Below are 922,746 nucleotides of genomic sequence, written 5' to 3'. Positions count from 1 at the left end.
CGACCGGGCGAGCCGGACGAGGCCGCTGCTGGTGGCGGTCGCGGCGGTGGTCGTCGCGCTGGTGCTGCTGATCTCCCTGGGTGCGCCCCGCCTGCTGGTGGCCACGGTGACCGCGATGCTGGCCGCGCTCACGGTGACGGTCCCGATCACCCTCAGGTGGAAGATCTCCTTCCACGCGGCCGTGTCCGCGGGCACCGTGGTGGTGCTGGCCCATGTGCTACCCGCGGCGCCCACCCTGGTCACGGGCGCGCTGGTGGTGGCGACGGTGTGCTGGGCGCGGGTCCGGCTCACCCACCACACGCCCGCCCAGGTCGCCGCCGGAGCCGTGACCGGCGCCGGAACGGCCTGGGCGGCACTGAGCGCCTTCGGCGTCTGAGCGGGGCGGGCGCGGTCAGCGCGTCGAGGCCGAAGATGTTGGACATCCAAACGGAGGAGAAACCGTCATCGGCCGCGCGGGCGATGCGCTCCCGCAGCTTGCCGAGCACGTCCGGTTCCTTCGGTTCGTTGAGCAACAGTCCGAATCGCATCGCTACCGAACTCCATCTCTCGTAAGCTCCGCCCAGTGCAGATCGACGACGGTGATCGCACACAGGCATCCGGTCACGGGAGTTCGGTGAACCGCTCCACCTGCTCGATCTTGCCCGCGATGACGATCACGTCCCCGTAGCTCAGCACGGTCCCGGAGTCGGCATAGGTGAACTCGTCGTACTGGCCCTTGACGCAGACCACCGTCACGCCGTACTTGCGCCGCAGGTTGGACTCGCCCAGGGGCACGCCGACGTACTCGCGGGGCGGCCGGGTCTTGACCACCGCGTAGTCACCGTCCACCTCCATGTAGTCGAGCATCCGCCCGTTGAGCAGGTGGGCCAGCCGCTCCCCCATGTCGTGCTCGGGGAGGATCACGTGGTGGGCGCCGACCCGCTCCAGAATGCGGCCGTGCTCGCGGCTGATCGCCTTGGCCCAGATGTCCTCGATCTCCAGCTCGACGAGCAGGGACGTGGTGAGGATGCTGGACTCCAGGTCGGTGCCGATGGCGACCACCGCCCGGTAGAAGTCGGGCACCCCGATCTGCCGCAGCGCCTCGATGTCCGTGGAGTCGGCGACGACGACATGGGGGAGCTTTCCCGCCAGGCTCTGCACCACCTTGGGGCGGCTGTCGATGGCCAGCACCTCGGTTCCCCTCCGGGAGAGTTCGAGCGCGAGGGAGCCGCCGAAGCGGCCGAGCCCGACGACCACCACGGGATCGTTTCTTCTGTCAGCCAACGATCGTCCTCTTTCGGAAGTCCGCAGCCGCGGGGGTCCGTCAACGCGAAGAGCCCGGAGGTGGACGACAGCCTCCAGGCTCCTACCTGCGTGTCACCGGCGGGCGCTCAGACCCGGATTCGCCCGATTCTACCTCAGGGGAACACCAAGAGGTCTTCCTCGTTCCCCGCGGGATCGGGACCGGATCCGGAGAGATCGGGACCGGATCCGGAGGCGGCGAGGGTGTCGAGAACCTGCAGGCCGTACTTGGCCAGCTTGTTCTCCCCGACCCCGCTCACCGTGCCCAGCTCGGCCAGGGACGAGGGGGACCGGGTCGCGATCTCGCGCAGGGTCGCGTCATGGAAGATCACGTACGCGGGCACGCCCTGTTCCTTCGCGACCGCTCCGCGCCAGGCGCGGAGCAGCTCGAACACCGGCACCGCCTCCTCGGGCAGCTCGGCGGGCTCGGCCCGGCGCGAAGTGGAGCTCTTCGCCGCCCTGGCGGCCCGAGCCGCCATCGTAGGCTCGCGCCGCAGCGGGACCTGACGCCTGCGCCCCAGGACCTCCGCGCTCGCCTCGGTCAGCACCAGCGTGCCGTAGTCGCCCTCGACGGCCAGCAGCCCTTGGGCCAGCAACTGGCGTACCACACCGCGCCACTCGGCCTCGCCCAGCTCCGTGCCGATGCCGAACACCGTCAGGCCGTCGTGGTCGTGCTGGATGACCTTGGCCGTCTTCTTCCCGAGGAGGATGTCGATGATCTGGCCCGCGCCGAACTTCTGACGGCGCTCGCGCATGAGCCGGAACACCGTCGACAGGACCTTCTGCGCGGCGACCGTGCCGTCCCAGGACTCCGGTGGCGACAGGCAGGTGTCGCAGTTGCCGCAGGCGGCGGCCTGCTGGCCGAAGTAGGCGAGCAGCAGCGCGCGGCGGCACTCGACCGCCTCGCACAGGGCGAGCATGGCGTCCAGATGGGTGGCCAGGCGGCGGCGGTGGGCGTCGTCGCCCTCCGAGGTGTCGATCATCTTGCGCTGCTGCACGACATCCTGGAGGCCGTAGGCGAGCCACGCGGTGGAGGGCAGGCCGTCGCGCCCCGCCCGGCCGGTCTCCTGGTAGTAACCCTCGATGGACTTGGGCAGGTCAAGATGGGCGACGAACCGCACGTCGGGCTTGTCGATGCCCATGCCGAACGCGATGGTGGCGACCATGACGAGGCCGTCCTCACGCAGGAAGCGCGCCTGGTTGGCGGCGCGGGTGCGGGCGTCGAGGCCCGCGTGGTAGGGCAGCGCGCGGATGCCGTTCTCCACCAGGAACTCGGCGATCTTCTCGACCGAGTTGCGCGACAGGCAGTAGACGATGCCCGCCTCCCCTGCGTGCTCGGCGCGAAGCAGTTCGAGCAGCTGCCGCTTGGGCTCGTTCTTGGGAGCGATGCGGTACTGGATGTTGGGGCGGTCGAAGCTCGCCACGAAGTGGCGGGCCCGCTCCAGGCTGAGCCTGGAGGCGATCTCGGCGTGGGTGGCCTCGGTGGCCGTGGCGGTCAGCGCGATGCGCGGCACGTCCGGCCAGCGCTCGTGCAGCGCGGACAGGGCGAGGTAGTCGGGCCGGAAGTCGTGCCCCCACTGGGCCACGCAGTGCGCCTCGTCGATGGCGAACAACGAGATCGTCCCGCTGTCGAGCAGGCGCAGCGTCGCGTCGACCCGCAGACGCTCCGGCGCCAGGTAGAGCAGGTCCAGCTCGCCGGAGAGGAAGGCCGACTCGACCTGGCGACGCTCCTCGAAGTCCTGCGTGGAGTTGAGGAACCCGGCCCGCACACCGAGCGCCGTCAGGGCGTCGACCTGGTCCTGCATGAGCGCGATGAGCGGCGAGATCACCACTCCCGTGCCCTTACGCACGAGCGCGGGGATCTGGTAGCACAGCGACTTGCCGCCACCCGTCGGCATGAGCACCAGGGCGTCGCCGCCGGCCACGACGTGGTCGATGATCTCCTGCTGGCCCGCCCGGAACGAGTCGTAGCCGAAGACGCGCTGCAGGACCCGCGACGCGTCGCTCACCTCGGGGTCGTTCTCGGGGAAAGGCATCGGATCATTGTATGAGGCACCCCCGACAGCCGGGGATGAACCGGCCACAAGACCGGCCGAGTCGGGGATGGAGAAGCGGGTGACCAGGGTGTCGGTGCTGGCCTTGGTGGTGAACTCGACGTAGCTGCCCGCCGTGTTCAGCGTCACCGCCCTGCGGCCCGACGCCTCACCCGCCAGGTCGCCGATGTTGCGGTTCGGGCCGATCACGGCCGCCCCGCCGCCGACGACGGCGTCCTCGGCCTCGTACATGTCGTACGGCATGTTGGCGCCGCGACCGACGAAGAACGGCTGGGTGGCCCAGGCCGCCGCCGGGGGCAGCTTCAGGATGATCTGGTCCACGTTGGTGACGGCTCCGAGGTCCACCTGGAGCCACTGTGGGAAGGCGTTGTTGCCGCTCTCCCAGTAGGTGTTGGCATTGCCGTCGGTGGCGTTGGCCTCGCCGTAGGGGGCGGCGGTGCTGCTTGACGAGGTCGCCTTACCCACCGCGAGGTTGGGGCCGGCCGCCGTGGCGGGTGAGACCGCCCCGGCCAGGATGAGCAGGTTGGTCGCGGCCATCGCCGCCAACAGCCTTAACGCCAGGTACTGCTTTCTCATCGCGTTCCTCTATCTCTCGGCTGGAACGACAGGGGCAGGGGGAGGCCGCGGCCTCCGTCGCGCGACGTGCTCGGCACCTGCGGGGGGCGCCTCGCTCGCAAGATGCGGACTCCGGATGCCCGGACTCCGGCGGGCGGGCCGACCGGTGTGGTCCGCGGGGTCGGTTCGCGGGACCGGTTCGCGAGCCCTGGCCTGTTCGTCGCTGGGGGGTGCTGGTCGCCGGGTACACCACCGGCACAAGTTGCGAAGAACAGAGAGAATTTAACAGAGGCTTGCAATATTTTTGCATTGTGCTGGCCAAATGTTACATACGTGCTACGGCGCCGCCAACGGGTCGAAACGGACTGCCACTTCGCCCCCGCCCCCCGGGCGCGAATCGGCCCTCGTGCCGACGAAACACCCGACATGTCACTCTTTTTCGGGAAAGTTCTTCCGCACCGAAAAGGCGTGGGAGTCGCCCGTTCACCGAAAAGGCGGGGTGGGGACTCGCCCGGAGATCCGCCCGCCGGCGTGAACACTCCGCTGAGCGCGAGTCGACCCTGCCGGCACCGGCCGACCGTTGAGGTGCGGCAGTGCCGCCGCGGCGGGTTCGGCTCCGGCGAGTGAGGGGGCAGGAGGCGGCTCGACCACCTCGATCCTCGGCTGCGGCGCCGACCGTGACACCTGGTAAGGCTGGGCGGGTACGGCCGGCGCCGCATCGTCGCGAGTCGGACCGCGCTCGGCTCCTGGCATCGCGCACCGGGCAGGCGTCGTCGACGACCTGCCGGACCCGCACCCGGGCGGTCATACCGTCACGGAGCACCGGCGCCCCCAGGCACGACCGGCTGCACGACCGGCTGCACGACCGTGCTCACCACGCTGCGGAGCCCGTCGCGCCGGCCGATGCTGGAAATGGCACCGCCGACGAGCTCACGGAGCTTGCCGACGTCAGGGCGCATGCCTTTGATCGCCGTCTCGATGGTGAGGAACGTGGCCTCCCTGCCGAGAAGCGGCGAGGGAGTGGGGGCGGTCACGGACCGTCCTGCGCGAGTCGCCCGCAGGTCGACGGCGAGCAGCCGGGAGCGCACGCGCACCGGCCCCACGGTCAAATCATGGTCAGATGATCGAGAAAGCCGGCCCGCTGGGTTGCGAACCGGCTTCTGACCTGGGAAAATAGCGTGGGCGATACTGGGATCGAACCAGTGACCTCTTCGGTGTGAACGAAGCGCTCTCCCGCTGAGCTAATCGCCCGCCCTGTCCAGCCCCTTGCGGTGCCGACGTGGAAAACCATACAGCAATCCGGGAGTGCTCGCGAAGCGGTGTCCGCCACTAAAGTGATCTTGAGAGATGACGCGCTCGGGAGGCAAAGCCCTGGGGATGCATCCGACGGGGGGCTACGGTGTCATAGCATCATCCTGATCCGCAGAAGCACCGAACGACCCAGGCTCGACCCGAATCACCCGAGACGCCCTACCAGGGAGTCGACGGTGACCAAAACGAGACGCAAAACCCTTGCAAATACGGCCCTGTTGGTGATGTTTAGCCCGGTAGATGCCCAAATGTCGCGCTGTGATGTGCGTTACAGAAGGGCGTTGAGGCGGAATCTTTCCTACAGGTTTCTTTGTTCCGCGTGATGGCTCATGCGGAGCGAAGTCCGCTTGAGAGCAGTGAAAGCCCCGAAGAGGGGACCGACGACGAAAAGGTTTGGCTGACGATGAACAGCGCCACCGTCTCTGCCGAGCTAGGCCTTCGGCTTGTGGTCCCCGACCGTACCACCGTCCCCCTGCTCGCCGGACTCAGCTACACGGCCGGTGATCCTTACGCGATCAGAATGGCCTTCCACGTAGGAAACGACGAACCGGTCGAGTGGATCTTCGCCCGCGAGTTGCTGACCGTCGGCATCGTGCGGCGGGTGGGCGACGGCGACGTGCAGGTGTGGCCGGCGCGTGCCGACGGCGAGCGCACGCTGCACATCAGTCTCACCTCGCCGTTCGGACAGGCGCTGTTCGAGGTGCCGCTGGCTCCGCTCACGGAGTTCCTGCACCGGACGTACGAGCTGGTGCCCGCGGGCCGCGAGACCGACTTCATGGATCTGGACGCCGAGCTCAGCAACATGCTCTGGAGTTCCTGACCCGTCCCGGGCCACCCCCTCCCGCGACGGAGCCGCCGGTCTACGCCGCGGTCCCGAGCAGACTCCGCATCCTGGCGATCTCGATGCCCTGGCCCGAGACGACGTCCTTGGCGGTGGCCAACATGGCCCGGTCGGTGCCCTCGCGCAACTGGAGCCCGGCCATCGCGACCGCCGCCTCGTGGTGAGCGATCATGAGGGTCAGGAAGAGCTTGTCGAAGGCCGCTCCCCTGGCCCCCCTGAGCCGGTTCATCTCCTCCAGCGTGACAGCGTGATCGTCATGCCCCACATGCCCTCGCGGTGCCCGGCCGACCGCCTCCAGCCATGACGTCATGGCCGCGATCTCCGGCCGCTGCGCAGCGGTGATCCGCTCGGCGAGTCTCCGCAGGACCGGCGAGGACGACCTGGCCGGGACCAGCTCCGCCATCTCCAGTGCCTGCCGGTGGTGCGGGATCATGCCCTCGGCGAACCGCACGTCGGCCGCCGTGACCCTGGCCTCGGACTCTCCGAGACTCTCGCCCGGCCTCGCCGTACGGCCCGCCTCGCCGGGGCCGCCCGGGACTATCACGGGGGCGCCGGTCTCCGCGACGAGCGGTGCCGATCGTCCCGGCCCCGCCTCCGTACATCCGCCAAGGACCGATGCCGCCAAGATCACCGCGATAACCTGACCTGGCATACGCATCCTCCGCATAGCTTCAATAATGGGGCAAGTGGACCGACGTAATGGGGGCACCGTGCGATCGACCGTGGCGTTCGGCCTGGCCGCGCTACTTCTTGTGGCCGGATGCGGGGCGGATCCAACCCCCTCGGCCCCACCGCCCGCGGCCGCCTCGTCCGCCCCGGAGGGGAGCACGAGTGCCGAGCGGACGGACGAGACCCCCTCTCCGGGGATCTCGGGGGACGGCACCCACAGCGCCAACGTCACGCACCTGGCCAACGTGCCGTTCGGCGCCCCGCTCGACGGGCCCCAGGCGTGGGGCACCGACCTGGCCTTCCAGGGCGACTACGCGTTCGCCGGCAACTTCGACGGCTTCAGCGTCTTCGACATCTCCGACCCCTCCCGCCCCTCGGTGGTCAGCCGGGTGCTCTGCCCCGGCGAGCAGAACGACGTCTCGGTGAGCGGGAACCTGCTGTTCCTGTCGATCGACTCCGCCCGGGTCGGCCCGGAGTGCGACGCCCAGCGCGGCGAGCCGGAGTCGGACGGCTGGGAGGGCATCCGGATCTTCGACATCGCGGACAAGTCCCACCCCAGGTTCGTCTCGGCGGTCCGCACCGACTGCGGCTCCCACACCCACACCCTCGTCCCCGGCGAGAACGCCGACAGGGTCTACCTCTACATCTCCTCACCCGGCCCCGAGCCGCGGTCGACGACCTGCTCGGCGCCGCACAACAAGATCTCCGTGGTCGAGGTGCCCGTCGAGGCCCCCGAGACCGCCAAGGTGGTTTCGAAGCCGGTGCTCTCCGACAAGCCCGGCGAGGACGGCCTCGGCGGCTGCCACGACATCACGGCCTACCCCGAGAAGAACCTGGCCGCCGCGGCCTGCTTCGGCGACGGGGTGCTGCTGGACATCACCGACCGGGTCAATCCCAAGGTGCTCCAGCACGTGAGCGACCGGGAGAACTTCGCCATCTGGCACTCGGCGACGTTCAACAACGACGCCACCAAGGTCGTCTTCGGGGACGAGCTGGGCGGCGGCGTGAGTGCGACCTGCGACTCCGGCACCCCCAGGACCAAGGGCGCCAGCGCCGTGTACGACCTCGGCAAGAACCGCAGGCTCACGCTCCGCGGCTACTTCAAGATCCCGAGGGAGCAGAGGTCCGACGAGAACTGCGTCGCGCACAACGGGTCGCTGCTACCTGTGCCGGGAAAGGACATCATGGTCCAGGCGTGGTACCAGGGCGGGGTGTCCATCTGGGACTTCACCGACGCGACCGCCCCCCGGGAGATCGGCTTCTTCGAGCGGGGTCCGATCTCGGGAGTCGGCGGCTCGTGGTCGGCGTACTACTACAACGGCCACATCTACTCCAGTGACATCACCAGGGGCCTGGACGTGCTCCGCGTCAACGACCCGCTGACCGATCCCGCCGCCAAGGTCAGGCTCAAGGAGCTGAACGCGCAGACCCAGGTGTCCTACTAGCCGGTCCCCCATCGGACGACCCCAGCCGGTCCCCCGCCGGACGACCGGCCTTCCGGCGGGGGTGTGCCCTCGCCGGAACCGGAAACCCGAAACCTCAGGGGTCGAGGTCGGCGGCGGAGCGCTCGGCGAAGACCTGCATGGCCTTGGCGGTGATCGGACCCGGCGCGGCGGGCAGCACGGTCTGGCCGACCGCGCGGATCGGCTGGATGTCACGGGTGGTGGAGGTCAGGAACGCCTCATCGGCCTCGTACAGGGCCGAGAGCGGGACGTCCTCCTCGGCTCCCCCGCACCACTCCAGCGCGAGCGCGCGGGTGACCCCGGCCAGGCAGCCCGAGGCGAGCGTGGGGGTGACCAGCCGGCCGTCGCGCACGACGAAGACGTTGCTGCCCGTGCCCTCGCAGAGGTCTCCCACGGTGTTCTCGAAGATCGCCTCGCTGCCGCCGGCGGCCTTGGCGTGGAACAGCGCCCTGGCGTTGTCTCCGTAGGAGGTGCTCTTCACCCCGGCGAGCGCGCCGCGCTCGTTGCGCGGCCAGGGCACGACCGTGACGTCGGCGGTGGCCGGGAACGGCTTCTGCTCGTCGACGATCACCACGGTCGTGCAGCCCTGGTCGCCCCGGTCGGAGCCGAGCGGCCCCGGGCCGCTGGTGTAGGTGACCCTGACTCGGCCGAGCCGCCACGGCGGAGCCTCGGCCAGGCAGGCGCGGATCCCGTCGGCGATCGCGTCGGTGTCGGGGTCGGGCAGTTCCATGCGCCGTGCCGAGAGCGTGAGCCGGTCAAGGTGGCGGGTGAGCGCGAACGTGGCGCCGTTCACGCACTTGATGGTCTCGAACACCCCGTCCCCGACCATCAGACCATGATCGAAAACCGAAACGGTGGCCTGATCCGGAGAGACGAGTGCCCCGTTGAGCCATATAGGTACATTCATGCGACTCCTTCTGAACCTGATGTTGATGCCAGAGCGATGAGCCGGGAGGCCTTCAGCTCGGTTTCGTCCCATTCGCGGCGCGGATCGCTACCCCAGGTTATGCCCGCGCCCGTACCGAAACGGATCTCACCGGACGACAGCCAGAACGTGCGGATTCCCACGGCCAGCGAAGCCCGCCGCCGGTCGGCGTCGACCCAGCCCACAGTCCCACAGTACGGCCCGCGCGGCTCGGGTTCGAGCTGATCGATGATACGCAGGGCCGAGGATTTCGGGGCCCCCGTCACCGACCCCGGCGGGAAGGTCGCACCGAACAGCTCGGGCCACCCGCACCTCGGCGCGAGCCGCGCCCTGACCGTGGAGACCAGGTGCACCAGACCGGGATGCTCCTCCACCTCACACAGGGCGGGCACGCTCACCGAGCCGACCTCGGCGACCCTGCCCAGGTCGTTACGGACGAGATCGACGATCATCACGTTCTCCGCGTAGTCCTTCTCCTGCAGGTCCTCCTCGGTGGCTCCGGTCCCCTTGATCGGCCTGGACTCGACCACGTCGCCGTCCCTGGACAGGTAGAGCTCGGGAGAGGCCGACACGACACTCAGCCCCGGCAGGCTCACCGCCGCGGCGTAGGGGGCGGGGTTGCCCTCCGCCAGCCGTACGGCCAGTGCCAGCGGGTCCGGCTCCTCCCCCGTGGGCAGCGGCGCGCTCAGCACCCGGCACAGGTTGGCCTGGTAGACCTCTCCCCTCTCGATGTACGAGCGGATGCGCCGCACGCCGTCCTCATACGCGGCCCGGTCCAGGGAGCCGCGCCACGACGACGGGTGCGGCCCGCGCCAGGGGCCGCGTGGCACGGGCAGCGGGGCCTGGCGGACGTCGTCGAACTTGGCGCACGTCACCTTGCCCTCGTAGTCGACCACGACGGCCCACCACCCCGCACCATCCAGTGCGGCCAGGTCTGTGGTGACATCTCGGAGCCCCGTGGCCAGATATCCGGTGACATGCGCAAAAGAGTCATGCACCGCCCTATTGTCTCGCTCGTCCGGTCAGCAGGCACACCAGGGTGCGGGCAGCGGAACGGGCGGCAGGGCCGCGTAAACGGTCCTGCCGGGGGCGAGCTCGCCGGGGGGCGAAGCACCGGATCGGGCGGTACGGCGGCGGTGCGGCGGATGCTCACGGACGCGGTACCGGGACTGCGGGCCGGAACCGTGGTCGCGGAGATGCCGACGATCGGGCCGGGGCTGCGGTCCGGTGACCGTCTCGGCGGTTACGACAGGGGGCCGGTGACCGTCTCGGCGGCGGCGACGACCGCGTTGCCCGCGACGAGCCCGACCACCGTCTCGATCTCCGGTGCGAGGAAGCGGTCGGGCCCCGGGCCGGGGACGGACTGGCGCAGTGCGGCCAGCACGGCTCCGGTCGCCGGGGCGGGCCGCAGCGGGGCGCGCAGATCCAGGGCCCGCGCGGCGGTGAGGATCTCCACCGCGAGCACCCGGGTGAGGCCGTCCACCGAGCGGCGCAGCTTGCGCGCGGCCGACCAGCCCATGGAGACGTGGTCCTCCTGCATGGCGGAGCTCGGGATCGAGTCGACGCTCGCGGGCACGGCCAGGCGCTTGAGCTCGGAGACCACCGCCGCCTGGGTGTACTGAGCGATCATGTGGCCGGAGTCGACACCGGGATCGTCGGCGAGGAAGGCCGGTAGGCCGTGGCTGCGTGCCACGTCCAGCATGCGGTCGGTGCGGCGTTCGGAGATGCTCGCCATGTCCGCGACCGCGATGGCGAGGAAGTCGAGCACGTAGCCGACGGGGGCGCCGTGGAAGTTGCCGTTGGACTCCACCCGGCCGTCGGCCAGGACCACCGGGTTGTCGATCGCCGAGGCGAGTTCCCGTCCGGCGACCGAGGCGGCGTGCGCCAGGGTGTCACGGGCGGCACCGGCGACCTGCGGGGCGCACCGCAGGGAGTAGGCGTCCTGGACGCGGGTGCAGTTGCCGTCCCGGTGGGACTCCATGATCCGCGAGCCCGCGAGCAGTGCCCTGAGGTTGGCGGCACTGGCCGCCTGCCCGGGGTGCGGGCGCAGTGCCTGCAGGTCGGCGGCGAAGACGCGGTCGGTGCCCAGCAGCGCCTCCACGCTCATGGCCGCGCCGATGTCGGCGACCTTGAACAGCCGGGCGAGGTCGTCCATGGCCAGGATGAGCATGCCGAGCATGCCGTCGGTGCCGTTGATGAGCGCGAGCCCCTCCTTGGCCACCAGTTCGACGGGCTCGATGCCCGCCCGCTTGAGCGCCTCCGCGGCGTCGGCCCGCTCGCCGGCGGCGTCCCGGACGACGCCCTCACCCATGATCGTGAGGGCCACGTGGGAGAGCGGCGCGAGGTCGCCGGAGCAGCCGAGGCTGCCGTACTCGTGCACGACGGGGGTGATCCGCGCGTTGAGCAGGCTCTCCAGCACCTTGGCCGTCTTCGGGCGCACGCCGGTGTGGCCGGTGGCCAGGGTGTGCAGGCGCAGCAGCATCATCGCGCGGGTCACCTCGACCTCGACCTCGGGGCCGGATCCGGCGGCGTGCGAGCGGACGAGGGAGCGCTGCAGCTGTGCGCGGAGCGCCGGGTCGATGTGCCGGGTGGCCAGGGCGCCGAACCCGGTCGAGACGCCGTAGGCGGGGGTGGGGCTCTCGGCCAGTTCGTCCACGCGCGTGCGGGCCGCGGCCATGGCGGCCACGGCGTCGTCGGTGAGACGCACGGTGGCACCGTACCTGGCGACCTCGACGACCTGCTCGAAGCTCAGCGGCTCCGGCCCGACGTTCACGACCTCGTTGTCGCGCATGCTGTCACTCTCTCGCGTAGGTTGAACTTGGTAACTGGTGAACCCATTGCTGGCTCCTTACATCTCACGATACCGGTAGCGCTCGGTTTGGGGAGTGGCCGGGTATTCGCTAGAGTTCTCGCAGTGAGTCCGGGCAGGTCCCGGAGGCACGCGGAAGTGGCTCAGTGGTAGAGCATCACCTTGCCAAGGTGAGGGTCGCGGGTTCGAATCCCGTCTTCCGCTCGGAAGGGACTCCGGTCCCCCCACTCGGTGGAGTGGCCGAGAGGCGAGGCAACGGCCTGCAAAGCCGTGTACACGGGTTCAAATCCCGTCTCCACCTCTGGTTCGCAGCGAGGACGATTAGCTCAGCGGGAGAGCGCTTCCCTGACACGGAAGAGGTCACAGGTTCAATCCCTGTATCGTCCACCATCGCTCATGGCGACCATGAGCGGATCAGATCGAACAGCCGTCAAAGTTCCGGTTCGGGGCCTTGGCGGCTTCGTGCTCTTCCGGCCGGTCGCCGGTGGACCGCGGCCGCGGGCCGGATCACACTCGGCACCGCCGTCCACCGCCGGAGTGCCCACCCGCACCAAGCGCACCGCCCGACTCGGTGGCGGCCTCCATAACGTGCCACCCCCGGACATAGCGCGCGGCCCCGGATGTCGGGAGTGCCCCTGCCGGTGCCGTCATCCGTCACCTCGCGGTCGACGGACCTGTTCACCCGATCTTGGCCGCGTATTCGCGGTCGAGAGACATCGAAGACGCGTAGCATCGGCGTTCGCGGCATTCATTCGTTTCCCGCTCGGATTCACGGACACGGAGGGTCATGAACAGCTCCTTCATCCCCGCCGCCCGCGCGGCGGCCGGCACGACCGGGCCGGGCGACGTCCCCGCGTCACGACGGTCCCCCCTGCCGGGGAACGGCGGCGGACCGCGCGGAACCGCTCTGTTGGAGACGTCATGACGGATCTGCTGCGCAATCCCGTGAAGAACTACGACTGGGGATCGCGCACGGCCATCGCCACGCTGGCCGGGCGTCCCTCCCCCGCGGAGCGGCCCGAGGCGGAGATGTGGCTCGGCACCCACCCGTCCGGCTCCTCGTCGGTGCTGCGTCAGGGAGCTTGGCACTCCCTCGCCGAGACGGTGGCCGCCGACCCGATGGCCGAACTGGGGAAGGAGACCGTCAAGCGGTTCGGCACGCGGTTGCCGTACCTGCTGAAGCTGATCGCCGTGGACCTGCCGCTGTCACTGCAGGTTCACCCGTCGCGGCGGCAGGCGGAGGAGGGCTACGCCAGGGGCGTCTACGTCGACCCGTTCCCCAAGCCCGAGTTGATCTGCGCACTGACCCCGTTCACCGCGCTGGCCGGGTTCCGTCCGCCGCGAGAGGCCGCGGCGCTCATCGGCGGGCTGGGCGTGCCGGACCTGGAGCCCGTCGTGGCGCCGCTGGCGGCCGGGGACGCCTCCGCCGCGCTCCACGCGCTGGTGGAGTGGCCGAAGGAGGGCAGGGGGGATCTTGTGGCCGCGATCGCGCGGGCCGCGTCGGCCGCCGGCGGCCCCGACAACGAACCGGTCGTACGCCTGGCCCGCATCCACCCCGAGGACCCGGCCTGCCTCGCCCCGCTGTTCCTGCAGCGCCATGAGCTGCGGCCCGGTGAGGCGCTGTTCCTGGACGCGGGAGTCCTGCACTGCTACCTGAGCGGTTTCGGTGTGGAGATCATGGGCAGCTCCGACAACGTGCTCCGCGCGGGGCTGACCGGCAAGCCGATGGACGTCGACGAGCTGCTGCGCGTCACCGACCCCTCGATCTCGCCCCTGCCGGTCGAGCCGGTCGGCAACCTCTACCACACGCTCGCCCCGGAGTTCCGCCTCGGCACGGCCGTCCCGGGCTCCGGGCTCCCCCTGGAGGGGGGGATACCGCGCATCCTGGTGTGCACCGAGGGCAAGGTCGAGGTCGGCGGGCAGGTTCTACGGTCGGGCGAGTCCGCCTTCGTCCCCGCCTCCTATGGCGCGGTTGAGCTGCGCGGCCCCGGAACGATCTTCTGGGCTGAACCCGGCGTCGGCTGACCCGCCACACCGTGACCGGGCCGCCGACCCCGGCTACCGCAGGCTCCCCGTCCCCGTCCACCCCGCGTCCGCAGGGTGGACGGGAGAGGGCGGTCGACGGCCCGGCCCGTGGCCGTCGCCCACGAACCGGGCCGGTCACTCCGTGCCGCGGTCGGTGAGGCGCGCGTCCCGTCGGCCCTGGCCGAGCTCGTCGGCCCGCAGCGCGAGGAGGACGTCGGGGCGCAGCAGCCGGGAGGAGCCGTCCAGTTCCAGGAGCCCGAGGATGCGGCGCAGGCGGTAGCTGACGGTGTTCTCGTGGATCGACAGGTGCTGCGCGGTCAGCCGTACCGACAGGCCGCAGGCGAGATAGGCCCGCAGGGTCTCGATGAGCGCCGGGCTGGGCCGCAACGGGGTCAGCACCGTGTCCACCAGGCGGCGGGCGTCGAGGGGGCTATGGGCTGTTGATTGCTTCATCAGTGGTTATCAGTTCTCCTTTGGCCTTCTCTGTCCGGCGGGCCGAGGTGTGGCAGGAGGCGGTACGCGCTGTCGGGGTTGGGTCCCGTGCCGTTGGCGGGCTTTCCTGCTGATTGGGGAGCTGTCGATCATCCCTGAGGGTAAGCTAGCCGTCGTCGTTCGACAGCGGTGGGTAAAGGGCAGGGGGTGGGGTGGTGTGGGTTCAGCAGGCCTACCGCTTTGCCCTCGACCCCGCTCCGGCCCAGGCCGGTGCGTTGTTCTCACATGGCGGGGCGGCGCGGTTCGCGTTTAACTGGGCGCTGGGCCTGGTCAAGGCGGCGCTGTCGCAGCGGGAGGCGGAGAAGACCTACGGAGTGGCGACTGAGTTGCTGACCGAGGTGCCCTGGTCGCTGTACGCGTTGCGCAGACGGTGGAACGTGGCCAAGGACGGTGTCGCGCCGTGGTGGGGTGAGAACTCCAAGGAGGCCTACAACAGCGGCCTGGAGGCGCTGGCGCGGGCGTTGCGCAACTGGGCCGATTCGCGCACCGGCAAGCGCAAGGGAAAGAAGGTCGGGTTTCCCCGGTTCAAGTCCAAGCACCGCACCACCCCGGCCTGCCGGTTCAGCACCGGCACCATCCGCGTGGAGGCCGATCGTCGGCATGTCACGTTGCCGCGGCTGGGCACGATCCGCACGTGTGAGTCCACTCGGAAGCTCGCCCGTCACCTGGAGCGGGGTACGGGCCGGATTCTGTCGGCGACCATCCGGTGGGAGGGGGGCCGGTGGTTTGTGTCGTTCACCTGCGAGATCGACCGCGCCGAGCATGTTCCGGCCCGGCCGGGGGCGGTGGTGGGGGTGGATCTGGGAGTTAAGGCGCTGGCGGTGCTGTCCACCGGCCAGGTCGTCGACAACCCCAGACATCACCGTTCGGCGTTGCGGCGGTTGCGGCGGCTCAACAGGCAACTGGCCCGCCAGGCAGGGCCGCGCACTTCTGCTGGTGGTCGCCGGGAGCCGTCAGCACGCTGGCGCAAGACCAAGGCCGCGCTGGGCAAGGCGCACGCGAGGGCGGCCCGGCAGCGGCGCGACGGCCTACATAAGCTCACCAGCGAACTGGCCCGCCTCTACGGCACGGTCGTGGTCGAGAACCTGAACGTGTCGGGCATGCTCGCCAACCGGCGCCTGGCCCGCGCGGTCGCCGACGTCGGGATGGGTGAGGTGAGACGGCAGCTCACCTACAAGACCGGCTGGGGTGGTGGTCAGCTGGTGGTGGCGAGCCGCTGGTATCCCAGTAGTAAGACGTGTTCGGGTTGTGGTGTGGTGAAAGCCAAGCTCGCCCTGTCCGAACGCATTTTTGAATGCGGCGGGTGTGGTCTGGTCCTGGATCGGGATCTGAACGCCGCCCGTAACCTGGCCACGCTCGCGGCCGACGTCGCCCAGAGTTGCGGGGAGACGGTAAACGCCCGCCGAGGAGCGGTAGGACCCGGCACCTGTGCCGGGCGCGCACCGGTGAAACGGGAACCCCGAAAACGGGGAACGCCGCTGCGGCAACGCGGCGGCTCGCTGATCCTCAACGACAAACACTGAGAATCAGCGAACGGCTGGCGAAGTTCTCCGCGATCGCGGTGCCCATCGAGGTCGCGATCGCGCTGCTGGCGCTCTTCAAGATCGGCGGCGGGGACGGCGGGTTCGCCGAGGTGGTCACCCAGCAGCCCGCGGTGCCCATCGGCTTCGCCGTCGCGGTCGGCGCCGTCATCTCGACGTGGGTCACCGGCGCCGCGCTCGTCGGGGACGTGACGCGCTTCGCCTCCCGCGGCCGTGACGTGATCATCTCCTGCTTCGTCGGGTTCGTCGTGGGCGCGGGGGTCTTCGAGACCATCGCCACCATCTCGGCCATGTCCGTGGGCAACAGCAACTTCGTGCTGGTCATGCAGGGACTGGGCCTGCTCGCCCCGGCCGCGGTGATGCTGGTGCTGGCCCTGTGGAACACCGCCGACAACAACCTCTACTCGGCCTCGCTCGCCTTCACCAACGCCTCCAACACCCTGGGGCTGCGCGTCGGCAAACCCGTCTGGACCATGATCTCGATCGTCATCGCGGTCCTGGTCGCCTTCGCCGGCCTGGCCGCCCAGTTCCTCGTCTTCCTGAACGTCATCGCGGTCGTCGCGCCGCCGTTCGCCGGCGTGCTCATCGCGCACTTCTGGATCCTGGCCCGCCGCCGCACGGGCGACCAGCTGCTGGAGTCGGCGCCGACGGTGCGGATCGAGGCCCTCGCGGCCTGGGTCGTGGCGGCGGTGCTGGCGAAGTACACCGACGTCCTGCTGACCGACGCGATCGAGGGGCTGGTCTACGGGTTCGTCTGCTATGCCGTACTGGGCTGGGCGGTGGCCGCCCTCAGACGGAGCACACAGGTCGCGGTCGTGGCCGACGCACGGGAAGGAGATGTTCGATGAGATTCGGTCTGGGAGTGCCCACGGGCACCGAGGGACTGATGTACCCCGTCCCCTACGCCGACGCCGGTGAGGCGGTCGAGCTGGCCGTCCAGGCCGAGCGGCTGGGATTCGACTCGGTCTGGGGCAACGACCACGTGACCACGCAGGGCTACGTTCGCGAGGAGTTCGACACCCCGCCCCGCTACTACGACCCGTTCGCCTACCTGAGCTACGTCGCGGCGCTCACCAGCCGGATCCGGCTGGCCACGGCGATCATGGTGCTGCCGTTCCGCAACCCGGTCGTGGCCGCCAATTCGAGTCGTCCGGCCCCACGCCCCTCACCGGCGCCGCCGACCGGCACCCCGATCTGTACGCGGCGCTCGCCACCGCGGCCCGGGCCGCCGGGGCGGGGCTCCGCTACGGCGTCGAGGGGCTCGACGGCGATTCGGCCCTGCGCGAGGCCGCGGGCGACCCCGCCGCGGCCGACGCCACCGGCTGGGCGAGCCTGGTCCGCGGGGTGAAACTCCCCGGCGAGGTGATGCTGCTGCGCCACGCCGCCCGGCTCGCCGAGGCCGGGGTACGCGCCGCCCTGGAGATCGCCGCGGATGGGGTGACCGAGCAGGAACTCGCCCGGGCGGTGGCCGCCACGATGGTCGCCGGTGGCGCGGAGCCGCGCTTCGTGGTGGCGACCACCGGGCCGCGCTCGGCCCTGGCCGACGCCCAGACCGGCTGGCCGCCGTGGCGGTCACCAAGGCCGTGGGACTGGGCGTCGAAGCGGTGGTCGTGGCGAGCACCGGCAACCACGGGGCGGCGGTCGCCGCCTACGCGGCGCGCGCGGGGCTGCCCTGCGTGGTGCTGACCGTGGCGTCGGTGCCGACCACGATGAAGACCCTCATACAGGTGTACGGCGCCCGCGTCGTCGCCCTGGAAAACCCCCCGGACCGGTGGCGCCTGATGCGGCGGCTCGTCGAGGAGCGTGGCTGGCTGGCGATGTCCGGGCACGCCGACCCGCCGGTGGGGTCCATCCCCTACGGCGTCGACGGCTATCGGCATCCCCTTCGACCGGCCGATCGGCCGCCTGGCCGAGGCGGTCGACGTCGTCAGGGCGATGATGACCGGCGAGCGCGTCGACCACCGGGGGGAGCACTTCCGCGTGTCGGCCGGGCTGTCCTTCACCCCGCCGCGCCGTACCCCGCCGATCGTGCTGGGAGTCAAGGGCCCGCGGGCGCTGGCCCTGGCCGCCGAGCGGGCGGACGGCCTGCTGCTGTCCATCCTCTCCTCCGCGCCCTACGTCGCCTCGGTCCGCGAACGCGTCGGAGCCGGGGTGGAGCTGGCCGCCTACGTCGGGCTGTCGGTGGGCGAGGACGCGCGCGCGGCCCGCGACCGGCTGCGCCCCATGGTGGCGACCTACCTCGGCGTGCACGGCGACCATGAGATCACCAGGACCGCGGGGCTCGACGCGGGGCTGTGCGCCGCGTTCCGCGAGGGGTGGCTCGCCGACGCTCCGCGCACCGACCTCGTCGACGACGCGCTGCTCGACCTGTTCACCGCCGCCGGGACGGCGGCCGACGCCGCCGCGTCACTCGGCCGCCTGGCCGCCGCCGGTCTGGACGTGGCGGTCGTCCGCGACGACCCCGACACCGATCCGGGACGGCTCATGCGCGCGGCCGTCCTCGCCACCGGCCCCTGACCGGCCCCTGATCGGCTCCCCGGCCGGCAGGCCTGCCCGGCCCGCCCGGGATCCACCTCTTCCCGCGGGCGATCGTCGATTTGCACGAGGGCGAGCGCGCCCTCGCCGGGCGAGGGCTCCTCAGCGTCCATGCCGGCCTGCTGTGGCAGGTAACCCCCGAGGGGGCGTCCATACCGCCCGCTGTGGCGGGTAACCCCAGGAGTGGCGTCCATGCCGGCCTGCTGTGGCACATAACCCCCGAGGGGGCGTCCATGCCGGCCCGCTATGGCAGGTAACCCCCGAGGTGAGCGAAGCGTCCCCACCAGCAAGGCTGGAGGGATTCGATGACACCATCCGAAACGCTCGCGGACCAGGACCTCCATCTGGAGCTGCTCCTGGTCGAGGTACTGCACCACGAGGCCGAGCACCTGGCGACCGGCTGAGCCTCCCGGTCCCGGCTCCAACGGGGGGAGCCGGGAGCGGGGTGCCTCCGAACGGGTGATCGGAGGCACCCTCCGCCGGGAGATGCCCAGCCTGCGTGCGGATGACCTCGACTCAGCGGTCGCCCTCGCCGCGCGCGGCGAGGGCCTCGCCCAGTTCGTCGGCGTGACGCAGGGTACGCACCAGGAACGGCACCGCGAACGCGGTGACCGAGCGCTGCGCGCCGCGGGCCTTCGCCGCCTCGCGCACCTCAGCGGCGATCTTGGACAGTGCGGCCACCGACTGCAGGGTGAGCCCGACGAGCAGGCCGACCCGGTCCGGACGCACTCCGAACCGCCGCAGCGGCCGCAGCCCGCGCTCGACCGCGGACACCACGTCGTCGACCCTGGTGGTGATCGTGAACAGGTTCGCCGCGGTCAGCGCGGCCACGATCCGAAGGCACACCAGCACGGCCGCGTCCAGGCCGAGCAGCCACCACTGCAGCGCGAACATGAACGCCACCAGCAGCCCGAGCGTGCGGGCGAGACGCAGGCAGCGCCCGGGTGAGACCCGTGCCAGCATGTATCCCAGGACCATGACGGCGCAGATACCGCCGAGCCACGCGGGAGAGCGCAGGACGAACACCACCGCCGCGAGCCCGAGCAGGACGAGGAACTTCCAGCCGGCCGGTGTCCGGTGCAGCGGACTCGACCCCGGTTCGTACCATCCGCCGACCATCAGCCGACGAGTTTCCGGTAGTGACGCAGCGCGGGTTCCGGCTCGTCGTCGGCCACGACGCGGCCCTCGTCGAGCACGATCACCCGGTCGAAGCCGCCGAGCAGGTCAAGATCATGGGTCACCAGCACGACCCGCTGCCTCAGCCCCGCGATCAGGGTGCAGAACTGCCTCTTGTTCCGCAGGTCGAGCAGCGTCGTCGGCTCGTCGCAGACGAGCACGTCGGGGTCGAGCACGAGCATCCCGCACAGCGCGAGTAGCTGTTTCTGCCCGCCGGAGAGCTGGTGCGCGGGATGGTCCGCGTAGCCGCCGAGCCCGTGTTCGGCCAGGATCTCGGCCGCCCGCGCGGCACGCTCCCCGGCGGGCAGCCCGCTGCGCCGCAGGGAGAAGGCGACGTCCTCCCCAGCGGTCGGCATCACGATCTGGCTGTCCGGATTGGTGAAGACGAACCCGACGCGCCGCCGTACCTCACGGCCCTTGCGGCTCGGGTCGAGCCCGTCGACCAGCACCCGGCCCGTGCTCGGCAGCACCAGGCCGTTGATCATGCGGGCCAGGGTGGACTTGCCGGAGCCGTTCGCGCCGACGAAGGCCACCCGCCGCTCGGGCAGGCGGAGGTTCACCTCGGACAGCACGACCCGCTCGCCGTAGCTGTGCCCGACACCCTCGAACTCGATCATGGAACCGCCTTCCATCTCGTTCGGGAGCGGGGAGTCGCGAGCATCATCCGGTTCGCGTCGCCGCTCTCGCCGACAGACCCGGCAGGGCGCGATGCACCACGGCGGCGATCAGCGAGGCGGCCACCACCTTGATCAGATCACCCGGCACGAAGATCAGCGACTGCACCGCGGCCGCCGGCAGGTCTCCGATGTACACGCCGAGGAACGGGATGCCGATCAGGTAGTCGGCGACCAGCCCGGCCGCGTTGGCCAGCAGCAGCACCGGCAGCCCGACGCGCTTGGCGCGCGACACGATCAGACCTGCGACCAGCGCGGACAGGACCCAGCCGATCAGGAAGCCGCTACTCGGGGCGAAGAACGAGCCGATGCCGCCCCGCCCGCCGGAGAGCAGCGGCAGGCCGATCGCGACCAGCCCGAGGAACAGCACGACGGAGGCGGCGCCACGGCGTGCGCCCAGGATGCTGCCGGCCAGCAACGGCCCGGCGTTCTGAAGCACGATGGGGACGCTCGAACCGCCGGCGTAGATTCCGGGAAAGATCCCAAGCACCGCGATGAAGGCGGCGAAGACGACCGTACGGGCAAGGTCGACAGCGGGCAGGGGGGAACGGGATTCCGACACATCCGACACGATATCCGCTGGTCATCCTGGAAACACCACGACTGTTGGCCTGGCGCCCTTCGACCCGTAGTGGTAGGCGATGGTACGGTGCGCCACCGGCCGGGTTGATCTCGTCGCCTGTTTCGGTGCAGCCGGTATCGGCATAATCGTTGGCCGCGAACAAGTGCGCCGAGAAATCGACGATCCGCTCTCCCGTCTCGTCATATCGCGCGGTGCGATCGACGGCTCGACCCGCCTTGATCTTTCAGCTTGTTTTCTCTTTAACCGGTATGAGCGGGCCCGTGTCCCATACGGATCGCCATACACAGGTGACAGACCACTCGGTCGGCCGCACCGTCGATCTCAAGATGGCAGACCATGGCACGGCGTACCCGGGAACACGCGATCAGACGCTTCCTGAAGGGGAAGCCGATTGTGTTTCACGACCCGGTGGAAGGTCAGGGCCCCGGCGTTCCCGGGTTCTGATGCGGTATGCCGACGTTGAGCGTTTGGCCAGGTGGAACGCGAAAGAGCGCGACTTCTGCTGATCTTTCGGGTGTCGAAATCCGGAGATCATCGCAGGAGTCGCGCTCGTGTCCCCATCTTCTCTGACCAGTTCCCCGCATGTCTCGTGTCTTGACCAGCTCGCCGACTTGGCATTGTGGGAGTCCGAACTGGCACCCGATCCGGTCGTGGTGGAATCGGCGTTGATGCGCCGGTTGGCGACGGTTCCCGATCGGCGGTCTGCTTGCGGTCTGCGCCATCCGCTGGTGGCCATCTTGACGTTGGCCGCGTGCGCGACCCTGGTCGTCGGCGGCGACAGCGTCGCGGCGATCTGGCAGTGGGCCGCCCGAAGCCCGCAAGCGGCGCTGGAGCGGCTGGGCGCCTACCGTGATCTGTTCACCGGGTTGTTCCTCGTGCCCAGTGAGCGTACCTTCCGCCGTGTTCTGGCGGAGCTGGACGCCGATGCGCTGGACGCCGCGATCAGCGGCTATGTCGCCGAGGTGATACGGCAGGAGGCTCTGACGCCACAACTGCCCGACACTCCCGGCCCCGCCGAACGGGAACAGCGCCGCGCGGCACGACGCCGGCTCAGCCATCCCGCCCCGGCCGGGCTGCTGCCCGCAGCGGCGCTGGACGGCAAGGCCCTGCGCGGGGCACGCACCAGCGAAGACGGGAGGGTCTTCCTGGTCGGCGCGATCAGCCACGAGCACGGCGTGATCCTGGGCCAGTGTCAGGTCGCCGGCAAGAAAGGCGAGGGTCCCGCCGCCCGCGCGATGCTGCCCCACCTGCGGGTGGCCGGGATGGTCTTGACCTTGGACGCCCTGCACACCACCAAGACCACCGCCCGTCTGATCACCCAGCTGGGCGGCCACTACGTCCTCATCCTCAAGGGCAATCAACCGCTGGCACGCGCCGCCGCGCACGCGCTGTTGTCCGGGCCGGATGCCGACTGGACGCAAACCACCGCGGTCGATGACGATCACGGGCACGGCCGCAGGGAACGCCGCACCATCCGCACCGCCTCTGCCGATGACGGCCTCTTCCCCGGCGCCCGGCAAGCCTTCCGGCTCCGCCGCGACGTCGGCGAATTGGATGGCGCCTGGACCAGCAAGGAGATCGTGTTCGGCATCACCAGCCTGCCCGTTGAATTGGCAGGCCCCGCGCACCTCAACCACTACGAAAGGGCGCACTGGGGGGTGGAAAACCGGCTGAATTGGGTCAGGGACGTCACATTCGCGGAGGATCATTCCCAGGTCAGGACGGGTACCGCACCCAGAACCCTAGCCAGCCTCCGGAATCTGGCGATCAGCACCATCCGTCTGGCCGGCCGGGCCAACATCGCCCACGCTCGCCGCGATCTCCTCGACCACGATGCCGCATTCGCCGTCTACAACATCTGATCAACAGGACGGACTTGGACATAACAATTCAACGCCGGGGCCCTGGGTGGAAGGTAACGCTCACGGATCTCGTCGTGAACCACACCTCAGCGGTTTTCGGCTCAACGGCCGGTCCGCGTACGAGCGATTGCATTACCCCGAATCCCGCTCACGCCCTCTCCGGTCCGGGCTTCTTCAGCGTCCCGCCGGAAACTCGTAGATCAGGCGGATGGCGTCGTCGATGGCCTTGTACACATTGTCGATGGTCCGGCGTCCCATGATCCAGGCGCGCAGCTCCCCGTTGAGCACGGCCGTGAGGACGCTAAAAATCGCCTGGTGGTCCTCGTCCAGAGCTTCCTCGCTCGCGAACCCGGATCTCACGATATCGACGAAGATCCCGTCGAGCGAGTGGTAGATGTCCGCGACATAAGGGTCGGACGCCGTCTCCAGCACGATGAGAACCCGATAGAACTGGGGCTGCATCTGAAAAGCGCGAACCGTGCGATGAAGCACATCACCGATGCGCTCGCGCTCCGTTTCTCCGGCAGGGGCGGACTTGTCGAGTTTGCGCTTGAGCCCTTCCTGCCACTCCCGGAACGCGGCCGCGAAGAGGTGCTCCTTGGAGGTGAAGTACCTGTAGAGCGTGCCCAGCGCCACACCCGAGTCCCGGGCCACGTCGGACACCTTGACCCGTTCGTAATCACTACTCGCGAGGCTTCGCAGCGCGGTGCGCACGATTCGCTCCCGGCGCTCACGCTGGTCTCGGCGGAGTAACTCGGGCGCGACCGGACCCGAAACGTCAGTAATCACCGGCAGTTCCCCTCGACCCGCTGGACACTGACCTAGAATACAGCTCTATTCCACTCGTTGATCTGATCAGACTGAGTGAACAGGGTTAATTCTCTGTTTCCTGGTTCGCAAAGTGGGAGAACTCCGGGTTCAAAGTGGCCGGTGACCGGCCCTCAGCCCGCCACCGGCCACCGGCCACTCCGTCAGTGGATCGTCAGCTGACCTCCGTCGATGTTCCACGCCTGTCCGGTCACCCACGAGCCCTGGTCGCTGCAGAGGAACACGACCAGGTTCGCCACCTCACCGGGATCACCCGCCCGCCGGAGCGGCACCGTGGTCTCGATGATGCGGTCCCATGCCTCGTCCGGCAGGTCGTCGAGCCGGGAGGTCCGGACTATCCCGGGACACACGGCGTTGACGCGGATCCCCTCCGGCCCCAGCTCCTGGGCCATCGCCGAGGTCAGCGCGTGCAGTCCCGCCTTCGAGGCGGAGTACGCGGCCGTCCTGGCCCCCATCAGCTTGCCACCGATGGACGAGATGTTGACGATGCTTCCGCCCTCCTTCCTGGCGAGCAGGTGTCGCGCGACCACCCGGCTCAGCTGAAAGGAACCGGTGAGGTTGGTGCCGATCACGGTGTCCCACACCGCCGGATCCAGTCCGGCCACGCTCACCCGGTCGGCGCCCCGTGACGCGGCCGCGTTGTTGACGAGGATGTCGACCCGGCCGAGCCCTCGTACGACCTCGTCGAGGACATGGCCGGCGTTCTCCTCGTTCGCGGCCCCGTCCGTCGTTATGGTCACGCATCGCCGTCCCAGCGCCGCGATCTCCGTCGCGACCGAGGCCAGCCCCTGCCATCCGGCGTCCCGCTCGTGTGCGGGAAATGCCTCCGGCGGCCGGTTGGTGCCGGTCACGGCGACGTCGCAGCCCGCCTCGGCCAGGCCCAGGGCGATGGAGCGGCCGATGGATCGCATCCGCGCCGCTCCTGTGACGAGCGCGACCCTGCCTTCGAATCCGGTCAGCAACATGGCAGGGCCCTCATCCTGTGATCTTCTCGTACTCGGTGGTGCCGTCGAAGTCCTGCACCTCTCCGATGGGGATCAGCCTGCCCGCGGCGCGGTCCAGCCGCTGCTGCAGGACCCCTTCGAGCAGGAAGTCGTCGCCGTCACCGGTGCGCACCTTCACACCCGGCAGGTAGACGGTCGGTTCGGTCACCTCCATGTTGTGCGCCGACTCCATCACGCCCACCCGGTCCATGGTCTTGGCGTGCTCGATCGCCCATGTCGCGAGCATCCCGGCCGTCCAGCCGCCGACGGCCGTGGACGGCACCTGCTTCTCGTGCCCGGGTGTCTTCTCGAACCACTCCAGATAGAGCTTGATCTGCGGTAGGTCGGCGTTCTCCGGCAGGTCGGGGTCGTAGGCGGTGGTGGAGATGACCAGGCCGTCGCCCGCTCCCGGCTGCAGCTTCTTGAGCAGTGACAGGCCCAGCTGGGCCGCCTGCAGGATGCGTGGCTTCCACCCGCTGGCGTGCACGTGGTTCAGCGCCTGCATCGCCTGCAGACCGATGGCGATGTCGTAGAACGTGTCGGCGCCGGACGCGGCAAGGCTGGTGATCTGGTTGGCGACATCGGGGTCGGTGGACTCGAAGGACTCCGTCTTCACGATCTCGATGTTCGAGTTGGCGATGCCCTTCTTGAAACCCTGCAGGTAGGCGCGGCCGAGGTCGTCCTCCTGGTGCAGGATCGCGACCTTGGCGTTCGGGTTGACCGACTTCAGGTACTCCCCGGTCGCCTTGGCCTCCAGCAGGTAGGAGATGCTTCCCGCGGGCCCGCCCCAGGGATAGTCCGGGTTGCCGAGCTCGGGCGCTCCCGAGGTGGGGAACAGCGAGGGCACGCACTCCTTGGCGAGCAACGGCCGCGCCGCCAGGTTCCCGGACGTGCCGAACAGGCCGAGCATCGCGAAGACCTTGTCCTGGGAGATCAGCGCGGAGACGTTGGCCTTGGTCTTGGTGGCCACGTACTGGTCGTCCTTGGCGATCAGTTCGACCTTGCGCCTCTTACCGTCCGGTCCCTGGATGCCGCCCTTGCTGTTGACGTAGTTGAAGTAGGCGTTCATGCCGACCACGAAGCCCCCGCCGACGGCGACGAGTGGTCCGGACAGCGGTTGTGACACGCCGAGCTTGATCGTGGTGTCGGTCAGCCCCTCGGTGCCGTTGTCGGGGCAGCCGGCCGCCGCCCCGGCGGCCGCGGGCGCGGGTTGGCCGGCGCCCGCGGCCGAGATGGCACTGCCGCCGCAGGCCGTGGCGGAAAGGGAGAGCACGGCCATGACGGCGAGCAGTCGTACATGAGGTCTGGGGGTCATCGGTTCTCCTTCGTGTGGTGCGCGGAGGGCCGGAGTCAGGCGGCGACGGGACGGGGGGACTGGGATTCCTTCTCCGGTGTGACGGCTCCGCCGCGCGGCCCGCGGAGCCGCTGGATCACGGTCCTGGCGCCTCCGGCGAGGCCCTGAGGCAGGAAGAAGGTGAGCAGGATCAGCAGCACGCCGTACACCGCGGGCGTGAGCTGGGGGTTGACGCCGGCCGCGGCCAGCAGTTCGGGGACGTAGTGCAGGAACACCGCGCCGAGGATCGGACCCACCAGGGTTCCCGATCCGCCGATGGCCATGCCGAGCAGCAGGTTGATCGATACCAGGACCGTGAAGTCACCGGGGCTGACGAACTGGTTGGTGACCGTGAACATCCATCCGGACACGCCGGCCACCGCGGCGCTGGCGGCGAACACGGCCACCTTCGTCGCCTTGACGTTGATGCCCACCGTGTGTGCCGCCACGTGCTGGTCGCGGATCGCGATGAGGGAGCGGCCGACCGAGCTGTGCATGACGTTGCGGATGAGCAGGAAGATCAGCGCGGTGATCGTCAGCAGCACCCAGTACTGCCACGCGACGTCGGAGACGCCCAGCGAGACGGGGGCGCTCAGGTTCCGGTCGACGGTCAGCCCGGCGGTGCCACCGGTCCAGTCGGTGAAACGCACCGGTATCTGGGGGAAGACCAGGGCCAGTGCCATCGTGACGAGCGCCAGGTTCATGCCGCGGATCCGCAGGGCCGGGATGCCGGCCACCGCGCCCACCAGTGCGGCGATGAGGATCGCGATCGGCAGCACCGTCCAGTAGGACCAGCCGTAGTTCTGCACCGCCAGCGCCGTGGTGTACGCGCCGAGGCCCATCAGCGCGCTGTGGCCGATCGACGGCTGCCCGTTGAAACCGGTCAGCAGGTTGAGGCTCATCACGGCGACGGCGAGGAAGAACACCTCCAGCAGGCCCCGGATGCCGGTGACTCCCAGGACGAACGGGGCCAGGAAGAGAAGGACCAGGCCGACGAGCCAGGGCGCCGCGCCGGCGGTCGTTCGCATTGTGGTCATACCCGCTCCACCGGAACTCGGCCGAACAGCCCCTGCGGGCGGATCAGCAGGACGAGAAGGATCACCGCGAACGCGGTCGCGAGCTGGAGCTGGTTACCGATGAAGGGCAGGTAACCGGCGGACAGGGACTGGATGAGGCCCACCAGCACGCCGCCCACCAGGGCGCCGGGCGCGCTCTCGAAGCCGCCCACCACCGCCGCGGCGAATCCGTACAGCAGGAGGGTGGCCATCATGTTCGTGCTGACGAACACGACGGGGGCCACCAGGACCGCCGCGAGGGCTCCGATCGCCGAGGCCAGCCCCCAGCCGATCATCATCATCCGGCTCACGTCGATCCCGACCAGACGGCTTGAGGAGGGGTTCATGGCGGCGGCGCGCAGGCCGAGGCCGAGCTTCGTGCCCATGAAGAGCTGCCGGATGAGCAGCGCCACGAGTAGGAAGACGACGATCGTGCCGATCTCCAGGTAGCTGATGTTGACGCCGCCGAGGTTCAGGCCGCCGACCGGGAACGGCGACTCCAGCCGTTCGGTGTCGGTGCTGAAGATGTATCCGGCCAGGGCGTTGATCGCGAGGAAGAGGCCGAGGGTGACGATCAGCAGCCTGAGGTGGTTGTTGGTCCCCCCTTCGAAGGGCCGGATCACGACGCGTTCTATGACCGCCCCGAGCAGGAAGGCGAAAAGGATGCCGACCGGGATGGCGACGACCAGGGCGAGCCCCAGCCCCAGGGTCTGGTCCGCCAGCTTCCAGACCACGAAGGTGCTGAACATCGCCATCTCGCCCTGGGCGAAGTTCATCAGTCCGGTGGAGCGATAGATGAGCACCAGGGCCAGTGCCACGGCCCCGTAGAGGAACCCGTTCGACGTTCCGTCGACCAGGCGCTGGATCAACAATTCCATTGCGGTGTCAAACTCCCAGGTAGGCCCGGCGGATGGAGTCGTCGCCGCGCAGTTCCTCGGCGGTGCCGGTCGAGACGATCCGACCGTGCTCCAGCACGTACGCGCGATCGGCGATCGACAGCGCGAGTTCGGCGTTCTGCTCGACGAGCAGCATCGCGGTGCCGGTCCGCCTGTTCATCTCGGCCAGGTTCCGGAACAGCTCCGCGACCAGCATCGGCGCCAGTCCCATCGAGGGCTCGTCCAGCAGCAGCAGCTTCGGTGCGCCCATCAGGGCCCGCGCCACCGCGAGCATCTGCTGCTCGCCTCCGCTCATGCTGCCCGCGAGCTGTCCGCGTCGCTCCGCCAGCTGGGGGAAGACCTCGAACCAGCGCTCCATCGCGCCGGGCACCTCCCGCGCCGGCCGGTGGTACGCGCCGAGCCGCAGGTTCTCCTCGACGGTGAGGTCCACGAAGGTGCCACGTCCCTCGGGCACGTGTCCGATGCCGAGCCGGGCCCGCTGGTCCGCACGGAGCCCGCCCACCTGCCGGTCGGCGAGCTCGATCGTCCCCTCCGCCGGGATCTCTCCGCTGAGCGCCCGCAGCGTGGTGGTCTTGCCCGCGCCGTTCGCCCCCAGGATGACGACGATCTCGCCGGGGTCCACATGGAAGGTCAGGTCCCGCAGCACGATGAGCGATCCGTAGCCCGCCGTGAGGCCGGTGACGGCCAGTGCGGCGGTCATGCGGCGGCTCCCAGGTAGGCGGCGACCACGGCCGGATCCGTCGACACCTCGCCGGGCGGCCCCTGGGCGATGACCTGTCCGAGGTTGAGCACGATCACCTTCTCCGAGATGGTCATGACCAGGCCCATGTGGTGTTCCACCAGGAGCACCGTGAGTCCGTGCGTCTCGCGGAGCGAGCGGATCGTCGTGCCGAGTTCCTCGACCTCGCCGTGGGTCAGGCCCGCGGCGGGCTCGTCCAGCAGTAGCAGGCGCGGGCCGCTCATGACGGCGCGGGCGATCTCGATGCGCTTCAGCGTGCCGAAGGGAAGCCCCGCCGCCGGCTGGTCCGCGAGATGGGCGAGCCGGAGCTCGGTGAGCACCTCGAGGGCGCGTCCTCGCGCCTCTCGCTCTCGGCGCCTCTCCCCCGGCCAGCGCAGGGCGCACGCCAGGGCGTTGGAGCGGTGCGCGGTATGGCCTCCGAGCAGCACGTTCTCCAACACGGTCAGGCGCGGGAACAGGGCGAGGTTCTGGAAGGTCCGTCCGATCCCGCGGGAGGCGAGCGCGTGGGAGGGCAGCGTGAGGATGTTCTCGCCGGCGAACTCGATGCTGCCGTCATTCGGCCGGTACAGGCCGCTGACGCAGTTGAACACGCTGCTCTTCCCGGCACCGTTGGGGCCGACAAGGGCGACGAGAGCACCTTCCTCCACGGCGAAGGACACGCCGTCCAGGGCGCGTACACCGCCGAACCGCAAGGTCAGGTCCTGTACGTCAAGGAGGCTCATGAACGGCCTCCGCTGCTTTGGGGGGTGGGTGGACTGTAGGCGATCATGGAACCGCCCCTTCCTCGGTGACACTTTTCGAATCGGGCACGTGTCGGGACATCTGAGTCGGTCGGGACAACGTTCGAGGGGTGGGATTCACCGGATGCCCTCGCCGGTCCGGCGATCAGGTTGGGTCTGATCCTGAAACAAGATTCCTGTTTCGTCAAGGTTTCCAAGGGCTCGACGCGCCTAAGCCCCACGGCCCGAACTCTGACAATAGATGTCATGTTTAGCCAGCTCAGAAGCCTGTGTTTCACCGAGGCAACTGTGATCACACTTGGAGTACGACGGCCGGGCAGAGGTTTGAGATATGAACGAAAACCTCGTTTCAAAGAGATGAGCCGGAGCGCGCCGAGGTCGCGCGACGGCCGTGGCCGCCGCGCGACCTCGGCTCAGGTGGCGGGTCGGGCCGCTGTCACGTTGCGGTGGTGGCGGGTCAGGCCGCTGTCACGTTGCGGACCAGGGCCTCGTTGGGGTTGTCCGGCAGCTCGGTGAGCGGCTGGGCGACTTCGGAGACCCTGGGACCGAGGCGCGACGCCGGACCCGCGAGAGCGTTCAGATCGAAGCCGTAGACGTCGGCCGCGTTCTCCGCGAGGATCTTCCGCAGGTCCGCCTCCGGCCAGTCGTGGAAGAGCTGGCGCAGGGACAGGGTCGTGTACGGGTAGGTGCCCTCGTCGTGGGGGTAGTCGCTGCCCCACATGAACTTGTCGACGCCGAGGACGCGGGCCGCGGCGGCGTCGGCACGCTGGGGGAAGCTCACGCCCAGCCAGACGTTCTGCCGGAAGTACTCGGTGGCCGACCTGGGCAGGATGTGCTCCGGCTTGAACCTCAGCTCACCGATCGCGCCGCTGTCGCGAATCGCCGCCAGGGTCGAGTCCAGCTGCTCCAGCAGGGGCGGCAGCCACGAGCAACCCTGCTCGGTCAGCACGACCTTGAGCCTCGGGAAGCGCTCGAAAACGCCGGAGAGCAGCATGAACAGCAGGGGCCGCCGCGAGTAGTGGGTGATCTCGGAGAGCATGATGAGGGCGGACGACGGCAGCGGCGCGTACGCGGGCGAGCCGGTGCCGCCGTGCACGTTCACCGGAACCTCGAGCTCCTCGCACACCGCCCACAGCCGGTCGTAGTCGGGATGGTTCAGCGGCTTGATCCAGTCGACGTCCGGCGGGATCGTGGGCAGCAGCACTCCCCCGCGCAACCCGTGCTCCTTGATCCAGCGAACGTCGGCGATGGCGTCGTCGACGTCGTTGAGGAAGATCTGGCCGATGCCCGCCCGTCGTTCCGGCGCCCGCCGGCAGAACGCCTCCAGCCAGCGGTTGTGAGCGCGGATTCCGGCGAGGCGGTGCTGGTACTCGTCCGGCTTGGGCGGCCGTGCGAACAGCACGAAACTGGGAAAGAAGGGGGGAACCGTGTTGGGGAAGATGACCTCGCCGACGACACCGTCCGCGTCCTGCTGGGAGTCGCGCATCTCGTCGTCCCAGTTGCGGTACCGGCGCGTGTCACCGAGATCGCTGAACGGGTTCTTGTACCGGCCCCGCCAGGCGTCGAAGTCGTCGTGGTACCTCTGCTCCAGGAACTCCCGGTACATCGCGTGACTTCCCCCGGCATGGGTGTCCGACGATATGACGGTGTAGCGCGATTCCTGCTCTGCCATGGGTGTCTCCCTGAACTCTGGTTTGATCACTGTGAACCGGTGCTCATCGAACCTGTTCACGGGGGAGGCGCAGGACCTGCTCCGCGATCACGTTCAGCTGGATCTCGCTGGTCCCCCCGCCGATCAGCAGGGGCGGTACCGAGAGCAGCGCCTGGGCGGCGTCGCCGGCCTCACCGGTGAGGACACCGGCACTCGAACCCAGCCAGCTCAGCTGCCTGCCGCGGATCTCCGCGGCGTTCCATGCCGACACGACCTTCAGCACGCTCGACTCGGCACCCGGTTGCAGGCCGGAGAGCTGTCGCAGGAACACGCGCTGGGCGAGCGCCTCGAAGGAGTTGACCTTCGCGGTCAGCACCCCGATGTCGCGGACCACCGCCGGCCCGTCGACGCCCAGCGCCTCGGCGGTGCGGGCGGGATTCTCCCGGGGGCCGGACATGCCGCTTCCCATGCTCACCCGCTCGTTGCCCAGCGTGGTGCGGGCCAGCCGCCATCCCTCGCCGGGCTTGCCGACCAGGCAGTCGTCGGGGACGAAGACCCCGTCGAAGAAAACCTCATTGAAGAGGTAGCCGCCGTTGGCCTCGCGCAGCGGCCGGACCTCCACCCCGGCGGAGCGCATGTCCACCAGGAAGTAGCTCAGGCCCTTGTGCTTGGGGGCCTCGGCGTCGCTCCTGGCCAGGCAGATGCCCCAGTCGGCCTCGTGCGCGCTCGACGTCCAGACCTTCTGGCCGTTGAGCACCCAGCCCCCGTCCGCCTTCTCGGCCCGGGTCTTCAGCGAGGCGAGGTCCGACCCGGCACCCGGCTCGCTGAACAGCTGGCACCAGACGATGTCGCCGAGGAGCGTGGGCATGACGAAGCGTTCGCGCTGCCGCTCGGTCCCGTGCGCGATGACCGTGGGCAGGGCCCACTCGCCGATGACCGTCGACGGCTGGGTCAGGCCGGCGCGCTCGTACTCCTGGGAGATCACCACCTGCGAGGTCGGGTCCGCCGCCAGCCCGTACGGCCTGGGGTAGTGCGGGGAGACCAGGCCGGCCTCCGCCAGCAGGCGACGCCGCTCGGCCTCGGGTGCCGCGGCGATCTCGCCGAGCGTCTCCGCGATCCGGGCGCGCAGTCCCGCCGGCTCGCCGGTGAGATCGACGGTCCTGGCCCGCTCGGTGACGCGGGCGAGCCGCCCGGCGCCCTCCTCCCACTCGTGCGCGGGACCCAGCAGGGTCGCCAGGCTCATCGCGCGGCGCCAGTACAGATGGGCGTCGTGCTCCCAGGTGTAGCCGATGCCGCCGAACAGGGTGACCGTCTCCAGGCCCAGTTCCGCGATGCCGCCGAGACAGGTGACCGCGGCCGAGGCGGCGGCGAACGCGAACTGCTCCCTGTCCTGGTCGACGGCCGAGGCCGCGTCCCAGGCCGCCGCCGACATGAGCCGGCTCTGGATGAACATCTTCGCGCACTTGTGCTTGATGGCCTGGAAGGAACCGATCGGCCGGCCGAACTGCTCGCGCACCTGGACGTAGCCGAGCCCGCTCTCCTGGCACCAGCGCGCGATGCCGACGGCCTCCGCGGCGAACAGCACGGCCGCGAGCGAGCGCAACTCGGTGCTGTCGACGGCGAGCACCCGGTCGAAGGGCACGAGCAGCCCCTCGGCCGTGACGGATCCGATGTCACGGGAGAGGTCGACTCCCGACTGCCGGGAGACCTTGACCGCGTCCCGCTCCGCCGGCTCCAGCAGGAACCAGACGGTGCCTTCGGGAGCCTCGGCACCGAGCACCAGGTGCTCTCCGCTGAGCGCGCCGAGGACGGGCTCGGTTGTGCCGCTCACCTGCCAGCCGCCCCGCCTGCGCACTGCGACAAGGCCCTTCGGTGTGGTGGCGCACGCGCCGGTGGAGCCGCCCGCGAAGCGCGGCAGTGCCCGGGCGCAGAGGTCGCCGCCACCGTGCCGTGCGACGACCAGGCTGGTCAGCAGGGTGGGGAGCAGCGGGCCGGGCATCAGCCCCCGCCCCGTCTCCTCCAGGACGACGGCGAGCTCGACGAGCCCGGCGTCGTCACCGCCGTACTCGGCGGGCAGGTGCATGGCGAGAACGCCCTGCTCCACCAGATGGCCCCAGACCGACGGCCACACCCCGGCCGCCAGGTCCTCGAACTCGGCCCGGGTCGACCCGGAGCTCACGTGGCGGGCGGTGAAACCGGCGATGGACTCGGCGAGCGCCTGCTGGTCCTCGGTCAGTGCGATCGACATCGTCTCGTCACCTCACCTGTCCAGCTTGAGGATGCGCCGGGTGTTTCCGGAGAGGAACTTCGGCCACACCTCGTCCTTGAAGGGCACGCCCGGCATGTCGGTGAAGATCCGCTCCAGGGAGAGCCCCATCGGGAAGTAGCCGGCGTAGAGGATCTTGTCGGCGCCCCGGGTGTTGGCGTACCTGATGATGGCCTCGGGGTAGTGCTTGGGGGCGAAGGCGGAGGTGGAGTAGTACAGGTTCGGCCACTTGAGCATCAGTTTCACCGCGAGCCGCTCCCAGGGCTCACAGCCGTGGCGGGTCACCATGACCAGGTCGGGGAAGTCGTACATGACGGTGTCGATCCGCGACACCTCCTGCGGGGCGAACTTCAGCCTCGGCCCGGGAATACCCGCGCACACGAAGATGGGGATGTCGAGTTCCACGCAGGTCGCGTAGATGGGGTACATCTTCGGGTCATCGATGGCGACCTGGGGAAACGTCCCCGCCGGGAACGATCCGACGGCACGGATCCCGTACTCCTCGTAGTCACGTCGCAGGGCGCGCACGCTGCCCACGACGTCGTTCGGGTCGTCGACGTTGCCCGAGGGGATGAAACGGTCGGGGTACCGCTTCAAGGCCGCCCGGGACACCTCGTCGGAGACTCCGATCAGGCCCTGGACGATGCCGTAGCGGTCCATCTGCTCCAGGGTGGTGCCGATCGGGTCGTCGGCGGGGAGGTCCTTGGGGACCTGCTTGAACATGTACTCCGCGGGGAACTGCATCTCCTCCAGCGACCCCCGGTCCCTGGTCTGCCTGCGGATGAAGTCGTACTGCGAGAAGTCCTTCTGCGGGAATCCGATCATCGTGTCGATGACGGGCACTCCGGACGGCATGGCCATCGCGAGCTCCTTTTCAGTCCTGGCTCGGTACTCTGAAACAGGATTTCAGTTTCGTCAAGAGGTCGATGACAGCTTCCCCAATGGTCACAGGTATGAACCATGCTTGCAACAACTGAAATCCCGTTCTACATTGCATGCGGCGGCCCAAGAGTGCCGTGTGCGACGACCGGGAGGTACGAACCCGTGGCTGACCTGCCCTTCAGGTACTTCGACTGCGACAACCACTACTACGAGGCACTCGACGCCTTCACCCGCCACCTGGAACCCGAGTTCGCCAAGCGAACGATGCAGTGGGCGACGATCAACGGCAGGACCCGGCTCCTGGTCGGGGGCCGGGTGAACAAGTTCATCCCCAACCCGACCTTCGACCCGGTGGCCAAGCCGGGCGCCATGGACGAGTACTTCCGCGGCCGCAACCCCAAGTCCGCAGGGACACTCGAACTCTTCGGCGAACTGGAACCCGTCCGGCCCGAGTACCGCGACCGTGACGCGCGGCTCGCACTCATGGACGAGCAGGGCATGCAGGGCGCTATCTTCCTGCCCACCCTCGGCGTCGGCATGGAGCAGGCGCTCCTGCACGACGTGCCCGCGCTCACCGCGGCCTTCCGCGCCTTCAACCGCTGGCTCGCCGAGGACTGGGGATTCGCCTACCGGGAGCGCATCTTCGCCGCGCCGTACATCACGCTGGTCGACCCCGACAACGCGGTCAGGGAACTGGAGTGGGCACTTGAGCAGGACGCCCGCTTCGTCGTCATGGTGGGCGGGCCCGTCATGACCCCCAGCGGCGGCAGGTCACCCGCCGACCCGATGTTCGACGGCTTCTGGGCGCGGGCGAACGAGGCCGGCATCACCGTGCTCTACCACGGCGGCGACTCCTACTACAGCAAATACCTGGCCGACTGGGGTGAGAGCGAGTTCACCGAGGCGTTCCGCGCCAGTCCCTTCCGCGGCCTCGTCTCGGCGAACTCGCTTCAGGACACCATCGCGAGCATGCTCGCCAACCGGCTGTTCGAGCGCTTCCCCCGGCTGCGGATCGCCTCGATCGAAGTGGGCTCCGACTGGGTCTTCCACCTGTTCGACAAGCTCAAGAAGTCCTTCGGCCAGACTCCGTACCTGTATCCCGAGGACCCTCGCGAGACGTTCAGGCGGCACATCTGGGTGGCCCCCTTCTACGAGGACGAACTGGGCGCGCTGCGCGACCTCGTCGGCGTCGACCGGATCCTGATGGGATCGGACTACCCGCACGTCGAGGGCCTGGCCGACCCCGGCTCCTACATCAAGGACCTGGAGAACTTCCAGTACACGGTGGAGCAGAGCAGGCGCGTGATGCGCGACAACGGTCTCGAACTCGCCACCCGGCTGCCGGCCTGAACCGGACCGAGCCAGGCCGAACCAAACCGGGCCGAGTCAGACCTAACCGGACCGGGCCAAGCCGGACCGAATCAGACCGAGGCCCGCGGGCCCGGACGACATGCCGTCCGGGCCCGCCGCCGTTTCCAGAGATTCCCGCACGGGAGAGGACGCACATGTCAGACGTCGTCATCTTCGACCACCTCGCCATCGGGGTCGAGTCATGGGAGGACGCCTACCCTCGTTTCGCCGTTCACCTGGGCGGCTCATGGTCACACGGAGGTGACGCGGGCGAGTTCGCGCCCTACCAACTGATCTACGCCCACGACATGAGGCTGGAGTTCATCTCCCCCGGCGCCCGGCCCGGCGGCTTCATGCGGCGGTTCATCGACAGGAACGGCCCCGGCCCGCACCATCTCACCTTCCAGGTCCCTTCCCTGGTCGACGCCCTGGACCGGTTACGGGCGATCGGGATCGACACCCTGGGTGGCCGGAATGAAACCTACTGGAAAGAGGCGTTCCTGCACCCGAAACAGGCGGGTATGGGGACACTGATACAGCTTGCCGAGTCGGACAAGGACCTGGTGGGCGGGTTCACCTCACCCGCTCCCGAGGGCTTCCCCGAGTCCGCCGGGAAACCGTGCGCCATCTCCTGGGTCGGCCTGACCGTGGCGTCGCTCGACACCGCCAGGACGCTGTTCGCGGACCAGCTGCGCGGTCACGTCCGCCAGGGGGGCCGGGGCTGGTTCCTCATCAGCTGGGGTACCGGCCGTAACCTGCTCGTCCGCGAGCGCGAGGAGACACCCGGCGGCGCGGGCCTGTGGCTCACCCACGGAGTGGGGGTCGACCACGTCGTGTTCGGCTCCCCCGACCTCACCCCTGACGACCTGAAGGATGGAGGCACACAGGCCGTACGCATGCCGTACGAGCCGTCGACCGACGTCGCGGTCCTTCAGGCATGGCAGGACATCGACCGGCAGTCAGCTTCTCGGCCCTGAAAGGGACCGAGCTTGCAGCTCCTCGCCGTACCTTGCAGGTACGGTTCAGGCCGCGTCGTCGGCAGCGTGACGCACTGCCCGGCGACCGATGTTGATCGCCGCGAAGTAATCCGCCGGGCCGGCGAGCCCGCACGAAACACACCGGAACCCATCCCGGGTAGGACGGTTCCGTTTGTCGAGGTGGCCGCACCCGGGGCAGGTGCGGGAGGTGTTACGCGGATCCACCAACCGCACGACCACCCCGGCCAGGGCCGCCTTGTACGCCACGAACGTCCGCAGCTGATGGAAACCCCAGGAGTGCAGGTCGGCACGCTGAGCCTTACGAACCGTGACCCGCTCCCGGATGCCTTCGAGGTCTTCGAGGGCGATCCCGGCGCGGGTGTCCTTGGCCTTGCCGACCAGCTTCTTGGAGATGACGTGGTTGACGTCGCGGGCGAACCGCGACTCTTTGCGGCGGCGCCTCTTCAGCAGCCGCTTGGCGGACTTGGTGCCCTTGGCCTGGAGCCGGGCCCGCAGCCGGGCGTTACGTCGCCGTACCGCCCGTACCCCTTTGCCGCTGTAGGGCTTACCGGTGGAGTCGGTGGCGAGGTTGACGATGCCCAGATCCACCCCCAGCCACCCCTGCGGCTCCTCCTCCCGCGCCGGTTCGGGGACCTCGACGACCACGGCGAGGAAGAACACGCCGTCGCGGTAGACGAGATCCGCCTGACCCCGCAAGGTCGCCCCCTCGCTCTGTAGCCGCCGGCCCCGGTAGAGAACGGGCACGACGACCCGGCCGCTCAGGGTGAGGAGGCTGACCGCGTCGGAGCCTTTCCAGGTGAGGATGCGCTGGTCATAGGCGGCCGCCCCCAACGGGCGGAAGACCGGTTTGATGGTCTTGTCGCGCTTGTAGGCCTCGCAGGCCTTGGCGATGGAGCGGACGGCCATCTGCGCCGACAACCCGAACCCCTGACGCAGCTCGGCGTAGACGAGCTTCTGTAGAGCGATCTTGTTCGCGGTGCGGTGTGCGAACGCGACCTCGGCGGCCCTGGTCGCGGCGGCGTTGCAGGCGCGCATCGTCGCCAGCAGCGCCTCGCCGTCCTCGGGCGAGGGCGCGAGTTTCAGCATCTCCGTCACCAGCACGCGCCGAGTCTGTCACTCACCGCTACCGGGTGGCACCGTTTTCCGCGTTTCCTCCCCGCCGTGAACGACGGGGCCTCCACGCTGCAATCCTGGTGAAACGGCCCCCCTGCCGGAGCGGCAGGGGGGCCGGAATGTCAGCCCTCGTCCCAGACGGCCATCGCGTCCAGGACCTCGACGCTCTCGCCGGAGACCCGCAGCGGATTGACCTCCATCTCCGTCATCCGGTCGCCGAGCGCCGCCGCGACGTCGGCGAGCCGGCAGATGACGTCGGCCAGCTTCTCCAGGTCCACCACCGCTCCCCCACGAGCACCCGTGAGCAGGGGATAGCTCTTCAACTCCGTGAGCATGGCCTTGACCTCGTCCCGGTTGACGGGGAGAAGCCTGATCGCGGTGTCCTTGAGAACCTCCACCCAGACGCCGCCGAGGCCGACGACGAGTGTGAGGCCCCATACGGAGTCACGGACGAAGCCCACCAGCAGGTCGACGCCGTCGGGACGCATCGGGCTGAGGACCGCGCCCTCGATGTCGGCGTCCGGCGCCTGCGACCGCACCGTGTCCATCATCCGCTCGAACGCCCCGCGCACCTCATCCGGCGAGTTCAGGCCGAGGACGACCCCGCCGACGTCCGTCTTGTGCGCGATATCGGCGGACGAGACCTTCATGACCAGGGGAAGCGGCATCTCTCCGGCCGCACTCTCGGCCTCCTGTGCGGTCCGCACCAGGCGCTGGGGAACGACGGGCACCCCTGCGCCGGCCAGCAGCTCGACGACCTGGCGCTCGGACCAGCGACCGCCGGCGCCGCCCTCGATCTCCACGACCGGCGAGGAGCCGGCCCGCGGCCGCACGATCTCCCTGCGCTTCTCCGACCACCACATCGCCTTGGCCAGGGCGGGGATGCCCCGGGCGAAGGACTCCAGCACGTACGAACTGCCCGACGACCGGCGGAACTCACGCGCGAACAGGGTGCGCTCGGTGGGCAGGAACTCCATGGGGATGACGGGAACCGGGCTCGTGTCCGCCAGTTCCTTGCGCCACTCGACGCTCCCGGCCATGAAGGCGGCCGCCTCGGGGGTGGCCGGGACCGATCCATTGATCACCAGGACGTCGATGCCCGGGTCCTTCGAGACGACCTTCTCGCACAGCGGCAGCAGGTCCGGCTTGATCACGACGTACCCGGTGGTGTCGAGCGGGTTCTGAGCCGTCGCGAACTCCGGCAGCCCGCTCTCCCGCAGCCCCGTCACCGTGGAGTCGGCGAGGTCGGGCAGCAGCACGCCGCTCGCCTCGGCGACATCGCCGATCACCCCGCACATCGCTCCGGACCCGGTCACGAAGGCGGCCCTGCGCCCGGGAATCTCCCCGTACTCGGCGAGCAGCCCGGCCGTGGCCACCAGGTCCTCGATGGAGTCGACACGGATGACCCCGAGCTGCCGGAAGGCGGCGTCGAACACCTTGTCGTCACCGGCGAGCGCTCCGGTGTGCGCCGCCGTCACCTTGGCGCCCACCTCGCCGCGCCCCGCCTTGTAGGCGACGATGGGCACACCGGCCGCCAACGCCCGGCGGGCGGCGTCGATGAACGCCTCGGGGTGACGTACCGATTCCAGATACAGCGCGATGACCTTCGTCGACTCCTGTGCCAGCAGGTAGTCGATGCCCTCGGCGATCGTGATCATCGCCTCGTTGCCCAGCGTGACCAGATGGCTGATGCCCACATCCCGGCCCTGCAGGTAGTTGAGCAGGAAGATGCCGAGCGCGCCGCTCTGCGAGAGGACCCCGACACCACCGGTCTCCAACGGCCACGGCAGCATCTGGCTCCACGGCATCGTCGCGGCGGTCGCGTTGATGAAACCGAGATTGTTCGGCCCCAGGATGCGCAGGCCGAGCTCGTTCGCACGGGCGGCCAGGGCGCGCTCGCGTTCGGCTCCCTCCTCGCCCATCTCCCCGAAACCGGCGGCGATGACGACGAGATTGACGATCCCCTTCGCCGCCGCGCTCTCCATGATGCCCGGCAGCGAGTCAGGGCCGGTCAGCACGTAGGCCAGATCGACATGGCCGTCAATGTCATCAAGGGATTTGACGGCCTGCTGCCCGTGAACCAGACCACCCTTGTGGTTGACGAGATGGATGGGGTGGGGGTATTTCGCCTGCACGAGGTTGGCGTAGGTGTAACGGGACCAACCCGAACGATCACTCGCCCCGACGATCGCGATCCCGCGCGGCGCAAACATCGAATCGAGCGGATGCCTCCCAGAAGCGTCGTTGTCCAAGCGCGATGACGAACTGTCCTCGGTCCCGGCGATGAGGCTCATTCTCCACTCCCTGTCGCATGCGGGCGATAGCCCGGACGATCAGTACCTGGGACACGCCGGCCACGGTGGCCACGCCCGGGGGGCGGCCGGCGCAGCAGGCGAGACTCCGTGGAGCTATAGTGAAATTAGATTCTACTACTGTCAATACCTGAGACGCTTGAGGAAGCACGGATCAAGTTGTTACCTGCACAGATAATGCATCCTCACCCGCATCTCGGACACCGCCCTGAACATAGAGTCAGAATCTAGCTAGCCAATCACGAGCGAGGCCCACGCCCGACAGGTCCTGGCCGCCTACCGGCGTCAGTGATCCTCGTCGAACAGCAGGGTCTCCACCCGCTGCCGGTAGTCGCGGTAGATCTGCCGATACCGCTCGACGGCCCCGGCGCGGTCGCCCCGTTCGAGCAGTTCCAGGGTCTGCCGGTAGCCGTCCAGCCACACGCGCCACACCTCGCTCTCGGCGGTGAGGGCCAGCACCCGCTGGGTACGGGTGACCACCAGGTCGACGTGGGTCTGCAGTTCCCGGTTGCCGCTCGCCATGATGATCACCGTGCTGAAGTCCGCCCCCGCGGCGGCGGCACCTGGTACTGGAACCGCTATCCCGGAGCCCGGGTGGATGTGGAGAGCCTGGCCTACTTCTACCGAACGTCAACCCCCGCGCGCCGCTTAACCGCGACGCGACGGGAGAGTCTCCGGCCCCCAGGCCGGGGAGGAGTTCAATACATCCACGGTGGCGGCATGATCCTCGGCGACATCGCGGGGGAGGATGCCAACGCGACGATGATCTGCGACCCGGTCGGTGCCGTCGTGGTCTCCGTCGAGGCGGCACTCTCCCGGCGAATCTGGGCCGGCCGGATCGACGCCCTCCGGCGCGCCCTCACCTGAGCCGGCACCCCCGGTGCGTGGGCGACACGAGACTGCGCCCACGCACCGGGGCACGGCGGCGACCTCAGCGGCGATCAGACAGGTGATGGTCTCCGGTGGCCATGGGCAACGTGCGGGCGGCGCTGTCAGCGGCGAAGGCGATCGGGGCGTCCGAGGCATTCGCGACGTCCGGAGCGCCCGAGGTGTCCCCGGTGACGGAGGGAGCCGCCACGACCGCGATAGCCGTGATCATGAGACCCCGGCCCACCAGCCAGCGACCGGAGAACTCCTTCAACTCGACGCCGTCACTCAGCCTCGGCCCCTCGACCAGCAGCAGGGCCTGGAAACCACCACAGACCGGATCGAAGGTGATCGACGCCTCCGTGAAGTCGAGGCCTGGTTCCCGCAGCGGGGCCAGCGGGAACCAGGCCTTGTAGACGGACTCCTTGGCGCTGAACAGCAGCCGGTCCCACCTCACCGACGGGTCGCGCCGCAGGAGATCCATCACCCGGCGCAGCTCCTCGCCGGCTGTGATGACCTCCAGGATGCCGGAGGGCAGCGGCTTGTTCGGCTCGGCGTCGATCCCCAGGGTCGTGATGTCACCGGATCGGGCGACGACGGCGGCACGGTATCCGGCGCAGTGGGTGATGCTGCCGACGACACCTGAGGGCCAGATCGGCGCGCCCTTCGCACCCGGCAGCACGGGCACCGGCTGGTACCCCAGATTGCCCAGGGCGTCACGGGCGCACCAGCGCGCCGTGGTGAACTCGCGGCGGCGCTTCTCCACCGACCTGCTGATCACTGCCTCCTCCGCGAGGAACAGGGCACATGGCCGCGAGTCGTCGAACGCCTCCGACGACATGACCTCCCCGGGCAGCAGATCCTCGATCATGAGACGCGTTCGGAGGTCAGCAGGATCGACCGCGCCGGACGGGGTGTCCCGCCCCGTCGACGCCACTCCCTCGGGTATCCCAATGAAACCTCCTCGAAGCGAACTCCGTCGTACCAGGTCGTGCGTGGTATGTGCAGGTGGCCGTACACGACCACGGCCGCCCGGTACTTCAGGTGCCAGTCGGCGGTCAGCTGGGTGCCGCACCACTGGGCGAACTCCGGATGACGCAGGACGCGGGTGGGCTCACGCACCAGCGGATAGTGGTTGACGAGGACGACAGGGTGGTCGGGATCGCAGGCGGCCAGCCGGCGCTCGGTCGACTCCAGCCTGGCCCAGCACCATTCCTCGCGGCTCGGATATGGATCGGGATGCAGCAGCATCTCGTCCGTGCACACCACTCCGGCCTCGTACGCGCGGGCCAGCGACTGCGCCTTCGTGGCCGTGCCGGGAACACGGAAAGAATAGTCGTACAGCAGGAAAAGCGGCGCGATGGTAACCGGCCCCCCGGGCCCGTCCCATATCAGGTAAGGATCCTCCGGCGTACGGATTCCGAGGCTGCGGCACATGTCCACAAGATACTGATACCGGTTTTCACCGCGAAGCTGAATCGGATCGTCCCGCGGCGTCCAGAGTTCATGGTTGCCCGGCGCCCAGATGACTTGGGCGAAGCGTTCTGCCAGCAGGCCGAGCGCCCATTCAATGTCCTCGATCCGCTCGCCGACGTCACCCGCGACAATCAGCCAGTCCTCATCGGACCTGGGCCGGAACCCCTCGACGAAGTTTCGATTCTCTGCGTAGACGACATGCAGGTCGCTTACCGCGAGCAGATTTCGTGCCTTCATGATGTGGTCGGCTCCCGCACGATCTGAGATGGTGATGAAATCACGACAGGCCGAGTTCATTGTCGAGCATTTCGAACATCTCGCTGTCCGTGGCCGAGTCGAGATCGAACTCTGTACCGCTGGAATCGTGCAAAAGTGCCGCCCATTTGGTCTTCAGAATGTCCAGGCGCGCCGCGACCTGCTTGTGCACATCGAGGTCGACGGTCATCTCGGTGAAAGCCTTCTCCAGTTTCGCGAGCTCGGCCAGCAGCATCGCGGACCCCGTCTGCTCGGTCAGGCCGAGCCGGTCGAGCAGGTGGTCGACCAGAGCGAGCGGTGTGGGGTGGTCGAACACCAGGGTGACCGGCAGGCGCAGCCCGGTGGCATCGGTCAACCGGTTGCGCAGCTCGACGGCGGTGAGCGAGTCGAAGCCCAGATCCTTGAAGGCCCGGTCCGGTTCGACGGAGTCGGTTCGGGCGTGCCCGAGTACGGCCGCCACCTGGCCACGCACGAGATCCAGGAGCACTTCGGCGCGCTCGGCGGTGTCGAGAGCGGTCAGCCTGCGCAGCAGGGTGTCCGGCTCCTCCCGCCTGCCCGTGGCCGTCCGGCGCCTGCCGGACGCCAGGCCCCTCAGCAGCGGCGGAACCTCCTCACGCGCCCGCAGCGCCGGCAGGTCGAACCGGACCGGTACCAGCACCGGACGGTCCACGGCGCCGGCGGCGTCGAACAGCCCCAGTCCCTGCTCCACCGACAGCGGAAGGATGCCCGCGCGCGCCATCCGCCGCCGATCGGTGTCGTCAAGCCCGCCGGTCATGCCACCGGTCATCCCGGCGTCCTGCGCCCAGGGCCCCCAGGCCAGCGACATCGCGGCCAGGCCGGCGGCCCGCCGGTGGTGGGCCAGGCCGTCGAGGAAGGCGTTGGCCGCGGCGTAGTTGCCCTGCCCCGCGCCGCCGGCCACGCCGGCCACCGACGAGAAGAGCACGAACGCGGCGAGATCCACTCCCTGGGTGAGCTCGTGCAGATGCCAGGCGGCACCCGCCTTGGGCGACAGCACGGTGTCCAGCCGCTCGGGACTCAGGGAGGGAATCGTCGCGTCGTCCAGTACCCCCGCCGCGTGGACGACCGCGGTCAGCGGATGCCCGGCGGGTACGGTGGCCAGCAGGTCCGCGAGCGCGCCCCGGTCGGACACGTCACACGCGGCGACGGTGACCTCGGCACCGCGGGCGGCCAGCTCGGCCCGTAGCTCGGGGGCGCCGGGCGCCTCCAGCCCCCGGCGGCCGGCCAGCAACAGCCGCCGTACTCCGTGCTCGCTCACCAGATGTCGCGCCACCTCGGCGCCGAGGCCGCCCGTACCGCCGGTGATCAACACCGTGCCCTCGGGGTCCCACTGCCGTACGCCGTCCCCGCCCGGCGCCGCCGGCACCAGGCGCGCCACTCTCAGCACCCCGTCACGTACCGCCACCTGCGGCTCACCACAGGCCAGCACGGCCGACAGCAGCGCCCCGGAAGGCTCCAGCGGCGCATCGAGATCGACGAGCACGAACCGGCCGGGGTTCTCCACCTGCGCGGCACGGACCAGTCCCCACACGGCGGCACCCGGCAGGTCGGTCACCCGGTCGTCGTCCTGAACCGCGACCGCACCGCACGTCATCACGATGAGGGTGGTGTCGCCGAACCGTTCTTCCGCGAGCCAGCGCTGCAGGAGGCCCAGAACACGGGCGGTGGACTCGCGCGTCGCGGCGATGACGTCCACGGAGTCCCCCGCAAGGAACGGGCCCGCGGCCGCGGCACGCGGCGCACCGTCCCGCAGCGCGTCCAGCGTGCCGTCCAGCGTGGCGAGATCCCCGATCGACACCGCCACGTCCAGCAACGCCACGTCCAGCTCCGCGACATCCAGCTCCGCGACGTCGGCCGGCGCCTCGGACAGAGGCGTCCACTCCAGCTGGAACAGCCCGTCCCCCGCTGCCCGGCGCCCACCGCCGACGACCAGGCCGCCAGGCGATACCGGACGCGACACCAGCGACTCGGCGGTGAGCACGGGCGCTCCCGCCATGTCCACCGCGGTCACCGACACCGTGTCCTCGCCGGTTCTGGTCACGCGCACGCGCAGCGTCGTCGCGCCGCCGGCGTGCAGGTGCACTCCGCCCCACGCGAACGGCAGGCGTCCCGCCTCGGGCTCGGCCGCCTCCAGGAACGGCACCGCGTGCAAGGCGGCGTCCAGCAGCGCCGGGTGCAGGCCGTACGAGCCGGCGTCACCGACCTGCTCCGGCAGGGCGATCTCCGCGAACACCTCGTCGTCACGCCGCCAGGCCGCGCGCAGCCCCTGGAACAGGGGACCGTATACGAACCCGCCCTCGGCGAACCGGTCGTAGAGGCCGTCCAGCTCGACGGCGGACGCTCCCTGCGGCGGCCACACCTCGGCGTCGAAGGCCACGGCCCGGCCCGCGGCCGCGCGGCCGCCACCGGAGAGCACACCGGCCGCGTGCTGTGTCCACGGTTCGTCATCGGCGGCGCCGGCAGGCCGCGCGTAGACGCCGAACTCGCGGTGACCCGACGCGTCGGGCGCGCCCGCCGACACCTGTACGGCCATCGCGTCCTGCTCGCCGAACACGAGCGGGGTGGCCATGGTGAGCTCCTCCACCCGGTCACAGCCGACCTGGTCTCCGGCCCGGATGGCGAGTTCCAGCAGTCCCGCGCCGGGGAAGACCACCATCCCGCCGACGGCGTGGTCGGCAAGCCACGGGTGCGATCGCGGCGAGAGACGGCCGGTGAGCACGACCCCGTCCGACCCGGCCAGCCGCACCGCGGCCCCCAGCAGCGGATGCGCCGCCGCCGCGAGCCCGAGATCCCGGACATCCCCGAGCCGCCGCCCACTCGGCCAGAACCACTGATGCCGGAAGGCGTACGTCGGCAGGTCCACCCGGCGGGCACCGCCGAACACGGTCCCGAACACGGCCGACCAGTCCACCGCGACACCGTGCGTATGCAACGTCGCCACCGCCGCCATGATCGCATTCTGCTCGTCGCGGTCCCCGCGTAGCGCCGGGACCAGCACCGCCGCCTCGTCCGAGACGGTGTCCTCGGCCATCGCGGTCAGCACCCCGTCGGGTCCCAGTTCGAGGTACGCGGTGACCCCGCACCGGCGCAGTGTCCCCATGCCGTCGGCGAACCTGACCCCGCGCCGTACCTGCTCCACCCAGTAGTCCGGTGAGCACAGCTCCTCGGCCGATGCGGGCTCGCCGGTCACGGTCGAGACCACCGGGATCCGCGGTGCCGCGAAGACCAGGCCCTCGGCCACCCTCCGGAACTCCGCCAGCATCGGCTCCATCAGCGGCGAATGGAACGCGTGGCTCACTCTCAGCCGCGTCGTCCTGCGCCCCTCGGCCTCCACCCGGGCGGCGATCCGGACGACCGCTTCCTCGGCACCGGCGATCACCACCGAAGCGGGCCCGTTCACCGCGGCGATGGAAACCTCGTCCTCGTACCCGGCGAGGAGCGGCAGCACCTCCTCCTCCGGGGCCTGTACGGCGACCATCGCGCCGCCCGCCGGCAGCTCCTGCATCAGCCGGGCACGCGCCGCCACCAGTCGGCACGCGTCCTGGAGCGACAGCACGCCCGCCACGTGCGCGGCCGTGATCTCCCCGATCGAATGCCCCGCCAGAAAGTCCGGCTTGACGCCCCAGGACTCCACCAGCCGGAACAGCGCCACCTCCAGTGCGAACAGCGCCGGCTGGGTGTATCCGGTCTGGTTCAGCAGTTCGGTGTCGCCGAACATCACCTCGCGCAGCGGGCGGTCCAGTTCGGGATTCAGGTGTGCCAGCACGGCGTCGAAGGCGTCGGCGAACACCGGGAACCGCTCGTACAGCCCACTGCCCATTCCGGCCCGCTGAGCGCCCTGTCCGGTGAACAGCAGCGCGAGCCTGCCCGGCCGCGCACCACGTCCCCGGACCATTCCAGGCGCCGGCCGCCCATCCGCCACCGCCGCCAGGCCCGCCAGCAACCCGTCCCGGTCATCGGCCAGCACCACCGCCCGATGCTCGAACGCCGAACGGCCCGTCGCCAGCGAGAAGCCGACGTCCACGGGGGAGACGTCCGGATCGTCCTGGACCCGCGACAGCAGGCGTGCCGCCTGTGCCCGTAGCGCGTCACCCGTCTTCCCCGACACCGGCACCGGCACCGGCACCGGCACCGGCACCGGCACGACGCCTGATGCCGAGCCGGTCTCCCCATACGACGACCCGTCCGGCAACCGACGCTCGGCCGGCGCGTCCGCGATCGGCGGCGCCTGCTCCAGGATCACGTGTGCGTTGGTCCCGCTGATGCCGAACGACGACACCCCGGCCCGCCTCGGCCATCCGACCTCCGGCCACGGGCGGTGCTCGGTCAGCAGTTCCACCGCGCCCTGCTCCCAGTCCACGTGCGACGAGGGCGCGTCCAGGTGCAGCGTGCCCGGCAGCACCCCGTGGCGCATCGCCATGACCATCTTGATCACACCGGCGACGCCCGCCGCCGCCTGGGTGTGACCGATGTTCGACTTGATCGAGCCCAGCAGCAGCGGGCGGTCCTCCGGCCGGTCCTGGCCGTAGGTCGCCAGCAGCGCCTGCGCCTCGATCGGGTCGCCCAGGCTCGTCCCGGTTCCGTGGCCCTCCACCACGTCCACATCAGCCGGGTTCAAACCCGCACCGGCCAGTGCCTGGCGGATCACCCGCTGCTGCGAGGGACCGTTCGGCGCGGTCAACCCGTTGGAGGCACCGTCCTGGTTCACCGCCGACCCGCGTACGACGGCCAGCACCTGATGGCCGTTGCGCCGCGCGTCGGACAGCCGTTCCAGCACCAGCGTCCCGACGCCCTCGGACCAGCCGACACCGTCGGCGGCGTCGGAGAAGGACTTGCACCGGCCGTCGACGGCCAACCCGTCCTGAGCGCTGAAGTCGATGAACGCCCCCGGGGTCGCCATCACGGTCACCCCGCCGACCAGTGCCAGCGAGCACTCACCGCCGCGCAGCGCCTGCGCCGCGAGGTGCAACGCCACCAGCGAGGAGGAGCACGCGGTGTCCACCGTCACCGCCGGCCCCTCCAGGCCGAGGGTGTAGGACAGCCGCCCGGACAGCACGCTGCCGGCCGTACCGGTGCCCATGAAGCTCACCACGTCCGGCGGGAACTCGGCGCTCGTCGCGTAGTCGTGGTACATCAACCCGGCGAACACTCCCGTGTGGCTGCCGCGCAGCGAGAGCGGGTCGACGCCGGCCCGCTCGATCGCCTCCCAGGACACCTCAAGAAGGAGCCGCTGCTGCGGGTCCATCGCCAGCGCCTCACGCGGCGAGATCCCGAAGAAACCGGGGTCGAACTCTCCCGCGTCGTGCAGGAAGCCGCCCTCGCGGACGTAGCTGGTGCCCCGGCGTTCGCGGTCGGGGTCGTACAGCGACTCCAGATCCCAGCCACGAGAGGTCGGGAACGCCGAGATCGCGTCGGTACCTTCATCGACCAGCCGCCACAGCTCCTCGGGGGACGTCACTCCGCCCGGGTACCGGCACGCCATCGACACGATCACCACGGGATCGTCACCGACCGGCGTGACCGTCTGCGCGGCCGTCCTCTCGGGCGCCGCGCCGTCGTGCTCGCCGAGCAACTCCGCCAGGAGGAACTCCGTCAGCGCCGTGACGTTCGGGTAGTCGAACACCAGCGTCGCGGGCAGCCGCAGCCCGGTGTCCGCGGCCAGCCGGTTGCGCACCTCGACGGCTGTCAGCGAGTCGAAGCCCATGCTCTGGAAGCTGCTCAACGGCTCGATCGCGTCGCCGTCCGCGTGGCCCAGCGCCAGCGCCACCTGGCCCCGGACCAGCTCCAGCAGGGTGGCCGTCCGCTCACCCGCCCCGAGCGGCGCGAGGCGGTCGACGAGTGCGGTCGACGCCGCGGCCGTGATCTGCCGACGGACCGACGGGCGGATCAACCCTCGAAGCAGGAACGGGACGTCCTGGCCGGTGCGCAATGCCGCCAGATCCAGACGTGCGGGCAGCAGAGCCGGTCCGTCTCCGTCGCCCGTGACCGTCGCGTCGAACAGTGCCAGACCGTGATCCGGGGACAGCGGGAGCATCCCGCGCCTGGCGAGCCTGCCCATCTCGGCCTCGCTCAGGGCGCTGGTCATGCCACCCGCCTGGTCCCACGGACCCCATCCCAGCGAGAGCCCCGGTAGCCCCTCGGCCCGGCGGCGTCGGGCGAGCGCGTCCAGGAAGGCGTTCGCCGCCGCGTAGTTGGCCTGCCCGGCCGTCCCGAACGTCCCCGCCACCGACGAGAACAGTACGAACGCGGACAGATTCTCGTCTCGGGTCAGCTCGTGCAGATGCCAGGCCGCGTCCACCTTGGGGCGGAACACCCTCTCCAGGCTCTGCGACGTCAACGCGCCGATCACACCGTCGTCCAGCACGCCCGCGGTATGCACCACCGCGGTCAGCGGGTGCTCGGCTGCTATCCCGGCCAGCAGACCGGCGACGGCGTCACGGTCCGCCAGGTCACATGCCACGACGGTCGTCCGAGCGCCGAGTCCGGTGAGCTCCGCCACCAGCTCGTCGACGCCCTCCGCCCGGTCACCGCGACGGCTCGCCAGCGTCAGGTGCCCGATGCCGTGCTCGGCCACCAGGTGACGGGCCAGCATGCCGCCCAGGCCACCGGTGCCGCCGGTGATCAACACCGTGCCCTCGGGGTCCCAAGCCAGGCCCGGTAGCTCGGCGGGCGGGAAGACGCGGGCCAGCCGACCGGCCAGCACGGCACCATCCCGGATCACCAGCTGCGGCTCGGCGGCGGCCAGGGCCGACGGCAGCGCGGCGATCGACGTCGCCGGCACCCCCCTCCGGTCACGGTCGCCGCTTTCCCGGATGTCGAGGTCGATCAGCGCGAACCGGCCCGGATGCTCCGTCTCGGCGGCACGCACGAGCCCCCACACCGTCGCCGCCGCCACGTCATCGCCGTCCACCGCGCCCCGGGTGAGGAACGCCAGCCGCGAACCGGCGAACCGCTCATTGGCGAGCCAGGATCGCACCAGGTCCAGCACGGACGACGCCAGGCTGTGGGCGGCCGCCGGCACCTCGTCGCCCGGGTCTCCGGTGACGAGGACCAGCACCGTGCCCGGCACGGGCACATCGCCGTCGTACGCCTCTCCCAGCGACCGCAGGTCGGCACCGACCCTGATGGGACCGCCCACCGTGGCGGCAAGGGCCTCGGTGAGCCCCCACCCGTCCGGGCCCACCACTGCCAGCGTGCTCGGCGACACCGCGGACACCGGCGATGCCGGGGCCACCAGCGGGACCCAGTCCAGCCGGAACAGGGAGTCCCTTCCGATCGCTCGCGGGCCGGCGGCCTGTCCGTCCGAAAGGACGCGCAGGGTCACCGACCTGATCGAGGCCACCGGACCGTCCACGCCGGCGATCGCGATCGACATCGCGTCAGGTCCGGCCCAGGACATCCGCACCCGGACCGCCGATGCCCCCGACGCGTGCAAGGACACGCCCTCCCACGCGAAGGGCACCTTACGCCGGGCCTCCTCGCTCTGGTCCAGGAGCAGGCACAGGTGCAGCACCGCGTCCAGCAGCGCCGGATGCACACCAAACGCCCCCGCCTCGGCCGCATCCTGCTCGGGCAGACTGATTTCGGCATACATGTCCGAGTCGCATCGCCAAGCCGCGGTCAGGCCGCGGAACACCGGCCCGTAGTCGAAGCCGTCCGCCGCCCGCCCCTCGTAGAAACCTTCCAACGAGATCGGCGCCGCACCGGCCGGTGGCCACACAGTCGTGTCGAACGGCGGTGTGGCATCGGGGGCGGTAAGGGGCTCGTCGACTGCCAGGAGCCCGCTCGCGTGCCGTGTCCAGGGACGCTCCTCCTCGCCTTCCGGCCGCGCGTACACGCTCAGCGGCCGGTGTCCCCTCTCGTCGGGCTCGCCCAGCCGTACCTGTATCCGGACGCCGCCCTGTTCGGGCAGCGTCAACGGCGCGGCCAGGGTCAGCTCGTCCACTCGCGTGCAGCCGACCTCGTCACCGGCCCGGATCGCCAGTTCCAGGAACGCCGTCGCCGGTACCACCACCCGGCCCGACACCACGTGATCGGCCAGCCACGGCTGGGAGCGCACCGACAACCGGCCGGTGAAGAGCACCTCGTCGCCGCCCGCCAGCTCGACGGCGGCTCCGAGCAAGGGATGGTCCGGCGCTCCGAGCCCGGCGTCGGTCACATCGCCGACGCGGGTGAGCGAAGGCCCCGGCCAGAAACGCCGACGCTGGAAGGCGTAGGTGGGCAGCCCCACCCGGCGGGCGCCGGGGAACGCCGCCCGCCAGTCCACCGGTACTCCGTGTACGTGCAGGGCGGCCAGCGCCGTCATCACCGTGTTCCGCTCGTCCCTGCCTCCGCGCAGCACCGGCACCAGCAGCACGTCCGGATCGGCCGCCGCCCCCGCCTCGGCGTCGCGCGCCGAAACCGCGGGCGCATCCGCACCGGCGCCGGCATCCGCCGTCAGGACGTCCTGCGCCATGGCGGTCAGTACGCCGTCGGGGCCCAGTTCCAGGTAGGCCCGCACCCCCTGAGCGTGCAGCGTCCGGACGCCGTCGGAGAACCGGACGGCCTGACGCACCTGGTCGACCCAGTAGTCCGGTGAGCACAGCTGCTCGGCGGTGGCCGCCTGCCCGGTCACCGTGGACACGAGCGGGATCTGTGGCGGGCTGTAGGTCAGCGTGCCCGCCAGGGTACGGAAGTCCTCCAGCATCGGATCCATCAACGGCGAATGGAACGCGTGCGACACCCGCAGCCGCTTCGTCCTGATCCCCTGAGCCTCCAGAGCGGCAACCACCTCCAGCACCGCCTCCTCCACCCCGGCCACCACCGAGGCCGGACCGTTCACCGCCGCGACCGACACCTCGCTCTCACGCCCCGCCAGCAGCCCGGCGACCTCCTCCTCAGAGGCCTGCACCGCCGCCATCGCCCCACCGGCGGGGAGCGCCTGCATCAACCGCGCCCGACCCGCCACCAGCACACACGCATCCGACAGGGACAACACCCCCGCCACATGCGCCGCGGTGATCTCCCCGATCGAATGCCCCGCCAGCACACCCGGCCGCACCCCCCAGGACTCCACCAACCGGAACAGCGCCGTCTCCACCGCGAACAACGCCGGCTGCGCCCACCCCGTCCGATCCAGCAACCCCGCCTCGACCGACCCCGGCTCGGCGAACAGCACCTCCCGCACCGAACACCCCACCCACTCGACCGACCCACCGTCCGGCTGCCCGGCCGGCTCCCGCTCCAACCGCTCCAGCAGCGGGTCCAGCTCCGCGATCACCGCATCCAACGCCGCCGCGAACACCGGGAACCGCTCATACAACTCCCGGCCCATCCCCACCCGCTGACTGCCCTGACCGGTGAACAGCACCGCCAGCCGCGGCTCCGCCCCGGCCACCCCGCGCACCACACCCGCACCCGCACGGTCCTCGGCCAGCGCCCCCAGACCGGCCAGCACCCCATCACGATCGGCGGCCAGCACCACCGCCCGATGCTCGAACGCCGACCGCGTCGCCACCAGTGAGAACGCCGCATCGCTCAGCACCAGACCCGGATCGGTGCCCACGTACGACGCCAGCCGCCCGGCCTGCGCCCGCAACGCCTCCGCCGTACGACCCGACACCACCACCGGAACCACCGGCGGCCCCACGGCGACATCCGTTACCGGCACCATCTCGGCACCCGGCATCCGGTCCTGTCCGGGCGCTTCGGCCGTGACCTGCTCGTCCTCTGGCCCCTGTTCGAGGAGCACGTGCGCGTTGGTGCCACTGATCCCGAACGACGAAACCGCGGCCCGGCGCGGACGCCCGGCCTCCGGCCACGACCGCGCCTCGGCCACCAGCTCGACCGCGCCCTCGCTCCAGTCCACATGCGAGGACGGCTCGTCCACATGCAACGTGCGCGGCACCACGCCCTCGCGCATCGCCATGACCATCTTGATGATCCCCGCCACACCGGCGGCCGCCTGGGTGTGACCGATGTTCGACTTGATCGACCCCAGCAGCACCGGCCGATCCTCCGACCTGTCCTGCCCATAGGTCGCCAGCAGCGCCTGCGCCTCGATCGGGTCACCCAGCGTCGTCCCGGTGCCATGCGCCTCCACCACGTCCACCTCGACCGGCGACAACCCGGCGCCCGCCAGCGCCTGCCGGATCACCCGCTGCTGCGACGGACCGTTCGGCGCCGTCAACCCGTTCGACGCCCCGTCCTGGTTGATCGCCGACCCACGCACCACGGCCAGCACCTGGTGGCCGTTGCGCCGCGCGTCCGACAACCGCTCCAGCACCAGCACCCCGACGCCCTCGGACCAGCCGACCCCGTCGGCGCTGTCGGCGAACGCCTTGCACCGCCCGTCCACCGACAGACCACGCTGCCGGGAGAATCCGATGAAGGTGTTCGGAGTGGACATCACGGTCGCCCCACCCGCCAGCGCAAGGGAGCAATCGCCCGCCCGCAGCGCCTGCGCCGCCAGATGCACCGCCACCAGCGACGACGAACACGCCGTGTCCACCGTCACCGCCGGACCCTCCAGGCCCAGCGTGTACGACACCCGGCCCGAGGCCACACTCGGCGCGGTTCCAGTGCTTTCGTAGCCCTCGACGGCATCGCGCTGAGCGATCCCCTCATCGGTGGTGGCCTGGTGTACCCGGCCGGCCGCATTACCCAGCGCCAGACCGTAATCGTTGTACATCAGACCGGTGAACACCCCGGTCCGACTACCCCGCAACGTCCCCGGCTCGATCCCGGCCCGCTCCACCGCCTCCCACGACACCTCCAGCAGCAGCCGCTGCTGCGGATCAACCGCCAGCGCCTCACGCGGCGAGATCCCAAAGAACCCCGGATCGAACTCATCGGCATCGTGCAGGAACCCGCCATGACGCGTATACGACGTCCCCACCCGACCAGGATCCGGATCATAGATACCCTCCAGATCCCAACCGCGGTTGGTCGGGAAACCGGTGATCGCGTCGCTCTCCTCGATCACCAGGCGCCACAGATCCTCCGGAGAGGAAACCCCGCCCGGATAACGACACGCCATCCCCACGATCACGATCGGATCGTCGGCCACCGAACGCACCACCGGCGAGAGCACACCCGCATCGGCCCGCTCACCCAGCAACTCACCCAGCAGGAAATCCGCCAGACCAACCGGAGTCGGATAGTCGAACACCAACGTCGCCGGCAACCGCAACCCCGTCGCCGCATTCAACCGATTACGCAACTCCACCGCGGTCAGCGAATCGAAGCCCAGCTCACGAAACTCCCGCCGCACCTCCACCGACTCCGGTGAAGCGTGCCCCAGCACCACCGCCACCTGCGCCCGCACCAACTCCACCACCGACCGCACCCGATCAGCCTCACCCAGCCCGGCCAACCGCCGCACCAACGCCCCATCACCCGACGCCGACCCCGACACCGCCGACCGGCGCACCCCCCGCACCAGCCCGCGCAGCAGATGCGGCACCTCACCCTGTGCCCGCACCGCCGCCACCTCGAACCGCGCCACCACCAGCACCGCACGATCCACCGCACCCGCCGCGTCGAACGACGCCAGCCCCTGCTCCACCGACAACGGCGACATCCCCGCCCGCGTCATCCGCCGCAGATCGACCTCATCCAGCCCACCGGTCATCCCGGCGTCCTGCGCCCACGGCCCCCACGCCAGCGACAGCGCGGCCAGCCCCTGCGACCGCCGCACCTGCGCCAACGCGTCCAAGAACGCGTTCGCCGCCGCGTAGTTACCCTGACCCGCCCCACCGAACGTCCCCGCCACCGACGAGAACACCACGAACGCCGCCAGATCCAGACCCCGGGTCAACTCATGCAGATACCAGACCGCATCCACCTTCGGCCGCAACACCACATCCAGCCGCTCCGCCGACAACGACGGAATCGTCCCGTCGTCCAGCACACCCGCGGTATGAATCACCGCCGTCAACGGATGATCGGCCGGGACCCGCGCCAGCAGCGCCGCCACCTGATCCCGATCGGCCACATCACACGCCGCGATCTCCACCTCGACCCCATGCGCGATCAGCTCCGCCCGCAACTCCAGCGCGCCCGGAGCGTCCAGGCCCCGGCGGCTGGTCAGCAGCAGACGCCGCACCCCACGCCCGGCCACCACATGCCGCGCGAACAACCCGCCCAGACCACCGGTCCCACCAGTGATCAACACCGTCCCCTCCGGATCCCAGACGCGATCCTCACCCAGACCAGAGCCAGAGCCAACCGCGAGGTCAACACCACACCCAACGCCAAGGCCATCACCGGAGCCGGAGCCGGAGCCGGAGCCGGAGCCGGGCGTCACCCGCGCCAAGCGCGGCACCCGCACCTCACCCCCGCGCACCGCCACCTGCGGCTCACCCGAGACCAGCACCCCCGACAACACCCCGGGCAGCGCCGACAGAGACACCCCCTCCTCCACATCCACCAGCACGAACCGGCCAGGATTCTCCGACTGCGCCGACCGCACCAACCCCCACACCGCCGCCGCGCCCAGATCGGTGACCGCCTCCCCCGCACCTGCCACGACCGCGCCCCGCGTCACCATCACCAGCCGCGAATCAGCACACCGCTCATCGGCCAGCCACCCCTGCATCCACCCCAGCACCCGGGCGGTCAAGGCATGCACCGACCCCACCACGTCCCCGTCCCCGGACCCGTCCCCGGCCGACCCGACCACGACGGTCACCACCTCCGGCACCACCTCCAGCACCGCCGGCCCCGCCTCCGAACCCGATTCCAGGTCCAGACTCAGCTCAACCACATCAAGCTCGACACCGGCCACCTCCGACACTTCGGGCAACACCGTCCAGGCCAACTGGAACAGCGAGTCCCCAAGCGAAGCGCCACCGGCGGCCGGCTGATCGACCACGATCGGCCGCAACACCAGCGAACGCGCCGACAACACCGGCTCCCCAGCCGCGTCCACCGCACTCAGCGACAGCGCATCGTCACCCGTCCAGACCAACCGCACCCGCAACACCGACGCACCACCCGCGTGCAGACACACCCCACCCCACGAGAACGGCAACCGCACACCCTCGGAACCCTCCAGCCCGGCAAAGGCCACCGCGTGCAACGCCGAATCCAGCAACGCCGGATGCAACCCGAACGACCCCGCATCGGCAACCTGCTCAGACAGGCCGACCTCGGCGAACACCACACCGTCCGCACCCCGCCAAGCGCCCCGCAACCCCTGAAACACCGGCCCGTAACCCAGCCCACCCTCGGCCAGCCGCTCATACAACCCATCCAGCTCGATCACCGACGCACCCCGCGGCGGCCACACCGCCGTATCGAAGTACCCCGCGACCTCACCACTGTTCCCGCCACTGGCCAGCAGACCACCGGCATGCCGTACCCAGGCACCGTGATCACCGGCCCCGGCCGGCCGGGCGTGGACGCTCACCTCACGCCGGCCCACCCCGTCCACAGGTCCCACCCGCACCTGCACCGCGACCGCGTCGTCCGCACCCAGCACCAGCGGCGCGGTCAAGGTCAGCTCCTCGACCAGATCACAGCCGACCTCATCACCCGCCCGCACCGCCAGCTCCAGGAACCCGGTGCCGGGGAACACCACCATCCCGTCCACCATGTGATCGGCCAGCCACGGATGCGACCCCAGCGAGATACGACCGGTCAGCAGCGCCTCATCGGTATCGGCCAGCCCCACGGCAGCACCCAGCAGCGGATGCCCCGCCACGACCTGTCCGAGACCTTCGGCATCTCCGGCCCGTCTGCCACTCGGCCAGAACCACTGACGCTGGAAGGCGTACGTCGGCAACTCCACCCGGCGGGCACCGGGAAGCACCGTCGGCCAGCTCACCGGCACCCCACGCACGTGCAGGGCGGCCAGCGCCGTCATGATCGTCGCCTGCTCGTCCTGGCCCCTGCGCAGCGCCGACACCAGCACCGGGTCCGAGTCCGCATACCCGCCCATGATGACGCGATGAATATCCGACTCCTCGGCGGCCACCCGCGAACGGGCAGCCTCCTCCGCGTCGGCGAGTACGGCGAGGGTGTCATCGGCCATCGCGGTCAGCACACCGTCCGGCCCCAGCTCCAGATACGCCCGCACCCCCTGAGCGTGCAACGTCCGGACACCGTCGGAGAACCGCACCGCGCCACGCACCTGATCCACCCAGTAATCCGGTGAGCACAACTGCTCGGCGGTGGCCGCCTGCCCGGTCACCGTCGACACGAGAGGAATCTGCGGCGGGCTGTAGGTCAGCGCGCCCGCCACCGCCCGGAAGTCCTCCAGCATCGGATCCATCAACGGCGAATGGAACGCATGCGACACCCGCAACCGCTTCGTCCTGACCCCCCGAGACTCCAACTCGGCGGCGATGGCCAGCACCGCCTCCTCCACCCCGGCGACCACCACCGAGGCCGGACCGTTCACCGCCGCGACCGACACCTCCTTCTCCCGCCCCGCCAGCAGGACGGCGACCTCCTCCTCAGAGGCCCGCACCGCGACCATCGCCCCACCGGCAGGGAGCGCCTGCATCAACCGCGCCCGACCCGCCACCAGCACACACGCATCCGACAGGGACAACACCCCCGCCACATGCGCCGCGGTGATCTCCCCGATCGAATGCCCCGCCAGCACACCCGGCCGCACCCCCAGGACTCCACCAACCGGAACAGCGCCGTCTCCACCGCGAACAACGCCGGCTGCGCCCACCCCGTCCGATCCAGCAACCCCGCCTCGACCGAACCCGGCTCGGCGAACAGCACCTCCCGCACCGAACACCCCACCCACTCGACCGACCCACCATCCGGCTGCCCGGCCGGCTCCCGCTCCAACCGCTCCAGCAGCGGGTCCAGCTCCGCGATCACCGCATCCAACGCCGCCGCGAACACCGGGAACCGCGCATACAACTCCCGCCCCATCCCCACCCGCTGACTGCCCTGACCGGTGAACAGCACCGCCAGCCGCGGCTCCGCCCCGGCCACCCCGCGCACCACACCCGCACCCGCACGGTCCTCGGCCAGCGCCCCCAGACCGGCCAGCACCCCATCACGATCGGCGGCCAGCACCACCGCCCGATGCTCAAACGCCGACCGCGTCGCCACCAGTGAGAACGCCGCATCGCTCAACACCAGACCCGGATCGGTGCCCACGTACGACGCCAGCCGCCCGGCCTGCGCCCGCAACGCCTCCGCCGTACGACCCGACACCACCACCGGAACCACCGGCGGCCCCACGGCGACATCCGTTACCGGCACCATCTCGGCACCCGGCACATGACCCTCTGCGCGACCCCTGGCCTCAGTCTCCGGAAGCTCCGGCCCCTGCTCGACGATCACATGCGCGTTGGTGCCGCTGATCCCGAACGACGACACACCCGCCCGGCGCGGACGGTCGGTCTCCGGCCACTCCGTCGGCTCGGTCAGCAACTCCACCGCGCCCGAGGCCCAGTCCACATGTGACGAGGGTGCGTCCACATGCAGCGTCTTGGGCAGCACCCCGTGCCGCATCGCCAGCACCATCTTGATCACACCTGCCACACCGGCGGCCGCCTGGGTGTGACCGATGTTCGACTTGATCGACCCCAGCAGCAGCGGCCGATCGTCCGACCGGTCCTGGCCATAGGTCGCCAGCAGCGCCTGCGCCTCGATCGGGTCACCCAGCGTCGTCCCGGTCCCGTGACCCTCCACCACGTCCACCTCGACCGGCGACAACCCGGCGCTCGCCAGCGCCTGCCGGATCACCCGCTGCTGCGACGGACCATTCGGCGCGGTCAACCCGTTCGACGCCCCGTCCTGGTTGATCGCCGACCCACGCACCACGGCCAGCACCTGGTGGCCGTTGCGCCGCGCGTCCGACAACCGCTCCAGCACCAGCATGCCCACGCCCTCGGCCCAACCCGCACCGTCGGCGCTGTCGGCGAACGCCTTACATCGCCCATCGGCGGCCAGCCCTCCCTGGGCGCTGAAGTCGATGAACGAGTTCGGCGTGGCCATCACCGTCACGCCACCGGCCAGCGCCAGCGAGCACTCGTCACCGCGTAGGGCCTGTGCGGCCAAGTGCAGTGCCACCAGCGAGGAGGAGCACGCGGTGTCCACCGTCACCGCCGGCCCCTCCAGGCCGAGGGTGTAGGAGAGCCGTCCGGTCGCGACACTACCGGCGCTACCGGTACCGGAGAAGCTCATCACCTCCGGTGGAAACTCCACACCGGTCGCGTAATCGTGGTACATGACCCCGGCGAACACGCCGGTACGGCTGCCGCGCAGCGAGAGCGGATCGATCCCGGCCCGCTCGACCGCCTCCCAGGACGCCTCAAGAAGGAGCCGCTGCTGCGGGTCCATCGCCAGCGCCTCACGCGGCGAGATCCCGAAGAAACCGGGGTCGAACTCCCCCGCGTCATGCAGGAAGCCGCCCTCACGCACGTAACTGGTCCCCCGGCTCTCCCGATCCGGGTTGTACAACGCCCCGAGATCCCAGCCGCGCGACGTCGGGAAACCGGTGATCGCGTCGCTCTCCTCGATCACCAGGCGCCACAGATCCTCCGGAGAGGAAACCCCGCCCGGATAACGACACGCCATCCCCACGATCACGATCGGATCGTCGGCCACCGAACGCACCACCGGCGAGAGCACACCCGCATCGGCCCGCTCACCCAGCAACTCACCCAGCAGGAAATCCGCCAGACCAACCGGAGTCGGATAGTCGAACACCAACGTCGCCGGCAACCGCAACCCCGTCGCCGCATTCAACCGATTACGCAACTCCACCGCGGTCAGCGAATCGAAGCCCAGCTCACGAAACTCCCGCCGCACCTCCACCGACTCCGGTGAAGCGTGCCCCAGCACCACCGCCACCTGCGCCCGCACCAACTCCACCACCGACCGCACCCGATCAGCCTCACCCAGCCCGGCCAACCGCCGCACCAACGCCCCATCACCCGACGCCGACCCCGACACCGCCGACCGGCGCACCCCCCGCACCAGCCCGCGCAGCAGATGCGGCACCTCACCCTGTGCCCGCACCGCCGCCACCTCGAACCGCGCCACCACCAGCACCGCACGATCCACCGCACCCGCCGCGTCGAACGACGCCAGCCCCTGCTCCACCGACAACGGCGACATCCCCGCCCGCGTCATCCGCCGCAGATCGACCTCATCCAGCCCACCGGTCATCCCGGCGTCCTGCGCCCACGGCCCCCACGCCAGCGACAGCGCGGCCAGCCCCTGCGACCGCCGCACCTGCGCCAACGCGTCCAAGAACGCGTTCGCCGCCGCGTAGTTACCCTGACCCGCCCCACCGAACGTCCCCGCCACCGACGAGAACACCACGAACGCCGCCAGATCCAGACCCCGGGTCAACTCATGCAGATACCAGACCGCATCCACCTTCGGCCGCAACACCACATCCAGCCGCTCCGCCGACAACGACGGAATCGTCCCGTCGTCCAGCACACCCGCGGTATGAATCACCGCCGTCAACGGATGATCGGCCGGGACCCGCGCCAGCAGCGCCGCCACCTGATCCCGATCGGCCACATCACACGCCGCGATCTCCACCTCGACCCCATGCGCGATCAGCTCCGCCCGCAACTCCAGCGCGCCCGGAGCGTCCAGGCCCCGGCGGCTGGTCAGCAGCAGACGCCGCACCCCACGCCCGGCCACCACATGCCGCGCGAACAACCCGCCCAGACCACCGGTCCCACCAGTGATCAACACCGTCCCCTCCGGATCCCAGACGCGATCCTCACCCAGACCAGAGCCAGAGCCAACCGCGAGGTCAACACCACACCCAACGCCAAGGCCATCACCGGAACCAGAGCCGGAGCCGGAGCCGGAGCCAGGCGTCACCCGCGCCAAGCGCGGCACCCGCACCTCACCCCCGCGCACCGCCACCTGCGGCTCACCCGAGACCAGCACCCCCGACAACACCCCGGGCAGCGCCGACAGAGACACCCCCTCCTCCACATCCACCAGCACGAACCGGCCAGGATTCTCCGACTGCGCCGACCGCACCAACCCCCACACCGCCGCCGCGCCCAGATCGGTGACCGCCTCCCCCGCACCTGCCACGACCGCGCCCCGCGTCACCATCACCAGCCGCGAATCAGCACACCGCTCATCGGCCAGCCACCCCTGCATCCACCCCAGCACCCGGGCGGTCAAGGCATGCACCGACCCCACCACGTCCCCGTCCCCGGACCCGTCCCCGGCCGACCCGACCACGACGGTCACCACCTCCGGCACCACCTCCAGCACCGCCGGCCCCGCCTCCGAACCCGATTCCAGGTCCAGACTCAGCTCAACCACATCAAGCTCGACACCGGCCACCTCCGACACTTCGGGCAACACCGTCCAGGCCAACTGGAACAGCGAGTCCCCAAGCGAAGCGCCACCGGCGGCCGGCTGATCGACCACGATCGGCCGCAACACCAGCGAACGCGCCGACAACACCGGCTCCCCAGCCGCGTCCACCGCACTCAGCGACAGCGCATCGTCACCCGTCCAGACCAACCGCACCCGCAACACCGACGCACCACCCGCGTGCAGACACACCCCACCCCACGAGAACGGCAACCGCACACCCTCGGAACCCTCCAGCCCGGCAAAGGCCACCGCGTGCAACGCCGAATCCAGCAACGCCGGATGCAACCCGAACGACCCCGCATCGGCAACCTGCTCAGACAGGCCGACCTCGGCGAACACCACACCGTCCGCACCCCGCCAAGCGCCCCGCAACCCCTGAAACACCGGCCCGTAACCCAGCCCACCCTCGGCCAGCCGCTCATACAACCCATCCAGCTCGATCACCGACGCACCCCGCGGCGGCCACACCGCCGTATCGAACCGTTCCCCGGCCTGGCCGCCGGCCACCAGCACGCCGATCGCGTGCCGTACCCAGGGCTCCTCATCCCCGGCCTCCGCCGGCCGGGCGTGAATGCTCACCTCGCGCCGACCCGACCCATCCGGTGCCCTCACCCACACCTGTACCGCCACCGCATCCCGCTCGCCGAGCACCAGCGGCGCGGTCAAGGTCAGCTCCTCGACCAGATCACAGCCGACCTCATCACCCGCCCGCACCGCCAGCTCCAGGAACCCGGTGCCGGGGAACACCACCATCCCGTCCACCATGTGATCGGCCAGCCACGGATGCGACCCCAGCGAGATACGACCGGTCAGCAACATCCCATCCGAACCGGCCACTCCCACAGCGGCTCCCAGCAGCGGATGACTTGTAGCCGCGAGCCCCGCCGCCGTCACATCTCCCACCTGTGAGCCGGCGCCATCAGGCCAGAACCGCTCGCGCTGGAAGGCGTACGTCGGCAACTCCACCTGGGGAGCACCGGGAAGCACCGCCGGCCAGCTCACCGGCACCCCGCGCACGTGCAGGGCAGCCAGGGCCGCCATGATCGTCGCCTGCTCGTCCTGGCCCCTGCGCAGGGCCGGCACCAGCAGCACGTCCGGATCCGCCGCCGCCCCCGCCTCGTCATCGCGCGCCGAACCCGCAGGCGCAGCCACACGCATTGCCCCATCCATGTCCGCGTTCGCGTCGGCGAGCGCGGTGAGGGTGTCATCGGCCATCGCGGTCAGCACACCGTCCGGCCCCAGCTCCAGATACGCCCGCACCCCCTGAGCGTGCAACGTCCGGACACCGTCGGAGAACCGCACCGCGCCACGCACCTGATCCACCCAGTAATCCGGTGAGCACAGCTGCTCGGCGGTGGCCGCCTGCCCGGTCACCGTGGACACGAGAGGAATCTGTGGCGGGCTGTAGGTCAGCGCGCCCGCCACCGCCCGGAAGTCCTCCAGCATCGGATCCATCAACGGCGAATGGAACGCATGCGACACCCGCAACCGCTTCGTCCTGACCCCCCGAGACTCCAACTCGGCGGCGATGGCCAGCACCGCCTCCTCCACCCCGGCGATCACCACCGAGGCCGGACCGTTCACCGCCGCGACCGACACCTCCTTCTCACGCCCCGCCAGCAGGGCGGCGACCTCCTCCTCAGAGGCCCGCACCGCGACCATCGCCCCACCGGCGGGGAGCGCCTGCATCAACCGCGCCCGGCCCGCCACCAGCACACACGCATCCGACAGGGACAACACCCCCGCCACATGCGCCGCCGTGATCTCCCCGATCGAATGCCCCGCCAGCACACCCGGCCGCATCCCCCAGGACTCCACCAACCGGAACAGCGCCGTCTCCACCGCGAACAACGCCGGCTGCGCCCACCCCGTCCGATCCAGCAACCCCGCCTCGACCGAACCCGGCTCGGCGAACAGCACCTCCCGCACCGAACACCCCACCCACTCGACCGACCCACCGTCCGGCTGCCCGGCCGGCTCCCGCTCCAACCGCTCCAGCAGCGGATCCAACTCCGCGATCACCGCATCCAACGCCGCCGCGAACACCGGGAACCGCTCATACAACTCCCGGCCCATCCCCACCCGCTGACTGCCCTGACCGGTGAACAGCACCGCCGGCTTGGCCGCGCCCCGCGCCGAACCGGTCACCACCCCCGCGGCCGGCGCACCCTGCGCCACCGCGGCCAGACCCCGCACCAACTCCGCCCGCTCAGCACCCACCACCGCCGCCCGATACTCAAACGCCGATCGAGCCGTCGCCAGCGACACCCCCACCTCGGCCAACCCCAGACCGGGGAAGCTCTCCACATGCGACAACAACCGGGCCGCCTGCGCCCGCAACGCCACCTCACTGCGCGCCGACACCACCCACGAAACCGCTCCGCCATCAGAGCCGCCGTCAGCCTCGCCGCCTCCGGCCTCCACCGCGTCCACCGGCACCGGAGGCTGCTCAATGATCACGTGCGCGTTGGTGCCACTGATCCCGAACGACGACACCGCCGCCCGACGCGACCGCTCCACCCGAGGCCACGACCGCGCTTCGGTCACCAGCTCGACCGCGCCCTCGCTCCAGTCCACATGCGACGACGGCGCATCCACATGCAATGTGCGCGGCACCACGCCCTCACGCATCGCCATGACCATCTTGATGATCCCCGCCACACCGGCGGCCGTCTGGGTGTGACCGATGTTCGACTTGATCGAGCCGAGCAGCAACGGCTGTGCGGCATCGCGGCCCTGTCCGTAGGTGGACATCAGAGCCCGCGCCTCGATGGGATCACCCAACCGCGTTCCGGTGCCGTGCGCCTCGACCACATCGACATCCGACGCCGACAGCCCGGCACCGGCCAGCGCCTGGCGGATCACCCGCTGCTGCGACGGACCGTTCGGCGCCGTCAACCCGTTCGACGCCCCGTCCTGGTTCACCGCCGACCCGCGCACCACCGCCAGCACCTGATGACCGTTGCGCCGCGCGTCCGACAACCGCTCCAGCACCAGCACCCCGACACCCTCGGCCCAGCCGACCCCGTCGGCCGACTCGGAGAACGACCGGCACCGGCCATCCACCGACAGACCACGCTGCCGGGCGAACCCGATGAAGGTGTTCGGAGTGGACATCACGGTCGCCCCACCCGCCAACGCCAGCGAACAATCCCCCGCCCGCAGCGCCTGCGCCGCCAGATGCACCGCCACCAGCGACGACGAACACGCCGTGTCCACCGTCACCGCCGGACCCTCCAGCCCCAGCGTGTACGACACCCGGCCCGAGGCCACACTCGGCGCGGTTCCGGTACCTTCGTAGCCCTCGACGGCATCGCGCTGGCCGAGCCCTTCGACCACCTCACCGACAACGGCCTGGTGTACCCGGCCGGCCGCATTACCCAGCGCCAGACCGTAATCGTTGTACATCAGACCGGTGAACACCCCGGTCCGACTACCCCGCAACGTCCCCGGCTCGATCCCGGCCCGCTCCACCGCCTCCCACGACACCTCCAGCAGCAGCCGCTGCTGCGGATCAACCGCCAGAGCCTCACGCGGCGAGATCCCAAAGAACCCCGGATCGAACTCATCGGCATCGTGCAGGAACCCGCCATGACGCGTATACGACGTCCCCACCCGACCAGGATCCGGATCATAGATACCCTCCAGATCCCAACCGCGATTGGTCGGGAAACCAGTGATCGCGTCGCTCTCCTCGATCACCAGGCGCCACAGATCCTCCGGAGAGGAAACCCCGCCCGGATAACGACACGCCATCCCCACGATCACGATCGGATCGTCGGCCACCGAACGCACCACCGGCAGATCCGCGACCTGCTCGGAGTCCACCGAGCCGAACAGCTCCCCGTATAGGAATTCGGCCACGCTGTGCGAGGTCGGGTAGTCGAAGACCAGCGTCGCGGGCAACGACAACCCCGTCGCCGTGGCCAGCTGGTTGCGCAACTCCACCGCGGCCAGCGAATCCAGGCCCATCTTGCTGAAGGCCCGGTCGGGCTCCACCGCATCCCCCGACGCGTGGCCCAGCACCACCGCCACCTGCCGCCGTACCAGCTCTTCCAGCACCCGCCCGCGCTCGCCCACGTCCAGGCCGGCCAGGCGCCGCCGCAGCCCGCCCTCTTCGCCAACGCCGGCGACCGCACGAACCATCCGCCTCGCCGCCGGTACCAGCCCCCGCAGCAACGCCGGCACCTCACCGCCGCGGCCCCGCAACACCTCCACCTCCACCCGCAGCGGCACCGTCATCGCCGCATCCGTCCGCACACTCACGTCGAACAGCCGCAGCCCCTCGGCGGCAGACAGGGCCGGCAACCCGATCCGGGCCAGCCGGTCGCGGTCGGCGTCGGACAGCTCGGCGCTCATCCCGGTGGCCGCATCCCACAGCCCGTACGCCAGCGACGTCGCCACCAGCCCTCGCGACCGCCGATAGGCCGCCAACCCGTCCAGGAACACGTTGGCCGCCGCGTAATTGCCCTGCCCCGCCGCCAGGACCAGCCCACCGGCCGAGGACACCAGCACGAACATCGCCAGCGGCAGATCCCGGGTCAGCTCATGCAGATGCCAGGCCGCGTCCGCCTTCGGTCGCAGCACCGCATCCAACCGGCTTGGCGACAACGCCTCCACCACACCGTTGTCCGCCGCGCCCGCCGCATGCACCACACCCACCAGCGGGGCCGAATCCGGAACCGACCCCACGACCCGTGCCAGCGCGTCTCGATCCCCCACATCGCACGACATCACCCCGACCTTCGCCCCCAGCCCGGTCAGCTCCGCCACCAGCGTCTCGGCACCCTGCGCCGACAGCCCGCGCCGGCTCACCAGCAGCAGGGAACGCACACCGTGATCGCTCACCAGACGACGCGCCAGCAACGCCCCCAACCCGCCCGTACCACCCGTCACCAGCACCGTCCCCGCCGCCAACCCGACAGAGCCGCCGGGCCGCTCGGCAGAGCCCAGATCCGAGCCCGAATCCAAGCCCGAATCCGAGCCGTCGGCGATCACGGCGACGGAGCCGCCGGGCCGCTCGGCCGAGCCCAGAACGGCCCGCTCAGACTGCGCCATCCTGACCAGCCGAGGCACCAGGAACGCCCCCGAGCGCACCGCCAGCTCCGGCTCCCCGCAGGCCACCGCCGCCCGCACCGCCGCGTCCCGCTCCTGGCCCTCGTCCAGATCCAGCAGCACGAACCGCCCCGGGTGCTCGGCCTGCGCCGCCCGCACCAACCCCCACACCGGCGCGACCGCCACCTCCACGTCCGCGCCCTCACCCACCGCCACCGCACCCCGGGTCACCACCACCAAAGGCGCCGACCCCGGGCTCTCCCGCTCCAGCCACGCCTGCAGTACCTCAAGCACGCCGCCGACCACCGAACGCACCACCTCCGGCGTCTCACCGGCCGGCCGCGCCGCGCAGTCCACCACCACGACCGGCTCGGCGTCATCGTCAGCCGCATCGGGAGAGCGGTCATCCGCGACCGCGGGCCATTCGGTCACCGGCGCCGCACCGACGGTGGCGGGCGTCTCGATCGGGTTCCACGCCACCTGGAACAGGGACTGCTCCCCTCCCGCCGCGCCCAGCTGCCGCGCCGACACCGGGCGCCCCACCATCGCCCCCGCCGACAGCACCGGCCGGCCGTTCTCATCGGCCACGTCCAAGCTCAGCGTGTGCTCACCCGAATGCCGCACCCGCACCCGCAGCGTCGAGGCGCCCGAGGCGTGCAGCACCACCTGCCGCCACACGAACGGCAACACCGCCCGCCCGCCGCTCGCCACACCCGAGGGATCGATCAGCGACACGTGCATCGCCGCGTCCAAAAGCGCCGGATGCACCCCGAACCGCCCCGCCTCCGCAGCCGCCCGCTCATCCAGCACGACCTCGGCGAACAACTCCTCCCCCCGCCGCCACGCCGCGCGCAACGCCTGAAACGCCGGCCCGTAGCCATAGCCGACCTCGGCCAGCCGCTCGTAGGCCCCCGCCACCTCCACCTCGGCCGCCCCCGCCGGCGGCCACCGCACCAGATCGAATCCCGGCTCGGCCGCCCGCTCCGCGAGCACTCCCTGGGCGTGCAGCGTCCAGTCGCCGCCCTCGTGCTCATCCGCCCGGGAATACACCCGCACCGCGCGCCGGCCGGCCTCACCGGGGCCGTCGACGACCACCTGGACCCGCACCCCGCCGGTCTCGGGCAGTATCAGCGGCGCCTGCAACGCCAGCTCCTCCAGCACCGCGCAGCCGACCTCGTCACCCGCGCGGACCACCAGCTCCACGAATCCGGTCCCGGGCAGCAGTACCCGGCCCAGAACCTCGTGGTCGCAGATCCACGGATGGGTCGACGCCGACAACCGCCCGGTCAAGACCACCCCGTCCGACTCCGGCGACACCACCACCGCCCCCAGCAGCGGGTGCAGCACCGTCTCAAGCCCCAGACCTCGCGCGTCCCCGCCCCGCCGGCCGGTCGGCCAGAACCGCTCCTTCTGGAAGGCATAGGTGGGCAGCTCCACCCGCCGCCCACCCGGCAACACCGCACGCCAATCAAGGGGAACCCCGCGCACATGCAACCCGGCCAACGCCATCATGATCGTCGTCTGCTCGTCCTGGCCCCCGCGCAGTGCCGGCACCAACACCGCAACCGGATCAGAACCGGCTTCGGCTTCCGCGGCGAGGGTGTCCTGCGCCATCGCGGTCAGCACACCGTCCGGCCCCAGCTCCAGATACGCCCGCACCCCCTGAGCGTGCAACGTCCGGACACCGTCGGAGAACCGCACCGCGCCACGCACCTGATCCACCCAGTAATCCGGTGAGCACAGCTGCTCGGCGGTGGCCGCCTGCCCGGTCACCGTCGACACGAGAGGAATCTGTGGCGGGCTGTAGGTCAGCGCGCCCGCCACCGCCCGGAAGTCCTCCAGCATCGGATCCATCAACGGCGAATGGAACGCATGCGACACCCGCAACCGCTTCGTCCTGACCCCCCGAGACTCCAACTCGGCGGCGATGGCCAGCACCGCCTCCTCCACCCCGGCGATCACCACCGAGGCCGGACCGTTCACCGCCGCGACCGACACCTCGCTCTCCCGCCCCGCCAGCAGGGCGGCGACCTCCTCCTCAGAGGCCCGCACCGCGACCATCGCCCCACCGGCGGGGAGCGCCTGCATCAACCGCGCCCGGCCCGCCACCAGCACACACGCATCCGACAGGGACAACACCCCCGCCACATGCGCCGCCGTGATCTCCCCGATCGAATGCCCCGCCAGCACACCCGGCCGCACCCCCCAGGACTCCAGCAACCGGAACAGCGCCGTCTCCACCGCGAACAACGCCGGCTGCGCCCACCCCGTCCGATCCAGCAACCCCGCCTCGACCGACCCCGGCTCGGCGAACAGCACCTCCCGCACCGAACACCCCACCCACTCGACCGACCCACCATCCGGCTGCCCGGCCGGCTCCCGCTCCAACCGCTCCAGCAGCGGATCCAACTCCGCGATCACCGCATCCAACGCCGCCGCGAACACCGGGAACCGCTCATACAACTCCCGCCCCATCCCCGCCCGCTGACTGCCCTGACCGGTGAACAGCACCGCCGGCTTGGCCGCGCCCCGCGCCGAACCGGTCACCACCCCGGCGGCCGGCGCACCCTCGGCCACCGCGGCCAGACCCCGCACCAACTCCGCCCGCTCAGCACCCACCACCACCGCCCGATACTCAAACGCCGATCGAGCCGTCGCCAGCGACACCCCCACCTCGGCCAACCCCAGACCGGGGAAGCTCTCCACATGCGACAACAACCGGGCCGCCTGCGCCCGCAACGCCACCTCACTGCGCGCCGACACCACCCACGAAACCGCTCCGCCATCAGAGCCGCCGTCAGCCTCGCCGCCTCCGGCCTCCACCGCGTCCACCGGCACCGGAGGCCGCTCAATGATCACGTGCGCGTTGGTGCCACTGATCCCGAACGACGACACCGCCGCCCGGCGCGGACGCCCGGCCTCCGGCCACGACCGCGCTTCGGTCACCAGCTCGACCGCGCCCTCGCTCCAGTCCACATGCGAGGACGGCTCATCCACATGCAACGACTGCGGCACCACACCCTCACGCATCGCCATGACCATCTTGATCACACCGGCCACACCCGCCGCCGCCTGCGTGTGACCGATGTTCGACTTCACCGAACCCAGCAGCACCGGCCGGTCCTCCGGCCGGTCCTGGCCATAGGTCGCCAGCAACGCCTGAGCCTCGATCGGGTCACCCAGCGTCGTACCGGTGCCATGCCCCTCCACCACGTCCACCTCGACCGGCGACAACCCGGCGCTCGCCAGCGCCTGCCGGATCACCCGCTGCTGCGACGGACCGTTCGGCGCCGTCAACCCATTCGACGCCCCGTCCTGGTTGACCGCCGAACCCCGCACCACCGCCAGCACCTGATGACCGTTGCGGCGGGCGTCCGACAACCGCTCCAGCACCAGCACACCCACACCCTCCGACCAGCCGACCCCGTCGGCCGACTCGGAGAACGACCGGCAGCGGCCGTCAGAGCTCAGACCGCCCTGGCGGAAGAAGTCGATGAAGGTGTTCGGGGTGGACATCACCGTCACCCCACCGGCCAGCGCCAGCGAGCATTCGCCCGAGCGCAGCGCCTGCGCCGCCAGGTGCAACGCCACCAGCGACGACGAACACGCCGTGTCCACCGTCACCGCCGGACCCTCCAACCCCAGGGTGTAGGACACCCGGCCGGAGGTCACGCTGCCGGTGGTCCCGTTGACCACGATCCCGCGCAACTCCTCCGGCGCGCCGTTCCCCGCTGAGGGGTAGTCGTGATACATCATCCCGGCGAAGACACCGGTCGGGCTGCCCTTGAGGGTGAGCGGGTCGATACCCGCCCGCTCGACGGCCTCCCAGGAGGTCTGCAGCAGCAGACGCTGCTGGGCGTCGGTCGCCAGCGCCTCACGTGGTGAGATCCCGAAGAACCCCGGGTCGAACTCGGCCGCGTCATACAGGAATCCGCCCGCACGGGCGAAGGACGCGTCCGGAAGCTCCCAGCCCCGGTCGGCCGGGAAGCCCGAGATGGCGTCCCTGCCCTGGCTGACCAGCTCCCACAACTGCTGCGGAGAGGTGACGCCGCCCGGATACCGGCAGGCCATGCCAACGATGACGATCGGGTCCCCGCTGAGCGGAGCCGCGACCGGCAGGGGCGGTGCGGAGGCCGCGTCGGCGCCGTCGCCGTCGAGTCGCCCTTGGATGAAGCCGGTCACCGCCGCCGGGGTGGGCTGATCGAACACCAGCGTGGCCGGCAGCCGCAGCCCGGTCGCCTCGATCAGCCGGTTACGCAGTTCCACCGAGGTCAGGGAGTCAAGACCGAGGTCCTGGAAGGTCAGCTCCGGCGAGATCGCGTTCGCCGAGGCATGCCCCAGCACGGCGGCCACCTGCCCGAGCACCAGCGTGGACACGGCCTCGCCCAGCGCCTGCCCCGACAGGGCGCTGAGTGCCTCAGAGCCGGAGGAGGTGATGGCCGCCTGCCGCAGGGGGGCGGGCACCAAAGCACGCAAAAGCGCCGGGATACGGCTTTGTGCCCGCAGCGCGGCCCGGTCCAGCCGGGCGGCCACCACCACCGGCTCAGCGCCCGTCATCGCGGCGTCGAACCAGGTGAGTCCCTGCTCGGCGGAGATGGGGCGCAGCCCGGACCGGGCCATGCGCCGCATGTCGGTCTCGGTCAGGGCGGCGGTCATGCCGGTGTCCTGCTGCCAGGGCCCCCACCCGATCGACAAACCCGCCAGCCCCTCAGCGACGCGCCGGCCTACCAGGGCGTCGAGGAAGGCGTTGGCCGCGCTGTAGTTCGCCTGGCCGCCGTTGCCGAGCGTCGCGAACACCGAGGAGAACACCACGAACGCGGTCAGGCCGAGGTCGCGAGTGAGTTCGTGCAGGTGCCAGGCGCCGTCCGCCTTCGGCCGCAGCACGGCGTCGATCCGCCCGGGCGTCAGCGCGCCGATCGGCCCGTCGTCGAGCACGCCGGCGGCGTGCACCACCCCGGTGAGCGGATGCTGCGGTGGGATCGCGGCGATCAGTTCGGCCAGCGCGTCGCGATCGGACACATCACAGGCGACGGCCGTGACCTCGGCGCCCTGGGCGGTCAGCTCCGAGGCCAGTTCCGCGGCGCCCTCGGCCTGCGGGCCGCGACGGCCGACCAGCATCAGGTGACGCACGCCGTGCTCGCTCACCAGGTGGCGGGCCACGAGCGCGCCCAGCCCGCTCAGACCGCCGGTGACCAGCACCGTGCCATCGGCACCCCACACAGGCACCGCGCCACCAGCCCCCCGGAAGATGTTCGGCGCCGACGAGGCAGCGTCGTCATCGTCCTCGACTGTGACGAGTCGCGGCACCCGGAGCAGGCCATCGCGTACCGCGATCTGCGGCTCCGCGGACTCGAACGCCCAGGCCAGCGTCTCACCGCTCACCCGATCGACATCAAGATCAAGGTCAAGCAGGACGAACCGCCCCGGGCTCTCCACCTGCACCGAGCGCACCAGGCCCCAGACCGCCGCCGCGACGGGGTCGGGCGCGCTCCCGGCATCGACGGCCACCGCCCCACGGGTCACGAAGATCACCGGAGCGTCGGTGTGCTCGTCGCTTCCGCCTTCCCGCAGCCGGGTCAGGACCGCCGAGGTCACCGACCGCACAGCGTCCGGAACATCGCCCCCGGCCGGCACCGAGACCGGCACCAGCGTCACATCCACGGCCGAGACCGGGACCGGGACTCCGATCAGTGTCACGTCCGCGGCCGGGTCCGGCTCGCGCACGAGGTCCGCCACCTGCCCGGCCGCACGCAAAGCATCGACCAGACCCCACTCATCAGAGCCCAGCACCGACCAGCGCCTGACCGGACGCTCCCCACTCCCCGATTCCAGCGCGAGCGGCCAGTCCAATCGCAACAGCGGCCCACCGGCGCGCGCCGCAGACCGCAGATCATTGGGCCGCATCGCCAAGGAACGCACCCAGGCGACCACACCACCCTCGGCATCGGCCACGACCAGCGTGATCGCATCCCTACCGGCCTCACTCACCCGCACCCGAAGCGTCGAGGCGCCGGAGGCGTGCAGGGACACCCCGCTCCAGGCGAACGGCAGCAGCCCACCGCCCGCCTCCTCAAGCCCGGCCAAAGAGGCCACCTGCAGCGCGGCGTCGAGCAGGGCCGGGTGCAGCCCGTACGCACCCGCGTCAGCCGCCAGGTCTTCGGGCAGGGTGACCTCGGCGAACACCTCCCGGTCGGTACGCCAGACGGCGCGCACCCCCTGGAAGGCGGGGCCGTAGGAGAAGCCCACCCGCGCCCGCCGCTCGTAGAAGTCATCGAGATCCACCGCGACGGCATCCGCCCGCGGCCACTCGCCCAGGCCGGGATCGGGAACGCTCGGCACGCCTGGGGTCAGCACACCGGTGGCGTGCCGAACCCACGGCGCCTCCGGCTCGTCCACCGGCCGGGAATACACACCGATCGTCCGGCCGCCGTCGGTGTCGGCGGCGCCGAGCGCCACCTGCAGCCGCGCCTCACCCCGCTCGGGCAGCACGAGCGGCGCGGTGAGCGTGAGCTCCTCCACCAGACCGCAACCGACCTCGGCACCCGCCCGCACGGCCAACTCGACGAAGGCCGTACCGGGCAACAACACCCGCCCGGCCACCACATGATCACCCAGCCACGGATGCGCCGCCGTCGAGACCACAGCGGTGAACAGGAACCCACCGGTATCGGGCAGCTCCACCGCCGCACCCAGCAGCGGGTGCCGCGGCCGATCCAGCCCGGCCAAGGTGACATCGCCCCCGGCCGCCGAGGGCTCGCTCCAGTACCGCTCCCGCTGGAAGGCATACGTCGGCAGATCCACCCGGCGAGCCGCCCTAGCGGAGAACAACTCCGGCCAGCGCACCGCCACCCCGTGCACATACAACCGGGCCGCCGCCGCCAGCGCCGCGGTCTGCTCCCCGCGATCCTTACGCAGGATGGGGAGGGCTACCGGTCTCGACGTCTCAGCCGGGGTCCGACCGGCCGGCGAGGAGAGGTTCTGGTGAACCAGCGCCGACAACCCGCCATCCGGACCAAGCTCCAAGAACACCTTGGCCCCCGCCGCCCCGGCGGCACGGATCGCGTCGGCGAAACGCACCGGCCGCACGACATGGTCCACCCAGTACTGCGCCGAGCACAGGTAGGCGGCGTCGACCGGCTGGCCGGTCACGGTGGAGACGATCGGCGTCCTCGGCTCGTGAAAGGTCAGCCCCTCGACGATCTCCCGGAACTCCGCCAGCATCGGCTCCATCAACGGCGAGTGGAACGCGTGGCTCACCCGCAGGCGGGTGGCCTTGCCGAAACGCGCGGCAATTCGCAGGACGGCGTCCTCGGCGCCGGCGATCACCACCGACGACGGGCCGTTCACCGCGGCGATGACGACCCCGTCCTCCAGCAGCGGCTCCACCTCCGCCTCACCGGCCTGGACCGACACCATCGCCCCGCCCTCGGGCAGGCGCTGCATCAACCGGCCCCGGGCCGCGACCAGCGCGCAGGCGTCGTCCAGCGACAGCACACCGGCCACGTGCGCGGCGGCGATCTCACCGATCGAGTGCCCCACCAGCAGGTCCGGCACCACACCCCACGACTCGACCAGCCGGAAGAGTGCCACCTCGATCGCGAAAAGCGCCGGCTGGGCGAACTCGGTACGATCCAGCAGCCCGGGATCCGCACCGAACACCACCTCACGCGGCGAGCGCTCCAGCTCACCGGCCAGCCGCGCGAAAACCTCCTCCAACGCGCGGGCGAAGACCTGGAACCGGGCGGCCAGCTCGCGGCCCATCCCGAGCCGCTGCGCGCCCTGTCCCGCGAACAGCACCGCCAGCCCGCCGGGCACACCGGCGACACCGCGTGCCACCTCGGCCACACCCTCACCATCGGCCAGCAGCACCGCCCGGTGAGCGAACTCCGAACGGGCCCTCACCAGCGAGTAGCCGACATCGGCCGGATCCGCCCCACTCTCGGCCACAAAAGACATCAGCCGATCGATCTGAGCACCGAGCGCGGCCTCGCTCTTACCCGAGACCACCCAGGGCACCACGACAGGCGCCCTACCCGATGTCGTACCAAGCTCGGAGGACTCGGAGGACTCGGCCGAAGCCTCCGAAACGGAAAGCTCCGAAACGGGAAGCTCCGAAGCAGCCGGAGCCTCCAAAGTGGAAAGCTCCGAAGCAGCCGGAGCGGCAGGATCGGACGGCCGCCCCGGCCCGGACACGGGGTCCGGCACCTGCTCGACGATCACGTGCGCGTTGGTACCGCTGATCCCGAACGACGACACACCGGCCCGGCGGGGCCGTCCGGCCTCCGGCCACTCGGCACGCTCGGTCACCAGCCCGACCGCGCCGGCCGACCAGTCCACGTGCGATGTGGGGGCGTTGACGTGCAACGTCCGCGGCACGATCCCCTGCCGCATGGCCATCACCATCTTGATCACGCCCGCGACCCCTGCGGCCGCCTGGGTGTGACCGATGTTCGACTTGATCGACCCGAGCAGCAGCGGCCGGTCCCGGTCCTGGCCGTACGTCGCCAGCAGGGCCTGGATCTCGATCGGGTCGCCCAGCTTGGTGCCCGTGCCGTGCGCCTCCACCACGTCCACGTCCGAGGGGGAGAGCCCGGCGCCGGCAAGGGCCTGCCGGATCACCCGCTGCTGGGAGACGCCGCTGGGAGCGGTCAGGCCGTTGGAGGCGCCGTCGGAGTTGACGGCCGATCCACGGAGCACGGCGAGCACCCGGTGGCCGTTGCGGCGGGCGTCCGACAGGCGTTCCAGCACCAGCACGCCGACGCCCTCGGCCCAGCCCGTGCCGTCGGCGGCGTCGGCGAACGCCTTGCACCGCCCGTCCGGAGAGAGGCCGCCCTGCTTGGCGAACTCCAGGAAGATGCCCGGCGTCGACATGACGGTGACCCCGCCCGCCAGCGCCAGCGAGCACTCCCCGGCCCGCAGCCCCTGCGCGGCCAGGTGCAGGCCGACCAGCGACGACGAGCACGCGGTGTCCACCGTGATCGCGGGACCTTCCAGCCCCAGGGTGTACGCCACCCGGCCGGACAGAACACTCGGCGAGGTGCCCGTCAACGTGTAGCCCTCGGCGTCACCGGACGCCTCGTGCATCCGGGCGCCGTAGTCCTGCGCCATCGCACCGAGATACACGCCGGTCCGGGTGCCGTGCAGCGACGACGGCGGGATTCCGGCCCGCTCCACCGCCTCCCAGGCCACTTCCAGCGCCAGCCGCTGCTGCGGCTCCATCGCCAGCGCCTCACGCGGCGAGATCCCGAAGAACGCGGCGTCGAAGTCTCCCGCGTCGTGGAGGAAGCCTCCGGGATGGTCCGCGGCGAGGGCCCCCATCCGCCATCCGCGGTCGGCGGGCAGCGCCGACACGGCGTCCACACCGGCGTCGACCAGCCGCCACAGGCTTTCCGGGGAGTCGATCCCGCCTGGGTAGCGGCAGGCCATCCCAATGATTGCGATGGGCTCGTCGGCCATCGGGGAAGAGGCCACCGGAGGAGAGGCCACCGGTTCCAGCGGCTGGGATCCGGAACCGGTGGCGGCTGTGGACCCCAGGAAGGCGGCGAGTCTCGCCGGTGTGGGGTGATCGAAGAGGGCGGTGGCGGTCAGCGCCGGCCCGTCGGCCGAATCAAGCCGGGTGGTGAGCTCGACGAGCATCGCGGAGTCGAAGCCGAGCTCTTTGAAGGGCAGGCCGAGATCGATCCCATCAGGATCGTACGTCCCGAGGACCGCCGCGCACGCGTCGCGGACCAGGTCCAGCGGGCTGCCGGAGCCGAGCCGCTGGACGGCGTCCGGCCCGTCCGGCCCGTCCGGTCTCCCATCGGCCGCCGATGCCGATCCTGCCCGCGCCCGCGGTCCCGCTTCCTCCCGCTCTCGTTCCGGGCCGGCCCCCTCCAGCCAGTGGCGGACACGCTGGAACGCGTACGTCGGCAACTCGACTCGGGACGCGGCGGGGAGGAACCGTTCCCAGCCGACCTCCACCCCGCTCGTGTAGAGCTCGGCGATCGAGGTCATCAAGCGGGAGATCCCGGCGTTGTGCCTCTGGAGGGTGCAGACGGCCACCGCCGGGCGGCCGGCGATCCGCGCGCTCTCCTGGATACTGCCGACCAGTACCGGGTTCGGGCTCACCTCGATGAAAGCACCGAACCCGTCGGCCAGCAACCGCCCGACCGCGCCCTGGAAGTCGACCGGCCGGCGCAGGTTGCGATACCAGTAGTCACCGTCAAGCTCCGCCGTGTCCAGCGGGGCGCCGGTCACCGTCGAGTAGAAGGGGATCTCCGAACTGCGCGGCCGGATCGACGCCAGCAGCGGTGCCAGGCGCTCCTCGATCCGCTCGACGACGGAGGAGTGCGAGGCGTAGTCGATGTTGACCCGGCCCATCTGCACCGTGTCCGCCCACTCGGCCATCATCTCGGCCAGCGCCTCGTTGTCCCCGGACACCACCGTGGAGGACGGGCTGTTCACGGCGCCGACGGACAGGCGGCCCGCCCAGCGTGCCAGCCGGTCCTCCACGGCCTCCAGAGGGAGTCCCACCGAGACCATGCCGCTTCTGCCGGAGAGGACCTCGGTGATCAGCTTCGATCTGGCGGTCACCAGCCAGGCGCCGTCCTCCAGCGACAGCGCGCCCGCGACACACGCGGCGGCGACCTCCCCCTGCGAGTGGCCCACCACCGCGGCCGGTTCCACGCCGTACGACCGCCACAGCGCCGCCAGGGAGACCATGATCGCCCACAGCACCGGCTGGATCACGTCGGCGCGTTCCCTGGGCGGGCTACCGGGTTCCCCCCGCACGACGCTCGTCAGCGACCAGTCGACGAACGGCGCCAGCACCGCCTCGCATTCCGCCATGGCGGCGGCGAACACCGGCGACGAGTCGAGCAGCTCCACCCCCATCCCGGCCCACTGCGATCCCTGGCCGGGAAAGACGAAGACCTGCTGGCCGGGGCGTTGCCATACGCGGGCCAGCGGCGCGGTGTGCTGACCGAGCCCGAAGACCAGCCGCATCTGATCGAGGAGCTCCACCCGGTCGGAGAGCACGCCGCCGGAACTGGGATCGACGTCGATCCTGCCGCGCACCAGCCCTGACGCGAAGCGCCCTTCCGACAGCGCGTCCAGCCCGTGGAGCAATTGTTCGCGTCCGTCCCCGATGACGACCGCTCGATGGCGCAGGCCGGCCCGCGTCGTCGCCAGAGAGAAGGCCACGTCGCCGGTCGAGAGGTCCTCCCGTTCCCTGACGTGGCGGGCAAGCCGGGCCGCCTGTGCCCGCAACGCGCTCTCGGTGTGGCCGGACAGCGGCCAGGACACCGGTGACGATGTCTCCGGCCCTGCCCCGGGGCGCTCCCCAAGCTCCTCGGGTACGGCGACCGGCAGGGCAGGCCCGGTCACCGGCGCCGGGGAGGTGCGCTCCGGGGCGGAGGTCAGCACGACATGGCAGTTGGTGCCGCCGATGCCGAACGACGAGACGCCCGCGACGATCCGCCCGTCACCGTGGCTCACCGGCCACGACATCGGAGACTCCACCACCCGCAGGTTCCACTCGTCGAAGCGGATCGCGGGGTTCGGCCGCTCGAAGTTCAGGCTCGGCGGCAGCAGCCGGTGCTCGATGGCCAGCACGGTCTTGAGCAGCCCGACGATGCCGGCGGCGCCCTCCAGATGGCCGACGTTGGTCTTGGCCGATCCCACCCACAGCGGCGCGTTCGAGCGGCCCGTGCCGTGCACCGCGCCGAGCGCGCCGGCCTCGATGGGATCGCCCACTCTGGTGCCGGTACCGTGCAGCTCGACGTAGCCGACGCTCGCCGGGTCCACGCCGGCGCGCCGATACGCCGACCGCAGTACCCGCTCCTGCGCTCGGGAGCTCGGGGTGGTGAGCGTCTCGCCGGAACCGTCGTTGTTGACCGCGCTGCCCGCGATGACGCAGTACACGTGGTCGCCGTCCGCGAGGGCACGCGACAGCGGCTTGAGGAGGACGATGGCGCCGCCCTCGCCGCGGACGTAACCGTTCGCCCGCGCGTCGAAGGTGAAGCACCTGCCGTCCGGGGAGAGCGCGCCGAGCTCCGCGGCCGCCAGGGCACTCTCCGCGGCGAGGTTGAGCTGGACCCCACCCGCGAGGGCCATGCTGGACTCGCCGCTGCGGATGCTCTCGCAGGCGAGGTGCACCGCCACCAGCGATGACGACTGGCCCGTGTCCACGGCCATGCTCGGGCCGGTCAGGGCGAGGAAGTGCGACACCCGGTTGGCGAGGATGCTGCGGTTGACGCCGGTGAGCGAGTGATGGCCGATTCCCGCAGCGCCGCTCTGGCGGCTCAGCAACGCGTAATCGTCGGCCATCGCACCGATGAACACGCCGACGTCGGTGCCGCGGAGGGGAGTGGGCGCGATACGCGCGTTCTCCAGAGCCTCCCAGCCGAGCTCCAGCATCAGCCGCTGCTGGGGATCCATCGTGCGGGCCTCACGGGGTGAGATCGCGAAGAACCCGGCGTCGAACCGGTCGATCCCGTCCAGGAACGCGCCGTGCGCGCTGGAACCGAACTCCGTATCCGCGCTCCAGCGGTCGGGCGGCACCGTGGACACGGCGCTCACGCCGTCGCACAACAGCCGCCAGAACTCCGCCGGACCTGGTGCGGAGGGCAACCGGCAGGACACTCCGACGATCGCGATGCGATCGTCACTCGTGCCGGAGTCATGGCCAGGCATGAACTTGGATCGATTCACGCACCGCTCCCCATACACGTCGTAATGCCGACATGCGGAGACTCGATTCGCCGCCCGGCAAGGGCAGGTGCTCGAATCGCCGCATCCGGCTCGTGGCCTCACGGCCAGCACGAACTATGCCGAGCACACGCTGCGCGTTTCACTAGTTGTGCGACGCGAAAAAGACGGTGCGGGTCACCGGTTGTGCGACGCGAAAAAGACGGTGCGGGTCACCGGTTGTGCGGCGCGAAAAAGACGGTGCGGGCGTGACCGTAACCCGGTGACACAACGGGAGTCGCCTCCGGTACCTCAGCATGCCAGACGTCCCACCTGCCACGCCCCCGGCCCTGTTCACCGCGGCGACCTGAGCCGACCCGGTCTCATGCCTCATAGCGCGCGGATCCTAGTGTTTTCACGAGTGCCGCCCGGGTTCTTCTGTAGTTGACCCGGCGCGTGTCCGGAGAGTCCCGCGTCGCAGTGCGGCGGGGAAGGCGGGACTTTCTGAGCGCCTCTTATCGCCCCGTGCCGACGAGCCGGCTGGCTGATGAGTGAGGAACTCCATGGCGTTCAAATATCAGGTTTCAAAGCCGTACCTCGCAGGACGAGAACTGGAGTACCTCACCGAGGCCGTCAACTCCGGCTGGATATCCTCGCAGGGCCCCTTCGTCAGGCGCTTCGAGGAGGAGTTCGCCCAGTACAACGGCACCGCGTACGGCGTCGCGTGCTCCTCTGGCACGACCGCTCTCACCCTCGCGCTGCGGGCGCTCGGAGTCGGCCCCGGCGACGAGGTCCTGGTTCCCGAGTTCACCATGGTCGCCACCGCGTGGGCGGTCACCTACACCGGCGCGGTGCCGGTGTTCGTGGACTGCGGCGACGACCTCAACATCGACGTCTCGCTGATCGAGGCTCGGATCACCCCCCGTACCAAGGTCATCATGCCGGTGCACGTCTACGGCCGGCGGTGCGACATGGACGCGATCATGAAGCTGGCTCACGAGTACAACCTGAGAGTGGTGGAGGATTCGGCGGAGGCGCACGGCGTGCGCCCGGTGGGCGACATCGCGTGTTTCTCGCTGTTCGCCAACAAGATCATCAGTGCCGGTGAGGGGGGTGTCTGCGTCACGAACAGCGAGCATCTCGCTCAGCAGATGGCCCACCTGCGCAGCATGGCCTTCAGCAAGGAACACGACTTCATTCACAAGAAGCTGGCCTACAACTTCCGCATGACGAACATGCAGGCCGCGGTCGCCCTGGCCCAGCTGGAGCAGATCGACGAGATACTCGCCATCCGCAAGCGGATCGAGAAGCACTACGACAGCGGGCTCGACGGCATCGACGGGATCACCATCATGCCGTCTCGCGACGTCCTCTGGATGTACGACATCCGGGCGGAGCGGCGGGAGGAGCTTCGGGAGTTCCTGACCGACGCGGGGATCGAGACCCGGCCGTTCTTCCAGCCCATGAGCCGTCAGCCGATGTATTTCAACCCCGACTGGCCGGCGCTGAACGCCGCCCGCTTCGCGGCCGACGGTCTCTATCTGCCCACCGACCCCGGGCTGGCCGAGTCCGACCAGGAGTGGGTGATCGGGAAGGTACGCGAGTTCTACCTGGAGGGTCAGGCCACGGGGCGCACACGCATGTGACCCTTCGGCGGCCTGACCGGTCGGATCCTCTCGCGTCCCCGGTCGGTACGCCTCCGGGCCCCTGCCCGCCGGTCGCTCCAGAGGTCATCCGTCTGCCCGTGCGTCGCCGCCGGTGCGTCGCTTCAGATGGTCAACCGCCGGAACCCCGGCCACAGGAACGCGTCGAAGGCGTTCGTGTCCAGGAGGTGACCGTTGACGACCATTCCGATGGCGGACACCGCGGCGGTCATCACCTGCGCCCGGCGCCGGCCGCCCAGTTCCCTGGCGATCTGGGTGGCGCCGTCGGTCCCCGCGCGGGAACGTTCATGTCGAGGACGGTGCCCTCGATCCAGGGTCCGGCTGCGTCAGGAACACTGAGTCGCAGCCGGCGCCCTCCCGTATCCGCGACCACTGCCGCAGCGCCGCCTTGGTGGCCCCGGTGACGACACGTTCACAAGCGTGACGATCGCCTCCCGGGTCAGGCTCTCCTGGGTCGAGACGGAGAAGGCTTCGTTGAAGATCCGCTTCTGCCTTGCCGTATGTCTCGCGCTACGCCCCGAGTTCCCGGGCGATCTCCTCGTTCACCGCCTGCTGATGCCGGGTGAGGAAGAAGTGACCGCCGGAGAACACCCTGATACGGAACCGCCCCGCGGTATGCCGACTCCAGGCCTCCGCCTCCTCGACCGTCGTCCTCGGATCGGCGTCCCCGGTCAGCACGGTGATCGAACCACTCATGCTCCGCTCCGGATCTCCGCGATAGGTCTCGATCGCACGATAGTCACCTCGCAGCGCGGGCAACGCCATCCGCAGGATCTCCTCATCGCCGAGCAACCCCGCATCCGTGCCGTTCAGCAGCTTGAGCTCGGCGACGATACCGTCGTCATCACGCCGGTGCACCGACTCGTCCCGCCAGGTGGACGGCCCGCGACGTCCCGAGGCGATCAGCGTGTGGGGCGCGTTGACACCCTTCCGCTCAAGCCGGCAGGCCACCTCGAAGCCGATCACCGACCCCATGCTGTGACCGAAGAAGACCGTCGGCTTCTCCGACAACGTGACCAGCTCGTCGACGATCCGATCCGCCAGGATGCCGATGTCGGTGATACACGGCTCCCGCAACCGATCCTGCCGCCCGGGATACTGAACGGCCACCACATCGGCATCCGGCGAGAACCTGGCCGAGACCGGACGGAAGAAACTGGCCGATCCACCCGCGTGCGGAAAGCACACCAGGCGCTTACCCGCCCCCGCCGCCGGATGATAGCGACGGACCCAAGCGGTGCTGACGTCGTCCGCGGTACTCACGATCCGTTGCCCCTTCATCGCGCCGAATGCCACTCGGACCAGTGAACCCCGGCAACGACTCGCAAAACCACTAGAAGCCGGTACTCCAGCCGCACATCGGGATCTCCGCTGAATCGGATAGATCTTCCGCGCTCAGCACCACCTGCCGGCTGAATCTGGCCGAGGGCTGGTGGCGACCGCTGCGCCGGACCACGTTCGTCACGACCCACCACCTCGAACCCGCATCGACGCCGTGATTCTAATGATTTCCGGGAATCGGCTGCACCAGGATGTTCCGGACAGGAAAACAAGATCGCTGCTCGGGTCCGTCACACATGTCACTTCGGCAGCCGATCCAGGGAGGCAATCAAGAGTGGCCCCACCTCCGACCGCCACTGATCCGACCCTCGTAGATTCGGCTTTGATACGATGCGTGCCCTCATAGTAACCGTCGGCTCGGAGGGGGATATCCAGCCTTTTCTTGCCCTCGGAAAGCGTCTGCTCGCGGAGGGCCATGACGTTACGTTCTCGGCCTCCGACAGTTACGCAGCGCGCACCGACGCTGTCGGTGTTCCTTTCGTCGGCAGGCCGACTTGGAGTAAGACGGAATTCCAGGCGAACTACATCCGTGTCATCAACGAGAAGAACAAACTGCGGCAACTGACGGTCATGCTGGAATTCCTGGCGCAGGAGCAGCATGCCTCGGTACCGGAGCTGATGGCGCTGGCACCTGAGGCCGACATCGTCGTCCACTCGCCGCTGTCCATCGCCGCGGCCGCCGCGGCGCGTGCGGTCGGCACGCCCCACGTGAGCGTGCACCACACCTGGCCGCTGCACCGAGCGCGCGGCTATGGCCCGACCAATGTCAATCTCGGGCCCGCGGGCAACGCCCTCGCATGGTCGATCGTTGGCTCGGGGGTCAGGCGCGCGACCGACAAGCTTCTCAACCCCATCGTCGTCGCAGCCGGCCTTCCGCCCTGGCGCGACGTTCTCTTCGACGCGAGCCATTCGCGCCTGCTCAACTTCATCGCCATCAGCCCGCACATTCTCAAGCACGATCCGCTCTTCGACTCCACCTACCGCACCACGGGATACTGGTTTCTCGACGAACCGGAGTACGTACCCCCGGACGACCTCGCGGCGTTCATAGCCGACGAGCCGCCGATCGTGATCGGCTTTGGCTCGAATACCGGGTTTGACGCCCGCGCGGTCACAAAGCAGCTGCTTGAGGCGGTTCGCGGCCTGGGCCGGCGTGTCGTCCTGCAATCCGGCTGGGCCGGGCTCGGAGATCAGGAGCTGCCACCCAACATCTTTTTGGCAGACTTCGTCCCGCACGGGTGGCTCTATGCCCGCGCCGCGTGCGTCGTCCATCACGGGGGGGCCGGGACGACCGCGGCGGCGTTCCGGGCTGGTATCCCGCAGGCGGTCGTGTGGCTCCAAGGTGATCAGCTCCACTGGGGAAGGAAGATCGCGCAGCTCGGCGTCGGGCCTCCGCCTCGTCCCCACCGCGCTCTCAACACCGGCTGGTTGCGAGGCACGCTCGATCGTCTGCTCACCGACAACGGTATGGCCACCCGCGCTCGGGCGCTCGGCATCGCAATCCGTGAAGAAGACGGGGTGGGTATGGCGGTTCGCGCGATCGAGGAGGTGTCCGTGGCCACGTAAAAGCGGCTCAGGCACAGAGAGTGGTTTGGCGCTCTGGTCACAGCGCAGTGGGCCGCCGGTATGGCCACCCGGTCCGCTGTGGCCGGATCCCGCGGGAGAAGGATGAGCAGGCCGCCCATGTGCTCTCCAGGTCGGGCAGGACGGGATGAGGATCCTGCGGGCGGTCTTCGCCGACAGCGCGCCACCGCGGTTGCGGGATCTGCCAGGAGTACAGGTATCGCGGTAGGTGCGGGTCCAGCGGTATGGACCGGCGCGGACGGCAACCTGGCGTGGCGTGCTCCCAAGTCCAGCCGGGACCGGCAGACCCGTCGTGGTCGTCCCCGCCGATCCACCATCACCGCCCCGGAGACAGGCCAGGACATCGATGCCATCCCCACCGGATACGAAAACCGTACGGCGAGGCGCATGACCTCGCGCGATCGCGTTGTTGGCCGTGGTCACGGACCGTGGTGCAGAGATACTGACCGAAGTCACCGAGAGTACCCACATGTCCCCGTGCGGCGGACCGTCAGAAAACGCACCACCGCGCGGAGGTTCTGCACCACGGCCCGCGAACCGTCACCTGGACTTCCGCCCGCGACCACTACGCGTCAAGAGCTGCCCACCAGGATCGATTCTCCCGGTACCAGGCGATGGTGCCCGCGAGACCTTCTCTGAAATCGATCATGGGTTCGAACCCGATCTCCTCGGTTATCTTCCCGTAGTCGATCGAGTACCGGTGGTCCTGAACCCGCCGGTCTGCCACATAGCGGACTCGGTCCCAATCGGCCCCGGCCAGTTCGAGCAGAAGGCCGGTCAGCTCACGGTTGGTGAGTTCTATCCCGCCGCCGATGTTGTAGATCTCGCCGGCGCGGCCCTTGTCAAAGACCATGGAAATGCCGCGGCAGTGGTCGTCGACGTTCAGCCATTCGCGGACGGCGCCGCCGTCGCCGTGCAGCGTGAGGTCACGCCCCTGGAGCAGGCGGGTGACGAAGCGGGGAATGATCTTCTCCGGATGCTGCCGGGGTCCATAGTTGTTGGAGCATCGGGTGATCGACAGGTCCAGGCCGTAAGTGCGCCAGTGCGATCGAGCGAGGCAATCGCTGGCCGCCTTCGACGCCGAGTACGGGTTGTTGGGCTCAAGCCGGAACTGTTCCGTCCATGACCCCTTATCGATCGACCCGTACACCTCGTCGGTGGACACGTGCACGACGCGCTGAATTCCACTCATCCCGCATTGTTCGAGAAGGCGGTGGGTGCCCATCACGTTGGCCCACACGAACGGTTCCGCGTCATTCACCGCCCTGTCGACGTGCGACTCGGCAGCGAAATGCACGACTCCGTCGTGTCCTGGCAGGAGATCGGCCAGCAGCTCCCGGTCGCAGATGTCGCCGCGCACGAAGGTCAACCTCGGATGCGCCTCGGGCAGGTTCTCCGTCCTGCCGGCGTAGGTCAACTTGTCCAGAACGGTGACTCGAGTGTCCTCGTGGCCGGGATATCGGCCGTCCAACATTGACCGTACGAAATGGGATCCGATGAACCCAGCTCCGCCAGTAACCAGGATTCGCATCTGATACTCCTTCATCCGCGTTACCTGCCTCGCCTCTGGCGGACAACTCGGACGGAAACACGGTGTCGGCGATCATGTAATTCCCCTAGATCAAGGGGTTTCGTTCAGGTGATTGTGCCTCAGCCGATCAGGTAATTCCCCTAGTGTTGGCGGCCGTAAGCTCCGAGCGCCAGCTGATCGAGGACTTGTCGTGAGCTGTCGAAATGCCTTCCGGCAGATCGAGCGCGGTGGCCACGGCGGCTGGGCAACCCGACAGGTGGAGGGAGAGAACGCTGATGGACACCACCAGCCGATGCCTGGTGTGCGGGACCGACCGTCTGGAACGAGTGGTCTCGCTCACCCCGACTCCGCCCGCCAACGACATCGCGCCCACGGCCGAGGCGGCCCGATCTCAGGACCGGTACCCGTTGGACCTCGTGCGCTGCGCCGGGTGCGGCCTGGTCCAGCTGGTGGACGTCATCCCCCGATCGGTACTGTTCGCCGACTACCGGTACGCCACGGGTGCCGCTCCTGCCCTCGTCGACCACTGCCGTGCGCTGGCCACCCGGGTCACGGATCGACTGGGGCTGGCCGCCGGGGCGAAGGTGCTCGAAATCGGCTCGAACGACGGCACGCAGCTGAGCTTCTTCGCCGAGCGCGGCATGCGGGTGCTCGGTGTCGACCCGGCGGTCGAACTGGGGGTCTACGCGCAGGAGCAGGGAATTCCGACGCTGACCACGCATTTCGGTGTGGAATCGACCGAGAAGATATTGAGTGACATCGGACCCGTTGACGCGGTGTTGGGCAGCAATGTGCTCGCCCATGTCAACGACGTGAACGGAGTTCTCCGCGCGACCCGCCTGCTCCTCAAACCGGGTGGCTGCGCCGTCATCGAGGTCGCACACGTCCTGCCGATGGTCCAGCACGGTATCTTCGAGTTCGTCTACCACGAGCACCTTTCTTACTTCTCCCTGCATGTGCTGGCACAGGCGGCCAAGGCGAACGGGCTCGCGGTGTTCGACGCCGAACTCATCCCGACCCAGGGAGGCTCATTGCGGTGCTGGATAGGCCGCGATGACGATGCCCGCCCTTCGACGGCCGGATTCGACCGGATCCTGCAGGCCGAGGTCGACGCGGGGGTGCCCGACGGCAGTTTTCTCGACGGCTTCGCGGATCGCATCGACCGGGTCTGCACGACCCTCAACGACGTGCTGAGCGGTCTGTCGAAAGTCGGTCGGCAAATCTGCGGGTACGGTGCGTCGGCGCGGGCCGTCACCCTGCTCTCCCAGGCCGGAGTGGGCGGTGAGATCGCCTGGATCGTCGACGACAACCCACGTAAGGTGGGCAAGTTCACGCCGGGCGACGGTATCCCCATTGTGAGCTCCGAGCGGCTGGCCGCGAACGCGGCCGACTACTGCGTGCTGTTCGCCTGGAACTTCGAGGCCAGCATCCGCGCCCGGTCGGCGGCGTTCACGGCAGCCGGCGGCGCGTTCGTCGTGCCGTTCCCGGAGCTGTCCATCAGTTGAAGTGGTTAAAACGGCCGCGAACCGCTGGAGGAACTGACGTGCACGTCCTGGTCACTGGAGGCCTGGGCTATCTCGGCCATGCGGTCACCCACGATCTTCTTGCCGCCGGTCACCGGGTCACCGTCCTGACCCGGGGCCACCCGGACGCGGGGCGGCACGCCGGCGTCGGCCTGGTGGAAGGCGATATCCGGGACCGCGCCCGAATCCGGGAAATAGTCGCCGCCGGGCGCTTCGACGCGGTATGCCACCTCGCCGCAGTGTCCCGAGGGCGTGACTCGTTCGCCGACCCGCTGACGTACTACGACGTAAATGTGGTTGGCACCCTCAACCTCCTCATGGCGCTCGACAACATCCGTGAATCGGTGCCGTCGGCTCGATTCGTGTTCGCATCGACCGACAAGGTTTACGGCTCGCAGCACGTCGGTGCCCTGGGCGAGGATCTGGAGCCCCACCCGGAAAGCCCCTACGCGGCATCGAAGGTCAGTGCGGAGCAGCTCGTCGCGGCGTACGCCGCCACTGGAGCGATTGGCGCAGTCACGCTGCGGTGCTTCAACATCGCCGGGGCGGCCAATGGGCGCACCGACACCGACACCGCGCGTATCATCCCGAATGTATTCCGCGCGCTCACCGGCGAGTTGCCGTACATCACACTCAACGGCGACGGATCCGCGGTCCGCGACTTCGTCCACATCCTCGACGTGGCGACAGCGGTGCGGCTATCGCTCGCCGCCGTGAAGGCAGGCGAGCACCGCGTCTACAACATAGGTAGCGGCACCGCGTCCAGCATGGCGCAGGTCGTGGCGGCAGCGGAAGCTGTCACCGGCCTCCCGGTACCGGTCCGAAAGGTGCCCCCCAAGCGGGAACCGCAGACCCTCACGGCCGACAACAGCCGCGCGGTGAAAGAACTCGGATGGCTTCCCGAGCGATCAGGCCTTACCGAGCTGATCGCCGACGCATGGAGCACCTGGCACGCCTGACGATGCGGTTCGGGGATGGCGATACGGACAGCCGTGCGGTCGAGGCTCGGGTTCAGGGTCAGCCCGTGCCTGCCATACGTCGTCGGCAGGCACGGGCGCCCGCGCTACGCCCCGAGTTCCCGGGCGATCTCCTCGTTCACCGCCTGCTGATGCCGGGTGAGGAAGAAGTGACCGCCGGAGAACACCCTGATACGGAACCGCCCCGCGGTATGCCGACTCCAGGCCTCCGCCTCCTCGACCGTCGTCCTCGGATCGGCGTCCCCGGTCAGCACGGTGATCGAACCACTCATGCTCCGCTCCGGATCTCCGCGATAGGTCTCGATCGCACGATAGTCACCTCGCAGCGCGGGCAACGCCATCCGCAGGATCTCCTCATCGCCGAGCAACCCCGCATCCGTGCCGTTCAGCAGCTTGAGCTCGGCGACGATACCGTCGTCATCACGCCGGTGCACCGACTCGTCCCGCCAGGTGGACGGCCCGCGACGTCCCGAGGCGATCAGCGTGTGGGGCGCGTTGACACCCTTCCGCTCAAGCCGGCAGGCCACCTCGAAGCCGATCACCGACCCCATGCTGTGACCGAAGAAGACCGTCGGCTTCTCCGACAACGTGACCAGCTCGTCGACGATCCGATCCGCCAGGATGCCGATGTCGGTGATACACGGCTCCCGCAACCGATCCTGCCGCCCGGGATACTGAACGGCCACCACATCGGCATCCGGCGAGAACCTGGCCGAGACCGGACGGAAGAAACTGGCCGATCCACCCGCGTGCGGAAAGCACACCAGGCGCTTACCCGCCCCCGCCGCCGGATGATAGCGACGGACCCAAGCGGTGCTGACGTCGTCCGCGGTACTCACGATCCGTTGCCCCTTCATCGCGCCGAATGCCACTCGGACCAGTGAACCCCGGCAACGACTCGCAAAACCACTAGAAGCTGCGCCGGGAGCCCCGGCCCGAGGCCGCCAAACGGTCCATACGCTACGGACTCCAGTGATTTCCTGGTCTTTCGACATCTAATGTCACTATTGGCCATGGGCGGCGAGAGGGATTTTCATGATCACAACCCGTGGACCGGCACGCAGTTTTCACGTGGACGGTCAGCGGATCGACGCGGTCAACGGTGTCGACATCGATGTGAACGCCCCCTTGGGTGGTCAACGTACGTTGACCTAATGAATGGGGAACTCGTGGCTCTGGTGACCGAGCAGAAGGGGACGACCCTTTGCGTGCGCTACGCGCCGCCGAGTTGCGCCGCCAGATCGATCGGCTGGCCACCGTCCAGGTGCGCCGGGTACGCGTACAGGGGATGTCATGGCTGCAGATAGCGGAGGCCCTCGGGGTCAGCAAGCAGGCGGTACACAAGCGCTTCGGATGGAGGAGGTTCTTCGCGGGCGGGTGCGACTGAGCGGCCTGGGCAGGCGGAGCTCGTGGCGGCTGCTGTTCGACCTGGTCCGCCCGCACAAGCGCGTGCTGCTGCTGGGTGGCGTGTTCACTTTGGTGGGCAGCTTCGCCGGGCTGGCGATGCCGATCCTCGCCAAGGGCGTGATCGACACCTTCGGGAAGGGGGGCGACCTCGTCGGCCCGGTGCTCGGGCTGTCGGTGGCGGTCCTGGTGGCGGCCCTGATCTTGGCGGTGGGGCGCTTCCTGCTCGAGCGGATGGGCGAGGGAATCGTGCTGGCCTCGCGCATGAGCCTCGTTGATCGCATCCTGCGGCTCAAGGTGGCCGACGTGGACCGGCTCAAGCCGGGGGACCTGCTCTCCCGGGTCAGCTCCGACACCACGCTGCTGCGCGCCGTCTGCACGGAGGCGCTGGCCAGCTCGGTGAACGCGATCTTCATGTTCCTGGGTGCAGTGGTGCTGATGGCCATCATCGACGGCCTGCTCCTCATGGTCACGCTTGTGGTGGTCGCCCTGATCAGCCTCATAGCGGCGTCGATCGTGCCGCGCATCGGCCGGGCGTCGCTCCAGGCCCAGGTGGCCCTGGGCGAGATGAGCTCCGTGCTCGACCGCGCTCTCCAGGCGTTCCGCACGGTCAAGGCCAGCGGGGCCGAGTCACGCGAGATCGCGGTGGTGGGCGCTGCGGCCGCCGAGGCACGTGACCGCGGCGTGGCCGCCGCCGCGTGGACCTCGGTCACGAGCGTCGGCACCTGGATGTCCACCCAGCTGGCGTTCCTCGCCGTGCTTGGAGTGGGCGGCGCGCGCGTCGCCGACGGGTCGATGGAGATCTCGTCGCTGGTCGCGTTCCTTCTTTACCTGTTCTACCTGGTGTCCCCAATCGGGACGCTGATCCAGAACCTCACCCAGATGCAGAACGGCCTGGCCGCGATAACCCGCATCCAGGAGATCTCCAAGCTTCCGTCCGAGCCACCCACCCCCGAGACGCGGGAGCCGGAGACCGGTGACCCCGTCGGCCTCGTCTTCAGCGGCGTGGTCTTCCGGTACGGCGAAGACCGGCCGATCATCCACAACCAGGTGAACTTCGAGGTGCCCGCGGGTGGCATGACGGCCCTGGTCGGCCCTTCGGGAGCCGGCAAGTCCACGGTCTTCGGGCTCATCGAACGGTTCTACGAGCCACAGGCCGGGACGATCCTCATCGGTGGCCGAGACATCCGCGAGTGGCCACTGGGCGAGCTGCGCGCTTCGCTCGGCTACGTGGAGCAGGACGCCCCCGTCCTCGCCGGCACATTCCGGGAGAACCTCGTCTTCGGGGCGCCTGGCGCTACCGAGGAGGAGATCGCCTACGCCCTGACCCGCACCCGCCTGGACGATCTGGTCGCCCGCCTGCCCGAAGGCCTCAATACACCTGTCGGCCACCGCGGCGTCCTGCTCTCGGGCGGGGAGCGCCAGCGGGTGGCCATCGCCAGGGCGCTGCTCCGCAGACCCCGTTTGCTGCTGCTCGACGAGGCCACCTCGCAGCTCGACGCCGTGAACGAGCTGCGCCTGCGCGAGGTGGTGGCCGAGGTGGCGCGGGAGACCACGGTCCTGGTCATAGCCCATCGGCTGTCCACCGTCACCGGCGCCAACCGGATCATCCTCATGGAGGCAGGCCGGGTCCGCGCCTACGGCACTCATGACGAGCTGGTCGACGCCGACGACCTCTACCGCGAGCTTGCCGCGACCCAGTTCCTCGTCACATCCTGATGCTCCGGGGAGCCGGCGTGGTGCCATAAGACCGGCGTCCGCACGCATCCCCGCAATCTGGCACTTCACCCTCAAGATCGAAGCGCCCGATAACCGTGATGTCACTCTGGTGGGGCACTCGAACCTTCAATCGCGAGATCCGCTGACCGTGCTTTCACCGCCGCGGCGGGGGAAAGCACCGATCATGGCGGCGTCGGTCCGCGCACAGGAACGTTCATGTCGAGCGCGGTGCCCTCGATCCAGGGTTCCGGCTGCGTCAGGAACACCGAGTCGCCGTCGGTGCCCTCCTGCATCTGCACCCACCGCCGCATAGCGGCCTGGGTGGTCGGTGATGACATGCTCATCAATGCGGCGATGGCCTCTTGGGTAAGACCGGCCCGGGCCGAGGTGGAATGGGCGTCATTGAAGATCCGCTTCTGCAGGGCCACCGCCTTCCGCGGCCGCCTGGCATAGCGCTCCGCCATCCGCTGGACCGTGTCCAGCAGATCCTCGGCCGGCACCACCCGGTTCACCAAACCCAGCTCCAGAGCCTCCTGCGGTGCGTAGAAACGCGCTTCGAGCATCATCTCCAAAGCGCGGGACGGCCCGACGAGCTGGACGAGTCGCTGCCCGCCCAGGGAGGTGGTCAGCCCCACCGACAGTTCGGGCAGGCCGAAACAGGCATCACGGTCAGCCGATACGCGCATGTCAAAGAAGACCGACATCTCCAGGCCACCGCCGCCGCACGGCCCGTTCACCGCGGCGATCCACACCGCCGGGGAATACATCAACCGCAGCGCCGTGTCATGGAACCGGGTTACCGTAAGCAGTTCTTTGAGCGAGGAACGGGCGACCAGACGTTCACCCGCCCAGCCAGTCATGGCCCGCACACTCCGGTACAGGTTCTGAGCGACCGCATGGGAAATCTCCGGCGTGCCATCCGCCTGCGAAGACATGTGGGCGATGTCGAAGTGCGTGATGAACCGGCCGGGCCGCGCGCCGGTGACGACGACCGCGCCGACCGAAACGTCGTGCTCCACCGCCTCGACGAGCCGGATGAAGTCCCGTTGCATCGGCAAGGTCATGTAGTTGAACGGCGGGGCGTCCACCCACGCCGTCAGCACCCGGCCCGACTGCTCAAGCCGCAACGTGGACAGTTCGAGACCCGCTGCGCCGCCATCCACCGGCCGACGATCCGTCTGTTCTTCACTGGGCTCTTTACTGGGCCGAGCTGCACGATCCATTGGTCTGACAAGCCCTCCTGCCGCACGTATCGCGCCATCCGGCGAGTTCCCGAGCGATCTCTTCGTTCACTACCTGCCGATGTCCGGTAAGGAAGAAGTGGCCACCGGGATCAGCTCATCGACGATCCTGTCGGCCAGGATGCCGAGGTCGTCGATTCGCCGTGCCGATGCCACGGGACACAGTGAACCGCAGAAGCGACTCGCAAAATCACTAGTGGCCACCAGTGTCTTTCGCGACGGTCAGTGCGCCAATCGGAACCAGTCGTCGATCAGCCGGGCCGTGTCCGCTGCCTTCTCGGCGAGCATCGAAAAGTGGTTCGCCTCGATCGTCCGTACGGCATGCGACGGGTCGAACGGCGTCGCCCGCCAGTAATCCGATTCGGGTTCGACGTCAGAGAACGGCTCGGTGCACTGCACGAACAGCACCGGCGCATTCACATCCACCAGTTTGATGTCGGACATAATGGCAGACCAATATCCCATAGCGGACAGTCGTGCACTGTTGAACTCGCCGAAAACCGTCTCCATCTGCAAGATGTACTGCAGCACCTGCTCGGACAGCATCTGAGAATCGCCACCTGCTCGGGGGGGGAAGGAATCCATCATCACCACCGCCTCCGGGGAGATCCCTGACTTCTCCAGTACACCGGCTGCGCCGTAAGCGAGAATGCCGCCGGCCGAATGACCGATGAGCGTGAACGGTTCCCCCGCACTGGCCTGCACGATGCTTTCCGCGATGCTTTCGAGGGCGATGTCGATCGTGGCGGGCAGGCCCTCACCGAAGGCGTAGCCGAGCAGGGGAAGCGCCGAGACGTGTCTTTCCCCGCGGAAGTGCGCGGCGAACCGAGCATATTGATGAACGCCACCGGTCACCGTGGACGAACTCACGCAGATCAAGCGAGGCCGAGCCGCGCCACTGGCCAATGTCACCGGTTGAGGGATTTCCCGCAGGTCGACAGGTGCGTCGTAGATGGGCCGGGTCCGCGCCACGGCATAAAGCAGTCCGAACGCCTCCTGCGCTTTCCCGGAGCGGAAAGCGCCGCGGAACAACTCTGCCAAGGTGTCGTCCACCTGGGCCGCCGAGGTCGCAGTCGCCTGGCCGGCATTCATCCGGGTGACGAGTTCATGCCGCAGCCAACGGGCGAGGCCAGTGGAATTCTTGTTCTCGAACACCGCCATCAGCGGGAATTCCCAACCAACCGCCCTGGCAAGGGAGTTACGCAATTCGGCCGCGGTGAACGAGTCGAAGCCCAGCTCGAAGAAATCACGTTCGAGATCGACGGCCGAGGAGTCGCCGTGGCCGAGAATGGCAGCCGCATGATGCTGCACCAGTTCCTGCAGCCCCTCGTCCTGCTGTGCTCCACTAAGCCCGCGCAACCGATCCCACGCCGTGTCGGCCTCGGGTATCGACACGGCCAGACCCGCCGCGGCAGCCAGCAGCGGGGGATCCGCCGCCGCCACGTCCCCCGTACGGGAACCGGTCGCCTCGGGCCAGAAGCGTCGGCGCTGGAAAGCGTACGTCGGCAACTTGACCTGGCGCCCGCCTGGAAGCACCGCTCGCCAATCCACCGGCACCCCGCGCACGTGCAGCTTGGCCAGCGCCGTCATCGCGGCAGTCTGTTCATCACGGTCCTTGCGCAGTGCCGGCACCAGCACCACGTCCGCCCCTGCCACGAGGGTGTCTCCCGCCATGGCGGTGAGCACCCCGTCGGGGCCCAGCTCCAGGTAGGCCCGTACGCCCTGCGCACGCAGGGTGCGGATGCCGTCGGCGAAGCGGACCGTGCCACGCACCTGATCCACCCAGTAGTCCGGCGAGCACAGCTGCTCGGCCGTGGCCGCCTGCCCGGTCAGGGTGGACACGATCGGAACCCTCGGCGCGCCGTAGGTGAGCCTGCTCGCCAGCGTGCGGAAGTCCGCCAGCATCGGCTCCATCAACGGCGAATGGAACGCATGCGACACCCGCAACCGCTTCGTTCTGATGCCCCGCCCCTCCAACGCCGCGGCGACCTCAAGGACCGGCTGCTCGACCCCGGAGATCACCACCGAGACCGGGCCGTTCACCGCCGCGACCGACACCTCCTTCTCCCGCCCGGCCAGCAGGGCGGCGACCTCCTCCTCAGAGGCCTGCACCGCCACCATCGCCCCACCGGAGGGAAGCGCCTGCATCAACCGCGCCCGGCCCGCCACCAACGCACACGCATCACTCAGGGACAACACCCCGGCCACATGCGCCGCGGTGATCTCCCCGATCGAATGCCCGGCCAGCACACCCGGCCGCACCCCCCACGAGGACACCAGCCGGAACAACGCCGTCTCCACCGCGAACAACGCCGGCTGCGCCCACCCGGTCCGATCCAGCAACCCCGCCTCCGCCTGCGCACTGCCCGGCTCGGCGAACAGCACCTCGCGCAGCGAACCGTCCAGCATCGGGTCCAGCTCGGCGATCACCGCATCCAACGCCGCCGCGAACACCGGGAACCGCGCATACAGCTCCCGGCCCATCCCCGCCCGCTGGCTCCCCTGACCGGTGAACAGGAACGCGAGCCGCGGCTCCGCCCCGGCCACCCCGCGCACCACACCCGCACCCGGACCGTCCTCGGCCAGCGCACCCAGCCCGGCCAGCACACCCTCACGATCGGCGGCCAGCACCACGGCCCGATGCTCGAACGCCGACCGCGTCGTGGCCAGCGAGAACGCCGCATCGGCCAGCCCCAGACCAGGCTCGCCGGCCATGTACGACGCCAGGCGCTCAGCCTGCGCCCGCAATGCCTGACCTGTCTTCGCCGACACCAGCACCGGCAGCACACCCGCGGCAGGAGCCCGGTCCTGAGGAGTGTCTTCTTCCGGCGTTTCCGGCCCTTGTTCGAGGATCACGTGCGCGTTGGTGCCGCTGATCCCGAACGACGACACCCCCGCCCGCCGCGGACGACCGGTCCGCGGCCACTCCGCCGGCTCGGTCAGCAGCTCCACCGCACCCGCCGACCAGTCCACATGCGACGAGGGCGCATCCACGTGCAGCGTCTTGGGCAGCACGCCGTGCCGCATCGCCAGCACCATCTTGATCACACCCGCCACTCCGGCCGCGGCCTGGGTGTGACCGAGGTTCGACTTGATCGAGCCCAGCAGCAGCGGCCGGTCGGCTTCACGGTCCTTGCCGTACGTGGCCAGCAGCGCCTGGGCCTCGATCGGGTCACCCAGGATCGTGCCGGTGCCGTGTGCCTCGACCGCGTCCACCTCGGACGGCGACAACCCCGCGCCGGCCAGCGCCTGACGGATCACCCGCTGCTGCGACGGGCCGTTCGGCGCGGTCAGGCCGTTGGACGCACCATCCTGGTTGATCGCCGACCCACGCACGACCGCCAGCACCTGGTGGCCGTTGCGGCGTGCGTCCGACAACCGTTCCAGCACCAGCATGCCCATGCCCTCGGACCAGCTGGTGCCGTCCGCGGTGTCGGCGAACGCCTTGCACCGACCATCGGACGCCAACCCGCTCTCCGTACCAAAGCCGAAGAGCCCGAACGGGGTGGTCATCACCTTGACACCGCCTGCCAGCGCCAGGCTGCACTCGCCCGAGCGCAGCGCCTGCACCGCCAGGTGCATGGCGACCAAGGACGACGAGCATGCGGTGTCGACCGTCATAGTCGGGCCCTCCAGGCCCAGGGTGTAGGACAGGCGGCCCGACAGCACGCTGGCCGTTGCACCGGTGAGGACATAGTTCGCCATGTCTGTCCCGGTTTGCAGACACAGATGCCCGTAGTCCTGGCCGTTGGTGCCCACGAACACCCCGGTGGAGCTGCCCTTCAGCGAGACCGGGTCGATCCCGGCCCGCTCGACCGCCTCCCACACCCCCTCCAGCAGCAGCCGCTGCTGCGGATCCATCGCCAAAGCCTCACGCGGCGAGATCCTGAAGAACCCCGCGTCAAACCCCGCCACATCGGACAGGAACCCGCCCTGACACTCCAGGCCCATCATCAACATCGCCTCCTCCTCCCAGCCCCGATCGGCCGGGAACGAAGAGATCGCGTCCTGTCCCTCGGACAGCAACCGCCACAGATCCTCAGGAGAGTCGACCCCGCCCGGATAGCGGCATGACATCGACACAATGGCGATCGGCTCGTGCCTGCCCGACTCCACCTCTTCGAGCCGCCGGCGGGTCTCGTGCAAATCGGCGGTGACCCACTTCAGGTACTCGACGAGCTTCCGGTCTTCGGACATGAGAATGGCCCTTCAGTATTCAGACACGGGCTCGAATCACAGATCTTTCGAGCGGCCCAGTTCGTTGTCGATGAAGCTGAGGATTTCCTCGGTACTCGCCGATTCGAGCATGTCGGCGACAGCGATTTCACTGGTTTCCGTGCCGCTCTCGCTCACCTTCGCCAGCAGGTGCCGCAGCCGGGTCGCGATGCCGTTCCGGGTGAGATCGTCGAGCGCGTTGCCGGAAAGAGCGGTCTCGAACCGGTCGAGATCGGCCAGCAATGACAGCTCTACCGCGGTGTTCGCTCCGGGCGCGATTTCCTCCAGAAGGTATTCGGCGAGGCTGGCGGGAGTGGGGTAGTCGAAGATGATGGTCGCCGACAGCTGCAGCCCCGTCACCGCGTTCAGCCGGTTGCGCAGCTCCATGGTGGTGAGGGAGTCGAAGCCCAGCTCACGGAACTCCCGTCCCGGCTGGATCGCGTCCACCGACTCGTGCCCCAGCACCGCCGCCGCCTGAGTGCACACCAGTTCCATCACCAGCCGCACCCGCTCGGCCTGCTCCAGGCCCGCCAGCCGCCGCACCAGCTCCGCGTCCCCGCCCGCGAGAACGGAGACCGCCGACCGGCGCCCCGCACGCACCAGGCCCCGCATCAGATGCGGCACCTCGCCCATCGCCCGCAACGCCGACAGCTCCAGTCGCACCGGCACCACCATCGCCCGATCCGACCCCACCGCCGCCTCGAACGCCGCGAGCCCCTGCTCGGCCGACAACGCCGGCATACCCGTCCGGCTGATCCGCCGCATCTCGATCTCACCCAGCGTGCCGGTCATCCCCGCGTCCTGGGCCCAGGCACCCCACGCCAGCGACAACCCCGCCAGCCCCGCAGCCCGGCGCACCTGAGCCAGCGCGTCCAAGAACACGTTGGCCGCCGCGTAGTTACCCTGACCAGGCGCTCCCACCACACCCGCAAGCGAGGAGAACACCACGAACGCCGCCAGGTCCAGGCCCCGGGTCAGCTCGTGCAGATGCCAGGCCGCATCCACCTTCGGCCGCAACACCGCATGCAACCCCTCCGCCGACAGCGACGGAATCGTCCCGTCGGCCAGCACACCCGCGGTGTGAATCACCGCGGTCAGCGGATGCCCGGCATCCACACCGGCCAGCAGCGCCGCCACCTGATCCCGATCCGCCATGTCACAGGCGGCGATCTCCACCTCGACCCCGTGCGCGATCAACTCGGCCCGCAACTCCAGCGCACCCGGAGCCTCCAGACCCCGACGGCTGGCCAGCAGCAGATGCCGCACACCCCGCTCGGCCACCACATGCCGCGCGAACAACGCACCCAGACCACCGGTGCCACCGGTGATCAGGACGGTGCCCTCCGGGTTCCAGACCCGGGGCATGGTCAGCACGATCTTGCCGGTGTGCCGGGCCTGGCTCATGAACCGGAACGCATCCCGGCCCCGGCGCACATCCCACGCCGTGAACGGCAACGGCTCCAGCTCACCCGCCGCGAACAACCCCATCAGCCCGCCCAGCATCTGCCGCAACCGCTCAGGCCCGGCATCCAGCATGTCAAACCAGTGATACACCAGCCCGGGGAACCGCTCCTGGTCGCGAATGTCGAGCTTGCCCAACTCGACGAACCGGCCGCCCGGACGCAGCAGCCGCGCCGAGGCGTCGATGAACTCCCCGGTCAGCGAGTTGAGCACCACGTCGATGCCCCGCTCACCGCAGACCGCGCGAAACCGCTCCTCGAACTCCAGGCTCCGCGAGGACGCGATGTGATCGTCCGGGATGCCCAGCGAACGCAGCACGTCCCACTTGGCCGGGCTGGCCGTGGCGAACACCTCCACCCCCAGCCGCTGGGCCAGCTGAATCGCCGCCATGCCCACACCGCCGGTGCCGGCGTGCACCAGCAGCCGCTCGCCCTCCCGCAGCCCGGCCAGGTCCATCAGCCCGTAGTAGGCCGTCAGGAACGTCACCGGGATCGTCGCGGCCTGCTCGAACGAGACCCCATCGGGGATCTTGGCCAGGGCTCGGGCGTGAGTGACCGTCACCGGGCCGAACGAGCCTTCGGCCAGACCGACCACCCGGTCGCCCGGGTGCAGGTCGTCGACCTCGGGGCCGACCTCCAGCACCACCCCGGCGGCCTCACCACCCATCAGGCCGACCTTGTCCTGGAACCAGCCCAGCGCGTTCAACCCGTCCAGCAGGTCACGGAAGTTCACCCCCGCCGCGTGCACCGCCAGCCGTACCTGCCCGGCCTCCAACGGCGCGGTCGCCTGCGGGAACGCGAGCAACTCCAGCGCGTCCAGGCTGCCCTTGGCCCGGCTGCCCAACCGCCACGCCACCTCACCGGCCGGCGGCAGCAGACCCGCCCCCGACACCAGCGACGCCAACCTCGGCGCCCACACCCCACCGTCACGCACCGCCACCTGCGGCTCACCCGACGTCGGCAGACCGGCCAGAATCCCCGGCAATGCCGACAGCGAGGACTCCTGCCCGTCCACGTCGACCAGCAGGAACCGGCCCGGATTCTCCGACTGGGCACTACGCACCAATCCCCACACCGCCGCGGCCGCCAGATCGGCGACCACCTCGCCATCACCCGCCGCGACCGCCCCCCGGGTGACGAACACCAGCCGCGACTCGGCGAACCGCTCCTCGGCCAACCAGCCCTGCAACAGTCCCAGAACCCCGGCCGTCACCTCATGCGCCGAAGCCACCACCTCCACCGCCGACCCGGCCGCGACCTCGGCCAGCACCACCCCCGGCACCGACCCCGCCTCCGCCAGCGCCGACAGATCACGATGAACCGCGACCGACTCCCACCTCCTCGCAAGACCCAGCGCGTCCGGCTCGAACGCCGCGAAGCCGACCATCGCCACCGGCACCGGGTCGGCCACGGTGACCTCGGAGAGCGTGGTCCACTCCAACCGGAACAGCCCATCGCGCTCCATCACCTGGCCACCACCCGCGGCGGCGATCTGACCGGGCAAGAACGGACGCAGCACCAGCGACCGCGCCGACAGCACCGGCTCCCCGGCCGCGTCCACCGCCGTCAGCGTGACCGAGTCGGCAGCGGTCCGAAGCAGCCGCACCCGCAACATCGCCGCACCTGCCGCCTGCAGGCTCACCTCACTCCAGGAGAACGGCAACCGGCCCCCCTCCACCGGCTCCAGCCCGACGAACGGCACCGCGTGCAACGCCGCGTCCAGCAACGCCGGGTGCACCCCGAACGCACCCGCACTCGACTGCGCCTGCTCGGGCAGGACGACCTCGGCGAACACCGCACCGTCGACACCCCGCCAGGCCGCCCGCAACCCCTGGAACACCGGACCGTAGGCGAACCCGCCCGCGGCCATTCCCTCGTACAACCCATCCGTCTCGATAGCGGTCGCGCCCTGCGGCGGCCACACCGCCGCGTCGAACGGCACCGCGGGAGACGTGCCGGTCGCGAGCACACCGGCAGCCAAAGTGCCGGTCGCGTGCCGCACCCACGGCACATCGTCCGCGGCCTGCGCCGACCGGGCGTACACGTTCACGCTCCGGCGGCCCGACTCCTGCGCGGCGCCCACCCACACCTGCACCGCGACGGCGTCGGTCTCGCCCAGCACCAGCGGCGCGGTCAGCGTCAGCTCCTCCACCACATCGCAGCCGACCTGGTCACCCGCCCGGATCGCCAGCTCCAGGAACCCGGTACCCGGGAAGATCACCGTCCCGGCCACCGCGTGATCGGCCAGCCACGGATGCGACCGCACCGACAGGCGGCCGGTCAGCAGCACACCGTCGGAGTCGGCCAGCCCCACCGCGGCGCCCAGCAGCGGATGACCGGCTGTCGCCAGCCCGGCCGCGGCCACGTTGCCCACCTGGGAACCGGCCCCCTCAGGCCAGTACCGCTGGTGCTCGAAGGCATAGGTCGGCAGATCGACCCGGCGCCCGCGCGGAAGCACCGTCTGCCAGTTCACCGGCACGCCGTGCACGTGCAGACGAGCCAGCGCCTCGGTAACGGCCTCCTGCTCGTCCCGGCCCCCGCGCAACACCGGCACCAGCACCACGTCCGAATCCGGCCCGGAGGCCGGTTCCACGTCCGAGCCGGACTTTGAGGCCTGATTCGCGGCACTCGGGCCCGAGTCCGCCATCAGCGTGTCCTGAGCCATGGCGGTCAGCACCCCGTCGGGGCCCAGCTCCAGATACGCCCGCACACCCTGCGCGCGCAGGGTGCGGATGCCGTCGGCGAAGCGGACCGCTCCACGCACCTGATCCACCCAGTAGTCCGGCGAGCACAACTGCTCGGCCGTGGCCGCCTGCCCGGTCAGGGTGGACACGATCGGAACCCTCGGCGCGCCATAGCCGAGCCTGCTCGCCAGCGCACGGAAGTCCGCCAGCATCGGCTCCATCAACGGCGAATGGAACGCATGCGACACCCGCAACCGCTTCGTCCTGACCCCCCGCTTCTCCAGGGCGGCGGCGACCTCAAGGACCGGCTGCTCGACCCCGGAGATCACCACCGAGACCGGGCCGTTCACCGCCGCGACCGACACCTCTTTCTCCCGCCCGGCCAGCAGGGCGGCGACCTCCTCCTCAGAGGCCTGCACCGCCACCATCGCCCCACCGGAGGGGAGCGCCTGCATCAACCGCGCCCGGCCCGCCACCAACGCACACGCATCACTCAGGGACAACACCCCGGCCACATGCGCCGCGGTGATCTCCCCGATCGAATGCCCCGCCAGCACATCCGGCCGCACCCCCCACGAGGACACCAGCCGGAACAACGCCGTCTCCACCGCGAACAGGGCCGGCTGCGCCCACCCGGTCCGATCCAGCAACCCCGCCTGCGCCTGGTCACTGCCCGGCTCGGCGAACAGCACCTCGCGCAGCGAACCGTCCAGCAGCGGATCCAGCTCGGCGATCACCGCATCCAACGCCGCCGCGAACACCGGGAACCGCTCATACAGCTCCCGGCCCATCCCCGCCCGCTGGCTACCCTGACCGGTGAACAGGAACGCGAGCCGCGGCTCCGCTCCCGCCGCTCCGTGCACCACACTCACGCTTGGCAGATCCTCGGCCAGCGCACCCAGCCCGGCCAGCACCCCCTCACGATCAGCGGCCAGCACCACCGCCCGATGCTCGAACGCCGACCGCGTCGTGGCCAGCGAGAACGCCGCATCGGCCAGCCCCAGACCAGGCTCGCCGGCCAGGACCGACACCAGCCGCCCGGCCTGCGCCCGCAATGCCTGACCTGTCTTCGCCGACACCAGCACCGGCACCACACCCGCGGCAGGCACCCGGTCCTGCGGAGTGTCTTCTTCCGCCGATGTTTCCGGCCCTTGTTCGAGGATCACGTGCGCGTTGGTGCCGCTGATCCCGAACGACGACACCCCCGCCCGGCGCGGACGACCCGTCCGCGGCCACTCCACCTGCTCGGTCAGCAGCTCCACCGCACCCGAGGCCCAGTCCACATGCGAGGACGGCGCATCCACATGCAACGTCTTGGGCAACACGCCGTGCCGCATCGCCAGCACCATCTTGATCACACCCGCCACACCCGCGGCGGCCTGGGTGTGACCGAGGTTCGACTTGATCGCGCCCAGCAGCAGCGGCCGATCGGCTTCACGGTCCTTGCCGTAGGTCGCCAGCAGCGCCTGCGCCTCGATCGGGTCACCCAACCTGGTACCCGTACCGTGCGCCTCCACCGCATCCACCTCGGACGGCGACAACCCCGCACCGGCCAGCGCCTGACGAATCACCCGCTGCTGCGACGGACCGTTCGGCGCGGTCAACCCGTTCGACGCCCCGTCCTGGTTGATCGCCGACCCACGCATCACCGCCAGCACCTCATGCCCGCTACGCCGAGCATCCGACAACCGCTCCAGCACCAGCACGCCCACACCCTCAGACCAGCTCGTACCGTCCGCGGCGTCGGCGAACGCCTTGCACCGCCCATCGGGCGACAACCCGCCCTGCGCGCTGAACCCGATGACCCCCATCGGTGACGCCATCACCGTCGTACCGCCGACCAGCGCCAGCGAGCACTCCCCCTGCCGCAGCGCCTGCGCCGCCAGGTGCATCGCCACCAGCGACGACGAACACGCCGTGTCCACCGACACCGCCGGACCCTCCAACCCCAGCGTGTAGGACAGCCGGCCCGACAACACGCTGGCCGACATACCGGTGACGCCATGGCCTTGCACATCCGTCTGAGTGCTCACGATCAGGCTCGTGTAGTCCTGGCCGTTGGTGCCCACGAACACGCCGGTGTGGCTGCCCTTGAGCGAGACCGGGTCGATCCCGGCCCGCTCGACCGCCTCCCACGCCCCCTCCAGCAGCAACCGCTGCTGCGGATCCATCGCCAGCGCCTCACGCGGCGAGATCCCGAAGAACCCCGCGTCGAACCCCGCCACATCCGCCAGGAACCCACCCTGAACATCGAGGCCCATCCCAGACAGCAACTCCGGATCCCAGCCCCGATCGGCCGGAACCGGCGAGATCGCCTCCCCGCCCTCGGACAGCAACCGCCACAGCTCTTCCGGCGAGTTCACCCCACCGGGAAACCGGCAGCTCATCCCCACGATCACGATCGGATCGTCCGCCGTCGACGCCCTCGGCCCGGCCACCACACCCGACCCGACGGCCTGGTCCTGCCGGCCCAGCAACTCCGACACCAGGAACCGCGCCAGCACGAGCGGCGTCGGATAGTCGAACACCAGCGTCGCCGGCAACCGCAACCCGACGGCGATGTTGAGCCGGTTGCGCAGGTCCACCGCGGTCAGGGAGTCGAAGCCCAGCTCACGGAACTCACGTCCGGGCTGGACGGCCTCCCCCGAGGCGTGCCCCAGCACCACCGCCGCCTGAGCGCGCACCAGCTCCACCACCAGCCGAACCCGCTCGGCCTCCTCCAGCCCCGCCAACCGCCGCACCAGCTCCGAATCCCCACCCACCGAAGTGGAGACCGCCAGGCGGCGGCCCGCACGCACCAGGCCCCGCATCAGATGCGGCACCTCGGGGAACGTACGCAGCACCGACAGCTCCAGCCGCACCACCACCACCATCGCCCGATCCGACCCCACCGCCGCCTCGAACGCCGCGAGCCCCTGCTCGGCCGACAACGCCGGCATACCCGTCCGGCTGATCCGCCGCATCTCGATCTCACCCAGCGTGCCGGTCATCCCCGCGTCCTGGGCCCAGGCACCCCACGCCAGCGACAACCCCGCCAGCCCCGCAGCCCGGCGCACCTGAGCCAGCGCGTCCAAGAACACGTTGGCCGCCGCGTAGTTACCCTGACCAGGCGCTCCCACCACACCCGCAAGCGAGGAGAACACCACGAACGCCGCCAGGTCCAGGCCCCGGGTCAGCTCGTGCAGATGCCAGGCCGCATCCACCTTCGGCCGCAACACCGCATGCAACCCCTCCGCCGACAGCGACGGAATCGTCCCGTCGGCCAGCACACCGGCGGTGTGGATCACCGCGGTCAGCGGATGTTCGGCCGGGACCTGCGTCAGCAGGGCCGCCACCGCGTCCCGGTCGGCCATGTCGCACGCCGCGATGGTGACCTCGACCCCGTGCGCGATCAACTCGGCCCGCAACTCCAGCGCACCCGGAGCGTCCAGACCCCGGCGGCTGGCCAGCAGCAGATGCCGCACACCCCGCTCGGCCACCACATGCCGCGCGAACAGCCCGCCCAGACCACCGGTACCACCGGTGATCAACACCGTCCCCTCCGGATCCCAGACCCGGCCGGCGTCATCACCGGAGACATCAACGGGAACATCGGTCGGGACGTTGCCGGACGCCACCCGCGCCAGGCGCGGGACCAGAACGTCACCCTCGCGCACCACCGCCTGCGGCTCACCCGACGCCAACGTCCCCGGCAGCACACCGCGCAAGGCCGACAGCGAGGCCTGGTCCTGGTCCATGTCGACCAGCACGAACCGGCCCGGGTTCTCCGACTGCGCACTGCGGACCAGCCCCCACACCCCGGAAGCCGGAAGATCCGCTACCACCTCGCCGTCACCCGACGCGACCGCGCCCCGGGTGACGAACACCAGACGCGAATCGGCGAACCGGTCATCGGCCAGCCACCGCTGCACCACATCCAGAACGCGAGCGACCAGCGCATGCGCCGACTCCACCACCCCGGCCACCGGATCCGAGACCACCTCCGCGAGCACCACCGCCGGCACCGGACCCGCCTCGGCCAGCGCGAGCAGATCCGCATGCACCGGCACCACGTCCCCGGCCACCCGCAACGCCACCGCGACACCCAGCGTGTCCCGGCCGAGTACCGCCACCGGCACCTGGTCGGCTTCCGGCAGACCGCCTACCGCAGCCCATTCCACCCGGAACAGCGTGTCCTGCCCGGCCCCGCGACCATCGGAGAGCGCCAGCTGCTCGGCCGGGACCGGCCGCAACACCACCGAGCGCGCCGACAGCACCGGCTCCCCGGCCGCGTCCACCGCGCTCAGCGACACCGCATCCGGCCCCGTCCTGACCAACCGCACCCGCAACACCGAAGCACCACCCGCGTGCAGGCACACCTGCTCCCACGAAGACGGCACCAGGCCACCCTCCACCGGCTCCAACCCGGCGAAGGCCACCGCGTGCAGCGCCGCATCCAGCAGAGCCGGATGCACCCCGAACGCACCGGAGTCCGACACCGCCTGCTCGGGCAGCGCCACCTCGGCGAACACCTCACCGTCGACACCCCGCCAGGCCGCCCGCAACCCCTGGAACACCGGACCGTAAGCGAAACCGTCCTCGGCCAGCTCCTCGTACAACCCCTCCAGCTCGATCGCGGTCGCCCCGGCCGGCGGCCACACCGCCACCTCAAACGGCACGACCTCCGAAACACCGGCCGCGAGCGTGCCGGTCGCGTACCGCACCCACGCCACCTCATCAGCCACGCCCGCCGACCGGGCATACACGTTCACGCTCCGACGGCCCGACTCCTCCTTGGCACCCACCCACACCTGCACCACGGCCGCGCCACCCGCACCCAGCACCAATGGAGCGTCCAGGGTCAACTCCTCGACCAGGTCGCAGCCGACCTGGTCACCCGCCCGCACCGCCAGCTCCACGAACGCCGAACCCGGCACCAGTACCGAGCCCTCCACCACGTAATCGGCCAGCCACGGCTGCGCACTCACCGACAACCGACCGGTCAGCACCACCCCGTCGGAGTTGGCCAGCGGCATCGCCGCGCCCAGCAGCGGATGACCCGTCGCGGCCAATCCTGCCGCCACCACGTTCCCTATACCGGAACCGGTGTTCTCGGGCCAGAACCGCTGGTGCTCGAAGGGGTAGGTGGGCAGGTCAACCCGGCGCCCGCCCGGCAGTACCGATCGCCAGTCGACCGGCACCCCGTGCACATGCAGCTGGGCCAGCGCCGTCATCACCGCCATGGGCTCGTCCCGCCCCTTACGCAGCACCGGCACCAGCACCGAGGGCAACTCGTGCCCATGTGCCTCCGGCTCGGTCGCGATGGTGTCCTGGGCCATGGCGGTCAGCACCCCGTCGGGGCCGAGCTCCAGATACGCCCGCACACCCTGCGCGCGCAGGGTGCGGATGCCGTCGGCGAAGCGGACCGCTCCACGCACCTGGTCCACCCAGTAGTCCGGCGAGCACAGCTGCTCGGCCGTGGCCGCCTGCCCGGTCAGGGTGGACACGATCGGAACCCTCGGCGCGCCATAGCCGAGCCTGCTCGCCAGCGTGCGGAAGTCCGCCAGCATCGGCTCCATCAACGGCGAATGGAACGCATGCGACACCCGCAACCGCTTCGCCCGCACCCCCCGCTCCGCCAGCGCCGCGGCGATGTCGAGAACCGGCTGCTCGGCCCCGGAGATCACCACCGACGCCGGGCCGTTCACCGCCGCGACCGACACCTCCTTCTCCCGCCCGGCCAACAGCTCGGCGACCTCCTCCTCAGAGGCCTGCACCGCCACCATCGCCCCACCGGAGGGGAGCGCCTGCATCAACCGCGCCCGGCCCGCCACCAACACACACGCATCGGCCAGCGACAACACCCCGGCCACATGCGCCGCGGTGATCTCCCCGATCGAATGACCCGCCAGCACATCCGGCCGCACCCCCCACGAGGACACCAGCCGGAACAACGCCGTCTCCACCGCGAACAGGGCCGGCTGCGCCCACCCGGTCTGATCCAGCAACCCCGCCTCGACCGACCCCGGCTCGGCGAACAGCACCTCGCGCAGCGAACCGTCCAGCAGCGGATCCAGCTCGGCGATCACCGCATCCAACGCCGCCGCGAACACCGGGAACCGCGCATACAGCTCCCGGCCCATCCCCGCCCGCTGGCTACCCTGACCGGTGAACAGGAACGCGAGCCGCGGCTCCGCCCCGGCCACCCCGCGCACCACACCCGCACCCGGACCGTCCTCGGCCAGCGCACCCAGCCCGGCCAGCACCCCCTCACGATCAGCGGCCAGCACCACCGCCCGATGCTCGAACGCCGACCGCGTCGTGGCCAGCGAAAACGCCGCATCGGCCAGCCCCAGACCAGGCTCGCCGTCCAGGACCGACGCCAGCCGCCCGGCCTGCGCCCGCAACGCCTCCACCGACCGGCCCGACACCAGCACCGGCACCACACCGGCAACCGGTGCGTGGTCCTGCGGAGCGTCCTCGTCCGCGGCTTCCGGAGATTCCACCGCTTGTTCGATGATTACGTGGGCGTTGGTGCCACTGATTCCGAACGACGACACCCCCGCCCGCCACGGCCGATCCACCCGAGGCCAAGACCTGGCCTCGGTCAGCAGCTCCACCGCGCCCGAGGCCCAGTCCACATGCGAGGACGGCGCATCCACATGCAGCGTCTTGGGCAACACGCCGTGCCGCATCGCCAGCACCATCTTGATCACACCCGCCACACCCGCGGCGGCCTGGGTGTGACCGAGGTTCGACTTGATCGCGCCCAGCAGCAGCGGCCGATCGGCTTCACGGTCCTTGCCGTAGGTCGCCAGCAGCGCCTGCGCCTCGATCGGGTCACCCAACCTGGTACCCGTACCGTGCGCCTCCACCGCATCCACCTCGGACGGCGACAACCCCGCACCGGCCAGCGCCTGACGAATCACCCGCTGCTGCGACGGACCGTTCGGCGCGGTCAACCCGTTCGACGCCCCGTCCTGGTTGATCGCCGACCCACGCATCACCGCCAGCACCTCATGCCCGCTACGCCGAGCATCCGACAACCGCTCCAGCACCAGCACGCCCACACCCTCAGACCAGCTCGTACCGTCCGCGGCGTCGGCGAACGCCTTGCACCGCCCATCGGGCGACAACCCGCCCTGCGCGCTGAACCCGATGACCCCCATCGGTGACGCCATCACCGTCGTACCGCCGACCAGCGCCAGCGAGCACTCCCCCTGCCGCAGCGCCTGCGCCGCCAGGTGCATCGCCACCAGCGACGACGAACACGCCGTGTCCACCGACACCGCCGGACCCTCCAACCCCAGCGTGTAGGACAGCCGGCCCGACAACACGCTGGCCGACATACCGGTGACGCCATGGCCTTGCACATCCGTCTGAGTGCTCACGATCAGGCTCGTGTAGTCCTGGCCGTTGGTGCCCACGAACACGCCGGTGTGGCTGCCCTTGAGCGAGACCGGGTCGATCCCGGCCCGCTCGACCGCCTCCCACGCCCCCTCCAGCAGCAACCGCTGCTGCGGATCCATCGCCAGCGCCTCACGCGGCGAGATCCCGAAGAACCCCGCGTCGAACCCCGCCACATCCGCCAGGAACCCACCCTGAACATCGAGGCCCATCCCAGACAGCAACTCCGGATCCCAGCCCCGATCGGCCGGAACCGGCGAGATCGCCTCCCCGCCCTCGGACAGCAACCGCCACAGCTCTTCCGGCGAGTTCACCCCACCGGGAAACCGGCAGCTCATCCCCACGATCACGATCGGATCGTCCGCCGTCGACGCCCTCGGCCCGGCCACCACACCCGACCCGACGGCCTGGTCCTGCCGGCCCAGCAACTCCGACACCAGGAACCGCGCCAGCACGAGCGGCGTCGGATAGTCGAACACCAGCGTCGCCGGCAACCGCAACCCGACGGCGATGTTGAGCCGGTTGCGCAGGTCCACCGCGGTCAGGGAGTCGAAGCCCAGCTCACGGAACTCACGTCCGGGCTGGACGGCCTCCCCCGAGGCGTGCCCCAGCACCACCGCCGCCTGAGCGCGCACCAGCTCCACCACCAGCCGAACCCGCTCGGCCTCCTCCAGCCCCGCCAACCGCCGCACCAGCTCCGAATCCCCACCCACCGAAGTGGAGACCGCCAGGCGGCGGCCCGCACGCACCAGGCCCCGCATCAGATGCGGCACCTCGGGGAACGTACGCAGCACCGACAGCTCCAGCCGCACCACCACCACCATCGCCCGATCCGACCCCACCGCCGCCTCGAACGCCGCGAGCCCCTGCTCGGCCGACAACGCCGGCATACCCGTCCGGCTGATCCGCCGCATCTCGATCTCACCCAGCGTGCCGGTCATCCCCGCGTCCTGGGCCCAGGCACCCCACGCCAGCGACAACCCCGCCAGCCCCGCAGCCCGGCGCACCTGAGCCAGCGCGTCCAAGAACACGTTGGCCGCCGCGTAGTTACCCTGACCAGGCGCTCCCACCACACCCGCAAGCGAGGAGAACACCACGAACGCCGCCAGGTCCAGGCCCCGGGTCAGCTCGTGCAGATGCCAGGCCGCATCCACCTTCGGCCGCAACACCGCATGCAACCCCTCCGCCGACAGCGACGGAATCGTCCCGTCGGCCAGCACACCGGCGGTGTGGATCACCGCGGTCAGCGGATGTTCGGCCGGGACCTGCGTCAGCAGGGCCGCCACCGCGTCCCGGTCGGCCATGTCGCACGCCGCGATGGTGACCTCGACCCCGTGCGCGATCAACTCGGCCCGCAACTCCAGCGCACCCGGAGCGTCCAGACCCCGGCGGCTGGCCAGCAGCAGATGCCGCACACCCCGCTCGGCCACCACATGCCGCGCAAACAGCCCGCCCAGACCACCGGTACCACCGGTGATCAACACCGTCCCCTCCGGATCCCAGACCCGGCCCGCCACGTCGCCCAGGTCAGAGCCGGGCGCCACCCGCGCCAGGCGCGGCACCCACACCTCACCATCGCGCACCACGGCTTGCGGCTCACCTGAGGAAAACGCCCCGGCCAACACCCCCGGCAGCCCTGACAGCGGGGACTCCCGATCCACATCGATCAACAGGAACCGGCCCGGGTTCTCCGACTGCGCACTACGCACCAGACCCCACACCGCCGCGGCCGCCAGATCGGCGACCACCTCGCCGTCGCCCGCCGCGACCGCGCCCCGGGTCAGGAACACCAGCCGCGACTCGGCGAACCGCTCCTCGGCCAGCCAGCCCTGCAACAGATCCAGCACCCGGGCGGTCAGCGCATGCGCCGACTCCACCACCCCGCCCACCGGATCCGAGACCGCCTCCACCATCACCACGGCCGGCACCGTGCCCGCCGCCAGCGACGACAGCTCCGCGTGCACCTCCACCGCAAGGCCACCCGGCTCCCCGGCCACCCGCAACGCGGGAGCAACACCCAACGCGTCCGCACCCAGCACCGCCACCGGCATCGACGACGTCTGACCGGCCTCCGGCAAAGCACCCGCGGGCGCCCACTCCACCCCGAACAACGACTCCCAGCCCACGCCGACACCACCGGAGAGCGCCAGCTGCTCGGCCGAGACCGGCCGCAACACCACCGAGCGCGCCGACAGCACCGGCTCCCCGGCCGCGTCCACCGCGCTCAGCGACACCGCATCCGGCCCCGTCCTGACCAACCGCACCCGCAACACCGAAGCACCACCCGCGTGCAGGCACACCTGCTCCCACGAAGACGGCACCAGGCCACCCTCCACCGGCTCCAACCCGGCGAAGGCCACCGCGTGCAGCGCCGCATCCAGCAGAGCCGGATGCACCCCGAACGCACCGGAGTCCGACACCGCCTGCTCGGGCAGCGCCACCTCGGCGAACACCTCACCGTCGACACCCCGCCAGGCCGCCCGCAACCCCTGGAACACCGGACCGTAAGCGAAACCGTCCTCGGCCAGCTCCTCGTACAACCCCTCCAGCTCGATCGCGGTCGCCCCGGCCGGCGGCCACACCGCCACCTCAAACGGCACGACCTCCGAAACACCGGCCGCGAGCGTGCCGGTCGCGTACCGCACCCACGCCACCTCATCAGCCACGCCCGCCGACCGGGCATACACGTTCACGCTCCGACGGCCCGACTCCTCCTTGGCACCCACCCACACCTGCACCACGGCCGCGCCACCCGCACCCAGCACCAATGGAGCGTCCAGGGTCAACTCCTCGACCAGGTCGCAGCCGACCTGGTCACCCGCCCGCACCGCCAGCTCCACGAACGCCGAACCCGGCACCAGTACCGAGCCCTCCACCACGTAATCGGCCAGCCACGGCTGCGCACTCACCGACAACCGACCGGTCAGCACCACCCCGTCGGAGTTGGCCAGCGGCATCGCCGCGCCCAGCAGCGGATGACCCGTCGCGGCCAATCCTGCCGCCACCACGTTCCCTATACCGGAACCGGTGTTCTCGGGCCAGAACCGCTGGTGCTCGAAGGGGTAGGTGGGCAGGTCAACCCGGCGCCCGCCCGGCAGTACCGATCGCCAGTCGACCGGCACCCCGTGCACATGCAGCTGGGCCAGCGCCGTCATCACCGCCATGGGCTCGTCCCGCCCCTTACGCAGCACCGGCACCAGCACCGAGGGCAACTCGTGCCCATGTGCCTCCGGCTCGGTCGCGATGGTGTCCTGGGCCATGGCGGTCAGCACCCCGTCGGGGCCGAGCTCCAGATACGCCCGCACACCCTGCGCGCGCAGGGTGCGGATGCCGTCGGCGAAGCGGACCGCTCCACGCACCTGGTCCACCCAGTAGTCCGGCGAGCACAGCTGCTCGGCCGTGGCCGCCTGCCCGGTCAGGGTGGACACGATCGGAACCCTCGGCGCGCCATAGCCGAGCCTGCTCGCCAGCGTGCGGAAGTCCGCCAGCATCGGCTCCATCAACGGCGAATGGAACGCATGCGACACCCGCAACCGCTTCGCCCGCACCCCCCGCTCCGCCAGCGCCGCGGCGATGTCGAGAACCGGCTGCTCGGCCCCGGAGATCACCACCGACGCCGGGCCGTTCACCGCCGCGACCGACACCTCCTTCTCCCGCCCGGCCAACAGCTCGGCGACCTCCTCCTCAGAGGCCTGCACCGCCACCATCGCCCCACCGGAGGGGAGCGCCTGCATCAACCGCGCCCGGCCCGCCACCAACACACACGCATCGGCCAGCGACAACACCCCGGCCACATGCGCCGCGGTGATCTCCCCGATCGAATGACCCGCCAGCACATCCGGCCGCACCCCCCACGAGGACACCAGCCGGAACAACGCCGTCTCCACCGCGAACAGGGCCGGCTGCGCCCACCCCGTCTGATCCAGCAACCCCGCCTCGACCGACCCCGGCTCGGCGAACAGCACCTCGCGCAGCGAACCGTCCAGCATCGGGTCCAGCTTCGCGATCACCTCGTCCAACGCCTTCGCGAACACCGGGAACCGCTCATACAGCTCCCGGCCCATCCCCGCCCGCTGGCTGCCCTGACCGGTGAACAGGAAGGCGAGCTGCGGCTCCGTAGCCACCCCGCACACCACACCCGCACCTGGCAGATCCTCGATCACACCCCGCAGCCCGGCCAGCACACCCTCACGGCCATCGGCCAGCACCACCGCCCGATGCTCGAACGCCGACCGCGTCGTGGCCAGCGAGAACGCTGTATCGACCAGCGCCGTCTCACCGCGGTCCTTCATGTGCGAGACCAGCCGCTCGGCCTGCGTCCGCAACGCCTGACCTGTCTTCGCCGACACCAGCACCGGCAGCACACCCGCGGCAGGCACCTGGTCCTGCGGAGTGTCTTCTTCCGGCGTTTCCGGTCCTTGTTCAAGAATTATGTGCGCGTTGGTGCCGCTGATCCCGAACGACGACACCCCCGCCCGGCGCAGGCGACCGGTCTCCGGCCATTCCGCCGGCTCGGTCAGCAGCTTCACCGCACCGGCGGACCAGTCCACGTGCGAAGAGGGAGTATCGACATGTAGCGTCTTGGGCAGCACACCGTGCCGCATCGCCAGCACCATCTTGATCACACCGACCACACCCGCTGCCGCCTGCGCATGACCGAGGTTCGACTTGATCGCCCCCAGCAACAGCGGCCGACCCTCGTCCCGGTCCTGCCCATAGGTCGCCAGTAGCGCCTGCGCCTCGATCGGGTCACCCAGAACCGTGCCGGTCCCGTGCGCCTCCACCGCGTCCACCTCGGACGACGACAAACCGGCGCTGACCAGTGCCTGGCGGATCACCCGCCGCTGCGACGGGCCGTTCGGCGCCGTCAACCCATTGGACGCACCGTCCTGATTGATCGCCGAGCCACGCATCACCGCCAGCACCTGATGACCGTTGCGCCGGGCGTCCGACAACCGCTCCAGCACCAGCATGCCCACACCCTCGGACCAGCTCGTACCGTCCGCGGCGTCGGAGAACGCCTTGCACCGCCCATCGGGCGCCATCCCGCTGCCCTGTAGGCCGAACCCGACCAACACCATCGGCGACGTCATCACCGTGATACCGCCGGCCAGCGCGAGCGAGCACTCCCCCGACCGCAGCGCCTGCGCCGCAAGGTGCAATGTCACCAGCGACGACGAGCACGCGGTGTCCACCGACACCGCCGGGCCCTCCAACCCCAGCGTGTAGGACAGCCGGCCCGACAACACGCTGGCCGCCACACCGGTGACGCCATTGCCCTGCGCATCCGCCGGAGCCCTCATGATCAGGCTCATGTAGTCCTGGCCGTTGGTGCCCACGAACACACCGGTGGAGCTGCCCTTCAGCGAGACCGGGTCGATCCCGCCCCGCTCGATCGCCTCCCACGACGTCTCCAGCAGCAACCGCTGCTGCGGATCCATCGACAGCGCCTCACGCGGCGAGATCCCGAAGAACCCCGCATCAAACCCCGCCACATCCGTCAGGAACCCGCCCTCGCACCCGGCACCCACCGCTGACAACAACTCCGGATCCCAGCCCCGATCGGCCGGAACCCGCGAGATCGCGTCCTCACCCTCGATCAGCAACCGCCACAGATCCTCAGGAGAGTTGACCCCACCTGGAAAGCGGCACGCCATCGACACGATGGCGATCGGCTCCTGCCTGCCCGACTCCACCTCTTCGAGCCGTCGGCGGGTCTCGTGCAAATCGGTGGTGACCCACTTCAGGTACTCGACGAGCTTCCGGTCTTCGGACATGAGAGTGGCCCTTCACATTGTTCAGACGCGGGCTCGAATCACAGATCTTTCGAGCGGCCCAGTTCGTTGTCGATGAAGCTGAGAATCTCCTCGGTACTCGCCGATTCGAGCATGCCGGCGACAGCGATTTCACTAGTTTCCGTACCGCTCTCGCTCACCTTCAGCAGCAGGTGCCGCAGCCGGGTCGAGATGCCGTTCCGGGCGAGCTCGTCGAGTGTGTAGCCGGAAAGAGCGGTCTCGAACCGGTCGAGATCGGCCAGCAATGACAGCTCTACCGTGGTGTTCGCTCCGGGCGCGATTTCCGCCAAAAGGTGTTCGGCGAGGCTCACGGGGGTGGGGCAATCGAAGATGAGAGTGGCGGGCAGCCGCAGCCCGGTGGCGGCATTGAGCCGGTTGCGCAGCTCCACCGCGGTCAGGGAGTCGAAGCCCAGCTCACGGAACTCCCGCCGCGCCCGGACGGTCTCCGCCGAGGCGTGCCCCAGCACCGCCGCCGCCTGAGCGCGCACCAGCTCCACCACCAGCCGAACCTGCTCGGCCTCACCCAGCCCCGCCAGCCGCCGCACCAGCTCCGAATCCCCGCCCACCGGGATGGAGACCGCCGACCGGCGCCCCACCCGGACCAGGCCCCGCATCAGATGCGGCACCTCGGGGAACGTGCGCAGCACCGACAGATCCAGCCGCACCGCCACCACCGCCGCCCGGCCCGACGCGGTGGCCGCCTCGAACACCGCCAGCCCCTGCTCCGCCGACAGCGCCGGCATCCCCGCCCGCGCCATCCTGCGCAGGTCGACTGCGCCCAGCGTGCCGGTCATCCCGGTCTCCTGCTCCCACAGGCCCCAGGCCAGCGACAACCCCGGCAGTCCCGCAGCCCGACGCGCCTGGACCAATGTGTCCACAAACGCATTCGCCGCCGCGTAGTTGCCCTGCCCGGCGTTGCCCATCACCCCGGCGAACGAAGAGAACGCCACGAACCCGGCCAGGTCCAGGTCCCGGGTCAGCTCGTGCAGATGCCAGGCCGCGTCCACCTTCGGCCGCAGCACGCTGTCCAGCCGCTCAGGCGTCAGCGACGGAATCGTCCCGTCGGCCAGCACACCGGCGGTGTGGATCACCGCCGTCAGCGGATGTTCGGCCGGGACCTGCGTCAGCAGGGCCGCCACCGCGTCCCGGTCGGCCACGTCGCACGCCGCGATGGTGACCTCGACGCCGTGTGCGATCAGCTCGGCCCGCAACTCCACCGCGCCCGGAGCGTCCAGGCCCCGGCGGCTGGTCAGCAGCAGATGCCGCACACCCCGCTCGGCCACCACATGCCGCGCGAACAACGCCCCCAGACCACCGGTACCACCGGTGATCAACACCGTCCCCTCCGGATCCCAGACCCGGCCCGCCACATCGCCCAGGTCAGATCCCGGCGCCACCCGCGTCATCCGCGCCATCCGCACCGCACCCTCGCGTACCGCCGCCTGCGGCTCACCCGAGGCCAGCACCCCGAGCAGTGCATCGAGCAGGGCCGGCAGCGAGGACTCCTGATCATCCACGTCGACCAGCACAAATCGGCCCGGGTTCTCCGACTGAGCACTGCGAACAAGGCCCCACACCCCAGCGGCCGGAAGATCAGCCACCACCTCACCATCATCGGTCGCGACCGCGCCCCGGGTGACGAACACCAAGCGCGAATCGGCGTACCGCTCATCGGCCAGCCACCGCTGCAGCAGATCCAGCACGTGGGCGGTCAGCGCATGCGCCGACTCCACCACCCCGGCCGCCGGATCCGAGACCACCTCCGCGAGCACCACCGCCGGGACCGGACCCGCCTCGGCCAGCGCGGGCAGATCCACATGCACCGGTACCAAATGCCCGCCAGGCTCCCCGACCAGATCGCCGGCTACCCGCAACGCGGGGGCAAGACCCAGGGCGTCCAAGCCGAGCACCGCCACCGGTATCGACACCGGCGCCTGGTCGGCCTGCGGCAGGCCACCCGCGGCAGGCCACTCCACCCGGAACAGCGCGTCCTGCCTGGCCCCGCGAGGGTCGGAGCCGGCCAAGTGCTCGGCGGCCATCGGCCGCAGCACCACCGACCGGGCCGACACCACCGGTGCCCCGGCCGCATCCACCGCGCTCAGCGACAACGCATCGCCGCCCGTCCTGGCCAGCCGCACCCGCAGCACCGACGCCCCGCCCGCGTGCAGGCACACCCCACCCCATGACAACGGCAACCGGCCGCCCGCGGCATCGTCCAGCCCGGCGAAGGGCACCACGTGCAGCGCCGCGTCCAGCAGCGCCGGGTGCAACCCGAACGAAGCCGCATCACCGGCCTGCTCCGGCAAACTCAGCTCGACGAACACCTCGTCATCACGCCGCCAGGCCGCCCGCAACCCTTGGAACACCGGGCCGTACCCCAAGCCCTCCTCCGCCAGCTCTTCATACAGCCCCTCCAGCTCGATCGCAGCCGCGCCGACCGGAGGCCACACCGCCACATCGAACGGCTCGGCAGGCGAGGCACCCGTGGTGAGAGCGCCGGTCGCGTGCAGCACCCACGGCACATCATCGACCGCATCCGCCGACCGGGCATACACGTTCACCGTCCGGCGGCCCGACTCCTGAGAGGCGCCCACCCACACCTGCACCGCGACCGCCTCGCCCGCACCCAGCACCAGTGGCACATCCAGCGTCAGCTCCTCCACCAGCTCACAGCCGACCTGGTCACCCGCCCGCACGGCCAGCTCCACGAATGCGCTGCCTGGCACCACCACCGAGCCCGCCACCTGGTAATCGGCCAGCCACGGCTGCGCACTCACCGACAACCGACCCGTCAGCACCGCCCCGTCGGAATCGGCCAGCGGCATCGCCGCGCCCAGCAGCGGGTGATTCGTCGCGGCCAGACCCAGCACCCGAGCGTCCCCGCTCTGCTTGGCGTTCGGCCAGAACCGCTGGTGCTGGAAGGCGTAGGTCGGCAGGTCGACCTGACGCCCGCCCGGCAGCACCTGCCGCCAGTCCACCGCCACCCCACGGACGAACAGCTCTGCCGCCGAGACCAGCACCCGGTCCAGCCCGCCGTCGTCGCGGCGCAACGTCCCGGCGATCACGGCCTCCACCCCGGCCTCATCCACGCATTCGCCGATGCCGACCGTCAGCACCGGATGCGGGCTCACCTCGACAAACGCCCGATGCCGCTGCTCCAGCAACTGTCCGATCGCCGGGGCGAAGGCGACCGTGCGCCGCAGGTTGTCACACCAATACCCGCCGTCGAGTTCCGGCCCTTCCACCCACTGACCGGTCACCGTCGACAGCATCGGCACCCGCACCTGCTGCGGCGCCACCCCCGCCAGCACCTCAGCCAGCTCATCTCGAACCAGGTCGACCTGCGCCGAATGCGAGGCGTAGTCCACCGCGATCCGCCGGACCCGCACGTTTTCACCAGCAAGGCGCTCGACCAGCTCCTCAACGGCTTGGACCTCACCGGCCACCACCACCGAACTGGGGCCGTTGACCGCCGCCACCGAGATCCGCCCGTCCCAGGCCGCCACCTGCTCGCCCACCTGCTCGACCGGCAGCGCCACCGACGCCATCGCCCCGAGCCCGGCCAACCTGCGCGCGATCACCTGGCTGCGCAGCGCCACCACCCGCGCGCCGTCCTGCAACGACAAGCCGCCCGCCACCACCGCTGCGGCGATCTCCCCCTGGGAATGGCCCACCACCGCATCCGGCCGGCTCCCCAGCGACTCCCACACCGCCGCCAGCGACACCATCACCGCGAACGAGGTCGGCTGGACCACCTCCACCCGATCCAGAGACGGCGCCCCCTCCACCTGCCGGACCACATCCAGCAGCGACCACTCCACGAACGGCTCCAACGCCGCCGCACACTCGGCCATCCGCCCGGCGAACACCGCCGACTCCTCCAGCAGCCGCGCGCCCATCCCCGCCCACTGCGCCCCCTGGCCCGGGAACACCCACACCGACTTCCCCACGACATCGGCCACACCTTGAACCACACCCGCCGTGGGCTCACCGGAAGCCACCGCCGCCAGCCCCGCCAGCAGCCCCTCGTGGCCGCCGCCCACCACCACCGCACGGTGCTCGAACACCGACCGCGACACCACCAGCGACGACCCCACATCCACCGGCTCAAGCTCACCGGCCGCCCGTACGTGCGCCAGCAGTCGCCCGGCCTGCGCCCGTACCGCCTCCTCGGTCTTCGCCGACACCACCCACGGCACCACACCCGCGGCCGGAGCCCGGTCCTCCGCACCCGACCCGGCCGGCTCGGCCTCCGGTCCCTGCTCCAGGATCACGTGCGCGTTGGTACCGCTGATCCCGAACGACGACACACCCGCCCGGCGCGGACGACCCGTCTGCGGCCACTCAGCCGACTCGGTCAGCAACTCCACCGCGCCCGCCGACCAGTCCACATGCGACGACGGGACGTCCACGTGCAACGTCTTGGGCAACACCCCATGCCGGAGAGCCATGACCATCTTGATCACACCCGCCACACCCGCGGCCGCCTGGGTGTGGCCGAGGTTCGACTTGATCGACCCCAGCAGCAGCGGACGGTTCTCGTCCCGGTCCTGGCCGTACGTGGCCAGCAGAGCCTGCGCCTCGATCGGGTCACCCAGCGTCGTCCCCGTACCGTGCGCCTCGACCGCGTCCACCTCGGACACCGAGAGCCCGGCCCCGGCCAGCGCCTGGCGAATCACCCGCTGCTGCGACGGGCCGTTCGGCGCCGTCAACCCATTGGAGGCACCGTCCTGGTTCACCGCCGACCCACGGACGATCGCCAGCACCTGGTGACCGTTGCGGCGGGCGTCCGACAACCGCTCCAGCACCAGCATGCCCACACCCTCGGAATAGCTGGTGCCGTCCGCCGCGTCAGCGAAGGACTTGCACCGGCCATCGCCTGCCAGCCCACCCTGCGCGCTGAAGCCGATGAACACCGCCGGGGTGGCCATCACGGTCACCCCACCCGCAAGCGCCAGATCGCAATCACCCGAACGCAGCGCCTGCGCCGCCATGTGCATCGCCACCAGCGACGACGAACACGCCGTGTCCACCGTCACCGCCGGACCCTCCAGGCCCAGCGCGTACGAAATCCGGCCGGTCGCGACGCTTCCCGCCGAACCGGTGCTGATGAAGCCCATGGCCTCCAGCGGGAGTTCGGCGCTCACCCCGTAGTCGTGATACATCACACCGGCGAACACGCCGGTACGGCTGCCGCGCAACGAGGTCGGGTCCATGCCCGTCCGCTCGAAAGCCTCCCACGACGTCTCCAACAGCAGGCGCTGCTGCGGGTCCATCGCCAACGCCTCACGCGGCGAGATCCCGAAGAACCCCGGATCGAACTGCGTGGCGCTCTCCAGGAAGCCACCCTCGCGCACATAGTCCGGGCTGTACGACGCCCCCAGATCCCAGCCCCGCGACGTCGGGAACTCGGAGATCCCGTCCCCGCCCTCGGAGACCAGCCGCCACAGATCCTCCGGAGAGGCGACCTCACCTGGGAAACGGCACGCCATGCCCACGATCACGACCGGATCGTTCGTTACCGGCACCACCATCGCGGGAACCGTCACATCGGCGTCCTCGCCGAACAACTCGGCCAGCAGGAAGTCCGCCAGCACGGTCGGCGTCGGGTAGTCGAACACCAGCGTGGACGGCAACCGCAGCCCGGTGGCGGCGTTCAGCCGGTTGCGCAGCTCAACCGCGGTGAGAGAGTCGAAGCCCAGCTCGCGGAACTCCCGCCGCACCTCCACCGTCTCCGGCGAGACATGCCCCAGCACCATGGCCGCCTCGGTACGCACCAGGTCCACCAGGACCTCGGCACGCTCGGCCGCCCCCAGCGGAGCCAGCCGCTGCAGCAACGTCGCCGCCACCACCGAACCGGACGCCGCCGATCGGCGCCCACCCCGCACCAGACCCCGCAACAACGCCGGCACCTCACCGTAGGTGCGCATCGACGGCAGATCCAGCCGAACCGGAACCAGCACCGCGTGCTTCAACGCGGTAGCGGCCTCGAACAGCGCCAGGCCCTGCTCCACCGTCAACGGTGGCATGCCCGTCCGGGTGATCCGCTGCATATCGATATCGCCCAGCGTTCCGGTCAATCCGGTGTCCTGGGTCCAGGGCCCCCAGGCCAGCGACAGCGCGGGCAGCCCCTCGGCCCGGCGCGCCTGCGCCAAGGCGTCCAAGAACGTGTTCGCGGCCGCGTAGTTGCCCTGCCCAGCGGAGCCCATGACACCCGACAGGGACGAGTACGTGATGAACGCCGCGAGGTCCAGATTCCGGGTGAGCTCATGCAGATGCCAGATGGCGTCGACCTTCGGCCGCAGCACCGTCTCCAGCCGCTCCAACGTCAGCGACGGAATCGTGCCGTCGGCCAGCACACCGGCGGTGTGGATCACCGCGGTCAGCGGATGCCCGGCATCCACACCGGCCAGCAGGGCCGCCACCTGATCCCGATCCGCCATGTCACAGGCGGCGATGTCCACCTCGACCCCGTGCGCGATCAGCTCGGCCCGCAACTCCAGCGCACCCGGAGCATCCAGGCCCCGACGACTGGTCAGCAGCAGATGCCGCACCCCCCGCTCGGCCACCAGATGCCGGGCCAGACTGCCGCCCAGACCACCGGTGCCACCGGTGATCAGAACCGTCCCCTCGGGCTCCCACGACCGTTCGATCTCCTCCGCAGGTGCCACCCGCGCCAGGCGCGGAACCCGCACCCCGCCCTCGCGCACCGCCGCCTGCGGCTCACCCGAGACCAGCACCCCGGCCAGTACCGACGAGGACAACTCACCGTCGGCATCGACCAGCACGAACCGGCCCGGGTTCTCCCATTGGGCCGACCGGACCAGGCCCCACACCGCCGCGGCCGCCAGATCGGCGACCACATCGCCTTCCCGCGCCTCGACCGCACCCCGGGTGACGAACACCAGCCGCGACGTCTCGAACCGCTCATCGGCCAACCACCGCTGCAGCAGGCCCAGGACATCTGCGACCAGCGCGTGCGTCGACTCCACCACGTTCTCGGCATCGGCCGATCCCACGGCGACCATGACCACATCCGGCACCGAATCCAGCAGGGCCAGGTCCGAAAGGGCTTCTCCGGCGAGTTCGGCCACGTCCAGTTCGGCGTCGGATACCGGCGTCTGAACCGAGGGCGTCCACTCCAGCCCGAACAACGCGTCCCGCTCCACTCTCGGGCTGCTACCGGCGGCGGCGAGCTGGTCGGCTGAGACCGGGCGCAGCACCAGTGACCGCGCCGACACCACCGGCTCCCCGGCGAAGTCCACCGCGCTCAGCGATACCGCATCCTCGCCCACCTTGGCCAGCCGCACCCGCAGCAGCGCCGCCCCACCCGCGTGCAGGCACACCTCATCCCAGGAGAACGGCAACCGCGTACCCGCTGCGGCGTCCAGCCCGGCGAAGCTCACCGCGTGCAACGCCGCGTCCAGCAGAGCCGGATGCACCCCGAACGAACCCGCGTCCGACTGCGCCTGCTCCGGCAGCGCGACCTCGGCGAACACCGCGCCATCAGCACCCCGCCAGGCCGCCCGCAATCCCTGGAACACCGGGCCGTAGACAAGCAAACCTTCGGCCAGCCGGTCATAGAGGCCGTCCAGCGCGATCGTAGTCGCGCCGGCCGGGGGCCACACCGCCGTGTCGAACGGCACGGCGACCCGGCTGCCCGTGGCGAGCGTGCCGGCGGCATGCCGCACCCACGGCACCTCCTCGGCCGCGTCCGCCGACCGGGCGTAGATGCTCACGCTCCGTCGGCCGGTCTCCTCCGGCGCACCCACCGCGATCTGGATCACGACCGCGTCATCCTCGCCCAGCACCAGCGGCGCGGCCAGCGTCAGCTCCTCGACCACCTCGCAGCCGACCTGGTCACCCGCCCGCACCGCCAGCTCCACGAACCCGGTACCCGGGAAGAACACCATCCCGGCCACCACGTGATCGGCCAGCCAGGGGTGCGACGAGAGCGACAACCGCCCGGTCAGCAGCACCCCGTCCGAGTCGGCCAGACCCACCGCCGCACCCAGCAGCGGATGATCCGTCGCGGCCAGACCCAGCACCCGGGCATCACCGCTCTGCCTCTCGCTCGGCCAGAACCGCTGGTGCTGGAAGGCGTAGGTGGGCAGGTCGACCCGCCGGCCACCGGTCAGCACGCTCTGCCAGTCCACCGCCACGCCTCGGACGAACAGCTCCGCCGCCGAGACCAGCACCCGATCCAGCCCGCCGTCCTCACGCCGCAACGTCCCGGCGATCACCGTGACGGCGTTCGTCTCGTCCACACATTCCCCGATGCCGACCGTCAGCACCGGATGCGGGCTCACCTCCACGAACACCCGATACCGCTGCTCCAGCAACACCCCCACCGCCGGAGCGAAACCCACCGTACGCCGCAGATTCTCACACCAATACCCGGCCCCCAGCTCCGCACCCTCCACCCACTGACCCGTCACCGTCGACAGCATCGGCACCCGCACCGGCCCCGGCGCCACCCCCGCCAAGACCCCGGCCAGCTCCTCCCCGATCAGATCCACCTGCGCCGAATGCGAGGCATAGTCCACCGCGATCCGCCGCACCCGCACGTTCTCAGCGGCAAGGCGCTCGACCAGCTCCTCCACCGCCGCGACCTCACCGGCCACCACCACCGAGTTCGGACCGTTCACCGCAGCCACCGAGACCCGCCCGTCCCAAACCGCCACGTACTCACGCACCCGCTCGACCGGCAACGCCACCGACGCCATCGCCCCCAGCCCGGCCAACCGCTCGGCGATCAACCGGCTGCGCAACGCCACCACCCGCGCACCGTCCGACAACGACAGACCACCCGCCACCACCGCCGCCGCGATCTCCCCCTGCGAATGCCCCACCACCGCGTCCGGACGAACCCCCAGCGACTCCCACACCGCCGCCAACGACACCATCACCGCGAACGAGGTCGGCTGCACCACATCCACCCGATCCAGCCCCGGAGCGTCCTCGGTCTGCCGGACCACATCCAGCAACGACCAGTCCACGAACGGCTGCAACGCCGCCGCACACTCCGCCATCCGAGCCGCGAACACCGCCGACTCCTCCAGCAGAGCCGCCCCCATCCCCACCCACTGCGCCCCCTGACCAGGGAACACCCACACCGACTTCCCCTCCACATCGGCCACACCCGCAACCACGCGCGGCGCCGACTCACCCGCGCCCAGCGCATCGACACCCGCCAGCAGACCCTTGCGATCCCCGCCGACCACCACCGCGCGGTGCTCGAACACCGACCGCGACGACACCAGGGAGAAGCCCACATCCGCCAGACCCAACTCGCCACGCGTGTCCATAAACGCCGCCAGACGGCCTGCCTGAGCGCGCAACGCCTCAGCGGTCTTCGCCGACACCACCCACGGCACCACACCCGCGTCCGGACCTGCAGGCTCACCGGCCTCCGGTTCCACCGCCTGCGGCCCCTGCTCCAAGATCATGTGTGCGTTGGTGCCGCTGATCCCGAACGACGACACCCCCGCCCGGCGCGGGCGGCCCATATCCGGCCAGTCCCTGGTCTCGGTCAGCAGCTCCACCGCGCCCATGGACCAGTCCACATGCGAGGACGGCTCGTCCACGTGCAATGTCTGGGGCAGCACCCCGTGCCAGAGAGCCATGACCATCTTGATCACGCTCGCCACACCCGCCGCCGACTGCGCGTGACCGAGATTCGACTTGATCGATCCCAGCAGCAACGGCCGGCCCTCCGGCCGATCCTGACCGTACGTCGCCAGCAGCGCCTGCGCCTCGATCGGGTCACCCAGCGTCGTCCCCGTACCATGCGCCTCGACCACGTCCACCTCGGACGGCGACAAACCGGAGACAGCCAGCGCCTGACGAATCACCCGCCGCTGCGAGGGGCCGTTCGGCGCGGTCAACCCGTTGGACGCACCGTCCTGGTTGATCGCCGAACCACGTATCACCGCCAGCACCTGATGCCCGTTGCGCCGCGCGTCCGACAGCCGCTCCAGCATCACCAGGCCGACACCCTCGGACCATCCGATGCCGTCCGCCGAGTCGGAGAACGCCTTGCACCGGGCATCCGGCGCCAGCCCGCCCTGCTCACCGAACTCCGCGAACGCCGCGAGGGTCGTCATCACCGTCACACCACCGGCCAGGGCCAGTGAGCACTCCCCACTGCGCAGCGCCTGGGCCGCCATGTGGATGGTCACCAGCGACGACGAGCAGGCGGTGTCCACCGTGATCGCCGGCCCCTCCAACCCGAAGGTGTAGGAGATCCGGCCGGAGGCCACGCTACCCATCAGGCCGGTCATGATGTGACCGCGAGACTCCTCCCCGGGCGTGTAGCCCGATCCGGAGGCACCGATGAAGACGCCGGTGTCGCTGCCCCGCAACGAGTCCGGATCGACGCCGGCGCGTTCGAGGACCTCCCAGGCTGTCTCCAGCAGCAGGCGCTGCTGCGGATCCATCGCCAGCGCCTCGCGCGGCGAGATCCTGAAGAACTCCGCGTCGAACCCGGGTGCGTCGGAAACGAACCCGCCCTTCAGGCCCAGACCGCTATAGCTTTCCCAGCCGCGGTCGGCCGGCAGCGCGGTCATGACGTCCTGCCCCTCGACGACCAGCCGCCACAGGTCCTGTGGAGAGTTCACCCCGCCCGGGTAGCTGCAGGCCATCGAGACGATGACGATCGGGTCGTCCCCGACCGAGACCGCGGCCACCGGCAGGACGGCGTCGCCGTGCGCGCCGAGCACCTCGCCCAGCAGGTACTCACCGAGCACGGCGGGGGTGGGGTAGTCGAAGACGAGAGTGGAAGGCAGGCGCAGCCCGGTGGCCACGTTGAGCCGGTTGCGCAATTCGATCGCGGTCAGCGAGTCGAAGCCCAGCTCACGGAACTCCCGCCGGACGTCCACCGCCGCGGAGTCGGAGTGTCCAAGGACGGCGGCGGCCTGAGTGCGGACCAGATCGGTCATGAAGCGGGTCCGGTCGGCCTGCGTCAGCCCGGCCAGTTGCCGCACCAACGTTCCTTCGTCGGCCGCGTGCGCCACCGCTGCCGTACGGCGGGTGCCCCGCACCAGACCGCGCAGCAGCGGCGGCACCAGATGGGCGGGCATCGCCGGCAGGTTCAGCCGCACCGGGACCACCAGCGGCGCATCCGACCCCAGGGCCGCGTCGAACAGGGCCAGCCCCTGTTCGGTGGTGATCAGCGGTAGCCCGGCTGAGGTGATTCGCTGCACGTCGGCCTGCGACATACTGCCGGTCATCCCGGTCTCCTGCGCCCACAACCCCCAGGCCAGCGACAACCCCGGCAACCCCTGCGCCCGGCGCCGCGCCATCAACCCGTCCAGCCATACATTGGCCGCCGCATAGTTGCCCTGCCCGGCGTTGCCCATCACCCCGGCAAACGAAGAGAACACCACGAACCCGGCCAAGTCCAGGTCCCGGGTCAGCTCGTGCAGATGCCAGGCCGCGTCGACCTTCGGCCGCAGCACCGCGTCCAGCCGCTCCGGCGTCAGCGAGGTGATCGTGCCGTCGTCCAGCACACCCGCGGTGTGGATCACCGCGGTCAGCGGGTGCTCGGGATCGACCTGCGCCAGCAGCGCCGCCACCTGATCCCGGTCGGCCACATCACAGGCGGCGACCGTGACCTCGACGCCGTGGGCGATCAACTCGGCCCGCAACTCCACCACACCCGGAGCCTCCAGGCCCCGGCGGCTGGCCAGCAGCAGATGCCGCGTCCCATGCTCGGCCACCAGATGCCGGGCCAGCTCCGCACCCAGACCACCGGTGCCACCGGTGATCAGCACGGTGCCCTCCGGGTTCCAGACCCGGGGCATGGTCAGCACGATCTTGCCGGTGTGCCGGGCCTGGCTCATGAACCGGAACGCCTCCCGGCCCCGGCGCACATCCCACGCCGTGAACGGCAACGGCCGCAACTCACCCGCCTGGAACAGCTCCGTCAGCGCGCCCAGGATCTGCCGCAACCGCTCAGGCCCGGCATCCGCCACGTCGAACCAGTGATACACCAGCCCGGGGAACCGCTCCTGGTCACGGATGTCCAGCTTGCCCAACTCGATGAACCGGCCGCCCGGACGCAGCAGCCGCGCCGAGGCGTCGATGTACTCCCCGGTCAGCGAGTTGAGCACCACATCGATGCCCTGATCGCCGCACACCTGGGAGAACTGCTGCTCGAACTCCAGGCTCCGCGACGAGGCGATGTGATCATCGGGGATGCCCAGCGAACGCAGCACGTCCCACTTGGCCGGGCTGGCCGTGGCGAACACCTCGACCCCCAGGCGCTGGGCCAGCTGGATCGCCGCCATCCCGGTCCCGCCGGTGCCCGCGTGCACCAGCAGCCGCTCGCCCTCCCGCAGCCCGGCCAGGTCCATCAGCCCGTAGTAGGTCGTCAGGAACGCCACCGGAATCGTCGCGGCCTGCTCGAACGAGCAGTGATCGGGAATCTTCACCAGGATCATGGCCTCGGTGACGACCACCGGGCCGAACGCGCCATCGGCCAGACCCATCACCCGGTCCCCCGGACGCAGGTCCGCCACCTCCGGGCCGACCTCCAGCACCACCCCGGCGACCTCACTGCCCATCAGGCCGACCTTGTCCTGGAACCAGCCCAGCGCGTTCAACCCGTCCAGCAGATCCCGGAAGTTCACCCCCGCCGCCTGCACCGCCAGCCGTACCTGCCCCGCTCCCAGCGGCTCGGTCGCCTGCGGGAACGCGAGCAGCTCCAGCGCGTCCAAACTGCCCTTGGCCCGGCTGCCCAGCCGCCACGCCACCTCACCGGCCGGCGGCACCAAGCCCGCCCCCGACGCCAGAGACGCCAACCTCAGCGCCCGTACTCCACCCTCACGCACCGCCACCTGCGGCTCATCCAGCGCCGGCATCGCGAGCAGTACATCGCGCAAAGTCGCGAGTGAGGACTCCTGATCATCCAGGTCGACCAGGACGAACCGGCCCGGATTCTCCGACTGCGCCGACCTCACCAGACCCCACACCGCCGCGGCCGCCAGATCGGTGACCGCCTCGCCCTCGCCCGCGGACACCGCACCCCGCGTGACGACCACCAGCCGCGAATCATCACACCGCTCATCGGCCAGCCACCCCTGCAACAGACCCAGCACCCCGGCCGTCACCTCATGCGCCGAGATGGCCTCGTCCCCGGCCTGCCTGGTCCCGACCTCGGCCAGTACCACCTCCGGCACCGGCCCCGCCTCGGTCAGCGCCGACAGATCGTGATGAACCGCGACCGACTGGCCGACCGACGTCCACACTCCGGCAAAGCCCAGCGGGTCCGGCTCGAACCCCGCAAAACCGATCGCTGCCACCGGCACCGGATCGACCCTGGGGAGCTCCGACAGCGGAGTCCAGTCCAACCGGAACAACCCGTTCCCCGCCGTCGCCTGCCCCCCACCCGCGGCGGCGACTTGGTCAGGCGAGAACGGGCGCAGCACCAGCGACCTCGCCGACAGCACCGGCTCCCCGGCGACGTCCACCGCGACCAGCGACACCGAGTCGGCAGCGGTCCGGCTCAGCCGCACGCGCAACATCGCCGCCCCGGTGGCGTGCAGGCTCACCTCTCCCCAGGAGAACGGCAACCGGGTACCCACCTCGGTGTCGTCCAGCCCGGCGAACGTCGAGGCATGCAACGCCGCGTCCAGCAACGCCGGATGCACCCCGAACGCACCCGCACCCGACGCCGCCTGCTCGGGTAGCGCGACCTCGGCGAACACCTCGCCACCCTCGCCCCACCAGGCCGCCCGCAACCCCTGGAACACCGGGCCGTAGACGAGCGAACCTTCGGCCAGCCGGTCATAGAAACCGTCCAGCGCGATCGCGGTCGCGCCGACCGGCGGCCACACCGCCGTGTCGAACGGCACGACGGCCTGGCTACCGGTGGCAAGCGTGCCGGTGGCGTGCCGTACCCACGGCACATCGTCGGCCGCGTCCGCCGGACGGGCGTACACGTTCACGCTCCGGCGGCCCGACTCCTGGGCGGCGCCCACCCACACCTGCACCGCGACGGCGGCGGTCTCGCCCAGCACCAGCGGCGCGACCAGCGTCAGCTCCTCGACCACCTCGCAGCCGACCTGGTCACCCGCCCGCACCGCCAGCTCCAGGAACCCGGTACCCGGGAAGAACACCATCCCGGCCACCACGTGATCGGCCAGCCATGGATGCGACCGCAGGGACAACCGCCCGGTCAGCAGCACCCCGTCCGAGTCGGCCAGACCCACCGCCGCACCCAGCAGCGGATGATCCGTCGCGGCCAACCCCGCCGCGGCCACATTCCCCGCACCGGTACCCGTTCCCTTGGGCCAGAACTCCTGGTGCTGGAAGGCGTAGGTGGGCAGGTCGACCCGCCGGCCACCGGTCAGCACGCTCTGCCAGTCCACCGCCACGCCTCGAACGAACAGCTCCGCCGCCGAGACCAGCACCCGATCCAGCCCGCCGTCCTCACGCCGCAACGTCCCGGCAATCACAGCCTCCACCTCGGCCGCATCCACGCATTCCTGGACCCCGACCGTCAGCACCGGATGCGGACTCACCTCCACGAACACCCGATACCGCTGCTCCAGCAACACCCCCACCGCCGGAGCGAAACCCACCGTACGCCGCAGATTCTCACACCAATACCCGGCCCCCAGCTCCGCACCCTCCACCCACTGACCCGTCACCGTCGACAGCATCGGCACCCGCACCGGCCCCGGCGCCACCCCCGCCAGGACCCCGGCCAGCTCCTCCCCGATCAGATCCACCTGCGCCGAATGCGAGGCATAGTCCACCGCGATCCGCCGCACCCGCACGTTCTCAGCGGCAAGGCGCTCGACCAGCTCCTCCACCGCCGCGACCTCACCGGCCACCACCACCGAGTTCGGACCGTTCACCGCAGCCACCGAGACCCGCCCGTCCCAAACCGCCACGTACTCACGCACCCGCTCGACCGGCAACGCCACCGACGCCATCGCCCCCAGCCCGGCCAACCGCTCGGCGATCAACCGGCTGCGCAACGCCACCACCCGCGCACCGTCCGACAACGACAGACCACCCGCCACCACCGCCGCCGCGATCTCGCCCTGCGAATGCCCCACCACCGCGTCCGGACGAACCCCCAGCGACTCCCACACCGCCGCCAACGACACCATCACCGCGAACGAGGTCGGCTGCACCACATCCACCCGATCCAGCCCCGGAGCGTCCTCGGTCTGCCGGACCACATCCAGCAACGACCAGTCCACGAACGGCTGCAACGCCGCCGCACACTCCGCCATCCGAGCCGCGAACACCGCCGACTCCTCCAGCAGAGCCGCACCCATCCCCACCCACTGCGCCCCCTGACCAGGGAACACCCACACCGACTTCCCCACGACATCGGCCACACCCGCAACCACACCCGCCGTGGACTCACCCGAGGCGACCGCGCCCAGCCCCGCCAGCAGCTCCTCATGGCCACCGCCGATGACCACCGCCCGGTGCTCGAACACCGACCGCGACGACACCAGCGAGAACGCCGTATCCACCAGTGCCACCTCACGATGGCCCTCCACGTGCGAGACCAGCCGCTCGGCCTGTGCCCGCAACGCCCCCGCCGTATGGCCCGACACCAGCACCGGAACCACACCGCTCACCACATCAGCGGCCAATGCCTGTTCCTGCGGCGCGTCCTCTCCTTCCGGCGTTTCCGGTCCTTGTTCGAGGATCACGTGCGCGTTGGTGCCGCTGACCCCGAACGACGACACCCCCGCCCGGCGCGGACGACCGCTCTTCGGCCACTCGGCCGCCTCGGTCAGCAGCTCCACCGCACCCGCCGACCAGTCCACATGCGACGACGGCGCATCCACGTGCAGCGTCTTGGGCAGCACGCCATGCCGCATCGCCAGCACCATCTTGATCACACCCGCCACACCGGCCGCGGCCTGGGTATGACCGAGGTTCGACTTGATCGCCCCCAGCAACAGCGGCCGATCCTCGTCCCGGTCCTGCCCATAGGTCGCCAGCAGCGCCTGCGCCTCGATCGGGTCACCCAGAACCGTGCCGGTGCCGTGCGCCTCGACCGCGTCCACCTCGGACGACGACAACCCCGCGCCGGCCAGCGCCTGACGAATCACCCGCCGCTGCGAAGGACCGTTCGGCGCCGTCAGCCCATTGGACGCACCATCCTGGTTGATCGCCGATCCACGCACCACCGCCAGCACCTGGTGCCCGTTGCGGCGGGCGTCCGACAACCGCTCCAGCACCAGCATGCCCACACCCTCGGACCAACTGGTGCCGTCCGCGGTGTCGGAGAACGCCTTGCACCGCCCATCGGGCGCCATTCCGCCCTGCGCGCTGAAGCCGACGAACACCATCGGCGACGTCATCACCGTGATACCGCCGGCCAGCGCCAGCGAGCACTCCCCCGACCGCAGCGCCTGTACCGCAAGGTGCAATGTCACCAGCGACGAAGAGCACGCGGTGTCCACGGTCACCGCCGGGCCCTCCAGGCCCAGGGTGTAGGACAGGCGGCCCGACAGCACGCTGGCTCCCAGACCGGTGACGCCATGGCCCTGAACATCCACCTGGGTGCTCATGATCAGATTCATGTAGTCCTGGCCGTTGGTGCCCACGAACACCCCGGTGGAACTGCCCTTCAGCGAGACCGGGTCGATCCCGGCCCGCTCGAAAGCCTCCCACGACGTCTCCAGCAGCAGCCGCTGCTGCGGATCCATCGCCAACGCCTCACGCGGCGAGATCCCGAAGAACCCCGCGTCAAACCCCGCCACATCCGCCAGGAACCCACCCTGGGCCGCGCTACCACCCCCGCCATCGGATCCCAACCCTGACGACATCCCCAGATCCCAGCCCCGATCGGCCGGGACCGGCGAGATCGCATCCTCACCCTCAGCCAGCAATCGCCACAAATCTTCAGGAGAGCCAACTCCACCTGGAAAGCGGCATGACATCGACACGATGGCGATCGGCTCGCGCTTGCCCGACTCCACCTCTTCGAGCCGTCGACGGGTCTCGTACAGGTCGGTGGCGACCGACTTGAGGTAGTCAACGAGCTTCAGGTCTTCCGACATGGGAGAAGCCCTCCAGGGTATTCGCGTATGAGCCGGGACATCACAGGTCTTTGAGGCGGCCCAGTTCGTTTTCGATGAAGCCGAGGATGTCCTTGGTACTCGCAGAGTTGAGCACGTCGGCGACAGCGATTTCACTAGTTTCCGTGCTGCTCTCGCTCATCTTCGCCAGTAGCTGCCGCAGCCGGGTGACGATGCCGTTCCGGGCGAGCTCGTCGAGCGCGGTATCGGAAAGAGCGGTCTCGAACCGGTTGAGATCGGCCAGCAATGACAACTCCGTGGCCTTGTTCGCTCCGGGCGCGATTTCCTCCAGGAGGTATTCGGCGAGGCTCACGGGAGTGGGGTAGTCGAAGATGAGGGTGGCGGGCAGCCGCAGCCCCGTCGCCGCGTTCAGCCGGTTGCGCAGCTCCACAGTGGTCAGGGAGTCGAAGCCCAGCTCGCGGAACTCCCGTCCCGGCTGGATCGCGTCCACCGACTCGTGCCCCAGCACCATCGCCGCCTGAGTGCACACCAGTTCCATCACCAGCCGCACCTGCTCGGCCTGCTCCAGGCCCGCCAGCCGCCGCACCAGCTCCGCGTCCCCGCCCGCGAGAACGGAGACCGCCGACCGGCGCCCCGCACGCACCAGGCCCCGCATCAAATGCGGCACCTCGCCCATCGCCCGCAGCACCGACAGCTCCAGCCGCACCGGCACCACCATCGCCCGATCCGACCCCACCGCCGCCTCGAACGCCGCGAGCCCCTGCTCGGCCGACAACGCCGGCATACCCGTCCGGCTGATCCGCCGCATCTCGATCTCACCCAGCGTGCCGGTCATCCCCGCGTCCTGGGCCCAGGCACCCCACGCCAGCGACAACCCCGCCAGCCCCGCAGCCCGGCGCACCTGAGCCAGCGCGTCCAAGAACACGTTGGCCGCCGCGTAGTTACCCTGACCAGGCGCTCCCACCACACCCGCAAGCGAGGAGAACACCACGAACGCCGCCAGGTCCAGGCCCCGGGTCAGCTCGTGCAGATGCCAGGCCGCATCCACCTTCGGCCGCAACACCGCATGCAACCCCTCCGCCGACAGCGACGGAATCGTCCCGTCGGCCAGCACACCCGCGGTGTGGATCACCGCGGTCAGCGGATGTTCGGCCGGGACCTGCGTCAGCAGGGCCGCCACCGCGTCCCGGTCGGCCATGTCGCACGCCGCGATGGTGACCTCGACCCCGTGCGCGATCAACTCGGCCCGCAACTCCAGCGCACCCGGAGCGTCCAGACCCCGGCGGCTGGCCAGCAGCAGATGCCGCACACCCCGCTCGGCCACCACATGCCGCGCAAACAGCCCGCCCAGACCACCGGTACCACCGGTGATCAACACCGTCCCCTCCGGATCCCAGACCCGGCCCGCCACGTCGCCCAGGTCAGAGCCGGGCGCCATCCGCGCCAGGCGCGGCACCCGCACCTCGCCCCCGCGCACCGCCATCTGCGGCTCCTCGGACACCGACATCCCCAGCAGCCTTGACAGCGGGGATTCCAGATCCACATCGATCAGCAGGAGCCGGCCCGGATTCTCCGACTGGGCACTACGGACAAGACCCCACACCGCCGCGGCCGCCAGATCGGTGACCACCTCGCCGTCGCCCGCCGCGACCGCGCCCCGGGTCAGGAACACCAGCCGCGACTCGGCGAACCGCTCCTCGGCCAGCCAGCCCTGCAACAGGTCCAGCACCCGGGCGGTCAGCGCATGCGCCGACTCCACCACCTCTCCCACCGGATCCGAGACCGCCTCCACCATCACCACGGCCGGCACCGTGCCCGCCGCCAGCGACGACAGCTCCGCGTGCACCTCCACCGCAAGGCCACCCGGCTCCCCGGCCGCCCGCAACGCGGGAGCAACCCCCAACGCGTCCGCACCCAGCACCGCCACCGACACCCCACCGGGCTCCGGCAAAGCACCCGTGGGCGCCCACTCCACCCCGAACAACGACTCCCAGCCCACGCCGACACCACCGGAGAGCGCCAGCTGCTCGGCCGAGACCGGCCGCAACACCACCGAGCGCGCCGACAGCACCGGCTCCCCGGCCGCGTCCACCGCGCTCAGCGACACCGCATCCGGCCCCGTCCTGACCAACCGCACCCGCAACACCGAAGCACCACCCGCGTGCAGGCACACCTGCTCCCACGAAGACGGCACCAGGCCACCCTCCACCGGCTCCAACCCGGCGAAGGTCACCGCGTGCAGCGCCGCATCCAGCAGAGCCGGATGCACCCCGAACGCCTCCGAGTCCGACTGCGCCTGCTCGGGCAGCGCCACCTCGGCGAACACCTCACCGTCGACACCCCGCCAGGCCGCCCGCAACCCCTGGAACACCGGACCGTAAGCGAAACCGTCCTCGGCCAGCTCCTCGTACAACCCCTCCAGCTCGATCGCGGTCGCCCCGGCCGGCGGCCACACCGCCACCTCAAACGGCGCGGCTTGCGGAGCACCGGTCGCGAGCGTGCCGGTCGCGTACCGTACCCACGGCACATCATCAGCCGACCGGGCGTAGATGCTCACGCTCCGGTGGCCCGTCTCCTGCGGAGCCCCCACCGACACCTGCATCGCGACCGCGCCCCGCTCGCCCAGCACCAGCGGCGCGGCTAGCGTCAGCTCCTCGACCAGGTCGCAGCCGACCTGGTCACCCGCCCGCACCGCCAGCTCCAGGAACCCGGCCTCCGGGAAGACCACCGTTCCGGCCACCGCGTGATCGGCCAGCCACGGATGCGACCGCACCGACAACCGTCCCGTCAGCACGACCCCATCGGAATCGGCCAGCCCCACCGCGGCGCCCAACAGCGGATGCCCTGCCGTGGCCAGACCCGCCGCCGCCATGTTCCCCGCACCGGCACTGCCATCAGGCCAGAACCGTCGATGCTCGAAGGGATAGGTCGGCAGGTCGACCCGGCGCCCACCCGGCAGCACTGCCCGCCAGTCGACCGGCACCCCGTGCACATACAGCTCGGCCAGCGCCGCCAGGGACGCCCCGTGCTCGTCGCGGTCCTTGCGCAGCACCGGCACCAGCACCGTGTGCGACTCGTGCACATGTGCCTCCGGCTCGGTCGCGATGGTGTCCTGGGCCATGGCGGTGAGCACCCCGTCGGGGCCGAGCTCCAGATACGCCCGCACGCCCTGCGCCTGCAGGGTGCGGATGCCGTCGGCGAAGCGGACCGCTCCACGCACCTGATCCACCCAGTAGTCCGGCGAGCACAACTGCTCGGCCGTGGCCGCCTGCCCGGTCAGGGTGGACACGATCGGAACCCTCGGCGCGCCATAGCCGAGCCTGCTCGCCAGCGCACGGAAGTCCGCCAGCATCGGCTCCATCAACGGCGAATGGAACGCATGCGACACCCGCAACCGCTTCGTCCTGACCCCCCGCTTCTCCAGGGCGGCGGCGACCTCAAGGACCGGCTGCTCGACCCCGGAGATCACCACCGAGACCGGGCCGTTCACCGCCGCGACCGACACCTCTTTCTCCCGCCCGGCCAGCAGGGCGGCGACCTCCTCCTCAGAGGCCTGCACCGCCACCATCGCCCCACCGGAGGGGAGCGCCTGCATCAACCGCGCCCGGCCCGCCACCAACGCACACGCATCCGACAGGGACAACACCCCGGCCACATGCGCCGCGGTGATCTCCCCGATCGAATGCCCCGCCAGCACATCCGGCCGCACCCCCCACGAGGACACCAGCCGGAACAACGCCGTCTCCACCGCGAACAGGGCCGGCTGCGCCCACCCGGTCCGATCCAGCAACCCCGCCTGCGCCTGGTCACTGCCCGGCTCGGCGAACAGCACCTCGCGCAGCGAACCGTCCAGCAGCGGATCCAGCTCGCCGATCACCGCATCCAACGCCGCCGCGAACACCGGGAACCGCGCATACAGCTCCCGGCCCATCCCCGCCCGCTGGCTCCCCTGACCGGTGAACAGGAACGCGAGCCGCGGCTCCGCTCCCGCCGCTCCGTGCACCACACTCACGCTTGGCAGATCCTCGGCCAGCGCACCCAGCCCGGCCAGCACACCCTCACGATCAGCGGCCAGCACCACCGCCCGATGCTCGAACGCCGACCGCGTCGTGGCCAGCGAGAACGCCGCATCGGCCAGCCCCAGACCAGGCTCACCGTCCAGGACCGACACCAGCCGCCCGGCCTGCGCCCGCAACGCCTGACCCGTCTTCGCCGACACCAGCACCGGCACCACACCCGCGGCAGGCACCCGGTCCTGCGGAGTGTCTTCTTCCGCCGATGTTTCCGGCCCTTGTTCGAGGATCACGTGCGCGTTGGTGCCGCTGATCCCGAACGACGACACCCCCGCCCGGCGCGGACGGCCCGTCCGCGGCCACTCCACCTGCTCGGTCAGCAGCTCCACCGCACCCGCCGACCAGTCCACATGCGAGGACGGCGCATCCACATGCAGCGTCTTGGGCAGCACGCCGTGCCGCATCGCCAGCACCATCTTGATCACACCGGCCACACCCGCGGCGGCCTGGGTGTGACCGAGGTTCGACTTGATCGCGCCCAGCAGCAGCGGCCGGTCGGCTTCACGGTTCTGGCCGTAGGTCGCCAGCAGCGCCTGCGCCTCGATCGGGTCACCCAACCTGGTACCCGTACCGTGCGCCTCCACCGCATCCACCTCGGACGGCGACAACCCCGCACCGGCCAGCGCCTGACGAATCACCCGCTGCTGCGACGGACCGTTCGGCGCGGTCAACCCGTTCGACGCCCCGTCCTGGTTGATCGCCGACCCACGCATCACCGCCAGCACCTGATGACCGTTACGGCGGGCATCCGACAACCGCTCCAGCACCAGCACGCCCACACCCTCAGACCAGCCGGTACCGTCCGCACTGTCGGCGAACGCCTTGGATCGCCCGTCGGCTGCTATCCCGCCCTGCGCATTGAAGCCGATGAACCCCAACGGTGACGCCATCACCGTCGTACCGCCGGCCAGCGCCAGCGAGCACTCCCCCTGCCGCAGCGCCTGCGCCGCCAGGTGCATCGCCACCAGCGACGACGAACACGCGGTGTCCACCGTCATCGCCGGGCCCTCCAAGCCCAGCATGTAGGACAGGCGGCCCGACAAAACGCTGGCCGAGAGACCGGTGACGCCATGGCCTTGCACATCCGTCTGGGTACTTATGATCAGGCTCGTGTAGTCTTGGCTGTTGCTTCCCACGAACACGCCGGTGTGGCTGCCCTTGAGCGAGACCGGGTCGATCCCGGCCCGCTCGACCGCCTCCCACGCCCCCTCCAGCAGCAACCGCTGCTGCGGGTCCATCGCCAGCGCCTCACGCGGCGAGATCCCGAAGAACCCCGCGTCGAACCCCGCCACATCCGCCAGGAACCCACCCTGAACATCGAGGCCCGTCCCGGACAGCAACTCCGGATCCCAGCCCCGATCGGCCGGAACCGGCGAGATCGCGTCCCCGCCCTCGGACAGCAACCGCCACAGCTCTTCCGGCGAGTTCACCCCACCGGGGAACCGGCAGCTCATCCCCACGATCACGATCGGATCGTCCGCCGTCGACGCCCTCGGCCCGGCCACCACACCCGACCCGACGGCCTGGTCCTGCCGGCCCAGCAACTCCGACACCAGGAACCGCGCCAGCACGGTCGGCGTCGGATAGTCGAACACCAGCGTCGCAGGCAACCGCAACCCGACGGCGATGTTGAGCCGGTTGCGCAGGTCCACCGCGGTCAGGGAGTCGAAGCCCAGCTCACGGAACTCACGTCCGGGCTGGACGTCCTCCCCCGAGGCGTGACCCAGCACCACCGCCGCCTGAGCGCGCACCAGCTCCACCACCAGCCGAACCCGCTCGGCCTCCTCCAGCCCCGCCAGCCGCCGCACCAGCTCCGAATCCCCGCTTGCCGAGGTGGAGACCGCCAGGCGGCGGCCCGCACGCACCAGGCCCCGCATCAGATGCGGCAGCTCGGGGAACGTACGCAGGATCGAGAGATCCAGCCGCACCACCACCACCGGCGAGTGACCCGTCGTGGCAGCTGACTCGAACGCCGCGAGCCCCTGCTCGGCCGACAGCGCCGGCATCCCCGCTCGCGCCATCCGCTGCAGATCTATCGCCCCGAGGCTGCCGGTCATCCCGGTCTCCTGCGCCCACAAGCCCCACGCCAGCGACACTCCCGGCAGCCCTTCGGCCCGGCGCAGCTGGGCCAGCGCGTCGAGGAACGCGTTCGCCGCCGCGTAGTTGCCCTGACCCGCGTTGCCCATCACCCCCGCCATGGAGGAGAACACGACAAACGCCGCAAGGTCCCGGTCCTGGGTGAGTTCGTGCAGGTGCCAGGCCGCATCCACCTTCGGCCGCAGCACCGCATCCAGCCGCTCCGGCGTCAGCGACGGAATCGTGCCATCGGCCAGCACACCGGCGGTGTGGATCACCGCGGTCAGCGGATGCCCGGCGTCCACCCGAGCCAGCAGCGCCGCCACCTGGTCACGGTCGGCCCCATCGCAGGCCGCGATCTCGACCTCGACCCCGTGCGCGATCAGCTCGGCCCGCAACTCCAGCGCACCCGGAGCGTCCAGGCCCCGGCGGCTGGTCAGCAGCAGATGCCGCACACCCCGCTCGGCCACCACGTGCCGTGCGAACAGCGCGCCCAGACCACCGGTGCCACCGGTGATCAGCACCGTGCCCTCCGGGTCCCAGACCCGGCCCGGCGCGTCGCCAACGTCAGATCCTGGCGCTATCCGCGCCAGGCGCGGGACCAGAACGTCACCCTCGCGTACCGCCGCCTGCGGCTCACCCAAGGCCAGCACCCCCGGCAGTACACCGCGCAAGGCCGACAGCGAGGCCTGGTCCTGGTCCATGTCGACCAGCACGAACCGGCCCGGGTTCTCCGACTGCGCACTGCGGACCAGCCCCCACACCCCGGAAGCCGGAAGATCAGCCACCGTCTCGCCGTCACCCGACGCGACCGCGCCCCGGGTGACGAACACCAGACGCGAATCGGCGAACCGGTCATCGGCCAGCCACCGCTGCACCACATCCAGAACGCGAGCGACCAGCGCATGCGCCGACTCCACCACCCCGGCCACCGGATCCGAGACCACCTCCGCGAGCACCACCGCCGGCACCGGATCCGCCTCGGCCAGCGCGAGCAGATCCGCATGCACCGGCACCACGTCCCCGGCCACCCGCAACGCCACCGCGACACCCAGCGTGTCCCGGCCGAGTACCGCCACCGGCACCTGGTCGGCTTCCGGCAGACCGCCTACCGCAGCCCATTCCACCCGGAACAGCGTGTCCTGCCCGGCCCCGCGACCATCGGAGAGCGCCAGCTGCCCGGTGGAAATCGGCCGCAGCACCACCGACCGCGCCGACAGCACCGGCGCACCCGTCGCATCCGTCGCGTTCAGCGACACGGCATCGCCACCCACCCTGGCCAGCCGCACCCGCAGCACCGAAGCCCCGGCCGCGTGCAGGCACACCTCACCCCAGGAGAACGGCACCCGGACAGCCTCGGAATCGTCCAGCCCCGCAAACGGCACCACGTGCAGCACCGCGTCCAGCAGCGCCGGATGCAACCCGAACGAATCCGCCTCGCCGACCCGCTCGGGCAACCTCACCTCGGCGAAGATCTCACCATCGCGCCGCCAGGCCGCCCGCAACCCCTGGAATGCCGGACCGTACCCCAGCCCTCGGGTGGCCAGCTCGTCATAAAGGCCGTCCAGCTCGATCGCGGTCGCCCCGGCCGGGGGCCACACCTCCACCTCGAACGGCGCGGCTTGCGGAGCACCGGTCGCGAGCGTGCCGGTCGCGTGCCGCACCCACGGCACCTCATCGGTCGCGTCGGCCAACCGCGAGTACACGCTCACCGCCCGGCGGTCCGACTCCTCCGCGGCGCCCACCCACACCTGTACCGCGACCGCGTCACCCTCGCCCAGCACCAGCGGCGCGGTCAGCGTCAGCTCCTCCACCAGATCGCAACCGACCTGGTCACCGGCCCGCACCGCCAGCTCCACGAACGCCGCACCCGGCACCACCACCGAGCCCGCCACCACGTAATCGGCCAGCCACGAGTGCGACGCCGACGACAACCGCCCGGTCAGCACCACCCCGTCAGAGTCGGCCCGAGGCATCACCGCGCCCAGCAGCGGATGCCTCGTCGCGGCCAGGCCCAGCACCCGGGCATCACCGCTCTGCCTCTCGCTCGGCCAGAACCGCTGGCGCTGGAAGGCGTAGGTCGGCAGGTCAACCCGGCGCCCGCCCGGCAGCACCTGCCGCCAGTCCACCGCCACCCCACGGACGAACAGCTCCGCCGCCGAGACCAGCACCCGATCCAGGCCGCCGTCCTCACGGCGCAACGTCCCGGCGATCACAGCCTCCACCTCGGCCGCATCCACGCATTCCTGGACCCCGACCGTCAGCACCGGATGCGGACTCACCTCCACGAACACCCGATACCGCTGCTCCAGCAACACCCCCACCGCCGGAGCGAAACCCACCGTACGCCGCAGATTCTCACACCAATACCCGGCCCCCAGCTCCGCACCCTCCACCCACTGACCCGTCACCGTCGACAGCATCGGCACCCGCACCGGCCCCGGCGCCACCCCCGCCAAGACCCCGGCCAGCTCCTCCCCGATCAGATCCACCTGCGCCGAATGCGAGGCATAGTCCACCGCGATCCGCCGCACCCGCACGTTCTCAGCGGCAAGGCGCTCGACCAGCTCCTCCACCGCCGCGACCTCACCGGCCACCACCACCGAGTTCGGACCGTTCACCGCAGCCACCGAGACCCGCCCGTCCCAAACCGCCACGTACTCACGCACCCGCTCGACCGGCAACGCCACCGACGCCATCGCCCCCAGCCCGGCCAACCGCTCGGCGATCAACCGGCTGCGCAACGCCACCACCCGCGCACCGTCCGACAACGACAGACCACCCGCCACCACCGCCGCCGCGATCTCCCCCTGCGAATGCCCCACCACCGCGTCCGGACGAACCCCCAGCGACTCCCACACCGCCGCCAACGACACCATCACCGCGAACGAGGTCGGCTGCACCACATCCACCCGATCCAGCCCCGGAGCGTCCTCGGTCTGCCGGACCACATCCAGCAACGACCAGTCCACGAACGGCTGCAACGCCGCCGCACACTCCGCCATCCGAGCCGCGAACACCGCCGACTCCTCCAGCAGAGCCGCACCCATCCCCACCCACTGCGCCCCCTGACCAGGGAACACCCACACCGACTTCCCCTCCACATCGGCCACACCCGCAACCACGCGCGTCGCCGACTCACCGGAAGTCACCGCCGCCAGCCCCGCCAGCAGCTCCTCATGGCCACCGCCGACCACCACGGCCCGGTGCTCGAACACCGACCGCGACGACACCAGCGACGACCCCACATCCACCGGGTTCAGCTCACCGTGTGTGTCCATGAACGCCGCCAGACGGCGCGCCTGCGCCCGCAGCGCCTCCTCGGTCTTGCCCGACACCACCCACGGCACCACATCCGCAGCCGGAGCCTGGCCCTCGCCACCCGACTCCGTCTCAGGAGCCTCCGGACCCTGCTCAATGATCACGTGCGCGTTGGTGCCACTGATCCCGAACGACGACACCCCCGCCCGCCGCGGGCGACCGGCCTCCGGCCAGTCCCTGGCCTCGGTCAACAACTCCACCGCGCCCATGGACCAGTCCACGTGTGACGACGGGGCGTCCACGTGCAGCGTCTTGGGCAGCACGCCGTGTCGCATCGCCATGACCATCTTGATCACACCGGCCACACCCGCGGCGGCCTGGGTGTGCCCGAGGTTCGACTTGACCGAGCCCAGCAGCACCGGCCGGTCCTCGGGCCGGTCCTGGCCGTACGTCGCCAGCAGCGCCTGCGCCTCGATCGGGTCGCCCAGCGTCGTACCGGTGCCGTGCGCCTCGACCACGTCCACCTCGGACGGCGACAACCCCGCGCCGGCCAGCGCCTGACGGATCACCCGCTGCTGCGACGGGCCGTTCGGCGCGGTCAACCCGTTCGACGCACCGTCCTGGTTGATCGCCGATCCACGCACCACCGCGAGCACCTGGTGCCCGTTGCGGCGGGCGTCCGACAACCGCTCCAGCACCAGGACACCCACGCCCTCGGACCAGCTGGTGCCGTCCGCGGTGTCGGCGAACGCCTTGCACCGACCATCGGACGCCAACCCGCCCTGGGCGCTGAAGTCGATGAACACCCCCGGCGTGGCCATCACGGTCACCCCACCGGCCAGCGCCAGACTGCACTCGCCCGAGCGCAGCGCCTGCGCCGCCATGTGCATCGCCACCAGCGACGACGAACACGCGGTGTCCACCGTCACCGCCGGACCCTCCAGCCCCAGCGCGTAGGCGACACGGCCGGTGACGATGCTCCCGGAGTTACCGGTGCTGACGAAAGTCATCACATCCGGCGGGAACTGAGCGCTCGTCCCGTAGTCGTGGTAGATCACTCCGGCGAACACGCCGGTACGACTGCCGCGCAACGAGACCGGGTCGATGCCCGCTCGTTCGACCGCCTCCCAGGACGCCTCCAGCAGCAGCCGCTGCTGCGGGTCCATCGCCAGCGCCTCACGCGGCGAGATGCCGAAAAATCCCGGATCGAAGTCGGTCGCGTCGATGACGAAACCACCGTCGAAGTCCAGCTCGCCACGCGCCTGCCAGCCTCGGTCCCGTGGCAGTGGGGAGATGGCGTCCTGGCCCTCGGCGACCAGCCGCCACAGATCCTCTGGAGAGCTCACCCCTCCGGGGTAGCGGCAGGCCATCGAGACGATGGCGATCGGGTCGTCCACCACCGAGGTGGCGGCCACCGGGAGAATCGCGTCGCCGTGCACGCCGAGCACTTCACTGAGCAGGTACTCACCGAGCACGGTGGGGGTGGGGTAGTCGAAGACGAGAGTGGAGGGCAGGCGCAGCCCTGTGGCGGCGTTGAGCCGGTTGCGCAACTCGAGCGCGGTCAACGAGTCGAAGCCCAGCTCACGGAACTCCCGCCGGACGTCCACCGCTTCCAAGGAGGAATGCCCGAGGACGGCGGCGGCCTGAGCCCGGACCAGGTCGATCAGCATCTGGATCCGCTTGGGGTGGTCCAGGCCGGCCAGCTGCCGGGACAGTGCCTCGCCCGCACCACCACCTCCGGCTGCCGACAGCGCGGCGGCCGTACGGCGAGTGCCCCGCACCAGCCCGCGCAGCAGCGGTGGCACCAGCTGGGCGGACATCGCCGGCAGGTTCAGCCGCACCGGGACCACCAGCGGTGAGTCCGAGCCGATGGCCGTGTCGAACAGGGCAAGCCCCTGCTCGGTGGTGATCGGCGGCAGCCCGGCGGCGGTCATCCGCTCCACGCTGGCCTGCGATAGTCCCCCGGTCATCCCGGTAGCCTGCGCCCACAAACCCCAGGTGAGCGACAGTCCCGGCAGTCCCTGCGCCTGCCGCTGGGCCATCAGCGCGTCCAGCCACGCGTTGGCCGCCGCGTAGTTGCCCTGCCCCGCGTTGCCCATCAGCCCGGCCAGCGAGGAGAACACCACGAACCCGGCCAGATCCATCTCCCGGGTCAGCTCGTGCAGATGCCAGGCCGCGTCGACCTTCGGCCGCAGCACCGCGTCCAGCCGCTCCGCCGTCAGCGAGGCGATCGTCCCGTCATCCACGATTCCAGCCGCGTGAATCACCGCGGTCAGCGGATGCTCGGCGTCGATCCCGGCCAGCAGACCCGCCACCGCATCCCGGTCGGCCATGTCGCAGGCGATGATGGTGATCCGGGCACCCCGATCGCTCAGCTCCCGGTGAAGTTCTGTCACACCGGGGGCGTCGGGGCCTCGGCGGCTGGTCAGCAGCAGATGCCGCACACCCCGCTCGGCCACCAGATGCCGGGCCAGCTCCGCACCCAGACCACCGGTGCCACCGGTGATCAGCACCGTGCCCTCCGGGTTCCAGACCCGGGGCATGGTCAGCACGATCTTGCCGGTGTGCCGGGCCTGACTCATGAACCGGAAGGCATCCCGGCCCCGGCGCACATCCCACGCCGTGAACGGCAACGGCCGCAACTCACCGGCCGCGAACAACCCCATCAACTCGGCCAGGATCTGCCGCAACCGCTCAGGCCCGGCATCCAGCATGTCAAACCAGTGATACACCAGCCCGGGGAACTGCTCCTGGCTGCGAATGTCGAGCTTGCCCATCTCGATGAACCGGCCGCCCGGACGCAGCAGCCGCGCCGAGGCGTCGATGAGCTCCCCGGTCAGCGAGTTGAGCACCACGTCGATGCCCCGCTCACCGCAGACCGCGCGGAACCGCTCCTCGAACTCCGGACTCCGGGAGGAGGCGATGTGATCGTCCGGGATGCCCAGCGAACGCAGCACGTCCCACTTGGCCGGGCTGGCCGTGGCGAACACCTCCACCCCCAGGCGCTGGGCCAGCTGGATCGCCGCCATGCCCACACCGCCGGTGCCGGCGTGCACCAGCAGCCGCTCGCCCTCCCGCAGCCCGGCCAGGTCCATCAGCCCGTAGTAGGCCGTCAGGAACGTCACCAGGATCGTCGCGGCCTGCTCGAACGAGACCCCGTCAGGGATCTTGGCCAGGACTTGGGCGCTGGTGACCACCGGGCCGAATGCGCCTTCGGTCAGACAGACCACCCGGTCCCCCGGGCGCAGGTCGTCGACCTCGGGGCCGACCTCCAGCACCACCCCGGCGGCCTCACCACCCATCAGGCCGACCTTGTCCTGGAACCAGCCCAGCGCGTTCAACCCGTCCAGCAGGTCACGGAAGTTCACCCCCGCCGCGTGCACCGCCACCCGCACCTGCCCCGCTCCCAACGGCTCAGCCGTCTCCGGGTAGGGAATGAGCTCCAGCGCGTCCAGGCTGCCCTTGGCCCGGCTGCCCAGCCGCCACCCCGTACCGGACGGAGGCAGCAGACCCGCCCCCGACACCAGCGACGCCAACCTCGGCGCCCACACCCTGCCCCCGCGCACCGCCACCTGCGGCTCACCCGAAGCCAGCACCCCACCCAGCGCACCGAGCCGCACCGACTCCTCGTCCACGTCCACGTCGACCAGCAGGAACCGGCCCGGATTCTCCGACTGGGCACTACGCACCAATCCCCACACCGCCGCGGCCGCCAGATCGGCGACCACCTCGCCATCACCCGCCGCGACCGCCCCCCGGGTGACGAACACCAGCCGCGACTCGGCGAACCGCTCCTCGGCCAACCAGCCCTGCAACAGTCCCAGAACCCCGGCCGTCACCTCATGCGCCGAAGCCACCACCTCCACCGCCGACCCGGCCGCGACCTCGGCCAGCACCACCCCCGGCACCGACCCCGCCTCCGCCAGCGCCGACAGATCACGATGAACCGCGACCGACTCCCACCTCCTCGCAAGACCCAGCGCGTCCGGCTCGAACGCCGCGAAGCCGACCATCGCCACCGGCACCGGGTCGGCCACGGTGACCTCGGAGAGCGTGGTCCACTCCAACCGGAACAGCCCATCGCGCTCCATCACCTGGCCACCACCCGCGGCGGCGATCTGACCGGGCAAGAACGGACGCAGCACCAGCGACCGCGCCGACAGCACCGGCTCCCCGGCCGCGTCCACCGCCGTCAGCGTGACCGAGTCGGCAGCGGTCCGAAGCAGCCGCACCCGCAACATCGCCGCACCTGCCGCCTGCAGGCTCACCTCACTCCAGGAGAACGGCAACCGGCCCCCCTCCACCGGCTCCAGCCCGACGAACGGCACCGCGTGCAACGCCGCGTCCAGCAACGCCGGGTGCACCCCGAACGCACCCGCACTCGACTGCGCCTGCTCGGGCAGGACGACCTCGGCGAACACCGCACCGTCGACACCCCGCCAGGCCGCCCGCAACCCCTGGAACACCGGACCGTAGGCGAACCCGCCCGCGGCCATTCCCTCGTACAACCCATCCGTCTCGATAGCGGTCGCGCCCTGCGGCGGCCACACCGCCGCGTCGAACGGCACCGCGGGAGACGTGCCGGTCGCGAGCACACCGGCAGCCAAAGTGCCGGTCGCGTGCCGCACCCACGGCACATCGTCCGCGGCCTGCGCCGACCGGGCGTACACGTTCACGCTCCGGCGGCCCGACTCCTGCGCGGCGCCCACCCACACCTGCACCGCGACGGCGTCGGTCTCGCCCAGCACCAGCGGCGCGGTCAGCGTCAGCTCCTCCACCACATCGCAGCCGACCTGGTCACCCGCCCGGATCGCCAGCTCCAGGAACCCGGTACCCGGGAAGATCACCGTCCCGGCCACCGCGTGATCGGCCAGCCACGGATGCGACCGCACCGACAGGCGGCCGGTCAGCAGCACACCGTCGGAGTCGGCCAGCCCCACCGCGGCGCCCAGCAGCGGATGACCGGCTGTCGCCAGCCCGGCCGCGGCCACGTTGCCCACCTGGGAACCTGCCCCCTCAGGCCAGTACCGCTGGTGCTCGAAGGCATAGGTCGGCAGATCGACCCGGCGCCCGCGCGGAAGCACCGTCTGCCAGTTCACCGGCACGCCGTGCACGTGCAGACGAGCCAGCGCCTCGGTAACGGCCTCCTGCTCGTCCCGGCCCCCGCGCAACACCGGCACCAGCACCACGTCCGAATCCGGCCCGGAGGCCGGTTCCACGTCCGAGCCGGACTTTGAGGCCTGATTCGCGGCACTCGGGCCCGAGTCCGCCATCAGCGTGTCCTGAGCCATGGCGGTCAGCACCCCGTCGGGGCCCAGCTCCAGATACGCCCGCACACCCTGCGCGCGCAGGGTGCGGATGCCGTCGGCGAAGCGGACCGCTCCACGCACCTGATCCACCCAGTAGTCCGGCGAGCACAACTGCTCGGCCGTGGCCGCCTGCCCGGTCAGGGTGGACACGATCGGAACCCTCGGCGCGCCATAGCCGAGCCTGCTCGCCAGCGCACGGAAGTCCGCCAGCATCGGCTCCATCAACGGCGAATGGAACGCATGCGACACCCGCAACCGCTTCGCCCGCACCCCCCGCTCCGCCAGCGCCGCGGCGACCTCAAGGACCGGCTGCTCGACCCCGGAGATCACCACCGAGACCGGGCCGTTCACCGCCGCGACCGACACCTCTTTCTCCCGCCCGGCCAGCAGGGCGGCGACCTCCTCCTCAGAGGCCTGCACCGCCACCATCGCCCCACCGGAGGGAGCGCCTGCATCAACCGCGCCCGGCCCGCCACCAACGCACACGCATCACTCAGGGACAACACCCCGGCCACATGCGCCGCGGTGATCTCCCCGATCGAATGCCCCGCCAGCACATCCGGCCGCACCCCCCACGAGGACACCAGCCGGAACAACGCCGTCTCCACCGCGAACAGGGCCGGCTGCGCCCACCCGGTCCGATCCAGCAACCCCGCCTGCGCCTGGTCACTGCCCGGCTCGGCGAACAGCACCTCGCGCAGCGAACCGTCCAGCAGCGGATCCAGCTCGCCGATCACCGCATCCAACGCCGCCGCGAACACCGGGAACCGCGCATACAGCTCCCGGCCCATCCCCGCCCGCTGGCTCCCCTGACCGGTGAACAGGAACGCGAGCCGCGGCTCCGCTCCCGCCGCTCCGTGCACCACACTCGCGCTTGGCAGATCCTCGGCCAGCGCACCCAGCCCGGCCAGCACACCCTCACGATCAGCGGCCAGCACCACCGCCCGATGCTCGAACACCGGACGGGTCGTGGCCAGCGAGAACGCCGTATCGGCGAGCGCCACCTCACGATGGCCCGCCACATGCGAGGCCAGCCGATCCGCCTGCTCCCGCAATACCCCTGCCGTACGGGCCGACACCAGCACCGGCAGCACACCCGCACCCGCGGCCGGCGCATCGTCCCGCGCCGCCGTTCCGGCCTCGATCCGCGGAGCCGCCGGCCCCTGTTCGAGGATGACGTGCGCGTTGGTACCGCTGATCCCGAACGACGACACCCCCGCCCGGCGCGGACGACCCGTCCGCGGCCACTCCACCTGCTCGGTCAGCAGCTCCACCGCACCCGAGGCCCAGTCCACATGCGAGGACGGGGTATCGACGTGCAACGTCTTGGGCAACACGCCGTGCCGCATCGCCAGCACCATCTTGATCACACCGGCCACGCCCGCGGCGGCCTGGGTGTGACCGAGGTTCGACTTGATCGCGCCCAGCAGCAGCGGCCGGTCGGCTTCACGGTTCTGGCCGTAGGTCGCCAGCAGCGCCTGCGCCTCGATCGGGTCACCCAACCTGGTACCCGTACCGTGCGCCTCCACCGCATCCACCTCGGACGGCGACAACCCCGCACCGGCCAGCGCCTGACGAATCACCCGCTGCTGCGACGGACCGTTCGGCGCGGTCAACCCGTTCGACGCCCCGTCCTGGTTGATCGCCGAGCTGCGCATCACCGCCAGCACCTGATGACCGTTACGGCGGGCATCCGACAACCGCTCCAGCACCAGCATGCCCAAGCCCTCAGACCAGGTGGTGCCGTCCGCGGTGTCGGCGAATGCCTTGCACCGCCCATCGGGCGCCAATCCCCCCTGCGCGCTGAAGCCGATGAACCCGATTGGGGTGGTCATCACCGTGGCACCGCCGGCCAGCGCCAGGCTGCACTCGCCCGAGCGCAGCGCCTGCGCCGCCATGTGCATCGCCACCAGCGACGACGAACACGCGGTGTCCACCGTCACCGCCGGACCCTCCAACCCCAGCGTGTAGGACAGGCGGCCCGACAAAACGCTGGCCGACATACCGGTGATGGCGTGGCCTTCCACGTCTGCCCGGGTGTTCATCATCAGGCTCATGTAGTCCTGGCCGTTGGTGCCCACGAACACGCCGGTGTGGCTGCCCTTGAGCGAGACCGGGTCGATCCCGGCCCGCTCGACCGCCTCCCACACCCCTTCCAGCAGCAGCCGCTGCTGCGGGTCCATCGCCAGCGCCTCACGCGGCGAGATCCCGAAGAACCCCGCGTCGAACCCCGCCACATCCGCCAGGAACCCACCCTGAACATCGAGGCCCGTCCCGGACAGCGTCTCCAGATTCCAGCCTCGATCGGCCGGGACCGGCGAGATCGCGTCCTCGCCCTCGGACAGCAACCGCCACAGCTCTTCCGGCGAGTTCACCCCACCGGGGAACCGGCAGCTCATCCCCACGATCACGATCGGGTCGTCCGCCGTCGACGCCCTCGGCCCGGCCACCACACCCGAGACCGCCGCCTGGTCCTGCCGGCCCAGCAGCTCCGACACCAGGAACCGCGCCAGCACGGTCGGCGTCGGATAGTCGAACACCAGCGTCGCAGGCAACCGCAACCCGGTGGCGATGTTGAGCCGGTTGCGCAGGTCCACCGCGGTCAGGGAGTCGAAGCCCAGCTCACGGAACTCGCGTCCGGGCTGGACGTCCTCCCCCGAGGCGTGCCCCAGCACCACCGCCGCCTGAGCGCGCACCAGCTCCACCACCAGCCGCACCTGCTCGGCCTCCTCCAGCCCCGCCAGCCGCCGCACCAGCTCCGAATCCCCGCCCGCGAGGACGGAGACCGCCGACCGGCGCCCCGCACGCACCAGGCCCCGCATCAGATGCGGCAGCTCGGGGACCGTACGCAGGACCGAGAGATCCAGCCGCGCCGCCACCACCGCCGCGTGATCCGATGCGGCCGCCAGCTCGAACATCGCGAGCCCCTGCTCGGCCGACAGCGCCGGCATCCCCGCTCGCGCCATCCGCTGCAGATCTATCGCCCCGAGGCTGCCGGTCATCCCGGTCTCCTGCGCCCACAAGCCCCACGCCAGCGACACTCCCGGCAGCCCTTCGGCCCGGCGCAGCTGGGCCAGCGCGTCGAGGAACGCGTTCGCCGCCGCGTAGTTGCCCTGACCCGCGTTGCCCATCACCCCCGCCATGGAGGAGAACACGACAAACGCCGCAAGGTCCCGGTCCTGGGTGAGTTCGTGCAGGTGCCAGGCCGCGTCCGCCTTCGGCCGCAGCACCGCATCCAGCCGCTCCGGCGTCAGCGACGGAATCGTGCCATCGGCCAGCACACCGGCGGTGTGGATCACCGCGGTCAGCGGATGCCCGGCGTCCACCCGAGCCAGCAGCGCCGCCACCTGGTCACGGTCGGCCCCATCGCAGGCCGCGATCTCGACCTCGACCCCGTGCGCGATCAGCTCGGCCCGCAACTCCAGCGCACCCGGAGCGTCCAGGCCCCGGCGGCTGGTCAGCAGCAGATGCCGCACACCCCGCTCGGCCACCACGTGCCGCGCGAACAGCGCGCCCAGACCACCGGTACCACCGGTGATCAACACTGTCCCCTCCGGATCCCAGGCCCGATCCTCATCCAGACCAGAGCCGGAGCGAGCCTCGAGGTCAACGCCGTGCTCAGAGCCGGGCGTCACCCGCGCCAGGCGCGGCACCCGCACCTCGCCCCCGCGCACCGCCACCTGCGGCTCACCTGACGCCAGCAGCCCCGGCAGCACATCGAGCAAGGAGAGCAGCGAGGACTCCTGCCCGTCCACATCGACCAGCACGAACCGGCCCGGGTTCTCCGACTGAGCGCTGCGGACAAGCCCTCGCGCCGCCGCCACGACCGGGTCCGGCACCGCTTCATCCTCCACACCGGCACCGGTCGCCACCGCGCCCCGGGTGAGGAACACCAGCCGCGAGTCGGCGAACCGCTCCTCGGCCAGCCACCCCTGCAACAGATCCAGCACGCGGACGGTCAGCGCATGCGCCGACTCCACCACCCCGCCCACCGGATCCGAGACCACCTCCACCAGCACCACCGCCGGCACCGCACCCGCCTCAGCCAGCGACGACAGCTCCGCGTGCACCGGCACCGCAAGACCGCCTGCTTCCCCGGCCGCCCGCCATACGGGGGCAACCCCCAACGCGTCCGCACCCAGCACCGCCACCGGCATCGACGGCACCTGGGCGGCCTCCGGCATACCGCTCACGGGCACCCATTCCACCCGGAACAACGCGTCCTGACCGACCCCGCGACCATCGGAGACCGCCAGCCGCTCGGCCGGGACCGGCCGCAGCACCACCGAGCGCACCGACAGCACCGGCTCCCCGGCCGCGTCCACCGCGCTCAGCGACACCGCGTCCGGCCCTGTCCTGGTCAGCCGCACCCGCAACACCGACGCACCACCCGCGTGCAGGCACACCTGCTCCCACGAGAACGGCAACCGGCCGCCCTCCACCGGCTCCAGCCCGGCGAAGGCCACCGCGTGCAGCGCCGCGTCCAGCAGAGCCGGATGCAGCCCGAACGAAACCGCCCCACCGATCTGCTCCGGCAACCTCAGCTCGGCGAACACCTCACCGTCGCGTCGCCAGGCCGCCCGCAGTCCTTGGAACGCCGGGCCGTAGGCGAAGCCGTCCTCGGCCAGCTCCTCGTACAGCCCCTCCAGCTCGATCGCGGTCGCCCCGGCCGGCGGCCATGTCGCCGCGTCGAACGGCACGACCTCCGCCACCCCGGTCGCCAACGTGCCGGTCGCGTGCCGCGCCCACGGCACCTCCTCGGCCACGTCCGCCGGACGGGCGTACACGCTCAAGGTTCGGCGGCCGGTCTCCTCCGGCGCACCCACCGCGATCTGGATCACGACCGCGTCATCCTCGCCCAGCACCAGCGGCGCGGCCAGCGTCAGCTCCTCGACCACCTCGCAGCCGACCTGGTCACCCGCCCGCACCGCCAGCTCCACGAACGCCGCACCCGGCACCACCACCGAGCCCGCCACCACGTAATCGGCCAGCCACGGCTGCGACGAGAGCGACAAGCGGCCCGTCAGCACCACCCCGTCCGAGTCGGCCAGACCCACCACCGCACCCAGCAGCGGATGATCCGTCGCGGCCAGACCCAGCACCCGGGCATCACCGCTCTGTTTGGCGTTCGGCCAGAACCGCTGGTGCTGGAAGGCGTAGGTGGGCAGGTCGACCCGCCGGCCACCGGTCAGCACGCTCTGCCAGTCCACCGCCACGCCACGGACGAACAGCTCCGCCGCCGAGACCAGCACCCGATCCAGGCCGCCGTCCTCACGGCGCAACGTCCCGGCGATCACAGCCTCCACCTCGGCCGCATCCACGCATTCCTGGACCCCGACCGTCAGCACCGGATGCGGACTCACCTCCACGAACACCCGATACCGCTGCTCCAGCAACACCCCCACCGCCGGAGCGAAACCCACCGTACGCCGCAGATTCTCACACCAATACCCGGCCCCCAGCTCCGCACCCTCCACCCACTGACCCGTCACCGTCGACAGCATCGGCACCCGCACCGGCCCCGGCGCCACCCCCGCCAGGACCCCGGCCAGCTCCTCCCCGATCAGATCCACCTGCGCCGAATGCGAGGCATAGTCCACCGCGATCCGCCGCACCCGCACGTTCTCAGCGGCAAGGCGCTCGACCAGCTCCTCCACCGCCGCGACCTCACCGGCCACCACCACCGAGTTCGGACCGTTCACCGCAGCCACCGAGACCCGCCCGTCCCAAACCGCCACGTACTCACGCACCCGCTCGACCGGCAACGCCACCGACGCCATCGCCCCCAGCCCGGCCAACCGCTCGGCGATCAACCGGCTGCGCAACGCCACCACCCGCGCACCGTCCGACAACGACAGACCACCCGCCACCACCGCCGCCGCGATCTCGCCCTGCGAATGCCCCACCACCGCGTCCGGACGAACCCCCAGCGACTCCCACACCGCCGCCAACGACACCATCACCGCGAACGAGGTCGGCTGCACCACATCCACCCGATCCAGCCCCGGAGCGTCCTCGGTCTGCCGGACCACATCCAGCAACGACCAGTCCACGAACGGCTGCAACGCCGCCGCACACTCCGCCATCCGAGCCGCGAACACCGCCGACTCCTCCAGCAGAGCCGCACCCATCCCCACCCACTGCGCCCCCTGACCAGGGAACACCCACACCGACTTCCCCACGACATCGGCCACGCCCTGGACCACACCGGGCACCGACTCGCCCGCGCCCAGCGCACCGACACCCGCCAGCAGACCCTCACGATCGCGCCCGACCAGCACCGCCCGGTGCTCGAACACCGACCGCGACGACACCAGCGAGAACGCCACATCGGTCAGCCCAAGACCAGGCTCACCCTCCAGATACGACACCAGCCGCCCGGCCTGCGCCCGCAACGCCTCACCCGTACGACCCGACACCACCACCGGAACCACCGGCGATTCCGTCCCGGCGCCGGGCAGCGCATCGGGGCCCTGCGGAGAAGCCACCACCGCGACCTCGGGCCCCTGCTCAATGATCACATGCGCGTTGGTGCCGCTGATCCCGAACGACGACACCCCCGCCCGGCGCGGACGACCGGTCTGCGGCCACTCGACCTGCCCGGTCAGCAGCTCCACCGCGCCCGAGGCCCAGTCCACATGCGAGGACGGCGTGTCCACGTGCAACGTCCGGGGCAGCACACCGTGCCGCATCGCCATGATCATCTTGATCACACCGGCCGCACCGGCCGCCGCCTGGGTGTGACCGAGGTTCGACTTGATCGACCCCAGCAGCAACGGCCGATCCTCATCGCGGTCCTGACCGTAGGTGGCCAGCAGCGCCTGCGCCTCGATCGGGTCACCCAGCGTCGTACCGGTCCCGTGCCCCTCGACCGCATCCACCTCGGCCGGCGACAACCTCGCACCGGCCAGCGCCTGACGGATCACCCGCTGCTGCGACGGACCGTTCGGCGCCGTCAACCCGTTCGACGCACCGTCCTGGTTCACCGCCGAACCACGGACGATCGCCAGCACTTCATGACCGTTGCGGCGGGCGTCCGACAACCGCTCCAGCACCAGCATGCCCACACCCTCGGAATAGCTGGTGCCGTCCGCGGTGTCAGCGAAGGACTTGCACCGGCCATCGGGCGACAGCCCTCCCTGAGTGCTGAAGTCGATGAACGCCACCGGGGTGGCCATCACGGTCGCGCCACCCGCAAGCGCCAGATCGCAGTCACCCGAACGCAGCGCCTGCGCCGCCATGTGCAGCGCCACCAGCGACGACGAACACGCGGTGTCCACCGTCACCGCCGGACCCTCCAGGCCCAGCGCGTACGAAATGCGGCCGGTCGCGACGCTTCCCGCCGTACCGGTACCAATGAAGCCCATGGCCTCCGGCGGGAACTCGGCGCTCATCCCGTAGTCGTGGTAGAAGATGCCGGCGAACACACCGGTACGGCTGCCGCGCAACGAGACCGGGTCCATGCCCGTCCGTTCGAAAGCCTCCCACGACGTCTCCAGCAGCAGGCGCTGCTGCGGGTCCATCGCCAGCGCCTCACGCGGCGAGATCCCGAAGAACCCCGGATCGAACTGCGTGGCGCTCTCCAGGAAGCCACCCTCGCGCACATAGCTGGTACCCCGGCTCTCCGGATCCGGGTTGTACAGCGCCCCCAGATCCCAGCCGCGCGTGGTCGGGAACTCGGAGATCGCATCCCCGTCCTCGGAGACCAGCCGCCATAGATCCTCCGGAGAGTCGACCTCACCCGGGAAGTGGCAGGCCATGCCCACGATCACGATCGGGTCGTCGCTCAGCGGCATGACGGGCGCCGGAATGATCGCGTCGGCGTGCTCGCCGAGCAACTCGGCCAGCAGGAAGTCCGCCAGCACGGTCGGTGTCGGGTAGTCGAACACCAGCGTGGACGGCAACCGCAGCCCGGTCGCGGCGTTCAGCCGGTTGCGCAACTCGACCGCGGTAAGACTGTCGAAGCCCAGCTCGCGGAACTCCCGCCGCACCTCCACCGTCTCCGGCGAGACATGCCCCAGCACCATGGCCACCTCGATGCGCACCAGGTCCACCAGGACCTCGGCACGCTCGGCCGCCCCCAGCGGAGCCAGCCGCTGCAGCAACGTCGCCGCCACCACCGAACCGGACGCCGCCGACCGCCGACCGCCCCGCACCAGACCCCGCAACAGCGGCGAGACCTCACCCTGCGCGCGCAGCACCGCCAGCTCCAGCCGGAGCGGGATCACCACCGGCCGGGCCACCCGACCGGCGGCGTCGAACAGCGCCAGCCCCTGCTCCACCGACAGCGGCGGCATGCCCGTCCGGGTGATCCGCCGCATGTCGGCGTCGCTCAGCGTTCCGGTCATTCCGGTGTCCTGGGTCCAGGCACCCCAGGACAGCGACAATGCGGGCAGCCCCTCGGCCCGGCGCGCCTGCGCCAAGGCATTGAGGAATGTGTTCGCAGCCGCGTAGTTCCCCTGCCCGGGTGCTCCCATGACACCCGACAGCGATGAGTACGTGATGAACGCCGCGAGGTCCAGATCCCGGGTCAGCTCGTGCAGATGCCAGGCGGCGTCGACCTTGGGCCGCAGGACCCTGCCCAGCCGCTCCAGACTCAGCGACGGGATCGTCGCGTCCTCCAGCACACCGGCGGTGTGGATCACCGCGGTCAGCGGATGCCCGGCATCCACACCGGCCAGCAGGGCCGCCACCTGATCCCGATCCGCCATGTCACAGGCGGCGATGTCCACCTCGACCCCGTGCGCGATCAGCTCGGCCCGCAACTCCAGCGCACCCGGAGCATCCAGGCCCCGGCGACTGGTCAGCAGCAGATGCCGCACCCCCCGCTCGGCCACCAGATGCCGGGCCAGACTGCCGCCCAAGCCGCCGGTGCCACCGGTGATCAGAACCGTCCCCTCGGGCTCCCACGACCGTTCGGCCTCCTCGGCCGGTGTCACCCGCGCCAGGCGCGGAACCCGCACCCCGCCCTCGCGCACCGCCGCCTGCGGCTCACCCGAGACCAGCATCCCGGCCAGTACCGACGAGGACAACTCACCGTCGGCATCGACCAGCACGAACCGGCCCGGGTTCTCCCATTGGGCCGACCGGACCAGGCCCCACACCGCCGCGGCCGCCAGATCGGCGACCACATCGCCTTCCCGCGCCTCGACCGCACCCCGGGTGACGAACACCAGCCGCGACGTCTCGAACCGCTCATCGGCCAACCACCGCTGCAGCAGGCCCAGGACATCTGCGACCAGCGCGTGCGTCGACTCCACCACGTTCTCGGCATCGGCCGATCCCACGGCGACCATGACCACATCCGGCACCGAATCCAGCGAGGCGAGCTCTCCGGTCAGCTCGACCACACTCGCATCGGTCTTCGAGTCCAGCACCTCCGGCAGCGAGATCCAGTCCAGCCCGAACAGGGAATCCCGCTCCACTCCACGGCTGCCGCCGGCGCCGACAAGCTGGTCGGGCGTGAAGGGACGCACGATCAGCGACCTCGCCGACAGCACCGGCTCCCCCGCCAGGTCCACCGCCGTCAGGGAGACCGAGTCGGTACCCGTCCTGGTCAGCCGCACCCGCAGCAGTGCCGCCCCACTCGCGTGCAGGCACACCTCTCCCCAGGAGAACGGCAGCCAACCACCCTCGACCACGTCCAAGCCGGCGAAGCTCACCGCGTGCAACGCCGCGTCCAGCAGAGCCGGATGCACTCCGAACGAACCCGCGTTCGACGCCGCCTGCTCGGGCAGCGCGACCTCGGCGAAGATCTCTCCATCGCGCTGCCATGCGGCCTGCAGCCCCTGGAACACCGGACCGTACCCCAGCCCTCGGGTGGCCAGCTCGTCGTAGATGCCGTCCAGCGCGATCGCGGTCGCGCCGGCCGGGGGCCACACCGCCGTGTCGAACGGCGCGACGGTCCGGCTGCCCGTGGCGAGCGTGCCGGTGGCGTGCCGCACCCACGGCACATCGTCACCGGCCTGCGCCGGCCGGGAATAGACGTTCACCGCACGTCGGCCGGTCTCCTCCGGCGCACCCACCGCGATCTGGACCACGACCGCGTCATCCTCGCCCAGCACCAGCGGCGCGGCCAGCGTCAGCTCCTCGACCACCTCGCAGCCGACCTGGTCACCCGCCCGCACCGCCAGCTCCAGGAACCCGGTACCCGGGAAGAACACCATCCCGGCCACCACGTGATCGGCCAGCCAGGGGTGCGACGAGAGCGACAACCGCCCGGTCAGCAGCACCCCGTCCGAGTCGGCCAGACCCACCGCCGCACCCAGCAGCGGATGATCCGTCGCGGCCAACCCCGCCGCGGCCACATTCCCCGCACCGGTACCCGCACTGCCATCAGGCCAGAACCACCGGTGCTGGAAGGCGTAGGTGGGCAGGTCGACCCGCCGGCCACCGGTCAGCACGCTCTGCCAGTCCACCGCCACGCCTCGGACGAACAGCTCGGCCGCCGAGACCAGCACCCGATCCAGGCCGCCGTCCTCACGGCGCAACGTCCCGGCGATCACAGCCTCCACCTCGGCCGCATCCACGCATTCCTGGACCCCGACCGTCAGCACCGGATGCGGACTCACCTCCACGAACACCCGATACCGCTGCTCCAGCAACACCCCCACCGCCGGAGCGAAACCCACCGTACGCCGCAGATTCTCACACCAATACCCGGCCCCCAGCTCCGCACCCTCCACCCACTGACCCGTCACCGTCGACAGCATCGGCACCCGCACCGACCTCGGCGCCACCCCCGCCAGGACCCCGGCCAGCTCCTCCCCGATCAGATCCACCTGCGCCGAATGCGAGGCATAGTCCACCGCGATCCGCCGCACCCGCACGTTCTCAGCGGCAAGGCGCTCGACCAGCTCCTCCACCGCCGCGACCTCACCGGCCACCACCACCGAGTTCGGACCGTTCACCGCAGCCACCGAGACCCGCCCGTCCCAAACCGCCACGTACTCACGCACCCGCTCGACCGGCAACGCCACCGACGCCATCGCCCCCAGCCCGGCCAACCGCTCGGCGATCAACCGGCTGCGCAACGCCACCACCCGCGCACCGTCCGACAACGACAGACCACCCGCCACCACCGCCGCCGCGATCTCGCCCTGCGAATGCCCCACCACCGCGTCCGGACGAACCCCCAGCGACTCCCACACCGCCGCCAACGACACCATCACCGCGAACGAGGTCGGCTGCACCACATCCACCCGATCCAGCCCCGGAGCGTCCTCGGTCTGCCGGACCACATCCAGCAACGACCAGTCCACGAACGGCTGCAACGCCGCCGCACACTCCGCCATCCGAGCCGCGAACACCGCCGACTCCTCCAGCAGAGCCGCACCCATCCCCACCCACTGCGCCCCCTGACCAGGGAACACCCACACCGACTTCCCCACGACATCGGCCACACCCGCAACCACGCGCGGCGCCGACTCGCCCGCGCCCAGCGCATCGACACCCGCCAGCAGACCCTCACGATCGCGCCCGACCAGCACCGCCCGGTGCTCGAACACCGACCGCGACGACACCAGCGAGAACGCCACATCGGTCAGCCCAAGACCAGGCTCACCCTCCAGATACGACACCAGCCGCCCGGCCTGCGCCCGCAACGCCTCACCCGTACGACCCGACACCACCACCGGAACCACCGGCGATTCCGTCCCGGCGCCGGGCAGCGCATCGGGGCCCTGCGGAGAAGCCACCACCGCGACCTCGGGCCCCTGCTCAATGATCACATGCGCGTTGGTGCCGCTGATCCCGAACGACGACACCCCCGCCCGGCGCGGACGACCGGTCTGCGGCCACTCGACCTGCCCGGTCAGCAGCTCCACCGCGCCCGAGGCCCAGTCCACATGCGAGGACGGCGTGTCCACGTGCAACGTCCGGGGCAGCACACCGTGCCGCATCGCCATGATCATCTTGATCACACCGGCCGCACCGGCCGCCGCCTGGGTGTGACCGAGGTTCGACTTGATCGACCCCAGCAGCAACGGCCGATCCTCATCGCGGTCCTGACCGTAGGTGGCCAGCAGCGCCTGCGCCTCGATCGGGTCACCCAGCGTCGTACCGGTCCCGTGCCCCTCGACCGCATCCACCTCGGCCGGCGACAACCTCGCACCGGCCAGCGCCTGACGAATGACGCGCTGCTGCGACGGACCGTTCGGCGCCGTCAACCCGTTCGACGCACCGTCCTGGTTCACCGCCGAACCACGGACGATCGCCAGCACTTCATGACCGTTGCGGCGGGCGTCCGACAACCGCTCCAGCACCAGCATGCCCACACCCTCGGACCAGCCCGCGCCGTCGGCCGCGTCCGAGTAGGACTTGCACCGCCCGTCGCCGGCCAGGCCGCCCTGCCCGGTGAAGTCGATGAACGGGCTCGGCGTGGCCATCACGGTCACGCCGCCGGCCAGGGCCAGCGAGCAGTCACCGCCGCGCAGCGCCTGCGCGGCCAGATGCAGCGCCACCAGCGACGACGAGCACGCGGTGTCCACCGTCACCGCCGGACCCTCCAGGCCCAGCGTGTACGAAATGCGGCCGGTCGCGACGCTTCCCGCGGTACCGGTACCCATGAAGCCCAGCACGTCCGCCGGGAACGGCAGGCTGGTCGCGTAGTCGTGGTACATGACGCCGGCGAAGACGCCGGTACGGCTGCCGCGCAGCGAGGTCGGGTCGATCCCGGCCCGCTCGACCGCCTCCCAGGTGGTCTCCAGCAGCAGGCGCTGCTGCGGGTCCATCGCCAGCGCCTCACGCGGCGAGATCCCGAAGAACCCGGGATCGAACTCCCCGGCCTCGTGCAGGAAGCCACCCGCTTCCACATAGTTGACGGCTCGGCCCTCGGTGCTCCCCTCAAGGGAGCCACGGCTCCAGCCGCGCGTCGTCGGGAAGGGGGAGATCGCATCCCCGCCTTCACTGACCAGCCGCCACAGATCCTCCGGCGAGGTGACCCCACCCGGGTAACGGCAGGCCATGCCCACGATCACGATCGGGTCGTCCGCGACCGGTACCACCGACGCGGGGATGACCACGTCGGCGTCCTCACCGAGCAGCTCGGCCAGCAGGAACTCCGCCAGCATGGCCGGCGTCGGGTAGTCGAACACCAGCGTGGCCGGCAGCCGCAATCCGCTCACCCCGTTCAGCCGGTTGCGCAGCTCGACCGCGGTGAGGGAGTCGAAGCCCAGCTCACGGAACTCCCGCCGTACCTCCACCGTCTCCGGCGACGCGTGCCCGAGCACGACCGCCACCTCGGTCCGCACCAGATCCAGCAGGACCTCGACGCGCTCGGCCAGGCCCAGCGGGGCCAGCCGCTGCAGCAACGTCGCGGCCACCACCGAACCGGACGCCGCCGACCGGCGCCCACCCCGCACCAGACCGCGCAACAGCGCCGGCACATCACCCTGCATCCGCAGCGACGGCAGGTGCAGCCGGACCGGAACCAGCACCGCGTGCTCAAGCGCGGTGGCGGCCTCGAACAGGGCCAGGCCCTGCTCCAGTGACAGCGCCGGCATCCCCGCCCGCGCCATCCTGCGCATGTCGGTGTCGTCCAGCGTGCTGGTCATCCCGACGTCCTGGGTCCAGGCTCCCCAGGCCAGCGACAGCGCGGGCAGTCCCGCGGCCCGCCGGTGCTGGGCCAGCGCGTCCAGGAAGACGTTGGCAGCGGCGTAGTTGCCCTGCCCGGCGTTGCCCATCACCCCGGCCAGCGAGGAGAACACCACGAACGCCGCCAGGTCCAGGCCCCGGGTCAGCTCGTGCAGGTGCCACGCGGCGTCCACCTTCGGCCGCAACACCGTGTCCAGCCGCTCCGATGTCAGTGACAGGATCGTCCCGTCGTCCAGCACACCGGCGGTGTGGATCACGGCGGTCAGCGGATGCTCGGCCGGCACCTCTGCCAGCAGTTCCACCACCGCGTCCCGGTCCGCCACATCGCAGGCCACTATCCCGACCTCGACGCCGTGCGCGATCAGCTCCGCCCGCAGCTCCATCGCGCCGGGGGCGTCCAAACCCCGGCGGCCGGCCAGCAGCAGGTGCCGCACTCCACGCTCGGCCACCACGTGCCGCGCGAACTGCGCGCCCAGCCCACCGGTCCCACCGGTGATCAGTACCGTGCCATCCAGGTTCCACGGCCGTCCGGCCTCATCGGCCGGTGCCACCCGCGCCAGGCGCGGAACCCGCACTCCGCCCTCGCGCACCGCCGCCTGCGGCTCACCCGAGACCAGCACCCCGGCCAGTACCGACGAGGACAACTCACCGTCGGCATCGACCAGCACGAACCGGCCCGGTTCCTCCCACTGGGCCGACCGCACCAGTCCCCACACCGCGGCGGCCGCCAGGTCCGCGACGGCCTCGCTCTCGCTCGTCGCGACGGCGCCCCTGGTCACGAAGACCAGCCGGGAGCGGCGGCAGCGATCGTCGGCCAGCCACGCCTGCAGCAGGCCCAGCGCCGCGGTGGTCAACTCGTGAACCCCGGTGACCACGTCGCCCTGCTCCGCGGAGCCGACCGTGACGGTCACCGTCTCCGGCACCGTCTCCAGCGCCGCCAGCGCCGCCTCCGGATCCGATGCCAGATCCAGGGTCGGCTCGACCGGGTCGAGCCCGGTGCCGGCCTCCGCCGGTGTCTCGGGCAACGCCGTCCAGGTCAGCTGGAACAGCGAGTCCCGGTACGGGTCGCGGCCGCTACCGGCGGCCAGCTGGTCGGCTGCGACCGGCCGCAGCACCAGCGAGCGCGCCGACAGCACCGGCTCCCCTGCGCCGTCCACCGCGATCACCGAGACCGCGTCGCCACCGGTCCTGGCCAGCCGCACCCGCAGCATCGACGCGCCACCGGCGTGCAGGCACACCTCACCCCACGAGAACGGCATCCGGCCGCCCTCGGCATCGTCCAGCCCCACAAAGGTCACCGCGTGCAGCGCCGCGTCCAGCAAGGCCGGATGCACCCCGAACGCACCCGCACTCGACTGCGCCTGCTCGGGCAGGACGACCTCGGCGTACACCGCACCGTCCGCACCCCGCCAGGCCGCTCCCAGCCCCTGGAACACCGGCCCGTAGTGGAACCCGCCTGCGGCGAACTGCTCGTACAGGCCGTCCAGCTGGATGGCCGTCGCATCACGCGGCGGCCACACCGCCGCGTCGAAGCCGGCCGCGGTGTCGGCGAGTGCGCGAGACCGACCATCGGCCACGGCCAGCACACCGGTGGCGTGCCGTACCCACGGCTCCTCGTCGGCGGCCTCGGCCGGGCGGGCGTAGACGCTCAGGTTGCGGCGGCCGGACTCCGCCGCCGCGCCCACCCACACCTGTACGGCGACGGCGTCCCGCTCGCCGAGCACCAGCGGCGCGGTCAGGGTCAGCTCCTCCACCAGGTCGCAGCCGACCTGGTCACCGGCCCGTACGGCCAGCTCCAGGAACCCGGTACCCGGGAAGATCACCATGCCGGACACCGCGTGATCGGCCAGCCACGGATGTGACCGCAACGACAACCTTCCGGTGAGCAGCACTCCGGCCGAGTCGGCCAGCCCGACCGCGGCGCCCAGCAGCGGATGCCCGGCGGAGGCCAGACCCGCGGCCGCCACGTTCCCCAGCCGGGAGCCGGCCTCGTCGGGCCAGAAACGCCGGCGCTGGAACGCGTACGTCGGCAGATCGACCCGGTGCCCGCCCCGGAGCACCGCCTGCCAGTCCACCGGTACTCCACGCACGTGCAGCCGCGCCAGCGCCTCCATGATCGCGCTGTGCTCGTCCCGGTCCCCGCGCAGCACCGGCACCAGTACCGCATCGGTGCCGGAGAGCTGGGCCGGTGAGTCGTGCGCGGTGAGCTCGGCCAGGGTGTCCTGGGCCATCGCGGTGAGCACTCCGTCCGGCCCGAGCTCCAGGTAGGCCGTGGCCCCCTGCCGGTGCAGCGTCCGTACCCCGTCGGCGAAGCGCACCGCGCTCCGCACCTGCTCCACCCAGTAGTCGGGCGAGCACAGCTGCTCGGCCGTGGCCATCTCACCGGTCACCGTGGACACGATCGGAATCCGCGGCGCGCTGAAGGTCAGCGTCCGGGCCAGGGCACGGAAGTCCTCCAGCATCGGGTCCATCAACGGCGAGTGGAACGCGTGCGACACCCGCAACCGCCGCGTCTTGACCCCACGCTCCTCCAGCGCGGCCACGATCTCAAGAACGGCCTGCTCATCCCCAGAGATCACCACGGACGCCGGGCCGTTGACGGCCGCGACCGACACCGTACGGTCGGCCAGCAGCTCGGCGACCTCCTCCTCGGAGGCCCGCACCGCCACCATGGCCCCGCCCGGCGGCAGCGCCTGCATCAACCGGCCGCGCGCCGCCACCAGCGCGCACGCGTCCGACAGGGACAGCACCCCGGCCACGTGCGCCGCGGTGATCTCCCCGATCGAGTGCCCCGCCATGACCTCCGGCCGGACCCCCCATGACTCGACCAGCCGGAACAGCGCCGTCTCCACCGCGAACAGCGCCGGCTGCGCCCAGCCGGTCTGGTCGAGTGACTCCGCCTCGGCCGTACCCGGCTCGGCGAACAGCACCTCGCGCAACGACCCGTCAAGCATCGGGTCCAGCTCGGCGATCACCTCGTCCAACGCCGCCGCGAACACCGGGAACCTGTCGTACAGCTCCCGGCCCATTCCCGCCCGCTGGCTGCCCTGACCGGTGAACAGCACCGCCGGCTTCGATTCGGCCGCGGCCTGCCCCTGCAGCACGCCCGCACCCGGCCGGCCTTCGGCCAGTGCCCGCAGACCGGCCCCCACACCGGCATGGTCGGCGGCCACCACGGCCGCCCGATACTCGAACGCCGAGCGCGTGGTGGCCGTCGAGAACGCCACATCGGCCAGTCGCAGACCGGGCTCGCCGTCCAGGTACGCCGCGAGCCTCCCGGCCTGCGCCCGCAACGCCTCCGCCGACCGGCCGGAGACCAGGACCGGCACGGCAGCGTCCGACGCGGGTGGGCGGCTCTCGAACTCCTGGCCCTCGGACTCCGCGTCCTGCGTTTCGACCCACTCGATGATCATGTGGGCGTTGGTGCCGCTGATCCCGAAGGACGACACCGCCGCCCGGCGAGGGTGATCGGCCTGCGGCCACTCGGCCGGCTCGGTCAGCAGCTCTATCGCGCCCGAGGCCCAGTCCACGTGCGAGGACGGCTCGTCCACGTGCAGCGTCCTGGGCAGCACCCCGTGTCGCATCGCCATGACCATCTTGATCACACCGGCCACGCCGGAGGCCGCCTGGGTGTGACCGATGTTCGACTTCAGCGATCCGAGCAGCAGCGGCCGGTCCTCCGGCCGGTCCTGCCCGTACGTCGCCAGCAGCGCCTGCGCCTCGATCGGGTCGCCCAGCGCCGTGCCCGTGCCGTGCCCCTCCACCACGTCCACCTCGGCGGGGGTCAAGCCCGCGCCGGCCAGGGCCTGACGGATCACCCGCTGCTGCGAAGGACCGTTAGGCGCGGTCAACCCGTTGGACGCACCGTCCTGGTTCACCGCGGAACCCCGCAGGACGGCCAGGACCTGGTGGCCGTTGCGCCGCGCGTCGGACAGGCGCTCCAGGACCACCACGCCCACGCCCTCGGCCCAGCTGGTGCCATCGGCGGCATCCGAGTAGGACTTGCACCGCCCATTGGCGGCCAGCCCGCCCTGAGCACTGAACTCCATGATCCCCATCGGCGTGGCCACCACGGTCACACCACCGGCCAGCGCCAGCGAGCAGTCACCCGCGCGCAGCGCCTGCGCCGCCAGGTGCATCGCCACCAGCGACGACGAGCACGCGGTGTCCACCGTCACCGCCGGGCCCTCCAGACCCAGCGTGTAGGACAGCCGGCCCGAGGTCACGCTCCCCGCCTGGCCCGTCACCATGAAGCCACGGGCCTCGTCCGACGGGATGTAGCCGGAACCGCCGGCGCCGACGTAGACACCCGTGTCGCTGCCCCGCAGCGACAGCGGATCGATTCCGGCGCGCTCGAACGCCTCCCAGGTGGTTTCCAGCAGAACGCGCTGCTGCGGATCCATCCCCAGGGCCTCACGTGGCGAGATTCCGAAGAACCCGGCGTCGAACTCCGCGGCGTCGGACATGAAGCCGCCCTGGAAGTCCAGGTCGCCGTTCACCTGCCAGCCCCGGTCGACCGGCAGCGGGGAGATGGCGTCGCGTCCCTCGGTGACGAGCTGCCACAGATCCTCGGGAGAGTGCACCTCGCCCGGATAGCGGCATGCCATCGACACGATCACGATCGGGTCGTCTGCCACCGACGCGATCGCCGTCGGCACAATGACGTCACCGTGCTCACCCAGCAGCTCGGCCAGCAGGAACTCCGCCAGCACCACGGGGGTCGGGTAGTCGAACACCAGGGTGGCGGGCAGCCGCAGCCCGGTCGCGACGTTCAGCCGGTTGCGCAGCTCAACCGCGGTGAGGGAGTCGAAGCCCAGCTCGCGGAACTCCCGCCGCACCTCCACCATCTGGGGGGAGTCGTGTCCCAGCGCCGTGGCGGCCTGGGCCCGGACCAGCTCGATCAGCAGCCGGCTGCGGTCGGCGGGGGCCAGCCCGGCCAGCTGCCGCAGCAACGCCCCGTCCGCACCCGACACCGGGGCCGCCGCCGTACGGCGCGTGCCCCGCACCAGCGAGCGCAACAGCGGCGGCACCTCACCGAACGCCCGCAACGCCGGCAGGTTGAGCCGAACCGGTGCGACCACCGGCGTGTCGCAGCCCAGGACCGCGTCGAACAGCGCCAGGCCCTCGGCGAAGGAGAACAGGTGGAATCCCGCGGCCGTCAGCCGGCGAAGGTCCGTCTCGGAGAGCTCTCCGGCCATACCGGCATCCGCTGCCCACGGCCCCCACACCAGGGACAGGCCCGGCATGCCCTGGGCCCGGCGGTGCTGGGCCAGCGCGTCCAGGTAGGCGTTGGCCGCCGCGTAACCGCCCAGCCCCGCACCGCCGGCCAGCCCGGCCATCGAGGAGTACACGACGAAGGCGGCCAGATCGAGATCCCGGGTCAGCTCATGCAGGTGCCAGGCGCCGTCGGCCTTGGGGCCGAACACGTTGGCCAGCCGCTGCGCGTCCAGCGACGGGATCATGCCGTCGTCACGGACGCCCGCGGTGTGGATGACCGCGGTGAGCGGGTGCTCCGCCGGCACGCCGGCGAGCAGCTCCGCCACCTGGTCCCGGTCGGCCAGGTCGCAGGCGGCGATGGTGATCTCGACCCCGTGCGCGATCAGCTCGGCCTGCAACTCCACCGCACCCGGAGCGTCCAGCCCCCTCCTGCCGGCCAGCAGCAGGTGCCGGACCCCGTGCTCGGCCACCAGATGCCGGGCCAGGCTGCTCCCCAGACCACCCGTACCACCCGTGATCAGAACGGTGCCGTCGAGATCCAGCCGCCGCGCGCCGTCTCCGCCTGGCGTCAGGCGGACCAGCCGGGGAACGCGGGCCACGTGTTCGCGAATCGCCACCTGGGGCTCGCCGCAGGCCAGCGCCTCGGGCAGCGCCGACAGCCCGCTCTCCCGCTCGTCCACGTCGACCAGCACGAAGCGGCCGGGATTCTCGGTTTGCGCGACGCGTACCAGCCCCCAGACCGCGGCCGCCGCCGGATCCGTGACCGTCTCGTCTTCCCCGCCGGCGACCGCGCCCCGGGTGACCAGCACCAACCTCGACTCGGTGAACCGGTCATCGGCCAGCCACTGCTTCAGCAGCTCCAGCACCCGGCCGGTCAGCTCCTGTGCCGCCTGCGCCCCGCCCGCCTCGACGGGCGAGCCGATCTCGACGGCCACGACGTCCGGCACCCGGTCCAGCGAGACGCGACCGCCCGCGGGCTCGGCCTGACCCGGCTCGGCCCAGCGCAGGTCGCCCAGTCCCGGCCGGCCCGGCTCGGACCGGTCCAGCTCGACACAGTCCAGCCCGGCCACCGCGTCCAGCGGGGAGACGATCGTGGGCGCGACCACCCACTCCAGCGCGAACAACGCGTCCCGCTCCAGCCCCTGGCCGCCAGAGGCGAGCATCTGGTCCGCGGACACCGGCCGGAACACCAGCGACTCCGCCGTCAGCACCGGCGCGCCCTCGGCGTCCACCGCCGCCAGCGACACCGAACCGCTTCCGGTCTTGACCAGCCGCACCCGCAACGCCGAAGCGCCATTGGCGTGCAGGCAGACGCCGCCCCAGGAGAACAGCAGCCGCCCCTGGCCCGGCTCCGTCAAATTCATGAACGAGGCCGGCTGCAACGCCGCGTCCAGCAGTGCGGGGTGCAGGCCGAACAGGCCGGCGCCGCCGACCTCCTCGGGCACCTCGACCTCGGCGAAGATCTCCCCGTCACGCTGCCAGGCCGCCCGCAACCCCTTGAAGGTGGGCCCGTAGACCACGCCCCCCTCGGCCAGGTCGTCGTACAGCCCGTCCAATGCGATGGGCGTCGCGCCCACGGGCGGCCAGGTGGCCGTGTCGAACCGCGCCGTACGCGCTCCGACCCCCAGCACTCCGGCCGCGTGCCGCACCCAGGGCTGGTCCGGCGCGTCGGCGAGCCGCGCGTAGATCGCGAGATTCCTGCGGCCTGTCTCGTCGGATGCGCTCACCACCACCTGGACGGCGACGGCGCCGTCCGGGGCGAGCACCAGCGGGGCGGCCAGGGTGAGCTCCTCCACCCGGTCGCAGCCGACCTGATCCGCCGCCCGGATCGCCAGCTCCAGGAACCCGGTGCCGGCGAACAGCGCCGTGTCGGCCACCGCGTGATCGGCGAGCCAGGGGTGCAGGCGCACCGACATCAGGCCGGTGAGCAGTGCGCCGTCGGAGTCGGCGAGCCCGACAGCGGCGCCCAGCAGCGGATGCCCCGCCGCGGCGAGGCCAAGCCCTCGGGCATCGGCGATCCGCACTCCGCTCGGCCAGTAACGCCGGTGCTGGAAGGCGTAGGTGGGCAGGTCGACCTGGCGGCCCCCTCCCAGCACCGCCTGCCAGTCCACCGCCACACCGCGGACGAACAGCTCGGCCGCCGAGACCAGTACCCGGTCCAGCCCGCCTTCGTCACGGCGCAACGTCCCGGCGACCACCGCGGTGACCCCCGCCTCGTCCACCGCCTGCTCGATCCCCAACGTCAGCAACGGGTGCGGACCGACCTCGATGAACGCCCGATACCGCTCCTCCAGCAACAGCCCCACGGCCGGCGCGAACTCCACCGTGCGCCGCACGTTCTCGTACCAGTAGCCGGCGTCCAGCTCCGTGCCGTCGAGCCATTGCCCGGTCGCGGTCGACAGCATCGGCACCCGCGCCGCACGCGGCGCCACCTCCGCCAGGTCCACCAGCAGATCGTCACGGAACCGCTCGACCTGAGGCGAATGCGCGGCGAAGTCCGCACCGGCCAACTGCCAGCGCATGATGCCCTCGGCCGACAACCGCCGCTCCAGCACCCGCATGGCCTCCCCGTCGCCGGCGACGGTGACCACCCGGGGCCCGTTGACCGCGGCGATCGAGATCCGATCCAGCAGATCACCCTCGGCCAGCGCCGCACGCACCTGCTCCACCGGCGCCATCACCGACAGCATCATCCCGTGCCCGGACAGCCGCTCCCCGATCAACCGGCTGCGCAACGCCACCACCCGCGCACCGTCCGACAGCGACAGACCACCCGCCACCACCGCGGCCGCGATCTCCCCCTGCGAATGGCCCACCACCGCGTCCGGGCGAACCCCCAGCGACTCCCACACCGCCGCCAAAGACACCATCACCGCGAACGAGGTCGGCTGCACCACATCCACCCGATCCAGCCCCGGAGCATCCTCGGTCTGCCGGACCACATCCAGCAACGACCAGTCCACGAACGGCTGCAACGCCGCCGCACACTCCGCCATCCGAGCCGCGAACACCGCCGACTCCTCCAGCAGAGCCGCACCCATCCCCACCCACTGCGCTCCCTGACCAGGGAACACGAAAACCGTCCTGCCCTCGACATCCGCCGCACCCTGGACCACACCGGGCGCCGACTCGTCCGAGCCGATCACGGCCAACCCCGCCAGCAGACCCTCGCGATCCCCGCCGACCACCACGGCCCGGTGCTCGAACACCGACCGCGACGACACCAGTGAGAAGCCCACATCCGCCGGCCCCAGCTCGCCCCGGGCCTGCACATGCGCCGTCAATCGCCCGGCCTGTGCCCGCACCGCGTCAGCCGTACGGGCCGAGATCACCCAGGGCAGCACACCGCCTGCCGGACCGGCAGGCTCATCGGCCGCCGGTTCCACGGCCTCCGGCCCCTGCTCCAGGATCATGTGTGCGTTGGTGCCGCTGATCCCGAACGACGACACACCCGCCCGGCGCGGACGACCGGTCCGCGGCCACTCGGTCGGCTCGGTCAGCAGCTCCACCGCGCCCGAGGCCCAGTCCACGTGCGACGACGGCTCGTCCACGTGCAGCGTCCTGGGCAGGATGCCATGCCGGAGAGCCATGACCATCTTGATCACACCGGCCACGCCCGCGGCGGCCTGGGTGTGACCGATGTTCGACTTCACCGAACCCAGCAACAGCGGCCGCTCCTCCGGCCGGTCCTTGCCGTACGTGGCCAGCAGGGCCTGCGCCTCGATCGGGTCACCCAGCGTGGTGCCGGTGCCGTGCGCCTCGACCGCGTCCACCTCAGCAGGGGACAGCCCGGCGACGGCCAGTGCCTTGCGGATCACCCGCCGCTGCGAGGGGCCGTTCGGCGCGGTCAACCCGTTGGACGCGCCATCCTGGTTGATCGCCGACCCGCGAACGAGCGCGAGCACCTGGTGGCCGTTGCGCCGCGCGTCCGACAGCCGCTCCAGCATCACCAGGCCGACACCCTCGGACCATCCGATGCCGTCCGCCGCGTCGGAGAACGCCTTGCACCGGGCATCCGGCGCCAGCCCGCCCTGCTCACCGAGTTCCCCGAACGCCGCGAGGGTCGATATGACGGTGACGCCGCCGGCCACCGCGAGCGAGCACTCCCCGTTACGCAGGGCCTGAGCCGCCATGTGGATGGTCACCAGCGACGACGAGCACGCGGTGTCCACCGTCACCGCCGGACCCTCCAGGCCCAGGGTGTACGAGATCCGGCCGGAGGCCACGCTGGCCAGCTGCCCGGTCATGATGTGACCGCGAGACTCCTCCCCGGGCATGTAGCCCGAGCCGACGGAGCCGATGAACACGCCGGTGTCGCTGCCTCGCAACGAGTCCGGATCGATGCCGGCGCCTTCGAGGACCTCCCAGGCGGCCTCCAGCAGCAGCCGCTGCTGCGGGTCCATCGCCAGCGCCTCACGCGGCGAGATCCTGAAGAACTCCGAGTCGAACTCGGGCGCGTCGAAGACGAACCCGCCCTTCAGGTCGAGGTCGCCATGGACCTGCCAGCCTCGGTCGGTCGGCAGCGGGGTGATGGCGTCCTGCCCCTCGATGACCAGCCGCCACAGATCCTCCGGGGAGTTCACCCCTCCGGGGTAGCGGCAGGCCATCGAGACGATGGCGATCGGGTCGTCCCCGACCGAGACCGCGGCCACCGGCAGGATGGCGTCGCCGTGCGCGCCGAGCACCTCGCTCAGCAGGTACTCGCCGAGTGCGGTGGGGGTGGGGTAGTCGAAGATGAGGGTGGAGGGCAGGCGCAGCCCGGTGGCGGCGTTGAGCCGGTTGCGCAGCTCGATCGCGGTCAGCGAGTCGAAGCCCAGCTCGCGGAACTCCCGGCGAACCTGCACCGCCTCCAGCGAGGGGTGCCCGAGGACGGCGGCGGCCTGAGCCCGGACCAGATCGACCACGAACCGGTCCCGCTCGGCCTGCGTCAGCCCGGCCAACTGCCGCAACAGCGCACCCTCGCCGGGGGCGGACACCGACGCCGCCGTACGGCGGGTGCCCCGCACCAGACCGCGCAGCAGCGGCGGGACCTGCTCTTGCGGCAGTGCAGGCGGGTTCAGCCGTACCGGGACCACCAGCGGTGAGTCCGAGTCGAGGGCGGCGTCGAGCAGCGCCAGTCCCTGTTCGGTGGTGATCGGCGGCAGCCCGGCGGCGGCCATCCGCTGCACATCGGCCTGCGACATGTCCCCGGTCATCCCGGTGGCCTGCGCCCACAAACCCCAGGCCAGCGACAGCCCCGGCAGCCCCTGTGCCTGCCGCCGCGCCATCAGCGCGTCCAGCCAGGCGTTGGCCGCCGCGTAGTTGCCCTGCCCCGCGTTGCCCATCAGCCCGGCCAGTGAGGAGAACACCACGAACCCGGCCAGATCAAGATCTGCGGTGAGCTCGTGCAGATGCCAGGCGGCGTCGACCTTCGGCCGCAGCACCGCGTCCAGCCGCTCCGGCGTCAGCGAGGCGATCGTCCCGTCATCGAGGAGCCCGGCCGTGTGGATCACCGCGGTCAGCGGATGCTCGGTGTCGACCCCGGCCAGCAGGCCGGCCACCGCATCCCGGTCGGCCATGTCGCAGGCGGCGACGGTGACCTCGACGCCGTGCGCGATCAGCTCGGCCTGCAACTCCACCGCGCCCGGCGCGTCCAGGCCCCGGCGGCTGGCCAGCAGCAGATGCCGCGTCCCACGCTCGGCCACCAGATGCCGGGCCACCTCCGCACCCAGACCACCGGTGCCACCGGTGATCAGCACCGTGCCCTCCGGGTTCCAGACCCGGGGCATGGTCAGCACGATCTTGCCGGTGTGCCGGGCCTGACTCATGAACCGGAAGGCATCCCGGCCCCGGCGCACATCCCACGCCGTGAACGGCAACGGCCGCAACTCACCCGCCTGGAACAGCTCCATCAACTCGGCCAGGATCTGCCGCAACCGCTCAGGCCCGGCGTCCAGCACGTCGAACCAGTGATACACCAGCCCGGGGAACCGCTCCTGGTCACGGATGTCCAGCTTGCCCATCTCGACGAACCGGCCACCCGGACGCAGCAGCCGCGCCGAGGCGTCGATGAACTCCCCGGTCAGCGAGTTGAGCACCACGTCGATGCCCCGCTCACCGCAGACCGCGCGGAACCGCTCCTCGAACTCCAGGGTGCGCGACGAGGCGATGTGATCATCGGGGATGCTCAGCGAACGCAGCACGTCCCACTTGGCCGGGCTGGCCGTGGCGAACACCTCGACCCCCAGGCGCTGGGCCAGCTGAATCGCCGCCATCCCGGTCCCGCCGGTGCCGGCGTGCACCAGCAGTCGCTCGCCCTCCCGCAGTCCGGCCAGGTCCATCAGCCCGTAGTAGGTCGTCAGGAACGCCACCGGAATCGTCGCGGCCTGCTCGAACGAGACCCCGTCAGGAATCTTGGTCACCCCACCGGCACCGGTGATCACCACCGGGCCGAAGCCACCCTCGGTCAGACCGACCACCCGGTCGCCCGGACGCAGGTCGTCGACCTCGGGGCCGACCTCCAGCACCACCCCGGCGGCCTCACCACCCATCAGCCCGACCTTGTCCTGGAACCAGCCCAGCGCGTTCAACCCGTCCAGCAGGTCACGGAAGTTCACCCCCGCCGCACGCACCGCCACCCGCACCTGCCCCGCTCCCAACGGCTCGGCCACCTCCGGGAACGCGAGCAACTCCAGCGCCTCCAGACTGCCCTTGGCCCGGCTGCCCAACCGCCACGCCACCTCACCGGCCGGCGGCAGCAGACCCGCCCCCGACACCAGCGACGCCAACCTCGGCGCCCGCACCCCACCGTCACGCACCGCCACCTGCGGCTCACCCGACGTCGGCAGACCGGCCAGAATCCCCGGCAATGCCGACAGCGAGGACTCCTGCCCGTCCACGTCGACCAGCACGAACCGGCCCGGATTCTCCGACTGCGCGCTACGCACCAACCCCCACACCCCGGCCGCACCCAGATCAGTGACCGACTCACCCTCACCGGCAGCCACCGCACCCCGCGTCACCACCACCAGCCGCGAACCAGCACACCGCTCATCGGCCAGCCACCCCTGCAACAGACCCAGCACCCCGGCCGTCACCTCATGCGCCGAGACCACCGCATCCCCGGCCGACCCGGCCGCGACCTCGGCCAGCACCACCTCCGGCACCGGCCCCGCCTCGCCCAACACCGACAGATCCCGATGAACCATCACCGACTGCCCGGCCGCCCCCCACACCGCCGCAAACCCCAAGGCATCCGGCTCGAACCCCGAGAAACCGACCACCGCCACCGGCACCGGACCAGCCACCGGAACCTCGGAAAGAACGGTCCAATCCAGCCGGAACAGCCCATCCCGCTCCGTCACCTGACCACCACCACCGGCGGCGAGCTGCTCAGGGCTGAACGGGCGCAGCACCAGCGAACGCGCCGACAGCACCGGCTCCCCGGCGGCGTCCACCGCCGTCAGCGACACAGCGTCGTCGCCCGTCCGGAACAGTCGCACGCGCAGCATCGCCGCCCCGGTGGCCTGCAGGCTCATCCGCCCCCAGGAGAACGGCAACCGGCCACCCTCCACCGGCTCCAGCCCGACGAAGGTCACCGCGTGCAGCGCCGCGTCCAGCAGAGCCGGGTGCACCCCGAACGCGCCCGCGCTCGACTGCGCCTGCTCGGGCAGCGCGACCTCGGCGAACACCTCACCGTCGGCGCCGCGCCAGGCCGCCCGCAGCCCCCGGAACACCGGGCCGTATTCGAACCCGCCCGCGGCCAGTCCCTCGTACACCCCGTCCAGCCCGATCACGGTCGTGCCGACCGGCGGCCACACCGCCGCATCGAACGGCTCGGCATTGGGAGCACCGGTGGCCGGAGTGCCGACGGCCAGCGTGCCGGTGGCGTGCCGCACCCACGGCACGTCATCGGCGGCCTGCGCCGAGCGGGCGTAGATGTTCACGCTCCGGTGGCCCGTCTCCTCTGCGGCGCCCACCCACACCTGCACCGCGACGGCGTCGGTTTCGCCCAGCACCAGCGGCGCGGTCAGGGTCAGCTCCTCCACCAGGTCACACCCGGCCTGGTCACCCGCCCGCACCGCCAGCTCCAGGAACCCGGTACCCGGGAAGATCACCGTTCCGGCCACCGCGTGATCGGCCAGCCACGGATGCGACGAGAGCGACACGCGGCCGGTCAGCAGCACCCCATTGGAATCGGCCAGGCCCACGGCGGCGCCCAGCAGCGGATGACCCGCCACCGCCAACCCCGCCGCGGCCACATTCCCAACCTGGGAACCCGCCCTCGCGGGCCAATACCACTGGCGCTGGAAGGCATACGTCGGCAGGTCAACCCGGCGCCCGCCCGGCAGCACCTGCCGCCAGTCCACCGCCACCCCACGGACGAACAGCTCCGCCGCCGAGACCAGCACCCGATCCAGGCCGCCGTCCTCACGGCGCAACGTCCCGGCGATCACAGCCTCCACCTCGGCCGCATCCACGCATTCCTGGACCCCGACCGTCAGCACCGGATGCGGACTCACCTCCACGAACACCCGATACCGCTGCTCCAGCAACACCCCCACCGCCGGAGCGAAACCCACCGTACGCCGCAGATTCTCACACCAATACCCGGCCCCCAGCTCCGCACCCTCCACCCACTGACCCGTCACCGTCGACAGCATCGGCACCCGCACCGGCCCCGGCGCCACCCCCGCCAAGACCCCGGCCAGCTCCTCCCCGATCAGATCCACCTGCGCCGAATGCGAGGCATAGTCCACCGCGATCCGCCGCACCCGCACGTTCTCAGCGGCAAGGCGCTCGACCAGCTCCTCCACCGCCGCGACCTCACCGGCCACCACCACCGAGTTCGGACCGTTCACCGCAGCCACCGAGACCCGCCCGTCCCAAACCGCCACGTACTCACGCACCCGCTCGACCGGCAACGCCACCGACGCCATCGCCCCCAGCCCGGCCAACCGCTCGGCGATCAACCGGCTGCGCAACGCCACCACCCGCGCACCGTCCGACAACGACAGACCACCCGCCACCACCGCCGCCGCGATCTCCCCCTGCGAATGCCCCACCACCGCGTCCGGACGAACCCCCAGCGACTCCCACACCGCCGCCAACGACACCATCACCGCGAACGAGGTCGGCTGCACCACATCCACCCGATCCAGCCCCGGAGCGTCCTCGGTCTGCCGGACCACATCCAGCAACGACCAGTCCACGAACGGCTGCAACGCCGCCGCACACTCCGCCATCCGAGCCGCGAACACCGCCGACTCCTCCAGCAGAGCCGCCCCCATCCCCACCCACTGCGCCCCCTGACCAGGGAACACCCACACCGACTTCCCCACGACATCGGCCACACCCGCAACCACGCGCGTCGCCGACTCACCGGAAGTCACCGCCGCCAGCCCCGCCAGCAGCTCCTCATGGCCACCGCCGACCACCACGGCCCGGTGCTCGAACACCGACCGCGACGACACCAGCGACGACCCCACATCCACCAGGCCCAGTTCGCCGGCCGCCTCCACCTGCGCGCCCAGACGGCGCGCCTGCTCGCGCAACGCCTCAGAGGTCTTCGCCGACACCACCCACGGCACCACACCAGCGGCCGGGCCGGCAGGCTCACCGGCCTCCGGTTCCACCGCCTGCGGCCCCTGCTCCAAGATCACGTGGGCATTGGTGCCGCTGATCCCGAACGACGACACCCCCGCCCGGCGCGGACGATCGGCCTCCGGCCACTCAGCCGGCTCGGTCAGCAGCTCCACCGCACCCGCCGACCAGTCCACATGCGACGACGGCGCGTCCACGTGCAGCGTCCGGGGCAGCACCCCGTGCCGCATCGCCATGACCATCTTGATCACACCGGCCACACCCGCCGCGGCCTGCGCGTGACCGATGTTCGACTTGATCGACCCCAGCAGCAGCGGTCGATCCTCGTCGCGGTCCTGGCCGTAGGTGGCCAGCAGCGCCTGCGCCTCGATCGGGTCACCCAGCGTCGTACCGGTCCCGTGCCCCTCCACCACGTCGACATCCGCGAAAGACAGTCCTGCCCCGGCCAGCGCCTGGCGGATCACCCGCTGCTGCGAGGGACCGTTCGGCGCGGTCAGACCGTTGGACGCACCGTCCTGGTTCACCGCCGACCCACGCACCACCGCCAGCACCTCATGGCCGTTGCGGCGCGCGTCCGACAGCCGCTCCAGCACCAGCATGCCCACGCCCTCGGACCAGTTCACCCCGTCGGCCGCATCCGAATAGGACTTGCAGCGGCCATCACCGGACAACCCGCCCTGCGCACTGAAATCGATGAACGGCCCCGGGTTCGCCATCACCGTCACACCGCCGGCCAACGCCAGCGAGCAGTCACCTCCGCGCAGCGCCTGCGCGGCCAGATGCATCGCCACCAGCGACGACGAACACGCCGTGTCCACCGTCACCGCCGGACCCTCCAACCCGAAGGTGTAGGACAGGCGGCCGGTCGCCACACTTCCGGCAGTACCGGTACCGACGAACCCCATCACCTCCGGCGGGAACGACACACTGGTCGCGTAGTCGTGGTACATGACCCCGGCGAACACCCCGGTACGGCTACCCCGCAACGAGACCGGGTCGATCCCGACCCGCTCGATCGCCTCCCATGACGTCTCCAGCAGCAGCCGCTGCTGCGGATCCATCGCCAACGCCTCATGCGGCGAGATGCCGAAGAACCCCGGGTCGAACTCCCCGGCCTCGTGCAGGAACCCGCCCTCACGCACATAGCTGGTCCCGCGATTCTCCCGATCCGGGTTGTAGAAGGCCGCCGGATCCCAACCTCGCGTGGTGGGGAACGGCGAGATCGCGTCCGCGCCCTCGGTGACCAGCCGCCACAGGTCCTCCGGGGAGGTGACCCCGCCCGGATAGCGGCACGCCATGCCCACGATCACGATGGGGTCGTCGGCCACCGGCCGGACCTCGCCGGGAACCACCACATCGGCGTACTCGCCGAGCAGCTCGGCCAGCAGGAACTCCGCCAGCATGGCCGGCGTCGGGTAGTCGAACACCAGCGTGGCCGGCAACCGCAGCCCGGTCGTACCGTTCAGCCGGTTGCGCAACTCCACCGAGGTCAACGAGTCGAATCCCAGCTCGCGGAACTCCCGCTGCACCTCCACCGTCTCCGGTGAGAGATGCCCCAGCACCATGGCCACCTCGGTACGCACCAGGTCCACCAGGACCTCGGCGCGCTCGGCCGCCGCGAGCGGAGCCAGCCGCTGAAGCAGCGTGCTGGCCGTCGCCGACTTCCCGACGGCAGACCGGCGCCTTCCGCGTACCAGCTTGCGCAGCAGCGGCGGAATCTCGCCCTGTGCGCGCAGCACCGGCATATCCAGCCGGACCGGGGCCACGACCGGTTCGCTGGAACGGATCGCCGCCTCGAACAAGGCGATGCCCTGTTCCGGTGCGAGTGGCGGCGTACCGGCACGGGCCAACCGCTCCATGTCGCCATCGCCCAAGGTGCCGGTCATCCCGCTGTCCTGAGCCCACGCACCCCAGACGAGCGACACCCCGGGCAACCCCATGGCCCGGCGCTGCTGGACCAGCGCGTCGAGGAACGAGTTGGCCGCGGCGTAGTTGCCCTGACCTGGAGCTCCGAGCACGCCTGCCACCGACGAGAACATGATGAAGTCGGCCAGGTCCTCGTCACGAGTGAGCTCGTGCAGATGCCAGGCGGCGTCGACCTTCGGCCGCAGCACGGTGTCCAGCCGCTCCGGCGTCAGCGACGGGATCGTCCCGTCGTCCAGCACACCCGCGGTGTGGATCACCGCGGTCAGCGGGTGCTCGGCGTCCACCCCGGCCAGCAGGGCCGCCACCGCATCACGATCGGTCACATCACAGGCGGCGACCGTGACCTCGACCCCGTGCGCGATCAGCTCGGCCCGCAACTCCACCGCGCCCGGCGCGTCCAGGCCCCGGCGGCCGGCCAGCAGCAGATGCCGCACCCCACGCTCGGCCACCACGTGCCGCGCGAACAGCGCGCCCAGACCACCGGTGCCGCCGGTGATCAGCACCGTGCCCTCCGGGTTCCACAGCCGGGGCATGGTCAGCACGATCTTGCCGATGTGCCGGGCCTGGCCCATGAACCGGAAGGCATCCCGGCTCCGCCGCACATCCCACACCGTGACCGGCAACGGCCGCAACTCACCGGCCGCGAACAGCTCCATCAACTCGGCCAGGATCTGCCGCAGCCGCTCAGGCCCGGCGTCCATCAGATCGAACCACCGGTACACCAGTTCCGGGAACTGGACCTGCTCACGGATGTCCAGCTTGCCCATCTCAATGAACCGGCCGCCCGGACGCAGCAGCCGCGCCGAGGCGTCGATGAGCTGCCCGGTCAGCGAGTTGAGGACCACATCGATCCCCCGCTCACCGCACACCTCCCGGAACCGCTCCTCGAACTCCAGGCTCCGGGAGGAGGCGATGTGATCGTCCGGGATGCCCAGCGAACGCAGCACCTCCCACTTGGCCGGATGCGCCGTGGCGAACACCTCCACCCCCAGCCGCTGGGCCAGCTGGATCGCCGCCATGCCCACACCGCCGGTGCCGGCGTGCACCAGCAGCCGCTCGCCCTCCCGCAACCCGGCCAGGTCCATCAGCCCGTAGCAGGCCGTCAGGAACACCACCGGAATCGTCGCGGCCTGCTCGAAGGAGACCCCGTCAGGGATCTTGGTCAACCCGCCGGCGCCGGTGACCACCACCGGGCCGAACGCGCCCTCGGTCAGACCGACCACCCAGTCGCCCGGGCGCAGGTCGTCGACCTCGGGGCCGACCTCCAGCACCACGCCGGCGGCCTCACTGCCCATCAGGCCGACCTTGTCCTGGAACCAGCCCAGCGCGTTCAGCCCGTCCAGCAGATCCCGGAAGTTCACCCCCGCGGCACGCACCGCCATCCGTACCTGCCCGGCCTCCAGCGGCTCGGCCATCCCCGAAGAGGGGAGCAGCTCCAACGCGTCCAGGGTGCCCTTGGCCCGGCTGCCCAGCTGCCACCCCGTACCGGACGGAGGCAGCAGACCCGCCCCCGACGCCAGCGACGCCAACCGCGGCACCTGCACTCCACCGTCACGCACCGCCACCTGCGGCTCGCCCGAAGCCAGCACCGCGGGCAGCATCCCCGGCAAGGCCGGCAGCGACGCCTGGTGTTCATCCACGTCGACCAGCACGAACCGGCCCGGATTCTCCGACTGGGCACTGCGCACCAGTCCGCAGGCCGCAGCGGCCGGCAGATCCGACACCACTTCACCGTCTCCGGCCGCGACCGCACCCCGCGTCACGAACACCAACCGTGAATCGCGATACCGCTCATCGGCCAGCCACTGCTGCAGCACGGCCAGAACGCGCGCGTTCAGCTCGTGTGTCGCGTCCACCACCGCACCGACCTGGTCGGAGACCAGTTCGGTCACCACGACACCCGGTGCCTGGCCCGTATCCCCGAACACCGATGGATCCGCGAGGTCGAACGTGTCGATGCCGACCACCGCCACCGTCGGCGGCGAGGAGTCTGCCGTCGGCGCCACCCGTGCCGACGGCAACGCCGTCCACTCCAGCCTGAACAGGGAGTCCCGCTCGCCCTTACGGCCGCCTTCGCCGGTGGCCGCCGTGATCGGGCGCAGTACGAGTGACCGCGCCGTCAGCACCGGTTCACCCGCTACATCGGCCACCACCAGCGAGACGGCATCGCCCTCGGTCCTGGCCAGTCGGACCCGCAGCGCCGGCGCGCCACCGGCGTGCAGACACACCTCACCCCAGGAGAACGGCAACCGGCCGCCCTCGGCATCGTCCAGCCCCGCGAACGTCACCACGTGCAACGCCGCGTCCAGCAGGGCCGGGTGCACGCCGAACGAACCGGCGTCCGACTCGAGCTGACTCGGCAGGCTCACCTCGGCGAAGATCTCATCATCACGCCGCCAGGCCGCCCGCAAGCCCTGAAACAGCGGCCCGTAGCTCAGCCCGCCCTCAGCGAGCTGGTTGTACAGCCCGTCCAGCTCGATCGCGGACGCGCCCTGCGGCGGCCAGACCTCGGTATCGAGGCGCTCGGCGGTCTGACCGCCGACGGCGAGGACGCCGACCGCGTGCCGTGCCCACGGCTCGTCGTCGGTGGCCTCAGCCGGCCGGGTATAGATGCTCAGGTCGCGTCTGCCCGACTCCTCCGCGCCCACCCACACCTGCACCGCGACGGCGTCGGTTTCGCCCAGTACGAGCGGCGCCGCCAGGGTGAGCTCCTCCACCAGGTCGCAGCCGACCTGGTCGCCGGCCCGGATGGCCAGCTCCAGGAACGCGGTGCCGGGAAACAGCACTCTCCCGCCCACGACGTGATCGGCCAGCCACGCTTGCGACCGCAACGACAGCTGGCCGGTCAGCAGTACGCCGTCTGAGGCGGCGAGCGCCACAGCGGCGCCCAGCAAAGGATGCCCTGCCGCGGCCAGCCCCAGGTTTCGAGCGTCACCCATTCGCCGTTCGCGGGGCCAGTACAACTCGTGCTGGAACGGGTAGGTGGGCAGGTCGACCCGGCGTCCGCGCGGGAGCACCGCCTGCCAGTCGACCGGCACCCCGTGCACGTGCAGCTCGGCCAGCGCCGTCATGGATGCCGTCTGCTCGTCGCGGTCCTTACGCAGTACCGGCACGAGCACGGCATCCGACTCGTGCACATCCGCGTCGGCGGCGAGGGTGCCGGCGGCCATCGCGGTCAGCACGCCGTCGGGGCCGAGCTCCAGGTAGGCCCGTACGCCCTGGTGGTGCAGCGTGCGGACGCCGTCGGCGAAGCGGACCGTGCCGCGGACCTGGTCCACCCAGTAGTCCGGCGAGCACAGCTGCTCGTCGGTGGCGGGTTCCCCGGTCAGGTTCGAGACCACCGGAATTTCCGGCGGGCTGTAGGTCAGCGTCCGGGCCAGGGTGCGGAAGTCCTCCAACATCGGGTCCATCAGCGGCGAATGGAAGGCGTGCGACACCCGCAACCGCTTCGTTCTGATGCCCCGCTCCTCCAGGGCGGCGGCGATGTCGAGGACCGGCTGCTCAGCCCCGGCGATCACCACCGAGGCCGGGCCGTTCACCGCCGCGACCGACACCTCCTTCTCCCGCCCGGCCAGCAGGGCGGCGACCTCCTCCTCCGAGGCCTGCACCGCCACCATCGCCCCACCCGCGGGGAGCGCCTGCATCAACCGCGCCCGGCCCGCCACCAACGCACACGCATCGGCCAGCGACAGCACCCCGGCCACGTGCGCCGCGGTGATCTCCCCGATCGAATGACCGGCCAGCACCTCCGGCACCACGCCCCATGACTCGACCAGCCGGAACAGCGCCGTCTCCACCGCGAACAACGCCGGCTGCGCCCAGCCGGTCTGGTCGAGCAACCCGGCCTGCGCACTGCCCGGCTCGGCGAACAGCACCTCACGCACCGACCCGTCAAGCATCGGGTCCAGCTCGCCGATCACCTCGTCCAACGCCGCCGCGAACACCGGGAACCGCGCATACAGCTCCCGGCCCATCCCCGCCCGCTGACTCCCCTGACCGGTGAACAGCACCGCGAGCTGCGGCTCCGCCCCGGCCACCCCGCGTACCACACCCGCACCCGGCAGGTCCTCGGCCAGCGCACCCAGCCCCGCCAGCACACCCTCACGGCCATCGGCCAGCACCACGGCCCGATGCTCGAACGCCGACCGCGTCGTCGCCAGCGAGAACGCGGCATCGGCCAGCCCCAGACCAGGCTCACCGTCCAGGAACGACATCATTCGCCCGGCCTGCGCTCGGAGTGCCCCCGCCGTACGGCCCGAGACCAGCACCGGCACCACACCCGCGGCCGCATCTGACGGCGCCCGCTCCTCCGCACCCGGCTCAGCGTCAGGGGCTCCCGGGCCTTGTTCGATGATGACGTGCGCGTTGGTGCCGCTGAAACCGAACGACGACACCCCGGCCCGCCACGGCCGATCCACCTGAGGCCAGGGCCTGGCCTCGGTCAGCAGCTCCACCGCGCCCACCGACCAGTCCACGTGCGAGGACGGCTCGTCCACGTGCAGCGTCCTGGGCAGCACCCCGTGTCGCATCGCCATGACCATCTTGATCACACCGGCCACACCGGCGGCGGCCTGGGTGTGACCGATGTTCGACTTCACCGAGCCGAGCAGCAGCGGCCGGTCCTCCGGCCGGTCCTGCCCGTACGTCGCCAGCAGGGCCTGCGCCTCGATCGGGTCACCCAGCGTCGTCCCCGTGCCGTGCGCCTCGACCACGTCCACGTTCGCGGGGGTCAGGCCCGCACCGGCCAGGGCCTGGCGGATCACCCGCTGCTGAGAAGGGCCGTTCGGCGCGGTCAACCCGTTGGACGCACCGTCCTGGTTCACCGCCGAGCCGCGCAGGACGGCCAGGATCTGGTGGCCATTGCGGCGGGCGTCCGACAACCGCTCCAGCACCAACATGCCTATGCCTTCGGACCAGTTCGTGCCGTCCGCCGCGTCGGCGAACGCCTTGCATCGTCCGTCGGCCGCGAGCCCGCCCTGGGCGCTGAAGTCAATGAACATTCCGGGCGTGGCCATCACGGTCACGCCTCCCGCGAGGGCCAGACCGCACTCGCCCGAGCGCAGCGCCTGCGCCGCCAGATGCAACGCCACCAGAGAGGAAGAACAGGCGGTGTCCACCGTGACCGCAGGGCCCTCCAAGCCCAGCGCGTAGGCGATACGCCCGGTGGCGATGCTTCCGGCGGTCCCGGTGCTGACGAAGCTCCTCACTTCCAGTGGGAACTCGGCACTCGGACCGTAGTCGTGGTAGATGACACCGGCGAACACGCCCGTGTGGCTGCCACGCAGCGAGACCGGGTCAATCCCGGCCCGCTCGATCGCCTCCCACGACACCTCAAGCAGCAGCCGCTGCTGCGGGTCCATCGCCAAAGCCTCATTCGGCGAGATCCCGAAGAACCCGGGGTCGAACTCCCCGGCCTCGTGCAGGAAGCCACCCTCACGCACATAGCTGGTGCCCCGGCGCTCCCGATCCGGGTTGTACACCATCCCAAGATCCCAGCCACGCGACGTCGGGAACTCACCGATCCCATCACCGCCCTCGGCCACCAACCGCCACAAGTCTTCAGGAGAGTTGACATCACCCGGAAAGCGGCACGCCATCGACACAATCGCAATCGGATCATGCCTGCCCGACTCAACCTCTTGGAGTCGCCGACGGGTCTCACGCAAATCAGCGGCGACCGACTTGAGATATTCAACGAGCTTGCGGTCTTCCGGCATCGGGGCGGCCCTCCGAAGTGTTCCGAGGCGAGCCGGGATCACAGGTCTTTCAGGTAGCCCAGTTCGCTTTCGATGATGCCGAGGATGTCTTCGGCACTCGCTGATTCGAGCATGTCTACGACAGCGATTTCACTAGTTCCTGGGTCACTCTCGCTCACCTTCCCCAGCAGCTGCCGGAGCCGTGTCGCGATACCGTTCCGAGTGATTTCGTCGAGCGCGTCCTCGGAAAGTGCGGCCTCGAATCGGTCGAGGTCGGCCAGCAACGACGGCTTCGCGGCTGTGGGTTCCCCGGGAGCGATTTCCGCGAGGAGTTGTTCGGCGAGGACAGCGGGGGTGGGGTAGTCGAAGATGAGGGTGGCCGGCAGGCGCAGCCCGGTGGCGGCGTTGAGCCGGTTGCGCAGCTCGATCGCGGTCAGCGAGTCGAAGCCCAGCTCGCGGAATTCGCGCCGTACTTCCACCGCCGCGGAGTCGGAGTGTCCGAGGACGGCGGCGGCCTGGGTGCGAACAAGGTCGGACAGCATGCGGATCCGCTTGGGGTGGGCCAGGCCGGCCAGCTGCCGGGACAGTGCCTCGCCCGCGCCACCACCTCCGGCTGCCGACAGCGCGGCGGCCGTACGGCGGGTGCCGCGCACCAGCCCGCGGAACAGCGGCGGCACCTGCTCTTGCGGCAGTGCGGGCGGGTTCAGCTGGACCGGGATCACCAGCGGTGAGTCCGAGCCGAGGGCGGCGTCGAGCAGCGCCAGTCCCTGTTCGGTGGTGATCGGCGGCAGCCCGGCGGCGGCCATCCGCTGCACATCGGCCTGCGACATGTCCCCGGTCATCCCGGTGGCCTGCGCCCACAAACCCCAGGCCAGCGACAGCCCCGGCAGCCCCTGTGCCTGCCGCCGCGCCATCAGCGCGTCCAGCCAGGCGTTGGCCGCCGCGTAGTTGCCCTGACCGCCGCCGCCCATCAGCCCGGCCAGCGAGGAGAACACCACGAACCCGGCCAGATCCAGGCCCTGGGTCAGCTCGTGTAGATACCAGGCCGCGTCGACCTTCGGCCGCAGCACCGCGTCCAGCCGCTCCGGCGTCAGCGAGGTGATCGTGCCGTCGTCCAGCACACCCGCGGTGTGGATCACCGCGGTCAGCGGGTGCTCGGGATCGACCTGCGCCAGCAGCGCCGCCACCTGATCCCGGTCGGCCACATCACAGGCGGCGACCGTGACCTCGACCCCATGGGCGATCAGCTCGGCCCGCAACTCCACCGCACCCGGAGCCTCCAGGCCCCTGCGTCCGGCCAGCAGCAGATGCCGCGTCCCACGCTCGGCCACCAGATGCCGGGCCACCTCCGCACCCAGACCACCGGTGCCACCGGTGATCAGCACCGTGCCCTCCGGGTTCCAGACCCGGGGCATGGTCAGCACGATCTTGCCGGTGTGCCGGGCCTGACTCATGAACCGGAAGGCATCCCGGCCCCGGCGCACATCCCACGCCGTGAACGGCAACGGCCGCAACTCACCGGCCGCGAACAGCTCCATCAACTCGGCCAGGATCTGCCGCAACCGCTCAGGCTCGGCGTCCAGCACGTCGAACCAGTGATACACCAGCCCGGGGAACCGCTCCTGGTCACGGATGTCCAGCTTGCCCATCTCGACGAACCGGCCACCCGGACGCAGCAGCCGCGCCGAGGCGTCGATGAACTCCCCGGTCAGCGAGTTGAGCACCACGTCGATGCCCCGCTCACCACACACCGCGCGGAACCGCTCCTCGAACTCCAGGGTGCGCGACGAGGCGATGTGATCGTCCGGGATGCCCAGCGAACGCAGCACGTCCCACTTGGCCGGGCTGGCCGTGGCGAACACCTCGACCCCCAGCCGCTGGGCCAGCTGAATCGCCGCCATGCCCACACCGCCGGTGCCGGCGTGCACCAGCAGCCGCTCGCCCTCCCGCAGCCCGGCCAGGTCCATCAGCCCGTAGTAGGCCGTCAGGAACACCACCGGAATCGTCGCGGCCTGCTCGAACGAGACCCCGTCAGGAATCTTGGCCAGGGCTCGGGCGTGAGTGACCGTCACCGGGCCGAACGAGCCTTCGGCCAGACCGACCACCCGGTCGCCCGGACGCAGGTCGTCGACCTCGGGGCCGACCTCCAGCACCACCCCGGCGGCCTCACCACCCATCAGCCCGACCTTGTCCTGGAACCAGCCCAGCGCGTTCAACCCGTCCAGCAGATCCCGGAAGTTCACCCCCGCCGCACGCACCGCCACCCGCACCTGCCCCGCTCCCAACGGCTCGGCCACCTCCGGGAACGCGAGCAACTCCAGCGCCTCCAGACTGCCCTTGGCCCGGCTGCCCAACCGCCACGCCACCTCACCGGCCGGCGGCAGCAGACCCGCCCCCGACACCAGCGACGCCAACCTCGGCGCCCGCACCCCACCGTCACGCACCGCCACCTGCGGCTCACCCGACGTCGGCAGACCGGCCAGAATCCCCGGCAATGCCGACAGCGAGGACTCCTGCCCGTCCACGTCGACCAGCACGAACCGGCCCGGATTCTCCGACTGCGCGCTACGCACCAACCCCCACACCCCGGCCGCACCCAGATCAGTGACCGACTCACCCTCACCGGCAGCCACCGCACCCCGCGTCACCACCACCAGCCGCGAACCAGCACACCGCTCATCGGCCAGCCACCCCTGCAACAGACCCAGCACCCCGGCCGTCACCTCATGCGCCGAGACCACCGCATCCCCGGCCGACCCGGCCGCGACCTCGGCCAGCACCACCTCCGGCACCGGCCCCGCCTCGCCCAACACCGACAGATCCCGATGAACCATCACCGACTGCCCGGCCGCCCCCCACACCGCCGCAAACCCCAAGGCATCCGGCTCGAACCCCGAGAAACCGACCACCGCCACCGGCACCGGACCAGCCACCGGAACCTCGGAAAGCACGGTCCAATCCAGCCGGAACAGCCCATCCCGCTCCGCACCACGACCGCCGCCGACGGCGAGCTGGTCGGTCGCGATCGGCCGCAGCACCAGCGAACGCGCCGACAGCACCGGCTCCCCGGCGGGATCCACCGCGATCAGCGACACGGAATCGTCACCCGTCTTGGCCAGGCGCACCCGCAGAACCGACGCACCACCCGCGCGCAGGCTCACCTGCCCCCAAGAGAACGGCAACCGGCCCCCCTCCACCGGCTCCAGCCCGACGAACGGCACCGCGTGCAGCGCCGCGTCCAGCAACGCCGGATGCAGCCCGAACGAACCGGCGTCACCGACCTGCTCAGGCAGCGCGACCTCGGCGAACACCTCACCGTCGGCGCCGTACCAGGCGGCGCGCAGATTCCGGAAGACCGGGCCGTATCCGAACCCGCCCGCGGCCAGTTCCTCGTACAACCCGTCCAGCTTGATAGCGGTCGCGCCGGCCGGGGGCCACACTGCCGCGTCGAACGGCGCGGCGTCCGCAGAACCGATGGTGGGGGTGCCTGTCGCGAAGGTGCCGGTGGCGTGCCGTACCCACGGCACGTCGTTCGCGGCCTCGGCCGACCGGGCGTAAACGTTCACGCTCCGGTGGCCCGTCTCCTGTGCGGCGCCCACCCACACCTGCACCGCGACGGCGTCGGTCTCGCCCAGCACCAGCGGCGCGGTCAGGGTCAGCTCCTCCACCAGGTCGCAACCGGCCTGGTCACCCGCCCGGATCGCCAGCTCCAGGAACCCGGTACCCGGGAAGATCACCGTCCCGGCCACCGCGTGATCGGCCAGCCACGGATGCGACCGCACCGACAGGCGCCCGGTCAGCAGCACACCGTCGGAGTCGGCCAGGCCCACGGCGGCGCCCAGCAGCGGGTGGCCGGCTGTCGCCAGCCCGGCCGCAGCCACATTGCCCACGCGAGATGCCGGCCCCTTGGGCCAGAACCGCTGATGCTGGAAGGCATACGTCGGCAGGTCGACCCGGCGAGCGCCGGGGAGGACGGCCTGCCAATCCACTGCCACCCCGTGCACGTGCAGCTCGGCAAGCGCCGTCATGGACGCGATCCGCTCGTCGCGGTCCTTACGCAGCACCGGCACCAGCACAGCGTCCGACTCGTGCGTGTCCGCATCAGACTCGGCCGCGAGCGTGTCGGCGGCCATCGCGGTCAACACGCCGTCGGGGCCGAGCTCCAGGTAGGCCCGTACGCCCTGCGCGCGCAGGGTGCGGATGCCGTCGGCGAAGCGGACCGCTCCACGCACCTGGTCCACCCAGTAGTCCGGCGAGCACAACTGCTCGGCCGTGGCCGCCTGCCCGGTCAGGGTGGACACGATCGGAACCCTCGGCGCGCCATAGCCGAGCCTGCTCGCCAGCGTGCGGAAGTCCGCCAGCATCGGCTCCATCAACGGCGAATGGAACGCATGCGACACCCGCAACCGCTTCGTCCTGACCCCCCGCCCCTCCAGGGCGGCGGCGACCTCAAGGACCGGCTGCTCGGCCCCGGAGATCACCACCGAGACCGGGCCGTTCACCGCCGCGATCGACACCTGGTCCTCGTACCCGGCCAGCAGGGCGGTGACCTCCTCCTCAGAGGCCTGCACCGCCACCATCGCCCCACCGGAGGGGAGCGCCTGCATCAACCGCGCCCGGCCCGCCACCAACGCACACGCATCCGACAGGGACAACACCCCGGCCACGTGCGCCGCGGTGATCTCCCCGATCGAATGCCCCGCCAGCACCTCCGGCCGCACCCCCCACGAGGACACCAGCCGGAACAACGCCGTCTCCACCGCGAACAGGGCCGGCTGCGCCCACCCCGTCTGATCCAGCAACCCCGCCTCGACCGACCCCGGCTCGGCGAACAGCACCTCGCGCAGCGAACCGTCCAGCATCGGGTCCAGCTCGGCGATCACCGCATCCAACGCCGCCGCGAACACCGGGAACCGCGCATACAGCTCCCGGCCCATCCCCGCCCGCTGACTGCCCTGACCGGTGAACAGGAACGCGAGCCGCGGCTCCGCTCCCGCCGCTCCGTGCACCACACTCGCGCTTGGCAGATCCTCGGCCAGCGCACCCAGCCCGGCCAGCACACCTTCACGATCAGCGGCCAGCACCACCGCCCGATGCTCGAACGCCGACCGCGTCGTGGCCAGCGAGAACGCCGCATCGGCCAGCCCCAGATCAGGCTCGCCAGCCATGTACGACGCCAGGCGCTCAGCCTGCGCCCGCAATGCCTGATCGGTCCGCCCCGACACCAGCACCGGCACCGGCACGTCCTGATCCGCTACAGGCGCCGGGCCCTCGGCCGCCACATCCGGAGTTTCCGCGTCCTGCTCCACTGGGCCCTGCTCGATGATCACGTGCGCGTTGGTGCCGCTGATCCCGAACGACGACACCGCCGCCCGGCGCGAACGACCGGTCTCCGGCCACTCCACCGGCTCGGTCAGCAACTTCACCGCACCAGAGGCCCAGTCCACATGCGACGACGGCTCGTCCACATGCAACGTCCGGGGCAGCACCCCGTGCCGCATCGCCATGACCATCTTGATCACACCGGCGACGCCCGCCGCCGCCTGCGTGTGACCGATGTTCGACTTGATCGACCCCAGCAGCAACGGCCGACCCTCCGGCCGCTCCTGACCGTACGTCGCCAGCAGGGCCTGCGCCTCGATCGGGTCGCCCAGCGTCGTCCCGGTCCCGTGACCCTCCACCACGTCCACCTCGGCCGGAGACAACCCGGCACCGGCCAGCGCCTGGCGGATCATCCGCTGCTGGGACGGGCCGTTCGGCGCGGTCAAACCGTTCGACGCACCGTCCTGGTTGATCGCCGAGCTGCGCACGACCGCCAGCACCTGGTGGCCGTTGCGGCGCGCGTCCGACAACCGCTCCAGCACCAGCACGCCCACACCTTCGGACCAGCTCACCCCGTCGGCCGCATCCGAGTAGGACTTGCACCGGCCGTCGCCGGCCAGCCCGCCCTGGGCGCTGAAGTCGATGAACGCTCCCGGGGTTGCCATCACGGTCACACCACCGGCCAGCGCCAGCGAGCAGTCACCCCCGCGCAGCGCCTGCGCCGCAAGATGCGTCGCCACCAGCGACGACGAGCACGCGGTGTCCACGGTCACCGCCGGGCCCTCCAGCCCGAACAGGTAGGAGATCCGGCCGGACAGCACACTTCCGGCGGTGCCGGTCCCCATGAAGCTCATCACGTCCGGAGGGAACTCCAGACGACTCGATGTGTAGTCATGGTGCATCACCCCGGCGAACACGCCGGTACGACTGCCGCGCAGCGAGACCGGGTCCATCCCCGCCCGCTCGATCGCCTCCCACGACACCTCAAGCAGCAACCGCTGCTGCGGATCCATCGCCAGCGCCTCACGCGGCGAGATCCCGAAGAACCCCGGATCGAACTCCCCCGCCTCGTGCAGGAACCCCCCCTCACGCACATAACTGTTCCCCCGGCGCTCCCGATCCGGGTTGTACAACCCGTCGAGATCCCAACCGCGGGTCGTCGGGAACTCGCTGATCCCGTCTCCGCCCTCGGCCACCAGCCGCCATAGATCCTCGGCGGAACTCACCCCGCCCGGATAGCGGCACGCCATCCCCACGATCACGATCGGGTCGTCGGCCACCGGCGGCAGCACCGGCGGTGCCGTGTCCACGACATCCGCCTGCGCACCCATCAGCTCGTCAAGCAGGTGTTTGGCCAGCACGGTCGGCGTGGGGTAGTCGAACACCAGCGTGGCCGACAGGCGCAGCCCTGTCGCGGCATTCAGCCGGTTGCGCAACTCGATCGCGGTGAGGCTGTCGAAACCCAGCTCGCGAAACTCCCGCCGCACCTCCACCGTGTCCGGCGTGGCGTGCCCCAGTACCAGCGCCACCTCGATCCGCACCACATCCAGCAGGACCTCGAGGCGTTCTGCGGCACCCAGCGGAGCCAATCGCTGCGGCAGTTTGCTCCGTACCTGCGGGGCGGCGGCCGTCGAGCGGCGTACGGCGGGAACCAGCCCGGTCAGCATCGGCGGCAGCTCCTCATGCGCCCGCAACGCCGGCATGTTCAACCGGACCGCAGCCACTGCCGACTCACTGGACGCCACGGCCGCGTCGAACAACGCCATGCCCTGTGCGGGCGAGATCGGCAGCAGGCCGCTCATGCTCAGCCGCTGAACGTCCACCTGCGACAACCGGCTGGTCATCCCGACGTCCTGCGACCACGGGCCCCATGCCAGCGACAGCGCCGGCAATCCCGCGGCCCTCCGGTGCTGGACCAGCGCGTCCAGGAACGCGTTGGCCGCCGCGTAGTTGCCCTGCCCGGGCCCGCCGAACGTGCCCGCCACCGACGAGAACACAATGAACTCGGCCAGGTCCTCGTCACGGGTGAGCTCGTGCAGATTCCAGGCGGCATCCACCTTGGGACGCAACACTTCGCCCAAACGCTCGGGTGTCAGCGAGGCGATCGTCCCATCGTCCAGCACACCGGCGGTGTGGACCACCGCGGTCAGCGGATGCCCGGCGTCCACCTGCGCCAGCAGCGCCGCCACCGCGTCCCGGTCGGCCACGTCACACGCGACGATGCTCACCTGCGCGCCCTGCGCGGCCAGGTCCGTCCGCAGCTCCGCCGCACCGGGAGCATCCAGACCCCGGCGGCTCACCAGCAGCAGGTGCCGTACCTCATGCTCGGTCACCAGATGCCGGGCCAACTGCGAGCCCAGGCCGCCGGTCCCACCGGTGATCAACACCGTGCCCTCAGGGTTCCAGGCCCGTGCACCGTGCTCATCCGGTGACAGCCGGGCGAGGCGGGGAACCCGTGCTTCGTAATCGCGCACCGCCACCTGTTGTTCACCGCAGGCCAGCAGGACGGGCAGCGCCGACAGGGCCGTCTCCTGCTCCTCCACATCGGCCAGCAGGAAGCGGCCCGGATTTTCCGCCTCGGCGCTACGGACCAGTCCCCACACGGTGGCCGCAGCCGGATTCGACACAGCCTCGCCGGCACCGGTCGCGACCGCGCCCCGGGTGACGAACACCAGGCGCGAGTCGCTGAACCGCTCATCGGCCAGCCACTGCTGCAGCAGGCTCAGCACACGCGTGGTCAGCGCGTGCGCCGACTCCACCACGTCCGCGGAGTCAGCCACGTCGACCTCAACGGTCACCAGTTCAGGCGCCCTGCCGAACGGCAGCTCCAGCGAATCGAGGTCGCCGGTGAGCTCGGCCACCTCCAACCCGATCACGGCGTCCACCGGGGAGACCGTCATCGGCACGGCGATCCAATCCAACTGGAACAGCGCGTCCCGCTCCACCCCACGGTCTTGGGAAGCCGCCGCAAGCTGGTCGACCGAGACCGGACGCAGTACCAAGGAGCGCGCCGACAGCACCGGCGCCCCGGCGGCGTCCACCGCGGTCAGCGACACCGAATCGACACCGATCGTGGCCAGCCGCACGCGCAACGCCGACGCGCCTCCGGCCTGCAGGCTCACAGTGCTCCAGGAGAACGGCAACCTGCCGCCCCCCGCCGACTCCAGCCCGGTGAACGGCACCGAGTGCAGCGCAGAGTCGAGCAACGCTGGATGCATATTGAACAAACCGGCGTCAGCGACCTGCTCCGGCAGAGCGACCTCGGCGAACACCTCGCCACCCCCGCCCCGCCAGGCCGCTTTCAGACCCTGGAACACCGGCCCATAGCCGAGCCCGCCCTCGGCAAGCCGGTCGTACAGCCCGTCCAGCTCGATCGCGGTCGCGCCCTGCGGCGGCCACACCGTGGCGTCGAACCCGGCGACCGGGCCACCGGCCTCGGTGGCAGGGCCGGTGGTCATCAGCATGCCGACGGCGTGCCGTATCCACGGTGTGTGATCCTCAGCCTCGGCCGGGCGGGCGTAGATGTTGAGCAGGCGCCTGCCTGAATCGTCCCGGGCACCCACCGACACCTGCACCGCGACAGCGTCATCCGCACCCAGCACCAGCGGCGCGGCCAGCGTCAGCTCCTCGACCAGGTCGCAGCCGACCTGGTCACCGGCCCGGATCGCCAGCTCCAGGAACCCGGTGCCGGGGAACACCACCATCCCGCCCACGACATGGTCGGCCAGCCACGGATGCGACCGCACGGACAACCGGCCGGTCAGCAGCACACCGTCGGAGTCGGCCAGGTTAACGGAAGCGCTCAGCAGCGGATGCTCCGCCGCGGCCAAGCCCAGAGTGCGGGCATCCCCGATCCGCTTGCCGGCCGGCCAGAACAGCTGACGCTGGAAGGCGTAGGTCGGCAGCTCCACCAGCCGCCCACCCGGCAACACCGCACGCCAGTCGAGCGCTACCCCGTGCACATGCAACTCGGCCAGCGCCGCCATGACCGCCGCCTGCTCATCACGGCCCCTGCGCAGCACCGGCACCAGCACCGCATCCGCCCCCGAGACCGCATCCGCGATGAGCTGATCCGAGTCGACGGCGAGGGTGTCGGCCGCCATCGCGGTCAGCACACCGTCCGGCCCCAGCTCCAGATACGCCCGCACACCCTGCGCGTGCAGCGTCCGGATGCCGTCGGCGAAGCGGACCGCTCCACGCACCTGGTCGACCCAGTAGTCCGGCGAGCACAGCTGCTCGGCCGTGGCCGCCTGCCCGGTCAGGGTGGACACGATCGGAACCCTCGGCGCGCCGTAGGTGAGCCTGCTCGCCAGCGTGCGGAAGTCCGCCAGCATCGGCTCCATCAACGGCGAGTGGAACGCATGCGACACCCGCAACCGCTTCGTCCTGACCCCCCGCTTCTCCAGGGCGGCGGCCACCTCCAGCACCGCCTCCTCCACCCCGGAGATCACCACCGAGGCCGGGCCGTTCACCGCCGCGACCGACACCTCCTTCTCCCGCCCGGCCAACAGGGCGGCGACCTCCTCCTCAGAGGCCTGCACCGCCACCATCGCCCCACCGGAGGGAAGCGCCTGCATCAACCGCGCCCGGCCCGCCACCAACGCACACGCATCACTCAGGGACAACACCCCGGCCACATGCGCCGCGGTGATCTCCCCGATCGAATGCCCCGCCAGCACCTCCGGCCGCACCCCCCACGAGGACACCAGCCGGAACAACGCCGTCTCCACCGCGAACAGGGCCGGCTGCGCCCACCCCGTCTGATCCAGCAACCCCGCCTCCGCCTGCGCACTGCCCGGCTCGGCGAACAGCACCTCGCGCACCGACCCGTCAAGCAGCGGATCCAGCTTCGCGATCACCTCGTCCAACGCCTTCGCGAACACCGGGAACCGCGCATACAGCTCCCGGCCCATCCCCGCCCGCTGACTCCCCTGACCGGTGAACAACACCGCCAGCCGCGGCTCCGCCCCGGCCACCCCGCGCACCACACCCGCACCCGGACCGTCTTCGGCCAGCGCACCCAGCCCGGCCAGCACACCCTCACGATCGGCGGCCAGCACCACCGCCCGATGCTCGAACGCCGACCGCGTCGTGGCCAGCGAGAACGCCGCATCGGCCAGCCCCAGACCAGGCTCACCGTCCAGGAACGACACCAGCCGCCCGGCCTGCGCCCGCAACGCCTCCACCGACCGGCCCGACACCAGCACCGGCACCACACCGGCAACCGGTGCGTGGTCCTGCGGAGCGTCCTCGTCCGCGGCTTCCGGAGATTCCACCGCTTGTTCGATGATCACGTGCGCGTTGGTGCCACTGATCCCGAACGACGACACCCCCGCCCGCCACGGCCGATCCACCCGCGGCCACTCCACCTGCTCGGTCAGCAACTCCACCGCACCCGAGGCCCAGTCCACATGCGACGACGGCGCATCCACATGCAACGTCCTGGGCAACACCCCATGCCGCATCGCCATGACCATCTTGATCACACCGGCGACGCCCGCCGCCGCCTGCGTGTGACCGATGTTCGACTTGATCGACCCCAGCAGCAACGGCCGACCCTCCGGCCGACCCTGACCGTACGTCGCCAGCAACGCCTGCGCCTCGATCGGGTCACCCAGCGTCGTCCCCGTCCCATGCGCCTCCACCACATCCACCTCGGACGGGTTCAAACCCGCACCGGCCAGAGCCTGACGAATCACCCGCTGCTGCGACGGACCATTCGGCGCGGTCAGACCATTCGACGCCCCATCCTGATTAATCGCCGACCCACGCAGAACCGCGAGTACCCGGTGGCCACTGCGCCGAACGTCCGACAACCGCTCCAGCACCACCACACCGATACCCTCGGCCCAACTCGTACCGTCCGCCGCCTCGGCGAACGCCTTACACCGCGCATCAGGAGCCAGCCCACCCTGCTGACTGAAATCAATGAACGCCCCCGGCGACGCCATCACCGTCACACCACCGGCCAACGCCAGACTGCACTCACCCGAACGCAGCGCCTGCGCCGCCAGATGCATCGCCACCAGCGACGACGAACACGCCGTGTCCACCGTCATCGCCGGACCCTCCAAGCCCAGCGCGTAGGAGACCCGACCCGACAACACACTCCCCGCATTACCGGTGCCGAAGAAACTCATCACATCCGGCGGGAACTCCACACTCGACGCATAGTCGTGATACGACACCCCGGCGAACACGCCGGTACGACTGCCGCGCAGCGAAACCGGATCCATCCCCGCCCGCTCGATCGCCTCCCACGTGGCCTCCAACAGCAACCGCTGCTGCGGATCCATCGCCAGCGCCTCACGCGGCGAGATCCCGAAGAACCCCGGATCAAACTCCCCCGCCTCGTGCAGGAACCCCCCCTCACGCACATAACTGTTCCCCCGGCGCTCCCGATCCGGGTTGTACAACCCGTCGAGATCCCAACCGCGGGTCGTCGGGAACTCGCTGATCCCGTCTCCGCCCTCGGCCACCAGCCGCCACAAATCCTCGGCGGAACCCACCCCGCCCGGATAGCGGCACGCCATCCCCACGATCACGATCGGGTCGTCCGCCACAGGCACAACGGACGTGGGGACGATCACATCGGCCTGCCGGCCGAGCAGCTCACCCAGCAGGAACTCCGCCAGCACCACCGGCGTCGGATAATCGAACACCAACGTCGACGGCAACCGCAACCCCGTCACACCGTTCAACCGGTTGCGCAACTCCACCGCGGTCAGCGAGTCAAACCCCAGCTCGCGGAACTCCCGCCGCACCTCCACCAGCTGCGGCGAAGCATGCCCCAACACCGTGGCCACCTCACCCCGAACCAACTCCACCACAAACCGCATCCGATCGGCCTGCCCCAGACCGGCCAACCGCCCCACCAACACCCCATCACCCACCGACGACACCGACACCGCCGACCGGCGAACCCCACGCACCAGCCCGCGCAGCAGATGCGGCACCTCACCACTCCCCCGCACCGCCGACACGTCAAACCGCGCCGCCACAACCACCGCAGCACCCACCACACCCGCCGCCTCGAACAACGCCAAACCCTGCTCAGGCGACAACGGCACCATCCCCGCCCGCGCCATCCGCCGCATATCCGCCTGGCTCAGCGCCCCGGTCATCCCGGCGTCCTGCGCCCAGGCACCCCACGCCAGCGACAACCCCGCCAGCCCCTGCGCCCGCCGCACCTGCGCCAACACGTCCAAGAACGCGTTCGCCGCCGCGTAGTTACCCTGACCCGCCCCACCGAACGTCCCCGCCACCGACGAGAACACCACGAACGCCGCCAGATCCAGACCCCGGGTCAGCTCATGCAGATACCAGGCCGCATCCACCTTCGGCCGCAACACCACATCCAGCCGCTCCGCCGACAACGACGGAATCGTCCCGTCGTCCAGCACACCCGCGGTATGAATCACCGCCGTCAACGGATGATCGGCCGGGACCCGAGCCAGCAGCGCCGCCACCTGATCCCGATCGGCCACATCACACGCCGCGATCTCCACCTCGACCCCGTGCGCGATCAGCTCCGCCTGCAACGCCACCGCCCCCGGCGCATCCGCTCCCCGCCGGCTGACCAGCAGCAGACGCCGCACCCCACGCTCGGCCACCACATGCCGCGCGAACAACCCGCCCAGACCACCGGTACCACCAGTGATCAACACCGTGCCCTCGGGATCCCACGAGCGGGCACCGTCCTCGTCCAGGTCATCGCCGACACCCGAACCCGGCGTCACCCGCGCCAGGCGCGGCACCCACATCTCACCGCCGCGCACCGCCACCTGCGGCTCACCCGACGCCAGCCCCCAGGCCAACATCCCCGGCAGCGCCGACAGTGAAGACTCCCGCCCGTCCACGTCCACCAGCACGAACCGGCCCGGGTTCTCCAGCTGCGCACTGCGCACCAGACCCCACACCCCGGCGGCCGGCAGATCGGTGACCGCGTCCCCTTCCCGCGCCTCAATCGCACCACTGGTGAGAACCACCAAGCGGGAGTCGACGAACCGGTCATCGGCCAGCCATCGCTGCACCACATCCAGCACCCGGGCGGCCAGCTCATGCGCCGACTCCACCACTCCGCACGCCGGGTCCGAGATCGCCTCGGCCACTATCACGCCGGGTACCGGATCCGCCAGGACCGACAGATCCGCGTGAACCTGAGTCGGCTGACCGACCGTCTCCCAGGCGGCGGCGACCCCTAGGAGGTCGAGACCGAGCACCGCCACCGGCACCGCATCGGCCGTCGAAAGCTCCGTCAGCGGCGACCACTCCACCTCGAACAGCGGGTCCCCCCCCGCCCCGCGACCGCCGGAGGCGACCGCGAGCTGATCGGCGGAGACCGGCCGCAGCACCAGCGAACGTGCCGACAGCACCGGCTCCCCGGTGGCGTCCACCGCGCTCACCGAAACCGAATCGTCGCCCGTCTTGGCCAGCCGCACCCGCAGCACCGACGCACCACCCGCGTGCAGGCAGACTCCACCCCAGGAGAACGGCAACCGCCCGCCCTCGGCACCGTCCAGCCCGGCGAACGACACCGCATGCAACGCCGCATCCAACAGCGCCGGATGCAACCCGAACGAACCCGCGCTCGACGCGGCCTGCTCAGGCAGAACGACCTCCGCGAACACCTCACCACTCTCACCCCGCCAGGCAGCCCGCAACCCCTGGAACACCGGCCCATAGCTCAGCCCGTCCCCGGCAAGCCACTCGTACAACCCGTCCAGCTCGATCGCGATCGCGCCCTGCGGCGGCCACACCGCGGTGTCGAACTCCACACTCCGGCCACCGGCCCCCGCGTACCGGCCATCCACCGCCAAAATCCCCGCGGCGTGCTCCACCCACGGCTCATCCTCAGCCGCCTCCGCCGGCCGCGCGTAGATGTTCACACCACGACGACCCGACTCCGCGGCGGCAGCCACCCACACCTGCACCGCCAACGCGTCCCGCTCACCCAGCACCAGCGGCGCGGCCAGCGTCAGCTCCTCCACCACATCACAGCCGACCTGATCACCCGCCCGGATCGCCAACTCCAGGAACGCCGTACCCGGCACCACCACCGAACCCATCACCGCGTAATCGGCCAGCCACGGATGCGACCGCAGCGACAACCGGCCGGTCAGCAACACCCCATCGGAACCGGCCAGCCCCACCGCCGCGCCCAGCAACGGATGCCCCGCAGCCGCCAGGCCCGCCGCCGCCACATTCCTCGCACGATCACCGGCGCCCTGGGGCCAGTACCACTGGTGTTGGAAGGCGTAGGTCGGCAGCTCCACCAGCCGCCCACCCGGCAACACCGCACGCCAGTCGAGCGCTACCCCGTGCACATGCAACTCGGCCAGCGCCGCCATGACCGCCGCCTGCTCATCACGGCCCCTGCGCAGCACCGGCACCAGCACCGCATCTGGATCCGCGTACGCATCCGCCCCAAGCGAACGAGCGTCCGAACCCCGCGAGTCCGAGTCGGCGAGCGCGGTGAGGGTGTCGGCGGCCATCGCGGTCAGCACACCGTCCGGCCCCAGCTCCAGATACGCCCGCACACCCTGCGCGTGCAGCGTCCGGACGCCGTCGGCGAAGCGGACCGCTCCACGCACCTGATCCACCCAGTAGTCCGGCGAACACAACTGCTCCGCCGTGGCCACCTCGCCGGTCACGTTCGACACCACCGCGATACGCGGCGCACTGTAGGTCAACCCGCCCGCCAGCGTGCGGAAGTCCGCCAGCATCGGCTCCATCAACGGCGAGTGGAACGCATGCGACACCCGCAACCACTTCGTCCTGACCCCCCGCTTCTCCAGGGCGGCGGCCACCTCCAGCACCGCCTCCTCCACCCCGGAGATCACCACCGAGGCCGGGCCGTTCACCGCCGCGACCGACACCTCCTTCTCCCGCCCGGCCAACAGCTTGACGACCTCCTCCTCAGAGGCCTGCACCGCCACCATCGCCCCACCGGAGGGGAGCGCCTGCATCAACCGCGCCCGGCCCGCCACCAGCGCACACGCATCACTCAGGGACAACACCCCGGCCACGTGCGCCGCGGTGATCTCCCCGATCGAATGCCCCGCCAGCACCTCCGGCCGCACCCCCCACGAGGACACCAGCCGGAACAACGCCGTCTCCACCGCGAACAGGGCCGGCTGCGCCCACCCCGTCTGATCCAGCAACCCCGCCTCCGCCTGCGCACTGCCCGGCTCGGCGAACAGCACCTCGCGCACCGAACAGCCCACCCGCTCGGCCGACTCGCCACCCGGCCGCCCGGCCGGCTCCCCGTCCAACTGCTCCAGCACCGCATCCAACGCCTTCGCGAACACCGGGAACCGCGCATACAGCTCCCGGCCCATCCCCGCCCGCTGACTCCCCTGACCGGTGAACAACACCGCCAGCCGCGGCTCCGCCCCGGCCACCCCGCGCACCACACCCGCACCCGAACCGTCCTCGGCCAGCGCACCCAGCCCGGCCAGCACACCCTCACGATCGGCGGCCAGCACCACCGCCCGATGCTCGAACGCCGACCGCGTCGTGGCCAGCGAGAACGCCGCATCGGCCAGCCCCAGACCAGGCTCACCGTCCAGGAACGACACCAGCCGCCCGCCCTGCGCCCGCAACGCCTCCACCGACCGGCCCGACACCAGCACCGGCACCACACCGGCAACCGGTGCGTGGTCCTGCGGAGCGTCCTCGTCCGCGGCTTCCGGAGATTCCACCGCTTGTTCGATGATCACGTGCGCGTTGGTGCCACTGATCCCGAACGACGACACCCCCGCCCGCCACGGCCGATCCACCCGCGGCCACTCCACCTGCTCGGTCAGCAACTCCACCGCACCCGAGGCCCAGTCCACATGCGACGACGGCGCATCCACATGCAACGTCCTGGGCAACACCCCATGCCGCATCGCCATGACCATCTTGATCACACCGGCGACGCCCGCCGCCGCCTGCGTGTGACCGATGTTCGACTTGATCGACCCCAGCAGCAACGGCCGACCCTCCGGCCGACCCTGACCGTACGTCGCCAGCAACGCCTGCGCCTCGATCGGGTCACCCAGCGTCGTCCCCGTCCCATGCGCCTCCACCACATCCACCTCGGACGGGTTCAAACCCGCACCGGCCAGAGCCTGACGAATCACCCGCTGCTGCGACGGACCATTCGGCGCGGTCAGACCATTCGACGCCCCATCCTGATTAATCGCCGACCCACGCAGAACCGCGAGTACCCGGTGGCCACTGCGCCGAGCGTCCGACAACCGCTCCAGCACCACCACACCGATACCCTCGGCCCAACTCGTACCGTCCGCCGCCTCGGCGAACGCCTTACACCGCGCATCAGGAGCCAGCCCACCCTGCTGACTGAAATCAATGAACGCCCCCGGCGACGCCATCACCGTCACACCACCGGCCAACGCCAGACTGCACTCACCCGAACGCAGCGCCTGCGCCGCCAGATGCATCGCCACCAGCGACGACGAACACGCCGTGTCCACCGTCATCGCCGGACCCTCCAAGCCCAGCGCGTAGGAGACCCGACCCGACAACACACTCCCCGCATTACCGGTGCCGAAGAAACTCATCACATCCGGCGGGAACTCCACACTCGACGCATAGTCGTGATACGACACCCCGGCGAACACGCCGGTACGACTGCCGCGCAGCGAAACCGGATCCATCCCCGCCCGCTCGATCGCCTCCCACGTGGCCTCCAACAGCAACCGCTGCTGCGGATCCATCGCCAGCGCCTCACGCGGCGAGATCCCGAAGAACCCCGGATCAAACTCCCCCGCCTCGTGCAGGAACCCCCCCTCACGCACATAACTGTTCCCCCGGCGCTCCCGATCCGGGTTGTACAACCCGTCGAGATCCCAACCGCGGGTCGTCGGGAACTCGCTGATCCCGTCTCCGCCCTCGGCCACCAGCCGCCACAAATCCTCGGCGGAACCCACCCCGCCCGGATAGCGGCACGCCATCCCCACGATCACGATCGGGTCGTCCGCCACAGGCACAACGGACGTGGGGACGATCACATCGGCCTGCCGGCCGAGCAGCTCACCCAGCAGGAACTCCGCCAGCACCACCGGCGTCGGATAATCGAACACCAACGTCGACGGCAACCGCAACCCCGTCACACCGTTCAACCGGTTGCGCAACTCCACCGCGGTCAGCGAGTCAAACCCCAGCTCGCGGAACTCCCGCCGCACCTCCACCAGCTGCGGCGAAGCATGCCCCAACACCGTGGCCACCTCACCCCGAACCAACTCCACCACAAACCGCATCCGATCGGCCTGCCCCAGACCGGCCAACCGCCCCACCAACACCCCATCACCCACCGACGACACCGACACCGCCGACCGGCGAACCCCACGCACCAGCCCGCGCAGCAGATGCGGCACCTCACCACTCCCCCGCACCGCCGACACGTCAAACCGCGCCGCCACAACCACCGCAGCACCCACCACACCCGCCGCCTCGAACAACGCCAAACCCTGCTCAGGCGACAACGGCACCATCCCCGCCCGCGCCATCCGCCGCATATCCGCCTGGCTCAGCGCCCCGGTCATCCCGGCGTCCTGCGCCCAGGCACCCCACGCCAGCGACAACCCCGCCAGCCCCTGCGCCCGCCGCACCTGCGCCAACACGTCCAAGAACGCGTTCGCCGCCGCGTAGTTACCCTGACCCGCCCCACCGAACGTCCCCGCCACCGACGAGAACACCACGAACGCCGCCAGATCCAGACCCCGGGTCAGCTCATGCAGATACCAGGCCGCATCCACCTTCGGCCGCAACACCACATCCAGCCGCTCCGCCGACAACGACGGAATCGTCCCGTCGTCCAGCACACCCGCGGTATGAATCACCGCCGTCAACGGATGATCGGCCGGGACCCGAGCCAGCAGCGCCGCCACCTGATCCCGATCGGCCACATCACACGCCGCGATCTCCACCTCGACCCCGTGCGCGATCAGCTCCGCCTGCAACGCCACCGCCCCCGGCGCATCCGCTCCCCGCCGGCTGACCAGCAGCAGACGCCGCACCCCACGCTCGGCCACCACATGCCGCGCGAACAACCCGCCCAGACCACCGGTACCACCAGTGATCAACACCGTGCCCTCGGGATCCCACGAGCGGGCACCGTCCTCGTCCAGGTCATCGCCGACACCCGAACCCGGCGTCACCCGCGCCAGGCGCGGCACCCACATCTCACCGCCGCGCACCGCCACCTGCGGCTCACCCGACGCCAGAACCGCGGACAGCCCGTCGGACAAAGTCGCGAGCGAAGACCCCTGATCATCCACGTCGACCAGCACAAACCGGCCCGGATTCTCCGACTGAGCACTGCGGACAAGCCCTCGTACCGCCGCCACGACCGGGTCCGGCGCCGCTGCACCGTCCGCACTGACACCGGCCACAACCCCGCGCCGGGTGACGAACACCAGGCGCGAATCGGCGAACCGGTCATCTGCCAGCCATCCCTGCAGCAAGCCCAGAACATGCGAGGTCAACTCGTGCACCGACTCCACGACCCCGCCGTCTCGGCCAGAGACCACTTCCGCCACCACCACACCCGGCACCGGACCCGCCTCCACCAGCGACAGCAGATCCGCATAAACCGGCGCCGAATCCCCGCCCGAACCCCCAGCCGCCCGCAGCGTCCCAGCGACACCCAACGTGTCCAGGCCGAGCACCGCCACCGGGAGCGGATCGGCGGTCGGGAGATCTGTCAGCGGCGTCCACTCCAAGCCGAACAGCGCGTCCCGCTCCACCCCTCGGCCGCTTCCCGCAGCGGCGAACAGCTCGGCTGCGACCGGCCGCAGCACCAGTGAACGTGCCGACAGCACCGGCTCCCCAGCCGCGTCCACCGCCGTCACCGAGACCGCATCAGCGTCGGTCCTGGCCAGCCGCACCCGCAGCACCGACGCACCACTCGCGTGCAGGCAGACTCCACCCCAGGAGAACGGCAACCGCCCGCCCTCGGCACCGTCCAGCCCGGCGAACGACACCGCATGCAACGCCGCATCCAACAGCGCCGGATGCAACCCGAACGAACCCGCGCTCGACGCGGCCTGCTCAGGCAGAACGACCTCGGCGAACACCGCGCCGTCAGCACCCCGCCAGGCAGCCCGCAGCCCCTGGAACACCGGCCCGTAGTGGAACCCGCCCGCGGCGAACCGGTCGTACAACCCGTCCAGCTCAATGACGGAAGCCCCCTGCGGCGGCCACACCACCGTCTCGAACCGCTCAGCGACGCGGCCTCCGGCCGTCAGCACACCGGTCGCGTGCTCAACCCATGGCTCCTCATCGGCGGCCTCGGTCGTCCGGGCATAGATGCTCACACCACGACGGCCCGACCCGTCCGCCGCCCCCACCCACACCTGCACCGCGACCGCATCCCGCTCACCCAGCACCAGCGGCGTGGTCAAGGTCAGCTCCTCGACCACATCACATCCGGCCTGATCACCCGCCCGCACCGCCAGCTCCACGAACGCCGAACCCGGCACCAGTACCGAACCCATCACCACGTAATCGGCCAGCCACGGATGCGACCACAGCGACAACCGGCCGGTCAGCAACACCCCATCGGAGCCGGCCAGCCCGACCGCGGCCCCCAGCAACGGATGGCCCGTAGCCGCCAACCCGGCAGCCGCCACATTCCCCACCCGCGAACCCGCACCATCAGGCCAGAAACGCTGACGCTGGAACGCATAGGTCGGCAACTCCACCCGGCGCCCACCCGCAAGCACCGACTCCCAATGCACCACCACCCCGCACACATGCAGCTGAGCCAACGCCGACACGACCGACCACTGCTCGTCCCGGTCCCTGCGCAGCACCGGCACCACCACCGCGTCAGACCCCGCCACCAGGTCCGCGACGGGCTGCTCCTCGGCGGCAAGGGTGTCCTGAGCCATGGCGGTCAGCACCCCGTCGGGGCCGAGCTCGAAGTACGCCCGCACGCCCTGGCCGTGCAGCGTGCGGATGCCGTCGGCGAAGCGTACGGCCTGGCGAACCTGCTCCACCCAGTAATCCGGCGAGCACAACTGCTCCGCCGTGGCCGGCCCACCGGTCACCGTGGACACGATCGCAACGCGCGGCGCGTTGTAGGTCAACGTCCGAGCCACAGCGCGGAAGTCCGCCAGCATCGGCTCCATCAACGGCGAATGGAACGCATGCGACACCCGCAACCGCCGGGTCCTGATCCCCCGCTCCTCCAGCACCGCGACGATACCGAGAACCGGCTCCTCCACCCCGGAGATCACCACCGAGGACGGGCCGTTCACCGCCGCGATCGACACCTCACCCTCACGGCCCTCCAGCAGAGCGGCGACCTCCTCCTCCGAGGCCTGCGCCGCCACCATCGCCCCACCCGCGGGCAACGCCTGCATCAACCGGCCCCGAGCGGCCACCAACGCGCACGCATCGGCAAGCGACAACACCCCCGCCACATGCGCCGCCGCCAACTCCCCCACCGAATGCCCCGCCAGCACATCCGGCTTGACACCCCACGAGGACACCAGGCGGAACAACGCCACCTCAAGCGCGAACAGCGCCGACTGCGCCCACCCCGTCTGGTCCAGCAACCCCGCCTCAGCCGTACCCGGCTCGGCGAACAGCACCTCACGCACCGAACAGCCCACCCGCTCGGCCGACTCGCCACCCGGCCGCCCGGCCGGCTCCCCGTCCAACTGCTCCAGCACCGCGTCCAACGCCTCGGCGAACACCGGGAACCGCTCATACAGCTCCCGGCCCATCCCCGCCCGCTGGCTTCCCTGACCGGTGAACAGGAATGCGATCTTGTCTCGCCGCCCGCTCTGCCCCAGCAGGGCGCCCGCACCCGACCGGCCCTCGGCCACGGCCCGCAGCCCGGCCACGACATCCTCGCGAGCACCGGCCAGCACCGCCGCCCGGTGCTCGAAGACCGATCGCGTCGTGACAAGGGAGAAGGCCATGTCGGCCAGATCCAGATCAGGTTCGGCGTCCAGGTATGACACCAGCCGCTCGGCCTGCGCCCGCAGCGCCTCCGCCGTACGACCCGAAATCAGCATCGGGGGCACACCTGCGGTCGCCGCCGGGCCCTGGTCCTCCGCCCTCGCCTCGACTGGTGTGTTCTCCGGTGCCTGCTCGATGATCACGTGGGCGTTGGTGCCGCTGAGCCCGAACGACGACACCCCGGCCCGCCACGGCCGATCCACCCGAGGCCAGGCCCTGGCCTCGGTCAGCAGCTCCACCGCACCCGAGGCCCAGTCCACATGCGACGACGGCGCATCCACATGCAACGTCTTGGGCAACACCTCATGCCGCATCGCCATGACCATCTTGATCACACCCGCCACACCGGCGGCCGCCTGGGTGTGACCGATGTTCGACTTCACCGACCCCAGCAGCAACGGCCGATCCTCCGGCCGATCCTGCCCATAGGTCGCCAGCAACGCCTGCGCCTCGATCGGGTCACCCAGCGTCGTACCGGTGCCGTGCCCCTCGACCACGTCCACATCAGCGGGGTTCAGCCCGGCGCTGCCCAGCGCCTGGCGAATCACTCGCTGCTGCGACGGACCATTCGGCGCGGTGAAGCCATTCGACGCGCCGTCCTGGTTCACCGCCGACCCGCGCAGAACCGCGAGTACCTGATGGCCGTTGCGCTGAGCGTCCGACAACCTCTCCAGCACCAGCATGCCCACGCCCTCGGCCCACCCCGTGCCGTCCGCCGCGTCGGCGAACGCCTTGCACCGGCCGTCAGCCGCCAGCCCACCCTGCCGGGTGAACTCCACGAACGCGCCAGGGGTGCTCATCACGGTCACCCCACCCGCCAGCGCCAGCGAGCAGTCGCCGCTGCGCAGCGCCTGCGTCGCCAGGTGCAACGCCACCAGGGATGACGAGCACGCGGTGTCCACCGTCACCGCCGGACCCTCCAGGCCCAGCGTGTACGAAAGCCGACCGGAGGCCGCGCCCGCGCCCATCCCGGTCCCGACGTTGCCCTCGAGATCGGCCAGCGAGTTCACCATCAGGTAGGAGTAGTCCTGACCGCTCATCCCGACGAAGACCCCGGTACGGCTGCCGCGCAGCCGGGCGGCGTCGATCCCGGCCCGCTCGACGGCCTCCCACGACACCTCCAGCAGCAGCCGCTGCTGCGGATCCATCGCCAGCGCCTCACGCGGCGAGATCCCGAAGAACCCAGGGTCGAAGTCCGCGACGTCGCGGATGAAGGCTCCCTTGTCGGTGTCGCTTCGAGGCCGGCCGTCCGAATCATGACCCGACAGCATGTCGAGATCCCAGTCGCGATCGGACGGGAAGCCCGAGATGGCGTCACCACCTTCGACGATCAGCCGCCACAGATCCTCAGGGGAGGACACCCCGCCGGGGAACCGGCAGCTCATCGCCACGATGGCGATCGGCTCGGTTGTGACCGCGACCAGCTTCTGGTACTGACGCCGTAGCCGTTCGGCCTCCTTCATGGAGGTCCGGAGCGCCTGTACGACCTTCTCACTGGGCGTATCCATCACAGCCTCCGTACATCGGGCGGGGTCGGGAAACGTACGGCCGACGTCACCGGTACCAGGACACCCACCGCCGCCACGTCGATCGCGTCAGTCACCACATCCCTCTCCGCGCACACCGGCACCCGGTGCTCTCGCCTGGTGGGGCGTCCCCGCCAGGAAGGGGAGGCCGTAGCATGGGTCTCCGCATGGTTGAAGAGGATGACTGACGGTATGCACGACGAGGCTCCCGTTAAGAGGAAGGTCGTCGAGCATGCCATTCATTCGGTGAAGTTAGGCCGATGGCGACTCGGCAAACTCCTAGTCTTTAGAGGGCCTGGCGAGCCGGCCGCGCCCACGGGCCGGGGCCCCGGGAAAACTAGTGATCCCCCTAACATCGCCGCGATACCGTGCGGGCACGCCGATGTGCAGGACACAGAGACGTTCACGGCGACGACGGATCCGCACCGGAGCAGACACCCGCGTGTCACCGGCTGTTCGGCAGCCGGGCTCCCGCGATGGAGGTGTGTGTGATGGGCGAGGGCCGCAAGCCACTGCTGTTTGTCAGCAACGCGGGGGTCGGTGTCTTCAATCCCCTGTGCGTGATCGCCGCCGAGCTGGCCCGGCGTGGTACGGAGGATCTATGGTTCGCGACGGACGAGTCCCGCAGGGCCGAGGTCGAGAAGATCGACGAGGGAAGCGGCGTGCGATTCGCCTCGCTCGGCGAGACCGATCCAGAGCAGTCCCCCAGTGACTGGGACGACGAGATGTACCGGCAGGTCACCCAGCGGTCCCGGTGGAAGGCGCACCGCGCGGTGGTACGGCGCGGGTTCTCCCCGGAGAGCGGAAAGCAGAAGTATCTGGCACTCGACGCCCTGGTCGAAGAGCTCAACCCAGCCCTCATGATCTTCGATAGCCTACACTCCGTCGCGCTCCTGGTAGCGCTCAAGAGGAAGATCCCATTCGCCCTCAGCTCGCCTTTCATGCCGAGCAATCTGCTTATTCCGCGTGGGTTCCCCATGCTGCACACCGGCCTGCCGTTGAATATGTCGTTTCCGCAACGGGTCCGCAACACCGTGTTCAAGCTCCGGGCCGGGATGATGTTCCTGCACCCAAAGATGCTGAGGCGCGTTCTTGAAGGCGCCTCAAAGGTGAGACAAGGTCTGCTGCCACGGGAGATTCTCGGTCTATCGGCGAAAGTCGATCACGCCGATCTCGTCCTGTGCTACACGGTCTTCGGGCTGGAGTATCCCTTTCCCGTTCCGGATAAGTTCCACCTGGTCGGCGCCATGATCCCGCCGTTGCCGGAGGCGCCGGACGACGACGACCTGTCCGGTTGGCTCGACGCCAACCCCTCCGTGGTCTACATCGGACTCGGCACCATCACACGGCTGACCCGCCACGAAGTACACGCGCTGGTGGAGGTCGCCCGCCGGTTGGACGGCAGGCATGCCGTGCTGTGGAAGCTGCCGACCGGGCAGCAACACCTGCTGCCCCCCAGGGACGAGCTGCCACCGAACCTCAGGATCGAGAGCTGGGTCCCCTCGCAACTCGACGTGCTGGCCCATCCCAGCGTCAAGCTCTTCTTCAACCACGGCGGCGGCAACGCGTTCCACGAGGGCCTGTACTTCGGCAAGCCGCAGGTCATCCGGCCGCTCTGGGTCGACTGCTATGACCAGGCGGTGCGCGGCGTGGACAGCGGGGTCAGCCTCACGGTGAACGATCCGCAGACCATCGACGTCGATGATGTGATCGACAAGATCACCCAAGTGCTGGGCAACCCTGCCTTCCGTGAGCGCGCCGAATTCTTCGCCAAGGTGCAGCATGAGGCGGGAGGCGTCCGAGCAGCCGCCGATCTGATCCTGGGCAACCCGGCGCTGAAATGATCTGACAGGTACTGCCGAAGGACGTGGCGACAGCATGGAAACGCACAATGGCGATCCGATATCCATCGAGTTCCCGAGGCGGCGACGCGGGCAGCTCTCTCCCCCGGACGAGTACGCCTCACTCCGGGAGCAGTCGGGACTGGTCAAGTCGGCGCTGCCCAACGGCAGCACCGTGTGGCTGGTCACTCGACATGATGACGTGCGCACTGTGCTCACCGATCCCCGGATCAGTGCCAGCCCCTTGCACGAGGGCTTTCCGACGATCGGGCGCAACGGGACGGTGCCGCCGCCCGACCAGATTCCCGGCTGGTTCGTCGCGTACGACCCGCCGGAGCACACCCGCTTCCGCAAGGCTCTGATCCCTGAATTCACCGTACGGCGGATCGCTGAGCTTCGCCCGGCCGTCCAGCGGGTCGTCGACACCTGCATCGACGACATGCTCGCCACCGGCACCACCGCCGACCTGGTGTCCGCGTTCGCGCTGCCGGTGCCGTCGCTGATCATCTGTGAGTTGCTCGGCGTGCCGCGTACGGACCGCGAGCTTTTCGAGTCGAGGACGCGCATCCTGGTGACCTTCACGTCGACCGACGATGAACGCGAGTCCGCGACCAGGGACCTGCTGCTGTACATCTCCAAGCTGATCGCCATGAAGCAGCGGTTCCCCGGCAGGGACCTGACCAGCCGGCTGTTGTCCGCCGGGGTGCTGACCCCCAAGGAGATCTCCGGCGTCGCCCTGCTGCTGCTGATCGCCGGGCACGAGACGACGGCGAACAACATCGCGCTCGGCGTGGTCATGCTGCTGCTGAACCGGCAGTGGGTCGGCGCGCCGGGGGTGGTGGAGGAAGTGCTGCGCTACCTGTCCGTCGCTGACCGGGTGGCTCTCCGCGTGGCCATTGAGGACATCGAGATCGGCGGGCACGTCATCAAGGCCGGCGAGGGCATCGTGCCGCTCGGCGCCGCGGCGAACCACGACCATGCCACGTTCGAGCGGGCCGACGAGTTCGATCCGAGCCGTTCGGCCCGCCACCACGTCGCGTTCGGGTACGGCGTGCACCAGTGTCTCGGGCAGAACCTCGTCAGGGTCGAGATGGAGGCCGTCTTCACGTCCCTATTCCAGCGGATTCCGACCCTTCAGCTCGATCTCGCGGTCGAGGACCTGCCGTTCAAGTACGACGGTGTGCTGTTCGGGCTGCATGCGCTGCCGGTCCGTTGGTGACGGAGCGGCAGGCCCCGGCCGGTCACCTGTCAGACCCGGTCTTTCAAAAATGAGGAATGTCATGCGTGTCAATGTGAACGCCCAGCGCTGCATCGGTGCCGGCCAGTGCGTGCTCATCGCGCCGGAGGTCTTCGACCAGAGCGACGAGGGAACCGTCATCGTTCTGGTCGAAGACCTGGACGATTCGGCTCAGGCCGTTATGCGGGAGGCCGTCGTGGCCTGCCCGTCCAGGTCCATCTCGCTGGCCGAAAGCTGAGAACCGCACCGAGCGGGTAACCGCGAGCTGACCGCACGAATCCGACCCGGCCGGGTGGACGCACACCCGGCCGGGTCAATTGGCGTTCCGGACCGTCCCACTACCTCGGGTCCCGCCGTCATGGTCCCGCGCCCACGAAACGGGACCATGACGGCGGAACGTCCGGCGGGACGGCGAGACCATGACAGCGGGACGTCCGGCGGGACGGCGCGGCTCATTGGAGCCCGCCGTCGAGGGCCGCCCGCACCAGCTCGTCGAGCCCCATCGAGTCGAGCGCGTCATCGGCGTCCTCATCCGTCTCGGTGGACGTCGCCTCCGGGTCGCCGGCCAGGTGCAGCAGCGCGTCCAGCACGCCGATCTCCCTCAGCTTGGCCATGGAGAGCGAGGCGAACATCGCCCGCACCCGCGACTCCTCCTCATCGACGCCCGAGGCCGCGCCCGTCTCCGGCAGGAGCTGCGCGATCACGTGACCGGCGAGGGCCTCCGGAGTCGGGTAGTCGAAGATGAGCGTGGAGGGCAGCTTCAGCCCCGTCAAGGCCGTGAGCCGGTTACGCAGCTCGATCGCGCTGAGGGAGTCGAACCCGAGGTCCCGGAACGCCTGATCGGCGCCGATCGCCTCGCGACCGGAGTGCCCGAGAACCATGGCGATCTGGCCGCGCAGCAGGTCGAGCAGCACGCCAAGCCGTTCGGAGCCGGCAAGGCCGGCCAGCCTGTCCCGCAGGGCGGACGCCGACTGCGCGGCCTCCTGCCCCGAGCCTGCCGACTCGACCAGCTCATGATATCCCGGCAGCTCACGCAGCAGCCGGCTGGGCCGGCCCGCCGTGTAGGAGCGGACGAACCGCTCGTGCTCGATGTCGGCGACCACGGCGACCGGTTCGCCTCCGGCGACGAGGCCGCTCAACGCGGCGACCGCCAGCTCGGGGTCCATCGGGCGCACGCCCATCCGCCGGGACGCCTCCTGCGCCGCGGCCACCTCCGCCATACCGCCGCCGGCCCAGGCCCCCCACGCCACCGCCGTGGCCGCCAGCCCGCGCTCGCGCCGCCGCTCGGCCAGGCCGTCCAGCACCGCGTTGGCGGCGGCGTAGTTGCCCTGGCCGGGGCTGCCGAGCGTCCCCGCCGCGGACGAGAACAGCACGAACACCGGCAGATCCAGGTCTCGCGTCAGCTCGTCCAGCACGACCGCCGGTGCCACCTTGGCGCGGAACACCGTCTCGAACCGCTCCCGGGTCAAGCCGTCCACCACGCCGTCGTCGACCACGCCCGCGGCGTGCACCACACCGGTCAGCGGGAACTCGGCCGGGATGCCGGCCAGTACGGCGGCCAGTGCGTCCGGGTCGGCCGCGTCGCAGGCCGCGACGGTCACCTGGGCGCCCAGCCTCGCCACCTCGTCGCGCAACTCGGCGGCGCCGGGGGCCTCCATCCCCCGCCGGCTGACCAGCACCAGGTGCTCCGCACCATGCCGGGCCAGCCAGCGGGCCAGATGTCCACCGAGCGCGCCGGTGCCGCCGGTGATCAGTACGGTTCCGGACGGCGTCCACTCGTCGGGCCCGTCGGCCTGGCCGACGGGGTCCTGCACCAGCCGCCGGGCGTACGTGCCGGAGGCCCGGATGGCGATCTGGTCCTCGCCGTCCAGCCCGGCCAGCACGCTCGCCAGCCGCCGCGCCGCTTCCCGGTCGAAACCGTCCGGCAGATCGATCAGGCCGCCCCACCGCTGCGGGTGCTCCAGCGCGGCGACTCGGCCGAGCCCCCAGATGGCGGCCTGCGCCGGATCGCGCAGGACGTCGCCGGGATCGGCCGCGACCGCGCCTCGGGTGAGGCACCACAGCGGCGCGTCGATGCCTGCATCGCCCAGCGCCTGGATCAGCAGGGTCGTCAGGGCGAGCCCGCAGGGAAGCCCGGTGTCCCCGATGCCTCCACTGTTCACGGTGTCCCCGGTGTCCCCGGTGTCCCCGGTGTCCCCGGTGTCCCCGGTGTCCCCGGTGTCCCCGGTGTCCCCGGTGTCCCCAGACTCCCCGGTGTTCCCGGACTCCCGCAATGCCAGGAACGAGACCACTCCGGCGAACGGCCGGGCGCCGGCGTGCGCGCCCAGCCACTCGGCCAGCGCGGCCCGATCCCGGGTTACGGCGGCGAGGTCGGCCACCTCCATGCGGACCACGTCGGCACCGAGCGTGTCGATCACCGAGCCCGTCCAGGCGTCCGCGCGCAGTTCCTCGGGGAGCACCACCAGCCAGGGGCCGGCCGGGCCGGCCTGTGAGGTCCGGCCGAGCGCGACCGCGTCGTCACCGGTGAGGGGCTTCCAGACGATCCGGTACCGCCAGGCGTCCACGGTGGATCTCCGGCGCCGCTCCCGCCGCCACGACGACAGCGCCGGCAGCACCTTGGTCAGCGCCTCATCGTCCACGTCGAGCCGCGACGCCAGCGCCTTGGCGTCCTCCTCCTCGACGGCCGCCCAGAATTCGGCGTCCACCGGGTCCACCGCGCCGCCCGGGTCCGCCGCGCGGGTCCGGCCCGGGTGGCCCGCGTCGGGCCAGAACCGCTCGTGCTGGAACGCGTACGTCGGCAGGTCCACCGGCCGGGCGCCGGTACCGGCGAAGAGCGAGGCCCAGTCGGGGCTCATCCCGTGTACGTGCAGCCGGGCGAGTGCGGTGACGAGGGCCCGGTGCTCGTCGCGGTCCCTGCGCAGCAGGGGGACCAGCTCCACCTCGGCCTCCGCGGGGATGGTGTCACGGACCATCGCGGTCAGGGTCCCGTCCGGGCCGATCTCGATGTAGCGGGTCACCCCCGCCTCGTGCGCCGCCCGAATCCCGTCGGCGAACCGTACCGCGCTCCGTACGTGCGCCACCCAGTAGTCCGGGGAGCACAGCTCGGCCGTGACGACGCCGCCGGTCACGTTCGAGATCACCGGGATTCGCGGTGCGGAGTAGGAGATGCCTTCGGCGACCGTCCGGAAGTCCGCCAGCATCGGCTCCATCAGCGGCGAGTGGAACGCGTGCGAGACCCGCAGCCGCCTCGTCCGGCGCCCGCTCTCCGCCAGCGCGCCCGCCACGTCGAGCACCGCCTGCTCCGCCCCGGCTATCACCACGGACTCCGGGCCGTTGACCGCGGCGACGGAGACCAGGTGCTCGTGTCCGGACAGCGCCCGCAGCACCTCCTCCTCGCCGGCCTGGACGGCGACCATCGCGCCGCCGGCCGGAAGCCGCTGCATGAGCGCGCCCCTGGCCGCCACCAGCGCGCAGGCGTCCCCGAGTGACAGCACGCCCGCGACGTGCGCCGCGGCCAATTCGCCGACCGAGTGTCCGATCAGCAGGTCAGGGGTGAGATCCCAGGACTCCAGCAGGCGGAACAGGGCCACCTCGACCGCGAACAGCGCCGGCTGGGTCCACCCGGTCCCATCGAGCAGCCCGGCCTCGGGGGTGCCCGCCGGGGCGAACAGGATCTCCCGCAGCGGGCGGTCCAGCCTGGCGTCCAGATGCGCCAGTACGGCGTCGAGCGCATCGGCGAAGACCGGGAACCGGTCGTAAAGCTCGCGGCCCATCTCCGCCCGCTGGCTGCCCTGGCCGGTGAACAGGAACGCCGTCTTGCCCGGTCGCCCGATCCGGCCATCGATCACGTGCGGAGCCGGGTCTCCGTCCGCCACCGCCGTCAGGCCGTCCACCAGCTCCGCACGGCTACCGGCCAGGACGGCGAGCCGCTGCCGGAAGCTCGACCGGCTGGTGGCCAGGGAGTACGCGAGGTCGGCCAGGCCGAGATCGGGGTGTTCGACGAGGTGATCGAGCAGGCGTAGCGCCTGTGCCCGTACCGCGGCCGGAGTCTTGGCCGACAGCGGGACCGGCAGGAGGCCGGGAACCGCCGCGACGGGCATCCCGCGAAGCCCCATGGCGGACCCTGGCGGCTCGGCGGACTTGGACGACCCGGTGAAGTCGGCGGGAGGCGCCTCCTCAATGATCACATGTGAGTTCGTGCCGGTGGCTCCGAAGGACGAGATCCCGGCCCGGCGCGGGCGTCCGGAGTCCGGCCACGGCCTGGCCTCGGTCAGCAGCTCCAGCGCGCCCGCCGACCAGTCCACGTGCGACGACGGCGCGTCCAGGTGCAGCGTCCTCGGCGCCACCCCGTTCCTGATGGCCATGACCATCTTGATCAGTCCGGCGACTCCGGCCGCCGCCTGAGTGTGCCCGATGTTGGACTTGATCGACCCGAGCAGCACCGGCCGTTCACGGTTCTGACCGTAGGTCTCCAGCAGGGCCTGCGCCTCGATCGGGTCGCCCAGCCTGGTGCCGGTGCCGTGCGCCTCCACCACGTCCACGTCGGACGGGGCCAGCCCGGCACCGGCCAGGGCACGGTGGATCACCTTCCGCTGTGACGGGCCGCTCGGCGCGGTGAATCCGTTGGACGCGCCGTCCTGGTTGACGGCCGAACCGCGCAGGATCGCCAGCACGCGATGGCCGTTGCGCCGGGCATCCGACAGCCGTTCGACGACGAGCATGCCGACGCCCTCCGCCCAGCCCGTGCCGTCGGCGGCGTCGGAGAACGCCTTGCACCGGCCGTCCGGGGACAGTGCCCCCATCTCGCCGAACTCGACGAAGCCCACCGGGGTGGACATCACGGCGACCCCACCGGCGAGAGCCAGCGAGCACTCCCCGGACCGCAGCGCCTGCGCGGCCAGGTGCAACGCCACCAGCGACGAGGAGCAGGCGGTGTCCGCGGTCACCGAGGGTCCCACCAGGCCGAAGGTGTAGGACAGCCGGCCGGAGATCACGCTGGCCGCCTGGGCCGTCTGCGCGTGGCCGTGATGATCGCGGGGTGGCTGGTAGTCACCACCGGTGGCGCCGACATAGACGCCCACATCACTGCCCCGCAGGCCGGCGGGCTCGATGCCCGCCCGTTCGAACGCCTCCCAGGCGGCTTCGAGCACCAGTCGCTGCTGCGGGTCCATCACCATCGCCTCACGGGGCGAGATGCCGAAGAAACCCGGGTCGAAGTCGGCGACGTCGTAGAGGAAACCGCCTCCGGCCGCCGTGCTGCGGCCACGCCCGTCGGCGTCCCCACCGGACAGAGCGGCCAGGTCCCAGCCCCGGTCGGCGGGGAACGCGCCGACCGCGTCCACCTCGCCGGTGACCAGCCGCCACAGGTCCTCCGGTGAGCGGACGCCACCCGGATACCGGCAGCTCATGCCGACGATGACGATCGGGTCGTCCGAGAGCGCGGCCGGCACGGGTGCTCGGCTCTCCTCGCCGAGGCTCTCCTCGCCGAGCACCCGGCCCGCCAGGTGTTCGGCGAGTTCCACCGGTGTCGGGTGGTCGAAGACGAGCGTGGCGGGCAGGGTCAGCCCGGTCGCGGCGTTGAGCTGGTTACGCAGGTCGACCGCGGTGAGAGAGTCGAACCCGAAGTCCCGGAAGGCCCGGTCGGCCTCGATCGCGGCGCCGTCCGTGTGCCCGAGGACCGCGGCGGCCCTGGTCACCACCAGTTCGAGGACGAGGCCGGCGCGCTCGGCCGCCGGCACCCCGAGAAGACGGTCCCGGAGCGCGGCCGCCACGGTGGGTTCGCCGTCGTGGGCGCCGCCGCCCGCCGCCTCGATCGCCCGCCGGGCCTGGGGAAGCTCGTCCAGCAGCGGGGTCGGCCGCGACGCGAGGAAGGCCGGGGCGAACCGGTCCCACGCCACGTCGGCGACCGTCACCGCGCTCTCGCCGTTCGCGACGACCCGGCCCAGCGCGCTGAGTGCGAGCTCCGGCGCCAGGGCGGGCAGCCCGTTCACCCGCAGGTGCAGGTCCATTCCCCTGTCTGTGGTCACGCCGCTGTCCGCCCATGCCGACCAGGACACGGTGGTTCCCACCACGCCTCGGGCGCGGCGCGCTTCGACCAGTGCGTCCCGGACCGCCTCCGCGGCGGCGGCGACCCCTCGGCCGGCGACCCCCCAGACGCCGGAGAGCGAGCAGAACAGAACGAACGCGTCCAGCTCCCGGTCTTCCAGCAGGGAGTCCAGGTGCACCGCCCCGGCGGCGTAGGCCGCGGCGGTCGCGGCCATGTCCGCCGGCTCGGCCCCTTCCAGGGGGGCGGCCTCGGCCGGTTCCTCGGCGTAGATGACCGCGTCCGGCGGGAACTCCGCCAGCAGGGCGGCCACGGCCTCCCGATCCGCCAGGTCGCAGTGCCTGATCGTCACCCGGGGATCCGCGCCGGCGGGCTCCACCCGATCGGCGGCCCCCAGCGGCTCCGCGGGCTCCGTCAAGGCGGGGCGCCCGGCCAGCACGACTCGGTCGGCGCCCGTGTCGGCCAGCCAGCGGGCGATGCGCTCGCCGGAGACTCCCGTGTCCCCGGCGACCAGTACCGTGCCACGAGGCCGCCACGACCGGTCGGCGTCCCCGGCCGGGGACGGGACGAGCCGGCGGCCGAACACTCCGGAGGCGCGCACGGCGACCTCGCTCTCGCCGTCCGGGCCGCCGGCCAGCATGCCGGCGAACCGGGCGACGGCCCGCCGGTCGAGCGGTTCGGGCAGGTCGATCATGCCGCCCCAGCGTCGGGGGTGCTCCAGCGCCGCCACCCGGCCGAGGCCCCAGACCGCGGCCTGACCCGGGCTCGGCGGCGAGTCGGATCGGCCCACCGACACCGCGCCTCGGGTGACGCACCACAGCGGCGCGTCGACACCCGCGTCGCCCAGCGCCCGCACCAGCGCGGCCGTCAACGCCACCTCGGGCAGGCCGTCTTCGGGCAGGCCGGCACCGCCCGTCCCGGCGAGCGCCAGCAGGGAGATCACACCCGCCGGCGCCCGGCCGTCGGCGTCCGGGCCGCCGAGCAGCTCGACGAGCTGTGCGGCCAGCCTCGCGTGGTCGGTGTGCGTGACGTCGAGACGCATCAGAGCATCGGGGCCCGCCAGGGCGGCGCCCACGGCGTCGAGCGCCTCCGCCCACGCCCCCTCCTCCGACCGGCCGGCCGGGACGGCCACCAGCCACCTCCCGGATGGGACGGCGGACGGCACGGCGGCCAGGGGCTTCCACACCACCCGGTAGCTCCAGGAGTCCAGCAGGGTGTGCTCGCGGCGCGAGCGGCGCCAGGATGACAGCGCGGGCAGCACCGTGGACAGCGAGTCCGCCTCCAGATCCAGCGTGGCCGCCACGGACGTCAGGTCCGCACGCTCGATCGCGGCCCAGAACTCGGCGTCCACCGGGTCCCCCGCCGAGGCGACGGCCGGGGCGACGGCCTCGGGCCAGTACCTCCGGCGCTGGAAGGCGTACGTGGGCAGGTCGACGCGGCGCGCGCCGCATCCGGTGAAGAGGGACCGCCAGTCCACCGGCAGCCCGTGGACGTGCAGCCGGGCCAGCGCGTCCACGACCGACGCCTCCTCGCCGCGGTCCTTACGCAGCACCGGCACGACCAGGGTGCCGGCCTCGGTGCCGTCGGCCGCCAGGCAGTGCTGGGTCAGCGCGGACAGCACGCCGTCCGGGCCGAGCTCGACGAACGTGCTCACGCCGGAACCGCGCAGGGTGCGCACGCAGTCGGCGAAGCGGACCGCCTGCCGAGCGTGGTCGACCCAGTAGTCGGGTGAGCAGAGCCACTCGGCGGCGACCGGTTCGCCCGTCAGGCCGGAGACGAGCGGGATGGCCGGCGGTGAGAACCCGAGCCCTCGTACGGCCCGGCGGAACTCCTCCAGCATGGGGTCCATCAGCGGCGAGTGGAACGCGTGGCTGACGGCCAGCCGGGTGGTCTTGCGGCCCTCGGCCGCGAACCGGGCGGCGACCTCGGTGACCGGCCCCTCCACCCCGGCGATCACCACCGCCGACGGTCCGTTGACCGCGGCGATCGACACCTCGTGCTCGTGCCCGGCGAGTATCGGGAGAACCTCGTCCTCGGTGGCCTGTACGGAGACCATCGCGCCCCCGGCCGGTAGCACCTGCATCAGGCGCCCCCTGGCGGCGACCAGGGTGCACGCGTCCGCCAGCGTCAGCACACCGGCGACGTGCGCCGCGGCGATCTCACCGATCGAGTGCCCGGCCACCAGGTCCGGGCGCAGCCCCCACGACTCCGCCAGGCGGAACAGAGCCACCTCGATCGCGAACAGCGCGGGCTGCGTCCACTGGGTCTGGTCAAGCCGTTCGGCCTCGGGCGAGCCCGCCTCGGCGAACAGGATCGTCCGCAACGGGCGGTCCAGCTCGATGTCGAGCTGCGCGAGCACCGCATCCAGTGCCTGCGCGAACACCGGGAACCTGGCGTACAACTCCCGGCCCATGCCGGGGCGCTGGGAGCCCTGACCGGCGAACAGCATCGCCGACCTGCCCGCGACGGCGGTGGCCTCGCCACGCGCGATCTCCGACACTCCGTCGGCGGTGGCCAGCAGCACCGCGCGGTGCCGGAACATCGACCGGCTCGCCAGCGAGTAGCCGACGTCCACCGGATCGAGGTCGCGGTCGGCGGCAGGTACCCGATCGAGCTGGGCCCGCAGCGCCTCCCGGGTCCGGCCGGAGACGACCCACGGCACGACCGCGGGAACCTTCCGCTCGTCAGGCCGCTCGGCCGGCTGTCCTTCGCCCTGCTCGTCGAGGGACCGCTCGCCGGGGGACCGCTCACCGGGGAACCCCTCGCCGGGGAACCGCTCATCGGGGGACCGCTCGTCCAGGGGCGCCTGCTCCAGGATGACGTGGGCGTTGGTGCCGCTGATCCCGAAGGCGGAGACGCCGGCCCGCAACGGTCGCTCCTTCCGCGTCCACCGCTGAGGCTCGGTCAGCAGCTCGACGGCCCCGGACGACCAGTTCACGTGCGACGTCGGCACCTCGACGTGCAACGTCTTGGGCAGCATGCCGTGCCGCATGGCCAGCACCATCTTGATCACACCGGCGACACCCGCCGCCGCCTGCGTGTGGCCGAGGTTGGACTTGATCGCCCCCAGCAGGAGCGGGTGGTCCCGCTCCTGGCCGTACGTCGCCAGCAGGGCCTGTGCCTCGATCGGGTCGCCCAGCGCCGTGCCGGTGCCGTGCGCCTCGGCCGCGTCGACCTCTGCCGGGGACAGCCCCGCCGCGGCCAGTGCCTGCCGGATCACCCGCTGCTGCGACGGGCCGTTCGGCGCGGTCAACCCGTTCGACGCCCCGTCCTGGTTCACCGCCGACCCGCGTACGACGGCGAGGATCGGATGACCGCCCCGCCGCGCGTCCGACAGGCGTTTCAGCACGAGCACGCCGACGCCTTCCGACCAGCCGGTGCCGTCAGCCGAATCGGAGAACGCCTTGCACCGCCCGTCGGGGGCCAGACCGCCCTGGACGCTGAACTCGACGAACGAGTCCGGGGTCGACATCACCGAGACACCGCCCACCAGTGCCAGCGAGCACTCCCCGCCGCGCAGGGCCTGCGCGGCCCAGTGAAGGGCGACCAGGGAGGACGAGCACGCGGTGTCGACGGTGATCGCGGGCCCCTCCAGCCCCAGCGTGTAGGACAGCCGCCCTGACATGACGCTCGCCGTGGTGCCGGTGGCCACGTGCCCCTGCACGTCCGCGCCGGAACTCTTGAGCAGGCCGACGTAGTCCTGGCCGTTGGTGCCCACGAAGACGCCGCCGTCGCTGCCCCGCAGGTCGAGGGGATCGATGCCGGCCCGCTCCAGCGCCTCCCAGGACGCCTCCAGCACCAGGCGCTGCTGCGGATCCATCGCCAGCGCCTCACGCGGTGAGATGCCGAAGAACTCGGCGTCGAACTCGGTCGCGTCCCGCAGGAAGCCGCCGAGGCTCGTGGCCGACATCCCTCCGGCGAGCGCCTCCAGGTCCCATCCCCGATCATCGGGGAACGAGGAGACGCCCTCCCTTCCGTCCACCAGCAGCCGCCACAGCTCCTCGGGGGAGCTCACCCCGCCGGGGAACCGGCAGCTCATGCCGACGATCACGATGGGGTCGTCGGCGGCGTGTGCCGTCACGGCCCGCGACCCGGGCCGCGACTCCTCGTGCGGCATCGAGCCGAGCAGTTCGGCCAGCAGGAAATCCGCCAGCGCGCTGGGGGTGGGATAGTCGTACACCAGCGTCGCGGGCAGGGTCAGCCCCGTCGTCGCCGCCAGCGCGTTGCGCAGTTCGACCGTGGTCAGCGAGTCGAACCCCAGATCCTTGAACGGGCGGTCCGGCGCGACGCCGTCCGTGTCGGCGTGGCCGAGTACCGCGGCCACCCGGCCGCGCAGCAGGTCCAGTACGGCCCGGCTCCGCTCGGCGGCGGGCAGGTCGGCCAGCCGCCGCCGGAACGCCCGCTCCGTCGTGACGGCCCCGTCCGCCCCGGTGCCGATGGCTCCGCCCTCGGTCGCCCCGGCGGCCGCGATCACCTCAGGCAGGTCGCTCACCAGCGGATGGCGCCGGATCGCGGCGAAGGCGGCGACGAAGCGAGGCCAGTCGACGTCGACGACGGTCAGCGTCGTGTCCTCGTGCTCGATCGCCTGCCGCAGCGCACGGATCGCCAGGTCCGGAGGCATCATCTCCAGGCCGACCCGGCGCATCCGGTTCTCCACCACGGCGTCGTCCGCCGCCATGCCGGCCCCGGCCCACGGGCCCCAGGCGATCGACGTCGCCGGGAGGCCCAGCCCGCGCCGGTGCTCCGCCAGCGCGTCGAGCACGGCGTTGGCGGCCGCGTAGTTGGCCTGGCCCGCGGCGCCGAAGGTCGCGGCCGTGGACGAGAACAGCACGAACGCCGGCAGGTCCAGCCGCTCGGTCAGTTCGTGCAGGTTGAGTGCGGCGACGGCCTTCGCCCGCAGGACCGAGGAGAGGTGCTCCGGCGTCATTCCGTCCAGCATTCCGTCGTCGACCACTCCCGCCGCGTGGAAGACCGCGGCCAGCGGCCGTTCCTGCGGGATCCCGGCCAGCACGGCGGCCAGGGCGTCGCGATCGGCGACGTCGCAGGCCACGACGCTGACCTGGGCGCCGAGGCCGGCCAGCTCGTCCCGCAGTTCGGTCGCGCCCGGGGCGTCCGGTCCGCGGCGGCCGACCAGCAGGACGTGCGCGGCACCGGCGCCGGCCGCCCAGCGGGCGAGGTGGGTCCCCAGTCCTCCCGTGCCTCCCGTGATCAGTACGGTGCCCGCGGCGATCCGCGCGGCGCCCGGTGAGGCGGCCTCCCGCCCGGCGAGCTCCTCGCCGAGCGGAGCGCGCACCAGCCGTCGGCCGAACACCCCGGAGCGACGTACGGCGAGCTGGTCCTCGCCGTGCCCCTGAGCATCGGACAGCACGCCGACCAGGCGGGAGACGGTGACGGGGTCGAGGGTCTCCGGCAGGTCCACCAGCCCGCCCCACAGCCTCGGCTGCTCCATCGCCGCGGTCCGGCCGAGACCCCACACGGCGGCCTGCACCGGCCTGGACACCTGTTCCGAACGCCCCACCGACACCGCGCCACGGGTCACACACCACAGGGGGACGTCGGCCCCGGCGTCACCGAGCGCCTGCGCCAGCGCGACCGTCAGCGCGAGACCGGCCGGAACCCCTGGATACCCGGCGAGGTCGTGCTCGTCCAGTGCCAGCAGCGACACGACCGCGGCGGGCCTGGAACCGTCGGAACACAGCTTTCGCAGGCGCGCGGCCAGTTCCGCCCGGTCGGTGTCGCCGACCTCGATCCGGTCGGTCTCCGCGCCCAGCGCGCCCGCCAGCGAGGTCACCCACTCATCACCCGCCGGCCGCGCCGGGACCACCACGAGCAACCGGCCCCGTACCCGCGCGGAGGGCGTGGCCGTCGAGGTGGGCGCCGACTCGGACAGCGGCTTCCAGACGGTCCGATACCGCCAGCCGTCCACGGCGGAGCGCTCCCGGCGGTCACGGCGCCACGAGGACAGCGCCGGGAGCAACGCCTCCAGCGCGTCGCCGTCGACGTCCAGCCCCTCCGACAGCGCCGCCACGTCGCCGCGCTCGACGGCGTCCCAGAAGCCGGCGTCCGCCGTACCGCCGGGCGCGCGTGTGCCGGACGCCACGGTGTCCGGCCAGAACCGCCGGTGCTGGAAGGCGTAGGTCGGCAGGTCGACCGTCTCGGCGCCGGTGCCGGTGAAGAACCCTCGCCAGTCCACGGCGAAGCCATGGACGTGCAGCCGGGCCATCGCGGTGGTGATGGCCTGCTCCTCGGCACGATCCCGGCGCGACACCGGGATCGGATGCGTGCCGGGCCGGTCGGTGAGGCAGTCGGCGGCGAGGGCCGTGAGAACGGCGTCGGGCCCGAGTTCGAGGAAGGTGGCGACACCCTGCTCGGCCAGCCACCGCACGCCGTCCGCGAAGCGGACCGGCCGGCGGATGTGCGCCACCCAGTATTCGGGGGAGCAGAGCTGCTCCGCGGTCGCCGCCTCACCCGTCACGTTCGAGACGACCGGAATCTCCGGGGGCGCGTACGACAGGCCTCGCGCGACCCGGCCGAAGTCGTCGAGCATGGCGTCCATTCGCGGGGAGTGGAACGCGTGGGAGACCTGGAGCCGCCTGGTCCTGCGTCCTTCGGCGGTGAACCGCGCCGCGATCTTCAGGACGACTTCCTCCTCGCCGGCGACGACCAGCGACGCCGGGCCGTTGACCGCCGCGATCGAGACCTGCTGCTCGCTCCCGGCCAGCAGCGGGAGCACCTCCTCCTCGCCGGCCTCCAGCGCGACCATCGCCCCACCGGCGGGCAACGCCTGCATCAGGCGGGCACGGGCCGCCACCAGGGTGCACGCGTCCGGCAGTGACAGCACTCCGGCGACGTGCGCCGCGGTGATCTCCCCGATCGAGTGCCCCGTGAGGTAGTCAGGCCTGACTCCCCAGGACTCCAGCAGGCGGAACAGGGCCACCTCGAAGGCGAACAGCGCCGGCTGGGTGTAGCCGGTCTCGTCCAGCAGGGCGGCCTCCGCCGTACCCGCCGGGGCGAACAGCACCTCGCGCAGCGGGCGATCCAGATCCGCGTCCAGGTGGGACAGCGCCTCGTCGAGCGCGTCCGCGAACGCCGGGAAGCGGTCGTACAGCTCCCGGCCCATCTCCGCGCGCTGGCCGCCCTGGCCGGTGAACATGAAGGCCAGGGAACCGCGGGCGGCGCCGTCGTTTCGGGGGCCGTGGACGACGGCCCCCGAAACGACGGCGCCGTCCAGCGGCTCTTCGGCCAGCGCCCGCAACCCGTCGATGATCTCCTGGCGCTCCCGCCCGATCAGCGCCGCGCGTTGGTCAAGGTGCGACCGCGAGGTCGCCAGGGAGAAGGCGACGTCTGTGGGGTGGAGACCGGGCGACTCCTCCAGCAGGGACAGCAGCCGCCCCGCCTGGTAGCGCAGGGCCTGCTCGTTCTTGCCCGACACCAGCACGGGGACGACGACGGGCTCGGCCTCCCGGACCCGGGCGGCGGTGGGCGGCGCCTCTTCGAGCACCGCGTGGGCGTTGGTGCCGCTGAGTCCGAACGACGACACCGCGGCCCGGCGCGGGTGCCCGGCGCGCACCCATTCCCTCGGCTCGGTGAGCAGCTCGATGGCGCCGCTGGACCAGTCCACGTGCGAGGACGGCTCGTCCACGTGCAGCGTCCTGGGCAGCAGGCCGTGCCGCATCGCCATGACCATCTTGATCACGCCGGCCACACCGGACGCCATCTGGGTGTGCCCGATATTGGACTTGACCGACCCCAGCAGCAGCGGACGGTCCGCGTCCCGGTCCTGGCCGTAGGTCGCGAGCAGCGCGTGCGCCTCGATCGGGTCGCCCAGCGCCGTCCCGGTCCCGTGGCCCTCGACGACGTCGACCTCCGTCGGCGACACCCCGGCGTTGGCCAGCGCCTGCGTGATCACCCGCTGCTGCGACGGGCCGTTGGGCGCGGTGAGTCCGTTGGAGGCGCCGTCCTGGTTGATCGCCGACCCGCGGATGACCGCGAGAATCGGGTGCCCGTTGCGCTCGGCGTCGGACAGCCGCTCCACCAGCAGCAGGCCGACGCCCTCGGCCAGGCACATCCCGTCCGCCGAGTCGGAGTACGCCTTGCACCGGCCGTCGGGGGCCATGGCCCGCTGCCGGCTGAACCCGATGAAGGCATCGGGGGTGGACATCACGGTCACCCCACCGGCCAGTGCCAGTGAGCTCTCGCCGTCACGCAGCGACCGGCAGGCCATGTGCAGCGCCACCAGCGACGACGAGCACGCCGTGTCCATCGTGACGGCCGGGCCCTCCAGCCCGAACAGGTACGACACCCGGCCGGACAGCACGCTCGGCACGGTGCCGGTGACCAGGTGACCTTCCAGGCCCTCCCCCTGCCCGGTCATCGCCGCGCTGTAGTCCGCGTAGCTGGAACCGATGAAGGTGCCGGTCAGGCTGCCCCGCAGCGCCGAGGGGGCGATCCCGGCCCGCTCGACGGCCTCCCACGCCGTCTCCAGCACCAGCCGGTGCTGCGGATCCATCGCCAGCGCCTCACGCGGCGAGATCCCGAAGAAGTCGGCGTCGAACTCCATCGCGTCGTGGAGGAAGCCGCCCTGTGTCGAGTACGTCTTGCCGGTGCGCTCCGGGTCCGGGTGGTAAAGCCCCTCGGCGTCCCAGCCACGGTTGCCGGGGAACTCGGAGACGGCGTCGACGCCGTCGAGCACGATCTGCCACAGCTGCTCCGGCGACCGGACCCCGCCCGGGTAGCGGCAGGCCATCCCGATGATCGCGATCGGCTCGTCCGAGGCGCCCCGCGCCGGGCCGGCCACGGCCACCGGTCCGGCCTGCGTCCCGGCGATCTCGGCGCGCAGGAACTCCGCCAGCGCCTCCAGGTTCGGGTGGTCGAACACCAGCGTGCTGGGCAGCGTCAGGCCCGTCGCATTGGCCAGCCGGTTGCGCAGATCGACCGCGGTCACCGAGTCGAAGCCCATGTCGCGGAACGCCTGCCGCCCGGCGACGGCGTCGGCTGAGGCGTGGCCCAGCGCGGTCGCCGCCTGGGCCCGCACCAGCTCCAGCAGCAGGCGGTCCCGTTCGGACGCCGGCAGCCCGCGCAGCCGGGTGACGAATTCCCCATCGCTCGCGGCGACGGCCGGCCGCTCGGCGGTTTCGGCCAGCCGCCGTACGGCGGGCACCTCGCTGAACAGCCGGCTCGGCCGTACGGAGGTGAAGACCGGGAAGTACCGCTCCCAGTCGATGTCGGCGATCGCCAGCACGGTCTCCTCGCCGGCCAGCACCTGCCGGAACCCTTCGAGCGCCAGGGCCGGCTCCATGAACACGAGCCCGCTGCGCCGGATCTGCTCGGGATCGACCCGCCCGAGCTCGCGGTCGTCCGACCAGATGCCCCAGGAGATCGACGTGGCCGGCAGTCCCCGGGCACGCCGGTTCTCCGCCAGCGCGCCGAGGAAGGCGTTGCCCGCCACGTACGCCGCGTGCCGCCCGCTGCCCCACATCCCCGCCGTCGAGGAGAACAGCACGAAGGCGTCGAGTTCGTCCGTGTCCAGCAGCTCGTCCAGGTGCCGGGCGCCGGTGACCTTGGCCCGCACCACCTCGGCGAACGCCTCGACGGTGGTGTCCTGCAGGGTGTGCAGCTCGATGGAGGCGGCGGCGTGCACCACCGCACGGACGACGTGGCCCTCCGCCCGCAACCGTGCGAGCAGGTCGGCGACGGAGTCGCGATCGGACACGTCACACGCCATCATCGTGGCGGCCGTGCCGAGCTCGGCCAGCTCCGCCAGCAGCTCGGCCGCGCCGGGAGCGTCCATGCCACGGCGGCTGGTCAGCACCACGTGCTCGGCCCCCTCGGCCGCGAGCCAGCGGGCCAGGTGCGGGGCGAGCGTTCCGGTGCCGCCGGTCACCAGGGTGGTCCCGCGCAGCGTCCAGCTGCGCGCCGGCTCCCGGTCCGCCGCCGATACCGGCGCCGGCACCACCCGTCGGGTGAACAGGCCGGCGGGCCGGATCGCGAGCTGGTCCTCGCCGCCGCCGCCGGCCAGGACGCTCGCCAGGCGCCGCGCCGCGCGCTGGTCGAGCGTCCCAGGCAGGTCGACCAGGCCGCCCCATCGTCGCGGGTGCTCCAGCGCGGCCGTCCAGCCCACGCCGTGGACCTGCGCCTGGATGGGGTTGGTCACCGGATCCGACCTGCCGGTTGAGACCGCACCGCGGGTGAGACACCACAGCGGCGCGTCGATGTCCACGTCGCCCAGGGCCTGCACGAGCGCGACGGTCAGTGCCAGGCCGGTGGCCAGCTCCGGGTATCGATCGGTGGGCTGTTCGGCCAGGGCCAGCAGGGACACCACGCCGGAGACGTGCTCCCCCTCGTCGAGCGAGGCGTCCGGCCCGGCGCCCGGTGCCCCGGCATCGCCCGGCGCACCGGCCGGCACGCCGGTCAGCGCGCGCGCCAGCAGAACGCGATCCGTGCACGACTCGTCGAGCACGACCCTGCGGACCCGCGCGCCGTGCGCGGTCAGCGCGTCGGCGACGTCATCCCCGGCGAGACCCTCTGTGGTGACGAGCAGCCACGTGCCCGACAGGGGGGTGGAGGCGAGGCCGGTCACCGGCCGCCACGCGACGCGGTAGCGCCAGGAGTCCACGGTGGACCGGGCCCGTTGCCGGCGACGCCAGGAGGACAGCGCGGGTACCACCGCGGCCAGTGCCCCCGTGCCCACGTCCAGCCCCGAAGCCAGCGAGTCAAGGTCCTCCTGCTCCACCGCCGCCCAGAAGCGCTCGTCCGCCGGGTCCGCCGCGCCGGTCGTCCGCGCCTCGGCGCGCTGTATCCAGAACCGCTTCCGCTGGAAGGCGTACGTCGGCAGCTCCACCCGGCGGGCGCCCGTGCCGTCGAAGGCCGCCTGCCAGTCGATCGGCACGCCGCGCACGAACACCTCCGCCAGGGAGGTCAGGAAGCGCTCCGCGCCGCCCTGGTCGCGGCGCAGAGTCCCGGCGACCACTGTGCCCGCCGCGGTCCCAGCTGCCTCCTCGGCCGTCTCCTGGATCGCGCCGGTCAGCACCGGGTGCGGGCCGACCTCAATGAACGCCCGGTACCCGGCGTCCAGCAGGCACCGCACAGCGGGTTCGAACCGGACGGCCTGCCGCAGGTTGCGGTACCAGTAGTCCGCGTCCAGCTCCGTGCCGTCCAGCCAGTCCTCGGTCACCGTGGACAGGAACGGCACCTCGGCCCGCTCCGGCCGGATCGCCGACAGGGCCTGCGGCAGCTCCTCCTGGAGCCGCTCGACATGGGCCGAGTGCGACGCGTAGTCGACCGCGACCCGCCGGGTCCGCACGCCCTCCTCGGTCAACCGCCGCGACAGCTCATCGAGCGCGTCGGGGTCGCCGCACACCACAACCGAACGCGGCCCGTTGACCGCCGCGATCGAGATCCGCTCGCCCCAGGGGCGCAGCCTCTCCTCGATGTCCGGCACCGGAAGCGAGACCGACATCATCCCTCCGGCGCCGGCCAGCCGCCGCGCGATGGCCTGGCTGCGCACCGCCACCACCTGGGCGGCATCGTCCAGAGACAGCGCGCCCGCCACGCAGGCGGCGGCGATCTCACCCTGGGAGTGCCCGATCACCGCGTCGGGCTCCACCCCATGGGCACGCCACATCGCCGCCAGCGAGACCATCACCGCGAACGACACCGGCTGCACGACGTCCACCCGGTCCAGCGACGGCGCGCCCTCCGCCTGGCGCAGCACGTCGATCAGCGACCAGTCGACATGCCGGCTCAAGGCCAGGCCGCACTCGGCGATACGCTCGGCGAACACGGGGGACTGCTCCAGCAGCAGGGCGCCCATACCGGCCCACTGCGCGCCCTGCCCCGGGAACACGAAGACCGTCTTGCCCTCGACGTCCGCCACTCCCTGGGTCGCGCCCGGCGCGGGCTCGCCCGCGGCCACCGCCCGCACCGCGGCGGAGAGCGCGTCGCGGTCACCGCCCACCACGACCGCGCGGTGCTCGAACGCCGACCTCGACGTCACCAGCGAGAAGCCCACGGCGGCCGGATCGAGCTCACCGAGGTCGGCCACGTGCGAGGCCAGCCGCCGCGCCTGTGCGCGCAGCGCCTCCGCCGTCCTGCCCGACACCACCCACGGCACCGCACCGGCACCCGCCCCCGCACCGGCACCGGCACCGGGAACGGGAACGGGAACGGGAACGGGAACGGAAGCGGCGGCATCGGCGTTGGGGCCTGCGGTCGCGCTGGAATCCGGATGGGCACCGGGACCGGCGAGCACGACGTCGCCGGCCGGTTCCTCCGCGTCCGGCGCCTGTTCGAGGATCGCGTGGGCGTTCGTGCCGCTGATCCCGAAGGAGGACACCGCCCCCCGGCGCGGCCGTCCGGTCTCCGGCCACGGCATGGCCTCGGTCAGCGGCTCGACCGCGCCCGCCGTCCAGTCCACGTGGGACGACGGCGTGCCCATGTGCAACGTCTTGGGCAGCACCCCATGCCGCATCGCCATGACCATCTTGATCACACTGGCCACGCCCGCCGCGGACTGTGTGTGGCCGATGTTCGACTTGATCGACCCGAGCAGCAGCGGGTGCTCCCGGTCCTGCCCGTACGTGGCGAGGAGGGCTTGGACCTCGATGGGGTCGCCCAGGCCCGTACCCGTGCCGTGCGCGTCGATCGCGTCGACCTCGGCCGGGGACAGCCGCGCGCCTACCAGGGCCTTCCGGATCACCCGCTGCTGGGAGGGGCCGTTGGGCGCGGTCAGCCCGTTGGACGCACCGTCCTGGTTCACCGCCGAACCGCGCACCACCGCAAGGATCGGGTGGCCGTTGCGCCGCGCGTCGGACAGCCGCTCCACCAGGAGCAGGCCGGCCCCTTCCGCCAGGCTCATCCCGTCGGCCGCGTCGGAGAACGCCTTGCACCGGCCGTCGGCGGCCAGGGCCCGCTGGCGGCTGAACGCCACGAAGGCGGCCGGGGTGGTCATCACCGTCACGCCGCCCGCCAGGGCGAGCGAGCTCTCGCCGTTACGCAGCGACTGGCAGGCCAGGTGCAGCGCCACCAGCGACGACGAGCATGCCGTGTCGACCGTGACCGCCGGCCCCTCCAGGCCGAGTACGTACGACAGCCGGCCGGACAGCACGCTCGGGATGGTGCCGGTGACCTGGTATCCCTCGGCATCGGCGGCGTCCGAGCCGTACTCCTGGTAGCTGGAGCCGATGAACGTGCCGGTCGAGTGGCCGCGCAGCGCCAAGGGATCGATCCCGGCCCGCTCGATGGCCTCCCACGCGGTCTCCAGCAGCAGCCGCTGCTGCGGGTCCATGGTCAGCGCCTCGCGCGGTGAGATCCCGAAGAACCCGGGGTCGAAGTCGCCGGCGTCGTGCAGGAACCCCCCTTCGACCGAGTACGTCGTGCCGGAGTGATCGGGGTCGGGGTCGTAGAGCCCTTCCGCGTCCCAGCCCCGGTCGGCGGGGAATCCGGAGATCGCGTCGACCCCGTCGGCCATCAGTTCCCACAGCTGTTCGGGAGAGCCGACGCCACCGGGGAACCGGCAGGCCATCCCGATGATCGCGATCGGTTCGTCGGCGTGGACGGCGACCGGAACCCCGGCGGCGTCCGCACCCACCGCGTCCGCCGAGCCCACGACCCGCGACCGCAGGAACTCCACCAGTGCCGCCGGGTTCGGGTGATCGAACACCAGCGTGCTCGGCAACGCCAGGCCGGTCACCGCGACAAGCCGCTTTCTCAGCTCCACCGCGGTCAGCGAGTCGAAACCCAGCTCGCGGAAGGCACGCCGCTCGGAGACCGACTCGGCCGAGGCGTGCCCCAGCACGGCCGCCACCTCGGCGCGTACCAGATCCAGCAGCCTGCGCCGCTGCTCCTTCCCGGCCAGGTGCCGCAGCCGCGCGACGAATTCGGGGTCGCCGGAGGCCCCTGCCCCGTCCTCGCTCTCGTGCTGTGCCCTGACCTCCGCGAGCTCGCTGAACAGGTGGCTGGGCCGGGTCGAGGTGAAGATCGGATAGAACCGGTCCCAGTCGACGTCGGCGACCGTCACCACCGCGTCCCGGCCGCCGGCCGCCCGGCTCAGCTCGCCGATCGCGAGATCGGGCGGCAGGAAGGCCAACCCGCGCCTGAGCAGGTAGTCGGCCATGTTCTCCGCCGTGGCCATGCCGGCTTCGGCCCACGCGCCCCAGGCCACCGACGTCGTGGCGAGACCGCGCGCACGCCGGTGCTCGGCCAGCGCGTCGAGGTAGGCGTTGGCCGCCGCGTAGGCGCCCTGCCCCGCGCTGCCCCACACCCCGGCGATCGAGGAGAACAGTACGAAGAAGTCGAGCTCGCGATCTCCGAGCAGGTCGTCCAGGTTGGCGGCGCCGGCCACCTTCGCCGTCATCACCTCGGCGAAGGTGACGGCGTCCGCCTGCTCAAGGGGCGCGACGGCCTCCCCCACCCCGGCCGCGTGGACGATCCCGGTGAGCGGGTGCTCGGCCGGGATCGTGGCCAGCACGGCGGCCAGCGCGTCGCGATCGGCCACGTCGCAGGCGACGACGCTCACCTCGGCACCCAGCGCGAGCAGCTCGTCGCGCAGCTCCGACGCCCCGGGGGCGTCCATGCCGCGCCGGCTGGTCAGCACGAGGTGCGTGACGCCGCCGCGTACCAGCCACCGCGCGGTGGCCGCGCCCAGGGCGCCGGTCCCACCGGTGATCAGTACCGTCCCGCCGGGACTCAACGCGGTACCGCCGGACGAGCCGACCGAATCGGGCGCGGCCGGGTGACGCCGCAGCCGCCGGCCGAACACGCCCGACGTCCGCACCGCCACCTGGTCCTCGCCGTCCAGGCCCGCCAGCACGCTCGCCAACCCCTGGGCGGCGCGCCCTTCGACGACCTCGGGCAGGTCGACCAGGCCGCCCCACCGCTTCGAATGCTCCAGGGCCGCGACCCGGCCCATACCCCATACCTGCGCCTGGACCGGACGTGTCACTCGATCGCCGGGAGTCGCGGACACGGCGCCACGGGTGACGCACCACAGCGGCGCGTCGATCTCCGCGTCGCCGAGCGCCCGCAGGAGCGCGATCGTGAGCACGAGACCGCCCGGCACCGCCCCACCGTCCGCGACGGGCGCCTCCGTCAGTGCGAGCATCGACACCACACCGGAGATCTCGTCCATCTCCCGGAGCCGGACCGCGAGCGACGTGTGGTCGGCGTCCGTCCCCTCCAGCACGAGCCGCTCCACTCGCGCCCCGTGACCGTTCAACGCGGCGATCACGTCGCCGTCCGAGATCCCGTCGGCGGTCACGACCAGCCAGGTGCCCGCCAGCACGGCGAGAGGGGGCGTACGGCGGGGCTTCCACTCCACCCGGTAGCGCCAGGAGTCGAGCGTCGACGCCTCGCTCCGGCTCCGTCGCCACGACGACAAGGCCGGGAGCAGGGTGTCCAGCGAGGAGGAGTGCTCGTCGCGCAGGCCGAGGATCGCGGCCACGTCCCCGGCGTCGCCGCGCCCGACCGCGTCCCAGAGCCGCGCGTCCGCCGGATCGGCGACCGCGTCGTTCACGGCCGGCGGCGGCTCCGGCCAGAACGACTCATGCTGGAACGCGTACGTCGGCAGGTCCACCCGGCGGGCCCCGCGGAGCAGGGGCGGCCAGTCGACGCGTACGCCGTTCACCTGCAGCTCGGCCAGCGCGGTCATGAGGGCGGCGCTCTCGTCGCGGTCGCCGCGCAGCACGGGCAGCAGCAGCGCATCCGCCGCCTCGGGAAGGGCGTCCTGGGCCATCGCGGTCAGCACGCCGTCCGGCCCGATCTCCAGGAACGCGGTCATGCCCGCCTCGTGCAGCTCCCGCACGCCGTCGCAGAACCGGACCGCCTCCCGAACGTGCCGCACCCAGTAGGCCGGTGAGCACAGTTCGTCCGTGACGAACCCGCCGGTCACGTTCGAGATCATCGGGATCCGCGGGGGCGCGTAAGACACCGTCTCGGCGACCGCCTGGAACTCCGCGAGCATCGGCTCCATCAGCGGAGAATGGAAGGCGTGCGACACCCGCAGCCGCTTGGTCCTGCGCTCCCGGGCCGCCCACCCGGCGGCGATCTCCAGCACCGCGGCCTCGACCCCGGCGATCACCACTGATGCCGGGCCGTTGACCGCCGCGACGGAAACCTCGCCCTCGCGCCCGGCCAGCGACTCCAGGACCTCCTCCTCGCCGGCCTGGATCGCCGCCATCGCACCGCCGGCCGGGAGCGCCTGCATCAACCGGCCCCGCGCGGCCACCAGCGCGCAGGCGTCCTCCAGCGTCAGCACCCCGGCGACGTGCGCCGCGGCGAGCTCCCCGATCGAGTGCCCCGCCAGCGCGGCCGGGCGCACGCCCCACGACTCCACCAGCCGGTACAGCGCGACCTCAAGGGCGAACAGCGCCGGCTGCGTGTACTCCGTACGGTCGAGCAGCTCAGCGTCGAAGAACAGTACCTCCCGCAGCGTGCGGTCCAGGTGAGAGACCATCTGGGGGGCCAGCCCCGCGAGCACGCCTTCAAGCGCCTCGGCGAACACCGGGAATCGCTCGTAGGTCTCCAGGCCCATGCCCACTCGCTGAGCACCCTGGCCGGTGAACAGGAACGCCACCTTCTGGTCGTACTTGGCCTGGCCGCGTACGACTCCCGGCGCGGCCCGGCCGCCGGCCAGCGCGCGCAACCCGGCCAGCGCTCCGGCATGGTCCTCGGCCAGTACGGCGGCCCGGTGCTCGAAGGGGGAACGGGTGGTCACCAGCGAGAACGCGACGTCGGCCAGGGGCTCCTCGGGACGGCCTTCCAGGTGGGACAGCAGCCGCGCGGCCTGCTCCCGCACCGCCTGCTCCGTCCTGCCCGAGACCGGCAGCGGCAGCGGCAGACCCGCCATCGGCGGCCTGACGTCCGAGGGGGCCTCCCCCCCGGCCGACGGAGTCCGCTCGACGGTGTCCTGCTCGATGATGAGGTGGGCATTGGTGCCGCTGAAGCCGAACGACGACACGGCGGCCCGGCGCGGGTGACCCGTCTCCGGCCACTCTCGCGCCTCGGTCAGCAGCTCCACCGCACCCGCGGTCCAGTCCACGTGCGAGGACGGCGCGTCGACGTGCAGGGTCTTGGGCACGATGCCGTGCCGCATGCCCATGATCATCTTGATCACGCCCGCGACGCCCGCCGCCGCCTGGGTGTGACCGATGTTCGACTTGATCGACCCGAGCAGCAGCGGGCGGTCCTCCGGCCGGTCCTGACCGTAGGTGGCCAGCAGCGCCTGCGCCTCGATCGGATCGCCCAGGGTGGTCCCGGTCCCGTGCCCCTCCACCACGTCCACCTCGGCCGGGGACAGACGCGCTCCGGCCAGGGCCTGGCGGATCACCCTCCGCTGGGAGGGGCCGTTCGGCGCGGTCAGCCCGTTGGACGCACCGTCCTGGTTGATCGCCGAGCCCCGCAGCACCGCCAGCACGTCGTGACCGTTGCGCCGGGCGTCCGACAGGCGCTCCAGCACCAGCACCCCGACACCCTCGGCCCAGCTGACACCGTCCGCGCCGTCCGAGAACGACTTGCACCGCCCGTCCGCGGACAGCCCCCGCTGCCGGGAGAACTCCACGAACGCTCCGGGGGTGGCCATCACGGTCACACCGCCGGCCAGCGCGAGCGTACATTCCCCCGAGAGCAGCGCCTGTGCCGCCAGATGCACCGCGACCAGCGAGGACGAGCACGCCGTGTCGACCGTTACGGCCGGGCCCTCCAGTCCCAGCGTGTAGGACACCCGGCCGGAGACGACGCTCGCGGCGGTCCCGGTGCCCCGGAAGCCCTCGAACTCACCCGCGCCCAGGATCCCGCTGTAGTCGGTGTACATCACCCCGGCGAACACGCCCGTCCGGCTGCCCCGGAGCGTGACCGGGTCGATTCCGGCCCGCTCGACCGCCTCCCAGGAGGTCTCCAGCAGAAGTCGCTGCTGCGTGTCCGTCGCCAGGGCCTCCCGCGGGCTCATCCCGAAGAAGTCCGCGTCGAACTCCGCCGCGTCGTGCAGGAAACCGCCCTGTCTGGTGTACGAGCTGCCCGCGTGGTCGGCGTCCGGATGGTAGAGCGCGTCCAGGTCCCAGCCACGATTGGCCGGGAATCCGGTGATCGCGTCACGGCCCTCGGCCACCAGCCGCCACAGGTCCTCCGGTGAGGCGACACCACCCGGGTAACGGCAGCTCATCCCGACGATCACGATCGGGTCGTCGGTGACCGGCGCGATCGTGGCCGGAACGGCCACGTCGTCCTGCCCACCCAGTATCTCGTCCAGCAGGAACTCCGCCAGTACGGCGGGCGTGGGATGGTCGAACACCAACGTCGCCGGCAACCGCAACCCCGTCGCCACGTTCAGCCGGTTGCGCAGTTCCACCGCGGTGAGGCTGTCGAAGCCCAGCTCGCGGAACTCCCGCCGGACGTCCACCGTTTTCGGCGAGGCGTGCCCCAGCACCAGCGCCACCTCGGCCCGCACCAGGTCCACCAAGACCTCGACACGATCGGCGCGCTCCAGGCCGGCCAGCCGCCGGAGCAGTGTGCCGTCACCGGCCGCGGCCATCGACGCCGCCGACCGGCGCAGGTCTCGCACCAGCCCGCGCAGCAGATGCGGCACCTCACCCTGTGCCCGCACCGCCGCCAGGTCGAGCCGGACCGGGGCCACGGCCGGCTCACCCGAGCGGACGGCCGCCTCGAACAGCGCGACCCCCTGCTCCGGAGTGATCGCCGGCATCCCGGCGCGAGTCAACCGGCGCGTCTGAGCGTCGTCCAGCCCACCGGTCATCCCGGCGTCCTGCGCCCAGGCACCCCACGCCAGCGACAACCCCGCCAGCCCCTGCGCCCGCCGCACCTGCGCCAACACGTCCAAGAACGCGTTCGCCGCCGCGTAGTTACCCTGACCCGCCCCACCGAACGTCCCCGCCACCGACGAGAACACCACGAACGCCGCCAGATCCAGACCCCGGGTCAGCTCATGCAGATACCAGGCCGCATCCACCTTCGGCCGCAACACCACATCCAGCCGCTCCGCCGACAACGACGGAATCGTCCCGTCGTCCAGCACACCCGCGGTATGAATCACCGCCGTCAACGGATGATCGGCCGGGACCCGAGCCAGCAGCGCCGCCACCTGATCCCGATCGGCCACATCACACGCCGCGATCTCCACCTCGACCCCGTGCGCGATCAGCTCCGCCTGCAACGCCACCGCCCCCGGCGCATCCGCTCCCCGCCGGCTGACCAGCAGCAGACGCCGCACCCCACGCTCGGCCACCACATGCCGCGCGAACAACCCGCCCAGACCACCGGTACCACCAGTGATCAACACCGTGCCCTCGGGATCCCACGAGCGGGCACCGTCCTCGTCCAGGTCATCGCCGACACCCGAACCCGGCGTCACCCGCGCCAGGCGCGGCACCCACATCTCACCGCCGCGCACCGCCACCTGCGGCTCACCCGACGCCAGAACCGCGGACAGCCCGTCGGACAAAGTCGCGAGCGAAGACCCCTGATCATCCACGTCGACCAGCACGAACCGGCCCGGATTCTCCAACTGCGCCGACCGCGCCAGACCCCACACCGCCGCAGCCGCCAGATCAGCCACCACCTCGCCGTCACCGGCCGCCACCGCACCTCTGGTCACCAACACCAGACGCGAATCACGACACCGGTCGTCGGCCAGCCACGCCTGCACCACATCCAGAACGCGAGCGGTCAGCTCATGTGCCGACTCCACCACCCCGCCCGCCGGATCCGAGACCACCTCCGCCAGCACCACACCCGGCACCGGACCCGCCTCCACCAGCGACGGCAGATCCGCATGGACCTGCACCAGATCCCCACCCGGCCGCCACGCCGCAGCGAGGCCCAACGCCCCTCGACCCAGCACCGCCACCGGCACCCCGTCGATCACCGCATGCTCCGGCACCGCCGTCCACTCCACGCGGAACAGCGCATCCCGCCCCGGCACCCGGCCACCGGCGGCCGGCAGGTCATCGGCCGAGAACGAACGCAGCGCCAGCGACCGCGCCGACAGCACCGGCTCCCCCGCCGCATCCACCGCCACCAGCGACACCCTGTCAGCGCCCGTCCTGGCCAGCCGCACCCGCAGCACCGAGGCGCCACCGGCGTGCAGGCACACCTCACCCCAGGAGAACGGCAACCGGCCGCCCTCGGCATCGTCCAGCCCGGCGAAGGTCACCGCGTGCAGCGCCGCGTCCAGCAACGCCGGATGCAACCCGAACGACCCCGCGTCAACCACCTGCCCGGGCAAGGCAACCTCCGCGAACACCTCACCGTCCGCACCCCGCCACGCCGCCCGCAACCCCCGAAACACCGGCCCGTAGCCCAGCCCGCCCTCGGCCAGCCGGTCGTACAACCCGTCCAGCTCGATCACCGACGCGTCCCGCGGCGGCCACACCGCCGTATCGAACACCGCCGTACCGAACACCGCCGTATCGAAGTGCGTGCCGGCCCCGCCCACCCCGGCGGTGTGAGCACGGCTCGCCAGCACACCGCCGGCATGCCGTACCCACACATCATGATCGTCGGCCTCCGTCGGCCGAGCGTGAATGCTCAGCTCCCGGCGGCCCGCCCCGTCCGCGGGTCCCACCCGCACCTGCACCGCGACGGCGTCGTCCCCGCCCAGCACCAGCGGCGCGGTCAAGGTCAGCTCCTCCACCACGTCACAGCCGACCTGATCACCCGCCCGCACCGCCAGCTCAAGGAACCCGGTGCCGGGGAACACCGCCATCCCGCCCACCAGGTGATCGGCCAGCCACGGATGCGACCCCAGCGACAACCTCCCGATCAGCAGCGCCTCATCGGAGTCGGCCAACCCCACGGCGGCCCCCAGCAGCGGGTGCCGGGCGGCCCTCAGGCCCGCCGCCGTCACGTCTCCCACCCGCGAGCCCGCGCCATCAGGCCAGAACCGCTCGCGCTGGAAGGCGTATGTGGGCAGCTCCGCCCGGCGGGCGCCGGGGAACACCGCACGCCAGTCCACCGACACCCCGCGCCCGTGCAGAGCGGTCAGCGCCGACATCACCGCGCGCTGCTCGTCCCGGTCCCTGCGCAGCGCCGGCACCAGCACCTCGTCCGGCTCCCACCCGGAGTTCTGGGCGCGTGGCTGCGAATCCGACGCCGAGTCGGTGTCGCGCGGGTCCGGTTCGGCGGCCAGGGTGTCCTGGGCCATCGCGGTCAACACCCCGTCCGGGCCCAGCTCCAGATAGGCCCGGACGCCCTGGACGCGCAGGGTGCGCACCCCGTCGGCGAACCGGACCGCGCCACGCACCTGGTCCACCCAGTAGTCCGGCGAGCACAACTGCTCGGCCGTGGCCGTCTCTCCGGTCACGTTCGACACCACCGGAACCCGCGGCGGGTTGTAGGTCAGCGTGCCGGCCAGGACCCGGAAGTCCGCCAGCATCGGATCCATCAGCGGCGAATGGAACGCGTGCGACACCCGCAACCGGCGGGTCTTGACCCCCCGCTCCTCCAGGACGGCGGCGATGTCGAGGACCGGCTGCTCGGCCCCGGAGATCACCACCGAGGCCGGGCCGTTCACCGCAGCGACCGACACCTCGCCCCCGCGCCCGGCCAGCAACGGCTCGACGTCCTCCTCCGAGGCCTGCACCGCCACCATCGCCCCACCGGACGGCAACGCCTGCATCAACCGCGCCCGGCCGGCCACCAACGCACACGCATCGCTCAGGGACAGCACCCCGGCCACATGCGCCGCGGTGATCTCCCCGATCGAATGACCGGCCAGCACCTCCGGACGAACCCCCCACGAGGACACCAACCGGAACAGCGCCGTCTCCACCGCGAACAACGCCGGCTGCGCCCACCCCGTCCGATCCAGCAACCCCGCCTCGACCGAACCCGGCTCGGCGAAGATCACCTCCCGCACCGAACGCCCCACCCACTCGGGCAGGCGCCCGTCAAGCAGCGGATCCAGCTCCGCGATCACCTCGTCCAACGCCTTCGCGAACACCGGGAACCGCGCATGCAGCTCCCGGCCCATCCCCGCCCGCTGACTGCCCTGCCCCGTGAACAACACCGCCGACTTGGCCTGCCTGCCGCGGCCCTTGATCACTCCGGCGGCGGCGGCACCGTCCGCCAGCGCCGTCAACCCCGCGCGCAGCTCGGCGCGATCGGCGGCGAGAACCCCCGCCCGATACTCGAACGCCGACCGCGTCGTGGCCAGTGAGAACGCCACGTCGACCACGGCCGTCTCGGGCACGCCGTCCATGTGCGTGAGAAGGCTCGCCGCCTGAGCGCGCAGCGCCTCCTCCGTCCGGCCCGACACCAGCACCGGCACCACGCCCGCGTCCGAGGGCGCCCGGCCCGCGTCCGAGGGCGCCTGATCCTCCGCGGAAGCGTCCGCCTCGGCCGGCGGCGCCGCCTCCAGCACCACGTGGGCGTTGGTGCCGCTGACCCCGAACGACGACACCCCCGCCCGGCGCGGCCGCCCGGTCTCCGGCCAGGCCCGCTGCTCGGTCAGCAGCTCCAGCACGCCCGCGGACCAGTCCACCCGCGACGACGGCGCGTCCACGTGCAACGTCTTCGGCAGCACCCCGTGCCGCATCGCCATGACCATCTTGATCACACCGGCCACGCCCGCCGCCGCCTGCGTGTGACCGATGTTCGACTTCACCGAACCCAGCAGCAAGGGCCGCTCCCGGTCCTCGCCGAACGTGGAGATCAACGCTTCGATCTCGATCGGGTCGCCCAGCGTCGTACCCGTCCCGTGCCCCTCCACCACGTCGATGTCCGCCGTCGACAGCCGCGCACCGGCCAAGGCCTCACGGATCACCCGCCGCTGCGACGGACCGTTCGGCGCGGTCAGGCCGTTCGACGCCCCATCCTGGTTCACCGCCGAGCCACGGATGACCGCCAGCACCTGGTGCCCGTTACGCTGCGCGTCCGACAGGCGCTCCAGCACCAGCACGCCCACGCCCTCCGACCAGCCCGTGCCGTCGGCGCTGTCGGCGTACGCCTTGCATCGCCCATCGGGCGACAAGCCACCCTGGCGGTTGAACTCGATGAAGGTGCTGGGCGTCGACATGACCGTCACTCCGCCCGCGAGCGCCAGGGTGCACTCGGCCATCCGCAGTGAGTGAGCGGCCCAGTGCAGCGCGACCAGGGATGACGAGCAGGCCGTGTCCACCGTCACCGCCGGGCCGACCAGGCCGAGCGTGTATGACAGCCGACCGGACATCACGCTGTTCGCCGTGCCCGTGAGCCCGAAGGCGTCGATGTCGCGCGGCAGGCTGTCGCGGTAGTCCGGTGACATCGCGCCGACGAACACCCCGGTCTGACTGCCCCGTAGCGTGATCGGGTCGATGCCCGCTCGCTCGACGGCCTCCCAGGAGGCTTCGAGCAGCAGCCGCTGCTGCGGATCCATGCCCAGCGCCTCCCGGGGGGAGATGCCGAAGAAGCCGGCGTCGAAGTCCGCCGCGTCACGCAGGAACCCACCGGACAACGACTGCGGGACGGCGCCGCCGTACTCGTCCCGAAGCCTGTCAAGGTCCCAGCCACGATCGGCGGGCGGCCCGGATACCGGATCACCACCCTCCGCGAGCAGGCGCCACAGGTCCTCCGGTGAGGACACGCCGCCCGGGTACCGGCAGGTCATCCCGACGATCGCGATCGGCTCCAGGTGCTGTTCTTCAAGGTCGTGGACGCGTTGCCGGGTGCGCCGCAGATCCGCGGTCGCCCGCTTGAGGTATTCCCGGAGTTTCGCTTCGTTGTCCATATCAGCTCAACCCTTTTTCGACGACCAGCACGAACTCATCAACTCGTCGGGCCTCGAATGCTTCGCAATCGAGTTCGGCGATCACAGCGCCCCCATGTGCACCTCGCCGGCGGTCGCTAACCGGCGCCGGTGAGGTGCACGGATCCGCGCCACGCCGGAAGGTACGGGCAGGGGGGCAGGGAGTCAGGGGGTTTGGCACCTTCACCGACACCGCGCGCCACGCCATCCGGCCTCATACCACCTACCGCCGCGTCGAGTTCACAGGCTCCATCCACATCGGCCCAGTTTCGGCCCGGCGCTCCCTGAAAATCATTAGTAACTGCGGTCGCGGCACCGCCGTCCTGGCCGGTCACCTTCTTGGTGACGGCTCAGCGGCGCGTCCCGGCGCGCCTACGCCCCGGCGTGTGTGGAGGCCGTACGACCGCCCGTTCCCGAGCCGTACGACACCGCCCGTTCCCGAGCCGTACACCCGCCCGTTCCCGAACGGCCCGTGACTCTGGGGAAATGACCAGCCCGCGGGATCTTACGCTCGCGCAATGGCCGGTCAACTTCACATCACATCAGAGTTGTCAGAGTACGTTCACGAGATGTCGGCGCGGGAGGACGAGATCCTACGTTCCCTTCGTGAGGAGACCGCGGCCCTGCCCGCGGGCAGGGCGATGCAGGTCATGGCCGAGGAGGGGCAACTGCTGGCGCTGTTGGCCCGGCTCACCTGCGCGCGGACCGTGCTGGAGGTCGGCACCTTCACCGGCTACAGCACGCTCTGCCTGGCCCGCGCGGTCGCTCCCGGAGGCCGCGTCATCACCTGTGACATCACCGAGCGGTGGCCCAGCTTCGGAGTGCCCTACTGGCGCCGGGCCGGCGTGCTCGACCGGATCGACCTGCGGGTCGGCGACGCGTCGGACACCCTTGCCACGCTGCTGCTCGACGAGGGGCCGGGGTCGGTCGACTTCGTGTTCATCGACGCCGACAAAACAAACTATCCGAAGTACTACGAGGCCGGCCTCGCGCTGCTCAAGGACAATGGGCTGATCGTGGTGGACAACACCCTGTTCTTCGGCAAGGTCGCCGACCCGGCGGCACAGGACGCGGACACCGACGCCATCCGCAGGTTCAACACCTTCCTCCGGGAGGACCCTCGGGTGGACATCTCACTGCTGCCGATGGCGGACGGCATCACCCTGGTGCGCAAGAAGTGCCCGGCGGAACCGCCCTGCTAGTACTCCGTTCCGCAAAGGAGGGCGCGACGCGCGGCCGAAAACCTGAGGCCGCCCTGACAGCCTCCCGGCCTCCTGGGCCGGGGAGGGTCTGTCTTCCGATGAGGAACGTCGCACTAGGCGACGGGCGAAGGGCTGAGGACATTGGAAGGCGAAGGCCTGAGGTCCCGCGCGATGAGGTCCATCGTGGTGGGCGGGTCCTGCGGGGTCGGGACGAGATGGAGCCGTTGCAGGCCGCTGACGCCGGGGGCGGGCAGCCTCCCGAGGCATGGGCAGGTCTCGCCGGTGAATCCGCTGAACCGGTAGGCGATCTCCATCATCCGGTTGCGGTCGGTGCGGCGGAAGTCGGCCACCAGATGCGCGCCGGCGAGCGCGGCCTGGTCGGCCAGCCAGCGCAGGATCACCGTGCCCGCGCCGAAGGACACGACCCGGCACGACGTGGCGAGCAGCTTCAGGTGCCACACATGCGTGCCCAACTCCAGCAGAACGACCCCGACCGCGCCGTGCGGTCCGAAACGGTCGCTCAACGAGGTGACCAGGACGCGGTGCCGGGGGTCGTCGAGCAGCCGGACCAGCATCTCCTGTGAGTAGTGCACGCCGGTGGCGTTCATCTGGCTGGTGCGCAGGGTCAGTTCCTCGACCCGGGCGACGTGCTCCACGGTCGCGTGCTCGATGTGCATCACCAGGCCGAGCGAGCGGATGAACTTCTCATCCGAACCGGTGAAGCCGGACTTCGCGGTCTGCCGCCGGAAACCGGCCTGGTACATCTGCCGCCGGCGCCGGGCGTCCTCGGTCACCGTCTCCGGGCTGAACTCCGGCAGCCCGGCCAGCTCGGTGACCTGATCGGCGGAGTAGCACCGTACGTCGGGAAGGTGGAACGCCACCTCGGCCCGTTCCGCGGCCTGGTCGTCCACGAACGCGATCGTGCCGTGGGCGAACTTCAGCTCCTCCGCGATGTGCCGGATCGCGCCGGACTTGGGCGACCAACTGATGTGGGGCAGCACGAAGTACTCCGCGATGCCCAGTTTCTCAAGCTTCGCCCAGGCATGGTCATGATCGTTCTTGCTCGCGACGGACTGCAGGATGCCTCGGGAGTCGAGCACCCGGATGAGTTCACGGGTGGACTCCGGCAGGCGTACCTCGTCGTCCTCCAGCAAGGTTCCCTGCCACAGCGTGTTGTCCAGATCCCACACCAGGCATTTCACCATCGTGGTCTTGTCGGGCACCTGTTCTCCTCGTCTCGGTCAGCGCGACTGCGCGACGGCGTGCTGGGCGAGAATGAGCTGGCAGATCTCAGTGCTGCCCTCGATGAGTTCCATGAGCTTCGCGTCCCGGTAGGCCCGCGCCACCACGTGGCCGTCCTGCGCCCCCGCCGACGCCAGCACCTGTACGGCCGCCGCCGCACCGCGTGCGGCCTCGGTCGAGCTGACGTACTTGGCCAGGACCGTGGCGATCACCATCTCCGGCGACCCCGCGTCCCAGCAACGGCTCGCGTGCTCGCAGACCCGTGTCGCCGCCTGCTCGGCCGCCATGAGCTCGGCGAGGTATCGGGCCACGAGCTGGTGCTCGGCCAGTGGCCGGCCGCCCTGCCGACGGGTTCCCGCGTGCGAGCCTGCCGCCGAAAGGCAGGCACGCAGGATCCCGACGCAGCCCCAGGCCACCGATATCCGGCCGTAGGCCAGAGCCGTGGTGACCAGCAGTTGGAGCTGCTGTCCGCCGCCGCCGAGCACGGCGCTCGCGGGCAGCCGGACGGCGTCGAGGCTGACGTCGGCGTGCCCGGCGGCCCGGCAGCCGCTCGGGTTGGGCACCGGCCGTATGGTGACTCCCGGAGCGTCGGCGGGCACGACGACGGCGGCGCCGCCGTCGCCGTATCGTCCGAAGACGACGATCGAATCGGCGTAGCGGGCCACGGTGGTCCACGCCTTCTGCCCGTCGACCACCACCGTGTCGCCGTCGGCACGTATTTTGGTGGCCATCGCCGTCACATCGCTGCCGGCGTCACGTTCGCTGAAGGCGACGGCGGCCAGCTCGCCACTGGTCAGCCTTGGGAGGTACTCCTGCCGCTGGCGGGCGTCACCAAGCCGCTGGATCGTCCATGCCGCCATTCCCTGTGACGTCATCACGCTACGCAGGGAACTGCACAGGCTGCCCACGTGTGCGGTGAAGGCGCCGTTGTCCGAGCTCTTCCCGCCGATGCCGCCGTATGCGAGTGGTACCTCGGCGCAGAGCAGGCCCAGCTTGCCAAGGGTCCGGAGCGTCTCCACGGGGAGGAGACCTTCGAGGTCCCATGCCGCTGCCTGATCCCCGACCAGGTGGGTGACCCCTTCACGCGCCTCGGCTAACCACTCAGGCATGGTCCGCCACCGGTGCGTCCAGCAGCCGCAGGACGAGGGAGGTCATCCGCTCGACGGTGCGGAAGTTGTCCAGCTTCAGGTCCTCCCCGAGGATGGCGACGCCGTACCTCTGCTCCAGGTGGACGACCAGCTCCATGGCGAACATCGAGTTGACGAGCCCGGAGTCGAACAGATCCTTGTCGACGGCGACATCCGTTTTGATCCGCTCTTCGAGGAAGTCACGGATCTGCTGCTGGACGGTGTCGAGGGTCGGCTGAAGCATCTCTTCTGGTTTCGTGTTCACGAGAGCACCTTCTTGTAATCGTAGAAGCCCTTACCTGACTTGCGTCCGAGGTGCCCCGCGGACACCTTCTCCAGCAGCAGCTCACAGGGCTGGAAACTCGCGTTGCCGGTGCGCTCCCAGAGCATTCGCAGCGCGTCGACCAGATTATCCAGTCCGATCAGGTCGGCTGTGCGCAGCGGCCCGGTGGGATGTCCGAGACAGCCTCGCATCAGGTCGTCCACCGAATCGACGGTGGTCACGCCGGCCTCGACGATCCGCGCCGCCTCGTTGATCATCGGGTGGAGGAGCCTGCTCGTGACGAACCCCGGAGCATCCTGAACGACGATCCCGCGGCGCCCCATCCGCGTCAGCAGATCGGTGACCGCGGTCATCGTCTCATCGCTCGTCAGGGCGCCTCTGATCACCTCCACCATCGTGATCAGGTAGGCGGGGTTCATGAAATGAATGCCGACCAGCTCGTGCGGGCGGCCGGTGAATCTCCCCAGCTCCCCGATCGGGATGCCCGAGGTGTTGGAGACCAGCGGTGTTCCGGTCCTGACCAGCCTCGACGCCTCGCCCAGCACTTTCGCCTTGATCTCGGCGTCCTCGATGATCGCCTCGATGACCGCGGTGGCGTCGGCGACGGCCGCAAGCTCCATGGTCGTCGTCAGGTCGGCCACCGGGCCCTTCGCCGGTACCGTGCCCATGAGCCGCGCGTGCCGGAGCTGGAGGTCGACGCGGTGCCGGGCGTCGGCGAGCTTGTCCTCCGACACGTCGACGAGCACGACCGGGATGCCGTGGCCGATCGCCACGACCGCGATCCCGGTGCCCATTACCCCGGCCCCAAGAACCCCCAGACGGACATCTTTCACTTCATTCACCCCTGAGCCTCACATAACGGTTCGGGTTGGCCTTTCCCTATGCTTCACGGGCCACTTCTCCTCCGTACACCGGACACCCGTACACCGGACATGAGAAGCTCCGGTGAGCTCACCAACTCGATGCGAGGATGAGGTCTCCGAAGTCCCGCTCGCGCGAGGCGTGCTGGAGGTCGGACTCCACCATCATGTGCATGAGCTGCTCGAAGCCGACGCTCGGCTCCCAGCCGAGCTCGACTCTGGCGCGGCTTGGATCGGCGCAGAGGGTCTCCACCTCGGCGGGACGCACCAGCGCCGGATCGATGACGACGTGGTCCCGCCAGTCCAGTCCGACGTACTCGAAGGCCATCTGTACGGCGTCGCGCACCGAGTGCATGCAGCCGGTGCCCACGACGTAGTCGGTGGGCTCGTCCTGCTGCAGCATGAGATGCATCGCCCGGACGTAGTCGCCGGCGAATCCCCAGTCACGGACCGCGTCGAGATTTCCGAGACACAGCTTGTCCTGCAGGCCGAGCTTGATCTGGGCGACACCGAGGGAGATCTTCCGGGTCACGAACTCCGTACCCCGGCGCGGCGACTCGTGGTTGAACAGAATGCCGGAGACACCGTACATGTCGAACGACTCGCGATAGTTCCGGGTGATGAAATGGCCGTATGTCTTCGCGACCCCGTAGGGGCTGCGCGGGTGAAAGATCGTCGTCTCGTGTTGCGGACTCTCCACGACCTTGCCGAACATCTCCGAAGACGACGCCTGGTAGAAGCGGATCTGACCACTACTGCCGTCACGGGACTTGTCCAGCCCGCATACCAGGCGAATCGCCTCCAGCATCCGGAGCACGCCCATGCCATTGACCTCGGTGGTCAACTCGGCCTGATCCCAGGACATCGGGACGAAGGAGATGGCCGCGAGGTTGTACACCTCATCGGGCTGAACCTTGTCCACTGCGGTAACCAGGCTCCCCTCGTCCAACAGATCGCCATTGACGAATGACAGATCGCTGACAAGGCGGCTGACGCGGGATTTCCGGGGATTCGCCTGTCCTCTGATCAACCCCCAAACCTGGTATCCCAGGGACAGTAGATGCTCAGCCAGATAAGAGCCGTCTTGGCCGGTGATACCGGTGATCAGCGCGCGCCTGGACATGCACTTTCCTTTCAGCACCGTGGACAGGTTCCGACCGGACACCATCGCGACCGCGAAGACGCCGACGGCGTGCCCACAGCGGGAATCGAGTCCGTTGAACCGGCAGATCGCCGGCCCACGACCGAGCAGAGAATCTGTCGGGGTGTCAGATGATCGACAGTGGCAGTGGCCTGCCACCAGAGTCAAGGAGACCGAAAAACGCCAAGGAATTGTAGAGACTTCGGGGAACTGGAGGGCTCCCCTCGAACCCTCGACCGGAATCATCCGCGGGAGCGTGACCGGCGCCCGGGCCATCCGCATGACGGGATCGGCGGCCCGGGACTGAAAGCGCTACTCCTCGACCCAGCCGTGCGTCTGAGCGAGGCCGACGAGGCACTTGCGGACGCCCAGGAGTTGCTCCGCCGTCATCGTCGGCACGGCCGCGAGCATGGCCTCTGTGATCTCCTGCGTCAGTTCCCTGACGGACAGCACGTCACAGAAGCCGACGTCGTTGCCCTGACGGTCGGGGGTGGGGGCGGCCGGTTCCGATGACACCGCCGGCGCGATCGACGCGGGTGCCGGGGCGGGTCTCGGCACGGCGGACGAGAGCAGTGGGACCTTCGGTGGGCCGGGCCTGTCGAGCACGCGGACCTGGGACGCCTTCAGCCCCTTGCCGCCGTTCTCGACCCTGAATTCGACCCTCGTGTCGATCGAGATGAGACGCTTGTCACTGTCCAGGTCGTTGACATGCATGAAAACGTCTTCGCCACCTGAGTCAGGGGCGATAAAACCGAACCCACGAAATTCATCGAAACTGACGAGTTTGCCCGTTACCACCACACCACACCTCACCAGAGCCACGGTTCCCGAATTGGGGAGTACTGCCCGGAGAACCATTCGTCACAACCACCGGAATCCGCTCGCGGCTCAGCCGAGGAGCGCCACAGCGGCTATCTGACGTATGAGTCCCCGCACGTTTCTAAAGCTGGCCGACTATATTTACTCGGCTATTTTGGTACGTCCGGACCACTGGAAGATCGGAAGGCTCTCTCCGTCGACCGTCAGAAACTCACCGTTGTGTACGAAATGCTCGTATCCCGCGCCGAAGAGAATTTTCACCTTCTCCTCCGGCTCGACCGAACTTCGAACGTGACCGCGACCGGAAAAACGCTCCGGCCCACCGGAGAGCACAATTTTTGCACTGGTCACGATGACACCTCCCTTTACCATTACGGTTCCTTTGAAGAACACGATCGGGATCGGCGGCGATGATCGGTGAAACCGGCCGGGAAAACCCAATCGAGGTCACCCTGGAATCGCTGTACCAGAATATATGAACATCACGGAACGGTTGGCTCAATGGCTTTTCACACCGGCGTCGCCGGCCGCTCCGAGTACCGGTCCTCCCACTGGTCTCCGGGATCCGATGACACGGTCATCCAGATCACCACGCGACCGTGGGCCGATTACCTGAACTTATTTCACGTAGTCGGGCAGAATCCGGGGCGGCCAGGAGCCGAGCCGGAAGATACCCATGGAGTACGCCTTGGAGACCAGAGCCGGGCGGTTGGTGGCCTTCAGCTTTCGCAGCAGCATCGTCACGTGATATTCCACACCGCCGCGGCTGAGGTACAGCATCGACGCGAGTTGCACTGTCGACACACCCGCCGCCACCCCTTCGAGTACGCGCGCCTCCATGCTGCTCAGCAGCCTCTTTCGCCCGGTCAGCAGGTCATCACGCTGCTCCCGGTCGGGCCGTACCAGCACCATGATGCTCTCGACGTGGCCGGCCTCGCCGTGCAGCGCGATTCCGGTCAACTCACCGCCGAGCACGGTCTGATCCGGCCGTACGGCGATCACCCGCTCTTCGAAGCGGGCGCGCTGGTGGTCCGTCAGATGGGTGAACTGCTGTCCCAGCTTGTCGCGGACGCTCAGATGGAGCAGCTCGCAGAACGCCAGCCCTCGAATGTCCGCCAGGGAGCGTCCGAACTGCCGGGTGAACTCGAGATTCGCCTCGATAATCCTGGTCGCATGGTCGAGATTCGCCACGCAAATCCCTGACTGGTCGAAAAAAGAACGGTATTGATCTATTCTGTCAGCGGGCCGACCGACCAACAGAAGCCCGTGTTCCTCATCGACCAGGGCGGTGCCGATATCAATACTCACCTGGTGACCATTCCTCTCCTCCAGCAGACGAGACGATGACCCGATAACTACAGAGTAACGACCGAATCCACTTATTTACATGATATTAACCCGCCCGAAAGTCGGTCAACATAAGTCCAGCACGAACAGTAAAAGACTGTGGTATGTGAGGCGTCTGGTTCGGACCTTGCGGTGCGATGGCCCGGTCTCGTTCGGTACCGAACTCCCCTGCGCCCGCCCCGGGCAATATAGTTCACATCCTGCACTAATAATGTGCCGTGCGGCTGGGCACCCTGGGCCGGGTCGGCAGGCGGCGCCGCGCCGGACAGCTGAAATTGCACATCGCGATCCAGCTCACCTCGGGCCGGCGAACCGCGACGCCCGTCGTTGACCGGCACCTCGACGTGGGTTTCTGCCGACCGAATTAAAGCGATGACCTTTATGCCGACTCCGAGCCCCTCGACCGCCCGGTCGGCGGAGGCCTCGCCGGACGGCGGCGGGAACCGGTGCCCCGGCCGGGAGACCGTCATCGGGGGTGGTCGACGGCGATTCACCGGACGCCCGGCTGTGCCGATCCGCCGAGCAGGATCCGGCGGCGTGGCCGTCGTACGACCTATTCGTCCGCGTTCCGCGCGCCCAGTTCTTCGACGAGCGCCGCCCGGCCGCTCACCCCGAGCTTGCGATAGGTGCTCGTCAGGCTCTTTTCTATGGCGCGCCGGGTCACCCCGAGAGAGTCGGCGATCCGCTGGTTCGTCCAGCCCCGCAGCACGAAGGCGACAACCGTCTCCTCAGCCTTGGTCAGCTCACCGCGTTCCGGCGCGAACAGCCGCAGCGCCGGGCCGTTCAGTTCCGAGTCCCTGTCGCCCTCGGCCCAGGACACGCCACATTCCCGGGCGACCCGCATGCCCTCGGAGATGAACTCCTCCGCATCGTCGGAACCTGTTTCGGCGAGCCTTCTGCCGAGAAGCGTGAGCGTCCGGGACAGCTCGATCCGATCCTCAGAACGGCGAAGCACGTCGACGGCCTGCCGGAGGAGATCGATGCCCTCCTCACCCGGGGCGATCATGCCACGCAGCCGCAGCGCGCGGCCGTACGCCGAGGGTGCGCCCCATGCCCGTGCGAAGGCATGTTCCTCGTCGGCCAGCTCGGCCGCCGCCTGCACCCTCCCGAGCCGGTGGTTCACCGCCGCGGCCCACACACGCCAGGGGTACAACGCCGCATTCGTCCATCCGCAGCGCGACAGCTGCCTGCCACTATCGAGGAACCTGTCCAGTGCGGCAGGCAGATCGCCGCGCACCACGTCCAGCATCCCCCGCACCATGCGATGCGCGACGACCACCCGGAGGTCACCGCTCTCCGGGCTGATACGGATCACCCGCTCGCCCAGCTCGACGTCCCGTGTCTCGAGCGCGATCATGGCGAGCGTCCAGACGGACAGTGTCCTGGCCTCCGGCCAGGCCGAGTCGGCATTGTCGACCACGCTCAGCGCGATGCTCTTCGCCTGGGCCATATGCCCGGACGCGCGAAGGATCATGCTCCGCTCCGCGTTGACCAGTGCGGTGACCCCGTCGAGGGCCTGGCGCTGAGCCTGTTCTCGCATCGCCTCCAGCCACGGGGTCACCGAGGCCGCCGTATCGGCGAGGACCAGGGCCTGGACCAGCAGCGGGAGAGTGGTGTAGGCGTGCCCGGCGCGCGGCGGCTCTCGCTCCAGGATCCGGGTGACCAGGGCGGAGATCTCACCGGCCGTGACGCCGCCGGTCATGGTCGCCGCGTACGTGAGCACGGCCAGCAGCTCCCGTCCGGAGCCGGTGGAGACCGGCACCGCCGCGCCGAACCCCCGCAACCGGTCGGCCGCCGCGCCGAGATGCGCGGCGTCCTGGATCCGGAGACAGCGGGTACGGGCTTCCAGCCGCAGGCCGAGGTCTCCCTGCGCGTGCGCCGATCCCCGGCCGTGGAACTGCCCCGCCACGTCCTGGACGAGCGCGCTCAACGACTGGTTGACCACGCCAAGCGCGGGCGGGATCCACAGCACCGCCTCCGCGCGCTCCGTTACCGAGGTGAGCATCGGCACGGCCTGCGCGATGTGAGTGACCGAGAACGCGAGGTCGAATCCCCGCTCGGCGGCGGCCAGGTCGACCAGGAGCCGGCCCCGAGCCTCACTGTCAGGCGGCCTGTGCAGCAGCGCGTGCCGGATATAACGGGCCGCCTCCCTCACGGCACCGCGTTCGAGCGCGGCGCCGGCGGCCGCACGCAGGACGCCGATCTCCCAGGCATCGTACCCGGAGGTGACCTGCAGGAGCTGGTCGGCGACGTGCTCGGCCGGGTGCCCGACGGTGTGCAGCAGTGACGCCGCCCGGCGGTGCATCAAAGCTCGCGTGTCGGTGCTCATCTCCGATTCGATGGCGTACCGTACGCTCTGGTGGACGAATCGCGGAGACTCGCCGTCGGCGAGCAGGCCGAGATGGTCCAGGGTCTGCATCGCGGACTTGTAGTCGATGCTGTCCAGGCCGGCGAGCTCGCTGATCAGCTCTGGCTCCGCCAGGTCTCCGAGCACGACCATCGCCTGCGCGAGATCCCGGACGACCACGGGCTGGATGCCGAGGCAGAACATCCGCCGGTCGCGCAGGAACGGCTGGCTCGCGGCGTGAATCTCACCGGCCTGTGCCGCGACCGGCTGGAAGCCGGCCGTGCGTAACCTGTGCAGCATCTCGGCCAGTGAAGCGGGGTTCCCACCGGACACCTCATGACAGGCCCGGGCGAATTCGGGGTCGCAGGACTCCCTGAACTCCGCGCCGATCAACTGGCGTACTCCCCCGACGGACAGCGGCATCGGGTGCAGCGTGCGAGCCCCCGAGGTGGCGATCTCCCTGAGCAGCGTATGGTCGGAGGCCTCGCATTCCTCGGAGAAAGCCCCGGCGACCAGAACCCGCGCGCCGTCCAGCCGCCTGGCGAGGTACGCCAGCCAGCGCAGGGACGCCGCGTCCGCCCACTGGAGGTCGTCGACCGCGATCAGCAGGGCCTTGTCCTCGCTGAGGTTGGTGATCAGCGAGTTCAGCCCCTGCAGAATCGTCTCTTGTCTGAGCGACCGATTCAGCCCGATGGAACACGAGTCGCCGAAGAGCATCCCCCGCACCAGGCTCGCCGCGCCCTGGAACCAGGTCGCCCAGTGAGCCTTCTCCACTCCGGCCAGGAGCGGCTCGAACAACTGCTGGGCGATGCCGAACGTGAAGTCCTGTTCGAGGAGCGTGCCGCTGGCGCGCAGGACCCGCACGTGCGGGGCGGCCGCGTCGACCAGGGTACGCAGCAGTGCCGACTTGCCGACGCCGGGCGGGCCGATGATCGCCATCATGGATCCGTTGCCGGCCACGGCCGCGCGGACCGCCTGCTCCGCCCGGGCCAGTTCCTTTTCTCGTTCCAGCAGCATGGCTCAGTCCCCCATGTTTCGGGGTGCCGGGATCGAGGCCAGGAGCGAGGCGAGCTCGTTACGGTTGGTGACGGCGAGCTTGCGATAGATCGCGGTCAGCCGCAGCTCCACGGTTCGGACGCTCACCGACAGGATGCTTGCGATGTAGGTGTTCGAGTGGCCTGCGGCGATCAGCCCCGCGACCCGTTCCTCCTGGCTGGTCAGCAGGTACCTCGTTTCGACAGCCTTCGTGGCAGGGCGCCGGGACCGCTCGGTGAGCCCACCGGGAGGCATGTCGATCTTCTTCATTGCTGCCTCCGTCAGACTCGGTGTCCCGGCGTGTTTCCTCGCCACCGCCGACGCCGCGACCAGCTCGGCCGACGCCATCGCGTAGCAGTCGCGCGACACCGAGTCTCGCAGAACCCGCACGGCGTGTTCGAGTTCACTCATCGCCTCGGCACCGTTCAGCACGCGTGACGCGCACAGATGCGCCATCCCCAGTGCGCTGGGGGCGCCCCACTCCCGGGCCCGCTCCACCGCCTCCATCGCCAGCCGCCTGGCGGCCTCGGCATTCCCGCACGCGCTGTGCGCCGCGGCGCCCACCGATCGCCACGGCAGCACCGCGGGATTCGTCCAGCCCCTGGCCAGCAGTACACGCCCGGACTCGTTGATGTCGCGCAGCGCGGTCTTTGGGTCGGCCAGTTCCATGCGCACTCTGGCACGCATGTACAGCAGCACCGCCCAGGCCGCGCCCTGGTCCGCTCCCGAGGGAAACTCAAAAGCCAGCGACTGCTCGGCTTTTTCCACGGACCCGCCGGCGAGATGCAGGTACGCCTCCATCGCGACGAGGAAGGGAACCAGTCGTGGATGCCACGAGGTGAGCGGCAACTCCGCCCGTGCCGCCTCGAAGTCACACGCCGCCTGCCCGAGGTTGCCCCGCCGTATCTCGCATCGGCCGCGATGGATCAGCGCCAGCGCGGCCGGTGCCCGTGCGCCGCAGCGTCGGGCGTCGGCCAGGACCTCGTCCAGCCCGATCACCGCCTCGGCGACCTCGTCGGCCAGGAGTAGCGCCTTGGCCGCGTGGATCCTCGGGCCGAACGGCTGGTCCTCGCCCCTGACCTGGAAGGCCGTCCTGGCCAGTTCCCGCACCCGGGGCAGGCGCTTACCCCGGATGGCCAGCATCCAGGCCGCGATGCCCGCCCGCACAGGATCTCCCGGCTGGTCGGACGGGTCCGGGAACGAGTGCACGGGCAGTGCCGAGTCGTCGATCGTGCAGTCGTTCTCCGCGAGCCAGCCGATGGCCGCCAGCGACCCGAGGTCCGCTCCACCCGCCTCTCGCCGCGCGTAGGCCGTCGCGACCGCGCGGTACGTGGCGGACGCGTCGCCTCTTGAGGCGAGCAGATCGGCCGCCCGGACGAGTTCCACAACCGGCACCTCGGTTCCGCTGTTCAGCAGCACCTGCTGCAGTCGCCGGTCGCTCGTCTCCGAGCTGCGGTCCACCTCCATCATCGCGAGCTCGATGAGCAGCCGTTGCCGCTGCTCGTCCCTCACCGGTTCCCGGAGCGCTCGGCCGAGCAGGGCCGCGGCGCCCTCGTGATCCCCGTCGAGACGGCGCTGCGTGGCCACCCGGCTCAGGAGGCTCACCACCCACTCGGCACCGACCGGCCGGGTGTTGAGCAGCAACCGGGCCAGCCGTTCCTCTGGAATCGCCGCCCGGTAGCCGAGCTGGACGGCGCGCATCGCCAGTGCCTGCCGCTCCCCGACCTCCATCCCGGCCAGCGCCTTGTCGGCGACGAGAGGGCCGGCCGGCCGCGGCTCTTTCCCGTCGGTCACCAGACCCAGTCGTACGAGGACGGACAGTGCCTGTTCGGAGGACATCGTCCTCAGCGGCGCCAGGGATGTGAGCAGGTCGAAATCGAGGCCGTCCCCGCAGACCGCCATCACGAGAAGTAGCGCGAGCGCGTCCGCGGGCAGACGGGAGATGACCGTCGCCACCCGGTCGCCGCTCACCTCTGCGGCCCGCTCCAGCAGGACCGGGACGTACCGCGCGACAGGCGGCAGGGAGGCGCCCACGAAATGATCCAGTACGGCGAGCAGGGCCGCCGGGCTGCCCCCCGTGGCCTCGGTGGCCGCGGCCACGAATGCTCCGTCGACGTGCCCGGCGTACCGGGAGACGATCACCTGCCAGACTCCGTGCTCGCGCAGCGGCGGCACATGGATCACGCTGCGGGGCACCGATCCGGGCTCGGTGACCGGTCCGACCGCACAGCCTTCGCCGGGAGCACCGGCCTGAACCAGGAGTATCGGGGCGTATCGCAGCCGGTGCGTCATGGCCGCCAGCCATGCCTTCGATCCCTCGTCCGCCCACCGGGCATCGTCCAGGGCGATCAGCAACGGGCGGTTTCTGGCGAGCGCCACGAACTCCCCGCACAGCGCCGGAATCAAGGTCGCGGCCGGCTGCTCCTCCGCCCACAACCGCCGCGCGAAGGCCGGATATCCGGCGCCGGCCAATCCGGCGGTGATCTGCGAGAGCACACTGTAGCGGAGATCGGCCTCGGCGGGCGAGCAGCGGGCGAGGACGGCCAGCAAGCCGGCCTCCCTGGCGCGGGCGACGACCACCCTGAGCAGGGCGCTCCTTCCCATACCCGGCTCTCCGAGCACGGTCACCACACCCGGCCGGCCGCGCCGGAGCACGGTCACCTGCTTGCCCAGCAGGCTTATCTGCCTCTCCCGGTCGGCCAGGAACTCCGGTGCGTCGTCCCTCCAGCGAGCGCCTCGCTCGGTGACACCCGCCGACCACGTGCGTGTCGGCCCGTGCGGCCCCTCCGCTAACACCGTGTGCTCGACACCGGTTCGCCCACGGTCGACGAGACCGTTTCGGAACCCCTGCCGGAGCCTGCCATGGCACGAGAACAGACCGAAGCCCTCCGGCGAAGGTTCGGAGCCTCGACCACGGGCGCATCAGCGCCATGGAGGGGCACAAGAACTCCGCCGTTCAGCCCAACCGATCCGACCGTGACCTTGGCTTCGACCCTGTGTCCGGTATCGCTGAACATTTCGCACCTCGAATCGACGACGCACGTGCCTGATCTCAAGCACTCCGATCGCCCACTGAGGAGACCTTAATCACCACCATGTTGGTTTACAAGCGTTTACCTTGGATTTGCCTGTGATTGTCTTTATTTACCTGTGTTCGATGGTCTGTCCGCTTCTCCTAGCGGCGACCGGGAACACGGGGACGGCGTCTCCGGGAAGCGGACGCCTCCCGGAGGACGAGCAGGAGGGACAGAGGGGGCGCAGGGGGAGGCAGGGGCACCCCGGGCGACCCCACGCCGGGTCGGCACGGCAGGGTGCCGACGACCTGGCTTACAGGGGGATGTTGGTGTGGCGGCCTCGGCGTGCCGGAGCGGCGGCCAGCGCCTCGCCGAGCCGCAGCCGGGTGTGCGCCGGGTCGATCACCTCGTCGACGACGCCGATGCTCACCGCCCTGGCCACACCCCCCGCGATCTTCTCGTGCTCCGCGGCCAGGCTGGACAGCAGTTCCTCGCGCTCGTCCGGTGCCGCAGCGGCGAGCTTCTTGCGGTGCAGGATCTCCACCGCCGCCTTCGCACCCATGATCGCCACCTCGGCCTCCGGCCACGCGAATACGGTGGTGGCACCGAGAGACCGGGAGTTCATCGCGATGTAGGCGCCACCGTAGGACTTGCGCGTGACCAGCGTGAACCGTGGAACGCTGGCCTCGGCGAACGCGTGCAGCAGCTTCGCTCCTCGGCGGACCACGCCCTCCCACTCCTGCCCGACGCCGGGCAGGTAGCCGGGGACGTCGACCAGCACGAGCAGGGGCACGCCGAACGAGTCGCACATCCGGACGAACCTGGAGGTCTTATCCGAAGACAGCGAGTCGAGGCAACCGCCTTTGCGCAGCGGATTGTTCGCGATCACCCCTACCGTCCGCCCGGCGAGCCGGCCGAACCCGATCACCATGTTCGGCGCCCACCTGGGCTGCAACTCGACGAATCCCGACTCTCCGTTCTCCTCGTCCAGGATCGCCTTGACCAGCGGGCGCACATCGTACGCGCGCCGGGGTGAGTCGGGGAGCAGGTGGCGCAGCGGCATTTCCTCGCGCACCGAATCCAGGTCGACGAATCCCGGCTTCGCCAGCAGCGTGACGAGCTGACGGGCGCGGGCGAAGGCCGCCTCCTCGGAGTCCGTGCCGATGTGAGCCACCCCGGACTTCCGGCTGTGCGCGTCCGGCCCGCCGAGGCTCTCCATGTCGATCTGCTCGCCGGTGACCGATCGGACGATGTCCGGACCGGTGATGAAGACGCGGGCGGCATCAGACATGATCACGATGTCGGTCAGCGCCGGACCATAGGCCGCGCCGCCCGCCGCGGGACCGAGCACGACGGACAGTTGCGGGATCTCGCCCGAGGCACGGACCATCGCGGCGAACATCTCCCCGATCTCGTGCATCGCCGACACGCCTTCGTGGAGCTTCGCGCCGCCGGAGTGCCACACACCGATCACCGGGCAACGTTCGCGCACCGCGAGATCAATGGCGTCGGCGATCAGCGGGCACTCGTCGACCCCGATCGCGCCGCCCTTCAGCGTGGCGTCGGTGCAGTAGACCACCACTCTCACACCGTTGACCCGTCCATAGGCGACCACCACCCCCACGCCTTCGCGCCGGTGGATGATCTCAAGCGAGTCTGGATCCAACAGCCGAGACATCCGAACCGTCGGGTCGCGATGGTCAAGGGACGACTCATCTCGGTCCGCCACAGCCACTGAGGGAAATGTCATCGCTCACCTCTGCGAATCGCCCGTTGTCCGAACCGTAAGTGAACAGCGGCGGCGCCGGGAAAACCCCTAGTCTTGGCCGCCCGATCCCGGAACGGCCGGTGCCCGCACGTCCCCTCCTCGCATGCGCCGCGGCCCCCCCGATCGGCCTGCGAACGCCTCGCGTCAGCGCAGCCGGCGCAGCCCTTCGTGCACGCGCGCGATCACCTCGATGGACGGCTGACCGTCGACCTCGGCGGGGGAATGCACCCTGAGCAGGTTCCAGCCGATCGCGTCACTGATCAGGACGATGGCCACCCCGAGCGGCGCCCTGATGCGCCCCGCGATCTCGATCACGGCCATGGGCTCCTGGCACATGTCGCAGATCCAGCGATACTCCGGAGACAGCGCGGGATTGTCGACGCTCAGCATGCCCGTCGGCGTCACCGAGATCAGCGAGTCCATGCGCAGCAGACCATCACCGCTCGTACGCCCCCCGGTGAGCACGTACGGCCGTGGTCCGACCGGCCGCGAGTCCTGCTGGTACGGCGCGGGGTACGGTGGCGGCCAGTCCGGGGCCGGTATCGGTGCGGGGCTGACACGAGGCACCGTATCCGGGGAGATCCCGACGTGGTGATCGTCGACATCGGCCCAGAACTCCTCCGGGTCGTCGTGCGCTTCTTCCCGGCCGACGTCGACGACGGCCGCCTCGACATCCCGTGTGTCGTCGTCCGCCTCGACATCCTGAGTGTCGTCGTCCTCCTCTTCCACTTCTTCCACGGGCTTGGGCAGAAACTGGTTCTCGGCCCAGAGCCTGTAGTCACCCCAGCCGCCGAAGGCGGAAGAATGGTACTTCGGTTTGTCGGCGTCTCGCCGTCGTCGCCTCCTGCTGATGGACATCGCGGGGATCTCACCTACTCTCGAAAGATCATCTGGCATCGAGATCGTGCGATGATTGAAGATGAGCACCCCCCTGAGATCATCGCCATCCGTCACCCCCCGCGATTTCGTCGCGCGGCCGTCGCCCCTGCGGGGTCTGCTGATTGTCCTCACCGAATTCCTAGGTGTTTGCTTAGTATTCTGCGAATTCCCCAGCAGGGGGAAGTGCCTTGTATAACGACTGTCGTCGCACCGGCGGCCCCGGTAGATGACACGGCGAGTCAACTTCTGATCACACATCGGTCAAGCCGGCCCGGCCCGCGCGTCATCTGACCGTCGGCGTGATCCGGCCCGCTCTGCCCAGCGTTTCCAGTGCCCACCCCAGATCCGCTCGGCCACTCACATCCAGCTTGCGAAAGACGCTGGTGAGATGGGTCTCGACAGTGCGCAGCGTGATGCGCAGGGTCTGGGCGATCTCCTGGTTGGTCGCGCCGGTCGCCGCGAGTTCCGCGACGCGCCTCTCTCCCGTGGTCAGTACGTTCTTGACTCCACCGGTCCCCCGGTACATCCGGCCGCCCGCGGCGACGAGCCGGCCGCGGGCCTTCTCGGCCAGCCCGCGAAATCCGCACCGCACCGACAAATGCACGGCGCGGCGAAAATGCCCGCGGGCACCCTCGCGATCGTCCATCCGCAGCAGCGCCTCGCCGAGCATGCTTTCGGCCCGGACCAGATACCAGCGCGCCTGGGTCCCCGTCAGTGTCTCCACCGCCTCGGTGAGCGTCTCCACCCCATCGCTCCCCTCGGCGGCCGCCCCCCTCGCCAGCAGGGCGAGCCCTCGGGCGGACGCGTTCCCCCAGGCCTCGGCGAGTTCCTCACCGTGCTCGGCGAACTCCCCCGCCTCGTTCCCGCGGCCCAGGTCGGCAAGGAGACAGGCCGCCTCCAGCCACCACGGCACGAACATCGGATTCCTGATGCCGACCTCGGCGAGCAGCGCGCCACAGTCGGTCAGGGACGACAGCGCTCCTCCGTGGTCACCTCGCGACGCCGCCAGGTACGACCTCGTCATCAGCACCCGTGGATAGTCGGGGAGAGAATCCTCCACCGCCGACGAGGTCATCTGGCCGAGCACGGAAGCGGCTTGGCCGAGGTCGCCCCGCCAGGCGAGCACCGCCGACAGAGCCGTCCGCGGCGCCGTGGCGCTTCTCGACCACGGCTGCCCATCCGCCAGTTTCATGGCCCTGATCGCGTCCACCAGCGCCCCGTCGAGGTTACCCGCCTCGCCCAGGATCCACGACCGCCTGGACAGGGCCATCACCTGGCCCCAGGTGTCCCCGTGCTCCGCGCCACGCGAGATCATCCGGTCCACGACCTGCACCGCTTCCTCAACCTCGTCAGCGAGCGAGAGTACGTACGCGGCGGCACCGAATGCCCGGTCCCAGGAGGTTTCATCTGGACCGCTGAGCGCCTGGCGGGCCAGCGCCAGGCAGGTCCGGGACGAGGAACCGGACATAGCGGAGATCATGGATCGCCCGGCAAGCAGTTCGCGTTCGCCCTCGACGGGCACCTCCGGTGTCCGCATCGTCATCGCCCATTCGAAGATCATCTTGGCGGTGGACCTGTGGTTCCATCCGATCAGCAGCAGCGCCGACTCGACCGGCACCCGCAGTTCGTGGTCCTCGGTGTCCACGCCGTCGAGTTCCGCCAGGATGCCGTTCAATATCGAGACCGCCTCCGGTTCCCTTCCCAAGGGCGGTGCGACCCTGGCCAGCTGGATCGCCAGGCGCGCTCTCCCCCGTACGTCGCCGGTCTCCCGCAGGCCATCACAGAGCATCGCGTACGCTCTCGCCGGATCGTCATGTCCGATCAGTCGCGTGAGGTCGGCCTGCGCGTCGATGTCGGCGGGATCGGCCACGACCATCCGGCCCAGGTAGCGCGCCGCCACCTCCGGTGCCCCGTTCAGCTCGGCACGGCGTGCCCCCTCCCGGAGCACATCCCGCATCCAGGTTTCGGGAAGCCCGGGCAGCAGCGCCAGTTGCGCACTGATCTCCTCGGCCGGCCGGCCTCCGTCGTTGAGCAGCCTGGCGGCCAGCTCCCGCCGCCGGTCGAGCGTGGCGGCCGGCCTGCCGCTCAACACCGCGGCGCGAACATGATCCTCGTTCAGCTCGGCCAGGCCGACGTCGATGATCCTCTCATCGCGCAGGATGTCGACCGCGGCGGCTACCAGCGGCTCGGAGACCCCGGACAGCATGCCCACCAGTTCCGCGTCGGGGTTCCCCAGCACCGCGAAGGCCTCCACGACGCCGCGCACGTACTCGGGCTGCCGGTCGAGCGTCGCCAGCAGATGTCCGACGTAGAGCTCGGCTCCGAATTCGGCGGCCCTGAACTCGCCCCGGGCGTCAGGTGGCACGCCCTCCTTGCTCAGGCGCTTGAACAGCCGCGCGAGCAGTGCCGGATTGCCCCGGCAAGCACTGCTGCACACGCGGACGAACGGCTCTTTCGGTACGGCGTCCCAGTACCGCCGGGCCATCCTTCCCGCGTCCTCCTCGGACAGCGGCCAAAGGTCGACGATGCGGTGCCCACGCGCGGCGACACCGGGAACCGCCCGCCGCCCGTTCGACAGGCCGGAGCGATGCTGGGCGAGCAGGACGAACAATGGCAGATGGTGCCCGCGGTTCATCAGGAAGTCCAGCCAGGTCAACGACTCTTCGTCGCACCACTGCGCGTCGTCGAACATGACGGCCACCGGCCCCGACATGGTCGCCTCGCTGACACGCCGGAACAACCGGTGTGACAGCGGCACGGTGCTGCCTTCCAGGTGGAACAGCGCTCCACCGAACAGGCTTTCCGCGGCGCGCCAGGGCAGGCGGGCCCCGGCGGGTGAGCAGGAGCCGCGCATGGTCATCACTCCGACACGCCGGGCATACCGCTCAAGGGCGTTCAGCAAGGCGGTCTTGCCCGAGCCGGCGGGCCCCCGCACCAGCATCAGACGTGCCCCGCCCTCCGCGGCCTTGTCCAGCCCGGACACCAGCGTGCGGAACTCCACCTCCCGGCCCACCGGCGTGACCTCGCCGTAGAAGATCCGTCCCGCCATGGGTCACCATCCCGCTCCATCAAGTCACCGCGTGGCATATGGGTCAGGCGCGGGGAACGTGCTTCGGGGGTCGGCCGGCCCGAAACCCGAGCCTGGCTCCCATCAGCTCGCATCCGAGATTTAATGGACGGGCGAGTAGTCTTTGAACCAGAAGTTCTCCCATTCGGGCATCGACATGCCACCTCCGGATGGATGCCCGGCCACCCGCCGACCCGGCACAGCCACGCCTCCGACGTTACCTTCCCGAATCTTGTTCGGTAAAGCCCTATTTGCTGGGAGTTCATCCGGATTCCGCCGACGTGGCCCACCCGGGAGACGACCGCCGGCTCCGGCCCTGGAGGCCGGAGCCGACGAGGGCCACGGTCGGCGGCGGCACCGCCGTGATCGCCAGGACAACCGGCAGCGGCACCGCTGACCGGAACACGGCGGCACCGTCTGCCCCATCAGGCGCGGCTTTCTCCCCCGCTCAGGTAGGCGGTGCCCTGACCACCCGGGCAGTGGAGTATCCGGCCGGTCATGACCGTTCCCGCTTTCCCGCGAGTGCGACGGCGATTTCGATGAGCTGGTCTTCCTGCCCGCCGACGAGCTTGCGGCGCCCGGCCTCGATGAGGATCTCGGCGCCGGAGACGCCGTACTTCCTGGCCTGGCGGTCGGCGTGCTTGAGGAAGCTTGAGTAGACGCCGGCGTAGCCCATGGTGAGCGAGAGCCGGTTGAGCAGGCACTCGTCATCCATGATCGGACGGACCACGTCCTCGGCCGCGTCGATGATCTTCAGGGTGTCGATGCCGGTGCGGATGCCGAGCTTCTCCGCGACGGCGACGAACCCCTCGACCGGGGTGTTGCCAGCGCCCGCGCCGAACCTGCGGGTCGAGCCGTCGATCTGGAGGGCTCCCGCGCGTACGGCGAGCACGGAGTTGGCGACGCCGAGGCCGAGGTTCTCGTGGCCATGGAAGCCGACCTGGGCGTCCGATCCGAGTTCGGCCACCAGGGCGGAGATCCGGTCGGCCGTCTGCTCCATGATCAGCGCGCCGGCGGAGTCGACGACGTACACGCACTGGCAGCCGGCGTCGGCCATGATCCGCGCCTGCCCGGCGAGCACCTCGGGCGGCTGGCTGTGCGCCATCATCAGGAAACCGACGGTCTCCAGGCCGAGATCCCTGGCCAGCCCGAAGTGCTGCACGGAGATGTCGGCCTCGGTGCAGTGGGTGGCGATCCGGCAGATGCTCGCGCCGTTCGCGGCTGCCTCGCGGATGTCGTCCTGGACGCCCAGGCCGGGCAGCATGAGGAAAGCGATCTTGGCCTGCTTAGCGGTCTGGACCGCGGCCTTGATCAGCTCCTGCTCGGGCGTGTGACTGAACCCGTAGTTGAACGACGAGCCGCCGAGGCCGTCGCCGTGGGTGACCTCGATGACCGGCACGCCCGCGTCGTCGAGGGCGCCCACGATGGAGCGGACGTGCTCGACGGTGAACTGGTGCTGCTTGGCGTGGGAGCCGTCGCGCAGCGACGAGTCGGTGACTCTGATGTCGAGGTCGGTGTTGTAGGGCATGGATGGATCTCCTTGTGACGAGGAGGGGTTAGGAGGGCAGGCGCGCGGAGACGATGCGCTGCGCGAAGCCCTCGCCGACCTTGGTGGCGGCGGCCGTCATGATGTCGAGGTTCCCGGAGTACGGCGGCAGGAAGTCCCCCGCCCCCTCGACCTCGATGAAGACCGCCACCCGGGCGAGGCCGCCGCTCACCGGCGTGGGGTCGTCGAACTGCGGCTCGGCGCGCAGCCGGTAGCCGGGCACGTACGACGCGACACTGGCGATCATGTCCGCGATCGAGGCGGCGACCGCGTCCCGGTCGGCCTCCTCGTGGATCGCGCAGAACACCGTGTCCTGCATGAGCATCGGCGGCTCGGCCGGGTTCAGGATGATGATCGCCTTGCCGCGCGCGGCGCCGCCGATCGTCTCGATGCCACGGCTGGTGGTCTTGGTGAACTCGTCGATGTTCGCCCGCGTGCCGGGGCCCGCCGATGGAGAGGCGACGCTGGCGACGATCTCGGCGTAGGAGACCTCGGTGACCCGGGAGACGGCGTGCACGATCGGGATGGTGGCCTGCCCACCGCAGGTGATCAGGCTGACGTTGGGCGCGTCGAGGTGCGCGCCGAGGTTGACCGCCGGCACCACCGCCGGACCGAGCGCGGCCGGGGTCAGGTCGACGGCCTGGATGCCGAGTGCGGCGTACTTCGGCGCGTTCTCCCGGTGCACGTACGCCGAAGTGGCCTCGAAGACGAGGTCTGGGCGCTCGCCCTGGGCGAGCAACGGGTCGACCCCCTCGGCGGAGACGGCCAGGCCGTGCGCTTCCGCCCGTTTCAGGCCGGGGCTGTCCGGGTCGACGCCGATCATCCATCGAGGCTCGATCAGCTCGGATCTGAGCAACTTGTACATCAGGTCGGCCCCGATGTTGCCCGAACCGACGATCGCTGCGGTCGCCTTGGTCACTGTCTCACCCTCATTCGAATCGAGCGGTCACGGAGCCGAGTCCGGCGAACTCGGCGCGGAAGGTGTCGCCGGGGCGCACGTCGACGGCGCGGGTGCAGGACCCGGGCAGGATGACGTGCCCCGCCTCGAGCTTCACCCCGAACCCGGCGACCTTCCTGGCCAGCCAGGCCACGGCGGTGGTCGGGTTGCCCAGAACCGCGCCGGTGTCACCGCGTGCCACCTCGGTGTCACCCGAGTAGAGAACGGCCTCGATGGCGGCCAGGTCCAGCTCCGCCGGGCTCACCCGGGCGGCACCGAGCAGCACCCCCGCCGAGGACGCGTTGTCCGCGATCGTGTCCGCCAGGCCGATCTTCCAGTCCCTGATCCGGCTGTCGATGAGCTCGATGCTCGGCACGATGTACTCCGTCGCGGCGAGCACGTCCTCCTCGGTGCACCCCTCACCGGGCAGGCTCGATCCGAGCACGTACCCGATCTCGACCTCGATCCTCGGGTAGCAGTACGCGGAGGTCGTGATGGGGGTGTCCTCCGACAGCACCATGTCGTCGAGCAGGTGCCCGTAGTCGGGCTCGTCGACGCCCATCATCTGCTGCATCACCAGAGAGGACAGGCCCACCTTGTGCCCGCGCACCCGGGCGCCCGCGACGAGCCGCCGGCCTATGTTGATGAGCTGGATCTCGTACGCGTCGATGACGTCGATGTCCGGGAAGGACTCCGTCAGCGGCGCGATCGGCTCCCTGTCCCGCTCCGCCGCCCACAACCGGTCGGCCGCGGACACGCGTTGTGCCGGTTCCAGCATCCACATCCTCCTGAGATCACGCCGCGCCGCACCCGGATCGGCGGGGCGCCCGCAATCAAAGATTCCAGTCGCGGGACACCGGCGGCGGTGTGCCTCCCGCTCAGTGGGAGCGACGTCGACGAATCGGGTGGTCGGCGGGGTCACCGCCTACGTGAAGACCTCAGGGGAGTCGGCGAGGGTGTCCGGGCAGGCCCCGCGAAAGCACGGCCACCGCGAGCGACCGGCGCCGCGTCCGGTACGAGGTGTCATCGCGGGTGTGCCTCCAGTTCGACGATCCGGGAATAGGCGCCGTCGTTCGCGGACCGCACCACCACGCGCAGCGCGCTTGCGGTGACCGGCTCGAAAGTCCGGCGCACCAGGCCTTCGGTGTTGCCGCGGATCTCGGCGACCGTGCGCCACTCGTCGCCGACCGGCAACTGCACGTCGGCATCACGGATGCCCCGGTTCTTCGCGAGGTACGCCGCGGAGTCGATGGTGTACAGGTCGACCCGCCCTACCGGCGCCGACGCGGCGAAGTCGACGGTCAGCGTGTCGGGAAACGTGCCCTGAGTCGCGTCGTTCCATCCGTTCCCCCGACCCCACCGGTCCGAGCTGCGATCCCCGTCGATCACGCCCTCGGGCTGGATCGCGCGCCCGTCAGCCCCGCTTCGGCGGGCGCGTGTGCATGGGCGACGCGATGCGGTTCCACAGGTTGATCTGCGCCACCTGGGCGACCAGGTACGCGGCCTCCTCCGGCTTGAACGCGGCGGCCACCGCGCCCCAGACCTCATCCGACACGCCGTCGGGCCGCTCCGTGACAGCCTCGGCGTAGGCCAGCGCGACTCGCTCGGCATCGGTGTACAGCTCCGACTCCCGCCACGCGGACAGCTGGTAGATCCGATCCTGCTTCTCGCCGAGTCGCAGCGCCTCGTGGACGTGCATGTCGATGCAGAAGAGGCAGCCGTTGATCTGCGAGCTACGGATCTTGACGAGCTCGCGGATCGCGGGATCCAGCGGCCCCTTCGAGATCACCTGCTCGGCCTGGATGAACGTCTTGTACATTTCGGGCGCCACCTCGGCGATGTTCAAGCGTGACATCGTGCTCCCACCTTTCTCGGTCTCTCTCCCGGTTCTCACCAGGGAGACGAGATGGCACCCGCCGCTGTGACGGCTTTTGCCAGAAAGATTCCCGAAGAGTCAGCGCGCCGGGTCGATATACGAGAGCTTGTCCGGATTGAGCACCCGCCGGATCGCCAGGATCCGGCCGTCGGCCGCGACGTCGAAGGTGTCGACCAGGACGATCCGCTTGTCTCGGTACGCCACCAGCGCGAGCTCCCCGCCCACCTCGCGGGGAACGAGCGGGAAGAGCCCCCATCGCCCGGCCACCCGGGACAGCACCGTGGCGATCCGCTCACCACCGGAAATGACCTTGCGCGCGGCGAAGACCTTGCCGCCGCCGTCGGTGACGTACACCGCGTCGGGATGCAGGAGCTCGACCAGGGCCTTCAGGTCGCTCGCCTCGTACGCGGCGCGGAACGCCGCGAGCACCCGCTCGCGCTCCGGGCGACTCGCGCGTGGCTGCTGCTTCGTCGCGGCCACCCGGCGCCGCGCCCGCGAGGCGAGTTGACGGCCGGCGGCGGGAGTGACGCCGAGCACCCGGGCGATGCGATCGAAGGGCACCTCGAAGACGTCATGCAGCACGAACGCGACTCGCTCGGGCGGCGTGAGCCGATCCATGACGACGAGCATCGCCATGCTCACCGACTCGTCGACGAGCACCGGCTCGGCGGCGTCCGGACCGGTCAGCAACGGCTCAGGCAGCCACGGACCGACGTACGTCTCACGCCGCACCCGGGCCGACCGGAGGATGTCGTAGGACCTGCGGGCGGCGACCGTCACCAGCCAGGCCCGCGGATTCTCCACCCCGGACAGGTCGGCACCGGCCGCGCGCAGCCAGACGTCCTGCGCCACGTCCTCGGCGTCACCGACACTGCCGAGCAGCCGATAGGCCGCCCCGAACACCGCCGGCCGATGCTCGGCCCACTCTTCCTCGGTCACACGCAGACGCTACAAGCAGCGTCGGACGAACTCGGCGAGTGGCCTAGGACGGACCGCTGACCCGCGTATCCGTCGCTTCCTGCGCCGTTGTTCCCGAGCCCGGGACAGTCGCCCGGAGTGGTTCATCTGCGGCCTCGTCGGGTGAGCGCGTTGCCGGCCGCGCCTATCGCGAAGCCGAAGACGATCATTAAGACGTAGCTGTAGATCTCGTAGCCTTCGGGGGCGAGGAACCGGAGGAAGCCCATGAAATGGATCCAGCCGAACCACTCGTGCAGAAGACCGCTCCCGCCGCCGGCGACAAGGATGAAGCAGAGCAGACCCGACAGGGTCGCCAGGGGGGACTTCGGGTTGGTGGAGGTCATGGCTCCACGGTAGGCAGGTGATGCCCGGCGCGGAATCAGGCTTAGGAGGGTAGTGCGGTGACCAAAGTCGGCCGCCGGCGGTCAAGGGGACGTACTTAAGTATCCATCGGACGCGGAGCCCGAGCGGCGGGTTCGGAGCAGGGCGGCGATGAGGACGGCGCCGAGGGCGAGGAGGGCGGCGGCGACGGTGAGCGCGGCCACTGTCAAGACCGACAGGCCCAGCCCGCATCCCAGGCTCGTGACGAGCATGCCCGGCAACACGCCCGCCGCGTACGAGTCACCCGCCACCACGCCGGACAGCAGCAGCAGCCCAGCCGAGCCGATCAGGAATGACAGGACCAGCGTCCAGCGCACTCCGACCCTCGTCATCGCGCGGGTGGACAACCGCATGCCCAACAGGATTCCGGCGCCGTAGGGCAGGTAGGCGACGCCGGCCTGAAGCGGACCGTATCCGAGCACGGTCTGCAGGTGGATCATCAGCAGGAAGGCCATCGCGTACATGGCCACGGAGAACAGCAGGGTCGCGCCGTTGGCGACGGCACGCGTCCGATCGGACAGAAACGACATCGGCACCAGCGGCTCGGCCGTCCGTGGCTCCACCACGAGGAACCCGGCGGCCAGGACGGCGGCCAGGAGCAGGGCCGCGATGGCGCCCCAGATGCCCAGTGCTCTGGTGCGTTCCTCGGTGCCGGGGAACAACAGGGTGATCACGGACAGTGCGGCGGGGCTGGCCATGGCCGCGCCCGCGCCCTGGGTGAACCGCCCGGCCACGAGCTGCCAGGGCTGCTGGGCGAGCCCGCAGGCGAGACTCGCCATGCCGAACAGCGCCACCCCGATGAGGAAGACGCGGCGCCGTCCCAGCAGGTCGGCCACGCGGCCGGCAACAACAGCCCGCCAAAGGCCAGGAAGTACGCGTTGACGACCCAGGCCAGCCCCGGGCCGCTGAAACCCAGGTCGTCGCGGAGGCTGGGGAGGGCGACGCTCACCACGGTGTCGTCCAGGACCAGCATGAACTGCACGAAGCACAGCACGACCAGCGCCGCCCGGCGGCGGCCGGTGACCGCGGGAGACACCGGCGTCATGACAGGCGTCCCGTCGGCGAGGGCGGCACATTCGTTCGGCGGTGAGGAAAAGGATTGATCAGCACTCGACGACGCTATGCGCCGGCGAAACTGGCCACAATCCGCGATGGGGCCACACAATATCGTCATGAGGACACACCCTTCGCCCGTGAGGACCTCGCCGATGACGCGCGACTGCGGGCCGAGGCGGTGGTGCTGGACCTGTTGCACCCTTTGCCGACCCTGCCGATCGATGTCCCGCTTCCCGTGGACGAACGCGTACGCGCCGTGGCCGACGCCCTGCTCGCCGACCCCTCCGACTCCCGGAGCCTTGACGCCCACGCACGCTCCCTCGGGGTGAGCCGACGCACCCTGACCCGGCTGTTCGTCCGCGACACGGGCATGAGCTTCGACCGCTGGCGCACCCACATGCGGCTGCGGGCCGCCCTGCCTCTCCTCGCCGAAGGCCGGACGGTGTCGCAAGCCGCGCACGCCGTGGGGTACGCGACCCCGAGCGCTTTCCTCGCGGCGTTCCGTCGTACCGTCGGCACCTCACCCGGGCGCTACCTCAGCGGAGACGCCGTGACGGAGGCGGTCTATCGAAAGCAGATCCGCCCGGTCCTGCTCGGCGGCGCGGAGGCGATGGACCGGATCTTCACGTGACGGGAGCGATAGTCACTCAGTTGATCACTCAGAATGCAGAAAGGGTGTCTCCCTTTCGGGTGACACCCTTGCCGACCAGCTGAAACCTGGTCGGGACGACAGGATTTGAACCTGCGACCCCTTGACCCCCAGTCAAGTGCGCTACCAAGCTGCGCTACGTCCCGGTTGTCCGCGCCCTCTCGGGGTGGACGTCATAACCTTAGCGCAGATCGGGCAGGCTTCGCACACGGCGACGCCCGCGTGGGCAGGCGATCGGGTGAAAGGCGAGGGGTACGTGGGACGCAAGGCGTTGATCGACCAGGAGGAGCTGCGGCGGCTGGCCGGGCGGGGGTTGTCGAACGCGGAGCTGGCGGCGCGGTTTGGGGTGAGCGAGTCCGGGATCCTGCAGGCGAAACGGGCCGCCGGGCTCTCGAAGCCGATGCTCGATCACTCCCGGGCCATCCCGTGGAAGCTGGACCGCACACACAACCAGTCGGGGCCCGCGACGAACCTGCGGAACCTGTCGGCCGTGGCCCAGGGTCGGGCGATCCCCGCCGAGAAGCTGAACACGGCGCTGCGCTGGGCCGGGCGGCTGGTCTCCGCCGGGCTGGACATCTCGTACGAGTCCGGCAGGGGGTTCACCGAGGTTCCCGCCTCCGCGGAGGACTGGCTGGCCGCCAGGGTGCTGGCCGAGGCCCGCAGGGCTCTCGATCCCGCCGAGGAGCAAGGCGAACGGCCTGAATGAGGGGCAGCCCTCATCTCCGAGCCTGGGGCCGGCCACCGGCCCGCATCCCGGTAGATCGGGGATCGGAGATCGGAGATGGAGGCCGAAGATCGGATCCGGGGCCCCTGCCACGGGAATTCCCCCGCGGCCGCCGGAGCCGGGAACCGCATTCGAAAACGTGGCAAAAGAACGTCTAACACCCAACATGGCCTGCTAAAACATCAAATCCAGACCGAGTAGCGGGACGACCATAAAAGTCGGCAGCCGGTTTCGAGGCCTGACCCCAGGGCAGCGCACGGGGACAAACGCCTACACAACCGGAGGCAGACATGTCCACCGTGATCTGGGTGGCCGTCGTCGTGGTCGCGGTGGTGGCGATCGTCGCAGTCGGCTATCTCGTACTGCAGCAGCAACGCCGGCACCGACTTCGTGACCGCTTCGGCCCCGAATACGAACGTACCCTGCAGGAGCGTGACAGCAGGCGCGACGCCGAGCAGGAGCTCAGAGCCCGCGAGCAGCGCTTCAGCTCCCTCGACATCCGCACTCTGGACGCTCAGACACGTGAGATCTACGCGAAGAAGTGGATGGAGGTCCAGGAGCGTTTTGTGGACGCTCCCGGCTTCGCGGTGACAGAGGCCGATCATCTGGTGACCTCCGTGATGGCCGAGCGGGGCTACCCGACCGAGGACTTCGAGCAGCGGCTCTCCGACCTGTCCGTCGCGCACGGCCGCACTCTCGACCACTACCGGCAGGCCCACGAGATCAGCACCAGGGCCGCTCACAAGGAGGCCTCCACCGAGGAGCTCCGGCAGGCCATGGTGCACTACCGCGCCCTGTTCGAGGAGCTGCTCGCGGCTCCCGGGAGCAAGGTCAACGGTGAGCGGAATCCCCGGCACGCTGCCCCCTCCGACCGGAGGCAGGCCGATCTCGCCGACCGCGACCTCCATCACCGTGATCCCCGGCAGACGGGTGCCGCAGCCCCCGAGACCACAGACGGCAACGAGCGAGCCCACCGACGCGATCCCCAAGGACGGTGACCCGACGTGAACAATCGATTCAACCCGGACAACGACCGGCTGGTCCACAAGGCCGACGAGAACGACCCGAACGCACCCCGGCACACCGAGGACGTGGCGCCCGGGTTCCAGGAGCCACACCACGGTGACGCCTCGCGCGGCACCCCGGTGCCCCCCGGCCTCCCCGGCCTCCCCGGGAGCGCCGCGGACGACCTGCGGGGCGACGTGCTGGGAGAGGGCACGGACTCCTGCTCGACCTGATCAACACCAGGATCGGCGGGATCAGTGGGACCGCCTTCCTGCTCCTCGGACTCCTGCTCCTCGCTCTGCACCAGGCCGGGATCGGCTCGGCCGGCCCTCGGACCACCACCGGGGGCGGAGGCTGGCGCCGCAGGCGCTGACCTTTCGGAGGTACGGCTGTCGAACGGGAAGGGGCCCGTCCACATGGACGGGCCCCTTCCCGTTCGAACCTCGAAAAACGGCTCGGAGCGTCAGCCGTCGAGCTCGTGTCGCCCGCGTCCTCAACCTCTGCGGTCAGTACGGCTAGACCTTGAACGACATGGTGATGAACGTACCCGCGGCCCCGGTCTCGAACTTGATGTCGGAGCTGACCATCCGGGCCACCCACAGGCCCATACCGCTGGTCGCGTGAGGCCCGGGGGGCGTCTCCCCCGGAGCCGGCCCCGGGTCCCAGCGACCCTCGTCGTGGATCTCCACGACGAGGGTCCGGCCGACGATCCACATCCGCAGCACGGCCTTGGCGCTGGTGTGGCCGTGGGTGACGGCGTTGGTGGCCACCTCGTTCAGCGCCACCAGGAAATCGGCGAGTCCCTCCTGCGACATGCCGCTCCGCACCGCCTGGGCGGCGGCGAAGTCGCGCACGTCGGGAAGGTCGGGAAGGCAGAAGGCGAGTTCGGCGACGGCGGCCCTCGCGGGGGATGTCCGGGAACGGGCGCCACTCGCCGTGAAGCGTGCCGGACGAACACCGTCCTCGTTCACCCGAGATCCGCCTCCCCTGCCCGGCTTCGCTGTCGTCCTCAGCGTCCGGGATTCAATCAAACGCACCTGACGCCACATCCGTTGTCGCCGACTGAGGTGCCCGGTACCGGACTGTGTATTCAGCATTCGGCGACAAGTTCCGCACGGAGCTGGTCGAGCACCTTCCGCAGGATACGGGAGACGTGCATCTGGGAGATCCCGAATTCCGCGGCGATCTCGGCCTGGGTCATGTTGCCGAAGAAGCGCAGCAGCAGGATGTTCTTCTCGCGCACCGGCAGCTTGTCGATCAGTGGCTTGACCGCCTCGCGGTCCACGAGTGTGCCCAGCGCGTCGTCCTCCTCGGGGATGACGTCGCCCAGTGCCGCTGCGTCGTCGTCGGCGCCGAGAGGGGCGTCCAGCGAGAGCGCGCTGTAGGCGGCGGAGGCATCGAGGGTGAGCAGGACATCCTCTTCGGAGATGCGCATCCTCACAGCCAGCTCGGCGACCGTGGGGACACGGCCGAACTCCTGGCTGAGGTCGGCGACCAGGCGGTTCAGCTCGGCCCTGCGCTCCTGGTAGACGCGGGGGACGCGGATGGCCCAGGTGCGGTCGCGGAAGTGGCGCTTGACCTCACCGGTCATGGTGACCACGGCGTAGCCGCGGAAGGGGTGCCCGAGGGTCGGGTCGAAGCCGTTGATGGCCTTCATCAGCCCCACGTACGCGGCCTGCAGGAGATCCTCCAGCGGTTCGCCGCGGTAACGGTAGCGGCGAGCGATCTCCATGGCGAGGTGGCGGTGCATCTCGACGATGCGCTCGCGCAGGCGCTCGGCGCGGTGCTCGGAGACCTCAGGCAGGGACATCTCGGCAAGGAGGTCCTCGGCGGTCGTGTCGGTGATCTCGAGTGCCTGAACAGACATTGCTGCTCCCTGGTATTACCGTCGAGCGAGCCGACCACGGAGCAACATCCGGGCAGACGGCATCGCCTCGACCAATTTTCAAGGCGGGCCCTCTGCTGGACCTCTGGTTCCACCATTCCCCTGAATCCGGGAGTATTACTCGCCTCCAGGTAACAGTAAGGTTGCTAATCGAATGGTGCGAGGAGGCTCTGGGTGACGGTGTCGGAGAACGGTGAGAGATCTGCAGCCCTGACTCTCACGTCGGCGCTCGTCAGTGGGATCAACGTGATCCGGGTGACGGGCCTGCTGGACGCGACGACGCGGGACCAGTTCGCCGACTACCTGGCGGCGGAGACGAGCGAGCACGGCCTGGACATGGCACTGGATCTGGGTGGGGTGACCTTCATGGACTCGCGGGCGTTGGGGCTGATCGTCCATCAGTGGCAGGCCAGCACCACCGCCGACGCCAAGTTCGCCCTCATCGGAGTGGAGTACGCCAAGACCAAGGTGATGTGGATCACCGGTCTGGCCCAGCGGCTGCCTCTGTACGACACGATCGACGACGCGATCGCCGCCTGCGGCTAGGGCGGCCCGCGCGCCGGACGCGTTCCAGACGCGCGGGCAGGGCCGGGTGGCCCGTCTGATCACCCTGACGGCATCACGTCGTCGACCAGCCCCCAGGACAGAGCGGTCGGCGCGTCGAGGCGCTCACCGGTCATGGCGAGGTAGAGGGTGCGCCAGCGGCCGACACGCCGGGGGATGCCGACGGTGCCGCCCGCGCCGGGGATCAGCCCCATGCCGATTTCCGGCAGGCGGAAGGTGGCCCCGGGATCGGCGATCACGGTTCCGGCGAAGGCCGGAAGCTCGATCCCGGCGCCGACGCAGCTACCGTGCACGCGCACCTCGACCCGGTCCGCGAGCTCGTGGATGAACCTCCCGGCACCGCCGCGGGTGCGGACCAGATGGGCGGTGACAAGATCAGGAGTGGTGCCGAACTCGTCGAGGTCGCCGCCGGAGCAGAAGGACGGCCCGGCACCGTCGATCACCACCCGGGTAACGGTGTCGTCGAGCACCGCTAGGCGCATGGCCTCGACCAGGGCGTCACGAACCTCACGCCCGTAGGCGTTCCGCCGCTCCGGTCTGTTCAACGTGATCAGCAGGTGGTCGTCGACCCGGTCGACCAGCACCGGTGGTGCCGGCGCCGCGGGCACCGGCCGGCGACGGCGGCCATCGAGCCAGCGACGGAACTCGGGGCCACCGAGCAGAGTCGAGTAGGCAAGGGATTCGACGTCCAACGCGGTGGTGACCTCCAGCGCCTCCGTCATCCTGAGAACGGCGCCGAAAACCACGGAGGCCTGCGGATTGCGCAGCGCCGCGCCGTGCACGGCCATGAGCCGCTCCTCGGGATCGGGAACGGCGACGCACTCGTACCCGGCCGGCACGGCCGGCCCGACAAGGGTCAGATCCAGTGCGCGCGTCAGATCAACCGCCTGTTCGGGCAGCGGCTTTCCGGCGATCCCGATCAGCAGCCGGTCGCAGGCGCGTGCGCGCGTCACCGCCCGGCCCAGCGTCGCCGCGTCGGCGCCGCCGTCCAGTTCCACCCCCACGATCGGCTCGCACACCCCTGCGGACATGTCGAGCAACGGTCCGTCGGCGGCGCCGTCCGCCAGTTCGGCGACAGAGACACGCAGAAGATCAGCCACCCACTCCCCCACTCCGTCGACGGATCATCGGTTTCCCTCGTTGCGCTGGTGCTCGTCGACCAGCAACCTGGCCAGGTCCGCGACCTTCACCTGGTGATGCTGGGAGATGCGACGCAGCTCGTCGAAGGCGGCCTCGGCCGAGCAGCCGCTGGACTTCATGATGATGCCCTTGGCCTGGTCGATGATCGCCCGGCCCGCCAGGGCCTCCTGCATCTGGGCGGCATCGGTACGGACCTCGTCGTAGTCCCACATGTTGGCGAGCGCCACCCCCACCTGCTCGGCGAGCATGTCGGCCAGCGGTGGGACGTTCCTGGCGGCGAAGACGCCGGGCCGTACGCCGTACAGGCCGAGGACCAGGACGGCGTGCTCGACGGTGATCGGCATCACCAGAACCGAGCGGACACCGCAGCGGACCGCCATGCCGACGTACGCCGGCCAGCGCGACTCGTGCAGGACGTCCTGGACGACCACGTGACGTCCGGTGGCACGGGCCTCGATCGAAGGCCCCTCACCGAACTCCCCCTCGCTGTCGAGGAGCACGATGAGCTCGCTGTGCGAGGCTGAGACGACCATGCGTTCCTGGCGCCAGAGTTCGGCGGACCCGCCCGCGCAACCGGGCACACCACCTGCGAGGGTGGCTGTGAGCCCGCGCAGCACGCCCTCGCTCGACGTTTCCTCGCTGACCCTGCCGAGGACCGCGAGATCCCGAGCCAGAACGGGAGTGACCATGTCCATCTCAACTCCCCTTCCCTGTGTCGCTAACTTAACCACTATCCGACCACGCATCGATTCGACCTACCTGGTGGCGTACCGTCTACGACGGGACCAGCCCACTCCGGCCCCGGACGAGGACGAGCATTGACCGACGCCATTGGCCTTCAGAGCCTGGAGCAGGCGCTGAGCGCGCTGAGCGCCAGGGTCTCCTCCCTGCGCGAGGCGAAGTCCGCCTACCCCGCCGACCCCCGGTCCACGCTTGACGCGGCGCTCGCGGAGCTCGACACCGCCCGCGAGCTGCTGGAGACCTCCGTGCGCGAGCTGCGCAAGGCGCCCAAGCGGTCGGGTCAGCGGGAGAACGGGGCTCAGCGGGAACTCAAACTACTGCGGCAGGTGTTCCGTACCTTCCCCGTCCCCGTGGTGGTGCTGGACACCTCGGGGGTGGTGCGGCGGGTCAGCGCCGAGACATCCCGGATGCTCGGCAGCCCGGCGGGATATCTGATCGGCCGCTCGTTCCCGCTGTTCGTCGACGTCTCTCGCCGGGCGGCGTTCCGCTCGCACCTGACGGCGGTCCAGCAGGGCGGTCAGACCGCGACGTTCCAGACGCGGCTGGCCCACCAGGGCCGCGCGCACACGGTGCAACTGGCCGTCACCCGGCTGACGATGCCGGGCGAGCCGCAGGAGATGGTCGCGGTCGTGATCCTACCGCTGGAGGCGCAGGTGGCGGGGCCGCCCCAGGGCCCCGCCGACCGGTCGGACGCCACCCTGGTCATGGCCGCGGCGCGCCGGCAGGAGCTGCTGGCCAGGATGACCCGCCTGCTGCTCGATGAGGAGAGCCTGCGCCAGCCGGTGACCGTCACCAGGGCCGCGCGGCTGCTGGCCTCCGAGTCGGCCGACTGGGTGATCGCCGACGTGGTCCGTGACGACGTGCCCGTCCGGGCCTGCGTGCTCGGCCCGAGCGACAAGCCGGTGACCCAGCTGGTCCGCCTCGCCGAACAGATGAACCCGCTGACCGCACCGGCCGTCGCGCACGTGCTGACCGGCGGCTCGGGCATGGTGCACGAGATGCTGGAGGACGAGGGGCTGCTCGGTGACGTCCCCGGCGGGCCGTCCCTGCTGCGGGTGATGGGCGCCGCCTCGGTGCTGATCGTGCCGATCGGCGGCGCGGACGGCGTGCTGGGCGCCCTGACCCTGGTCCGCCTGCGCGACCGTGAGCCGTTCTCACTGGCCGATCTGGGGTTGCTGGAGGAGATCGGCGTCCATCTGGGGCTCGCGCTGCGCGCCCGGCGTAGCTTCCAGACCCGCTCGCGGGCCGCCGACGCGCTGCGCACCAGCGTGGTGCCCCGAAGCCTGCCGGACATCCCCGGATTCGAGGCCGCCGCCATCTACAACGCGGGCTCCAGCCCGGTCGGCGCCGAGTTCTACGACGTCTTCCCCACGGACGAGGGATGGGGCTTCGCCCTCGGCGGCGCCGTGGGCAAGGGCGAGGAGGCCGCGTCGGTCAGCGCCATGGTCCGCAACGGCCTGCGCGTGCTCAGCGTCTGGGAGTCCGACCCGGGTGAGGTGATGCGCAAGCTGAACCAGGCCCTGATCGCCCAGCACAACGGCATGTTCGTGATGGCCGTGACCGGCTTCATCCGGGCACGCAAGATCAGGCTGGCCAGCGCGGGACACCACCCCGCCGCACTGTTGCAGCCCGACGGCGGGGTGCGGTTCACCGCGGGAGGCGGCGTACCGCTGGGCATCGCCCCCGAGGCCGAGATGTTCACCGAGGAGCTCACGCCGGCCTCCGGCCAGACCCTGGTCTTCTACTCCGACGGTCTGGTCGCCTCACAGAACGAGCTCGGCGAGTCCTACGGCGAGACCAGGCTGGCCGACGTGCTGGCACGCTGCGTGACGCAGTCTCCCTCCGAGATCGTCAAAACGGTGGAGGAGGATCGGCACGTGTTCTCCGGCGGGAGGGTTTGGGATGAGATCGTGATACTCGCCCTGCGTGTCGTATAGCTTGGCCAACTCGGCGTGGCCTGCCGGTCTCGCCGAGCGCAGCTGTGCGACCGCCTCGACATCCACAACGATCGATGGATGCGTGATCCAACCGCACCGTCCCGGGCACCAGGGCCGAGGAGTCACGGCAGAGCAGGAGGTGCTGAAACCGCGGGTTTGGCTCCGACGGAGATCGGGGTATGGTTAGGGCAATGCAGACGTGTGCCTAAGACGCAGGCACCCCTGAAGGAATCACAGGCTTTTCATGCCTATCTCCTCCCAGAGGTGTGCCGTGAACATTGCATTCGTCTCCTCCGAGGTTCTCTCCTCCACCCAGGACGAGTCCGACCTTGCCGCTCAGCGCGCTCACCTGATGGCCGTCGCCCGTGAACTCGGCAGGGAGCACAAGGTCACGATCTACGCCCGGAGAAACTCCGACCTGGACAAGGCCAAAGTTCGCGTGTCGCAGGGCGTCACGCTTGAGCACCTGACCGCCGGGCCGGCGCAGGATCTTCCTGAGGATGGCGTGCTGCCCTACCTTTCCGACCTTGGCGACCAGCTGATGCACCGCTGGGGGCAGAACCGCCCTGACGTCATCCACGCGCACTCCTGGACCGGCGGGCTGGCCGCCATCGCCGGTGCGAACGGCCTGAACGTGCCGTTCACCCAGACGTTCACCAGCGAGCAGCCCCGCGACGCCAAGAGGGTGCGGCTGCAGCGGGCCATCGGGCGCCGGGCCAGCGCGGTGATCGCCGGGTGCGGCGACGAGGAGAGCTCGCTGATCCGGCTGGGTGTGCCGCGCCGCAACATCTCGGTCATCCCGTGCGGTGTCGACGTCGAGCGGTTCCGCCGTCAGGGTCCGGCCTCCGCCCGCGGTACCCGCCCCCGCCTGCTGCACGTCGGACCGCTCACCGCGGAAAAGGGCGTGCACACCGCGATCCGCGCCCTGGAGGGCATCCCCGACGCCGAGCTGATCATCGCCGGTGGCCCGGCGGCCGCGGACCTGGAGCACGACGCCGACGCGCGCCGCATGATGCTGCTGGCCAAGGAGATCGGCGTAGACGACCGGATCACCGTTCTCGGGCACATCCCGCACTCCGCGGTCGCCAAGCTGATGCGCAGTGCCGACGTGGTCGTCTCCCTGCCCCAGGAGGCTCCGGCCGGCGTCGTCGCGCTGGAGGCCATGGCCTGCGGTGTTCCTGTCATCGCCTCGGCGGTGGGCGCCCACCTCGACTCCGTGGTGGACGGGGTGACCGGCCTGCTGGTGCCCGCCGACCGTCCCGCGCAGACCTCCCGCCTGACCCGCGAGCTTCTCGCCGACCCGACCCGCCGCACCGCGCTCGGCTTCGCCGGCGCCGACCGTGCCCGGTCCCGCTACTCGTGGGAGCGGATCAGCCAGGAACTCGTCCACGTCTACGAGGTCGCCCTCTCCGGTTCCCTCCGCTGACCGCGCCCACCGCGACGGCCAAGCGCCGCCGGCCACGCGAACACGCTTCGAGACCGGGGGTTCCCACGGGAACCCCCGGTCTTTCGCGTGTGACGGGTCCCTACCACCGGCCGCGTGCCGGAAGGCGGCCCTGCGGCGCGCCCCGGGACGACCCGACCGATCTGGTGGGTACGAGGTGCCGCCGGCCGCGTGCCGGAAGGCGGCCCTACTGCTGGGACGCGCGGCGGTGCAGCACGACCCCGAGGCCGCTCGCGGCCAGCAGGACGGCCCCGGCCAGGACCAGGATCACCGCGCCGCCCACGGCTCCGTCGGTCCAGTCCCAGACCGCCTCGGGGACGGCGAGCGTCAGCCCGGCCACGCCGCTGACGATCAGCACCCAGGTACGCCGGCGCCCGTACAGCGCCAGGCAGGCCAGCGCGATCACCGCGGTCAGCCAGTATCCCCAGGCGTCCCCGTCCCACAGGACAGGCCACTGCCCGCCGAAGAGCGCGATGGCGGCGCCCATGCCCAGCCCCAGGTCACGGGGGGCGAGCAGCCCGGCGAGGGCGAGCACCAGGATGACCACGCCCAGCGCGATGTAGGCCAGGCCCCAGCCGCCGCCCTCCTGTCCGGCGAAGACGTCCAGCAGGCCGGTCACCGTGAGCAGGGCGAACCCGCCGCAGGCCAGCAGGCCGATCGCGGTGGGCAGCAGCACGTAGGCCACCGCGGCGACCACCAGCCCGGCCGCGCCGGCGATGAGTCCCTCGTAGCGGTCGGCGGCGACCCCCGCGCAGAGGGCTGCCGTACCCGAGCCCAGCGCGGCGAGGGTGGCGGCGACCCTGCCCTGCACCGCGGCCGTCCTGCCGGTCGCGGACCGGGCGGTCCGGCCGAGCCCGGCGGCCACCGCCAGCAGCAGGACGGTGACCACGGCGAGGACGGTGATTCTCGTCGGCTGGGTCATCCGGTCCCAGCCCAGAGCGACGAAGGCGGTGGCACCGGCCAGGACGAGCCCTCCGCCGACGTACGCGAGGATCTCGCTCCATCCGACCCGGTCCCCGGCGCCCCGGTCGCGCAGCGCCTCACCCACGGCGAGGCTGACCGGTTCCACCTGCTCCGGGCGGAGCTCACCGGACTCCACCAGCTTGGCCAGCGCCTGCCGTATGGCATCAACGTCGTTCATGTCCGAAATCGTGGCACAGTCGGGCTCGGGGCGGCACCCTCCGGATGCGTGGGACGGATGCGTGGGACGGATGCGTGGGACGGATGCGTGGGACGGATGCGTGGGACGGATGCGTGGGACGGATGCGAAAAAGGAATACCTCCGTTACTGGAGTGCGATCATTGCTTTGATATCCCCATGCCGCCCGGGCGGCTGACCTTCTGGCTGGACGGCAGGAAGGTGTGGGACTACCGCGGTCCGAACGTGCCGACGGGCCGCTCCATGCACCTGACGCTCCAGAACGATGTGACGTGCAACGAGTGGTCGCCGTGCCGCAACCGCTCCACTCCCCCGACGGTCAGCATGTACGTGGACTGGGTGAAGATCTACCGGGCCGCCGTCTAAAACGCTGGGTGAAGATCTACCGGGCCGCCGTCTAAAACGCTGGGTGAAGATCTACCCGGCCGCCGTCCGGAGCGGTTGCCCGCCAGGGCGGCGGGCCTGCCGGCGGTCACCCCCGAGGACGTCCGGGCCCGCTCCGCGGATCCGGCGAGAGGCACCGCGCTCAGAGCAGGCGGACCGCCTTGAGTGCGAGGTGGACCAGCAGGCGGTTCTCGCCGTCGGCGAGGTCGCGGCCGGTGAGCCGCTCGGCCTTGGCCAGCCGGTAGTAGAGCGTCTGGCGGTGCACGCCGAGCGCGGTGGCGGTCTGCTGGACGTGACCCGCGCGGTCGAGGTAGGTCTCCACGGTCCTGGCCAGCTCCGGGTCCCGGGCCAGCACGGCGATCTCCGCCGCCAGTTCCCGCAGCCCCGCCGAGGACGTCCGGGCGAGCAGCCGGTAGACGCCCAGTCCCGACCAGAGGGCGACGGGGGCCAGCGCGGGCACCCGGGCGGCGACGCCGAGCGCGTGCACTGCCTCCCGCCAGCTCCGCCAGGCCTGCGCGGGATCGTCCCGGGGCGCGCCGACGCCCGCCATCGTGCCGTACATGCTCTGGACCCGGCCCGCCAGCTCCTCCGCCTGGCCTGCCGGGACCAGCAGCGCGACCAGCGGCTCGTCCCCGACGGGGAAGGCCGGGTCGGCGAGCACGCCGCGCGGGAGCGTCCAGAGGGCGGCGACCCGGTCCGGCGAGCTGCGGGCGGCGATCGCCGCCACCGGGCCCCGCATGTCCAGCCTCGACAGCGCCCAGGAGCGCTCCTCGGCGTCGGAGGAGAACAGCTCCCGCAGGTTCGCTCCCAGGTCCTGGCGGCTGCGGGCCTCCTGCGCGAGGACCGCGGCGACCCGGGAGACCAGGTCGCCGACCGAGGCCAGGACGTCGTCACCGAGCGTGCCGTCGTCGAGCAGCCACAGGTAACCGTAGGTCACCTCACGGTGCCGCAGCGGCACGCACACCCGGGCGAGCACTCCCAGGTCGGCGTCGGCGGGGATGCGTACCGGCCCGTGGGCGCCGGCGATGCCGTATCCCTCGAAGTAGGCCCGCACCTGGTCGGTCGCGCGGCGCCGCAGAATGGACTCCTGGCGCACCATGTCGATGTCACCGCTCTGCGCGGCATAGGCCAGGAGCTGGAACGAGCGGTCCTCCAGGGTGGCGGAGGCACCGAGCCTGGCGGCGATCTCGTCGACTGTCTCCTGTAGCACCTCACCATTGTTGTGCATGTGTATGAACACTCTTCCCGCCGGTCGTGGCAGATGCACATGATGGTCGGCCCGGGCGGGGTTTTAGTGTGAAGACATGCTCGGTTCTCTCCTTCTTGGCGTGTCCCGGTTGCCGCTGGTGCGGCGCGCGGTCTCCGGTGTGCCGCTGACGCGCAGGGTCGTCGACCGCTTCGTCGCGGGTGAGACGCCCCAGGACGCGGTCGAGGCGATCCGCCGCCTCGCCGCCGTGGGCCTGGCCGTCAGTGTCGACCACCTGGGCGAGGAGACTCGGGACGCCGGTGCCGCCGCCCGGACTGCCGGGGCGTACGTCACACTGCTCGGCGCGCTGGGCGAACTGGGGCTCGGCGACCGCGCCGAGGTGTCGGTGAAGCTCTCGGCCGTCGGTCAGGCGCTGGGCGCCGACGGCGACAAGATCGCTTTGGAGAACGCGCGGCGGATCTGCGAGGCGGCCCGCGCCCGCGGGGCGAGCGTGACCCTCGACATGGAGGACCACACCACCGTCGACTCCACGCTGGAGACGCTGCGGGCCCTGCGAGAGGACTTCCCCTCCACCGGCGTGGCCGTGCAGTCCTACCTGTTCCGCAGCGAGGCCGACTGCCGTGACCTGGCGCAGGCGGGCTCGCGGGTCCGCCTGGTCAAGGGCGCCTACGCCGAGCCGGCCTCGGTGGCCCACCGGCACAAGAACGAGGTCGACCTGGCCTACGTGCGCTGCCTGCGCGTTCTCATGTCGGGTGGCGGCTACCCGATGGTGGCGACGCACGACGACCGGCTGATCTCCATCACCGAGACGCTCGCCGACCGGTTCGGCCGCTCCCGTGGTGACTACGAGTACCAGATGCTCTACGGGATCAGGACCGACAGGCAGCGGGCCCTGGCGGGTGCCGGCCACGTCGTGCGCGTCTACGTCCCCTACGGCGACGACTGGTACGGCTACTTCATGCGCCGGCTGGCCGAGCGCCCGGCGAACATCGCCTTCTTTCTTCGTGCCCTTGGAGGCAAGTGATGGATGCCATATCCACGGTTCCCGCCCCGACCAACGAGCCGGTGCTCGGCTACGCGCCGGGCAGCGCCGAGCGTGCCGCGTTGGAGAAGCGCGTCAAGGAGCTGGCCGGGGCCCAGCTGGACCTGACGATGACGATCGGCGGCGAGCAGCGGATGGGCGGCGGCGCCCCGATCGACGTGGTCCAGCCGCACAACCATGCCTCGGTGCTGGGCCGCACGGCCGACGCCGACGCCGGCGACGTGCGCGCGGCGATCGACGCCGCGCTGCGGGCGGCGCCCGCGTGGCGTGCCCTGCCCTTCGACGAGCGGGCCGCCGTCTTCCTGCGGGCCGCCGACCTGCTGGCCGGGCCGTACCGGCAGACGCTGAACGGCGCCACGATTCTGGGCCAGTCCAAGTCCGCGCAGCAGGCGGAGATCGACTCGGCCTGCGAGCTGATCGACTTCCTGCGCTTCAACGTGGACTTCGCGCGCAGGCTCCTCAGCGACCAGCCGATCTCGTCGCCCGGGGTGTGGAACCGGATGGAGTACCGGCCGCTGGAGGGCTTCGTCCTGGCGATCACCCCGTTCAACTTCACGGCCATCGCCGGGAACCTGCCGTCGGCTCCGGCCCTGATGGGCAACGTGGTCGTCTGGAAGCCCTCCCCCACCCAGCAGTTCGCCGCGCACTTCACCATGCGCCTGCTTGAGGAGGCCGGGCTCCCGCCGGGTGTCATCAACATGGTGACCGGCAACGGCGCCGCCGTCTCCGAGGTCGCGATGCCCCACCCGGATCTGGCGGGTATTCACTTCACCGGTTCCACGGCGACCTTCCAGCACCTGTGGTCCACGGTCGGCGCCAACATCACCTCCTACCGGTCCTACCCGCGCCTGGTCGGCGAGACCGGCGGCAAGGACTTCGTGCTGGCCCACCCTTCGGCCGATCCCGCCGTGCTCACCACCGCGCTGATCCGCGGCGCGTTCGAGTACCAGGGGCAGAAGTGCTCGGCCGCCTCCCGGGCCTACGTGCCGCGCTCGGTCTGGTCGGTGATCCGCGACGAGCTGGTGGGCACCGCCGAGTCGCTGACCGTCGGGGACGTGGCCGCCGACCTGTCGACCTTCATGGGCGCGGTCATCGACGGGCGGGCGTTCGCCAAGCACAGGGCCGCGATCGACCGGGCCCGCTCGCTCGACTCGATCAACGTGCTGACCGGCTCGTACGACGACTCCACCGGCTACTTCGTGAGGCCGACCATCCTGGAGTCGGCCGACCCCACCGACGAGATCTTCGTCAAGGAGTACTTCGGGCCGATCCTCGGCGTGCACGTCTACGACGACGCGGACTTCGACGCGGTGCTGGGGCAGATGGAGGGCGTCTCCCCGTACGCGCTGACCGGCTCGATCATCGCCCGGGACCGCTACGCGATCACCTCGGCGTCGGAGCGGCTGCGCTTCGCGGCGGGCAACTTCTACATCAACGACAAGCCGACCGGCGCGGTCGTCGGCCAGCAGCCCTTCGGCGGGGCCCGCGCCTCGGGCACCAACGACAAGGCCGGGTCGATCCTCAACCTGATCCGCTGGGTCAACGCCCGGACGATCAAGGAGACGCTCGTTCCACCGATTGTTCAGGGACCATATAGGGGTGACATCCCTCAGAGCGGGTGGCAGCAGCCCGATCTCGGAAAGCTCGGCTAGCACATGGGCTGACATCCCGCAGGCCGGTTGGCAGGAGCCCGACCTGAGGAAGCTCGGCTATCCGGACAACGGATAGCGACGGTTGAAGCGGCGACGCCCGGGACTCATGAATCCGAGTCCCGGGCGTCGTGTTCTCTCCCTGGGCGGGCCGGCGGTGCCAGGTCGCGCCCGCGAAGCCCGTATTCAGCCGACGTGGACGTGGGGACGGCGAGTGACGTCGGGTTCGGCCTGGCGGAGGACCTCGCGGGTGAGCGGAGGAACGTCTCCTCCGCCGAAGAGCAGATAGCGGAGCATGGCCAAGATCGGGTTGCCCTCGGCCCAGTGGAAGTAGATGTGCGGGACCCGGCCGGTGCGGTCACGCAGATGGAGCAGGAAGGCCGCCAGGGAGTTGGGCACGGTGGGACTTTCGATGCGGAAGATGCGGTGGCCGTACCGCTCCTCGCCGTGGACGCGCAGTTCGCTTTCAAACTCCGACGCGTCGACCACGGTGACCTCGACGAACATGATCGGCTCTTCGCTGCGGAGGCGGTGGTTGAGCCACTGCTCGCGGCGTTTGTCGTTGTACTCGGCCTGGTTGCGCTGGTGTGGTTCGTTGGCGATCAGATGGATGTCGCCGCAGGCGTCGTTGACGAACTCCTCGGCGAGCGGGTCGAGGGTCACCTCGGTCACCCGCAGTTCGGTGGACCGGGTCGCACGGGAGATCAGCGAGGTGGCGATGACGGCCACGATGAAGAAGAACGCGATCTTGACGCCGTCCGGGCGCTCGATCACGTTGGCCACCAGCGTGTAGGCGAAGACCGCCGCGATCACACCGAACACCGTCCGAGCACCGCGCCGGCCGTTCCGGTGGGCGGAGATGGTCACCGCGACCGCGGCCGACAGGATCAGGACCAGCACGCCGGTGGCGTACGCCCCTCCCTGGGCCTCGACGTCGGCGTCGAAGATGATCGTGATGGCGAAGGCGATGACGGAGAAGACCAGCACCAGCGGCCGGACCGCCCGGGTCCAGTCGGGCGCCATGCCGTACCTGGGGAGGTAGCGCGGCACCAGGTTGAGCAGACCGGCCATGGCCGAGGCGCCCGCGAACCACAGGATCGCGATCGTGCTCACGTCGTAGACCGTGCCGAACAAGTCGCCGAGGAACAGGTGGGCGAGGTAGGCCAGAGCCCGGCCGCTGGCCTTGCCGCCCTCCTCGAACTCGTGGTGCGGGATCAGGACGGTGGTGGCGAAGCTGCTGAAGACCAGGAAGACGCTCATGATCAGAGCGGCTGTGGTGAGCAGCCGCTTGGTGCCCTTGATCCGTGCCTGGAGGTCCCCGTTGACCAGTGGCATCACCGCGACACCGGTCTCGAACCCGGACAGGCCGAGCGCGAGTTTGGGCATGACCAGCATGGAGAGCGCGACCATCGCCAGGGGGCTGGTGTAGTTGGTGGTCAGAGCATGACCCCAGTCCACCACGAGGTCGGGGCTGTCCAGCACGTGCAGGACCGCGACCGTCACCACGATCGCGTTGAGCACGAGATAGATCCCGACGAGGACCACCGCGAGGCCGATGGCCTCGCTGAAGCCCAGCAGGAACACCCCGCCCAGCAGGCCGAGCAGCACGAGCGTGACCAGGACCCGCTGGCCGTCCAGGAAATCGGGGACGAAGGGATTCTCCAGGATGTGAGCGGTCGCGTCGGCGGCGGAGAGGGTCATCGTGATGACGAAGTCGGTGGCCGCGAAGCCGAGCAGGGCCAGCACGAACAGCTTGCCCCACCACTTGGGCGCCACCTTCTCCAGCATGGCGATGGAGCCCTGGCCGTTGGGGCTCTCCTCGGCCACCCTGCGGTAGACGGGTAGCGCGCCGAACAGGGTCAGCAGGACCAGGAGCAGCGTGGCGACCGGGGACAGCGCGCCGGCGGCGAGCGCGGCGATGCCGGGCTGGTAACCGAGCGTGGAGAAGTAGTCGACCCCCGTCAGGCACATGACCTGCCACCACGAGTGCTTCTTGTCCGGGTCGTGCTCGATCTGCCTGCGGTCGGCCTGCAGACCGTGAAGCAGCCAGGTCCGCGGCGAGTCCGCCCCCTTTTGGGTTGACCGACCCAACGCACTACCTCCACCGTCAAAAACACATAAAGATGATGTGACTTTATTCAGCCCAAAGGGATCGAAGGCGCCCGAAGGGCGTCAAGAAAACGTATGGATTGCGACGAGGCCCACTCGGCAGGCGGCATCGAGATCGCATCGCGGTTCACCCACGACCCGCGGCAGGCCTCCGTCCTTCGGGGATTCCCGTCGAGGCCGTGCTTCTCGCTCACCGTGACGGAGCGCTTCTCGCTCGCCGTGACGGAGCTCGGAGGACCGCCGGAAGCAGCCGCCCTCTCCAGGGCGCGACCTCGGCCCCCAGCGGAGATCGATTCATCCCCCGGGTTGAGGTGGCAACCGTCGGCGGGTAGCCACTCGAAGCGGGGCCGATACCTGATCGATCACGCGCAGCTGGGTAGAGGTAGGGCGTTGACCTCGGAAGACATGGAGACATGACGTGAGGGGGGAGGTGCGGCAGCGATGCCCCGCTATCTCGACTATCTCGGCAGAGATCGCATCGCGCTCGTGGCCGCCCTGGTGGCCCCACCGGCCGTCGCGGCGGCGCTCCTGCCATTCCGCGCCGGACTGCCGAACACGACCGTCGCCCTCGTCCTGGTCGTGATCGTGGTCGCGGTCGCCGCCACCGGCCACCGCCTGGCCGGCGCGCTCGCGGCGATCTCGGCCGCACTGTGGTTCAACTTCCTCTTCACCCGGCCCTACCAGCACTTCACCGTCACCAGGCCCGTGGACGTCCAGACCGCGGTTCTTCTGCTCGTCGTGGGCCTGGCGGTCTCTCAGCTGGCCGCCCGCGCCCGGCGGCTACAGGTGGTCGCCATCACCGACGCCGATTACCTGGCCCGGATCCACGACACCTCCGAGCTGGCCCAGACCGCCAAAGCACCCGGCACGGTGGTCGACCACGTCACGGACCAGCTCACCACGTTGCTGCAGCTACGCGGGTGCCGTTTCGAGTACGGAGCCCTGATCGGCCATCCGCCCCGGCTCGAACGGGACGGCACCGTGATCTGGGGCCACAGACACTGGGACGTCGACCGGCTGGGCCTGCCCGGCCAGGAGGTCGAACTGCGCACGTTCGGCAACGGCCGCTTCTACGGCCGGTTCATGCTCGATCCCACGCCCGGGATCGTCCCGCCCCTGCAGGCCCGCCTGGTCGCGGTGACCCTGTCCGATCAGGCGGGCGCCGCGCTCGACATCGCCGGCAGTGGCTGAGGCCGATCGTTCACCGAATCCTCGGGAGCACCGGGTGGCTCAGGCCGGCGCCGGCCCGGTACTCTCTTCCACCGGCGCTCTCAGCGCTCTCAGGACTGGAAGCGGTAGCCCATGCCTGGTTCGGTCAGCAGGTGGACCGGGTGGGCGGGATCGGGCTCCAGCTTCTTTCGCAGCTGGGCCATGTACTGGCGCAGGTAGTGGCTCTCCTTGACGTAATTGACGCCCCAGACCTCGGTCAGCAGCTGACGTTGGCTGATCAGCTTTCCGGGGTTGCGCAGCAGGATCTCCAGCAGCTGCCATTCGGTCGGCGTGAGCCGTACCTCGCCGGAGATGCTCTTGCGGGTCAGGTCGACCACGTGGTCACCGACCCGGATGCTGGCGAGTTCGGCCTCGTGGAACACGCTTCTCCGGGTCACCGCGCGGATGCGGGCGAGCAATTCGTCGATGCCGAAGGGCTTGGTGACGTAGTCGTCGGCACCCGCGTCGAGCGCGTCCACCTTGTCCGCGCCACTCGCGCGGCCGGAGAGCACGACGATGGGGATCGAGGTCCAGCCGCGCAGTCCGTGGATGACGTCGATTCCGTCGATGTCGGGCAGGCCGAGGTCGAGGACGACCAGGTCCGGGTGCCAGTCGGCGGCCTCGCGCAGTGCCGACGCCCCATCGGTGGCCACCGCGACCTCGTAGCGGCGGGCGACCAGGTTGATCCGGAGCGCGCGCAGGATCTGCGGCTCGTCGTCGACGACGAGAATACGTGTCATACCTTCTCCCCGCTGTTCTCCACGATGACGGGTACGGCCTGCGGTTGTGCGGAGACGGGCAGTGTCAGGATCATCGTGAGACCTCCCCCTGGTGTCTCCTCCGGTAGCAAGGTGCCGCCCATCGCCTCCGCGAGTCCTCTGGAGAGTGCGAGGCCGAGGCCGACACCGGTGTGGTTGTCACGGTCGCCGAGGCGCTGGAAGGGCAGGAAGACCCGGTCGTGCGCCTCGGGCGGGATGCCGGGGCCTCGGTCGACGACCCGGATCTCCACGTGGTCGCCGTGTCGGCTGGCGGTGATGAGGACCTTCCGGCCGGGCGGGCTGTAGCGGACGGCGTTGGAGATGAGGTTGACCAGGATTCGTTCCAGCAGGGCCGGGTCGGCGACGATCTCCGGCAGGTCGACGGAGACGTCCCCCTCAACCTGGTCGCGCAGCGGCCCGAGATCGTCGACGGCCCTGGGCACGATCTCCTCCAGCGCGATCGCCTGGAGGGCCAGGCCGAGCACGCCCGCCTGCAGGCGGCTCATGTCGAGCAGGTTCGCGACGAGACGGTCGAGTTTGGCCAGGGACTCGTCGGCGGTGGCCAGCAGTTCGTCGCGGTCCTCGGGAGACCAGTCGATGTCGGTGTTGCGCAGGCTGTCGACCGCGGCCTTGGCCGAGGCGAGCGGTGTGCGCAGGTCGTGGCTGACGGCGGCGAGCAGTGCGGTGCGCATCCTGTCGGCCTCGGCCAGCGGCCTGGCCTGCCCGGCCTCCTCCTCCAGCCGGTTCTGCCGCAGGGCGACGGCGGCTTCGGCGGCGAAGGCCTCCAGCACCCGGCGGTCGGAGGCCTCCAGCAGCCTGCCTCGCACGGCGAGCACCAGCTGCTCGTCGATCGTCACGTCGGTGTCGGCTCCGGCGGGGCAGGTGCAGGGCGCCTCGCCCGCCGTGGCGATGATCCGCCAGCACTGCGGGTCCGACTGGTCGTCGGGGCCTGGCTCGCCGATCCGTTCGAGCAGGGTGACCGAGGTCAGGCCGAAGATCTCGCGCAACCGTCCCAGCAGTGAGTTGAGCGCGTGCTCTCCGCGCAACACGTGCCCGGCCAGCGTGGACAGTACCTCGGCGTCGGCCCGGGCCCGCGCCGCCTCCCGGGTACGGCGGGCGGCGACATCGACCACCGCGCTCACCATGACGGCCACCAGCACGTAGACCGCCAGCGCGAACAGGTTCTCCGGATCGGAGATGGTGAACCGGTCGACCGGTGGGGTGAAGAAGTAGTTGAGCAGCAGGAATCCGGCCACGGCCGCGGTGACCGCGGGCCACATGCCGCCGACGAGCGCCACCCCGACGACCAGCAGCAGGAAGAGCAGGATGTCGATCGGGAGGCTGACGGCGTCACGGTAGGGAAGAAGGGTCGCTGTCAGGAGGGGCAGTCCCAGCATCGCGAGGATCCAGCCGGTGACGCGGCGGGTACGGTTCAGCGCGGCCCGCGACGTCGTATGGCCGCGCCCCTTCTTCGCCTCGGGATGGGTGATCATGTGGACGTCGATCGAGCCGGAAAGCGCGGTGGTCGTGACCCCGACGCCCCGGGAGAAGATCTGCGCGAAGCGGCCTCTGCGGGAGGCGCCGAGCACCAGCTGGGTGGCGTTGACGCCGCGGGCGAAGTCGAGCAGCGCACGCGGCACGTCGTCGCCGACGACCTGGTGGTAGGTGCCGCCCAGGCTCTCCACCAGCGTGCGTTGCCGGGCGAGGCTGGCCAGGTCCGCCCCGGCCAGCCCGTCGGAGCGGGTCACGTGGAGGGCCAGCAGGTCGGCGCCCTTGCTCCGGGCGGCGACTCTGGCCGCCCGCCGGACCAGAGTGTCCCCCTCGGGACCGCCGGTCAGCGCGACCACCACGCGCTCGCGCGCCTCCCAGGTCCCGGCGATGCCGTGCTCGGCGCGGTAGCGGTCGAGCTGCTCGTCGACCTTGCCCGCGACCCACAGCAGCGCCAGCTCCCGCAGGGCCGTCAGGTTGCCGACCCTGAAGTAGTTGGACAGCGCCGCGTCCACCTTCTCCGGGAGGTAGACGTTGCCGTGGGCCATCCTCCGGCGCAGTGCCTCCGGGGCCATGTCGACCAGTTCGACCTGGTCGGCCCGCCGTACGACCTCGTCGGGCACGGTCTCGCGCTGCGGCACTCCGGTGATCTGCTGGACGACGTCGTTGAGCGACTCCAGGTGCTGGATGTTGACCGTGGAGATGACGTCGATGCCCGCGTCGAGCATCTCCTCGATGTCCTGCCAGCGCTTGGCGTTGCGCGAGCCGGGCACGTTGGTGTGCGCCAGCTCGTCGATCAGCGCCACCCTGGGCCCGCGCGCGATGACCGCGTCCACGTCGAGTTCGGTGAAGGTGCTCTCCCGGTGGCTCATCGTTTTGCGGGGGATCACCTCCATTCCCTCGATCAGATTGGCGGTGCGGGGCCGGTCGTGGGTCTCCACGAGTCCCACGACCACGTCGGTGCCGCGCGCGAGGCGCCTCTGCCCCTCGCTGAGCATCGCGTAGGTCTTGCCGACCCCCGGGGCGGCCCCCAGGTAGACACGCAGGTGCCCACGGCCCCTGTTCAGCGCGTTCGCTGTGCTCATGGCGATCGTTCCTCATCGGGCGAGCGGGCCGCCCGTCCTCGTACGGCCCGCTCGCGGCGGTCATCCCCCGTCGAGAGCGAGGTTGAGTTCCAGGACGTTGACCGCCGGTTCGCCCATGAAGCCGAGCGCGCGGCCGGTGGTGTTCTGCTGGATCAGGGCCTTGACCCTCGCCACGTCGAGACCGCGCTCCCCGGCCACCCGGGGGGCCTGCAGTTCGGCGTAGGCGAGTGAGATGTGCGGGTCCAGTCCGGAACCACTGGCGGTGACCGCGTCGGCGGGCACGACCGCTTTCGCCGGGCCGCGGACCGGGACCGTACGGCCCGCGGCCAGGTCCTCGCCCGGCTTGGCGCACTCCACCTTCACCCCCCGGTACTCGGCGGCGAACGGTGTGGCAGGGCAGGCCTGGTTGGCGCTGACCGCCCTGGTCGGGGTGCCGACCGCGGGAAAGACCTTCAGCACCGCGCCGACGCCGTCCGGCGTGCAGTACGGCCTGGCCCCGGAGACGCCCTCCAGTTCCCCGACCGTCTTGGACCGGGCGCAGACCTGGGTGAGCAGGCTCTGCCTGCCCTCGTCGGGGTTGCCCTCGTCGTCCTTGGCGCCGGGTATGGGAAGGACGTCCAGGACGTCTTCGGGGCCCAGGTTGCTCGCCGCGGTGGAGAGCGGGTCGTAGCCGTCCCCGGCCGCCGACGGGCGGCTCTGGAAGTACTTCCTGACCGGGTTGCCGTCCTTGTCGGTGAAGTTCTGGCCGATGAGGGCGCTGCCCACGGCCTTTCCGTCCTTCTGGACGATTGAGCCGTTGGCGTCGTTGTTGAAGACGGCCTGGGCGACCCCGGTGACCAGCAGCGGGTAGGCCGCCCCCAGGATCAGGGTCAACACGAGCAGTGCGCGTAGCGCGGCGAGATGCTGGCGCAGCCAGCTGGGCAGGCGTTCCATTACGACATCCCCGGAAGGAACTGGATGAGCAGGTCGATGAGCTTGATGCCGATGAACGGCACGATGATGCCGCCCAGACCGTATACGTAGAGGTTGCGGCTGAGCAGCTTGGAGGCGCTGGAGGGGCGGTAGCGCACCCCACGCAGCGCGAGCGGGATCAGCGCCACGATGATGATCGCGTTGAAGACGACCGCCGACAGGATCGCGGACTGGGGGCTGGCCAGCCGCATGATGTTGAGGGTGTCCAGGCCCGGGTAGACCGCGGCGAACATCGCGGGAATGATCGCGAAGTACTTGGCGATGTCGTTGGCGATGGAGAAGGTGGTCAGCGCGCCCCGGGTGATGAGCAGCTGCTTGCCGATCTCCACGATCTCGATGAGCTTGGTCGGGTTGGAGTCCAGGTCGACCATGTTGCCGGCTTCCTTGGCGGCCGAGGTGCCGGTGTTCATCGCCACCCCGACGTCGGCCTGGGCCAGCGCGGGGGCGTCGTTGGTGCCGTCGCCGGTCATCGCGACCAGCCGCCCGCCCTGCTGCTCCTTCTTGATCAGGGCGAGTTTGTCCTCGGGGGTGGCCTCGGCCAGGAAGTCGTCCACGCCGGCCTCGTCGGCGATGGCCTTGGCGGTCAGCGGGTTGTCACCGGTGATCATGACGGTGCGGATGCCCATCCGGCGCATCTCGTCGAAGCGTTCGCGCATGCCCTGCTTGACGACGTCCTTGAGATGGATCACGCCCAGCACCCGCGCCGTGCCGTCGGCGATCTCGCCGACGACCAGCGGGGTGCCGCCGGAGCCGGAGATGGCGTCGACGATCGCGCCGACCCCGTCGGTCGGGTGGCCGCCGTGGTCGCGGACCCACTTCATCACCGCGGTCGCCGCGCCCTTGCGGACCTGGCGGCCGTCCACCCCGACCCCGGACATACGGGTCTGGGCGGTGAAGGGCACCCACTCGGCGTGGGTCAACTCGCCCGGCTGCCGCTCGCGCAGGCCGTAGGCCTGTTTGGCGTAGACCACGATCGAGCGCCCCTCCGGGGTCTCGTCGGCCAGGCTGGACAGCTGCGCGGCGGCGGCCAGTTCCTCGGTGGAGACGCCGTGCACCGGCACGAACTCCGACGCCTGCCGGTTGCCCAGCGTGATGGTGCCGGTCTTGTCCAGCAGCAGCGTGGACACGTCCCCCGCGGCCTCGACCGCGCGTCCGCTCATCGCCAGCACGTTGCGCTGCACCAGGCGGTCCATACCGGCGATGCCGATCGCCGACAGCAGCGCGCCGATCGTGGTCGGGATCAGGCAGACCAGCAGTGCCACCAGCACGATCCCGCTCACACCGTCGGCGGTCAGCGCGAGCGAGTCGGGAACGCCGGGGTTGTTCGCCTTGGAGAAGATCGCCAGCGGTTGCATGGTGGCGGTGGCGACCAGGAAGATGATCGTCAGGGCGGCCAGCAGGATGTTGAGCGCGATCTCGTTGGGCGTCTTCTGCCGGTTGGCGCCCTCGACCAGGGCGATCATCCGGTCGATGAAGCTCTCTCCCGGCTTCTGGGTGATCTGCACGATGATCCGGTCGCTCAGCACCTTGGTGCCGCCGGTCACCGCCGAGCGGTCACCGCCGGACTCGCGGATGACGGGCGCGGACTCGCCGGTGATCGCCGATTCGTCGACGCTGGCGATGCCCTCGACCACGTCGCCGTCGCCGGGGATGATCTCCCCGGCCTCGACGACCACGTGGTCGCCCTGCCTGAGCTCGGGCGCGCCCACGGTGTCCCATCGCGTCACGGCGGCGTCCGGCTTCCAGCCGGTGATCCGGCGGGCGGTGGTGTCGCGTTTGGCGGCGCGCAGGGTCGCGGCCTGGGCCTTGCCGCGGCCCTCGGCCACCGCCTCGGCCAGGTTGGCGAAGACCACGGTCAGCCACAGCCACACCACGGTGGCCCAGGCGAAGAAAGACGGGTCGGTGAGAGCGAGCACGGTGGTGAACACCGCACCGACCTCCACGATGAACATCACCGGGTTACGCCACAGCGTGACCGGGTTGAGTTTGCGCAACGCGTCCGGCAGGGAGGTGATCAGCTGTTTGGGGTCGAGCAGGCCACCGCCGACCCGGCCGTCCTTCTTCTGCGGTACCGGAGTGTGACCGGGTGCTTGAAGCGTTGAGGTGGACATGTTCACTGGATTCCTTCTGCGAGCGGCCCGAGCGCCAGGGCGGGGAGGAAGGTCAGCGCGACCAGGATGACCGTCACGCCGACGACCATGCCGACGAACTGCGGCCGGTGCGTGGGCAGTGTGCCCGCCGACACCGGAACCGGAGCCTGCCGGGCCAGCGAGCCCGCCAGCGCCAGCACGAACACGATCGGCAGGAACCGGCCGAACGCCATGCACAGCCCCAGCGCGATGTCGTACCACGGGGTGTTGACGGTCAGTCCGCCGAACGCCGAGCCGTTGTTGTTCGAGGCGCTGGTGAAGGCGTACAGCACCTCCGAGAACCCATGCGGGCCGCTGTTGAGCATGCTCGCCCTCTGTTCCGCCGAGCCCATGGCGAAAGCCGTGCCCACCAGTACGAGGACCGGGGTGACCAGGAAGTACATCGAGGCGAGCTTGATCTCCCTGGCGCCGATCTTCTTGCCGAGATATTCGGGGGTGCGGCCGACCATCAGCCCGGCGACGAACACCGTGATCACCGCGAGCACCAGCATGCCGTACAGGCCCGCGCCCGCGCCGCCGGGCGCGACCTCGCCCAGCATCATGTTGAACATCGTGACCATGCCGCCGAGCGCGGTGAACGAGTCGTGGAAGGAGTTGACCGCGCCGGTGCTGGTCAGGGTGGTGGCGGCGGCGAAGGTGGCGGAGTTGGGCACGCCGAAGCGGACTTCCTTGCCTTCCATCGCGGCGCCGACGGCCTGCGGCACGGTGCCGTTGTGCGCGATTTCGAGGCCGGTCAGTACGGCGACGCTGGCGAGGGCGAGCGTCGCCATGATCGCGGCGATCGCGTAACCCTGCCGGTTGTCACCCACGATGCGGCCGAAGGTGCGGGGCAGCGCGAACGGGATCAGCAGGATCGCGAAGATCTCCACCCAGCTGGTCCAGCTCGTGGCGTTCTCGAACGGGTGAGCGGAGTTGGCGTTGTAGAACCCGCCGCCGTTGTTGCCCAGCTCCTTGATGATCTCCTGGCTGGCCACCGGGCCGCCGGTGACGGCCTGGGTGCCGCCGGTCAGCGTCGCCACCTCGTGCGGGGAGGCGAAGTTCTGCACCAGACCGCCCGCCACCAGCACCAGCGCGCCGACGAACGCGATCGGCAGCAGGATGCGGATCGAGCCGCGCACCAGGTCGACCCAGAAGTTTCCCAGCTCCTCGCTCTGCCGGCGGGCGAACCCGCGCACCAGCGTGATCGCCACCGCTATGCCGACCGCGGCCGAGACGAAGTTCTGCACCGCGAGGCCCGCCATCTGCACCAGGTGCCCCATGGTGGACTCACCCGAGTAGGCCTGCCAGTTGGTGTTGGTCACGAAGCTGACCGCGGTGTTCCAGGCGACGTGGTCGGTGACCGGCGACATTCCCAGCGACAGGAACAGCTTGTCCTGCAGGCGCTGCAGGCCGTACAGGAACAGGACGGAGATCACCGAGAACGCCAGCACGCTGCGGGCGTAGACGCTCCAGCGCTGTTCGACGTCCGGCCGCACCCCGGCCAGCCGGTAGATCACCCGCTCGACGGCGAGGTGCCTGGTGCCGCTGTAGACGCGGTACATGTAGTCGCCCAGCGGGCGGTAGGTGACCGCCAGGGCGACGACGAGGGAGACTATGAACAGAACCCCTGCCAGGGTTGATGACATTAGAAGCGCTCCGGGAACAGCAGGGCGACGATCATGAAGATCACCAGACCGACGACCACGATGAGACCAGTGGCATTGACGGCGCTCACAACCGTTCCACCGCCTTGACGACCAGCCCGAGGATCGCGAAAACCGCGATCGTCAGGGCGACGAAGATGACGTCAGCCATCCCCACTCCTCGAATCCGGAAAAGTTCCTGCCGTCAGATGAGCGGCACACAGGTAAGCAAAACGCCAATTTCCCCCCCTTATGGCACTTCTTGACGTGTTCCATACGGCGTAGCGGCGAGATTTGACGCCGCCCCTACACGATGACTTCAAAGATCTACGTCGCGGAGGCACTTGCCGCCGACGGCCTGGACGCCTACGGCGCGGCGACGGTCCGCTTCCACCGGAAGCCGGTCGAGTTGTCGGGCGACAAGACCGTGGTCGACGTGCTGAGCTGAGTCTCACCCCCCGGACCGCGTCCGGCTGCCGCCTCGGCGATCCTTCGGTGAGAGCGGGCGGCCCCGCGAGGAACCGGGCACGCGACGGCGCCCGTTTTCCCACACCGACCGGTCGGGACGTTACCGGCTGGAAGAAGCCCTGCTCGGCGACGAGGTCAGCCCCTCCAGAACCAGCTCGGAGAGCTGGTCGGCCACCTCGGAGACGGCCGGCAGGCCGTCGGGGCGATACCAGTCGTACGCCGAGGTCAGCATGCCAAGAACTCCGAAGCCGGCGATACGCGGCTGCAGGGACGGATTGAAGACCCCTTCCTCGACACCTTGACGGATCACCGACTCGTACATCGCGTCAAGCTCGTCGCGCTTTTTCTTTATCTCGGCGAAACGGTCCTCGGTAAGGAAACGACGCTCCAGAGTAAACACGGTGACATGGGCGCGGAACCGGTCGATGACCACCAATGACTCAAGGATGAGCTGCCGCAGCCGTTCCGTCGGGCCCTCGAACGACTCGAGAATGCGGCGGCAGTTCCGGAGCCGATCGTCGATGTATTCCTCTTGTATCTGCTGAAGGATCTCCTCCTTACCGGAGAAGTGATGGTACAAGGCCCCCTTGGTCAGGTTGGCCTCCTTCACGATGTCCTCGACGGACGTCGCGTGGTAACCACCGACCTCGAAAAGCTTCAGTGCACTTGCCAGCAACGCCCGCCGCGTCTCCGCGGGAGAATAGGTGCCCCGGGGGCCACCTCGTGATGCGGTACGTGCCATGGTTCTCGTCCCCCCTACCTAAAACGGTTTTCCAGTGGTCATCTGCCACACAGGGTAGGGCGTTCTCCGCCGGGCACCACGTCGGCCTTCAGGACGACGTATACACCTAGTAGGCGGCGACCATGCCGACGACGACACCGGCGAGCGAGACCGAGGTGAGAACGCAGCCGAGGACGACCGCGGCCCGCCTGCCACGTCGCACCCTGGAGACGTAGAGGAGCACGTACGGCAGGAAGGCGAACACTCCGGCACCGAGGAACGGCATGGTCAGCGCGGCCAGGATGCCCGAGGTACCGGTCGCGACGGCACGGTCGCCCTCGGGGGTGAGCTGTGCCCGCCTGACATCACCGGCCGTGGAGTCGGGCGAGGCGTCGACCGGGATCGCGGCGCCGCCGCCGTCGGGCGCGAAGCTGCCCTTGCAGTCGTAGCGGCCCCTGCCCAGTTCCTCGCACGAGATGACCGTGAGGGTGCCGGGGGTGCCGACGGAGCCGGTCGCGAGCTTGAGGCCGGAGACCGCGAACACGAAGGGCAGCACGCCCAGCCCCACCCAGAGGAGGAGCAGGATCGCCATGCCGACCCGCCCGGGCGCGCGACCGGGACCGGGGGCCGGCGCCGGCTGGAAGGCGTTCGCCATGTCCTCGAATGCGTTGCTCATGCGGACAGGGTGGGGTAGGCCGCTTGCGAATGACATGCTCGCGACTTGTAGAGGATGCTCATGGCTCGCGACCTTTTCCCGGCAGGCGATGACCTCGGCCCGGCGCGCACGGCATCCGGGTCCGCGAACCCGGCCCCGGTCGCGGTGCGCGCGTCATGACCCCGGTCGCGGTGCGCGCGTGCGTCATGACCCCGTGCGGGTTCTCATGACTCGCGCCGGGCCGCCCTGACCTCCGCCTCCTCGGCGTCGAGCTTGTCGGCCTCCTCTGGAGTGGGCGCGGTGCCGCCGAGGTGGCGGGGCTGCCACCAGACGCCCTGCGGGATCTCCGGGTAGCCCCGCTGTGCCTGGTCGAGCATCTCGCTCATACGCCCGCGCAGGTCGGCGGTGACGGCGTCGTAGTCGTCGCCGCGCTGGGGGTGCATGGGCTCGCCGACCCGGATCGTGATCGGCACGTGCCGCTGCAACAGCTTCTTGGGGTGGCCTTTCGTCCACAGCCGCTGGGTGCCCCACAGGGAGACCGGGATCATCGGCACCTTGGCGCCGACGGCCATCCGGACCGCGCCGTTCTTGATCTCCTTGATCGTGAAGGACCGGCTGATCGTGGCCTCGGCGAACACGCCGACGACCTCTCCGCCCCTGAGCGACTTCAGCGCCGCGCCGAACGCGGCGGCGCCCGCCCCGCGGTCGACCGGGATGTGGTGCATGCCGCGCATCAGCGGGCCGGAGATCCTGTGGTCGAAGACCTCCTTCTTCGCCATGAAGCGCACCAGGCGCCCCGAGGGGCGCGCGGCCAGACCGGCGAAGATGAAGTCGAGGTAGCTGATGTGGTTGCTGACCAGCACGGCTCCGCCGGTCCGCGGGATGCGTTCGGCCCCCTCGATGCGGATCTTGAGGTCCAGCGCGCGGAACAGGGTCAACGCCGCCCCGATGACCGGGGGGTACACGATCTCAGCCATGGCTGAACCGTACCTCAGCCACTCCCTCCTCCCAGCCCCCCTCTCGCGCCCGCGAGGAAGGGGGGTGAGAGGCTCGGTGTCCTCGGAACGCCTCCTCCGGCCACCACGAATCCCGCGCACGGCTCGCCGGGACTCCGTGCGGGTCGCGGCGAGCCGTGCGACCGGCTCCGCGTGCGGGGCCGGGGAGCCGTCGGCCCCGTGCGGGCCGTTCTCGGCGGCGGACCGTACGGGCATCCGCGACGCGGGGCTAGCGCGTGGCCAGCAGACCCTCCAGGAGTCCGAGGACCGCCGGGATCGGAGGGGGGGTGGTCCCGAACTCCACGTCGGTCCCGCTGACGGAGTCCATCACGGTGACCGAGTTGGGCGGCAGGCCCCAGCGCTCGCCGCCGTCGTGGCCGACGCCGACCTCGATGCCGGCGAAGGTGACGTACTCCCAGTTCTTGAGGTCCCTCCTGAGTGCCTCGTGACCGTGTGCGATCGCCCATTTGGCGACGGCCGCGAGGATGTCGCCGAGTGTGTTCTCGCGCTCCTTCAGGTCGCCGGACTGGAGTTCCTCGATCAGACGGTCCAGTTCGGCGCGCTGGGCGAGGAGTGCCTTGATATCGCTCATGGGGGGCCTTTCGGAGATGGTGAGGGTACGCGAACGGCGGCGGTGAACTCGTCGGAGCATCGTTCGAGCCGGGATCGGGCCGCCGCCCGGGCAGTCCCCCGCCGCGATCCGCGACCTGCCGAAGGCTCCACCGATCGCCGGAGAGGACATTGCCGTCATGCGTCACATAATGGTGCCGCACCCGCCTACTCGCCGTCGATCCACAAATATGCTCTTTAACAGTCCAGAAGCATTGAGGCAGCGTCACGCCCGGAGATCGGATCCGCCGCGACCGGTTCCCGGTCGCCCCAGGTGAGGGTGGTGGCCGGGCAGGGCGTGCCCTCCAGCGCCCCGCCGCACGGCCGGATACGCGTAGCCGTGATCAATTAACGGCTGCGCCGCCCGGCACGCCACGTTGGTGCAGTCGCATGTCGCCGACTCCTTGGCGGAGCGATCATGATCCAATGCCGTTCATGAGGCGTTCGCCGTTGCGCTCACCGGCCTACTTGTAGCGGAAGTAGACGAAGAGGCGGCCGTGGTTCTTGGCGTCCTTGTCGATGCGGTGGTAGAGGGCCTTGATCTCCTTCTGCTCCAGGAAGCGCAGGACCTTCTTCTTGAGCTGGCCCGAGCCCTTGCCGGGGATGATCTCGACCTCGGTGGCCTTCTTCCTGATGGCCTCGTCGATGACGCCCCGCAGTGCCTTGTCGATCTCCCCGCCCCGGTTGTAGATGGGGTGCAGATCCAGCTTGAGCTTCAAACCATCCCCTTCGACGGGAAGTTCGGGTAGTCGACCGTGCCGAGACCGGCGCCCCCCAGGTTACGTCCTTCGGGTCCGTCGTGGACAGGCCGCACCCGGTCCACACGCCGGAGCGGACCGAGCCTCTCGCGCCCCTGGCTCGCATCGCGCGGGTCCAGCCCCGGTCTCACCGACTCCTCATGATCATCTGGGATCCAGGCACAAATCGCACCTTATTGTTAGTTGCAACTTGCTCGCAATAAGCGCTATGTTTCGGGGGTTTTCGATGACTTTGGGGGATTAGATGAGGCTGGTCCGGCACCTGGCCGCCCTGTTCACCGCGTTCGGTCTGATGACGGCGGCCTGCTCCGCGCCCGGCACAGGCCCGGCCGCTCCCGACGGCACCTTCGTGATCGGCCTGAGTTCGGAGTTCGACACCCTCAACCCGGTGATGGGCTACTCCCCCGACGGGGGGTCGCTGATCTACGAGGGGCTGATGAGCCGGGAACCCGACCTGTCGATGAAGCCCGCGCTGGCCTCGGCCGCGCCGACGATCTCCGAGGACGGCAGGACCGTCACCTTCACGCTGCGCGAAGGGGTGACGTTCCACGACGGCAGGCCGGTCACCGCCGCCGACGTGGAGTACACCTACGAGGCGCTGCTCGACGAGGCCAACAACTCCCCCATCCGGGGCGACTACTCCGCGATCGCGAAGGTGGCCGCCCCCGACGCCGGCACCGTGGTGTTCACGCTGAGGTATCCGTACGCGCCGCTGGTGCAGCGCACGACACTCGGTATCGTGCCCAAGGACAGCCCGCTGACGGGTGACGCGCCGGTCGGCGCGGGTCCCTACGTGTTCGTGTCGCGGACGCCCGGCGACAAGATCGTGCTTGAGGGGAACAGCAGCTACTGGGCGGGTGCGCCCGCCATCACCACGCTGGTCCTGGCCTTCGCCGAGGACGACAACGTCCGGGCGACACGGATGTCGGCCGGGGAGTTCGACGCCACGATCCTGCCCCCGAAGGCCGCGGCGCGGTTCGACGGGCAGCGAGACGTGACGGTCCACCAGGTGCCCAGCGCCGACTACCGCGGCATCATGTTCCCGCTGAAGCAGCCGGTCACCGGCGACAGGACGATCCGCAAGGCGTTCGGCCTGGCCATCGACCGCAAGGCGATGGTCGACACCATCCTCGCCGGGGCCGGTACGCCCGCCTTCGGTCCCGTCTCCCCCGACACCGCCTGGTACAACCCCGCGGTGACCGGCGAGCCGGCCGGCGACCCCGAGGCCGCGAGGCGGCTCCTGGAGGAGGGCGGCTGGAAAGTAGGTGACGACGGTGTCCGGGTCAAGGAGGGCAGGCGTGCCGAGTTCTCCCTGATGTACCCGGCAGGCGACACGCTCCGCAAGGAGCTCGCGCTGGCCGTGGCCTCCGACGCCGGGAAGATCGGCATCGACGTCAAGCTCGCCGGCCTCGACTGGGACGCGATCGAGCCGCGCATGGACGGGGACGCCCTGATCATGGGCTGGGGAACCCCGTACGACCCGGACTACCTCAACTACGAGCTCTTCCACTCCTCCTACGCGGGCAAGGGCTTCTTCAACCCGGGCAGGTACGACAACCCGGAGGTGGACAGGCTGCTGGAGACCGGCCGCGAGTCCGGTGACCCCGCCGTCCGCAAGCAGGCCTACTCCGACTTCCAGAAGATCGTGTACGACGACGAGGTCTGGACCTACCTCGTCTTCCTCAAGCACGTCTACGTGGTCCGCGGGAACATCTCGGGGATCCGGCCCAGTGTGGACGCCCACGAGCACGCCACCGGCGGCCTGTTCCGCGACATCCACACCTGGAAGCCCGCCGCGTGAAGCGGCGGACACCTACCGGCGAGCGCACCCTTGACCGGCCCGGCCCCGGCGAGCCGAGACGGAGACGTGCCCCGGCCGGTGGCCTGGCGGCGGTGATCCTGCGGATCGTGGCCTGGCGGCTGGCGTTCGCCGTGCCGCTGCTGGTCGCGGTGACGGCCGGCATGTTCGCCCTGGCGAAGGCATCCCCGTTCGACCCGGTCCGTCAGTATCTGGGAGAGCGGGCCATGGTCACCGACCCCGAGGTGGTCGAGCGGATCCGGGCCAACTGGGGCATCGACCGGCCGGTCCTGGAGCAGTACACCGCCTGGGCGGGCAATCTGTTCCGCGGCGATCTGGGCGACTCGCGCTCGCTGCATCTGCCGGTGGCCCAGGTGATCGCCGAGCGCCTGCCGTGGACCATGCTTGCCACCTCGGCGGCGATCGTACTCATGCTGGCCGGGAGTCTGCTCCTGGGCACCCTCGCGGCGTGGCGGCAGGGATCGTGGCCGGACCGGTTGATCACCGGCGGCGCGTTCGCCAACGAGGCGGCCCCGGTCTTCTGGACCGGGCTGCTGGCCGTCTGGGTCTTCTCGGTACAGCTGGGCTGGCTGCCCGCGGGCGGCCTGACCGGCGCCAGGTCGACGAGCGTGGAGTTCGGCGACGTGGCCGCGCACATGATCCTGCCGGTGACGGTCCTGGCGGTCTCCCAGTCGTCGTGGCTGGTCCTGTACGTTCGCGAGTCGGTCATCGGCACCTTGCGCGAGGACTTCGTGACGGGCGCCCGTGCCCGCGGCCTGCGGGAGCGGACGGTGCTCGTCCGGCACGCGCTCCGTTCGGCACTGCTGCCCTTCCTGACCCTTCTTGGCGCGCGGATCCCCGAGCTCGTCACCGGGGCGATCCTGGTGGAGACGGTCTTCTCCTGGCCGGGGGTCGCCTCGGCCTCGGTGCAGGCGGCCCTCGCCGTGGACTTCCCGCTGCTGGCCGCGCTCACCCTGCTGGGCACCCTCGCGGTGCTCTGCGGGAACCTGGTGGCCGACGTGGCCTACACGATCGCCGACCCTCGCGTCCGCACTCTGGGGGTGGGCTGACATGCCTCGTCCGGTACGGTTCGCCGCCGCCACGCTGGCGGTCCTGGGCCTGGTGGTGCTGCTGGTGCCGCCGCTCGTCCAGCTGGACCAGCAACTGGTAGACCTGCGCTCGGCGGGGCTTCCCCCATCCTTGGCGCATCCGTTCGGCACCGACCCGGTCGGCCGGGACGTGCTGCTGCGCTCCGTCTACGGCCTTCGGGTGTCGTTCCTGGTGGGCATGTTCGCCGCGCTGGTCAGCATGGTGATCGGCGGCCTGGTGGGCCTGGCCGCGGGCAGTCTCGGCGGCACTCCCGACCGGCTGCTCATGCGGGTCGTCGACGGCTTCAACGCGGTGCCGCACCTGCTGTTCGGCATCTTCATCGTGGCGCTGTTCTCGCCGAGCCCGGCCGCGGTGGTGGTCTCGGTGAGCGTCACGCACTGGACGACGGCGGCCAGGATCGTCCGCTCGGAGGTGCTGTCGCTGCGGTCGCGGCCGTTCGTCGAGGCCGCGATCTCCGGCGGCGCGAGCCGGTCGCGGGTGGTCCGCCGTCACCTGTTGCCGCACCTGTTCCCGCATCTGCTGCTGGCCACGGTGCTGATGGTGCCGCACGCGATCTGGCACGAGACCGCGCTGAGCTTCCTCGGCCTGGGGCTCCCCGCGCACCTGGCCTCGCTCGGCAACATGATCAGTGACGGGCGGCCCTCGCTGCTGACCGGCGACTGGTGGTCGAGCCTGGTACCCGGCCTGTTCGTCCTGGTCCCGACGCTGGCCGTGGCAGTGCTCGCACAGCACTGGCGCGACCGGCTCAGCCCTCGCCGTCGATCGGAGCTGTCGCTGTGAACGCACTCGTCGTGGAGGATCTGACGGTCTCCTTCCGGATCCCGGGGGCGACGGTGCGGGCCGTGTCCGGGGCCTGTTTCGAGGCGCGGCCCGGTCGCTGCCTGGCGCTGGTCGGCGAGTCCGGCTGCGGCAAGTCGGTGTTGGCCCACGCGCTGCTCGGTCTGCTACCCGGCAACGCGACGGTCTCCGGGCAGGCATGGCTGGAGCAGGACGGCGAGCGGGTGGAGCTGCTCGCCGCCTCGCAGGTAGTACTGGCCCGGCGGGTCCGCGGCCGCTCGATCGGGTTGATCCCGCAGAGCCCCGCCACCCACCTGACCCCGGTGCGGACCGCGCGGGCACAGCTGGAGGAGGCGCTGCGGGAGCTGGGCACGCCAACCGGGCAGGTCCGGGAGAGGGCGGACGAGCTCGCCGAGCGGCACGGGCTGCGCCCCACCGACCTCGGCCGCTACCCGCACGAGCTGTCCGGCGGCATGGCCCAGCGGGTGGCCAACGCGATGGCACTGGCCGGCGACCCGTGGTTACTGCTGGCCGACGAACCCACCAGCGGGCTCGACCGGCCGCTGGTGGAGCGGGCGATGGCCTCGCTGCGCGAGCTGTGCGACGAGGGCAGGTCCGTCCTGCTCATCACCCACGACCTGCGGGCGGCCGAGCGGGTGGCCGATGACATCGCGGTGATGTACGCCGGGCGCCTGGTCGAGCTCGGTCCCGCCGGGGAGGTCCTGGGCCGCCCGCGCCACCCGTACACCGCCGGGCTCCTCGACGCCCAGCCCGACCGGGCGTTCGTCCCCGTCCCGGGGATGCCGCCCGAGCTGACCCGGTTGCCGGAGGGCTGCGCCTTCGCCCCGCGCTGCCCGTTGGCGAGCGCCGCCTGTGAGGTCCCACCGCCGCTGTCGGGCGGCGTGGCGTGCCACCACGTCCTGGAGGGCAACCATGCTTGAGGCCAGGGAGGTCACGGTCTCCTACGGCGGGCAGGTGGTGCTGGACCGCGTCTGCCTCGCCCTGGAACCGGGCCGGGTGACCGGCCTGGGCGGGCCCAGCGGCTGCGGCAAGTCGACACTGGCCCGGGTGCTGGCGCTGATGCTCAGGCCCGCCTCCGGGACGGTGACCGTGGACGGGCACCCGGTGAGGGGGTGGCGGCAGCGGGCAAGCCGTGAGCTGCGCACCGCCGTGGCGCTGGTCTACCAGCAGCCCCGGCTCGCGGTGGACCCCCGGTTCACGCTCAGCGAGGTCATCTCCGAGCCGCGCGCCGCCGCGGGCAGGCCGAACCAGGACCTGACGGCCGCGCTGGCCGCCGAGGTCGGGCTGACCGCGGATCTGCTGAACCGGCGCCCGCACGAGGTCTCCGACGGCCAGCTCCAGCGGGCCTGCCTGGCCAGGGCACTGTCACTGGAACCGCGCTACCTGATCTGCGATGAGATGACCACGATGCTGGACGCCTCGACCCAGGCGCACCTGGTCGCCGTCGTCAACGGCTACCGGGACAGGACGGGCGCCGGGGTGCTGGCTATCAGTCATGACGACGTTCTCCTGAAACGCTGGGCAGAGTCAGCAATGAAATTTGACTAATTCAGGCGATGATTGTGTCAATTTCATGATCTAGGCAAACAAATGGTCACTAGTTAGGCTCCCTGTCATGATCGGCCGCCCTTACCGGGTGGCCGATCGCACGTCACCCGCCGGGGAGGGTCGCGGCCTTTTCCGGCATGCCCTCCCCCGGGCACGCGGGTGGTCCCCCTCCCTGTCACGTGAGCGGTTCATGCGTGCCGAAAGGGAGGTCTCGTTGACCAGGAAGCCCTACCTACCGAGGATCAGACGCGTGGTGGCGCTCGCCGCCGGCCTCGGGCTCGTCGCGGCGATGGCGCCGCCGGCGAGCGCGGATCCCACCCCCACCCCCGCGCCGTCCGCCAAGTGGACGGCGACCCCCCTGGCCGGGGGTGAGCCGGTCCAGGGCGCGAAGTCCCCCACCGGAAAGCTCGCCCGCAGTGACGAGGGGCTACTGAAGTCGACCTCGGGCGCCACGGTCAACGTGATGGTCAAGCTCGACTACGACTCCTTCGCCGCATATCAGGGCGGCCTTGAGGGACTCCCCGCAACAAGCCCGGCAAAGACCGGAAAAGCTCTTGATATAAAGAGCGGCGACGCGAAGAAGTACCAGAAACACATCGAGGACGTCGAGAACGCCTTCCTCGCCGAACTGGCCAGGAACGTGCCAGGCGCCACGGCGGGCCAGAGGCTGCGGACCGTCTACGGCGGCATCGCGCTGCGCATCCCCGCCAACAAGGCGGCCGCGGTGCTGAAGCTGCCCGGCGTGGCCGCCGTCCAGGAGGACAAGCCCGAGCAGCTGCTGACCGACTCCAGCCCGGACTTCATCGGGGCACCCGCGATCTACAGCAAGCTGGGCGGCAGCTCCTCCTCCGGCAAGGGCGTCGTCGTGGGCATCCTGGACTCCGGCGTCTGGCCGGAGCACCCCCAGTTCGCCGACCCCGGCACGCTGCCCGCCGTGCCGGCGACCAAGGACGGCACTCCGCGCGCCTGCAACTTCGGCGACAACCCGCTCACCCCGGCGGCCGACCCGTTCGCGTGCAACCGGAAGGTCATCGGCGGCGCCCCGTTCCTTGAGACCTACAACGCGATCTACCCCGGCGAGGTCTATCCGACCAGCGCCCGCGACTCCAACGGCCACGGCACCCACACCGCGACCACCTCGGCCGGCGGCCCGGTGGCCGACGCCAACCCGCTCGGCATCAGCCGCGGCCCGATCCACGGCATCGCCCCGGCGGCGCACGTCTCGGTCTACAAGGTCTGCGGTGTCGAGGGCTGCTTCCCCTCCGACTCCGCCCAGGCGGTCGGCCGGGCCATCCTCGACGGCGTCCGCGTGATCAACTTCTCGATCTCGGGCGGCACCTCCCCCTACAGCGACCCGGTGGAGCTGGCCTTCCTCGACGCCTACGCGGCGGGCGTGCTCGTCTCGGCCTCGGCGGGCAACGCCGGTCCCGGCGCGGCGACGGTCAACCACGTCGCCCCGTGGGTGACCACGGTGGCGGCCTCCACGCAGACCAGGACCTTCCAGTCGACGATCACGCTCTCCGGTTCCGGCGGCGCGACGGCCACGCTGAAGGGCGCCTCCATCACGGCGGGCCTCGCCTCCGCGCTACCGCTGGTGCGGGCCTCCGCGCCGCCGTATTCCAGACCCCTGTGCGACGTGCCCGCGCCCCCGGGCCTGTTCATCGGCAAGATCGTCCTCTGTGAGCGCGGCCCCAACCGGATCCTGAAGGGCTTCAACGTCAAGCAGGGCGGCGCGGCCGGCATGATCCTGTACAACTCCAGCCCGCTCGACGTGATGACGGACAACCACTGGGTCCCGTCGGTGCACATCGACAAGCCGGAGACGGACGCCCTGCTGGCGTTCCTGTCGGCCAACCCCGGCGCGACCGCCTCGTTCACCCAGGGCACCAAGACCTCCTGGCAGGGCGACGCGATCACCACGTTCTCCTCGCGCGGCCCCGGCGGCGACTTCCTCAAGCCTGACGTCACCGCCCCCGGCCTGCACATCGTGGCCGGGCAGACGCCGACGCTGGAGGATCCGGCCGGTGGCCCACAGAACAACCTGTACCAGGTCATCTCGGGCACGTCGATGGCGGCGCCGCACGTCGCGGGCGCCGCGGCCCTGGTGTTCGCACTGCACCCGGACTGGACTCCCGGCCAGGTGAAGTCCGCACTGGAGACGACGGCCAAGACGTCGGTCACCAAGCAGGACCGCGTCACCCCGGCCGACCCGTTCGACACCGGCGGCGGGCGCATCGACCTGACCAAGGCGGGCGACCCCGGCCTGACCCTGGACGAGACGGGCGCGAACTTCCTGGCCGCGGCCGACGACCCGCTGAACCGCATCGACCTGAACCTGCCGTCGGTGAACGCCCCGATCATGCCCGGTCTCATCACCGCCAAGCGGACGGTCACCAACGTCACGGACAAGACACTCACCTTCACCGCCACGGGCACGACCGTTGCCGGCGCGAACATCTCGGTACTGCCACCGCTGCTCATCGTGAAGGCGGGCAAGACCGCCAAGTTCAGCGTGGTGATCACCGCACCCGACCTGCCCGAGGGGCAGTACTTCGGCCAGGTGAACCTCAAGCAGGTGGGCGGCTCGCGCAACCTGCACCTGCCGGTCGCGTTCGTCCGCAAGCAGGGTGCCGTCCCGGTGGAGCAGACCTGCGCTCCGGCCACCATCCCGCGTAACACCGGCGAGTCCACCTGCACCGTCACCGTGCGGAACGACACGCTCCAGAACGCCGAGGTCACGGCGGTCAGCACGCTGGACGGCAAGCTGCGCCTGAACTCGGTGACCGGCGCCACCAAGATCGGCTCCCAGATCGCGACGGCGAAGACCACCCTCGCGGCCAGGCAGCCGGACAGGCCGGGCATCGCCCCGGGTACCGGTCCGGCCCCCTACCTGCCGCTTGACGCCTTCGGCATCACACCGACACCGATCGGCGACGAGCAGGCGATCAACTTCACGGTCCCCGCGTTCCAGTTCGCGGGCAGGACCTACACCAGGATCGGCGTCGTCTCCAACGGCTACACGATCGCCGGAGGAAGCTCAGGGTCGACGGACATCTCGTTCGAACCGCAGACCCTGCCCGATCCCTCGACCCCGAACAACGTGCTCGCCCCCTACTGGACCGACCTGGACGGCACCGGCACGCCGGGCGTCTACGCCGGGACGCTGACCGACGGCGTCAACGACTGGCTCGTCATCGAGTGGCGGGTCAACCTCTACGGCACGACAGACACCAAGGTGTTCCAGCAGTGGATCGGGCTGAACGGGACCGAGGACATCACCTACACCTATGACCCCGCCAACCTGCCCGGCGACCCTCCGGCGGGCTACGGCCTGACCGTGGGAGCCGAGAACGGTGACGGCACCGCGGGCGGCCAGATCACCGGCCCGCCGACCGAGGACCTCCGGGTGACCAGCACGCCCGGTGCCCCGGGTGGCAGCCTGACCTACACGATGAAGATCAAGGGTGTCAGCGCCGGGATCGGAAAGGTGACGACGGGAACGTCGACACCGCAGGTCAAGGGCGTGACCATCGAGGTGGACAAGATAACCGTCCAGTAGCGGGAACGGAGGGGACCCGATGGGCCCGGCGCGACGCGCCGGGCCCATCGGGCCTTCACGGGGGACTTCCGGGAACGGGCGCCCAGGGGACTTTCCGGAACGGGCGCCCAGCGGACTTCCGGAACGGGCGCTCAGCGGTGAAGGTAGTCGACCAGGTATGCCTTCTCGGTCTCCAGCGCCTCGATGGAGCTCTTGACCACGTCGCCGATGCTCACGATCCCGGCCAGCCGGTCGGCGTCCACCACCGGCACGTGCCGGATGCGGTGCGTGGTCATGGTCTGGCGGAGATCGTCGACGTCGGTGTCCGGGGGGCAGGTGCGGACCTCGGTCGTCATGATGGACGACACGGTGTCCTCCAGCACGCGCGCGCCCCGGTCGTGCAGCCGCCGCACCACGTCGCGCTCGGAGACGATGCCCTCGACGGAGGACCCGTCCTCGGACACCACCACGGCGCCGATGTTCTTCTCGGCCAGGACGGCCAGGAGCTCCGCGACCGTCGCGCCGGGGCGTACAGTCGTCACCTCTGTTCCCTTGCCTCGCAGAATCGTACCGATCAGCATTGACACCACCTCGGTTCAGCCGGGCGCGGGTATCTCTTTTCTCTGCCCAATCGGGCCTCACGCTAAGCCACCAAGACGGCAAAAGGTGTGACTGTCATGTAACGGGCAGCAGCCGAACCGCGTAACGGGCAGCAGCCGAACCGCGTCGAGGGCCAGGGTGAGCTCGACGATGTCGAGCGGGCGTGCCCATGTCCGCGTCGTGCAGCAGCACCACCGCCGACACCTCGTAGTCGGGGCGCATCCGCCACAGCAACCGCATCGAACGAGAAGGAGGCCGCCACCTCCGATCCGGCCAAGGAGTATCAGGTCCCGGTGGGCTGACCCGCGCTTCACGGCAGCGCCCCGCCCCCCCGGCGGCGGAGGTGCGGGGCGCTGCCGCTCCGGGCTAGCGTGAGAGGAACCACAGACCTTCGCGCCCGGGGACACAATGACCCAGAAGCTCAACACCGGCAGCCACGACCTGCCGGTCTCCGACGCCCTCGCCGCGTTCATGAACACCGGCTGGGCCGACACCCACCGCGACGACCTGGCCGCGCTGCCGCAGGCCGCCTACACCGCCAAGCGACGCGCCGCGCTCGCCGCCCGCTTCCCCGGCGAGCGGCTGGTCATCCCGTCCGGCACGCTCAAGGTACGCAGCAACGACAGCGACCACCGGTTCCGGGCGCACAGCGCGTTCGCCCATCTCACCGGCGGCCAGGAGCCCGACGACGTGCTGGTCGTCGAGCCCTCCGGGGAGGCCACCCTGTTCCTGCGCCCCCGTTCCCCGCGGTCGGAGCCGGGGCAGGCCGGGCAGGAGTTCTACCGCGACCGCCGCCACGGCGAGTTCTGGGTCGGCCGCCGCCCCGACCTGGCCGAGGCGGAGGCGCTGCACCAGATCGCCTGCGCGCCGATCGACAGACTCGACGACGTGCTCGGCGGGTCCGCGCGGGTGCTGCGCGGGGTGGACGCGTCGGTGGACAGGCGGGTCGCGCCCGGCGACGGGGACGAGGAGCTGGAGACGTTCCTGTCCGAGATGCGGCTGCTCAAGGACGACTGGGAGATCGCGGAACTGCAGTTCGCGGTGGACGCGACCACGCGCGGATTCGAGGACGTGGTGCGGGCCCTGCCCGCCGCCCTGGGGCACCGGCGCGGCGAGCGCTACCTGGAGGGGATCTTCGGCCTCCGCTCCCGCCTGGAAGGCAACGCGGTCGGCTACGACAGCATCGTGGCCTCCGGCGCCAACGCGTGCGTGCTGCACTGGATCCGCAACGACGGGCGGCTGAACGAGAACGAGTTGCTCCTCCTCGACGCGGGCGTGGAGACCGACCACCTCTACACAGCCGACATCACCAGGACCCTGCCGCTGTCCGGGCGCTTCAACCCGGTCCAGCGCCAGGTCTACGAGCTGGTGTACGAGGCCCAGGAGGCGGCGATCGCCGTCCTGCGGCCCGGTGCGAGCTTCCGCGACTTCCACGGTGCGGCCATGCGGGTCATCGCGGAGGGACTGCGTGACTGGGGTGTGCTGAAGATCAGCGCGGACGAGGCGATGGAGCCGGGCAGCGGCCTGTACCGCCGCTACACGCTGTGCAGCAGCGGCCACATGCTCGGCATGGACGTGCACGACTGCGCCAGGGCCCGCGCGGAGGTCTATCTGGACGGCGTACTGGAGGAGGGGCAGGTGCTGACCGTCGAACCCGGCCTCTACCTGCAGCCCGACGACCTGACGCTGCCGCCGGAGCTGCGCGGCATCGGGGTGCGCATCGAGGACGACCTCGTCATCACGGCCGACGGCGCCCGCCTCATGTCGGCGGGACTGCCCCGCCACCCGGACGAGATCGAGAAGTGGATGCGGTAGTCAGCTTCTCGGCCCTGAAGGGCCGAGCTTGTAGCTCCTCACCGTGCATGGGGTGCACGGTTCAGGCCGCGTCGTCGGCAGCGTGACTCACTGCCCAGCCCGTGACACCGCGCACGGCGATGTTGCGGGCCGCGTTCACGTCGGCGTGCTCAGCGAAGCCGCACGACATGCATCGGAAGGTGGCCTGATCGGGCCGGTTCTTCTTCGAGACGTGGCCGCATGCCGAGCACCCCTGCGAGGTGTAGGCCGGGTCCACGTACACCACCGGAACCCCGGCCCGGGCCGCCTTGTAGGCGATGAAGGAGCCGAACTGGTGGAAGCTCCAAGAGTGCAGCGTGACCCGCTGGGGCTTGCGGAGCCGTACCCTTGCGCGGATGCCGCCCAGGTCTTCCAGGGCGACGCCGCGCGAGGTGCGTTGCGCCTCGGTCACGATGGTCTTGGAGATGCGGTGGTTGGTGTCGGCCGCGAAGCGCGCTTCCCGGCCGGAGATCTTGCGCAGGAGCCTCTTGGCGGCCTTGGTGCCCTTGGATTGCAGGCGTCGGCGCAGCCGCCGGTTGCGGTGCCGTACCTGGTTCAGGTGCTTGCCGGCGTGGGCGATGCCATCGGATGTGGTGGCGATGTTGGCGATGCCGAGATCCACGCCGAGGAACCCGTCGGGCTCGAAGGTCTGGGGTTCGGGCACCTCGCAGGTGGCGTACAGGTACCAGGAGCCGCCCCGAAACACCAGGTCGGACTCGCCCTTGCGGTAGGCGGTCAGCAACTTCATCTGTTCGGGCGAGCAGGCGAAGGGGATGCGGCCAAAGCGTCCGCGCGCGGTCCAGATCGAGATCGTACGGGCGTCATACTGCCAGGACAGGCACCGGTCGTCGTAGGGCTGCGCGGCGTCCTTGCGGAACCGAATCGGTTTGCTCTCGGCCTTGGTGCGCCGCGTGGAACCGTTCGGGCCGTGGTTTGCGGCCTTCAGGTTGGCCTTCAGGGTGGCGTAGGCCCCGGCGACTTTCCGCGTGATGTGGATGGCGGGCTGCGCGGACAGGCCCATGGCCTTCAGGTCGCCGTAGACGAGGCGCTGAAGGGAGGTCTTGTTCTTGGTGCCGGTGTCGAAGGCGCGGCGGGATGCGTGGTTGGCGGCCCGGTTGCACAGGGTCAGCGTCTCCCGCAGCGCCGCCTCGGTGGCGGCGTCGGGGAGCAGCTTCACCTGCACGACCAGCTTCATCCCCAGGATTTTATCATGGGTATCATCTTGTCTATGTCACCTCGATGGGAAGCAGACCCTGATGTGAGGAGGGGTCGTAGCGTCGTCTACAACCTTCATGTTCATCTTGTCTTCGTCACTAAGTACCGGGGTGACGTCCTTAATGATGCGATGCTCACCCGCTGCGAGGAGGTCATGCGGGAGGTGTGCGCCCAGCTCGGCGCGGCCCTGCGGGAGTTCAACGGCGAAGAAGACCATGTGCACCTGCTCGTGCACTATCCGCCCAAGCTGCCGATCTCGACTCTGGTCAACCGACTCAAGGGCGTCTCGGCGCATTACCTGCGCAAGGAGTTCACCGGCCGGATCGACCGGCACATCATGCACGGTCACCTGTGGTCGCCGTCGTACTTCGCCGGCTCATGCGGCGGCGCACCACTGGAGATCATCGGCGAGTACATCGAGAGCCAGAAACGCCCGGACTAACGTCCGGACGCAGGAAGGGAAGCCATTCCTCCCGGCCCTGAACGGCCGGGATTCCTGGCTAGATCTTGTTGAATGCGACGCTAACGCGTCGCGGTGAGGCCGCTCAGACCCGGCTCCTTCCCTCGTCGACCGGGGCCGCTCGTTCCTCGCAACCCCGCTCTCCTCAGTCCAGTCGCCGGCGCGGCCTCACGGGTAGTCCCTCAGGAAGGTGTGAGGGCGCGTCCCTGTGGACGCCTTCCTGACCGGTCGCCGACTCGGGCTCACCGGACATCACACCACCTACCACGAGTGATCGATGCCTTCTGAGGTAGGTTCTGATCCATGCCCCTGAAGCAGGCTCCGCCCGGCGGGCGGAGCGGACGGCCGGGAGATGGATCCGCCGAAGTCACCGCGACCGCCGCCGCCGCGGGGAACGAGAGTGGTGAGCGACCGGTGAACGACGAGAGGCACCGCTGGCTGTCGCCGATCGAGCAGCGGGCGTGGCGTGCCCACCTCGCCGTGCACAAGCTCCTCGAACACCGCCTCGACCGCGAACTCCAGCCCTTCGGGCTCTCGGTGAACGACTACGAGATCCTGGTGAACCTGTCGGAGACCCCCGACCACCGCATGCGGATGAGCGATCTGGCGGACGCCACGATCCAGTCCCGCAGCCGGCTGTCACACCAGATCTCCCGGATGGAGGCCGCCGGCCTGGTCGCCAGGGAGACCTGCGCCGACGACAGGCGCGGCACCTTCGCCGTCCTCACCGAACAGGGCTGGGACACCATCAAGAAGGTCGCGCCGCACCACGTGGCCAGCGTGCGCCGGCACTTCATCGACCTGCTCACCGACGATCAGCTGATCGAGCTGGAAACCGCCTACGCTCCGGTGGTGGAGCATCTCAAAAACATCCGCTGACGCGAAACCGATACCGCCCGTACTCCCTTAGTAGACCGCACTGTCGTTACGATCCGCCCATGTCAGCTCGCCGGATCTTCATCGCCGCGGTGATCACCGCGTGCTCCCTGGTCACCGCCTGCAGCGGCGGCGCCTCCGACGCCACGGCGGCTCTTCCCAGCGGAGCCGAACTGGTCAAGAAGTCCGCGGAGGCGACACGTGCCGTGAAGTCCGCGACCTTTTCCATGGAGACCGAGGGCGCCCCCCCGGTACCGGTCAAGAAGGCCTCCGGCCGCCTCAGCGGGACCGGCGACGCGGACGGCACCATCCAGATCGACGTGGCGGGCAGTCTCCAGGAGATCAGCTTCGTACTGATCGGAGAGACCGTCCACTTCAAGGGGGTGACCGGAGGCTTCCAGAAGATGTCGCGGAGCCAGCTGGCGGCGATCTACGACCCGTCCGCCATCCTCAACCCGGAGAAGGGCGTCGTACAGCTGCTGAGCAACGCGCTGGACCCGAAGACCCAGGCGGCCGAGAAGGTGAACGGCGCCGACGCCTACCGGGTCTCGGCGACGCTCTCCCAGCAGGTGCTCGCCACGATGGTGCCCGGCCTCGCGCAGAGCGTCGACGGCACGCTCTGGATCGACAAGGCCACCAGCCACCTGCTCAAGGCGGATCTGCCACTGACCGGCGGCAAGGTGATCGTGCTCTTCGGCGACTACGACGTCCCGGTCCAGGTCACCGCCCCGGCCCAGTGATGGTGACCCGCACCGCCGTTACGGGCGGCGGCCGTGCGGCCCGGCGGCGGGTCGCTCTCGGCGTCGGCGGTACCGCGGTACTGCTGGCGGCGCTGGACGCGTACGTCGTGGTCACGGTCCTCATCGACATCGCCAAGGACGTCGACGTCCCGCTCAACCACATGGAGCGGGCCACCCCGATCGTCACCGGCTTCCTGCTCGGCTACATCGCGGCCATGCCTTTGCTCGGCCAGCTCTCCGACCGCTACGGCAGGCGCCCGCTCATCCAGCTCTGCCTGGCGGGCTTCGCGGCGGGCTCGGTGGTCACCGCGCTGGGCGAGACGGTGCCCTGGCTGGTCGCCGGGCGGGCCCTGCAGGGGGTCGCGGGCGGCGCGCTGCTGCCCATCACCATGGCTCTGATCGGAGACCTGTGGGATGAGGACGAACGCCCGGTGGCACTCGGCGCCGTGGGGTCGGCCCAGGAGCTCGGCAGCGTGCTGGGCCCCCTGTACGGCGCGGCCCTCGCCACCCTGATCCCGCCCACCCTCCAGCTCGGCGGGGTGCAGCTCGGCGGCTGGCGGTCCATCTTCTGGCTGAACATCCCGCTGGTTGCCCTGGCCGCGATCGCCGTACAGCGGTCGGTGCCGCCGCCCGCCCGTGACCGGGCCGGCGGGAGCGGCGGCCGCGTCGACGTGGTCGGCGGGCTGCTGCTGGCCCTCGCGCTCGGCCTGCTCGTGGCGGGTCTCTACAACCCCGACCCGAGCGGGTCGGTCCTCCCGCCGTGGGGCCTGCCGATGATCGTCGCCGGCGTCGTGTCCGGCGTCGTCTTCGTCGTCTGGGAGATACGTGCCAAAACCCGGTTGATCGACATGGCGGGGGTGCTGCGCGGCCCGTTCTTCGCCACGCTCGGCGTCAGCTTCCTGACCGGCGCCGCGCTGCTCGTCACCCTGGTCGACGTGCAACTGTCGGCCCAGACTCTGCTGCGGCTGGAGACCCTGGACGGCGCCCTGGTGCTGTCGCGCTTCCTCCTCGCGCTCTCCGTGGCCGCCCTGGCGGGCGGGCCGGCGGCCCGCCGGTACGGCGAGCGCACGGTGACGGTGATCGGGCTGGCACTGGCCACGATCGGATACGTGCGCATCGGCCAGTGGCCGCTGGACCTCGCCTCGGCCGGATACCGCATGGACGCCGATCTGATCGTCGCCGGCCTGGGCCTCGGCCTGGTGATCGCGCCGGTCTCCTCCGCGGTGCTGCGCGCCGTCCCCTCCGCCCAGCACGGGGTGGCCTCGGCGGCGGTGGTCGTGGCCCGGATGATGGGCATGCTGCTCGGCGTCGCCGGGCTGTCGGCGTGGGGCTTCCACCGTTTCCAGTCCCTCACCGCCGACCTGGACACGCCGCTGCCGTTCGGCGTGGAGCCCGCCGTGTACGCCACCCGGCTCGCCGAGTACGAGGGCAAGGTCAGGGCGGCGCTGCACACCGAGTACAGCGAGATCTTCCTGATCACCGCCGCCCTGTGCGGGGTGGGCGTGCTGGTCGCGCTGCTGCTGCCGCCGCGCGGATCCGGGTCCGCGGACCCGGTCTGACCCGGGCGGCGGAACAGCCCGGCGGCTACGCCCACACCGTGATCGGCCCGCTGTGAAGGCACCTGGTCTCGGCCGCCGCCTTCGTCTCCGACTACACTCTGGCCCCGCCACGGGTGACGTGCGGCGCGCCCCACCCGGCACCGGGAGGGAGCATCCCGCGACGGTACGCACGGGGTTCGATTCATCGGTGAACGCACCGACGACTACTTGGGGTGACGTGATGCTTGTGGGGGCCACGCGGCCGGACCTGGCCGGACTCGGCGAAGGGTTCGGCGCCTTCTGGCGTGAGCGGCACCTGTGCACGCTGACCACCGTCCGTTCCGACGGGACGCCGCACGTGGTGCCCGTCGGGGTGACACTCGACGCCGGCACGGCGATCGCCCGGGTGATCACCTCGCGCGGGTCGTACAAGGCCCGGCTGGTGGCCGCCGGGGGTCCGGCGGGCGTGCCGGCCGCCGTCTGCCAGGTCGACGGGCGGCGCTGGTCCACCCTGGAAGGGCGTGCGGTGCTCCGGGACACCCCCGAGGAGGTCGCCGACGCCGAGCGCCGGTACGCGCTGCGCTACCGCGCGCCCCGGGTGAACCCCGAACGTGTCGTGATTGAGATCCGGGTCACCCAGGTGCTCGGCAATGTCTGAGGCGACGTCCGAGACGACGTCCGAGGCGACGTCCAAGGCGACGTCCAAGGCGACGTCCAAGGCGACGTCCAAGGCGACGTCCAAGGCGATACCTGGCCCGGGGGACATCGGGGTGGTCCCGCTCCCCCGCGTCCCCGGGCTGCCGGATGAGGCGTTCGAGCACGACGGGCAGCTGACCAAGCGCGAGGTGAGGGCGGTCACCATGTCCCGCCTGGCGCCCGTCCCCGGCGAGCTGCTGTGGGACGTCGGCGCGGGCGCGGGGAGCATCGCGATCGAGTGGATGCGCTGCCATCCCGCGTGCCGGGCCGTCGCGGTGGAGAGCCGCCGGGACCGGGCGGAGCGGGCCGCGCGCAACGCGGCCACCCTGGGGGTGCCCGATCTGGAGATCGTCGTCGGAGCGGCCCCCGAGGCGCTCGCCCACCTGGCCGTGCCCGACGCCGTCTTCGTCGGCGGCGGCGCGACGGCCCCCGGCGTGCTGAGCACCTGCTGGGCGGCGCTCAGGCCGGGCGGCAGGCTGGTGGTCAACGCGGTGACCCTGGAGTCCGAGGCGGTCGTGGCCGACTGGTACGGCAGGCACGGCGGAGACCTGGTACGCCTCGCGATCGGCCGCGCAGCCCCGGTCGGCGGCTTCACCGGCTGGCGGACGATGATGCCGGTGACCGTCTGGTCATCGGTCAAGGAGGAGGAGTCTTGACGGCCAGGGTGCACTTCGTCGGAGCGGGCCCCGGAGCCGCCGACCTCGTCACGGTGCGCGGTCTGCGGATGATCGCCTCGTCCCCGGTGTGCCTGTACGCCGGGTCGCTGGTACCGCGCGAGCTGCTGGACGACTGCCCGCCCGGGGCACGGCTGGTGGACACGGCCGGGCTCACCCTCGATGAGATCATCACCGAGATGGCCGGCGCGCACGCGGCCGGACTGGACGTCGCCCGGCTGCACTCGGGCGACCCCTCCGTCTTCAGCGCGATGGCCGAGCAGATGCGGCGGCTGGACGCGCTCGGCATCCCGTACGACGTGGTGCCGGGCGTCCCGGCCTTCGCGGCCGCGGCGGCCTCGCTGAAGCGGGAGCTCACCGTGCCGGGAGTCGGGCAGTCGATCATCCTCACCCGTACGTCCGCGCGTGCCACGCCGATGCCGGAGGGCGAGGAGCTGGCCACGCTCGGCGCGAGCCGGGCGACCATGGTGCTGCACCTGGCCGTGCAGCGGATCGAGGCGGTCGTCACGGAGCTGCTCCCCTCCTACGGCGCCGACTGCCCGGTGGCGGTGGTGGCCCGGGCGAGCCGGGACGACGAGGTGATCCTGCGGGGCACCCTGGCCGACGTCGCCGAGCGGGTCAGAGCCGCCGGGGTACTGCGCACGGCCGTGATCGTGGTCGGGCGGGTGCTGACGGCCTCGGCGTTCCCCGACAGCCACCTCTACTCGGCGGACAGGTGCCGGGATTGACCGGCGACAACCCGCTCCGCGGGGCGAAGGTGAGCGGCCGATGAGACGCCTGCTGATCCTGGGAGGCACCGCGGAGGCCAGGGCACTGGCCGCCCGGCTGGCCGGGCGGCCGGATCTGCGAGTGGTCTCCTCCCTGGCGGGCAGGGTGGCCAACCCCAGGCTCCCGGTCGGTGAGGTACGCGAGGGTGGATTCGGCGGCCCCGAGGGGCTCGCCGCCTGGTTGCGAGAGCACGCGATCGACGTGGTCGTCGACGCCACCCACCCGTTCGCCCAGCGGATGACCGCCTCGGCCGTCGCGGCCTCCACGGGCACCGGGGTGCCGCTGCTGGTGCTGCGCCGTCCCGGCTGGCACCAGGGTCCGGACGACGACTGGCGCTGGGTGCCCACGCTTGAGGCCGCCGCCTGTCTGCTGCCCGGTCTGGGGGAACGGGTGTTCCTCACCACCGGCCGCCGCAGCCTGGCCGTGTTCACCGGTCTTGACCTGTGGTTCCTGGCCAGGTCCGTCGATCCGCCCGAGCCGCCGCTGCCCGGCCGGACGGTGATCGTGCTCTCCCGTGGGCCGTACACCCTGCGCGGAGAGCTGGAGCTGATGCGCGAGCACCGCGTCGAGGTGCTGGTGACCAAGGACAGCGGCGGCGAGATGACCACCGCCAAGCTGGCCGCCGCGCGGGAGCTGGGGATTCCGGTGGTCATCGTACGGCGGCCGCCGATCCCCGGCGGCGTCCCGCTGACCGGCACCGCCGAGGAGGCCGCGGCCTGGGTGGAATCTCAGCTGGGATAGCGGCGCGGGGTGTAGACGACGGGCCGTCCACCACGCTCGGTGAGCCGGGTGGTGGACGAGCCCACGATCAGCAGGCAGCGCATGTCGATCTCGGCGGGGTCGAGGCCGGCCAGCTCGACGACGCGGACGCTCTCCCGCGGGCCGCCGACGTCCCGTCCGATGACGACGGGCGTGTGCGGCGACCGGTGTTCGAGCAGCAGGTCGCGCATGGCGGCCACCTGCCAGGTACGGCTCCGCGAGGCCGGGTTGTAGATCGCCAGCACCAGGTCGGCCCTGGCGGCGGCGGTGATCCGATCCGCGACGACCTCCCACGGCTTGAGCAGGTCGGACAACGACAGCACGCAGAAGTCATGGCCGAGCGGAGCCCCCGCCCGGCTCGCCACCGCCTGCGCGGCGGTCAGGCCGGGCAGCACGCGCACGTCGACGTCGGCGAACCTCGGCTCGGACGCGACCTCGAGCACCGCGCTGGCCATGGCGAACACCCCCGGATCTCCCGAGGAGACCACGGCCACCCGTGATCCGGCGACGGCCAGCTCCAGCGCGTGCGCGGCGCGCTCGGCCTCGACCCGGTTGTCCGTGGGGTGGCGGCGCTGGCGCGGGTTGGGGGGCACCCGGTCGAGGTAGGGCCCGTAGCCGACCAGCGTGTCGGCCGAGGCGAGGGCGTCCTGCGCCTCGGGGGTCAGCCACGGCCGCCCGGCGGGGCCGAGCCCCACCACGACAACCTCGCCGCGCCGCCCCTCCCCGGCCTCCGGCCGCCCGTCCCCGGCCTCCGCCAGGAGCGGGGTGGTGTCGGCCCGGGCTGTGAGCGGGTCGCGGGAGGCCTCCTGACGGTGGTCGCCCGTGGTCTCCGCCGTCAGAGGTGTGAGCGGGCTGGGCAGCAGGGCGAGGGAGAAGTACGGGACCGACGCCGGGTCGACGTCCGCCAGCGGCTCGATGCGCTGCTTACCGGTGGTGGCCCGTTCGACGTACCAGGCGTCGTCGAGGCGACCGGCCTCGGCGAAGGCGGTGCGGACCTTCTCGAAGGTCCTGCCGAGTTTCAGCACCGCGGCCGAGTCGGCGGCGGCCAGCCGCTCGGCCAGCACGTCCGCCGGGAGCGTGCCGGGCAGCACGGTCAGCGTCTCGTCCCGCTCGACCAGCGGGCGGCCGAGCACCGCGGCGGCCCCGCTGACGGAGGTCACCCCCGGCACCACCTCGGTCGGGTACCGGTGCGCGAGCCGCTTGTGCATGTGCATGTAGGAGCCGTAGAAGAGCGGGTCGCCCTCGCAGAGCACCACCACGTCGCGCCCGGCGTCCAGGTGCGCGGCCAGCCGCACGGCGCAGTCGGCGTAGAAGTCGTCGAGCGCGCCCTGGTATCCGCCGGGGTGGTCGGTGGTCTCGGTGGTCACCGGGTAGATCAGCGCCTCCTCGACCTGGTCTCCCCGCAGGTAGGGCAGGGCCACCGACCTGGCGATGCTCCGCCCGTGCCTGGCGCTGTGGTAGGCGATCACGTCGGCCGCGCCGAGCAGCCTGGCCGCCTTCACCGTCACCAGCTCCGGATCTCCCGGCCCCAGACCGACCCCGTACAGGCACCCGAGATCCCCGCTCAACCCGCTCACTCCTCTTCGCTCGCGATCGCGTTGACGGCGGCCGCCGCCATCGCGCTGCCGCCCCTGCGGCCGTGGACCACCAGGTGGTCGAGTCCGGCCGGATGCTCGGCCAGGGCCAGCTTCGACTCCGCGGCCCCGATGAAGCCGACAGGCACGCCCAGCACCGCGGCCGGGCGTCCGGCACCCTCCTCGACCAGTTCGAGCAGGCGGAACAGCGCGGTCGGCGCGTTGCCGATCGCGACCACCGCGCCGTCGAGCCGGTCGCGCCACAGTTCCAGCGCCGCGGCGCTACGGGTGGTGCCCAGCCGCAGTGCCAGCTCCGGGACCCGTGGGTCGCCGAGCGTACAGATCACCTCGTTGTCCTTCGGAAGCCGTCGCCTGGTGACGCCGGAGGCGACCATCATGGCGTCGCACAGCACGGGCGCGCCGTCGCGTAGCGCCTCGCGCGCCGCCGTGACGACTCCCGGCGACCACGCGAGGTCGTCGACGAGGTCGACCATGCCGCAGGCGTGCACCATGCGGACCGCGACCTGGGCGACGCCCGGCGGCATGCCGCCCAGGTTGGTCTCCGCGCGGATGGTGGCGAAGGAGCGGCGGTAGATCTCCGCCCCGTCCCTGATGTAGTCGATCACGTTCCCTCTCTGGTCGCCGCCACCGCGGCGCTCGTCTGCTCGGCGTCGGCGAACGTACGGCTCACATCGTCCGCCTCGACGCGGTATCCGTCTCCGGTCGCGACCACGTCCACGACCCGGCCGCGCGGGCGTCCGCACCGCCGCTCACAGCCCGACCAGTGCACGGGGAGCGCACGGGTGAGGCCTCGCGAGGGGTGGACGTCGTCAGGACCGTCCGCACCGGCCTCGGAGCCGGTGTCGCCGGCGTTCGGGTGAACACCCGCGTGGATGTCGGCGTGGATGTAGGTGTGGACGTCGGCGTGAACACCCGCATGGACGTCGGCGTGAACGTCGGCGAGGGCCTTGGCACATCCGGGGCGGCCGGCGCAGGCGGTCAGGCCCAGCCACGGCGACGCCGGATCGCCGACCAGGCCCGCGGCCGTGAGCGTCGCCCGCCGGCCGTCGACCTCCGGCGACGGCAGATCGGGGACGACGATCGTCCGCCACGGTGTCACCCGGACCTCTCCCCCGCCGTGCTCGGCCGCCTGGGCGAGCACCTCCAGCTGGGCCGCCGTGAGCCGCCCGAGCGCGGCGAGAACGGTGAGGGCCGACCTTCCGTCACGCTGCGCGATGACCCCGACCGTGCCGCCGTGCACGGTCCGCCCCCGCCGTACGGCGGGGGCGGCGGCCTGGCGCAGATCCGGTTCCGCCCTGAGCGCGCGGGCCGAGACCCGGCCTGGGCCGTCGGTCAGCTCGGCGAGCCGCCACGCGCCCGCCCCCTGCTCGGCGCGCTCGGCCAGGAACGCCTCGGCGACCGCGAGCATACCGGTGACGGCGGAGGAGACGGGCGTGCGCAGCCCGTGGTCGGCACCGGCGAGCAGCAGCGCCACCTCGGAGACGTCCACCGAGGCGTCCGCCGGATCGACCGGCAGCAGCGTGACGTCCGCGCCGAGAGCCACCATGTCGCCCGAGCCGTCGTCGAGCGCGAACAGGAACCGACCGGGCAGGTCGGCGAGCGCGGGCCGGGCGCAGAGTTCCCCGTCCAACTCGGACACGAGCGGACGGACGTCGAGCATGCTCGCGGGTGCCCGCCCGGCCAGGGGGGAGGCCACGATGTTACGTACCCGCTCGTGCGTGGCCGACGGCAACAGCCCGGCGGCGGCCAGCCGCGCGGCGAAGTCAGGTGCCGGGGAAAGCCGCCGCCCGCCGTCCGGAACGCGCGTGTCACCGTCCACGTCACCGCGTACGGAAACCCCGACCGGAGAAGACTCACCGTCCGGAACGCCCACGTCACCGCGTACGGAAACCCCGACCGGAGAAGACTCACCGTCCGGGGCGTGCGCGTCGTCGCGTGACGGATGCACGGCGGGAAGGGGCTCGCCGTGCTGCGGTGGCAGGCCGCGTACCTGGAGGTTCGCCCTGGAGGTCAGCTCGATCACGCCGGATCCGAGCTCCCGGGCGGCGGCGGCGACCACGCGGAGCTGACGCGCCGTGAGCGCCCCACCGGGAACCCGGATCCGCGCCAGGCCGCCATCGGCCGCAGCATGCACCTGGAGCGCTCCGGGACACGCGTCTGTCCGGGTTCTTCCGGGAGGGTCAGTTATTGACACGCAGTGGATGGTAGCTCCCATTTCTTTACGGATGTCCGCCTGGCATAGTGTGACCCTAGGCGACGGCGCAGGGAGGAAGCCGGTGTGAAACCGGCGCGGTCCCGCCACTGTAACCGGGGAGCGAACCCCACCGAAGGCCACGGTCCGGCAACGGACGGGAAGGCCGGGGTGAGCGTTGATCCGGGAGCCAGGAGACTCCTGCCGTCGCGATGACGACGACCCGGGGCGAGGACCCCGAGGGAGGACTTCTCCATGCGCTCCGTGCCGCCCACCCCCCGATCCCCCGTGTCGCCCGCGTCGCAGGCCGCCGTGTCACCCACCCCCCGATCTCCCGCGCCACCCGCGTCGCAGGCCGCTGTGTCACCCGTGTCGCCCGTGTCGCCGGCGCCGCCCATGCCTTCGGCGCCGCCCTGCGTCCTGCTGCTGTCGACCTCCGACACCGACCTGCTCAGCGCGCGGGCGAGCGGCGCGGACTACCGGCTCGGCAACCCGGCGAGGTTGTCCGCCGAGGACCTGCCCGCGCTGACCGAGGGCACGGACCTTGTGGTCGTGCGACTGCTCGGCGGACGGCGGGCATGGGAGGACGGGCTGGACGCGCTGCTCGCGGGCCAGCGGCCCGTCGTGATCCTCGGCGGCGAGCAGGCCCCCGACGCCGAGCTGATGGAGCTGTCCACGGTGCCCGGCGGCGTCTGCGCCGAGGCGCACGCCTACCTCGCGCACGGCGGCCCCGCGAACCTGGCCCAGTTGCACGCCTTCCTCTCCGACACGGTGCTGCTCACCGGGTACGGCTTCGCGCCGCCCGTGCCCACCCCGAGCTGGGGCCCCCTCGAACGCGTCGCACGGCGCACCGAGGGCCCCGTCATCGGCGTGCTCTACTACCGCGCGCACCACGTCGCGGGCAACACCGCCTTCGTCGAGGCGCTCTGCCTGGCCATCGAGGACGCGGGTGGCCAGGCCCTGCCCGTCTACTGCGGTTCCCTCCGCACCGCCGAGCCCGGCCTGTTCGACACGCTCCGAGCCGCGGACACCCTGGTGGTCACCGTGCTCGCCGCCGGGGGCACCCGCCCGGCGACCGCCTCGGCGGGCGGGGACGACTCCGCGTGGGACGTCGGCGCGCTCGCCGAGCTGGACGTGCCGATCCTGCAGGGCCTCTGCCTGACCACGGGAAGGGACGCCTGGCGGGAGAACGACGACGGCCTGTCCCCGCTCGACGCCGCCTCCCAGGTGGCGATCCCCGAGTTCGACGGGCGGATCATCACCGTGCCGTTCTCCTTCAAGGAGGTCGACAACGAGGGCCTGACCGTGTACGTGGCCGACCCCGAGCGGGCCTCGCGCGTCGCCGGCATCGCCGTACGGCACGGCCTGCTCCGGCATGTCCGAGCGCCGGAACGACGGATCGCGGTGATGCTGTCGGCGTACCCGACCAAGCACGCCAGGATCGGCAACGCGGTCGGCCTGGACACCCCGGCCAGTGTGGTCAGGCTGCTCACGGCCATGGCGGAGGCCGGGTACGACCTCGGGGACGGTTTCCCCGGCGTGGCGGAGCAGGACGGCGACGCGCTGATCCACGCACTGATCGCGGCGGGTGGCCAGGACCAGAACTGGCTCACCGAGGAGCAACTGGCCGCGAACCCGGTGCGGATCCCGGCCGCGCGCTACCGGGCGTGGTTCGAGACGCTGCCCGAGGACCTGCGCCGCGACATCGAGGCGCACTGGGGGCCGCCGCCGGGCGAGTTGTTCGTCGACCGGAGCCGCGATCCCGATGGCGAGATCGTGCTGGCCGCGCTGCGCGCGGGCAACCTCGTGGTGATGGTCCAGCCGCCGCGAGGCTTCGGGGAGAACCCGGTCGCCATCTACCACGACCCCGACCTGCCGCCGAGCCACCACTACCTGGCCGCCTACCGGTGGCTGGCCGACGACTTCGGCGCGCACGCGATCGTGCACGTCGGCAAGCACGGCAACCTGGAGTGGCTGCCCGGCAAGTCGACGGGGATGTCGGCCTCCTGCGGCCCCGACGCGGCGCTCGGCGATCTGCCGCTGGTCTACCCGTTCCTGGTGAACGACCCCGGTGAGGGCACGCAGGCCAAGCGGCGGGCGCACGCCGTACTGGTCGATCATCTGGTGCCGCCGATGGCCCGCGCGGAGACCTACGGCGACATCGCCCGGCTGGAGCAGCTGCTGGACGAGCACGCCTCGATCGCGGCCATGGACCCGGCCAAGCTGCCGGCCATCCGGGCGCAGATCTGGACGCTGATCCAGGCCGCCAGGCTCGACCACGACCTGGGCGTCGACGACCGGCCGCAGGACAGCGGGTTCGACGACTTCCTGCTGCACGTCGACGGGTGGCTCTGCGAGGTCAAGGACGTCCAGATCCGCGACGGCCTGCACGTGCTCGGCAGCGCCCCCGAGGGGAAGGCCCGCGTCGACCTCGTGCTGGCCATGCTCCGCGCCCGCCAGATCTGGGCCGGTCAGGAGGCACTCCCCGGCCTTCGTGAGGCCCTCGGCCTGGCCGAGGACGGCGGCGCCGCGAGGGTGAGCGTGGACGAGGCCGAGTCGCTGGCCCGCGCCCTCGTCGAGGGCATGGAGGAGCGCGGCTGGGACCCGTTCGCCGTCTCCCCCGTCACCGCGTCCGTCCTCGCCGGCAGGAGTGACCACGACTCCGGAGTCCTGGCCGCCAATGACCGCGCCCCCGGAGTCCTGGCCGCCAATGACCGCGCCCCCGGAGTCCTGGCCGCCGTGGAGAAGGTGCTCGGGTTCGCAGCCGAGGAGATCGTGCCCCGGCTCGCCAGGACCACGGACGAGATCGGCGCGGTGCTGCACGCGCTCGACGGCGGTTACGTCCCCGCCGGGCCGAGCGGGTCGCCGCTGCGCGGGCTGATCAACGTGCTGCCGACCGGGCGGAACTTCTACTCCGTCGATCCCCGGGCGGTGCCCAGCAGGCTGGCGTGGGAGACCGGGCAGGCCATGGCCGACTCCCTGCTGGAGCGGTACCGCTCCGACACCGGTGAGTGGCCGCGCAGCGTCGGGCTGTCGGTCTGGGGCACCAGCGCCATGCGCACGGCGGGCGACGACGTGGCGGAGGTGCTCGCGCTGCTCGGCGTGCGGCCGGTGTGGGACGAGGCGTCCCGCCGGGTCAGCGGCCTCGAACCGGTCCCGCTCACCGAGCTCGGCCGGCCCCGCGTCGACGTGACCGTACGGATCAGCGGGTTCTTCAGGGACGCCTTCCCGCACGTCGTCACCATGCTGGACGACGCCGTACGGCTGGTCGCGGGCCTTGCGGAGGCCGCCGAGGAGAACTACGTGCGGGCGCACGCCGAAGCCGACCTGGCCGCGCACGGCGACGAGCGGCGGGCCACCCTGCGGATCTTCGGCTCCCGTCCTGGCGCCTACGGCGCGGGCCTGCTGCCGCTGATGGAGAGCGGAAACTGGCGCGACGACGCCGACCTGGCCGAGGTGTACGCGGTCTGGGGCGGCTTCGCCTACGGCCGCGACCTCGACGGGACACCGGCGCGGCAGGACATGGAGAGCGCCTACCGGCGGATCGCGGTGGCCGCGAAGAACGTCGACACACGCGAGCACGACATCGCCGACTCCGACGACTACTTCCAGTACCACGGCGGGATGATCGCCACCGTGCGGGCGCTCACCGGCCGGGCACCCGCCGCGTACGTGGGCGACAGCACCCGCCCGGACGCGGTGCGGACCAGGACCCTGCACGAGGAGACCGCGCGGATCTTCCGGGCCAGGGTGGTCAATCCCAACTGGCTGGCGGCGATGCGCAGGCACGGCTACAAGGGCGCGTTCGAGCTGGCCGCCACCGTGGACTACCTGTTCGGCTACGACGCCACAACGGGCGTGATGGCCGACTGGATGTACGACAGGCTGGCCGCCGCCTACGTCCTGGACCCGGAGAACCGGGCGTTCATGGCCGCGTCGAACCCGTGGGCGCTGCACGGCATCGCCGAACGGCTGCTTGAGGCGGCCGACAGGAAGATGTGGAAGCACCCCGACCCCGAGATCATGACGGCCCTACGGGAGGCGTACCTCACCGTCGAGGGCGACCTGGAGGACCGCTGACCCGCTTTCCACGCCGCCCCCGAGGGCAGGACGGCTCAGCCGACGGCCGCCGGACTCGGGGCTGCCGGACCGGCGCGGACGTACGCCTCCGCCCGACTCGGGGCTGCCGGACCGGCGCGAACATACGCCTCCGCCCAGCCCGCGAGGAGCGGGTTCAACCGATGGCCGCGACCAGGCGTTCAGCCAGCTCAGGGCTGCCGGCCCAGTGCAGGTGCAGGTAGGACGCGGCCAGAAGGGGCTCGGCGAAGCCGTCGGCCGCGCCCTTCCAGCGGAACAGCGGTGGCGTCGCGTGTCCGGGATCGGTGGCCGTGCGGTGGAACTCGTGGCCCCGGTAACGCTCGCCCTCTCGGGTGAGCACGGACTTGGCGGTCGCCACGGCGTCGCGGTAGCCCAGCGTGAGCCGGCCGGTCATCGTCGCGGTGATGTCGAGCCTTCCGCACATGGGATGGCCGTCGAGCTCGCGCGCCAGGTAGAGCAGCCCGGCGCACTCGGCGACGATCGGGCCGTCGAAGGCCGCCACCCGGTGGCGGAGCGGCTCGTTGGCGGACAGCTCCGCCGCGTACATCTCGGGAAAGCCACCGCCGATGACGACGGCACCGGCGTTCTCCGGTAGGCGCTCGTCCCTGAGCGGGTCAAAGGTCACCACCTCGGCCCCCGCCGCCGCGAGCAGCTCGACCTGCTCGGCGTACCCGAAGGTGAACGCCGCCCCGCCCGCCACGGCCACGACCGGCCGCCTGCCGTAGGGGGGCGCGGCCCCGGCGAAGGCCGGGGTCCAGGGATCCGCGGGCAGCGGCGGCGCCGAGCGCGCCAGGGCCACCAGTTCTTCGAGGTCGCAGGAGTCGGCGACCAGAGCGCCCATCCGCTCCACCGCCGCCACCGCGTCCCCGCTGCGCTCGGCCACCGGGATCAGCCCGAGATGGCGTGAAGGGGTGGCCACGCCGTCCACGCGCGGGATCACGCCCAGTACGGAGATGCCGCTCTCGTCCAGCGCGGCGCGGCAGATCTCCTCGTGCCGCCGCGAGCCGACCCGGTTGAGGATCACCCCGGCCAGCCGTACCCGGGTGTCGAAGGAGGCGAAGCCCTGCACGAGCGCGGCCACGGACCTGCCCTGCCGCGCGGCGTCCACCACGAGGACCACCGGCGCACCGATCAGCCGGGCCACGTGCGCGGTGGAGGCGAAGTCCTCGCTCCCGGCGCCGTCGTACAGGCCCATCACCCCCTCGACCACGGCGATGTCGGCGTCCCGCGCGCCGTGCAGGAAGAGCGGCGCGACCCGGTCCTCACCGGTCAGCCAGGGGTCGAGGTTGCGGCCGGGGCGCCCGGTGGCGAGCGCGTGGTAGCCGGGGTCGATGTAGTCGGGTCCCACCTTGTGCGGTGAGACACGCAGGCCCCGCGTGCGCAGTGCCGCCATCAGGCCGGTCGCGACGGTGGTCTTCCCGCTGCCCGAGGACGGCGCGGCGATCACCAGTCGCGGCACTACCATTCGATGCCCTTCTGGCCTTTCTGCCCGGCGTCCATCGGGTGCCTGACCTTCCCCATCTCGGTCACCAGGTCGGCGACCTCGACCAGTCTCGGGTCGGCGTCCCTGCCGGTGATCACAACGTGCTGGTTGCCCGGCCGCGCGACCAGGGTGGCGACCACGTCGTCCACGTCCAGCCAGCCCCATTTCAGCGGGTAGGTGAACTCGTCGAGTACGTAGAAGCGGTAGGTCTCCGCGGCCAGGTCGCGCCTGATCTGCTCCCAGCCCTCGCGGGCGTCGGCGGCGTGGTCCTCCTCGCTGCCCGGCCGCTGGATCCACGACCAGCCCTCGCCCATCTTGTGCCAGGTCACGGTGCCGCCCTCGGCGGACTCGCCGAGCACCACGAGCGCCCGCTCCTCACCGATGCGCCACTTGGCCGACTTGACGAACTGGAACACCCCGACCGGCCAGCCCTGGTTCCAGGCGCGCAGCGCCATCCCGAAGGCCGCGGTGGACTTCCCCTTACCGGGCCCGGTGTGCACGATCAGCAGCGGCCGGTTGCGGCGCTGACGCGTGGTGAGCCCGTCCTCGGGCACCGTCTCCGGCTTGCCCTGCGGCATCTCAGCCCGCCTTCCTGTAGTCGGTCCGGTGGTCACGGACGAGCCCGCCGAGCCCGCCGCCCGCCGCCAGCGCGTCGAGCCTCACGGCGGGCGCGCCCAGCCTGGCCGCGAGGTCGAGGGCCAGGCCGAGCCGTACCGGACCGCTCTCGCAGTCGACCACGACACCCGCCGTACCGGCGAGCAGCGCGGCGGTGGCCGCCAGGTCGGACCCCGAGGTGGCCCGGCCGTCGGTGACCACCACGAGCAGCGGCCTCCTGGTGGGGTCGCGTAGCCGCTCCACCCTGAGCACCTCGGCGGCCCGGCGCAGCCCGGCGGCCAGCGGGGTACGGCCGCCGGTCGGCAGCTCCCGCAGCCGCGCCGCGCCGACCTCGACCGAGGAGGTCGGGGGCAGCACCAGATCCGCCGTGGATCCCCTGAAGGTGATCAGCCCGATCTTGTCCCGCCGCTGGTAGGCGTCGAGCAGCAGGCTGAGCACGGCCGCCTTGACCTCGCGCATGCGCTGCCTGGCCGCCATGGAACCGCTCGCGTCCACCACGAAGAGCACCAGGTTGCCCTCCTTGCCCTCGCGGACGGCCTCGCGCAGGTCGGTGTCACGGACCAGCAGGCCGGGGCCGGTGCGTCCGCGCTCACGCTGGTACGGCGCGGCGGCGCGGAGCGTCGCCGACAGGTGCGGCCGCTGGAGCCGCCCGGCGGGAACCCGCGATCCGGTGGTCCGCCCGTTGGAAGTGCGGGCCCGCGACCGCCGTCCGGAGGCGCCGTCACCCAGGCCCGGCACCTGGAAGGGGCGCACCCGGTACGGTTCGGCGGCGGCGATCACCCGCTCGGCGGAGGGACGGTCCGGCGAGGCGCCGATCCCGTCGGAGGCATCCGGGACATCGGAGGCACCGGTCCCGGAATCACCGTCGCGCGAACCGCCGTTGTGCGAACCACCGCCGTCCACGCCATCGCCGTCCGCGCCCCCGTGCGGGCCACCCGCACCGGAACCATCACGCGCGGGACTTTCCGCGGAGCCGGTCTCGGGACCGTCCCCTGAGTTCACCGGACCGTCCGAACCACCCGAACCGCCCGAATCGCCCGGACCGCCGGAACCGCTCGGCCCTCCGTCCGGGTCGTCCGGGTCGTCGCCGCCGTGTTCCGCCAGGAGGTCGTCGAGGCGGGACTCGTCAAGGCCCGGCGCGTCGAACGGGTCGCGGCGGCGGCGGTGCGGCAGCGAGAGGCGAGCCGCCTCGCGTACGTCCTCGGCCGTGACCTCGGCGCCGCCGCGCCAGGCGGCGTGCGCGATGGCGGCATTGGCCGTGACCAGATCGGCCCTGAGCCCGTCCACCTCGAAGGCCGCGCACACCGCCGCGATCTGGCGCAGCCGGGCGTCGGGCAGCACGACCTTCGGGACCCGCTCCCTGGCCTCGGCGATCCGCCGTGCCAGGTCCGCCTCCTGTCCCGCCCACCCGGCGGCGAACCCGGCGGGATCGGCGTCGAAGGCCAGGCGGCGCCGTACGACCTCGGCCCGCTCGTCCGGATTCCTGGACGCCCGCACCTCGACGGTCAGCCCGAACCGGTCCAGAAGCTGTGGCCGCAGCTCGCCCTCCTCGGGGTTCATCGTGCCGACCAGCAGGAACCGCGCCGCGTGCCGTACCGAGACCGACTCGCGCTCGACGAAGCAGGTGCCGAGCGCGGCGGCGTCGAGCAGCAGGTCCACGAGATGGTCGTGCAGCAGGTTGACCTCGTCGACGTAGAGGACACCCCGATGCGCGGCGGCGAGCAGGCCGGGTTCGAACGCTCTGACCCCCTCGGTGAGCGCGCGCTCGATGTCGAGCGCGCCGACCAGCCGGTCCTCCGACGCGCCGACGGGCAACTCCACCAGCGCGGCCGGACGCTCCTGCCCACTCTCGCCCGCGCCGTGCGGGCCGTCGGGGCAGGCCGGATCCGGCTCGGCCGGGTCGCAGGAGAAGCGGCAGCCGGCGATCACCTTGACCGCGGGGAGCTGTGCGGCGAGCGCGCGGACGATCGTGGACTTGGCGGTCCCCTTCTCCCCTCGGACCAGCACACCACCCACCCGTGGGGAGACCGCGTTGAGTGTCAGCGCGAGCTTGAGGTCGTCGAGACCGACGACGGCACTGAACGGATAGGCACCGATCACGAGGTTTCTTTCTGCGAGATCCTGTTGACGTACCCGACCCGCCGAACGTTCAGTTCGGGGCCACCGCGAGCGCGTCGCGGCGGACGGCGCGCTGGACGGCGACGCCGTACAGGACGCCGATGGCCGACCAGAGCACGAGTTGCGTGCCGAGGGAGGACACCCGGAAGTCCCACAGCAACTGGGCGGGGAAGCCGTCGGGCACCTCGTTGATCGTCGGCAGCACGAACAGGGTGACGATGACGGGGACCAGGAAGCCGGCCGCGCCGGCGAGCCAGGGCCGGGCCGGCAGCCTGCGGGCGCAGGCCACACCCAGCGCCACGGACAGCAGGCCGATGGCGACCAGGACCAGGTACAGCGTGGTCCGGCTGCCGATGGTGTCCGGATCACCGATGGCGGGCGGGTTGGCCGGGTACTTGACGAACGGCACCAGCACGATCGCGACGAACGCGGTGGCGGCCATCGTCGCGGCCAGCACCACGTCGGAACGGGGTCCGATCCGGCCGCGCAGCCCGGCGAAGACGAGGGAGAAGATGCCTCCCACGGACATGCCGTACAGGGCCAGGGCGAGGAAGAGCCCGGCCTGCTGGCCGGACCGGCTGACCAGCGCCTCCTCCCCGTGGGAGTGCCCGGCCGCGGTCTGGGCGTGCGCGGCGGCCTCTTCGAGCGCGATGGCCTGGTCGATGTTCGGCTCGCCGAGCAGGTAGGCGAACACGGCGGCGATCAGCCCGGCGACCAGCCCGACGAGCAGGCCGCGGAGCAGCAGGGTACGTATCACGACGCGCGGCCTAGTGGCAGGGAACGCCGAGCAGGTGGCGCCCGTCGTGCATGAGTTCGTGCAGATAGTCGCCCGCCTGCGACACCGCCCCCTGGTCGAAGGTGACCAGGTAGGCCACCAGCAGGAGCAGCGGAACCGCCACGAGCCAGCGAGCCAGGTGGGAGAGGGGAACGGGCTGTGAAACGGACAGCTCACGCATGAGTAGCCTCCTTGGGGATGACGCGTCCCGACAGATGAGGACGCGGCGGCCAAGTAACCTGGCTCCCGGAACTCGCGTTCCGGATACAGTGGCGCGACCGCACCGGCTTCTCACCGGACTTCCCTCGGACCACCGCGAAATCGTCCGAAATGTAACTCTTTTTGTAGTGGATAGTCAACATAAGGTGATTCATTGCGGCATGCCGGATCCGGTTCCGTCTGCCGATCCGGCCGTCACGACCCGCTCACCGGCCCGGGATGGACGAGGTTTCTGGAGGTGAGCCTCTTCTTCGCGAGCCATACGACCGTGACGGCGACGGCGGACCGAGAAAGCCGGTGCGATCGGCCTCCGGACACCGGCCGGACGCGCGGCGGCCTCCGGAGGCCGCCGCGGCAGGTGCTCAGCGGGACACCCTGCGGAGCAGGTAGGTGTCCATGATCCAGCCCTTGCGCGCCCGCGCCTCGGCACGCAGCTCGCGGATGCGGTCGGCGACCTCGGACACCGGTCCGGCGACCAGGATCTCGTCCGGGGTGCCGATGTAGGCGCCCCAGTAGATGTCGAAGTCGTCGCCCAGATCGGCGCCCAGATCGGCGAAGGCACAGTGGGCGTCCAGCATGACGACGACGTCGTCGGCCGAGGGCCCCTCCTCGGCGAGACGCCGGCCGGTGGTGATGTGCACCGGCCGGGCGACCCGGGTCAGGCTGACGCGATGCCGGGCGGTGAGTGCGGACACGCTGCTGACACCGGGAATCACCTCGTGCTCGAACCGGACCGAGCCCCGCTGGTGGATCTCCTCGACGATGGCCAGGGTGCTGTCGTACAGGCCAGGATCCCCCCACACCAGGAAGGCACCCGTCTGCCCCTCGTCGAGCTCGTCACGGATGAACCGCTCGCAGATGTCGGCGCGGCGCGAGCGCCAGTCCTCGACCGCGGGGGCGTAGGCGGGGGTGGTCCGGTCACGCTCGGGGTCACCGGCCTCGACGATCCGGTACGGCGGGCGGGCGTGCGCGTCGACGAGGTCGTGCCGCAACTGGACGAGGTCATGCTTGGCCTCACCCTTGTCCAGGACGAAGAACACGTCGGTACGGGCGATGGCCTTGACCGCCTGGAGGGTGAGATGGTCGGGATCACCGGCGCCGATGCCGATGATGAGGATTCGCTTCACTTGCCAGAGTCTGCCCGTACCGCTTCGAGACTCGCCACAGGGGGCCGCCCCGGCGGATGTCCACCCCATCCACCCGCACGGCCGCCGCGTCCATGTGCTGTCCCGCAACGGCGCCTCAGCCACCGGAGAGCTGCGGATGAACACCTTCGACGCCGGTCACGCCTCCGGGAACAACCCCGCATGATCAGCCGTCGCCGCCCAGGCCGGGCGAGGGCGTGGCGAGCTGGAACCAGACGCTCGTGCTTCCGGGGGATCGGTGGAAGCCCCAGCGTGCCGCCAGTGTGTCGACCAGGGCGAGCCCTCTGCCACTCGGGGCCTCCTCCTCCGCCTGCCTCGGGTAGGGGATCCTGGACGAACCGCAGTCCCGGACCGCGACCAGCACGCCGCCGGTCGCGAACGCCAGCGAGACGAGGAACTCCCGCTGGACGGCATGCCGGATCACGTTCCCGGCAAGCTCGCTGGTGAGCAGGACGGCGTCGTCCCTACGGGGGTGCTCTTCCCCCAGCAGGTCGGCGACGAAGGTGCGTGCGGGTCTGACCTGCGAGGCCGTGGCCGCGAACCGGCGGGAAAAGCTCGGGGAGGCGGACAGCACGTCCAGCGCGAACAGCTGCCAGTCCAAACCCGAGAACCTCCGATCAGCGCCGTTGAACCGTCTACCCCGGAACAATCCGGAGATCCCGCCGACGATCAGAGCACGCGAACGCTTCACGATCATCCCTGTCCCTTCCCTCGTCCACGGTGCCGATCGGCCCGGGAACGTTCCACAGCCGCCTGACACGACTCGACTCCATGGCGGTACGCCACCGCCCGGCAGATCCTCACGGTCGTCACCTCCCGCGACGAGAGCGGCGTCCCCGACACTTCAGGCACCGAGCCTGCTCGACCTTGATTACGAAACGCTTTTGGTCGATCTCCCTTGGTGACCGACTGCTGAGGTCTACAGTGAGCTTTGCGGTTCCGGTGCGCAAGCTGGTTGAGCGAAATAGTTACGCCAAGTTCCAATTTCGGCTCACCTTGATCAGGCTCATCACTGCGGGAGGGAAAATGAACACAGACATACCGTCACTTCGGCAGCGCTGGCTCGGCGCGAAGCTGGCAGAACTTCGAGCGGCGGCGGGAATCCCCTCACTTGCCATAGCAGCAGACAAATGCAAACGCTCCACGGCCTCACTCAGCCGCATCGAAAACGGCATCGTCGGTATCCCACCCCGCGACGTGCCTCCGATCCTGGACGCCTACGGAGTCACCGACCTAAACGTCCGCGACAAGCTCATGGTCGTCGCAGCTGAGATACAGCAGGAACGGCGCGGCTGGTGGGTCGAGCACGGCGACGCGTTGGCGCCTTCGTACGTAGACCTGATACGGCTCGAATCGACGGCGACCGAGATCCAAACTTACGAGGCCTATCTGATGCCGGGGCTACTACAGACGGAGGCGTATGCCCGGACGTTCGTGTCCGCCATGCAAGGTCTGAGCAGCGCCACCGAGCTCGGGGAGTTCGTCGCCGTCCGGACGACACGCAAGACCATCCTCAGGAGGCAGGAACCGGTTACCCTACGCGCCCTGATCAGCGAGGTCGCTCTCCGCCACCCCATCGGCGGCCCCGAGGTCTTCCGTGATCAGATCGAGTATCTACGCGAGTGCGCGGCGTGGCCCAACGTCACACTGCAGGTTCTGCCGTTCACCAGCCAACCTCATCCTGGAATGTCAGGCGCCTTCACCATCCTGCGTCTTCCCAGCTTGGACGTCGCGCATGTCGAAACGATGAACACCGACGCCTACATCGAGGACGAACACAGCGTCGAGCAGTATCTACGGGCTTTCGATCACCTCTGCGGCCTTGCCCTGAGTCCCGATAAATCAGACTCCTTTCTCAGCGAGATAGCCGTTACGCTCTAAATGGCATGATTTATCCAGGAAGGACGCTCAACGATGGTTGGCGATCGGTATTCCTGCGGAATCTGGCGTAAGAGCACTCGCAGCGGCGCCCAGAGCAACTGCGTCGAAGCCCGATTCGACGGCACCACCGTCTGGCTGCACAACTCCAACAACCCTTCCCCCCAGGGCCCCACCATCGCCATCACCCCGAAGACCTGGCTCACCCTCCTCGACCAGGTTCAAGCGGGCAACCTCACCCCCCAGAAACTGAACTCCCCCACCCTCCTCGCAGGCCTCCTGCTCATCGGCTTCGACGGCGAACACATCACCGTGCGAGACAACGACACCCCCACCGTCCACTACACCCTCGACGAATGGCACGCCTTCCTCGACGGCGTAACCCACGACGGCGAGTTCACCCTTCCCTGGCTCCTCGGCATCCCGGCCAACGCCTGACCCGCGACCACCTGGCGGGAGCCGATGCCACCGGCTCAGACGAGCCGCCACTCCTGGTTCTTCCGTCCCCTTACACAGGTCACCTGCTTGACGTTGACCCCGTCCACGATCAGACCGTTCTGCACGTCCAGGCACATGCCGGTGTGCCGGACCACGACCGCGAAGTAACCGTTGTCCCTCTGGACGAGCTTCCACTCCTGGTTGCGATGTCCGGGTACGCAGGTCCACAGCCGGAGGCCGGCACCACTGTGCCTGTCGTTCGGCACCACCTCCATGCACAAACCGCTGTCTGTGGACCTGAAGTTGTAGTAGCCGTCGCTGGTCGCCGTCAGGTTCCACTCCTGGCCCTGATGGTCGACGCTACAGGGCCACTGCTGGACATCGGCCCCCAACTTCAGCTCATCACTCAGGGTGAACACATCCAGGCACTTGTCACTGTGACGGGTCATCAGGATCGCGGTGAACTTGGCTCGGAGCCCTCCCTGCGCACCGGCGACCCCACCGGCCGTCGCCCGCGCGGCCGCCGGAACGGCGAGCAGGGCCGCCGCCAGGACAAACACCTGACCAGCGTGAAAAAGCCTCATCGAACCTCCCGATACGCTCCCTAAAGATCAACAAACCCTTGATAACACGAATCGCCCAACGTAGCGACTCGCTACGCCAAGTAATCGATATCGTGTCGCGTCCTCGGGCGACAGACCATCACCACCGGCGGAAATCCCGCTCAGGCAAGCCGCCACTCCTGGCTCGCCCGCCCCCTGACACAGGTCCACTGCAGGGCGTTGGTCCCATCCCCCGTGCCGCTCCCCTGCATGTCCAGGCACTTGCCGCTGTGGCGGGCCACCAGGACGAAGTAACCGTTGGCCCTCTGGCCCAGCCACCACTCCTCGCTGTAGCGCCCGCTCGTGCAGGTCCACTGCCGGACGTTGGCCCCAGCGCGCAGGTCACCGTCCATCACATGCAGGCACTTACCGCTGTGCGCGGCCCGAATGGTGTAGTAACCAGCGTTGGTCGCCGTCAGGTTCCACTCCTGATTGGCGCCGCCGTCGCAGGTCCACTGCTGAACGTCGGCCCCGTCCTTCATGGCGGAGTGCAGCACGTCCAGGCACTTGCCACTGTTGCGGGACACCAGGATCGCGGCGAACTTGGCTCGGAGCCCTCCCTGCACACCGGCGACCCCACCGGCCGTCGCCCGCGCGGCCGCCGGAGCGGCAAGCAGGGCCGCCGCCAGGACAAACACCTGACCAGCGTGAAAAAGCCTCATCGAACCTCCCGATACGCTCCCTAAAGATCAACAAACCCTTGATAACATGAATCACCCAACGTAGCGACTCGCTACGCCAAGTAATCGATATCGTGTCGCGTCCCGGGGACCCTCAGCTCAGGCGAGTCCGCACCGTCGAGTCACGCGAGCCGCCACTCCTGGTTCTTCCATCCCCTGACGCAGGTCCACTGCCGGAGTCGGGCACCATCACGCACGTCACCGTCCATCACCTGCAGGCACTTGCCGCTGTGGCGGGCCACCAGAACAAAGTAACCGTCGTCCCTCTGGCTGAGCCCCCACTCCTGGTTACGGGCCCCGATCATGCAGGTCCACTGCTGGATGCCGGCTCCGATGCTCCTGCTGTCGCCCACGACGTCCAGGCACTTACCGCTGTGCATGGCCTTGAAGGTGTAGTAGCCACCACCCGTCGCCGTCAGGCTCCAGTCCTGACTTTCCTTCCCGTCGCAGGTCCGCTGCTGGACGTTGGCCCCGTCCTCCATCCCACCGGCCACCACGTCCAGGCACTTGCCACTGTGCCGGGCCACCAGGTTGGCCCTGAACCTCCCCTCAACCCGCCCCGGCGCACCGGCGGCCACGACATCCGCCGCCGGCGCGCCGGCGAACGGGACGACAAGCAGGGTCGCGGCGAGAGCCAGGACCTGGCCGACGCTAACGAGTCTCATCGAACCTCCCGAGATACTCCTTAAAGATCAACAAACCCTTGATAACACGAATCACCCAACGTAGCGACCAACTACGTCAGGTAATCAACTCGTGTCGCACCCCCGGTAGCGCCTCGTCAAGTGAGGACGGGGGCAGGCGTTTCCGAACAACGCGCGACGGCCGACGAGGTTGTCCGGAGCCTGTTCGCGAGCGCGAAACAGCTTCTGGTTCAAGATCAAAGAATGGCGAACGGTTTCGGTGCCCGTTCACCGGTGCGAGTCCGTCCTTCACCGGCAGGCAGGGGAGATCCGCGCGGCGGGACCCCGGAAACGGCGGGACCTCGGAAATCGAGTAGGGGGACGGGTCGCCCGTCCCCCTCTCACACCACCGGACATGCGGGCCCGCATCCGGCGGTTCGTCAAGCCGTGGTTCTGAGCCTGCGCCAGGTGTTCTGAAGGCCCAGCAGACCAAGGTCATCCCAGTGAGCGTTGGGCAGAGCCCGTTGAAGGACCACTGACCCGGCGATGCGCCAGTACCCCTTGCTGCTGGCCGCCCATTCCCGCGCGGTGCGGTCAGGGATGCCAAGATGGCGAAGGTTCCGACGCCTGGCCGCCCAGCGCTTCCATTCCTTCCAGCGGATCTGCCGCATCCGGCGGTGCAGCCACTTATCCAACTCACGCAGCCGCCGTGACAGCCCGGCGAGCTGGAAGTAGGCCATCCACCCGGTGATGTAGGCATTGAGCCTGTCGATTCTGCAGATCATCGACACGCTCCACCTGCGACTGGTCAACTCCCGGATGCGATCCTTGAACCGGCTCATCGCCTTGGGATCGACCCGGATGCCGACGCCTGATCGGGAGAAGTAGAACCCGAACCCCAGCAACGTCGCCTCACGCGCGTGCCGGACCGAGGACTTCTCCCGGTTCACCTTGAGTTTTAACCGCTGCTCGACCACGGTTGTCACCGAGTCGAGCACCCTCGTGGCAGCTCGCCTGCTGCGCACGAAGACCCGAAGGTCGTCGGCGTAGCGCACGAACCGATGACCGCGCCGCCACAACTCCCGGTCCAGATCATCCAGCATGATGTTCGACAAGATCGGCGACAGCGGGGAACCCTGCGGGGTCCCCTCCCTGCTCGCCGAAACGATCCCGTCGATCATCACCCCGGCCTCCAGATACGCCCGGATGAGCCTCAACATCCTGCGGTCAGACACCTTGCGCGCCACCCGCGCCATCAGGATGTCGAAATCGACCCGATCGAAGAACCGGTCCAAATCGACATCCACGACCCACCGATGGCCATCCTCGACCGCCCGCCGCGCGACCCGCACCGCCTGATGAGCGGACTTGCCGGGACGGAACCCGAAACTGGCCCCGCTGAAATGCGGGTCGAAGATCGGCGTCAGGACCTGCGCGATCGCCTGCTGGATCAACCTGTCCAGCGCAGAGGGCACTCCCAGCAACCGCTCCCCTGATCCTCCGGGCTTGGGGATCACCACCCGGCGGACCGGCAACGGCCGGTAGCCACCCGCGTCCAAAGCCTCCCGCACGCCCGCCCAGTGCTCACGGATCCACGGCCGCAACTGCTCCGTGCCCATCCCGTCCACACCCGGCGCGCCCCGGTTGACCTCCACACGCCTCAACGCCCTGCCCAGGTTGCCCGGCGAGAGGAACTCCTCCCACACCGACACCTCCAGGCCAGGGATCACCGCCTCCGACAAGGGCACCGACCGGCCACTACGCTCCGCCATGGGCACTGACGGACTCACCGTCTCCTCCCACCACGGGCCCGCGTTCGCGGGGTGGCTGCGATCACCGCGACCGGCACGAGCACCTCACCTTCCACCGTGACACTCGACGTTCGGCCCTTCCCGGCTGATTGTCCGTTCCCCTCACCGGTACTACGGCCTCTGCTGACTTCTGCCCGGTCAGACCCCGGCCTCACGACCAGACCCGTCGGCGCGGCGACACCAACAGCACAACCGACACCCGAGCAGATCTCCCCAGGTAAGAACGACCACTTTCCCCCTACGCCCGCCGCGTTTACGTGCCGATCCTGTCGATGGTGACGGGCTTCGCCTTCGCGTGCAGGCTCACCCAGATCGACCCGCCTTCTACGCGGTTCGTATCCCTCGGTGCAGGGTTTCGCCTCGGGCTTCCTCCAGACCCCGCCTCACGACGACGCCCTTGCCTCCGGCTCGGAGTTAGCACCACCTCTTCCTCCAGGGGACTTACACCCCCAAGCGATCGCCCATGCTGGGCGCACACGACGAACGGCCCGGCGCGGGCCGGGCCGTTCGTGATGGGGTTCTTACTTCTTCTTCTGCCCCTGGCGCTTCTCGCGGATCTTCATGGTGACCTCGATGGGCGATCCGGCGAAGCCGAACTCCTCGCGAATCCGGCGCTCGATGAAGCGACGGTAGGTCTCCTCCAGGAAGCCCGAGGTGAACAGCACGAACTTCGGCGGCTCCGTCGACGCCTGCGTGGCGAAGAGGATCTTGGGCTGCTTGCCGCTGCGGACCGGTGGCGGGGTGGCCGCGACCAGGTCGGTCAGGAAGGCGTTGAGGCGGGCGGTGGGCACCCGGGTCGACCAGGAGTCGAGCGCCTTCTCGATCGCCGGGACGAGCCGTTCGACGTGCCAGCCGGTCTTGGCGGAGATGTTGGCCCGCAGCGCCCACGGCACGCGGACCAGCTGGCGGTCGATCTCCTTCTCCAGGTAGTAGCGGCGGTCCTCGTCCAGCAGATCCCACTTGTTGAACGCCACGACCATGCACCGGCCTGACTCGATCACCAGCGAGATGATCCGCAGATCCTGCTCGGTCAGCACCTCGCTGGCGTCGATGAGCACCACCGCGATCTCCGAGCGCTCCAGCGCGGCCCTGGTGCGCATGCTCGCGTAGAAGTCGGCGCCCTTGAGCTCACGGTCGCGCCGCCGGATACCGGCGGTGTCGACGAAGCGCCAGGGCTTGCCGCCGAGCTCGATCAGCTCGTCCACCGGGTCTCGGGTGGTGCCCGCCATCGGGTCGACGAGCACGCGCTCCTGGCCGGCGAGCTGGTTCAGCAGCGAGGACTTGCCCACGTTGGGCTTGCCGACCAGGGCGACCCTGCGCGGCCCGCGCTCGGCGCCGAACCGCTGCTCGGGCGTGTCCGGCAGCTTGTCGAGGATCACGTCCAGCAGGTCACCGCTGGAGCGGCCGTGCAGGGCGGAGACCGGCTGCGGCTCGCCCAGGCCGAGGGACCACAACCCGGCGGCCTCCAGCTCCATCTGCTGGTTGTCCACCTTGTTGGCGGCGAGGATGACCGGCTTGCCCGACGCGCGCAGCACGTGGCCGACGATCTCGTCCGCGTCGGTCACGCCCACCACGGCGTCGGTCACGAACAGGATCACATCGGCCAGCTCGGCCGCCACCTGGGCCTGCTCGGCGATCTTCAACGCCATGCCGGTCGCGTCCGGGTCCCACCCACCGGTGTCGACCACCGTGAACCGGCGCCCGCGCCAGGTGGCGTCGTAGGTGACCCGGTCGCGGGTCACCCCCGGCACGTCCTCCACGACCGCCTCGCGGCGGCCGATGATCCGGTTGACCAGTGTGGACTTGCCCACGTTGGGGCGGCCCACCACGGCCACGACCGGCTGCGGGGCGGTGTCCGGCCCCGCCTCCTGAGAGCTGTGATCGGTCCCTGAATCGGCGAGCTCCGCGTCGATCCAGCCGTTGTCGTCGTCGTATTCCCCGGTCACGCCTTTTCCTTAATCACACGCAGTATTTCGGCGATGACCTCTTCGAGGTTCAGCGCCGTGGTGTCGAGCTCGACGGCGTCGGCCGCCTTCGCCAGCGGGTCTGCCTTCCTGGTCGAGTCAAGGGTGTCGCGGCGAGCCATCGCGGCCCGCTGTGCCTCCACCGTGGTGCCGGTGAGCTCCGCCGTGCGGCGCAGCGCCCTGGCGTCCGCGCTCGCGGTCAGATAGATCTTGACCACCGCGTCGGGCGCCACCACCGTGCCGATGTCACGGCCCTCGACGACGATGCCGCCGGAACCGATGATCTCACGCTGCTCGGCCACCAGGCGGCGCCGTACCTCGGGCACCGCGCTGACCGCCGAGACGGCCGCGGTGACCTCGGCGGTGCGGATCGGCGCGGCGGCGTCGATGCCGTCGACCGCCACCGCGGGAGCGTCGGGGTCGGTGCCCAGGGTGAGGATCGGGTCGAGCGCCCTGGCCGTGATCGCCCCGGGGTCGGCGAGATCGACGCCCCGCTGGAGCATCCACCAGGTGATCGCCCGGTACATCGCCCCGGTATCGAGATAACGCAGCCCCAGCGCCCGCGCCACCCCTCGTGACGCGCTCGACTTGCCCGATCCCGAAGGACCGTCCATGGCGACGACCAGTCCGGTCACGACGCCTTCTCCCTTACAGCCCGCTTCAGTTGTCCGTACGAGGCTACCGGGAGCCGGGCAGGAACCGCGCATCGAGCGAGCGGACCGCCGCGAGGGTGGCCCCTGTGGCAGACCGCCCCAGACGCCGAAGTGGCAGCCGCGCCGGACGATCATGACGGTCCGTGCACGGAGTGCGGCAGGCGCCTACGGCAGGTGCCAGCCGTGCGCGCGCAGGGCCTCGGACAGCCTCGGCACCTCCTCCGGCTGCACCGAGAGATCGGCGGCGCCCAGCGGCAGACCGGGGGCGTGCTCAAGCCGGACGTCCTCGATGTTGACACCCGCCTCCTTGGCCACCTGGAACAGCCGGGCCAGCTCGCCGGGACGGTCGCCGATGATGACCTGGACCGTCGCGTAGGCGCGCGCGGGACCTCCGTGCTTGCCGGGGATCCTGCCGGTGCCCGTGACGCCCCGGTACAGCAGTTCGGTGACGCGGGCCATGGCCTCGGGATCGGCGGCCTCCCTGAGCGCGGCGGCCGCGGCGGCCAGGTCGGCCGCCACCGCCTCCAGCACCTCGGCCACCGGCAGCGCGTTGCCCGACAGGATCCCGGTCCACAACCTCGGGTCACCCGCCGCGATGCGGGTGACGTCGCGCACCCCGGGTCCGGCCAGGCCGAGCGCGGTGGCCGACGCGTCCGCGAGGCGGGCTGCCACCGCGGAGGCGGTCACGTGGGGGGCGTGCGAGACGATCGCGACGGCCCTGTCGTGCTCCTCGGCGCCGACCCTGACCGCCTCGCCGCCGCAGAGCTTGACGAGGCCGTACATGGCCTCCACCGCGTCGGGCGAGGTCTCCTCGGTCGGGCAGAGCGCCCACGGGCGCCCGAGGAAGATGTCGGCCCGCGCCGCGGCGGGCCCGGAGCGCTCGCGGCCGGCGAGCGGATGCCCTGCGACGTAGCTCGTCAGGTCACAGCCGAGGCTCGCGGCCTCCCTGAGCGGAAGGGCCTTGACGCTGGCCACGTCCGTGTAGAAACAGGCGGCGCCGGCCTTCTGGAGGGCGGCGAGCCGCCCCGCGACCGCGTGCGGCGGGACCGCGATGACCGCGATGTCCACCCGCACGCCCTCGGCCCACTCCACACCGGCGCCCAGCTCGCGCGCCAGCCGCAGGGAGCCCTCGTCACGGTCGGCCAGATGGACGGCGACGCCGTGCTCGCGCAGGGCCAGGGCGATCGAGGTGCCGATCAGCCCCGTACCGACGACCAGGACGCTCTCCAGAGCGCTCACCCCCACTCCCCCGAGATCATGATGTCTAAAGGACTCACTGGGCGATGTCCACGCGAAGGGCGACCGCGCCACGCAGGTAGACATGCTGGACATCCTGGCGGGGCCGGTCGACCTCGACGTGGGCCATCAGCCGCACCACTCGGGGCAGGGCGCCCGGCACGTCGATCTCGGACGCGCAGATCAGCGGGACGTCGTGGAAGCCGAGCTTGCGGGCGGCCAGAGCGGGAAACTCGGCGGTGAGGTCGGGCGTGGCCGTGAAGATCACACTGATCACGTCCTCGGTGGTGAGCCTGTTTCGCCCCATCACCTCCGTGACCAGTTCTGCAACCCCGGACAGGATCGCGTCCCGGTCGTTCGCCTCGACCTGGATCGCACCGCGGATCGCCCGCACCATCGTCGTTCCTCCATATCCACCCACGCCGGACCACCCCTGGGGGTGATCCGGCGCATCCTGAACGCGCATGTCAGGGAAGGCTACAACCCGACGGCGGCGTAGAGTTCCCCGACCTCCGTGAGGGTCAGCGCGCGGACGGTGCCAGGCTTGAGGCGGCCGAGCTTGACCGGGCCGAACTCGATACGGGCCAGGTCGATAACCGGGTGCCCGACCTCCTCCAGCATGCGGCGGACGATGTGCTTTCGGCCCTCATGCAGCACGATCTCGACCAGGGCCTGCTGGCCGTGCTCCTGAACCAGGCCGAAGGAGTCGGCCTTGGCCAGGCCGTCCTCCAGCTCGACGCCCTTCTTCAGGCGGCGTCCGAGGTCACGCTCGATCCGGCCGGGGACCTTGGCCCAGTACTTCTTCTGGACGCCGTAGCTCGGGTGGGTGAGCCTGTTGGCCAGCTCACCGTCGTTGGTGAGCAGGATCAGGCCCTCGGTCTCGGTGTCGAGACGGCCCACGTGGAACAGGCGCTCGGTGCGGTCGGCCACGAAGTCGGCCAGCGAGGGGCGGCCGTCCGGGTCGGACATGGTGCTGACAACGCCGATCGGCTTGTTGATCGCGAGGTAGACCAGGTCGGGCATCGTCGGCAGGCGCTTGCCGTCGACGTGGATGACCTGCTTGGCGGGGTCGACCCGGGCGCCGAAGCGGCGGACCACCTGGCCGTCGACGGTCACCCTGCCGTCGCCGATCATGTCCTCGCAGGCCCGGCGGCTGGCGACACCCGCCTGGGCGAGGACCTTCTGCAGCCGGACGCCGTCCGGGACCTCGGTGGTGTCGCGCTCGTCGACGTAGTCGCGGTCGTAGAAGTCGGAGTCACGCTTGGGCTGGCGGGCGGTCTTGAACCTGTCGTTCGCGATCGTGCCGGGCCGCAGCGGGGCCTTCGCGGCCTTCGCCTCCGGGGCGCGGCCGGTGGGCCGGTCTGCGGAGGCGCGACGCTCGCCGTACGCCCCGGCGCGGTCACCGCCGATCGTCTGGACGTCGTCCCGGCGGCCGGTCCTGCCGAAGCGGCCACGGGAACCACCGGCGGGCGCGCCGCCGCGACCACGGTCGGAGCCGGGCCTGCCACGCGAGCCGTCCCGGTCCGCGCGGAAACCGCCGCGGTCGTCGCGGCGCGGGGCATCGGACCGGAAATCGCTCCGCGAGCCGTCACGGGCCCCGCCGAACGACGAACCACCGCGATCATCCCGACGCGGGGCATCGGACCGGTAGCCGCCCTGGGAGCCCTCGGAGGGCCTGCCGTACCGGCTCCGCGAGCCGTCACGGGACCCGCCGAACGACGAACCACCGCGATCATCCCGACGCGGACCGTCCGAACGGAAACCACCCGGCGAACCACCACGATCATCCCGACGCGGACCGTCGGAACGGAAACCACCCGGCGAACCGCCCGAGGGCCTGCCGTACGAGCCGCGCGAACCGTCGCGAGACCCGCCGAACGACGAACCACCGCGATCATCCCGACGCGGACCGTCCGAACGGAAACCGCCACGGGACCCACCAGACGACGGACCTCCGCGATCATCCCGACGCGGACCGTCGGAACGGAAACCACCCGGCGAACCACCACGATCATCCCGACGCGGGCCGTCGGAGCGGAAAGCACCCGAGGGCCTGTCGTACGAGCTACGCGAACCGTCACGCTCGGCGCGGAAACCACCCTGCGAACCACCACGGTCATCACGGCGCGGACCGTCCGAACGGAAACCGCCCTGCGAACCACCACGGGACCCGCCGGATGAGGATCCGCCTCGGGAGGATCCACCTCGGGTGGATCCACCCCGGAATCCACCGGACTGCGAGCCCCCACGGGGATTGCCACCGCGCGGGGCTCCGCCACGGCCTTGACCGCGTCCCTCACCGGACGGGGTGCTACGGCTGTTGTTCACTACTTCTGCTCCTCTAGGGATTCCATGTCGTCGGGCAGGAAGGGCGCCAGTTCGGGAAGCTCACCGAGTTCCCGCAGGCCCATCCTCTCGAGAAAATACGAACTTGTCCGGTAGAGCACGGCTTGGCTCTCCGGTTCGGTGCCGGCCTCCTCGACCAGCCCCCTCGTCATCAGCGTGCGCATGACGCCGTCGCTGTTGACACCGCGAATGGCCGCCACCCGGGCCCGGCTCACCGGCTGCCGGTAGGCGACCACGGCCAGGGTCTCCAGCGCGGCCTGGGTCAGACGCGTCTGCTGGCCGTCGCGGACGAACCGCTCCACGAGTGACGCGCACTCGGCCCGCGTGTAAAACCGCCAGCCGCCCGCGACCTCTCTCAGGTCGAAACCCCGCCCGGCTTCGGTGTATTCCGCCGAGAGCTCCCGGAGCACCCTGCCGACCTCATGGACGGGCCGCTCCAGCACCTGGGCGAGGGTCACCTCGGCGACGGGCTCGTCGACCACCAGCAGGACGGCCTCCAGCCCGGCGCGCAGGTCAGGCCCGGCGCTCAGATCAGGCCCGGCCCGCAGATCAGGCTCGGATGCCGTGTCAGTCATCGGCGGGTTCTCCCTCCGGGGTCTCGTCGTAGTCGTCGGCCACGGCGACGTCACCGTCGTCACTGCCGGTCCAGGTCACGTGCAGCTCCCCGAGAGGCTCCACCTGCTCGAAGGAGACGGCCGCCTCCCGGTAGAGCTCCAGAACCGCCAGGAAACGGGCGACGATCTCGAATGTTCCGGCGCAGTCGGAGGTGAGGGCCCGAAAGGTCGCCCTGCGCAACCGCCGCAGCCGCTGAACAAGGATAACCGCCTGATCGCGGACATTGGCGAGCGGTTGGTAGATGTGGGCCACGGAAACCGACGGGGGCACCTTGGGGGCGAAGGCCCGCCGGGCGATCTCAGCGAGGCGGTCGGGACCGATACCGAGGATCAGTTCGGGCAGCAGGCCCGCGAACTGGGCCTCCATCGGCACGGTACGCGGGAAGCGCAGCACCTCCTCGGCCATCCTGGCGGAGAAGACCTTGACGACCTCCTTGTAGGCCCGGTACTGCAGGAGGCGGGCGAAGAGCAGGTCGCGGGCCTCCAGAAGGGCCAGATCCTCTTCGTCGTCGACCTCGCCGGCGGGCAGCAGCCTGGCCGCCTTGAGGTCGAGCAGGGTCGCCGCGACGAGCAGGAAGTGACTCGTCTGGTCCAGGTCCCACTCCGGGCCCCTGCCCCGGATATAGGAGATGAACTCGTCGGTGACCTGGCTGAGCGAGACCTCGGTGATGTCCAGCTTGTGCTTGGAGATCAGACCGAGCAGGAGGTCGAAAGGGCCTTCGAAGACCTCCAGATGCACCTTGAAGGTGTCATCGGCGATCTTCGACTGCTCGGTCATCCCTCCATTGTCCCGCACCGGGAGGCGGGATCACCGCTCCAGCGCGGCCCACCTGGCGAGAACTTCCCTGGCGAGCTCGCGGTACGCACTGGCGCCGAGCGAGGAGGAGTCGAAGCTGGTGATGGGCTCACCTGCCACGGTCGCGTCAGGGAAGCGGACCGTCCGGTTGATCACCGTGTGATAGACCTTGTCGTCGAACGCCTCGACGACCCGGGCCAGCACCTCGCGGCCGTGCAGGGTGCGCGCATCGTACATGGTGGCGAGCAGGCCCTCGATGACCAGCTCGTCGTTGATGCGCTCCTGGACCTTGATGATGGTGTCCATGAGCAGCGCGACACCGCGCAGCGCGAAGAACTCGCACTCCAGCGGCACCATGACGCCGTGCGCGCAGGCCAGCGCGTTGATCGTGAGCAGCCCCAGCGAGGGCTGGCAGTCGATCAGGCAGACGTCGTACTCGGGCAGGAGGGGCTTGATGACCCGGCCGAGCACCTGCTCGCGGGCGACCTCCGTGACGAGCTGGACCTCGGCGGCCGACAGGTCGATGTTGCTGGGCAGCAGGTCCATGCCCTCGACGCCGGTCTCCAGCAGCACGTCCCTGGCCGTGATCTGCCGCTCCATGAGGAGGTTGTAGACCGTCAGGTCGAGCTGGAGGGGGTTGATCCCGAGACCGACCGAGAGGGCACCCTGCGGATCGAAGTCGACCAGCAGAACCTTGAGCCCGGCCTCCGCCAGCGCGGCGCCCAGGTTGATCGTGGTGGTCGTCTTGCCGACGCCACCCTTCTGGTTGACCATGGCGACGACCCTCGCCGGTCCGTGCACGGTGCGAGGGGGCGGGTCGGGGAAAACGGGTCGGGGACGCCCGGTCGGGCCGAGGACTCCCCCACTGCGAGGGGTCCCGGCGGTCTTGGTGTCGCCCCAGGGATTCTCGGGGTTTGCCGGGGCCGCTCCCCGGATAGAACCGTCGGTGGTCACAGTCACCAGTCGAACCTCCCTGACGGCCTCTAACCGGACCGTCCGGACGGACACTATGGCGTCAACACGTATGCGGCAAGGCGGCACGCCCGGACATAAGGAAGGTCAATCCCGCGTGCGCGGATGCACGGCGGCATAGACCTCGCGGAGCTTGTCGACCGTGACCTGTGTGTACACCTGGGTGGTGGTCACCGAGGCGTGGCCGAGTAGTTCTTGAACCACCCTAACGTCCGCACCGCCGTCAAGGAGGTGGGTTGCGAACGAATGTCGCAACATATGTGGTGACACTCCTTCGAGCCCGCCGCGTTCGGCGGCGCCCTGGAGGACCTCCCAGGCACCCTGGCGGGTGAGCCGGCCGCCCCTGGCGTTGAGGAAAAGCCCCGAGGTGCCGTGGCCGTGGGAGGCGATGCGGGGGCGGGCACGGGTGAGGTAGGCGCCCAGCGCCGCCCCCGCGAAGTCGCCCAGGGGCACCAGGCGGGTGCGCCCGCCCTTACCCCGCAGGCGCACCCGCTGGGCCTCGGCCCCCAACTCGACGTCGTCGACGGTGAGCCCGACGGCCTCGGAGATGCGCGCGCCGGTGCCGTACAGCAGTTCGAGCAGTGCCCGGTTGCGCAGGGTGAGTGGAGCGCCGTCGGGCCCCGAGGCGGCGATCAGACGCTCCACGTCGCGGACGCTGATCGCCCTGGGCAGCCGCCTGAGCTGGCGCGGCGGGCGCACCTCGTGGGCGGGGTCGTGCCCGCAGATACCCTGGCTCAGCGCGAAGCGGTGCAGACCACGCACCGCGGAGACGGCCCGCGCCGCCGAGGCGGCGACGAGGGCCTGATGCTCCCCGTCGCCCTCCCTGAGGGCCGCCACGAAGGCGGCGACGTCGTCCTCGGCGACCTCGGCGAAAGTGACACGGCCGCGGTGTTCCAGGTGTTCCACGTATCGCAGGAGGTCACGGCGGTAGGAGGCCAGTGTGTTGGCTGCCAGGCCCCGCTCCCCCGCCAGGTGGGCGAGGTAGCGCAAGAGGACGGCCTCCTTCTCGCTCAGGGTGTCCTCCTGTCATGCCTCCGGTGCGTCGGCGGGCCGCAGCGAGGCGAATCCATCCGCCGAAGCGGCGTATGCGGCGAGAATACCGGCCACGGCTTGGGAATTGTGGATCATTCCCGCCATGGCACGCCGAACCGCGTCGGACAGGGGGATCCAGACCACCGGCATGTCGGCCTCCTCATGCCGCTGGACGAAGTCCAGCTCCCCCTCGGGAATGGGACTGACGTCCCTGGCGAGGAAGATCCGGGTGCGCTCGTCGCTCATTCCCGGCGAGGGGAAGGCGTCGACGAGGGTGTGCCAGGTGCCCGCCCGGTAGCCCGTCTCCTCGGCGAGCTCGCGGGCCGCCCCCGCGCGCAGGGACTCTCCGTCGACGTCGCGCAGCCCTGCGGGCAGCTCCCACAGCAGCCGTCTGACGGGGTGGCGGTACTGGCGGATCAGCAGGACCCGCTCCCGGTCGTCGAGGGCGACGACGACCACGGAGCCGGGGTGGACCACGTAGTCGCGGTTGACGACCTCACCCTCCGGCATGACCACCGCGTCGGTGACCGCGGTGATGACCCGGGCGCGGAAGTGCTCGGTGGAGGAGGTGACCTTCCACTCCTCCGGGACGTCCATGACCTCCAGGACGCCCCCGTTCTCCCCCTCTCGCGTACCGCTCATTTGCCCCGCCCGGCCTTGGCGACGGTGCCGCGGATCTCCGCGTACGTCAGGGCGGCGCCGATCAGGCCCTTGAACAGCGGATGCGCGCGGGTCGGCCGGGAGCGGAACTCCGGGTGCGCCTGGGTGCCGATGAAGAAGGGGTGGGTGTCGGTGGGCAGTTCGGCGTACTCCACCAGGCGGCCGTCCGGCGAGAGACCGGAGAAGACCATGCCGACCTTCTCCAGCCGCTCGCGGTAGGAGTTGTTGACCTCGTAACGGTGGCGGTGGCGCTCGTCGACCTTCGTCATGCCGTACAGCTGACGGGCGAGCGTGCCCTCACCGAGCCTGGCCGGGTAGAGGCCCAGCCGCATGGTGCCGCCCATGTCGCGCTCGCCGGAGACGACGTCCTGCTGGTCGGCCATGGTGGAGATGACCGGGTGGGCGGTCTCCTCGTCGAACTCGGTGCTGCCTGCGTCCTCGATGTCCGCGAGGTTGCGGGCCGCCTCGATGACCATGCACTGCATGCCGAGGCAGATGCCGAGCAGCGGGATCTTGTTCTCCCTGACGTGCCGGATCGCGCCGACCTTGCCCTCGATGCCGCGCACGCCGAAGCCGCCGGGGACCAGGACTCCGTCGACGCCGTCGAGCTCGCGGGCCGCCCCCTCGGGGGTCTCGCAGTCGTCGCTCTTCACCCAGCGGATGTTGACCCGGGCGTCGTTGGCGAAACCGCCGGCGCGCAGCGCCTCGGTGACCGACAGGTAGGCGTCGGGCAGGTCGATGTACTTGCCGACGAGCGCGATCGTGACCTCGTTGGCCGGGCGGTGCACCCGGCGCAGGAGCTGCTCCCACTCCTTCCAGTCGACGTCCCTGAAGGGCAGGCCGAGGCGGCGCACCACGTAGGCGTCCAGGCCCTCTGAGTGCAGGACCTTGGGGATGTCGTAGATGCTGGCGGCGTCGATGGCGGAGACGACCGCGTCCTCGTCGACGTCGCACATGAGACTGATCTTGCGCTTGATCGCGTTCGTGACCGGGCGGTCGGAGCGCAGGACCACCGCGTCGGGCTGGATGCCGATGCTGCGCAGCGCGGCGACCGAGTGCTGGGTCGGCTTGGTCTTCAGCTCCCCGCTCGGCCCGATGTACGGCAGCAGCGAGACGTGCAGGAAGAACACGTTGTCGCGGCCGACCTCGTGGCGGACCTGGCGGACGGCCTCCAGGAAGGGCAGCGACTCGATGTCGCCCACGGTGCCGCCGACCTCGGTGATGACCACGTCCACGTCGGGGCCGGCCATCGACCGGATGCGGTCCTTGATCTCGTTGGTGATGTGCGGGATGACCTGCACGGTGTCACCGAGATACTCGCCGCGTCGTTCCTTGGCGATGACGTTGGAGTAGACCTGGCCGGTGGTCACGTTGGCCGAGCCGTGCAGTTCGGTGTCGAGGAACCGCTCGTAGTGGCCGACATCGAGGTCGGTCTCGGCGCCGTCGTCTGTGACGAAGACCTCGCCGTGCTGGAACGGATTCATGGTGCCGGGGTCGACGTTGAGGTAGGGGTCGAGCTTCTGCATGGTGACCCGCAGGCCGCGCAGCTTGAGAAGACGCCCGAGGCTCGACGCCGTCAGTCCCTTCCCCAGACTGGAGGCGACGCCGCCTGTGACGAACAGATGCTTGGTGTGTGCGGCGCTGCGCAAGAATGCTCCCGTGGTCGTTGAAGATCAGTCGGCACACCCTTATGAATGGCCTACAGGTCCACGGGCTCTCAGAATATCAAACGGTACCGGCGAAGTGCCCGAACGACCCCCACCCTCATTCCTCTAAAACCCGACCAAGCGGTAATTTGATCCGTTATGTCACTTCGTGGGGTGGTACGACGTGCCTTGGGCAGCCTGATCCACCGACTCTGGGCGGCGGTCCGCGCGGCCGGCGCCGTCAGTCCCACCAGTCCGGCCGGATACCGGTTCCGGCGCCTCGGCGAGGGCGCCTGCCTGTCGTTCCCGGTCGGGGCCATCTTCGGCGAGGCCTGGATCGAGATCGGCGACCACACCCTGATCGGCGAGCGGGTCTCCGTCTCCGCGGGCATGGGCCTCGGGATGGACCTGGGCCCGAACTCGATCGTACGGATCGGCGGAAGCTGCTCCATCGGCCGGGGCAGCCACATCGTGGGCCACCAGTCGATAGACATCGGCGACCACGTCTTCACCGGCCCTTACGTCTACATCACCGACCAGAACCACGTCTACGACGACCCCGAGGCACCGATCGGCCGCCAGTGGCCGCGGAACAACCCCGTCTCCATCGGGTCGGGATCATGGCTGGGCACCGGTGCGATCATCCTGCCGGGCACCCGGATCGGCAGGCAGTGCGTGGTGGCGGGCGGGGCCGTGGTGCGCGGGGAGTTCCCCGACCACAGCGTGATCGCGGGCATCCCCGCCAAGGTGGTACGCCACTACGTACCGGGCCAGGGCTGGCTACCGCCTCACAGTAACGGCGTGTCCGTCTCCGGACCGCACATCGTCCCCCTGACGGCGGAAGCCGTGTCACCCGCTGGACGGAAATCGGCATCGGCGCAGGTGGATTTAGGGGAACTTCCCTTGTGAGCACGCGGGCGCCGCTCATAGCTTCTCCCTCGTTCGTCCTCGCCGCCCCTGTGGCGAGGTGGCCGCGGAGGGGATCATTGTGAATGAAATTCGTGTTCGTCGCTTGCTGGCGGCGGCTTCCGGGGCGGTCACCGCGCTGGCCCTGACGCTCGTGCCCGGCGGGGCCGCACAGGCGGCCGACGACACCGTCGAGGTCCTCGTCAAGAACCTCGACAGCCCACGCGGCCTGTCGTTCGGCCCCGACGGCACGCTTTACATCGCCGAGTCCGGCCACGGCGGCAAGATCAAGTGCGCCGCGCCTCCCGCGCTGCCCGGCGAGAAGCCGGAGAAGATGTGCTTCGGCCTGACCGGCCAGGTGAGCACACTCAAGGACGGCAAGTCCTCGGTTCTGATCGACGGCCTGCCCTCGGCGGCCAGCGGTCCGTTCGCGCTCGGTCCGCACGATGTGGCGCTCACGGCGAAGGGCGATCTGCTGGTGACGATCGGTTTCTCCGGCGACACCGCCTTCCGCGCCAAGCTCGGCCCCAAGGCCCGGGGCCTGGGCACGTTGCTGACCCTGTCAAAGAAGGGCAGGCAGGTCTCCGTCGCCGACCTGGCCGCTCACGAGACCAAGCACAATCCCGACCGCAAGGACAAGGGCAGCATGGTCGACTCCTACCCCTTCGGAGTGGCCGCGCTACCCGGAGGCGGAGCGCTGGTCACCGACACCGGGGGCAACTCCGTGCTGCGGGTGGGCAAGAAGGGCGGCGTCAGCACCGAGGTGGTCTTCCATGCCCGATCCGTGGCCGCCCCGCCGCTCCTCAAGATGCCCAAGGGCAGCAAGATTCCGATGCAGTCGGTGCCGATGGGCATCGTCGCCGGCCCGGACGGCGCCCACTACGTCGCCGAGCACGGCGGGTTCCCCAACCCTGAGGGCATGGCGCGCGTGTTCCGCCTGAAGAACGGTAAGGTCACCACCGCGGCCAAGGGCTTCACCACCGTCGCCGACGTGGCCTTCGACGCCCAGGGCCGGCTGGTCGTCCTCGGCTCGGTCGGACCTCTCCCGGCCGACGGCATGAGCAAGAGCGCCGTCTACCGGATCGAGTCCGACGGCAGCCGCACCGAAATCCTCAAGCCCGGCACGCTGGTCAGCCCCCTCAGCGTGGCCGTCGGTCCCGACGGCGCGGTCTACGTGTCCAACAAGGCCATGGCCCCGGGGAAGGGCGAGGTGCTCCGAGTCCCCGTTTCCGATTAGCACTGTTTCCGAGTAGCACTGGAAAACGACGAGGGGCGCGTCCCACGAGGGGGCGCGCCCCTCGTCGTTCTCATATCCGCCCCATGCTCATGTCCGCCTCATGTCCGCCGACCTCATGTCCCCCTCGTGTCCCCCTCATGTCCCCCTCATGTCCGCCGACCGCATGTCCAGTGGCCCATCTCCGGAACGCGCGGGCTCCGGGAGTCGTTGGAGAATCAGTGAAGAAGGCACACAGCGCAGACATGACATGACGGAGACACGATGCTCGCGGCTCTGACCGGTGTCGGCCTGTCCACGGCGGCCGGGCTCAACGCCTACATTCCCCTGCTGGTCGTCGGCCTGCTCGCCAACTTCACCGATCAGGTACGGCTGCCGCAGGAGTTCGCCTGGCTCTCCAACGGCTGGGTGCTCGGGATCATCGGCGTGCTGCTCCTGGTGGAGTTCGTGTTCGACAAGGTCCCGGTGGTCGACAGCGTCAACGACATGATCCAGACCGTCGTCCGCCCGGCCTCCGGCGGCGTCGTCTTCAGCGCCACCGAGGCCGCGGCCCGGTTGGACGGCTCGACCTGGATGAGCCACAACCCCTGGCTCAGCTGGGTGCTGGGCATCGGGATCGCGCTGGCCGTGCACGTCATGAAGACGACCGCCAGGCCCGTGGTGAACGCCACCACGGGCGGGGTGGGCGCGCCCGTGGTCAGCACCGTCGAGGACGCCGGGGCGCTGGGCATCAGCCTGGTGGCTATCTTCCTGCCCGTCCTGGTCATCCTGGTACTGGCGGGGCTGGCACTGCTCGCCTGGTGGACGACTCGCCGGATCCGACGACGGAGGCGGAGCCGGATGGCCGGCCCGAGCCTGCGATGAGGCCGCGCTACCCGAGGCCCGTGCGGACTATGCTCGAAACGTCCCGTCCAACCCCCATGGGGAGGTGGTTCCGATCGGCGATCTACTCATGATCCTGCTGGTGATCCTGCTGTTCTTCCTTCTCCTGGGAGGGATCGGGCTCTACCTGCTGGTCAAAATAGGCAAGAAGGCCACGAAGAAGGCCAAGAGCGTCTCCACCCGGGTCGCCTCCCACATGGCCGCGATGGGCACCGGCGACGCCGCGGAGACCGAGCGGATGCGTCTTGACCTGCGGCGTGAGATCTCCCTGACCCGCCAGGCGGTGGACCACGCGCTGCGCGGCGGGTGGGGACTGGGCGATCTGCCCCAGCTGGTGGGAGAGATCACGTCGCACGCCGAGCAGCTCGACGCCCAGCTCGCCCACTATGCCCAGGAGCGACGGGTGTCGCCCTACATCGACCACACGGCGCTGGACCGCCTGCGCGAGCACCACGCCAAGCTGACCACATCCTGCGCCCGGATCAGGGCCGACCTGCGCAACGACCAGATGGCCCACTCGTCCGGGGGCATCGACCAGATCCAGGACCGCACCGACCTGGAGATCGAGGCCCGCCGCCGTGCCCCCGACCCGCTGGACCAGATCGACGAGCTCTACAAACGCACCATGATCAACCGCCCCCTCCCCGACGACCTCCACTGACCGATTGCTCGCAGCCGGTCAGCGGCTCCGGATGACCTGCGGGCCGGACACGTTAAGTATCAGAATGACTCCGTCAGGTAATGTTCCGGGGTGTCGCCGAAGGAGGTTCTCTGATGACAGCCGTTTTCCCCGAGTGGTTCTACCCTGGGCCGGCCGGTGGATGGACCGCCGACATGCTCGATCATCTCCCTCCCGACGCGCCCCGGCATGTCGAACTGATCGACGGGTCGCTCATCATGATGTCTCCGCAGACCGCCTTCCACATGTTTGTCATCAACCTGATGATCGATCAGCAACGCGGTATACGACCACCGGCTCATCTCATGGTTGTCCGTGAGATGACCGTGACCCTGGGAATCAGGCAACGGCCGGAACCCGACATCATGCTGGTGGCGAGTTCGGCGTTGACGAGCCTGAGAACCACCTCGTTCAAGCCGGAGGACGTGCACCTGGTGGTCGAGGTGGTGTCCCCCGAGTCGCTGGAACGAGACCGCACCACCAAGCCGATCAAATACTCCGACGCCGGGATCAGATATCTCTGGCGCGTGGAGCAGGAGGACGACAAGCCCGTCGTCTACACCTTCGAGCTGGAACCCTCCGTCAAGGCATACGTTCCGACGGGCATCCACCGGGGGCGGTTGAAGACGGACATCGGCTTCGAGATCGACCTCGACCTCGACCTCGGCACGTTCATCGGTCCGTGAGGACGTCGTAGAGCCCGAGCCGCGCCCCTCAGAGGCTTCGCTCCCCGCGTGCCCCTTTCCACCGTCCTTGATGCTGGTCGTCCCAGGCCGCCCCCGCAGCGAATCACGCGAGGAACGGCCGAGGGTGGGCGGGTCAGGAGACGCCGGCCTCGCGCATGTCGCGGACCTCTCGCTTGAGCTCCTTGATCTCGTCGCGGAGCCGGGCGGCGACCTCGAACTGCAGGTCCGCGGCTGCCTGGTGCATCTGCTCGGTGAGCGACTCCATCAGCGCCTCCAGCTGGGCCCTGGGCATCTCTCCGGCGATCGCCCTGGCGTGCTGGCCGGCCTGCTTGACCGCGAAACCGGGGACGGGTGCCTTGCCACGTGACTGCTGTCGACCGCTGCCGCCGAGGAGCTGGGCGGTGTCGGCGTCCTCCCGGTTGAGCGAGTCGAGGATGTCGGCGATCTTCTTGCGGAGCGGCTGCGGGTCGATGCCGTTGGCCTCGTTGTAGGCGGTCTGCTTGGCCCGGCGGCGGTTGGTCTCGTCGATCGCCCGCTCCATGGAGGGGGTGATCCGGTCGGCGTACATGTGCACCTGGCCGGAGACGTTTCTGGCCGCGCGGCCGATGGTCTGGATCAGGGAGGTCTCCGAGCGGAGGAAACCCTCCTTGTCGGCGTCGAGGATGGCCACCAGCGACACCTCGGGCAGGTCGAGGCCCTCGCGGAGCAGGTTGATGCCGACCAGCACGTCGAACTCGCCCATCCGCAGCTCGCGCAGGAGCTCGATGCGGCGCAGGGTGTCGACCTCGCTGTGCAGGTAGCGGACCCGGATGCCGAGCTCCAGCAGGTAGTCGGTGAGGTCCTCGGACATCTTCTTGGTCAGCGTGGTGACCAGGACCCGCTCGTCCTTCTCGGTGCGGGTGCGGATCTCGTGGATCAGGTCGTCGATCTGCGACTTGGTCGGCTTGACGATCACCTCGGGGTCGATCAGGCCGGTCGGCCGGATGACCTGCTCGACCACGTCGCCCTTGGAGCGGCCCAGCTCATAGGAGCCGGGGGTGGCCGACAGGTAGACCGTCTGGTCGATCCGCTCCAGGAACTCCTCCCACTTCAGCGGGCGGTTGTCCATCGCGGACGGCAGGCGGAAGCCGTGGTCGACGAGCGTGCGCTTGCGGGAGGCGTCCCCCTCGTACATCGCGCCGATCTGCGGGACGGTCTGGTGGGACTCGTCCAGGACCAGCAGGAAGTCTTCCGGGAAGTAGTCGAGCAGGGTGTTGGGCGCGCTGCCCGGGGAGCGCCCGTCCATGTGGCGCGAGTAGTTCTCGATGCCGGAGCAGGTGCCGATCTGGCGCATCATCTCCAGGTCGTAGGTGGTGCGCATGCGCAGCCGCTGGGCCTCAAGGAGCTTGCCCTGGCGCTCCATGGTCTCCAGCGTCTCGGCCAGCTCGGCCTCGATGCCCCGGACCGCGCTCTCCATCCGCTCGGCGCCCGCGACGTAGTGGGAGGCGGGGAAGATGTAGAGCTCGCTGTCCTCGGTGATCACCTCGCCGGTCAGCGGGTGCATGGTCGAGAGCTTCTCGATCTCGTCGCCGAACATCTCGATCCGGACGGCGAGCTCCTCGTACTTGGGAATGATCTCGACGGTGTCGCCGCGCACCCGGAAGGTGCCCCGGGTGAAGGCCATGTCGTTGCGGGTGTACTGCATGTCGACGAGGCGGCGCAGCAGGCTGTCGCGCTCGACCTCCTGGCCGACCTTGAGCCTGACCATGCGGTCGACGTACTCCTGCGGGGTGCCCAGGCCGTAGATGCACGAGACCGAGGCGACCACGATCGTGTCGCGGCGGGTCAGCAGCGAGTTGGTCGCCGAGTGGCGCAGCCGCTCGACCTCCTCGTTGATCGAGGAGTCCTTCTCGATGTAGGTGTCGCTCTGCGGGACGTACGCCTCGGGCTGGTAGTAGTCGTAGTAGGAGACGAAGTACTCCACCGCGTTGTTGGGCATCATCTCGCGCAGCTCGTTGGCGAACTGCGCGGCGAGCGTCTTGTTGGGCTGGATGACCAGGGTGGGCCGCTGGAGGCGCTCGATCAGCCAGGCGACCGTGGCGGTCTTGCCCGTGCCCGTGGCGCCCAGCAGGACGTTGTCCTTGTCACCCGCCTTGACGCGCCGTTCGAGCTCGGCGATCGCGGTGGGCTGGTCGCCCGAAGGGGTCATGTCGGTGACGACCTCGAAGGGGGCCACCTTGCGCTGCAAATCTGTTACCGGCCTCACCTGTTCCACTGTAGGCGGCGTGACCGACAATCCTTCTCCGTACGGTCTCCGCCGGGGCGGCCAGGCTTAACCGCGAAGCAAGTGAACCGCAAGCGGCATCCCCTTTACTGACCGACGTGCCTGTGCTCACAAAGCGTGATATATCGAGCTTTCGACATACGACTATCCAGGAGGTGTGATGTCCCGGCCAAGAGAAGCCATGCAGTACGCGAGGGCCGCGGCCCAGACGGTAGGGCAGGGCGGCGACATGCGCCAGGTGGTCGGGCAGGCCGTCGGACAGTTCGCGGGCCAGATGGCCGGGCAGCCCGCCGACGGCCCCGGCGGGCCGGGTAACTCCGGAGGCTCGGGTAACGAGGGCTTTGCGCTCAACCCCTCCGACTTCGCCGCCGCCCGTGACCACGGCGCCTCCCCGGGCACGATCATCGAGGCCCGCAGCGCGCCGCTCAACGAGGCCGGCGAGATCGTCAACCGGAGCTTCAGCGGCAACGGCCAGCACGGCGAGCCCGTCCACGTCATCTCCCCGGTGGTCATCCCCAAGAGCGGCGCCGCCAAGGTGATCATCCCGCTGGTGGTGCTGGCCGGCCTCGGCCTGGTCGGTCTGGTCGCCACCGGGCTGCCCGACGGGGCGCGGGTGCTGTTCGGCCCGCACTACTGGGCCGTGCTGGTGCTGGCCGCGGCGTTCCTGTGGTGGCGCAGGAGCGTGGTCATGGTGCCCGAGGGCTGCAAGGCCCTGGTCACCAAGTTCGGCAAGCTCGTGCAGATCGCCGAGCCGGGCCGGGTGACGCTGTTCAACCCGTGGAAGCAGGTCGGCTACATCGTCAACACCACCCGCGAGTACCCCTTCAACGCGCCCATCCGCGAGGCTCCCACCCAGCAGGGCGTCAAGGCCAGCGTCGACCTGTTCCTGCAGTTCCGGATCGAGGACCCGGCCGAGTTCATCTTCGTGCTCGGCTCGGTCGGCGGCTTCCAGGCCAAGCTGCAGAACGCCATCAGCGAGGTCACCCGCTCGCTGATCTACTCCCAGCGCGCCGAGGAGATCTACGACCTGGTCGGCGAGAGCACGATGGGCATGCTGGACAACCTCAACCAGCAGTTCCTGCCCGCCGTACGGCTCACCGACGTCAACATCACGCACGCCGAGCCGTCCAGCCAGGAGTACCGGATGGACCTGGCCGCCCCCGAGATGATCAGGGTCGCGAAGGAGGCGTACACCTACGAGTACGAGCTCCAGCTGCGCAAGGAGCAGAACGAGGGCGACCTGATCAAGGAGCTCGCCGGCCTGCAGGAGCAGCTGTCCGCCATCCACGCCGAGATCGCCGGATACCAGGCCCGGATGGACACCGCGCTGGAGCGCGCCTCGCACCAGGCGAAGGCCCAGGGAGGCCAGCGGCTGGTGGAGGCGGAGTCCACCGCCAAGGCCAACGCGGCGCTGCTGGAGGCCCAGGCGCTGGACATCCGCGCGCTGAGCGCCGCCGAGGCGCCAGAGATCCTCGACTACCGGTTCCAGCAGGACCTGCTCGACAAGCTGGAGTCCGTCGCCTCGCACCTGCCGCGCCTGGTGCAGGTCGGCGAGAACGTCGACCTCGACCTGCTCGCGCTGGCCAGGCAGCTGGTCGGCAGCCGCGAGGCGCAGCTGTTCTCCGAGGCGGACATGGCCGCGATCAGGGCCCGGATGGCCGAGATCGGCGGCCGCATCGAGGAGCGCGGGGCGGAGATCGCCGCCCTGCTCAACCCGCCCGCCGACGTCGCCGCTCCGGTACGGGAAGAGGGATGACGTGAACGGGGACGTACGGCGAACGCGAAACGTTGAAGGTTCGTTGAGAGGAATGGTGAGGTCTCGGTGAGCGCCGGAGAGTTCTCCAAGATCAAGGAATCCCTGGCCGCCTGGTCGGAGATCCGCCAGCTGCTGCGCGGCGGCGAGTCGGGCCGGCTCGTCCCGGTGGTGATCCCCAAGGACCGGCGCGGCTTCGCCTGGGTGACGCTGCTGTTCTTCGCCCTCTACCTGGCGGGTACCGCGGTGCTCGCCGACGGGGTGCTCTCCCTGCCGGCCGCGGTCGGCGCGGTGTTCTTCCTGATAACGGCGCTGGTCTGGCTCTGGCGCCGGGCGATCATCGAGATCGAGGAGGGCACCACCGGCGTGCGCAGCCGGTGGGGCGCCATCGTCGGCACGCTGCCTCCGGGGCGCCACTACCTGTGGCTGCCGTGGGACCGGGTGGACGCGGTGGTGGACACCTCCACCGAGATCCCCTACTCCGCGCCGATCGTGGCCTGCCCGACCGCGGAGAACGTCCCGCTCAAGTCGATCGAGTTCTTCCTGAAGTTCCGCATCGTCGACCCGGTGGCCTTCGTCCGTACGATCGGCGCCGGCAACTTCGACCTGGTGCTCAGCAGCGCCGTACAGGACGCCATCCGCCAGCGCAGCCGCCTGGTGCGGACCGAGCGCGCCTACGACCTGCGCGGCTCCGACGTCGGCGACATGCAGGAACTCCTCACCCGCCAGCTCGGCCGGTACGGCGTGCGGATCACCGGCGCCAACATCCCCGACGTGCAGCTGCCCGACCAGTACCAGCAGCACCTGGCCACCCGGGAGAAGGTCGCCAAGGAGCTGTCGGCCTTCGAGCGCGAGTGGGAGCTCACCCGCAAGCGCCGGATCGACACCCTGCTGATGGAGATCGAACGCTCCAAGAAGACGCGTGACGCACGTATCGTCGAGGTACGAGCCGCCGCCAACACAGCGCGTAAGGACGTCGCCCGCATGCTGGAGGAGCACGAGACCGAGGCGCAGCGGGTGCGCTGGGAGATCGAGGCCAAGGGCCGTGCCGAGCTCACCTCCGCCGAGAACGAGGCGAAGGGGCTGCGCAGGCTGGCCGACTCCTACCGCGACAACCGCGCCGTGCTCCAGTACGAGCTGGCCCGCCGCAGGCTCGACGTGGGCGCCAAGCTCGCGGAGAGCGCCCCACGTCCCGTCGTCGTCCGCACCACCGGCGCCTCCGGCGACACCTCCGCGCTGTCCACCCTGCTTCTGGCCCAGCTCCTCCCCCAGTTGGGCGGCGGCAACGGCCAGGTCACCCCTCCGAACCAAGTCCCCTGAGAAAAACCTCCAATCCCTGGGAGTCAAAATGGTGTTCCGTAAGCTGATGGCCGCGTTCGGGGCGGGTGTCGAGGTCGACACGGTCCTGCAGAACTCGCACGTGCGGCCCGGCGAGGTCCTGCGCGGGCAGGTCAACTTCCGCGGCGGCGGCTCCGACTACAAGGTGGAGGGCATCTTCATCGACTTCACCGCCGTGGTCGAGGTCGAGAGCGGTGACAACGAGTACAAGTCGAACTACAGCTTCCTGCGTCAGCAGATCACCGGGCCGTTCCACCTGGCCGCCGGTGCCCCGCAGTCGGCCCCCTTCGAGATCCAGGTCCCCTGGGAGACCCCGATCAGCGCCATCGGCGGCCACCCGCTGCGCGGTATGAAGCTCGGCGTCTCCACCGAGCTGGCCCTGGCCGGCGCGCTCGACAAGGGCGACCTCGACCCGCTGTTCGTCAACCCGCTGCCCGCCCAGGACAACCTGCTCAGCGCGCTGGACCGGATGGGCTTCCGCTTCAAGAAGGCCGACCTGGAGCGGGGCACCCTGCAGGGCTCGCAGATGCCGTTCTTCCAGGAGATCGAGTACTACGCGGGCGGCGAGTACCAGCGCCACTTCAACGAGCTTGAGCTGACCTTCATCGCCGGCCCCCAGTCAATGGGCGTCATCCTGGAGGCCGACAAGCGCGGCGGCTTCGCCAGCTCCGGCCACGACAGCTACAGCCACTTCACCGTCCACTACAACGACCACCCGGGCCAGGTGGAGCAGTCGCTGCGCGGCGGCCTCCAGGCCATGGCCCAGAAGCGCGGCTGGTTCTGACCTTCCTCTCTGTACGGGTGTGCTCCGGTCACCGGGGCACACCCGTTTTCTGTTTCTGCACGTGACTCCTCCGCTTAAATCGCTGGGTCGGCCGTGCCGGATCGGGCGATTGAATGAGGGTCGATGATTCGCCCGCTTGATTTCAGGGTCTACTCTCGCGCTTCCTCTCGGCGGCCAGGCGGCGTGCCATTTCGCCGAGGGTCGCCGCGCACATCACGTTGGACAGGTCATTCCCGCCGAGAAACTCCTCGGACAGGCTGTGCCGGCGTACGGCGTAATAGCCGCCTCCGGCCGCCTCGGAGATGAGCCAGTGCCCGCCGTACCGGACGATCAGGATGGCGATCGTCCCCGGCAAGCCCTTTTCCTCGCCTGATGCGTCGGTCATCGTCGCGCCAGTTGGAACCAGACGATCCGGCCCGCCGTGCCCTCGTGCCAGCCCCAGGACAGGGCCACCTCGCTGACCAGCCAGAGCCCACGGCCGCCCTCGGCGTCCTCGGCTGGGAGGTCATGTACGAACAGCTCGACCATCTCGCTACCATCGCAGGCTGGCAGAACGTGAAGGTGCAACTCGTCCCCCACGACACCTTCTGCACTGCGGGCCTGATGTCCGGATTCGTGCTCGCCCAAATGCCGGACGCGCCGACCGCCGTCTCCGTAGAGTCTGCCGGGGAAGGTGAAGTGTCAGCGGAGCACAATCTGGTAAGCGTCGTCTGGGGTAGATATGACAGGATCCGAGCAGAGGCACTTCGTCCCAGCCAGTCGCTAGAGATGATCAAAGAAGCGAGGGACCAATGGAAGCAACAGACCTGACCGGCCTCGACCTCTCCAAGGCCGCCTGGATGAAGAGCTCCCTCAGCGGCGAGAGCGGCGGAAACTGCGTCGAAGTCGCCGGCAACCTCCCCGGAGCCGTCGCCGTCCGCGACAGCAAAAACCCCACCGGCCCGGCCCTCACCTTCACCCCGGCCGAATGGCACACCTTCCTCAACGCCGTAAAATCCGGCCACTTCGACTGACCTGCCACCGGTTCCGAGCACCTGGTCAGAGATTCCGCCCCTCCGGAGAATCACCCGCACCCGACCGCTTCAACTTACCGCGCTAACCCGCTGGGCGCAGGACCCGTTCCCAGGAGGTGTGCGTGTCACGCAGGGCGCGTTCGCGCCGGTCGGGTGTCACGCAGATGTTGTCACCGGCGAACGCCTCACGCCAGACGTAGCCCTGGATGCAGGTGCGCGACCCGTACGGGTCCGTCCAGCGACCGGCCCCCATCATGTTGTCGGCGATACTCCACCGTGTAGTGGTGGAACGGGTCGGCGGCGTCGAACGGGACGCGTACCATCCGCGTGCCGCTCAGGCTGGGCTGGTCCAGCGATACGAGGCGCACGGTCCGGCTCGCCAGGATGACCGCGCATCTTAGCCGGGTGCGCGTGTCACCCCGTCGACCCTCTCGTTCAGGCCGTGGCGCGGGCGACGAGGTCCTTCCAGAGGCCGTCCATCCTGGCCTCCAGCTCCTCCAGGGTTCCCTCATTCGGTACCACGATGTCGGCGATCTCCAGGCGCTCCTCGCGGGTCGCCTGGGCGGCGAGCCTGGCCCTGGCGTCCTGCTCGCTCATGCCGCGCAGCTCGACCAGCCTGGCCACGCGCACCTCGTCGGCGGCGTCCACGACGACCACGACCTCGTACATGGGTGCGAGCTTGTTCTCCGCCAGCAACGGGACGTCGTAGATCACGATGCTGCCGGGGGCCACCTGCCGCTGCAGCTCGGCGACCCTCGCGCCGACCAGCGGGTGGACGATGGCGTTGAGCGAGGCCAGCTTCTCGGAGTCGGCGAAGACGATCGAGCCGAGCTTCTCCCGGTTGAGCGAGCCGTCCTCGTGCAGGACCTCGGCGCCGAAGACCCCGACCACGCGCGCCAGACCCGGGGTCCCCGGCTCGACCACCTCCCGGGCGATCTTGTCGGCGTCGATGACCATGGCGCCACGGGAGGCCAGCCTCCGGGAGACCTCGCTCTTGCCCGACCCGATACCGCCGGTAAGACCCACCTTCAACATGATCCGCAGCATACGCGGTGCGAGTCGCCCGTCGGCAGCGGGCCGGAACCACCCTTCGCGGCGCCGGAGGTCGCGCCTCCGGCCGCCATGCGGAGAACGGCCCCAACGGGCCACCGTGGTACGGGAGGGCGTCTGAGCGTCCCTACAGCTCCCTGCGCATGTGCACCAGCGTCAGGTGGTCGCTCATCCGTTCCCTGCGGGTCTCGCGGTAGCCGTGGCGGCGGTAGAGCCGCAGGTTGCCCTCCGACAGATGCCCGGTGAACAGGTCGAAGGCGAGTGCCGCGGCGGCCTCGTCGTGCAGTGCCGCCAGCAGCGCGCCGCCGATGCCGGCGCCCTGCCTGTCGGGGGCGACCACCAGGCGGCCGACCAGGCAGGTCGTGCCGGACATCCGGCCGCGGACCGCGCCCACGATCCGCGACCGGTCACGGGCGACGAGCACGATGGCCGTCTCGACCGCCCTGCGGACCTGGCCGGCCGACTCCACCAGCGGCGCGATGAACGGGTCGCCGTAGAGCTGGGCCTCGCCCACGTAGGCGGCGCGCTGCACGGTCAGGATCTCGCCCGCGTCCTCGGGCTCCGCCCACTCGATCACGGCCACGGCGCCACCCTAGCGGGCGCCCACGGGCGCCATACCGGAAAAAGGCGTCGGGAATCGAGTAGGGGGACGGGTCGCCCGTCCCCCTCTCACACCACCGGACATGCGGGCCCGCATCCGGCGGTTCGTCAAGCCGTGGTTCTGAGCCTGCGCCAGGTGTTCTGAAGGCCCAGCAGACCAAGGTCATCCCAGTGAGCGTTGGGCAGAGCCCGTTGAAGGACCACTGACCCGGCGATGCGCCAGTACCCCTTGCTGCTGGCCGCCCATTCCCGCGCGGTGCGGTCAGGGATGCCAAGATGGCGAAGGTTCCGACGCCTGGCCGCCCAGCGCTTCCATTCCTTCCAGCGGATCTGCCGCATCCGGCGGTGCAGCCACTTATCCAACTCACGCAGCCGCCGTGACAGCCCGGCGAGCTGGAAGTAGGCCATCCACCCGGTGATGTAGGCATTGAGCCTGTCGATTCTGCAGATCATCGACACGCTCCACCTGCGACTGGTCAACTCCCGGATGCGATCCTTGAACCGGCTCATCGCCTTGGGATCGACCCGGATGCCGACGCCTGATCGGGAGAAGTAGAACCCGAACCCCAGCAACGTCGCCTCACGCGCGTGCCGGACCGAGGACTTCTCCCGGTTCACCTTGAGTTTTAACCGCTGCTCGACCACGGTTGTCACCGAGTCGAGCACCCTCGTGGCAGCTCGCCTGCTGCGCACGAAGACCCGAAGGTCGTCGGCGTAGCGCACGAACCGATGACCGCGCCGCCACAACTCCCGGTCCAGATCATCCAGCATGATGTTCGACAAGATCGGCGACAGCGGGGAACCCTGCGGGGTCCCCTCCCTGCTCGCCGAAACGATCCCGTCGATCATCACCCCGGCCTCCAGATACGCCCGGATGAGCCTCAACATCCTGCGGTCAGACACCTTGCGCGCCACCCGCGCCATCAGGATGTCGAAATCGACCCGATCGAAGAACCGGTCCAAATCGACATCCACGACCCACCGATGGCCATCCTCGACCGCCCGCCGCGCGACCCGCACCGCCTGATGAGCGGACTTGCCGGGACGGAACCCGAAACTGGCCCCGCTGAAATGCGGGTCGAAGATCGGCGTCAGGACCTGCGCGATCGCCTGCTGGATCAACCTGTCCAGCGCAGAGGGCACTCCCAGCAACCGCTCCCCTGATCCTCCGGGCTTGGGGATCACCACCCGGCGGACCGGCAACGGCCGGTAGCCACCCGCGTCCAAAGCCTCCCGCACGCCCGCCCAGTGCTCACGGATCCACGGCCGCAACTGCTCCGTGCCCATCCCGTCCACACCCGGCGCGCCCCGGTTGACCTCCACACGCCTCAACGCCCTGCCCAGGTTGCCCGGCGAGAGGAACTCCTCCCACACCGACACCTCCAGGCCAGGGATCACCGCCTCCGACAAGGGCACCGACCGGCCACTACGCTCCGCCATGGGCACTGACGGACTCACCGTCTCCTCCCACCACGGGCCCGCGTTCGCGGGGTGGCTGCGATCACCGCGACCGGCACGAGCACCTCACCTTCCACCGTGACACTCGACGTTCGGCCCTTCCCGGCTGATTGTCCGTTCCCCTCACCGGTACTACGGCCTCTGCTGACTTCTGCCCGGTCAGACCCCGGCCTCACGACCAGACCCGTCGGCGCGGCGACACCAACAGCACAACCGACACCCGAGCAGATCTCCCCAGGTAAGAACGACCACTTTCCCCCTACGCCCGCCGCGTTTACGTGCCGATCCTGTCGATGGTGACGGGCTTCGCCTTCGCGTGCAGGCTCACCCAGATCGACCCGCCTTCTACGCGGTTCGTATCCCTCGGTGCAGGGTTTCGCCTCGGGCTTCCTCCAGACCCCGCCTCACGACGACGCCCTTGCCTCCGGCTCGGAGTTAGCACCACCTCTTCCTCCAGGGGACTTACACCCCCAAGCGATCGCCCATGCTGGGCGCACACGCGGGAAGGGCCCCGCCGGAGCGGGGCCCTTCCGTTGGAACCGTCTACCGCACAGGTCAGCTCTGGCCGCCCGCGAGCTTCTCGCGCAGGGCCGCGAGAGCCTCGTCGGAGGCGAGGGCGCCCGCCGCCGGAGCGGTGGAGCCGCTGCTGGAGCTGCCGGCAGCCGGGGACGGGGTCTCGCCGGAGTAGGACGTGGGGGCAGCCTCGCCCGCCTCGGCCTCGGCCTTGCGAGCCTCCTCGACCTGCTTCTTGTGAGCCTCGAAGCGGGTCTGGGCCTCGGCGTACTGCCGCTCCCACTCCTCGCGCTGCTTGTCGAAGCCGTCGAGCCACTCGCCGGTCTCGGAGTCGAAGCCCTCGGGGTAGATGTAGTTGCCCGAGTCGTCGTAGGTCGCCGCCATGCCGTACAGCGTGGGGTCGAACTCGACGTCGGCGCCGATCGCACCCTCGTTCGCCTGCTTGAGCGAGAGCGAGATCCGGCGGCGCTCCAGGTCGATGTCGATGATCTTCACGAAGATCTCGTCGCCGACCTGGACGACCTGCTCGGGGATCTCGACGTGGCGCTCGGCCAGCTCGGAGATGTGGACCAGGCCCTCGATGCCCTCCTCGACGCGGACGAACGCACCGAACGGCACCAGCTTGGTGACGCGACCCGGGACGACCTGACCGATCTGGTGGGTACGGGCGAACTGCTGCCAGGGGTCTTCCTGCGTCGCCTTGAGCGACAGGGAGACGCGCTCGCGCTCCATGTCGACGTCGAGCACCTCGACGGTGACCTCCTGGCCGACCTCGACGACCTCGGAGGGGTGGTCGATGTGCTTCCAGGAGAGCTCTGAGACGTGAACCAGACCGTCGACGCCGCCGAGGTCGACGAACGCACCGAAGTTGACGATCGAGGAGACGACGCCCTTGCGGACCTGACCCTTCTGCAGGGTGTTGAGGAACGTCTGGCGAACCTCGGACTGGGTCTGCTCAAGCCAGGCACGGCGGGACAGAACCACGTTGTTGCGGTTCTTGTCGAGCTCGATGATCTTCGCTTCGAGCTCGCGGCCCACGTACGGCTGGAGGTCGCGGACGCGCCGCATCTCGACCAGGGACGCCGGCAGGAAGCCACGCAGGCCGATGTCGAGGATGAGACCACCCTTGACGACCTCGATGACGGTGCCGGTGACGATGCCGTCCTCGTCCTTGATCTTCTCGATCGTGCCCCAGGCCCGCTCGTACTGAGCGCGCTTCTTGGACAGGATCAGGCGGCCTTCCTTGTCCTCCTTCTGGAGAACCAGGGCCTCGACGTGCTCGCCAACCTCGACGACATCCGCCGGGTCGACATCGTGCTTGATCGAGAGCTCACGCGAGGGGATGACCCCCTCGGTCTTGTAGCCGATGTCGAGCAAAACTTCGTCTCGGTCGACCTTGACGACGGTGCCCTCGACGATGTCGCCGTCGTTGAAGTACTTGATGGTCAGGTCGATCGCTGCGAGGAAGTCTTCCTCGGAGCCGATGTCGTTGACCGCTACCTGCGGGGTGCTCGAGGTGGCCTCAGTGCTGCTCGTCATGTGTGGAGTTGCTCCGAACGCGGACAGATGTCGATGTGGCGAACGCGCGGCAGGCCTCTTACCGTCAGCCGAAGAATTCACATCGGCGTGATCGAGCGCGAGCCCACTCCGTCCGAGACACGCGCGAGCCCACAACGCAGCGATCAGCATATGAGACCAGACGGGTATGGTCAATCCGACGACACTACGCTCCCGCGTGCCGAAAGGATAACGATCTCACCTAATAGGTGTTGATCATTTGTCTCCGGTCGGCTCTGATACTACCCCGAAGCCCCCGTGGGATGGAGATGCGCTCGGGGTCGCCGTCCGCCGTGTAGCGCTGGCGGGGGTGCTTGTTCAGCCACCCCAGCCAGTATTGGGAGCACCATTTCCGGCACTCGCCTTTTTTACCATTGCTCTGGATCCGCTGGACGGAACGCCAGTCGTAGTCCTTGACGAACGGCGAGACCGACGGCTCGGCGCCGGCCAGGAAGATGGCCTTGAACCGGTAGGGGACACCCTGCCACTTCCCCGACTGCACCGTGGACCTCTTACGCGGCATCGCGCCGAACGGCAGCGCCATCGTCTCCGAGGGGGGAACGCCGAGCTGCTTCAGCAGCCGCTCGACCCTGGCGAGCTGCTCGGCGATCTTCTTCTTGGGCCGGCTCGGCAGGTAGGGGTGGCCCCAGGTGTGGTTGGCCACCTCGAACCCCCGAGAGGTCAGCCATTGCACGGCCTGTGCCTGATCTTCACCGTTTCGCAGGCCGAAGGGCTGTCGGTTGACCCAGAAGGTGGCGACGGGCCGGAACCCCGGGTATTTCTTTGCCACCTGATAGATGATTCCGACCGCGGTGTCCTTGGCGGGCGTGCCGTCCGCCTCCAGGGCGAAGTGGCTGTGGTGACCGTCGTCGAAGGTCAGCACGACCGGGTACTTGCCCGCGGGGATGTCCATCCTGCCGATGGCGAACTCCCGCGCGGTGACCGGCACGTAACCGTCCCTGGCGAGCATCTCCAGCTCCTTGCGCAACTGGGCGGGCGTGCGGTCGATCGACGCCAGCCGCTTGCCGATGATCCGGTGGTACATCAGGATCGGGACCATGCCGGCCTCGTTGGCCTTCACCTGCCGTGCGAACTCCGGCGACGCGGTGACCGGCGGCGGCAGCTCGGCCGAGGGAAGGTCGGGCGTCGGTGAGGGGGCCGCGGGCGGCTGGGACGGACCGGGCGCCGCCTTGCCCGCCCCGGAGGCGCCCGGGGCGCCGGATGGGGCAGGCGGAGCGGGGAGCACGAGGAGCACCACCACCGCCACCGCGACGACCACCACATTGGTGAGCATGATGATCTGCGTCAGGGGGATTGGACTCCGCACAGCACTCCCGGCCCATCGAGCTTATTCGGACTGGATCACCAGCCTAGAACAGACTCGGACAGGCCCGACCAATCGGCGGAGTCCGGCCCTGCCTGAGGGGCGGTCACCCGCCCGCTCGGAGGTGGTCGTCAGCGCCCAGCGGGACCCGCGGGGAGCGAGCGATGTTCATCCGGCCGGCGACCGGCTCACGCGCGGTCCCCGGCGCCTTGAAGGCGGCCGTCAATGCCCGGTGTCTTGGAGGCGTCCGGTCAGTACCCGGTGTCTTAGAGGCGTCCGGTCAGTACCCGGTGTCTTGGAGGCGTCCGGTCAGTGCCCGGCGTCCTCCCAGGTGCGGCCGACGCCCACCGAGACGGCCAGTGGGACGCGCAGGGCGTAGGCGGCGTTCATCCGGTCCGTGACCAGGTCGCGCAACGTCTCCAGCTCACCGGGGGCCACCTCGAAGACGAGCTCGTCGTGGACCTGCAGCAGCATCCGGGAGCCGAGCGCCGCCTCCTTGAGCGCGCCCTGCACGTTGAGCATGGCGACCTTGATGATGTCGGCCGCCGAACCCTGGATGGGCGCGTTGAGCGCCATCCGCTCGGCCATCTCGCGGCGCTGGCGGTTGTCGCTGTTGAGGTCGGGCAGGTAGCGGCGCCGACCCATGATCGTCTCGGTGTAGCCGTCGTTCCTGGCCTGCGCGACGATCGCGTTGAGGAAGTCGCGGACGCCGCCGAACTCCTCGAAATACCCCTCCTTGAGCGCTCTGGCCTCGGAGACGGGGATGTTGAGCTGCTCCGACAGCCCGAAGTCGGACAGTCCGTAGGCGAGGCCGTAGTTCATCGCCTTGATCTTGGCCCGCATCTCCCCGGTGACCTGCTCGGGCTCGGTGTCGAAGACCCGGGCCGCGGTGGCCTTGTGGAAGTCGTGCCCGGACTCGAAGGACGCGATCAGCGCCTCGTCGCCGGACAGGTGGGCCATGATGCGCAGCTCGATCTGGCTGTAGTCGGCGGTCAGCAGGGTCTCGAAGCCCTTGCCGACCACGAAGCCCTGCCGGATGCGGCGGCCCTCGGCGGTGCGGATCGGGATGTTCTGCAGGTTGGGCTTCTCCGAGCTGAGCCGCCCGGTGGCCGCCACGATCTGGTTGAACGTGGTGTGGATGCGGCCGTCGTCGGCGATCTCCTTGATCAGGCCCTCGACCGTGACCTTCAGCTTGGCCTGGTCGCGGTGGCGCAGCATGATCGTCGGCAGCTCGTGCTCGGTCTGGGCGGCCAGCCAGGCCAGCGCGCCGGCGTCGGTGGTGTAGCCCGTCTTGGTCTTCTTGGTCTTGGGCAGGTTGAGCTTGACGAACAGGATCTCCTGGAGCTGCTTGGGCGAGCCCAGGTTGAACTGCTCGCCGCCCACGGAGGCGTGTGCCGCCTCGACCGCCTGCTTGACCGCGGCGCCGAACTCGGCCTCCAGGCCGCTGAGATACTCCCGGCCGGCGGCGATGCCGGCCCGCTCCAGCTCGGCCAGCACGGTGACGAGCGGCAGCTCCACGTCTCGCATCAGGTGAATACCGCCCAGCGGCTCCAGGAACGCCTCCAGCGCGTCGGCGAGCTCGCCGACCGCCAGTGCCCGCAGGGCCAGGTCTTGGGCGGCGTCGTCGTCCTGGTCGTCGAAGAGGCTGGCCTGGCCGCCGTTGTCGGCCTCGCCGCGCAGCTCGCGCCGCAGGTAGACCCGCACCAGGTCCTCCAGCGGGAACGAGCGCTGCCCTGGCGTCGCCAGGTAGGCGGCCAGCGCGGTGTCGCAGGTGAGGCCGCGCAACTCCATGCCCTGCGCCCACAGCGCGAGCATCGGGCCCTTGGCGTCGTGCACCGCCTTGGACTTCGAGGAGTCTGCCAGCCACTCGCGCAGGGCCGCCTCGTCGGCCTCGGTCAGCGTGGTCGGGTCGATGAACGCGGCCCCGGCCCCGGCCGCCGCGATGGCGATGCTGTCGACACGGCCGGTGCCGCTGCCGTACTCGCCCTTGAAGGCCAGGCCGACGCGGCCCTCGGGCAGCGCGCGCAGCCACGGGTCCACCTCGTCGGGGCCGAGGGTGACGACCTCGACCTCGAAGCCCTCCTCCGTCGCCGCCTCGGGCGAGCCGATCGTCTTGAACAGCCGGTCGCGGATCTCGCCGCGGAACTCCAGCGTGTCGAGGATCTTGTTGATCTCGTCGCGGTCGGCCGCGCCGACCGTCAGCTCGGAGACCTCGTGCTCCAGCGGGACGTCGCGGATCAGCTGGGTGAGGCGCCGGTTCATCAGCACCTGGTCGAGGTGGTCACGGAGCTTGTCGCCGACCTTTCCCTTGACCTCGTCCACCCGGTTGACCAGCTCCTCCAGCGAGCCGAACTCGCGGATCCACTTGGCCGCGGTCTTCTCCCCCACGCCGGGGATGTTCTTCAGGTTGTCGCTGGAGTCGCCGCGGATGGCCGCGAAGTCGGGATACTGCGCCGGGGTGAGCTCGTACTTCTCCAGGACCGCCTCGGGGGTGAAACGGGTCATGTTGCTGATGCCGACGCGGGTCATCAGCACGGTGACCCGCTCGTCGACGAGCTGCAGCGCGTCCCGGTCGCCGGTGACGATCAGCACGTTCATGCCCTGCCCGGCGGCACGGGTGGCGAGGGTGGCGATCAGGTCGTCGGCCTCGTATCCGGCCAGCGACAGGTGCGGCACGCGCACCGCGTCGAGCACCTCGTGGATCAGGCTCATCTGGCTGCGGAAGCTGTCGGGGCTCGCGCTCCGGTTCGCCTTGTAGTCGGCGTACTCCTCGTGGCGGAACGTCGGCTCGGAACGGTCGAAGCAGACCGCCACGTGGGTCGGCCGCTCGTCACGGAGCACGTTGACCAGCATCGAGGTGAAACCGTAGACCGCGTTGGTCGTCTGGCCCGTGGTGGTGGAGAAGTTCTCCTCCGGCAGGGCGTAGAAGGCCCGATAGGCGAGTGAATGCCCATCCAGCAGCAGGAGACACGGACGAGTGGGGGTCGCTTCGTTCTTCGGCACAGCGAAAGCCTAGTCTCCTGATACGACAGAAAGCCTGACTCACCTGACAGGAGACATCCCCTTGACCATGACCGACCCCGACGAGGCCACCCTGCCCATCGAAGAGCAGATGAGCGCCGCCCACCGGAACACGCTGATCGAACGGATGGGCATCGTGATCACCGATGCCACTCCCGAGCGGGTGGTCGGCACGATGCCGGTCGAGGGCAACATCCAGCCGCGCGGCCTGCTGCACGGCGGCGCCTCGTGCGTGCTGGCGGAGACGCTGGGCTCGATCGGCGCGCTACTGCACGCGGGCCCCGGACGCATCGCCTTGGGCATCGAGATCAACGCCACCCACCACCGCTCGGCCACCTCGGGGCTGGTCACCGGCGTGGCCACCCGGCTGCACGGCGGCCGGACGCTCACCAGCTACGACATCGAGATCGTCGACGAGCAGGACCGCCGGGTGTGCAGCGCGCGCCTCAGCTGCATGCTGCGCGACGCCTGAACACACCCGGATCGCCTTTTTGCCATTGTCGGGCGACGATTCCGCTACGGTGGGTGACGGCGATGCCCGCGGGGAGGCCGAGTAGAAAACGTACGGGGTCGGGGAAGCTCCATACGGCGCCAAAGGCCTCCCCCGGGCTCGTGAGATGGCCGCCCCGTCGGCCTCTCCGAACGGCCCGCCCCGATCACGCTCCGGTGCGCCGCCCCTCCGCGTCCGGTGGGCTCGCGGGCACCCGCGCAACCGCCCCGTACCGCCCGTACCGCGTGAACGCGCACGGCCCGCGCCGAGCGGGCACGGGCCGTGCGACGTGAGGCTCAGATATCCGTGTGCGTCGGGTCGAGCACGCGGCGCAGGAAGGTCTTCGTGCGCTCGTGCCGCGGAGCGCCGATCACCTGCTCCGGGGTGCCGTCCTCCACGATCACGCCGCCGTCCATGAACACCACCCGGTCGGCCACGTCGCGGGCGAACGCCATCTCGTGGGTGACCACGAGCATCGTCATCCCCTCCTCGGCGAGCTTGCGCATGACAGTGAGCACGTCACCGACGAGTTCCGGGTCGAGCGCCGAGGTGGGCTCGTCGAAGAGCATCAGCGCCGGGCTCATGGCCAGCGCCCTGGCGATGGCCACCCGCTGCTGCTGGCCGCCGGAGAGCTGGGTGGGATAGGCGTCGCACTTCTCACCGATGCCGACCTTGTCCAGGTTCTCCCTGGCGATCTTCTCGGCCTCGGCCTTGCCCCGCTTCAGCACCCGGCGCTGCGAGACGATCACGTTCTGCAGGACTGTCATGTGCGGAAACAGGTTGAACTGCTGGAAGACCATCCCGATGCCGCGGCGGGCGGCGTCGATGTCGACGTCGCGGTCGGTCAGCTCCACTCCGTGGACGACCACCCTCCCCGACGTCGGCTGCTCCAGCAGGTTCACACAGCGCAGCAACGTGGACTTGCCCGACCCCGAGGGGCCGATGACGCAGACCACCTGGCCGGGGTCGACGGCGAAGTCGATGCCCTTGAGAACCTCCAGCTTGCCGAAGCGCTTGTGCAGGTCACGGATCTCGACCGCGTGGTTCACCGGAGTCACCGTCCCTTCGCCTGGCGCTTCTCCAGCCGGGACGCGAGATAGCCCAGCGGGATGGTGACCAGAAGGTATGTCACGCCCACGACCAGGATGGGCGTGGCGTTGGCATGGGTCGAGGCCATGTCGTTGCCGAACTTCGTGAGCTCGACGTAGTCACCGGAGACACCGAGGAACAGCACCAGCGAGGAGTCCTTGAGCAGGGACACGAACTGGTTGGTCGTCGGCGGGATCACGATGCGCACGGCCTGCGGGATGACGATGGAGATCATGGCCCGCGTGTACGACATGCCCAGCGAGCGCGCCGCCTCCATCTGCCCCTTGGGCACCGCCTGGAGTCCCGCCCTGAGCGTCTCGGCCATGTAGGCCGAACCGACGATCGTCAGACCCAGGATGCCCTCGCCGTAGGTGCCGCCCGGCACCTGGAAGCCGCTCAGGGCCAGGGGCAGGAACAGGATGAGCAGGAAGATCAGCAGCGCGGGCAGGCCGCGGAAGATCTCGATGTAGGCGATCGCGATCCACCGGTAGGGCCGCACCGACGACATCCGCATCAGCGCGAACAGCAGACCGAGCAGGAAGGCGAAGACGAAACCGCCGACCGAGTAGATGATCGTGTTCTTCAGCGCGATCGTGAACAGTTCGGGAAGCGTCTTCTCCGCGACGTCGAGTCTGGCGAAGTTCTTGCCGAGTTCGGCCCACTCGATGCTCAGGGCCAGGAAGACGACCACGGCCGCCAGTACGACGTATTGGACGGCCCGGCTGATCTGCTGTCTCTTACGGGGACTGAGCCCACTCCCGGCGGGGGCGCCCCCACCGGGAGTGGGCTCGGTCGTCGTTGGCTGGTCCGTCATCGGTTAGCCGAGCTCCCCGGGCTTCTTACCGAACCACTTGACGAAGATCTGCTCGTAGGTGCCGTCCGACTTGGCCGTGGTGATCGCGTCGTTGATCGCCTTGAGCAGGACCGGGTCGGCGCCCTTCTTCAGGCCGACGCCGTACTGCTCGCCGGTGTCGAGGCTGGCGACCAGCTCGAACTTCTCCGCGATCTCGGGCTTCTTCAGCCAGGTCAGGACGACGGGAAGGTCCTGGACGATCACGTCGACCTGGCCGGACTGCAGGCCGAGCAGTTCCTTGGGAGAGTCGGCGAACTCCTTCGGGTCCATGCCCTTGCCCTTGACGTAGTCGAGGCCCGTGGTCGAGGCCTGGGCGCCGAGCTTGAGGCCCTTGGCCTTGACCTCCTCCAGGGTCGCGACGCCGGCGCCCTTCTTGGCCAGCAGTGCCTGCGTGGCGTCGAAGTAGGGCTCGGAGAAGTCGATGTTGGCCTTGCGCTCCTCGGTGATCGTCATACCGGCGGCGGCCACGTCACACTTGCCCGCCGCCATCGCCGCGCCACTCTTGATGACGGCGAAGTCGATGTCGACGATCTCCTGTGTCAGGCCGAGCTTCTTGGCCGCCAGGTCGACGATGTCGACGTCGAAGCCGACGACCTTGTCACCCTCCTTGAACTGGAACGGCTCGTAGGGCAGGTTGGTGCACGTGGTCAGCTTGCCAGGGGTGATCACCTGCGGGCCGGCCGCGGCCGCGGGAGCACTCGCCGAGGCACCATCGCTCGGGCTCGCGGTGGTGGCCTCGCCACCACCGCAGGCCGCGAGGCCGAGCGCACCGGCGACGACCATCGCGCCCACCGTAAGCGCACGACGGGAAACAAAACTTAGGCCCACAAAGGCCTCCTTACGGTCAATGTCGCTTCTTGTATGGATACCTCAGTGCAGGTCATGCTCCATCACCTGCACAATCGTGCAGATCACCGGTATGACACAATTCGGACAACAACCGTGTCAGGAGCCCCCCGTCCCACACCCTGCTCCGGTACGGATCGGGATGCGAGCACTTGCCTGATCGCCAACGCCATCCGGGCGAGCCGTTGAACCTCGGAGCCGGACTCGGTTACGTTGCCCGATATGCGTGCCCTCATGATCCTGTTCAGCGGTGCCGCTCTCACCGCCACCGTCCTGTCCGGCTGCACCGGAGAGGGACCGGTCGCATCCGCCTCCCCCTCGGCCACCCCCACCCCGACCTACGAGCTCCCGCCGCGCCCGGTACGGCCGGGCGAGAGCCCCGTCAGGGCCGCGCCGGTGACCGACGGCGACACCCGGTTCCAGGTGATCGGCCTGCAGAAGGGGCTGAGCGGCTTCTTCGGCAGCCACGCCGAGTGGCAGGCCAAGGGCCAATACGTGGTCGTACGGATCCTCGTGGAGAACCCCGGCCGCACCAACTCCCGCTTCGACGCCAAGCGGCAGAAGCTCATCACCGCCGACGGCACCGTCCACGCGATCGACAAGTTCGCGCAGGCCATCAAGCGGCAGCCGGACACGCTTCCGCTCGGCGCCCAGGTCAGGATCGAAATGGACCTGTGGTACGACATCCCCGCCGAGGCGAAGGTCTCCGCGATCATGCTGTTCGGCGACCCGCCCCTCGGCGTTGGGGGCACCACCGACGGCGTGCGGGTACCGCTGTCCTGAGCCTCCCCGACATGTGCGGGCCCACCGCGCGCCGACGCGCGGCGGGCCCGTCCATCTGCCATGAAAGGCGCCGGGTCAGGCCTGCTCCTCCGGAGCCGAGGCAGCGGCGGGAGCACCCGCCCCCTCCTCGACCAGGTCCTGCGACACTCCACCGCCCAGGTAGGCGGCCTGCACGGCGGGGTCGTTGAGCAGCTCGTCCGCGGGCGCGCTCTTGACCACCTTCCCGGTCTCCAGGACGTAGGCGCGGTGGGCCAGCTTCAGCGCCTGCTGGGCGTTCTGCTCCACCAGCAGCACCGTGGTGCCCCGGCGGTTGATCTCCTCGATGATCGAGAAGATCTGCTGCACGATCAGCGGCGCCAGGCCCATCGACGGCTCGTCAAGCAGGAGCAGCTTGGGCTTGGCCATCAGCGCGCGGCCGATGGCGAGCATCTGCTGCTCACCTCCGGACATCGTGCCGCCCATCTGGGTCCTGCGCTCCTTCAGGCGGGGGAACAGCTCGTAGACCTCGTCCAGGTCGGTGCTGAAATCACCCGAGCGGGTATAGGCACCCATGAGCAGGTTGTCCTGCACCGTCATGCCCGGGAACACACCCCGGCCCTCGGGCGCCTGCCCCAAACCCGCGACGACCCGCTTGTGGCCGGGCATCTTGCTGATGTCATTGCCGTCGAAGGTGATGCCCCCCGACGACAGCGGACGCAGGCCCGAGATCGTCTTCAGGGTCGTGGTCTTACCCGCCCCGTTCGCCCCGATGAGCGTGACGATCTCGCCCTCGTTCACCTCGACCGAGATGCCCTTGAGCGCCTCGATCTTGCCGTAGTGGACATGGATGTCCTTGACCTCAAGAAGCATCGGCGGGAGCCCCCAAATACGCCTCGACGACCCGAGGGTCGGTCCGCACCTCGTCCGGCAGGCCATCGGCGATCTTCTGGCCGAAGTCCAGCACCGCGATGCGGTCGCTGATGCCCATGATGAGGCTCATGTCGTGCTCGATGATCAGAATCGTCCGCCCGGCGTCGCGGATGTCCCGGATCAGCTGCTGCAGCGCCACCTTCTCCGCCGGGTTCATACCGGCGGCGGGCTCGTCCAGCAGCAGCAGCTTCGGGTTGGTCGCCAGAGCGCGGGCGATCTCCAGACGGCGCTGGTCACCGTAGGGCAGGTTCTTGGCGTGGTCCTGCGCACGGCGCGAGATGCCGACGAAGTCGAGCAGCTCCATCGCCAGCGCACGCCCGTCGCGCTCGGCCCTGCGGTGCCAGGGAAGCCCCAGCGCCACGCTGACCATTCCAGACTTGTGGTGCGCGTCCGCGCCCACCATGACGTTCTCGATGGCCGTCATGTTGTGGAACAGGCGGATGTTCTGGAACGTGCGGGCGATACCCCGCTTTGTGATCTTGAAGCGCTTGACGCCGCTGATCTTCTCGTCCAGGAAGCGGACCTCACCCTCGGTCGGCTGGTAGACCCCGGTCACCACGTTGAACACCGTGGTCTTGCCGGCGCCGTTCGGACCGATGAGCGCGAAGATCTCCCCCTCCTTGATGGTCAGGTCGACCTCGCGCAGCGCCGTGACACCGCCGAACCGCATCACGAGGTTCCGCAGCTCCAACATGGTGCGGCCACTCCGCTCCGCCTGTGCCACCTCCGAGGTCACAGTGGCCGGATTCACCTCGGCGCTCACTTGGAAGCCACCTCCTCAACCTGCGAATCGGGCCCGGGAACCTCGGCCCCGAGCGTACCCATCCCGCCTGTTCCCTCTTGCAACTCCGCCCTGCGTTGACGCGACGGCAGCAGACCCTCCGGACGGAAGATCATCAGCGCCACGAGCACCGCACCGAAGATCAGCATGCGGTACTCCTGCAGACCACGGAACCGCTCAGGCAGCCAGGCCACCAGGAAGGCACCCAGCATGACACCCGGCAGGTTGCCCGAACCACCCATGACCACCGCGGCCAGAATCGTCGCCGACAGCAGAAACTGGAAGTCGTTCGGGTTGATCGAGATGGCCTTCGCCGCCCACAGCACGCCCATCGCGCCACCGATGGAGGCACCGATCGCGAAGGCGAGCATCTTGAAGCGGAACGTCGGCACGCCCATGACCTCGGCCGCGTCCTCGTCCTCACGAATCGCCGCCCAGGCACGCCCGACCCGGCTCTTCTCCCAGCGCTTCACCAGGATGATCACGATGACGGCCAGCGCGACCAGCAGATAGTAGTAGGGGCGCGGGTCCAGCACCCCGTACTTGAGGGGATCCACCCCGAACACCTCGGAGAAGTTCACCCCGAAGAGCTTGAAGTCCTCGACGCTCGGCGGGTGCGGAATGCCGCGGACGCCGTTCGGGCCACCGATCTCGTCGGTGTTGCGGGCGGTGATACGAATGATCTCACCGAAGCCCAGCGTGACGATCGCCAGATAGTCACCGCGCAACCGCAGCGTCGGAGCGCCCAGCGTGAGGCCCGACAGGGCACAGATCCCGATGCCGACCACCAGGATGAGCCAGAAGTTCCAGCCCAGCCGGGTACCGATCAGCGCCATCGCGTAACCGCCCACGGCGTAGAACGCGACGAAACCCAGGTCGAGCAGGCCCGCCTGACCGACCACCACGTTCAGGCCGATCGCCAGGACCACATACGTCCCGATCGGGAAGAACAGGATGCTCGCCCAGTCGGTGTAGGGCGACATGAAGGGGGCGAGACTCTCCGAAGGCAGCAGCAGCGCCCCGACGATCAGGAGCACGTACAGCACCCAGCGCTGCCAGCCCGGAGTGCTCAGCCAGCGATCGTGCATGGCGTCGCCGAAGCGACCGAGACCATTACGGAAACCTGCCAGGGAATTCTTCTGGTTCATGCGCGCGCCTGCTGGAGTGATTCACCGAGGATTCCGGTGGGGCGGAACATCAGGACCAAGACGAGGATGGTGAAGGAGATCACATGCTTCCAGTCGGAGCCGAAGAAGATGGCTCCGTAGTTCTCCACCAGCCCGAGCGTGATTCCACCGACCAGGGCGCCGCGCAGGTTGCCGATGCCACCCAGGACCGCCGCGGTGAACGCCTTGATACCGAAGAGGAATCCGACAAAGTAGTGCGTGTTCTCGTACGAGATCAGATAGAGCGCACCCGCCACACCGGCCATACCGCCGCCGATGAGGAAGGTCATCCGGACGATCCTGTTGATGTCGACGCCCATCAGCACGGCCGCCTCGGGGTTCTGCGCGGTGGCGCGAATACCCCGGCCGATCTTCGAGCGGTTCACCAGGGCGTCCAGCGCGATCATCATGCCGATCGCCGCGAGGATAACGAATATCTGGTCGATCCGGACGGAGTGCCCGAAGATCGAGAAAAGTTCGCTCCGCTCCATCAGCCGGGGCAGAGCCATCTGAATACGACCCTGCTCCGGACGGTTGAAGACCTCCGGGATCACCAGGAGCGCGAACAACTCCTGGAGGAAGATCGAGGCACCGATGGCCGAGATCAGCGCCGCCAGCCGGGACGCGCCGCGCTTGCGCAGCGGCCGGTAGGCGATCTGCTCCAGCGCGATCGCGGTACCCGCCGAGGCGAGCATGCCGACCAGGATCATCGCCACCACGACACCGACCAGCGCGATGCCGGTCAGCGGCGAGTTGATGCCGAACACGAACGGCACCAGCATCGCGCCGAACGTACCGATCATGAAAACTTCTGAATGTGCAAAGTTGATCAGCCGCAGCACGCCGTACACCATGGTGTAACCGAGTGCGATCAGAGCGTAGATCGAGCCGAAGGCCAGGCCGTCGATCGTCGCCGGCCAGAACTGATTGATGAAGTCATTGAGCACTAGGGTTTACCACTTCCAGCGGGGGTCGCCTGCACTTTCGGGTAGCACACCGCCTCCAGCAGAACCTCGTGGACTCTCTGGAAGGGCGCGGGGAGCGGGAACACACTGCGCCTTCCCGCTCCCCGCGCGCCGACTACCTACTCTTCTTCAGCGCCGGACTAACCCAGCTTGGCCTCGGTGGCCTTGCCCAGCAGACCGATGGCACCGTCCTTGACCTGGTAGATGTAGATGTCCTTCGCCGAGACCTCACCGTTGGCCTCGAACTTGACCTGCTTGGAGACACCCGCGAAGTCCACCGTGGCGATGAACTCGTTGATCTTCTCAGCCGTGGTGTTGCCCGCCTTGATCGCCTCGACGAAGACCGTCGCGGCATCGTAACCCTCAGCCGCGTAGATCGCCGGGTCAGCGCTGTAAGCGGCCTTGTAGGCGTCGGCGAACGCCTTCACCTTGGCGTCGGTCACATCCGGGGTCGCGATGTAGCACGGGCAACCGACCAGCGCGCCCTCGGCGTTCGCGGCACCGGCACCGTCGATCAGACCCTTGTCCAGCGAACCGTCGCCGGACAGGAACTTCGCGTCCTTGACCCCCTTGTCGCGGAGCTGCTTGAGCAGGTTGCCACCCGCGGCGTAGTAACCGCCAAAGAAGATCGCGTCAGGCTTGGCAGCCACGACCTTGTTCACCACCGAGGAGAAGTCACTCTCGGTCGGGTCAAGCGAGTCGGTCGTCAGCTTCACGCTCTTGGCCTCAAGCGCGCCCTTGACCGCGTCGGCAAGCGGCTTGCCGTACTCGGACTTGTCGTCGATGACGAAAACGTTCTTCGCCGCGAGACCCGTCGCAATGAAGTCACCGATACCGGGACCCTGAACATTGTCACTCGGCAGCACGCGGTGCCAGTACTTCCAGCCGTTCGTCGACAGCGCGGCGTTGGTGGCGGACGCCGAGATGCTCGGCAGCTTCGCCTCCTCCAGCACCGGCGCCACCTGAGCGGACTCACCGGAGAACGCCGGGCCGATCAAACCGACGATCTTGTCGGTCTTGATGGCCTGCTGAGCCAGCGCGACCGCCTTCGACGGGTCCGCCTGGCTGTCGTACTCGACCAGCTCGATCTTCACAGCCGGGTTGGTCTTGTTGTACTCGTCGATGACGAGCTTCGCACCGTTCCTGGGGGGAATGACGATGCCGGCATTGGCGCCGGTCAGGTCTCCCATGAAGCCAAGCTTTATGGTACCGGGGGCGGCAGCACTGGAGCCACCCTCAGCCGGCGTGGCTTCCGTACCACCGTCACCGCAGGCAGCGAGACCGAGGGTGAGCGCCACACCGGCGGCAAGCACTCCACCGAGGCGTGCAGTCTTAGGCCGCAAGGTTGCCTTCCTTTCGCCCGTTCCCTCGTCAGGACCGGGTTCACAGATGCCCTTCCCTGGCGGGTGGCCAGGGGTTGTGTCGGTTAGTACAGCCAGCCGATGTCACGGGTCGATACAGGACGGCCCGCCGTTACCGTTTCTTTACAACACCGATCCTTTTCGGCTATCAGACACAAAAGCCGTGGTCACTGGCGACTTCGCCACCTCCACGGCCATCACCCCGGCCCCCGGAAAGCCCATATCGCCTCCTCCGCGAGCTACACCCCGACAGGTACGGGCTTACGGAAAGAAGCGGAGAGTCCGATTCAGGGCTCCTCCGCCCCCACCTCAGGGCCACCCCCACCCCTATCCGCGCCATCACCCGCGTCCGCGACCACGAGCTGCGCAACCTGCCGCATGCTCAACCTGCGATCCATCGACGCCTTCTGAATCCACCGGAACGACTGCGGCTCACTCCACCCGTGCCGCTCCATCAGCAGACCCTTGGCCCGCTCCACCAACTTGCGCGTCTCCAGCCGCTCGGAGAGCGTCCCGACCTCCCGCTCCAGCGCGGCGATCTCCTGATGCCTGCTGACCGCCATCTCGATCGCCGGCACCAGATCCGACTTCGTGAACGGCTTCACCAGATACGCCATCGCACCGGCGTCCCTCGCCCGCTCCACCAGATCGCGCTGCGAGAAGGCCGTGAGAATGAGACACGGCGCGATCCGCTGCGACACGATCTGCTCGGCCGCCGAGATCCCGTCCAGGATGGGCATCTTCACATCCAGGATCACCAGGTCGGGCCGCTGCTCCATCGCCAGCTTGACCGCCGACTCCCCGTCCCCGGCCTCCGCGACAACCTCGTACCCTTCTTCCTCTAACATCTCCTTGAGGTCGAGCCGGATCAGTGCTTCATCTTCCGCGATCACCACTCGCCGCTGCATACTCACGAGCAAGAGAGTACCGACGTCCGCTAGATTAGGACCACGCCGGTTCCGGTCAAGCGATCGTCATCGGTTAGGATGCACGACAAGCGTTTTGGATAGATTCGGACATGTCCGGATTCCTGCCCCGGTACCCCAATTGGCATGAGGGAGCGGATTCAAAACCCGTACAGTGTGGGTTCGAGTCCCACCCGGGGCACGCTTCAACCGCCCGGCCACATGGCCGGGCGGTTTTGTCGTACCCAGCTGAAACACTTTCCGTATGTACGACGTAACCATCCGTGAAAGAGTTCGTGACCTCCTCAAGTCGGGCGAGACGATCAGTTCGGTCAGCCGCCGCACCGGCATTTCACGGTCGACCGTCAGGGCATGGCAGGAACGTCCCGATCACCTGGTCCGACGTGTGGCTTCCTGTCCTCGATGCCTGGAGATTCCGGAACTTCCCGACCCGCAAGACAAGTACGCCTACCTTCTCGGCCTCTACCTTGGAGACGGCTACATCAGCACCGTCGGCGACCCTTCCAAGCAAGTCTGGTCATTGCGCATCATGTGCGCCGATACATGGCCAGGACTACAGGAAGAGTGCATTCAGGCACTTCTATCCATCAGACCGGACAATAGGGTCCGCATGCTGCCCAGACAGGGCTGTACCGAAATCAATTCCTTCTCCAAGCATTGGCCGCATCTGTTCCCACAACATGGGCCAGGGAAGAAGCACACTCGCCTGATCGAACTGGAAGCCTGGCAACGCCAGATCGTCGCAGCGAATCCGGGCCATCTCGTTCGAGGGCTGATGCACTCCGATGGTTGTCGCGTCATCAACCGTGTTCAACGGCAGCCACCCGGCGAGACACACTGGTACGAGTACCCGCGCTACCTCTTCGTGAACGAGTCCCGGGACATCCTCGCTCTCTGCGGGGAAGCGCTCGACCTGCTGGATGTGGCGTGGCGTTATTCCAAGCCCAACACCATCTCCGTGGCCAGGCGAGCCGCCGTTGAGCGGTTGGACGAGTTCGTGGGGCCGAAGTACTGAGGTGGCTTGGTGGGGGCGCCCCGGTGGGCGAGTAGGTTGCTCGGAAGACGGCGTGACCGAGGGGGATGCGTGGGAATCATGGAGAACGGCCAGGCGGAGCTGAGCGGTCCCGGTGCCGGGCGGGTGTGTCTTCCGGAGGAGGTGCGGCTTCGCGGGCACGGGGTGGTGCTGCGGGAGTGGGAGGACGGCGATCTGGGGGCGATGGTGAAGCTGTTCGACGACCCCGAGGTGGCGTACTGGACGCCGCTGGTCTCGCCGTTCGGCCCGCAGGCGGCGCGGGCCTATCTGGAACGGGCCCGGCAGCGGCGGGCGGCCGGGGAGCGGTTGCAGTTGGCGATCACGGTGGACGGGGGTGAGCCCGTGGGTGAGGTGTTGCTGATGTTGAGCGGCCTGGGGCTGGATGTCGCGGAGATCGGTTACAGCGTGGGGGCCGTTTACCGGGGGCGGGGGCTGGCGCGGGGGGCGGTGCGGGTGATGACGGAGTTCGCCCGTGACACGGTTGGGGTGTCGCGGCTGCTGCTGGAGATCGAGGCGGGTAACGCGGCGAGTGTGGCGGTGGCTCGCGCGGCGGGTTACCGCCTGACGGACGCGCCGCCGGTTCCCTCGGAGGAGAAGGGGCGGCCGATAGCGTTGCGGACGTGGGAGTACGAGGATGGAGAATCATGAGCACACTCGCTGACCGGACCATCGCGGCCCTGCGTACCACCCATGACGGGCTGGCGGCCTTCGTCCGCGGCCTGGACGCCGCCGATCTCGACCGACGGTCGGGGGCCTCGGAGTGGACCGTCGCCCAGGTGCTCAGCCACCTCGGCAGCGGCGCGGAGATCGGTCTGGCGGCGTTGCGGACGGCGCTGGACGGTCAGGAGGCTCCCGGCCAGGATTTCAACCACGAGGTCTGGGACCGCTGGAACGCGAAGGATCCCGAGGGGCAGGCCGGGGACTTCCTCGTCGTGGACGCGGAGATCGTCTCCGCCCTCGAAGGTCTCGACGCGGACGCCCGCGAACGGCTCCGGGTCAAGCTGAGCTTCCTGCCCGCGCCCGGCGATGTCGCTCTGGTGGCCGGGATGCGACTGAACGAGGCCGCCCTGCACTTCTGGGACATCATGGTCGCCTTCGACCCGGCAGCCGTTGTGGCGCCGGACACGGGCGGGGTGCTGATCGATCTGTACTCCGGGCCGCTTGATTTCATGATCGGCTTTTTGGGCAGGCCCGATGCCCTCGATCCGCGTCTTGCCAGGACCCTCCGGGTCGAGACGAGTGACCCCGAGCGGGTGCTGGGTCTCACTCTTGGCGAGACCGTCGGTTTCAGCGAGGCCCCCGAGCCTGCCGACATCCTGTCGCTTCCGGCTGAGGCGTGGGTGCGTCTGCTCGGCGGCAGGCTGGCTCCCGAGCACACCCCGCCGTCGGTGACCGTCACCGGTGACGGTGTCACGCTGGACGACCTGCGTCGGGTGTTCCCGGGGATCTGACGTTCGTCGGCTGTCGGAGGACGACCCTCGAAGACGGGTATGGCCACCGCCGGAGCGGTGGCCATACGCTACGTGGATCAGGAGGGGTTGGAGACCGCCGCTCCGATGGTGTGCACGCGCAGGGCGTTGGTGGAGCCCGCGGTGCCGGGGGGGGAGCCGGCGACGATGACCACCTTGTCGCCCTTCTCCAGCCGGGAGTGGGCCAGCAGCGCGGCCTCCACCTGGCGGACCATGTCGTCGGTGTGGTGGACGAACGGCACTTCGAAGGTCTCCACGCCCCAGGTCAGTGCGAGCTGGTTGCGGACGTGGCTGGCGGAGGTGAAGGCCAGCAGTGGGATCGGGGAGCGGTAGCGGGCCAGGCGGCGGGCGGTCTCACCGGACATGGTGAACGCCACCAGTGCCTTGGCGCCCACGATGGCGCCGACCTCGGCGGCGGCGCGGGCGATGGCGCCGCCGGTGGTCTCCGGCAGCCGGTCGAGGCTGTGGGTGGCCTGGAGTGAGCTTTTCTCCGCGGTCGTGGCGATGCGGCTCATGGTCTCGACGACCTCGATGGGGTAGTTGCCGACCGAGGTCTCCCCGGAGAGCATGACCGCGTCGGCGCCGTCCATGACGGCGTAGGCGACGTCGGAGGCCTCCGCTCGGGTGGGGCGCGGTGCGGTGATCATCGATTCGAGCATCTGGGTGGCGACGATGACCGGGCGGGCCTTCTCGCGGCAGAGTTCGATGGCCCGCTTCTGCACGATGGGCACCTCTTCGAGGGGCAGTTCGACGCCGAGGTCGCCGCGGGCGACCATGATGCCGTCGAAGGCCTCGATGATCTCGGGGAGCCGTTCCACCGCCTGCGGCTTTTCGATCTTGGCGAGCAGTGGGAGGCGGATGCCTTCCTGCTCCATGATGTTGCGTACCACGTCGGCGTCGGAGGGGCGCCTGACGAAGGAGAGGGCGACCAGGTCGAAGCCGGTGCGCAGGGCCCAGCGCAGGTCGGTCTCGTCCTTGTCGGTGAGGACGGGGGCGCTGACGTTGACGCCCGGCAGGTTGAGGCCCTTGTTGTCGGAGATCATGCCGCCGATGATCACGCGGGTGGTGACGCGCTGGTCTTCGACCCGGGTCACCTCCAGGCGGACCCGGCCGTCGTCGACCAGGATGCTGTCTCCGGGGTGGACGTCCTTGGGGAGTCCCTGGTAGGAGGTGGAGACCTGCTCGCGGTCTCCGGGGACATCCTCGGTGGTGATCGTGAAGACGTCACCGAAGCCGAGGCGGACGGGGCCCTCTTCGAACTTGCCGACCCGGATCTTGGGGCCTTGGAGGTCGGCCAGCAGACCTACGCCACGCCCGAGCTCGGCGGCCGCCTCCCTCACCCTGTCGTAAACCTCCTTGTGCAGTTCGTGGCTGCCGTGGCTGAGGTTGAAACGGGCCACGTCCATCCCGGCCGCGATCAGCTCGCGGAGACGTTCGGGAGAGGAGGTGGCGGGGCCGAGAGTGCAGACGATTTTCGCGCGACGAGTCACGGATCCCACCCTAATTGGTACAGACCACTTGGTCGTGACGTTGGTCATGGCGGCAATGAAAAATTCGGTGACATAAACGCTACCCTTGGTGAACGGGAGGTTGCGAATCGCCCCTCACGTCACATTCACCGCAACCTTGCTCATCAGGGACACAGATCCCCGTTTTCCCGGGCCGCTCCCTGGCGACCTCAGGCTCTGGAGCGCGGGTTTAGAGCGCGGGTTCGGCCTGTCACGAAAGTCAGGCCGTTCCGCCGGAGGTACCGGTGACCCTCCGGTTCTGCCCCTGTTCCCCGGCCTGACCGTTCCACCCGCCTGTTGATCCTCTTTTGAACGCGACAAAACGAACATAATGGGGCACTGTTTCCGTCGGGGCGCCCTTCCGGAGCCCGCCCCGGTGGCCGGCGTTCTCATCGGATCCTCATCGGGCGCCAAGCGGGCGTTGAGACGGTTTCCACAGGGTGTGGCCATGGACGTGCGCCATGTGGCGGCTGTACCTGCGGCCGGTGGGCGCGGCACGAGCCGCGGCCTGTCGGGACGGGGCTCGGGCGGATGGAGCCCCGGTGCGGCCTCAGCGGGTGACGGAGGCCGCCCCGGCGGCGTCGACGATGCCCCGGCCGTAGAAGCCGTTGCGCGCCTTCGAACCCTCGCACTTGTGAACCTCGTCCGCGACGAGGTCGATCTTGTAGGCGTACTTGCGGGACGAGGGGCAGGCCTTCTCGGTGGCGGTGGCGTACAGCAGGCGCTGGACCTCTCCGGGGGCCATGGTGAGGCCGCTCTTGTCCGGCTTGCCGAAGCGGCTGATCAGGATGGCGGCCACGCCGGTGGCGTGCGGGGCGGCCATGGAGGTGCCGACGAGGTACTGGTAGTAGGCGCAGACGTCGTCGCGGCACTCCCGGATGATTGATTTGTACTTCGGGGTGCCGTCGGCGTTGAGCTGTCCCTTGGCCCGCAGCGCGTTCTCCGGGGCGGGGGCCAGGATGCCCTTGGTGATGTCGTAGCCGGTGCCGCCGTCGAACTCGTCACCGCCGGGTGCCGACAGGTCGGCCTGCTCGATGCCGTAGTCGGAGTAGTAGGCCTTGCGCTTGCTCGGGCCGACCGCGGAGACCGAGATGACGCCCTTGGACTCGGCCGGGACGTTGAGGCAGGAGTTGTCGATCTTGCGGGTGCGCTCGACGTCCTTGGGGTAGTCGGGGCTGGTGTCGTCCTTGCTGGGCCTGCCGAGGTCCGTGGAGCCGTTGCCGATGGCGCTGATGAGGGTGACGCCCCGCTTGCGGGCGTAGTCGAGGGCGCGCTGCATGCCGGTGACGACGCCGCGCTGCTCCAGCTGCTCGGCCTTGGAGTCGGCGGGGTTGGCCTTGCAGTTGAACAGCCACGGGTCGACGTAGAAGCTCATGTTGACCACGTCGATCCCGGCGTCCGCGGCGTAGGTGAGCGCCTCGATGCTGGGCTTGAGGAAGAACAGGCCGGAGTCCTGGCCCGCGCGCAGGTTCACCAGGGAGACCGCGGGGGCGACTCCGGCGACGCCCCGGCCGTTGACCGGCGAGGCGATGGTGCCGGCCACGTGGGTGCCGTGGCCGTCGTCGTCCCAGTCGACCGGGTCCTTGCAGTTCTTGAACTCGCAGGGCCCGTCGACGGTCTTGCCGGCCGGGTCCTTGGGCCGGTCGGTCACGAAGTTGCGGCTCAGGGCGTAGTTGAAGTTGGGGGCGATGTCGGGGTGCCTGCCGTCGATGCCGGTGTCGATGACGCCGACCAGCACCTGCTTGCTGCCGGGGGCGGTGGCGTGGGAGCCGTCCGCGGTGGCGCCGATCATCTTCATGTCCCACTGCTGTCCGGCCAGCGGCTCCGAGGCGCCGGTGGCGGACGCCCGACCGTCCGGAGTGCCCCGCTGACCGAGGGCGTCGGAGGGCGGAAGGGCCGCGGGGGCTCCTGTCGCGGGGAGCGCGGGGGCTCCTGTCGCGGGGAGCGCGGTGGCGGAGCCGATCCTGCGGTCGGAGGAGACGCCCACGACGGCGTCGCTGGCGGCGAGGTCCTCCACGAAGCGGGAAGCGGGGCCGCCGGCGACGATGTAGCCGAGCCTCGTCTCCGTGGACAGCGCGGTGCCGCCGCTCGCGTCGATCGCGTCGATCGCGCGGTCGTGGGCGCCGTCGGCGTAGAAGACCAGGTATTCGCGGGCCTGGCTCGCGACCGTGGCGGCCCCGCCGTCCAGGGCTCCCGCCGTGAGGGTCGCCGCCAGGGCGAGCACCGTTCCCGCGCCCGTCAGGCCTCTGATCCCGCGTCTCATCGATCCTCCGCACCTGGCCCGATCAAGAAAATTTATCCTTCAGCCGTACGTACGACAAAGCGAACTCAATATCCGCTCTGCGTATTTTTCCGTGAAGGGGCCAGTGGAACGGCCGGTACACAAGGCGTTCCCGGGTGCGGCGGACGGTGCCGCACCCGGGAACGCCTTGACGTGCTCATACCGGCCGTGACATACACGGACCAACTACAACCTACTTAGTGTTCAGACCAGCCGCGTTCAAACCAGTGGCCTCGCGGTCGGCGGGATCGCCACCGGCAGGGCCGTCTGGCCGGTGAGGTAGCGGTCGGCGGCCGAGGCTGCCGAGCGGCCCTCGGCGATCGCCCACACGATCAGGGACTGGCCGCGACCTATGTCCCCGGCGACGAAGACACCGTCGACCGAGGACATGTAGCCCCTGTCCCTGGCGACGTTGCCCCTGGCGTCGAAGAACTCGCCTTCGGCGACTTCGGCGAGCTCGGTGAGCAGGCCCTTCTTCTCCGGGCCCACGAAGCCCATCGACAGGGTGACCAGCTCGGCGGGGATCTCCCGCTCCGAGCCGGGTACCGGCTTGAATCCGGCCGCGGGACCCTCCACCTCGACCAGGCGCAGCGCCCTGACGTTGCCGTCGGCGTCGCCGGCGAACTCGGTGGTGGAGACCGCGTAGACCCGGCCGCCGCCGCCGTCGGCCAGCTCCTCGTGGGCGCTCTCCATCTTGAACAGGATGGGGAAGGTGGGCCACGGCTGGCTGCCGGGGCGCTCCGCCGGGGGCTGGGGCATGATCTCCAGCTGGGTGACCGAGGCGGCTCCCTGACGGATCGCGGTGCCGATGCAGTCTGCGCCGGTGTCACCGCCGCCGATCACGACGACGTGCTTGCCCTCGGCGCTGATAGGCGAGACCGGGTAGTCACCCTCCTGGACCTTGTTGGAGGGCGGCAGGAACTCCATCGCCTGGTAGATGCCCTTCAGGTCGCGCCCGGCGACGGGCAGATCCCGCCACTGGGTCGCGCCACCTGCCAGGACGATCGCGTCGAACTCCTCGCGCAGCCTCGCCGCCGTGATGTCGACGCCGACGTTGACGCCGGTACGGAACTCGGTGCCCTCGGCCCGCATCTGGGCGAGCCGGCGGTCGATGTGCCGCTTCTCCATCTTGAACTCGGGAATGCCGTAGCGGAGCAGGCCGCCGATCCGGTCGGCGCGCTCGAACACCACCACGTCGTGCCCGGCGCGGGTGAGCTGCTGTGCGGCGGCCAGGCCCGCGGGGCCCGAGCCGACGATCGCGACCCGCTTACCGGTCTTCGAGGTGGGAGGCCGGGGGGTGACCCAGCCCTCGTCGAAGGCCCGGTCGATGATCTCGACCTCGACCCGCTTGATCGCGACCGGGTCGGAGTTGATACCGAGCACGCATGCCGCCTCACACGGAGCCGGGCACAGGCGGCCGGTGAACTCCGGGAAGTTGTTGGTGGCGTGCAGGCGCTCGATGGCCTCCTGCCAGTCGTCCCGGTAGACCAGGTCGTTCCACTCGGGGATCAGGTTGCCCAGCGGGCAGCCGTTGTGGCAGAACGGGATGCCGCAGTCCATGCATCGCGCCGCCTGCTTGGTCAGCGCGGGCTTGGGGAAGTCCTCGTAGACCTCCCGCCAGTCGCGGATGCGCACGTCCACCGGGCGGCGCGCCGGCAGCTCGCGTCCGTGAGTGAGGAAACCCTTGGGGTCGGCCATCGGTCGTACCTCCCTTATCCCTGAACAACCTGAGCGGTCTGGACGAGTCGCCGGGGGTTCCCGGCCGGGGTGCGCGTGGACATCGGCCTCACCCCTGGACCGCGGCGGTCATGACCGCCTCGTCGATGTCGCGGCCCTCCAGCCGGGCGGACTCGGCGGCCCGCAGGACCCGCTTGTAGTCCGTCGGCATGATCTTGCCGAAGCGGGACGGGTCCCAGTCGGCCAGCAGCGCCTTGGCCACCGTGGAGCCGGTCTCGGCCAGGTGCGCCTCGACGATCTCGCGCAGCGCCTCGGAGTCGGCCTCGTCGAGCTCCTCGATCTCCACCATCTCGCGGTTGACCCGCTCGACGTCGAGGTCGAGCAGGTAGGCGACGCCGCCCGACATGCCGGCCGCGAAGTTGCGGCCGGTCGGGCCGAGGACGACCACCTTGCCGCCGGTCATGTACTCGCAGCCGTGGTCGCCGACGCCCTCGACCACCGCGGTGGCGCCGGAGTTGCGGACGCAGAACCGCTCCCCCACGACGCCGCGGATGAAGGCCGCACCGGAGGTCGCGCCGTACAGGCCGACGTTGCCGGCGATGATGTGCCCCTCCAGCGAGGCGACCTCGTGCGGCCGGACCGAGACCCGGCCGCCGGACAGGCCCTTGCCGATGTAGTCGTTGGCGTCGCCGGTCAGCCGCAGCGTGACGCCCCTGGGCAGGAAGGCGCCGAAGGAGTTGCCCGCGGAGCCGGTGAAGCGCACGTCGATGGTGTTGTCGGGCAGCCCCGCGCCACCGTACCGCTTGGTCACCTCATGACCGAGCATGGTGCCGACGGTGCGGTTGACGTTGCGGATGGGCAGTTCGAGGGTGACCGGGGAGCCGTCCTTGAGCGCGCCCTCCGCGAGCTGGATCAGTGTGTTGTCCAGTGCCCTGGCCAGTCCGTGGTCCTGCTCCACCACGCGGCGGAGCGAGGCGCCGGCGGGCAGCTCGGGCTGGTGCAGGATCGGCGACAGGTCAAGACCCGCGGCCTTCCAGTGGTTCTCCGCCGAGGTGGTGTCCAGCAGTTCGGCGTGGCCGACGGCCTCCTCCAGGCTGCGGAAGCCCAGCGCGGCGAGGTACTCGCGGATCTCCTCGGCGATGAACTCGAAGAAGTTGACCACGAACTCGGGCTTGCCGGTGAACCTCTTGCGCAGTTCGGGGTTCTGGGTGGCGACGCCGACCGGGCAGGTGTCCAGGTGGCAGACGCGCATCATCACGCAGCCGGAGACGACCAGGGGTGCCGTGGCGAAACCGTACTCCTCGGCGCCGAGCAGGGTGGCGATGACCACGTCGCGGCCGGTCTTGAGCTGGCCGTCGACCTGGACGGTGATCCGGTCGCGCAGGCCGTTGAGCAGCAGCGTCTGCTGGGTCTCGGCCAGGCCGAGCTCCCAGGGGGCGCCCGCGTGCTTGAGCGAGGTCAGCGGGGAGGCGCCGGTGCCGCCGTCGTGGCCGGAGATGAGCACGACGTCGGCGTGGGCCTTGGACACGCCCGCCGCGACCGTTCCGACGCCGACCTCGGCCACCAGCTTGACGTGCACGCGGGCGGCGGGGTTGGCGTTCTTCAGGTCGTGGATGAGCTGGGCGAGGTCCTCGATGGAGTAGATGTCGTGGTGTGGCGGCGGCGAGATGAGGCCGACGCCCGGGGTGGAGTGCCGGGTCTTGGCGATCCACGGGTAGACCTTGTGGCCGGGCAGCTGGCCGCCCTCGCCGGGCTTGGCGCCCTGGGCCATCTTGATCTGCACGTCGTCGGCGTTGACCAGGTACTCCGACGTCACGCCGAACCGGCCGGAGGCCACCTGCTTGATGGCCGAGCGGCGAGCCGGGTCGTGGAGCCGCTCGGGGTCCTCGCCGCCCTCACCGGTGTTGGACTTGCCGCCCAGCCGGTTCATCGCGATGGCGAGCGTCTCGTGCGCCTCCATCGAGATGGAGCCGTACGACATGGCGCCGGTGGAGAACCTCTTGACGATCTCGCCGACCGGCTCGACCTCGTCGATCGGTACCGGCTCGCGGACGCCTTCCTTCAGCTTGAACAGGCCGCGCAGCGTCATCAGGCGCTCGGCCTGGGAGTCCACCAGGCCGGTGTACTCCTTGAAGATCTCGTAGCGGCGCGAGCGGGTGGCGTGCTGCAGCTTGAAGACGGTCTCGGGGTTGAACAGGTGCGGCTCGCCCTCGCGGCGCCACTGGTACTCGCCGCCGACCTCCAGGCGGCGGTGGGCGTTCTCGGCCCGGGGGTAGGCGCGCCGGTGGCGCAGCGCCGCCTCCTCGGCGAGGACGTCGAAGCCGATACCGCCCAGCCGGGAGGTGGTCCCGGTGAAGCAGGCGTCGACGACCTCCTGGCTCAGGCCGAGCGCCTCGAAGATCTGCGCACCGGTGTAGGAGGCGACGGTGGACACCCCCATCTTGGACATGACCTTCAGCACGCCCTTGCCGTACGCCTTGATGAGGTTGCGCACGGCCTTGTGCCTGTCGACCTGCAGGGCGCCGCAGTCGACCATGTCCTCGACGGTCTCGATGGCGAGGTACGGGTTGACCGCCCCCGCGCCGTAGCCGACGAGGAGCGCCATGTGGTGCGCCTCGCGCGCCTCGCCGGTCTCGATGACCAGGCCGACCCTGGTGCGGGTCTTCTCGGCGATCAGGTGGTGGTGGACGGCGCCGGTGAGCAGCAGCGACGGGATCGGCGCCAGGGCGTCGGAGGAGCCCCGGTCGGAGAGGACGATGATCCGCGCGCCGCTCTCGATGGCCTCGGAGACCTCGGTGCGGATCTCCTCGATGCGGCCGAGCAGTGCCTCGCCGCCGCCCGCGACCTCGTACAGGCCACGGACCACGTGCGGGCGGAAGCCCGGCAGCGCGCCCTCGTCGTTGATGTGGACGATCTTCGCGAGCTCGTCGTTGTCGATCACCGGGTAGGGCAGCACGAGCTGGCGGCAGGAGGCCGGGCCCGGGTCGAGCAGGTTGCCCTCGGGGCCGATGGTGCTGGCCAGGGAGGTGACGAGCTCCTCGCGGATCGCGTCCAGCGGCGGGTTGGTGACCTGCGCGAACAGCTGGCTGAAGTAGTCGAACAGCAGCCGGGGCTTCTCGCTGAGCACCGCGACGGGGGTGTCGGTGCCCATCGAGCCGATCGGCTCGGCGCCCACCCTGGCCATCGGCGCCAGGATGATCCGCAGTTCCTCCTCGGTGTAGCCGAAGGTCTGCTGCCGCTTGATCAGCGCCTCGTGCGTCGGGGCCTCGTGCGAGCGGGCGGGCAGCTCCTCGAAGCGGACCAGCCCGGCGTGCAGCCAGTCCGCGTACGGCAGTTCGGCCGCCAGCTCGGCCTTGATCTCGTCATCCTCGATGATCTTGCCGAGGGCGGTGTCGATCAGGAACATCCTGCCGGGCTGCAGGCGGCCCTTGCGGACCACGTCCTCGGGGGCGATGTCGAGCACGCCGGCCTCGGAGGCCAGCACGACCAGGCCGTCGGTGGTGACCCAGAACCGCCCCGGGCGCAGGCCGTTGCGGTCGAGTACCGCGCCGACCAGGGTGCCGTCGGAGAAGGTGATCGAGGCCGGGCCGTCCCAGGCCTCCATCAGGGTGGAGTGGAACTCGTAGAACGCCCGCCGGGCGGGGTCCATCTCGGTGTGGTTCTCCCACGCCTCGGGGATCATCATCAGCACCGCGTGCGGCAGCCGGCGTCCGGCGAGGTGGAGGAGTTCCAGGGTCTCGTCGAAGGAGGCGGTGTCGGAGCCGGCCGGGTCACAGATCGGGAAGAGCCGCGACAGGTCTCCCGGCAGGTTCGCGGTCCGCAGCATGGCCTCGCGGGCGCGCATCCAGTTGCGGTTGCCCTTGACCGTGTTGATCTCACCGTTGTGGGCGACGTAGCGGTACGGGTGCGCCAACGGCCAGGAGGGGAAGGTGTTGGTGGAGAAACGCGAGTGGACCAGCGAGATCGCGGTCTCGTAGCGCTCGTCGGTGAGGTCGGGGAAGAACTGCTCGACCTGCAGCGGGGTGAGCATGCCCTTGTAGACGATGGTCCGGCAGCTCAGCGAGGGGAAGTAGACGTCCGCCTCGTGCTCGGCCCGCTTGCGCAGGCAGAAGGCCAGCCGGTCCAGCTCCAGGCCGGTCTCGCCGTTCGGGGAGGTCACGAACAGCTGACCGAAGAACGGCATCACCGCGCGGGCGCTCGGCCCCGGCAGGTCGGGGGTGGTCGGCACGTCGCGCCAGCCGAGGACCGTCAGGCCCTCCTGTGCGGCGATCTCCTCGATCAGCCGCACCGCCCTGGCGCGGGCCGGTGCGTCGGCGGGCAGGAATGCCATACCGGCGGCGTAGGCGCCGGCCGTGGGCAGAGGGAAGTCCACCGCGGTGCGGAAGAAGGTGTCCGGGATCTGCGTCAGGATCCCGGCGCCGTCACCGGTGTCCGGCTCACTCCCCTGTGCCCCCCGGTGATCGAGGTTGCACAGGGCGGTCAGCGCCTTCGCGACGATGTCGTGGCTGCGGCGGCCGGCCACGTCCGCGACCATGGCGACGCCACAGGCGTCGTGCTCGTGCGAGGGGTGGTACAGGCCCTGGGGCTCGGGAAAACCGAGGTGGGCAGCGGGCATCGAATCCCTCCCGTCGTCTTGCTTCTTTGGAACAAGCAAGGGACGACGTTGGCCCTGCTGCGTGGTGGGTAGAGGGTACCGTACCCTGCCGGATACCGGCCTACCCGGTCAGGACTTACTGATTTGGCCCCTATTCGCCCGGTTCGTTTAACGCGCGACGGTGGCGCAACATTCCAGGTCCGGACTCTAAGGTGGCTCAATGGAACCAAGCGCCCCCGCCGAACCGGGCGACCCCACCGGCCTGACAGACATCAACACTGCGAACATCCCGGGCGTGTCGGATCGAACCGGCGCGCCAGAGGTGTCAAGTGGCCCGGCCGCCCGCGAAGGGGTCATGGCGCTCGTCGCCCGGCTGGGCGTCGACGGCAGGCGGCTGAGGATCGCGCTGGCGGCGCTGGGCGAGGGCCGCTGGTGGACGCTCGCCGACCTGGTCAGGCGGACCGCGACGTCGCGGCGGACCGTCGAGGCGCTGCTGCGCGAGGTGGACGGGGAGCTGGAGCGTTCCGGCGACCGCTTCAGGCTCTCCGCCCCCTGGGCCGGGCATGAGGTGAGCACCCTCGCACCGGCCGACCCGGTGGCGCACCTGCTCGAAGGCCGGGCCGACCTGGTCACCCGCATGGACGAGCTGATCGCCAAGGCCCCCCGAGGCCGCCACACGCTGGACCACGTCGCCGCGACCGGCGACACCGTGGTCCGGCGGGCACTGCTGCTGAACGCCCGGTTCTGGCTGGACGGCGCCCGGCTGTTGTGCGTGGGCGACCACGATCTGACCTCGCTGGCCACCGCGATGCTGCACCCCGGCGTCGAGGTGACGGTCGTCGACGTCGACGAGCGCATCCTGGCCTACATCGGCGGCCAGGCCGACCGGCTCGGCCTGCCGATCCGGACCCGCTGGGCCGACCTGCGTCTGGGACTTCCCGCCTCCGCACAGGGATGGGCCGATCTGGCGATCACCGACCCGCCCTACACCCCCGAGGGGGTCGGGCTGTTCGTCGCCCGCTGCGCGGAGGGGCTGCGCGACCGCGAGCAGGGCCGGATCATGCTGGCGTACGGCGCGAGCGAGCGCACCCCCGCGCTCGCCCTCAAGGTGCAGCAGGCTCTGTCCCAGCTCAACCTGGTCAACGAGGCGATCTACCCCGACTTCAACCGCTACCTCGGCGCCGAGGCCATCGGTTCGGCCGCCGACCTGTACGTCCTGCGCCCCACCACGAGGACCTGGCCGGCCGCGGCCGCCCGCACCGGCTCCCTGGGCACCGCCATCTACACGCAGGGTCCCCAGTCCGTGGAGTCCACGACCGCCCCCGCCGAGGTGGCCGCCGACTTCGACGACGGGTTCACCCCGGAGGTGCTGGTGGGCGAATGGCCCCGCGACGTGCTGCCCAGAGCCCCCAGGGCACGTCTGGCGACCTGGCTGGCCAAGCCCTACGCCAGCGCCCCGGCCAGGGTGGCGATCTCCGTACCGGCCGGGCTGGAGGCCGCGCTGCCCCGGCTGCTGCTGGCCACCCGCGCCGGGGAGGTCCGGGTCACCCTGGCCTCCGCCCCCAAGGACCTGCCCGCCGACCTGCTCGCCCCCGTCTACGACCTCACCGCCGAGGGCACGTCCGTACGCGCCGTACGGGTGGCGCACCCCACCGGGGACGCGGCCCGGATCCTGCGCCGCGTTCTGGACAACGCGCACGGCAAGCTCGCCAACACCTGGCGCGAGGCCCTGATCAGCGTCCGGGGCGACCTGACGAAGAAGCAGGCCAGGGCGGTCATCTCCGCCGTCGCCCGGTGGGCGGACGACGTCACGGTCCTCGAACTGCCCGTCCACCGGCTGCTGGAGCTCCGGGCCGCGGTGGAGAGCTCCCTCAGCGCACCAGCCGACGCTGGATCACCAGGCTGAGGCCGTCGACGGCGACCTGCGGGTAGGTGAGATCCACCCGGCCCCCCTCGGCCACGGGGGCGACCCAGCTGACGGTGGCGTAGTGCCCCAGGGCACGGGCCTGTGCCCAGCTGCGCGAGCCGTCGAAACCCTCGGGCGTGCCGGGGGCGGGCCGGACGAAGCCGCCGCTCCCGAGCGCCGCCACGAGCCTGTCCGCGGCGGCCGAGTCCGCGAGATTGAAGATCAGGAACTGCCCGGAGACCGCGCCGTCCTCGGTCTCGTAGCGGGCCCGCAGCGCCTGCGTGCACCCGTCAAGCGCGTCCAGCGCGCTCCCCCAGGCCGCCTCGGCGCAGTCGGCGAGGGTCTCGGTGGTCTTGCGCGCGAGCGTGGTCGTGCCCGCCGACACCGAGGGGCCGGGAAACATCTCGGCGACGGTCAACGGCCGGGGGTCGAGGGCGCGGGTCGCGATGGGCGCGTAGTGGGCCGTGCTGGGCTCCACCCGAAGGACGGCGGCGCGTGGGTCGGGCCTGCCCCCCAGCAGGAGGAAGGCCGCCACCCCGGCGACCACGACCAGCACGGCGACGGTGACGGCGATCCACTTGCGCATGAGGAAAGAGCTTACTTTGACAGGCGGGGCGCCAGGGAATAATGAGCCGAGGCGAACACGGGGGCGGCGGGGACTGTTCGGACCGGGACTGTTCGGACCGGGACTACTTGGACGGGGCGGGCGCGGGAGAGGCCGCGACGACACGGCGGAAGATCGTCTTCTCCACGCTGCGGATCGTCAGGGCCAGCGAGACGAAGTCGTCCCTCGGACCGGGCTCGGCGCCGTCGGTCCTGCCGATCCAGACCAGCCCCGCGTAGTGCCCCATGGCGTGCCCGCCGGCCTCGGTGTGACCCTCGGCGGGGAAGACCGCCCTGGTCGCCTGAAGCGGCCGGACCCAGCCGCCCCGGTGCAGGGTGGTCAGCGCGTTCACCAGCGTGTCGGCCGAGGCGGTGTCGCGGAGGTTGAACAGGGTGTACTGGGCGACGTAGCGGCCGTCCGCGCTGACGTACAGGCCCCTGGCCACCTGGGTGCAGCCGCCCTGGGCGAGCAGGTCGGCCAGCCCCTGGCCCCAGGTCGCCATCGCGCAGTCGGCCTCCAGGCGGGTGCCCGCCAGCCTCAGCGTGATCCTGCCCTCCTTGAGGGTCCTGGCGGCGAAGAGCTCCTTGACCGTCAGCGGTCCGGGGTCGGCCTTGCTCTGCGCGATCGGCGCGAACACCTTGGAGGAGGGCCAGCCCTTGTAGACGTCGGGCCTCGGCTCGGTGCCGATGACCGGGGCGGTGGCCTGTTCCGGCACGAAGTCGTTGCCGATCGCGGAGATCGCGAGGGTGAGGGCGACCGCGGCGACCAGCACGCCCGCCACCACCCCCAAGACCATCAGCAGCCGCTGCTGGGATCGGGTCAGCCCCCACTCGTCCAGCCGGGTGATGTCCTCGGTCTGGGGCTGCGCCTTGGCGGAGGCGCGGCGGCGCTTGCGCACGGGGGGGGAGGGCGGGCCGGCCGGAGGCGTCACAGCCCGACTCCGCCCAGAAGGGTGCCCAGGCCGAAGGTCAGGGCCGCGGCGACCGCACCGACGAGGAGCTGGCGCAGCCCGCTGTACCACCAGCTGCGTGCGGTGACCCGGGAGACCAGCGCGCCCGCGCCGAACAGGGCCAGGCAGGAGATCACCGCCGAGGTCGACAGGCTGGTGACCCCGAACAGGTACGGCAGGAGCGGCAGGAGCGCGCCCACGCCGAACGACAGGAACGAGGAGATCGCGGCGATCCTGGGCGAGGGCAGGCCCTTGGCGGTGACCCCCAGCTCGGCTTGGGTGTGCACCTCGAGCGCCCTGGCGGGGTCCGCCGAGATCTGCCTGGCCACCTCGGCGGCCACGGCGGGATCGACGCCCCGGTCCTCGTAGAGCTTGGCGAGCTCCTCCTGCTCGGCCTCGGGGTGGCGTTCGAGCTCGCGCCGCTCGACGTCGATCTCGGCCAGGGCGAGCTCCCGCTGGCTGGCCACCGAGACGTACTCACCCCCGGCCATGGAGAACGCGCCCGCCGCCAGCCCCGCGACCCCGGCCAGCACGATGACCTCGGTGCTGGCGGTGCCACCGGCGACGCCGGCGATCAGGGCGAAGTTCGAGACGAGGCCGTCCATCGCGCCGAACACCGACGGCCGCAGCCAGCCGCCGTTGACGTCACGATGCCGGTGATGTATCTCGACGCGCCCCCCCGAGTCGTCGCCGTTCACCGGGACCCTTTCTCCTCCTGGTCGGCCAGGTCAGACGGGTGGGCCGGATCGGCCGAGTCGTCGGCCGCGAGCGTGCCGGAGGTGAGCCGTGGCTCATCGTCCTCCCCTGCCGCGCCGCCGCTCTCGTCCCGGTCGGCCAGGTCGGACGGATCGGACGGATCGGACGGGTCAGCCAGGTCGGACGGGTCGGTTGGATCGGACGGATCCTCCCCGTCCGAGGTGGTCGGGGCGACGGCCGGCTCGACATCGGTCTCGGCCTCGCCCTTGTCCGAGCCGTCGATCCCGTCCTGCGCGGGCTCGGCGGCCGGATCGGGCACCGGACGGACCAGCTCGGCGTTGCTCTTGTTCCTGGCGTACCAGAAGTAGGCCATCGCCCCGATGAACAAGACGATCGAGGTCCACTGGTTGAGCCGCAGGCCGAGGATGTGGTGGGCGCTGTCGACCCGCAGCCCTTCGATCCAGAAGCGGCCCACGGTGTAGCCGGCGACGTAGAGCGCGAACAGGCGAGCGTGGCGGAGCGCGAACCTGCGCCCGGCCCAGATGAGGACCAGCGCCAGGCCCAGGTCCCAGATCGACTCGTACAGGAACGTCGGGTGGTAGGTGTCCTCGCCGGGCACCGTGCCCGGCCGGTCGGGGTCGATCTCCAGACCCCACGGCAGGTCGGTGGGACTGCCGAACAGCTCCTGGTTGAAGTAGTTGCCCCAGCGGCCGATGGCCTGGGCCACCGCGATGCCGGGGGCCACGGTGTCTGCCACCGCCGACAGGGAGATGCCCCTGCCGCGGCAGCCCAGCCAGACACCCACCCCGCCGAGCGCGACGGCACCCCAGATGCCCAGGCCGCCGTTCCAGATGAACAGCGCCTCGATCGGCTCGTTGGGCGCGTCCGGCCCGAAGTAGAGCTGCCAGTCGGTGATGACGTGGTAGAGGCGACCGCCGACCAGGCCGAACGGCACGGCCCAGACGGCGAGGTCCACGATCGTTCCCGGCTCACCGCCGCGGGCACGCCAGCGGCGCTCGCCGATGACGACCGCGACGACGACGCCGAGCACAATGCACAGTGCGTAGGCCCGGATGGGGACCACGCCGAAGAGATACCAGACCCCCTGGGAGGGGCTGGGAATCGAGGCGAGGGGCATGTCAGGTGACGTTACCGTGTCGCGAGCTACTTGGCCGCATCAAGAACGGTCTGGCGTAGCTGGGCCGGCTTGAAAGCCACGTCGGGGTCCAGCTCGACGCCGTTGAGTTTCAGCGTCGGAGTGCCCGTGAGCTTCTGGGATTCCATGACCTTGGTGCTGTAGGCGATGTGCGCGGGCGCCTTCTCCTGGCTGGTCACACACTTCTCGAAGCCGGGGTCGGTCACCCCGGCGTCCTTGCCCCAGGCGATCAGGTCAGGGATCTTGAAACCCTCCACGAGCTCCGAGGGCTGCTCCTTGAACAGCTTGTCGTGGAAGACGCTCCAGGCCGCGCCCCCGGGGATGCAGCGGACCGCCGACGCGGCGCGCAGGGAGTTGGCCCGGGTGATCCCCTTGTTGGTCTGCTCCTGGAAGATCGTGATCGGGTGGTAGACCACCTTGGCCTTGCCCTCGGCCGCCAGGTTCTTGATCGTCGGGCCGCTGGTCTCCTCCAGCGCCCTGCAGGCGGGGCACTGGAAGTCCTCGTAGACGTCCAGGACCGGCTTCTCCACACCCGCCTTGGCCATGACCACCGAACCGTCCGCGGCGACGGTGATCGGCGCGAGCGCACCGCCGGCCTCCTCGGACTTGCTGCTCTGGGCGGCGAACCACCAGCCACCCCCGACGGCGGCGATCGCGACGACGGCCACGGTCACGATGGTCGCCACGCGCTTGCGCTTCTCCCTCTGCCGCTGCTCCTCGCGCTGCGCCTTGATCCGATCGCGCGCCGACTGATCCCGCCCGGCCTTGCCCATCAGTAAGTCTCCTTCTCCTGGAGCTCCTCGTCATCGCTCTCGTCCTCGTCGTACGACTCCTCGCCCGGGGTGAGCCCGAGCACGGAGTCCAGCGCGAAGCGGCCCGGGGGGAACAATGCGACGAACACGCCGAGCCCGAAGAGACCGAAGTCACGCAGGATGTCGATGAGGTAGTCGGGCTCCACCCCGGCCGCCAGCTGACCACCGCCGCCGAAGCAGCCACAGTCGATGCGCAGCCCGCGCGCCCACGCCGAGGCGATGCCGATGACGAACGCCAGCATGAGCAGCGCCGATATGACACCCGCCGCCCGGGTGAGCAGCCCGACGACCAGCAACACCCCAACGACGATCTCCAGGATCGGCAGGCCGTAGCCGACCGCCGTGGCGAGCGATTTGGGGAGCAGTTCGTATGCCTCGACCGCCTGGACCGAGAGCACCGGAGTGCCGATCTTGCCCCAACCCGCGACGATCAGCACGCCCGCCAGCACCAGCCGCGAGACGGTCGCTACCCAGGGTAGCGCCGAAATCACGATACGCGACCTATTGGGCGCGGGGTTATCAGAGGTCACGAGCACCATTCTCCTATTCCAAGCCCCGGCCACAGGCGTCTCCGGCGAATGCCCGGTATCCCAGGAAAACCTCATCACGAGCCTGATAAGCATCGGATAAGCCTGCCTGGCAGGCACGTGCGCGGGAGCGGCCCCTTCGCCGAGGAAGGGAACCGCCCTCCAACGGGCTCGTCAGCCGCGGACGCCCGCCGCCAGCTCGGCGCCCAGCTCACGGACCGACGCCAGCCCCGAGGCCTCGTCCGGCGCGTCGAGGACGCGGCGGATGAACGCCGAGCCCACGATGACGCCGTCGGCGTAGCCCGCCACCTCGGCGGCCTGCCGGCCGGTGCCGACGCCCAGGCCGACGCAGACCGGAAGGGAGGTGTGCGGGCGGGTGCGCTCGACCAGGCCCTGCGCGGCCGAGCCGACCGAGTCGCGGGCACCGGTGACACCCATCAGCGAGGCCGCGTAGACGAAGCCGGTGCAGCTGTCGACGACCGCCTTGATACGGGCCTCGGTGGAGCTGGGCGCGACCAGGAAGACCGTGTCGATCCCGGCCCCGGCACTGGCCTCGCGCCAGGGCCCGGCCTCCTCGGGGGTCAGGTCGGGGGTGATGGTACCCACCCCGCCCGCGTTCGCCAGGTCACGGGCGAAGCGGTCGGCGCCGTAACGGTCGATCGGGTTCCAGTACGTCATGACCAGGGTGGCGGCACCGGTCTTGGCCACGCCCTCGACGGTGCGCAGCACGTCGGCGATGCGGGTGCCGTTGGTCAGCGCCCGGTGGACGGCGTCCTGGATCGTCGGGCCGTCCATGAGGGGATCGGAGTAGGGCAGGCCGATCTCGATCACGTCGCAGCCCGCGTCCACCATGGCGGCGGCGACGGCGATCGCCCCCTCCTTGCTGGGAAACCCAGCGGGGAGGTATCCGATGAGGGCGGCGCGGCCGTCTGCCTTGGCCTTGGCGAACACCGTCTGAAGAGTCGTCATCGTTGTTTCCGTTGCGGTTCGTCCCCTCCGGCCCGCCGGAGGGAAGGCAAGTCGGTAGTCAGAGGTTGAAGTACTTCATCGCGGTGCCCATGTCCTTGTCGCCCCGTCCTGAGAGGTTGACCAGGATCGTCGCCTCGGGCCCCATCTCGCGGCCGAGCTTGAGGGCTCCGGCGAGCGCGTGCGAGGACTCGATCGCGGGGATGATGCCCTCGGTGCGGGCGAGCAGCGAGAAGGCGTCCATCGCCTCGGCGTCGGTGATGCCGTGGTAGGTGGCGCGGCCGGTGTCCTTGAGCCAGGCGTGTTCGGGGCCGACGCCCGGGTAGTCGAGCCCGGCCGAGATCGAGTGTGACTCGACGGTCTGGCCCTCGTCGTCCTGCAGCACGTAGGTGCGCGAGCCGTGCAGCACCCCGATGGAGCCGGCGGTGAGGGTGAGGGCGTGCTCGCCGCTCTCCAGGCCGCGGCCACCTGCCTCGTAGCCGTGCAGCCGGACGTCCTGGTCGCCGAGGAAGGCGTGGAAGATGCCGATCGCGTTGGAACCGCCGCCGACCGCCGCGGCGACCGCGTCGGGCAGCCTGCCGGTGAGCTCCAGCATCTGGCGGCGGGCCTCGACGCCGATGATGCGGGCGAAGTCACGGACGATCTCCGGGAACGGGTGCGGCCCGGCGATGGTGCCGAAGAGGTAGTGGGTGTGGTCGACGTTGGCGACCCAGTCGCGGAAGGCCTCGTTGATGGCGTCCTTGAGGGTCTGGCTGCCGTTGGTGACCGGGACGACCGTGGCACCGAGCAGTTTCATCCGGGCGACGTTGAGCGCCTGACGCTCGCAGTCGACGGCCCCCATGTAGATCACGCACTCCAGGCCCATCAGGGCGGCGGCGGTCGCGGTGGCGACGCCGTGCTGGCCGGCACCGGTCTCGGCGATCACTCGCGTCTTGCCCAGGCGCTTGGTCAGCAGGGCCTGGCCGAGCACATTGTTGATCTTGTGTGCGCCGGTGTGGGTCAGATCCTCACGCTTGAGGATGATCCGGGCGCCCCCCGCCTGCTCGGCGAAGCGGGGCACCTCGGTCAGCGTGGTCGGCCGCCCGGCGTAGGTGCGCAGCAGATGGTCGAACTCCCGAAGGAACTCCACATCGCTCTTCGCCTTGTCGTACTCCGCCGCGACCTCGTCCAGGGCCGGGATGAGCGCCTCGGGCACGTAGCGGCCACCGAAGATGCCGAACTTGCCGTGGATGTCCGGGTCGTTGCCGTGAAGGCCGTTCCCGGCGAGATCCGCGGCGGTGAGGACGGTTCCTTCGTGCGTTGTCACTGCTTACTGCCCCTCGGGTCGGGATGCGGGGTGGGCACCGGCGGTGACCAGGTCGACCACGGCGGCCCGCGGATCCTTGCCGGTCACCAGGCTCTCGCCTACCAGGACGGCGTCGGCGCCCGCCCTGGCGTAGGCGAGCAGGTCGTGGGGTCCGCGCACGCCCGACTCGGCGATCTTGATGATCCCGTCGGGAACCTTGGGGGCGAGCTTGGCGAACACGTCGCGGTCCACCTCAAGGGTCTTGAGGTTCCGCGCGTTGATACCGATGATCTTGGCTCCGGCGGCGAGCGCCCGGTCGAGCTCCTCCTCGGTGTGCACCTCGACGAGCGGGGTCAGCCCGATCGACTCGGCCCGCTCGATGAGCGAGACCAGCGCGTTCTGGTCGAGCGCCGCGACGATCAGCAGCGCCAGGTCGGCGCCGTAGGCGCGGGCCTCCCAGAGCTGGTACGAGGTGACGATGAAGTCCTTGCGCAGCACCGGGATGTCGACGACGGCGCGTACGGCGGCCAGGTCGTCGAGGCTGCCGCCGAAACGGCGCCGCTCGGTGAGCACGCTGATGACATGGGCGCCACCCGACTCGTAGTCGCCGGCCAGCGCGGCGGGGTCGGCGATCGCGGCCATCGCGCCCTTGGACGGGCTGGAACGCTTGACCTCGGCGATGACGGCCACCTGGTCGCCGCCCAGCGCCGCGTAGGCGTCACGGGGGGCGGGCGCCCGCCCGGCCCGCTCCTTGAGCTCGGCCAGCGTCACCCTCCCCTGCCGCTCGGCCAGGTCGGCGCGGACTCCTTCGAGGATTTCCTCAAGCACGCTCATTTGCCCTCCCCGCGAAGTTCAGAGGCCAGGTTCGCGAACGCTGCCGTGTCCGTGGTTCGCTCGCTCCGCTCGCTCACGAGTAAGGCCCCTCCCGATCGACTGCCCTTGTCTCGCCGATGCTATCGGCCCGGCCGGGGTCGCCCCGCCACTGGGTGAAGCACAAAGGTGACTATGGGGCTAAGAATTCCCCAAAAGGGAGATTTCGTACTATCCAAAACACGATCATTAAAGCAAGAAATAACCAGACATAGGCGGGGCGTATGGATTTCGCCACGGACGGCCCACTCGATTCCCCTCCGGACCGAGCCCCCCGCCAGGCACGCAGCGCCCAGCGCCCCCAGAGCACGACCAGCACCGGGATCATGAGGGTGACGAGCGGGTTGAGCCCCAGGGCCGTCACGGGATCGCCGTGGACGAGCGCGTGCACGGTCCGCAGGCCGCCGCAGCCTGGGCAGTACAGGCCGGTGAGCATGAGGAACGGACAGGTCGGGTAGTGGCCCGGCTCGCTCGGATCGACCGTCCCCACGAACGCGACGGCGGCGCCCGCCACCAGCGCGGCGCCGAGCGGCGCCGACATGGCCTGCGCACGCGAACCAGCGATCTTCCCCATGGGCATGGCCGTCGGCACCCCCTCACCGGCCACCCTACTTGCGCCGGACGCGAACCCGCCGCACAGGCCCGTCAGGTCGCCAGATCAGGTCAGGTCAGGTCAGACACCCGTCAGGGAGGCGCTGCCGACGAGGGCGCCGACCACGACCAGCCAGGCCAGCACCGCCAGCCAGCAGGCGATCCCGAAGTAGGACAGGACCAGGCCGGCGACGGCCATGCCCCGCCCCTCCTCGCCCGTCCGCTTGATCTGCCCCAGCGAGATGTGGCCGAGCACCACGCCCACGATCGAGGTGAGGCCGCAGAGGAACAGCCCCGCGATGCCCATGATCAGCGCGGCGATGGCCATGCCGTTGTTACCCCGAGGAGGCGGCGCGCCATAACCACCGTAGGCGTCGTAGCCGCCACCGGGCGGCGGACCGTAACCGCCGGACGAGCCATAGCCACCCGGGGGTCCATAGCCACCACCTCCCGGAGGTTGCCCGTAACCACCCGGCTGATTGCCATAACTCATGAATGACTCCCGATTATCTGAGTTGCGGGCGAAATCCTAGCGAAAACACTCCTGGGCCGAAGGGATCCGTACACGCCTGTAAGCACGTCGTGAGCAAGTCGTAGCCGGGGCGCACACCCCCGGATCCGGACCCCGGAGTACGGGATCAAGGACGACGCACCGAGTACGCGGAGGCCGCGGCTCCGCCGGGTCGGCGCTCCCGGGGGTCCGGGTCGACCGTCCGATGGGTCGGCGCTCCCGGGGGTCCGGGTCGACCGTCCGATGGGTCAGCGCTCCCTGGGGTCCGGGTCGACCGTCGGGTCGGTGCCCTCGTCGAGGGCGTCCCACAGCGCCCGCTCGCTGGGGGCGCTCTCGGCGGCGACGGAGCCCGTGCCACCGGAGGCGTGTCCCTTGCGGTGGTAGCGGTCGGACATGCCCGGCCATCGGCCGCCCCGCAGAAGGGCCGTCACCCCCCCGGCCAGCAGGAGCAGCCCTCCCACGGAGGCGAGGATCGGCCAGACGACGGCCGAGGCGACCCGCGGCACGGAGTCCACGGCCATCGGTGCCTGCGCCGCGGAGATCCGCAGCGCGGCGCTCGCGCCGCTCCCCCACCAGGAGGCGGCCACCATCCCGGCCCCGCAGAACACCATCACCACGCCGACGACCCTGCGCCACACGCCCGCCGTCGCGAGCACGGCGACCACGGCGGCGAGTGCCGCCCAGGCCGCGGGCCCCAGCGCGGGGGCCAGTTCCGCGGCGGGGACCGCCACCTCGCGGGTGCCGTACGTCACGGTGAACCAGTCGCGCCCGGCGGCGAGCAGCACGAGCGCGGCGCCGGCCACACACGCCGCCAGCCAGGTCCACAGCTCCCGCTTGGCCGTCACGCCCGGTTCACCGCCAGCTCGTCGGCGTCGAAGCAGGTCCGGTCGCCCGTGTGGCAGGCGGCGCCCACCTGGTCGACCTTGAGCAGGATGGTGTCGCCGTCACAGTCGAGCGCGGCGGACCTGACGTGCTGGACGTGGCCTGAGGTGTCGCCTTTCACCCAGTAGGACCCTCGGCTGCGCGACCAGTAGGTGGCCCTGCCGGTGGTGAGCGTACGATGCAGCGCCTCGTCGTCCATCCAGGCGAGCATGAGCACCTCACCGGTGTCGTACTGCTGGACGACGGCGGGAACCAGCCCGTCGGCGGTGCGCTTCAGCCGGGCCGCGATGGCAGGGTCAAGGGGCATGCGGCAATTGTGCCGTAACCAGGGAGAGGGGTGGCGTCCGGCATGGCCTCGCGAGCAGGCCGGGGGCTCCCCTGAAGACCGATCCGGCGAGATGCCTCGCGGTGGTGGAGGCCGCCACTCCAGGTACCGGGGCGCGTCGGTGAGCGGGCCGGGCGCGGCTCACAGCGGGCGCGGCTCAGCAGGCACAGCGGGCGCGGCTCAGCAGGCACAGCGGGCGCGGCTCAGCAGGCACAGCGGGCGCGGCTCAGCAGGCACAGCGGGCGCGGCTCAGCAGGCACAGCGGGCGCGGCTCAGCAGGCACAGCGGGCGCGGCTCAGCGGGCACGGTCGTCGTCGAGCACGTCGGCGGCGTGGACGACGATCCTGGGGTCGGGGGTGCCGACGACCTCGTGGTCCTTGTTCTCGTACTCGAAGAGGCTAAGGACGTGGCGCATGGCCTCGACCCTGGCCCGTTTCTTGTCATTGCTCTTGATCACCGTCCACGGGGCCTCCTCGGTGTCGGTGTGGACGAACATGTCCTCCTTGGCGGCGGTGTACTCCTCCCACTTGTCGAGCGACTTCAGGTCCATCGGCGACAGCTTCCACTGCCGCACCGGGTCGACCTGGCGGATCACGAACCTGGTGCGCTGCTCGGAACTCGAGACCGAGAACCAGAACTTCACCAGGTGGATGCCGTCGTGAACGAGCATCCGCTCGAACTCGGGTGTCTGTTTCAGGAACTCCAGGTACTCCCCGGGGCTGCAGAAGCCCATCACCCGTTCGACCCCGGCGCGGTTGTACCAGGAGCGGTCGAAGAAGACCATCTCTCCGGCGGACGGCAGGTGGTAGACGTAGCGCTGGAAGTACCACTGGGTGCTCTCGCGCTCACTCGGCTTCTCCAGCGCCACCACGTTCGCCCCCCGGGGGTTGAGGTGCTCCATGAACCGCTTGATCGTGCCGCCCTTGCCCGCCGCGTCGCGCCCCTCGAAGAGGATGACCAGGCGCCCCCCGGTGTCCTTGATCCAGTACTGAAGCTTGAGCAGCTCGATCTGGAGCAGCCGCTTGAGCCGGTCGTACTCGATCCGGTTCATCCGTTCCCCGTAGGGATACCTCTCCCGCCAGGTGTCGATGGGGGTACCGTCCAGGCGGACCAGAACGGGGTCGTCGTCGTCATCGTCGTCGACCCGCAGGTTGGACAGGTCGTCGAGCAGGCCCCCGCGGGCCAGCGCCGAACGGAGGTCCACAACGGGGGGCCGCTTCTCCGCGTGCTCCGCCTCTGCCATCGTTCCCTTCCCCTCGGGCGGACATCGAATCCACCCCCAACTTGCCCCCTACCTCGCTTTGAGCAGGCTAATCATCGGCAGGCTGCCCGATTTGTACCGATCCGACCCGGCGCCGCGCAAAGGCCCCCCTTCGAGAAGACCATCCGGGAAGCGCAGGGCCGACCGTGCCACCGCCCGCCGGCCATTCCGGCGAACGCCTCCCCGGCACTCGGCTCGCGGGTCGAAAAGGACGTTCGCCGGACATCGGCGGGCGCGGTGAATCGCGGACGACCGGCTCCTAGGAACGGGCGGACGAGACCCAGGAGGCGTGCAGGTCCGCGTAGACGCCGGGCCGCGCCACCAGCTCGGCGTGCGGGCCGCGCTGCACGATCCGGCCCCGGTCGAAGACGAGCACCTCGTCGGCCGCCTCGGCGGTGGAGAGCCGGTGGGCGATGGAGACGGCGGTGCGGCCCCGGGTGACGCCCTCCAGGGCGCGGGCCAGCCGTACCTCCGTCGCCGGGTCCACCGCGGAGGTGGCCTCGTCCAGCAGCAGCAGGTCGGGGTCCGCCAGGTAGGCACGGGCGAGCGCGACGAGCTGGCGCTCGCCCGCCGACAGCGACTCACCGCGCTGGCCCACCCTGGTCGACAGGTCGGCGGGCAGCCCCTCCAGCCAGTCGGTGAGCCCCAGCTCGGTCATGGCCAGCCGGATCTCCTCCTCGGTCGCCGAGGGGCGGCCGAAGGCGATGTTCTCGGCCAGGGTGCCGTCGAACAGGAACCCGTCCTGCGGGACCATCACGATGCGCCGACGCAACGAGGAGAACCTGACGGTCCGCAGGTCGTGACCGTCCACCGTGATCCGCCCCGAGACGGGGTCCATCAGACGGGTTAGCAGCTTGGCGAAGGTGGTCTTGCCCGAACCGGTCTCCCCCACCACGGCGATCCGCGAGCGCGGCGGGATGTTCGCCGACACCTCGTGCAGCACCGGCACCCCGCCGGGATAGGAGAATCCGACGTCCTCGAAGGAGACGGAGATTGGACCGCGCGGCAGTTCGACACCCTCCGGACCCGGGTCCGCGACGTCGGGCGGGGTGTCGAGCACGCCGAGGATGCGCCGCCATCCGGCGATGGCGTTCTGCGCCTCGTTGAGCACCTCGGTGGCGACCTGCATCGGCGAGACGAACAGCGTGATGAGGAACAGGAAGGCGACCAGGCGCCCCACGGTGATCTCACCGGCCAGGCCGAGTCGCACTCCGACCAGTACCACGGCGGCCAGGGCCACCGAGGCGACGATCTCGGTCAGCGGGAACACCGTCGCGACGATCCGCTGGGTGCGGGCCTGCGCCGCCTTGTTGGCGTCGATCGTGGCGTCGAGCCTTTCCGCCGTACGGGCCTCGGAGCCGTGGGCCCTGATCACCGCGGCGCCCACCACCGACTCGCTGACCGCGGAGAGCATGTCACCGGTGCGCTCGCGGACCCGGGTGTAGGCGCCGGACAGCCACCGCTGGAAGCGCGGCAGGACGACCATGAGCGGCAGGAAGCACGCCCACACCACCAGGGCCAGCTGCCAGGAGTAGACGAACATCAGCACGGTGGAGACCAGGAGTTGCCCCAGGGCGATGATGATCATCAGCCCGCCCCACTGCATGAACGTGCTGATCTGGTCCACGTCGCCGGTGACCCGGGAGACGAGGGCGCCGCGCCGCTCGGAGTTCTGGGTGAGGACCGACAGGTCGTGCACGTGCCGGAAGCCGCGCACCCTGAGGGTGGCCAGGGAGGACTCGGTGGCCCGGTAGAGGCGGACGTTCATCAGGTACGCGCACAGTGCGGTGAGCACCACGGCCGCGGCGCACAGCAGCACCGCGGTGCGGACGTAGGCCAGGTCGGGGGCCGCTCCGCCGAGCCCGGTGTCGATGGTCTGCTGGACCGCGATCGGTACGATGATCTTGCCGACCGTGGCCACCACGGCCAGTGCGAGCGTCCCGGCCAGCCCCTTGCGGAATTCCGGCGTGAGCGAGAGCCCATGCCTGACGGTGGCCACCCCGGAACGCTCGACCCCCTGAAACGAGCTCAAGCGCTGACCTCTTCCTCTTGCTCCGCGTCGAGCGCGTCGCGTTCGGCTTCCTGACGTTCGTAGGCGGTGACCAGGTTGCGGTAGCCCTCGCAGCGGGCGAGCAGCTCCGCGTGGCCGCCCCTGTCGACGACCCGGCCGTGCTCCAGATAGACGATCTCGTCGGCCAGGGCGATGGTGGCCATCCGGTAGGCGATGACGACCACCGTGGAGACCTGGGCCGCGTCCCTCAGCCCATACAGGATTCTGGCCTCGACCTGCGGGTCGACGCTGGAGGTGGCGTCGTCCAGGACGAGCAGCCGCGGGCGGCGCACCAGCGCGCGGGCCAGGGCGATCCGCTGGCGCTGGCCACCGGAGAGGGTGGTGCCGCGCTCTCCGACCTTGGTGTCCAGCCCCGTGGGAAGGGCGCTGACGAACCCCTCGGCCTGGGCCAGGCGCAGCGCCTCCCAGACGTCCTCGTCGCCGACCGGCCGGCCGAGGGTGACGTTGCCCCGTACGGTGTCGTCGAACAGGAACGTCTGCTGCGGCACCAGCGCCACCGCGTCGCTGACCCCGCCCCTGGTGACCTCGCGCAGGTCCGTGCCGTCCACCAGGACGTTGCCCCGTACCGGATCGACCAGGCGGACGAAGGTCTGGGCGAGCGTGGACTTGCCGGAACCGGTGGGGCCGACCAGGGCGACGGTGCGGCCGGGGTCGACCTCCAGGCTCACGTCGTGCAGAACGGGGAAGTCACCGTCACCGTCACCGTCACCGCCGCCGTAGGCGTAGCCGAGGCCGCGGACCTCCAGCCTGGCGGGGGCGGTGCCGGCCAGCTCGACGGCGCCGTGCTCCATGGAGCCGGTCGCGTCGAGCACCTCCCGGATCCGCCGGTAGCCGACGACGGCCCGGGGCAGTTCGGCGAGCACCCAGCCCAGCGCGCGGATCGGGAAGGCCAGCAGGGTGAACAGGTAGGCGACCTGGACGAGCACGCCGGAGCCGATCGCGCCGCTCTCCAGCCGCATCGCGCCGATCAGCAGCACGGCGAGCACACCCAGGGTGGGCAGCGCCTCAAGCACCGGGTCGAACAGGCCGCGGACCCGGCCGACGGCGATGTTGGCGTCGCGCAGCTCATCGGCCTTGGCCAGGAACCTGGCGGTCTCATCGTCCTCGCGGCCGAGGGTCTTGACGACCAGGGCGCCGTCGAAGCTCTCGTGGGCGATCTCGCTGACCTCCGCGCGCAGCTGCTGGGCGCGGGTGGCCAGCGGGTTGAGTCTTCGCTGGTAGACCAGGTTGAGCACGGCGATCGCGGGAAAGACCAGGAAACCGACGAGGGCGAGGATCGGGTCGGTGATCACCATTGCGACGGCCGCGGTGACCAGCATCACCACGACGCCGACCGCCATCGGCAGCGGCGCGAGCGGCGCCCAGGCGGCCTCGACGTCGGAGCCGGCGTTCGACAGCAGCTGCCCGGTCGGGTGCCTGTGGTGCCAGGCCAGCGGAAGCCTCAGATACTGCCGGGTGACGTCCCGGCGGGAGCGGGCCTGCATCCGGTACTGCATGACCCCGGCGAAATACCGCCGACCCGCCACGCCCAGCGCCTTGAGCAGGGAGACTCCGAGGATGATCAGCGCGCCGAAGGTCAGCGCGCCGGTCGTGATCCGCCCGTTCTCGAAGGCGGGCAGCACGACGTGGTCGGTCGCCCAGCCGAGCGCCCACGCCGCCGCGACGGTCATCAGGCCGTACAGGGCGCTGGACAGCACCGCGGCGGCGAAGATCGCTTTTTCCGCTCGGATCGCCACCCCGAGGACACCGAGCCCCTGACGCATGACTGCGGTGGTCACCTTGCTCGCCACGCGGGAGGTGTCCTTTCGACGGGAAACATTTCTACCTAAGTCCCTATCAAGCTGGATCATGCGGTTATTCCCGAAGCAACCCCGACAAGATCACACATACACCTCTGATTGCTCACACAACGATATTGTTAGGATCATCAAATGAATCACGCCCGTGCCGAACGCGCCGCGCTCAGCGACCTGTTCGCCCAGCTCGGCCCGGATGCCCCTACCCTCTGCGAGGGCTGGACCACCTTCGACCTCGCCGCCCACCTCGTGCTGCGCGAGCGCCGCGCCGACGCGCTCGGCGGAATCCTCCTCAAGCCGCTGGCCGGATACACCGACAGGGTGCAGGAGTCACTGAAGACCAGGAAGGGCTACCCGGGCCTCGTCGAGCTCGTGCGCTCAGGGCCGTCCGGGCTCTACCGCCTTCCCGGCCTCGACCAGACCGTCAACGCGACGGAGTTCTTCATCCACCACGAGGACGTGCGGCGCGCGCAGCGGGTTTGGGAGCCGCGCGAGCTGCCCGCCGACCTTGAGGAGAGGTTCTGGAAGCAGATCCGCGGCGGCATCCGGGTGTTCCTTCGCCGCTCCCCCGTCCGGGTGGTCCTGCACCGCATCGGCGGGGGCGTCGCCATCGGCGGCCCCAAGGACGCCCCGCGGCAGGTCGAGGTGACGGGCCGGGCCGGAGAGCTGCTGCTGTTCTGCTTCGGCCGCCAATCCCACGCCAAGGTCGACCTGAGCGGCGACGACGAGGCGGTGGCCAAGCTGATGGACGCCCCCCTGGGCGTCTGAGCCTGACCGGCCCCCGGCGGCGGCACGCCGGGGTGACCGGATGCCACCGGACACCGAGTTTCCTTAGTTTTTCCGGCGGCTTCCCGCACACCGGTATTCGCGATCCCACCGCCTATCCCTAGCCCTACCGGTATACCTGACAGTGAGGATTGGACAGGAGCGCCTCGCCACCGCACGATGGCTGATGTGACCTATGTCAAACTCGCGACCAGACCATGGTTTGCCCCTGTGGGATGGGTATGATCATCAAAATCCGGGAGCCACCCGGGCCGCAGATGCCAAAGATCGATAAAATTCGGGTATATACGGCTGGGATTGGAACTGCCAGGAGGCCCCCATGCAGGTCAAGAAGGTCCTCACCTACCTCGGGGTAGCGTTCGTGGTCTTCTATCTGTTCACCAAGCCCGCCGAGGCGGCGGGCGCGGTCAACGGAGTCTTCGACGGGATCGTGAGGGGAGCAGACCAATTGGCTCTGTTCGTGACACGAGTACTTAGCTGACCGCCCGGCGGGAACCCCCGCCCCGAACCATGTCACCCGCGCTCCTGACCGATCCACGGAGGAGCGTCCCCTCCGACACCAGAACGCCGCACCACCTACTTCACCGATCCCGGGAACGCATCACGAGGATCGCCGTAGGCCGCCACCCCCTACCCGCGAGCCACCGACCGAAACCCCACCCGCCGCCCAGAGCCGCGCGGCCCCGCCGTACAGAGTGGTACGGCGAACGGTCTGACCCGATCATGGATGACCACGGGAAACATCACGGCACTCCCTTGATGATCTTTCCGGCACCTTGAGAGGGAGGTCCGTTTCTCGTACGGGAGGATCGTTCATGCGGGGCACGCGGGGTTTCTCCCTGGTCGGGTCGCTCGTCGCCGGAGCCGTCACCTTCGGCCCACCGGCGACCCCACAGGTCACCTTGGCGACCCCGGCCTCCGTCCAGGCAGCCGCCTCCAAGGGCCCGGCACCGGTACGGACACCGGCCGACGACGGTGTCGAACGACCCGCCGTGAAACCCGAGCGGCCCATCGTGGACGACGCCGACCCCCCGCCGCCCTCCGCCCACCCGTCCCTCGGCCACTTCGGCGCCCCCGCCGACCGGCCGCTGCGAGGCAGGATCACCCTGGCCAACCCGACCGGCGAGACGCTCGGCTTCAGGGTGGCCGACCCCACCCTCCTGCCCGCCGGGATCACACTCGACGCGGACGGCCTGCTCGGCGGCGCCTCCCGGGTGCCCGGCACCTGGACGGTCCCCATCGAGGCGTGCGCCCCCTCCGGCGCCTGCACCACCGGCACGGTGACGATCACCATCACCTGCCGCTGCGCCGGCCCGCTCCCCACGGCCACGGCCCCGGCCTCCTCCCCCTCCGGCCCGGCTCGCTCACCCGGCTGACCCCACGACGCCGAACCGACCGGCAAGACCGCTCGCGACCCCGCGAGATCAACGCCCCAGCAGCGCGGTCCCAGCACATAACAACAGGTCAAAGACTACTGGACCCCCCCGAACCGGTCCGGGGGAAATGCCGAAGTGCTTCCACTCTCCCCGAAGACGTGTTACGCAGAAAGCGTGGGAGATCATCACGACGCCGGCGGAGCCGACACGCTCGACTCCGCGACACGACGCGTCATCGAACGTGTCACCGAACGCGTCAACACCGACGGCATCAAACTGATCCGCTTCCTGTACGCCGACCACGGCGGCGTGATCAGGGGTAAGGCCACCTCCCGCTCCCTGCTGGCCGAACGGCTCCGTACCGGCATCGGGCACACCGTCGCGATGATGGCGATGAACATGCTCGACGAACTCCAGAACGTCAAGGGGCTCGGCCCGGTCGGCGAGGTCCGTCTCGTCCCCGACCCGGCCACCTTCGTCCAGTTGCCTTACGCCCCCGGCTCGGCCGCCATGCTGTCGGACCTGCGCCAGGTCGACGGCTCCCCCTGGCCCGCCTGCCCGCGCACCTTCCTGCGCGAGGCCGTCGCCACCCTGGCCGGCGAGGGCCATGCCCTCGTCGCCGCCTTCGAACCCGAGTTCACCCTCGGCCGCCGCCAACCCGACCCCGAGGGCGGCCTGGACCGCCTGATCCCCGCCGACGACAGCCTCTGCTACTCGACGGTCGGCTTCAACCAGGCCCACGACTACGCGACGAGTCTGATCCACGCCCTGGAGAACCAGGGCCTGCGGGTCGAGCACTACCACCCGGAACTCGGCCACGGCCAGCAGGAGTTGTCGATCCACCACGCCCCCGCCCTGCGCGCCGCCGACAACCACCTGATCTACCGCGAGACCGTCAGGGGCGTCGCCACCCGCATGTCGATGTGGGCCTCCCTCGCCCCCAAACCCCTCGCCGACCAGGCGGGCAACGGCACCCACCTGCACCTCTCCCTCTGGGACCCCGCCCTGCAGACCAACCTCTTCGCCGACCCCTCCGACCGGTACGGCCTGTCGGCCGCGGCCTACCGCTTCATCGGCGGCCTGATCGCCCACCTGCCCGCGCTCACCGCGCTGACCTGCGGCTCGGTGAACAGCTTCCGGCGTCTCACCCCGAGGGCATGGTCGAGCGCGTACGCCTGCTACGGAATGGACAACCGCGAGGCCGCGGTGCGCATCTGCTCCCCCACCGGCCGGGACGCCGCGGCATCCACCAACCTGGAGCTCAAACCCTCCGACTCCTCGGCCAACCCCTACCTGTCGCTCGGCGCCGTCATCCACGCCGGCCTGGACGGCATCCGCAGCGAACTCGACCCCGGCGACCCCGTCAACGTCGACCCCGCCACCCTCCCCGCCGGCCGCGTCTCCCGCCTTCCCACCACCCTGGACGAGGCCCTGGACGCCTTAGAGGCCGACGACGTCCTCATGCACGCCCTCGGCCCGCTGCGCGCCTCCGCCTACCTCGCCGTCAAACGCTCCGAGGCCCGCTCCTTCGCGGCCCACAACACCGCCTACGAACTCTTCCACCACTTCCGGGTCTTCTGAGCGGCACTGAGAGCGTTCACGAAGACGTCACACCCCGGGGTGAGCGCCTCGGCGAGACCGCCACGCCCTACAGAGCGGCCGGATACCCGCCCGTGTCGATCGTCAGCAGCACCGGCTCCGGCAGCGTGAACGGTTTGCCGAAGGAACTCACGCTCTCGCGTGTGTAGCGGTGGCCGTCGGGCTCGCTGAACACCCTGATGGTCTCGCACTTACGATCGATGATCACGTAGACGGGAATCCTCATCAAGGCGTACGCCTCCGGCTTGTCGCCGTAGTCCTCGGAGCGGGTGTTCTTCGACACCACCTCGACGACCGCCGCCACGATCTCCTTCCGAACCGGATTCTCGTCATCACTGAGGCTCCCAGCCGGAATGATCACAATGTCAGGCTGTGGCCCCCGGTGGTCGCCGGGGGTCCCGACCCCCATGTCAGGCAGAGCCCACCACGCGTCGGAGGGAATCTGCCGGATCGTCTCACTGACGATCAGGTTATGAAAGGCGGACGCGGACGCCTGCATCACGATCTTCCCGGCGTACCACTCGACCTTGTACCCGTCGCGCTCCGCCGCCAACGCGAGGAGTTCGCTGAACGTCCTCGAATCGTCTGACATCTCGGCCCCTTCTCTCCGCACCTACATCCAATGATGTCAGCGAACGGGGTGGTCTGGCGCATGCCCCAGATCATCGTCGGGCCATGGTGGTCACGGCCGCCTCCGCAGACCCCGTAGACCATCGGCTCCTACGGAACGTTTTGCCTCGTCGAACTCAAACGATCCGACCAAGCGATCTCTGAACTACAGCAACGAATCGCGACAATGGGCACCGGTCTCCTCCGAGAACGAGGCATCCTTCAACTGCGATACGCGACCGCACTGATCCAGAAACGCGAGATCCCCGCAGCCGCCGCGATGATCGGCGAAGCCGCCCAGATCGTCATCGGCCACAGCTCCGCCAGACTCGCCAACTCCATACGCCAGGCCCGCACCCGCCTCCAACCGTGGGAGGACAACAGACACGTCCACGACCTGGACGAACGACTCCGTACCCTCTCCATCATCGCCTGAGCCGATTCCCATGCGGAATGCCCGGCCACGCCAGCACACATCCCCCGAGCAGATCATTCACCGACCAGGGGCGCGACGACACTGTCGGCCGGCGGGGAGAGCCTGTTGCCCAGCCCTGAGCTCCTTTCCTCAGAGGCGCTTCAGCTACGGCGACCACCAGAGCAGCCCGTACGAGAGCTTCAGCACCGGAATGCCCCCTGGGCGGCCCGAAACAGAGTGACTACGGCCCGCGCCCCACACGACGGAACCACAGTGCGCGGAGGCGGGCCGGTGTTCCGGGCGGCGTATAAAAAGCGCAACCCCCACGCCCGAGCAGGCCGGAGGCCTGAAGAACCAGACCTCCGCCACGACGTCCGCCGGAACACCGGCCCGCCGCAGCGCGAACCACGCCCGGCCCGGCGCCTCGCGCCCAATCGTCACGAATCAGTAGGAGTTCACAATCAGCCCATCCAGCAGCATGAGCCCGCACGCCGGTGAACACGCTGTCCGGCTCAGGAAACCGTGCTATGAGACGCCCAGGCCCCCCGATAATCTGGTACCTATGACCGTTGCGCATGAGTCCGAGCCTTACGGATCGCTTCCATGGGCTCCGCGTTACTGGGGCTCCGACGAATTCATGATCTACGACTTCGGCGACATCGGCCGCCGCTTCGAGCTTGAGGACGGCTGCATCGTGATGACCCCCGCGCCCTCCATCCGGCACCAGCGCATCGCCCGCCGCCTCATCAACGCCATCGAGGCATGCCTGCAGGCCGAAAACCTGGGCCTGGATGTGGAAGGGCCGGTCAACTACCGCCTCAACTCCGACACCGTGTTCGCCCCCGACATCGCCGTCTTCCGGCGCGACACCGACAGTGACCTCTACGTGGAACCACACGAGATCGAGATCCTCGCGGAGGTCACCTCCACCAACTCCAACCGCGATCGCCTCACCAAGATGAACCGCTACGCCCGCACCAAGTGTGAGTGGTACTGGATCATCGACCAGAACACCCTCGTCATCGACGTCTACCAACTCGACGGCGACCTCTACCGACAGGTGACCGCCCTCACTCCCGGCACCGCCGCCCTCCTGCCCGGCCCCGTCCCCTTGACCATCGACCCCGCAACCCTCGCCTGAGGCTACGGCCGCTTCGCATTGGAGCCCAACCCTGAGCTCCTTCCCGCAGCAGCGCTTCAGCTACGGCGACCACCCCTAAAAGCAGCCCGTACGAAGGCTTCAGCACCGGAAAGTCCCCTGGACGGCCGGAAAGAAAGCAGCTACGGCCCGCACCCCGTGAGAACAGGAACATGTGCGCGGAGGCGGGCCGGTGGTCCGGGCGGCGTATAAAAAAGCGCAACCCCGAGCGCCCGAACAGGCCGGAGGCCTGAACCACCGGACAGCAACTGAGACGGCCGCCCGGACCACCGGCCCGCCGCAGCGCGCACCAACCCCGCGCCCCCGACCAGCCCACAGGAACCAGGAACCAGCATCAAAAACAACGAACGACGTCAGCGAACGGGATACCCCGCCCCCCGCAAAGCGTCCTTCACATCGCCGATCTTGAGCTGCCCGAAGTGGAACACCGACGCCGCCAGCACCGCGTCCGCCCCCGCCTCCACCGCCGGGGGAAAATCCCCAACGGCACCGGCACCACCACTGGCGATCACCGGAACCGACACCACGGCCCGCACCGCCCGGATCATCTCCAGGTCGTAGCCGTCCCGGGTCCCGTCGCCGTCCATCGAGTTGAGCAGGATCTCCCCCGCCCCCAGCTCCGCGCCCCGCCGAGCCCACTCCACCGCGTCGATCCCGGTCCCCCGGCGACCGCCGTGCGTGGTCACCTCGAAACCGGACGGCGTCGGCGGCCCGTCGACGACCCGGCGGGCGTCCACCGACAGCACGATGCACTGCGCCCCGTACCGCTGCGACGCCTCGGTCAAGAGCTCAGGCCGCGCGATCGCCGCCGTGTTCAGCCCCACCTTGTCCGCGCCCGCCCGCAGCAGCCTGTCGACATCCTCGACCGAGCGCACTCCCCCGCCCACGGTCAGCGGGATGAACACCTGCTCGGCCGTCCGGCTGACCACGTCGTACATCGTCGACCGGTCAGAGCTCGAAGCAGTGATGTCCAGGAACGTCAGCTCGTCGGCCCCCTCCGCGTCATAGCGACGGGCCAGCTCGACCGGGTCTCCGGCGTCGCGGAGGTTCTCGAAGTTGACGCCCTTGACCACCCGCCCGGCGTCCACGTCCAGACAGGGAATCACACGCACCGCGACACTCATCGACAACTCCTTCAGGAACGCACAGCGGCAAGGGCGTCTTCGAGGGTGAAGGCCTGCGCGTACAGCGCCTTGCCCACGATGGCCCCCTCGACGCCGATCGGGACCAGCGAGGCCAGCGCGCGCAGGTCCTCCAGGGACGAGACCCCGCCGCTGGCGACCACCGGCTTGTCGGTACGGGAGCAGACCTCGCGGAGCAGGTCCAGGTTCGGGCCGCGCAGCGTGCCGTCCTTCGTGACGTCGGTGACGACGTACCGGGGACAGCCGTCCTTCTCCAGCCGGGCCAGAACCTCCCACAGGTCACCGCCCTCCTGGGTCCAGCCCCGGGCGGCCAGGGTGGTCCCCCGGACGTCGAGGCCGATCGCGATCCGGTCACCGTACTCAGAGATGATCTTAGAACACCAGGCGGGGTTCTCCAGCGCCGCGGTACCGATGTTCACCCGGCGGCAGCCGGTGGCCAGCGCGAGCTCCAGCGAGGCGTCGTCACGGATGCCCCCGGACATCTCCACGTTCACATCCAGCGCGCCGACCACCGTGGCGAGCAACTCACGGTTGCTGCCCCGGCCGAAGGCCGCGTCGAGGTCGACCAGGTGGATCCACTCGGCGCCGGCCTCCTGCCAGGCGAGCGCCGCGGACAGGGGGTCGCCGTACGACGTCTCGGTGCCGGCCGCGCCCTGGACCAGGCGGACCGCCTGACCGTCGGCGACGTCCACGGCGGGGAGCAGCTCAAGCGACATCTGTTCAAGACCTCCGGTCGAAGACAAGCGTGAGAAAAAGCGGAACGAACAGCAAGGAAAGCACGAGCACGCCGAACCGTGCCGCCCACGAGGACCACAGCAGCCAGACGATCACCTGCACGATCAGGAACAGCACCGCCGCGACACCGTTCTGCGCCCGGCGGCGGCGGGCCATGATGCCGCCCTGGGAGACGATCCGGACGGGCCTGCCCGGCAGCAACGCGGTCACCCTGCCGACGCGCTCGCGCCGCCGCGCCAGCCGCGCCTCCCGCTCGGCGCGCAGCGCGGCCAAGCGCACCTGCTCGGCCTCCCGCTCGGCCCTGCGCCTGGCCCGTTCCCTACTCATCAAAGGCCCATCAAAAACTCAGCCGACGATCCCGAGCCAGTTGGTGAGCAACCGGGCTCCGGCGTCGCCCGACTTCTCCGGATGGAACTGAGTGGCCATCAGCGGGCCGTTCTCCGCCGCCGCGACGAACGGCACCCCGTGCTCGGCCCAGGTGACCAGCGGATCGGCAAACCCGGGCCCAGGCTGGAGCTCCCAGGTTCGCACGCCGTACGAGTGCACGAAGTAGAAGCGCGTATCCGCGTCGAGCCCGGCGAACAGCACGCTCTCAGCGGGCGCCTTGACCGTGTTCCACCCCATGTGCGGCAGGACCGGCGCCTCCAGGGACTCCACAGTGCCCGGCCACTCCCCGCAACCCTCGGTCGTGACGCCGTGCTCGACGCCCGTCTCGAAGAGGATCTGCATGCCGACGCAGATGCCCAGAACCGGCCGCCCGGCCGACAGGCGCCGGGCGATGATCCGCTCCCCCCGCACCTCGCGCAGCCCGGCCATGCACGCGGCGAACGCCCCCACGCCGGGGACGACGAGACCGTCGGCCTCCATCGCCGCCTCGTAGTCGGCGGTCACCGTGACCTCCGCACCGACCCGGGCCAGCGCGCGCTCCGCCGAACGGAGGTTGCCCGATCCGTAGTCGAGAACGGTTACCTTCTTCACCACCAGAGCACCGCCGCCGTGGTCGCCAGGGCCGCGAGGGCGGCGAGCAGCACCGCGCCCTTCTTCAGACCCTGTTTGAGGAATGAGACAATCCCACCGACGAAGAAGAGCGCGATGAACGCCATCGCGATGGCCGACCAGTTGTCGCTCACCGTCGCCTCCCCCTCTCCCCGGCAGAAATCACAGCACACCCTTCGTGCTCGGCACCCCGGTGGCGCGCGGGTCGCGCTCGCAGGCCGCCCGCAGCGCCCTGGCCAGGGCCTTGAACTGCGCCTCCACGATGTGGTGGGCGTTGCGGCCGTAGGGGACGCGCACGTGCAGGCAGACGGCGGCCTGAGCGACGAACGACTCCAGGATGTGCCTGGTCATCGTCGTGTCGTACTCCGGGCCGATCATCGGAGCCATACCCTCGGGCTCGCTGTGCACCAGGTACGGCCGCCCCGACAGGTCGACCGTGACCTCCGCGAGCGACTCGTCCAGCGGGCAGGAGGCGTTACCGAACCTCCGCAGGCCCGACTTGTCGCCCAGCGCCTCACGGAACGCGGCGCCCAGCGCGAGCGAGGTGTCCTCGATCGTGTGGTGGGCGTCGATGTGCAGGTCCCCCTCGGTCTTCACGACCAGGTCGAACAGCCCGTGCTTGCCGAGCTGGTTCAGCATGTGATCGAAGAACCCGACACCGGTGGACACCTCAACCTTCCCGGTGCCGTCGAGATCGACCTCGACCAGCACCGAGGTCTCCTTGGTGACGCGCTCGACGCGACCGCGACGCGGTGCGGTGATACTCACCAGAACCTCCCGAGGATGCCCCGGCCTTCAGGCCGGGGAGGCATTGGGAGCGGGAGTGCCGCCCAGGCCCGAGCGTGCCCTGACCGGTCAGTCATTTCGATCAGCTTCTTTCTGAGTCGTGTAGCCGTAGCCGTCCGCGCGTTGAAGATGACGGACGTGCCGGTGGTTGATCCCGGCGATGCGACCGTGCCGGGTGGTGATGTCGAACGAACCGGAGGAGCGGACCAGGACTCGCCCGGCGTGAACCCCGGCCTTCTTGCCCGCCGGAACGTTCGCCCGGACCAGGTCGCCGGTTTGGAAGCCGTGGCGCAGTTTGATCCGTGGCCGGAGAAGGCGGGGGAACCCGTATCGGTCGGGGGTGGTGCGGGCGTAGGCGCCGCGACCGGTCGCCGCGACCACCAGGACCACCGGCGGCCAGGCGGTCACGGTCTCCAATTCTCCGACGTGCAACGCGTCCAACGTGTGCGACTTCGGCGCGCCGGTGCGCGAGCGGTTCCACTTCGTACGACCGCCCGAGGCGGTGTGAACGGGCAGGCCGGTCGCTTCCAGTGCCCGCCACAGCGCCCACCGGGTGGCGTTGACGGCGGCGGCGTCCCGCAGTGGAGCCTTCGCCTGCTTGAGGATCTTCGCCAGGAGTGCGGGGCTGGTTTTCAGGAACTCCCGCACGGGGGTGGCGTTCTTGGTCTGGTTGCACTGGACGCAGGCCAGGGTGAGGTTGCTGATCCGGTCGGAGCCGCCCCGGCTGCGGGGGTGGATATGGTCGAGGTTGAGCGGTACGCCGCTCGCGCCGCAGTAGGCGCAGGTGCGCCCCCACTTGGTCAGCAGGTATTCGCGGACCTCGTACCCGGCCAGGGTGCCCTGCTGATACTCAACGCCTTCCAACGGCTTGCCCGCCGACAGGGCGTGGGTGTCGAAGGAGACCTTCTCCATGTGGACGGCGGTCACGGGCGCCCACCGGGTCAGCCGCGCCACCTGCGACATGGTGCCCTCGACGCGGTGTCGCAGGGATGGCGCGAGCCACCCCTTCGGCTTGGTGCGGTTGAGGAATCGGGGGGCGCGGTAGCGCAGGTTCCGCCCCCGGCGGCCCCGGCGCAACGCGGCCCGCGAGGCAAGCCTGTCGCGGATCAGTGCGCCCCGATGGTCGAGCCGGATCGCATACCGTCCGGCCCGGCTCCCCTCATGGTCGGTGAACACCGCCAGGCCGGTGTGCTTGCTGCCGGGGTCGATACCGACCTGCACGCCTGCCACGGTGGAATCGGCCAGCGACCGGTCCTTGAGACGGATGACGAACGGGGTGCGACGGGCCACGACCGCCCGCCCGGCCGCCAGCAGGCGACGGGCACGGGCAGGATGGCAGGGGTCGAGCGGGTGGCCGCGGACGTCCAGGACGAACACGACCGGGTGAACCTCACGGTTCGCTCCCTCGGACGCCGAAGCGTCCTCGGGGTGACGCCGAGCAGACCGGGTGCCGGTCCGCTCGATCTCCCCTCGCCCAGGTTGAACACCAGGTACCGCCGCCAGGCGGTGTCCGCGAGCCGTTTCGTGCCCACCCTCGGGCGTGTCTGCTCCCACGGATTCCAGAGCGGCAGGCTGAGGAAGCACCCGCCGGTGGGTCTGCGATCTCATGTTCAACGTAGCCATCAAAACGCACCTCCTTGAGCTGACGGCCAGGGCTGGTCAACGCGGGGCTTCAAAGCGCATCGCTGCACCTCGAGCCCCCTCCCTCAGGAGGGGGTCGTTGACAGGATCTCCTCCAGGGCGGCGCGAAACGCCGCCATCTCCTCTGTCGTTCCGATGGACACTCTCAGCCACCCGGGCGGTCCCACCTCGCGGATCAGCACCCCGCGATCCAGCATCCCCTGCCACACCGCGCGCCGGTCCTCGAAAAGCCCGAACAGCACGAAGTTGGCGTCCGAGTCGGCGACCTTCAGCCCCCGGGCGCGCAACCAGTCCACGACGGCGTCACGCTCGGCCCGCAGCGCGTCGACCGCGCCGAGCAGCTCGGCGCGGTGGGCGAGCGCGACGCGCGCCGCCGTCTGGGTGAGCGTGGACAGGTGGTACGGCAGACGGACCAGCAGCAACGCCTCGACCACCGCCGGGTGGGCGGCCAGGTAGCCAACCCGGGTGCCGGCCATGGCGAACGCCTTGGACATCGTCCGCGTGACGATCAGCCGGGGATTGCCCGGCAGCAGGGTCAGCGCCGACGGGGTGCCGGTGCGGGCGAACTCGAAGTAGGCCTCGTCCACCACCACCATGCCCGGCGCCGCCTCGACGATCCGGGCGATCACCTCCGGCTCCAGGGCGGTGCCGGTCGGGTTGTTGGGCGAGGTCAGGAAGACGACGTCGGGCCGGTGCTCCTCGATCGCGGCGACGGCCTTGCCCGGGTCGATCCCGAAGTCCTCCTCACGCGCCCCGGAGATCCACTCGGTCGAGGCGCCGGTGGTGATGATCGGGTGCATCGAGTAGGACGGCTCGAAGCCCATCGCGGTGCGGCCGTGACCGCCGAAGGCCTGCAGGATCTGCTGGAGCACCTCGTTGGAGCCGTTGGCAGCCCAGAGCTGTTCCGGTCCAAGGCCGTGACCGAGGTATCCGGCCAGCTCCCGGCGCAGGCCGAGCGCGTCGCGGTCGGGGTAGCGGTTGAGCTCGGCGGTGACGCTCCGCACCGCCTCGGCCAGGTCGGCGACCAGCGACGCCGAGGGCCCGTATGGGTTCTCGTTGGTGTTGAGCCTGACCGGGACGTCGATCTGCGGGGCACCGTACGGCGTGCGCCCCCGGAGATCGTCTCGGATCGGCAGGTCTTCGAGCTTCACGACGGGATCTCCACCTCGAACCGGAAACGGACGGCCACGTCTCGCACGGACGGGCAGACCCCTGCGGCTCTCGCGGGGACCCGTCGAGCCACCTGGCTGGTAAGCATGGAAAAAACCCTCACGAGGGCACCTCCCAGTCGAACCGCGCCCTGATCGCCGCACCGTGCGCCGGCAGGTCCTCGGTGTCGGCCAGCACGCACACGTGGGCGGCGGCCCCGGCGAGGGCCTCGCGGCTGTAGTCGACGACGTGAACGCCCCGCAGGAACGTCTGCACCGACAGCCCCGACGAGTGACAGGCGCAGCCGCCGGTGGGCAGCACGTGGTTGGAACCGGCCATGTAGTCGCCGAGCGAGACCGGCGCGTAGGCTCCAACGAAGATCGCCCCGGCGTTGCGGACCCGGGCGGCCAGCGCGGACGCTCCCTCGGCCTGGATCTCCAGGTGCTCGGCGGCGTAGGCGTCGACGACGCGCAGCCCCGCCTCCATGTCGTCGACCAGCAGGATGCCGGACTGGCGCCCGGAGAGCGCCTCGGTGATCCGCTCGGCGTGCTTGGTGGCGGCGACCTGCGCCGGCAACTCCCGCTCGACGGCCTCGGCCAGCTCCACCGAGTCGGTGACGAGCACGGCGGCGGCGATCGTGTCGTGTTCGGCCTGACTGATCAGGTCGGCGGCGACGTGCACCGGGTCGGCCGTGGAGTCGGCGAGGATCGCGATCTCGGTCGGACCGGCCTCGGAGTCGATGCCGATACGGCCCTTGAGCAGGCGCTTGGCCGCGGCGACCCAGATGTTGCCGGGACCGGTGACCATGGTGACCGGCGGGCACTCCTCGGTGCCGTAGGCGAACATCGCCACCGCCTGGGCGCCACCGACCGCGTAGACCTCGTCCACACCGAGCAGCGCGCACGCCGCCAGGATGGCCGGGTGCGGCAGGCCGCCGAACTCGCGCTGCGCGGGCGAGGAGACCGCCAGGGAGCCCACCCCCGCCTCCTGGGCGGGGACGACGTTCATGACCACGCTGGAGGGGTAGACCGCCCGGCCGCCGGGGACGTACAGTCCCACCCGGTCGACGGGCACCCAGCGCTCGGTGACGGTGCCGCCGGGCACGACCTGGGTGGTGACGTCTGTGCGCCGCTGGTCACGGTGGACGAGGCGGGCGCGGCGGATCGACTCCTCCAGTGCCGCCCTGACCTTCGGGTCGAGCCTCTCCAGTGCCCCGGAGATCGCCTCGACCGGCACCCGGGTGGACTCCAGTTCGACGCCGTCGAACCTGGCGGTCAGCTCCCGCACCGCGGCGACCCCACGATGATGCACGTCGTCGCAGATGGGCCGCACCTTCTCCAGGGCGGCTTCGACGTCGAGGTCGGCGCGGGGCAGCACGTCGCGCAGGTCCTCGGGAAGAGGCCCGCGCAGATCGGTACGCGAAATCACCCGTTCAGTCTACGGAGGTCCGCCACCCGGTATCGTCACGTCCATTATCCGGACAGCGCCTTTACTATGTAGATTTTAACCAGCCGCTACGCTTGCCCCGTGAGCAAGAGCAAGAGCAAGGGCGGCCAGGGAACCCCCGCGACCGTGGCCCTGACCCAGGCCGGAGCCGCCTTCACCCTGCACCCCTACGAGCACGACGCGAACGCGCAGGCCTACGGCGAGGAGGCGGCCGACGCCCTCGGCGTGCCGTACGGGCAGATCTTCAAGACCCTGGTGGCCGAGGTGGAGAGCGGGCTGGCCGTCGCGGTGGTGCCGGTGGCGGGCAAACTCGATCTCAAGGCGTTCGCGGCGGCGCTGAGGAGCAAGCGGGCCGCGATGGCCGACGCGGCCAAGGTGGAGCGGGTCACCGGCTACGTGGTCGGCGGCATCAGCCCGCTGGGGCAGCGCAAGCGGCTGCCGACCGTGGTCGACGCCTCCGCGCTGGACTTTCCGACGATCTACTTCTCCGCCGGTCGGCGCGGGCTGCAGATCGAGGCCTCCCCCTCGGAGCTGGTACGCCTCACCGGAGCCGTCACCGCGCCCATCGGCAAGAACGGCTAGCAAGGGCTTTCCGGCCCGGAGAGCCGACGAGATCTTCGGCCCCCCTGTGCGTCGGCCCGAAGATCTCGTCGCACAAGGGTCACACAAGGTGGGCCGAAGATCTCGTCGCACAAGGTGGGCCGGAGCTCCCCCCACCGCCCTGTCGAAGGTTGCCGACGCGGCACGCGGCGGCGTTCGGCCAGACTCGTCTGCGACAGGCCGTACCGATCGGGGGGACAGATGCACTACCTGACCGCTACCGAGATGCTCGAACTGCTGCGCACCAGGCAGGTCAGCGCGGCCGAGCTGCTCGAGGCGCACCTGCGGCGGATCGAGGAGGTCAACCCGGAGGTCAACGCGATCGTCACGCTGACCGCCGAGCGCGCCAGGCGGGAGGCGAGGGAGGCCGACCTGGACCTGGCGCGCGGCCGATGGCGGGGACCGTTGCACGGGCTGCCGGTCGCGCACAAGGACCTGGCCGACACCGCGGGGATCCGCACCACGTACGGCTCGCCGCTCTTCGCCGACCACGTCCCCGGCACCGACGCGCCGATCGTGCGGCGGATGCGCGAGGCCGGGGCGATCACGGTCGGCAAGACCAACACCCCGGAGTTCGGCACCGGCTCGCACACCGTGAACGAGATCTTCGGCGCCACCCGCAACCCCTACGACCCGACCAGGTCGGCCGGGGGCAGCAGCGGCGGGGCCGCCGCCGCGCTGGCGACCGGTATGGTGGCGCTGGCCGACGGCTCCGACATGGGCGGCTCGCTGCGCAACCCCGCCTCCTTCTGCAACGTGGCGGGGCTGCGGCCCACCCCCGGGCGGGTGCCGGCGCCCTCCGCCGTCGCGGCCTGGTTCACCCTCGGCGTGCCGGGGCCGATGGCCCGTACCGCCGGGGACCTGGCGCTGCTGATGAGCGCGGTGGCCGGGTTCGACGCCTCCTCCCCCCTGTCGATCGCCGAGAGCGGCACCGCCTTCGCCGGGCCGCTGGAGCTGGACCTGACCGGCCTGCGCGTGGCCTGGAGCCCGGACCTGGGCGGGCTGCCCGTCGACGCGGAGACCGCCAAGGTCACCGCGGACGCCCCCGCCGTGCTCGCGGAGCTGGGCGCGCGGGTGGACCGGGTGGAGCTGGACCTGTCGGACGCCGAGGACGCCTTCCGGATCTACCGGGCCTGGTACTACGCGCTCTGCTACGGCGACCTGCCCCAGGAGCGCCTGGGGGCGAACGTGCGCTGGAACGTCGAGCGGGGCCACGAGGTGACCGGGGCCGACCTGGCCCGCGCCGAGCGGCTGCGCAGCGGGCTGTACCAGCGGATGGACTCCTTCTTCGGCACCTACGACTTCCTGATCGCCCCGGTCAGCCAGGTGCCGCCGTTCCCGGTGGACGCCCCGTACGTCTCGGAGATCAACGGACAGGCGCTGCCCGACTACCTGGCGTGGATGCGCTCCGCCTACTGGGTCAGCGTGCTGCACGCCCCCGCGGCGTCGGTGCCGTGCGGGTTCACCTCGGGCGGGCTGCCGGTGGGCGTGCAGATCGTCGGGCGTCCCTTCGCCGACATGGCGGTGCTCCGGCTGGCCCACGCCTTCGAGCGCGCCACCGGGCACGGCACGCGCAGGCCGCCCCTCTGACGCGACCGGGCGGCCGGGTCACTACCGGCCGTCGATGTCGTACGACGACAGCGGCCCGTAGGGTTCGCCCTCGCCGAACGGGTTGCGCAGCGGCGAGTCGCGGTAGCCCGCGACGCCCTCCAGGACGAAGAAGACACCGGCGGCCAGCGTCGGCCACGCGTACAGCACGCCCCTGGCGGTCAGCGCCAGGGGCCCCGGGACCAGCGGCATGGAGCTCCCCACGGAGCTCCCCGAGGCGGCGATGCTCACCGCGCCGAGGTTGGCCGCCGCGCCGACCAGCAGCGCGAGGTGCGCGCCGAGCAGACCGCCCGCCGCCAGGCCCACCACCACCGGCAGCGGGCGGCCTCCACGCGACACGCCGTAACCGATGACCCCGCAGACCAGCCCGAGCACGCCCGTGATGACGGCGAACCAGCCGTCGGCGGCGATCAGCGCCTGCGTGGAGGGATCGGCCGGCAGCGGCCCCTTGCCCGTCACGACGTACGGCGGTCGCGGCGCGGCCAGCGACCACAGGATCCCGGCGACGACTCCGGCCAGGGCGAGCACCAGCACGGTGATCACAAAGTCACGCGCACCGCGCACCACGGCCCCCTCACCCTCTGTGCAGATGTGCCCGATGTTACCCATCCGCCCGCCCGGCGCCACCCGAGGTTCCCACCGAACCCCGTTACGCTTGCGGGGTGAACGAAGAGGCATGGCTGATCGAACCCTCCGGGCCGCTCCGCGGTGACGTCGAGGTCCGCGGTTCCAAGAACGGCGTCTCCAAGCACATGGTCGCCGCGATGCTCGGCACCGGTGAGAGCACGATCCAGAACGCCCCGGACGTGGGTGAGGTGGGGATCACCGCGCAGATGCTGAGGGCGCTCGGCATCGACGTGGAGATCAGCTCCGGGGAGATCACCGTCTCTCCCGGGGAGAAGATCAACCCGCATGTCCCGGCGGCGTTCACCGGCCTCAACCGAATCCCGATCCTGATGCTGGGCCCGCTGCTGCACCTGGCGGGCGAGGCGTTCGTACCGCTGGTCGGCGGCGACCCGATCGGCCGCCGGCCCGTCGACTTCCACGTCGAGGCGTTGCGCGCGATGGGCGCCGAGGTCGAGGTGAGCGACACCGGTGTGTACGCCAAGGCCAAGCGGCTGCGCGGCAGCCGGATCGAGCTGCCCTACCCCAGCGTCGGCGCCACCGAGACGATCCTGATGTCCGCGGTGCTGGCCGAGGGCAAGACCGTGCTGAAGGGCGCGGCGATGGAGCCCGAGGTGGTGGAGCTCGCCCTGTTCCTGCAGCGGATGGGCGCGCGCATAGAGCTGAGCCCGGACCGGCGCATCGTGATCGAGGGGGTGGAGCGCCTGCACGGCGCCTCCACCTGGCTCAACGGCGACCGCATCGAGGCGTTCTCCTACCTGGCGGCCGGTCTGATCACCGGCGGCCAGGTGCGGGTGCACGGCTGCCCGCAGGACCGGCTGGTCACCGCGATCACCACCCTGGCCAGGATGGGCGCCGAGGTCGACATCACCGACGACTACCTGTCGGCGTCGGCGCCGCACGGGCTGCGGGCCGCGGCGGTGCAGACCGACACGCACCCGGGGTTCATGACCGACTGGCAGACGCCCCTGATGGTGCTGTTCACCCAGGCCCAGGGCATGTCGGTGCTGCACGAAACGGTGTTCGAGAACCGCCTGGTCTACGTGCCCGCGCTGCAGAAGATGGGCTGCGAGATCGAGGTGTTCGACGTCTGTCTGGGCGGCCCGGCCTGCCGCTACCACGACACCAACGCCAAGCACTCGGCGGTCGTGCGCGGCGTGTCCAGGCTGAGCGGCGCCGACGTGACGCTGCCCGACATCCGGGCCGGGTTCTCCGCCGTGCTGGCGGCGGCCGCCGCGGAGGGCGTCTCCACGCTGCGCGGGGTGCACCACATCGAGCGGGGCTACCACCGGCCGTTCGAGCAGTTCGCCTCGCTCGGGCTGAAGATCAGTCGAGAAAAGGTGCAGGAGGGGTAAGGATTGGCAACCGGGTGTTTATGGGTGATCATCCGGTTGCACGTTACCTTGCGTGACATCGCACCCGGAGGTGAGACGCGGACCCGGCGCGTGCCTGCGCGCGCTGACGGCCTGCGGGGTGCTCGGCGGGCTGCTGGCCGCCCTGGCCGCGCTGCCGCTGGTCGGCACGGTGGGGGTCACCGTCAACAATGTCACGAGGACCCTGACCGACCTGCCGCCGAGCCCACGGGAGAATCCGCTCGCCCAACGCACCGTGCTCCTGGACCGGAACGGCAAGCGGTTCGCCCAGTTCTACACGGAGAACCGGACCGTCGTTCGGCTCGACCAGATCGCCCCCGTCATGCGTGAGGCGATCGTGGCGATCGAGGACTCGCGCTTCTACGAGCACGCGGGCCTGGACTTCAAGGGCACCCTGCGCGCCCTGGTGACCAACACCAAGGCGGGCGGGGTGCGCCAGGGCGGGTCCTCGCTCACCCAGCAACTGGTGAAGAACATCCTGGTCGAGAACTCCGAGAGCGAGACCGAGCGCGCCCAGGCCCGCGCGCCCAGCATCCAGCGCAAGATCACCGAGCTGCGGTACGCGCTGGCGATGGAGAAGAAGTACACCAAGGCGGAGATCCTGGAGCGCTACCTCAACATCGCCTACTTCGGCGCGGGGGCCTTCGGGGTGGAGGCCGCCGCCCAGCGGTTCTTCTCCGTCGCCGCCTCCCGGCTGACCCTGGCGCAGGCGGCGACGCTGGCCGGCGCGGTCCGCACCCCGTACATCACGGACCCGTCGCTGGACGCGGCGCGCAGAAAGAGGCTGCGAGAACGCAGGGACATCGTCCTGGAGCGGATGGCCCAGCTGTCCTACGTTCCCCGGCCCCGGGCGGAGGCCGCCATGAGACGGCCGCTGAACCTCAGGCTGCAGCCGATGCCCGGCGGCTGCGACGGGAGCGTCTACCCCTACTTCTGCCTGTACGTGCACAGGGAGCTGCTGACCAACCCGGTCTTCGGCCATACCCGCGTGGAGCGGGAGCGCCGCCTGGCCAGGGGCGGCCTCGTGCTGCGCACCACCTTGGCGCCGAGGGCCCAGCGGGCCGCGGAACGCGCCATCGCCGCGCGCGTCGGTACCAAGGACACCGAGGTCGCGGCCGAGGCCATGATCCAGCCTGGCACCGGGCGGATCCGGGCCATGGCGGCGAGCAAGAAGTACGGCCGCAACGCCGGCGACAAGAACAACGGCCCCCGCACCACCTACAACCTGGTCGCCGACACCGCGCACGGAGGCGGTCAGGGATTCCAGGCGGGGTCGACGTTCAAGGTGTTCACCCTGGCGACCGCGCTGAGCCAGGGCTGGCGGTTCGACCAGGGTTTCATGACACCCGGCAGCTTCGTGCCCGCCGGCGGTTTCAAGGACTGCCGGGGGCGCAAGGTCAACGACCCCGGCGCGGAGATCTTCAACGCGAGCGGCGAGGGCAAGGGCGGCCCGCAGAGCCTGTCCACCGGCACCTGGAAGTCGGTGAACATCTTCTACATGATGCTGGAGCAGCGGGTGGGCCTGTGCCCGGTCGTCAGGACCGCCAAGGCGATGGGCATCGCCCGCGCCGACGGCACCCCGCTGCGGGAGGTGCCGACCTTCACCCTGGGGGTGAACGAGATGGACCCGGTGACCGTGGCGGCGGCGTTCGCCGCGTTCGGGGCGCGGGGCCGCTACTGCCGCCCGCTGTCCATCGTCGAGATCGTCGAGCGGAACGGCAGGCACTTCCGCGTCCCGCCCAGCTGCGCGCAGGCGATCGAGCGCGACGTGGCCGACGCGGTCAACTACCTGCTGTCCGGGGTGTTCACCAAGGGCACCATGACCGGTCAGAGCATCGGCCGCCCCGCGGCGGGCAAGACCGGCACCAACAACGGCTACACGTCCGCCTGGTTCGCCGGCTACACCCCCGATCTGGCCGCGGCGGTCAGCGTGGGCGACATCCGCGGTTCGTACCGCTACCCGCTGAGCGATGTCGAGATCGGCGGCGAGTACTACGGAGCGGTTCAGGGGGCCTCCCTGCCGGGGCCGATCTGGGTGTCGTCCATGTCCGCCGCCCTGCGGGACGTCTCGCCGCGTTCCTTCCACCACCCGGACATGGGCCGTTTCGGCGGCGGGTTCACCCCCGGCATGAAGGAGGCACTGGAGGCCGAGCGCAAGGCGGGCAGGGACGGCGAGCGCGGCGAGCGCCACCGGGACCGCGAGGGGCGCGGTGATCGCAGGCGCCGCGGTGACAGCGAGTACGGCGCCTACCACGGGCCCCGGGGAGGCCGTGTCGCGCAGTGGCCCGCCCGCCCCCGCCACCGCTGACCCGGCCCACCGCGACACCACCGCCGTCACCGCGTCGGGATCGCTCGCGGCCCTGCCCGCGTCGCGCCGGGTCAGGCTCCGAGGCAGGCGGGTCCGAGCAGCTGCTTCAGGTCGCCCATCAGGGCCGGGGAGGGCGATACCCGCAGCCGGTCGTCGAGGCGCATGATGGTGGTCTTCGGGCCGTTGTGCACCTGCAGGTGCACCTCGGTGGTGCCCGGGTGGGCGGTCAGCACCTCCTTGAGGCGGCCGACCACCGGCGGGGTGCAGCGGGTCAGGGCGAGGCTGACCGCCAGCGGACCGCCTGCCTCGCGGGTCAGGTCGGGGGCCGTCACCTCCATGGCGATGATCTTTCCCACGTCCTCGCGCTTGTCCAGGCGGCCCTTGACGAAGACGATGGCGTCCTCGGCGAGCACCGTCGCGCAGAGCTGGTACGCCGAGGGGAAGATCATCACCTCGATGGCGCCCTCCAGGTCCTCCAGCTGGGTCAGCACCCAGGTGTCGCCCTTCTTGGTGACCTTGCGCTGCAGGCCGCTCAGAATGCCGCCGACGGTGACGACCTGGCCGTCGGGACGGTGCTCGTCCTGGAGCGAGGCGATCGAGCAGTCGGCGCCGGAGGCGAGGATGTGCTCCACGCCGAAGAGCGGGTGGTCGGAGACGTACAGGCCGAGCATCTCCCGCTCGAACTGCAGCAGCGTGTTCTTGTCCCACTCACCCATCGGGATCTGCACGTCGAAGGTCTGGTCCTCGGCGCCCTCGACGGCGCCGAACAGGGAGTCCTGCCCCTGGGCCTCGTTCTTCTTGATGCCGATGATGCTGTCGACCGCCTGCTCGTGGACCATCACCAGGCCCTTGCGCACGTGCCCGAACGAGTCGAAGGCACCGGCCTTGACCAGTGACTCGATGACCCGCTTGTTACAGACGACCATGGGGACCTTGCGCAGGAAGTCCTTGAAGTCGGCGAAGCGGCTCTTCTCCCTGCGGGCGGCGATGATCCCGTCGACCACGTTGCCGCCGACGTTACGGATGGCCGACAGGCCGAACCGGACGTCGGTGCCGCGCGGTGTGAAGTCGAAGTCGGAGTCGTTGACGTCCGGCGGCAGCACCTTGATGCCCATCCGGCGGCACTCGTTGAGGTAGAGGGCCGACTTGTCCTTGTCGTCCTTGACCGAGGTCAGCAGCCCGGCCATGTACTCGGCCGGGTAGTTGGCCTTGAGGTAGGCGGTCCAGTAGGAGACCAGGCCGTAGGCGGCGCTGTGCGCCTTGTTGAAGGCGTAGTCGGAGAAGGGCAGCAGGATGTCCCAGAGCGTCTTGATCGCGGCCGCGGAGTAGCCGTTGTCCTTCATGCCCTGCTCGAACGACTCGAACTGCTTGTCCAGCTCCGACTTCTTCTTCTTGCCCATCGCGCGGCGCAGCAGGTCGGCCTTGCCGAGCGAGAACCCGGCGACCTTCTGCGCGATGGCCATGACCTGCTCCTGGTAGACGATCAGGCCGTACGTGGTGCCGAGGATCTCCTGCAGCGACTCCTCGAACTCCGGGTGGATCGGGACGATCTCCTGCTGAGCGTTCTTGCGCAGCGCGTAGTTGGTGTGGGAGTTGGCGCCCATCGGTCCAGGCCGGTACAGCGCGCCGACGGCGGAGATGTCCTCGAAGTTGTCGGGCTTCATCAGCCGCAGCAGCGACCGCATGCCGCCACCGTCCAGCTGGAACACCCCCAGGGTGTCGCCCCGGCCGAGCAGATCGTAGGTCTTGCGGTCGTCCAGCGGCAGCTTGAGCAGGTCGATCTGCTCGCCGGTGTTGGCCTCGATCATCTTCAGGCAGTCGTCGATGATCGTGAGGTTGCGCAGGCCCAGGAAGTCCATCTTCAGCAGGCCGAGCGTCTCGCAGGTCGGGTAGTCGAACTGCGTGATGATCACACCGTCGGAGTCGCGGCGCATGATCGGGATGTAGTCGGTCAGCACCTCCGCCGACATGATGACCCCGGCGGCGTGCACGCCGGTCTGCCGGATCAGGCCCTCCAGGCCCTTGCCGAGGTCCATGGCCGACTTGACGTCGACGTCCTCCTCGTACAGCCTGCGCAGCTCGCCGGCCTCGTTGTAGCGCGGGTGATCCTTGTCGAAGATGCCCGACAGCGGGATGTCCTTGCCCATCACCGCGGGCGGGAACGCCTTGGAGACCTTGTCGCCCAGCGCGTACGGGTGGCCCAGGACGCGGGCCGCGTCCTTGATGGCAGCCTTCGCCTTGATGGTGCCGAAGGTGGCGATCATGGCGACCTTGTCGGCCCCGTACTTCTCCGTCACGTAGCGGATCACGTCGCCGCGCCTACGCTCGTCGAAGTCGATGTCGACGTCGGGCATGGAGACGCGGTCGGGGTTGAGGAACCGCTCGAAGATCAGCCCGTGCGGCAGCGGGTCGAGGTCGGTGATGCCCAGCGCGTACGCGGCCAGCGACCCGGCGGCCGAGCCTCGGCCGGGGCCGACCCGGATGCCGTTGTTCTTGGCCCACATGATGAAGTCGGCGACCACGAGGAAGTAGGAGGGGAACCCCATCTGCAGGATGACGCCCATCTCGAACTCGATCTGCGCGCGGTGCTCCTCGTCGACGCCTTCGGGGAAGCGCCGCTCCATGCCCTGCCAGATCTCCTTGCGGAACCAGCTCTCCTCGCTCTCCCCCTCGGGCAGCGGGAAGGTGGGCATCAGGTTCTTGAAACCGAACATGCCGCTCGGGTCGACCTTCTCGGCGACCAGCAGGGTGTTGCGGCAGCCCTCGGCCCACAGGTCCGAGGAGTCGACCGCGCGCATCTCGTCGGCGTTCTTGATGTAGTAGCCGCTGCCGTCGAAGCGGAAGCGGTCGGGGTCGGACAGCTGCTTGCCGGTCTGGATGCACAGCAGCGCGTCGTGGGAGGTCGCGTCCGACTCGTAGGTGTAGTGGGAGTCGTTGGTCACCAGTGGCGGGATGTCCAGCTCGCGCGAGATACGGGTCAGGCCGTCCCGGACCCTGCGCTCGATGTCGAGCCCGTGATCCATGATCTCCAGGTAGTAGTTGTCCTTGCCGAACAGCTCCTGGAACCTGGCCGCCGCCGCGACCGCCTCGTCGTACTGCCCCAGGCGCAGGCGGGTCTGCACCTCACCCGACGGGCAGCCGGTGGTGGCCATCAGCCCCTCGGCGTGCTCGGCGAGGATCTCCTCGTCCATCCGGGCCCACTTGCGGACGAAGCCCTCGGTGTAGGCGCGCGAGGAGAGCTTCATCAGGTTGCCCAGGCCCGTGGCGTTCTTCGCCCAGATGGTCATGTGGGTGTAGTAGCCACCCGCCGAGACGTCGTCGCGCTTCTGGTGCGGCTCACCCCACAGCACCGGCTTCTTCTGGTGCCGGGAGGCCGGGGCGACGTAGGCCTCGATGCCGATGATCGGCTTGATCCCGGCCCCGGTCGCCTGCTTGTAGAAGTCGTAGGCCCCGTGCATGTTGCCGTGGTCGGTGATCGCGATGGCGGGCATGCCCAGGTCGCCGACCTGCTTGAACATTTGCTTCAAACGGGCGGCTCCATCCAGCATGGAGTACTCCGTGTGAACATGCAGATGCACAAACGAGTCTGACATGCGGCCCCGTCCTCCCCTAGTCGCACCGTCGGCGGGGAAAGCGTATCCAAATCCGAGTTGCCGAAGTGACCCGTGCGCTCCAGGTCGTCCCTTCCCCGGTCTCAGTCCGAGGGCACCGACCGGCGTTCCTCGGCGAGGTGCAGGCCCGCCTCGATGACGGCGTTCATGATGGGGGCGAGCCGGGCCTCGCCCAGCACGGGGGCGCGGCGGGCCATCTCGGCGACCACCTGGCGCTCGCGGGCCGCGTCGCGGCCGGCGAAGCCTCCGACGGGCTTGAGGCGCTGGATGGTGCCGGCCAGTTCGGCGCGGCGTTCCAGCAGGACGGCGAGGGCGGCGTCGACCCGGTCGATGGCGTCGCGGGCGGCGGGCACCGAGTCGGGGACCTCCCTGCGGGTGACGGCACCGACGATCCTGGTGGCCTCCCGCGCGGCCAGCGCGTCCTGCTCGGTGGAGCCGGGGTCCAGCAGGAGGCCGTCGGCACCGGCGGCGATCGCGGCGGCGGCCAGCGCGGGGTCCGCGCCGAGGTCGGCCAGGACGGGACGGTCCGACCTCATCCGCGCGGCGCGCATCAGGGCGAGGTCGAAGGTGGCGCCGTCCGGGTGGGTACGGCCGCTCTCACAGAGCATGATCTGGTCGTTGCCCTCCGCCGCGCAGTGGCCGGCGACCGCCAGCCACTCCTCCAGCGTCGCGGAGGGGGCCCGCTGGACGAGCACCGGCAGGCCCAGCCTGGCGGCGGCGCGCACCAGCGCGGAGTCCCGCATCCAGGCCGCGCCGACCAGCACGCCGTCCGCCCTCTCGGCGATCACCGGCAGGTCTTCCGCCGAGGACGGCTCCACCAGGACCGGCCCCGTTCCCTCGGCGCGGACCGCCACCACGGACTCCGCGGCGGGGAGCCCACCGCGCCGGTCTCGCAGACTGATCCAGCGGGCGTCCGCACCGGGTCCGCCGATCACCACGGCCGGTCCGGCACCCACCGTGAGCGCGCCCAGCCCTACCGTCGCGCGTTCCAGATGTGCGGTGGACGACATGAGGCTCCCCCATGCTCGGCCGGCGCGCGTCCCGCGAGCCGGTGGTCGTTCGGAAAGAGACGTTCGGAAAGAGACGTTCGAAATGAAAAAGGCAGAGACTTCACGTCTCCGCCTCGTGTCGGCTCCGGCTGGTCGCTAGATCACGCTGTCACGACCGGCTCTCCGGAGCCGGGCTGGTAAACGCGAAATAACAGGTCATTGGTAGTCAGGGGCGCGGTGCCCGAAGGCCCGGTTCCCCATCCCCCTTTCAATTCCGTACGTGCGGTTTTCCCGCATACGGCTTACCGATGATCTTCTTGACATGGTTACGCTGCCTTCGGATAGCGGACGGTCCCGCGTAGGCGGAGCAGGCCGTGCCCTTCAAACCACTCACGAGTCCATGCCTGGTGTTGACCCGCCCGCAGATTGCGACCCCGCTTCTTGATCATCAAGCGGCACAGCATCCACACCACGTAGTCATCCACCTGGCCGAACTTTCTGGCGGCGTTCCCGGTGCGAAAGTAGTTACCCCAGCCGCGCAGGACCGGATTGAGATCCGCGATGATCACCCGGATATCCGTTCCCGACCGGCGGCGGCCCGTCCGTACCCGGACCTTCTCGCGCAAGCGGCTCATCGCCTGCGCCGAGGGCCAGCGATGCAGGTAGTAGCGGACCATGCCGTACTTCTCCCACATCCGGCCCGAAAAACGAGCCCGGAAATGACAGCCCAGGAAGTCAAAGCCTTCCCGGCCTTCCCTGAGGTCAACAACCTTCGACTTGCCGTGATGCAGCCTCAACCCCAGCGAAGTGAGGACCTCCTCCACCACCACGAGCGCGGCGTGGGACTGGGCAGCCGACCGGCAGCAGACAACACCGTCATCCGCGTACCGCACCAGCACCCCCACCCCTCGCCTACTCAGCTCGATATCGAGAAGGTGCAGGTAGATATTGGACAACAGAGGCGAAATCACTCCACCCTGAGGCGTGCCCGCGACCGACCGCGTGACTTCCCCATCCGCCATCACCCCCGCCTGAAGCCACAAGCGGATCAACTTGAGAACCCGGCGATCCGACACCCGCCGCCCCACCTCGGCAAGCAACCGACCATGGTCGATCTCCCCGAAGAAGTTGGCGATGTCAAACTCGGCGACATGAGTGTGGCCTTCGATGAACCGTTTACGGATCATCTCCTTGGCCTGCAACGCCGACCGTTTCGGCCGAAACCCGTAGGAGACCTCCAAGAAGTCCGCCTCGAAAATGGGCTCCAGCACGAGCTTGGCCGCCGCCTGCGCCACCCGGTCACGAATCGTCGGAATCCCCAAGGGCCGCTTGCCACCTGAGGATTTAGCAATGTCCACTCGCCTGGCCGGCGCGGGACGGTACACACCTGCCCGGAGATCGTCTTGGAGTCCGGCAAGCATCCGCCCGACCCCGTACTCCTCCACATGCGCCAGGGTGATCCGATCCACCCCAGCCGCTCCCCGGTTACTCCGGACTCGCTCCCACGCCTCCCACAGGACGTCACCCCGGTGGATACGGTCATACAGGGCGTGGAAGCGCCGCTCCTCAGACTGCTTGGCCGCAGCCCATAGCCCGCGTTGAAGTTTTCGCACTTTGACGATGGACGCTCGCCCATCGGGGTGGTTGGACCGGGTCACCCCGGCCATGCCCTCGCGCTTACCCTCGCCACGGACGTGATCAAAGTGGGGGCCCTTCCCTCCCGGCGCGTTATGTTGCACGCCGATCAGCGGTACTACGGCCCCCTCGGACTCCCGCTGCCCTCCGGACGACTTCACCATCGGCTTATACGCCCGGTCTCGTGCCCGACGAAAGGCGTGGTCAGACGGGTCTCTCCTGTTCCGGCCCAGACCATGCACACGTGCCATCCTCCATACCCCGGGAGAACCTGGCAGACCGACCCTGGAACAAGGCCCACCGGACATGGCCTTCGCCGTGACATGAGCGGCTCGGCTTCTCCATTGTGAATCTGACGAGGCTGCAAGGTTCGCTTTACGCTACGGCCCGCGTGCTTGCTCCCTCCAAAGAGGCTCTTGACGCCCCGCTCAGCCCGCCATGTCTCCACAACGAACCGGGGCCTGCTACCGGGCGCTCCAGTGCTTACCCGGACGGGACTTCCACCCGCAGGCCTGGACCAGCTTCCAGGACGCAACACGTACCCGATCCTAGGCCATATCCCAGCCCCCCGCCACGTACTGGACAGCGCATCTCAAGATATGGACTTTTTCCCCGGCGAGTGAGTCGATCACTTTACCGGGCTATGAGAGTATTCGGAGGTTCCGAAGGAGGTAAGCCGGTTGATGGCCGAAGCACAGCCCGAGGGGCGCCTTATCGCCTCCCGTTACCACCTGCTCGAAGCCATCGGCCGGGGTGGCATGGGCATCGTGTGGCGGGCCCACGACGAGCTCCTGGACCGCGAGGTCGCGATCAAGGAGGTCCGCTACGCCGACATGCTCGGCGAGGACAACCAGGAGGACTTCAACCGGCGCACCAAGCGCGAGGCGCGTGCCGCCGGGCGTCTGACCCACCCGAACGTGGTGGTCGTCCACGACGTCGTCGAGGAGGACGGGCGTCCCTGGATCGTCATGCAGCTGGTGGAGTCGCGCTCCCTCGGCAAGGTGCTGAGGCAGGACGGGCCGCTGCCGCCGCAGCGGGTGGCGGAGATCGGCCTGCAGGTGCTGGATGCGCTGCGCGCCGCCCACGCCCAGGGAGTGCTGCACCGCGACGTCAAGCCGGAGAACGTGCTGCTGGCCGACGACGGCCGGGTGGTGCTGACCGACTTCGGCATCGCGACGCTCGAAGCCGAGACCGCGCTGACCATGACCGGCATCGCGGGCACCCCCGCGTTCATCCCTCCCGAACGCATCAAGGGCGGCGCCGCGCAGCGCGAGTCGGACCTGTGGTCGCTCGGCGCGACCATGTACGCCGCCGTCGAGGGCAAGCCCCCGCACGACCGGGGCGGGGCGCTGCCGACCATGCACGCCATCCTGAACGACGAGCCCGAGACCCCGGTCCACGCCGGGCCGCTGGCCCCGGTCCTGGAGGGGCTGCTCCGCAAGGATCCGGCGCTGCGCATGCCCTACAAGGAGGCCGAGCGGCTGCTGCGCAGGGTGGCCGAGGGCGCGGGCAACCTCGACCGGCCCGCCAGGACCGCCCTCATGCCCGCCGTGAGCCCGGCGGCCGACACCGATCCGGGAGCCCGCTTCCAGGCCGGCGCCCTCCCCGAGACGGGCGCGAAGCTGGACGCCGCACCCGCCGGCGCCAAGGACAAGGCGGCGCCCGCGCGGGGCGAGAGGCCGTCGAAGGCCGCCGCGGAAACGCCCGCCGGAGACGTACGGCAGGAGCCGGGTGCCGGGGCGAAGGCGGCGGCGAAGCCCGCTTCCAAGGCCGCTCCCGGCGCCGGGAGCGGTCCCGCTCCGGAGGCCCCGGGCGGCTTCGAGGCGAACCGGCCCACGAACAGGGTCACCTCCGGCGCCGGGGCCGCAGCGGCCGGGGCGGCCGATGCGAAACCCGCCACCGCACCGACGGCCACACCGGTCTCGGAGGCGAAGCCCTCCACCGCACCGACGGCCACACCGGTCTCGGAGGCGAAGCCCGCCGACGTGTCCCGTGCCACACCCCCTTCCGCTGCCGCCTCCCCCGCCGGCGCGCCCGAGGAGAAACCCGCGGCGAGCCGCGAGGACGCCCCTCCCACCGTGGCCGGGCGGGGATTCGCGCGTCAGAGGCCCACCCCCGTCTCGCGGCCCAACCCCTTCCCACCCGTGGGACGCGAACCCTCGCCCAGACCTGAGCCGGCAAAGGAGCCCGCCGAGCCCGCACCCGCCCACTGGCAGGAGCCCGTGGCGCCCTCCTACGCCGACCATGACTACGGAGCGGCCACGGCCACGCTCGCCTCGCAGAAGCGGGGCGGCTCTCAGATGAAGCGAGGGCTGCTGGTGCTGCTGCCCGCGCTGCTGGTCGTCGGCGGGGTCGCCGGCTGGCTCGGCATGCGCAGCCGCGAGAACGAGGACGCCTCTCGGACCGGTTCGGGGAAGCCGGGCGCGTCCAGCACGCCGAACGCGCCGAGCGCCCCGAGCGGCGGCGCCAAGACGACCCCGCAGGGCTCACCCGAGCCGGCGCCCTCCTCCGCGCCGCCCAGCCCGAGCCCCACCAAGACGGAGAAGAAGTCCGATCTTCCCTCCGGCTGGCGGATGCACAAGGACTCCAACGGCTTCTCGATCGGCCTGCCCAAGGGCTGGAACGTGGACAAACGGCCCGGCCAGCAGGTATGGTTCCGCGGCCCCGACCGGACGAGCTTCGTCTTCGTCGAGTACGTCGACCGCGCGGGTCCCGACCCCAAGGGGGACTGGGAGAACCAGGAGGGGTACAGCCGCGGCAACTTCCCCGGCTACAAGCGGGTCAAGATCGCGAAGGTCGACTACATGGTGAAGGCCGCCGACTGGGAGTTCACCTGGCAGACGAGTTCGGGCAAGGCCCGGGTGATCAACCGGGGGTTCGTCACCAAGGGCGGCCGGGGATATGCGATTTACTGGCATACCCTGGCCAAGAATTGGAAGAAGAACATGCACTTCTTCGAAGGGTTCACCGCGACCTTCTCCTCGAAAAAGTGAGCGGGATCCCCACCGGCCGCGATCAGTGAGCTTGGGAGGGACGGGGATGGCGGAGAGAAAGGTGGCGGGCCGCTACCGGCTGCTCGAACACCTCGGCGAGGGCGGCATGGGCATCGTCTGGCGGGCCCATGACGAGCTCCTCGACCGGGTCGTCGCGGTCAAGGAGGTCCGCTACCGGGGAGTCGACGAAGCCGCGCGCGTCGACCTGAACCGGCGCACGATCCGCGAGGCCAGGACCGCCGGGCGCCTCGACCACCCCTCCGTGATCATCGTGCACGACGTGGTCGAGGAGGAGGGGCGCCCCTGGATCGTCATGCAGCTGGTCAGGTCCCGGTCGCTGGGGGAGATCGTCCGCGAGCGCGGGCCCCTCCCGCCGGAGCGGGTGGCCTCGGTGGGACTGCACGTGCTGGGCGCGCTGCGGGCCGCGCACGCCGCGGGGGTGCTGCACCGCGACGTCAAGCCGGAGAACGTGCTGCTGGCCGACGACGGCCGGGTGGTGCTGACCGACTTCGGCATCGCCTCCATGACGCAGGAGACCGGCATCACCCGTACGGGCGGGATGGTCGGCACACCCGCGTTCCTGCCCCCCGAGCGGCTGCACGGGCTGAGCGCCACTCCCGAGTCGGACCTGTGGTCGCTCGGGGCGACTCTGTACGCGGCGGCCGAGGGCCGGCCCCCGTTCGAGCGGGCCACCGCCGCCGCCACCATGATGGCCGTCCTGCACGGCGAGCCGAGCCCCATGACCCACTCGGGTCCCCTGGCGATGGCGATCCTCGGCCTGATGGCCAGGGACCCGGCCGCCCGGATGGTGCCCGACCAGGTCGAGGCCCTGCTCAGCCGCGCCTCCTCCCCTGCCGCCTCCTCCCCTCCCACGTCATCCGCGGGGCCGGTCTCCGGCTGGGAGCCGCCCCCCGGACAGTCCCCGTACCCGGGCGGACACACCCACCCCGACCAGCCCCAACACCCCGCCACGCACCAACACCCCGGGCAGTCCCCCTACACGCACCCCGGGCAGTCCCCCTACACGCACCCCGGGCAGTCCCCCTACACGCACCCCGGGCAGTCCCCCTACACGCACCCCGGGCAGTCCCCCTACACGCACCCCGGGCACGGAGCATACGGCTCCCAACCCCTGCGTCCGGGTTCCTGGCCGCTGCAGGAGCAGCCCACCGGCACCGGGGGCGGGGGCGGGCCCACCGTGCGGCGGGCAGGGGCGGGGCGGCTGGCGCTCCTGGCCGGGGTTCCCGCGCTCGCGGTGGCCATCGGGGTCGGCGGGTGGCTGATCGTGCGGAACCAGGACGGCACCGCCGACCCCGGTTCCGGCCTGCCGACGGTCACGACCACAATCGTCGACACCACCCCCACCCCCCCGGCCGAGACGACCCCGGCCCCCACCCCCGCGACGACGGCGACCCCGCGTCCGAGCCGGACGGCTCCGGCGGGCTGGCGGTGGCACCGCGACCCGATGGGCTTCTCCGTCGCGGTGCCCAGGGGCTGGACGGTCAAGCGGTTCTCCGGCCGCGACCGGGTGGAGTTCCGCGCCCCCGGGGCGAGCGGTTTCCTGTGGATCGAGTCGACGGACGACCCGGAGAAGAATCCGGTCAGGCACTGGGAGAAGGTGGAGCGGGCCGGGACGGCCGACAACGTCTGGCCGGGCTACGAGCGGATCGGCATCACCTCGCTGAGATACCGGGGGGTGCCCGCCGCCGACTGGGAGTTCACCTACCTCAAGAACGGGGTCCGCACCCACGTCCTGGACCGGGGCTTCCGCACCCTCGCCGGCAGGCCGTACGCGATCTACTGGGAGAGCCCGGAGTCGGAGTGGGACCGATCCCTCTTCGACGACTTCACCAGGACCTTCAGCTCGTGAACGGGCCGGAGAGGGCGCGCTTCTGGCGCAGCCCGGGACTGCCGGGGGTGGACCTCCTCAAGGCCAGGTACGTGACCCACCGCTTCACCCCGCACGCGCACGAGAGCTACACGATCGCGCTGGTCCTTTCCGGGATGCAGGAGTTCGGCTACCGGGGCGCCCGCCACCACGCGAGCGCGGGCAGCCTGAGCACGCTCAACCCCCAGGAGGTGCACCACGGCCACGCGGGCGTCCCCGAGGGATGGACCTACCGGGTTCTCTACCCGTCTGTGGAGTTCGTCTCCGGGATCGCCGCCGAGGTGATGACCGGACGCGGCACCCCCTGCTTCCCCGAGACCCTCACCTACCACCGGCCCACCGTCGAGCTGCTGCGGACCGCGCACCAGGCCGCGGAGCACGGCGACGACCTCGCCTCCTCGACGCTGGCCCGCACCGCCTTCGCCGCCCTGCTCCGGCGCCACGCCACCCGCTCCCCCCCGGAGGCGCGCTCCCACGACCAGGACCCGGCGGTGCGGCGCGCCAGGGAGATCCTGCACGAGCGGCTCGTCGACCCGCCCACGATCGAGGACCTGGCACGGGCCGTGGACGCCAGGCCGTTCACCCTGATCCGGGCCTTCAAGGCGGCCACCGGGCTGCCCCCGCACGCCTACCTGAACACGTTGCGGATCATGCGTGCCCGGCGGCTGCTCCAGGCGGGCACGCCTCCCGCGCAGGTCGCCGGGGACGTGGGGTTCACCGACCAAGCCCACCTGAGCAGGCACTTCAAACGGATGGTGGGCGTTCCCCCTGCCGCGTACCAACGCGCAGGAACGTACAAGACCGGAACTTAAAACCAGACATAAGCTCCCTTTCCATGGATACAACCACTCGCTCCTCCGCGATAAGGGACGGACTGGGCGTGGGGATCGCCGTCGGGCTGTCCGGGGTGGCCTTCGGCGCCGCGGCGGTCACCGCGGGACTGAGCGTCGCGCAGGCATCCGTGCTGAGCCTGTTCACCTTCACCGGCGCCTCGCAGTTCGCCCTCGTCGGAGTCGTCGCGGGCGGCGGCAACCTGGTCGCGGGCACGGCCGGCGCGATGCTGCTGGGCGCCCGCAACAGCCTGTACGGCCTGCGCATGGCCGACGTGCTCGACATCCGGGGCTGGCGCAGGCCGCTGACGGCCCAGGGCGTGATCGACGAGACGGCGGCGGTCGCCCTGGCCCAGCCGGACGAGGAGTCGTCCAGGACGGCGTTCCTGGTCACCTTTGTCACCCTCTACCTGACCTGGAACGCCACCACCCTTCTCGGCGCGCTGGGCACCTCCTGGGTGGCCGACCCCGCGGTGTTCGGCCTGGACGCGGTCGGCCCCGCGACGTTCCTGGCCATCCTGTGGCCCCGGCTCACCGGCAGCGGCCCCGAGGCCCGTACGCTGCGGCTGATCGCGGGCGGCGGCGCGGCGATCGCGCTGGCCGCGACCCCGCTCACCCCGCCGGGCGTGCCCGTGCTGCTCGCGTCCGCGGCCGTGCTCGCGGTTGTCCTGAGGAGACCCAAGTGACCATCTGGTGGGCGATCGTCGCCACCTGCGCGGCCTGCTACGCGCTGAAGCTCGCCGGGCTGTCGGCACCGCGCCGGATCCTCGACCACCCGGGGGTGCAGCGCTTCGCTACGCTGATCCCGGTGGCCCTGCTGGCGGCGCTGATCACCGTGCAGACCTTCGGGCACGGGCAGGCTCTGCATCTGGACTGGCCGCGCACCGTGGGAATGGGCGCGGCCGTGGTGGCGTTGCTGCTGCGCGCACCGTTCCTGGTGGTCCTCGCGGCGGCGGCCGTCGTCACCGCCGCGTTGCGTCATGTCCTGAGCTGAGGAGCCCGTGTGACCCGTTCCGAATGCCGTGGTCGATCCTGGGTAGGCGTCGGCGCATGACCGATTCTCAGGGGATCATCGGAGCCCGCTACCGCCTGCTCGAACGTATCGGCCGAGGGGGCATGGGGACGGTCTGGCGGGCACGGGACGAGGTGCTGGGCCGCGATGTGGCGGTCAAGGAGGTCATCCCCTCCCCCGACCTCACCGATCCCGAGCGCGAGGTGTTCACCGTGCGGACGCTCAGGGAGGCCCGGGCCGCCGGGCGGATCGGGCATCCGGGGGTCGCCACGGTGTACGACGTGATCGAGGAGCACGGGCGCCCCTGGATCGTCATGCAGCTGGTCGACTCCCGCACGCTGGGAGCGGTGATCAGGGAGGACGGTCCGCTGCCGGCGACCGATGTTGATCGCCGCGAAGTAATCCGCCGGGCCGGCGAGCCCGCACGAAACCCCGCAGGGTCGCTCCCTCGCTGTGAACCCGGCAACGGCCGGACACGCCGGTAGGGCCACCGGCGCGAAGGCATGCCCGCCGTGGGAGGGCCGGGTCCGGCCGGAAGGACCGGCCGACCGCGCTAGGACTCGGCGGCGACGACCGTCAGGGCGTGGGCGAGGTCCTCGGGGTAGGCCGTGGTGAAGGAGACCCACTCGCCGGTGCTGGGGTGCTCGAAGGCCAGGGAGACCGCGTGCAGCCACTGCCGGCTCACGCCCAGCCGCGCGGCCAGGGTCGGGTCGGCCCCGTACAGCATGTCGCCGACGCACGGGTGGCGCAGCGCCGACATGTGGACCCGGATCTGGTGGGTCCGGCCCGTCTCCAGTTTGATGTCCAGCAGCGACGCCGCGCGGAAGGCCTCGATCGTGTCGTAGTGGGTGACCGACTCCTTGCCCCCCGCCACGACCGCCCAGCGGCCGTCCCCGACGGGGTGGCGGTCGATCGGCGCGTCCACGGTGCCGCGGTGCGGGTCGGGGTGGCCCTGGACCAGCGCGTGGTAGCGCTTGTCGACGGTGCGCTCCTTGAAGGCCCGCTTCAGGTGGGAGTAGGCGTGCTCGCTCTTGGCGATGACCATCGCGCCGGTGGTGTTGGCGTCCAGCCGGTGCACGATGCCCTGGCGTTCGGCCGCGCCGCTGGTGGCCACCCGGTGGCCGGCGCCGAGCAGGCCGCCGATCACGGTGGGGCCGGTCCAGCCGGTGGTCGGGTGGGCGGCCACGCCGACGGGCTTGTTGACGACGACGATGTCGTCGTCCTCGTACACGATGTGCATGCCTGGCACGGGTTCGGCCACCGGCATCGGCGTGGTGGGCGGCGGCGGGAGGGTGACCTCCAGCCACGCGCCCCCGTGGAGCCGGTCGGACTTGGCCGCGGTCGAGCCGTCCACCAGCACGTCACCGGCGACGATCAGTTCGGCCGCCCGGGTGCGGGAGAGGCCGAACAGGCGCGACAGGGCGGCGTCGAGGCGCTCGCCCTCCAGCCCGTCGGGGACGGGGAGACTCCGCCGATCAGCCATTGTCGTTCTCCTTCGCTTCCTTCTTGGCTCCCGTGTCGCGCGTGCCGTCGATCTGGTAGCCCCGCCAGGCGAGGATGACCGCCAGGATGCCGCCGCAGACGATCGCCGAGTCGGCGATGTTCCAGACCGGGAAGTGGCCGGGAAAGGTCTCCACGAAGTCGACCACGTGTCCCTGCAGCGGTGCGGGCCTGCCGGAGCCGAAGCCCGAGGGCCAGCGGAAGATCCGGTCGGTGAGGTTGCCGAGCGCCCCGCCGAGCAGCAGGCTCAGCGTGATCGCCCAGGGCAGGCTGCGCAGGTTGCGCGCGGTGCGCAGGATCGCCACCACGACGGCGGCCGCGACACAGGTGAAGACGATCGTCATTCCGGTGCCGAGGCCGAAGGCGGCACCGGAATTGAAGATCACCCGGAACTGGAGCACGTCGGGGATGACCACGATGGGTTCCCTGCCCTCCAGGGTCTTCAGCACAAGGGTCTTCGTGGCGAGGTCGAGGGCGTAGACGATGGGGACGATCACCGCGAGCACGGCGATCCGCCGCGCAGCGAGCGGGGCGGCCGAGACCGCCCCGTCCTCGGTGTCGCCGGTCAGCGGCGCTCCTCCCGCTGCTTGCAGGCCACGCACAGCGTCGCCCTCGGAAACGCCTGAAGGCGCTCCTTTCCGATCGGCTGATGGCACGATTCGCACACTCCGTAGGTCCCCGCGTCGATCCGGGCGATCGCTCGCTCGTTCTGCGCGACCAGGTCGCGCGAGTTCAGGGTAAGGGCGATTTCGCGCTCACGTTCATACGTCCGCGCCCCGGCGTCGGCCTGGTCGTCGCCGGCACCGTCGGTAACGTCGCTTGACGCGATCTCTATCTCGGCCTTGGCGATCTCCTCGGTGAGCTCGCGGCTCTCCGCGGCCAGCCGCCCGCGGACCTCCGCGAGTTCCCCGGCGGACCAGGTGACGACGGCTCCGTCGGATGACGGCGCTGCCGCACTGTTGTCTGCGCGCACGGTCGCGGCCATGGCGACCTCCTTGCTCGATCGGACCGTATCCAATGTGGTAAACGGTGCGGGCAGCCTAGGTCTCTCGTAACAGAACGACAAACGACCCGCCGCACTGTTTGCCAATCCAGTAACATCCGGTCACTTCCCCCTGATTCCGCCCAGCCGCTTCTGATATGGGGAAGCTTCCGGCAGGCGGGTGCGTTATCGTTTGAGCCTGCACGGCGTTGATGGGGACAGCCACCTCTGCACCCCCTCGCACGAGCGACCCGGGGACGGTGCGAGCCCGGGGCGAGGCGCGGAGGGAAGATCACCCCGGAGCCGCCGGAAGAACGGCCGTGACGGCCAAGTAGACCCGGCAGCAGACCAAAGGAAGAGGGCCTTCTCGCATGCGAAGGCCAAGGAGGGTGGTACCGCGGGGCCCAGGCGGCCTCGTCCCTCCACGCCGCAGCCGGTTCCAGCGTGGAGGTCCAGCCCATCATGTCCGCCTATTTCCGCCCTCTTCCTGCGCAGGTCGACCTTCCCGCGCTTGAGCACGAGGTGCTCGGCCGCTGGCGGGACGGCAAGATCTTCGAGCGCTCGGTCGAGCAGAACGCCGACGGCCCCACCTGGGTCTTCTACGAGGGCCCGCCCACCGCCAACGGCATGCCCGGCGTCCACCACGTCGAGGCCCGTGTCTTCAAGGACGTCTTCCCCCGCTACAAGTCGATGCGGGGCTACAGCGTGCCCCGCAAGGCGGGCTGGGACTGTCACGGACTGCCCGTCGAGGTCGCCGTCGAGAAAACCCTCGGGCTCTCCGGCAAGAAGGACATCGAGGCGTACGGCGTCGCCGAGTTCAACGCCAGGTGCCGCGAGTCCGTGCTGCGGCACGTGGACGCCTTCGAGGAGATGACCGAGCGGATGGGGTACTGGATCGACCTGTCCCAGGCCTACCGCACGATGGACCCGGCCTACGTGGAGTCCGTCTGGTGGTCGCTCAAGGTCATCTTTGACAAGGATCTACTCTCCCGCGACTTCCGCATCACCCCCTACTGTCCCCGCTGCGGCACCGGCCTGTCCGATCACGAGCTGGGCCAGCCGGGCGGCTACGAGACCGTCACCAGCCCGTCGGTCCACGTCCGCATGCCCGCCACCTCAGGGCCGCTGGCCGACCTCGGCGCCTCGCTGCTGATCTGGACCACCACGCCCTGGACGCTGGTCTCCAACACCGCCGTGGCCGTGCATCCCGACGTGACCTACGTCGCGGCGCGTCCCGCGGGATCCGACGAGGTCCTGGTGGTGGCCGAGCCGCTGGTCGTCTCCGCGCTGGGCGAGGGCGCCGAGATCCTGGCCTCCTTCCAGGGCGCCGAGCTGGAGCACACCACCTACTCGCGCCCCTTCGACCTGGTCGACATCCCCGGCGCGCACTACGTGGTGCTCGGCTACTACGTCACCACCGAGGACGGCACCGGCCTGGTCCACCAGGCGCCCGCCTTTGGCGCCGACGACATGACGACCTGCAAGCGGTACGGGCTGCCCGTGGTCAACCCGATCGGACCCGACGGCCGGTTCCTCGGCAGCGTGCCCCAGGTCGGCGGCCAGTTCTTCAAGGACGCCGACGAGGGGCTCACGGCCGACCTGCGGACGCGCGGCCTGCTCTACCGGGGCGGCCACTTCGAGCACAGCTACCCGCACTGCTGGCGCTGCCACACCGCGCTGCTCTACTACGCCCTGCCCGCCTGGTACATCCGCACCACCGCGATCAAGGACCGGCTCCTCGCCGAGAACGAGAAGACCAACTGGTACCCCGGGACGATCAAGTGGGGCCGCTTCGGCGAGTGGCTGCGCAACAACGTCGACTGGTCACTGTCGCGCTCGCGCTACTGGGGCACCCCGCTGCCGCTGTGGATCTGCACCGCCGACGAGTCGCACGTCACCTGCGTCGGCTCGCTGGAGGAGCTGAGCCGGCTGTCCGGCCAGGACGTCTCCGCGCTCGACCCGCACCGCCCCTACGTGGACGACGTCACACTGTCCTGCCCCACCTGCGGGGCCGAGGCCAGGCGGGTTCCCGACGTGATCGACGCCTGGTACGACTCGGGCTCGATGCCGTTCGCCCAGTGGGGGGCGCCGCACCACAACGAGGAGATGCTCGAGAAGGCCTACCCGGCGCAGTTCATCTGCGAGGCCACCGACCAGACCCGCGGCTGGTTCTACTCGCTGATGGCGGTCGGCACGCTCGTCTTCGACAGGTCCTCGTACGAGAACGTGCTCTGTCTCGGCCTGATCCTGGCCGAGGACGGCCGCAAGATGAGCAAGCACCTGGGCAACGTGCTCCAGCCGATGCCGCTGATGGACCAGCACGGCGCGGACGCGCTGCGCTGGTACATGGCCTGTTCCGGCTCGCCGTGGGCGGCCCGCAGAGTCGGGCACGGCGCCCTTGAGGAGATCGTCCGCAAGGTCCTGCTCACCTACTGGAACACCACCTCCTTCTTCACCCTGTACGCAGGCGCCGAGTCCTGGTCTCCGTCCCGGCTCGCCGAGGCTCCCGCGTACGCCCAGCGCCCGTTGATCGACCGCTGGGCCCTCGCCGAGCTGCACCGGACCGTGGCCGAGGTCACCGCCTCGATGGACGTCTTCGACACCGCCCGCGTCGGGCGGCGCCTCGCGGAGTTCCTCGACGACCTGTCCAACTGGTACGTGCGACGCTCCCGCCGCCGGTTCTGGGCCGGTGACACCGCGGCGTTCGCCACGCTCTACGAGTGCCTGGAGACCGTCACCCGGCTGATGGCGCCGGTGGTGCCGTTCACCACCGACTACGTCTGGGACGTGCTGCGCGACGCCGACGCCCCCACCTCGGTCCACCTGGCCACCTGGCCCGAGGTCGACGACGAGCTGCTGGACGAGAAGCTGTCGGAGCGGATGGCCCTGGTCCGCCGTCTGGTGGAGCTGGGCCGCTCGGCCCGCGCCTCCAGCGGGGTGAAGACCCGCCAGCCGCTCGGTCGCGCCCTGGTCGGCGCCCCCGGCTGGGCCGCGCTCCCCCCCGAGCTGCGTGAGCTGATCGCCGACGAGCTCAACGTCAAGGGGCTGGAGGACCTGTCCGGGATCGGGGCGGACCTGGTGTCCTTCACGGTCAAGCCCAACTTCCGGGCACTGGGCAAGCGGTTCGGCTCGCAGACCAAGCTGGTCGCCGCGGCCGTCACCGCCGCCGACCCCGCGGAGCTCGCCCGCGCGCTCCGTACCGGCCCGGCGGTCTTGGTCGACGCGGGCGAGCTGGGGGCGGTGGAGATCGGCGCCGACGACGTGATCGTCACCGAGCAGCCCAGGTCCGGCTGGGCGGTGGAGGCCGCCTCCGGCGAGACCGTCGCCCTCGACCTGACCATCACCGACGAGCTGCGCCGCTCGGGCCTGATCCGCGACGTCGTCCGCCTGCTCCAGGACACCCGCAAGTCCACCGGCCTGTCGATCTCCGACCGGATCGACGTGTGGTGGTCCACCGATGACGCCGACCTGGCCGAGGCCCTGCGGACCCAGGGCCGGGCGGTGGCCGACGAGGTCCTCGCCGTCTCCCTCACCGAGGGCGGCACCGACGGCCTTCCCGCTCACAGCGACGCCGAACTGGGCCTGACCTTCCAGCTCCGTCGCGCGACGGCCACGGCCTGACGGCGGTTCCGGCGTCACGGGACGGCCTGACGGCGGAGCGTTCCGGCGTCACGGGACTGCCGGGCTCCCAGAGAGCCCGGCAGTCCCGGTTCACACCGGGCCAACCCGGCGCCTCAGGTGGTGCTCGGTGTCCGTCGCGGCCCGGAGAGGACCGTCACCGCACGGGAGCGGCGGACCCGGCCCGCGGACGGCGGTCCGCGGGCACCGTGACACACCCGACTCCTCGTGGTGAACGGTGAGCGAGGCGGGCGGTGGTCACGCCAGGTGTCAGCTCTGGTCCCGGTGGTCGTTCAGGCAGATCGAGCAGTTGATCAGGCCGGCTCCCTCGGCCTCGACCAGGGAGATGACCTCGGTGCCGCCGTCGCCCGCACCCTTGATCAGAGGGCAGGCGGGGTCATGAAAGCGACGGGTGCCGATGATGACCATGACAGTCCCATCGCCCGCCTTTTGCTTCTCGGCCCCGGGGTCGCCGGCATCACGGTTCTCGGGAGAGGGGTCGGCTGCGGACTCCGCCGAGGTGGAGTCGGCCGCTACCTGCCCGGCGCGCCCGGGTACGGTCTCGGCCGGCTCCACCGGATCAGGTGTCGTGCCATCGGCGGTGGACCGGCGCCCGGAATCCGATGCCTCTCGGGGGCCCGGCTCCTCGGACCTCTCAGGCTCCGCGGAGCCTGAGTCGGCAGCTCCGGACTTGCCCGAGGGGGACGGCTCCGACGGGGCGGAGTCTCGCCCGGCGGTCTCGGCCCCTGGGCGGGTCCCGGGCGCCGAGGGCCCGGCTTCGGCCTTCGCCTGCGCCCCGGCCTTGGCGGCCCCGGACGGGGCGTTCTCGGACGCGGCGTTCTCGGACGCGGCGTTCTCGGACGCGGCGTTCTCGGACGCGGCGTTCTCGGACGCGGCGTTCTCGGACGCGGCGTTCTCGGGCTCGACGGCCCCGGGGCCGGTGCGCTCGGCCTCGCCGGTTTCCGGCTTGGCGCTCTCAGGCGCCCCTCCCCGGCTCGCGGAGGCGCCGCCCACGGCCGGTCCGGGCTTGGCGGGCTCCGCCGCCTCGGGCTCGGGCCTGGCCGGAGCCACCGGGGTCTCCGGCTTGGGCTTGGACGCCTGGACGACCACGTCACGGCTGAACCAGCTGGTGGCCTCGGACTCGGCGTGCGGGATCTCGGGGATCTTCGGCAGCCGGATCGGCACCGAGGGGGTCGGCGGCTCCGCGGCGCGGAGCGGAGGGCTCACGGGCTCCTGGGGCCGTGCCTGCGGCTCGGGAGACTGGATGTAGGGCCGGGCCGGGGTGACGGGCTCCTGCGGGGAACGCGGGGGTTCGTGGCGGGACACGGCCTCCTGCCGGGACACGGTGCTCTCTCGCCTGGCGGCGGGAGTGTCCGGCCTGGGCTGGGATTCGGACCGCGTTCCGGGGGCCTGCTGCCCGCCGGAGGGGGCCGCGGGCCGCGCGGGCCGGTACGGGGCGGTGAATCTGGCCGTGGCCTCGTGCGGGCCGGGCTCACCGGCGCCGTCGAAGGACCCGGACTCCCGGGAGGCGCTCAGGGGCTCGGCGGCCTCCCGCGCCCCTGGCGGGGTCTGGTACGGCCGGGTTCCGGCGGCGGGTTCGGGCAGGCAGGTGGTGCAGGGCGTGAAGCCCTCCTCACGAGCCTCCTCGTGGGTGAGTTCCTCATGATCCCTGCCGGCCAACTGGCGGCACCCCGCGATGTGATAACGCTTGCGGCCGGGGACGACCAGAACGATCGCCTCGGCGTCCAGGGCACCCCGCCTCGCGGCGGTGGCGGTGGCCGGCCCGGCCACCGGGCCGCGGCGTGGCTGGGTCGGGGCCGCGGGCACCTGCTGCCGCATCCCGTGCTGCGCCATCATGTGCGGTGGAGCGGAAGGCTGGTTCGGCATGCCGTGCGGCGCGGGGACGGACCCGGCCGGCATCGGTCCCTTCGGGGGAAGGGGCGGAGCGGCCCCGGCGGGAGCACCGGGGAACAGCTCGTGGCGCCGCAACAACGCCCCGATCACCAGGAAGACGGCGGACAGCACGCTGACCGCGATCGACCACATGACCAGAAACGGTTTGGCCAACACGAATCCCACGATGAGCAGGACGATGGCCGTGAGTACCAAACCGGCGCTGATAAGGATCACAGAAAGACTCCCGGATGCGGGTCAAAGGGGGTGACCCGACACCTTAGCGGCGGTCGTTGTGCGGACCGTCAACGCCCTGGAAGGCGCCCGAGTGCTGCGACGGGTCGCCGCCGAACGGGTTGGGCGCACTCTGGAGCGTCGGCTGACCACCCGGGGTCACCGCGTGGGACATGGCCGGAGGCCCGCTCACGATCGGGAACCCGCCGCTGCTCTCGGCAGCCACGTTGAGCTCGGCCAGCTGGTTCTCCAGATACAGCTTCAGGCGGCTACGGTACTCGCGCTCAAAACTACGGAGCTCCTCGACCTTACGTTCGAGCTCGTCACGGGTCTGCACCAGCGAGCCCATGGCCTGGCGGTGCCGCTCCTGCGCGTCGCGCTCCAGCGTCTCGGCTCGGGCACGAGCGTCACCGATGACCTGCTCGGCCTGGCGACGCGCCTTGCCGAGGATGTCGTCGGCCTCGCGGCGCGCCCGGGTCACCGTCTCGTCCGCCTCCCGGCGGGCGTCGGCGATGGCCTGGTCCGCGGTCTGCTGCGCGAGGGCGAGCACGCGTGCCGCGGTGTCCATGTTGTCCTCGGCCGGCGGCATTCCCATTCCGACGGGAACGGGCTGCTGATGCTGCACCGGCTCGGGAGCGCGCATCGGCTCCGGCTGCTGCATCATCATCTCGGGCTTGGGCTCGGCAATGGGGGCGGGCGCCATGGCCATGCCCATCCCGCCGGGGACCTTGCCCCGCAGGCACTCCGCCAGTTTGGCGCGGAGCTCCTCGTTCTCCTGAATGAGACGGTCCAACTCGGACTCGACCTCATCGAGGAAGGCATCTACCTCTTCCTCGTCGTAACCCGGCCGAAGGCGGGTCGTACTGAATTGCTTGTTCCGCACATCGGCGGGAGTCAGCGGCATTTCGGTCTCCTTGGCGCGCTTGGAGTCTGTCCGGGGGGACGGTACCCGATCAACGAAGCGCGGACACGAGTTGGATCAAGACCAAGACCACAATGAACAGCACTGTGAAGCTTAGGTCAAAGGCCACCGTACCCAACCGGAGTGGTGGAATGAAACGGCGGAGGAACTTGAGAGGTGGATCGGTCACCGTGTATACGGCTTCCGCCAGCACCAGGACGATGCCTGTGGGGCGCCACTGACGTGCGAACGCCTGCACCGTCTCAAAGATCATTCTGCCGATCAGCAGAACGAGATAGATGGACAGGACGAAGACCAAGATCCCGCTAACGATCCCCACGGTCCGTCCTCGCCTCCACTCCGCTCTGCCGTCCTTCGTCCCATCGGGACCCGTCGGGCCGGTCACTGTTCATAGTGGAACTCTAGCTCTGGTTGAAGAATCCGCGTTCCGCGATTCGAGCCTTGTCCTCGGCGGTCACCTCGACATTGGCTGGGGACAACAAGAACACCTTGTTGGTAACACGTTCAATGCTGCCATGTAGGCCAAAGACGAGACCTGCCGCGAAATCAACGAGCCGCTTTGCGTCACTGTCAACCATCTCGGTCAGATTCATGATGACAGGAGTGCCGTCACGGAAGTGCTCACCGATGGTCCGCGCCTCGTTGTACGTGCGGGGATGGAGGGTGGTGATGCGCGCCAGATCGGTCGTGCGGCGCTCCAGGACAGCCGTCGCGGGCCTCGGAGCGGGTACGCCGGGATCGGTGTCGTCCGAGAGGTCGTGGACCGTGCCAGGACGCTCGTCGCCCTCCCTGCGAGGGTCGTCGAACTCCTCGTACTCGTCGTCGGGGTAGCTGTCGTATCTCTCGTAGCGGTCGTCCTCGACAAGACCGAGGTAGACCGCCATCTTGCGCATCGCGCCGGCCATCGCTACTTCTTCCTCCGTCTTACCTCGATGTGCCCGAGGGACAGCCCGACCGCCCTGAGCTCACCACCGTTCGACCGCTGTCCGGGTACGCGGACGCCAAGGTCCACTTGAATGGACATTACCTGACGAAGGGCTTCCTGCGACCGAGCAACGCCGTACCAACACGCAGGTGTGTCGCACCGTTGGCAATGGCCTGGGACATATCCCCGCTCATCCCCGCCGAGATGACGTCGGCGCCCGGGTGGGCCTCCTGGACGGACCGCGCGATCTCCCTCAGCCTCGCGAACGCCCTGCCCGGCTCCTCCCCCAGCGGCGCGACCGCCATCACCCCGCCCAACTCCAGCCCCGGCGCCCCGGCCACGGCGTCCGCCAGCGCCTCGGCCTCCTTTGGAGGCACGCCGCCCCTGGCCGGGTCACCGCCGAGCGCGACCTGCACCAGGCAGGTGATCCGGCGTCCCACCCCGAGTGCCTCCCGGCTGAGGGCGGTGACCAGGCGCGGGCGGTCGACCGAGTGGACGACGTCCGTGTAGCCGACCACCGAGCGGACCTTGTTGGTCTGCAACTGGCCGACGAAGTGCCAGCGGAGGCCGAGGTCGGCGCACTCTCGCGCCTTGACCGAAGCCTCCTGGTCGCGATTCTCCCCGACGTCGGCGATCCCGAGCCCGGCCAGCAGTCGCACGTCGGAGGCGGGGTAGGTCTTGCTCACCGCGACGAGCGTCAGCTCCTCGCGACCGCGGCCGGCGGCCCGGCAGGCTTCGGCGATCTCCGCCTCGACCCGGGCCAGTCCGGCCGCTATCTCATCTCGTCGTGTTGTTTCCGTCACATCTCCGCCGCTCGGACAGTGGCAAACCGGCGGAGCCCATTCTTCCCGGCACGGTCGGGAGGCTCTTCGCCCACCCCCACCGTGAGCGATATCACTTCAGGAAGTCGGGGACGTCCAACTCCTCTTCCTGCTCCTCGAAGATCACCGCTCCTTCAGGAAGTCGGGGACGTCCAACTCCTCTTCCTGCTCCTCGAAGATCACCGCTCCTTCAGGAAGTCGGGGACGTCCAACTCCTCTTCCTGCTCCTCGAAGATCACCGGTCGGCGCCGGGCGGGGTCGGTGACCCTCGCGGAGATCGGCGTCGGCTGCGAGGGCTCGGGAGCCGGACGCGGGATCGACAGCGGAGGGGAGTGCGGCTCGAAGTGCTCCACCGGGTGGACCGGGTGGATCTGCTGGGGCGGAGGCGTCGGCTCCACCGGCGCGGGCGGCGGGGTGACGACCGAGCGCACCGGTGGGGGCGGCGCGTGCTCCACCCTGGGCTCCGGACGGGGCTCCGCCTTGACCGTGGGCGCCAGCGGGCGGACCGGGGGGGCCGCCGAGGGCGGTGGCGGGGCGGGACGCGAGGCGGGCTGCGTGCGGGCCGCCGGCTGCGGGAGTTGCTTGGGCTCGGGAGCGGGCTCGTCGAACCCTGCCGCGATCACGGTGACGCGCACCTCGTCGCCGAGGGCGTCGTCGATGACCGTACCGAAGATGATGTTGGCGTCCGGTGCCGCGGCGGTGGAGACGAGCTGGGCCGCCTCATTGATCTCGAACAGGCCGAGGTCGGAGCCGCCGGCGATCGACAGCAGCACGCCGTGCGCGCCGTCGATGCTGGCCTCCAGCAGCGGGCTGGACACGGCCATCTCGGCCGCCGCGACCGAACGGTCGTCGCCGCGCGCGTGGCCGATGCCCATCAGGGCCGAGCCGGCACCGGACATGACCGACTTCACATCGGCGAAGTCGAGGTTGATCAGGCCGGGCGTGGTGATCAGGTCGGTGATGCCCTGGACACCGGAGAGCAGCACCTGGTCCGCCGCCTTGAAGGCGTCCAGCACGCTCACCTGCCGGTCGGAGATCGACAGCAGCCGGTCGTTCGGGATCACGATGAGGGTGTCGACCTCCTCTCGGAGGGTCTCGATGCCCGCGTCCGCCTGCATCGCCCTGCGCCGCCCCTCGAAGCTGAAGGGCCGGGTCACGACGCCGATGGTCAGCGCGCCCAGGGTGCGGGCGATGTTGGCCACCACCGGGGCACCTCCGGTGCCCGTGCCACCGCCCTCACCGGCCGTGACGAAAACCATGTCGGCGCCCTTGAGGACCTCTTCGATCTCCTCACGGTGGTCCTCGGCCGCCTTGCGCCCGACTTCGGGGTTGGCTCCCGCGCCGAGGCCGCGAGTGAGCTCGCGCCCGACGTCGAGCTTGACGTCGGCGTCACTCATCAGCAGCGCCTGGGCGTCGGTATTGATGGCGATGAACTCGACGCCCTTGAGTCCCTCCTCGATCATCCGGTTGACGGCGTTGACTCCGCCTCCGCCGATTCCTACAACCTTGATGACCGCGAGGTAGTTCTGCGGTGCTGCCACGACGAGGGGCCTTTCCGCTCGTTGACTTGCAATTTCATGCGGCACGGGGCCCGTGCCGTCGTTTCCAAAACCCTCACCCTCAAGTTGAGATTTAGCTTTATGTCAACCTGAGGAGTGATACGGACAGTAGGAGTTACGCTCCTGGCGGGTCAACTAACCGCGCCGCAAGCACGTCCAGCGTGTCGCGGGCCGTCCTTTTCCGGGAACGCCCGCCATCCGATGAGATCACTTAACCGTCACGACGTCAGGCGAACTGACGTCATAGGTGTCGGCCGGACGCTTGAGCAGCGTAACAAGGATCCGTGCCTTGTCCGCGGGCCGGTCACCGCCACCCCACACGATCGCGCGGCCGTCCTTCAGCCGCAACGAGACCGTCTCCGCCGACGGTGCGAGCACCTCCGCGACCCGGCGGGCCAGATTCTCCGGCAGCGCGGCGATGACCGTGAGCGCCGCCGCGGTCGCCGGGTCCCCCGGCCCCGGCCGGTCCACCCGCAGCACGGGCAGCGCCGGGGGCGCGATATCCTTGACCTCGGTGACCATCCCGTGCCGGTCCATCAGCGCGGACCTGCCACCGACCGGCACCACCGCCACCGGCCTGCGCTCCACGACCTTCACCCACAGGGTCCCAGGCCAGGCGCGGCTGACCGTCACCGACTCGATCTGCGTGATCCGGCCTATTCGCTCCTCGACCTCGGCCAGGTCGACCGTGGCGAGGGGCCTGCCACCGGCCACCTGCGCCGCCCGCCGGATCTGCTCGGTGGACAGGGCCGCGTTGCCCACCACCTGGATCTCCCGCACCCCGAGCACCGGGGAGAAGAACACCAGCCACGCGGCGATGCCCACCACTCCCGCGGTGAGCAGGGCCAGGAAGGCCGACCGCCACACGCCGTTCAATGCCACTCCCCCTCCGGCGACCCGCGCCCGCTGGCATGGGTCACCTCGCGGCCAGCTCCGCCACGATCCTGGGCCCCAGCTCGGTCACATCGCCCGCGCCCATGGTCAGGACGATGTCGCCGGGCCTGGCCCGGCTCGCGACCAGGGCGGGAACGCTCTCCCTCTGGGGGGCGTAGGCCACCCGCTCCGCGGGCAGCGGCACCTTGCCCGCCACCAGCGCCCCCGACACGCCAGGCTCGGGATCCTCGCGGGCGCCGTAGACGTCCAGGACGATGGCCTCGTCGGCCAGCCCGAGCGCGACGCCGAAATCGTCGGCGAAGAACCTGGTGCGTGAGTACAGGTGCGGCTGGAAGACCGCGATGACCCTGCCGTCTCCCGAGAAGGACGCCACCACGTCCCGCGCCGCGCGCAGGTCGGCGGCCAGCTCGGTCGGGTGGTGGGCGTAGCTGTCGAAGACCGCCACCCCGCCCGCCTCGCCTTTGGCCTCGAAACGGCGCTTGGCGCCGGTGAAGGCCGCCAGGCCGTCACGGATCTCACCAAAGGTGACACCCAGCTCCCTCGCCACGGCGATGGCGGAGGCCGCGTTGAGCGCGTTGTGGCGGCCCGGGACCGCGAGCCTGACCTCCCCGTGCCCGTAGACCGTGAAGGTGATGCCCAGCCCCTCGGGAGAGATCTCGCCCACCCGCAGGTCGGCGTCCTCCGCCTCGCCGTATGTGATCACCTTCAGGCCGCGGGCGCGGGCTATCGGGATCAGCGCGGCGGAGCCGGGATCGTCGGCGCAGACGACCATGGTGCTGGTGACGCGCTCCACGAACCGGGCGAAGCTATCGTGAACCGCGCGCGGATCACCGTAGTTGTCCAGATGGTCCGGCTCGACGTTGGTCACCACGGCGATGTCGGGGGCCAGCATGAGGAAGGAGCCGTCGCTCTCGTCGGCCTCGGCGACGAACACCCCGCCCGAGCCCTCGTCGGCGCCCAGCCCCGTCGTCACCAGCTGTCCGCCCACACAGTACGAGGGGTCGGCGCCGCACTTCTGCAGCGCCACGGTGAGCATCGAGGTCGTGGTGGTCTTGCCGTGGGTGCCGGCCAGCGCGACGCCGGTCCTGCCCGCCATGACGGAGGCGAGCGCGGCGGCCCTGGGGATGACCCGCAGGCCCTGGCGGAGTGCCTCGCCCAGCTCGGGGTTGGAGTCGCGGATCGCGGTGGAGACCACCACGGTGTCGACGTGCTTGATGTGCGAGGCGGCGTGGCCGATATGGACCCTGGCCCCCAGCTCCCGCAGCTCGGTCGCCATCTCCGAACCTCGCGCGTCGCTGCCGGAGACCTGCACACCCCGCTTGAGCAGAATGCGCGCGATTCCGGACATTCCAGAACCGCCGATCCCGATGAAATGGACCCGTCCCAGATCTCCGGCCGCAACCGGATCGACCAGCTTGACCAGGCTCATCGGCCGCTCACCTCTCCTCGTTCGCCGCGTGGGCGGCCTCGTCCCGCCCGGCCCTCTCGCCGGAGGCGAGCACGGGCGGCCCCGCGCTCACCGTGTCGGATCCGCTCCGCGCCCATTCAGCCTCTCCCCCGCGCCGCGACCTGCAGCACCCTGCGCGCCAGCGCCACGTCGGCGTCCTTCCTGCCCATCCTGGATGCCGCCTCCGACATGGTGACCACGCGTTCGGGATCGGACAGGATGGGCAGCACACTCTGAATGATCCACCCCGGTGACAGCTCCGCGTCGTCGATCATCAGGCCGCCGCCGCCCCGCACGATCGGCATGGCGTTGAGCCGCTGCTCACCGTTGCCGTGCGGCAGCGGGATGTACGCGGCCGGCAGGCCCACCGCCGTCAGCTCGGCGCAGGTCATCGCACCGCTGCGGCACAGGGCGAAGTCGGCGGCGGCATAGGCCAGGTCCATCCGGTCGACGTACGGCAGCACGACGTACTGCGGGTCGCCGGGCGGGGGCTCCTCCTCCAGCGTGTTCTTCAGGCCGATGACGTGCAGCACCTGCACCCCGGCCCGGCGCAGCGCGGGGGCGGCGGCCAGAGCCGCCTGGTTGAGCGAGCGGGCCCCCTGGGAGCCGCCGGTGACCAGCAGCGTGGGCAGATCGGCCTCCAGGCCGAACCAGGACCGGGCCTTGTCGCCCATGGAGAGCCGGTCGAGGTTGACGATCTCACGGCGGAGGGGGATGCCGATGTACTCGGCGTTGTTCAGCGGCGTGTCCGGGTGGCCGGTGAACACGTGGTCGGTGAGGCGCGCGCCCAGCCGGTTGGCCAGGCCGGGGCGCGGGTTGGCCTCGTGGACCACGATCGGCACGCCGCGGCGCCGCGCCGCCAGGTAGGCGGGGGTCGCCACGTAGCCGCCGAAGCCGACCAGGACGTCGGCCTGCACGCGGTCCATGATGGCGGCGGCCGTGCTGATGGCACCCGCCAGGCGGCCCGGCACGCTCAGCAGTTGGGGCGTCAGTGTCCGGGGCAGCGGCACCGCGGGCACCAGCTGCAGTTCATACCCTCTGGCCGGAACCAGCCTGGTCTCCAGACCTCTCTCGGTGCCGAGGCATGTGATCCCGATGTTGGGGTCGAGTTGGCGCAGCGCGTCTGCCAGAGCCAGCGCCGGTTCGATATGACCGGCCGTCCCGCCGCCGGCGAGGACCACCCTCATGTCGGTCCTTTCGCTTATCGTCTTCCACGGCCCGGCCGTCGTTTCCTGGCCGGACCACCCAGGCCAAGCCAGCTTAGGCCCCGCGCCACCGGTCCGGGGCCATGGGCCGCGAGAGCCTCGCGGGCGCCGGGCTCGTGCTTGGCGAACGACAGGAGCATGCCGAGGGTGGCGAGGGTGGGCAGCAGGGCCGACCCACCGTAGGAGACCAGCGGCAACGGGATCCCGGTGATGGGCAGCACCCCGATGACGGCGCCGATGTTGACGATCGCCTGGCCGGCGATCCAGGCGACCGCGGCGGCGGAGGCGAGCCGGACGAACGGGTCCTTGACCCGGGTGGCCACCCGCAGCCCCGCGTAGCCCAGCAGTCCGAACAGGGCCACCACGACGAGCGTGCCCATCAGGCCGAGCTCCTCACCGAGGATGGAGAAGATGAAGTCGCTCTCCGCGTGCGGGATCCAGCTCCACTTCTGCCTGCTGGACCCCAGCCCCACCCCGAACCAGCCGCCGCTGCCCATCGCGATCTGCCCCTGCACGGCCTGGAAGCCCGTTCCCTGGGCGTTGCCCCACGGGTCGAGCCAGCCCGTGATCCGGTCCGAGCGGTAACCCTCGGTGCTGATCATGACGACGGTCGCGAGCACCACCACCGCGAGGATCCCGCCGAACAGTCGCAGCGGCGCCCCCACCACCCACAGCAGCGACAGGAAGATCATCAGCAGCACCAGCGTGGTGCCGAGGTCGCTTCCCAGCATGACCATGACGGCCAGGATGGCGGTGCCCGGCATCAGCGGGATGAACAGGTTGCGCCACTCGATCAGGCCGTTGCGCGCCTTGCGGGCCAGCAGGTCGGCACCCCAGAGGACCAGCCCGAGCTTGGCGGGTTCGGACGGCTGCAGGTAGATGGGGCCGAGGTCGATCCACCGCTGGGCGCCGAGCTGTGAGGTGCCGACGAACAGCACCAGCACCAGCCCGAGGATCGACAGCGCCATCAGCGGGTATCCGGCGAGCCTGAAGAACCGGGGTGGCAGCTGCGCGCAGACCCACATCAGCGGGAGACCGAGCGCGGCCGAGATCGACTGCTTGAAGAACCAGTAGAAGGGATCGCCCATCTCCTGCAACGCCTCGATGCTGGATGCGGAAAGCACCATCATCAGGCCGAGGACGAGCAGCAGGGCGCTGCACCCCAGGATCAGGTAGTACGAGGTCAACGGCCGGTTGAGCAGCTCGCGGAAGGCGAGCAGGTGCTCGCGGAAGCCGTCCTGACCCCGGGGCGCGCTCTCCTGCGCCGTCGCGCTCACGCCCGTCTCCCGTCTTGCCCTGCGGCGAGACGGTGCACGGCTCGGGCGAACGCCTCCCCTCGGGCGGGGTAACCGGCGAACATGTCCAGGGAGGCTCCGGCCGGGGCCAGCAGCACGGTGTCTCCGGGGGTGGCGAGCCTGGCGGCTTCGGTGACGACACGGTCCATGACCCCAGTGTCTTGCCCGGCCACCTCCACCACCGGAACATTCCCGGCGTGTCGCGCCAGAGCCTCGCGAATTCGTTCACGATCGGCGCCCAGGAGCACCGCGCCGCGCAGACGGGGCGCGGCGCGACGTACCAGCGCGCCGACGTCCGCACCCTTGAGCTGCCCACCGGCCACCCAGACGATCGACGGGTAGGCGGCCAGCGAGGCGGCGGCGGCATGCGGGTTGGTGGCCTTGGAATCGTCCACGTAGTCGACCTCGGCGATCCTGGCCACGTGCGCGATCCTGTGCGGGTCGGGCACGAAGTCCAGCAGGCCCGCACGCACCGCGGCGGCGCTCACCCCGTAGGCTCTGGCCAGGGCCGCGGCGGCGAGCGCGTTGGCCACGTTGTGCGGCGCGAACGGGCGGACGTCGCCGAACGAGGCGAGTTCCTCGGCGTTGCTCGCGGGATCGGCCACGAACGCCCGGTCCACCAGCAGGTCCTCGACCACGCCGAGCTGGCCCGGTGCGGGCACGCCGAGGGTGAAGCCCACGCTCCGTACCGCCGCACCGCGCCCGGCCGCGCTCTCGTACGGCGCGGCGAGACGGGTCGCCCACTCGTCGTCGGCGTTGTACACGACGATCCCGGCCCTGGCGAAGATCTCCCCCTTGACCCGGGCGTACTCCTCCATGGAGCCATGCCAGTCGAGGTGGTCCGGCGCCACGTTGAGCACCGCGGCCACGTACGGGGCGATGCTGGGCGAGCGGTGCAGCTGGAAGCTGGACAGCTCCACCGCCAGCACGTCGCCGGCTCCGGCGACCGCCTCCACCACCGGGGTGCCGACGTTGCCGACGGCGAGCGCCCGGTGCCCGGCGGCCAGCAGCATCGAGGTGAGCATCCGGACCACGGTGGTCTTGCCGTTGGTGCCGGTCAGCGCCAGCCAGGGAGCGGCGCCCTCGGTGCGGAGCCGCCAGGCCAGCTCGACCTCGCCGATCACCTCGATCCCCGCCGCCGCGGCGGCGGCGAGCAGCGGGTGGTGCGGTGGCCAGCCGGTGGTGACGATCAACGAGGTGCCCGCCGGGGGCTCGGCGGGCTCACCGAAGCGGACCTCGACGCCGAGCTCGGCGAGCTCGCCCGCGATCGCCCTGGCCCGCTCGCCGTCCCTGCCCTCCAGGACGATCACCTTCTCGCCCCTCGCGGCCATCGTGCGAGCCACGGCCGTGCCCGAGACCCCCAGCCCCGCGACGCAGATCACATGGCCTTTCCCACTCACAGCCTGGGCATCCATTCCACGTAGAAGATCCCCAGCCCGGCGGCCGCGCACAGGGCGGCGATCAACCAGAAGCGGACCACGATGGTCGTCTCGGCCCAGCCCTTCAGCTCGAAGTGGTGCTGGAGCGGGGCCATCCTGAAGACCCGTTTACCGGTCATCTTGAAGGAGCCGACCTGGATGATCACCGACATGGTGATGAGCACGCACATCCCGGCGAGGATGATCAGCAGCAGCTGGGTCCTGGTGGTGATGGCCAGTCCGGCGAGCACGCCGCCCAGGGCCAGCGAGCCGGTGTCGCCCATGAAGATCTTCGCGGGTGGGGCGTTCCACCACAGGAAGCCGACCAGCGCGCCGAGCACCGCCGCGGCGACCACGGCCAGGTCCAGCGGGTCGCGGACCCAGTAGCAGTTGGGTCCGAGCTGGGTGGTGCAGCTGTTGCGCAGCTGCCAGTTGCCGATCAGCACGTACGAGGCCAGCACCACGCCGGTGGCGCCGCTGGCCAGGCCGTCGAGGCCGTCGGTGAGGTTCACCGCGTTGGAGAAGCCCACGATCATGATCAGCACCCAGATGACGAACCCGATGAGCCCGATGGAGGGGCCGAAGTCCCTCAGGAACGACAGGCGCGTCTCGGCCGGGGTGATCAGGTAGGCATTGGGGAAGCGGGTCACCAGGATCGCGAAGACCGCGCCGACGATGAGCTGGCCCAGCGCCTTGGCACCGCTGCGCAGACCGAGGCTGCGCTGCTTGTAGATCTTGATGAAGTCGTCGAGGAAGCCGACCGCGCCCAGGCCCGTCATCAGGAAAAGCACGAGGACCGCGGAGACCGTGGGTGGCGTGAAGCTGTAGAGGTGGGCGCAGGCGAAGCCGACCAGCGCGGCGATCACGATCACGGTGCCGCCCATGGTGGGGGTGCCGCGCTTGTCGTGGTGGCCCGAGGGGCCCTCTTCCCTGATGCTCTGCCCGTAGCCTCGCCGGGAGAACAGCCGGATCGCCAGCGGCGTGCCCAGCATGGACAGCAGCAGGCTGACCGCCGCCGCGACGAGGATCTCCCTCATCGGCGATCACCCCCGAGCAGCGCCGCGGCCACGCGTTCGAGGCCCGCGGCGCGCGGTCCCTTGATGAGCACGACGTCGCCGGGGGCCAGGAGCGCCGACAGCTCCGCGCCCGCCTGTGCCGCGTCGGCGGCGTGCGAGACCCGGGTGACGCCCCGGGGCCCCGCCGCCGGGGCGTCACCGAAGGCGACGACGGGCGAGAGGCGGGCCGCCGAACCGGTGCCCGGCGGCTCTCCCGCGCCCGGCGGGCCTCCCGCATCGCGCGAGGCCCCTATGGGCGAGGCCCCTATGGGCGAGGCCCCTATGGGCGAGGCCCCTATGTGCGAGATCCCCGCGTGCGAGGCCTCTCCATGCGAGGTCGGTCCGGTAGACGCGGCGGGGGCGTCGGCCCCCCGTACGGCGGCCTCCGCCCCGGCCAGGACCGGGGCGGCGTCGGGGCCGACGACGAACAGGCCCACGAGACCCGCGCCCCCGGCCAGCCGGCCCAGCTCCTCGTTGAGCGCGGGACCCTCCTCGCCCAGCTCGCGCAGGGCGGCGATGATCGCGAAGCGTCGGCGATCCCCCGCGAGCGCGTCCAGGGCGCCGAAGGCGGCGCGCATGGAGTCGGGGTTGGCGTTGTAGGCGTCGTTGATCACGGTCACCCCGTCCTCGCGGTCGGTGACCTCCATCCGCCAGCGGCTACGGGGTTCGGCCTCCGACAGCTCCTCGGCGATGGTGGCGACCGGCAGGCCGAGCTCGTAGGCGGCCGCGGCGGCCGCCAGCGCGTTCTCCACCGCGTGCTCGCCGTACAGGCGGAGGCCGACCGGGGCGGCGCCGGACGGGGTGCGCAGCGTGAAGGAGGCTCGCCCCCGGCCGTCGACGGTCACGTTCTCGGCCCGTATGTCGGCGCCGGAGGCCCGGCCGTACCAGGTGACGCGGGCGCGGGTGCGGCCGGCCATGGCGGCCACCAGCGGGTCGTCGACGTTGAGCACGGCGACGCCGTCGGCGGGCAGCGCCTCGACCAGCTCGCCCTTGGCCCTGGCGATCTCCTCCTTGCCGCCGAAGACACCCAGGTGGGCGGTGCCGACGTTGAGGACCACGCCGATCCTCGGCGGGGCGATACGGGTCAGGTGGGCGATGTGCCCCACGTCGCGTGCGCTGAGCTCCAGCACCAGGTAGCGGGTGTCCTCGTCGGCCTTCAGCACGGTCAGCGGGTGACCGATCTCGTTGTTGAACGATCCGACGGGGGCGACCGTCGGACCGATCCTGGCGGTGAGCCTGGCCAGCAGATCCTTGGTGGTGGTCTTGCCCGCCGAGCCGGTGATGCCGATGACCGTGGTCGCCGGCAGTTCGGCGCAGACGGCGGTGGCCAGGCCGGCCAGGGCCGTCACGGTGTCGCCGACGATGACGGCGGGGGCGTCGACGGCCCGGGCGGCCAGCACGGCGACCGCCCCTGCCTCGATGGCCTGGGCGGCGAAGTCGTGCCCGTCGACCCGTTCACCCTTGATCGCGACGAACAGCGACCCCGGTTCGACGGCGCGGGAGTCGATGACGACCGGGCCTCGCACCACCGCGCGTGGGTCGGCCATGCCCCCGAGGGCCCCCGAGGTGATCTCGGCGATTCTGGCCAGCGGCAACGGGATCATGATGCGTCTTCCCTACTCTCCATACGTGCTTCGGCGCCCGATGCGGTTCCGGCGCCTGACGATCGCGTCGGCCACGACCTGCCTGTCATCGAAAGGAAGCACCTGGTCGCCGATGTACTGGCCCTGCTCGTGACCCTTGCCGGCCACGACGACGACGTCGCCGAAACCCGCCCGGCCGATGGCCAGGTCGATGGCCGCAGCACGATCAGGCTCAATGATCACATGTGCGCGTCCGTCCTGGGACACACCGAGAACTCCGTCCATCATCTCCGCGAGGATCCGCAGAGGATCCTCAGAGCGGGGGTTGTCGCTGGTGAGAATAGCCACATCTGCCAGCCTTGCGGCGGCTTCTCCCATCATTGGGCGTTTACCACGGTCACGGTCACCCCCGCAGCCGAGGACCACGATGAGCCTGCCCGCGGTGACCTCGCGCAGCGAGCGCAGAACGGACTCGACCGCGCCGGGCTTGTGCGAGTAGTCGACGATGGCCTGGAAGTCCTCCCCGCCGGGAACCCGCTCCATCCGGCCCGGAACTCCTGCCAGCGTACCTATGCCCGTCAGCGCGGCTCGCAGTGGCACACCGGCCTCCACCAGTGCGACGACGGCCCCCAGGGCGTTGGCCACGTTGAAGGGGCCGGGCAGGGCGATCGCCGCGGCCTCCTCGACGCCGCCGGGCCCCACGATCTTGAAGGTGCTGCCCTCGGGCCCCAGGCGCACGTCCACCGCCCGCCAGTCGGCCTCCACGGCGCCCTCGGCGGAGAAGGTGATCATCGGGATCTTCGCGAAGCCGAGGAGCTCCCGCCCGTGGGCGTCGTCGATGTTGACGACGCCCACCCTGCTCATCTCGGGGGTGAACAACCGGGCCTTCGTCGCGAAGTAGTCGTCGAGATCCCGGTGGAAGTCGAGGTGGTCCTGCGACAGGTTGGTGAACAGCGCCACGTCGTAGAACACCTCGTCGACCCGGCCCAGCGCCAGCGCGTGGCTGGAGACCTCCATGGCCGCGGCGGTGACGCCCCGCTCGCGCATCAGGGCGAACAGGCCCTGCAGGTCGCTGGCCTCCGGTGTGGTGAGCTTCGGCGCGAAGCGCAGCTCACCGACGTGGATCTCCACGCCCCCGATCAGCCCGGGCCGGTGTCCCGCGGCCCGCAGCCCGGCCTCCAGCAGGAAACCGGTGGTGGACTTGCCGCTGGTGCCGGTGACGCCGATGACCATCACATCCGCCGCGGGATTGCCGTACACCCAGGCGGAGACCTGTCCCAGCAGGCGGCGCGGGTTGGGCACGACGAGGACCGGCAGGCCGGTCGCGACCGCGGCCTGCCTGCCCGCCTCGTCGGTCAGGATCGCGGCGGCACCCGCGGCGAGGGCCTGCGCGGAGAAGTCGGCCCCGTGGGCCGTGGCCCCCGGCAGCGCGACGTAGAGATCTCCACGACACACCTGGCGCGAGTCGATGGTGATCCCGGACACCGCGGCAAGCGGCGCTCGTGACGTGCCCGAGGGCGCGCCGATGAGGCTCGCCAGCCCGGAGAGCGGACGGGGTGAACTGGTTGCGGGTCGCATGGACGACGGGGGATGCACGGCGAGAGCGTACCTTCACTCGTCACCTCCCTGCGCGTATCCGCACCGGGGAGGGCCGGGTTCCGGTCGGGGGAATCTTCCCGCTCTTCAACGCGAACGTCATCAGCTGCTTGAAGACCGGGGCGGCGATCTCCCCACCGTAGTAGCCCTGCTGGGGGTCCTGGAGTACCGCCAGGACGACCAGACGGGGCTTGTCCACCGGCGCAAAACCAACAAACGTCGCGGTATATCCGCAGTAGCCCTGACATTTGGTGTCATAGCGCATCGCGGTACCCGTCTTGCCCGCCACCCGGTAGCCGTCGATCGCGGCGAGGTTGCCGGTGCCCTGCTCGCTCACGGCGGCCTCCAGCATGGCGGCGACCTCCCTCGCCGTACGCTCACCGACCACCCGGGTCCGCTTACCCGGCGCGGACGGCGTGAACGCGCCGTTCTCGCCGGTCGTACCGGCCACGATCTGCGGGGTGACGCGCACCCCGCCGTTGGCGATGGTCTGGTAGACGCTCGCCGTCTGAAGCGCCGTCACCGAGATGCCCTGGCCGTAGGCGATCGTGCAGCGCTGGCTGCCCGACCAGTCCTTCCAGTCGGGCAGCAGCCCCGCCTCCTCTCCCGGCAGCCCGCTGCCGGGTTTCGCGCCGAAACCGAAGCGCTGGAGCATCGAGTGGAGCTTCTCATCGCCGATCTTCTGGGTGGCGAGGATCGTGCCCACGTTGCTGGACGTCGCCACGACGCCCGAGAAGGTCAGGCGCTCCGTGGCATGCGGGTGGGAGTCCTTCAGCACCCGGTCGGCACACCTGATCCGGTCGGGGACGGTGAACAGGGTCTCCGGCCGCACGGCCCCCGACTCCAGTGCCGCCGCGGCGGTGATGACCTTGTTGGTGCTGCCCGGTTCGAACACGTCCGTGACCGACCGGTTGCCCCGGTCCTCCAGCGGGGAGTCCATCCAGTTCCTCAGGTCGAGCTCCGGCGCGTTGGCCATGGCGATCACCTGGCCGGTCTGCACGTCCATCACGATGGCACTGCCGGTGCGGGACCCGGTGGCCTGGACCTGATCGCTGATCGCCTTCTGCGCGGCCCACTGGACGTCGCGGTTGATGGTCAGCCGCACGTCCCTGCCCTCGACGGGCGCCCGCAGGGTGCTGCGGGTCATCGGGATGCGCTGCCCCCTGGCGCCCGTCTCGATGATCTGCTCGCCGTCTCGGCCCGCGAGCAGCTTGTCGTAGGTGCTCTCCAGCCCGGCCAGCCCCGTGCCGTCGGTGCCGACGAAACCCAGCAGGCTGCCCGCCAGGTTGCCGCCCGGGTAGTCACGCCGGTAGCGGTGCTTGCTGCCGACACCCTTGAACTCGTACGCCATGATCCGCTGGGCGAGCGCGGGGTCGACGGCCGCGGCGACCTGCGCGTAGTGGCTGGTGCCGTCGGCCAGCTTGGCGGCGATCGGATCCTTGGGCTCGTTCAGCTCCTTGGCCAGGACCGTGGCCACCCGGTCGCGCTGCGCGGCGACGACCTGCGAGGGGTCCACGAAGATCTCGCGCGCCTCCAGGGTCAGCGCGAGCTCGTTGCCGTTGACATCGGTGATCGAGCCCCTTCTCGCGGGCAGCTTCTCACCCTGTACGCGTTGCTTGGCCGCCTCGGCGGTGTAGACCTTCGAGTCGAGGCCCTGGAGCTGGATGAGCCGCCCCGCGAAGATGGACAGCACGAAGGTCATCGCCATCAGGCCGATACCGATGCGCCTGCGGGGGTTGCCCAGGCGCAGTACCGCGGACGGGCGCGCCGGAGGCCGCGGTGGCCTGCCGCCGCCACGTCCCGTCACGCGCGTGTACTCCTGATCCTGCGGCCGCTCATCCCCGCGCCTCGGCGCGGGCCGCACCCGGCCCGGCGGACCCGGCGGACCCGGTGGGCCGGGTGGCTCCTGGGTCCTTGAGGGCCGCGTCGGCCCGCGCGCGGCCTCGGAACCGGTCGACCTGCGCGACGCCGAGGTGCCCGGGGGCCTGCCGGGGCCACCTGTCGCCCGGAGTGCGGAGGATCCGCCCGGCGCCCCGGAGGCGCCCCTGCCCGGACGCGCTCCCGCCCTGCCTGGCGCGTCGGGGACGGGTGGCCGCGCGGTGGGCCTCTGCCTGCCGGTGGAACCCTGCCTGCCGGTGGGGCCCTGCCCACCCGGAGAACCGGACCCGCCGGACATGCCCGCGGCCGACGGCCTCGCCGGTGAGCCGGACCTGGCAGGCCCATCAGGCTTATTAGATTTGTCAGATTTGTCAGGCTTGTCAGGTCTGCCGGTGCCCTCCGAGGCCGTCGGCCTGCCGGGCGAGCCCGTCCTGCCAGGTCCGCCGGAGGCGGACGCCCGGCCGGAGCCGCCCGGGGCGGACGGCCTCGCCGCGGAGCCCGGCCTGCCGGTCCGCCCTGCCCCCTGCCCCTTGCCCGGGCCGGGGCCCTCGGCGGGGAACCGCCCCCTGGAGGAACCGGCCGCCCCCTCGCCCCCCTGTCTCCTGGACGGAGAACCCGCCCGGCCGGAGCCCGCGGCGGATGGTCTGCCCGAGGAACCCGGCACGCCCTGCGAGCGGGACCTGTTCGGCCTGTCGGCGCCCTGTGCCCGGCCCGAAGAACCCGCACGACCGGAACCAGACGAACCAGACGACCTCGAAGAACCGGACGACCCACCCGAAGAACCGGACCTGCCGGACGCCGGGGGCCTGCCCGGGGAGGCAGACCCGCCAGGGCTGTCGGGGACGCCGGGGGCCCCGGAGGACCCGGTGCCGTCGGAGCCGGGACCGCCGGGGGCGTCCGGGGCGCCACCGGGCCTGCCCGTCCGGCCGGGACCGCCGGGAGACCGGCGGCCGGAGCTTCCGGACGCTCCGCCCGGGGAGCCGCCGCGGCCCTGTCCCGGCCCTCGCCCGCCGCTCTCTCTCACTGGCCCGTGCCCGGCACTCGCTCCTGCCCTGCGGGCGTCTGACCGTCACTGGCGGTCCTGCTGGCGGGTTTGTCGGGGGTGATGACGCGTGCGGTGCCCCAGTCGGGCCCAAGCCCCTGGTACTCGTTGCTCTTCGCGACCGCGTCGGGCATCTCCCTCCGCATGTTCTCGCTCTGCTTCGCCTCTTTCTCGATGCGCAGACCGCTGATCTCCTTGCGTAGCCCGTTGGCCCTGAAGGAGTCCTTGGCGAGCACGGCGTTCAGCAACAGCAGGCTGACCAGGCCGCCGCAGAGCAGGCCGACCACGAGCAGCAGGAAGGGAGCCCTCGGCGCCCGCGCGCGACGGGCCGCGGGAGCCGCCTGGGCCGGCGCGGCCGGACCGGAGACGGGCCTGACCGGACCGGTGCGGCGTCCCTGCGGCGTCGTACGGGGGACACGCGCGGGGCGCGCGCCGCGACCGGGTACCGCACGGCTGGGCGCGGCACGTCGGACGTCTGTCTCACTCCTCGTCAACTGCCTCACGGATCCTCTCTGCCGCCCGACACCGGGCAGAGGCCGCCCGCGGGTTGCGGGCCACCTCCTCTTCGCTCGGAAGCTCGGCCCCCCTCGTCAGGAGCGCGAACCGCGGCTGGTGAGCCGGCAGCGGGACAGGGAGGCCAACAGGACCGGTGTCCCTGGTCCGCGCGGTGATGACCTGCTTTGTCAGCCGGTCTTCGAGGGAGTGGTACGCGAGCACGACGACGCGCCCGCCCAGCGTCAATGCGTCGAGCGCGGCTGGGAGCGCGCGTTCCAGCGCCGTCAACTCCGCGTTCACCTCGATCCGCAACGCCTGAAAAGTCCTTTTAGCGGGGTTTCCCCCTGTCCTACGGGTAGCAGCGGGGATCGCCGTCCGGACGATCTCCGCAAGCCTCTTGGTAGACGTTATGGCCTCCCTGGCCCTTTCCTTGAGAATTAGATGCGCGACACGCGGGGCGAATCGTTCTTCTCCGTAATCCCGCAGGATCCGGATCAGCTCGGCGGCCGGATAGGTGTTCACCACGATCTCGGCCGTGAGCTCCTCGTCACGGTCCATCCGCATGTCCAGCGGCGCGTCATAGGAGTAGGCGAAACCACGCTCGGCCTCGTCCAGCTGCGGCGAGGAGACGCCCAGGTCGAACAGGGCGGCGTCGACGCGGGGGTGGCCGGCGTCGGCCAGCACCCCGGAAAGCTCGTCGGAGACGGCGCGCACCAGCGTGATCCGATTCGCGTACGGCGCGAGCCTGGCCGTGGAGCGCTCGATGGCGGTGGGGTCGCGGTCGATCCCGATCAGATGGAGCGAGGGGTGCGCGGCGAGCAGTGCCTCGGCGTGGCCGCCGAGTCCGAGGTTGGCGTCGACGAGCACCGGGGCGGGGCGGGCCAGCGCCGGAGCGAGCAACTCCAGCACCCGGTCGAGCATGACGGGGACGTGTCCCCCCGGCGTATGGAGATCATGGTTGTGGTTTTCGGCGCGCATGAAGCGCAACCCTCCTTTTTCCCGCCCCGTCCCACGGACGTGCGGCGGACGCTCACCGGTGTCTTGAAACTGGCCCCCACCCCCGGGGCCGTCCGGCCAGGTCCCCATCCGCACCCGAGTATCCGCCCGTCACCTGACACCGGGGAAGGTGCATCAGCTGACGGGCAGGTGGTTGCGGGTGGAGACCTCGCCGAACGACGTTTTACCGATGAGTCGACCGTGGAGTCACAAAATCCCTGGCAGCACCTCCTCCGACAGATCGGCGAAAGCCTGCTCTTGGTCGGCCAGATAGATGCTCCAGGCGTGCGCGTCCCAGATCTCCAGCCGGGTGTTGGCTCCGATGACCACGCAGTCACGGCACAGGCCGGCGTATTCGCGCAGAGCCTGCGGAACGGTGATCCGCCCCTGCTTGTCGGCGACCTCGTCGGATGCGCCGGCGAAGAGGACGCGACTGTAGTCACGGACCGCCTTGGCGGTCACCGGCGCGTTGCGCAGAGCCTCGGTTATGCGCTGGAACTCCTCTACGGGAAAGAGGTAGAGGCAACGCTCCTGGCCTTTGGTGATCACCAGACCCTCCGCCAGCTCCTCACGGTACTTCGCCGGCAGGAACAGCCGTCCCTTCTCATCAAGACGCGGGTGGTGAGTGCCGAGGAACATCGGCTCCACCTCCCGTGCCCAGCGGAACGCCAGGCGTCGCAGCCCTGCCCTCCACTGGGCACCACCATACTCCACTTCTCCCCACCGTCAACTGATTCCGGGCCTCCGCCAGGCATGTTTCGCCGACATTTCCCCAGCTCAAATGGGGTGGTGCGGAGTGGAGGGGGTAGGCGGCCCCGCATACGTCACGGGCGTGTCGGGAAGATTGCCAAATAGTCCAAAGATCATGGAATGAGCCGTAAGGCAGTGAAGAATGGTGGAAGGTGAACAGCACCACACCCGTCACGGGATCGACACGTCACCCGTACAGGAACGCGACGACCATGGCACACACTGTGGCTGTTCACCCGAAATCATCCTTGACGACCACATAAGGTCGCCGCTGGGACGCGCGGCGCCGTAGTGTCGGTAAACAGAATGAGTAACGGGATCGCAAAGATTTCGCAACGGCAACCCCCGGCGCGCAACCGCCGCACCCTCATGGAGGCCTGGTGGCAGTAACCCATGACGTCTCACCGCAGCTCGATGATCTTGTTGTCACCGCGCACCGGATCCGCCAGTCGATCGAATCGGTGATCGAAGGCAAGAGCGACGTCGTCCGCCTGACCTTGACCGTACTACTCGCCGAGGGCCACCTGCTCATCGAGGACGTGCCCGGCGTCGGCAAGACAATGCTCGCCAAGGCGCTGGCGCGCTCCATCGACTGCCCGGTGCGCCGCGTGCAGTTCACCCCCGACCTGTTGCCGAGCGACATCACCGGAGTGAGCGCCTACAACCAGCAGACCAGGGAGTTCGAGTTCAAGCCGGGCCCGGTCTTCGCCAACATCGTGGTGGGTGACGAGATCAACCGGGCCTCGCCGAAGACCCAGTCGGCGCTGCTGGAGTGCATGGAGGAGCACCAGGTCACGGTCGACGGGGCGACCTACCGGCTGGACTCCCCCTTCATGGTGATCGCGACGCAGAACCCGATCGAGATGGAGGGCACCTACCCCCTGCCCGAGGCTCAGCGCGACCGGTTCACCGCCAGGATCGCGATGGGATATCCGGCCCCCTCCGCGGAGCTGGAGATGCTCGACGTGCACGGCGCCGCCTCCCCGCTGGACAAGCTGGAGCCGGTGGCCACCACGGAAGAGGTGCGTGCGCTGATCGAGGCGGTGCGCGGGGTCTACGTCTCCCAGCCGATCAAGAAGTACGCGATCGACCTGGTGACCGCCACCCGCCAGTCCCCCGACCTGAGGCTGGGCGCCTCCCCTCGCTCGACCCTGCAACTGGTCAGGGCCGCGCGGGCGCACGCGGCGCTCGCCGGCCGCGACTACGTCATCCCCGACGACCTGCAGGAGTTGTGCGTCCCCGTGCTGGCGCACCGGCTGCTGCCCAGCATCGAGGCCCAGGGGCAGCGCCGCCTCCCCGAGCAGGTGGTCGCCGACCTGGTCCGCCGGGTTCCCGTCCCCGAGGTCCAGGCCCGGTGACCTCCGGCCTCAAGGCGCTCACCGCCCGTGGCCGGTCCTTCATCGCGTCCGGCGTCGCGGCGCTGCTGTGCGCCTTCATCCTCGGCGAGCACGACCTACTCAGGATCGGTGTACTGATCGTCTCGCTGCCGCTGCTGGCGGCCATGGTGGTCGCCCGCACCCGCTACCGGCTGAGCTGCGCGCGGCGTCTGGATCCGCCCAGGGCCGAGGTGGGCAGCGAGGCCACCGTGACACTGCGTCTGGAGAACGTCACGCGGCTGCCGACCGGCCTGCTGATGATCGAGGACACCGTTCCCTACGCCCTCGGCGCCCGGCCCAGGTTCGTGCTGGACCGGGTGGAGTCGCAGGGCATCCGGGAGATCGACTATCGGGTCCGCTCCGACCTGCGCGGCCGCTTCACCATCGGCCCGCTCTCCATCCGGATCAGCGACCCCTTCGGCCTGGTCGAGCTGACCAGGTCGTTCACCATCAGCGACACGCTGATGGTGACGCCCCAGGTGGTGGCACTGCCCCACGTCCGTCTGTCCGGCGAGTGGACGGGCGGCGGTGACAGCCGTACCAGAAGCATCGCGGCGGCGGGGGACGACGACGTCGCCCCGCGCGAGTACCGGCAGGGCGACGACCTGCGGCGGGTGCACTGGCGCTCGACCGCCAGGCACGGCGAACTGATGGTGCGGCGCGAGGAGCAGCAGTGGCAGAGCAGGGGTGCGCTGCTGCTGGACACACGGCGATACGCCCACCGGGGCGAGGGTCCACGCTCGTCGTTCGAGGCCGCGGTCTCGGCCGCGGCCTCCATCGGCGTGCACCTGGCCCACGAGGGGCTCGGCCTGCGCCTGGTCACCGATCAGGGGGCCGAGCACCTCACCGACAGCGGGCTGAGCCTGTCGCTGCTGGACACCCTGGCCGTCGTGCGGACCAGCGGGGCACGGTCGCTGGAGTACGGCGTCGGCGCGCTGCGCCAGGGCGGCGGCGACGGGCTGATCGTGGCAGTGCTCGGCAGGATGGACCTCGACCAGGCCCAGGAACTGTCCAGGGCCAGGCACGGCAACGTGACCGGCGTGGCCGTGATGCTGGACGTGGCGGGATGGGAGCATCCCGAACTCGGCGAGGACGAGGAGTTCCAGGCGGCGCGGGCGGTGTTGACGGGGACGGGCTGGCGCGTCGTGCGACTGGCCGCCGGCGCCTCCGTCGCAAGCGTGTGGCAGGACGCCGCGCAGCGCGGGCGATCCGTGGCGAGCAGGGGCGGCATATGAGACTTTCCATCGCGTCGGGCGTGGCCACGGGAGCGGTCGCGATCGCGCTCTACCCCCTCTTCCAGGGCGGCGCCTGGTTCTGGACGAGCCTCGGCGTGATCGGTGTCGTGACCGGGATCGGCGTGCTGGCCGGCCGCTACAGGCTGCCCGGCTGGCTGGTGCCGCTCGCCCAGGTGCTCGCGGTCTGGATCTACCTGACCGCGGTGTTCGCCGGCGACGAGGCGTGGGCGAAGCTGGTGCCCACCGAGGACTCGGTCCTCGCGCTGGCCAAGCTGCTGGAGACGGGCTTCGCCGACATCCAGCGGTTCGCCGCCCCCGTGCCGGACAGCGACGGAATCGTCCTGCTCACCTGCGGTGGCGTCGGCCTGATCGTGATCTCCGTCGACCTGCTGGCCGCGCGACTGCGCAGGGCGGCCCTCACCGGGCTGCCGCTGCTGGTGCTGTTCACCGTCCCGGCGGCGGTGGTCGCCGAGCCGATCAGCTGGCCGGCCTTCATCATCGGTGCCCTGGGCTATCTCGGGGTGCTCGTCGCCGACGGGCGGGAGCGGGTCAGCCACTGGGGCCGGGCGGTGCTGGTGCGCCGCACGTCGTCCTTCACCGTCACGCGCCCCTCCTCCGACTCCGGGACGCTACGGCTGTCGGGCAGGCGCATCGGCTTCGCCGCGATCGCGCTGGCCGTCCTGTTGCCCGCGCTGCTCCCCACCCTGGAGCCCGACCCGCTGTTCTCGTTCGGCGTGGGCAACGGCAAGGGCGGCGGCAACTCGATCAGCATCCCGAACCCCATGGTCAACCTGCGCGGCCAGCTCTCGCTGCCGGAGAACTCCACGGTGCTGACCTACACGGTCAGCGACGGCGCGCCGCGTTACCTGCGGATGTACTCCCTGGACATCTTCGACGGCGAGCAGTGGACGATGTCGGAGCCCAGGGGCCGCCCCGAGGACCGGACCTCCGACGCACCGATGCCACCGCCCCCCGGCCAGGACGCGAGCGTGCCCGTCACGCCGGCGACCCTCGACATCACGGTGAGCGAGCAGGTCAGGAGGCTGAGCTTCCTGCCGATGCCCTATCCCGCGTCCAGGGTCACGGTGGAGGGCGACTGGCGGCCCGACCGCGACACGCTCATGGTCTTCTCCACCAGGAACACCGCCGAGGGCCTGACCTACCAGGTGGTCACCGCCGAGCCCGAGCCCACGGCGGAGGCGCTCAAGGCGACGGGTCCGGCTGCCCCGGCGATCAGGGAGCGGTACCTGGAGCTGCCGGAGAGCCTTCCCGGGGAGATCAGGGAACTGGCCGCGCGGGTGACCAAGCGCGGCTCCAGCCAGTACGAGCAGGCGATCCAGCTGCAGGAGTTCTTCACCGGCAAGGGCGGGTTCACCTACAGCCTGGCCACCCAGGGACACGACGGCCCGGCGCTGACCGACTTCCTGATCCGCAACAGGACCGGCTACTGCGAGCAGTTCGCCGCCTCCATGGCGGTGCTGGCACGCGTCCTGGGCATCCCCGCCCGGGTCGCCATCGGCTACACCGGCGGCGGCAACCTCTCCGGGCAGTGGCAGGTGCGCACCCATGACTCGCATGCCTGGCCCGAGCTGTACTTCGAGGGAACCGGGTGGCTCCGCTTCGAGCCCACGCCGACGGGCGGGGCGGGCCAGGGCAGTGCGACGGTGCCGTCCTACACCCGGCCCGAGGTGACACCGGCCACCCCCGAAGAGCCGATCACGGCCCCGTCGGCGAGCCCCGATGACTCCGACATTCCCGGCGGAGCGGCGGCCGGCCGCCGTGACCGGACGCTCGACCCCGACTTCGGCGGCGTGCCGATCGCGCTGGACGAGGGCATGCCGCCGGCCGCGTGGATCGGCATCGGGATCCTGACAGCGCTGCTGGTCGCGCTGATCCCGGCGATGATCCGCTGGCAGTTGCGGGCCCGCCGCGGCAGGTACCACGCCCGACGGTCCGGGGATCCCGGCGGCGAGGATCCGACCGGCGCCACGCCACTCAGAGCCTTCCGGCGGGAGTCGGCGGTGATGGCGTCCTGGGCCGAACTGGACGACGCGTTGTGCGACTACGGAATGTCACGACAGGCGAGTGAGAGCCCGCGCGCGCTGGCCGGGCGGCTGACGGAGCAGTACGGGTTCGAACCGGAGGCCGCCGCCGCGCTGGGGAGGATCACCTCGGCGGTGGAGCGGATGCTCTACGCCAGGACCTCGGGTGAGACCGGCGTGCTCCGCGAGGACCTGCGGAGCGTGCGGCGGGCGCTGGCCGCCACCGTGACCCGCGGCAGGCGGATCAGGGCTGTGCTGCTGCCGCCCTCCACGCTCCTGCGGATGCGGAGGCTCGGCGGGCGGGCGCTGGACGGCTTCGACCGGCTGGAGAACATCCGGTTCCGCAGACCGGCCGGGAAGGGCGCCTGAGCGCCCGGGGGGCATGGAAAGGCGAGCTCGCCGGATGGCAGGGGCCGCTTCCACTCGGGAGCGGCCCTCGTCGTCAGGGGGAACCTAGTGCTCGTCGGTACGACGGCGCCAGCGCTCCTCCATGCGTTCCATGAAGCTCTGGCGGGAGCCGCCGCGGCGTCCCCCCCTGCCTCGCGGCTGATCGGACGGCACGGCCGCGCCGGCCTCACCGAACCCGTTCATCCTCTTCCAGCTGGACAGACCCCACAGACACGCGGCGAGCATGACCACGAAACCGCCGACGCCGAGCGGGATGTTGATGATCACAACGCCGACCATCAGCAGAACGACGCCCAGGATGAAGCCGATGGAGGCCTTCACCAGGCGACGCCTGTAGTGGCTGCGGGGATCACTGATCCTGACGGTATTGGCCCACTTCGGGTCCTCGGCGTAGAGTGCCTGCTCGATCTGGTCGAGCAAGCGCTGCTCGTGCTCAGAGAGCGGCACGGCGCCTCCCAAGGACAGCCCCAGGACGGGGAAGACGGTGACGGACGACACGGGGTGTCCGAACCTCGCGGTCGGTTATCCCCAGAATACGAGGCTGTAGACGTAGACGAAAGAAAACGTCCAACGTAGTCCAAACCGGAGGCCGCGTCATGGATCTATTCCATCAAACGGCGGGCGAACAAGGGAGGCCGGGAGCACCGCATTGTGACCGAATCTGCGGGCGGCCCTGTCCATCGCCTGCTCGGCCTCCCGCCAGCCCGTCTCACGCTCTCCGAGGCCGAGCTGCCTGCTCGCCCCGTCGGCCGGGCTGAGGTTCTCCACCCGCACTCCGACCAGCCTCAGCTGGACGTTCTCCAGACCGGAGTCGGTGTAGAGGGCGCAGGCGACGTCGTACAGGATCTTGGCGACGTCTGTGGGCTCGCGCAGGCTCCGGGAGCGGGACAGAGTGGTGAAGTCGGCGCGGCGGAGCTTGACGCTGACCGTGCGGCCGACGCTGCCTCCCTGCCTGAGCCTGGCCGCGACCCGCTCGGAGAGCCGGAGCAGCTCCCTGCGGATCTCCACGGGGTCGGCGATGTCTGTGGCGAATGTCTCTTCCGCGCCGATGCTCTTGTCGGGAACGTGCGGGGTCACGGGGCGCTCGTCACGCCCCCAGGCCAGCGCCGCGAGGTGCGTGCCCGCCGCCTGGCCCAGCTCGCGCCGGAGCGTGTCCACCGGGACCCCGGCGAGATCGCCGACCGTCTTGATACCGAGCCGGGCCAGTGACCGCTCGGTGTGCTCCCCGACGCCCCACAGCGCCGCCACGGGGAGCGGGTGCAGGAAGTCGACCACCCTGTCGGCGGGAACCACGAACAGCCCGTCCGGCTTGCAGTGGCGCGAGGCGAGCTTTGCCACGAACTTGCTGCCTGCGACTCCGACGGAACAGGTGACACCCTGCTCGCGCACGACCTGTTCGCGGATCATCCGGGCGATCGCCGCCGGGGGGCCGAGACGTTTGCGTGCCCCGCCGACATCGAGGAACGCCTCGTCGGAGGCTATCGGCTCGACCTCGGGGGTGAAGGTTTGGAAGATCTCCATGACACGCCGGGAGACCTCCGCGTACTTGCCGCGGCTCGGCGGGATGATCACGGCGTGGGGGCAGAGCCGTCGGGCCCGGGTCATGGGCATGGCCGAGTGCACCCCGAATCTCCGGGCCTCGTAGGTGGCGCTGAGCACCACCCCGCGCGCGCCGGGCGCGCCGATGATGACGGGGGTGCCCCGGAGCTCAGGGCGCTCGCGCAGTTCGACACCGGCGTAGAAGGCGTCCATGTCGACATGGAGGATCGGGCAGCCGGTGTCGTCCGTCCCCAGATCCGACTCCGGGCGCGGCATCTGCTGCTTTCTCGACACGACGCCATTCTACGAGAACACGCGTTCGATGTGGTGCTCACCGGTGGCCAAGCACGTGCAGCTGGGTCGCGATGTCGCGGAGCACCGGGTGCGCCGCCGCCGCCTGCTCCAGGGTGACCAGGGCGCGCGCGGCTCCGGGTTCGCCGTCGAGCAGCCTGCTGGGCACCAGGTCGGCGAAGATCCGCACGCCGTGAACCTCGCCGGGCGCGAAGCCCGTCGTGACGAGAAGCCGCTCCAGTGCCTCGCGGGTGAAGCGCCTGGGTGTGGGGTCGCGGTCGCCCCAACGGCCCTCGGGGTCGTCCAGGACCTGGCGGGCCTCGTCGAAGCGGCCGGCGAAGGCACGGTGCAGCGCGGCGGCGAGCGGGTTCGCGGCGAGCACGCTGATCACGCCGCCCTCGCGCAGCAGGCCGGCCATGGCCCTCACCGCGCCGATCGGGTCCTCCACGTACTCCAGCACGCTGTGGCAGAGCACCAGGTCGGTGCCGCCGCCCGGGAGCAGATCCCCCAGGTCCGCGGCGTCGCCCTGCAGGGCGCGCACCTCCACCCCCGCCTCGGCCGCGCGGCGCTCCAGCGCGGCGAGCGAGTCGGGGCTGGGGTCGACGACCGTCACGGCGTGGCCCTTCTCGGCCAGGGGAACGGCGAAACCACCCGTGCCACCCCCGGCGTCGACGATGTCGAGCCGATCACGGCCCGTCGCGGCCACCCGTTCGACCAGCACGGCGCTCAGGACGTCCCATACGACCGCGGTGCGGACCGCCGGGGTGCCTGCGTGCCGTGAGATGCCTACGGCGTGCAACTTCAGATCGCCTCCTCATACGTGACGAGCCCAGCCTACGCCGCGCGCCCCCCAGGCACGCCCCAAGGACTATCCATACTCCTGCTTGATCGAGTCTTTTTCCCGACGCGGGGGGATCCGGCCGGCGCGTCCCGAGGAGGACGGTCGGATCCGCGGAGAGGGGTGGCGTCCTTCCGGGCCGTCTTCCGAGCCGTCTTCCGGGCCGCGGGTAGGGGCCCGTACTCGCAATGAGGCGGTCCCGCACAGGGTCCCGCACAGGTACGCGAGGAGAGCGCGCGCGGGAGTACGCTCCGGGGCGGGGAGACGAGGGACGACTCCCCGCGGGGCGCGGCTAGAGCGTCAGGGACGGCTTGAGCTGCTTGAACCGGGCCATCAGACCGTTGACGAACTGCGGCGACTCGTCGGTCGACAGCTCCGAGGCCAGGCTGACCCATTCGCTGATGACGACGCCCTCGGGGACGTCGGGCATCCACAGCAGCTCGTAGGTGCCGCCACGCAGGAGGTTGCGGTCGACCGCGGGCATGCGGTCGAGCGTCCAGCCGTCGGCGTAGGTGGTGATCAGCTCGTCGATGCGCGACCGGTGCCGGCACACGCCTTCGACGATCGTCGAGGTGTATTCGTTGACGGGCGGCTCGGCCCGCTCCAGACGCTCGGCGAGAACGCTGAGCGGGTCCTCGTTCCGGGCCTCCGCCTCGAAGAGGATGTCCAGCGCGCGCCTGCGCGCCTTACCACGTGCCGACATCAGGCGCGGCCGAGATAATCGCCGGTGCGGGTGTCGACCTTGACCTTCTCGCCGGTGGTGATGAACAGCGGCACCTTGATCTCGGCGCCGGTCTCCAGCTTGGCGGGCTTGGTGCCGCCGGTGGAGCGGTCGCCCTGAAGGCCGGGCTCGGTCTCCGCGACGATCAGCTCGACGGCCGCGGGCAGGTCGACGTAGAGGACGTTGCCCTCGTTGATCGCCACGGTGGCCAGCATGTTCTCCAGCAGGTAGTTGGCGGAGTCGCCGACCGCGGCCCTGGTGACGTGGAGCATGTCGTAGGTCTCGGTGTCCATGAAGACGTAGTCGTCGCCGTCCATGTACGAGAACTGCATCTCGCGCTTGTCGACGTTGGCCACCTCGACCTTGACACCCGCGTTGAAGGTCTTGTCGACGACCTTGCCCGATAGCACGTTCTTGAGCTTGGTGCGGACGAACGCGCCGCCCTTGCCCGGCTTGACGTGCTGGAACTCCACGACAGCCCAGAGCTCACCGCCGTCGAGCTTGAGCACCAGGCCGTTCTTGAGGTCGTTCGTCGTCGCCACTAGTTCTCTCCTGCGTACGGCCGCTCTTAGAGGACGAGCAGCTCTTTGGTCGTCCGGGTGAGAAGTTCCGGCCCGCCATCACGCGCCACGAGCGTGTCCTCGATGCGGACACCACCCTTGCCGGGAAGATATACCCCGGGTTCAACCGTGACCGGAACTCGGTCCTCTATTCTAGCGTGCTCGTGGTCAGGCTCTGGCTTTCGCGGAGACAGGAACGGCAACTCGTGGATCTCCAGCCCGACTCCGTGACCGAGACCGTGCTTGAAGAACTCCCCGTATCCCGCCTCGGCGATCAGGTCGCGGGCTGCGGCGTCCACCTCGTGGAATGCCGCGCCGATCCGCACGGCCCGGCGGCCGGCCCGCTGGGAGGCTCGGACCAGGTCGTACAGCTCGCGCTGCCAACCGGCGGGCTCGCCGATCGCCACGGTTCTGGTCATGTCGGCGTGGTAGCCCCGGTACAGCGCCCCGAAGTCCATGGTGACCAGGTCTCCACGCTCCAGCGGCCGGTCCGAGGGCGAGTGGTGCGGGATCGCGCCGTTGGGCCCGCTCGCGACGATCGACTCGAAGGCGAGTCCGTCCGCGCCCGACTCGACCATCCGGCGCTCCAGCGCCCTGGCGACCTCCTTCTCGGTCAGCCCCGGACGCAGTTCGGGCAGGACCTCGGCGAAGGCCCGGTCCGTGAGCTCGCACGCGGTGCGGATGAGATCGATCTCGGCCTCGTCCTTGATCTGGCGCACCGACTCCACCAGCCCGGACAGGCGCGGCAGGTCCCCGCCCAGCCGGAAGTAGTCGGCGACGGGCATGTGGTCGGCCTCGACGGCGACCCGGCCGGCCAGCGTGGCCAGGGCTCCGGCGACGTCGCGTTCCTCGATCACCTCGATGCCCGAGCAGACCCTCCGGGCGGTCTCGAAGTAGCGCGAGTCGGTGGCCAGCGTGGCAGCGGTGTCGGCCCGGACGAGCACGGCCGCGTTGGAACTGTCCAGGCCGGTCAGGTAGCGCACGTTGACGCCGTGGGTGACCAGGATCGCGTCCGCCTCGTGAGCGGCGAGCAGGGTGGTCAGACGCTCACGGCGCAGGGCATGGGTGAGGCTCATGTCCCGCATGCTATTGACCCTTTACGCCGGTGTCGTTACGTTCCCAAGGAACGTTAGGAAGCTTTCCTAACTTTCCCCCCTACCAGGAGCGCCGATGCGACGCATTCTCGCCGCCGTAGCCCTCTTCGCACTCGTGTCAGCCGGGAGTCCCGCCGCGGCCGACGACACCACCGGATTCACCAGGGTGGACCAGGTCGGGTTCGCCCGCCCGCCTTACGCCACCGGCGCGGTCGTGAAAGGTCAGGACGCGAGGCCCCTGACCTTCTCGATGAGCCGGACGCGCTCCTCGTGCGTACGGCCGAGCGGGGCGACGTTGATCGTCGTGACGCCCGACTCCCGCATCGCCTGGAGGCGCTCGCGGACGTGCCCCTCGGAGCCGATCAGGGACATCTTCTCCAGCAGCTCCTGTGGGACGAGCGCGGCGGCCTCGTCCTTCTTGCCGTCGAGGTAGAGATTCTGGATCTGCTCGGCCTCCTTCTCGTAGCCGTAGCGGCGGGCGAGGTCGTTGTAGAAGTTCTTGCCCTTGGCGCCCATGCCGCCGATGTAGAGGGCGGCCATCGGGCGGCCCAGCTCCAGCCAGTCCGAGACGTCGTCGCCGATGGCCAGCGATGCCTGGGCGATCACGTCCAGCTCGCCCAGGGCCGGGTCCCGCTTGGCCCGGCCCGCCGCCAGGGAGGCGCCCCAGACGTCGGCGGCCTTCTCCGGCATGTAGAAGATCGGCTCCCAGCCCTCGGCCAGCTCGGCGGCCAGCTCGACGTTCTTGGGGCCGATGGCGGCGATCACGACGGGGATGCGGTCGCGGAGCGGGTGGTTGATGAGCTTCAGCGGCTTGCCGAGGCCGGTCCCCTGGCCCGCGGGGAGCGGCACGGTGTAGTGCCTGCCCTCGTAGTTCAGGCGCTCACGCCGCCACACCTGACGGCAGATCTCGATGACCTCGCGGGTGCGTCCGAGCGGGGCGTTGTACGGGACACCGTGGAAGCCCTCGATGACCTGCGGCCCCGAGGCGCCCAGGCCGAGGGTGAAGCGGCCGTCGGAGACGTAGTCCAGACCCGCCGCGGTCATGGCCAGCAGGGCCGGGGTCCGGGAGTAGATCGGCAGGATGCCGGAGGCGATCTGCAGCCTCTCGGTCTTGGCCGCGATGTAGCCCATCTGGCTGACCGCGTCGAAGCTGTAGGCCTCGGCGACGAAGACGATGTCGAGACCGGCCTTTTCGTAGTCGGCCAGTTCGGCCACCGTCTCCTTGAAGCCCCCCGAGTAGCTCAGGGCCATACCGATACGCATCGTGAGATCGTCCTTCCGCAGCGCCGACGAAACCGAATGTTGTTCCGTTGCCTCGGTAACAAAGGCTATCGACTCACCGCCGAAGCACCAAGCCCCGCACCGCCGGGCCGGTAACCTACGCATTCCGGGGTAGGGGATCTTCGAGGGGGACGAGGAGGGGTGTGCTGAGGCGATCGATCGTCGTGGTGGCGGGAGTGCTGGCCCTGACCCTCGGAGGGCACCGGCTCCTACCGGAGCTGGGCGGATTCACCCCCGTGCTGGAGAGCCTCCTTCCCTGGCTCGGCGTCGCCGTACCCGTCCTGCTGGTCTGCGCGCTGGCCACCCGCTCGTGGCAGGTGATCTTCGCGGCACTGCTCCCGGCGACCGTCTGGGGCCTCATGTTCGGCCCGGCGCTGCTGCGCAGCCCGCCCGGCGGCCCCAGCGACCTGTCGGTCGCCACGCTCAACGTGGGCGCGGCGAACGCCGACTCGGCCGAGGCCGTACGGTCGGTCTCCAAGGGCCGTGACCTGGTCGCGGTGCAGGAGCTGACCCCCGGAGGCCCGGCGGCGAAGGTCCTCGACGACCGCTTCCCCCACCGCTACCGGATCGCCACGGTCGGCCTGTGGAGCCGATTCCCGATCGCCGAGGCCCGCAAGGCCGACATCGGCCTCGACTGGGCGCGGGCGCTTCGGGCCGTGGTCGTGACCCCCAAGGGGAGGCTGACCGTTTACGTCATGCACCTCGCCTCCGCCCGGCCGGGCCATACCGCGCAGCGTGACGAGACCCTCGCCCACGCCCGCAAGATGATCGACAGGGACGACAGCGCGCGTCTGCTCCTGCTCGGCGACCTCAACACCGCCACCACCGACCGCAAGCGCTCCGGCCTGGTGCCGCCGCTGTCGGACGCCCAGCAGGAGGCCGGTACGGGGTTCGGCTTCACCTGGCCCGCGTCCTTCCCCGTCACCCGCCCCGACCACATCCTCTACCGCGGCCTGACCGCCACCGGCGCGGGCGTCGAGCGGGCCGCGGGCAGCGACCACCGCGCCGCCGTCGCCTCGCTGCGCCTGAGCCCACAGAGATCAGACGAACCAGATAAATAACACCCAGCGGGCTCGGGCGGCGAGACAGGAACGGCCCCGTAGCACCGACAGGTCCGCCTGTTCGGGACTCAGCGGGATCGGGGTCTTGGCCGGTAAGGCCGATGAGACCAATGAGGCCGGAACGGGCAGGTGGCGCCGGCAGGTGACCCCGGCGGACCTGCCGGGGTCAGCGGGGTCGGGCGGCTCGGGCGGCGAGGTCGGAACGGGCCTGTAACGCCAGCAGGTCCGCCGGGGTGTCGATGTCGGCGGGGTCCGCCACATCGTCGCAGCGGACCGCGACGACCAGCTCGGGATGGGCCTTCAGGAACGGGCGGGCTCCGGCGTCGCCGGTCGCGAGCCGGAAGACCTCCTCGAAGTGCTCCCTGGCGATCAGCACCGGGTTCCGCCGCGCCCCGCCGTAGGTGGCGACGGCGACCGAGGCGCCCTGCCGCGCGGCCTGGATGAGCCGCTCCACCGCCGCCGGGCCGACGAACGGCTGGTCCACCAGGGTGATCACCACATGCTCGGCGGTGACGGGGATCGCGCCCAGACCGGCCCTGAGCGAGGAGCCCATCCCCGAACTCCACTCCGGGTTGCGGACGGTCACTGCCCCCGGCACCCGGACGGCGGCCGCCCCGAGCACCACGACCACGGGCCGGCAGCCGCCGTCCCGGAGCACCCTGACCCCCCGGTCCACCAGCCGCTCCCCGCCGAACTCCACCAGTGCCTTCGGCGTGCCGAGCCGCGAGCCGGACCCGGCGGCCAGCAGCAGCCCCGCGCTCGCCGTTCCCGCGGATCCCTCCTCGGTGGTTTCCCCCGGCACCTCTCCGGCCGTACTCATGCGCCGGGTCCATCACCGTGAACCGGGCCGGCACCGTGAACCGGGCCATCGCCGTGGATCCGGCCGGAGCCGCCGGTCAATGGCCGGCCCGAGCCGCCCCAGCGCAGCTGGATCAGCTCGGCGGCGATGGAGACCGCGGTCTCCTCGGGCGTACGCGCCCCCAGGTCCAGGCCGATCGGCGAGCGGAGCCGTTTCAGCTCGGCCTCCCCCAGCCCCGCCTGCGCGAGCCGGGCCAGCCGGTCCTCGTGCGTGCGGCGCGATCCCATGGCGCCGACATAGCCCGCCGGGGTGCGCAGGGCCACCTCCAGCAGGGGGACGTCGAACTTGGGGTCGTGGGTGAGCACGCAGATCGCGGTCCGCTCGTCCACGGTGGTCGAGGTGAGGTAGTCGTGCGGCCACTTGACGATCACCTCGTCGGCCTCGGGGAAGCGCTTGGCCGTGGTGAAGACCGGCCGGGCGTCGCACACGACCACGTGGTAGCCGAGGAACTTGCCGATCCTGGCGACCGCGGCGGCGAAGTCGATCGCGCCGAAGACCAGCATCCGGGGCGGCGGCGCAAAGGACTGGACGAAGACCGACAGCTCGTCGAGCCGCCGCTCCCCCCGGGCCCCGTACCTGCGGACGCCCGTCAGCCCCTGCGCCAGCATGCCCCGTACGTCGTCGTCCACCGCCTCGTTCAGCCGGCTCCCCCCCAGCGAGCCCGAGGAACGGTCCGGCCAGATCACCCGGCGGGTACCCACCGTGCCCGGCCCGGACAGAACCGTCGCCACCGCCACCGGCTCGTGCCCGAGCACCGAGGCGGCGACCGAGCCCAGCTCGGGGAAGGTCTCTCTGGAGACCGGTTCGACGAACACGTCCAGGATGCCGCCGCAGGTCAGGCCGACGGAGAAGGCGTCGTCGTCGCTCACGCCGTACCGCTGCAGGACGGGTGTGCCGGAGGAGACCACCTCCTGGGCCAGCTCGTAGACGGCTCCCTCGACGCAGCCGCCCGAGACGCTGCCCTCCGCCTCGTTACCGAGCACCGCCATGGACGCCCCCGGCGGCCGGGGGGCGCTGCGGAAGGTGTCGACCACGGTGGCCAGGCCGAACGTCTCTCCTGTCTCCCACCAGCGCAGGACCTGCGACAGAACATCACGCACGTGTGCCTCCCAGCAGCATTGCCAGCTCTTCGAAGGCGGCCAGGCTGTGCCCGGCCACGAAGTCGTCGATGTGCGGAAGGGCCGCACGCATACCGGCGGTGAGCGGCTGGTAGCCCTCCTGCCCCTTGTGCGGGTTCACCCAGATCACCCGGTGTGCCGTCCGCGACAGTCTGGCCATCTCCGCTCCCAGCAGCGAGACGTCGCCGCGCTCCCACCCGTCGGAGGCGATCACCACTGTCGCGCCGGCCGCGTCGTTCAGCGCCAGGAGCCGCCGGAGCTCCTCACCCAGCCGGGTGCCGCCGCTCCAGTCGGGAATGGCGTGGGAGACGGCGTTCATGGCGGCGGCCGGATCACGGTGGCGCAGCTCGGCGGTGATCCGGGTCAGCCGGGTACCCGCGCTGAACACCTCGGTGGCCCGGGGTTCCGACCTGACCAGCGCATGGGCGAGGCGGAGCAGCGAGTCCGCGTACGGGGTCATCGAGCCGCTGACGTCGACCAGCAGCACCACCCTGCGGGGCCTGGTCCGGTGCGCGCGGTAGCGGAGCCCGGCGATCTCGCCGCCCCTGCGCAGGGTCTCGCGGATCGTCGCCCCGCCGTCCAGTCGCCCTCGGCGCGAGGGTTTGAAACGTCGCGACCGACGCCGCTCCCGGCCCACCCGCAGCAGGGCGAGCAGCCGGTGCACCTCGGCCAGTTCCGGCCCCGTCATCCTGGCCACGTTCCGGGTGCGCAGCACCTCCGTCGCGCTCGCGGTCGCCGCGAGAGCGGGGCTCTCGTCGCCCTCCTTTGGATCGGGACCGGTCTGCGGCGATGTCGCGACGTTCCGGGTGACGGTGATCGCCGTCGATCTCGCGCGGACCGCGCGCCGCCCTGCGAAGTAGGCCGCGAAGACCCGGTCATAACGGGGCAGGTCATCGGCGGAGGCGCACAGCGTGAGCCTGCCCGCCCAGTAGACGCCGGCGGGTTCCATCGCGTCCAGGTGGGACAGGGCGCGGAGCAGGCCCTGGGTCCGCTCGTGGTCGGCGGGCACCCCCGCGGCCCGCAGGGTCCTGGCGAAACCGGTCATGACCGCGACCAGATCCTCGCCGATCCCCGCGACGGGGAAGGCGCCGTCGCTCCTGGCGGGCGGCCGACCGGGGCCCCGATCCGCCGGGGCACCGTTCAGGCCCACCGCGGGACCGATCGCACCGGCGGGGAAACCGGGGCCGTCAGCGCCGGGCCGCACCGAAGAATCCGTTCCCGAGCACCGCCGCGTGGTCCTCCCTGTGCTTGAGCAGGGCGCCCAGCGTGGCGGCCGCCAGATCGGGGTCGAGCTCGCGAGCCCCCAGGGCCAGCAGGGCCTCGGTCCAGTCGAGGGTCTCGGCGATCCCCGGCGACTTGATCAGATCGACCTCGCGGAGCCGTCCCGTCGCGTGGGCGACCTGCTCGGCCAGGATCGCGGAACAGCCGGGGAGCCGCCTGCGCAGGATCGCCACCTCCCGCTCGAAGGAGGGGTGTTCCAGCCAGTGGTAGAGGCAGCGCCGTTTCAGGGCGTCGTGTACCTCGCGGGTGCGGTTGGAGGTCAGTACGACCACCGGCGGCCTCGCGGCGCGGACCGTGCCGAGCTCGGGGATGGAGATCGCGAAGTCCGAGAGCACCTCCAGCAGGATCGCCTCGAACTCCACGTCGGCGCGGTCGACCTCGTCGATGAGCAGTACCGAGGGCTGGGTCTCGACCGCCTTCAGCAGCGGCCTGGCGATCAGGAACCTCCGGTCGTAGACCTCCCCCTCCAGCCGGGCGGCGTCGGTGATCCCACCGGCCTCCGCCGCCTTCAGGTGCAGCAGCTGGCGGGCGAAGTCCCAGTCGTAGAGCGCCTGGGAGGCATCCAGCCCCTCGTAGCACTGCAGGCGGATCAGCGGCGCCCCGAGCAGCGTGGCCAGGGTCCTGGCCAGCTCGGTCTTGCCGACGCCGGCCTCGCCTTCGAGGAGCAACGGGCGCCCCATCCGCAGCGCGAGAAAGGCAGCCGTGGCGAGCCCGGTGTCGGCCAGATACGACTGCTCGTCGAGCAGCTCCGCCAGCTGCGCGGGTGACCGCACATCAGATGCCTCGATTGTCCGCCTGACCGCCACCACCTCAGGTTACGCCCGGTGGCCACGTTCTCGCGTTCCCGCGTTCCCGCGTTCCCGCGCCGCATCCGCGGCACCGGGAGACGGCGTCATGAACCGATCCGGCGAGACGGCGTCGGGTATCGAGGGCCGACAGGCCTATCGCCGCCCCTCGAAGAAGTATCCTCACCCCCTGTGAAGAACCTCCTCGACCAGATCAACACCCCGTCCAGAGTCGTCGTGGTGGCGTTCCTGGCCGTGGTCCTCACCGGTACGGTGCTGCTGTCGCTGCCGGTGGCGGTCGAGGGGGGCCAGCACGCCTCGTGGACATCGGCCCTGTTCACCGCCACCTCCGCGGTGTGCGTGACCGGGCTGGCCATGCACGACACCGCGGCGCACTGGTCGCTCTTCGGCGAGATCGTGCTCATGGTGCTGATGCAGATCGGCGGCTTCGGGATCATGACGCTCTCCTCGATCCTGGCCCTGATCGTCTCCGGCAAGCTCGGCCTGCGCGCCCGCCTCAACACCCAGGCCGAGACCAAGACCCTCGGGGCCGGCGACGTGCGACGACTGATCGTGGGAGTCGCCAAGATCACGCTGGTAGCCGAGGTGCTGACCGCCGCGGCGCTCGCCGCCCGCTTCGTGATCGGGTACGGGGATCCTGTCGGCCTCGCCATCTATTACGGGATTTTTCATGCAATCTCAGCATTTACCAATGCCGGGTTCGCCCTCTGGTCGGACAGCGTCATGGGGTTCGTCACCGACCCGTGGATCTGCCTCCCGCTCGCGCTGGCGGTGATCGCCGGAGGTCTCGGCTTCCCGGTCTACGCCGTCCTGCGGGAGAACTGGCGTCGCCCGTCGCGCTGGACGCTGCACACCAAGATCACGCTGTGGATGACCGCGGTGCTGCTGCTCGGCGGGACGCTGGCCGTCACCGTCATCGAATGGAACAACCCCGGCACGATAGGGGGCCTCTCTCCGGGACTACGGATCATGGCCGGGTTCTTCCACAGCACGATGACCCGCAGCGGCGGCCTGAACTCCGTGGACACCTCCCAGATGAGCGAGAACTCCTGGCTGATCAGCGACGTGCTGATGTTCATCGGTGCGGGCAGCGCGGGCACCGCGGGCGGCATCAAGGTGACGACGTTCGCACTTCTGGGCTTCGTGATCCTCGCCGAGCTGCGCGGCGAGCCCGACGTCTCGGCGGGCCGCCGCCGCGTCCCCGAGCAGCTCCAGCGCCAGGCCCTGACGATCGCGCTGCTGAGCGTGGCGTCGGTCGCGGTGGGAACGTTCGCGATGATGACGGTGACCCCCTTCAAGCTCGACCGCGTACTGTTCGAGGTGATCTCCGCCTTCGGCACGGTCGGGCTGTCGACGGGGATCACCGCCGACGTCGGCACCGCGGGGCACCTGATCCTGACCGTCCTGATGTTCGTCGGGCGGCTCGGCCCGGTGACCCTGGGCGCCGCGCTGGCACTGCACGTCCAGACCCGTCGGTTCCGATATCCAGAGGAGCGTCCCCTCGTTGGTTGACAAGAAGAGCCGCGGCGAAGCGGTCGTGGTCATCGGTCTCGGGCGGTTCGGCGGCGCTCTCGCGGCGGAACTGGTGAGCCGCGACGTCGAGGTGCTCGGGGTGGACAACGACCCCAAGAACGTTCAGCACTTCTCCGGCAGGCTCACCCACGTGGTGTGCGCGGACTCCACTGACCCGGACACCCTCCGGCAGCTCGGCATCGGGGAGTTCGGCCGGGCCGTGGTCGGCATCGGCACCGACATCGAGGCGAGCATCCTGACCACCTCGGTCCTGACCGACCTGGGGGTGCCGGACATCTGGGCCAAGTCGATCAGCCTGCAGCACAGCCGGATCCTGCAGCGGGTCGGCGCGCACCGCGTGGTACAGCCGGAACACGACATGGGCGAGCGGGTCGCGCACCTGGTCATCGGGCGGATGCTCGACTATCTGGAGGTCGACGAGGGCTACGCCCTGATCAAGACCATGGCGCCCGAGTGGGCGGACGGCAAGAGCCTGGGACAGCTGGGCATTCGCGGCGAGTACGGGGTCACCGTGGTCGGTATCAAGAAGCCCGGCGGCGGGTTCACCTACGCCACCTCGGAGACGGTGGTCCAGAGCGGCGACATCCTGCTCGTCGCGGGCGACACCGACAAGACCGAGCGGTTCGCCGAGGAGACCTGAGCACGGAGCGCCTCGGCGGAAGGACCCGGGCACGAAGAACCTCGGCCAGAAGGACCCGGGCACGGTGGCCCGGCGGGTCTCGCCGGATCCGGCGGCGTCCAAGGCGGTGACGGCGATGTCCAGGCGGTGACGACGGCGTCCAGGCGGTGACGACGGCGTCCAGGCGACAGGACCGCCGGCGGTTCAGCGGGCCTCGTCAGCCTCCCCGCGCTCCCTGATGAGGGCGGCGAGCTCGCGGACCTGGCGCGCCGTGCGCTTCTTCTCCGACCCCTGCAGGCCCATGGCACCGACCGTGATTCCGTCGGCGAAGTCGATCTTCGCCCAGGGCTCGTGGTCGGTCAGGGTGACCCCGAGCACCTCGGCCCACTCGTAGCGGCGTACCCGCAGCGGGTTGACGACGGTGATCCCTCGCTCGTCGGCCTCCACGCGGCACCGCCCCAGCAGGTGGAGTGCCCCGACGACCAAGGCGCCCAGCACGAGCATCCCGATCCTGTCGGCCAGCGTGAACGGCGGCGGCAGGAAGATCGCCATCAGGAGCGCGCCGAGCGCGATCACGCCCGCGAAGCCGTATGCCACGATCCGCCCGTTCTTGGGGCGCCAGACGACGGGCAACGGGGGCGGGGAGACGCTCTCCGGGCTCACTTTCAGATCACGATCCTTCGGGAAACCACCGGTCAAAACGGCTGCGACAGCTGGTCACGGTGCCGATGGAAACCTATCGCACACCCCCGCCGCACCGATCACGCGGCGCGGCGGGGGTGAGTCCGGCGATGCTCTAGGAGCGGAGTTCCCGCAGCAGCAGCGCCGTCTCCAGCGCGGCGACGGTGGCCTCATAGCCCTTGTCCTCGTGACTGCCGGGCAGACCCGACCGGTCGACGGCCTGGTCGATGGATTCGCAGGTCAGCACACCGTTGCCGATCGGGACCCGCTCGTCGAGGGAGATCCGGGTCAGGCCCGAGGTGACGGAGTCGCAGACGTAGTCGAAGTGGGCGGTCTCACCGCGGATCACGGCTCCGAGGGCGACGACCGCGTCACAGCGCCCGGCCAGGGCCTGCACCACGACCGGGATCTCCAGCGATCCCGCCACCCGGACCACGGTCACCGCCGCGCCGCTGTCCTCGCCTGCCCGCACGGCTCGCGCCACGAGCTGATCGGTGATCTTCTCATGCCACCTGGCGGCCACGATGCCGACGGTCAGCCCTCGCGCGTCCACTGCCGACGCCACCGGTCGTCCCATGCCGCTCATCTGATCAGCTCGCTCCGCTCGCGGTTCGCATTCGCGAACACCCCGTATCCACCGGCTCTCTCGCCACGCTCACTCATTCGCTCTCCTGCGGAATGTCGTGACCAAGGCGGTCGCGCTTGGCCGACAGGTACTTCTCGTTGTACGGGTTCATCACCACGGGCATGGGCTCGCGGCCGATCACCTTGATGCCGTAGCCGTCCATGCCGCGCAGCTTGGCCGGGTTGTTGGTCAGCAGCCGGATCGACTTCACCCCCAGGTCCGCGAGGATCTGCCCGGCGTTGGAGAACTCCCGCGCGTCCACCGGCAGCCCGAGCTCCAGATTGGCGTCGACCGTGTCACTACCGGCGTCCTGGAGGCTGTACGCCCGCAGCTTGGCCAGCAGCCCGATGCCACGCCCCTCGTGCCCGCGCAGGTAGACGATCACGCCTCGGCCCTCGGCGGCGATCCGGGACATCGCGTGTTCCAACTGCACCCCGCAGTCGCACCGCAGCGACCCGAGCACGTCACCGGTCAGGCACTCGGAATGCGCCCGGACCATGACGTTCTCGCCGTCCTCGATGTCACCGAAGACCAGGGCCAGGTGCTCGCCGCCGTCCACCGAGCTCGCGAAGCCGTAGGCGCGCCACACGCCGAACCTGTTCGGCAGCCGCGTCTCGGCGACCCTGGTCACCATCCGCTCGGTCCTGCGCCGGAACTCCACCAGCTGCTCGATCGAGACGAGCGCCAGGTCGTGCTCGTCACAGAAGACGCGCAGCTCGGGCAGGCGCATCATGGTCCCGTCGTCGTTGACGACCTCGGCGAGCACCCCCGACTCGCTCAGCCCGGCGAGCCTGGCCAGGTCCACGGCAGCCTCGGTGTGGCCGCGCCTGACCAGGACACCGCCCTCCCGGTAGCGGAGCGGGAAGACGTGACCGGGCCGTACCAGCTCGGACGGGTCGGTCGCGGAGTCGGCCAGGAGGCGGATCGTGCGGGCCCGGTCGGCGGCGGAGATTCCGGTGCTCACCCCGTCCCTGGCGTCCACGCTGATCGTGTACGCGGTGCGCAGGCGCTCCCTGTTGTCGTGCACCATCAGCGGCAGGCCGAGCCGGTCGAGGTCCTCACCGCGCATCGGCACGCAGACCACGCCGCTGCTGTGCCGGATGGTGAAGGCCAGCAGTTCCGGCGTGGCCTTGGACGCGGCGAAGATGATGTCACCCTCGTTCTCGCGGTTCTCGTCGTCGACGACCACGACCGCCTTGCCCTCGCGGGTGTCGGCGATCGCGCGTTCGATCGGGTCCAGCTTGATCACACGGCCTCCTCGGGGACGAGCACGGCCTGCGGCCTGTGCTCCTTGAGCCAGTTGACGAATCCGACCGGGACGGGCACGAGGGCCTCGAATCCCGCTTTCGCCAGGTTCACCGCCGCTCCTCCCGATCTGCCGGGGCGTACGCGCCGACGAGCTTCTCGACGTGCTTGGCGATCACGTCGACCTCCAGGTTCACCGGGTCTCCAGGTTGCTTGGCGCCGAGGGTGGTCAGGCTCAGGGTGGTGGGGATGAGGCTGACGGTGAAGCCGCCGGAGCCGACGCTCACGACGGTCAGGCTGATGCCGTCGACCGTGATCGACCCCTTCTCGACCACGTAGCGGTCGAGGTCGGGCGGGAGGGAGATCCGGACGACCTCCCAGTGCTCGCCGGGCTCCCGCGACAGCAGGACGCCCGTCCCGTCCACGTGACCCTGCACGATGTGGCCGCCCAGTCGCTGGTCGGCGCGGACCGCGCGCTCCAGGTTGACCGGGGAGCCGGGCCTCAGCGTGCCGAGGGAGCTGCGGTCGAGGGTCTCCTTCATCACGTCGGCGGTGAACACCTCACCGTCCACGTCCACCACGGTCAGGCAGACGCCGTTGACGGCGATCGAGTCGCCGTGCCCGGCGTCCGAGGTGACCGTCCTGCCGCGGATCGACAGCCGGGCCGCGTCCCTCAGCTGCTCGATCCCGGCGATCTCTCCCAGTTCTTCGACGATTCCGGTGAACATTCACAGCTCCTTGCAGGGGACCGCGCGAAGGCGGGCGGCCGAGGTGTCGCGGGACCGGAGGCGGAACGTCGCCGGCGGGCGGAAAGCCGCGCGAGGGCTGACGGGGCATGCGCTCGGAGAGCGGGATAAGCCGACGTGCCCGGTCAGGGAATGGTGGGGGCCGGCGGTGCCGTGCCCATGGGGGGCGCACCCGGCCACTGGGCGCGTCCGCGTCCGATCAGTCACCCGAGGTCTCCTACTCGCCAGTAGCTGTCTGCCACGGCGGGCCCCGGGGAATTCGATGGGTGCGTACACCCGATCAGCGGAGGGTGCCAGAGGGCACTCTCCGCTCGCGCGCTTCCTCCCATCCGGACTCTAACCGTCGGTCCTGGAGTTTCACCAGGTCAACCGGTCGATGGCTTCGACCGGGTCGCGGACTGTAACCGCCGGCTCGGAATTTCACCGACCCCGGAGCACGCTGCTCTGTCTTGCTTCGGGAGGCGCGCCACAGGCGGCCCGCTTCCCGTACACCAGTGTGCCATGTCCGGCAAACCGCACCACACACCACTCCAGCATATGGACCGAGCGAGCACTTGGTCCAGCCACGCGGCGCGCCCGGCGATCACCTTCCAGGTCGCCGAGTCACCGAATCCGGTCCGAACAACCCGTGATCCATACGCCGCCTCCCCGGTAAATGGTTAATTACGCTACGAGAGGGGGTCCGGACGCGCATGTCCCGAGTCTGTGACACAAGCGGAACAGGATCCAGACCGGGGTGTCACGACCAGGTCATCAAAGTGTCACAGATCCGTGAAAAGCGGCTTTTAAGTGCCCCGATTCTTTCACTCCACCCCCCCGCCGCGTCAACGGAATTGAAGCTACAAACCGGTGGAAATTACACAACAATAAAATGAGTAAGGACCAGGCCATTGATTTGACCTTGACTGTTTTGCGATGGTTCCAAGGATCAGGCTCAGCCATGCTCGTTGGGAGCGCCCGCACGATGACCATCCCTGCACCAGCAGCGACCACCGCCGGGGAACCCCCCGCGGTGAAGACACCGGAGACGGTGGGCCGCTCCCCCGGCCAGTTGATGTGGCTGCGCTTCCGCCGCGACCCCACCGGCATCGCCTCGGCCGGCGTGGTGATCTTCTTCTTCCTCGTCGCGATCCTCGCGCCGGTCATCTCCTGGCTCTACGGGAAGGACCCCTACACCCTCTACGGCCAGGACACCCCGGGACTGCTGAACGACTTCGGCTACCCGGTGCTGCCCAACGGCGGGATCAGCTCGGACTTCTGGTTCGGCATCGAGCCTGGCCTGGGCCGGGACGTGTTCATGCAGCTCGTCTACGGGATCAGGACCTCGCTGCTGATCGCGATGGTCGCGACGGTCCTCATCTCGGCGATCGGCATCGTCATGGGCATCGTCGCCGGGTACGCCGGGGGCAGAACCGACTACTTCATCGGCCGCCTGATCGACATCGTCCTGTCGTTCCCCTCGACCCTGTTCATCATCGCGTTCATGCCGGTGGTGGAGAACCTCTTCGTCGACCCCTCCGAGGAGACCCCGGTCTGGCTGCGGGCGGTGACGCTCATCACCCTGCTGACGGCCTTCGGCTGGGCCGGCATCGCCCGGCTGCTGCGCGGCCAGGTGCTCTCCATGCGCGAGCGGGAGTTCGTCGAGGCCGCCAAGGTGACCGGAGCCTCACCCTCCCGGATCATCTTCAAGGAGCTGCTGCCCAACCTGTGGACGCCGATCCTGATCCAGTCGACACTGCTGCTGCCCGCGATGGTGACCGCCGAGGCGGCCCTGTCCTTCCTGGGCGTCGGCATGATCGAGCCCATCCCCGACTGGGGCCGGATGTTCCTGCGGGGCACCCAGGTCTACCAGAACGACATCACCTACCTGATCTTCCCCGGCGCGGCTCTGCTGCTCTTCGTGATCGCGTTCAACCTTCTCGGTGACTCGGTCCGCGACGCCTTCGACCCCAAACTCAAGCGTTAGATCCGATAGGAGAGAGATGAAAGTCCGTACGCGGTCAGCGATGGCCGTACTCGCCATAGGCGCGCTCGCACTCACCAGCGCGTGCGCCGAGGGCAACCAGGGCGCCCCTGCCGCCCCCAGCGGCTCCGCCGGTGCGTCCGCCCCCGCAGTGGAGCCCTTCAAGGCGCCGACCATCACGGTCGGCACCGCGGAGGACTCCAAGGGGCCCGCCATCGAGCCGGAGGGCGTCGTCAAGGGCGGCACCGTCACGATGATCGACCGAGACGACTTCTCCCACCTCGACCCCGCCCAGCTCTACGTCAACACCGAGACGAACTTCTCCCTCCTGATCGCGCGTACCCTCACCGGCTACAAGCGCACCGCCAAGAGCGAGTACAAGCTGGTCGGCGACCTGGCCACCGACACGGGCACCCCCTCCGACGGCGGCAAGACCTGGACCTTCACCCTCAAGGACGGCGTGAAGTGGGAGGACGGCACGCCCATCACGTCCGAGGACGTGAAGTGGAGCATGGAGCGGACGTTCGCCTCCTTCGTCACCCAGGGCCCGACCTACATCCAGCAGTGGCTGACCGAGGTCGACCACAAGAAGGCCTACCAGGGCCCCTACGACGGCAAGCGCCTGGACAGCATCGAGACGCCGGACGACAAGACGATCGTCTACAAGTTCAAGACGCCGCACGCCGACGCCAACTACGCCTTCGCCATGGGCGGCTACGGCATCGTGCCCAAGGCCAAGGACACCAAGGAGAAGTACGACAAGGCCCCCGTCTCCAGCGGCCCGTACATCATCAAGAACCACGTGGTCGACAAGTCCATCGACCTTGAGCGCAACCCGAACTGGGACCCGGCCACCGACCCGATCCGCGGCGCCTACCCGGACAAGTGGCGGCTGGAGTTCGGCCAGGAGAACCTGCAGATCACCGACCGCCTGATCGCGGACGCGGGTCCGGACCAGACCGCCTTCACCTTCTACGCGACCGTTCCCCCGGAGCGGCTGCAGCAGGTGCTCGGCGACCCCGCGCTGGCGCCCCGCCTGATGAAGAGCCCCTCGCCGTACGGGAACTACTACTACTTCAACCTTGACCGGATGAAGGACCCCAAGATCCGCCAGGCCATCAACCACGCGTGGCCCTCCAAGCAGATCCAGCAGACCATGGGCGGCCCGCAGGCGGCCGCGCTGCCGACCACGATCCTCAACGAGAACACCACGGTCGGCTACCAGCCCTACGACCTGTTCGGCAAGACGACCAAGCCCGAGGGCGACATCGAGAAGGCCAAGCAACTGCTGGCCGAGTCGAGCAACCCGACGCCGACCATCGTCTACGCCTACAACCAGACGCCGGTCCAGGAGCAGGTCACCGTCGTGATCAAGAGCGCCCTGGAGAAGGCCGGCATCAAGGTCGTCGCCAAGCCGCTGGACCGCAAGACCTACTACGACTCCATCGGCCTGGTGAAGAACGAGTTCGACCTGTACTGGGGCGGCTGGGGCGCCGACTGGCCGTCCGGCTCGACGGTCATGCCCGTCATCTTCGGCCCGATCGCCGACGGTGCGCCGAACTACTCGCACCTGAAGGACGAGGCCATCACCAAGGAGATGGACGAGATCACCGCCATGACCGACATCGACGCGCAGAACGCCGCGTGGATGGCGCTGGACAAGAAGATCCAGGAGACGATCACCCCGCTGGTCGTCGCCGAGAACCGGATCGCCAACACCCTGCACGGCTCCAAGATCGGCGGCGCGGAGATCGACCCGCAGTCGTGGGTCGTCCAGCCGAACAGGATCTTCGTGAAGCCGTAACGCCCACGAAGCCTTAGGAGACACCGGCGGCCGTGGCCTCGCGGGAGGAGACACCTCCCCCGCGAGGCCACGGCCAAGGGGCCGTCAGGCCCCGGCAGCGGTCCCAGCCACCTCGGGAAACAGGCAATGCTTCCATTCATCACTCGCCGCACGCTCGGCGCCGCGGTCACGCTTCTGATCATCGCCGCGGTCACGTTCTTCCTCTTCTTCGCCGTGCCCGCCGACCCGGCGAGGCTAGCCTGCGGCAAGGTCTGCCCGCCCGATCTCCTGGAGCAGGCGCGGCACAACCTGGGACTGGACCAGCCCCTGTTCGCCCAGTTCGTGGCCTGGCTGGCCGGCATCTTCGTCGGCCGCGACTATGAGAACCTGGGCCACTGCCCGGCTCCCTGCCTCGGCTACTCGTTCGTCAACCGCGAGCCGGTGTTCGAGACGATCCTGGACCGGCTGCCGGTCACCGTCTCCCTCACCATCGGCGCGGCGGTCGTCTTCCTGCTCTTCGGCATGGCGACCGGCATCATCGCGGCCCTGCGCCAGGGCAAGCCGCTGGACAAGATCGCCAGCGTGTCGTCCCTCATCGGCGCCTCCGTGCAGATCTACTTCATCGGCACGCTCGCGCTCTACTTCTTCGTCTACAAGAACCAGATCCTCCAACGGCCCCAGTACCTGCCGTTCACCGAGAATCCCATCGCCTGGGCGAGCGGGCTGGCGCTGCCCTGGGTGGTGCTGGCGATCATCTTCACCGCCAACTACACCCGTATGACGCGCTCGACGATGGTGGAACAGCTCAGTGAGGACTACGTCCGCACCGCGCGGGCCAAGGGCATGTCCGGACGGACCGTCGTGCTGAGATTCGCCCTGCGCGGCACCCTGACGCCCATCATCACGATCTTCGGCGTGGACCTCGGCACGCTGATCGGCGGCGCGATCATCACCGAGACCACCTTCGGGCTGCAGGGACTCGGACGGCTCTCCATCAAGGCCGTCTGGGACTCCGACCTACCCCTGCTGATGGGCACGGTGCTCGTGGCGGCCGGGGCGATCGTCTTCTTCAACATCGTCGTCGACATCCTGTACGCCTTCATCGACCCTCGTGTCCGGCTGAGCTAGGAGTTCTGAAGAAAGTGGCAACTCCCTTCCTCTCGGTCCGTGACCTGACCGTCGACTTCCACACCGAGGACGGCGTCGTCCACGCGGTGGACGGGCTCTCCTTCGACGTGGAGAAGGGCACCACGCTGGGCATCGTCGGCGAGTCCGGGTCGGGCAAGTCGGTGACCAACCTGACCGTGCTCGGCCTGCACAACCCGGAGACCACCACGATCAGCGGGGAGATCCGGCTGGACGACGAGGAGCTGATCGGCGCCTCCCGGTCCACCATGGAGCGGCTGCGCGGCAACAAGGTCGCGATGATCTTTCAGGACCCGCTGACCTCGCTCTCGCCGTACCACACCATCGGCAAGCAGATCTCCGAGGTCTACCGCAAGCACACCGGCGCGAGCCGCGCCGAGGCCAGGGCCCGCGCGATCGAGATGCTGACCCGGGTCGGCATCCCGCAGCCGAAGACCAGGGTGGACGACTACCCCCACCAGTTCTCCGGCGGCATGCGGCAGCGCGCGATGATCGCGATGGCGCTGGTCTGCGACCCCGACCTGCTGATCGCCGACGAGCCCACCACCGCGCTGGACGTGACGGTGCAGGCCCAGATCCTGGACCTGCTCAAGGACCTCCAGGACCAGATGGGCACCTCGATCATCCTGATCACCCACGATCTCGGCGTGGTCGCCAACACCGCGCACGAGGTGCTGGTGATGTACGCCGGGCGCGCGGTGGAGCGCGGGACCGTCAAAGAGGTCCTCCGCGAACCCCGCCACCCCTACACCTGGGGCCTGCTGGCCTCCATGCCCCGGCTGAGCGCACCGGTGGACGTGCGGCTCCGGCCGGTCCGCGGCACCCCGCCGAGCCTGATCAACGTCCCGCCCGGCTGCCCCTTCCACCCGCGGTGCGACTTCATGGAGGTGGCAGGCCCTGAGCTGTGTCGCTCGGAACGGCCGGAACTGTCCCCGCACCGCGGCCACGGCGACGCGTGCTACCTGACCCTCGCCCAGAAGCGGGAGATCCACAAGTGAGCGAGACACCCCACGAGCCGCTGCTGGAGCTGTCCGGCCTGAAGAAGCACTTCCCGGTGATGGGCGGGCTCGTCGTCAAACGGCAGGTGGGCCGGGTCCACGCGGTGGACGGCATCGACCTGACCGTGCACGCCGGCGAGACGCTCGGCCTGGTCGGCGAGTCCGGCTGCGGCAAGTCCACCGCCGGACGGCTGGCGGCCCGGCTGCTCGAACCCACCGAGGGCGGCATCCGCTACGCCGGCCGTGAGATCGGCCGCGCCGGTCGCAGGGAGCTGAAGCCGATCCGGGCCGAGATCCAAATGATCTTCCAGGACCCGTACTCGTCGCTCAACCCCCGGCACACCGTGGGCACCATCATCGGCGGCCCGATGGAGATCAACGGCATCGATCCGCCGGGCGGCAGGACCAAGCGGGTCCAGGAGCTCCTGGAGATCGTCGGGCTCAACCCCGAGCACTACAACCGCTTCCCGCACGAGTTCTCCGGTGGCCAGCGGCAGCGTATCGGGGTGGCCCGCGCGCTCTCCCTCAACCCCAAGCTGATCATCGCGGACGAGCCGGTCTCGGCCCTCGACGTCTCCATCCAGGCGCAGGTGGTCAACCTGCTCCAGCAGCTCCAGCGGGACATGGGGATCGCGTTCCTGTTCATCGCGCACGACCTGGCGATCGTGCGGCACTTCTCCCAGCGGGTCGCGGTGATGTACCTCGGCAAGATCGTCGAGGTCGCCGACCGCGCCTCCCTGTACGAGCGTCCTCGCCATCCCTACACCCACGCGCTGCTGTCGGCGGTGCCCGAGGTGCTGGAGGACGACGAGCCGCGCGAGCGCATCCGCCTGGCTGGGGACGTGCCCTCCCCCATCAACCCGCCGTCCGGCTGCCGCTTCCGCACCCGCTGCTGGAAGGCCCAGGACAGGTGCGCGACCGAGGAGCCTCCGCTGGTCAGGCTGGAGGGCAACAGGGAAGGTCACCTGACCGCCTGCCACTTCCCCGAGGAACCGACCGTACACGGCCAGGACGTGGTGCTGGATCCGGCGCTGCAGAGCTGACACCGGCCGTCTCCGGTTCTCCCGACCGGTGATCCCCGGCTCCAGGTGACGAACGGCGGAGGGCGGACCTCGTAACGAGGTCCGCCCTCCGCCGTTGAACGGACCCGGCCCACGTGACACGCCCCCGGCGGGGACCTGTGACCGAGGACGGCCGGCGAGAAGCGCGGCTCAGCGGCCGGCGGCCAGGGCGCGCAGGCCGTCGACCGCGCGGGCCGGGTCCTCGGCGCCGTAGACGGCGCTGCCCGCCACGAAGACGTCGGCGCCCGCCTCGGCGCAGCGCTCGATCGTCGTGTCGGAGACGCCTCCGTCCACCTGCAGCCAGACCTGCCCGCCGTGGCGGTCGACCAGACCGCGGGCCCGGCGGATCTTGGGCAGCACCATGTCGAGGAACTTCTGCCCGCCGAAGCCGGGGTCGACGGTCATCAGCAGCAGCATGTCGAGCTCGCCGAGCAGGTCCTCGTACGGCTCGACGGGGGTGGCCGGGTTGAGCGCCAGGCCGGCGCGGGCACCGGCCGCGCGGATCTGGCGCAGCGTGCGCACCGGAGCGGCGGCCGCCTCCACGTGGATGGTCACGCTCCCGGCACCGGCCTCGGCGTAGGACGGGGCCCAGCGGTCCGGGTCCTCGATCATGAGGTGGCAGTCGATCGGCGTCGAGGTCACCTTGAGCAGGGACTCGACGACCGGCAGCCCTAGGGTCAGGTTGGGGACGAAGTGGTTGTCCATGACATCCACGTGCAGCCAGTCGGCGTTGGGGACCGCCTCGGCCGCCTCGGCGAGGCGGGCGAAGTCAGCGGACAGGATGCTGGGCGAGATCTGTACGGCCATAATTGGCCGATTCTACGAGGCGGCGCCCTGCCCCCTGCCACCCGCCGTCCACCGGGCGGCCCGCGCCCCGTGTCATCCACGGCTCGATGCGCGCCGCATGACGCACGAAATATCGGATATATGGCTGTCCGCTATCCCTTTTCGCCACTCGCATCACCGCGCCTCCCGCACCGAACTCGCATGCGGCCAGGAATATCAGAGGACGCGAATTCATAACTTTTCTAGCGAACAGGGGATTGCCGGAGTAATTTCCTTCCGGAATCATCAGAGTTATTGAGTGAGACGGTGCGCGAGGGCCGGGGACCTACGCTCCAAACCGACCTTCCACCTTCCTTGAAATCGGATAGCGATGTCCTTTCGCCGCCCTCTGCACTCGGTTCTCTCCCCGGCGATCGCCGCCGTCGCCCTCCTCGTCGTACCCGCCGCAACCCCGGTGCTCCGTTCCTCCCTCGCCACACCTGCTCCGATCACGGGGATCCATATTTCCGGGAAGGACGGGACCGTCACCGCAAAGATTTCCAGCAGCGATCGGACGCTCTGGAAGAGCACCCAGACCAGCGGGTTGCTGGATCAAACCAACCTGTTGACGACCGAATCCGAGAGCAGGGCGGAGTTACCAGAGGATCTTGAAGACGAGGAGCGAAAGGCCGCCGTCTCCACCGGCCGCTACGTCGCAGCCGAAACCGAGATCGAGTCGGGCAACCCGAACCACCCTGACACCCAGCGGCGCATCACCGTGATCGACGCCCTGACCGGCCTGCCGACCTGGAGCATCCTGTCCGGCTACCCCGGCGGCGGCCGGGCACGGCCGTTCTTCTATCTCATGGGCGCGGCGCCAGGAAAGATCATCATCGATGTTCCCGCGCTCCGCACGATTCGCGCGCTGGACCCGCTGGACGGAACGATCCTGTGGGAGACGGACCTGCCCGGCGACTGCGTGAGCGCCGCCCTGCCATCCGCCGATCCACAGGCCGATGAGGACGATCCCATCCAGGTGTACTCGCTGGCGGACAGGAACCTGGCGGTCGCCATGACTCGCTGCGAGGATCACCGCACCTCACTCATCGGCATCGATCCCGCCACGGGGCGCGTCCGCTGGGAAAGGCGGTTCCCACCGTCCGGCCTCCCCGAGCTGAGCCTGGAGGAGGGGGTCTCCATCCTGAGCCACCCCAATTCCGTCACGATCATCGACAAGGGCGGTCTTATCCTCGCCGACGATCTCGTCTACCGCTCTCCCTCCTGGGTGATCGCTGCCGGAGCAGTGATCATCTCGGATGGGGACTGGAGTGGCAATGGATCGGGAGTCAGATCGATCAGCCGGTCGTCGGGACAGATCACGTGGTCCCGCCCCGACCTGTTGGGGGAGGTCGGCACCGCCGCGGGAAAGATCCACGTGGAGTCCGAGAACGCACTGATCGTCCTCGACCCGGCCGACGGGCACACGCTCGTCACACTCTCGGCACCGCTGACCGAGAAGGACATCGAGGCCGCCCTCGCCGCCCCACCCGGCTGGGGCGTCCGTGGAGGGGTGCCCGCGGCCGACTGGCCCGACGCCTGCGCGCTGCTCCCTCCCGCCGAACTCACCTCGCGTCCCGGCACCGGCGGGTACGTGACCACCCCGATCGCCGCGCCCCCCGAGCTGGGCCTGACCACCCCACTGGCCTGCGAACTGACTCCCGAACGGAAGGGAACGCTCGTCACCGTCTCCGTCGTCCGGGTGTACACGTCGGTCAAGGAGGCCACCGAGGCCATGGAGACCCTCTCGGGCGAGAAAGCCGCCCCGGACGTGGCGGAGCACGCCTCCTACTTCGACGACGAGCGGGACGCGGTCACCATCAGGCATGGCCGCGTCATCGTCACGGTGGAGGCCTTCGGCGACCGCACCCTGCTCCGGCAGGCCGGCCGGATCACCGGCGAGCAGCTGCGTGAGCTGTACCCGTCCCGGAAAGGGAGCCCATGACAGCGCAGACGCCCCCCGAGCGGTGGCGGTACGCCCCGGCCGGAGCATCCGTACAGGGGTGGGCGTCGGCGGGAGCCACGCTGATCGTCAAGACCCTCCGCCCGTCGCCGTCCGGAGACGTCGTCGCCCTGACCGGGCTCTCCCGCGCCACCGGCACGCCACTCTGGAGCAGGGAACGGCTCGACCTCGGCAGCCCGTTGTCCACCTGGACCGAGGCGGAGGAGACCCCGCCCGTCGGGCTCGCCTGGGACGCGGCCGCGCGGACCCTGCTCGGGCTGGCTCCCGAGACCGGGCGGACCCGTTGGGCCTTCCGGCTCCCCCCGTCCTGCGGCCGGATCCACACGGCGAGCTCGGGCGCGCGGACCACGGCGATCGTCGCCCTCTGTGAGAAGAGCATCCGGGTCATCGCCCTTGACCCGGACGACGGCACCGAGCGGTGGAGCACAGGACTCACCAGCTTCTTCAAGCTGTACGTCCGGGGCGGAGTCGTGGTCGTCTCCCGCCCTGAGAACCTGCTGATCCACGACGCCGTGACGGGGCAGGTGATCGCCGAGCGCGTGGGATGCTGGGACGGATGCGCGGCCGTGCACATCGGCGGACGGATCGTGGTGACCCGCGACCAGGACGGCGCCTCGACCGTCGAGGGGATCGACCCCGCCGACGGCTCGGCCGAGTGGACAAGGGTCCAGCGGAACGGTCCGCGCTACGACTGGCTCGCCGGAGTCGGCGCAACGGTCTACGCCACGCCGTCCGGCGACGACCTGGGCCGGATCCTGGACGTGATCCAGCCCTCGACGGGAGACCTGCGGCGGATGCCGGTCCCGACGGCGGGCCAACCGTTCGACGCCGACGGCGACCGGCTCTACGTCCTCCAGACGGTGCGATCGGCCGCCCGCCCTTCGCGCCTGCGGATCACCGCGCTGCGCGTCCCCGACCGGCTCACCGGCGCCGCTCCGGCGGCCGAGCCGGTCGCGGTGCCCGGAGCCGAGCTGTGCGACCTGCTCCGCACCGCCGGGTTCACCGTGCTCGGCGAGGCACGGCACCGGAGGCGAGCGGTCCCCTCGTTCACCACGTGCGAGTTCCGCGAAGCGGGCGGAGAGCCGATGACCGCCGAGTTCTGGCGCCTGCCCACCGAGGCCGGGGCGGCCCGCGTACTGGCCGGCCTCGGCGCGGCCGACGAGGGCGAGCCCGTCTTCGGGGTGGGTGACGAGGCTCGGGTGGTGGGCGTGCACGGAGGGCGGGCGGTCATCGTGCGCGCCGGCCGTGACCTGGCCCGGATCCGATCGCCCTACCTCACCGTGCGCGACAGGCTGGTCCCCGTCGCCCGCGCCGTGGCCGAACGGCTTGGCTCACTGAGATGGGCGGTGCCGGCCAGTTGGTCCCCCGTGGCGGCGGACGGCGAGCCGCCGTCAGGCCGGACAAGCCGGCTGCCGGGAACACGGTTCCAGATCCACGACGACCCCGAAGCCCCGGTCACGCTCTCCGCCTACAACGTCGACGAGCGGGGCCCGACCTATCTCAGGGACGGCGAAGGGTTCACCCCGGGACGCGAGCGCATGAAGGCGGTCTCCCCGGACGGCCGGTGGGCGGCGGCTGATTTCAAGGACTACGTCGACGGCCATGACGGCGTCGTCCTCCTTGACCGGCACAGCGGGAGGATCCGGCGTATCACCACGGTGAAGGCCCCACTGGTGAACAACACCCCCGTATGGTCCTCGGGCGGACGCCTGCTGCTGACCCTGTGGCGCAACCATGAGGACTACAGCGTCTCGATCGGGTTCGTCGTCGTGGACCCGGCACGGGGAACGTTCGAGATCACCTCCACCGAGAAGGACGAGGACACCTACGAGTACCCGTACCGGTGGAGCGCCGACGAGTCAGGGGCGAGCAGCCACTTCGGCATCGGCGATTTCGACTCCCTGCCGGACGGCGAGAGGATCTACGCCTCCTTCGCGCTGCGCACGTACGGCACCGGCGGCACCGTCCTGTCCACCCTGTCAGGACAGGGCAAGCCGGACGACGAGATCCTCGACCCGTACTCCCCCAGCAGGCGACGGCTGGTGGGATGGTGCCCGGACCGCCCCGAGGACCTCTGCGTGCGCGACGCCACCACCGGAACGCTGCTCGCCCGGATCGAGGCGGACCTGCGGTATCCGATCCGGTGGTACGACGAGGACCACCTGCTGGTCTGGCGCCGCTACGTTGACGGCCACGCCGCCAGTGTGATGGATCTCTACGGTCAGATCACGACCGACCTGGCAAGGAGCAGCTCCACGGGCCGGGACGGGGTGAAGCTCTTCTACGTACCCCGCTGAGGACTCAGGAGCGCGACGGGAGAGGGCACCCGTCGCGCTCTCCTCTCCAGGAGCCGGGACCGGAGGTCGGTCAGAGGTCGGGGCAGACCCCGCCTGGAGGCGCTCACCTACATCCTCAGCGTCATCCTCACCGTCAGATGTCGACCCGGACGTGGTACCTCTCCAGCCAGGCGTTGAACTGGAGAAGGCCCTCCAGCTCCGCCCGGCCTCCCGCAGGACCGCCGTTCGCCTCCGGCCGGTCGATCACCGCCCGTACCTTCTCCCTGTCGATCAGCGGCGCGGCGGCGAAGTCCCGGTGGCCGAGCAGCCGGGCCGCCTCCGCGCGGACCGCCTCGGCGTAGGAGGGGTCCTGCGTCGAGGGGTAGGGGCTCTTGCGGCGGTGGACGACCGAGGACGGCAGGATGTCCGCCGTGGCGGCGCGGAGCAGGCTCTTCTCCCGTCCGTCGAAGGTCTTCATCGACCAGGGGGCGTTGAAGACGTACTCCACCAGCCGGTGGTCGCAGAACGGCACCCGGACCTCCAGCCCGACGGCCATGCTCATCCGGTCCTTGCGGTCCAGCAGGATCTGCACGAACCGGGTGAGGTGCAGGTAGGAGATCTCCCGCATCCGCCGTTCCAGCCCCTCCTCACCCGGCAGCCGGGGCACCTCGTCCAGCGCGTGCCGGTAGCTGTCCGCACGGTAGGCGGGGATGTCCAGCTTGCGCATCAGGTCCTCGTCGAGAAGCGACCCCACCCCGTCGAACCGCGCCATCCCCGGGGAGACAAGCCACGGGAAGGTGTCGGCGGCGACCGCCTCCGGATCGTGGAACCACCGGTAGCCGCCGAAGACCTCGTCGGCCGACTCACCGGACAGCACCACGGTGGAGCGGCCCCGGATGGCGCGGAACAGCAGGTAGAGGGAGGTGTCCATGTCACCGATGCCGATCGGCAGATCACGTGCCCGCAGGACCGCGCCGCGCACCACCGGGTCCATGAGGTCGGCTGCGTCCAGGACGATGTCGGTGTGGTCGGCGTCGACGTGCCGCACGACCTCGTGCGCGTACGGCGTATCGGGGGTGTCGCGCATCTCGTCGGGCTGGAAATTCTCGACGTATCCGGCGAAGTCAACGGAGAACGATCGGATCCTCCCCTCCCCCCGCTCCCTGCGCCCCAGCGCGGCGAGTGCCGTGACGGCGCTGGAGTCGAGGCCGCCGGAGAGCAGGGCGCAGAGTGGCACGTCGGCGACGAGCTGGCGGCCGACGATGTCGTCCAGCAGGTCGCGTACGCCCGCGACCGTGGTGGCGAGGTCGTCGACGTGCTCGTGGGAGTTCAGCTGCCAGTAGCGGCGCCGGCACAGGAAGTCGCGGTTCACCCGGACGACCTGGCCTGGGCGGACCTCGTACATGCCCTGGTAGACGGCGTGTTCGGGGGTCTTGACGAAGGCGACCAGCTCGCGCAGCCCGTCGGCGTCGACCGTAGGCGTTCCGGCGAGCGGGTTGGCGAGGATCGCCTTGGGCTCGGAGCCGAACAGCACGCCCTGCGCGGTGGGACGGTAGTACAGCGGCTTGATCCCCATCCGGTCACGGACGAGCAGCAGCTCCTCACGGCGGGTGTCCCAGATCGCGAAGGCGAACATGCCGTTCAGCCGGTCGGCGAGGTCCTCACCCCATTCGAGGTAGGCCCGCAGCACGACCTCGGTGTCGCTCCGGGTCTGGAAGCGGTGGCCGTGGGCGGCCAGCTCGGCGCGTAACTCGACGAAGTTGTAGATCTCGCCGCTGTAGGTGAGGACGGCGAGCGGTAGCCCCTCCTCCGCGACGACCATCGGCTGGCGGCCGCCCTCGATGTCGATGACGGCCAGGCGCCGATGACCTATCGCGACGTGCGGGGCGAGCCAGATCCCCTCGTCGTCGGGCCCTCGGCAGGCCATGGTGTCGGTCATGGCCTTCGCGATGTCCGATGACTGCCGGAGATCGCCCTCGAAGTCCACCCATCCGCAGATTCCGCACATTTCGACACCCCCGCGTCCCTTTGGAAGCAGTTATGCCCAGTCGAACGACGTGCGGCATCCATATATGCCCTGACCTGCGGCGATATTCCCTGCGACGCCGCGCCCCCGAGGGCCGCTCAGCGGCGGCGCAGCAGGGCCAGGAACATGGCGTCGGTGCCGTGCCGATGCGGCCAGAACCGCGCGTACGGCCCCTCGCCCAGCCCCTCGACCTCGGGGAGGTAGGCGCGGGCGTCCAGCACCTCGACGTCGTCACGGCGGCGCAGGGCGTCGCCGACCACGACGTCGGTCTCGGCCAGGTGCGGCGAGCAGGTCACGTACGCGATGACGCCACCGGGACGGACCGCCTCGATCGCCGAGGCGAGCAGGTCGCGCTGGAGCCTGCCCAGCTCGGGAAGGTTCCGGGGATCGCGGCGCCAGCGGGCCTCGGGGCGGCGGCGCAGCGCGCCCAGGCCGGTGCAGGGGGCATCCAGCATGACCCGGTCGAAGACTCCGGGCCGCCAGGCGGGCACGGTGCCGTTCGCAGTGATCACCGCGGCCTGCCGGGTCGTCTGCCACACCAGCCGCGCCCGGTGGTACTGCAGCTCGGCGGCGAGCAGGTGCGCCCCGCCGGGGAAGGCCGCCGGCCCGGCGCTCACCGCGAGACCCGCCTCGTCGCCGTGGGTCGCGATGGCGTCGAGCAGGCCGGCCTTGCCGCCGGGGCCCGCGCACAGGTCGAGCCAGCGCGAGTCGGCGCCGTCCACCGGGACCCGGGTCAGGGCCAGCGCGACGAGCTGGCTGGCCTCGTCCTGGACGGCGGCGCGCGACTCGGCCACGGCGAGGATCGCGCCGGGGTCACCCTCGGGCAGGTAGGCCGCGTACGGGGAGTATCCGGCGGGCTCGGCACCCGCGTCGAGGAGCTCCGCGACCGAAGAGCGGCCTGGACGGGCGACCAGGGTCACCCGGGGACGCTCGTTGTCGGCGGCGAGCAGGGCCGCCGTCTCGTCGAAGTCGCCGCCCACGGCGTCGCGCAGCGCCTCGACAATCCACCTCGGATGGCTGTGGGCCACCGCCAGATGGCCGACGGGGTCGTCGGCGGGGTCGGGCGCCACGATCGGGACCCACTGCTCCAGGGACCGGGTGGAGACCTTGCGCAGCACCGCGTTGGCGTACTTCGAGGCGCCGATGCCCACGCGCAGCCGCACCAGATCGACCGTGGTGCCGACGGCGGCGTGCGGGGGGATCCGCGTCTTGAGCAGCTGGTGCACGCCCAGCCGTACGGCGTCGAGCAGCGGCGGGTCGACGTCCTCCGGCGCCCGGTCGCTGCAGGCGGCGATGATCTCGTCGTAGGTGCCGAGGCCACGCAGGGTGCCGTAGGCCAGCTCGGTGGCCAGCCCCGCGTCGCGCCCCGACAGGCGGCGCTCGCGCAGCAGCGCGGGCATCAGCAGGTTGGCATAGGCGTCCCGCTCGTCGACGGCACGCATCAGGTCGTAGGCGGCGTTGCGGGCCTCGTCGCGGACCGGCTTGGGCGGACGCCCGGCCCTGGCCGGGCGTCCGTCTCCGCCGCCTCCGCCTCGGTTCCCGCCGGACCCCTCTCGCTTCCCGCCGGACCCCTGCCCGCGCGAAGCCGCGTCCTGACCACGCCCGCCGGACCCCTGCCCGCGCGAAGCCGCGTCCTGACCACGCCCGCCGGACCCCTGCCCGCGCGAAGCCGCGTCCTGACCACGCCCGCCGGACCCCTGGCCGCGCGGGGCGGCACCCTGGCCGCGCGGGGCGGCACCCTGACCACGCCCGCCGCGTGCGGCGTTACGGCCGTCACCACCACTGCTCATGATCTCTAAGCCAGCCGATCCTCGTCCGTGGGCCGCACGCCGCGGGCCCACTCCCCCGCCCCCATCGCCCGCTTGCCCTGCGGCTGCACCTCGCCCAGCTCGACCGGGTAGGTGGCGGTGCCGACCAGGACGGAGTTCTTGGACACCGCGATCTGGCCGGGGGCCAAGCCCGAGGCGTCGGGAACCGGCCGCAGGGGGCCGAGCTTGACCCGCAGGCCGCGGAACTCGGTCCACGCGCCCGGGGCGGGGGTACAGGCACGGACCAGCCGGTCGACGCGCATGGCGGGCGCGGACCAGTCGACCCTGGCGTCGTCGACGCTGATCTTCGGGGCGAGGCTCACCCCCTCCGCGGGCTGCGGCACGGCCTCCAGCTTGCCGTCCTCGATCCCGTCGAGGGTGGCCGCCAGCAGCCCCGCACCGGACTCGGCGAGCCTGGCGAGCAGCTCCCCGCTGGTGTCGGCGGGGCGGATCTCCTCGGTGACCACGCCGTAGACCGGGCCCGCGTCCAGCTCCTTGACGATCCGGAAGGTGGCCGCGCCGGTGATCGCGTCACCGTGGAGCACGGCATGCTGCACCGGTGCCGCGCCGCGCCAGGCAGGCAGCAGCGAGAAGTGCAGGTTGACCCAGCCGTGCCGGGGGATGTCCAGGGCGGCCTGGGGCAGGAGCGCACCGTAGGCGACCACCGGGCAGCAGTCGGGGGAGAGCTCGGCGAGCCGGTCGAGGAAGGCCGGGTCACCCGCCTTCTGCGGCCTGAGCACCTCGATGCCCGCCTCCTCGGCGAGCTCGGCGACCGGGCTCGGGTGGACCCTGCGGCCCCTGCCCGACTGGGCGTCCGGCCGGGTGACGACGGCGACGACGTCGTGGCGGGGCGAGTCGATCAGAGCCCGCAGCGCGGGCAGAGCTGTGTCCGGGGTTCCGGCGAAGACCAGGCGCAAGTTCCTACAGAGCCTTCCCTTGGGTGGCGTGCGGGGAGAACTTGACCGCGGGGGCCGACAGACCGCTCCAGTCGGCCTCGCGGATCGCCTTCATGGCGAGTTTGCGCTGTTTGACGTCCATCCGGTCGATGAACAGCACGCCGTCGAGGTGATCGGTCTCGTGCTGGAAGCAGCGGGCCATCAGATCGGTGCCCTCCAGGGTCACCGGCTCGCCGTGCATGTTGAAACCGGTCGCCACGGCCCGCAGCGCCCTGGGCGTGGGGAAGGACAGGCCGGGGAAGGACAGGCAGCCCTCCTCGCCCTCCTCGTCCTTCTCGTCCGACAGGTCGAGATTGGGGTTGATCAGGTGCCCGAGCCGGTCGTCCACGTAGTAGGTGAAGACCCGCAGTCCGACCCCGATCTGGGGTGCCGCCAGCCCGGCTCCCGGCGCGTCCATCATCGTGTCGGTGAGGTCCTTGACGAGCTTGCGCAGCTCCTTGTCGAAGTCCTTGACCGGATCGGCCGGAGTGCTCAGCACCGGGTCGCCGAAAAGGCGGATCGACTGAATGGCCAACAGGGGTCTCCTCACGCTTCAGGGGATCGCCCCAGTCTAAGGGCGCCCGCCGCCTCCCCCGGGCCTTCTTCCGGCCCCGGCGGGCGGGGGTCAGCGGGAGCGGGCCTTCATGGCGGCCTTGCGTGCGGACTTGGCCACCGCGGCGGTGCCGTGCCGGGAGCCCAGCAGGTCGAGGACCGCGAACGTGTCGGGGTGGTCCACCAGGGCCATCTCCTCGACCACGCGTACCAGGTCCTCGCCGGGTTCGAGCGCGTCGAACTCGCAGATCGCCTCGGAGGCCTCGCCCCGCTCAAGCAGCGAGGCGAGCGAGTCGACCGCGAGCCAGGTGTTGTCGGCGGGGGTGAGCGCGGGCGCGGACAGGTCGCGGATGTGCAGCCAGGAGGCGGCGTAGCGCCACATGGCGGGCTCGGAGAGCGCCTCCCTGAGCGGGGCCTCGGCCTCGGGGCCGAGCTCCTCCAGGATCGCGCCCGCGACACCGCGCCGGCCTGCCGTGCCCGAGGCGGCGACCTTGACCAGCTCGCGCGCGGCGGCCTCGGGATGGCGGGACTCCAGCCACATGGTGACGGCGCTGGGTGCGGCGGAACCCTTCATGATCTCCTCGACCAGCTCGGGCGCGCCGAGGTCGGCGAAGACGGCGACCTCGGCACCCGTCGGCGCGTCGTGGCCCTCCCTGATGAGATCCTGGCGGACGGCCCACATGCCGAGCGGGGTCAGCCGGGGCCTGCCCGCCCGCGAGGTCTCGACCAGCCCGCAGTAGCCCAGGAGCGACAGTGCCGACTCCAGCTGGGCGGGCAGCGTGCCGGTCAGCGTCCTCATCTCCGCCGGACCGGCCCCGCAGGCCACCCGGTGCGACTGCAGGATGCCCTTGACCAGGGTCGCGGTGGACAGCCCTTCGCGCACGGCGTACAGCGTGGCGAGCATCTCGGCCAGGTGATCGTCGATCACGGGAGACCCGGTCAGGTCGTCGTCCGCACGGTCGAGGATGTCCATGACCACGCCGTCCCAGAACCCCAGTACGGCCCGGTACGGCAGGTCGGCGGAGAGCGTCAGCGGGCCGGGGGCCACCCGGCCGCGGGAGATGCGCAGCATGCCGGTGTTGACCGCGACCACCCAGAGCAGGTGCAGCCGCGCCGGGCCCGGCAGGCCAAGCTCGGCGCACGGCGCGAACGGGTCGGGCAGCAGTCCCTCGGGGGTCACCGCGCGGGTGCCGGTCCAGGCGGCCAGCCGCTGGGCGTCGAGCACCAGCGGCACCGGCGGCACGGACGCGGCCAGCTCGGCGTCCGGGGAGAGGTCGACCGGCGGGAAGCTCAGCGCGTCACCGCGCGGGGGGCAGTCACGGCCCGAAGCGGTGACCGACTCCTCCAGAACGGCTGTTCGCAGCTCGCGGGGTGCCGTTCCCAGCTCATCGACCAGCCTGCGCAGCTCGCCGATGTCGAAGACGTTCCCACTGTTCCCGCTCTTTGCCACCCGTGAAACTTACTGCACTCGCGCCTCACGCATACACGGCTCAGCCGATGGCGCGGGAACGCGCCTTGAAGGCCGCCTTGCGCGCCGCCTTGGCCGCGTTGTGGTCTCTCAGGGAGCGTCCGAGCAGCTCAAGGACCTCGACGACCTCGGGATGGTCGACCCGCCACATCTCCTCGATCACGCTCTGCGGCGGGCCGGAGGCGGACATGTTCTCGGCGAACGTCTCCGGATCCTCCTCGGCGGAGGGCATGGCCAGGACGAGCATGTCCACGCTCATCCAGAGCACCTCCTCCGAGGTGAGCGCGGGGGCCGCCAGGCCGCGCGCGCTCAGCCAGTGGATGGCGTGCGGGCGCAGCTCCGGCTCCTCCAGGAAGGCGCGCACCGCCTCCTCGGCGTCGGGGCCGAGTCGGTCGACGATCGTCACCGCGACGCCCCTGGCGACCGAGGGCGCGCCCGAGACGGAGCCGAGCAGCTCGGTGACCGCCTGCGCCGGGCTCCGGTGCCGCAGCCAGCCCTCTATGTCGGCCTCGGCCATCTCGTCGGGCATCCCCGACAGCAGCCCCTCGATGAGCTCGGGCGCGTCGGCGAAGGCCAGGTCGGCCGCCTGCGGCGCCTCGATGCCCAGGTCGGTGTAGAGCCTGTGCAACCCCCACAGGGCCAGCGGGGTGAGCTCCAGGAGCTCGTCGCCCGGCTCGGCCATCCCGCAGTACGCGAGCCGCCGCACGACCTCGGGGATGTCGATCTCCCCCTCCTCGACCAGGCCGATCTCGTTCAGGTAGTCCCTGACCAGGGGGATCGGCACGGGTGCCTGGAGGCGGTAGAGCATGTCGCACAGGCCGTAAAGCTCCTCGTCGAGGGAGGCCTCGCCCGTCACGGCACCGCCGGTCTCCTTCTCGACGACGAACTCGACGGTCGCGGCCCAGATGTCGAGCGGGTCGAAGTCCTCGCCGTCGAAGATGGCGGTGCCCTCGACGGTGACCAGGCCGGTGTGGATCGCGAGCTCCCAGAGCAGACCGGGGTCGGTCACCGAGAGCTGGGCGATCGCCTCGGTGGCGTCGCGGACCCTGAGCCTGCCCTTGACGGTCAGGGTGCGCCCTCCCGCGAGCATCCACTGGACCAGCCTGCGCGCGTCGGTCAGCAGCGGCACCCGCAGAGCGCTCTGGACGAGCGTCTCGCGGGGTGCCAGGCGTACCGGGGGAAGCGGCGAGCAGCCGGGGCAGTCGCAGTGCTCGACGGCGGGCTCCTCCCGCACCGCCGAGACGGAGACGACCACGCTCTCGGTGTCTCGATCCAGTCGCTCCAGCGAGTCGGCGCCCATCGCGCTGAAGAGGCTCTTGGCCATGCCGAACCTGGAGGTGTCGGCGAGGGCGATGGGCATCTCGGGCTCGATCCGGTCGAGGACGTTCCTCATCCGGACGGCCATCTTGCCGCCGATCTCCTCGGTCGAGAGCAGGAAGTCGACCAGGGTGCGTGCGGCGGCGACGGTCTCGGGGGCGCTCTCCGGTGGGGCGATGACCTTGCGTGGATAGATGTTGAGCAGCAACTCCTCGAAGGCGACCGGGGTGAAGTCACCCAGCTCGTTCACGTCCAGATAGTCACTCGCGTAGTCGCAGAGCAGCCGCACCTCGTCCACGTCAACGTCCAGGCCGCGCGCACGCCCCCACGCGCGCAGGTCGTCTACGGCCCGATTCACCCATTCGATCGACACAGGGGAAAATTAACGGCTTACTGCCAGCACCGCGAATCGGGGAAACAACTCAAATCACATCTAGCGGGTCAATGCACACCTTGACCACCTCCGCGGCCTTGCGTGCGGAGCGCACCCCCACGGCCCCTTTCAGAGCCGCTGCCAGCGCGGATCCGGAACCTCGGCTGATCCGCACCATGGCACGTTCCCGCACTTGGTCGCCCCTGGGCGAGGCCACGGGGACCGGGCCGAGCACCTGCGCCTCCGGCGGCAGCGCCATCTCACCGAGCATTTCCCTGACCCCCGAGGGAGATCCGGTGAGCGTCGCCATTTTCACCGCCGGGGGGAAACCGAGTTCTGTCCTGTCGGCCAGTTCTCTCTCGGCATGTGTCACCGGATCCCAGCGCAGCAGCGCCTGCACGACGGGCAACGAGGAATCGGCCAGCACGACCAGTTCGGCCGAGGGCCGCAGCAGCGCCGCCGCGTTCATCCACCGGCGCAGCGTCTCCTCGGCGGCGCGCAGGTCCGGCCTGCCGAGCAGCGCCCAGCCGTCCAGCAGCACCGCCGCCGCGTATCCGCCCTCGGGCACCGGCTCGGCCCCCGGGGTGGCCACCACCAGTGCCCGGGCCGCGCCGACCGTGGCCAGCACCCCGTCCTTGCCCGACGTCTTGACCCGTACGGAGGGGAAGGCCCGCCCCAGTTCCTCGGCGGTGCGGCGGGCACCGACCACCTGGGCCCGCACCCGCACCCCACCGCAGGAGGGGCAGCGCCACTCGCCCGCGATCCGGCCGCACCAGCGGCAGTACGGGGCCACGTGGCCACCGCGTAGCGCGAAGGGCCCGCCACAGTGCCCGCAGCGGGCGGGTGCCCGGCAGCCCTGGCAGGCCAGCGCGGGCAGGTAGCCCCGCCGGGGAACCTGCACCAGCACCGGACCGCTCTCCAACCCCGTGCGCAGGATCCGCCAGGCGAGACTGGGCAGCCGGGCGGCCCTGGCCGCCTCGTCCCTGGCCAGCTCCGGGTCCTCCCCCGCCGGACGGACTCTCGGCGCCCTGGCCCTGACCGTCTGGCGGGCCGCGACGATGGGGCCCGCCCAGCCCGTGGCGATGAGCTGGGTGGCCTCCGCCGTGCGGGCGTACCCACCGACGAGCAGGCCCGCGCGCGCCCGGTGGGCACGCAGGGCGAGGACCTCCCTGGCGTGCGGGTAGGGGGCGAGCCGCTCGGAGTGCAGATCGTCGCCGTCGTCCCAGATCACCGCCAGCCCGAGATCGGCGACCGGGGCGAACGCCGCCCCCCTGGTACCGACGGCGACCCGGACCTGGCCCCTGGACAGGCGCAGCCACCGCCGGTAGCGCTCCGCGGGCCCGAGGTCCGCCGTCAGCGCCACATGCGCACCGGGTCCCAGGACGGCGCTCAGCGCCGCGTCGGCCAGGGCCACGTCCTTGCCGTCGGGAAGCACCACGAGGGCTCCCCTGCCACCGTGCAGGGTCTCCCGTACGGCAACCGCGACCGCCCGCGGCCACCCGGGCCCGTCCTGGTCGGTGCCCGGCAGGGCGGTCCACACGGCGCGGGGAGAGCCGCCCTTCGCCAGAGCCGCCAGGAACGCCTCCCCCTCCCGGTAGTCCGCCCACGGCCCCGGTTCCCGCTCCGGCTCGCCCCCCGGATGCTCGCCCGGTCCGCTCTCGCCTCGCTGTTCCCGCCCCGGCACGGCCCCTGTGCCCTCACCCGGTCCGCTCTCGCCTCTTCGTCCCGGCTCCGGCACACTCCCCTGCTCCTCACCCGGCCCGTGTTCCCCTCCCGGTTCCGTCTGCCTCAGCCCCGCTTCTCCTGTCTCCGGCTCTCCTGCCGTCTGTTCGGTTCCGGGCTCTCCGGGGGCCTCAGCCTCGTCGCTCCCTTCCCGCGAGTCCCTACCGGTCTCGGAAGCGGGATCGGCGGAGGCGGCCTCCGCCTCGACCCTGGCGTGGCGGGGCGGGACGGCCAGGCGCAGCACGTCGGCCATGGTCCCGGCGTAGTGGTCGGCCACGACACGGGCCAGCGCGGCGATCTCCGGGGTGAGCACGGGCTCGGCGGAGACGACCCTCTCCAGGCGGGTCAGCTTGCCCTGGTGCTCGGTGCTCTCCACCCGTTCCAGCAGGAAGCCGTCGACGAGCTTGCCCGCGAACCTGATCCGGACCCGGCACCCCGGCACCGCGGCGGCGTCCAGGGGGGCGGGGACGAGGTAGTCGAACAGCCGGTCGAGGTGCGGCAACGGGGTGTCGACGACGACCCGCGCGACCGGCAGCTCCGCGGCCGGCTCCGGCACCCCCCTGACCTGCTCGGCCACTCCGGAGGCCCTGGTCACCCCCGCCGCTCCGACGGCCCCGGCCCGCGCCCTCGCGGCCCGGCCGGGCGCGGGCCGCTCGCGTACGGCGTCGAGCGGCAGGAGGGCGTCGTCATCCGGTGAGGGGTTGGCGTGGGTCACCCGCCTGTCCTACCAGACGTCGGCGCCCGCCCAGACGGTCGGCCCGTCGGCGGTACGGCACCGGTCGCTGGAGGCACCGGACATGGAACGGCATACCGGACGGACCACCACCGAGCCCGGCCGGCTGGATCGGCCGGCGAGTCCAGACGGACGAGTCGGGTAGACCGGGCGGCACGGCGGTAGATCCGGCCGGGCGGGTCGGGCGGACCACCACCGCACCCGTTCTGCTGGGTCAAATGGCGCGGCGGTGGGTCCAGCGGCCCCCGAGCAGGGTGCCGAGGATCGGCATCCGACGGAGACCGTCCCCGTCCAGCCCCACCGGGTCGTACTCGGTGATCACCAGGTCGGCGGGGTCGCCGGGGCGCACTCCGGCGCGGCCCCGGCCGGCCGCCGCCAGCGCCGCCGACAGCGAGATCGCCTGCTCCGGGTGCCACGGCGGCCGCTCGTCGTCGGTCCTGGCCACGGCGGAGGCGATCCCGTCCCACGGGTCGAGCGGCGCCACCGGAGCGTCGGAGCCCAGCTCCAGCCTCGCCCCTGCCGCCAGCAGGTCGGCGTAGGCGAAGGCCCGCCCGGTACGCCCCCGCCAGTGCAGGTCGGCCACCTCCCGGTCGTCGGGCGCATGGGCGGGCTGCACGCCCGCGACCAGACCGGGCCTGGCGAACCTCCCGAAGTCCTCCGGGCGGACCAGTTGCGCGTGCTCGATCCTCCCCGGGCAGCCGACCCGCTCGAAGGCGTCCAGCGCGATGCCCACCGCCAGATCGCCGATGGCGTGCACCGCCGGGTCGATCCCGTGCCCGGCGGCCAGGGCCATCACGCCGTACAGCTCATCGGGCGGTGTCTCCAGCAGCCCGCGCGCGTCGCCGCCGGGGTACGGGTCCGCGCAGTAGGCGGTCCTGGTGTTCAGCGAGCCGTCCACGAACGTCTTCACCGGCCCGACCTCCAGCAGGCCCCCCGAGCCCGCGACCGGCTCCCCGGTGCGCAACCCTCGCTCGATCGCCTCTTCGAGCCGGTTCACCGGGATCGAGCAGCTGACCCGGACGTCGAGGCGCCCCCGCGAGATTCGCCGGGTCCAGTCGGTGACGTTGTCGGCGAACTCGAAGTCCAGCAGGCCGACGACGCCCCTGGCCGCGGCGGCGGTGGCGGCCTCGGCCACCCAGCGGTCCAGCTCCTCCTCCGGTGGCGGCGGCATCTGGGCCATCGCGTCGTAGCAGTCGCGCTCGCGCAGCACCCCCGTCGGGTGGTCCCCCCTGCCGATCGCCGCCAGCGCGGCCGGGCTGAACCAGGCGGTATGCAGGTCGTTGCTCACCAAGACGATCGGGCTGCCGGGCGCCGCCGCCTCCAGCAGCGACTTGTCCGGCGTGTCCGGCCACAGCCCGTCGCGAAACCCGTAACCGACCGTGAACCCGGACGTACCCGCCCGCGGAGCGACGAGATCGACCGCCTCCCGCGCCGACCGCGCCGAGGTCAGGTCGATCCTGCGCCGGGCCTGCGCCCACTGCACGGAGTGCACGTGCGCGTCCCACAGCCCCGGCAGCAGGGTGGCGCCCCCGACGTCCACCAACTCGTCGCAGGCAGGAGGCTCGGCGGCCACCTCCGCGACCCGGCCGTCGACGATCAGGACATGGCGCAGCGGACCACCGGAACCGATCCGCGCGTTGCGCAGCAGCAGGCGAGAAGAGGGAGAGGACATAAGACCGACTTTAGGCGGATAGCCGCTGGTCACTCACCTCCGGTCCCCCACACCACTTCCGCGACCCCCCTGCCGATCAAACTCCTATCTGACGGCAATCCCGATGTCTAAGGTAAAATTGGGGATTGCCTTCGGTAGGAGACTTTCGATGTGACTCCTCCGCTCCCTGAAGAGAGCGGCTTCTCGCTAAGCCGCTCGCGCAGCCTCACGAAGGGCAAGCCCTGCCCTCAGGATGTTGATCGCCGCGTTCACATCGGCGTGCGCGCCGTGCCCGCATGCCCTACACGCGAACTCGGCCTGGGTACGGCGATTCTCCTTCGTGCAATGCCCGCACCGCGAGCAGGTGCGGGAGGTATTGGCGGGATTCACCGCGATCAGCTCTCGACCGGCGCTTTCAGCCTTGTACGACAGAATCGTCAGGAACACCCCCCACCCCGCGTCCAGGATGCTGCGGTTCAGACCCGACTTCGCCGCACCGCCGTTGGGCAGATACCCACCCTCGCCATCGGGCCTCGGGGCGGCGCGCCTGGTCATGTTCGTGACACGCAGGTCCTCGTGGGCGATCACGTCATAGCCGCCGACCAAGGTCAGTGCGGCTTTGTGCGCCCCGTCCAGACGCCTGCGGCGCACCTGGGCGTGCAATGCGGCGACGCGGGCCACCTGCTTGCGGCGTCGCGTCGAGCCGCGCTTCTTACGTGCCAGGTCCCGCTGTGCCCTGGCGAGCCGACCGGCGGAGACGGCCAGGTGCCGCGGGTTGTCCAAAAGGTCGCCGTCGCTGGTGGTGACCAGCGACGCCACCCCCAGGTCGATGCCCACCGCCTTCCCGGTCGCGGGCAACGGCTCGGCAGGCACGTCGTCACACGACAGGATCACATACCAGCGCGACCCCTCCCGCTTGACACTGATCGTCTTCACTGTGCCGCGTACTGGCCGGTGCCGGTGCACCCGGACGTGGCCGACACCTTGCAGGCGGACGTAGGTGGCGCTGGGGTGTTCGGGCTGGGAGTCCCAGCCGCAGCCGTCACCGTCCCTGGGCCACTCGACGGTGTCGAACCATCCCTTGCCCTTGAAGCGGGGGAAGCCCGCCTTCCCGCCCGTCTTGAGACGCCGGAAGAAAGCTTGAAACGCCTTGTCCAGGCGGCGCAGGGTGGCCTGCTGAGAGGAGAACGACCACCGGCCCTGCCCACCGGTGTCCTCTGCGCGGATGTCCTTCAACTCCGCCGACTGGTCGCCGTACCTCACACTCACCCCCGCCTTGGCGTAGGCGGTGCGGCGGTGCTCCAGCGCGGCGTTGTACAGGGCGCGGTGATCGTCCAAACAGGCGGTCAACGCGATCGCATGCCCTGCGGTGGGACGCAACAGGAACTTGTAGGACCTGCGCATCACACCACCACCCTCACTGGAACTCCTGTTCCCACCGTATCGAATGTCGAAAAGAGGCGACGCGGAATGCGCAGACCTGACAGGTCACCGCACGCTCGGGCCTGGGCGGCCCTCCCGCTCCCGATTCCCCTGTCGCCTGAAGGCGACGGTCCCCTCGGGAAAAGCTGATAGCGCCTTGATCCCAAGGGGTGAAGGCAATCGGACCTTTCGGAGAATCGATGAGTTCGGGACCTACAGGGAGAAGTAGGCACCCGGCCCTCGTTGAGCTTTTTCTTTTGGGAGCCTCGACGGACCGATCGTTGAGGAGTGGTCCGTGGGGGAACAGCGACGTCCATTGACGTTGGAAGATCGCTAGGAAATCTCGCGATGCCTGGCCGTCAGTCTCTCGAACAAGGAGATAGCGCGGCATATCGACCGGAGTGAGTCGGTGGTATGTCGGGAAATCCTCCGTAACGGTGGTCGTGAAACGTATCGTGCTCACGCGGCGCAAAGACGCGCCGAGGCGGGGAGGCGCCGCCCAAAAGACCGGAAGCTGGACGGTGACCCCTGCCTGAAGCGGGCGGTGGTGTCGCGGTTGCGGCATGGGTGATCGCCTGATCAGATCGCGGGCCGGCTGAAGTATGACCGGTGTTTCGGGGAGACGGTGGACACGGTGTCTCATGAGGCGATTTACACCTGGATGTACGCGTTGCCCAAGGGAGAGCTGAGCCGGCTCGGTATCGAGTTGCGGTCGGGCCGCGAGCGCCGCAGACCTCGTGGGCGGCAGGGCTCGCCCGGTGCCCGGATTGTGGGGATGCGCTCCATCGACGAGCGTCCGGCCGAGGTGGAAGGTCGTGAGATTCCCGGACATTGGGAGGGGGATCTCATTGTTGGCGCGAGGGGGGCAAGTGCGGCTGGAACGCTGGTCGAGCGGAAGAGCCGGTTCACTCTTATTGTCCCGCTGCCGTTCGGCAGGACGGCCGAGGCGGTCTGCGATGCGTTGATCGACACGGTCCGGGATGTTCCGTCCCAGCTGATGAAGTCGATTACGTGGGATCAGGGCTCGGAGATGGCCAGGCATGCCGCGCTATCGGTCAAGACTGATATCGATGTCTATTTCGCTCACCCGCATGCGCCGTGGGAGCGTGGAACCAACGAGAACACGAACGGGCTCATTCGGGAGTACATTCCTAAAGGGACAAAGATTTCAAACGATCCCACCTTTCTGAATTCCGTGTCTCAATCTCTCAACACTCGCCCGAGGCGTATACTTGACTACAGAACGCCAGCCGAAGTGTTCGCCGAGATGCTCTCCGAACTTGCTTCCACCGATTGATACCGCCATCTGACCAAACCTGAATTACATGAAACTCAACCGATTCAAATGTGCGATTAGCCTCATCTCGCCCTCGAGCACATACTCTGATTCTGTAGTCGCTCTGCCCTTTGGAATTCAGTAGAGGAAAGTCTTCTGCCCCGCCACCGAAAAGCTGTTCCAAAAAGAGTGGTTCCTCTGCGTGGAAACTGACGTCGACGATCTCATCCCAAGCCTCAAGATCAAGTGGCGGCTCCGACTCGTGAAGCTCCAGACGCAGATAGATGTCCCCGTCATCTAGCCCAGTCGGAACGGCGAGAGACCCTGTATAGACATCCACTAATCCGTTTCCGCCGCTCACCATTGAGTGCTTGATGTTTACTGAGTGTTGGATGAGGTATTGATTTTTGCAAGCCCTAATGGGTGTCCATTCACGGGGGTGAGCCCGCGTCAAGCGGCGATGGGCGTGGGTAGCCAGGTGTGTCCAGCGAGGACGGCGTGAATGGCGTCGATCGCGCGGATGCCGTGGCCCTTGGTGGTGACCAGGTAGGAGCGCACGCGGCAGTACCGGCTCAGGGTGGCCATGGTGTGCCAGTGGCCGGAGACCGCTTGATGGCGTTTCGGCTCCTTGAGTGCCTGCTCGGAGGCATTGTTGGTGAACGGGACAGTGAAGTTCGTGGTGAACGGCCAGACCTGCTCGGCTTTGACCTTCAAACGGCGGGCCAGCCGGTAGCCGGGATGGTTGCCGTCATGCCAGTCTCGGTGCCGGTTGGTGATCTCTCCCCAGTTGACCTCGTGGTCGTAGCGGGCTCGCAGGCCGACCAGCAGATCATCGTCGAGGCGGTCCCGGTCGTCGGCGGCGGCCTGACCGACCGCGGCCAGCGCTTGGAGCAGGATCGTGCGGACGCGTTCGGCCCAGCCCTGCTCGACGGGGTGCAGGTCACGGACCCCGGCCAGGTGGCGGATCATGTGCGCTCCGCATTGCTGCACTCCGGCCAGTTGCTCGTCGAACTGAGCCCAGCCTTTGTAGTCGTCGCGGACCAGGTAGCCCGCGTACCCGTCCAGGACACCCAGGGCCTTGATCGCTTCCTTGGAGCGGGCGCCGATCGGCTTCAGCCAGACCAGCCGCTCGTCGGGGGTGCGCACGCTGACGATGTGCGGTTGGCCGGGCAGCGGCTGCCCGCTCTCGTCGGTGTTCTTGCGCAGCACGTTGACCGGCGTCTCGTCGACGCAAAGGACGTCCTCGCCTTGCAGGGCGGCCTTCATCGCCTCATCGAACCCGGCGCAGGCCGGCTTGTCGGCGAACCGGTGATGGGCCTTGGCGACGAACCCGGTCGAGACCGGCGTACCGAGCAGCGCCTCCATCAGCATCGCGGTCCGCTCGACCGGGACGTTGCCCAAGGCCAGCAGCATGATCGCCGCTGCGTTCACGTTCGGCCCGTACACCACGCTGCCCGCCTGGCCGAACGGCGCAGCCGCGCGGGTCGTCGTCCCACAGCCGCAGCACGCCGGCGTCGGCAGCAGCCAATGCGTCTTTTCCACCGTGATCGGCGGGATATCCCACACCTGCGCCCAATCGGCTCCGACCTGACGTGCCCCGGCCAGGTCATGGCCGCATCCGGAACACTCGGCCGGCGGCTCGGCCGTCTTCTCCGTCCGCTCGCCTTTCGGCGCCGGGGTCAGCCCGACCCCCTTGCGGCCCTTCTGCCCGCCGGGCTTGCGGTCCTTCGACCGCTCACGCTGCGAGGTCAGCCGCTCGGCCTTACGACGCGCCTTGGCCGCGATCGACTCCTTCGACTCCGGTGTGGAGGAGTTCGAGCTGTCCATCCCCAACCGGCGTTCCAGCTCGGCCAGCCGCAGCTCAAGAAGCCTGCGCGCCGCGCGCTCCTCCTCCAACAGCACCTTCAGTACCGCGATCTCGGCGTCCTTGAGCTCCACCACCCGGCGCAGCTGCTCGTTGGCAGCACGCCACGCCTCTTCGGCCGTAGGGGGCGGGATGTCGGACACAAGACAGCATGATCGAGGATCACGTCCCGGCGATCAAACCGAGGTCGCGCCGCAGGTCACGAGACCCCGTGAATGGACACGACCTAATAGCAGCGGAAGCAAAGTGCGCCACAGAACTCTCCGTTCATACCGGCCAATATCCCCAGCTCCAATGATGTCTGATGGTCAAGCATTTCCCAGGAAAAGTGCCGGAACACGTCAGACCAGGATGGCCAGTGAACGCAACCGTTCGTCCAGGTCCTGGACGTACTTGTTGCCCTCCCACGGCGCGAGCCGAGCACGAGTCTGTCGCACGGAGTGAACCAGACGAGTGGAACTGTGCCCCACGACGGCCTGCGCAGCCTTGTCAATCATGGTGACGGCCGCCGGAATCTCCTGCTTCTTGATCAGTACACTCGCATATTCGAGCTGAAGGATGCTTTTGACCCGGACAGAACCAGGCCCCATCTTCGCAAGCCTCTGCTCCACTTCGACTATCGCCCAGTCGAACTGCCCGGCCTTGATGAGGCAGAACACGGCATGGCGAGCGATGCGGTCCGGTTCAAGCCAGAAAAGGTGCCGGAGTTCCGCTCCGTTCCGACTGCTATCCGCCAATCTGACAGCACGGTCGAGCATCCGAAGCCCTTCCCCGTCACGTCGCGTATTCGAGAGCACCCTGGCGACTATGGAGAAGGTCGCGGCCTGCTGCAGACCATTGCCACTGTTCTTGGCCCACCCTTCGGCTGCGAAAGCATGATCTATGGCCATGGTTGGCTTGCCGTGAAAAATCGCCATGTCAGCCATCAGCCCGTGCAGATGAGCCAGGAGAGCAGGAGTACCCAGCTCGTAAGCCGCAGCCAGCCCTTCCTGATAGCGACGTGTGGCACTCGTGTAGTCCATCAGGTCGTAGTGGCACCAGCCCGTCATGTGGCTGAGGCTCCAGTAGACGCGCAGTAGGCGCTCGCGCAGGGCCCGGGTGAGGGAGCCCCGTTTGAGGAGGTCGTCGACCATCGCGCGCTTGGCCTCAGCGACCGGTAGAACCTGTCTGGGGCCGGACGCCTCGTCCATGGCCCACAGCCGGGCGGTGAGCCGTTCCAGCACGTCGATGGTGGTCGCGTCGATCGGGTTCTGGTGGCGTGCGGCGGCGGCCAGGCGTTCCCGTTCCGGCGGGGTGAGGTGGCGGAGCAGCCCCAGGGCGGGCGTCCCACCCAGGACCAGGGCCAGTTCGAAGAGCAGTTCGCGGCGTTTCACGTCGGCCTCCTCTGCGCCGACCGCGCGCAGCAGGTCGGCACAGCGGGCGGGCGCGGGCGCGGGAACGAGTGGGGAAAGTGCCTTCGTTCCCTTGGTGCCCGGGATGGCCGGTGCGGACACCTGGCGGCAGTAGTGCGCATCGAGGTGACGGTGATCTACCTGGTCGATCAGGTCCCGGTCCCGTACCCCGTATGAGGCGTAGACCTCGTCGGTGACCAGGCGTCGGGCGGTGGTCTGGTAGACGCGGGCGAAGATGGTGACCGCCCCGGCGCCGGGACGCCGCCCGGCCTGCGGCCAGGCCTCGTAGTCGTAGAAGCGCGCCGCCCGCAGGGTGGCGGTGCCCGCCGGATCGAGGTCGTTGTAGGCCGCCACCACGTCGCCCGCCGTACGACCGTGGGCGTAGCGGTACAGCCGCAGCGGGCTGACCTGGTGATCGAGGGCGAACACCCCGGCGATCTGGTCGAACGTGAGGCAGCAGGCCCGCAGCGCCTCACTACGCCGCCTGCACCCCAGCAGGATCCGGTATCCCTCTCCGGGCATCCGCACTCCCTTCCCCGAACACACACGGATCGTATGCCTCTGGTCACGGAGAATGACAGCCGGGCGGGGAAGTGGGGATCCTCGACCGTCGAGCGCGATGTTCTCGCAGTTCAACGGCACTGTGCGCGGAGTATCTCGCCGGCGGTATCCCGGAGGGCTACCGCGCGGGAGGGCCGGGCCACTGTTCTGCTGACGATTTCCCGCCGACCAGGAGACCAGGAGAGCACGCATGACCGCTACCCACGACGGCGTGGCCCCGGAGTTGATCGACGCCATGGTACGGCTCCGCCCCGGCGGCATGACCTGGCGACGGACCTTCCCCGGCCGGCCCGCCCAGGTTCCCGAGGCCCGGCGCTTCGTCAGGTTCCTGCTGGCGGACTCGTCCTTTCAGCGGGACGCGGAGCAGATCGTCGCCGAGCTCGCCGCCAACGCCGTCCGCCACACCGCCAGCGGATGGCCGTGCGGCACGTTCGTCGTCGAGGTCGTCCGCAGGCCCGAGGCCACCCGGGTGACGGTCTACGACTCCGGCCGGGGCTCCGTCCCCGCCATCGTCCATCCCGCCCTCCTCGGCGAGGGCGGCCGGGGACTCCCCCTGGTCACCGCCCTGGCCTCCCAGGTCGGCTGCCGAGGCACCCAGTCCCACGGCCACGCCGTCTGGGCCCAGTTCAGCACCGGAAAAGCCTCGGCCCCCCTCCGAACGCCCACGGCGTAGACGGCCATGATGGTCAGCGGCCCTCGGCCCAGAGGTCGCCGAGTACAGGGCCGATTCCCCTGGTGGCAGCAAGTGCACGCTCACGGTGGGCTTCGGTCACCGGGGAAGCGGGAGAAGGGTCGGCGAGCACGCCGAGCCGGTGCGCACGTGCGCGAAGCTCCGCCCGGGCATCTCGCGCCTCATCGGACAGACCGCGAGCGAGGATCTCCACGGCGGTGGCGTTGACGGAACGGCCGGTGCGACCGGCCCTTCGGATTATGCGCCGATGCAGATCGTCATCGATTCGGAGGAGGAGTTTCCTCATGCCTTGAGGATAGTGATCAGAGCCACAGGTCGCGTCCACGGATGTGGTGTACGAGCATCCGAATCCGGTAAGCCGGTCACAGTGGAAAAGCGCGGCGTCGTCCGTGGGGAAAAGCGCGGCGAGGGTGGTGGAGTGGTTCAGGGCCGCTCGTCGGTGTCGCGTCGTGCGGGGTCGAAGGTCAAAAGCGCGCCGAGGGTGGTGGAGTGGCCCCAGACCGCCCATCGGTACGGGTCCGCCGCGGTGTGGAAGGGTTCGGGGCCGCTCCTCGCCGCCGCCTCGCGCGGGGCTCTCGCCGTGCGGGGTACGAAGGTCCGCGGGATGTCCGGTCACGGGTCGCCCCCGGCCGGGTGCGGGGACGAATCGGGCCTTCCACCACGAAAAGCGGCCCACCCGAGGGGGTGGGAGTGGCGCCTTTCTTGATCTGGGTGAATCCGCACGCCCCCAGCGTGCCAACTCACCCAGATCATGGAAAATCCCCGATCGTCACCACCACGGCCCCGCCTCCACGCCCGCCATGACCCGCTTTGCCCCCTCCCGGAGCTCCACCGGCCCGCCCCCGGTCACCCACACCCGGCCAACGCCCGCCACCACCCCGCACGATGCGCTACCGGTGAGCGGCCCCCAACCACTCCACCACCCCCGCCGCGCTTTTGACCTTCCACCCCGCACAACGCGACACCGGTGAGCGGCCCCCAACCACTCCACCACCCCCGCCGCGCTTTTCCCCACGTACTACGCCGCGCTTTTCAACGGCGATCAGCCAGGCGCGACGCGGGTACCGATCTCAAACACTCGTACACCACCTGCGCGGACGCGGCCGAGTCACAAAGCGATCTCACTTGCCACTGTTCCCGAGCGCGCGACAGAAGGATCCGGGCCGGGGGCAGGACGCACGGAATTCTGACGGGATCGGCGCACACCCTGAGATCATCCCCCAGTGCACAGGGCAACACGGGATCGGCGCACACCCTGAGATCATCCCCCAGTGCACAGGGCAACACGGGATCGGCGCACACCCTGAGATCATCCCCCAGTGCACAGGGCAACCGGGTACCGGCGGGTCCGGACATGCGACGGCCCCCGTGAAGAGTTCTCACAGGGGCCGTCTTGAAACGTGCTGGCCGTCAGAGACCGGCGGCGACGCGCAGGGAGTCGGCGCGGTCGGTGGACTCCCAGGAGAAGCCCTCGCGGCCGAAGTGACCGTAGGCGGAGGTGCCCGAGTAGATCGGGCGGAGCAGGTCGAGGTCGCGGATGATCGCGGCCGGGCGCAGGTCGAAGACCTTGACCACGGCTTCCTGGATCTTGCTGACCTCGATCTTCTCGGTGCCGAAGGTCTCGACGAAGACGCCGACCGGGTGCGCCTTGCCGATGGCGTAGGCGACCTGGACCTCGGCGCGGTCCGCCAGACCGGCGGCCACGATGTTCTTCGCGACCCAGCGCATGGCGTAGGCGGCCGAGCGGTCGACCTTGGACGGGTCCTTGCCGGAGAAGGCGCCGCCGCCGTGGCGGGCCATGCCGCCGTAGGTGTCGACGATGATCTTGCGGCCGGTCAGGCCGGCGTCGCCCATGGGGCCGCCGATCTCGAAGCGACCGGTCGGGTTGACCAGGAGGCGGTAGCCCTCGGTCTCGATCTCCAGGCCGGCCAGGACCGGGTCGACCACGTGCTCCTTGATGTCGGGAGCGAGCATCTCCTTGAGGTCGATCTCGGCCGCGTGCTGGGTGGAGACGACCACCGTGTCGAGCCGGACCGGCCTGTCGCCGTCGTACTCGACGGTGACCTGGGTCTTGCCGTCGGGACGCAGGTAGGGCACCGTGCCGTCCTTGCGGACCTGCGACAGGCGCTCGGCCAGGCGGTGCGCCAGCTGGATCGGCAGCGGCATCAGCTCGGGGGTCTCGCGGCAGGCGTAGCCGAACATCAGGCCCTGGTCACCGGCGCCCTGGCGGTCGAACTCGTCGCCCGCCTCGCCCTCGCGGTTCTCGTAGGCGTCGTCGACGCCCTGGGCGATGTCGGGCGACTGCGCGCCGATGGACACCGACACGCCACAGGAGGCACCGTCGAAGCCCTTGTGCGAGGCGTCGTAACCGATCTCGAGGATCTTCTCCCGGATGAGACCGGGAATGTCGACGTAGGTCTCCGTCGTCACCTCTCCGGCGACGTGGACCTGACCGGTGGTGATCAGCGTCTCGACCGCGACGCGGCTCTTGGGGTCACCCTTGAGCATGGCGTCGAGAATCGCGTCACTGATCTGGTCGGCGATCTTGTCCGGGTGGCCCTCTGTGACCGACTCGGAGGTGAACAGGCGACGGGACAAGTCAGTGGCTCCTCATGCAGCGGCTGCTGGCGTCTGTGGCTCTGGCATCGGCAGGACACCAGTAGCGCTCCGGCGAATTCTAGCCCCACCTGATGCGGGGCCGCGAAACCGTCTCAGATCGTGTCACCCTAAATGTTCAGATCATGTAGTGGAAGAGCTGCGGGTTCACCGAAATCGGCCGCGGGGAAACACGGCCGGCCGTGGAGCGAGGCTCACAGGTCGGGCAGCGGATCGGGCGGCAGCGTCTCGGGGGCGAAGACCTCGGCGTCGGCGGCGGAGATCACCGCGGCGTACTCCTCCTCGATCTCGAACACCATGCCGCCGAGCTCGATGGCCGCGCCCGCGGAGAACTCCAGCGGGCCGAGCCGGGTGCGCCGGGTGTGGGTGGCGTACACCGAGGTCGGCGCGTTGCGGTCGAAGAACTTGGTGGAGAGCAGGTAGATGGTGCGATCGGTGATCACGATGAGGAAGGCCGCCATGCCCGGGGTGCCCACCGACAGCGCCGGCAGGACGTAGTGGATCTCCTCCCCCGGCGGAAGCAGCGCGCGGCATCGGGCCCTGACAGCGGCGGCGACCGGCATGATCCGCACCCCTCTCGGCTGCGATGAGGCAGGGCATCTGGGAGGCAGTATCCGCCGGGAGGTGGCCTACGGCAAGTGGTCAGGCCAGGCGCGCGGCGACGAGGTCCCAGACCACCTCGGCGAGCGCCTCCTTGGGGCCGCGCGGGATGTCGACCCGCTCCCCGTCGGAGAGGAGGACCACCGCCGCGTTGTCGGGCGTGCCGAAGGCGAGGTCGTCTCCGACCTGGTTGACGACGAGCAGATCACAGCCCTTGCGGGTGAGCTTGGCCCGCCCGTTGGCGAGGACGTCGTCGGTCTCGGCCGCGAATCCCGCGATCACCTGAGGGTACGGCTTGAGCCCTTCGCGGCGCCGCTCACCCAGCTCCGCCAAAATGTCGGGATTTTTCACTAGATGGATGGCATCAGGCTCATCGGCGGTCTTTTTGATCTTCGACCCGCTCCGCGCCGAGGGCCGGAAGTCGGCGACGGCGGCGGCCATGACCACGGCGTCGGCGCCCTCCACTGCCTCCAGCACGGCGTCGCGCAGCTCCAGAGCCGAGGTGACCCGGACCACCCTGACCCCCGCGGGGTCGGGCAGGGCGACGTTGGCGGCCACCAGGGTGACCTCGGCCCCCCGGGCGACGGCCGTGCGGGCCAGGGCGTAACCCTGCAGGCCCGAGGAACGGTTGCCGATGAAGCGGACCGGGTCGATGGCCTCGCGGGTGCCCCCCGCGGAGATCACCAGGCGACGGCCCACCAGGTCGGCGGGGCGCCCGGAGAGGACGCGGCGGCAGACCTCGAAGATCTCCTTCGGGTCCGGCAGGCGGCCGGGGCCCGTATCGGCCCCGGTCAGGCGGCCCACCGCGGGATCAACGACGATCGAGCCGCGTTCGCGGAGCGTGGCCACGTTCGCGCGGGTCGCGGGGTGCTCCCACATCTCGGTGTGCATCGCGGGGGCGAACACCACCGGGCAGCGCGCGGTGAGCAGCGTGTTGGTCAGCAGGTCGCCGGCCAGCCCGTGGGCGGCCTTGGCGAGCACGTCGGCGGTGGCCGGCGCGACGACCACCAGGTCGGCGCCCTGTCCGATGCGGACGTGCGGCACCTCGTGCACCGACTCCCAGACGTCGGTCGTGACCGGGTTGCCGGACAGCGCGGCCCAGGTCGGCTCGCCGACGAAGCGGAGCGCCTCCCTGGTCGGGACCACGCGCACGTCGTGGCCGGACTCGGTGAACAGGCGCAACAGCTCGCACACCTTGTAGGCGGCGATGCCCGCGCTCACACCGAGGACGACTCTCGGCCTGCTGGGAACCACGGAGGTCTCGGCCTCGCCTGCGGTCGGCATCGAGGTGGGTCAGCCCTCGATCGGCTCGGAGGTGAGCAGGCCCTCGCTGACCTCGCGCAGCGCGATGGAGAGCGGCTTCTCCTGCGCGTGGGTCTCGACGAGCGGGCCGACGTACTCGAGCAGGCCCTCGCCGAGCTGAGAGTAGTAGGCGTTGATCTGACGCGCCCGCTTGGAGCCGAAGATCACGAGACTGTACTTGCTGTCGACGATGTCGAGCAGGGCGTCGATCGACGGGTTGGTGATGCCTTCGGAGTAGGCGGCGCTGGTTGCCACGTGTGATTTCCCCTAGCTAGGTGAACGTCCGAGGCGTGAACCCTCGGGAGCATCAGCCAACAAGGCTATCAGCCGATGGCATACATCCTGGACTGACGTGTTGACGAGCGTCAGGTCGAACTCCCGCTCGGCCGCCATCTCGATCCGGCCGGCCGCCAGGCGGCGGGCGATGACGTCCTCGGGCTCGGTCCCCCTGCCGCGCAGGCGCTTCTCCAGCTCCTCCCAGGTCGGGGGGGCCAGGAAGACCAGCAGGGCCTCGGGCATGGTCGCACGGACCTGCCTGGCGCCCTGGAGGTCGATCTCCAGCAGCGTGGGCACCCCGGCGGCGAGTTTCTCGAGCACCGGGCCGCGCGGCGTCCCGTACCGGTTTCCGGCGAACTCGGCCCACTCAAGCAGCTCGCCGGAGCCGGCGAGGCGGTCGAACTCCTCGTCGTCGGCGAAGAAGTACTCAACCCCGTGGGTCTCCCCCGGACGGGGCTTCCTGGTGGTCACCGAGACCGACAGCCACACCTCGGGGTGTGCCCGCCGAAGCTCGGCGACGACCGTGGACTTGCCGACGCCCGACGGCCCGGACAGGACCGTCAGGCGCCTACCGGCCGGGAGTCCGGCGAGGGCTCGCGCCCCCTTCGGACCTCCGGCCAAGGATGTGGAGCGACCGGCTCCGCCCTCGGCGGTTGCCTCCGGAGTCCGACTCTCGTCGGACCGCGACGTTCCGGTCACTCCAAACCCCCCGTGATGCTGTCCCCATATGGGGTGAACGTGGTCGTATGAACCGAGATTAGCTCTCGGCCCCGCCGAACTCACGCTCGAGCGAAGCTCGCTGGTTCGTGCCCAGGCCCCGCACGCGGCGGGACTCTGCGATGCCAAGCCGCTCCATGAGCTGCTTGGCGCGAACCTTGCCCACGCCGGGGAGCGACTCCAGAAGGGCCGAAACCTTCATCTTGCCGATGACGTCGTCGGCCTGCCCGTCTTTGAGCACCTCAGTCAGAGAGACCGCACCGTGCTTCAGGCGGTTCTTAACCTCGGCACGCTCTCGGCGGGCCTTGGCAGCCTTCTCTAGGGCTGCGGCGCGCTGCTCAGGGGTTAGGGGAGGAAGAGCCACGCCGGGTCACCTCGAATTTCCTGTCGATGTACTCGGACGGGAAGGGAAACTAGCTGGTCATGGCGCTTCAAGCAACGTCAAGACCACTTTATCCCCCCAGAAAATCAACTTCGTGACTTTCTGTGATCACAATGTTGCTCTGTGTGGACGAAACTGCACTCAACGCCGAGTTTTCCGGGGTTGTGTCATGCGCCGTGTCCAGCGGCGGCGGAGGTGCGCCGGAGGGCCGCGGCGATGCCCGCGGCCGTCGCGCCGGGGTCGGCGGAACCGGTGATCGGGCGGCCGATCACGAGAAGATCCGCCCCGTCGGCGAAAGCCTGCTCCGGAGTCGCTACCCTTGCCTGGTCCTGACTCTCGGCGCCGGCGGGACGGACGCCGGGGGTGATGAGCGTGATGTCGGGCCCGACCTCGGCGCGCACCGCGGCCACCTCGCGCGGCGAGCAGACGAGGGCCTGGGCGCCCGCGGCGACGGCCATGGCCGACAGGCGGCGCACGGCGTCCTGGGAGGGGCCCCTGACGCCCATCTGCTCCAGGTCGGCCTCCGAGAGCGACGTGAGCAACGTCACCGCCGCGATCTGGGTGTTGGGCACGGCCTCCACCGCCGCCCGGATCATCGTGGGGCCGCCGGTGGCGTGGACCGTCAGGATGGCGGGCTTGAGCCGGGCCACGGCCCTGGCGGCGCCCGCGACGGTGTTGGGGATGTCGTGGAGCTTCAGGTCGAGGAAGACCCGCACCCCGCTCGCGCCCCGGACGGAGGCGATCACGTCGGGGCCGTAGCGGAGGTAGAGTTCCAACCCGACCTTGACCGTGGTGACGTGCGGGGTGACCAGGCTCGCCCAGTGAGCCGCGGTCTCGAGGTCTGGCGCGTCCAGGGCGACGGCGATGGGTGCGGGCGTCACAGGGAACTCTCCTCAAGATCTATCCGGTGCCGGGTGGACGCCCCCGGCGGGCGGTGTGCCAGCCCGACCACGTCGGCCAGCCGGTGGAACCCCCGGGCCGCCAGGATCTCCTCCAGTTCACGGAGGATGCGCAGGCAGGCGTAGGGATCGTGGAACAGCGCGGTCCCCACGGCGACGACGCAGGCTCCGGCGAGGATGAGCTCGAAGGCGTCCCTGCCGGTCAGCACGCCGCCCATCCCGATGATGGGCACGCTGGGCAGGGCCGCGTGGACCTGCCACACGCAGCGTACGGCCAGTGGCCTGACCGCGGGTCCCGACAGGCCGCCGGTGACCGCCGCGAGCACGGGCCGCATGGCCTCGGTGTCGATGCTCATGCCGAGCGGATTGTTGATCATCGACAGGGCGTCGGCACCGCCGTCCACGCACGCGCGGGCCACGCTCACGATGTCCATGACATCCGGGGAGAGCTTGGCCACCACGGGCACGTCGTAGCGCATGACCGAGCGCACCGAGGCGATCACCTCGGCGGAGGCCGCGCCGTCGCGGGCGAAGACCCGGCCCCGGTCCTCGATGTTGGGGCACGACAGGTTGACCTCCACGGCGGTGACGCCGGGCGCGTCGGTGAGCCTGCGGGCCAGCGCGGTGTACTCGGCCACGGTACCGCCGCCGATGGACACCACGGTCCGCACGCCCCGCTGGGCCAGCCAGGGCAGCTCGCGCTCCAGGAAGACGTCCACCCCCGGCCCCTGAAGCCCGACGGCGTTGAGCATGCCCGAGGGCGTCTCGGCCATCCTGGGGGTCGGTCGGCCCGCCCGAGGGGCCATCGTGATCGACCGGGTGGTCAACGCGCCGATCCGGGCGAGGTCGAAGAACTGGGCGAGTTCGGAGCCGGACGCCGCGCACCCGGCGGCCGTGGTGACGGGGTTGACCAGTTCCACGTGCCCCAGGTACGTCCGCATGTCAACCGGCATTGCGCGTTCCTCCACCGGGCGCTCCCAGCGCGTCGAACGGGATCGTCCCGACGTCGTCGAAGCGGACGCGTTCGCCCCTGAAGACCGGTCCTTCGACGCACGAGCGCACCATCCGGGTCACCCCGTCGTCCCCGATGACCGGCAGCACGCACGTCATGCACACGCCGATCCCGCACGCCATCCGCTCCTCGACCGCCACCTGGACGGGGATGTCGAACTCGACGGCCACCGTGGTGACGCCGTGCAGCATCGGCATCGGACCGCAGGCGTAGACCGCGTCGGCCCGCACGTCGGCGATCACGCCGGGCAGCACGTCGGTCACCCGGCCGCGCATGCCCAGGGAGCCGTCCTCGGTGGTCAGCGTGGTCGTCTCCCCCATCCTCCTGGCGCGCAGGGCGCCGAACACCCGGTCGGCCGAGGCCGCGCCGAGGACGAAGTCGACACGGCAGCCGCGCCGCTGCAGGGCGTCGGCCACGGTGAACAGCGTCGCCGAGCCGTGCTCGGCACCGACCAGGACGCAGGTCACCGGGTCTCTGGGCAGCGGGAACGGGCGGCCGAGCGGGCCCACCAGGTCGAGGGTGTCGCGGGCGCGCCGGTCGGCCAGCCAGGCCGTGCCCGGCCCGCTCACCGAGAAGACGAACTCGACGGTACCGCCGTAGTCGGGCTTGACGTCGTGGACGAAGAAGGCACGGCGCGTCAGCATCGACGTCTGCGCCCCGCCCGCGGCCACCCCGACGAAGTGGCCGGGCCGGAAGCGCTCGGCGATGCCGGGCGCCACCACGGTGAGCGCATGGTAGGCGTCGACGCGGCGCGTCGTCAGCACCGTGCCCGTCACCTGCACCGGAGTAACAGGCGTCTTCCTCACCTCCGCTGGGGCGCCGGCCTCACTCCTCAACCGCTCCGCAACCGCTTCGCGTGCTCCTGCAGGGACCGTACGCCGATGTCACCGCGGACGATCGCCTGGATGCCCTGCACCGCCGCGGCGAGGCCCTGGACCGTGGTGATGCACGGGATGGCGCGCAGCACGGCGGCGGTGCGGATCTCGTAGCCGTCCAGGCGGGGTCCAGACTGGCCGGGGCTCCCGAAGGGGGTGTTGACGATGAGGTCCACCTCCCCGTCCAGGATGCGCCGGACGATGGTCTGCTCGCCCGCGGGGCCGACTCCCTCGCTGTGCTTGCGCACGATCTTGGCACGGACACCGTTGCGGCGCAGGACTTCGGCGGTGCCCTCGGTGGCGAGGATCTCGAAGCCGAGGTCGGCGAGGGCCTTGACCGGGAAGATCATGGCGCGTTTGTCGCGGTTGGCGACCGAGACGAACGCCCGTCCCTTGGTGGGCAGCGAGCCGTAGGCCGCGGCCTGCGACTTGGCGTAGGCGGTGCCGAAGAACTCGTCGATGCCCATGACCTCACCGGTGGAGCGCATCTCGGGGCTGAGCACGATGTCCACGCCGCGGAACCGGTTGAAGGGCAGCACGGCCTCCTTGACCGCGATGGGCGCGTCCAGCGGCATGGTGCCGCCGTCGCCGCTCCTGGGCAGCAGGCCCTCGGCGCGTAGCTCGGCCACCGTGGCGCCCATCATCACCCGGGCCGCCGCCTTGGCCAGCGGCACCGCCGTGGCCTTGGAGACGAACGGGACGGTACGGCTGGCGCGGGGGTTGGCCTCCAGCACGTACAGGATGTTGGCCGACATGGCGTACTGCACGTTGAGCAGGCCGCGCACGCCCACCCCCCTGGCGATGGCCTCGGTGGCGGCGCGGATGCGCTTGATGTCGTAGCCGCCCAGCGTCATCGGCGGCAGCGAGCACGCCGAGTCGCCGGAGTGGATGCCGGCCTCCTCGATGTGCTCCATCACGCCGCCGAGGTAGAGCTCCTCGCCGTCGAAGAGCGCGTCGACGTCGATCTCCACGGCCTCGTCGAGGAACTTGTCCACCAGCACCGGGTGATCGCTGGCCGCGCCCGCCTTGGCCATGTAGGCGATCAGGGTCTCGTCGTCGTAGACGATGGCCATGCCCGCGCCGCCCAGCACGTAGGAGGGGCGCACCAGCACCGGGTAACCGATCTCCGCGGCGATGGCCAGCGCCTCGTCCTCGGTCACCGCGACGCCGTGCTTGGGAGCGGGCAGGCCCGCCTCGGCGAGGACCCGGCCGAACGCGCCGCGCTCCTCGGCGAGGTGGATCGACTCGGGTGAGGTGCCGACGATCGGGACGCCGGCGTCCTTGAGCGCCTGGGCCAGGCCGAGCGGGGTCTGGCCGCCGAGCTGGACGATGACGCCCGCGACGGGGCCGGTCTGCTGCTCGGCGTGGACGACCTCCAGGACGTCCTCCAGGGTGAGCGGCTCGAAGTAGAGGCGGTCGGAGGTGTCGTAGTCGGTGGAGACCGTCTCGGGGTTGCAGTTGACCATGACGGTCTCGTAGCCGGCCGCGGAGAGCTCGAAGGAGGCGTGCACGCACGCGTAGTCGAACTCGATGCCCTGGCCGATCCTGTTGGGCCCCGAACCGAGGATGAGGACCTTGGGGCGATCCCCGTAGGGGACCTCGGTCTCCTCGTCGTAGGTGGAGTACAGGTAGGGGGTCTGGGCGGCGAACTCCGCGGCGCAGGTGTCGACGGTGTTGTAGACCGGGCGGACGCCGAGCGCGTGGCGCAGGTCGCGCACCCGCGACTCGGTCATGCCGCGCAGCTCGGCGATCTGCGCGTCGCTGAAGCCGTACCGCTTGACCCTGGTCAGCACCTCGGCGGTCAGCTGCGGCACCTCGCGCAGCTCGGCGGCCATCTCGTCGATCGCGATCAGCTGGTCGACGAACCACGGATCGACACTGGTGGCCTCGAACAGCTCCTCGGCGCCCGCCCCGGCGCGGATGGCCTGCTGCATGGTGAACAGGCGCCCGTCGTGCGGGGTACGGCAGGCGGCCAGGAGCTCGTCCCTGTCGCCGGGATCGCCGGCCCAGGTGAAGGAGGCCCCCTTCTTCTCCAGCGAGCGCAGCGCCTTCTGCAGGGCCTCGGGGAAGGACCGGCCGATCGCCATGGCCTCGCCGACCGACTTCATGTGGGTGGTCAGGGTCGTGTCGGCCCCGGAGAACTTCTCGAACGCGAACCGGGGCACCTTGACCACGATGTAGTCCAGCGAGGGCTCGAACGACGCCGGGGTCTCCTTCGTGATGTCGTTGGGGATCTCGTCCAGCGTGTAGCCGATGGCGAGCTTCGCGGCGATCTTCGCGATCGGGAAGCCGGTGGCCTTGGAGGCGAGCGCCGAGGAGCGTGAGACGCGGGGGTTCATCTCGATGACGACCATGCGGCCGGTGCGCGGCTCGACGGCGAACTGGATGTTGCAGCCGCCGGTGTCGACGCCGACCTCGCGGATGACCGCGATGGCCACGTCGCGCATGTTCTGGTACTCGCGGTCGGTCAAGGTCAGGGCGGGGGCCACGGTGACGCTGTCGCCGGTGTGCACGCCCATCGGGTCGATGTTCTCGATCGAGCAGACGATCACCACGTTGTCCGCCCGGTCGCGCATGACCTCCAGCTCGTACTCCTTCCAGCCGAGGATGGACTCCTCAAGGAGCACCTCGGTGGTCGGCGAGGCGTCGAGGCCCGCTCCGGCGATGCGGCGCAGCCCCTCCTCGTCGTGCGCGAAGCCGGAGCCGACCCCGCCCATGGTGAAGGAGGGCCGCACCACCAGCGGGTAGCCCAGCTCTCCCGCGGCGGCCAGGCACTCGTCCATGGTGTGGCAGACGAACGAGCGGGCCGACTCGGCGTTGAGGCCGTGCTCCTCGGCGACCTTGGCCACGATGCCCTTGAACAGCTCGCGATTCTCGCCCGACTGGATGGCGTCGACGTCGGCGCCGATCAGCTCGACCTCGTAGCGCTCCAGGACGCCGGCCTCGTACAGGGAGATCGCGGTGTTCAGCGCGGTCTGCCCGCCCAGGGTGGGCAGCAGCGCGTCGGGCCGCTCCTTGGCGATGATCTTCTCGACGATGTCGGGGGTGATGGGCTCGACGTAGGTGGCGTCGGCGAACTCGGGGTCGGTCATGATGGTCGCCGGGTTGCTGTTGACGAGGATCACCCGGAAGCCCTCGGCGCGCAGCACGCGGCAGGCCTGGGTACCGGAGTAGTCGAACTCGCAGGCCTGGCCGATCACGATCGGTCCTGAGCCGATCACCATGATCGACTGGATGTCCGTGCGCTTAGGCACCCTTGCTTCCCTCCGTGCTTATGGTCGCGCCCGGCTCCTCGCCGGCTCCGCGGAGGACTCGTCCCTCGTCCGCCACTCCGCCCGCTCGTCCCCCGGACCGCTCCGTGCCTATGGTCGCGCCCGGCTCCTCGCCGGCTCCGCGGAGGACTCGTCCCTCGTCCGCCACTCCGCCCGCTCGTCCCCCGGACCGCTCCGTGCTTGTGATCGCCCCGTCGGCCGTTCCCCGCTTCCCCGCCATCAACGCGCAGAAGTCGTCGAACAGGCCGGCGGAGTCGTGCGGGCCGGCCGCGGCCTCCGGGTGGTACTGGACGCTGAAGGCCGGGCGGTCCAGCAGCCGCAACCCCTCGACGCAGTCGTCGTTGAGGTTGACGTGGCTGACCTCCGCCGGGCCGTACGGCGTGTCGAACACGCCCTCCAGCGGCGCGCGCACCGCGAAACCGTGGTTGTGCGCGGAGATCTCCACCTTGCCGGTGCCCCGGTGCTGTACCGGCTGGTTGACACCTCGATGGCCGTAGCGCAACTTGTAGGTGCCCAGCCCCAGGGCCCGTCCGAAGAGCTGGTTTCCGAAGCAGATGCCGAAGAACGGGACGCCTGCGTCAAGGACCTCGCGCAGCGCCTCGACCGGCCCGTCGGCGGTGGCGGGGTCGCCGGGACCGTTGGAGAAGAACACCCCGTCCGGGCCGAGCGCGAGGATCTCCGCCGCGGTGGCCGAGGCGGGCAGCACGTGCACCTCGCAGCCGCGCTCGGCCATCCGGTGCGGCGTCATCGCCTTGATCCCGAGATCGACCGCGGCCACGGTGAACCGCCGCGTGCCGATCGCGGGCACCACGTACGGCTTGGTGGTGGAGACCTCCCCCGCCAGGTCGGCGCCCTCCATCGCGGGGCTGCCCAGCACCCGCTCCAGCAGCTCCTCGACCGGCGCCAGGGCCTTGCCGGAGAAGACCCCGGCCCGCATCGCCCCCCGCTCCCGCAGGTGACGGGTCAGCGCGCGGGTGCCGGGAATGGCGATGCCGACGACACCCTGCTCCCTGAGGTAGTCGTCCAGGGAACGGTTGGAGCGCCAGTTGGAGGCCAACCGGGCCGGCTCGCGGACCACGTAACCGGCCACCCACACCCGCGAGGACTCCGGATCCTCGTCGTTGATCCCGGTGTTCCCGATGTGCGGTGCGGTCATCGCGACGATCTGGCGGTGGTACGACGGATCGGTCAGTGTCTCCTGGTAGCCGGTCATCCCCGTGTTGAAGACCATCTCGCCGAAGGTCTCGCCCTCGGCTCCGTAGGGGGTCCCGTGGAAGACGCGTCCGTCTTCCAGCACTAGCACTGCGGTCACTCACACACCCCGATCATCTCGGCTACAGCTCCGCAAAGTATGAAATATCTGGCACATTGGTTCGCCGTTTCCCCGCCGAGCGGGACGCTCCCGCGCCCGCCCGACACGCCGCGGCGGGAGGTCCTCACGCGAGCTTCCCGTCCAGGACCGTCGGCCTGCCCCGCAGGAAGGTCGCCACGACACGGCCGGGCAGGGTAAGGCCCTGGTAGGGGGTGTTGCGACTCTTGGAAGCGTAGCCCGCCGGGTCGACCGCGGCGCGCACCGCCGGGTCGTAGAGGGTGAGGTTGGCGGGCGCGCCGACCTCGATCGGCTGCCCGTGTCCCCGAAGCCTGCCGATCCTGGCCGGTGCGCAGGACATGCGTTCGGCGACGCCGGCCCAGTCGAGCAGCCCCGTCTCCACCATCGCCTCCTGCACCACCGCGAGCGCCGTCTCCAGCCCGATCATGCCCATGGCCGCGGCGGCCCACTCGGTCTCCTTGTCCTCGACCGGGTGGGGGGCGTGGTCGGTGGCCACGCAGTCGATCGTGCCGTCGGCCAGGGCCTCGCGCAGCGCCTCGACGTCGGCGCGGGTGCGCAGCGGCGGGTTCACCTTGTAGATCGGGTTGTAGGAGCCGACCGGGGAGTCCTCGACGAGGTCGTCGGTCAGCAGCAGGTGGTGCGGGGTCACCTCGGCGGTGACGTCCCAGCCCTTGGACTTGGCCCAGCGGATGATCTCCACCGAGCCCGCCGTGGAGACGTGGCAGATGTGCAGGCGCGAGCCGACGTGGGCGGCGAGCAGGCAGTCGCGGGAGATGATCGCCTCCTCGGCGACCGCGGGCCACCCGGTCAGGCCCAGCCTGCCGGAGACCGCGCCCTCGTTCATCTGCGCGCCCGCGGTCAGGCGAGGCTCCTGGGCGTGCTGGGCGACGACGCCGTCAAAGGCCTTGACGTACTCCAGCGCACGGCGCATGAGCACCGCGTCGGAGACGCACTTGCCGTCGTCGGAGAAGACCCGGACCCGCGCCGCGGAGTCGGCCATGGCGCCGAGTTCGGCCAGGCGCTCGCCGCCCAGGCCGACCGTGACGGCTCCGACGGGCTGCACGTCGCAGTGGCCCGCCTCCTGGCCCAGTCGCCAGACCTGCTCGACGACGCCGGCGGTGTCGGCGACCGGGTCGGTGTTGGCCATGGCGTGCACGGCGGTGTAGCCGCCGAGGGCGGCGGCGCGGGTGCCCGTGGTGACGGTCTCCGCGTCCTCGCGCCCCGGCTCGCGCAGGTGGGTGTGCAGGTCCACCAGGCCGGGCAGGGCGATCAGGCCCTCGGCCTCGACGGTCTCGACGGTCTCGCCGCCGCTCAGCCCCCGGCCGATCTCCACCAGGAGGCCGTCGCGGATCAGGATGTCGGCGGGCTCCCCGCCGAGGATCCTGGCGCCCCTGATGACGATGCCGTCACGCGTGGCCCCGATGCGGTCGTTCATCAGATCTCTCCCCCGAGGTCGGCGCCGCCAAGCAGCAGGTACAGAACGGCCATGCGTGCGGTCACACCGTTGGCGACCTGCTCGACGATCGTCGAGCGCGGCGAGTCGGCCACCTCGGCCGCGATCTCCATACCCCGGTTCATCGGGCCGGGGTGCATCACGATGGCGTGGTCGGGCATCCTGACGACGCGCTCGCGATCGAGCCCGTAGCGGCGGCTGTACTCCCGCTCGGTGGGGAAGAACGCCGCGTTCATCCGCTCACGCTGCACGCGCAGCATCATCACCACATCGGACTTGGGCAGCATCGCGTCGAGGTCGTAGGAGACCTCGCACGGCCAGGAGCCGACGTTGACCGGGAACAGGGTCGGCGGGGCGACCAGGGTCACCTCGGCGCCGAGGGTGGCCAGCAGCAGCACGTTGGAGCGGGCCACCCTGCTGTGCAGCACGTCGCCGACGATGGTGATCTTCCTGCCGTCCAGCGAGCCCAGGCGGCGGCGCATGGTGAAGGCGTCGAGCAGGGCCTGGGTGGGGTGCTCGTGGGTGCCGTCGCCGGCGTTGACGACGCTGCCGCGCACCCAGCCGGCCAGCCGGTAGGGCGCGCCGGAGGCGCCGTGCCGGATGACGACGGCGTCGGCGCCCATCGCCTCCAGAGTGAGCGCGGTGTCCTTGAGCGACTCGCCCTTGGAGACGCTGGAGCCCTTGGCGGAGAAGTTGATGACGTCCGCCGACAGGCGCTTGGCCGCCGCCTCGAAGGAGATCCTGGTCCGGGTGGAGTCCTCGAAGAAGAGGTTCACCACGGTGCGGCCCCGCAGGGTGGGGAGCTTCTTGATGGAACGTTCCGAGATCTTCGCCAGCTCGTCCGCGGTGTCCAGGATGAGCAGGGCGTCGTCGCGGGTCAGGTCCGCCGCCGAGATCAGGTGCCGCTTCACCGGCCGTCCTCCTTCAGCAGCAGGACCGCGTCGCGGCCGTCGTTCTCCTCCAGGTAGACCTTGACGCTCTCGGACTTGGAGGTCGGCAGGTTCTTGCCCACGTAGTCGGGGCGGATGGGCAACTCGCGGTGGCCGCGGTCGACCAGGGTGGCGAGCTGCACGGCCTGTGGGCGGCCCAGGTCGTTGAGCGCGTCGAGCGCGGCGCGGACCGTGCGGCCGGAGTAGAGGACGTCGTCGACGAGGACGACGGTCCTGCCGTCGATGCCGTCGGCGGGCAGCTCGGTGCGGCCCAGCGCGCGGGCGGGACGCAGGCGCAGGTCGTCTCGGTACATCGTGACGTCGAGGGAGCCGACGGGCACGGAACGACCCTCGAACTGCTTGATGTGGGCGGCCAACCGGCGGGCCAGGTGGACACCGCGCGTGGGGATGCCCAGCAGGACGACGTTCTCGCCCCCCTTGGTCCGTTCAAGGATCTCGTGAGAGATGCGGACCAGAGCCCGGTTGATATCGGGCTCCTCAAGGACGGCGCGCGCGCCGCTCAGCGCATGCGAAATGGCATCGGCCAAGGAGTAACACCACCTTTCCCGCCTCACTGGACGGGTCTTAAAGGGAGTCAGCGCTCTTACGTTACCAGCCGCGTGACGGTCCACCTCTGCCCAGGCTCACCCGGCCTCACCTCGACGGATGCCGGACGCCCGCCTCAGCGATCTTCCCAAAGGTAAATAAATATCGTGATCTTCGCTGACTTCCCATGGTTCTGGACGGGTATGCGCTTTAGATCCGCACAAAGGTGAAGTATGGCGAGCGCGCCCAGGGGATCCGGGGCGCAGCCCTCCCGACGGTCTCGTCACCAGCCGCGAAGGAAGAGAAATGACCTTTCACGTCGACTCCGAGGTCGGCCGGCTCCACCAGGTCCTGCTGCACAGGCCCGAACTGGCCCTGAAACGGCTCACGCCGTCGAACAAGGACGATTTCCTCTTCGACGACGTGCTGTGGGTCCAGCGCGCCGTGGAGGAGCACGAGGAGTGGCAGAGACTCCTGGTCGACCAGGGCGTCACCGTTCACATGCTCTCCGACCTGCTCCACGAGACCGTCGAGATCCCCCAGGCGCGCAAGCACATCCTGGACGGCATCGCCGACGAGCGCTACTTCGGCCCGATGGCCGTCGACGCCATCCGCAACGCGCTGGACTCGATGGAGTCCAGCGTGCTCCAGCGCTACCTCACCGGCGGCATCACCAAGCGCGAACTGGTGGAGATGGGCACCGATCCCAAAAGCCTCGCCTTTCACACGCTCAGGCCGGACGACTTCGTCCTGCCCCCGCTGCCCAACCACCTTTTCACCCGCGACACCTCCTGCTGGATCTACGACGGCGTCTCGATCAACGCGATGAGGAAGAAGGCCCGCCGCCGCGAGACGGTCAACATGGAGGCGATCTACCGCTACCACCCCGCCTTCGCACCCGGCTACGACCGGCCCGACGAGGGCGGCTACCACGTCTGGATGCCCGGCATCCCCGCGGCGCCGGCCACCATCGAGGGCGGCGACGTGCTCGTCATCGGCCGGGACGCGGTGCTGGTGGGGATCAGCGAGCGCACCCAGCCGCAGGCCGTCGAGATGCTCGCCCGAAGCCTGTTCGGGAAGGGCTCCGCGACGAGGATCGTCGCGTTGGACATGCCGAAGGCGCGGGCCTTCATGCACCTGGACACGGTCATGACCAATGTGGACGTCGGGGTCTTCACCAAGTTCGCGGGGCTGGGCATGCTGCCCTCCTACACCGTCGAGCCCGGCGACAACGAGAAGGAACTCAAGATCACCGACCATCCCCCCGAGGACATGCACAGAGCCATCGCGCGGGCGATCGGCCTGGACGACATCAAGGTCCTCAGCGCGACGCAGGACGTGTACGCCTCCGAGCGGGAGCAGTGGGACGACGGCTGCAACGTGCTGGCCCTGCGGCCCGGCGTGGTCGTGGCCTACGAGCGCAACACCACCACCAACAACCACCTGCGCCGCAACGGGATCGAGGTCATCACGATCCGGGGCAGCGAGCTCGGCAGGGGCCGGGGCGGCCCGCGCTGCATGAGCTGCCCGCTCGAACGCGACGGCATCTGACCACCGCATCGTCGCACCGGGTATTCCTCGCGGCCGCGTCATTGAAGATCATACGCTTGCCGCCGTACCCGACGATGATGTTGCCCCGAATCCCCCAGAAGAAGCCTGAAGCTAGCGAAAATCCCGCAAAAACCAGAGGTTTCGCGATGCACGGTAGGACAAGTACGGCGTTTGAGGCGGACCACATCGGATCGGATTCGGCATCTTTTTTCCAATCAGCTTGACCTTAGGCGCCCACAGCTTTACCGTCACTGTCCGTAACCACACCTCGTGGCGTTATCGGGTGAACCCTGACGCACCGGTCACCGAAGACACCTACCCCGGGCGCCAACCCGGTGACCGGGGCATAAGTTGCGAGGTAGCACAATCAAGTTGAGAGCAGTACATACAGAGCCGGGGGGCCACACCATGCCGTCTGAGTATGCCAAGTCGCTGGGTGCACGACTCCGCGCCATCCGCACCCAGCAGGGCCTGTCCCTGCACGGAGTCGAAGAGAAGTCCCGCGGGCGCTGGAAGGCGGTCGTCGTGGGTTCCTACGAGCGTGGCGACCGTGCCGTCACCGTGCAGAAGCTTGCCGAGCTGGCTGATTTCTACGGGGTGCCGGTATCGGAGTTGCTGCCCGGAGGGGCTGCTCCCAGCCCTCTCGGCCCGACACCGAAGCTTGTGATCGATCTTGAGCGCCTTGCCCAGCTCCCCAAGGAGAAGGCCGGCGCGCTCGCCCGTTACGCGGCCACCATCCAGAGCCAGCGTGGCGACTACAACGGCAAGGTGCTGTCCATCCGCCAGGAGGACCTCCGCTCCCTTGCCGTGATCTACGACAAGTCCCCCGGCGAGCTCACCGAGGAGCTCATCGGCTGGGGAGTCCTGGACCCCGAGGCGCGCCGCGCCGTCGAGTCCTTCTGACCACCTGACCGGTCGTGGGTGCGCCGGAACCGGCGTGCCCACTCCGCTCCCGAAAATCTTGCTCTCAGCGGAACGTTGACTTCATCCCGCCCCGGCCCACGGCCGCTGTGGTAGGAAAAGGCAAACATTCGATTGGCGAGATACGGTGGACATGACTTCGGGAGATGATCGGCTCGATCACTCTCGACCGCACCCGAAAAACCGTCTCCACTCCGTCATGGTGTCGCTGGGTTCAACCAGGACGCGCACTTTCCTGCGCCTGCTGGCATCGATCGGCACCACCAGGACCCAGGACACCCTGAAGCTGCTGCCGTTCGTCGTCATGGCCGTGGTGGCCGTGATCGACTTCGGCTCGGGCCCCACCTCCGGCCTCCTCCCGCTACTCGCCCTCGGCCCTGCCTTCGCCAGCGTGGCCTGCGGCCTGGGCCGCACCACCGTGATCGGCGCCGTCGCCCTGGTGCTGTGCGTCGCGCTCGGCATCTACAACGACATCCTCTGGACGCCCCGTACCAACATCACCATGTTCGCCATCCTCGGTGTCACCGTGGCCAGCGTGCTGGCCAGCGCCGGACGGCTGCGCCACGAGCGCCAGCTCGCCGACGTGCGCTCGGTGGCCGAGGCGGCCCAGCGGGTGCTGCTGCGCCCTGTGCCCCGCCGCGCCGGTCCCGGCATAGGCGTGGCCGTCTCGTACACCTCCGCCACGGCCGAGGCCAGGATCGGCGGTGACCTGTACGAGGTCGTCACCACCCCGCACGGGGTCCGGATCATCGTGGGAGACGTCCAGGGCAAGGGGCTGGAGGCCGTGGAGACCGCGGCCGTGGTGCTCGGCGCCTTCCGCGAGGCGGCCCACGACGAGAGGAAGCTCCAGGGCGTCGTGAAGCGGCTGGAGAAGGCGCTGACCCGCGAGTTGTCCGGCGAGCAGTTCGTGACCGCCGTACTGGCCGAGATCGGCGGCGGTTCCACCATCACCGTCATCAACTGCGGCCACCCCCCGCCCATGGTGCTGGACGCCGACGGCGTGATCTGGTTCGCCGACCCACCGGACGAGGCGCTACCGCTGGGGATGAGCACGCTCCAGGTCAGCAAGCCGTCGCCGCACCGCATCCCTTTCGAGCTGGGGGACCAGGTCCTCTTCTACACCGACGGGGTCATCGAGGCGCGCAGCGGAACCGGCGAGTTCTACCCGCTGTCGGAGCGGGCGTACCTGCTGGACGGCGAGGACCCTCAAGGGGCGCTGGACGCCCTGCGCGCGGACCTGCTCCACCACGTGGGCAGGCCGCTGGGCGATGACGCCGCCATGCTCCTGCTGCGCCAGCGCGCCGCCCACGAGAACTCCTCGGCGGCGTAAAAGCCAGACCAGGCCAGACCAGGCCAGACCGGCCCCCTTGGATCCGCTGCCACCGCGGCCGGTCAGCGGCGCCCCGCCGCGCTGTCGCCGGTCACCGCCGTGGCGAGGACCGGCTGACCGCCCCTCGCCACGGCAGGATCCCGCCGGAGGCGACCTAACCCGCCAGGGGGACTCGGCCGGGGAGCACGGGTTGCGCCGGCAGCCCGAGCAGGCTCTCGACCTCGGTGACGAAGCGCTCCGCCTCGGAGATGAGCTCCTCGGCGTCTCGCGACGACACCGTGCGGGTCAGACCCGCCTCCGCGGCGGCCCGCTTGGCCGCGCTCGTCTCGAAGTAGGGCGCCCACCCGGCCAGCCGGGGCTCGGCCTGCGGCAGCAGCTCCCAGGCACTGCGCAGCCTGCGCCTGCGGCCCTCCATTGGACGGGGTCGCGCGGCCAGGACGGCGGCGGCCGCCCTGAGCGCCGCGAGGTGGGCCGCGACGTAGCGAGCGGCGGAGGTCCGGGCGGCGGCGGCCTCTTCGAGGCAGTCGCGCGCGTCTGTGAGGTGCGCCCGCACCGTGGGGGACAGCCGGGGCCCACCGGAATCGCCGAGCCGAGGGGTCATGTGTGTCAGCCTCCTTGGTCGCAAGCGGCTCCCGGCGTTTTCACCGGCGGTGTCAACATTCGCAGACCCCACCGACAAATCCGCCGGGCGGCCGGACGAGGAGCTTCCCCTCTCCCCGCCCGCCCCGACCTGGGCCCGATCGTCTCCTCCGACGACGTGGATCCGGTCGACCACCCTGGACACGGGCCGCGAGCCCCGCGTCATTACATCGAACATAAATTCGACCACTAATGCTGTCAAGTAGAGCGACGAACAAAAGTTCGATCTTCTGATATGACGGACATGACGGAGGCCCCGGGAGATCTCCGTCTCCCGGGGCCCCTGCCCTCCGGCCACCGAACCGTCCGCCGGGTCAGTGCCCGCCGGATCGCCCGCTCCGCCGCACTACCGGGCGAACCTGCCTCGGACATGCACCGGCACCCCGGTGCCGATCAGACCGGGAAGGACCTCCGCCACGTGCATCGGCAACCGGACACAGCCGTGGGAGGCGGGTGCCAGCGGCACCGACAGCGCGCCGTGGAAGGCGATGCCACCGTTGAAGAAGATCGGGTTGTAGAGCTGGCCCAGGTAGGACTTGTGCCAGCCGTCCCTGCGCCAGGTGGTCTTGTAGTCGCCCGTCGGAGTGCGGGCGTCGCCGCAGAACCGCTGGGTCCTGCCCTCCCAGGTGGCCGTCTCGCAGTAGGCGATTCCACTGCCCGAGGAGGTGTGGCTGATCAGCTTCACCGCGCCGTTGACGTAGAGGACCATCACCTGGGTGGTGAGGTTCACCTCCACCCTGGTCGGCTTGCCCTTGGGGACGAGCACCTTCGGCGCCAGCGGGCTCTCCAGGGCCTTCCAGGTCCTGCGCGCCACGGTGCTGGTCGGCGAGATGCCGTTGACCTTCTGGAAGGCCCAGATCGCGGTCAGAGTCGCACCGCCGTAGCGGCCGTCGACCCTGCCCGGGGCGTAGCCGAGCTCGGCCAGCCTCTCCTGGAGCACCTTCACCGCGGCGCCCTTCGCGCCGAGCCTGAGCGTCTTGCCGGGGGCGGCGAACCGGGACACCTCGGTCCTCGTCGCGACGACCGGCGCGGCCGAGACCGTGGCCCGGGCCTCGGCCGCGCCCGCGGAAAAGGTGACGCCCACGGAAGAGAGGAGCACGGCCCCCGCCGTCATCAGCGTGGCCGCTCCCAGCCGCTGTCCAACCCCCACTTTCCACCAACTCCTCATATCACTATGGATCAGGTCAAGGGACCATAGCGCACGGGTTCCCCATGCAAGCCGCCGGTTATGAAGCGGCAATAAACGGTCAACCCGTTTAGAGTGGCCAGGTGCCAGAAAAGTTGCATCCGAACGTTGAGAAAGTCACCGCCGTGCTGCGTGAGCACGCCGTCCCCGGTGAGGTCGTCACCTTCTCGGAGGCCACCCCGACCGCCGCCAGCGCCGCCGCGCAGCTTGGCTGCGAGGTCGGCGCCATCGCCAACAGCCTGATATTCGACGCCGACGGCGAGCCGCTCCTGGTCCTGACCAGCGGCGCACACCGGGTCGACACCGCCCTGATCGCCAGGACGGTCGGCGTGGCGAAGGTGAAGCGCGCCGATCCCGCCTTCGTTCGGGCGGCCACCGGCCAGGTCATCGGCGGCGTCGCCCCGATCGGCCACCCCGCCCCGGTCAGGACGCTGGTCGACACCTGGCTGGGCAAGTACGACGTCGTCTGGGCCGCCGCCGGCCACCCGCACACCGTCTTCCCGACCTCCTTCGACGAGCTCGTCCGCATCACCGGCGGGGTCCCCGTCGAGGTCGAATGACCGCGATCCGGCGGTGAGCGCCGGGCGACGTTCCCGCCCCTGGAGATGACCCGCGTCACGCCCTCCCTGCTAGGGTGCGACGCGTGATCGGACTGCGACGGATCGGCCCCGACGAGTTCACGCTCCGTCTGGACGCGGTCCTCGACGTCTACACCAAGGCGATGAATCCGCCCGCCGACCAGATCGCCGGCCGCAAAGCGATCATGGGAAACCACGCCACCCATCCCGCCTTCACCTGCCTGTTCGCCGAGCTCTCCGACGGCACCCCGGTGGGCATCGCCTACGGCTTCCACGGGGTTCCCGGCCAGTGGTGGCACGACGTGGTCCGGCGGGCCCTCGCCGAGAAACACGGCGAGGGCAGCGCCCGCGGCTGGCTGGGCGACGCGCTGGAGCTGGCCGAGATCCACGTCCGCCCTGACTACCAGGGCAAGGGCATCGGGCGGTCGATGATCACGGGCATGTGCGCGGGCCGCCTGGAGCGCACCGCCGTGCTGTCCACCCGCGACCGGCCCACCGCGGCCCGGCACCTCTACCGGAGCATGGGCTTCGTGGACCTGCTCACGCAGTTCGTCTTCCCCGGCGGGCACGAGCGGTACGCGATCGTCGGGACGGTCCTCCCGCTGGGCGGCTGAGCCTCCCGGCGGGGGACCTCTCCGGCTCAGACCGCCGGCGGGGTTACCTTCGGCCCGTGGTCGAGCGCCTGGAAGACCTCGCGGGTCGCGCTGGAGCGGTTGAAGGTGATGAAGTGGATGCCGGGCGCGCCCTCGTCGAGCAGGGTCTGGCAGAGCTCGGCGGCGAGCTCGATGCCCAGACTGCGCACGGCGGCCGGGTCGTCGGCCACGGCCGCGAACCTCTCTGCCACCTCGGGCGGGAACGGCGCGCCGGAGAGCTGCTCCGACCTGGCGATGGTGCTCACCTGCGTGACGGGCATGATGCCGGGGATGATCGGCGTGTCACAGCCGCTGGCCACCACCCGGTCACGGAGCCGCAGGTAGTCGTCCGCGCGGAAGAACATCTGGGTGATCGCGTAGTCGGCGCCCGCCCGGCACTTGCGCACGAAGTACTCGGTGTCGGACTCGATCGAGTCGGACCTGGGGTGCTTGTAGGGGAAGGCGGCCACGCCCACGCAGAAATCGCCGGACTGGCGGATGAGCCTGACCAGCTCCTCGGCGTACAGGACGCCCTCGGGGTGGCGCACCCACTCGCCCGTCACGTCGCCCGGCGGGTCGCCCCGCACGGCGAGGATGTTGCGGACGCCCGCCCCCGCGAACCGGCCGACCAGGTGGCGCAGCTCGCGGATGGAGTGGTTGACGGCCGTGAAGTGGGCGACCGGGGTCAACGTGGTCTCACGGGCGATCCGCTCGACGATGTCGACGGTGCGATCGCGGGTGCTGCCGCCGGCGCCGTAGGTGACGGACACGAAGGTGGGGTGCAGCGCCTCCAGCTCGCGGACGGCACGCCAGAGCTGGCGCTCCCCCTCGTCGGTCTTCGGAGGGGAGAACTCGAAGGAGAACGAGTGGGCACCGGCGGCGAGGAGTTCGCGGACGGTGGCGACACGATCTGGAAGGACGGACGGGCGACCCAGAGCCATGAGGCAAGGATACCGACCCGGCCGCTCGGGTGACCGATCAGATCACGATCATCCATGGGGTGGGCTCCGCGCAAAACAACCACCCTGCTAGATCGAAATATCCCCTTGGACCGTTAATCTCATTACTTGACCTCCTTCCGGCGCCGAAGCCGGAGGATCCCATCTTTCATAGATTGGGTTTCCTGCCTCGCAGTCAGTCGCGGGAAACCCGGAGGTGTCGTGTCTCACCCCGGCTCCACAAGCGTTTCACCTCTCCGCCGACCCGGCGGGAAGGCCCATGTCGATCATGCGTACGGTGGCCGGGGTGTCATCGCCGCCGGACACGGTGCCGGAACGTGCGGCACCGCACCGTCTCTTCCCCCCAGAGCTGAAGCCCAGGGTCTCCACACCGGAGGTATTCGATGACCACTTCTGCGATCGCACTGGACATGATCCGGTCCGAGGTGGACCACGCTCTCCGGCGGTTCGTCGAACAGCAGCGTCCGCAGGTCAGTGCTCCCGAGCTGGCCCCCCTTGTCTCCGCGGCCGAGGACTTCCTCGCGGGCGGTAAGCGGTTGCGGCCCGCCTTTTGCTACTGGGGCTGGCGTGGTGCGGGCGGAGGTGACGACCCCGCGCTTTTCTCCGCTGCCGCCTCCCTTGAGCTGCTCCAGGCAAGCGCCCTGGTACACGATGACGTGATGGACGCCAGCAACCTGCGCCGGGGCATGCCCTCGGCGCACCGCAGGTTCGAGGCACTGCACAGAAAGGCGGGCTGGCACGGCTCCGCCGAGCAGTTCGGCGAGGGAGCGGCCATTTTGCTGGGTAACCTGATGCTCATCTGGTCCGGCGAGATGTGGCGCAACAGCGGTCTGCCGGCCGCCTCGCTGGCGGCGGCGCAGAAGGTGCACGACGACATGCGCACCGAGCTGATGTGCGGCCAGTATTTCGACCTGCTGGAGCAGGCGCACGGCGAGGGCACCTTTGACAGCGCGCTGCGGGTCGCCCTCTTCAAGAGCGGCAAGTACTCCGTGGAACAGCCGCTCCGGCTCGGGCTGGTGCTGGCCGCCCAGGGCAGGGAACCCTGGATCGACCGGCTCTGCGAGGAGTACGGGCGGTCCGTGGGCATCGCCTTCCAGCTTCGCGACGACATCCTGGGCGTGTTCGGCGACCCTGGCGAGACCGGTAAACCGGCCGGCGACGACCTTCGAGAGGGCAAGCGGACGATGCTCATCGCCCGCACGCTCGCCGTCGCCTCGGCCTCCCAGGAACAGGTGGTACGCACCACGCTCGGCGACCCGGATCTGGACGAGGCCGGGGTCGACCGGCTGCGCCGGATCATCAAGGAGACGGGGGCGCTCGCGGCCTGCGAGGACCTGATCAAGGGGTACCTGGAGAACGCCCTCGGTTCGCTGAAGGGCTCCCCGATCCGCCCCGAGGCCCGCGCGGCCCTGGCCGACCTCGCGGTGGCCGCCACCTCCCGGCGCACCTGACCGGCGCACCTGGTCGGATCACACGGTCTGCGCACCGGTCCGGTTCACGGACCGGTGCCCCGGCCGGCATCCCACCCGCCAGGCCGGGGACGTCGAAGAGGGGATGCCAAAGAGGGGATGCCAAAGACACGCTCCTCGCCACCGGGCGAAGGAATTCACCCGGCCGGTACGCCCGCCCTCACCGGGACGCGCCGGCAGACACGCTCCTCGCCGCCGAGCGAAGGGGCTCAGGCGGCGGCCGCCAGCCTCCGCTTGAACTCCTCGGCCGCCGCCTTGGGATCGTCGGCCTCGGTGATGGCCCGCACGACCACGACCCGGCGCACACCGTAGGAGATGACCTCGTCCAGGTTGACGAGGTCGATGCCGCCGATGCCGAACCAGGGCCGTTCGGTCTCCAGGGCCGCGGCATGCCCGAGCAGGCCGGGGCCCGGAGCGTGCCTGCCGGGCTTGGTGGGTGTCGGCCAGATCGGGCCGCAGCAGAAGTAGTCGACGCCGGGCTCGTCCGCCGCGGCGGACGCCTCCTCGGGGGCGTGAGTGGAACGCCCGATGAGGATGTCGTCGCCGAGCATGTCGCGCACGATGGGCACCGGCAGATCGCCCTGGCCGAGATGGAGCACGTCGGGACGGATCGCATAGGCGATGTCGGCCCTGTCGTTCACGGCCAGGAGCTTGCCGTGCCGGTCACAGGCCTCACGGAAGACGGCGAGGAGGTCGATCTCCTCACCCGCCTCAAGGCCCTTCTCGCGCAGCTGCACGATGTCGACCCCGCCCGCGAGGGCGGCGTCGAGGAAGTCCGCGAGGTCTCCCCGGTCACGTCGCCCGTCGGTGCACAGATACAGGCGGGCGTCAGAAACCGAGGGCTTGGGCACGTCTCTTCACTTCCGTGTGGCGGCCCGCCACGATCGCGTCGACCGGCGAGCCCGGCAACGTGTCGTCGGGGGTGAAAAGCCAGCGGAGCGACTCGACGTCGTCGTATCCGGCGTCGAGGAGCACCGTGAGAGTGCCCGGCAGCCCCTTGACGACGTCCGCGCCGGCGAGGAAGGCCGCAGGGACCTGTGGCTCACCACCGCCCCTGCGCACTCCGATGAGCTTGCGGTCCTTGAGAAGTTGCTTGGCGCGACCGGCGCTCAGGTTGAGCCTCCTGGCAACCTCGGTCAGGGTGAGCCACTCGCCCACCAACTGGTCGGTCTCCCGGTCGATCTGCGCAACAGAAAGCGTCACGAATCCACCACTACCACATCGAGCCCTTCGCCAAACACCTGGCGGCGAGGTTACGCCACCGTACAGTCGCGCAACGCTATCGCAGGGTCGGCGAGGCGATTGACATCGAGGCGCCGTCCGCCCTCGATGAGGCGGCGCCCCTGGACGAGGTCGCGGGGACGGTTGACCGACAGGAGCGCGGCGAGCCGGTCGTCTTCGGTCACCCAGCACACCGCCCACCCGGGCTTTCCCTCGGCCGCCGGGTCTCCGCGCCGGATCAGGCGGGCGCCGTCGTGGTGCCCGGCGTACTGGACCATGTGGCCGAACTGCTCGGACCAGAAGTAGGGGACCGGGTCGTAGACGGCGACGTCGCCGACGAGCGTGGCCGCGGCCACGTCCGGGGCGCCCAGGGCGGTGTCCCAGTGCTCGACGCGGAGGCGCACGCCGTAGCGGCGCGACCACCAGGCCGCGCAGTCGCCCACGGCGACCACGCCGGGCAGCGAGGTGCGCAGGTGCTCGTCGGTGACCACGCCGTTGTCGAGCCTGATGCCGGAGCCGGCCAGCCACTCGGTCGCGGGCCGCACGCCGACACCCGTGACGACCACGTCGGCCTCGACCGCGGAGCCGTCGGCCAGGATGAGCCCCCCGTGCTCGACCGAGGCGACCATGGTGCCCAGGCGCAGGTCGACGCCCGCCTCCGCGTACCAGGGGGCGGTGTAGGCACCGACCTGGCCGAGCGCGGTGGACAGCGGGGTGGCCGCGGCCTCGACGACGGTCACGACGCACCCCGCCTTGCGAGCGGCGGTGGCCACCTCGGCGCCGATCCAGCCCGCGCCGATCACGGCGACCCTCGTCCCCCTGCCGAGCAGGGAACGCAGCCGGAGCGCGTCGTCGATGGTGCGCACCACGTGCTGGGGGCCGTCCCCGCGCAGCCGGATCGGGCGCGCGCCGGTGGCGATGACCAGGCCCTCGTAGGCCAGCTCGCCCTCGGTGGTCTCGACCACTCCGGGGTGGAGCCCCTTGGCGGAGACACCCGCGTGGAAGTCGACCTCAAGCGCGTCGAGGTCGGAGTCGACGACTGTGGAGTCGGTCTCGCCGAGCAGCACCCCCTTGGACAGGGGTGGACGATCGTATGGTCTGTGCCGCTCCTCCCCGATCAGCGTGATCCTGCCGCCGAACCCGCGGGCCCGTAACGCCTCGACGCTGCGTACACCGGCCAAGCCGGCGCCTACCACTACGACATGATTCACACTTCCTGACCATAAGCGTCAGCACCGTACTCCTACCAACGGTCGTTGATAACGAAAATGGTATTTACCTCACATCTGACGCTCTAGGCGTGTTGCCGGACCCACTAGGGTGAAGGGAAGACGCGCGGGAGCCCGGAACGCACCGGGCTGAGAGGAGGGCCGCGGGACGACGAAGGACCCTGCGCGAGCCAGGTGGTGTGCGAGGAGGAAATCCGCACGGCACGAGGCGAGCGAGGTCCGGAGGCGACCGCGAGCGGGCCCTCGACCGCCACGAACCTGATCCGGGTCATGCCGGCGAAGGGAGCGGAGCACTTATGGCGGACCATTTCGACCTCCTCGTCGTCGGCGGGGGGGTGATCGGGCTGTCGGTGGCCTGGCGTGCCGCCGGCCGGGGCCTGAGGGTGGCGGTGGCCGACCCCGCGCCCGCCTCCGGCGCCTCGCACGCGGCGGCCGGCATGCTGGCCCCGGTCAGCGAGGTCACCTACACCGAGGAGCCGCTCCTGCGGCTGGGCCTGGCCTCCCTGGCCCGCTGGCCCGCCTTCGCCGCCGAACTGGCGGACGCCGGCGGGCACGACCTCGACTACCGCACCGACGGCACCCTCGACGTCGCCTTCGGCTCGGACGACCTGGCCGCGCTGGACGACCTCGCCGCCTTCGCCGCCAAGCTGGGGTTGCCCGCCGAGCGGCTCACCGGCCGCGAGTGCCGCCGCCTGGAACCCATGCTGGCCCCCGCTGTCCGCGGCGGTCTGCTGGCGGGCGGCGACGCCTGGGTGGACCCCAGGAGGGTCACCACCGCACTCCTCGCCGCCCTGGAGCGGGCGGGCGGTGCCCTGGTGCGCGCCCGCGTGACCGAGCTGCTCACGGCCGCCGGAGCGGTCACCGGGGTAGGGCTGGCGACCGGCGAGAGCGTCGGGGCCGAGAAGGTGATCCTCGCCGCCGGGGCCTGGTCGGGCTCCCTGCCGGGAATGCCGCCCGAGGCACTTCCCCCGGTGCGTCCGGTCAAGGGCCAGATCATGCGGCTGCGCTCCCCCACGCCGATCCTGCGGCGATGCGTGCGCGGGGTCGTGCACGGTTCGAACGTCTACCTGGTGCCACGCGGCGACGGCGAGATCGTCCTCGGCGCCACGCAGGAGGAGATGGGCTTCGACACCCGCGTCACCGCCGGTGGGCTGTGGGAGCTGCTGCGCGACGCGCGGGAGCTCGTCCCCGGCGTGACCGAGCTGGAGGTGGCCGAGGTCGCCGCGGGACTGCGCCCCGGCACCCCGGACAACCTGCCGCTGGTCGGTCCCACGATCGTGCCCGGCCTCCATATGGCCACCGGACACCACCGGGGCGGGGTACTCCTCGCCCCGCTCACCGCCGACCTCTGCTCGGGCGAGACCGACCCCGAGCTCTCCCCGATCTGCTCACCCCTCCGCTTCCAGGAGCACCCACAGCAGGAGCTGTCATGAACGTGACCATCAACGGCGCCGCGCACGAGTTGCCCTCGGGGGCGACCGTCGCGCAGGCCGTGCAGCGGCTGACCGGCATGCGGAGCGGGGTGGCCGTCGCGGTGAACGACGAAGTCGTCTCGCGCGGCGCCTGGGAGGCCACCGCGCTGGCGGAGGCCGACCGGGTCGAGGTGCTCACCGCGGTTCAGGGAGGGTGACCGGCATGGCGGACGATCTGCTCATCGGCGGCGAGAAGTTCTCCTCACGTCTCATCATGGGCACCGGGGGCGCCCCGTCCCTGGAGATCCTCGACGCGGCGCTCGCCGCGTCGGGGACCGAGCTGACCACCGTCGCGATGCGGCGGCTCGACCCGGCCGCACGGGGCTCGGTGCTCGACGTGCTGCGCCGACGCGACATCAAGGTACTGCCGAACACCGCGGGCTGCTTCACCGCCGGGGAGGCCGTGCTGACCGCCAGGCTGGCCAGGGAGGCGCTGGAGACCGACTGGGTGAAGCTTGAGGTCATCGCCGACGAGCGCACCCTGCTGCCCGATCCCATCGAGACCTTCGACGCCGCCGAACGACTGGTCGCCGACGGGTTCGTGGTGCTGCCCTACATCGGCGACGACCCCGTGCTGGCACGCAGGCTGGAGCAGGCCGGCTGCGCGGCGGTGATGCCGCTGGGAGCCCCCATCGGTTCCGGGCTGGGCATCCGCAACCCGCACAACATCGAGCTGATCGTGGAGTTCGCGAACGTGCCGGTGATCCTGGACGCTGGGATCGGCACGGCCAGCGACGCGGCACTGGCCATGGAGCTGGGCTGCGACGCGGTTCTGCTGGCCACCGCGGTCACCCGGGCGCGGCGCCCGGAGCTGATGGCTCAGGCGATGCGCGCGGCCGTTTCGGCGGGCCGGGCGGCCCACCTGGCCGGACGGATACCCCGGCGTCGCTACGCGGAGGCCTCCTCCCCTCTTCATCGATAGAAAACGACCACGTCTCGGCATCGGTTTGGGATTCATGGATCCTGCCGGCGTCAAATCGCCCGTAAACTCGGCCACGTGGACACGACGCTTACGGACCCCCTGGTCGGGAAACTCCTCGACGGGCGTTACCGCGTCGAGTCCCGGATCGCCCGGGGCGGGATGGCGACCGTCTATCTGGCCCTGGACATCCGGCTCGACCGCACAGTCGCCGTGAAGGTGATGCACCGCTCTCTCGCCGAGGACCCCGCCTTCGTACGGCGCTTCATCGGCGAGGCCAAATCAGTGGCGAGCCTGTCGCATCCCAACGTGGTGCACGTCTTCGACCAGGGCACGGACGGTGACAACGTCTACCTCTCGATGGAGTACGTGCCGGGCCGGACCCTGCGCGACGTACTCCGCGAGCGGGGTAGGCTGCCCGCCCGCGAGGCACTGGAAGTCATGATCCCGGTGCTCGCCGCGCTGGGCGCCGCCCACCAGTCGGGCCTGGTCCACCGGGACGTCAAACCGGAGAACGTGCTGCTCGCCGACGACGGCCGGGTCAAGGTGGTGGACTTCGGCCTGGCCCGCGCGATCGAGGCGACCAACCAGACGCGCACCGGTGTCATGATCGGCACCATCGGCTACATGTCCCCCGAGCAGGTGACCGCAGGGGCCGCCGACGCCCGCAGCGACGTCTACGCGGCCGGCATCATGCTGTTCGAGCTCCTGACCGGCCGCCAGCCGTACGAGGGCGACACCCCGATGTCGGTGGCCTACCGGCACGTGCACGACACGGTGCCCGTACCCTCCGCGCTGCTCCCCGGCTCTTCCCCGCTGCTCGACACCCTGGTGGCCAGGGCGACGGCCCGCGATCCCGCGAGCCGTCCCGCGGACGCCACCGCGCTGCTGGTCGCCGCCGTCGACGCGCACCGGATGCTGCCCAGGGAGAGCGGCCCGGTGCAGTCCGTCCCCGTCGGGCCGCCGCACGCCCACGAGACGGTCGTGTCCGCGCCGCCCGCCCCGGCCAACCACACGCTGATCCAGCCCCGCGTCGAACTGCTCACCAGCCCGGTGGGCGATCAGCCCCCGCCCGCTCCCAAGGCGCGCAAGATGTCCGGCGCCCGCTGGTTCCTGCTCGCGCTGGCCGTGGTCATGGTGATCGCGGTGGGGGTGACCGGCTGGCTGTTCTCGCAGAACACCACCATCGTGGTGCCCTCCACCCTGGTGGGCAAGAACATCACGGTCGCCACCAGCGAGGCCAGGCAGCGCGGCTTCACCGTCGAGGAGGGCGAGCCCAAGCACGACGAGAAGGTGCCCAAGGGCAACGTGCTCAGTACCGACCCCGTGGCGGGCACCGAGGCCGAACCGGGGAGCAAGCTGACCCTGATCGCCTCGGCCGGCCCCAAGCGGGTCGCGGTGCCCAACGTGGTGGGCATGACCGACCCTCAGGCCAGGAGCAGGCTGGCGGAGGCCTCGCTCCTCGTCGGCAAGGTCAGGAAGCAGCCCAGCGAGACCGTGCCGCGCGGCCAGGTGATGCGGACCGTCCCCGCCGTGGGGAACCCGGTCAAGGAGGGCAGCAAGGTCGACCTGGTCGTGAGCGCGGGCCTGCTCATGCCGGACGTCAGGGGCATGCCCCGCGACCAGGCCGACGGGGTGCTGCGCGGGGCCGGATTCGCCCCCGAGTTCGTCGAGCAGACCGACGCCGCCCAGCCGTGCACGGTCATCGCCCAGGATCCTCAGCCCAAGGCCGAGGTCGACAAGGGCGCCGTGGTCCGGCTGACCCTTTCGCAGTGCGCCGCCGAGTGGCACTGGCCCTGGGAGAACAACGGTGAGGCACCTCCCGGCGACGGCGGAAACGTCGTGGTGATCCCGAACATCGTCTTCAAGGACTTCAGGGCTGCGCGCGACGAGCTGCGCGCCGCGGGGGTCACGGTGAAGCTGAGGCGGACCCTGGGCAAGGGCACGGTGCTGGCCCAGGTCCCGCCGGCCGGCCAGGCGGTCCCGCCCGGCACCGAGGTCACCATCTGGTACTGACGGCCGGGACGGGTTCGGCGCCCGGCGCCCACGCCGGGGGGAACCTCCGCGTTCCGCGTGCTCAGCCTCCGCTGAGGAGACCGTGCAGGCGGATCCTGGCGAGGCCGCCGTCGGGGTGGATGTCCACCCTGGCGTACCCGGCCTCGGGCGCGTCGGTGATGCGGAAGCGGTGCCGGGTGTCGGGCAGCAGGCGGGTCCTGGGCAGCAGCGGGAACCAGGTGGCGCCGTCCGTGCTGCCCGTGACGGAGACCTCGGCGGGAGCGTTGAACACCAGGTTGGTGGTGTCGATCTCGGCGAGCCTGACGATCCCGGGACCCGCCAGGCGGATCACCAGCCAGTCGTTGCCACCGTCGCGGCGGCGGGCGGTCTCCCAGCCCTCGGCCTGGTGGCGGGCGAGGCCAGGAAAGATGGCGTTGTTGGGCGAGGAGTAGAACTCGTTGGAGCAGGCGGTGACGAGCGCGCCGTTCTCCAGCGCGGCCAGGTCCAGGCCGAGTCCCTCGTACACCGACAGGTCGGGCCTGACCTCGCCGTGCACCCGCAGCCGGGCGATGCCCCCGTCGGGGAACATGTTCAGCCGCACGTGGGTGTAGCGGTGCTCGCCGGACACCTCGAAGAAGTGCTCGGCGTCCCCATTGAGGTCGCTCCTGGGTACGATCTCCACCCAGTGGGCCGCCTCCAGCTCGGCGACCGTCGGGTAGCCCTCGACCTCGGCCCCCTCTACGGATGCGTGTGGCGGGTAGTTGCCCTTGAACCAGGCGGTGTCGATCACGACCCCCCGGACCACCCCGGGCATGCCGAGCCGGACCAGTGCCCAGTCGTGGCCGGGCTCGCGCCGCCTGCGGGTCTCCCAGCCGTCGTAGACCTGCCCCTTGGCGCCGAAGGTGTGCGGCCGGAAGCCGGGGCGGCCCGGCCGGATGAGGCTCTCCCTCTCGGCGAAGGACTCGTCGTTGGCCGAGATCACCGAGCCGCCGAGGGTGCGCAGGGCGAGGTCGGGCAGTGCGGTGAACTCGGTCAAGGAGAGAACCTTTCTCGCGAGGAGCGGACTCGGCCGCCCGGATCGTGCTGAGGAGCGGACTCGGCCGCCCGGATCGTGCTGTGGGAGGGCCGGCTACCGGAGGACGCCCCTGGACTCCTTCCCCACGGTCCGGCCGCGCAGCCAGGTCGTACGGACCACACCCGTGAGCGTCCTGCCGTGATAGGGCGTGACCGGATTCCTGTGGTGCAGCCTGGAGACGTCCACGGTGTGGACGGCGTCGGTGTCGAAGGCGACCAGGTCCGCGTCGGCGCCCTCGACGATGGCGCCCTTGCCGTGCAGCCCGGCCAGCTCGGCCGGGCGGGTGGCCATCCAGCGCACCACGTCGCCCAGGCCGTGCCCGCGCCGCGCCGCCTCGGTCCAGATCGCGGTCAGGCCGAGCTGGAGGGAGGAGATCCCGCCCCAGGCGGCGGCGAAGTCGGGCACCTTCAGGTCGGGGGTGGAGGGCGAGTGGTCGGAGACAACGCAGCCGAGCACCCCGTCGGCGAGCCCGCGCCACAGCTCGTCGCGGTTGGCCGCGGCACGGATCGGCGGGCAGCACTTGAACTGGGTGGCGCCCTCGGGCACCTCCTCGGCCACCAGTGTGAGGTAGTGCGGGCAGGTCTCCGCGGTGAGCCTGATCCCCTCCCGCCTGGCCCTGGCCAGCGGTTCCAGGCAGAGCGCGGACGACACGTGCAGGATGTGCGCCCGCACCCCGGTCTCCTCCGCCAGCGCGGCGACCCGCTCGACGGCACGGCGCTCGGCCTCTCCGGGGCGGGAGTCGAGGAACTCCGGGTATCGCGGCCCCACCGGGTCGGCGAGCAGCGCGGGATCCTCGGCGTGGACGACCAGCAGGCCGTCAAAGGAGGCGATCTCCACCATGGCCGCCCGCAGCCCGTCCGTGTCCAGCGGCGGGAACTCCTCCACACCCGACGGGGACAGGAAGCACTTGAACCCGCGCACACCCGCCTCGTGCAGCGCCCTCAGGTCCCCGACGTTGCCGGGGATCGCCCCGCCCCAGAAGGCGACGTCCACCGCGCACTGCCCCTCCGCGGCGTTCCTCTTCACGGCCAGGGCGTCCACGTTCACGGTCGGCGGCAGCGAGTTGAGCGGCATGTCCACGATCGTGGTCACCCCGCCCGCCGCGGCGGCCCGGGTGGCGGAGGCGAAACCCTCCCAGTGGGTCCGGCCGGGCTCGTTGACGTGCACATGGGTGTCGACGAGGCCCGGCAGCAGCGCGACGTCGCCGAGGTCGACCTGCTCAGCGGCATTCAGCTCGGCGTCGTTCAGCTCCGCGTCGTGGGCGCGCACCCCGACGATCTTCCCGTCCCGTACGGCGACGACCGCCGGGCCCTCTCCTCCGGGCAGCACGGCCCGGCGGGACCGGATGACCAGATCCGGCACGTCCTCAGCCCTCGCACTCATCGGCTCTCCGTCCTGCCTGCTTCTCACCGCGGAACGCGCCGGCCTGAGCGCCCGGACCCCACACGCTCATCGGCCCCGTGCCCCCTTCCCGTCCCCGCCGCGCCCGGGCGGCGCCGGAGTGGCGCTCAAAGTGCGCCCGAGCGGTGCCCGAGTGGTGCCCGAGTGGTGCCGGAGTGGTGCTCAAAGGTGCCTCTCGGCGACCGTGCGCGCGAGCCGTTCCAGCAGTGGGCCCGCCTGCGACATGCACACGGCCGGGTCGGGCTCGATGTCGGTGAGCGCGTAGGCGGCCGTGATGCCGGCCGCGCTCAGCTCCTCGTCACCGAGAGCGCGGCGCCCGCAGACCACGACGACGGGGACCCCCGCCTTGGCCGCGGCGCTCGCGACCCCCGCGGGTGCCTTGCCGCGCAGCGTCTGCTCGTCGAGCGAGCCCTCACCGGTGACGACGAGGCACGCCCCCTCAAGGCTGTCCTGGAATCCGAGCAGGTCGAGGAGGTAGTCGATGCCGGGCCGAAATTCGGCCGCCAGGAAGGCCAGCGCGGCGAAGCCCACTCCCCCGGCGGCACCGGCGCCCGGCTGCCCGGCCACGCCCATCGAACGGACGACGCCGTCGTGCTCGGCGGCCCCGACCAGACCGTGGGTGTGCGCGGCGACGGCGGCCAGCCTGGCGAGGGCGGCGTCGAGCAGCCTCACCTCGTCGGGGCTCGCACCCTTCTGCGGCCCGTACACGGCGGCGGCTCCGTGCGTGCCGAGCAGCGGGTTGTCCACGTCGCCCGCGACGACGAACTCGACATCATCGATCTCGATAAAGTCGGATTTATCGATTTTTGCCAGGTTGCCGAGGGCGGCTCCGCCGAACGGGAGCTCCTGCCCGTCGGCGTCCAGGAAGCGGACGCCGAGCGCCCGCATCATGCCCGTGCCTCCGTCGGTGCAGGCGCTGCCGCCGAGGCCGAGCACGATCCGCCGGGCCCCGCGCCGTACGGCGTGGGCGATCAGCTCGCCGGTGCCGTGGCTGGTCGCGGTGAGGGGTGCCGTCTCGACGCCCTCGTGCGCGAGCGACCCCGCCGCTGAGACGACCGGCCCCGAGGCGGCCGGTAGCCGCCGCAGCCCTGACGCCTCGGCCAGCTCGACGACCGCGGTCGCCACGTCCCCACCCGGGAGGGCGTCGCGCCAGGCGTAGGAGGCGAGGACCGGCTCGCCGACGGGACCGGTGACCTCGACCTCGACCCGGGTGAACCCGCAGGCCACGACCGCGTCCACGGTGCCGTCACCGCCGTCGGCCACCGGCAGCGCGACCGTGGCGACGCCGGGCCCGAGACCCGCGGCGATCCGCTCGGCGACCTCCGCAGCCGTCAGCGAGCCCTTGAACTTGTCCGGGGCGATAACCACATGTCCCGACAACTCAGACAACCCTGCCCCCTAATGGCGGATGGGCGGCACGTGTCCCCCGCCCGTGTGAGCCGGCGGGGACCGGATACCTGACCCCGATGAAACGGAGAACAATCATCACATCCATCCCCTGAGCGTCCTCGACGCCCGGTCCGGTCGCGACACCACCGGCCGCGGCGGGGACCACCCGCACGCTTCGCTGCCTCACCCGCGGCGGCCGCCGGTGATCCCGCCGGACACGGAGACTCCGGGCTCTCCTCATCGGGTCTTCCCGGGCGTGGAGACCCCGGGCTCCGGCTCTGGGGAGGACATCAGGCGCCGACCTCCTGGCTCGCGGTGAAGCCCTGCTCGGCGGCCAGGCGCATGAGGCGGCGGTGCGCCTCGCCACCGGCGCGGCCGAGTTCGTCCTGGGCGACGGTGCGCAACTCGTCGTCCTCGACGACGGTCTCCCCTCCCACCAGCAACCGGGCCAGCGGAGGCTGCCGGGTGCCGAAGACCAGGGCACAGACCGGGTCGGCGACCGCGGAGGCGAAGGCCCCGGTGCGCCAGAGGGCGATGTCGGCGAGTTTTCCCACCTCCAGCGAGCCAAGCTCCTCCTGCCGGCCCAGGTTTCTCGCCCCGCCCAGGGTGGCGATCTCCAGGGCCTGGCGGGCGGTGAGCGCGGTGGGCCCGTACCTGGCCCGCTGGAACAGCAGGGCCTGGCGCATCTCACCCGACATCGAGGTCAGCTCGGCCGAGGCGCTGCCGTCCACCCCCAGGCCGACGGTCGCGCCCCTGCGGAGCATCTCGGAGACGCGGGCGATCCCGGCCCCGAGGCGGCCGTTGGAGCTCGGGCAGTGCGCGGAGCCGGTACCGGTCTGGGCGAAGATGTCGATGTCGCCGTCGCTCAGGTGAACGGCGTGGGCGAACCACACGTCCGGGCCGAGCCAGCCGAGCTTCTCCATGTAGTCGACCGGGCGCTGCCCGACCTGCCGCAGGCAGTGCTCCTCCTCGTCGAGGGTCTCGGCAAGGTGCGTGTGCAGGCGTACCCCCTTGGACCTGGCCAGCGCGGCGGCCTCGGTCATCAGGTCGGCACTGACGGAGAACGGCGAGCAGGGGGCGACCGCGACGCGGAGCCTGGAGGAGAAGGACGGGTCGTGGTAGGTGTCGACGGCCTCGGCCGTGGCGTCGAGGATCTCGTCGAGCCGTTCGACCACCACGTCCGGCGGCAGGCCACCCTGCGACCTACCCCGGTCCATCGAGCCTCGGGCGGGGTGGAAGCGGAGCCCGACCTCCCTGGCCGCCTCGATCTCCGCGGCGAACAGATCCCCGCGCCCGGACGGGAAGATGTAGTGATGGTCGCTGGAGGTGGTGCAGCCGGACAGGGCCAGATAGCCCAGCCCCGCGCCCGCCGCGCCCTTCACCACCTCGGCGTCCATCGCGGCCCACACCTGGTAGAGCGCCGTCAGCCACTCGAACAGCGTGGCGTCCTGGGCGAGCCCCTGGGAGGCCCACTGGTAGAGGTGGTGGTGGGTGTTGACCAGGCCGGGGGTGGCCAGGCAGCCGGTGCCGTCGATTCTGGCCGCACCCGGTACGACCGGGGCGGGACCCGCTCCGAGGGCCACGATCCGGTCACCCTCGACGTGGATGTGTCCCGAGGGGATCTCCGGACCCACGACCGGGGCGATGTGCACGTTCTCGATCAGGATGGCGCTCAACGAGACTCCTTGGGCGTGAGGGTTCCGGCCCGTGGCGGCGGGGAGGCGGTCGCGTGCGCTTCCAGGACCCGCTCCGGAACCGATCGCGGTTCCGATCGCGGTTCCGGCCTCGCCGGGGCGGTCAAGCGCTCTCCTCGCCGCGCGGTCCCGAGCCCGCGTCGGCCTTGCGCGCCGCGGCGAGGCGTACGGCGTCGAGGATCTTCTCGTAGCCGGTGCATCGGCACAGGTTGCCCGCCAGGGCCTCGCGGATCTCGGCGTCGGACGGCCGCGGAATCCGCTCGATCAGGTCGTGAGCCTGGACGATGAGGCCGGGGGTGCAGAAACCGCACTGGACGGCTCCGCATTCGACGAACGCCTCCTGGACCGGATCGAGCCGGTCGCCGTCGGCGAGTCCCTCGATGGTGCGGACCACGCGGCCCTCGACCTGCCCGGCCGCGACCAGGCACGCGCAGACGGGCAGCCCGTCGAGGTAGACGGTGCAGGAGCCGCACTCGCCCTGCTCGCACGCGTTCTTGGAACCCGGCAGGCCCACCCGTTCGCGCAGGACGTACAGGAGGCTCTCGCCCTCCCAGACATCGTCGACGCTCTCGCCGCGTCCGTTGACCGTGAAGGTGAGGCGCATCAGCCGGTCCTCCTCTCGAAGTGCCCGGAGCGTAACTCGTTCCACGCCCAGGTGAGGGTGCGCCGCGCCATCACCGCGATGGCGTGGCGCCGGTAGTCGGCGGTACCGCGCACGTCGTCGATCGGCGAGGCGGCCTCGGCGGCCAGCTCACCGAAGCGCCCGAGCACCGCGGGGTCGAGCCGCGCCTCCCAGTCGAGTTCCGCGGCCAGGAACTCCTCGGCCGCGACGGCGCGCCGGGGGGTCGGGGCGGCCGAGCCGATGCCGGTGCCGACCCTGCGCTGTCCGGGATGGAGCGCGATCGCGAACGAGCAGACCGCGATCACCATGGCGTTGCGGGTACCGACCTTGGAGAAGTACTGCGGGCCGCTCGCGGGGCTCATCCAGAACGCCCTGATCAGCTCGTCGGGCTCCAGCGCGCTGCGCTTGACCCCGAGGTAGAAGGCCGCGGCCGGGATCATACGCACGCCCCGGGCCGCGGACTCGACCTCGATGACCGCGTCACCGGCGAGCAGCGGCGGGTGGCTGTCCCCGGCGGGCGAGGCCGCGCCGAGGTTGCCTCCCACCGTCCCCCGGTTGCGGATCTGTGGCGAGCCGACGGTGCGGGAGGCCTGTGCCAGCCCTGGCAACCGGTCGCCCAGCTCGGCGATCAGCCGGGTGTACGACACGCCCGCGCCGACCCTGAGCATGCCGTCCGCCTCCCGGCTCCATGTCGCGAGCTCGGCGACCCGGTTCAGGTCGAGCAGCCCGGCAGGCCGTCGCACGTCGAAGTTGAGCTCGACCATCATGTCGGTGCCGCCGGCGATGGGCGCCACCTCAGGCCGGTCCGCCTTGGCGGCCAGTGCCTCCGCCCAGGTGGCGGGGCGCAGGAAATCCACGGTCATCACTCCCAGGCGAAGCGGGCGTCGGGGGCGTCGTCACGGAGCACGCCGCCCTCGATCAGCCCGTAGGGACGGTCGGCGGCGTAGAACACCTCGTTAGGGTTGTCCAGCCCGAAGGGGGTGAGGTCTACCAGGAAGTGGTGCTTGTTGGGCATCGCCAGGCGCACCTCGCAGACCTCCTCCCGGGCGTTCAGCACCCGCTCGCCCATCGCGTAGAGCGTCTGCTGCAGCGACAGGCTGTAGGTCTCGGCGAACGCGCCGAGCAGGCAGCGGCGTACCTCGTCGTAGGACTCCCCGTAGTGGGACTCCCCGTAGTGGGACTCCCCGCGGGAGTCCCCGCGCGGCGGCACGCCTGGCAGGTGCCGCCAGCGGGCCGAGACCTCGGTGGCCAGGACGCGGTCCCTGGTGGGTCTCAAGGTGGTGTACTCGTCCTCGGCGAAGCCGGAGAACTCCGAGCCCGTCGAGTTGAGCACCACCAGGTCCTTCAGCCCGGAGACCACGGTGGTGGTGCCGTCCCGGTCGTGGTGGACGACGCAGGTGCGCACCTCCCTGCCGGAGCGGACGAAGGAGTGCCGCCCGCCTTCGGCTTTTCGGCCCTCCCGGGCCTCCCGGGCTGCTTCGGCGGCTTCCAAGGATCCCGGAGTTCCCGGGGCTCCCGGGGCTCCCAGGGCTCTTGGGGCTCCCGGGGCTCTTGGGGCGGAGTCGCCGTCCACCGGGATCCGGTCCCAGAAGTACTCCTCGATCTCCACGCGGGCGTGGTGGACCGTGGGCTGGGAGTCCACGTAGTGACGGGCCAGCAGGATCGCGAAGTCCTCGATCTGCTCGACACCGTGCTTCCTGGCGAAGGCGTACACGGTGTTCTTCTGCGTGTCGGTCGGCAGGACCGCGGCGTTGTCGCCGATGAGATGGACCGCCTCCATGTCGCCGGAGAGCGCCGAGCCGACGGTGACGTCCTTGAGGTGGTGGACGCCTCCGTCCCTGACGACACGGACCAGGCGGATCTCCGCCTTGCCGTAGCGGTTGGGGCCGAGAACGACGGGCATGCTAGCTCCCTCGATACGTCGAGTAGGCGAACGGGCTGAGCAGCAGCGGCACGTGGTGGTGCTCCCCCGGGTTCGCCACCGTGAAGTCGATCGAGACCCGTGGGTAGAAGGCGGCCACCCCGCGGGCGGCGAAGTAGTCCCCGGTGTCGAAGACCAGCCGGTGGGCGCCCGCCCCGCACGTCCACCCCGCGATCCGCCCGTCGGCGTCGGTGACGCCCTCGGCGAGCACCTCGCCGTCCCTCTCCAAGCGTACGGCGACACCCGCCGCCGGCCTGCCCAGGGCGGCGTCCAGCACGTGCGTGGACAGGCTCATACGGGACCTTCCGCAAGCATGGGTTCGAGGAGTACGGGCCCGGATCCCGGGAGCTCGGAGCTCACGTGGCCGTCCGCGGAAGCACGGGAGCCAGGTGGCCGCTCTCGAGGAGTTTCACCAGCCGCAGACGGGTGATCTTCCCGAGTTCGGCCCTGACGACGTCTCGCTCGGTGTCCTCGTCGTTACCGAGCCGCTCGGTGAGACGGGCCAGCATCTCCTCGGCCGGCAGACCGGTGGCGCAGATCAGGTAGACGTGGCCGAACCGCCGCTCGTAGGCGCGGTTGCCCTCCGCCAGCCGGTCCAGGACCTCCCGCCCCGCCGTCTCGACGCCCGACTGCTCCCGGCGAGACCAGTCCGCCTCCCTTCCGGAGTGACCGGCCGCCGGGTCGCTCTCGCGGGGCGGTTCGCCGATCCGGGGGTGGGCGGCCAGCGCCTCGCGTACACCGGACCAGTCCAGGCTCCGCACGGTGGCCTCCGCGACCTCGGTCAGCCGGCCGGGGTCGCGATAGGGGCGCAGCGCGGCCACCTTCGCGGCGAAGCCCCGGCAGGCACAGCAGGCCAGCAGTTCGGCCTCGGCCTCCTCGGCGCCCAGCGCGTTGAAGGCGGCCAGCCCCGCGACCTGCGGCGCGGAGTGCACGTTCGACATGTGAGCAGTACACACACCATCGGCGCGTACAGTCCAGCGACAAGCGCCCCAAACTGTGCCAAGGGTTTGCCGCAGATTTCCGCAACATCCTCCAAACCTGCCGGTATCCGGCGTTCGGTTCTCCTCGGGACACACGGCTGAGCGCACCGCCGGCAAGCGTTCGGTTCTCCTCGGGACACACGGCTGAGCGCACCGCCGGCAAGCGTTCGGTTCTCCTCGGGACACACGGCTGAGCGCACCGCCGACATCTGTCACCGGTCGCCTCAGGGGCGGACGGAGCCGGTGTGGGACCAGGCCGCGCGACCGGCCTGCCGCCTGTGAGACACCGGGGTCGACGCCTAAACTACGGTCATCATGACTTCACTCTCTCCCATCGGCGGACACGTCTCCGTCACCGGCGGTCTCGCCAAGGGCGGCCTGCGGTACGCCTCCGACATCGGTGCCGAGATGATCCAGGTGTTCGTCACCAACCCGCGCGGCTGGGCACTCGCCGTGGGCGACCCCGCCCAGGACGCCAAGCTCCTCGAGTCCGGCGTGCTCTCCTTCGTGCACGCGCCCTACCTGATCAACATGGGCTCGCCCAGCGCCGAGACGCTGGAGAAGTCGGTGGCCACCGTGCGGCACAACCTGCTGCGCGGCCACGCGATCGGCGCGAAGGGAGTGGTCGTCCACACGGGGTCGGCGGTGAGCCAGTCCCGCGACGAGGCATTGCGCCAGCTGCGTGAACATCTCCTGCCGCTCCTGGAGGAGATCCCCGACGACGGACCCGACCTGCTGCTGGAGCCGATGGCCGGGCAGGGCGCGGTGCTCTGCGCGACGGTCCAGGATCTGGAGCCCTACCTGGCGGCCCTCGACTGGCACCCGAAGGCGGGGATCTGCTTCGACACCTGCCACGCCTTCGCCGCCGGGCACGACCTGTCGACCCCCGAGGGCGTCAAGGAGACTCTGGACGCCCTGCACTCGATCGCCCCCGGGCGGCTCAAGCTGGTCCACGCCAACGACTCCAAGGACGTGTGCGACTCCAAGAAGGACCGGCACGAGAACATCGGCTCCGGCCACATCGGCGCCGAGCCCTTCGCCGACATGCTGCGCCATCCCGTGATGGCGGGGGTGCCGTTCTGCATCGAGACACCGGGCGGCGCCGAGAAGCACCGCGAGGACATCGAGGTGCTCAAGAAGCTCCGCGACCGGTGAGTTCCCGGCTCACCTGAGGTCGGACGGGACGCCCGTCCTCGTGATCCGGCCGCCCCCGTGTGGCCGGATCACGGTCCGGCCCGCTGGCCAACGCGGGCGTCCCGTCATATCGGAGATCGGCGACCCCTCCCCCTTCCGGTCAAGGACTCGGCGGCCGTGTGGCCGGATGCCGGTGCTCCCCCGGTGTCCGCGCATCAGGTCCTGCGTGAGCCTTCCGGCTCTGTCCCCCCTGACCCGGCGGGTCTCGCTCTCCGATGAGGGAACACTAGAGGCGCGCCCAGACGAGCGAGCGGCGCTTTCCCGCCAGCGCGATTAACGGTTCGTAGTTGTCGATGTGCGGAGAGTGTCGACACGACGAACGGCTCGCGGCGGGCGACGAACGGTCGATCGGGGGCTCGTGAGGCCCCTGGGACCCGCCTGACCCGCCCGTCCCGGGGAAACGCCGATGAGCCGGACGACCGCGAAACGGCGTACGGCACGCGAGGTCGGACAGTGCACGGGGGCCGACCAAGGGCACGGCGACCGTGAGCCGACCAAGGGCACGGCGACCGTGAGCGGGCGACCGGAGCCCGCACGGGTTCGAATCCCCGTGCGGGGGCCCGGAGAGGCGTGCGGCGGTTACCGCAGGGCGGCGGCGGAGGCAGGGCCTGACCCGGACGCGGTTACCGCAGGGCGGCGGCGGAGGGCAGGGGCCTGGCCCGGACCACGCCGGGGACGGCCGGACGGTCACGGAACTGGCGGACCAGCCGCTCGCGGACCTGGCGGGCGTGACGGCGGCTGACCGGAAGCGTCTCGGTACCCACCCGGAGCATCACCCTGCCACCGTCGAAGCGCAGCTCGCTCACGTGCCGCACCGAGACCAGCGTGCTGCGGTGCACCCGGATGAACCCCGACCCCGCCCAGCGCCGTTCCAGGGCGGCCAGCGGCATGCGGACCAGGTAGCTGCCCTCGTCGGTGTGGAGCCGGACGTAGTCGCCCTGCGCCTCGGCGAACCAGACGGCCTGCTGGGGCACGAACCTCGTCCGTCCCGCGAGCTCGACCGGGATGACGTCCTCCGGCACCGGGTCGGCCGCCGCGGGAATCATGGACTCCAGGCGCCGCACCGCCTCGGCCAGCCGGTCGGCCCTGACCGGCTTGAGCAGATAGTCGACCGCCTCCAGCTCGAATGCCTGCACCGCGCACTCCTCGTGGGCGGTGACGAAGACCAGCCGGGGCGGGTTGGGAAACCCCGCGATGAGCCTGGCCAGGTCGAGGCCGTCCAGTCCCGGCATCCGGATGTCAAGGAACACCCCGTCCAGCCGCTCGCCCGTGCCGATCATCTGGACCATGTCCTGGAGCGCGGTGACCCCGCCCGCCGCCGTGGAGACGTGCTCGATACGGGGGTCCTGGCGGAGGAGATAGGCGATCTCCTCAAGGGCGGGGACCTCGTCGTCAACGGCCAGGACTCGCAACATGACCCCACGCTGCCCTCTGAACCACACCCGCCGCAAGCCTGATGACAACTTCAGGTAATAGTTTGACTACAAATAGCTATTGGCGGGGTGGAGCTTGGGAACGCGGAGCCGCACCGTCGTGCCCGCGTTCGGGGCACTCTCCACGACCAGACCGTAGTCCTCACCGTAGATCCGGCGGAACCGCACGTCGACGCCCGCCAGCCCGATCCCGCCCTCCTCTCCCGACCGCGGCGCGGAGCCGTCGAGGAGCCCTCGGACCCGCTCGGGGGGCATGCCCGGGCCGTCGTCCTCAACGCTGATGTGGGCCTCGGACCCGGCGTCACCGACCACCACCCGCACCTCTCCATGACGTCCGGCGGCGGCCACGCCGTGCTTGACCGCGTTCTCCACCAGCGGCTGCAGGCAGAGGAACGGGACGGAGACCGACAGCACCTCCGGTGCGACCCTGAGGGTGAAACGGAGCCGGTCGCCGAACCTGGCACGTTCCAGCAGCAGGTAGCGGTCCACACAGTGCAGTTCCTCGGCGAGGGTGGTGAAGTCGCGCTCCCGGCGCAGCGCGTACCGGTTGAAGTCGGCGAACTCCACCAGCAGCTCCCGCGCCCGCTCGGGGTCGGTGCGAACGAACGAGGCGATGGTGGTCAGCGCGTTGTAGACGAAGTGAGGAGACATCTGGGCGCGCAGCACCCGCATCTCCTCCTCCATCGTCCGCCGCCGTGAGGAGTCGACCTCTGCCAGTTCCAGCTGCCCCGAGACCCACCTGGCGACCTCGGTGACGGTCCGCACCAGCGCCGGGCTCACCACGGGGTCGTACGCGGCGAGCGCCCCGACCACCCGGCCGTCGACGGTGAGCGGTACGACGATCCCGCCCCTGGTGGCACAGCCCGGCGTGTCACAGATCGGCTCGTCCCCGGTCAGCACGTGCGGGCGCGCCGAGGCGAGGACGGTCCTGGCGTGTTCGTGTGCGTGTTCGGGCGCGTGGTCGCGGTGGCAGCCCGCCGCGCCGTCCCAGGCGAGCAGGCCGCCGGTGTCGGCGACCGCGACGGCGCCGGTGCCCAGCAGGGCACGCAGGTGGCGGACCGCCTTGCGGGCGGACTCGTGGGTGAGCCCGGCCCGCAGCGAGGGGGCCGCCATCGCCGCGATGTGAAGTGTCAGAAAGGTGGCCTCGTCCGTCGGGCCGCCCTGCCGGTCCGGGTGTCGCCGGCGCGGGCGGGGAAGGACGAGTCCGAGAAGGGCGCTGAAGGCGCAGAGCAGCACCCAGCCGGTGGTCGACATGTGGAAAACCGTAGTCAACCCGCCCCGGTGATCAGGGGTGAACGCCGATCACGAGCCGATCAGGGCGGGCCTTCGCCCGCTTCCTCCTGATAGGAGTAGCGCTGCTCGCGCCAGGGGTCGGCGATGTTGTGGTAGCCACGTTCCTCCCAGAAGCCGCGCCTGTCCTCCAGCAGGTACTCCACGGCGCGCACCCACTTGACGCTCTTCCACGCGTACAGGTGCGGGACGATCATCCGCACCGGGAACCCGCGCTCCATGGCGATGGGCTTCTCGTCGAATTCCAGCGCGAACATCGTCTGGGAGCGGTCGAAGTCGCCGATGCGCACGTTGGCGCTGTAGCCGTACTCGCCCCAGATCATCACGTGCTTCACACCGGGCGCGGGCGGAGCGACCGCCATCAGCGTCGCCGCGGACACCCCGCCCCACTCGTTACCCATGATCGAGAACTTGGTGACGCAGTGGAAGTCGGCCACGATCGTGGTACGTGGCAGCGCGGAGAACTCGGGCCAGGTGAAACGGTGCTGCTCGCCCGAGGCCGTCGCCCCCATGACGTGCAGCTGCCACGTCTCCGGACGGAACCTGGGCACCCGACCGTAGTGGATCACCGGTCGGCCCCGGGGGACGTACTGGCCCGGAGGCAGGCGAGGCTCCTCCCCCGAAGGTTCGGACTGTTCCATCATCACTCCCTCCGCCGTTTCCCCTATGGCACGTGGTAATCCTGCCATCGCGGGCTTCCCGACGCCTCGGCGGCCACCGAATAGCGTTCTCCCGGCCTGCGGGACGGAGGTGTTCTCGCCGTGCGCTATCATTTCCGACTATGCGTACTGCGTTCTGGTTTTTTTATGGCGACGGACCCGTGAGTCGGACCGTTCGCCACCAGATGCTGCGCTGACAGCCTGGCGAACAGAAGGCCCCGGGTCCGGTTTCGGACTCGGGGCCTTCTGCTTTTCCCGGCCTTTCATCGAAAACACCCAGGACCCCGGAGCCGGTCGGAACCGGCCGGAGCCATCGGAGAGGGAGAGACATGGTCATCGTCATGGGACCCGGTGCCACGGAGAACGACGTCGAGGCGATCGTGGAGGTCATCGGCACGGCGGGCGGCGAGGCGTTCGTCAGCCGGGGCGTGAGCCGCACGATCATCGGCCTGGTCGGCGATGTCGCCCAGTTCACCGCTCTCGACCTGCGGGGCATGGCCGGGGTGGCCGACGTGATGCGGGTGAGCGCGCCGTACAAGCTGGTGAGCCGCGACAACCACCCCGAGCGGTCCACGGTCCGCGTCGGCGGCGTGCCGATCGGTCCCGGCACGGTCACCCTGATCGCCGGCCCGTGCGCGGTGGAGACCCCCGAGCAGACCCTTCAGGCCGCCCGGATGGCCGCGGCCGCCGGGGCCACCCTGCTGCGCGGCGGCGCCTACAAGCCCCGCACCTCCCCGTACGCCTTCCAGGGGCTCGGCGAGGCGGGCCTGCGCATCCTCGCCGAGGTGCGCGAGCAGACCGGGCTTCCCGTCGTCACCGAGGTCGTCGACGCCGCCGACGTGGAGCTGGTGGCCTCCTACGCCGACATGCTCCAGGTCGGCACCCGCAACGCGCAGAACTTCGCGCTGCTGCAGGCCGTCGGCGCCGCGGGCAAGCCGGTGATGCTCAAGCGCGGGATGAGCGCCACCATCGAGGAGTGGCTGATGGCCGCCGAGTACATCGCCCAGCGCGGCAACCTCGACATCGTGCTGTGCGAGCGCGGCATCCGCACCTTCGAGACCGCCACCCGCAACACCCTGGACGTCTCCGCGGTGCCGCTCGCCCAGCGGCTGTCGCACCTGCCGGTCATCGTCGACCCGTCCCACTCCGGCGGCCACCGCGACCTGGTCCTGCCGCTCACCCGCGCCGCCATCGCGGCCGGCGCCGACGGCGTGATCATCGATGTCCACCCGCGCCCGGAGCAGGCCCTCTGCGACGGCCCCCAGGCGCTGGTCGACAGCGATCTGGACGAGCTGGCCCGGGTGCTGGAGCGGTTCCCGCCGCTGCTGGGCAAGGTCGCGGCCGTCGACGCCCTGGCCCCGGCCTGACCCACCCGCTCGCCACGGATACCCGGCCCCGGTACGTCCCCGGGACCGGGTGATCCGATCTCAGGCGTCGAGCCGGTACTCCTGCAGGGACCCGGCGAGCTGGACGGCGAGCTCCTCGGCGTCCAGGCGACGCTCGATCTTCTTCAGGTCGGCGACCTTCGCGGCGATCTCGGCGCGGCGGGGGGCCAGCAGCGAGCAGCAGTCCTCGTCGGGGAGTTCGGAGATCGCCAGGGTGCCGATGCGGCGGGCCTCGGCCATGATCTCGGTCTTGTCCAGGCCGATGAGGGGACGCAGGATCGGCATGTCGACCGCGTCGTCCTGGGCGGTGATGTTCTGCAGAGTCTGCGAGGAGACCTGGCCCAGGGAGTCGCCGGTGACCAGGGCGCCGGCGCGCAGGCGGCGGGCGACCTCCTCGCCGGTCTTCAGCATCAGCCGGCGCTGGGTGATCACCGCCAGACGGTCCTGGCCGGAGGCCTTGATGGACTGCTGGGCCTTGCCGAAGGGGACGACCCACATCCGGGACCCGCCCTGGAACCTGTCGAGTGCCCTGACCAGCGCGTACGCCTTGTAGATGGACTCGGAGGTGGTGAAGGGGATGCCGGAGAAGTGCAGGAAGTCGACACGCAGGCCGCGGCGCATCATCCGGTAGGCGGCCACCGGGGAGTCGATGCCGCCGGACATCAGGACCAGGCCCCGGCCGCTGCTGCCGACCGGCAGCCCGCCCTGGCCGGACAGCCCGCCGGTGAAGACGAAAGCCTCGTCGCGGTCGACCTCGATGGAGACCACCAGCTCGGGACGCTTCAGGTCGACCGGCAGGCCGTAGACGTCGTTGAGCTCGCCGCCGACCGAGCGGTCCAGCTGCATCGAGGTGAGCGGGAAGCGCTTGTCGCGGCGGCGGGAGCGGACCGCGAAGGAGACACCGCGTTTGACGTCGTCGCGGTCGGCCAGCAGCTCGACGGCGGCCTTGGTGATCGCCGAGGGGTCCTTGGCCACCCGCCAGGCGCGGTGGATCCAGACCAGCCCCGGGACGTACGAGACGCGCTCGGCGACCGCGTCCGCGACCTCGACCCCGGTGCCCTCCGGCAGGAAGAGCGCGATGACGCCGTGGCGCTGCCGCACGTCGACCTTGACGACGACGTCCTTCAGAGCGGCCTTGATGTTGGCCTGCAACCTCCGCTCGAAGAGCTCACGGTTGTTGCCCTTGAGGACGACCTCGCCCAGTTTGAGCAGAACGCAGGGCTCGCCCAAGGCGGACATGGTCATGGCGCAACCTCCGGTGGAGCTTCGAGGGGGTATGAGAGCTTCGTCGTGGAGTTTCGTCAAGTCTCTCGCGCGTTCGCACAAAGACAACGTCTCGACCTTGCTACTTTAGTCGGGACTACGACTCGTCGAGGCCCTGCTCGATCACGTAGCGGACCAGTTCCACCCGATTGTGGAGCTGGAGCTTGTTCAGCGTGTTCTGGACGTGGTTCTGCACGGTCCGGTGGGAGAGCACGAGACGCTCGGCGATCTGCTTGTAGGACAACCCTTTGGCGACCAGGCGGAGCACCTCGGTCTCCCGCTCGGTCAGGCGGGGCGTCGCCTCGGGCGCGGGCCGGGCCGCCAGCCTCCGATACTCCCCCAGCACGAGCCCGGCCAGCCCCGGGGTGAACACCGCGTCGCCCCCGGCGGTGCGCCGGACCGCGTCGAGGAACTCCTCTTTGCTCGCGGATTTCAGGAGATATCCGGAGGCTCCCGCCTTGATGGCCTCCAGCACGTCCTCCTGCTCACCGCTGGCCGACAGCACCAGCACCCTGGGCGGCGGCTCCGAGGTGGCCAGCCTCCTGGCCACCTCCACCCCCGGCAGGTCGGGCAGCTGCAGATCCAGCACGACCAGCTCGGGCCGGACCGCCGCGGCCACTCGGACCGCCTGCCGCCCCTCCCCGACCGCGGCCACCACCTCGTATCCGGCCTCGGCCAGGTCCCTGGCCACCCCGTCCCTCCACATCGGGTGGTCGTCCACCACCATCACGCGCATTGGCCTACCTTAGGCCCGCACCTCCGGGCCGGTAGGCCCACCTCCGGGCCGGTAGGCCCGCACCGCCCACCACGGCGGCCGCGAAACGCCCTCTAGCCGATCGGCACCGACATCTCGATCTCGGTGCCCCGGCCGGGATGGGAGATCACCGTGACCGTGCCGCCAAGCTCCGCGACACGGCCCCGGATGGACTGCGCGACGCCGAGCCGCCCGGCGGCGGCGGCCTCCTCCAGGCGTCCGGGTGCCATACCCGGCCCCTCGTCCCTGACGGTCACGGTGATCAGTCCGTCGTCGCTCTCGGCGAAAACCCACGCGGGTGCCCGCGCCCCACAGTGGCGGGCGACGTTGTCCAGGGCGGCCCCGACCGCGGCGGCCATCTCCGCCGCGGTGGCCGCGGGCAGGATCAGCGGGGTCGCCGGGGCCGAGACGGTGACCGTGGCCGAGCCGTACCTGTGCAGCAGGGCACACAGGTCCGCGGCGCCGGCGGCGGGTGCCTCGGGTGAGATCCTGACCAGCTCGCGCAGGGCGGCCTCCTGCTCGCCCGCGAGCCTGCCCAGTTCGGCCGCCTCACCGCCGATCTCCTGCCCGCGCCGCTGAACCAGCGCGAGCACCTGGAGCACCGAGTCGTGGATTCCCCGGGCGAGCCGCTCTCGCTCCCGACCGGCGGCCTCCAGCTCGATCGCCTGCTGCATGCGCTCCTCGGCCTTCCTGGCCAGCCGGGCCACGTGCCCGACGACGGTCCCGGCGAGGAAGAGCAGGACGGTGCCGTTGATCGGCAGCGTCTCGAAGTCGCCCCCGGGAACACCGTGCAGCCGCAGGTCGGCCAGCGAGACGATCAGCGCGGCCACGGCCCCCAGCCGCCGCCCGCCGTACACGCCCCAGGCGAGCACCGCGCCGCCCATCCAGGTGCCGGTGATCGGCAGGCTGCCCTCCTGGTAGGCGCCCTGCACCGCCGGGGTGGCGAGCAGGCAGCCCACGGTCACGAGCATGTCGGCGGCGAGCAGCGGCCGGCCGCGGAGCTCCTCGACGGAGTAGGCGAAGATCGTCCCCGCGGTCCACAGCGCCATGACGCCGATCACCAGCCAGCCGATCGCCGGGTGGGCGTACCCCCCGGCACGGATGAGCAGAACCGCCGCGTACGCGAGGGATGCGACGCGAAACACCGCGACCGCCCGCCAGAACGGACCCTCGATTCCCGTCACGCGCCGACCCTACCGCCCGGTAAGAGAGGGGCTATCTGCAATAATCCACCGATTTCTCTCTAACGAAAAACGGGAACATGTCCCACGTAGATCACTTTTCCTATGGCCTTCTCACTCCCGTGCTGGCCTACGTCATGTCGAGCATCGGATGCATGCTCGGTCTCCTGCTCACCGCCAAAGCCCAGGCGACGGTGGGCGCGGCACGGGCCCGCTGGCTGGCGGGCGGGGCACTGTCCATCGGTGGCACCGGCATCTGGGTCATGCACTTCGTCGCCATGATGGGCTTCTCCATCGGCGGCGGCCAGATCCGCTATGACGTACCGCTGACGGTCGGCTCGGCGATCCTGGCGGTCGTCGTCGTGGGCGCGGGACTGCTCCTGGTCTCCTACCGGGGCGAAAGATTCCTGCCGCTCGTGTTCGGCGGCGTGCTCACCGGTCTCGGCGTGGCGGGCATGCACTACATCGGCATGTTCGCGATGAACATGCCGGCCCACCTCTCCTACGATCCGGTGCTGGTCGGGCTCTCGGTCCTGATCGCCATCGCCGCCTCCATCGTGGCGCTCTGGTTCAGCCTGCGGGTCAGTGGCGTGCTCGCCACCGGCGGCGCCGCGATGATCATGGCCCTGGCGGTCTGCGGCATGCACTACGTCGGCATGTTCGCGCTCGAGGTACGGCCTCGGCTCTCGCCGGCGCCGCTCGGAGGGGCCAGGGGCGTCGACTTCATGCTGCCCACGCTGGCCGTGCTGGGCCTGCTGACCCTCACCCTGCTGCTGACCGTCATCCTGTCTCCGTCGCAGCCGGAGCTGGACAACGACGCCGCCATGCTGGCCAGGCTGGAGAAGCGCCGCACCGAGGCCCGGCTCCACGAGCCGCCCACACCGCCCAGCGGTCCGGCGCCGAGGGGCCCGTCCCTGTTCGACTCCCACGAGCGATGATGTACGGCCTGCGCCCGCTGGGCCGCTCGTTCAGGGCACAGGCCGTACATGGAGGGGAATCGCGGGCGGCCGGCCGCCCGATCGGGAGGCTAGGGCCGGCCGCTTGCAGAACGCTTGCAGAAGGTGACTCCCCGCAGGCGCCCGCGGGGACATCTCAGCCGAAGAAGACCTCGGCCTCCTCGTAGCGGCCGGCCGGCACGGTCTTCAGCTCCTCGGTGGCCTCGTCAAGGCCCACCCTCACGATGTCGGTGCCCCGGAGTGCGACCATCTTGCCGAAGTCGCCGTCCTGCACCGCGTCGATGGCCTGCAGGCCGAACCGGGTGGCCAGCACCCGGTCGAAGGCCGTGGGAGTGCCGCCGCGCTGGATGTGGCCGAGCACCGTGGTGCGGGCCTCCTTGCCGGTGCGCTTCTCGATCTCGCTGGCGAGGTTCTCGCCGATGCCGCCGAGCCTCACGTGGCCGAAGGCGTCGAGTTCGCCCGCCTGCAGCGCCATCTGGCCCTCGATCGGGTGCGCGCCCTCCGCGACCACGATTATCGGCGCGTACTTCGTCTTGAAGCGGGACTCGACATAGGCGCAGACCCGGTCGATGTCGAAGGGCTTCTCCGGGATGAGGATGACGTTGGCGCCGCCCGCCATGCCGGCGTGCAGGGCGATCCAGCCCGCGTGGCGGCCCATGACCTCGCAGATCAGCGCGCGGTGGTGGGACTCGGCGGTGGTGTGCAGGCGGTCGATCGCCTCGACGGCGATGTTGACCGCCGTGTCGAAGCCGAAGGTGTAGTCGGTGGCGTTGAGGTCGTTGTCGATCGTCTTGGGCACGCCGACGACCTTCACCCCCTTGTCGAAGAGCTGCTTGGCCACGCCGAGGGTGTCCTCGCCGCCGATCGCGATCAGCGCGTCGATCCCGCCCTTCGCCAGGTTCTCCTTGATCTTCTCAACGCCACCGTCGATCTTGATCGGGTTGGTCCGCGACGAGCCCAGGATCGTCCCGCCGCGCGGCAGGATGCCGCGCACGGCCTCGATGTCCAACGGCATGGTGTCGCCCTCAAGAGGACCCCGCCAGCCGTCGCGGAACCCGACGAACTCATGCCCGTGGACGCCCACTCCCTTACGCACGACAGCGCGGATAACGGCGTTCAGGCCGGGGCAGTCGCCGCCCCCGGTGAGCACTCCGATACGCATGGCATCCTCCGATTTGAGTCTGAGACAAGATGATCAGACTAAATGGCACGGTCGGTCGGCGACGGAATTTCCACCACCTATGGAACGCATTCTGCCGTCAGTTGCCCCAGTGGTCTAGACCAAATGGAATTAGTCCTCACATGCCGCTTCCCGCGATCAACGGAGAGGTGGCATGTGAGCGCCCCCACCGGGCCCGAAGCCTGGCCCGGGGTCCGCACCCGAGCGGGTCGCGCACGTCGCGGGCACCTCGGGTGCGCCTCGGGGATCCCGGAGGGGAGACCACGGTCCGGCATCTCATGAGTCATACCCAGCCGGAAGCGCCGGCCCCACCTCCGGCGGGCACCTCAGGGCACCGGCGGGCACCTCAGCGCACCGGCGGACGCCTCAGGGCACCGGCGGACGCCTCAGGGCACCGGCGGACGCCTCAGGGCAGAGGCAGCACGCAGGACGGGGTACCGACGGCGAAGACCTCCCCCGCGGGCCGCGGGACGCCGTCCTTCAGCGGGAGCACGGCGACGGTGCCCGAGTGCTGGTTGGCCACGTACATGCGGCCGTCGGCGATGGCGAAGTGCCTCGGCCAGACGCCGCCGCAGGCGACCTCCGCGACCGGCTTCAGCTGGGGACCGGCGAAGACCGAGATCGTGTCGGGGCCTCGGTTGGCGACGTAGACGAGCCCGCCGCTGACCTCCAGGTGTGAGGGCTGGTTCCGCCCCCCGCCCCCGCCGGCCGGGGCGACCTGGATCTCGCGCCATTCGTCGTCGTAGGCGCGCACGGTGCCGTCCAGCTCTCCCGCCACGTACCAGTGGCCGCCCGCCCTGGCCATGTGCCGGGGGCCCATGCCGGGCGCGAGCCGTACCGGCCCCTCCGGGTGTGGGACCACCTCGTCCCCGACCAGGTAGCGACGGACCTCGTCGGCGCCCAGGTCGCTCACGTACAGCACGCCGTCGGGGCCGAAGACCGCCTGGTGGGCGTGGGCCCCCGCACGGTAGGGGAAGATCCACACGTCGGTCAGCAGGCCGGATCCGTCGATGCCGTGCACGCTGAGGGTGCCGTCGCCGTAGTTGGCCACCGCCAGGCGCGTACCGGTGGGATCCACCGCCAGGTGGCAGGGGGCCGATCCCTCGCTGGGCCGCTGCGCGAGCGGGCTCAGCGTGCCGTCGCCGGCGCGGGCGAAGACGCCTACCGTGCCGCGCTCGGCCTCCCCCACCGCGTACAGGACCGGGAGGGCGGGGTGGACGGCGAGGAACGACGGCCCGGAGGCGGGCGTCTCCCCGAGCCGTGCGAGACTCCCCAGCTCCACCAGGGTGATTCCCGGCCCGGACCCTTCGGTGTCCGGGGTGTATCCACCGATGTACGCGACCTCAGCCATCATGCTCCCGCCACGGGCGCGGCACGCGCCGCCCCAGCTCATTGTCCGTTCCAAGGCAAAATGCGAAGTTAGCGCAGTTAACCGGTGATCTCACAGCCGCCCGCCTCGAAAAACCTCTCTCCACTTCGTTGACTCAGTCTGGGCGGAGCGCGCACTGGGAGGCCAGGCTCACCGGCGACGTCATCCGGATGCCCACGGCCGACCTGATCAACCAGGTGGTGGACGAGATCGTGGCCTACAAGGCCTCCCGCCCCGCCTACTGGGCCCTGCTGCACGGCTCCGCCACCGGCGACCGGCCGGCGGAGGGGGCCGAGCGGCTCCACCGGGGCCTCTCCCGGCGCGTCGCCGAGGTCCTCGCCGTACGCGCCCCCCCACCTCGACGAGAACCGGCGCCTGCTGATCGCCACCATGATGCTGGCCGTCATCAAGGCGGTGCTCCCGCTGGTCGCGGCGGGACCCCCGGAACGCGCGGCAGAACTGACCGCCGAGCTCAAGTCCCTGCTCACGGACTACCTGTCGACCGCCACGGAGCCGGCCCACTCCCCCGGCGACTCGCCGAGTTACACGAGGAGTCGACCGAGGTGGTCAAACAGGTCGCGTCGCTCAGCGGCGGAAGGGGCCGGTGACCTCGTAGGTGACGCCGTCGGTGCCGGCGGCATCGCCGCGGGCGCCGCGCTGTGAGGAGAAGTAGAGGCGGTCGCCGCCCGGTGAGAAGGCGGGTCCGGTGATCTCCGACCTGGGGTGGCCCGCGATCCGCAGGACAGGGGTGACGACCCGCCCGGGGGTGATCAGGTTGATCTCCATGTCACCGCCGTCCTCGGCGACGTAGAGGTCGCCGGACGAGGTGCCGGTGATGTTGTCGACACCGGCCGACGGGGCGTCGGTGTCGTAGACGACGCCCAGGTGCTCGTTCTCCGTGTCGTACGCCCACACCCGGTTGTCGCCCTTGGTGGTGAAGAAGCACACGCCGTCCGCGTAGTGGCAGCCCTCCCCGCCCGAGAAGCGCCGGGCGCCGGCGACCTGCTCCCGGGTGGCCTTCAGCAGCGCGCCGGGGTCGGGCACCCGCCGCCAGGTCACCGCACCCGAGCCGGACTCGGTGCAGAGCACCTCCAGGGTGCCTGTCGTCAGGTCGCCCCAGTAGGTCGGCCGGAACCGGTAGAAGCAGCCGTCGGGCTCGTCCTCGGTCAGGTAGACCACCCGCCGATCCGGGTCACAGGCCGCGGCCTCGTGTTTGAAGCGGCCCATGGCAAGGCGCGGCATCGCGGCCCGCGCGCCGTAGGGGTCGCACTCGAAGACCCGGCCGCGGAAGATCTCCTCGCACGACAGCCAGGAGTTCCACGGGGTGCGGCCACCCGCGCAGTTGAGGTCGGTGCCCGACAGGATGCGGTAGGCGCCGACGACGGCTCCCTGCGGCCCGAACCTGATGGCCGACGCCCCGCCGAGCAGCGGGATCTCCGAGTTGGACACGTAGATCCAGCCGTCACGGTCGGGAAAGCACGCGCCGCCGTCCGGTGCCGGGTGCCAGAGCGTCCCGCCGACCCTGCGGCCGGTGCGGGCGACGATCCGGCTGGTGAACCCCTCGGGCAACGCCACCCCGTTGGAGTCGGGCTCGCCGAGCGGTCCGTAGGGGCCCGCGAAACGCGACGTGACGGCGCCGGCGGCCCCCTGCCAGAGCGAGCCCGCGAGAACCGCGCCGGCGGCCAGACCTCCGGTGCGTACGAACGTACGGCGAAGCATGTCCCCTCCTCCTCGTCCCTCACGGTATGCCGCAAGCCGATCAAGCTCACATGAACGCCGAGACTCCACGGACGCAAACATTGCGCAAATCCGAGAACAAACATCCGTCAAACCAGGTCGGCCTATCACCAAGATCGCCATCTGTCCCACCGGACGCGTTCACAGTGGAATCCTCACCGCCGTCGGATCAGGAGGACCGTTGAGCGAGGGACTCGCGTTCGCGAATCCAGTCTTCGAGACCGCGCCCCGGGTGGGCACCCGCCGAGCTCTCGTCTTCCTTGACTCCCCCGCGACCGCGACCGCGCCCCCGCCGCTGCCCTCCGGCCCGCTTCAGGTCCCCGTCCGGCACCCCTATCCGCCGCACGACCGGGGTCGGGCCGGGCCGCCGCCTCGGCAGGCCCCCTCTTCGGGCCCCCCTGCCGCCGGGCCGCACACCGAGCGGCCGGACGCGCGCCTGGCGAGCGCGCTGCGCGCCGAGGGGTTCACGGTCGACGCCGAGACCAGCGGCGGAGCGGGCGCGGACGGCGAGCGCGTGTGGCACCTGCTGCGCTCGGCGCGGGAGGGCGACCTGCTGCTGATCCGGCTGCCCGCCGACGGCGGCTGGACCTCGGGACAGCTGGGATCGATGATCGGCACGTTCGGACGGCAGGTCGGCGAGTCGCTGGCGGCCGCCGTCCTGCTGATCGTGGACTTCGGCTGGAGCACACTGGACGGCTCCGCCGAACCGGTCAGGCAGCTCGCGGTGGCCGGGGAGCCGAGGGTGGCGGCGGCGGCCCTGACCCTCACGCTGAGGCTCGACGAGACGGTACCGGGCCCGGTGCGCACGCTGACCGACGTCATCGCGGAGGGCCTGATGACGCGAGCCGCCGATCTCGACGGGGACGGGACGATCAGCGTCGGGGACCTGCATGCCTACGCGCTCGCCAGCTACACGGCGGCCTCGGCCGCCCGCACCCCCATCCTGATCGCCTACGGAGCCGTCGCCGGTGTCGCCCTGACCCCGGCCAGGGACGCCGCCGCCGGGCCGCACGCCGCCTTCACCCGCGTCCTGGCGCGGCTCGGCGATCACGCCCCGCCCAGCTGCGGGATCGAGATCGTACGGCGGGTCTACGAACTCCATCTGAGCGCCCCGGCCAGGGAGCTGCTGCGCAGGGCCGCCCTGCTCGACGAGGGCGAGCCGATCGACGAGATCCTCGGCGACGCCGCCGAGCTGCGGCAGTGGGGCCTGCTGGGCGAGACGACCACGTTCGTCCATCCGGACGTGCGGAGCTTCGGCCACTCGCGGCTCTCCGCGGCCGAGAGGGCGCAGACCTCGGCGCTGCTCCGCCGCCGCCGGGCCGGGCTCCGTACGGTACGGCCCCGGGCCAGGCTCACCGCCGACCGGTGGACCACGGAGGACCAGCTCGGGCACCGGGTCTACGCCGAGGCCATCGCCGCGTTCGTCCGCCACCCCGAGACCCGGCCCCCGCTGACGATCGGTGTCAAGGGGCCGTGGGGCACCGGCAAGACCTCCCTGATGCGGATGATCCAGGATCTGCTGGATCCCGGGGCCGCCGGGGACACCCCCGTCCCGATCCACCTGCCGGGCTCCCGCGCGGAGCGGGCGCTGACCAACGCCGAGGTACTGGCCAGGACGGGCCGGCGCCCCAGGGAGAGCGCCGGGCGGGCGGAGCCGGATCCGCTTCCGCTGCGGCAGGCGGACTGGCGGCCCACGGTCTGGTTCAACCCGTGGATGTACCAGAACGGCGAGCAGGTCTGGGCCGGGCTGGCCCACGAGATCATCAGTCAGGTCACCGGGCGGCTGCCCCGCACCGAACGGGAGCGGTTCTGGCTGGAGTTGAACCTGTCCAGGGTCGACCGGGAGGCGGTCCGCAGCCGCGCCTACCACCTGGCGATGACCCGCCTGGCACCGGTGGCCCTCGGCCTGGTCGCCACCCTCGTTCTCACCGGGGCGCTACTGGCCGCGGCCATGCTGCTGCCCGCCTTCGGCGCCCTACTGGGGAACATCGCGGCGGCCGTCGGCACGGCCGGCTCGGCGGCGGTGGTGGGGGCGGGCGCGCTGCGGCTGGCACGGTTCTTCGGAGAGTCGGCGGCCAACGCGTTCCGCGGCCTGGTCACCCAGCCCGACCTGCTCGGCCCCGGCGCGGCCGGCGGGGCGGGCGGCGAGGGCGCGGCCACCCCCGGGTACCGGTCCAAGACCGGCTTCCTGCACCTGGTGCAGACCGACATGCGGCAGGTCCTCGACCTGGTCGCCACCGGGGAGCGCCCGCTGGTGGTGTTCGTGGACGACCTGGACCGCTGCTCGTCGGGAACGGTGGCGCAGGTCATCGAGGCGATCAACCTGTTCCTCGCCGGCGAGTTCCCCAACTGCGTGTTCGTGCTGGCCATGGAACCCGAGGTGGTCGTCGCGCACGTCGAGGCCGCCTACCCGGAGCTGGCCGGGACGCTGCCCGCGGGCGGGCGGTCCGGCCTGGGCTGGCGGTTCCTGGAGAAGATCGTGCAGCTACCGCTGAGCGTGCCGCTGCTTGACGACGCCGACCGGCTGCCCGCCTTCGTACGGGCGCTGCTCGGCGTCTCCGACACCACCCGGCCCGCAGACGTTCTCCCCGGCACGGAGACCGTACGACCGCGGGACCCCGACACCGCATGGACACCGAATCCGGCCGGACCGCGTCCGGCGGGTCCCCCAGCCGCCCTGGAACGGCTCGACCCGCCCCCGGATCCGGCCGGACCGCGTTCGCGCGGTCCCCTGCCTCCCGCACGGCCCTTCCCGTACGACGCGGCCACGCCGGGCCCGCCCGGCACCGCCACGCGGTCGGGAGCGGCCGTGCAGGGGCGGCGTACATCCGTGCCGCCGGTGGGCGCGCGGAGACTGGAACTGTGGGCGCCGGTGGAGGCGCTGGGACCGCACCCGCTGACGGACGTGCCGGGATCGCACGCACCACCGGGCGGCTCGCACGCCTCGGGCGCGTGGGCGGCCGAGCCGCCGGACCCGGTCCAGGTGAGCCGGTTGCAGGACGCCATCTGGGCGCTGCGCCCGACCACGACGACCCTCGACGAGGCGGCGCGGCTGGCCCAGGACGCCCTGGGCATCGAGTGCTCCGACGCCGTCGGCGGCCTCTGCGCGGCGACCCGCGAGGCCGCCGACCGGGTCTTCGACGACCTCTACAGCGACGAGAACGCCTACCTGGCGATCGAGTTCGTGCTTCCGGCCCTGACGTTCTTCAACCCGCGTGAGATCAAGCGGTACGTGAACGTCTTCCGTTTCTACTCGTTCCTGACCTACCGCCGCGCCCTCGCCGGGGCGCCCCCCGCCTCGGACGGCGAGGTCGCCAAGCTCGCCGCGCTGGCCGTCCAGTGGCCGCACCTGCTGTCACCACTGGCCAGGGAGTACGACGGGGTGAGCGCGCTGCGGCGCCTGGAGCAGGCCGCGAGCGACGATCCGAGCTGGGAGCGTGCCGTCCACGAGACCGGCCTGACCGACCCCGACACCCCCGACGGCACCCACCTGGACTCCCTGCGCGACCTGCTCACCCGCCCCCACCCCATCGCCGACCTCGCCCGCTACCTCCTGTGAGCCGGCTGGCCCCGTTTTCCGACGGTGGCGGCGCGCCGCCCGCGCGCCCGGGCCCCGGCGACCTTCCGAGCGAGCGAGCGGCCGTGCGGCCGTGCGGCCGTGCGGCCGTGCGGCCGATGAGTCTCACGTGTCGTTTGAGTCTCACGTCTGTGGTCTCATTTACGAACTCGACAGGAAGGACGAGTTCGTGCATCGGCGCGCTGCGCGATCCATGCCTGAGTGGCGTCTTCCAGTGGCTGTGCCAACCGTGTACCACGTCCAGCGTTCGCCCGGTGGCCGGGCGTTTTCGCTGACCTTCAAGTGAGGCACAAGTACGTTCTGCGACTTTGGTCACCGATGTCGAGATCGCAGGAGATTTTCTATGGGGGTTCGCAACTTCTTCCCGGCCGGCCGGATGCGCAGGTGGACGACGCCGTTCCTGCCGTACGCGTCCGGACCGGGAGGGGGCCCGGAGACCGCATGGCTCGATTCGCAGGCCATCGGGGACACGAAGGAGATCTCGCTGGGAGAAAGGGTGCGACCGCGCTACCCCACCTACTGGTGTTGACATCCTCCCTCGCCTGAAGGCGTGGGATTCCAACAGCGACTACCCCACGAGGAGAAGGTCGCGTTGAGGTTCACGGTTCGCAGGCTCCGGCAACCCGGCGCCTCTCCGCGCAGCCACCGTCTGCCCAACGGCGGTATCTCGGATGTTCTTCGCGGCGTTGACGTCGGCGTTGTCCCGCCACCCGCAGGCCACGCACAGGAAGAGAGCTTGACTCTCGCGGCTCTCCCTGGCGATGTGCTTGCAGACGTTGCAGGTCTGCGACGTGTACCGCGGGTTGATCTTCCGCACCCGGCCAGGAGCCTTCTGCTCCAAGCGGGTCACGAGTCGGCCCCACCCGGCTGCGAGGATGCCCCGGTTCAGGCCCGCTTTCTGACAGACATTCCTGCCGGGCGCCTCGATGGTGCCGCGAACCGACCGGGTCATGTTGCCGATCTTCAGGTCTTCGACCGCGATGACGTCGAACCGCAGGGCCAGATCGGTCGAGGTCTTCTCCACCCAGTCTTTGCGGCGGTCGCTCTCACGCGCCTTCAGGCGGGCGATCGCGGCCTTGACCGTGCCGCGCCGGTTCGACCCCCGCTTGGCGCGGGCGAGTTTGCGCTGAAGCCGCAGCAGACGCCTCTTCTCCCCATCGTGCAGGGCAGGGGTGTTCAGCAGATCGCCCGTCGACAGGGCGGCCGACACGCTCACGCCCCGGTCCACTCCGACGACCTCTCCCCTCCCCGGTGCGGGGAGCGGTTCGGGAATCGTCGCGAACGCGATATGCCAGCGTCCGGCCGCATCGCGGGTCACCCGGTAGGACTTCGCCTCGGCGACGGTACGAGACCAGCGCAACCGCACCCAGCCGACCTTGGGGATCCTCACCTCGCCGACGTTGCGCGACAGGCGGCGCACATCACCGGGCTTGACCGCGACGATCCGAAACCCTTCGCCCTGCCCACGCTTGCGGAAGGTCGGCCTGCGGTGGGTTTTGCCGAAGAAGTTGCTCATGGCGTGAGCGAAGTCCTTGAGCGCCTGCTGCTGAACGATGATCGACCCGGCGCGCAGCCAGTCGAACGCGGCGCGGGCTTCGGTGAGCTGTCGGCACTGCTCGGCGAAACCGGGCGCGGACTTGATGCCGGGCCGCCAGTGGGCGTGCTGCTCCACCGCGAGGTTCCACACGTATCGGGCGTGCCCGCAGTGCTCAGCCAGTACCTGCTCTTGGGCAGGCGAAGGCTGAAGCCGGAAGCGGGACATGCCGATCAATCTACCGAACCCCACCGACAAAACCGGGAGACCACCGTGCCCGACCGTTCCGCGTTTCCTCCCCGCGCTGAAGGACGGGGCATCCACACTGGAGATGGTTGGTGACGACCACCGGCTCCGCCGTTTCGCCCAGGAGGCCACGGTGACCGGTTGCCATGCCCGGCTCGCATTCACTCCGTCGGTACGCGACAGACAGCAGCATGCGCCTCTCGGACCACCTACCTCACCAATGAAGGGCGGAACTATTCCAGGTCGTGGTCAGCCGCGAGTTCGCGCCCAGGAGCGAGGAAATCCACGGCGTACTCGGTCACGTCACCGTACTGATCCCAATAGAAGTTGGTCATGGTGAGCACCGGCAGGCCGTTCTGCACGCCGAACACCGAGGCGATGTCCTCTGGGACCGGTTTGATGGCGACGATGTCACGGCGCCGGACGGCCCTTCGGCCGGTCCGGTCCTCGACCAGCCCGAAGGTCATCTGAGGGAGCGGCTCCGCGACCAGTAGTTCGGATGCCGCCTCGCCCAGCTCGCCGGGAAGCCACGAGGTGGACACCACGACGGCACCCCTGTCGTCATGGTACGCACGGCGCCGCCGAACGACGGAGGTCCCTGTCTCGACTCCCAGCGCATCCGCGATCTCCTCGGATGCCGGGACAATTCCGGCGCTCAGGATCTCGGCCCGCTCGCCTGAGCGATATCCGTTCCCGGTCGCCCTCAGCATTCGCAGGCGACCGGCACAGATCACGGCGTCCAGGCCGGATCCCGGCCGATGACGCCGAGCAGGCGGTCGAACCGCGGGGCGTCGTCCGGCACTGCCACCGGCGGCCCGAAGGCACCGCGCTGCCTGCCCATCTCCGCCATCTGGTCGGTGAAGTGCAGCGCCCGCGAGACGGCCTCGGGGTCCGGCTCGTACTCCTGGCCGGTGGCCCTGGCCAGGTCCCAGCCGTGCACGACCATGTCGACGAGGTACATGTGGGCCAGCATGGTCATCGGCAGGCCCATGGCGGGGCTGGTCCCCTCCCAGGCCTCGGGCCGCGACCAGGCGGCCAGCATGCGCTCCGCCCGCTCGGGGAAGTCGCCCGCGTAAGGCCCCTGCTCGACGTTCGGCCCCTTGCGACCCAGCGACTCGAACATCTCCGCCACCCACTCGAGGTGGTTGATCAGGTCCTTGACGTCGAACTTCGCGCATGGCGTCGAGGACCCGAGCTGCTCCTGCCGTACCGCGCGCACCAATCCCGCGGTCCGTTCGGTGGCGTGCGTCATCAGCGGCATCATGTCGTCCATGGCAGCCATCCTGCCCCGCCTACCTGAGGCGCGGCTTGTAGAAACGCGACAGCGCGGCTGGGTCGACCCGTACGCAGGGCTCAACGCCTTCAATTTCGCCCGTCAGGCGCCATCGCCCGAAATTTCGGCGTATGTGGATCACTTCTGGGTCGTCACCTGGACCGACCTCGCCGAGCCGTACGAACAGCGCATCGTCTCGCACCCCACCGTGAACATGACGATCACCCCGAACTTCCACCGGATCGCGGGAGTGATCAAGGGCGGGTTCTCCTACACGATGCGGGGCAGCGGCCGCGTGCTCGGCACACGCTTCCGCCCCGGCGGCTTCCGGCCGTTCCTCGGCGGCCCGGTGTCCCAGCTGACCGGCCGCTTCGTGGAGATCGACGAGATGTACGGCGCGGCGGGCGCGACCCTGGTCGAGCAGGTCCTGGCCGAGCCCGACACCCGGGCCGCCATCGCACTCACCGAGACGTTCCTGCTGAGTCTGAGGCCGGATCAGGATCCGCCGGCGGAAGAGGTCGCGGCGCTGGTGGCGATGGCGGAGAGCGACGTGTCCGTGACCAGGGTCGACGAGCTGGCCGCCAGGTCGGGGCGGTCGGTGCGCTCGCTGCAGCGGCTGTTCCGGGACCACGTCGGCATCGGCCCCAAGTGGGTGATCCGCCGCTTCCGGCTGCACGAGGCCGCGGAGCGGGTCTACCGGGGCCTCGACCTCGCCACGCTGGCCGCCGAGCTCGGCTACACCGACCAGGCCCACCTGACCCGCGACTTCACCGCCGCGGTCGGCATGCCACCCGCCGCCTACGCCCGGCTCAGAAGCCAGGCCTGATCCTCCCGCACCGGCAAACGCCCCCCTTCAGCGGGGCCACCTCATCGCCAAGGAACCCGAAGCACACCAAAGGCGCCCCGGCCGGTGAGCCGGAGCGCCCCGGCGAGACGATCTAGCGCTGGGCCTCGATCATCCAGTGATGCTTCTCCAGGTCCTGAGTGATCTCGATCAGGAGATCCTGGGTCACCAGGTCGGGCTTCTCGGTGGCGACGATCCGCTCGCGCATCCGGCGGATGATGGATCCGAGGATGTCCGTCATGGCGGCGACGACCTTGCCGTCGTTGATGTAGCCCGCCTCCAGCTGCGGCACCTCGGTGTGGCTCGCGATCGTGGAGGACCGGCCGTCGGGGTTGCACCCCATGGCGACCGCGCGCTCGGCGACGGTGTCCGAGTGCTTCCTGGCCGACGAGACGATCTTGTCGAGCTGCAGGTGCAGTGTGCGGAAGTTATGACCGATCACATTCCAGTGGGCCTGCTTGGTCAGGAGCGACAGGTCGAGCAGGTCGACGAGCGCACCCTGGAGCGCCTGGCCGACGACCTTCTTGTCTTCTGGCTTGAGTGGACTGGTGATCGAGGACATGGAATTTTCCCCCTGTTTCGAGCTCGATTTCCTATTTGCTACGGAATGTCCGTACCCATCTATCCGCATCCCTATCCAGGCTTTTATGTTGACAGTGTCATGATGACAGTGTCACTATCGACATATGGAATGGACCATCGGTGAACTGGCCGAGCGGGCGTCCGCGGCGCTGGCCCCCACCGCCCGGCTCAACGGGCGGGTCAGGGACGTGCCCAACGAGCGGCTCATCCGGTGGTACGCCACGATCGGCCTACTCGATCCCCCCTTGGCCCGACGCGGCCGGGTGGCCCTGTACGGCAGGCGCCACCTGCTCCAGCTCATCGCGGTCAAGCGGCGCCAGGCCGACGGCCGGACCATCGCCGAGATCCAGGCCGAGCTGACCGGAGCCACCGACCAGACCCTGGAGTCGATCGCCCGCATCCCCGAGCGGTCGCCCGAGCACACAGCCGAGACGGTCTCCCCCAGGACGGCACGCCCGCGCTTCTGGGCCGAGCCGTCCTCGGCCCCGGTGGAGACCGGCCTCACACCACCGCAGAAACCCGCGCCACCACCGAAACCGGCCCCCCATCCGGCCGCGCGGTTCCCGCCTCCCGCGCCGGCCACGGAAACCCGGCCACCCGCCCCACCCGCCCCACCCGCCCCGCCTGCCGTGCTTGCCGTGATCGTGCACGGCGTACGCCTGGCGGACGGCGTGACGCTGCTGCTCGACGGCGGCGCCGACGGCGGACGCGCCCCCTCACCCGACGACCTCGCCGAGATCACCGCCGCGGCACAGGGGCTCCTGTCGCTCCTGCGCGAACGCGGCCTCACACCTCCGGAAGGAACGCACTCATGACCATCTCGATCACAACACTGCCGCCGGAGGAGTGCTCGCCCGTCCCGGACGCCGGACTGGGGGCGCTCAGCACCGAGCGCGGCAACCTGCCGCTGGAGAGCGTGGACGTGACCGCCTCCGTGTCCGGCCTGATGGCCGGGGTCGAGGTGGTCCAGGGCTTCCGCAACCCGCACGACGTGGCGCTGGAGGCGACGTACGTCTTCCCGCTGCCCGACCGCGCCGCCGTGACCGCCTTCAGGATGGAGGCCGGCGGGCGGGTCATCGAGGGCGTGCTCAAGGAGCGCGGCCAGGCCAGGGCCGACTACGACCAGGCGATCGCCCAGGGCAGGCGGGCCGCGATCGCCGAGGAGGACCGCCCCGACGTCTTCACCATCAGGGTCGGCAACATCGTGCCCGGCGAGCGGGTCACCGTCCGTCTCACGCTGAACCAGCCGCTCCCGTACGAGGACGGCGCGGCCACCTTCCGCTTCCCGCTGGTCGTCGCCCCCCGCTACGTCCCCGGCGCCCCGCTGGACGGCGAGCGGGCGGGCGACGGGTGGGCCCCGGACACCGACGCGGTCCCCGACGCCTCCAGGATCACCCCTCCGGTGCTGCTGCCCGGCTTCCCCAACCCGGTCCGGCTCTCGCTGGCCGTCACCGTCGACCCGGCCGGCCTGGAGCTGCGCGAGATCCGCTCCAGCCTGCACGTGGTCCTCCAGGAGGAGGACACCACGATCCGCCTCCAGCCGGGCGAGCGGCTTGACCGCGACTTCATCCTGCGCCTGGCCACGGGCGCCTCCACCTCTCTGGCGCTGGCCCCCGACGACGAGAACGGCGAGGGCACGTTCACGCTGACCGTCGTCCCCGACCCGGCGCCCGCCGGAGCGAGGGCCAAGGACGTGGTGCTGGTGCTCGACCGTTCGGGCAGCATGACCGGCTGGAAGATGGTGGCCGCCCGGCGCGCCGCCGCCCGCATCGTCGACACGCTCACCTCCCGCGACCGATTCGCGGTGCTCTCCTTCGACACCGTCGTGGAGCAGCCGGACGGGCTCGACGAAGGACTGTCGGAGGCGTCCGACCGCAACCGCTACCGGGCCGTGGAGCATCTGGCCAGGCTGGAGGCGCGCGGCGGCACCGAGATGCTGGCCCCGCTTGAGCAGGCCGCCGCGCTGCTCGCCGACTCCGGCAGGGACCGGGTGCTGGTGCTCGTCACCGACGGGCAGGTGGGCAACGAGGACCAGATCCTGAAACGGACCGGATCCCGGCTGGCCGGAGTCCGGGTGCACACGGTCGGCATCGACCGAGCGGTCAACGCCGGTTTCCTGGGCAGGCTCGCCGGGCTGGGCGGGGGCCGGTGCGAGCTGGTCGAGTCCGAGGACCGGCTGGACGAGGCGATGGAGCACATCCACCGCAGGATCGGCGCCCCCCTGGTCACCGACCTGGCCCTGCACGCCGAAGGGCTCGACCTGGTCACCGAGACGATCGGCCACGTCGGCTCGATCTACCCGGGCGTCCCGCTCACCGTCCTCGGCCGCTACCGAGGCACGGCCTCGGGGGCGCTGACCGTCCGGGGCCTGGACGCCGCCGGCCTGCCGTGGGAGCGCCGGGTCACCTCCGCGACGGTGGACAACCCGGCGGTACGGGCGATCTGGGCGCGGGGGCGGCTGCGGACCCTGGAGGACCGCTACGCGACCGGCGACCGGTCACTGGAGGCCGAGATCGTGGAGACCTCGCTCAGGTACGGGGTGCTCTGCCGGTTCACCGCCTTCGTCGCGGTCGACACGGAGGTGGTCGCCGAGGGCGGTCCCGGGCACCGGGTGATCCAGCCGGTGGAGCTGCCCAGCGGCTGGGAGAGCCCCGTCGCCGCCGCACCGATGATGCTGACCTCGCCGGCAAGCGCGAGCGCGGCCCCGAGCCCGCCGATGGGACCGCCCGGGATGGCCGCACCCGGTTCCGCGCCGAAGTTCGCGGCGAGCGCGATCGGCGGCGGCCTGCCGCAGGAGGCGGCGGCCGGCGGCTTCGACGACCGCGCCCGGATGCTGCCACGCCCGATGCCGGCCCCCAAGTCGCAGAGCAGGCCGCAGGAGCCGCCGAGGGAGCAGCTCGCCGAGGAGCTGAGGCGGCTGCGCGCCGCCGCGTCCCTGCCCGCCACCGAACGGCTGCTCATCCTGGAGGACCTGGGCAGCCGCCTCGCGGCCCTGGCCGTCTACCTCGGCGGCCACGCCGAGCTGGCGGCCCTGGCCGAGGAACTGCAGGCCGGCGGGGACGTGGACGCCCTGTGGCAGCGGGCCGTGGAGGGGCTGGAAGCCCTGGTGGGCTCCGGCGGGCGCCGACCGTTCTGGAAGCGGTGACCTCCTCCGGGCCCGACCGGAGCGGATCGGCGGCCGGGCTCGGAGGTGGGACGGGTGGCCGGTGCAAGGCGGCGAGACCGGTGCCGGACAAGAGTGCCGCCCAGCCTCGCGACTCCACATAAAGTAGCGGGATGGTGATTCTGGACGGCGGCCTGGCCACCCATTTGGAGGAGCTGGGCGCGGACCTGCGAGACGACCTGTGGTCGGCGAAGCTCCTGCTGGAGAACCCCTCCGTGATCCGGCAGGCGCATCTCGACTACTTCACCGCCGGTGCCGAGGTGGCGATAACGGCGAGTTATCAGGCGAGCATCCCGGCGTTCCTGAGGCGGGGTCTGAGCGCCGCCGAGGCCGAGGACCTGATCCTGCTCTCCGTGCACCTCGCCGCCCAGGCCAGGGACGCCCACGGCTCGGGGACCGTGGCCGCCAGCGTCGGACCCTACGGCGCCTACCTGGCCAACGGCGCCGAGTACACCGGAAAGTACGACCTCGACGAGGACGGTCTGACCGACTGGCACCGCGACCGCTGGCACATCCTGGCCGACAGCGAGGCCGACCTGCTGGCCTGCGAGACCATCCCCTCCTACCTTGAGGCGAGGGCGCTCCGGCGGCTGCTGGCCGAGACGCCGGGGATGCGGGCCTGGGTGAGCTTCTCCTGCCGCGACGGCCTGCACATCAACGACGGCACCCCGCTGCGGACCGCAGCCGGCCTGTTCGCCGGCAACCCCCAGGTGATCGCGATCGGCGTCAACTGCACGGCACCGCGCCACGTGCTCAACCTGATCTCCCAGATCAAGGGCAAGCCCACCATGGTCTACCCCAACTCCGGCGAGGTCTGGGACTCGGCGAACCGCCGCTGGCTCGGGCTGGCCGACCCGGTGGAGTTCGGCGAGGCCGCGGCCGGGTGGACCGCGGCGGGTTCCGCCTTCGTCGGCGGCTGCTGCCGCACCACCCCGGAGCACATCCGCCAGATCCGCGCCCACCTGACCTGAACGGTCACCTCACCGGCCGGCCGAACGTCCCCGCCGACGGGACCTCGGCGGCCGGGTCGGGGTTGTAGCGCTCCAGGTGCTGGGTGCGCCGGATCAGGCCGCGCAGGTCGGCCAGGGGGCCGGAGACGACGCCGTCGGCCCTGGCCTGAACCAGGACGTTGCCGATCGAGGTGGCCTCGACCGGGCCCGCGACCACGGGAAGACCGCAGGCGTCGGCGGTGAGCCGGCAGAGCAGGGCGTTGCGCGAGCCTCCGCCGACGATGTGGATCGTGTCCACCGCCCGCCCGGTGAGCCGCACGGCGTCCTGGAGCGCGGCCCGGTGTGCCGGCGCGAGGGAGTCGATCACGCAGCGGACGGTCCTCGCGCGGGTCTCCGGGACGGGCCGGCCGCTGCGGCGGCAGAAGTCGGCGATGCGTCCGGGCATGTCGCCGGGCGCGTGGAAGATCGGGTTGTCGGCGTCCACCACCGACCGGAACGGCGCCTCCCGCGCGGCCTGCTCAAGCAGCGCCTCCAGGTCGACACGTCCGCCCGGCGCCGCGGCGGGCGACGCCACACCCGGCGGAACCGCACCGGGTAAGGGCTCCGTGGACGGAACCGCAGCGGACGGAACCGCGGTGGACGGCCCTCCGTCCGGAGCGACACCCGACTCCCAGGTGCGGATGCACTCCTGCAGGAGCCACAGGCCGGTCCGGCAGCCGACCCACCGGCTCGGCAGGGCGGCCACCGAACTGCTGCTGGACGAGTGCGACAACCCGGAATCCCACGCCCACCAGCAGGTCATGTTCCAGCCCGAGCTGATCGTCCGCGAGTCGACCCGCTGATCTTCGCCTTCCGGCCGCCCCTCCGAAGGCCCGGGCCGTCCGGAGGGGACACCTCGCTCAGGGGCGCTTGCGCGCCTGAGCGGTGGCCTCCTTGGCTGCGCGGGCGGCCTCGGCCTTGGCGCTCGCGGCGTACCTGTCGACGTACTCCTGACCCGAGAGCTCCATCAGCGCGTACATGATCTCGTCGGTGACGGCGCGCAGGACGAGTCGGTCCTCCTCCATCCCGTAGTAGCGGGTGAAGTCCAGCGGCTTGCCGAACTTCACGCCCGGGCGGATGCCCAGCTTGGGCAGGACGCGGCCGGGAGGCATCATCTCAAAGGTGTTGACCATCGCCCACGGGATGACCGGCACGCGCGACTCCAGCGCCAGCCGGGCCACCCCGGTCTTGCCCTTGTAGAGACGGCCGTCGTGGGAGCGGGTGCCCTCGGGGTAGATGGCGAGCACATGGCCCTCGTTGAGGATGCGTTTGCCGGTACGGAGCGCCGCCTCGCTGGCCTTGCCCCCTGAGCGGTCGATGGGGACGGTGCCGACACCGCTGAAGAAGGCCCTGCTCACCATGCCCTTGAGGCCGCGGCCGGTGAAGTAGTCGGACTTGCCGAGAGAGATCACCTTGCGCCGCAGGAAGAGCGCGCCGAAGAAGTGGTCGGCGAACGACAGGTGGTTTCCGGCCAGAATCACCGGTCCCTGCCTCGGTACGTTGTCCACGCCCTCCACCCACGGGCGGAAAATCACGTGGAGCAGGGGTCCGAGGATCGCCTTCACCACCCAGTAGAACACTCCATGCTCCTTCAGTTGACAGGCGAGGACCTGGAGTTATCCTCCCACTTCCGGCCTCAGTCACCTACCCCGCCGAACCACCCAAATCGACCTCTCGCAAAACACGCCCCAGTCGTGCGACGATCGGGCGAACCTTACAAGGAGCCGCGATGCCAGTCATGCCCGGTGCGGAGGCGTACCACCATGCGGGAGGACAGATCGGCGTCCTGCTCTGTCATGGATTCACCGGATCGCCGCAGTCCCTGCGCCCGTGGGGCGAATACCTGGCGGCGGCGGGCATGACCGTGTCGCTACCGCGGCTGCCCGGCCACGGCACCACCTGGCAGGAGATGAACCACACCCGCTGGGAGGACTGGTACGCCGAGCTGGACAAGTCCCTGGCGGACCTGCGCGGCAGCTGCGCCGAGGTCTTCGTCATGGGCCTGTCGCTCGGCGGCTGCATGGCACTGCGGCTGGCCGAGGTGCACGGCGACGGGATCAGGGGGCTGGTGATCGTCAACCCGTCGGTGACCAACGACGTGCCGCTGCTCAGGCTGGCACCCCTGATCAGGCTCGTGATCGCGTCGGTGCCCGGCGTGGCGGGAGACATCAAGAAGGAGGGGGCGACCGAGCTCGGTTACTCGCGCACGCCGATCAAGGCCGCGGCCACCCTCCCCCGGCTCTGGTCTCTGACCCAGTCGGAACTGGGCAAGGTCACCCAACCTGTCTTGGTTTTCCATAGTCCGCAGGATCATGTTGTGAAACCGGCGAGTGTGCGTATTCTGCGTGAGAAGGTGACCGGGGGGAATCTGAATGTGGTGGAGCTCGCCGACAGCTACCACGTCGCGACTCTTGACAACGATGCGGATCGGATCTTTGCGGGGAGCCTGGAGTTCGTCAAGACGAACGCGTCTGTACCCTTGCAGAGAGACTGATCCCGAGCGGAGGATGCGCGGTCTCCGGGAGAAAGTGATCGGCCGATGAACAATGGGCCCAGCTAAGTGACACCTCAAAGTGACGAGGACGAGGTCTGGCGTCAGATCGTCGCGTCCTTCAACGATCCCGCCGAGCATGACTTGGCACATCAGCCGTGGCCGGACAGCGAGAACCTCCCGGCCGAACCTCCGCGACGGGTGATCAAGCAGTCGGACGAGGAAGACCTCCTGCGGGAGGACGACCCGGCCGACGACTCCGACACCGAACGGGGCGACGGCGAGGAAGAGGAGGGGCACTACGTGCCTCCGCCGCCACCCCCGCTGCCCAAGACCGACGCCACCACCAAGATCGCATGGCTGGCCCTGTTCGGCGGGCCCGCCTACCTGCTGCTCAGCGCCGCGCTCAGCTGGAACCTGCAGGGCTGGATGCTGTTCACCGCGGTCGCCGCGTTCATCGGCGGTTTCGTGGCGCTGGTGGTCCGCATGGGCGACGGTCCGCCCAACGACTCCGGCTGGGACGACGGCGCGGTCATCTGAGCCCTGGGCTCGGCCTACGACTTGACGCCTACGACTTGGCGCGCGCCGGGGTGCCGAAGCGCTCGATCACGTCCGTGTACTTGCCGGAGGCGTCGACCACGTGGCCGACCGACCACACGGTGCCGGTGCCCGGCAGATAGGTCACGGATTGGAGCCTCACCGTCCGGGAGTCGGTGGCCTCGGGACCGCGCAACGCCCTGACCTTGTGCCCGTCGTAGCGGAGCAGGAATGCCTCGCCAGGCCGGTCCAGATCGACCCCGGAGATCCAGAAGTGCCCCTTGCGATCGCCGGTCACCCCGTACAGGCGGATGTCACCTGCGGGCAGGGACACCCGGGACCACTTCTTGCCGTTCCACGACAGGATCAACGGGACGGTCTCGCCGGCCTCCCGGTAGAGACCGCCGACGGCGAGTGCCCGCTTCGGCCCGTCGAGGTAGACGTCGCGCAGATAGCCGCCGGGAATCTCGGGGGTCTTGAAAAGCTTCCAGCGCCCGCCGGACTGCCTCATGATCAACGGCCTGCCGGCGGCGTCGCCCACCGCCCACCCGTCGCTCTTGCCCGACAACGCCACGCCGTACAGCATTCCCCTGCCGGAAAACCGGGTGAGCTTCCACTTCGAACCGGTGCCGGTCACGATCAGGGGCGACTTGTCACGGCGGCCGACGGCGACCATCCGGCCGGGGACGGCCGCCACCCCGCCCAGCCAGTCGCCCGCGTGCAGTTTGTCGACAACGACCCTGTCGAAGGACGCCCCGTCCCCCTTCGCCAGATAGGGGAGGCCATCGTGCCCCTCACCGACGGCCCACAGCTCCGACGCCGAGGCCGCCGCGACGGAACGCAGGGGCCCCGCACCTGTCGGGTCGTTGCGGATGCCGACCTCGTTCCAGGAGGAACCGTCCCAGTGGATGATCGCGCCGCGGCTCTGCCAGACGTCCCAGACGCTCTGCTGGCCCACCGCCCACACGCTCGCGGCCGAGACGCCCACCACGTCGGAGAGCGATCCGTCACTGCTCAGGCCCGCGCTGACCGGAGCCTGCCAGGCCTCGGCCACGGGCGGGCTGACGGGATCGGCGTGTGCTGGAAATGTGTGCGAGGACAGCAGGAGCAGGCCTCCCGCGCAGAGAGCCAGCGCACGCCGCGGAAGGCGACGGGTCATGTTTCAAATGGTACGGGGCTCCTCCCCTCCCCGTGTCCAGGTCTCCCCAGTTAATAGGTGCGATCCGGAAAGACGCCCTACCGCTCGTCACGAAAACCCTGATCCCACCGGTTTTCTCAGCTCCCGGAACCGGCCTCTACCGAAGTGGGGTCCGGACGGTCGCCGCCGCCGGGGCGCGGATGATCCAGCTCGGCGACCACCGGCAGGTGGTCGGTGGCGGCCACCAGGTCCGCCGGGTCGGCCTCGGCACCGCCACAGGAGACCACGGAGAGACCGGCCACCGCGAAGATCGCGTCAATCCGCTTGTGCGGACCCCTGGCCGGGAAGGTGAAGCCGTCACCGCGCGGTGAGACCGGGTAGCAGTCGGTCAGTCTCTCGGCGAGGTGCTGCCAGCTCGGCTGCCCGGACTGCTCGTTGATGTCTCCGGCCAGCACCGGCAGCGCGCCGAACCGGTCGGCCGCCTCTCCCAGGAGCCTCACCGCCTCGCCCGCGTGACGGCGCCTGGCGGTCTCGTCGAGGTCCAGGTGGATGGAGCCGACGGCGAACCGCCGCCCCTCCGCCTCCACCACGGCGATCGCGACGGCGCGCCGCTCCAGGGGAAAGAAGGACTCAAGCAGGTGCCCCTCCCCGTGCAGCAGCCGCACGCCGGGGCCGGTCAGCACCGCGACACCGCCCCTGCGGGGGCCGGCCGCCACGGCCAGTCTCCCGAAGGCGGCCAGCCGTCGGCGCCTGCGGCGCCAGCAGAGGAACCGGGGCGCCTCCTGCACGCAGAGCACGTCGGCGCGGAGCGCGGCGACCACCCGCCCCAGCGCCGGGATGTCGTCCCGCATGGAACGCACGTTGTAGCTGGCGATCCTGAGCACCACGGCTGCCTCACTTCGCGACGCGTGACGCGAGGGTAACCGCGCGCCGCCGGACATGCCAGCTATCCACCCCTAATCGGTATACGGGCCGTCGGCATGCGTGCGGCGGTGCGGGCCCGGCGCCTGCCCGAGGTTCCGGTCAGCGCCTGCGGGCGAGATCCGCGGCGCCCACCAGGCCCGCCGAGGCACCGAGTTCGGCCAGCCGGATGTCGGCCGGCGGGCGGTGCCCCCGGCCGCTCAGGTGCGTGGCGAAGAACTCTCGGGTCTCGTCGATCCACAGATCCGCGGCGCGCGAGACACCGCCGCCGAGAACGAAGCAGCCGGGGTCGAGGACGGCGGCGAGATCGGCCAGGCCCTGACCGATCCAGCGGGCCATCGAGGAGAACGCGGCCAGCGCGGCCGGGTCCCCCTGCCTGGCGGCCTCGGTGATCTCGTGGCCCTCGATCTGGTCCGGCGTACCACCGGCGATCTTCAGGAGCCTGACGGCCCTGTCCGGCTCGGCCTCGGCGATCTCCCTGGCATCCTTGACCAGGGCGTTGCCGCTGGCGTACTGCTCCCAGCAGCCGAGGTTGCCGCACCCGCACCGGCGCCCCCCGGGGACCGCCTGCATGTGGCCGAACTCGGCGCCCATCCCCCAGCGTCCCCGGTAGAGGGAGCCGTCGAACACGATGCCGCCGCCGATGCCGGTGCCGACGGTCACGCACACCAGATGGCTCTCCCCGCGACCGGCACCGAACCTGGCCTCGCCCCACGCCATCGCGTTGGCGTCGTTCTCCACCACGACGGGCAGGCCGACCAGGTCGGAGACCTTCTTCCGCAGGGGCTCCTCGCGCCAGGCGAGGTTGGGAGCGAACCGGACAATGGACCGGGTCTCGTCGACGAACCCGGCGGCGCCGAGACCGACGGCCTCGATCTCGCGATCCCTGGCGAGCTCCAGGATCACGTCACCGATGGTGTGGGCGACCTGCTCAGGGTTCCCGGCCGGGGTGGGCCGCAGCAGGTGCGTGACGATCTGGCCGTCCTCGTCGACGACTCCCGCCGCGACCTTGGTACCGCCGATGTCCACGCCGATGGTCAGCGCCATTGTCCGTTTCTTCCTCTCCGCCTGGGCTCATCCCAGGTCGATGTGCTCCACGGGGGTGTCCTTGCGCTCGCGCTCCCGTGTCCGCTGACCGGGCGCGGACTTACCGAGCCCGTCGACCGCCGACTTGAAGGCGGCGAACAGTTCGGTGCCGGCCTGCATGAGGTGGTCGGTGACGGCGGTTCCCGACTCACGCTGCGCGGCCATCGCACGGCAGACGGGGCAGGCCCGGCAGATGTACTCCTCGTGCTCGGAGACCGCCTCCTCCCACACGTCCCGCTCTCTTCCCCGACCGCCACCGGAGAACGCGCTGCCGAAACCGGTCATCGTGCCCTTGATCAGATTCTTGCGCAGTTCCCTGGTCGCCTTCTGCTGCAGCGTGTCGAAAAGTTTGAACGCCTCCTCGGCGGCGGTGCCCAGCGGGTCCTTACCGCCCTCGGCCCGCTCTTCCCGCACCCGCTCTTCCCGCACCCGCTCGTCTCGCCCGGCGCGCTCCTCGCGCTCGCCGGGCCGGGCCCACGGGGTCCAGCCGGTCCGCTCCTCGCGCCGGACCCGCTCGGCGCGCTCGAACCACGCGGCGCGCGCATCGCGCTCTGCCTGCTCCGAGGACGGGGGCCGCCCGGAATCCGGAGCCTCGGCCACAACCTCGACGGGCTCGCCCTTCGCCTTGGCCGACTTAACGGACTCGACCCGCTCGACGGGCTCACTCTTCGTCTCGACCGACTTAACGGATTCGGCCGACTCGACGGGCTCGCCCTTCGCCTTGGCCGACTTAACGGACTCGACCGGCCCGGTGGACTCGGCCGATCCGGTACGCCGGGCACGCCCGGGTTTCGAGGCTTCCTCGGCCGGCTTCGCGCGTCGGCTCCTCCGGGCCTTCTCGGCGCCTTTGGCGTCGGCAGCACCAGCGGCCTCGGCGGCGACCTTCGGTGTCACGGCATCGGCGGTCTTGCCCGGCTTTCTGGGCGTACGCGGCTTCGGGGTCTTCTCTGCATCATTCGTGTTATCAGTCATCAGGCCCTCCCGCTTCGAACCGTACCCGGAGAAACCCATCTCGGAGCGCGGCCTCCCGCACCGGCCGGCGGGCCAGAGCGGCAGGCAGGGCCAGGACCCGGCGGTAGGAACCGGCATTGACGATCAGCTCGTCGCCCTTGCGCGCCAGATCCACCTCGTTCTTGTCCGCGAGCGGCAGGGCCAGGATCAGCTCCCCCGCGGCGGTGATCCGCAGCGGCGGGTCGACGGAGGGCGGGGCGAAGGGGTCGCCCTCGCCGTACATGGCCTCGGCGACCCCGGCGAGAGCGTCGAGGCCGACGGGCTCGGCCTCAAGGTAGGGCACGGTGTGCACGGGCAGCGGCGCGAAGGACTCCTCGACCTCGGCCAGGTGCAGGGCCTGGGCCCGCACCCACCTCTGCCGCCACGGGTCGGCCCCCTCGGCGGGGAAGACCCGGTTGGCGATCACCGCGTCGACGCGGTAGCCGTACAGGCTGAGGGAGGTGAGCGTGCGACGGGCCTCGGCCAGCACGACGGCCTCGGGGGTGAGTACCAGCCGGACGCTCGCGCCAGGCCCGGTGAGCAGCTCGCGCACCTCCATCAGCCCCCGGTGGAGCCGTTCCCCAGCACCCACCACGTGGTCTTCCGGCACGCTGACCTGCGCCAGGCGGCGGATCAGCGGGGAGAGGGTGCGCAGCAGCCGCCTGCCGACGGGCAGCAGCCGGTTCACGTGCCAGTCGAGGGCCTCGGGCAGGGCCAGCAGCCTGAGCGTCTCGGCGGTCGGGGCGCAGTCGATGACGATGACGTCCCACAGCCCGGCGCGCGCCTGCTCACGTAGCTCCAGCAGCGCGACGACCTCCTCGGCGCCGGGCAGCACCGTGATCTCCTCGGCGGTCACCTCGTCGAGGCCGAGCTCAGCGAAGACGCCCTTGGCATAGTCGCGCAGCTCGCCCCACTGGCGCTCCAGCGCCCGTTGAGTGTCGACCTGCTGCAGGGAGAGGCCTGGCGCGATCTCGGTGGGCCCCTCCCCCGCGTGCACGCCGAGGGCGTCGGCCAGCGAGTGGGCGGTGTCCGTGGAGACCACCAGGGTTTTAAGGCCGGACCGGGCGGCGAGGGTGGCGGTGGCCGCGGCTGCGGTCGTCTTGCCGACACCGCCCTTGCCGGTGAAGAGCAGGACCCGGCTCACGTCATCCTCCCTGGGGACGGCTCCGTGATCACGCCCCGCTCCCTCATGGGGTCTCGACGCGCTTCTTCAGCCCCTTCAGGGCGGTGTCGACGATGACCTTCTCCGCCTTCCGCTTGATCATGCCGATCATCGGCACCTTGAGGTCGACGGCGAGCTCGTACGTCACCTCGGTGCCACCGCCCACGTCGGTGAGACGGTAACTCCCGGTGAGCCTGGAGACCATCTTCCCCGCCTCGGCGATGTTCCAGTCGACGGACTCGTCTCCGTTCCAGGTGTAACGGAGGGTGTACTCGTCGCTGATCACGCCCGCGTCGAGGACGAATCCGACCGTGGCCGGCCGGCCGTCCTCCCCGGTGGAGAGGATCCGCGCGGATTTCACCTGACCCGCCCACTGCGGGTAGGAGGGGAAGTCGGCGATGACCGTCATGACGGTCGACCGGTCCGCGCCGATCGTGATGCTGGAGGTGGTGCGATCAGCCATGGGCCAACCGTACTGCTTCACGATCGTCCGTGTACGCCGGCGGGGCCGGTGGCGGCTACCACTCCAGCGCGAAGGGGACGCCCCTGTTTCTGAAGTGCCCCACGTTGAGGCACTCGGTCCTGCCGACCCGGGTGCGGGCGGCGAGGGGCTGGTGCACGTGGCCGAAGAGGGCGTAGCGCGGCTGGGTCCGTCTGATCGCCTCCAGGGTGGCCTCGCTGCCCCGCTCGAAGCGCCGGGCCACCACGTCGTAGAGCAGTTCGGGGATCGCGGGAGGGATGTGGCAGCAGAGCACATCGACCTCGCCGACGGCCGCCACCTTGCGGTCGAACTCCTCTTCGTCGATCTCGTACGGGGTCCGGTAGGGGGTGCGCAGCCCGCCCCCGACGAAGCCGAAGCGCAGGCCGCCTATCTCCACGGTCTCGCCGTCGAGCACGTGGTGGCCCTCGCGCACGTACTCTGGCCAGTAGATCGGCAGGTCCACGTTGCCGTAGGTGAGGTAGGCGGGGGTCGGCATCGCGGCGAAGATCTCACCGTACTGCCGCCTGACGGAGCGCTCGATGTGCTCTCGCGGGCCGCCCTCCAGCGAAGCCCACAGCGCCGAGGACATCGCCCGCGCCTCGTCGAACCGCTTGGCGGTCCTGAGCGCGATGAACTCCGCAGCCCGCTCCGCCCCGAAGAGCTCGGCGAAGATTCCCTGGGAGTGGTCGTCGTAGTCGACGAACAGGATCAGGTCGCCCAGGCAGATCAGGGCGTCGGCGCCGTCTCCCGCGCGGGCCAGTGCGTCGGCTCTCCCGTGTACGTCGCTGACGACATGAACCCGCATGCCGGACATCCTAATCACCTGCAAATACCGGCATAAGTAACAAACTTCACACGACGGCGCGGTCAGCGGCTCCAGGCGAGGGCAGTTGATACGGTGAAATCGCCCTTGATAACGCCTGGGTGACGAATTTACTCAGGCGTAACTTATCGCGATAGCTTCCAGGCAGTTCATCGATCCGTGCGTCTCCAGGAGTGATCCGTGCGCGAGTACAGCGTCCCCGTGCTGGTGGATGTCCCCACCTCCGCCAACCTGACCGACACGGTGTTCCGGCGTGCCGAAGAGGAGCCGGGCGCCGTCGCCCTGCGCCGCAAGGTCGGCGACGACTGGGCCGCCGTCACCGCCCGTGAGTTCCGCGACCAGGTCGCCGGAGTGGCCAAGGGCCTGATCGCGGCCGGCGTCGAACCCGGTGACCGGGTGGCGCTGATGTCGCGCACCCGCTACGAGTGGACCGTGATCGACTACGCGATCTGGGCCGCCGGCGCGGTCGGCGTACCGATCTACGAGTCCTCCTCGGCCGACCAGTCGACCTGGATCATCTCCGACAGCGGCGCGAAGGCCGTGTTCGTCGAGCTGGACTCGCACGAGGAGACGGTCCGCGAGGGTATCGCCGAGCTGCCCGGCCTCAAGGACGTCTGGCACATCGAGGGCGGCGCCCTGGACGAGCTGACCATGCTCGGCGCCGAGGTCACCGACGACACGCTCGCCGAGCGCAGGTCCAGCCGCGGCATCGCCGACCTGGCCACCATCGTCTACACCTCGGGCACCACCGGCAGGCCCAAGGGCTGCCGCCTGACCCATGACAACCTGCTGTTCACCGCCAGGAACGTCGCGCAGGGTCCACTGGAGCGCCTCTTCACGGTGAACGACAGGGCGGCGCTGCTCTTCCTGCCGCTCGCGCACGTCTTCGCCCGCATCATCGAGATCGTGCTGATCGAGACGGGCACGATCCTCGCGCACACCCCCAACATGAAGAACGTCGGCCCCGACCTGCAGGTTTTCAAGCCCACGTTCCTGCTGGGCGTGCCCCGCGTGTTCGAGAAGGTCTACAACGCCGCAGAGCAGAAGGCCACCGCCGACGGCAAGGGGAAGATCTTCCACGCCGCGGCGGAGACCGCCGTAGCCTGGAGCAGGGCGGAGTCCACGGGTGGCGCGGGACTGGGGCTGAAGCTCAAGCACGCCCTGTTCGACAAGCTCGTCTACGGCAAGCTGCGCGCCGCGACCGGCGGCAGGCTGACGGCGGCCGTGTCCGGTGGCTCCGCCCTGGGCGAGCGGCTCGGCCACTTCTTCCGCGGCGTGGGCATCGAGGTGCTTGAGGGCTGGGGCCTCACCGAGACCTCGGCGCCCTCCTCGGTCAACCTGCCGGGGGCCAACAAGATCGGCACCGTCGGCAAGCCGTTCCCCGGCGTCACCATCGGCATCGGCGAGCACGGCGAGGTGCTCGTCAAGGGCCGCCACGTCTTCGAGGGCTACTGGAACAACGACGAGGCCACCGCCGTGGCGATCGACAAGGACGGCTGGTTCCACACCGGCGACGTCGGCGAGCTGGACGGGGACGGCTACCTGCGCATCACCGGCCGCCAGAAGGAGATCATCGTCACCGCCGCGGGCAAGAACGTCGCCCCGGCCCCGATGGAGGACCACATCCGCGCCCACCCGCTGATCAGCCAGGCGATGGTGGTCGGCGACGACAGGCCGTTCGTCGCGGCGCTCATCACGCTCGACGCCGAGGCCCTGGAGCAGTGGAAGGCCGCCAACGGCAGGACGGACGCGGACCTCACCGCCCTCAGTTCCGACCCGGCCATCGTCGCCGAGGTGCAGAAGGCCGTGGACAACGCCAACAAGTTCGTCTCCAAGGCCGAGCAGATCAAGAAGTTCACGGTGCTCGACATCGACATCAGCGAGGAGAGCGGGCACCTCACCCCGACCCTGAAGGTCAAGCGCGCCATCGTGATGCGTGACTTCGCCAAGCAGGTCGAGTCCCTCTACGGCTAGACCACGCCTCGCGGATCCCGCCGCGGCGAGGAGCGGAGGAGGGAGCCGCCGCGCGCCGCGGTGGCCGTCCGCGACAGGCCAGAGGATCCAAGGGGAGGTGCCCGGTCAGACGGTCTCCGCGGACTCCAGAACACGGGCGAAGCGGGATGCGGCGAGTTCCCAGCTCCACTCGCGCGCGACCCACTCGCGCCCGCGTTCACCCATGGCACGCGCTCCGGCCGGGTCCTTGAGCAGGTCGACCAGGGTCGCCGTGACCTCGTCCGGGCGGGTGCCGTCGACGACCAGGCCGGTCTGCCCGTGCAGCACGGCGTCGGGGGCGCCGCCCGAGGAGCCTGCCACCACGGGCAGCCCGCTGGCGGAGGCCTCCAGGTAGACGATGCCGAGCCCCTCCACGTCCAGACCGCCCAGGCGGGTGCGGCACGGCATGGCGAACACGTCGCCCGCCGCCAGGTAGCCGGGCAGCGCCGCCTCCGGCACGGGGCCGGTGATCTGGACCGAGCCGCCCATCGGCCTGGCCAGTCGCTCCAGGGTCCTGCGGTACGGGCCACCACCGACGATCAGGAGGATCCCGTCGGGAACGTCCCGCAGCACGCCTGGCCAGGCTCGCAGGAGCGCGTCCTGGCCCTTGCGCGGCACCAGCCTGGACAGGCAGACCACCACCGGCCGATTCCCCAGTCCGAGCGCCGCGCGCACCGGCCCTCTCCCCGTCTCGGGCGCGAACACCTCGGTGTCGACGCCGGGTGTGAGCCGCACCAGCTTGCCCTCGGGTATCACCCTGGCCAGCCGCTGCCGGGTGTACTCCCCCAGGTAGGTGACCACGTCGGCGTTCGCGCCGATCCTGGCGAGCACCCGGCGGCCGATCGGGAGCGCCGTCCAGCCCGCCTCGTGGCCGTGGGTGACCATGACGACGCGGCGGGCCCCGGCCTCGCGCACCCTGGGCGCGAGCAGCCCGAGCGGCGCCGCCGCCCCGAAGACCACCGTCTCGCATCCGAACTCGGTGACCAGTCCGGCCGCCCGGCGGGCGACGGCGGGGGTGGGCAGCATCAGCGAGGTGGGATGCCGCACCACGGGGTACGGCTGCCGCAGATCGAAGTCCTCGCTACCGGGCCACCGGGAGGCGTAGACGACGATCGAGCCGGGCGGGCGTCGGGCGATGAGACCGTACACGAACGACTGGATCCCCCCGGCACGGGGCGGGAAGTCGTTCGTGACCACCAGCGTGCGCCTCACGGCTCGGAGAGACCGTTCAGCCGGGCCCAGGAGCGCGCCAGGGCGATGCGCTGCGGCGCGGTGGGATGCGAGGCATAGAGCACGTATTCCATAAGATCAGGCGATAAATCCGAAATGTTGGTGACCGCCAGCCGTTTCTGCATGGCGACGAACGTCGCCGGATCCCTGGTCAGGTCCAGCGCGTGGACGTCCGCACGAGCCTCGATGTGCCTGCTCACCAGGTTCTGGGCCGGCCCTGACAGCACCGTGGCCAGGCTGAGCAACCCCATGACCAGGCCCACCGCCCTCGGGTCGCCCACGGAGGAGATCCCCGCGCGGCGCCGCACGGCCCCCGCCGAGGTCACCACGTAGAGCAGGCACGCCCCGAACGCCGCGCCCAGACCGCCGACGAGCGTACCGGAGAGCACGTCACCCGCCTTGGCGTGACCAAGCTCGTGCGCGACCACCAGCTCGACCTCGTCGGCGGGCGCCCGGAGCAGCGTGTCGTAGACGACGATCCTGCGGGTCGCGCCAAATCCGGAGACATAGGCGTTGAGCGCGGTGGTCCGCCGGGAGGCGTCGGCGACGAGCACGTTCTCGACCGGCACGCCGTCCCTGGCGGCCATGGCGAGCAGGTCGTCGCGGAGCCGTCCGGCCTCCATCGGCCTGAAGTCGTTGAAGATCGGCTCGATGAGCACCGGGTAGGCGAAGGAGGCCGCCACTGTCAGCGCGAACGCGCCGGCCGCCGCGGGGATCCACCAGCGCCGGTAGCGCCGCGCCAGCGCGACCACCGCCAGAACCATGATCGCTGTCAGCGCGGTGCCGACGCCCAGGCTCTTGATCCGGTCGACGGTCCAGGTCGGCCAGGTCTGGGTGGACAGCCCGAAGTCGCGCAGATAGGTCTCCGACCACATCCCCAGCGGCCAGCGCAGCATCGCGACGGCCACCGACAGCGCCAGCACGCCGAGCAGCGCCCGCAACCACCACGGTCCCCGCAGCCGGCCGACGAGCCGCGCGCCCAGCGGGGTGCCCACCAGCACCCCCGCCACCACCAGCGTCAGGCCGAGGGAGAGGTAACCCGGTACGCTGACCAGCTTGTCGAACGCCTCGGACCTGGCGATCTGCTCGGCGGTGAAGTCGCGTGCCGGATCGGGGACGACGACCGGGGCCCGCTTGCTCAGCGCCCGCCAGGGCGTGGTGAACGCCACGACCGCCAGCGTGACCACCCCCAGCACGGCCAGCGCCCACCCCGCCGGCCGCACATCCGAGGGCGCGTCCTTCGTGCTCAGCGTCATCAAACACCTCCAGCGTGGAGCCCCGCCCCCTGATCACGGGGAGGGCACAAGAATGTCAGGCGAGTTCCTTTCCGAGGTAGTCGCGCCACGCCTCGGTGAGTTCGGCCGGCGACAGGCCGAGCGTGCCGGCGACATCGCCACCGTAGAGCCTCACCAGGGCCTTCTCGCCGAAGCGCTCCGCGATGAACCGGCAGGCGAGCCAGGCCTCCTCGTATGCCTGCGCGAGCCGCGGGGCACCGGGGGCGAAGTCCGCGGGACCGGGAAGACGGGCGGGCAGGACTCCGGCCCGTACCTCGGCGGCCAGCTCGGCGGCGGCCTTCCGTACGGAGATCCCGGCGTCGCGGTAACCCACGTAGTCGGCGAAGCCCTCCGACAGCCACGTCGGCACCCGGCCGCCACGGGTCGCGCCGGTGGCCACGTGAACGAGCTCGTGCGTGATCACCACGTCCCTTCCGGCCGTGGTGAGCCTCGCGTAGCCGGAGGGCAGGACGATCACCCGATCCGCGGTCGCCAGCGCGGCCAGGCCGTGTGTGCTCCCGGCCCCGGCGAGCACCGCGGCCTCGGCATCGGTGGCGGGAAAAAGGATCACCGCCCGGACCGGCCCCCAGATCGCCGCGACCGCGCGGCGGGCCCGGTCGGCCCTGGCGGCCAGGTCCCGCAGGACGGCGGGCGCGACGCCGTGACCGATCACGAGGGAGTGCTCGCTCCGGACGACGACGGCGGCGCCGGGCCACAGGTCACGAAGGTCGCCGGGGAGTTCTCCGACGTCGCGGGGAGGATCGTGGGGGGCGGAAAGGTGCCGAGGGTCCCGGGAGTCGCGCGGGAGCGGCCCGGCTCCGGCCAGGAGAGGTCCCGTCCCGGCGAACGGGCCGACGCTCATCAGCGCCAGCATCCCGGCGAGCACGGCGCGGCGCCCCTTCGGGACGGACATAGCGAGTCGATGTTACTCGACCGGTATCGCACCGCACCTTGCCGGAAGCACAGAACCAGGAAGCACGGAACCAGGAAGCACGGAACCGGGCTGCCCCGCATCGCGGCCACGCGCTCGCGACCTTCGCCGGGAAACGGAGCGGCCCCGTCCCTGTTGACATGGACGGGGCCGCTGCGCCCTGCTCAGGCTCCGGGCCGGACCGCTCCGGCGAAGGAGGACCTGTAGTACCCCTTCAGCTTCACGATCCGGACCGTCTTGCCGCTGCTCGGCGAGTGGACCATCCTGCCCTCGCCGACGTACATGCCGACGTGGCCCTTTCCACTGAAGAACATCAGGTCACCGGGGCGCAGTCGGCTCCACGAGACCTTCTTCCTGATCGCCCGGTACTGGCTGTGCGTGATCCGGGGGATGGACACGCCCGCCTTGCGCCAGGCGTATTTGACGAGCCCTGAGCAGTCGAACGCGCCCGGACCGGAGGCGCCCCACCGGTACGGATCACCGACCTGCTTCTTGGCCGCCGAGACGGCCTTGCGGGCCCGAGTCTTCTGCAGGGCCGCCCTGCTCATCTTGGTCTTCACATTGGCGTCGGCCTTGGTCTTGTTCACGGCCCGGGTGTCGGTACTCTTCGTGCTCTCGACCTGCTCGGAGACGCCGGCCGCGGTGTTGACCAGGATCTCAGGGGTGCTGTCCGTCATCGCCCCGGCCGCCGTGGATCCCAGGGTGACCGCTCCGGCTGAGGCGGTCAGGGTGAGGGCGATGCCGCCGAGGGAAAGGCGGAAAAGGCGCGACAGACGGGTGTTAAACGGGGTGGTAGACAGGATTTCTCCTTGGTGCTTCCACTGATGCCTACCGGGTTAGCTGACGGGTTCGGGCTTGGAAGATGCCCTACGGCACAAATGCGCCGATTCACCCCCTGGCCACGATGTGTCGGGCCTTTTGGGTCCCCGGTTCCATACCTCCTGGCTGTATGGATTCGGCGGGCCGCCGTAATGAGGTCCGCCCCCGGCAGGGGCACGGCGGCCGGTTGGATTTCTATCGAGAAACCGGCCCGAAGACCGACATTCACCGCGACGACCTGGCTTGAACGTCGCAATGCCAGAAGTTACCCCGATTCTTCAATTTTTGGCAAAGCATTCACCGAGCAGGAAGATCGATAAGTCTTCTTGATCTTACCGTTATCCCTGCTTAATAGCCATTTATGCTATCGAGATATGACTCTCGTCACACTTCTGACATCACACCTGATAAATCGTGATTTCTGTAATATTCATCACACTTGCCGGATTATCGGGTGATCTAGTGAGAGGCCCCGCAGCTGCGGTCGCCGGCAGGCGGGTCGGCGCCGGACGCACGTGCGGGCGCCGTGATCGACTCTCCGAAGTCCGCCTCGACGAATCTCGAACCCGGCGGCGTCGAGCATCGCTTCGAGGAGCCGGCGGAAGGTGCCGTACCCGGTGCGAGGCACCGGGTACACGGCCGGCGTCGGGTACACGGCCGGCGGGGCAGGACCCCGCACCGTGCGTCAGGGGCGGACGGCTCCGGCGAGACGACGGCCGTAGGCCGACAGCGGGACGACCTTGACGACGTCGCCGGTCTGCGGGGCGTGCACGATCCGGCCGTTGCCCGCGTACATGCTGACGTGCCCCAGGCCCTCGCTGAAGATGAGGTCGCCCGGCTGGAGGTCGTTCAGTGAGACCTTGCGGCTCGCGCCCCAGCTCCACTGCTCCCAGGTGGTCCGCGGCAGGCTGACTCCCCCGCTGCGCCAGGCGGCCTGGAGGAGGCCGGAGCAGTCCCAGCCGCCGGGGCCCGTGCCACCGTACTGGTAGGGCTTGCCGACCTGCGCGAAGGCGAACTGCAGCGCGGCGCGGGCGTTGCCCGAGGCGGGGCCGGTGTACTGGATTCCGGTGCTGTCCGGGTCGCCCGCCTTGAAGACGTTGAGTTCGCGCAGGAGCTTCGTCTGGACCCTGACCATCTTGTCGGCCTTGGCCTTCTCCCTGGCCAGCTCGTCGCGCGTCTCGTCGGCCTCGCTCAGCGCACCCTTGGCCAGGTTCCTGTTGATCCGCAGCGTCTTGGTGGCCGTGTCGAAGGCGCCCAGCGACTGGGCGCGGGAAGCCGACATCTGGTCGACCGCGGCCAGGCCGCTCAGCAGCGCGCCGGGGTCGGACTGGTAGATCATGCCTTCCCAGCCGTTGATCGCACCGACCTGGTAGGTGCTGACCGCCATCGTGACGAGCTCCTTGCGCAGCCCGGCGACCTGCTCGCTCTGGCGGGCGAGTTCGCCGGTCAGCGTCATGTACTTCTTCCTGGCCCGCTTCCACTTCTCCGAGGCCTGGTTGTACTTCTCGACGACCTGATCGGCCTGCTCGTTGAGCTTCTCCAGCTTCTTCTTGGCCTGCGCGAGTGTCGGCTTCGGCTCCGCGGACGCTCCGCCCACCGGCAGCATCAGCAGTGCGAGGGCGAGCCCGGCCGCCACCGGTATCCGAATCAGTCCAACCGGCACACCAGCCACGGCCACGTCAACGCCTCCAGACTGCACAGACCTGCGGCGAATAGTACAGAACAAGTAAGGTTTAGATCACCTTTTCGCATGCTTTGCTCTACAGCCGCAGGTGGCAGCTCCGGTATCCCGGGCGAGCGCCGGGATCACCCGGTCAGCAGCCGGCGACGTCTCAGCAACCGGCGATGCCGCAGATCTTGCCGGTCATCTTTCTGGCGTCGCGCAACTGGGTGGCCCAGTCGCTCTGCGCGGGCTTGGAGTACTCTCCGGCCCAGAGGTAGACCAGGACCGCGTTGCCCTTCCTGACCAGCACGCTCCGCTCACCGCCGACCCCGGCCTTCCCTCCGTAGTAGACCTGCCCGGAGACCTTCAGCGCCTCGTCTCCGAGCCCGGTCAGGCGCGAGGAGGCGTAGCGGTAGGCGGAGCCCGCGTCGGTGTTGGAGCGGCAGGCGGTCAGGGCGGAGCGCACCTGGGCGACGGCTCCGGCGGCAGCCGCCTTCGAGCGGTACAGAATCACCTGCTCGACCTTCATGAAGTCCGGGACACCGGTGAAGGTCACCGTCCGCGCGACCACCCTGCCGGCCCTGGCCAGCGTGGCCTTGCCGCACGGGTTGACGGCCAGCCCGGCCTTCGCCGAGTTGCCGACCTTCCAGTTGGTCTCGGGGTCGTCGTCCTTCTTCGCGGCGTCCTTCTCGTACAGCAGGAAGCCCTTGGGAATGGCGGCCGTCGCGGCCGCCGCGGGTGTGGTGACGGTCGCACCCACGGCGAGGACGGTGAGGGCGAGCACTATGATCTTCTTCATCGAATCAAACCTCCCGGATGATCCGATGCGCCACGGGCAGGAAAGGTTTACGCCCGGCCCAGACGTTTCAGAAGAAGCAGCGAGGGGACCGGCCGGGCGCCCATCCTGCGGACCGACTCGGCCACCTCTCGATCCGAGGAGACCACCGCCACCGCGCGTCCCGTGGGCTCGGCGCGGACCAGCTGGCGGATCAGGTCGTCGGCGATCTGCCCCGGGGCGCTGAACATCACGCGCACCCCCCTGGGCGCCGACACGGGAACCGGACCGTTCAACTCGGCTCCGTCGAAAACGCAGGTCAGCTCGGTACGGGTCTGCGCATAGAGCGCGCCGAGGCCGGTGAGAAGGCGATTGCGCTGGTCGGCGAGGGTGAACGTGCCGTAACCGGTCTTGGTCACGTTGTAGCCGTCGACGATCAGGTGGATCTGCGGCAGCGCGAGCAACTGGTCGAGCAGTGCGGGGTCGTCGTCGGCGAGCGCCCGCGCGGGAACCGCCTGGACACCTTGCCTGCCCGGCGCCACCGAGGCCACCGAGTCGGCGGGACGGTGGATGCCGGAGGGCAGGGCGAGCTCCCTGCGAAGCCCCGCGGCGGCGTCCTGCAGGGCGTCGAGCAGCATGCGGACCTTGGTGTCCTCCACGCTGCGGCCCTCACGGGCCGCCCTGCGTGTCGACTCCAGCTGACGCTCGGCGTCGGCCAGCCGCTCACGCAGGCGGCGCAGCTCGCTCTCCACGGTGCCCCCCGCCGAGAGCGCGGCGGCCTTCGCCTCCTCGGCCGCCTCCCAGGCGTCGGCGGCACGCGCCTCGGCCGCCCTGGCCCGCTCCCGGGCTTCGTGCAGCCTTCGGCGCAGGTCGGAGACCTCCGAGCGCGAGGTCTTGAGCTGCTCGCGCAGTCGCTCGGACTCCTCCTTGGCCGCGCTCTTCTGACCGGCCAGCTGCTCGCGCAGCCGGGAGAGCGTCTGCTCCTGCGCGGAACCCTCGGCGGCGACGGCCGACCGCTCCAGGTCCGCGCGAGCCGCCTCCACCATGTCCACCCAGCCGGGCGGCCGGGTCAGGTAGGCGGCCGCGGCCACCATGACGGGCTCCGCGGCCGGCGGGACCGCGCCCTCGGCGAGGCTCGCGACCAGTTCCGGCCAGCCGGTGGTCAGGGTCTCCGCGACCAGTTCGCGGAACTTCTTGTCGGTCTCCAGCTGCGCGGCGATGGGCGCGCCACCCAGCTTGGCGCGCTTGCGGGGGTCGAATTTGGCGATCCCCTTCAGCGGCGGCGGCACCGAGGCGGCGGGCATGGAGCCGAGGATCTGGGATGCCAGCTCCACGACATGTAAGCGAACCTGCTCGGGTAACGGACGAGACAGGCCCTCTCCGGCTGAACTCATCACGGCCCCTACTCGGATCGGTCTTCACGTCAAGGGTACGGCTACCGCACCCTGACCCCGACCTGACCGCAAGACGGCCTGCCGCCGACCCTGCCGTGAACTGTTTATGGACAAGCGCTTGCTCTTAGGTTACGACTGTGCGGATCGCCTTGTGACGCACGCCACCCGGGAGAGCGCGATGGACCGACAGCGCCGGCAGGCCGAGGACATGCGGACATCCACCTGCGACCTCGAAGAGTTACCCGAACGAATGCCGGACGGGAGCCACTGGAGTTGACGCCTTCCCCGCGCGAGGACCACGGGTGTCCGGCGCGGCCGGCGCCGGGAAAGCCCGGTGCGGCGAATGTCGGTCGGGGCTTCTATGGTCGTGAATCGTGAACTACGCCGTACAGGGAACACTCGACGAGCTGGGCACACCGCTCAGCCAGGTCACCTTCGTCGTGTTCGACCTGGAGACCACCGGCGTCTCGGCGGGCGAGCACGCGATCACCGAGATCGGTGCGGTCAAGGTCAGGGGCGGTGAGGTGCTCGGCGAGTTCGGCACCCTGGTCGACCCCGGTTCACCGATCCCGCCCTTCATCTCGGTGCTGACCGGCATCACCGACAGCATGGTCGTGGCCGCGCCGAGGATCGAGTCGGTGCTGCCGTCCTTCCTGGAGTTCGCCGCGGGCTCCACCCTGGTGGCGCACAACGCCGGATTCGACCTGGGGTTCATCAGGGCGGCCTGCGCCGCGCACGGGTATCCACCGCCCGCCCATCAGGTGGTCGACACCGTCGACCTGGCCCGCAAGCTGCTGACCCGTGACGAGGCGCCGAACTGCAAGCTGTCCACGCTGGCCGCGATCTTCAGTCACACCGAGCCCTGCCACCGGGCGCTCGCCGACGCGCGGGCCACGGTCGACGTGCTGCACGCCCTGCTGGAGCGGGCGGGCTCCTTCGGGGTGCAGACGCTGGAGGAGCTCAAGGGCTTCGTCCGCGCGCCCACCCCCGAGCAGCGCCGCAAGCGACACCTGGCCGACTCGGTGCCGACGGGACCCGGCGTCTACGTCTTCGAGGACTCCGGCGGCGACCCGCTCTACGTCGGTAAGAGCACCAACCTGCGCAACCGCGTGCGCGGTTACTTCACCGCGAGCGAGACCCGGCCCCGCGTCCGCGAGATGATCGGCATCGCCGCGCGGGTCAGGTCCATCGCCTGCGCGACCCCGCTGGAGGCGGAGGTCAGGGAACTCAGGCTGATCGGCTCGGCCAAGCCCCGCTACAACCGCAGGTCGCGCCATCCGGAGAAGATGTTCTGGCTCAAGCTGACCGACGAACTCTTCCCCCGCCTGTCGGTGGTCCGCGAGGTCAAGGACGACGAGGCCTCCTACCTGGGCCCGTTCACCAGCACCCGCGCCGCCGAGGACGCCCGCACCGCGCTGCACGAGACGATCCCGCTGCGGCAGTGCACCGAGCGGATCACTCCGCGTACCAGGCGCTCCGCCTGCGCGCTCGCCGAGATCGGCAGGTGCGGAGCGCCGTGCGAGGGGCGTGAGACCCCCGGCGAGTACGCGGTGCACGTCGTGGCTGCGCGCCGGGCACTGGAGCTGGACGCGGCCGGCGTCTTCTCCGCCATGGAGGCCAGGATGGAGCGCCTGGCCCTCGACCAGCGCTACGAGGAGGCCGCGGCCGACCGCGACCGGCTCGCCGCCTACGTCCGCACCTCGGCCCGCATGCAGCGGCTGCGGTCGCTGACCTCCATCTCCCAGATGGTCGCGGCCGCCCCCGTGGCGAGCGGCGACTGGGAGATCCACGTCATCCGGTACGGGCGGCTCGCCTCGGCCGGGGTGATGCCGAAGGGCGCCCACCCCACCCCGTTCGTCGAGGCGCTGACGGCCACCGCCGAGACGGTGCCGCCCGGCCCCGGGCCGGTCCACGCCGCCAGCGCCGAGGAGACCGAGTGCGTCCTGCGCTGGCTGGAGTCCCCCGGGGTGCGGCTGGTGCAGGTGGAGGGGACCTGGAGCCTGCCCGCCTCGGGTGCCGGCCGGCTCAAGGCCCGCATCGACCGCGCCTACCAGGCTGCCGAGCCGCGCCGGGCGCGCGAGGGCCGTCCGCTGCGCTGATAGCGTCAAAGGCGGCAGGCAATACTCAACGAGGAGGAAGCTCGTGGTCACCGCGATCGTTCACATCAACGCCGAGGTGGACCGGATCCCCGAGGTCGCCCAGACGATCGCCGAGATCGACGGGGTGAGCGAGGTCTACTCCATAACCGGGGAGTACGACCTGATGGCCATGGTCCGCGTCACCGCCTACGAGGAGATCGCCGAGGTCGTCCCCGGCCGGATCAACAAGGTGGCGGGGGTGCTGCACACCGAGACCAACATCGCCTTCCGCGCCTACTCCCGCCACGATCTGGACGCCGCCTTCTCGATCGGCCTCGGCGAGTCCGACTGACCCGCGCCGGCGGGGCGGGGGCGAGGGCGGGTCGGTTCGAGGTCGGTGACGTCCCCCTTGGCCGCGCGGGCGACGTCCGGGCCCACCTCGCCCGTGGTGGGCAGCCTCGCCCGCACCTCGAACCCCCCTCCGGGCAGGGTCCCGGCCGCCAGCGTCCCGCCGAACAGGGCGGCCCGCTCACGCATGCCGAGCAGGCCGTGTCCCGCGGTCGCCGAGGGATCGGCCCGGCCGTCGTCCCGTACGAGCACGTCGAGGATGCCCGGCCGCCAGCGCAGCGTGACGCGGGCCGAGCGGGCGCCGGCGTGTCGCAGGGTGTTGGCGAGCGCCTCCTGGACGATGCGGTAGGCCACCAGCTCAAGGGTGAGCCCGATCTCGATGGGCCTGCCGTCCTCGACCATGTCCACGGGCAGGCCCTCCGCGTCTACCCGGGCGAACAGGTCCCGAAGGTCGGACAGCCTGGGCTGGGGCGTCCTGCCCGCGGAGGAGCCGTCGAGGTCGAGCAGTGACAGGGTGCGCTGGAGCTCGACGAGCGTCTGGCGCCCCGACTCCTCGGCCACCCGCAGGGTCTTCCTGGCCCGCTCGGGGTCCTTGTCCATGATCATCCGTCCGGCGCCCACGCCGAGGGTCATCATGCTGATCCCGTGGGCGACCACGTCGTTCAGTTCGCGGGCGATGCGCGCCCGCCTCTCCGCGAACTGGGCGCGGACCAGTGCCTCCTGCTGACCGACGAACCTGTCCTCTACGGACCGGAGCCTCAGCAGCAGGAGCCTGCGCTCCCACACCAGGCTCGCGACGGCCACGCACAGTCCGAGCACCACACAGGCCAGCAGGACGGGAAACATCTGCTCGCTCAGGGGGTCAGCACGCCACATGAACGCAATCTAGAACGGCGCCTCCGGGTGTCACATCCGCTCCCGGGCGGATCTTCCATCCCCCCGGGAGCGGAGAGACGTCCAGTGCGGGGACGGCCCGGACGTCGCCCGCCGCTCCTTGGAGCGGTGGGCGGGTGCCCACGCCCAAGGAGGTTCGACGACGCTCCCGGGAGGACTCACTCCCGGGAGGACTCACGACGACGGCCGGGTGGCTCGTCCCGCGAGGCGAGGGCGGCTCAGGACTGCTTCGACGACCGGCTGACCGCGATCCAGCGGTCGAGGGTCTCGGCGGCGGCACCGGAGTCGACGGCCCGCATCGCACGCTCGTAGCCCGCGGCCATCCCGGCGTTCAGGTCGCCGGCGGCACCGTCGCCGGCGGCACCGTCGAGGGCGGCACCGTCGATGGCGGCACCGTCGATGGCGGCACCGTCGAGGGCGACCAGCGCGGCCGCGGCGTTCAGCAGCACCGCGTCGCGGACCGGGCCGGCTTTCCCGCCGACCAGATCGTGCACGGCCCTGGCGTTGAAGGCCACGTCCCCGCCGCGCAACGCGTCGGGTGCCGCCCGGGGGATGTCGAGGACCGCCGGATCGAAGACGGTCTGCTCCGCGCCGCCCTCGCGCACCACCCAGACCGAGGAGGTCGTGGCGGTGGTGAGCTCGTCCAGCCCGTCGTCGCCCCGGAAGACCAGGGCGGAGACCCCGCGCTCGGCGAAGACTCCGGCGACGACGGGGAGCATGCCCGCGTCGAAGATGCCGATCGCCTGGGCGGCGGGCCTGGCCGGGTTGGTCAGCGGGCCCAGGAAGTTGAAGACCGTGGGGACGCCGAGCTCCTTGCGCGGCGGGCCCGCGAAGCGGAACGCCGGGTGGTAGACCGGCGCGAAGCAGAAGGCGATGCCGGCCTCCACCGCGACTCTGGCGGTGTCGGCCGGGGGCAGGTCGAGCACGATTCCCAGGTGTTCCAGGACGTCGGCGGCGCCGCACGAGGAGGAGGCGGCCCGGTTGCCGTGCTTGACGACCCTGGCCCCCGCCGCGGCGGCCACGATCGCGGCCATGGTGGAGACGTTGACGGTATGTGCCCGGTCACCGCCGGTGCCGACGATGTCGACCACGGGGCCCTCGACCGTCAGCGGGGTGGCCAGCTCCAGCATCGTCCGCGCCAGTCCGGTCACCTCCGCGACCGTCTCGCCCTTCGCCCGCAGCGCCACCGCGAAGCCCGCGAACTGGGCGGGCGTGGCGGAGCCGGACATGATCTGGTTCATCGCCCAGGCGGTCTCGTCCGCGGTCAGGTGCTCGCCCGCGAGCAGGGCGGACAACAGCGCCGGCCAGGTGGTGCGCGCGTCCATGCAGGTCTCCAGGAGGTTTTACCGGGCGGTCAGACGGGTGGACAGGCGGCGGCGCATCAGGTCGGCGACGGTCTCCGCGAGGACTACCGGGTCGATCGGCTGCGGCACGACGGCCTCGGCGCGTGACCACTCGGCCAGCCAGCGGTCGTCACGGCGGGCGATCAGCAGGCAGATCGGCGGGCAGTCGTGGACCTCGTCCTTGGCCTGGCGGGCCACCCCCATGCCGCCCGCCGGCTGGGCCTCGGCGTCGAGCACGGCGACGTCGATCTCACCGGAGTCGAAGTGCTGGACGACCTTGGCGTGGGTGGCGCACTCCACGATCTCCACGAGGGGCACGTCGTCGGCGGGGCGGCGGCCGAGTGCCTGCCGCACCTTCTCGCGGGTGCTCGCGTCGTCGCTGTAGACGAGGACCCTCATCTTGTCGTCGGTGCTCACGGTCGCGCTCACTATCCCTCGTCGATGTATGGTCACCTGGGATGCTACCGGTCAGCCGACCTGGAGACCCAGGCCGGAGCCACAGCTGAGCAAATTGCCCTATACGTCCACTTTTTAGTGGCGTGTACACCTCCTATCGGGGGGTCGTGCGGCGACCCGAGCAGCAGAGCCGCAATAATGCTGCCCGTGGCGACAGCATCCGCAATCTCAACGACGACGACAGCACACTCGTCCCGCAGACCCGATCTGGTCAGCGTCGGGACGATCGTCTGGCTGTCCTCCGAGCTCATGTTCTTCGCGGCGCTGTTCGCGATGTACTTCACCATCCGGTCGGTGAGCCTCAGCCAGGGAATGCCCTGGCCGGAGGCCCACCTGAACGTCCCCTTCGCCCTGGGCAACACGATCATCCTGGTCCTGTCGAGTGTGACCTGCCAGCTGGGCGTGTGGGCGGCAGAGAAGGGCCAGGTCGCCAAGCTGCGTTTCTGGTACATCGTCAGCTTCCTGATGGGCTCCGTGTTCGTGGCGGGCCAGCTGTACGAGTACAACGAGCTGGTCCACGAGGGACACACCCTGTCGCACACCGCGTACGACTCGGTGTTCTACCTGACCACGGGCTTCCACGGCCTCCACGTGACCGGTGGACTGATCGCGTTCCTCTTCATGCTGGGACGCACGTACGCCGCGAAGCGCTTCACCCGTGAGCAGGCGACCAGCGCGATCGTCGTGTCCTACTACTGGCACTTCGTCGACGTGGTCTGGATCGCCCTTTTCGTGACCATCTATGGAATTCAATAAGGAATCGGGGATCTCTGTGAATAGGATCACCGCTGGGCGGCGGCATCCCCTCGCGAGATACGCCGTCCTGCTCCTGGCCCTGGCCCTGATCGGCGGGGTCTACACCGTTGCCCTGACGGTCACCTCCAGCAGGCAGGCCGACGCCGCCATCGCGTCCGGCAGGGCCGACGACGTGGCCGAGGGCAAGAAGCTCTTCGAGCAGAGCTGCTCCAGCTGCCACGGGCTCAACGCCGAGGGCACCGCCCAGGGGCCGACCCTGATCGGCGTCGGCGCCGCCTCGGTGGACTTCCAGGTCAGCAGCGGCCGCATGCCCCTGGCCAACCCCGGCGCGCAGGCACCTCGCAAACCCCTGGCGCCGTGGGTCGCCAAGACCAAGCTTCCCGACGGCACCTATCTCGCCGTCAGGCAGCTCAGCGCCTACATCCAGTCACTCGGCGGCGGTCCGGCCGTGCCGAGCGCCGAGCAGGTCGACCCCGCCAAGGGCGACAAGGCCAGGGGCGGCGAGCTGTTCCGTGCGAACTGCATCCAGTGCCACAACTTCGTCGGCTCCGGCGGCGCCCTGACCCAGGGCAAGTACGCTCCGCCGCTCGACCAGTCCACTCCGACGCAGATCTACGAGGCCATGGCCACCGGCCCCCAGGCGATGCCGGTGTTCAACGACAGCATCATCACTCCCGAGCAGAAGCGGGACATGATCGCCTACATCGTGGGCGTGCGTGAGGAGCCCAACCCGGGCGGCGCCGGTCTGGGCCGTATCGGCCCGGTCACCGAGGGTCTGGTGGCCTGGGTCGTCGGACTCAGCCTCCTCTCCCTGGCCGCCATCTGGATCACCGCGAAGAGGCGACAGGCCAAATGACTGAGAACAATCACGGCATCGAACAGCCGGAGGAACGCGTGCCAAGGCGCGTCATCGGCACCCCCCCGCCCGCGGCGAGCACCTCCCTGCTCGGCGCCGAGGAGCCTGCGGCGACTGACGTCGTGCGGGTTCCCGGCGTGACCCCGCAGGACGAGACGACCGCGAAGAAGGGCGAGAAGTACGCCGCCCTCTGCTTCCTCGTCGCCTTCCTGGCCGGCATCGGCTTCGTGGTGTCGTACGTCGTCTTCCAGGTCGGCGACATCGAGAAGACGCAGGTCTCCAACCTCGCGCTGGGCGGCACGCTCACGCTGGCCCTGCTCGGGCTGGCCGCGGGCATGGTGACCTGGGTCCGCATGGTCATGCCCAAGTACAACCTGGTCCAGGAGCGCCACCCGATGGCCTCCGACGCCGAGACCCGGTCCTACGTCGGCGAGACCTTCCTGCAGGGCGCGGCCGAGAGCGGCATCACCAAGCGCCCGCTGCTGCGCCGCACCCTGCTGGCGGCGGCCGCCCCGCTCGGCCTGGCCCCGCTGGTCCTGCTGCGCGACCTCGGCCCGAGCTACAAGGACTTCCCCGCCAAGCTGCGGCACACCGTCTGGGGGGAGAAGACCAAGGACGGCAAGTTCCGCAAGCTCCTCGTCGAGGGCAGCGGCTCGCCCATCCGGGCTGCCGACTTCAACTCCCCCGGCGGCATCCTCTCCGTGGTGCCCGAGGGATACGAGCACGACCTGAACGCGCTGGCCAAGGCCACCCTGATCCTGATCAAGTTCCGCCCCGAAGAGCTCAAGTCCGGGACGAACCTGAACTGGACCCACGACGGGATCGTGGCGTACTCCAAGATCTGCACGCACGTCGGCTGCCCCGCGGCCCTGTACGAGCAGACCACGCACCACATCCTGTGCCCGTGTCATCAGTCGACCTTCGACGCCGCCGACGGAGCCAAGGTCATCTTCGGTCCGGCGGCCCGGCCGCTGCCCCAGCTGCCGATCGCCGTGGACGACGAGGGGTACCTCGTGGCGACGGCGGACTTCCCCGTCCCCGTCGGTCCCAGTTTCTGGGAACGTGGCGACGCCGAGGCCGAGGCCCGTGAGAAGGGAGCCCAATCATGAGCACCCAGGACGTTCCGAAGCCCATCGCGGGCGCGGGCAACTTCGTCGACGACCGCATCGGGGCGGGGAACTTCCTGCGGCGGAACCTGCGGAAGATCTTCCCCGACCACTGGTCGTTCCTGCTCGGTGAGATCGCGCTCTACTCGTTCATCATCCTGCTGCTGACCGGCACGTTCCTGACGTTCTTCTTCAAGCCCAGCATGGGCCACGTGGAGTACACCGGCTCGTACGGCCCGCTGCAGGGCGTCATGATGTCCGAGGCGTACGCGTCGTCGCTGGCGATCAGCTTCGACGTGCGCGGCGGTCTGCTGATGCGGCAGATGCACCATTGGGCCGCGCTGCTGTTCATCGGCGGCATGATGGTGCACGCGCTGCGGGTGTTCTTCACCGGCGCCTACCGCAAGCCGCGCGAGCTGAACTGGCTGATCGGCGTGCTGCTGCTGACGCTGGCGCTGGCCGCGGGGCTGACCGGCTACTCCCTCCCCGACGACCTGCTCTCCGGCGCCGGTCTGCGGATCACCGAGGGTGTGGCGATCTCGCTGCCGCTGGTCGGCACCTGGATCACGTTCTTCCTCTTCGGCGGCGAGTACCCCGGCGTGGACATCGTCTCCCGGTTCTACTCGCTGCACATCCTGCTCATCCCGGGCATCCTGCTGGCGCTCATCTCGGCTCACATGATCCTGATGTGGGTCCAGAAGCACACGCAGATGCCGGGCAAGGGCCGCACGAACGAGAACGTGGTGGGCGCGCCGTTCTACCCGGCCTTCATGATCAAGGCCGGCGCCTACTTCATGTTCACGTTCGGGGTCATCGCGCTGCTGGGCACCTTCGCCCAGATCAACCCGATCTGGCTGTACGGCCCCTACACCCCGGCCGACATCTCGGCGGGCTCGCAGCCCGACTTCTACATGGGCTTCCTCGAAGGCGCGCTCCGTCTGATGCCCGCCTGGGAGATCAACGTCCTGGGCTTCACGCTGCCGATGAGCGTGCTGATCCCGGCGCTGGTGCCGATGGGCATCATCATGACGGGCCTGGCGCTGTACCCGTTCATCGAGCAGTGGGTCACCGGAGACCGCCGCGAGCACCACGTCGTGGACCGTCCCCGCAACAACCCGCACCGCACCTCGATCGGCATTTCCGCGATGACCTTCTACGGGGTCCTGTGGCTGCTCGGCGCCAACGACGAGATCGCCGCGTTCTTCCAGGTGTCGCTGAACTGGACGACCTACGTCGGCCGGGTCCTGATCTTCGTCGGTCCGGCGATCGCCTACTACGTCACCTACCGGGTCTGCCTGGGCCTGCAGCGCGCCGACGCGGCCATCATCGGCCACGGCGTGGAGTCCGGCGTGATCAAGCGACTGCCGCACGGCGAGTACATCGAGGTCCACGTCCCGCCCAACGAGGCCATCGAGGCCCACATGCGGGGCAAGGAGCCGATCCCGGTCATCACCGCCGGCGGCGGCGGAGACGACGGCATCCCGTCCAAGGCGATGCGCGGCCCGCTTGGCAAGCTTCGCGCCAAGATGAGCACGGCCTACGGCGGCGAGAAGATCCCGCTCGACGACGGCCACGGCCACGGTGAGGGCCACGATGAGCACGCGGCGGTCGGCCAGGGCGGAGACGACAAGTCCCTGACCCACTGACCCACCCGCGGCTGACGCCACACGAGGGGCCCGGACACCGCACGGTGTCCGGGCCCCTACGTCTTTTCGCGCCCTTTCCGGGAAAAGGCACCGACCCCGGCCTCAGAAGGCCCTCCCGAGGCCCTCAGGGGTCCTCGGGGGTCGGGGGTCCTCGGGGGTCCTCAGGAGGGCCTTGGCCTCCCGGCCCCGCGCGTTCCCTTTGGCCGGCACCACGTCGCCCTCTGCCCTCAGTGGGACCGGGCGGGCACCTCCGCGCCTCGCCACAGCACCGCGGACTCAGACGTCGTCGGTGGTGAAGTGCTTGAGGCTGCTCCACTTGAGCCATTCCCGCCAGCTCTCCTGCCAGTGACCCCAGCCGTTGGTGGGCTCCAGGGCGCGGGGCGAGCCGGTGATGATGATCGGGTCCCCGATCAGGGTGTTGTCGAGGAACCACTTGGCGTTGCTCGGGCTGACGTTGACGCAGCCGTGGCTGACGTTGGAGTAGCCCTGGGACCCGACCGACCACGGGGCGCTGTGGATGTACTCGCCGCTGTTGGAGATGCGGACCGTGTTGTAGACGGTCAGCTGGTAGTAGCCGGGCGAGCCGGGCCCGATGCCCGGAGAGGTCATCACCGTGACGTTCTCCCGGGACATGGCCAGGTGCACGCCGCTGGTCGTGTGGTACTTCCAGACACCGCCCTGGCCCGCGCTCATCGGCATCTCCCTGACGACCCTGCCGTTGCGCCGCACGGTGAGGTGGTGGGAGGGGATGGTGCCCCGGGTGATCTGCGAGCGGCCGACCTTGAAGTTGACCGTCCGGTTCGCCGCTCCGTACAGGCCGGCGCCACCGCGCACCCCTGCCAGCCGGGCCTCGACCCTGACCTTGGTGCCCGAGGGCCAGAAGTTCTTCGGGCGGAAGTGAACGTTGCGGTCGTCGAACCAGTGCCACGCCCCCAGGACCGGCCTGGAGGTACGGACGAACAGGTTGCGCTCGACGGAGACGCGGTCGGTGACGGCACGGTCGAAAGTGATCATCACCGGCATGCCCACGCCGACGGTCAGACCGGTCATGTCCCGGTCCGGCATGAGGCTCTCGATCGCGAAGGTCTCGCGGCTCTTCACCGTGGAGAAGGACGAGGTCGTCTCGGTGACGGCGCCCGCCGGATTGACCGCCGTCACCGAGACCTCGTAGGAGGCTCCTGGAGCCGCCGTACCGCGGCTGCGCCACTGTGTACCGTCGGCGCTGAGAACGCCCGGCAGAGAGCCTTTGGCGCCCTTCACGGCCCTGACGGTGACCGACTTCAGGGTGCCGCCCTCCACCGCGACCAGGACGGGGGTGTCCGTGGGCACTCCCCTGGCCCCCTTGAGCGGTGCCACGGTGACCACGGCGGCGGCGGACTCCGCCTGCTGGGACGCCTGCGGCGTCCGGTCCTGGCGTACGGCTGTGCTTGTCGAGCAGGAGGTCGTCACCAGCACGAGGGCCAGCAGTCCCGCTCCCTGGCTCGAACCACGGATCGCGTGCCCCACATGAACTCCCCTGTCCCGGACTGAACCACTGATTCAGTTATTACCCGGAGTAAGCGGTCCACCACATAAGACATCCACCCTGAGCCCCAAATAAACGCCAAAAAGCGGGCCACGGAAGTTTTTCCGTGGCCCGCTTTTCGCGGTGATACGCGGGGTCAGTGCGAGAAGTTGCCCCGGTAGTACTCGAAAACGAAACCGATCATGCTCATGATGATCGCGAACACGCCGATCAGGAACAGCCACCAGCCGATGACCAGGCCGACCCCGGCGAGCGAGACGGCCAGGCAGACGAAGAGCGGCCACCAGCTGTGCGGGCTGAAGAAGCCGAGCTCTCCGGCACCCTCGCTGATCTCGCCCTGCTTGTCGTCCTCCGGCTGATCGCCGATCCGGCGGGCCGTGTACATCAGGTAGTAGCCGATCATGAGCGCGAAGCCCACCGAGATGGCCATCGCCGTCGTGCCTACCGGCTCCTTCGACCAGTACCAGTAGACGACGTCCACGGCGGCGAAGAAGACGCCGCAGAGGATGAACAACCAGCCCTGGACCTTCATTCGTTCTCCTCCAGCTCACGGGGGGCCGGTGCGTGCGGGTACTTGAGGTCGAACGCCGGGCGCTCGGACCGGATGCGAGGCAGCGAGGTGAAGTTGTGCCTCGGCGGCGGGCAGGACGTCGCCCATTCCAGGGAGTTGCCGTAGCCCCACGGGTCGTCCACGGTGACCTGGGGTGCGGTCTTGTGGGTCTTCCACACGTTGTAGAGGAACGGCAGCGTGGAGGCGCCCAGCAGGAACGCGCCCACCGAGGAGACCATGTTGAGGTCGGTGAACCCGTCGATCGGGCTGTAGTCGGCGTAGCGGCGCGGGAAGCCCTGCGCGCCCAGCCAGTGCTGGACCAGGAAGGTCGCGTGGAAGCCGACGAACAGCGTCCAGAAGTGGATCTTGCCCAGCCTGTCGTTCAGCATCTTGCCGGTGAACTTGGGCCACCAGAAGTAGAAGCCGGCGAACATCGCGAACACCACGGTGCCGAACACCACGTAGTGGAAGTGCGCGACCACGAAGTAGGAGTCGGACACCTGGAAGTCCAACGGCGGGGAGGCCAGAATGACCCCGGTCAGACCACCGAACAGGAAGGTCACCAGGAAGCCGATCGAGAACAGCATCGGCGACTCGAACGACAGGTGGCCGCGCCACATGGTGCCGATCCAGTTGAAGAACTTCACCCCGGTGGGCACCGCGATGAGGAACGTCATGAAGGAGAAGAACGGCAGCAGCACCTGGCCGGTGGCGAACATGTGGTGCGCCCACACCGTGATCGACAGACCCGCGATGGCGATGGTCGCGGCCACCAGGCCGATGTAGCCGAACAGCGGCTTGCGGCTGAAGACGGGCAGGATCTCGGTCACGATGCCGAAGAACGGCAGCGCGATGATGTAGACCTCGGGATGGCCGAAGAACCAGAACAGGTGCTGCCAGAGCAGTGCCCCGCCGGTGGCGGGGTCGAAGATGTGCGTACCGAGCTTGCGGTCGGACTCCAGCGCCAGCAGCGCGGCGGCCAGCACCGGGAAGGCCATCAGCACCAGGATCGAGGTGAGCAGCACGTTCCAGGTGAACATCGGCAGGCGGAACATCGTCATGCCGGGCGCGCGCATGCACACGATCGTGGTGATGAAGTTCACCGAGCCGAGGATCGTGCCCAGACCGCTGATGGTCAGGCCGACGATCCACAGGTCGCCGCCGATTCCCGGGGAGCTGATCGCGTTCGACAGCGGGGTGTAGGCGAACCAGCCGAAGCTGGCCGCGCCGCCCGGGGTGAGGAAGCCCGACAGGGCGATGGTGCTGCCGAAGGTGAAGAGCCAGTAGCTGACCATGTTCAGCCGCGGGAAGGCGACATCGGGCGCGCCGATCTGCAGCGGCATCAGCTCGTTGGCGAACCCGGCGAACAGCGGGGTCGCGAACATCAGCAGCATGACGGTGCCGTGCATGGTGAACAGCTGGTTGAACTGCTCGTTCGTGGTCAGCTGGAGGCCCGGCTGCGCCAGCTCCGCCCGCATGATCAGCGCCATGACGCCGCCGATCAGGAAGAAGACGAACGAGGTGATCAGGTAGAGATGTCCGATGATCTTGTGATCGGTGGACGTCGCCCACTTGACGACGACCGAGCCCTTACGGGTCGGCGCCGGGGAGAGGACAAGGGGCTCGTTAAGTGCGGTCACTGGGCACCCGCCTGGCTAGCGATGTACTGGTCGAACTCGGCCTGGGGCACGAGCTTCACCGAGAAGAGCATCCGGCTGTGATCCACACCGCAGAGCTCGGCGCAGCGACCGGCGTAGACGCCTGCCTTGTTCAGCGTCTGGACCTCGAACTTGTTGGTCACACCCGGGATCACGTCGCGCTTGAAGTGGAACGCCGGGACCCAGAAGGAGTGGATGACGTCCGGCGAGTGGAGATCGAACTCGACGTTCTTCTCGACCGGCAGCACCAGCTCGGGGCCCTTGGTGTAGTCGGCCGCGGGCAGGCCCACGACCTGGACGGTCTTGCCGTTGTACTCCGTCGTGAAGCGCCAGCTCCACTGGAAGCCCTCGACCTTGACCTTCACGTCGGGCTTGCCGGACAGGGTGTTGATGTAGTTCTGGTCCCGCGCGGTGAAGAAGAAGAACACGCCGACCATGATGATCGGCACCACCGTGTAGAGGATCTCGATCGGCAGGTTGTACCGCACCTGAGGCGGCAGCTCCTCCGTGGAGTTCTTCTTCTTACGGTGGAAGGCGACGGACCAGAGGATCAGACCCCACACGACCACACCGGTGGCGAGGGCGGCGATCCACGATCCGTTCCACAGGCTCTGGACGGATTCGGACTGCTTGGTGACGCCCTCGGGCAAGCCGCCTCGGGACCATTCTTCGGCACTGCACGCCGTCAGGGAAACCAGCAGCAGCGCCAGAGCGGCAGCGCGTGGCACCCGGCGGCGGGCCAACGGACGCCGTGCGGAACGGCGGGTCGGACTCACGGATCGCCTACCCCACAGATGAAGCCCAGGAGTCACTCCTGGGCGGTCGTTTGTTCACGTTCAAGATTTGTAGTTCACAGCTTCACGCTGGGGGACACATTAGCGCGGACAACCGTCGCCCCCCCGCGCAGCCCCCGCCCGCACCGTGCGTGGTGCGACGATTGGAGCGTGGCGTACTTCGACGCGGCCTCCACTGAGCCGCTGCACCCCCAGGCTCGGGAGGCTCTCATCGCGGCCCTCGACGTCGGCTGGGCCGACCCCGCGAGGCTGTACGGTTCCGCTCGCCGGGCAAGGATGTTACTGGAACAGGCGAGGACCGAGGTCGCCGAGGCGCTGGGCGCCAGGCCCGACGAGGTCTCGTTCACCTCCTCGGGCACCCAGGCGGTGCACCTGGGCGTGCTCGGCACCCTGCACGGGCGCCGCAGGAGCGGCCGCCGCCTGGTCACCTCGGCCGTGGAGCACTCCAGCGTGCTGCACGCCGCCGGCATCCACGAGCGCGACGGCGGCTCGGTCGAGACGGTCGGCGTCGGCATCACCGGCGCCGTCGAGGCCGGCGCCTTCCGCGAGGCGGTTCTCGCCGAGGGCACCGCCCTGGCCTGCCTGCAGAGCGCCAACCACGAGGTCGGGACCGTCCAGCCGGTCGCCGAGGTGGCGGCGGCCTGCGCCGAGGCGGGGGTTCCGCTGCTGGTGGACGCCGCCCAGACCGCGGGCCGGATGCCGTTGCCCGGCGGCTGGTCGGTGCTGGCCGCGAGCGCGCACAAGTGGGGCGGCCCCGCGGGGGTCGGCGTGCTGGTGGTCCGCAAGGGCACCCGGTGGCGCAGCCCTCTGCCCGAGGACGACCGCGAGCGCCGCCGGGTCCCCGGTTTCGAGAACGTGCCGGCGATCGTCGCGGCGGCCGCCGCGCTGCGTGCCACGGTGGCCGAGTCGGCCGTGGAGTCGGCCAGGCTCTCCGCGCTGGTGGACCGCGTCAGGAGCGAGGTGCCCCGGCTGGTCTCCGACGTCGAGGTCATCGGCGATCCGGTCGTGCGAGCGCCGCACATCGTCACCTTTTCGTGTCTTTACGTGGAGGGTGAGGCGCTGCTCACCGAACTCGACAAGGCCGGATTCTCGGTATCGTCCGGCAGTTCCTGCACGGCGAGTACGCTTCGTCCATCGCATGTTCTGGAGGCCATGGGCGTGCTCACGCACGGGAACGTACGGGTGTCACTGCCCCGAGGCACCTCGGCGGCGGATGTCGACCGCTTCCTCGCCGTCCTGCCCGGCACGGTGCGCAGGATCCGCGAGGAGGCGGGAGTTAAACTGTGATCAATATTTGGGAAGTGAAGACTCCATGACGTCCAGTCAGGCCACCCCGGCGGGATCGGCCCAGAGCCCGGCACTGACCATCGACGCGCTGGGCAAGAAGTGCCCGATTCCCATCATCATGCTGGCCGAGCAGATCAACCACGTGCCGCTCAACGCGATCGTCGCGGTCCTCGCCGACGACCCCGCCGCCTTCACCGACATCCCGGCCTGGTGCCGGCTGAAGTCGCACCGCCACGTGGCCAGCTACGAGCTCCCCGAGCGCGGCTGGTCCATCCACGTGCGCCGCAACTACTGACTTGTCCTGAAACTGGGTATGACCCTCCCCGAAAATCCACCAAACGGTTCGGGGGGACAGCATGAGCGGTGAGACCGCCAGGAGTCTGATGAATACCGGAGTCCGGTGCGTGGAGGCGCACGAGACGCTCGACCGGGCCGCACAGATGATGCGCGACATGAATGTGGGCGCACTGCCCATCTGCGGCAGCGACGACCGGCTGAAGGGGATCATCACCGACCGCGACATCGTGGTCAAGTGCGTGGCCCACGGCATGGACCCGTCCAAGGTCACCGCCGGTGAGCTGGCGACCGGCCTGGTCTGGGTGTCGTCGGACGCCAGCGTCGACGAGACGCTGGCCAAGATGGAGCAGAACCAGATACGGCGGCTGCCGGTGATCGAGGACGGCCGCATCGTCGGCATGATCAGCGAGGCCGACCTGGCCAGGCATCTGCCCGACGACAAGCTCGCCGAGTTCGTGCACCGCGTCTACGCGGGCGTCTGACACCTGCCATACCGGCAATCCCGCCCGGCTGAGGTCTCCCGATGTCGGGCGGCCTCAGCCGGGCGTGGCTCACCCGCCGGCCCAGCGGTGGTTCAGGCCACCGGTGATCCCGGCGGAGCCCAGCGGGGCCCGGTGCCGTCCGGCCGGTGTCCAGGCGCCGGATCAGGCGTGCCGGATCAGACGCGGTGATTCAGACGCGGTGATATCAGACGCGGTGATTCAGACGCGGTGATTCAGGCGTGGTGATATCAGACGCGGTGATTCAGGCGTGGTGGCACTTCACGAAGCCGACCACCTCGGCCGCCGCGTCGGCGCCGTAGGCGTCGGCGAAGCGCTCCAGGAAGACCTTCTGGCCGAGTTCGTACTCCTGACCGCCGACGCGCTCCAGCACGTGGGTGGCGGTGAGGTTGCCGACCTGGCCGCAGCGCTCCAGGGACATGCCCCAGGCCAGGGCCGCCAGGAAACCGGCCCTGAAGGCGTCCCCCACGCCTGTGGGGTCCGCCTTGCCGAGCTCGGGCGCCGGGGGGATGTGCAGCGGCGGCTCGCCCTTGCGGTCGATGACGACGCCCTTGGGGCCGAGCGTGGTGACGCGGACGCCGACCCGGTCGAGGATCTCCTCGTCGGTCCAGCCGGTCTTCTGCTCGATCATGCCCTTCTCGTAGTCGTTGCCGAACAGGTAGGCGGCACCGTCGACCAGCTCGCGGATCTCCTCGCCGGGCATGCGCGCGAGTTGCTGGGAGGGGTCGGCGGCGAACGGGATCGCGCGCTGACGCGCCTCGGTGGTGTGCCTGAGCATCGCCTCGGGGTCGTTGGGGCTGATCAGCACCAGGTCCAGGCCACCGAGCCGCTGGCTGATCGGGCCGAGCTCGATGAGACGGGCCTCGGCCATCGCGCCGGTGTAGAACGACGCGATCTGGTTGTGGTCGTCGTCGGTCGTGCACAGGAAACGGGCGGTGTGGTGCATCTCGGAGATGTGGACGGAGTCGCAGTCGACTCCGTGGCGCTCCAGCCAGGAGCGGTAGTCGGCGAAGTCCGCACCGACCGCGCCGACCAGGACGGGGCGAAGACCCAGACAGCCCATGCCGAAGGCGATGTTGGCCGCGCAGCCGCCACGGCGGATCTGCAGGTCGTCCACGAGAAACGACAGGGAAATCCGATGGAGCTGATCGGCGATGAGCTGGTCGCCGAAGCGGCCCGGGAAGGTCATCAGGTGATCTGTCGCGATTGAGCCGGTGACGGCGATGCGCACGGGGTTCTTCTCCTCGTTGTCAGCATCTCTGGGAACGTGGGCGATTGAGCCACGCAAGAATACGCGACCTTGCGGGCGCGCGAAGGCCCCGCGCGGTGACGGATGTCACCACGCGGGGCCTTCCCGGTCTTGCCCGGTCGAGCGAGTCCCTAGTTGAACGAGTCTCCGCAGGCGCACGAACCCGTGGCGTTCGGGTTGTCGATCGTGAAGCCCTGCTTCTCGATCGTGTCGACGAAGTCGACTGTGGCACCCACGAGGTAGGGCGCGCTCATCCGGTCGGTGACCACGCTCACGCCGTCGAAGTCGGAGACGACGTCACCGTCCATCGAACGGTCGTCGAAGAAGAGCTGGTAACGCAGGCCGGAACAGCCGCCGGGCTGCACGGCCACGCGCAGCTGGAGGCCTTCCTCGCCCTGCTGCTCCAGCAGGCTCTTGACCTTCGCGGCGGCCGCGGAACTGAGGATCAGGCCCTGCGCCGTGGTCTCGCTGCTCTCAACCGACATGTGGTGACTCCCGCGTCTGCGTCAGCCGCTCCCCGGGAACGGCTGTCTGTTTCTGACGTCCTTCTCAGACGCTACCAACACCCGTCCCCCGGTACACATTCCTGAGACAACACACGCCTCCTCCTTTGGACAAAACTCCCTCCCCTGGAATAAAGCCCCAATGACGTGTGTCATCATTAGTCGTCACTTCGACGATAAGGGGGTGTGGCCATGACGACCACCGAGACCGGGCTTCCGCTCTTCGTCCTGGGCAGGGGCGTCGACCCGCACAGCGAGCGCGGTGTCGACTGCCCGGGCGAACTGCCGTCCGCGTCCGACCCGGCGCTGGTGGAACGCGCCAGGAAGGCGAAGGCGGCGCTCGGTGACAGGGTCTTCGTACTGGGCCACCACTACCAGCGCGACGAGGTCATCCAGTTCGCCGACGTGACCGGCGACTCGTTCAAGCTCGCCAAGGAGGCCGCGGCCCGGCCTGACGCCGAGTACATCGTCTTCTGCGGCGTGCACTTCATGGCCGAGTCCGCCGACATCCTCACCTCCGACTCCCAGAAGGTGGTGCTGCCAGACCTCGCCGCCGGATGCTCGATGGCCGACATGGCCACCTTCGACCAGGTCGAGGAGTGCTGGGAGGCGCTGGAGGACGCCGGGATCGCCGACATCACCGTCCCCGTCACCTACATGAACTCCAGCGCCGATATCAAGGCCTTCTGCGGGCGCAACGGCGGCGCCGTCTGCACCTCCTCCAACGCCAGGCGCGCCCTGGAGTGGGCCTTCTCACGCGGGGAGAAGGTGCTCTTCCTTCCCGACCAGCATCTGGGCCGCAACACCGCGGTGCTGGAAATGGGCCTGTCGCCAGGCGAGTGCGTCGTCTACAACCCGCACCGGCCGAACGGAGGCCTGACCGCGGAGCAGCTCGCGGGCGCCAAGATGATCCTGTGGAAGGGGCACTGCTCGGTGCACGGCCGCTTCAGCGCCGAGTGCGTGGACGACGTCCGCGCGCGCATCCCCGGCGTCAACGTGCTGGTCCACCCCGAGTGCAGGCACGAGGTCGTCACCAAGGCCGATCATGTCGGTTCGACCGAGTACATCATCAAGAAGATCGAGGAGGCTCCCGCCGGGTCCTCCTGGGCGGTGGGCACCGAGCTGAACCTGGTCAAGCGGCTCGGCGCCATGTTCCCCGACAAGGACGTGACGTTCCTGGACCGGACCGTCTGCTACTGCTCGACGATGAACCGGATCGACCTGCCGCACCTGGTGTGGGCGCTGGAGTCGCTCGCCGCCGGCCAGGTCGTCAACCAGATCACCGTGGACGACGACACCGCCCACTGGGCCGGGGTCGCTCTGGACCGGATGCTGGCGCTGCCCTGACCGCGGGGTGGACGGGCCCCGGTGGGTGGTGACCCGCCGGGGCCCGTCGCGTGCCGGGAACCTGTCGCGTACCCGGGATCGGGGGAGCACCGCCTGAGCGGGGCCTAATCCAGCTCGTAGACCACCCTGACACTGACCGACATGTCCTGGCGTCCGGGGCTGATCGACGCCTTGTCCGCCATCGCACCGGCGGCGAAGAACGGCCGCGGCGGAGTGACGTTCTCCTCGCTGATCTCCAGCGCGCGGCCGAGCCTGCGCCCCGCGAGCCTGGCGTACTGCGCGGCGCGGGTCCTGGCGTCCCTGAAGGCGGCCTCGCGCGCCAGCCTGAGCGGCGCGCGGTTGTCGGAGACCTCGAAGGAGATGCTGTCCAGCCGGACCGCCTCGCCGGCCGCGACCGCCGCGTCGACCACGTCGTCCGCGGCGTCGATGTCACGCACCACCGCCTCGACGCCCTGCGCGGCCCGGTAACCGGAGATCGTGGGGTAGTCCTTGTACTGGGGGCCCAGGGACAGCTCGTTGGTCCGCAGGTCCTTGGCCGCGATCCCGGCCGCGAGCAGCGCCTTCGTCAGCGCGGCGGCGGCGGCGCGGGCGGCGGTGAACGCCTCTCCCGCGGTGGGGCGAATCACCTCGACACCGGCGTCCAGCTTCATGACGTCGGGAGTGACGGACAGGCGTCCCTCACCCACGATCGTGATCTGCGGCCGGTCTCCCTCCACCGCCACCGTGGAGGACGCGGAGTCCGCGAGCGCGGCACCGCCGAACAGGCTCATGGAGACGAGCGCGGTCGAGGCCACCACCTGAGACATCTTGATCATAGGGGCATGGCACCACGGGGCGGCGGCCCCGGCGGCGAGCCCTCCCGGGGATCTGCTGTTTCTTGGCCGAATCCCGGGGCGGGTATTCAACTTCCGCCGGTCAGACCCTGGCGAGCTCCCGCCACCAGCCCAACAGCCCCTCGTCGCCCTTTCCGCCGGTCAGACCCTGGCGAGCTCCCGCCACCAGCCCAACAGCCCCTCGTCGCCCTCGACGGCGTAGTCGTCGGCACTGCGCCGCCCCCACACGACCTGGAGCAGGTCGGCCGACGTGGCGGTACGTACGGTCACGCTCCCCGGCCGCAGAGACCGCCGGTGATGGAAGCGGTCGGGGTCAAGAGTGATCACCCATCCGGCCCCGGTGTCGGCCTGCAGGGAGATCGTCTCGCCTCCGCCCCTCAACTCGGCCACGCCCGGGTTCCACCGCGCGTACGGCAGGACGTCGAGGAACTCCTCGACCCCGTCGGCCGCCGTCTCCTCGTCGACCGTGACCGGGACGCCCAGTGCGAGCTCGGCGTCCATCCGGTGCACCAGGGTCTCGTGGAGCATGCGCCTCGACCAGAACCCCACCCGCTGCTCGGCGCCCCAGGACCACATCGGCGCCCGCGGGTCGCGCGACAGCAGCGCCTCGGACAGCAGGGTGGCCCCCTCGGCGAGCCAGGCGGGGGAGCCGCTCGCGTCAGCCGGCAGGCCCGTGTCCGTCTCGCGGCGACTGTAGCGCCGCTCGGCCAGGTCGCGGACCATGGCGGCCACCCACCGGTGCACGCCACCGATGTGGGTGACAAGCCCGGCCAGATCCCAGCCAGGACAGGTCGGCACGGGAGCGGACATGTCCCGCTCCCCCAGGACGTCGACCATCCGGGCAGCCTCCGCGGCGACCGCCGAGGCGTGCTCGGCGTGGGTCCATTCCCTCATGTCAGCCCTCTCGCGTGAAGCGCATGAACTGCTTCTCGTACTCCTTGGCATCGGTGGTGGTGGCCAGCACCCGCTGCGGCCGCCCCGCGAAGTCGAACACCACGGCCTCGTAGCCCGACCCCTTGCGCCGCCAGCCCGCGATGTGCTCGTCGTCGTACCAGCCGATGAGCCGCTCGGTCTCGAATGGGATCCGGACCTTCGCCGGGGCGTCGGAGCCGGTGGACCAGACGCAGATCTCCTTCTCGGTCCCCTTACAGTACGTGAGCAGCGACGATCCCGACGGGGAGATGTCGTCACCCTCGACGGTGATCGGGGTTCCCACGTCCAGCAGGGTCTGCAGCACGGTGCCCTGCAGGTCGTAGAAGCGGATGCGCTGGGTCTTGCCGGTGAGCGCCCAGGTGCCGACGGCGCGGCCGTCGCCCCGCCAGAAGTAGCTCCACTTGCCCGCGTCCTTCTCCTTCACACGGACGATCCTGGCCTTCTTCGTGGCGACGTCGATGATCGCGAAGCCGTACTCCTTGCTGGTGTCGTCCACGGCCTCGTAAAGCGTCACCAGGCCGCGTCTGCCGTCCGGCGACCACTGCGGCAGCGTCGGGTAGACCGGCGCCTTGGTGATCCTGATCCTGGTCGCCGCGCCGGAACGCTGGTCGATGACCGACACGATCGAGTAGCTCTGCGCGTCGTATATCCGGTCGGTGCCCAGCGCCTGGGTACCCGCGGCGTTGAGCGTGTAATGGAAGTACTTGCCGTTCTTGGCGAACCGATCGGTGCCGGACTTCCTGACGTAGAGGGTCTTCTCCCAGTCGAGGCTGTAGGAACTCAGCTTGATCGGGTCCTGGGGACTCTCGTGGAGCGTGATCGAACTGCCGGGCAGCTTGATCCTGCTGGTCGCCTGCGGCACCGTGGGAGCGTTGGGGGACGGGGTCACGGCGGGAGTGGGAGAACTTTTTGTGCCGCCGGCCTGGGTGATACCCGGCTGAGGGTCGCCCGGCGTCTCGGTGGTGCCGCTGCGCACCGCCAGCACGACGCCCCCGGCCACGAGGGCGGTGGCCAGCAGGCCGCCGACGACCGCGAACCACACCCCGCGCCCGCTCCGGGCGGAGACAGGCTGCTGTCCCGGATACGCCGGTGATCCGGGGTTCCGGTACGGGGCGCCGTCATGGGAGGGATAGGTCGCGGGACCGCCGTAGGACGGGGGCCCCGGGGGCCCCTGAAATCCCTGCTGCGGGTATCCCTGTCCTTGTTGGGAATGGGGACCGGCCTGAGCGTAGCCGTGAGACGCGGACGGCTGGGCGTAACCGTGGGGCTCGGACGGCTGCGTGTAGCCGTGAGACGCGGACGGCTGCGTGTGGCCACGTGGTTCGGAGTGCTGGGGGTAGCCCACCGGGCCTCCCTGCGGGCCCTGCGCCGGGTAGCCCCCGCCGGGACCTCCGTGCTGGGGATACGGCTGCGGCTCGGGGTGGCGGGGGTAGCCCTGCTGGACGCGGTCGTCGCCTCCCGGATGCCGCTGCACGTAGGCGGTGGGGCCGGGTTCGCTCCCGGCCGGGTAGCCGCCGGGGCCGGGGCCGGTCCGCTGCGCCGCAGCGGCCGAGCCCTCGGCGAGGATGCCGCGGGGCGCGGTGGGCAGCGCGGCGCCGGTCGGCCCGCCCGCATGGCCGAGCAGCCGCAGCAGCGCCTCGCCCGCCGCGGGCCGCTGTCCGGCGTCCTTGGACAGACACTGCCCGACCAGGTCGCGCAGCGCCGGATCGGCGATCGCCCCCAGGTCGGGTTCCAGGTTCATGATCCGGTTGAAGATCGCCGGCAGGCTGTCCGTACCGAACGGCGGCTGCCCGGTGGCCGCGAAGACCATCGTGCAACCCCAGGCGAACATGTCGGCGGGCGAGCCCGCGTTCTCCCCCGCCAGTTGCTCGGGGGTCATGTAGGAGGGGGTGCCGATCGCCATCGCGGTCAGCGTGGAGGTGCGGTCGAGCGCCTTGGCGATACCGAAGTCGATCACTCGGGGGCCGTCGGGGGCCAGCAGCACGTTGGAGGGCTTGAAATCACGGTGGACGATTCCCGCCTGGTGGATCGCGACGAGCGCGGTGACCGTGCCGATCGCCAGGCGGTGCAGGGCCGCACCCTCTCGGGGGCCCTCGGTGGCCACGACCGCGTCGAGCGTCGGGCCGTCGATGTACTCGCTGACGATGTACGGGCGATGCTGGTCGACCCCGGTGTCGATCACCGCGGCGGTGCAGAAGGGCGCGACCCGCTGGGTCGTGCTGACCTCACGGACGAAACGTTCCATCGCCTCCTCGTCCTGCGTGAGGTCGGCGCGGAGCAACTTGACCGCGACACGGACTCCCGTCGGGGAGACCCCCAGGTAGACCGTTCCCTGGCCTCCCTCGCCGAGCCGGGCGGTGAGCCGGTACTCCCGCACATGCTCGGGATCCCCGGGCCGCAAGGACGCGAGGTCCGCCATGGTCACACCCTTCTTCCGTGATGAACTTCCGGTCCCATTGTGGGGGCAAAGGGTCACAGGACGTACATCAAACCGCAAGCCGGGCGGACCTCCAAAGCGCGGTCCAGACGACCTTGCGGGATCCGCGGAAGGGTCGGAAGAGCGTGCGCGAGAGCCGGCTCGCAGGCCGGACGATCTCGGGTGAGAAGGACCGGGCCAGGCCGCCCGGCGGCGGGACCGCTCAGAGGCCGGGCGCGCCCCAGAGGGGGAACCAGCGGCCGAGATCCGGCTCGATCTCCAGCTCACCGCCGATCGCACCGCGCACCTGCAGCTCCAGCGCGTTGTCCCTGCGCCCCTCCTGCCCGGGCAGCGGGGCGAACGGGTAGAAGGTGCCCTGCTTGTAGAGGTAGACCATGGCGAGCCCGCGGCCGTCGGGGGCCGCGAAGGAGACCAGCGAGCAGAGCAGCGAGGGGCCGAAACCCGCCGCCTCAAGGGAGGAGTTGACCGCGTGCAGGTCGGTGACCAGATCACCGAGCAGGTCAGGCGCGCGGCGCACCAGCAGCCACGTGTAGCCGTAGGAGTCCTTCGAGACCTTCACCGGGGGGCCGCCTCCGGCGTCCAGCAGCTGGGTGACGTCGCGCTCAAGCGCGGCGAACGCCCCGCCCTCGGCCGAGCGGAAGCAGACCGCTCCCAGCCCGGTCGGCACCAGATCGGTGGCCGCCTGCAGGGTCACCGCGGCCGAGGGCAGCGCGAACAGCGCGTCCAGGTCGGCCTTGGCCGGTTTGCCGCGGCCCAGCAGAGCATCCCACCAGCGCATCCGGTCACTTCCCCTTCACGGCTTCACGGCTTCCACGGAACGGCACTTCACCGCTCACCGTAGTCCGCTCGCCGTAGTCCACCGCAGGCGGCGCCTCCCACCGATACGCCCTGTCAGCCCCCCTGCCCGAGCTGGGCGGAGATCCTGCTTCCGCTCGGATACGAGCCACCCGTCGCGGAGCCTTGCTGTCAGCCCCCCTGCCCGAGCTGGGCGGAGATCCTGCTTCCGCTCGGATACGAGCCACCCGTCGCGGAGCCTTGCTGTCAGCCCCCCTGCCCGAGCTGGGCGGAGATCCTGCCGAGCTGGTCAAGGCGCCGCTCCAGCGGCGGGTGGGTCGCCAGCAGCGCGCTCAGGCTCGCCTTGCCGGACAGTGCCGGTACGAAGAAGAAGGCGTTGAACGGCTCGGCCTCACGCAGGTCCCTCGTCGGGATGCGGGCCATCTCACCGCTGATCTTGACAAGGGCGCTGGCCAGAGCCGACGGGCGCTGGGTGAGCAGCGCTCCCGCGCGGTCGGCGGCCAGCTCCCGATAGCGCGACAGAGCCCGGGTGAGCAGGAAACTGACCGCGTACACCAGGACCGAGACGAGCATGATGATCAGGCCGATCGGCAGTCCGCCCCTGTCGTCGCGCCCGCGCCCGCCCAGGCCGCTGTAGAGCGCGACCCTGGTCATGAGCCCGGCGACTATGCCGAGGAAGGACGCGATCGTCATGACCGCGACATCGCGGTGGGCCACGTGGGACATCTCGTGGGCCAGCACGCCCTCCAGCTCACCGGTGTCGAGCCTGCGCAGCAACCCCGTGGTCACGCAGACCACGGAGTTCTTCTGGTTACGGCCGGTGGCGAACGCATTCGGGACGTCCGAATCGGCGATCGCCACCCGCGGCTTGGGCATGTCGGCCAGAGCGCACAACCGGTCGATCATGCCGTGCAACTCCGGCGCCTCCTGCGGGGAGACGACACGTCCGTGCATCGCGAACAGCGCGATGCGGTCGGACATGAAGTACTGCACGAGGAGCATGACGCCGGCGATCAGCAACACCGCGACCGCACGGACGCCCAACGCGATCAGCACGGCCACGAAGACGACGTAGAGCAATCCCAGCAGGAACATGGTGATCACCATGCGCCTGGTCAGGCCCCGGTCCGGGGCGAACCGGGTTTGTACCATATGACCAGGCTATCCGGGAATCAGCCCCTCATTGCCGAGCATCTCCCGAACTTCTTCCATGGAAGCGTCGGCCGGAGGCAAAATCAGCTCCGAGGACTCCAGGCTGTCGTCGGGCAGCGCCTTGCCGACATGGCGGACCTTGTCGAGCAGGGCGTGCAACCGCGTACGGAATGCCTCCTCCTCGCCCGCCTCGATGGCGGCCTCCAGTTCGGCGTCCAGGGCGTTGAGCACGTCAAGGTCGGCGGGGGCGATGTCGATCTGCCCCTCCCCCATGATGCGGACGATCACAGGCCCTCCCCTGGCTGGCGCAGCTGCTGCGTCTGGTTGGACTGTGGTTGCTGCTGAGGCTCGGGCTGCTGCTGGGCCGGACCGGGCGTGATCGCCCCCTGGGGCCCGGCGCCCTGGCCGAGTTCGGCCTTCATCCGGGCGATCTCCAGCTCCACATCGTGGCCGCCGCCCATACGGTCGAGCTCGGCCTGGATGTCGTCGCCACGCTGCCCGCTGAAGTCGTCGAGTGCGCCGCTGGCCAGCAGTTCGTCGATGGCACCCGCGCGGGCCTGCATGGAGGCCGTCTTGTCCTCGGCGCGCTGGATCGCCAGACCGACGTCGCCCATCTCCTCGGAGATGCCGGAGAAGGCCTCGTTGATCCGCGTCTGCGCCTCGGCCGCGGTGTAGGTCGCCTTGATCGTCTCCTTCCTGGTACGGAAGGAGTCGACCTTGGCCTGCAGCCGGTGGGAGGCCGTGGTGAGCTTCTCCTCCTCGGCCTGAAGGTTGTCGTGCTGCACGCGGAGGTCGGCGATCTGGGTCTGCAGGCTGCCGCGGCGGGTCAGCGCCTCGCGGGCCAGGTCCTCGCGACCGACCCCGAGCGCCTTACGGCCCTGCTCCTCAAGCTTGCGCGACTGCGCCTCGATCTGGTTGATCTGAAGCTCCACGCGTTTACGCGAGGTGGCGACGTCCGCCACACCCCGGCGCACCTTCTGCAACAACTCCAGCTGGCGCTGATATGAGTAGTCCAGGGTCTCGCGAGGATCCTCCATCTTGTCCAACGCGTTGTTCGCCTTGGACCTGAAGATCAGCGAAAGTCTCTTCATCACGCTCATGCGCGTCGGCCGTCCCCTTCTTCAAGTGCGCTTCGGGTCACCCCAAGTGATTCCAGCCCCCCGAAAAGCACCGGAGCCACCATAGGGTTCACCCTACGCATAACGCGCGGGGGCGTCACTAAGTTGCAGTCCCGGTAGGCTGACGTTGTGTTCCGACGTACCCAGACCACCGCGGACGACTCCCCCGCCTCCGCTAACGATCCTAAGCCTGCGGGCAAGGGGCGTCCCACACCCAAGCGACGGGACGCCGAAGGCCGTCGCCGGCAGCCGGTGAACGCCCCCAGCAACCGCAAAGAGGCCTACCGGCAACTCCGCGAGCGCCAGGCGAACGACCGCGTCAAGGCGCGCGAGGGGATGCTCCGCGGCGACGAGCGTTACCTTCCCGTCCGCGACAAGGGGCCCGTCAGGAAGTTCGCGCGCGACTGGGTCGACTCCCGCCGCGTCGTCAGCCAGTACTTCCTGCCGTTCTCCCTGCTGATCCTGCTGCTCACCTGGATCCCCTTCCCGACTGAGGTCCGCGGCTACGTCTACGTCGCCGTGATCACGATCGGCTGGCCGATCATGATGGTCGGCGTGCTGCTCACCTCGATCTGGGTGTCCTGGAAGGTGAAGAAGCTCGCCGCCGAGAAGTTCCCCGGCGAGAGCCTCAAGGGTGTCGGCTTCTACGCCGCCATGCGCGCGCTGCAGATCCGCAAGCTGCGCTTCCCCCCGCCCACCGTCCTGCCAGGCGGCAAGCCGGTCCCGCCGAAGAAGTAGTTCGCGGCACCCGGGAGCAGCACGGCCCATCGGCTTTCGAACCCCGCCCCTTTCTCGAAGGGGCGGGGTTTTTCATGTCCTTCGTTCTTCATGTCCTTCGTTCTTCATGTTCTTCGCAATGGCCGCGAAGCGGGTCCGTGGGGCTTTCCTGGGAGTCCCCGCGTGTTGCTCTCGCGGGCGGGAGGGACATCGATCCGCCTCCGGGGCCTTTCTGGAGGCTTCCCCGGAAGCCGGGGTCCGCGACGGCCCGTCCGGCGGCGATCACGACTGCACGACGTCCCAGTCCAGCTCGCCACCGGTCACCTTGGGTTTCCAGTGGCCCACGGACCCGCCGGTCTCCAGGGCGTTCGCCGTCGCCTTCAGCAGGCCGTAGTACGAGCGGATCCGGATGCCGCCGGGCGTGAAGCTCATCCGACCCTCGTGATCGGTCCGCCCGACGTCGCGCGCCACGGAGTCGATCACCAGGTGGTCACCGCTTCCGTTGGCGCCGAACGGGATCATCCGCCCGTCCCACCATTCCGCCCGCGAGTCGATGCCGACCTCGACGCCGATGTCCTCCCCGTCCGTCCCGCAGAGCCGCCGCCAGGTGTCACGGATCCCGCGAACCCCCTGGTTCCGGTTACCGATGAAGCCGAACGGCCAGGTGTCGTCCACGAGGCGGGCCCCGTCGTGCCGTAGCAGGGAGGCACGCAGGTCGTCGGGGAAGCGCAGGCCCATCTGCGCCTCGGCGACGGCGATCGTGCGGGCCCTGGCGGGCCTGCCCAGCGTGCGAAGGCTCTCTGGGGCGTTGGCCGCGAGCCACCTCTCGATGCGGCGCCACTGGCGGTTCACCGCCCCGGTCACCCTGGGGTCGATCGCCCGCACCCTCGGGACCCCCACCTGCGGCCGGCAGGCCGCGTCGGGAACCGCCGCGGCGGAACCGTCCGGCGGCGGGGCGAGGTCGGCCACGACGGACTCGTCCGGCGGGGCGGGGGCGGCCGCGGCGGAACCGTCCGGAACGACCACGACAACCCGGCACGAGCCGGTGTACCGGCTCACCGGCCCCTCTTCCGCCGGGTAGCGGATCCCCGGTTCCAGCGCCTGCCCCGGCTCGCACCCGTCCTTCGCATCCGGAGGGCTCCGGAGGGCGATTTCCTCGACGGCCCGCGTCCCCTCCGAGAAGACCGCGTTCTCCAGGACCTGCGTGCCGAAGGCGAGCAGGAACAGCCCGATCCCGACGACACCCCAGCGGGCCAGGCGGCCCCGGGTGGCCCCGTCCAGCGGCTCGTGCGGCGACCTGCGCGCGAACGTCCGCTCGACGGCGGACCGGAAGGCGGAGGGGGGACCCACGGCGTACCGCCTGAGGTCCTCCTCCGTGGGGACACCGAGGAGCGGCGCGGGAGGCCACCGCGGCACGCGCCCGGCCCCGGAGGCCGTTTTCTCCGCCGGTGAGCCGATCGACGCCTTCTTGATCGGGGAGTAGCCCCGGGGGCCGGCCTCCGGTCTCCGCCACAGGCGGACGACCACCACGACGACCGCCGCCAGCACCCCGGCGGCGAGCGCCAGCCGCACTCTCCGAGAAGTGATCAACCGCAACACGCCCGGCAGAGTATCCCGAATCGGGCACCTACTAATGTCAGACCATGGAATTCCGCCACCTTGGCCGGAGCGGTCTCATGGTCAGTGAGATCAGCTACGGCAACTGGATCACCCACGGTTCCCAGGTAGAGGAGGACGCCGCCAATCAGTGCGTGCGGGCGGCGCTCGATGAGGGGATCACCACCTTCGACACCGCCGACGTGTACGCGGGCACCAGAGCGGAGGAGGTTCTCGGCCGCGCCCTCGCGGGCGTCCGCCGCGGGTCTTTGGAGATCTTCACCAAGGTCTACTGGCCGACCGGCCAGGGCCCCAACGACCGCGGCCTGTCGCGCAAGCACATCACCGAGTCCCTGCACGGCTCGCTGCGCCGTCTGCAGACCGACTACGTCGATCTTTACCAGGCACACCGCTTCGACTACGAGACGCCGCTTGAGGAGACCCTCAAGACCTTTGACGACCTCGTACGCCAGGGCAAGGTCCTCTACGTCGGCGTCAGCGAGTGGACCGCCGAGCAGATCAGCCGGGCACTGAAGATCGCTGACAAGATGGGCTTCGACCGCCTGGTCTCCAACCAGCCCCAGTACTCCATGCTGTGGCGGGTCATCGAGGCCGAGGTCGTGCCGCTGAGCGAGAAGGAGGGCGTCGGCCAGATCGTCTTCTCTCCCATCGCCCAGGGCGTGCTCACCGGCAAATACCTGCCGGGGCAGCCGCCCCCCGCCGGTTCCCGGGCCACCGACCCCACCGGGGGCGACTTCATCTCCCGGATGCTCAACGACGACGTGCTCACCCGCGTCCAGCAGCTGAAGCCGATCGCCGCCGATCTCGGGCTGAGCATGGCCCAGCTCGCGGTGGCCTGGGTACTGCAGAACCCGAACGTGTCCTCGGCCATCGTCGGCGCCAGCAGGCCCGAGCAGGTCCGCGACAACGTCAGGGCCTCCGGGGTGAAACTGGACGCCGAGGTGCTCAAGAGGATCGACGACGTCCTCGGCCCGGTCGTCGAGCGCGACCCCGCCAAGACCGTCAGCCCCAGGCAGCGTCCCTGAGTGCTGTGACCGCAAAGGCTCGCCGGATTCATCCGGTGGGCTTCGCCGGCTGACCTGAACGGTCAGTGACCACCGGCCCGGCGAAGGTCTCCGGTCACCGCGGGACGGGGAGACCCCTCGCCCCCTCTCACCGAGGGGGCGAGGGGTCGGTGAGCCGCTCGCCGTTCCTCAGTGACCGTCAGCTCGCGCCCGGCTCTTCCACCAGGCGGGATGTGCGGCTCACCATGTGACCCGGCCGGTCGGGGGGCCGCCTCCGGCGGGTTTCGCGCTCACTCCGGGCGCAGGGACATTCCCTCGTACTCGATCTTCTCGCCTTCGAACAGGGTGACCTTCTCAACCCCTGCCTCCAGCAGCTCACGCCAGTTCTCACCGAGCCACGACTCGGCATCGGCCTGGCTCGGGAACGTTTCCGGCGGCGCGACCCCCTCGACTACCTCGCCGCCATTCGCGTTTTCATAACGCCAGCGCCACGTCATGCCATAGCTCCTTCTCACGGATCCTGCCAGTGCCGTTCGGCGGCTCAGCGAACCCTACCTCTCCAGGGTGCCCCCGAGCGTGGAGGCAGGATCATGGTCTCGCGCCCCGCCGCCCGGCTGTTCCCGACCCCGTACGCTGCGGAGGTCACCCGCTTCCGCCGGCAGGCGGAGGCTCTCAACCCCTCAACCCGATGGGAGACCGGGCGTGAAGGTCCTGATCTCCGGTACGGCTGGTGCGGCCGGCTGGCCGTCCCCGGGCTGCGGGTGCGCCTCCTGCTCCCGCGCCCCCTCCGGCCGCCGCCCCACATCCGTGGTGCTCGGCGACTCCGTACGGCTGCCGCCCACCGGCCCGCTCCCGCCCGGCTACCGCGCCTCACCCGGCCCGGACGGCCTCACCGTCACCACCCCCGGCGGCCGGCGCGTCCTCTACGCCGCCGCCTGCCCGCCCGTCTCTCTCCCGGATGGGGAGCCAGACCCCGCCTGCGTGGGAGAGGCGCTGGACCTGGTGCTGCTGGATGTGCTTGACCGGCCGGAACGGCTGGGGGACCTGCGGCGGCGGGGGCTGGTCGGCGAGCGGACGCATGTGGTGGCCGTCGACGTCGACCACCGGGTACCGACGGAGGCGGAGCTGTCCCGGCGGGCGGCTGTGTGGGGAGTGCGCGCCGTACCGGATGGCACGGTCATCGACATCGGCGAGCCCCCGCCGGTTCCGGCTCCCCCACCCCGAAGGACCCTGCTGCTCGGCGGGACCCGGTCGGGCAAGTCCGCGGAGGCCGAACTGCGGCTGGTGTCCGAACCCGAGGTCCTCTATGTCGCGACCGGGCCGTCCGGCGACGGCGACCCCGAGTGGCTGCGCCGGGTCCGGGCACACCGTGACCGCAGGCCCGCCCACTGGGAGACCGCCGAGACCACGGACCTGGCCGGGCTGCTGCGGTCCGCCGGGACCCCGCTGCTGATCGACGGGCTCGGCACCTGGGTCGCCTCCGTCTTCGACGAGTGCGAGGCGTGGTCGGGCGGGAACGGCCTGGACGCGGTCACGGCCCGGTGCGACGACCTGGTGGCGGCCTGGCGGCAGACCCGGGCCCGGGTAGTGGCGGTCTCCGACGAGGTCGGCCTCGGCGTGGTGCCCGCCACCGCCAGCGGCCGGATGTTCCGTGACGTCCTCGGCCGCCTGAACCAGCGCCTCGCCGCGGAATCCGAGGACGTCGCCCTCGTCGTCGCCGGCCGCCTCCTGCTCCTGCCCTGCTGAGCCTCCCCGGCTGCTGAACCGCTGCCCGCCGCCGGAGTCGGAGGAGGTCACCCTGCCCTGCCGGGCCTCCCCGGCTCCGGGCGCGTACCGAGAAATCCGCAGGCGGGGGGCGCGAGCTATGATCTGCGGTCGTGCCCATGCCCCCGCCCTCCGACAGGCCGTCGACGTTCACCGACGGGGTGCGTCTCGCAATCGGCACGCTGAGTGTGTTCCCGGTCCGTCCCGGGGTGGTCGACCGCCGCGCGGGGGGCGTCGCGATGGCGATCGCCCCGCTGGTGGGGGCGGCGCTCGGGGCCGTCGCGGGGCTGGTGCTGGCGGTGGCGCTGTGGCTGGGCATGACGCCGCTTCCGGCGTCGGTGCTGGCCGTGGCGGCCCTCGCACTGCTCACCCGGGGGCTGCACCTGGATGGGCTGGCCGACCTCGCCGACGGGCTGGGCAGCGGAAAGCCCGCCGAACGGGCACTGGAGATCATGAAGCGGTCCGACATCGGCCCGTTCGGGGTGGTGACCCTGGTCTGCACCTTGCTGCTCCAGGTGGCGGCCCTGTCGGAGCTCGCCCGCGCGGGGATGGGGCCGGTCGTCCTGGTCACGGCCTGCGCGGCCGGGCGGCTGACCCTCACCTGGTCCTGCCGGGTGGGAATCCCCCCGGCCCGCCCCGACGGGCTCGGCGCGATGGTCGCGGGCACCGTGCGACGGAGCGTCGCGGTGGGCATGACCGCGCTGGTGCTCGCGGGATCGGCGGCGCCGGCCTTCCTGCGTGACGCCGATGTCCTCGACGTCTGGTCGCCCTCCTTTCCGTTCCTCGACGCGTACGAGGACAACTACCGGCTCATCTCGGAGATCGGCTCGATCTCAGCGTCCGGCGGGACCGCGGTGGCCGGCCTCAGCGACCTCGTCCCCTGGCTGGGGAACCTCTCCGCTTCCTGGGGGCTCCCGGCTGCCGTGCTACTCGGACTGCTGGCGGCCTGGGTGGTGCGGCGCAGAGCGGTGCGCCGGCTCGGCGGCATCACAGGGGACGTGCTGGGAGCCCTGGTCGAGATCGCCACCGTCACGGCACTGCTGGTGAGCACGGTGCTCGTGAGCTGACCCCCCAGCCTCGCCCGGCCATGCCGGCTCCGTCGGCTCCGTCGGCTCCGTCGGCTCCGTCGGCTCCGGAAGATCCGGAAGATCCGGAAGATTCGCTGGCCAGGCTGAACCTGCGGACCTCACCAGAGCAGCCGAACTTCGCGAATCGGGCAGATGAGGCTCATCGGCGATAAGCCCGGGGATCTTCCTCTCCGCAGACTCTCAGGCGGTGGCCTGAAGCTGCGGCTCGATCGGCCAGCGTTTGATCACCAGCGCGGAGATCGCGGCCAGCAGCACCGAGCCGACCAGCCCGGTGATCCCCACGACAGCCAGATTAGGCGGGTCGGCCGCGTCACCGACGAGCAGGGTCAGGCCGCCGGAGGCGTTCAGGGATCCGTGCCCGACGACCGCGGGCCAGACACTCCCGGAGTAGAGGCGGAACCAGCCGAGCAGGGCACCGAAGACCACGCAGAAGACGACGAACATCGGCGCCGCCCACGCGCCCAGCTCGGGGTAGTTGTATCCACGCAGGGTGAGCGGGAAGTGCCAGGCTCCCCAGATCAGCCCGGACACCAGGAGCGCCCGCCAGGTGCCGAGCGGCATCAGGCGGGGCAGCAGCCAGCCCCGCCACCCCCATTCCTCGCCGAATGCCGCGATCGAGTTGATCAGCGGAGCGATCAGGAAGGCCGTCGCGACCTGCACGGCCACCAGGACTCCGGGCTCCATCGGAAGCGGCCGGCCAAGAGAGGCCGCCGCCAGGGTCTCGCGGAACAGGCTGAGCCCCCGCAGGTCGACGGAGAGCAGGCCGAGGGCGGCGCTGAGCGCGATCGCGGCGATCACCAGTAGGGGAATCCCGAACCAGGCCAGCGCGACGAGCGCAAGCGTGCGCCCGCGACGCTCCCCCATCCACAGGCCGGTCCGCTCAGCCCACTCACGCCAGGCGGTGGCGGGCTCCCCGAGCCGTCTGCCGCGCAGCCGGACAGCGAGGACTCCGAGTGCCGGGGTGAACATCATCGCCACCCCGATCACCGTGAACGCCAATACACCGGCCGACTCGCCCATCAACCAGAGGGGAAGGGCGAACAACCAGGACAGGCCGAACGCGACGAGCAGAAACAACCACAGGTCAGTGGATCTGCGGAGCATGAGATCACCTTCGAACGCTTGGTCTTCGAGGGATGTCTTTGGGGATGGAAAGGCCCGCGAAGGTGGAGATCAGCGGGCGCCGGGACCGGTGGAAACCCTGGCCACGAGGGTGTTCAGCAAGGCGGCGCCATTCTCGGCGTCATCGATCGAGACGGCGAAGCGACCGCCGGAGACGTAGCCCACCACAAGGCACTCCCCGCCTCTGAGCATGACCGTCACGGCACCCGGCAGGCCTCGAATGCCCCAGCCTCCAACATTGGATGGGAACAGCTCCTCCGACCAGGCCCGCTCCACTTGCGTGATCGGAATGTGCTTGCGGGGCAGGCGGAGTGGTCCGTAGAAGAGGACGACACCCTCCTCGGTGACCTGCACCCGCACCGAACTGAAGGTCACACCCACCAGGCCCACCAGGAGCATGATCGCTGCGGGGATCCACAGTGTGCCGTCACCACCGAGCAGCGCAAGCACCGTGAGCCCCACCCCTGCGGCCAGAACGGAACCGCCGAGCGTGACGAGCAGGTTATTGCGCGCCGAGGAGACCCATACCGCGCGCTGGCCCGGACGAAGCGGGACCTTTCGCGTGGAGATCGCTCCCCGCTCGGGGAGGTCATCGGGCCCCGGACGGCCCAGCAGGGCGCCGAGCCAGCCGCCCAGCACCAGGAGGGCGGGCACGAGCAGCGCCCCCCACCCCAGGTGACCGGCCTGCCACCAGCCTGGAGCGTCGAGGTTGGCCGACAGCGTGATCGCCTGCAGCCCCAGGAAGAACATGCCGCCCCCGCCCAGCAGGGCACCGAGCGCCATGCGGCTCGCCCTGCGCCTGAGCATCCCGGCGTTGACGAGTGCGGACGCGCAGGAGGCGCCCGCGATCAGCGTCCACAGACCGGCCTGGAACAGCAGCGAGACGGTGAACGGCATCGAGCCGTCGGGGGCACCGGACGGACCCCAGTGTGTGGCGATCGGGTCGGGCAGCCGGTCTCGCAGCGCCAGTGGTACGGCGATCAGGGTGGCTGCCACCAGCGCGGCCCAGCCGGCTGTCACGGAAAAGAATCGGGCTTGCAGGCCCACGGCGATCACCCCTTCGAAGGAGCGGGTCTCAGACCCGGTCAGGACAGTTCTCTGATGAGCTCGATGACGTCGTCATGGCGGTAGCCGTACTGGACCGCCTCGGCGAGCAGGGAGCGCAACTTCTCCTCGATGACGCTGCGCGGGTTGGGGCGGCTGAGCACGCTCACGCCGCGGCCGCGGCGGAACTCCAGCACCCCCTCGTCGCGCAGGTCCCGCAGGGCGCGCAGCACCGTGTTGGCGTTGATGCCCAGCGCGACGGCCAGATCGCGAGCCGGCGGGAGCCGGTCTCCCTGAGCGTAGGAACCCTCGGCGACGGCGCGTCTGATCGCCTCGGCAACCTGCTCGTGCAGCGGCCGAGGATCGTTCATATCCAGGGTGAGCAACATGATGCTAGCGACATTAGCACCAACCCCCTCGATGGTGCCACTCCCGATAGCACCATCGGGTGACGCGATTCATAGGACGAACCCTCGTTTACGAGTACTATGCAAGCCCGACTAGCATCGGCTTGTGTGACCACTGTGCGGCTGACCCCAACTGACAACGCTGTCTCGTTCGACACCGACGCACTGGTCGTCGGCGTCCATACCGGACCGGACGGCCTGCTCCCCGCTCCCGGGGCCGACGGCCTCGACCAGGCTCTCGGCGGCAGGCTCGCCGCCACGCTCGACAGCGTGGGCGCCAAGGGGAAGCCGGGCGAGATCTCCAAGATCCCCACTTTCGGCGCGCTGACCGCGCCCCTGCTGGTCGTCGTCGGCCTGGGCGACGTCCCCGAGGGCGGCTACGACGCCGAGGCCCTGCGCCGCGCCGCAGGCACCGCGGTCCGCGCCCTGGCGGGCACCGAGCGTGTGGCGCTGGCCCTGCCCACCGCGAACGCCGAGCACGCCGGCGCCGTCGCCCTGGGCGGCCTGCTCGGCGCGTACTCCTTCACCAGGTACCGGACCGCCCAGGAGCCGAGCACCCCGGTGGCCGAGCTGGCCGTGCTGACCGACGCCGAGGGCGCCGAAGCGGCGGTCGGGCGCGCCGGCACGCTGGCCGAGTCGGTCTCACTCGTCCGCGACCTGGTCAACACCCCGCCTTCGGACCTGTGGCCCGCGCGCTTCGCCGAGATCGCCGAGCAGGTGGGCGGCGAGGCCGGCCTGTCGGTGGAGGTCCTGGACGAGAAGGCGCTCAGGGAGGGCGGCTACGGCGGCATAGTCGCCGTGGGCCAGGGATCGGCCAACCCGCCCCGCCTGGTACGCCTCGCCTACAGCCACCCCGAGGCAGACAAGAAGCTCGCCTACGTCGGCAAGGGCATCACCTTCGACTCGGGCGGCCTGTCGCTCAAGCCGTCGGCCGCGATGGACTGGATGAAGTCCGACATGGGTGGCGCGGGCGCCGTCTTCGGCGCGATCCTCGCGATCGCCAAGCTGGGCCTGAAGGTCAACGCGGTCGGCTACCTCTGCCTGGCCGAGAACATGCCGAGCGGTACCGCGCAGCGCCCCTCCGACGTGTTCACCAGCTTCGCGGGCAAGACGGTCGAGGTGCTCGACACCGACGCCGAGGGCCGCCTGGTCCTGATCGACGGCATCGCCCGGGCCGGTCAGGACGACCCGGACGTGATCGTCGACGTCGCCACGCTCACCGGCGCGCAGATCGTCGCGCTGGGCTGGCGGACGGCGGGCGTCATGGCCAACGACGACGACCTCCGGGCCGAGATCGTCGCGACGGCGGGCGAGCAGGGTGAGGCCGCGTGGCCCATGCCGCTGCCCGACGAGCTCCGCAAGGGGCTCGACTCTCCCGTGGCCGACATCGCCAACCTGCACCCCGAGCGCTTCGGCGGGATGCTGACGGCGGCGATCTTCCTGCGGGAATTCGTGCCGGACGGTGTCCGTTGGGCACACATTGACATGGCCGGTCCCGCGTTCAACAAGGGAGAGCCACACGGCTACACGCCGAAGGGCGGTACCGGGGCGATCACCCGGACGCTCGTCGGCCTGGCCGAGCGTTATGCGAACGAGCCCGCCTAGTCGTCGGCGTGGCCGCGCATGCGGGTCACAAGTAACACAGACAGATGAAAAGATGCGGTTGTCGGTGCCGGGCCAAGGGCGGGCACCGACTGGGCGCCAAGCCGGGTCCGGCGGCGGTGTGGATGCGATCGAGGATCCGCACGGCCGGCCAGGGCACGGAAGGGGCGCGACCGTGAACACGGTATTCCGATCCGACAAGGAGCTTTCCTGTGGCTGATGGCAGCGGCCCCTACGACATCGTCGTCCTGGGTGGCGGTAGCGGTGGGTATGCCTGCGCTCTGCGGGCAGCCGAGCTGGGCAAGACGGTCGCGCTGATCGAGAGGGACAAGATCGGCGGCACCTGCCTGCACCGGGGGTGCATTCCCACCAAGGCGCTTCTGCACTCCGCGGAGGTCGCCGACGAGACGCGGGAAAGCGCGACCTACGGCGTCAAGGCCCGTTTCGAGGGCATCGACGTGCCCGCGGTCCACGCGTTCAAGGACAAGATCGTCAATCGCGCCTGGAAGGGCGTGCAGGGCCTTCTCAAGAGCAAGGGCATCACGATCATCGAGGGTGAGGGCCGTCTCGCGGGCCCGAACCGGGTGTCCGTGGGCTCCGGGATCTACGAGGGCCGCAACATCGTGCTGGCGACCGGCTCCGCGCCCAGGTCCCTTCCCGGCCTGGAGATCGACGGCGAGCGTGTCATCACCAGCGAGCACGCGCTCAAGCTCGACCGGGTGCCCACCTCCGTGGTCGTCCTGGGCGGCGGCGTCATCGGTGTGGAGTTCGCCAGCGTCTGGCGCTCCTTCGGCGCCGAGGTGACGATCGTCGAGGCCCTGCCGCACCTGCTGCCGCTGGAGGAGGAGTCCAGTTCCAAGCTGCTTGAGCGCTCCTTCCGCCGCCGCGGCATCAAGCAGGAGCTGGGCGTCTTCTTCGAGGGCGTCAAGACCACCGACACCGGCGTGGTCGTCAGCCTGGCCAACGGCAAGACCCTGGACGCCGAGCTGCTGCTCGTCGCGGTCGGCCGCGGCGCGGTCTCCGCGGGCATGGGCTTCGAGGAGGCGGGCGTCGCCATCGAGCGCGGCACCGTCACCGTGAACGAGTTCTGCCAGACCAGCGTGCCCGGCGTGTACGCGGTCGGCGACCTCATCCCGACCCTGCAGCTCGCCCACGTGGGCTTCGCCGAGGGCATCCTGGTGGCCGAGCACATCGCGGGGCTGAACCCCGTGCCGATCGACTACGACGGCGTGCCGCGGATCACCTACTCCGACCCCGAGGTCGCCTCGGTGGGCATCACCTCCGCCCAGGCCAGGGAGCGCGGTCACGAGATCGTCGAGTTCACCTACGATCTCGCGGGCAACCCCAAGAGCCAGATCCTGCAGACGCAGGGCGCCGTCAAGATCGTCTCGGCGAAGGACGGCCCGGTGCTCGGCGTGCACATGGTCGGCCGTCGCGTCGGCGAGCTCGTGACCGAGGGACAGCTGATCTACAACTGGGAGGCCCTGCCCTCCGAGGTCGCGCAGCTCATCCATGCCCACCCGACCCAGTCCGAGGCCGTCGGCGAGGCGATGCTGGCGCTGGCCGGCAAGCCGCTCCACGTCCACAACTAACGTAAGCCCTCACTCGGAACGCGAGAGAAGACACCAATGCCGAAGTCCGTACAGATGCCCCAGCTCGGTGAGAGCGTCACGGAGGGCACCGTCACCCGTTGGCTGAAGAAGGAGGGCGAGCGCGTCGAGGCCGACGAGCCGCTTCTCGAAGTCTCCACCGACAAGGTCGACACCGAGATCCCGTCTCCGGCCGCGGGCATCCTCACGAAGATCGTGGTGGCCGAGGACGAGACGGTCGAGGTCGGCGCTGAGCTCGCCGTCATCGACGAGAACGGCACCGAGGGCGCCGCCCCGGCGCAGGAGGCGGCCCCCCAGCCGGAGCCCGAGCCGGAGCCGGCCCCCCAGCAGCAGGCACAGCCGGTCTCCTCGATCCCGCAGCCCGCCCCGCAGGCTCCCGCTCCGGCGCCGGCGCCGGTTCCCGCGCAGGCCCCGGCACCGCCCCTCCAGGCCGCGCCGCCGGCCCCGATCGCGGCGGCACCCGCCTCCGAGCCCGCCGCCCAGCTCTCCGGTGACAGCCCTTACGTCACCCCGCTGGTGCGCAAGCTCGCCGGCGAGCACGGCGTCGACCTCGACTCGCTGAGCGGCACCGGCGTCGGCGGGCGCATCCGCAAGCAGGACGTGCTGGAAGCGGCCCGCGACCAGCGCGAGCGGGCCGCGGCGGCCCAGGCCCAAGCTCAGGCACAGGCACAGGCACAGGCGGCCCCGCGGGCCGCCGCCCAGGCTCCGGCTCAGGCGGCCGCCCCCGCGCAGGCTCCCGCGCCGGTCGCGGTGGACACCACGCTGCGCGGGCGCACCGAGAAGATGTCGCGGCTGCGCCAGACCATCGCCAAGCGCATGGTCGAGTCGCTGCAGGTCTCGGCCCAGCTCACCAGCGTGGTCGAGGTCGACGTCACCAAGATCGCGCAGCTGCGTAACCGCGCGAAGGCAGAGTTCCAGCGGCGTGAGGGCGTCAAGCTCTCGTTCATGCCGTTCTTCGCCCTCGCCACGATCGAGGCGCTCAAGCAGCACCCGAAGCTGAACGCCACGATCAACAGCGAGACCAACGAGGTCACCTACTTCGACGCCGAGCACCTGGCCTTCGCAACGGACACCGAGCGCGGCCTGATCGTCCCGGTGATCAAGGACGCGGGCGACCTCAACATCGCCGGGCTGGCCCGTAAGATCGCCGATCTGGCCGAGCGCACCCGCACCAACAAGGTGAGCCCGGACGAGCTCGGCGGCGGCACGTTCACGCTGACCAACACCGGCAGCCGGGGCGCGCTGTTCGACACGCCGATCCTCAACCAGCCGCAGGTCGGCATGCTGGGCACCGGCGCGGTCGTCAAGCGCCCGGTCGTCCTGGACACCGCCGAGGGTGAGGTCATCGCCGTCCGCTCGATGGTCTACCTCGCGCTCAGCTACGACCACCGCCTGGTCGACGGCGCCGACGCCGCCCGCTTCCTGACGACGATCAAGCGTCGCCTGGAGGAGGGCCGCTTCGAGAACCAGCTGGGCCTCAACGCCTAGTCCCCCGTTCTCTCCCACCGGGCCGGTCCGCGACTTCGCGGGCCGGCCCTGCTCGTTCTCGCCCGCGTGTCGCGCCTCGTCCTCCCGGTACGCCGAAGGCGCCGATCGCAGGGACACGGGCGCTTTCCCGGGGACCTCTTCCCGGGGACCTCGGGGGCACGGCGCGGGGACCTCGGGGGCACGGCGCGGGAACCTCGGGGGCACAGCGCGAATCCGGTCGGCCTCCGGTTTCCGAAGACCTCAAGGGAGGTCGACTACATTGGGCGATATGACGATCATCGTGACCGGTTCCTCGGGCCTGCTGGGATCGGCTCTGGTCAAGGCCCTGCGGGACGACGGCGCCCGGGTGGTCCGTCTGGTGCGGCGGGTGCCGAAAGACGGCGACGAGTCCTTCTGGGACCCGGCCAAGGGGGTTGTCGACCCGGCGGCGCTGGAGGGCGCGGAGGCGGTGATCCACCTCGCCGGCGCGGGCATCGGCGACCGGCGCTGGAGCGACGACTACAAGCGCGAGGTGGTCCGTAGCCGGGTCGAGGGGACTCGGACCCTGGTGGGCGCGCTGGCCGGTCTGGCGGCGAAGCCCGTGGCGCTGCTGTCCGGCTCGGCGATCGGCTTCTACGGCGACACCGGGGAGGCGTCGGTGGACGAGAGTGCGCCCGCGGGCGCCGGGTTCCTCGCCCAGGAGGTCGTGGTGCCGTGGGAGGCGGAGACGGCGCCCGCCGAGGAGGCGGGCATCCGGGTGGTGAGACTCCGTACCGGACTGGTGCTGAGCGGGCAGGGCGGCATGCTGTCCCGGCTGCTCCCCGTCTTCAGGTTGGGGTTGGGCGCCCCGCTGGGGTCCGGGCGGCAGTACTGGTCGTGGATCTCCATCGACGACTGGGTTCTCGCCGTACAACACATACTGAGAAATTCAGAGATCTCGGGGCCGGTGAACCTGACGGCGCCCGAGCCGGTCACCAACGCGGAGTTCACCAAGGTGCTCGGAGCGGCCCTGCACCGGCCCACGCTGCCCCTGGCCGTTCCGGGGTTCGTGCTGCGCACGGCCATCGGGGGGTTCGCCGAGGAGGGTGCGCTGACCGGCCAGCGGGTGCTGCCGCGGCGCCTGCTCGACAGCGGCTACGCGTTCCGGCATATCCGTCTCGACGAGGCACTGTCCGCCGTACTCTAGGGTCCCTGTTGCAGCCGTTGTCAGCACTGGGGAGATCGATATGAGCACGCCCGGGCAGTCGCACATCCTCGCGATCGGGGGTGGTTCGTTCCGCGCTTCCGCACGTTACGGCTCCATCGAGGCGAGCTCGCTGCTCCGGTACGCCCTTGACCTCACCGGTCAGGACCGGCCCCGGCTGGGCCTGCTCGCCACCGCTACCGGTGACGACGCCGACTGGCTGTTGAAGATGTACGGCGCCTTCCGCGAGTGGGACGTCGAGGTCAGCCACCTGTCCCTGTTCCCGATGCCCAACATCGAGGATCCGCGCGAGTGGGTGCTCGGCCAGGACGTCATCTACGTCAGCGGCGGCAGTGTGGCCAACCTGGCGGCCCTGTGGCGGCTGCACGGCCTGGACGAGATCTTCGAGGAGGCGTGGCGGGCCGGCGTGGTGCTGAGCGGCCAGAGCGCCGGGGCGCTCTGCTGGCACGTGGGCGGCAACACCGACTCCTTCGGCCCGACGCTGCGGGTGTGGTCCGAGGGCCTGGGCCTGCTGCCCTACTCGTGCGGCGTCCACTACGACTCCGACCCGCAGCGCCGCGCGCTGCTGCACGAGGCGGTGGCCTCGGGCGAGCTGCCGGAGGGTTACGCCGCCGACGAGGGCGTGGCGCTGCACTACGTGGGCACCGAGTTCATCCAGGCCGTCAGCGTGCACCCGGACGCCTACGCCTACAAGGTCGAGCACGACGGGGCAGGTGGGGCCAAGGAGTTCCGCATCGAGCCTCGACTTCTCACGTCGTGACCACGAACGGGTCAACTACTCTTGAGACGTGAGTGACCTGGCAATCGTCCGTCTTGGCGTTGATTTCCCCTATGAGCAGGCCTGGGATCTTCAGCGGCGCATCCACGCACGCCGTGTGGCCGAGGAGATTCCCGACACCTGCCTGATGCTCGAGCACGCGCCGGTCTACACGGCGGGCAAACGAACCGCGCCGCACGAGAGGCCCACCGACGGCACCCCCGTCGTCGAGGTCGACCGGGGCGGCCGGATCACCTGGCACGGTCCCGGCCAGCTGGTCGGCTACCCGATCGTCAGGCTCGGCGGCACGCTCGACGTGAACGCCTACGTGCGGCTCCTGGAGGAGACCCTGGTGGCCGTCTGCGCCGACTTCGGGGTGCAGGCGGGCCGAGTTCAGGGGCGAGGCGGCGTCTGGGTGGCCGGAGACCCCTCGCACGGCCTGCCCGACAGGAAGGTCGGGGCCATCGGCATCCGGGTCTCGGGCGGCGTCACGATGCACGGATTCGCGCTCAACTGCTCCAACGACCCGAGCTGGTACAACCGGATCGTCCCGTGCGGTATCAGCGATGCCGGGATCTCCTCGCTGTCCGCCGAGACCGGCCGGCGGATCGTGGTCGACGAGGTCCTGCCGTACGCCGAGAAGCATCTGGCGGAGGCGCTCGGCGCGCGGGCCTTCGAGCTGCCCGAGGAAGACCTGTTCCGGCGCTGAACACCGGGAACCCCGGGACCTCGCGGCTCGCGGTGGGACATAGGCTGGGGACGTGAGCGAGCGTGACGACTTTTACCACACCTCGACGTGCAACACCTCGGTCCCGCGACCGGCAAAGGAGCTCGCATGACCGTCGCACCCGAAGGGCGGAAGCTCCTCCGCCTGGAGGTCCGCAACGCTGAGACCCCCATCGAGAAGAAGCCCGAATGGATCAAGACCAGGTTCAGGACGGGCCCGAACCACACCGAGCTGCGGGCGCTGGTCAAGCGCGAGGGGCTGCACACGGTCTGCCAGGAGGCCGGATGCCCCAACATCTCCGAGTGCTGGGAGGACCGTGAGGCCACCTTCCTCATCGGCGGCGACCAGTGCACCCGGCGGTGCGACTTCTGCCAGATCGACACCGGCAAGCCCAAGGCGTACGACACCGACGAGCCGCGCCGCGTGGCCGAGTCGGTGCGGCAGATGGGCCTCAACTACGCGACCGTGACCGGTGTCGCCCGCGACGACCTGCCCGACGGCGGCGCGTGGCTGTACGCCGAGACCGCGCGGCAGATCCACACGCTGCTGCCCGGCTGCGGCGTCGAGTTGCTGGTGCCCGACTTCAACGGCGACCAGGCCCAGCTGGAGGAGGTCTTCTCCGCCGGGCCCGAGGTGTTCGCGCACAACGTCGAGACCGTGCCGCGGATCTTCAAGCGCATCCGGCCCGCCTTCCGCTACGAGCGCTCCCTGGAAGTGATCACCAAGGCCCGTCGGGCCGGCCTGGTGACCAAGTCCAACCTGATCCTCGGCATGGGCGAGGAGCGCGAGGAGATCGTCCAGGCCATGCGCGACCTGCACGAGGCCGGGTGCGACCTGCTCACCGTGACCCAGTACCTGCGGCCCACCCCGCGCCACCACCCCGTCGACCGGTGGGTCAAGCCGGAGGAGTTCGTGGAGCTGGGCAAGGAGGCGGAGGCCATCGGTTTCGCCGGGGTCCTGTCGGGGCCGCTGGTGCGCTCCTCCTACCGGGCGGGCCGCCTGTACAAGCAGGCGGTCGAGGCCCGTCAGCACGCCTGAGCCGGCTCCCGCCAACCGGAAGGACCCCGCTCGTGACGAGCGGGGTCCTTCCGGTTTTACCGGCCCGGTTCGCATGGCCGCTCCAGTGGAGGCCGCCTCGGCGGCCGATGTGGCGATAGTGGTCGCCTCGACCACCCCCGAGGTGGAGAGCTCGGGCCGCAGCGTCGCCGACCGCCGCCTGAGCGCGACCGTGACCGTGTAATCCCGGTAAAACAGTCGGCGAGGGGCACTTCTCCCGGTCGTATCGGCCTTTCCGGCGCTCCGCGGCCTTCGGGCCCGGCGCCGGAACCGGCACCGGGCAGGTCACGTTTTCACTTCTTGAGCCATGGATTTGTATCCTTCAGAACATGGCCAAGAAGCCCGAAGACTCAGAGCGCCCGGGGCGCATCAAGCAACTCCGCATGATCGCGAAGATCATCAAGGAGGCCAACCCCAAGGGGATGCCGATCGTCTACGCCTCGGCGCTGGGCACGCTCGCGCTGTGCGTGGTGATCGGCCTGGTCACGGGCTGGTTCTGGTATCTGCTTTTCATCGGGATCATGCTGGCCCTGACCGTCGGACTTGTGGTGTTCGGCCAGCTCGCCCAGAAGGCGCAGTATTCCATGCTGCACGGGCAGATCGGCGCCGCCGCCGCGATCCTGCAGGGCATGCGCGGCAACTGGGAGGTCACCCCGGCCGTCGCGGTCACCCGCGACCAGGACATCGTGCACCGCGTGGTCGGCTACCCCGGCATCATCCTGGTCTCCGAGGGGCCGGGCAGCCGCGTGCAGAAGATGCTGGTCGCCGAGAAGAAGCGCGTCCAGCGGATCGCGCTGGACGTGCCCGTCTACGACGTCCAGTCCGGTGACGGCGAGGGGCAGATTCCGCTGGCCAAACTGCAGCGGCACCTGATGAAGCTGCCCCGCAACCTCAAGAAGCCCGCCCTGTACGAGATCAACAACCGGCTGAAGGCCCTGCCGCAGACGCTGCCGATGCCCAAGGGCCCGCTGCCGCGCGGCGCGAAGATGCCCCGCCCGAAGATGCGCTGATGAGCTCCGCCGGGGTGGGCCGCCACCGGGTGGACGCCGCGGCCACATCCCGGGCCAACCGCGGCTGGTGGGACGGGGCCGCCGACGACTACCAGGCCGAGCACGGGGAGTTCCTGCGCGACTCCGGGTTCGTCTGGTGTCCCGAGGGATTGGACGAGGCCGACGTCCACCTGCTGGGCGATGTCGCGGGCAAGGACGTGCTGGAGATCGGCTGCGGCGCCGGGCAGTGCGGACGCTGGCTGGCCGGCCAGGGCGCCAGGGTGGCCGCCTTCGACCTGTCCTTCCGCCAGCTTCAGCATTCGCGCCGGATCGACCTGGACGCGAGCGCCGCGCTCCCCGTGGTCCAGGCGGACGCCGAGATCCTGCCCTTCGCCGACGGGGCGTTCGACCTGGCCTGCTCGGCCTTCGGCGCGCTGCCGTTCGTGGCCGACGCCGGGGCCGTCCTCGCCGAGGTCCACCGGGTGCTGCGCCCCGGCGGCCGGCTGGTCTTCTCGGTGAGCCACCCCATCCGCTGGGCCTTCCCCGACGACCCCGGTCCTGGTGGGCTGACCTCGGACCGCTCCTACTTCGACCGGTCCGCGTACGTGGAGATCGGCGAGGACGGGCGCCCGTCCTACGTCGAGCACCACCGCACGATGGCCGACTGGGTCCACCTCATCACCGCCTCCGGGCTGGTGCTGCGGCAGCTGACCGAGCCCGAGTGGCCGCCGGGCCACGACCGCGAGTGGGGCGGTTGGAGTCCGCTGCGCGGCCACCACCTGCCCGGCACCGCGATCTTCACCTGCACCCGGTAGGCACGCGTCCGCCGACGGGCGACCCGCGCGCTCGGGCCGCCGGCGCGCTCGGGCATTCGACGCGCTCGGGCATTCGACGCGCTCGGGCCGCCGGCGCGAGATCCGCGCGGAGGCCGTGTCTCGGGGCGGACGCCTGCCCCGAGACACGAACGGCACCCCGGCCTCGTTTTCCGGATCGGTTCAGATCACCTGCGGAACGCGGGCCTAGCGGCTGGCAACGGCGTTCATGACAATCCGCCCGATCTCGTCGAAGGTGTCGAAGTCTCCGCCGTAGAGCATGTTCTTGGTCATGGCGATCGCGATCCCGGTGGCCGTGTCGGCGTACGCGGCCGAACCACCGCTGCCCGCCATCCCGAACAGGGTGGGGCTGTCGAGCAGCGCGGTGGCCCCGATGGCGTACCCGAGGGATCTGGTGACCGGAGTGCCGGTGACCTCGTCCACACCGGTGACCGCAACCTCGGTGATCTCTCGCAGCCGTTCCGGCGAGACGAGCCTGACACCGTCCACCTCTCCCAGCAGGGCGGCGTACATGCGGGCCACGGCGCGGGCGGACATGGTGCCGCCCGCCGGGATGTCGGAGGTCAGCACGTCGGCGCGGTTGCCGAAACCGGCATCCGGCATCGCCGCCATCGGCGCCGCCGTGTAGCCGTCCACCACCTTGAAGAACGGTATGTCGGCGAACATCTCGGCGGACATCTCCGCGGGCATCTCGAAATCGCTCGGCGCGTCCTCCAGGCGGGCCAGCCTGCCCAGCTCGGATTCGGGAACGCCGAGGAACAGCTCGCCGGCCACCCCGAGCGGCCCGGCGACCTCCTCCCGCAGGACCCGCGAGATCGGCCTGCCGGTGGCCCGGCGGACGACCTCCCCGATGATGTAGCCGAACGAGTGGGGGTGGTAGCCGGTCCTGGTGCCGGGCTCCCACCAGGGCTTGGCGTCGGCGATCGCCGCGCACATCCCCTCCCAGTCGCACAGGTCCTCGGGCGTGGTCCCGGCGGGCACTCCGGGCACGCCCGCCGAGTGGGTCAGGGCGTGCCGCACCGTCGCGCGTTCCTTGCCGTGGGCGCCGAACTCCGGCCACAGCTCGACGATCGGCGTGTCGTAGCCGAGGACGCCCCGCTCCACGAGCACGTGCACCACGGTCGAGGTGACGCCCTTGCCGGTCGAGGCGCTGTAGAACGGCGTGTCCGGCGTGACGGGACGCCCGGTGGCCGGGTCGGCGACGCCCGCGACGACGTCGACCACCGGTTCGCCGTTCCGGTACACGGCGACCTGCAGGCCCCGCTCGGTCCCGGACTCCACGAGCCTGTCGACCGCCTCCTGGACCTGCTTCTGCATATCGTTCATGATCATTCCTTCCGTGATGCAGTGTGTGACCGTTACGACGGCCGGAGGCCGCAAAAGGAATCGCTCCGGGGATTTGGTTCTCGGAAGTGCGATGCCGCCCGGCCCCTGTCCCGCTGGGCCGGGGACTCAGCGGCGCCCGGGCCTCCGGGAGATCGCGAGCAGGACGGCGGGTTCCCGTCCCGGATTGCGCAGGGCTCGCACCGGCAGCCCGTCCAGCCACAGCACGTCGCCGCACCGGAAGGCCAGGCGATCACCGTCGGAGCAGACGAGCTCGATCCGTCCGCACTCAAGCAGGACGATCGCGTCCCGCCATTCGGCTCCGGCCCGGTCCAGCGAGCCGCCGGGTTCGACGACGACCGCCCGTACCTGGAACGACGGCCCGAACCGCCCCGCGAAGGAGGGAGGCGGGTCTTCGCCGGTGTCCGTCACAGCGTCGAGGGGAGGCCGAACGCCGGGAAGATCTCGGCGCCGAAGGTGGTGATCTGGGTCACCAGCCCGTCCTCGACCCGCAGGACACCGAGCCACGAGCCCTGGTACTCGGACTCGCCCGGGCGCCTGAGGTAGGCCGCCGCGGCGGGTTGCCGGTTGGCGCGGGTGGGCAGGACGCGCCAGTCACCCCACGCCTCGGGGCCGATCATGGCCGGGCGCCACGACTCGACGATCGCCTCCCCACCCAGGATCCAGATCGGGGCCGGCGGCATCGTCTGCCAGGCGTCCGCGCGCAGCACCCCGGCCAGCACCTCGGGATCCGCCTGCTCGACGGCGTCCATGTAGCGTCGCAGCGCCGCGAGTTCCTCCCCGGTCGGATCCGAGGAGGGCGCCCACTCCAGACGCTGTGCGGGCAGGTGCTCCCGCATCGTCGACCGGGCCCGCTGCAGAGCGCTCTTCACCGCCGCGACGCTCACCTCCAGCAGCGCGGCGGCCTCCTGCGCCGACCAGCCGAGCACGTCGCGCAGGATCAGCACCACCCGCTGCCGGGGAGGCAGATGCTGGATGGCGACCAGGAAGGCCAGCTCGATCGTCTCCTTGGCGACCACCTCGGCGTCCGGCTCGGCGCCGGCGGGCGCGGGCGGCTCCAGGAGCCGGTCCGGGTACGGGCTCAGCCAGAAGACCTCGGTCGGCGACGGCGAGGACACACCGGAAGTGGCCAGCACCGGCGCTTCGCGCGGGCGCGGGCGACGCGGGTGGCGGTCCAGGAAGTCCAGGCAGGCGTTGGTCGCGATCCGGTACAGCCAGGCCCTGAAGGTCGAGCGCCCCTGGAAGCTCTCCCTCTTGCGCCAGGCGCGCAGGAACGTCTCCTGCACCAGGTCCTCCGACTCCTCGAAGGAGCCGAGCATCCGGTAGCAGTGCACCCGCAGTTCCCGCCGGTACCTCTCGACGAGCGTGCCGAACGCCGGCTCGTCACCCGCCAGCGCGGCGGCCAGGACCGCGCTCTCCTCCGGACCCGCCTCATCCTTGATCACGAAGTCGTTCCTCCCTCACGGCCGGCCGCCCAGCGCGGCCGCCCACCGTTATGACGGCCGCCGGCAGGAAAAGGAATCGGCGCCCGCGGAGCCTGGCGCGGGCGAGATCACGGATGCGAGCGTCAGCTTCTCGGCCCTGAAAGGAACCGAGCTTGCAGCTCCTCGCCGTACCTGGCAGGTACGGTTCAGGCCGCGTCGTCGGCAGCGTGACACACTGCCCGGCGACCGATGTGAAACCTGAACACAGGGCCAGACTCGGGTACAAGCGCGAAACCGGGCGTGAGGACGCGGCTCAGAGGCGTACGACCACGGTGTTCGCCGCGCGGTCGTGCAGGCCCCGCTGGTCGCGGTCCCAGATGAGAGCGGGCAGGGCCAGGCAGAGCAGGACGGTCCGTACCAGCACGGAGACGAACCCGGGGCGGCCGCCGCCGAGCGCGGCGACCCTGATGCCGAACAGGCGCATCCCGAAGGTCATCCCCATGGTGCCCACCAGCAGGAGGTATTCGGCGGCCAGGACCAGGATCGGGACCCAGGCCGAATGAGCGGGGTCGATCCGCAGAAGCCCCTGGGTGATCGCCCAGGTGCAGATCAGCCAGTCGACCACGATGGCGCCGAGCCTGCGGCCGAATCCGGCCACCGAGCCGCTGCCCTCTCCGGGCAGCCCGAGCCGCTCCCCCGGATAGCCGAGATCGACTCCGGCCGACCTGACGCCACCGAGCCAGGTCTGGGTCCAACGCGGCTGCTTGCTGCTCATGGCCCCAACGGTATCCGCCCCGGGTACCGCCCCCGTACTCGCCCGGACCGGCCGGCGAGGCGGGACGGCGACCGGCTGCGCTTCTGGGTCGGTAAGTGGAACGGCGGGGGGGACCGCCCCGGCGCGGTGCGACGTCGATGACGGCTTCATCCACCCGTTCTATCCGGACTCGACTCCCGATCGGGAAGTGAAGGCCGACGGCCCCGCCGTGGATCCCTACTCGCTCGAGGAGGAGACGCCGGAGGGCTGCAGGCCACTGAAGTCCGGCACGTGAAAATCCGGCAAAACCGGGCAAAGGAAGGCTCGGTATACCCGTCCAGCCGGGGCCCGAGAACTAGCGTGGGGGCGACTTTCGCTTAACACGAGCGAAACAAACGAGACACGGGGCGGTAACGGCACAGGCATACTTTCGGTCTGATAGCCCGTGCCCCATGGGAGGTTCGCGTGTTCAACTCCGCCGACGACGTCCTGAAGTTCATCAAGGACGAAGGGGTGCAGTTCGTTGATGTCAGGTTCACCGACCTGCCGGGGACGACGCACCACTTCACGTTCCCTTCGGAGAACTTCGGAGCCGGCGTCTTCACCGACGGTCTCATGTTCGACGGCTCGTCGATCCGCGGTTTCCAGGCCATCCACGAGTCGGACATGCTGCTGCTGCCCGACCCGTCCACGGCCGTGCTCGACCCGTTCCGGCAGCACAAGACGCTCAACATCAACTTCTTCGTGCACGACCCGCTGACAGGCGAGGCCTACAGCCGCGACCCGCGCAACGTCGCCCGCAAGGCGGAGGAGTACCTCAAGGGCACCGGCATCGCCGACACGGTCTACTTCGGTCCCGAGGCCGAGTTCTACATCTTCGACGACGTGCGGTTCGAGACCAACGCGCACGCGAGTTACTACTACATCGACTCGATCGAGGGCGCCTGGAACAGCGGCAAAGCCCAGGACGGCGGCAACCTCGGTTACAAGCCGCGCTTCAAGGGCGGCTACTTCCCGGTCCCGCCGATGGACCACTTCACCGACCTGCGCTCGGAGATGGTGCGCCGCCTCATCGACGCGGGCATCGACGTCGAGATGCAGCACCACGAGGTGGGCACGGCCGGCCAGGCGGAGATCGACTTCCGGTTCAACACGCTGCTCAAGGCCGCCGACACCCTGATGCTGTACAAGTACATCGTCAAGAGCACGGCCCTGGAGTACGGCCACACGGTCACCTTCATGCCCAAGCCGATCTTCGGTGACAACGGCTCCGGCATGCACTGCCACCAGTCGCTCTGGAAGGACGGCGCGCCGCTCTTCTACGACGAGGTCGGCTACGCGGGCCTGTCCGACACCGCCCGCTACTACATCGGCGGCCTGCTCAAGCACGCCCCGTCGCTGCTGGCCTTCACCAACCCGACGGTCAACTCCTACCACCGCCTGGTGCCCGGCTACGAGGCCCCGGTCAACCTGGTCTACTCCCAGCGCAACCGCTCGGCGTGCATCCGCATCCCGATCACGGGCTCCAACCCGAAGGCCAAGCGCATCGAGTTCCGCGTCCCGGACCCGTCGTGCAACCCGTACTTCGCCTTCGCCGCCCAGCTCATGGCCGGCATCGACGGCATCCGCAACAAGATCGAGCCGGTCGAGCCGGTCGACAAGGACCTCTACGAGCTTCCCCCCGAGGAGGCCCGTAACATCCCGCAGGTCCCCGGCTCGCTGACGGACGTGCTCGCGGCCCTGGAGGCCGACCACGAGTACCTGCTGGAGGGTGGCGTGTTCACGCCGGACCTGATCGAGACCTGGATCTCCTACAAGCGGGAGAACGAGATCGACCCGATCCGGCTGCGCCCGCACCCGCACGAGTTCGAGCTCTACTACGACGTCTGAGCCTCCCGACCCGCGCAAACCCCGGTGACCGGCGGAAGCGCACGGGCATCTCGCGAAAGGCCGTCGGCCGTCCCTCCCAGGAGGGCACGCTCGACGGCCTTTCGCATGCGCTCCTCCCCCGACGGCACGAAGTGCGCGCAGGTGCGTGAACCCGGTCTCTCGTGGCCGGGAACCCGGCGAGGCCCCTCCGCTACCGCACGCTCCCGGCAAGAGCGTCATGTGGAGCCCAGGTTGATGGAGCAGACGAAAATGGACGTCCATCCCCTCCACCTCGTAGTCCGACCACTCCGCGCCGCCCGTGTAGCGTGCCCAGTCCGCCTTGCTGAGCTCCACGCCGGTGTAGCCGCGGCAAGCCGCCTCCTCCGGGTCGGCGACGACCTCGGCCAGGTTCCTGAGATCCCACAGGGAGACGCCGCCCGGGTCGGCCCCCAGGGCGACGCCGCCATCGGCGCTGATTCCAAGGTCGCGGGCGGAGGAGGCGTGCGCTCTCGTCACCGACAGGCGCGCTGGACGAGGCCTGTCGGTCAGATTCCCCCCAGACCAGGCGCCTGTCAGGCGGTCGCCAGCAGCGCGGCCAGGTCCTTGGGCACCGGCATGGGCTGGGTCAGGCCGAGGTCGACGCCGGCACCCGGCAAGCGCGCTTCGGCGGCGGCTTTGGCGACGGCTTTGGCGGCCAGGTCAAGCCCGGCCGCCACGGTGACCGCGGCCGCGCCGAGCAGCGCGTGGACAGCGTTCACCCACCGGGCCATAGCCGGGCGCGGTGGCGGTCCGCCGTACAGCTGAGAGCTCGGCTGCCCCCGCACTCCCCGCAGTGCGGATCACCTGCCCTGGAAAGGGCTCACCAGCCGAGTTCGTCGCAGCCGTTGTGGGCGGCGGGTTCGACTTGGAGGGTGGCGTGGGCGACGCCGTGGCGCCGGCGGAGCAGGTCGCGGGCCTGATCCAGGACGGCGTGGTTGTCGCTCTGGTCTGTGGTGACGAGGTGGGCGGTGGCGACGTTCATGCCGGAGGTCAGCGTCCATAGGTGCAGGTCGTGGACGTCGCGTACGCCCTTGATGACGGCCAGGTCGGTCGCGACGGCGGTGGCGTCGACGCCCTCGGGGACGTGCTGGCCGAGGACTGCGAAGACTTGGCGGCCGAGCATGACGGCGCGTACGGCAACGAAGACGCCAATGGCCAGAGCGATGACGGTGTCCCAGAAGGTCTGGCCGGTGGCGGCGATGAGCCAGCCGGCGACGATGACGCCGACCGAGCCTGCGGTGTCGGCCACGACCTCCAGGTAGGCGCCCTTGACGTTGAGGCTTTCGCTCGCGCCGGACCGCAGCAGAACCAGGGCGACGAGGTTGACGACCAGGCCGATGGCGCCGACGACGAGCATCGGCCCGGAGGAGACCTCGGCCGACCCGCCGATGCGGCCGATCGCCTCGGCGACCACGTACAGGGCGACTGCGAGCATCAGCACGACGGCCAGCAGGGAGGCGAACACCTCGGCCCGGTAGGAGCCGTAGCTGCGGCGGCCGGTGGTGTCGGGGCGGGTGGCGATCCTGGTGGCGACCAGCGCGGCGCCGAGGGTGACGACGTCGGCGGCCATGTGCCCGGCGTCGGACAGCAGCGCCAGCGAGCCGGAGATCAGGCCGTAGGCGAGCTCGACGAGGAAGTAGGCGCCGATCAGGGCGAAGGAGAGCGCCAGGCGCCAGCGGTGGCGGCTTGCGGCATGCCCATGGCCATGTCCGGTGCCCATCACAAAACCCCATCCCGTTCGGAGTGCAGGACCTCGGTGTGCTCGGTGTCGGACAGCAGCCCGAAGACGTCAGCCGTGTCGGTCAGGTCTTGCGCGGACGGCATCCGCTCGCACACCGCGACGGCCCGGTCGGCGTCGACGACCTTGGCCGCACAACCGTCCATTGCCAATATTTGCTCATATGAATATGTGTTCATATGAGCAAGGTTGGGGTGGTTTTGCCGACGTGTCAAGAGCGGTCCCGCTCATGGGCGGCCCGTCGTACCCCCACGCCCGGGTCGGGACCCGGACAGCTGGAGTTCCTCGACTTCGAGTGCGAAGCCTGCCGGGCCGCCTTCCCGGTGGTGGAGGACCTGCACGAGCAGTACGCAGGCAAGGTGACCTTCGTCGTGCGTTACTTCCCGCTGCCCGGCCACTTCAACGCCGAACGCGCTGCCCGCGCCGTCGTCGATGCGGCACTCGCCAGCTGAGGCCGGCGGGGAACCGGCCGCTGCCCGACCGGCGTCCGCGGACGCTCCCCGCCGGTCCCCCCAGGCCTCCGGGCGCATGGCCGGCCCGGGGAGCCGTTTGCCCGGCTGCTGGCCTGGCTACTACTGGCCGGTGGCGCGCTCGGCCTGAGCGCGGCGTTCACGCTCTCCGTCGAGAAGATCGCCCTGCTGAAAGATCCGGCCTACGTGCCCACGTGCAGCATCAATCCGATCCTTTCGTGCGGTTCGGTGATGATCACGCCGCAGGCGGAGGTGTTCGGATTCCCCAACCCGCTCCTGGGCATCGCCGGATTCGCCATCGTCACCACCACCGGCGCCGGCCTGCTGGCCGGGGCGGTGCCGCGCGACTGACCTCGTATGCCGCGACGGCGCTCTCCGCCAGGTCCACGTACGGCCTGCCACACCACTTGTCGAGCGCTTCCGCGGAATAGCGTGCCAAACCCTCTATGTCGCAGCAGAGCTTGGCGTCCGGCTCCGGGAACACGTCGTCGGATTCCGTAGGCAGGTGCGTGGTCGCGAACGCCCTGCGGATCAGGAGGCCGAAGTGCCGGTTTACCTGGCGGAGAAGTCGAATTCGCCGTTCTTGACGCCGCCGACGAATGCCTGCCACTCGGCGCGGGTGTAGACGATCACCTCGGCGTCGGGGCGGAGGCTGTGCCGTACGGCGACGCGCCCACTGCCATCGGCCAGCGGACCGGCCTCGACGCACTGCCCGCCACCGTTGGCGCTCCTGGTGCTGATGTGCCAGGCGACGCCCGCCAGCTCCTCGGGGCTGATCATCATGTGCTCCCTCTCGCTCGTTTGGCACGACCGATCGCGGTCCGGATGACGGTCGCGGACTCATCCGGGGTGAGCGCGGCGCTACGTAGGGAATCGTACGCTCGTGCGAAGATCTCGGCACCCTCCGCTTCGGTGTAGACGGCACCCCCTCTGGTCTCCACATAGCTCGCGTCGGAGTAAGGCTCCGGCATATCGAAGATCGTGAAAGCACCCTCCGGGCTGGCGTGCGCCCCGGTGGCGAATGGCAGGACCCGGACGGTCACGTTCGGCCTCGACATGGACTTGGCCAGGTGTTCCAGTTGGGCGCGCATCACCTTCGGGCCGCCGATCATGCGGTGTAGCACGGCCTCGTCGAGAACGATCTCTATGCTCGGAGCCGACTCGGCGTCGAGCACGCGCTGCCGGGCCATCCGGAACTCCACCCAGCGCTCGATCTGCTCACCCGGAGCATCCGCGTCGCCTGCCGCGATGACCGCCAGGGCGTAGTCCCGGGTCTGAAAGAGGCCCGGGATGACCATCGCCTCATAGGAGCGGATCCCCTCCGTGCGGGTTTCGAGCCAGACGTGGTCGAACATCCCACCGAGGGAGTCGGTGGCATAGCCGTCCCACCAACCCTTTCGCCAGATGTCGCGGCTGAGCCGCTCCAGCCCGTCGCGGATCTTCTGGTCGCCAACGTCGTACAGGTTAAGGAGAGCCAGTACGTCGGACACCCTCGCCGGGATGATGCCGGCCTCCAGTCGGCTGATGGTCGCGGCGTCACGCTGCAGGTAGTCACCGGCCTGCCTGAGCGTCAGCTTGGCCGACTCACGGAACTCCTTGAGGCGTTTGCCGAGCCACTGCGCCCGCAGTGTCGGTCCTCGTTTTGCGCCCATCGCCGTCTCCTTCGAGCTCGCGACGTCCGTGTCGCTGATTCGATAAGGGATGAATCGGGACAAGTCCAACAAGCTCTTCAAGCAAGCTTGCGCACTCGTAAATTCAATGTCACGCTACCGAGGCATCGATGGTCACGCTATGCGTTTACTTGAAGACGCAGAGAAATCGAAGCGGAGCCGTCCAGCAAATCTCCACTCAGGTTCAGCACCGGAAGGGAGCACGACATGGAGCATCACGCTGGTTCCGACCAGCCATCCGTCCGCCATGACCCGGACTTCGACGAGCGTTGCCCGCGGAGCACGGGCCCGGAGAGTGCGTACGCGAGTGCGCGCATGCCGACCGGTGATCTCCCGCGCATGTTCGCCCTGGTCCAGGAGCTCGACGAGGACGACGAGAGGGGCAGGGCGAGTTCGCCGGAAGTGGTGGCGTACGGGCTGGCGCTGCCGGATGGGACGGCGGCGACCGTCAGCAGGAACGGGTACGGGTTCGGCCGGTGGACGAACGCCCACCGGGCCGCGCATCGGCTGGGCTCCGACCTTGTCTGGCTCGGCGAGAGCGCCGTCTGACCGGTCAGGGAAAGGTGCCCCGGACCGCGCCCCCGGGGCATCGCGGTCGCGTGCACGAAGGTGATGCACAACGGCTGCGTGCGGCAACGCCGTCCTACGCGATCACACGACACCGGCCATGACCGGCACGAGACACCGCCACTGAACTCGAACGAGCGATGTCGTGCTGCGCGAACAGCCCCCAAGTCGACATCACCTATTGAGCGCCGGTAACGAGGCCGCGCGTTCCACAGTCCTCACGATCAAGGACGGCACCCCTCCTGCCGTTAGATCGCCGACGAATGGGACAGAGGGGGTGGGGCCGGGCGGCAACGGGTCCGGTCGGAGATCACTACCTGGAGGTTGTGCATGCTTGCTCAGACCACGCGGAAGGCGGCGCTGGCCGCGGCGGCGCTGGCGGCGCTCGTCGGCCTGGTCGGCGGTTGCGGAGGCGACGGTGACGGTGACGACGACAGGGACGACAGCCCGGATGTGGTCAACACGACCGGACCCGGTGGGGACGACGACGGCGGTGCGGACGACGACGGGGACGGCAACTGATCACCACGGAGGCGGCGGGCAGTGTCGCCCGCCTCATCGCGACCCGCATGCCCGGCACGCGGGTCGCGGCATGCCGACCCTCCCCACCTGCTCGCAAAAGCTCATCAAGGCGAGGGGGCGCCCGGCGAGAGCCGGGCCAAAGCCGCGGGATGTCCCGGGTGACCGCCTAGAGCCTGCGTGGCAGCAGCCCCGTGTCCTAACCGACAGATAAGCCTGCGGGCAGCGACCGCGCGCCTCGACCAACAAGTCGAACTCCTTGACGTAGGTGCCGTGTGGCCCCGTGGAGCCTGCGGGCAGCGAGAAGTCGACGGGCCTCGTACGGTCGCGGGTCGGCCGTCAAGGTGACCGGGCGAAGAGTCTCCCCGAAGCCTTCATGAGACGCGCGGAGCCGGGTTGTTGGGCAGACTGGTCGTGACTTATGCGGATAAATCAGGCGAGGTGACGTGACAGAGGCCGGCCCTCACCGACTTCGCGATCTTCTCGGACACCGGCAGCAGGCCGCGGCGGCCGTGCTGCTGGGAATGCTCCTGCTGCTGAGCGCCTCGGTGCCGACCTGGCCGGTCGCCCTCAACCGGACCACCGCCATCGCGTACGCGATCGAAGCCGGATGGCGCCAACCCGGCTGGAGGGGCGGCGGGATCCCGTACTCCTGGGGCGGCGGTCACGGCGAGAGGCCTGGCCCCTCCCTCGGCACCTGCCAGGGCTACACGGGGGCGATCCAGCCCTGCCCGGCCACCCAGACCCTCGGACTGGACTGCTCCGGTCTCACCCGCTGGGTCTACCACCTGGCCTACGGGCGCGACGTGCTGGGACCCGGCAACACCGACGACCACGTGAAGCGGCTCAAGAGGATCCCCGCCGCCGTGGCCAGGCCGGGAGACCTCGTCTTCTACGGCAAGATCGGCAAGCGTAAGGTCAGCACTCATCACGTCGGCGTCTACGTCGGCCGGGGAAAGATGATCAATGCACGGAGGACCGGGACCGAGGTGCGGATCGATCGCGTCGCGGCCCTCGACGACCTCGTCGGCTACTTCCGCTACCCGGGACCCCTCTGAGGTGCCCTGAAACAGGGCTAGGAACGGTTGCCCCGGACGCCGGTCAGGCGGCGTAGCACGTCCCACCAGAACGAGGCGCCGAACAGCAGCGCCACCATGGTGAGCAGGTAACCCGGCCAGTGGCCGGGGGTGATGAGCCGGTCCCACCAGGCTTCGCCGTTCCAGTGGAACGAAGGATCGGCGGAGCCGTCGGGCGGGATCGTGATGCTCACGATCGCGTGGTCGAAGATCTTGACCAGCGCCGGGGAGCTGAGGGACTCGGTCACGCACTGGTACGGCTCGGCGAGACCGGCCTCGGCACCGGCGCACTTGTCCCTCAGCGCGGCGTACCCCTCCCCGCCACCTCCCGCGATGGCGGTCACCCCGGCACGGTAGGCGTTGTCGCGCAGCAGGGTCTTGCCGTACTCCAGTGCGTCCATGCTGAACAGCAGGGTCAGCACCATGCCCAGCGCGAACACCACCCACTTGACGTAGCGGGCGTAGAGCGTGGACAGGCGATGCATCTCCCCGTTGAACCAGTCCTCGACGCCCTGCCGGAACTTCTGCGCGTCCCGCTGGGCACCCTCCCAGATGCCCTTGAGATGGCCCGCGAGCGGGCTGCGGATGGCCTCCAGTTTGGCGAGCAGGCCGTCGACCCCGCCCTCCTCGGCGGCGACCAGTTCCATCACGGCGCCGGAGAAACGCTCGGGCGGGATGTTGGCGATGCTGGTGCGGGTGCCCTTGGGGTGGTCGATCTCCTGGAGCCGTTCGTACAGCCGTGCGGTCATGTCGACCGGCGGCGCGGGCCGCCCCCCGAGATCTTCGGCGGTGGGCTCACCGGTGCCCGCCTCACCGGGTTCGGCCCCTTCTGCGCTCTCCTCCGCAGCCAAGACCTCAGCCGGGGCCTCAGCCGAGAGTTCAGCCGGGACCTCGGCCGGGAGCTCGGTCGAGAGTTCAGCCGAGACCTCGGCCGGGACCTCGGCGGGGGCGACCGGCATCGGCTCGACCACCGCGGGCGCCGGATCCGGACTGTGCGCCGGGCGCGGATCATTGCCGGAGAAGGGCAGCTTCGCGAAGACGTCGGCTATCTTCGACGGGATCCACGATCTGCCGTCCTCGGAGCCGTCCAGGGTGTCCCTGAGATAGGCCCAGAGGAACTTGCTGCGGATCCCGAGCAGCCGGACGAATGCCTCGTTGATCCCGCTCACCAGGAGCGACAGGAGCAGGAAGGCCAGGATCAGGCCGATGGCCAGATCAATGTAAACCGATATCAAAAAGATCACCCGGACCGTTGATACACGCCCTCCCCCGGCGGCGCAACGAGATCACCAAAACGGGTCGGTTTTCGTGACCCCGGGGGCAGGCGGACCGACCTTCACGATCCGGGTCAGGTGACCGACACCCACTCCACCCCCGGAGGGCAGGCGAGACCGATCCTCACGATCCGAGTCAGGTGACCGACACCCACTCCGCCCCCCGGGGGACGGAGATCCTCGCCCGCCGCGCGGGCTTCTGGTGGGTCGCCGCTTCTTCGCGTGGCCGGGACAAGTCCCGGCCCTGTCCGGCCGCGAGAACGGTCAGCCCTCGTAGAAGACGCGCTCCACGACCCGGCGGGCACGGCGGGTGGCGCGGCGGTAGTCGTCCACGAAGTCCTCCGTACCGTCGGGCGGGTAGCCGAGGGCGCGGGCGATGAGCATGCGCTCGCGGACGTCCACCGGGATCGTGTCCGAGGCCCGGCCCCGGACCACGACGACGGCGTCGCGGATGCGGGAGGCGAACCGCCACGCCTCGGCGAGCATCGCCTCGTCGGCCTCCGCGAGCAGGCCCTCGGCGACCGCCGCGCTCAGCGCCTCCAGGGTGCGGGTGGTCCGCAGCGACGGGAGACGCCCGGCGTGACGGAGCTGGATGAGCTGGGCCACCCACTCCACGTCGGACAGCCCGCCGGGGCCGAGCTTGGTGTGCAGGGCGGGATCGGTGCCGCGCGGGAGCCGTTCGGCCTCCATCCGGGCCTTGAGCCTGCGGATCTCCAGCACGGCCGCCTCGGAGATGCCTCCGGGCGGATAGCGCAGCGGGTCGGCCAGGTGCAGCAGGCCGACCCCGAGCTCGGCGTCCCCGGCGGAGAAGCGGGCGCGCAGCAGCGCCTGCGACTCCCACGGCGAGGACCACCGCTCGTAGTAGGCCGCGTACGAGGCCAGGGTGCGGACCAGCGGCCCGGCCTTGCCCTCGGGGCGCAGGCCGGGGTCGATGAGCAGCGGCGGGTCGGGGGCGGGCAGGGCCAGCAGGCGGCGCAGCTCGTTGGCCACCTCGTACGCCATCTCGGTGGCCTCGCGCTCGGCCATCCCCTCCAGCGGAGAGTGCACGAACATCACGTCGGCGTCGCTGCCGTAGGAGGACTCGATCCCGCCCAGACGGCCCATCGCGATCACCGCGAACCTGGTGCCCAGCGGGGTACGGCGTTCCATCTCGACCTTGTCGATCGCGGCGTCGAGCGCGGCCTGGATCGTCACGTCGTTGAGCCCGGACAGTGTCTGGCCGACCTCCTCGATGTCGATGAGGCCGGAGAGGTCGGCGGCGGCGGTGCGGAGCAGCTCCCTGCGGCGCAGTCCCCGGACCGCGGCCACCGCGCCCTCGGCGTCCCCTGGATGGCGGGCGACCATGGTCCGTGCCTCCGACAGCAGCGCCTCGGCGGGCCTGGGGGCCAGCTCGGTGTCCGAGCCGAGCATCGCGACCGACTCAGGTGCGTTCATCAGCAGTCCCGTCATGTAGCGGCTGGTGCCGAGTATCCGGGCCAGCTGCGAGGCCACCGCGGTCTCGTCGCGCAGCAGTCGCAGGTACCACGGGGTGGAGCCGAGTTTGTCGGAGACCTGGCGGAAGCCGAGCAGGCCGGCGTCGGGATCGGGTGCGTCGGCGAACCAGCCGAGCATGACCGGAAGGAGGGTGCGCTGGATCGCGGCACGGCGGGAGACGCCCGTGGTCAGCGCGCTGATGTGACGCAGCGCCCCGGCCGGGTCGGTGTAGCCGAGCGCCTCCAGGCGGGCCTTGGCCTCGGCGGTGGAGAGCCGGTCCTCCGACTCGGGCAGCCGGGCCACCGCCTGCAGCAGCGGCCGGTAGAACAGCTTCTCGTGCAGGCGCCGTGCCTCCATGGCGTGCCGCCGCCACCTGGTGGTGAACTCTCCCACCGGGTCGGCGGTCATGCCCAGGCTCCTGCCGAGACGGCGCAGGTCGGCGTTGCCCTCGGGCACCACATGCGTGCGGCGGAGCCGGTGCAGCTGGATCAGGTGCTCGACCTGGCGCAGGAAGGTGTACGCCTCGGCGAGGGCCTTGGCGTCGTCCCTGCCCACGTAGCCGCCGCGGGAGAGAGCGGCGAGCGCGGGAAGGGTGGCGCGGCGGCGCAGCAGCGGATCGAGACGGCCGTGGACGAGCTGGAGCAGCTGCACCGCGAACTCTATGTCGCGCAGCCCGCCCGGCCCGAGCTTGAGCTGGCGGTCGGCCGCGCCGCCGCGGACGTGCTCCTCCACCCGGCGGCGCATGGCCTGCACGTCCTCGACGAACTTGTCGCGGGTGGCGGCCTGCCAGACCATCTCGTTCACCGCGTCGACGTACTGCTCGCCGAGTTCGGCGTCGCCCGCGACCGGCCGGGCCTTCAGCAGTGCCTGGAACTCCCACGTCTTGGCCCAGCGCCGGTAGTAGGCCAGGTGGCTGGCGAGGGTACGGACCAGCGGCCCGGCCTTGCCCTCGGGGCGCAGCGCCGCGTCGACCTCCCACAGCGCCCCCTCCGGGGTACTGGTCGAGCAGGCGCGCATCATGCCCTGGGCCAGCCGGGTGGCGAGCTTGATGGCCCCGTGCTCGTCGAGGGTGTCGTCGCCCCCCTCTCCCGGCTCGGCGACGAAAACGACGTCGACGTCGCTGATGTAGTTGAGCTCGCGTGCTCCGCACTTGCCCATGCCGATGACGGCCAATCGCACCGCCCCCGCCTCCGGGTGCTCCGACCTGGCGATGGCGAGCCCCGCCTCCAGCGCGGCCCCGGCCAGGTCGGACAGCTCGGCGGTCACCTCCGACAGCGATACGGCCCCGGTGACGTCACGCGCGGCGAGGTGAAGCAGGCGGCCCCGGTAGGCGACACGTAGCGCCGAGAGAGTGGCGGTGGAGGCGTCGGCGGCCCTTGGCTCGGGATCGTCGGGCTCGGCGCCGACCGCGAGCAGCAGCTCCGCGCGGAGCTCTCTCTCGCCCGGGCGCTCCACCTCCGATGTCTCGCCGAGCAGACGCCAGTGCTCCGGATGCCTGACGACGTGGTCGCCGAGCGCGGCGCTGACGCCGAAGACGCCGAGCAACCGGGCACGCAGGCCTGGGTCGGCGCGGAGCGCTCCAAGAATGCTGGGGTCCTGCTCGGCCAGCCGGTTCAGCGAGGTGAGCGCCAGGTCGGGATCGGCAGCGGCGACCAGCGAGGTCAGCAGGTCGATGTCTCCGAAGGCCTCCGGCCCCAGCTCGTCGAGCAGCCGCTCGGCCCTGGCCCCGTCGGCGAAGCCGAGCCTGGCCAGGCGCCCGGCAGTCGTCTGCATCCGGGGCACGGTCTCCACCGACCCTCCATGGTCTTCGATCACAAGCACGGGTGCCCTTCCTCAGTCCTTACCCCGAGCGATCAAAGGTGCACGCCCCTCGCGGTCGCGTCGGCCTCGGCGCGTACCTCGGGCATTCGGAGCGTCGCCGCACAGGCTAATCCTGAAATTGTGCGGCGTCGTTAGCGGATTCGGAACGTAATCACTCAGTCACGCGGTTTGGGCGGCGGTGGCGAATCGCTCGGCGAGGGGCTTCCAGGCGGCGGCGAGGCGTTCTCCGGCCTCCTTCACCTGCGTGTTGAGCTCTTCGACCGAGTGGCCCAGGTCGGTCAGGTGGTCGGCCGAGCCGGTCGTCCAGCCGGCGAAGATCTCCGGGGTGGCCTCGGGGTGGAACTGCACCGCCCAGGCGCTCTCCCCCAGCCGGTAGGCCTGGTTGGGGTAGGGGGTGCCGGTGGCCAGCGGCACCGCGCCCGCGGGGAGCCTCGTTATCGCGTCGCGGTGGTACTGGACGGCGGGGGAGGGGGTGAGACCTGCGAACAGCGGGTCCGCTCCGGCGGCCGGCAGTGGGACGACCTCGGTCGCGCCGACCTCCAGCCCGTGCTCTCCGCGCTCGACGGCGCCGCCGCAGGCGAGCGTCATGAGCTGGGCGCCCAGGCAGATTCCCAGGGTCGGCACGCCCGCCTCGACACAGCCGCGGATCAGGTCTCGGGTGGCGGGCAGCCAGGGGTACTGCTCGTCTTCCCAGGCCGCCGCCTCGCCGCCGAGGACGATCAGCGCGTCGGCGGCCCGCTCGGGCACGGCCTCGCCCAGGTAGGGCCGGACGATCTCGCAGGCGGCCCCGGCCTCGGCCAGCCATCCGGCGAGGAACCCGAGACCCGCGTCCGCCTCATGCTCGATGACGATAATTCTCATACGGAAATTATGGGCTGAAATAGGGATAAGTGACGTCTCACCCACTGACCACGTGGAACGCGAGGGCGGGCACCGGTGGTGTGGAGGGTCAAGGGCAGGACCTAGCTGGAGCGATCCAGTCCGAGGGCAGGACCTAGGCGGGAGCGATCCAGACGGCCTTGGCGGCGGCCACCAGGGTGCCGTCGACCTCGTAGATGGCACTCTCCCCGAAGAGCTTGCGGCCCTCGCGGCCATTGGCGCGGGCGACGACGGAGTAGGTGCCGCCGGGATAGATCCGGCGGTGCAGCCGCATGGTCAGCCTGCCGAGCAGGGCGAACTCGCCCGGCTGGAAGTGCGCCCAGCCGGTGGGGCAGTCGAGGGCGGCCCAGACGATCGCGTCGGGGACGGCGCCGTCCTCGTCGGCGACGGTCATCGGGACCCGCCAGCCGGCGGCGATCAGGTCGGTGCCGGGCACCTTGCCGGGGAAGATCCGCAGGCCGTCGCCGGGATCGCGCAGACCGCACGCGAAGCAGCCGGGAAAGGCGTGTTCGACGAGGCCGGCGAAGCCGCCCTCGGCCCGCGCCGCCTCGTTGAAGGGCACGAAGGCGGGTACGTCGAAATCCTCGGTGACCGTGATGGCCTCGACGAGGAGCCTCTCACCGTCGGTGAGGGTCGCGGTGTTGGCGAGATGGCGCAGGGACAGCTCGGTATCCAGTGGCGTGGGCGCGTGCAGCGTGACCTCGACAGCCGAGTCGTGCCGGGCGCCGCGCAACGCCTCGGAGACCGTGCCCGCGATCCATCCGCCGTTCGCGGAGCCCTCGGGGCCGCGGAAACGCGCCGGAACGGTCAGCACGGTCTGCAGCTCGGCAGTCGTCGTCATGCCGCACCTCCTGTCGCCTTTATGGCGATTAATCCTCAAAAATCATGGTATTTGGACTGACCAATTTTATCGGACTGCTTGTACATACAGCCAACCCGGGGTCGATGACGCCCTCGTTCGCACCAGGTAACGCCGGTATGACGTTCGGCAGGCGGCATCGGATTACCCGCCTTGGAAACGCATCACGGCCGCGCGGCACGAGTCGCGCGGCCGTGTCCCACGACCGTGTCCCACGGCCCTTCCCGGCACGGTGGGTGCCCCGGACGCCCGCCGTGCCGGCGCCGCGGGAGCGGCTAGAGGACCGGCAGGTAGCGGCCGAGCTCGAACTCGGTGACCTGCCGGCGGTAGTCGTTCCACTCGGCACGCTTGTTGCGCAGGAAATAGTCGAAGACGTGCTCACCGAGGGTCTCGGCGACGAGCTCGCTGCGCTCCATGACCGCTATGGCCTCGTCCAGCGACTGGGGCAGCGGCTGGATGCCCAGCGCCCTGCGCTCGGCCGAGGTCAGCGCCCAGACGTCGTCCTCGGCGCCTGGGGGCATCTCGTACCCCTCCTCGATTCCCTTCAGACCGGCCGCGAGGATCACGGCGAAGGCCAGGTAGGGGTTGCAGGAGGAGTCGAGCGAGCGGAACTCGATGCGGGTCGAGCCGCCCTTGTGCGGCTTGTACATCGGCACCCGGACCAGGGCCGAGCGATTGTTGTGGCCCCAGGAGATGTAGCTTGGGGCCTCGCCGCCGGCTCCGGCGATCGCCTCGGCACCGCCCCAGAGCCGCTTGTAGGAGTTGACCCACTGGTTGCAGACCGCGGTGATCTCGGCGGCGTGCGCCAGCAGGCCACCGATGAAGGAGCGACCGATCTTGGAGAGCTGGTAGTCGGCGCCCGGCTCGTAGAAGGCGTTACGGTCGCCCTCGAAGAGCGACATGTGGGTGTGCATGCCGGAGCCGGGATGCTCGGTGAAGGGCTTGGGCATGAAGCTCGCCCAGATGCCCTGCTCCAGCGCGACCTCCTTCATGACCAGGCGGAAGGTCATGATGTTGTCGGCGGTGGTGAGCGCGTCGGCGTAGCGCAGGTCGATCTCCTGCTGGCCCGGGCCGCCCTCGTGGTGGCTGTACTCGACGGAGATGCCCATCGACTCCAGCATCATGATCGCGTTACGCCGGAAGTCATGGCCGGAGCTGTGCGGGGTGTGGTCGAAGTAGCCACCACCGTCGATCGGCTCGGGCCGCCCGCCACCCTCCGGCCGGTTCTTCAGCAGGAAGAACTCGATCTCCGGGTGGGTGTAGAAACTGAAGCCCATGTCGGAGGCCCTCGACAGGGTGCGCTTGAGCACCCAGCGCGGATCCGCGTGCGAGGGCGAGCCGTCCGGCATGAGGATGTCGCAGAACATGCGGGCCGCGCCCGGCGTCTCACTGCGCCATGGAAGGACCTGGAAGGTCGACGGGTCGGGCTTGGCGAGCATGTCCGACTCATAGACCCGGGCGAAGCCCTCGATCGCCGAGCCGTCGAAGCCGATGCCCTCGGCGAAGGCCCCCTCAAGTTCGGCCGGAGCGATGGCCACCGACTTCAGGAACCCGAGCACATCGGTGAACCACAGCCGGATGAACCGGATGTCGCGCTCCTCAAGGGTGCGGAGAACGAACTCCTGCTGGCGGTCCAAGGCTTCTCCTTCATTGCTGACGTGCTGCGACACGCCTGATGGTCTATCAGTTTGCCCTCTTAGTGTTTCGCACACGTTACGAGGAGGAACAGTGAGCCGCGTGTCGCGCCTCCGCACGACGTGCCCCGTCTCCTCTTACAGTGTGCGACCGGAACCACTGGAAGTTCGATCCGGGGGAAAACGATGACGCGCACCGAAGTTCATGAACCACCGCACACGGTCTCGTCACCGGTCAGGCTCACCGAACGCCTCGCGGCGCTGGCCATGTCCTGCCCCGTCCACCCCTCGATACACCTCATCGAGGCCGCCGTGTCCGACTGGGCCCACGCGGCCGGACTGGCCCCCGACCCCGCCGCCTCCTGGCTGGCCGGGCGGGCGTTCGCCCGCTGCGAAACCCGCGCGGTCACGCTGCTGGCCCGCTGGCTGACCTGGATGTCGCGGCTGCGCGCGGAGCCCGCGGCGCTCGCCCCGGTCCTCGCCGTGGCCGCGGGCGGCGGTCCGGGCACGACGCCGCCCGCGCGGGCCTTCGCCGACCTCTGGGAGGCGTGCGCACCCCGGATGAGCGACGCGTGGCGCGAGCGCTTCACCGCCGGGCTGTCCACCGGCGCGCGCCCGGTCGGTGAGCACGCGGTCGGCGAGCACGCGGTCGGCGAGCACGCGGTCGGCGAGCACGCGGTCGGCGAGCACGCGAACGCCTTCGGCTGCCTGCTGCTGGACCTGGTGGAGCCCTGCTATGGGGTGGAGGTGCCCGCCCCGGTGCGGCGGAGCCCGCAGTGGCAGGCACTCGTCGAGGCGAGCGGCGACGTGACCACCTGGTGCGCGGACGCGGCGGCCGGACGCGACGGCGCCGCAGGCGCCTTTTTGGAACGCTCCAACCGGACGGCGACGGAGGAGTGGGTGATCGACCGCGTCGCCACCCGGATGGAGGAGTTGTGGACGGCGGCCCGCGCGATCCCGGCGCTCACCGAACGGCACGGCCTTGGCTTTGCCGCCTCCCACGAGGTGACGCGGGTGGCATGCGCTTTCTTGACCATCCCGAGGGCTTATCTGGAGTGGCTCCTGGAAACACCCCGCTATCGTCACTTAGGGTAACAGTTCGAGTTCACCAAGTAACGACGGGGTAAACGATGAGCACCAGGCTCCTCAATCGCAAGCTTGACCGTGCCTTCGGGCACATGGACGTCGACGGCAGCGGATCCATCAAGCGCGAGGACCTTCTCGGTCTCGGGGCCCGGATCCTCGTCGGCTTCGGTGAGTCGCCGACCGCCCCGACCGGCAGCAGGCTCGCCCAGGGCTTCGAGGGAATCTGGCGGACGCTGGCCGCGGAGATCGATGTCGACGGCGACCGCGCGATCTCCCCGGCGGAGTTCCGCGCCGGCATGACCTCCGCGTTCGTCGAGGGCGATCGGTTCGACGCGGTGTTCGGACCCGCGGCCGAGGCGGCGGCCCGGCTGTGCGACGCCGACGGCGACGGTACCGTCGGGCCGGACGACCTCTGGGTCATGATGGCCGCGTTCGGCACCTCCCGTGAGGACGTGGCGGCCGCCTTCGAGCGGCTCGACGGCGACGGTGACGGCATGGTGTCCGTGGGCGAACTGGTCGAGGCGACCCGGCAGTTCTACACGAGCACCGATCCGGACGTGGCCGGCAACTGGCTGTTCGGTCCGCTGTAGTGGCTCTCACCCCGACTTTCGGCGATCCCCTGACCTTTCCCCGACCCCACTCACAACCCTTGCCACATTCCCTGCGCCCGTCCCCCTCCCCCGTCGCGCGTCCCTTCGCCGCCCAGCCCTCCGGGACCTCGGGTTGCCCAGGGCCGCCGCGCCCCTCCGGGGTGGCCGCGGCTTCGCTGCTGCCCCTCGCCGAGCTCGTACCGGCGATGTCGGCACCGTGCCGGATGCATCCCTCGGTCGACCTGATCGGCGCCGAACTCACCGCCTGGGCCCGCGAGGCCGGGCTGGAGGCTTCCCCTCGCGCCGGGTTCGAGCGGATGGCGGGCCGTGCCTTCGCCGGGTTCGGCATGGCGGCGACGCTGCTGTTCGCCAAATGGCTGACCTGGCTGTTCCACTTCGACGACGAGTGGGACGAGAAGCCCGCCGGGCGCGCGACCGAGATCGTGGAGGCCGCCTTCGCCAGGCTCGACCTTGTCGCGCGCGCTCCCGCCCATGCCTCCTCAGCCGTCGAGATCGCCTTCGCCGACCTCTGGGAGACCACCGCGGGGCGGATGAGCACCAGGTGGCGGCACCGGTTTCTGGCGGGGCTGGCGGCGCAGGGCGAGGCCTGCCGCACCGAGGCCGAGAACCGGTGCGCGGGCCGGGTGCCCTCCCCCGCGGAGTATCCGCGGCTGCGGCGGGGCACGGCGGGCCCCTACCTGTTCGATCTGGTGGAGCCCTGCCTGAGTGTGGAGGTGCCCGCGGGGCTGCGGGAGAGCACGACCTGGCGGACCCTGCTGGACGCCTGCAACGACGTCACCGCGTGGTGCAACGACGTCGCCTCGCACCACAAGGAACGGGCCAACGGCGACGTGCACAACTACGTGACGGTCGCCGCGACCGCGTTCGGGCTCTCCGACGGCGCCGCCGTCACCTGGGTGAACGACCGGATCGCCGCCCGCGCCGAGGACCTGCGGACCTCCGCGCGCCGGCTGCCGGCGCTGTTCGACCGGTTCGAGCTGTCGACCGGCCAGGCCCGGGAGGTCAGCAAGGTCGCGTGCGCGTTCCTCGCGGCGCCGAGAGCGCAGTTGGAATGGCTCCTGGAGTCCAGCCGGTACGACGTGCCGTGACCTGGCCGTTCCCACCCCGCCGAGGCCGTCCGGGTGGGAACGGCCTCCTGCCCCACGCCCCCGCCGTCCGGGTGGGAACGGCGCCCTGCCCCACGCCCCCGCCGTCCGGTGTGGCGGGCCTGTCGGCGGTCGGGCCGGCTCTCGGGCGCCCCACAAGATCCTCCTGCTTTAATCGCTTATTGATTGGATTGCATCTAATGCCGGTTAAGGTCCTTTCAAGTACGAAATGAAGGGCCTGGACTCTCATGCGCGGGCTGAACCTGCCGATCCCAAGGGTGACGCCCATCCAGAGGCGGGTCGCGGCGATGCTGGCCGCCAGCGTGTCCATCGCGATGGTGTGCGTCAACGTCTGGGTCACGGCGCAGCTCCAACAGCCCTCCTACACGCCGCTGCCGTTCGCGCCGGAGGACGTGGCCGGCACCGCGTTCCCCGTCCTCGGGGTGCTGCTGGTGTTCCAGCGGCCCCGGCTGGTCATCGGTTGGCTACTCTGCCTGGGCGGGCTGTTCTCCGCGTTGAACAGCCTCACGGCGAACCTCGTTCTGCTGAACGCGATACGGAAGTGGGCTGTCGCGCCCGAGGCGATCTGGACCGTCGCCGGGGTGAGCTGGAGACTGACCATCCTGTTCCTGGCCGTGCTGCTGCCGCTGCTCTACCCGGACGGCAGACTGCCCTCCCCGCGCTGGCGGCCGCTGCTCTGGGGCTCGGCCGCCGTCCTGGCGGCCGACGTGCTCGTCACGGATTTCATGTCCCTGCCCGGACGGGAGGGCACGTCCCCCCTCAGGTTCTTCCTGGACATGCTCACCAACACGGTGATGCTCCTGGCCTTCGCCTCACTGGCCGCGCGGTTCCGGGGGGCGGGCCCGGAGGAGCGCAGGCAGATCCTGTGGCCGCTGGTCGCGATCGCCACCGTGATCCTTCCCTGGGTGTTCGGCAACCCGGTGTGGTGGCTGGCGTCGTTCACGATCCCGCTGGTCCCGATCGCGATCACCTTCTCGGTGCTGCGGTACCACCTCTACGGGATCGACACGCTCATCACCAGGGCGCTGGTCGGCGCGGGCCTGGTCGGCGTGATCGGCGGGGTGTACGTGGCGGTGGGCACCGCCTCCAGCCTGTTCCTGTCGGACGTGGACCGGATCGGCGGCCTGATCGCCGCGCTCTGCGCGGGGGCGTTCTTCCACCCGATACGGCGGGTGCTCCAGCGTGGCGCCGACCGCCTGCTCTACGGCAGCAAGGGCGACCCGGTGGCGCTGGCCGCCGAACTCGGGCGCAGGCTGCAGCGTACCGATCCCGCGGGCGGGCTGGCCGCCGCACTGGAGGTGCTGCGCGACGGTCTGGCGGTCACCGGTACGGGCGTGCGCTTCTCCGGCGGCCGGCCCAAGGATGCGACGGCGGGGACGCTGGAGGAGGTGGCGCGCGACATCCGGCTCGTGTGGCACGGCGAGCCCGTCGGCCGCCTGCTCATCGGCCCACCGGGGGCCAGGCGCCTGCCGGCCACGCACAATGAACGGGTCATCGCCGCGCTCACACCGTACGTGGCGGACGCGGCCCACGCGGTCCGGCTGGTCGGCGCGCTGCAACGTTCCCGGGAGCGGATCGTCACCACCCGCGAGGAGGAGCGCCGCCGCCTCCGCCGCGACCTGCACGACGGTCTCGGCCAGTCACTCAGCGGGATGGCGATGTCCATCAACATGGCCAGGCACTCCCTGCGCGTCTCCCCCGAGACGGCCGAGCGCATGCTCGGCGAGCTGCGCTCCGGGATGGACAGCGTCACCAGCGACATCAGACACCTGGTGTACGGCCTGCGACCGCCCGCCCTGGATGAGCTGGGCCTGGCCGGGGCGGTGGCGGAGATGGCGGGCCCCGGCGTCACCGTGGAGGTCAGGGGCGAGCCGACGGGGCTGCCTGCCGCCATCGAGGTGGCGGCGTACCGGATCGCGCAGGAGGCGCTGACCAACACCCGCAAGCACGCCGGCGCCACGACGGTGCGGTTGTCGCTGGAACGCGGCGAGGACTCCTTGAGCATCCGGGTGCACGACGACGGGGTCGGCGTCCCCGCGGAGCATCGCTCGGGGATCGGGCTGGCGTCGATGCGCGAGCGAGCCGCCGAACTCGGTGGGACATGCATGATCACGACACCTCCCGAAGGGGGCACCATGGTCGAAGCCGTACTTCCGGTGAACTTGAATGTGGAGATCTGACCACCGATGATTTCTTACAGCCTGCGAACGATGGTGAGTATTGCCCTATGACGTTGGCCCAGGTAGCTCTAGCCTTGCGCCTGCAATGCTGACATTTCGTGCTCTCGGACCGTTCCAGGCGCGCCACAACGGCACGCTGCTCGATCTCGGCGGCCAGCGCCAGATGGCGGTGCTGGCCCGGCTCCTCGTAGCCGGTGGCCGCGCCGTCCCGGTCGCCATGCTCATCGACGAGCTGTGGCCTGGCGAGCCTCCCGCCCAAGCCCTGTCGACCATCCAGGGATACGTGTCGCGGCTGCGGCGCGCCCTGGAACCCGGCCGCGCGCCGCGGGAGGAGGCCGAGGTGCTGGTCTCCGCCCCGCCGGGGTACGCGCTGCGCGCCTCCGCGGACCAGGTGGACACCTGGACGTTCGAAAACGCGGTCAAGACCGGTGGCGAGCCCGCCGAGGTGTGGGATCGCCTGGAGGCCGCCCTCGCGCTCTGGCGGGGTCCGGCCCTGGCCGAGTTCTCCGACCTGCCGTGGGCGGTGACCGAGGCGGGCCGGTTGGAGGAGCTGCGGCTGATCGCGGTCGAACGCCGTGCCGACGCGGGACTCCTCCTCGGCCACTCCGGCGCCCTGGTCGCCGACCTGGAGGCGCACGCCTCGGCGCACCCGCTGCGGGAGGAGGCCTGGCGGCTGCTCGCGCTGGCCCTGTACCGCAACGGCAGGCAGGGGGACGCGCTGGGAGCGCTCCGGCGGGCCAGGGGGATGCTCCGCGACGAGCTCGGCCTCGACCTCGGCGCCGCCCTGCAGCGCCTGGAGTCCGACATGCTGGCCCAGGCCGTTCACCTCGACCCGCCCGCGGAGCCGGTCGCCACGCGTGCGGCGGAACCGGCGGCGCCGCGCGCGACGACCACCGAAGAGCGGGCACGGGCGCTGCCCGGGCTACGGATCGTGGTGGTGGACGACCAGGCACTGGTCCGCACCGGCCTGCGCGTGGTACTGGACAGCGAGCCCGGCTTCGAGATCGTCGGGGAGGCGGAGAACGGCGAGCAGGCGATCGCCGTGGTCCGGGAGACCGCTCCGGACCTGGTGCTGATGGACATCCAGATGCCCAGGCTGGACGGGCTGACCGCCGCGCGGCGGATTCTGGCCGACGAGACACCGCCGAAGGTCGTCATGATGACCACCTTCGGCACGGACGACAACCTCTACGCGGCACTGCGCGCGGGGGTGAGCGGGTTCGTCCTCAAGACGTCGGCGCCCGAGCAGCTCATCACCGCCATACGAGCCGCGCAGGCAGGGGACGCGCTGATCGATCCCGCCGTCACCACCCGCCTGATCGCGGCCTTCGCCGGGCGCACCAACCCGTCCGCGCCGCCCGGCCTGGCCGGTCTCGGCGACGCGGACCTCGACCTGATGAAGCTGGTCGCCAGAGGGCTGACCAACCGGCAGATCGCGGCGACCCTGGCGGTCTCCGAGCACTCGGTCTCGCAGTCGGTGGTCAAGCTGCTGGACCACCTCGGGCTGTTCGACCGTGCCCAGCTCGTCGTCACCGCGTACGAGTCCGGGCTGGTCAACCCCGGCGACGTGGGCAGATAGCGATGCACCCGCGGGCACGGGAGCACGGCCGGGTGCTCGACGGCGTCGGCGGCGTGCCCAGGCGGGCCGTCGACGCGCTCACCGTGACCGCGGGCCTCCCCATCGAGCCCGCCGTTCCGCTCGCGCGCGCCCTGCTGCGCTCGCCACGGCGGCTCGCCGCCGTGGCGATGGCCGTCCTCTCCGTTGGGCTTATCGCGGGCGGGGTGGTACTCCACCTCGATCTGCCGCCCGACTGGCAGCCGGAACCGACCATCGTGTCCCAGTTGGCAACGGGGCTGATGTTTCCCGTGGTGGGTGCCTTCCTGCTGGCCCATCGCTCGCGTCCGGCCACGGCATGGCTGATGTGCGTGGGCGGCCTGATGTGCGCTGTCAACTTCTTCTCCTCGTCGGCCATGTTCACCCTCGCGGCGGCGGGCGACCTGGCCGGCGCCGGCTACCTCCGCTGGTTCATGATCGCGGGAAGAACGGGTGCGTTCATGCTGGCGGTCCTGCTCCCGCTCTACTCCCCCGACGGCCGGCTGCCCTCACGGCGCTGGCGGCCGGTGCTGGTGGTCGCCGTGCTCGTGTTGGTGACGGACACACTGCTCAACCTCATCCGTCCGGCACCGGACCCGGCGAGCTACCCCTGGCCGCGGATCATCCCCAACCCGCTCGCAGTGGATGTCCTGGCTCCCTACAACCTGGCGGCACGCCAGGCGACCTCTTTCCTGATCTTGGCCCTCGTGGTCCTGGCGCTGGTCTCCCTGGTGCTGCGTTTCCGGCGGGCCGACCCCGTGCTGCGCCGCCAGATCGCCTGGCCGCTGTTCGCGTTCGCCGTCCACGTCGCCTGCCTGCTCGCCGGACCCGACTGGTTGCTGGCCTCCATGATCTGGGCCGGGCTGGTCCCCGTGGCCATCGCCTTCTCGGTGCTGCGCTACCGGCTCTACGGCATCGACACCGTGGTCAGCCGCGCCTTCGTCGCCGCCGGGCTGATCGCCGCGGTCAGCGTCATCTACGCGGTCGGCGCGGTCGCCGGACTGGCCCTGTCGGGATATGACCGGATCAGCGGCCTGGTGGCGGCCCTGCTCGCCGGAGTGATCTTCCATCCGCTCCGGCACAGGCTCAGGGGCCTGGTGGACCGGCTCATGTACGGCACGCACGGCGACCCGCGGGCGCTCGCCGCGCGCCTGGCCAGGGAGGTCCGCGAGACCGAGCCGACCAACGCGCTCGCCGCCGTCGCCGCGGTGGTCAAGGACGGGCTGAGCGTCACCGGGGTCGCGGTCGAGGTGTACGAGCCCGGCGCCAGGCAGGTACAGGTCGGCCTGCTGGGCACGGCGCCACGCGGCGTACCGCTGGTCTGGCACGGCGAGCCGGTCGGGCTGCTGCTGCTGGGCTCCCCCGGCCCCCGCAGGTTCGCCGCGGCGCACAACGATCGCCTGATCGCGGTGACCGCGCCGTACGTGGCCGACGTGGTGCACGCGGTGCGGATGACCGCCGACCTGCAGCACTCCCGGGAGCGCATCCTCACCGCCCGCGAGGAGGAGCGCCGCCGCCTGCGCAGGGACCTGCACGACGGGCTCGGCCACGCGCTGACCGACATGGCGATGGCCATCAACATGGCCAGGATCAGCCTGCGCACCGCCCCCGACTCCGCCGACCGGCTCCTGGCGGAGCTGCGCGACGGCATGGACACGGTCAGCGAGGAGATCAGGGAACTGGTGTACGGCCTGCGACCGCCCACCCTCGACGAGCTGGGCCTGGCGGGGGCCGTACGGGCCCTCGTCCAGGAGGGCACGCCGCAGGTCGCCGTGGAGACCGAGGGCAACCTTTCCGACCTGCCCGCGGCGGCCGAGGTGGCCGCCTACCGCATCGCACAGGAGGGGCTCACCAACGTCCGCAAGCACGCTAAGGCCAGCTCCGCGGTCATCTCGCTGCGACTCGGTGAGGCGCTGGTGGTGCGTGTCCAGGACGACGGGCACGGGCTGCCCACCGGCCCCCGCTCGGGGGTCGGGATGCTCTCCATGCGCGAGCGCGCCGCCGAACTGGGCGGGACCTGCGTGATCGGGGCGGCCCCCGGCGGCGGCACGGTCGTGGAAGCCGTGCTGCCGATCGCAGCCGGCCACCTGTAAACCTTTTACCCCTCTCGGGGCTCTAACTCCGTTAGAGAATTGACCCGAGGAGATCTTCTTGAAGTACTGGGCACTGGCCGTCGGCGCCGCGTTCGCCGTGTCTGCCACCGCTGCTCCCGCGCTCGCCGGGTCCACCGGAGTCACCGCCCCCGCGACGGCATCACCTCGGACGACCTCATCCCCGGCGGCTCCCGTGGCGGGCGCCGTCTACTTCCGCCACGGCGGCAGCGGGGTCGAGGTGCTGACCCACCGGGGAGGCTGGAGTCGCCTGACCGCCGGAGACGGGGCGTTCTCCGGCCAGTTCGCGGTCGCACCCGACGGCGGCAAGGTCGCCTGGATCGACGACAAGAGCAGGCTGCACGTCAAGTCGGCCACCGGGGACAAGGTGATCGCCAAGAACGCCGCCTACGGCAGTCCCTGCCTGACCCCCGCCTGGACCGCCGACGGCAAGCGGATCGCCTATCCGGTGCGCGGCACGGCCACGGCCACGGCCACGACCGTGGCCGTGGCCGGCACCGACGGCAAGGACTGGTTCAACGCCGGCAAGACCCTCGGCCCCTGTCACCTGACCTGGTCGGCCGATGGCAGGACTCTCGCCGGGTACGCGGGCGACGTCAACGGCGTCTACTTCCTGGACACCAGATGGCGCAGATCCAACCGCACTCCCGGTATCAAGCTCGCCAACCACGTGGAGAGCCTGTCGCCCGACAGCCGCAGGGTGGTGGTCAACGCCATCGGCGCGAACGCCCCGGGCGGTGACGGTTCCTGGCCCCTGTCGTTCTCCCCGTCGATCTACGACACCAAGACCGGGGCGAAGATCACCATCCCGGTCAAGGGGCGGCTACTGGGCGCGCGTTACCTGCGCGACGGCCGCCTGGCGGTCCGCGTCAAGGGCACGACCGCCAACACGATCGTGATCCTCTCCCACTCGGGCAGGGAGCTCCAGCGGGTGACCGAGCCCGCGAGGGCGAGGAACCTCGGGCTGCTCGGCATCCTCGACTGACATCTCTCCGCTGATCCCCGGGCACGTCCCAATAGGATGGGCGCGTGGCTCAACTCCGTATCGCCCTGGCCCAGAGCAACCCCGCCGTCGGTGACCTGGCCGCCAACACCGACAGGCTCGTCGAGTGGACCCGGCGCGCCGCAGACCGCGGCGCGCACCTGGTCGTCTTCACCGAGATGTTCCTGACCGGTTATCCCGTCGAGGACCTGGTGCTGCGTACCTCGTTCGTGGAGGCGTCGATCTCCGCGATCGAGGAGGCCGCGCGGCGGCTGGACGAGGCGGGACTCGGCGAGACCCCGGTGGTCGTCGGCTACGTGGACCGCGCGAGGCTCGCCCCGCGCGTCGGTCAGCCCAAGGGCGCACCGCTCGACGCGGCGGCGCTGCTGCACCGGGGCCGGGTGGTCGTCAAGACCGCCAAGCACCACCTGCCCAACTACGGCGTCTTCGACGAGTACCGCTACTTCGTCCGCGGCGACCGGCTGCCGATCTTCCGGCTGCACGGCGTCGACGTGGCGATCGCGGTCTGCGAGGACCTCTGGCAGGAGGGCGGCCCCGTCGCGGTGGCGGCCGAGGCCGGGGCCGGGCTGCTGGTGGTGCCGAACGCCTCGCCGTACGAGAAGGAGAAGGACGACGTGCGGCTGGCGCTGGTGGCCAGGCGCGCCCGCGAGGCCGGTTGCGCCCTCGCCTACGTCAACCAGGTCGGCGGCCAGGACGAGCTGGTCTTCGACGGTGACTCGCTCATCGTCTCCGCCTCCGGCGAGCTCATCGCGCGCGCGGCGCGCTTCTCCGAGGAGCTGCTGGTCACCGACCTGGAGCTGCCCGAGGCCAGATACGGGGGGCTCGGGGAGTTCCAGGTGGACGCCGGAGACAACAGCGTGATCACGGTGGAGCGTCTGGAGCTGTCGCTTCGCCCCCTGGAGCCGTACGAGCCGGAGCCCCCCACGATCTCCGAGCACCTCGACGACACCGCCGAGATCTACTCGGCGCTGGTCCTCGCGGTCCGTGACTACGTCGCCAAGAACGGCTTCGGGTCGGTCATCCTGGGCCTGTCCGGCGGCATCGACTCTGCGCTGACCGCCACGATCGCCTCCGACGCCCTCGGACCCGACCGGGTGCACGCGGTGCTGATGCCCTCCCGCTACTCCTCCGACCACTCGCTGAGCGATGCTCAGGAGCTGGTCGACCGGCAGGGGATCAACGCCAGGACCGTGCCGATCGCCGACATCGTCAGCGGCTTCGAGAAGGAGATCGAGCTCTCCGGCCTGGCCGCGGAGAACCTCCAGGCCCGGGTGCGCGGCATGCTCCTGATGAGCCTGTCCAACCAGCACGGCCATCTCGTCCTCACCACCGGCAACAAGAGCGAACTGGCCACCGGCTACTCCACCCTCTACGGCGACTCCGCGGGCGGCTTCGCGCCCATCAAGGACGTGCTCAAGACCCTGGTCTGGGAGCTGTCGCGCTGGCGCAACGCCCAGGCGGGCCGCTCGGGCGAGTTCCTGCACGGGTTCGCGGTGCCGCCGATCCCGGAGAACTCGATCGAGAAGGAACCCAGCGCGGAACTCCGCCCCGACCAGCGCGACACCGACTCCCTTCCCGAGTACGAGGTCCTGGACCGGCTGCTGGACGACTACGTCGAGAAGGACATGGGCTCGGCCGAGCTGATCGCCGCCGGACACGATCCCGCACTGGTCGCCCGGGTGATCCGCCTGGTCGACCTGGCCGAGTACAAGCGCCGCCAGTATCCCCCGGGCCCCAAGATCACCCCCAAGAACTTCGGCCGCGACCGCCGCCTGCCCATCACCAACCGCTGGCGCGAGAAGAGCTGACGAGGTCTGGGAACGTTTCTGGGTATCACACTCCCCTGCCAGGAGAATGATCAGTACAGTCGACAGGGTGCGTCATGTCGCGGGATGCGTTCTGTTACTTCTACTGGTGGCCGGCTGCACAAACAGCAGCCCCACCCTCGACGAGGCCGCCCAGGTGCTGGCCCAGGACATGAAGAAGCTCGAACCCTTCTATCCGACGACAAACAAGAAAACGGTCGACAGGACCGGCAAGGGGAACGATGATTTCTCAAACTGCTCAAAGAGCGATACCGCGCTTCGCCTGTATCAAATCAGCGGCGATTTCGGCGAAGACATTCAGTCCACACCTGCCGAGCGAGCCGACCTGTTTGGACGACCTTTACGTGACAAGATAAAAGAGATCGGCTACGAAATAGATCGAAATTCCAGCTGGGCACAGCCCGGCCGAAGCGTGGGAATACTTCGAAAGAACGATCCAGGAATCACCCTTATTGTTCTCGTACAAGCCTCCAAGCCTAATATAGAAATCATCGGAAAGACCGACTGCTTATCAGCGCCCAGCCCATTAGAGCGAGGTCTTCAATAGGTGAGCCCGCTCCCGGAGCTGTAACGCGTTCTGCCGTAGATTGCGTGCGGCACTCTGACATTGATCGGTGAGGCGAGCGATCTCTGACCGCTTTCGAACAAGGTCATCGTCAAAACGTTGAGCAGCAGGGCCCGCCCAAATCCGACCGTCACCAACCGAACTGGTCTTGATGCGATCAAGAAGCATTTCAAGATTCTTCATATAGCCATCAAACCTGTCAGCCAGCATTTCCTTCGCCTCAGCCTGGCGCATCAACTCAGTCGGCTCCATTATCACTACCCCCCACGTGCTTTGAGCGCGGACTTCAAGACCGGGGTCAACTGACCAGAGAACACTGCCCTGAGCTGACCTAGGTCGGAATCGCCGATAGCCGGATTCCCATGGAATTGGCGAGAAACATTGAAAGCGGATACTTGAGCGTCAACGAGGGCGTCGAAAAAGTCCGAGGCATCCCCCGCTCTCGTATCGTCGAAGAAGTCCTCGATGAAATCTTTCAAAGGATTCTTCTGAGTTATATCGAGCGCCTTGCCGAATGATGTATCACGTACTACGCCATTAATGAATTTACCACCGACCCCTGCAGTGAGAATATCCAGCGGAAGCACCAGAAGCTCTGTAATGATCTTATCGGTTTCATCTGCGGAAAGATCAGCCGCGTGTAGTCCACTGAACAACATCGACGCTAAGGCCCCCGATGTCACCGCTTTTCTATAGAAGCGATCACGCTGTTCCTGTCGAGCACCCTCCGTCGAGGCATCACCAAAAGGATGCTCTTTACCCAGGTCAAGGCTCCATAGAAACTTACCGTAGCCGTTCTTAAGCGGCACCAGCGCTCCAGGACTCTGCAATAACCCTCCAAAAAAACTGGCGATTCTTCCAGAGTCAACACCTTTCCACTCTTTACCTGCAGCGGCATCTACAACATCATCTTCTTGATTCCAGACCGCGATAAGTTCGGGAAAGTACTGTGAGATGTGTGTGGCGAGTATCTGGCCGACCGGAGACGGGGCGGACAGCGCAGGCCAGAAGTTCCTCCTGCTGTAGAGATCGATGATGTTGAGCCAGGAGTCACGGCGGAGGGTCGTGTCTCCCGCCCCCGGAGCCAGTGCCCCGTCCAGAGCGGTGGCGAGTAGTTGCTCGAAGTCCGTGCCTTCGAGACCGTTGACCACCTCGGGCCGTAACAGCAACGTCGCGTTCTCAGCTGAGACCAGAAATCGCTGGGTCGCTCCCACATCCTGGCTCAGCGCCTTGGCCAGCCAGTAGATGTTCCAATCCTTTCCCGACACGCGTGAGCCGCTGTACTGGAGCAGCTTGGCGCCGGCCGCGAGGACGAACTCGCGCGACTGTCGGGCCAGGCCGAGCAGTGCCGCCATGTCGCCTACGGGGAGGCCACCCAGGGCGTGGTCGCGCAGACCTCGGGGAAGGGTACCTGCCGCATCCGCCGAGGCGAACGCCTCGGCCAGCGGTTTCAGATCCTTGCCCGCCTTCTTCAGGTTCCCGGGGCTGTAACCGCGCGGGTCGTTCTGGTTCCGCGAGCTCACGGCGGCGAAGATCGCTCCGAAGGTGGCGCTGCCAAGCGTTGTCAGCAGCCCCGTCGAGTAGGCGGCGTCGATGGTCTTGCCCTGCCCCTCCCGGAGCGCCGCCTGGACCATCGCCCAGTTCTGAACGCTGGGATCCTTCAGATAGTCGTGCCATGCCGCCAGGGTCTGTTTTCCGGCGAGTGCCCCGGCTTGCTGGGACGTGGTGGCGTCACCGAAAGCGAATTCGGCAGTTTTGAGGCCGCTTTTCGGTGCTGTGTCCTCGACGCGCTCGATCGTCTGGGTCCGCCAGGTCAGGTCCCGCTGCGCCTCGTCGAGAAACCGTCCGACGTTGTCCAGTACCTCCGCACCGGGACCTGCCGGCCAGTTGATGCCCGCTTCGGCGATGGAGGCGGCCAGCGAGGGTCTCAACACCCGGCCCCGTTGCGCGGCATCGCCCATGGCGGTGATCAGGCGTCGCGCCCCCGCCGGATCAATGCCGACAAACTCCACCATTTCGCCTGGTCTCCTCGGATAGAGACGCTGGGATAACAAAGCCTCAACATGTTACCCCGACTTCCCTACAACCGAGAGTGTGAAGAAAACAGCGAAAACAGTTAGCAGACAAATCGGAAGTCAATTCAATGAGTTCCGAGGGAAGCTTCCGGTCGGGGCGACCGACAACTACTTTGAGTAGTGATTCAACTACAGCAGACAGCGGGAGACAGGAGTCCGCGATGCCCCCTTCGCGTGAGCTCGACAGCGCGTCCAGCCCACTCGCCTTCTTCGCCATGGAGCTACGCCGCCTGCGCGAGCAGGCCGAGCTGACACAGGAACAGCTCGCCCAGGAGATCTCCTACTCGACCGCGCTGGTCAGCATGGTGGAGACCGGGAAACGCAACCCGTCCCGCGACTTCACCAGACGTTGCGACGAGAGGCTCAACAGTGGCGGACTGCTCATGCGGATCTGGCCGCTGCTGGCCAATACCGCCTACTCCACGCAATTCCAACCCTGGTTGGAGATCGAACTCCATGCCCATGCATTACGGACCTGGCAGCCGCTTCTGGTTCCCGGACTGCTGCAGACCGCCGACTACGCCCGCGCGATCCTCAGCGCCGAGCCGGGGGTAACCGCCGAGCGGGTCGAGGAACTCGTCACCGGACGTTTGGACCGCCAGAAGGTACTGAGGAGAGAAAATCCGTTACTGCTCTGGGCGGTGATCGGCGAAGAGGCTCTACACCTCCGTATAGGCGGGCCAGAGGTCATGCGCGACCAAATCGCTGCACTGATCACCGCGACAGAGAATAATCACATCTCTGTACAAGTCGTCCCCAGAGGACTGGATGGCCCCAGTAGAGCGATTGTGGGCTTGGAAGGAGGATTCCTCATTGCCAGTGCCGAGGGCAGCCCGGATAGTGTATTCGTGGAATCCGCCGCCGCAGGACACGTCACAGACCACCCGCGGGACGTAACGGCGATCTGCAAACGTTACGAAGCGATCCGCTCGGAAGCCCTGCCCGTGCGGACCAGCGTTGACCTCTTAGCGAAGGTGGTAAAGGAATGGCAGCAGACCTGACCGGCGCGACCTGGCACAAATCCTCTCTTAGTGGTTCCAGCGGCAGTGACTGCGTCGAGGTGGCCGTCGTGGACGTCTCCGGCACGGACCACAAGGCGGATCTCGGCCCCCTGCACGTGATCCGCGACTCCAAGAATCCCGAAGGCCCCAAACTGTTCTTCACCCAGTCCGAATGGGACGCCTTCGTCGGCGGCGTCAAGCTCGGCGAGTTCGACCACTGACGAGCACGCGCGAGGCTCCCGGTGCACCGCGTACGGGGGGCCTCACCACGACACTCGTAGGGTCGGCAAGCTGGGGATTCCTATCGGTTCGCGCTGAGGTTCACATCGCGGCGCCGGGTCGCGGGTCAGGTGCGATAGGCCAATGTGGTCACGCTCGCCACGAGAGTAAAACGGGTTAGATCGAGAATTTTCCGGGGTTCCGGGGCCGAGGTGAGGAGGCATGTCCGGCGTCATCGGACCAGAACAGCTGCGATCTCTCGATCGCGGCCCCGTTGAGAGAGCGACGGATCTCAGGGTCACAGAGAGCCCCCTCGTGGACGCAGAGGAGTTTCAGCCGGGGCCGAGGCCTGCCAGGAGGTGGTCGACGATCTGTTCGGTCAGGTCGGGGGAGAGTTCGCCGCCCTCGCCCTCGGTGCGGATGTACCACATGACGGTGCCGACCAGGGTCGCCATCGCGATGCGAACGTCGAGGTCGGCCCGGAGTTCGCCGGTGGCGATGCCGCGCCGCAGCAGGGCGGCGATCGCCGCCCTGCGCGGCTCGATAGTCGCCTGGCGGATGCGCTCCACCAGACGCGGGTGCCGCTCGGCCTCGTTCATCGCGATGTTCATCACGCAGCGGCTGCGCGCGTCGCACGCGTCGCGCTGGAAGACTCGCATGTAGGTGATCAGATCCTCACGGACCGAGACGCCCTCCGGTGCGGGAAACGGCCTCTTGAGGGTCGCCAGCGCGTCGACGAGCAGGTCCTCCTTGTTGGACCAGCGTCGGTAGATGGTGGTCTTGCCGACCCCCGCGCGAGCTGCGATGCCCTCGATCGACAGTTCGGAGAGGCCGATGCTCTCCCCGATCAGATCCAGGGTCGCGTCGATGATGGCCTTCTCCGCCCTGGCGCTGCGGGGACGGCCCGCGGGGCGGGTCGTCTGAGCCGGGGCCGGCTGGACCTCGGCCATCTGGGTCTCGTCGGTGGTCGTCATCGCACACCTACACTACTGCCGGTTCCTTGTCGCGATCGATACCCTGCGGGGCGGGGGTCGCGGAGGACGTGCCGGGCAGCCACCTGAGCACCACCAGGGCTCCCACCAGCGCGATGGCCGCGGAGACGAGGGCGGTGATGTGCATGCCCTCGACGAAGGCGAGCTTCGCCGGTTCGATCAGCGCCGCACCTCGCTCGCCGAGGCCCTGGGCCACGCCGAGCGTTCCGGTCAGCGACTCCCCGGCGACGTGCCTGAGCTGCTCGGGCAGACCGGTCAGCGCGGGGGCGATCTGGTCGCGGTAGGTGGCCGAGAGCAGCGAGCCGAGAAGCGCGACCCCGAGCGCGCCGGCCACCTGGCGGACGGTGTTGCTCATGGCCGAACCGACACCCGCCTTCTCCCTGGGAAGCGCCTCCATGATCGCGGTCGTCGCCGGGGGCATGATGTTGGCCATCGCCGCGCCCTGGACGAAAAACACGATCTCCAGCACGAGGATCGGGGTGTGCTGGTCCATCAGCGAGTAGGAGGCCAGCGCGCCGGCCACGATGACCATGCTGACGGTGGCGGTCAGCCTGCCGCCGAAGCGCGCGGCCATCTGCTGGCTGAGCGGGGCGAAGATCAGCTGAGCGGCGGCGAAGGGGATCATCAGGGCGCCCGCCTGCAGCGCGCTGAAGCCCAGCACGATCTGCAGGTAGAAGACCAGGAAGAACATCGCGCCCATCATCGCGAAGAACACGATGCCGACCATGCCGACCGCGGTGGCGAAGCGCGGGTCGCGGAAGTAGCGGACGTCGAAGGCCGGGTGGTCGATGCGGCGCTCGTACCAGACGAAGACGCCGAGCACGACGACGCCGAGGATCGTCGGGACGAGCACCTCGGCGCTGGCGATCGTGGCCAGCTCGCCGCCCCGGATGATGCCGTAGGTGACGGCGACGAGACCGACGATGGAGAGGATCACGCCGACCGGGTCGAGCTTGGACGGGTGCGGGTCACGCGACTCGGGCACGACCAGGCTGATGAGCACCATGCTGACCAGCACGATCGGCAGGTTGATCAGGAAGACCGACCCCCACCAGAAGTGCTCGATGAGCAGGCCGCCGGTGATCGGCCCGATCGCCACGGCCAGGCCCACGCCGCCGGCCCAGACGCCGATCGCCTTGCCGCGCTCCTGCGGGGGGAAGACATTGGAGATGATGGCCAGCGTGGCCGGCATGATCGCGGCGCCGCCGATGCCCATGAACGCCCGGGCGACGATCAGCTGCATGGGGTCCTGGGCGTAGGCGCTGGCCAGCGAGGCCAGGCCGAACAGGACCATACCCACCATGAGCATGCGCTTGCGGCCGGTACGGTCGCCGATCACCCCGAAGGTGAACAGCAGGCCCGCGAAGACGAGCGTGTAGGAGTTGATCGCCCATTCCAGCTGGCTCTGGCTGGCTCCCAGGCCTTCCACCGGGTCGGCGATCGTCTTCAGCGCGACGTTGAGGATGGTGTTGTCGAGCACGACCGCCAGGAGGCTGAAGACCAGCACTCCCAGGATCTGCCACCGTCTCGGATGACCGAGCTGTTGTTCCATTGGGGGACCCCGTTTTCGATACGCCTAAGTTTCGAAATATCACCGTAGCGCCGGTTTTTTCGATACGCAACCGTAGCGTTTCGTATCTATCAGGACATGCACTGACATTCGGCCACGAACCGCCAGGGCAGAATGCCGTGTCCGGACCGGGACCGGATCCTGGCCGGGACCGGATCCTGATCTGGCCGGGCGCGATCCGGGCCGGAGCCGGGCCGGAGCAGAGGCCCAGAGCAGTGGTTCAGGCCGCGACCGGGAGCGGCTCCTTGATCGAGGTCTCGGTGCGCCGCCAGAACGGCGCGGCGGCTCCGACCATCAGCACGCAGACCAGCCCGGCGGCGGCGAAGGCCCAGCCGGGACCGGGGCCGTCGATGATCACACCCGCGATGGGCGCCGCGGAGGCGCCGCCGATCAGCAGCGCCGTACCGTGCAGTCCCATCGCCTCGCCGCGGGCCTCCGCGGGAACCCACCGGCTCACGGTGTCGATCGAGGAGGACAGGCCGGGAGCGCACAGCACGCCCGCCGGCAGCAGGGCCAGGACCAACCAGTGCCAGTCGCCGCCGACCAGCCCGACGGGGATGGTGAGCACCCCCATGGCTCCGATCAGGACCAGCGGCGAGCGTCCGCGAGGCAGCATTCCGTACACGAAGCCACCGGCCAGCGAGTAGGCGCACCACAGGGCGATCGCCAGCCCGATCCACGCGGTGTCGCCGCTCCGCTGCATCGTCGCCACCATGGACAGCTCCGTGGCGGCCAGCACGAAGGTCGCCGCGACGACGGTGCCGAGCAGTCCGAACATGCCCGGGGTGAGCCACTGGCGGCGCGCGACCCTCCGCACCGGTTCACGGAGCTCCTCGGCCGAGCGGACGGGCGGGTTCAGCACGATCAGCATCATCCCCGAGACGACCAGACCTGCCGCGACGATGCCCATGGTGGCGATGCTGCCGAGGGTGGTCACCCCCGCGATCGCCAGGGCGGGGCCGGCCATGTAGGAGAGCTCCACGATCATGGAGTCGAGGGAGAAACCCATTCTGCGCTGCTCGACCGGGACCAGCGCGGTAAGGCACTGCCTGATCACGCTGAACACCGGGAGAGCGAGAAGGCCCGCGGGCACCGCGGCCGCGAGCAGTACCGGGAACGGCAGCGCCCACGCGACGGACCAGAAGACGAGCTGGGCGAGCGTGGTCACCGCCAGCACCGGGCGCAGGCCGTGCCTGTCGACGAACCTGCCCGCCAGGGGTGAGCCGACGGCCATGCCCACGGTGCTCGCCATGGTCACCAGACCGGCTGCGCCGAAGCCGAGGCCGAGTCCGCCGGGGTCGACGACGTGCATCGTCAGCGTGATGGCGACCGCGGTCGAGGGAATGCGGGCGAGCAGCCCCACCAGCAGCAACGACCGCACACCTGGGAGTGCCAACAGGCGGCGGTAAGGTTCTACAGCCATTGTGATTACTTACCTCCGTCAGCATTGTGCCGTACCCCCCCGACACTTCCGCCACCGGATTTACCTCGGAGGGTGTGCCGTACGCCACCCACACCCCCACCGTCGGATTACCAAACCGGTCGGGTCTGTTGAACCTGCCGAACGCGTGCAATCATCGGAACCGTCCGGGGACGCCATCAGGGGCGCCTCGAGACTTCACTGGAGGTCCCATGTCCTCTTCCGCCAACAGCCTGCCGACCTCTCTCTACGGCGGCCAGGCCGGCCGAAGGATCACCGTGCGCGACGTCGCCGCCGCCAAGGAGCGCGGCGAGCGGTGGCCGATGGTCACCGCCTACGACGCGATGACCGCCAGGGTCTTCGACGAGGCCGGCATCCCCGTGCTGCTCGTCGGCGACTCGGCGGCCATGGTCGTGTACGGCTACGACTCGACGCTGCCCGTATCGGTGGACGATCTCATGCCGCTGACCGCGGCCGTGGTGCGTGGCTCCTCCCGCGCGATGGTCGTGGCCGACCTGCCGTTCGGCTCCTACCAGGCCTCTCCCCAGCAGGCCCTGGAGACGGCCGCCCGGTTCATGAAGGAGGCCGGCGCCCACGCGATCAAGCTTGAGGGCGGGCGGAGGGTGCTCCCCCAGGTCGAGGCGCTGGTCTCGGCGGGCATCCCGGTGATGGCCCACCTGGGCCTGACCCCCCAGTCGGTCAACGCGTTCGGCGGCTACCGGGTACAGGGCCGCGGCCAGTCGGGTGACGAGCTGATGGCCGACGCCAAGGACCTGGAGTACGCCGGAGCATTCGCCGTGGTCCTGGAGTGCGTTCCCGCCGAGCTGGCCGAGCGGGTCACCTCGTCCCTGTCGATCCCGACGATCGGCATCGGTGCCGGGCCCGGCACCGACGCGCAGGTCCTCGTCTGGCAGGACCTGATGGGCCTGACCGCCAGCCCGGCCAAGTTCGTCAAGAAGTACTTCGACCTGGCCCACGAGATGGACAGGGCCGTGCGCAGCTTCGCCGACGAGGTGGCGACCGGCGCCTTCCCCTCCGCCGAGCACAGCTACCGCTGACGGACCTCGCCGCTCCGGCGCTCCGGGAAACCCTGACGGCGCCGGGGCGTTTCGGGTGCGGCGTGGCGAGGTCAGGCAGGCGTGGCGAGGTCAGGCGAGCGTGGCGGGGTCGGTGTTGGCACCGCATACGACCACGGCCACCCGCTCCCCGGGAGCCGGGGTGTAGACGCCGGACAGCAGGGCCGCGTACGCGGCGGCGCCGGCGTGCTCGGCGGCGATCCGGTGGTTCCGCCACATCTCGCGCCGCGCCTCGACGATCGCCTCCTCGGAGACCAGAAGGCTCCGTACCCCCGCCGCGCCCGTGATCTCACAGGCGATCTCGCCCGCCCGGCTCGCGCCCAGGGCGTCGGCCCCCACCCCGGTGACCTCGACCCCGACCGGCTCACCGGCCTCCAGCGCCCGGTGCAGGGTCGGGATGAGCTCGGGCTCGACGGCGACCACGCGAGCCCGGCCGTCGAGGGCGACGGTGATCCCGGCGACGAGCCCGCCGCCGCCGACCGCGACGAGGACCGTGTCGACTCCCCCGGTCTGCTCCAGGATCTCCAGGCCGACCGTGCCCTGCCCCGCGACCACCTCCACCTGGTCGTAGGCGTGCACGTCCAGGGCACCGGTCTCGGCCGCGCGCTTGACGGACGCCTCGTAGGCGTCGGCGTAGACGGCACCGATCTGGGTCACCCGCGCGCCCAGCGCGCGCAGACCGGCCACCTTCACCGGGCTGGACACCGTCGGCACGAAGATCTCCGCCTGGACGCCGAGACTCCGCGCCACATACGCCACCGCCAGGCCGTGGTTGCCCCCGCTCGCCGCGATCAGCCCGGCCTCGGGGATCTCTCCGCTGGACAGGGCCCGGTTGAAACCTCCTCGCGCCTTGAACGACCCCGAGTGCTGCAGCCCCTCCAGCTTGAAGAACAACCCCGGCGACATCTCGACCACCGGTGTGCGCCGGACGTACCCCGCGATGCGCTCGGCGGCCCGTTCCACGTCCCCGATCGACACGCTCACGCGCGCCCCCTTCCCAGAAAGCGGCTCGGAAAGTGGCCGCCCCTGCCCTCCCGGCGGCCCCGTTGCCGCAGTCTAGGAGACGCCATGGACATCGTCAGAAGAGCGCCTGCTCGAAGTCGGCCCACAGGTCCTCGATGTGCTCGATGCCGACCGCCACCCGTACGGTGCCCTCGCCGACTCCGTGCCGGGCGAGCTCCTCGGCCGTCAGGGAGCGGTGGGAGGTGGTCGCGGGGTGCAGGACGAGCGTCTCGACACCGCCGAGGGACGGGGCCAGCAGGGCCAGCCGCACCGAGCTCATGAACCGCTCGCCCGCCGCCCGGCCTCCGGTCAGGTCGAAGGAGAAGACGCCTCCGAAGTCGGGCAGCAGCTTGGCCGCCAGCGCGTACGAGGGGTGCGAGGGCAGGCCCGGCCAGTGCACGACGGAGACCGCGGGGTGGTCGTTCAGGCGGGTGGCCAGCTCGCGGGTGTTGAAGCAGTGCCGCTCCATCCGTAGCGGCAGTGTCTGGATGCCGCGCAGGGTGAGCCAGGCGGCGAACGGGTCCGCAGTGGCGCCCAGCTTGACGTTGAAGGCCCACACCTCGCGGTACAGCTCGTCGGAGGCGAAGACGGCGATCCCGCCGAGCACGTCGGTGTGACCGCTCAGATACTTGGTCGTGGAGTGCACCACGATGTCGGCCCCGTGCTCCAGCGGCCGGCACAGGATCGGTGAGGCGAAGGTGTTGTCGACCACGGAGACGAGTCCGGCCTCGCGTGCCGCGGCGCACATGCCCGGCAGGTCGGCGACCTGGGTCACCGGGTTGGCGATGGTCTCCAGGTAGACGAGCTTCGTCTCCGGCCGCACCGCCGCGCGCAGCGCCGCCGGATCGTCCTCGGGGACGTAGGAGACCGAGATCCGGAAGCGCCGCTCCAGATCGTTGATCATCGAGGCGGTGCCGCCGTAGAGCGCCTGCTGCGCGATCAGGTGATCACCGGGCTCCAGCAGCGCGAACAGCACGGAGTTGATGGCCCCCATCCCGGAACCGGTGGCCACGGCGCCGACACCGCCCTCCAGGCCGGCGACGGCCTCCTCCAAGGAGCGGACCGTCGGGTTCGACAGGCGCCCGTAGACGAAGGCCCCGTCCGGGCGGCCCATCCCGTCGGCGAAGACGGCCGGGTCGTCGAAGACGAAGCCTGAGGTCTGGTAGAGCGGCACCGCGATGGGGCGGCTGCCGTTCAGCGGCGGTTGAGGGAGGTGGACGGTACGGGTTTCTGGATGAAAATCGGCCATAAGACAAGAATGTCCGGTTAACCGACTGTTTGTCAGATCCGGTTGGTGCGATGTTCGTCATCAAAAGCACGAATCCCCCGACCCGGGACGCCGGTTAGGCCACCTCGACGGCCTCTGGCTCTCGGCCACGCGTGCGCGACCACCTGACGAGCGCCATCGCCAAGACCGGCGCCCGCAACAGGATCAACACCAACAGGACCGACACCATCAGGACCGACACCGTCGGGATCGCCGAGGATGCCGGCTGGATCCGACGGAGGCCACCTCGCCCGCGCACACCGGGAGCGCCGATCACGACCGGCGCCAGGTGGCTTTCCCTCAACCCCGGTGCCGCAGACTTACGGAGCAGCCGAAATCGTCAGATGACCGGCCGTCGCGCTAGATGTCGGTGACGCGCAGGCCGGCGTGGGCCTTGTAGCGGCGGTTGATCGAGATGAAGTTGGCGGTCATCGCCTCGACCTGGTGGGCGTTGCGCAGGCGACCGCCGTACACGCCGCGCATGCCGGAGATGCGGCTCGCCAGCGCCTGGACGGTGTCGGTGGCCGCACGGTCGTCGCCCAGTACGAGCACATCCAGGTCGATCTTGTCGACCTCGGGGTCCAGCAGCAGGACGGCGGAGACATGGTGGAAGGCGGCGACCACCCGGCTGTCGGGCAGGACCGCGGCCGCCTGCTGGGCGGCGCTACCCTCCTCGACCGCGAGCGCGTAGGCGCCCTGCTTGTCGAAGCCGAGCGGGTTGACGCAGTCGATGACGACCTTTCCGGCCAGCTCGGCACGGAGAGACTCCAGCGTGGAACGGTGCCCGTCCCAGGGAATGGCCACGATCACCACGTCGGCCTCGGCCGCCACGGTCGGGTTGTCGGCGCCGCGTACCGATCCGCCGATGCTCGCCGCCGCCTGCTGAGCCCGCTCGGCGCTGCGTGAGCCGATCAGCACGCTGTGCCCGGCGAGGGCGAACCGCCGCGCCAACCCCTTGCCCTGGTCACCGGTCCCGCCCAGGATCCCGATCGAGATTCCGCTCACGTCTGGAATATCAGTGCTCACTCACCGCTCCTCATCGTCCCCGACCCCTCAGGATCGGACTCCATCGACCATATCGTCTGCCCGGAATCCTCTCAGGGGCGCATTCCCGGGATCATCGCAGGGTATCTGGGGCACGATGGTCCGCATGGACGCTGGGTCGGTGACACTGCTGCGCGAGATCCTGGCTTCGACGGGCTGGGTCGAGCGGACCCGCGAGCTCGGCCTCGCCCTGCGCGCGACACGCTCGGTCGGCGGGCTGCTGGTGGTCGGCACGCCCGAGGAGGAGCCCTGGCACCTGACCGCGCATCTGAGCGACGAGGCCAGGCTCTCCGGGCTGCCCCAGCTCGCCCCGACACTGGTCCGCTGGGCGCCCACCCCCGGCGCGCCCGCGCACCTGCGGGTCGGGCTGGAACGGATCCGGCAGGCCGGACGGGGCGAGACCCTGTTCGTGGTGGCCGAGGAGCGCGCCCCCGAGGCGCTGCTGGAGCGGGTAAGCGACGCCCGCAGGACCGGTACGACGATCCTGGCCCTGGACGGCGGTGACACGGAACTGGCTGGCCTGGCCCACGACGCGCTGACGATCCCGGAACGGGCCCCCTTCTCCTTCGACGGGGCACAGCACCTGGTGAGCATGGCCGCGGGCGAGGTCGAGCGGCGCCTCGGCCTGCGTGACCGCCTGGCCAGGCTGCTGGAGCGGGTCAGCGGCCCACAGGTCGCCGACTAGGTGCGACGTTCCTCATCGGAAGCACGGATCCACACCGGCCCAGGAGGCCGGACAGGCCGCCCTGACAGCCTCAGGTTTTCGGCCGCGCGTCGTGCCCTCCTTTGAGGAACGGAGCACTCTTTGAGGAACGGAGCACTAGGCACACCGATCACGGAGGTCGGGTGAGGGAGGGTCTCCGGGTTCGGTGCGGGGCCTTCGCCCGTTCGGCCTCAGTCGTCGTCCTCCCAGGCCTGATCGTCCTTCTTCCAGTCCTCGTTCCGATCGGCCGCGGTCTTCAGCGCGTTGGCCGCGGCCTCGCGCGTCGGATACGGCCCCATCCGGTCCTTGTTCGGGCAACCCTCGTCGGGTTCGACGGCCATGTGCTTCAGGCAGAACCACCATTGGTCACTCATGCCGCAATCCTGCCCGGTGGGAAGCGCAACTAGACTGTGGGACCATGACGACACTGCTCCAGCCCGGGCGGATCTCTCCCATCCGCAAGGTTCCCTCTCACATCCAGCGGCCGGAGTATGTCGGGAGGAAATCCCCGAAGACCGGAGAGGCCGACGTCAAGACCCCCGAGATCATCGAGCGGATGCGGGTCGCGGGCAAGCTGGCGGCCCAGGCGCTCGAAGAGGTCGGCAGGCACGTGGCGCCCGGCGTCACCACCGACGAGCTCGACCGGATCGGCCACGACTTCCTCTGCGAGCGGGGAGCGTATCCCAGCACGCTCGGCTACCGGGGATATCCCAAGTCGCTGTGCACCTCGATCAACGAGGTGATCTGCCACGGCATCCCTGACGACACCGTGCTGCGCGACGGCGACATCGTCAACATCGACATCACCGCCTTCATCGGGGGCGTGCACGGCGACACCGACGCCACCTTCCTGGTCGGCGACGTCGACGAGGAGTCGCGACTGCTGGTCGAGCGCACCCGCGAGGCCACCAACCGGGCCATCAAGGCCATCGCCCCCGGCCGGCAGCTCAACGTGGCCGGCCGCGTGATCGAGGCCTATGCCAAGCGGTTCGGCTACGGCGTGGTCCGTGACTTCACCGGCCACGGCATCGGCACCACGTTCCACTCGGGCCTGATCGTCCCTCACTACGACGACCCGTCGCTGACGGTCACACTGGAGCCGGGCATGACGTTCACCATCGAGCCCATGCTGACGCTCGGCACCATCGACTACGACGTCTGGCCCGACGGCTGGACCGCCGTCACCAAGGATCGCAAGCGGACCGCCCAGTTCGAGCACACCATCCTGGTGACCGAGACCGGCCACGAGATCCTGACACTTCCCTGACCCCTTCGCTCAGGGGTCGCGCCCCCACCCGAAGGCCGGACGCGGAATCCCGGCGGGTCCCCTTCTCGCGAGACCCCTCCCTATGGGTCCCCTTCTCGCGAGACCCCTCCCTATGGGTCCCCTTCTCGCGAGACCCCTCCCTATGGGTCCCCTTCTCGCGAGACCCCTCCCTATGGGTCCCCTTCTCGCGAGACCCCTCCTCGCGGAAGCCCTCCCTGCGGGACCCCTCCTTGCGAGCCACCTCCTCGCGGGACCCCGGCGGTTCCGGGACGCGCTCCGCCGCCGTACCGCTAGTCCTGGCGGGGCACCACTCCGGTGACCGTGGTTCCCGCGCCGGGAACGCCGTTGACGCTGAGCGCGCCGCCGACCTGGTCGAAGTGGGCGTGCATGGCGGTGATGCCCCGGCCCTCGGCCTGGCCGAAGAAGCCGATGCCGTTGTCACTCACCGTCATGCGCAGACCGCTGCGGCCGAGGGTGACGGCGACGGCCACGACATGCGCGCCGCTGTGCCGCTCGACATTGGTGAGCGCCTCCGCGAGCGAGGACATCACCGCCCTGGTGATCCCGGCCGGAACGTCGCCGGTGGGCAGCGCCCAGATCTCGACGGTGATCCCGGTGTGCTCGGACCATTCGGTGAGATACCCCTCCAGGGCCTGGGCCAGCCTCCGGCTCCGGCCCTCACGTATGCGCAGTTCCTCGGACACTGCTTAACCTTCCTGATGCACATTGCAGCCACCGGCCCCCCGACCGGATATGTGGCTGGGCGTGGCGCGCGATGACGAAGCGCTGCGCCCGCTGCGGTGAGCACGAGCTCCCCTGAAACACCAGGCTACCTGGAGATGTTTCGTACCGGGGCTGGAAGATAGCAGGCCGTGGCTGTCCGGCTATTTAACGCCGTCGCGCTTGTTGAGTTTGGCCAGGTACTCGTTGTAGGCGTCGAGTTGGGCGTCGCCGCTGCCGCCGGTGCGGGCCGCGGCGGCGTCGGCTCGGCGGTCGGCTCGGCGGGCTCTGCGGTCGTCGGCGCGCCACCACTGGAAGGCCAGGGCGAGAAGCACGATGAGCGTCGGGATCTCGCCGAACCCCCAGGCGATGGCGCCGCCGGTCTGCTGATCCTCGACCGCGGAGGCGCCCCATGTCCGGCCGAGCTGGTCGTACCAGTCGGAGGCCAGCACGGTGGTCATGCTCATCAGCGCGATGCCGAAGAACGCGTGGAACGGCATGGTCACGAACAGCAGGATGAGCCGGGCCACGTGCGGCAACTGGTAGGGAGCCGGATCGACACCGATGATCACCCAGAAGAACAGGGAACCGCTGAGCAGGAAGTGCACGGTCATCACGATGTGGCCGAGGTGCTCCTCCATCGCGGCGGCGAACAGCGGGGTGAAGTAGAGCGCGTAGGTGGAGACGATGAAGATCGCGGTAGCGATCGCCGGGTGGGTGACGAAGCGGACGAACCTACTGTGCAGGATCGTGGTCAGCCACTCGCGGGGTCCTCGGTCGCCCCTACGTGCGGCGGGCTTGAGGGCGCGCAGGGCCAGGGTGACGGGCGCACCGAGCACCAGGAAGATCGGCACCATCATCGACAGCGTCATGTGCTCGGCCATGTGCGCGCTGAACAGCACCTTGGCGTAGCGGGCGACGCCGCTCTGGGTGGCGATCAGCAGGATCAGCACGCCGGTGAACCAGGCGGCCGTACGGCCCTTGGACCAGGAGTCGCCACGCCGGGCGAGCCGCACGACACCCGCGAGGTAGAGACCGGCCAGCAGGGCGATGAGCGTGCCCGAGAACAGGTCGAACCACCACAGCGAGACCAGGTTGGCCAGCGAGATCTCCGGCGGCATGGTGTAGCCGAGCACCTCGAAGGCCCTGTCGACGGGCAGGACCACCGGGGGCGGCGCGGTGCGGGAGAGCGCGACGGCCAGCCCGATGGCCGCGAACATGACGACGATCTCGCCGGTGGCGAAGCGGATGAAGGTGCCGGAGCCGCCCGCGGCGAGCAACGGCAGGGTCCGCCTGCGGTGCCACCAGCCGACGGCGCCGAGCAGCGCGAACGCGGCGGTCTTGGCCAGCAGCAGCAGGCCGTAGGCGGAGGTGAGGAGCTCGGAGACCGAGGTGAGCCTGGCCAGGACGCTGAACAGGCCGGACAGCCCCACTCCGATGAAGCACCACAGTGCCAGGGTCGAGAAGCGGGCGGCGGCGATCTCCAGGTGCGACTGCCGGCGCAGCGCGTGCGCGCAGAGCACGCCGAGGCCGCCCACCCAGAGTGCGAGGACGACGAGGTGGACCGCGACGCCGGTGGTGGCCAGGTCGTGGTTGGGTGAGGAGGCGGAGTGACCGGTCAGCGCGGGCGGGAGCAGGGTGACCAGCGCGAGGATGAGCAGGCCGCCGGCCGCGCCGGCGGTGATCGCCCCTCGGGCGAAGAGCGCGATCGCGACCGAGAAGAGCACGACCAGGGTCAGCGCGATGCCCTGGGAGACCTGGCTGGCGAAGCTGGTGAGCTCGTTGCCGCCGAGCACGTCGGCCACCGGCATCCCGAACGCCTCGGAGAGGCTGAACACCATCGTGGCGGCGGCGGCCCCGGCCCAGGCGAGGGCGATCCAGGAGGCGGCCTTGACGTAACCGAGGGCGGGCTTGCCCAGCAGGCCCTTGTCGTTGGGGAGCAGGATCGTGGCGGCCAGGAGCGTGCCGACGGTGAGCACGCCCGCCGCGTCCATCGCCAGCTTCGCCAGCGGCAGCCCCCAGCGGGTGAAGGCTCCCTGGTCGGGCAGACCGGGGATGATGCGCGGGGTCGCGGCGCCTCCGGCGATCATGGCGATCACCAGGGCGACGGCGGCCGCCCCCGCACCCGCCAGGGCGAGCTTCACGGCCCGGGCGTTCCCCGGCGTCTCGCTCTGCGCCGTCTGCGCCGTCTGCGCGGCCCGCGCGGGCCCGCTCATGGCCGCTTCTTGTTGCGCATGCTGAAGAACAGTCCGATACCGACGCCGGTCACGCCTCCGACGATGATCCACATCCAGCCGGGCACGCCCTGCGAGGATTCGGGCCCCTCGTCCCTGAGCACGGCGGCCGGGCTGAGCGCGGCGACCGGCGTGCGCTCGGCCGAGGTCTCCGCGGTGACCGGGCTTTCGGCGGCCGCCGGAGACTCGGAGGCGGCCTCGGACGGCGACGGTGACGGCGACTCCGACGGGGAGGCGGAGCCGAGCAGGGTGAAGGGAATCTCACCCTCTATCGGGTGGCCGTCGGAGGAGACGACGCGGTAGGCGATGACGTAGTCACCGGGGGGGAGATCTCCCTTGACCTTCTGGGTCACCACCGCGCCGTCGACGACGGGTTTGCCGTCCTGGTGGTTCTCGTCTCCGGAACGTACGACGACGTTCGGGAAGCGCACCGAGGCGGTGAACGTCAGCTTCACCTCCTCCAGGCTTTCGACCTTGGCGCCCTTGGCCGGGTCGCTGCTCTTGAGCCGGTCATGGGCGAGGGCCGGCGAGGCGAAGGCCGTGCCGAGAACGAGGGCGGCGAGAAGCGCGAGGGCGACCGCGACAGGGGAAGTCTTCATGGCAACCCCAAGGCTACCCAGGTGACCACGCGGTCTCGCCCCCTGTCCGATCTGTCTTCGGCGCGGGCCTTCCGTCCCGACCTTCCGCCCCGGCCTACAGCCCGACGCAGGCCAGCGCCCGCTTGTAGGCGTCGACGCTCCGGTCCGGTTCGTCGATCCGCTCCAGGACCCGGGCGGCGGTCAGCCAGGCGTGGGCGCTGGAGCGGGTCTCCGGCACCTGCTTCAGGCATTCCGCCCCGGCGAGCAGCTCCTGCGAGGCCTGTTCCTGCAGGCCCAGCTCCGCGAGGGTCTCGCCGTGCAGCAGACGGGCCTCCGCCTGCATGAACTTCGGCATGCCGTCGAGCAGGTCGCAGACGAAGCGCATGTGTTCCTCGGCCCGCTCGGGCCGGGCGAGCAGCAGCTCCGCCCGGACGAGGTTCATCGCGCAGCGCATCTTGTCTATCGAGCTGGCGGAGCTCTCCGCCAGTTCCTTCTCCACCTTCAACAGCACGTCGCGCCAGGTCTCGGCCTCCATGGGCCGCACGATCAGCAGGACCTGGGCGTAGTCGCTGCGCAGCCGGGCCAGCCGGCGCGCATCGCCGTACTCGGACTGGATGGCCAGGGCACGCTCGACATGTGTGACCGCCTCGTCGGCGTGACCGCTCTCGACGGCGACGATCGCGGCGCCCCAGTGCGCCAGGGTGAGCGCCTGCGGGCTGCCGAGGAGCTCGGCGGCGGCGATCATCTCAGCGGAGAAGTGGCGGGCCCGGAGCAGGTCGCCGCGGTTGAAGTAGGCGGCGAGGAGCTGACTGCCCAGCCGCATCAGGCTGTCGGTCCAGACCGGCCGGACCGCGCCGGTGAGAATCTCCTCGGGGACCTGCACCGCCCGGGCCAGGTCTCCGTTCTCGCGGTAACAGCGTGAGAGCGCCACGGCCACCGCGACGTGACGCTCGGGGCTCATGGCCGCCGCGTCGTTCTCGCGCAGCCCGTTGAGCAGGGCGATCGCCTGGTTCAGGTCTCCGCAGGCCTCGGTCGCGAGAGCCAGGCCGTACTCGGCGTCCTGCCTCATCTGGGGCAGACCCGCCAGGCCGCTGTCGGCGAGGAGCTCGGCGTAGCGGGTGCGGGCCTCGACGACCTCGCCGTTGTCCATGGCCAGCCGCGCGTAGCTGAGCGCGAGCTCGATCTCCTGCATCTGCTCGGCCGTGACACCATTGATCAGATACGTAAGGGAACAGTCGAGTTTTTCGGCCAGAAGCTCCAGTACCGCAGGGGTCGGAGTACGCTTGCCACTCTCGATGAGAGATACGTAACTGTCCGACAGTTCTGGATGGGCGAGCTGCGCTTGGGAAAAACCGCGTTGCCGACGGACGGTTTTGATGCGCTGCCCCACCAAGTCTTGACCAGTCACGTTACCCCTTGAAAGATATCATTTGAGCAGCAGAACCTACGACAGGAGTCTCCCCGTGCGCCGACGTCTTGCCTTGTCTGCCCTCGCCATGCTATTTACGGCTGCTTTTGCCGTCACTGGCAATGCTACGACCGCGAGCGCTGATTCGTCTGCCCCCCCGAAGGACACCGGCAAGTATTCTTTGCAGACGAGTGCCGCCCAGGCCTACCTGGGCTGGGGCTTCCCGGACTGACCGACGGCTCAGCCCGCCGGAAAGACCGGGAACGGAAAGAACCCCTCCCGCCCTCGTGGAGAGCTTCCAGCCAGCAAGCCCCTCCACCCGGAGGAACCGGTGCGGCCCGCATCGGCGTGAGCGTACGGGCATCCGGCCTGCGCGTTCCACCAGACGGGATCTGTGGGTGGCCGCCGGGCCGGGATCCAGAACCCTTCCGCGAAAGACCATCACTCTTCACGGAGGATCCCGGCCGAAGGCAACGCCTACATATAGATCCCATTACATCTGTATAGATTTCATTGCAGGTCACGGCTCGAACCGAGAGGGCCGGCGGCACCCGCCTGCCTCCTCTCATCGGTCACGCCTTTCCGTCTGTCTTCTCTCGCCGACCGGCCCGCAGGCCGGTCGGCCGGTCGGTCGGTCGGCTCGCAGGCCGGTCGGCCGATCGGCTCGCAGGCCGATCGGCTCGCAGGCCGATCGGCTCGCGAAATTCGTGCCGTCACCTCCGCGCCGCCGGCCGGTCCGCGGGATTGCCGGCTCACGAAACCCATGTCGCCGTCCTCCGCGTCGCCGACCGCGTCTCTCGGCCCCCTCGTTTTTAAACCAGCCATTACCCTAAGAAATACATTGAACTAATCCGCTATCAAGTCAATGTCCTAAACCGGTCAGCCGACTTCCCCGAAGGCGGAGCGGCCCTGTCCACTTCAGGCGAGGGAAGGCCCCGGGGGAAGCCGGGAGCGCGACCCGCCCGGAGAGAAGTCACGGGACGGCCCGGCAGGACGGAGGGATGATCGGTGGACGACTCCCCTTCACGCGCGTACGACGGCGGATCCACCGCGTGTGCCACGCACCTCCCCTTCCGCATCGCGAATCGCCTCGGAAATCCGTCGGATTCCAGTCTGAGAACGGCGTCTCCTGCCCGGAGAAACACATGTGTGTTCTAGCAAGCGCATTCATGAGGGGCACATGACCCATTCTTTCCTGCCCTCTCCCTCGGCGGGCGGAAGAGACCAGAGCCGTCCACGGCCCCCGGCCGGATGATGCCCGCTGAGGACCACGAACCCGTGAGACGCCGCCCCGACCACGCGCACGCGGCCGGGCACAACCATAAGAGTCGCTAACGACCGTGCCCCGCCTTCCCCCGTGTCTGCCATGTCCGGCCCCGGCCCCGGCTGATGTACTACCGGAGTGAGCGGCATCGAAACACGGCAGAGCCTGGGCGTCGGCGAGAGCGTCCTGCGTCCCGACGGGACGCTGAAGGTCACGGGTGAGTTCGCCTACTCCTCCGACCTGTATCTGGCGGACATGATCTGGGGGGTCACCCTGCGCAGCCCGCACCCGTCGGCGTGGATCCGCTCGATCGACGTCGGCCCCGCGCTGGCCATGCCCGGCGTGTACGCGGTGCTCACCCACGAGGACGTGCCGGGCGAGAAGTTCTACGGGCTGGACCACAGGGACCAGCCGGTGCTCGCCGTCGACCAGGTCCGCTACCAGGGCGAGCCGGTCGCGCTGGTCGCCGCCGACCACCCCGAGCGCGCCAGGCGTGCGGCCGAGGCCGTCATCGTGGAGTACGAGGTCCGCGAGCCCGTCACCGACCCTCGCCGGGCCGCCTTCGACGCCTCCTGTCCCGCGGTCCACGAGCGCGGCAACGTGCTGCGCCACCAGCCGGTCCGGGTCGGCTCGGTGTTCGAGGCCCCCGTGGTCGTCACCGGCGAGTACGAGGTCGGCATGCAGGACCAGGCCTTCCTCGGCCCGGAGTCCGGGCTGGCCGTACCCGCCGAGGACGGCGGGGTGGACCTGTACGTCGCCACCCAGTGGCTGCACGCCGACCGGGGCCAGATCGCGCCGTGCCTGGGACTGCCCGAGGAGAAGGTGCGGCTCTCGCTGGCCGGGGTGGGCGGCGCGTTCGGCGCCCGTGAGGATCTGTCCATGCAGGTCCACGCGTGCATGCTGGCCCTGCGCACGGGCCGCCCCGTGAAGATCGTCTACAACCGCGAGGAGTCCTTCTACGGCCACGTCCACCGGCACCCGGCCAGGATGCGCTACGAGCACGGCGCCACCCGCGAGGGCAGGCTGCTCTACGTCAGGGCGGAGATCCTGCTGGACGGCGGCGCCTACTGCTCCACCTCCCCGGCCGTGGTCGGCAACGCGGCCTCGCTGGGGGTCGGCCCCTACGAGGTGGACAACGTCTGGATCGACGCCTACGGCGTCTATACCAACAACCCGCCCTGCGGGGCGATGCGCGGTTTCGGCGCGGTGCAGGCCTGCTACGCCTACGAGTCGCAGATGGACAGGCTGGCCGAGGCATGCGGGATCTCCCCCGTCGAGGTCAGGATCCGCAACGCGGTCTCCCAGGGGTCGAGGCTGGCCACCGGGCAGGTGGTCGACTCGCCCGCGCCGCTGGCCGAGATGCTCACGGAACTCGCCGCGATGCCGCTGCCCGCCGCGCCTGACGCCCCGGAGGGCACGGGCCGGACGGACCTGCTGAACATGCCGGGCGGCGTCTCGCAGACCACCCACGGCGAGGGCGTGCGGCGCGGAGTCGGCTACGGCGTGGGTATCAAGAACATCTGCTTCTCCGAGGGCTTCGACGACCACTCGACCGCCAGGGTGCGGGTGGAGCTGATCGGCGGGGAGCCGCACGTCCTGGTGCACACGGCGGCGGCCGAGGTGGGACAGGGGCTGCTGATGGTCCAGGAGCAGATCGCCAGGACCGAGCTGGGGATCGACACGGTGACGGTCGCGCGGGCGGACACCTCCGTCGGGTCGGCCGGATCCTCGTCGGCGTCCCGCCAGTCCTACGTCACCGGCGGCGCGGTCAGGGCGGCCTGCCAGGCCGTACGGGAGCGGCTGGACAAGCTGCGGGCCGACGGATCGTCGCTGGTGCGGGCTCTGGAGCTGGCCGGGGCCGTGGAGGAGACCAGGGAGTACCGGCACCGGCCCACCTTCCCGCTGGACCCGGTCACCGGGCAGGGCGACTCCCACACCCAGCTCGCGCTGTGCGTGCACCGCGCGGTCGTGGACGTGGACGTGGAGCTCGGCCTGGTCAAGGTGGTGGAGCTGGCCGCGGTCCAGGACGTGGGCCGGATCATGAACCCGCTCGCGCTGGAGGGCCAGATCCACGGCGGCTCGGCCCAGGGGCTGGGGCTGGCGCTCATGGAGGAGATCCAGGTCCGCGACGGGCTGGTGCGAAACCCCTCGTTCACCGACTACCTGATCCCCACCATCCTCGACATGCCGCCGATGCGGGTGTCGATCCTGGAGAACCCGGACCCGCACGCCCCCTACGGCCTGCGCGGCGCGGGCGAGCCGCCCACCCTCTCGTCCACCCCGGCCGTGGCCGCCGCGGTAAGGGCCGCGACCGGCCTACCACTGCCCCGGGTGCCCATTCGCCCCCATGACATCGCCCTGAACGGGTAGGAACCGGCATCCCACCCCGCACGAACCTGTTTGGCAGGTTGCTCACCATGACATCGCCCTGAGCGGGAGGAATCGGCATCCACCTGTTTGGCAGGTTGCTCACCATGACACCGTCCTGAGCGGGTAGGAACCGCGCATCCCCTCCATCTCCGGAGGGGAATCCATGGATCGCTTCTTCGAGCTTTCGGCCAGGGGCACGACGGTCGGCCGCGAGATCCGTGGCGGGATAACCACATTCATGGCGATGGCCTACGTCATCCTGCTGAACCCGATCATCCTGGGCGGGGCGACGGACGTCACGGGGGCCAAGCTGTCCATCCCGCAGCTGACCACGTCAACGATCCTCGCGGCGGCGGTGAGCACGCTGCTCATGGGAGTGATCGGCAACGCACCGCTCGGGGTCGCGACCGGGCTCGGGCTGAACGCGGTGGTCGCCTACCAGGCCGCGCCGCACATGACATGGGCCCAGGCGATGGGGCTGGTGGTGCTGGAGGGGCTGGTGATCGTGCTGCTGGCCGTATCCGGGCTGCGACAGCTCATCATGAACTCCATCCCGCTGGCGCTGAAACACGCGATCAGCGTGGGGATCGGCATGTTCATCACGCTGATCGGGCTGGTGGACGCGGGTTTCGTCGGCAGGGGTACGGGGTCCCCGGTCCAGCTCGGTACCACCGGGCACCTGACGGGCTGGCCGGTGGCGCTGTTCTGCCTGGGGCTCCTGGTGATGATCGTCCTTTTCGTGCGCAATACCCGGGGCGCCATCCTGATCGGCATCGTGGTCACCGCCGTGCTCGCCCTCGTGGTCGACACGTTCACCACCGTCCCGCCGGAGCTCTGGGGTGTCGTGGTCCCCCAGATGCCGGAAGCGGTGGTCGGGGCACCCGACTTCGGGCTGGTCGGCCAGGTGGACCTGTTCGGCGGATTCGCCCGCGCCGGCGCGGTCACCGCCATCGTCGTGCTGTTCACGCTCGTGCTGTCGGGGTTCTTCGACGCGATGGGCACCATCATCGGGGTGAGCGACGAGGCCGGCCTGGTGGACGAGCAGGGCCGGGTGCCCCGGCTGGGGGCGATCCTCACCGTGGACGGCGTGTCCGCGGCGATCGGGGGTCTCACGAGTTCCTCGGCGAACACGGTGTTCGTGGAGTCGGCGGCCGGGGTCGGAGAGGGGGCCAGGACCGGCCTGGCGGCCATCGTCACCGGCGGCCTGTTCTCGCTGACCCTGCTCTTCACACCGGTCGCCACCGTCGTCCCCGCCGCCGCGGCCGCGCCCGCGCTGGTCCTGGTGGGCGCGCTGATGATGACCCAGGTCAGGAAGGTGCCCTGGGAGGATCTGACCATTGCGATCCCCGCGTTCCTGACGATCGTGCTGATGCCTTTCACCTACAGCATCACCAACGGCGTGGGCGCAGGCGTGATCTCCTACACCGTCATCCAGGCGGCACTCGGCCGGGCGGGGAGGCTCCCGGGGCTGCTCTGGGTGGTCAGCCTGATCTTCGCGGTCTACTTCGGCGTCGACGGCATCGGAACGCTGTTCTTCTGAGACGACCCGCTCTGGATCGCGCGGAGCCGCTCTCAGGACCTGTCATTCAGCTCGCAGGCGATGCCGTCCTTGTCTCCGTCGATGTACCAGTCGTACTCCTGGTGAATCCCCTTGTGGTACGGGCCGTATCCGTTGTCGTTCGCCTCCTTGCAGGTCCGGTACTTGGGGTTGGGGTTTCCCTCGCCTGACGTGGCCGGAGAGGTGTTCGTGGTGCTGGGGTTGGTGGCAGTCGGGTTCGTTCCCGCCTGGCCAGTTCCCGCTTGGCCCGTTCCTGTTGGGTTCGTGGTGTTGGGGTTGGTGGCAGCCGGATTTGTTACCGTCTGACCCGTTCCTGTTGGGTTCGTGGTGTTGGGGTTGGTGGCAGCCGGATTTGTTACCGTCTGACCCGTTCCTGTGGGATTCGTGGTGTCCGGGGCGCCATTGGCCGGCGGGGTCACGGGCTGGCCGGGCTGCGAGTCCGTAGACGGATCGGCCGGTGGGGTGAAGACCGACGTGTCGTTCGGCTGAGGATCGGCGGTCGATCCCGTATCGGTGCCACTTGAGCCGAGCAGCCGGACGACCATCGCGTCCGCCTGCTCCTTGGTGAAGGAACCGGCGATGCTCAGGCTGTCGGCGGTGATCGCCTGGGCGACCCGGGGAGCCGCCACCACCTTCTCCCCCACGATGATCGCGATCTGCTGCCTGACCGGGTCGCCCTCCTTGACCAACTCCTCGGTCAGGTCGTTGATCTGCTCGCGGAAGGCAGGCGCGAACGCGATCCTGACCGAGTAGGTGCCGTTCTTCTCCTGGATCGTCTCGATCTTCCGCACGGCGTTCACGGTGACCCCTGCGGCGACCGCGTAGCAGTTCTGCCCAAGGTCGTCGGGGTAGGTCTCCGGAAGCGTGCAGACTCCGGCCTTCGCCTCGGTCACCGGGGCGAAGTGGATGGGAACCGCCAGCCGGCTGGGCGGCTTGGCGCCGAGTGGCATGTCGGGGTTGCGGGTCATGAGCACCGCGATGGTGCCGAGCACGCCGGTGATCAGTACGACGAAGACCAGGGTGGTCACCAGGATCGCGGTCGTGACCCGGCTCGCCCTGGGCACCCCGGGCACCCCGGGCACCCCCGGCACCCCGCTCGGCGCTCCTCCGGCCTGCCTGCCACCGGCCTCCGGCACGCCCGCTCCTGGCCCACCCACCCCCGGAACGCTCATCCCGGGGCCGCCCGGCCCCGGCACGCCCACCCCAGGGCCGCCGGACCCCTGGCTGCCGGGACCCTGGCCCCCCTGACCACCCGGCCCCCGGCCGCCCGGACCTGGGCCACCCGGGCCGCGATCATCGAAACCCGGACCGGCGAACCCCGTATCACCACCGGATCCCGGACCACCGGATCCCGGACCACCGGATCCCGGACCACCGGATCCCGGACCGTCGTAGCCGGGATCGCCGGGCCTTGAAGCAGCGGGGCCGGAATCGGCCGGACCGGAACCGCCGACACCAGGACCTCCGGGGCCCGGTTCGGCAGAGGGCTCGGCGCCCGGTTCCCAGGGGCCACGGGCGTGGCGTCCGGACGAGGCACCGGGGCGCTCAGGCGGCGTGAAAGCTTCACGGCGCTCAGACGGCGTAAAGGCATCACGGCGCTCGGGCGGCGTGAAAGCTTCACGGCGCTCAGACGGCGTAAAAGCGTCACCGCGCTCAGACGGTGTGAAGGCGTCGTAGGAGGATGAGGGTCCCCATGGCGCGCCAGCGGGCTCGTCAGGCCCGGCCGGAGGTCCCTGCGGTACGGGCGGCCCACCCGGCCCCGCGTGCATCCCCATCGTCATATCCCCGTATTCCTCGCAGCTGTTCGCGGCGAGCCTACCGATCAGCGCGGGGAGCCGGTAACCCCGCAAGTCAGGATGTATACCGATGGGTCGAGCGTCGACGACCGCTGACTGAATGCCACCGGTGCTGCCCCGTTCCTGCCACCTTGCGCGTGATTGCTCCCTTTCGGGGAACGCAACGTGAAGAAGAGGACACGCGCCCACCCTGGAGGAGCCGTGAAGATCTCTGTTCCCAGCGAGGTCAAGAACCATGAGTACCGGGTGGCCCTGACTCCCGCCGGAGTCCACGAGTTCATCCGGCACGGTCATGAGGTCTTCGTGGAGAAGGACGCCGGGGTGGGGTCCGCCATTCCCGACACCGACTTCCAATGCGTGGGCGCGACCATCCTGGACTCCGCGGACGACGTGTGGGCCGAGGGCGACCTGGTGCTGAAGGTCAAGGAGCCTGTTCCCGAGGAGTACCACCGGATGCGCAAGGGCCAGGTGCTCTTCACCTACCTGCACCTGGCCGCGTCGGCGGCCTGCACCCGGGCCATGCTCGAATCGGGGATCACCGGCATCGCCTACGAGACGGTGCAGAACGCGAACGGCTTCCTGCCTCTGCTGGCCCCCATGTCCGAGGTGGCCGGACGGCTCGCCCCGCAGGTGGGCGCCTACCACCTGATGCGCCAGGGCGGTGGGCGAGGTGTGCTGATGGGCGGGGTTTCGGGCGTGCACGCGGCCAGCGTGGTCGTGATCGGCGCCGGAGTCTCCGGTATGAACGCCGCGGTCATCGCACTGGGCATGCAGGCGGAGGTGCTGCTGCTGGACCGTGACATCGACAAACTCCGCCAGGCGGACATGATCTACAGGGGCCACTGCAGGACCGTCGCCTCCACCGCGTACGAGATCGAACGGGCGGTGCTGGACGCGGACCTGGTCATCGGCGCGGTGCTGATCGCGGGTGCGAGAGCTCCCAAACTGGTCGACAACGATCTGGTCTCGCGGATGAGGCCCGGCTCGGTCCTGGTGGACATCTCCATCGACCAGGGCGGCTGCTTCGAGGACTCCCGGCCCACCACACATGACCGTCCGACGTACCGGGTGCACGGCTCGGTGTTCTACTGCGTGGCCAACATGCCGGGAGCGGTCCCGCACACCTCGACGTACGCCCTGACCAACGTGACGGTCCCCTACGCCCTCGCGATCGCCGACCTGGGCTGGCGGGAGGCCCTGCTGGGCGACCCCGCGCTGGCCCTGGGCCTGAACACGCACGAGGGGCACCTGACCAGCCGGCCCGTGGCCGAGGCTCACGGGCTGGAGGCGGTGCCCCTGGAATGGGCGTTGCGGGCCTAGGTCGCGGGCCTGGGATCGCGGGCCTAGGTCACGGGCCTGAATCGCGGGCCTAGGTCGCGGGCCTGGATCAGGATCTGGTCAGGGCGCCGGGGTGCTGCTGGGTACCGGGGCGTCGGTGGCCGGGGCGCTCTGGCTGGGCGCCGTGGACGGCGCGGTCGCCGGGATGGGCGTCTCGGCGGCGGTGGTGCCCACCCCGCCGCTGCAGGAGGCGCCGAGCTCGGGGGTATCCGGGCCGTTCTTGTACTTGGTGATGAACTTGGGCAGGCGCGGGTCTTCCACACTGTCCAGCTTGAGCTGCTTGTTCCAGGAGCTGGCCACGACCTTGGAGGGCAGCTCCGGGTACGGGCTCAGCAACATGTAGTCCTTGGAGGCCAGGTCCTTCAGCGTGTCCAGCTCGGCCTTGGGCAGGTCGGGCCGGTAGGTGATCCACACGGCGCCGTGCTCCATGGAGTGGACGGCGGTCTCGTTGTTGATCGGCTGGTCGTAGATACCGCAGTTCTGCCAGGCCGGGTTGTGCTCACCACCGAGCGGAGGGCTCTCCTTGTACACCACCTTGGTCTGGGTGTGCTGGCTGCCGACGTACTTCGCGCTGGTGACGTTGTCCAGCGAGGTCACGGCCCGCTCGTTGACCATGTAGAAGGCGACGAGCCCGACGAGCAGAACGATGACGAGGCCTCCGGCACCCCACATCAGGAATGCCGTTCTGCGCTCCTTGCGCTGCTGCTCCGCACGCATCCGGGCGAGGTGCTCCCGCCTCGCCTGCGCCTTTTCCTTGGTCATCAACCCTCCAGCCAGCAAACAACTCCGGGTCACCCTATGCCCTACCGGCGTATGTGGAGAATAAAGGGCTCATAACACGTGATAGAGCGACGATTCGCAGCAGTGGGTACGCTGGGCAGGCAATGGAAACTCCGATTAAAGACAGCGCAAAGACCAGGCGCGGCGTGGCGCTCGGCATCCTGCTCGGCTGCCTGATCGTGGCGGCCACGCTGCTGTTTGTCGTGGGCAGGACGGCGACCCCGACCGACGCCTCGTCGGAGGCGGGATTCGCCCGCGACATGTCCGTCCACCATGCCCAGGCCGTCGAGATGTCCTTCGTCGCCAGGGACGGGAGCAAGGACGAGGCGCTCCGGCGGCTGGCCTATGACATCATCGTCACCCAGACGGCCCAGCGCGGCATCTTCACCGGCTGGTTGCAGCAGTGGGGGTTGAACCAGGCGACCGAACGGCCGGCCATGGCGTGGATGGCCGGTCACGGCGGCCACTCTGTAACGCCGGGCGCGTCCGCGGCGATGCCCGGTATGGCCACCGGCGACGAGCTCAAAAGGCTCCACGAGGCCACAGGCAAGGACCAGGAGATCCTCTTCCTGCAGCTCATGATCCGCCATCACGAGGGCGGCGTGCAGATGGGCCGGGGGCTGCTAAAACTGTCCGACCGCGACGAGGTGGCCACCATGGCGCAGCACATCGTCAACGGTCAGACAGGTGAGATCGAGTTGATGACCGATATGTTGCGGCAGCGCGGCGCCCAGCGGCTGCCTTCCATCCTTTAAAAGCGTCGGCGCGTCCCTGTGCGGCCGGTCTCCGGCCAGGGCAGCATGGAGCCAACCTGGCCGGAGGAAAAAGAATGGTGAACGACGAGCCGGAGAACCGCCTGGAGGTGAGCATCTCCGCAGAGGTAGAAATGGGGCAGTACGCCAACTTCGCCTCCGTGTGGCACACCCAGGATGGGTTCGTCCTGGACTTCGCGGTGATCACCAGACCACCCCAGCTGGCCAACGACCCCTCCTCGGGGCAGCACTTCGTGAGCGTGCCGACCCGGATCGTCAGCCGGATACGCATCCCGCCTAGCCAGGTCTTCGAGCTGATGAAGGCCCTCGAACAGCAGCTGACCGCGTACGAGCACGAGACGGGTCAGAAGAACTGAGCCCGGCCCGCCGGTGTGGCGGATCCGGTCCGGCGCGTCCCGAGCCCCGGGAGTCCCGCTCGCCGGAACCTGGGACGCGGCCTGGCCGTCCTCGAACTCAGCGGGCTCCGAACTCAGCAGGCTCCGAACTCAGCAAGCGAAACCCGGCTTCAGGCCGCCTTCATGGCAGGCCGATGGCCTGCCGGGCCCCGGCCAGCAGGCCGGCGGTGCGCCGGGTGGCCAGCGCCGCCCCGTCCGCCAGGAGCCGCGACAGCTCGGCCTGGTCCGCCGAGAGTTCGGCGTAGCGCTCCTGGACAGGCCGCAGCATCTCCACCACCGCCTCGGCCGTGTCCCGTTTGAGCGCGCCGTACGATCCGTACGAGAGCGACTCGATCGGCCGGTCCGAGCAGGCGGCGAGCAGGGTGAGCAGGTTGGAGACGCCGGGCTTGTCCACCGGGTCGTGGCGGACCTCGGTGCCCGAGTCGGTCACCGCCCGCATGACCTTGCGCCGGATGTCGGCGGGAGGGTCGAGCAGATAGACGGTTCCCGCAGCCGAGCCGTCCGACTTGCCCATCTTCGAGGTGGGATCGCTCAGGTCCATGACCCTGGCGGCTACCCGCTGGTGCACCGCCTCGGGCACCGTGAAGACCTCGCCGTACAGGCGGTTGAACCGCAGGGCCAGGTCCCTGGTCAGCTCCACGTGCTGGCGCTGGTCCTCCCCCACGGGTACCACGTCCACCTGGTGCAACAGGATGTCGGCGGCCATCAGCGCGGGATAGGTGAGCAGCGAGAGCCGCACCTCCTCCTGGCTGGCCGATTTCTCCTTGAACTGGATCATTCGCCGCATCTCGCCGAAGTAGGCGGTACTCTCCAGCAGGTAGGCCAGCTCCGTGTGCGCGGGCACCTGCGACTGGATGTAGACCAGAGAGCGGTCCATACCGCAGGCGAGCAGCAGGGTCGCCGCCTCGCGGGTGCGGACGCGGAGCCGCTCCGGGTCATGCTTGATCGTCAGGGCGTGCAGGTCCGCGACGGCGTAGACGCAGTCGGCCTCGTCCTGGAGCCGCACGGCGGGCATGATCGCGCCAAGCAGGTTGCCCAGCGTGAGGTGGCCGGTCGGTTTGAAAGCGGTGAAGACGCGCTTTGTCATGGTCACTCCTTGTGGAAGAGGGACCGTCGCGCACCGGCCGTGCGGGAAAAGCAAGAACGACCGCCGGTGAACGGCGGCCGTTTCTGTGCACAGTCGGGACTGGCTAGCGGATCCGCCTCTCAGCGGCCCGCCACAGACCCAAACCGTGCTTGCTCATACCGGCGAGTATAGACACTGCCCCTCGGTTCTCTCGCCTACTACGGCAGGATTCGCGGGACCATGCCCAGTTCCTACTACGGCAGGATTCGCGGGACCATGCCCAGTTCCTGCGCCACGGCGGCGGCGAACGCGTCCACGTCGGCCTCGGTGGTGTCGAACGCGGTCATCCAGCGGACCTCGCCGGTGGCCTCGTTCCAGGTGTAGAACCGGAAGCGCTTCTGCAGGCGCTCGGTCACGTCCCTGGGCAGGATCGCGAAGACCGCGTTGGCCTGCACGGGGCGCGGGATCTCCACGCCGGGCACGTCCCGCACCGCCTCGGCGAGCCGCTGGGCCATGGCGTTGGCGCTGCGGGCGTTGCGCAGCCACAGATCACCCGCCAGCAGCGCCTCGAACTGCACCGAGACGAACCGCATCTTGGAGGCGAGCTGCATGGCGCTCTTGCGCAGGTAGCGCAGGCCCCGGACCGCGCCGGGGTTGAGCACCACGACCGCCTCGCCGAACATCAGGCCGGCCTTGGTACCGCCGAAGGAGAGCACGTCCACGCCCGCGTCGGTGGTGAACGCGCGCAGCGGTACGTCCAGCGCGGCGGCGGCGTTGGTGGCACGGGCGCCGTCGAGGTGGACGACCATGCCGAGATCGTGGGCGTGCTCGCAGACCGCCCTGATCTCCTCCGGCGTGTAGAGCGTGCCCAGCTCGGTGGTCTGCGTGATCGACACGACCCTGGGCTGGGCCCGGTGCTCGTCGCCGAAGCCCCACGCCTGCCTGTCGATCAGCTCGGGCGTGAGCTTTCCGTCGGGGGTGGCGACCGGCAGCAGCTTGAGCCCCGCCGACCGCTCGGGGGCGCCGCCCTCGTCGGTATGGATGTGCGCCGACTCCGCGCAGACCACCGCCTCCCAGTGGGCGGTCATCGAGCGGAGCGCGACCACGTTGGCACCGGTGCCGTTGAACATCGGCCAGGCCTCGGCCGTGGGGCCGAAGTGCCTTTTGAAGATCTCCTGCAGCGCCTCGGTGTAGACGTCGTCGCCGTACGCGGTCTGGTGGCCCCCGTTGGCGAGCGCGATCGCCTGGAGGATCTCCGGGTGTACCCCGGCGTAGTTGTCGCTGGCGAAGCCCTTCACCAGCGGGTCGTGCCTGCGGATGGCGTCCGTCACGTGGTCTTTCCCCCTTGCTCGGCGCCCGGCCGCCTCACGGCCGGGCGTCGCCTTACTTCTTCGTGGCCGCCGTACCGATCCCGGCGACCGCCCTACCGGCCCAGGCAGCCGCCGTATCAGTCCCGGCGACCGCCGTACCGGTCCCAGCGACCGCCGCACCAGCCCAGGCAGCTGCCTGTACCGGTCCCAGCGACCGCCGTACCGGCCCCGGCGGCCGGTTCACGGCCGTTTCACCCTGCGGTGAGGTCGATCCGGGTGCCGTTGGCGTCGCTCTCCCACAGCCTGTCGATCGCCTCGGCGAGGTCGTCGACGTCCGTGAAGCCGGGGAACCTCCGCTCCGGGGCGGCCGCGCGCATGCCGTCGTGCACGAGTGCCTTGACGACCAGGATGTTCGCGGTGGAGTCGGTGTCCTTCAGCGCGTCGGCGAAGGCCAGGGTCCACGCCTCGGAGGCGGCCTTGGCCGTGCCGTACACCGCGTCACCCTGACCCGGGTGCGCGGCCGTCTTGGCCGAGACGATGGCGAACCGGCCACGCTCACTGGCCTTGAGCAGCGGTTCGAAAGCCAGTGTGACGTGCTGCAGGGTGCGGATCAGCAGATCGTGCAGGAGCGCCCAGTCGTCCAGCGACGTCTCGGCGAAGGTCTTGGACCCGCGCCAGCCGCCGACCAGGTGCACGATCCCGTCCAGGTGACCGTGCTCGGCCGCCACGTCCCGCGCGAGCTCCTTGACGGCGTCGAAATCGAGCAGGTCGACCGCCAGGGTTCCGTCGGCACCGCTCCTGTCGACACCGATCACGGTGTGGCCCTGTCCGGTGAACCTGCGGACGACGGCCTGACCGGCGGGGCCGGCCGCACCGGCGACGAGAATGATCATGCTCGGATGCCCTTCGTGGAGTCGATGACATCTGTGAGCTTACGACGCAGGGCCTCGTAGAACATGCTCAGCGGGAACTCGTCGGACAGCACCGCGTCGACCACGGCCTTGGGGAACCCCTCCACCGGGAGGGCCTCCACCCCGCGGGCCCAGACCGAGGCGGGGTGCGGCTCGACGTAGGTGGCGACCAGCTGGTGGGCGGCCAGCCAGTGGGCGAGCTTGGAGCGGTCGATGCCGTCCCGGTAGAGCTTCTCGACCTCACCCCGCAGGTCGGCCACGCCGTCGGCGAGCCGGTCCCAGTCGACGCTCAGCCGGTTGTCGGTCCACCTGACGATGTCGTTGCGGTGCAGGTACGCGAAGAGCAGCTGCCCGCCCAGGCCGTCGTAGTTACGGACCCGGTCACCGGTGATCGGGAAGCGGAACAGCCTGTCGAAGAGCACCGCGAGCTGGACGTAGCGGGCGTGCGGCACGCCCTCCTTCTCCAGCTTCACCGCCTCGCCGAACGCGGTCAGGTCGCAGCGGAGCTCCTCCAGGGAGTACAGCCAGTACGGCATCCGCTGCTTGATCATGAACGGGTCGAACGGCAGGTCGCCGTGGCTGTGCGTGCGGTCGTGGATCAGGTCCCAGAGCACGAAGGTGTCCTGGGCCAGCTCCTGCGAGGCGATCAGCCTGGCCGCGTCCGGCGGCAGCGCCAGCTTGAGCATGTCCGCCGCCGCCCCGCTCACCGCGCGGAACCTGGCGGCCTCACGGTCGGCGAAGATGCCGCCCCAGGTGAAGCGGGCCGGGGTCTGGCGGACCGCGACGGTCTCCGGGAAGAGCACCGCGGAGTTGGTGTCGTAGCCGGAGGTGAAGTCCTCGAAGGCGATCGGCACGAACATCGGGTTGTCGTAGCGGGTCCGCTCCAGCTCGGCCAGCCACTCGGGCCAGATCGTCCGGATCCACACGGCCTCGATGTGCCGGAAGGTGGTGCCGTTCTGGGTGTACATCGGGAAGAGCACGAGATGCTCCAGCCCGTCCACCCTCTGGGCGTCGGGGTGGAAGGCGTCCAGCGAGTCGAGGAAGTCGGGCACGCCCAGGCCCTGGTCCGCCCACTTGCGCAGGTCGGCGACCACGGCGGCCAGGTAGGCGGCGTCGTGCGGGAAGCGCGGCGCGAGCCGCTCGACGTGCCGGGCGATCTCGGCGACCAGCTCTGCGGCCCGCTCGTGGTCGCCCCCGGCCTCGATCGAGCCGTCCTTGGCCTGCATCGGCCGAAGCTCCTCGACGGCCCGCTTCAGGTCCTCGAAGAGGGCTCGGGCCTCGGACTCCCTGGTCGCCGCCGGGGAGGGAACCCGGGCGACCCAGGTGACGAGGTTGCCCCAGAGCACGGCGTGGTCGTAGTCGCCGATCGAGTCGTCGCCGAACAGGTCGGAATCGGCGACGACCACCACGCGGCCCTCGCCGTGCCGTACGGCCACCGCCAGCGGGCGGCCCGCGGGGGTCGCGGTGGGCGAGGTCTCGAACAGCACCGCCGCGTCCTCGGGGGCGGTGAGCACTCCGGCCCGGTAGAAGCAGGCGCTTCGCACCCCGGCCAGTAGGTCCTGCCCCGCGACGTCGACGTTCCGGGGGGCGCCCATGACCCAGGCGGCCACACCGTTGTGCGCGTTCTGCGGATCGTGGACAAGCGTGTGCTCGACGCCGACGCCGAAGCGCGCGAGCAGCTCGGTGAGGTTGCTGCCGTACTTCTCCTGCTCGTACTCGGCCAGCACGACCAGCCCACCGCCGCCCGCGACGTACTCCTCGATCGCGTCCAGCTCCTCGACCGGCAGAACGGGGCTGCCCAGCCCGGTGGTCCGCTCCCAGCGCTCGGCGGAGGGGTGCGCGATCACCAGCACGTCCCGCACGCTCAGCAGGGCCGGGGTGAGCGGGCCCTCGGTGTGCGCGTCCACGGTGTGCCCCAGCCTGCGCAGCAGCCGCGCGGCGCGCGCGTAGCTGTTGTCGTCGGGATGGCCGGGATTCATCGTCTCGGCCACGTCCCGCCGGATGGTCCACGACTCGCTGTGAGCCTCGTCGAACAGTACCCGCGGAAGAGCCTTCACGATAAATCCTCCTTCAAGCAAGAGCTAACAACGGAAAATATACACAATCCATCCCCTTTTTGACGAATCTCTTACGGATGGGGCTTTCTGGAAGGTCGGGACCTCGCGGGGGCGGAGTCAGCCCTCACCTCGGTTCGAGCGGGCCCTTCCGGCCCGTCGAGCCCAGTAACAACCTCATGTCCACGCGTCCCGCTCCCGCAAAGCTCGTCCCCGACGATCGCTCTTACGAGACGGACGCTAGGAACCCGCCCTTGCGAGCCCCTGAGAGACAGGTTGGGGCCGACGGCAGAACCACCCGGCCGGGTGGAGAACGGCGGGCATGACTGAGAAACATGGGGCGACAGGCTCCAGCCCGAGGCGCCGACGCGGTCGCTCACACGGGCGCGGCGGGACCGGCGGATCCGGCCACCGGCAACACGGAAGGGGCCCTGCTAAATGGTGTCGTCGGTGCGGACCCAGTGGGTGAACGCCGACCACTCGGCCGGGGTGAACACCAGCGCCGGACCCGCCTGATCGGTCGCGTCCACGGATGTGGTGTACGAGCATCCGAATCCGGTAAGCCGGTCACGGTGGAAAAGCGCGGCGTCGTCCGTGGTGAAAAGCGCGGCGAGGGTGGTGGAGTGGTTGGGGGCCGCTCACCGGTGTCGCGTCGTGCGGGATGGAAGGTCAAAAGCGCGCCGAGGGTGGTGGAATGGCCCAAGACCGCCCATCGGTACAGGTCCGCCGCGGTGCGGCAGGATTCCGGGGCCGCTCCTCGCCGCCGCCTCGTGCGGGGCTCTCGCCGTGCGGGGCTCACGCCGTGCGGGGTACGAAGGTCCGCGGGGCGTCCGGTCGGGGGTCGCCCTCGGCCGGGCGTAGGGACGAATCGGGCCTTCCACCACGAAAAGCGGCCCACCCAGGGGGGCGGCAGTGGCGCCTTCCATGATCGGGGTGAATCCGCACGCCCCCAGCGTGCCAACTCACCCAGATCATGGAAAATCCCCGATCGTCACCACCACGGCCCCGCCTCCACGCCCGCCATGACCCGCTTTGCCCCCTCCCGAAGGCTCCACCGGCCCGCCCCCGGTCACCCACACCCGCCAACGCCCGCCACCACCCCGCACGACGCGACACCGGTGAGCGGCCCCCAACCACTCCACCACCCTCGCCGCGCTTTTGACCTTCCACCCCGCACGACGCGACACCGACGAGCGGCCCCACACCACTCCACCACCCTCGCCGCGCTTTTCCCCACGGACGACGCCGCGCTTTTCAACGGCGATCAGCCAGGCGCGACGCAGGTACCGATCTCAAACACTCGTACACCACCTGCGCGGACGCGACCGCCTGATCCTTGCTGTCCCGGACACCGACCCGGCCACCGGACAACTTCGCGACCTCCACGCACTCACCGCCGTTACCACCGGAGAACGGCGACTTCACCCACGTGGCCTCACTCAGTTCGTGGTCCACCGGTTTCCTCGTCTCCTGCGGCAGTCGGTGAACAGGCCCCCGCACCTGGGTGCCGGGGCCTGACATGCTGCGGATCGTCGTGGAACTAGACGGTGTCGTCGGTGCGGACCCAGCGGGTGAACGCCGACCACTCGGCCGAGGTGAACACCAGCGCCGGACCCGACTGATCCTTGCTGTCACGAACACCGACCCGACCACCGGACAACTTCGCGACCTCCACGCACTCACCGCCGTTGTCGCCGGAGAACGGCGACTTCACCCACACGGCCTCACTCAATTCCTGATCCACCGGTCCCTCATCTCTGCGATCAGCCCTAGCGATGTCCGCTGCGGGAGGGCTTCTGCCTTAATCGCCTCGTATTTGATCGTGATGTCCGCCACTTCATTGGGCCGATCGCTGACGTGGCCCTGACTAAAAGACCTGTGGTGCTGCATGCCTCGAAGGGAAGGATCTGAATCGTGACGTGTGGTCGGCACGCCATCTCAAGAAGGTAATCGAGTTGGCCCGCCATGGTCGGCCTACTCCCGACGAGGCGGCTCAGAATCCCCTCGTCGAGGACAACCCAGAGCATGGGCGGATCCTCCCGCTCCAGGATGAGCTGACGGTCCAGCCGGGCAGCCAGGTCTCGCTCCACACTTTCCGCTGAGGCCCGAGGGCCGCCACTGAAGATCGACCGAGCGTAGTCAGCCGTCTGGAGCAGCCCCGGCACGAGAAGTGGCTGCCAGGTTCGCAGGCTCTCGGCGGCTTGCTCTATCTCAGCCCATGGCCGGAACCAGGCCGGTAGTTGGGCTGCGACGTTGTCGATCATCTCCTTGATGCGGATGAGTGCCCCGCCAACTCCCAGGGCTTCGTCACATCGCTTGACGAAATCCTCGGTCGGCGGGCGGCGGCCGGTCTCGACCATGGAGACCGTGCCCAGCGAGTATCCGATCAGCTTGGCCAGCTTCTCCTGGGACAGACCTGCCTCCTGGCGGTATCGGCGGAGCTCGAAGCCGAAGAAGGCGACCGGTGACGTGGTGGGATCGAGCACCTTGGCCTGTGGCATGGGACATCACCTCGGTTTCATCTACGGTTTCACCAGAACCGTTGAATACGAACCGCATCTGTTTGACTACTGACTGTAGCCCAGTAATGCGATGCTGCACAGACATATTCGGAACCCGGCTGTCTGAGCAGGTGACAATGAATCCGGTGAGCGGCTTCTGGCAGGAATACCCGGATGACGAATCCGAGGTCCTCGGGAAGGCGTATCTCAAAATCGATCCGGCGTCCGCGGCAAAGGCCCGCGGGTATGTCCGGGAATGGATCGGTGCCGACCATCCGGCGTACGAGAACGTGCGGCTGGCGACTTCCGAATTGGTGACGAACGCGATTCTGCACGCCAAGCGGAGACGTCCCGACGATCTGATAATGCTCACGCTCACCCGGCGGACGGATTCCCTCTGCCTGGAGGTCCTGGACCCGGGTGGCGGCTCCTGGCGGCTCCTGGCAGCCCCGGGCGCCCGGAACCGTACCGGCCGACGGGGAGTCCGGGCGCGGCCTCGACATCGTCGATGAGATCTCCCGGCAGCGCTGGGGAGTTCACGACCGGGGAGATCTCGGCCGTACCGTGTGGTGCGCGATCGACCAGGCACCTCCATGCGAGTGATCGTGACCATCACCCGCGAAGGGGTCAGGATCAGCGCCCCGGGACAGACAGGCATCCTGCTCGGCTTCGACGCCTGGGACGCGTTCCTGCACCGAGCCAGGAAAGGCTGGTTCGGCCAGGAAACGGATGGCAGGAGAACACCCGGCGACCGGATCGGATGCGCACCCCACCGTACTTTCTCAAAAGAGGGTGGCCGCCCCCGCCGATGACCACCGGGGCACCGTCCTGACGCATCGATGACATCTTCGCGTTCACCGGCCCGGAAAGCGCATTGGAACGACGACGCGAATCACCCGGGCGCCGGATCACGACGGATACGGATTCCGGGACCGCCTTTCAGAGTGCCCGCACCGTTGATCGACGTTTTCCGCGGCACGCGACCGATTAGCGGGTCGCGCACCGAAGCCGCCCCGTCACCCTTCCCCGCGTACGTCACATTCGGCCTCGTCCCCGACCCCGCCCGCGGCCCCACCCGTGGCGAAAGGCACGGCCCCGGCCCCTTGAGCACATTCACGCTCGTGATGTGGAGATCATTCAGCTGCGCTTCGAGATCGGGCAGGCCCGTCTCCGGAGTGCCCGGGGGCACTGACACCGATCGACACAGGAATGATCGGCTCCGGCCTCCTCGGGGTGCCTCAGACGGCCACCAGACTCCAGACTCACGTAAAGTATCGAACCCATCACAAAGGGTAGAACCGGGAGGAAAGGTGCGAATCGCGACACCGCGAAGTTCTCCGGGGGGAAAATGCTTGCACGGAGTACCCGATCCCTTGCCGTCCCGGCAGCGGCGCTGCTGGCCGTGACCTTGGTGGGTGGCTGCGGCGGTGACAGGCCGACCACCCTGAAGCCCGAAGCCGTGGCGGCCACGACCGCACCACCCGCCGCCGTTCCACCGGCCGCCGAAGGCGCTCCGCAGGGCGCGGAGGCCGACCAGGAGTATCCCTCGAACGACTGCCCGGCCACCGGCAACGTCAAGAGGTTCGCCAAGACCCGCTTCGCGCTGCACGCGGGCCTCGCGCTCGGGGCTTTCTACCGCTACATCTACAAACCGCTGCGGAGCGGGGGCTTCAAGACTGGAGCGGAGAAGCGGAAGCGGACCTTCGTGAAGGCGGCCGTGGCCGGTCTCTTCGCCGTTCACGAGCTGAAGGTCGCCAAGCGTTTCGCCCTGGCCAACCCGACGTTGTGCAAGGGCGTCACAACGGTCACCGCCAGCTTCGACAGGCTGACCTCCAAGCTGAAGAACGGCACCGCCACCGAGGCCGACCTCAACGCCAGTAAGAACGCCTTCACCGACCTACAGCAGAAGGCGACACAGAACGGCTTCGGCTTCAAGGAGAAGAACGTCACCGTTCCCGGCGCGAGCTGAGAGCGCTACCGCCCCCGAGTCCGAGAGGCCCTCGCGGGTGACAGCGGAGGCAGCGGGCTCGGCGTCTGGGGCCGCGATGGGAGCGGCGTCCGGTTAGGAAGGCCGGAGGATGGAAGGCCGGAGGTGTGCCAATGACCGACGCCTTTGGCGGTCACGGCAGACAACTCAGGTCAGGCCCGGATCAGACCTCAGATCAAACCTCAGATCGGGACTCAGATCAAACCTCAGATCGGGACTCAGATCGGGACTCGGATCAGACCTCAGATCAGGCCGAGGGAGAGCATCGCGTCGGCGACGCGCTTGAAGCCGTCGATGTTGGCGCCGGCCACGTAGTTGCCCGGCATGCCGTACTCCCTGGCGGTCTCCAGGCAGCGGCCGTGGATGTCCTTCATGATCTCCTGGAGGCGGCGCTCGGAGAACTCGAAGGTCCACGAGTCACGGCTGGCGTTCTGCTGCATCTCCAGCGCGCTGGTGGCCACACCGCCCGCGTTGGCGGCCTTGCCGGGCCCGAAGGCGACACCCGCCTCCTGGAAGATCCGGATGCCCTCCGGCGTGGTGGGCATGTTGGCGCCCTCGCCGACCGCGATGCACCCGCCGCGCACCAGCGACTCGGCGTCCTTGCCGGTGATCTCGTTCTGGGTGGCCGACGGCATCGCCACCTCGCACGGCAGCTCCCAGATGCTCCGCCCCGCCACGAAGGACACGTTGCCGCCGTGGCGCTTGGCGTAGGCGTCCATCCGGAGGTGCTCGACCTGCTTGACCTGCTTGAGCAGGTCGAGGTCGATGCCCTTCTCGTCGACGACGTACCCCGAGGAGTCGGAACAGGCGATCACCTTGCCGCCGAGCTGCTGCACCTTCTCGATCGTGTAGACGGCGACGTTGCCCGAGCCGGACACGATGACGCGTTTGCCCTCGAAGGAGGTGCCGCGTGCCTTCAGCATCTCGTCGACGAAGAACGCGCAGCCGTAACCGGTCGCCTCGGTGCGGACCTGGGCGCCGCCGTAGCTGAGCCCCTTTCCGGTGATCACCGCGGACTCGTACCGGTTGGTGATGCGCTTGTACTGGCCGAACAGGTAGCCGACCTCGCGCTGGCCGACGCCGATGTCCCCGGCCGGGACGTCGGTGTACTCACCGATGTGCCGGTAGAGCTCGGTCATGAAGCTCTGGCAGAAGCGCATGATCTCGCGCTGGGAGCGGCCCTTCGGGTCGAAGTCCGAGCCACCCTTGCCCCCGCCGATCGGCAGGCCGGTCAGTCCGTTCTTGAAGATCTGCTCAAAGCCGAGGAACTTGACAATGCCCAGGTACACCGAGGGGTGGAAGCGCAGTCCACCCTTGTAGGGCCCGAGCGCGCTGTTGAACTCAACCCGGAATCCACGGTTGATGTGGACCTCACCCTGGTCGTCCTCCCACGGCACCCGGAAGATGATCTGCCGCTCCGGCTCGCAGATCCGCTCAATGATCTTGGATTCGGCATACTCGGGATGCTTACCGAGGACCGGCCCTATGCTCTCCAACACCTCACGAACAGCCTGGTGGAACTCGATCTCACCCGGGTTGCGGCGCAGGACACTGTCGTAGATCGAGTCCAGTTTTTCGTGCAACATCATTTATCTTTCTGATCGCCGACCACACACTGTGGTCCAGACCTTACGAGACGCACTTCTCACACCTTTCACCGGCCTGCGGTGAGAACTTCTTACCCCGCGAGAGGGACCCCGGATCAGCCCGGCGACGGACGACCCGGCGGGGACCCACCGCCTACCTTCCTGGTTAAAAGGCCGCCACGGCCCCCGCAAAGGCAGGAAGAACCATGTTCAAGGACTCGGCCGATTTCCGGCGCATCGCCTCGGGTGTACTGCTGATCGTCGCCCCACTACTCCAGGCCGTCGCTGTCATCCTCGACCCCGGCACCTGGGGTGACGAGCGTGAGGCGGTCAGTTTCGGGGAAAATCCCGCCCTCGCCCAGGTCCAGTCGGTGATGTACCACTGGGCCTACCTGCTGATGGCCCTGGTGGCCCTCAGCCTGCTGCACGTGATGCGCCGCCGCGCGGTGGTCTTCGGCCACATCGTCGGCTCGCTCACCGTCCTCGGCTACATCAACCTGTCGGGCCTGCTGCTGACCGACCCGGTGGAGTGGTGGCTCGGGCAGCGGAACACTCCTGAGCAGGCGCAGCGGATCCTCGACGAGATAATGGGCCTGCCCGGCGTCGTCGTCGGGTTCCAGATGCCCTGGCTGTTCTTCGCCATCTTCGGCCTGCCCGTCCTGCTGATCGGCGTCTGGCGTGCGGGATTCGCGCACTGGTGGGTGCCACTCGTCGTCGGCGTCGGCTACGGTGCCTCGCTGCTGGTCCCGTACGGTCCGGTGACCGTCCCGATGTGGGCCGCCCCCGCGGTCGCGCTGGGCTGGCTCGGCGTCAAGATGATCCGGATGAGCCGCGAGGAGTGGATCTCCTACTACCCGACCGCCGCCCCCGGCCGCACCACGCCCGACTCGTACGCGAACACCACCGCCTGAGCGCGGTCCCGCAGATGGAGCTTCATCAGCACCCGCGCCACATGGGTCTTGACCGTGGCCTCACCGACGAAGAGCTTTCCCGCGATCTCGGCGTTGGTCAGGCCGCGGGCCAGGGAGCGCAGTACCTCCAGCTCGCGCGGGGTGAGGTCGGCCAGCTGCGGCGGGGGCGCGGGATCATGACGGCCCGCGAAGGAGGCGATGACGCGGGTGGTGACGGCCGGGTCGAGCAGGGCGTCCCCGGCGATGACGACGCGGATGGCGTCCACCAGCTGCTCCGGTGGCGAGACCTTGAGCAGGAACCCGCTGGTCCCGGTGCGGAGCGCGGCGTAGAGGTTCTCGTCGGTGTCGAAGGTGGTCAGCATGACGATCTTCGGCGGTTCCGGCTGGTCCATGAGCTTCCTGGCGGCGGTGAGGCCGTCCATGCGGGGCATCGAGATGTCCATCAGCACGATGTCGGGTTTGGTGCGGCGGACCACGGCGATGGCCTCGACCCCGTCGGGGGCCTCACCGACCACCTCCATGCCTGGTTCACTCTCCACGACGAGCTTCAGCCCGGCGCGGACCATCGCCTGGTCGTCGGCGATCACGATGCGGATGCTCACTTCTTCTCCTTCTTGCCAGGCGGCTCGGCGCCTCGTTCATGGTTCCGTCCGTCAACCGGCTCATGCGATCGGCTCACCGGCCGGTACCTCCGGCGAGATCGGCAGGGACGCGTGGGCCGGAAGTCGTGGGCGACCACATCGCGCGGCTCGCGAGCGATGCGGGCTCCTTCCCTCACGGCGACCTCGACGGCCTCGGCGGCCTCGCGTTTCCTGTCACGTTCCAGACGCTCGTGCTCGGCCAGGTGGCGTGCGCGAGTGGCATAGGCGTGCAGGGCGAGGCCGATGACGAGCGCCTGGCCGCCCCACCACAGCTCGGGCGTCTCGGTCGCGCCGTACTCGGTGGCGACGGTGAACGCCTCCAGCGTGCCGAGGGCGATGATCGCGGCACCGATCAGCAGGCCGGACTTCGGCACCGCACGCAGGCTCCGAAGGGGGGAGAAGAGAACCACCATGCGGGGAGACTAAAGCTTGGTGACCGTCTTGCCCATAGGACAAAACGCCCGAACAAGCCGATCGCAAGTGGACCACAAGTCAACGGATCAGAACACCGGGAATGAGACGCTCCGCACGAATCGATTGGCGGTCGCGTCGTCGCACCTGCCGGGCGCGCAGAAATAGATGATGAGGGCCGGCTCACTCGGCCGCTCGACGACCCAGCCGGTGAATTCGAGCTGGCCGCCGCGCTGCGGATCGGCGATCGTCCCCTGCAGCCGTACGGCCGACTGCCCGCCCACGCTTACCTGGACGACCTGGGAGAAGACGCTGACCGTGCCGGGAAGCGAGGACTGCATGGTCTCCTGCAGCTGCTTGGCGCCGCTGCGCGGGTCGAGCGTGTCGAGCGTCTGCGCGTAAAGGCCGACGGCGTCCTGGGGATCGTCCTTGATGATCTCGTTCACGGTCGCCCAGTCGGCGGTGACGGGCGTGGCGAACAGCGCCCGGAACTGCTCCACTCTCGGCGAGACCACCACGAACACGTCGGCGTGCGGTTGCAGGGTCCAGGCGCCGGGATACTGGAAGGCGACCGGCACCGCGGCCGAACCCTTGGACGCCACCCAGGTGTCGCCACCGCGCAGGAACATCGCGAGCATCGCCACCAGCGCGACGATCGCCGTGATCGCCACGGCCGCGCCGATGAGGATGCCCTTCCCACCTGATCCGGACCTGCTCGGCTCTCGCCGCCTCGTGGGCACCGTCGGTGCGGCGGGGGGAGCCTCGGTGAGCTGGTACGACCGGTCGGCACCACTGATCGCGTCACGCAGCGCGGCGACGAACCGGCCGCAGGTCTCGTAGCGCTGCTCGGGCGACTTGGCCAGGGCCCGCGTCATGACGCCGTCGACCTCGAGCGGCAGCTCGGGGCGGAGCGTGGTGAGTGGGGTGGGGGTCTCGGCGAGGTGCGCCCAGAGCAGGGCGATCTCGTTGTCGCGCTGGAAGGGCAGCCTCCCGGCCAGTGCCTCGTAGACCACGCAGGCCAGACCGTACTGGTCGCAGCGGCCGTCGATGTGCTCCTTGTTGATCTGCTCGGGCGACATGTAGCGGGGGGTGCCGATGAACTGGTTGGTCTGGGTCAGCCCGGAGATCGAGGTGCGGTGCTTGGTGATGCCGAAGTCGGTGAGGTAGGCGTGGTCGCCCTCGGTGTGGGCGGCGATCAGGATGTTGGCCGGCTTGACGTCGCGGTGGACCAGGTCGTGGGCGTGCGCGGTGTCGAGCGCGGCGGCCACCTGGGCGAAGATGCGGTTGACCTGGCTGACCGGCATAGGGCCCCGGTCGTAGAAGAGCTTGCGCAGGTCGGGGCCGTTGACGTAGCGCATCGCGATGTAGAGGGTGCCGTCGTCGGCGGTGTCGGCCTCGTAGATCGGGATGATGTTGGGATGGTCGATGCTCGCGACGGTGCGCGACTCCAGCACGAAGCGCTGGCGGAACCGGTCGTCCTCACCGAGGAGCGGGTTGAGGATCTTCAGTGCCACCCGGCGGTTGAGCCTGGGGTCGAGCGCGAGGTAGACCACGGCCATGCCACCCTTGCCGATGATGTCCTCGATCTGGTAGCCGGCCACCTCCCGGCCGATCAGCGCCCTGTCGTTCACGGACATCACGTCTTGGTCGGCTGGCCGCAGTAGCCGCAGAAGCTGTGGGCGGGGCCCAGCCGCATCCCGCAGCCCGTGCAGTACTTCTGCATCGCGGCCTCGCCGACGGTGGAATCCGGTTTCGTACCGGGACCGCGCGCCACCAGCACCGGCTGGCCGGGCGAGGTCGAGGAGACCTTGGGCAGCGCCGGGAAGGAGCGGCCGACCACGATCGTGGAGTCGGCCTGCTCCTCGAAGACCGATCGCGCCTGCATGGGCGGTGGTCTCAGGGTGGGGGGCAGGGTCTCGGCGACCGGGCCCGGCTCCGGTTCGGGGCCGGAGAGTCTACGGCGCCAGAGCAGGACCGCGGCGGCCAGCACGACCAGCACCAGCAGGCCGCCGGCGACGAGGAACGGCCACAGGGGTACGCCCCCGGGCGTGTCCGTGGAGGCGGCCGCCGTCTTGGCGCCCTTGTCCTCGGCGGTGCCGCGCTTGGCCTGGGACGTCTTCAGGTGCGCGGCGGCCACGGTGTGGCCGGGGTAGAGGTCCAGCACCCGCTGGAAGGCGGGGACGGCGTCACCGTAGTAGTGGGTGTGGAAGCGGGTCAGCGCCTGCTCGAAGGCGGCGTCGATCGTGCCGCGGGCGGGCGCGACGTCCGCCTCGGCCAGGGCCTTGGCGACCTCGCGGATGCCGATCATCCGGGCGTCCTTGCCTCCACCGAGCAGCAGGCCGACGACCTCGCCCTTCTTGTCCTCGATCACCGGGCCGCCGAGCAGCCCCCTGTCGACAAGGGCGCCCAGCTTCTCCGGCTCGTTGACCTTTTTCTCCGGGTCCTTGAACTGCCTGCCACCCTCACCGGCGCCGCCCGCCCGCAGGTGGGCGATGTCGACGGTCTCCGGCAGGTTCGCGGCGGGCCGCCCGGTGAATCCGGCGACCGCCACCGGCGAGCCGTCCTTGGCGGGTACCTCGGCGGCGAGCGGGGCGGTGGGCAGGCCCGCGCTCCCGTCGGCGCGGCCGACGGGCCTCAGCACCGCCGGGCTGTCGGGCTTGTCACCGAGGCGGACGATCTCGGCCCTGAACCCCTCCTTGTCGGCGGGGGAGATGTTGGGGAAGACCTTGATCTCCGGGGTGACGTCCACGATGCAGGTGGCGGTGGGCCGCTTGGGCGGGTAGCACTCCTGCAGGTGATGGTTGAGCCGGTCGTCCTTGAGCTTGTGCCGCTCGAAGTCCACGGGGATCTTGACCTTGTGGTGCTCGGCGAAGATCTTGTTGGCGGCGTAGATCCGGACGTCGCGGTCGCTCTTGATCACCTGGGTGAGGGTGACCATGCCCCCGTCGGGGTTGATCACGGTTCCGGTGCCGCTGCCGATCGGCACCTCGTAGGAACGCTCCACGTGGATCAGTTCGCCGAGGTGGTCCAGGAGCGTGATGTCGATGCGTGCCGTGGCCTCGATCCTGACCACCGCGGGGGTCACCAGGTCGGTGATCCCGCTGGGGTGCTCGTGAGCCAGGGCAGGTGCCACCCCGGCGACCGCCAACAGGAGGCCTCCGAACACTGCCAGCGCCGAACCGAACCGCCGCATCGCCACTCCCTACAGGAGATAGGACAAGGGTCGCAAACCAGAGTGAATAAGTGAACCGCTCAAGCCTTGGGGCTTGACTTTTCTTTCCACCGTTACCTGCACATGGTCACGAGACGGGTATCTCCGCCATCACCATTCGGGCACCGTTCACGCCTTTCGCCATGCCCACCCCCGCTGCGGACAGTTATGCGAAGTCTAATCCCGGCCGGGCCTCGGCGCGACAATGTATATCGCGCGGGGACCAGCCCACTCATCCCGCCCAGCGGTCCGTGGCCACGGCGAATCCAATGGGATGACAGCCCCATATTTTGATAATTCACTCTAAAGTGGAATAAAAGGGATAAAGCCGCCATTGCTTCTCATGTGTCAGTGGAGGCTTCTCTCGTACCCGGACGGACGGCCCGCGAGTTCGAAAACGCGAGGAGACCCGGCGCCGGATACCCCCCACGGCGCCCTCACCGACTACGGCGTCACCCTCGGGGACGACGGCACGGCCCTGCGTACGGAGAGCTGAAATACGCGGGTCCGGACGGGCGTCCCCGGTGAAGGGGGGCCGTCCGGACCCGCGGAGGGCTTGCCTCGCTCAGCCCCGAGGCTGCAGCAGCACGGCGGGATCGAAGGAAACCTCAAAGGGGGCGAAGAGGGTCGCGACCTCTCCCGCGTCGTGCCTCTCGGCGGGTTTGTACTCGTCACCGGCGAGTTCGTGGACGTGAACGGACGGACCATCGGACAGCTCGATCCGCCAGTAGACGGGAATGCCCGCGGCCGCGTAGGCGGCCCTCTTGAGGTGGCGGTCCCGCGCCTGGGTGCTCGGGCTGACCATCTCGACGGCGAGGAGGATGTCGCGCGGCGCGAACATCAGCTGCGTCTCGTCGACGGTCTTCGTCGGCACCACGACGAGGTCGGGGATGAAGAAGTCGCGGTCGCTCGCCCGGAGGTTGACATCCGGTAGTGGTTCGAACTCAGGTGGTGCGACGCCTTCGAGAATTACGAGAAGGCGAGCGATCGCACGCTGATGCAGGGGGATAGGAGAGGGACTCACCAGCAGGCTCCCATTGAAGAGCTCGTAGCGGTTCCCGTCGTCGGGAAACTTGAGCAGGTCGTCGACAGTGAACGGCGGCTCTCCTTGGAGAACCGTCCGCCTGGTCGTCGGCTCCGTTGTTGCCATCGCGGTCACCTGCTCAGTATCGGGAGTCTGGCCCTCGCCCACATGCTACTTCTCGCGATTCCCTTACTTCAGGTAGTCAACACGTCACGTTTTGCCCACTGGTGGGCGCCCCGGTGGACGGCGGTGTGGACGGCGCGGGCGATGCGGGCGCCCCAGATGGAGCGGGGGCCGCCGAAGAGTTCTTCCGGGCCGTGCTCGGGGGCCGCCACGCAGACGGCGTCGGAGGCGGTTCCCGTGCAGGGGAAACCGGCCTCCAGCAGGGCCTGGGTCTTGGCCTCGGTCACCGTCATGACCGCGTTGACCAGTGCGGCGTCACTCATCGCGACCGGCACGGCGACGATGATGTTGATCGTTCCCGGCAGGTACACGGGGGCCAGTTCGGGGTCTGGGACGCCTTCGGGAGCAGCCGCCCAGGTGGGGACGCGCAGGCCGACGGTCGCCATGGCCTCCACTCCCCCGTCGTCGGCCCAGGTGAAGTGGTCGACGGACGCGGCGGTGAGCATGCCGACGCCGGGTCCCGGCGGGGCGAGCTCCAGCAGGTGCTCCACCGGATCCATCCGCGAGTATCCGCCGACCACCTGCGCGTTGAGCGCCCAGGCGGCCGGGCCGATGCCGCCGCCGACCATGGCCGAGGAGATCGCCCGCCACCCGGGGCCGAACTCCCACAGCAGCGAGGCCAGCCGGGCCCCGTCCTCCTCGCGGTGACTCAGCCTCGGGGAGGCTCCGTGCGAACCTCGGCCCCGATCGAATGCGTCCGCTTGAACCTCGGACCCGCTCACACACCCTCCGGACGGGCCTTGCACCTGATCAGGAACGTTCAGACGAACCTCGGACCCGGTCAAGAACGCTCCAGGTGAACCTCGGGCCTGCCGCCGGGGCCGGTGACGACGCGGACGCGGGCCTCGAAGTGCTCGCCGATCAGCTCCCCGGTCAGCACCTCGGCCGGGGTGCCGGAGGCGGCCACCCGGCCGTCGGAGAGCAACATCATCGAGTCAGCGTACTGGCCGGCGAGGCTCAAATCATGCAATGTCGTGACGACGGTCAGCCCGTCGGCCAGCCGGAGCCGGTCCACGAGCTCCAGCACCTGCTGCTGGTGTCCCAGGTCGAGGGCGGTGGTGGGCTCGTCGAGCAGAAGCACCGGGGCCTGCTGGGCCAGCGCCCTGGCGAGCACCACGCGCTGGCGCTCGCCTCCGGACAGATGACCGAGCCGCCGGGTGGCGAGGGACGACAGGTCCAGACGTTCCAGCACCGACGCGGTCACCTCGCGATCGCGACGGCCCTCGCGGCCCAGATAGGGGATGTACGGGGTGCGTCCGAGCAGGGCGTAGTCGAACACCGTCATGTCGACCGGCAGCGCCGGGGACTGCGGAGCGTAGGCCAGCAGCCTGGCCCGGTCCCTGTGCCGCAGCCGTCTGATCGGCGCGTCGTCGACGAGCACCTCGCCCTCGCAGGGCAGCACTCCTGCCAGGGCTCGCAGCAGCGTGGACTTGCCCGCGCCGTTGGCACCGATGACGGCCAGCCAGCCGCCGCCTTGGACGTCGAGCCCGACGCCGGACAGGATGGTCCGCCGGTCCAGCAACACCGACAGGTCACTCACCGCGAGGCGGCTCACCGCGTCTCCCCTCGTACCACGGTCACGTCTCCACCCGGCGGGTCATCCGCAGTACGGCGACGAAGAACGGCGCGCCGAAGAAGGCGGTCACCACCCCGATGGGCAGTTCGGCCGGGGCGAGCACGGTCCTGGCGATCAGGTCGGCGAGGACCAGGAAGGCGGCCCCGCCGATCAGCGAGATCGGCAGCACAATCCGGTACGACGCCCCGGCCAGGCGGCGGACCACGTGCGGCACGACGATGCCGACGAAGCCGATCAGCCCGCTGACCGCGACGGCCGCCGCGGTGGCCAGGGAGGCGGCGAACAGCACGACGAGGCGGACCCGGGCGGCGTTCAGGCCGAGGGTGACCGCCTCGTCGTCGCCGACCGAGAGCACATCGAGCAGCCTGCCGTGCAGCAGCATGACCAGCACCGAGACGGCCGCGTACGGGGCCACCAGCGCCACCTGGCTCCAGCCGCCGCCGACGTTGCCAAGGATCCAGGAGTAGATGCGCTGCAGCTCCTCCACCCTGAGCTGCTGCAGGAACGTCTGGATGGCGGTGAGGAAGGACGTGACCGCCACGCCCGCGAGTACCAGCGTGGCGGTGCCGCCGCCCCGGCCCGCCGCGCTGCCCAGCGCGTAGGCGAGCAGGACGCCGCCGACGGCGCCGGCGAAGGCGGCGGCGGGGATGCCGATCGCCTCGCCGTCGCCCCTGGTGAAGACGATCGCCGCGGTGGTCGTCAGACCGGCGCCCGCCGCCGCTCCCAGCAGGTAGGGGTCGGCCAGCGGGTTGCGGAAGACACCCTGGTAGCCGGCTCCGGCGACGGCCAGCAGGCCGCCGACGATCGCAGCGAGCAGGACCCTGGGCAGCCGAAGCTCGACCAGGAGGCTCGACTCGACCGGGGCCAGCCCCGAGTCCGCCGAGACGAACGGCAGCCAGTCGAGCAGCTGGAGCAGCACGCTGGTCGGCGCGATGTCCGCGGCGCCGACCAGCAGCCCGGCGAGCATGCTCGCCAGGAGCAGAGCCAGGGCCAGGACCGTCACCGCCGGGCTGAGCCGGGCCGCCTGCCCGTCCGTGCCGCCACCGGGAGCGCCGGAGGAGCGGGGGAGATCTGTCAACTAGCTGGCCGCGGCCTTCTGAACGGCCTCTCCGACCTGCTTGGCGAGATCCACGACGCGCGGCCCCCAGCGGGAGGCGATGTCGTCGTCGAGGAGGATGACCCGGTCGTTCTTGATGGCCGACAGCTTGGACCAGCCCGGACGCTTGGCGAGGGTGTCCTTCGACTGGCCGCAGCACTTGGTGTCGGCCAGGAAGACGAGGTCGGGGTCGGCCTGCGCGACGAACTCGGCGGAGAGCTTGGGGTAGCCGCCCGCCGCGTCGGGGGCCTTGTCGGCGATGTTGGTCAGGCCGAACAGCCCGTAGATCTGGCCGATGAAGGTGGCGGAGGTCGCCGCGTAGGGGGTGACGTCCAGCTCGTGGTAATAGGTGAGCTTCGTGTCCTTCGGTGCGGCGGCGGCGAGCTCGTCGAGCTGCTTCTTCATCTGCGCGGCGAGTTCGGTGGCCCGCTCGCCGTTGCCGGTGGCGGCACCGAGGTCGGTGATCTGGTCGTAGGTCTCGTCCAGCTTGGTGGCGGCGGGCTCCAGCAGCACCGGTACGCCGACCTTGCCCAGCGCGGCCACGATGCCGTCGATGTCATCGGAGAGCACGACCAGGTCCGGCTTCTGGGCGATGATCGCCTCAACGTTCGGCTTGAAACCGGACAGCTCGCTCTTCGGCGCTTCCGCGGGGTGGTTGGATCGGTCGTCCACCGCGATGACCTGTGATCCGGCGCCGATCGCGAACAGGCTCTCGGTGGCGGCGGGCGCGAGCGAGACGATCCGCTCGGGCCTGCTCTGGATGGTGACGGAGCCGTTGCCCGCCTCCACCGTGACGGGGAAACCCGCCGCCGGGGAAGGGGAGGTGGCGGCGGCGCTTGCCGAGGTGGGGGAAGCCGAGGTGGCTGGGGAACTCTGACCGCATCCGGCGAGGGTCAGCGTGGCGAGCAGTGCGCCGGCGAGGGCGCTGCGTACGGGCCTCACGTGAGGTCCTTTCAGTTACCGGAACCGAGGGACCCAGGCAAGGACGGGTCACCCTTTTCCACGAGGGTCGGCGTCGACAACGCGGCGGAGGCGACCTGGCTCGACCCACGAGGGGCCATGACAGTTGCGGGACAGCGCCGGGCTCACACCGGACTTCGCTCACGCCGCGCGTTGGACGAACGCTATCAACTCCCCCGAACAGCCTCTATGCCGAGGCTCCGGGCTGACCGCTCTGTGGCTCTCCAGGTAGGCCGCGCTCCGGAGGGGCCGCTCGCCGAACCTCCAGGCCCGCTCTTCGAAAGAGCCGCTCTCCAACCCTCCAGGCGCGCCGTCCCGCCGGCAGGCCGCACGCGTACGGAGCCGCTCGTCCGGCGGGCCGTCGTTCAGCAGGGGCGTCTCTCAGCCGAGCTGTTCCTCGGCGGCGGCGATGATCTCCTGCAGGCGCAGGCCGTGCGCGGCGCCCAGGGGGTGGCCGCCACCGCGCCGCACGGTCCGCTCGAACTCCACGAGCATGAGGGAGAAGACGTCGGAGCCCAGCCGGGTGTCGTCGATGGACTCCCGGCCGAGGCGGCCGTAGATCTCGATGTCGGCGGGCGGGCTCTCGCCCGGCACGCTCATGCACAGCGACGCCTCGCTGACCGCGCCGGTCTCGTGCTCCAGCAGCAGGCCGACCCAGCCCAGCGGATTGCCGTGGGCGCGGACCCCGACGACCCGGCCGAGCGCGGCGTCCAACATGTCGATCATGTGCGGGCCGACGTCGAGGATCGCGCCGCGTTCCAGTCGCCAGGAGGTGGCGAAGGCCCCGCCGAGCATCGCTCCCGAGATGTTGGCCGCCCGGCCGCCGAACGGCTCGATGGCCGAGACCCTGGCCAGGAAGGCCCGGGTGGCGGGCGAGTAACGCCAGGTGAGGACCATCTGCGAGGCCACGCCCGCCTCGGCGACCGCCTCGGCCAGCCGCCGGGCACCGTCCAGGTCGGCGGCGAGCGGTTTCTCCAGCAGCAGCGCCTTACCCGCCTTGGCTGCGAGCACGCCGAGCTCCGCCTGAACGGCGGGCGGCACCGAGAACGCGACGGCCTCGCAGTTGTCGAAGAGTTCCTCGATCCGCTCGAAGACCGGAGCCCCGAACCTGGCCGCGGCCTCGGGGCGGCGAGCCCACACACCCGCCAGACGTGTGTTCGGACCAGCCGCCAGCATCGGCGCGTGCACCATCTCGGCCCACGGCCCGGCACCTACCAGACCCACAGATAACGTCACGGATCCAGTTTCGCACGCTCCCCGGCCCTGATCGCGTGCTCCGGACGATGCGCCGTGGTCCCGCTGTCGACCACGATCGTCTGACCGGTCGCGGCTGACGTCGAAGTCCTCGAGGAGCTCGCGGGGCGCTGAGAGGAGCGCTCGCGGGGCGCTGAGAGGAGCGCTCGCGGGGCGCTGACCCGCGAGGACTCCGGAGCCTCCACCCCGAAGCGTGGGCGACGGGCCGCTGACGGCATGATAGTGCACCATGGACCAGATGATTCTGCTGCGGCATGGTGAGACCGAGTGGAGCCGGGACGGTCGGCACACCGGACGCACCGACCTGCGACTGACAGCCAAGGGCGAGGAGCAGGCACGGGCGCTGGCCCCGCTGGTCGCGGGCCGGACCTTCGGTCTCACCCTGGTCGGCCCGGCCCTGCGCGCGAGGGACACCGCCGAGCTCGCCGGGATCAAGGACTACGAGACCGACCCCGACCTGTGGGAATGGGACTACGGCGGCTACGAGGGCATCACCACCTTGGCGATCCGCGAGACCCGCCCCGGCTGGTACCTGTGGCGCGACGGCGTCATCCCCGGCGACGCCGATCACCCCGGCGAGAGCGCGGAGCAGGTCGCAGCCCGCGCCGACCGGGTGATCGCCCGCGCCCGGGCCGCGGACGGCGAGGTGCTCCTGGTCGCCCACGGGCACTTCCTGCGGATGCTGTGCGCCCGCTGGCTCGGCCTGCCCCCGGCCGACGGCCGCCTGTTCCGCCTGGACACCGGCACCTACTCCCGGCTCGGCTTCGAGCGCGACGAGCCGGTCGTCCTCACCTGGAACGCCCCGGTCCTCCCCGCCGCCTAGTGGCCCCACACCGAACGTTGACCGGGAAACCCGCAGCGGGGAACAGCCATTCCGGCCCGGAAAAGCCCGGTCAACGTTCGGGGACGCCTCACCAGATCGGGGCGAGGCGGGGGCTCTGCCTAGATCGGGGCGAGGCGGGAGCCGGGAAAGGGCACCAGCAGGGTCTCCCGCCACGGGTCCGCGTAGCCCTCCGCGGTGATACAGCGTGGAGATCTCGTTCAGGCGGCCGCCGCGGCGGGCTGCGGACCTCGCCCCGTCAGCCATTCGAGAACCCTGCGGTGACCGTGGCAGGCATCCTCGAAGTGGCCCCAGCGCCAGTAGCGTGGCTGGTCGCGCACTCCGGTGACCCATGTGCGATAGGACACCGGAGCGGGCGCACCCTCCCCTGTTGCCGCCGAGGCGACGCCGTAGGTACGGATAACGACACGCCCGCCTGGCGCGAACAGCACGTCGTCGGCCACCGGGTACAAGGTCATCTGGTCGAGCACGGTTTGAGCCCCCAATCGCTGTGACCTCAAACTCTTCCGTGCCGTTCCACTCCCCCGGTTACACCACCGGCGCGCCTCGGTTAACCCTGCGGCCCTGACGTAAAAACGGCGTTACACCGTTAAACCGTCGAACTCCCCATCCTTCACGCCGAGCACCAGGGCACGAATCTCGTCCCGGGTGTAGATCAGGGCAGGACCCTCGGGAAAACGCGAGTTGCGGACCGCGATGCTGCCGTCCGAAAGCTCGGCAAGCTCGACGCAGTTACCCGTCGAGTTGCTGTAGCGGCTCTTGCGCCAGCTGGCCCCGGCAAGGTCAGTGGCCGGCATGCCGTTGTAGGTCTGGTTCATTTACATCTCTCTGAGAAGGTCGCCGAGGATCTCGGCGGTGCCCCCGGGCGTGGTGCTTTCCACGCACAACTGCTCCATGGCTGTGAGGTATGGGTCGATGTCCTCACGTTTGTCAAGGTAGAGGGCACCCCAGAGCTGCTCGACATAGACGACGTCCGACAGATCGGACTCGGGAAACCGCAAGATGCTGAACGCACCACCCTCGGCCGCGTGCATGCCGAATCGGAAGGGCATCACCTGAAGGGTGATGTTGGGCAGCGTGGCCACCTCCAGCAGGTGCTGGATCTGCTCACGCATGGTCTCCTTGCCTCCGATGGGACGCCTCAGGGCCGCCTCGTCGATGACCGCCCACAACCGGGGGCCGTCCTTCTTCGTCAGGCGATCCTGCCGCTGCATGCGCATATGCACACGACGCTCGATCTCCGCCTCCAGCGCGTCCGGGTAGCCCAACCGGATCACGGTGCGCGCGTAGGCGGACGTCTGCAGCAGGCCGGGAATGAACTGCACCTCGTAGGTGCGGATCATGTTCGTCGCCTCCTCCAGCCCCACGTAGGTGGTGAACCAGTTCGGCAACAGGTCGCCGTACTTGTGCCACCAGCCGGGGGTGTTCGCCTCGCGGACCATCTCCAGCAGGCCGCGCCGTTCTGCGTCGTCGAGCACGCCGTACAGGGTGAGCAGGTCTTCCACGTCACGCGTCTTGAAACCGACACGTCCGAGTTCCATGCGGCTGATCTTGGACTCTGAGGCACGGATGTGGAATCCCGCGGCCTCACGGGCGAGCCCTTTCTCCTCACGCAGCCGGCGCAGGCTCGCGCCGAGCATGATGCGCCGGACAGTGGAACCGGTACCGGGCGGATCCATGGACACGTGGTGCTCCTCGCTCGCTTTCCTGATCGACAGTCTGTCACTTCGCGGCCGAAGAATCCCTGGCCACGATCAAGATCCCCTTTCGCATGAAATTACCCAATCACGGGTAACGGTAGCGGTTGCACACACCTTATGCACGTGCATTCGCTCTTGCACCTGCACGGGAGTTTGCACCATGATTGCGGCTGTGCAGTCCGCCCAAACCGCGCCTCCCCGAGCGTCAACGTCATGGACGGCGCTCGACTGGTGGCCCCCCGCAGGCTGGTGGCCCGACTCCGCGCGCGATCTTCTCCTTGGATCCCCGGCAGTCATGGCCAGCGCCACCTTCGTGCTCCCGCCACACGCCGAGTCCGTCCACTCCGCCCGCAGCTTCGCGACCGGCACTCTCACCGGCTGGAATCTCGGCGAGCTGAGCGAGAACATGGAGCTGGTCGTCTCGGAACTGACGACCAACGCCATCAGACACGGCCTCCGGCTCGCCGAGTCGCGCGCCAGGGAGCCGGTCCGGCTCTCCCTGCTCCGGCGGGGCAACCTGGTCGCCTGCACACTCAACGACCCGGGAGCCGGCTTCCCCACGCTTCGCGATCCATCGCCACTCGACATCGGCGGCCTCGGACTGCACATCGTCGAGTCGCTGAGCCTCCGCTGGGGCTGGGCACCGCTGGCCCCGTACGGCAAGATTGTCTGGGCCGTCCTCAGAACGGGCCTTCGCGAGGATCCCGCTCCCCTCGACCGCCCGTAGCCTCACGAACGCCCGCCGCGTACCGTTCCCCCGCTTCTCCACGACCTCCACCGACCCCTTCCGGACGGCGCCGCCTCTTCCCCTTAAGGGCGCCAACCGGTCCCGGGGCCGCCACTTCTCCCTCTTGGCGGCCCCGGGACCGTTAGAACCGGATGGAGACCTCACATAACGCGTCGCATTCTGCGCGGTAGATGCCGTCAGAGATGCCCTCTGCATTACCGTGGATGTTTATGGCTCACGGAGAGTCCCCGCGCGAGATTCCTGAGAGAGCTGCGAGATGGACGATCACCTGCTCGGCTGGTTGAAAACCCTCGACGAAGAACGGCTCGCCCGAGTTCTGGCCAACCGGCCGGACGCCATCGCCCCGCCGTGGCCGCGCCGCCTGGACACCCTGGCGCAGCGGCTGGGCAGCGGGTTCGCGGTGATGGAGGTCATGCGCGGCCTGCCGCTGCCCTCCCTGGAGGTGGCACAGGCCTCACTGACCCTCGGCGAGCAGGCCGGGCCTGAGGCGGTGGCCCGGTTCATGGGCGTGCCCGAGGCCGAGGTGGCGCCCTGGCTCGACCTGCTGTTCGACCACGCCCTGGCGTGGCCGGACGGTGAGGGCCGTATCCGGGTGGCCGAGGGGCTCGCCCGGTGGTGGACCGCCCCCTGCGGGCTCGGTGAGCCGCTCCCCAACTACCTGAACTCCTGGACCGTCAGCGCCGACGCGCTGCGCGGGCTGGCCAGGACCCTGGGCCTGCCGAACGGCCCGAAACGGCACACGGTCGCCAGGGTCACCGAGATCCTCTCCGACCCTCAGCGGGTGATCGCGCTGCTGGAGAAGGCCCCGGAGGGCGCGAGGCGGCTGCTTGAGGAGTTCGCCTGGGACGGTCCCGTCCGAGACGTGGACGGCGGCGCGTTCGTGGTGCCGGGGGCTCCCGAGAAGTGGGCCGCCGATCACGGGCTGCTCTTCCGCCCCAGCTGGAACGTGGCCGCGATGCCTCGTGAGGTGGCGCTCGCGCTGCGCGGCCCCGACTACCATCCGCCCTTCACCCCCGTACCGCCCGACCTCGCCACGGTCCCGGTCGATCCCGAGGCCGTCGACCACCTGATGACCCTGGCCGCGCCACACGTGGTGGAGCGCTGCGCCGCCATGCTGGAGAACACCGCGAAGTTCCCGCTGCCGCTGCTCAAGGCAGGCGGGGTGGGCGTGCGCGAGGTCCGTCGAGTGGCCAGGGACACCGGCTGCGACGAGGACGAGACCCGGCTGCTGCTGGAGGTCTGCGCGGTGGCCCGGCTGCTGGCCTGGGACGATTCCGCCGGCGGGCTGGTGCCCACCGAGAAGTTCGACCGCTGGCGGCTGGACGACGCGGCCGCCAGGCTCCGGGTACTGCTGTCGGCGTGGTGGCGGATGGAGCGCTCGTCGCTCCGGAAGGTCGACGGCAAGTACGGCACGGTGCTCGGCGACGATCCCGCCGGAGCCATGGTCGCCCGTGCTCGGAGGGCGGTGCTCGGCGTGCTGGCCCGTCTGCCCGCCAACACCGCGTGCGTCGACCGGGCCGGGCTGGTCGAGTCCACGTACTGGCACGCCCCGCTGCTGGACCGGTCGCTGCTGGCCGAGTGCGCTTCCGCCGTGTTGGAGGAGGCCCGGATGCTCGGGCTGGTCGCCCTCGACACGATCACCGACCTCGGCCGCGCGATAGCCGGGCTGGACGCCTTCCCCGGCGACGAGATCGACGACTCCACGCCCCTGGTGGAGAACGATCCCGTACTGGTCGAGTGCTCCACCAGGGCGCTGGCCAGCGTGCGGCGGAGCGCGCTCTTCGGCGCCGACCTCACCGCGGTGGTGACCGGCCCGCCCGCGGGCGAGCTCGCCGAGCTGCTCGACCGGGCCGCCGAGCGCGAGTCGCGCGGCGCGGCCTCGGTGTGGCGGTTCACCCCGGCCAGCGTGCGCCGGGCCATGGACTCCGGCTACACCGCCGAGGGCCTGCTGACCGACCTCGCGGAGGTGGGCAGGGTTCCGCAGCCCCTCGACTACCTGATTCACGACGTGGCCAGGCGGCACGGCGAGGTCACGGTGACCACCGTCGCCTGCATCGTGCAGGCCTCCGACCCGGCGCTGCTGGCCGAGATCGCCGGGCACCGGCGGCTGGGCAGGCTGGGCCTGCGGCTACTCGCCCCGACCGTGCTGGCCAGCGCGATGCCCGCCGACAGGACCCTGACGGCGCTGCGGGAGAACGGCTACGCCCCGGTGCCCATCGAGGACACCGGGGAGATCACCATCCGCAGGGCCCGCGTCGAGGAACCACGGAACGGACGGCTGATCCTGCTGCCCGGGGGCAGGGTCGCCGAGTTCGAGCAGCCCCCGTACCCGCTGGTGGAGCCGCCGCCGGACCCTCGCGAGCACGCTCAGCGCCTGCTCGTCGCCGAGGGCCAGGCCGCCCAGTCCGGCGGCAGGACGTGGGCGGTCATCGGCCGCATGGCCTCCCGCCTGCCGACCGCCCAGCAGTCGCTGCTCGGCTTCGTCGTCGACCGGGGCGTGCGGGCGGCGATCACGCTGACCGACGGCCTGACCGCCACCATCAGCCACGGCGAGCTGCGCAGCGGCGTGCTCGACGCGTGGTGCGAGGAGGCGGGCGACTACCTGGAGTTCCCGCTCGCCGACATCATCGAGGTCCGCGGCGCCTACGCCTGATCCCGTCCGCTCCACCTCGTAGGCCTACCGGGTCTGCCGTCTCGGCTCCGCTCCCGCACGCGGCGAGGGCGAACACGAGGCCGACGGCCATGAATCCCCGCTGCGGAGAACCGGTAGGGACATTTCCCTCTTTGAAGGATAGGCTTACCTAAATGACTATTTCATTAGATTAGCCTTACCTTGGCCATACCGGCAGGGAGGGGTACCCGGTGAGTAGGGACGTCGTGGCCATGGCCGCGTCCGAGAGGGAACGACGTTGAGACTGTACGGCACCGGCCTGACCCTCTCCTACGACAAGCGCGTGGTGGCCAGAGATCTGGACGTCACGATCCCCGACGGGTCGTTCACCGTGATCATCGGTCCCAACGCGTGCGGCAAGTCCACGATGTTGCGGGCCCTGGCCCGCATGCTCAAGCCCCGCGCGGGGGCGGTCCACCTGGACGGATCCGTGATCACCTCGCTGCCGTCCAAGGAGGTGGCGCGCAGGTTGGGCCTGCTGCCGCAGAGCTCGATCGTGCCCGACGGCATCACGGTCGCCGACCTGGTGGGCCGGGGCCGCTATCCGCACCAGCGGATGATGCGCCAGTGGTCCCGCGAGGACGAGGCCGCGGTGGCGGCGGCCATGGAGTCGACGGACGTGACCGAGCTGGCCGACCGCTGCGTGGACGAGCTCTCCGGCGGCCAGCGCCAGCGCGTCTGGCTGGCCATGGCGCTGGCCCAGGAGACCCCGATCCTGCTGCTCGACGAGCCGACGACCTTCCTGGACATCGCCCACCAGATCGAGGTGCTCGACCTCTGCGCCGACCTGCACGAGCAGGGCAGGACCCTGGTCGCCGTACTGCACGACCTGAACCAGGCCTGCCGCTACGCCACCCACCTGATCGTGATGCGCGACGGCCGGATCGTCGCCGAGGGCGACCCCTCCTCGATCGTCACGGCCGGTCTGGTACGGGAGGTCTTCGACCTGCGCTGCGAGATCATCAAGGACCCGCAGAGCGGCACCCCGCTGATCGTCCCCGAGACCCGCCGCCGCGCCGTCGCCAGGACATAGGCGCCGCGCCGTCGCCAGGACATAGGCGCGGGGCCGCGTCCGAAGGCGGCGGGTCTCCTCCGAGAGGCTAGCCCTCCAGCGCGACCCGGCGGGCAAGGCCCAGCGGGAGGCCGCCGGAACCCGCCAGCGTGTCGTGGAAGGTGCGCAGATCACCGCGGCCCGCGGCCAGGTAGTCGTCGCGGATGCGGTCGATCTCGTCCTCGAAGTCTCCGGGGCCTTCCGTGCCCTGTCCCCCCTGCTCCCCCTGCAGCCGCTCCAGCCAGCGGCGCGCCTGCCGCTCCCTGGCGAGGATGCCCGCCTCGGTGAAGTCGCCGAGGGTCCTGTCGTACCCCGGCGCGCCCGCGAGGGCGGCATAGATGGGATTCTCCGCCAGATACCAGTCGATAAATTCGCTTACGAGCGCGGGAGACGTCATAGCGCGAGATCCTACTTCGCAGGCGATTTCACCACCGATGTCGTTGCCGACCGGCCTTCTCACGACCCGAGTCCACGGACAAGCAGGCACGGCTCCGCGGTTCCCATAAACTTCATGACGTGGGTGACCCGAAGTTCGAGATCCAGATGCTCCACGACCGCGTCATGGTCAAGGTCGAGCAAGAGTCAGAGGAACGGCGCAGCACGGCCGGCATCGTCATCCCGGCGACGGTGAAGATGGCCAACCGCCTCGTCTGGGGTGAGGTCTGCGGCGCGGGCCAGAACGTCCGGGCGGTCAAGGTCGGCGACAAGGTCCTGTTCAACCCCGAGGACCAGTACGAGGTCGAGGTGCACGGCCAACTCTACCTGGTCATGCGCGAGCGCGACCTGCACGCCATCGCCACCCCGCAGACCGACAACGGCACCGGCCTGTACCTCTGAGCTCCGCGAAGGACGTCCCCACCGCTCGGTGAGAGACCCCTTACCTCCGGGTGTATCCGAGATAGAGCTTGTTGTTCCAGTCGGCGGCGGCGAAGGCGGCCAGCACCCGCGTGGTCTTGCCCTTCAGGGTCGACAGGACCACCTGGTAGTGGTTCCCGGAGGGGATGACCGCGATGAAGTGCTTCTCGTCCCACCACCCCCACAGGGCCTTCGGCTTGATGCCGGGCACCTTGGCCGCGAGCCTGCCCGAGGTGCGATCCCAGACGCAGACGTGCTCGGTGTGGCTGGACGGGCACCAGGTCATCAGGCCCTTGCCCGAAGGGGTGAAGGCGTCCTCCCCGCCGGCGGGTCTGCCGGTCTTGGCCAGGGTGCGGCGGATCGTGCCGTCCTGCCCGTAGAAGCGGGCACCGCCCTGGTACTCGGCCACCACCTCGGTGCCGTCGGAGCTCCAGCGGAACCGCGCGGCCTTGTCGACACCGGCCACGGTCACCGCCTTGGCGCTCTTCGCCGACACGTCGACGACCACGAACCCGGAGGCCACCCACGCCGAGCCGCTCTTCCGCTCGGTGGTCAGCACCGCCTTGCCGCCGTCGCGGCTCCAGTGCACGTAGTGCGCGACGAGCGGCTTCTTCACCGTACGGATCCTGGTGCCCTTGGAGGTCGCCAGGTCGAGCAGGACGACCGAGTCGTAGCCGCTCTTGTAGGAGGTGGGCACCGCGAGTGCGTTGCCCCCCTTCGGCGCGACCGTGACCTCCTGGTAGGCGGCCTGCCGGGTGAACCCGTCGCCCCTGCGCAGATAGGTCATCTTGCCCAGGGAGTAGGAGGTCACCCTGAGCGGGTCCGTGGAGTCCTCCCGTACGGTGACCCGGGTGCCGGGCAGCACGGTGTCAACGGGTGCGGCCTCGGCGTACGCGGCCGCGGGGAGCGGAACGATCGCCGAAGCCAGCACGACAAGGCAGCCGAGGAACCGGTAAATCCCAGGAGTCGCGGGCACGCCGGAATCCTAAGCCGGAAATCTCCCAAGATCCCGATCTAGACCGAATCGGTTAGAACAGGTGTAAGAGGGGCTCAGGGTGGTGATGGTTCATGCTTCACCCGTCACCGCCCCACACCTCAGACACTCCTCGACCACGGGGACGCGATGGCGCCGGTCTTCGTAGAACCGGTGACCGAGCGCCGCCACGACGAGCACCCCGCCGAGCAGCAGGAGCATGAACGGCCCGTACTTCTCATGTCCAATCAGGCCCATGACGAGATGGGCTATGCCTGCGGCGACGATGATCGCGCCGACGTTGAGCAGTTCCTTGTTGAGCGTCCACCCCGAGGCGGATCGTTCCCGTTCCGTCTCACTCATGTCCCCAGGTTCACTACCGTCAGTTACAGGCTCCGACGGATTCCGTCACCACGATGTAAAAGGCGGAGCGGCAATGTAAAACGCGGAGCATCTTCTCGCGGCGGCAAACGTTGTGATCCATCGGGAAACAGGGCTTCCCCCGGCCGCACAGAGATCTGACGGCCGGGAGGCAGACTCCGTCAGCCGCCGAGCCGGCGGAACCTGCGCGCCGACAGCGGCAGGAAGACGGCGATCAGCAGCAGCGGCCAGACCACCGCCATGAGCGGGGCGTTCTGCACGATCCACGACTCCCCCGCCCAGCCGGGGTTGTCGAAGAGCCCTCTGGCGGCCGTGGCGGTGGCCGAGAGCGGGTTCCACTGCGCGATCGCCCCGAGCCAGCCGGGCATGGTGGCGGGGTCGACGAACACGCTGGACAGGAAGCCGACGGGCCAGACCAGGATCTGCACCGACGTCACCACCTCCGGCCCTCCCGCGACGAGGCCGACATAGATTCCCACCCAGAGCAGGGCGAAGCGCAGCAGCAGGAGCAGGCCCACGGCGGCCAGCGCCTCGGGCAGGCCGCCCTCGGCACGCCAGCCGAGCAGCAGCCCGGCCCCGATCATGACGGCCAGCCCGACCACCGAGTTGAGCATGTCGGCGATCCCGCGGCCCATGACGACCGCCGAGGCGCTCATGGGCATCGAGCGGAACCGGTCGGTCACGCCCTTGGCCGCGTCGGTGGTGACCGCCATCATCGTGCTCTCCAGGCCGAAGAGCATCGTCATGGCGAACATGCCGGGGATCAGGAAGTCGAAGTAGCCACCCCCACCGGGAACACCGATGGCGCCGCCGAACAGGCCGCCGAACATCAGCACCATCATGACCGGGAAGAGCCAGCCGACGATGACCGTCCCCGGGCGGCGGACCCAGTGATTCAGGTCGCGCAGGGTGATCGTCCAGGAGTCGGCCAGTGCCCAGCCGAACCGGGAGAGCGGAGAGGTGGCGGGCAGGGTCGAGGTCGTCGTACTCACGCGGACACCTCCGTACGGGCCGCCGGGGCGGGGGCCGGGAACCGCTCGCCGCCTGTGGCGCCCGTCAGGTGCAGGAAGACCTCGTCGAGCGTGGGGCGGCGCAGCGTGACGTCGATCGGCTCGATTCCGGCGTCGCCGAGCGCGGTGGCCATGGTGACGAGTGCCCGGGTGCGCTCGGCGACCGGGATGCTGACCCGGCGCGATTCGGCGTCCACCTGGATCCCGCCGGACGCGACCCGCGCCGCGAGCGCCTCCGCCCTGGCCACGTCCGCCGGATCGGCGAGGACGAGGTCGAGCCAGTCGCCGCCGATGGCGGACTTCAGCTCCTCCGGGGTGCCCTCGGTGACGACCCGGCCCGCGCCGAGCATCGTGATCCGGTCGGCCAGCCGGTCCGCCTCCTCCAGGTACTGGGTGGTGAGCAGCACCGTCGTGCCGGAGCCGACCAGGTCACGGATGGCCGACCAGACCTCCTGGCGGGCTGCCGGGTCGAGGCCGGTGGTGGGCTCGTCCACGAAGAGCACCGAGGGCGCGACGATGAGGCTCGCCGCCAGGTCGAGTCGCCTGCGCATGCCGCCGGAGTACTCGCCGACCGGCTTGGCCCCGGCGTCCGCCAGCGAGAAGCGCTCCAGCAGGTCGTCGGCCCGCCTCCGCGCCCCGGTGGCCGGCAGGTGGTTCAGCCTGCCGAACATCACCAGGTTCTGCCGCCCGCTGAGGATCTCGTCGACCGCCGCGTACTGGCCGACCAGCCCGATCCGCTCGCGAACCTGCCGCGCCTGCGCGACGACGTCGAATCCCGCGACGCTCGCCCGGCCCGAGTCCGGGCGCAGCAGCGTGGACAGGATCCGGATCACCGTGGTCTTGCCCGCGCCGTTGGGCCCGAGCAGGCCGCAGACCGTGCCGGCCGCCACCCGCAGGTCGAACCCGTTGAGCCCCGTCCCCTCGGAGGCACCCGCATAGTTCTTGCGCACGTCGTGCGCGGCGATCGCGAACTCTGCCGCTTTCACAGTCACCCGTTTCACCCCTTTTCGCCCGTCTTCTCATCCGGTGCCGTCGCACCTCTAAAGCGTAGACTGTACCGTACATCGTACGGCTCGGTTACGGTGGTCTCAACGACGAGAATCTGGAGACCGTTCCCTTGAGTGCGAAAAAAGCTTCCGACGCCGACCCGGCACGCAGCCTGGCGCTCCTGTGGGGCTCGCACAGCAAGCCGGGGCGCTCCGGGCTCACCGTGCGCTCGATCGTCCTGGCAGCCATCGAACTGGCCAACGCCGAGGGGCTCGAAGCGGTCTCGATGCGCCAGGTCGCCGAGCGGCTGGAGGTCGGGACCATGTCCCTCTACACCCACGTCCCCGGCAAGGGCGAACTGGTCGACCTCATGGTCGACACCGCCTACGGGGAGCTGTACGCCGATGTGGACACTCCGTCCCGGCAGGCAGGCGGGTGGCGGGGCGCGATGGGGTTCGTCGCCGCCCGCAACTGGGACCTCTACCGGCGCAACCCATGGATGCTGCAGGTCATCGACGCCCGCTCCACGCTGGGGCCGAACGCGTCGCTCAAGTACGAGGCCGAGCTACGCCCGCTGGACGGCGTCGGTCTGACGGACGTCGAGATGGACTCCGTCCTGGCCCTGGTCCTCAGCCACGTGCAGAGCACCGCCAGGGCCGCGGCCAACCAGGAACGGGTCCGGCAGGAGAGCGGGATGACCGACACCGAGTGGTGGCTGTCCAACGCCCCGCTGCTCGACAAGATCATGGACGGCACCCGCTTCCCCGTCGCCTCCCGCGTCGGCGAGGCGGCGGGCCAGGCCCACCAGGCGATCTCCGACCCCGCCCACGCCCTCACCTTCGGCCTGGACCGCATCCTGGACGGGGTCGCCGCCCTGATCGCGAGCAGAGATCACCCGTAGGCCGGACACTTACCGGGCTTTCATCCCGTGACCCGTCGACCTGGATGATCTGTGCCGTCCATCGGCGGGAAGATCCCGGCCGTCAGTCCTCACGGAAGTGCTCGATATCGGCGCAGACCACCTGAACGATCGTCGCGGCGGCCGTCGCGGCAGCGGCGCGACCGAGCATGCAGCGATCGATGAGCAGTTCACGGACCCCGACGCGGAGGGCCTTCTGCAGGTAGTTGCTCTGGGGGAAATGCGGAGGACGGACCCCCTCGCGGATGAGAACGACGAGTTCCCTCGCCACCGTGACCGCGAGACCGGGTTCACTCGCCGTCCCCAACTCCTGGGCCAGAACCTGCTCCATGATGCTGTAGATCGGCCCCTCGGTATGGGGCGCCAGGCCCAGCGCGAGGATGTCCGCCTCCGGCGCCAGTGTCTGCTCGACCAGTTCGCGCAGTGCTTCGGCCAGTTCCTCCCATGAGTCGTTCAGCCGCCGCAGGAGGTCGTCGATCTGCTCGCTGATGCTCTGGGCACGGATTGGGTCGGTGGCCGAGACGCGCTCCAGGTGGTGCCTGAGGGCGTACTCCAGCTCCCGTGCGCGGTCGCGACCGCTCCTGATGGCGTCGACCGCTTCCATGAAGCCGGGAGTGGTGATCTCCACCGGGGGAACCTGCTGTCCGGCCTGGCCCGCGCGGACGTGCTCGTCGAGCAGCTCGCGCAGCAGGGCACTGTGACGGTAGACGTCCTGCTGTCCCAACTGCGTGTCCCGGAACAACCGTCGGGCATGCCACTGGACGTCGTAGACCGCCCTCGCCAGATCGAGATGTTCAAGGGCCTCATCACGCGGCAGCAGCCGCTCGACGCCGAGCAGCAGGTCCTCGACCGCGGCGTCGAACCGGCGGCGGGTACGGGGATCTTCGAGCAGGTGGAGCATCTCGGACCTCCCCTCCTCGCTCTCGATCATGTCGATGTCGAGCTCCACGAGCAGATCGCGCATGCACTTGGCCGCGCTCACCAGGCGGGGCAGCTCGTGGTCGAGCAACTCCTCCCGCATCCCGGTCAGGTCCTCCTGGTCATAGTCCGCGAGCGCCCGCCCGAGGTTGTCGATGATGCCCACGTAGTCGACGACGAGCCCGTGGCGCTTGTTGCGGGCGGTCCTGTTGGTCCGCGCGACCGCCTGGAGGAGCTCCGCGTCCCGGATGGAGCGGTCGATGTAGAGTGCCTGCTCCAGCGGCGCGTCGAAGCCGGTGAGCAGCATGCTCTGGACCACCAGGAAGGCGATCGGGGCCGGTCCGCTCTCATCGCTGAAGGCATCGTCACGGGCGTACTTCGTACGGTCGTGCTCCGCCCAGGGCGTGTCATCCGTGTAGCGAGGTTCGGCCCGCGAAAAGGGAGCGGGAACGGGAGTGGAAAACGGCGCGACGAACCGGTCCGTGTGCTCCTTGTGCGCCTCGGACGCCGTCCAGCGCCTCCAGTCCTCCGGATCGCCGTCCCGGTGCGAGATGACCGTGGCGAACTCCACCCTGGCCAGGAGCCGGCGGAAGCGGTTCGCCATGGCGAGCACCGGGGCCTCGAACCCGTCATGTGCCCCCTCGTCCTGCCGGTGGAGCCGCGCGGCGGCCAGGAGCGCGTCCCTGGCCTTCCCCAGAGCCTCCCCGTAGCGCACGGCCGCGAGCCTGGACACCGCGACGACCTGTGCCTTGAAACCGTCTGGCAGGCCCGTGAGCACCCAGTGGGCGAGCATGTCACGTGCCTTGGCCTCGATCAGGTCCCTGGACTCCAGGATCTCCCGGAGTGCGACGACGGCGGGGCCGCCGCCCATCTCCCGCTCCATCGCCAGGTCGAGTTGGACCCGGTCGATGAGATGACCGGGCAGGTGGCGCCCCTCGTAGCGGATGGGCACGATGGTGCGGTCCGTCTCGGCCTCGGTCAGACCGTAGTGGTCGACCGTGATGCCGAACAGGCTCCGGGTCGTCTGCTTGAACGAACGGACGATCGGGGTGCCGGTGAAACCGATCATCGCCGCGTTGGGAACCGATGCCCGTAATCGCTGGTGGAAGGTGCCCGACTGGGTCCGGTGGGCCTCGTCGACGAGCAGCAGGATGCGGCTGCTCTTGTTGAGCACGGTGGTGGCGAACTCGACGCCCTCGGAGTCTCCTGCCAGCCCTGTCACCGTCCGGGGCCCCGCGTCGTCCCTACGCGCCTGCTGGATCATCATCTGGAACACGCCGGGAACGCCCCGGGTGAGGTGCCTGCGGGCCTCCCGGCTGCTCGTGAGGACCTTGACCTTCTCACCACTGAGCCGCAGGACCGGGGTGAGCTGGCGTCGCAGGTCCAGCCGATCGGAGACCACCATCACCATGAGGTCTTCCAACCCCCTGGTCGTACGGATCTTCCGCACCAGGAAGGTCATGGTGAGGGTCTTACCGGCGCCCTGGGTGTGCCAGAGCAGGCCTCCCCGATCCTGCGGGGAGACCCCGTGCCGCAGCCGGAAGACCATGGCGTGGACTGCCTTGAACTGCTGGTGGCGGGCGACGATCCGATTGTCGGTCCCACTCCGGTGGGTGCAGACGGAGAAGTTTCGCACCAGGTCGAGAAGGTGGGCCGGACGGAGTGCCCCGGCGAGCAGGGTCTCCAGCTCGCTGAGCGGGCCGGGCACGCTCAGCTCGGCGCGCACCTCGTCCTCGGCGACGGGCAGGGTCGTGCGCCAGACGGCGAAGTCCTCGGGCCGGGAGGTGACCGTCCCCAGCTTGGCCCCGACGCCGTCCGTGGCGACCAGGACCTGCACGTAGCGGAAGAGCTCGGGCACGCTCCGGTCGGGGGCCAGCGCACGCTCCCCCGTCCAGGAACGCAGCGCGTCGACGGCGTCGCGCACCCCGCCCACCAGTGAGGCGACGGCCGCCACGACGAAAGGAATACCGTTGACATATCCGACGGCGTCGAGACGGATGTCGGACACACCGCCGTCGCGGGGTCGCTCGACGGGATGCCCGGTGACGAGGAGGAATTCGTTGGCGCCCGAGGCGTCCCAGTCGACCAGCCGGACGACCTGCCGCCTGCCGCCGTCCCAGTCGGACAGTCCCTCGACGTCCACGCCGGACTGCAGGACCTCCAGTACCTTCCGGTTGCCCTCCACCATGTCCATGGGGATGCGGCGGGTCAGCTCCTCCCAGACCTGCTCCAGACGTCCGGGGTCGAGCCACGGCTGACCGTCGCGCAGGTTGATGCGCCGGACGGCGGCCAGGAAACGGTCTTTGAGCAGCCCTTCATGGTGATCGCCGATGTCGCGGGCGGTCTTCATGGACCAGTCGACGGCCTCGTGCCAGCCCAGCCGCCCCAGAAGCCTGGCGATCCTCTTCTGTGCCACATGGTTCACGGTGGCCGACCGCCCCTTCTGAGCAAAATGTGGGAACTGAATCTAGCGCTAGGTCACGACATTTGCTGACGTTTCCTGCGTGGGTATCCCAGGTCGCGCAGATGTACGGCAAGACGGGCCGCGGCCTCCTCGCGCTCACGTTCCAGGTCTTCGAGCGAGATCTCGTACTTGTCGGCGAGCCTGCGAAACCCGGCGGTCAGCTCACGCCTGGCCGCCTCCAGACGCTCCTCGATCCGGGCGGTCACGTCCTGGCCGAACACGTCGACGACCAGCTGTCCCGCCTGCTCCGAGGTGAGCTTGGCCGCCTCTGTCTCAATGGTGGTGGGCAGGACCGCCGCAACGGAGTCGACCGCCTTACCCACGATGTCGCGGTCGCTCTTGAGCCTCTTCAGATCGGCCGCGGGAACACCCTCCTCCTCGGCGGCCTTCACCTTGGTGTCGAGCTCGGCGTAGGCGGCCTCCGCGGCCTCAGCTCCTTCGCCGTACCAGGGGATCAGCCGTTCGACGAAGGGACGCTCACGGACCGCGCGCCACTCGGCGCCCGTCGTGGGCTTGGGCTTTCCGCGAACCCGCCGGGTGGGAAGAGCCGCCACCGCGCTCGCGGCCCAGGCCCCGATCAGGTGTATCGGCCCCTGTGCCGCGAGCGTCTTCACGTCGGCCAGGTTGTCCGCCCACCACTCGGCGACGACGCCGGCCGCGGTGAACTCGTCCAGCAGTGGAATGGACGCGACCACCTCGCAGAATGAGGAGATGAGCGAGGCCCTGGCCGCCATCGGGGCGCCGTTGACCGGCAGTTCCTCCAGCAGTACGGCGTGCTTGCGCCACCAGGTCTCGACGGCGGCCCGGAAGGCGGCCTCCCGATCTCCCGCGAGGCCGTCCACGCGGGCCGCCGTCGCCTCGTGCCCTTCGGGCAGGAAGTCGAGGTAGCCGTCATCCGGGGCGGTGAAGAAGGCGGCGGGCTCAAGGCCGTAGGCGGTGAAGGCGGGGGCGAGCGCCTCGACCTCGGCGCGGGGGATGCCGCCGTAGAGGTGGGCGGAGACGTCCTGCGGCTCCGGCTCCGGTGTGTTGTCGACCCACCTGCGGATGTTCAGGTTGGCGCCGTCGTCGAGCAACTCCTTCACCGGCACAACCCGGGAGAAACCGCCGATCTCCCGCCACTCCTGGTAGGTTCGTACGATCTTCTCGGCGTGTTCCTCCCCGAGGATGTTCTGCTTGCGCCCACGCCGGTACTCGCGGTCGGCGTTGACGAACAGGACCTTGTCCCGGGCGTGTGCGGGCTTGTGTCCGGGCGCGCGGAGAATCAGCAGGCAGATGGGGATGCCGGTGCCGTGCAGGATGCCGGCCCCCAGGCCGATCACCGCCTCGACGGCGTCGGCGCGGAGCAGGCTCTCCCTGATCTCCTTCTCCACCCGGTCGCGGAACAGCACTCCGTGCGGCATGACGGTGACCGCCACGCCGTCGTCGGCGAGCGAGGCGACCATGTGCTGGACGAACATCAGGTCGGCGCTCGGCGAGGTGCCGTGTTCGAACCGCCGGTAGTCGCGCGAGGTCGCGACCCCCTGGTCATAGTCCTTCCAGGAGAACTCCGGGTTGCTGAGGATCCGGTTGAACCGCTGGGGCACTCCACCGTCAAGGTGCCGGGGCTCGGCGAGAGTGTCGCCCAGCCTGACGTCGGCGTCGCGGATGCCGTGCAGCAGCAGGTTCATCCGGCCGGCCGCCCAGTGCGCCGTCGACAGCTCCTGCCCGGAGAGCGAGACCGTGTGCGCCTGGCCCGGGTGGTGGTCGGCGATGTACTCACGGGCGTAGACGAGCACGCCGGCCGAGCCCGCGCAGGGATCGTAGACGGAGTCGCGAGGACGGGGTGCGGCGAGGCGGACCATCAACCGCACCACCGAACGGGCGGTGTAGAAGTCGCCGCCCTTGGAGTCGACGCTCTCGGCGAAGTCCCGCAGCACCTTCTCGTAGGCCAGCCCGATCAGGTCGGGAAATTCGAGATCCTCGTCCCTCAGCCGGATCCCGCTGAACAACCGGACGAGCTCCACCAGGGTCGCGTTCTTCAGCTGGGCTCCATCGGGGGCCCGGTTGAAGTCAATGTGCCGGAGCACTCCGTCGAGATCCTCGTTGTTCTTCTCCAGGCCGTGCAGGGCGGCGTTGAGGTGACCGCCCATCTCCATGCTCCGCCCCGCGAGGCTCGCCCAGCGCGACTCCGGGGGAACGAATATCTCAGTGCCGTAGGTCTCGGGGTCGTCGGCCGCCTCCGTGGCCTCCGCCGGGTCGCGCGTACGGGCCAGTTCGGCGTCGTACGCGCACTGCCAGGCCCGCTCGAAGGCGTCGGAGCACCGTTTGAGCAGCAGCAGCGCGAAGACGTAGTTGCGCTTGGCGGAGACGTCGAGTTTGCCGAGGCCGTTCGCGGCTTCAAGGAGCAGGTTTTCGAGCTGGGGAAGGGTGACCCTGGACACGAGGGGGGCTCTCCGGGTTAGGCGGTGGTGAAGCCGAGGCTTTCCAGCATGACGTAGACCCCGGTGGAGGGATCCCTTTTCAGGATCGGACAACTCTCGTGGTGCGGCTCCCGCCTGCCGTCCGCGACGCGGCGGTCCGGATCGCACAGGCCGCTCTCACAGCCCGCGTCCAGCTTCCTGGCCAGCTTGATCGCCTGACCGAGGTTGGCCGAGAGCGCGGCCTGGCGGACCGGAGAGAGGAGCCGCTTGTCCTTCTTCGGAGCGTAGTCTTCGAATCCGGCGGTCCCCTGGAGCTTGGAGACCAGGAAGGCACTGCTATCCCCCTGGGGGGTGGGGCGCCCGGGAGCGAAGTGCAGCCAGAGCCACAGGTCAAAGGAGGGATGGGAGAAGGCGACCTTGATCTGGTTCTTCCTGGCGAGAACGGCTGCAGACTCGACATCGGGGTGCTCGTCACGGTCGAACATGACCCAGACATTCTCGCGATCACCTCGATAGAGGCCTTTCCGCACCTTGATGGCGCGTTCAACCGCTCCCGTGGGCTTGAATCCCTCCGGCCTGGTGTAGGGGATGACGTGGAAACGCATCGTCTTGCCGAAACTCGCTTCCAGCAGCTTGAGATAGTCGCCCTCGGTCTCTCCCTCGCACACGACGTACAGGGTCTGCTGAGACCGGTTGGTTCCCAGCTTGCGCCCCGGGTGCACGTCCTTCCCGGGAACGGCGTTGCGACGGCTCACGCGCTACACCCCTGTGGCTCGGCACGCGCCTCGTCGTCCGGCACGTAGGCGATCGTGTCCGCGACGTCCCCGCTGTGCACTCGGGGGATGCCTCCGTAGGCGCCGGACAGGTAGCGCCGGGCCAGCGGCTCGCCCTTGCGGGGCCGTGCGTCGGTGAGCGGGTAGAGCTCCGAGCGGCCTCCGGCTCCCTTCTCCGTGATCCATACCTGATCCCGGTCCAGGGGTTGCTGGGGGTGCAGACCGCTGATCAGGGTGGTGTCGTGCACGGTGGCCACGAACTGGGCGTGCCGGGGATTGGCCTCCTCGCTGCGGAAGGTCCGCACCACCTCGGCGGCCAGCAGGGGATGCAGGCACGCGTCCAGCTCGTCGACGAGCAGGAGCGCCCCGGTGTCGAGCGCCTCCAGCATGGGACCGATGAACGCGAACCACGACTGGGTGCCCGCCGACTCGTCGTGGAAGTCCATCGGGACCGGCCCCGACTCCCCCTCGTGGATGAGGCGGATGCGCGGCTCGCCCAGCTCGAAGTCGACCTCCGCACCGCAGATCCCGAGGTCGGCCACCTTCAGCAGCGCCACGATCTGCCGCCTGCGCACCGGATCGCGGAGCATCGTCCCGGTGAAGTCGCGCCGCGCCTGCTGGTCGTGGCCCATGCTGACCCACCAGAAGTTCTTCCCGAACCAGTCGCGGAGCGGGGAGAGCTGTGGATGGTTGTAGTCGGCGGCGACGGTGAGGAAGAGCGCGGTGGCCTTCGTCCGGGGGACCAGACTCTCCTTCGCCCCCTTCATCCCCTCACCGGGAAACCGGAACGGCTCGGCGGCATCGGCCTGCCGCTCGAACCAGACCTGCCTGCGCGCCTGGCCACCCGGATAGGCGTGCAGCCACTCGGCCTCCACCCGCTCGTCGGAGACCTCGAATCCGTAGACGTAGCGGTCGCCGTCGAGGACGAAGTCTGCCTCGTAGTACGAGGGGCGCAGGCGCGCTTCGAGATCGAGCATGAACGCCTCGCGCGGCACCGGGCTGCGCCGCCGCCAGTCGTCGGCCACCGAGTCAGCCGACCACCGATCGACGGAGTGGAGCACGGCCTGCTGCATCCAGCGCATGGCCTCGATCACATTGGACTTGCCCGATCCGTTCGCGCCGTAGATCACGCTTGACGGAACGTACGAGAGATCAGGCTCCTCCGGCAGGCCCACCAGGCGGCCTGAGCCTTGGTTGAACTTGCTGGCGGTCAGGTGCAGTTCGAACTCGTCGCGGAACGACCTGTGGTTGGCCGCTCTGAATCTCAAGAGCATGGAAAGCCCCCTAGCACGGGTCCTACTTCCATATTAGGAGGTTCTGCGGAGAAAACCTACACAGAACGCAATAAAACTCGATCCATTCTAACAGGGCTGGTCACGATCCGAGAATGTCCCGTCACGATCCGTGTCCGCCGGGCACACTGGGGGCACCCGGCGATGGCCGGATTGGGCTGGACCTCATGGCAGTGAAAAGTCATAAATGTCCGCCAAAAGGACTAGCCTCGCATCGCGTACTACCTGCTAGGAAGGACTCACCACGTGGCCAAGCTGACGCTCCCGCAACTGGAGCGCCATCTGTTCGGGGCGGCTGACATCCTCAGGGGCAAGATGGACGCCTCGGAGTTCAAGGACTACATCTTCGGGATGTTGTTCCTGAAACGATGTTCCGACCAGTTCGACGCGGTCCGCGAGAAGGTGATCGAAGACCGGATGGCCGAGGGCGTTTCCCCGGAACGAGCGGCGGAGATGGCCGACAAGCCGTTCTTCTACCCGCGTGACTTCTATGTGCCGCCGGAGTCCCGCTGGAAGTGGATCAGAGACAAGTCCCGCGCCTCCCATCTCGGTGAGATGCTCAACACCGCCCTGGAGAGGCTTGAGGAGGAGAACACCGACGCTCTGCGCGGCGTGCTCGGACACATCGACTTCAGCCGCCGCAGCGGTGCGGCGGCGCTGAGCGACAGGAAGCTCCAGCAGCTGATCGACCACTTCAACCGCTATCGGCTGCGCAACGCCGACTTCGAGTTCCCCGATCTCCTCGGCGCGGCGTACGAGTTCCTGATCGGCGAGTTCGCCGACTCGGCCGGCAAGAAGGGCGGCGAGTTCTACACCCCGCGCGGCGTGGTCCGGATGCTGACCCAGTTGGTCAGGCCTCGGCAGGGAATGCGGATCTACGACCCGTGCGTGGGGTCGGGCGGCATGCTGATCCACGCGCTGGAGTACGTCGAGGAGCACGGGGGCGACCCTCGCGATCTGTCGCTGTACGGGCAGGAGTACAACGGCAACACCTGGGCCGTCGCGAAGATGAACATGATCCTGCACGGCATCCTCAACGCCGATCTAAAAAACGACGACACCCTGGCCCGACCGCTGCACGTCACCGACGACGGCCACCTCATCCAGTTCGACCGCGTCCTGACGAATCCGCCCTTCTCGCAGAACTACGAGAAGACCGGCATGGAGCACCGGGAGCGTTTCGAGAAGTACGGCTGGGCGCCGGAGAGCGGCAAGAAGGCCGACCTGATGTTCGCCCAGCACGTGCTGGCGGTGCTCGCGCCGAACGGTGTCGGCGCGGTGGTCATGCCGCACGGGGTGCTGTTCCGGGGCGGCGATGAGAAGAGGATCCGCCAGGGGATCATCGAGGACGACCGGCTGGAGGCCGTGATCGGCCTCGCCCCGAACCTCTTCTACGGCACCGGCATCCCGGCCTGCGTGCTGATCCTGCGCGGCAGCGCCCAGCGCGACCCCGAGCGTCGTGGCAAGGTCCTGTTCATCAACGCCGACCGCGAATACACCTCCGGCCGCGCGCAGAACTACCTGGACCCCGAGCACGCCGAAAAGATCGTCTCCACCTTCACCGGCTACCGGGACATTCCCGGCTTCGCCCGGGTGGTGGACATCGAGGAGTTGCGGGAGAGCGAGTTCAACCTCAACATCCGGCGCTACGTGGACAACACTCCCCCGCCGGAGCCGCAGGACGTCCGGGCCCACCTGCACGGCGGGGTGCCCAAGTCCGAGGTCCGCGATCGGCGCCCGCTGTTCGACGCGCTCGGCATCGATGTGGCGAAACTGTTCGTCGAGCGGGACGCCGACTACTACGACTTCCCCCCGGAGGGCTGGGAGGCGGCGGCGGCCCGGATTCCGGAGCTGGCCTCCCCGGTGGAGAGACGGTTCGGCGAGGCGTTCGACGAGTGGTGGAGAAAGCATTCCGAGATCGTGGTCGCGTTGCCGGAGAGCGGTCACCCGATGAAGGCCCGGACCGAGCTGCTGGACCTGTTCGTGACCGAACTGGGACCGCTGGGCGTGCTCGACCGGTTCGAGCTGGCGGGGGTGACCGCCTCCTGGTGGAGCGGCGTCCAGTTCGACATGCGGACCCTGGCTCAAAACGGCTTCGGCGGCGTGGTGGAGAGTTGGTTGTCGACTACCGCAAGCGCTTTCGCCGGCGATGACGACAACACCCCCGGGGACAAGCAGCGCGTAGCCGCCGAACGCCGCAAGGCCCGGCAGCATCCCATGGTCGCGCTGGTGATTCCCGACTATCTGAGCGCCCTGGAGGACGAGGAGTCGCGCCGGACGGAACTGGACGCCCAGATCAAGGCCGCCATAGCGACGCCGGGTGACGATGACGCCGAGGAGCCCGAGGAGACGATCAGCGCTGCTGAGCTGAAGAAGCTGAAGGCGGAGCTGTCCATGGTCCGAGGCAGGATCCGCCGGCTGGAGAATGTCTTCGTCGAGCAACTGTCGGCGGCGGTCCGCCTGCTCGACATCGACGCGGAACGGGACCTGGTTCTTCAAATCTTCGAGAACGGCCTGAGGCGGCGTCTGGAGGACAAGGTCTCCGTCCGCCGTCGGATAAGCACCAATGTTTATCGTATATGGGGCGACAAATACGCGGTCACCCTCCGCGACCTCGAAGCCTCCCGAACAGCCGCCACTACCCGTTTGGACGCCCACCTCAAGGAGCTCAACTATGCGTGAACTTCCTGAGGGCTGGACTTCCATGCCGCTGTTGGAATGCGGAACCTGGATGTCCGGTGGCACACCTTCCACAGACAACCCCAGCTACTGGGGAGGAGATATCCCATGGATCAGCGCAGCAAGCCTAAAAGACTTTTACATCCGTGACTCGGAGCGGCGGATCACGTCGCTCGGCGCTAGGTCAGGAACGCGAATGGCCCCAAAGGGGGCGGTCCTCTTCGTTGTGCGCGGCATGAGCCTTAAGACCGAGTTTCGCGTTGGCGTAACGCAACGCGAACTATCTTTTGGACAAGACTGTAAGGCCATCATTCCCAGACCAGAAATCGACGGCACGTTCCTCGGACTTGCTCTCAAAACACACTCAAGCCAGGTTCTAGGTATGGTCGATGAAGCCGGACATGGGACCGGTCGCCTCCCCATCGACATGCTCTCTCGACTAAGCATCGATATTCCATCAAAAAGAGAACAGCAAAATATTTTAAATATCTTTGAGTCAATCGATGCGAGAATCTCAGCAACAGAGCGCATCATAGCCAAACTTGAGAGGATAAACACAGGAATTAAGCATAGAGAAATAGAAACATTCCTATGGTCTGCACAGAATTCAAGATCCCTGCTCCCGCTATCCGCAATAGCGGAAATAAGAAGCGGAGTTACCCTTGGTTCAGAACCTCACGGCACAGAATCTATCCAAGTACCCTATCTAAGGGTTGCCAATGTTCAAGATGGACACATAGACACCAGGGAAGTTAAAACTATACGCATAATGCGCAACGAGCTAACCAAATATCTACTTTTAAAGGGGGATGTTCTACTGACAGAGGGCGGAGACTTCGACAAGCTCGGGCGTGGCGCCGTGTGGGACGCCCGAATTTCTGAGTGCATCTCCCAAAATCACATTTTCCGGGTTCGGTGCGACCAATCTCGCCTTATTCCGGAATTCCTGTCAGCTTATACCTCATCACACCACGGGAAGCGATACTTCCTCAGTATTGCCAAGCAAACCACCAATCTCGCAACCATAAATTCCACTCAGCTGAAATCTATGCCCATCCCCGTCCCATCTTTGGAAGTTCAGAAGCGGCTGGTCAACGCACTTGAAGCGCACAGCGCAAAAGTAACGACCGAGAAGAAGCAGCTAAAACAGCTCATGTTGATCAAGCAAGGCCTCATGAAGGATCTACTAACGGGCAAAGTTCGAGCAAACAGCTAAGTTAACCTCGATCAAACTTCAAACCCACCTTCTTTGATCTCCTTGAGGAACATCCCCCATTCGGATCGACTGAAAATGAGTGCTGAACCATTGGGATTTTTGCTGTCGCGTACAGCAATGACACCGGGCAGGTTGCTAGCCACTTCCACACAATTCCCACCGTTGGTGCTGCTTCGGCTGGACTTCCGCCATTCGGCCCCGGTCAGATCCATTATGCGATCATCCTCGCTATGAGCTCCAGCGATGCCCTCTGCGGTAGTGCCTCCGCGCGGAGGGCATCGAACACGTATGTGACAGTCTCAACGTCCTCACGACGCTGGACGATGTGGCCGTGTGCCGCCGTCTCCAAGTAAACGGCATCCGGCCCGTTTCGGAAACCCGCAATGACGAAAGCACCAGCAAGCCCTGGGTGGGCTACTGTCTCCTTCGGCACGACCTGAATCGTGATCCGAGGATGCTTACCAAGTTTTATGAGGTGTTCGATCTGCCTCTGCATGACCTGCGGTCCACCAATTGCCCGATGCAGCACTCCTTCATCGAGAACAACCCAGAACACCGGAGGATCACTCCGCTCAAGAACCGCCTGTCGTTCGAGCCTCGCAGCCACCATCTCGTCGATCTGTTCAGGGGTGTCTCCAGGACGCCCTCCGATGAGCATAGCCCTGGCGTAATCCTCGATCTGGAGTAACCCCGGAAGCACCAGGGGCTCATAGCCCTTTAGGCTTGTCGCCTCGCGTTCGATCTCCACGAACGGCCGGAACCACATCGGATACGCCTCCCGGCTGAGCAGTGGCCACAGGCGCATCAGTGCCCCGCCTGTCTCCAGGACCTCGTCGCACCGGGTTGCGAAGTCGCGTGACGGAACTCGCCTGGCATTTTCGATCATGCCGACCAGGCTGAGTGAGTAGTTGATCTGCTCGGCCAGTTTCTCCTGGGACCATCCTTTCTCGGTGCGATAGCGCCGGAGTTCCGCACCGAAGAACGTCAGCGGGCTCATACCTGGGTCAAGCTCACGCGCTGGGGGCATCGCGCTCTCCTTCGACTACGCCCGACCACACCGCCGTCACCGAAGTGATCCAGACTCCAGGACGACCAGGGCCGCTCCATACGACTCCGTGTTCGAGTCGCTACACACCGTAGCGCCATGAGGCCGGACTGTGAAGAGGAATCCGTCACGCCTCCGGCGCCGGAGGGAAACACCCCGCGGCAACGGCCGACGCGGCGCGGACCCGCCCCAAGCACGAGGACCCCCCTTCTGCACCACGACATCGGAGGCCGTCGCAGCCCTTGGTCCCAGAAAAACATTCAGCCCCGTTGCAGCCAATCCCGCAACGAGCCTCACCGGACCGTACGTCACTCGCGAACCATCATCCATGACCGGAATACCGTAACCAACCTGCTACACGCTGAAGTTCGCAATGGTAAGAGCAGCCCTCTCCACGCCAGCGTGAGTGACATGCTCCTTCGATCGTCCGACAAGACAGGAATGGATCATAAGGATACCTAAATATGTCTTTGTGCTATTCATCCCAATGTTGACCACAGCCTTTCCTGATGACAAAATACGGAAGCCATTCCTACCCCCGCACATCGAACAGATAATCGGAGGGGAAGCATGTTCGTACGTCGTATCGGCCCTCATCCTCACGGAGACGGCGGCGGCAATGGAAGCGCCGGGGCGAACAACTGCCCCGACATCTGGGAGTTGGAAAGCGGCGACTTCGCGATCATCGGACTGGAGCGCACGACCGAGCTCGAACCACTGCTTCCCCAGGACGCCTTCCTGGACCCGGGTGAGGCCATCGTGGTCCTGCCACGACACGTGCTGGTCAAGGCCCGCGAGAACATCCCCCTGGAATAGCCAGTCTCCAGCAGGAAACCGGACCAGGAACGCCGGCACGCGAATCCGACCCATCCGCCGCTTCGGCCGCTCAGAGCACGGCAGGCACGATCGACCAGAAGGAGCATGGGCATTGAAGATCTATCCCCCGGCTGAATCCACCGGGCTCTCCACTACGGACGGCCATGTGGATGATTTCGGGAGGTTTTTCAACGAGCTCCGATCGCGATGGGTGAAGGTAGAGAGGCTCCAGGAATACGACGAGTCCGACTTCGAGGGCTATCAGGCCTTCAAAAACGGTGATTTTGCCACCGCCAGGAAGCTGGTCCAGGAGATGGTGAGGGGGCAGGAGGAGATCTACACCCTGGCAAGACAGCGAGACATATCCATGGTCCGCATCCGGATATGCGACCTCCCGCTGAGCTCCTATCTCGTCAACTACGAGATCCCGGCCTACCTGGCGGACATCGAGTGCGGGGAGGACATACGGTTCATCAACTCCCGTGACATCCAGCAACTCTTGTCAGATTCGGGAATATCGGATTACGTGTTGTACGACGACACCCGGGTGGTCGCGCTGATCTACGACGAGGCCACCGCACGCGTCAGGGAGGCCAGGCTTGTGGACAGTCCAGCCTTGGTCACCAGATACGCGGAGCTATCCGATGAACTGATTGAGAGGTCCGTGCCGATGCTGGAGAGTCCGATCTACCGATCCGTCATATGAGGGCAGGCATCTTCTCCTCCGGAACCTGCCGCCTCTTTCCTCTGATGATCTCCACAACGCGAGTCCGCCATCCTTCAAGGTGGGAGTGTCGCCATGGCCTCCACTGAACTGCTCGCCGCCCTCGCCTCGGCGGGCGCGACGGCGATCGTCAGCAGTGTCGCGAGCGACGCGTGGCAGTCCCTCCGTGACCGCGTCGCACGCGTCCTCGGTCGTGGTGACGACCGGCAGGAGGTCATCCAGGGTGAGGTGATGGACAAGGTGCGCGAAGCGATCCTTCAAGCCTCAAGCACCGACCGTCCCATGATCGTGGCGGCACAGCGGGAGCGCATCTCCGCACTGCTCGCGGAGGCGATGGCTGGTGACCCTGTCGCCGCCGAGGAAACACGTTCGCTCATCGCGGAGTTCGCTCCCACCGTCGACATCGAGAGTGTCAGCGGCGGCCAGCACGCCCACACCGAGGGAGACGCTCAGCAGGCCGTCCAGTACACCGGCGTCCAGACCAATACCTTCAAGCGCGACTGACCTCAAGGACGATGATGCGGCCCGGCGAGAGCCAGCACGCCGAGGCGGCGGGGAGTGCACAGCAGGCGGTCCAACGGAGCGGGGTGCAGTACAACACGTTCGTCGGAGCCGCACAGGCACGATCGGTGGCCTCCTCCGCACCACCCCTCGCCGTACCGCAGCGACGGGCCTTCGCGGCCAGGCTTCGAGGTCGCGACGACCTGCTGTCGGAGATCGACGGGCTCATCTGGACCCCCGCACGGCGCCCGCGGGTGGTTCTCGTTCACGGAATGGGCGGGGTGGGAAAGACCACGATCGTCCAGACACTCGCTCACGGCGCCGCGGAGAGAGGCACCAAGACGTGGTGGGTGCGGGCCGGCAGTCCGGACGGCACGCGGGCCGCGCTCCACGCGGTCGCCTTCGACGCGGGGGCGCTGGACTCGGACTTCGACCACGCGCATCCGTCCGATGTGCTCTGGCGCGCCCTGAACTCCCGATCGACGCCCTGGCTGCTCGTCATCGACAACGCCGACGACCCGCGCGTGCTCTCGGGGGAGGACCGCACCCTGGAGGACGGCACGGACTGGGTGCGACCGCCGACCACCCCGTACGGAACCGTGCTGATCACGAGCCGGGACGGACGCGTGGAACGGTGGGCCTCCTGGATGAGCATGTACAAGGTCACCTCCCTGGCGCCGGAGGTAGGGGCGCCGTGCTCATGGATCTCGCGCCTGACGCGGGACCTCACCAGGCGGCGCGTGAGCTGGCCGCCGCCATGGGCGGGCTCTGAGCTTCCCCCCGTAGCACGGCCACCTCACCTGAGTTGACCCTGTGTCGGCTGGGAAGGAAGTGCTTCGTGCCTGCACCTCACCCGATCGAGTTCCGTCAGCGTGCCGTCGAGCTTGCCCGTAAGGGTGATAAACCGGTCTCTGTCCTTGCTAAAGACCTGGGTATCAGCGATTCCTGTCTGCGGAGTTGGATGCGCCAGGCCGACACCGATGACAACGGCGGCGCGAAGCTGACCAGCGCGGAGAAGAAGGAACTCTCCGATCTGCGGCGTCGAACCCGGCAGCTTGAGCTGGAGAATGAGATCCTCAAGCGGGCTGCTGCGTATTTCGCCCGGGAGAACGTGCTCCCAAAATAGGGTACGCGCTGGTCCGTGAACTCGCCGATGATGACTTTCCTGTCGCGGTGGCCTGCCGGGTGTTGAACATTTCCAGATCGGGCTACAAAGACTGGGTTGGCCGGCCGCAGTCTCCACGCGACCAAAGAAACACCGAACTATTGAAGCTGATCCGTGACATCCATAAGACGTCACGTTACAGCTACGGCTCACCGCGGGTCCACGCGGAGCTGACGCTCGGCCTGGACCTGGAGATCAACCGCAAGCACGTCGAACGGCTCATGCGCGAGGCCGGCATCCAGGGCATCTACCGGCGCAAGGGCCGCCGCAACCTCGTCAACGCCGCCACCGAGGAGGATCTGGTCCGCCGGGCCTTCACCGTGGAAGCGCCGGACCGGCTGTGGGTCAGCGACATCACCGAGCACCCCACTGACGAAGGGAAACTGTATTGCGCCGCTGTCATGGACGCCTATTCTCGTCGCATCATCGGCCATTCTATCGACATAAGCCAGACTAGCGCTCTGGTCGTCGACGCGATGGTCATGGCCGTCGCCCGCCGTAACCCGCCCAGCAAGAAGACGGTCCTGCATTCTGACCACGGAACACAGTACACATCGTTCTCGTATGGGAAACGGCTCCGCGATGCTGAACTCCTCGGCTCGATGGGAACCGTCGGAGATTGCTACGACAATGCCATGATGGAATCGTTCTGGGGAACGATGCAGCTCGAACTGCTCGACGTTAATAAATGGTCAACAAGAGCCTAGTTGGCCAGCGCGATGTTTGAATGGATCGAGTGCTGGTATAACCCGTATAGGCGTCATTCCAGCATCGACATGAACAGTCCAATCGCGTTCGAAGAGCTCTACAAGCCCTCAGACGCAACCTCGTGATCCCACACCATCGGTGGCTGTCGTACGGGGGGAACCTCACCGGCCGTAAGAGCCGCCGAGCGCCTGCGGGGAGCGTTGGAAGGCCTGTGGGTGCCCGCCGACGTGCACGCGGGGTTCGGGGTGGCGTTGGTCAGCGTCTGGACCGATCTGCTCGTGCTGACCGACGGACGCTGCTACCGCTGGTGGACGGGTGAGGTGGACCGGATCGGCCACCGGACCTACACCTACTGCCCCGTCGAGACCCCGGCCACCGCCGCCCACGACGTGGCCCGGGTACGTGAGATCCTGCGTGCCCGGCAGCCGGAACGAGCCGAGCCCTCCGCGGATCCGGTCTGACCCGGTAACGCCGCCGACAACACCCCAAACGACAGCGGACCTGACTAATGTGGGCCGCTGATCCGGGAAGGGGTGGACCAGGTGGCAGGGCCGGAGTTCACGCAGTCGGAGGAGCCCCTCATCAGGCAACTGGTCTCCATGGGCTGGAGGCATCTGGACGGAGCGGCGGGATCGGCAGTCGCCCGCGACCCCTCGGCGAGCGGCAGGTCGTCCTTCGCGGAGGTCTTCCTCCTCGACCGGCTCCGCGGGGCGCTCCGCGAGCTCAACCCCGGCCCCGACAACGGACTGTGGCTGGACGACCGGCGGGTGTCCACCGCCGCCGGGGAGCTGACCCGGATCACGGCGCCCAGCCTGCTGGAGGCCAGCATGCGGGCGACCGGGCTGCTGATCGCGGGCACGACGTCGGACGGACTCCCGGAGTGGCGGAGCGAGCGTGAGCGGCCGGTGCGCTACATCGACTGGGCCGAGCCGGAGCGCAACGACTTCACCGTGGTCTCGCAGTTCCGGCTCGACGTACCCGGCACCCAGGCAAGGCGGTGGATCATCCCCGACCTGGTGCTGTTCGTGAACGGCATCCCGCTCGTGGTCGTCGAGTGCAAGAAGCCGGGCGGTGACGCCACGCTCACGGCGGTGGGCCAGCTCAGGCGCTATGCCGAACGCGGCGCGGGCAACGTGGGAAAGGGTCACCCCGGCCTGTTCCACACCGTGCAGCTCACCGTGGCGGCCTCCGGCGAGGACGCCAGGCTCGGCACCTTCACCGCCGAGCCCGAGCACTACGTACCCTGGCGCGACCCCTACCCGGTGACGCGGGAGGCCTTGAAAGCCGACCTGGCCGGGAAGACACCCCGCCCTCAGGAGATCCTCGCCGCCGCCCTGCTGCACCCGCACCGGCTGCTGGACGTCGTGCGCAACTATGTCACCTTCAAGACGGACGAGGCCGGGAAGACCGTCAAGGCCGCGCCGCGTTACCAGCAGTTCCGCGCGGTGGGCAAGACCGTCGCGGGCCTGCTGACCGGGCAGACCAAGCCGCAGAACGGCGAGCGTGACGAGCGTGGCGGCATCATCTGGCACACCCAGGGCTCCGGCAAGAGCCTGACGATGACATTCCTGGTCCGCAAGCTGCGCACCACCCCCGGTCTTGAGGACACCAAGGTCGTCGTGATCACCGATCGGGAGCAGCTCCAGACCCAGCTCGCCCGGACGATGGAGCTGACCGGCGAGGAGATCAAAACCGCGAGGACCGTGAAGGCCGCCAAGCGGCTGTTGAGTGCGCGAGGTCCGGGGATCGTCTTCGTGATGATCCAGAAGCAGCACGATCTGGAGGCGCGCAAGGCGGCCCGTGAGCGAGGCGTGCTCACCGAAAGCAGGCCGCCTTCACTCGGCCTGCTCAACTCCGACGAGTCGATCGTGGTCCTGGTCGACGAGGCGCACCGCTCGCACGGGTCGGCGCTGCACACCAACCTCATGGCCGCACTGCCCAACTGCGCGCGGATCGGCTTCACCGGCACGCCGATCGTGAAGGAGACCAAGGCCCGCCAGACCACCATGAAGACCTTCGTCCGGTTCATCGACCGCTATCTCCTGCGGGACGCCGAGGAGGACGGCGTGATCGTGCCGATCTTCTACGAGGGGCACACGGTCACGGGCGCGGTCCGCGACGGCCGTGACCTCGACGAGGTCTTCGAGGACATGTTCGACCTCACCGACGAGCAGCGTGAGGAGGTGCAGCGGCGCCACGCCACCAGGGCCGACGTCATGGGGGCCGAGCGGCTGATCGCCGACAAGGCACGGAGCATGCTGCGGCACTACGTCGGCACGGTGTTACCCGACGGGTTCAAGGCGCAGCTGGTGGCGGAGGATCGGACTGCGACCGTGCGTTACCGCGAGGCCCTGGAGACGGCACGGCGGGAGCTCGTCACCCAGATCGAGGCAGTGCCGCCACACCTGGCGGACACCGACCCGGAGGGCATCCGTGACCGGCGCACCGCGTTCCTGGTCCGGGCCCGCGAGCACCTGAAGCTGATCAGGGAGATGGAGTTCGTCCCGATCATCTCCCCCGGAGCGGCGGAGAACGAGGCCGAGCTCAGCCCGTGGACGAATCCGGTCGGACACAGGGCGGCGATCGCGGCCTTCACCTCGCCCTTCGGCGGCGGGCTGCCGCCGGTGGCGTTCGTCATCGTGAACGCGATGCTGCTGACCGGCTTCGACGCCCCCGTCGAGCAGGTCATGTATCTGGACCGGTCGCTCAGGGACGCCGGGCTGTTGCAGGCCGTCGCCCGGGTCAACCGGACGGCGCCGGGCAAGAGCTGCGGTTACGTGGTCGACTACCACGGTGTCGGCGCCCATCTGAAGGAGGCCCTGGCCGCGTACGACGAGGTCGACGTCGAGGCCGTGCTGAAGGACATCCGCGACGAGATCGCCAAGCTCGGCCCGCAGGCCCGGCGGCTGCGGCTGCTGTTCACCGGTCGCGGCGTGCGCCTGGAGGGCGGGGAGGCGGTGATCGAGGAGTGTGTGGCGGTGCTGGAGGACCCACGGCTGCGTGACCGGTTCGAGGTCGAGCTCGGCCGGTTCCTGACCACGCTCAACAGCGTGATGCCCGCCCCCGAGGCCAAGCCGTACATCGAGGACGCCCGGCTGTTCGCCGAGATCAAGCTGCGCGCCCGGCGCCGCTACCGGATCGACGACGAGTTCGACCCGAGCCTGTACGGCGCGAAGGTCCGGGAGTTGATCGACCGGCACCTGGAGTCTCTCGGCGTCGAGCAGCTCCTCCCTCCCGTCTCCCTGACCGCCGCCGACTTCGGCGAGAAGGTCGCCGCCCTGGCCGGTCCTCGGGCGAAGGCATCGGAGATGGAGCACGCCGTCCGCCACCACGTCACCGTCCACTTCGACGAGGATCCCGCCCGCTACAGGCGGCTCAGCGAGCGGCTGGAGGAGATCCTCGCCGACTACCGGGAGAACTGGGAGCAGCAGGTCCTGGCGCTGGGCGAGCTGGTCTCCGAGCTACGCGACGACCGGAGCCCTCGTCCACACGACCTCAGCCCGGTGGAGAGCGCGCTGTACGGGGTGCTGCTCGCGGAGAGGGCGAGCGACGGCCTGGCCGATCCGGATCTCGGCGAGCGGGTGGCCGGCATCGCCCGTGACCTTCGCCGTCTGGCCGCCGAGGAGACGAGCCGTCGCGACTTCTGGCGCAAGACGGTGGACCAGACCGCCCTCACCAAGCGGATCGCGGTCATGCTGGTGATCAAGGACATCTGCCCGCCCGACGGCGCCGCCGACCTCGGTTCACGGATCTTCGAGGTGATCCGTGCCAACCGCGACCGCATCGGCCGACCGTGACAGGCTTCCCGACGTGAGTGACTTTCCAGGGACGTTCCGCGTCGACGATCTCGACATCGCCGTCGAGATCAGTTCCCGGCGGAGGAGCGTGCGGCTCACCGTGGAACGTGACGCCTCGGTGACCGCGACGGTCCCACCTCGGATCGGGCCGGACGAGCTCGCCAGGATCGTACGATCACGCCGGCGCTGGCTCTACGGCAAACTGGCCGAACGCGCCGCGCTCGGCCCGGCGCGTCCGCCCCACGCCTATCTGAGCGGTGAGGGTTTTCTCTACCTGGGGCGCAGCTACCGGCTTCTGCTTGTCCACTCCGCGCCGATGCCCGTGCGGCTGCTCCGGGGCAGGCTTGAGCTCCGGCGTGACTGCCTGGACGATCCGGCCGGGCACATCGTCCGCTGGTACCGCCGGGTGGGCGAACCCTGGTTGCTCAAGCGCGTGGTGCCCTGGGCGGAGGCACTGGGAGTCACGGTCGCCGGGCTCCGGGTGCTCCCTCTCGGCTACCGCTGGGGTTCCTGTTCCCACACGGGCCACGTCAACATCCACTGGGCCGCCATGCAGCTCACCCCGGACCTGGTCGACTACGTGCTGGTGCATGAGCTGGCTCATCTGAAGCGACCGGACCACTCCGCGGAGTTCTGGCGGATCGTCGAGCGGGCGTTACCCAATCACCGGGAAAGCCGGGAAAGCCTGAAACACCTCGGCCCCGACCTCTGGCTGCCCTGAGGATGAAACCGTGTCAGTCCCGTACGGAGGCCGGCGACGCGGACGCGGAGGACGATTTCCGGCTCGAAGCGGTCGCCGGAGGTGCCGAGCCGGTCGGCGAAGAGTTCGGTGGCCTGGCGGAGGCGGTGGCGGACGGTCTGCGGGTGGATACACAGGATCTCGTGGCCTCGGCGAGTGACCGCAATGCGTTAACCGAGAGGATCAGCACGCACATGGTCAACCGTGACGGACGTGAGAAAGTGAGACGGCCCTTGAATCAGGCGGGCTCCTGCGCCGGTACGGCCGCGTCGGTTTCGGGCTCCCGGGGCGGTACGGCCGCGTCGGTCTCGGGCTCCCGGGGCGGTACGGCCGCGTCGGTCTCGGGCCCCCGGGGCGGGTCGCTGAGCTGTTCGCGCAGGTAGTTCCAGACCACGGCGATCAGGGCGGCGACCGGTACGGCGAGCAGGCTGCCCACGATGCCGGCCAGACTGCCGCCCAGCGTCACCGCGAGCAGGATCACCCCCGCGTGCAGGCCCAGGCCACGGCTCTGCACCATCGGCTGGAACACGTTGCCCTCCAGCTGCTGGACCGCGACGATGATGGCCAGCACGATCAGCGCGTCCGTCGGGCCGTTCGACACCAACGTGATGAGCACGGCGACGAGGCCGGCGAACAGGGCGCCGACGATGGGCACGAACGCCGTCACGAAGGTCAGGACCGCCAGCGGGAGCACCAGCGGCACACCCACGATCCACAGGCCGAGGCCGATGAAGACGGCATCGAGCAGGCCGACGAACGCCTGGGAGCGGACAAACGCGCCGAGGGTGTCCCAGCCGCGTGCGGCCACGGTCGGCACGTCCACGGCGAGGCGGCCGGGGAGCTGGCTGGTCAGCCACGGCAGGAACCGCGGGCCGTCCTTGAGGAAGAAGAACATCAGGAAGACCGCGAGGACGGTGGTGATCAAGCCGTTGGCGACGGCGCCCACCCCGGTCACGGTGGCGGTGACGATGCTGCCGACGCTGTCCTGGATGCGGGCGATCGCGCTGTCGAGCACGCTGGTGACCTGCTCGTTGCCGATGTTCAGCGGCGGCCCGGCGGCCCATTCGCGCACCTGCTTGATGCCGTCGACCACGCCGGTGGCCAGCGCTCCGGACTGTGACGTGACGGGCACGACGATCAGCACCACGATGCCCGCGGCGACCAGGAGGAACAGCAGGGTCACGGCCGACGCGGCCAGGGCGGGAGGCCAGCCGTACCGGCGCAGGAGACGGGTCACCGGCCAGGTCAGCGTGGTGAGCAGCAGGGCGACCACGAGCGGCCAGACCACGGACCACATTTGGCCCATGATCCACAGGACCACCGCGCTCATCAGCAGGACCAGCAGCATCTCCGCGGAGATGCGCGCCGAGGTGCGCAGTGCGGCCCGGGTCTTCGTGGCACTCAGCGTGGCAGGCACGTGATCACCCTATGCATCCTCATGATCAGGCACGCGTCAACGCGCAGGATTCGGGCGGACTCAGGTTGGTTTGGCGCTGTTTTGCCCTGTTAAAACGGCGCCCTGCTTCATAGTAAAAGGAGTCATACATCTGTTTCTCCCAGCAGTCTGGCAGAGAGGGCACCCGTGCCGTCATCTCCGGGATCTCAGGCCACGGACGCGGCTGCATCGACATCACACCATCCTCATCACAGCCCGGCAGAACAGCCACATCCAGGACGTTCAGGTAGGGGCGGAGGGCCTCGGCGAACTCAGGTAGGAGCGGAGGGCCTCGGTGAACTCCGGGGGATGTCCGCCTGCGGCTGTTCGACGACACGGGCAAGGCTCGGGGGCTCCTCCTGACCTCGGACGCCACTCCGATGTCAGGAGACCCTCTGCCGGCCGGAGCAGACGTTTTCCCCGGTGCTCCCACTCGCCCTCGTAACAAGCAAAACGGAGCGGGAACGCCCTCCAGGGCGCTCCCGCTCCGCTTATTCCGGTCGGGTTAGAAGTAACCGGTGCCCGTGATGGCAGCCGGCGTGTCGCCCACGTTCTTCACCCGGTAGCGGATGCACTGGGCGGGCTGGGGGGTGCTGGCGGCGACGTACGGGGCATGGTCGTTGGCGGCGATCGGCACCGTCCCGATGTACCGGCCGCGGCAGTTGCTGACCTTGACCTTGACGGGAACGCTGTTGTTGTCCAGCTTGACCAGCACGTTCCCGTTGTACTGGTTCCCGGGGACGAGCTCGGGCGTGAGGAAGACCTCCTCGCCGGGCTGCACCCTCGCGGACAGGTTGACGTCATCGGCGTGGGCGGGGGTGCCGGTCAGGGCGACGGCTCCGGCGGCCGCCAGGACCAACATCGAGGACAGGGCGCGCATCGAACGTCACTCTCCTTATTCGTCTCTGCCGACCCGTCCCTGCGGATCGGACGTGGCGACACTACGGAGAGTCACATCCTTGGAAGATAACGAGGTGACCGAGTCCGGGTAAAACTCCCGGGAGCGCCGATCTCGCTTCCCGTACATACCGTGTCATCGCCGGTCAGAGCGGCGCCGTCGCCGCCGTCAGACCAGGCATCGGAGCCGGGCAGGTTCGGGACAAGGGCTTTCGGGGTGGCTCTCCGTACGGCTGAAGCCGGTGGCCCCGACCCTCACGGATCGGTCTTCCCGCTTCGTCGCCGGTCGCCCGCCGGGCTTGTGCGCACGAGCGGGGTCCGGTGCCGCCCGGCGTCGGAGCCGGGCGTGCTATCGGGTGAGGAGCTTCTGAGCCTCGATGATCAGGTCGAGGTCGAGGCTGAGCTTGAGGCCGTAGTAGACGATGGCGGTGGCGGTCACCGCGGCGACGAACACGACCAGGACCTTGACGCTCCAGCCCTGGCGGCCCATCCAGGCCGTCCATGCGGACAGGGTCCGCTTGCCGAACTCCAGCAGCCGGTGTGCCCAGTGGAACTCGGTGGCCAGCACCGCCAGCCCCGCGAAGACGACCAGCCAGCCGGGACCGGGGAAGGGCACCATGACGAGGCCGCCGATGACCAGCACGGCGCCGATGGCACCGATGACGATCTTCAGGGTGAGACGTCCCGCGCGGGTGGACCTGATCCCGTCGAGCCAGCCGTGGATGCCGGACCTCTCGGCGGCCTCATCCTTCAGCGCGTCGGCGTCGCCGATCTCGTTCGGAGCGTCGGCGCCACCGGTTTCCGATGGGCGCCCGATCCCGTCCTGAGGGTCGCGCAACCCGTCTGAGATCGCCATGCTCTCCCCCGGACGGTCGATTTCTCTCACAATAAGGTCTGCCAGGCGGCTCCGTCCCCGCTGACGCCTCACTTCATCCTGAAGGCGGAGACCACCAGGTCCTTCAGGCGGAGACTCTGCGGCTCTGGCTCAGCCGAAATGCCCGGACCGAGATGCCTTCGCTGGGTATATCCGCAAACAACGTATAGGACGACAGGTAACGCTTACACCGTGAATCGCCCACCGGAACGGCGGAAGCGGTACGGCCCCGCCCACGCCCGTCCGGGGCATGGGCGGGGCCGTACCGACTTCCGGTGCCCCGTGGTTCTGCACCGGAGCCCGGATCTACTCCGGCTCGCAGCCGGTGGCGCACTCCCGGCGGGGAGCGATCATCAGACGCGAGCCCGGCCCTCTCGCCGCGGCCACGTCGTCGGGGTTGGCCAGCGCGCAGCGGTCCAGCGAGAGGCAGCCACAGGCGATGCACTCGGTCAGCCCATGCCGGAGACGTTCGAGCTGCCTGATGCGGTCGTCAAGCTCGTCCTGCCACATCCCCGAGAGTCTCGCCCAGTCCTCCCTGGTGGGGGTCCGCCCGTCGGGGAGGGCGGACAGCGCCTCCTGGATCGTCCGAAGCGGGATCCCGACACGCTGGGAGACCCGGATGAAGGCGATCCTGCGCAGCGTGTCACGGGAGAAGCGGCGCTGGTTGCCCGCGGTGCGGCGGCTGCGGATCAGTCCCTTGGACTCGTAGAAGTGCAGTGCGGAGACCGCGACCCCACTGCGCGAGGAGAGCTGGCCGACGGTTATCTCCGGATTGTTGAGCATGCGGCAGTCTACCTTGACCTCAACCTACATTGAGGTTGCCGGGCGGGAGCATGACGTTCACGGAGGCGGCGCCCGCCCACTCCAGAGACGGCGCCCGCCCACTCCAGGGACGGCGCCCGCCCTCCCCTCGGCTCCAGAGGGATGTTCGGGTAAGAATAGGCCACATGACAAGAACACTGATGCTGGGTGGCGGAGGTGTGGCGGGCATCGCCTGGGAGGCGGGGAACGCCGACCTGGCGGCGGGCAGCCCGGCCGTGATCATCCTGGAACCGCTGGCGCACGTCTCGCCGAGGGCGCGTTTCGAGGCCGAGCCGGCCGAGCTGGGGGAGCTGGGGGACGCCGCGGTCGCCCACATCGTCCCCGACGAGGCGCCGGTCGCCGTGTTCGGCGTCAACGTCCTCGATCCCGCCCTGTGGCGCCCCGCCTTCCATGCCGGCCTCGCCCAGGCTCCCGCCGTCACGGAGCGCGTGGCCAGAGCCTGGAAGGGCTGAGAACGACGTGGGCGCGGACGAAGCGGCGCCGCTCTGGGTGGTGAGCGGGCCCCCGGGAGCGGGGAAGTCGACGGTCGCGGCGGCGCTGCTGGCGCTGCTCGACCCACCTCCCGCGCTGCTCGACAAGGACACCGTCTACGGCGGCTTCGTCGCCGCCACCCTCCGCGCCCACGGCCGCGACGACGGGGAACGTGAGGGGCCCTGGTACGACCAGCACATCAAGAGGTACGAATACGACGGGCTGACCGAGGTCGCCAGGCAGATCCGCTCGCACGGCTGCCCGGTGATGCTGGAAGGCCCCTTCACCACCCAGGTACACGACGCGACGGTTTGGGAACGCTGGGTCGGGCGACTGGGCGGGCCGCCCGTACACCTCCTCTGGGTCCGCTCGGACAGTGCGGCGCTGCGCTCCCGGCTGGAGGCCAGGGGGCTCGCCAGGGACGCGGGCAAGCTCGGCCGCTTCGAGGACTACCTGCGGGCCATCAGGGTGGACGAACCACCCGTCGTGCCACACGACGAGATCGACAATCGTCCGAGCGCGCCCTCCCTGACAGCACGACTGGAAAGGCTCATCGCCTCCCGGGACGCCCGGCGCGGTGTCTCCGAGCCCTGACCGGTGCCATTATCAGCGGATCTGACGTCCTGGACGACCGTGGCCAGCGGGACCTCCCCCAACCCCGATGAGGCCTTCACCTACAGCGACACCGCAGGCACCTACCGCGTACGGGTGCACGCCTACAGCGGCTCCGGCTCCTACACCCTCGGCCTGACCAGGCCGTAAGGCTCTGCCCGGCCGGACTCGATCGAGTCCGGCCGGGAACACACCGGGGAGGTGTGAGCCCCGGGGCTCACACATCCCGAGCGGACCCCGGGGAGGTGTCCCGAGACCAAGCCGGTCCGCCGCCCCCGCCGTCCTCCCCTCCACGGGCCTGTGCGACCTCGTGGAGGGGAGGGCGGCGTCGCCATGCCCGGACGTCGAGAACAATGGGGTGATGAGCGACCTTCTGCGGCTGAGCGAGGGCGCGGTGCTGACGCATCTCGTCACCCGGGCCGAGCTGACGAGCGGGGTGCTGCCGGCCTCCGACGACCTGCGGCTGTGGGCTCGGCTGGCCGACGGCGACGGGGTGCCGCTGGCCGGGGGCGGCCGGGTGCTGACCTCCCTCGACACCGGAGAGCCCGCCCTGACCGGACCCGACGGCTGGCTGGCCGGGCTGGAGCCCGAGCAGGTGATCGCGCTGCGCCTGCGCGACGGCGTCCTGGAGCTCTCGGCCGTCGAACTCGACGACGTTCCGGCGGAGCGGGTGATGCGGGTCGCCCAGGAGTTCGGGGAGCAGGCGCTCGACGCGCTGCGCGCCTTCGCCGAGGGGCTGGAACCCAGTCCCGGCGTGCCGGTCGACGTCGTGGTCCTGGAGCTGCTGATGAAGGCCCCCGAGACCTTCGCCGACCCGCTGCCGCCGCTGGCCCCGCTGCTGAGCAACGCCTCGCTGGAGGTGCGGGACGGCCGCGTGGGCATCGTGGGCGCGCCGTGGGACACGGCGTCGGTCGCCGACCTGGCGCCTCTGGACATCATCAGGCTGGCCCTGGTGCGCAGCGCGCTGCGCACCTACGGCGAGGGTGCCGACCTCTCCAAGGCCGTCACCTACCTGTCCCGCTCCGAGACGGTGCTCGCGAGGATCGCCGACGAGGTGGAGCGCGAGCCGCTCGGCCCGGCACCGGTCGAGGCACTGCCCCGCGCCGAACCGGCCGCGCTGCTGCTGATCGCCAGGTCGGCCGAGGGCGAGGGCCGCTCGTTCGAGGCGTCCGGACTGATCTCCGAGGTGCTCTCCCTCTCCCCCGGACTGGCTCCGGCCGTGCGCGACGCGGCCGAGTACGCCGCGTGCCGCACCGACCCCGGCGCCTCGCTGCCCGAGCGCGCCGCGCACCTCTACCGGCAGCTGCTCGCGTACGCCTACCGTCCGGCCCGCAGGCGGCTGATCGAGGATCTGGTCGCGCTGAGCGTCCGGGTGGCCGAGCCCGCCCTGGCCGACCTGGCGCTGTTCGAGAACGACGTCGTCGGCGAGTTCCTGGACGCGCGCTCCGAGTGGCTGCGCGACGACGAGCTGGAGCTGCTGGAGTCATGGCGGCGGACACCGCTGCGCCTGTGGGAGGTGCTCGACGTCTCCGGGAACGAGATCACCGTGGCCGCCGCCGCCGGAGAAGGGGACGGGGGCGGGGGCGGGGAGCGGGTGACGCTGGCCGACGAGCTGCTCTCCGGGCAGGCGCTGCCGGGAGACCTGATGCTGACCCGGCTGCTGAGCGACGGGGAGGGCCCGCACGTGTTCGGCCATCCGTTCAAGGTCGCCCCGGAGCGGAGGCAGGAGATGCTGGACCTGCTCACCGACCCCGTCGACCCCTACGCGGTGGCCGCCTTCTTCAGGCGCCTCGGGCGGACACCCGGCGCGACGGGCGGGGACGCCCGACGCTGAGACGCCGATAGACCGTGGCCCCGAGAAGACGCTCGGCTGGCTCCAGCACACCTTCGAGGAGATGCTCGCCGAGACCGGCCACCGCCCGGACGAGATCTGCGGCATCGGCGTCGGCCTTCCCGGCCCGGTCGAGCACAGCTCGGGACGCCCGGTCAACCCGCCGATAATGCCGGGCTGGGACGGTTTCCCCGTCCCCGAATGGCTCGGCTCGCGCCTCGGCGCACCCGTCCTCGTCGACAACGACGTGAACATCATGGCGCTGGGCGAGCACTGGGCCGCCCGCCCCGAGGCCGACCACCTCATCTTCGTCAAGATCGGCACCGGCATCGGCTGCGGCATCATCAGCGACCGCCGCCTGCACCGGGGCGCCCAGGGCGCGGCGGGCGACATCGGCCACATCCAGGTGGCCTCGGCCCTCGACATCGTCTGCCGCTGCGGCAACGTCGGCTGCCTGGAGGCCGTCGCCAGCGGCGCCGCCATCTCGGCCAGGCTGTGCGCGGCCGGGGTGACGGCCGAGGACAGCCGCGACGTGGTCCGCCTGGTGCGCGGCGGCAACACCCAGGCCGTCCAGCTCATCCGGCAGGCGGGCCGCGAGGTCGGTGACGTGCTCGCCTCGATCGTCAACTTCTTCAACCCCTCGGTGATCGTGGTCGGCGGCGACATCTCCGAGGCCGGGGAGCAGGTGCTCGCGGGTCTTCGCGAGGTCATCTACAGCCGGTCGCTGCCGCTGGCCACCCAGCACCTGACGATCACCGCCAGCAAGCTGGGCGACCGCGCGGGCGTGATCGGCGCCGCCGTCATGGTCATCGAACACGTGCTGGCCCCCGGCAGCGTCGATCGCTCCGTCAGCCCCGCCTGACCGCGTACGGTCCAGAACACCGCGGGATCCGAGTAGGAGTGCTCAGGCGCGGCTGAGTGCACGCGCTCTCCCCCGGCTCCACGATCCTCGAAATACTCAAGTCATGAAATGGTGGATTTTCCTGGTCGCGCTCGTCAGCACGGTGGTCGCGGCGTGGCTGCTCGTGTACGCCGACGTCCCGCTCTCCACGTTCCTGTCGCTCGGGCTCGGCGCGATCAGCCTCATCTGGTTGATCGTGCTCCTCACCCTGCCGTGGAACCTCTACTTCGGGGCGCGCCAGGTGGTCCACGAGATCCACGTGTCCAGGGAGCGCGGCATCGAGGTGCCCGAGGGGCACGAGGCCGAGGCGCTGGAGATCGCCGGGCGGATGCGCCGGTTCGCCATCGGCGGCCACCTCGTCTCCGCGGTGCTCCTGGCCGTCATCACCTACCTGTCCGGCGCCTTCGTGGGCTACTACTTCGCCGGGTTCTACCTGCTGAGCACCTGCTTCCGGCCGGCGGGCGCCTACCTGTCCCACATGCGCGAGCGGGTCACCACGCTGATGAGGGAGGCCCACCACCCCCGCGAGGACATCGTCTCGCTCGTCGCCAGGGTGGACGACCTGGCCACCGAGGTGACCGCGCTGACCAGGTCAGCCGAGCAGCTCCGGGACGACGTCGGAACGCTCGGCGCCGACCTGCGAAACGGCGACGAGGCCCTGGAACGCCGGATCACCGGGCTCGCCCGGCGTTTCGAGGACACCGTGGACGGTCTCACCGACAACCACGAGGTCATCACCGGGCTCAAGGCCTTCCTGCGCCTGGTCCGCGCCGACGCCCACGGCCAGGCCTGACCCGCGCCACGCCCGGGGTGCCGCCTCCAGCAGCCGCGCCGCGGCGCCGAGGACGTCCCTGACGCCGATCTCCAGAAGACCCGGATCGGGCCGGTAGGCGTGCGGGTCTCCGTGGCCCCCTGCCCACAGGACGACGTGCGGTCCCGCCTGCGGAGGCCCCCACACGGCGGGCGCGACGGGGCCGAACAGCGCCACGGAGGGAGTGGCGAACGCGGCCGCCAGATGGGTCACGCCGGTGTCCCCGCAGACCACCAGCCTGGCCCTCGCCACCAGCGCGGCCAGTTCGCACAGCCCGGTGCGCCCGGCGAGCACGCACGAAGGCGGCAGCCCGGCGAGCATGGCCACCCGCTCGGCGAGGTCCCGCTCCCTCGCGCTCCCGGTGACCACGACCTCGTGCCCGTTCCTCCGCAGTTCCGCGGCCACGAGCGCGAACCGCTCCGGCGGCCAGCGCCTGGCCGGATACCCGGCCCCGGGGTGGATGACGACGGGCCGGGCCTCCTCCTCGCGGGAGCCGGGGCGCCGGAGCCCCAGGTCGGCGGGATCGGCCGTGATGCCGTACCAGGCGAGCAGGTCGCACCAGCGTCGCACCTCGTGCACACCGTCCTGCCAGGCCGGTCCGCGCACACCGGGGAAGGCGGGGTGGGAGTGGGTCAGCAGCCGGGCCGGGCCGGTGCGGTGGAGCGCGGCGATGCCGTGCGGGCCGCCGCCGTGCAGGTTGACGGCGACGTCGACGCGCCGGCCGAGCGGCGGGACGTGACCGGGCCCCGACACGTCGCACACCTCGTCCACCCCGCCGATCAACGGCACCAGGGGCGCCAGCACGGAGGGCGCGGCCAGCACGATCCGATGGCCGGGATGGGAGCGGCGCAGGGCGCGCAGGGCGGGGACCGCGGTGAGCAGGTCACCGAGACCCAGCCCGCGCAGCACCACCATGACCGGCCGGTCCGCCGCCGCCTCGGCGGCGGCGGGGACACCCCGCCCTCCCTCGCCGGCGTCGCCGAGGGTCTCGGGGAGAGTCACGTGTCCCGGTACCTGGAGGGGGCACACGACCGCCTCCTTCACGGAGGCCGGAGCGGTTCTCAAGTGACCGCCTCCTTCATGGACGTCAGGCGGTCGACCGCCTCGACGACCCACGTGCCCGGCACCGACGACAGGCACGGGTGACCGGCGACGGCGCAGGTCCCCGCCGGTGTCACCCGGCAGGGGGCCTGCTGGTCGCCGAGGATCACAACCGGCACGCCGTACGGCGCCCAGCGGCCGACGGGGGCCAGGGGGGCGAACAGGCTGACGACCGGCGTGCCGACCGCCGCCGCGAGGTGGGCGGGCCCCGTGTCGGCGACGACCATGGCGCACGCCCCGGCGAGCACCGCGGCGAGCTCGGGAAAGGTGGTCCGGCCGCCCAGGTCGACGACCGCCCTTCCCACCTGCACGCCCGGCCGCCCGTCGTACGGGGCCGGGGGATCGTTCCAGCTCCGGCCGCTCGTCGCGGCGCACGTCCCGTCGACCCAGCCGGCGGTGAAGGCCGATTCGTCCAACCTCCAGCCGCGCAGGCCGGCGAGTCCGCCACCCATCCAGTCGCCCGCGAAGACGGAGCCTGGCGACAGGCCGTGCAGCCCGGCGCCGGCGGCGATCCGCGCGGTGAGCCCGCACTCCTCCCGGCCACCGGTCACGACGACCCTGCGGCCCGAGCGGACGAGGTCCCGAACCGCGCGCGCCCAGCTCTCCGCGGGCCACGCCCTGGCGGGGATCGAGGCACCTGGGTGCACGACCACGTAGCCCCGCGGCCCGGTGAGGTGGCCGACCTCGGGCAGCGGGTGCCGTACGGCGAGATCCCCCGGATCTCCCGGCGGGAGCTCGAACCCCGCCGCCCTGGCCAGTCCGAGCATCCGCTCGCTCTCCGGCACGTCCACGTCCTCGTCGACGACGTGCCGTACGTCGAGCAGCGAGCCCGGGTCGTCGGTGGAGATCGCGGCGATGCTCGGCGTACCCGCCAGCCGGAGGATAAGTGCCAGTGGCAGCGGGGACTGCTGGAACGAGGTGAGGATCAGTGCCTGCTCGGGGGCCGTGTCCCTGATGGTCCGCAGCAGTCTCAGAACGTGCGGGCCGGTCGCCGGCGGTGCGGTGGGGTCGATCCACGGCGCGCGCCACTCCAGCACCCGCGACACCCCAGGCAGCAACTCGCCCGCGGGCCGGCCTCGCGGGCCGGCCAGCAGCACGACCTCCCGCGCGCCCGCGGCCACCGCGCGGATCGCAGGCCCCGCCAGCAGGACGTCGCCCGCGTTGTCCAGGCGGGCGACGAGAACGGTGCCGGTCACCGCCGGTCACCGCCATACCCTGAATGCGGTACGCCAGCCACCGGCAGAACGGCCGCTAAATCACGAAATATCGTGTTTTTTCCAAGAAATCTCATGGAGCCGGACCCCTCGTTCGATATCTAGTGACTACCGAGAGCGGCGCTCCTTAAACCGAAAAATCGGACATAGACATAGTTAAGAGCATCGACTGATCGCTTTTATCACTATAAGTAATTATTTTGAGGATTACCTGCCCTCGTTGCCGGGTGGCGAGCGGGTCGCGGCGAGGTCCCGCGCGAGACGAGGGCCGGGGAAGCCGGCCGGGAACGCCTGGCTTGCCGATTACCCGCCCTCACTGTCGGGTGGCGAGCGGGTCGCGGCGACGGCGAGGTCCCCCGAGGCGGGGCGCGGGAGAGGTCCGGTCAGCCGGGAGCGCCGGGAGTCTCAGGAGTGCCGGGCATCTCAGGGGCACCTGGGAGGAGATGGGCGTTGGGCTCGCGGGCACGGTCCGCCAACTCGGGGATCTCCAGCACGGTCACCCCGGCCGCCGCGAGTTCCTCGGCCCCGTGGCAGTCGACGAAGAGCAGCGGCTCGCGCCACGCCAGCACCACCCGCCGAACACCGCTGTCCAGGATCAGCCGGGTGCAGGTCCTGGGACGCGACCTGCGCGCGCTGCACGGCTCCAGGCTGCTGTAGACCGTGGCCCCGGTCAATCCGGGGTCGTCCGGGGAGATCTTGCCGAGCGCCGACTCCTCCGCGTGGACGTGGGGGTCGCCCTCCCGCGAGTATCCACGGGAGATCTCCTCGCCGTCCTCGGAGACGATCACGGCGCCGACGGAGAAGGCCGTCTCCGAGGGCGGGCACAGCCTCGCCAGGTCACACGCCAGCCCCAGCCAGTCGCGGTCGTTCATCCGGACCTCCCCGGTAGACGGTGCGTGTCAGGCCAGCAGGTAGCGCAGCAGGGTGACGTCGCCCATCCTGCGGACCTCCGCCAGGTCCATTCTGCGGTGGCGGTCGTGGGGAAAGTCCCCGTCCAGGACGAAACGCGGGGCGGCGGAGTCCCCGACGAAGAACGGGGCGACGACGAGGTGGAGCTCGTCCGCGAGGTCCTCGCGCAGGAAGCGCGTGTGGACGGAGGTGCCGCCCTCGACCATCAGGCGGCGCACCCCCCGCCCGTACAGGTCGGCGAGGACGCGGCCGAGATCGATCGGCTCTCCCGCGTCGACCACCTCCGCGGCCCCCGCGAGGCGGCCGGTGAGTTTCGCCAGGGCCGGTGCCGCGGCGTACACGATCTTCTCCGCGTCACCGGCGGTGAAGAAGGCGGCTGCCGGGTCGAGGTCCCCCGTGGCGGTCAGCGTCACCTTCGCGGGAGACGGCGGCAGGCCGCGCGCGACCCGCTCCCGCCGGCGCCCCGGCGACCTGACCAGGAGCCTGGGGTCGTCGCGGCGGACGGTTCCCGCCCCGACCAGGATCGCGTCGCAGCCGGCGCGGACCGCGTCGACCCGGTCGAGGTCCTCGTCGTTGGAGAGCAGGAGCCGTTGCGGCGTGCGGTCGTCGATGTAGCCGTCGACGGACATCGCGCAGCTCAGCAGCACGTACGGGCGCTCGCCCACCCTCCGCCCCCCTCCTTCGGCACCGGCCGATCGTAACAACCTCCCGCCCGGCCCACTCGACGCGGTGGGCCGCCGGCTCGGCGATGCCGCCGACGCGCTCGCGAACGCGATACTCAAGCGGAGCCACTGAAACCGCGCCGTCGTACACATAACCGTCTGCCATTTCCCCCTCCCTTTTGACGAAGGACGACTCTTGCTATGAAATATGTTTAGCTAGAGCGAACAGGCGGCCGCGCCGCTTGACGGAGGGAGCCGTAGGTGGGCACATCGGAGCGTCATGGCGGTGAGGAGCCGGACCGCCAAGACGCCGTCGGAGCCCGGATGCGGCAGTTCCGCAAGGAGCGCGGTCTGACACTGCGTGGTCTCGCCACCCACTCCGGGCTCTCAATCGGGTTCCTCTCCCAGGTCGAGCGGGGCATCTCCTCCATCGGCCTGACCGCGCTCAACAGCGTGGCCACCGCGCTCGACCGGAGCGTGGCGGAGTTCTTCAACGACGTGCCGCCGGAGGAGACCGAGGAGAGGCAGCCGCCGGTCTCCCCGCTGCCGAGCCACTTCACGCTCACCCGCTCCGCGACGGCCGCCACCGAGTACATCTCGGGCCAGCAGACCTACCGCATGCTCTCGGCCAGGGGGCCGAACCTGGTGCTCGAACCGCTGCTGGTGCACATCGCACCCGGCGGCAAGCGTGAGGACTCCTACGGTCACGCCGGGGAGGAGTTCGCCTTCGTGCTGGAGGGCGAGCTGCTGTACGAGGTCGACGGCGTCGAGCACCGGTTGCATCCGGGCGACAGCGTCCATCTGAGGTCGACGGTCCCGCACAGCATGTTCAACGACACCGACCGGGTCACCACCGTCGTATCCGTGGTGACCCCTCGATTGTTCTGACCGTCCGCACCCCGCAACGACACCGACCGGGTCACCACCGTCGTATCCGTGGTGACCCCTCGATTGTTCTGACCGTCCGCGTCCCGCGCCGCCGCGGTCAGTGGCGGCGTAGGGCGCGGATCGCCGACGCCGCCAGTGCGGCCGCGGCCAGCGCGCCGAGCGCCCCCGCGGCGACCGCCCGGCGCTGGCGGGAGATGCGGGGCTGGATCTCGGCGTACGGCATGGTGGTGAACGAGACGAGCTCGTAGCGCGAGGTGTAGCGGCCGGGCAGCAGCCGTTCCAGGCCGTGCTCGACCCGTTTCTGTAGCAGGAACGACCGGGAGGCGACCTTGTCGCGCATCTCGACGAAGTTCGCGAGCGCGAGTTCGGCGATGGTGTCGGCGTGTTCCTTGCGACGGGCGCCGTACCGGGCGAGGGCCTCGGGGAAGTCGTCTCCGGTCTCCTGCAGGCAGCGGTCGAGCTCCACGCAGTCCTCGAAGCCGCAGTTGGCGCCCTGGCCGTAGAAGGGGACGATGGCGTGGGCGGCGTCGCCGAGCAGACCGACCACGGCGCCGGCGCCGCGCACCTGCCATGGGCGGGCCCGCACGGTGACCAGGTGCCCGATCGGGTTGTGGGCGTAGTCTCCGGCGAGGTCGGGCATGAGCGCGCGGGCGTCGGCGTAGTGGGCGGCGAAGAACTCCTCGAACCGCTCCGCGGTGTCCAGTTCCTCGAAGCTGCCGGGCCCCGACTTGGGCCAGAACAGCGTGCAGGTGAAGGACCTGTCCGGGTTGGGCAGCGCGATCATCATGGCCCTGCCGCGCGGCCAGATGTGCAGCGCGCCGGGGTCGAGGGCGAACCCGCCGTCGCGCGCCGGGATCGTCAGCTCCTTGTAGCCGTAGTCGAGGTAGTCCTGGCTGAAGTCGAAGCCGGGCAGCAGCTGCAGCCGTCCGCGTACCGCGCTGTAGGCCCCGTCGGCGCCGAGCACGACCGGGGCGCCGTGGGTGACCGGCCCCGCGGGCGTGTCGAAGTCCATCCGCCCCGAGTCGACGTCGAGCCCGGTCAGCCGGTGCTCGAAGAGGGCGCGGACCCCGGGCATGGCGAGGGCCGCCTCCAGCAGCGTGCGGTTGAGCTCGGCGCGGCTGATGGAGTTGATCGCCCGCTGCCCTCCCGCGCTGTACGGCTGGAAGCTGAGCGTGCCGTCCGGGGCGTGCATCATCCGGCCCGGCATCGGCAGCGCGGCCTTCAGCACCGCCTCGTCCAGACCGATCCTGCGCAGCGCGTCGATCCCCCGCTCGGAGATCGCCAGGTTGATCGAGCGCCCGCGCTCCGGAGTGGCCTGGCGCGGGTCGGGCCTGCGCTCGTACAGGGTGACCTCGTAGCCTCGGCGGGCCAGGTAGCAGGCCGTCAGGCAGCCGACCAGTCCGGCGCCGACCACGGCGACCTCGCCACGGGAGCTCATGCCGGGTTCACCTCCTCGGCGAGCGCGGCGGCCGCCCGCCAGCAGTCGTGGAACGTGGAGTACATCGGCACGGGGGCCAGCCGGATGACGTCCGGGCGCCGCACGTCGGCGAGGACGCCGTGCACCTCGTGCAGCCGGGTGGCGAGGGTGGCGGCGTCAGCGGTGTCGGGGCCCCCGGTCACCCGCAGGGAGAGCTGCGCTCCACGCCTGGCCGGGTCGGCGGGCGTGACGATCTCCAGGGGGCGGTCGCGGACGACCTCGGTGAGCAGCCGCTCCAGGTAGCCTGTGAGCGCCAGGCTCCGCTCCCTCAGCGCCGCCATCCCGGTCTCGGCGAACATCCGCAGCGAGACCCTGACCGGGGCCATGGCGAGGATCGGCGGGTTGGAGATCTGCCAGGCGTCGGCGGTGGGGACGGGGACGAGTTCGGGCCGCATCTCGAAGCGGGTCGCCTGCTCGGTGCTCCACCACCCGGCCAGCCGGGGCAGTTCGGGGTCGGTCACGTGGCGCCGGTGCACGAAGCAGCCCGCGACGGCGCCGGGACCGGCGTTGAGGTACTTGTACGAGCACCAGGCCGCGAAGTCCACGTCCCAGTCGTGCAGCGCGAGCGGCACGTTCCCCGCGGCGTGCGCGAGGTCCCAGCCGACGACGCATCCGGCCGCGTGCCCGGCGGCGGTGACGGCGGGGATGTCGAGGAACTCTCCGGTCAGGTAGTTGACCCCGCCGAGGAGCACGAGCGCCACCCGGTGTCCCTCGCGGGCCAGGTAGTCCACGATGTCCTCGGTGCGCAGGCAGTCCTCGCCGGGGCGGGGGCGCAGCCGGACCACCGTCTCGTCGGGGTCGAGGCCGTGGTGGACCGCCTGACTGCGCACCGCGTAGCTGTCCGAGGAGAAGGCGTGGTCCTCGATGACGATGCGGGTGCGCTCGCCCGCCGGGCGGTAGAAGGTGGCCATCATCAGGTGCAGGTTGACCGTGAGGGAGTTCATCACCACGGTCTCCTCCGGGGCCGCGCCCACCAGCGCGGCGGCGTCCTCGCGCAGTTCGGCGTGGTAGGGCAGCCAGGGGTGCGCCGCCCGGTGGTGCCCCTCGACCGCGTGCAGCGCCCAGTCGTCCAGCTCGGCGGAGAGCGCGGCGCGGACGGCGCGGGGCTGGAGGCCGAGCGAGTTGCCCGCGAAGTAGGCGACCTCGGGGTATCGGCAGGAGGCGGGGGCGGGCGGGAGGAGGAAGTCCTCGCGGCGGCAGGCCGAGTCCTCGGCGTCGGCCGCCAGCGCCGCCCGCTCGCCGAACTCGCCGTCTTCGCCGAACACGTCGGCGCGCTTGCTCGTCACATCGTCTCCTTCTTCCCCGCCAATGTTCACTCATGCTGAACTCTAGTGAAATTAGTAGTACGAGACGATTCGGGCAGTGCGCTTTGCGGATGGAAGGTTCTTCGGGGATCCGGTTTCAGGATGACGGAGCGTCACCCGAAGGCACCGCGGTCAGGCCCTGCCCCCTTGGATCCCTTGCCTATCGCGGTCGGTCGGATCCGCGGGCCGGAACACCTACGCCGCTCCCTTCGGTGAGCGGTTCAGCAGCGGCAGCACCTCGGTGCCCAGCAGTTCCACGCCACGGTCGTCGGTGAGGCCGTGCGGCGTGCCGAACTCCACCCGGTGCGCGCCCGCGTCGATCAGCGCCTGAGCCTGCGCGGCGACCTGCTCCGGGTCGCCGGAGAAGGCGAACAGGTCGAGCAGATCGTCGGGGATCAGCCGTCCGGCGGCCTCGTCCCGCCCGGCGTCGACCAGCTCCTTGACCCGGCCGAGCAGGTCGGCGGGGATCTCCACGGTCGGGTCGAGGTCGGCGACCACCGCGAGGTACATGGCGACCTCGCTGCGCGCCCTGGCCCTGGCCGCGGCGCCGTCCGTGTCCACGACCGTCACCGCGCCCAGGACGACGCCCACCTGGCCCGGGTCACGTCCGGCCGCCGTCGCCCCGGCCGCGACCCGCTCGCGGATCACCCCGACCATCGCCGGGTTCGCGCTGCCGCCCACCTTGATCTCGTCGGCGATCCGCCCGGCCAGCGCCGCGCCCTTCGGCCCCCAGGCGCCGAGCAGCAGCGGCGGCCGGGTGCGGTGCACGGGGTAGCGCAGCCGGGTGCCCGGCGCCAGGCGGAACATCTCCCCCTCGAACCCTCCGGCGTCGCCGGCCAGCAGCCGGTAGACCACCTCGACGGTCTCCGCCAGCGCGGTCAGCGGCCGGGGCTGGGCGATGCCCACGGCGCCGAGCCAGGTGCCGCGCGCCAGGCCCAGGTAGGCACGACCGTGCGAGGCCAGGTCGAGGGCGGCGAGCTGCCCGGCGATCTCGTACGGCGCCGCCGAGTACGGGTTGAGGCAGGCCGCGCCGAGCCGCACCCTCTCGGTGGCGGCGGCCATCTCCAGCAGCGGGAAGATCGGCGGCTGGTACATCAGGTCGCCGAACACGCTCAGCACGTCGAAGCCGTGCTCCTCCGCGCGGCGCGCGAGCCGGGCGTAGTCACCGGCCCGCTTGTCGCTCTGCAGACCGAGGCCGATCTCGGCGGTGCTCATCACATCTCCTTGAGGTGGAGACCCCCGCCCTGAGGCGTGGGGAGGAAACAGCGAGGGGTTTCTTCGGAATCCCCGGGCTTCGGCCGCGGGGAGGATGTCGACGTGGATCCCCTCAGGTCAGGTCGGCGGAGTTCATCCGGCGGCGGCGGGTCCGCTCGACCCGCATCACCAGCCGCTCCTCCGGGTCGGGGCAGCAGAACAGGGAGTCCTGCGCCAGCCAGTCGCCCTCGGCGAGGTCACGCTGCTTTGCGGCGAGGAACGGCAGGACCGAGGCGAGCGCGTAGACGCAGAAGTGCCTGCCGTCGGGGAGCCGCAGGTGCGCGCTCCGCTCCAGTGTGAAGTGGTCGCCCACCTCCATGCCGCAGACGGATCTGCCCTCGATGCGGTCGACCACGACCCGCAGGTCGTACAGCTCCATGTCACCGTCGTCGTTCATGCCTGCTCCTTGCTCGCCCATTCCCTCGCCCGTGCCCTCGCCCGTGCCCTCGCCCGTGCCCTCGCTCATGGCACGAGCAGTTCGGAGTGGTGGTGCACGATGAGCCAGTCGTCGCCGGTCCTGCGCAGCACGTCGGTCACCCGGCTGTACTGCGCGGGTTCGCCCGACGCCTCGGCGACGAGCACGTAACGCGCCACCCCGGCGTCGCCCCACACGTCGATCCGCTTGTCCTCGGCCGCCAGCCTGTCGAGTTCGGGACGGGCACCCGAGCCGTCCCTCTCGTTGCGGTAGGCGTCGAGTTCCGACCGGGTCCGCAGTGGTCCCGGCAGGTGCGTCTCCCAGGTGGTCACCTCGGCGTGCAGGTGACTGTCGAATCGGCGGCGGTCCGCCGCGAGGAAGGCGTCGTACATGTCGTCGATGCCAGCCGCGATCGCGGCGGCCTCCGTGTCGTTCACAGCACCGTTCACCGGACCGTTCACCAGTACTTCACCCAGATGCCCCGGTCTTCAGACCCCGGGAAAACCGCGTTCACTGCCTCTCCCATCCCGACCGGTCGTCGCGGACGACCCGGCCGCCCTTCATCACCCAGCGGACCCCGCGAAAGGCCGAGGTGTCCGCGAGCGGGTCCGCGTCCATGGCGATGAGGTCCGCGTACTTGCCGACCTCGACGGTGCCGAGGTCGGCGTCGGCGCCGAGCCAGCGCACCGGGCCGAGCGTGCCCGCATACAGCGCTCCCGCCGGGCCGAGACCTCCCTCGGACATGCACTCCAGCTCGCGTACCGAGGCGTTGGTCCCCTCGAAGTCCCAGAACGGCGGCATGTCACTGCCCAGCAGGACGTCCACCCCGGCGTCGAGGGCCATGGCGTAGCTCTCCAGATGCCGGGGGCCGGCGCCGAGCGAGCGGCACTGCATCCACTCCGGCACCCCGAGCTCGTCGAAGAACTCCTTGCAGCGGGTGACGAGCAGCGTCGGCACCAGGGCCGTGCCGCGCTCGGCCATTCTCTTCGCGACCTCGGGGGTGAGCTGATAGCCGTGCTCCACGCAGTCGAGGCCCAGCTCGACGGCCTCGGCGATCACCGCCGCCGGCCCCGCGTGCGCGGTGACCTTCCGGCCCCAGGCATGCGCGGTCTGCAGCGCCGCCGCCATCTCGTCGGAGAACAGCTGCGGGGTGTCGATGTCCTCGTGCTCTCCGGCGATGCCACCGGAGATCATGATCTTGATGAGGTCGGCACCCGCCTTGACCTGGGTACGCACCCCGCGCCGGAACCCGTCGACTCCGTCGCACTCCATAGTGTCGCTCGCCTCGTGGCCGTGGCCGCCGGTGCAGACCAGGGCCTGGCCCGCCGTGAAGACGCGCGGCCCGCTCGCCCTGCCCGACTCGATGGCCCGGCGCAGCGCGAAGTCGGCGTGGTCCTTCTCGGCCACGCACCGCACCGTGGTGACCCCGCAGTGCAGGGTACGGCGGGCACCGTCGGCCATGTAGAGGACGAGTTCGTGCGCCGTCATGTTCTTGACGTTGTCGCCTCCCTGGCCCGGCAGCGACAGGGACAGGTGGGTGTGCATGTTGACCAGGCCGGGGGTGAGGTAGGCGCCGCCTAGATCAAGTCGCTGCGCCTCCCCCACCCGTTCCAGGACCTGCTCGCGGGGGCCCACGGCCGCGATCCGGTCGTCCCGGATCCACACCGCCGCATCCGTGATCCGCCCCTCGGCGCTCCGTGGAGCCTCGGCCGGTGCCTCGGCCGGCGCCTCGCCCGACGGAGCGCCGCCGGCGCGGGCGTCGGTGACCGTGCAGTTGACGATGACCACGTCGTTCATCGGACGGCCTCGATCCGGTAGATCCTGCGGGCGGCGTCGGGAGAGACATAGCCCTCGGCGACGTCGCGGCGGACCAGTTCGGGGTCTCGCTCGCACGGGTCCCCGTGCCCGCCACCACCGGCGGTCAGCAACCTGATCCGGTCACCGACCCGCACCTTGGTCCGCTTGGTACTGACCCGATGCTCGCGCTCGGTGTCGGGAAAGACCACCACCTGGTTGGGCTCGGGCTCCAGCCCGCCCTCCAGCGCCCACGGCCGCGACCGCGTCTTCTTGATGACCGACAGGAACTCCCCCGGGGTGACGAAACGGATGTCCCTCCGCAACCCCACCCCACCGCGGAACCGCCCGGCACCGCCGGAGTCCTCACGCATCTCCATCCGCTCGAAGAACATCCCGGTCCGCGCCTCCAGGACCTCGACGGGGGTGTTGCGGGCCTGGGTCTGGCACAGGTGGTTGGCGGCGTTCATGCCGTCGTGGGAGGGGGTGGCGCCCCAGCCGACCGGGTCGTTGTTGCTGACCGCGAACATCTGCCCGGTCTCCGGGTGGATCCCGACCATCATGAACCCCGGCACGTCCCCTCCCGAGGAGGCGGGCAGCCGGTCCGGCATGCCCTGCGCCAGCGCCTTGTAGATCAGTTCCAGGGCGACCGTCCCGGTCCACTGGGTGAAGGTCGCCGCCGGGTAGACGGCGTGGAAGAGCGTGCCGGGCTCGGCCCGCACCCGCAGGGGGGCGAAGTGCCCGGCGTTGGTCTGCTCGGTGGGCGTGGTGATCGCCTTGAACGCGACCCGGCAGGTCGCGATGGTCGCGCCGAACGGTAGGTTGACCGGCCCCTCGGTCGCGCCCGACGATCCGGCGAAGTCGACGGTGAACGTGCCGTCGGCGATGGTGACGGTGACCCGCATCCGGATCGGGTCCTCGGTGATGCCGTCGTCGTCCAGCCAGTCGACGGCGGTCCACGAGCCCTGCGGGAGGCGGGCGACGGCCTCTGCGGCGGACTCGGCGGCGCCCTCGATCACGGTCTCGACGACGGAGTCGACGACCGCCCTGCCGTAGCGGGCGTACAGCTCCTGGACACGGCGTTCTCCGGTGCGCAACGCGGCGACCTGCGCGTTCAGATCACCGATCACCAGATCCGGCATCCGCGAGTTGAACCGGATCAACTCGATGATCTCCCGGTTCGGCTCACCCCCCGAGAACACCTTCGTCCCGGGAAAGATGATCCCCTCCTGGTGCATGTCCGTGGAATCCAGCACATACCCCGGATCCTTGGCCCCCAGATCCATCCAGTGAGCCCGCACACACAGAAAACCCACCAGCTCCGACCCCAGGAACACCGGCGAGAACAACGTCGCGTCGTAGGAGTGTGCCGCGTTCCAATACGGATAGTTCAGCAGCACCACATCACCCGGACGCAGGTTCTCCCGCCCCACGTACTCCACACCCTTGCGGATGGAGTAGTCGTTGGCGCCGAGGAAGCGGCTCAGCCCCGTCGACTCGGCGACCAGGCGCAGGCCCGAATCGTAGACGGAGATGCCGAAGTCGAAGACCTCGTAGATGACCGGGTTGAAGGCGGTGCGCACGAGCGTGGCCCGCATCTCCTCGGCGGCCGAGGTGAGATGGCTGCGCACCACCTCGACCGTCGCGCCGTCCACCCGTGGCAGAGCCGTACCGGACCACTCGGACACCGTCTCGGACACCGTCTCAGACATCGTCTCAGACATCGTCGATCCCGTAGATCCTGCGGGCGGCGTCGGGAGAGACATAGCCCTCGGCGACGTCGCGGCGGACCAGTCCGGGGTCTCGCTCGCACGGGTCCCCGTGCCCGCCACCACCGGCGGTCAGCAACCTGATCCGGTCACCGACCCGCACCTTGGTCCGCTTGGTACTGACCCGATGCTCGCGCTCGGTGTCGGGAAAGACCACCACCTGGTTGGGCTCGGGCTCCAGCCCGCCCTCCAGCGCCCACGGCCGCGACCGCGTCTTCTTGATGACCGACAGGAACTCCCCCGGGGTGACGAAACGGATGTCCCTCCGCAACCCCACCCCACCGCGGAACCGCCCGGCACCGCCGGAGTCCTCACGCATCTCCATCCGCTCGAAGAACATCCCGGTCCGCGCCTCCAGGACCTCGATCGGGGTGATCCTCCCGGTACTGCCCGAGACGTGGGTGGCGGCGTTCATCCCGTCGTGGGAGGGGGTGGCGCCCCAGCCGACCGGGTCGTTGTTGCTGACCGCGAACATCTGCCCGGTCTCCGGATGGATCCCGACCATCATGAACCCCGGCACGTCCCCTCCCGAGGAGGCGGGCAGCCTGTCCGGCATGCCCTGCGCCAGCGCCTTCAGGATGAGCTCGACCGCGACGATGCCGGTCCACAGGGTGAACGTCGGCTGCGGGTAGACGGCGTGGAAGAGCGTGCCGGGCTCGGCCCGCACCCGAAGGGGGACGGTCGTGCCGAAGTTGGACGGCTCGTCGGGCGAGGTGAGCGACTTGAGGACGACCTTGCAGATCGCCTCGGTGGCGCCGAACGGCATGTTGATGGGACCGGGCGTGGCCGGTGCGGAACCGTCGAAGTCGACGGTGAACGTGCCGTCGGCGATGGTGACGGTGACCTGCATGCGGACCGGGTCCTCGGTGATGCCGTCGTCGTCGACCCAGTCGACCGCGGTCCACGAGCCCTGCGGCAGTTCGGCGAGGGCGGCACGGGTGCGCGCCTCGCCGTCCTCGATCATCCGCCCGACGGCGGCCTGCACCGTCGGGCGGCCGAACTTCTCCAGGATCTCCAGGAACCGGCGTTCTCCGGTGCGCAACGCGGCGACCTGCGCGTTCAGATCACCGATCACCAGATCCGGCATCCGCGAGTTGAACCGGATCAACTCGATGATCTCCCGGTTCGGCTCACCCCCCGAGAACACCTTCGTCCCGGGAAAGATGATCCCCTCCTGATGCATGTCCGTGGAATCCAGCACATACCCCGGATCCTTGGCCCCCAGATCCATCCAGTGAGCCCGCACACACAGAAAACCCACCAGCTCCGACCCCAGGAACACCGGCGAGAACAACGTCGCGTCGTAGGAGTGTGCCGCGTTCCAATACGGATAGTTCAGCAGCACCACATCACCCGGACGCAGGTTCTCCCGCCCCACGTACTCCACACCCTTGCGCAGTGAGAAGTCGTTGGCGCCGAGGAAGAAGGTGAGGCCGGTGGCCTCGGCGATCAGCCGCAGGTCGGCGTCGTACATCGACATGCCGAAGTCGTGGACCTCGTAGATGACCGGGTTGAACGACGTACGGATCAGCGTGGCCCGCATCTCCTCCGCCGCGGCGAGCAGGTAGCTGCGCACCACCTCGGCGGTCGCCCCGTCAAGTTTCTCGCCCAGTCGCTCGGTCATGACGACGCCTCCACAATCCTGACCAGCAGATAACCGTGCTCGTCGACCTCGACCCGCTGCCCCGAGGGGACCACGGTGGTCGAGGTGCCCTCGTCGACCAGCGCGGGTCCGTCGAACGCGTCGCCCGGCTCCAGCAACGCGCGGTCGTAGACGGCGAACGACGCCGTGGCGCGGGTACCGAAGTCGTAGGCGTCCCTGCGGGCGAACAGCGCCCGGCCCGCGTCGCCGTCGCCCGGTGGGCGCACCACCAACTCCGGCCGGTCGGTGCGGCCGACGCCGCGCACCCGCAGATTGAGGATCTGCAGCCGGTTGTCCATGGCGTGGCCGTAGCGCGCCACGTGGGTCTCCTCGAACGCCCGCCTGATCGCGTCCCGGTCGAGGTCGCGGCCGGTGGTGACGATGAGCGAGTGCTCCTGTCCCAGGTAGCGCAGCTCGAACTGGCGCTCCAGGACCATGTGCTCGGCCGCGACCAGCTGCGCCTCCAGGGAGTCGACGGCCTCGGCCTCGATGCCCTTGAAGACCGTCTCCAGCTCGTCGAGGTCGGCGTCGTCCAGGGTGGCCATCACCGTACGGGAGAAGTCGTCGACGATGTCGGCGCTGAGCATGCCCCAGGCGGAGAAACCTGACGGCGCGAACGGCACGATGACCTCGCCGATGCCCATCTCCGCGGCGAGCAGCGGGGCGAGCAGCGGTCCGGCCCCACCGAAGGCGAGCAGTGAGAAACCCCGGGGGTCGTGCCCCCGCTCGACGGTGATCTGCCGGACCGCGCCGACGGTCTTGGCCAGCAGCACGTCGAAGACGCCCGCCGCGGCGGCCTCCGGGCTCAGTCCGAGGGGCCGGGCCACCTGCTCGTCGAGCGCCGCGCGTGCGGCGTCGGCGTGCAGGTCCATCGTCCCGGCCAGGAAACGGCCCGGGTCCACGTAGCCGAGGACCACCGCCGCGTCGGTGACAGTGGGGCGGGTGCCGCCCCGGCCGTAACACACCGGGCCGGGGTCGGCACCCGCGCTGTGCGGACCCACCTTGAGCAATCCCCTCTCCAACCACGCGATCGAGCCCCCTCCGGCCCCTATCGTGCGAATGTCGTAAGTGGGGATCAGCAGCGGAAAGTGCTCCAGCTGCGCCTCGTAGGCGGCCACCGGGGACCCGTGCTCGATCACGCACGCGTCCAGCGAGGTGCCGCCGATGTCGAAGGTGAGAAGATCCCGGCGGCCGAGGGCGGCGGCGAGGTGCGCCGCGCCGACGATGCCGCCCGCCGGGCCCGACAGCACGGTGTGCGTCGGGGAGGTCTTGGCCACGGACGACGTCATGGAGCCGCCGCCGGACCGCATGATCAGGAACCGTCCGCCGAACCCGCGCTCGGCCAGCCCGTGCTCCAGCCTGTCGACGTACCTCTCGAAGATCGGCCGGATGTAGGCGTCGAGGACCGTCGTGCTGGTCCGCTCGTACTCGCGGTACTCCCTGACGATGTCGGTGGAGAGCGAGACCGTCACCTGCGGGTACGCCTCGCGGATGATCCGGGCGGCCTGGCGCTCGTGGGAGGGGTCGAGGAAGGAGTGCAGGAAGCAGACGGCGATCGACACCACGCCCTCCTCCTCGACCAGGACGCGGGCCGCCTCCCTGACGCCCTCGGCGTCGAGTTCCTCGACCACACGGCCCCGATGGTCGAGCCGTCCCCGCACCCCCACGGTGTGGCGGCGCCGCACCAGGCTCTCGGGGCGCTCGTACTGGAAGTCGTACATGTGGTCGGCGGGCACGTTGCCCCGGCCGATCAGGAAGATGTCGCGGAAGCCGTCGTTGGTGATGATCCCCGTCGGCTCGCCGCGCCGTTCCAGGACCGCGTTGAGGCCCAGGGTGGTGCCGTGGATGAACAGCTCCACCTCCGACAGGTCGGTGCCGAGCGCGGTGACCGCGTCGAGCACGCCCTCCCAGGGACGGGCCGGGGTGGTCGAGGCCTTCCTGAAACGCACCTCATGAGTGCGGGTGTTCAGCTCCATCGCGTCGACGAAGGTGCCGCCGATGTCGACGGCCAGACGAATGTGCTTCGGGTCGGGCATTCGGGATGTCACCTTTCGATCAGCGCGGGGATCTCGGCGGCGCGGCGGCAGGCGACCAGGCTCGCGTCGTACGGGCGGAGCTCCTGCTCCTGCTCCCTGCATTCGTCGGTCGCGAAGGGGCAGCGCGGCGCGAGGGCGCAGCCTCCGGCGGCGTCCGCCTCCTGTAGATCCTTGGTCAACTCGACCTGCGGGCCGCCGTAACCGGCGCCGAGGCTGGGGGCGCTGGACAGCAGCGCCCTGGTGTAGGGGTGCCTGGGGTTGCCGAAGACCTCTTCCACCGGCCCCTCCTCGACGATCCGTCCCAGATAGAGCACCACGACGCGGTCGCAGAACCCTCGCACGGTGGCCAGGTCGTGGGAGATGAAGACCGAGCCACGCGAACTGTCGCCGCTCACCTCTGCGATCACCTTCAGGATCTGCGCCTGTACCGTGACGTCAAGTGCCGAGGTCGGCTCGTCGAAGACGATCAGGTCGGGTTCGCCGACGAGCGCGCGGGCGATGCCGACGCGCTGCGCCTGCCCGCCGGACAGCTCGTGCGGGCGCCGCCCCAGGATCGACGGGTCCAGTTCCATCCGCTCCAGGACGCGGGCGACGCGCGAGACGCGCTCCGCGGCGGGCACCCCGGCGGCGAGCAGCGGCTCACCGATCGCGTCCTGTACGGTCCGCCGGGGGCTCAGCGACCCGACGGGGTCCTGGAAGACCAGCTGGGCGCGGGTACGTAGCCGGCGCAGCCGCCTGCCGCGCAGCTCGGACAGGGCGTGCCCGGCCACCTCGACCCTGCCCCGCGAGGGCTGCACCAGGCCGAGCATCAGCCTGGCCAGGGTGCTCTTGCCGCAGCCGCTCTCCCCGACGACGCCCAGGGTCTCGCCCGCGGCGACGCTGAGGCTGACCCCGCGCAGCGCGTGGTGCCCCCCGCCGCCGAAGCGGCTGCGGTAGACGACGTGCGCGTCCTCGATGCGCAGCACCTCCCCGCGCTCCTTCGCGACGTCCCTCGCACCGTCCTTCGCGACGTCCCTCGCACCGTCCTTCGCGACGTCCCTCGCACCGTCCTTCGCGACGTCCCTCGCACCGTCCTTCGCGACGTCCCTCGCACCGTCCTTCGCGACGTCCCTCGCACCGTCCTTCGCGACGTCCCTCGCACCGTCCTTCGCGACGTCCCTCGCACCGTCCTCGGCACTGTCCTTCGCACTGTCCTTCGCACTGTCCTTCGCACTGTCCTTCGCACTGTCCTTCGCACCACTGTCCTTCACGCCGTCCTTCACGCCGGACGGCGCCGTACGGACCGGGGACACGGGCACCTCGGCGGGGTCGGTGAGGGGACCCGAGCGGGGATGGAAGCAGGCGACGCTCCAGTCGAGGGCCAGCGGCCCCGCGATGGGGAGGTCCGCCGTGCACAGCCGCGTCGCGTGCGCGCAGCGCGGCGCGAACGGGCAGGAGGACGGCGCCTCGGTCAGCAGCGGCATCGCTCCGGGGGTCGCGGTCACCGGACGCCCGCCGATGTCGGGCACCGAGCGCAGCAGCGCCCGCGTGTAGGGGTGGGCGGGCTCGTGGAGCACCTGCGGGCCGGGACCGCTCTCCACCGCCGTCCCCGCGTAGAGCACCACGACGCGGTCGCAGACCTCGGCGATCGACGCCAGGTCGTGGGAGATCAGCAGGACACCGCGCCGCTCGGCGTTCGCGGCGAGCCGGAACCGGTTGAGGATCTCCCTGGTGAGCGTGACGTCCAGCCCGGTGGTGGGCTCGTCCGCGATCAGCAGGCCGGGTGCGCACCCGGTGGCCAGCGAGATCATGACGCGCTGCGCCATGCCTCCGGAGAGCTCGTGCGGGTAGGCGTCCAGGCGACGCCTCGGGCTGCGGATGCCGACCGACTCGAACAGCTCGGCGGCGACCTCCCTGGCCGGAGCCGGGGCCAGCGACCGGTGGGTGACCAGCCGGTCGACGAGCTGGTGGCCGACGGTACGGGTGGGGCTGAGCGCGCCGCGCGGGTTCTGGAAGCAGATCGCGGCGCCGTGCCCGCGGAAGGCCTCCAGCTCGGCGGTGCCCATCGTCAGCACGTCGGCGCCGTCGAACATGACCCGTCCGCTGGTCTGGGAGCCACCGGGCAGCAGGCCCACGATCGAGCGGGCCACCATGCTCTTGCCGCCGCCGCTCTCGCCGACCAGGCCGACCACCTCACCCGGCTCGACCCTCAGGTTCACCCCGCTCAGCGCGGCGACCCGGCGTCCCGGTCGGCGGATCACGACGGAGAGGTCCTCGATCGACAGGAGTGTCATCGTCTGTCACCTCCTCGTGGAGTCGGCGCGTTCCTGCAGGCCCTCACCGAGGAGGCTGAAGCCCAGGACGCAGATCAGCAGGAAGAGGCCGGGCGGGACCGAGGTCCACCACCGGCCCGCGACGACGTCGCCGGAGCCGAGGCTGATCATGGCGCCCCACTCCGCGGTGGGCACCGGCACGCCGAGTCCCAGAAAGGACAGCCCGGCCAGCGTGAGCATGGCCCAGCCGCAGTTCAGCGGGGCGATGACGCGTACCGGCGTCAGGCTGTTGGGCAGTACGTGCCGCCAGAGCACCCCCCAGAAGGAGGAGCCCGAGGTGCGGGACGCCTCCACGAAGGGCAGCTCCCTGATGGAGCGCACCTCGGCGCGGACCAGCCGGGCGTAGGCGGGCGCGTTCACCAGGGCGATGACCGCGACCAGGTTGGCCGTGCCGCCGCCGAGCAGCGCGGCCACCGCCAGGGCCAGGATGAAGGTGGGGAACGCCTGGAAGACGTCGAGCACCCGCATCAGCACGTCGTCGGCCCAACCGCCCCGGTATCCGGCGACCAGGCCGACGAGGCTGCCCGCGACCACGGCCAGGGCGACCGCGGCGACGGCGATGCCGACGTCGAGCCGGGCGGCGTGCAGGACCCGGCTCCACACGTCCATGCCGTTGAGGTCGGTGCCCAGCAGGTGCGCACCGCCGGGCGGGGTGAGAGAGGCGAGGGGGTCGATCTCCTCTGGGCCCCAGGAGCTCAGCAGCGGCGCGAACACGACGGCCACCGCGACCAGGGCCAGGATGGCGGAGCCCACCGTGATCAGGGACGATGCGAAGCGGCGGTCCGCGCCCGCCTCCCGGACTCCTGAAGCTTCGGCCATCAGATCCTCACTCTCGGGTCGAGGATCGCGTGGACGACGTCGGCGATGAGGAAGACCACCACGTAGAACAGCGCGATCACGAGCACCGACGCCTGAACCACCGGGTAGTCCCGGTAGAGCAGGCCGCGCAGCGCCCACTGCCCGAAGCCCTGCCAGGAGAAGACGTACTCCACGAGGACCGTCGAGCCGATGGAGAAGCCGAACACCAGGGCCGCCAGCGCGGGGAGCCGCACCAGCGTGGCCCGCACCAGGTAGCCGCGGAGCAGCAGCCGGTCCTTCAGGCCGTGCGCGGCGGCGGCCGTGTACGCCTCGGAGGCCAGTACCTCAAGCGCGGAGGCCCGGACGCTGCGCAGCAGCGGCGCGACGATGACGATGACGAGCGTGGCCACCGGCAGCGCGAGGTGCTCCAGTGCGGAGACGAACGCGGGGCCGTTGGCGGTCAGCGCCGCGTCGAGCAGGTCGGCGCCGGTGATCAGGCTCAGCTCGGTGTCGGGATCCACCCGGCCGCTGGGTGCCGGGAACCAGCCCAGCACGCTGTAGCCCACCAGGACCAGCACCAGTCCGAGCCAGAACTCCGGCACCGAGTTGCCGATGAGCGCCGCGACACGGACCGTGTGGTCGCCGAACCGGCCCGCGTTCCTGGCCGACCAGATGCCGAGCACCACCGCCAGCACCAGCGCCACGGCCAGCGCGATCAGCACGAGTTCCATGGTCGGCCCGACCCGCAGGGCCATCTCCGAGCCCACCGGGGCACCGCTCTGGATGGAGGTGCCGAAGTCACCGGTGAACAGTCCCCCGACGTAGTCGAGGAACTGCTGCCACAGGGGCCGGTCCAGCCCGAACCTGGCCCGCGCCGCGGCGGCGTCCGCCTCCGTGGCGTTGGGGCCGAGGATGGTACGGATCGGGTCACCCGGCAGGACTCTGACGAGCAGGAAGGTCAGTACGACCACCCCGAGGAGCACCGGGACGAGCTGGAACAGCCGCCTGAGGACGAACCGGAGGATACGCATGGATCAGGAGGAGATGCTCAGGTAGCGCAGCCGGGCCAGGCCGTCCATCGGCTGGACCCATCCCGCCACCTCTTCCCGGACGGGGAGGTTGAAGTTGGGCTGGCAGATGACGGCCCACGGCACGTCCTCGGCCAGGATCTCCTGCACGCGCAGCCAGAGCTTGGCGCGCTCGGCCGCGTCGACGACGGTGTGGGACTCCTCGAAGATCTTCTCGATCTCGGGGTTGACGTAGTTGGAGTAGTTGAGGCTGGCGCCCTTGGTGAGGCTGGTGCCGAGCATGTACTCCACGTCGTTGACCCAGAGCTGGCCCAGAGTGACCTGCAGGGGGATGTTCTTCTTCTCCCTGCGCTCGGCGAGCGTGGCGGGGTCGAGCGGGGTGAGCTTCAGCTCGATGCCCGCCTTCCTGGCCTCGCTCTGCACGAGTACGGCGATCTGCTGCTGCTCCTCGCTGTCGGTCTGGAAGACCAGCTCGGAGGTGATCGAGGTCTTGCCCGCCGCGGCCAGTGTCTCCTTGGCCTTGGCGACGTCGTAGGCGTAGGGGTAGCCGGTCTCGGAGTAGCCGGGCATGTCCAGCGGGACGACGCTCTTGGCCGCCCGCGCGTCGCCGCCGTAGACGTTGGCGATGATCTGCTCGTACGGCACCGCGTGGGCGAGCGCCCTGCGCACCGCGGGGTCGTCGAAGGGGGCGGTGGTCACCGACATCTGGATGACGAGCTGGTTGTTGCTCGGCGCGGAGATGACCTTGATGCCCTTCGTGGACTTGAGGTCCTTGATGTCGCGCTGGCCGATGCCGAAGGCGACGTCGATGTCGCCGTTCTGCAGCTGCAGGCGCTGGTTTGAGGCCGCGGGCACCACGCTCAGCCTGATCTCCGAGCTCTTGGCGCCGTCGGGGCCGGGGTAGCCGGCGTTGGCGGTGAGCACGATCTCCTGGCCCTGGACCGCCTTCTCCACGTTGAAGTAGCCGCCGGTCGGGGGGTTCTTGGCGAACCACTCCTTGGCCCAGGGGTCGGCGTCGGTGGCGTGCTTCTTCGCCTCCTCGGAGTCGAAGACGTACAGCGAGATGGCCTGGATCTGCCGGGTCAGGGCACTGGGGAAGGCCTGGGTGAACGTCACCGTGTAGTCGTCGACCACCTCGACCTGGTCGGCCTTGGTGAGCCCGATCAGCCGGTAGACGCCGGCGACGTTGGCCTTCGCGGCGAACGCGCGGTCCTTGGACCACTTGACGTCCTTGGCGGTCATCTCGTTGCCACTGGCGAACTTGACGCCCTTGCGCAGCTTGAGGGTCCAGACCTTGTTGTCGGCGTCGGGCTCGAAGGACTCGGCGAAGGTCGGGGCGATGGCCTCGGTGTCGAGGATCTGGCCGTCGCCGACCGAGGTGACCCCGTAGTCGATCATGTAGGGGAAGACGTTCTTGTAGAGCATCAGCGCGGTCAGGTCGAACCCGACGAAGTCCTGGTCCCAGCTGCTCAGGTAGCTGCTCACGGCGATCCGCAGCTTCGAGGCGGCGGGGGTCCCGCCGGGGGCGGTGCTCGCTGCGGGGGTGGCGGATCCGCCGCCCGCCGTGGTGCCCGCGGCGCATCCGGTCGCCAGGAGGAGGGCGACCCCGCTGCCGAGCTGCAGGACCGAGCGGCGGGACAGCGCCGGGGATCCCGGACCGTTGAGACGAGAGAAGCCGGGCACGGCAGTCCTCCAGGGGGCCACGAGGGATAGGCCGCGCGGGGAGCCGTCCACCCGACCTACATGTGGCATTTGTTCTATCAGACATGAGTTTAGTGAACAAGTGACCAATGCCTGTTCACAAACAGAGCCGATGTCCAAAGAAGTCCCAGGACAGCCTAAAGATCACACCTAGCGGCCGTGTTCACCGAATTTCACAAGAACGTCACCCACACGTGACGGCACTCCGTACCGTATCGACAGAATCGCCTCCGCCCGGCGGGCCGGCCCGACCCGGGGCGGCGACAGGACCACTTCGCAGCCGACACCTCGACCAGCGGAAAAGATCTTAGTGCGGTACTACCGCGCCACTATGGCGGCAAAGGAGACCATCAGGGTAACCGTCGATCACGATCCGCTCGATCGCAAGTCCGTCACGTTCTGGATCTTCGTCAACATGGGGGCGCTCGCCGGGATCGTCTTCGCCGGGCGGCTGAACCAGGCCGGCCCGACGGCGGGCAACGGCTTCGAGCTGGACGCCATCGCGGCCGCCTTCATCGGCGGCGCCGCGGTCCAGAGCGGGGTGGGCAAGGCGGTCGGCGGCCTCGTCATGGCTGTGATCAACAACGGCATGTCCCTGATCGGCGCGCCCAGCGAGCGGGTCATGCTCTTCAAGGGCCTGGTCCTGCTCGCCGCCGTGGCCCTGGACATCTGGACCAAACACCGGGCCCGCTCGGCCCGCTGACCCGCGCTCCCTTCACCATCCCGTGTCCGTCGCGTGGGGCGGTAGCCTCCGGGTGTGGATCCCCTTACCTGAGGGTAAGCGAGGATTCTCAACCGGCAGGAGGGTGCACGGGTGGCGATCGATTCGATAGGTGTGTGGATCGCGGTCGTCGCGCTGGTGATCGCGCTGCTCGTCCTCGACTTCGTGGTGGCGGCGCGCCGGCCGCACGCCGTGGGCATCCGCGAGGCCACCGCCTGGAGCGTCTTCTACATCGGCGTGGCCATCGCCTTCGGCCTGGTCCTGTGGTGGCTGGCCGGGTCGACGCTGGCGGCCGAGTACTTCGCCGGGTGGCTGGTGGAGAAGAGCCTCTCCGTCGACAACCTCTTCGTCTTCGTCATCATCATGGCGCGCTTCTCGGTGCCCCCGGAGAACCAGCAGAAGGTGCTGCTCTTCGGGATCGCCACCGCCCTCGTGCTGCGCGCCGTCCTCATCGCGGTCGGCGCGGCGGCCATCAGCCTCTTCTCCTTCACATTCCTGCTCTTCGGCCTGCTGCTGATCTGGACGGCGATCCAGCTCGTCCGGCACCGGAACGAGGAGCCCGACATCGAGAGCAACCCCCTGATCCGCTTCATCTCGAAGGCGCTCCCGGTCACCGAGAACCTGCACGACGGCAAGCTCGTCGTCCGCGAGGACGGAAAGCGGATGGTCACCCCGCTGTTCGTGGTCTTCCTCGCGATCGGAAGCACCGACCTGCTGTTCGCCCTCGACTCCATTCCGGCGGTCTTCGGCGTCACCACGCACCCGCTCATCGTCTTCGCCGCCAACGCCTTCGCGCTGCTGGGGCTGCGTGCCCTGTACTTTCTGATCGAGGGCCTGCTGGAGCGCCTGGTCTACCTGTCGATCGGCCTTGCGGTCATTCTCGGCTTCATCGGCCTGAAGCTCATCCTGGCCTTCCTGCACGAGGACGTCTCCCGGTCCTTCCCCGAGATCCCGACCCCGCTCTCGCTGATAGTGATCTTCCTGGTGCTGCTGGTCACCGTCGTCTTCAGCCTGCGCAGGGTACGCGCCCACCCCGAGGAGCGCGCGCGGGCGGGCACCCCGCACCGGATGCGCCGCAAGGACGGGGACGAGGGCCAGGGCCAGGGGCGACAGGGGCAGAACGACCGCTGAGGCCTCGAAAAGCTCAGGCCAGGCAGCGCAGGGCGGCCCTGAGCCTGCGGTCGAGGGGATGGTCGACGGGGTGGTCGTCCGGCAGGCGGCCGACGGTCGCCGCCACGAACGCCGGGGGCCCCAGTTGCTCGCTCATGTCGTAGGCGTGCACCCAGATCCCGTCGGCGGTCAGCTCGACCTGGACCTTCGCCCCCTGCTCCGCGAGCACGAACGCGCCCACCCTCGCCCGCCACCAGACCCGCTCGTCCTCCTCGTCCTCCGCGACGGGCGCGCCGACGTCGTCGGCGTGGGTGGCGTACTCCGAGTCGTAGTGGAAGGTCTGCGACCCCACCGGGTACGGCCCCGCGAGGGTCGGCAGCAAGGCGTCGCGGCCGAGCTCGCGCATCCGCTCGCGCGTCTCCCCGTTCTCGCGCCGCCACTCCTGGAGCACCTCCTCGACCGGAACGTCACGGCGGCGCTGCACGCACCAGGCGTTGAAGGCATTGAAACCGCCCTCCACTCCCTCGCTCCCGAGCATCGCGACGAACCCGTCGATGTCGTCGTCCAGACAGGCGTGGTTGTACAGCTCCTCCCCCGCCAGGTGCCCGAGCACGTCGCGGACCGACCAGCCCGCCGCCCGCGAGGGACGCCGCCAGCCCTCCGCGTCGAGCCCGGAGAAGAAACGGTCGAGGCGGAGGGCCTCGGTGTCGAATATGTCGAACGGGTTGAGATCCGCCAGCGGATCCTTCGATTCTGCGGTCATACCTCAGCACTACCCGGGAACGACGGGCATCCCCGTCTCGCACTAGGGCGCGTATTTGGTTGTGATCAAGGGATGGTCCGGGTGAGGTCTTTAAACCAGATCATCGCGGCGCGAAGGTGGAGACCGGCGAGGTAGCTCTCAGGAGTCTTGTCATAAGTCGACAAGATCCGCGATGCTGCCCACCTCACCAGCTCGCACAGTTCTGGTCGGCTCGCCGACTCCGTACGTCAGGCGCGTGCCCGGCTCCAGCCGTGGGCGGGCAACAAGCACGTCCGCCGCCTCGACGAGGAACTCCGCTCCCTGGGGATCGTTTCCCGTGGCGAGGGGTGAGCTGAACTGCCAGCCGTCGCTTCATGTCTAAATTGATCAACGGGCTCGATCAGTTCTTCAACTACAAAGACAGCGGGCGGTTCGGGGCCACGTTCGAGCAGCACGTGAACTGGCCGCTTGGTGACGACTCCGACGAGGGCGGCGACGTGCGGCCCTCGGTGGCACGGCTGCGCATCGGGGAAGCCGGCATGCTCAAGACCGCCCCAAGGCCGGGAACGTGACCTTCGAGACCCACGCCGACAGGTGGCTGACGGCGCGGATCACCCTGGCCCCCAGCACCGCCACCGGCTACGCCGTCTCCCTGAAGAACCGCATCAACCCCCCACGTCGGGCACATGCCGTTGAACGCGGTCACCCGGCCGATGGTCAAGGACCTGATTGGAGGGCTGAGCGCGGCCGGGTACGCGCCCGGCACCGTCCACAACACCTACCTGGTGCTGGCCTTAGCCCGGCCAGAAGGCGGTCGGCGACCATTCCTGAGCACCGCTGGTGGAACCCCTCGCGCGGAAGGATCTCGGTGGGTGCGATGTACGCCTGGTTGGGCTCCAGGCAAATCGGTTGCGGCACGGTAGAAAAGTTCGACGAGCGAGAGCCGCACTCCCCGTGCGGCTACCTCTATTGATCACCCGCGATGTCCGGGGTCGTCACGGTCACCTTGTACAAGCAAGGACTTGGGTACAGCGTCGCCCCGGTGGAAACATCCCGTCAAGAACGCTGGAAGAATCCCAGGTTTTGGGCCTTCAGAACAGTGCTGGTGCGATCACGAGTGTCAAACTTCCGATAGATGTGCTGGATGTGCTTGTCCAGCGTCCTTGGTGACATGTCGAGGCGGCGGGCTATCGCAGCCGGGATCAGGTCGCTGCTCAGGAAGCCGAGTACGACGAGTTCTCTCTCCGTGAGCCGGATATCCAGGTCATCGTCAAAAAGACCGGCTGGGTTGAGGGCTCTTGGCCTGCCGGGGGCATCGCTGACCTGAAGTGCATAGATACCAGCGACGATCGGCTGAAGTCGCTGGGCCATAAGCATGTCCCGGGTGGCGAAGTCGCGGCCGGAACGCATGATGGCAATCACGCTGATGCGTAGTGCCGAGACGGCCAGGGGAATGGTGATTACTCGACTGATGCCCGGCACGAGTTGGAGAAAGCGAAGAGCGTCACGATCGTCCGACGAGTCTGAGACGTCGCTCAGCCGTAATGGTGTCGTCTCTTGGCTGCGACGGTAAGCGCCCAAGATCGGATGGTGGATGGCGAGCTCGTGAAACCCCACAGATCCCAGATCAACCGGGGCCGGATTGGTGGCCCAGCGCCGACTGGAGGTGCCCAGCAGGTCGACGGTCCCGGCCCCGACGACATCAGCCTCGAAAAGTTCACGAAGGCATGCGTTCATCGTGACACTGGGAAAGTGCGGTCTCACATCATCTATCGCCAGGGTTACGAACTTCAACAGTCTGCGATAGTCCTCGCCGGACAGTGATGGCACGGCTCTCACCCCCCTCGCCTGACCTTTGCCGGAGTGGGCATAGAATGGGCGATAAGTCAATACTCATTGTTCTCCATGGTCAAGCCGTCTCAAAGCGCCATATTTTGGAGTGCACACTCGCCAAGGAAGCGTACTTCCTACATGGGCCTTATGAACGAAAGCGCGTGACCAACATTCCTGGGCACGGCCTACTTCATGGGTACGCATGTCATCTTACTTGCGTGATTGATGACATTGACAAGCGAGTACATACCCAGAATCGAACGAATGTGGGGGCGGCAGGAAATGGGCGAATACGTGGGTGAACTGATCGGCAGATCACTGGCCACAGGCGAAGTCCTGCGATCGCCGAACAGACTGTACGGCCTCATTATGCAAGGCGACGGCAACCTCGTTCTATACGCTGACGGACAGAATCTCACCACTCCGGTGTGGGCCACGAACACGTGGACGCTCCCCCTATCGCTACGTCCCAACAGAGCTGACATGCAGGGCGATGGCAATCTCGTTCTCTACAACGGCGTGAACTACCCATCATGGGCCTCTGGCACCGATGGCAACCCCGGAGCGCGGCTTGTACTACAGGACGACCGGAACCTGGTGATCTACACCGGCGACGGCCGGCCGGTCTGGGCTTCTGGCACTCATGTAGCGCAGCCTGACACCCCCCAGCCAACGCGCGCCTATGAAGAGCAGTACATCGGCTGGAACAAGTTCGTGCAGACCAAAGCCACCCTGTGGCGCAACGGCCTGCTGACCGTTGAGTCCACTACCCGCAACCGAGTTCCCTGGGGAGCTTTGCGCTGTCGGACCCTGATCGTCGTGCAGGACGCGATGGGCCGGGCAATCTGGGTGAGCAACGAGTTTGCGGACCCAACCCGATGCGGTTGGTTCGATTTCTCCTGCGCCTCGGACGGAGTGGCGACACACACCCAGCAACTGCCCGAGCCGGTAGGCCGATTCGCGGCTTCCGTGGACATTCTTGTTGCCGATGAGGAGTCGTTTGTCGACTTGCGGAACCGGTTCATCGACATCCTCAAGTTGGCGAATCACTTAGCGCCAGAGATCAAGGCACTCATAGGACTTCTGGTTTAGATGCTCTGAAGCAGGCTTCCCCTGTCGCAGGCTATGAGTATCGACAAGGAGGACTGAAGCAATCCAGCCCGCCCCCGAGTCGGCCATGGTACAGCCCATCCAGGCAGTCCGAATCAGTCACATCCTGCTTGGCGTCCTCGATCCGTGCAACACTCGTCGGTCGCCATCCATGGAATGCCCTTCACACCTAGAGTTGGTCCAGTAGCGCTCTATGTGTTCCCGGTAGGCTCCCGCCGCTAGTTGTTGTACAGGTGATTATAACCTGTTTTCTGGAATACCCTAAAAGAAGGGGCTGTTTATGACCGAAGACGAATCACAAGATCGATCACCTCGATCGAAGTTGTCGCCCTTCGAGAGTCGCCTCCTCGAAAATCTAGCCGCGAGCGCCGTCTTCGCCTACCTGGCATGGGCATGGACCAAAGATCCGATCGCACTGATCGTTATCGGTATCGGTTCTGTCATATTCAACTTTTTCGTGTTGCGATTTCTGCCGTCGAACGGGGTTGGCTGCTTGATCTACCTCCTCCTTCTAGGAGGACTCATGATCCTTGCCTACTTCGTAGGCTTCGCCTCCGCTTGATCGGTGAGGTAATCCCGGCAAGCGTAGCGGTGTCATATGAGGCCACCCGACGTAAGAAAGGGATCCACAACTGAGATCGCCGTGGCCTGGTCGGCGTCCAGGTTGCACATGGTGATCGGGGGCCGAACCAGCGGTCGAATTCTGATCGCCGGTTCATCTCACGCCCTCGTCGGACGGGAGTAACTGGCATTCGCCGCCTTCCGCAGCGTGCAGCTTCTCCTCGACGAGTCTTTCCGAATACGGTCAGTGGTCGTAGGCGGTCAGTGAACGGCTGACCGCCTGTCCGGTCTGGAAGTTGTGCCATATCGCGGCGGCCAGGGTGAGCACGCGCTGTGCGATGCGCACGGCCACGCCCCCGGCGGTTCTTCCACCGTGTTGTTCCAGGTCGAGTTGACCTTTGAGGGTGTCGTTCACGGACTCGATGAGCTGGCGCACCTTCTTCAGCATCGGCTCGCCGGCTCCGAACGTTTGACGGTAGGCCGGGACATGCCGCAGGGCACCGGCGTCGAATCGGTGATCCACACCGTGTCGTGCCAGAAGTCGGTGTCCTTGGCGAGCATTCGGATCACCCGCTTGATCTGTGGTAGCGCGGCTCGCAGCCGTTTGTTGTAGCCCGCGTCCTGCGGAAGGAAGGGGAACAGGTGGCGGTAGTGCTCGCGGGCGTGCCGCAGCCGGCGGGCCTCGCTGTGGAAGCCGAGCATCGCCTGCATCACCGCCAGGCACAGCAACTCCGAGTGACTGAGCTTCGGAGGCCGTCCCGGTAGGCGTGCGATACCCGCCCACTCGTCGTCGATCTTCACGTAAAGTGCGGTCACGAGGGTGTCCAGGTTCGTCGTCACAAACGATCGTGGACACCCTCTCTTCGCGCCCGCAGGCATTTGGAAAGACGTGCCCTAGTCATCGTCGTCGTCATCGCTGCTGTGATGACGCGGCCCGGACTCGTAGCCGTCCACCTGGCCGTCCCCCTGGAGGGTGAGCCCCGAGGTTCGAAGGAAGTCGGGGAGCGGCCCCGCCGAGGCGATCCTGCCCTTCCGCTGCGCCTCGCTCAGCTCACGGCCGAGCCTGCGCAGTTCGTCACGGGCCTTCTCGTTCTTGCCCTCCTGGATGTTCCTGGCGAGTTTGACGATCGTCTCGCGGACCTTGCGGGCCGTCTTGGGGTCGATTCCCCTCTGCAGCTCCTGCGCGGTGACCGCCTGTCCCAGGGCCGCCAGGCGCGCCTGCCATCCGCCCGCCGCCGGCGCGGTCCGGCTGGGCACGGGGGCCGGCGCCGCGGACGCGCTCCGCGAGACGGCCGGTGTGGGCGACGCGGGCGCGGACCGCTCCGGGGGCGCCGCCGACGTGATCGCGGATGGCACCGCCGCGGTGCCCTGTCCCACCGGATCCGGCGAGGCCGACGCCCACAGGGCCACCAGCACCGGCACGGTCACCACGCCCAGCAGGATCGCGACGAACATGCCGGGTGGGCTCTCCCGCAGGAACCTCGTCGTCCGCCCCGCCCACGCCCGCACCGGTGAGCCCTCCTGCCCTGCGGGAGCGGGAGGCACCGAGGGCAGCACGGAGGTCGGCGCCGGGGGCCCGGACGCGTGCGGCGCCCGGCGGGGCGCCGCGGCCAGGAGCCCGCGGACGACCTCCGCGCCGGTGGGCCGCGCGCCGGGATCCTTCTCCAGCAGGGCCAGGACGAGTCTCTCCAGCTCCGCGGGGATGCCGGGCCGGTAGCGGCCGGGCGGGTCCGGCCGGGCGCCGACATGCTGGGAGAGCACCTCTGTCGCCGTGCCGACGAACGGGGGGCGCCCGCAGAGCAGCTCGTAGCAGACGCAGCCGAGCGCGTACAGATCGGCGGCCGCGGCTCCGGCCTCACCTCGGATCTGCTCGGGAGACAGGTAGGCGGCCGTGCCGATGACGGTTCCCACCGAGGTCAGTCGCATCGCGGCCTCGGTCGCGACCCTGGCCGTACCGAAGTCGACGACCTTGAGCACGCCGCCCGCGCCCAGATGCAGGTTCGCCGGTTTGACGTCGCGGTGCACGACCCCCGCCTGGTGCGCGGCGTCCAGCCCGAGCGCGACCTGCCCCGCCAGACGGCACGTCTCGGACACGCTCAGCGGTCCGCGCTCGGCCAGCTCGGCGGCGAGATCCCGGCCGGCCAGCAACTCCATCACCAGGTACGGGCGGCCCTCGTGCTCGCCCATGTCGAGCACGGTCACCACGTTGGGGTGGACGATACGCGCGGCGGTCCTGGCCTCCCTGGCGAACCTCTCGCGCACCGCGGCGTCGGCCACCCGCGGTGACAGGATCTTGACCGCCACCGGCCAGCCAGGGCGCAGGTCGTAACCGCGCCACACCTCGCCCGTACCGCCCCGGCCGATCAGCTCGTCCAGCCGATACCGGCCGGCGAGCACGGCCGCCGTCCCTTCCGAAACGCCCACGATCCCCGCCATCGATTCCGAGCCCGACAATTGGCACACAACTGTAGGGGGCTATGGGCTGCTGATTGCCTCATTTGACCTTCTCTGTCCGGTGGGCTGAGGTGCGGGAGGAGACGGTACGCGCTGTCGGGGTTCGGTCCCGTGCCGGTGGCGGGCTTTCCTGCTGATTGGGGAACTGTCGATCATCCCTGAGAGTAAGCTCACCGTCATCATTCGACAGCGGTGAGTAAATGACGGGAGGGGTGGGTGATGCGGGTTCAGCAGGCCTACCGCTACGCTCTCGACCCCGCTCCGGCCCAGGCCGGTGCGTTGTTCTCGCACGGTGGGGCAGCGCGGTTCGCGTTCAACTGGGCGCTGGGCCTGGTCAAGGCGGCGCTGTCGCAGCGGGAGGCGGAGAAGACCTACGGGGTGCCCACCGAGCTGCTGACCGAGGTTCCCTGGTCGCTGTATGAGCTGCGCAAACTCTGGAACGCGGCCAAGGACACCGTCGCGCCCTGGTGGGCGGAGAACTCCAAGGAGGCCTACAACAGCGGCCTGGAGGCCCTGGCCCGGGCGCTGAGGAACTGGTCGGACTCCCGTAAGGGTAAGCGCAAGGGGAGGAAGATCGGGTTTCCCCGGTTCAGGTCCAAGCACCGCACCGTCCCCGCCTGCCGGTTCACCACCGGCACCATCCGCGTCGAACCCGACCGCCGGCACGTCACGCTGCCACGGCTGGGCACGATCCGCACCTGTGAGTCCACCCGCAAGCTGGCCCGTCATCTGGAGCGGGGCACGGGCCGGGTCCTGTCGGCGACGGTCCGGTTGGAGGGGGGCCGGTGGTTCGTGTCGTTCACCTGCGAGATCGACCGCGCCGAAAGCGCCCTGGCCCGGCCGGAGGCGGTGGTGGGAGTGGATCTGGGGGTCAAGGCGCTGGCGGTGCTGTCCACCGGTGAAGTGGTTGACAACCCCAAACACCACCGAACGGCTCTGAAACGGTTGCGGCGGCTGAACAAGCAGCTGGCCCGCCGGACCGGCCCACGCACCCCAGGTGGCGGCAGGCACGAGCCGTCGGCGCGCTGGCGTAAGACCAAGGCCGCGCTGGGGAAGGCGCACGCGAGGGTGGCCCGGCAGCGGCGCGACGGCCTACACCGGCTGACGAGCAAGCTGGCGGCCGTCTACGGCACGGTCGTGGTCGAGGACCTGAACGTGTCGGGGATGCTCGCCAACCGGCGCCTGTCTCGCGCGGTCGCTGATGTGGGGATGGGTGAGGTGCGCCGTCAGCTCGCCTATAAGACCGGCTGGAGTGGTGGGCGGCTGGTGATGGCGAGCCGCTGGTATCCCAGTAGTAAGACATGTTCGGGTTGTGGTGTGGTGAAAGCCAAGCTCGCCCTGTCCGAACGCACCTACACCTGCGATGGGTGTGATCTGGTCCTGGATCGGGATCTGAACGCCGCCCGTAATCTGGCCGCGCTCGCGGCCGACGTCGCCCAGAGTTGCGGGGAGACGTTAAACGCCCGCCGAGGAGCGGTAGGACCCGGCATTCGTGCCGGGCGCGCACCGGTGAAACGGGAACCCCGGCCACGGGGAACGCCGCTGCGGCAACGCGGGGGCTCGCTGGTCCTCACTGACAAACACTGAGAATCAGCGAACGGGTTGTCGATGTAGCCGTCGACCGTGGTGTGGGTCATGGCGATGATCTTCCGCATGGTTTTCTCCGTGTCGTTCGCGCTGGACAAAACTTGATGGAGCTTGATGGAAACAGGGCTCAGGTGGCGTACGGGCTCCTGGCTCGGGCGTCCCGCAGGGCGCGGGCCCACCAGGCCAGCCGGTCGAGCGTGGTCTTCACCGCGGTGTTGCACTCCGCGGTGGCCTTGGGCCAGGTGCCGACCGGGCCGCCGACGACATCTCCGCGCTGGAGCGGACGGGTTCGGTACGGCTGTTCGTGGCACGCGCGTCCGCCGCGGCCCGGGGGTTCGTCCTCGACGCGGACACCGCCCCGGCGGTCGTGTCGCTGTGCCGCCGGCTGGACGGCATCCCGCTGGCGCTGGAGCTGGCCGCGACGAGGGTCCCCGCCCTCGGGGTACACGGCCTCGTCGCCCGCCTGGACGACCGGTTCAGGCTGCTGGCCACCGGGCACCGGGGCGTCCCGCCGCGCCAGCAGACCCTGACGGCGATGATCGACTGGAGCTGGGAGCTGCTGACCGGCGCCGAGCGCGCCGTCCTGCGCCGGCTCGCCGTGCACGCCGACGGCTGCACCATGGAGGCCGCCGAGGCCGTCTGCGCGGAGGACGACATCCCGGCCGCGGACGTGCTCGACCTGGTGGCGCGGCTGGTGAACCGGTCGCTGGTGGTCATGGTGGACGGTGCCGACGGGCCGCGATACCGGTTGCTGGAGTCGGTGGCGGCGTACTGCGTCGAGCGCCTCCAGCGGGCCGGGGAGTACGAGCGGGTGCGGCGGCGGCACCTGCGCCACTACACCGGCCTCGCCGAGCGGGCCGAGCCGCGCCTCTACGAGGCGGACCAGCGGCGCTGGCTGCGGCGTCTCGACTCCGACGCCGCGAACCTCCGCGCCGCGCTGAACGCGGCCGTCAGGAACGGCGACGCGGACGGCGCGCTGCGCCTCGTCGGCGCGCTGGCCTGGTACTGGTTCCTGCGTGGCCGCCTGACCGAGGCCCACCGATCCCTGACGGCGGCACTGGCCGTCCCCGGCGAACCTCCCGGCGCCGTCCCCCGGGACCATGCGCCGGACACCGCCGGCGGCTCCGGAGGCGTCTCGTTCGCCGCGCTCCGGGCCAAGGCCCTCACCTGGGAGGCCGTGATCGGGTTCCTCCGCGGTGATGTCGCCGTCACCGACCGGGAGAAACTCCGCCGGGCGGCGCTGGAGGCGTACGAGGACGCGGGCGATCCCGGCGGGCGAGCCAGGGCATGGTGGATCCTCGCCTACGCGGGGGTCGACCTCGGCGACCTGTCCACCGCCGGAGAGCTGCTGGACCGGGCACTACCCGCCTTCGAGGCGCTCGGCGACCGATGGGGGACGGCCGCGGCCCTCGCCCTCCGGGCCAAGCTCGCGCACGTACGCGGCGACCTGGACGGGCTCGAACGCGACGGTGAGCGCAGCGCGCGGATCTTCGGCGAGCTCGGGGAGCGCTGGGGGCAACTGGAGGCCGGCGGCTGGCTCGGCGCGCTGGCCGAGATGACCGGTGACCTCGACCGGGCCGAACGGCTGCAGCACGACGGCATGCGCCTGGCCGAGGAGCTCGGACTGTGGACGGAGTTCGCCGGGCGGCTGGGCTGGCTGGGCTGGATCGCGCTGCAGCGCGGCGACTACGCGCGGGCGGCGGAGTCGAGCGAGAGGTCGCTGCGGCTCACCGTGGAGCAGGGCCACCAGGCCGGGCAGACCTTCGCCCGGATGGGACTGGCCTTCGCCGCGCGCAGGGACGGCCGCCTCGACATCGCGGAGACCCACCTGCGCGACGTGCTGGACCGTACCCCGCGCGACGCCGAGGAGCCGCCGCCGTACCTCCCGATGATCGTGACCGAGCTCGGCTTCGTCGCCGAGCAGCGCGGCGACGCGGCGGCGGCCCTCGCTCTGCACCTGCGGGCCCTCGATCTCATCGCCAGGTTCGACGGGACCCGGGAGATGACGGTCGCCGTCTACGGCCTGGCCGGGGCCCTGACCGTCGCCGGACACCACGACCGCGCCGCCCGGCTCCTGGGCGCGGGTGCCGTGGCCCTCGCGTCGAGCTCCGTGCCCCTGACCCCTTGGAAAGCGGCGACATCGGCCGGATCACCGCGCGGATCCGTGACGCGCTGGGCGAGGAGCGCTTCGCCACCGAATCCGAACGCGGCACCGCGCTCACCCCCGAGCAGATCAGGTCCCTGGCCGTCATATCCGACCCCTGACCGGCCTTCCCGGCCAGGCCCGTACGTCAGAACCCGGTGAGCGAGGGCATCGGATCGGACGATCCCGCACGGAAGATTCTGCCGAGCACGGTCCGTAGCCGCTCCGTCTCGACGGGACTCAGGTTCAGGTCGACGGTCAGGACGGTCTCGGTCTCCATGTTGTCCGCCGCCTCGGGAGTGAGGTGCAGAACGAGGCGCCGATCGTCGAGCACGCAGGCGACAATGCCACCCCCGGTGCCCCGCATACCCTCGCGGGCCACCCAGTAGGGCTGCTCTCTCTCCCCTCTTTCGTGGCCATGAAGAGGAGGTGGTCGCCTCCGGCCTGGGCGCAGCGGACCGTGGCACCGTTCCAGCCGGGAGACGCGGTGGCACGGACCAGGTCGCCGATCGCCAGCACGAGCCGCCCGGCCAGGTCGGCCCGCCACTCCGCCGGCCGGGTCGCGAGAATCGCCATGATCCGCTCGGTGTCCCCGTACGGCGAACTCCAGCGGGAGGTGAAATCCCGGCGGTTCAGCCAGGTCGCCACGGCGGCCGCACCGGTGAGGACCCCGGCCCCTGCGGCGCGGAGCACCTCGGCGTAGTCGTCGAGCCCCTCCCAGGATTCGCGTCGGCCGCGCAGCGTCTTCAGGTATCCCGGAAGAAGGCCGGCGACCTCCTTGCGCGCCTCCTCGTCCACCTCGACGATCCGGGCCGCGACGGCGTGGGCGTCCCGGCGGGCGATGAGTCCGCGGATCTCCTCCCAGGCGGTCATGCGCCGGCCTCTTCGCGGCGGGTGATCCGAGGGAGTTCGCCGGGCGCGGAGACCTTCGTCCCGGTAGTCGACAGAGCAGCCTGCTGCTGCGAACTGAACATGCCGGGAACGGTAGTGATCCACTCCGACAATTCGGCCGCGGGCCCGTTACGTGGCCGTGGCGGAACCGGTCTGCAGTCGTCTCCCCGTGCGTCGCCAGCGGGCGAGCCCGCCGTCCAGCGGGCGCGCTGGAAAGCCGTGGTCGCGGAGCAGGCGCACCGCCTCCGGGGAGACCACGCAGTAGGGGCCGCCGCAGTAGGCCACGATCTCGATGTCCCTGGGCAGCTCGTCCAGACGGTCCCGCAGTTCGGCCAGGGGAATCGACACCGACCCCGGCACATGGCCGCGGGCGTGGTCGGCGGCCGAGCGGACGTCGACGATCACGATGTCGGGGTCGTTGAGACGTCCGGCGAGCTCGTCGGCGGTCACCGCCTCCAGGACCGCGACCTCGCCAAGGTGCTCGGACACCGCCTCCCGCAGATCGGCGAGCCTTTCCGCGGCGAAGTCCTGCAGCTCGCCCAGGAACCGCGAGACCCGCTCGTCGGCCAGCCGGTAGTAGACCCGGGTACCGGCCTTGCGGCTCGTCACCAGGTGAGCCGCGCGCAGCTGCTGCAGCTGGGCCGAGGTGTTCTTCAGCGGAATGTCCGCCTCCTCGGACAGCTGCTCGACGGTGCGCTCTCCCTGGTCGAGCACGTCGAGCAGCCTCAGCCGCACCGGACTGGCCAGCGTCCTGCCGACCCGCGCCAGCTGCCGGTAGATCGGTTCCTCCGGAAACTCCGCCATGGCCGTCAGACCATGTACTGGTCGTGGCGGAGGTAGACGTCCGCCCACTCCGCGTCGCTGAGCCTGCGCCCACTGGCCGCGATCTCGGCGAGCTCCTCGAAGTAGCCCTCGCGGGGTGCCCCCGGTGCGAAGAGCAGCAGCATCGAGGCCGGTTCGCCGGACTCGTTGCGGAAACTGTGCACCCCGCCCTCCGGGACGTACAGGAAGTCTCCCGCCGTCGCGTCGGTCCAGGTCTTCCCGTTGAACAGCCGCACGGTCCCGGAGAGCACGAAGAAGGACTCAGAGATCGTCCGGTGAAAGTGCGGGTCCGGGCCGGACGGCTTCGCTCCCATGTCCCAGCGGTACAGACCGAACTGCCCGTTCGTCGAGGCGCCGGTGGCCAGGTGGTGCACCTCCGTCCCGCCCTCACCGATCACCAGATCCGGCCCCGCGCTCGCCGGCCGGAAGACCCCACTGCTCTCGCCCGCCTCGCCCAGGTAACGAGGCTCCGGGTACGACATCGCGCCCTCCATCTGAACCATTGCAGCTTATATTCTAAAGAACTATAGGATATGGGAAAGATTAAGGACACCCCCGCCACGATGTCCACGGTGAACGGGCACCGGTCAGCGGAGCAGGAGGTTGAGCAAGACCGTCAGGAGGACAGAGAGCAGCACGGAGACGAGGATCATGGCCAGCCATCAAGCACTCACCAGAGCCGGATAACGGACGGCCGCCGGAACGACTCCTGCCCTTCGGCCGGATTCCACAAGCGGACGAGATACAGACCATCCCCGCGGGCGCGGGGCCGACTTGAGTACGCCGATCTCCCAGAGTCGTTCATCGGAACCATCCCCGCGGGCGCCTGCGGGGATGGTCCGTAGTGACAGAGATCAACGGTCGTGGAGGCCGTCCTCCCGATCACCATCCGGGGAGACGGGCACCCGCTCAGGGCGGATAGCCGTACCTTCCATGAAGGCGGACAAAGCTGGCCAGCGTGAGGACCTGCCGACGTTCAAGCCCGGTCACGGTGCGCTGGAACAGGACGACCTCCTCCCGCCCGCCCGGTCCGATGGGCTGTACCAGACGGCCGCCGAGCCGGAGCTGTTCGACCAGCGGCGGGGGGACCTCGGGGAACGCGGCCGACACGACGATGCCGTCGTACGGAGCGCGGTCCGGCACGCCGCAGCTGCCGTCCCCGACGAGCAGCTCGACATTGCCGATCCCCTGCCGGGCGAGGTTCCGGCGCGCCTGCCGGACCAGATCCGCCCACAGGTCGATGGTCACCACATCGGCGGCCAGGCGAACGAGCAGCGCGGTCTGGAAACCGAGGCCGGTGCCGATCTCAAGCACGTGTTCCGTCCCGCCGAGACCAAGACCTTCGATCATCCTTGCCGACAGCGAGGGCTGCGTGGTCACCAGCCCGTGCCCGATCGGGACGGGCTCGTCGTGGTAGGCGATCGCGACACGGTCCGCGGGGACGAATCCCGCTCGCGGCGTCGCGCGCACGGCCTCCAGCAGGCGCTCGTCGCGGACGCCCATCGCCCGGACGGCCCGGATGAGGTCTTCGGGAGAGACGCCTGCGGTCATGTCCGACCTCGCCTACGTCCGCCGGAGCGCGAGGGCACCGTCCGGCTCCAGGTCGACTCGTGACCCGAGGTCACGGCCGACCCGGTCGAGAACCGCCTGAAGCCACTCGGAGTCCTCGCTTGAGGCGTGCTGGAGACGCATCTGACGAGCCCGCATGGGCACCATCCGTAAACCGGCCAGCTTTCCCGACTCCGGCTCCACCGACACGAAGTACAGCAGCCGGAGATCGTCTCGGTACTCCTCATAGCCGGTGATGCCCTCGTAGTCGTCGATGAGGTCACCGCAGCCGTACAGGATGAGCCTGCCGCGGTAGACCTCGACGGGCCGGGGATGGTGCGAGGAGTGCCCGTGCACCACGTCGACACCGCCGTCGACCAGGCGGTGCGCGAAGCGTCTCTGCTCTCGGGAGACCTGGTAGCCCCAGTTGGAGCCCCAATGGATGGAGATAACCGCGACGTCACCGGGGCGCTTCACCTGCCGCACCCGGCCGGCCACCTCGGCCGCGGCGGCCTCCGACAACTCCGGGACGAGATCGACACCCCCGCGATCCGGGGTCGCCGCCCATTCCGGCGGAATGCCGCTGGACTCCGTCCCGCAGGAGAGGATCAGGACCTGCCCGCCGCCTGCGACGGTGACGGTCGCGGGTCGCCGCGCCTCGTCCGCCTCCCGGCCCGCCCCCGCCGCCCGCAGCCTCGCACCGGCCAGAACGCCGAGCGTCTCCCGCAGACCTCGCCGGCCGAAGTCCATGACATGGTTGTTCGCCAGCACGCAGACGTCGGGCCGGGCAACCGCCAGGCAGGGAAGATTATCTGGATTCATCCGGTAATGGACGGCCTTCCCCATGGCGAAATCATCACTCCGGGTGATGCTCGTCTCCAGGTTCACCACCCGGACATCGGGCGCACCCTCTTCCAGCACCCGCAGGGCATCCCCCCATGGCCAGGAGAAGTCGACCGGTTGAGGAATCAGGCCGTTCGCCGCCTCCGCCAGATCAACATATGTCCGGGCGTCCAAGACATGCTGCTCCTGCAGCGTCGGGTCACCGGGGTACGGAAGGATCTGATCGACGCCGCGGCCGAGCATGACGTCACCGCAGAGGAACAACGTCACCGGATCGGTGCGCATACCTCCATGCTAGGCGTGCCCCAATCGCCGGTCGGCGGAGCCCGGTCGAAAACCGTGGCCCCCGGCCGTGGAAGCGGGCGACTTCCGGGAACCGCTCAGATGGAGGCCTCCAGCACCCGGACCAGGTAGCGCCCCTCCTCCGTCACGGGTCCGACGTGGCCGATCAGCTCACGAAGCCCTCGGTCGTCGATGTAGCCCATCCGGTAGGCCACCTCTTCCAGGCAGGCGATCTGCACGCCCTGCCGTTTTTCGAGCACCTGCACGAAGACCCCGGCCTCCAGCAGGCTGTCCGGCGTGCCGGTGTCCAGCCAGGCCGTCCCCCGGCCCAGGTTGACCAGCCGGGCGCGGCCCTCGGCGAGGAAACGCCGGTTGAGGTCGGTGATCTCCAGTTCACCCCTCGCCGAAGGGGTCAGCTCGGTGGCGTAACGCAGCGCGATGTTGTCGTAGAGGTAGAGGCCGGTGACGGCGAGGTTGCTCCGGGGCCGGGCCGGTTTCTCCTCGATGTCGACCAGCCGGCCCTCCTCGCCGAGAACCGCCACCCCGTACCGTTCGGGATCGGCGACCGGGTAGCCGAACACCGTGCAGCCGTCGAGCTTGCCGACCTCCTCCCGGAGCACCGAGGGGAGTTCGTGGCCGTAGAAGATGTTGTCACCGAGGATGAGGGCCAGCCGGTCGTCACCCACGAACTCCCCGCCGACGACCAGGGCGTCGGCCAGCCCTCGGGGTACGGCCTGGGCGGCGTAGCTCAGGCGCAGGCCCAGCCGGGAGCCGTCGCCGAGCAGCGCCCGGAACCCCGGCAGATGCTCGGGGGTGCTGATCAGCAGGATCTCCCGGATTCCGGCCAGCATCAGCACCGAGAGCGGGTAGTAGACCATCGGCTTGTTGTAGACCGGCAGCAGGTGCTTGGAGGTGATCGCGGTCAGTGGCCGGAGCCGGGTGCCTGAGCCCCCGGCCAGCACGACACCCTTCATGTGGACGTGCGCATGCGCCTGCGGAACACCACGAGCGAGATGCCCAGCAGGAGCACCGCCATCCCGAGCAGTACGGCCACCTCGACCAGGACCGAACCCAGCCCCTTGCCGGGTTTGGTCAGCGTGATCAGCGCGTCCATCCCCCAGCCGTGCGGAACCAGGTAGCCGATCATGTTCAGAGTCTCGCCGGCCACCTCTCGCGGCCACAGGCAGCCACCCAGCATGCCGAGCACGATGCCCAGCGGAGGTCCGATCGCGGGGGCCTGGGAGGGCGACCGCACCAGGCTGCCGACCAGCACCGCGGCACCGGTGGACACCAGGCAGAACGAGCCGACGACCGCCGCGACGCCCAGCGGGTCCCCCCAGGTCACGCCGAACGCCAGGGTACTCACCACCATGATCAGGCAGGCCTGCGCGATGGCGACGAGGAGCCTGCTCAGCACCTCGCCGAGCAGCACCGAGCGCTCCCGCACCGGCCCGGCGAGGGACCTGCGGATCATGCCCAGCCTGCGGCTCTCGGCCAGTGCCGAGGCGACGGCCATGGAGTTGACGAATGTGAACAGCAGCACGTTGGCGGGCGCGGTGTAGGCGAATCCACGGGGCGTGGAACTCTCCGTACCGCTGGTGCTCACCGCCACCTGGGCCGACTCGGTCTGTGCCTTGCGCACCAGGGCCTCGGCCTCGGCCGGGGACGCGCCCGCCGCCTGGGCCGCCCGCACGGCCTCCAGCACCGCGGCCACCTTGCCTACCGCGACGTCGATGATGCTCCGTGCCGCCAGGCCGCTGCCGTTGGTCTGGGTCATGACCAGCTCCAGCTCGGTGGACCCCGGCGGGATCAGCAGACCGGCCGCGAGAGCACCGGTCCGCACCCCGGAGCGCACCCGCTCCTCGGTCTCCATCCGCTCGATCGCGAGGTCGGGGCTGGTCTCCAGCCGGCGCAGCACGGCCGCCGCGACCGGGTCGGAGTCCTGCGCGACCACCCCGATCGGCATCCGGTCCTGTCCCGACGCGCCTCCGCCCAGCGCCAGCCCGACGAAGGCGATGGTCACGAACGGCATGACCACCATGAAGAACAGGCCCACCTTGTCGCGGGAGTGACGGCGCAGGTTGGCCGCCACCAGGGCTCTGACGGGGCTCGGGCTCAACCGAGTAGTCCTTTCCTGAAGCCGAGGGCGGCGATGCCGCCGGCCACGAGTGCCATCCCGCAGAGTGCGGCGATCGGGGCGGCGACCGCCGCCAGGCCCCCACCGCCACCGGCGAGCTCGGTCAGTCCCGTCGACGTCCAGCCGTTCGGGGTGAACAGCGCCACCTTCTGCAGGAAGTCCGGCAGGTTGTACATCGGCACCAGGCTGCCGCCCAGGAACGCGAAGACGAAGGAGACGCCCATGATCAGCCCGTCGGCCTGGGAGTCGGTCTTCGCCCTGCTGGCCACCAGCATGGTGATCGCGGCGGCGGCCAGCACGTGCGCGGTCCAGAGCGCGAACACCGCGAGCGGATCACCCCAGCTGGACCCGAACAGCAGCACCGAGGAGGCCCAGACGGCGCAGACGCTGACCAGTGCCAGCAGGAAGCCGACCACCCCCTTGCCCACGATCGGGATCCACGGCCGGATGGGCGCGGCACGCATCCGGTTGAGCGTGCCGAGGTTGCGCTCGGTGAGCAGGCTCCTGACCGAGGTGCCCACCACGAAGAAGGCGAAGAGCGCGGCCATGCCGGAGCCGTAGTAGACCGACAGGTCGACCTTCCCGCCCGCCATGGGGTCGCTCTCCAGGGTCAGCGCCGGGCCGCTCGCGCCGTTGCGCTCGACGAACTCCTTGACCTTGTCGGCGGGGACGCCGGCGTCGAGGGACGCCTTGACCGCGAGGGTGCGGGCGTCCACCAGGGCGGAGATCCGGTCGACGATGCTGCTCGCGACCACTCCGGCCAGTGGCGTCTCCGGGGAGGTGAGCACGGTGACCTTCCCCCCTCGTCCGGCGCCGACGTCCTGGCTGAACCCCGGGGGGAACACGATCGCCGCACCGATGTCCCCGTCGTCGAGGGTCTGCTGCGCGTCCTTCTCCGCTTTGAAATCGCGCAGGGTCAGCATGCCGTCGAGTTCCTTGGCCGACAGCACCTCCCGGCGCACGCTGGAGGGGAACTCCCCGCCGTCGAGATCGACGAAGCCCACGGTGGCGCGCAACGGCGGATCGTCTCCGCCGAGGGCGAACCCGAACAGCGAGGCCAGCACGATGGGGGCGAGCAGCGCGGTCAGCACCGCCGTACCGTCCATGAACCTGGCGCGCAGTTCGAGACGGCTCACCACGAAAAGAGCTCTCAGCATCGTCAGTCCCGCAGCTTGTTGCCGGTGAGGTGCAGGAACGCGGCCTCAAGGTCGGGTTCGACGACCTCGACGGCCGTCACGACGGCGATGCCCCGCACCGCGGCGATGAGGGTGGGCAGCAGGTGACTTCCCTCGTTGACGATCAGCCGGATGGACGAGGTACCCGTCCGCACCGCCTCGGTGACCCCCTCCACCTCGCGCAGCTTGCCGGTCGCGACATCCAGGTCGCCGTCGAGGACGAGCTCGACCCGGTCCGCGCTACCGAGGGTGGAGACGAGTTCCTTGCGGGTGCCCTCGGCGATGACCTTGCCGTGGTCGATGATCCCGACGCGCTTGCAGACCCGCTCGACCTCCTCCATGTAGTGCGAGGTGTACAGCAGGCTCATGCCGTCGGCCACCAGTTGCTCGACCCCGTCCAGGATGGCCTTGCGGCTCTGCGGGTCCACCCCGACGGTCGGCTCGTCCAGGATGAGCACCTCGGGCCGGTGCAGCAGGGCGGCACCGATGTTGATCCGGCGCTTCATCCCGCCCGAGTAGGTGTCGATCTTTCCGTCCGCCCGATCCGACAGGCCGACGAAGTCGAGCACCTCGTCGATCCGCTTCGCCAGCTCCCGCCGGGGCAGCCCGTAGAGCCTGCCGAAGAAGCGCAGGTTCTCCCTGCCGGTCAGGTCGGGGTAGAGCGCGATCTCCTGCGGGACGTAACCGATCTTCGCCTTCGCCGCGAGCGGATCGGTCGCGAGATCGTGGCCACAGACCCGTACGCTTCCCGCATCCGGCTGCAGCAGGCCCACCAGCATGGAGATCGCGGTGGTCTTACCCGCCCCGTTGGGACCGAGCAGGCCGTATGCCTCGCCCTTCTCGATGAAGAAGCCGACGTCCTGTACGGCGAGGATGTCGCCGTACCGCTTGCTCAGACCCGCACAGCTCAGGGTGGCCGTGGCCGTCATCGGGTCTCCCCGGCGGCGCAGCCCTCGATCAAGTCGGGCACGGCGGCACAGCCCTCGATCAAGTCGGGCACGGCGGCACAGCCCTCGATCAAGTCGGGCGCGGTGGCACAGCCCTCGATCGAGTCGGGCGCGGTGGTGTTCGCCACGTTGTTGGCGAAACCCTGCCGGGTGAAGTCGGCGTCGACCTGGACGTCGAGCGGGGTGTTGCCGGTGATCCGGTTCCAGGAGATGTGGTTGTCCAGGGACTCGTCGCCTCCCCAGTCCTTGGACGATCCCAGGACGAACGCCCCGCCCATGACCGAGGGGCCGCTCGGGTGGTTGTCGTGGATCCGGTTTCCCACCACGGTGACGCGGTGGGCGCCGATCACGGCGAGGCCCACCCCGGAGATCGGCGGGCCCGCGTCGCCGAGGCCGTTCGGGTTGCCCTCCCCGCTGAGCAGCCCGTTGCCGCGGAGCTCGTTCTCCGAGACGAGGCAGTCGTTCACCCCGCCCGGCAGCTCGCCCTCGTAGGTCTGGTTGAGCAGGAGCAGCCCGGCGGAGTTGCCGTGGCAGGTGTTGCGCACCATCCGCGCCTTCGAGGAGTTGTCGACGAAGATCCCGAAGGCGTTGGCGGAGGTCTCGTTCTCCGCGACCAGCGCGTTCGCCTCGGGGCAGAAGCTCAGCGCGATGCCCGCGTACTGGCTCCCCGAGGTCCGGCAGCGCAGCACCTCGACGCCGCCGCACTCGCGGACGTAGATACCCCAGAAGTCGTTGTCCCGCGCCTCGACGTCCTCGACGACGAGGCCCTGGACCGTGTGCGCGTAGACGCCGGATCCGGAGAAGCCGTGCACCGCCAGCCCGCGTACGGTGACGTCGCGGATGCCGTCGCCGTGCACGCTGATGCCGCTGACGACGTCTTCCGACGCGTCGTGCAGTTGCGGGATGCCCGCGGCCACCACGTCACCGGGAACCAGCCGGGTCAGCTCCGGCCCCTCACCGACCAGGGTGACCCCGCTGTACCTGATCCACAGGCTCTCGGCGTAGCCGCCCTCCGTCAGGCGGATGGTCGCGCCCGGCCCCGCCTCGTCGAGCGCCCGCTGGATCGACTCTCCGGGTTTGACGAAGGTCTCCCCCTTCGCCTGGACAAGCGACATCACAATGCTCCCTTGGAATCGACGGTCACTATCGCCAGCGCGACGAGCAGTCCCGCGCCGAGGCCCCACCGGGCCGCACCGGCCACCGGGGCGTCGTTCTCCTGCGGCGCCAGCCGGGCCAGGGCTGCGCGGCGGCTGGCGCCCCTGATGGTGTACGACGCGCCCGTGGTCAGCGTCAGCTCGATGGACGCGCCCGTGGTCAGCGTCAGCTCGATGGACGCGCCCAGGGCCGACGCCGCCTCGGCCAGCAGCGGGGCGGCCCACCGCTGCTCCTCGCCCCGCTCCTCGAAGTCGTGCCAGTCGAAGCCGGCCGCCCTGCCGCCCACCGCCTTGATGAAGCTCTCCTTGACCGCGAACGAGGCGGCGTCCGCGAGGGGCGAGCCCGCGTGCAGTTCCCGCTCGGCGGGTGTGGTGACCCGCCTGCCGTAGGCGGCGCCGCCGTCGGAGACGGTCCTGCCGATCCGGTCCGCCTCCACGATGTCCACGCCCACCAGGACCGCGGAACGGGTCACGCGGGCGCCCCGGCCGCTGCGGCCGCCGCGTCGAAGGGTGCCAGGAAGCGGTCGAGGTGGACCGAGTACTCGTCGGCGCGCTCGACCATGGGGATGTGCCCGCACTCCCCGACCAGCACCATCTCGTGCTGCGGGTAGTCGGCGAGGGCCCTCACCCAGGCGCCGGCCGGGGTCATCCGGTCGTACTCCCCCCACACGTACATCGACGGGCAGGTCACCTTGTCCATGGCCGGCAGCACCTTGTAGACGCGGGTGGCCTTGATGCTGCGGGCCATGCTCACCATCGCGGGCGGGTGCCGCAGCAGGGTGGCGGTGTCCTCCAGTTGCTCCTCGGTGAAGAGCGGCTCGCCGTGGAACAGGGCGCCCAGCATGCGGTCGCGGAACTCCTCGCCCGCGGGTTGCACGCTGGCCCTGCGGTCGAAGCTCAGGCCGACGTCGGGGTCGGGGGTCAGCCCCGGGGCCCCGCTCACCACGATGCCGCGCACCCGCTCGGGGAAGCGGCCCGCCAGGTCGATCGCCACCAGGCCGCCGAGGGAGTTGGCGCAGATGATGACGTCCTTGACCCCCACGGCGTCACAGACATCGAGCAGCACGTCCCCAAGTCGTTCGATCGAGCCGACCACCTTGCTGTCGAGCGCGCAGATGGGCTCGTTGGTACGCAGCACCGGCCAGCCCGCGCTCTCCAGCCGCCGGTAGGGATGATCCCAGATCCAGCCTCCGGCGAACAGGGCGGACATGAACACGATCGTTGGCCGGTCGCCGTCGTCAAGCCGGTGCTCGGCGGTGAAGGGGGACCAGGGGCCCGGAGAGGATGGGGTGGACACGATAGAACTCCAGTCACAATAGGGATTCGCGCTCGGGTACCCAGCCGCATCCGCAGGCCGCGCCCTCGTCCGTGGAGAAGACGGTCTCGCAGTCGGGACAGCGAGCGTATTCGCGGACGGCGGCCGGCAGCCAGATGCTGGTGAGCACCCGGGTGCACAGCCCGCCCTTGAAGAAGCGCCGCATCGCCCGCTGGTGGGGCCTGCCGTGCACGGCGCGGACGGACTCCGGGCGGTCGAAGGCGCTCAGGGTGAACTTGCGCCTGCCGATGTCGAAGGTCGAGGCGCCGAGGAATCCCTTCGAGGCGCGCAACGCCTTGACGACCTCCGCGCTGAGCAGGTCGGCCTCGGCCGCCTGCGCGCCGTCGTCGATCTCCAGCCAGGTCAGTGCCAGGGCGCCGGGGCGTGCGGTACGCCCCAGGGTGGTCCGCGAGCTCACCCCGAACTGCCGGTCCTCGTCGGCCTCGGGCACGAACCTCGCCTCGAATCCCAGCGCGGCGGCGACGGCCAGCCGGTCGAAGCACCGCTGGACGCGCACGGTCTCACCATCCCTGACCAGCAGGTCGGTCCCGGTGACGCGGACGGATCGGCCGACGGCGGGCATGGCCAGGTAGGGGGCACGGTGGTCGGCCTCCAGCGTCCAGGAGAGCACGGCCGTCTCCTCGGTGACGGCCAGGTGCTCGATGTGAAACCGCAGGTTGCCGAACCGGGCCAGCACCTCGCCGGCGTGGGCGGCCAGCGCGTCCCCGCTCAGCGGGCCCGCCGTGTCCGGATCGTCGAAGGCGTCCACCGACGCGGCCACGGCCTCGGCGTCCCCGCTCTGCCAGGCCTTCAGGTGGCTTTCCGCGATCTGTCGCATGTCCATGTCAGGCCTCATCGTCAAACCCATCGTCAAACCCCATCGAGGTGGTCGTCTTCGGGGAGCCGCGCCGAGATCAGCGCGACCGCCAGCGCGTGGGCGGCGGTGTGACTGATGGATATCCGGATCCGCTCCCTGTCCCCCGCCGCGTCGGCGAGGGCACCGCTCAGCCGTACGGCGGGCGGGTGCCCGTGCAGGCAGACGGCACTCCGGGAGCACATCGGGGTGGGCCGGGGCAGCACCTCCGCCTGGCCGAGATGCTCGGCGGTCTCCGCGACGTCCAGCAGGCGCAGCACCGCCCGCTTGGCGGCGAGGCGCCCCGCCCAGTGCTGGAGGGTGCGGCCGGTCCCCGACCGGAGCCGCTCGCCGCGGGTGTAGACCTCCTCCAGCCGCATCTCGCCGAGGAGTTCCTTCGGCCGGGAGAGTCCGGCGAAGGTGACCATGGCGCAGCCCCACCGGCTCACGCGCCCCGCTCCTGGGCCAGCCGGCGCGGCGTTCCGGGGTCGGTCATGCTCAGGCAGCGGGCGCCGACGCCGCGGGACAGCCCGGTGAGCACCTTGCTGTCGCCCACCTCGACGCAGAGGGTGGTCGTGGTGGTCCTCCGCACGGTCTCGGTCCACCGCACCCGCTCGGTGAGCTGGGTGATCAGCGCCTCCCTGATCAGGTCCAGGTCCATCGTGGGTTCGGCGGTGACGTTGGGGACGAGTGGGACGCGGGGAGGCGCCATCGGCGCGGCGCGCACCGCCTCCCGCCAGCCGGGTACGGCCGGGGCCATCAGCGGGGAGTGGAAGGCGTTGCCGACCTGGAGCGGCACGATCTTGCGGGCGCCGCTCGCCAGCTTGCCCAGCCGCTCGATCGCGGGCAGGGCACCGGAGACCACCACGTGGCCCGGCGCGTTCTCCAGTCCCACGACGAGCGGCTCGTCCGCGGTGGCCGCCTCGGCTGCCAGCGCCTCGACCTCCTCGACCGCCAGCCCCATGACCGCGCTCATCCCGCCCGTCACCCCGACCTCGGCCATCAACCGGGAACGGATCTCCACCAGCCGGAGCGTGCCCGCCAGGTCGAGCACGCCGGCCGCGTACAGCGCGCTGAGCTCGCCGACGCTGTGCCCCGCGACCAGGCCGGGTTCGTGCCCGTCGGCGCGCAGCACGGCCAGCGCCGCCAGGTTGCACACGGTCACCGCCGGCTGGGCGTGCTCGGTGGCGACCAGGCGGTCCAGCGGTCCCTTGGCGCAGAGCGGTGAGATCGGCTGCTCAAGCGACTCGTCCGCCTGGGCGAACACCTCCGCGGCCACCGGCTTGCGGCGCAGCCAGGCGCCCATGCCGACGCGGACCGTGCCCTGTCCGGGAAACAGGAACCCGAGCATGAGATCCCCCTTCTCCGACTCACTCGGCTAGAGCCGCCGCCTGCGGCGGTTGGCCGCCTCGGCCGGCTTCTCGGTGCCCAGGAAGCCGATCAGCAGCTTGTTGACCTGCTCGGGGGCGTCGAGGGGGATCCAGTGGCCGGCGTCCTCGATCCGCTCGTAGCGCCAGGGGCCCTTGACGTACTTGGCGGAGCCGGTCATGCCCTCCTCCATCATGGCCTTGTCACCGGCCGACCAGATGCCCAGCGTGGGGGCGAGCACCGGCGGGAAGGGCCGCTCGGGGCGGAGTTCGGACTCCGGTGAGCGGTTGGCCCGGTACCAGTTCAGGCCGGCGGTCAGCGCACCCGGGCGGGCGAGGTCGCGCAGGTAGCGGGTGTGGTCGCCGTCGCGGCCCATGATCTGCTTGAACAGCCGCCACCCGTTGCGGCGCAGCAGCGCCTCGCTCACCCCGGGGAACTGGTAGAAGAGCATGTACCAGGAGGCCGCCCGCTGCTCCAGCGTCGGGGTGGAGAACACCCCCGGGTGGCCGACCGACAGCACGGCCAGGTGGTCGACCCTGCGGGGCATCAGGAACGAGTACATCCACGCGATGGCCGCGCCCCAGTCGTGGCCGACCAGGTGCGCCTTGCGGATGCCCAGTGCCAGGGTCAGCTCGACGACGTCGTTGACGATCGTCTGCATGTCGTAGGCTTCGACCTCCTGCGGCTTGCCGGACTCGCCGAACCCTCTCAGGTCCGGTGCGATGACCCGGAAGCCCGCCTCGACCAGCGCCGGGATCTGGTGGCGCCACAGGTAGGAGGAGTCCGGGAATCCGTGCAGCAGGACCACCGGATCGCCCTCGCCCTGGTCGGCGAACGCGATGTCGACGCCGTTGACGTGCAGCGTCCTGTTGACCAACGATTCCATGCTCATGCGGTCTCCCTAAACAGCCGTTCGGCGAAGAACTCACTGAAGCCGAACTCCGGCACATCCTCCGGGGGCACCATGTTCAACAGCCCCGTCACCTGCAGTGCGATGTTCTGCGACATCAACCGGCGGGCGCGCCTGCGCCGCTCGGTGGCCTCGGGCCCGAACTCCGCGTACAGCTTGCCGATGATGGCCGCGCCGAAGTTCAGGCGCTCCATCCGCGCGTTGCGCTCCTTCAGGTAGGGGTCGAAGGCGCCCACCGACCAGTCGTCGTTCTGCAGCAGGATGTCGGCGACGGTCCTGGCGTCGCGCATGCTGCACGACAGGCCGGTGCCCAGCACGGTGTCGCCGTTTCCCGCCTCGTCGCCGATCAGCACGACGCCCTCGGTCAGCGGCGGCCCGTCGGGGATGAGCGTCATCGACGGCCAGATCGCCAGCGGCCCCGCGGGGATCGCCTGGGTCACCATCTTGCCCCGGTCGGGCAGGCAGTTGAGCTCGAAGGCGTTCAGGAAGTTCCGCACCGCGTCGGGCCCGCGGTAGCGGTGCCGGATGCCGGTCGCGAGGTTGAGATAGAGCCGCGCCCGGCCGAAGCCCTGCGGGAACACCATGAACATGACATCGCCCTCGGTGCCCATCGCCTGCACGTCGGAGGGCCAGTCGTCCAGTCCCTCGACCGTCATGCCGCCGCCCCAGTGGTGCACGGAGCCGCTCATCGAGACACCGATCTGCCGGCCGACGATGCCGACCCGCCCGGTGGCGCCGAGCACCATCCTGGTCCTGATCTCGTGCTCGGTGCCGTCGCCCCAGTAGGTGACCCTCGGCTCCGCGCCGGGGGTGACCTTGATCCGGCCCGCGTCCATCACCAGCCTGGCGCCGTGGTCCGCCGCCTGCGCCGCCATCAGCTCGCACACCGTGTGGTGCGGGAACGACTGCGGGCCGCCGATCTCGGGCATCGACCTGGTCATGTCGACGGCCTCGACCTCGTCCGCGGGCACGGCCTCGTCCCAGGTCATCCACTCGCGGATCTCCCAGGCGCCGCCCGCCGCGAAGCAGTCGGCGACACCGAGCAGCTGGGCCTCCCTGACGCCCCAGGGCGCCAGCCACTCGCCGCGCACCAGGTCCTGGTAGACCTTCTGCTTCTCCAGCAAGACGACCGACAGGCCACCCGCGGCCAGCTTGCTGGCCGCGGACGCGCCCGCGATTCCGCCACCGACGACAACGACGTCGGCGTACTCAACGGTCATGCCTGCCACCCCTCCCAATACGTACGTTCTCTGGCTCGGTACCGCTTCGCCGGTCGGAAGTCGGTACCGATCGTGTAGGCGACCGGCACCATGCACACCTGGGTGACCCCGGACGGGATGTTGAGCAGTTCGCCCACCTGCCGCTCGAACGGCACGTGCATGCAGGTGATCGTGCTGCCAAGGCCCCGGCTGCGCAGTGCCAGCTGGAAGGACCAGATCGCCGGGAAGATCGAGCCGTAGAAGGTGCTCGCCCGCATGGCGCCGAGGCGGACGTCGTACCCGCCGTCGTCCGCGGGCTTGGCCGCCACCCGCCGCTCCCACTCGGCGTCGATGGCGGCGATGTCCGGCGGCCGGCCGAGCACGCAGGGGATGACCAGGACGGGCACCCTGGCGATCCCCTCGGCCAGCGCGGTCACCGAGGCGTTGTTCCGCCGCGCCGCCTCGCTGTTCCTTCTGCGGCCGGCACTGGTCCATACGTCGTTGCGGTGGAAGTTCCAGGAGACCCGCATCATCTCGGCGAGCTTCTCCTTGATGGCGGGCTCGGTGACCACCAGCCAGCGCCAGTGCTGCTGGTTGTTGGCGGTCGGGGCTTGGACGGCGACCTCCAGGGCCTCCTCCACCACCTCGCGCGGCACCGGCCGGTCAAGGTCGAGCCGCCGCCGGACGGACCGGGTGGTGGTCAGCAGCCGATCGGTCTCCAGGACGTCGAACGGCGTGCCGGCCTCCTGGTCCGGTCTCATGTCATCGCCCCCAGCAGGACGGCTCCGCGCACCGAGTCGGCCGCCGCGGTCAGCACCAGCGCTTGACCGACCGGTTCCGACAGGTGCGGCTTCCTGACGTAGGACTCCACCCCGCCCGCGTACGGCCGCTCAAGGCCGTGCAGCGCGGGGGCGATCCCGTCGCGGATCGCCAGGGCCGCCACGGCGAGGTTCATCGCGCCCGACGCCGCCTGGCAGTCACCGGTCTGCCCGACCGAGGTGGTGAGCAGGCCGTCCGGCACCAGTTCGAGCAGGACCGACGCCTCGTCGGCGTCGTACCGGCCACCGGTGCCCGCGCCGACGACCAGACCGACCCGCTCCGCGGGCACACCCGCCAGGCTGCGCCTGATCGACTCCCGCTCGCCCTGCTCCCCGGTGCCGGCGTGGCCGCTGCCCAGGATTCGCGCGTACCCGCGTCCCCCGCGTGCGGCGCAGTGCTCGGCCGACTCCACCAGGACGGCCACGGCCGCGGATCCGGGAACGGACCCCGTGCGCTCCCGGTCGTAGGGGGTGACCACCGTGTCTCCGGCGTCCCCGGCGGCCGTCGCCGTCGTCTCGTCCGCCGCCACCACCAGCACCACGTCCGCCTTGCCGGCCTTGATCATCTCGACCGCGCAGTCCAGCGCGATCGAGGCCGAGGCCTCGCCGTTGCAGATCGTGGTGGTCGGGCCGCGCAGTCCCAGGGTCTGGCAGACCGCGCCGCCGGTGGCGTTCAGCACGACGTTGGAGAAGCTCAGCACGGCCGGCTTGTTCGGGTCGACCGCGACGCTCTCGTCGAATCCGCCGGTGCTCTCCACCGAGCCCGCCGCGGTCGCGAAGATCAGCCCGACGTTGTCCAGCGCCGCCCTGGGCAGCTTGATCCCGGCGTCCTCCCAGGCCAGCCGGGAGGCCGCGATCGCCATCCTGGACAGGTGGTTCATGTGCCGCCAGAGCGAGCGGGGCGCGAACGTCCGCCCCTCCAGCGAGGGCGCCCGGCCGGCGGCCTGGCGGCCTTCCGCGATGGCCTCGGCCAGTTCGGCGATCCCGGTGCCCAGCCCGCTGACCGGGCCCAGCCCGCTGATCACGACCGGCCGGTCGGGGAACTCCTCGTACTCGCGCTCGCCACCCGGGACGGTCAGCGCGAGCGCGACGTTGTTGCCGCCGAAGGCGTAGTTGTTGGAGACCACGGTCTCGATCGGCAGCTGCCTGGCCACGTTGGGCACGAAGTCCAGGTCCGTCGTGACCTCGGTGTCGAAGCCGATGGTCGGCGGCGCCATGCCGTGCTGGAGTGCCAGCACGCCGGCGACCGCCTCGACCGCGCCGGCCGCGCCCAGGGTGTGGCCGATGAAGGACTTGATGCTGCTGGTGGGCACCTGCGGCGCGCGGTCACCGAAGACCGCCCGCATCACCTTGACCTCCATCGCGTCGTTGGCCGGCGTCCCGGTGCCGTGACCGCTGACGTAACTCACGTCGCCGGTGCTCATGCCCGCGTCGGCCAGCGCCCGGCGTACCGCGCTCGCGCCGCCTCGCCCGGTGGGGTCGGGCGCGGTCGCGTGGTAGGCGTCCGCGGACAGCCCGTACCCGGCGACCTCGGCCAGTGGGGTCGCCCCCCTGGCCAGCGCCCGGTCCAGCGGTTCGAGCAGCAGGAAGGCCGCGCCCTCGCCGAGGTTGAGACCGTCGGAGCGGCTGTAGGGCGCGCAGGGGCCGGTGCTGAGCGCCTGCAGCCCGGCGAATCCGGCGTAGGTCCCGAACAGCAGCGGGTCTACGCCACCGGCCAGCACCACGTCCGCCTCGCCGGTGAGGATCTTGTCCTTGGCCAGGCCGACGGCGTTGCCGCCGGCCGCGCACGCGGTCGACACCAGGATGCGCGGCCCGCGCATGCCCAGCCGCCCGGCCACCACGTCGCCGGTGCGGTGCATGGGCTGGTAGCGGCCCGCCGCGTCGGGGGTCGCCTGGCACTTGCCGAGCACCAGCCCGAACCGGTCGGCCTCGATGTCGTCCGCCGACAGCCCCGCCTGGCCGATGGCCTGACGTGCCGCGATGAGGGCCAGCTGGGCGGTGCGGTCCAGGGCGGCGTCGGAGTCCGGCAGTTGCCCGGTGATCCACTCCGCGGGGACCTGGCCCGCGTACCTGGCGGTGAACACGGCGAACGCCTCGTCGTCTACCGGGGTGACACCACCCTGGCCGGACATGAGCCGCAGCCAGAACTCGGTCGGGTCACGGCCGATGGCGCAGATGACACCCAGACCGGTGATGACGACGGGGCGCGACGCCATGCTTACTCCTTCTCCGGCGATCAACCGATCAGATGATCGGGATGCTCCAGCTCTTGGGCGTGATGTAGGGGCTGGTCAGCGTGGTGACCTCGGCGTCGCCGATGGTGAACGGCAGGCCCGCCGCGGCGAACTCCGCGTCCACCCGCACCAGGCCGAGCGTGGTGTCCAGCCCGAGGCTGTGCACCGCGTACACCACCTCGCCGATGTCCTGACCGGCGGCCAGGACCCGGGTGCCCGGCTCGGGGATCGACTCGCCACCGCTGAAGCCGAGGGTCCGGCGGCCGACGGGGCCGTTGAACGCCTCCAGCACCGCGTCCCTGCCGATGAACGACTCCTTGGTGATGTCGACGAGCCAGTTGGCGCCGCCCTCGATGATGCCGACCCCGTCGTTCGCCTCGTGACGGATCACCGGCTGCCGGACCTCCAGCATGGCGATCTCCAGCACCTCGTGACCGGCGGGCACCGCCTGCTCCAGCGACTGCCTCCACAGCTCGGCGGCCGACTCGGCGGGCACGATCATCTGGTAGCCGTACTCGCTGGTGAACCCGGTCCGACCGAACACGATGTCCACGCCGTTCCAGGTCGTGTCCGCCACGGCCTCGAACGGCAGCGAGGCCAGCTCGCTGTCGATCAGCCGGCCCACCACGCCCCAGGCGTAGGGGCCCTCCAGACCCAGGATCGTCAGCTCGGCGGAGCGGTCGACGATGTCGACGCCCTCGTCGTTGTGCTTCTGCAGGTGCTCCAGCAGGCGCGGTCCGGCACCGCAGGAGCTCTCCAGGAACATCCCGTTCTCCCGGCCCCACACGACCACCTGGTCGACGATCTGCCCCGACTCGTCCAGGACGAGGCTCATCATGCAGCGCTCGGAGGTCAGGTACTCGACGTCGCGGGCGAGAACCCGCTGCGCGAAGTCGACGGCGCCGTCACCGCTGATCTCGATCAGGCCGAACCCGCTCAGGTCGAGCAGTGCGGCCCGCTCCCTGATGGCCTTGTACTCCTCGGCCGGCGTCGAGAAGCGCAGCGGAACCGTCGCGTCCCGCACCTCGCCGAAGACGGTCTCCTCCGGATGCGCGTTCGCAAGCACGGATTCCATTTCTCACACCTCTCCATGAGTGCTGCCGGCCGCCGGGTCGGCGATCGTGATGATTCCTTCGGCGGCGACGTTTCCGTCCACTCGCGCCGAGACCCGGTACTCCCCGAAGCCTCTGCCGCCCGCGCTTCGCTCCGCGGTCAGGACCAGCTGGTCACCGGGGACGATCCGGCGGCGGAAGCGCATCGACCTGACCCCCGCCAAATAACTGATCTTGCTTGTCCCGGTGAGCGAGAAGACCACTCCGGCGAGCTGGGCCATCGCCTCGATGACCACGACGCCCGGCAGGATCGCCTCGTCGGGGAAATGCCCCTGGAACCAGATCTCGGTCCCGGTGACGTTCTTGATCGCCGTGCCTTTGACGCCCGGCTCGACCTTGTCGACGCGGTCGAGCAGCAGCATCGGCCAGCGATGCGGGATCAGCTCCCTGATCTGGTCGTTGTTCAGGCTGAGCGATTCCCGTGACGACTGGGCAACGGTCATACCGCGGCTGCCGCTCGCAGTTCGGGCTTGATCGTCTCCGCGAGCCGGGACACCGAGCCGAAGACCGCCATCTCGCTGTCGTAGAGGGCCACCCCGAACTCCGCCTCGATGGCGACGTAGAGCTCAAGGATGTCCAGGCTGTCCAGCTCAAGGCCGCGGCCGAACAGGGGCTGGTCGTCGGTGATCCAGTTCGGCTCGATCTCCAGATCCAGCCGGGTCACGATCATCTTCTTGATCTGGTCACACGCCTGCTGACGCTGGGCAGCCCTGGCGCGCAGCTCGTCGATGGTCATCTTTCCTCCGTGCTCGTGCTGTCGAAGCTCGTGCTGTGGATGACAGGCTCACCCCAGGCCGCCGCCGTGGGCGACGATCACCTCGCCGGTGACGTACGACGCCTTCTCCGAGGCGAGGAAGCTCACGATCGACGCGATCTCATCGGGCCGCCCCATCCGGCCTATCCGGATGCGGGACTCGTACTGCTTCCTGATCTGGGCCGGCACGCTGCGGGTCATGTCGGTGGCGACGAACCCGGGTGCCACGATGTTGACCCGGACGCCGTGCGGCGCCGCCTCCTTGGACAGCGCCTTGCTGAAGGCGATGATCGCCCCCTTCGACGCCACGTAGTTCGTCTGGCCGGGGAAACCACCGTCGAGCCCGCTGACCGACGACAGCGTCACGATCGAGCCGCGGCGCTGGTGCTGCATGATCCGGAGGGCCTCCCTGCAGCTCAGGAAGGTGCCTGTGACGTTGACGTCCATCGGCTCGCGGAACTGCTCAAGGCTCATGGCGATGAGATGCCGGTCGCGGGTGATGCCGGCGCTGGTCACCAGCACGTCCAGGCGGCCGTGTTCCGACCGCAGGTCGCGGAAGAGTCGCTGGACCTCCTCCTCCTTGGTGACGTCGGCCCGCACGGCCGTCGCGCTGCCACCCTCCTGCTCGATCTGGGCGACGACGTCCTTGGCGTCCTGTTCGGAGCTCAGGTAGTTGACCACGACGTGAGCGCCTTCCCTGGCCAGATCGAGCGCCACAGCCCGCCCGATTCCGCGCGACCCGCCTGTTACCAGGGCCACGGAGCCTTCGGTAAAGAGCATCCTCGTCTCCAGGGTGTCAGTGGTTCAGTGGTGAGGTGAAATGGAGCCGACCTGTCGTCCGCTTGCAAGGGAAAGGCTACTGAAGGCGGTTTTCACCCCGATATCATCCGGATATCCGGCTATTGACGCTGATGACAGCGGTACGGAACGCTGACGCCATGGACGAGCTCGATGTCGAGGTGTTGATTGTCGGAGGCGGCCCGGTCGGCCTGTCCGCCTCGATCGAGCTTTCGAGGTACGGGATATCCTCACTGCTCGTCGAAAGGCACCAGGGCACCTCCCTATTTCCCAAGGCCCGCCTCATTTCCACCAGGACAATGGAATTGGTCCGGGCGTGGGGAATTCAGGACGAGGTCGAACGCGCGGGACTGCCCCGCGAGGAGACCCTGGCGGTGGGCGTCGGAACGTCGCTGACCGACGACGACTTCCTGCGGGCGGTCGCGCCCCTGCACGAGGACGCCCCGCAGAGCCCGACCTACACCTACATCTGCGCTCAGGACCGTTTCGAGGTGATCCTGCGCGCGCTCGCCGAGGCGCAGCCGGGCGCCGACGTCCGTTTCGACACGACCATGATGGAGATGCGGAAGACCGCCGACGGCGTCGAGGCGGTGGTCGAGTCCGCGGGGGCCCGCCGCCTCGTCCGCGCCCGCTACCTGGTGGCCGCCGACGGCGGCCGGAGCACCACGAGGGACGCGCTCGGCATCGCCATGACCGGTCCTCCCCCGCTGGGCAACATGATCAGCGTCATGTTCGACGCCGACCTGGGGCCGCTGCTCCGCGATCGCCAGGCCGCGCTGTACTTCCTGCTCAGCAACCCGCCGTGCGCGGTGGAGGCGGTGGACAACCGGCGCCGGTGGATGATCCAGACCGGGTACGACCCGGCGCACGGCGGCAGCCCCGACGACTTCACCGAGGAGGTATGCGTCGCGGCGGTGCGGTCCGCGGCGGGCATCCCCGACCTGGCGGTGGACATCGTGGGCATCATGCCCTGGCTCCAGCAGGCCGTGGTCGCCGACGAGTTCCGCAGCGGCCCGGTCTTCCTCGCGGGGGACGCGGCACACGTGGCCACCCCGCAGGGCGGGTTCGGCATGAACTGCGGCATCCAGGACGCGCACAACCTCGGCTGGAAGCTCGCCGCCGTGCTCCGCGGCACCGCGGGGGAGGCGCTGCTCGACACCTACACGCCCGAGCGGCGCCCGATCTCCGACCGTACGGTCACCGAGAGCCTGAACAACGCGCTGATCACCTTCCAGATGATGGAGGGCCGCCTCACCATGCAGGAGTCGATCGACCGGCAGGCGGGCCGGCGCAGCTCGGAGGGCCTGGTGCTCGGCTTCCACTACGACTCCGCCGCCGTCGTCGCGGACGGGACGCCCGCGCCCGAGCCGGCCGACCCCTACCGGACCTACCTGCCGACCGCCCGCCCCGGTCACCGCATGCCCCACGTCTGGCTGTCGCGGCGGGGCGGTCAGGTCTCCACCCTGGACCTGCTGGGCGGCTCGTTCACCCTGATGACGTCCGCGGGCACCGGCTGGGCACAGGCCGCCAAGCAGGCGGCCCAGGACACCGGGGTCGCCGTCACCACCTTGGAGATCTCCGCCGACAACTCGACGGAGCTCACCTCACCGACGTGGGCGGAGGAGTTCGGCGTGGGCACCGCCGGAGCCGTACTCGTCCGCCCCGACGGTCACATCGGCTGGCGCTCCCCCGGCGCGGAGGCGTCGGCGAACGCGCTGACCGACGCCCTGGGCACCATCCTGGCCAGGTCGTAGCCGTCGTAGCCGTCGTAGCCGGCATGGCCGGCGAGCTCGTCGAAGGATCCCCGGTAGGACCCCGAGCAGAGCCGCGCCGCCGCCATCCGCAGGGTCAGCGGGCATCCCGAGGAGCTGACCGCGAGCCTGGTCATCGCCTCCTGCCCGGCCTCCATCCTGGCGGTGCCGACCAGCATCACCGCCAGCGCCCTGGACTCCTCGAACCCCAGCGGCCGGACGAACTCCCGGTGTGCGCCCTGGCGGGCCACGAACTCGTCGAGCGGATCCCGGCTCGTGACGATCACCCGGCAGTGCGCGCCGCCCGGCAGCAGGGGGATGACCTGGGCGCTGTCACGGGCGTTGTCCAGCACGACGAGCAGCCGCCGGTGCGCCGTCCTGCTGCGGTACAGGGCCAGCTTCTCGCTGAGATCCTCCGGGATGGCATGGCCGGCCACGCCGAGCGCGCGCAGGAAACGGTCGGCGACGACACCGGGGGCCAAGGCCGCCGCGCCCTCGTCCCCCTGCAGGTCGGCGAAGAGCTGCCCGTCGGGAAACTGAGCGATCCTGCGGTGCGCCCACCGCAGGGCCAGCGCGGTCTTCCCGAAACCGCCCAGTCCCGTCACGACCACCGTTCCCGGACCGGTCGCCTCCGGGGAGAAGCGGAGCGCGTCGTCCAGGACGGCGAGCTCCGCGACGCGCCCGGCGAACGGCAGGGCCTGCGGCGGAAGCTGGGAGGGGACGACGAACTCCTCCGCCCGCCGCGCCACCGGCACCTCCATCAGCGCGGACTCGTCCCGCAGGATCTGGTCGTGCAACCGCCTCAGCTCCGGGCCGGGTTCGAGCCCGACCTGTTCCACCAGGTGTCGCCGGCCCTCCTGGTAGGTCCGCAGTGACTCGGCGCGACGCCCCGAACGGTACTGGGCCAGCATCAGCTGCGCCCGGGCGCGCTCCCTGAGCGGGTGCTCCTCCACCACGGGAACCAGTTCCGCGATCACCTTGAGGTGGTTGCCGAGTTCGAGCTCCAGCTCCAGGCACGCCTCGATCGCCTCCAGCCGCGACTCCCGCAGCCGGGCCGCGTCGTAGCGCATGCTGTGGATGTCCTCGAACGGGGTTCCCCGCCACAGGGAGAGCGCGTCCCGCAGCACGGCGATCGCGCCCTCCCGATCGCCCCCGGCGGCCTGCCGGCGCGCCCGCGCCACGAGGTCGTCGAAGCGGAGCCTGTCGATCTGCTCGGGGGCCGCCCTGAGCAGGTAGCCGGGGCTCGACGTCATGATGTCGTCCGCCCGGTCCCCCAGCGCCCTGCGCAGCCGCGACACGCAGATGGCGATCTGCCCGCGGGCGCTCTGCGGGGCGTGCCCGCCCCACACCGCCTCGATCAGCCGGTCCACCCCGACGACGCGGCCCGCGTTCAGCACCAGGCTGGCCAGGATCGCGCGCTCCCGGGGGCCGCCGATCCGGAGCTCCTCGCCCTTCCTGAACACCCCGAGCGGCCCCATGATCCGAAACTCGAGTGGTTCACCCATCACTTGATCCGCAGCAGGTACTTCTCAAGCTCGTCGGCGGCCCGCAGAGTGCCGCCCGCGGCATGCAGATCCTTCTGCATCTCCCCCGTGCACCGCTGGATGACCTCGCTGCCCGCCACCTCCAGCACCGCCTGGAGCAGCAGTTCCCCGGTGACCTCCTCCGGCGGGATGGCCCGGCCGAGGTTCAGCTCCTCGATCCGCCGGGCGGCCACCGCGTCGATGGACGACGTCGGGACGACCACCATGGGGCAGCCGGAGTGCAGCGCCTCCATCACGGTGCCCATGCCCCCGTGGGTGACGGCCACCGAGGCGTGCTGGAGCACCTTGTGGTGCGGCATCCACCGGTGCGCCTCGATGTTGGGGGGCAGCGGCCCCAGGTCGGCGGGGTCCATCCCGTCCGCGACCGTGATCACCACGTGCCACGGAACGTCGGTGAAGGTCCGTACGCACATCTGGAAGAAGTCCGGATACTCGTTGAAGACCGCGCCGAACGAGACGAGCGCGACCGGAAGCCCACTGGCCGGCGGCTGCCACTCGCCCAGGAAGTTCCGCTCGCCCAGGCACGGCCCCACGAACGCGAACCGCTCGTCGAAGCTGTCACCGACGTACTGGAAGGACCGCGGCATGTTGACGATGCTGAAGTCCTGGATCTCCCACCACAGCTCCGCGGGCGGGACGTCGACCCCGTGCACGCCGGCCAGGGCGCTGATCCGGGCGAACATGTCGTCCACCCAGCCCGGCATGGACTGCTCGGCCCCGTCGGAGTTGTAGATCGCGTTCAGGTACGAGAAGTTCGCGTTCGACGCGAACATCGGGATGAGCTGGGTCGCGGGCCGGTTCCACTTCCTGGCCAGGATGCGCCCGGCGTAGAGGATGGAGGTGTCGTAGACGATCATGTCGGGGAGGTCGTCGGCCGGGTAGGACTCCAGCGCCGCCAGCATGTCCGCGCTCTCGTCGAGCAGGACCGAGAGCAGGTAGAGCGGGTCGCGCGCCAGGTTCAGGAAGTCCGAGTCCCGGTACTTCGAGTCGTAGCGCAGCGCGGTGGCGCCGGCCTCCTCCACGATGCCCACCATCATGTCTCCGGTCAGATAGGAGACGCGGTTTCCTCTGCGGACCAGCTCCGACACCACGGCCAGGTTGGGGATCACGTGGCCATGGTCGGGATGAACCATGAAGAGGAAATGTTTCGCCATCTGGGAGAATCCTATCTCTGGGATGTCCGACCTGATAAGCACTGATTTCGCGGCAAAAAAACTAGCCCGTCGGCGATAAATCAGTCACTGCGATCTGTCGGCAATGCTAGTTAGGGCCAATTTGGGGCAACACCCCTAACCGTCTTCCGCAGGTGCGTCCGCCCGGGATCGCGTTCACAGCGCGAAAACGGAAAAAGAGCGGCACCCTAGCCGGGTCGCCATTCGCCCGCAACGAACGGCGGCGGAGACTGGGGTGCCGAGCGGAGTTTTAGGGGCACCCCTAGCCTCGATGATTGACGAAGAAGGGCATCCATTCCGCCGCCGGCCCGCCGGCCTCCGCGATCCCGGCACGGACTTCGCGTTCCTCGCATGCTCCACGATCACGGACGGCAAGACGATCGAGTGGGCCGACGGCGAGTGGGCCGACGGCGATCGGGCCGACGGCGAGCGGGTTCGGCGTACAGCCGGTCATGACATCTTGATCCGATATCGTGCCCCCCGGCCGCGGGATGTCTGGCTTGTCGAAATCGACCGGACCCGGCTAGGCTCCCCCAATTAGGATAGGCTAACCTATCCATTCCGGGTGAGCCATCCGCCCATCCGTCCAGAGCCGCCATGAAAGAACCCCCATGCCCCCGGCGTCCCCAGTCCTACCCACGCACCGTACAGGGTGGCTCCGGGCCTGCCTGGGCATGCCGGTCGCCGCGTGTGCGCCGAGCCTCGCCCTCGGCACCGGGACCGTCGGCTCTCTCCGACAGAACCACCGGTGGGGGTGGTGACCGTGAGCCTGGGCGGAGTCTGTTTCGCATGGCTGCCGGCCGGAAAGGCGCGCGTGTGACCGGGGCGAGCATCCTGCGCAGGACCATGAGGCGTAACGCCGCGCGCCTGAGCGCGGGCACCCTGCTGACCAGCCTGCACCAGGTGTGCGAGGCGAGCGTGCCGATCCTCATCGGTGTGATCGTCGACCGCGCGATCGGCCTGGGCGACACCGGATCGCTGCTGTGGTGGCTGACCGCGCTGGCCGCGCTGTTCACCGTCCTGAGCCTGGCCTACCGCTACGGCGCGCGGACCCTCATGCGCGCCATCGCCCACGAGGCCCATCTGTTGCGCCTGGAGTTCGCCGCGAAGATCATCGACCCGCGCGGTCTGGACACCGACCTGCGCGCGGGCGAACTGCTGACGATCTCCTCCAACGACGCCGACAACACCTCCGAACTCCTGGACTACCTGCCACGCGCGGTCGGGGCGCTGGTCGCGGCAGCGGTGTGCGCCGTGACGCTGCTGCTCATCGACACGCCCCTCGGCGTGGCCGTCCTGGTGGCCACGCCTTTGACACTGCTGGCGCTGCACGTCGGCACGCCGTACATCACCCGGCACGTCGCCGCCCAGCAGGAGCTGGCCGGTCAGGCCGCGGCGCTGGCGACCGACCTGGTCAGCGGCGTGCGACCGCTGCGGGGCATCGGCGCCGAGGCGGCGGCCTCCCAACGGTACGCGCGGATCAGCCGGCTCTCGCTGGCGGCCGCGCTGCGGGCCGGCCGTACCCAGGCGATCTACACGGCCGTCTCCGGCACGGGTGGTGCGCTGCTGGCGTGCGGGGTCGCGGTGCTCGCCGGGTGGTTCGCGTTGCGCGGCCAGATCTCTGCCGGCGAGTTCCTGACGGTGATCGGGCTGGCGCAGTTCCTGATGGAACCCGTGGGCACGCTGACGATGGTGCCCGGCTGGGTGGCCGAGGCGCGCGCCTCGGCCGACCGGGTGGCGCGCGTGGCCGGCGCGCCCGTGCTGCTGCCCGCCGACACCGACCTCAACACCGACCTCAACACCGACATCAACACCGACATCAACACCGACATCAATGCCAACCTCAATGCCGACATCAACACCGACCTCAATGCCAACCTCAATGCCGACACCGGCGAGGCGGGCCCGCCGGACGGCGGGCCGGGCGGGCTGGAGGTGTCCGGGGTGAGCTACGACGCGCTCGCCGGGCTGAACCTGGTGGCCGGGCCAGGAGAGTTCGTCGGGGTCATGGCCCACCGCCCCGCCGATGCCGACGCGCTGGTGCGGGTGCTGTCCGGGCGGGTGAACCCTGCCGAGTACAGCGGAAGCGTGCGGGTCGGCGGCCGGATCCTCGTCGAACCCCACCATACCGACCTGTTCGAAGGCACCCTCGCCACCAACCTGGCCGTAGGCGGCCGGCCGGGAAACCCCGAGGAGCTCGCGACGGTCCTGGCCGCCTCGGCAGCCGACGACGTGGTCGCCGCCCATCCCGACGGCCTGGAACGCCAGGTGGTGGAGCGGGGGGCGAGCCTGTCGGGCGGCCAGCGCCAGCGAGTGGCCCTGGCCAGGGCACTGCTGGCCCGCCCCCCGATCCTGGTGCTGCACGACCCGACCACGGCCGTGGACGCGGTCACCGAACAGGGCATCGCCTGGGGCCTGCGCTCCCTGCGCCACCCCGAGGGCGGCGGCACCTTCACCACCGTGGTCGTGACCAGCAGTCCCGCCCTGCTCGCCGCCACCGACCGGGTGTTCGTGCTGGACGGCGGCAAGGTGGTCGCCAAGGGATCACACGCCGACCTGGGCGCCACCGACGACGACTACAGGCGGGCGGTACAGCGATGAGCGCGCCACCGGAACGGGACCTGCTGCCGGTGGCGAGCGGCGGCGAGACCTGGCGCTGGTTGCGCGCCCACCTGCGCGAGCGCCGTGGCACGGTGGTCGTGACGCTGCTCGTGGGCGTGCTCGGCGCGACGGCGTCGGTCATCCCCGCGTACGTGATGGGCATCCTCGTCGACCGCGTGCTCGAGCAGTCGGGCAGCACGGTGATCGTCGCGGTCGCCGTGGCCATCGCGCTGTCGGCTCTCGTCGGCGGCGCGGCCACCGGGCTGACGTCCTATCTGGTGGCCAGGCTGGGAGGCCGGATCCTGGCCGTCCTTCGCGAGCGTACGGTCGCCCGCGCCCTCACACTCCCGCTCGCCAGGCTGGAACGCGCGGGCAAGGGCGACCTGCTGTCGCGCGTCAGCGCGGACGCCGCCGAGGTCACCAAGGCCGTCTCCGACGTCGTCCCCGGCGTGATCGCCTCAGTCCTGCTCGGCACCCTGAGCCTGGCCGCGATGGTCGGCCTCGACTGGCGGCTCGGCCTGGCCGGAGCCGTCTCGGTGCCGCTGTACGCGCTGGCGCTGCGCTGGTATCTCCCCCGGGCCGCCCCTTACTACGCGAAACAGCGCACCGCGGTCGCACGCTCGTCACAGCGGCTGGTGGAGAGCATGCAGGGCGTGCGCACGGTCCACGCCTACCGTGTGGAGGAAGGTCACCTGCGCGCCATCGAGGCCGCCTCACACGACTCAAGGGAGGTGTCGGTGGGGGTGCTGGACCTGTTCACCCGTTTCGTGGGCAGGGTCAACAGGGCCGAGTTCTTCGGTCTGACCACCATTCTGGTCGCCGGCTTCCTGCTGGTCCGCGCGGACGCCGTCACCGTCGGCGAGGCCGCCGCCGCGGCCGTGCTGTTCCACCGGCTGTTCAACCCGATCGGCATGTTGCTGTTCGTCTTCGACGAGGTGCAGGCGGCCGGGGCGAGCCTGGCCAGGCTGGTCGGCGTCGTCCAGCTGGAGTCCGACCCGGAACCCGAGGGGGGAGCGTCACCGGCCGACGCCTCACTCGACCTGGTCGACGTACGCTTCGGCTACGACGGCTCCACCGAGGTCCTGCACGGCGTCACCCTGCGCATCCCCGCCGGGGCCCGGGTGGCCCTGGTCGGCTCGACGGGCGCGGGCAAATCGACCCTGGCCGCCATCGCGGCCGGGTCGCTGCGCCCGAGCGGCGGCAGCGTGCTGATCGGCGGGGTCGCGCCCTCCTCGCTGGACACCGCGAGGCTGCGCGGACACGTCGCGATCATCACGCAGGAGACCCACGTCTTCGCCGGCCCCCTCGTCGAGGACCTGCGCCTGGCCCGCCCCGGGGCGACGGCCGAGCAGGTCACCTCGGCGCTGGAGGTGGTCGGGGCGCTGGCCTGGGCACAGGCGTTGCCCGAGGGCCTCGACACCGTGGTCGGGGAGGGCGGCCACGAGGTGTCCCCCGCCCAGGCGCAGCAGCTCGCCCTGGCCCGCCTGGTACTGGCCGACCCGGCCGTCGCCGTACTGGACGAGGCCACCGCGGAGGCGGGCAGCCTGGGCGCGCGCGTGCTGGAGGACTCGGCCGCCGCGGCCACCCGCGGCAGGACCACCCTGATCGTGGCGCACCGCCTGACCCAGGCCGTCTCCGCCGATCGCGTCGTCGTCCTGGAACACGGGCGGATCGTCGAGGAGGGGCCCCACGAACGGCTGGTCGCCGCCGGGGGCCGTTACGCCCACCTCTGGAAGGCCTGGGAGTCGCGCCGGTAGACCCGGCCGTCGCCGTGCTTCTCGACGGCTGATGCGGGCGAACACGCCCCGGGAGACCCATCCGGGGTCACGCCCGGCCCGAACCGCGTGGGCAGAAGGCATCCGGCGGGAAAGGTGAGATCGGCTACACCGCCCAGGGGTTGAAAATTTGGATAGGCTAACCTAACTTGGTAGCAAGTTTACCTTTGCAAGATAGGAACACCGCATGCGCACGTTGCGTCGGGTTCTCGTCGTGGCGGCGTTGGGCCCTGTGCTCATCGGTTGCGGTGCGCAGAACTCCCCGGACACACAGAGCTCCCCGGACACACAGAATTCCCCGAACACACAGCCCTCGTCCTCCAGCTCGTGGTCGTTCACCGACGGCTCCGGTGAGACGGTCAAGACCGACAAGATCCCTACCCGGATCATCGCGCACGCGGGTGAGGCGGCCGCGCTGATGTCATTCGGCATCAAACCGGTCGGCATCTACGCCGACGAGTCGATCAAGACCGACCTCAACCTGAAGAGCCTCGACCTTTCCGGGATCGAGATCCTCGGCCAGGAGTGGGGGAAGATCGACGTGGAAAAGGCGGCCGCGTTGCGGCCGGATCTGATCGTCGCGGACTGGTGGCCGGCGGAGAAGGCGCACAGCGGCCTGGAGGAAGGGGTCGACGAGAAGAGCAAGAAGCTCGCCGAGCTGGCTCCGGTGGTGGGCGTCGCTCAGGGCAAGTCCATCGAGGACCTGGCCGAGGGGTACGAGAGCCTCGCCAAGAGCCTGGGCGCCAAGGTGGACGCTCCCGAGATCGCCGCGAACAAGAAGCGTTTCGAAGAGTCCGTCGAGAAGTTCAAGGCGGCGGTCGCGGGCAAGCCCGGACTGACGGTCCTCGGCATGTCGCCCGCCGACGACAAGCTGTACGTCGCCAACCCCGAGTACGCGCCCGAACTGCTGGACTTCCAGCGCTGGGGCCTGAAGGTGATCAATCCGGCCAAGCCGGACCCGGGTTTCCCGTACTGGGAGAACCTCAGCTGGGAGAACGCCGACAAGTACCAGCCGGACCTGATCTTGTGGGACGGCAGGTCCTTCACGCCCACGGTCAACGCCGAGTGGGGCAAGAAACAGCCCACCTGGTTCAAGATCAAGGCGGCCAAGGCCGGTGCGGTGGCGGCCTGGCCGGCGTACTGGCTGCACACGTTCGGCGATTTCGCCACCGAGGTGGACAAGCTCACCGAAGCGATCAAGGTCGCTGACGAGAACCTCGGCGACTGACCCCTTTTGATGTCCAGCACGCTTTCACTACGGCGGGCCCCGGTCCTCGGGCTCGGGCTCGCCGCGCTCTGCGTCCTGCTCGCCGCGGTGGCGTTCCTCAGCGTGACCCTCGGCTCGCGTGACATCGGGCTGCCCGACGTTCTGCGGGCATTGGGCGGCCTCGACGCCGATGAGTCGATCACCAGTACGGTGACCCTGGAGCTGCGCGTGCCGCGCACGCTCCTGGGCATCCTGGTGGGTGCCGCCCTGGGCCTCGCAGGCGCGATCCTGCAGGGCGTCACGCGCAATCCGCTGGCCGATGCCGGGATCATGGGGATCAACTCCGGCGCGGCCGTCCTCGTGGTCTTCGCGTTCACGGTTCTGGGAATCCGGGGCGTGGGCGTGTACATATGGTTCGCCTTCGCGGGCGCGATCGTCGCGACCCTGCTGGTGTACGCGATCGCGTCGCTGGGCCGCGAAGGTGCCACCCCCGTCAAACTGGCCCTGGCCGGCGCAGCGGTCACCGCCGGCCTCGGCTCCGTCACCTCGGGCATCATCATGACCAACGTCGACGCACTGAACGAGCTGCGTTTCTGGCAGGTCGGGTCGCTCGCCGGCCGGTACGCGCCGATCCTGACCGGGGTCGCGCCGTTCCTGCTCGCGGGCCTGGTCGCGGCACTGTGCCTGGGCAGGGCGCTCAACGGGCTCGCGCTCGGCGAGGACGTCGCGCGAGGGCTCGGCCGGCGGGTCGGCCTCACCAGAGCCGTCGCCTTCGGGGTCGTCGCGATACTCGCCGGCGCGGCCACGGCGGCCTGCGGGCCGATCGTCTTCATCGGACTGGTGGTGCCGCACCTCGCGCGGGTGCTCTGCGGTCCGGACCACCGATGGATCCTGCCATACTCGATGCTGCTGGCGCCGATCGTGCTGCTGCTGGCCGACGTGCTCGGCCGGGTCGCGGGCGCCCCCGGGGAACTACAGGCCGGCGTGGTCCTCGGGGTGCTCGGCGCGCCGGTCTTCGTCGTGATCGTGCGCTACGGCCGGCTGTCGGAGGTGTGACCGGCATGACCACGACTCACGACGCCTCCATGACCGTCTCCGACGCCGTCCGCGCCACCCGGCGCCGCCGTACGGCCCGGATCGTGGTGGTGACCTTCGCGTTGGCCGCGACCGTCGCCACCCTGTTCGTGGTGACCATGATGGTGGGCAGTTTCCGTCTCTCCGCCGCCGAGGTGATCGGGTCGTTGCTGGGCACGATCGACGACCCGAGCCTCGACTTCGTCGTCCTGGGCCTGCGGCTCCCGACCGCCGCGACCGCGCTTTCGGTCGGGCTCGCCCTCGGCGCGTCCGGGACGATCTTCCAGCACCTGCTCCGCAATCCCCTCGCCTCACCCGACTTCGTGGGCATCTCCGCCGGCGCCAGTCTGGCCGCGGTCACCGGCATCGTGTTCCTGAACGTCAGCGGAATCGCCATAGCCGGGCTCGCGCTGGGCGGGGCCGTCGTGGCCGCGCTGCTGATGTATCTGCTCGCCTGGCGCGACGGCGTGAGCGGCTACCGCTTCATCCTGATCGGCATCGGCGTGGCGGCCTGCTTCGAGGGCTTCACCGGGTTCGTGCTGACCCGCGCCCAGCTGTTCGAGGCGCGCCAGGCGATTCACTGGCTGACCGGCTCGGTCGGGCAGGCCGGCGACACCGAGCTGCGGCTCCTGCTCGGCGCACTGGTCGTCCTGCTGCCCCTGGCCATGCTGCTGCAACGGCAGCTTCGCGCGCTCGAACTCGGCGACGACGCCGCGCGAGGACTGGGCGTGACCACCGAGCTCGCCCGCGCCGGTCTGCTGGCCACCGCCGTGGTCCTGGTCGCGCTGGCCGTCGCGGCGGCCGGGCCCCTCGTCTTCGTCGCGCTCGTCGCGGGACCGATCGCCAATCGGCTGCTGGGCCCCGCCACCGGCGGCGTGGTCGCCGCGGCCCTGGTGGGGGCGGTGGTCCTGCTGACCGCCGACCTGGTCGCCGTGCATCTGCTGCCGGCAGCGCTGCCCACCGGTGTGGTCACCGGCGCGGTCGGCGCGCCGTACCTGTTGTGGCTGCTCGCCACCACGAACCGACAAGGAGCAGGCGGATGAGCCGTCTTCGCGCCGAAGGCCTGTCCCTGGGCTACGACGATCGAGCTGTCATCACCGATCTCGACGTCTCCATACTCGACGGAAAGATCACCGCGATCGTCGGCGCCAACGCCTGCGGCAAGTCGACGCTGCTGCGCGGCCTGGCCCGGCTCCTCAAGCCACGCCGGGGAGCCGTGTATCTCGACGACAGGACGCTCACCGAACTGAGCACTCTCGACGTGGCCAAGATGCTCGGCCTGCTGCCGCAGACCCCCGTGGCGCCCGACGGCATCACGGTCGCCGACCTGGTCTCCCGCGGCCGCTACCCGCACCAGGGCTGGTTTCGCCGGTGGACCGACCGTGACCATGAGGCGGTGACCCGGGCGCTGGCCGCGACCGACACGGCCGGCCTGCTCGACCGCCCGCTGCGCGCGCTCTCCGGCGGACAGCGGCAGCGGGTCTGGGTCGCCATGGCGCTGGCCCAGGACACCGACCTGCTGCTGCTCGACGAACCCACCACGTTCTTGGACATCAACCATCAGGTGGAGTTGCTACGGCTGTTGCGCAGGCTCAACGCCGAGTCCGGCAAGACCATCGTCGCGGTGCTGCACGACCTCAACCTCGCCTGCCGCTTCTGCGATCACATCATCGCCATGGCCGACGGCGCCGTCGTCGCCGAGGGGCCCCCGACCGCGGTGGTCACCGCCGAACTGGTCGAGAAGGTGTTCGGCCTCTCCTGCCTGATCGTCCCCGACCCGGTCGCCGGAACTCCCATCGTGGTGCCCGCCTAGACCTTGTCAGGAGGCGTTGTACGCCGGGCAGTCGAACTGATCGGCCTTCGGACGCCACCGCCTCACGGCACCGGGGCAGGGGGCTCCCCCCGCTTCTCGTGGATCATTATGCTGGGCCGAGCCTTCGAGAAAGGGACTGCCATGACCACGCGTGTCTGGGACTATCTGCTGGAATACGACAACGAGCAGAAGGACATCATGGACGCCGTCGAGACGGTGTTCCGGTCAGGGCAGCTGGTCCTCGGCGAAAGTGTCCGCTCCTTCGAGGCGGAGTTCGCCGGCTACCACGGGGTGGGGCACTGCGTCGGCGTCGACAACGGCACCAACGCGATCAAGCTGGGGTTGCAGGCCGTGGGGGTCGGCCCCGGCGACGAGGTGATCACGGTCTCCAACACCGCGGCGCCGACGGTGGTCGCGATCGACGCCATCGGCGCGAGGCCGGTCTTCGTGGACGTGCACCCGGAGAACCACCTGATGGACACCGCCCAGGTGGAGGCCGCCGTCACCGAGCGGACCCGGTGCCTGCTGCCGGTCCACCTGTACGGCCAGTGCGTCGAGATGGAGCCGCTGGAGCGGCTCGCGGCCAGGCACGACCTGATGATCTTCGAGGACTGCGCACAGGCGCACGGCGCCCGCCACCACGGGCGCGTCGCGGGATCGATGGGGAAGGCGGCCGGGTTCTCCTTCTACCCGACCAAGGTGCTCGGCGCCTACGGGGACGGCGGCGCGACGCTCACCTCCGACGACGAGGTCGAGCGGAACCTGCGCAGGCTGCGCTACTACGGCATGGAGAAGACCTACTACGTCGTCGAGACCCCCGGCCACAACAGCAGGCTGGACGAGTTGCAGGCCGAGATCCTGCGCCGCAAGCTGGGCCGGCTCGACCGGTACATCGCCGACCGGCGCGCCGTGGCGGCCCGCTACGCCGACGGCCTCGGCGACACCGAACTCGTCCTTCCCGCGCTCGCCGAGGGCAACGACCACGTCTACTACGTCTACGTGGTGCGCCATCCTCGCCGCGACGACATCATCGAGGCGCTGAAGGCGTACGACATCCAGCTGAACATCAGCTACCCGTGGCCGGTCCACACCATGACCGGGTTCGCCCACCTCGGCTACGGCAGGGGCAGCCTGCCCGTCACCGAGAAGCTGGCCGGTGAGATCTTCTCGCTTCCGATGTACCCGTCACTGCCCGGCGACGTCCAGGACAGGGTGATCAGCGCGCTGCGAGAGGTGCTGGCGTCGTTGTAGTCAGGCTGATCAGCCTCGTCAGGCCCGTCAGGCCCGTCAGGCCCGTCAGGCCCGTCAGGCCCGTCAGGCCCGTCAGGCCCGTCAGGCCCGTCAGGCTCGTCAGGCAGAACAGGAGACTGCGCGCCTGGATGTTGAGGTAGAAGCTGTGCCGCAGCAGCTCCCCGAGCTGGGACACGCTCAGCCAGCGGTACTCGGGATGGTCGATCCCGGCGGCCCCGTCGGTGTGCACGATGAGATAGCGGTTGCGGGCGTTGTGGAAGCGCCCGCCCTCCTCCGACAGGATCGTCTCGAACCGGACGCGCTCAGGGCCGGCCTCCAGCACCTCGTCGAGAAAGGGCGGGCGCGCCCCGGCGGGCAGGTGGTCGTAGTTCTCCGGGGTGCACTGCACGGTCGGCCCCAGCTCCACCACGTCGGCGTAGCCCGGCTCGACCCGCGCGTGCACCAGGGCGTGCAGCACCCCGTCGATCTCCCCGACCAGGAACGCGATGACCCCGGTCCCGAAGGGTTCGATCATGGGCTGGTCCCAGCGGCCGACCTCGCGCCCGCCCGCCTCCACGCTCACCCCGACGACGTCGAAGTAGCGGCCGGTCTCGTGGGAGATCAGCTCGTCCGTCCGCCGCCATCCCCGCACCTCGTCGAGGGGGATCAGCCTGACCTGCGGGTCGGTCCTGGTGCGCATGTCGGTGATCCAGCTCAGCACCTCCCCCATGGTGTGCGGACCGGCCTCGCCCGGATCGCAGGAGCGGACGAGCGCGGCACGGAACTCGCCGTCCGCCTCACCCGCCGGCGTCGCGGCCGGTGCCGTGGCCAGCGTCGCGGCCTGTGTCATAGCCAGTGCTGCGGCCGACGCCGCGGCCGGTGTCATAGCCAGTGCTGCGGCCGGCGCCGTGGCCGGTGCCGTGGCCAATGCCGTGGCCGGCGCCGTGGCCAATGCCGTGGCCGGCGCCGTAGCCAGTGCCGTGGCCAATGCCGTGGCCGGCGCCGTGGCCAATGCCGTGGCCGGCGCCGTAGCCAGTGCCGTGGCCAATGCCGTGGCCGGCGCCGTAGCCAGTGCCGTGGCCAGCACCGAGGTCAGCTCGGCTCCTGAGAACGGCATGCAGGCCAGTACGGTCCGCGCGTCCATGTTCACCAGATCCGGCACCGACATCAGAGTGTGCAGCTGGCCGAGGGTCAGCCAGCAGAAGCCGTCGGCGACCTCGATCTCCCCGGCGATCTCGACGACCATGTTCCGGTTGCGTTTCCGGTAGAACCAGGCGCCCTGCTCGGACTGGCGGATGTCCGCGATCACCTCGTGGCCGGAGGTGTCGAGGAAGTAGTCCAGATAGGGGACCGGCCTGCCCCGGTGCACCCGGGTGTAGTTGCTCCGGGTGGCCTGCACGGTGGGAGAGAGCTGCAGGCCGTTGTGGTTGCCCGGTTCGTGCTTGGCCTGCATGAGGCAGTGCAGGACTCCGTCGATCTCCTTGACCAGGATGCCCAGGATGCCGATCTCCGGCTGGTTGATGATCGGCTGTGACCAGTGGGAGACAGGTCGATCGGGAACGTGGACATCCAGGCCCTCGACGCTGAAGAACTTTCCCGTCCGGTGCCGGATGTTGCCGGTGTGCCGCTCCACCTCCCAGCCGGACAGCCCGGTCAACGGGACCTTCCGCACGTTCATGTACGTACGGTTCGCCGCCTCGGACAGCCACCGGTGGAACTCGTCGAGTGTCGCGAACCACCCTCCCGGGGAGAGCACGGATTCCGCGAGCCGCACCTGCAACGGTGAACGAGTCTGCCGCCGGGAGGGTACGGCCATGCTGGCTCCTTTAATACGAATTTTCATCTTCCGATGGCCGCGACTTTTTATGGCCGCGACTTCCTACGGTCACGGCTTTTTATGGCCGCGACTTCCTATGGCTGTGGCTCGGGGCTCCTCCGAGCCCAGAGCAGCTCCCCTGAACCCAGACGGGGCTCCCCTGAGCCCAGAACCGCTCCCCGCCCCTGGGCCCAGAGCCGCCCCCCGGGCCGCGACCGGCTCCCGCACGCCGTCGTCACACCTGCCGGAAGGTGTCCTCGATCCGCAGGCACTCCTTGTGGTCGGGCAGCATGCCGAGCGCCCGCGCCTTCGCCAGCGTGGGCGCCTCCCGGTCCCGCTCCGACTGGATCAGCGCCAGTCCCTCGGGCAGCCGCAGCCCGAGCTCCGGGTCGAAGGCCGAGAGCGCCAACTCGTTCTCCTTCCGGTACCGCTGCGAGAGCAGGTAAGACATCACGGTGTCGTCCTCAAGCGCGACGAAGGCGTGGCCGAGCCCCGGCGGGAGGTACACCGAGCGGAAGCTCTCACCGGTCAGCATCACCTGGTCCCACACGCCGAACGTCGGGGAGCCGACCCGGAGATCGACGACGATGTCCAGTGCGCTCCCCCGTGTGCAGTGCACGTACTTGGCGGTCCCCGGCGGAGCGAGGGTGAAGTGGATCCCGCGGAGCACGCCGCGTACGGAACCGCTCTGGCTGGTCTGCGCGACCGGGAAGAGCGGGTGTCCGACCGCCTCGACGAACGCCGCCTCCTGGAACGGGGAGACGAAGAGACCCCGCTCGTCGGGGAACACCTCGGGAGTGAATTCGAAAGCGCCGGTGACGGCGAGCGCGCGGGATTCCATTACGGCCGCGCCGCCGGGGGGTGTTCGGTCACAGCAGTCACCAATCGGTCGAGGATGACGGACGGTCACGGAGTGCGGTCCAGCATGCTCGGACCGCCGGTGCGGGGTCAACCAGGTAGGGGTCGCCCGCGCGCAAGATAGGGGTCGCCGAGAACCTCGTCAGGGCGGCGGACCGTCCGGCACCCCGTCCTCACAGGTCAGCGAGGAGACGGTGCGCTCCAGCGCCTCGCGGAACGGCACCCGGGCCTGCCATCCGGTGACCGTGTGGAAGGCGACCGGGTCGGCGACGACGCTGTGGAAGTCCATACCGGTGGCGTCCGGCGGCGCCGGCACCGAGACGACCGGGACCGCGGGCGCCCCGGTTCGGGCGGCCACGGTCTCCGCGATGGTCGTGAAGATGTCGCGCACGCTGCGACCGCCGCCGGTACCGATGAGCCAGTGCCGGCCCGCGAGGGAGTCGGCGTGGTCGAGCGCGGCCAGGAAGGCGCCGGCCACGTCCTCGACGTAGAGCAGGTCGCGCTCGGCCGTTCCGTCGTTCCACACGGTCAGCGGCTCACCCGCCAGCGCGCGGCGCGCCATGGTGGTCACCACCCCCCGGTCGGTGGCGGTCGGGGAGACCCGGCCGCCGAACACCGTGCCGAGCCGGAGCGTGACCCCGCGCAGCAGGCCCTCCTTTGTGGCGGCCTTCAGCTCCCGCTCGGCGGCCAGCTTCTGCCGGTCGTAGGCGGTCACCGGGGCGTCCGGTTCGGTGCCGTCGATCCTGGCCTCCGCCCGCGGGCCGACCTGGGAGGTCGATCCGGGGAAGAGGACCACGGGGGGTGGGCCGTCCCGGCGTTCCGCCCGGATGGCCGTGACGATGTCGCGTACCACGCCGACGTTCACCCGCTCCCCCGGCGACTCGTCCTCCGCCGCCCGCCAGGTCCCGCCGCCGCCGGTGTAGAGCAGCAGGTTGATCACCGCGTCCGCACCGGCGATCGCCTCGGCGACCTGACCCGCGACGGTGAGATCCGCGGTACGAACCTCGACCTCGGCCTCAGCCGCGTGGCCCGGGGGGACCACGGCGGGCCTCCGCGCCACCAGCCTCAGCCGGACGTCCCGCCGGACCAGCTCCGCCACCAGGGCGGAGCCCACGAAACCCGAGGCGCCCAGGACCACGACCAGCGGCCGGTCAGACAACGCGCACCTCGGGGACGTAGAGGATCCACTTGCCGCCCGCCTCGCGGAACTCCTTCTCCTTCTCCATGATCTCCTGCGCGTGGTTCCAGGCAAAGAGCAGCGCGTACGCCGGGTAGGGGTCACAGAACGCCTCGGGGCTCCGTACCGGGATGTGCGCCCCCGGTGTGAGCCTGCCCTGCTTGCCCGCGGTCGTGTCACAGACGAAGGGGACCAGCTCGGGGCCGATGCCACAGTAGTTCGTCACCGTCGCGCTCTTGGCGGTGGCACCGTATCCGACGACCCGCTCGCCCCGCTCGCGCAGCTCGCCCAGCAGCGCCGGCAACCGCTCGCGGATGAGCCCGACCCGGGAGGCGAAGCCCTCCAGCGTCGCCGGATCGGTGACCCCGGCCGCGCTCTCCTCGGCCAGCAGGTCGGTCACCGCCTGACTCACCGGTCTCGCCCCCGGACGCGCCAGGGTGTAGCGGACCTCGCCGCCGTGCACGGAGAGCCTCTCCGCGTCGACGAGCTCGAATCCGAATCTCCGCGCCATCTCCTGGACCGAGCGGACCGTGAAGAAGAAGAAGTGCTCGTCGTAGATCTGGTCGAACGACGTGCGCTCCAGGATGTCGGCGAAGTACGGGTCCTCGAACACGAAGATCCCTGCGTGCGCCAGCAGCGTGTCGACCCCGCGGAGGATCGACTCCATGTACGGGATGTGGCACAGGGTGTTGGCGGCGTAGATGACGTCGGCCGGTCCCTCGTCGGCGAGGATGTCGGCGGCGGTCTCCTCCTCGAAGAAGTCCTTGCGCACCTGGACGCCCTTGGCCGCGGCCAGATCCGCCACCCCGCCGGACGGCTCCACCCCCAGGTGGCGGACGCCCGACTCGGCGATCACCTGGAGCATGGTGCCGTCGTTCGAGCCGAGCTCGACGATGAACGGGTCGGGGCCGGTGAACTCGGTGGCCAGGAAACGCTTGGCGACGGCCTGGAAGTGCTCGCGCATGACGGCCGAGCCCGAGGAGAGGTACGGATAGCTCTCGTGGAACATGCGGTCACGCGGCACCTCCTCCATGAGCTGCACCATCGTGCACGATTCACAGATCCCCACGGCGAGGGTGAAGAAGAACTCCCGGTCGAAGTCCTCCGGCGTCACGAACGCGTCGGAGAGAGGCTGCCTTCCGAAATCGAGGAACTCGCGAACCGTGCCCGAGCAGATCCGGCACGACGACGTGACTGGCATAGATGACTCCTGGGATTGGGCGGACTGTTCACTTTGCGATTCCGCGCATGCCCGACTTGGCTCTCGATCCCGCCTCGGGCGGTCCGGCGGACGCCCGCCGGTCGGGGGGCGCGAGTTCCGGAGGCAGATCGGCCCGGCTCTTCACGCCCAGTTTCCGGTAGACGCGGGTCAGATGCTGTTCGACGGTGCTCACCGTGATGTGCAGCGTCCGGCTTATCTCCCGGTTGGTGTGCCCGAGCGCGGCCAGCTCCGCCACCCTGCACTCCGAGTCGCTGAGCGCCAGCGGGTTGCTCTCCTCGGCGGTCTCCCCTGGGTCCGGCAGGACGGGGCCGGTGCTCCAGCTCCGGCTGAGCCGCAGGGGCAGCACGCCGGAGTAGCAGATCGCGGCCTCCCGCATCGCCCGGCAGTTCAGCGGCTGGGCCTCGTCGCTCTCACCGAGTTGCTGGAGGGCCGCGCCCAGATCGGTCAGCGCCCGGGACAGCAGCAGCCGGTCGCCCGCCGTCCGCAGGCAGTCCACCGCCTCGCGCAGCAGCGCGGGGCGCTGCGCGAGCCCGCTGGCGGCGGCCAGGATCAGCAGGGAGATGCCCCGGGTCCGCAGGTCGATGGGTTTCAGCCGGTCGATCTGCTCCCCCACCAGGTCGCGGGCCACCCCCCAGCGGCTGAGCCGGAGATTCGCCTCGGCCAGATCGCTGCGCCAGGGGACCAGCATCGGCCGGTCGAGCTCCCAGTCCTGCATGAGCCTGCCGCAGGTCTGGAAGTCGCTGATCGCGGCGAGCACCCGATCGGTGGCCAGATAGTAGTGACCGCGCGCGTGCAGGTAGAGCAGGCCGATCAGGGTCGCGAACATCTCGTCGGGCACCCGCTGCTGCAGCAGTTCGGCTCCCTCCTGGTACCGCCCCATCGCCGTGTTGGCCAGCAGCAGCGTCGTCCTCGGGTAGCCGATCAGGATGCCCCAGCTCTGCACCTGCATCAGCTCCAGGGCGGCCTGCGCCCTGGCCGCGGCGACCACCACCTCCCCCTGCCGCAGCGCGATATCGGCCCGGACGGCGCCGAGCACGGCCTGCCAGGTGAGTGTGCCGCTGCGGACCGCCTCGTCGATCAGCTCGTCACACCAGTGGATGGCCCGCTCCATCCTGCCCCCGTACATCAGGGTCAGCATGGCGATGGCCACCACCTCCAGGGTGGTCTCGCCGAGCCGGCAGCTCTGCAGGATGTTCTCGGCGCTCACCAGCGCCGCCTCGTTGTCGCCGTGCGTCCAGATCGTGGTCATCCTCCGGGCCTCGTCGCCCCAGGCGGAGGCGGTGTCGAACCTCCCGTGCGGACCCCGCGACGTCCCGTAGAACCACTGGTAGGTGAGGTGGAGCTCGGCGGCGGTCTGGACGTTCAGCAGATCGGGGGTCGCGGTCAGCGCCTCCATCGCCCTCGACGCCGTCTGCACGTCGCCGTTCCACAGCGAGTGCCGCACCACGGCCGCCGCGTCCTGGCCGAACAGGCAGCCCTGCTGCAGGGCCTCCCGCAGCAGCGGCAGATGCAGCGCGGCCGCCGAGGGGTTGACCCGCCACAGCGCCCGGACCAGCACCTTCGTTATCGCCAGACGCTCGCCCTCGTCGCGGACCGAGCGCAGGGCCAGCTCCAGGCACTGCACGGCCACGGCCACCTCGTTGCCGGCCAGCGCCTGCTCGGCCGCGTCCCGCAGCACCCCGGTCGCCCAGTCCTCCGGCGCCCTGTCCGCGGCGACGAAATGCGCCGCGATCTTCGTGGTGGACATCCCTCGCCGGTACAGCAGCCCGGCCGCGCGAACGTGCAGGCACGAACGCTCCTCGGCACCGATGCCGTCCAGCACCGCCGCGGCGGCCACCGGGTGCCGGAACCAGCCGCCGGCCAGCAGGCCCGCCTCGGTCATGGCCTCCACCGCCCGCTCGGCGGCCTTCGGGTTGATCTTCGCCAGGCCGCCGGTCAGCCCGGCGGAGCTCGGCTCCCCCAGGACCGCCAGTGCCCGGGCCACCCCGAGCAGTTCCGGCTCCCACCGGTGCAGACACGCCATCACTGCCTGGGCGTACGCCACCCCGACCGCCGGCCGCGCCGTACCGTCGGCGGCGGTCCTGCCGCCCGGATCGGCGTGGTGATCATCGATCAGGGCGTTGACCAGCATCGGGTTCCCACCGCTCAGCCGGTGGAGTGCGGTGGCGAGAGCCGGATCCATCGGTGCGGGCAGCACCTCGGCGATGTCGCAGGCCGAGAGCGGGGTCAGCCAGATCCGGCGATGGAACCCCCGGGTGACCTCGGCGTAGAAGGACGGGATCGTGGACTGCGGCAGATCCCACTCGTTCATGATCAGCAGAATGCGGGCGGAGCTTATCCTGCGGCACAGATAGAGGAGCAGCCGGAGCGAGAGGCCGTCCACGAGATGGACGGCGTCGACGCCGATGACCACCGGGCGCTCCCTGGACAGCTCCAGCAGGACATCGCCGATCTCGCGGACGACCTCGGCCTCCGCCTGCCGGGTGGCGTCGGTCGTCACGGTGTGCCGCCGGATCAGCCGTGACACCTGGTCCGAGACCTCCGGCGGCAGCCCCGCGCCGTGGAACAACTGGTCGATCATGCCCGCCTGGAGGGTGTTCTCCCCCACGGACCCGGTGGCGCTGAGCAGCAACGCGCCGGAATCGGCCGCGACCCGCGAGAACTCGTGCAGCAACTCGGTCTTCCCGCTCGCCAGCCCCCCGCTGACCAACACCAACCGGCCGTTTCCCGCGCTGCTCTCGGCGAGCAACCCCTTCAAGACATCAAGTACGCTGCGATGCTGCGATGCCAGCATTTACTACATCCTCGTTTAGTCTGGCGACCCGGGTCTTGCACAGCGGCAGAGTGATGCGCGTCCATTTGATGTGAACCACTCCCCCACTTCGTGGAATCTTCAGACGGGGGTCGTTCTCGACGGGGCTGTGGTGGGAGAACGGAGCGGGCGGCCTGCTATTCGTGGAGAACTGGCGGTTTCATCGGGTCCGGCACCACGGAAAACTCGGCGACCCAACGGCAAAAGCATCGACAATCCCGAATTCCTTCACGTTCCGAACCGGTCAGCGAGCGTCTTGTTCAGCGACACCATTCCTAGCTCACCGAGCCCCACCGTGTCAGCGGGCAACCGTGCGTAACCACCCGGTCGGCACCTCGACGACCGGATTCCCACGTCACGGCCAAGCCGATGGTCCGCCCGACACAGGGAGGTTCGTGATCATGAAACGTGATCTTATAGTTGATATGTCACAATCGGATAAATTTATTGACAACAACTCGTGGAACTGTGAGTACATCCCGCCGTCGTACAGGTAACACCCCCGTACCGACCTGGGCGTTCAGCCGCGCCACCGGCAACCCCCTGTCAGGATCGCACCCGCGATCGGCGCCGGAACCGCGATCGGCGCCGGAACCGCGATCAATGTCGGGACCACGGTCGGCACCGGGGCCGCAATCAACACCGGCACCGCGATCGACACCGGCACCGCGATCGGCGTCGACACCGGGATCGGCGAACGCCGCCGCCCGCTCCAGAGAGCCCCGGAACGCCGGGGTTCCCGTCCCCGAGTGAGCCGGGAAGCGATCTAGGCGCGACCACGCTCGGTGCGCGATACTCGTGCGAACGTGGGGTGACGCCCCGCGTAGCGTGAGTCGCCCCCCTGAGAAAGAGCAGAAAATGAGCCATAAATATGGCCAGAGCCCCCAGTGGGCACATATCAACAAGACTAATCTCACACTGGGCGACGCCCCCGATCTGAGCCGTTTCAAATCCAGCCAGATAAACTACAAAATCGCACTCTGGAACCCAGAGGTCAACGGGCAGAGATATCTGAAGACGCTCATCCACAACCTTGGCCGCCAGCTGTCGCCGGAAAACTGGGAGTGCCTGCTCCGGATCCGGAACCGCCAGGTGGGAGAGCCCATCGCGGTCACCCTGAAGGGCGAGTCGATCTGCCTGGACTATCTGCAGGCGGTTCTTGAGCTCGATTTCATGGCACGATCCGTGAAAATGGACGGCGCCCGGATCCTGGAGATCGGCACCGGATACGGCCGGTCCTGCCACACCATCCTGTCGAACCACGATGTCGCGGAATACCTCATCATCGACCTGGAGAACTGCCTGAGGCTCTCCCGTGAGTATCTGCGCACCGTCCTGAGCGGCGAGCAGTTCGAGAAGATCAGGTTCCTGGGGATCGACGAGGTGGACACCCTCTCCGGCGGTGAGCCCTTCGACCTGTGCGTCAACATCGACTCGTTCGCCGAGATGCCCGCGAACACGGTCCGGAACTACCTGTCCCTCATCGACGACATCACCACGCACTTCTACACGAAGAACCCGGTCGGCAAGTACCTGGACCCGGACCTGGACGGACACTACGAGGGGCAGGCCGTGGTCCGGCAGGCCCTCGAATCCGGTCTGCTCCGCGAGATCATCGACATCCACGACAGCGAGGCGGTCCAGGCCCAGTCCAAGCGTTTCGTCGAGGTCTACCGGCCCGGCGACGACTGGCGACTCGTCGCGGACGGCTGGGGAACCCCGTGGAGCCACTACTGGCAGGCCCTGTACGCGAAGTCTTGACATCCTCCCCATCACGAGCGTGGGGACGTTCAGCAGATCGCCCGTGGACAGTGCGGCCGAACTCCTCACTTCCGGGAGACGACGGAAGCGCTGGAGAAAACGGGACGACTGCCTCAGCGGTTCCCCTACCGGCCGCCCGTACCGGCTCCGTTGGATCCCGCGCTGTCAGCGGTGATGGCACGATAGGTCCGTGCGTGCCGAAGGGAACGTGTCCTCAACGACCTCCTGGCCGGCCTGGCCACCGACCCGCACACACCGTCCCGGCGGAAAGGAACGTCCGGGACATGACACGGACAGCGAGAGCGGTCGAGAACGAGCGACTCGACCTGGTCACGGCAACATGAGTACGGGGGTTCATGGTGCGGACGCATTTCGATCCGGATGAGGCCGAGGAGTTCGAGTCGGCGAAGGACCTGCTGGTCCGCCGCTGCCTCGCCTGGGCGGATGAGCACGGCCTGCGGGCCGACGAGGCGATGCTGATGGCGGCCCTGGACGCGCGGCACCGCAGCCGCGACGGGCGGCTGGCCTGCTGGAACGCGCGACAGGTGCGGCGTTTCCTGCTGGAATGGATTCCCCGGCACCTGATGGCCGAGCGGGATGTCCTCGCCACCGCGCCGGAAAGCCTGCTGACGCTCCTGCGCTACCTCGCCGCGTCCGGCCTGCGCGACCCTCGGGGCGCCTCCCCGGCGGAGCTGGAGGCGGCCGTGGCCGAGGCCTCGGCGGAATATCCGGCGGCGCTGGCCGACCCGACCCGGCAGGGCATCGGGAAGTTCTGGGCGCAGACCGCCCTCGACAACGGCATCGTCCTCGACAGTGAAAGGGCCCTGGCCGGATTCCAGCGCGATGTCAACGCGGGCCGGATACAGGTCGACGCCGACGTGCTCGACAAACTTCTCGAGGCCGAGTTCACCGGCGCCGGACCCCACGACGAGCGGGCCTTCCCCCAGAATCCCGTCGCCCTCCCGTCCGCCGCCGAACTCGCCGCCGAGGCCGCCCGGAGCGAGGTCGTACGACAGCTGGCCGCCCTGACCGGCTGGGTGGGGGCGGGCGGGCAGCCCCTCACCAAGACCGGAAACCTGCGGCTGGCCGACGCCCGCGAGCTGGCAGCGCTGCTGGGCACCGGGGAGCAGGATCTGCGGGTACGCAGCTCCGCCGAGATGCCCCGGGTGAGCCTCCTGCTGGCGTGGGCGAAGAAGACCGGCCTGGTGCGAGTGCGCAAGGGCCGCCTGGTCTCGGTGGCCAAGGCCGCCCCCGTCCTGCGTGACCCGGAGGCGCTGTGGCGGCGCGCGTTCGAGGCGGTCTTCGAGCTGGGCCCCGCGATCTGCACGCCCATCTTCGGGTGGTCCGGCTCCTCGATGCTCGTCACGGCGTTCGACCTGCTGCTGCCCGACGTGCTGAACACGATGTACGGCATGCCGATCCCGATGCCCGTGGCCCGGCTGCAGGAGACCGTATGGCTGGCCTGCCAGGAGTACTTCCTGCTCGACTCCGAGGAGGACGACTTCCGTCAGGACCTCTGGCGTCGTGGGGTCGAGAGGGATCTGCTCGCGGTGTTCGACGTCCTTGCCGGCCTCGGTGCCGTCGAGCCGAGCCACGGCGTGCCCGACGAGCTGTACTCCAGCGACCTGCGTCCCGGCGTTCTCGCCGAGTTCGCCGAGTTCGCCGAGCTCACCGAACTCACCGAACTCACCGAACTCACCGAGGACGATCTGCCGTTGCCGCCCGAGGCACGCGCCCGGCTCCTGCCACGCCTGGCGGAGCCCGGCCCGCTGGTGCGGCTGACACCCCTGGGCACCCGAGCCGTACGGGAGCGGCTGCTCGCCGACGGGCGGGACGCCCCGCTGCTCGGGGAGCTGGCGGACGCCACGGCAGGCGAACTGCTGGGGGTGCTCGCCCAGCACTACACCCAGGAGACGGCGGCGGCCGAGCTTGAAGGCTGGCTGGCGGCGCACGGAGGTGACGTCGAGCCGCTTCTGGACGCCATACGCGCCTGCCCCTTCCGTACCCGCGCCTCCGCCATGCTCTCCACCCTGGTGGAGACGCTCCCCGACGGCCGGTCGATGCAGGCGAGGCTCCGACATGATCCGGTGCTGGGGCCCGTCGTCCTGACCGCCCTCCTGGAGGCGGGAAAGCTACACCCCGAGGATCTCAGCACCGACGAGCACTCACTGCTACTCGCCGAGGGGTTGATCCTCCTGCTGGAGCTGGGCGGCCCCGAGGCCGTCATGGGGCAGCTCCGCGAGTCGGCCGGCAGGGACGCGACCGAACTCATCGCGGAGGTGCTGGATTCGGGGCATCCCGCGCGAGCGGCCCTGGAGGAGCTGCGCGCGCTGGTGTACGAGCCGATGCTGGCCCGGAGCGGCCGGCTCCGCCTCGTGCCAAGCCCCGCACCCGGCGCGCGTGGCCGCCCCAGTGGCCGCGGCAGGAAACGCAAGCACTGAGACCCCGGTTGTCACGTCACCGAGACCCCGGTTGTCACGTCACCGAGACCCCGGTTGTCACGTCACCGCCGGGACCAGCGGGAGCCCGTAGTCGACCGTGCGGTGCGCGATCTCGAACCCGGCGCGGGTGTAGATGCCGAGGGCCCCGGTCGGGTTGTCCGCGTCCACCCCCAGCCCGGCCTTGTCGTACCCCTGCGCGCGGAACTCGCCCAGCGCGTGCGCGAGCAGCGCGCTCGCCACCCCACGCCCCCGCCACTCGCGCAGGGTACCGATGATCTGGATCCACGCCTCGCGGACCCCGGTCGCCTCGGTGTCGGCTTCGAAACAGTGGGTGAGCAGAATGCCCACGCTCTCCCCCGACGCGTCCAGCGCGACGAAGGACCCCTCCGGCCGGAACACCTTCACCCCGACGATGGTGTTCCGCCAGGACTCCGCGGTGTGCCGGACACTCCCCCAGTGGTCGACGAACGAGCGGTTGCGCACCTCCCGGACGGCATCCTCCAGCTCGTCCCGATAGGTGATGATCTGGAGCCCCTCCGGCGGTGAGACCTCCGGCAACTCGGCGCCCAGGTCGAGGGTCATCCCGTAGAACCACCGGGCCGGCTCCATCCCGGCCCCGGCGACCAGCGCCCGCAGGCCCTCGTTGCGGGTGTCCACCTCGACATGGAGTTCCAGCGGCTGCCCGGGAAAACGGCGCTCGTGCAGCACCGGGGTGTTGCCGATCGCCCACTCCAGCAGGTGACCCCCCAGCCCCCGGCGCCGGTACTCCGGATGGACCCCGCCCCACAGGCTCACCCGATGAACCGGGTCGGCCGCGGCCCGAGCCATGGTCACCCCGTACCCGACCAGCCGGCCGGACTCCCACGCCCCCAGCGTGCCCTCGACGGGATCGAGCAACGGGTTGGCGAGATCCTCGGCGAGGTCGTCCGCGTCGGCTCTCCCCCCGACCTGATCGACCGCATCGATCGCCACCAGCAACTCCGCCCACGCCCCGACGTCGCCCTTGCCCAGCGGAGCCCACTCGAAGGTCATGGTTGTTGAGCGTAGAAGCAGCCCACCCCGCACAGCGACCGGTTTTTCAGCGGCCGACTCAGCTTTCCCCCACGTCGGAGGTGCAGGCCGGTCCCTGACGAGCGAGTGGCCATGCGCCACCGGCTGTGGGCACCCGGCTGCCATCACCCCGCGCACCTGCGCCCTACGGCGCAGCGCACAGTGTGAAGCCGCCGTCACCGGTAACGGCGATCCACTGGGTGATGACGTCTGCGACACCCACGACGGCATCTCGGTTACTTTCCGCCGCGAGACAACGACTCACTGAAATGTCGTGGCGGCCCGGCACACTGGCGTCCGACACGGGAGGTGGGCCATGGCACGGGGCCTGGGCAGGAACGCGGTCCGGCAGTCGCTCGGGCTCAGCGTCTGGGAGATCGAGCTCGCGGCCACGACCGGCCTGCTCCGGCGCCTTCCCGACCGGACCTTCGATCCCGTCTCCGTCAGGGCGGCCGAAGCCGACATCGAGCACTTCCGGCGACTACTCGCCGCGGAGCGCCGCTGCACCATTACCGAGGCGTCGGCCAGGCTCGGCGTCTCTGCCGACCGCTTCAAACGGATCACCGCCGCCGCCGGTCTGGCACCCGTGGCCACCGAGGAGATCCGGAAGTACGGCCGGACCCTCACCGTCCGCTACTACCGTGCCGCTGACGTGGACGCTCTGGCCGACCACGTCCGCGCGGACGCCGAGCTACGCGCCGCTGCGCGGGCGGTCTCCCGCTCCGAGGCCGCCAGGAAGGCCGTTCAGACCCGCAAGCTGAACCTCGCACGCGCCGTCGTGGCCCGCGCGGAGATAGAGACGATCAAGCCCGCCCTCGACGCGGACTGCGTGCGGGTCCTCCTGTGGACCGCTGCGCTGATGGCCGCCGCCGGCGTCTGGCCGGGGCCTCTCAGACCCCTTCAGCGCATGGCGGCCCCCCGTGTCCCACCGCTCACCGAGATCCTGCGCGATGCCCGCCTCTCTCGTACCGAACTGGAGGCGATGCTCGCCGAACTCACCCCGAGATCAGTGGAGCTCATGCGTCTCCTGGTCTCGCCACGGGACGCGGAACGGGAGCTGGGTGTGCCCATTGAGATGGTCCCAGCCGAGCTGCCCCAGTTCGGCGGCCACCTACTGGCTCCCCTCCTCCGCGAGGCAGTCTCCTCATCTCCTCCCTGGCTACTGCGGGCGCGGGCGGAGGTGGAGTTGCAACGAGCCGTCCACACGGAGGAACGGCGTGCCGCCGAAGAAGTCTCCCAGCGGCACCGAGCCGAGCGAGCCGCCGTCGACCAGGCCGCCCGAGTGGCCTCCCGGCTGTCCGACGAGTCTGTGGCCGAGATGTTCGGCATACCCGCCGACGTGATCCGGCGGCTCCGTCCGGCAAGCGGCCGTTGGGCCGCCGACCACGTCGCGGGGCTGCTCCGGAAAACCCCGCCGTGGCTGCGGGACGAGTCCGCGGCCCGGGCGGAGGTCGACCGTCGCCGTCACCGCGCCGAGCGGAAAGCCGCCCGGCGGCTCTCCTGGCGCGACCTCTGGGCTGAGGCACTCGGCATCCCCCTCGACCGGGTCCCCGAGTCGGTCGGACGTCCCACCCGCGCGGCGATCGAAGCCGCCAGGCGAGAGCCACCCCGGTGGACACGCGAGACACCACCCGGGTGAAACGTACCTGGCTCTCCGCTTCATGGCCCGCCGCAGCCGTCCGGAGCGACCGAGAACCGTGGCCACCCGTCGGTGAGGCTCAGGTCCAGCGGTGCGAGGCCGCGCTCTGCAAGGCTACGAGTTAAGCCCCGAGGAGCAGGCGCAACTTAACCAGGCGCGGGACCGGCTCACCGCCGCAGCCCGTCACGAAGACGATTGACGCAGGAGAGCCACACCATGCACGACCAGCCATGGAACACCGCGCCTCTGGTCGCCTTCGACCTTGAGGGCAGCGGCAGCCAGGACCATGAGCACGAGGCGATCTTGGAGGTCGGAGTCGTCCCGCTGGTCGATGGGCGCCCAAATATGCAAGGCGCCTACAACTCGATGGTGAACCCGGGGCGGCGCATCCAACGCCGCCCCTGGTCCTCGCCCGGCCTGACCAACGACGTGCTTGGCCTGGCCCCACCACTGGATGCCATTGAACCGGAGCTGGCCGGCCGACTGAACGGGACGACCATCGTCGGCCACAACGTCAACGTGGACTGGCGGCTGCTGTCACTGCGCTGCCCCGACATCCACCCGGCCTTCCTCGTCGACACGCTCAAACTCGCCCGCCTCATCCACGGAGGCACTCAGCGGCGATCCTTGACCGCACTCCTCGCTTACTACGAACTCAGCGACGAGGTGACCAAACTGACCGGCGGACAACCGCACCGCGCCCTGTGGGACGCGGTCGGCGCCGGGCTCCTTCTTGGCATGCTCATTCATGAACTGCCCCACGGGGATGCATTGACTGTTGCCGGGCTGCATAACGTGGCGGGTGTGCCCTTGGGCGACGCTGAGCAGACATTGCCGCTGTTCTAGCCACTCCAGTTGATGACCACCGCTTGAACTCGGCTCGGAGGGCCTACGTCGGGGGGAGGTTACCCGCCGGGCGCTGTGCGCTGGCCACGTTACTTTCCGACGAGGCTCTCGGCACCAGGCGTTGGGGGCTCCACGATGCTCGCCACCCAGTCGGCCGAACTGCCGGAAGCACACGACGGCCGCCGCCAGATCCTGCCAAAGCCCCAGTACGGCTAACCACCGCCCCCGGCCCTGACCCTCGCCTGTCTCTCCTGAGACCAGAGGGCCGGCTCGGCGGCACTCTCAGTCGAGGTAGAGCCGTTCGAGGAACGCCCCCCGCCCTGCTCGTTTGGCCTCCGCGACCTTCTCGATGTCCATCCACTCATGCCCGTGGACCTTGGCGATGGCCCGCAGCACTTCGAGCACGTCGGCGATCTCCTCCGCCACCTCGGTCACCGCGGCCTCGCGCAGCTCCGTCGACTCCTCGAACAGCTTCTCCAGCAGAGCCTCGCGGTAGTCCGCCTCCCCGAGGACGGTCACCACCGGCTCCCTGCCCTGCTCCCGAATGATCTCCGGAATCCTGTCCCGCACGAGTTTCCCCATCTCAGAGCACTCCTTCGCGCACGTACGGCTTCCTTCGGAAAACCCAGAGACTACCGGGCTCCTCCGTCGTGCGCGTTCCCCGGCACGAGCAGTGAAAATGGTGTGTATTTCGGCAAATACACACCCAGGGTGACGGCCTATGGATTTCTCTCATTGGGAACAGAGCCCACGCTCCTCGTGGCGCATGGCCGTACTGGTAGGGGCGAACACCCGCACCTACAAGTTCGCCCTCGGCGCCGCGCTCCTGGACGCCGCCGCCGAAGGCCGCTCGGAGATCCTGCTCCGAGACCTGGCGGTGCCGTACGCGATGGGGCTGGTACGGCATCTCGGCCAGGCACCGCAGGTATCCCAGAAGGGCGAACGGGGAGAGAAGGATTTCCTCTCGGTAGCCGAGCGAGAGGCCGCGGAGTCACTCAGGCTCGGAAGCCCCACCGAAGAACTACTGGCGGCGGCTATCGACTCCATGCCCAGGATGGTGATGCGGAAGTTCCACAACCTGCGCGGCGAAGGAGCGGAGGTGCCGCACCGCTTCTACGAGGTGACCGGCCACTCCCGCGAACAGGTCGTCCGGCTGAGCAGGGAACTCCGCGACATCGCCCAGTCGGAGCAGGCCACGAGCCTGCGAGGTGAACTGTCAGCCCGCTGGAGCATCGTGGAGACGTCCTTCGCCATCGGGATCGGCCAGAGCCTGATCCGTGAGGGTGTTGTCGTGGACATGACCACCCTGCAGATCACCGACCGGCAGCGACGCCGATCGGTCGCCGGCGTTACGGAGGCGGTCATCGGCTTCCAGCGCGGCCTCTGCCTGATCTGCACGGACCCCATCACGCTGGGCATCGACAGCATCGCCGTCGACCACGTGTTTCCCCTCTCGTTCAGGAGGCTCCTTCCCTCCGGCGGCAAGGGGACGGCACCCGACCTGGACGCGATCTGGAACCTGGCTCCCACGCACGCGGGGTGCAACGGCCAGAAGAGCAACCGGCTCCCCACGGAGCAGGAGATGTTCAGACTCGCGGAGCGGAACGAAGCCATCATGCAGTCGCCTCGCCCGCTCAGAAAAACCCTGGAGCTGACCTTGAAGCACAGCGGGTACAAGAGCACGCGACCAGGCGAGTGGCACACTTTCATCCGGCACGTACGCGACCTCCTGTGACCGACCTGGGCCGCAGTTGGCTTCAGTGACGACGGCGACGTGCCGGAGTTCGGGAACGGTCACACTGTCAGAGTGGACAGCCGTTGGTCGAGGTCGCTTCGGCGGGTGTCGTTGGGGAGGCGATCGCGAACAGCGAGCAGTTTGCCGATGTTGCGTTGGGAGGGGGCCTGCTCGATCAGTGGAACCGCCTGGTGGAGTAGGTCACCGGCCTGGTCGGCGTTGCCGAGGTCGTTCTGGACATGGGCACGCCTGATCAGGTAGGTGGCATAGTCTCTGCGTCTGTTCGGGGAGAAACCTTCCTGTGCCTTGTCCAAGTACGACTCCGCACGCCGCAGATTACCCAGATGGAGATAACACGCGCCGACATTGTCGTGGAAAGCTCCTTCGTCGAACCACCCCACCCATGAGGGGTCGTCGTCGCGCGTACCGCGACCGAACTGGGTGTCGGCGATTCCTATGAGGCGATGGGATTCAGTCGTGTCGCCCACGGTCGCGTAAGCCGAGGCCAGACGTACGGCCAGCATGCTGGCGGTTCGCGGTGTGACGTCCCCGGCGCTCTCGTAAGCGGTTCGGGCGATGGCTAGGAAATCGGCAAACTTACCGAAGTCGTAGCACTGCAGGGCCATCGACTTGAGGATGTTCGCGCCCGTGGCGCGGTCGCCGGCCGCGTGCGCGGAGTGGACGGCTGCGACCCAGTAGCGCTGAGCCGCGGAATGCAGGCCCGCGTCGAAGGAGGCGAAACCGGCCAGGCGTCCGAGTTCTGCGGCCAGTCCGTGAAGGCGCTGGGCAATAGCCGGGGTGTAGGAGGACTTCTCCAGCACCTCGACGACCATGCCGAGCTCGGCGTCGAGGAGCTTGCGGGCTCGTTGGCCGCCGTAGTTGTCTCCCAGCAGGCGCAGGCGGGGCAGGCCCGCCTCGATCTGGGCCACGAACTCTTCGGTGATCCGGCCACCGCGCAGCACGGACATGAGCTGGGTCGGTTCGACGTTGAGCCAGTCGGTCGCGAACGCCGTCAGGCTCATTCCGGTCAGTTGCATGAAGCCGCGTCGGTCCATCATCGCCTTCTCCAGTGCTTGGTTGAGAGCGAGCATGCTGCCCGCCTGGTCCCAGGAGAAGTCGACGCCGATGGGGTCGCCGACCGGCAACCACTCTGGCCAGGGATGCGTGATGAGCAGCTCCTCGCTGACACCGAGCTCGGCTGCCAGCGCGAGTTGCGTATCACGATCGGGCATAGTGCCCCAATGCTCCCAGCGCCACGCCTTCTCTCTTCTTCGCGCCATATTGCCGACTCGCCTGGCGATTATGGTCACCAGGTCCTGGTAGGTCCATCCGCGTTCGGCGCGGACGTAACTCAAAGGATGAACGAAAACTCCGCCGGGTTGCGGGGGCACTCGTCCGGACATTCGCATCTCCTCCTTTCTTGGACTGTAAATCTGATTAATCCACCTGCACAGGCCGCACTGGACCTCCCATCGGCTTGGACAACCTTGGACAACGAGAATCGTCTGTTCGTGAGGTGAGTGACGGGGTTTTCTTGAGGCCGTCGGGTTCAACCCGCCACCATCACGCTACTCTCTGCAATCACTTCATTACAACCGGATGAGCAGAAAAGACACTCCGCGAACGCACCAATAAGAAGCGCCCCATCCCGCCATGGGTGACCTACCGAAGCCGGTTCCCGTCCGCCGGTGAAACGTCTCCATTTCCCACCCGTTAGGAGCGACGATGCTCACCGAGCACGTTCCCGTCCCGGACCCCGGCGGGCACGGCAGATCTCATGGTCACTTCCGAATGACCGCCTGGTGTCTGCCTCCCACCAGTGCGGCCCGGCGGGCCCGGGAGCTGTTCCGTGACCAGCTGGCCAAGCTGCCCCTGGCCGCCGACGTGCTCGACGAGCTGGAGATCGTGGTCTCCGAGCTGGTCACCAACGCCACCCGCTACGCCCCCGGCCCCTACGAACTGCGCCTGCTGCACGACCACGGCCTGCCCGTCCGCGCCGAAGTCGTCGACGCCGGAGCCGGAACCACCCTCATCGACCACCTGTTGAACCGCCCCCCGCACATCCCCGAACGCATCGACGACCTCGAACTCGGCGGCCGGGGCCTGCGCATCGTCACCGAACTCACCCACGGACGCTGCGGCACCCAATGGACCCGGCTGTGCGGCACCGGCCAACTCGGCACCGGCGTCTGGTTCGACCTCCCCACCCAGCCCCAGCAGCCCTAACCCCCCAGACCTCCGGGCAGACGGGATCCCCCCGATCCCCGCTCACCCCGGAGCCGGTCCACGCCGACTCCCCCGTGCCAGGCGTGGACCGTACAAAAGGCCGGCGTCCACGGACCTGATCCCACCCTCGTCCGGGACGCCGGCCTCCCCCACCCCAGCCACCACGGAAAGTGACGGTTCCCGTGGCCACACCGGCAAGTCCCAAAGGCCGCCGCCGTCGCGGAGCAGATCTCGTACCTACCGGACCCCAGGCGGCAAGCACGGACAACGCCACCGACCTGGCTCGCGACCTGGAAGCCCGCCACCCCGGCTGGGTCATCCTCTGGCGCCGCTGGGCCCGCCGCTACTGGGCCTTCCCTCGCTGGCTTGCCAATGCCCCCGGACCCATCGAAGCCAGAAACGTCCAGGATCTACTGACCCAGATAAACGACGTCGAACTCCAGCACTCACGGCCAGGTATTAACGGCTGACCTGCGCCGAATGAGGTCCACATCCTAGATCGGTCACTTCACCCGAGGCCGGCCTACAGATTCTCAGGCTCGCTGCCGGTTCAGCTCTGCTCGGTGATGACCTTCCGGTGGTAGGCCAGGTGCTCCGGGTTGATGTCATGGTTCGGGGCGAGTCGCAGGGGGCCAAGTGAGACGCCCGAGGCCATGTTCATCACCGCGAGGTCGGCCTGGATGGCGATCGCGCCCCGGTCAAACAGAACATGGTGGTTGGGGCAGAGGCAGAGCAGGTTGCCGGGCTCGTCGGGACCGTTGTGCGGTTTTCCGAGCGGGCGAATGTGTGCTCCCTCGGCGTAGAAGCCCTGCTGGAGAGTAAGACGGTCGCCGCAGATCTGGCAGTGGTGGCCGTGCGCGCGCTTGATCTGCTCGGCGAGCAGGGAGTCGCGGATGACGCGCTCCATAATGGACTCGCTACGGCCAGGCGTGGAGGACCCACTGCGAATGACAGCTGGATTCAACCCGATCCTGGCGAGAAGTGCGTTGTGGTCAGCGCCGTGGAAGTACGCGCTGAGCAGCCTCACGACGATCTGGGCACGGACGCCCTCCTGGTCGGTGACGATCTCATGCGCCCATGGCCGCAGGCCGCTGTTCGGTCGCTGCTCCTTCATCCATCGCTGCGCGGGCGAGCCGCTGGCGCGTGGCACGTCGGTGTGGCCGGGCAGGTCCCACAGGCCATGGTGATAGAGCCACAGCATGGGGAACTCCGGGCTGGGCCGGTCCTCCTCAAGGCCGAACTCCTCGATGAGCTGCCCGAGTTCGCGGTGGGTGCTCTCCCACGGTGTGAGGCGTGGCTCGCCCTGGGCCGCGCGGCCGATCGCCCACAACAGTGTTAACGGCTGGTGCCGTTTCTGCGCGCCGGTCGTGGGAGACACGGCGGGCTTGAGCGAGTCGACCTTCTGCAGGAGGTCTTCGACGGAGGGCACTTCGGCAGCCTGCCCCGGTTTCGTCACCTCGAAGCCCAGGTCGCCGAGCACCCGGGCAACGGTGGCGTTCCCGCCGGAGAACTCGCCAGGGTGCAGGGGGCTGCCGCTGACTCCTCGGTAGGCGACTCCGGCGATCGCCTTGGAGTCGTACCGCTTGTCGTCGTAGACGAGAAAGTAGCCGATGGCCCTGCGGTAGCCGTACTCCTCAAGAAAGGCGTCACGGCCCAACCGGTCGAACTCGGCGATGGCATCGAGCACCATCTCACGTCGAAGATCGGAAAGCGCCACCACACGAGCCTATACGCGGGTGTCGCTTGAATTCCTGTCGATTTCCGGCGGAATCGGACTTCATGGCAAGCGGTGAGATCTCTGGGGCACCGACCGAAACCCCTACCTGAGCGCCCCTTCCTTGACTGGTGTTGTCGCTCGTCGGATGCTGAGGCTTGCCCTGATGCCGTGGCTTGGAGGGAATGTCTCGTGCGGAGCGATGTCACGCGGGCTCACTACGACCGCCTGGCGGACAGGTACGACGAGAACTGGGCCTACAGTCCGGAGTTCATCCGCTGGATGACCGGCGACATCCTCGACCGCCTGCGCCTCGGCCCCGGTGATCTGGCGATGGATCTCGGGTGCGGGACCGGCCTCTACTCCCGCGGTCTGGCCGGGCACGCGAGCACGTTGGTCTGCGCCGACCCCTCCCTCGCGATGCTGGAGCGACTCCCCGCCGACGAGCGGCTGATCCCGCTGCACGCGGGAGCCGAAGACCTCGCCGGAGGGCGGATCGCGCCGCCGCACGATGGCTACGACGCCATCCTGCTCAAGGAGGTGCTCCACCACCTCGCCGATCCTCCAGAGATCCTGACCGGTCTGGCTCGCCTGCTGCGGCCCGGTGGGCGGATGCTCGTGGTCATGCTGCCGACGAGCATCGACTACCCGCTGTTCGGCGCGGCGCTGAGGCTCTTCGAGGAGAGACAGCCCGATCCCGCCGGCATCGCCACCGCAATGGGCCGCAGTGGCCTGGCCACCGAGCTGAGCTACGACGAGTTCCCGCTCGCGTTCACCGTCGAGCACTACACCCAGATGGTCCGCAACCGGTACATGTCGCTGCTGTCCAGCTTTGATGACGCCGAGCTGGAAGCGGGAATCTCCGAGATCCGCCGCGAGCACCCCGGCCCCGAGGTACGGTTCCCGGACCGGTTCGCCTTCGTACTCGGGGTGAAAGCGTGAGCATCGAGCTCGACACTCGTCTGTTCCAGCTCAGGAACGAGCTGGACGACCACTCCCGGGTCGCCCGCCATCTCGGCCTGGACTTCGAGCGGCCGATCAAGTCGCTCGGCGACGGCTATCCGGAGAATGCGATCGCCCTGGTCGGAAAGATCACCGAGCGGATCCTCAAACAGCTCTGGCGGCACCACAACGTACCCGGCGACCCCGGAGGGAAGACCCTGAGCGAGCTGATCAAGGGCGCGCAGCCTCACATCCGCAGCAGCGGCGTCCTCGACTCCCTGCGCGACATCCAGCGGCTGCGCAACCGGTCCGCCCACGATGGCTACGAGATCGCCGAGGAGGACGGGCTCACCGCGGTGCGCCGTCTGCTGGACGTGCTGGCCTGGTTCAGCAGCACCGGCAGCGGCATCCTGAGCGGGGACGTGCCCAAGCTCGCTCCCGAGGTAGCGGCCAAGGCCGAGTTTCTGGCGGGGCTGTATCTGACGCTCGGTTTCCAGCCGGTCAAGCGTTTCGAGCTGTCCCGCAACACCGTCTACCAGCTCTTCTTCCGCGAGCGGGGCCTGCGCAGCGAGTACGTCGAACTGCTGCTGAGCAGGAACGTCGACGATGTGGCCCAGGTCCTGGCGGCCACCGACGGCGAGCTGTTGCAGACCCGGCTGCCGAAGCTCACCCGGTTCCTGATCCTGGAGGAGAACGGGATCGCTCAGGCGCCGAGCCCGCTGGGCGGCGACTACCGGGTTCTCACCTACGACCGGTTCATGGACGCGTTCGTCGATCTGGACCGGCATCTGGCCGATGTCGTCGGCACCTACCCTCAACTGCTGGACGCCGGGCGGCTGACGGTCGCCGGTGATCTGCTCACCACCGACGAGCGTACGGGCGAGCAGCGGGTCTCCCAGGTCGGCGCTGCCGATCAGCTGCTGGACGAGGTGGCGGCCTCGGGCGGGAACCTGCTCATCGTCGGCCGGTCGGGCAGCGGCAAGACGACGCTGCTCAAGCAGTTGGTCGGCCGGTCGGCCACGGCGAGCCTGCGCCGGTACCGCTTCTACTTCGACATGAGCCTCAAACGGCCGGGCGAGGAGTTTCGCGCGTTCGTCACGCGCGTGCTGACCCCGTACATGGCCGTGGAGAGCACCTACGTCTTTGAGGTGTTCCACTACTTCGCCCGCTCCGGTTCGGTGCTGTGCGCGCTGGATGGCATCGACGAGGCGGTGCCGTCGGCGACCCAGGCCGGTTTCCTGGAGCTGTTCACCGAGATCACCCAGGTCCTGTCGGCCGAATCGGCGGTCGTCACCACCTCCCGCGTCTCCTTCCTGGAGGACTCCCCGCAGGTGCGGCGGCTGCTGGACGGCACCGCTCTGGTGTCGGAGAAGCTGGTCCAGCAGCTCCACGCCCAAGGGGTGAACCCGCTGCTCGTGCCGCGTTTCTCGGCGCTGCGCCTGCATGATGTCACCGCCTCCGCCTCGCCCCTGGAACTGCGCCTGGCCGACGACCTGGATCTCGACGGGGCCCAAGGTCTTCCTCACCTGGCCGAGCTGACCTGGCAGCACATCACCCGGGTCACGGACCCGGCGGACCTGCCGTCGATCACGGCGTATTTCGGGTCGGCCTTCCTGCAGGGCCGTACGTTCTTCACCTTCGTCGACCTGGTCAACGACCTGGGCATTGTGCTGTTCGACGGTGGCCGACTCACCTACGATGCCTTCCGGCTTCGGGCGTTGTTCCGGCTCGCGGGGCCGTCCGCGGTGGCTTTCGTCCACGGCGCCTACCAGGAGCTGCTGGCCGCCGAGTTTCTCCGCGAGCCCGCCAACCGGGAAGTCATCCTTGACGCGAGTCCGCGCCTGACCGAGCAGGTTCGCGAGTTCCTCCACCGGCGTTCCGCCCTCGCCTCCACCGACGACCTCGTTCTCCCCGCAGGCAGCTACCTGGTCGGGCCGAGCCACCACCTGATGCTGCGGCGCATCGAGCGGCCGGTCCGCTTCGATCGATTTCCCGTCACCGTCGGCCGCTACAACCGCTTTCTGGAAGCGGTTCGCTTGCATGGCTCCCAGCAGTGGGATCACCCTGACAAGCCGCCGGAGTTCTCCCACGAACCGTGGCAGGAGCGGCTCAAGGTCCAGGCTTACTTCACCGACCCGGTGTACGAGAACCACCCGGCGGTCTGCGTCAACTACTGGAGCGCCTACGCCTTCGCCCGCTTCGAGGGCAAACGCCTGCCCACCTCCCTGGAGTGGGAGGCCGCCGCGCGGGGAGCCGACGGCCGCCTGTTCCCCTGGGGCGACGACATCGACCTGAACGTGGTCAACAGCGCGGACTCCTGGAGCGGCCGTCCGCTGATCACCTACGAGGCGTGGCGGGAGGAGCTCGATCGCGGTCGGCTGAGCCAGGCCATGCCCGGCCCGGTCGACGCGCACCCCGGCAACGTCTCCCCCTTCGGGATCCGGGAGATGGCCGGGAACGTCTGGGAGATCACCGGCACCGTACTGGAGAACCTGAACGAGGTGGTCATCTGCGGCGGCTCCTATGACAATCCCTACCGTGCGCTGCAGACCTCCTTCAAGGGGTTGTCCCGGCGGCGGGGATGCAGCAACGCCGTCGGTTTCCGATGCGTCGAGGAGCTGTGATGAGCAGCGACCAGCGGTTCGGTTACATCGTCGACCGCATGCCGCATGGCAGTGGGGACGGCGGGCGTCAGGGCACCTACATCGTCCGCGACGCCGACACCGAGGCCCACCACTCCTTCATGTACGCCGACATCGTGACCGAGGGATTCCGTACCATCAGGACCGGCGAACGGGTGCGGTTCCTGGTGGACCCGGAGGACTCCGAACGCGCGCGCTACGTCATCCGACTGGACCTGCCGGACGTCGAGGACTACTACCGGTGACCCGTCTGGCGCGGCAGGTCGTTGTCGTCGTCTACGAGGCCCGTTTCCCCGCCGCGCCCACCTGGGAGCCGGGGCCGCTGGTCCTGCGGCACGGCCAGGTCCACTCCACTACCGAGGCGCGTGGCGAGTACTACAGTGCGAAGACCGCCCGCGTGCTGTACGGCGACGCGACGCATCCGAGACGCTGGCATGCCCCCTCTCATCGCATCGTCGGCGACGCCGAGATCACCGGTGTCGAAGCACTCCGGGTGACCGGCGAGCCGGAGGCCCGTGGGCTGGTGGCGATCCATCTGCGGCCCCGACGAGAAACGCCCATCGCGTTGCTGCGTACGCTGGCCGGCCGTAGGGATGCCCCGCCCGCTGATTTCGACCCGCAGGAACTCGTCGGCGACCAGGCCGTCATCGAACCGGGCAGCCGTCCCTTCACCGTCTCCTTCGTCACCCCGGCCAGGCAGGGCCTGCCACGCCTGTACCGGCAGCCTCGCTACTGGCGATGGGCGCCTGCCCTCCAGTGGCTGTGGGCTCTGGCCTCCCGGACCAGCCTGGCCGACTATCCCCCCGATCCCAAGAACCTCGAACCGGCGAACAACGAGATCATCCGGCTCTCCAGCGACTGGCACGCCGTCGTCCTACGCGACGGGATGGGCGTCATCGGTCTGCGCACCGATCAGGGACGGGACGACCCGTTCTTCGGCTACGCGGAGCTGTACCTGCGCTCGATCTATCTGGACGCGGTCCTGCTCGGCATGCTGCAGAAGCAGGAGCTCACCCGTCTGGAGGAGCGCATGGCCGGCGCGCTGGACTCCTCGCTGGCCGCGACGATGGCCAAGCTCGAACGCGAGGTCAGCTCCTTCCGGCATCGGCTGTGGGCACAGCACATGACCCCGCACGGAATCCCGAACCGCCTCCTGAGCGCCTACCAGCGCCAGCACGCACTCCGCGAACGCTTCGAGCAACTTCTCACCGAGATCGGCGACTTCAACCGGCTCACCCGCGACGACGAGAACCGGCACGTCAACAGTGCCGTGGTCGTGTTCACCCTAATCACCGTCCCAGCCGGAATCGCCCTCGCCCTCCTTCAGGTCCTGGAAACCGATGAGCCCTGGCTGCTCACCACCGTGGCCGTCACCTGCGTCGCCCTCACCGCACTCTTGCTACGCACCCGCTCCGCCCGAACGGCCCTCCGCGCGTTGCGCCGCCGCTTCACCCCCTGAAGAACACCTCTGCGTTAGGACACCTCGGTTCCCAAGGCAGGGGATAGCGTTCGGTGCATGAGCGAGAGTCGAACGGCTGTATCGCCCACTTCTCCCTTCACCGTTGAGAGCACCCAGGCCACCCTTCTGCGGGCCTGCGCCCAAGTCGGGCTTGATCCGTCGAACGCCCGGTTGATCCGGCTCGGGGAGAACGCGGTCTACCGCCTGGCCTCACCCGTCGTCGCGCGCATCGGCCGGACGACGGCGTACGCGGATGACGCCCGAAAGGAGGTCGCGGTAGCCGGTTGGCTGGCCACCGAAGGTTTCCCCTCCGTCCGTGTGCTCCCCCTCGATCAGCCTCTCATCGTGGACGGGCGCGTTGTCACGTTCTGGGAGTCGATCTCCGAGGCCGAGGACTACGCCTCGCCCGCCGAGTTGGGCACTCTGCTCACCAGACTCCACACGATGGAGGCACCGGCCAGACTACGGCTCCCCCCACTGGAGCCCTTCGCGCGGGCGGAACATCGGATCGCGGGCAACGACTGGTTCAGCCCCGAGGACGCCTTGTTCCTGCGCGAGCGACTGGCCCAACTCCGCGAGGAGTACGCGGCGCTGAGTTTCGAGCTTCCCCAGGGTGTGATCCATGGGGACGCGAGCGTGGGCAACGTCATCCGCGACTGTACGGGCCGCCCGGTGCTGCTCGATCTGGACGGCTTCGCACTGGGGCCTCGCGAGTGGGACCTGGTCCTCACCGCGATCTACTACGAACGCTTCGGCTGGCACACCGCCCAGGAGTACGACACCTACACCAACGCCTACGGCTTCGATGTGATGCGCTGGCCCGGCTATCGGGTCCTGGGCGACGTCCGGGAATACCTCATGGTCACCTGGCTCGGCCAGAAGGCGGGCCAGGACGAGCGCGCCGCCGCCGAGGTGCGCAAGCGGATCCGGGCGCTGAGGACCGGCGCCGGACGAGATGATTGGGAGCCCTACTGAGCCGTCATCACCTGCTGCCACAGGGAGAAATCTGCGGCCTGATCATAGAAGTCGCCGAGTTCCGCGGAGGTGACCGTTGGCATGAGCCGCACCGAGAACTCACGAAGGTAGCTCGCACAGCGAGCCGAGCGTAACTGCTCACCGGCTCTTAGCGCGTCCAGGGCGACCAGGCACGCCTGTTCTACTTCTCCCGCGCCGAGGTGTGCGTCCGCGAGAACCATCGTGGCGAAGAAGTCGCTGCGCAGATACTCGCCGTCCTTGCCGGTCCTGACGCACGGGGTCACGTACTGGCTGGCCGCCACCGGGCGTCCCAGGTCGCGAAAGCAGTGTCCGAACTCGGCGGCGAGTTCGGCCTCGTCGAAGTAGCCGATCCAGTCCGGGTCGTCGTCGGGGTTTCGCCGCTCGAACTCCCGTGCGGCCTGAGTCAGAGCACGATCACAGGCAGGGGCATCGCCCAGGCGTGCCAGCGCTCGGGCCTCCATCGTGTGGAAGTGCGCTGTCAGCGTCGGGGAGGCCGCCCCTGCTGTTCCTTGGCGTGCTGCTCGGGCCAGGTTGACGGCTTCGCGGTATCGGCCGACGAAGGTGGCCTGGTGGCTCATGGCATCGAGAACACCGGCGGCCAGCAGCCGGTCGTCTGCTGCCTGGGCCAGGCCGAGGGCTTGGATGAAGTAGCGCTGAGCCAGGGCATGCAGGCCACTGTCGTATGACATCCAGGCGGCCAGAAGAGTGGCTTCAGCCACCACGGAGACGAGACGAGGGCTCGTCTTCTCCGAAGTCCGACCACGCAGAAGGCGGGTGGCGTCCGTATTCAGATAGTGAATGAAAGAACGTCTCGCATGCTCCCCGCCGAACCGGTTGTCCATCTGCGCGAACAGATCAACCGTGGCGCGGAATCGCGCGATGTCGGCTTCGCCTATCCGAGATTCTCTTTCATCGACGAACAACGGCATCGCGAGGAGCCAGGTCAGAGAAGCGTCGTTCCATGCTCGTGCGTTGATTTGTCCGTTGAGTGCGACCGATGCCTCGTCGAGGTCGGCCTGCCACAGTTGCGTGACTGTCTCCATCCCTTCGGCTAGCGCTTCGGGATAGGCCAGCCCCAGGTCCACCGGCAGCTTGGCCGAGGATGCCAGACCGGCGTCGGAGAGGGTGATCGTACGTCCCAGGGCTCGGCCCAACGTCGCGGTGATCAGCCCTGCGGTGTCGCCGCGAGGCCGCATGCCGTTCAGCCATCGACTCACCGACGTGTGATCACAGTTGATGGGAGTTCCGGCGTTCTCCGAGGCGCCCCGGACCGCGCGAGCAAACGATTTACGAGAAAACCCGGCTTCTTTGATAAGTCGGGCCAATCGGTCATTGGGTGCCTGCTCCGCCATTACCCCTCCTCCTGAGTGCACATTTGCGCCCCCTTGCGCGCGCTGCGGCAGGCCCTCAGAAAAGTGCACTCTTGTGCCGTCCAGTCAAGCGGGGATTACCGGCCCGGTCTACGGCAATGCGAAAAGAAGGGGTGGCATGAACCAGTGAATTCTTCGAATTTTCGGCCGTCCATGGATGGATCTCTGAACAAAGATCCTCTTACCTCGATGAGACGCCCCCGCCCCTTCGACGAACACGACAAACCGTTGGGACGCTTCCGGGTGACCGCCTGGTGCCTGCCTCGCTGTAATGCCGCCCGGCGGGCCCGGGAGCTGTTCCGTGACCAGCTGGCCAAGCTGCCCATGGCCGCCGACGTGCTCGACGAGCTGGAGATCGTGGTCTCCGAGCTGGTCACCAACGCCACCCGCTACGCCCCAGGACCCTACGAACTCCGCCTCCTGCACGACCACGGCCTGCCCGTCCGCGCCGAGGTCGTCGACGCCGGAGCCGGAACCACCCTCATCGACCACCTGTTGAACCGCCCCCCGCACATCCCCGAACGCATCGACGACCTCGAACTCGGCGGCCGGGGCCTGCGCATCGTCACCGAACTCACCCACGGACGCTGCGGCACCCAATGGACCCGGCTGTGCGGCACCGGCCAACTCGGCACCGGCGTCTGGTTCGACCTCCCCACCCAGCCCCAGCAGCCCTAACCCCCCAGACCTCCGGGCAGACGGGATCCCCCCGATCCCCGCTCACCCCGGAGCCGGTCCACGCCGACTCCCCCGTGCCAGGCGTGGACCGTACAAAAGGCCGGCGTCCACGGACCTGATCCCACCCTCGTCCGGGACGCCGGCCTCCCCCACCCCAGCCACCACGGAAAGTGACGGTTCCCGTGGCCACACCGGCAAGTCCCAAAGGCCGCCGCCGTCGCGGAGCAGATCTCGTACCTACCGGACCCCAGGCGGCAAGCACGGACAACGCAACCGATCTGGCTCGCGACCTGGAAGCCCGCCACCCCGGCTGGGTCATCCTCTGGCGCCGCTGGGCCCGCCGCTACTGGGCCTTCCCCACCTGGCTCCCCAACGCCCCCGGCCCCATCGAAGCCAGAAACGTCCAGGATCTACTGACCCAGATGAACGACCTCGGACTCCAGCACTCACCACCAGGTACTAACGGCTGACCTGCCCTCCGAGGCCCGATGCCAAAGAATCACACCACCACGCGGGACGCCTTTTCAGGTATGCGATGACTCCTCCGTCAAATACCGGTGGCGGCCACTGTCTGGCGAGGCTCCCAGGGGAAGTTCTCCTCGTCGAACAGCACCCACTCGGTGACCGCGACCTCGTACAACCGTGTCGGAGTCTGCCCGGCCGCGAGTTTCGTCAGATCCAGGGCATCAGCCGCAGCGGGCCAGCGGGCGACGAACCGTGCGACCTGCTGGTCAATGCCCGTTACAGGAAGCTCCTGTGCCCTCCCGATGAAAGACACGCCGCGTGCCGTCTGGCCGAGCCCGTCCAGCGGAATCGCGACGATCGCTCCGGCGACCCGCGGATCACATCCGATGTTGACACTGTGGGCACGATCGTGGCGGGAGATCCATCGCAGTAGGTCAGGAGCGAAGTGGGGGTCGTACCAGACGCTGCACGCCAGTGGCGCCCCATCTGCACCGAGGGTGGCTATCTGCATGAGCTTCCCCGCCGTGACGTACTTCTCCAGCAGGGTGCGGGCTTCGGTCATGGTCAGGTCCTCGGTACGGGGGAAAGTGCGGAGATAGAGGCGTCGGGAGCTGACAGGCCGGCGAGTACTTCCCGCCATTCACGCACGATCTGGCCTGCCGGGTCGAGCAGGGTTCCGAATTCGTGGGCACGGGTCACCACGCTGACGCTGTGAAAGGTGTGCGGGTCGGTGATGGCTCCGACAGCGATCCGGTATGCCTCTTCGATCTCTCCTGCCTGGGCGAGCGCGGAGGCATGTTCGAAACGCACCAGTGCGGGTTCGGTGGTGTCGGTCAGATCGTAGGTCGCCAGTGCCCTGGCCGCCGCTGCGGCGGCCCCCTCGGTGTCTCGCAGGTCCACCCGGCCACGCGCTTCGTAGAAGGCGTGCTTCTCCGGCAGGAAAGAGAAGATTCCCGGCTGGACCGTGTCCGGGGAGGATTGCTCCAGGGAAAGCCGGGATGCCTCGATCGCGCGCTCGAACGCGGGCTGATCCCCGAGAGCCGCGTACGCCTTGGCCGCGAACCCCCACAGCCAGGCGATCGCCGGACTGGGTGACGGTCCCTGCTCCAGGCGGGGAAGGATGTGGGCGAGCACCTCTCGTGGCTCGCCCGCGTACGTGGGCAGATAAGCCGCGCCGGCCAGAACGATGTCTCCGAGGTAACCGTCCTCCGCCTCGCGGGCTGCTCGTGCCGCGGCGAGATACCAGCGCCGGGCGAGGGGGAACTGGTTGGAGTTGAACAGGATCTCACCAACCACGGTGGCGAGTTGGGCGCCGACCCTTGCCAGGCGCCGCTGGACATCGACCGGCTGTCTCTGTCCGAGCAGGCCCCGTACACCTGACAGGTGAAGCAACGCCTCCTGCAGCAGGCTCGTCGGGGGAACCTTTACGACCCGCTGCCCGAGTCGTTCGCTCTCCTGCTCCAGCAGTAGCAGGCGGCCTTCACCGACATTGCCCGAGTCAAGGACTTGTTCGAGGAGATCAGGGCCGTTCCATACGTTCTCGACGAGCCCTGCGGCCATCGTCGCCATGCCGAATCTAAACACTTCTCGCCGGTTCGTGTCCGTCTCCCCTTCTTTGCAAGAGTTGGTATTCACATCCGTAAAAGCTACAACTGGATCGTAGGGTGCTAAGAGCGCATCTACTTCATATCCGGGAAACATTCGCTCCAGCACACGGCAGTGATCGGAACGAGGCCGTGTTTTGACTCCGCATGACAGCCATCTGGTGAACTGCTCTCTGCTGGGGGCGGTTCCGACCAGAGCCTTGCTGAGCTGCCGAGCGACCCTGTCATACTCTGCGGCGAACGCTGCGCGTGACGTCAGGCGCCGTTTTACCAGGAGAACTTTGAGAAGGCTCTGCCGATTTGGCATGGATTGCACCTGTTCTTCATCGAAAGATATGGGATGACTACATTCTTCCCTAAAGCAATGAGCCAGAAGGCTTGCTCTTTTTATACCTCTCACTCGCGCTGTTCCATTGCTCATGGCGTACTAACGACGCACCCGTGACGCGTTGCGACGCATCCGCGCCCTTGCCGCAGGCACCGCTGATTCCTAATGTCAGATCCAGGTTTCCTCAGACCACTGCACCATTTCCCGAAGATGGAAAGGAAAGCGATGACCGTACTCGATCCCACGACATCGGTGGAGCAGCCTGGAACGACCATCGCGAGCGTCCGCGAGATGTTCCCGATGGTCCCGGCGCAGGGGCAGGTCCTCCCGAGCGGCGAGCAACCTTCCATAACCGGGTCTCGGCCGTGGATCCTGAGGCTCGCCCGTGTTCCCGACCGCACACAGGCCACGCATATCTCCGAGACGTTCTACGACGACGAGCGGCAGATCTCCCTCCAACTCGGTGGCGGCCTGCTGCCCTACATGGCCACGAACAAGCCGACCGTCGTCGACGGGGACCCGAACAACCCACCGAGCCTGGACGAAGGCCCGAAGGACTGATGCCGAACCCCATCCTGGTGCTGGCCGACCGGGGAGACTGGCCGACCGACCGTGTGGTGCAGACCCTCACCGAGCGGGGGGCAGAGGTATTCCGGATGGACACCGCGGAGTTTCCCCAGGACATGGCGTTGGACGCGCGGATCGGTGCTGCCCACTCCTGGGCGGGCTCGCTGGTCACCGCTCACCGTGGCGCCGACCTCGGCCGTGTGCGGGCGGTTTATTACCGCACCCCCACGGCGTTCCGGTTCGAGGCCGGGATGAGCGGGCCTGAGCGACGGTTCGCCGCCGCTCAGGCCCGGTCGGGTTTCGGCGGGGTTCTCACCGCGCTGGAATGCCGATGGGTTTCCCATCCGGTCGCGATGTCCCGGGCGGAGTACAAACCCGTGCAGCTTGACATGGCCCGCCGAGCCGGCCTCCGCATCCCCGAAACACTCATCACCAACCGGCCTGACGCAGTACGTTCCTTCGCCGAGCACGTCGGCGGCCCGATCGTGACCAAGCCGGTCGCCTCACCAATGCTGATCGAAGGCGACTGTCTCAAGACCGTCTACACCCGTCGCCTGACCCCCCTGATGCTGGAGGACCTGACGGGCATCGAGACCACCGCCCACCTGTTCCAGGCGTGGGTGCCCAAGTCCCACGAGGTACGGCTGACCGTCGTCGGGGAACGCCTGCTCGCCGCCGAGATCCACGCGGGCAGCACCACCGCCCATGAGGACTGGCGGGCCGACTACGGGTCGCTTCGGTACGAGGTCACCGAGGTCCCGGCCGAGGTCCGCACCGGTGTCCTCGCACTGATGAACCTGCTGGGGTTACGCTTCGGAGCACTGGACTTCATCGTGGATCCGTACGGGCAGTACTGGTTCCTGGAGGTGAACCCGTGCGGCCAGTGGGATTGGATCCAGCACGCCACCGGCCTGCCGATCTCCGAAGCCATCGCCGACGAGCTCCAGGGAGTCACCCCATGAACACCCACCAGTCGCCCTCCCCCGAGATACGGCGCAGACTCGACGCGATGGCCGCAGGTCTGGAGCAAGCCGGGGCGTTGATCTCCCCGCGCTGGATGGACGCGTTCACCCACGTTCCCCGGCACGTGTTCGTGCCGCGCCTGTTCACCCAAGGGACCGACGCACGCGGGATCACGGTGTGGTGCCCGCTGGACCACGGCGACCGCGAGGCATGGCTGGACGCCGCCTACAGCGACACCACCCTGGTCACCGCCCTGGACGAGGACACCGTCGCGCCAACGGACGGCGGCGGGATGACCGGGATCGCCACCTCTTCCAGCACCGCGCCGTCACTGATGGCGCGCATGCTCGAAGACCTCCGGGTGGAGGACGGACAGCGGGTCCTGGAGGTGGGCACCGGCACCGGTTACAACGCCGCGCTGCTCAGCCACGTACTGGGCGACCGGCGGGTGCACTCCGTTGACATCCACCCCGCCCTGGTCGAGGCCGCCCGGGAACGACTGGCGTCGATCGGCTTCAAGCCCGCTCTCATCTCCGGCGACGGACGCCACGGCTTCCCCGAGCACGCTCCGTACGACCGGATCATCGCGACCTGTTCGGTGACGGCCATCCCCCGGGCCTGGCTGGAACAGACCCGCCCAGGCGGGGTGATCCTCACCGACGTCACGTCCGGCATCGAGGGTGGTCTAGCTCGTCTGACCGTCGGCGAGGGCCTGCGTGCCGAAGGCCGCTTCACCTCAACCACCGGCCGCTTCATGGCCTCCCGCCATAGCGAACGCACCTACGAGCAGCCGCGACGGCCCACGTACGCACCTGTCTCGGGGACCAGGGACAGCACGGTAAGCGCGACCGACATCCAGGCCAACTACGCCTTCCGTCTACTCCTGGGAGGACTGCTTCCCGGCCTCGAACTGGTCTACCACCACGACGACGCCACCGGCGCACTCGCCGTACAACTTCAGCGACCCGACGGGGCGGTTTGGGCCCGCATCCCGCTGCCCGGACACCCCGGAGAGGGCACCGTCACCTGGGGCGGCACCCAGAACATCTGGCATCGAGTGGAAGGTGCCTGGTGGTGGTGGGCCGACCGGGGCAAGCCGGACCACACCCGGTTCGGAATCACCGCCGACATTCGCACCACCGGCATGTGGTGGCAGCTCCGCGACGAAGACGAACGCATTCCGATCGGCAACCTGGCTCTCTAGACCGGTCACTTCGACAGAGAGCGGCCGACAGATTCTCAGGCTCGTTGCCGGTTCAGCCCCGCTCTGCGATGACCTTCCGGTGGTACGCCAGATGCTCCGGGTTGATCTCGTGGTTCGAAGCAAGCCTGAGTAGGCCCAGCGGAGTGCCGGACATCATGTCCATCACCGTGAGGTCAGCCTGGATGGTGAGCATTCCCCAGTCGAACAGAACATGGTGGTTAGGGCAGAGGCAGAGCAGGTTGTCGGGCTCGTCAGGGCCGTTGTGCGGCTTTCCGAGCGGGCGGATATGGGCTCCCTCGGCGTAGAAGTCTCGGTGGAGCGTGAGACGGTCGCCGCAGATCTGGCAGTGGTGGGTGAGACCTCTCGGACACCGACCGAAACCCTTACCTGGGCTACCCCTTCCTTGACTGGTGCGGTCAGTTGTCCTCCCGCCTCCAGCAGGTCACGGCAGAGGTCCTCCAGGACGGCCGGCCAACGGTGCACTCCTGCCCTGGGCGCGAGCCGTCAGGAGGTGGGTCTGATGCGTGAGTGCTGTGCCAGGAACCAGTCGGCGGCGATGTCGGTTTCCGTGATGCGTCCGATCAGCGCCAAGGCCGAGCTGATGCTCTCTGGATCCTCCACGGGATTGTCGAGGACGTCATCATCGCTGATCTGGAAGCGCAGTCCGTCCATCAGGTGATCGAGCGCGTGCGGGTCGTCGCCGGACCGCTTCCAGTTCTCGGGCGAGAGCGGGTCGAAGGAGACGACCGTGCGCCCGTCGCGGGCGTAGTCGAAGTAGGCGTTGTAGTTGATGTCCATGAGGAGGCCGAGAGCCTGACGGCCACCTTCGGTGACGGAGCGCAGGAACTCGCCGTGGCCATGCGCCGGCACGATGCCGATCCAGCCGTTGACCTCGGCCACCCAGCGGGATTCGTCGTCGATGGCGTGGTCGAGGATCTCGCTCAGGTAGCACGGGGTCCGAGTGGCGAGGTCCAGGTGGAAGGGCCGGGCGAGGGCGTTGAGGTCCGCGCCCTTGATCCACATGGCGCTGAATCCCAGCGCCCACAGGTCCATCTCGGCATCGAGTCCCTCGGTGAAGATGGTCGAGACCAGAAGGTCGTGCAGGTAGGTCGGTGACTGCATGGCCGCCTCTCGGAGGAGGGGGTATCTCGCAGGACACCCCGCACTGCGTGTCCGGACCCGCGTCCGGGGAGCATACATCTTGACCACCTGGGCGCACCGCGGCAAGGACAAGCCTCACCCAGGTCGGTCGACTGAGCTTGGTGCGGGCAGGCGGTTGGGATCGACATGATCGGCAAGATGGATCATGACGGCTTCGGGGTGCATTCCGAACGCTGTGGCGACGAGTTTGGCGTCCATGGTGTTGACCAGGTCGATCAGCCGGGTGGAGCTCGGGAGCTGTTCCGCGACCAGCCGGCCAAACTGCCCTTGGCCACCGACGTGCTCGACGAGCTGGAGATCGTGGTCTCCGAGCTGGTCACCAACGCCACCGCCTCCCCCCGGTAATGTCCCCGCTGTTCCGTGCGGCTTCCTTCAACCGGCGCTTGCGACTCGTACGGCTAACGGCGACTGAGTCAAAAAGAGCCAGCCCTTCTCCCTCGAATGTGGCTCTTCACGATCCAGGGGTAGCGTCAGGCACGTCGAGGTCTTCCGAATGGCGAGCGTGGGAACTTCCATCCTGGAAGACTCCGACGTGCCTACCCGCGAACCGCCACCTTCACTACGAAGAGTCCCCATCCATCGCAGGGCTCTCCCTGCCCACGCTTCAGGAGCCAACGATGGACAGCGAGATTCAGCTGATCAGTGACGGCGATGGCCTGGCTGTCATCGGGAGTCCGACGGCTGTCGAACGCTTCCTCGTCTCCGAGGGACTGCCGTCGAAGGACCTGGGGCTGCAACGGCTCACGCCTACCCTCAGTGCCGCGGCTGGAGCCGCACGGGCAGGTTCCGAGATTGCCGCCAACTCGGGGCGCTGGGTAAAGCTGACCAGGGAGTCAGCACAGCTTGTCGACAAGTACGGGCTGAGGACGAGCTCGAAGACGGGTCTCAGCTCAGGTGTGCTGAAGGGGAACAATGGTCAGATCAAGGGATTCGTCGAATTCGCGAAGAGGCCTGGATCGCTTCCGACCAACCCGGCCCTTCTGGCTGGTGCCGCGGGGATCATGGCGCAACTTGCGATGCAACAGGCCATGGACGAGATCACCAACTATCTCGCCACGATCGATGAGAAAGTCGACGACGTGCTCCGCGCCCAGAAGGACGCTGTGTTGGCGGACATGGTCGGAGTGGACTTCGTCATCGAGGAGGCCACGACCGTCCGAGAGCATGTGGGCCGGGTCTCCGAGGTCACATGGTCGAAGGTTCAGGCCACGTCGATGACCATCGCGCGGACCCAGGCGTACGCGTTGCGTCAACTCGACGCACTCGCGGAGAAGGTGGAGCACAAGGCCAAGATCGGTGATCTCGCCAAGACGTCCAAGGAAGCCGAGTCCAAGGTTCAGGAGTGGCTCGCCGTTCTGGCTCGTTGTATCCAGCTGCAGGATGCGATCGCGGTGCTGGAACTCGACCGCGTGCTGGACGCGTCTCCGGAGGAGCTTGACCGGCATCGCCTCGGACTGAGGGCTGCCCGACAGAACCGGCTGGAACGCATCTCACGGAGCACCGAGCATCTGATGGCCCGCATGAATGCGGCCGCCGGCACGGCCAACACCAAAGTGCTGCTGCACCCGACCGCGTCCCGGACTGTGGTGCATTCGAGCAACCATGTCGCGACCGCCGTCGTTGACTTTCAAGGGCGGCTCGGGATCGAGCGCGGTCGGCAGTCATTGGAGGCGAGACGATGGGTGGACGCGGCTGCGGAGGTGAGGGACAAGGTGCTCGAAACAGGAACAGCGGGCGTCGATGCCGCCAGGCGCGTCGGTAACGAGACCCTCGACCGGGCCAGATCGGTGACGGACAAGCTTTCCAGCGGGATTGCCGAGCGAGCGCTCCGTCGGCGCGGGGACGATGAGGAAGGCTGAGTGAGCGGCGGCTGTCAGCCATGTGGGCTCTCCGGTTGGACTGGAGCAGGCGTAGAAACGGTCCCTCACCCAGACCGGGAAGTTCCGCTATTCAGGCGCTTCATGCCGGCGTGCGTCTGGTGCTGGAACTCCTGGTACATGGAGTGGATCGACCGAAGGGTGGCGATCAGATCCGGGATCTGCCCTCGGTGTCGCAGATCCGACACCAGATCCGGATCTCTTCCTCGGTTCTATACCACAGCTTCTGGATCTGATGTGGTCAGCAAGGAGATCCGCGAGGTCTTGCAGGGCAAGCCGCCGAGGCTGGAGCTGGGGAGCCTCATGCAACGCATCGCGGATGGCGCGACGCTTCGACGCGACACCAAGCACCTGGGCAGAGGGCTACACGAGGCTCGGCTCAGCTACGAGACGAACGAGTACCGCCTGTACTACGCCGTCAACCCCCGGGGAGAACATGTCCTTCTCGGCCTCAAGTTCCACATGAAGGGAAGCTCTGGAGCTCAAGACCGAGCCATGGAAGTCGCTCGGGATCGGCTAGCCGAGTGGCGGGGCAGGATATAAGGTGAACCCGATATGAGGAGGTCATGATGGATCAGCACATCGCCGATCTGCTGGGCATCAATCTAGATGACCCTGCCGTGCGCCGGGAGAGCGCTGCCATTGAGCGTGACATGCAGCTGATCGAAGCCCTTGTTACGACGCGCAAGCAGCTCGGCCTCTCTCAGTCGGATGTGGCGAGCCGTATGGGGCGCAGCCAGCCGTCCGTTTCCGACTTCGAGCGCATCGGGGGAGATCCACATCTTTCCACGATTCGCCGGTACGCCCTGGCCGTCGGAGCCGAAGTTCGCCACACGGTCTGCGTGACCACTGCCAAGGAGCCCGCGACTCAGGCGCCTTCCTCACTCATAGTTCGCATGAAGGATGCCGGAGGAGAAACATCGACGGCAGCAGCGCAAAGTGGCACAACAGGCATCATGGCCGTCAATCTTACGCGAAGGAGCGCATAGTGCAGGCGTTCCTTCTACTATGCGATTCCGCTCAACCCGACCCGGTCACCGGAAAAATCCATATGCTTGGCGCAGGATGGTCGGTAACCGGTCCCGTTATTCCAGCCATGACGATTGCCGTCTTCCTTCGACTGTCCTGGAATGAAGCAAGTTCGCCGCACGAATTCAGCCTTTACCTGGTCGACGAGGACGGTAAACCAGTTACGACACCGTCCCCGGAAGGGGGCAGGCCAATTCAGTTCGGTGGGAGTGTCGGCCTGGACAAGGCAGCACAGACGGAAGTCGATGAAGTCCTACAGAAGACGGGCTTGCAAACCAGCTTTACGGTGAGCGTGCCGCCCCCGCCCTTGAATCCAGGCCATCACTACAAATGGATCTTCACCGTGAACGACGAAGAGCTATCCAGCGTTCCTTTCAGCGTACGACCGCTTCCAGAAGACTGATATCGCATCACAGGCCCGCCTACCCCACCCTGACCGCTTGCGGCACCCTGGCATGTTGCACTTCACCGGACATCGACGGCTGACCCGACTCGATTTGTGGTCAACGCCGGGGGAAGTAGGCGCTGAGCAACCTCGCGACGATCAGGGCACCGTGACAGCCTGCCTGAGGTTCCCCCCGTACGACAGCCACCGATGGCGTAAGCGCGTACGTCGTCGCGGACGGCCTCGGCGTCCCGGCGAGTGGTGCGCAGCAGGCGCTGCAGGGCTTGCGGGCCGCGCAGTCCGGCGTGTTCGGCCAGGTTCCAGCAGTTCTTGCGGTCGATGTCGGCCGGCAAACCGCGGACGTAGGCGGTTACGGTACGGCGTGGCTCGATACGGCCGAAGCGGTGTGCGATCCGGTTCATCAGGTCGTTGAAGGTGAACAGCCATCGGTCAGGATCTACGCTGTCGGCCACGGCCATCACGCGATCTTCAGGTGTCTTCACAAACTCTGAATGATCACGTGATGGCCGTCTTCATGTGACCTCAGCCAGGAAGATCGCGAAGTGTCACCGGAGTATTGGCCGGGTCGCGGGAGCACATCACCGACAGCTCCAAGCCGAGGCCTTCAACTCTGATCGTTGTCCGTAATACCTGCCGACCCCTGGGCCAGGTTTGTAGCGCAAGAACCGGCCTACCGGCCTTCCGGGGAAGGCTGCGGTGCACAGTCACGTCACGATGGAGACGCTGGAGCCAACACAGGATTGAGCACAAAATTGCGTGTGCTGACTATCTAGCACATTCCTACTGCTCTAACCGCACGCAATAGGCTGTCTTTCTCCGCCCTGACTCTTGCGGTTGCCATCGCTGCCGCACGACGCTGGCCAGGTAACGACGTACTTGGTGAGGAATGTTGTGGTGAGGGCCTTGTTGCGTAGCCGCACAGAGGTAAGCGTGGACCCATGGATGGCGGTCATGCGGTCGCGAAATCGAATCGCCGCGGCGGCAGGCGCCCCGGTCTGCGCGTGCTGGAGGCCACGTCCATGAGCGTCACGACCGGGAGATTCCCGCACAGCCAGATCATCTCGCTGCTCGACGTCAATCGGCCGCTCAATCTGGCCGAGAGCACATCGCAGGACCTGACGGTCGGCGAACTCCTTGACCTGGCCGACATGGAGGCTATCCGAGGCTTGAAGCTCGGGTACGGCACCTCCGCAGGCTCCCTCGAACTTCGCGAGGCCATCGCCAAGGCGTGCCAAATCCCCGCCGAGCAGGTCCTCACGACACAAGGCACCGGGCACGGGCTCTTCCTGCTGGCGTTCGAGGCCTGCCGGCCGGGCGACGAGGCCGTCCTCACGACACCGTGCTTCCCGCCCAGCCGGGACTCCCTCATCGGCGCCGGAGTCAGCGTGCGCGAGGTCAAACTGTCGTTCGAGCGCGGATACCGGCTTGACCTGGACCAGATCGCAGCGGCCCTGTCGCCCAAGACCGCCATGGTGAGCATCGCCTCTCCGCAGAATCCGAGCGGAGTGCAGACCTCGCGGACCGAGGTCGAAGACCTCCTCGAGCTGATGGAGACACGCTCACCCGAAGCGGTGCTGTTCATCGACGAGACCTACCGGGAGGCGACCTACGGCGACCAGGTGGCCATGGACAGCTTCGCGGCGGTTGATCCTCGCATCATCACCGGGGCGTCGGTCTCCAAGGCGCTTGGTGCACCAGGGCTGCGGACCGGCTGGCTCACCGTGGCCGATCCCGGGCTGCGTTCGCGCCTGATCACGGCCAAGATGAACACCGTGATCTCGGGTGCGGTGCTCGACGAGGCACTTGCGTCCGCGCTCCTGCGCAACCGGGACAGGGTCCTGGCGCGGCGGCGCCCACTACTGGCCGACGCCCTGGAAGAGCTGGCGACGTGGTGCGCCGGCGAACGCCACCGCATCGAGTGGGTGCGCCCGGACACCGGTGCACTGTGCTGCGTGCGCCTTCGAGCGGACGCGTTCAACGAGGCGGCGGTCTCTCGCTTCTGGGAGTTGTTGCCCGAACATGACCTGCAACTGGCATCGGGCACCTGGTTCGGCGAGAGCAGCCGCGTATTCCGGCTGGGCTTCGGCTACCTGCCGCCGCAGAAGCTGACCGCTGCGTTGACGGCTCTCACCACGGTTTTGAACGTTGTCACTGCCGAATCGAAACAGAAATGACAACGGCCTACGGCTACAAAGTGGTCGATGTCTTCACTCACGAACCGTTCCTTGGCAATCCCGTGGCGGTGGTGTTGAATGCCGACGACTTGACCACGGAAGCAATGCAGGACATTGCGAACTGGACCAACCTGTCCGAGACGGCATTCGTGCTCCAACCAACAACGGCGGAAGCAGACTATCGGCTGCGAATTTTCACACCGCGCAGCGAGCTTCCCTTTGCCGGACATCCCACTCTCGGCAGCGCGCACGCCGTCCTGGAAACCGGGCTCATCACTCCTCGACGAGAGGGCAGGTTGACCCAGGAATGCCTCATCGGCCGAGTTGAGCTGTCGGTCACCGAGCAGGACGGGAACCGCTACCTTGCTTTTGCGCTGCCACCGGCCACGATCGAGCCGCTGCCCGCGCCGGACTCCGCTGAGCTGGAACTCATCCTCGGCGGCAAGACGAGCACCAGGTGCGAGCCCGCGATCGTCAACGTCGGCCCCAGGTGGGTGATCGCGGACCTGAGCGACGCCGCAGCGGTACTCGACCTGCGGCCGGACCTCACCAGGCTGGCAGCCTTCGAACGCCGTCTCGGCATCACCGGCGTGACAGTCTTCGGTGCCCGCGACCACGAGGACGCGGCCATTGAGGTACGGACCTTCGCACCATCGTGCGGGGTACCCGAAGACCCTGTCTGTGGCAGTGGAAACGGCAGCGTCGCGGCCTTCCGATGGGAACGGGGGCTACTCCCACCGCAGGGAGTGGAATACGTCGCACACCAGGGCCGCCGCGTCGGTCGTGACGGGCTCGTCCGAGTGAGCGTTGATGCGCACGGAGGCATCCGCGTCGGCGGAGAATGTGTCACCTGCGTGGACGGCTCCCTGCGGGCATAACCCGCGAATGTCTTGGCGAATCCGAATTCTCAACTCTCAACACGCACGGAACTCCGCGCGCGAAGCAACTGATCTGCCAAGGAGTTTCCGCCATGGGAATGCGCCCATCCGATCCGGCTTCCTCGGAATCGATCCTGGTCACGAATCCATTCGATGGCAGCGAAGTCGGATCCGTCCCCTGTATCCATCCCGATGGAGCGCCCGAACTGATCTCCTCCGCACGGAATGGCGCACGGATCTGTCGCAGCCTGTCCCGGCAGGAAAGAGCCGGCATCCTACAGAACTGCGCATCGTTGATCGCCCGGGACGAGGAGGACTTTGCCCGGCTCATCGTCGCAGAAGCCGGAAAGACGATCAGACAAGCACGCAAGGAGGCTCAGCGTTGCGTCACCACGCTGGAGCTGTCGGCCGAGGAGGCCCGCCGCAACGTCGGCGAGCTGGTGCCTTTCCACGCCTACCCAGGCGGCCGGGGCCGACAGGGGTGGTTCACCCGTGAACCGCTGGGGATCATCGCCGCGATCACCCCGTACAATGACCCGCTCAACCTCGCCGCGCACAAGCTCGGGCCCGCGATCGCCGGCGGCAACGCGGTGCTTCTCAAGCCATCGGACCTTACTCCCCTTTCCGCCACCAAACTCGTAGAGTACCTGTACCAAGCCGGACTGCCATCCAGCGTCGTCACCCTCGCGACCGGTGGCCCGGCGTTGGGCGAGGCGCTCGTCTCATCGCGCGACGTCCGGATGGTCTCCTTCACCGGCGGCTTCGCCACCGGCGAGAAGATCGCCCGGACCGCCGGGCTGAAACGACTCGCGATGGATCTCGGCGGGAACGCACCCGTCATCGTCCTGGACGACTGCGACCTCGACGTGGCCGTCGAGTCGTGTGTCTCGGGGTCGTTCTGGGCGTCAGGACAGAACTGCGTCGGCACCCAACGCATTCTGATCCAGTCGTCCATCTACGAGCCGTTCAAGGAGAGGTTCGTAGCGGCCACCGAAGCCCTCACGGTGGGTGATCCGACCTCACCACTCACTGACGTCGGACCGATGATCACAAGACACGCAGCCGATCGAGCCAGAGCAGCGGTTGACGCAGCCCTCCGAGATGGCGCGAGGGTGCTGTGCGGCCACAGACAAGACGGCTCGATCTACGCCCCGACCGTGCTCGAAGGCGTGCGCCTGGACTGCGACCTGTGGCAGCAAGAAGCCTTCAGCCCCGTGGTCCTCCTGCAACCGGTCGACACACTCCAAGAAGCCATTTCACTTGCGAACATGCCCGATTACAGCCTGCACGCAGGCATTTTCACCAATGACCTGAGCGCAGCACTTCGCGCCGCCGACGGGCTCGAAGTCAGCGGCATCATGATCAACGATTCCTCCGACTACCGATTCGACGGTATGCCCTTCGGGGGCTTCAAGTACGGCAGCCTCGGCCGTGAAGGCGTGCGCTTCGCCTACGAGGAGATGACGCAGCCAAAAGTGGTGTGCATCCGGACGGACCACCAATGACAACGGCCAATCTCCACGACCCCTCATCCCCCGTTCACAACCACCCGGGAAGTGCATCTAGCTGAACCCCGCAGTCTTCGATGCGCCGAGCAGCTTGAGACCACCGCACCCTAGGGATCGCAGGGTTGGTCACGAGAGGGGCGACGAGCTTGAAGGACGAGGAAGCTTTCTGGGGCCTGGTGGAGGCGGCCTGGGCGCCGCTGGGAGTGGACGTCAATCAGGCACGACAGGCGCTGACACATCGGATGCCTGCCCCCGACGAGGACCTTCACGGCACGCCGCCGTTTGCCGTGGTCGAAGCCGCTCTGGAGGAGTTCCTGAGCAACCTCGGCTCCCTCAGCGAGGGGTTGTCGGCGGACGAACCGACGGACCTTGATCGGGTGGTCGAGGCCAAGCTCTATGACATCGACCGCGCGGATATCCAAGCGGTCACCGACGGTTCCGATGACGGTTTCCTCTATGCACGCGGCTTCATCGTCGCGCTGGGCCGCGACTTCTACGCCGCGGTGGCCGAGGATCCGAAGAAGGCGGTGCTGGATGCCGAGTGTGAGGAGATGTGTTACTTCTTCGCCCACCTGCACCACGAGCGCTATGGAACTTTCCCGGACACCGGATCGAAAATCTCACGCGAGTCATGTTCGAACCCGGCCGGCCTAGCTGACCCGCCACCCGCGAGGCTCGCGTACGACATGGAGCCGCGCTCCGAAAAACCGAGCGACGCCCGGCTCCTGCCGTCGACGGCCGGATCAGGCGGGGCCGGCTCCGGAGATCTGGTAGCGGGCCACCTCGGCGTCGCGAATCATCGCCGTCTGGTCGTCGCTCGGCCCGGAGGCTCGAAAGGCGTCGAGACTCTCCTCGGACTCCCAGCGCTCGTAGACGTTGATCCGATCGGCTTCGACGAGGTCGGCGCTGAGCGCGAAGTCGAGGCAGCCGACCGAGGCACGCGCCTGCTCGACCACGCCGACGCAGCCCCGCAGATAGGCGTCACGAGCACCGGGATCGACACTGATCCAACCCGAGATGATGATCACGCCGTCACTGTACGACCCGCCACCGACAGAATCGCCATCGCACAAGATCAAGCGATCAGCACTCGACATCCTCACCGCTTTCCTGCCCTCGGTGGTTCGGGCGATGAAATGGGAAAAGCGCCCGTCCCCTTGAAACCGCCCAGGGGGCGGGCGCTTTTTGTGAGGTTACTCGTCTACCACCGGGCTGCCGGGGAGGCAGCGGGTGGGGAGGGGGTCCGCGCTGCAGCCGGTGAGGATGCGGATGATTTGGGGGTCGTGGTCGCTGGCCTGGTCGGAGAATTCGGCGTTGATGTGGACGACGCCGTAGGAGTAGCCCTTGATGGCGGGGCTGATGAGGATGTGGTCGAGGACCTGGGAGTTGCCGTCGAAGATGTAGCTGTAGCGCTGGTCGGCGGGGAGGGTGTCGATCAGGGTCTTGAGGAGGGTGCCGTTGCCGGTGATGGTCTGGATGGCAGGGCTGAACTGGTAGTCGTTGAGGTCGCCAAGGACGACGACCCGGGCCTGGCCGGCGCTCTTGTCGGAGAGGTCCTTGACGAAGTCGTGGACCTCGGTGGCCTGCTTGACGCGCTGGACCTCGGAACTCCGGACCGGGGGCTGCACGGCCGAGGTCAGCGGGGCGTCGCCGCCCTTGGAGTTGAAGTGGTTGGCGACGACGAACAGCTGCTTGTTGCCGTCGTAGAGGAACTCGCCGACGAGCGGCTTGCGGCTGGAGGCCCAGGCGTCGCTGGTCGGGTCGATCCGGCCGGGTGAGACCGACAGGGAGACCTGGTTGCTGGTCGGCCGCTCGCGGACGACAGAGACGGCCGTGTCGGCGTCGCCGCCGGGACGGTCGACGAACGTCACGCGCGCGGGGTTGAACAGGAACACCTGGCGGATGTTGCCGCCGGGCTCGCCGCCGTCGGTGCCGTTGTTCGGGTCGACGGAGCGCCAGTCGTACGTGGGGCCGCCCGCGGCCTGGATCGCCGCGATGAACTTCGCGACGGTCTCGTCGGCCGCGACGACGCCGTTGTTGGTGGCGCCGTTGTTGTCCTGGATCTCCTCCAGGGCGAGGATGTCGGGCTTGCCGAGGTTGGTGACGACCGCCTCTGCCAGCCGCGCGAACTTGGCGGCCGGGTTGGTGGCGGCGAGGTTCTCGACGTTGTAGGTCACGACGGACAGGTCACCCTGCTTCTTCGGCGGGAGCACCTTCTGGCGCTTGAGACCGCCCTCGGTGATCGTGCCGAGCTCGGTGGCCTGCAGGACGTAACCGCCGAACGACTGGTAGTCGAGCGGTCCGGTGGTGCCGGCGGCCAGCGTGGAGCCGACGTTGGCGGCGGGTGCGCCGTTCAGCGAGAGGATCATCAGCCGGCCGCTGTTCGGGTCGTCGTAGCCCTTGTAGACGGAACCGCCGCGCGGGGTCGGGTTCTGGCCCGGCTTGAGCGTCACCCACAGCTCGGAGAACGCCGTGTTGACCGGGCTGATCAGGCGGGTGTCCTCGGCGACGGTGATCCGCATGCCCTCGTGGATCTCAAGCCAGTCCAGCACGTAGGAGGACGGCTCCAGGGGCTGGGCCTCCAGGCTGCCGCTCTTGGTGTAGGCGTCGGGGAAGGCGACCGGGACGGCCGCCGGCAGCGCGTTGCCGCCGGTGAGCCTGATGGTGTTGATCGGGCCGCCGAGCTCGGTGAGGGTCTGCGCGCCGGCGGCCGGGCGGTACTCGGTGACGCGGCCGGTGACCAGGACGGAGTCCCCGATGACGACCGTCGGCGACGTCGATCCGGTGAAGACGAACAGGCCCTCGCTGGTCAGGGGGTCGGCGTCGGCGCTCGGGTCCTGGAACCAGAAACCGCGCGAGTTGCCCGTCACCCGGACGGCGGTGACGATGCCCGGGACGTTCGTGACGCTCTGCCCGACGATCGGGGAGATCCGGCCCGCGCCCTGGATGTCGTGGATGCGGGTGGTGCCGGGGGTCGGGTCGACGGGGCCGCCCGGGTCGCTCGCGCTCACCGTGGTGCCCGCGGAGTTGGTGGCCTTCGGCACGCCGGAGGTGAAGTCGACGGCGTTGTTGTCGGTGTCGGTCAGCGATCCGGAGCGGGCGATGGCCGTGGTGTTGGTGAGCGCGGGGGCGGCGAGCGTCTCGACGTTCGCGGTCGCGCCGTAACCGACCAGGTCCTTGACGTTCGGAGCGGTTGCGCAGGCGGTGCCGCAGCCCACCAGCGAGTACTGGGCCGTGACCAGGGCGACGACGCCGGAGGTGGCCGACATCGGGACCGTGCCAATGGCATCCGGAGTCGGCAGCGAGACGCTGCCGGCGGCGCCCGCGGCCTGCTGGATCAGGTACCTGCCGTGCGCGGGGATGCTCCCGGTCAGACTGGTGACCTGAAAGACGACGCCCGCGGCCGAGGCGTACTGGACGCTCCAGGCCGAGACGTCGATGGCGTTGTCGGTGAGGTTGGCCAGTTCGATGTAGTCGTTCTTGAAGATCGCTCCGGAGTTGCCGCCGCCGCCGTACACAGCGGAGATGACGACGTCGGAGGAGAGGGCGTTCGCGGTGCTGGGCAGTGCTGTCATGGTCGCCGCGACCACCAGCGGCAGACTCGCGGCCGCGATCAGCCGACGTATTCGGGGGGTTGCCACAGACGTTTACTCCTAGATCGATGGGGTCTACCCAGGAGCATGGTGCTACGTATGATCGCTGGAAAAGTAGCGTTATCGCCTATTTGCCTATTTGACGGAAATGTTCATTGACTCTTTCCGCGAGGTGTCAGCGCGATCCGGCCCTGGAAGAACGCCTTCCTGACCTGCCGGCAGCGCCTATGCGCGGGCTGACCAGCACCGAAGAACCTCAGCGAGCAAGAAGGGGTTGACGCGCCACCCCAGCGGCCGGTGAAAGCCGACGCCCACCCGAGCGCCTCGGAGGTTCACGCCATTCCGTTGGGCAGGGGGCCGCCCCTCGCCGAATACCAGTCAGGAGATGGGGCTGAACCGGATCGTGCGCTGAATCCTGTCCGGGCAGGCCAGCGCGGTACGGTGTCGCGATGGGCCTCTTCGGGACCTCGACCTGGCTCGGTGACCGTCAGAGGTTCGCGGCGACCAATGGCCATTGACCCGGGGAACCGCGCAATTCGGCTTGACTCTCCAGTGACTGGAGGGCTGATGCTGCTGTGGTGAACGACCGCGACCGACTGCTCACCATCGGACAGCTCGCTGACCGCACGGGCCTGTCGGTGCGTACGATCCGCTTCTGGTCCGACATCGGTGTCATCCCGCCGACGTGCCGGTCGGCGGGCGGCTTCCGCCTGTACGACATGGAGGCGGTGGCCCGGCTTGACCTGGTGCGAACGCTACGCGAACTGGGACTGGACCTCGACACCGTCCGACAGGTCCTTACCAGGCAGTGCACGGTGGCCGACGTCGCGCGAGCATATGTACGGGCGCTGGACACCCAGATCCGCTCCCTCCATCTGCGCCGGGCAGTGCTGCGGTCGATCGCCCAACAGGAAAGCACGACCGAGGAGATGATGCTCATGCACAAGTTGATCCGCCTGTCCGCTCAGGAACGGCAGCGAATGATCGACGACTTCGTCGACCGCACGTTCGACGGCATCGACCCACAGTCGCCAGGGGCCCACATCGCGACCTCGATGCGCCAGATCCCGGCAGAGCTGCCGGACGACCCCAGCCCGGAGCAGGTGGAGGCCTGGCTGGAGCTCGCCGAACTCGTGGGTGACGCCGGCTTCCAGGAACGCGTACGGCAGATGGCGGTGGCCGGTGCCACACCCGGCGACGAATCCGGGCCGCAGCCGTACGACCCCGCGCTGGTCCTTGAGCACGCCGGGAGAGCGGTGGCCGCCGGCATCAGCCCCGAGTCGGCCGAGGGCAGGGCGATCCTGGATCAGATCGTGGATCCGGCACTGCCCGCCGGAGACCGTGCCCGGGTGGCCGACCATGTGGAGACGTTCACCGACCGCCGGGTGGAGCGTTACTGGCAGCTCGTGGGCGTGCTCAACGGCAGGCCGCCGTTTCCGCCCAGGGTCCCCGCCTTCGAATGGTTCATCGCCGCGCTGCGCGTATCCTGACCCGACCCCGACTTCAGCCGGACCACCCCAGGGGGGCGGGCTCCGTCCCGCCCCCGAGCGATTGCCGAAGATTGGTGGACGTGTCCGGCAACATGGCACCGCTACTGACGATCAAAGGTGAACGTTACCCGAAGGCTATCTATCGCTGCAGGTCAGCGGCATGATCGAGCGTCACGCCGAGCTTTCAGATTCAGTACGCGACTTCGGTCGACTCCAAACGCGCCGCCAGTCGCTTGTTGACGGCGTCCTGATCGAAAGGAACGGGGTCTTCGGGGTATTCGGGATTGTAGTCCTCGATCGGGTTGTCCCCCCTGCCGCCCACGCAGACCGGGCGGGTGACTTCGTCATGGATCTTCTCCAGGACGATCTCGTGCTTCCAGCAGTCACCGAGGTCGTAAATATAGGTGATCTTCGAGCGGAGTGACGGAAGCGCCCGGTTGATCCGGTAGGCGTACTCGTCGCCGCACTCCTCCAGCCCGTGGAAGGGATCGGCGTACCTGCGTTTGGCGGTCTCGAACACGTGCAGGTGATCGTCACCCCAGCCGAACAGGACACGGATCACTTCGTGCAGGTCTCCCAGGGTGAGGTTCTCGGGGACCAGAACGCGCCGCCACAACCCGCCGTACAGAGAGATCTTGAGCTGGTGGGCGGGAATCGGCGGCGGGGTGGGCGGCAGCGCGGCCAGCAGCCCGGCGGCATCGGGATGGCCGCTGTCGCGTACGGCGTCGCGGGCGTCTCCGTCGGCCACGTCACGAAGGATGTACCAGGCGTCGGTCACGCCGTGGCGCTCCAGCGCGGCCAGGGCATGGTCGATCGCGATCCACCACAGGTCCCTCTGCGCGAGGACGGGTCCATCGTCCAGGTCGGCGAGAGCGGACCGGGCATGCGCGCCGAGCACGGGATGCTCGCGCACTTCGCGCCAGAGTGGCAGGGCGTACTCGCCGCGTTCGCCGATCACCTCGACGGCGCTGATCCGTCCGGCAGGGGTGGCGTCCGCGGCGGCCCACAGCAGCTCCCGAAAGGCGTCACGCGTGGAATCGGCCCGGAACGGGTCGATGTCGAGCCAGCGCCACACCGGTTCCCAGATCTCCTCCTCGGGCAGGGCGGCCAGCAAGCGCAGCACCTCAGCGGCGGGCAGGTCCTTGGTGATCGGCGGCGGGACCCGACGGCCGAGTTCGGCCCGCGCGTACTCCCCCAGAGGTGTGAGCGCCATGTGCCGGTCGAGCGCGCCGAAGTCGCGCAGGATCTCGACGATCCGATCAACGGGATGCACCATGACCTCTTCGGCCAGGTAGGGGGCGTACCTGTCCCAGTCACCGCGCTGCACCATCACCTCGGCGATCACCTGGCGCAACGCCTGTCCGAACGGCGGCGGCTCGGTGGCCATCGCGGTGAGCGTCGCCTGGCAGACGATGCGCGAGTCGGCGTCACATGGATCGGTCACCTGCGCCTGGAGCACCCGTTCCAGCGCCACGAACCACGACTGCGGGGTCGGCTCCGCCGGTGTCTCCACTCGTACGGCGCGGCTGCCAGAGATCGTGATGAGTCCGGCGGCCAGTGCGGTCACCCACGGACGATGGACTGCGGCGATGTCGCCGGCCCGCCGGACCTTGGCCGGGCACGGCACACCCAGAGTCTTGGCGGCCTGCGGGACCAGTGCGGGTTTGAGCGCACCACCAGGGGTGACCGCCCGTCCGGCCCCCACCCAGACGGAAAGCGCGCGGGCGGCGGCGAACGCGTCGCAATGACAGATATCAAGAGGGAGCTGCGCCGCCATACGCGTCAGCTTATAAGGCCAAGCCCCGTCCATGATGGGCGTATCCGGCCAGGTGGCGATGTGAACCGCGACGAGTCCACATCTCGCCGGCGACACCTCCGGCCGCGCCGGCGTGCTCCCCGCTGCCGTGCCACTCGACGAAACCGTGCACGCGTAGTATCCGGTCGATCCGTCGGCGCAGCCCCGCACTCGGGTGCGGCAGCGGCGCCGGACTTTTAATCCGTAGGTTCAGGGTTCGAATCTCTGGCGCCCCACCACTTATGACCCGATTTGACCGGGGACTTTGTCCCGGTTTGGGGCCTCGGCGGCGAGGCGAGATCGGCCGTGGTTGCTCGGCGGTTGCTCATTGGCACATCCCGGCGCTGGGTGAAGATCGCTAAGGACGCTCACGTCAAGCCGGACCCATCTGACCACCACGAAGCACTCCCAAAAAGCGGCCTACGAGCTCTGCTCACTCCCGAACGGGCCGTCTAACGGCCAAGTCTTGGTCAATACGCCGAGGTCGGGGGGAACTTCGTCCAGGCTGGCAGCCGCTCATCGGCTGCCCGGCCCGAGGACCCGGTCGTACGGCGGGCCGTTCCCGGCAACGGGCACAACTGCTCCAGCCGGGGCGCCGCCTCTCTCAGCTGACTATGCTCGCACCCGCTCGACCAGCGCCTTGTGGAGGAGGATCTCTTCGAAGGTGGCCCAGCGATATCCGGGACGGATGACGCTCACCGGCGTTCCGGGCTCCGGTGCGCCGACCAGAGGGGCGTGCAGCGCGGGGTCGAAGCCGTATTCCTCGCCCACCGTGCCGATGGGGTGCAGCGCCTGTCCCGCGACGAGGCTTCGCACCCGCTCGACAACGATCTCCGGGGCGGTCCTGCCGATCACCATTTCCTCGATCTCGGCTGCGAGATCGGCAAGCGCGCGCACGACATCGATCTGAAGCTGACGCTTCTGGGCGGTGCGGAGTTCGATCGCCCTGTCGTTCGCGCTCCGCAGGTCCCGTTCCAGACGTTCGCAACGCTCGGCGAGCACCCGTACCCGGTCTTCTGCCGCCTCTGCCAAGTCGGCCGCAGCCTCGTCGTCCTTCCGGATCGGCGCAGGCGTCTCCGGCCCGGTCACATCCTCGCCGACTTCGGTCGGAGGAGCCGTGGGAATCTCCGGAACCGCAGAAACCGCCTCAGGAGCTGTAGAAGGAACCGCAGGAACCACCAGGGAAGCCTCAGGAGCTGTAGAAGCCGGAGTATCCATCACGTCGACTTCAGCCGGAGGAGCGATCATATCCTCAGTCGGACTCGGCTGCGCCCATCTGTATGTGTTTGCCCTGATGCGCACGTCGTCACGCTTGGACAGTTTCGCCTGCACGCTCTTCCACGTTCGGTCCACGACCGCCGGCTCCAGGCCAAGCTCGACGAGAAGCTCCTTGATGGCCGGAGCCTTGAGCCCTTTCCGGCTCTCGCGAAGGAGTTCCAAGACCACGGTGACAGGATCGGAGGTGAACCGCTCGATGAGGACGGGCAGGTTCATCAGGAACTGATGCCGCCGGGTGCCGACGACGGCCAGCAGATTCTCACCGCCGAGCCGTACATTCTCCTCCACCACTCCATCGTCGTCCCACTGGACCTTCGCGAGGGTTCCGGTGCGTGAAAGCACTGCCCCGGCACGGAGTCGCTCATCCGGACCCTGCGGCCTGCGCACCACGACTTCAGTTCGATCCACGATAGTCACTGTAGGGGCATCGACTCGGCGTCGCCGTCGCACGGTAGGTCCAACGCTCGAAGGGCTCGCGTGTCGCCCTTGGGTGTTCTGGGTGATCAACCAGAATCGGCCCATCGACGGGGCCTGGCGAGCCCGGGGCCGAGGTCAGGTGGGGGCGGCCCTCCAACAAGATCAAGACGCACCTCATGCCCGTGCTGCTTGACGGCCTTCCGCATCAGAGGCGCCTGACAGACACGCGGTGACTTTCTGAAACCAATCGCATGCCATGCGTCACACCGTTTGGCCTTTACTTGTGATGGCTACAGTAAAGGTTATGGAGCACGGCAAGAGAACACGTGCCAGGCGTACGGGGCCGGCACGTATCTCCAGCAAGAACCAGGTGACCTTGCCGGCGGCGGTCCTGCGCACGCTCGGTCTTCACCCGGGAGACCTGGTTGACATCGCCGAAGAGGGCGGCCAGATCGTCATCCGGCGACACCGCAGCCGTCTCGACCGGGTGATCGGCACCATCCCCGGCTTCACCGAGGCCGTGGACGTCGAGGCGAGCCGCGAGAGCTGGAGATGACGGGTGCCGACCGTGATGCTCGACACCAACGTCATCGCCGGCCTGCTCAATCCCGACGACGCGCTGCACAGCCATGCCTGTGACACCGTTCGCCGCCGGGAGGACAAGGCGGCCTCGTTCGCCATCTCCGTGATCACCTGGAGCGAACTGCGGGTGGGTGCGGTCCGCAAGGGTGTCGCGGCCGAGAAGATGCTTGAGGCATTCCGTGCCGCCGTCATCGACCGGATCGTCGAGGTGGACGAGACGACGGCCGAGAGCGCGGCCCTGCTCAGGGCCGCGGACCTGACAATCCGAGTACCGGACACCCTCATCATCGCGACCGCCCGTGCGGTAGGGGCCGACGCGCTGCTCACCGCGGACCGGAAATTCCCGGGCATCGCCCCGGAACTCGTCGAACTGCTACGGCCGGGCTGATCCGATAGACCGTCCGCCATCGCCCGATGTCGGTCGTACGACCCCACTCTGGTCCTTGAGCAAGCCGGGAGAGCGGTGGCCGCCGGCATCAGCCCAGAGCCGAGGTCGGGCAGGGGCGATCCTCCGGCAAGGTCAAGCCGCACCTCATGCCTGTGCTGCTTGACGGCCTCCCGCACCGGAGACGTCTGACAAGTGAGATCGCGCAACTGTCCTGCCGACCATTGTCCGTAGTCGGCCAGGACCGCGTTCACGATCTCCGCGAACTCGGCATCGATGTCCGTCTGAGGAGCATCCACAAGATGGATGAGGCATTCCCGGTGACCGGCGAAAGGATCGGTTGTCTCTTCCACCCGGATGATGCCCGCCTCGCGAAGATCTCGCTCGATCTCGGCGAGGCGCAGACTATGCGGGCCATGGTGGCGCCATCTCCACTCGACGCCCGAGCCGGGAGGAAGTCCGCGCTCGACAGCACGTAGATCAGCAAGGTAGAGAAGTTTTGTGAGCTTGGTGCGGTTGATTCGCACACCACGAGAACGGGCCATCGCCAGAAGATAGGCAACGGCCGCGGCCGGACCACGAAGGGTCACAGTGGTCGTCACACTGCTCAGTGTAGGTGCGGTGTTGTCTATGACAAGCACTCTCACAAGCCCATCTGATCGAATACATGTCCCCTGTTGCCGGGATCGCGCAATGAGGCTAGACGACATCGCCGCAGCTCGACAGCCAGATGGCTTGATTCGATGGCTATAACGATTACTCAGATGACCTCAGATTCCTCAATATCCGGTCATTCCTTCAAGCTCGCCGCAGAGTAAATTGCCGTATCGGCCCTAAAATGTCCGCGAAACCAAGAATCATCCTTGATGAGGCTGTTCACGTCGTCGTTGGGTTCACCAGGTGATGCGGTCCGAGGGCGACGGCCGGTGGAAGGGGGGGCAGGCGGGTCGGCCGGGCGGGCGCGGAGGGACTGGAGCAGCAGGGCCACCAGCCGGCGAGCGATCCGGCGCCCAATGCCGAAGAGGGCCCGGCCGTCGGCCGTCGCGTGCGTTTCCACCGTCACCCGAGACGCGCTGCCCACCTGGACGAGGCCAGGGTTCAGCGATGACGGCTCGGGCGTGCCCCACGTGTTCAGCGAGCACGGCGACATCATCGCCGTGCTGTTCGGCTATCCGCTGGCGGCCTCCACCGATCCTGACGTCACGAACAAGATTCTCTGGGTCTCGCGGCTGCCGCAGCAGCCGATGCGGCCGCTGACCATCAAAGCGATGCTGGACGGGACGACGACGGCGGTGGTCCGCGAGATCGACGGAGGCCCGGGGCCTTCATCGGTCAACCTGCCCAGGACGGGATGCTGGCGTCTGACGTTGAACTGGTCCGGACACAGCGACGCCATCACGCTCAGGTTCACCTGACCGACGAAGGGTCGCCGCACTGCGCGTATTCCCGATCTGACCCCGGCTTCAGCCGGGCCACCCCGAGGGAAGGGCATGCTCGCCCACCCCTTCCCGGCGATGTACCATCAATTAAATGACCAGATAAGCTCATACGGTCAAATTTTTGGGAAATGGTGGGGATCGTGGAGTCACGGACCAGAAGGGTGGGGCGGCCGCCACAGGACGCCTCGCAGCGGCTCGCCCGAGCGCACCACATCCTGGACATCGCCGGCGACCTCGTCCTGCGCTGGGGGTACGACAAGACCACCGTCGAGGACATCGCCCGGCAGGCCGGGGTCGCCAAGGGCACGATCTACCTGCACTGGAAGACCCGCGAGGAGCTGTTCACCGCGCTGCTGCGCCGCGAGCGGGTCGAGATGATCACCGAGGTGCGCAGGCGGATCGGAGAAGGCCCCGCCACTCTCCGAGAGCTGCTCAGGCTGCTCGCCTCCGAGATCCTGGGCAGGCCCCTGATTCGGGCGAGTGTCCTGGGCGACTCGGAGGTGCTGGGCAGGCTCACCCGCCAGAAGCGGGACCGTCCGGCGGGCGCCGAGCTGGGCGGCGGCTTCCCGGGCTACTTCGGCACGCTGCTGGAACACGGCGCCCTGCGGAGCGACCTGTCGCCCGCCGAGCACGTGACCACGCTCGTCTCCGTCCTGTACGGGTTCCTGAGCGTCTCGCCGATGATGCCGGCCGGATATCAGCCGGCCGACGAGCGCCTGGCGGAGCTGATCGCCGACGCCGGCGGCAGGGCGCTGGAGCCCGGCGGCCCGGTCCCGGCCGCCGACGCCCGCGCGGTGGCGCGGGCCACCCTGGAGTACGTCGACGCCGCTGTGGAGGCCGCGCAGCGGAAACTGCGCGTCTCCCTTGGCACTGAGGAGAGTACGCCTTGAAGACCCTCCCCCTTGACGACGAAGCCGCCGACCTCGCCCTGGCGGGCGGCAAGGGGGCCTCGCTGGCCCGGCTGGCCCGCGCGGGCCTGCCGGTTCCCGGGGGCTTCCACGTCACCACCGACGCCTACCTCGACTTCGTCTCGCGCGACGGCCTGAACGACCAGATCATGGCGGCCGTATCGGGGATGCCCCCCGAGGAGGCGTCCCGGCACATCGCCGCGCTGTTCGCCGCCCGGCAGATGCCCGCGGAGACCGCCGCCGAGATCCGCGCGGCCCACGCGAGGCTCGGCGCGAACGTACCGGTCGCCGTGCGCTCGTCGGCCACCTCCGAGGATCTTCCCGACATGTCGTTCGCCGGTCAGCAGGACACCTACCTCAACGTCCGCGCCGACGCCCTGCCGGACGCGGTCAGTCGCTGCTGGGCCTCGCTGTGGACCGCGCGTGCCATCGCCTACCGGGCGGCGAACGGCGTACCGCACGACGGCGTGGCGCTGGCCGTGGTGGTGCAGGAGCTGGTGGAGGCCGACGCGGCGGGCGTCCTGTTCACCGCGAACCCGCTCACCGGCGCGCGCGACCAGGTCGTGATCAATGCCTCCTGGGGGCTGGGCGAGGCCCTCGTGGGCGGGCAGGTGACGCCCGACACCGTCGTCGTCGGCAAAGCGGCCGGAGCCGACGGGGAGATAGCCGAGGAGCACATCGGCGACAAGACCGTCATGACGGTCCGCACGCCCGGCGGCACGCGTGCGGAACCCGTGCCCGAGGAACTGCGCCGCCGTCGCGTGCTCGACCGCGAGCAGGCCCTGCTGCTCGCCCGGCTCGCGACGGAGATCGAGAAGCTGTACGGGACGGCCATGGACGTGGAGTGGGCCAGGCGCGACGGGGCGTTCCTCGTCCTGCAGGCCCGCCCGATCACCCGGCTCAGGCAGCGGGTCGAGGAGTGGAACGACAGCCTGACCGGTGACTACCTGTGGACCGGCACCAACCTCCGCGAGGCCATCCCTGACGTGATGACGCCGTGTACCTGGTCGCTGGTGCAGATCTTCATCGGCGAGGCGATGTCGGCGTCGAAGATGCCCGGTTTCAGCGTGGTCGGCAACATCGGCGGCCGCTTCTACATGAACCTGAGCATCGCGTTCTCGGTGGCGCGGGCCATGGGCATGCAGAGCAGGCTCGGCGCGATCGAGCAGGTCTTCGGCAAGCTGCCGCCCGGCCTGGACGTGCCGCTGCTGCCGATCTCGCGCTGGCAGATCGTCAAGGGCGTGCTGCCGCTCGCCTTCACCCTGCGCAGGCGGGTGGCGGTCAACACCGGGAGGATGCGCCCCTTCCTGGCCACGGCGCGGGAGCGCTGCACGGCCCTGCGCGAGCGGACCGCCGCCACCGCGACCACCGACGAGCTGGTCCGGCTCTGGGAGGCCGAGCTGCTGCCGTACTTCGTGGAGGCCTGCCAGGTCCTGGAGGCCGCCGGGCGCCAGGGCGGCAACGCCCTGGTCATGACCCGCGACAGGCTGCGCGAGCTCGTGGGTGAGCGTGACGCCCAGGCCATGCTCACCGGCGCCAACACCGACGGGGCACTGGCCAGTCTCGAAACGATCATCGGCCTGGAGAGGCTCGCCGCGAAGGAGATCGACCGGGAGACGTTCGCCGGGGTCTACGGGCACCGGGGCGCGCACGAGTTCGAGGTCTCGATCGCCCGTCCCGGCGAGGACCCGAGGTGGATCGACGCGCAGCTCGCGGCCATGCCCGAAACCCGGGGACACGCCGGCACGCTGCTCGACCGGCAGCGGGAGGCGCACGAGGCGGCCTGGAGGCGCTTCGGAGAGCGCCATCCCGGCAAGGTGGCGAAGACGCGAGAGCGGGTGGCGCGGTGGAACGCGATCGTCCGCGACCGGGAGACGGCCCGCTCGGAGGTGATGCGCGCCTTCTGGGCGTTGCGCGCCTTCGTCCTGCGGGCCGGGAAGCTCACCGGCCACGGTGACGACCTGTTCTTCCTGCGGATCGAGGAGATCCCGGCCGTGGTCGGCACCGGCAACGCGACCATGCGCCTGCGCGACGGCGACCGGATCCGGGTCGACGGCGAGCGCGGCACGGTCGAACTGCTGGCGCCGCATCCGTGATCTCCGGGGTCACCGCTTTCGGGCACCGGCGCCGTCCGCTCCGTGGCCGAGCAGGTGTTCCAGCCGTACCGCGTACCGACCGCGGGTGAGGCGCCCGGCGGATCATCGCCTCACGGGTCGGCGGTCGACGCTCATCATCAGGCAGCGACCGCGGCCACTACCCGTCAGCCCCAAAAGTGGAACGCCTACCACCTGCCCGGCACCGATGGTGGCGCCCACGAAGCGGCGCTCAAACGGCTCAAGCCCGGTGCGACCGTCACGCTCGACCAGGTCGTCTCCGCCATGATCGAGGAGAGTGACAACGCCGCCGCCGACCTGCTGCGCGACCGCCTCGGCCCCGGCGCACTGCGCAAGATCGCGCAGACTGGCGTCGGTACCGTCAACGGCGAGATGCTACGCGCCTTCGGCGGCTGCGCGTTGCCCGCCGACGTCTGCCTGAAGAACTACGTCAAGGCCGGTAAGCAGGTGCGGCCCACGCTCCCCGGCTTTGCCCGGCAGGCCGCCTGGGCCGAAACCGTGACCCGCGTCGAACCTGGCGTGCTGCGCGAAGTGCTCACCGGACTCAGGAAGGACAAGACGGCGAGCAAGCACCTGGAGTGGCCGATGCGCCAGCCCGGCGCCGACCCCCGCACACTCCTCATCGGCACCAAGGGGGGCGCGCTGCCCGGCGTCATCAGCGAGGCCATGTACACCGTCCGGCCAGGTGAGAAGCCGCGCGATTTAGCTCGCCAGAAGTGCGATAATCAAAGAGTTAACTATCAGTTCCAGCCGGCCGGCTGATTAACCGAGTGGCGACTCACCGTCACTATAGGAGTTCCGGGCCACGGTGGTGGGGCCAGGAGTCACCCCTGGAATCATACGAAGAGGAAACACCATGCAGTTAGGCAAGAAACTCACTGCCATCGCCGCTTGCGCCTTCATGGCGAGCGGGATGCTGGCCACGGCGTCCCCCGCAGCTACTGCGGCTACCGCGGCCACCACGGGGGAAAGTGCGGCACGTTACTATTACGGCGCCATTGCCGTGGCACGGGACGGCCGTATCGGCAGGTCCTGGGACTACAGAACAGCGGCTGCCGCCAGACAGCGGGCACTGAGGACGTGCGGCCGCTCCAGCTGCAAAGTCCTTACCACCTTCGTCAACGGTTGTGGCGCTGTCGCCTACAATTCCAAGAGAAACGTCTACTGGGGCGGCAGGGGGAGCACACCCGCCAGGGCGAAAAGGAACGCTATCGCCAATGCGGGCGGCGGCCGCTGGGTCGTCTATCAATGCACCTCGCGATAGCACTGACCTCAAGGAGTCAGCCGTGGCCATCAGTGAGTGCCTGAGCTGGGCTTTTATGGTCGGGACTGTTTGATCGGAGAACCGCCTTCTACCGTGGGTACAAGCGTGTGAGGCGGTGGTGACAGTGGGTTCGTTGCTGGAGGAGTACGCCGAGAAGTTCCTCGATGCAAAGGCCAACTATCGCGAAAGGTCACAACCTCATGCAGGTCACGCTGGTCCAGGGGGACATCACCGCGCAGCAGGTCGACGCCGTCGTCAACGCCGCCAACTCCTCGCTGCTGGGAGGCGGCGGGGTCGACGGAGCCATCCACCGGCGCGGCGGCCCCGCGATCCTGGCCGCCTGCCGCGACCTGCGCGCCTCGCACTACGGCAAGGGGCTCCCGACCGGCCAGGCCGTGGCCACCACCGCGGGCGACCTACCGGCCCGCTGGGTCATCCACACCGTCGGCCCCGTCTTCTCCGCCACCGAGGACCGCTCGCACCTGCTGGCCTCCTGCTACCGGGAGTCGCTCCGGGTCGCCGACGAGCTGGGCGCGACCAGTGTCGCGTTCCCCGCGATATCCACCGGGGTCTACAGCTGGCCCGTCGGCGACGCCGCCCGCATCGCGCTCGGCACCGTACGCACCGCACCGACACAGGTCACGGACCTGCGGTTCGTGCTGTTCACTCCGGACGCCTACCGCGTCTTCGAACGGGCACTCGGCGCCGCGTGAGGGCCGATCACACTCGCGATCTTGTCCGCCCTGTCCAGGCCAACGGAGAGGAAGTAAACGCCAAGTCCCACGAGAACGGCGAATGCCACGATCGCGCCACACCAGACCTGCGCCTTTTCCGACATACCGCTATCTTCATTCAGATCCGGAATTTCCGGAAGCCGGACGGCACAGAGCGTACCCTCAACCCATGAGCGGTTCCGGATCCGAAGGCGTGCACAACAAGATCGGCAGCGCCGCGCACAGCAACGTTGTCCAGGCTCGCGATGTTTATGGAAACATCATTTTTTACGCTGGCGACGAGGCGCGGACAGCCCGGGCCCGGGAGTTCGAAGCTCAATTCCGCCGTGGTGTCCTCCACCTCCTGGACCGCATTGAACTCTGGGGCGTGGACGAGCTGCCCTGGGAACTGCGCAATTACCGGCTGAGCTCCGCCTATATGAATCTTTCGCTCCAGAAAACGAGAGAGGGCCCCGCCCTCAACGGGAGCGGTCTACGCGTTGAGGACGTCGTCACCGGCAGGCGCCGCCTGCTGCTGGAGGGCCACGCCGGCTCCGGGAAAACCACCGCGCTGCGCCATCTGGCCATTCGCGGCCTTCATGGAGAACTACTCCGGGAAGGGGACGAATCCCCGGCGCTGGTGCCATTCTTGATCAAGATGCGCGGCTGCCACGACGGGGAAAAACGCCTGCGCCTTCCCCAGGTGGAGGAGTTCGTGGCGGCCGTCGCCGACACCATCGCCGGCAGCAAGCCTGACCGTTGGGTAGCCGACCTCCTGGAGCACGGCCGGGGAATGGTCTTTCTGGATGGTATCGACGAGATATCCGACAAGGATCGTCCAGCGGTCCTTGAATGGCTGAAACAACTCCTCGCCTATTACCCCACGGCGTCCTATGTCCTGACCTCGAGGCCCGCCGCCATCAACGAAGCCTGGCGCGAGCAGTTACGAGCCAACGACTTCGTGACTGCGAGACTGGAGCCGATGACGCCTACTCAGGTGGACGGCTTCATCGATCGCTGGCACCTTGCCGTGGCCGAAGGGGCCCATACCTACTCCCCCGGCCAGGTGTGGGAGTCAGGACAACGCCTGAAGGGCGAGCTGGCGGCGCGCCGTGATCTCGCACGGCTGGCCAGGTCACCGCTGATGTGCGCGATCCTCAGCGCGCAGCATCTCAGGGGGAACGAGCTGTGCGACTCGCGTTCAAAGATCTTCCGCAGGAGCGCTCTCGTCGACTTCCTGGTCGAGCGCCGGGACGTAGGGCGGTCCATCCGCAAAAGGTCGGACTGGCACCGGCTGCTCGCGCCGCTTGCCCACTGGCTGGTCGTAGAGGGCGAGGACACGCTCCCGCGACGGACAGCGGTCAGACTGATCGACCGGGTGACGCATGAGGGGGCTCTCTCCGCAGGGCACACGCTCCAGCTCATGATGGAGCAGACCGGCCTGTTGGAACTCGTCGACGGAGAACGTGTTGGATTCCGGTTCCCCGGGTTCCAGGATTATCTGGCCGCCCAGGAGTTCCTGGACCAGATGCACCACGGGCACCTCGTCAGCCACGCTCACCTGCCCGCCTACCAGGAAGTAGTGATCATGGCGGTCGAGCAGGAGGCGGAGCGCGATTCCTGGCGGGTGCTGTCGAGGCTGGTCGACCGGGCCAGGAGAAGTCGCAGTAACCATCGTCGGCTGTGGCTGCTGGCGGCCGCGTGCATCGCGGACCTTCCCCCCGATGGGTGCCCGGAACTCGCCGACCAGATCCGTTCCACGGTCCGGGAGTTCCTGCCACCTCGCGACCTCGGCGAAGCCGACGAACTCGCCGAGGCCGGGGACTTCGTTCTCGACCTTCTCACGGACGTGGCGTGGTCGGGCTCCGTCACGAACGCCATGGCACCGGCCGTCATCCGCACCGCGGCACTGATCGATGCCGACCAGGCGGTCCCTCTCCTCAGCCGGTTCCGTTACGTCGACGACCCCGGGATCCAGCGGGAACTGGCCGCGGGCTGGTGCCGGGTCCGTGGCTACGAACGCTACGCCCGCGAGGTGCTGGGTGACGCGGCCCTCGACACGACCTGGCTCGACCTTCCCCACGTCTCCGCGCTGCCCACACTCCGCCTGATCACCGGCCTTCGGAACCTGCGGCTGCCCCGCGAAGCCGACTCCGACACGCTGAAGGCGCTGGTAGAACTCGACGGCCTCCCGGACCGGCTCGAAGCGATCAGCCTTGCCGACACCGCCGTCACCGACCTGACCCCGTTGGCCAGGCTGCCGCGCCTGCGCTGGCTCGACCTCTCCAACACACCGGTCGCCGACCTGAGCCCGCTGACGAAGCTTCCCGGCGTGAAAGTTCGTCCGGCCAGGCTCGCCCCGTAGCAGGCCGTCGTTCCCCGGCACGATCTCGTCGATCCGTCCCGCGTATGTCACAGGCGGTGGCGAGACCGTCATCACCCGGCTCGCCGACATCCTCGTCATCCAGGCGATCCGTTCCTGGCTCGACTCGGCGCCCGAGGCGAACCAGGGCTGGCTGGCCGCCCTGCGCGACGAGCAGGTGGGGCGGGCGCTCGCGTTGATCCACCGCGCGCCCGAACGGCAGTGGAGCGTCGCCTCGCTCGCGCAGGAGGTCGGCATGTCGCGCTCGGCCTTCTCAGCGCGCTTCACCGACCTGGTCGGCGAGTCCGCCATGCGCTATCTCGCCCACTGGCGCATGCAACTGGCCCGTACGCACCTTCGGCGGACAGCGGAGCCGCTCTCGGCGGTCGCCCGCCGCTTCGGCTACCAGTCCGAGGCGGCGTTCTGCCGGGCGTTCAAACGGACCTTCGGCGTGCCGCCGGGGAACGTCCGCCAGGCTGCGGACGAGGTGAGTTTGACGGCGCGAGGGTGGGACAGCGCCTCAACGCGCTGATCGCTGCTCTCGCGAGCCGCGTGCACAGCGAAGGCACCGGGAGTTCTAAGCTGTCCGATCATGCGCTTCGTCCCCCCAAGCACCGCTTCCCGGCGATCTCTCCGGCGGTGGGCTCTCCTGGCCGCCGTGTGTCTTGCCATCCTGCCCGCCGGAATCGCGCAGGCCTCCGCGCCCAAGCCCTCGTTGCTGAAGTCCGGCAGGCTGGCGGTCACCTCGTGCCCGGAGCCGCCGCTCATCGACCGAGGTATTCCACAGCCGGGCGAGTATCTCCTCGCGGTCATGAGATGTCTGAACACCTCGTGGTCCGCCCACTTCGCTCGGGCCGGGCTGCGGTTCCGCACGCCCACGGTCCGCCTCTACTCCGAACCCGCGCGACGTGTCTGCGGAATACCCTGGCCCCAAGGCGCGGACGCCTTCTACTGCACGGAACGGGCCACGCTGGTGTTCCCACTCACCGATGCCTGGATCGAGGACCGCACCGACCTGTACCCCTTCAAGGTGGCGGCCCACGAGTACGGCCACCACCTGCAGAACCTCACCGGCGTCAGGGACCACTTCGAGAGGCGCGCCCGCGCCGACCTCCCCCACCAGTTCGAACTCCGCCGCCGCTACGAGCTCCAGGCCGACTGCCTGTCGGGGGTGTTCCTGGGCAGCGTACGGGACTCCCTGCCGCGTACCGAGCAGGACTGGAAGGCACTGTCCGAGAAGCTCCGCGCCAGCGGTGACGAGGGTGAGCGCCGCACCCACGGCAGCGGCGCCAACCGGGTCCGCTGGTTCGAACGCGGCTACCGCGCGCTCTCCCCCGCCGCCTGCGACACCTGGACCGCCGGACCGTCCCGGGTGTCCTGACCCACGGGGGCCGGCGAAGACCGGACAGCCGCTACGGCTTCAGTTCCAGTACCAGGTTGAACGGGGTGGCGGTGGCCTGGCAGGTCCGGGTGAAACCCGCCTGCCGGGCCACCTCGAAGAGCCGGTCCCGCCCGGCCTGCGCGCCCAGGGCCTCGGTGCCGCCCTGGGCAAGCGCGTTGGGTACGCAGATGGTGGCCGAGGCGTTGAAGAAGAGCCGGCCCACCGGGTTGAGGTCGTCCGGCAGCCGCCCGTGCGCGAACGGCTCGACCAGCAGCACGGTGCCGTCGGGTGCCAGGGTGAAGTGCACGTGCCGTAGCGCGGCAACGGGGTCGCCCATGTCGTGCAGGCAGTCGAACAGGCAGACCAGGTCGTAGCCGGCCCCTGAGTAGTCGGCGGCGTAGGCCGCCTCGAAACTCACCCGGTCCGTGACCCCGGCCTGCAGTGCCAGCTCGCGGGCCCGCACGATCGAGGGCACGTGCGCGTCGAAGCCGGTGAAACGCGAGTTCGGGTACGCCTCCGCCAGCACGATGGTCGAGGCGCCGTGCCCGCAGCCGACGTCGGCCACCAGGGCCCCGGCGGTCAGCTTCTCCTCGACGCCCGAGAGTGCGGGAATCCAGCTGTCTCGCAGGTGGGCGGCGTATCCGGGGCGGAAGAACCGCTCGGTGCCGTTGAACAGCGCCCGGTCGTGGTCGGACCAGGCCAGGTCCCTGGCACCTCGGTAGGCCTCCGCGATCCCGGCCTCGTCGCGGTAGACGGAGGAGATCAGTTCGGCGAGCCCGGTCATGAACACCGGGCTGGTCTCGTCGGCGAACACCGTCGCCTGCTCGTCGGTCAGCGTGTAGGCGCCGTCCCGGTAGCGAACGTATCCGGCGCATGCCTGGGCCGCGAGCCATTCGGCGACGAGCCGCTCGTTGGTGCCGGTGCGCCAGGCCAGGTCACCGGGGCTGAGCGGGCCCGCCCCCACCATCGCCTTCCACAGGCCCAGCCGGTCTCCGAGCACGACCGTCGCCGCTCCGAACGCGGCCCCCATGTCGAGCACGACCTGGTCCACGAGCCTCTGCAGCCCGGCCTCGTCCATCGGAGCCTTCCCCGTCGGTCCGTGTGATCGCCCGCAGTGCTCAGGGCGAACTCCGTACGGGCTCTTCGAGTCCGCCCACCGCGCGGAAGAGCGCGGAAGAGGTCGGCGAATCCCCGTGCGGCCACCGTTCTCATCGTAGTGCCGGCCTTTCGCGCCTCCCGGAAACGGATGTTCAACGTCGTGCAACGGCTCCTTCGGCCCCGGACCAAAAGGTCCGGGATCAAAAGCGTCCGCTGTGGTGGCCGTTGTCCGACGCCTGCGGGAGGTCGGCCCGGAAAGGACGGAAGTGATCCGGCCCAGCAGGCGGAGCCCCCGTCGGCCGCCCGTACTGGAGGGAACGGCCGAAGTCCGGGCCGGCTCGGTGCCTGCCCGCGTGGGCGGCCGGACGGCGCCCGTACCGGCCCTCGGGGGCGGAATCGTTCCGGCCCAGGCGTTCGATCAGCGGCGACACCAGCCGCACCGCCGGTGGCGTGAGCGCGAGCAGCACCGCCGGTGGCGTGAGCGCGAGCAGCACCGCCGCCACCACGCCTGCGGCGAGGATCACACCGGCGAGCACGTCGTGCGGGTAGTGAACTCCCACCATCACCCGCAGCAGCGCCGCCACCGCGGCCAGCGGCAGGGTCACCGCGGCGAGGCGGGGACGGAACAGGGCCAGCCCGACCGCGAGTCCGGCGGCCAGGGTGGCGTGGTTGCTCGGAAACGACCAGTCCCCCACCTCGGGGCACTCCGCGATCGCCGCCGCGGCTCCCCGTACCACCCGGCAGGGGCGTTCCTCGATCACCGTCAGCTTCACCGTCTCGCTGATCGCATAGGCGGCGACGGTGCCCACGCCGATCATGACGGTTCCGGCGACACCGCGCGCGTCCCCGCGGCGCAGAGCGGTCCACCACACCAGGACGAGCAGCAGCCCGAGGAGCACGAGGGTGCCGTCGGTGGCTATCTCCATCGCGGTACTCGCCCACGAGGGCGCGTTCGCCACCGCCTTGGTCACCAACCTGTACCCGGAGGCCGAAACGCCTTCCACGACCTTCGCCGGACCGGCCCCGCCCGTGCCCTCCGGCGAAAGCCAGGCAACGGCTCCGGCCCCCACGCCCAGCGACACGGTCGCGCCAAGCAGCCGGCTGCGGAGATTGTTCCCAGCGTCAGTCTTCATAGCGGTCGATCATAAGAAGGACCGTGGCATAACGCCTAAATGAACAGTAATCAAACCTGAGATGAATCTCAGTTCGACCGGTACCGCCGCTGTCACCTCACCGGATCGGCGATCGCCGTGAGCAGCGGCACCGGCTCCTCGGCCCCGGCCGGGCTCGGCGACTCACCGAGCGGCGGACACCCTGGGCGGTGTCGGCAACCGACTGCGGGTTCACTCCGCCCGGCAGTGAAGATCATATTTCGGGCGCTTGATCGAAACGCGAGTGCGACGGCGGTTGGTGACGTGAAACGCCGCGGCTTGTGCAGAAATGCGGCAGATCCCCTTGAGAAGCGCATACTGCGTATGCATACTTAGTATCCATGTCGATCAGGCACGGGCTGCTCGCCCTGCTCAGCAGGGGGCCCCGGCATGGCTACCAATTGCGGGTGGAATTCGAGGCGTCGACCGGGGCGACCTGGCCGCTCAACATCGGCCAGGTCTACACGACGCTGTCCCGCATGGAGCGCGACGGTCTGGTCAAGCCAGGGGAGTCGGACGAGCAGGGCCGGGTCGTCTACACGATCACCGCGGCCGGCCGGGCGGAAATGATGCGATGGTTCAGCACCCCCGTCGTCCAGTCCGACCGGCCGCGGGACGAGCTGGTCATCAAGCTGGCCATGGCCGTCGCCGCCAAGGAGGTGAACGTCGCCGAGGTCGTCCGCAAGCAGCGTACTGCGACCATGCGCGCCCTCCAGCAGCTGACCAGGGCCAAGCGAGCCGCCACGGAAGGCACGGCCCAGCGGCTCGTGCTCGATTCCATGATCTTCCAGACCGAGGCCGAGCAACGGTGGCTGGATCACTGCGAGGCCGTTCTCAAGGAGGAAAGATGACGGTCGTACAGCTGGTTGAGGTGGCCAGAGTCCACGGCGAAGGGGAGACGGCCGTACACGCCGTCAACTTGACCCGGCCCTGAAGGGCGTGAGCCTCGCGGTCGACGCGGGGGAGCTGGTCGCGGTCATGGGCCCGTCCGGGTCCGGCAAGCCGACCCTGCTCAACCTCGCGGGCGGGCTCGACCGGCCCACGTCGGGGGGACGTTGCGCGTGGTCGTGGCCGGCCAGGCCCTCTACATCTCCGGGCTCGGCGCGCTGGTGGGGCTGGCCGCGGGGATGGTGACGGGCGTGGCCCTGAGCCGGCCGATGACGACGCACGCCGCCGGAGATCCCGCCACGATCGCCATACCGTGGCCATTCGTGATCGCCGTGGTGGTGGGGCTGCCCGTTCTGGCATCTGTGGGGGCGCTGATCACTCGGACCAGGCTGCCCCTCGCCCGCCGACTCCTGTGACGCGGATCCTGGACTGCTCTCGTCCGCCGCGGTGGTCGACGAAACCCCTCTCCGACGCGGCAGCCGCACACCACAGCCGGCGCGACACGTCCGGTGAATCTCGAACACCCACCCCGCGCTCCGTCCGCCACACGGCGGAGCCCGGGTCCGCCACACGGCGGAGCCCGGGTCGGCCCGCGTCTCTTCCGGGGAGGGTCGCCGCTAGGCGATCGACCTCTGTAGTCTGCTGCGCATGCCTGGTAGGACAAACGGTCTCGCGAGGATCAAACTGGTCATCGCGGACGACCAGGCCATGATCCGCACCGGACTGCGGTTCGTCGCGGAGACCGCCGCGGACATCGAGGTCGTCGGGGAGGCCACCGACGGGCTGGAGGCCCTCTCCGTGACCCGGCGACTGCGACCGGACGTGCTGCTGATGGACATCGCGATGCCCCGGCTGGACGGTCTGGGCGCCGCCCGGCGGCTGCTCGCGGACCCGCATCCACCCAGGATCGTCATACTGACCACCTTCGACACCGACGAGAATTTGCACGCCTCGCTCCGTATCGGAGTGAACGGTTTCCTGCTCAAGACCTCGCCCCCCGAGCAGCTCATCGAGGCGGTACGGGTGGTGGCGGCCGGCGACGCGCTCATCGACCCGGCGGCCACCACGCGGGTGATCGCCTCGTTCACCGCGCACCACGAGCCGGTCGCGCCGCCCGAGCTGGCCACGCTCACCCCGCGTGAGCTGGAGGTGCTGCGCCTGCTCGCCAGAGGGCTCTCCAACCTCGAAATCGCGCGCGAGTTCCAGGTGGGCGACGCGACCATCAGGACCCACGTCGCCCGGCTGCTGCACAAGCTCGGCCTGCGCGACCGGACCCAGGCCGTCGTGTTCGCCTACGAGGCCGGGGTCGTGCGGCCCGGGCAGCGGAACCTGCCGTGCTGAGAAGACTGCTCGGCGACTGGCGGCCGACCTGGCTGGATCTCCTTCTCTCCCTCGCCGTGGGGATCACCGGCCTCGTCGAGTCCTTCGGCCGCCAGGGTTCCCAGCCCGGCCAGATCAGCGATCCGGTGCCGCTGGCGGTGGGGGCGGTCGTCGCCGGGACGCTGCTGCTGCTCCGGCGCAGGTTCCCCACGGCCCTGCTCCTCGCGCTGATCTCGAACGGCCTGGCCGTGCGGGTGGTGGCGGGCGACGAATACTACGCCGCCTGGCACTTCTACTCGACGCTCATCCTCGTCCACACCGTGGCCAGCGCCGCGGAGCTGCGGAGCCGCCGCGGGATCGCGGGGCTGGCGTGCGTGCTGGCGACGTACGCCGGCCTGCAGATGCAGACGTTCCAGAGCAACGACATCGCCGAAGTCATGATCACAGCCGTCTTCATCGGCGTGGCGTACGGAAGCGGCATCCTGCTGCGTCGCCAGATAGACCGGACGTTGCGGCTGGCGGAACACGCCATCCGCCTTGAGATGGAACGCGAGGAGCGAGCCCGGCTGGCGGTGGCGGAGGAACGGACCCGGATCGCCAGGGAGCTCCACGACATCGTCTCGCACAATGTGAGCGTGATGACCCTGCACACCGGCGGGGTGCGGATGCGGCTCGGTGAGGAGCACAAGCGGGAGCGCGACATGCTGCTCGGGGTCGAGCGGGCCGGCCGCGAGGCGGTCGAGGAGCTCCAGCTCATGCTGGGAGTGCTCCGCGGGACCGGCGATCCGGACCCCGGCGCCTCCCAGCCGGGCCTGGAGCGGCTGGACGAGCTGGTCGCGCAGGTCAGGGAGGCCGGGTTGGACGTCCGTCTCCAGATCATCGGCGAGCCGCGCCCCCTGCCGCCGGGACTCGCGCTCTCCGCCTACCGGGTGATCCAGGAGGCTCTGACGAACGTGCTGAAGCACTCCCCCGCCACCGGTGCCGACGTCGTCATCGCCCACGGCCCGACCGGACTGGATGTGGAGATCACCGACGACGGCACGGGCGTCGGCCCTCCCCCGGCCGGCGGGCACGGCCCAGACGGATACCGCTTGGACGGGCAGCGCTTGGACGGGCAGCCCTCGGGTGGACACGGCCTGGTCGGGATGCGCGAGCGGACCGAGATGCACGGTGGCGAGCTGTCCACCGGTCCCGTCCCGGGCGGCGGTTACCGGGTGGCCGCCCGGTTCCCGCTGGACATCTCGGCGGCGACCGGCTGAGCCGCCTCCCGCCCGGCCCACTCCGCGTCGCTCATCCGCAGCATCCGCAGCCCGATCACCCCGGAACCGGCCAGGTAGAGCAGGCCGCCCACGGCCGTGCCGATCGGGAAGATCAGGGTGCCGAAGACGCCCGCGATGATCGCGAAGGGTGCCCACCACGGCCCGTGGCCGGCGTAGGCCAGGGCCAGCCCGAGCAGGAACAGGCCGAGCAGCCCGAGGAAGCCCGGGATCTGGAACCCGAAGGTGGCGCCGGGATCGGAGAGCGCCTGCTCGGCGAGCATCTCGCCCTGCCGCCCGCCCAGGGCGCGTTCGAGCCGGGAGTAGAAGAAGTCCACCAGCATCAGCCCGGAGAAGTTCACCACGCCGAGCAGCGCGAGACCGCCGGCGAGGTGGCCGAAGACGACTCCCCGGTGCCGGATGAGGTGGATCATCCCGATGATTCCCGGGATCATCAGCACCCAACTCCAGTGCAGCAGCGAGGCGCTGACCGAGACCTGCTCCGGATACCTGCCGTAGACGCCGGTGGTGTCACCGCCCTGCCGCAGGGCCGGGTCGACGATGGCGCCCGCGATGTAGAGGAGCGGCGCGACGATGAGGCACACCCCTGCGGCCCATCTGCGGAAACCGAGTGGATTGGAGAGCGATGGCATGAGATCTTCCCTTGCGTTCCGGCCCGCACCTGGGCGGGCGGGGCGAGGACGGGAACGTTAGGCGACGACGCGGCGCGCGTCGTCCTCCTCATGGCTATCGTCGCTCCGCTGTCCGGCGGACCGCCTACCCCGCCAATCGCGACACGAGCCCGGCGCCCCACGCGCTGGGCTCACCGCGCTGGGCGCGACGCGCGGATCCGGACCGTGAACGCGCCCGGAAGGCGGGGGCATATATCGCCCCGGCCGGCAGGTGCCGACCGGGGCGCCGTCGTCACGGAGCCGTGCGCCCCAGTGCCGGGGTGAGCGTCGTCACGGAGCCGTGCGCCCCAGTGCCGGAGTGAGCGTCGTCACGGAGCCGTGCGCCCCAGTGCCGGAGTGAGCGAGATCGGTCCGGCGGACAGGTGCCGGCCGCGGGGGACGGGGTCGACCAGGATGCCGTCGTGGACCACGACCCGGCCGCCGACCAGGACGGTCCGCGGCCTGCCGGTCAGGGTCATGCCCTCGTACGGCGTGTAGTCCGTCGCCATGTGCAGGTCGCCGGCGCTCACCCGCCACCGGGCGGCCGGATCCCAGATCGCGATGTCGGCGTCCGAGCCCGGCATCAGCGTGCCCTTGCGCGGGTACAGGCCGTTGGTCCTGGCCGGGTTGGCGGCGGTCAGCTCGACGAACCGGGTGGCGGGCAGCCCTGCCCCGGCGACGTACTCGGAGAAGATCACCGGTAGCCGGGTCTCCACCCCGGGCAGGCCGTTGGGCATGGCCCGCACGTCGGTGCGCCGCGACTCCTTCTGCGCCAGGTCGTAGCAGCAGTGGTCGCTGCCGATCGTGGTGATCTCCCCGGTGAACAGGTGGCGTCCCAGCGCGTCGACGGCCTGGCGGGAGCGGAGCGGCGGGCAGCAGACGAACCGCTCCGGGGCGGGGCCGTCATAGTTGCCGTCGTCCAGCACCAGGTGGTGGGCGACCGACTCGGTGAACGCCGGCACGCCGCGCCGCCTGGCCGCCGCCACCAGCTCGACCGCCTCGGCGGTGGACTGGTGCACGAAGTAGACCGGTGCCCGCAGCGACTCGGCGATGGCCAGCACCTCGGCCACCGAGGCGGTCTCGGCCAGTTCGGGGCGGGTCGCGGCCATGTGCCCGGCGCCGATCCTGCCGCTCGCCGCGCACCGCTCCTGGGTGTCCTCGATGATGTGGTTGGCCTCGCAGTGGATCACCACCATGCCGCCCAGGTCGCGCAGCGTCCTCATGGTCCGCAGGATCGTGTCCTCGCCCGCCATGGTCTCGCCGCGGTATGTGGTGAACATCTTCACCGTGGGCATGCCGTCCGCGACCAGCGCGCCGAGCTGGTCGGGCACGGTCTCGTCCCACTCCACGACGCAGGCGTGCAGGGCACTGTCGCACAGCCCCTGGGCGGCCTTGGCCCGCTGGGCGTACGCCGCGTCGGCAGGTGCCTGGCCGGGCCGCGGGATGGCGAAGTCCACGATCGTGGTGGTGCCGCCGAACACCGCGGCCGTCGTGCACCTGGTGTAGTCGTCGAGCGAGGTGAAGTCGCCGGAGGTGAAGCCGACGTGGCAGTGCGGGTCCACCCCGCCCGGCATGACCAGCCGCCCGGTCGCGTCGACCTCGGCCGCGCTGCCCGGCGCGGGCGTGCCCGGCTCGGCCAGGGCGACGACGACACCACCGGCCACGAACACGTCGGCGGGGGCGGACCAGCCCGCCTCGACCACCGTGCCGCCCCGCACCACCAGCTCGGCGTCTCTCATCCGACCGCGCCCTGCGTCCGGCCGATCTCGCCCTGCGTCCGGCCGGACGCGAGGTAGGCGCGCCAGCCGCCGGCCGTGCTGATGTCGGTGACCCCCGGCAGGGTCAGCGACTCGTCGCGCATCCGCATGGACAGCGATCCGCTGCCGTCGGCGAGCTCGATCACGCTCAGCTCCAGCTCCTCGGGCTCGTTCGGCAGCAGGTGCTCGCGCAGGATCTGGTAGCTCACCTCGTACAGCTCGCCGGGCACGGCGTACCCGTCGGAGGTCACCGGGTACAGGCCGGGGAACTCGTCGCGCACCGAGTAGAACCGGTAGCGGGGGGCGGTCTCGACGGGTCCGACAAACCGGGCGCCGCTCAGCGCGGTGTTCAGGCTGCCGCCCGACATCGCCTGGCCGTTGACGAACATCCGCAGATTCTCCACGGGTCCTCCTTCAGTACTGAGGTTCGGCCGCGCGGCGGGCACGCTCGGCGGCGGGGTCGGGGATCGGGACGGCCGCCAGCAGCGACCGGGTGTAGGGGTGCTCCGGCGCCCCGTACACCTGCTCCCGGGTGCCGATCTCAGCGAGCCGTCCCTGCTCCATGACCGCGATCCGGTCGCAGAGGTAGTAGACGACCGCCAGATCGTGCGCGATGAACAGGATCGACAGGTTCAGCCGCAGCCGCAGGTCCCGGAGCAGGTTGAGCACCTGGGCCTGGACCGAGACGTCCAGGGAGGAGATCGGCTCGTCGCAGATGAGCAGCCGGGGCTCGACCGCCAGGGCCCTGGCGATGGCGATGCGCTGGCGCTGCCCGCCGGAGAACGACCTGGGGTAGCGGTCCAGGTGCTCGGCGGACATGCTCACCGTCTCCAGCAGGGCCGCCGCGCGCTCCCTGCGCCGGCGCCGGTCCGGCTCAAGACCGTGCACGACGAGCGGCTCCTCAAGCAGCTCGGCCACGGTCATCCGGGGGTTCAGCGACGAGTACGGGTCCTGGAACACCATCTGCATCTCGCGACGGAGGGAGCGCAGCTCCCCGCGGCCGGCCGCCAGCACGTCGCGCCCGCCGAGTTCCACCCGGCCGGAGTCCGGTTCGGTCAGCCGCGCCACGCACCGCGCGGTGGTGGACTTGCCGGAGCCCGACTCCCCGACCAGGCCGAGCACCTCGCCCGGCATCATGTCGAAGGAGACGTCGTCCAGCACGCGCCTGCCCTCGAACGTCTTGACCAGGTTCCGCACCCGCAGCAGGGGCTCGCTCATGCCCGGCTCACCGTTCCTTCCTGTGCCGCTTCCCCGGCCGCTTCCCCGGCCACTTCCCCGGTCGCGGAGCCGATGGTGGCCAGCGGCCGGGACAGGTCGCCCCCGATCCGGGGCACGGC

The 922,746-nt window shown here is 69.9% G+C and carries 674 protein-coding genes, 6 tRNA genes, 12 pseudogenes and 4 riboswitches (2 of these 696 only partly in view); of the genes and pseudogenes, 261 read left to right on the top strand and 431 right to left on the bottom strand.

Features of this window, described 5'->3' with window-relative positions; translation table 11 throughout:
- Nucleotides 1-376 carry the 3' portion of a hypothetical protein gene (locus OG884_RS31075; protein WP_326638773.1) on the top strand. The gene continues 239 nt to the left of window position 1, outside the view, so 376 of the gene's 615 nt are visible here — the last part of the coding sequence; the start codon falls outside the window, past its left edge; the stop codon is at nt 374-376.
- Between the two features lie 224 nt (nt 377-600).
- Here OG884_RS31075 and OG884_RS31070 read toward each other — a convergent pair whose 3' ends face one another.
- The 4 genes from OG884_RS31070 to OG884_RS31055 all read right to left on the bottom strand — a co-directional run bounded on the left by OG884_RS31070 (nt 601) and on the right by OG884_RS31055 (nt 5,141).
- Nucleotides 601-1,263: a potassium channel family protein gene (locus OG884_RS31070; protein ID WP_326638771.1), complete on the bottom strand. Its 663-nt coding sequence runs from the start codon at nt 1,261-1,263 to the stop codon at nt 601-603.
- A 134-nt stretch (nt 1,264-1,397) separates the two neighbouring features.
- Nucleotides 1,398-3,911, bottom strand: a complete 2,514-nt coding sequence (recQ, locus tag OG884_RS31065) for a DNA helicase RecQ (RefSeq protein WP_326638769.1) — start codon at nt 3,909-3,911, stop codon at nt 1,398-1,400.
- Between the two features lie 791 nt (nt 3,912-4,702).
- The gene (locus OG884_RS31060) at nt 4,703-4,984 is read right to left on the bottom strand and encodes a hypothetical protein (protein ID WP_326638767.1); all 282 of its coding nucleotides are present in this window, start codon (nt 4,982-4,984) and stop codon (nt 4,703-4,705) included.
- A gap of 85 nt (nt 4,985-5,069) precedes the next feature.
- Nucleotides 5,070-5,141, bottom strand: a tRNA-Val gene (locus tag OG884_RS31055).
- A gap of 463 nt (nt 5,142-5,604) precedes the next feature.
- Here OG884_RS31055 and OG884_RS31050 point away from each other — a divergent pair.
- A complete protein-coding gene (locus OG884_RS31050; RefSeq protein WP_184547867.1) occupies nt 5,605-6,021 on the top strand; it encodes an SsgA family sporulation/cell division regulator in 417 nt (138 codons plus the stop codon).
- A 40-nt stretch (nt 6,022-6,061) separates the two neighbouring features.
- Here the strand turns inward: OG884_RS31050 and OG884_RS31045 are convergent, their stop codons facing one another.
- Nucleotides 6,062-6,694: a DUF305 domain-containing protein gene (locus OG884_RS31045; RefSeq protein WP_326638763.1), complete on the bottom strand. Its 633-nt coding sequence runs from the start codon at nt 6,692-6,694 to the stop codon at nt 6,062-6,064.
- A 58-nt stretch (nt 6,695-6,752) separates the two neighbouring features.
- Here OG884_RS31045 and OG884_RS31040 point away from each other — a divergent pair, with 58 nt between their 5' ends.
- Nucleotides 6,753-8,156, top strand: coding sequence for an LVIVD repeat-containing protein (locus OG884_RS31040; protein ID WP_326638762.1), 1,404 nt, complete (start codon nt 6,753-6,755; stop codon nt 8,154-8,156).
- A 94-nt stretch (nt 8,157-8,250) separates the two neighbouring features.
- Here the strand turns inward: OG884_RS31040 and OG884_RS31035 are convergent, their stop codons facing one another.
- The 3 genes from OG884_RS31035 to hutH all read right to left on the bottom strand — a co-directional run bounded on the left by OG884_RS31035 (nt 8,251) and on the right by hutH (nt 11,890).
- Nucleotides 8,251-9,081: an aminotransferase class IV gene (locus tag OG884_RS31035; RefSeq protein ID WP_326638760.1), complete on the bottom strand. Its 831-nt coding sequence runs from the start codon at nt 9,079-9,081 to the stop codon at nt 8,251-8,253.
- On the bottom strand, nt 9,078-10,097 hold the full coding sequence (locus OG884_RS31030; protein WP_326638758.1) for a chorismate-binding protein: 1,020 nt from the start codon (nt 10,095-10,097) through the stop codon (nt 9,078-9,080). The genes OG884_RS31035 and OG884_RS31030 overlap by 4 nt, the downstream gene beginning before the upstream one ends.
- 245 nt (nt 10,098-10,342) lie before the next feature.
- A complete protein-coding gene (gene hutH, locus OG884_RS31025) occupies nt 10,343-11,890 on the bottom strand; it encodes a histidine ammonia-lyase (RefSeq protein ID WP_326638756.1) in 1,548 nt (515 codons plus the stop codon).
- A 150-nt stretch (nt 11,891-12,040) separates the two neighbouring features.
- On the opposite strand from hutH, the gene OG884_RS31020 reads away from it, so the two are divergent.
- From OG884_RS31020 to manA, 4 genes are all read left to right on the top strand, one after another.
- Nucleotides 12,041-12,112, top strand: a tRNA-Gly gene (locus OG884_RS31020).
- A 26-nt stretch (nt 12,113-12,138) separates the two neighbouring features.
- A tRNA-Cys gene (locus OG884_RS31015) sits at nt 12,139-12,209 on the top strand.
- A gap of 14 nt (nt 12,210-12,223) precedes the next feature.
- A tRNA-Val gene (locus OG884_RS31010) sits at nt 12,224-12,298 on the top strand.
- A gap of 531 nt (nt 12,299-12,829) precedes the next feature.
- Nucleotides 12,830-13,933: a mannose-6-phosphate isomerase, class I gene (manA, locus tag OG884_RS31005; protein ID WP_326638754.1), complete on the top strand. Its 1,104-nt coding sequence runs from the start codon at nt 12,830-12,832 to the stop codon at nt 13,931-13,933.
- Nucleotides 13,934-14,068: 135 nt separating this feature from the next.
- Here manA and OG884_RS31000 read toward each other — a convergent pair whose 3' ends face one another.
- Complete coding sequence (locus tag OG884_RS31000; protein ID WP_326638752.1) at nt 14,069-14,386, bottom strand: helix-turn-helix domain-containing protein; 318 nt, start codon at nt 14,384-14,386, stop codon at nt 14,069-14,071.
- A 194-nt stretch (nt 14,387-14,580) separates the two neighbouring features.
- Here OG884_RS31000 and tnpB (OG884_RS30995) point away from each other — a divergent pair, with 194 nt between their 5' ends.
- The 6 genes and pseudogenes from tnpB (OG884_RS30995) (at nt 14,581) to OG884_RS30970 (ending at nt 18,483) form a co-directional block, all read left to right on the top strand.
- Nucleotides 14,581-15,948: an IS607 family element RNA-guided endonuclease TnpB gene (gene tnpB, locus OG884_RS30995; RefSeq protein WP_326638750.1), complete on the top strand. Its 1,368-nt coding sequence runs from the start codon at nt 14,581-14,583 to the stop codon at nt 15,946-15,948.
- Nucleotides 15,852-16,814 carry a cytosine permease gene (locus tag OG884_RS30990; RefSeq protein WP_326647044.1) on the top strand — a complete coding sequence of 321 codons (963 nt, stop codon included), beginning with the start codon at nt 15,852-15,854 and terminating at the stop codon, nt 16,812-16,814. The genes tnpB (OG884_RS30995) and OG884_RS30990 overlap by 97 nt, the downstream gene beginning before the upstream one ends.
- Nucleotides 16,811-17,314: an LLM class flavin-dependent oxidoreductase gene (locus OG884_RS30985; protein ID WP_326638748.1), complete on the top strand. Its 504-nt coding sequence runs from the start codon at nt 16,811-16,813 to the stop codon at nt 17,312-17,314. Before OG884_RS30990 ends, OG884_RS30985 begins: the two co-directional genes overlap by 4 nt.
- Nucleotides 17,311-17,652 (top strand): M24 family metallopeptidase, encoded by a 342-nt coding sequence (locus OG884_RS30980; protein WP_326638746.1) that lies wholly within the window; start codon nt 17,311-17,313, stop codon nt 17,650-17,652. Before OG884_RS30985 ends, OG884_RS30980 begins: the two co-directional genes overlap by 4 nt.
- Nucleotides 17,571-17,750 (top strand): annotated as a pseudogene (locus OG884_RS30975) (pyridoxal-phosphate dependent enzyme); the annotation flags it as partial. The gene OG884_RS30980 and the pseudogene OG884_RS30975, both read left to right, overlap by 82 nt.
- Nucleotides 17,751-17,769: 19 nt before the next feature.
- The gene (locus tag OG884_RS30970; RefSeq protein ID WP_326638744.1) at nt 17,770-18,483 is read left to right on the top strand and encodes an LLM class flavin-dependent oxidoreductase; all 714 of its coding nucleotides are present in this window, start codon (nt 17,770-17,772) and stop codon (nt 18,481-18,483) included.
- Nucleotides 18,484-19,017: 534 nt separating this feature from the next.
- Here OG884_RS30970 and OG884_RS30965 read toward each other — a convergent pair.
- From OG884_RS30965 to OG884_RS30955, 3 genes are read right to left on the bottom strand one after another with little or no spacing between them, the layout of a single operon-like run.
- A complete protein-coding gene (locus tag OG884_RS30965; RefSeq protein WP_326638742.1) occupies nt 19,018-19,620 on the bottom strand; it encodes an energy-coupling factor transporter transmembrane component T family protein in 603 nt (200 codons plus the stop codon).
- Complete coding sequence (locus OG884_RS30960) at nt 19,620-20,294, bottom strand: energy-coupling factor ABC transporter ATP-binding protein (protein WP_326638740.1); 675 nt, start codon at nt 20,292-20,294, stop codon at nt 19,620-19,622. Before OG884_RS30960 ends, OG884_RS30965 begins: the two co-directional genes overlap by 1 nt.
- Before the next feature lie 43 nt (nt 20,295-20,337).
- Nucleotides 20,338-20,913: a biotin transporter BioY gene (locus tag OG884_RS30955; protein WP_326638738.1), complete on the bottom strand. Its 576-nt coding sequence runs from the start codon at nt 20,911-20,913 to the stop codon at nt 20,338-20,340.
- A gap of 572 nt (nt 20,914-21,485) precedes the next feature.
- Between OG884_RS30955 and OG884_RS30950 the strand changes: the two genes are divergently transcribed.
- On the top strand, nt 21,486-22,796 hold the full coding sequence (locus OG884_RS30950) for an ISAs1 family transposase (protein ID WP_326638736.1): 1,311 nt from the start codon (nt 21,486-21,488) through the stop codon (nt 22,794-22,796).
- Nucleotides 22,797-22,970: 174 nt separating this feature from the next.
- Here the strand turns inward: OG884_RS30950 and OG884_RS30945 are convergent, their stop codons facing one another.
- The 10 genes from OG884_RS30945 to OG884_RS30900 all read right to left on the bottom strand — a co-directional run bounded on the left by OG884_RS30945 (nt 22,971) and on the right by OG884_RS30900 (nt 34,148).
- Nucleotides 22,971-23,510, bottom strand: a complete 540-nt coding sequence (locus tag OG884_RS30945) for a TetR/AcrR family transcriptional regulator (RefSeq protein ID WP_326638734.1) — start codon at nt 23,508-23,510, stop codon at nt 22,971-22,973.
- Nucleotides 23,511-23,767: 257 nt separating this feature from the next.
- Nucleotides 23,768-24,589, bottom strand: coding sequence for an SDR family NAD(P)-dependent oxidoreductase (locus tag OG884_RS30940; protein ID WP_326638731.1), 822 nt, complete (start codon nt 24,587-24,589; stop codon nt 23,768-23,770).
- 10 nt (nt 24,590-24,599) lie between these two features.
- A complete protein-coding gene (locus tag OG884_RS30935; RefSeq protein WP_326638729.1) occupies nt 24,600-25,922 on the bottom strand; it encodes an ABC transporter substrate-binding protein in 1,323 nt (440 codons plus the stop codon).
- 35 nt (nt 25,923-25,957) lie between these two features.
- Complete coding sequence (locus OG884_RS30930) at nt 25,958-26,977, bottom strand: branched-chain amino acid ABC transporter permease (protein ID WP_326638727.1); 1,020 nt, start codon at nt 26,975-26,977, stop codon at nt 25,958-25,960.
- Nucleotides 26,974-27,873: a branched-chain amino acid ABC transporter permease gene (locus tag OG884_RS30925; protein WP_326638725.1), complete on the bottom strand. Its 900-nt coding sequence runs from the start codon at nt 27,871-27,873 to the stop codon at nt 26,974-26,976. Before OG884_RS30925 ends, OG884_RS30930 begins: the two co-directional genes overlap by 4 nt.
- Nucleotides 27,874-27,880: 7 nt before the next feature.
- Nucleotides 27,881-28,591: an ABC transporter ATP-binding protein gene (locus OG884_RS30920; protein ID WP_326638723.1), complete on the bottom strand. Its 711-nt coding sequence runs from the start codon at nt 28,589-28,591 to the stop codon at nt 27,881-27,883.
- On the bottom strand, nt 28,588-29,352 hold the full coding sequence (locus tag OG884_RS30915) for an ABC transporter ATP-binding protein (protein ID WP_326638721.1): 765 nt from the start codon (nt 29,350-29,352) through the stop codon (nt 28,588-28,590). The genes OG884_RS30920 and OG884_RS30915 overlap by 4 nt, the downstream gene beginning before the upstream one ends.
- A gap of 475 nt (nt 29,353-29,827) precedes the next feature.
- On the bottom strand, nt 29,828-31,042 hold the full coding sequence (locus OG884_RS30910; RefSeq protein ID WP_326638719.1) for an amidohydrolase family protein: 1,215 nt from the start codon (nt 31,040-31,042) through the stop codon (nt 29,828-29,830).
- 43 nt (nt 31,043-31,085) lie between these two features.
- Nucleotides 31,086-33,269: an acyl-CoA dehydrogenase gene (locus tag OG884_RS30905; RefSeq protein WP_326638718.1), complete on the bottom strand. Its 2,184-nt coding sequence runs from the start codon at nt 33,267-33,269 to the stop codon at nt 31,086-31,088.
- 12 nt (nt 33,270-33,281) lie between these two features.
- Nucleotides 33,282-34,148: an amidohydrolase family protein gene (locus OG884_RS30900; RefSeq protein ID WP_326638716.1), complete on the bottom strand. Its 867-nt coding sequence runs from the start codon at nt 34,146-34,148 to the stop codon at nt 33,282-33,284.
- Nucleotides 34,149-34,331: 183 nt separating this feature from the next.
- On the opposite strand from OG884_RS30900, the gene OG884_RS30895 reads away from it, so the two are divergent.
- Both OG884_RS30895 and OG884_RS30890 read left to right on the top strand, forming a co-directional pair.
- Nucleotides 34,332-35,519 (top strand): amidohydrolase family protein, encoded by a 1,188-nt coding sequence (locus OG884_RS30895; RefSeq protein ID WP_326638714.1) that lies wholly within the window; start codon nt 34,332-34,334, stop codon nt 35,517-35,519.
- Nucleotides 35,520-35,674: 155 nt separating this feature from the next.
- Nucleotides 35,675-36,496, top strand: coding sequence for a VOC family protein (locus OG884_RS30890; protein ID WP_326638713.1), 822 nt, complete (start codon nt 35,675-35,677; stop codon nt 36,494-36,496).
- 45 nt (nt 36,497-36,541) lie between these two features.
- On the opposite strand, the gene OG884_RS30885 is transcribed toward OG884_RS30890, so the two are convergent.
- The 3 genes from OG884_RS30885 to OG884_RS30875 all read right to left on the bottom strand — a co-directional run bounded on the left by OG884_RS30885 (nt 36,542) and on the right by OG884_RS30875 (nt 40,524).
- On the bottom strand, nt 36,542-37,618 hold the full coding sequence (locus OG884_RS30885) for an RNA-guided endonuclease InsQ/TnpB family protein (RefSeq protein WP_326638711.1): 1,077 nt from the start codon (nt 37,616-37,618) through the stop codon (nt 36,542-36,544).
- Nucleotides 37,619-37,752: 134 nt separating this feature from the next.
- Nucleotides 37,753-39,843, bottom strand: coding sequence for an acetate--CoA ligase family protein (locus OG884_RS30880; RefSeq protein ID WP_326638709.1), 2,091 nt, complete (start codon nt 39,841-39,843; stop codon nt 37,753-37,755).
- 384 nt (nt 39,844-40,227) lie between these two features.
- Complete coding sequence (locus OG884_RS30875; RefSeq protein WP_442811751.1) at nt 40,228-40,524, bottom strand: FCD domain-containing protein; 297 nt, start codon at nt 40,522-40,524, stop codon at nt 40,228-40,230.
- Nucleotides 40,525-40,662: 138 nt separating this feature from the next.
- Here OG884_RS30875 and OG884_RS30870 point away from each other — a divergent pair, with 138 nt between their 5' ends.
- A complete protein-coding gene (locus OG884_RS30870; RefSeq protein WP_326638707.1) occupies nt 40,663-40,809 on the top strand; it encodes a hypothetical protein in 147 nt (48 codons plus the stop codon).
- A gap of 64 nt (nt 40,810-40,873) precedes the next feature.
- Here OG884_RS30870 and OG884_RS30865 read toward each other — a convergent pair whose 3' ends face one another.
- From OG884_RS30865 to OG884_RS30850, 5 genes and pseudogenes are all read right to left on the bottom strand, one after another.
- Entirely contained in the window at nt 40,874-41,680 is an 807-nt protein-coding gene (locus tag OG884_RS30865) for a 4'-phosphopantetheinyl transferase family protein (protein WP_326638705.1), read from the bottom strand.
- Entirely contained in the window at nt 41,677-42,522 is an 846-nt protein-coding gene (locus OG884_RS30860) for a metallophosphoesterase family protein (protein WP_326638703.1), read from the bottom strand. The genes OG884_RS30865 and OG884_RS30860 overlap by 4 nt, the downstream gene beginning before the upstream one ends.
- A 40-nt stretch (nt 42,523-42,562) precedes the next feature.
- Nucleotides 42,563-56,173, bottom strand: a pseudogene (locus OG884_RS30855) (SDR family NAD(P)-dependent oxidoreductase); the annotation flags it as partial.
- A 414-nt stretch (nt 56,174-56,587) separates the two neighbouring features.
- Nucleotides 56,588-57,405, bottom strand: a pseudogene (locus tag OG884_RS37700) (acyltransferase domain-containing protein); the annotation flags it as partial.
- A gap of 123 nt (nt 57,406-57,528) precedes the next feature.
- Nucleotides 57,529-78,618: pseudogene (locus OG884_RS30850) on the bottom strand (SDR family NAD(P)-dependent oxidoreductase); the annotation flags it as partial.
- 539 nt (nt 78,619-79,157) lie between these two features.
- Here OG884_RS30850 and OG884_RS30845 point away from each other — a divergent pair.
- On the top strand, nt 79,158-80,240 hold the full coding sequence (locus OG884_RS30845) for a DegT/DnrJ/EryC1/StrS family aminotransferase (protein ID WP_326638701.1): 1,083 nt from the start codon (nt 79,158-79,160) through the stop codon (nt 80,238-80,240).
- A 528-nt stretch (nt 80,241-80,768) separates the two neighbouring features.
- Here OG884_RS30845 and OG884_RS30840 read toward each other — a convergent pair.
- Nucleotides 80,769-81,521 (bottom strand): thioesterase II family protein, encoded by a 753-nt coding sequence (locus OG884_RS30840; RefSeq protein ID WP_326638692.1) that lies wholly within the window; start codon nt 81,519-81,521, stop codon nt 80,769-80,771.
- 408 nt (nt 81,522-81,929) lie between these two features.
- On the opposite strand from OG884_RS30840, the gene OG884_RS30835 reads away from it, so the two are divergent.
- Complete coding sequence (locus OG884_RS30835; RefSeq protein WP_326638700.1) at nt 81,930-83,165, top strand: glycosyltransferase; 1,236 nt, start codon at nt 81,930-81,932, stop codon at nt 83,163-83,165.
- A 583-nt stretch (nt 83,166-83,748) separates the two neighbouring features.
- Here the strand turns inward: OG884_RS30835 and rfbB are convergent.
- Complete coding sequence (gene rfbB / locus OG884_RS30830) at nt 83,749-84,714, bottom strand: dTDP-glucose 4,6-dehydratase (protein WP_326638698.1); 966 nt, start codon at nt 84,712-84,714, stop codon at nt 83,749-83,751.
- Between the two features lie 275 nt (nt 84,715-84,989).
- Here rfbB and OG884_RS30825 point away from each other — a divergent pair, with 275 nt between their 5' ends.
- Nucleotides 84,990-86,219, top strand: coding sequence for a class I SAM-dependent methyltransferase (locus OG884_RS30825; RefSeq protein ID WP_326638696.1), 1,230 nt, complete (start codon nt 84,990-84,992; stop codon nt 86,217-86,219).
- Between the two features lie 38 nt (nt 86,220-86,257).
- Nucleotides 86,258-87,196 carry an NAD-dependent epimerase/dehydratase family protein gene (locus OG884_RS30820; RefSeq protein WP_326638694.1) on the top strand — a complete coding sequence of 313 codons (939 nt, stop codon included), beginning with the start codon at nt 86,258-86,260 and terminating at the stop codon, nt 87,194-87,196.
- A 104-nt stretch (nt 87,197-87,300) separates the two neighbouring features.
- On the opposite strand, the gene OG884_RS30815 is transcribed toward OG884_RS30820, so the two are convergent.
- Nucleotides 87,301-88,053 (bottom strand): thioesterase II family protein, encoded by a 753-nt coding sequence (locus OG884_RS30815; RefSeq protein ID WP_326638692.1) that lies wholly within the window; start codon nt 88,051-88,053, stop codon nt 87,301-87,303.
- A gap of 365 nt (nt 88,054-88,418) precedes the next feature.
- Here OG884_RS30815 and OG884_RS30810 point away from each other — a divergent pair, with 365 nt between their 5' ends.
- Nucleotides 88,419-88,601 (top strand): hypothetical protein, encoded by a 183-nt coding sequence (locus OG884_RS30810; protein ID WP_326638689.1) that lies wholly within the window; start codon nt 88,419-88,421, stop codon nt 88,599-88,601.
- Nucleotides 88,568-90,337 carry an ABC transporter ATP-binding protein gene (locus OG884_RS30805; protein WP_326638687.1) on the top strand — a complete coding sequence of 590 codons (1,770 nt, stop codon included), beginning with the start codon at nt 88,568-88,570 and terminating at the stop codon, nt 90,335-90,337. The genes OG884_RS30810 and OG884_RS30805 overlap by 34 nt, the downstream gene beginning before the upstream one ends.
- A gap of 182 nt (nt 90,338-90,519) precedes the next feature.
- Here the strand turns inward: OG884_RS30805 and OG884_RS30800 are convergent, their stop codons facing one another.
- The 8 genes and pseudogenes from OG884_RS30800 to OG884_RS30770 form a co-directional block, all read right to left on the bottom strand.
- Nucleotides 90,520-91,500, bottom strand: a complete 981-nt coding sequence (locus tag OG884_RS30800; RefSeq protein ID WP_326638686.1) for an enoyl-CoA hydratase/isomerase family protein — start codon at nt 91,498-91,500, stop codon at nt 90,520-90,522.
- Nucleotides 91,501-91,800: 300 nt separating this feature from the next.
- Nucleotides 91,801-95,775, bottom strand: coding sequence for a beta-ketoacyl synthase N-terminal-like domain-containing protein (locus OG884_RS30795; protein WP_326638685.1), 3,975 nt, complete (start codon nt 95,773-95,775; stop codon nt 91,801-91,803).
- 36 nt (nt 95,776-95,811) lie between these two features.
- On the bottom strand, nt 95,812-113,100 hold the full coding sequence (locus OG884_RS30790) for an SDR family NAD(P)-dependent oxidoreductase (RefSeq protein ID WP_326638683.1): 17,289 nt from the start codon (nt 113,098-113,100) through the stop codon (nt 95,812-95,814).
- A 38-nt stretch (nt 113,101-113,138) separates the two neighbouring features.
- Nucleotides 113,139-130,157, bottom strand: a complete 17,019-nt coding sequence (locus OG884_RS30785) for an SDR family NAD(P)-dependent oxidoreductase (protein WP_326638681.1) — start codon at nt 130,155-130,157, stop codon at nt 113,139-113,141.
- Nucleotides 130,158-130,197: 40 nt separating this feature from the next.
- Nucleotides 130,198-145,284, bottom strand: a complete 15,087-nt coding sequence (locus OG884_RS30780) for an SDR family NAD(P)-dependent oxidoreductase (RefSeq protein WP_326638679.1) — start codon at nt 145,282-145,284, stop codon at nt 130,198-130,200.
- A complete protein-coding gene (locus tag OG884_RS30775; protein WP_442811750.1) occupies nt 145,203-180,839 on the bottom strand; it encodes an SDR family NAD(P)-dependent oxidoreductase in 35,637 nt (11,878 codons plus the stop codon). The genes OG884_RS30780 and OG884_RS30775 overlap by 82 nt, the downstream gene beginning before the upstream one ends.
- Nucleotides 180,813-180,890: pseudogene (locus OG884_RS37695) on the bottom strand (polyketide synthase docking domain-containing protein); the annotation flags it as partial. The pseudogene OG884_RS37695 and the gene OG884_RS30775, both read right to left, overlap by 27 nt.
- A 38-nt stretch (nt 180,891-180,928) precedes the next feature.
- The gene (locus tag OG884_RS30770) at nt 180,929-203,677 is read right to left on the bottom strand and encodes an SDR family NAD(P)-dependent oxidoreductase (protein ID WP_326638675.1); all 22,749 of its coding nucleotides are present in this window, start codon (nt 203,675-203,677) and stop codon (nt 180,929-180,931) included.
- Nucleotides 203,678-204,186: 509 nt separating this feature from the next.
- Between OG884_RS30770 and OG884_RS30765 the strand changes: the two genes are divergently transcribed.
- The 3 genes from OG884_RS30765 to OG884_RS30755 all read left to right on the top strand — a co-directional run bounded on the left by OG884_RS30765 (nt 204,187) and on the right by OG884_RS30755 (nt 207,011).
- Nucleotides 204,187-205,539, top strand: a complete 1,353-nt coding sequence (locus tag OG884_RS30765; protein ID WP_326638673.1) for a glycosyltransferase — start codon at nt 204,187-204,189, stop codon at nt 205,537-205,539.
- A 34-nt stretch (nt 205,540-205,573) separates the two neighbouring features.
- Entirely contained in the window at nt 205,574-206,755 is a 1,182-nt protein-coding gene (locus OG884_RS30760) for a cytochrome P450 (protein ID WP_326638671.1), read from the top strand.
- 61 nt (nt 206,756-206,816) lie between these two features.
- Nucleotides 206,817-207,011, top strand: a complete 195-nt coding sequence (locus tag OG884_RS30755) for a ferredoxin (protein WP_326638669.1) — start codon at nt 206,817-206,819, stop codon at nt 207,009-207,011.
- 214 nt (nt 207,012-207,225) lie between these two features.
- Here the strand turns inward: OG884_RS30755 and OG884_RS30750 are convergent, their stop codons facing one another.
- Nucleotides 207,226-236,529 (bottom strand): type I polyketide synthase, encoded by a 29,304-nt coding sequence (locus OG884_RS30750; RefSeq protein ID WP_326638667.1) that lies wholly within the window; start codon nt 236,527-236,529, stop codon nt 207,226-207,228.
- A gap of 587 nt (nt 236,530-237,116) precedes the next feature.
- On the opposite strand from OG884_RS30750, the gene OG884_RS30745 reads away from it, so the two are divergent.
- Complete coding sequence (locus OG884_RS30745) at nt 237,117-237,749, top strand: O-methyltransferase (protein WP_326638665.1); 633 nt, start codon at nt 237,117-237,119, stop codon at nt 237,747-237,749.
- A gap of 113 nt (nt 237,750-237,862) precedes the next feature.
- On the opposite strand, the gene OG884_RS30740 is transcribed toward OG884_RS30745, so the two are convergent.
- The 21 genes from OG884_RS30740 to OG884_RS30640 form a co-directional block, all read right to left on the bottom strand.
- Nucleotides 237,863-238,972, bottom strand: a complete 1,110-nt coding sequence (locus OG884_RS30740) for an HAD-IIIC family phosphatase (protein WP_326638663.1) — start codon at nt 238,970-238,972, stop codon at nt 237,863-237,865.
- Nucleotides 238,973-238,990: 18 nt separating this feature from the next.
- Nucleotides 238,991-240,100, bottom strand: a complete 1,110-nt coding sequence (locus tag OG884_RS30735) for an acyl-CoA dehydrogenase family protein (protein ID WP_326638661.1) — start codon at nt 240,098-240,100, stop codon at nt 238,991-238,993.
- Nucleotides 240,093-240,383 carry an acyl carrier protein gene (locus OG884_RS30730; protein ID WP_326638660.1) on the bottom strand — a complete coding sequence of 97 codons (291 nt, stop codon included), beginning with the start codon at nt 240,381-240,383 and terminating at the stop codon, nt 240,093-240,095. The genes OG884_RS30735 and OG884_RS30730 overlap by 8 nt, the downstream gene beginning before the upstream one ends.
- Complete coding sequence (locus OG884_RS30725; protein ID WP_326638658.1) at nt 240,380-241,234, bottom strand: 3-hydroxyacyl-CoA dehydrogenase family protein; 855 nt, start codon at nt 241,232-241,234, stop codon at nt 240,380-240,382. The genes OG884_RS30730 and OG884_RS30725 overlap by 4 nt, the downstream gene beginning before the upstream one ends.
- Before the next feature lie 118 nt (nt 241,235-241,352).
- Nucleotides 241,353-242,384 carry a GDP-mannose 4,6-dehydratase gene (locus OG884_RS30720; RefSeq protein ID WP_326638656.1) on the bottom strand — a complete coding sequence of 344 codons (1,032 nt, stop codon included), beginning with the start codon at nt 242,382-242,384 and terminating at the stop codon, nt 241,353-241,355.
- A gap of 330 nt (nt 242,385-242,714) precedes the next feature.
- On the bottom strand, nt 242,715-243,260 hold the full coding sequence (locus OG884_RS30715; protein ID WP_326638655.1) for a cold shock domain-containing protein: 546 nt from the start codon (nt 243,258-243,260) through the stop codon (nt 242,715-242,717).
- A 102-nt stretch (nt 243,261-243,362) separates the two neighbouring features.
- Nucleotides 243,363-243,572, bottom strand: coding sequence for a DUF5988 family protein (locus tag OG884_RS30710; protein WP_326638653.1), 210 nt, complete (start codon nt 243,570-243,572; stop codon nt 243,363-243,365).
- A 267-nt stretch (nt 243,573-243,839) separates the two neighbouring features.
- Nucleotides 243,840-244,529: a helix-turn-helix transcriptional regulator gene (locus OG884_RS30705; RefSeq protein WP_326638651.1), complete on the bottom strand. Its 690-nt coding sequence runs from the start codon at nt 244,527-244,529 to the stop codon at nt 243,840-243,842.
- A gap of 592 nt (nt 244,530-245,121) precedes the next feature.
- Entirely contained in the window at nt 245,122-247,932 is a 2,811-nt protein-coding gene (locus tag OG884_RS30700; protein WP_326638649.1) for an ATP-binding protein, read from the bottom strand.
- 3 nt (nt 247,933-247,935) lie between these two features.
- Nucleotides 247,936-250,746: an AAA family ATPase gene (locus OG884_RS30695; protein ID WP_326638647.1), complete on the bottom strand. Its 2,811-nt coding sequence runs from the start codon at nt 250,744-250,746 to the stop codon at nt 247,936-247,938.
- Between the two features lie 531 nt (nt 250,747-251,277).
- Nucleotides 251,278-252,630 (bottom strand): acyl-CoA carboxylase subunit beta, encoded by a 1,353-nt coding sequence (locus tag OG884_RS30690; protein ID WP_442811563.1) that lies wholly within the window; start codon nt 252,628-252,630, stop codon nt 251,278-251,280.
- Between the two features lie 246 nt (nt 252,631-252,876).
- Nucleotides 252,877-253,590 carry a DUF742 domain-containing protein gene (locus OG884_RS30685; protein WP_326638644.1) on the bottom strand — a complete coding sequence of 238 codons (714 nt, stop codon included), beginning with the start codon at nt 253,588-253,590 and terminating at the stop codon, nt 252,877-252,879.
- Nucleotides 253,591-253,894: 304 nt separating this feature from the next.
- Entirely contained in the window at nt 253,895-256,660 is a 2,766-nt protein-coding gene (locus tag OG884_RS30680) for a BREX system ATP-binding domain-containing protein (protein ID WP_326638642.1), read from the bottom strand.
- A 514-nt stretch (nt 256,661-257,174) separates the two neighbouring features.
- On the bottom strand, nt 257,175-258,206 hold the full coding sequence (dmpG, locus tag OG884_RS30675) for a 4-hydroxy-2-oxovalerate aldolase (RefSeq protein ID WP_326638640.1): 1,032 nt from the start codon (nt 258,204-258,206) through the stop codon (nt 257,175-257,177).
- Between the two features lie 28 nt (nt 258,207-258,234).
- A complete protein-coding gene (locus OG884_RS30670) occupies nt 258,235-259,143 on the bottom strand; it encodes an acetaldehyde dehydrogenase (acetylating) (protein WP_326638638.1) in 909 nt (302 codons plus the stop codon).
- Nucleotides 259,144-259,153: 10 nt separating this feature from the next.
- Nucleotides 259,154-259,939 (bottom strand): 2-keto-4-pentenoate hydratase, encoded by a 786-nt coding sequence (locus tag OG884_RS30665; protein ID WP_326638637.1) that lies wholly within the window; start codon nt 259,937-259,939, stop codon nt 259,154-259,156.
- A 245-nt stretch (nt 259,940-260,184) separates the two neighbouring features.
- Complete coding sequence (locus OG884_RS30660) at nt 260,185-260,550, bottom strand: discoidin domain-containing protein (RefSeq protein WP_326638635.1); 366 nt, start codon at nt 260,548-260,550, stop codon at nt 260,185-260,187.
- Nucleotides 260,551-260,575: 25 nt separating this feature from the next.
- Nucleotides 260,576-261,016 (bottom strand): carboxymuconolactone decarboxylase family protein, encoded by a 441-nt coding sequence (locus OG884_RS30655; protein WP_326638633.1) that lies wholly within the window; start codon nt 261,014-261,016, stop codon nt 260,576-260,578.
- Between the two features lie 99 nt (nt 261,017-261,115).
- Nucleotides 261,116-261,976 carry an RNA polymerase sigma factor SigJ gene (gene sigJ, locus OG884_RS30650; RefSeq protein ID WP_326638631.1) on the bottom strand — a complete coding sequence of 287 codons (861 nt, stop codon included), beginning with the start codon at nt 261,974-261,976 and terminating at the stop codon, nt 261,116-261,118.
- 122 nt (nt 261,977-262,098) lie between these two features.
- Nucleotides 262,099-262,338 (bottom strand): hypothetical protein, encoded by a 240-nt coding sequence (locus OG884_RS30645; RefSeq protein ID WP_326638630.1) that lies wholly within the window; start codon nt 262,336-262,338, stop codon nt 262,099-262,101.
- A gap of 81 nt (nt 262,339-262,419) precedes the next feature.
- A complete protein-coding gene (locus tag OG884_RS30640) occupies nt 262,420-263,211 on the bottom strand; it encodes an MFS transporter (protein ID WP_326638628.1) in 792 nt (263 codons plus the stop codon).
- A 263-nt stretch (nt 263,212-263,474) separates the two neighbouring features.
- Here OG884_RS30640 and OG884_RS30635 point away from each other — a divergent pair, with 263 nt between their 5' ends.
- Nucleotides 263,475-264,062: a helix-turn-helix transcriptional regulator gene (locus tag OG884_RS30635; RefSeq protein WP_326638626.1), complete on the top strand. Its 588-nt coding sequence runs from the start codon at nt 263,475-263,477 to the stop codon at nt 264,060-264,062.
- An 87-nt stretch (nt 264,063-264,149) separates the two neighbouring features.
- Here OG884_RS30635 and OG884_RS30630 read toward each other — a convergent pair.
- Nucleotides 264,150-264,226: transfer RNA gene (locus tag OG884_RS30630), tRNA-Pro, on the bottom strand.
- A gap of 92 nt (nt 264,227-264,318) precedes the next feature.
- On the opposite strand from OG884_RS30630, the gene OG884_RS30625 reads away from it, so the two are divergent.
- The 3 genes from OG884_RS30625 (at nt 264,319) to OG884_RS30615 (ending at nt 266,042) form a co-directional block, all read left to right on the top strand.
- Complete coding sequence (locus OG884_RS30625; RefSeq protein ID WP_326638624.1) at nt 264,319-264,786, top strand: hypothetical protein; 468 nt, start codon at nt 264,319-264,321, stop codon at nt 264,784-264,786.
- 308 nt (nt 264,787-265,094) lie between these two features.
- On the top strand, nt 265,095-265,802 hold the full coding sequence (locus OG884_RS30620) for a hypothetical protein (RefSeq protein WP_326638622.1): 708 nt from the start codon (nt 265,095-265,097) through the stop codon (nt 265,800-265,802).
- A gap of 6 nt (nt 265,803-265,808) precedes the next feature.
- Nucleotides 265,809-266,042, top strand: a complete 234-nt coding sequence (locus tag OG884_RS30615; protein ID WP_326638620.1) for a hypothetical protein — start codon at nt 265,809-265,811, stop codon at nt 266,040-266,042.
- 282 nt (nt 266,043-266,324) lie between these two features.
- Here OG884_RS30615 and OG884_RS30610 read toward each other — a convergent pair whose 3' ends face one another.
- Nucleotides 266,325-266,780: an ATP-binding protein gene (locus tag OG884_RS30610; RefSeq protein WP_326638618.1), complete on the bottom strand. Its 456-nt coding sequence runs from the start codon at nt 266,778-266,780 to the stop codon at nt 266,325-266,327.
- Nucleotides 266,781-266,899: 119 nt separating this feature from the next.
- The gene (locus OG884_RS30605) at nt 266,900-267,676 is read right to left on the bottom strand and encodes a SigB/SigF/SigG family RNA polymerase sigma factor (protein ID WP_326638616.1); all 777 of its coding nucleotides are present in this window, start codon (nt 267,674-267,676) and stop codon (nt 266,900-266,902) included.
- 192 nt (nt 267,677-267,868) lie between these two features.
- Here OG884_RS30605 and OG884_RS30600 point away from each other — a divergent pair, with 192 nt between their 5' ends.
- Entirely contained in the window at nt 267,869-268,240 is a 372-nt protein-coding gene (locus tag OG884_RS30600; RefSeq protein ID WP_326638614.1) for an STAS domain-containing protein, read from the top strand.
- 59 nt (nt 268,241-268,299) lie between these two features.
- Here the strand turns inward: OG884_RS30600 and OG884_RS30595 are convergent, their stop codons facing one another.
- Nucleotides 268,300-269,358, bottom strand: a complete 1,059-nt coding sequence (locus OG884_RS30595; RefSeq protein WP_326638613.1) for an enoyl-CoA hydratase/isomerase family protein — start codon at nt 269,356-269,358, stop codon at nt 268,300-268,302.
- Nucleotides 269,359-269,382: 24 nt separating this feature from the next.
- The gene (locus tag OG884_RS30590; protein WP_326638612.1) at nt 269,383-270,093 is read right to left on the bottom strand and encodes an ANTAR domain-containing response regulator; all 711 of its coding nucleotides are present in this window, start codon (nt 270,091-270,093) and stop codon (nt 269,383-269,385) included.
- Nucleotides 270,094-270,216: 123 nt separating this feature from the next.
- Between OG884_RS30590 and OG884_RS30585 the strand changes: the two genes are divergently transcribed.
- Together OG884_RS30585 and OG884_RS30580 are read left to right on the top strand one after the other, a co-directional pair.
- On the top strand, nt 270,217-272,076 hold the full coding sequence (locus OG884_RS30585) for a SpoIIE family protein phosphatase (RefSeq protein WP_326638610.1): 1,860 nt from the start codon (nt 270,217-270,219) through the stop codon (nt 272,074-272,076).
- 271 nt (nt 272,077-272,347) lie between these two features.
- Nucleotides 272,348-273,502, top strand: coding sequence for a glycosyltransferase (locus tag OG884_RS30580; RefSeq protein ID WP_326638608.1), 1,155 nt, complete (start codon nt 272,348-272,350; stop codon nt 273,500-273,502).
- Nucleotides 273,503-273,707: 205 nt separating this feature from the next.
- Here OG884_RS30580 and OG884_RS30575 read toward each other — a convergent pair whose 3' ends face one another.
- A complete protein-coding gene (locus tag OG884_RS30575; RefSeq protein WP_326638606.1) occupies nt 273,708-274,661 on the bottom strand; it encodes a hypothetical protein in 954 nt (317 codons plus the stop codon).
- Between the two features lie 177 nt (nt 274,662-274,838).
- On the opposite strand from OG884_RS30575, the gene OG884_RS30570 reads away from it, so the two are divergent.
- Entirely contained in the window at nt 274,839-275,045 is a 207-nt protein-coding gene (locus tag OG884_RS30570) for a hypothetical protein (RefSeq protein ID WP_326638604.1), read from the top strand.
- Between the two features lie 160 nt (nt 275,046-275,205).
- On the opposite strand, the gene OG884_RS30565 is transcribed toward OG884_RS30570, so the two are convergent.
- Entirely contained in the window at nt 275,206-276,273 is a 1,068-nt protein-coding gene (locus tag OG884_RS30565; RefSeq protein WP_326638601.1) for a PucR family transcriptional regulator, read from the bottom strand.
- Nucleotides 276,274-276,367: 94 nt separating this feature from the next.
- Here OG884_RS30565 and OG884_RS30560 point away from each other — a divergent pair, with 94 nt between their 5' ends.
- Nucleotides 276,368-277,294: a proline dehydrogenase family protein gene (locus OG884_RS30560; protein WP_326638600.1), complete on the top strand. Its 927-nt coding sequence runs from the start codon at nt 276,368-276,370 to the stop codon at nt 277,292-277,294.
- Nucleotides 277,294-278,964: an L-glutamate gamma-semialdehyde dehydrogenase gene (gene pruA / locus OG884_RS30555; RefSeq protein ID WP_326638598.1), complete on the top strand. Its 1,671-nt coding sequence runs from the start codon at nt 277,294-277,296 to the stop codon at nt 278,962-278,964. Before OG884_RS30560 ends, pruA begins: the two co-directional genes overlap by 1 nt.
- A gap of 183 nt (nt 278,965-279,147) precedes the next feature.
- On the opposite strand, the gene OG884_RS30550 is transcribed toward pruA, so the two are convergent.
- Nucleotides 279,148-281,052, bottom strand: coding sequence for an amino acid transporter (locus tag OG884_RS30550; protein ID WP_326638597.1), 1,905 nt, complete (start codon nt 281,050-281,052; stop codon nt 279,148-279,150).
- Nucleotides 281,053-281,511: 459 nt separating this feature from the next.
- Here OG884_RS30550 and OG884_RS30545 point away from each other — a divergent pair, with 459 nt between their 5' ends.
- Nucleotides 281,512-282,261 (top strand): DUF4118 domain-containing protein, encoded by a 750-nt coding sequence (locus OG884_RS30545; RefSeq protein WP_326638595.1) that lies wholly within the window; start codon nt 281,512-281,514, stop codon nt 282,259-282,261.
- 89 nt (nt 282,262-282,350) lie between these two features.
- Here OG884_RS30545 and OG884_RS30540 read toward each other — a convergent pair whose 3' ends face one another.
- The 6 genes from OG884_RS30540 to kdpF are packed head-to-tail and all read right to left on the bottom strand — an operon-like array spanning nt 282,351 to nt 290,446.
- On the bottom strand, nt 282,351-283,019 hold the full coding sequence (locus tag OG884_RS30540) for a response regulator (RefSeq protein WP_326638593.1): 669 nt from the start codon (nt 283,017-283,019) through the stop codon (nt 282,351-282,353).
- Nucleotides 283,016-285,610 carry a sensor histidine kinase gene (locus OG884_RS30535; RefSeq protein ID WP_326638591.1) on the bottom strand — a complete coding sequence of 865 codons (2,595 nt, stop codon included), beginning with the start codon at nt 285,608-285,610 and terminating at the stop codon, nt 283,016-283,018. Before OG884_RS30535 ends, OG884_RS30540 begins: the two co-directional genes overlap by 4 nt.
- A 60-nt stretch (nt 285,611-285,670) precedes the next feature.
- Nucleotides 285,671-286,543, bottom strand: coding sequence for a potassium-transporting ATPase subunit C (locus OG884_RS30530; RefSeq protein ID WP_326638590.1), 873 nt, complete (start codon nt 286,541-286,543; stop codon nt 285,671-285,673).
- Nucleotides 286,543-288,693, bottom strand: a complete 2,151-nt coding sequence (gene kdpB, locus OG884_RS30525) for a potassium-transporting ATPase subunit KdpB (protein WP_326638588.1) — start codon at nt 288,691-288,693, stop codon at nt 286,543-286,545. The genes OG884_RS30530 and kdpB overlap by 1 nt, the downstream gene beginning before the upstream one ends.
- Nucleotides 288,694-288,695: 2 nt before the next feature.
- Nucleotides 288,696-290,357 carry a potassium-transporting ATPase subunit KdpA gene (gene kdpA, locus OG884_RS30520; protein ID WP_326638585.1) on the bottom strand — a complete coding sequence of 554 codons (1,662 nt, stop codon included), beginning with the start codon at nt 290,355-290,357 and terminating at the stop codon, nt 288,696-288,698.
- Nucleotides 290,357-290,446 carry a K(+)-transporting ATPase subunit F gene (kdpF, locus tag OG884_RS30515; protein WP_326638583.1) on the bottom strand — a complete coding sequence of 30 codons (90 nt, stop codon included), beginning with the start codon at nt 290,444-290,446 and terminating at the stop codon, nt 290,357-290,359. The genes kdpA and kdpF overlap by 1 nt, the downstream gene beginning before the upstream one ends.
- Nucleotides 290,447-290,667: 221 nt before the next feature.
- Between kdpF and OG884_RS30510 the strand changes: the two genes are divergently transcribed.
- Nucleotides 290,668-290,802 (top strand): hypothetical protein, encoded by a 135-nt coding sequence (locus OG884_RS30510; RefSeq protein WP_326638581.1) that lies wholly within the window; start codon nt 290,668-290,670, stop codon nt 290,800-290,802.
- Between the two features lie 120 nt (nt 290,803-290,922).
- On the opposite strand, the gene OG884_RS30505 is transcribed toward OG884_RS30510, so the two are convergent.
- From OG884_RS30505 to OG884_RS30485, 5 genes are all read right to left on the bottom strand, one after another.
- Nucleotides 290,923-291,564, bottom strand: a complete 642-nt coding sequence (locus OG884_RS30505) for a TetR/AcrR family transcriptional regulator (RefSeq protein WP_326638579.1) — start codon at nt 291,562-291,564, stop codon at nt 290,923-290,925.
- Between the two features lie 106 nt (nt 291,565-291,670).
- A complete protein-coding gene (locus OG884_RS30500; RefSeq protein WP_326638578.1) occupies nt 291,671-292,219 on the bottom strand; it encodes a hypothetical protein in 549 nt (182 codons plus the stop codon).
- Between the two features lie 203 nt (nt 292,220-292,422).
- A complete protein-coding gene (locus tag OG884_RS30495; protein WP_326638577.1) occupies nt 292,423-293,175 on the bottom strand; it encodes a lysophospholipid acyltransferase family protein in 753 nt (250 codons plus the stop codon).
- Nucleotides 293,176-293,422: 247 nt separating this feature from the next.
- Nucleotides 293,423-293,785 (bottom strand): hypothetical protein, encoded by a 363-nt coding sequence (locus tag OG884_RS30490; RefSeq protein ID WP_326638574.1) that lies wholly within the window; start codon nt 293,783-293,785, stop codon nt 293,423-293,425.
- A gap of 481 nt (nt 293,786-294,266) precedes the next feature.
- Entirely contained in the window at nt 294,267-294,521 is a 255-nt protein-coding gene (locus OG884_RS30485) for a Smr/MutS family protein (protein ID WP_326638573.1), read from the bottom strand.
- Nucleotides 294,522-294,804: 283 nt separating this feature from the next.
- On the opposite strand from OG884_RS30485, the gene OG884_RS30480 reads away from it, so the two are divergent.
- From OG884_RS30480 to OG884_RS30455, 6 genes are all read left to right on the top strand, one after another.
- On the top strand, nt 294,805-296,361 hold the full coding sequence (locus OG884_RS30480) for an ABC transporter substrate-binding protein (RefSeq protein WP_326638571.1): 1,557 nt from the start codon (nt 294,805-294,807) through the stop codon (nt 296,359-296,361).
- A complete protein-coding gene (locus tag OG884_RS30475) occupies nt 296,358-297,428 on the top strand; it encodes an ABC transporter permease (protein ID WP_326638569.1) in 1,071 nt (356 codons plus the stop codon). The genes OG884_RS30480 and OG884_RS30475 overlap by 4 nt, the downstream gene beginning before the upstream one ends.
- Before the next feature lies 1 nt (nt 297,429).
- A complete protein-coding gene (locus OG884_RS30470; protein WP_326638567.1) occupies nt 297,430-298,248 on the top strand; it encodes an ABC transporter permease in 819 nt (272 codons plus the stop codon).
- Nucleotides 298,245-299,186: an ABC transporter ATP-binding protein gene (locus tag OG884_RS30465; RefSeq protein WP_326638565.1), complete on the top strand. Its 942-nt coding sequence runs from the start codon at nt 298,245-298,247 to the stop codon at nt 299,184-299,186. The genes OG884_RS30470 and OG884_RS30465 overlap by 4 nt, the downstream gene beginning before the upstream one ends.
- Nucleotides 299,179-299,814 carry an ABC transporter ATP-binding protein gene (locus OG884_RS30460; RefSeq protein WP_326638563.1) on the top strand — a complete coding sequence of 212 codons (636 nt, stop codon included), beginning with the start codon at nt 299,179-299,181 and terminating at the stop codon, nt 299,812-299,814. Before OG884_RS30465 ends, OG884_RS30460 begins: the two co-directional genes overlap by 8 nt.
- Nucleotides 299,815-300,028: 214 nt before the next feature.
- Nucleotides 300,029-303,373: a S8 family serine peptidase gene (locus tag OG884_RS30455; RefSeq protein ID WP_326638562.1), complete on the top strand. Its 3,345-nt coding sequence runs from the start codon at nt 300,029-300,031 to the stop codon at nt 303,371-303,373.
- Nucleotides 303,374-303,504: 131 nt separating this feature from the next.
- Here the strand turns inward: OG884_RS30455 and OG884_RS30450 are convergent, their stop codons facing one another.
- A complete protein-coding gene (locus tag OG884_RS30450) occupies nt 303,505-303,933 on the bottom strand; it encodes a CBS domain-containing protein (protein ID WP_326638559.1) in 429 nt (142 codons plus the stop codon).
- A gap of 427 nt (nt 303,934-304,360) precedes the next feature.
- On the opposite strand from OG884_RS30450, the gene OG884_RS30445 reads away from it, so the two are divergent.
- The gene (locus OG884_RS30445; RefSeq protein WP_326638558.1) at nt 304,361-305,767 is read left to right on the top strand and encodes an aminopeptidase P family protein; all 1,407 of its coding nucleotides are present in this window, start codon (nt 304,361-304,363) and stop codon (nt 305,765-305,767) included.
- Nucleotides 305,768-305,828: 61 nt separating this feature from the next.
- On the opposite strand, the gene OG884_RS30440 is transcribed toward OG884_RS30445, so the two are convergent.
- Nucleotides 305,829-306,980 carry an RNA-guided endonuclease InsQ/TnpB family protein gene (locus OG884_RS30440; RefSeq protein WP_326638557.1) on the bottom strand — a complete coding sequence of 384 codons (1,152 nt, stop codon included), beginning with the start codon at nt 306,978-306,980 and terminating at the stop codon, nt 305,829-305,831.
- A gap of 33 nt (nt 306,981-307,013) precedes the next feature.
- Here OG884_RS30440 and tnpA point away from each other — a divergent pair, with 33 nt between their 5' ends.
- From tnpA to OG884_RS30400, 8 genes are all read left to right on the top strand, one after another.
- Nucleotides 307,014-307,442, top strand: a complete 429-nt coding sequence (gene tnpA, locus OG884_RS30435; RefSeq protein ID WP_326638556.1) for an IS200/IS605 family transposase — start codon at nt 307,014-307,016, stop codon at nt 307,440-307,442.
- A 321-nt stretch (nt 307,443-307,763) separates the two neighbouring features.
- Nucleotides 307,764-308,339 (top strand): MarR family winged helix-turn-helix transcriptional regulator, encoded by a 576-nt coding sequence (locus OG884_RS30430; protein WP_326638555.1) that lies wholly within the window; start codon nt 307,764-307,766, stop codon nt 308,337-308,339.
- Nucleotides 308,340-308,398: 59 nt separating this feature from the next.
- On the top strand, nt 308,399-309,076 hold the full coding sequence (locus tag OG884_RS30425) for an LppX_LprAFG lipoprotein (RefSeq protein ID WP_326638554.1): 678 nt from the start codon (nt 308,399-308,401) through the stop codon (nt 309,074-309,076).
- Nucleotides 309,076-310,635, top strand: coding sequence for an MFS transporter (locus OG884_RS30420; RefSeq protein WP_326638552.1), 1,560 nt, complete (start codon nt 309,076-309,078; stop codon nt 310,633-310,635). The genes OG884_RS30425 and OG884_RS30420 overlap by 1 nt, the downstream gene beginning before the upstream one ends.
- A gap of 220 nt (nt 310,636-310,855) precedes the next feature.
- Nucleotides 310,856-311,272: a pyridoxamine 5'-phosphate oxidase family protein gene (locus OG884_RS30415; protein WP_326638550.1), complete on the top strand. Its 417-nt coding sequence runs from the start codon at nt 310,856-310,858 to the stop codon at nt 311,270-311,272.
- The gene (gene cbiT, locus OG884_RS30410; RefSeq protein ID WP_442811562.1) at nt 311,265-311,966 is read left to right on the top strand and encodes a precorrin-6Y C5,15-methyltransferase (decarboxylating) subunit CbiT; all 702 of its coding nucleotides are present in this window, start codon (nt 311,265-311,267) and stop codon (nt 311,964-311,966) included. Before OG884_RS30415 ends, cbiT begins: the two co-directional genes overlap by 8 nt.
- Nucleotides 311,963-312,712, top strand: coding sequence for a precorrin-4 C(11)-methyltransferase (gene cobM / locus OG884_RS30405; protein WP_326638548.1), 750 nt, complete (start codon nt 311,963-311,965; stop codon nt 312,710-312,712). The genes cbiT and cobM overlap by 4 nt, the downstream gene beginning before the upstream one ends.
- 40 nt (nt 312,713-312,752) lie before the next feature.
- Nucleotides 312,753-313,493 carry a cobalt-precorrin-6A reductase gene (locus tag OG884_RS30400; protein ID WP_326638546.1) on the top strand — a complete coding sequence of 247 codons (741 nt, stop codon included), beginning with the start codon at nt 312,753-312,755 and terminating at the stop codon, nt 313,491-313,493.
- Here OG884_RS30400 and OG884_RS30395 read toward each other — a convergent pair.
- The 3 genes from OG884_RS30395 to OG884_RS30385 are packed head-to-tail and all read right to left on the bottom strand — an operon-like array spanning nt 313,481 to nt 317,240.
- Complete coding sequence (locus tag OG884_RS30395; protein ID WP_326638544.1) at nt 313,481-315,079, bottom strand: precorrin-2 C(20)-methyltransferase; 1,599 nt, start codon at nt 315,077-315,079, stop codon at nt 313,481-313,483. The two genes, OG884_RS30400 and OG884_RS30395, sit on opposite strands and share 13 nt — an antisense overlap.
- A gap of 5 nt (nt 315,080-315,084) precedes the next feature.
- A complete protein-coding gene (locus OG884_RS30390; RefSeq protein WP_326638542.1) occupies nt 315,085-315,711 on the bottom strand; it encodes a precorrin-8X methylmutase in 627 nt (208 codons plus the stop codon).
- On the bottom strand, nt 315,708-317,240 hold the full coding sequence (locus OG884_RS30385; RefSeq protein ID WP_326638541.1) for a precorrin-3B synthase: 1,533 nt from the start codon (nt 317,238-317,240) through the stop codon (nt 315,708-315,710). The genes OG884_RS30390 and OG884_RS30385 overlap by 4 nt, the downstream gene beginning before the upstream one ends.
- 74 nt (nt 317,241-317,314) lie before the next feature.
- Nucleotides 317,315-317,517: riboswitch (cobalamin riboswitch) on the top strand.
- Between the two features lie 176 nt (nt 317,518-317,693).
- On the opposite strand from OG884_RS30385, the gene cobN reads away from it, so the two are divergent.
- Nucleotides 317,694-321,377 (top strand): cobaltochelatase subunit CobN, encoded by a 3,684-nt coding sequence (gene cobN / locus OG884_RS30380; RefSeq protein ID WP_326638539.1) that lies wholly within the window; start codon nt 317,694-317,696, stop codon nt 321,375-321,377.
- A 154-nt stretch (nt 321,378-321,531) separates the two neighbouring features.
- Here cobN and OG884_RS30375 read toward each other — a convergent pair whose 3' ends face one another.
- From OG884_RS30375 to OG884_RS30345, 7 genes are all read right to left on the bottom strand, one after another.
- A complete protein-coding gene (locus tag OG884_RS30375) occupies nt 321,532-322,860 on the bottom strand; it encodes a cobyrinate a,c-diamide synthase (protein WP_326638537.1) in 1,329 nt (442 codons plus the stop codon).
- The gene (cobO, locus tag OG884_RS30370) at nt 322,854-323,456 is read right to left on the bottom strand and encodes a cob(I)yrinic acid a,c-diamide adenosyltransferase (RefSeq protein WP_326638535.1); all 603 of its coding nucleotides are present in this window, start codon (nt 323,454-323,456) and stop codon (nt 322,854-322,856) included. Before cobO ends, OG884_RS30375 begins: the two co-directional genes overlap by 7 nt.
- Before the next feature lies 1 nt (nt 323,457).
- Entirely contained in the window at nt 323,458-325,593 is a 2,136-nt protein-coding gene (locus OG884_RS30365) for a magnesium chelatase subunit D family protein (protein ID WP_326638534.1), read from the bottom strand.
- 49 nt (nt 325,594-325,642) lie between these two features.
- Complete coding sequence (locus tag OG884_RS30360) at nt 325,643-326,368, bottom strand: CbtA family protein (protein WP_326638532.1); 726 nt, start codon at nt 326,366-326,368, stop codon at nt 325,643-325,645.
- A 10-nt stretch (nt 326,369-326,378) separates the two neighbouring features.
- Complete coding sequence (locus OG884_RS30355; protein WP_326638530.1) at nt 326,379-326,567, bottom strand: CbtB domain-containing protein; 189 nt, start codon at nt 326,565-326,567, stop codon at nt 326,379-326,381.
- Between the two features lie 3 nt (nt 326,568-326,570).
- A riboswitch (adenosylcobalamin (AdoCbl) riboswitch) is annotated at nt 326,571-326,717 on the bottom strand.
- Between the two features lie 250 nt (nt 326,718-326,967).
- Complete coding sequence (cobF, locus tag OG884_RS30350) at nt 326,968-327,732, bottom strand: precorrin-6A synthase (deacetylating) (protein ID WP_326638529.1); 765 nt, start codon at nt 327,730-327,732, stop codon at nt 326,968-326,970.
- A gap of 184 nt (nt 327,733-327,916) precedes the next feature.
- On the bottom strand, nt 327,917-328,447 hold the full coding sequence (locus OG884_RS30345; protein WP_326638527.1) for an ATP-binding protein: 531 nt from the start codon (nt 328,445-328,447) through the stop codon (nt 327,917-327,919).
- A 329-nt stretch (nt 328,448-328,776) separates the two neighbouring features.
- Here OG884_RS30345 and OG884_RS30340 point away from each other — a divergent pair, with 329 nt between their 5' ends.
- Both OG884_RS30340 and OG884_RS30335 read left to right on the top strand, forming a co-directional pair.
- Nucleotides 328,777-329,631, top strand: a complete 855-nt coding sequence (locus tag OG884_RS30340) for a helix-turn-helix domain-containing protein (protein WP_326638525.1) — start codon at nt 328,777-328,779, stop codon at nt 329,629-329,631.
- A gap of 33 nt (nt 329,632-329,664) precedes the next feature.
- The gene (locus OG884_RS30335) at nt 329,665-330,066 is read left to right on the top strand and encodes a DUF397 domain-containing protein (RefSeq protein WP_326638524.1); all 402 of its coding nucleotides are present in this window, start codon (nt 329,665-329,667) and stop codon (nt 330,064-330,066) included.
- 35 nt (nt 330,067-330,101) lie between these two features.
- Here the strand turns inward: OG884_RS30335 and OG884_RS30330 are convergent, their stop codons facing one another.
- From OG884_RS30330 to OG884_RS30260, 15 genes are all read right to left on the bottom strand, one after another.
- Nucleotides 330,102-330,650 (bottom strand): RICIN domain-containing protein, encoded by a 549-nt coding sequence (locus OG884_RS30330; protein WP_326638523.1) that lies wholly within the window; start codon nt 330,648-330,650, stop codon nt 330,102-330,104.
- 140 nt (nt 330,651-330,790) lie between these two features.
- A complete protein-coding gene (locus OG884_RS30325) occupies nt 330,791-331,330 on the bottom strand; it encodes an RICIN domain-containing protein (protein ID WP_326638521.1) in 540 nt (179 codons plus the stop codon).
- Nucleotides 331,331-331,470: 140 nt separating this feature from the next.
- Complete coding sequence (locus tag OG884_RS30320) at nt 331,471-332,013, bottom strand: RICIN domain-containing protein (protein ID WP_326638519.1); 543 nt, start codon at nt 332,011-332,013, stop codon at nt 331,471-331,473.
- 398 nt (nt 332,014-332,411) lie between these two features.
- Nucleotides 332,412-333,743, bottom strand: a complete 1,332-nt coding sequence (ltrA, locus tag OG884_RS30315; protein WP_326635403.1) for a group II intron reverse transcriptase/maturase — start codon at nt 333,741-333,743, stop codon at nt 332,412-332,414.
- A gap of 560 nt (nt 333,744-334,303) precedes the next feature.
- Entirely contained in the window at nt 334,304-335,728 is a 1,425-nt protein-coding gene (gene der, locus OG884_RS30310; RefSeq protein WP_326638518.1) for a ribosome biogenesis GTPase Der, read from the bottom strand.
- Nucleotides 335,725-336,381, bottom strand: a complete 657-nt coding sequence (cmk, locus tag OG884_RS30305; protein ID WP_326638516.1) for a (d)CMP kinase — start codon at nt 336,379-336,381, stop codon at nt 335,725-335,727. The genes der and cmk overlap by 4 nt, the downstream gene beginning before the upstream one ends.
- Nucleotides 336,382-336,564: 183 nt before the next feature.
- Nucleotides 336,565-337,638, bottom strand: a complete 1,074-nt coding sequence (locus OG884_RS30300; RefSeq protein ID WP_326638514.1) for a prephenate dehydrogenase — start codon at nt 337,636-337,638, stop codon at nt 336,565-336,567.
- A gap of 34 nt (nt 337,639-337,672) precedes the next feature.
- Nucleotides 337,673-338,032, bottom strand: a complete 360-nt coding sequence (gene aroH, locus OG884_RS30295; protein WP_326638512.1) for a chorismate mutase — start codon at nt 338,030-338,032, stop codon at nt 337,673-337,675.
- An 80-nt stretch (nt 338,033-338,112) separates the two neighbouring features.
- Nucleotides 338,113-339,963, bottom strand: a complete 1,851-nt coding sequence (locus tag OG884_RS30290) for a pseudouridine synthase (RefSeq protein ID WP_326638510.1) — start codon at nt 339,961-339,963, stop codon at nt 338,113-338,115.
- Nucleotides 339,963-340,556 carry an SMC-Scp complex subunit ScpB gene (scpB, locus tag OG884_RS30285; protein ID WP_326638509.1) on the bottom strand — a complete coding sequence of 198 codons (594 nt, stop codon included), beginning with the start codon at nt 340,554-340,556 and terminating at the stop codon, nt 339,963-339,965. Before scpB ends, OG884_RS30290 begins: the two co-directional genes overlap by 1 nt.
- The gene (locus OG884_RS30280; RefSeq protein ID WP_326638507.1) at nt 340,549-341,373 is read right to left on the bottom strand and encodes a segregation and condensation protein A; all 825 of its coding nucleotides are present in this window, start codon (nt 341,371-341,373) and stop codon (nt 340,549-340,551) included. Before OG884_RS30280 ends, scpB begins: the two co-directional genes overlap by 8 nt.
- 30 nt (nt 341,374-341,403) lie before the next feature.
- Nucleotides 341,404-342,351 (bottom strand): ParA family protein, encoded by a 948-nt coding sequence (locus tag OG884_RS30275; RefSeq protein WP_326638505.1) that lies wholly within the window; start codon nt 342,349-342,351, stop codon nt 341,404-341,406.
- Nucleotides 342,352-342,450: 99 nt separating this feature from the next.
- A complete protein-coding gene (locus OG884_RS30270; protein WP_326647042.1) occupies nt 342,451-343,377 on the bottom strand; it encodes a tyrosine recombinase in 927 nt (308 codons plus the stop codon).
- Nucleotides 343,378-343,389: 12 nt separating this feature from the next.
- Complete coding sequence (locus OG884_RS30265) at nt 343,390-344,037, bottom strand: NUDIX hydrolase (protein ID WP_326638503.1); 648 nt, start codon at nt 344,035-344,037, stop codon at nt 343,390-343,392.
- Entirely contained in the window at nt 344,034-345,704 is a 1,671-nt protein-coding gene (locus tag OG884_RS30260) for a CTP synthase (protein ID WP_326638502.1), read from the bottom strand. Before OG884_RS30260 ends, OG884_RS30265 begins: the two co-directional genes overlap by 4 nt.
- A 186-nt stretch (nt 345,705-345,890) precedes the next feature.
- On the opposite strand from OG884_RS30260, the gene OG884_RS30255 reads away from it, so the two are divergent.
- The 5 genes from OG884_RS30255 to OG884_RS30235 all read left to right on the top strand — a co-directional run bounded on the left by OG884_RS30255 (nt 345,891) and on the right by OG884_RS30235 (nt 350,088).
- Nucleotides 345,891-346,610, top strand: a complete 720-nt coding sequence (locus OG884_RS30255; RefSeq protein ID WP_442811560.1) for an acyltransferase — start codon at nt 345,891-345,893, stop codon at nt 346,608-346,610.
- 79 nt (nt 346,611-346,689) lie between these two features.
- Nucleotides 346,690-347,844 carry a ScyD/ScyE family protein gene (locus OG884_RS30250; RefSeq protein ID WP_326638498.1) on the top strand — a complete coding sequence of 385 codons (1,155 nt, stop codon included), beginning with the start codon at nt 346,690-346,692 and terminating at the stop codon, nt 347,842-347,844.
- Between the two features lie 261 nt (nt 347,845-348,105).
- Nucleotides 348,106-348,705, top strand: coding sequence for a DUF4126 domain-containing protein (locus tag OG884_RS30245; RefSeq protein ID WP_326638496.1), 600 nt, complete (start codon nt 348,106-348,108; stop codon nt 348,703-348,705).
- A gap of 64 nt (nt 348,706-348,769) precedes the next feature.
- Nucleotides 348,770-349,384: a hypothetical protein gene (locus OG884_RS30240; protein ID WP_326638495.1), complete on the top strand. Its 615-nt coding sequence runs from the start codon at nt 348,770-348,772 to the stop codon at nt 349,382-349,384.
- Nucleotides 349,385-349,497: 113 nt separating this feature from the next.
- Complete coding sequence (locus OG884_RS30235; RefSeq protein ID WP_326638493.1) at nt 349,498-350,088, top strand: Uma2 family endonuclease; 591 nt, start codon at nt 349,498-349,500, stop codon at nt 350,086-350,088.
- Between the two features lie 133 nt (nt 350,089-350,221).
- Here the strand turns inward: OG884_RS30235 and uvrB are convergent, their stop codons facing one another.
- Complete coding sequence (gene uvrB, locus OG884_RS30230; protein ID WP_326638492.1) at nt 350,222-352,333, bottom strand: excinuclease ABC subunit UvrB; 2,112 nt, start codon at nt 352,331-352,333, stop codon at nt 350,222-350,224.
- Between the two features lie 178 nt (nt 352,334-352,511).
- On the opposite strand from uvrB, the gene OG884_RS30225 reads away from it, so the two are divergent.
- The 3 genes from OG884_RS30225 to OG884_RS30215 all read left to right on the top strand — a co-directional run bounded on the left by OG884_RS30225 (nt 352,512) and on the right by OG884_RS30215 (nt 356,226).
- Nucleotides 352,512-354,107 carry an SPFH domain-containing protein gene (locus OG884_RS30225; protein WP_326638490.1) on the top strand — a complete coding sequence of 532 codons (1,596 nt, stop codon included), beginning with the start codon at nt 352,512-352,514 and terminating at the stop codon, nt 354,105-354,107.
- Between the two features lie 66 nt (nt 354,108-354,173).
- A complete protein-coding gene (locus tag OG884_RS30220; RefSeq protein ID WP_326638489.1) occupies nt 354,174-355,424 on the top strand; it encodes an SPFH domain-containing protein in 1,251 nt (416 codons plus the stop codon).
- A 28-nt stretch (nt 355,425-355,452) separates the two neighbouring features.
- Entirely contained in the window at nt 355,453-356,226 is a 774-nt protein-coding gene (locus tag OG884_RS30215) for a sporulation protein (protein ID WP_326638488.1), read from the top strand.
- 142 nt (nt 356,227-356,368) lie between these two features.
- On the opposite strand, the gene OG884_RS30210 is transcribed toward OG884_RS30215, so the two are convergent.
- Complete coding sequence (locus tag OG884_RS30210) at nt 356,369-356,611, bottom strand: hypothetical protein (RefSeq protein WP_326638486.1); 243 nt, start codon at nt 356,609-356,611, stop codon at nt 356,369-356,371.
- Entirely contained in the window at nt 356,608-356,754 is a 147-nt protein-coding gene (locus tag OG884_RS30205) for a hypothetical protein (protein WP_326638484.1), read from the bottom strand. The genes OG884_RS30210 and OG884_RS30205 overlap by 4 nt, the downstream gene beginning before the upstream one ends.
- Here OG884_RS30205 and OG884_RS37690 point away from each other — a divergent pair.
- Both OG884_RS37690 and OG884_RS30200 read left to right on the top strand, forming a co-directional pair.
- A complete protein-coding gene (locus OG884_RS37690; RefSeq protein WP_442811559.1) occupies nt 356,734-357,036 on the top strand; it encodes a Scr1 family TA system antitoxin-like transcriptional regulator in 303 nt (100 codons plus the stop codon). The two genes, OG884_RS30205 and OG884_RS37690, sit on opposite strands and share 21 nt — an antisense overlap.
- Entirely contained in the window at nt 357,018-357,239 is a 222-nt protein-coding gene (locus OG884_RS30200) for a DUF397 domain-containing protein (protein ID WP_326638482.1), read from the top strand. The genes OG884_RS37690 and OG884_RS30200 overlap by 19 nt, the downstream gene beginning before the upstream one ends.
- Before the next feature lie 82 nt (nt 357,240-357,321).
- On the opposite strand, the gene OG884_RS30195 is transcribed toward OG884_RS30200, so the two are convergent.
- The 7 genes from OG884_RS30195 to polA all read right to left on the bottom strand — a co-directional run bounded on the left by OG884_RS30195 (nt 357,322) and on the right by polA (nt 366,744).
- A complete protein-coding gene (locus OG884_RS30195) occupies nt 357,322-357,495 on the bottom strand; it encodes a hypothetical protein (protein WP_326638480.1) in 174 nt (57 codons plus the stop codon).
- 179 nt (nt 357,496-357,674) lie between these two features.
- Complete coding sequence (coaE, locus tag OG884_RS30190) at nt 357,675-358,274, bottom strand: dephospho-CoA kinase (RefSeq protein WP_326638478.1); 600 nt, start codon at nt 358,272-358,274, stop codon at nt 357,675-357,677.
- 142 nt (nt 358,275-358,416) lie between these two features.
- Complete coding sequence (locus OG884_RS30185; RefSeq protein ID WP_326638477.1) at nt 358,417-358,872, bottom strand: GNAT family N-acetyltransferase; 456 nt, start codon at nt 358,870-358,872, stop codon at nt 358,417-358,419.
- A gap of 125 nt (nt 358,873-358,997) precedes the next feature.
- Nucleotides 358,998-360,329 (bottom strand): group II intron reverse transcriptase/maturase, encoded by a 1,332-nt coding sequence (gene ltrA, locus OG884_RS30180; RefSeq protein ID WP_326635403.1) that lies wholly within the window; start codon nt 360,327-360,329, stop codon nt 358,998-359,000.
- Nucleotides 360,330-360,902: 573 nt separating this feature from the next.
- Complete coding sequence (gene rpsA / locus OG884_RS30175; protein WP_326638475.1) at nt 360,903-362,399, bottom strand: 30S ribosomal protein S1; 1,497 nt, start codon at nt 362,397-362,399, stop codon at nt 360,903-360,905.
- Between the two features lie 220 nt (nt 362,400-362,619).
- Nucleotides 362,620-363,744, bottom strand: a complete 1,125-nt coding sequence (locus tag OG884_RS30170) for a polysaccharide deacetylase family protein (RefSeq protein WP_326638472.1) — start codon at nt 363,742-363,744, stop codon at nt 362,620-362,622.
- Nucleotides 363,745-364,050: 306 nt separating this feature from the next.
- Nucleotides 364,051-366,744: a DNA polymerase I gene (gene polA, locus OG884_RS30165; RefSeq protein WP_326638470.1), complete on the bottom strand. Its 2,694-nt coding sequence runs from the start codon at nt 366,742-366,744 to the stop codon at nt 364,051-364,053.
- A 109-nt stretch (nt 366,745-366,853) separates the two neighbouring features.
- Here polA and OG884_RS30160 point away from each other — a divergent pair, with 109 nt between their 5' ends.
- Nucleotides 366,854-367,234 carry a hotdog fold thioesterase gene (locus OG884_RS30160; protein WP_326647041.1) on the top strand — a complete coding sequence of 127 codons (381 nt, stop codon included), beginning with the start codon at nt 366,854-366,856 and terminating at the stop codon, nt 367,232-367,234.
- 314 nt (nt 367,235-367,548) lie between these two features.
- On the opposite strand, the gene OG884_RS30155 is transcribed toward OG884_RS30160, so the two are convergent.
- The 3 genes from OG884_RS30155 to OG884_RS30145 are packed head-to-tail and all read right to left on the bottom strand — an operon-like array spanning nt 367,549 to nt 369,977.
- Complete coding sequence (locus tag OG884_RS30155; RefSeq protein ID WP_326638468.1) at nt 367,549-368,310, bottom strand: amino acid ABC transporter ATP-binding protein; 762 nt, start codon at nt 368,308-368,310, stop codon at nt 367,549-367,551.
- Entirely contained in the window at nt 368,307-369,155 is an 849-nt protein-coding gene (locus OG884_RS30150; protein ID WP_326638466.1) for an amino acid ABC transporter permease, read from the bottom strand. The genes OG884_RS30155 and OG884_RS30150 overlap by 4 nt, the downstream gene beginning before the upstream one ends.
- Nucleotides 369,156-369,158: 3 nt before the next feature.
- Nucleotides 369,159-369,977: an ABC transporter substrate-binding protein gene (locus OG884_RS30145; RefSeq protein WP_326638464.1), complete on the bottom strand. Its 819-nt coding sequence runs from the start codon at nt 369,975-369,977 to the stop codon at nt 369,159-369,161.
- 285 nt (nt 369,978-370,262) lie between these two features.
- Between OG884_RS30145 and OG884_RS30140 the strand changes: the two genes are divergently transcribed.
- Complete coding sequence (locus tag OG884_RS30140; RefSeq protein WP_326638462.1) at nt 370,263-370,823, top strand: DUF4352 domain-containing protein; 561 nt, start codon at nt 370,263-370,265, stop codon at nt 370,821-370,823.
- Nucleotides 370,824-370,898: 75 nt separating this feature from the next.
- Here OG884_RS30140 and OG884_RS30135 read toward each other — a convergent pair whose 3' ends face one another.
- The 6 genes from OG884_RS30135 to OG884_RS30110 all read right to left on the bottom strand — a co-directional run bounded on the left by OG884_RS30135 (nt 370,899) and on the right by OG884_RS30110 (nt 376,913).
- The gene (locus OG884_RS30135; protein WP_326638460.1) at nt 370,899-371,672 is read right to left on the bottom strand and encodes an ABC transporter ATP-binding protein; all 774 of its coding nucleotides are present in this window, start codon (nt 371,670-371,672) and stop codon (nt 370,899-370,901) included.
- The gene (locus OG884_RS30130; RefSeq protein ID WP_326647040.1) at nt 371,662-372,426 is read right to left on the bottom strand and encodes an ABC transporter ATP-binding protein; all 765 of its coding nucleotides are present in this window, start codon (nt 372,424-372,426) and stop codon (nt 371,662-371,664) included. Before OG884_RS30130 ends, OG884_RS30135 begins: the two co-directional genes overlap by 11 nt.
- Before the next feature lie 65 nt (nt 372,427-372,491).
- A complete protein-coding gene (locus OG884_RS30125; protein WP_326638458.1) occupies nt 372,492-373,661 on the bottom strand; it encodes a branched-chain amino acid ABC transporter permease in 1,170 nt (389 codons plus the stop codon).
- Nucleotides 373,658-374,626 (bottom strand): branched-chain amino acid ABC transporter permease, encoded by a 969-nt coding sequence (locus OG884_RS30120; protein WP_326638456.1) that lies wholly within the window; start codon nt 374,624-374,626, stop codon nt 373,658-373,660. Before OG884_RS30120 ends, OG884_RS30125 begins: the two co-directional genes overlap by 4 nt.
- Before the next feature lie 158 nt (nt 374,627-374,784).
- A complete protein-coding gene (locus tag OG884_RS30115) occupies nt 374,785-375,942 on the bottom strand; it encodes a branched-chain amino acid ABC transporter substrate-binding protein (protein ID WP_326647039.1) in 1,158 nt (385 codons plus the stop codon).
- 350 nt (nt 375,943-376,292) lie between these two features.
- Nucleotides 376,293-376,913, bottom strand: a complete 621-nt coding sequence (locus tag OG884_RS30110) for an ANTAR domain-containing response regulator (protein ID WP_326647038.1) — start codon at nt 376,911-376,913, stop codon at nt 376,293-376,295.
- A 124-nt stretch (nt 376,914-377,037) separates the two neighbouring features.
- Between OG884_RS30110 and OG884_RS30105 the strand changes: the two genes are divergently transcribed.
- From OG884_RS30105 to OG884_RS30090, 4 genes are all read left to right on the top strand, one after another.
- Nucleotides 377,038-377,112, top strand: a tRNA-Leu gene (locus OG884_RS30105).
- Between the two features lie 63 nt (nt 377,113-377,175).
- Entirely contained in the window at nt 377,176-377,946 is a 771-nt protein-coding gene (locus tag OG884_RS30100) for a transcriptional regulator (protein ID WP_326638454.1), read from the top strand.
- 78 nt (nt 377,947-378,024) lie between these two features.
- Nucleotides 378,025-378,612: a GNAT family N-acetyltransferase gene (locus tag OG884_RS30095; RefSeq protein ID WP_326647037.1), complete on the top strand. Its 588-nt coding sequence runs from the start codon at nt 378,025-378,027 to the stop codon at nt 378,610-378,612.
- Complete coding sequence (locus tag OG884_RS30090) at nt 378,609-379,415, top strand: maleylpyruvate isomerase N-terminal domain-containing protein (RefSeq protein ID WP_326638452.1); 807 nt, start codon at nt 378,609-378,611, stop codon at nt 379,413-379,415. Before OG884_RS30095 ends, OG884_RS30090 begins: the two co-directional genes overlap by 4 nt.
- A gap of 77 nt (nt 379,416-379,492) precedes the next feature.
- Here the strand turns inward: OG884_RS30090 and pyk are convergent, their stop codons facing one another.
- The 4 genes from pyk to gltB form a co-directional block, all read right to left on the bottom strand.
- Entirely contained in the window at nt 379,493-380,923 is a 1,431-nt protein-coding gene (pyk, locus tag OG884_RS30085; RefSeq protein WP_326638450.1) for a pyruvate kinase, read from the bottom strand.
- 568 nt (nt 380,924-381,491) lie between these two features.
- The gene (locus tag OG884_RS30080) at nt 381,492-383,204 is read right to left on the bottom strand and encodes a S8 family peptidase (RefSeq protein ID WP_326638448.1); all 1,713 of its coding nucleotides are present in this window, start codon (nt 383,202-383,204) and stop codon (nt 381,492-381,494) included.
- A gap of 237 nt (nt 383,205-383,441) precedes the next feature.
- On the bottom strand, nt 383,442-384,920 hold the full coding sequence (locus tag OG884_RS30075) for a glutamate synthase subunit beta (RefSeq protein WP_326638446.1): 1,479 nt from the start codon (nt 384,918-384,920) through the stop codon (nt 383,442-383,444).
- An 88-nt stretch (nt 384,921-385,008) separates the two neighbouring features.
- Nucleotides 385,009-389,514, bottom strand: a complete 4,506-nt coding sequence (gene gltB / locus OG884_RS30070) for a glutamate synthase large subunit (protein WP_326638444.1) — start codon at nt 389,512-389,514, stop codon at nt 385,009-385,011.
- A gap of 199 nt (nt 389,515-389,713) precedes the next feature.
- Here gltB and OG884_RS30065 point away from each other — a divergent pair, with 199 nt between their 5' ends.
- Nucleotides 389,714-391,399, top strand: coding sequence for a bis-aminopropyl spermidine synthase family protein (locus tag OG884_RS30065; protein WP_326638442.1), 1,686 nt, complete (start codon nt 389,714-389,716; stop codon nt 391,397-391,399).
- Here OG884_RS30065 and OG884_RS30060 read toward each other — a convergent pair.
- The 16 genes from OG884_RS30060 to OG884_RS29985 all read right to left on the bottom strand — a co-directional run bounded on the left by OG884_RS30060 (nt 391,365) and on the right by OG884_RS29985 (nt 406,668).
- A complete protein-coding gene (locus tag OG884_RS30060) occupies nt 391,365-391,985 on the bottom strand; it encodes a hypothetical protein (protein ID WP_326638440.1) in 621 nt (206 codons plus the stop codon). The genes OG884_RS30065 and OG884_RS30060 overlap by 35 nt on opposite strands.
- 103 nt (nt 391,986-392,088) lie before the next feature.
- Nucleotides 392,089-392,901, bottom strand: a complete 813-nt coding sequence (locus OG884_RS30055) for a hypothetical protein (protein WP_326638438.1) — start codon at nt 392,899-392,901, stop codon at nt 392,089-392,091.
- Between the two features lie 29 nt (nt 392,902-392,930).
- The gene (locus OG884_RS30050; RefSeq protein ID WP_326638436.1) at nt 392,931-393,650 is read right to left on the bottom strand and encodes a VIT1/CCC1 transporter family protein; all 720 of its coding nucleotides are present in this window, start codon (nt 393,648-393,650) and stop codon (nt 392,931-392,933) included.
- Complete coding sequence (gene lgt, locus OG884_RS30045) at nt 393,647-394,786, bottom strand: prolipoprotein diacylglyceryl transferase (protein WP_326638434.1); 1,140 nt, start codon at nt 394,784-394,786, stop codon at nt 393,647-393,649. The genes OG884_RS30050 and lgt overlap by 4 nt, the downstream gene beginning before the upstream one ends.
- Nucleotides 394,787-394,812: 26 nt before the next feature.
- Nucleotides 394,813-395,577: a DsbA family protein gene (locus OG884_RS30040; protein WP_326638432.1), complete on the bottom strand. Its 765-nt coding sequence runs from the start codon at nt 395,575-395,577 to the stop codon at nt 394,813-394,815.
- Nucleotides 395,577-396,107, bottom strand: coding sequence for a MauE/DoxX family redox-associated membrane protein (locus OG884_RS30035; RefSeq protein WP_326638430.1), 531 nt, complete (start codon nt 396,105-396,107; stop codon nt 395,577-395,579). Before OG884_RS30035 ends, OG884_RS30040 begins: the two co-directional genes overlap by 1 nt.
- Before the next feature lie 210 nt (nt 396,108-396,317).
- Nucleotides 396,318-397,112: a tryptophan synthase subunit alpha gene (gene trpA / locus OG884_RS30030; protein ID WP_326638428.1), complete on the bottom strand. Its 795-nt coding sequence runs from the start codon at nt 397,110-397,112 to the stop codon at nt 396,318-396,320.
- A gap of 58 nt (nt 397,113-397,170) precedes the next feature.
- Nucleotides 397,171-398,340, bottom strand: coding sequence for a tryptophan synthase subunit beta (gene trpB / locus OG884_RS30025; protein ID WP_326647036.1), 1,170 nt, complete (start codon nt 398,338-398,340; stop codon nt 397,171-397,173).
- A 78-nt stretch (nt 398,341-398,418) separates the two neighbouring features.
- Entirely contained in the window at nt 398,419-399,228 is an 810-nt protein-coding gene (gene trpC / locus OG884_RS30020; protein WP_326638426.1) for an indole-3-glycerol phosphate synthase TrpC, read from the bottom strand.
- A gap of 169 nt (nt 399,229-399,397) precedes the next feature.
- Nucleotides 399,398-399,844, bottom strand: coding sequence for a DUF2752 domain-containing protein (locus tag OG884_RS30015; protein ID WP_326638424.1), 447 nt, complete (start codon nt 399,842-399,844; stop codon nt 399,398-399,400).
- A 93-nt stretch (nt 399,845-399,937) separates the two neighbouring features.
- On the bottom strand, nt 399,938-400,348 hold the full coding sequence (locus tag OG884_RS30010; RefSeq protein ID WP_326638422.1) for a DUF4190 domain-containing protein: 411 nt from the start codon (nt 400,346-400,348) through the stop codon (nt 399,938-399,940).
- Nucleotides 400,349-400,614: 266 nt separating this feature from the next.
- The gene (locus OG884_RS30005) at nt 400,615-401,211 is read right to left on the bottom strand and encodes a Trp biosynthesis-associated membrane protein (protein WP_326638420.1); all 597 of its coding nucleotides are present in this window, start codon (nt 401,209-401,211) and stop codon (nt 400,615-400,617) included.
- Complete coding sequence (gene hisI, locus OG884_RS30000) at nt 401,208-401,555, bottom strand: phosphoribosyl-AMP cyclohydrolase (RefSeq protein ID WP_326638418.1); 348 nt, start codon at nt 401,553-401,555, stop codon at nt 401,208-401,210. Before hisI ends, OG884_RS30005 begins: the two co-directional genes overlap by 4 nt.
- 313 nt (nt 401,556-401,868) lie before the next feature.
- Nucleotides 401,869-402,816: a polyphosphate kinase 2 gene (gene ppk2 / locus OG884_RS29995; RefSeq protein WP_326638416.1), complete on the bottom strand. Its 948-nt coding sequence runs from the start codon at nt 402,814-402,816 to the stop codon at nt 401,869-401,871.
- A gap of 277 nt (nt 402,817-403,093) precedes the next feature.
- Complete coding sequence (locus OG884_RS29990) at nt 403,094-404,866, bottom strand: ABC transporter ATP-binding protein (RefSeq protein ID WP_326638414.1); 1,773 nt, start codon at nt 404,864-404,866, stop codon at nt 403,094-403,096.
- The gene (locus OG884_RS29985; RefSeq protein ID WP_326647035.1) at nt 404,863-406,668 is read right to left on the bottom strand and encodes an ABC transporter ATP-binding protein; all 1,806 of its coding nucleotides are present in this window, start codon (nt 406,666-406,668) and stop codon (nt 404,863-404,865) included. Before OG884_RS29985 ends, OG884_RS29990 begins: the two co-directional genes overlap by 4 nt.
- Before the next feature lie 168 nt (nt 406,669-406,836).
- On the opposite strand from OG884_RS29985, the gene OG884_RS29980 reads away from it, so the two are divergent.
- From OG884_RS29980 to OG884_RS29965, 4 genes are all read left to right on the top strand, one after another.
- Nucleotides 406,837-407,469 carry a TIGR03085 family metal-binding protein gene (locus tag OG884_RS29980; RefSeq protein WP_326638413.1) on the top strand — a complete coding sequence of 211 codons (633 nt, stop codon included), beginning with the start codon at nt 406,837-406,839 and terminating at the stop codon, nt 407,467-407,469.
- Nucleotides 407,470-407,806: 337 nt separating this feature from the next.
- Entirely contained in the window at nt 407,807-407,968 is a 162-nt protein-coding gene (locus OG884_RS29975) for a hypothetical protein (protein WP_169750203.1), read from the top strand.
- 334 nt (nt 407,969-408,302) lie between these two features.
- Nucleotides 408,303-408,863 carry a putative Ig domain-containing protein gene (locus OG884_RS29970; RefSeq protein ID WP_326638409.1) on the top strand — a complete coding sequence of 187 codons (561 nt, stop codon included), beginning with the start codon at nt 408,303-408,305 and terminating at the stop codon, nt 408,861-408,863.
- 174 nt (nt 408,864-409,037) lie between these two features.
- Nucleotides 409,038-410,444 carry a glutamine synthetase family protein gene (locus OG884_RS29965; RefSeq protein WP_326638407.1) on the top strand — a complete coding sequence of 469 codons (1,407 nt, stop codon included), beginning with the start codon at nt 409,038-409,040 and terminating at the stop codon, nt 410,442-410,444.
- 67 nt (nt 410,445-410,511) lie between these two features.
- Here OG884_RS29965 and OG884_RS29960 read toward each other — a convergent pair whose 3' ends face one another.
- Nucleotides 410,512-411,054, bottom strand: a complete 543-nt coding sequence (locus OG884_RS29960; protein ID WP_326638405.1) for a Uma2 family endonuclease — start codon at nt 411,052-411,054, stop codon at nt 410,512-410,514.
- Nucleotides 411,055-411,258: 204 nt separating this feature from the next.
- Between OG884_RS29960 and OG884_RS29955 the strand changes: the two genes are divergently transcribed.
- The gene (locus OG884_RS29955) at nt 411,259-411,507 is read left to right on the top strand and encodes a hypothetical protein (protein WP_326638403.1); all 249 of its coding nucleotides are present in this window, start codon (nt 411,259-411,261) and stop codon (nt 411,505-411,507) included.
- 541 nt (nt 411,508-412,048) lie between these two features.
- Nucleotides 412,049-412,627: a Uma2 family endonuclease gene (locus OG884_RS29950; protein WP_326638401.1), complete on the top strand. Its 579-nt coding sequence runs from the start codon at nt 412,049-412,051 to the stop codon at nt 412,625-412,627.
- A 371-nt stretch (nt 412,628-412,998) separates the two neighbouring features.
- Here OG884_RS29950 and hisF read toward each other — a convergent pair whose 3' ends face one another.
- The 9 genes from hisF to hisD form a co-directional block, all read right to left on the bottom strand.
- The gene (gene hisF / locus OG884_RS29945; RefSeq protein WP_326638399.1) at nt 412,999-413,769 is read right to left on the bottom strand and encodes an imidazole glycerol phosphate synthase subunit HisF; all 771 of its coding nucleotides are present in this window, start codon (nt 413,767-413,769) and stop codon (nt 412,999-413,001) included.
- Nucleotides 413,770-413,780: 11 nt separating this feature from the next.
- Nucleotides 413,781-414,503 (bottom strand): bifunctional 1-(5-phosphoribosyl)-5-((5-phosphoribosylamino)methylideneamino)imidazole-4-carboxamide isomerase/phosphoribosylanthranilate isomerase PriA, encoded by a 723-nt coding sequence (gene priA, locus OG884_RS29940; RefSeq protein ID WP_326638397.1) that lies wholly within the window; start codon nt 414,501-414,503, stop codon nt 413,781-413,783.
- A gap of 4 nt (nt 414,504-414,507) precedes the next feature.
- Nucleotides 414,508-414,849, bottom strand: coding sequence for a hypothetical protein (locus tag OG884_RS29935; RefSeq protein WP_326638393.1), 342 nt, complete (start codon nt 414,847-414,849; stop codon nt 414,508-414,510).
- Between the two features lie 18 nt (nt 414,850-414,867).
- Entirely contained in the window at nt 414,868-415,503 is a 636-nt protein-coding gene (hisH, locus tag OG884_RS29930; RefSeq protein ID WP_326638391.1) for an imidazole glycerol phosphate synthase subunit HisH, read from the bottom strand.
- Nucleotides 415,497-415,652 carry a hypothetical protein gene (locus OG884_RS29925; RefSeq protein WP_326638389.1) on the bottom strand — a complete coding sequence of 52 codons (156 nt, stop codon included), beginning with the start codon at nt 415,650-415,652 and terminating at the stop codon, nt 415,497-415,499. The genes hisH and OG884_RS29925 overlap by 7 nt, the downstream gene beginning before the upstream one ends.
- Nucleotides 415,653-415,680: 28 nt before the next feature.
- Nucleotides 415,681-416,286 (bottom strand): imidazoleglycerol-phosphate dehydratase HisB, encoded by a 606-nt coding sequence (gene hisB / locus OG884_RS29920; protein ID WP_326638387.1) that lies wholly within the window; start codon nt 416,284-416,286, stop codon nt 415,681-415,683.
- An 87-nt stretch (nt 416,287-416,373) separates the two neighbouring features.
- A complete protein-coding gene (iscB, locus tag OG884_RS29915) occupies nt 416,374-417,681 on the bottom strand; it encodes an RNA-guided endonuclease IscB (RefSeq protein WP_326638385.1) in 1,308 nt (435 codons plus the stop codon).
- A gap of 329 nt (nt 417,682-418,010) precedes the next feature.
- The gene (locus tag OG884_RS29910; protein ID WP_326638383.1) at nt 418,011-419,096 is read right to left on the bottom strand and encodes a histidinol-phosphate transaminase; all 1,086 of its coding nucleotides are present in this window, start codon (nt 419,094-419,096) and stop codon (nt 418,011-418,013) included.
- A 118-nt stretch (nt 419,097-419,214) separates the two neighbouring features.
- Nucleotides 419,215-420,522 (bottom strand): histidinol dehydrogenase, encoded by a 1,308-nt coding sequence (hisD, locus tag OG884_RS29905; RefSeq protein ID WP_326638381.1) that lies wholly within the window; start codon nt 420,520-420,522, stop codon nt 419,215-419,217.
- Between the two features lie 99 nt (nt 420,523-420,621).
- Here hisD and ybaK point away from each other — a divergent pair, with 99 nt between their 5' ends.
- Entirely contained in the window at nt 420,622-421,122 is a 501-nt protein-coding gene (gene ybaK / locus OG884_RS29900; protein ID WP_326638379.1) for a Cys-tRNA(Pro) deacylase, read from the top strand.
- A 219-nt stretch (nt 421,123-421,341) separates the two neighbouring features.
- Complete coding sequence (locus OG884_RS29895) at nt 421,342-422,730, top strand: amidase (protein WP_326638377.1); 1,389 nt, start codon at nt 421,342-421,344, stop codon at nt 422,728-422,730.
- A 21-nt stretch (nt 422,731-422,751) separates the two neighbouring features.
- Here OG884_RS29895 and OG884_RS29890 read toward each other — a convergent pair whose 3' ends face one another.
- Nucleotides 422,752-423,312, bottom strand: a complete 561-nt coding sequence (locus OG884_RS29890) for a hypothetical protein (RefSeq protein WP_326638376.1) — start codon at nt 423,310-423,312, stop codon at nt 422,752-422,754.
- Nucleotides 423,313-423,410: 98 nt separating this feature from the next.
- Here OG884_RS29890 and murA point away from each other — a divergent pair, with 98 nt between their 5' ends.
- Both murA and OG884_RS29880 read left to right on the top strand, forming a co-directional pair.
- Nucleotides 423,411-424,727, top strand: coding sequence for a UDP-N-acetylglucosamine 1-carboxyvinyltransferase (gene murA / locus OG884_RS29885; RefSeq protein WP_326638374.1), 1,317 nt, complete (start codon nt 423,411-423,413; stop codon nt 424,725-424,727).
- A 70-nt stretch (nt 424,728-424,797) separates the two neighbouring features.
- Complete coding sequence (locus tag OG884_RS29880; RefSeq protein ID WP_326638372.1) at nt 424,798-427,053, top strand: transglycosylase domain-containing protein; 2,256 nt, start codon at nt 424,798-424,800, stop codon at nt 427,051-427,053.
- 71 nt (nt 427,054-427,124) lie between these two features.
- On the opposite strand, the gene dnaE is transcribed toward OG884_RS29880, so the two are convergent.
- The 3 genes from dnaE to ltrA (OG884_RS29865) form a co-directional block, all read right to left on the bottom strand.
- Complete coding sequence (gene dnaE, locus OG884_RS29875) at nt 427,125-430,646, bottom strand: DNA polymerase III subunit alpha (RefSeq protein WP_326638370.1); 3,522 nt, start codon at nt 430,644-430,646, stop codon at nt 427,125-427,127.
- Nucleotides 430,647-430,747: 101 nt separating this feature from the next.
- Nucleotides 430,748-431,674 (bottom strand): chorismate mutase, encoded by a 927-nt coding sequence (locus OG884_RS29870; RefSeq protein WP_326638369.1) that lies wholly within the window; start codon nt 431,672-431,674, stop codon nt 430,748-430,750.
- Between the two features lie 305 nt (nt 431,675-431,979).
- Nucleotides 431,980-433,170: a group II intron reverse transcriptase/maturase gene (gene ltrA, locus OG884_RS29865; protein WP_326646953.1), complete on the bottom strand. Its 1,191-nt coding sequence runs from the start codon at nt 433,168-433,170 to the stop codon at nt 431,980-431,982.
- An 801-nt stretch (nt 433,171-433,971) separates the two neighbouring features.
- Between ltrA (OG884_RS29865) and OG884_RS29860 the strand changes: the two genes are divergently transcribed.
- The 6 genes from OG884_RS29860 to OG884_RS29835 are packed head-to-tail and all read left to right on the top strand — an operon-like array spanning nt 433,972 to nt 440,496.
- Nucleotides 433,972-436,281 (top strand): serine/threonine-protein kinase, encoded by a 2,310-nt coding sequence (locus OG884_RS29860; protein WP_326638367.1) that lies wholly within the window; start codon nt 433,972-433,974, stop codon nt 436,279-436,281.
- Between the two features lie 46 nt (nt 436,282-436,327).
- Nucleotides 436,328-438,151, top strand: a complete 1,824-nt coding sequence (locus tag OG884_RS29855; RefSeq protein ID WP_326638365.1) for a serine/threonine-protein kinase — start codon at nt 436,328-436,330, stop codon at nt 438,149-438,151.
- Nucleotides 438,148-438,981, top strand: coding sequence for an AraC family transcriptional regulator (locus OG884_RS29850; protein WP_326638363.1), 834 nt, complete (start codon nt 438,148-438,150; stop codon nt 438,979-438,981). The genes OG884_RS29855 and OG884_RS29850 overlap by 4 nt, the downstream gene beginning before the upstream one ends.
- A 23-nt stretch (nt 438,982-439,004) precedes the next feature.
- Nucleotides 439,005-439,685 (top strand): AzlC family ABC transporter permease, encoded by a 681-nt coding sequence (locus OG884_RS29845; RefSeq protein ID WP_326638361.1) that lies wholly within the window; start codon nt 439,005-439,007, stop codon nt 439,683-439,685.
- Nucleotides 439,682-439,993, top strand: a complete 312-nt coding sequence (locus tag OG884_RS29840) for an AzlD domain-containing protein (RefSeq protein ID WP_326638358.1) — start codon at nt 439,682-439,684, stop codon at nt 439,991-439,993. The genes OG884_RS29845 and OG884_RS29840 overlap by 4 nt, the downstream gene beginning before the upstream one ends.
- 56 nt (nt 439,994-440,049) lie before the next feature.
- Nucleotides 440,050-440,496: a protein kinase domain-containing protein gene (locus tag OG884_RS29835; protein ID WP_326638357.1), complete on the top strand. Its 447-nt coding sequence runs from the start codon at nt 440,050-440,052 to the stop codon at nt 440,494-440,496.
- A 68-nt stretch (nt 440,497-440,564) separates the two neighbouring features.
- On the opposite strand, the gene OG884_RS29830 is transcribed toward OG884_RS29835, so the two are convergent.
- The 3 genes from OG884_RS29830 to OG884_RS29820 are packed head-to-tail and all read right to left on the bottom strand — an operon-like array spanning nt 440,565 to nt 442,484.
- Complete coding sequence (locus tag OG884_RS29830) at nt 440,565-441,494, bottom strand: RluA family pseudouridine synthase (protein ID WP_326638356.1); 930 nt, start codon at nt 441,492-441,494, stop codon at nt 440,565-440,567.
- A complete protein-coding gene (locus tag OG884_RS29825) occupies nt 441,487-442,113 on the bottom strand; it encodes a signal peptidase II (RefSeq protein ID WP_326638354.1) in 627 nt (208 codons plus the stop codon). The genes OG884_RS29830 and OG884_RS29825 overlap by 8 nt, the downstream gene beginning before the upstream one ends.
- A complete protein-coding gene (locus tag OG884_RS29820; protein WP_442811749.1) occupies nt 442,077-442,484 on the bottom strand; it encodes a TraR/DksA family transcriptional regulator in 408 nt (135 codons plus the stop codon). The genes OG884_RS29825 and OG884_RS29820 overlap by 37 nt, the downstream gene beginning before the upstream one ends.
- Nucleotides 442,485-442,955: 471 nt before the next feature.
- Between OG884_RS29820 and ileS the strand changes: the two genes are divergently transcribed.
- Entirely contained in the window at nt 442,956-446,114 is a 3,159-nt protein-coding gene (gene ileS, locus OG884_RS29815) for an isoleucine--tRNA ligase (protein ID WP_326638350.1), read from the top strand.
- A 267-nt stretch (nt 446,115-446,381) separates the two neighbouring features.
- Here ileS and OG884_RS29810 read toward each other — a convergent pair whose 3' ends face one another.
- The 18 genes from OG884_RS29810 to mraZ form a co-directional block, all read right to left on the bottom strand.
- Nucleotides 446,382-448,241, bottom strand: a complete 1,860-nt coding sequence (locus tag OG884_RS29810) for a hypothetical protein (RefSeq protein WP_326638348.1) — start codon at nt 448,239-448,241, stop codon at nt 446,382-446,384.
- Nucleotides 448,242-448,284: 43 nt separating this feature from the next.
- Nucleotides 448,285-449,142 (bottom strand): DivIVA domain-containing protein, encoded by an 858-nt coding sequence (locus OG884_RS29805; protein WP_326638347.1) that lies wholly within the window; start codon nt 449,140-449,142, stop codon nt 448,285-448,287.
- Nucleotides 449,143-449,191: 49 nt separating this feature from the next.
- Entirely contained in the window at nt 449,192-449,479 is a 288-nt protein-coding gene (locus tag OG884_RS29800) for a YggT family protein (protein ID WP_030909817.1), read from the bottom strand.
- 82 nt (nt 449,480-449,561) lie between these two features.
- A complete protein-coding gene (locus tag OG884_RS29795; RefSeq protein ID WP_326638344.1) occupies nt 449,562-450,065 on the bottom strand; it encodes a cell division protein SepF in 504 nt (167 codons plus the stop codon).
- A 118-nt stretch (nt 450,066-450,183) separates the two neighbouring features.
- Complete coding sequence (locus OG884_RS29790) at nt 450,184-450,888, bottom strand: YggS family pyridoxal phosphate-dependent enzyme (RefSeq protein WP_326638342.1); 705 nt, start codon at nt 450,886-450,888, stop codon at nt 450,184-450,186.
- Nucleotides 450,889-451,085: 197 nt separating this feature from the next.
- A complete protein-coding gene (gene ftsZ / locus OG884_RS29785) occupies nt 451,086-452,447 on the bottom strand; it encodes a cell division protein FtsZ (protein ID WP_326638340.1) in 1,362 nt (453 codons plus the stop codon).
- Between the two features lie 225 nt (nt 452,448-452,672).
- Entirely contained in the window at nt 452,673-453,347 is a 675-nt protein-coding gene (locus OG884_RS29780; RefSeq protein WP_326638338.1) for a cell division protein FtsQ/DivIB, read from the bottom strand.
- Between the two features lie 34 nt (nt 453,348-453,381).
- Nucleotides 453,382-454,788, bottom strand: coding sequence for a UDP-N-acetylmuramate--L-alanine ligase (murC, locus tag OG884_RS29775; protein ID WP_326638336.1), 1,407 nt, complete (start codon nt 454,786-454,788; stop codon nt 453,382-453,384).
- A gap of 116 nt (nt 454,789-454,904) precedes the next feature.
- The gene (gene murG, locus OG884_RS29770; RefSeq protein ID WP_326638334.1) at nt 454,905-455,993 is read right to left on the bottom strand and encodes an undecaprenyldiphospho-muramoylpentapeptide beta-N-acetylglucosaminyltransferase; all 1,089 of its coding nucleotides are present in this window, start codon (nt 455,991-455,993) and stop codon (nt 454,905-454,907) included.
- A gap of 14 nt (nt 455,994-456,007) precedes the next feature.
- Nucleotides 456,008-457,288, bottom strand: coding sequence for a putative lipid II flippase FtsW (gene ftsW / locus OG884_RS29765; protein WP_326638332.1), 1,281 nt, complete (start codon nt 457,286-457,288; stop codon nt 456,008-456,010).
- Nucleotides 457,285-458,721 (bottom strand): UDP-N-acetylmuramoyl-L-alanine--D-glutamate ligase, encoded by a 1,437-nt coding sequence (gene murD / locus OG884_RS29760; RefSeq protein WP_326638330.1) that lies wholly within the window; start codon nt 458,719-458,721, stop codon nt 457,285-457,287. The genes ftsW and murD overlap by 4 nt, the downstream gene beginning before the upstream one ends.
- The gene (mraY, locus tag OG884_RS29755) at nt 458,703-459,761 is read right to left on the bottom strand and encodes a phospho-N-acetylmuramoyl-pentapeptide-transferase (protein ID WP_326638329.1); all 1,059 of its coding nucleotides are present in this window, start codon (nt 459,759-459,761) and stop codon (nt 458,703-458,705) included. Before mraY ends, murD begins: the two co-directional genes overlap by 19 nt.
- Complete coding sequence (locus tag OG884_RS29750; RefSeq protein ID WP_326638328.1) at nt 459,758-461,383, bottom strand: UDP-N-acetylmuramoyl-tripeptide--D-alanyl-D-alanine ligase; 1,626 nt, start codon at nt 461,381-461,383, stop codon at nt 459,758-459,760. The genes mraY and OG884_RS29750 overlap by 4 nt, the downstream gene beginning before the upstream one ends.
- 12 nt (nt 461,384-461,395) lie before the next feature.
- Nucleotides 461,396-462,940, bottom strand: coding sequence for a UDP-N-acetylmuramoyl-L-alanyl-D-glutamate--2,6-diaminopimelate ligase (locus OG884_RS29745; protein WP_326638326.1), 1,545 nt, complete (start codon nt 462,938-462,940; stop codon nt 461,396-461,398).
- 40 nt (nt 462,941-462,980) lie between these two features.
- Nucleotides 462,981-464,765 carry a peptidoglycan D,D-transpeptidase FtsI family protein gene (locus tag OG884_RS29740; protein WP_326638324.1) on the bottom strand — a complete coding sequence of 595 codons (1,785 nt, stop codon included), beginning with the start codon at nt 464,763-464,765 and terminating at the stop codon, nt 462,981-462,983.
- A 1,091-nt stretch (nt 464,766-465,856) separates the two neighbouring features.
- A complete protein-coding gene (locus tag OG884_RS29735; RefSeq protein WP_326638322.1) occupies nt 465,857-466,381 on the bottom strand; it encodes a hypothetical protein in 525 nt (174 codons plus the stop codon).
- Nucleotides 466,359-467,351 carry a 16S rRNA (cytosine(1402)-N(4))-methyltransferase RsmH gene (gene rsmH, locus OG884_RS29730; RefSeq protein WP_326638320.1) on the bottom strand — a complete coding sequence of 331 codons (993 nt, stop codon included), beginning with the start codon at nt 467,349-467,351 and terminating at the stop codon, nt 466,359-466,361. Before rsmH ends, OG884_RS29735 begins: the two co-directional genes overlap by 23 nt.
- Before the next feature lie 225 nt (nt 467,352-467,576).
- Nucleotides 467,577-468,008, bottom strand: a complete 432-nt coding sequence (gene mraZ, locus OG884_RS29725) for a division/cell wall cluster transcriptional repressor MraZ (protein ID WP_326647034.1) — start codon at nt 468,006-468,008, stop codon at nt 467,577-467,579.
- 491 nt (nt 468,009-468,499) lie between these two features.
- Here mraZ and OG884_RS29720 point away from each other — a divergent pair, with 491 nt between their 5' ends.
- Genes OG884_RS29720 through OG884_RS29710 form a run of 3 tightly spaced genes read left to right on the top strand, consistent with a single transcriptional unit; the run spans nt 468,500 to nt 473,141 of the window.
- Nucleotides 468,500-469,477 carry an AAA family ATPase gene (locus OG884_RS29720; protein ID WP_326638318.1) on the top strand — a complete coding sequence of 326 codons (978 nt, stop codon included), beginning with the start codon at nt 468,500-468,502 and terminating at the stop codon, nt 469,475-469,477.
- Nucleotides 469,474-470,730, top strand: a complete 1,257-nt coding sequence (locus OG884_RS29715; RefSeq protein ID WP_326638316.1) for a DUF58 domain-containing protein — start codon at nt 469,474-469,476, stop codon at nt 470,728-470,730. Before OG884_RS29720 ends, OG884_RS29715 begins: the two co-directional genes overlap by 4 nt.
- On the top strand, nt 470,727-473,141 hold the full coding sequence (locus OG884_RS29710) for a transglutaminase TgpA family protein (RefSeq protein WP_326638314.1): 2,415 nt from the start codon (nt 470,727-470,729) through the stop codon (nt 473,139-473,141). Before OG884_RS29715 ends, OG884_RS29710 begins: the two co-directional genes overlap by 4 nt.
- A gap of 84 nt (nt 473,142-473,225) precedes the next feature.
- Here OG884_RS29710 and OG884_RS29705 read toward each other — a convergent pair whose 3' ends face one another.
- The 7 genes from OG884_RS29705 to OG884_RS29675 form a co-directional block, all read right to left on the bottom strand.
- Nucleotides 473,226-473,627, bottom strand: a complete 402-nt coding sequence (locus OG884_RS29705) for a DUF3040 domain-containing protein (protein WP_326647033.1) — start codon at nt 473,625-473,627, stop codon at nt 473,226-473,228.
- A gap of 147 nt (nt 473,628-473,774) precedes the next feature.
- Nucleotides 473,775-474,995 carry a DNA polymerase IV gene (gene dinB, locus OG884_RS29700; RefSeq protein ID WP_326647032.1) on the bottom strand — a complete coding sequence of 407 codons (1,221 nt, stop codon included), beginning with the start codon at nt 474,993-474,995 and terminating at the stop codon, nt 473,775-473,777.
- Nucleotides 474,996-475,050: 55 nt separating this feature from the next.
- Nucleotides 475,051-475,809 carry a class I SAM-dependent methyltransferase gene (locus OG884_RS29695; RefSeq protein WP_326638311.1) on the bottom strand — a complete coding sequence of 253 codons (759 nt, stop codon included), beginning with the start codon at nt 475,807-475,809 and terminating at the stop codon, nt 475,051-475,053.
- A 331-nt stretch (nt 475,810-476,140) separates the two neighbouring features.
- Nucleotides 476,141-476,551: a transcription antitermination factor NusB gene (nusB, locus tag OG884_RS29690; protein ID WP_326638310.1), complete on the bottom strand. Its 411-nt coding sequence runs from the start codon at nt 476,549-476,551 to the stop codon at nt 476,141-476,143.
- On the bottom strand, nt 476,551-477,111 hold the full coding sequence (gene efp, locus OG884_RS29685) for an elongation factor P (RefSeq protein WP_326638308.1): 561 nt from the start codon (nt 477,109-477,111) through the stop codon (nt 476,551-476,553). Before efp ends, nusB begins: the two co-directional genes overlap by 1 nt.
- A gap of 26 nt (nt 477,112-477,137) precedes the next feature.
- Nucleotides 477,138-478,205: a M24 family metallopeptidase gene (locus tag OG884_RS29680; RefSeq protein WP_326638306.1), complete on the bottom strand. Its 1,068-nt coding sequence runs from the start codon at nt 478,203-478,205 to the stop codon at nt 477,138-477,140.
- A 240-nt stretch (nt 478,206-478,445) separates the two neighbouring features.
- Nucleotides 478,446-479,486: an LLM class F420-dependent oxidoreductase gene (locus tag OG884_RS29675; protein WP_326638305.1), complete on the bottom strand. Its 1,041-nt coding sequence runs from the start codon at nt 479,484-479,486 to the stop codon at nt 478,446-478,448.
- A gap of 161 nt (nt 479,487-479,647) precedes the next feature.
- On the opposite strand from OG884_RS29675, the gene OG884_RS29670 reads away from it, so the two are divergent.
- A complete protein-coding gene (locus OG884_RS29670) occupies nt 479,648-480,565 on the top strand; it encodes an endonuclease/exonuclease/phosphatase family protein (RefSeq protein WP_326638304.1) in 918 nt (305 codons plus the stop codon).
- Between the two features lie 166 nt (nt 480,566-480,731).
- Here OG884_RS29670 and OG884_RS29665 read toward each other — a convergent pair whose 3' ends face one another.
- From OG884_RS29665 to OG884_RS29650, 4 genes are read right to left on the bottom strand one after another with little or no spacing between them, the layout of a single operon-like run.
- The gene (locus OG884_RS29665) at nt 480,732-481,385 is read right to left on the bottom strand and encodes a nucleotidyltransferase family protein (protein ID WP_326638302.1); all 654 of its coding nucleotides are present in this window, start codon (nt 481,383-481,385) and stop codon (nt 480,732-480,734) included.
- Nucleotides 481,382-482,524, bottom strand: a complete 1,143-nt coding sequence (locus OG884_RS29660; RefSeq protein WP_326638300.1) for an XdhC family protein — start codon at nt 482,522-482,524, stop codon at nt 481,382-481,384. Before OG884_RS29660 ends, OG884_RS29665 begins: the two co-directional genes overlap by 4 nt.
- Complete coding sequence (locus OG884_RS29655; RefSeq protein WP_326638298.1) at nt 482,517-483,746, bottom strand: vWA domain-containing protein; 1,230 nt, start codon at nt 483,744-483,746, stop codon at nt 482,517-482,519. The genes OG884_RS29660 and OG884_RS29655 overlap by 8 nt, the downstream gene beginning before the upstream one ends.
- A complete protein-coding gene (locus tag OG884_RS29650) occupies nt 483,730-484,629 on the bottom strand; it encodes an AAA family ATPase (protein ID WP_442811553.1) in 900 nt (299 codons plus the stop codon). Before OG884_RS29650 ends, OG884_RS29655 begins: the two co-directional genes overlap by 17 nt.
- A gap of 171 nt (nt 484,630-484,800) precedes the next feature.
- Here OG884_RS29650 and OG884_RS29645 point away from each other — a divergent pair, with 171 nt between their 5' ends.
- Together OG884_RS29645 and OG884_RS29640 are read left to right on the top strand one after the other, a co-directional pair.
- Entirely contained in the window at nt 484,801-486,141 is a 1,341-nt protein-coding gene (locus OG884_RS29645) for a TrkH family potassium uptake protein (protein ID WP_326638297.1), read from the top strand.
- Nucleotides 486,134-486,802 (top strand): potassium channel family protein, encoded by a 669-nt coding sequence (locus tag OG884_RS29640; RefSeq protein WP_326638296.1) that lies wholly within the window; start codon nt 486,134-486,136, stop codon nt 486,800-486,802. The genes OG884_RS29645 and OG884_RS29640 overlap by 8 nt, the downstream gene beginning before the upstream one ends.
- Before the next feature lie 183 nt (nt 486,803-486,985).
- Here the strand turns inward: OG884_RS29640 and OG884_RS29635 are convergent, their stop codons facing one another.
- The 4 genes from OG884_RS29635 to OG884_RS29620 form a co-directional block, all read right to left on the bottom strand.
- Nucleotides 486,986-487,444 (bottom strand): PH domain-containing protein, encoded by a 459-nt coding sequence (locus tag OG884_RS29635; RefSeq protein WP_326638294.1) that lies wholly within the window; start codon nt 487,442-487,444, stop codon nt 486,986-486,988.
- 133 nt (nt 487,445-487,577) lie between these two features.
- Nucleotides 487,578-488,048 (bottom strand): 6,7-dimethyl-8-ribityllumazine synthase, encoded by a 471-nt coding sequence (ribH, locus tag OG884_RS29630; protein WP_326638292.1) that lies wholly within the window; start codon nt 488,046-488,048, stop codon nt 487,578-487,580.
- Between the two features lie 73 nt (nt 488,049-488,121).
- Complete coding sequence (locus OG884_RS29625) at nt 488,122-489,336, bottom strand: bifunctional 3,4-dihydroxy-2-butanone-4-phosphate synthase/GTP cyclohydrolase II (protein WP_326638291.1); 1,215 nt, start codon at nt 489,334-489,336, stop codon at nt 488,122-488,124.
- A gap of 106 nt (nt 489,337-489,442) precedes the next feature.
- On the bottom strand, nt 489,443-490,060 hold the full coding sequence (locus OG884_RS29620) for a riboflavin synthase (protein WP_326638289.1): 618 nt from the start codon (nt 490,058-490,060) through the stop codon (nt 489,443-489,445).
- A gap of 329 nt (nt 490,061-490,389) precedes the next feature.
- Nucleotides 490,390-490,520: riboswitch (FMN riboswitch) on the bottom strand.
- Nucleotides 490,521-491,018: 498 nt separating this feature from the next.
- Between OG884_RS29620 and OG884_RS29615 the strand changes: the two genes are divergently transcribed.
- From OG884_RS29615 to OG884_RS29595, 5 genes are all read left to right on the top strand, one after another.
- Nucleotides 491,019-492,044 carry an ABC transporter permease gene (locus OG884_RS29615; protein WP_326638287.1) on the top strand — a complete coding sequence of 342 codons (1,026 nt, stop codon included), beginning with the start codon at nt 491,019-491,021 and terminating at the stop codon, nt 492,042-492,044.
- Nucleotides 492,045-492,060: 16 nt separating this feature from the next.
- The gene (locus tag OG884_RS29610) at nt 492,061-493,845 is read left to right on the top strand and encodes an ABC transporter substrate-binding protein (RefSeq protein WP_326638286.1); all 1,785 of its coding nucleotides are present in this window, start codon (nt 492,061-492,063) and stop codon (nt 493,843-493,845) included.
- A gap of 126 nt (nt 493,846-493,971) precedes the next feature.
- A complete protein-coding gene (locus tag OG884_RS29605) occupies nt 493,972-494,952 on the top strand; it encodes an ABC transporter permease (RefSeq protein ID WP_326638284.1) in 981 nt (326 codons plus the stop codon).
- Between the two features lie 14 nt (nt 494,953-494,966).
- On the top strand, nt 494,967-495,968 hold the full coding sequence (locus tag OG884_RS29600) for an ABC transporter ATP-binding protein (RefSeq protein ID WP_326638282.1): 1,002 nt from the start codon (nt 494,967-494,969) through the stop codon (nt 495,966-495,968).
- Complete coding sequence (locus tag OG884_RS29595; RefSeq protein WP_326638280.1) at nt 495,965-497,011, top strand: ABC transporter ATP-binding protein; 1,047 nt, start codon at nt 495,965-495,967, stop codon at nt 497,009-497,011. The genes OG884_RS29600 and OG884_RS29595 overlap by 4 nt, the downstream gene beginning before the upstream one ends.
- A gap of 168 nt (nt 497,012-497,179) precedes the next feature.
- Here the strand turns inward: OG884_RS29595 and rpe are convergent, their stop codons facing one another.
- Complete coding sequence (gene rpe, locus OG884_RS29590; protein ID WP_326638278.1) at nt 497,180-497,836, bottom strand: ribulose-phosphate 3-epimerase; 657 nt, start codon at nt 497,834-497,836, stop codon at nt 497,180-497,182.
- Between the two features lie 349 nt (nt 497,837-498,185).
- On the opposite strand from rpe, the gene OG884_RS29585 reads away from it, so the two are divergent.
- On the top strand, nt 498,186-499,796 hold the full coding sequence (locus OG884_RS29585) for an outer membrane protein assembly factor BamB family protein (protein ID WP_326638277.1): 1,611 nt from the start codon (nt 498,186-498,188) through the stop codon (nt 499,794-499,796).
- Nucleotides 499,793-502,111 carry an outer membrane protein assembly factor BamB family protein gene (locus OG884_RS29580; RefSeq protein ID WP_326638275.1) on the top strand — a complete coding sequence of 773 codons (2,319 nt, stop codon included), beginning with the start codon at nt 499,793-499,795 and terminating at the stop codon, nt 502,109-502,111. The genes OG884_RS29585 and OG884_RS29580 overlap by 4 nt, the downstream gene beginning before the upstream one ends.
- A 133-nt stretch (nt 502,112-502,244) precedes the next feature.
- Here the strand turns inward: OG884_RS29580 and asnB are convergent, their stop codons facing one another.
- The 9 genes from asnB to OG884_RS29535 form a co-directional block, all read right to left on the bottom strand.
- Nucleotides 502,245-504,098 carry an asparagine synthase (glutamine-hydrolyzing) gene (gene asnB / locus OG884_RS29575; RefSeq protein ID WP_326638273.1) on the bottom strand — a complete coding sequence of 618 codons (1,854 nt, stop codon included), beginning with the start codon at nt 504,096-504,098 and terminating at the stop codon, nt 502,245-502,247.
- Nucleotides 504,099-504,214: 116 nt separating this feature from the next.
- Nucleotides 504,215-505,906: an RsmB/NOP family class I SAM-dependent RNA methyltransferase gene (locus OG884_RS29570; protein WP_326638271.1), complete on the bottom strand. Its 1,692-nt coding sequence runs from the start codon at nt 505,904-505,906 to the stop codon at nt 504,215-504,217.
- A 5-nt stretch (nt 505,907-505,911) separates the two neighbouring features.
- Nucleotides 505,912-506,841 (bottom strand): methionyl-tRNA formyltransferase, encoded by a 930-nt coding sequence (fmt, locus tag OG884_RS29565; RefSeq protein ID WP_326638269.1) that lies wholly within the window; start codon nt 506,839-506,841, stop codon nt 505,912-505,914.
- Nucleotides 506,842-506,845: 4 nt separating this feature from the next.
- A complete protein-coding gene (def, locus tag OG884_RS29560) occupies nt 506,846-507,394 on the bottom strand; it encodes a peptide deformylase (protein ID WP_326638267.1) in 549 nt (182 codons plus the stop codon).
- 90 nt (nt 507,395-507,484) lie between these two features.
- Nucleotides 507,485-508,861 carry a hypothetical protein gene (locus OG884_RS29555; protein ID WP_326638266.1) on the bottom strand — a complete coding sequence of 459 codons (1,377 nt, stop codon included), beginning with the start codon at nt 508,859-508,861 and terminating at the stop codon, nt 507,485-507,487.
- A 40-nt stretch (nt 508,862-508,901) separates the two neighbouring features.
- A complete protein-coding gene (locus tag OG884_RS29550; protein WP_326638264.1) occupies nt 508,902-510,569 on the bottom strand; it encodes a hypothetical protein in 1,668 nt (555 codons plus the stop codon).
- 49 nt (nt 510,570-510,618) lie between these two features.
- Nucleotides 510,619-513,006 (bottom strand): primosome assembly protein PriA, encoded by a 2,388-nt coding sequence (locus OG884_RS29545; RefSeq protein ID WP_442811552.1) that lies wholly within the window; start codon nt 513,004-513,006, stop codon nt 510,619-510,621.
- 232 nt (nt 513,007-513,238) lie between these two features.
- A complete protein-coding gene (locus tag OG884_RS29540) occupies nt 513,239-514,696 on the bottom strand; it encodes an amidohydrolase (RefSeq protein WP_326638262.1) in 1,458 nt (485 codons plus the stop codon).
- A 186-nt stretch (nt 514,697-514,882) separates the two neighbouring features.
- Nucleotides 514,883-516,079: an RNA-guided endonuclease InsQ/TnpB family protein gene (locus OG884_RS29535; RefSeq protein ID WP_326638260.1), complete on the bottom strand. Its 1,197-nt coding sequence runs from the start codon at nt 516,077-516,079 to the stop codon at nt 514,883-514,885.
- Between the two features lie 358 nt (nt 516,080-516,437).
- Here OG884_RS29535 and OG884_RS29530 point away from each other — a divergent pair.
- Nucleotides 516,438-517,394 (top strand): annotated as a pseudogene (locus tag OG884_RS29530) (IS30 family transposase).
- Between the two features lie 429 nt (nt 517,395-517,823).
- On the opposite strand, the gene tnpC reads toward OG884_RS29530, so the two are convergent.
- Nucleotides 517,824-519,380 carry an IS66 family transposase gene (tnpC, locus tag OG884_RS29525; RefSeq protein ID WP_326638258.1) on the bottom strand — a complete coding sequence of 519 codons (1,557 nt, stop codon included), beginning with the start codon at nt 519,378-519,380 and terminating at the stop codon, nt 517,824-517,826.
- 198 nt (nt 519,381-519,578) lie between these two features.
- The gene (locus tag OG884_RS29520; RefSeq protein WP_326638257.1) at nt 519,579-521,150 is read right to left on the bottom strand and encodes a hypothetical protein; all 1,572 of its coding nucleotides are present in this window, start codon (nt 521,148-521,150) and stop codon (nt 519,579-519,581) included.
- Nucleotides 521,151-521,379: 229 nt separating this feature from the next.
- Here OG884_RS29520 and OG884_RS29515 point away from each other — a divergent pair, with 229 nt between their 5' ends.
- Nucleotides 521,380-521,862 carry an ATP-binding protein gene (locus OG884_RS29515; RefSeq protein ID WP_326638255.1) on the top strand — a complete coding sequence of 161 codons (483 nt, stop codon included), beginning with the start codon at nt 521,380-521,382 and terminating at the stop codon, nt 521,860-521,862.
- Nucleotides 521,863-521,875: 13 nt separating this feature from the next.
- On the opposite strand, the gene OG884_RS29510 is transcribed toward OG884_RS29515, so the two are convergent.
- The 15 genes and pseudogenes from OG884_RS29510 to pyrR all read right to left on the bottom strand — a co-directional run bounded on the left by OG884_RS29510 (nt 521,876) and on the right by pyrR (nt 538,091).
- Nucleotides 521,876-522,166: a hypothetical protein gene (locus tag OG884_RS29510; RefSeq protein WP_326638253.1), complete on the bottom strand. Its 291-nt coding sequence runs from the start codon at nt 522,164-522,166 to the stop codon at nt 521,876-521,878.
- A gap of 1,124 nt (nt 522,167-523,290) precedes the next feature.
- Nucleotides 523,291-524,478, bottom strand: a complete 1,188-nt coding sequence (gene metK / locus OG884_RS29505) for a methionine adenosyltransferase (protein ID WP_326638250.1) — start codon at nt 524,476-524,478, stop codon at nt 523,291-523,293.
- Nucleotides 524,479-524,690: 212 nt separating this feature from the next.
- Complete coding sequence (locus OG884_RS29500; protein WP_326638249.1) at nt 524,691-525,059, bottom strand: hypothetical protein; 369 nt, start codon at nt 525,057-525,059, stop codon at nt 524,691-524,693.
- 79 nt (nt 525,060-525,138) lie between these two features.
- A complete protein-coding gene (gene coaBC / locus OG884_RS29495; protein WP_326638247.1) occupies nt 525,139-526,380 on the bottom strand; it encodes a bifunctional phosphopantothenoylcysteine decarboxylase/phosphopantothenate--cysteine ligase CoaBC in 1,242 nt (413 codons plus the stop codon).
- A 9-nt stretch (nt 526,381-526,389) separates the two neighbouring features.
- The gene (gene rpoZ / locus OG884_RS29490; RefSeq protein WP_030909981.1) at nt 526,390-526,653 is read right to left on the bottom strand and encodes a DNA-directed RNA polymerase subunit omega; all 264 of its coding nucleotides are present in this window, start codon (nt 526,651-526,653) and stop codon (nt 526,390-526,392) included.
- Nucleotides 526,654-526,665: 12 nt separating this feature from the next.
- Entirely contained in the window at nt 526,666-527,295 is a 630-nt protein-coding gene (gmk, locus tag OG884_RS29485) for a guanylate kinase (protein ID WP_326638242.1), read from the bottom strand.
- A gap of 136 nt (nt 527,296-527,431) precedes the next feature.
- Nucleotides 527,432-527,755, bottom strand: a complete 324-nt coding sequence (gene mihF, locus OG884_RS29480; RefSeq protein WP_326638241.1) for an integration host factor, actinobacterial type — start codon at nt 527,753-527,755, stop codon at nt 527,432-527,434.
- A 185-nt stretch (nt 527,756-527,940) separates the two neighbouring features.
- A complete protein-coding gene (gene pyrF / locus OG884_RS29475) occupies nt 527,941-528,654 on the bottom strand; it encodes an orotidine-5'-phosphate decarboxylase (protein WP_326638239.1) in 714 nt (237 codons plus the stop codon).
- Nucleotides 528,651-529,625 (bottom strand): dihydroorotate dehydrogenase, encoded by a 975-nt coding sequence (locus OG884_RS29470; RefSeq protein WP_326638237.1) that lies wholly within the window; start codon nt 529,623-529,625, stop codon nt 528,651-528,653. Before OG884_RS29470 ends, pyrF begins: the two co-directional genes overlap by 4 nt.
- The gene (locus OG884_RS29465) at nt 529,615-530,466 is read right to left on the bottom strand and encodes a dihydroorotate dehydrogenase electron transfer subunit (protein WP_326647027.1); all 852 of its coding nucleotides are present in this window, start codon (nt 530,464-530,466) and stop codon (nt 529,615-529,617) included. Before OG884_RS29465 ends, OG884_RS29470 begins: the two co-directional genes overlap by 11 nt.
- Before the next feature lie 50 nt (nt 530,467-530,516).
- On the bottom strand, nt 530,517-533,813 hold the full coding sequence (gene carB / locus OG884_RS29460) for a carbamoyl-phosphate synthase large subunit (RefSeq protein ID WP_326638235.1): 3,297 nt from the start codon (nt 533,811-533,813) through the stop codon (nt 530,517-530,519).
- Between the two features lie 226 nt (nt 533,814-534,039).
- Nucleotides 534,040-535,143 (bottom strand): annotated as a pseudogene (carA, locus tag OG884_RS29455) (glutamine-hydrolyzing carbamoyl-phosphate synthase small subunit); the annotation flags it as partial.
- Nucleotides 535,144-535,267: 124 nt separating this feature from the next.
- Nucleotides 535,268-536,596, bottom strand: a complete 1,329-nt coding sequence (locus tag OG884_RS29450) for a dihydroorotase (protein WP_326638233.1) — start codon at nt 536,594-536,596, stop codon at nt 535,268-535,270.
- Nucleotides 536,596-537,525 carry an aspartate carbamoyltransferase catalytic subunit gene (locus OG884_RS29445; protein ID WP_326638231.1) on the bottom strand — a complete coding sequence of 310 codons (930 nt, stop codon included), beginning with the start codon at nt 537,523-537,525 and terminating at the stop codon, nt 536,596-536,598. Before OG884_RS29445 ends, OG884_RS29450 begins: the two co-directional genes overlap by 1 nt.
- On the bottom strand, nt 537,522-538,091 hold the full coding sequence (pyrR, locus tag OG884_RS29440) for a bifunctional pyr operon transcriptional regulator/uracil phosphoribosyltransferase PyrR (protein WP_326638229.1): 570 nt from the start codon (nt 538,089-538,091) through the stop codon (nt 537,522-537,524). Before pyrR ends, OG884_RS29445 begins: the two co-directional genes overlap by 4 nt.
- A gap of 304 nt (nt 538,092-538,395) precedes the next feature.
- Between pyrR and OG884_RS29435 the strand changes: the two genes are divergently transcribed.
- The 3 genes from OG884_RS29435 to OG884_RS29425 all read left to right on the top strand — a co-directional run bounded on the left by OG884_RS29435 (nt 538,396) and on the right by OG884_RS29425 (nt 541,891).
- The gene (locus OG884_RS29435; protein WP_326638227.1) at nt 538,396-539,640 is read left to right on the top strand and encodes an arginine deiminase; all 1,245 of its coding nucleotides are present in this window, start codon (nt 538,396-538,398) and stop codon (nt 539,638-539,640) included.
- 408 nt (nt 539,641-540,048) lie between these two features.
- Complete coding sequence (bldD, locus tag OG884_RS29430) at nt 540,049-540,543, top strand: transcriptional regulator BldD (RefSeq protein WP_326638225.1); 495 nt, start codon at nt 540,049-540,051, stop codon at nt 540,541-540,543.
- A gap of 217 nt (nt 540,544-540,760) precedes the next feature.
- Nucleotides 540,761-541,891, top strand: a complete 1,131-nt coding sequence (locus OG884_RS29425; RefSeq protein WP_326638223.1) for a PP2C family protein-serine/threonine phosphatase — start codon at nt 540,761-540,763, stop codon at nt 541,889-541,891.
- Nucleotides 541,892-542,045: 154 nt separating this feature from the next.
- On the opposite strand, the gene OG884_RS29420 is transcribed toward OG884_RS29425, so the two are convergent.
- Both OG884_RS29420 and OG884_RS29415 read right to left on the bottom strand, forming a co-directional pair.
- Nucleotides 542,046-542,492, bottom strand: a complete 447-nt coding sequence (locus OG884_RS29420) for an SAV_6107 family HEPN domain-containing protein (RefSeq protein ID WP_326638221.1) — start codon at nt 542,490-542,492, stop codon at nt 542,046-542,048.
- A gap of 384 nt (nt 542,493-542,876) precedes the next feature.
- Complete coding sequence (locus OG884_RS29415; protein ID WP_326638220.1) at nt 542,877-543,680, bottom strand: L,D-transpeptidase family protein; 804 nt, start codon at nt 543,678-543,680, stop codon at nt 542,877-542,879.
- Nucleotides 543,681-543,799: 119 nt separating this feature from the next.
- Here OG884_RS29415 and OG884_RS29410 point away from each other — a divergent pair, with 119 nt between their 5' ends.
- Nucleotides 543,800-544,276, top strand: coding sequence for a YbaK/EbsC family protein (locus tag OG884_RS29410; RefSeq protein ID WP_442811550.1), 477 nt, complete (start codon nt 543,800-543,802; stop codon nt 544,274-544,276).
- 83 nt (nt 544,277-544,359) lie between these two features.
- Entirely contained in the window at nt 544,360-544,908 is a 549-nt protein-coding gene (locus OG884_RS29405) for a GNAT family N-acetyltransferase (RefSeq protein WP_326638217.1), read from the top strand.
- Between the two features lie 26 nt (nt 544,909-544,934).
- Here the strand turns inward: OG884_RS29405 and metF are convergent, their stop codons facing one another.
- Nucleotides 544,935-545,867: a methylenetetrahydrofolate reductase [NAD(P)H] gene (metF, locus tag OG884_RS29400; RefSeq protein WP_326638215.1), complete on the bottom strand. Its 933-nt coding sequence runs from the start codon at nt 545,865-545,867 to the stop codon at nt 544,935-544,937.
- A gap of 401 nt (nt 545,868-546,268) precedes the next feature.
- Between metF and OG884_RS29395 the strand changes: the two genes are divergently transcribed.
- Nucleotides 546,269-547,336, top strand: coding sequence for a polyprenyl synthetase family protein (locus OG884_RS29395; RefSeq protein ID WP_326638213.1), 1,068 nt, complete (start codon nt 546,269-546,271; stop codon nt 547,334-547,336).
- Nucleotides 547,337-547,563: 227 nt separating this feature from the next.
- Here OG884_RS29395 and thiE read toward each other — a convergent pair whose 3' ends face one another.
- Genes thiE through OG884_RS29380 form a run of 3 tightly spaced genes read right to left on the bottom strand, consistent with a single transcriptional unit; the run spans nt 547,564 to nt 549,786 of the window.
- On the bottom strand, nt 547,564-548,205 hold the full coding sequence (thiE, locus tag OG884_RS29390) for a thiamine phosphate synthase (RefSeq protein WP_326638211.1): 642 nt from the start codon (nt 548,203-548,205) through the stop codon (nt 547,564-547,566).
- Nucleotides 548,183-548,557: an Rv2175c family DNA-binding protein gene (locus tag OG884_RS29385; protein WP_326638209.1), complete on the bottom strand. Its 375-nt coding sequence runs from the start codon at nt 548,555-548,557 to the stop codon at nt 548,183-548,185. The genes thiE and OG884_RS29385 overlap by 23 nt, the downstream gene beginning before the upstream one ends.
- 50 nt (nt 548,558-548,607) lie before the next feature.
- The gene (locus tag OG884_RS29380) at nt 548,608-549,786 is read right to left on the bottom strand and encodes an NAD(P)/FAD-dependent oxidoreductase (protein ID WP_326638207.1); all 1,179 of its coding nucleotides are present in this window, start codon (nt 549,784-549,786) and stop codon (nt 548,608-548,610) included.
- 314 nt (nt 549,787-550,100) lie between these two features.
- Here OG884_RS29380 and thiO point away from each other — a divergent pair, with 314 nt between their 5' ends.
- From thiO to pknB, 4 genes are all read left to right on the top strand, one after another.
- Nucleotides 550,101-551,237, top strand: coding sequence for a glycine oxidase ThiO (gene thiO / locus OG884_RS29375; RefSeq protein ID WP_326638205.1), 1,137 nt, complete (start codon nt 550,101-550,103; stop codon nt 551,235-551,237).
- A complete protein-coding gene (gene thiS, locus OG884_RS29370) occupies nt 551,234-551,434 on the top strand; it encodes a sulfur carrier protein ThiS (RefSeq protein WP_326638204.1) in 201 nt (66 codons plus the stop codon). The genes thiO and thiS overlap by 4 nt, the downstream gene beginning before the upstream one ends.
- 5 nt (nt 551,435-551,439) lie before the next feature.
- Nucleotides 551,440-552,198 (top strand): thiazole synthase, encoded by a 759-nt coding sequence (locus tag OG884_RS29365; protein WP_326638202.1) that lies wholly within the window; start codon nt 551,440-551,442, stop codon nt 552,196-552,198.
- Between the two features lie 75 nt (nt 552,199-552,273).
- Nucleotides 552,274-554,211, top strand: coding sequence for a Stk1 family PASTA domain-containing Ser/Thr kinase (gene pknB, locus OG884_RS29360; protein WP_326638201.1), 1,938 nt, complete (start codon nt 552,274-552,276; stop codon nt 554,209-554,211).
- 61 nt (nt 554,212-554,272) lie between these two features.
- On the opposite strand, the gene alc is transcribed toward pknB, so the two are convergent.
- The 9 genes from alc to uraD form a co-directional block, all read right to left on the bottom strand.
- Nucleotides 554,273-555,226 (bottom strand): allantoicase, encoded by a 954-nt coding sequence (gene alc / locus OG884_RS29355; protein ID WP_326638200.1) that lies wholly within the window; start codon nt 555,224-555,226, stop codon nt 554,273-554,275.
- A gap of 93 nt (nt 555,227-555,319) precedes the next feature.
- Nucleotides 555,320-556,648: an allantoinase AllB gene (allB, locus tag OG884_RS29350; protein WP_326638199.1), complete on the bottom strand. Its 1,329-nt coding sequence runs from the start codon at nt 556,646-556,648 to the stop codon at nt 555,320-555,322.
- Nucleotides 556,649-556,828: 180 nt separating this feature from the next.
- The gene (locus tag OG884_RS29345) at nt 556,829-558,055 is read right to left on the bottom strand and encodes a glycerate kinase (RefSeq protein ID WP_326638198.1); all 1,227 of its coding nucleotides are present in this window, start codon (nt 558,053-558,055) and stop codon (nt 556,829-556,831) included.
- 290 nt (nt 558,056-558,345) lie between these two features.
- Nucleotides 558,346-559,731 (bottom strand): 8-oxoguanine deaminase, encoded by a 1,386-nt coding sequence (locus OG884_RS29340; protein WP_326638197.1) that lies wholly within the window; start codon nt 559,729-559,731, stop codon nt 558,346-558,348.
- Between the two features lie 121 nt (nt 559,732-559,852).
- Nucleotides 559,853-560,353 (bottom strand): (2Fe-2S)-binding protein, encoded by a 501-nt coding sequence (locus OG884_RS29335; RefSeq protein WP_326638196.1) that lies wholly within the window; start codon nt 560,351-560,353, stop codon nt 559,853-559,855.
- A complete protein-coding gene (locus tag OG884_RS29330; RefSeq protein WP_326647025.1) occupies nt 560,353-561,228 on the bottom strand; it encodes an FAD binding domain-containing protein in 876 nt (291 codons plus the stop codon). The genes OG884_RS29335 and OG884_RS29330 overlap by 1 nt, the downstream gene beginning before the upstream one ends.
- A 5-nt stretch (nt 561,229-561,233) precedes the next feature.
- Nucleotides 561,234-562,274 (bottom strand): factor-independent urate hydroxylase, encoded by a 1,041-nt coding sequence (pucL, locus tag OG884_RS29325; RefSeq protein WP_326638195.1) that lies wholly within the window; start codon nt 562,272-562,274, stop codon nt 561,234-561,236.
- A 1-nt stretch (nt 562,275) separates the two neighbouring features.
- A complete protein-coding gene (gene uraH, locus OG884_RS29320) occupies nt 562,276-562,587 on the bottom strand; it encodes a hydroxyisourate hydrolase (protein WP_326638194.1) in 312 nt (103 codons plus the stop codon).
- Between the two features lie 61 nt (nt 562,588-562,648).
- Entirely contained in the window at nt 562,649-563,233 is a 585-nt protein-coding gene (gene uraD, locus OG884_RS29315) for a 2-oxo-4-hydroxy-4-carboxy-5-ureidoimidazoline decarboxylase (protein WP_326638193.1), read from the bottom strand.
- A 354-nt stretch (nt 563,234-563,587) separates the two neighbouring features.
- On the opposite strand from uraD, the gene OG884_RS29310 reads away from it, so the two are divergent.
- Entirely contained in the window at nt 563,588-564,427 is an 840-nt protein-coding gene (locus OG884_RS29310) for a deoxyribonuclease IV (RefSeq protein ID WP_326638191.1), read from the top strand.
- 662 nt (nt 564,428-565,089) lie between these two features.
- On the opposite strand, the gene OG884_RS29305 is transcribed toward OG884_RS29310, so the two are convergent.
- The 3 genes from OG884_RS29305 to OG884_RS29295 all read right to left on the bottom strand — a co-directional run bounded on the left by OG884_RS29305 (nt 565,090) and on the right by OG884_RS29295 (nt 567,833).
- Nucleotides 565,090-565,881 carry a LytR/AlgR family response regulator transcription factor gene (locus OG884_RS29305; RefSeq protein WP_326638190.1) on the bottom strand — a complete coding sequence of 264 codons (792 nt, stop codon included), beginning with the start codon at nt 565,879-565,881 and terminating at the stop codon, nt 565,090-565,092.
- A 66-nt stretch (nt 565,882-565,947) separates the two neighbouring features.
- Complete coding sequence (locus tag OG884_RS29300) at nt 565,948-567,153, bottom strand: histidine kinase (protein ID WP_326638188.1); 1,206 nt, start codon at nt 567,151-567,153, stop codon at nt 565,948-565,950.
- 59 nt (nt 567,154-567,212) lie between these two features.
- Nucleotides 567,213-567,833: a molybdopterin-dependent oxidoreductase gene (locus tag OG884_RS29295; protein WP_326638186.1), complete on the bottom strand. Its 621-nt coding sequence runs from the start codon at nt 567,831-567,833 to the stop codon at nt 567,213-567,215.
- Between the two features lie 344 nt (nt 567,834-568,177).
- On the opposite strand from OG884_RS29295, the gene aroF reads away from it, so the two are divergent.
- Nucleotides 568,178-569,215, top strand: coding sequence for a 3-deoxy-7-phosphoheptulonate synthase (aroF, locus tag OG884_RS29290; protein ID WP_326638184.1), 1,038 nt, complete (start codon nt 568,178-568,180; stop codon nt 569,213-569,215).
- A 60-nt stretch (nt 569,216-569,275) separates the two neighbouring features.
- Here aroF and thiI read toward each other — a convergent pair whose 3' ends face one another.
- From thiI to macS, 3 genes are all read right to left on the bottom strand, one after another.
- Entirely contained in the window at nt 569,276-570,478 is a 1,203-nt protein-coding gene (thiI, locus tag OG884_RS29285; RefSeq protein WP_326638182.1) for a tRNA uracil 4-sulfurtransferase ThiI, read from the bottom strand.
- A gap of 115 nt (nt 570,479-570,593) precedes the next feature.
- Nucleotides 570,594-571,223 carry a response regulator transcription factor gene (locus OG884_RS29280; RefSeq protein ID WP_326647024.1) on the bottom strand — a complete coding sequence of 210 codons (630 nt, stop codon included), beginning with the start codon at nt 571,221-571,223 and terminating at the stop codon, nt 570,594-570,596.
- A 101-nt stretch (nt 571,224-571,324) separates the two neighbouring features.
- Entirely contained in the window at nt 571,325-572,434 is a 1,110-nt protein-coding gene (gene macS / locus OG884_RS29275) for a MacS family sensor histidine kinase (protein WP_326638180.1), read from the bottom strand.
- A 77-nt stretch (nt 572,435-572,511) separates the two neighbouring features.
- Here macS and OG884_RS29270 point away from each other — a divergent pair, with 77 nt between their 5' ends.
- Nucleotides 572,512-573,369 (top strand): MHYT domain-containing protein, encoded by an 858-nt coding sequence (locus tag OG884_RS29270; RefSeq protein ID WP_326638179.1) that lies wholly within the window; start codon nt 572,512-572,514, stop codon nt 573,367-573,369.
- Between the two features lie 154 nt (nt 573,370-573,523).
- Here the strand turns inward: OG884_RS29270 and OG884_RS29265 are convergent, their stop codons facing one another.
- Nucleotides 573,524-574,549, bottom strand: coding sequence for a 6-phosphofructokinase (locus tag OG884_RS29265; protein WP_326638177.1), 1,026 nt, complete (start codon nt 574,547-574,549; stop codon nt 573,524-573,526).
- 424 nt (nt 574,550-574,973) lie between these two features.
- Entirely contained in the window at nt 574,974-575,921 is a 948-nt protein-coding gene (locus tag OG884_RS29260; protein WP_326638175.1) for a lactonase family protein, read from the bottom strand.
- Between the two features lie 185 nt (nt 575,922-576,106).
- Here OG884_RS29260 and OG884_RS37685 point away from each other — a divergent pair.
- Nucleotides 576,107-576,244, top strand: a pseudogene (locus OG884_RS37685) (TetR/AcrR family transcriptional regulator); the annotation flags it as partial.
- An 82-nt stretch (nt 576,245-576,326) separates the two neighbouring features.
- Nucleotides 576,327-576,599 carry a hypothetical protein gene (locus OG884_RS37680; protein ID WP_442811748.1) on the top strand — a complete coding sequence of 91 codons (273 nt, stop codon included), beginning with the start codon at nt 576,327-576,329 and terminating at the stop codon, nt 576,597-576,599.
- Here the strand turns inward: OG884_RS37680 and OG884_RS29250 are convergent.
- Nucleotides 576,522-577,655, bottom strand: coding sequence for an alkaline phosphatase PhoX (locus OG884_RS29250; protein WP_326638171.1), 1,134 nt, complete (start codon nt 577,653-577,655; stop codon nt 576,522-576,524). The genes OG884_RS37680 and OG884_RS29250 overlap by 78 nt on opposite strands.
- Nucleotides 577,656-577,854: 199 nt before the next feature.
- On the opposite strand from OG884_RS29250, the gene OG884_RS29245 reads away from it, so the two are divergent.
- Nucleotides 577,855-581,232, top strand: a complete 3,378-nt coding sequence (locus tag OG884_RS29245) for a P-loop NTPase fold protein (protein ID WP_326638169.1) — start codon at nt 577,855-577,857, stop codon at nt 581,230-581,232.
- Between the two features lie 361 nt (nt 581,233-581,593).
- Nucleotides 581,594-581,779 (top strand): hypothetical protein, encoded by a 186-nt coding sequence (locus OG884_RS29240; protein WP_326638168.1) that lies wholly within the window; start codon nt 581,594-581,596, stop codon nt 581,777-581,779.
- A gap of 39 nt (nt 581,780-581,818) precedes the next feature.
- On the opposite strand, the gene OG884_RS29235 is transcribed toward OG884_RS29240, so the two are convergent.
- From OG884_RS29235 to OG884_RS29225, 3 genes are all read right to left on the bottom strand, one after another.
- Nucleotides 581,819-583,012, bottom strand: a complete 1,194-nt coding sequence (locus OG884_RS29235; protein ID WP_326638166.1) for an RNA-guided endonuclease InsQ/TnpB family protein — start codon at nt 583,010-583,012, stop codon at nt 581,819-581,821.
- Nucleotides 583,013-583,263: 251 nt separating this feature from the next.
- Nucleotides 583,264-583,740, bottom strand: a complete 477-nt coding sequence (locus OG884_RS29230; RefSeq protein WP_326638164.1) for a UTRA domain-containing protein — start codon at nt 583,738-583,740, stop codon at nt 583,264-583,266.
- 20 nt (nt 583,741-583,760) lie between these two features.
- A complete protein-coding gene (locus OG884_RS29225; protein WP_326638162.1) occupies nt 583,761-584,303 on the bottom strand; it encodes a TIGR03086 family metal-binding protein in 543 nt (180 codons plus the stop codon).
- Here OG884_RS29225 and OG884_RS29220 point away from each other — a divergent pair.
- A complete protein-coding gene (locus OG884_RS29220) occupies nt 584,302-585,129 on the top strand; it encodes a helix-turn-helix domain-containing protein (RefSeq protein ID WP_326638160.1) in 828 nt (275 codons plus the stop codon). The genes OG884_RS29225 and OG884_RS29220 overlap by 2 nt on opposite strands.
- Before the next feature lie 112 nt (nt 585,130-585,241).
- On the opposite strand, the gene OG884_RS29215 is transcribed toward OG884_RS29220, so the two are convergent.
- On the bottom strand, nt 585,242-585,709 hold the full coding sequence (locus tag OG884_RS29215; RefSeq protein ID WP_326638158.1) for a Dps family protein: 468 nt from the start codon (nt 585,707-585,709) through the stop codon (nt 585,242-585,244).
- A gap of 124 nt (nt 585,710-585,833) precedes the next feature.
- Between OG884_RS29215 and OG884_RS29210 the strand changes: the two genes are divergently transcribed.
- The 3 genes from OG884_RS29210 to mmuM all read left to right on the top strand — a co-directional run bounded on the left by OG884_RS29210 (nt 585,834) and on the right by mmuM (nt 589,863).
- Nucleotides 585,834-586,544: a MerR family transcriptional regulator gene (locus OG884_RS29210; protein WP_326638156.1), complete on the top strand. Its 711-nt coding sequence runs from the start codon at nt 585,834-585,836 to the stop codon at nt 586,542-586,544.
- On the top strand, nt 586,541-588,874 hold the full coding sequence (locus OG884_RS29205; RefSeq protein WP_326638155.1) for a VIT domain-containing protein: 2,334 nt from the start codon (nt 586,541-586,543) through the stop codon (nt 588,872-588,874). The genes OG884_RS29210 and OG884_RS29205 overlap by 4 nt, the downstream gene beginning before the upstream one ends.
- Nucleotides 588,875-589,005: 131 nt before the next feature.
- Nucleotides 589,006-589,863 carry a homocysteine S-methyltransferase gene (gene mmuM / locus OG884_RS29200; protein WP_326638153.1) on the top strand — a complete coding sequence of 286 codons (858 nt, stop codon included), beginning with the start codon at nt 589,006-589,008 and terminating at the stop codon, nt 589,861-589,863.
- A 4-nt stretch (nt 589,864-589,867) separates the two neighbouring features.
- Here the strand turns inward: mmuM and OG884_RS29195 are convergent, their stop codons facing one another.
- A complete protein-coding gene (locus tag OG884_RS29195) occupies nt 589,868-590,416 on the bottom strand; it encodes an FGGY-family carbohydrate kinase (RefSeq protein ID WP_326638151.1) in 549 nt (182 codons plus the stop codon).
- Nucleotides 590,417-590,447: 31 nt separating this feature from the next.
- Between OG884_RS29195 and OG884_RS29190 the strand changes: the two genes are divergently transcribed.
- Nucleotides 590,448-590,684 carry a substrate-binding domain-containing protein gene (locus OG884_RS29190; RefSeq protein WP_326638149.1) on the top strand — a complete coding sequence of 79 codons (237 nt, stop codon included), beginning with the start codon at nt 590,448-590,450 and terminating at the stop codon, nt 590,682-590,684.
- A 57-nt stretch (nt 590,685-590,741) separates the two neighbouring features.
- On the opposite strand, the gene OG884_RS29185 is transcribed toward OG884_RS29190, so the two are convergent.
- A complete protein-coding gene (locus OG884_RS29185; protein ID WP_326638147.1) occupies nt 590,742-591,461 on the bottom strand; it encodes a lysophospholipid acyltransferase family protein in 720 nt (239 codons plus the stop codon).
- A gap of 149 nt (nt 591,462-591,610) precedes the next feature.
- Between OG884_RS29185 and OG884_RS29180 the strand changes: the two genes are divergently transcribed.
- Together OG884_RS29180 and OG884_RS29175 are read left to right on the top strand one after the other, a co-directional pair.
- Complete coding sequence (locus tag OG884_RS29180; protein WP_326638145.1) at nt 591,611-592,375, top strand: alpha/beta hydrolase; 765 nt, start codon at nt 591,611-591,613, stop codon at nt 592,373-592,375.
- A 66-nt stretch (nt 592,376-592,441) separates the two neighbouring features.
- A complete protein-coding gene (locus OG884_RS29175) occupies nt 592,442-592,912 on the top strand; it encodes a hypothetical protein (protein WP_326638144.1) in 471 nt (156 codons plus the stop codon).
- A gap of 28 nt (nt 592,913-592,940) precedes the next feature.
- On the opposite strand, the gene OG884_RS29170 is transcribed toward OG884_RS29175, so the two are convergent.
- From OG884_RS29170 to OG884_RS29140, 7 genes are all read right to left on the bottom strand, one after another.
- A complete protein-coding gene (locus OG884_RS29170) occupies nt 592,941-594,068 on the bottom strand; it encodes a hypothetical protein (protein ID WP_326638142.1) in 1,128 nt (375 codons plus the stop codon).
- Nucleotides 594,069-594,184: 116 nt separating this feature from the next.
- A complete protein-coding gene (locus OG884_RS29165) occupies nt 594,185-594,934 on the bottom strand; it encodes an endonuclease/exonuclease/phosphatase family protein (protein ID WP_326638141.1) in 750 nt (249 codons plus the stop codon).
- Nucleotides 594,935-595,070: 136 nt separating this feature from the next.
- Entirely contained in the window at nt 595,071-596,015 is a 945-nt protein-coding gene (locus OG884_RS29160) for an ROK family glucokinase (RefSeq protein ID WP_326638139.1), read from the bottom strand.
- Nucleotides 596,016-596,042: 27 nt separating this feature from the next.
- Nucleotides 596,043-597,026 carry a hypothetical protein gene (locus OG884_RS29155; RefSeq protein WP_326638137.1) on the bottom strand — a complete coding sequence of 328 codons (984 nt, stop codon included), beginning with the start codon at nt 597,024-597,026 and terminating at the stop codon, nt 596,043-596,045.
- Entirely contained in the window at nt 597,019-598,188 is a 1,170-nt protein-coding gene (locus OG884_RS29150) for an ArsA family ATPase (protein WP_326638135.1), read from the bottom strand. Before OG884_RS29150 ends, OG884_RS29155 begins: the two co-directional genes overlap by 8 nt.
- 43 nt (nt 598,189-598,231) lie before the next feature.
- Nucleotides 598,232-598,669, bottom strand: a complete 438-nt coding sequence (locus tag OG884_RS29145) for an SRPBCC family protein (RefSeq protein WP_326638134.1) — start codon at nt 598,667-598,669, stop codon at nt 598,232-598,234.
- Nucleotides 598,670-598,724: 55 nt separating this feature from the next.
- Entirely contained in the window at nt 598,725-599,492 is a 768-nt protein-coding gene (locus OG884_RS29140; protein WP_326638133.1) for a metallophosphoesterase family protein, read from the bottom strand.
- 198 nt (nt 599,493-599,690) lie between these two features.
- Between OG884_RS29140 and OG884_RS29135 the strand changes: the two genes are divergently transcribed.
- Nucleotides 599,691-601,484, top strand: a complete 1,794-nt coding sequence (locus tag OG884_RS29135) for an AMP-dependent synthetase/ligase (RefSeq protein WP_326638132.1) — start codon at nt 599,691-599,693, stop codon at nt 601,482-601,484.
- Nucleotides 601,485-601,589: 105 nt separating this feature from the next.
- On the opposite strand, the gene OG884_RS29130 is transcribed toward OG884_RS29135, so the two are convergent.
- The 7 genes from OG884_RS29130 to OG884_RS29100 form a co-directional block, all read right to left on the bottom strand.
- Complete coding sequence (locus tag OG884_RS29130) at nt 601,590-602,714, bottom strand: glycosyltransferase family 4 protein (protein WP_326638131.1); 1,125 nt, start codon at nt 602,712-602,714, stop codon at nt 601,590-601,592.
- Nucleotides 602,711-603,988 carry a M48 family metallopeptidase gene (locus OG884_RS29125; protein ID WP_326638129.1) on the bottom strand — a complete coding sequence of 426 codons (1,278 nt, stop codon included), beginning with the start codon at nt 603,986-603,988 and terminating at the stop codon, nt 602,711-602,713. Before OG884_RS29125 ends, OG884_RS29130 begins: the two co-directional genes overlap by 4 nt.
- Nucleotides 603,989-604,043: 55 nt before the next feature.
- Nucleotides 604,044-604,919, bottom strand: coding sequence for a hypothetical protein (locus OG884_RS29120; RefSeq protein WP_326638127.1), 876 nt, complete (start codon nt 604,917-604,919; stop codon nt 604,044-604,046).
- A gap of 182 nt (nt 604,920-605,101) precedes the next feature.
- Nucleotides 605,102-605,614: a C40 family peptidase gene (locus tag OG884_RS29115; protein ID WP_326638125.1), complete on the bottom strand. Its 513-nt coding sequence runs from the start codon at nt 605,612-605,614 to the stop codon at nt 605,102-605,104.
- A gap of 133 nt (nt 605,615-605,747) precedes the next feature.
- Nucleotides 605,748-605,908, bottom strand: a riboswitch (cyclic di-AMP (ydaO/yuaA leader).
- Between the two features lie 533 nt (nt 605,909-606,441).
- Nucleotides 606,442-607,419, bottom strand: coding sequence for a C40 family peptidase (locus tag OG884_RS29110; RefSeq protein ID WP_326638123.1), 978 nt, complete (start codon nt 607,417-607,419; stop codon nt 606,442-606,444).
- A 169-nt stretch (nt 607,420-607,588) separates the two neighbouring features.
- Nucleotides 607,589-608,218 (bottom strand): hypothetical protein, encoded by a 630-nt coding sequence (locus OG884_RS29105; protein WP_326638121.1) that lies wholly within the window; start codon nt 608,216-608,218, stop codon nt 607,589-607,591.
- 47 nt (nt 608,219-608,265) lie between these two features.
- Complete coding sequence (locus tag OG884_RS29100) at nt 608,266-609,528, bottom strand: NYN domain-containing protein (RefSeq protein WP_326638119.1); 1,263 nt, start codon at nt 609,526-609,528, stop codon at nt 608,266-608,268.
- Between the two features lie 434 nt (nt 609,529-609,962).
- On the opposite strand from OG884_RS29100, the gene OG884_RS29095 reads away from it, so the two are divergent.
- Together OG884_RS29095 and OG884_RS29090 are read left to right on the top strand one after the other, a co-directional pair.
- Complete coding sequence (locus tag OG884_RS29095; RefSeq protein WP_326638118.1) at nt 609,963-611,687, top strand: DEDD exonuclease domain-containing protein; 1,725 nt, start codon at nt 609,963-609,965, stop codon at nt 611,685-611,687.
- A gap of 43 nt (nt 611,688-611,730) precedes the next feature.
- Nucleotides 611,731-612,018 (top strand): Lrp/AsnC family transcriptional regulator, encoded by a 288-nt coding sequence (locus OG884_RS29090; protein ID WP_326638116.1) that lies wholly within the window; start codon nt 611,731-611,733, stop codon nt 612,016-612,018.
- On the opposite strand, the gene OG884_RS29085 is transcribed toward OG884_RS29090, so the two are convergent.
- The 3 genes from OG884_RS29085 to OG884_RS29075 form a co-directional block, all read right to left on the bottom strand.
- Complete coding sequence (locus tag OG884_RS29085; protein WP_326638115.1) at nt 611,961-612,890, bottom strand: sensor histidine kinase; 930 nt, start codon at nt 612,888-612,890, stop codon at nt 611,961-611,963. The two genes, OG884_RS29090 and OG884_RS29085, sit on opposite strands and share 58 nt — an antisense overlap.
- Before the next feature lie 236 nt (nt 612,891-613,126).
- Nucleotides 613,127-614,233: an anthranilate phosphoribosyltransferase gene (trpD, locus tag OG884_RS29080; RefSeq protein ID WP_326638114.1), complete on the bottom strand. Its 1,107-nt coding sequence runs from the start codon at nt 614,231-614,233 to the stop codon at nt 613,127-613,129.
- Nucleotides 614,234-614,251: 18 nt separating this feature from the next.
- Nucleotides 614,252-614,650, bottom strand: coding sequence for a hypothetical protein (locus OG884_RS29075; RefSeq protein ID WP_326647023.1), 399 nt, complete (start codon nt 614,648-614,650; stop codon nt 614,252-614,254).
- 195 nt (nt 614,651-614,845) lie between these two features.
- Here OG884_RS29075 and ctaE point away from each other — a divergent pair, with 195 nt between their 5' ends.
- From ctaE to qcrB, 4 genes are read left to right on the top strand one after another with little or no spacing between them, the layout of a single operon-like run.
- Entirely contained in the window at nt 614,846-615,463 is a 618-nt protein-coding gene (gene ctaE / locus OG884_RS29070) for an aa3-type cytochrome oxidase subunit III (protein WP_326638113.1), read from the top strand.
- A gap of 16 nt (nt 615,464-615,479) precedes the next feature.
- Nucleotides 615,480-616,319 carry a cytochrome bc1 complex diheme cytochrome c subunit gene (qcrC, locus tag OG884_RS29065; protein ID WP_326638112.1) on the top strand — a complete coding sequence of 280 codons (840 nt, stop codon included), beginning with the start codon at nt 615,480-615,482 and terminating at the stop codon, nt 616,317-616,319.
- Complete coding sequence (gene qcrA, locus OG884_RS29060) at nt 616,316-617,428, top strand: cytochrome bc1 complex Rieske iron-sulfur subunit (RefSeq protein ID WP_326638110.1); 1,113 nt, start codon at nt 616,316-616,318, stop codon at nt 617,426-617,428. Before qcrC ends, qcrA begins: the two co-directional genes overlap by 4 nt.
- Nucleotides 617,425-619,071 carry a cytochrome bc1 complex cytochrome b subunit gene (gene qcrB / locus OG884_RS29055; protein ID WP_326638108.1) on the top strand — a complete coding sequence of 549 codons (1,647 nt, stop codon included), beginning with the start codon at nt 617,425-617,427 and terminating at the stop codon, nt 619,069-619,071. The genes qcrA and qcrB overlap by 4 nt, the downstream gene beginning before the upstream one ends.
- A 276-nt stretch (nt 619,072-619,347) precedes the next feature.
- Here the strand turns inward: qcrB and OG884_RS29050 are convergent, their stop codons facing one another.
- From OG884_RS29050 to ctaC, 4 genes are all read right to left on the bottom strand, one after another.
- A complete protein-coding gene (locus tag OG884_RS29050; RefSeq protein WP_326638106.1) occupies nt 619,348-620,577 on the bottom strand; it encodes a L,D-transpeptidase in 1,230 nt (409 codons plus the stop codon).
- Between the two features lie 155 nt (nt 620,578-620,732).
- Nucleotides 620,733-621,128, bottom strand: a complete 396-nt coding sequence (locus OG884_RS29045) for a cytochrome c oxidase subunit 4 (protein WP_326638105.1) — start codon at nt 621,126-621,128, stop codon at nt 620,733-620,735.
- Entirely contained in the window at nt 621,125-622,786 is a 1,662-nt protein-coding gene (ctaD, locus tag OG884_RS29040) for an aa3-type cytochrome oxidase subunit I (RefSeq protein ID WP_326638103.1), read from the bottom strand. The genes OG884_RS29045 and ctaD overlap by 4 nt, the downstream gene beginning before the upstream one ends.
- Nucleotides 622,783-623,532, bottom strand: coding sequence for an aa3-type cytochrome oxidase subunit II (gene ctaC / locus OG884_RS29035; protein ID WP_326638101.1), 750 nt, complete (start codon nt 623,530-623,532; stop codon nt 622,783-622,785). The genes ctaD and ctaC overlap by 4 nt, the downstream gene beginning before the upstream one ends.
- A gap of 216 nt (nt 623,533-623,748) precedes the next feature.
- On the opposite strand from ctaC, the gene OG884_RS29030 reads away from it, so the two are divergent.
- From OG884_RS29030 to OG884_RS29020, 3 genes are all read left to right on the top strand, one after another.
- Entirely contained in the window at nt 623,749-624,885 is a 1,137-nt protein-coding gene (locus OG884_RS29030; protein WP_326638100.1) for a cysteine desulfurase family protein, read from the top strand.
- A 25-nt stretch (nt 624,886-624,910) separates the two neighbouring features.
- Complete coding sequence (locus OG884_RS29025; protein WP_326638099.1) at nt 624,911-625,180, top strand: sulfurtransferase TusA family protein; 270 nt, start codon at nt 624,911-624,913, stop codon at nt 625,178-625,180.
- An 88-nt stretch (nt 625,181-625,268) separates the two neighbouring features.
- Entirely contained in the window at nt 625,269-625,664 is a 396-nt protein-coding gene (locus tag OG884_RS29020; RefSeq protein WP_442811546.1) for a CBS domain-containing protein, read from the top strand.
- 262 nt (nt 625,665-625,926) lie between these two features.
- On the opposite strand, the gene OG884_RS29015 is transcribed toward OG884_RS29020, so the two are convergent.
- Together OG884_RS29015 and OG884_RS29010 are read right to left on the bottom strand one after the other, a co-directional pair.
- The gene (locus OG884_RS29015; protein WP_326638094.1) at nt 625,927-626,913 is read right to left on the bottom strand and encodes a carbohydrate kinase family protein; all 987 of its coding nucleotides are present in this window, start codon (nt 626,911-626,913) and stop codon (nt 625,927-625,929) included.
- Between the two features lie 149 nt (nt 626,914-627,062).
- Entirely contained in the window at nt 627,063-627,416 is a 354-nt protein-coding gene (locus OG884_RS29010) for a HesB/IscA family protein (protein WP_030910261.1), read from the bottom strand.
- Between the two features lie 210 nt (nt 627,417-627,626).
- Between OG884_RS29010 and nadA the strand changes: the two genes are divergently transcribed.
- Nucleotides 627,627-628,781 carry a quinolinate synthase NadA gene (gene nadA, locus OG884_RS29005; RefSeq protein WP_326638089.1) on the top strand — a complete coding sequence of 385 codons (1,155 nt, stop codon included), beginning with the start codon at nt 627,627-627,629 and terminating at the stop codon, nt 628,779-628,781.
- Between the two features lie 104 nt (nt 628,782-628,885).
- Here the strand turns inward: nadA and OG884_RS29000 are convergent, their stop codons facing one another.
- The 7 genes from OG884_RS29000 to OG884_RS28970 form a co-directional block, all read right to left on the bottom strand.
- On the bottom strand, nt 628,886-629,596 hold the full coding sequence (locus OG884_RS29000; protein ID WP_326638087.1) for an SIMPL domain-containing protein: 711 nt from the start codon (nt 629,594-629,596) through the stop codon (nt 628,886-628,888).
- A 159-nt stretch (nt 629,597-629,755) separates the two neighbouring features.
- The gene (locus tag OG884_RS28995; RefSeq protein ID WP_326638086.1) at nt 629,756-630,508 is read right to left on the bottom strand and encodes a maleylpyruvate isomerase family mycothiol-dependent enzyme; all 753 of its coding nucleotides are present in this window, start codon (nt 630,506-630,508) and stop codon (nt 629,756-629,758) included.
- Nucleotide 630,509: 1 nt separating this feature from the next.
- A complete protein-coding gene (locus tag OG884_RS28990) occupies nt 630,510-632,966 on the bottom strand; it encodes a protein kinase domain-containing protein (protein WP_326638084.1) in 2,457 nt (818 codons plus the stop codon).
- A gap of 220 nt (nt 632,967-633,186) precedes the next feature.
- Nucleotides 633,187-633,762 (bottom strand): PspA-associated protein PspAB, encoded by a 576-nt coding sequence (gene pspAB / locus OG884_RS28985; protein ID WP_326638083.1) that lies wholly within the window; start codon nt 633,760-633,762, stop codon nt 633,187-633,189.
- Nucleotides 633,763-634,025: 263 nt separating this feature from the next.
- Entirely contained in the window at nt 634,026-634,931 is a 906-nt protein-coding gene (htpX, locus tag OG884_RS28980) for a zinc metalloprotease HtpX (protein ID WP_326638081.1), read from the bottom strand.
- A gap of 9 nt (nt 634,932-634,940) precedes the next feature.
- Nucleotides 634,941-635,219 carry a PspA-associated protein PspAA gene (gene pspAA, locus OG884_RS28975; protein ID WP_326638079.1) on the bottom strand — a complete coding sequence of 93 codons (279 nt, stop codon included), beginning with the start codon at nt 635,217-635,219 and terminating at the stop codon, nt 634,941-634,943.
- Entirely contained in the window at nt 635,216-636,031 is an 816-nt protein-coding gene (locus OG884_RS28970; protein ID WP_326638077.1) for a PspA/IM30 family protein, read from the bottom strand. Before OG884_RS28970 ends, pspAA begins: the two co-directional genes overlap by 4 nt.
- Nucleotides 636,032-636,178: 147 nt before the next feature.
- On the opposite strand from OG884_RS28970, the gene OG884_RS28965 reads away from it, so the two are divergent.
- Nucleotides 636,179-636,787 (top strand): DUF3043 domain-containing protein, encoded by a 609-nt coding sequence (locus tag OG884_RS28965; RefSeq protein ID WP_326638074.1) that lies wholly within the window; start codon nt 636,179-636,181, stop codon nt 636,785-636,787.
- A gap of 261 nt (nt 636,788-637,048) precedes the next feature.
- On the opposite strand, the gene OG884_RS28960 is transcribed toward OG884_RS28965, so the two are convergent.
- Nucleotides 637,049-638,365 (bottom strand): SMI1/KNR4 family protein, encoded by a 1,317-nt coding sequence (locus OG884_RS28960; protein ID WP_326638072.1) that lies wholly within the window; start codon nt 638,363-638,365, stop codon nt 637,049-637,051.
- Between the two features lie 44 nt (nt 638,366-638,409).
- On the opposite strand from OG884_RS28960, the gene OG884_RS28955 reads away from it, so the two are divergent.
- The gene (locus OG884_RS28955) at nt 638,410-639,408 is read left to right on the top strand and encodes an aldo/keto reductase family protein (protein ID WP_326638070.1); all 999 of its coding nucleotides are present in this window, start codon (nt 638,410-638,412) and stop codon (nt 639,406-639,408) included.
- 269 nt (nt 639,409-639,677) lie between these two features.
- Here OG884_RS28955 and OG884_RS28950 read toward each other — a convergent pair whose 3' ends face one another.
- Nucleotides 639,678-639,884 (bottom strand): hypothetical protein, encoded by a 207-nt coding sequence (locus OG884_RS28950; protein WP_326638068.1) that lies wholly within the window; start codon nt 639,882-639,884, stop codon nt 639,678-639,680.
- A gap of 205 nt (nt 639,885-640,089) precedes the next feature.
- On the opposite strand from OG884_RS28950, the gene OG884_RS28945 reads away from it, so the two are divergent.
- Entirely contained in the window at nt 640,090-641,133 is a 1,044-nt protein-coding gene (locus tag OG884_RS28945; RefSeq protein WP_326638066.1) for a bifunctional adenosylcobinamide kinase/adenosylcobinamide-phosphate guanylyltransferase, read from the top strand.
- Between the two features lie 137 nt (nt 641,134-641,270).
- Nucleotides 641,271-642,218 (top strand): adenosylcobinamide-GDP ribazoletransferase, encoded by a 948-nt coding sequence (locus tag OG884_RS28940; protein WP_326647022.1) that lies wholly within the window; start codon nt 641,271-641,273, stop codon nt 642,216-642,218.
- Nucleotides 642,219-642,419: 201 nt separating this feature from the next.
- Here OG884_RS28940 and OG884_RS28935 read toward each other — a convergent pair whose 3' ends face one another.
- The 3 genes from OG884_RS28935 to OG884_RS28925 form a co-directional block, all read right to left on the bottom strand.
- Nucleotides 642,420-643,343, bottom strand: coding sequence for a CPBP family intramembrane glutamic endopeptidase (locus OG884_RS28935; protein WP_326638064.1), 924 nt, complete (start codon nt 643,341-643,343; stop codon nt 642,420-642,422).
- 69 nt (nt 643,344-643,412) lie between these two features.
- Nucleotides 643,413-644,381 carry a DUF1648 domain-containing protein gene (locus tag OG884_RS28930; protein WP_326638063.1) on the bottom strand — a complete coding sequence of 323 codons (969 nt, stop codon included), beginning with the start codon at nt 644,379-644,381 and terminating at the stop codon, nt 643,413-643,415.
- Between the two features lie 65 nt (nt 644,382-644,446).
- Nucleotides 644,447-644,794 carry a GntR family transcriptional regulator gene (locus tag OG884_RS28925; RefSeq protein WP_326638061.1) on the bottom strand — a complete coding sequence of 116 codons (348 nt, stop codon included), beginning with the start codon at nt 644,792-644,794 and terminating at the stop codon, nt 644,447-644,449.
- Nucleotides 644,795-644,920: 126 nt separating this feature from the next.
- Between OG884_RS28925 and OG884_RS28920 the strand changes: the two genes are divergently transcribed.
- The 10 genes from OG884_RS28920 to OG884_RS28875 all read left to right on the top strand — a co-directional run bounded on the left by OG884_RS28920 (nt 644,921) and on the right by OG884_RS28875 (nt 655,039).
- Complete coding sequence (locus tag OG884_RS28920) at nt 644,921-646,417, top strand: leucyl aminopeptidase (protein WP_442811545.1); 1,497 nt, start codon at nt 644,921-644,923, stop codon at nt 646,415-646,417.
- Between the two features lie 209 nt (nt 646,418-646,626).
- On the top strand, nt 646,627-648,006 hold the full coding sequence (gene lpdA, locus OG884_RS28915; RefSeq protein ID WP_326638058.1) for a dihydrolipoyl dehydrogenase: 1,380 nt from the start codon (nt 646,627-646,629) through the stop codon (nt 648,004-648,006).
- 36 nt (nt 648,007-648,042) lie between these two features.
- Complete coding sequence (sucB, locus tag OG884_RS28910; RefSeq protein WP_326638056.1) at nt 648,043-649,512, top strand: 2-oxoglutarate dehydrogenase, E2 component, dihydrolipoamide succinyltransferase; 1,470 nt, start codon at nt 648,043-648,045, stop codon at nt 649,510-649,512.
- A 268-nt stretch (nt 649,513-649,780) separates the two neighbouring features.
- A complete protein-coding gene (locus OG884_RS28905) occupies nt 649,781-650,677 on the top strand; it encodes a TIGR01777 family oxidoreductase (protein WP_326638054.1) in 897 nt (298 codons plus the stop codon).
- Nucleotides 650,678-650,717: 40 nt separating this feature from the next.
- The gene (locus tag OG884_RS28900) at nt 650,718-651,455 is read left to right on the top strand and encodes a peptidase E (protein WP_326638052.1); all 738 of its coding nucleotides are present in this window, start codon (nt 650,718-650,720) and stop codon (nt 651,453-651,455) included.
- A gap of 28 nt (nt 651,456-651,483) precedes the next feature.
- Nucleotides 651,484-652,161, top strand: coding sequence for a lipoyl(octanoyl) transferase LipB (gene lipB / locus OG884_RS28895; protein WP_326638050.1), 678 nt, complete (start codon nt 651,484-651,486; stop codon nt 652,159-652,161).
- A gap of 126 nt (nt 652,162-652,287) precedes the next feature.
- The gene (gene lipA, locus OG884_RS28890) at nt 652,288-653,217 is read left to right on the top strand and encodes a lipoyl synthase (RefSeq protein ID WP_326638048.1); all 930 of its coding nucleotides are present in this window, start codon (nt 652,288-652,290) and stop codon (nt 653,215-653,217) included.
- Between the two features lie 73 nt (nt 653,218-653,290).
- Nucleotides 653,291-653,419 (top strand): hypothetical protein, encoded by a 129-nt coding sequence (locus OG884_RS28885; protein ID WP_326638047.1) that lies wholly within the window; start codon nt 653,291-653,293, stop codon nt 653,417-653,419.
- Nucleotides 653,420-653,564: 145 nt separating this feature from the next.
- Nucleotides 653,565-654,245 (top strand): DUF4191 domain-containing protein, encoded by a 681-nt coding sequence (locus tag OG884_RS28880; protein WP_326638046.1) that lies wholly within the window; start codon nt 653,565-653,567, stop codon nt 654,243-654,245.
- Entirely contained in the window at nt 654,245-655,039 is a 795-nt protein-coding gene (locus tag OG884_RS28875; protein WP_326638044.1) for a class I SAM-dependent methyltransferase, read from the top strand. The genes OG884_RS28880 and OG884_RS28875 overlap by 1 nt, the downstream gene beginning before the upstream one ends.
- 204 nt (nt 655,040-655,243) lie before the next feature.
- Here the strand turns inward: OG884_RS28875 and OG884_RS28870 are convergent, their stop codons facing one another.
- The 4 genes from OG884_RS28870 to OG884_RS28855 form a co-directional block, all read right to left on the bottom strand.
- Entirely contained in the window at nt 655,244-656,383 is a 1,140-nt protein-coding gene (locus OG884_RS28870) for a serine hydrolase domain-containing protein (protein ID WP_326638042.1), read from the bottom strand.
- Nucleotides 656,384-656,509: 126 nt separating this feature from the next.
- Nucleotides 656,510-656,812, bottom strand: coding sequence for a cupin domain-containing protein (locus OG884_RS28865; protein ID WP_326638040.1), 303 nt, complete (start codon nt 656,810-656,812; stop codon nt 656,510-656,512).
- Nucleotides 656,809-657,846, bottom strand: coding sequence for an RNA polymerase subunit sigma-70 (locus tag OG884_RS28860; protein WP_326638038.1), 1,038 nt, complete (start codon nt 657,844-657,846; stop codon nt 656,809-656,811). The genes OG884_RS28865 and OG884_RS28860 overlap by 4 nt, the downstream gene beginning before the upstream one ends.
- 292 nt (nt 657,847-658,138) lie before the next feature.
- Nucleotides 658,139-658,600: an RDD family protein gene (locus OG884_RS28855; RefSeq protein ID WP_326638037.1), complete on the bottom strand. Its 462-nt coding sequence runs from the start codon at nt 658,598-658,600 to the stop codon at nt 658,139-658,141.
- Nucleotides 658,601-659,044: 444 nt separating this feature from the next.
- On the opposite strand from OG884_RS28855, the gene glnA reads away from it, so the two are divergent.
- The gene (gene glnA, locus OG884_RS28850; protein WP_326638035.1) at nt 659,045-660,469 is read left to right on the top strand and encodes a type I glutamate--ammonia ligase; all 1,425 of its coding nucleotides are present in this window, start codon (nt 659,045-659,047) and stop codon (nt 660,467-660,469) included.
- A gap of 551 nt (nt 660,470-661,020) precedes the next feature.
- Here the strand turns inward: glnA and OG884_RS28845 are convergent.
- The 3 genes from OG884_RS28845 to OG884_RS28835 form a co-directional block, all read right to left on the bottom strand.
- Nucleotides 661,021-661,206, bottom strand: coding sequence for a hypothetical protein (locus OG884_RS28845; protein ID WP_326638034.1), 186 nt, complete (start codon nt 661,204-661,206; stop codon nt 661,021-661,023).
- 101 nt (nt 661,207-661,307) lie between these two features.
- Nucleotides 661,308-662,207, bottom strand: coding sequence for a cation diffusion facilitator family transporter (locus OG884_RS28840; RefSeq protein WP_326638032.1), 900 nt, complete (start codon nt 662,205-662,207; stop codon nt 661,308-661,310).
- Nucleotides 662,207-662,371: a hypothetical protein gene (locus OG884_RS28835; RefSeq protein ID WP_326638030.1), complete on the bottom strand. Its 165-nt coding sequence runs from the start codon at nt 662,369-662,371 to the stop codon at nt 662,207-662,209. Before OG884_RS28835 ends, OG884_RS28840 begins: the two co-directional genes overlap by 1 nt.
- Before the next feature lie 33 nt (nt 662,372-662,404).
- Between OG884_RS28835 and OG884_RS28830 the strand changes: the two genes are divergently transcribed.
- Both OG884_RS28830 and OG884_RS28825 read left to right on the top strand, forming a co-directional pair.
- Entirely contained in the window at nt 662,405-662,677 is a 273-nt protein-coding gene (locus OG884_RS28830; RefSeq protein ID WP_326638028.1) for a DsbA family protein, read from the top strand.
- Between the two features lie 105 nt (nt 662,678-662,782).
- On the top strand, nt 662,783-663,046 hold the full coding sequence (locus OG884_RS28825; RefSeq protein WP_442811747.1) for a vitamin K epoxide reductase family protein: 264 nt from the start codon (nt 662,783-662,785) through the stop codon (nt 663,044-663,046).
- Between the two features lie 201 nt (nt 663,047-663,247).
- Here OG884_RS28825 and OG884_RS28820 read toward each other — a convergent pair whose 3' ends face one another.
- On the bottom strand, nt 663,248-663,478 hold the full coding sequence (locus tag OG884_RS28820) for a DUF397 domain-containing protein (RefSeq protein ID WP_442811544.1): 231 nt from the start codon (nt 663,476-663,478) through the stop codon (nt 663,248-663,250).
- On the bottom strand, nt 663,475-664,347 hold the full coding sequence (locus tag OG884_RS28815) for a helix-turn-helix domain-containing protein (protein WP_326638026.1): 873 nt from the start codon (nt 664,345-664,347) through the stop codon (nt 663,475-663,477). The genes OG884_RS28820 and OG884_RS28815 overlap by 4 nt, the downstream gene beginning before the upstream one ends.
- 225 nt (nt 664,348-664,572) lie before the next feature.
- Here OG884_RS28815 and OG884_RS28810 point away from each other — a divergent pair, with 225 nt between their 5' ends.
- The 3 genes from OG884_RS28810 (at nt 664,573) to OG884_RS28800 (ending at nt 666,509) form a co-directional block, all read left to right on the top strand.
- Nucleotides 664,573-664,914, top strand: a complete 342-nt coding sequence (locus OG884_RS28810) for a hypothetical protein (protein ID WP_326638024.1) — start codon at nt 664,573-664,575, stop codon at nt 664,912-664,914.
- Between the two features lie 348 nt (nt 664,915-665,262).
- Nucleotides 665,263-665,454, top strand: a complete 192-nt coding sequence (locus tag OG884_RS28805; RefSeq protein ID WP_326638022.1) for a hypothetical protein — start codon at nt 665,263-665,265, stop codon at nt 665,452-665,454.
- A 443-nt stretch (nt 665,455-665,897) separates the two neighbouring features.
- On the top strand, nt 665,898-666,509 hold the full coding sequence (locus OG884_RS28800; protein WP_326638020.1) for a C40 family peptidase: 612 nt from the start codon (nt 665,898-665,900) through the stop codon (nt 666,507-666,509).
- A gap of 17 nt (nt 666,510-666,526) precedes the next feature.
- Here the strand turns inward: OG884_RS28800 and OG884_RS28795 are convergent, their stop codons facing one another.
- From OG884_RS28795 to OG884_RS28775, 5 genes are all read right to left on the bottom strand, one after another.
- On the bottom strand, nt 666,527-667,771 hold the full coding sequence (locus OG884_RS28795) for a hypothetical protein (RefSeq protein WP_326638018.1): 1,245 nt from the start codon (nt 667,769-667,771) through the stop codon (nt 666,527-666,529).
- A 294-nt stretch (nt 667,772-668,065) separates the two neighbouring features.
- Complete coding sequence (locus OG884_RS28790) at nt 668,066-671,047, bottom strand: bifunctional [glutamine synthetase] adenylyltransferase/[glutamine synthetase]-adenylyl-L-tyrosine phosphorylase (protein WP_326647020.1); 2,982 nt, start codon at nt 671,045-671,047, stop codon at nt 668,066-668,068.
- A 207-nt stretch (nt 671,048-671,254) separates the two neighbouring features.
- The gene (locus tag OG884_RS28785) at nt 671,255-671,956 is read right to left on the bottom strand and encodes a type 1 glutamine amidotransferase (RefSeq protein WP_326638016.1); all 702 of its coding nucleotides are present in this window, start codon (nt 671,954-671,956) and stop codon (nt 671,255-671,257) included.
- Between the two features lie 133 nt (nt 671,957-672,089).
- A complete protein-coding gene (locus OG884_RS28780; RefSeq protein WP_326638015.1) occupies nt 672,090-672,815 on the bottom strand; it encodes a hypothetical protein in 726 nt (241 codons plus the stop codon).
- Between the two features lie 293 nt (nt 672,816-673,108).
- Nucleotides 673,109-674,470 (bottom strand): glutamine synthetase family protein, encoded by a 1,362-nt coding sequence (locus OG884_RS28775; protein WP_326638013.1) that lies wholly within the window; start codon nt 674,468-674,470, stop codon nt 673,109-673,111.
- Between the two features lie 183 nt (nt 674,471-674,653).
- On the opposite strand from OG884_RS28775, the gene OG884_RS28770 reads away from it, so the two are divergent.
- From OG884_RS28770 to OG884_RS28730, 9 genes are all read left to right on the top strand, one after another.
- A complete protein-coding gene (locus OG884_RS28770) occupies nt 674,654-675,562 on the top strand; it encodes a terpene synthase family protein (RefSeq protein WP_326638011.1) in 909 nt (302 codons plus the stop codon).
- A 35-nt stretch (nt 675,563-675,597) separates the two neighbouring features.
- Nucleotides 675,598-676,143, top strand: a complete 546-nt coding sequence (locus OG884_RS28765; RefSeq protein WP_326638009.1) for an EF-hand domain-containing protein — start codon at nt 675,598-675,600, stop codon at nt 676,141-676,143.
- A 161-nt stretch (nt 676,144-676,304) separates the two neighbouring features.
- Nucleotides 676,305-677,252 carry a terpene synthase family protein gene (locus tag OG884_RS28760; protein ID WP_326638007.1) on the top strand — a complete coding sequence of 316 codons (948 nt, stop codon included), beginning with the start codon at nt 676,305-676,307 and terminating at the stop codon, nt 677,250-677,252.
- Nucleotides 677,253-677,527: 275 nt separating this feature from the next.
- On the top strand, nt 677,528-679,450 hold the full coding sequence (locus tag OG884_RS28755; RefSeq protein ID WP_326638005.1) for a sensor histidine kinase: 1,923 nt from the start codon (nt 677,528-677,530) through the stop codon (nt 679,448-679,450).
- An 85-nt stretch (nt 679,451-679,535) separates the two neighbouring features.
- Complete coding sequence (locus OG884_RS28750; RefSeq protein ID WP_326638003.1) at nt 679,536-681,029, top strand: BTAD domain-containing putative transcriptional regulator; 1,494 nt, start codon at nt 679,536-679,538, stop codon at nt 681,027-681,029.
- A 2-nt stretch (nt 681,030-681,031) separates the two neighbouring features.
- Nucleotides 681,032-683,137 carry a sensor histidine kinase gene (locus tag OG884_RS28745; protein ID WP_326638001.1) on the top strand — a complete coding sequence of 702 codons (2,106 nt, stop codon included), beginning with the start codon at nt 681,032-681,034 and terminating at the stop codon, nt 683,135-683,137.
- A 58-nt stretch (nt 683,138-683,195) separates the two neighbouring features.
- Nucleotides 683,196-684,140, top strand: coding sequence for a hypothetical protein (locus OG884_RS28740; RefSeq protein ID WP_326637999.1), 945 nt, complete (start codon nt 683,196-683,198; stop codon nt 684,138-684,140).
- 44 nt (nt 684,141-684,184) lie between these two features.
- Nucleotides 684,185-685,966 carry an NAD+ synthase gene (locus OG884_RS28735; RefSeq protein ID WP_326637997.1) on the top strand — a complete coding sequence of 594 codons (1,782 nt, stop codon included), beginning with the start codon at nt 684,185-684,187 and terminating at the stop codon, nt 685,964-685,966.
- A 67-nt stretch (nt 685,967-686,033) separates the two neighbouring features.
- Nucleotides 686,034-686,531 carry a hypothetical protein gene (locus tag OG884_RS28730; RefSeq protein ID WP_326637995.1) on the top strand — a complete coding sequence of 166 codons (498 nt, stop codon included), beginning with the start codon at nt 686,034-686,036 and terminating at the stop codon, nt 686,529-686,531.
- Nucleotides 686,532-686,806: 275 nt separating this feature from the next.
- Here the strand turns inward: OG884_RS28730 and OG884_RS28725 are convergent, their stop codons facing one another.
- Nucleotides 686,807-688,564: a hypothetical protein gene (locus tag OG884_RS28725; protein WP_326637993.1), complete on the bottom strand. Its 1,758-nt coding sequence runs from the start codon at nt 688,562-688,564 to the stop codon at nt 686,807-686,809.
- A gap of 221 nt (nt 688,565-688,785) precedes the next feature.
- On the opposite strand from OG884_RS28725, the gene OG884_RS28720 reads away from it, so the two are divergent.
- Both OG884_RS28720 and OG884_RS28715 read left to right on the top strand, forming a co-directional pair.
- Complete coding sequence (locus OG884_RS28720) at nt 688,786-689,625, top strand: helix-turn-helix domain-containing protein (protein ID WP_326637991.1); 840 nt, start codon at nt 688,786-688,788, stop codon at nt 689,623-689,625.
- Nucleotides 689,610-689,846 carry a DUF397 domain-containing protein gene (locus OG884_RS28715; protein ID WP_326637990.1) on the top strand — a complete coding sequence of 79 codons (237 nt, stop codon included), beginning with the start codon at nt 689,610-689,612 and terminating at the stop codon, nt 689,844-689,846. The genes OG884_RS28720 and OG884_RS28715 overlap by 16 nt, the downstream gene beginning before the upstream one ends.
- 330 nt (nt 689,847-690,176) lie before the next feature.
- Here OG884_RS28715 and OG884_RS28710 read toward each other — a convergent pair whose 3' ends face one another.
- From OG884_RS28710 to OG884_RS28700, 3 genes are all read right to left on the bottom strand, one after another.
- Nucleotides 690,177-690,818 (bottom strand): TetR/AcrR family transcriptional regulator, encoded by a 642-nt coding sequence (locus OG884_RS28710; RefSeq protein ID WP_326637988.1) that lies wholly within the window; start codon nt 690,816-690,818, stop codon nt 690,177-690,179.
- A 7-nt stretch (nt 690,819-690,825) separates the two neighbouring features.
- Nucleotides 690,826-692,388: an MFS transporter gene (locus tag OG884_RS28705; protein ID WP_326637986.1), complete on the bottom strand. Its 1,563-nt coding sequence runs from the start codon at nt 692,386-692,388 to the stop codon at nt 690,826-690,828.
- A 238-nt stretch (nt 692,389-692,626) separates the two neighbouring features.
- Entirely contained in the window at nt 692,627-693,829 is a 1,203-nt protein-coding gene (locus OG884_RS28700) for an MFS transporter (RefSeq protein ID WP_326637984.1), read from the bottom strand.
- 209 nt (nt 693,830-694,038) lie between these two features.
- Between OG884_RS28700 and panB the strand changes: the two genes are divergently transcribed.
- Nucleotides 694,039-694,884 carry a 3-methyl-2-oxobutanoate hydroxymethyltransferase gene (gene panB, locus OG884_RS28695; RefSeq protein ID WP_326637983.1) on the top strand — a complete coding sequence of 282 codons (846 nt, stop codon included), beginning with the start codon at nt 694,039-694,041 and terminating at the stop codon, nt 694,882-694,884.
- Nucleotides 694,885-694,974: 90 nt separating this feature from the next.
- Here the strand turns inward: panB and OG884_RS28690 are convergent, their stop codons facing one another.
- The 3 genes from OG884_RS28690 to npdG all read right to left on the bottom strand — a co-directional run bounded on the left by OG884_RS28690 (nt 694,975) and on the right by npdG (nt 698,197).
- Nucleotides 694,975-695,886, bottom strand: coding sequence for a threonine/serine dehydratase (locus tag OG884_RS28690; RefSeq protein WP_326637981.1), 912 nt, complete (start codon nt 695,884-695,886; stop codon nt 694,975-694,977).
- Between the two features lie 94 nt (nt 695,887-695,980).
- Nucleotides 695,981-697,153 carry a trans-sulfuration enzyme family protein gene (locus OG884_RS28685; RefSeq protein ID WP_326637979.1) on the bottom strand — a complete coding sequence of 391 codons (1,173 nt, stop codon included), beginning with the start codon at nt 697,151-697,153 and terminating at the stop codon, nt 695,981-695,983.
- Between the two features lie 378 nt (nt 697,154-697,531).
- The gene (gene npdG / locus OG884_RS28680; protein ID WP_326637977.1) at nt 697,532-698,197 is read right to left on the bottom strand and encodes an NADPH-dependent F420 reductase; all 666 of its coding nucleotides are present in this window, start codon (nt 698,195-698,197) and stop codon (nt 697,532-697,534) included.
- Between the two features lie 124 nt (nt 698,198-698,321).
- Here npdG and OG884_RS28675 point away from each other — a divergent pair, with 124 nt between their 5' ends.
- Entirely contained in the window at nt 698,322-698,900 is a 579-nt protein-coding gene (locus OG884_RS28675; protein WP_326637976.1) for a hypothetical protein, read from the top strand.
- Between the two features lie 209 nt (nt 698,901-699,109).
- Here the strand turns inward: OG884_RS28675 and OG884_RS28670 are convergent, their stop codons facing one another.
- Nucleotides 699,110-699,292, bottom strand: a complete 183-nt coding sequence (locus tag OG884_RS28670) for a hypothetical protein (RefSeq protein ID WP_326637974.1) — start codon at nt 699,290-699,292, stop codon at nt 699,110-699,112.
- A gap of 44 nt (nt 699,293-699,336) precedes the next feature.
- Here OG884_RS28670 and map point away from each other — a divergent pair, with 44 nt between their 5' ends.
- Nucleotides 699,337-700,185 carry a type I methionyl aminopeptidase gene (gene map, locus OG884_RS28665; protein WP_326637972.1) on the top strand — a complete coding sequence of 283 codons (849 nt, stop codon included), beginning with the start codon at nt 699,337-699,339 and terminating at the stop codon, nt 700,183-700,185.
- 290 nt (nt 700,186-700,475) lie between these two features.
- Here map and OG884_RS28660 read toward each other — a convergent pair whose 3' ends face one another.
- From OG884_RS28660 to OG884_RS28645, 4 genes are all read right to left on the bottom strand, one after another.
- On the bottom strand, nt 700,476-700,889 hold the full coding sequence (locus OG884_RS28660) for a sensor histidine kinase (RefSeq protein ID WP_326637970.1): 414 nt from the start codon (nt 700,887-700,889) through the stop codon (nt 700,476-700,478).
- Between the two features lie 180 nt (nt 700,890-701,069).
- Nucleotides 701,070-703,121 (bottom strand): bifunctional copper resistance protein CopD/cytochrome c oxidase assembly protein, encoded by a 2,052-nt coding sequence (locus tag OG884_RS28655; RefSeq protein ID WP_326637968.1) that lies wholly within the window; start codon nt 703,119-703,121, stop codon nt 701,070-701,072.
- On the bottom strand, nt 703,118-703,738 hold the full coding sequence (locus OG884_RS28650; protein ID WP_326637967.1) for a copper resistance CopC family protein: 621 nt from the start codon (nt 703,736-703,738) through the stop codon (nt 703,118-703,120). Before OG884_RS28650 ends, OG884_RS28655 begins: the two co-directional genes overlap by 4 nt.
- A 94-nt stretch (nt 703,739-703,832) precedes the next feature.
- Entirely contained in the window at nt 703,833-705,107 is a 1,275-nt protein-coding gene (locus OG884_RS28645) for a helix-turn-helix domain-containing protein (protein WP_326647019.1), read from the bottom strand.
- A gap of 1,420 nt (nt 705,108-706,527) precedes the next feature.
- On the opposite strand from OG884_RS28645, the gene OG884_RS28640 reads away from it, so the two are divergent.
- Both OG884_RS28640 and OG884_RS28635 read left to right on the top strand, forming a co-directional pair.
- The gene (locus tag OG884_RS28640; protein WP_326637966.1) at nt 706,528-708,759 is read left to right on the top strand and encodes a xanthine dehydrogenase family protein molybdopterin-binding subunit; all 2,232 of its coding nucleotides are present in this window, start codon (nt 706,528-706,530) and stop codon (nt 708,757-708,759) included.
- A 163-nt stretch (nt 708,760-708,922) separates the two neighbouring features.
- Nucleotides 708,923-710,299 (top strand): NCS2 family permease, encoded by a 1,377-nt coding sequence (locus OG884_RS28635; RefSeq protein WP_326637965.1) that lies wholly within the window; start codon nt 708,923-708,925, stop codon nt 710,297-710,299.
- A 32-nt stretch (nt 710,300-710,331) separates the two neighbouring features.
- Here the strand turns inward: OG884_RS28635 and OG884_RS28630 are convergent, their stop codons facing one another.
- Nucleotides 710,332-711,453, bottom strand: a complete 1,122-nt coding sequence (locus OG884_RS28630) for an excalibur calcium-binding domain-containing protein (RefSeq protein WP_326637964.1) — start codon at nt 711,451-711,453, stop codon at nt 710,332-710,334.
- A gap of 861 nt (nt 711,454-712,314) precedes the next feature.
- On the opposite strand from OG884_RS28630, the gene ald reads away from it, so the two are divergent.
- Nucleotides 712,315-713,433, top strand: coding sequence for an alanine dehydrogenase (gene ald, locus OG884_RS28625; protein ID WP_326637963.1), 1,119 nt, complete (start codon nt 712,315-712,317; stop codon nt 713,431-713,433).
- 78 nt (nt 713,434-713,511) lie between these two features.
- Here the strand turns inward: ald and OG884_RS28620 are convergent, their stop codons facing one another.
- Nucleotides 713,512-714,213, bottom strand: a complete 702-nt coding sequence (locus tag OG884_RS28620; RefSeq protein ID WP_326637962.1) for a DUF3105 domain-containing protein — start codon at nt 714,211-714,213, stop codon at nt 713,512-713,514.
- Nucleotides 714,214-714,335: 122 nt separating this feature from the next.
- On the opposite strand from OG884_RS28620, the gene OG884_RS28615 reads away from it, so the two are divergent.
- Together OG884_RS28615 and OG884_RS28610 are read left to right on the top strand one after the other, a co-directional pair.
- Nucleotides 714,336-714,986: a DUF305 domain-containing protein gene (locus OG884_RS28615; RefSeq protein ID WP_326637961.1), complete on the top strand. Its 651-nt coding sequence runs from the start codon at nt 714,336-714,338 to the stop codon at nt 714,984-714,986.
- 74 nt (nt 714,987-715,060) lie between these two features.
- Nucleotides 715,061-715,360 (top strand): DUF3467 domain-containing protein, encoded by a 300-nt coding sequence (locus OG884_RS28610; protein WP_326637959.1) that lies wholly within the window; start codon nt 715,061-715,063, stop codon nt 715,358-715,360.
- A 160-nt stretch (nt 715,361-715,520) separates the two neighbouring features.
- Here the strand turns inward: OG884_RS28610 and trpS are convergent, their stop codons facing one another.
- The 8 genes from trpS to OG884_RS28570 form a co-directional block, all read right to left on the bottom strand.
- Nucleotides 715,521-716,486, bottom strand: a complete 966-nt coding sequence (gene trpS, locus OG884_RS28605; RefSeq protein ID WP_326637957.1) for a tryptophan--tRNA ligase — start codon at nt 716,484-716,486, stop codon at nt 715,521-715,523.
- A gap of 233 nt (nt 716,487-716,719) precedes the next feature.
- Nucleotides 716,720-717,796 carry a threonine aldolase family protein gene (locus OG884_RS28600; RefSeq protein ID WP_326637956.1) on the bottom strand — a complete coding sequence of 359 codons (1,077 nt, stop codon included), beginning with the start codon at nt 717,794-717,796 and terminating at the stop codon, nt 716,720-716,722.
- A 230-nt stretch (nt 717,797-718,026) separates the two neighbouring features.
- Nucleotides 718,027-718,668: an SDR family NAD(P)-dependent oxidoreductase gene (locus OG884_RS28595; protein WP_326637954.1), complete on the bottom strand. Its 642-nt coding sequence runs from the start codon at nt 718,666-718,668 to the stop codon at nt 718,027-718,029.
- Nucleotides 718,665-720,743 (bottom strand): DUF6421 family protein, encoded by a 2,079-nt coding sequence (locus OG884_RS28590; RefSeq protein WP_326637952.1) that lies wholly within the window; start codon nt 720,741-720,743, stop codon nt 718,665-718,667. Before OG884_RS28590 ends, OG884_RS28595 begins: the two co-directional genes overlap by 4 nt.
- Nucleotides 720,744-721,174: 431 nt before the next feature.
- Nucleotides 721,175-721,270: a DUF397 domain-containing protein gene (locus OG884_RS28585; RefSeq protein ID WP_326637950.1), complete on the bottom strand. Its 96-nt coding sequence runs from the start codon at nt 721,268-721,270 to the stop codon at nt 721,175-721,177.
- A 724-nt stretch (nt 721,271-721,994) separates the two neighbouring features.
- Complete coding sequence (locus tag OG884_RS28580; RefSeq protein ID WP_326637948.1) at nt 721,995-722,261, bottom strand: DUF397 domain-containing protein; 267 nt, start codon at nt 722,259-722,261, stop codon at nt 721,995-721,997.
- A gap of 19 nt (nt 722,262-722,280) precedes the next feature.
- Nucleotides 722,281-722,484 carry a DUF397 domain-containing protein gene (locus OG884_RS28575; protein ID WP_326637947.1) on the bottom strand — a complete coding sequence of 68 codons (204 nt, stop codon included), beginning with the start codon at nt 722,482-722,484 and terminating at the stop codon, nt 722,281-722,283.
- A gap of 25 nt (nt 722,485-722,509) precedes the next feature.
- The gene (locus tag OG884_RS28570) at nt 722,510-723,241 is read right to left on the bottom strand and encodes a helix-turn-helix domain-containing protein (RefSeq protein WP_326637945.1); all 732 of its coding nucleotides are present in this window, start codon (nt 723,239-723,241) and stop codon (nt 722,510-722,512) included.
- 146 nt (nt 723,242-723,387) lie between these two features.
- On the opposite strand from OG884_RS28570, the gene OG884_RS28565 reads away from it, so the two are divergent.
- Both OG884_RS28565 and OG884_RS28560 read left to right on the top strand, forming a co-directional pair.
- A complete protein-coding gene (locus tag OG884_RS28565) occupies nt 723,388-723,753 on the top strand; it encodes an ATP-binding protein (protein WP_326637944.1) in 366 nt (121 codons plus the stop codon).
- A gap of 836 nt (nt 723,754-724,589) precedes the next feature.
- A complete protein-coding gene (locus OG884_RS28560; protein ID WP_326637942.1) occupies nt 724,590-725,210 on the top strand; it encodes a hypothetical protein in 621 nt (206 codons plus the stop codon).
- 260 nt (nt 725,211-725,470) lie between these two features.
- Here OG884_RS28560 and gdhA read toward each other — a convergent pair whose 3' ends face one another.
- Nucleotides 725,471-726,814, bottom strand: coding sequence for an NADP-specific glutamate dehydrogenase (gene gdhA / locus OG884_RS28555; RefSeq protein ID WP_326647018.1), 1,344 nt, complete (start codon nt 726,812-726,814; stop codon nt 725,471-725,473).
- Nucleotides 726,815-727,020: 206 nt separating this feature from the next.
- Between gdhA and OG884_RS28550 the strand changes: the two genes are divergently transcribed.
- Nucleotides 727,021-727,725 carry a hypothetical protein gene (locus OG884_RS28550; RefSeq protein WP_326637940.1) on the top strand — a complete coding sequence of 235 codons (705 nt, stop codon included), beginning with the start codon at nt 727,021-727,023 and terminating at the stop codon, nt 727,723-727,725.
- Here the strand turns inward: OG884_RS28550 and OG884_RS28545 are convergent.
- The 10 genes from OG884_RS28545 to OG884_RS28500 all read right to left on the bottom strand — a co-directional run bounded on the left by OG884_RS28545 (nt 727,665) and on the right by OG884_RS28500 (nt 738,063).
- A complete protein-coding gene (locus OG884_RS28545; RefSeq protein ID WP_326637938.1) occupies nt 727,665-728,327 on the bottom strand; it encodes a response regulator transcription factor in 663 nt (220 codons plus the stop codon). The genes OG884_RS28550 and OG884_RS28545 overlap by 61 nt on opposite strands.
- A complete protein-coding gene (locus tag OG884_RS28540; RefSeq protein ID WP_326637936.1) occupies nt 728,324-728,779 on the bottom strand; it encodes a hypothetical protein in 456 nt (151 codons plus the stop codon). The genes OG884_RS28545 and OG884_RS28540 overlap by 4 nt, the downstream gene beginning before the upstream one ends.
- An 87-nt stretch (nt 728,780-728,866) precedes the next feature.
- Complete coding sequence (locus OG884_RS28535; RefSeq protein ID WP_326637934.1) at nt 728,867-730,414, bottom strand: serine/threonine-protein kinase; 1,548 nt, start codon at nt 730,412-730,414, stop codon at nt 728,867-728,869.
- Complete coding sequence (locus OG884_RS28530) at nt 730,414-731,970, bottom strand: S1C family serine protease (protein ID WP_326637933.1); 1,557 nt, start codon at nt 731,968-731,970, stop codon at nt 730,414-730,416. Before OG884_RS28530 ends, OG884_RS28535 begins: the two co-directional genes overlap by 1 nt.
- 583 nt (nt 731,971-732,553) lie before the next feature.
- Nucleotides 732,554-733,138, bottom strand: a complete 585-nt coding sequence (locus OG884_RS28525; protein WP_326637931.1) for a Uma2 family endonuclease — start codon at nt 733,136-733,138, stop codon at nt 732,554-732,556.
- 68 nt (nt 733,139-733,206) lie between these two features.
- Complete coding sequence (locus tag OG884_RS28520) at nt 733,207-733,848, bottom strand: adenosylcobinamide amidohydrolase (protein ID WP_326647017.1); 642 nt, start codon at nt 733,846-733,848, stop codon at nt 733,207-733,209.
- Between the two features lie 128 nt (nt 733,849-733,976).
- Entirely contained in the window at nt 733,977-734,750 is a 774-nt protein-coding gene (locus OG884_RS28515) for an ABC transporter ATP-binding protein (protein ID WP_326637930.1), read from the bottom strand.
- A gap of 22 nt (nt 734,751-734,772) precedes the next feature.
- On the bottom strand, nt 734,773-735,738 hold the full coding sequence (locus tag OG884_RS28510; protein ID WP_442811746.1) for a FecCD family ABC transporter permease: 966 nt from the start codon (nt 735,736-735,738) through the stop codon (nt 734,773-734,775).
- A gap of 111 nt (nt 735,739-735,849) precedes the next feature.
- On the bottom strand, nt 735,850-736,809 hold the full coding sequence (locus OG884_RS28505; protein WP_326637929.1) for an ABC transporter substrate-binding protein: 960 nt from the start codon (nt 736,807-736,809) through the stop codon (nt 735,850-735,852).
- 399 nt (nt 736,810-737,208) lie between these two features.
- Nucleotides 737,209-738,063 carry a Gfo/Idh/MocA family protein gene (locus tag OG884_RS28500; RefSeq protein ID WP_326637928.1) on the bottom strand — a complete coding sequence of 285 codons (855 nt, stop codon included), beginning with the start codon at nt 738,061-738,063 and terminating at the stop codon, nt 737,209-737,211.
- Between the two features lie 247 nt (nt 738,064-738,310).
- Here OG884_RS28500 and OG884_RS28495 point away from each other — a divergent pair, with 247 nt between their 5' ends.
- Nucleotides 738,311-738,904: a histidine phosphatase family protein gene (locus OG884_RS28495; RefSeq protein WP_326637927.1), complete on the top strand. Its 594-nt coding sequence runs from the start codon at nt 738,311-738,313 to the stop codon at nt 738,902-738,904.
- 218 nt (nt 738,905-739,122) lie between these two features.
- Here OG884_RS28495 and OG884_RS28490 read toward each other — a convergent pair whose 3' ends face one another.
- The 3 genes from OG884_RS28490 to OG884_RS28480 all read right to left on the bottom strand — a co-directional run bounded on the left by OG884_RS28490 (nt 739,123) and on the right by OG884_RS28480 (nt 740,601).
- Nucleotides 739,123-739,380, bottom strand: coding sequence for a hypothetical protein (locus tag OG884_RS28490; RefSeq protein ID WP_326637926.1), 258 nt, complete (start codon nt 739,378-739,380; stop codon nt 739,123-739,125).
- A gap of 123 nt (nt 739,381-739,503) precedes the next feature.
- Nucleotides 739,504-739,740: a DUF397 domain-containing protein gene (locus tag OG884_RS28485; RefSeq protein WP_326637925.1), complete on the bottom strand. Its 237-nt coding sequence runs from the start codon at nt 739,738-739,740 to the stop codon at nt 739,504-739,506.
- Complete coding sequence (locus tag OG884_RS28480; protein WP_442811745.1) at nt 739,741-740,601, bottom strand: helix-turn-helix domain-containing protein; 861 nt, start codon at nt 740,599-740,601, stop codon at nt 739,741-739,743. It lies immediately after the preceding gene.
- Between the two features lie 316 nt (nt 740,602-740,917).
- On the opposite strand from OG884_RS28480, the gene OG884_RS28475 reads away from it, so the two are divergent.
- From OG884_RS28475 to OG884_RS28465, 3 genes are all read left to right on the top strand, one after another.
- Nucleotides 740,918-741,349: an ATP-binding protein gene (locus tag OG884_RS28475; RefSeq protein ID WP_326637924.1), complete on the top strand. Its 432-nt coding sequence runs from the start codon at nt 740,918-740,920 to the stop codon at nt 741,347-741,349.
- A 277-nt stretch (nt 741,350-741,626) separates the two neighbouring features.
- Entirely contained in the window at nt 741,627-744,023 is a 2,397-nt protein-coding gene (locus OG884_RS28470) for a helicase-associated domain-containing protein (RefSeq protein ID WP_326637923.1), read from the top strand.
- A 256-nt stretch (nt 744,024-744,279) separates the two neighbouring features.
- Nucleotides 744,280-745,074, top strand: coding sequence for an ABC transporter ATP-binding protein (locus OG884_RS28465; RefSeq protein ID WP_326637922.1), 795 nt, complete (start codon nt 744,280-744,282; stop codon nt 745,072-745,074).
- Nucleotides 745,075-745,141: 67 nt separating this feature from the next.
- Here the strand turns inward: OG884_RS28465 and OG884_RS28460 are convergent, their stop codons facing one another.
- Complete coding sequence (locus OG884_RS28460; protein ID WP_326637920.1) at nt 745,142-745,489, bottom strand: hypothetical protein; 348 nt, start codon at nt 745,487-745,489, stop codon at nt 745,142-745,144.
- Between the two features lie 119 nt (nt 745,490-745,608).
- Between OG884_RS28460 and OG884_RS28455 the strand changes: the two genes are divergently transcribed.
- Nucleotides 745,609-745,929 carry a GroES family chaperonin gene (locus OG884_RS28455; RefSeq protein ID WP_326637919.1) on the top strand — a complete coding sequence of 107 codons (321 nt, stop codon included), beginning with the start codon at nt 745,609-745,611 and terminating at the stop codon, nt 745,927-745,929.
- Nucleotides 745,930-745,969: 40 nt separating this feature from the next.
- Here the strand turns inward: OG884_RS28455 and OG884_RS28450 are convergent, their stop codons facing one another.
- The 4 genes from OG884_RS28450 to OG884_RS28435 form a co-directional block, all read right to left on the bottom strand.
- Entirely contained in the window at nt 745,970-746,923 is a 954-nt protein-coding gene (locus tag OG884_RS28450; protein WP_326637918.1) for a hypothetical protein, read from the bottom strand.
- Nucleotides 746,924-747,013: 90 nt separating this feature from the next.
- Entirely contained in the window at nt 747,014-747,283 is a 270-nt protein-coding gene (locus tag OG884_RS28445) for a hypothetical protein (RefSeq protein ID WP_326637917.1), read from the bottom strand.
- A 179-nt stretch (nt 747,284-747,462) separates the two neighbouring features.
- On the bottom strand, nt 747,463-748,293 hold the full coding sequence (locus tag OG884_RS28440; protein WP_326637916.1) for an ABC transporter permease: 831 nt from the start codon (nt 748,291-748,293) through the stop codon (nt 747,463-747,465).
- Entirely contained in the window at nt 748,290-749,303 is a 1,014-nt protein-coding gene (locus OG884_RS28435) for an ATP-binding cassette domain-containing protein (protein ID WP_442811542.1), read from the bottom strand. Before OG884_RS28435 ends, OG884_RS28440 begins: the two co-directional genes overlap by 4 nt.
- Before the next feature lie 125 nt (nt 749,304-749,428).
- On the opposite strand from OG884_RS28435, the gene OG884_RS28430 reads away from it, so the two are divergent.
- Nucleotides 749,429-750,199 carry a TetR/AcrR family transcriptional regulator gene (locus tag OG884_RS28430; RefSeq protein ID WP_326637915.1) on the top strand — a complete coding sequence of 257 codons (771 nt, stop codon included), beginning with the start codon at nt 749,429-749,431 and terminating at the stop codon, nt 750,197-750,199.
- An 82-nt stretch (nt 750,200-750,281) separates the two neighbouring features.
- Here the strand turns inward: OG884_RS28430 and OG884_RS28425 are convergent, their stop codons facing one another.
- The 4 genes from OG884_RS28425 to OG884_RS28410 all read right to left on the bottom strand — a co-directional run bounded on the left by OG884_RS28425 (nt 750,282) and on the right by OG884_RS28410 (nt 758,045).
- Nucleotides 750,282-753,551, bottom strand: coding sequence for a type I restriction endonuclease subunit R (locus OG884_RS28425; RefSeq protein ID WP_326637913.1), 3,270 nt, complete (start codon nt 753,549-753,551; stop codon nt 750,282-750,284).
- Between the two features lie 62 nt (nt 753,552-753,613).
- A complete protein-coding gene (locus OG884_RS28420; RefSeq protein WP_326637910.1) occupies nt 753,614-756,019 on the bottom strand; it encodes a type I restriction-modification system subunit M in 2,406 nt (801 codons plus the stop codon).
- A gap of 17 nt (nt 756,020-756,036) precedes the next feature.
- Nucleotides 756,037-756,753, bottom strand: a complete 717-nt coding sequence (locus tag OG884_RS28415) for an RloB family protein (RefSeq protein WP_326637908.1) — start codon at nt 756,751-756,753, stop codon at nt 756,037-756,039.
- Complete coding sequence (locus OG884_RS28410; protein WP_326637907.1) at nt 756,750-758,045, bottom strand: AAA family ATPase; 1,296 nt, start codon at nt 758,043-758,045, stop codon at nt 756,750-756,752. Before OG884_RS28410 ends, OG884_RS28415 begins: the two co-directional genes overlap by 4 nt.
- Before the next feature lie 264 nt (nt 758,046-758,309).
- Here OG884_RS28410 and OG884_RS28405 point away from each other — a divergent pair, with 264 nt between their 5' ends.
- Both OG884_RS28405 and OG884_RS28400 read left to right on the top strand, forming a co-directional pair.
- A complete protein-coding gene (locus OG884_RS28405) occupies nt 758,310-760,745 on the top strand; it encodes a type I restriction-modification system subunit M (protein ID WP_326637905.1) in 2,436 nt (811 codons plus the stop codon).
- Nucleotides 760,738-761,958, top strand: a complete 1,221-nt coding sequence (locus OG884_RS28400; RefSeq protein ID WP_326637903.1) for a restriction endonuclease subunit S — start codon at nt 760,738-760,740, stop codon at nt 761,956-761,958. The genes OG884_RS28405 and OG884_RS28400 overlap by 8 nt, the downstream gene beginning before the upstream one ends.
- 11 nt (nt 761,959-761,969) lie before the next feature.
- On the opposite strand, the gene OG884_RS28395 is transcribed toward OG884_RS28400, so the two are convergent.
- Nucleotides 761,970-762,170: a DUF397 domain-containing protein gene (locus tag OG884_RS28395; RefSeq protein ID WP_326637901.1), complete on the bottom strand. Its 201-nt coding sequence runs from the start codon at nt 762,168-762,170 to the stop codon at nt 761,970-761,972.
- Nucleotides 762,170-762,985: a helix-turn-helix domain-containing protein gene (locus tag OG884_RS28390; protein ID WP_326637899.1), complete on the bottom strand. Its 816-nt coding sequence runs from the start codon at nt 762,983-762,985 to the stop codon at nt 762,170-762,172. Before OG884_RS28390 ends, OG884_RS28395 begins: the two co-directional genes overlap by 1 nt.
- Nucleotides 762,986-763,573: 588 nt before the next feature.
- Here OG884_RS28390 and OG884_RS28385 point away from each other — a divergent pair.
- The 9 genes from OG884_RS28385 (at nt 763,574) to OG884_RS28345 (ending at nt 771,435) form a co-directional block, all read left to right on the top strand.
- On the top strand, nt 763,574-763,819 hold the full coding sequence (locus tag OG884_RS28385) for a hypothetical protein (RefSeq protein WP_326637897.1): 246 nt from the start codon (nt 763,574-763,576) through the stop codon (nt 763,817-763,819).
- 112 nt (nt 763,820-763,931) lie between these two features.
- Entirely contained in the window at nt 763,932-764,525 is a 594-nt protein-coding gene (locus OG884_RS28380; protein WP_326637895.1) for a DUF6879 family protein, read from the top strand.
- A gap of 93 nt (nt 764,526-764,618) precedes the next feature.
- Nucleotides 764,619-765,047 (top strand): hypothetical protein, encoded by a 429-nt coding sequence (locus tag OG884_RS28375; protein WP_326637894.1) that lies wholly within the window; start codon nt 764,619-764,621, stop codon nt 765,045-765,047.
- An 11-nt stretch (nt 765,048-765,058) separates the two neighbouring features.
- Nucleotides 765,059-765,853 (top strand): AAA family ATPase, encoded by a 795-nt coding sequence (locus OG884_RS28370; protein WP_326637892.1) that lies wholly within the window; start codon nt 765,059-765,061, stop codon nt 765,851-765,853.
- 29 nt (nt 765,854-765,882) lie between these two features.
- Entirely contained in the window at nt 765,883-766,170 is a 288-nt protein-coding gene (locus OG884_RS28365; RefSeq protein WP_326637890.1) for a transposase, read from the top strand.
- 47 nt (nt 766,171-766,217) lie between these two features.
- The gene (locus OG884_RS28360; protein ID WP_326637886.1) at nt 766,218-766,916 is read left to right on the top strand and encodes an IS3 family transposase; all 699 of its coding nucleotides are present in this window, start codon (nt 766,218-766,220) and stop codon (nt 766,914-766,916) included.
- Between the two features lie 201 nt (nt 766,917-767,117).
- Nucleotides 767,118-767,378, top strand: a complete 261-nt coding sequence (locus OG884_RS28355) for a hypothetical protein (RefSeq protein ID WP_326637884.1) — start codon at nt 767,118-767,120, stop codon at nt 767,376-767,378.
- A gap of 81 nt (nt 767,379-767,459) precedes the next feature.
- Nucleotides 767,460-770,714 carry a type I restriction endonuclease subunit R gene (locus OG884_RS28350; RefSeq protein WP_326637882.1) on the top strand — a complete coding sequence of 1,085 codons (3,255 nt, stop codon included), beginning with the start codon at nt 767,460-767,462 and terminating at the stop codon, nt 770,712-770,714.
- 13 nt (nt 770,715-770,727) lie between these two features.
- Nucleotides 770,728-771,435 (top strand): M48 family metallopeptidase, encoded by a 708-nt coding sequence (locus OG884_RS28345; RefSeq protein WP_326637880.1) that lies wholly within the window; start codon nt 770,728-770,730, stop codon nt 771,433-771,435.
- Between the two features lie 256 nt (nt 771,436-771,691).
- Here OG884_RS28345 and OG884_RS28340 read toward each other — a convergent pair whose 3' ends face one another.
- The 4 genes from OG884_RS28340 to soxR form a co-directional block, all read right to left on the bottom strand.
- Nucleotides 771,692-772,870 carry an AI-2E family transporter gene (locus OG884_RS28340; protein WP_326637878.1) on the bottom strand — a complete coding sequence of 393 codons (1,179 nt, stop codon included), beginning with the start codon at nt 772,868-772,870 and terminating at the stop codon, nt 771,692-771,694.
- 523 nt (nt 772,871-773,393) lie between these two features.
- Nucleotides 773,394-773,768 (bottom strand): hypothetical protein, encoded by a 375-nt coding sequence (locus tag OG884_RS28335; RefSeq protein ID WP_326637875.1) that lies wholly within the window; start codon nt 773,766-773,768, stop codon nt 773,394-773,396.
- Nucleotides 773,769-774,134: 366 nt separating this feature from the next.
- A complete protein-coding gene (locus OG884_RS28330; RefSeq protein WP_326637873.1) occupies nt 774,135-774,641 on the bottom strand; it encodes a TIGR02611 family protein in 507 nt (168 codons plus the stop codon).
- A 324-nt stretch (nt 774,642-774,965) separates the two neighbouring features.
- A complete protein-coding gene (gene soxR / locus OG884_RS28325; protein WP_326637871.1) occupies nt 774,966-775,442 on the bottom strand; it encodes a redox-sensitive transcriptional activator SoxR in 477 nt (158 codons plus the stop codon).
- A 164-nt stretch (nt 775,443-775,606) separates the two neighbouring features.
- Here soxR and OG884_RS28320 point away from each other — a divergent pair, with 164 nt between their 5' ends.
- The 5 genes from OG884_RS28320 (at nt 775,607) to OG884_RS28300 (ending at nt 779,257) form a co-directional block, all read left to right on the top strand.
- Entirely contained in the window at nt 775,607-775,933 is a 327-nt protein-coding gene (locus OG884_RS28320; RefSeq protein ID WP_326637870.1) for a hypothetical protein, read from the top strand.
- Nucleotides 775,934-775,940: 7 nt separating this feature from the next.
- Nucleotides 775,941-776,546, top strand: coding sequence for an AAA family ATPase (locus OG884_RS28315; protein ID WP_326637869.1), 606 nt, complete (start codon nt 775,941-775,943; stop codon nt 776,544-776,546).
- Nucleotides 776,547-776,585: 39 nt separating this feature from the next.
- The gene (locus OG884_RS28310) at nt 776,586-776,714 is read left to right on the top strand and encodes a hypothetical protein (RefSeq protein WP_326637867.1); all 129 of its coding nucleotides are present in this window, start codon (nt 776,586-776,588) and stop codon (nt 776,712-776,714) included.
- Nucleotides 776,715-776,925: 211 nt separating this feature from the next.
- Nucleotides 776,926-778,398, top strand: a complete 1,473-nt coding sequence (locus tag OG884_RS28305; RefSeq protein WP_326637865.1) for a hypothetical protein — start codon at nt 776,926-776,928, stop codon at nt 778,396-778,398.
- 61 nt (nt 778,399-778,459) lie between these two features.
- A complete protein-coding gene (locus tag OG884_RS28300; RefSeq protein WP_442811540.1) occupies nt 778,460-779,257 on the top strand; it encodes an ROK family protein in 798 nt (265 codons plus the stop codon).
- A 631-nt stretch (nt 779,258-779,888) separates the two neighbouring features.
- On the opposite strand, the gene OG884_RS28295 is transcribed toward OG884_RS28300, so the two are convergent.
- The 4 genes from OG884_RS28295 to OG884_RS28280 all read right to left on the bottom strand — a co-directional run bounded on the left by OG884_RS28295 (nt 779,889) and on the right by OG884_RS28280 (nt 783,996).
- Nucleotides 779,889-781,172 carry a glycosyltransferase family 9 protein gene (locus OG884_RS28295; RefSeq protein ID WP_326637863.1) on the bottom strand — a complete coding sequence of 428 codons (1,284 nt, stop codon included), beginning with the start codon at nt 781,170-781,172 and terminating at the stop codon, nt 779,889-779,891.
- Nucleotides 781,169-782,404, bottom strand: coding sequence for a glycosyltransferase family 9 protein (locus tag OG884_RS28290; RefSeq protein WP_326637860.1), 1,236 nt, complete (start codon nt 782,402-782,404; stop codon nt 781,169-781,171). Before OG884_RS28290 ends, OG884_RS28295 begins: the two co-directional genes overlap by 4 nt.
- 401 nt (nt 782,405-782,805) lie before the next feature.
- Complete coding sequence (locus OG884_RS28285; protein ID WP_326637858.1) at nt 782,806-783,294, bottom strand: dCMP deaminase; 489 nt, start codon at nt 783,292-783,294, stop codon at nt 782,806-782,808.
- Nucleotides 783,295-783,321: 27 nt separating this feature from the next.
- Nucleotides 783,322-783,996 (bottom strand): RibD family protein, encoded by a 675-nt coding sequence (locus OG884_RS28280; RefSeq protein ID WP_326637856.1) that lies wholly within the window; start codon nt 783,994-783,996, stop codon nt 783,322-783,324.
- A gap of 258 nt (nt 783,997-784,254) precedes the next feature.
- Here OG884_RS28280 and OG884_RS28275 point away from each other — a divergent pair, with 258 nt between their 5' ends.
- Entirely contained in the window at nt 784,255-784,881 is a 627-nt protein-coding gene (locus OG884_RS28275) for a helix-turn-helix domain-containing protein (RefSeq protein ID WP_326637855.1), read from the top strand.
- A gap of 97 nt (nt 784,882-784,978) precedes the next feature.
- Here OG884_RS28275 and OG884_RS28270 read toward each other — a convergent pair.
- The 13 genes and pseudogenes from OG884_RS28270 to OG884_RS28210 all read right to left on the bottom strand — a co-directional run.
- Nucleotides 784,979-786,385, bottom strand: a pseudogene (locus OG884_RS28270) (FAD-dependent oxidoreductase); the annotation flags it as partial.
- Nucleotides 786,316-787,644 carry a kynureninase gene (gene kynU / locus OG884_RS28265; protein WP_326637853.1) on the bottom strand — a complete coding sequence of 443 codons (1,329 nt, stop codon included), beginning with the start codon at nt 787,642-787,644 and terminating at the stop codon, nt 786,316-786,318. The pseudogene OG884_RS28270 and the gene kynU, both read right to left, overlap by 70 nt.
- Nucleotides 787,645-787,857: 213 nt before the next feature.
- Nucleotides 787,858-788,877 carry an LLM class flavin-dependent oxidoreductase gene (locus tag OG884_RS28260; RefSeq protein ID WP_326637851.1) on the bottom strand — a complete coding sequence of 340 codons (1,020 nt, stop codon included), beginning with the start codon at nt 788,875-788,877 and terminating at the stop codon, nt 787,858-787,860.
- Nucleotides 788,878-788,989: 112 nt separating this feature from the next.
- Complete coding sequence (locus tag OG884_RS28255; protein ID WP_326637849.1) at nt 788,990-789,313, bottom strand: TIGR04076 family protein; 324 nt, start codon at nt 789,311-789,313, stop codon at nt 788,990-788,992.
- A 65-nt stretch (nt 789,314-789,378) separates the two neighbouring features.
- Complete coding sequence (locus OG884_RS28250) at nt 789,379-789,768, bottom strand: nuclear transport factor 2 family protein (protein WP_326637847.1); 390 nt, start codon at nt 789,766-789,768, stop codon at nt 789,379-789,381.
- Between the two features lie 73 nt (nt 789,769-789,841).
- Complete coding sequence (locus tag OG884_RS28245) at nt 789,842-791,128, bottom strand: amidohydrolase family protein (RefSeq protein ID WP_326637846.1); 1,287 nt, start codon at nt 791,126-791,128, stop codon at nt 789,842-789,844.
- Nucleotides 791,125-792,849, bottom strand: a complete 1,725-nt coding sequence (locus OG884_RS28240; protein ID WP_326637844.1) for a hydantoinase B/oxoprolinase family protein — start codon at nt 792,847-792,849, stop codon at nt 791,125-791,127. The genes OG884_RS28245 and OG884_RS28240 overlap by 4 nt, the downstream gene beginning before the upstream one ends.
- On the bottom strand, nt 792,842-794,518 hold the full coding sequence (locus tag OG884_RS28235; RefSeq protein ID WP_326637842.1) for a hydantoinase B/oxoprolinase family protein: 1,677 nt from the start codon (nt 794,516-794,518) through the stop codon (nt 792,842-792,844). The genes OG884_RS28240 and OG884_RS28235 overlap by 8 nt, the downstream gene beginning before the upstream one ends.
- Nucleotides 794,515-796,572, bottom strand: coding sequence for a hydantoinase/oxoprolinase family protein (locus tag OG884_RS28230; protein ID WP_326637840.1), 2,058 nt, complete (start codon nt 796,570-796,572; stop codon nt 794,515-794,517). The genes OG884_RS28235 and OG884_RS28230 overlap by 4 nt, the downstream gene beginning before the upstream one ends.
- 8 nt (nt 796,573-796,580) lie before the next feature.
- Nucleotides 796,581-798,845 (bottom strand): ABC transporter ATP-binding protein, encoded by a 2,265-nt coding sequence (locus tag OG884_RS28225; protein ID WP_326637838.1) that lies wholly within the window; start codon nt 798,843-798,845, stop codon nt 796,581-796,583.
- A gap of 6 nt (nt 798,846-798,851) precedes the next feature.
- Nucleotides 798,852-799,703 carry an ABC transporter permease gene (locus OG884_RS28220; RefSeq protein ID WP_326637836.1) on the bottom strand — a complete coding sequence of 284 codons (852 nt, stop codon included), beginning with the start codon at nt 799,701-799,703 and terminating at the stop codon, nt 798,852-798,854.
- A complete protein-coding gene (locus OG884_RS28215; RefSeq protein WP_326637834.1) occupies nt 799,703-800,713 on the bottom strand; it encodes an ABC transporter permease in 1,011 nt (336 codons plus the stop codon). The genes OG884_RS28220 and OG884_RS28215 overlap by 1 nt, the downstream gene beginning before the upstream one ends.
- A gap of 3 nt (nt 800,714-800,716) precedes the next feature.
- Nucleotides 800,717-802,393, bottom strand: a complete 1,677-nt coding sequence (locus OG884_RS28210) for an ABC transporter substrate-binding protein (RefSeq protein ID WP_326637832.1) — start codon at nt 802,391-802,393, stop codon at nt 800,717-800,719.
- Nucleotides 802,394-802,742: 349 nt separating this feature from the next.
- Here OG884_RS28210 and OG884_RS28205 point away from each other — a divergent pair, with 349 nt between their 5' ends.
- On the top strand, nt 802,743-803,114 hold the full coding sequence (locus OG884_RS28205; protein ID WP_442811539.1) for a hypothetical protein: 372 nt from the start codon (nt 802,743-802,745) through the stop codon (nt 803,112-803,114).
- A 111-nt stretch (nt 803,115-803,225) separates the two neighbouring features.
- A complete protein-coding gene (locus OG884_RS28200; RefSeq protein WP_326637830.1) occupies nt 803,226-804,263 on the top strand; it encodes a TerC family protein in 1,038 nt (345 codons plus the stop codon).
- A 13-nt stretch (nt 804,264-804,276) separates the two neighbouring features.
- On the opposite strand, the gene OG884_RS28195 is transcribed toward OG884_RS28200, so the two are convergent.
- Nucleotides 804,277-805,005 carry a maleylpyruvate isomerase family mycothiol-dependent enzyme gene (locus tag OG884_RS28195; RefSeq protein WP_326637828.1) on the bottom strand — a complete coding sequence of 243 codons (729 nt, stop codon included), beginning with the start codon at nt 805,003-805,005 and terminating at the stop codon, nt 804,277-804,279.
- 353 nt (nt 805,006-805,358) lie between these two features.
- Here OG884_RS28195 and OG884_RS28190 point away from each other — a divergent pair, with 353 nt between their 5' ends.
- A complete protein-coding gene (locus OG884_RS28190) occupies nt 805,359-805,556 on the top strand; it encodes a hypothetical protein (protein ID WP_326637826.1) in 198 nt (65 codons plus the stop codon).
- Nucleotides 805,557-806,040: 484 nt separating this feature from the next.
- Here the strand turns inward: OG884_RS28190 and OG884_RS28185 are convergent, their stop codons facing one another.
- Entirely contained in the window at nt 806,041-806,814 is a 774-nt protein-coding gene (locus OG884_RS28185) for a helix-turn-helix transcriptional regulator (RefSeq protein ID WP_326637825.1), read from the bottom strand.
- Nucleotides 806,815-807,081: 267 nt separating this feature from the next.
- Here OG884_RS28185 and OG884_RS28180 point away from each other — a divergent pair, with 267 nt between their 5' ends.
- Nucleotides 807,082-807,909 (top strand): hypothetical protein, encoded by an 828-nt coding sequence (locus OG884_RS28180; protein WP_326637824.1) that lies wholly within the window; start codon nt 807,082-807,084, stop codon nt 807,907-807,909.
- A 298-nt stretch (nt 807,910-808,207) separates the two neighbouring features.
- Nucleotides 808,208-808,489, top strand: coding sequence for a hypothetical protein (locus tag OG884_RS28175; RefSeq protein WP_326637822.1), 282 nt, complete (start codon nt 808,208-808,210; stop codon nt 808,487-808,489).
- 243 nt (nt 808,490-808,732) lie between these two features.
- On the opposite strand, the pseudogene OG884_RS28170 reads toward OG884_RS28175, so the two are convergent.
- Nucleotides 808,733-809,328, bottom strand: a pseudogene (locus tag OG884_RS28170) (hypothetical protein).
- 54 nt (nt 809,329-809,382) lie between these two features.
- A complete protein-coding gene (locus tag OG884_RS28165; RefSeq protein WP_326637820.1) occupies nt 809,383-810,912 on the bottom strand; it encodes a serine/threonine-protein kinase in 1,530 nt (509 codons plus the stop codon).
- A gap of 249 nt (nt 810,913-811,161) precedes the next feature.
- Between OG884_RS28165 and tnpB (OG884_RS28160) the strand changes: the two genes are divergently transcribed.
- Nucleotides 811,162-812,529 carry an IS607 family element RNA-guided endonuclease TnpB gene (gene tnpB, locus OG884_RS28160; protein WP_326637818.1) on the top strand — a complete coding sequence of 456 codons (1,368 nt, stop codon included), beginning with the start codon at nt 811,162-811,164 and terminating at the stop codon, nt 812,527-812,529.
- 304 nt (nt 812,530-812,833) lie between these two features.
- Complete coding sequence (locus OG884_RS28155) at nt 812,834-814,834, top strand: ATP-binding protein (RefSeq protein WP_326637816.1); 2,001 nt, start codon at nt 812,834-812,836, stop codon at nt 814,832-814,834.
- Here the strand turns inward: OG884_RS28155 and OG884_RS28150 are convergent.
- From OG884_RS28150 to fabG, 24 genes are all read right to left on the bottom strand, one after another.
- Entirely contained in the window at nt 814,821-814,952 is a 132-nt protein-coding gene (locus tag OG884_RS28150) for a hypothetical protein (RefSeq protein WP_326637814.1), read from the bottom strand. The genes OG884_RS28155 and OG884_RS28150 overlap by 14 nt on opposite strands.
- Complete coding sequence (locus OG884_RS28145; RefSeq protein ID WP_326637813.1) at nt 814,931-815,545, bottom strand: hypothetical protein; 615 nt, start codon at nt 815,543-815,545, stop codon at nt 814,931-814,933. Before OG884_RS28145 ends, OG884_RS28150 begins: the two co-directional genes overlap by 22 nt.
- 147 nt (nt 815,546-815,692) lie before the next feature.
- Entirely contained in the window at nt 815,693-816,367 is a 675-nt protein-coding gene (locus OG884_RS28140) for an ArsR/SmtB family transcription factor (RefSeq protein ID WP_326637812.1), read from the bottom strand.
- A 5-nt stretch (nt 816,368-816,372) separates the two neighbouring features.
- Nucleotides 816,373-816,867, bottom strand: a complete 495-nt coding sequence (locus OG884_RS28135; protein ID WP_326637810.1) for a cupin domain-containing protein — start codon at nt 816,865-816,867, stop codon at nt 816,373-816,375.
- A 427-nt stretch (nt 816,868-817,294) separates the two neighbouring features.
- Nucleotides 817,295-817,936, bottom strand: a complete 642-nt coding sequence (locus tag OG884_RS28130) for a protein-L-isoaspartate O-methyltransferase family protein (protein WP_326637808.1) — start codon at nt 817,934-817,936, stop codon at nt 817,295-817,297.
- A gap of 12 nt (nt 817,937-817,948) precedes the next feature.
- Nucleotides 817,949-819,061 (bottom strand): CapA family protein, encoded by a 1,113-nt coding sequence (locus OG884_RS28125; protein ID WP_326637806.1) that lies wholly within the window; start codon nt 819,059-819,061, stop codon nt 817,949-817,951.
- 95 nt (nt 819,062-819,156) lie between these two features.
- On the bottom strand, nt 819,157-820,032 hold the full coding sequence (gene rfbA, locus OG884_RS28120) for a glucose-1-phosphate thymidylyltransferase RfbA (RefSeq protein ID WP_326637805.1): 876 nt from the start codon (nt 820,030-820,032) through the stop codon (nt 819,157-819,159).
- Nucleotides 820,029-821,177: an ABC transporter permease gene (locus tag OG884_RS28115; RefSeq protein WP_326637803.1), complete on the bottom strand. Its 1,149-nt coding sequence runs from the start codon at nt 821,175-821,177 to the stop codon at nt 820,029-820,031. The genes rfbA and OG884_RS28115 overlap by 4 nt, the downstream gene beginning before the upstream one ends.
- Nucleotides 821,174-822,352 carry an ABC transporter permease gene (locus OG884_RS28110; protein WP_326637801.1) on the bottom strand — a complete coding sequence of 393 codons (1,179 nt, stop codon included), beginning with the start codon at nt 822,350-822,352 and terminating at the stop codon, nt 821,174-821,176. Before OG884_RS28110 ends, OG884_RS28115 begins: the two co-directional genes overlap by 4 nt.
- Before the next feature lie 2 nt (nt 822,353-822,354).
- Nucleotides 822,355-823,299, bottom strand: coding sequence for an ABC transporter ATP-binding protein (locus OG884_RS28105; RefSeq protein ID WP_326637799.1), 945 nt, complete (start codon nt 823,297-823,299; stop codon nt 822,355-822,357).
- The gene (locus OG884_RS28100; RefSeq protein WP_326637798.1) at nt 823,296-824,432 is read right to left on the bottom strand and encodes a right-handed parallel beta-helix repeat-containing protein; all 1,137 of its coding nucleotides are present in this window, start codon (nt 824,430-824,432) and stop codon (nt 823,296-823,298) included. Before OG884_RS28100 ends, OG884_RS28105 begins: the two co-directional genes overlap by 4 nt.
- Nucleotides 824,432-824,944 carry a 4'-phosphopantetheinyl transferase superfamily protein gene (locus OG884_RS28095; protein WP_326637795.1) on the bottom strand — a complete coding sequence of 171 codons (513 nt, stop codon included), beginning with the start codon at nt 824,942-824,944 and terminating at the stop codon, nt 824,432-824,434. The genes OG884_RS28100 and OG884_RS28095 overlap by 1 nt, the downstream gene beginning before the upstream one ends.
- Nucleotides 824,941-825,768, bottom strand: coding sequence for an alpha/beta fold hydrolase (locus tag OG884_RS28090; RefSeq protein WP_326637793.1), 828 nt, complete (start codon nt 825,766-825,768; stop codon nt 824,941-824,943). The genes OG884_RS28095 and OG884_RS28090 overlap by 4 nt, the downstream gene beginning before the upstream one ends.
- Before the next feature lie 13 nt (nt 825,769-825,781).
- The gene (locus OG884_RS28085) at nt 825,782-826,630 is read right to left on the bottom strand and encodes an ester cyclase (RefSeq protein ID WP_326637791.1); all 849 of its coding nucleotides are present in this window, start codon (nt 826,628-826,630) and stop codon (nt 825,782-825,784) included.
- Nucleotides 826,631-826,656: 26 nt separating this feature from the next.
- A complete protein-coding gene (locus tag OG884_RS28080) occupies nt 826,657-827,088 on the bottom strand; it encodes a phosphopantetheinyl transferase (protein ID WP_326637790.1) in 432 nt (143 codons plus the stop codon).
- Nucleotides 827,085-827,990: an ACP S-malonyltransferase gene (locus OG884_RS28075; protein ID WP_326637788.1), complete on the bottom strand. Its 906-nt coding sequence runs from the start codon at nt 827,988-827,990 to the stop codon at nt 827,085-827,087. Before OG884_RS28075 ends, OG884_RS28080 begins: the two co-directional genes overlap by 4 nt.
- Before the next feature lie 27 nt (nt 827,991-828,017).
- Nucleotides 828,018-828,899, bottom strand: coding sequence for an alpha/beta fold hydrolase (locus OG884_RS28070; protein ID WP_326637786.1), 882 nt, complete (start codon nt 828,897-828,899; stop codon nt 828,018-828,020).
- On the bottom strand, nt 828,896-830,137 hold the full coding sequence (locus OG884_RS28065) for an FAD-dependent oxidoreductase (RefSeq protein ID WP_326637784.1): 1,242 nt from the start codon (nt 830,135-830,137) through the stop codon (nt 828,896-828,898). The genes OG884_RS28070 and OG884_RS28065 overlap by 4 nt, the downstream gene beginning before the upstream one ends.
- Nucleotides 830,134-830,877, bottom strand: a complete 744-nt coding sequence (locus OG884_RS28060) for a nitroreductase family protein (RefSeq protein WP_326637781.1) — start codon at nt 830,875-830,877, stop codon at nt 830,134-830,136. Before OG884_RS28060 ends, OG884_RS28065 begins: the two co-directional genes overlap by 4 nt.
- Nucleotides 830,874-833,150 (bottom strand): beta-ketoacyl-[acyl-carrier-protein] synthase family protein, encoded by a 2,277-nt coding sequence (locus OG884_RS28055; protein ID WP_326637779.1) that lies wholly within the window; start codon nt 833,148-833,150, stop codon nt 830,874-830,876. The genes OG884_RS28060 and OG884_RS28055 overlap by 4 nt, the downstream gene beginning before the upstream one ends.
- Before the next feature lie 28 nt (nt 833,151-833,178).
- Nucleotides 833,179-834,243 carry an aminomethyltransferase family protein gene (locus OG884_RS28050; protein ID WP_326637777.1) on the bottom strand — a complete coding sequence of 355 codons (1,065 nt, stop codon included), beginning with the start codon at nt 834,241-834,243 and terminating at the stop codon, nt 833,179-833,181.
- A gap of 3 nt (nt 834,244-834,246) precedes the next feature.
- Nucleotides 834,247-834,723, bottom strand: a complete 477-nt coding sequence (gene fabZ, locus OG884_RS28045; RefSeq protein WP_326637776.1) for a 3-hydroxyacyl-ACP dehydratase FabZ — start codon at nt 834,721-834,723, stop codon at nt 834,247-834,249.
- Nucleotides 834,720-835,016, bottom strand: coding sequence for an acyl carrier protein (locus OG884_RS28040; RefSeq protein WP_326637773.1), 297 nt, complete (start codon nt 835,014-835,016; stop codon nt 834,720-834,722). Before OG884_RS28040 ends, fabZ begins: the two co-directional genes overlap by 4 nt.
- A 48-nt stretch (nt 835,017-835,064) precedes the next feature.
- Entirely contained in the window at nt 835,065-835,793 is a 729-nt protein-coding gene (fabG, locus tag OG884_RS28035; RefSeq protein WP_326637771.1) for a 3-oxoacyl-ACP reductase FabG, read from the bottom strand.
- 179 nt (nt 835,794-835,972) lie between these two features.
- Here fabG and OG884_RS28030 point away from each other — a divergent pair, with 179 nt between their 5' ends.
- The gene (locus OG884_RS28030) at nt 835,973-837,586 is read left to right on the top strand and encodes an FAD-dependent monooxygenase (protein WP_326637770.1); all 1,614 of its coding nucleotides are present in this window, start codon (nt 835,973-835,975) and stop codon (nt 837,584-837,586) included.
- Here OG884_RS28030 and OG884_RS28025 read toward each other — a convergent pair.
- Together OG884_RS28025 and OG884_RS28020 are read right to left on the bottom strand one after the other, a co-directional pair.
- Entirely contained in the window at nt 837,502-839,088 is a 1,587-nt protein-coding gene (locus tag OG884_RS28025; protein WP_326637768.1) for an AfsR/SARP family transcriptional regulator, read from the bottom strand. The genes OG884_RS28030 and OG884_RS28025 overlap by 85 nt on opposite strands.
- Nucleotides 839,088-840,281 carry a macrolide family glycosyltransferase gene (locus OG884_RS28020; protein ID WP_326637767.1) on the bottom strand — a complete coding sequence of 398 codons (1,194 nt, stop codon included), beginning with the start codon at nt 840,279-840,281 and terminating at the stop codon, nt 839,088-839,090. Before OG884_RS28020 ends, OG884_RS28025 begins: the two co-directional genes overlap by 1 nt.
- Before the next feature lie 834 nt (nt 840,282-841,115).
- Between OG884_RS28020 and OG884_RS28015 the strand changes: the two genes are divergently transcribed.
- From OG884_RS28015 to OG884_RS27985, 7 genes are all read left to right on the top strand, one after another.
- A complete protein-coding gene (locus OG884_RS28015; protein ID WP_326637766.1) occupies nt 841,116-842,900 on the top strand; it encodes an ABC transporter ATP-binding protein in 1,785 nt (594 codons plus the stop codon).
- Nucleotides 842,897-844,657: an ABC transporter ATP-binding protein gene (locus tag OG884_RS28010; protein WP_326637763.1), complete on the top strand. Its 1,761-nt coding sequence runs from the start codon at nt 842,897-842,899 to the stop codon at nt 844,655-844,657. Before OG884_RS28015 ends, OG884_RS28010 begins: the two co-directional genes overlap by 4 nt.
- Before the next feature lie 205 nt (nt 844,658-844,862).
- Nucleotides 844,863-845,903, top strand: coding sequence for an ABC transporter substrate-binding protein (locus OG884_RS28005; RefSeq protein WP_326637761.1), 1,041 nt, complete (start codon nt 844,863-844,865; stop codon nt 845,901-845,903).
- Between the two features lie 9 nt (nt 845,904-845,912).
- Nucleotides 845,913-846,938, top strand: coding sequence for a FecCD family ABC transporter permease (locus tag OG884_RS28000; protein ID WP_326637760.1), 1,026 nt, complete (start codon nt 845,913-845,915; stop codon nt 846,936-846,938).
- A 5-nt stretch (nt 846,939-846,943) separates the two neighbouring features.
- Nucleotides 846,944-847,999 (top strand): FecCD family ABC transporter permease, encoded by a 1,056-nt coding sequence (locus OG884_RS27995; RefSeq protein ID WP_326637759.1) that lies wholly within the window; start codon nt 846,944-846,946, stop codon nt 847,997-847,999.
- Nucleotides 847,996-848,769 (top strand): ABC transporter ATP-binding protein, encoded by a 774-nt coding sequence (locus OG884_RS27990; RefSeq protein WP_326637758.1) that lies wholly within the window; start codon nt 847,996-847,998, stop codon nt 848,767-848,769. Before OG884_RS27995 ends, OG884_RS27990 begins: the two co-directional genes overlap by 4 nt.
- Before the next feature lie 141 nt (nt 848,770-848,910).
- A complete protein-coding gene (locus OG884_RS27985; RefSeq protein WP_326637757.1) occupies nt 848,911-850,020 on the top strand; it encodes a DegT/DnrJ/EryC1/StrS family aminotransferase in 1,110 nt (369 codons plus the stop codon).
- Here the strand turns inward: OG884_RS27985 and OG884_RS27980 are convergent.
- From OG884_RS27980 to OG884_RS27955, 6 genes are all read right to left on the bottom strand, one after another.
- Nucleotides 849,986-851,815 (bottom strand): NDP-hexose 2,3-dehydratase family protein, encoded by a 1,830-nt coding sequence (locus tag OG884_RS27980; protein WP_326637755.1) that lies wholly within the window; start codon nt 851,813-851,815, stop codon nt 849,986-849,988. The two genes, OG884_RS27985 and OG884_RS27980, sit on opposite strands and share 35 nt — an antisense overlap.
- Nucleotides 851,816-852,050: 235 nt before the next feature.
- Entirely contained in the window at nt 852,051-852,656 is a 606-nt protein-coding gene (locus tag OG884_RS27975; protein WP_326637753.1) for a dTDP-4-dehydrorhamnose 3,5-epimerase family protein, read from the bottom strand.
- Between the two features lie 159 nt (nt 852,657-852,815).
- Nucleotides 852,816-853,832, bottom strand: coding sequence for an NAD-dependent epimerase/dehydratase family protein (locus tag OG884_RS27970; protein WP_326637751.1), 1,017 nt, complete (start codon nt 853,830-853,832; stop codon nt 852,816-852,818).
- Nucleotides 853,825-855,051 (bottom strand): class I SAM-dependent methyltransferase, encoded by a 1,227-nt coding sequence (locus OG884_RS27965; RefSeq protein WP_326637750.1) that lies wholly within the window; start codon nt 855,049-855,051, stop codon nt 853,825-853,827. Before OG884_RS27965 ends, OG884_RS27970 begins: the two co-directional genes overlap by 8 nt.
- 28 nt (nt 855,052-855,079) lie before the next feature.
- A complete protein-coding gene (locus OG884_RS27960) occupies nt 855,080-857,866 on the bottom strand; it encodes a LuxR C-terminal-related transcriptional regulator (RefSeq protein WP_326637748.1) in 2,787 nt (928 codons plus the stop codon).
- A 538-nt stretch (nt 857,867-858,404) separates the two neighbouring features.
- A complete protein-coding gene (locus tag OG884_RS27955; RefSeq protein ID WP_326637746.1) occupies nt 858,405-858,569 on the bottom strand; it encodes a hypothetical protein in 165 nt (54 codons plus the stop codon).
- 173 nt (nt 858,570-858,742) lie between these two features.
- Here OG884_RS27955 and OG884_RS27950 point away from each other — a divergent pair, with 173 nt between their 5' ends.
- On the top strand, nt 858,743-859,645 hold the full coding sequence (locus tag OG884_RS27950) for a putative sugar O-methyltransferase (protein WP_326637744.1): 903 nt from the start codon (nt 858,743-858,745) through the stop codon (nt 859,643-859,645).
- A 356-nt stretch (nt 859,646-860,001) separates the two neighbouring features.
- A complete protein-coding gene (locus tag OG884_RS27945) occupies nt 860,002-862,086 on the top strand; it encodes a hypothetical protein (RefSeq protein ID WP_326637742.1) in 2,085 nt (694 codons plus the stop codon).
- 57 nt (nt 862,087-862,143) lie between these two features.
- Here OG884_RS27945 and OG884_RS27940 read toward each other — a convergent pair whose 3' ends face one another.
- The gene (locus OG884_RS27940; protein ID WP_326637741.1) at nt 862,144-863,118 is read right to left on the bottom strand and encodes a GNAT family N-acetyltransferase; all 975 of its coding nucleotides are present in this window, start codon (nt 863,116-863,118) and stop codon (nt 862,144-862,146) included.
- Between the two features lie 334 nt (nt 863,119-863,452).
- On the opposite strand from OG884_RS27940, the gene OG884_RS27935 reads away from it, so the two are divergent.
- Complete coding sequence (locus OG884_RS27935) at nt 863,453-864,775, top strand: hypothetical protein (RefSeq protein WP_326637740.1); 1,323 nt, start codon at nt 863,453-863,455, stop codon at nt 864,773-864,775.
- Between the two features lie 216 nt (nt 864,776-864,991).
- Nucleotides 864,992-865,621, top strand: coding sequence for a 3'-5' exonuclease (locus OG884_RS27930; protein ID WP_326637738.1), 630 nt, complete (start codon nt 864,992-864,994; stop codon nt 865,619-865,621).
- Nucleotides 865,622-865,903: 282 nt separating this feature from the next.
- On the opposite strand, the gene OG884_RS27925 is transcribed toward OG884_RS27930, so the two are convergent.
- Nucleotides 865,904-866,203: a nucleoside triphosphate pyrophosphohydrolase gene (locus OG884_RS27925; protein WP_326637736.1), complete on the bottom strand. Its 300-nt coding sequence runs from the start codon at nt 866,201-866,203 to the stop codon at nt 865,904-865,906.
- A gap of 139 nt (nt 866,204-866,342) precedes the next feature.
- Between OG884_RS27925 and OG884_RS27920 the strand changes: the two genes are divergently transcribed.
- On the top strand, nt 866,343-867,356 hold the full coding sequence (locus OG884_RS27920; protein WP_326637734.1) for a hypothetical protein: 1,014 nt from the start codon (nt 866,343-866,345) through the stop codon (nt 867,354-867,356).
- A gap of 59 nt (nt 867,357-867,415) precedes the next feature.
- On the opposite strand, the gene OG884_RS27915 is transcribed toward OG884_RS27920, so the two are convergent.
- Nucleotides 867,416-868,588, bottom strand: coding sequence for a hypothetical protein (locus OG884_RS27915; RefSeq protein WP_326637732.1), 1,173 nt, complete (start codon nt 868,586-868,588; stop codon nt 867,416-867,418).
- 493 nt (nt 868,589-869,081) lie between these two features.
- Between OG884_RS27915 and OG884_RS27910 the strand changes: the two genes are divergently transcribed.
- A complete protein-coding gene (locus OG884_RS27910; RefSeq protein ID WP_326637731.1) occupies nt 869,082-869,582 on the top strand; it encodes an ATP-binding protein in 501 nt (166 codons plus the stop codon).
- Between the two features lie 550 nt (nt 869,583-870,132).
- Here the strand turns inward: OG884_RS27910 and OG884_RS27905 are convergent.
- Nucleotides 870,133-871,299, bottom strand: a complete 1,167-nt coding sequence (locus OG884_RS27905; protein WP_326637729.1) for an HNH endonuclease — start codon at nt 871,297-871,299, stop codon at nt 870,133-870,135.
- A 189-nt stretch (nt 871,300-871,488) separates the two neighbouring features.
- Here OG884_RS27905 and OG884_RS27900 point away from each other — a divergent pair, with 189 nt between their 5' ends.
- From OG884_RS27900 to OG884_RS27880, 5 genes are read left to right on the top strand one after another with little or no spacing between them, the layout of a single operon-like run.
- Nucleotides 871,489-872,238, top strand: coding sequence for a class I SAM-dependent DNA methyltransferase (locus OG884_RS27900; protein ID WP_326637727.1), 750 nt, complete (start codon nt 871,489-871,491; stop codon nt 872,236-872,238).
- On the top strand, nt 872,235-874,862 hold the full coding sequence (locus tag OG884_RS27895; protein WP_326637725.1) for an SUMF1/EgtB/PvdO family nonheme iron enzyme: 2,628 nt from the start codon (nt 872,235-872,237) through the stop codon (nt 874,860-874,862). The genes OG884_RS27900 and OG884_RS27895 overlap by 4 nt, the downstream gene beginning before the upstream one ends.
- The gene (locus OG884_RS27890) at nt 874,862-875,125 is read left to right on the top strand and encodes a hypothetical protein (protein WP_326637723.1); all 264 of its coding nucleotides are present in this window, start codon (nt 874,862-874,864) and stop codon (nt 875,123-875,125) included. Before OG884_RS27895 ends, OG884_RS27890 begins: the two co-directional genes overlap by 1 nt.
- The gene (locus OG884_RS27885) at nt 875,122-876,339 is read left to right on the top strand and encodes a hypothetical protein (protein WP_326637721.1); all 1,218 of its coding nucleotides are present in this window, start codon (nt 875,122-875,124) and stop codon (nt 876,337-876,339) included. Before OG884_RS27890 ends, OG884_RS27885 begins: the two co-directional genes overlap by 4 nt.
- A gap of 57 nt (nt 876,340-876,396) precedes the next feature.
- A complete protein-coding gene (locus OG884_RS27880; RefSeq protein ID WP_326637719.1) occupies nt 876,397-877,314 on the top strand; it encodes a phosphotransferase enzyme family protein in 918 nt (305 codons plus the stop codon).
- Here OG884_RS27880 and OG884_RS27875 read toward each other — a convergent pair.
- Complete coding sequence (locus tag OG884_RS27875; RefSeq protein ID WP_326637718.1) at nt 877,308-878,687, bottom strand: hypothetical protein; 1,380 nt, start codon at nt 878,685-878,687, stop codon at nt 877,308-877,310. The genes OG884_RS27880 and OG884_RS27875 overlap by 7 nt on opposite strands.
- 207 nt (nt 878,688-878,894) lie before the next feature.
- Between OG884_RS27875 and OG884_RS27870 the strand changes: the two genes are divergently transcribed.
- The gene (locus tag OG884_RS27870) at nt 878,895-879,383 is read left to right on the top strand and encodes an ATP-binding protein (RefSeq protein ID WP_326637717.1); all 489 of its coding nucleotides are present in this window, start codon (nt 878,895-878,897) and stop codon (nt 879,381-879,383) included.
- 547 nt (nt 879,384-879,930) lie between these two features.
- On the opposite strand, the gene OG884_RS27865 is transcribed toward OG884_RS27870, so the two are convergent.
- Entirely contained in the window at nt 879,931-880,410 is a 480-nt protein-coding gene (locus OG884_RS27865) for a pyridoxamine 5'-phosphate oxidase family protein (protein WP_326637715.1), read from the bottom strand.
- 2 nt (nt 880,411-880,412) lie between these two features.
- Entirely contained in the window at nt 880,413-881,417 is a 1,005-nt protein-coding gene (locus tag OG884_RS27860; protein WP_326637713.1) for a hypothetical protein, read from the bottom strand.
- A 588-nt stretch (nt 881,418-882,005) separates the two neighbouring features.
- Here OG884_RS27860 and OG884_RS27855 point away from each other — a divergent pair.
- The 3 genes from OG884_RS27855 to OG884_RS27845 are packed head-to-tail and all read left to right on the top strand — an operon-like array spanning nt 882,006 to nt 884,514.
- Nucleotides 882,006-882,341, top strand: coding sequence for a hypothetical protein (locus OG884_RS27855; RefSeq protein ID WP_326637711.1), 336 nt, complete (start codon nt 882,006-882,008; stop codon nt 882,339-882,341).
- Nucleotides 882,341-883,309, top strand: coding sequence for an ATP-grasp ribosomal peptide maturase (gene tgmB / locus OG884_RS27850; protein ID WP_326637709.1), 969 nt, complete (start codon nt 882,341-882,343; stop codon nt 883,307-883,309). The genes OG884_RS27855 and tgmB overlap by 1 nt, the downstream gene beginning before the upstream one ends.
- On the top strand, nt 883,306-884,514 hold the full coding sequence (locus tag OG884_RS27845) for a methyltransferase domain-containing protein (protein WP_326637707.1): 1,209 nt from the start codon (nt 883,306-883,308) through the stop codon (nt 884,512-884,514). Before tgmB ends, OG884_RS27845 begins: the two co-directional genes overlap by 4 nt.
- A gap of 52 nt (nt 884,515-884,566) precedes the next feature.
- Here the strand turns inward: OG884_RS27845 and OG884_RS27840 are convergent, their stop codons facing one another.
- Nucleotides 884,567-884,854, bottom strand: a complete 288-nt coding sequence (locus OG884_RS27840) for an HNH endonuclease (protein WP_326647013.1) — start codon at nt 884,852-884,854, stop codon at nt 884,567-884,569.
- Between the two features lie 164 nt (nt 884,855-885,018).
- Complete coding sequence (locus OG884_RS27835; protein ID WP_326637706.1) at nt 885,019-885,636, bottom strand: DUF6461 domain-containing protein; 618 nt, start codon at nt 885,634-885,636, stop codon at nt 885,019-885,021.
- A gap of 165 nt (nt 885,637-885,801) precedes the next feature.
- Here OG884_RS27835 and OG884_RS27830 point away from each other — a divergent pair, with 165 nt between their 5' ends.
- The 5 genes from OG884_RS27830 to OG884_RS27810 all read left to right on the top strand — a co-directional run bounded on the left by OG884_RS27830 (nt 885,802) and on the right by OG884_RS27810 (nt 888,984).
- Complete coding sequence (locus OG884_RS27830; protein WP_326637704.1) at nt 885,802-886,020, top strand: hypothetical protein; 219 nt, start codon at nt 885,802-885,804, stop codon at nt 886,018-886,020.
- 272 nt (nt 886,021-886,292) lie between these two features.
- Entirely contained in the window at nt 886,293-887,534 is a 1,242-nt protein-coding gene (locus OG884_RS27825; RefSeq protein ID WP_326637702.1) for a hypothetical protein, read from the top strand.
- A 255-nt stretch (nt 887,535-887,789) separates the two neighbouring features.
- Complete coding sequence (locus OG884_RS27820) at nt 887,790-888,095, top strand: hypothetical protein (protein ID WP_326637700.1); 306 nt, start codon at nt 887,790-887,792, stop codon at nt 888,093-888,095.
- Between the two features lie 23 nt (nt 888,096-888,118).
- Complete coding sequence (locus tag OG884_RS27815; protein WP_326637698.1) at nt 888,119-888,541, top strand: helix-turn-helix domain-containing protein; 423 nt, start codon at nt 888,119-888,121, stop codon at nt 888,539-888,541.
- On the top strand, nt 888,541-888,984 hold the full coding sequence (locus OG884_RS27810) for a DUF6941 family protein (protein WP_326637697.1): 444 nt from the start codon (nt 888,541-888,543) through the stop codon (nt 888,982-888,984). Before OG884_RS27815 ends, OG884_RS27810 begins: the two co-directional genes overlap by 1 nt.
- Nucleotides 888,985-889,175: 191 nt before the next feature.
- On the opposite strand, the pseudogene OG884_RS27805 reads toward OG884_RS27810, so the two are convergent.
- Nucleotides 889,176-889,388 (bottom strand): annotated as a pseudogene (locus OG884_RS27805) (IS701 family transposase); the annotation flags it as partial.
- 618 nt (nt 889,389-890,006) lie between these two features.
- Between OG884_RS27805 and OG884_RS27800 the strand changes: the two are divergent.
- The 3 genes from OG884_RS27800 (at nt 890,007) to OG884_RS27790 (ending at nt 893,544) form a co-directional block, all read left to right on the top strand.
- Entirely contained in the window at nt 890,007-891,161 is a 1,155-nt protein-coding gene (locus OG884_RS27800; protein WP_326637695.1) for a pyridoxal phosphate-dependent aminotransferase, read from the top strand.
- The gene (locus OG884_RS27795; protein ID WP_326637693.1) at nt 891,158-892,039 is read left to right on the top strand and encodes a PhzF family phenazine biosynthesis protein; all 882 of its coding nucleotides are present in this window, start codon (nt 891,158-891,160) and stop codon (nt 892,037-892,039) included. The genes OG884_RS27800 and OG884_RS27795 overlap by 4 nt, the downstream gene beginning before the upstream one ends.
- 92 nt (nt 892,040-892,131) lie before the next feature.
- On the top strand, nt 892,132-893,544 hold the full coding sequence (locus tag OG884_RS27790; RefSeq protein WP_326637692.1) for an aldehyde dehydrogenase family protein: 1,413 nt from the start codon (nt 892,132-892,134) through the stop codon (nt 893,542-893,544).
- A gap of 110 nt (nt 893,545-893,654) precedes the next feature.
- On the opposite strand, the gene OG884_RS27785 is transcribed toward OG884_RS27790, so the two are convergent.
- From OG884_RS27785 to OG884_RS27775, 3 genes are all read right to left on the bottom strand, one after another.
- Nucleotides 893,655-894,128, bottom strand: a complete 474-nt coding sequence (locus OG884_RS27785; RefSeq protein ID WP_326637691.1) for a hypothetical protein — start codon at nt 894,126-894,128, stop codon at nt 893,655-893,657.
- Nucleotides 894,129-894,290: 162 nt separating this feature from the next.
- The gene (locus OG884_RS27780) at nt 894,291-894,575 is read right to left on the bottom strand and encodes a putative quinol monooxygenase (protein WP_326637689.1); all 285 of its coding nucleotides are present in this window, start codon (nt 894,573-894,575) and stop codon (nt 894,291-894,293) included.
- A gap of 165 nt (nt 894,576-894,740) precedes the next feature.
- Nucleotides 894,741-897,188: a lamin tail domain-containing protein gene (locus OG884_RS27775; protein WP_326637688.1), complete on the bottom strand. Its 2,448-nt coding sequence runs from the start codon at nt 897,186-897,188 to the stop codon at nt 894,741-894,743.
- Between the two features lie 530 nt (nt 897,189-897,718).
- Here OG884_RS27775 and OG884_RS27770 point away from each other — a divergent pair.
- Nucleotides 897,719-898,630 (top strand): helix-turn-helix domain-containing protein, encoded by a 912-nt coding sequence (locus OG884_RS27770; protein ID WP_326637686.1) that lies wholly within the window; start codon nt 897,719-897,721, stop codon nt 898,628-898,630.
- A gap of 190 nt (nt 898,631-898,820) precedes the next feature.
- Here the strand turns inward: OG884_RS27770 and OG884_RS27765 are convergent, their stop codons facing one another.
- Nucleotides 898,821-900,407 carry a plasmid pRiA4b ORF-3 family protein gene (locus OG884_RS27765; RefSeq protein WP_326637684.1) on the bottom strand — a complete coding sequence of 529 codons (1,587 nt, stop codon included), beginning with the start codon at nt 900,405-900,407 and terminating at the stop codon, nt 898,821-898,823.
- A gap of 630 nt (nt 900,408-901,037) precedes the next feature.
- Entirely contained in the window at nt 901,038-901,991 is a 954-nt protein-coding gene (locus OG884_RS27760) for a hypothetical protein (RefSeq protein WP_326637682.1), read from the bottom strand.
- 433 nt (nt 901,992-902,424) lie between these two features.
- On the opposite strand from OG884_RS27760, the gene OG884_RS27755 reads away from it, so the two are divergent.
- Both OG884_RS27755 and OG884_RS27750 read left to right on the top strand, forming a co-directional pair.
- Complete coding sequence (locus OG884_RS27755; RefSeq protein WP_326637681.1) at nt 902,425-902,676, top strand: AbrB/MazE/SpoVT family DNA-binding domain-containing protein; 252 nt, start codon at nt 902,425-902,427, stop codon at nt 902,674-902,676.
- Between the two features lie 3 nt (nt 902,677-902,679).
- A complete protein-coding gene (locus OG884_RS27750; protein WP_326637679.1) occupies nt 902,680-903,090 on the top strand; it encodes a type II toxin-antitoxin system VapC family toxin in 411 nt (136 codons plus the stop codon).
- Nucleotides 903,091-903,332: 242 nt separating this feature from the next.
- On the opposite strand, the pseudogene OG884_RS37675 reads toward OG884_RS27750, so the two are convergent.
- Nucleotides 903,333-903,632: pseudogene (locus tag OG884_RS37675) on the bottom strand (hypothetical protein); the annotation flags it as partial.
- A gap of 468 nt (nt 903,633-904,100) precedes the next feature.
- On the opposite strand from OG884_RS37675, the gene OG884_RS27740 reads away from it, so the two are divergent.
- The 9 genes from OG884_RS27740 (at nt 904,101) to OG884_RS27705 (ending at nt 913,268) form a co-directional block, all read left to right on the top strand.
- Nucleotides 904,101-904,502 carry a hypothetical protein gene (locus OG884_RS27740; protein ID WP_326637676.1) on the top strand — a complete coding sequence of 134 codons (402 nt, stop codon included), beginning with the start codon at nt 904,101-904,103 and terminating at the stop codon, nt 904,500-904,502.
- 164 nt (nt 904,503-904,666) lie between these two features.
- Complete coding sequence (locus tag OG884_RS27735) at nt 904,667-905,416, top strand: TetR/AcrR family transcriptional regulator (protein WP_326637675.1); 750 nt, start codon at nt 904,667-904,669, stop codon at nt 905,414-905,416.
- Entirely contained in the window at nt 905,413-907,530 is a 2,118-nt protein-coding gene (locus OG884_RS27730; protein WP_326637673.1) for a PEP/pyruvate-binding domain-containing protein, read from the top strand. Before OG884_RS27735 ends, OG884_RS27730 begins: the two co-directional genes overlap by 4 nt.
- Before the next feature lie 42 nt (nt 907,531-907,572).
- Nucleotides 907,573-908,310 (top strand): serine hydrolase, encoded by a 738-nt coding sequence (locus tag OG884_RS27725; RefSeq protein ID WP_326637671.1) that lies wholly within the window; start codon nt 907,573-907,575, stop codon nt 908,308-908,310.
- 94 nt (nt 908,311-908,404) lie between these two features.
- Nucleotides 908,405-908,812 (top strand): DUF4189 domain-containing protein, encoded by a 408-nt coding sequence (locus OG884_RS37670; RefSeq protein WP_442811536.1) that lies wholly within the window; start codon nt 908,405-908,407, stop codon nt 908,810-908,812.
- 200 nt (nt 908,813-909,012) lie between these two features.
- Nucleotides 909,013-909,525 carry an O-acetyl-ADP-ribose deacetylase gene (locus OG884_RS27720; protein WP_326647012.1) on the top strand — a complete coding sequence of 171 codons (513 nt, stop codon included), beginning with the start codon at nt 909,013-909,015 and terminating at the stop codon, nt 909,523-909,525.
- Between the two features lie 190 nt (nt 909,526-909,715).
- A complete protein-coding gene (locus OG884_RS27715; RefSeq protein ID WP_326637670.1) occupies nt 909,716-911,890 on the top strand; it encodes an NACHT domain-containing protein in 2,175 nt (724 codons plus the stop codon).
- 175 nt (nt 911,891-912,065) lie between these two features.
- On the top strand, nt 912,066-912,419 hold the full coding sequence (locus tag OG884_RS27710) for a helix-turn-helix transcriptional regulator (RefSeq protein ID WP_326637668.1): 354 nt from the start codon (nt 912,066-912,068) through the stop codon (nt 912,417-912,419).
- Between the two features lie 126 nt (nt 912,420-912,545).
- Nucleotides 912,546-913,268, top strand: coding sequence for a neutral zinc metallopeptidase (locus OG884_RS27705; protein ID WP_326637665.1), 723 nt, complete (start codon nt 912,546-912,548; stop codon nt 913,266-913,268).
- Between the two features lie 31 nt (nt 913,269-913,299).
- On the opposite strand, the gene OG884_RS27700 is transcribed toward OG884_RS27705, so the two are convergent.
- Nucleotides 913,300-914,346 carry a class I SAM-dependent methyltransferase gene (locus tag OG884_RS27700; RefSeq protein WP_326637664.1) on the bottom strand — a complete coding sequence of 349 codons (1,047 nt, stop codon included), beginning with the start codon at nt 914,344-914,346 and terminating at the stop codon, nt 913,300-913,302.
- Between the two features lie 220 nt (nt 914,347-914,566).
- Nucleotides 914,567-915,499 (bottom strand): phosphatase PAP2 family protein, encoded by a 933-nt coding sequence (locus tag OG884_RS27695; RefSeq protein WP_326637662.1) that lies wholly within the window; start codon nt 915,497-915,499, stop codon nt 914,567-914,569.
- Nucleotides 915,500-915,858: 359 nt separating this feature from the next.
- Between OG884_RS27695 and OG884_RS27690 the strand changes: the two genes are divergently transcribed.
- The 5 genes from OG884_RS27690 to OG884_RS27670 all read left to right on the top strand — a co-directional run bounded on the left by OG884_RS27690 (nt 915,859) and on the right by OG884_RS27670 (nt 918,984).
- On the top strand, nt 915,859-916,368 hold the full coding sequence (locus OG884_RS27690) for a PadR family transcriptional regulator (protein WP_326637661.1): 510 nt from the start codon (nt 915,859-915,861) through the stop codon (nt 916,366-916,368).
- Nucleotides 916,369-916,495: 127 nt separating this feature from the next.
- Nucleotides 916,496-916,651 carry a hypothetical protein gene (locus OG884_RS37665; RefSeq protein ID WP_326830301.1) on the top strand — a complete coding sequence of 52 codons (156 nt, stop codon included), beginning with the start codon at nt 916,496-916,498 and terminating at the stop codon, nt 916,649-916,651.
- Nucleotides 916,579-916,821 carry a hypothetical protein gene (locus OG884_RS27680; RefSeq protein ID WP_326647117.1) on the top strand — a complete coding sequence of 81 codons (243 nt, stop codon included), beginning with the start codon at nt 916,579-916,581 and terminating at the stop codon, nt 916,819-916,821. Before OG884_RS37665 ends, OG884_RS27680 begins: the two co-directional genes overlap by 73 nt.
- A 232-nt stretch (nt 916,822-917,053) precedes the next feature.
- Nucleotides 917,054-917,746, top strand: a complete 693-nt coding sequence (locus tag OG884_RS27675; protein ID WP_326637659.1) for a response regulator transcription factor — start codon at nt 917,054-917,056, stop codon at nt 917,744-917,746.
- Nucleotides 917,740-918,984 carry a sensor histidine kinase gene (locus tag OG884_RS27670; RefSeq protein WP_326637657.1) on the top strand — a complete coding sequence of 415 codons (1,245 nt, stop codon included), beginning with the start codon at nt 917,740-917,742 and terminating at the stop codon, nt 918,982-918,984. The genes OG884_RS27675 and OG884_RS27670 overlap by 7 nt, the downstream gene beginning before the upstream one ends.
- Here the strand turns inward: OG884_RS27670 and OG884_RS27665 are convergent.
- From OG884_RS27665 to OG884_RS27645, 5 genes are all read right to left on the bottom strand, one after another.
- On the bottom strand, nt 918,933-919,634 hold the full coding sequence (locus OG884_RS27665) for a hypothetical protein (protein ID WP_326637656.1): 702 nt from the start codon (nt 919,632-919,634) through the stop codon (nt 918,933-918,935). The genes OG884_RS27670 and OG884_RS27665 overlap by 52 nt on opposite strands.
- 347 nt (nt 919,635-919,981) lie before the next feature.
- The gene (gene hydA / locus OG884_RS27660) at nt 919,982-921,391 is read right to left on the bottom strand and encodes a dihydropyrimidinase (protein ID WP_326637654.1); all 1,410 of its coding nucleotides are present in this window, start codon (nt 921,389-921,391) and stop codon (nt 919,982-919,984) included.
- Nucleotides 921,388-921,813, bottom strand: a complete 426-nt coding sequence (locus OG884_RS27655) for an allophanate hydrolase-related protein (RefSeq protein ID WP_326637652.1) — start codon at nt 921,811-921,813, stop codon at nt 921,388-921,390. The genes hydA and OG884_RS27655 overlap by 4 nt, the downstream gene beginning before the upstream one ends.
- A gap of 10 nt (nt 921,814-921,823) precedes the next feature.
- Complete coding sequence (locus tag OG884_RS27650; protein WP_326637650.1) at nt 921,824-922,627, bottom strand: ATP-binding cassette domain-containing protein; 804 nt, start codon at nt 922,625-922,627, stop codon at nt 921,824-921,826.
- Nucleotides 922,624-922,746 carry the final stretch of an ABC transporter ATP-binding protein gene (locus OG884_RS27645; protein ID WP_326637649.1) on the bottom strand. It continues 765 nt past the right edge of the window, so 123 of the gene's 888 nt are visible here — the last part of the coding sequence; its start codon lies off the right edge, out of view; the stop codon is at nt 922,624-922,626. The genes OG884_RS27650 and OG884_RS27645 overlap by 4 nt, the downstream gene beginning before the upstream one ends.

The organism is Streptosporangium sp. NBC_01755 (genome assembly GCF_035917995.1).
In the GTDB taxonomy this organism is placed as follows: Bacteria; Actinomycetota; Actinomycetes; order Streptosporangiales; family Streptosporangiaceae; genus Streptosporangium.
This window is presented reverse-complemented; position numbering and strand designations above follow the sequence as displayed.

Coding starts and splice junctions, on each gene's coding strand:
- recQ (WP_326638769.1), bottom strand. CDS start 3,911: ATGAGAAAGCAGTACCTGGCGTTAAGGCTGTTGGCGGCGATGGCCGCG.
- OG884_RS31050 (WP_184547867.1), top strand. CDS start 5,605: ATGAACAGCGCCACCGTCTCTGCCGAGCTAGGCCTTCGGCTTGTGGTC.
- OG884_RS31045 (WP_326638763.1), bottom strand. CDS start 6,694: ATGCCAGGTCAGGTTATCGCGGTGATCTTGGCGGCATCGGTCCTTGGC.
- OG884_RS31035 (WP_326638760.1), bottom strand. CDS start 9,081: ATGAATGTACCTATATGGCTCAACGGGGCACTCGTCTCTCCGGATCAG.
- hutH (WP_326638756.1), bottom strand. CDS start 11,890: ATGCGCGACAACGAGGTCGTGAACGTCGGGCCGGAGCCGCTGAGCTTC.
- manA (WP_326638754.1), top strand. CDS start 12,830: ATGACGGATCTGCTGCGCAATCCCGTGAAGAACTACGACTGGGGATCG.
- OG884_RS31000 (WP_326638752.1), bottom strand. CDS start 14,386: ATGAAGCAATCAACAGCCCATAGCCCCCTCGACGCCCGCCGCCTGGTG.
- OG884_RS30985 (WP_326638748.1), top strand. CDS start 16,811: ATGAGATTCGGTCTGGGAGTGCCCACGGGCACCGAGGGACTGATGTAC.
- OG884_RS30965 (WP_326638742.1), bottom strand. CDS start 19,620: ATGGTCGGCGGATGGTACGAACCGGGGTCGAGTCCGCTGCACCGGACA.
- OG884_RS30960 (WP_326638740.1), bottom strand. CDS start 20,294: ATGATCGAGTTCGAGGGTGTCGGGCACAGCTACGGCGAGCGGGTCGTG.
- OG884_RS30940 (WP_326638731.1), bottom strand. CDS start 24,589: ATGTTGCTGACCGGATTCGAAGGCAGGGTCGCGCTCGTCACAGGAGCG.
- OG884_RS30935 (WP_326638729.1), bottom strand. CDS start 25,922: ATGACCCCCAGACCTCATGTACGACTGCTCGCCGTCATGGCCGTGCTC.
- OG884_RS30930 (WP_326638727.1), bottom strand. CDS start 26,977: ATGACCACAATGCGAACGACCGCCGGCGCGGCGCCCTGGCTCGTCGGC.
- OG884_RS30925 (WP_326638725.1), bottom strand. CDS start 27,873: ATGGAATTGTTGATCCAGCGCCTGGTCGACGGAACGTCGAACGGGTTC.
- OG884_RS30920 (WP_326638723.1), bottom strand. CDS start 28,591: ATGACCGCCGCACTGGCCGTCACCGGCCTCACGGCGGGCTACGGATCG.
- OG884_RS30915 (WP_326638721.1), bottom strand. CDS start 29,352: ATGAGCCTCCTTGACGTACAGGACCTGACCTTGCGGTTCGGCGGTGTA.
- OG884_RS30910 (WP_326638719.1), bottom strand. CDS start 31,042: ATGGCAGAGCAGGAATCGCGCTACACCGTCATATCGTCGGACACCCAT.
- OG884_RS30905 (WP_326638718.1), bottom strand. CDS start 33,269: ATGTCGATCGCACTGACCGAGGACCAGCAGGCGCTCGCCGAGTCCATC.
- OG884_RS30900 (WP_326638716.1), bottom strand. CDS start 34,148: ATGGCCATGCCGTCCGGAGTGCCCGTCATCGACACGATGATCGGATTC.
- OG884_RS30890 (WP_326638713.1), top strand. CDS start 35,675: ATGTCAGACGTCGTCATCTTCGACCACCTCGCCATCGGGGTCGAGTCA.
- OG884_RS30880 (WP_326638709.1), bottom strand. CDS start 39,843: ATGTTTGCGCCGCGCGGGATCGCGATCGTCGGGGCGAGTGATCGTTCG.
- OG884_RS30870 (WP_326638707.1), top strand. CDS start 40,663: ATGATCCTCGGCGACATCGCGGGGGAGGATGCCAACGCGACGATGATC.
- OG884_RS30865 (WP_326638705.1), bottom strand. CDS start 41,680: ATGATCGAGGATCTGCTGCCCGGGGAGGTCATGTCGTCGGAGGCGTTC.
- OG884_RS30860 (WP_326638703.1), bottom strand. CDS start 42,522: ATGAAGGCACGAAATCTGCTCGCGGTAAGCGACCTGCATGTCGTCTAC.
- OG884_RS30845 (WP_326638701.1), top strand. CDS start 79,158: ATGGCGTTCAAATATCAGGTTTCAAAGCCGTACCTCGCAGGACGAGAA.
- OG884_RS30835 (WP_326638700.1), top strand. CDS start 81,930: ATGCGTGCCCTCATAGTAACCGTCGGCTCGGAGGGGGATATCCAGCCT.
- rfbB (WP_326638698.1), bottom strand. CDS start 84,714: ATGCGAATCCTGGTTACTGGCGGAGCTGGGTTCATCGGATCCCATTTC.
- OG884_RS30825 (WP_326638696.1), top strand. CDS start 84,990: ATGGACACCACCAGCCGATGCCTGGTGTGCGGGACCGACCGTCTGGAA.
- OG884_RS30805 (WP_326638687.1), top strand. CDS start 88,568: ATGGAGGAGGTTCTTCGCGGGCGGGTGCGACTGAGCGGCCTGGGCAGG.
- OG884_RS30795 (WP_326638685.1), bottom strand. CDS start 95,775: ATGTCCGAAGACCGGAAGCTCGTCGAGTACCTGAAGTGGGTCACCGCC.
- OG884_RS30790 (WP_326638683.1), bottom strand. CDS start 113,100: ATGTCCGAAGACCGGAAGCTCGTCGAGTACCTGAAGTGGGTCACCACC.
- OG884_RS30785 (WP_326638681.1), bottom strand. CDS start 130,157: ATGTCGGAAGACCTGAAGCTCGTTGACTACCTCAAGTCGGTCGCCACC.
- OG884_RS30780 (WP_326638679.1), bottom strand. CDS start 145,284: ATGGTGGCGGTGCAGGCCTCTGAGGAGGAGGTCGCCGCCCTGCTGGCC.
- OG884_RS30770 (WP_326638675.1), bottom strand. CDS start 203,677: ATGGATACGCCCAGTGAGAAGGTCGTACAGGCGCTCCGGACCTCCATG.
- OG884_RS30765 (WP_326638673.1), top strand. CDS start 204,187: ATGGGCGAGGGCCGCAAGCCACTGCTGTTTGTCAGCAACGCGGGGGTC.
- OG884_RS30760 (WP_326638671.1), top strand. CDS start 205,574: ATGGAAACGCACAATGGCGATCCGATATCCATCGAGTTCCCGAGGCGG.
- OG884_RS30755 (WP_326638669.1), top strand. CDS start 206,817: ATGCGTGTCAATGTGAACGCCCAGCGCTGCATCGGTGCCGGCCAGTGC.
- OG884_RS30750 (WP_326638667.1), bottom strand. CDS start 236,529: ATGGACAACGAAGCGAAACTCCGGGAATACCTCAAGCGGGCGACCGCG.
- OG884_RS30745 (WP_326638665.1), top strand. CDS start 237,117: ATGTCGGCGCGGGAGGACGAGATCCTACGTTCCCTTCGTGAGGAGACC.
- OG884_RS30735 (WP_326638661.1), bottom strand. CDS start 240,100: ATGCCTGAGTGGTTAGCCGAGGCGCGTGAAGGGGTCACCCACCTGGTC.
- OG884_RS30720 (WP_326638656.1), bottom strand. CDS start 242,384: ATGTCCAGGCGCGCGCTGATCACCGGTATCACCGGCCAAGACGGCTCT.
- OG884_RS30715 (WP_326638655.1), bottom strand. CDS start 243,260: ATGGTTCTCCGGGCAGTACTCCCCAATTCGGGAACCGTGGCTCTGGTG.
- OG884_RS30700 (WP_326638649.1), bottom strand. CDS start 247,932: ATGCTGCTGGAACGAGAAAAGGAACTGGCCCGGGCGGAGCAGGCGGTC.
- OG884_RS30685 (WP_326638644.1), bottom strand. CDS start 253,590: ATGTCCATCAGCAGGAGGCGACGACGGCGAGACGCCGACAAACCGAAG.
- OG884_RS30680 (WP_326638642.1), bottom strand. CDS start 256,660: ATGGCGGGACGGATCTTCTACGGCGAGGTCACGCCGGTGGGCCGGGAG.
- dmpG (WP_326638640.1), bottom strand. CDS start 258,206: ATGCCCTACAACACCGACCTCGACATCAGAGTCACCGACTCGTCGCTG.
- OG884_RS30665 (WP_326638637.1), bottom strand. CDS start 259,939: ATGCTGGAACCGGCACAACGCGTGTCCGCGGCCGACCGGTTGTGGGCG.
- OG884_RS30655 (WP_326638633.1), bottom strand. CDS start 261,016: ATGTCACGCTTGAACATCGCCGAGGTGGCGCCCGAAATGTACAAGACG.
- OG884_RS30645 (WP_326638630.1), bottom strand. CDS start 262,338: ATGACCTCCACCAACCCGAAGTCCCCCCTGGCGACCCTGTCGGGTCTG.
- OG884_RS30620 (WP_326638622.1), top strand. CDS start 265,095: ATGTCCACCGTGATCTGGGTGGCCGTCGTCGTGGTCGCGGTGGTGGCG.
- OG884_RS30605 (WP_326638616.1), bottom strand. CDS start 267,676: ATGTCTGTTCAGGCACTCGAGATCACCGACACGACCGCCGAGGACCTC.
- OG884_RS30590 (WP_326638612.1), bottom strand. CDS start 270,093: ATGGACATGGTCACTCCCGTTCTGGCTCGGGATCTCGCGGTCCTCGGC.
- OG884_RS30575 (WP_326638606.1), bottom strand. CDS start 274,661: ATGAACGACGTTGATGCCATACGGCAGGCGCTGGCCAAGCTGGTGGAG.
- OG884_RS30570 (WP_326638604.1), top strand. CDS start 274,839: ATGCCGCCCGGGCGGCTGACCTTCTGGCTGGACGGCAGGAAGGTGTGG.
- OG884_RS30560 (WP_326638600.1), top strand. CDS start 276,368: ATGCTCGGTTCTCTCCTTCTTGGCGTGTCCCGGTTGCCGCTGGTGCGG.
- pruA (WP_326638598.1), top strand. CDS start 277,294: ATGGATGCCATATCCACGGTTCCCGCCCCGACCAACGAGCCGGTGCTC.
- OG884_RS30545 (WP_326638595.1), top strand. CDS start 281,512: ATGCCCCGCTATCTCGACTATCTCGGCAGAGATCGCATCGCGCTCGTG.
- OG884_RS30540 (WP_326638593.1), bottom strand. CDS start 283,019: ATGACACGTATTCTCGTCGTCGACGACGAGCCGCAGATCCTGCGCGCG.
- OG884_RS30535 (WP_326638591.1), bottom strand. CDS start 285,610: ATGAGCACAGCGAACGCGCTGAACAGGGGCCGTGGGCACCTGCGTGTC.
- OG884_RS30530 (WP_326638590.1), bottom strand. CDS start 286,543: ATGGAACGCCTGCCCAGCTGGCTGCGCCAGCATCTCGCCGCGCTACGC.
- kdpB (WP_326638588.1), bottom strand. CDS start 288,693: ATGTCCACCTCAACGCTTCAAGCACCCGGTCACACTCCGGTACCGCAG.
- kdpA (WP_326638585.1), bottom strand. CDS start 290,357: ATGTCATCAACCCTGGCAGGGGTTCTGTTCATAGTCTCCCTCGTCGTC.
- OG884_RS30510 (WP_326638581.1), top strand. CDS start 290,668: ATGACTTCAAAGATCTACGTCGCGGAGGCACTTGCCGCCGACGGCCTG.
- OG884_RS30505 (WP_326638579.1), bottom strand. CDS start 291,564: ATGGCACGTACCGCATCACGAGGTGGCCCCCGGGGCACCTATTCTCCC.
- OG884_RS30500 (WP_326638578.1), bottom strand. CDS start 292,219: ATGAGCAACGCATTCGAGGACATGGCGAACGCCTTCCAGCCGGCGCCG.
- OG884_RS30495 (WP_326638577.1), bottom strand. CDS start 293,175: ATGGCTGAGATCGTGTACCCCCCGGTCATCGGGGCGGCGTTGACCCTG.
- OG884_RS30490 (WP_326638574.1), bottom strand. CDS start 293,785: ATGAGCGATATCAAGGCACTCCTCGCCCAGCGCGCCGAACTGGACCGT.
- OG884_RS30480 (WP_326638571.1), top strand. CDS start 294,805: ATGAGGCTGGTCCGGCACCTGGCCGCCCTGTTCACCGCGTTCGGTCTG.
- OG884_RS30470 (WP_326638567.1), top strand. CDS start 297,430: ATGCCTCGTCCGGTACGGTTCGCCGCCGCCACGCTGGCGGTCCTGGGC.
- OG884_RS30460 (WP_326638563.1), top strand. CDS start 299,179: ATGCTTGAGGCCAGGGAGGTCACGGTCTCCTACGGCGGGCAGGTGGTG.
- OG884_RS30450 (WP_326638559.1), bottom strand. CDS start 303,933: ATGCTGATCGGTACGATTCTGCGAGGCAAGGGAACAGAGGTGACGACT.
- OG884_RS30445 (WP_326638558.1), top strand. CDS start 304,361: ATGACCCAGAAGCTCAACACCGGCAGCCACGACCTGCCGGTCTCCGAC.
- OG884_RS30440 (WP_326638557.1), bottom strand. CDS start 306,980: ATGAAGCTGGTCGTGCAGGTGAAGCTGCTCCCCGACGCCGCCACCGAG.
- tnpA (WP_326638556.1), top strand. CDS start 307,014: ATGTCACCTCGATGGGAAGCAGACCCTGATGTGAGGAGGGGTCGTAGC.
- OG884_RS30430 (WP_326638555.1), top strand. CDS start 307,764: ATGCCCCTGAAGCAGGCTCCGCCCGGCGGGCGGAGCGGACGGCCGGGA.
- OG884_RS30425 (WP_326638554.1), top strand. CDS start 308,399: ATGTCAGCTCGCCGGATCTTCATCGCCGCGGTGATCACCGCGTGCTCC.
- OG884_RS30420 (WP_326638552.1), top strand. CDS start 309,076: ATGGTGACCCGCACCGCCGTTACGGGCGGCGGCCGTGCGGCCCGGCGG.
- OG884_RS30415 (WP_326638550.1), top strand. CDS start 310,856: ATGCTTGTGGGGGCCACGCGGCCGGACCTGGCCGGACTCGGCGAAGGG.
- cbiT (WP_442811562.1), top strand. CDS start 311,265: ATGTCTGAGGCGACGTCCGAGACGACGTCCGAGGCGACGTCCAAGGCG.
- OG884_RS30400 (WP_326638546.1), top strand. CDS start 312,753: ATGAGACGCCTGCTGATCCTGGGAGGCACCGCGGAGGCCAGGGCACTG.
- cobN (WP_326638539.1), top strand. CDS start 317,694: ATGCCTTCGGCGCCGCCCTGCGTCCTGCTGCTGTCGACCTCCGACACC.
- OG884_RS30375 (WP_326638537.1), bottom strand. CDS start 322,860: ATGGTAGTGCCGCGACTGGTGATCGCCGCGCCGTCCTCGGGCAGCGGG.
- cobO (WP_326638535.1), bottom strand. CDS start 323,456: ATGCCGCAGGGCAAGCCGGAGACGGTGCCCGAGGACGGGCTCACCACG.
- OG884_RS30355 (WP_326638530.1), bottom strand. CDS start 326,567: ATGCGTGAGCTGTCCGTTTCACAGCCCGTTCCCCTCTCCCACCTGGCT.
- OG884_RS30345 (WP_326638527.1), bottom strand. CDS start 328,447: ATGATCGTGAAGCGTTCGCGTGCTCTGATCGTCGGCGGGATCTCCGGA.
- OG884_RS30340 (WP_326638525.1), top strand. CDS start 328,777: ATGAACACAGACATACCGTCACTTCGGCAGCGCTGGCTCGGCGCGAAG.
- OG884_RS30335 (WP_326638524.1), top strand. CDS start 329,665: ATGGTTGGCGATCGGTATTCCTGCGGAATCTGGCGTAAGAGCACTCGC.
- OG884_RS30330 (WP_326638523.1), bottom strand. CDS start 330,650: ATGAGGCTTTTTCACGCTGGTCAGGTGTTTGTCCTGGCGGCGGCCCTG.
- OG884_RS30325 (WP_326638521.1), bottom strand. CDS start 331,330: ATGAGGCTTTTTCACGCTGGTCAGGTGTTTGTCCTGGCGGCGGCCCTG.
- OG884_RS30320 (WP_326638519.1), bottom strand. CDS start 332,013: ATGAGACTCGTTAGCGTCGGCCAGGTCCTGGCTCTCGCCGCGACCCTG.
- ltrA (WP_326635403.1), bottom strand. CDS start 333,743: ATGGCGGAGCGTAGTGGCCGGTCGGTGCCCTTGTCGGAGGCGGTGATC.
- aroH (WP_326638512.1), bottom strand. CDS start 338,032: ATGGTGCGGGCGATCCGCGGTGCGATCCAGGTCGAGGCGAACGACCGG.
- scpB (WP_326638509.1), bottom strand. CDS start 340,556: ATGACTGACACGGCATCCGAGCCTGATCTGCGGGCCGGGCCTGATCTG.
- OG884_RS30280 (WP_326638507.1), bottom strand. CDS start 341,373: ATGACCGAGCAGTCGAAGATCGCCGATGACACCTTCAAGGTGCATCTG.
- OG884_RS30265 (WP_326638503.1), bottom strand. CDS start 344,037: ATGAGCGGTACGCGAGAGGGGGAGAACGGGGGCGTCCTGGAGGTCATG.
- OG884_RS30245 (WP_326638496.1), top strand. CDS start 348,106: ATGCTCGCGGCTCTGACCGGTGTCGGCCTGTCCACGGCGGCCGGGCTC.
- OG884_RS30235 (WP_326638493.1), top strand. CDS start 349,498: ATGACAGCCGTTTTCCCCGAGTGGTTCTACCCTGGGCCGGCCGGTGGA.
- OG884_RS30225 (WP_326638490.1), top strand. CDS start 352,512: ATGTCCCGGCCAAGAGAAGCCATGCAGTACGCGAGGGCCGCGGCCCAG.
- OG884_RS30215 (WP_326638488.1), top strand. CDS start 355,453: ATGGTGTTCCGTAAGCTGATGGCCGCGTTCGGGGCGGGTGTCGAGGTC.
- OG884_RS30210 (WP_326638486.1), bottom strand. CDS start 356,611: ATGACCGACGCATCAGGCGAGGAAAAGGGCTTGCCGGGGACGATCGCC.
- OG884_RS37690 (WP_442811559.1), top strand. CDS start 356,734: ATGTACGAACAGCTCGACCATCTCGCTACCATCGCAGGCTGGCAGAAC.
- OG884_RS30205 (WP_326638484.1), bottom strand. CDS start 356,754: ATGGTCGAGCTGTTCGTACATGACCTCCCAGCCGAGGACGCCGAGGGC.
- OG884_RS30200 (WP_326638482.1), top strand. CDS start 357,018: ATGGAAGCAACAGACCTGACCGGCCTCGACCTCTCCAAGGCCGCCTGG.
- OG884_RS30195 (WP_326638480.1), bottom strand. CDS start 357,495: ATGATGGGGGCCGGTCGCTGGACGGACCCGTACGGGTCGCGCACCTGC.
- coaE (WP_326638478.1), bottom strand. CDS start 358,274: ATGTTGAAGGTGGGTCTTACCGGCGGTATCGGGTCGGGCAAGAGCGAG.
- ltrA (WP_326635403.1), bottom strand. CDS start 360,329: ATGGCGGAGCGTAGTGGCCGGTCGGTGCCCTTGTCGGAGGCGGTGATC.
- rpsA (WP_326638475.1), bottom strand. CDS start 362,399: ATGACGAGCAGCACTGAGGCCACCTCGAGCACCCCGCAGGTAGCGGTC.
- OG884_RS30160 (WP_326647041.1), top strand. CDS start 366,854: ATGAGCGCCGCCCACCGGAACACGCTGATCGAACGGATGGGCATCGTG.
- OG884_RS30150 (WP_326638466.1), bottom strand. CDS start 369,155: ATGACGGACCAGCCAACGACGACCGAGCCCACTCCCGGTGGGGGCGCC.
- OG884_RS30145 (WP_326638464.1), bottom strand. CDS start 369,977: ATGGTCGTCGCCGGTGCGCTCGGCCTCGCGGCCTGCGGTGGTGGCGAG.
- OG884_RS30140 (WP_326638462.1), top strand. CDS start 370,263: ATGCGTGCCCTCATGATCCTGTTCAGCGGTGCCGCTCTCACCGCCACC.
- OG884_RS30135 (WP_326638460.1), bottom strand. CDS start 371,672: ATGCTTCTTGAGGTCAAGGACATCCATGTCCACTACGGCAAGATCGAG.
- OG884_RS30130 (WP_326647040.1), bottom strand. CDS start 372,426: ATGTTGGAGCTGCGGAACCTCGTGATGCGGTTCGGCGGTGTCACGGCG.
- OG884_RS30125 (WP_326638458.1), bottom strand. CDS start 373,661: ATGAACCAGAAGAATTCCCTGGCAGGTTTCCGTAATGGTCTCGGTCGC.
- OG884_RS30110 (WP_326647038.1), bottom strand. CDS start 376,913: ATGCAGCGGCGAGTGGTGATCGCGGAAGATGAAGCACTGATCCGGCTC.
- OG884_RS30100 (WP_326638454.1), top strand. CDS start 377,176: ATGTACGACGTAACCATCCGTGAAAGAGTTCGTGACCTCCTCAAGTCG.
- OG884_RS30095 (WP_326647037.1), top strand. CDS start 378,025: ATGGAGAACGGCCAGGCGGAGCTGAGCGGTCCCGGTGCCGGGCGGGTG.
- OG884_RS30090 (WP_326638452.1), top strand. CDS start 378,609: ATGAGCACACTCGCTGACCGGACCATCGCGGCCCTGCGTACCACCCAT.
- OG884_RS30080 (WP_326638448.1), bottom strand. CDS start 383,204: ATGAGACGCGGGATCAGAGGCCTGACGGGCGCGGGAACGGTGCTCGCC.
- OG884_RS30075 (WP_326638446.1), bottom strand. CDS start 384,920: ATGGCCGACCCCAAGGGTTTCCTCACTCACGGACGCGAGCTGCCGGCG.
- gltB (WP_326638444.1), bottom strand. CDS start 389,514: ATGCCCGCTGCCCACCTCGGTTTTCCCGAGCCCCAGGGCCTGTACCAC.
- OG884_RS30065 (WP_326638442.1), top strand. CDS start 389,714: ATGGAACCAAGCGCCCCCGCCGAACCGGGCGACCCCACCGGCCTGACA.
- OG884_RS30060 (WP_326638440.1), bottom strand. CDS start 391,985: ATGCGCAAGTGGATCGCCGTCACCGTCGCCGTGCTGGTCGTGGTCGCC.
- lgt (WP_326638434.1), bottom strand. CDS start 394,786: ATGCCCCTCGCCTCGATTCCCAGCCCCTCCCAGGGGGTCTGGTATCTC.
- OG884_RS30040 (WP_326638432.1), bottom strand. CDS start 395,577: ATGGGCAAGGCCGGGCGGGATCAGTCGGCGCGCGATCGGATCAAGGCG.
- trpA (WP_326638428.1), bottom strand. CDS start 397,112: ATGACGACTCTTCAGACGGTGTTCGCCAAGGCCAAGGCAGACGGCCGC.
- trpC (WP_326638426.1), bottom strand. CDS start 399,228: ATGAGCGTGCTTGAGGAAATCCTCGAAGGAGTCCGCGCCGACCTGGCC.
- OG884_RS30015 (WP_326638424.1), bottom strand. CDS start 399,844: ATGCCCATGGGGAAGATCGCTGGTTCGCGTGCGCAGGCCATGTCGGCG.
- OG884_RS30010 (WP_326638422.1), bottom strand. CDS start 400,348: ATGAGTTATGGCAATCAGCCGGGTGGTTACGGGCAACCTCCGGGAGGT.
- hisI (WP_326638418.1), bottom strand. CDS start 401,555: ATGCCCCTTGACCCTGCCATCGCGGCCCGGCTGAAGCGCACCGCCGAC.
- ppk2 (WP_326638416.1), bottom strand. CDS start 402,816: ATGGCAGAGGCGGAGCACGCGGAGAAGCGGCCCCCCGTTGTGGACCTC.
- OG884_RS29985 (WP_326647035.1), bottom strand. CDS start 406,668: ATGCGTCAGGGGCTCGGTGTCCTCGGGGTGGCGATCCGAGCGGAAAAA.
- OG884_RS29980 (WP_326638413.1), top strand. CDS start 406,837: ATGAATCACGCCCGTGCCGAACGCGCCGCGCTCAGCGACCTGTTCGCC.
- OG884_RS29975 (WP_169750203.1), top strand. CDS start 407,807: ATGCAGGTCAAGAAGGTCCTCACCTACCTCGGGGTAGCGTTCGTGGTC.
- OG884_RS29970 (WP_326638409.1), top strand. CDS start 408,303: ATGCGGGGCACGCGGGGTTTCTCCCTGGTCGGGTCGCTCGTCGCCGGA.
- OG884_RS29960 (WP_326638405.1), bottom strand. CDS start 411,054: ATGTCAGACGATTCGAGGACGTTCAGCGAACTCCTCGCGTTGGCGGCG.
- OG884_RS29955 (WP_326638403.1), top strand. CDS start 411,259: ATGGGCACCGGTCTCCTCCGAGAACGAGGCATCCTTCAACTGCGATAC.
- OG884_RS29950 (WP_326638401.1), top strand. CDS start 412,049: ATGACCGTTGCGCATGAGTCCGAGCCTTACGGATCGCTTCCATGGGCT.
- hisF (WP_326638399.1), bottom strand. CDS start 413,769: ATGAGTGTCGCGGTGCGTGTGATTCCCTGTCTGGACGTGGACGCCGGG.
- priA (WP_326638397.1), bottom strand. CDS start 414,503: ATGTCGCTTGAGCTGCTCCCCGCCGTGGACGTCGCCGACGGTCAGGCG.
- OG884_RS29935 (WP_326638393.1), bottom strand. CDS start 414,849: ATGAGTAGGGAACGGGCCAGGCGCAGGGCCGAGCGGGAGGCCGAGCAG.
- OG884_RS29895 (WP_326638377.1), top strand. CDS start 421,342: ATGCACTACCTGACCGCTACCGAGATGCTCGAACTGCTGCGCACCAGG.
- dnaE (WP_326638370.1), bottom strand. CDS start 430,646: ATGTCAGACTCGTTTGTGCATCTGCATGTTCACACGGAGTACTCCATG.
- OG884_RS29870 (WP_326638369.1), bottom strand. CDS start 431,674: ATGTCGTCCACCGCACATCTGGAACGCGCGACGGTAGGGCTGGGCGCG.
- OG884_RS29860 (WP_326638367.1), top strand. CDS start 433,972: ATGGCCGAAGCACAGCCCGAGGGGCGCCTTATCGCCTCCCGTTACCAC.
- OG884_RS29855 (WP_326638365.1), top strand. CDS start 436,328: ATGGCGGAGAGAAAGGTGGCGGGCCGCTACCGGCTGCTCGAACACCTC.
- OG884_RS29845 (WP_326638361.1), top strand. CDS start 439,005: ATGGATACAACCACTCGCTCCTCCGCGATAAGGGACGGACTGGGCGTG.
- OG884_RS29835 (WP_326638357.1), top strand. CDS start 440,050: ATGACCGATTCTCAGGGGATCATCGGAGCCCGCTACCGCCTGCTCGAA.
- OG884_RS29830 (WP_326638356.1), bottom strand. CDS start 441,494: ATGGCTGATCGGCGGAGTCTCCCCGTCCCCGACGGGCTGGAGGGCGAG.
- ileS (WP_326638350.1), top strand. CDS start 442,956: ATGTCCGCCTATTTCCGCCCTCTTCCTGCGCAGGTCGACCTTCCCGCG.
- OG884_RS29805 (WP_326638347.1), bottom strand. CDS start 449,142: ATGCCGCTGACTCCCGCCGATGTGCGGAACAAGCAATTCAGTACGACC.
- OG884_RS29795 (WP_326638344.1), bottom strand. CDS start 450,065: ATGGCCGGCGCGATGCGCAAGATGGCGGTCTACCTCGGTCTTGTCGAG.
- murC (WP_326638336.1), bottom strand. CDS start 454,788: ATGAGCCTGGTCAAGCTGGTCGATCCGGTTGCGGCCGGAGATCTGGGA.
- murG (WP_326638334.1), bottom strand. CDS start 455,993: ATGAGGGTGGTCCTCGCCGGCGGCGGGACGGCCGGTCATATCGAACCG.
- murD (WP_326638330.1), bottom strand. CDS start 458,721: ATGGATGCCCAGGCTGTGAGTGGGAAAGGCCATGTGATCTGCGTCGCG.
- mraY (WP_326638329.1), bottom strand. CDS start 459,761: ATGAGGGAGATCCTCGTCGCGGCGGCGGTCAGCCTGCTGCTGTCCATG.
- OG884_RS29750 (WP_326638328.1), bottom strand. CDS start 461,383: ATGATCCCGTTGCCGCTGGCCAGAATCGCCGAGATCACCTCGGGGGCC.
- OG884_RS29745 (WP_326638326.1), bottom strand. CDS start 462,940: ATGCGACCCGCAACCAGTTCACCCCGTCCGCTCTCCGGGCTGGCGAGC.
- rsmH (WP_326638320.1), bottom strand. CDS start 467,351: ATGCGCGCCGAAAACCACAACCATGATCTCCATACGCCGGGGGGACAC.
- mraZ (WP_326647034.1), bottom strand. CDS start 468,008: ATGTTCCTCGGCACTCACCACCCGCGTCTTGATGAGAAGGGACGGCTG.
- OG884_RS29710 (WP_326638314.1), top strand. CDS start 470,727: ATGAGACTTTCCATCGCGTCGGGCGTGGCCACGGGAGCGGTCGCGATC.
- dinB (WP_326647032.1), bottom strand. CDS start 474,995: ATGCCGCGCCCGGAGTCGGATCTGGGGACGGACGACACCGGCTGCCCG.
- nusB (WP_326638310.1), bottom strand. CDS start 476,551: ATGTCGGCACGTGGTAAGGCGCGCAGGCGCGCGCTGGACATCCTCTTC.
- OG884_RS29680 (WP_326638306.1), bottom strand. CDS start 478,205: ATGAGCCTCACCCATGCCCTGCGCCGTGAGCGTCTGACCACCCTGCTC.
- OG884_RS29675 (WP_326638305.1), bottom strand. CDS start 479,486: ATGCGTATCGGTATGGCCCTGAGCTACTCGGGGGGCTTCAAGGAGACG.
- OG884_RS29665 (WP_326638302.1), bottom strand. CDS start 481,385: ATGAGTACGGCCGGAGAGGTGCCGGGGGAAACCACCGAGGAGGGATCC.
- ribH (WP_326638292.1), bottom strand. CDS start 488,048: ATGAGCGGCATGGGACGACCGGTGGCGTCGGCAGTGGACGCGCGAGGG.
- OG884_RS29620 (WP_326638289.1), bottom strand. CDS start 490,060: ATGTTCACCGGAATCGTCGAAGAACTGGGAGAGATCGCCGGGATCGAG.
- OG884_RS29615 (WP_326638287.1), top strand. CDS start 491,019: ATGCTCGTTGGGAGCGCCCGCACGATGACCATCCCTGCACCAGCAGCG.
- OG884_RS29610 (WP_326638286.1), top strand. CDS start 492,061: ATGAAAGTCCGTACGCGGTCAGCGATGGCCGTACTCGCCATAGGCGCG.
- OG884_RS29605 (WP_326638284.1), top strand. CDS start 493,972: ATGCTTCCATTCATCACTCGCCGCACGCTCGGCGCCGCGGTCACGCTT.
- rpe (WP_326638278.1), bottom strand. CDS start 497,836: ATGGCCGTACAGATCTCGCCCAGCATCCTGTCCGCTGACTTCGCCCGC.
- OG884_RS29585 (WP_326638277.1), top strand. CDS start 498,186: ATGTCCTTTCGCCGCCCTCTGCACTCGGTTCTCTCCCCGGCGATCGCC.
- OG884_RS29580 (WP_326638275.1), top strand. CDS start 499,793: ATGACAGCGCAGACGCCCCCCGAGCGGTGGCGGTACGCCCCGGCCGGA.
- asnB (WP_326638273.1), bottom strand. CDS start 504,098: ATGTGCGGAATCTGCGGATGGGTGGACTTCGAGGGCGATCTCCGGCAG.
- OG884_RS29570 (WP_326638271.1), bottom strand. CDS start 505,906: ATGAGCAGTGGTGGTGACGGCCGTAACGCCGCACGCGGCGGGCGTGGT.
- OG884_RS29540 (WP_326638262.1), bottom strand. CDS start 514,696: ATGTCCTCTCCCTCTTCTCGCCTGCTGCTGCGCAACGCGCGGATCGGT.
- OG884_RS29535 (WP_326638260.1), bottom strand. CDS start 516,079: ATGCGCAGGTCCTACAAGTTCCTGTTGCGTCCCACCGCAGGGCATGCG.
- OG884_RS29520 (WP_326638257.1), bottom strand. CDS start 521,150: ATGCCCGGAGAGGGATACCGGATCCTGCTGGGGTGCAGGCGGCGTAGT.
- OG884_RS29515 (WP_326638255.1), top strand. CDS start 521,380: ATGACCGCTACCCACGACGGCGTGGCCCCGGAGTTGATCGACGCCATG.
- OG884_RS29510 (WP_326638253.1), bottom strand. CDS start 522,166: ATGAGGAAACTCCTCCTCCGAATCGATGACGATCTGCATCGGCGCATA.
- OG884_RS29500 (WP_326638249.1), bottom strand. CDS start 525,059: ATGCCGGTCGCCGCCGCTGTCAGGGCCCGATGCCGCGCGCTGCTTCCG.
- coaBC (WP_326638247.1), bottom strand. CDS start 526,380: ATGCCGACCGCAGGCGAGGCCGAGACCTCCGTGGTTCCCAGCAGGCCG.
- OG884_RS29470 (WP_326638237.1), bottom strand. CDS start 529,625: ATGCCGGTTGACATGCGGACGTACCTGGGGCACGTGGAACTGGTCAAC.
- OG884_RS29450 (WP_326638233.1), bottom strand. CDS start 536,596: ATGAACGACCGCATCGGGGCCACGCGTGACGGCATCGTCATCAGGGGC.
- OG884_RS29435 (WP_326638227.1), top strand. CDS start 538,396: ATGACCTTTCACGTCGACTCCGAGGTCGGCCGGCTCCACCAGGTCCTG.
- bldD (WP_326638225.1), top strand. CDS start 540,049: ATGCCGTCTGAGTATGCCAAGTCGCTGGGTGCACGACTCCGCGCCATC.
- OG884_RS29425 (WP_326638223.1), top strand. CDS start 540,761: ATGGTGTCGCTGGGTTCAACCAGGACGCGCACTTTCCTGCGCCTGCTG.
- OG884_RS29420 (WP_326638221.1), bottom strand. CDS start 542,492: ATGACCCCTCGGCTCGGCGATTCCGGTGGGCCCCGGCTGTCCCCCACG.
- metF (WP_326638215.1), bottom strand. CDS start 545,867: ATGGCTCTGGGTCGCCCGTCCGTCCTTCCAGATCGTGTCGCCACCGTC.
- OG884_RS29395 (WP_326638213.1), top strand. CDS start 546,269: ATGACCACTTCTGCGATCGCACTGGACATGATCCGGTCCGAGGTGGAC.
- thiO (WP_326638205.1), top strand. CDS start 550,101: ATGGCGGACCATTTCGACCTCCTCGTCGTCGGCGGGGGGGTGATCGGG.
- thiS (WP_326638204.1), top strand. CDS start 551,234: ATGAACGTGACCATCAACGGCGCCGCGCACGAGTTGCCCTCGGGGGCG.
- OG884_RS29365 (WP_326638202.1), top strand. CDS start 551,440: ATGGCGGACGATCTGCTCATCGGCGGCGAGAAGTTCTCCTCACGTCTC.
- allB (WP_326638199.1), bottom strand. CDS start 556,648: ATGAGTGCGAGGGCTGAGGACGTGCCGGATCTGGTCATCCGGTCCCGC.
- OG884_RS29335 (WP_326638196.1), bottom strand. CDS start 560,353: ATGCGCCTCACCTTCACGGTCAACGGACGCGGCGAGAGCGTCGACGAT.
- pucL (WP_326638195.1), bottom strand. CDS start 562,274: ATGCCCGTCGTTCTCGGCCCCAACCGCTACGGCAAGGCGGAGATCCGC.
- uraH (WP_326638194.1), bottom strand. CDS start 562,587: ATGAGCCTGTCCACGCACGTGCTGGACGCCGCCCTGGGCAGGCCGGCG.
- uraD (WP_326638193.1), bottom strand. CDS start 563,233: ATGTCGAACGTGCACTCCGCGCCGCAGGTCGCGGGGCTGGCCGCCTTC.
- OG884_RS29310 (WP_326638191.1), top strand. CDS start 563,588: ATGACTTCACTCTCTCCCATCGGCGGACACGTCTCCGTCACCGGCGGT.
- OG884_RS29305 (WP_326638190.1), bottom strand. CDS start 565,881: ATGTTGCGAGTCCTGGCCGTTGACGACGAGGTCCCCGCCCTTGAGGAG.
- OG884_RS29300 (WP_326638188.1), bottom strand. CDS start 567,153: ATGTCGACCACCGGCTGGGTGCTGCTCTGCGCCTTCAGCGCCCTTCTC.
- OG884_RS29295 (WP_326638186.1), bottom strand. CDS start 567,833: ATGATGGAACAGTCCGAACCTTCGGGGGAGGAGCCTCGCCTGCCTCCG.
- aroF (WP_326638184.1), top strand. CDS start 568,178: ATGGTCATCGTCATGGGACCCGGTGCCACGGAGAACGACGTCGAGGCG.
- thiI (WP_326638182.1), bottom strand. CDS start 570,478: ATGACCATGTCCGCCTTGGGCGAGCCCTGCGTTCTGCTCAAACTGGGC.
- OG884_RS29280 (WP_326647024.1), bottom strand. CDS start 571,223: ATGGTGGTGGACGACCACCCGATGTGGAGGGACGGGGTGGCCAGGGAC.
- OG884_RS29270 (WP_326638179.1), top strand. CDS start 572,512: ATGTCCCACGTAGATCACTTTTCCTATGGCCTTCTCACTCCCGTGCTG.
- OG884_RS29265 (WP_326638177.1), bottom strand. CDS start 574,549: ATGCGTATCGGAGTGCTCACCGGGGGCGGCGACTGCCCCGGCCTGAAC.
- OG884_RS29260 (WP_326638175.1), bottom strand. CDS start 575,921: ATGATGGCTGAGGTCGCGTACATCGGTGGATACACCCCGGACACCGAA.
- OG884_RS37680 (WP_442811748.1), top strand. CDS start 576,327: ATGATGCTGGCCGTCATCAAGGCGGTGCTCCCGCTGGTCGCGGCGGGA.
- OG884_RS29250 (WP_326638171.1), bottom strand. CDS start 577,655: ATGCTTCGCCGTACGTTCGTACGCACCGGAGGTCTGGCCGCCGGCGCG.
- OG884_RS29240 (WP_326638168.1), top strand. CDS start 581,594: ATGGGGGTTCGCAACTTCTTCCCGGCCGGCCGGATGCGCAGGTGGACG.
- OG884_RS29235 (WP_326638166.1), bottom strand. CDS start 583,012: ATGTCCCGCTTCCGGCTTCAGCCTTCGCCTGCCCAAGAGCAGGTACTG.
- OG884_RS29230 (WP_326638164.1), bottom strand. CDS start 583,740: ATGCTGAGGGCGACCGGGAACGGATATCGCTCAGGCGAGCGGGCCGAG.
- OG884_RS29220 (WP_326638160.1), top strand. CDS start 584,302: ATGGCAGCCATCCTGCCCCGCCTACCTGAGGCGCGGCTTGTAGAAACG.
- OG884_RS29225 (WP_326638162.1), bottom strand. CDS start 584,303: ATGGACGACATGATGCCGCTGATGACGCACGCCACCGAACGGACCGCG.
- OG884_RS29215 (WP_326638158.1), bottom strand. CDS start 585,709: ATGTCCTCGATCACCAGTCCACTCAAGCCAGAAGACAAGAAGGTCGTC.
- OG884_RS29210 (WP_326638156.1), top strand. CDS start 585,834: ATGGAATGGACCATCGGTGAACTGGCCGAGCGGGCGTCCGCGGCGCTG.
- OG884_RS29205 (WP_326638155.1), top strand. CDS start 586,541: ATGACCATCTCGATCACAACACTGCCGCCGGAGGAGTGCTCGCCCGTC.
- mmuM (WP_326638153.1), top strand. CDS start 589,006: ATGGTGATTCTGGACGGCGGCCTGGCCACCCATTTGGAGGAGCTGGGC.
- OG884_RS29180 (WP_326638145.1), top strand. CDS start 591,611: ATGCCAGTCATGCCCGGTGCGGAGGCGTACCACCATGCGGGAGGACAG.
- OG884_RS29170 (WP_326638142.1), bottom strand. CDS start 594,068: ATGACCCGTCGCCTTCCGCGGCGTGCGCTGGCTCTCTGCGCGGGAGGC.
- OG884_RS29160 (WP_326638139.1), bottom strand. CDS start 596,015: ATGGCGCTGACCATCGGCGTGGACATCGGCGGTACCAAGGTCGCGGCG.
- OG884_RS29155 (WP_326638137.1), bottom strand. CDS start 597,026: ATGACTGATAACACGAATGATGCAGAGAAGACCCCGAAGCCGCGTACG.
- OG884_RS29145 (WP_326638134.1), bottom strand. CDS start 598,669: ATGGCTGATCGCACCACCTCCAGCATCACGATCGGCGCGGACCGGTCG.
- OG884_RS29140 (WP_326638133.1), bottom strand. CDS start 599,492: ATGCGGGTTCATGTCGTCAGCGACGTACACGGGAGAGCCGACGCACTG.
- OG884_RS29125 (WP_326638129.1), bottom strand. CDS start 603,988: ATGACGCTGAGCACGAAGGACGCGCCCTCGGATGTGCGGCCGGCGGGG.
- OG884_RS29120 (WP_326638127.1), bottom strand. CDS start 604,919: ATGTCCGTCCCGAAGGGGCGCCGCGCCGTGCTCGCCGGGATGCTGGCG.
- OG884_RS29115 (WP_326638125.1), bottom strand. CDS start 605,614: ATGACGGACAGCACCCCTGAGATCCTGGTCAACACCGCGGCCGGCGTC.
- OG884_RS29105 (WP_326638121.1), bottom strand. CDS start 608,218: ATGAAGAAGATCATAGTGCTCGCCCTCACCGTCCTCGCCGTGGGTGCG.
- OG884_RS29085 (WP_326638115.1), bottom strand. CDS start 612,890: ATGTGGCGTGCTGACCCCCTGAGCGAGCAGATGTTTCCCGTCCTGCTG.
- trpD (WP_326638114.1), bottom strand. CDS start 614,233: ATGGACGCGCGCACCACCTGGCCGGCGCTGTTGTCCGCCCTGCTCGCG.
- OG884_RS29075 (WP_326647023.1), bottom strand. CDS start 614,650: ATGAGGGTCCTCGTCTACAGCGACGACGCGAGCACCCGCGAGAAGGTG.
- ctaE (WP_326638113.1), top strand. CDS start 614,846: ATGCTGCCCGTGGCGACAGCATCCGCAATCTCAACGACGACGACAGCA.
- qcrA (WP_326638110.1), top strand. CDS start 616,316: ATGACTGAGAACAATCACGGCATCGAACAGCCGGAGGAACGCGTGCCA.
- qcrB (WP_326638108.1), top strand. CDS start 617,425: ATGAGCACCCAGGACGTTCCGAAGCCCATCGCGGGCGCGGGCAACTTC.
- OG884_RS29045 (WP_326638105.1), bottom strand. CDS start 621,128: ATGAAGGTCCAGGGCTGGTTGTTCATCCTCTGCGGCGTCTTCTTCGCC.
- OG884_RS29025 (WP_326638099.1), top strand. CDS start 624,911: ATGACGTCCAGTCAGGCCACCCCGGCGGGATCGGCCCAGAGCCCGGCA.
- OG884_RS29020 (WP_442811546.1), top strand. CDS start 625,269: ATGAATACCGGAGTCCGGTGCGTGGAGGCGCACGAGACGCTCGACCGG.
- OG884_RS29010 (WP_030910261.1), bottom strand. CDS start 627,416: ATGTCGGTTGAGAGCAGCGAGACCACGGCGCAGGGCCTGATCCTCAGT.
- nadA (WP_326638089.1), top strand. CDS start 627,627: ATGACGACCACCGAGACCGGGCTTCCGCTCTTCGTCCTGGGCAGGGGC.
- OG884_RS29000 (WP_326638087.1), bottom strand. CDS start 629,596: ATGATCAAGATGTCTCAGGTGGTGGCCTCGACCGCGCTCGTCTCCATG.
- OG884_RS28995 (WP_326638086.1), bottom strand. CDS start 630,508: ATGAGGGAATGGACCCACGCCGAGCACGCCTCGGCGGTCGCCGCGGAG.
- OG884_RS28990 (WP_326638084.1), bottom strand. CDS start 632,966: ATGGCGGACCTCGCGTCCTTGCGGCCCGGGGATCCCGAGCATGTGCGG.
- pspAB (WP_326638083.1), bottom strand. CDS start 633,762: ATGCGCTGGTGGGATGCTCTGCTGGGCCGCGGCAAACCGGCCAAGGCC.
- htpX (WP_326638081.1), bottom strand. CDS start 634,931: ATGGTACAAACCCGGTTCGCCCCGGACCGGGGCCTGACCAGGCGCATG.
- OG884_RS28970 (WP_326638077.1), bottom strand. CDS start 636,031: ATGAGCGTGATGAAGAGACTTTCGCTGATCTTCAGGTCCAAGGCGAAC.
- OG884_RS28955 (WP_326638070.1), top strand. CDS start 638,410: ATGGAATTCCGCCACCTTGGCCGGAGCGGTCTCATGGTCAGTGAGATC.
- OG884_RS28950 (WP_326638068.1), bottom strand. CDS start 639,884: ATGACGTGGCGCTGGCGTTATGAAAACGCGAATGGCGGCGAGGTAGTC.
- OG884_RS28940 (WP_326647022.1), top strand. CDS start 641,271: ATGCCCCCGCCCTCCGACAGGCCGTCGACGTTCACCGACGGGGTGCGT.
- OG884_RS28935 (WP_326638064.1), bottom strand. CDS start 643,343: ATGCTCCGCAGATCCACTGACCTGTGGTTGTTTCTGCTCGTCGCGTTC.
- OG884_RS28925 (WP_326638061.1), bottom strand. CDS start 644,794: ATGTTGCTCACCCTGGATATGAACGATCCTCGGCCGCTGCACGAGCAG.
- sucB (WP_326638056.1), top strand. CDS start 648,043: ATGCCGAAGTCCGTACAGATGCCCCAGCTCGGTGAGAGCGTCACGGAG.
- OG884_RS28905 (WP_326638054.1), top strand. CDS start 649,781: ATGACGATCATCGTGACCGGTTCCTCGGGCCTGCTGGGATCGGCTCTG.
- OG884_RS28900 (WP_326638052.1), top strand. CDS start 650,718: ATGAGCACGCCCGGGCAGTCGCACATCCTCGCGATCGGGGGTGGTTCG.
- lipA (WP_326638048.1), top strand. CDS start 652,288: ATGACCGTCGCACCCGAAGGGCGGAAGCTCCTCCGCCTGGAGGTCCGC.
- OG884_RS28885 (WP_326638047.1), top strand. CDS start 653,291: ATGGCCGCTCCAGTGGAGGCCGCCTCGGCGGCCGATGTGGCGATAGTG.
- OG884_RS28880 (WP_326638046.1), top strand. CDS start 653,565: ATGGCCAAGAAGCCCGAAGACTCAGAGCGCCCGGGGCGCATCAAGCAA.
- OG884_RS28875 (WP_326638044.1), top strand. CDS start 654,245: ATGAGCTCCGCCGGGGTGGGCCGCCACCGGGTGGACGCCGCGGCCACA.
- OG884_RS28870 (WP_326638042.1), bottom strand. CDS start 656,383: ATGAACGATATGCAGAAGCAGGTCCAGGAGGCGGTCGACAGGCTCGTG.
- OG884_RS28855 (WP_326638037.1), bottom strand. CDS start 658,600: ATGAGCAGCAAGCAGCCGCGTTGGACCCAGACCTGGCTCGGTGGCGTC.
- OG884_RS28840 (WP_326638032.1), bottom strand. CDS start 662,207: ATGGGCACCGGACATGGCCATGGGCATGCCGCAAGCCGCCACCGCTGG.
- OG884_RS28835 (WP_326638030.1), bottom strand. CDS start 662,371: ATGGACGGTTGTGCGGCCAAGGTCGTCGACGCCGACCGGGCCGTCGCG.
- OG884_RS28830 (WP_326638028.1), top strand. CDS start 662,405: ATGAGCAAGGTTGGGGTGGTTTTGCCGACGTGTCAAGAGCGGTCCCGC.
- OG884_RS28820 (WP_442811544.1), bottom strand. CDS start 663,478: ATGATGATCAGCCCCGAGGAGCTGGCGGGCGTCGCCTGGCACATCAGC.
- OG884_RS28815 (WP_326638026.1), bottom strand. CDS start 664,347: ATGGGCGCAAAACGAGGACCGACACTGCGGGCGCAGTGGCTCGGCAAA.
- OG884_RS28810 (WP_326638024.1), top strand. CDS start 664,573: ATGGAGCATCACGCTGGTTCCGACCAGCCATCCGTCCGCCATGACCCG.
- OG884_RS28805 (WP_326638022.1), top strand. CDS start 665,263: ATGCTTGCTCAGACCACGCGGAAGGCGGCGCTGGCCGCGGCGGCGCTG.
- OG884_RS28790 (WP_326647020.1), bottom strand. CDS start 671,047: ATGCAGACGACTGCCGGGCGCCTGGCCAGGCTCGGCTTCGCCGACGGG.
- OG884_RS28785 (WP_326638016.1), bottom strand. CDS start 671,956: ATGAGAATTATCGTCATCGAGCATGAGGCGGACGCGGGTCTCGGGTTC.
- OG884_RS28780 (WP_326638015.1), bottom strand. CDS start 672,815: ATGACGACGACTGCCGAGCTGCAGACCGTGCTGACCGTTCCGGCGCGT.
- OG884_RS28770 (WP_326638011.1), top strand. CDS start 674,654: ATGACGCGCACCGAAGTTCATGAACCACCGCACACGGTCTCGTCACCG.
- OG884_RS28765 (WP_326638009.1), top strand. CDS start 675,598: ATGAGCACCAGGCTCCTCAATCGCAAGCTTGACCGTGCCTTCGGGCAC.
- OG884_RS28750 (WP_326638003.1), top strand. CDS start 679,536: ATGCTGACATTTCGTGCTCTCGGACCGTTCCAGGCGCGCCACAACGGC.
- OG884_RS28745 (WP_326638001.1), top strand. CDS start 681,032: ATGCACCCGCGGGCACGGGAGCACGGCCGGGTGCTCGACGGCGTCGGC.
- OG884_RS28725 (WP_326637993.1), bottom strand. CDS start 688,564: ATGGTGGAGTTTGTCGGCATTGATCCGGCGGGGGCGCGACGCCTGATC.
- OG884_RS28720 (WP_326637991.1), top strand. CDS start 688,786: ATGCCCCCTTCGCGTGAGCTCGACAGCGCGTCCAGCCCACTCGCCTTC.
- OG884_RS28715 (WP_326637990.1), top strand. CDS start 689,610: ATGGCAGCAGACCTGACCGGCGCGACCTGGCACAAATCCTCTCTTAGT.
- OG884_RS28710 (WP_326637988.1), bottom strand. CDS start 690,818: ATGACGACCACCGACGAGACCCAGATGGCCGAGGTCCAGCCGGCCCCG.
- OG884_RS28705 (WP_326637986.1), bottom strand. CDS start 692,388: ATGGAACAACAGCTCGGTCATCCGAGACGGTGGCAGATCCTGGGAGTG.
- OG884_RS28700 (WP_326637984.1), bottom strand. CDS start 693,829: ATGGCTGTAGAACCTTACCGCCGCCTGTTGGCACTCCCAGGTGTGCGG.
- panB (WP_326637983.1), top strand. CDS start 694,039: ATGTCCTCTTCCGCCAACAGCCTGCCGACCTCTCTCTACGGCGGCCAG.
- OG884_RS28685 (WP_326637979.1), bottom strand. CDS start 697,153: ATGGCCGATTTTCATCCAGAAACCCGTACCGTCCACCTCCCTCAACCG.
- OG884_RS28675 (WP_326637976.1), top strand. CDS start 698,322: ATGGACGCTGGGTCGGTGACACTGCTGCGCGAGATCCTGGCTTCGACG.
- OG884_RS28670 (WP_326637974.1), bottom strand. CDS start 699,292: ATGAGTGACCAATGGTGGTTCTGCCTGAAGCACATGGCCGTCGAACCC.
- map (WP_326637972.1), top strand. CDS start 699,337: ATGACGACACTGCTCCAGCCCGGGCGGATCTCTCCCATCCGCAAGGTT.
- OG884_RS28655 (WP_326637968.1), bottom strand. CDS start 703,121: ATGAGCGGGCCCGCGCGGGCCGCGCAGACGGCGCAGACGGCGCAGAGC.
- OG884_RS28650 (WP_326637967.1), bottom strand. CDS start 703,738: ATGAAGACTTCCCCTGTCGCGGTCGCCCTCGCGCTTCTCGCCGCCCTC.
- OG884_RS28635 (WP_326637965.1), top strand. CDS start 708,923: ATGGATCGCTTCTTCGAGCTTTCGGCCAGGGGCACGACGGTCGGCCGC.
- OG884_RS28620 (WP_326637962.1), bottom strand. CDS start 714,213: ATGACCAAGGAAAAGGCGCAGGCGAGGCGGGAGCACCTCGCCCGGATG.
- OG884_RS28615 (WP_326637961.1), top strand. CDS start 714,336: ATGGAAACTCCGATTAAAGACAGCGCAAAGACCAGGCGCGGCGTGGCG.
- OG884_RS28610 (WP_326637959.1), top strand. CDS start 715,061: ATGGTGAACGACGAGCCGGAGAACCGCCTGGAGGTGAGCATCTCCGCA.
- trpS (WP_326637957.1), bottom strand. CDS start 716,486: ATGACAAAGCGCGTCTTCACCGCTTTCAAACCGACCGGCCACCTCACG.
- OG884_RS28595 (WP_326637954.1), bottom strand. CDS start 718,668: ATGATCATTCTCGTCGCCGGTGCGGCCGGCCCCGCCGGTCAGGCCGTC.
- OG884_RS28580 (WP_326637948.1), bottom strand. CDS start 722,261: ATGTCAGGCCCCGGCACCCAGGTGCGGGGGCCTGTTCACCGACTGCCG.
- OG884_RS28570 (WP_326637945.1), bottom strand. CDS start 723,241: ATGCCACAGGCCAAGGTGCTCGATCCCACCACGTCACCGGTCGCCTTC.
- OG884_RS28560 (WP_326637942.1), top strand. CDS start 724,590: ATGCTTGCACGGAGTACCCGATCCCTTGCCGTCCCGGCAGCGGCGCTG.
- gdhA (WP_326647018.1), bottom strand. CDS start 726,814: ATGTTGCACGAAAAACTGGACTCGATCTACGACAGTGTCCTGCGCCGC.
- OG884_RS28550 (WP_326637940.1), top strand. CDS start 727,021: ATGTTCAAGGACTCGGCCGATTTCCGGCGCATCGCCTCGGGTGTACTG.
- OG884_RS28540 (WP_326637936.1), bottom strand. CDS start 728,779: ATGGTGGTTCTCTTCTCCCCCCTTCGGAGCCTGCGTGCGGTGCCGAAG.
- OG884_RS28535 (WP_326637934.1), bottom strand. CDS start 730,414: ATGTCCGTGAACGACAGGGCGCTGATCGGCCGGGAGGTGGCCGGCTAC.
- OG884_RS28530 (WP_326637933.1), bottom strand. CDS start 731,970: ATGCGGCGGTTCGGTTCGGCGCTGGCAGTGTTCGGAGGCCTCCTGTTG.
- OG884_RS28525 (WP_326637931.1), bottom strand. CDS start 733,138: ATGGCAACAACGGAGCCGACGACCAGGCGGACGGTTCTCCAAGGAGAG.
- OG884_RS28510 (WP_442811746.1), bottom strand. CDS start 735,738: ATGCTCGCCGGGCTGCTGGTCGGCGCCGCGGACATCGCGCCGACCAGC.
- OG884_RS28495 (WP_326637927.1), top strand. CDS start 738,311: ATGGACCAGATGATTCTGCTGCGGCATGGTGAGACCGAGTGGAGCCGG.
- OG884_RS28490 (WP_326637926.1), bottom strand. CDS start 739,380: ATGACCTTGTACCCGGTGGCCGACGACGTGCTGTTCGCGCCAGGCGGG.
- OG884_RS28485 (WP_326637925.1), bottom strand. CDS start 739,740: ATGAACCAGACCTACAACGGCATGCCGGCCACTGACCTTGCCGGGGCC.
- OG884_RS28480 (WP_442811745.1), bottom strand. CDS start 740,601: ATGGATCCGCCCGGTACCGGTTCCACTGTCCGGCGCATCATGCTCGGC.
- OG884_RS28475 (WP_326637924.1), top strand. CDS start 740,918: ATGGCCAGCGCCACCTTCGTGCTCCCGCCACACGCCGAGTCCGTCCAC.
- OG884_RS28470 (WP_326637923.1), top strand. CDS start 741,627: ATGGACGATCACCTGCTCGGCTGGTTGAAAACCCTCGACGAAGAACGG.
- OG884_RS28460 (WP_326637920.1), bottom strand. CDS start 745,489: ATGACGTCTCCCGCGCTCGTAAGCGAATTTATCGACTGGTATCTGGCG.
- OG884_RS28445 (WP_326637917.1), bottom strand. CDS start 747,283: ATGAGTGAGACGGAACGGGAACGATCCGCCTCGGGGTGGACGCTCAAC.
- OG884_RS28410 (WP_326637907.1), bottom strand. CDS start 758,045: ATGCTCTTGAGATTCAGAGCGGCCAACCACAGGTCGTTCCGCGACGAG.
- OG884_RS28400 (WP_326637903.1), top strand. CDS start 760,738: ATGCGTGAACTTCCTGAGGGCTGGACTTCCATGCCGCTGTTGGAATGC.
- OG884_RS28395 (WP_326637901.1), bottom strand. CDS start 762,170: ATGGATCTGACCGGGGCCGAATGGCGGAAGTCCAGCCGAAGCAGCACC.
- OG884_RS28390 (WP_326637899.1), bottom strand. CDS start 762,985: ATGCCCCCAGCGCGTGAGCTTGACCCAGGTATGAGCCCGCTGACGTTC.
- OG884_RS28385 (WP_326637897.1), top strand. CDS start 763,574: ATGTTCGTACGTCGTATCGGCCCTCATCCTCACGGAGACGGCGGCGGC.
- OG884_RS28375 (WP_326637894.1), top strand. CDS start 764,619: ATGGCCTCCACTGAACTGCTCGCCGCCCTCGCCTCGGCGGGCGCGACG.
- OG884_RS28370 (WP_326637892.1), top strand. CDS start 765,059: ATGATGCGGCCCGGCGAGAGCCAGCACGCCGAGGCGGCGGGGAGTGCA.
- OG884_RS28335 (WP_326637875.1), bottom strand. CDS start 773,768: ATGCGCGCCCTGTCCTCGATGTTGGTCCTGGCGGCCGCCGGAGCCGTC.
- OG884_RS28330 (WP_326637873.1), bottom strand. CDS start 774,641: ATGGCGATCTCAGACGGGTTGCGCGACCCTCAGGACGGGATCGGGCGC.
- soxR (WP_326637871.1), bottom strand. CDS start 775,442: ATGCTCAACAATCCGGAGATAACCGTCGGCCAGCTCTCCTCGCGCAGT.
- OG884_RS28320 (WP_326637870.1), top strand. CDS start 775,607: ATGACAAGAACACTGATGCTGGGTGGCGGAGGTGTGGCGGGCATCGCC.
- OG884_RS28305 (WP_326637865.1), top strand. CDS start 776,926: ATGAGCGACCTTCTGCGGCTGAGCGAGGGCGCGGTGCTGACGCATCTC.
- OG884_RS28300 (WP_442811540.1), top strand. CDS start 778,460: ATGCTCGCCGAGACCGGCCACCGCCCGGACGAGATCTGCGGCATCGGC.
- OG884_RS28285 (WP_326637858.1), bottom strand. CDS start 783,294: ATGAACGACCGCGACTGGCTGGGGCTGGCGTGTGACCTGGCGAGGCTG.
- OG884_RS28260 (WP_326637851.1), bottom strand. CDS start 788,877: ATGAGCACCGCCGAGATCGGCCTCGGTCTGCAGAGCGACAAGCGGGCC.
- OG884_RS28255 (WP_326637849.1), bottom strand. CDS start 789,313: ATGAACGACGACGGTGACATGGAGCTGTACGACCTGCGGGTCGTGGTC.
- OG884_RS28245 (WP_326637846.1), bottom strand. CDS start 791,128: ATGAACGACGTGGTCATCGTCAACTGCACGGTCACCGACGCCCGCGCC.
- OG884_RS28240 (WP_326637844.1), bottom strand. CDS start 792,849: ATGTCTGAGACGATGTCTGAGACGGTGTCCGAGACGGTGTCCGAGTGG.
- OG884_RS28235 (WP_326637842.1), bottom strand. CDS start 794,518: ATGACCGAGCGACTGGGCGAGAAACTTGACGGGGCGACCGCCGAGGTG.
- OG884_RS28230 (WP_326637840.1), bottom strand. CDS start 796,572: ATGCCCGACCCGAAGCACATTCGTCTGGCCGTCGACATCGGCGGCACC.
- OG884_RS28225 (WP_326637838.1), bottom strand. CDS start 798,845: ATGACACTCCTGTCGATCGAGGACCTCTCCGTCGTGATCCGCCGACCG.
- OG884_RS28220 (WP_326637836.1), bottom strand. CDS start 799,703: ATGGCCGAAGCTTCAGGAGTCCGGGAGGCGGGCGCGGACCGCCGCTTC.
- OG884_RS28215 (WP_326637834.1), bottom strand. CDS start 800,713: ATGCGTATCCTCCGGTTCGTCCTCAGGCGGCTGTTCCAGCTCGTCCCG.
- OG884_RS28205 (WP_442811539.1), top strand. CDS start 802,743: ATGGCGGCAAAGGAGACCATCAGGGTAACCGTCGATCACGATCCGCTC.
- OG884_RS28195 (WP_326637828.1), bottom strand. CDS start 805,005: ATGACCGCAGAATCGAAGGATCCGCTGGCGGATCTCAACCCGTTCGAC.
- OG884_RS28190 (WP_326637826.1), top strand. CDS start 805,359: ATGTCTAAATTGATCAACGGGCTCGATCAGTTCTTCAACTACAAAGAC.
- OG884_RS28180 (WP_326637824.1), top strand. CDS start 807,082: ATGTGGGGGCGGCAGGAAATGGGCGAATACGTGGGTGAACTGATCGGC.
- OG884_RS28175 (WP_326637822.1), top strand. CDS start 808,208: ATGACCGAAGACGAATCACAAGATCGATCACCTCGATCGAAGTTGTCG.
- tnpB (WP_326637818.1), top strand. CDS start 811,162: ATGCGGGTTCAGCAGGCCTACCGCTACGCTCTCGACCCCGCTCCGGCC.
- OG884_RS28150 (WP_326637814.1), bottom strand. CDS start 814,952: ATGGAGACCGAGACCGTCCTGACCGTCGACCTGAACCTGAGTCCCGTC.
- OG884_RS28145 (WP_326637813.1), bottom strand. CDS start 815,545: ATGACCGCCTGGGAGGAGATCCGCGGACTCATCGCCCGCCGGGACGCC.
- OG884_RS28140 (WP_326637812.1), bottom strand. CDS start 816,367: ATGGCGGAGTTTCCGGAGGAACCGATCTACCGGCAGCTGGCGCGGGTC.
- OG884_RS28135 (WP_326637810.1), bottom strand. CDS start 816,867: ATGTCGTACCCGGAGCCTCGTTACCTGGGCGAGGCGGGCGAGAGCAGT.
- OG884_RS28130 (WP_326637808.1), bottom strand. CDS start 817,936: ATGACCGCAGGCGTCTCTCCCGAAGACCTCATCCGGGCCGTCCGGGCG.
- OG884_RS28125 (WP_326637806.1), bottom strand. CDS start 819,061: ATGCGCACCGATCCGGTGACGTTGTTCCTCTGCGGTGACGTCATGCTC.
- rfbA (WP_326637805.1), bottom strand. CDS start 820,032: ATGAAGGGTGTCGTGCTGGCCGGGGGCTCAGGCACCCGGCTCCGGCCA.
- OG884_RS28110 (WP_326637801.1), bottom strand. CDS start 822,352: ATGCTGAGAGCTCTTTTCGTGGTGAGCCGTCTCGAACTGCGCGCCAGG.
- OG884_RS28105 (WP_326637799.1), bottom strand. CDS start 823,299: ATGACGGCCACGGCCACCCTGAGCTGTGCGGGTCTGAGCAAGCGGTAC.
- OG884_RS28100 (WP_326637798.1), bottom strand. CDS start 824,432: ATGTCGCTTGTCCAGGCGAAGGGGGAGACCTTCGTCAAACCCGGAGAG.
- OG884_RS28085 (WP_326637791.1), bottom strand. CDS start 826,630: ATGGACATGCGACAGATCGCGGAAAGCCACCTGAAGGCCTGGCAGAGC.
- OG884_RS28075 (WP_326637788.1), bottom strand. CDS start 827,990: ATGCTCGGGTTCCTGTTTCCCGGACAGGGCACGGTCCGCGTCGGCATG.
- OG884_RS28070 (WP_326637786.1), bottom strand. CDS start 828,899: ATGAGCATGGAATCGTTGGTCAACAGGACGCTGCACGTCAACGGCGTC.
- OG884_RS28065 (WP_326637784.1), bottom strand. CDS start 830,137: ATGACCGTTGAGTACGCCGACGTCGTTGTCGTCGGTGGCGGAATCGCG.
- OG884_RS28060 (WP_326637781.1), bottom strand. CDS start 830,877: ATGAGACCGGACCAGGAGGCCGGCACGCCGTTCGACGTCCTGGAGACC.
- OG884_RS28055 (WP_326637779.1), bottom strand. CDS start 833,150: ATGGCGTCGCGCCCCGTCGTCATCACCGGTCTGGGTGTCATCTGCGCC.
- OG884_RS28050 (WP_326637777.1), bottom strand. CDS start 834,243: ATGGAATCCGTGCTTGCGAACGCGCATCCGGAGGAGACCGTCTTCGGC.
- fabZ (WP_326637776.1), bottom strand. CDS start 834,723: ATGACCGTTGCCCAGTCGTCACGGGAATCGCTCAGCCTGAACAACGAC.
- OG884_RS28040 (WP_326637773.1), bottom strand. CDS start 835,016: ATGACCATCGACGAGCTGCGCGCCAGGGCTGCCCAGCGTCAGCAGGCG.
- OG884_RS28030 (WP_326637770.1), top strand. CDS start 835,973: ATGGACGAGCTCGATGTCGAGGTGTTGATTGTCGGAGGCGGCCCGGTC.
- OG884_RS28025 (WP_326637768.1), bottom strand. CDS start 839,088: ATGGGTGAACCACTCGAGTTTCGGATCATGGGGCCGCTCGGGGTGTTC.
- OG884_RS28020 (WP_326637767.1), bottom strand. CDS start 840,281: ATGGCGAAACATTTCCTCTTCATGGTTCATCCCGACCATGGCCACGTG.
- OG884_RS28010 (WP_326637763.1), top strand. CDS start 842,897: ATGAGCGCGCCACCGGAACGGGACCTGCTGCCGGTGGCGAGCGGCGGC.
- OG884_RS28005 (WP_326637761.1), top strand. CDS start 844,863: ATGCGCACGTTGCGTCGGGTTCTCGTCGTGGCGGCGTTGGGCCCTGTG.
- OG884_RS28000 (WP_326637760.1), top strand. CDS start 845,913: ATGTCCAGCACGCTTTCACTACGGCGGGCCCCGGTCCTCGGGCTCGGG.
- OG884_RS27995 (WP_326637759.1), top strand. CDS start 846,944: ATGACCACGACTCACGACGCCTCCATGACCGTCTCCGACGCCGTCCGC.
- OG884_RS27990 (WP_326637758.1), top strand. CDS start 847,996: ATGAGCCGTCTTCGCGCCGAAGGCCTGTCCCTGGGCTACGACGATCGA.
- OG884_RS27985 (WP_326637757.1), top strand. CDS start 848,911: ATGACCACGCGTGTCTGGGACTATCTGCTGGAATACGACAACGAGCAG.
- OG884_RS27980 (WP_326637755.1), bottom strand. CDS start 851,815: ATGGCCGTACCCTCCCGGCGGCAGACTCGTTCACCGTTGCAGGTGCGG.
- OG884_RS27975 (WP_326637753.1), bottom strand. CDS start 852,656: ATGGAATCCCGCGCGCTCGCCGTCACCGGCGCTTTCGAATTCACTCCC.
- OG884_RS27965 (WP_326637750.1), bottom strand. CDS start 855,051: ATGCCAGTCACGTCGTCGTGCCGGATCTGCTCGGGCACGGTTCGCGAG.
- OG884_RS27960 (WP_326637748.1), bottom strand. CDS start 857,866: ATGCTGGCATCGCAGCATCGCAGCGTACTTGATGTCTTGAAGGGGTTG.
- OG884_RS27950 (WP_326637744.1), top strand. CDS start 858,743: ATGAGCCATAAATATGGCCAGAGCCCCCAGTGGGCACATATCAACAAG.
- OG884_RS27945 (WP_326637742.1), top strand. CDS start 860,002: ATGGTGCGGACGCATTTCGATCCGGATGAGGCCGAGGAGTTCGAGTCG.
- OG884_RS27940 (WP_326637741.1), bottom strand. CDS start 863,118: ATGACCTTCGAGTGGGCTCCGCTGGGCAAGGGCGACGTCGGGGCGTGG.
- OG884_RS27935 (WP_326637740.1), top strand. CDS start 863,453: ATGGCACGGGGCCTGGGCAGGAACGCGGTCCGGCAGTCGCTCGGGCTC.
- OG884_RS27930 (WP_326637738.1), top strand. CDS start 864,992: ATGCACGACCAGCCATGGAACACCGCGCCTCTGGTCGCCTTCGACCTT.
- OG884_RS27925 (WP_326637736.1), bottom strand. CDS start 866,203: ATGGGGAAACTCGTGCGGGACAGGATTCCGGAGATCATTCGGGAGCAG.
- OG884_RS27920 (WP_326637734.1), top strand. CDS start 866,343: ATGGATTTCTCTCATTGGGAACAGAGCCCACGCTCCTCGTGGCGCATG.
- OG884_RS27915 (WP_326637732.1), bottom strand. CDS start 868,588: ATGCCCGATCGTGATACGCAACTCGCGCTGGCAGCCGAGCTCGGTGTC.
- OG884_RS27910 (WP_326637731.1), top strand. CDS start 869,082: ATGCTCACCGAGCACGTTCCCGTCCCGGACCCCGGCGGGCACGGCAGA.
- OG884_RS27890 (WP_326637723.1), top strand. CDS start 874,862: ATGAGCAGCGACCAGCGGTTCGGTTACATCGTCGACCGCATGCCGCAT.
- OG884_RS27880 (WP_326637719.1), top strand. CDS start 876,397: ATGAGCGAGAGTCGAACGGCTGTATCGCCCACTTCTCCCTTCACCGTT.
- OG884_RS27875 (WP_326637718.1), bottom strand. CDS start 878,687: ATGGCGGAGCAGGCACCCAATGACCGATTGGCCCGACTTATCAAAGAA.
- OG884_RS27870 (WP_326637717.1), top strand. CDS start 878,895: ATGAGACGCCCCCGCCCCTTCGACGAACACGACAAACCGTTGGGACGC.
- OG884_RS27865 (WP_326637715.1), bottom strand. CDS start 880,410: ATGACCGAAGCCCGCACCCTGCTGGAGAAGTACGTCACGGCGGGGAAG.
- OG884_RS27860 (WP_326637713.1), bottom strand. CDS start 881,417: ATGGCGACGATGGCCGCAGGGCTCGTCGAGAACGTATGGAACGGCCCT.
- OG884_RS27855 (WP_326637711.1), top strand. CDS start 882,006: ATGACCGTACTCGATCCCACGACATCGGTGGAGCAGCCTGGAACGACC.
- tgmB (WP_326637709.1), top strand. CDS start 882,341: ATGCCGAACCCCATCCTGGTGCTGGCCGACCGGGGAGACTGGCCGACC.
- OG884_RS27845 (WP_326637707.1), top strand. CDS start 883,306: ATGAACACCCACCAGTCGCCCTCCCCCGAGATACGGCGCAGACTCGAC.
- OG884_RS27835 (WP_326637706.1), bottom strand. CDS start 885,636: ATGCAGTCACCGACCTACCTGCACGACCTTCTGGTCTCGACCATCTTC.
- OG884_RS27830 (WP_326637704.1), top strand. CDS start 885,802: ATGATCGGCAAGATGGATCATGACGGCTTCGGGGTGCATTCCGAACGC.
- OG884_RS27825 (WP_326637702.1), top strand. CDS start 886,293: ATGGACAGCGAGATTCAGCTGATCAGTGACGGCGATGGCCTGGCTGTC.
- OG884_RS27815 (WP_326637698.1), top strand. CDS start 888,119: ATGATGGATCAGCACATCGCCGATCTGCTGGGCATCAATCTAGATGAC.
- OG884_RS27800 (WP_326637695.1), top strand. CDS start 890,007: ATGAGCGTCACGACCGGGAGATTCCCGCACAGCCAGATCATCTCGCTG.
- OG884_RS27795 (WP_326637693.1), top strand. CDS start 891,158: ATGACAACGGCCTACGGCTACAAAGTGGTCGATGTCTTCACTCACGAA.
- OG884_RS27790 (WP_326637692.1), top strand. CDS start 892,132: ATGGGAATGCGCCCATCCGATCCGGCTTCCTCGGAATCGATCCTGGTC.
- OG884_RS27765 (WP_326637684.1), bottom strand. CDS start 900,407: ATGGCGGCGCAGCTCCCTCTTGATATCTGTCATTGCGACGCGTTCGCC.
- OG884_RS27755 (WP_326637681.1), top strand. CDS start 902,425: ATGGAGCACGGCAAGAGAACACGTGCCAGGCGTACGGGGCCGGCACGT.
- OG884_RS27740 (WP_326637676.1), top strand. CDS start 904,101: ATGCCGAAGAGGGCCCGGCCGTCGGCCGTCGCGTGCGTTTCCACCGTC.
- OG884_RS37670 (WP_442811536.1), top strand. CDS start 908,405: ATGCAGTTAGGCAAGAAACTCACTGCCATCGCCGCTTGCGCCTTCATG.
- OG884_RS27720 (WP_326647012.1), top strand. CDS start 909,013: ATGCAGGTCACGCTGGTCCAGGGGGACATCACCGCGCAGCAGGTCGAC.
- OG884_RS27715 (WP_326637670.1), top strand. CDS start 909,716: ATGAGCGGTTCCGGATCCGAAGGCGTGCACAACAAGATCGGCAGCGCC.
- OG884_RS27700 (WP_326637664.1), bottom strand. CDS start 914,346: ATGGACGAGGCCGGGCTGCAGAGGCTCGTGGACCAGGTCGTGCTCGAC.
- OG884_RS27695 (WP_326637662.1), bottom strand. CDS start 915,499: ATGAAGACTGACGCTGGGAACAATCTCCGCAGCCGGCTGCTTGGCGCG.
- OG884_RS27690 (WP_326637661.1), top strand. CDS start 915,859: ATGTCGATCAGGCACGGGCTGCTCGCCCTGCTCAGCAGGGGGCCCCGG.
- OG884_RS37665 (WP_326830301.1), top strand. CDS start 916,496: ATGGGCCCGTCCGGGTCCGGCAAGCCGACCCTGCTCAACCTCGCGGGC.
- OG884_RS27675 (WP_326637659.1), top strand. CDS start 917,054: ATGCCTGGTAGGACAAACGGTCTCGCGAGGATCAAACTGGTCATCGCG.
- OG884_RS27665 (WP_326637656.1), bottom strand. CDS start 919,634: ATGCCATCGCTCTCCAATCCACTCGGTTTCCGCAGATGGGCCGCAGGG.
- hydA (WP_326637654.1), bottom strand. CDS start 921,391: ATGAGAGACGCCGAGCTGGTGGTGCGGGGCGGCACGGTGGTCGAGGCG.
- OG884_RS27650 (WP_326637650.1), bottom strand. CDS start 922,627: ATGAGCGAGCCCCTGCTGCGGGTGCGGAACCTGGTCAAGACGTTCGAG.